At 38.5% G+C, this 843789-nt stretch carries 860 protein-coding genes, 6 tRNA genes, 47 pseudogenes and 1 CRISPR repeat array (1 of these 914 cut by a window edge); of the genes and pseudogenes, 405 read left to right on the top strand and 508 right to left on the bottom strand.

All coding sequences use genetic code 11. From position 1 onward, the window contains the following. The 3 genes from MKP09_RS11060 to MKP09_RS11050 form a co-directional block, all read left to right on the top strand. On the top strand, positions 1–1148 hold a 1148-nt coding region (locus MKP09_RS11060; RefSeq protein ID WP_240828978.1), incomplete at its 5' end, for a RagB/SusD family nutrient uptake outer membrane protein. A gap of 37 nt (positions 1149–1185) precedes the next feature. After that, positions 1186–2952, top strand: a complete 1767-nt coding sequence (locus MKP09_RS11055) for a sialidase family protein (RefSeq protein ID WP_240828972.1) — start codon at positions 1186–1188, stop codon at positions 2950–2952. A 92-nt stretch (positions 2953–3044) separates the two neighbouring features. Beyond that, complete coding sequence (locus MKP09_RS11050; RefSeq protein WP_240828970.1) at positions 3045–3704, top strand: GDSL-type esterase/lipase family protein; 660 nt, start codon at positions 3045–3047, stop codon at positions 3702–3704. Between the two features lie 45 nt (positions 3705–3749). Here MKP09_RS11050 and MKP09_RS11045 read toward each other — a convergent pair whose 3' ends face one another. Then, on the bottom strand, positions 3750–4778 hold the full coding sequence (locus tag MKP09_RS11045) for a GntR family transcriptional regulator (protein WP_240828968.1): 1029 nt from the start codon (positions 4776–4778) through the stop codon (positions 3750–3752). Positions 4779–4964: 186 nt separating this feature from the next. On the opposite strand from MKP09_RS11045, the gene MKP09_RS11040 reads away from it, so the two are divergent. The 33 genes and pseudogenes from MKP09_RS11040 to MKP09_RS10880 all read left to right on the top strand — a co-directional run. Next, positions 4965–5669, top strand: a complete 705-nt coding sequence (locus MKP09_RS11040; protein ID WP_240828965.1) for a TonB-dependent receptor plug domain-containing protein — start codon at positions 4965–4967, stop codon at positions 5667–5669. 29 nt (positions 5670–5698) lie between these two features. Then, positions 5699–8128 (top strand): annotated as a pseudogene (locus tag MKP09_RS11035) (SusC/RagA family TonB-linked outer membrane protein); the annotation flags it as partial. Between the two features lie 20 nt (positions 8129–8148). Then, the gene (locus tag MKP09_RS11030; RefSeq protein WP_240828962.1) at positions 8149–8373 is read left to right on the top strand and encodes a hypothetical protein; all 225 of its coding nucleotides are present in this window, start codon (positions 8149–8151) and stop codon (positions 8371–8373) included. Beyond that, positions 8334–9719 (top strand): RagB/SusD family nutrient uptake outer membrane protein, encoded by a 1386-nt coding sequence (locus MKP09_RS11025; protein ID WP_240828960.1) that lies wholly within the window; start codon positions 8334–8336, stop codon positions 9717–9719. Before MKP09_RS11030 ends, MKP09_RS11025 begins: the two co-directional genes overlap by 40 nt. Positions 9720–9746: 27 nt before the next feature. Continuing rightward, a complete protein-coding gene (locus MKP09_RS11020; RefSeq protein WP_240828956.1) occupies positions 9747–10643 on the top strand; it encodes a DUF5017 domain-containing protein in 897 nt (298 codons plus the stop codon). A 65-nt stretch (positions 10644–10708) separates the two neighbouring features. After that, positions 10709–11653, top strand: coding sequence for an SGNH/GDSL hydrolase family protein (locus MKP09_RS11015; protein WP_240828952.1), 945 nt, complete (start codon positions 10709–10711; stop codon positions 11651–11653). After that, positions 11650–12093 (top strand): hypothetical protein, encoded by a 444-nt coding sequence (locus MKP09_RS11010; RefSeq protein ID WP_240828950.1) that lies wholly within the window; start codon positions 11650–11652, stop codon positions 12091–12093. The genes MKP09_RS11015 and MKP09_RS11010 overlap by 4 nt, the downstream gene beginning before the upstream one ends. Positions 12094–12116: 23 nt before the next feature. Continuing rightward, entirely contained in the window at positions 12117–14501 is a 2385-nt protein-coding gene (locus tag MKP09_RS11005) for a glycosyl hydrolase (protein ID WP_240828945.1), read from the top strand. After that, positions 14459–15145 carry a glycosylhydrolase-like jelly roll fold domain-containing protein gene (locus tag MKP09_RS11000; protein ID WP_394801056.1) on the top strand — a complete coding sequence of 229 codons (687 nt, stop codon included), beginning with the start codon at positions 14459–14461 and terminating at the stop codon, positions 15143–15145. Before MKP09_RS11005 ends, MKP09_RS11000 begins: the two co-directional genes overlap by 43 nt. Positions 15146–15320: 175 nt before the next feature. Next, positions 15321–15866 carry a hypothetical protein gene (locus MKP09_RS10995; RefSeq protein WP_240828931.1) on the top strand — a complete coding sequence of 182 codons (546 nt, stop codon included), beginning with the start codon at positions 15321–15323 and terminating at the stop codon, positions 15864–15866. A 32-nt stretch (positions 15867–15898) separates the two neighbouring features. Then, entirely contained in the window at positions 15899–16207 is a 309-nt protein-coding gene (locus tag MKP09_RS10990; RefSeq protein WP_240828929.1) for a hypothetical protein, read from the top strand. Positions 16208–16235: 28 nt separating this feature from the next. After that, positions 16236–17108, top strand: a complete 873-nt coding sequence (locus tag MKP09_RS10985) for a hypothetical protein (protein WP_240828915.1) — start codon at positions 16236–16238, stop codon at positions 17106–17108. An 11-nt stretch (positions 17109–17119) separates the two neighbouring features. Next, positions 17120–17635 (top strand): hypothetical protein, encoded by a 516-nt coding sequence (locus tag MKP09_RS10980; RefSeq protein ID WP_240828913.1) that lies wholly within the window; start codon positions 17120–17122, stop codon positions 17633–17635. Positions 17636–17924: 289 nt separating this feature from the next. Further along, on the top strand, positions 17925–19454 hold the full coding sequence (locus MKP09_RS10975; RefSeq protein WP_240828909.1) for a hypothetical protein: 1530 nt from the start codon (positions 17925–17927) through the stop codon (positions 19452–19454). Positions 19455–19456: 2 nt separating this feature from the next. Continuing rightward, positions 19457–20338 carry a hypothetical protein gene (locus MKP09_RS10970; protein WP_240828907.1) on the top strand — a complete coding sequence of 294 codons (882 nt, stop codon included), beginning with the start codon at positions 19457–19459 and terminating at the stop codon, positions 20336–20338. Positions 20339–20439: 101 nt separating this feature from the next. After that, entirely contained in the window at positions 20440–20718 is a 279-nt protein-coding gene (locus tag MKP09_RS10965) for a hypothetical protein (RefSeq protein ID WP_240828898.1), read from the top strand. 151 nt (positions 20719–20869) lie between these two features. After that, positions 20870–22762 (top strand): FAD-dependent oxidoreductase, encoded by a 1893-nt coding sequence (locus MKP09_RS10960; protein ID WP_240828888.1) that lies wholly within the window; start codon positions 20870–20872, stop codon positions 22760–22762. Beyond that, complete coding sequence (locus MKP09_RS10955; protein ID WP_240828878.1) at positions 22735–23148, top strand: hypothetical protein; 414 nt, start codon at positions 22735–22737, stop codon at positions 23146–23148. The genes MKP09_RS10960 and MKP09_RS10955 overlap by 28 nt, the downstream gene beginning before the upstream one ends. A 12-nt stretch (positions 23149–23160) precedes the next feature. Beyond that, positions 23161–24837 (top strand): sodium:solute symporter family protein, encoded by a 1677-nt coding sequence (locus tag MKP09_RS10950; RefSeq protein ID WP_240828876.1) that lies wholly within the window; start codon positions 23161–23163, stop codon positions 24835–24837. 309 nt (positions 24838–25146) lie between these two features. After that, positions 25147–25734, top strand: coding sequence for an RNA polymerase sigma factor (locus tag MKP09_RS10945; RefSeq protein WP_240828852.1), 588 nt, complete (start codon positions 25147–25149; stop codon positions 25732–25734). A gap of 68 nt (positions 25735–25802) precedes the next feature. Beyond that, on the top strand, positions 25803–26990 hold the full coding sequence (locus tag MKP09_RS10940) for a FecR family protein (RefSeq protein WP_240828842.1): 1188 nt from the start codon (positions 25803–25805) through the stop codon (positions 26988–26990). 201 nt (positions 26991–27191) lie between these two features. Then, positions 27192–28907 (top strand): SusC/RagA family TonB-linked outer membrane protein, encoded by a 1716-nt coding sequence (locus MKP09_RS10935; protein WP_240828832.1) that lies wholly within the window; start codon positions 27192–27194, stop codon positions 28905–28907. Continuing rightward, positions 28892–30523 carry a SusC/RagA family TonB-linked outer membrane protein gene (locus MKP09_RS10930; RefSeq protein WP_240829465.1) on the top strand — a complete coding sequence of 544 codons (1632 nt, stop codon included), beginning with the start codon at positions 28892–28894 and terminating at the stop codon, positions 30521–30523. The genes MKP09_RS10935 and MKP09_RS10930 overlap by 16 nt, the downstream gene beginning before the upstream one ends. 15 nt (positions 30524–30538) lie before the next feature. After that, on the top strand, positions 30539–31576 hold the full coding sequence (locus MKP09_RS10925) for a RagB/SusD family nutrient uptake outer membrane protein (protein WP_240828830.1): 1038 nt from the start codon (positions 30539–30541) through the stop codon (positions 31574–31576). Then, positions 31528–32346, top strand: a complete 819-nt coding sequence (locus MKP09_RS10920; RefSeq protein WP_240828818.1) for a RagB/SusD family nutrient uptake outer membrane protein — start codon at positions 31528–31530, stop codon at positions 32344–32346. Before MKP09_RS10925 ends, MKP09_RS10920 begins: the two co-directional genes overlap by 49 nt. 87 nt (positions 32347–32433) lie before the next feature. Continuing rightward, positions 32434–32784, top strand: coding sequence for an endonuclease/exonuclease/phosphatase family protein (locus MKP09_RS10915; RefSeq protein ID WP_240828816.1), 351 nt, complete (start codon positions 32434–32436; stop codon positions 32782–32784). Then, complete coding sequence (locus MKP09_RS10910; RefSeq protein ID WP_394801055.1) at positions 32766–34067, top strand: endonuclease/exonuclease/phosphatase family protein; 1302 nt, start codon at positions 32766–32768, stop codon at positions 34065–34067. The genes MKP09_RS10915 and MKP09_RS10910 overlap by 19 nt, the downstream gene beginning before the upstream one ends. Before the next feature lie 115 nt (positions 34068–34182). Beyond that, positions 34183–34680 carry a hypothetical protein gene (locus tag MKP09_RS10905; RefSeq protein ID WP_240828803.1) on the top strand — a complete coding sequence of 166 codons (498 nt, stop codon included), beginning with the start codon at positions 34183–34185 and terminating at the stop codon, positions 34678–34680. A gap of 172 nt (positions 34681–34852) precedes the next feature. After that, positions 34853–35071, top strand: coding sequence for a sialate O-acetylesterase (locus tag MKP09_RS28065; RefSeq protein WP_394801054.1), 219 nt, complete (start codon positions 34853–34855; stop codon positions 35069–35071). Beyond that, on the top strand, positions 35068–35337 hold the full coding sequence (locus tag MKP09_RS10895; protein ID WP_240828782.1) for a hypothetical protein: 270 nt from the start codon (positions 35068–35070) through the stop codon (positions 35335–35337). Before MKP09_RS28065 ends, MKP09_RS10895 begins: the two co-directional genes overlap by 4 nt. 273 nt (positions 35338–35610) lie before the next feature. Continuing rightward, positions 35611–36555 carry a PHP domain-containing protein gene (locus MKP09_RS10890; RefSeq protein ID WP_240828780.1) on the top strand — a complete coding sequence of 315 codons (945 nt, stop codon included), beginning with the start codon at positions 35611–35613 and terminating at the stop codon, positions 36553–36555. Next, positions 36536–36769 (top strand): Sb-PDE family phosphodiesterase, encoded by a 234-nt coding sequence (locus tag MKP09_RS10885; RefSeq protein ID WP_240828766.1) that lies wholly within the window; start codon positions 36536–36538, stop codon positions 36767–36769. Before MKP09_RS10890 ends, MKP09_RS10885 begins: the two co-directional genes overlap by 20 nt. Before the next feature lie 438 nt (positions 36770–37207). Beyond that, a pseudogene (locus tag MKP09_RS10880) lies at positions 37208–37402 on the top strand (DinB/UmuC family translesion DNA polymerase); the annotation flags it as partial. 143 nt (positions 37403–37545) lie between these two features. Here the strand turns inward: MKP09_RS10880 and MKP09_RS10875 are convergent. From MKP09_RS10875 to MKP09_RS10855, 6 genes are all read right to left on the bottom strand, one after another. Then, positions 37546–37920: a hypothetical protein gene (locus MKP09_RS10875; protein ID WP_240828750.1), complete on the bottom strand. Its 375-nt coding sequence runs from the start codon at positions 37918–37920 to the stop codon at positions 37546–37548. Between the two features lie 74 nt (positions 37921–37994). Further along, a complete protein-coding gene (locus MKP09_RS10870) occupies positions 37995–38765 on the bottom strand; it encodes a helix-turn-helix transcriptional regulator (protein ID WP_240828748.1) in 771 nt (256 codons plus the stop codon). A 223-nt stretch (positions 38766–38988) separates the two neighbouring features. After that, positions 38989–39297 (bottom strand): S41 family peptidase, encoded by a 309-nt coding sequence (locus MKP09_RS25945; RefSeq protein WP_317235215.1) that lies wholly within the window; start codon positions 39295–39297, stop codon positions 38989–38991. Between the two features lie 67 nt (positions 39298–39364). Further along, a complete protein-coding gene (locus MKP09_RS25940) occupies positions 39365–39787 on the bottom strand; it encodes a S41 family peptidase (protein ID WP_262915210.1) in 423 nt (140 codons plus the stop codon). After that, positions 39784–39969 (bottom strand): hypothetical protein, encoded by a 186-nt coding sequence (locus MKP09_RS10860; protein ID WP_240828746.1) that lies wholly within the window; start codon positions 39967–39969, stop codon positions 39784–39786. The genes MKP09_RS25940 and MKP09_RS10860 overlap by 4 nt, the downstream gene beginning before the upstream one ends. Positions 39970–40082: 113 nt before the next feature. After that, positions 40083–40718, bottom strand: coding sequence for a helix-turn-helix domain-containing protein (locus tag MKP09_RS10855; RefSeq protein ID WP_240828743.1), 636 nt, complete (start codon positions 40716–40718; stop codon positions 40083–40085). A gap of 435 nt (positions 40719–41153) precedes the next feature. On the opposite strand from MKP09_RS10855, the gene MKP09_RS10850 reads away from it, so the two are divergent. Further along, positions 41154–42467, top strand: coding sequence for a sulfatase family protein (locus tag MKP09_RS10850; protein WP_240828734.1), 1314 nt, complete (start codon positions 41154–41156; stop codon positions 42465–42467). Between the two features lie 91 nt (positions 42468–42558). On the opposite strand, the gene MKP09_RS10845 is transcribed toward MKP09_RS10850, so the two are convergent. Together MKP09_RS10845 and MKP09_RS10840 are read right to left on the bottom strand one after the other, a co-directional pair. Further along, a complete protein-coding gene (locus MKP09_RS10845; RefSeq protein WP_240828719.1) occupies positions 42559–43383 on the bottom strand; it encodes an MBL fold metallo-hydrolase in 825 nt (274 codons plus the stop codon). Positions 43384–43736: 353 nt separating this feature from the next. Further along, on the bottom strand, positions 43737–44279 hold the full coding sequence (locus MKP09_RS10840) for an NADPH-dependent FMN reductase (RefSeq protein ID WP_240828709.1): 543 nt from the start codon (positions 44277–44279) through the stop codon (positions 43737–43739). 177 nt (positions 44280–44456) lie between these two features. On the opposite strand from MKP09_RS10840, the gene MKP09_RS10835 reads away from it, so the two are divergent. Both MKP09_RS10835 and MKP09_RS10830 read left to right on the top strand, forming a co-directional pair. Further along, complete coding sequence (locus tag MKP09_RS10835) at positions 44457–45482, top strand: glycosylasparaginase (protein ID WP_240828703.1); 1026 nt, start codon at positions 44457–44459, stop codon at positions 45480–45482. Between the two features lie 93 nt (positions 45483–45575). After that, positions 45576–46226, top strand: a complete 651-nt coding sequence (locus MKP09_RS10830) for a copper homeostasis protein CutC (RefSeq protein ID WP_240828696.1) — start codon at positions 45576–45578, stop codon at positions 46224–46226. A gap of 250 nt (positions 46227–46476) precedes the next feature. On the opposite strand, the gene MKP09_RS10825 is transcribed toward MKP09_RS10830, so the two are convergent. From MKP09_RS10825 to MKP09_RS10730, 24 genes are all read right to left on the bottom strand, one after another. After that, positions 46477–47118, bottom strand: coding sequence for a response regulator transcription factor (locus MKP09_RS10825; RefSeq protein ID WP_240828694.1), 642 nt, complete (start codon positions 47116–47118; stop codon positions 46477–46479). Beyond that, positions 47108–47893: a sensor histidine kinase gene (locus MKP09_RS10820; RefSeq protein WP_240828692.1), complete on the bottom strand. Its 786-nt coding sequence runs from the start codon at positions 47891–47893 to the stop codon at positions 47108–47110. Before MKP09_RS10820 ends, MKP09_RS10825 begins: the two co-directional genes overlap by 11 nt. 664 nt (positions 47894–48557) lie before the next feature. After that, the gene (locus MKP09_RS10815) at positions 48558–48824 is read right to left on the bottom strand and encodes a hypothetical protein (RefSeq protein WP_240828670.1); all 267 of its coding nucleotides are present in this window, start codon (positions 48822–48824) and stop codon (positions 48558–48560) included. Between the two features lie 217 nt (positions 48825–49041). Next, complete coding sequence (locus tag MKP09_RS10810; RefSeq protein WP_240828655.1) at positions 49042–49389, bottom strand: beta propeller repeat protein; 348 nt, start codon at positions 49387–49389, stop codon at positions 49042–49044. Between the two features lie 101 nt (positions 49390–49490). Further along, positions 49491–49787, bottom strand: a complete 297-nt coding sequence (locus tag MKP09_RS10805) for a WD40/YVTN/BNR-like repeat-containing protein (RefSeq protein WP_240828645.1) — start codon at positions 49785–49787, stop codon at positions 49491–49493. Then, positions 49763–49957 carry a hypothetical protein gene (locus MKP09_RS10800; protein ID WP_240828625.1) on the bottom strand — a complete coding sequence of 65 codons (195 nt, stop codon included), beginning with the start codon at positions 49955–49957 and terminating at the stop codon, positions 49763–49765. Before MKP09_RS10800 ends, MKP09_RS10805 begins: the two co-directional genes overlap by 25 nt. 381 nt (positions 49958–50338) lie before the next feature. Continuing rightward, positions 50339–50539, bottom strand: coding sequence for a hypothetical protein (locus MKP09_RS10795; RefSeq protein WP_240828623.1), 201 nt, complete (start codon positions 50537–50539; stop codon positions 50339–50341). Between the two features lie 359 nt (positions 50540–50898). Continuing rightward, positions 50899–51141, bottom strand: coding sequence for a GIY-YIG nuclease family protein (locus MKP09_RS28060; protein ID WP_394801016.1), 243 nt, complete (start codon positions 51139–51141; stop codon positions 50899–50901). Positions 51142–51169: 28 nt separating this feature from the next. After that, positions 51170–51243: transfer RNA gene (locus MKP09_RS10790), tRNA-Met, on the bottom strand. A gap of 78 nt (positions 51244–51321) precedes the next feature. After that, positions 51322–51651 carry a bacillithiol system redox-active protein YtxJ gene (gene ytxJ / locus MKP09_RS10785; RefSeq protein WP_240828622.1) on the bottom strand — a complete coding sequence of 110 codons (330 nt, stop codon included), beginning with the start codon at positions 51649–51651 and terminating at the stop codon, positions 51322–51324. Between the two features lie 53 nt (positions 51652–51704). Further along, positions 51705–52763, bottom strand: coding sequence for a 3-isopropylmalate dehydrogenase (gene leuB / locus MKP09_RS10780; RefSeq protein ID WP_394801053.1), 1059 nt, complete (start codon positions 52761–52763; stop codon positions 51705–51707). Between the two features lie 44 nt (positions 52764–52807). Then, positions 52808–53197, bottom strand: coding sequence for a DUF8692 domain-containing protein (locus tag MKP09_RS10775; RefSeq protein WP_240828609.1), 390 nt, complete (start codon positions 53195–53197; stop codon positions 52808–52810). Next, positions 53182–53460, bottom strand: coding sequence for a hypothetical protein (locus tag MKP09_RS10770; RefSeq protein ID WP_240828592.1), 279 nt, complete (start codon positions 53458–53460; stop codon positions 53182–53184). Before MKP09_RS10770 ends, MKP09_RS10775 begins: the two co-directional genes overlap by 16 nt. Before the next feature lie 29 nt (positions 53461–53489). Continuing rightward, complete coding sequence (locus MKP09_RS25935) at positions 53490–53636, bottom strand: alpha-isopropylmalate synthase regulatory domain-containing protein (protein ID WP_317235297.1); 147 nt, start codon at positions 53634–53636, stop codon at positions 53490–53492. Further along, complete coding sequence (locus MKP09_RS10765) at positions 53579–54793, bottom strand: hydroxymethylglutaryl-CoA lyase-like TIM-barrel protein (RefSeq protein WP_317235213.1); 1215 nt, start codon at positions 54791–54793, stop codon at positions 53579–53581. The genes MKP09_RS25935 and MKP09_RS10765 overlap by 58 nt, the downstream gene beginning before the upstream one ends. Further along, positions 54790–54981, bottom strand: a complete 192-nt coding sequence (locus MKP09_RS25930) for a hydroxymethylglutaryl-CoA lyase-like TIM-barrel protein (protein ID WP_262915208.1) — start codon at positions 54979–54981, stop codon at positions 54790–54792. The genes MKP09_RS10765 and MKP09_RS25930 overlap by 4 nt, the downstream gene beginning before the upstream one ends. A gap of 173 nt (positions 54982–55154) precedes the next feature. Then, positions 55155–55751 (bottom strand): 3-isopropylmalate dehydratase small subunit, encoded by a 597-nt coding sequence (gene leuD / locus MKP09_RS10760; RefSeq protein WP_240828588.1) that lies wholly within the window; start codon positions 55749–55751, stop codon positions 55155–55157. Positions 55752–55971: 220 nt separating this feature from the next. Continuing rightward, a complete protein-coding gene (leuC, locus tag MKP09_RS10755) occupies positions 55972–57396 on the bottom strand; it encodes a 3-isopropylmalate dehydratase large subunit (RefSeq protein WP_240828586.1) in 1425 nt (474 codons plus the stop codon). A gap of 415 nt (positions 57397–57811) precedes the next feature. Beyond that, positions 57812–58696 carry an SPFH domain-containing protein gene (locus tag MKP09_RS10750; RefSeq protein ID WP_240828584.1) on the bottom strand — a complete coding sequence of 295 codons (885 nt, stop codon included), beginning with the start codon at positions 58694–58696 and terminating at the stop codon, positions 57812–57814. Positions 58697–58948: 252 nt separating this feature from the next. Next, positions 58949–59446, bottom strand: a complete 498-nt coding sequence (locus MKP09_RS10745) for a GNAT family N-acetyltransferase (RefSeq protein ID WP_240828567.1) — start codon at positions 59444–59446, stop codon at positions 58949–58951. Between the two features lie 9 nt (positions 59447–59455). Then, positions 59456–59749: a HigA family addiction module antitoxin gene (locus tag MKP09_RS10740; protein ID WP_240828561.1), complete on the bottom strand. Its 294-nt coding sequence runs from the start codon at positions 59747–59749 to the stop codon at positions 59456–59458. Between the two features lie 312 nt (positions 59750–60061). Next, on the bottom strand, positions 60062–60343 hold the full coding sequence (locus MKP09_RS10735) for a type II toxin-antitoxin system RelE/ParE family toxin (RefSeq protein ID WP_240828559.1): 282 nt from the start codon (positions 60341–60343) through the stop codon (positions 60062–60064). A gap of 102 nt (positions 60344–60445) precedes the next feature. Next, positions 60446–60661, bottom strand: a complete 216-nt coding sequence (locus tag MKP09_RS28645; RefSeq protein ID WP_262915207.1) for a hypothetical protein — start codon at positions 60659–60661, stop codon at positions 60446–60448. Next, positions 60640–61677, bottom strand: a complete 1038-nt coding sequence (locus tag MKP09_RS10730; RefSeq protein WP_262915206.1) for an NADP-dependent isocitrate dehydrogenase — start codon at positions 61675–61677, stop codon at positions 60640–60642. Before MKP09_RS10730 ends, MKP09_RS28645 begins: the two co-directional genes overlap by 22 nt. Before the next feature lie 269 nt (positions 61678–61946). On the opposite strand from MKP09_RS10730, the gene MKP09_RS10725 reads away from it, so the two are divergent. After that, positions 61947–62399: a Crp/Fnr family transcriptional regulator gene (locus tag MKP09_RS10725; protein WP_240828552.1), complete on the top strand. Its 453-nt coding sequence runs from the start codon at positions 61947–61949 to the stop codon at positions 62397–62399. Here the strand turns inward: MKP09_RS10725 and MKP09_RS28055 are convergent. Beyond that, positions 62396–64204 (bottom strand): annotated as a pseudogene (locus tag MKP09_RS28055) (Nramp family divalent metal transporter); the annotation flags it as partial. The gene MKP09_RS10725 and the pseudogene MKP09_RS28055 overlap by 4 nt on opposite strands. A 310-nt stretch (positions 64205–64514) precedes the next feature. Here MKP09_RS28055 and MKP09_RS10710 point away from each other — a divergent pair. Then, positions 64515–65390: a hypothetical protein gene (locus tag MKP09_RS10710; protein ID WP_240828550.1), complete on the top strand. Its 876-nt coding sequence runs from the start codon at positions 64515–64517 to the stop codon at positions 65388–65390. Here the strand turns inward: MKP09_RS10710 and MKP09_RS10705 are convergent. From MKP09_RS10705 to MKP09_RS10690, 4 genes are all read right to left on the bottom strand, one after another. Continuing rightward, positions 65385–66380, bottom strand: a complete 996-nt coding sequence (locus MKP09_RS10705; protein ID WP_240828548.1) for a DUF6807 domain-containing protein — start codon at positions 66378–66380, stop codon at positions 65385–65387. The two genes, MKP09_RS10710 and MKP09_RS10705, sit on opposite strands and share 6 nt — an antisense overlap. Before the next feature lie 151 nt (positions 66381–66531). Beyond that, positions 66532–67077, bottom strand: coding sequence for a protein translocase subunit SecF (gene secF, locus MKP09_RS10700; RefSeq protein ID WP_240828545.1), 546 nt, complete (start codon positions 67075–67077; stop codon positions 66532–66534). Positions 67078–67094: 17 nt separating this feature from the next. Next, positions 67095–68462: a protein translocase subunit SecD gene (secD, locus tag MKP09_RS10695; protein ID WP_240828541.1), complete on the bottom strand. Its 1368-nt coding sequence runs from the start codon at positions 68460–68462 to the stop codon at positions 67095–67097. Positions 68463–68467: 5 nt separating this feature from the next. Further along, on the bottom strand, positions 68468–69352 hold the full coding sequence (locus MKP09_RS10690; protein WP_240828539.1) for a preprotein translocase subunit SecD: 885 nt from the start codon (positions 69350–69352) through the stop codon (positions 68468–68470). Positions 69353–69935: 583 nt separating this feature from the next. Here MKP09_RS10690 and MKP09_RS25915 point away from each other — a divergent pair. The 3 genes from MKP09_RS25915 (at position 69936) to MKP09_RS10680 (ending at position 73168) form a co-directional block, all read left to right on the top strand. Next, a complete protein-coding gene (locus MKP09_RS25915) occupies positions 69936–70175 on the top strand; it encodes a hypothetical protein (RefSeq protein WP_262915204.1) in 240 nt (79 codons plus the stop codon). Then, entirely contained in the window at positions 70142–71125 is a 984-nt protein-coding gene (locus tag MKP09_RS10685; protein ID WP_262915203.1) for a pyridoxal phosphate-dependent aminotransferase, read from the top strand. The genes MKP09_RS25915 and MKP09_RS10685 overlap by 34 nt, the downstream gene beginning before the upstream one ends. Positions 71126–71389: 264 nt before the next feature. Next, positions 71390–73168: a tetratricopeptide repeat-containing sensor histidine kinase gene (locus MKP09_RS10680; RefSeq protein ID WP_240829463.1), complete on the top strand. Its 1779-nt coding sequence runs from the start codon at positions 71390–71392 to the stop codon at positions 73166–73168. A 5-nt stretch (positions 73169–73173) separates the two neighbouring features. Here MKP09_RS10680 and MKP09_RS28050 read toward each other — a convergent pair whose 3' ends face one another. The 4 genes from MKP09_RS28050 to MKP09_RS25905 are packed head-to-tail and all read right to left on the bottom strand — an operon-like array spanning position 73174 to position 74457. Next, on the bottom strand, positions 73174–73347 hold the full coding sequence (locus tag MKP09_RS28050; RefSeq protein ID WP_394801052.1) for a PH domain-containing protein: 174 nt from the start codon (positions 73345–73347) through the stop codon (positions 73174–73176). Positions 73348–73394: 47 nt separating this feature from the next. Further along, on the bottom strand, positions 73395–73583 hold the full coding sequence (locus tag MKP09_RS10675; protein WP_240828531.1) for a hypothetical protein: 189 nt from the start codon (positions 73581–73583) through the stop codon (positions 73395–73397). A 26-nt stretch (positions 73584–73609) separates the two neighbouring features. Beyond that, positions 73610–73900: a fructosamine kinase family protein gene (locus MKP09_RS25910; protein ID WP_262915202.1), complete on the bottom strand. Its 291-nt coding sequence runs from the start codon at positions 73898–73900 to the stop codon at positions 73610–73612. A gap of 29 nt (positions 73901–73929) precedes the next feature. After that, entirely contained in the window at positions 73930–74457 is a 528-nt protein-coding gene (locus tag MKP09_RS25905) for a fructosamine kinase family protein (protein WP_262915201.1), read from the bottom strand. A gap of 174 nt (positions 74458–74631) precedes the next feature. Here MKP09_RS25905 and MKP09_RS10665 point away from each other — a divergent pair, with 174 nt between their 5' ends. The 11 genes from MKP09_RS10665 (at position 74632) to MKP09_RS10615 (ending at position 85736) form a co-directional block, all read left to right on the top strand. Further along, positions 74632–76179, top strand: coding sequence for a serine/threonine-protein kinase (locus MKP09_RS10665; RefSeq protein WP_240828526.1), 1548 nt, complete (start codon positions 74632–74634; stop codon positions 76177–76179). A gap of 147 nt (positions 76180–76326) precedes the next feature. Continuing rightward, positions 76327–77184: a hypothetical protein gene (locus tag MKP09_RS10660; protein WP_240828523.1), complete on the top strand. Its 858-nt coding sequence runs from the start codon at positions 76327–76329 to the stop codon at positions 77182–77184. Between the two features lie 76 nt (positions 77185–77260). Further along, positions 77261–77626, top strand: coding sequence for a four helix bundle protein (locus MKP09_RS10655; protein ID WP_240828521.1), 366 nt, complete (start codon positions 77261–77263; stop codon positions 77624–77626). A 109-nt stretch (positions 77627–77735) separates the two neighbouring features. Continuing rightward, a complete protein-coding gene (locus MKP09_RS10650) occupies positions 77736–78569 on the top strand; it encodes a PP2C family protein-serine/threonine phosphatase (RefSeq protein WP_240828507.1) in 834 nt (277 codons plus the stop codon). 5 nt (positions 78570–78574) lie between these two features. Further along, positions 78575–78826: a hypothetical protein gene (locus MKP09_RS10645; RefSeq protein WP_240828505.1), complete on the top strand. Its 252-nt coding sequence runs from the start codon at positions 78575–78577 to the stop codon at positions 78824–78826. Between the two features lie 662 nt (positions 78827–79488). Next, on the top strand, positions 79489–81450 hold the full coding sequence (locus tag MKP09_RS10640; RefSeq protein WP_240828480.1) for an FtsW/RodA/SpoVE family cell cycle protein: 1962 nt from the start codon (positions 79489–79491) through the stop codon (positions 81448–81450). 29 nt (positions 81451–81479) lie between these two features. Next, complete coding sequence (locus MKP09_RS10635) at positions 81480–82436, top strand: penicillin-binding protein 2 (RefSeq protein ID WP_240828475.1); 957 nt, start codon at positions 81480–81482, stop codon at positions 82434–82436. Between the two features lie 115 nt (positions 82437–82551). Further along, positions 82552–83202 carry a penicillin-binding transpeptidase domain-containing protein gene (locus MKP09_RS10630; RefSeq protein ID WP_240828464.1) on the top strand — a complete coding sequence of 217 codons (651 nt, stop codon included), beginning with the start codon at positions 82552–82554 and terminating at the stop codon, positions 83200–83202. Positions 83203–83462: 260 nt separating this feature from the next. Continuing rightward, positions 83463–84371, top strand: coding sequence for a hypothetical protein (locus MKP09_RS10625; RefSeq protein WP_240828447.1), 909 nt, complete (start codon positions 83463–83465; stop codon positions 84369–84371). Beyond that, positions 84368–85147, top strand: coding sequence for a serine/threonine protein kinase (locus tag MKP09_RS10620; protein WP_240828442.1), 780 nt, complete (start codon positions 84368–84370; stop codon positions 85145–85147). The genes MKP09_RS10625 and MKP09_RS10620 overlap by 4 nt, the downstream gene beginning before the upstream one ends. A gap of 121 nt (positions 85148–85268) precedes the next feature. After that, positions 85269–85736 carry an FHA domain-containing protein gene (locus MKP09_RS10615; protein WP_240828437.1) on the top strand — a complete coding sequence of 156 codons (468 nt, stop codon included), beginning with the start codon at positions 85269–85271 and terminating at the stop codon, positions 85734–85736. Positions 85737–86034: 298 nt separating this feature from the next. Here the strand turns inward: MKP09_RS10615 and MKP09_RS25900 are convergent, their stop codons facing one another. From MKP09_RS25900 to panD, 3 genes are all read right to left on the bottom strand, one after another. Then, a complete protein-coding gene (locus MKP09_RS25900; RefSeq protein WP_262915200.1) occupies positions 86035–86472 on the bottom strand; it encodes a lysylphosphatidylglycerol synthase domain-containing protein in 438 nt (145 codons plus the stop codon). A 29-nt stretch (positions 86473–86501) separates the two neighbouring features. Beyond that, positions 86502–86978, bottom strand: coding sequence for a lysylphosphatidylglycerol synthase transmembrane domain-containing protein (locus MKP09_RS25895; RefSeq protein WP_317235296.1), 477 nt, complete (start codon positions 86976–86978; stop codon positions 86502–86504). Between the two features lie 72 nt (positions 86979–87050). Further along, a complete protein-coding gene (gene panD / locus MKP09_RS10605) occupies positions 87051–87395 on the bottom strand; it encodes an aspartate 1-decarboxylase (protein WP_240828435.1) in 345 nt (114 codons plus the stop codon). Positions 87396–87760: 365 nt separating this feature from the next. Here panD and MKP09_RS10600 point away from each other — a divergent pair, with 365 nt between their 5' ends. The 7 genes from MKP09_RS10600 (at position 87761) to MKP09_RS10575 (ending at position 92972) form a co-directional block, all read left to right on the top strand. Further along, a complete protein-coding gene (locus tag MKP09_RS10600) occupies positions 87761–88504 on the top strand; it encodes a LysM peptidoglycan-binding domain-containing protein (protein ID WP_240828433.1) in 744 nt (247 codons plus the stop codon). An 11-nt stretch (positions 88505–88515) separates the two neighbouring features. After that, positions 88516–89169 carry an SH3 domain-containing protein gene (locus MKP09_RS10595; RefSeq protein WP_317235295.1) on the top strand — a complete coding sequence of 218 codons (654 nt, stop codon included), beginning with the start codon at positions 88516–88518 and terminating at the stop codon, positions 89167–89169. Positions 89170–89199: 30 nt separating this feature from the next. Then, a complete protein-coding gene (locus tag MKP09_RS10590) occupies positions 89200–89454 on the top strand; it encodes a hypothetical protein (protein ID WP_240828425.1) in 255 nt (84 codons plus the stop codon). Positions 89455–89616: 162 nt separating this feature from the next. Then, positions 89617–90087 (top strand): DinB family protein, encoded by a 471-nt coding sequence (locus MKP09_RS10585; RefSeq protein WP_240828423.1) that lies wholly within the window; start codon positions 89617–89619, stop codon positions 90085–90087. 378 nt (positions 90088–90465) lie between these two features. After that, on the top strand, positions 90466–91356 hold the full coding sequence (locus MKP09_RS25890) for a potassium transporter TrkG (RefSeq protein WP_262915198.1): 891 nt from the start codon (positions 90466–90468) through the stop codon (positions 91354–91356). Then, a complete protein-coding gene (locus tag MKP09_RS10580) occupies positions 91308–92207 on the top strand; it encodes a potassium transporter TrkG (protein WP_317235294.1) in 900 nt (299 codons plus the stop codon). Before MKP09_RS25890 ends, MKP09_RS10580 begins: the two co-directional genes overlap by 49 nt. Before the next feature lie 81 nt (positions 92208–92288). Further along, positions 92289–92972, top strand: a complete 684-nt coding sequence (locus MKP09_RS10575; protein ID WP_240828420.1) for a potassium channel family protein — start codon at positions 92289–92291, stop codon at positions 92970–92972. Between the two features lie 15 nt (positions 92973–92987). Here the strand turns inward: MKP09_RS10575 and fmt are convergent, their stop codons facing one another. Further along, entirely contained in the window at positions 92988–93926 is a 939-nt protein-coding gene (fmt, locus tag MKP09_RS10570) for a methionyl-tRNA formyltransferase (protein ID WP_262915197.1), read from the bottom strand. A 207-nt stretch (positions 93927–94133) separates the two neighbouring features. On the opposite strand from fmt, the gene MKP09_RS10565 reads away from it, so the two are divergent. The 5 genes from MKP09_RS10565 to MKP09_RS10545 all read left to right on the top strand — a co-directional run bounded on the left by MKP09_RS10565 (position 94134) and on the right by MKP09_RS10545 (position 97258). After that, positions 94134–94586 (top strand): FKBP-type peptidyl-prolyl cis-trans isomerase, encoded by a 453-nt coding sequence (locus tag MKP09_RS10565; protein ID WP_240828417.1) that lies wholly within the window; start codon positions 94134–94136, stop codon positions 94584–94586. Between the two features lie 148 nt (positions 94587–94734). Further along, positions 94735–95718, top strand: coding sequence for a peptidase T (gene pepT, locus MKP09_RS10560; RefSeq protein WP_240828404.1), 984 nt, complete (start codon positions 94735–94737; stop codon positions 95716–95718). Next, positions 95715–95978, top strand: a complete 264-nt coding sequence (locus MKP09_RS10555) for a zinc-binding metallopeptidase family protein (RefSeq protein WP_240828399.1) — start codon at positions 95715–95717, stop codon at positions 95976–95978. Before pepT ends, MKP09_RS10555 begins: the two co-directional genes overlap by 4 nt. Positions 95979–96161: 183 nt before the next feature. Next, positions 96162–97121 (top strand): SPFH domain-containing protein, encoded by a 960-nt coding sequence (locus tag MKP09_RS10550; protein ID WP_240828396.1) that lies wholly within the window; start codon positions 96162–96164, stop codon positions 97119–97121. A gap of 54 nt (positions 97122–97175) precedes the next feature. Next, positions 97176–97258, top strand: a tRNA-Leu gene (locus tag MKP09_RS10545). A 245-nt stretch (positions 97259–97503) separates the two neighbouring features. Here MKP09_RS10545 and MKP09_RS10540 read toward each other — a convergent pair. From MKP09_RS10540 to MKP09_RS10520, 5 genes are read right to left on the bottom strand one after another with little or no spacing between them, the layout of a single operon-like run. Further along, positions 97504–99051 (bottom strand): hybrid sensor histidine kinase/response regulator transcription factor, encoded by a 1548-nt coding sequence (locus MKP09_RS10540; protein ID WP_240828389.1) that lies wholly within the window; start codon positions 99049–99051, stop codon positions 97504–97506. Positions 99052–99083: 32 nt separating this feature from the next. Then, positions 99084–99782, bottom strand: a complete 699-nt coding sequence (locus MKP09_RS10535) for a triple tyrosine motif-containing protein (RefSeq protein ID WP_240828376.1) — start codon at positions 99780–99782, stop codon at positions 99084–99086. After that, positions 99743–100576: a ligand-binding sensor domain-containing protein gene (locus MKP09_RS10530; RefSeq protein ID WP_240828349.1), complete on the bottom strand. Its 834-nt coding sequence runs from the start codon at positions 100574–100576 to the stop codon at positions 99743–99745. Before MKP09_RS10530 ends, MKP09_RS10535 begins: the two co-directional genes overlap by 40 nt. Continuing rightward, on the bottom strand, positions 100540–101172 hold the full coding sequence (locus MKP09_RS10525) for a ligand-binding sensor domain-containing protein (RefSeq protein ID WP_240828347.1): 633 nt from the start codon (positions 101170–101172) through the stop codon (positions 100540–100542). The genes MKP09_RS10530 and MKP09_RS10525 overlap by 37 nt, the downstream gene beginning before the upstream one ends. Next, positions 101084–101524 carry a ligand-binding sensor domain-containing protein gene (locus tag MKP09_RS10520; protein ID WP_240828345.1) on the bottom strand — a complete coding sequence of 147 codons (441 nt, stop codon included), beginning with the start codon at positions 101522–101524 and terminating at the stop codon, positions 101084–101086. The genes MKP09_RS10525 and MKP09_RS10520 overlap by 89 nt, the downstream gene beginning before the upstream one ends. Before the next feature lie 515 nt (positions 101525–102039). On the opposite strand from MKP09_RS10520, the gene MKP09_RS10515 reads away from it, so the two are divergent. The 30 genes from MKP09_RS10515 (at position 102040) to MKP09_RS10375 (ending at position 137224) form a co-directional block, all read left to right on the top strand. Beyond that, on the top strand, positions 102040–105030 hold the full coding sequence (locus tag MKP09_RS10515; protein ID WP_240828338.1) for a Plug domain-containing protein: 2991 nt from the start codon (positions 102040–102042) through the stop codon (positions 105028–105030). A gap of 18 nt (positions 105031–105048) precedes the next feature. Further along, a complete protein-coding gene (locus tag MKP09_RS10510) occupies positions 105049–106131 on the top strand; it encodes a RagB/SusD family nutrient uptake outer membrane protein (protein WP_240828316.1) in 1083 nt (360 codons plus the stop codon). Positions 106132–106145: 14 nt separating this feature from the next. After that, the gene (locus MKP09_RS10505) at positions 106146–106580 is read left to right on the top strand and encodes a RagB/SusD family nutrient uptake outer membrane protein (protein ID WP_240828314.1); all 435 of its coding nucleotides are present in this window, start codon (positions 106146–106148) and stop codon (positions 106578–106580) included. Positions 106581–106595: 15 nt separating this feature from the next. After that, positions 106596–107276: a fasciclin domain-containing protein gene (locus tag MKP09_RS10500; RefSeq protein WP_240828301.1), complete on the top strand. Its 681-nt coding sequence runs from the start codon at positions 106596–106598 to the stop codon at positions 107274–107276. 4 nt (positions 107277–107280) lie between these two features. After that, complete coding sequence (locus MKP09_RS10495) at positions 107281–108306, top strand: DUF5007 domain-containing protein (protein WP_240828299.1); 1026 nt, start codon at positions 107281–107283, stop codon at positions 108304–108306. Between the two features lie 40 nt (positions 108307–108346). After that, positions 108347–109156 carry a TonB-dependent receptor plug domain-containing protein gene (locus MKP09_RS10490; protein WP_240828297.1) on the top strand — a complete coding sequence of 270 codons (810 nt, stop codon included), beginning with the start codon at positions 108347–108349 and terminating at the stop codon, positions 109154–109156. A gap of 2 nt (positions 109157–109158) precedes the next feature. Then, on the top strand, positions 109159–110265 hold the full coding sequence (locus MKP09_RS10485; RefSeq protein ID WP_240828290.1) for a SusC/RagA family TonB-linked outer membrane protein: 1107 nt from the start codon (positions 109159–109161) through the stop codon (positions 110263–110265). 20 nt (positions 110266–110285) lie between these two features. Continuing rightward, positions 110286–111500: a SusC/RagA family TonB-linked outer membrane protein gene (locus MKP09_RS10480; protein WP_240828282.1), complete on the top strand. Its 1215-nt coding sequence runs from the start codon at positions 110286–110288 to the stop codon at positions 111498–111500. Positions 111501–111511: 11 nt separating this feature from the next. Then, positions 111512–113140, top strand: coding sequence for a RagB/SusD family nutrient uptake outer membrane protein (locus tag MKP09_RS10475; RefSeq protein ID WP_240828279.1), 1629 nt, complete (start codon positions 111512–111514; stop codon positions 113138–113140). 51 nt (positions 113141–113191) lie between these two features. Continuing rightward, complete coding sequence (locus MKP09_RS10470; protein ID WP_240828277.1) at positions 113192–113926, top strand: fasciclin domain-containing protein; 735 nt, start codon at positions 113192–113194, stop codon at positions 113924–113926. A 132-nt stretch (positions 113927–114058) separates the two neighbouring features. Next, on the top strand, positions 114059–115663 hold the full coding sequence (locus MKP09_RS10465; protein WP_240828270.1) for a DUF5008 domain-containing protein: 1605 nt from the start codon (positions 114059–114061) through the stop codon (positions 115661–115663). A gap of 11 nt (positions 115664–115674) precedes the next feature. Then, entirely contained in the window at positions 115675–117432 is a 1758-nt protein-coding gene (locus MKP09_RS10460; protein ID WP_240828268.1) for a LamG-like jellyroll fold domain-containing protein, read from the top strand. Between the two features lie 27 nt (positions 117433–117459). Then, positions 117460–118554, top strand: coding sequence for a M60 family metallopeptidase (locus MKP09_RS10455; protein ID WP_240828250.1), 1095 nt, complete (start codon positions 117460–117462; stop codon positions 118552–118554). 56 nt (positions 118555–118610) lie between these two features. Further along, positions 118611–119510 (top strand): discoidin domain-containing protein, encoded by a 900-nt coding sequence (locus MKP09_RS10450; protein WP_240828245.1) that lies wholly within the window; start codon positions 118611–118613, stop codon positions 119508–119510. A gap of 172 nt (positions 119511–119682) precedes the next feature. Continuing rightward, a complete protein-coding gene (locus MKP09_RS10445) occupies positions 119683–121293 on the top strand; it encodes a LamG-like jellyroll fold domain-containing protein (protein WP_240828244.1) in 1611 nt (536 codons plus the stop codon). A gap of 200 nt (positions 121294–121493) precedes the next feature. Then, a complete protein-coding gene (locus MKP09_RS10440; RefSeq protein WP_240828241.1) occupies positions 121494–122945 on the top strand; it encodes an alpha-L-fucosidase in 1452 nt (483 codons plus the stop codon). 542 nt (positions 122946–123487) lie between these two features. Further along, entirely contained in the window at positions 123488–124240 is a 753-nt protein-coding gene (locus MKP09_RS10435; RefSeq protein ID WP_240828229.1) for a carboxypeptidase-like regulatory domain-containing protein, read from the top strand. Between the two features lie 11 nt (positions 124241–124251). Beyond that, positions 124252–126627, top strand: coding sequence for a SusC/RagA family TonB-linked outer membrane protein (locus MKP09_RS10430; protein ID WP_240828226.1), 2376 nt, complete (start codon positions 124252–124254; stop codon positions 126625–126627). A gap of 10 nt (positions 126628–126637) precedes the next feature. Then, positions 126638–127120, top strand: coding sequence for a hypothetical protein (locus tag MKP09_RS10425; RefSeq protein ID WP_240828219.1), 483 nt, complete (start codon positions 126638–126640; stop codon positions 127118–127120). A 56-nt stretch (positions 127121–127176) separates the two neighbouring features. Beyond that, positions 127177–128433 carry a RagB/SusD family nutrient uptake outer membrane protein gene (locus tag MKP09_RS10420; protein WP_490355040.1) on the top strand — a complete coding sequence of 419 codons (1257 nt, stop codon included), beginning with the start codon at positions 127177–127179 and terminating at the stop codon, positions 128431–128433. Positions 128434–128571: 138 nt separating this feature from the next. Then, complete coding sequence (locus tag MKP09_RS10415) at positions 128572–128853, top strand: hypothetical protein (RefSeq protein ID WP_240828169.1); 282 nt, start codon at positions 128572–128574, stop codon at positions 128851–128853. Next, positions 128769–129764 (top strand): glycoside hydrolase family 88 protein, encoded by a 996-nt coding sequence (locus MKP09_RS10410; RefSeq protein WP_317235293.1) that lies wholly within the window; start codon positions 128769–128771, stop codon positions 129762–129764. Before MKP09_RS10415 ends, MKP09_RS10410 begins: the two co-directional genes overlap by 85 nt. Before the next feature lie 171 nt (positions 129765–129935). Further along, complete coding sequence (locus tag MKP09_RS10405) at positions 129936–131027, top strand: alpha-L-fucosidase (RefSeq protein ID WP_240828152.1); 1092 nt, start codon at positions 129936–129938, stop codon at positions 131025–131027. Between the two features lie 218 nt (positions 131028–131245). After that, entirely contained in the window at positions 131246–132496 is a 1251-nt protein-coding gene (locus MKP09_RS10400) for a DUF2264 domain-containing protein (RefSeq protein WP_240828150.1), read from the top strand. Positions 132497–132544: 48 nt separating this feature from the next. Next, positions 132545–133123 (top strand): hypothetical protein, encoded by a 579-nt coding sequence (locus tag MKP09_RS10395; protein WP_240828148.1) that lies wholly within the window; start codon positions 132545–132547, stop codon positions 133121–133123. A 399-nt stretch (positions 133124–133522) separates the two neighbouring features. Further along, a complete protein-coding gene (locus MKP09_RS25880) occupies positions 133523–133795 on the top strand; it encodes an acyltransferase family protein (RefSeq protein ID WP_262915196.1) in 273 nt (90 codons plus the stop codon). Continuing rightward, positions 133789–134676 carry an acyltransferase family protein gene (locus MKP09_RS10390; protein ID WP_262915195.1) on the top strand — a complete coding sequence of 296 codons (888 nt, stop codon included), beginning with the start codon at positions 133789–133791 and terminating at the stop codon, positions 134674–134676. Before MKP09_RS25880 ends, MKP09_RS10390 begins: the two co-directional genes overlap by 7 nt. A gap of 270 nt (positions 134677–134946) precedes the next feature. Further along, positions 134947–135549 carry a dihydrofolate reductase family protein gene (locus MKP09_RS10385; RefSeq protein WP_240828146.1) on the top strand — a complete coding sequence of 201 codons (603 nt, stop codon included), beginning with the start codon at positions 134947–134949 and terminating at the stop codon, positions 135547–135549. A 124-nt stretch (positions 135550–135673) separates the two neighbouring features. Beyond that, entirely contained in the window at positions 135674–136342 is a 669-nt protein-coding gene (locus tag MKP09_RS10380) for a glycoside hydrolase family 16 protein (RefSeq protein WP_240828144.1), read from the top strand. A 198-nt stretch (positions 136343–136540) separates the two neighbouring features. Next, entirely contained in the window at positions 136541–137224 is a 684-nt protein-coding gene (locus tag MKP09_RS10375; protein ID WP_240828124.1) for a Crp/Fnr family transcriptional regulator, read from the top strand. A gap of 515 nt (positions 137225–137739) precedes the next feature. Here the strand turns inward: MKP09_RS10375 and MKP09_RS10370 are convergent. After that, positions 137740–139107, bottom strand: a complete 1368-nt coding sequence (locus MKP09_RS10370) for a sensor histidine kinase (protein ID WP_240828119.1) — start codon at positions 139105–139107, stop codon at positions 137740–137742. Beyond that, positions 139062–139754 carry a tetratricopeptide repeat protein gene (locus tag MKP09_RS10365; RefSeq protein ID WP_240828117.1) on the bottom strand — a complete coding sequence of 231 codons (693 nt, stop codon included), beginning with the start codon at positions 139752–139754 and terminating at the stop codon, positions 139062–139064. Before MKP09_RS10365 ends, MKP09_RS10370 begins: the two co-directional genes overlap by 46 nt. A gap of 383 nt (positions 139755–140137) precedes the next feature. Between MKP09_RS10365 and MKP09_RS10360 the strand changes: the two genes are divergently transcribed. From MKP09_RS10360 to MKP09_RS10250, 23 genes are all read left to right on the top strand, one after another. Further along, a complete protein-coding gene (locus MKP09_RS10360; protein WP_240828112.1) occupies positions 140138–140482 on the top strand; it encodes a helix-turn-helix domain-containing protein in 345 nt (114 codons plus the stop codon). Positions 140483–140525: 43 nt separating this feature from the next. Continuing rightward, positions 140526–140726, top strand: coding sequence for a cupin domain-containing protein (locus tag MKP09_RS10355; protein ID WP_240828110.1), 201 nt, complete (start codon positions 140526–140528; stop codon positions 140724–140726). Positions 140727–141049: 323 nt separating this feature from the next. Continuing rightward, positions 141050–143920 (top strand): SusC/RagA family TonB-linked outer membrane protein, encoded by a 2871-nt coding sequence (locus tag MKP09_RS10350; protein WP_240828090.1) that lies wholly within the window; start codon positions 141050–141052, stop codon positions 143918–143920. Positions 143921–143947: 27 nt separating this feature from the next. Beyond that, a complete protein-coding gene (locus MKP09_RS10345) occupies positions 143948–144238 on the top strand; it encodes a hypothetical protein (RefSeq protein WP_240828088.1) in 291 nt (96 codons plus the stop codon). Beyond that, entirely contained in the window at positions 144235–145449 is a 1215-nt protein-coding gene (locus MKP09_RS27325) for a RagB/SusD family nutrient uptake outer membrane protein (RefSeq protein ID WP_317235292.1), read from the top strand. The genes MKP09_RS10345 and MKP09_RS27325 overlap by 4 nt, the downstream gene beginning before the upstream one ends. A gap of 16 nt (positions 145450–145465) precedes the next feature. Next, positions 145466–146512 carry a fasciclin domain-containing protein gene (locus MKP09_RS10335; RefSeq protein ID WP_240828085.1) on the top strand — a complete coding sequence of 349 codons (1047 nt, stop codon included), beginning with the start codon at positions 145466–145468 and terminating at the stop codon, positions 146510–146512. Positions 146513–146608: 96 nt separating this feature from the next. Further along, a complete protein-coding gene (locus MKP09_RS10330; protein WP_240828082.1) occupies positions 146609–147589 on the top strand; it encodes a DUF5007 domain-containing protein in 981 nt (326 codons plus the stop codon). 131 nt (positions 147590–147720) lie between these two features. Next, entirely contained in the window at positions 147721–149793 is a 2073-nt protein-coding gene (locus tag MKP09_RS10325; protein ID WP_240828080.1) for a TonB-dependent receptor plug domain-containing protein, read from the top strand. Between the two features lie 31 nt (positions 149794–149824). Further along, positions 149825–150892 carry a SusC/RagA family TonB-linked outer membrane protein gene (locus tag MKP09_RS10320; protein ID WP_240828072.1) on the top strand — a complete coding sequence of 356 codons (1068 nt, stop codon included), beginning with the start codon at positions 149825–149827 and terminating at the stop codon, positions 150890–150892. A gap of 28 nt (positions 150893–150920) precedes the next feature. Continuing rightward, positions 150921–152408 carry a RagB/SusD family nutrient uptake outer membrane protein gene (locus MKP09_RS10315; RefSeq protein ID WP_240828015.1) on the top strand — a complete coding sequence of 496 codons (1488 nt, stop codon included), beginning with the start codon at positions 150921–150923 and terminating at the stop codon, positions 152406–152408. A gap of 76 nt (positions 152409–152484) precedes the next feature. Next, the gene (locus MKP09_RS10310; RefSeq protein ID WP_240828013.1) at positions 152485–152745 is read left to right on the top strand and encodes a hypothetical protein; all 261 of its coding nucleotides are present in this window, start codon (positions 152485–152487) and stop codon (positions 152743–152745) included. Continuing rightward, positions 152742–153176 (top strand): hypothetical protein, encoded by a 435-nt coding sequence (locus MKP09_RS10305; RefSeq protein ID WP_240827988.1) that lies wholly within the window; start codon positions 152742–152744, stop codon positions 153174–153176. Before MKP09_RS10310 ends, MKP09_RS10305 begins: the two co-directional genes overlap by 4 nt. A gap of 47 nt (positions 153177–153223) precedes the next feature. Next, positions 153224–153751: a DUF5008 domain-containing protein gene (locus MKP09_RS10300; protein WP_240827980.1), complete on the top strand. Its 528-nt coding sequence runs from the start codon at positions 153224–153226 to the stop codon at positions 153749–153751. Continuing rightward, positions 153643–154812 (top strand): delta-60 repeat domain-containing protein, encoded by a 1170-nt coding sequence (locus MKP09_RS10295; protein WP_394801051.1) that lies wholly within the window; start codon positions 153643–153645, stop codon positions 154810–154812. Before MKP09_RS10300 ends, MKP09_RS10295 begins: the two co-directional genes overlap by 109 nt. Positions 154813–154833: 21 nt before the next feature. Further along, a complete protein-coding gene (locus MKP09_RS10290; protein ID WP_240827972.1) occupies positions 154834–156066 on the top strand; it encodes a LamG-like jellyroll fold domain-containing protein in 1233 nt (410 codons plus the stop codon). A gap of 83 nt (positions 156067–156149) precedes the next feature. Continuing rightward, positions 156150–156521: a DUF4983 domain-containing protein gene (locus MKP09_RS10285; protein WP_240827970.1), complete on the top strand. Its 372-nt coding sequence runs from the start codon at positions 156150–156152 to the stop codon at positions 156519–156521. 46 nt (positions 156522–156567) lie between these two features. Beyond that, positions 156568–157656, top strand: a complete 1089-nt coding sequence (locus MKP09_RS10280; RefSeq protein WP_240827968.1) for an alkaline phosphatase family protein — start codon at positions 156568–156570, stop codon at positions 157654–157656. A 45-nt stretch (positions 157657–157701) separates the two neighbouring features. Continuing rightward, entirely contained in the window at positions 157702–158952 is a 1251-nt protein-coding gene (locus MKP09_RS10275) for an MFS transporter (RefSeq protein WP_240827952.1), read from the top strand. Between the two features lie 23 nt (positions 158953–158975). After that, positions 158976–161045: a TIGR03364 family FAD-dependent oxidoreductase gene (locus MKP09_RS10270; RefSeq protein WP_240827950.1), complete on the top strand. Its 2070-nt coding sequence runs from the start codon at positions 158976–158978 to the stop codon at positions 161043–161045. Between the two features lie 135 nt (positions 161046–161180). Continuing rightward, positions 161181–162557, top strand: coding sequence for a sulfatase-like hydrolase/transferase (locus tag MKP09_RS10265; RefSeq protein ID WP_240827940.1), 1377 nt, complete (start codon positions 161181–161183; stop codon positions 162555–162557). Beyond that, positions 162533–162709 (top strand): hypothetical protein, encoded by a 177-nt coding sequence (locus tag MKP09_RS10260; protein WP_240827930.1) that lies wholly within the window; start codon positions 162533–162535, stop codon positions 162707–162709. Before MKP09_RS10265 ends, MKP09_RS10260 begins: the two co-directional genes overlap by 25 nt. 44 nt (positions 162710–162753) lie before the next feature. Further along, positions 162754–165429: a GH116 family glycosyl hydrolase gene (locus MKP09_RS10255; protein ID WP_240827912.1), complete on the top strand. Its 2676-nt coding sequence runs from the start codon at positions 162754–162756 to the stop codon at positions 165427–165429. A 375-nt stretch (positions 165430–165804) separates the two neighbouring features. Beyond that, entirely contained in the window at positions 165805–167319 is a 1515-nt protein-coding gene (locus tag MKP09_RS10250; RefSeq protein WP_240827910.1) for an alpha-1,3-galactosidase-related protein, read from the top strand. 47 nt (positions 167320–167366) lie between these two features. Here the strand turns inward: MKP09_RS10250 and MKP09_RS10245 are convergent, their stop codons facing one another. The 8 genes from MKP09_RS10245 to MKP09_RS10215 all read right to left on the bottom strand — a co-directional run bounded on the left by MKP09_RS10245 (position 167367) and on the right by MKP09_RS10215 (position 174236). Beyond that, positions 167367–167939, bottom strand: coding sequence for a chemotaxis protein CheB (locus MKP09_RS10245; protein ID WP_240827902.1), 573 nt, complete (start codon positions 167937–167939; stop codon positions 167367–167369). 11 nt (positions 167940–167950) lie between these two features. Next, the gene (locus MKP09_RS25865; protein WP_262915194.1) at positions 167951–168229 is read right to left on the bottom strand and encodes a CheR family methyltransferase; all 279 of its coding nucleotides are present in this window, start codon (positions 168227–168229) and stop codon (positions 167951–167953) included. After that, positions 168223–168774, bottom strand: a complete 552-nt coding sequence (locus MKP09_RS25860; protein ID WP_262915193.1) for a CheR family methyltransferase — start codon at positions 168772–168774, stop codon at positions 168223–168225. Before MKP09_RS25860 ends, MKP09_RS25865 begins: the two co-directional genes overlap by 7 nt. Continuing rightward, positions 168775–169152, bottom strand: a complete 378-nt coding sequence (locus tag MKP09_RS10235; protein ID WP_240827899.1) for a response regulator — start codon at positions 169150–169152, stop codon at positions 168775–168777. Positions 169153–169162: 10 nt separating this feature from the next. Beyond that, positions 169163–172357 carry a response regulator gene (locus tag MKP09_RS10230; protein WP_240827897.1) on the bottom strand — a complete coding sequence of 1065 codons (3195 nt, stop codon included), beginning with the start codon at positions 172355–172357 and terminating at the stop codon, positions 169163–169165. After that, the gene (locus MKP09_RS10225) at positions 172354–172761 is read right to left on the bottom strand and encodes a CHASE3 domain-containing protein (RefSeq protein ID WP_240827895.1); all 408 of its coding nucleotides are present in this window, start codon (positions 172759–172761) and stop codon (positions 172354–172356) included. Before MKP09_RS10225 ends, MKP09_RS10230 begins: the two co-directional genes overlap by 4 nt. A 6-nt stretch (positions 172762–172767) precedes the next feature. Next, positions 172768–173838, bottom strand: coding sequence for a PAS domain-containing sensor histidine kinase (locus tag MKP09_RS10220; RefSeq protein WP_240827891.1), 1071 nt, complete (start codon positions 173836–173838; stop codon positions 172768–172770). A 68-nt stretch (positions 173839–173906) separates the two neighbouring features. Further along, positions 173907–174236 carry a response regulator gene (locus MKP09_RS10215; protein WP_240827889.1) on the bottom strand — a complete coding sequence of 110 codons (330 nt, stop codon included), beginning with the start codon at positions 174234–174236 and terminating at the stop codon, positions 173907–173909. 538 nt (positions 174237–174774) lie between these two features. Between MKP09_RS10215 and MKP09_RS10210 the strand changes: the two genes are divergently transcribed. The 8 genes from MKP09_RS10210 to MKP09_RS10175 all read left to right on the top strand — a co-directional run bounded on the left by MKP09_RS10210 (position 174775) and on the right by MKP09_RS10175 (position 185516). Then, positions 174775–177567 (top strand): family 78 glycoside hydrolase catalytic domain, encoded by a 2793-nt coding sequence (locus tag MKP09_RS10210; protein ID WP_240827887.1) that lies wholly within the window; start codon positions 174775–174777, stop codon positions 177565–177567. A gap of 433 nt (positions 177568–178000) precedes the next feature. Next, positions 178001–179539 carry a type I restriction-modification system subunit M gene (locus MKP09_RS10205; protein ID WP_240827885.1) on the top strand — a complete coding sequence of 513 codons (1539 nt, stop codon included), beginning with the start codon at positions 178001–178003 and terminating at the stop codon, positions 179537–179539. A 20-nt stretch (positions 179540–179559) separates the two neighbouring features. Continuing rightward, entirely contained in the window at positions 179560–179808 is a 249-nt protein-coding gene (locus MKP09_RS10200) for a hypothetical protein (protein ID WP_240827883.1), read from the top strand. Next, positions 179784–180152: a hypothetical protein gene (locus MKP09_RS10195; RefSeq protein ID WP_240827856.1), complete on the top strand. Its 369-nt coding sequence runs from the start codon at positions 179784–179786 to the stop codon at positions 180150–180152. Before MKP09_RS10200 ends, MKP09_RS10195 begins: the two co-directional genes overlap by 25 nt. After that, entirely contained in the window at positions 180149–180367 is a 219-nt protein-coding gene (locus MKP09_RS10190) for a hypothetical protein (RefSeq protein WP_240827855.1), read from the top strand. The genes MKP09_RS10195 and MKP09_RS10190 overlap by 4 nt, the downstream gene beginning before the upstream one ends. A gap of 3 nt (positions 180368–180370) precedes the next feature. Further along, positions 180371–181786 (top strand): restriction endonuclease subunit S, encoded by a 1416-nt coding sequence (locus MKP09_RS10185; protein WP_240827851.1) that lies wholly within the window; start codon positions 180371–180373, stop codon positions 181784–181786. A gap of 198 nt (positions 181787–181984) precedes the next feature. Beyond that, positions 181985–182371 carry a GxxExxY protein gene (locus MKP09_RS10180; RefSeq protein ID WP_240827848.1) on the top strand — a complete coding sequence of 129 codons (387 nt, stop codon included), beginning with the start codon at positions 181985–181987 and terminating at the stop codon, positions 182369–182371. 112 nt (positions 182372–182483) lie between these two features. Beyond that, positions 182484–185516 (top strand): type I restriction endonuclease subunit R, encoded by a 3033-nt coding sequence (locus MKP09_RS10175; RefSeq protein WP_240827846.1) that lies wholly within the window; start codon positions 182484–182486, stop codon positions 185514–185516. Positions 185517–185819: 303 nt separating this feature from the next. Here MKP09_RS10175 and MKP09_RS10170 read toward each other — a convergent pair whose 3' ends face one another. The 17 genes and pseudogenes from MKP09_RS10170 to MKP09_RS10085 form a co-directional block, all read right to left on the bottom strand. Further along, the gene (locus MKP09_RS10170) at positions 185820–186200 is read right to left on the bottom strand and encodes an alpha/beta hydrolase (RefSeq protein ID WP_240829459.1); all 381 of its coding nucleotides are present in this window, start codon (positions 186198–186200) and stop codon (positions 185820–185822) included. A 23-nt stretch (positions 186201–186223) separates the two neighbouring features. Continuing rightward, positions 186224–186643 (bottom strand): alpha/beta hydrolase, encoded by a 420-nt coding sequence (locus MKP09_RS10165; RefSeq protein WP_240827844.1) that lies wholly within the window; start codon positions 186641–186643, stop codon positions 186224–186226. Between the two features lie 4 nt (positions 186644–186647). After that, positions 186648–187736 carry a DUF4982 domain-containing protein gene (locus MKP09_RS10160; RefSeq protein ID WP_240827835.1) on the bottom strand — a complete coding sequence of 363 codons (1089 nt, stop codon included), beginning with the start codon at positions 187734–187736 and terminating at the stop codon, positions 186648–186650. A gap of 19 nt (positions 187737–187755) precedes the next feature. Next, positions 187756–189102 carry a glycoside hydrolase family 2 TIM barrel-domain containing protein gene (locus tag MKP09_RS10155; protein WP_240827829.1) on the bottom strand — a complete coding sequence of 449 codons (1347 nt, stop codon included), beginning with the start codon at positions 189100–189102 and terminating at the stop codon, positions 187756–187758. A 41-nt stretch (positions 189103–189143) separates the two neighbouring features. Further along, positions 189144–190646 (bottom strand): annotated as a pseudogene (locus tag MKP09_RS10150) (sulfatase-like hydrolase/transferase); the annotation flags it as partial. 47 nt (positions 190647–190693) lie between these two features. Continuing rightward, entirely contained in the window at positions 190694–190990 is a 297-nt protein-coding gene (locus tag MKP09_RS10145; RefSeq protein WP_240827822.1) for a sulfatase-like hydrolase/transferase, read from the bottom strand. A 332-nt stretch (positions 190991–191322) separates the two neighbouring features. Further along, the gene (locus MKP09_RS10140) at positions 191323–192744 is read right to left on the bottom strand and encodes a hypothetical protein (protein ID WP_240827820.1); all 1422 of its coding nucleotides are present in this window, start codon (positions 192742–192744) and stop codon (positions 191323–191325) included. A 61-nt stretch (positions 192745–192805) separates the two neighbouring features. Continuing rightward, a complete protein-coding gene (locus tag MKP09_RS10135; RefSeq protein ID WP_240827818.1) occupies positions 192806–193006 on the bottom strand; it encodes a hypothetical protein in 201 nt (66 codons plus the stop codon). After that, positions 192946–194193 (bottom strand): sulfatase, encoded by a 1248-nt coding sequence (locus MKP09_RS10130; protein ID WP_240827816.1) that lies wholly within the window; start codon positions 194191–194193, stop codon positions 192946–192948. Before MKP09_RS10130 ends, MKP09_RS10135 begins: the two co-directional genes overlap by 61 nt. 187 nt (positions 194194–194380) lie before the next feature. Next, positions 194381–195277 (bottom strand): PA14 domain-containing protein, encoded by an 897-nt coding sequence (locus tag MKP09_RS10125; protein WP_394801050.1) that lies wholly within the window; start codon positions 195275–195277, stop codon positions 194381–194383. Beyond that, a pseudogene (locus MKP09_RS28045) lies at positions 195214–196464 on the bottom strand (sulfatase-like hydrolase/transferase). The gene MKP09_RS10125 and the pseudogene MKP09_RS28045 overlap by 64 nt, the downstream one beginning before the upstream one ends. 58 nt (positions 196465–196522) lie before the next feature. Continuing rightward, positions 196523–197917 (bottom strand): sulfatase, encoded by a 1395-nt coding sequence (locus MKP09_RS10110; RefSeq protein WP_240827800.1) that lies wholly within the window; start codon positions 197915–197917, stop codon positions 196523–196525. 153 nt (positions 197918–198070) lie between these two features. Beyond that, positions 198071–199627 carry a RagB/SusD family nutrient uptake outer membrane protein gene (locus MKP09_RS10105; RefSeq protein ID WP_262915311.1) on the bottom strand — a complete coding sequence of 519 codons (1557 nt, stop codon included), beginning with the start codon at positions 199625–199627 and terminating at the stop codon, positions 198071–198073. Between the two features lie 177 nt (positions 199628–199804). Then, complete coding sequence (locus MKP09_RS10100) at positions 199805–202966, bottom strand: SusC/RagA family TonB-linked outer membrane protein (RefSeq protein ID WP_240827798.1); 3162 nt, start codon at positions 202964–202966, stop codon at positions 199805–199807. A 121-nt stretch (positions 202967–203087) separates the two neighbouring features. Continuing rightward, positions 203088–204749, bottom strand: a complete 1662-nt coding sequence (locus MKP09_RS10095) for a hybrid sensor histidine kinase/response regulator transcription factor (RefSeq protein WP_240827793.1) — start codon at positions 204747–204749, stop codon at positions 203088–203090. Further along, on the bottom strand, positions 204746–205156 hold the full coding sequence (locus MKP09_RS10090; protein WP_317235290.1) for a triple tyrosine motif-containing protein: 411 nt from the start codon (positions 205154–205156) through the stop codon (positions 204746–204748). Before MKP09_RS10090 ends, MKP09_RS10095 begins: the two co-directional genes overlap by 4 nt. A gap of 62 nt (positions 205157–205218) precedes the next feature. After that, positions 205219–207375: a ligand-binding sensor domain-containing protein gene (locus MKP09_RS10085; RefSeq protein WP_240827789.1), complete on the bottom strand. Its 2157-nt coding sequence runs from the start codon at positions 207373–207375 to the stop codon at positions 205219–205221. A 209-nt stretch (positions 207376–207584) separates the two neighbouring features. On the opposite strand from MKP09_RS10085, the gene MKP09_RS10080 reads away from it, so the two are divergent. From MKP09_RS10080 to MKP09_RS10055, 5 genes and pseudogenes are all read left to right on the top strand, one after another. Next, a complete protein-coding gene (locus tag MKP09_RS10080; RefSeq protein WP_240827770.1) occupies positions 207585–208613 on the top strand; it encodes a hypothetical protein in 1029 nt (342 codons plus the stop codon). 115 nt (positions 208614–208728) lie between these two features. After that, positions 208729–211107: a glycoside hydrolase family 95 protein gene (locus tag MKP09_RS10075; RefSeq protein WP_317235289.1), complete on the top strand. Its 2379-nt coding sequence runs from the start codon at positions 208729–208731 to the stop codon at positions 211105–211107. Between the two features lie 95 nt (positions 211108–211202). Then, complete coding sequence (locus MKP09_RS10070) at positions 211203–211814, top strand: beta-N-acetylhexosaminidase (RefSeq protein ID WP_240827757.1); 612 nt, start codon at positions 211203–211205, stop codon at positions 211812–211814. After that, positions 211814–213021: pseudogene (locus MKP09_RS28040) on the top strand (beta-N-acetylhexosaminidase). The gene MKP09_RS10070 and the pseudogene MKP09_RS28040 overlap by 1 nt, the downstream one beginning before the upstream one ends. 20 nt (positions 213022–213041) lie before the next feature. Beyond that, positions 213042–213227 (top strand): hypothetical protein, encoded by a 186-nt coding sequence (locus MKP09_RS10055; protein ID WP_240827718.1) that lies wholly within the window; start codon positions 213042–213044, stop codon positions 213225–213227. 79 nt (positions 213228–213306) lie between these two features. On the opposite strand, the gene MKP09_RS10050 is transcribed toward MKP09_RS10055, so the two are convergent. The 4 genes and pseudogenes from MKP09_RS10050 to MKP09_RS25855 form a co-directional block, all read right to left on the bottom strand. After that, positions 213307–214494 (bottom strand): trans-sulfuration enzyme family protein, encoded by a 1188-nt coding sequence (locus MKP09_RS10050; RefSeq protein ID WP_240827716.1) that lies wholly within the window; start codon positions 214492–214494, stop codon positions 213307–213309. Positions 214495–214543: 49 nt separating this feature from the next. Continuing rightward, complete coding sequence (locus MKP09_RS10045; RefSeq protein ID WP_240827714.1) at positions 214544–214969, bottom strand: OsmC family protein; 426 nt, start codon at positions 214967–214969, stop codon at positions 214544–214546. Positions 214970–215043: 74 nt separating this feature from the next. Continuing rightward, positions 215044–215657 (bottom strand): annotated as a pseudogene (locus tag MKP09_RS10040) (4-phosphopantoate--beta-alanine ligase). 29 nt (positions 215658–215686) lie between these two features. Beyond that, positions 215687–215890, bottom strand: coding sequence for a pantoate--beta-alanine ligase (locus tag MKP09_RS25855; RefSeq protein ID WP_262915192.1), 204 nt, complete (start codon positions 215888–215890; stop codon positions 215687–215689). 72 nt (positions 215891–215962) lie between these two features. Between MKP09_RS25855 and MKP09_RS10035 the strand changes: the two genes are divergently transcribed. From MKP09_RS10035 to MKP09_RS09990, 10 genes are all read left to right on the top strand, one after another. Further along, positions 215963–216775, top strand: coding sequence for a glycogen/starch synthase (locus MKP09_RS10035; protein ID WP_240827710.1), 813 nt, complete (start codon positions 215963–215965; stop codon positions 216773–216775). A gap of 41 nt (positions 216776–216816) precedes the next feature. Beyond that, a complete protein-coding gene (locus MKP09_RS10030; protein WP_240827699.1) occupies positions 216817–218322 on the top strand; it encodes a DUF4270 family protein in 1506 nt (501 codons plus the stop codon). A gap of 83 nt (positions 218323–218405) precedes the next feature. After that, positions 218406–219581 (top strand): methionine adenosyltransferase, encoded by a 1176-nt coding sequence (gene metK / locus MKP09_RS10025; RefSeq protein ID WP_240827697.1) that lies wholly within the window; start codon positions 218406–218408, stop codon positions 219579–219581. A 431-nt stretch (positions 219582–220012) separates the two neighbouring features. Next, the gene (gyrA, locus tag MKP09_RS10020; protein WP_240827659.1) at positions 220013–222616 is read left to right on the top strand and encodes a DNA gyrase subunit A; all 2604 of its coding nucleotides are present in this window, start codon (positions 220013–220015) and stop codon (positions 222614–222616) included. 178 nt (positions 222617–222794) lie between these two features. Further along, entirely contained in the window at positions 222795–224120 is a 1326-nt protein-coding gene (locus MKP09_RS10015; protein WP_240827657.1) for a hypothetical protein, read from the top strand. Positions 224121–224314: 194 nt separating this feature from the next. Then, the gene (gene xylA, locus MKP09_RS10010; protein ID WP_240827655.1) at positions 224315–225643 is read left to right on the top strand and encodes a xylose isomerase; all 1329 of its coding nucleotides are present in this window, start codon (positions 224315–224317) and stop codon (positions 225641–225643) included. Positions 225644–225674: 31 nt separating this feature from the next. Next, positions 225675–226475, top strand: coding sequence for an FGGY family carbohydrate kinase (locus MKP09_RS10005; RefSeq protein WP_240827653.1), 801 nt, complete (start codon positions 225675–225677; stop codon positions 226473–226475). Beyond that, on the top strand, positions 226472–227071 hold the full coding sequence (locus MKP09_RS10000; protein ID WP_240827651.1) for an FGGY-family carbohydrate kinase: 600 nt from the start codon (positions 226472–226474) through the stop codon (positions 227069–227071). Before MKP09_RS10005 ends, MKP09_RS10000 begins: the two co-directional genes overlap by 4 nt. A 468-nt stretch (positions 227072–227539) precedes the next feature. Further along, the gene (locus MKP09_RS09995; protein ID WP_240827642.1) at positions 227540–227749 is read left to right on the top strand and encodes a LacI family DNA-binding transcriptional regulator; all 210 of its coding nucleotides are present in this window, start codon (positions 227540–227542) and stop codon (positions 227747–227749) included. Further along, positions 227746–228573, top strand: coding sequence for a LacI family DNA-binding transcriptional regulator (locus MKP09_RS09990; protein ID WP_240827640.1), 828 nt, complete (start codon positions 227746–227748; stop codon positions 228571–228573). Before MKP09_RS09995 ends, MKP09_RS09990 begins: the two co-directional genes overlap by 4 nt. Positions 228574–228635: 62 nt before the next feature. Here the strand turns inward: MKP09_RS09990 and MKP09_RS09985 are convergent, their stop codons facing one another. Next, entirely contained in the window at positions 228636–228797 is a 162-nt protein-coding gene (locus MKP09_RS09985; protein WP_240827638.1) for a DUF1328 domain-containing protein, read from the bottom strand. Positions 228798–229311: 514 nt separating this feature from the next. Between MKP09_RS09985 and MKP09_RS09980 the strand changes: the two are divergent. From MKP09_RS09980 to MKP09_RS09955, 5 genes and pseudogenes are all read left to right on the top strand, one after another. After that, a pseudogene (locus MKP09_RS09980) lies at positions 229312–229637 on the top strand (ArsR/SmtB family transcription factor); the annotation flags it as partial. Next, entirely contained in the window at positions 229638–230102 is a 465-nt protein-coding gene (locus MKP09_RS09975) for an SRPBCC family protein (RefSeq protein ID WP_240829455.1), read from the top strand. A 55-nt stretch (positions 230103–230157) separates the two neighbouring features. After that, positions 230158–230745 (top strand): YdeI/OmpD-associated family protein, encoded by a 588-nt coding sequence (locus MKP09_RS09970; RefSeq protein ID WP_240827636.1) that lies wholly within the window; start codon positions 230158–230160, stop codon positions 230743–230745. Between the two features lie 93 nt (positions 230746–230838). Next, positions 230839–231245 (top strand): annotated as a pseudogene (locus MKP09_RS28035) (DoxX family protein). Positions 231246–231331: 86 nt separating this feature from the next. Then, positions 231332–231817, top strand: coding sequence for a DUF4256 domain-containing protein (locus MKP09_RS09955; RefSeq protein WP_240827615.1), 486 nt, complete (start codon positions 231332–231334; stop codon positions 231815–231817). A gap of 137 nt (positions 231818–231954) precedes the next feature. Here MKP09_RS09955 and MKP09_RS09950 read toward each other — a convergent pair whose 3' ends face one another. Both MKP09_RS09950 and MKP09_RS09945 read right to left on the bottom strand, forming a co-directional pair. Beyond that, a complete protein-coding gene (locus tag MKP09_RS09950) occupies positions 231955–233142 on the bottom strand; it encodes a sulfatase-like hydrolase/transferase (RefSeq protein WP_240827613.1) in 1188 nt (395 codons plus the stop codon). A 133-nt stretch (positions 233143–233275) separates the two neighbouring features. Further along, positions 233276–233346 (bottom strand) — tRNA-Cys (locus tag MKP09_RS09945). Positions 233347–233452: 106 nt separating this feature from the next. Between MKP09_RS09945 and MKP09_RS09940 the strand changes: the two genes are divergently transcribed. From MKP09_RS09940 to MKP09_RS09925, 4 genes are all read left to right on the top strand, one after another. Continuing rightward, entirely contained in the window at positions 233453–234274 is an 822-nt protein-coding gene (locus tag MKP09_RS09940; protein WP_240827610.1) for a nucleoside phosphorylase, read from the top strand. A gap of 177 nt (positions 234275–234451) precedes the next feature. Then, on the top strand, positions 234452–234892 hold the full coding sequence (locus MKP09_RS09935; RefSeq protein ID WP_240827608.1) for a diaminopimelate epimerase: 441 nt from the start codon (positions 234452–234454) through the stop codon (positions 234890–234892). After that, positions 234850–235224, top strand: coding sequence for a diaminopimelate epimerase (locus MKP09_RS09930; protein ID WP_317235288.1), 375 nt, complete (start codon positions 234850–234852; stop codon positions 235222–235224). Before MKP09_RS09935 ends, MKP09_RS09930 begins: the two co-directional genes overlap by 43 nt. Positions 235225–235256: 32 nt before the next feature. Next, positions 235257–235721: an NUDIX domain-containing protein gene (locus MKP09_RS09925; RefSeq protein WP_240827606.1), complete on the top strand. Its 465-nt coding sequence runs from the start codon at positions 235257–235259 to the stop codon at positions 235719–235721. Here MKP09_RS09925 and MKP09_RS09920 read toward each other — a convergent pair. Together MKP09_RS09920 and MKP09_RS09915 are read right to left on the bottom strand one after the other, a co-directional pair. Then, complete coding sequence (locus MKP09_RS09920) at positions 235718–236809, bottom strand: AI-2E family transporter (RefSeq protein WP_240827594.1); 1092 nt, start codon at positions 236807–236809, stop codon at positions 235718–235720. The two genes, MKP09_RS09925 and MKP09_RS09920, sit on opposite strands and share 4 nt — an antisense overlap. Positions 236810–236911: 102 nt before the next feature. Next, on the bottom strand, positions 236912–237694 hold the full coding sequence (locus MKP09_RS09915; protein ID WP_240827584.1) for an endonuclease/exonuclease/phosphatase family protein: 783 nt from the start codon (positions 237692–237694) through the stop codon (positions 236912–236914). A 103-nt stretch (positions 237695–237797) separates the two neighbouring features. Between MKP09_RS09915 and MKP09_RS09910 the strand changes: the two genes are divergently transcribed. After that, a complete protein-coding gene (locus tag MKP09_RS09910; protein ID WP_262915191.1) occupies positions 237798–238337 on the top strand; it encodes a DeoR/GlpR family DNA-binding transcription regulator in 540 nt (179 codons plus the stop codon). After that, a complete protein-coding gene (locus tag MKP09_RS25850; RefSeq protein WP_317235211.1) occupies positions 238319–238564 on the top strand; it encodes a DeoR/GlpR family DNA-binding transcription regulator in 246 nt (81 codons plus the stop codon). The genes MKP09_RS09910 and MKP09_RS25850 overlap by 19 nt, the downstream gene beginning before the upstream one ends. A gap of 81 nt (positions 238565–238645) precedes the next feature. On the opposite strand, the gene MKP09_RS09905 is transcribed toward MKP09_RS25850, so the two are convergent. From MKP09_RS09905 to MKP09_RS09895, 3 genes are all read right to left on the bottom strand, one after another. Next, a complete protein-coding gene (locus MKP09_RS09905; protein ID WP_240827581.1) occupies positions 238646–239551 on the bottom strand; it encodes an AraC family transcriptional regulator in 906 nt (301 codons plus the stop codon). 320 nt (positions 239552–239871) lie between these two features. Then, entirely contained in the window at positions 239872–240507 is a 636-nt protein-coding gene (locus MKP09_RS09900; RefSeq protein ID WP_240827578.1) for a hypothetical protein, read from the bottom strand. Between the two features lie 121 nt (positions 240508–240628). Then, complete coding sequence (locus MKP09_RS09895) at positions 240629–241036, bottom strand: response regulator (protein ID WP_240827575.1); 408 nt, start codon at positions 241034–241036, stop codon at positions 240629–240631. Between the two features lie 180 nt (positions 241037–241216). On the opposite strand from MKP09_RS09895, the gene MKP09_RS09890 reads away from it, so the two are divergent. The 9 genes from MKP09_RS09890 (at position 241217) to MKP09_RS09860 (ending at position 248112) form a co-directional block, all read left to right on the top strand. Beyond that, positions 241217–241828: an SCO family protein gene (locus MKP09_RS09890; RefSeq protein ID WP_240827568.1), complete on the top strand. Its 612-nt coding sequence runs from the start codon at positions 241217–241219 to the stop codon at positions 241826–241828. Between the two features lie 19 nt (positions 241829–241847). Further along, positions 241848–242222 carry a hypothetical protein gene (locus tag MKP09_RS09885; protein ID WP_240827565.1) on the top strand — a complete coding sequence of 125 codons (375 nt, stop codon included), beginning with the start codon at positions 241848–241850 and terminating at the stop codon, positions 242220–242222. A 174-nt stretch (positions 242223–242396) separates the two neighbouring features. Continuing rightward, a complete protein-coding gene (locus tag MKP09_RS09880) occupies positions 242397–243203 on the top strand; it encodes an MbnP family protein (RefSeq protein ID WP_240827557.1) in 807 nt (268 codons plus the stop codon). Between the two features lie 5 nt (positions 243204–243208). Beyond that, complete coding sequence (locus MKP09_RS09875; protein ID WP_240827556.1) at positions 243209–243853, top strand: cytochrome-c peroxidase; 645 nt, start codon at positions 243209–243211, stop codon at positions 243851–243853. Positions 243854–243888: 35 nt separating this feature from the next. Beyond that, positions 243889–244233 carry a cytochrome-c peroxidase gene (locus MKP09_RS09870; RefSeq protein WP_240827549.1) on the top strand — a complete coding sequence of 115 codons (345 nt, stop codon included), beginning with the start codon at positions 243889–243891 and terminating at the stop codon, positions 244231–244233. Positions 244234–244353: 120 nt separating this feature from the next. Then, positions 244354–245286 carry a transporter gene (locus MKP09_RS09865; RefSeq protein WP_240827541.1) on the top strand — a complete coding sequence of 311 codons (933 nt, stop codon included), beginning with the start codon at positions 244354–244356 and terminating at the stop codon, positions 245284–245286. Between the two features lie 142 nt (positions 245287–245428). Further along, complete coding sequence (locus MKP09_RS28030) at positions 245429–245680, top strand: helix-turn-helix domain-containing protein (RefSeq protein ID WP_394801049.1); 252 nt, start codon at positions 245429–245431, stop codon at positions 245678–245680. 100 nt (positions 245681–245780) lie between these two features. Beyond that, a complete protein-coding gene (locus MKP09_RS28025; protein WP_394801048.1) occupies positions 245781–245945 on the top strand; it encodes a cupin domain-containing protein in 165 nt (54 codons plus the stop codon). Between the two features lie 97 nt (positions 245946–246042). After that, positions 246043–248112 carry a family 10 glycosylhydrolase gene (locus tag MKP09_RS09860; protein WP_240827540.1) on the top strand — a complete coding sequence of 690 codons (2070 nt, stop codon included), beginning with the start codon at positions 246043–246045 and terminating at the stop codon, positions 248110–248112. On the opposite strand, the gene MKP09_RS09855 is transcribed toward MKP09_RS09860, so the two are convergent. Together MKP09_RS09855 and MKP09_RS09850 are read right to left on the bottom strand one after the other, a co-directional pair. Continuing rightward, a complete protein-coding gene (locus MKP09_RS09855) occupies positions 248109–248477 on the bottom strand; it encodes a COG3650 family protein (RefSeq protein WP_240827539.1) in 369 nt (122 codons plus the stop codon). The genes MKP09_RS09860 and MKP09_RS09855 overlap by 4 nt on opposite strands. Positions 248478–248824: 347 nt before the next feature. Beyond that, entirely contained in the window at positions 248825–249841 is a 1017-nt protein-coding gene (locus tag MKP09_RS09850; protein ID WP_240827538.1) for a zinc-binding dehydrogenase, read from the bottom strand. A 350-nt stretch (positions 249842–250191) separates the two neighbouring features. Between MKP09_RS09850 and MKP09_RS09845 the strand changes: the two genes are divergently transcribed. Further along, positions 250192–251493: a DUF5690 family protein gene (locus MKP09_RS09845; protein ID WP_240827537.1), complete on the top strand. Its 1302-nt coding sequence runs from the start codon at positions 250192–250194 to the stop codon at positions 251491–251493. Between the two features lie 10 nt (positions 251494–251503). Then, the gene (locus MKP09_RS09840) at positions 251504–252187 is read left to right on the top strand and encodes a phosphonatase-like hydrolase (protein WP_240827536.1); all 684 of its coding nucleotides are present in this window, start codon (positions 251504–251506) and stop codon (positions 252185–252187) included. A gap of 13 nt (positions 252188–252200) precedes the next feature. On the opposite strand, the gene MKP09_RS09835 is transcribed toward MKP09_RS09840, so the two are convergent. From MKP09_RS09835 to pdhA, 7 genes are all read right to left on the bottom strand, one after another. Next, positions 252201–252929, bottom strand: a complete 729-nt coding sequence (locus MKP09_RS09835) for a DUF4091 domain-containing protein (RefSeq protein WP_240827535.1) — start codon at positions 252927–252929, stop codon at positions 252201–252203. Beyond that, entirely contained in the window at positions 252923–253930 is a 1008-nt protein-coding gene (locus tag MKP09_RS09830; protein ID WP_240827534.1) for a glycoside hydrolase domain-containing protein, read from the bottom strand. Before MKP09_RS09830 ends, MKP09_RS09835 begins: the two co-directional genes overlap by 7 nt. Positions 253931–254004: 74 nt before the next feature. Next, the gene (locus MKP09_RS09825; RefSeq protein WP_240827533.1) at positions 254005–254994 is read right to left on the bottom strand and encodes a metallophosphoesterase family protein; all 990 of its coding nucleotides are present in this window, start codon (positions 254992–254994) and stop codon (positions 254005–254007) included. A gap of 156 nt (positions 254995–255150) precedes the next feature. Then, the gene (locus MKP09_RS09820; protein WP_262915189.1) at positions 255151–255873 is read right to left on the bottom strand and encodes a (Fe-S)-binding protein; all 723 of its coding nucleotides are present in this window, start codon (positions 255871–255873) and stop codon (positions 255151–255153) included. Between the two features lie 71 nt (positions 255874–255944). Then, the gene (gene ribH / locus MKP09_RS09815; RefSeq protein ID WP_240827531.1) at positions 255945–256421 is read right to left on the bottom strand and encodes a 6,7-dimethyl-8-ribityllumazine synthase; all 477 of its coding nucleotides are present in this window, start codon (positions 256419–256421) and stop codon (positions 255945–255947) included. 1 nt (position 256422) lies between these two features. Then, positions 256423–257121 carry a tetratricopeptide repeat protein gene (locus tag MKP09_RS09810; RefSeq protein ID WP_240827530.1) on the bottom strand — a complete coding sequence of 233 codons (699 nt, stop codon included), beginning with the start codon at positions 257119–257121 and terminating at the stop codon, positions 256423–256425. Positions 257122–257147: 26 nt separating this feature from the next. Continuing rightward, entirely contained in the window at positions 257148–258143 is a 996-nt protein-coding gene (gene pdhA / locus MKP09_RS09805; RefSeq protein ID WP_240827529.1) for a pyruvate dehydrogenase (acetyl-transferring) E1 component subunit alpha, read from the bottom strand. Positions 258144–258425: 282 nt separating this feature from the next. Between pdhA and MKP09_RS09800 the strand changes: the two genes are divergently transcribed. From MKP09_RS09800 to panB, 6 genes are all read left to right on the top strand, one after another. Continuing rightward, positions 258426–258728: a hypothetical protein gene (locus MKP09_RS09800; RefSeq protein ID WP_240827528.1), complete on the top strand. Its 303-nt coding sequence runs from the start codon at positions 258426–258428 to the stop codon at positions 258726–258728. 106 nt (positions 258729–258834) lie between these two features. Continuing rightward, positions 258835–260481 carry a polyphosphate kinase 1 gene (gene ppk1, locus MKP09_RS09795; RefSeq protein WP_240827527.1) on the top strand — a complete coding sequence of 549 codons (1647 nt, stop codon included), beginning with the start codon at positions 258835–258837 and terminating at the stop codon, positions 260479–260481. 32 nt (positions 260482–260513) lie between these two features. After that, positions 260514–260966: a Ppx/GppA phosphatase family protein gene (locus MKP09_RS09790; RefSeq protein WP_240827526.1), complete on the top strand. Its 453-nt coding sequence runs from the start codon at positions 260514–260516 to the stop codon at positions 260964–260966. An 86-nt stretch (positions 260967–261052) separates the two neighbouring features. Beyond that, positions 261053–261205, top strand: coding sequence for a hypothetical protein (locus MKP09_RS09785; protein WP_240827525.1), 153 nt, complete (start codon positions 261053–261055; stop codon positions 261203–261205). Further along, on the top strand, positions 261181–261399 hold the full coding sequence (locus MKP09_RS09780) for a hypothetical protein (RefSeq protein ID WP_240827524.1): 219 nt from the start codon (positions 261181–261183) through the stop codon (positions 261397–261399). The genes MKP09_RS09785 and MKP09_RS09780 overlap by 25 nt, the downstream gene beginning before the upstream one ends. A 158-nt stretch (positions 261400–261557) precedes the next feature. Beyond that, positions 261558–262373, top strand: coding sequence for a 3-methyl-2-oxobutanoate hydroxymethyltransferase (panB, locus tag MKP09_RS09775; protein WP_240827523.1), 816 nt, complete (start codon positions 261558–261560; stop codon positions 262371–262373). An 88-nt stretch (positions 262374–262461) separates the two neighbouring features. Here panB and MKP09_RS09770 read toward each other — a convergent pair whose 3' ends face one another. From MKP09_RS09770 to MKP09_RS09730, 13 genes and pseudogenes are all read right to left on the bottom strand, one after another. Continuing rightward, entirely contained in the window at positions 262462–262845 is a 384-nt protein-coding gene (locus MKP09_RS09770; protein WP_240827522.1) for an FtsB family cell division protein, read from the bottom strand. A gap of 71 nt (positions 262846–262916) precedes the next feature. Further along, complete coding sequence (locus MKP09_RS28020) at positions 262917–263411, bottom strand: phosphopyruvate hydratase family protein (protein WP_394801015.1); 495 nt, start codon at positions 263409–263411, stop codon at positions 262917–262919. After that, positions 263408–264204 (bottom strand): annotated as a pseudogene (eno, locus tag MKP09_RS28015) (phosphopyruvate hydratase). Before eno ends, MKP09_RS28020 begins: the two are co-directional and overlap by 4 nt. 115 nt (positions 264205–264319) lie before the next feature. After that, positions 264320–264832: a serine hydrolase gene (locus tag MKP09_RS25845; protein ID WP_317235210.1), complete on the bottom strand. Its 513-nt coding sequence runs from the start codon at positions 264830–264832 to the stop codon at positions 264320–264322. Positions 264833–264852: 20 nt separating this feature from the next. Then, positions 264853–265452, bottom strand: a complete 600-nt coding sequence (locus MKP09_RS25840) for a serine hydrolase domain-containing protein (protein WP_262915187.1) — start codon at positions 265450–265452, stop codon at positions 264853–264855. A gap of 72 nt (positions 265453–265524) precedes the next feature. Next, a pseudogene (locus tag MKP09_RS25830) lies at positions 265525–266111 on the bottom strand (carbonic anhydrase). Between the two features lie 80 nt (positions 266112–266191). Further along, entirely contained in the window at positions 266192–267097 is a 906-nt protein-coding gene (locus MKP09_RS25825; protein ID WP_262915184.1) for a SulP family inorganic anion transporter, read from the bottom strand. Next, complete coding sequence (locus MKP09_RS25820; RefSeq protein ID WP_262915183.1) at positions 267046–267849, bottom strand: SulP family inorganic anion transporter; 804 nt, start codon at positions 267847–267849, stop codon at positions 267046–267048. The genes MKP09_RS25825 and MKP09_RS25820 overlap by 52 nt, the downstream gene beginning before the upstream one ends. Before the next feature lie 96 nt (positions 267850–267945). Beyond that, a complete protein-coding gene (locus MKP09_RS09745) occupies positions 267946–268206 on the bottom strand; it encodes a hypothetical protein (protein ID WP_240827521.1) in 261 nt (86 codons plus the stop codon). 139 nt (positions 268207–268345) lie between these two features. Beyond that, the gene (locus MKP09_RS09740; protein ID WP_240827520.1) at positions 268346–268600 is read right to left on the bottom strand and encodes a DUF6814 family protein; all 255 of its coding nucleotides are present in this window, start codon (positions 268598–268600) and stop codon (positions 268346–268348) included. 121 nt (positions 268601–268721) lie between these two features. Beyond that, positions 268722–269753: an MFS transporter gene (locus MKP09_RS09735; RefSeq protein ID WP_262915182.1), complete on the bottom strand. Its 1032-nt coding sequence runs from the start codon at positions 269751–269753 to the stop codon at positions 268722–268724. Next, positions 269744–270244: an MFS transporter gene (locus MKP09_RS25815; RefSeq protein WP_262915181.1), complete on the bottom strand. Its 501-nt coding sequence runs from the start codon at positions 270242–270244 to the stop codon at positions 269744–269746. The genes MKP09_RS09735 and MKP09_RS25815 overlap by 10 nt, the downstream gene beginning before the upstream one ends. Positions 270245–270349: 105 nt before the next feature. Then, positions 270350–271000, bottom strand: a complete 651-nt coding sequence (locus MKP09_RS09730) for an ABC transporter ATP-binding protein (RefSeq protein WP_240827519.1) — start codon at positions 270998–271000, stop codon at positions 270350–270352. A 309-nt stretch (positions 271001–271309) separates the two neighbouring features. Between MKP09_RS09730 and MKP09_RS09725 the strand changes: the two genes are divergently transcribed. Further along, complete coding sequence (locus MKP09_RS09725; RefSeq protein ID WP_114792839.1) at positions 271310–271531, top strand: DUF2795 domain-containing protein; 222 nt, start codon at positions 271310–271312, stop codon at positions 271529–271531. Positions 271532–271676: 145 nt separating this feature from the next. On the opposite strand, the gene MKP09_RS09720 is transcribed toward MKP09_RS09725, so the two are convergent. The 6 genes from MKP09_RS09720 to MKP09_RS25800 form a co-directional block, all read right to left on the bottom strand. Next, the gene (locus tag MKP09_RS09720) at positions 271677–272633 is read right to left on the bottom strand and encodes a serine hydrolase domain-containing protein (RefSeq protein WP_317235287.1); all 957 of its coding nucleotides are present in this window, start codon (positions 272631–272633) and stop codon (positions 271677–271679) included. A gap of 258 nt (positions 272634–272891) precedes the next feature. Continuing rightward, entirely contained in the window at positions 272892–272972 is an 81-nt protein-coding gene (locus MKP09_RS28880) for a hypothetical protein (protein WP_490355046.1), read from the bottom strand. Beyond that, the gene (locus MKP09_RS09715) at positions 272972–273220 is read right to left on the bottom strand and encodes an L-rhamnose mutarotase (protein ID WP_490355039.1); all 249 of its coding nucleotides are present in this window, start codon (positions 273218–273220) and stop codon (positions 272972–272974) included. The genes MKP09_RS28880 and MKP09_RS09715 overlap by 1 nt, the downstream gene beginning before the upstream one ends. A 30-nt stretch (positions 273221–273250) precedes the next feature. Next, complete coding sequence (locus MKP09_RS25810) at positions 273251–273379, bottom strand: ribonuclease H family protein (RefSeq protein WP_317235286.1); 129 nt, start codon at positions 273377–273379, stop codon at positions 273251–273253. 2 nt (positions 273380–273381) lie between these two features. Beyond that, entirely contained in the window at positions 273382–273576 is a 195-nt protein-coding gene (locus tag MKP09_RS25805; protein WP_262915180.1) for an RNase H family protein, read from the bottom strand. Then, entirely contained in the window at positions 273576–273722 is a 147-nt protein-coding gene (locus MKP09_RS25800) for an RNase H family protein (protein ID WP_317235209.1), read from the bottom strand. The genes MKP09_RS25805 and MKP09_RS25800 overlap by 1 nt, the downstream gene beginning before the upstream one ends. A gap of 71 nt (positions 273723–273793) precedes the next feature. Between MKP09_RS25800 and MKP09_RS09705 the strand changes: the two are divergent. The 3 genes and pseudogenes from MKP09_RS09705 (at position 273794) to MKP09_RS09695 (ending at position 275570) form a co-directional block, all read left to right on the top strand. Continuing rightward, positions 273794–274623 (top strand): annotated as a pseudogene (locus MKP09_RS09705) (DUF4846 domain-containing protein). Between the two features lie 48 nt (positions 274624–274671). Continuing rightward, entirely contained in the window at positions 274672–275118 is a 447-nt protein-coding gene (locus MKP09_RS09700; RefSeq protein ID WP_240827517.1) for an Xre family toxin-antitoxin system antitoxin, read from the top strand. Continuing rightward, on the top strand, positions 275118–275570 hold the full coding sequence (locus MKP09_RS09695) for an RES family NAD+ phosphorylase (protein ID WP_240827516.1): 453 nt from the start codon (positions 275118–275120) through the stop codon (positions 275568–275570). Before MKP09_RS09700 ends, MKP09_RS09695 begins: the two co-directional genes overlap by 1 nt. Position 275571: 1 nt before the next feature. Here the strand turns inward: MKP09_RS09695 and MKP09_RS09690 are convergent, their stop codons facing one another. Then, positions 275572–275955, bottom strand: coding sequence for an SET domain-containing protein (locus MKP09_RS09690; protein ID WP_240827515.1), 384 nt, complete (start codon positions 275953–275955; stop codon positions 275572–275574). A 271-nt stretch (positions 275956–276226) separates the two neighbouring features. Here MKP09_RS09690 and mgtE point away from each other — a divergent pair, with 271 nt between their 5' ends. The 4 genes and pseudogenes from mgtE to MKP09_RS09670 all read left to right on the top strand — a co-directional run bounded on the left by mgtE (position 276227) and on the right by MKP09_RS09670 (position 281988). Further along, complete coding sequence (gene mgtE, locus MKP09_RS09685; RefSeq protein WP_240827514.1) at positions 276227–277276, top strand: magnesium transporter; 1050 nt, start codon at positions 276227–276229, stop codon at positions 277274–277276. Between the two features lie 17 nt (positions 277277–277293). After that, positions 277294–277616: pseudogene (locus MKP09_RS09680) on the top strand (magnesium transporter). A 242-nt stretch (positions 277617–277858) separates the two neighbouring features. Then, positions 277859–279697, top strand: a complete 1839-nt coding sequence (glmS, locus tag MKP09_RS09675; protein WP_240827512.1) for a glutamine--fructose-6-phosphate transaminase (isomerizing) — start codon at positions 277859–277861, stop codon at positions 279695–279697. An 86-nt stretch (positions 279698–279783) separates the two neighbouring features. Then, positions 279784–281988 (top strand): DUF4954 family protein, encoded by a 2205-nt coding sequence (locus MKP09_RS09670; RefSeq protein WP_240827511.1) that lies wholly within the window; start codon positions 279784–279786, stop codon positions 281986–281988. 5 nt (positions 281989–281993) lie between these two features. Here the strand turns inward: MKP09_RS09670 and MKP09_RS09665 are convergent, their stop codons facing one another. From MKP09_RS09665 to MKP09_RS09600, 15 genes are all read right to left on the bottom strand, one after another. Next, the gene (locus tag MKP09_RS09665) at positions 281994–282476 is read right to left on the bottom strand and encodes a DUF4442 domain-containing protein (RefSeq protein ID WP_240827510.1); all 483 of its coding nucleotides are present in this window, start codon (positions 282474–282476) and stop codon (positions 281994–281996) included. Between the two features lie 202 nt (positions 282477–282678). Further along, positions 282679–282813: an amino acid permease C-terminal domain-containing protein gene (locus MKP09_RS09660; protein ID WP_240829451.1), complete on the bottom strand. Its 135-nt coding sequence runs from the start codon at positions 282811–282813 to the stop codon at positions 282679–282681. Between the two features lie 86 nt (positions 282814–282899). Next, entirely contained in the window at positions 282900–284456 is a 1557-nt protein-coding gene (locus MKP09_RS09655) for an amino acid permease (RefSeq protein ID WP_240827509.1), read from the bottom strand. Next, positions 284453–285418: a polyprenyl synthetase family protein gene (locus tag MKP09_RS09650; RefSeq protein WP_240827508.1), complete on the bottom strand. Its 966-nt coding sequence runs from the start codon at positions 285416–285418 to the stop codon at positions 284453–284455. The genes MKP09_RS09655 and MKP09_RS09650 overlap by 4 nt, the downstream gene beginning before the upstream one ends. 117 nt (positions 285419–285535) lie before the next feature. Continuing rightward, a complete protein-coding gene (locus MKP09_RS09645) occupies positions 285536–286762 on the bottom strand; it encodes an RNA polymerase sigma factor (protein WP_240827507.1) in 1227 nt (408 codons plus the stop codon). Further along, on the bottom strand, positions 286762–287103 hold the full coding sequence (locus MKP09_RS09640; RefSeq protein WP_240827506.1) for a YciI family protein: 342 nt from the start codon (positions 287101–287103) through the stop codon (positions 286762–286764). Before MKP09_RS09640 ends, MKP09_RS09645 begins: the two co-directional genes overlap by 1 nt. A gap of 31 nt (positions 287104–287134) precedes the next feature. Next, positions 287135–287602 carry a carboxymuconolactone decarboxylase family protein gene (locus tag MKP09_RS09635; protein ID WP_240827505.1) on the bottom strand — a complete coding sequence of 156 codons (468 nt, stop codon included), beginning with the start codon at positions 287600–287602 and terminating at the stop codon, positions 287135–287137. A gap of 96 nt (positions 287603–287698) precedes the next feature. After that, positions 287699–288517 carry a Fic family protein gene (locus tag MKP09_RS09630; protein ID WP_240827504.1) on the bottom strand — a complete coding sequence of 273 codons (819 nt, stop codon included), beginning with the start codon at positions 288515–288517 and terminating at the stop codon, positions 287699–287701. 110 nt (positions 288518–288627) lie between these two features. Further along, positions 288628–290277 carry a ribonuclease R gene (gene rnr, locus MKP09_RS09625; RefSeq protein ID WP_240829450.1) on the bottom strand — a complete coding sequence of 550 codons (1650 nt, stop codon included), beginning with the start codon at positions 290275–290277 and terminating at the stop codon, positions 288628–288630. Next, on the bottom strand, positions 290214–290618 hold the full coding sequence (locus MKP09_RS09620; RefSeq protein WP_240827503.1) for a hypothetical protein: 405 nt from the start codon (positions 290616–290618) through the stop codon (positions 290214–290216). Before MKP09_RS09620 ends, rnr begins: the two co-directional genes overlap by 64 nt. A gap of 104 nt (positions 290619–290722) precedes the next feature. Continuing rightward, on the bottom strand, positions 290723–291052 hold the full coding sequence (locus tag MKP09_RS25795) for a tetraacyldisaccharide 4'-kinase (RefSeq protein ID WP_317235208.1): 330 nt from the start codon (positions 291050–291052) through the stop codon (positions 290723–290725). A gap of 8 nt (positions 291053–291060) precedes the next feature. Further along, positions 291061–291813 carry a tetraacyldisaccharide 4'-kinase gene (gene lpxK / locus MKP09_RS09615; protein ID WP_317235207.1) on the bottom strand — a complete coding sequence of 251 codons (753 nt, stop codon included), beginning with the start codon at positions 291811–291813 and terminating at the stop codon, positions 291061–291063. Beyond that, entirely contained in the window at positions 291782–292351 is a 570-nt protein-coding gene (locus tag MKP09_RS09610) for a 5-formyltetrahydrofolate cyclo-ligase (RefSeq protein ID WP_240827502.1), read from the bottom strand. The genes lpxK and MKP09_RS09610 overlap by 32 nt, the downstream gene beginning before the upstream one ends. 325 nt (positions 292352–292676) lie before the next feature. Then, positions 292677–293222 (bottom strand): RsmD family RNA methyltransferase, encoded by a 546-nt coding sequence (locus MKP09_RS09605; RefSeq protein ID WP_240827501.1) that lies wholly within the window; start codon positions 293220–293222, stop codon positions 292677–292679. Continuing rightward, positions 293198–294019 carry a DUF3822 family protein gene (locus MKP09_RS09600; RefSeq protein WP_240827500.1) on the bottom strand — a complete coding sequence of 274 codons (822 nt, stop codon included), beginning with the start codon at positions 294017–294019 and terminating at the stop codon, positions 293198–293200. Before MKP09_RS09600 ends, MKP09_RS09605 begins: the two co-directional genes overlap by 25 nt. Positions 294020–294240: 221 nt before the next feature. Between MKP09_RS09600 and MKP09_RS09595 the strand changes: the two genes are divergently transcribed. Beyond that, positions 294241–295605, top strand: coding sequence for an MATE family efflux transporter (locus tag MKP09_RS09595; RefSeq protein WP_240827499.1), 1365 nt, complete (start codon positions 294241–294243; stop codon positions 295603–295605). Between the two features lie 9 nt (positions 295606–295614). Here the strand turns inward: MKP09_RS09595 and MKP09_RS09590 are convergent, their stop codons facing one another. After that, positions 295615–296826 carry an exo-beta-N-acetylmuramidase NamZ family protein gene (locus tag MKP09_RS09590; protein WP_240827498.1) on the bottom strand — a complete coding sequence of 404 codons (1212 nt, stop codon included), beginning with the start codon at positions 296824–296826 and terminating at the stop codon, positions 295615–295617. 125 nt (positions 296827–296951) lie between these two features. Beyond that, a complete protein-coding gene (locus MKP09_RS09585) occupies positions 296952–297305 on the bottom strand; it encodes a DoxX family protein (RefSeq protein ID WP_240827497.1) in 354 nt (117 codons plus the stop codon). A 121-nt stretch (positions 297306–297426) separates the two neighbouring features. Between MKP09_RS09585 and MKP09_RS09580 the strand changes: the two are divergent. After that, positions 297427–298610 (top strand): annotated as a pseudogene (locus MKP09_RS09580) (thiolase family protein). Positions 298611–298618: 8 nt separating this feature from the next. Next, positions 298619–299281, top strand: coding sequence for a class I SAM-dependent methyltransferase (locus MKP09_RS09570; RefSeq protein WP_240827495.1), 663 nt, complete (start codon positions 298619–298621; stop codon positions 299279–299281). Positions 299282–299397: 116 nt separating this feature from the next. Here MKP09_RS09570 and MKP09_RS09565 read toward each other — a convergent pair whose 3' ends face one another. From MKP09_RS09565 to MKP09_RS09545, 5 genes are all read right to left on the bottom strand, one after another. After that, positions 299398–301062, bottom strand: a complete 1665-nt coding sequence (locus MKP09_RS09565; RefSeq protein ID WP_240827494.1) for a peptidase domain-containing ABC transporter — start codon at positions 301060–301062, stop codon at positions 299398–299400. Positions 301063–301076: 14 nt separating this feature from the next. Then, on the bottom strand, positions 301077–301565 hold the full coding sequence (locus tag MKP09_RS09560; RefSeq protein ID WP_240827493.1) for a cysteine peptidase family C39 domain-containing protein: 489 nt from the start codon (positions 301563–301565) through the stop codon (positions 301077–301079). Between the two features lie 16 nt (positions 301566–301581). Further along, on the bottom strand, positions 301582–302094 hold the full coding sequence (locus MKP09_RS09555) for a peroxiredoxin family protein (protein WP_240827492.1): 513 nt from the start codon (positions 302092–302094) through the stop codon (positions 301582–301584). A 2-nt stretch (positions 302095–302096) separates the two neighbouring features. Further along, positions 302097–302495, bottom strand: a complete 399-nt coding sequence (locus MKP09_RS09550; protein WP_240827491.1) for a hypothetical protein — start codon at positions 302493–302495, stop codon at positions 302097–302099. A 574-nt stretch (positions 302496–303069) separates the two neighbouring features. Continuing rightward, positions 303070–303390, bottom strand: a complete 321-nt coding sequence (locus tag MKP09_RS09545; RefSeq protein ID WP_240827490.1) for a hypothetical protein — start codon at positions 303388–303390, stop codon at positions 303070–303072. Positions 303391–303641: 251 nt separating this feature from the next. On the opposite strand from MKP09_RS09545, the pseudogene MKP09_RS09540 reads away from it, so the two are divergent. Continuing rightward, positions 303642–304975 (top strand): annotated as a pseudogene (locus MKP09_RS09540) (MATE family efflux transporter). Positions 304976–305007: 32 nt separating this feature from the next. On the opposite strand, the gene MKP09_RS09530 reads toward MKP09_RS09540, so the two are convergent. The 3 genes from MKP09_RS09530 to MKP09_RS09520 all read right to left on the bottom strand — a co-directional run bounded on the left by MKP09_RS09530 (position 305008) and on the right by MKP09_RS09520 (position 306498). Next, the gene (locus tag MKP09_RS09530) at positions 305008–305265 is read right to left on the bottom strand and encodes a mechanosensitive ion channel family protein (protein WP_240827488.1); all 258 of its coding nucleotides are present in this window, start codon (positions 305263–305265) and stop codon (positions 305008–305010) included. Next, entirely contained in the window at positions 305256–305843 is a 588-nt protein-coding gene (locus MKP09_RS09525) for a mechanosensitive ion channel family protein (RefSeq protein ID WP_240827487.1), read from the bottom strand. Before MKP09_RS09525 ends, MKP09_RS09530 begins: the two co-directional genes overlap by 10 nt. A gap of 292 nt (positions 305844–306135) precedes the next feature. Next, positions 306136–306498 (bottom strand): cupin domain-containing protein, encoded by a 363-nt coding sequence (locus MKP09_RS09520; RefSeq protein ID WP_240827486.1) that lies wholly within the window; start codon positions 306496–306498, stop codon positions 306136–306138. Between the two features lie 276 nt (positions 306499–306774). Here MKP09_RS09520 and htpG point away from each other — a divergent pair. Next, a pseudogene (gene htpG / locus MKP09_RS09515) lies at positions 306775–308660 on the top strand (molecular chaperone HtpG). A gap of 179 nt (positions 308661–308839) precedes the next feature. Here the strand turns inward: htpG and MKP09_RS09510 are convergent. From MKP09_RS09510 to dxs, 14 genes and pseudogenes are all read right to left on the bottom strand, one after another. Continuing rightward, positions 308840–309448 carry a hypothetical protein gene (locus tag MKP09_RS09510; protein WP_240827485.1) on the bottom strand — a complete coding sequence of 203 codons (609 nt, stop codon included), beginning with the start codon at positions 309446–309448 and terminating at the stop codon, positions 308840–308842. Beyond that, the gene (locus MKP09_RS09505; protein ID WP_240827482.1) at positions 309418–309729 is read right to left on the bottom strand and encodes a hypothetical protein; all 312 of its coding nucleotides are present in this window, start codon (positions 309727–309729) and stop codon (positions 309418–309420) included. The genes MKP09_RS09510 and MKP09_RS09505 overlap by 31 nt, the downstream gene beginning before the upstream one ends. Before the next feature lie 26 nt (positions 309730–309755). Further along, a complete protein-coding gene (locus MKP09_RS09500) occupies positions 309756–310670 on the bottom strand; it encodes a gluzincin family metallopeptidase (protein ID WP_240827481.1) in 915 nt (304 codons plus the stop codon). Between the two features lie 241 nt (positions 310671–310911). Beyond that, entirely contained in the window at positions 310912–311151 is a 240-nt protein-coding gene (locus tag MKP09_RS09495) for a hypothetical protein (protein ID WP_240827473.1), read from the bottom strand. Further along, positions 311136–311573, bottom strand: a complete 438-nt coding sequence (gene rsmI / locus MKP09_RS09490; protein WP_240827472.1) for a 16S rRNA (cytidine(1402)-2'-O)-methyltransferase — start codon at positions 311571–311573, stop codon at positions 311136–311138. Before rsmI ends, MKP09_RS09495 begins: the two co-directional genes overlap by 16 nt. A 188-nt stretch (positions 311574–311761) precedes the next feature. Then, positions 311762–312007, bottom strand: a complete 246-nt coding sequence (purS, locus tag MKP09_RS09485) for a phosphoribosylformylglycinamidine synthase subunit PurS (RefSeq protein WP_240827471.1) — start codon at positions 312005–312007, stop codon at positions 311762–311764. 76 nt (positions 312008–312083) lie between these two features. Beyond that, positions 312084–312632: a CDP-alcohol phosphatidyltransferase family protein gene (locus tag MKP09_RS09480; protein WP_317235283.1), complete on the bottom strand. Its 549-nt coding sequence runs from the start codon at positions 312630–312632 to the stop codon at positions 312084–312086. Then, positions 312602–312754, bottom strand: a complete 153-nt coding sequence (locus MKP09_RS09470) for a hypothetical protein (protein ID WP_240827469.1) — start codon at positions 312752–312754, stop codon at positions 312602–312604. Before MKP09_RS09470 ends, MKP09_RS09480 begins: the two co-directional genes overlap by 31 nt. Positions 312755–312819: 65 nt before the next feature. Beyond that, on the bottom strand, positions 312820–313773 hold the full coding sequence (locus MKP09_RS09465) for a M24 family metallopeptidase (protein ID WP_240827468.1): 954 nt from the start codon (positions 313771–313773) through the stop codon (positions 312820–312822). Next, positions 313767–314108, bottom strand: a complete 342-nt coding sequence (locus tag MKP09_RS09460) for an aminopeptidase P N-terminal domain-containing protein (protein WP_240827467.1) — start codon at positions 314106–314108, stop codon at positions 313767–313769. Before MKP09_RS09460 ends, MKP09_RS09465 begins: the two co-directional genes overlap by 7 nt. 234 nt (positions 314109–314342) lie before the next feature. After that, positions 314343–314902: pseudogene (locus MKP09_RS09455) on the bottom strand (deoxynucleoside kinase). 162 nt (positions 314903–315064) lie between these two features. Next, a pseudogene (trpS, locus tag MKP09_RS09450) lies at positions 315065–316068 on the bottom strand (tryptophan--tRNA ligase). Between the two features lie 286 nt (positions 316069–316354). Further along, positions 316355–317629 (bottom strand): Gfo/Idh/MocA family protein, encoded by a 1275-nt coding sequence (locus MKP09_RS09445; RefSeq protein WP_240827466.1) that lies wholly within the window; start codon positions 317627–317629, stop codon positions 316355–316357. Between the two features lie 360 nt (positions 317630–317989). Further along, positions 317990–319918: a 1-deoxy-D-xylulose-5-phosphate synthase gene (gene dxs / locus MKP09_RS09440; protein ID WP_262915178.1), complete on the bottom strand. Its 1929-nt coding sequence runs from the start codon at positions 319916–319918 to the stop codon at positions 317990–317992. 190 nt (positions 319919–320108) lie between these two features. Here dxs and MKP09_RS09435 point away from each other — a divergent pair, with 190 nt between their 5' ends. Together MKP09_RS09435 and MKP09_RS09430 are read left to right on the top strand one after the other, a co-directional pair. Then, entirely contained in the window at positions 320109–321176 is a 1068-nt protein-coding gene (locus tag MKP09_RS09435; protein WP_240827464.1) for a sensor histidine kinase, read from the top strand. Between the two features lie 9 nt (positions 321177–321185). After that, entirely contained in the window at positions 321186–321914 is a 729-nt protein-coding gene (locus MKP09_RS09430; RefSeq protein WP_240827463.1) for a LytR/AlgR family response regulator transcription factor, read from the top strand. A gap of 47 nt (positions 321915–321961) precedes the next feature. Here MKP09_RS09430 and MKP09_RS09425 read toward each other — a convergent pair whose 3' ends face one another. Beyond that, the gene (locus tag MKP09_RS09425) at positions 321962–322228 is read right to left on the bottom strand and encodes a type II toxin-antitoxin system RelE family toxin (RefSeq protein WP_240827462.1); all 267 of its coding nucleotides are present in this window, start codon (positions 322226–322228) and stop codon (positions 321962–321964) included. Between the two features lie 2 nt (positions 322229–322230). Continuing rightward, entirely contained in the window at positions 322231–322518 is a 288-nt protein-coding gene (locus MKP09_RS09420) for a hypothetical protein (RefSeq protein WP_240827461.1), read from the bottom strand. Between the two features lie 80 nt (positions 322519–322598). Here MKP09_RS09420 and MKP09_RS09415 point away from each other — a divergent pair, with 80 nt between their 5' ends. Then, entirely contained in the window at positions 322599–323057 is a 459-nt protein-coding gene (locus MKP09_RS09415; protein ID WP_240827460.1) for a zinc-binding metallopeptidase family protein, read from the top strand. Continuing rightward, complete coding sequence (locus MKP09_RS09410) at positions 323027–323896, top strand: M20/M25/M40 family metallo-hydrolase (RefSeq protein ID WP_240827459.1); 870 nt, start codon at positions 323027–323029, stop codon at positions 323894–323896. The genes MKP09_RS09415 and MKP09_RS09410 overlap by 31 nt, the downstream gene beginning before the upstream one ends. Before the next feature lie 436 nt (positions 323897–324332). Here the strand turns inward: MKP09_RS09410 and MKP09_RS09405 are convergent, their stop codons facing one another. The 3 genes from MKP09_RS09405 to MKP09_RS09395 all read right to left on the bottom strand — a co-directional run bounded on the left by MKP09_RS09405 (position 324333) and on the right by MKP09_RS09395 (position 326321). Continuing rightward, positions 324333–325178 carry an LLM class flavin-dependent oxidoreductase gene (locus MKP09_RS09405; protein WP_240827458.1) on the bottom strand — a complete coding sequence of 282 codons (846 nt, stop codon included), beginning with the start codon at positions 325176–325178 and terminating at the stop codon, positions 324333–324335. Next, a complete protein-coding gene (locus tag MKP09_RS09400) occupies positions 325157–325375 on the bottom strand; it encodes a hypothetical protein (protein WP_240827457.1) in 219 nt (72 codons plus the stop codon). The genes MKP09_RS09405 and MKP09_RS09400 overlap by 22 nt, the downstream gene beginning before the upstream one ends. A 184-nt stretch (positions 325376–325559) precedes the next feature. Further along, positions 325560–326321 (bottom strand): phosphoglycerol geranylgeranyltransferase, encoded by a 762-nt coding sequence (locus MKP09_RS09395; protein ID WP_240827456.1) that lies wholly within the window; start codon positions 326319–326321, stop codon positions 325560–325562. A 345-nt stretch (positions 326322–326666) separates the two neighbouring features. Here MKP09_RS09395 and ggt point away from each other — a divergent pair, with 345 nt between their 5' ends. Next, the gene (gene ggt / locus MKP09_RS09390) at positions 326667–328283 is read left to right on the top strand and encodes a gamma-glutamyltransferase (RefSeq protein ID WP_240829447.1); all 1617 of its coding nucleotides are present in this window, start codon (positions 326667–326669) and stop codon (positions 328281–328283) included. A 221-nt stretch (positions 328284–328504) separates the two neighbouring features. Further along, positions 328505–328876 (top strand): DMT family protein, encoded by a 372-nt coding sequence (locus tag MKP09_RS09385; RefSeq protein ID WP_240827455.1) that lies wholly within the window; start codon positions 328505–328507, stop codon positions 328874–328876. 202 nt (positions 328877–329078) lie between these two features. Here the strand turns inward: MKP09_RS09385 and MKP09_RS09380 are convergent, their stop codons facing one another. The 6 genes from MKP09_RS09380 to MKP09_RS09355 all read right to left on the bottom strand — a co-directional run bounded on the left by MKP09_RS09380 (position 329079) and on the right by MKP09_RS09355 (position 333121). Then, positions 329079–329345 carry a hypothetical protein gene (locus MKP09_RS09380; RefSeq protein WP_240827454.1) on the bottom strand — a complete coding sequence of 89 codons (267 nt, stop codon included), beginning with the start codon at positions 329343–329345 and terminating at the stop codon, positions 329079–329081. Beyond that, positions 329333–330004: a TonB-dependent receptor plug domain-containing protein gene (locus tag MKP09_RS09375; protein WP_240827453.1), complete on the bottom strand. Its 672-nt coding sequence runs from the start codon at positions 330002–330004 to the stop codon at positions 329333–329335. Before MKP09_RS09375 ends, MKP09_RS09380 begins: the two co-directional genes overlap by 13 nt. A 44-nt stretch (positions 330005–330048) precedes the next feature. Continuing rightward, entirely contained in the window at positions 330049–330687 is a 639-nt protein-coding gene (locus MKP09_RS09370; RefSeq protein ID WP_240827452.1) for a hypothetical protein, read from the bottom strand. Positions 330688–330767: 80 nt separating this feature from the next. After that, on the bottom strand, positions 330768–331385 hold the full coding sequence (locus tag MKP09_RS09365; protein WP_240827451.1) for a hypothetical protein: 618 nt from the start codon (positions 331383–331385) through the stop codon (positions 330768–330770). Beyond that, the gene (locus MKP09_RS09360) at positions 331382–331813 is read right to left on the bottom strand and encodes a hypothetical protein (protein WP_240827450.1); all 432 of its coding nucleotides are present in this window, start codon (positions 331811–331813) and stop codon (positions 331382–331384) included. The genes MKP09_RS09365 and MKP09_RS09360 overlap by 4 nt, the downstream gene beginning before the upstream one ends. 318 nt (positions 331814–332131) lie before the next feature. Next, positions 332132–333121, bottom strand: a complete 990-nt coding sequence (locus MKP09_RS09355) for an NAD(P)H-dependent flavin oxidoreductase (RefSeq protein WP_240827449.1) — start codon at positions 333119–333121, stop codon at positions 332132–332134. Between the two features lie 403 nt (positions 333122–333524). Here MKP09_RS09355 and MKP09_RS09350 point away from each other — a divergent pair, with 403 nt between their 5' ends. The 6 genes from MKP09_RS09350 to MKP09_RS09325 all read left to right on the top strand — a co-directional run bounded on the left by MKP09_RS09350 (position 333525) and on the right by MKP09_RS09325 (position 338517). After that, positions 333525–334019, top strand: a complete 495-nt coding sequence (locus tag MKP09_RS09350) for a hypothetical protein (RefSeq protein WP_240827448.1) — start codon at positions 333525–333527, stop codon at positions 334017–334019. 1114 nt (positions 334020–335133) lie between these two features. Next, complete coding sequence (locus tag MKP09_RS09345; protein WP_240827447.1) at positions 335134–335823, top strand: DUF6794 domain-containing protein; 690 nt, start codon at positions 335134–335136, stop codon at positions 335821–335823. Positions 335824–336002: 179 nt separating this feature from the next. Further along, complete coding sequence (locus tag MKP09_RS09340) at positions 336003–336548, top strand: hypothetical protein (protein ID WP_240827446.1); 546 nt, start codon at positions 336003–336005, stop codon at positions 336546–336548. 49 nt (positions 336549–336597) lie between these two features. After that, a complete protein-coding gene (locus tag MKP09_RS09335; protein WP_240827445.1) occupies positions 336598–337083 on the top strand; it encodes a hypothetical protein in 486 nt (161 codons plus the stop codon). Between the two features lie 379 nt (positions 337084–337462). Next, positions 337463–337786, top strand: a complete 324-nt coding sequence (locus MKP09_RS09330) for a hypothetical protein (RefSeq protein ID WP_240827444.1) — start codon at positions 337463–337465, stop codon at positions 337784–337786. 242 nt (positions 337787–338028) lie between these two features. After that, a complete protein-coding gene (locus tag MKP09_RS09325) occupies positions 338029–338517 on the top strand; it encodes a DUF3237 domain-containing protein (RefSeq protein WP_240827443.1) in 489 nt (162 codons plus the stop codon). Between the two features lie 323 nt (positions 338518–338840). Here the strand turns inward: MKP09_RS09325 and MKP09_RS09320 are convergent, their stop codons facing one another. Beyond that, complete coding sequence (locus MKP09_RS09320; protein ID WP_240827442.1) at positions 338841–339854, bottom strand: YncE family protein; 1014 nt, start codon at positions 339852–339854, stop codon at positions 338841–338843. 577 nt (positions 339855–340431) lie between these two features. On the opposite strand from MKP09_RS09320, the gene MKP09_RS09315 reads away from it, so the two are divergent. Further along, positions 340432–340872, top strand: coding sequence for a VOC family protein (locus MKP09_RS09315; protein ID WP_240827441.1), 441 nt, complete (start codon positions 340432–340434; stop codon positions 340870–340872). Positions 340873–341083: 211 nt separating this feature from the next. Here MKP09_RS09315 and MKP09_RS09310 read toward each other — a convergent pair whose 3' ends face one another. Beyond that, positions 341084–342073, bottom strand: a complete 990-nt coding sequence (locus MKP09_RS09310) for a sugar phosphate nucleotidyltransferase (protein WP_240827440.1) — start codon at positions 342071–342073, stop codon at positions 341084–341086. 172 nt (positions 342074–342245) lie between these two features. Here MKP09_RS09310 and MKP09_RS09305 point away from each other — a divergent pair, with 172 nt between their 5' ends. The 9 genes from MKP09_RS09305 to MKP09_RS09270 all read left to right on the top strand — a co-directional run bounded on the left by MKP09_RS09305 (position 342246) and on the right by MKP09_RS09270 (position 348595). Further along, on the top strand, positions 342246–342389 hold the full coding sequence (locus MKP09_RS09305; RefSeq protein ID WP_240827439.1) for a hypothetical protein: 144 nt from the start codon (positions 342246–342248) through the stop codon (positions 342387–342389). Positions 342390–342494: 105 nt separating this feature from the next. Next, complete coding sequence (locus tag MKP09_RS09300; protein WP_240827438.1) at positions 342495–342752, top strand: Txe/YoeB family addiction module toxin; 258 nt, start codon at positions 342495–342497, stop codon at positions 342750–342752. 115 nt (positions 342753–342867) lie between these two features. Continuing rightward, complete coding sequence (glyA, locus tag MKP09_RS09295) at positions 342868–344148, top strand: serine hydroxymethyltransferase (protein WP_240827437.1); 1281 nt, start codon at positions 342868–342870, stop codon at positions 344146–344148. 96 nt (positions 344149–344244) lie between these two features. Continuing rightward, positions 344245–344664 carry a DUF4293 domain-containing protein gene (locus tag MKP09_RS09290; protein WP_240827436.1) on the top strand — a complete coding sequence of 140 codons (420 nt, stop codon included), beginning with the start codon at positions 344245–344247 and terminating at the stop codon, positions 344662–344664. A gap of 105 nt (positions 344665–344769) precedes the next feature. Continuing rightward, positions 344770–345408 (top strand): nitrilase-related carbon-nitrogen hydrolase, encoded by a 639-nt coding sequence (locus MKP09_RS09285; protein WP_262915177.1) that lies wholly within the window; start codon positions 344770–344772, stop codon positions 345406–345408. Next, positions 345402–345584 (top strand): carbon-nitrogen hydrolase family protein, encoded by a 183-nt coding sequence (locus MKP09_RS25790; protein ID WP_317235206.1) that lies wholly within the window; start codon positions 345402–345404, stop codon positions 345582–345584. The genes MKP09_RS09285 and MKP09_RS25790 overlap by 7 nt, the downstream gene beginning before the upstream one ends. A gap of 137 nt (positions 345585–345721) precedes the next feature. Beyond that, positions 345722–345922 carry a four helix bundle protein gene (locus MKP09_RS09280; protein WP_240827435.1) on the top strand — a complete coding sequence of 67 codons (201 nt, stop codon included), beginning with the start codon at positions 345722–345724 and terminating at the stop codon, positions 345920–345922. 154 nt (positions 345923–346076) lie between these two features. Next, positions 346077–347207, top strand: coding sequence for an agmatine deiminase family protein (locus MKP09_RS09275; protein ID WP_240827434.1), 1131 nt, complete (start codon positions 346077–346079; stop codon positions 347205–347207). Between the two features lie 605 nt (positions 347208–347812). After that, on the top strand, positions 347813–348595 hold the full coding sequence (locus MKP09_RS09270) for a mechanosensitive ion channel family protein (protein WP_240827433.1): 783 nt from the start codon (positions 347813–347815) through the stop codon (positions 348593–348595). A 165-nt stretch (positions 348596–348760) separates the two neighbouring features. On the opposite strand, the gene MKP09_RS09265 is transcribed toward MKP09_RS09270, so the two are convergent. Together MKP09_RS09265 and uvrA are read right to left on the bottom strand one after the other, a co-directional pair. Continuing rightward, positions 348761–350338, bottom strand: coding sequence for a methylated-DNA--[protein]-cysteine S-methyltransferase (locus MKP09_RS09265; RefSeq protein ID WP_240827432.1), 1578 nt, complete (start codon positions 350336–350338; stop codon positions 348761–348763). 1410 nt (positions 350339–351748) lie between these two features. Continuing rightward, positions 351749–354579, bottom strand: a pseudogene (gene uvrA, locus MKP09_RS09260) (excinuclease ABC subunit UvrA). Between the two features lie 354 nt (positions 354580–354933). Here uvrA and MKP09_RS09255 point away from each other — a divergent pair. From MKP09_RS09255 to MKP09_RS09210, 10 genes are all read left to right on the top strand, one after another. After that, positions 354934–355503, top strand: a complete 570-nt coding sequence (locus MKP09_RS09255; protein ID WP_240827430.1) for an RNA polymerase sigma factor — start codon at positions 354934–354936, stop codon at positions 355501–355503. Positions 355504–355946: 443 nt separating this feature from the next. After that, complete coding sequence (locus MKP09_RS09250) at positions 355947–356750, top strand: carboxypeptidase-like regulatory domain-containing protein (protein ID WP_240827429.1); 804 nt, start codon at positions 355947–355949, stop codon at positions 356748–356750. Next, complete coding sequence (locus MKP09_RS09245) at positions 356717–359152, top strand: SusC/RagA family TonB-linked outer membrane protein (protein ID WP_240827428.1); 2436 nt, start codon at positions 356717–356719, stop codon at positions 359150–359152. The genes MKP09_RS09250 and MKP09_RS09245 overlap by 34 nt, the downstream gene beginning before the upstream one ends. A gap of 10 nt (positions 359153–359162) precedes the next feature. Continuing rightward, a complete protein-coding gene (locus tag MKP09_RS09240; protein WP_240827427.1) occupies positions 359163–361028 on the top strand; it encodes a RagB/SusD family nutrient uptake outer membrane protein in 1866 nt (621 codons plus the stop codon). 266 nt (positions 361029–361294) lie between these two features. Continuing rightward, positions 361295–362545, top strand: a complete 1251-nt coding sequence (locus MKP09_RS09235) for a Gfo/Idh/MocA family protein (protein ID WP_240827426.1) — start codon at positions 361295–361297, stop codon at positions 362543–362545. 47 nt (positions 362546–362592) lie between these two features. Continuing rightward, positions 362593–362715 carry a hypothetical protein gene (locus MKP09_RS09230; protein WP_240827425.1) on the top strand — a complete coding sequence of 41 codons (123 nt, stop codon included), beginning with the start codon at positions 362593–362595 and terminating at the stop codon, positions 362713–362715. A gap of 150 nt (positions 362716–362865) precedes the next feature. Further along, positions 362866–364260, top strand: a complete 1395-nt coding sequence (locus MKP09_RS09225; protein ID WP_240827424.1) for a putative oxidoreductase C-terminal domain-containing protein — start codon at positions 362866–362868, stop codon at positions 364258–364260. A 1-nt stretch (position 364261) separates the two neighbouring features. Then, positions 364262–365074 (top strand): DUF6807 family protein, encoded by an 813-nt coding sequence (locus tag MKP09_RS09220; protein ID WP_240827423.1) that lies wholly within the window; start codon positions 364262–364264, stop codon positions 365072–365074. Between the two features lie 38 nt (positions 365075–365112). Next, positions 365113–365580, top strand: a complete 468-nt coding sequence (locus tag MKP09_RS09215; protein ID WP_394801014.1) for a DUF6807 family protein — start codon at positions 365113–365115, stop codon at positions 365578–365580. A gap of 97 nt (positions 365581–365677) precedes the next feature. Beyond that, positions 365678–366412: a ThuA domain-containing protein gene (locus MKP09_RS09210; protein WP_240827422.1), complete on the top strand. Its 735-nt coding sequence runs from the start codon at positions 365678–365680 to the stop codon at positions 366410–366412. 74 nt (positions 366413–366486) lie between these two features. On the opposite strand, the gene MKP09_RS09205 is transcribed toward MKP09_RS09210, so the two are convergent. The 5 genes from MKP09_RS09205 to MKP09_RS09190 all read right to left on the bottom strand — a co-directional run bounded on the left by MKP09_RS09205 (position 366487) and on the right by MKP09_RS09190 (position 372423). Then, entirely contained in the window at positions 366487–366969 is a 483-nt protein-coding gene (locus MKP09_RS09205; protein ID WP_240827421.1) for a hypothetical protein, read from the bottom strand. Positions 366970–367115: 146 nt separating this feature from the next. After that, positions 367116–368060, bottom strand: coding sequence for an aconitase family protein (locus MKP09_RS25785; protein ID WP_317235203.1), 945 nt, complete (start codon positions 368058–368060; stop codon positions 367116–367118). Beyond that, the gene (locus MKP09_RS25780) at positions 368032–369381 is read right to left on the bottom strand and encodes an aconitase family protein (RefSeq protein WP_262915176.1); all 1350 of its coding nucleotides are present in this window, start codon (positions 369379–369381) and stop codon (positions 368032–368034) included. The genes MKP09_RS25785 and MKP09_RS25780 overlap by 29 nt, the downstream gene beginning before the upstream one ends. Before the next feature lie 271 nt (positions 369382–369652). Further along, complete coding sequence (locus tag MKP09_RS09195) at positions 369653–371086, bottom strand: aconitase family protein (RefSeq protein WP_240827420.1); 1434 nt, start codon at positions 371084–371086, stop codon at positions 369653–369655. A gap of 38 nt (positions 371087–371124) precedes the next feature. Next, complete coding sequence (locus MKP09_RS09190) at positions 371125–372423, bottom strand: 3-isopropylmalate dehydratase large subunit (protein ID WP_240827419.1); 1299 nt, start codon at positions 372421–372423, stop codon at positions 371125–371127. 447 nt (positions 372424–372870) lie between these two features. Between MKP09_RS09190 and MKP09_RS09185 the strand changes: the two genes are divergently transcribed. Both MKP09_RS09185 and MKP09_RS09180 read left to right on the top strand, forming a co-directional pair. Next, the gene (locus tag MKP09_RS09185) at positions 372871–373092 is read left to right on the top strand and encodes a PspC domain-containing protein (RefSeq protein WP_240827418.1); all 222 of its coding nucleotides are present in this window, start codon (positions 372871–372873) and stop codon (positions 373090–373092) included. A 396-nt stretch (positions 373093–373488) separates the two neighbouring features. Beyond that, positions 373489–374838 carry a hypothetical protein gene (locus MKP09_RS09180; protein ID WP_240827417.1) on the top strand — a complete coding sequence of 450 codons (1350 nt, stop codon included), beginning with the start codon at positions 373489–373491 and terminating at the stop codon, positions 374836–374838. Positions 374839–374914: 76 nt separating this feature from the next. Here the strand turns inward: MKP09_RS09180 and MKP09_RS09175 are convergent, their stop codons facing one another. Continuing rightward, positions 374915–376231 carry a sensor histidine kinase gene (locus MKP09_RS09175; RefSeq protein ID WP_240827416.1) on the bottom strand — a complete coding sequence of 439 codons (1317 nt, stop codon included), beginning with the start codon at positions 376229–376231 and terminating at the stop codon, positions 374915–374917. 147 nt (positions 376232–376378) lie between these two features. On the opposite strand from MKP09_RS09175, the gene MKP09_RS09170 reads away from it, so the two are divergent. From MKP09_RS09170 to MKP09_RS09160, 3 genes are read left to right on the top strand one after another with little or no spacing between them, the layout of a single operon-like run. Next, positions 376379–376918, top strand: coding sequence for an RNA polymerase sigma factor (locus tag MKP09_RS09170; protein ID WP_240827415.1), 540 nt, complete (start codon positions 376379–376381; stop codon positions 376916–376918). Beyond that, positions 376918–377610, top strand: coding sequence for a hypothetical protein (locus MKP09_RS09165; RefSeq protein ID WP_240827414.1), 693 nt, complete (start codon positions 376918–376920; stop codon positions 377608–377610). Before MKP09_RS09170 ends, MKP09_RS09165 begins: the two co-directional genes overlap by 1 nt. Beyond that, entirely contained in the window at positions 377585–378484 is a 900-nt protein-coding gene (locus tag MKP09_RS09160; protein WP_240827413.1) for a DUF4097 family beta strand repeat-containing protein, read from the top strand. Before MKP09_RS09165 ends, MKP09_RS09160 begins: the two co-directional genes overlap by 26 nt. A gap of 80 nt (positions 378485–378564) precedes the next feature. Here MKP09_RS09160 and MKP09_RS09155 read toward each other — a convergent pair whose 3' ends face one another. Continuing rightward, positions 378565–379029 carry a nuclear transport factor 2 family protein gene (locus MKP09_RS09155; protein WP_240827412.1) on the bottom strand — a complete coding sequence of 155 codons (465 nt, stop codon included), beginning with the start codon at positions 379027–379029 and terminating at the stop codon, positions 378565–378567. A gap of 95 nt (positions 379030–379124) precedes the next feature. Between MKP09_RS09155 and MKP09_RS09150 the strand changes: the two genes are divergently transcribed. The 5 genes from MKP09_RS09150 to MKP09_RS09135 all read left to right on the top strand — a co-directional run bounded on the left by MKP09_RS09150 (position 379125) and on the right by MKP09_RS09135 (position 382805). Next, the gene (locus MKP09_RS09150; protein ID WP_240827411.1) at positions 379125–380777 is read left to right on the top strand and encodes a beta-N-acetylhexosaminidase; all 1653 of its coding nucleotides are present in this window, start codon (positions 379125–379127) and stop codon (positions 380775–380777) included. 222 nt (positions 380778–380999) lie between these two features. Next, positions 381000–381392, top strand: coding sequence for a 6-phosphogluconolactonase (locus tag MKP09_RS25775; RefSeq protein WP_262915175.1), 393 nt, complete (start codon positions 381000–381002; stop codon positions 381390–381392). Beyond that, the gene (locus MKP09_RS25770) at positions 381389–382171 is read left to right on the top strand and encodes a 6-phosphogluconolactonase (RefSeq protein ID WP_317235281.1); all 783 of its coding nucleotides are present in this window, start codon (positions 381389–381391) and stop codon (positions 382169–382171) included. The genes MKP09_RS25775 and MKP09_RS25770 overlap by 4 nt, the downstream gene beginning before the upstream one ends. Continuing rightward, entirely contained in the window at positions 382162–382335 is a 174-nt protein-coding gene (locus tag MKP09_RS09140) for a hypothetical protein (protein WP_240827410.1), read from the top strand. The genes MKP09_RS25770 and MKP09_RS09140 overlap by 10 nt, the downstream gene beginning before the upstream one ends. 68 nt (positions 382336–382403) lie before the next feature. Next, a complete protein-coding gene (locus MKP09_RS09135) occupies positions 382404–382805 on the top strand; it encodes a hypothetical protein (protein WP_240827409.1) in 402 nt (133 codons plus the stop codon). Positions 382806–382990: 185 nt separating this feature from the next. Here the strand turns inward: MKP09_RS09135 and MKP09_RS09130 are convergent, their stop codons facing one another. Next, a complete protein-coding gene (locus tag MKP09_RS09130; protein WP_240827408.1) occupies positions 382991–383254 on the bottom strand; it encodes an L-rhamnose mutarotase in 264 nt (87 codons plus the stop codon). Positions 383255–383307: 53 nt separating this feature from the next. Between MKP09_RS09130 and MKP09_RS25765 the strand changes: the two genes are divergently transcribed. Then, positions 383308–383439 (top strand): hypothetical protein, encoded by a 132-nt coding sequence (locus MKP09_RS25765; protein ID WP_262915174.1) that lies wholly within the window; start codon positions 383308–383310, stop codon positions 383437–383439. Positions 383440–383470: 31 nt separating this feature from the next. Here the strand turns inward: MKP09_RS25765 and MKP09_RS09125 are convergent, their stop codons facing one another. The 6 genes from MKP09_RS09125 to MKP09_RS25760 all read right to left on the bottom strand — a co-directional run bounded on the left by MKP09_RS09125 (position 383471) and on the right by MKP09_RS25760 (position 388718). After that, on the bottom strand, positions 383471–384766 hold the full coding sequence (locus MKP09_RS09125; protein ID WP_240827407.1) for an alpha-L-fucosidase: 1296 nt from the start codon (positions 384764–384766) through the stop codon (positions 383471–383473). Between the two features lie 49 nt (positions 384767–384815). Continuing rightward, a complete protein-coding gene (locus tag MKP09_RS09120) occupies positions 384816–386264 on the bottom strand; it encodes a sodium:solute symporter (protein ID WP_240827406.1) in 1449 nt (482 codons plus the stop codon). Next, the gene (locus MKP09_RS09115; RefSeq protein ID WP_240827405.1) at positions 386258–386458 is read right to left on the bottom strand and encodes a hypothetical protein; all 201 of its coding nucleotides are present in this window, start codon (positions 386456–386458) and stop codon (positions 386258–386260) included. Before MKP09_RS09115 ends, MKP09_RS09120 begins: the two co-directional genes overlap by 7 nt. 184 nt (positions 386459–386642) lie before the next feature. Further along, positions 386643–387863, bottom strand: coding sequence for an enolase C-terminal domain-like protein (locus MKP09_RS09110; RefSeq protein ID WP_240827404.1), 1221 nt, complete (start codon positions 387861–387863; stop codon positions 386643–386645). A 73-nt stretch (positions 387864–387936) separates the two neighbouring features. Next, positions 387937–388500 carry an SDR family NAD(P)-dependent oxidoreductase gene (locus MKP09_RS09105; protein WP_262915299.1) on the bottom strand — a complete coding sequence of 188 codons (564 nt, stop codon included), beginning with the start codon at positions 388498–388500 and terminating at the stop codon, positions 387937–387939. A 71-nt stretch (positions 388501–388571) separates the two neighbouring features. Further along, positions 388572–388718: an SDR family oxidoreductase gene (locus MKP09_RS25760; protein ID WP_262915173.1), complete on the bottom strand. Its 147-nt coding sequence runs from the start codon at positions 388716–388718 to the stop codon at positions 388572–388574. A 158-nt stretch (positions 388719–388876) separates the two neighbouring features. Here MKP09_RS25760 and MKP09_RS09100 point away from each other — a divergent pair, with 158 nt between their 5' ends. From MKP09_RS09100 to MKP09_RS09090, 3 genes and pseudogenes are all read left to right on the top strand, one after another. Then, positions 388877–389764: an AraC family transcriptional regulator gene (locus MKP09_RS09100; RefSeq protein WP_240827403.1), complete on the top strand. Its 888-nt coding sequence runs from the start codon at positions 388877–388879 to the stop codon at positions 389762–389764. Between the two features lie 427 nt (positions 389765–390191). Beyond that, complete coding sequence (locus MKP09_RS09095; protein WP_240827402.1) at positions 390192–391316, top strand: glycoside hydrolase family protein; 1125 nt, start codon at positions 390192–390194, stop codon at positions 391314–391316. 78 nt (positions 391317–391394) lie between these two features. Continuing rightward, a pseudogene (locus MKP09_RS09090) lies at positions 391395–391867 on the top strand (23S rRNA (pseudouridine(1915)-N(3))-methyltransferase RlmH). Here the strand turns inward: MKP09_RS09090 and MKP09_RS25755 are convergent. Beyond that, positions 391868–392245 (bottom strand): annotated as a pseudogene (locus tag MKP09_RS25755) (FAD:protein FMN transferase); the annotation flags it as partial. It lies immediately after the preceding pseudogene. 31 nt (positions 392246–392276) lie between these two features. Continuing rightward, positions 392277–392725, bottom strand: a pseudogene (locus tag MKP09_RS25750) (FAD:protein FMN transferase). Positions 392726–393517: 792 nt separating this feature from the next. On the opposite strand from MKP09_RS25750, the gene MKP09_RS09075 reads away from it, so the two are divergent. Then, positions 393518–393757 carry a DUF6922 domain-containing protein gene (locus MKP09_RS09075; protein WP_240827399.1) on the top strand — a complete coding sequence of 80 codons (240 nt, stop codon included), beginning with the start codon at positions 393518–393520 and terminating at the stop codon, positions 393755–393757. A 141-nt stretch (positions 393758–393898) separates the two neighbouring features. On the opposite strand, the gene MKP09_RS09070 is transcribed toward MKP09_RS09075, so the two are convergent. The 15 genes from MKP09_RS09070 to MKP09_RS09010 form a co-directional block, all read right to left on the bottom strand. Next, on the bottom strand, positions 393899–395374 hold the full coding sequence (locus MKP09_RS09070) for an alpha-L-fucosidase (protein ID WP_240827398.1): 1476 nt from the start codon (positions 395372–395374) through the stop codon (positions 393899–393901). 21 nt (positions 395375–395395) lie between these two features. After that, positions 395396–396169 carry a hypothetical protein gene (locus tag MKP09_RS09065; RefSeq protein ID WP_240827397.1) on the bottom strand — a complete coding sequence of 258 codons (774 nt, stop codon included), beginning with the start codon at positions 396167–396169 and terminating at the stop codon, positions 395396–395398. Beyond that, positions 396166–397806, bottom strand: a complete 1641-nt coding sequence (locus tag MKP09_RS09060; protein ID WP_240827396.1) for a DUF5703 domain-containing protein — start codon at positions 397804–397806, stop codon at positions 396166–396168. Before MKP09_RS09060 ends, MKP09_RS09065 begins: the two co-directional genes overlap by 4 nt. Before the next feature lie 130 nt (positions 397807–397936). Continuing rightward, complete coding sequence (locus tag MKP09_RS09055; protein ID WP_240827395.1) at positions 397937–399505, bottom strand: RagB/SusD family nutrient uptake outer membrane protein; 1569 nt, start codon at positions 399503–399505, stop codon at positions 397937–397939. 181 nt (positions 399506–399686) lie between these two features. Continuing rightward, positions 399687–400877, bottom strand: a complete 1191-nt coding sequence (locus MKP09_RS09050; protein WP_317235280.1) for a TonB-dependent receptor domain-containing protein — start codon at positions 400875–400877, stop codon at positions 399687–399689. Beyond that, the gene (locus MKP09_RS27315) at positions 400868–401017 is read right to left on the bottom strand and encodes a hypothetical protein (RefSeq protein ID WP_317235202.1); all 150 of its coding nucleotides are present in this window, start codon (positions 401015–401017) and stop codon (positions 400868–400870) included. Before MKP09_RS27315 ends, MKP09_RS09050 begins: the two co-directional genes overlap by 10 nt. A gap of 140 nt (positions 401018–401157) precedes the next feature. Then, positions 401158–401418 carry a hypothetical protein gene (locus tag MKP09_RS09045; RefSeq protein WP_240827394.1) on the bottom strand — a complete coding sequence of 87 codons (261 nt, stop codon included), beginning with the start codon at positions 401416–401418 and terminating at the stop codon, positions 401158–401160. After that, positions 401394–402560 carry a TonB-dependent receptor plug domain-containing protein gene (locus MKP09_RS09040; protein WP_240827393.1) on the bottom strand — a complete coding sequence of 389 codons (1167 nt, stop codon included), beginning with the start codon at positions 402558–402560 and terminating at the stop codon, positions 401394–401396. The genes MKP09_RS09045 and MKP09_RS09040 overlap by 25 nt, the downstream gene beginning before the upstream one ends. Further along, positions 402557–402679 carry a hypothetical protein gene (locus MKP09_RS25735; protein ID WP_262915172.1) on the bottom strand — a complete coding sequence of 41 codons (123 nt, stop codon included), beginning with the start codon at positions 402677–402679 and terminating at the stop codon, positions 402557–402559. The genes MKP09_RS09040 and MKP09_RS25735 overlap by 4 nt, the downstream gene beginning before the upstream one ends. Before the next feature lie 367 nt (positions 402680–403046). Beyond that, the gene (locus tag MKP09_RS09035; RefSeq protein WP_240827392.1) at positions 403047–403550 is read right to left on the bottom strand and encodes a MaoC family dehydratase; all 504 of its coding nucleotides are present in this window, start codon (positions 403548–403550) and stop codon (positions 403047–403049) included. Positions 403551–403677: 127 nt separating this feature from the next. Continuing rightward, positions 403678–403824 (bottom strand): CoA transferase, encoded by a 147-nt coding sequence (locus MKP09_RS09030; protein ID WP_240827391.1) that lies wholly within the window; start codon positions 403822–403824, stop codon positions 403678–403680. A 10-nt stretch (positions 403825–403834) separates the two neighbouring features. Next, the gene (locus MKP09_RS09025) at positions 403835–404830 is read right to left on the bottom strand and encodes a CaiB/BaiF CoA transferase family protein (RefSeq protein WP_240827390.1); all 996 of its coding nucleotides are present in this window, start codon (positions 404828–404830) and stop codon (positions 403835–403837) included. A 5-nt stretch (positions 404831–404835) separates the two neighbouring features. After that, entirely contained in the window at positions 404836–405975 is a 1140-nt protein-coding gene (locus MKP09_RS09020) for a CaiB/BaiF CoA transferase family protein (protein WP_240827389.1), read from the bottom strand. 22 nt (positions 405976–405997) lie between these two features. Next, positions 405998–407197 (bottom strand): glycosyl hydrolase family 95 catalytic domain-containing protein, encoded by a 1200-nt coding sequence (locus MKP09_RS09015; RefSeq protein ID WP_240827388.1) that lies wholly within the window; start codon positions 407195–407197, stop codon positions 405998–406000. A gap of 17 nt (positions 407198–407214) precedes the next feature. Then, on the bottom strand, positions 407215–408363 hold the full coding sequence (locus MKP09_RS09010) for a glycoside hydrolase N-terminal domain-containing protein (protein ID WP_240827387.1): 1149 nt from the start codon (positions 408361–408363) through the stop codon (positions 407215–407217). A 647-nt stretch (positions 408364–409010) separates the two neighbouring features. Here MKP09_RS09010 and MKP09_RS09005 point away from each other — a divergent pair. Beyond that, complete coding sequence (locus MKP09_RS09005) at positions 409011–409727, top strand: AraC family transcriptional regulator (RefSeq protein ID WP_240827386.1); 717 nt, start codon at positions 409011–409013, stop codon at positions 409725–409727. 341 nt (positions 409728–410068) lie between these two features. After that, on the top strand, positions 410069–410590 hold the full coding sequence (locus tag MKP09_RS09000) for a HigA family addiction module antitoxin (RefSeq protein WP_240827385.1): 522 nt from the start codon (positions 410069–410071) through the stop codon (positions 410588–410590). A gap of 113 nt (positions 410591–410703) precedes the next feature. Continuing rightward, a CRISPR array of direct repeats spans positions 410704–414337; the repeat unit is 30 nt; unit sequence ATTTCAATTCCACCTTGGTACGATTAACAG. A 206-nt stretch (positions 414338–414543) separates the two neighbouring features. Here MKP09_RS09000 and cas2 read toward each other — a convergent pair. The 22 genes and pseudogenes from cas2 to MKP09_RS08895 form a co-directional block, all read right to left on the bottom strand. Next, on the bottom strand, positions 414544–414807 hold the full coding sequence (gene cas2, locus MKP09_RS08995) for a CRISPR-associated endonuclease Cas2 (protein WP_262915171.1): 264 nt from the start codon (positions 414805–414807) through the stop codon (positions 414544–414546). A 1-nt stretch (position 414808) separates the two neighbouring features. Beyond that, positions 414809–415870: a type I-B CRISPR-associated endonuclease Cas1b gene (gene cas1b, locus MKP09_RS08990; protein ID WP_240827383.1), complete on the bottom strand. Its 1062-nt coding sequence runs from the start codon at positions 415868–415870 to the stop codon at positions 414809–414811. Beyond that, positions 415809–416102: pseudogene (locus MKP09_RS28010) on the bottom strand (GxxExxY protein); the annotation flags it as partial. The gene cas1b and the pseudogene MKP09_RS28010, both read right to left, overlap by 62 nt. 10 nt (positions 416103–416112) lie before the next feature. Then, complete coding sequence (locus tag MKP09_RS25730; RefSeq protein ID WP_262915170.1) at positions 416113–416238, bottom strand: GxxExxY protein; 126 nt, start codon at positions 416236–416238, stop codon at positions 416113–416115. 133 nt (positions 416239–416371) lie between these two features. Continuing rightward, a complete protein-coding gene (gene cas4 / locus MKP09_RS08980; protein ID WP_240827382.1) occupies positions 416372–416902 on the bottom strand; it encodes a CRISPR-associated protein Cas4 in 531 nt (176 codons plus the stop codon). A gap of 89 nt (positions 416903–416991) precedes the next feature. After that, the gene (locus MKP09_RS08975) at positions 416992–417582 is read right to left on the bottom strand and encodes a UPF0158 family protein (RefSeq protein WP_240827381.1); all 591 of its coding nucleotides are present in this window, start codon (positions 417580–417582) and stop codon (positions 416992–416994) included. Positions 417583–417619: 37 nt separating this feature from the next. Continuing rightward, a complete protein-coding gene (locus tag MKP09_RS08970; protein ID WP_240827380.1) occupies positions 417620–417934 on the bottom strand; it encodes a hypothetical protein in 315 nt (104 codons plus the stop codon). An 86-nt stretch (positions 417935–418020) separates the two neighbouring features. After that, complete coding sequence (locus tag MKP09_RS08965) at positions 418021–418413, bottom strand: hypothetical protein (protein WP_240827379.1); 393 nt, start codon at positions 418411–418413, stop codon at positions 418021–418023. Beyond that, positions 418410–418688, bottom strand: coding sequence for a hypothetical protein (locus MKP09_RS08960; protein ID WP_240827378.1), 279 nt, complete (start codon positions 418686–418688; stop codon positions 418410–418412). Before MKP09_RS08960 ends, MKP09_RS08965 begins: the two co-directional genes overlap by 4 nt. A gap of 30 nt (positions 418689–418718) precedes the next feature. Further along, a complete protein-coding gene (locus tag MKP09_RS08955) occupies positions 418719–420044 on the bottom strand; it encodes a hypothetical protein (RefSeq protein ID WP_240827377.1) in 1326 nt (441 codons plus the stop codon). 3 nt (positions 420045–420047) lie between these two features. Beyond that, positions 420048–421391, bottom strand: coding sequence for a CRISPR-associated helicase Cas3' (gene cas3 / locus MKP09_RS08950; protein ID WP_240827376.1), 1344 nt, complete (start codon positions 421389–421391; stop codon positions 420048–420050). Continuing rightward, positions 421295–422215, bottom strand: a complete 921-nt coding sequence (locus MKP09_RS08945; protein WP_240827375.1) for a CRISPR-associated endonuclease Cas3'' — start codon at positions 422213–422215, stop codon at positions 421295–421297. Before MKP09_RS08945 ends, cas3 begins: the two co-directional genes overlap by 97 nt. Continuing rightward, positions 422215–422790: a hypothetical protein gene (locus tag MKP09_RS08940; protein ID WP_240827374.1), complete on the bottom strand. Its 576-nt coding sequence runs from the start codon at positions 422788–422790 to the stop codon at positions 422215–422217. The genes MKP09_RS08945 and MKP09_RS08940 overlap by 1 nt, the downstream gene beginning before the upstream one ends. Before the next feature lie 8 nt (positions 422791–422798). Beyond that, positions 422799–423038 (bottom strand): CRISPR-associated endoribonuclease Cas6, encoded by a 240-nt coding sequence (locus MKP09_RS08935; protein WP_240827373.1) that lies wholly within the window; start codon positions 423036–423038, stop codon positions 422799–422801. Continuing rightward, complete coding sequence (locus MKP09_RS08930) at positions 423035–423238, bottom strand: hypothetical protein (RefSeq protein ID WP_240827372.1); 204 nt, start codon at positions 423236–423238, stop codon at positions 423035–423037. The genes MKP09_RS08935 and MKP09_RS08930 overlap by 4 nt, the downstream gene beginning before the upstream one ends. A 517-nt stretch (positions 423239–423755) precedes the next feature. After that, positions 423756–424481 carry a CRISPR-associated endoribonuclease Cas6 gene (gene cas6 / locus MKP09_RS08925; protein WP_240827371.1) on the bottom strand — a complete coding sequence of 242 codons (726 nt, stop codon included), beginning with the start codon at positions 424479–424481 and terminating at the stop codon, positions 423756–423758. Positions 424482–425025: 544 nt separating this feature from the next. Beyond that, a complete protein-coding gene (locus tag MKP09_RS08920) occupies positions 425026–427005 on the bottom strand; it encodes a YWFCY domain-containing protein (RefSeq protein ID WP_240827370.1) in 1980 nt (659 codons plus the stop codon). A gap of 51 nt (positions 427006–427056) precedes the next feature. Next, complete coding sequence (locus tag MKP09_RS08915; RefSeq protein WP_240827369.1) at positions 427057–427647, bottom strand: hypothetical protein; 591 nt, start codon at positions 427645–427647, stop codon at positions 427057–427059. 8 nt (positions 427648–427655) lie between these two features. Continuing rightward, positions 427656–428291 (bottom strand): relaxase/mobilization nuclease domain-containing protein, encoded by a 636-nt coding sequence (locus tag MKP09_RS08910; protein ID WP_240827368.1) that lies wholly within the window; start codon positions 428289–428291, stop codon positions 427656–427658. A 100-nt stretch (positions 428292–428391) separates the two neighbouring features. Then, complete coding sequence (locus tag MKP09_RS08905) at positions 428392–428733, bottom strand: plasmid mobilization protein (RefSeq protein WP_240827367.1); 342 nt, start codon at positions 428731–428733, stop codon at positions 428392–428394. Positions 428734–428988: 255 nt separating this feature from the next. Beyond that, on the bottom strand, positions 428989–429171 hold the full coding sequence (locus MKP09_RS08900) for a toprim domain-containing protein (RefSeq protein ID WP_240827366.1): 183 nt from the start codon (positions 429169–429171) through the stop codon (positions 428989–428991). A gap of 5 nt (positions 429172–429176) precedes the next feature. After that, positions 429177–429845, bottom strand: coding sequence for a DUF8464 domain-containing protein (locus MKP09_RS08895; RefSeq protein WP_240827365.1), 669 nt, complete (start codon positions 429843–429845; stop codon positions 429177–429179). Positions 429846–430021: 176 nt separating this feature from the next. Here MKP09_RS08895 and MKP09_RS08890 point away from each other — a divergent pair, with 176 nt between their 5' ends. Further along, positions 430022–430303, top strand: coding sequence for a hypothetical protein (locus tag MKP09_RS08890; protein WP_240827364.1), 282 nt, complete (start codon positions 430022–430024; stop codon positions 430301–430303). 39 nt (positions 430304–430342) lie between these two features. On the opposite strand, the gene MKP09_RS08885 is transcribed toward MKP09_RS08890, so the two are convergent. From MKP09_RS08885 to MKP09_RS08780, 23 genes are all read right to left on the bottom strand, one after another. Next, positions 430343–430879, bottom strand: a complete 537-nt coding sequence (locus tag MKP09_RS08885; protein ID WP_240827363.1) for a hypothetical protein — start codon at positions 430877–430879, stop codon at positions 430343–430345. 469 nt (positions 430880–431348) lie between these two features. Further along, entirely contained in the window at positions 431349–432440 is a 1092-nt protein-coding gene (locus MKP09_RS08880) for a hypothetical protein (RefSeq protein WP_240827362.1), read from the bottom strand. A 244-nt stretch (positions 432441–432684) separates the two neighbouring features. Continuing rightward, positions 432685–434247, bottom strand: a complete 1563-nt coding sequence (locus MKP09_RS08875; protein WP_240827361.1) for a glycosyl hydrolase 115 family protein — start codon at positions 434245–434247, stop codon at positions 432685–432687. Further along, complete coding sequence (locus MKP09_RS08870) at positions 434247–434729, bottom strand: glycoside hydrolase family 99-like domain-containing protein (protein WP_240827360.1); 483 nt, start codon at positions 434727–434729, stop codon at positions 434247–434249. The genes MKP09_RS08875 and MKP09_RS08870 overlap by 1 nt, the downstream gene beginning before the upstream one ends. Beyond that, a complete protein-coding gene (locus MKP09_RS08865; protein ID WP_240827359.1) occupies positions 434711–435424 on the bottom strand; it encodes a glycoside hydrolase family 99-like domain-containing protein in 714 nt (237 codons plus the stop codon). The genes MKP09_RS08870 and MKP09_RS08865 overlap by 19 nt, the downstream gene beginning before the upstream one ends. 43 nt (positions 435425–435467) lie before the next feature. Then, positions 435468–435899, bottom strand: coding sequence for a DUF6250 domain-containing protein (locus MKP09_RS08860; RefSeq protein ID WP_240827358.1), 432 nt, complete (start codon positions 435897–435899; stop codon positions 435468–435470). A gap of 215 nt (positions 435900–436114) precedes the next feature. Further along, entirely contained in the window at positions 436115–437923 is a 1809-nt protein-coding gene (locus MKP09_RS08855) for a beta-L-arabinofuranosidase domain-containing protein (protein ID WP_240827357.1), read from the bottom strand. Between the two features lie 38 nt (positions 437924–437961). After that, the gene (locus MKP09_RS08850) at positions 437962–439326 is read right to left on the bottom strand and encodes a glycosyltransferase WbsX family protein (protein WP_240827356.1); all 1365 of its coding nucleotides are present in this window, start codon (positions 439324–439326) and stop codon (positions 437962–437964) included. 24 nt (positions 439327–439350) lie between these two features. Next, on the bottom strand, positions 439351–439674 hold the full coding sequence (locus tag MKP09_RS08845) for a hypothetical protein (protein ID WP_240827355.1): 324 nt from the start codon (positions 439672–439674) through the stop codon (positions 439351–439353). Further along, on the bottom strand, positions 439674–440786 hold the full coding sequence (locus MKP09_RS08840; protein WP_240827354.1) for an arabinose isomerase: 1113 nt from the start codon (positions 440784–440786) through the stop codon (positions 439674–439676). Before MKP09_RS08840 ends, MKP09_RS08845 begins: the two co-directional genes overlap by 1 nt. Before the next feature lie 224 nt (positions 440787–441010). After that, positions 441011–442165: a DUF4998 domain-containing protein gene (locus tag MKP09_RS08835; protein ID WP_240827353.1), complete on the bottom strand. Its 1155-nt coding sequence runs from the start codon at positions 442163–442165 to the stop codon at positions 441011–441013. A gap of 10 nt (positions 442166–442175) precedes the next feature. After that, positions 442176–443381 (bottom strand): DUF5000 domain-containing lipoprotein, encoded by a 1206-nt coding sequence (locus MKP09_RS08830; RefSeq protein ID WP_240827352.1) that lies wholly within the window; start codon positions 443379–443381, stop codon positions 442176–442178. Positions 443382–443433: 52 nt separating this feature from the next. After that, a complete protein-coding gene (locus tag MKP09_RS08825) occupies positions 443434–444864 on the bottom strand; it encodes a RagB/SusD family nutrient uptake outer membrane protein (protein ID WP_240827351.1) in 1431 nt (476 codons plus the stop codon). Next, positions 444843–445319: a RagB/SusD family nutrient uptake outer membrane protein gene (locus tag MKP09_RS08820; RefSeq protein WP_240827350.1), complete on the bottom strand. Its 477-nt coding sequence runs from the start codon at positions 445317–445319 to the stop codon at positions 444843–444845. The genes MKP09_RS08825 and MKP09_RS08820 overlap by 22 nt, the downstream gene beginning before the upstream one ends. A 31-nt stretch (positions 445320–445350) precedes the next feature. Next, positions 445351–447897 (bottom strand): SusC/RagA family TonB-linked outer membrane protein, encoded by a 2547-nt coding sequence (locus MKP09_RS08815; protein WP_240827349.1) that lies wholly within the window; start codon positions 447895–447897, stop codon positions 445351–445353. Between the two features lie 44 nt (positions 447898–447941). Continuing rightward, positions 447942–448496 (bottom strand): carboxypeptidase-like regulatory domain-containing protein, encoded by a 555-nt coding sequence (locus tag MKP09_RS08810; RefSeq protein ID WP_240827348.1) that lies wholly within the window; start codon positions 448494–448496, stop codon positions 447942–447944. Positions 448497–448832: 336 nt separating this feature from the next. Beyond that, on the bottom strand, positions 448833–449663 hold the full coding sequence (locus tag MKP09_RS08805; RefSeq protein ID WP_240827347.1) for a helix-turn-helix domain-containing protein: 831 nt from the start codon (positions 449661–449663) through the stop codon (positions 448833–448835). A 533-nt stretch (positions 449664–450196) separates the two neighbouring features. After that, positions 450197–450664, bottom strand: coding sequence for a JAB domain-containing protein (locus tag MKP09_RS08800; RefSeq protein ID WP_240827346.1), 468 nt, complete (start codon positions 450662–450664; stop codon positions 450197–450199). A gap of 23 nt (positions 450665–450687) precedes the next feature. Next, a complete protein-coding gene (locus MKP09_RS08795; RefSeq protein WP_240827345.1) occupies positions 450688–450894 on the bottom strand; it encodes a DUF6908 domain-containing protein in 207 nt (68 codons plus the stop codon). Then, positions 450864–451106, bottom strand: a complete 243-nt coding sequence (locus MKP09_RS28005; RefSeq protein ID WP_394801013.1) for a DUF6908 domain-containing protein — start codon at positions 451104–451106, stop codon at positions 450864–450866. Before MKP09_RS28005 ends, MKP09_RS08795 begins: the two co-directional genes overlap by 31 nt. Positions 451107–451176: 70 nt before the next feature. After that, the gene (locus MKP09_RS08790) at positions 451177–451362 is read right to left on the bottom strand and encodes a hypothetical protein (protein WP_240827344.1); all 186 of its coding nucleotides are present in this window, start codon (positions 451360–451362) and stop codon (positions 451177–451179) included. After that, a complete protein-coding gene (locus tag MKP09_RS08785) occupies positions 451353–451559 on the bottom strand; it encodes a single-stranded DNA-binding protein (protein WP_240827343.1) in 207 nt (68 codons plus the stop codon). Before MKP09_RS08785 ends, MKP09_RS08790 begins: the two co-directional genes overlap by 10 nt. A gap of 11 nt (positions 451560–451570) precedes the next feature. Then, entirely contained in the window at positions 451571–451795 is a 225-nt protein-coding gene (locus tag MKP09_RS08780; RefSeq protein WP_240827342.1) for a hypothetical protein, read from the bottom strand. A gap of 436 nt (positions 451796–452231) precedes the next feature. On the opposite strand from MKP09_RS08780, the gene MKP09_RS08775 reads away from it, so the two are divergent. From MKP09_RS08775 to MKP09_RS08765, 3 genes are read left to right on the top strand one after another with little or no spacing between them, the layout of a single operon-like run. After that, positions 452232–452627, top strand: coding sequence for a type IV toxin-antitoxin system AbiEi family antitoxin domain-containing protein (locus MKP09_RS08775; RefSeq protein WP_240827341.1), 396 nt, complete (start codon positions 452232–452234; stop codon positions 452625–452627). A gap of 26 nt (positions 452628–452653) precedes the next feature. Then, a complete protein-coding gene (locus MKP09_RS08770; RefSeq protein ID WP_240827340.1) occupies positions 452654–452872 on the top strand; it encodes a hypothetical protein in 219 nt (72 codons plus the stop codon). Then, on the top strand, positions 452869–453720 hold the full coding sequence (locus MKP09_RS08765) for a nucleotidyl transferase AbiEii/AbiGii toxin family protein (protein ID WP_240827339.1): 852 nt from the start codon (positions 452869–452871) through the stop codon (positions 453718–453720). Before MKP09_RS08770 ends, MKP09_RS08765 begins: the two co-directional genes overlap by 4 nt. A 384-nt stretch (positions 453721–454104) precedes the next feature. Here the strand turns inward: MKP09_RS08765 and MKP09_RS08760 are convergent, their stop codons facing one another. Next, complete coding sequence (locus MKP09_RS08760; protein ID WP_240827338.1) at positions 454105–454662, bottom strand: TnsA endonuclease N-terminal domain-containing protein; 558 nt, start codon at positions 454660–454662, stop codon at positions 454105–454107. Positions 454663–454687: 25 nt separating this feature from the next. After that, positions 454688–455011 carry a single-stranded DNA-binding protein gene (locus MKP09_RS08755; RefSeq protein WP_240827337.1) on the bottom strand — a complete coding sequence of 108 codons (324 nt, stop codon included), beginning with the start codon at positions 455009–455011 and terminating at the stop codon, positions 454688–454690. A gap of 143 nt (positions 455012–455154) precedes the next feature. Between MKP09_RS08755 and MKP09_RS08750 the strand changes: the two genes are divergently transcribed. After that, complete coding sequence (locus MKP09_RS08750; RefSeq protein ID WP_240827336.1) at positions 455155–455517, top strand: hypothetical protein; 363 nt, start codon at positions 455155–455157, stop codon at positions 455515–455517. Positions 455518–455654: 137 nt separating this feature from the next. Here MKP09_RS08750 and MKP09_RS08745 read toward each other — a convergent pair. Together MKP09_RS08745 and MKP09_RS25725 are read right to left on the bottom strand one after the other, a co-directional pair. Further along, positions 455655–456775 (bottom strand): annotated as a pseudogene (locus MKP09_RS08745) (phosphoenolpyruvate carboxykinase (ATP)). 20 nt (positions 456776–456795) lie between these two features. Beyond that, complete coding sequence (locus MKP09_RS25725; RefSeq protein ID WP_262915168.1) at positions 456796–457218, bottom strand: phosphoenolpyruvate carboxykinase (ATP); 423 nt, start codon at positions 457216–457218, stop codon at positions 456796–456798. A 572-nt stretch (positions 457219–457790) separates the two neighbouring features. Here MKP09_RS25725 and MKP09_RS08740 point away from each other — a divergent pair. The 5 genes from MKP09_RS08740 (at position 457791) to MKP09_RS08720 (ending at position 466328) form a co-directional block, all read left to right on the top strand. Next, positions 457791–459140 (top strand): PKD domain-containing protein, encoded by a 1350-nt coding sequence (locus MKP09_RS08740; RefSeq protein WP_240827335.1) that lies wholly within the window; start codon positions 457791–457793, stop codon positions 459138–459140. Positions 459141–459249: 109 nt separating this feature from the next. Further along, a complete protein-coding gene (locus MKP09_RS08735; RefSeq protein WP_240827334.1) occupies positions 459250–460173 on the top strand; it encodes a hypothetical protein in 924 nt (307 codons plus the stop codon). Continuing rightward, positions 460091–460966 carry a hypothetical protein gene (locus tag MKP09_RS08730; RefSeq protein WP_240827333.1) on the top strand — a complete coding sequence of 292 codons (876 nt, stop codon included), beginning with the start codon at positions 460091–460093 and terminating at the stop codon, positions 460964–460966. The genes MKP09_RS08735 and MKP09_RS08730 overlap by 83 nt, the downstream gene beginning before the upstream one ends. Before the next feature lie 315 nt (positions 460967–461281). Then, complete coding sequence (locus tag MKP09_RS08725) at positions 461282–465760, top strand: hypothetical protein (protein ID WP_240827332.1); 4479 nt, start codon at positions 461282–461284, stop codon at positions 465758–465760. Positions 465761–465824: 64 nt separating this feature from the next. Then, positions 465825–466328, top strand: a complete 504-nt coding sequence (locus MKP09_RS08720; RefSeq protein ID WP_240827331.1) for a hypothetical protein — start codon at positions 465825–465827, stop codon at positions 466326–466328. Positions 466329–466409: 81 nt separating this feature from the next. Here the strand turns inward: MKP09_RS08720 and MKP09_RS25720 are convergent, their stop codons facing one another. The 24 genes and pseudogenes from MKP09_RS25720 to MKP09_RS08610 all read right to left on the bottom strand — a co-directional run bounded on the left by MKP09_RS25720 (position 466410) and on the right by MKP09_RS08610 (position 490688). Beyond that, positions 466410–466607, bottom strand: a complete 198-nt coding sequence (locus MKP09_RS25720; RefSeq protein ID WP_394801047.1) for an IS1 family transposase — start codon at positions 466605–466607, stop codon at positions 466410–466412. Further along, positions 466565–466735 (bottom strand): annotated as a pseudogene (locus tag MKP09_RS28000) (IS1 family transposase); the annotation flags it as partial. The gene MKP09_RS25720 and the pseudogene MKP09_RS28000, both read right to left, overlap by 43 nt. Then, entirely contained in the window at positions 466698–467102 is a 405-nt protein-coding gene (locus MKP09_RS27995) for an IS1-like element transposase (RefSeq protein WP_394801012.1), read from the bottom strand. The pseudogene MKP09_RS28000 and the gene MKP09_RS27995, both read right to left, overlap by 38 nt. Positions 467103–467335: 233 nt before the next feature. After that, entirely contained in the window at positions 467336–467794 is a 459-nt protein-coding gene (locus tag MKP09_RS08710) for a hypothetical protein (RefSeq protein WP_240827330.1), read from the bottom strand. Positions 467795–467799: 5 nt separating this feature from the next. After that, positions 467800–468234, bottom strand: a complete 435-nt coding sequence (locus tag MKP09_RS08705) for a hypothetical protein (RefSeq protein ID WP_240827329.1) — start codon at positions 468232–468234, stop codon at positions 467800–467802. Continuing rightward, the gene (locus MKP09_RS08700; RefSeq protein WP_240827328.1) at positions 468227–471259 is read right to left on the bottom strand and encodes a hypothetical protein; all 3033 of its coding nucleotides are present in this window, start codon (positions 471257–471259) and stop codon (positions 468227–468229) included. The genes MKP09_RS08705 and MKP09_RS08700 overlap by 8 nt, the downstream gene beginning before the upstream one ends. A gap of 242 nt (positions 471260–471501) precedes the next feature. Then, on the bottom strand, positions 471502–472089 hold the full coding sequence (locus tag MKP09_RS08695) for a hypothetical protein (protein WP_240827327.1): 588 nt from the start codon (positions 472087–472089) through the stop codon (positions 471502–471504). After that, complete coding sequence (locus tag MKP09_RS08690) at positions 472047–472499, bottom strand: hypothetical protein (RefSeq protein WP_240827326.1); 453 nt, start codon at positions 472497–472499, stop codon at positions 472047–472049. Before MKP09_RS08690 ends, MKP09_RS08695 begins: the two co-directional genes overlap by 43 nt. 238 nt (positions 472500–472737) lie before the next feature. Beyond that, positions 472738–473214, bottom strand: coding sequence for a hypothetical protein (locus MKP09_RS08685; RefSeq protein ID WP_240827325.1), 477 nt, complete (start codon positions 473212–473214; stop codon positions 472738–472740). Between the two features lie 28 nt (positions 473215–473242). Next, positions 473243–473704 (bottom strand): hypothetical protein, encoded by a 462-nt coding sequence (locus tag MKP09_RS08680; protein ID WP_240827324.1) that lies wholly within the window; start codon positions 473702–473704, stop codon positions 473243–473245. Position 473705: 1 nt separating this feature from the next. After that, positions 473706–475331 (bottom strand): hypothetical protein, encoded by a 1626-nt coding sequence (locus MKP09_RS08675; RefSeq protein WP_240827323.1) that lies wholly within the window; start codon positions 475329–475331, stop codon positions 473706–473708. 64 nt (positions 475332–475395) lie between these two features. Continuing rightward, the gene (locus MKP09_RS08670; protein WP_240827322.1) at positions 475396–475827 is read right to left on the bottom strand and encodes a hypothetical protein; all 432 of its coding nucleotides are present in this window, start codon (positions 475825–475827) and stop codon (positions 475396–475398) included. Further along, positions 475824–476195 carry a hypothetical protein gene (locus MKP09_RS08665; RefSeq protein ID WP_240827321.1) on the bottom strand — a complete coding sequence of 124 codons (372 nt, stop codon included), beginning with the start codon at positions 476193–476195 and terminating at the stop codon, positions 475824–475826. The genes MKP09_RS08670 and MKP09_RS08665 overlap by 4 nt, the downstream gene beginning before the upstream one ends. A 424-nt stretch (positions 476196–476619) precedes the next feature. After that, entirely contained in the window at positions 476620–476868 is a 249-nt protein-coding gene (locus MKP09_RS08660) for a hypothetical protein (protein ID WP_240827320.1), read from the bottom strand. Beyond that, entirely contained in the window at positions 476865–479576 is a 2712-nt protein-coding gene (locus MKP09_RS08655; RefSeq protein WP_240827319.1) for a hypothetical protein, read from the bottom strand. Before MKP09_RS08655 ends, MKP09_RS08660 begins: the two co-directional genes overlap by 4 nt. Positions 479577–480022: 446 nt before the next feature. Further along, on the bottom strand, positions 480023–480367 hold the full coding sequence (locus tag MKP09_RS08650; protein WP_240827318.1) for a hypothetical protein: 345 nt from the start codon (positions 480365–480367) through the stop codon (positions 480023–480025). Continuing rightward, on the bottom strand, positions 480337–480795 hold the full coding sequence (locus MKP09_RS08645) for a hypothetical protein (RefSeq protein WP_240827317.1): 459 nt from the start codon (positions 480793–480795) through the stop codon (positions 480337–480339). The genes MKP09_RS08650 and MKP09_RS08645 overlap by 31 nt, the downstream gene beginning before the upstream one ends. 245 nt (positions 480796–481040) lie before the next feature. Beyond that, positions 481041–486392 carry a T9SS type A sorting domain-containing protein gene (locus MKP09_RS08640; protein WP_240827316.1) on the bottom strand — a complete coding sequence of 1784 codons (5352 nt, stop codon included), beginning with the start codon at positions 486390–486392 and terminating at the stop codon, positions 481041–481043. A gap of 2 nt (positions 486393–486394) precedes the next feature. Then, entirely contained in the window at positions 486395–486802 is a 408-nt protein-coding gene (locus tag MKP09_RS08635; RefSeq protein ID WP_240827315.1) for a hypothetical protein, read from the bottom strand. A 49-nt stretch (positions 486803–486851) separates the two neighbouring features. Further along, on the bottom strand, positions 486852–487547 hold the full coding sequence (locus MKP09_RS08630) for a fibronectin type III domain-containing protein (RefSeq protein ID WP_240827314.1): 696 nt from the start codon (positions 487545–487547) through the stop codon (positions 486852–486854). Continuing rightward, positions 487529–488965 (bottom strand): fibronectin type III domain-containing protein, encoded by a 1437-nt coding sequence (locus MKP09_RS08625; protein WP_240827313.1) that lies wholly within the window; start codon positions 488963–488965, stop codon positions 487529–487531. The genes MKP09_RS08630 and MKP09_RS08625 overlap by 19 nt, the downstream gene beginning before the upstream one ends. A gap of 111 nt (positions 488966–489076) precedes the next feature. After that, positions 489077–489748 carry a hypothetical protein gene (locus MKP09_RS08620; protein ID WP_240827312.1) on the bottom strand — a complete coding sequence of 224 codons (672 nt, stop codon included), beginning with the start codon at positions 489746–489748 and terminating at the stop codon, positions 489077–489079. A gap of 50 nt (positions 489749–489798) precedes the next feature. Continuing rightward, complete coding sequence (locus tag MKP09_RS08615) at positions 489799–490143, bottom strand: leucine-rich repeat domain-containing protein (protein WP_317235279.1); 345 nt, start codon at positions 490141–490143, stop codon at positions 489799–489801. A gap of 8 nt (positions 490144–490151) precedes the next feature. After that, complete coding sequence (locus MKP09_RS08610) at positions 490152–490688, bottom strand: leucine-rich repeat domain-containing protein (protein ID WP_240827311.1); 537 nt, start codon at positions 490686–490688, stop codon at positions 490152–490154. A 1059-nt stretch (positions 490689–491747) separates the two neighbouring features. Here MKP09_RS08610 and MKP09_RS08605 point away from each other — a divergent pair. Then, positions 491748–492260 carry a helix-turn-helix transcriptional regulator gene (locus MKP09_RS08605; RefSeq protein ID WP_240827310.1) on the top strand — a complete coding sequence of 171 codons (513 nt, stop codon included), beginning with the start codon at positions 491748–491750 and terminating at the stop codon, positions 492258–492260. Here the strand turns inward: MKP09_RS08605 and MKP09_RS08600 are convergent. From MKP09_RS08600 to MKP09_RS08585, 4 genes are all read right to left on the bottom strand, one after another. Then, positions 492255–492944 carry a hypothetical protein gene (locus tag MKP09_RS08600; RefSeq protein ID WP_240827309.1) on the bottom strand — a complete coding sequence of 230 codons (690 nt, stop codon included), beginning with the start codon at positions 492942–492944 and terminating at the stop codon, positions 492255–492257. The genes MKP09_RS08605 and MKP09_RS08600 overlap by 6 nt on opposite strands. Positions 492945–493057: 113 nt before the next feature. Then, the gene (locus tag MKP09_RS08595) at positions 493058–493318 is read right to left on the bottom strand and encodes a hypothetical protein (RefSeq protein ID WP_240827308.1); all 261 of its coding nucleotides are present in this window, start codon (positions 493316–493318) and stop codon (positions 493058–493060) included. A gap of 32 nt (positions 493319–493350) precedes the next feature. Beyond that, positions 493351–493803, bottom strand: coding sequence for a HesA/MoeB/ThiF family protein (locus MKP09_RS08590; RefSeq protein WP_240827307.1), 453 nt, complete (start codon positions 493801–493803; stop codon positions 493351–493353). A gap of 212 nt (positions 493804–494015) precedes the next feature. Next, positions 494016–494198, bottom strand: a complete 183-nt coding sequence (locus MKP09_RS08585; RefSeq protein WP_240827306.1) for a hypothetical protein — start codon at positions 494196–494198, stop codon at positions 494016–494018. Between the two features lie 563 nt (positions 494199–494761). Between MKP09_RS08585 and MKP09_RS08580 the strand changes: the two genes are divergently transcribed. The 6 genes from MKP09_RS08580 to MKP09_RS27310 all read left to right on the top strand — a co-directional run bounded on the left by MKP09_RS08580 (position 494762) and on the right by MKP09_RS27310 (position 500736). Continuing rightward, positions 494762–495286: a TlpA family protein disulfide reductase gene (locus MKP09_RS08580; RefSeq protein ID WP_240827305.1), complete on the top strand. Its 525-nt coding sequence runs from the start codon at positions 494762–494764 to the stop codon at positions 495284–495286. A 223-nt stretch (positions 495287–495509) separates the two neighbouring features. Next, entirely contained in the window at positions 495510–496034 is a 525-nt protein-coding gene (locus MKP09_RS08575; protein ID WP_240827304.1) for a hypothetical protein, read from the top strand. 14 nt (positions 496035–496048) lie between these two features. Beyond that, the gene (locus tag MKP09_RS08570) at positions 496049–496828 is read left to right on the top strand and encodes a TonB-dependent receptor plug domain-containing protein (protein WP_240827303.1); all 780 of its coding nucleotides are present in this window, start codon (positions 496049–496051) and stop codon (positions 496826–496828) included. A gap of 266 nt (positions 496829–497094) precedes the next feature. Next, positions 497095–497823, top strand: a complete 729-nt coding sequence (locus MKP09_RS08565) for a hypothetical protein (protein ID WP_240827302.1) — start codon at positions 497095–497097, stop codon at positions 497821–497823. Between the two features lie 383 nt (positions 497824–498206). Further along, positions 498207–499343, top strand: a complete 1137-nt coding sequence (locus tag MKP09_RS08560; RefSeq protein WP_240827301.1) for a TonB-dependent receptor — start codon at positions 498207–498209, stop codon at positions 499341–499343. A 124-nt stretch (positions 499344–499467) separates the two neighbouring features. After that, positions 499468–500736, top strand: coding sequence for a RagB/SusD family nutrient uptake outer membrane protein (locus MKP09_RS27310; protein ID WP_317235278.1), 1269 nt, complete (start codon positions 499468–499470; stop codon positions 500734–500736). Positions 500737–500788: 52 nt separating this feature from the next. Here the strand turns inward: MKP09_RS27310 and MKP09_RS08550 are convergent, their stop codons facing one another. Beyond that, positions 500789–501229, bottom strand: coding sequence for a hypothetical protein (locus MKP09_RS08550; protein ID WP_240827299.1), 441 nt, complete (start codon positions 501227–501229; stop codon positions 500789–500791). Between the two features lie 671 nt (positions 501230–501900). On the opposite strand from MKP09_RS08550, the gene MKP09_RS08545 reads away from it, so the two are divergent. From MKP09_RS08545 to MKP09_RS08425, 24 genes and pseudogenes are all read left to right on the top strand, one after another. Further along, positions 501901–502338 (top strand): GNAT family N-acetyltransferase, encoded by a 438-nt coding sequence (locus MKP09_RS08545; protein ID WP_240827298.1) that lies wholly within the window; start codon positions 501901–501903, stop codon positions 502336–502338. A 449-nt stretch (positions 502339–502787) separates the two neighbouring features. Next, the gene (locus tag MKP09_RS27305; RefSeq protein WP_240827297.1) at positions 502788–503330 is read left to right on the top strand and encodes a helix-turn-helix transcriptional regulator; all 543 of its coding nucleotides are present in this window, start codon (positions 502788–502790) and stop codon (positions 503328–503330) included. Between the two features lie 104 nt (positions 503331–503434). Beyond that, the gene (locus tag MKP09_RS08535; RefSeq protein ID WP_240827296.1) at positions 503435–503659 is read left to right on the top strand and encodes a hypothetical protein; all 225 of its coding nucleotides are present in this window, start codon (positions 503435–503437) and stop codon (positions 503657–503659) included. Between the two features lie 155 nt (positions 503660–503814). Then, on the top strand, positions 503815–504075 hold the full coding sequence (locus MKP09_RS08530; protein WP_240827295.1) for a hypothetical protein: 261 nt from the start codon (positions 503815–503817) through the stop codon (positions 504073–504075). Between the two features lie 161 nt (positions 504076–504236). Then, positions 504237–504668, top strand: coding sequence for a hypothetical protein (locus MKP09_RS08525; RefSeq protein ID WP_240827294.1), 432 nt, complete (start codon positions 504237–504239; stop codon positions 504666–504668). A gap of 307 nt (positions 504669–504975) precedes the next feature. Then, a complete protein-coding gene (locus MKP09_RS08520) occupies positions 504976–505212 on the top strand; it encodes a hypothetical protein (RefSeq protein ID WP_240827293.1) in 237 nt (78 codons plus the stop codon). A 150-nt stretch (positions 505213–505362) separates the two neighbouring features. Beyond that, positions 505363–505680 carry a DUF4134 domain-containing protein gene (locus tag MKP09_RS08515; protein WP_449586583.1) on the top strand — a complete coding sequence of 106 codons (318 nt, stop codon included), beginning with the start codon at positions 505363–505365 and terminating at the stop codon, positions 505678–505680. A 2-nt stretch (positions 505681–505682) separates the two neighbouring features. After that, positions 505683–506015, top strand: a complete 333-nt coding sequence (locus tag MKP09_RS08510) for a DUF4133 domain-containing protein (protein WP_240827292.1) — start codon at positions 505683–505685, stop codon at positions 506013–506015. Positions 506016–506060: 45 nt separating this feature from the next. Further along, positions 506061–506354, top strand: coding sequence for a DUF3875 domain-containing protein (locus MKP09_RS28640; protein WP_240827291.1), 294 nt, complete (start codon positions 506061–506063; stop codon positions 506352–506354). Continuing rightward, positions 506261–508504, top strand: a complete 2244-nt coding sequence (locus MKP09_RS08500; RefSeq protein WP_240829435.1) for a TraG family conjugative transposon ATPase — start codon at positions 506261–506263, stop codon at positions 508502–508504. Before MKP09_RS28640 ends, MKP09_RS08500 begins: the two co-directional genes overlap by 94 nt. Before the next feature lie 71 nt (positions 508505–508575). Continuing rightward, entirely contained in the window at positions 508576–508938 is a 363-nt protein-coding gene (locus tag MKP09_RS08495) for a hypothetical protein (protein ID WP_240827290.1), read from the top strand. A 32-nt stretch (positions 508939–508970) separates the two neighbouring features. After that, complete coding sequence (locus MKP09_RS08490) at positions 508971–509651, top strand: conjugal transfer protein TraI (protein WP_240827289.1); 681 nt, start codon at positions 508971–508973, stop codon at positions 509649–509651. 327 nt (positions 509652–509978) lie between these two features. Next, positions 509979–510623 (top strand): hypothetical protein, encoded by a 645-nt coding sequence (locus tag MKP09_RS08485; RefSeq protein WP_240827288.1) that lies wholly within the window; start codon positions 509979–509981, stop codon positions 510621–510623. 23 nt (positions 510624–510646) lie between these two features. Further along, entirely contained in the window at positions 510647–510811 is a 165-nt protein-coding gene (locus MKP09_RS08480) for a hypothetical protein (RefSeq protein WP_240827287.1), read from the top strand. A 56-nt stretch (positions 510812–510867) separates the two neighbouring features. Next, on the top strand, positions 510868–511275 hold the full coding sequence (locus MKP09_RS08475) for a hypothetical protein (protein WP_240827286.1): 408 nt from the start codon (positions 510868–510870) through the stop codon (positions 511273–511275). A gap of 5 nt (positions 511276–511280) precedes the next feature. Further along, positions 511281–512482: pseudogene (gene traJ, locus MKP09_RS08470) on the top strand (conjugative transposon protein TraJ). Further along, entirely contained in the window at positions 512479–513096 is a 618-nt protein-coding gene (gene traK, locus MKP09_RS08460) for a conjugative transposon protein TraK (RefSeq protein WP_240827283.1), read from the top strand. Before traJ ends, traK begins: the two are co-directional and overlap by 4 nt. 36 nt (positions 513097–513132) lie before the next feature. Beyond that, positions 513133–513642, top strand: a complete 510-nt coding sequence (locus tag MKP09_RS08455) for a hypothetical protein (RefSeq protein WP_240827282.1) — start codon at positions 513133–513135, stop codon at positions 513640–513642. A 65-nt stretch (positions 513643–513707) separates the two neighbouring features. Next, a complete protein-coding gene (traM, locus tag MKP09_RS08450; protein ID WP_240827281.1) occupies positions 513708–514904 on the top strand; it encodes a conjugative transposon protein TraM in 1197 nt (398 codons plus the stop codon). 179 nt (positions 514905–515083) lie between these two features. Next, positions 515084–515890: a conjugative transposon protein TraN gene (gene traN, locus MKP09_RS08445; RefSeq protein WP_240827280.1), complete on the top strand. Its 807-nt coding sequence runs from the start codon at positions 515084–515086 to the stop codon at positions 515888–515890. 88 nt (positions 515891–515978) lie between these two features. Next, complete coding sequence (locus tag MKP09_RS08440) at positions 515979–516665, top strand: hypothetical protein (RefSeq protein ID WP_240827279.1); 687 nt, start codon at positions 515979–515981, stop codon at positions 516663–516665. Between the two features lie 124 nt (positions 516666–516789). Beyond that, positions 516790–517110 (top strand): hypothetical protein, encoded by a 321-nt coding sequence (locus MKP09_RS08435; RefSeq protein ID WP_240827278.1) that lies wholly within the window; start codon positions 516790–516792, stop codon positions 517108–517110. A 43-nt stretch (positions 517111–517153) separates the two neighbouring features. Then, positions 517154–517435: a hypothetical protein gene (locus MKP09_RS08430; protein ID WP_240827277.1), complete on the top strand. Its 282-nt coding sequence runs from the start codon at positions 517154–517156 to the stop codon at positions 517433–517435. A 163-nt stretch (positions 517436–517598) separates the two neighbouring features. Further along, entirely contained in the window at positions 517599–517778 is a 180-nt protein-coding gene (locus MKP09_RS08425; protein WP_240827276.1) for a helix-turn-helix domain-containing protein, read from the top strand. Between the two features lie 365 nt (positions 517779–518143). Here the strand turns inward: MKP09_RS08425 and MKP09_RS27990 are convergent, their stop codons facing one another. From MKP09_RS27990 to ribD, 10 genes are all read right to left on the bottom strand, one after another. After that, positions 518144–518332 (bottom strand): tyrosine-type recombinase/integrase, encoded by a 189-nt coding sequence (locus MKP09_RS27990; protein ID WP_394801011.1) that lies wholly within the window; start codon positions 518330–518332, stop codon positions 518144–518146. 35 nt (positions 518333–518367) lie between these two features. Continuing rightward, a complete protein-coding gene (locus MKP09_RS08420) occupies positions 518368–519366 on the bottom strand; it encodes a site-specific integrase (protein WP_240827275.1) in 999 nt (332 codons plus the stop codon). A 251-nt stretch (positions 519367–519617) separates the two neighbouring features. Then, positions 519618–519706 (bottom strand) — tRNA-Ser (locus tag MKP09_RS08415). Between the two features lie 93 nt (positions 519707–519799). Then, positions 519800–520840 carry a chromosomal replication initiator protein DnaA gene (gene dnaA / locus MKP09_RS08410; RefSeq protein ID WP_240827274.1) on the bottom strand — a complete coding sequence of 347 codons (1041 nt, stop codon included), beginning with the start codon at positions 520838–520840 and terminating at the stop codon, positions 519800–519802. Then, the gene (locus MKP09_RS08405) at positions 520819–521196 is read right to left on the bottom strand and encodes a DnaA N-terminal domain-containing protein (RefSeq protein ID WP_240827273.1); all 378 of its coding nucleotides are present in this window, start codon (positions 521194–521196) and stop codon (positions 520819–520821) included. The genes dnaA and MKP09_RS08405 overlap by 22 nt, the downstream gene beginning before the upstream one ends. Before the next feature lie 451 nt (positions 521197–521647). Then, positions 521648–522259, bottom strand: a complete 612-nt coding sequence (locus MKP09_RS08400) for a DsbA family protein (protein WP_240827272.1) — start codon at positions 522257–522259, stop codon at positions 521648–521650. Between the two features lie 253 nt (positions 522260–522512). Further along, entirely contained in the window at positions 522513–523247 is a 735-nt protein-coding gene (locus tag MKP09_RS28635; protein ID WP_317235201.1) for an AAA family ATPase, read from the bottom strand. Between the two features lie 38 nt (positions 523248–523285). Further along, complete coding sequence (locus MKP09_RS08395) at positions 523286–525121, bottom strand: ATP-dependent Clp protease ATP-binding subunit (protein ID WP_317235200.1); 1836 nt, start codon at positions 525119–525121, stop codon at positions 523286–523288. 177 nt (positions 525122–525298) lie between these two features. After that, the gene (locus MKP09_RS08390) at positions 525299–525910 is read right to left on the bottom strand and encodes an IMPACT family protein (protein WP_240827271.1); all 612 of its coding nucleotides are present in this window, start codon (positions 525908–525910) and stop codon (positions 525299–525301) included. After that, positions 525888–526964: a bifunctional diaminohydroxyphosphoribosylaminopyrimidine deaminase/5-amino-6-(5-phosphoribosylamino)uracil reductase RibD gene (ribD, locus tag MKP09_RS08385; protein ID WP_240827270.1), complete on the bottom strand. Its 1077-nt coding sequence runs from the start codon at positions 526962–526964 to the stop codon at positions 525888–525890. Before ribD ends, MKP09_RS08390 begins: the two co-directional genes overlap by 23 nt. A 160-nt stretch (positions 526965–527124) precedes the next feature. On the opposite strand from ribD, the gene MKP09_RS08380 reads away from it, so the two are divergent. The 8 genes from MKP09_RS08380 to MKP09_RS08345 all read left to right on the top strand — a co-directional run bounded on the left by MKP09_RS08380 (position 527125) and on the right by MKP09_RS08345 (position 533592). Beyond that, positions 527125–527571 (top strand): class I SAM-dependent methyltransferase, encoded by a 447-nt coding sequence (locus MKP09_RS08380; protein ID WP_240827269.1) that lies wholly within the window; start codon positions 527125–527127, stop codon positions 527569–527571. Further along, positions 527484–527987 carry a N5-glutamine methyltransferase family protein gene (locus MKP09_RS08375; protein ID WP_240829433.1) on the top strand — a complete coding sequence of 168 codons (504 nt, stop codon included), beginning with the start codon at positions 527484–527486 and terminating at the stop codon, positions 527985–527987. The genes MKP09_RS08380 and MKP09_RS08375 overlap by 88 nt, the downstream gene beginning before the upstream one ends. 177 nt (positions 527988–528164) lie before the next feature. Continuing rightward, positions 528165–529346: a hypothetical protein gene (locus MKP09_RS08370; RefSeq protein WP_240827268.1), complete on the top strand. Its 1182-nt coding sequence runs from the start codon at positions 528165–528167 to the stop codon at positions 529344–529346. After that, complete coding sequence (locus MKP09_RS08365; protein WP_240827267.1) at positions 529321–529734, top strand: hypothetical protein; 414 nt, start codon at positions 529321–529323, stop codon at positions 529732–529734. The genes MKP09_RS08370 and MKP09_RS08365 overlap by 26 nt, the downstream gene beginning before the upstream one ends. A gap of 180 nt (positions 529735–529914) precedes the next feature. Then, a complete protein-coding gene (locus MKP09_RS08360; protein ID WP_240827266.1) occupies positions 529915–531264 on the top strand; it encodes a hypothetical protein in 1350 nt (449 codons plus the stop codon). A gap of 238 nt (positions 531265–531502) precedes the next feature. Next, positions 531503–532234 (top strand): class I SAM-dependent methyltransferase, encoded by a 732-nt coding sequence (locus MKP09_RS08355; RefSeq protein WP_240827265.1) that lies wholly within the window; start codon positions 531503–531505, stop codon positions 532232–532234. A 30-nt stretch (positions 532235–532264) separates the two neighbouring features. After that, positions 532265–532570 (top strand): hypothetical protein, encoded by a 306-nt coding sequence (locus MKP09_RS08350; protein WP_240827264.1) that lies wholly within the window; start codon positions 532265–532267, stop codon positions 532568–532570. After that, on the top strand, positions 532540–533592 hold the full coding sequence (locus MKP09_RS08345; protein ID WP_240827263.1) for an oligosaccharide flippase family protein: 1053 nt from the start codon (positions 532540–532542) through the stop codon (positions 533590–533592). Before MKP09_RS08350 ends, MKP09_RS08345 begins: the two co-directional genes overlap by 31 nt. A 15-nt stretch (positions 533593–533607) precedes the next feature. Here MKP09_RS08345 and MKP09_RS27295 read toward each other — a convergent pair whose 3' ends face one another. The 24 genes and pseudogenes from MKP09_RS27295 to MKP09_RS08235 form a co-directional block, all read right to left on the bottom strand. Continuing rightward, positions 533608–534342 carry a GMC family oxidoreductase gene (locus MKP09_RS27295; RefSeq protein WP_317235199.1) on the bottom strand — a complete coding sequence of 245 codons (735 nt, stop codon included), beginning with the start codon at positions 534340–534342 and terminating at the stop codon, positions 533608–533610. Between the two features lie 65 nt (positions 534343–534407). Next, on the bottom strand, positions 534408–534986 hold the full coding sequence (locus MKP09_RS27290; protein ID WP_317235198.1) for a GMC family oxidoreductase N-terminal domain-containing protein: 579 nt from the start codon (positions 534984–534986) through the stop codon (positions 534408–534410). After that, a complete protein-coding gene (locus tag MKP09_RS27285) occupies positions 534947–535273 on the bottom strand; it encodes an FAD-dependent oxidoreductase (RefSeq protein ID WP_317235197.1) in 327 nt (108 codons plus the stop codon). The genes MKP09_RS27290 and MKP09_RS27285 overlap by 40 nt, the downstream gene beginning before the upstream one ends. 4 nt (positions 535274–535277) lie before the next feature. Next, positions 535278–535406 (bottom strand): hypothetical protein, encoded by a 129-nt coding sequence (locus tag MKP09_RS27985; RefSeq protein WP_394801046.1) that lies wholly within the window; start codon positions 535404–535406, stop codon positions 535278–535280. A gap of 5 nt (positions 535407–535411) precedes the next feature. Beyond that, positions 535412–535723, bottom strand: coding sequence for a gluconate 2-dehydrogenase subunit 3 family protein (locus tag MKP09_RS08335; protein ID WP_394801045.1), 312 nt, complete (start codon positions 535721–535723; stop codon positions 535412–535414). 226 nt (positions 535724–535949) lie between these two features. Next, a pseudogene (locus MKP09_RS08330) lies at positions 535950–536345 on the bottom strand (glycosyltransferase); the annotation flags it as partial. A gap of 142 nt (positions 536346–536487) precedes the next feature. After that, positions 536488–536904 (bottom strand): hypothetical protein, encoded by a 417-nt coding sequence (locus MKP09_RS08325; RefSeq protein ID WP_240827261.1) that lies wholly within the window; start codon positions 536902–536904, stop codon positions 536488–536490. A 295-nt stretch (positions 536905–537199) separates the two neighbouring features. After that, positions 537200–537682, bottom strand: coding sequence for a glycosyltransferase (locus MKP09_RS08320; protein ID WP_240829431.1), 483 nt, complete (start codon positions 537680–537682; stop codon positions 537200–537202). 32 nt (positions 537683–537714) lie between these two features. Continuing rightward, a complete protein-coding gene (locus tag MKP09_RS08315; RefSeq protein ID WP_240827260.1) occupies positions 537715–538272 on the bottom strand; it encodes a glycosyltransferase in 558 nt (185 codons plus the stop codon). Between the two features lie 33 nt (positions 538273–538305). Then, complete coding sequence (locus MKP09_RS08310) at positions 538306–538782, bottom strand: glycosyltransferase family 2 protein (RefSeq protein ID WP_240827259.1); 477 nt, start codon at positions 538780–538782, stop codon at positions 538306–538308. Further along, positions 538763–539503 carry a glycosyltransferase gene (locus tag MKP09_RS08305; protein ID WP_240827258.1) on the bottom strand — a complete coding sequence of 247 codons (741 nt, stop codon included), beginning with the start codon at positions 539501–539503 and terminating at the stop codon, positions 538763–538765. Before MKP09_RS08305 ends, MKP09_RS08310 begins: the two co-directional genes overlap by 20 nt. Positions 539504–539621: 118 nt before the next feature. Further along, positions 539622–540062 (bottom strand): DapH/DapD/GlmU-related protein, encoded by a 441-nt coding sequence (locus MKP09_RS27280; protein ID WP_317235196.1) that lies wholly within the window; start codon positions 540060–540062, stop codon positions 539622–539624. A 137-nt stretch (positions 540063–540199) separates the two neighbouring features. Beyond that, complete coding sequence (locus tag MKP09_RS08290) at positions 540200–541666, bottom strand: O-antigen ligase family protein (protein WP_240827257.1); 1467 nt, start codon at positions 541664–541666, stop codon at positions 540200–540202. A 21-nt stretch (positions 541667–541687) separates the two neighbouring features. Then, positions 541688–543871, bottom strand: a complete 2184-nt coding sequence (locus tag MKP09_RS08285) for an exopolysaccharide transport family protein (RefSeq protein WP_240827256.1) — start codon at positions 543869–543871, stop codon at positions 541688–541690. 22 nt (positions 543872–543893) lie between these two features. Beyond that, a complete protein-coding gene (locus tag MKP09_RS08280; protein ID WP_240827255.1) occupies positions 543894–544595 on the bottom strand; it encodes a TolC family protein in 702 nt (233 codons plus the stop codon). A 10-nt stretch (positions 544596–544605) separates the two neighbouring features. Beyond that, positions 544606–545547: a sugar transferase gene (locus MKP09_RS08275; protein WP_240827254.1), complete on the bottom strand. Its 942-nt coding sequence runs from the start codon at positions 545545–545547 to the stop codon at positions 544606–544608. Positions 545548–545676: 129 nt separating this feature from the next. Beyond that, complete coding sequence (locus MKP09_RS08270; RefSeq protein WP_240827253.1) at positions 545677–546072, bottom strand: response regulator; 396 nt, start codon at positions 546070–546072, stop codon at positions 545677–545679. A gap of 131 nt (positions 546073–546203) precedes the next feature. Next, complete coding sequence (locus tag MKP09_RS08265) at positions 546204–549875, bottom strand: amino acid adenylation domain-containing protein (RefSeq protein ID WP_240829429.1); 3672 nt, start codon at positions 549873–549875, stop codon at positions 546204–546206. Then, entirely contained in the window at positions 549872–553420 is a 3549-nt protein-coding gene (locus MKP09_RS08260) for a non-ribosomal peptide synthetase (protein WP_240827252.1), read from the bottom strand. Before MKP09_RS08260 ends, MKP09_RS08265 begins: the two co-directional genes overlap by 4 nt. A 10-nt stretch (positions 553421–553430) precedes the next feature. Then, complete coding sequence (locus MKP09_RS25700; protein ID WP_317235195.1) at positions 553431–556637, bottom strand: type I polyketide synthase; 3207 nt, start codon at positions 556635–556637, stop codon at positions 553431–553433. Next, positions 556634–557734 (bottom strand): non-ribosomal peptide synthetase, encoded by a 1101-nt coding sequence (locus tag MKP09_RS25695; protein ID WP_317235277.1) that lies wholly within the window; start codon positions 557732–557734, stop codon positions 556634–556636. Before MKP09_RS25695 ends, MKP09_RS25700 begins: the two co-directional genes overlap by 4 nt. A gap of 208 nt (positions 557735–557942) precedes the next feature. Further along, positions 557943–558458, bottom strand: a complete 516-nt coding sequence (locus tag MKP09_RS08245; protein WP_317235276.1) for an AMP-binding protein — start codon at positions 558456–558458, stop codon at positions 557943–557945. A gap of 422 nt (positions 558459–558880) precedes the next feature. Continuing rightward, complete coding sequence (gene glgP, locus MKP09_RS08240; protein ID WP_240827250.1) at positions 558881–560545, bottom strand: alpha-glucan family phosphorylase; 1665 nt, start codon at positions 560543–560545, stop codon at positions 558881–558883. Between the two features lie 144 nt (positions 560546–560689). Further along, positions 560690–561844 (bottom strand): Gfo/Idh/MocA family protein, encoded by a 1155-nt coding sequence (locus MKP09_RS08235; RefSeq protein WP_240827249.1) that lies wholly within the window; start codon positions 561842–561844, stop codon positions 560690–560692. A gap of 62 nt (positions 561845–561906) precedes the next feature. On the opposite strand from MKP09_RS08235, the gene MKP09_RS08230 reads away from it, so the two are divergent. From MKP09_RS08230 to MKP09_RS08220, 3 genes are all read left to right on the top strand, one after another. Then, entirely contained in the window at positions 561907–562875 is a 969-nt protein-coding gene (locus tag MKP09_RS08230; protein ID WP_240827248.1) for a L,D-transpeptidase, read from the top strand. Positions 562876–562946: 71 nt separating this feature from the next. After that, positions 562947–563759 (top strand): toxin-antitoxin system YwqK family antitoxin, encoded by an 813-nt coding sequence (locus MKP09_RS08225; RefSeq protein WP_240827247.1) that lies wholly within the window; start codon positions 562947–562949, stop codon positions 563757–563759. A 287-nt stretch (positions 563760–564046) separates the two neighbouring features. After that, complete coding sequence (locus MKP09_RS08220; RefSeq protein WP_240827246.1) at positions 564047–564925, top strand: sterol desaturase family protein; 879 nt, start codon at positions 564047–564049, stop codon at positions 564923–564925. Between the two features lie 202 nt (positions 564926–565127). Here the strand turns inward: MKP09_RS08220 and MKP09_RS08215 are convergent, their stop codons facing one another. From MKP09_RS08215 to MKP09_RS08200, 4 genes are all read right to left on the bottom strand, one after another. Then, positions 565128–565802 carry an amidohydrolase family protein gene (locus MKP09_RS08215; protein ID WP_240827245.1) on the bottom strand — a complete coding sequence of 225 codons (675 nt, stop codon included), beginning with the start codon at positions 565800–565802 and terminating at the stop codon, positions 565128–565130. 40 nt (positions 565803–565842) lie between these two features. Further along, positions 565843–568377 carry an amidohydrolase gene (locus MKP09_RS08210; protein WP_240827244.1) on the bottom strand — a complete coding sequence of 845 codons (2535 nt, stop codon included), beginning with the start codon at positions 568375–568377 and terminating at the stop codon, positions 565843–565845. Positions 568378–568473: 96 nt separating this feature from the next. Next, positions 568474–568752, bottom strand: a complete 279-nt coding sequence (locus MKP09_RS08205) for a SemiSWEET family sugar transporter (RefSeq protein ID WP_240827243.1) — start codon at positions 568750–568752, stop codon at positions 568474–568476. After that, on the bottom strand, positions 568753–569136 hold the full coding sequence (locus tag MKP09_RS08200) for a SpoIIAA family protein (RefSeq protein ID WP_240827242.1): 384 nt from the start codon (positions 569134–569136) through the stop codon (positions 568753–568755). It lies immediately after the preceding gene. 222 nt (positions 569137–569358) lie between these two features. Here MKP09_RS08200 and MKP09_RS08195 point away from each other — a divergent pair, with 222 nt between their 5' ends. From MKP09_RS08195 to MKP09_RS08185, 3 genes and pseudogenes are all read left to right on the top strand, one after another. After that, the gene (locus MKP09_RS08195) at positions 569359–569568 is read left to right on the top strand and encodes a hypothetical protein (RefSeq protein ID WP_240827241.1); all 210 of its coding nucleotides are present in this window, start codon (positions 569359–569361) and stop codon (positions 569566–569568) included. A 152-nt stretch (positions 569569–569720) separates the two neighbouring features. After that, positions 569721–570458, top strand: coding sequence for a sulfite exporter TauE/SafE family protein (locus MKP09_RS08190; protein ID WP_240827240.1), 738 nt, complete (start codon positions 569721–569723; stop codon positions 570456–570458). A 154-nt stretch (positions 570459–570612) separates the two neighbouring features. Further along, positions 570613–571254 (top strand): annotated as a pseudogene (locus tag MKP09_RS08185) (class I SAM-dependent methyltransferase); the annotation flags it as partial. A gap of 51 nt (positions 571255–571305) precedes the next feature. On the opposite strand, the gene MKP09_RS08180 reads toward MKP09_RS08185, so the two are convergent. The 4 genes and pseudogenes from MKP09_RS08180 to MKP09_RS08160 all read right to left on the bottom strand — a co-directional run bounded on the left by MKP09_RS08180 (position 571306) and on the right by MKP09_RS08160 (position 574683). Beyond that, a complete protein-coding gene (locus MKP09_RS08180) occupies positions 571306–571557 on the bottom strand; it encodes a Dabb family protein (RefSeq protein ID WP_240827239.1) in 252 nt (83 codons plus the stop codon). 29 nt (positions 571558–571586) lie between these two features. After that, on the bottom strand, positions 571587–571718 hold the full coding sequence (locus MKP09_RS08175) for a twin-arginine translocation signal domain-containing protein (protein ID WP_240827238.1): 132 nt from the start codon (positions 571716–571718) through the stop codon (positions 571587–571589). After that, positions 571702–572550: a DUF922 domain-containing protein gene (locus MKP09_RS08170; protein ID WP_240827237.1), complete on the bottom strand. Its 849-nt coding sequence runs from the start codon at positions 572548–572550 to the stop codon at positions 571702–571704. The genes MKP09_RS08175 and MKP09_RS08170 overlap by 17 nt, the downstream gene beginning before the upstream one ends. Positions 572551–572581: 31 nt before the next feature. Beyond that, a pseudogene (locus MKP09_RS08160) lies at positions 572582–574683 on the bottom strand (endonuclease MutS2). Positions 574684–574837: 154 nt separating this feature from the next. Here MKP09_RS08160 and msrA point away from each other — a divergent pair. The 7 genes from msrA to MKP09_RS08130 all read left to right on the top strand — a co-directional run bounded on the left by msrA (position 574838) and on the right by MKP09_RS08130 (position 579231). Next, positions 574838–575506 (top strand): peptide-methionine (S)-S-oxide reductase MsrA, encoded by a 669-nt coding sequence (gene msrA / locus MKP09_RS08155; protein ID WP_240827234.1) that lies wholly within the window; start codon positions 574838–574840, stop codon positions 575504–575506. 236 nt (positions 575507–575742) lie between these two features. After that, the gene (locus tag MKP09_RS25680; protein ID WP_262915166.1) at positions 575743–576366 is read left to right on the top strand and encodes an arginase family protein; all 624 of its coding nucleotides are present in this window, start codon (positions 575743–575745) and stop codon (positions 576364–576366) included. Beyond that, a complete protein-coding gene (locus MKP09_RS25675) occupies positions 576363–576785 on the top strand; it encodes an arginase family protein (RefSeq protein ID WP_317235275.1) in 423 nt (140 codons plus the stop codon). The genes MKP09_RS25680 and MKP09_RS25675 overlap by 4 nt, the downstream gene beginning before the upstream one ends. Before the next feature lie 39 nt (positions 576786–576824). Beyond that, entirely contained in the window at positions 576825–577223 is a 399-nt protein-coding gene (locus tag MKP09_RS08145) for a hypothetical protein (protein ID WP_240827233.1), read from the top strand. A 200-nt stretch (positions 577224–577423) separates the two neighbouring features. Continuing rightward, a complete protein-coding gene (locus MKP09_RS08140) occupies positions 577424–577846 on the top strand; it encodes a hypothetical protein (protein WP_240827232.1) in 423 nt (140 codons plus the stop codon). Then, a complete protein-coding gene (locus MKP09_RS08135) occupies positions 577789–578721 on the top strand; it encodes a radical SAM family protein (protein WP_240827231.1) in 933 nt (310 codons plus the stop codon). Before MKP09_RS08140 ends, MKP09_RS08135 begins: the two co-directional genes overlap by 58 nt. A 24-nt stretch (positions 578722–578745) precedes the next feature. Next, positions 578746–579231 carry a CAP domain-containing protein gene (locus MKP09_RS08130; RefSeq protein ID WP_240827230.1) on the top strand — a complete coding sequence of 162 codons (486 nt, stop codon included), beginning with the start codon at positions 578746–578748 and terminating at the stop codon, positions 579229–579231. A gap of 173 nt (positions 579232–579404) precedes the next feature. On the opposite strand, the gene MKP09_RS08125 is transcribed toward MKP09_RS08130, so the two are convergent. The 14 genes from MKP09_RS08125 to MKP09_RS08065 form a co-directional block, all read right to left on the bottom strand. Further along, positions 579405–581063 carry a hypothetical protein gene (locus MKP09_RS08125; protein WP_240827229.1) on the bottom strand — a complete coding sequence of 553 codons (1659 nt, stop codon included), beginning with the start codon at positions 581061–581063 and terminating at the stop codon, positions 579405–579407. A gap of 187 nt (positions 581064–581250) precedes the next feature. Continuing rightward, positions 581251–581970, bottom strand: a complete 720-nt coding sequence (locus MKP09_RS08120; protein WP_240827228.1) for a DUF4998 domain-containing protein — start codon at positions 581968–581970, stop codon at positions 581251–581253. Between the two features lie 266 nt (positions 581971–582236). Then, on the bottom strand, positions 582237–583484 hold the full coding sequence (locus tag MKP09_RS08115; RefSeq protein WP_240827227.1) for a DUF4959 domain-containing protein: 1248 nt from the start codon (positions 583482–583484) through the stop codon (positions 582237–582239). A 63-nt stretch (positions 583485–583547) separates the two neighbouring features. After that, positions 583548–583988 (bottom strand): RagB/SusD family nutrient uptake outer membrane protein, encoded by a 441-nt coding sequence (locus MKP09_RS25670; RefSeq protein ID WP_262915165.1) that lies wholly within the window; start codon positions 583986–583988, stop codon positions 583548–583550. After that, entirely contained in the window at positions 583985–585463 is a 1479-nt protein-coding gene (locus MKP09_RS08110) for a RagB/SusD family nutrient uptake outer membrane protein (RefSeq protein ID WP_262915164.1), read from the bottom strand. The genes MKP09_RS25670 and MKP09_RS08110 overlap by 4 nt, the downstream gene beginning before the upstream one ends. 9 nt (positions 585464–585472) lie before the next feature. After that, complete coding sequence (locus tag MKP09_RS08105; RefSeq protein WP_240829423.1) at positions 585473–587887, bottom strand: SusC/RagA family TonB-linked outer membrane protein; 2415 nt, start codon at positions 587885–587887, stop codon at positions 585473–585475. After that, positions 587815–588324, bottom strand: coding sequence for a TonB-dependent receptor plug domain-containing protein (locus MKP09_RS08100; RefSeq protein ID WP_240829413.1), 510 nt, complete (start codon positions 588322–588324; stop codon positions 587815–587817). The genes MKP09_RS08105 and MKP09_RS08100 overlap by 73 nt, the downstream gene beginning before the upstream one ends. Next, on the bottom strand, positions 588324–588926 hold the full coding sequence (locus MKP09_RS08095) for a carboxypeptidase-like regulatory domain-containing protein (RefSeq protein ID WP_240827226.1): 603 nt from the start codon (positions 588924–588926) through the stop codon (positions 588324–588326). Before MKP09_RS08095 ends, MKP09_RS08100 begins: the two co-directional genes overlap by 1 nt. 163 nt (positions 588927–589089) lie before the next feature. Continuing rightward, positions 589090–590172 (bottom strand): FecR family protein, encoded by a 1083-nt coding sequence (locus MKP09_RS08090; RefSeq protein ID WP_240827225.1) that lies wholly within the window; start codon positions 590170–590172, stop codon positions 589090–589092. Positions 590173–590249: 77 nt separating this feature from the next. Continuing rightward, on the bottom strand, positions 590250–590780 hold the full coding sequence (locus tag MKP09_RS08085) for an RNA polymerase sigma factor (RefSeq protein ID WP_240827224.1): 531 nt from the start codon (positions 590778–590780) through the stop codon (positions 590250–590252). A gap of 761 nt (positions 590781–591541) precedes the next feature. Further along, positions 591542–592648: a dipeptide epimerase gene (locus tag MKP09_RS08080; protein WP_240827223.1), complete on the bottom strand. Its 1107-nt coding sequence runs from the start codon at positions 592646–592648 to the stop codon at positions 591542–591544. 152 nt (positions 592649–592800) lie between these two features. After that, positions 592801–593841: an FKBP-type peptidyl-prolyl cis-trans isomerase gene (locus MKP09_RS08075; RefSeq protein WP_240827222.1), complete on the bottom strand. Its 1041-nt coding sequence runs from the start codon at positions 593839–593841 to the stop codon at positions 592801–592803. Positions 593842–593936: 95 nt separating this feature from the next. Next, a complete protein-coding gene (locus MKP09_RS08070; RefSeq protein WP_240827221.1) occupies positions 593937–594887 on the bottom strand; it encodes an FKBP-type peptidyl-prolyl cis-trans isomerase in 951 nt (316 codons plus the stop codon). 39 nt (positions 594888–594926) lie between these two features. Beyond that, positions 594927–595907 (bottom strand): DHH family phosphoesterase, encoded by a 981-nt coding sequence (locus MKP09_RS08065; RefSeq protein WP_240827220.1) that lies wholly within the window; start codon positions 595905–595907, stop codon positions 594927–594929. A 108-nt stretch (positions 595908–596015) separates the two neighbouring features. Between MKP09_RS08065 and MKP09_RS08060 the strand changes: the two genes are divergently transcribed. Then, the gene (locus MKP09_RS08060) at positions 596016–596432 is read left to right on the top strand and encodes a nucleoside-diphosphate kinase (RefSeq protein WP_240827219.1); all 417 of its coding nucleotides are present in this window, start codon (positions 596016–596018) and stop codon (positions 596430–596432) included. A gap of 67 nt (positions 596433–596499) precedes the next feature. On the opposite strand, the gene MKP09_RS08055 is transcribed toward MKP09_RS08060, so the two are convergent. Then, the gene (locus tag MKP09_RS08055; protein WP_240827218.1) at positions 596500–598014 is read right to left on the bottom strand and encodes a sulfatase family protein; all 1515 of its coding nucleotides are present in this window, start codon (positions 598012–598014) and stop codon (positions 596500–596502) included. Between the two features lie 388 nt (positions 598015–598402). Here MKP09_RS08055 and MKP09_RS08050 point away from each other — a divergent pair, with 388 nt between their 5' ends. From MKP09_RS08050 to MKP09_RS08030, 5 genes are all read left to right on the top strand, one after another. Further along, on the top strand, positions 598403–599005 hold the full coding sequence (locus MKP09_RS08050; RefSeq protein WP_240827217.1) for an HD domain-containing protein: 603 nt from the start codon (positions 598403–598405) through the stop codon (positions 599003–599005). A gap of 197 nt (positions 599006–599202) precedes the next feature. Further along, positions 599203–600090 carry a sialate O-acetylesterase gene (locus MKP09_RS08045; RefSeq protein WP_240827216.1) on the top strand — a complete coding sequence of 296 codons (888 nt, stop codon included), beginning with the start codon at positions 599203–599205 and terminating at the stop codon, positions 600088–600090. Positions 600091–600149: 59 nt separating this feature from the next. After that, on the top strand, positions 600150–600638 hold the full coding sequence (locus MKP09_RS08040; protein WP_240827215.1) for a hypothetical protein: 489 nt from the start codon (positions 600150–600152) through the stop codon (positions 600636–600638). A gap of 158 nt (positions 600639–600796) precedes the next feature. Beyond that, complete coding sequence (locus MKP09_RS08035; protein ID WP_240827214.1) at positions 600797–601939, top strand: DUF5703 domain-containing protein; 1143 nt, start codon at positions 600797–600799, stop codon at positions 601937–601939. After that, complete coding sequence (locus MKP09_RS08030) at positions 601849–603135, top strand: hypothetical protein (RefSeq protein ID WP_240827213.1); 1287 nt, start codon at positions 601849–601851, stop codon at positions 603133–603135. The genes MKP09_RS08035 and MKP09_RS08030 overlap by 91 nt, the downstream gene beginning before the upstream one ends. 139 nt (positions 603136–603274) lie before the next feature. Here the strand turns inward: MKP09_RS08030 and MKP09_RS08025 are convergent, their stop codons facing one another. The 4 genes from MKP09_RS08025 to MKP09_RS08010 all read right to left on the bottom strand — a co-directional run bounded on the left by MKP09_RS08025 (position 603275) and on the right by MKP09_RS08010 (position 606760). Beyond that, a complete protein-coding gene (locus MKP09_RS08025; RefSeq protein WP_240827212.1) occupies positions 603275–604855 on the bottom strand; it encodes an outer membrane beta-barrel family protein in 1581 nt (526 codons plus the stop codon). A gap of 91 nt (positions 604856–604946) precedes the next feature. Continuing rightward, the gene (locus MKP09_RS08020) at positions 604947–605633 is read right to left on the bottom strand and encodes a TonB-dependent receptor plug domain-containing protein (protein WP_240827211.1); all 687 of its coding nucleotides are present in this window, start codon (positions 605631–605633) and stop codon (positions 604947–604949) included. A gap of 588 nt (positions 605634–606221) precedes the next feature. Then, positions 606222–606551 carry a hypothetical protein gene (locus tag MKP09_RS08015; RefSeq protein WP_240827210.1) on the bottom strand — a complete coding sequence of 110 codons (330 nt, stop codon included), beginning with the start codon at positions 606549–606551 and terminating at the stop codon, positions 606222–606224. Continuing rightward, positions 606527–606760 (bottom strand): hypothetical protein, encoded by a 234-nt coding sequence (locus MKP09_RS08010; RefSeq protein WP_240827209.1) that lies wholly within the window; start codon positions 606758–606760, stop codon positions 606527–606529. Before MKP09_RS08010 ends, MKP09_RS08015 begins: the two co-directional genes overlap by 25 nt. A 198-nt stretch (positions 606761–606958) precedes the next feature. Between MKP09_RS08010 and MKP09_RS08005 the strand changes: the two genes are divergently transcribed. Together MKP09_RS08005 and MKP09_RS08000 are read left to right on the top strand one after the other, a co-directional pair. Further along, complete coding sequence (locus tag MKP09_RS08005; protein WP_240827208.1) at positions 606959–607504, top strand: hypothetical protein; 546 nt, start codon at positions 606959–606961, stop codon at positions 607502–607504. A 50-nt stretch (positions 607505–607554) separates the two neighbouring features. Next, positions 607555–607851: a winged helix-turn-helix domain-containing protein gene (locus tag MKP09_RS08000; protein WP_240827207.1), complete on the top strand. Its 297-nt coding sequence runs from the start codon at positions 607555–607557 to the stop codon at positions 607849–607851. 83 nt (positions 607852–607934) lie between these two features. Here MKP09_RS08000 and MKP09_RS07995 read toward each other — a convergent pair whose 3' ends face one another. The 19 genes and pseudogenes from MKP09_RS07995 to MKP09_RS07915 form a co-directional block, all read right to left on the bottom strand. Next, positions 607935–611333, bottom strand: a complete 3399-nt coding sequence (locus MKP09_RS07995) for a glycosyl hydrolase (RefSeq protein WP_240827206.1) — start codon at positions 611331–611333, stop codon at positions 607935–607937. A gap of 9 nt (positions 611334–611342) precedes the next feature. After that, a complete protein-coding gene (locus MKP09_RS07990; RefSeq protein WP_240827205.1) occupies positions 611343–612152 on the bottom strand; it encodes a beta-galactosidase small subunit in 810 nt (269 codons plus the stop codon). A gap of 56 nt (positions 612153–612208) precedes the next feature. Next, on the bottom strand, positions 612209–614518 hold the full coding sequence (locus MKP09_RS07985) for a glycoside hydrolase family 2 TIM barrel-domain containing protein (RefSeq protein WP_240829412.1): 2310 nt from the start codon (positions 614516–614518) through the stop codon (positions 612209–612211). Between the two features lie 58 nt (positions 614519–614576). Beyond that, the gene (locus tag MKP09_RS07980) at positions 614577–615650 is read right to left on the bottom strand and encodes a mandelate racemase/muconate lactonizing enzyme family protein (protein WP_240827204.1); all 1074 of its coding nucleotides are present in this window, start codon (positions 615648–615650) and stop codon (positions 614577–614579) included. A gap of 101 nt (positions 615651–615751) precedes the next feature. Further along, positions 615752–616285 (bottom strand): bile acid:sodium symporter family protein, encoded by a 534-nt coding sequence (locus MKP09_RS07975; RefSeq protein WP_240827203.1) that lies wholly within the window; start codon positions 616283–616285, stop codon positions 615752–615754. After that, positions 616273–617037, bottom strand: coding sequence for a bile acid:sodium symporter family protein (locus MKP09_RS07970; protein ID WP_240827202.1), 765 nt, complete (start codon positions 617035–617037; stop codon positions 616273–616275). The genes MKP09_RS07975 and MKP09_RS07970 overlap by 13 nt, the downstream gene beginning before the upstream one ends. A gap of 16 nt (positions 617038–617053) precedes the next feature. Then, on the bottom strand, positions 617054–617716 hold the full coding sequence (locus MKP09_RS07965) for an aspartate/glutamate racemase family protein (protein ID WP_240827201.1): 663 nt from the start codon (positions 617714–617716) through the stop codon (positions 617054–617056). Positions 617717–617921: 205 nt separating this feature from the next. Further along, entirely contained in the window at positions 617922–619235 is a 1314-nt protein-coding gene (locus tag MKP09_RS07960) for a four-carbon acid sugar kinase family protein (RefSeq protein ID WP_240827200.1), read from the bottom strand. 2 nt (positions 619236–619237) lie between these two features. Continuing rightward, positions 619238–620454: pseudogene (locus MKP09_RS07955) on the bottom strand (ribulose-bisphosphate carboxylase large subunit family protein). A 123-nt stretch (positions 620455–620577) separates the two neighbouring features. Next, the gene (locus MKP09_RS27980; protein WP_394801044.1) at positions 620578–621213 is read right to left on the bottom strand and encodes a glycoside hydrolase family 127 protein; all 636 of its coding nucleotides are present in this window, start codon (positions 621211–621213) and stop codon (positions 620578–620580) included. 102 nt (positions 621214–621315) lie between these two features. Beyond that, a pseudogene (locus tag MKP09_RS27975) lies at positions 621316–622073 on the bottom strand (beta-L-arabinofuranosidase domain-containing protein); the annotation flags it as partial. A gap of 29 nt (positions 622074–622102) precedes the next feature. Next, positions 622103–622588: a glycoside hydrolase family 127 protein gene (locus tag MKP09_RS25665; protein ID WP_262915161.1), complete on the bottom strand. Its 486-nt coding sequence runs from the start codon at positions 622586–622588 to the stop codon at positions 622103–622105. 102 nt (positions 622589–622690) lie between these two features. Then, positions 622691–624916: an alpha-L-rhamnosidase-related protein gene (locus tag MKP09_RS07945; RefSeq protein ID WP_240827199.1), complete on the bottom strand. Its 2226-nt coding sequence runs from the start codon at positions 624914–624916 to the stop codon at positions 622691–622693. A gap of 61 nt (positions 624917–624977) precedes the next feature. Beyond that, positions 624978–626558, bottom strand: coding sequence for a sodium:solute symporter family transporter (locus MKP09_RS07940; RefSeq protein WP_240827198.1), 1581 nt, complete (start codon positions 626556–626558; stop codon positions 624978–624980). Between the two features lie 7 nt (positions 626559–626565). Further along, positions 626566–627699 (bottom strand): Gfo/Idh/MocA family protein, encoded by a 1134-nt coding sequence (locus MKP09_RS07935; RefSeq protein ID WP_240827197.1) that lies wholly within the window; start codon positions 627697–627699, stop codon positions 626566–626568. A gap of 68 nt (positions 627700–627767) precedes the next feature. Beyond that, on the bottom strand, positions 627768–628160 hold the full coding sequence (locus MKP09_RS07930) for an L-rhamnose mutarotase (RefSeq protein ID WP_240829410.1): 393 nt from the start codon (positions 628158–628160) through the stop codon (positions 627768–627770). A gap of 106 nt (positions 628161–628266) precedes the next feature. After that, positions 628267–628773: a hypothetical protein gene (locus MKP09_RS07925; protein ID WP_240827196.1), complete on the bottom strand. Its 507-nt coding sequence runs from the start codon at positions 628771–628773 to the stop codon at positions 628267–628269. Between the two features lie 17 nt (positions 628774–628790). Further along, the gene (locus MKP09_RS07920) at positions 628791–629744 is read right to left on the bottom strand and encodes a hypothetical protein (protein WP_240827195.1); all 954 of its coding nucleotides are present in this window, start codon (positions 629742–629744) and stop codon (positions 628791–628793) included. Then, positions 629681–630253 (bottom strand): hypothetical protein, encoded by a 573-nt coding sequence (locus tag MKP09_RS07915; RefSeq protein ID WP_240827194.1) that lies wholly within the window; start codon positions 630251–630253, stop codon positions 629681–629683. Before MKP09_RS07915 ends, MKP09_RS07920 begins: the two co-directional genes overlap by 64 nt. Positions 630254–630405: 152 nt before the next feature. On the opposite strand from MKP09_RS07915, the pseudogene MKP09_RS07910 reads away from it, so the two are divergent. Both MKP09_RS07910 and MKP09_RS07900 read left to right on the top strand, forming a co-directional pair. Beyond that, positions 630406–632009: pseudogene (locus MKP09_RS07910) on the top strand (choice-of-anchor I family protein). A 108-nt stretch (positions 632010–632117) separates the two neighbouring features. Then, a complete protein-coding gene (locus MKP09_RS07900) occupies positions 632118–633125 on the top strand; it encodes a helix-turn-helix transcriptional regulator (protein WP_240827191.1) in 1008 nt (335 codons plus the stop codon). On the opposite strand, the gene MKP09_RS07895 is transcribed toward MKP09_RS07900, so the two are convergent. From MKP09_RS07895 to MKP09_RS07540, 78 genes and pseudogenes are all read right to left on the bottom strand, one after another. Then, entirely contained in the window at positions 633122–633613 is a 492-nt protein-coding gene (locus tag MKP09_RS07895; RefSeq protein WP_240827190.1) for a DinB family protein, read from the bottom strand. The two genes, MKP09_RS07900 and MKP09_RS07895, sit on opposite strands and share 4 nt — an antisense overlap. Positions 633614–633999: 386 nt before the next feature. Further along, positions 634000–635141, bottom strand: a pseudogene (locus tag MKP09_RS07890) (acetate/propionate family kinase). A 243-nt stretch (positions 635142–635384) separates the two neighbouring features. After that, positions 635385–637472: a phosphate acetyltransferase gene (pta, locus tag MKP09_RS07885; RefSeq protein WP_240827189.1), complete on the bottom strand. Its 2088-nt coding sequence runs from the start codon at positions 637470–637472 to the stop codon at positions 635385–635387. A gap of 112 nt (positions 637473–637584) precedes the next feature. Continuing rightward, a complete protein-coding gene (locus MKP09_RS07880; RefSeq protein ID WP_240827188.1) occupies positions 637585–638760 on the bottom strand; it encodes an alpha-hydroxy acid oxidase in 1176 nt (391 codons plus the stop codon). A gap of 217 nt (positions 638761–638977) precedes the next feature. Further along, positions 638978–639829, bottom strand: coding sequence for a sugar phosphate isomerase/epimerase family protein (locus MKP09_RS07875; RefSeq protein WP_240827187.1), 852 nt, complete (start codon positions 639827–639829; stop codon positions 638978–638980). Positions 639830–640035: 206 nt separating this feature from the next. Then, positions 640036–641034 carry an alpha/beta hydrolase family protein gene (locus tag MKP09_RS07870; RefSeq protein WP_240827186.1) on the bottom strand — a complete coding sequence of 333 codons (999 nt, stop codon included), beginning with the start codon at positions 641032–641034 and terminating at the stop codon, positions 640036–640038. 439 nt (positions 641035–641473) lie between these two features. Continuing rightward, positions 641474–643021 carry a sodium:solute symporter family protein gene (locus tag MKP09_RS07865; RefSeq protein ID WP_240827185.1) on the bottom strand — a complete coding sequence of 516 codons (1548 nt, stop codon included), beginning with the start codon at positions 643019–643021 and terminating at the stop codon, positions 641474–641476. Positions 643022–643124: 103 nt separating this feature from the next. Then, positions 643125–644209 (bottom strand): annotated as a pseudogene (locus MKP09_RS07860) (four-carbon acid sugar kinase family protein). A 57-nt stretch (positions 644210–644266) separates the two neighbouring features. Beyond that, positions 644267–645168 (bottom strand): annotated as a pseudogene (pdxA, locus tag MKP09_RS07855) (4-hydroxythreonine-4-phosphate dehydrogenase PdxA). 250 nt (positions 645169–645418) lie between these two features. Beyond that, on the bottom strand, positions 645419–646204 hold the full coding sequence (locus tag MKP09_RS07850; protein ID WP_240827184.1) for a dihydrodipicolinate synthase family protein: 786 nt from the start codon (positions 646202–646204) through the stop codon (positions 645419–645421). 71 nt (positions 646205–646275) lie between these two features. Beyond that, the gene (locus tag MKP09_RS07845; RefSeq protein ID WP_240827183.1) at positions 646276–647433 is read right to left on the bottom strand and encodes an iron-containing alcohol dehydrogenase; all 1158 of its coding nucleotides are present in this window, start codon (positions 647431–647433) and stop codon (positions 646276–646278) included. A gap of 40 nt (positions 647434–647473) precedes the next feature. Then, on the bottom strand, positions 647474–648427 hold the full coding sequence (locus MKP09_RS07840) for a dihydrodipicolinate synthase family protein (RefSeq protein ID WP_240827182.1): 954 nt from the start codon (positions 648425–648427) through the stop codon (positions 647474–647476). Positions 648428–648640: 213 nt separating this feature from the next. Next, on the bottom strand, positions 648641–649750 hold the full coding sequence (locus MKP09_RS07835; RefSeq protein WP_240827181.1) for a TonB-dependent receptor plug domain-containing protein: 1110 nt from the start codon (positions 649748–649750) through the stop codon (positions 648641–648643). Next, a complete protein-coding gene (locus MKP09_RS07830) occupies positions 649747–650814 on the bottom strand; it encodes a TonB-dependent receptor (protein ID WP_240827180.1) in 1068 nt (355 codons plus the stop codon). The genes MKP09_RS07835 and MKP09_RS07830 overlap by 4 nt, the downstream gene beginning before the upstream one ends. Before the next feature lie 257 nt (positions 650815–651071). Beyond that, positions 651072–651398, bottom strand: coding sequence for a DUF6660 family protein (locus MKP09_RS27970; protein ID WP_394801010.1), 327 nt, complete (start codon positions 651396–651398; stop codon positions 651072–651074). Positions 651399–651462: 64 nt separating this feature from the next. Continuing rightward, positions 651463–651936, bottom strand: coding sequence for a fumarylacetoacetate hydrolase family protein (locus MKP09_RS07825; RefSeq protein WP_240827179.1), 474 nt, complete (start codon positions 651934–651936; stop codon positions 651463–651465). After that, the gene (locus tag MKP09_RS07820; protein WP_240827178.1) at positions 651882–652301 is read right to left on the bottom strand and encodes a hypothetical protein; all 420 of its coding nucleotides are present in this window, start codon (positions 652299–652301) and stop codon (positions 651882–651884) included. The genes MKP09_RS07825 and MKP09_RS07820 overlap by 55 nt, the downstream gene beginning before the upstream one ends. Further along, positions 652288–653802, bottom strand: coding sequence for a sodium:solute symporter family protein (locus MKP09_RS07815; protein WP_240827177.1), 1515 nt, complete (start codon positions 653800–653802; stop codon positions 652288–652290). The genes MKP09_RS07820 and MKP09_RS07815 overlap by 14 nt, the downstream gene beginning before the upstream one ends. Before the next feature lie 157 nt (positions 653803–653959). Beyond that, positions 653960–655081 carry a sialidase family protein gene (locus tag MKP09_RS07810; RefSeq protein WP_240827176.1) on the bottom strand — a complete coding sequence of 374 codons (1122 nt, stop codon included), beginning with the start codon at positions 655079–655081 and terminating at the stop codon, positions 653960–653962. A 133-nt stretch (positions 655082–655214) separates the two neighbouring features. Further along, positions 655215–655706 (bottom strand): DUF3826 domain-containing protein, encoded by a 492-nt coding sequence (locus MKP09_RS07805; protein ID WP_240829406.1) that lies wholly within the window; start codon positions 655704–655706, stop codon positions 655215–655217. Further along, the gene (locus MKP09_RS07800; RefSeq protein ID WP_240827175.1) at positions 655655–655864 is read right to left on the bottom strand and encodes a hypothetical protein; all 210 of its coding nucleotides are present in this window, start codon (positions 655862–655864) and stop codon (positions 655655–655657) included. The genes MKP09_RS07805 and MKP09_RS07800 overlap by 52 nt, the downstream gene beginning before the upstream one ends. A gap of 8 nt (positions 655865–655872) precedes the next feature. Continuing rightward, the gene (locus MKP09_RS07795) at positions 655873–658008 is read right to left on the bottom strand and encodes an alpha-L-rhamnosidase (protein ID WP_240827174.1); all 2136 of its coding nucleotides are present in this window, start codon (positions 658006–658008) and stop codon (positions 655873–655875) included. 73 nt (positions 658009–658081) lie between these two features. Beyond that, the gene (locus MKP09_RS07790; RefSeq protein ID WP_240827173.1) at positions 658082–658612 is read right to left on the bottom strand and encodes a glycoside hydrolase family 78 protein; all 531 of its coding nucleotides are present in this window, start codon (positions 658610–658612) and stop codon (positions 658082–658084) included. Further along, positions 658599–660527, bottom strand: a complete 1929-nt coding sequence (locus tag MKP09_RS07785) for a glycoside hydrolase family 2 TIM barrel-domain containing protein (RefSeq protein WP_240827172.1) — start codon at positions 660525–660527, stop codon at positions 658599–658601. The genes MKP09_RS07790 and MKP09_RS07785 overlap by 14 nt, the downstream gene beginning before the upstream one ends. 2 nt (positions 660528–660529) lie before the next feature. Then, on the bottom strand, positions 660530–661354 hold the full coding sequence (locus MKP09_RS07780) for a glycoside hydrolase family 2 protein (RefSeq protein WP_240827171.1): 825 nt from the start codon (positions 661352–661354) through the stop codon (positions 660530–660532). A 31-nt stretch (positions 661355–661385) separates the two neighbouring features. Beyond that, positions 661386–662105: a sialate O-acetylesterase gene (locus tag MKP09_RS07775; RefSeq protein WP_240827170.1), complete on the bottom strand. Its 720-nt coding sequence runs from the start codon at positions 662103–662105 to the stop codon at positions 661386–661388. Further along, positions 662102–662368 carry a hypothetical protein gene (locus tag MKP09_RS07770; protein ID WP_240827169.1) on the bottom strand — a complete coding sequence of 89 codons (267 nt, stop codon included), beginning with the start codon at positions 662366–662368 and terminating at the stop codon, positions 662102–662104. The genes MKP09_RS07775 and MKP09_RS07770 overlap by 4 nt, the downstream gene beginning before the upstream one ends. Further along, a complete protein-coding gene (locus MKP09_RS07765; protein ID WP_240827168.1) occupies positions 662332–662832 on the bottom strand; it encodes a hypothetical protein in 501 nt (166 codons plus the stop codon). The genes MKP09_RS07770 and MKP09_RS07765 overlap by 37 nt, the downstream gene beginning before the upstream one ends. A gap of 4 nt (positions 662833–662836) precedes the next feature. Continuing rightward, on the bottom strand, positions 662837–663739 hold the full coding sequence (locus MKP09_RS07760) for an MGH1-like glycoside hydrolase domain-containing protein (RefSeq protein WP_240827167.1): 903 nt from the start codon (positions 663737–663739) through the stop codon (positions 662837–662839). A gap of 8 nt (positions 663740–663747) precedes the next feature. Further along, positions 663748–664194, bottom strand: a complete 447-nt coding sequence (locus MKP09_RS07755) for an MGH1-like glycoside hydrolase domain-containing protein (protein WP_240827166.1) — start codon at positions 664192–664194, stop codon at positions 663748–663750. A gap of 171 nt (positions 664195–664365) precedes the next feature. After that, entirely contained in the window at positions 664366–665850 is a 1485-nt protein-coding gene (locus tag MKP09_RS07750; protein WP_240827165.1) for an FGGY family carbohydrate kinase, read from the bottom strand. Positions 665851–665979: 129 nt separating this feature from the next. Further along, on the bottom strand, positions 665980–666828 hold the full coding sequence (locus MKP09_RS07745; RefSeq protein WP_240827164.1) for an ABC transporter permease: 849 nt from the start codon (positions 666826–666828) through the stop codon (positions 665980–665982). 138 nt (positions 666829–666966) lie between these two features. Then, a complete protein-coding gene (locus MKP09_RS07740; RefSeq protein WP_240829404.1) occupies positions 666967–667989 on the bottom strand; it encodes a sugar ABC transporter ATP-binding protein in 1023 nt (340 codons plus the stop codon). Positions 667990–668028: 39 nt separating this feature from the next. Further along, positions 668029–668097: pseudogene (locus tag MKP09_RS27275) on the bottom strand (hypothetical protein); the annotation flags it as partial. Further along, entirely contained in the window at positions 668094–668471 is a 378-nt protein-coding gene (locus tag MKP09_RS07735) for an ATP-binding cassette domain-containing protein (RefSeq protein WP_262915159.1), read from the bottom strand. The gene MKP09_RS07735 and the pseudogene MKP09_RS27275, both read right to left, overlap by 4 nt. Then, positions 668471–669010 (bottom strand): DUF2291 domain-containing protein, encoded by a 540-nt coding sequence (locus MKP09_RS07730; RefSeq protein ID WP_240827163.1) that lies wholly within the window; start codon positions 669008–669010, stop codon positions 668471–668473. Before MKP09_RS07730 ends, MKP09_RS07735 begins: the two co-directional genes overlap by 1 nt. A gap of 181 nt (positions 669011–669191) precedes the next feature. Next, a complete protein-coding gene (locus MKP09_RS07725) occupies positions 669192–670124 on the bottom strand; it encodes a D-ribose ABC transporter substrate-binding protein (protein WP_240827162.1) in 933 nt (310 codons plus the stop codon). Continuing rightward, complete coding sequence (locus MKP09_RS07720; protein WP_240827161.1) at positions 670121–671077, bottom strand: transketolase family protein; 957 nt, start codon at positions 671075–671077, stop codon at positions 670121–670123. The genes MKP09_RS07725 and MKP09_RS07720 overlap by 4 nt, the downstream gene beginning before the upstream one ends. Before the next feature lie 33 nt (positions 671078–671110). After that, positions 671111–671935 (bottom strand): transketolase, encoded by an 825-nt coding sequence (locus MKP09_RS07715; protein WP_240827160.1) that lies wholly within the window; start codon positions 671933–671935, stop codon positions 671111–671113. Between the two features lie 108 nt (positions 671936–672043). Continuing rightward, entirely contained in the window at positions 672044–673450 is a 1407-nt protein-coding gene (locus tag MKP09_RS07710) for an L-fucose/L-arabinose isomerase family protein (RefSeq protein WP_240827159.1), read from the bottom strand. A 45-nt stretch (positions 673451–673495) separates the two neighbouring features. Continuing rightward, positions 673496–674953, bottom strand: coding sequence for a RagB/SusD family nutrient uptake outer membrane protein (locus MKP09_RS07705; protein ID WP_240827158.1), 1458 nt, complete (start codon positions 674951–674953; stop codon positions 673496–673498). A gap of 20 nt (positions 674954–674973) precedes the next feature. Next, positions 674974–677796 carry a SusC/RagA family TonB-linked outer membrane protein gene (locus tag MKP09_RS07700; RefSeq protein WP_240827157.1) on the bottom strand — a complete coding sequence of 941 codons (2823 nt, stop codon included), beginning with the start codon at positions 677794–677796 and terminating at the stop codon, positions 674974–674976. After that, positions 677793–678167 (bottom strand): carboxypeptidase-like regulatory domain-containing protein, encoded by a 375-nt coding sequence (locus MKP09_RS07695; RefSeq protein ID WP_240827156.1) that lies wholly within the window; start codon positions 678165–678167, stop codon positions 677793–677795. Before MKP09_RS07695 ends, MKP09_RS07700 begins: the two co-directional genes overlap by 4 nt. Positions 678168–678219: 52 nt before the next feature. Next, positions 678220–680058 carry an exo-alpha-sialidase gene (locus tag MKP09_RS07690; RefSeq protein WP_240827155.1) on the bottom strand — a complete coding sequence of 613 codons (1839 nt, stop codon included), beginning with the start codon at positions 680056–680058 and terminating at the stop codon, positions 678220–678222. A gap of 12 nt (positions 680059–680070) precedes the next feature. Continuing rightward, entirely contained in the window at positions 680071–680607 is a 537-nt protein-coding gene (locus MKP09_RS07685) for a glycoside hydrolase family protein (protein ID WP_240827154.1), read from the bottom strand. Beyond that, on the bottom strand, positions 680549–680986 hold the full coding sequence (locus MKP09_RS07680; RefSeq protein WP_240827153.1) for a glycoside hydrolase family protein: 438 nt from the start codon (positions 680984–680986) through the stop codon (positions 680549–680551). Before MKP09_RS07680 ends, MKP09_RS07685 begins: the two co-directional genes overlap by 59 nt. A 199-nt stretch (positions 680987–681185) precedes the next feature. After that, positions 681186–682580 (bottom strand): glycoside hydrolase family 140 protein, encoded by a 1395-nt coding sequence (locus tag MKP09_RS07675; protein ID WP_240827152.1) that lies wholly within the window; start codon positions 682578–682580, stop codon positions 681186–681188. Between the two features lie 204 nt (positions 682581–682784). Next, the gene (locus tag MKP09_RS25660; RefSeq protein WP_262915158.1) at positions 682785–683030 is read right to left on the bottom strand and encodes a RagB/SusD family nutrient uptake outer membrane protein; all 246 of its coding nucleotides are present in this window, start codon (positions 683028–683030) and stop codon (positions 682785–682787) included. Between the two features lie 44 nt (positions 683031–683074). Next, a complete protein-coding gene (locus MKP09_RS07670) occupies positions 683075–684037 on the bottom strand; it encodes a RagB/SusD family nutrient uptake outer membrane protein (RefSeq protein ID WP_262915157.1) in 963 nt (320 codons plus the stop codon). After that, entirely contained in the window at positions 684034–684486 is a 453-nt protein-coding gene (locus MKP09_RS07665; protein WP_240827151.1) for a RagB/SusD family nutrient uptake outer membrane protein, read from the bottom strand. Before MKP09_RS07665 ends, MKP09_RS07670 begins: the two co-directional genes overlap by 4 nt. 18 nt (positions 684487–684504) lie before the next feature. Next, a complete protein-coding gene (locus MKP09_RS07660) occupies positions 684505–687447 on the bottom strand; it encodes a SusC/RagA family TonB-linked outer membrane protein (RefSeq protein ID WP_240827150.1) in 2943 nt (980 codons plus the stop codon). Positions 687448–687553: 106 nt separating this feature from the next. Beyond that, the gene (locus MKP09_RS25655) at positions 687554–688123 is read right to left on the bottom strand and encodes a substrate-binding domain-containing protein (protein WP_317235274.1); all 570 of its coding nucleotides are present in this window, start codon (positions 688121–688123) and stop codon (positions 687554–687556) included. A 35-nt stretch (positions 688124–688158) separates the two neighbouring features. Then, entirely contained in the window at positions 688159–688575 is a 417-nt protein-coding gene (locus MKP09_RS25650) for a LacI family DNA-binding transcriptional regulator (protein ID WP_262915156.1), read from the bottom strand. A 255-nt stretch (positions 688576–688830) separates the two neighbouring features. Then, the gene (locus MKP09_RS07650; RefSeq protein ID WP_240827149.1) at positions 688831–690753 is read right to left on the bottom strand and encodes a DUF6298 domain-containing protein; all 1923 of its coding nucleotides are present in this window, start codon (positions 690751–690753) and stop codon (positions 688831–688833) included. A gap of 77 nt (positions 690754–690830) precedes the next feature. Continuing rightward, entirely contained in the window at positions 690831–692024 is a 1194-nt protein-coding gene (locus MKP09_RS07645) for a hypothetical protein (protein ID WP_240827148.1), read from the bottom strand. A 10-nt stretch (positions 692025–692034) separates the two neighbouring features. Further along, positions 692035–692163 (bottom strand): hypothetical protein, encoded by a 129-nt coding sequence (locus MKP09_RS27270; protein WP_317235194.1) that lies wholly within the window; start codon positions 692161–692163, stop codon positions 692035–692037. Then, the gene (locus tag MKP09_RS07640; RefSeq protein WP_317235193.1) at positions 692160–693677 is read right to left on the bottom strand and encodes a pectate lyase family protein; all 1518 of its coding nucleotides are present in this window, start codon (positions 693675–693677) and stop codon (positions 692160–692162) included. The genes MKP09_RS27270 and MKP09_RS07640 overlap by 4 nt, the downstream gene beginning before the upstream one ends. Before the next feature lie 255 nt (positions 693678–693932). Beyond that, complete coding sequence (locus MKP09_RS07635) at positions 693933–695450, bottom strand: pectate lyase family protein (RefSeq protein WP_317235192.1); 1518 nt, start codon at positions 695448–695450, stop codon at positions 693933–693935. A gap of 319 nt (positions 695451–695769) precedes the next feature. Continuing rightward, on the bottom strand, positions 695770–697770 hold the full coding sequence (locus tag MKP09_RS07630; protein ID WP_240827147.1) for a RagB/SusD family nutrient uptake outer membrane protein: 2001 nt from the start codon (positions 697768–697770) through the stop codon (positions 695770–695772). Next, positions 697760–698482 carry a hypothetical protein gene (locus MKP09_RS07625; RefSeq protein WP_240827146.1) on the bottom strand — a complete coding sequence of 241 codons (723 nt, stop codon included), beginning with the start codon at positions 698480–698482 and terminating at the stop codon, positions 697760–697762. The genes MKP09_RS07630 and MKP09_RS07625 overlap by 11 nt, the downstream gene beginning before the upstream one ends. Next, the gene (locus MKP09_RS07620) at positions 698458–701061 is read right to left on the bottom strand and encodes a SusC/RagA family TonB-linked outer membrane protein (RefSeq protein ID WP_240827145.1); all 2604 of its coding nucleotides are present in this window, start codon (positions 701059–701061) and stop codon (positions 698458–698460) included. Before MKP09_RS07620 ends, MKP09_RS07625 begins: the two co-directional genes overlap by 25 nt. A 28-nt stretch (positions 701062–701089) precedes the next feature. Next, positions 701090–701800, bottom strand: coding sequence for a DUF3826 domain-containing protein (locus tag MKP09_RS07615; RefSeq protein WP_240827144.1), 711 nt, complete (start codon positions 701798–701800; stop codon positions 701090–701092). 476 nt (positions 701801–702276) lie between these two features. After that, on the bottom strand, positions 702277–704145 hold the full coding sequence (locus MKP09_RS07610) for a glycoside hydrolase family 2 TIM barrel-domain containing protein (protein ID WP_240827143.1): 1869 nt from the start codon (positions 704143–704145) through the stop codon (positions 702277–702279). Then, complete coding sequence (locus tag MKP09_RS07605; protein WP_240827142.1) at positions 704052–704663, bottom strand: beta galactosidase jelly roll domain-containing protein; 612 nt, start codon at positions 704661–704663, stop codon at positions 704052–704054. Before MKP09_RS07605 ends, MKP09_RS07610 begins: the two co-directional genes overlap by 94 nt. A 234-nt stretch (positions 704664–704897) precedes the next feature. Then, positions 704898–705785 carry a glycoside hydrolase family protein gene (locus MKP09_RS07600; RefSeq protein ID WP_240827141.1) on the bottom strand — a complete coding sequence of 296 codons (888 nt, stop codon included), beginning with the start codon at positions 705783–705785 and terminating at the stop codon, positions 704898–704900. A gap of 301 nt (positions 705786–706086) precedes the next feature. After that, complete coding sequence (locus tag MKP09_RS07595; RefSeq protein WP_240827140.1) at positions 706087–706431, bottom strand: hypothetical protein; 345 nt, start codon at positions 706429–706431, stop codon at positions 706087–706089. 185 nt (positions 706432–706616) lie between these two features. Further along, positions 706617–708904: pseudogene (locus tag MKP09_RS07590) on the bottom strand (penicillin acylase family protein). A 439-nt stretch (positions 708905–709343) separates the two neighbouring features. After that, the gene (locus MKP09_RS07585; protein ID WP_240827139.1) at positions 709344–709817 is read right to left on the bottom strand and encodes an MBL fold metallo-hydrolase RNA specificity domain-containing protein; all 474 of its coding nucleotides are present in this window, start codon (positions 709815–709817) and stop codon (positions 709344–709346) included. Beyond that, entirely contained in the window at positions 709804–710232 is a 429-nt protein-coding gene (locus tag MKP09_RS07580) for a hypothetical protein (RefSeq protein WP_240827138.1), read from the bottom strand. The genes MKP09_RS07585 and MKP09_RS07580 overlap by 14 nt, the downstream gene beginning before the upstream one ends. Further along, positions 710187–710636: an MBL fold metallo-hydrolase gene (locus MKP09_RS07575; protein ID WP_240827137.1), complete on the bottom strand. Its 450-nt coding sequence runs from the start codon at positions 710634–710636 to the stop codon at positions 710187–710189. Before MKP09_RS07575 ends, MKP09_RS07580 begins: the two co-directional genes overlap by 46 nt. A 321-nt stretch (positions 710637–710957) precedes the next feature. Continuing rightward, entirely contained in the window at positions 710958–711197 is a 240-nt protein-coding gene (locus MKP09_RS07570) for an alpha/beta hydrolase (protein WP_240827136.1), read from the bottom strand. A gap of 95 nt (positions 711198–711292) precedes the next feature. Further along, positions 711293–711817, bottom strand: a complete 525-nt coding sequence (locus MKP09_RS07565; protein ID WP_240827135.1) for an alpha/beta hydrolase — start codon at positions 711815–711817, stop codon at positions 711293–711295. A 221-nt stretch (positions 711818–712038) separates the two neighbouring features. Beyond that, positions 712039–712494 carry a DUF4268 domain-containing protein gene (locus MKP09_RS07560; protein ID WP_240827134.1) on the bottom strand — a complete coding sequence of 152 codons (456 nt, stop codon included), beginning with the start codon at positions 712492–712494 and terminating at the stop codon, positions 712039–712041. 69 nt (positions 712495–712563) lie between these two features. Next, positions 712564–713073 (bottom strand): glycosyltransferase, encoded by a 510-nt coding sequence (locus MKP09_RS07555; RefSeq protein WP_262915154.1) that lies wholly within the window; start codon positions 713071–713073, stop codon positions 712564–712566. A 7-nt stretch (positions 713074–713080) separates the two neighbouring features. Beyond that, positions 713081–713311 (bottom strand): glycosyltransferase, encoded by a 231-nt coding sequence (locus MKP09_RS27965; RefSeq protein ID WP_394801009.1) that lies wholly within the window; start codon positions 713309–713311, stop codon positions 713081–713083. A 65-nt stretch (positions 713312–713376) separates the two neighbouring features. Further along, positions 713377–714150 carry a 3'-5' exonuclease gene (locus MKP09_RS07550; protein WP_240827133.1) on the bottom strand — a complete coding sequence of 258 codons (774 nt, stop codon included), beginning with the start codon at positions 714148–714150 and terminating at the stop codon, positions 713377–713379. A gap of 233 nt (positions 714151–714383) precedes the next feature. After that, complete coding sequence (locus MKP09_RS07545; RefSeq protein ID WP_240827132.1) at positions 714384–714821, bottom strand: hypothetical protein; 438 nt, start codon at positions 714819–714821, stop codon at positions 714384–714386. Next, positions 714818–716281, bottom strand: a complete 1464-nt coding sequence (locus MKP09_RS07540) for a heparinase II/III domain-containing protein (RefSeq protein ID WP_240827131.1) — start codon at positions 716279–716281, stop codon at positions 714818–714820. Before MKP09_RS07540 ends, MKP09_RS07545 begins: the two co-directional genes overlap by 4 nt. A gap of 313 nt (positions 716282–716594) precedes the next feature. Here MKP09_RS07540 and hisG (MKP09_RS07535) point away from each other — a divergent pair. The 14 genes and pseudogenes from hisG (MKP09_RS07535) (at position 716595) to MKP09_RS07470 (ending at position 725953) form a co-directional block, all read left to right on the top strand. Continuing rightward, positions 716595–717190: pseudogene (gene hisG, locus MKP09_RS07535) on the top strand (ATP phosphoribosyltransferase). A 49-nt stretch (positions 717191–717239) separates the two neighbouring features. Beyond that, entirely contained in the window at positions 717240–717455 is a 216-nt protein-coding gene (hisG, locus tag MKP09_RS27960) for an ATP phosphoribosyltransferase (protein ID WP_394801043.1), read from the top strand. Between the two features lie 60 nt (positions 717456–717515). After that, positions 717516–718804: pseudogene (gene hisD / locus MKP09_RS07515) on the top strand (histidinol dehydrogenase). A 106-nt stretch (positions 718805–718910) separates the two neighbouring features. Beyond that, on the top strand, positions 718911–720077 hold the full coding sequence (hisC, locus tag MKP09_RS07510; protein ID WP_240827128.1) for a histidinol-phosphate transaminase: 1167 nt from the start codon (positions 718911–718913) through the stop codon (positions 720075–720077). A gap of 243 nt (positions 720078–720320) precedes the next feature. Then, complete coding sequence (gene hisB, locus MKP09_RS07505) at positions 720321–721307, top strand: bifunctional histidinol-phosphatase/imidazoleglycerol-phosphate dehydratase HisB (protein ID WP_240829396.1); 987 nt, start codon at positions 720321–720323, stop codon at positions 721305–721307. 182 nt (positions 721308–721489) lie between these two features. Beyond that, positions 721490–721873, top strand: coding sequence for an imidazole glycerol phosphate synthase subunit HisH (gene hisH / locus MKP09_RS07500; protein WP_262915153.1), 384 nt, complete (start codon positions 721490–721492; stop codon positions 721871–721873). Further along, positions 721849–722019, top strand: a complete 171-nt coding sequence (locus MKP09_RS25645) for a glutamine amidotransferase-related protein (protein ID WP_317235190.1) — start codon at positions 721849–721851, stop codon at positions 722017–722019. Before hisH ends, MKP09_RS25645 begins: the two co-directional genes overlap by 25 nt. Before the next feature lie 18 nt (positions 722020–722037). Further along, positions 722038–722859: a KilA-N domain-containing protein gene (locus MKP09_RS07495; protein WP_240827127.1), complete on the top strand. Its 822-nt coding sequence runs from the start codon at positions 722038–722040 to the stop codon at positions 722857–722859. Between the two features lie 3 nt (positions 722860–722862). Beyond that, positions 722863–723423 (top strand): 1-(5-phosphoribosyl)-5-[(5-phosphoribosylamino)methylideneamino]imidazole-4-carboxamide isomerase, encoded by a 561-nt coding sequence (locus MKP09_RS07490; RefSeq protein WP_262915152.1) that lies wholly within the window; start codon positions 722863–722865, stop codon positions 723421–723423. Positions 723424–723470: 47 nt separating this feature from the next. Further along, positions 723471–723578 (top strand): hypothetical protein, encoded by a 108-nt coding sequence (locus tag MKP09_RS25640; RefSeq protein WP_262915151.1) that lies wholly within the window; start codon positions 723471–723473, stop codon positions 723576–723578. Further along, positions 723578–724333: an imidazole glycerol phosphate synthase subunit HisF gene (gene hisF, locus MKP09_RS07485; protein ID WP_240827126.1), complete on the top strand. Its 756-nt coding sequence runs from the start codon at positions 723578–723580 to the stop codon at positions 724331–724333. Before MKP09_RS25640 ends, hisF begins: the two co-directional genes overlap by 1 nt. Before the next feature lie 28 nt (positions 724334–724361). Continuing rightward, positions 724362–725006: a bifunctional phosphoribosyl-AMP cyclohydrolase/phosphoribosyl-ATP diphosphatase HisIE gene (hisIE, locus tag MKP09_RS07480; RefSeq protein ID WP_394801008.1), complete on the top strand. Its 645-nt coding sequence runs from the start codon at positions 724362–724364 to the stop codon at positions 725004–725006. Positions 725007–725123: 117 nt separating this feature from the next. Then, entirely contained in the window at positions 725124–725714 is a 591-nt protein-coding gene (locus MKP09_RS07475) for an NHL repeat-containing protein (RefSeq protein ID WP_240827125.1), read from the top strand. Further along, the gene (locus tag MKP09_RS07470) at positions 725690–725953 is read left to right on the top strand and encodes a hypothetical protein (RefSeq protein WP_240827124.1); all 264 of its coding nucleotides are present in this window, start codon (positions 725690–725692) and stop codon (positions 725951–725953) included. The genes MKP09_RS07475 and MKP09_RS07470 overlap by 25 nt, the downstream gene beginning before the upstream one ends. 147 nt (positions 725954–726100) lie before the next feature. Here MKP09_RS07470 and MKP09_RS07465 read toward each other — a convergent pair whose 3' ends face one another. The 5 genes from MKP09_RS07465 to MKP09_RS28615 form a co-directional block, all read right to left on the bottom strand. Next, positions 726101–727498 (bottom strand): Gfo/Idh/MocA family protein, encoded by a 1398-nt coding sequence (locus MKP09_RS07465; RefSeq protein WP_240827123.1) that lies wholly within the window; start codon positions 727496–727498, stop codon positions 726101–726103. A gap of 262 nt (positions 727499–727760) precedes the next feature. After that, positions 727761–728105, bottom strand: a complete 345-nt coding sequence (locus MKP09_RS28630) for an ATP-binding cassette domain-containing protein (RefSeq protein ID WP_240827122.1) — start codon at positions 728103–728105, stop codon at positions 727761–727763. A 5-nt stretch (positions 728106–728110) separates the two neighbouring features. Beyond that, positions 728111–728452: a hypothetical protein gene (locus tag MKP09_RS28625; protein ID WP_240827121.1), complete on the bottom strand. Its 342-nt coding sequence runs from the start codon at positions 728450–728452 to the stop codon at positions 728111–728113. After that, positions 728440–729102, bottom strand: a complete 663-nt coding sequence (locus tag MKP09_RS28620; RefSeq protein WP_317235189.1) for an ATP-binding cassette domain-containing protein — start codon at positions 729100–729102, stop codon at positions 728440–728442. The genes MKP09_RS28625 and MKP09_RS28620 overlap by 13 nt, the downstream gene beginning before the upstream one ends. Further along, positions 729042–729383, bottom strand: coding sequence for an ATP-binding cassette domain-containing protein (locus tag MKP09_RS28615; RefSeq protein ID WP_262915150.1), 342 nt, complete (start codon positions 729381–729383; stop codon positions 729042–729044). Before MKP09_RS28615 ends, MKP09_RS28620 begins: the two co-directional genes overlap by 61 nt. Before the next feature lie 414 nt (positions 729384–729797). Between MKP09_RS28615 and MKP09_RS07440 the strand changes: the two genes are divergently transcribed. The 4 genes from MKP09_RS07440 to MKP09_RS07425 all read left to right on the top strand — a co-directional run bounded on the left by MKP09_RS07440 (position 729798) and on the right by MKP09_RS07425 (position 732026). Beyond that, positions 729798–730850, top strand: a complete 1053-nt coding sequence (locus MKP09_RS07440) for a Gfo/Idh/MocA family protein (protein ID WP_240827120.1) — start codon at positions 729798–729800, stop codon at positions 730848–730850. Then, positions 730847–731218: a hypothetical protein gene (locus MKP09_RS07435; RefSeq protein WP_240827119.1), complete on the top strand. Its 372-nt coding sequence runs from the start codon at positions 730847–730849 to the stop codon at positions 731216–731218. Before MKP09_RS07440 ends, MKP09_RS07435 begins: the two co-directional genes overlap by 4 nt. A gap of 263 nt (positions 731219–731481) precedes the next feature. Beyond that, positions 731482–731751 carry a hypothetical protein gene (locus tag MKP09_RS07430; protein ID WP_240827118.1) on the top strand — a complete coding sequence of 90 codons (270 nt, stop codon included), beginning with the start codon at positions 731482–731484 and terminating at the stop codon, positions 731749–731751. 35 nt (positions 731752–731786) lie between these two features. Next, positions 731787–732026, top strand: a complete 240-nt coding sequence (locus tag MKP09_RS07425) for a hypothetical protein (RefSeq protein WP_240827117.1) — start codon at positions 731787–731789, stop codon at positions 732024–732026. 213 nt (positions 732027–732239) lie between these two features. Here MKP09_RS07425 and groL read toward each other — a convergent pair whose 3' ends face one another. Both groL and MKP09_RS07415 read right to left on the bottom strand, forming a co-directional pair. Next, entirely contained in the window at positions 732240–733880 is a 1641-nt protein-coding gene (gene groL, locus MKP09_RS07420) for a chaperonin GroEL (RefSeq protein WP_240827116.1), read from the bottom strand. A 31-nt stretch (positions 733881–733911) separates the two neighbouring features. Continuing rightward, entirely contained in the window at positions 733912–734193 is a 282-nt protein-coding gene (locus MKP09_RS07415) for a co-chaperone GroES (protein ID WP_240827115.1), read from the bottom strand. 389 nt (positions 734194–734582) lie between these two features. Between MKP09_RS07415 and nusB the strand changes: the two genes are divergently transcribed. From nusB to MKP09_RS07385, 6 genes are all read left to right on the top strand, one after another. Then, entirely contained in the window at positions 734583–735509 is a 927-nt protein-coding gene (nusB, locus tag MKP09_RS07410) for a transcription antitermination factor NusB (protein WP_240827114.1), read from the top strand. A 176-nt stretch (positions 735510–735685) separates the two neighbouring features. After that, a complete protein-coding gene (locus tag MKP09_RS07405) occupies positions 735686–736147 on the top strand; it encodes a DUF1573 domain-containing protein (RefSeq protein WP_240827113.1) in 462 nt (153 codons plus the stop codon). Between the two features lie 25 nt (positions 736148–736172). Next, positions 736173–736496, top strand: coding sequence for a preprotein translocase subunit YajC (yajC, locus tag MKP09_RS07400; RefSeq protein WP_240827112.1), 324 nt, complete (start codon positions 736173–736175; stop codon positions 736494–736496). A gap of 50 nt (positions 736497–736546) precedes the next feature. Beyond that, positions 736547–736981, top strand: coding sequence for a dephospho-CoA kinase (coaE, locus tag MKP09_RS07395; RefSeq protein ID WP_240827111.1), 435 nt, complete (start codon positions 736547–736549; stop codon positions 736979–736981). Between the two features lie 185 nt (positions 736982–737166). Continuing rightward, on the top strand, positions 737167–737853 hold the full coding sequence (locus MKP09_RS07390; RefSeq protein ID WP_240827110.1) for a glycosyltransferase family 2 protein: 687 nt from the start codon (positions 737167–737169) through the stop codon (positions 737851–737853). A gap of 359 nt (positions 737854–738212) precedes the next feature. Then, positions 738213–739247 (top strand): glycosyltransferase family 2 protein, encoded by a 1035-nt coding sequence (locus tag MKP09_RS07385; RefSeq protein ID WP_240827109.1) that lies wholly within the window; start codon positions 738213–738215, stop codon positions 739245–739247. On the opposite strand, the gene MKP09_RS07380 is transcribed toward MKP09_RS07385, so the two are convergent. Then, positions 739248–739976, bottom strand: coding sequence for a 4'-phosphopantetheinyl transferase family protein (locus MKP09_RS07380; protein WP_240827108.1), 729 nt, complete (start codon positions 739974–739976; stop codon positions 739248–739250). 139 nt (positions 739977–740115) lie between these two features. Here MKP09_RS07380 and MKP09_RS07375 point away from each other — a divergent pair, with 139 nt between their 5' ends. The 3 genes from MKP09_RS07375 to MKP09_RS07365 are packed head-to-tail and all read left to right on the top strand — an operon-like array spanning position 740116 to position 741513. Further along, positions 740116–740382 carry an AAA family ATPase gene (locus MKP09_RS07375; RefSeq protein WP_240827107.1) on the top strand — a complete coding sequence of 89 codons (267 nt, stop codon included), beginning with the start codon at positions 740116–740118 and terminating at the stop codon, positions 740380–740382. After that, entirely contained in the window at positions 740346–741173 is an 828-nt protein-coding gene (gene recF, locus MKP09_RS07370) for a DNA replication/repair protein RecF (protein WP_240827106.1), read from the top strand. Before MKP09_RS07375 ends, recF begins: the two co-directional genes overlap by 37 nt. 58 nt (positions 741174–741231) lie before the next feature. Then, the gene (locus MKP09_RS07365) at positions 741232–741513 is read left to right on the top strand and encodes a DciA family protein (protein WP_240827105.1); all 282 of its coding nucleotides are present in this window, start codon (positions 741232–741234) and stop codon (positions 741511–741513) included. A 106-nt stretch (positions 741514–741619) separates the two neighbouring features. Here MKP09_RS07365 and MKP09_RS07360 read toward each other — a convergent pair whose 3' ends face one another. The 3 genes and pseudogenes from MKP09_RS07360 to MKP09_RS07345 form a co-directional block, all read right to left on the bottom strand. Next, complete coding sequence (locus tag MKP09_RS07360) at positions 741620–742555, bottom strand: ABC transporter permease (RefSeq protein ID WP_240827104.1); 936 nt, start codon at positions 742553–742555, stop codon at positions 741620–741622. A gap of 189 nt (positions 742556–742744) precedes the next feature. Then, a pseudogene (locus MKP09_RS07355) lies at positions 742745–743850 on the bottom strand (BT_3928 family protein). 110 nt (positions 743851–743960) lie between these two features. Then, positions 743961–744392: a DUF1599 domain-containing protein gene (locus MKP09_RS07345; RefSeq protein ID WP_240827101.1), complete on the bottom strand. Its 432-nt coding sequence runs from the start codon at positions 744390–744392 to the stop codon at positions 743961–743963. A 438-nt stretch (positions 744393–744830) separates the two neighbouring features. Here MKP09_RS07345 and folP point away from each other — a divergent pair, with 438 nt between their 5' ends. Further along, a complete protein-coding gene (gene folP, locus MKP09_RS07340) occupies positions 744831–745658 on the top strand; it encodes a dihydropteroate synthase (RefSeq protein WP_240827100.1) in 828 nt (275 codons plus the stop codon). A 160-nt stretch (positions 745659–745818) separates the two neighbouring features. Here folP and MKP09_RS25635 read toward each other — a convergent pair whose 3' ends face one another. Together MKP09_RS25635 and MKP09_RS25630 are read right to left on the bottom strand one after the other, a co-directional pair. Next, positions 745819–746232: a lysophospholipid acyltransferase family protein gene (locus MKP09_RS25635; RefSeq protein WP_317235188.1), complete on the bottom strand. Its 414-nt coding sequence runs from the start codon at positions 746230–746232 to the stop codon at positions 745819–745821. 5 nt (positions 746233–746237) lie between these two features. Next, the gene (locus MKP09_RS25630; RefSeq protein ID WP_262915149.1) at positions 746238–746525 is read right to left on the bottom strand and encodes a 1-acyl-sn-glycerol-3-phosphate acyltransferase; all 288 of its coding nucleotides are present in this window, start codon (positions 746523–746525) and stop codon (positions 746238–746240) included. A gap of 262 nt (positions 746526–746787) precedes the next feature. On the opposite strand from MKP09_RS25630, the gene MKP09_RS07330 reads away from it, so the two are divergent. The 4 genes and pseudogenes from MKP09_RS07330 to fbaA all read left to right on the top strand — a co-directional run bounded on the left by MKP09_RS07330 (position 746788) and on the right by fbaA (position 749662). Next, on the top strand, positions 746788–747351 hold the full coding sequence (locus tag MKP09_RS07330) for a hypothetical protein (protein WP_240827099.1): 564 nt from the start codon (positions 746788–746790) through the stop codon (positions 747349–747351). Beyond that, complete coding sequence (locus MKP09_RS07325) at positions 747330–747815, top strand: hypothetical protein (protein ID WP_240827098.1); 486 nt, start codon at positions 747330–747332, stop codon at positions 747813–747815. The genes MKP09_RS07330 and MKP09_RS07325 overlap by 22 nt, the downstream gene beginning before the upstream one ends. A gap of 298 nt (positions 747816–748113) precedes the next feature. Beyond that, positions 748114–748476, top strand: a pseudogene (locus tag MKP09_RS07320) (DUF4919 domain-containing protein); the annotation flags it as partial. Between the two features lie 115 nt (positions 748477–748591). Continuing rightward, on the top strand, positions 748592–749662 hold the full coding sequence (gene fbaA, locus MKP09_RS07315; RefSeq protein WP_240827096.1) for a class II fructose-bisphosphate aldolase: 1071 nt from the start codon (positions 748592–748594) through the stop codon (positions 749660–749662). Between the two features lie 55 nt (positions 749663–749717). Here fbaA and MKP09_RS07310 read toward each other — a convergent pair whose 3' ends face one another. The 11 genes from MKP09_RS07310 to rpmB form a co-directional block, all read right to left on the bottom strand. Then, positions 749718–750098, bottom strand: a complete 381-nt coding sequence (locus MKP09_RS07310) for a septal ring lytic transglycosylase RlpA family protein (RefSeq protein WP_240827095.1) — start codon at positions 750096–750098, stop codon at positions 749718–749720. A 324-nt stretch (positions 750099–750422) separates the two neighbouring features. Continuing rightward, positions 750423–751394, bottom strand: a complete 972-nt coding sequence (gene rimO / locus MKP09_RS07305) for a 30S ribosomal protein S12 methylthiotransferase RimO (RefSeq protein ID WP_240827094.1) — start codon at positions 751392–751394, stop codon at positions 750423–750425. Beyond that, a complete protein-coding gene (locus MKP09_RS07300; RefSeq protein WP_240827093.1) occupies positions 751373–751729 on the bottom strand; it encodes a hypothetical protein in 357 nt (118 codons plus the stop codon). Before MKP09_RS07300 ends, rimO begins: the two co-directional genes overlap by 22 nt. 341 nt (positions 751730–752070) lie before the next feature. Beyond that, entirely contained in the window at positions 752071–753195 is a 1125-nt protein-coding gene (locus MKP09_RS07295; RefSeq protein WP_317235271.1) for an ATP-binding protein, read from the bottom strand. A 238-nt stretch (positions 753196–753433) separates the two neighbouring features. Continuing rightward, the gene (locus tag MKP09_RS07290) at positions 753434–753496 is read right to left on the bottom strand and encodes a hypothetical protein (protein ID WP_394801042.1); all 63 of its coding nucleotides are present in this window, start codon (positions 753494–753496) and stop codon (positions 753434–753436) included. A gap of 59 nt (positions 753497–753555) precedes the next feature. Continuing rightward, positions 753556–755013 (bottom strand): RagB/SusD family nutrient uptake outer membrane protein, encoded by a 1458-nt coding sequence (locus MKP09_RS07285; RefSeq protein ID WP_240827092.1) that lies wholly within the window; start codon positions 755011–755013, stop codon positions 753556–753558. Between the two features lie 180 nt (positions 755014–755193). Further along, entirely contained in the window at positions 755194–758409 is a 3216-nt protein-coding gene (locus MKP09_RS07280; RefSeq protein WP_240827091.1) for a SusC/RagA family TonB-linked outer membrane protein, read from the bottom strand. An 840-nt stretch (positions 758410–759249) separates the two neighbouring features. Next, positions 759250–760155 (bottom strand): signal recognition particle-docking protein FtsY, encoded by a 906-nt coding sequence (gene ftsY, locus MKP09_RS07275; RefSeq protein ID WP_240827090.1) that lies wholly within the window; start codon positions 760153–760155, stop codon positions 759250–759252. A 247-nt stretch (positions 760156–760402) separates the two neighbouring features. Beyond that, positions 760403–760576, bottom strand: a complete 174-nt coding sequence (locus MKP09_RS07270) for a DUF4295 domain-containing protein (RefSeq protein WP_240827089.1) — start codon at positions 760574–760576, stop codon at positions 760403–760405. A 52-nt stretch (positions 760577–760628) separates the two neighbouring features. Next, a complete protein-coding gene (gene rpmG, locus MKP09_RS07265; RefSeq protein ID WP_240827088.1) occupies positions 760629–760817 on the bottom strand; it encodes a 50S ribosomal protein L33 in 189 nt (62 codons plus the stop codon). A gap of 20 nt (positions 760818–760837) precedes the next feature. After that, the gene (gene rpmB / locus MKP09_RS07260) at positions 760838–761074 is read right to left on the bottom strand and encodes a 50S ribosomal protein L28 (protein ID WP_240827087.1); all 237 of its coding nucleotides are present in this window, start codon (positions 761072–761074) and stop codon (positions 760838–760840) included. Positions 761075–761289: 215 nt separating this feature from the next. On the opposite strand from rpmB, the gene MKP09_RS07255 reads away from it, so the two are divergent. From MKP09_RS07255 to MKP09_RS25615, 4 genes are all read left to right on the top strand, one after another. Beyond that, positions 761290–761808 carry a DinB family protein gene (locus tag MKP09_RS07255; protein ID WP_240827086.1) on the top strand — a complete coding sequence of 173 codons (519 nt, stop codon included), beginning with the start codon at positions 761290–761292 and terminating at the stop codon, positions 761806–761808. 70 nt (positions 761809–761878) lie between these two features. Further along, on the top strand, positions 761879–762661 hold the full coding sequence (locus MKP09_RS07250; RefSeq protein WP_317235270.1) for a sugar phosphate isomerase/epimerase family protein: 783 nt from the start codon (positions 761879–761881) through the stop codon (positions 762659–762661). Positions 762662–763003: 342 nt separating this feature from the next. Next, positions 763004–763453 carry an FAD-dependent oxidoreductase gene (locus MKP09_RS25620; RefSeq protein ID WP_262915148.1) on the top strand — a complete coding sequence of 150 codons (450 nt, stop codon included), beginning with the start codon at positions 763004–763006 and terminating at the stop codon, positions 763451–763453. Continuing rightward, positions 763441–764406 carry an FAD-dependent oxidoreductase gene (locus MKP09_RS25615; RefSeq protein WP_262915147.1) on the top strand — a complete coding sequence of 322 codons (966 nt, stop codon included), beginning with the start codon at positions 763441–763443 and terminating at the stop codon, positions 764404–764406. Before MKP09_RS25620 ends, MKP09_RS25615 begins: the two co-directional genes overlap by 13 nt. 403 nt (positions 764407–764809) lie before the next feature. On the opposite strand, the gene MKP09_RS07235 is transcribed toward MKP09_RS25615, so the two are convergent. The 5 genes from MKP09_RS07235 to MKP09_RS07215 form a co-directional block, all read right to left on the bottom strand. Further along, positions 764810–764895: transfer RNA gene (locus tag MKP09_RS07235), tRNA-Leu, on the bottom strand. Positions 764896–764939: 44 nt separating this feature from the next. Beyond that, positions 764940–765015: transfer RNA gene (locus tag MKP09_RS07230), tRNA-Gly, on the bottom strand. Positions 765016–765105: 90 nt separating this feature from the next. Then, positions 765106–765345 (bottom strand): hypothetical protein, encoded by a 240-nt coding sequence (locus MKP09_RS07225; protein WP_240827084.1) that lies wholly within the window; start codon positions 765343–765345, stop codon positions 765106–765108. A gap of 273 nt (positions 765346–765618) precedes the next feature. Next, complete coding sequence (locus MKP09_RS07220; protein WP_240827083.1) at positions 765619–765849, bottom strand: hypothetical protein; 231 nt, start codon at positions 765847–765849, stop codon at positions 765619–765621. A gap of 137 nt (positions 765850–765986) precedes the next feature. Beyond that, positions 765987–766583, bottom strand: coding sequence for a glycosyltransferase family 2 protein (locus MKP09_RS07215; RefSeq protein WP_240827082.1), 597 nt, complete (start codon positions 766581–766583; stop codon positions 765987–765989). Positions 766584–766668: 85 nt separating this feature from the next. Here MKP09_RS07215 and MKP09_RS07210 point away from each other — a divergent pair, with 85 nt between their 5' ends. From MKP09_RS07210 to MKP09_RS07195, 4 genes are all read left to right on the top strand, one after another. Next, entirely contained in the window at positions 766669–766824 is a 156-nt protein-coding gene (locus MKP09_RS07210) for a hypothetical protein (RefSeq protein ID WP_240827081.1), read from the top strand. 138 nt (positions 766825–766962) lie between these two features. Beyond that, complete coding sequence (locus MKP09_RS07205; RefSeq protein WP_240827080.1) at positions 766963–767394, top strand: SPOR domain-containing protein; 432 nt, start codon at positions 766963–766965, stop codon at positions 767392–767394. A gap of 282 nt (positions 767395–767676) precedes the next feature. Continuing rightward, positions 767677–768861 (top strand): M20 metallopeptidase family protein, encoded by a 1185-nt coding sequence (locus MKP09_RS07200; protein WP_240827079.1) that lies wholly within the window; start codon positions 767677–767679, stop codon positions 768859–768861. Positions 768862–768902: 41 nt separating this feature from the next. Continuing rightward, a complete protein-coding gene (locus tag MKP09_RS07195) occupies positions 768903–769139 on the top strand; it encodes a hypothetical protein (RefSeq protein ID WP_240827078.1) in 237 nt (78 codons plus the stop codon). On the opposite strand, the gene MKP09_RS07190 is transcribed toward MKP09_RS07195, so the two are convergent. Further along, complete coding sequence (locus MKP09_RS07190) at positions 769136–770605, bottom strand: S41 family peptidase (RefSeq protein WP_240827077.1); 1470 nt, start codon at positions 770603–770605, stop codon at positions 769136–769138. The genes MKP09_RS07195 and MKP09_RS07190 overlap by 4 nt on opposite strands. 125 nt (positions 770606–770730) lie before the next feature. Between MKP09_RS07190 and rfaE1 the strand changes: the two genes are divergently transcribed. The 3 genes from rfaE1 to MKP09_RS07175 all read left to right on the top strand — a co-directional run bounded on the left by rfaE1 (position 770731) and on the right by MKP09_RS07175 (position 773377). Then, positions 770731–771720: a D-glycero-beta-D-manno-heptose-7-phosphate kinase gene (rfaE1, locus tag MKP09_RS07185; protein WP_262915146.1), complete on the top strand. Its 990-nt coding sequence runs from the start codon at positions 770731–770733 to the stop codon at positions 771718–771720. Next, positions 771710–772204: a D-glycero-beta-D-manno-heptose 1-phosphate adenylyltransferase gene (gene rfaE2, locus MKP09_RS07180; RefSeq protein WP_240827075.1), complete on the top strand. Its 495-nt coding sequence runs from the start codon at positions 771710–771712 to the stop codon at positions 772202–772204. Before rfaE1 ends, rfaE2 begins: the two co-directional genes overlap by 11 nt. 219 nt (positions 772205–772423) lie before the next feature. Further along, complete coding sequence (locus MKP09_RS07175) at positions 772424–773377, top strand: glycosyltransferase family 9 protein (protein WP_240827074.1); 954 nt, start codon at positions 772424–772426, stop codon at positions 773375–773377. 49 nt (positions 773378–773426) lie between these two features. On the opposite strand, the gene MKP09_RS07170 is transcribed toward MKP09_RS07175, so the two are convergent. The 3 genes from MKP09_RS07170 to MKP09_RS07160 all read right to left on the bottom strand — a co-directional run bounded on the left by MKP09_RS07170 (position 773427) and on the right by MKP09_RS07160 (position 775831). Continuing rightward, complete coding sequence (locus MKP09_RS07170; protein ID WP_240827073.1) at positions 773427–774662, bottom strand: MFS transporter; 1236 nt, start codon at positions 774660–774662, stop codon at positions 773427–773429. Positions 774663–774780: 118 nt separating this feature from the next. Beyond that, on the bottom strand, positions 774781–775203 hold the full coding sequence (gene aroQ, locus MKP09_RS07165) for a type II 3-dehydroquinate dehydratase (protein ID WP_240827072.1): 423 nt from the start codon (positions 775201–775203) through the stop codon (positions 774781–774783). A 193-nt stretch (positions 775204–775396) separates the two neighbouring features. Next, positions 775397–775831: a hypothetical protein gene (locus MKP09_RS07160; RefSeq protein ID WP_240827071.1), complete on the bottom strand. Its 435-nt coding sequence runs from the start codon at positions 775829–775831 to the stop codon at positions 775397–775399. Between the two features lie 264 nt (positions 775832–776095). Between MKP09_RS07160 and MKP09_RS07155 the strand changes: the two genes are divergently transcribed. The 4 genes from MKP09_RS07155 to MKP09_RS07140 all read left to right on the top strand — a co-directional run bounded on the left by MKP09_RS07155 (position 776096) and on the right by MKP09_RS07140 (position 779780). Further along, entirely contained in the window at positions 776096–777106 is a 1011-nt protein-coding gene (locus tag MKP09_RS07155; protein WP_240827070.1) for an AAA family ATPase, read from the top strand. Continuing rightward, positions 777058–777750 carry a DNA repair protein RecN gene (locus tag MKP09_RS07150; protein WP_240827069.1) on the top strand — a complete coding sequence of 231 codons (693 nt, stop codon included), beginning with the start codon at positions 777058–777060 and terminating at the stop codon, positions 777748–777750. The genes MKP09_RS07155 and MKP09_RS07150 overlap by 49 nt, the downstream gene beginning before the upstream one ends. Positions 777751–777779: 29 nt before the next feature. Continuing rightward, a complete protein-coding gene (locus tag MKP09_RS07145; protein ID WP_240827068.1) occupies positions 777780–778607 on the top strand; it encodes a phosphatase PAP2 family protein in 828 nt (275 codons plus the stop codon). 354 nt (positions 778608–778961) lie between these two features. Continuing rightward, the gene (locus MKP09_RS07140; protein WP_240827067.1) at positions 778962–779780 is read left to right on the top strand and encodes an enoyl-ACP reductase FabI; all 819 of its coding nucleotides are present in this window, start codon (positions 778962–778964) and stop codon (positions 779778–779780) included. 85 nt (positions 779781–779865) lie between these two features. On the opposite strand, the gene MKP09_RS07135 is transcribed toward MKP09_RS07140, so the two are convergent. The 7 genes from MKP09_RS07135 to MKP09_RS07110 form a co-directional block, all read right to left on the bottom strand. Then, on the bottom strand, positions 779866–781227 hold the full coding sequence (locus tag MKP09_RS07135; RefSeq protein WP_240827066.1) for a Gfo/Idh/MocA family protein: 1362 nt from the start codon (positions 781225–781227) through the stop codon (positions 779866–779868). 116 nt (positions 781228–781343) lie between these two features. Beyond that, complete coding sequence (locus MKP09_RS25610; protein WP_262915145.1) at positions 781344–781706, bottom strand: beta-galactosidase small subunit; 363 nt, start codon at positions 781704–781706, stop codon at positions 781344–781346. Continuing rightward, positions 781645–782469, bottom strand: coding sequence for a beta-galactosidase small subunit-related protein (locus MKP09_RS27265; protein WP_317235269.1), 825 nt, complete (start codon positions 782467–782469; stop codon positions 781645–781647). Before MKP09_RS27265 ends, MKP09_RS25610 begins: the two co-directional genes overlap by 62 nt. A gap of 86 nt (positions 782470–782555) precedes the next feature. Then, positions 782556–784016, bottom strand: coding sequence for a glycoside hydrolase family 2 TIM barrel-domain containing protein (locus MKP09_RS07125; protein ID WP_317235268.1), 1461 nt, complete (start codon positions 784014–784016; stop codon positions 782556–782558). Continuing rightward, positions 783998–784501 (bottom strand): sugar-binding domain-containing protein, encoded by a 504-nt coding sequence (locus tag MKP09_RS07120; protein WP_317235187.1) that lies wholly within the window; start codon positions 784499–784501, stop codon positions 783998–784000. Before MKP09_RS07120 ends, MKP09_RS07125 begins: the two co-directional genes overlap by 19 nt. A gap of 193 nt (positions 784502–784694) precedes the next feature. Continuing rightward, a complete protein-coding gene (locus tag MKP09_RS07115) occupies positions 784695–784970 on the bottom strand; it encodes a chaperone modulator CbpM (protein WP_240827065.1) in 276 nt (91 codons plus the stop codon). 3 nt (positions 784971–784973) lie between these two features. Continuing rightward, positions 784974–785876, bottom strand: a complete 903-nt coding sequence (locus MKP09_RS07110) for a DnaJ C-terminal domain-containing protein (RefSeq protein ID WP_240827064.1) — start codon at positions 785874–785876, stop codon at positions 784974–784976. A gap of 191 nt (positions 785877–786067) precedes the next feature. On the opposite strand from MKP09_RS07110, the gene MKP09_RS28610 reads away from it, so the two are divergent. From MKP09_RS28610 to MKP09_RS07085, 5 genes are all read left to right on the top strand, one after another. Further along, complete coding sequence (locus tag MKP09_RS28610; RefSeq protein ID WP_240827063.1) at positions 786068–786250, top strand: uracil-DNA glycosylase; 183 nt, start codon at positions 786068–786070, stop codon at positions 786248–786250. Then, positions 786247–786741: a uracil-DNA glycosylase gene (gene ung, locus MKP09_RS07100; protein ID WP_240827062.1), complete on the top strand. Its 495-nt coding sequence runs from the start codon at positions 786247–786249 to the stop codon at positions 786739–786741. Before MKP09_RS28610 ends, ung begins: the two co-directional genes overlap by 4 nt. A gap of 142 nt (positions 786742–786883) precedes the next feature. Then, entirely contained in the window at positions 786884–787468 is a 585-nt protein-coding gene (locus MKP09_RS07095; protein WP_240827061.1) for a GNAT family N-acetyltransferase, read from the top strand. 9 nt (positions 787469–787477) lie between these two features. Beyond that, positions 787478–788512, top strand: a complete 1035-nt coding sequence (locus MKP09_RS07090) for a PDDEXK nuclease domain-containing protein (RefSeq protein ID WP_240827060.1) — start codon at positions 787478–787480, stop codon at positions 788510–788512. Next, positions 788509–789138, top strand: a complete 630-nt coding sequence (locus MKP09_RS07085; RefSeq protein WP_240827059.1) for a lysophospholipid acyltransferase family protein — start codon at positions 788509–788511, stop codon at positions 789136–789138. Before MKP09_RS07090 ends, MKP09_RS07085 begins: the two co-directional genes overlap by 4 nt. A 115-nt stretch (positions 789139–789253) precedes the next feature. Here the strand turns inward: MKP09_RS07085 and MKP09_RS07080 are convergent, their stop codons facing one another. The 3 genes and pseudogenes from MKP09_RS07080 to MKP09_RS27950 all read right to left on the bottom strand — a co-directional run bounded on the left by MKP09_RS07080 (position 789254) and on the right by MKP09_RS27950 (position 791566). After that, a complete protein-coding gene (locus MKP09_RS07080; RefSeq protein WP_317235267.1) occupies positions 789254–790435 on the bottom strand; it encodes a putative LPS assembly protein LptD in 1182 nt (393 codons plus the stop codon). A gap of 8 nt (positions 790436–790443) precedes the next feature. Next, the gene (locus MKP09_RS07075) at positions 790444–790593 is read right to left on the bottom strand and encodes a hypothetical protein (protein ID WP_240827057.1); all 150 of its coding nucleotides are present in this window, start codon (positions 790591–790593) and stop codon (positions 790444–790446) included. Positions 790594–790664: 71 nt separating this feature from the next. Continuing rightward, positions 790665–791566 (bottom strand): annotated as a pseudogene (locus tag MKP09_RS27950) (putative LPS assembly protein LptD). A gap of 838 nt (positions 791567–792404) precedes the next feature. Here MKP09_RS27950 and MKP09_RS07065 point away from each other — a divergent pair. The 10 genes from MKP09_RS07065 (at position 792405) to MKP09_RS07025 (ending at position 800265) form a co-directional block, all read left to right on the top strand. After that, positions 792405–792842: an N-acetylmuramoyl-L-alanine amidase gene (locus tag MKP09_RS07065; protein WP_240827055.1), complete on the top strand. Its 438-nt coding sequence runs from the start codon at positions 792405–792407 to the stop codon at positions 792840–792842. 14 nt (positions 792843–792856) lie between these two features. Continuing rightward, positions 792857–793348 carry an N-acetylmuramoyl-L-alanine amidase family protein gene (locus MKP09_RS07060; protein ID WP_240827054.1) on the top strand — a complete coding sequence of 164 codons (492 nt, stop codon included), beginning with the start codon at positions 792857–792859 and terminating at the stop codon, positions 793346–793348. Positions 793349–793715: 367 nt separating this feature from the next. Continuing rightward, positions 793716–794663 (top strand): MlaD family protein, encoded by a 948-nt coding sequence (locus MKP09_RS07055; RefSeq protein WP_240827053.1) that lies wholly within the window; start codon positions 793716–793718, stop codon positions 794661–794663. Between the two features lie 249 nt (positions 794664–794912). Further along, on the top strand, positions 794913–796691 hold the full coding sequence (locus tag MKP09_RS07050) for an OstA-like protein (RefSeq protein ID WP_240827052.1): 1779 nt from the start codon (positions 794913–794915) through the stop codon (positions 796689–796691). Between the two features lie 331 nt (positions 796692–797022). Then, entirely contained in the window at positions 797023–797379 is a 357-nt protein-coding gene (locus tag MKP09_RS25590) for an ABC transporter permease (protein ID WP_262915144.1), read from the top strand. After that, a complete protein-coding gene (locus tag MKP09_RS25585; RefSeq protein ID WP_317235265.1) occupies positions 797328–798110 on the top strand; it encodes an ABC transporter permease in 783 nt (260 codons plus the stop codon). The genes MKP09_RS25590 and MKP09_RS25585 overlap by 52 nt, the downstream gene beginning before the upstream one ends. Continuing rightward, positions 798047–798268, top strand: coding sequence for an ABC transporter permease (locus tag MKP09_RS07040; RefSeq protein WP_240827051.1), 222 nt, complete (start codon positions 798047–798049; stop codon positions 798266–798268). The genes MKP09_RS25585 and MKP09_RS07040 overlap by 64 nt, the downstream gene beginning before the upstream one ends. A gap of 174 nt (positions 798269–798442) precedes the next feature. After that, entirely contained in the window at positions 798443–799483 is a 1041-nt protein-coding gene (gene tsaD, locus MKP09_RS07035; RefSeq protein ID WP_240827050.1) for a tRNA (adenosine(37)-N6)-threonylcarbamoyltransferase complex transferase subunit TsaD, read from the top strand. Between the two features lie 123 nt (positions 799484–799606). Next, positions 799607–799885, top strand: a complete 279-nt coding sequence (locus MKP09_RS07030; RefSeq protein WP_240827049.1) for a 50S ribosomal protein L11 methyltransferase — start codon at positions 799607–799609, stop codon at positions 799883–799885. A 122-nt stretch (positions 799886–800007) separates the two neighbouring features. Beyond that, positions 800008–800265 carry a hypothetical protein gene (locus MKP09_RS07025; RefSeq protein WP_240827048.1) on the top strand — a complete coding sequence of 86 codons (258 nt, stop codon included), beginning with the start codon at positions 800008–800010 and terminating at the stop codon, positions 800263–800265. A gap of 161 nt (positions 800266–800426) precedes the next feature. On the opposite strand, the gene MKP09_RS07020 is transcribed toward MKP09_RS07025, so the two are convergent. From MKP09_RS07020 to MKP09_RS07010, 4 genes are all read right to left on the bottom strand, one after another. Further along, positions 800427–801530 (bottom strand): Gfo/Idh/MocA family protein, encoded by a 1104-nt coding sequence (locus MKP09_RS07020; RefSeq protein WP_240827047.1) that lies wholly within the window; start codon positions 801528–801530, stop codon positions 800427–800429. A gap of 253 nt (positions 801531–801783) precedes the next feature. Further along, positions 801784–802467: a (d)CMP kinase gene (gene cmk / locus MKP09_RS07015; protein WP_240827046.1), complete on the bottom strand. Its 684-nt coding sequence runs from the start codon at positions 802465–802467 to the stop codon at positions 801784–801786. Between the two features lie 149 nt (positions 802468–802616). Further along, complete coding sequence (locus tag MKP09_RS25580; RefSeq protein WP_262915143.1) at positions 802617–802748, bottom strand: hypothetical protein; 132 nt, start codon at positions 802746–802748, stop codon at positions 802617–802619. Then, a complete protein-coding gene (locus tag MKP09_RS07010; RefSeq protein ID WP_240827045.1) occupies positions 802742–803116 on the bottom strand; it encodes a phosphoribosyltransferase family protein in 375 nt (124 codons plus the stop codon). The genes MKP09_RS25580 and MKP09_RS07010 overlap by 7 nt, the downstream gene beginning before the upstream one ends. 354 nt (positions 803117–803470) lie before the next feature. Between MKP09_RS07010 and MKP09_RS07005 the strand changes: the two genes are divergently transcribed. Continuing rightward, positions 803471–804613: a 4Fe-4S dicluster domain-containing protein gene (locus tag MKP09_RS07005; RefSeq protein WP_240827044.1), complete on the top strand. Its 1143-nt coding sequence runs from the start codon at positions 803471–803473 to the stop codon at positions 804611–804613. Positions 804614–804666: 53 nt separating this feature from the next. Here the strand turns inward: MKP09_RS07005 and MKP09_RS07000 are convergent, their stop codons facing one another. Genes MKP09_RS07000 through MKP09_RS25570 form a run of 3 tightly spaced genes read right to left on the bottom strand, consistent with a single transcriptional unit; the run spans position 804667 to position 806147 of the window. Then, positions 804667–805446 carry a LysE family translocator gene (locus MKP09_RS07000; protein ID WP_240827043.1) on the bottom strand — a complete coding sequence of 260 codons (780 nt, stop codon included), beginning with the start codon at positions 805444–805446 and terminating at the stop codon, positions 804667–804669. Positions 805447–805491: 45 nt separating this feature from the next. Next, the gene (locus tag MKP09_RS25575) at positions 805492–805779 is read right to left on the bottom strand and encodes a protein-L-isoaspartate O-methyltransferase family protein (RefSeq protein ID WP_262915142.1); all 288 of its coding nucleotides are present in this window, start codon (positions 805777–805779) and stop codon (positions 805492–805494) included. Beyond that, entirely contained in the window at positions 805764–806147 is a 384-nt protein-coding gene (locus MKP09_RS25570) for a protein-L-isoaspartate O-methyltransferase family protein (RefSeq protein ID WP_262915141.1), read from the bottom strand. The genes MKP09_RS25575 and MKP09_RS25570 overlap by 16 nt, the downstream gene beginning before the upstream one ends. Positions 806148–806447: 300 nt before the next feature. Here MKP09_RS25570 and MKP09_RS06990 point away from each other — a divergent pair, with 300 nt between their 5' ends. The 6 genes from MKP09_RS06990 (at position 806448) to purU (ending at position 811823) form a co-directional block, all read left to right on the top strand. Beyond that, a complete protein-coding gene (locus MKP09_RS06990; RefSeq protein ID WP_240827042.1) occupies positions 806448–807569 on the top strand; it encodes a glycosyltransferase in 1122 nt (373 codons plus the stop codon). Positions 807570–807601: 32 nt separating this feature from the next. Beyond that, a complete protein-coding gene (locus tag MKP09_RS06985) occupies positions 807602–808624 on the top strand; it encodes a GHMP family kinase ATP-binding protein (RefSeq protein ID WP_240827041.1) in 1023 nt (340 codons plus the stop codon). 277 nt (positions 808625–808901) lie between these two features. Then, positions 808902–809504, top strand: a complete 603-nt coding sequence (locus tag MKP09_RS06980) for a D-sedoheptulose-7-phosphate isomerase (protein ID WP_317235186.1) — start codon at positions 808902–808904, stop codon at positions 809502–809504. 91 nt (positions 809505–809595) lie between these two features. Continuing rightward, positions 809596–810924 carry an HAD-IIIA family hydrolase gene (locus MKP09_RS06975; RefSeq protein WP_240827040.1) on the top strand — a complete coding sequence of 443 codons (1329 nt, stop codon included), beginning with the start codon at positions 809596–809598 and terminating at the stop codon, positions 810922–810924. Positions 810925–810993: 69 nt separating this feature from the next. Further along, positions 810994–811236, top strand: coding sequence for an ACT domain-containing protein (locus MKP09_RS06970; protein WP_240827039.1), 243 nt, complete (start codon positions 810994–810996; stop codon positions 811234–811236). Then, a complete protein-coding gene (gene purU / locus MKP09_RS06965; protein ID WP_240829355.1) occupies positions 811218–811823 on the top strand; it encodes a formyltetrahydrofolate deformylase in 606 nt (201 codons plus the stop codon). Before MKP09_RS06970 ends, purU begins: the two co-directional genes overlap by 19 nt. Before the next feature lies 1 nt (position 811824). On the opposite strand, the pseudogene MKP09_RS06960 reads toward purU, so the two are convergent. The 4 genes and pseudogenes from MKP09_RS06960 to MKP09_RS06945 all read right to left on the bottom strand — a co-directional run bounded on the left by MKP09_RS06960 (position 811825) and on the right by MKP09_RS06945 (position 814842). After that, positions 811825–812669: pseudogene (locus MKP09_RS06960) on the bottom strand (bile acid:sodium symporter family protein). A gap of 129 nt (positions 812670–812798) precedes the next feature. Then, positions 812799–813746 carry a phosphate acyltransferase PlsX gene (gene plsX / locus MKP09_RS06955; protein ID WP_240827038.1) on the bottom strand — a complete coding sequence of 316 codons (948 nt, stop codon included), beginning with the start codon at positions 813744–813746 and terminating at the stop codon, positions 812799–812801. A gap of 215 nt (positions 813747–813961) precedes the next feature. Further along, the gene (gene rpmF / locus MKP09_RS06950) at positions 813962–814156 is read right to left on the bottom strand and encodes a 50S ribosomal protein L32 (RefSeq protein WP_240827037.1); all 195 of its coding nucleotides are present in this window, start codon (positions 814154–814156) and stop codon (positions 813962–813964) included. Positions 814157–814290: 134 nt separating this feature from the next. Continuing rightward, positions 814291–814842, bottom strand: a complete 552-nt coding sequence (locus MKP09_RS06945; RefSeq protein WP_240827036.1) for a YceD family protein — start codon at positions 814840–814842, stop codon at positions 814291–814293. Positions 814843–815237: 395 nt separating this feature from the next. Here MKP09_RS06945 and MKP09_RS27945 point away from each other — a divergent pair. From MKP09_RS27945 to MKP09_RS06890, 13 genes and pseudogenes are all read left to right on the top strand, one after another. Further along, positions 815238–815569: pseudogene (locus MKP09_RS27945) on the top strand (tRNA (N6-isopentenyl adenosine(37)-C2)-methylthiotransferase MiaB); the annotation flags it as partial. Continuing rightward, a complete protein-coding gene (locus tag MKP09_RS27940; RefSeq protein ID WP_394801041.1) occupies positions 815567–815998 on the top strand; it encodes a radical SAM protein in 432 nt (143 codons plus the stop codon). The pseudogene MKP09_RS27945 and the gene MKP09_RS27940, both read left to right, overlap by 3 nt. 16 nt (positions 815999–816014) lie before the next feature. Beyond that, a complete protein-coding gene (locus MKP09_RS27935) occupies positions 816015–816749 on the top strand; it encodes a TRAM domain-containing protein (RefSeq protein ID WP_394801040.1) in 735 nt (244 codons plus the stop codon). Positions 816750–816774: 25 nt separating this feature from the next. Further along, positions 816775–818043: a sigma-54 interaction domain-containing protein gene (locus tag MKP09_RS06935; RefSeq protein WP_240827035.1), complete on the top strand. Its 1269-nt coding sequence runs from the start codon at positions 816775–816777 to the stop codon at positions 818041–818043. After that, entirely contained in the window at positions 818024–818560 is a 537-nt protein-coding gene (locus tag MKP09_RS06930) for an LptE family protein (RefSeq protein WP_240827034.1), read from the top strand. The genes MKP09_RS06935 and MKP09_RS06930 overlap by 20 nt, the downstream gene beginning before the upstream one ends. Before the next feature lie 9 nt (positions 818561–818569). Then, positions 818570–818902 carry a DUF8458 domain-containing protein gene (locus tag MKP09_RS06925; protein ID WP_240827033.1) on the top strand — a complete coding sequence of 111 codons (333 nt, stop codon included), beginning with the start codon at positions 818570–818572 and terminating at the stop codon, positions 818900–818902. A 17-nt stretch (positions 818903–818919) separates the two neighbouring features. After that, positions 818920–819420: a hypothetical protein gene (locus MKP09_RS06920; RefSeq protein WP_240827032.1), complete on the top strand. Its 501-nt coding sequence runs from the start codon at positions 818920–818922 to the stop codon at positions 819418–819420. 93 nt (positions 819421–819513) lie between these two features. Further along, positions 819514–819906 (top strand): preprotein translocase subunit SecG, encoded by a 393-nt coding sequence (gene secG / locus MKP09_RS06915; RefSeq protein ID WP_240827031.1) that lies wholly within the window; start codon positions 819514–819516, stop codon positions 819904–819906. A gap of 90 nt (positions 819907–819996) precedes the next feature. After that, on the top strand, positions 819997–820449 hold the full coding sequence (locus MKP09_RS06910; RefSeq protein WP_240827030.1) for an endolytic transglycosylase MltG: 453 nt from the start codon (positions 819997–819999) through the stop codon (positions 820447–820449). Then, positions 820449–821020, top strand: a pseudogene (gene mltG, locus MKP09_RS27930) (endolytic transglycosylase MltG). Before MKP09_RS06910 ends, mltG begins: the two are co-directional and overlap by 1 nt. Positions 821021–821099: 79 nt before the next feature. Then, the gene (locus tag MKP09_RS25565; RefSeq protein ID WP_262915140.1) at positions 821100–821522 is read left to right on the top strand and encodes a YhjD/YihY/BrkB family envelope integrity protein; all 423 of its coding nucleotides are present in this window, start codon (positions 821100–821102) and stop codon (positions 821520–821522) included. Between the two features lie 5 nt (positions 821523–821527). Beyond that, the gene (locus MKP09_RS25560; RefSeq protein WP_262915139.1) at positions 821528–821977 is read left to right on the top strand and encodes a YihY/virulence factor BrkB family protein; all 450 of its coding nucleotides are present in this window, start codon (positions 821528–821530) and stop codon (positions 821975–821977) included. 61 nt (positions 821978–822038) lie between these two features. Continuing rightward, on the top strand, positions 822039–822575 hold the full coding sequence (locus MKP09_RS06890; RefSeq protein WP_240827027.1) for a DUF4126 domain-containing protein: 537 nt from the start codon (positions 822039–822041) through the stop codon (positions 822573–822575). A gap of 71 nt (positions 822576–822646) precedes the next feature. On the opposite strand, the gene MKP09_RS06885 is transcribed toward MKP09_RS06890, so the two are convergent. Together MKP09_RS06885 and MKP09_RS06880 are read right to left on the bottom strand one after the other, a co-directional pair. Next, entirely contained in the window at positions 822647–823114 is a 468-nt protein-coding gene (locus tag MKP09_RS06885) for an MnmC family methyltransferase (RefSeq protein ID WP_240827026.1), read from the bottom strand. A 14-nt stretch (positions 823115–823128) separates the two neighbouring features. Continuing rightward, complete coding sequence (locus tag MKP09_RS06880; RefSeq protein WP_240827025.1) at positions 823129–823317, bottom strand: hypothetical protein; 189 nt, start codon at positions 823315–823317, stop codon at positions 823129–823131. Between the two features lie 281 nt (positions 823318–823598). Between MKP09_RS06880 and MKP09_RS06875 the strand changes: the two genes are divergently transcribed. Beyond that, positions 823599–824660: an aldose epimerase family protein gene (locus MKP09_RS06875; protein ID WP_240827024.1), complete on the top strand. Its 1062-nt coding sequence runs from the start codon at positions 823599–823601 to the stop codon at positions 824658–824660. Positions 824661–824781: 121 nt separating this feature from the next. On the opposite strand, the gene tilS (MKP09_RS06870) is transcribed toward MKP09_RS06875, so the two are convergent. The 3 genes and pseudogenes from tilS (MKP09_RS06870) to MKP09_RS06860 form a co-directional block, all read right to left on the bottom strand. Further along, a complete protein-coding gene (tilS, locus tag MKP09_RS06870; protein ID WP_240827023.1) occupies positions 824782–825390 on the bottom strand; it encodes a tRNA lysidine(34) synthetase TilS in 609 nt (202 codons plus the stop codon). After that, a pseudogene (tilS, locus tag MKP09_RS06865) lies at positions 825390–826006 on the bottom strand (tRNA lysidine(34) synthetase TilS). The gene tilS (MKP09_RS06870) and the pseudogene tilS (MKP09_RS06865) overlap by 1 nt, the downstream one beginning before the upstream one ends. Before the next feature lie 108 nt (positions 826007–826114). After that, a complete protein-coding gene (locus MKP09_RS06860; protein ID WP_240827022.1) occupies positions 826115–826426 on the bottom strand; it encodes a tetratricopeptide repeat protein in 312 nt (103 codons plus the stop codon). A gap of 298 nt (positions 826427–826724) precedes the next feature. Between MKP09_RS06860 and MKP09_RS06855 the strand changes: the two genes are divergently transcribed. The 15 genes from MKP09_RS06855 (at position 826725) to MKP09_RS06785 (ending at position 836260) form a co-directional block, all read left to right on the top strand. Beyond that, entirely contained in the window at positions 826725–827468 is a 744-nt protein-coding gene (locus MKP09_RS06855) for an electron transfer flavoprotein subunit beta/FixA family protein (protein WP_240827021.1), read from the top strand. Positions 827469–827577: 109 nt separating this feature from the next. Then, on the top strand, positions 827578–828006 hold the full coding sequence (locus tag MKP09_RS06850) for a hypothetical protein (RefSeq protein ID WP_240827020.1): 429 nt from the start codon (positions 827578–827580) through the stop codon (positions 828004–828006). An 86-nt stretch (positions 828007–828092) separates the two neighbouring features. After that, positions 828093–828530 (top strand): electron transfer flavoprotein subunit alpha/FixB family protein, encoded by a 438-nt coding sequence (locus MKP09_RS06845; RefSeq protein WP_240827019.1) that lies wholly within the window; start codon positions 828093–828095, stop codon positions 828528–828530. A 95-nt stretch (positions 828531–828625) separates the two neighbouring features. Next, positions 828626–829225: a bifunctional nuclease family protein gene (locus MKP09_RS06840; RefSeq protein ID WP_240827018.1), complete on the top strand. Its 600-nt coding sequence runs from the start codon at positions 828626–828628 to the stop codon at positions 829223–829225. A 72-nt stretch (positions 829226–829297) separates the two neighbouring features. Next, positions 829298–829714, top strand: coding sequence for a 4-(cytidine 5'-diphospho)-2-C-methyl-D-erythritol kinase (locus MKP09_RS06835; protein WP_240827017.1), 417 nt, complete (start codon positions 829298–829300; stop codon positions 829712–829714). Next, positions 829696–830109 (top strand): 4-(cytidine 5'-diphospho)-2-C-methyl-D-erythritol kinase, encoded by a 414-nt coding sequence (locus MKP09_RS06830; protein ID WP_240827016.1) that lies wholly within the window; start codon positions 829696–829698, stop codon positions 830107–830109. The genes MKP09_RS06835 and MKP09_RS06830 overlap by 19 nt, the downstream gene beginning before the upstream one ends. A gap of 52 nt (positions 830110–830161) precedes the next feature. Then, positions 830162–831220, top strand: a complete 1059-nt coding sequence (locus tag MKP09_RS06825) for a hypothetical protein (RefSeq protein WP_240827015.1) — start codon at positions 830162–830164, stop codon at positions 831218–831220. A 248-nt stretch (positions 831221–831468) separates the two neighbouring features. Further along, complete coding sequence (locus MKP09_RS06820; protein ID WP_240827014.1) at positions 831469–832464, top strand: ABC transporter transmembrane domain-containing protein; 996 nt, start codon at positions 831469–831471, stop codon at positions 832462–832464. Continuing rightward, a complete protein-coding gene (locus MKP09_RS06815; RefSeq protein WP_240827013.1) occupies positions 832461–832772 on the top strand; it encodes an ATP-binding cassette domain-containing protein in 312 nt (103 codons plus the stop codon). Before MKP09_RS06820 ends, MKP09_RS06815 begins: the two co-directional genes overlap by 4 nt. Further along, positions 832769–833122 (top strand): ATP-binding cassette domain-containing protein, encoded by a 354-nt coding sequence (locus MKP09_RS06810; protein WP_240827012.1) that lies wholly within the window; start codon positions 832769–832771, stop codon positions 833120–833122. The genes MKP09_RS06815 and MKP09_RS06810 overlap by 4 nt, the downstream gene beginning before the upstream one ends. Further along, complete coding sequence (locus tag MKP09_RS06805) at positions 833122–833421, top strand: hypothetical protein (RefSeq protein ID WP_240827011.1); 300 nt, start codon at positions 833122–833124, stop codon at positions 833419–833421. The genes MKP09_RS06810 and MKP09_RS06805 overlap by 1 nt, the downstream gene beginning before the upstream one ends. Positions 833422–833593: 172 nt before the next feature. Then, positions 833594–834202: a glycosyltransferase gene (locus tag MKP09_RS06800; RefSeq protein WP_240827010.1), complete on the top strand. Its 609-nt coding sequence runs from the start codon at positions 833594–833596 to the stop codon at positions 834200–834202. 81 nt (positions 834203–834283) lie between these two features. Continuing rightward, positions 834284–835087 carry a glycosyltransferase family 2 protein gene (locus MKP09_RS06795; RefSeq protein WP_240827009.1) on the top strand — a complete coding sequence of 268 codons (804 nt, stop codon included), beginning with the start codon at positions 834284–834286 and terminating at the stop codon, positions 835085–835087. Next, positions 835081–835287: a hypothetical protein gene (locus MKP09_RS06790; protein ID WP_240827008.1), complete on the top strand. Its 207-nt coding sequence runs from the start codon at positions 835081–835083 to the stop codon at positions 835285–835287. The genes MKP09_RS06795 and MKP09_RS06790 overlap by 7 nt, the downstream gene beginning before the upstream one ends. Positions 835288–835321: 34 nt before the next feature. Continuing rightward, positions 835322–836260, top strand: a complete 939-nt coding sequence (locus MKP09_RS06785) for a UbiA family prenyltransferase (protein ID WP_317235264.1) — start codon at positions 835322–835324, stop codon at positions 836258–836260. Positions 836261–836323: 63 nt separating this feature from the next. Here MKP09_RS06785 and MKP09_RS25555 read toward each other — a convergent pair whose 3' ends face one another. From MKP09_RS25555 to MKP09_RS06745, 9 genes and pseudogenes are all read right to left on the bottom strand, one after another. Then, complete coding sequence (locus tag MKP09_RS25555) at positions 836324–836413, bottom strand: DUF3037 domain-containing protein (RefSeq protein WP_262915271.1); 90 nt, start codon at positions 836411–836413, stop codon at positions 836324–836326. Positions 836414–836418: 5 nt separating this feature from the next. Next, positions 836419–836667, bottom strand: coding sequence for a DUF3037 domain-containing protein (locus MKP09_RS06780; RefSeq protein WP_262915138.1), 249 nt, complete (start codon positions 836665–836667; stop codon positions 836419–836421). Next, on the bottom strand, positions 836645–837394 hold the full coding sequence (locus MKP09_RS06775) for a HipA family kinase (protein WP_240827007.1): 750 nt from the start codon (positions 837392–837394) through the stop codon (positions 836645–836647). The genes MKP09_RS06780 and MKP09_RS06775 overlap by 23 nt, the downstream gene beginning before the upstream one ends. A 92-nt stretch (positions 837395–837486) precedes the next feature. After that, positions 837487–837762: a type II toxin-antitoxin system RelE family toxin gene (locus MKP09_RS06770; RefSeq protein WP_240827006.1), complete on the bottom strand. Its 276-nt coding sequence runs from the start codon at positions 837760–837762 to the stop codon at positions 837487–837489. Continuing rightward, complete coding sequence (locus MKP09_RS06765) at positions 837752–838048, bottom strand: hypothetical protein (protein ID WP_240827005.1); 297 nt, start codon at positions 838046–838048, stop codon at positions 837752–837754. Before MKP09_RS06765 ends, MKP09_RS06770 begins: the two co-directional genes overlap by 11 nt. Before the next feature lie 136 nt (positions 838049–838184). Further along, the gene (locus MKP09_RS06760) at positions 838185–838730 is read right to left on the bottom strand and encodes a hypothetical protein (RefSeq protein ID WP_240827004.1); all 546 of its coding nucleotides are present in this window, start codon (positions 838728–838730) and stop codon (positions 838185–838187) included. A 305-nt stretch (positions 838731–839035) separates the two neighbouring features. Continuing rightward, a complete protein-coding gene (gene pnp / locus MKP09_RS06755) occupies positions 839036–841201 on the bottom strand; it encodes a polyribonucleotide nucleotidyltransferase (RefSeq protein ID WP_240827003.1) in 2166 nt (721 codons plus the stop codon). A gap of 235 nt (positions 841202–841436) precedes the next feature. Continuing rightward, positions 841437–841705, bottom strand: a pseudogene (gene rpsO / locus MKP09_RS06750) (30S ribosomal protein S15). A 118-nt stretch (positions 841706–841823) separates the two neighbouring features. Beyond that, entirely contained in the window at positions 841824–842171 is a 348-nt protein-coding gene (locus MKP09_RS06745) for a hypothetical protein (protein WP_240827002.1), read from the bottom strand. Between the two features lie 128 nt (positions 842172–842299). Here MKP09_RS06745 and MKP09_RS06740 point away from each other — a divergent pair, with 128 nt between their 5' ends. Beyond that, positions 842300–842911: a MiaE family protein gene (locus MKP09_RS06740; RefSeq protein WP_240827001.1), complete on the top strand. Its 612-nt coding sequence runs from the start codon at positions 842300–842302 to the stop codon at positions 842909–842911. Positions 842912–843153: 242 nt separating this feature from the next. Then, positions 843154–843789 carry the 5' portion of an ROK family protein gene (locus MKP09_RS06735; protein WP_240827000.1) on the top strand. It continues 588 nt past the right edge of the window, so only the first 636 of its 1224 coding nucleotides appear in the window; its start codon is at positions 843154–843156; its stop codon lies beyond the right edge, outside the window.

Raw genomic sequence — 843789 nt, 5'->3', positions numbered from 1 at the left:
ATAAACAAGTTTTCAGGCTGCAGTTAAAAGATCAATATGATAATGCCAACCGTGAAAGTATCTGGGAAGTGGGTTTTTATGTCAATACAACAGCGCCTGAAACAAATTCCGGGAAATGGGTTAGAGTAGGAATAGCGACTTCTAATGACTTCGTGGGAAGATCTGATGGCTGGACGGTGGTGCATCCAAGAGCATTAAAATCTTACGAAACCATTAATCTGGTTGCTGTTCAGGGTACGACAGCTACTGCAACACTTGACACCACGCCAGATACCAGAAGAGATTGGAATATTGCAAAGTTCAAATATTCGGGAGGGTCGGCAACAACACCTCCCAACAAAACCTTGCTTTCTGCGACCAATTATTGGGGCCGCTATCCAGGAAAATGGAGGAGGGAGGAAGAGGCTGCACCACATGATCCCACCAAGAGTCCTGCAAATATCCCTATAATACGATATTCAGATGTATTGTTAATGCTCGCTGAAGCTGAAAATGAGTTGAACGGCCCCACGGCTGAAATAGTTAGTTATATAAACGATATTAGAAAACGGGCATACAATGAAACGTTGAACGGAAAAATGCTCAGCAGCATCCAGCTAATCGATGGCGGCTCGGGCTATACATCCGTTCCGGCAGTTACCATTTCGGGAGGAGGGGCCACAGTACCTGCAACTGCCAGGGCGTTGCGTTCTGGCGATAAGGTATCAGGTGTTTATCTCTCGGGGGCGGGATCAGGTTATACCTCTCTGCCTACCATTACCATATCTGGAGGTGGTGGATCAGGAGCTATTGCTCAAGCAATTTCTCTAACAGATTATAATTTGAAATCCGAACAGTATGCCAGCCAGGAAGTTTTTCGCAAGACCATACAAGACGAGCGATTAAGAGAACTATTGGGTGAATTTTTGAGAAGGCAGGATCTAAAAAGATGGGGCTTGTTAGAATCTGTTGTAAAACAAATGGCTGATGATGCTGAAAATGGTAGCGATGACCCATACATTATCCCGTTTCCTTCCAATCAAAGTTCTCCGGCTAAAATACACTTTGTGTTACCTGCCGAAAATATAGGTGCCAAAAATATTTTTCTGGCCATTCCGCAAAGAGAAAGGCTCTACAATAAATTGTCTAAACAAAACCCTGGATATTAGGTGCGCTAAATAATAGCTTTTCTCAGTTTTTTTGGCTTTGAATTATGACACAAAAAGTATAGTACATGATAAAAAAGAGATGGCAAGATGGGGGATATTGTTATGCATTTTTCCCATCCTCGCGCAGGCAGCTGTCGATTCTTCGCAGTTCTATTTTTTGGATGATTTTGAACATACAAAATCTGGCAGCAGTCCCGATTACTGGATAGAAGATCATCAATCGGACAATTGGAGAGTGGTAAAACCTAGCGCAATCAATAGTAATGTATATAGTGTTGCAAATACAAAAAACCTTAGTTATTCCTGGTTGCATGTTTTTGAACGGGATATCGATGTTAGCGCGCGTTTTTGGATTGCAGATTCAAGGCGGGATAGTGCTTTGCTTGGTTTTTCGGCCAGGCTTAATTCAAAAGAAGCAATGATAAGTGTGCGTTATGATATACGTAAGAAATGCTGGTATATTATAGAGAGACAGGGGCTGGATTTTGCAGAAAAAATTTTAGCTCAAAGTGGGGTTATTGAAATACCTCAACATATATGGCACAACGTTCGGATTGTAGCGCGCAACAATACACTGCAATTCTATTTGAACAATATGAAAACACCGCTTCTAAAGACCGATTCGTTATCGCATCTTTCACCAGGTAGAGTGGCACTTTGTGCCAGGCAGGCAAATGTATATTTTGATGATATTGAGATAGAATTATTGAGCAGGCAGGGCAGGGTAAACAAAGGGGTACTCGAATACAACCTTAATAATGAAGATGGAAAATTTAGGGAAGGTGCATCCATTATTGAAAAGAAGAATGGGGATCTTGTATTGCTGCATCGGGCAGAAGAGTACCTTTCATCTGACAGTGGAAATAGCTTTAAAGGCCCCTTTCCTATAACCTGGCCGTACAATTACGATGCTCATCATAGTGTCATCCGGCTAAAGTCTGGCAGGATTTTAAAGATGGTGGCGGAATATAATGTTTCAGGCAAACATCCTTTTGATGCGCCATTGAGATACCGGGCAAAGATTTCTTCGGATGAGGGTATTACCTGGACAGACGGTGGTACAACGTGGGGTGATTTTGTTCCCGATGCGTTGACGATGAATGATAAACTTTCTCAAATGCCTGACGGGCGTATATTCTTTGTCATTACAAGAAGAACGCATGTAGATCAGCCTGCAAGGGGTCATAAATCAGTTGTTTATTTCAGCGATGATGATGGCGGTACATGGCAGGGGTCAAACAATGATACAAAATCAATCACTAAGCTGGATCATTTTTGCGAAAGCAAAGTGATCTATACCATCGATGGCAAATTACGTTTATATACGCCTTGGTCAGAGGCTCCCAGCATTCATTATGCAGAGTCCGATGATAATGGAATTACATGGAAAGGGGATCATCCTTCCGACTCTCTGAAAAATTCACGGTCTTCCTTTGCTTTAATTGAAGATTCATATGCAAAGAAACCCACTTTTTATATGATTTGGGTGTATGATGACTTATATGCTTCACTTATAAATTATCTGCCGCGTGACCGGCTTGCACTGGCACGTAGTTATGACGGAAAAAACTGGGAGTACCTAATGGATGTCGACAGGTGGATAAGCCCGAATGTAAAGAAGGGCAACCGTTCTATAGTACAAATATTGGATCCAAGTCTTACCGCTACAAAAGATTATTTATTTATTACGATAGGTCGCTCGGAAAAGGAGGGTAAGCAAGGACATAATGAACAGCGACTTCGAGTGTACCGTTTAACTAAAACTGATTTGAATCCATACGATTATTGGCCTTCTGTACACTAATGTGTTTAAAACTATCTTCTAAAGATAATACGATATAATGTATAGAATAAGTTTTCGGTGAAAGCCTACGATTGTTAACTATAATAAAATATATGAAAAGGATATTCTTATTTACACTTATAATGTTCTTTGTTACTTGTAGCCAGGCCCAGCAAAAGCACCGCTTTTCTGACAACATTGAAGTCATTAAAAAGTATGACAAAATTTATGAGCCGGTTAAAGATCCCATAGTATTTGTGGGTAGCTCATCTATACGAAAATGGAAGAATCTCCAGGAAGTCTTTGGTAGCTATAATGTTATCAATCGGGGTATTGGAGGAGCAGTGATCGATGATATTATTTACTACTTAAACGATCTGGTACTTGCTTACAATCCCAGGCAGATAGTTATTTATGTAGGGGAAAATGATTTGACAAATAAGCAATACACGCCCACGGTTATACTTGATAAAACGAAAGAACTATATAGAGGAATAAGGGATAAATTGCCGAATACAGCTATTGTATATATTTCTTTAAAGCCTAGCCCCGTTCGGGATAAATACATGCAGAAATGCATAGAAGTTAATAACCTTGTAAAAGATTTTTTGACTGCTCAAAAGAATGTAACCTTTATAGATGTGTTCACGCCCATGCTTAAAGATGGTAAATCCAGACCCGAATTATTTGTAGGCGACAGGTTACATATGAACGCCAAAGGGTACGCGATTTGGGAAAAAAGGATCAGATCAGCACTGATTAAAGGGAGATAAAAAATCTTGACTATACATTAATATCTTTTTCTCGCAAAAGCATTATTAAAGAGAGCTTCTCTTTATAACCTTTGTGGGGTTGCGTTTTACAATGATTTTATCTTCAAGTATGGCTTGGGCAACAGTCTTGCCCATGGCTTCAAAATCAGTTGATATTACTGTAATGCCATTCTCTAATATTTCCTTTACATCTGTGTCATTATAAGAGATCAGGCCAACATCTACTCCCAATTTAAGTTTCTTTTTTCTTGCAAGCTTTATAAGTGCTACATCATCTGTATCATATCTGCTGAAAGTGACATAAGCATTTCCTTTTTGAAAGGTTCTTTCCCCTATTTCAGACTGAATCAGGTAAGGAAGTTCCATTTCAGTACAGTAACGTAAAAAGCCTTCAATAACGAGTCGGGCATGAACGGCTTCTGAATGAGCTACCAGAATCAAACGTTCATACTTCGATAATTCTGTTTTTAGTTTGTGGAGACTATGGTAAATGTCGTGCCCGTAATCCTGGTAAATACAACTGTAACTACCCATTAAGCCTTGCTGGTTCAGATCAATAATTATCCTCTTTTTTTCTGGTATCAGATTTAGTAGTGGAGCAACATCTTCTTTCAAAAATGTTGCTATTACATAATGGGTGTACAGGCCCACATTCTCTTTGATCAAATTTTCAAAAACGTGATAGTTGTGGTGATGGAAATATATATCAATATCAGCGCGAGTCTGCAAATGATTAAAAAGATTCCGGTAAAGCTGCTCGCGCAAAATGTTCATCTTGTCCAAAAGTAAAAAAACCCGGAAGTTGTGATTTATAGTCTTTTTTCTTACAAAGTACCCTTTGCGGTATACAGATTCAATAATACCTTTTTCCACTAGCTCATTTAATCCTTTAAGCAATGTCTCCTTACTCATTTTTAACTGTTGTTGCAATTGTTTGAGAGACGGTATTTGATCGCCAATACGGAGTTTTTCACTTTCAATTAAAGCTACAATATGGTCTGCCAACTGCTGATATTTTAGTTTGCCATGGGCGTTTTTCTGAACCTTATTATCGATTAAAACGGTAGTTGACATGAAGAATATTTTAGAACAAATGTACTCAATACACTATACAAACCAAACCAGAATAAAAGGTGATAAGTTCTGCTTTAAAGTCACCAAAAGAATATTCAAAAAATTATTTGAATATCTGAAAATATGTTTTATGTTTGTATAGCTTACCAGTCCAGACCAGACTATAATTTAATTAACGATTGTAATATGAAACTAATTTTCTCACTTCTGATAATCATCCCTTCCGTCTGTTTTAGCCAGACGACTAAAAGTATTACAGGCACGGTAGCCGATAAAGATGGGAACCAGTTAGCAAAGGCCACAGTCTCTACCTCCCAAAGTAAAAAAACAGTTTTAACCAACGAGTTAGGCAACTTTCAAATAGAAAATGTGATTATAGGCGAAATTATTACGGTCTCCATGATCGGGTACAAAAGCACTTCGGTAGTAGTCGATACTGCATCTGCTTTGGAAATAGCATTAGAAGAAAGTCTACAAACATTGGACGATGTCGTCGTCATTGGTTACGGCGAGGTAAACAGAAAAGACCTTACAGGCTCTGTTGGTACTGCCAATATGGAAGATATGAGGAAAGCGCCTGTGAGTTCTTTTGACCAGGCGCTAGCCGGACGTGTGGCTGGGGTGCAGGTGACATCTGTTGATGGGCAACCAGGGGTAGATTACAATATAGTAATTCGAGGCGGTAATTCTATCACCCAAAGTAATGCCCCACTATTTGTAATTGATGGTTTTCCTATGGAATCGGCGGAAAATAATGTGCTGAATCCGGATGATATCGCATCTATTGAAGTGTTGAAAGATGCGTCTTCCACTGCTATTTATGGCGCCAGAGGTGCTAATGGCGTCATCCTTATTACTACAAAAAAGGCAAAACCGGTAGTGCTGTTGTAAGTTATAATGGTTGGTATGGCAGACAAAATGTTATTAAAAAACAGGAAATGATGAGTCCCTATGAATTTGTACGCTACCAATTGGAGCTCAACCCTACTGCTGCTACGGAGGCATTGTATCTCAACGATGGAAAAACGTTAGAGTCCTATCGTGATGTGACAGGTGTCGATTGGCAGGATCAGGCTCTAAGAACTGCGAATATGCAAAACCACAGCATCGCCGTTAGAGGAGGAACAGATAAAACCAAATACTCTTTTAGTGGGAATGTTATGACACAGGATGGAGTGCTTCTTAACAGTGGGTTCAATCGTTACCAGGGGCGTTTTCAAATTGATCAGAAGATCGGTAAAAATTTCAAAGCCGCTGTGAATGTAAATTATACACATACCAAACGCTTTGGACAAATGTCCAATCAGACAACAGATAATTTAAATGGTGCTTCATCAGGTAATGCATCGTCTTATATATTCTATAGTATATGGGGGTATCGTCCGGTAAGCGGTGGAGATGATGGCCAATTGTTAGAAGATCCGTTTGATGAGGATATTACTTCTACGGTAGACCTGCGGGTGAACCCGGTCATTAATTTAAAGAATGCTTATAATTATCAGTTTCGCAATACACTTTATGCCAACGCATTCCTGGAATATACCTTCCTCAAAGATTTTAAACTTAAGATTGCAGGAGGTATTACAGAAAGTGAACTAAGAGGTGAACGCTTCAATAATTCCCAAACCGCTGCGGGAAGCCCCTTTACTACATATGGAGCCAATTTTGGTGTTAATGGTTCGCTGAATAACTCATTTACGCATAGTTGGCTGAATGAAAATACGCTAACCTATAACAAAGTCTACAATACAAAACATCAGGTAAATGCAGTAGGCGGATTTACCCTGCAGCGTAATGATGTGCAGACTAACGGTTTCACAGCGATACTACTGCCTAATGAATCACTGGGAATAAAAGGTCTGGAAGAAGGTACGCTCTACTCCAGCATCAGCTCAGGATCTTATTCTACATTAGCTTCGTTCTTAGGGAGGGTTAATTACACTTTTAATTCTAAATATCTTTTTACAGTTTCTTACCGCGCTGACGGTTCTTCCAGATTTGCTTCGGGTAATCGTTGGGGCTATTTCCCTTCTGCGGCTTTTGCATGGCGTTTAGGTGATGAGACAGTTATTAAAAATATTGGTGCGATCAGTGATGCCAAATTCCGCGTCAGCTATGGTATTACCGGCAATAACAGGGTTTCCGATTTTGCATATATGAGTGTTTTGCGGCAGAATGTTTCGTCAAATAGTGCTAATACAAATAGCGGCTATTTTTTCAATAATCAGTTTGTGCAGGGTACTGTTCCTACTGAAGTAGGCAATGAAAACCTGGTGTGGGAAAGAACTGCGCAGTTCGACTTAGGGCTGGATGTAAGTATGTTCAATAATCGCATCAGCCTTGTTGCCGACTACTATCAAAAAAGAACAAATGATCTTTTGTTAGATGCGACTTTGGCGTCGTCAACAGGTTATGGATCAGCTTTCAAAAATATTGGTACTGTAAGTAACCGTGGTTTGGAGTTTACTTTAAACACTGTGAATATTGAAACCAAAGATTTTTCATGGGGTTCTGGTTTCAATATTGCCTTCAACAGAAATAAAGTAGAAGAGTTAAACTATGATCAATCAAGTCTTACCACAAGGGTGGGGAGCTGGAGTTCTAATTTTAACGCTTCGCCATATATCGCGTTGCCAGGACGACAAGTAGCTTCGTTTTATGGTTATGTTTTCGATGGATTATATCAGATTGAAGATTTTGACCGGTTGATTGATGGTACTTATGTTTTAAAACCCAACGTGCAAAATAATGGAGAAGACGCATCTACTATTCGGCCTGGTTATATTAAATACAAAGACATCAACGGAGATGGTATTATTAATGCCAATGATCAAACCGTCATCGGTAGCCCCATACCTAAGCATATAGGAGGCTTTTCTAATAATTTAAGATATAAGCAATTTGATGTAAACATATTTTTTCAATGGTCTTACGGTAATGACCTGCTAAATGCCAACCGCATAGTATTTGAGGGTGCTGAGAGAAGAGCTAATGTAAATATGTTGGCTTCTTATGCTGATCGATGGACACCTGATAACATCGGTAGCCTTTTGCCGGTGGCAGGTGGATATGGTCCTAACTTTTATTCCAATAGAAATATAGAAGATGGTTCTTTCCTTAGGCTTAAAACCGTTTCTCTTGGTTATAACCTTCCCTTAGCTGCGTTAAAATCGTTAAAAATAGCAGATGTAAGGGTATATGCTTCTGCCCAGAATCTTATTACCTGGACTAACTATTCTGGTTTGAATCCTGAGGTTTCGGTTCGTGATTCCCCTCTCACACCTGGGTTTGATTGGAGCGCCTATCCAGCTGCACGCACTATTACTTTGGGATTAAACGTAACCTTCTAAAAATAATTAAACGCATTTATATGAAAAAGGCAATAATTGTTTTATTACTCATAGCCATAATTACTCCCTCCTGTAAAAAATTTTTGGATACAAAGCCAACTGACTTCGTGGCGCCTGTTAATTATTATAAAACAGAACAGGATCTTAACCAGGCGTTAGCAGGAGTATATGATCGTTTAGGGGATATGCGTGTTTATGCCAGGGGATGTCGTATTTCATGGTGTTTAGCGATGAGTTTTTTATAAAGGGAGCTACGTCCGGCATTAACGGCAATTTGTTTGATGCTTCTTCTCTCGAAATTGGCAGGCAATGGGAAGCACTGTATACCGGCGTAGAAAGAGCAAATATGCTATTGGATCATATTGATAATGCTATAGGCAGCGTAAGCCAGGAGAAGATTAATGAAGTCAGAGGTCAGGCTTTATTTATGAGGGCCTATTATCATTTCTTGTTGGCGGATCAATACGGCCCCATCCCTTTAAAATTATCCTCAGCTAAAACACCGGAGGAGGATCCATTACCACGCAGCCCACTGGCAGAGGTTTATACGCAGATTGTAAAAGATATGAAAGACGCTATCCCATTGTTAAGAAAAGCTAGTGAGTATGGCTTCAATGGAAAAGTAAGTACAACAGCGGCACAAGGAATATTAACAAGAGTATTTCTCAGCATGGCTGGTTCACCTTTAAAAGATGAAGCAAGGTATGCCGATGCTGCATTATATGCCGATAGTGTAATGCAGTCTGGAGAGCATTCGCTCAATCCCGATTTCAAACAAATTTACATCAACCATGTGCGTGAAGTATATGATATAAAAGAATGTCTCTGGGAAGTAGAGTTTGGCGGAAATAATCAAGGTACTATTCGCGAAGGCGGTTCCATCGGATCTTACAATGGCATCTATTGTACCAATATTGATACCGGTTGGGGAGCCGATTTGGTACACGCTACAGCAAAATTGTACAATGCATATGAAGCACAAGATCTCCGAAGAGACTGGTCTATAGCGCCGTTCCGTTTCGTGGCAAGCGGCAACACTGTAGTGAGAACGAATTGGAGCGCAAACGAAATATATGAAAGGAATAATGGTAAGTGGAGAAGAGAGTATGAAAACTTATTGCCACGTAATAAAGATTTTAATGGCACTAATTGGCCGCTGCTTCGGTATGCTGATGTTCTTTTAATGTTTGCTGAAGCAGATAACTATATAAATAACGGGCCTACAGCTAGAGCATACGAAGCGCTAAACCAGGTAAGACGCAGAGGATATGGTAAACCTGTATCAGCAGCCGATCCTGTAGTAGATGCACCGGCAGGAATGCCGCAAGCTGACTTTCAGGAATTCATCATGAATGAACGTTTAAGAGAGCTGGCTTTTGAGGGACTTCGTAAACATGATCTGATTCGATGGGGTATCTATATATCAACCATGCAACAGCAGGCTGCAACATATGATGCTACTATGCCCACGGCTCTGAAAGCTGCAGCGACAGGCCAGGCCAGAAGAATAACCAGCAGATCCGTAGTGTTTCCTATCCCTCATAGCGAGTTAAACGTTAATCATAATGCCACTCAAAATCCAGGATGGTAATCTGATAATACCTAAACTATCAATTATATGAATAAAATATTAGTTGTTGTTACTGTGTTGTTACTTGCTTTTTTATCCTGTACCAAATCGGATGATGTCTTGTCGCCGGATGATTTTCAGGTAAGTACAGAACAGCATACTTATGGGGTTGGTGACACAATCCGTTTTAAATTTTCCGGCAATGCAGAAAATATTGTCTTTTGGTCCGGCATGCCAGGCCAGAAGTACGAATATCATAACAGAACGGTTGCAGAAGGAAATACATTGTCGCTTAATTTCAAAAGTTTCTCGCAAAGCGGTATAGTAGATCAAACCAATATCAAGTTGTTAATATCAACTGATTTTTCAGGCATATATGATTCAGCGGGTATCAAGGCAGCCACATGGCGTGACATTTCCGACAGGGCAATTTGGTCAGCTGGAGCAGATCAAACACCATCGGGAGATATAGATCTGACTGATTTTGCAGCAGTTAATAAAGACATGGCCATTGCATTCCGATACGTAACATCTGAGGTGGCAGACGCCTCAGTACAAAACAGATGGGTGTTTCGTTCTTTTGAGCTTAATAGCAACAGTGCTGATGGAGGCGTTAGCACCTTAGCCACTATTGGAACTGCCGGATGGAAAGAATGGAGTTTTCTTAATCCTGATACCAGATGGACCATCTCTGCTTCTCAACTCGTATCAAATAGGAGTTTTACCGAATTAAATGATGATTGGGTCATTACAAAATTATTTAATCCCAATAAAGTTGCTCCTGATCGCGGGCTCGCAATTAAAAATATTTCAACGTCTTTAGCTGAACATGAGGCCGTATATAATGCTCCAGGTACATATAAGGTAACCTTTGTTGCTAGTAATGCAAATGCTGTAAACCAGATGACGGTCGTAAGGGAACTTGATCTGACTATTACACCCTAGAGACTATATAAATTTTTATGAGTATCTTTTTCTTAATCCGTAATTGTTTTTTAAGTGTGCTCCTGTTGGCAGGAAAGAATGCATTTTCTCAAAAATGGAATGAGGAGCTTATACGCGCTTCGCAGGAGGCTGCGCCAGCTATGATGTTTTTGCCCGACACGATCCCCAGATTACTGAATGTAGAAAGATTTTATGACCAAAGAGAATGTATAGTCAGAAATGGATTAACTCGCATCATTAGTTTAATGGAGGCTGGAAAGCCTGTGAGGATCGCTTATATAGGAGGAAGTATTACGCAGGGAGCATATTGTTACCGGCAGCAATCGGCAACATTTTTAGCAAAACGTTATTTTAAATCCTCCATAACTTTTTTTAATGCAGGTGTATCAGGCACTGGGACAGACTTAGGCGCATGCCGCATAGGTGAGCAGGTATTGACACAAAAACCCGATCTGATTTTTATTGAGTTTGCTGTTAACGGTGCATATGCTCCAGGCATGGAAGGAATGATAAGACAAATAATAAAAAATAATCCGCTTACCGACATATGCTTGATCTATACAGTTATGACAGGCCAGTTAGATAAATATGCTCAGGGGTCAATGCCAGACAATGTCAGAAACCTGGAAGCAATTGCAGATCATTATGGACTGCCATCTGTTCATCTTGGCTTGTGGCCAGCCAAGCTTAAAAGTAACGGAAAATTACTTTGGAAAGGAACAAAAGATGTAAGTACTCGTATACTGTTTTCTAATGATGGTATACATCCCTTGCCCGAGGGTGGTGACTTATATGCTGAAGCAATCGCCAGAGCCTTTATCAAATTGGAGAAAGCAAAGTTGCCAGTTGTAAAAAAGCAATTGAAAACACCTCTACTGCCAGACAGTTGGGAAGATGCAGGTATGTATGCACCGGAAGATATTGCAACCTTTGATGGGCGTTGGGAAAAGATAGTTCCTGAAAAAAATCAACTTTTTATAAATACAGTCCGTGGTTTCCATATATCATGAAATCGGCACAACAAGGGGCTAGTCTTACTTTCCAATTCGAAGGTTCAGCTTTTGGGCTTTTTGATATTGGTGGACCTGAAGCCGGACAAATAGAAATCGAAATTGATGGAAAGCATATAAGACTTACAGAAGTTGCTGCAAAAGGGTATCGCTTTTATCAGCCTGATGAACATGGCGAGGTAAACACTATAAATAGATTTAATGCTTATTGCAATAATCGTTACCGGGGGCAATATGATATTATAAAAGTAAAGCCCGGCAAGCATACTGTAAGAATACATTTGTCTTATGATAGAGCTAACAAAAGAGAAATATTAAAGGCAAACACGGAAGATATTGTTGCGCATCCGGCTAAGTATGATCAATCTGTGCTTTACTTAGGTCGCATCTTGTTGAGGGGAACGCCCGTGTATATTAACCGCCCGATGACAAAAAGATAAATTGAATAACAAATTCAATGACGATGAAGAAAGAATTAATAAATACCAAAAAAGAGGGCTTGTTAAAAGATTCAGCAAGGGTATTCCATAACATGCATTTGCAATCTCATAACAGTGCTATCGTTATGATGATGTTGTTGTTTTTAATGTTGGGAGGTAAGCTTAACGCTCAAAAGCGGCCAGCATCCCTTCTTTCTGAATCTGTTTTTCAAGATCCTGCTTTAAATATATATAAACCTTTAACATGGTGGCACTGGATTAACGGGAATGTTACTAAAGATGGCATTCGAAAGGATTTGCTGGATATGAAGCATAAAGGCATTGGCGGCGTCCAGATGTTTGATACGCACATGTACCTGCCACCCGGCCCTGTCAGATATGGCTCAGATAAATGGTATGCACATGTACGCTTTGCCATAAAAATATGCGATAGTTTAGGGCTTGAATTTTACATGAGTAATAGTCCTGGCTGGTCGGGTTCGGGTGGTCCTTGGATTACGCTGAATCAATCCATGAAGAAATTGGTATATAGCGAAACAAAAATGCCTGCACGTAGTATTGCCTCCATCACGCTTTCGCAACCGCAGGCTTATCAGGGTTATTATAAGGACATAGCCGTAGTCGCCATCCGCGAAAGCAAAGCTGGGGTGTCCCAGGAATTGATTGATAGAAATGCGATGGCTAAAATGCCCTATCTGCCAGACAATATTCCCGGTGACGATACGGCAAATGCTTTACAACCCAACGATATAATCGATGTTACCGCTTATTATGATGTTGCAGCTAATAAACTGAACTGGAAAGGGGCTCCTGGAAAGTGGGTTATTCTTCGTTTTGGGTATACTGCTACGGGTAAAAAACTGCACCCTGCAGTTGATGAAGGCACGGGATATGAAGTAGATAAGTTAGACACCGCAGCAGTGAGGTTTCAATTCGAGCAAACGGTGGGCAGAATGATTAGAGAAGCTGGTGCTTATACCGGAAAAACGTTTAAGGGTATATTGTTTGATAGCTTTGAGGGTGGTTTCCAGAACTGGACGCCCAGTCTTCCCGGCCAGTTCGAAAAGATAAAAGGATATAGTCTGCTTAAATACTTACCTATACTGGCTGGTAGAAAAATGGGCTCAGAAAAGTTGACCTATGCATTCTTATGGGATTTTCACGATGTTTTAACCAGGCTTTTAGCAACTAATTATTATGGAACTATGCAAAAGCTTGCTCAAAGGAGTAACCTTAAACTTTTCATCGAAGGGCAGGGAGGGCCTATGTCTCCAGCTTATGTAAATGCTTATGCAGACGTGCCTATGAATGAGTTTTGGACACTGGGTGTGGATGCCCGTGCTCCTCTTATAAAACAAACCGTGTCTATCGCACAAATACTAGGGAAAAATATAATAGGAGCAGAATCTTTTACTGCAACGCCTGAAGGAGGTAAATGGCAAAATACACCGGGCAATATGAAAGGAACTGGTGACTACGCTTTCGCGCTGGGTATTAATAAATTCATTTTTCATACATACACCCACCAACCCTTTAACCTTAAGCCGGGCTTCACGATGGGCCGGTATGGTACACATTTCGGGCGTAATAACACATGGTGGCCCTATGCTGGCGCCTGGATAAATTATTTATCAAGATGTCAGTACCTTTTACAGCAAGGGAATACGGTGGCTGATGTATGTTTACTTTTTCCTCGTGATGTTGTGTATTCATTTGCTCAAAACACACCGAAAATTCCGGAAGGTTATAATTATAATATATGCTATCCCGATTATCTGGCAACGGCAAAATGGGTAAATAACAGGTTACAGTTTCCTTCAGGAGCATTATATAAGATGCTTGTTTTACCTGAATACAGTTATATGCCGTTATCCACCTTAAAAGACATATATCGACTTTTAAAAGAAGGTTGCATTGTATCTGGCACACCTCCTCTTGCCCCGCCTGATATGGAAGGTGTAGTGTCAGATAACACCGTATACAATGAGTTAATAAGAGAAATATGGGGTGGTTTAGATGGTAAAAGGAATACTAATAAATCTGTTGAAAATGGAGAAGTTTTTTGGGGGTCGCCAATAAAGGAAATATTGAATCATTACAGCTTTCAGGAAGATGTGAAGTTTATAAAAGCCACTGCTGCTGATTCGTTGAAATACATACATCGAAGTACCGGCAATTCAGACATTTATTTTATTTCGAACCAGGCGGATCGTAAAGTTTCTTTTCAGGCTATATTCAGAGTGGACTCTAATTTGCGTCCCGAATTTTGGGAACCCGTATCGGGAAATGTTTATGAAGCTGGTGTGTTTAAGGCCGCAAATAGCGGCGTGAGCTTACCCCTTTCGTTACCTCCGTCAGGCTCCATATTCATTGTATTCAGACAGCCATTGTTGAAAAAAGATCCGTAATTAACGACATTGCCGTAACCAGCAAGCCGGATGTCCTGGATATAAATGGAAGCTGGAATGTAGCATTTTTGGACGGGCGTGGCGCGCCTTCGAAAATAAAAATGCCTACCCTTAAATCGTGGTCTTTAAATGCAGATAGCAGTATCCAATATTATTCAGGAAGAGCCCGGTACAATAATACGTTTACTATTTCTAAAGATCAGATAAACCAATATAAAACAATCATTTTAGACCTGGGCGATATTGCAGATTTAGGTGAGGTGTTTGTGAATGGAAAGTCTGCCGGAATTGTATGGACAAAACCTTACAGTGTAGATATTTCCTCTTTTGTGAAAAAAGGAAACAATGAAATAGATGTTGTTGTTGCTAATCGTTGGACTAATCGACTCATTGGAGACGAAAATATTCCATCTGATTATGAGTATGATCAAAGCGACAATAAGTTTACAAAAGGACGGATACTTAAATGGCCCGACTGGATGTACGATGCAACTAAGCGAAAAGAGAATAAAAGAAACAGTTTTACTACATGGAAGCATTATAGTAAAAATGATCAATTGTTGAAGTCTGGTTTATTAGGCCCGGTAAAAATAAATTGTTACAAGGACGTAGATTTTTTGAGTAATGTTTTGCAACTCGAATAGCATTACATGATATGGAGCATACTAGTCACCACAACTGTTCTTCACAGGTAAAGCATGTCTATAAGAAATAAAAAGAAAGATGTATTATGAATAGAAAAATTATATATAGTGTAACGATCTTACAGGTGCTTTTTTCAGTTCACTTTTCGCGCTCGCTCAGCAGGAAAACAAGGTAGTGCTACAAAACGATGTACTACGACTCATTTGGGATAACGATAAAGAAGGTTATGCAATTAAAGAATTAACGCTTCTTTCCGGGCAAAACCCATATTCTTTTTCAGATACCAAGGGGAGTTATACGATCCTCTATTCTCCGGAAAAACCATCTAGCAGTAAGCAGACGATATTAAATGAAAAGGGCGCACCTATTCAGTTTCCCGAGCCTGAATATTATTATCTTGAAAGTAAGTGGAAAAGCAGTACTACCGCAGTTGCCCTAAACAGAGCGGGAGAAGCATTTTTATTTTATCCCTCATCCGTTCGTAAAAAAGATAATGCTGTCCATTTCAGTAATAAAAATGATGTTGTTGTTACAGATGCAATATGGCAATTAGATTCAAAATATAAAAATGATCTTTTAGTCACTATTACTATTAAGGCGCTTAAGGCCGGATTTTTTCTATTGCAACACCTACCTTATTCAATGGAAATGCAAACGATTTTCAATGGGCAACAATCCCCGGAATTTTACAAGGAAAATCCGTTAACCACAATTTTATAGATGCGTTTGTATATGGGCATGGCGTACCTGACATGCCTGTAGTAATACGCGAAAGAACTGCTGCTGCATTAACTTCGATATTAACTAATAAAGATGGGAAAACACTAGCTGTAACTGCTGAGCCCGGTATGGGCCGAGATCCATGGACTTATGATTCTAATACCCACAAAGATTGGCTACTCGGCTTATCAAGTATGAACAGACAGGCTATATTAATGCCCACCTTATATCATCCTGTTTTAGGAGAAAAATATTCATACCTAAAAAAAGGAGATAGTTTATCCTTTCGTTTTAGATATACCGTAAAAAAGATGACTGGTATAGTGTATATAAACATGTAGTAAATAATGTTTACCGGTTCAACGATTTTTGTCCTTAAAAGAAACAAATGAATCTCTTTCAGACCGGATAAAAAGATTATTATCATATGTAAAGAGTGATAGCACATCCAGGTGGAGATTATTTGATTATAATAATGTAGAGATTGGCGCTCAGGAATATTTAGGAGGCGTATATAAAGCAGAGAAAGATGCAGTAAAAAATGCAGATTATGGTGCTATGTGGATGCTGGCCGCTATTACCGGTGATAGGGTTTTGAAAAATAGCAGGTTACCTTATGCTTTGAATTTTAAGCTTGCACAACAAAATTTAAAGGATAGTTTTCTGATGGGTGCCGCTGCTGGCCAATACTACCTATATAAAAGCAAACGCTTTACGGAAGAGTGGGGCCCTTATAGTGAACCTATGGCTACCGCCTATTACTTACTGATGGATATAGGAAATGTTCTGTTATTTGAGCCAGAAAACAGAGAACTAAAAAAATCACTATCATTAGCAGCCAATTGGCTGCTCGGTAAAATGCATAAGAATGGGCGTTGGGAAATTGCGTATAAAAATGATTCACATGATCCTCTCTTGCCCGATGAATATGATTACAGACCCACCTTCTATGGACTACTTGTAGCCTATAAAATATTAAAGGATCAGCGGTTTTTAGATGGCGCAATCAAAGGCGCTGATTGGTTTGTTGAAAATGCTGTAAAAAACGGATATTATTTAGGTGTATGCGGAGATACAAGGTTTGCACCGGATTTTGCTACTGGACAAAGTGCGCAGGCACTTTTAGACCTGTATGAGACTACAGGAATAGAAAAGTATAAAAATGCTGCAATTGATGTTGCACAGATTTACACGACCAGTATATACTCACATCCTATTCCAAGTATGCTTCAAAAAAAGTAGGAGACAGAGCCGTGAAAGATTGGGAGATCAGTCAGGTGGGATTGAGTTTTGAACATGGCGGAACGCATGGCTCCGCGAATAACAGTGGCCCTATTTTGCTAAGTAGTCACGCCGGGATGTTTGTCCGGTTCTATCAACTAACGCAGGATGCTCTTTATTTGAATATGGCAAGAGCTGCCGCATGGGGAAGAGACGCTTTCGTTGATAGTGCGACAGGAGTGGCTTCGTATTATTGGAGAATGATGGATAATGGAGCGGGCCCGTTTCCTCACCACGCTTGGTGGCAAATCGGTTGGATTATGGATTACCTTGTTGCAGAAGCCAACATGCGATCCATGAAAGAAATTTCTTTTCCCCGTGGATTTATAACTCCTAAAGTCGGACCTCACCTTACCTATGGTTTTGCCGAAGGGCGTGTGATGGGACATAAGGCAGCATTAATACTGAAACCCGACTTGATCAAAATTGATAATCCTAAACTCGATTGCTTGACTGCACTTAATAAAGAAGAAAAAAACTTTATCTGATTCTTCTTAATAATAGTGTTGAAAAAGAATCGTCAGGCTGGAACTTGAGTATAAATGCATTATTGCCCGGCGAAAAAATTAGTACAACATCAATTCGCGACATTACGACTTCTGAGAAAGAAAAAGCCTTCACTAATCCTACGATAGACATTTCACCGACAGGCTTAAAGGTGCTGGAGGTAAGCTATCACTGAGTTAGAAAGAAAATAAGTTGCAGCTATGTTTAATAAAACTGGTTAAAATTATGATATCGATGAACATGATAAGAGTTTTTATATTAAAGTTTCTTTTGCTGTCAATAGGTCTGCCTGGCCTGACGCAAGTAAGGTACAACGAAAAAAATAACAGTATTGAAATTCGTTCCGGCTCCAAGGTTTATTCCTTTCTGCCTGAATTTGTAGTACTGTATAGCTCAAAAGATCCGGGTTTGGCTTTAAAGCCTGCCGAGATTAAAAAGGTATCTTACAATGTGCCTACATGGACGGTAACTGATAGTATGCTGGCAGATTTTAAGCAAAAGAATGTAGGTGCAGAAACAGCGGGAGATGGTTTTGATGATAAAATACTTCGCGGTAAGAAGGAGCTGCGCACAGCTAATCTCTACCAGGCCGGTCAGAATTTTATAGTTCGGCCTGAGCGTACAATAACTCGCGGAGATACGGTATTTTTTCATTTTCCAGAGGAAGAAAAATTTACTATTCACGCATGGTTGTTAACCGCACCTGCAACAGCAACGGTGCTGCATATTGAGCTTTTACCAAAAAGCAAAGGCTTTTATAGTGTGGGTTACACAGGAGCCCCTTCTTTTGATAAAGACAATGTCGCTGAAATATGGCAACCCCTGATCTGGACAGAAAAACGAAGCCCCGACCTGCCTTACATGACAGCCAGCTTTATGAGTACGTTACCCACCACTTTATTAAATGATGGATCATCAACATTGGGTGTGCTTGCATCATCGCAGTACATTCCTTTTCAGCCTTTGCCATTATTAAACAACAGTCAATTTGGAGTAGCGCTATTAAATAAGTCGAAGCGGTTGCAACCACAAATATTTGCGCCTATGTTGGGTGGGTTTCAATCGTTGATGGAGCCGGAAAGCAAATTTCATTTTTCCTTTCAGCTTTTGGCCGAACCAATGTCTTTAACCAGCACCTATGAAAAAATTTCCCGTGAAGTTTTTGGGTTCAAAGATTATAGACGTAATGATATAGCCTCTCTAAATACAGTGCTGGATAATATGATTGATTATTCTATGACGAACTATGCATGGTTTGTCGATAGTTTAAAAGGATTTGCCTATTCTACCGATGTCCCTGGTGCGGTAAAAAATGTGTCCAGTTTGAACCCGTTGGAGATGGCAATTTTACGTGATGACAGGCAAATGTTTGAAAAGCGAGGCTATCCGTTGATGGAGTACATGCTATCAAGAGAAAAATTCCTTTTTAGTCTCGATAGTACGCAGAAAATTCAATCACCCTCCAGGAAGCTGAAAGGTCCCATCGCTCCGATATCTGAACTGGCAGCATTGTATAATATATTCGGGAAGCAAAATTCGTTTTATCCGCTTCTGGTTAAAAAGGAATTCAACAGTACGCGTATTCGCAATCTGGACGATAGTGAAAAAGGTAGTAATTGGATAAATGCTATGTTTTTATTTAAAATGACAGGAGAGAAGACCTACCTGGAAATGAGTAAAAAGATGGCTGATGAATATCTTCAGAAGCGGGTGTATGAAATGCCCGAAGCATTTGGTGATCCGTTGTATGGCTCTCATTTTTTTGGCCAACTTTTACAAACCATTGGCCAGAATATTTAGAATTGTATGAGCTAACCGGTGAGAAAAAGTATCTGGATGCGGCACAGGATGGTGCGCGGCATTATACATTATTTACGTGGATGGTGCCACGGATTCCGGATAGTCTTATTACGGTAAATAAAGGCGGAAAAGCTCCTATGTATTGGTACCTCAAATCAAAAGGACACGAACCCATGTATTACCCTGAAGAAAAAGTGCCGGCATGGCGCTTATCAGAAACAGGCCTTACACCGGAATCGTCTGGAACTTCAACAGGGCATCGGGCGATATTTATGGCGAACTATGCACCCTGGATGTTGAGAGTCGGTTTTCACGCAAAAGATAGTTTTTTAACCCAGGTAGCAAAAGCAGCGATAGTAGGTAGATACACCAATTTTCCGGGGTACCACATCAACACGGAAAGAACAACGGCGTACGAAAAAACAGATTATCCTTTGCGGGATCACAAGAAGCTAAGTGTTAACTCCTTTCACTATAATCACATTTTGCCAATGGCCTCTTTACTCGTCGACTATCTTGTGTCTGACGCCTATGCAAGAAGTAAGGGTAATATAGATTTTCCCAACGAGTATATTGAAGGATACGCCTATCTGCAAAATAAATTCTATGGAACTAGTAAAGGTGTCTTTTACGGTAGGAAGCAGCTGCAGCTATGGATGCCTTCACGTTTATTAAAAATTGACAATGTGGAGTTGAATTATATCGCAGCCAGGGCTGGTGATACACTCTATCTGGCGTTTATGAATCAATCTGCGATGAACGTTACTTCAAAGGTGACGCTAAATCCTAATTGGATAACATCCTCGCCTAGCGCAACCATTACAACGATAAGCGAAAACGGGCATTCAAAGAAGTTAACAGATAGTACTTTTTTATACAGGTAGCGCCCGACGGTATTACTTCTATTGCGATTACACCCGTAAACATTAAGTCTTCATTTCAAAAAGACATCCTAAGCTTTCAAAAAGATCATAGCAAAGATTACGTGGAAATTCCTGAAGGCAAGGCAAAAGCATTTCTTTTTAAGCTTGGGAGTTTGGGCCGTCGGTTATTTGTGTACCTGGAAGATGATGATAATACTTGGAGCAAAGCGGCATTAGTGTATAAAGATAAAAACGGTAAGAAAAAGATCTTGCAAAAGACAACTTATCCCTTTGAATTCACAGTAGATGCAAATATTAAGAATGCCGTTAATTTTTCACTTGAGCTTACAGGAATTGATGGTAAAATAACAAAGAGTAAAACGTATCAATTAGGAAAATAGGGATCGTTATTTCCACAGTCAATTATTATCTCATACCGAGTCTTGCAATTCATAAGAATGTGCCGGTAGTTTTAAATAACCAATAGTCTGTCATGCAGTAAAAGATTCATACAATATTAAAATAACTTTCAACACATCATAAACAGATATAATGATATATGACGAAGCTCTCGAAAAAAGAGCGTTAAGAACAGAAGTAATAAGAGCTGATTTTGCCATTGTTGGCGGCGGTATGTCGGGTGTATGTGCGGCGATTACGGCTGCCCGGCAAGGATTAAAGATCGTGCTGGTACAAGACAGGCCCGTACTTGGCGGTAATGCATCCAGCGAAGTGAGATTGTGGATATTAGGCGCTACCTCACACATGGGCAATAATAACCGCTGGGCGAGGGAAGGAGGGGTGATAGACGAAATACTGGTAGAAAATACGTATCATAATCCGGAAGGGAATCCTGTGATATTAGATATGATATTACTCGACAAAGTAGTAAAAGAATCAAACATCACATTGCTCCTTAATACGGCTGTATACGAAGTCGTTAATACAACAGGCGATAAAATAGAAAGTGCAAAGGCTTTCTGCAGCCAGAATTCAACAGAGTACCTGATAAGTGCGCCTTTATTTTGTGATGCATCGGGTGATGGTATTTTAGGTTTCTTGTCCGGTGCAGCTTTCAGAATGGGTGCCGAAAGTAGTGAAGAGTTTAATGAGCCTATGGCACCGGATTTGAGCTATGGGGAATTGTTAGGGCACTCTTTGTACTTCTATACTAAGGATACAGGTAAGCCTGTGAATTTTTCCGCTCCGTCTTTTGCTAAAAATGTACAAAAGGAAGTGCCTAGGTATAAAAGTTTCAATGCTAAAGAGCATGGATGTAAATTGTGGTGGGTAGAATACGGGGGCAGATTGGATACCGTTCACGATACAGAAAAAATTAAATGGGAATTATGGAAGGTTATTTATGGTGTATGGGATTATATCAAAAATTCAGGTAATTTTCCTGAGGCTGAAACCTATACCCTTGAATGGGTTGGAATGATTCCCGGAAAGCGCGAGAGCCGCAGGTTTGAGGGAGATTATATCCTTTCGCAATCTGATCTTATTGAACAAAAAGCTCACAAAGATGCAGTAGCTTACGGGGGATGGTCGATCGATTTACATCCGGCGGACGGTGTGTTTAGTGATCGGTCGCCGTGTAATCAATGGCATAGCAAAGGCGTGTTTCAGATTCCTTACAGGTGTTTATATAGCCGCAACATAAAGAACCTGTTTTTAGCCGGGAGAATTATTAGCGTCAGCCATGTAGCTTTTGGAGCAACCCGCGTAATGGCTACCTGCGGCTATTCTGCACAGGTGGTTGCTATTGCTGCTGCACTTTGTTATAAGTATCATCAACTCCCTGCCGGGTTAAACAACGATGGCTACATGCCCGCATTGCAAAAACAATTAATGCGAACCGGACAGTTCATTCCTGGGTTCCATTTAATGGATACGGAAGATCTGGTACAAAAATGTGACCTGAAGGCCAGTTCATGTTTACACTTCCGCGGATTTGACAAGAATGGATACATCTTAAAAACATTGGGCGTGTCGGCTGCTCAAATGTTACCGGTGCTTCCCGGAAAAATGCCTGTTTCTAAATTACTGGTACATGCATTTGAAAAAACAATTTTAGCCGTTGAATTAAGGAGCAGCAGTCATTACGGATCGTTTACTCCGGATGTTTTGCTGCGAACTCTAGAGATCAGCGTAGACCCGGGCGCACATTATATCGATGTGGATTTTGATGTAGAAATACAAAAAGAACAATATGTTTTTATTTGTTTTTTGGCCAACGAGCAACTTCAGTTGGCATACTCCTTCCAACGTATAACAGGTATGTTGTCTGTGTTTAATGGTACCAATAAGGCGGTCTCCAATAACGGAAAGCAATTAGCTCCCGAAGGTTCGGCAGTTGACAGCTTTGAGTTTTGGTGCCCCCAAAGGCGGCGGAAGGACATAACCTGGCTCTACAGTTGGATACGATTATTCCTTTCGGAGTAGAAAATATCAGGAATGGCGTTGATAGACCTACCATAAAGCCCAACGCATGGGTAGCAGATATTTCGGATAAAAAACCTGTTATAGAACTAGGTTGGGATCAGCCCCAGTATGTTCGAGAAATCAACCTTGTATTTGATACAGATACAGATCATCCAATGGAGTCAGTGTTAATGACGCATCCTGAAACCGTAATGCCGTTTTGCGTTAGAAATTATTATATCGAAGACGACCAGGGGCGGATCGTTTATCAAAAGAAAGATAATTTTCAAACCATCAATAAAATAGTTTTTGATGAACCTGTTGTTACACAGAAACTCCACCTAATAATGGAGCATCCTTCCGCTCAAATTGCAGCTTCAATTTTTTCTATACGGTGCTACTCATAAATCTATTTAATAATGACCGATACAATAGTAATTATAGTCTTTTCTGTTTTTATACTTCTGGTAGGAATCAGCTTTTCTAAAACCGGTAGAAATTTGAAATCATTTTTTGCAGGCGGTGAATCTGTTCCCTGGTTTATAGGTGGACTTTCTTTATTCATGAGTTTCTTTTCTGCGGGTACTTTTGTTGCTTGGGGTGCAATAGCCTATCAACATGGATGGGTAGCGGTCACTATCCAGTGGACTATGTGTATAGGAGCCCTGATTACGGGTCTCTACCTGGCTCCTAAATGGAAAGCGACTGGAAATTTAACAGCTGCCGAGTTTATCAAAGCGAGACTGGGTAGTAAAGTACAGAAAATCTATATCTACATTTTCACTATTGTATCAGTATTTATTAAGGGCTCAGTGTTGTATTCTGTCTCAAAGCTTGTATCAGCCTCTCTGGACTATCCGCTAGTACCCGTAACAATTATACTTGGTATTCTAATGATATCTTATACTGCAGTAGGAGGACTCTGGGCCGTAATGGTCACCGACATATTGCAGTTTGTAGTGCTTACTGCTGCAGTGCTAATTATTCTACCGCTGGTATTTAATGAGGTTGGAGGAGTAAGCAACTTTCTGGCTAAAGCTCCTGACGAATTTTTCAATCTTACTAACGGAGAATATACTTGGGGTTTTATATTTGCGTTTGCAATTTATCATATATTTTATATAGGTGGTAATTGGACCTTTGTACAACGTTATACCAGTGTAGATACGCCAAAGCACGCCTCCAAAGTAGCCTACCTATTTGCAGGATTGTATATTTTAAGCCCCGTATTGTGGATGCTGCCACCCATGACTTACCAGCTGATCAATCCCGGATTGGCAGGTGTAGATGCGGAAAATGCATACATTATGGTATGCAAGCAGGTATTGCCTGCCGGTTTACTTGGATTAATGTTGACGGGAATGTATTTTTCTACCTCGGCATCTGCAAATACAGCACTTAATGTTGTGTCCGCTGTATTTACCAATGATATATACAAAGGTTCTATTAATCCCGGGGCTAATGATAAGAAGTTGATGTTTGTAGCTCGGGCTTCCTCCTGGTTCTTTGGTGTGTTTATGATTCTAATAGCACTGGGAGTTCCGTATATAGGAGGTATTGTTGAATTTACTTTAAGTGTGGGTGCTATAACAGGAGGTCCACTGCTATTGCCTCCTATATGGTCATTATTCTCAAAAAGATTATCAGGTAAAGCTACCATAAACATTACTTTGATTTCTCTTTCCATAAATATGTTATTTAAAATGATTATTCCGTTTATAAACGGCTATAAATTATCTAGGGCAAATGAGATGTTGTTAGGAGTATTATTGCCCTTGGTAATGCTGGTGATTTTTGAACTATTAGTTCGAAAGAAAAGAAGTACCAGTATCGATTATGAAAATTACTGTAAGTATAAATCAGAAAAGAAAGCGGCTGCTGTGCAAATAGATGAACAGGAACAACTGGCAATAGAAAAGCAGAATGTATTTGGTTTGAAGATGATTAGTTTTTCTTTGGCGTTTATATCTGTACTTCTACTTATTCTTTCATTTATTACATCCAAAGGAGGTAATCTGGCTATGGCAATTGCCATTTTAATAATGTTAAGTGCTATTATACCATGGAAAGCATCTAAAAGAAAATCTTATAGTTGATTGAGTTACTAAGATTCCCTTTAAGGTACGTCGAACAATTGGCAATATGCCCTTAACACATTAATGGTGACAATTTTGTCGCCATTTTTTGGTGATAGGCAAATGTTAAAATAAGTAAATTCAAGTTTCTAAACTCATTAGGGGAATAACCCAAGCGGCTTTGAAGAGAAATGTCAAGGATATTTTAACCCCAACTCATACAGGTAGGTTACCAATGGACAGAGAGGTACAACCATTATTAATGATTTATTAATATTTTTGAGAAGTACTTCCTTAATACATTTGCCTTCCGAAAACAATAACACAGCCGTGAAAGCGACGTCCGTATTTTCTGACATAGAACCTGAGCTGTTGATTCAACTGCAGCGAGACAGCAGGAAGGCCTTCGAGAAGTTGTATGCACATTACTTCAATCCGGTTTACAGGAATGCATACAAGCTACTCAGGGATGCAGATGGTGCTGCTGATATTGTACAGGAAACATTCCTGAGACTTTGGGAAAACCGCAGTAAGATCAATGCTACCGTACCTTTAGGCGGCTGGCTTTTTGTAGTAAGCTATAATAAAGCTGTCAACGAACTCAAGAAAAAGCTCAGACAATCTAAGCTCAACAATGTTACAGCATCAGAGATTTTTTTCGAACGATCTGATGCGGGTTACCAAACGCAATCTGAACTCTTGGAAGAAGCTATCGCTCATCTATCTCCGCAGAAGAAGAATGTTTTTGTACTCTGTAAGATATACGGCAACACCTACGATGAAGCGGCTGAAAAGCTCAATATCTCCAAATACACGGTTAAAGAATACTTAAGCGCCGCGGTTAGTACGGTCAAGCGATACGTAGATCAGCACGCCACCACTGCATACTGCGCTATTTTGCTGTCACAGCTTATTTAGTGCAGATAAAAAAATGATAACCTACCCCCCGATCGAAAGGTACTATTGTATTTAAGTAAACGTGGTAAATGAATAACAATCCAGCAGCGGATCAGAAACTGAAAGTGCTTCTTGCGCAGGGGCACTGGACGGATCAGGAAAAGCAATGGATGTTATCTTACCTGGAAAAAACGGAAGCCCTTGAGCTCAAGGCGATACTGCAAGCCGAGTTCGACAACCCTGCAGCCCCCACCACCGATGCTGATCCGTCGGCGATCCTGGCGGCTATCAATAAACGGATCGATAGCAGCAAGCAAGCTGGGGTTCAACGGATGGTAAGGTATAGATGGGTGGGCGTGGCCGCCGCTATTCTGCTGATGATCACCGGAGGTTATAGCATTTTCTATAATAAAGAACAACGGCAAACAGCCTATACCAACACGAAGGCAGCAGAAGCCGCGGTTGACAAAGATCCAGGCACAGAACAGGCAGTACTCACTTTAGGCGATGGTTCCCGCATTACGCTGAACGCAGATGAGCGACGGGTACTGGCCATGCAGGACGGACAGACCATAGCCAGTGATAAAGGTGTTGTTGCGTACGATGGCCAACCAGCCGGGTCTGTCGTTCACAACGTGATTACCACTTCCAGGGGCAACCAGTTCAGCGTAAAACTTTCAGATGGTACAAGGGTTTGGCTAAATGCCGCGTCTTCCATCAGGTATCCGACTGTATTTTCCTCATCAGAGCGTGTAGTAGAAATAACCGGAGAAGTTTATTTCGAAGTAGCCCAAGACAAGAGTCATCCTTTTATCGTAAAGATTCATTCGGGAGGCAAAGTTGCAGGGGAAGTGAAAGTGCTGGGAACACAGTTTAATATCAATGCTTATGATGATGAGCATACCGTTAAAACTACGCTGGCAGAAGGAAAGGTACAGGTAAGCAATGCCAGCTCAACACTAGCGCTTCTTCCATCCGAACAGGCCGTGCTCACTAAACCCACTTCAGGCTTAAAAAGCAGAAAAGTTAATATAGAAAAAGAATTGGCCTGGCACAGCGGTATGTTTGAATTTGAGGACGATGATGTAGCAACCATCATGCGGCAAATAGCACGTTGGTATGATGTTGACATCAGCTTCAACGGTGCTGTACCGCGGCAGCGCTTTAGTGGTTCTATTCGCAGGCAGGCCACCCTAAACCAGGTTTTTCAGATATTGAAGTTTTCAGGGATTTCCTGTTCTTACAATGGCAGGTTCGTGACTGTTTCTTCAAAATAAGATCAACTGTTTCTGTCAGCAAAAGGTTTCATTCAAAATTAAATACTCTTTCATTTTATCGTTCACCGGCAGCGCAGGATGCGTTTGCCATAAAATTAAACAACTATGAGACTGGCTGCTTTTATTATAGCCATCCTGCTGTTCAAGGTCTGTGCCGCCGGCAATGCGCAGGTAATAACTCTGAACGTCAAAAATGCGTCCATGGAGCGGTGCTTCCGGGAAATACGCAAACAAACAGGTTATACTTTTTTCTACGAACGAACATTAATAGCAGGCGAAAAGCCTGTTACTGTCAACCTCAATCAGGTTGGGCTTTCACAAGCACTTGATCGCATTTTCAATGGCCGTACATTAAGTCACACGATTGTTGACAAGACGATTGTGGTCAAAGAAAATCAGCCGGTCGCCCGCACAATACCCGCCCCACGACAGGAGATGGTAAAAGATCCTGTTCTTATTAAAGGGCGTGTAACCGATAGCGAGGGTCAGGGGATCGAGGGCGTCACCGTTCAGGTTAAAAACGATGTGCATGCTTCCGTTACCGGTCCCGATGGCACGTTTGCCATCACCGTACCCGATGTGCAAACGGCGGTATTAATTTTCAGTCATATCAATATGCAGCCCGAAGAGCTAGCCGTTAAGGGGCAAACCAATGTGAGCATCAGTCTTAAATCTAAAATTGTAGAGCAGCAGGAAGTAGTCATTGTTGGATACGGTACCCAAAAGAAGTCCAATGTAACCGGGGCCGTGAGCACTGTGAAAGTAGAAGAGTTGCTGGGCAACAGGCCAGTTGCTACTACAGGTGCGCTGCTCCAGGGCGCTGCTGCGGGCCTCCAGGTAAATATCGGTTCAGGTGAGCCGGGCGCGCCTGCCAGTTTTAACATACGCGGTGCCACTGATATCCAGGCCGGATCCAATACCATACGCACAACCGGCCCTTTTATTATTGTAGATAATATGCCGTTCAACGGGCCGTTAAACCTGCTCGATCCAAATGATATTGAAACCGTTACCGTACTTAAGGATGCCGGATCTGCCGCTATATACGGTGCCAGGTCGGCATTTGGGGTAGTATTGGTTACTACCAAAAAAGGTGCGAAAAATCAAAAAGTGCGTTTCGATTACAGCAACAACCTCACGATGGTGCAGGCCACCAACCTGCCTCGTAAGGCCAGCGTACTCGAAACAGTGCAGTCTTATAAAGACATGGGTGCCATCGTGTACAGAACGGGTAATGATGTAGACACCTGGTTAAACCTGATCAATGAATACAACCAGGATCCTTCCCGCTATCCCGATGGTTATACCATTGTAGAAGATGTGCGCTATCCGTTGAGAGGTTACGACGCGATGAAAAACCTGCTAGGCAGTAATCCATTGCAGTTCATGCATAACCTGTCCGTATCCGGCGGGTCTGAAAAAACCACTTACCGCTTTTCATTAGGAACGGTAAAGGAAAACGGCGTGCTGGCACCAGACAGCAAGCAGGATATGTATCGGCGGTACAACTTTAAGTCCTCCGTAACTACGGAAGTAAAAAAATGGTTAACGATACAGGCAGATGCGGCCTACTACAATTCCCTGAAGTCCTATCCCATTTCTGATGGCCTGAACACCGCCATTAATTTTGCTCCCTATGTGCCTATGGAAGATTCGCTCGAGATAGGTGGCGTCAATTATTTAAGTGAAAGTCCGAAAAACGTAGTGACTATGCGGGCGCCCAGCGTAGATAAAACGGATGACATCAGGCTGACGGGAAGAATCATTCTGAGGCCGGTAACAGATCTTACACTAACGGCTGAATACACGCACGATAACTTACAGGTTCGAAATACTTTTTACCAGAAGATCACCACCGCGCCGATCCGCGCCAGTACGAAGTTGTTACAAGAGGAGAGGGGCTGTTTAGAAAGGTAAATGAAACAACTGATTATAACGCTTTCAACTTGTTTGCTAACTACGATAAAAAAATCAAAAGGCATGAACTCTCTTTAATGGGCGGCCTCAATATAGAAGAAAGCTTATATGAGCAGGAGCGCATGGAGCGCGATGGAGTGATCAGCGCAGATTATCCTTCTATTTCGCAGGCAACTGGTGTGCCAGTGGCGCTTGATAATTATTCTGATTATGCAGTACTCGGTGTTTTTGGCCGCGCTAATTATAGCTTTTCAGGTAAGTATCTTTTAGGTCTTACGGGGAGGTATGATGCTTCGTCTAGGTTCCCCGAAGGGCATCGCTCGGGACTCTTTCCCTCGGTATCTGCCGGCTGGGTATTAACGCGTGAGAAATTTTTATCCAGGCTGCCGGTTTGGATGAACGAAATAAAGCTGCGCGCTTCTTATGGTGCCGTAGGCAACCAGGCCATTCCTGAATATGCTTTCTATCCCGCTATGGATGCGGTATATGCGGACTGGCTGGTAGGTGGCGCACAGGTTACCACCCTAACACCTCCTGGCCTGGTGAGCAGCAATTTTACATGGGCCACCGTACAAACACTCGATTTTGGAATAGACCTGGGTCTGTTTAAAAACCGTTTAACAGCCAGCGTAGATTGGTACCAGCGCGATACAAAAGACATGCTATATGAAGGCGTACAATTACCGGCTATCCTGGGTACAGGCGCACCTTTACAAAATGTGGCCGCCCTACAAACAAAAGGTTTTGAAGTAGAACTAAGCTGGCGTGATAAGATAGGGGCTTTAGGTTACCGCGTAGGTGTGAATCTGTTCGATTCCCGCGGGCGGATCAAATCCATTAAAAACGAAGCAGGTTTATTGTCTCAATATTACGTAGACCAGGAGCTGGGCGAGATCTGGGGTTTTACCACCGATCGCCTTTATACTGTGGATGATTTTGTAGAGGGCAGCCTGAGTGATAATCTTACCGGTGGACAATTGAAAGAAGGCATACCACGCAGGGAAGGTCAGTTGCCTAACCCAGGCGATATACTTTTTATGGACTATGATGGTAACGGCATTGTTAACGCAGGTAATAATACACTTTCCGATCCGGGTGATCGCCGTGTTATTGGAAACAGTACACCCAGGTACCGCTACAACGTCAATGCCGGCTTCAACTTTAAAGGATTCGATCTTTCCTTTGTGATCAACGGAGTTGTTAAAGCGCAGCAGTGGCGTGCCAACCAGCTTACTTTTCCCAATTTATACAATTTCGGCGCCCTCTATTCCGATCAGCTCAATTACTGGATGCCTGGAAATGAAACGGCCTTCCACGCAAGGATCTACGATCAAAGCGCCGGCAATCAATCTTTCAACCAGTCCGTTCAAACACGGTACCTGCAAAACGGAGCTTTTCTTAGGATGAAGAATGTTACACTGGCTTACAGCCTGCCCGACGCGCTGATCCGCAAAATTGCACTGGAACGGGTTCAGACATTTATCAGTATAGAGAATGCCTTCACCTTAGATCGCCTGCCTTCAGGATTAGATCCTGAGATTAACAGAAGTGGTGACCAAGGCTTTGGTTACCCGTTTTTGCGGCTTTATTCTATTGGCTTTAACGTATCATTTTAAGAAAAATTCAACATCATGAAAATAGTTAAGATCTACTGCACGCTCGTTATGCTCATTGGCATTTGCAGTTGCTCCAAAGATTTTTTAAACAAACTTCCAAAAGACAAGTTGATTCCCGAAACAGCTTTTGTCGATTATAATAACTTCAAAACCTACGGCTGGTCGCTGTATGAGCAGTTTGGCGGATATGGGGGAGCCATTCCCAATGCGATGCAATCGGATCTTATTTCCGATAACATGAATGAAACGAGGCCAGGCAACATGAGCCCCTATGCGTATCAAACGAAAATCATTCCTGCAAGTGGCAACAATACCGTTACGCAGGTAGTAGCGCAATGGAATTTTGCTTATATCCGGAAGGGTAATATTATGCTTGATCATATTGAAACCTCCAAATTGGCTGAGCCCGATAAACTTCACTGGCGCGCGGTTGGTTATTTTTTCCGGGCGTTGCGTTATTACGACCTCATAGCTTCCTTCGGTGATGTTCCCTGGGTCGGCCGCACTTTATCAGATACGGCTGCTATTCTCTTTCAGCCCCGCACACCACGCGACGAGGTTGCTCGTCATGTATTAGACGATCTGCTGTATGCAGAGCAGCATATTAAGGCCGATGGCGATGGTGCTAACACCATTAATAAAAATGTTGTACGTGCCCTCATATCAAGGTTTGGCCTTTTTGAAGGCACTTGGCGCAAGTATCATAGCTTGTCTGGTGCTGCCACCTACCTGGAAGCAGCAAAGCTCGCCAGCGAAAAGCTGATGGCTTCATTCCCCGCGCTCATACCGGTATACGACGATGTATTCAATTCTGAAGATCTCTCGGGCAAGCCAGGCATCATCCTTTTTAAACAATATGCGCCCAATCTAATTACGCATTCCAATCCCCGCTTTGTTGGCAGTACCTCCTGGTATTATGATCTCACCAAAGATGCCGTGGAGAGCTATCTGTGTACAGACGGAAACCGATCGCCACAAGTGCCGTTTATGCAGGCGATGCCAATATGTTTGCTGAATTCAGGAACCGGGACAGGCGATTGTATTTCACCGTAGCTCCGCCATACAAAGTAGCGATAGTTCGCCAGCCAGAATGGAGAAATACGGGTGTGGCGGCAGATGCCGAATATATCGAGCTTATGAAAACAATTGGGGGAACGAATAAGCAACTTCCCATGCAGCAGTGGAGCAAGACCTGGACTACCGGCAGTACAATTAGCCAGTCTCCGCATTTCCGCCTGTTTAATGGAGGCCAGGCACAAATGATCACTGAACTGGGATATTTATGTTGGAAGTATTACAACAGGCTTCCTTTGGATAATGGGAATAATTCTTCTAACGATGCGCCAATTTTCCGCATAGAAGAAGTATTACTCAACTATGCCGAGTTGATGTTTGAGCTTGGACAATTTAACCAGGGCGTAGCTGATATAACGATCAATAAACTAAGGGCCCGTGCAAATATGCCCGCATTGCAAGTGGCCGAGGTGGGTGGCGGCTTCGACACAAAACGGGATGCCGATGTACAACCGCTGTTGTGGGAGATCAGGCGTGAGCGCAGGGTTGAGCTGATGGCTGAAGGGTTCCGTTTTAACGACCTGAAGCGATGGAAAAAGGGCACTTACCTGAATAAACAACCACTAGGCGTATCCGTAAGAAACGCTGACTACGGAAACCGTTTAAAAATCTACGGTGGTGGTGCGCAGGGTTATGTACAATATTTTGACCAACCTGCGGGGTGGCTAGACAAGTACTACCTAGAACCATTACCTACTCAGGATCTGGCATTGAATAAACAACTGGAACAAAATCCGGACTATAAATAAGTGACGATTCTTACCAGGTGCAACGGTATCTTACAACGGCAAGTCCGCTGCATCATTCGTTCATTTATTAAATATAAATCCACAACCATGTTTTCAAAGATGATAAACCTTTTTTACCTGGTACTGGTAGTATGCTCCTATCAGAAGAAGCTGGTGGAACCTGAGCTGCTGCCGATAAATGCAGCAGCAACCGCAAGATCTTACCAGACTCAGGATCTGTCGGAGGGTAGATTAAAGGTAATGACCTGGAATATTGCCAAAGGAGTAGGTAACGCCAATGGCGCGCCGGATGATGAGCCTTCCGACTACAACCTGGACAATACCATTTATATTATCAGGCATTCCGGCGCGGACATTGTAGGGCTGGGAGAAGTAGCTTTTGAGTGGGATGCTCTAACGCAGTTTCATAACCAACCCGCCTGCTCAGGGATGGGTTAGCTGATCTCTATCCTTACTCCGCTTTTCATGTAACTAAAAATCGACCCAAAGCGTCAGGCCGATTCGGGCAGATGATCTTCAGCAAATACCCCATCGATACCGTGGGTACTATCTATTCCGCATGGGATGGCGTGAATCCGCAAGGCCTGCTGAACGCAAAGGTGACGGTACAAGGAAAAACCTTTCACTTCTTTTTAACCCATTTCGCCAAACGTCCCGACAGCACTTCGGTTCAGCGCAATCAGATATTGGAGATGCTGGCAAAAGCGGATGCGGTCGGCGGCCCTAAAGTACTTGTGGGGGATCTGAACCTATGGCCCAGCGATCAGAATCATAGCTTAGTCACGAGTAAATTCCACGATCCGTTAGGAAAAGCACTGACGCCGTTCACTTATAAAGCCAATCGTTACGGAAACCCGCGCAATGCTCGCATCGATTTTATTATGGGTAACGAACAGGCGGTAGTAACCAATCTTGATACGATACATACGTACGCCTCTGATCACTACCCGGTCATAGCAAATGTAGCACTCGACTTTTCTACGTTTTCTATGATGCATTATACCATTAATCACGGTGCAAATGCTGCCGGAGCATACAACCTTTCTGCTATAGAAAATGAGATCCGTAATTCAGGTGCCGATATTATCAGCTTAAACCAGGTAGACATTAATTTCAGCAGCAGAAGTGATTATGATGACCAGATCGATTTGCTGGCAACACGCCTGGGTATGAAACGTAGCTTTCATGCCACCCTTGACAAGGAGCCGGATGCAGGGTCTAACGGTAAGAGGCGTAAATTTGGACAGGCCTTCTTAAGTAAATTTCCTATTGAAAGTATCGACGATGGTACCCAGCTAAGATGGATCTATACCGCCGGGGCTACCACGTCTACACCACAGGGCTTGTTCGGTGCTGTCATCAACATTAATGGAGCCAGAACCCGGTTTTACGTAACGTCTCTCAGTACCGATTCGATCTCACGCCTGCAGCAGGCCTATGAGGCCAAAGAGAGAATAGCGGCAGATCCTTTACCGGTGAAGATGTTATCGGGCAACCTGAGTGATATACCCGGCAGCATACCTCTTAATATTTTGCAGCCTGTTTTCAGCGATGCGTTCGCGGGTATGGGTAGCCTCGCCTTTAATTATCCGTCGGGTACACCGGCAAAAACAATTAATTACATTTTATATTCGGGGATGCTGCAAATGCAGCAGGCATCAGTTAGAACGTCACAAGCGTCCACCCACCGGCCGATTGTGACAACTATAAAGCTGCAGTAATCAATAGTAACATAAACTGGTTTTAATGTTAAATATATATAGGATATGTTTCCTTTACTTGTTGTGCTACCTGGGTTTGCAGACCACAGCCTCTGCAAAAGTATCTCTGCCTGATGTGCTAAATGATCATATGGTACTGCAAAGAAATGACTGTGTACTACTTTGGGGCCATAGTACCGGTAAGGAGGTTAATATCCTTACGGGATGGGATGGTAAGCATTATAAAGTCAAGCCGGATAACTCCGGAAACTGGAGCGTAAGAGTGCCAACAACAAAAGAAGGCGGACCTTACGAAATTAAATTTTTTGATGTTGATACCACTACTTTAAATGATATCCTTTTAGGAGAAGTATGGCTGCTTTCAGGGCAATCTAATATGGCGATGCCATTGAAAGGTCTCAAGAATCAGCCGGTATCCGGTTCGGCGGAAGCTTTACTGCATGCAGATAATAAGCAGCTTCGGTTTTTTACTGTTGCCCGTGCAGTTGCGTCATCACCTGCTTCCGGCGTTTCCGGGAAATGGCAGCAATCCGGTGCCGCTACGGCGCAGGATTTTAGTGCGGTCGGTTTTTTTATGGTGCAATACTGCAAAAAATGTTGCAGCTTCCGGTAGGCATTATAGTAGCAGCCGTGGGAGGAACACCGGTAAGGGCATGGATGAGTCAACAAAGCCTTGCAACAATTCCGGGTATTAAGCTGCCTGCCGTATCAACGAGCCCGAAAGATCCGGCAGTGCTTTATAACGGCATGATCCATCCCCTTGCCAACGTAAAGATCAGGGGGCGCTGTGGTACCAGGGTGAGTATGACCGTTTCGAGCCACAGCTATACCGGCAACAGCTCGAAGCCCTGGTTGCTGCGTGGCGGAAGTTGTGGAAAGATGATTTTCCGTTTTATTTTGTACAGATCGCGCCCTACAATTATCCCGATGTAGATAGTGTTGCCAGTGCCCGCGTAAGGGAGGCGCAATTACAGGCGCCGGCAGTATTTCAAATAGTGCTATGATTGTAACCATGGATATCGGCTCGGCGGCTACTGTACATCCGCCGGAGAAAAGACTTGTGGCGGAGCGATTGATGCAAGCAGCACTTGCCAATACCTACGGATGTAATGCCTTGCCCTGGCGTTCGCCAGAATACCTGAAGCATACCATTAAAACAGGTGCAGTGTTGCTGGAGTTTTCTATACAGGACAAGGCCTTTATTTCGATGGCGATCCTTCTGCCAACTTTGAAATTGCAGGGGCGGATAGGATTTTTTATCCGGCAATAGCCACCATCAGGAATAATAGCATTGAAGTTTTTGCTGAAAAGGTGCAAAACCCGGTTGCCGTACGGTACGCTTATAAAAACTATGCGAGGGGCAACCTGTTTAATGCCTGGGGTCTGCCAGCTTCTTCTTTCAGGACAGATAACTGGTGATTTTTTGTGGTGATAAATAGTCAACAGCATGGACTGCACGAAGTCATTGATATGTCTATAATCTAACTCAACAATAAACACAGTACAGCTACTACTTTTAACTATTAATAAATTTTAATTTTTTGTGAAAAAGAAAATATTCAGTCTGTTGTCGCTTGCATGTATTATGTTATCTGCTAATGCGCAACAAAAAGAGCGAAACCCTAAAGTAAAAGTGGCCGATATCCCCGGCTTTATAACACTCAAAGGCGATTTTCACCTGCATACCAGTTATTCAGATGGTCATGTGATGCCTTATGTGAGAGTGATGGAAGCCGAACGTGATGGCCTCGATGTTATTACGCTGACAGAGCATATAGAAGCCCAAAAATACTTTGGTCTTGTTTCACCCGATAAGGAGTTTAGTTTTAAAAAAGCGAATGAAGCGGCAGCCAATACACACGTGCTTATTATTAAAGGAGCAGAAATATCTCCCTATGTGGCACCCTATCACAACAACGCCTTTTTCTTAAAGGATGTGAATGCTTTGAAGGCACCTTATAATATAGGTTCCAATGGAAAGCTGGTGATGAAACCCAAAGCTACTGAAGCCGAACTACTGACACCCTTCCTTGAAGTGCAAAAGCAAGGCGGATGGGTTTCTTATAACCACCCTGGCTGGCTGGAAAAGAATGGTCCCAGGGATTTGTTTCTGCCTATTCATCAAAAGCTACTGGATCGTGGCATTCTCAGAGGCGCTGAATTGGTCAATAACCAACGGTATAATGTGCATGCTCACCGCATTGCCATTAAGCATAACCTGATTCTCTTATCAGGTACCGATGCCCATAGTTCTATTCAGCCACCATCTGCTGATTACCATCGCCCTATCACGTTGATCTTCGCTAAAGAAAAAGTGAGGCTTCAATACGAGAGGCACTGGAAGCCAGGCGAACGGCTGTGTATACCGAAGATGTTATTCTTGCCAGGGAGCGGGAAGGTGAAGCACTGTTTCAAGCATCTATCGCTATTAAAGCCGAAAAAAGTTTGCCGGGAATGTAAACCAGGTAGTGCTGACTATCGAAAATAAATTCGATATCCCTTTTGATTTGAAGTTATCGTCTCCGTACGATATCGACGACAAGCCGTATGGAAAAGTCCGGTTGGCACCCCACGAAAAAACAAAACTGACGCTGTTCCCTGTATGGGAGTACCCGGAAACCTTTGTGATTGAAGCGCGGGTGGAGAATATATTGGTTGATCCCGAAACCTGTCTACAAACAGAACTGAAAATAAAGTTATAAGCTGGAATGCCGGATGCCGTGTGATCGGTAACAGGATTTTTCAGTCTGCTTGAGAGGCGACAAATTTTATGCAAAATATAGCTTCGAATACCACTACAGGTGTTGGAAACAAATCTATGTAACTGTAGTTATCTTAGGTGTCGTGTAAATTTCAATCTGGTTGTATCTGTAAGCCCCATCTTATGCAACAATACCGAGATTGCTTTCATTCTCATATAAGGAATGCTGAGATACATATATGCCTGCCTGCATTGGGCTTCAAGGAGTTTTACATTTATAATAAAGGTGAGCATATTGGTCCTTAACTATTCCGGTAATATGCATAAGATGGTCATCAGTCGTTTGGAAACTTTCAAAAGTATCCTGTCGCATCTTTGGGGTAATCTGCATCGCTGGTTGGTATTCAATAAGACTACGTTTTAAGATACGCATCAGCATGATCTCACTACCAATGACGAAATGCTAAGAGAATTAGAAACATTGGTAACACGGTTATGGGAAAGGCTTCAGCGATCAGGTCTTAAGGGACGAACTGTTACAGTGAAATTTAAATTTCATGATTTTGCGATCTGTAGGCGAAGTATATCGTTACCTGAATTAATAATGATCAGGATATCCTATTGCAAACGGTGAAAGCAATACAGAATGCTCCCATCGAAAATAAAAAAATACGTCTATTGGGAGTTGGCTTATCTAATTTTCATATTGCTGAATCGGTAGAAAATTTGTGGCCTTTGTGTGTTAGTGACTTTTAGTATAGCCATTTTTTATTTTATTTAAATATAGTTTCCTCCAAGCCAGGCACTTGGTAATGAAATCAGAATGATTGCAATACTGTAAAATGCAGGGGCTTTGTGCCACATTGCAATTGAACCTAAAAGGCTTAAAATTGTTCCGATGACGCCCATAATCATAACATGCTTCATGGGATTTGTTGGAGCTAATTTTGCTATCAGGTAGCAACCAATTACATTGAAAGTAAACCGGTAAGCGATGACAAGGCAAACTATTAAAAATGATGCTTGCTTAAAATGTTCCATTGACAGAATGCCCGATTTGTCTAACAAAAAATCTGTTCCAGATGATAGAACTGCTACTAATATGAATCCCGCTAAAATTGCTCCAATACTTTTTAAAACTGTCTTATTCATTTTTTTTATTTTAATGTTTTATCAAAAATAGTTCGGGGAGAATTTTAAAATAGAATGAAACCGACATGTGCTTATTAATCGGTGCTATAGTTTAAATACTCACTTGGACTGATTTTAGTAAACTTTTTAAATGTGCGGATGTAATGACTTTGATCGGCATAACCGTGATTAAATGCTATATCCGATAAGTTATTATACTTCCCCAGGTTTAAATCGCTAAATGCTGAATGGAATTGACGAATGCGTCTGTAAGCATTGGGTGATATCCCTATATTTTTTTCAAACATTCTTTCGAAAGTTCTTTCAGAAATTTTTAATTCCTTTTGAACATTAACAAGTGATTCTTTAGAATAATGGCTTGCTATTTTTTCGGACGCGTATTTAATAGGTGCTGAAATTTCTTTAGCTTCTTTTACAAGACCATATATATAATTATCTAATAGTGCAATCCTATCTTCAATATTTTCACAATTCAATAAGCTTTCTTGAAGAGAAATGGTCTTTTGAGGCGAAAGTAAATTAAGGTCAATGGGTCTGTCTGTTAGTTCAAAAGCAGGAATTCCAAAAAGTGAAATTAATGAATGGGGTTTCAAAAAGTAGGCAATTAATGTAAAGTCTTCATTCAGTGTCAAACTCCCGGGCGAAACCGTTTGCCCAAAAAGTGTTAGGTAAGTGCTATCGGAATTTTCAAGGTTTCCTTTTACAGACCTAAAAAGTAAAGTCGGTGCGCCATTAGCGTATAAAGGAAGAGCAAATGGCGTCAGAAAAATATCATTTTCAATGACTAGAATTCTATCGACATAATCGGCAATTTTATCATTTGGAATAATGTTGTGTACTCTCATTTTCATTCTTGGTATCTAGTCTGTTACTATGATCATTATGGTGTCATACGGTCTTAGTCTTCAGAAGAGCTGGTTTGTGTATTAAATGAAAAATCAATAAGTAGTGTCGGTGATATAGAGTCGCATTGTATAAAACCCAAGGTTCAAGACTTGCTGTTGTCCGGCATTTATCACATCGGGCCCATAATGCGATTCGGTATAACTCCCTTTTTGAGGTTTATATTTATTTGAAATTAGATCGTATAAACTCTATCTCTTTACCTTCATCCACTTCAAAATCTGGTATTATTCCAATCCTTTCCCAGGATATTTCTGTTCCGGGGATAGTTGGCGCTCCGGTAGAAATGGATACAAACAAACAATCATTAATTACATACCACGAATTCATGTGTGCTGCACCTGCCGATCGTTTGCCGATGATTTGGGCTCTTTTTTGTTGCTGCATAGAGAATGCCAATGCTTCGGCCGCCGAACCAGTATTATTATTAACTAAAATGAATAAAGGATTGCTATATTTTTTTCTGTCAACCACGTAACGGTTTTTTCAATACGCTTTTCTGATTTTCTATTTTTAAACTCGAGTAATGGCGTTTCCTTTGTTAAAAAAATGATTCTAATACAGGTCCCACATCACTTCCACCGCCTCGATTGTCTCTTAGGTCTATAATTAATGCTTTAGTATGGCCGACAAACTGCATAGCAGCATAAAGTGTCGGCAAACTTTTTTCAGAGATATTAATTTGAGAGAGTTTTATGTATCCAATGTTATCCTTTAAAACCTTTACCTCGCTAAATCCGAAATTTTTCTGTACCGCATCCTTTCCGTAGTAAAAGGGGTCTTTTGTTGGTTGGTTTCCGACTTTAATGCTGGCCTTACTTTCGGCCTCGATAAGCTCCTTCACCGTTTTAGGGTCACTTCTTACATACATATGCCCATCATTACTCAACGATTGTATAGTATTTGTAAGGCTGTCTGCTAAGCTTTGCCAATTTTCTAAATTGCCAAATTCATTTTGCTTCATTTTTTTAATAAGGAATCTGATATGGATTTACCCATGCCAGGGAATACATAGTTTTCTTTAATAAGCGAAGCAATGTTACTCACAGCTTCAATAGCTTCTTTCTTATTTATTTTTTGAGCAACATGGAGCAGACTGTCATTTTCCTGCACGTTATTTTGTGCATAAACTATTTGTGCGAACAAAAAAATAGTAAGCTTATTTTTAGTTTCATGGCTAAACTGTTGAACTATGTAATTGTATTACAAAACTACCGCCAACAAAATCTAAAAAATAGAATGAAATTTGCCTTTGTTATTTATAAGTTCCTGAATTTTTTGGGTAAGAATCCGGTTTGTTGTTTAAATGCTCTTATAAAATGGCTTTGGTCAGCAAATCCACATTCAAAAGCAATGTCAGTTAAGGACGCAGAAGAATTTTGTATCAAAGTAAGAGACTTCTCTATTTTTAATCTTCTTGAATATTCACCAAGCGTGCATCCAAAGTAGCGAGGAAAATATTTTGAGATTGTTATAGGACTTAAGTTTAAAACATTTGACAAATCCTTTAAACTAGGGCTTTTGTCCCAGCAGTCATTTAAAAATTCATGCAAAATGTATACCCAATTGGGGCAGTGAAAAAACTGTTCGGAATAATTTTGACTGCAGGCGAGGTTAGAAAGTAACATATTTATTGAATCCTGGGAAAAGGTGTCAGAAATTAAACATTCCTTATAAATTTTTAGAATGGTTAATTTTGTTTTTGCAATGTTATCTGTTGATTTCTTTAGCTCCTCTTCTGTAAATCCAAATTCTTTGAATAGAGGTTCACTTATTTCAATATTTATATTTTTTGAAGGGATTTGTGTATTTTGATTTAAGTGAAGTTCTTCTCGATGATAAAATTGTACGCTTCCTGTTGTAACAGAAAAACTCTCTTTTCTTCTTCTTTCCAATGTTCCCCCTTTAAAAAAAAGGTTAGATGTGCATTTTTATGAGCGTGCCAACCTTCATAGACTTTTTCATTATATTCTGTTTCGATAATGGAGATGCCTTGTGTATTGTTATATATTTTTTTGAAATCCCTAAGTATTCTTGTTTTTCTAATGTGTGCATTTTTTTATTTGTAGAATAGATGTTGATAATGATTTATTCCATAATGACCGCTACTGTCATAAAAATGTGGCTCAGATAATATTGACTATAAATACTAATATACAACGTTTGAAGCATTTCAATAGTTTCGCAAAGTACAGATGACAAAGGCGTAATGATTGCTTTGTTTATATCTTGAGTTAACAATTTGAATGTTACCCGCTCTTCGTTAGCAGGCGTTTTCGTAATAGCCCGAAATATTAATCTGCACTTAAAATAAAGTTATATTTGTCCTTATGCAATTATCGAAAACAGTTGTTCAGGCTTTATTTACTTTGACGCTTGCGATAACTATTACCTTCCAGACCATAGCCCAAACAAAGCCCAATATCATTTTTATTATGGCCGATGATCTGGGGTACGAAACTATTGGCTGCAACGGCAACGACGATAAGTTGACGCCAAATTTAGATGCCCTTGCAGCGTCAGGGATGCGGTTTACCAATGCACATGCTACCCCATTGTGTACTCCAACTCGGGTACAACTGATGACTGGTAAATACAACCATCGAAATTATATTGGTTTTGGATTATTAGATCCGAAAGAGAAAACATTTGCTCACCTTTTAAGGGATCAGGGCTATACCACCTGCATAGCTGGAAAATGGCAGTTACTTGGAAACGAAAAGCAGGTTAAACTAGCAAACGGTAAGACTGGATCGTTACCTCAAACAGCAGGGTTTGACCGGTTTTGTTTATGGCAGGTAGATCAACTCGGCTCGCGCTATAAAAATCCTACTGTGTACACTGATAACCGTCAATCGGTAGTGATGAATGGAAAATATGGTGATGATGTATTTACAACCTACATTGAACAATTTTTGCAAGACAATTCCAAAAAAGGGCCATTCATGGTATATTATCCTATGTGTCTTACCCATGACCCATTTGTTCCAACGCCTTTTTCTAAAGAGTATGCGGCATTTGATCCAAAAGCAAAGGACGAAAATCCGTCGCATTATACAAACATGTTAAAGTACATGGATTATCTTGTCGGTAGGATTGTGAGAAAAGTAGACGAATTGGGACTACTTGAAAATACCATAATTATCTTTGCAGGTGATAATGGCACCAGTCCCCAGATAATATCGAACTTTCAGGGTGGAAAACGAAAAGGAGCGAAGGGGCAGACCATTGACAGAGGCACGCATGTACCGCTCATTGCAAGTTGGGCAAACAAGATCAAGCCGGGAGTTACAAATTCTTCTTTGGTTGATTTTACTGATTTTTTTCCAACCTTTCTTGAGATAGCCGGAAAATCTGATAATCAAGCAGGGTTAGAAGGGACGAGCCTTTACGGACAATTTATTGGGAAACCGGGACCAAAGCGTGATTGGATTTTTTGCCATTATGATCCGAAATGGGGTAAATACACCCGGAAAGTGTTCGCTCAAACTACCGACTGGAAAGTGTACGAGAATGGTAATATATTTAACTTAAAAGCGGATCCGGATGAGTTGAACAATTTGAAAGAGAGTTCACTCAAGCCGAATGACGCGACAACGATTGGTATGTTGAAAAAAGTAATTGATGAGAAGGAGAGACGGTAAAGTTTTACCTGGACATGTGTATAGATTTCAATCTAATTGCTAGACGATGCCTTGGCTAGTTTAATCATAAGTTATTTACATATAATGGTGCTCAAAATAATGTAAGCTGCCCCAATGTTTGTGGCGCTCTTAAATAAGATGCGTTGATGCCCGAAACCGCGTACACGGGCGTTTCTTCATATCGCGAGGCTATTATAATGTTAGTGGTTTCTGCTTGCTTGCTAAATAGATCGCGCACCAGATCGGGATTGTTGTTGTCGGCCGAAAGATGGGAGAGGAAAAGGTGGCTCATATGCGCAGGCCTGCACGACAGAAAAAGATGTAGCGCTTCTGTATTAGATAAATGTCCCCGGCCGCCACGAATCCTTTGTTTTAAATGATAAGGATATCGGCCATTTTCCAGTAATACATCGTCGTAGTTGGCTTCCAGTAAGGCTGCATGGCATCTCTTAAAATGAGTACTGATATTGTCGCAAACTTTCCCGATATCAGTAAATATTCCGATACAAGTGTGTTCATCCTCAACAGTAAAGCTATGTGGGTCTGCCGCGTCATGAAATTTTAGAAAAGAATTTACGGATAGACCACCGATACGAACGGATATGCCAGCAGTAAGTGAACGAACAAGATCGGGGTCCAGTTTCAGGCGGGAATGGCGAAGCGTACCCGGGGATATATAGATGGGAAGTCGATGTTTACGTGATAATACTTCCAGTCCTCGTATATGGTCGCCATGTTCGTGTGATATAAATATGGCTTTTACTTTCTTCATTGTCAGTCCCAGCCGGTACATTCTTTTCTCAGTTTCACGGCACGATAAGCCGGCATCGATCAATACGGCGTCTTCATTGTTACCGATATAATAACAGTTACCGTTGCTTCCTGAATTAAGAGAGGTAACATAAAGACTGGTCATGATGCAAAATAGCTTTTATTTAAAATACCTGTATTATAAATCTTTGAAATTCTTTTCTGGCAGACTTCTAATGTTACTTGCTCTGCCAGTTATTTTAAATATTAAAAATGAGAAGATTTGTATCGTTCAATAGGCAATAGATTTAAGAAGAGGCTTTCGAATCTGTTAAAGATCAACGCGTACTGACCAACAGATATCCTTAATTGAAAAAGGACAAATGGTTACATTGCATGAAAATATTGTGCATAGCGTATTGGCATTGGAAGAAACCTTTTTCCTACTTACGGTTGTTTTGATACCAAAGCTGGAATTTTGAAAAGGAGTTAAAAATAATGGATGCGTAAATGATCTTATTAATGTGCAATTTTTTCTGCCAGCCACAAATATTCTGATGCGAAATTGTGAATGCTTTTTTCAAACGCCGGATCGATCAGATCGCCATTCTCATCTATTTTCTTATCAATAGTAGGTATTACAAGTAATTGCGGACATACAACTGTAAAAAGGCCCGCGCCGAGCAATATTAGTTGTTGTGCTGCTCTCATACCGCCAAAGCCACCGTTTGAAGCTGTTACAACTCCCAGTGTTTTATGCAATTGTTTGGGAAAATGATCCACCAGGTTTTTTAAAGATGGAGAGTAACTGCCGTTGTATTCTGGGGTGACAAAAATAAATGCATCGGCTTTAAAAATGCGTTCAAATAATGGTTTCCAGGGATCGGGCGTGTTATCGATCGAATTGAAAACTTTCTCCACCCAGGGCAACTGGTGTTCCCTGCAATCAATAATCCCTACATTATGTTCTGTGTTCTTTTGAAACCATTTTTGTACAGCATAAGCAGCTCTTACCGTTAAGCTTTGCGGTCTTGGGCTGCCAGATATTATTTCAATATTCATTCAATAAAGTTTAAAAAATAACAGCGAAGTAAAGCAATTGTTGGCAAAAGCTCATTGTTGTTATATTTCTATGATATAAAATATCGGTCTGGGCAAATGAGAACTTATTAAAATTTATCTTGAACAAACATGAATTTATACTAAAACCCTAATTTCGGATCTTAAATTCTTTGCATAATGATGAACCGCAAACGTTTTTTACAATTAAGCGCTTTAACTGGCATAGCTACAACCTTTGTTAATAAAGCTACAAGTCAGGCCAATAATAAAGTGAGTGGGCCTGTTGTGATCTCAACATGGGATGCCGGATTAAGAGCCAATAAAGGTGCATGGGAAGTTTTGGGCAACGGTGGAAATGTATTGGACGCGGTTGAAAAGGGTGTCATGGTTACGGAAAATGAGATCAACTGCTGTGTGGGGCTTGGCGCTAATCCAGATAGAGACGGATTTGTAACGCTTGACGCATGTATAATGGATCATAAATTTAATTGTGGTAGTGTGGCTTTTTTAGAAAGAATAAAACATCCGATTTCTGTAGCGCGCAAGGTGATGGAAAAAACACCTCATGTAATGTTGGTGGGTGATGGAGCACAACAATTTGCGGTGTCGGAAGGGTTTACTTTAGAACCGCAGGAACTTTCTCCAGACGCTAAAAAATCGTACGAAAAGTGGCTGCAAAATTCTAAATATGAACCACAAATAAACCGAGAAAATATTGAGAATAAAGGACATGGTCCTTTTGCCCCGGCGCAGATCGACGGCGAATGGAATCATGATACAATAGGTATGGTTGCTTTGGATGCGCACGGACATTTAGGAGGCAGCTGCACAACAAGCGGTATGGGGTTTAAAATGCGTGGCAGGTTGGGCGATTCACCCATAATTGGTGCGGGTTTATATGTTGATGGTGAAGTGGGAGCTTGTACCGCCACAGGTCAGGGAGAAGACGTGATACGCGTTGCCGGGTCGCATAGTGTTGTAGAAATGATGCGACAAGGTTTTGGGCCTGAACTCGCTTGTCAGAAAGTGATTGAGCGGATTGTGAAAATTAAAGGCGATGATGTGAAGAAAATTCAGGTGGCGTTTTTAGCGATCAATAAAAATGGTGTGGTTGGTGCATTCGCTATTCATAAAGGATTTAGCTATGCAATAAAAACGAATACAACAGAGGAATTGATCGCTGCTAAGAGTTGGTTTAGTTAATGACTTAATTAACCAATGTGATAATTTTCAGATTTGCAGCAACAACTTAACTTGCCGTAGATCGTAATTCGTAATTCGTACATCAAATAAAGCATGGTTCATAAATATACTTTAGAAATTGCAACTTCTGATTTTGAGTCTACAAAAAATGCAGTTGCTGGCGGAGCCGACCGCATCGAACTTTGCGCGAATTTGGGAGAAGGCGGAACAACTCAGTCTTTGGGAGTTATAAAGAAATGCCGTGAAAGTTTTGATGTAAAATTGTACCCAATCATTCGTGTACGAGGCGGTGATTTTTATTATACTGATGAAGAGTTTGATTGCATGATGTATGATGCGCTGAAATGTAAAGACCTGAATTGTGATGGAGTGGTAATTGGTTTTTTAAATAAGGATGGAAGTATCGATGTAAAACGCACATCTAAAATTGTTGAAGCCGTTTATCCTTTGGGTGTTACTTTTCACAGGGCGTTTGACCGCTGTATTGCTCCATTTGAAGGATTGGAAGAAGTAATAAACGCCGGTTGCGAACGAATACTAACCAGTGGCCAGCAACTAACAGCGCCAGAAGGCGTTCAACTTATTGCAGATCTGAATAAAGTTGCAGATGGAAGAATTGCAATAATGCCGGGAAGTGGCGTGCGCGCTAATAACGTACAATCATTGGCTAAACAAACCCACTGCAATGAATTTCATACATCATTGAGGGAATTGAAACACAGTTCTATGGATTTTTTCCTGTAGCTTTTGAGCAGAATCCAGAAAACGACCATTATAGTATTAATGAAGCAGCTGTTAGAAAGATGAAGCTAACGCTGTCAAATATTAGTTAAGCCGGAGGCAGTGTAATATTATCAAAAAAGATAAAATGGCATTCATGTTACTGTATATGTTTCAATAGACATGAATTGTATTAAAAAATAAAAATCAAACACATATAAAAACGACAGTTAATTTATAGACTCTGTATTTTATGATTGCTGCTGAGATACTTTTATAACTTCACAAGTTCTTTTCTTAATGCTTCAAGACAAAGGCCAACGCGGCTTTGCACGTTGAATTTTTTAAATAAAGATTCGCGGTAGCCATCAATAGTTCGTTCACTTAAATTCATTTCCGAAGCAATTTTTTTATAAGTTAATTCGCTGCACGCATATTGCAGAAAGATCATTTCTTTTGGTGTGATTAGGCTTTCTTCTTTTTCACCAGCCTTCATTAAAATGCGCCGGAAGTTAATGTTACCAGCGTCTGCGTTATAATAACCTTTGCGATTGATCTCATCAAGTGCTTTCTCTAATTCATTAGGATGCGTATCTTTTAAAAGATAACCACAACAACCCGCCTTGAACATAGAAATAATGGCATTATCATCTGCATTCATCGACAATGCGACAGGTTTGATTTGCGGATAGTTCTCAGTAAGCCATTTAGCCGTTTCAACACCATTCATCAATGGCATGTTTACATCTATAAGGATGATCTCGGGAAGATCTTTTCTTTGTTTAATTTTCTGTTGAAGGTCTTTTCCATTCGATGCCTCAAGCACAACATCATATACTTGGAAGCTTTCCAGCATCAGGCTGAGCGATTTTAAAAATAGTTGATGGTCGTCAACCAGACCTATCTTAGTCTTCATTTTGTTGGGAATTTTCTGGAATTAATATAATAATACTGGTACCTTTTTCAGTAGATTGATACCGAATAGAACCTCCTAGTAATTTAGTGCGATACTGCATATTTTTGAGACCCATACCTTTGTTAAATATTCCAGTCTTAAAACCGGAGCCATCATCAGCAACGATAATTTCGATATGGCGATTGTTCTTATTAAGGTGAATGGCAATATGATCACAACTGCTATGTTTTAATGCATTTTGTATAGCTTCCTGTATAATCCTAAAGAGTATGATCTGCCTGGAAGACGGCATGTCAGGTTCAGATTGAATTTCAAGTGACACTTTGATACTGCTTCCCGCATTCATTCTTATTACTTCAGTTTTAAGATTGTCGATCAGATTGAATTGGGATAACCAATCTTTATCAAGCGATTTTGAAAGCGAGCGCAATTCATTAATAGCTTCGCCAATTGTGGCATTGGCCGTCAGAAGTGCATCTGGTGGAGTTTTCAATTTTCGTTCAGCCAGCCCTATCAACATGCGGGAAGTGCTGAGTAACTGGCCTACATTGTCATGAAGTTCTTTTCCAATTTGCGAAAAAGTTTGTTCCTGTACTTCAATTTGTGAATGCAGAAGCTGGCTATTGAAATCTTCCTCCAATAGCCTTTTTTCCTTCAGGTGTTTATAATCTCTCTTTTTATAAGCCATTAGCAGCACTATAATAAATAAAGTAATTAAAAGCAGAAAGACTGAGGCACCAAGTATTACGACAATATCGTTCGATAGTTTTTGCATAAAACTCCATAGCTTATGTACAAACTACAAATAAATAATAGAATATTATGAAAACGCCATAATACAGCAACCGTGCTGCTATCCGTATCGATCAGGTATTTGTACGATATAAATATAAAGAATGCACCGGCATAATATGTGAAAATGCCTACTACGCACCAAAATATACTTGTTTCAGGTATACTTATTTCTTCAGGCGTATTAATAAGTTTTGAATAAAAAAATAAAGACATAAGCTTACAATGATCAGGCTTTCTAAAGCCGCACTAATACTGTTGAATTGAGAGATTCCGTCTCCATTTATAAGTAACAATATTGAGGTAACTATATAGAGCAACAGAAATATATAAAGTGCTTTAGATTTGAAAGGGATTAACCTTTCGAAGAGAAATACTATAACAAGAAAGCTAGCGGTTGAATTGAGTTTGTAAACCCAATAGTTACTACTAAACAGAGGAATGTTTTGCAAAGCTGCTCTTTCTATAATAGTAGCCCCGGTGTTGCAAAACAATTGTATAAGACAGAATATTAAAACATATAACATCTCTTTTGAGAGACTTTTTTGCTCATCAAAAGAAAGAATACTGCAATTGCAGGGCCAATGGTATCCAGGATGTTTAGTATTTCAGCTACAGTTTTCAACATTCATCATTATAAGCAAGGGTTACTTTTCCACTTCAGTTTGAGCACCGCAGCCAGGCGGGTAAGGGCAGCCATTTACTTTTGATAATAAAGACCGTGTCTTATTTTTACCGTTATCGGCAATTGCTTTAATTTCAATAACATTCACCTTTTCATTATCTGCAGTATGCCGGACTTTGATTTCCTGGCAAATAATAATGCCGTTGGCTTTAGGGTTTTCCTTAAGTAATTGCTCAATATTTTCTCGTGTAAAGTAAAATTCAATTTTACATTGATTGCTTTGGGACATATTTAATATTAATTATAGATAATTATTAGTGCAAACATATTAAAGGTGTTCAAAAGGCAATACGGGGTTTTTCCCGTATTTAAACCGTGTTTTTCCGGTTGTGTACAGCAGATATGCCTCTTACATTTGATTCATTAAATAATTCAATGCTAACACCGCTAACTTATGATAGGCACCACTTAAGCCTGTGAATCATCGAATGGCGGGTATGGGAATATTACAATTGTAATTTTCCCAACCTTCCATTATTTCCTGCGAAGTACACAGCGTTTTCATTTTGGTTGTAGGCACATACGTTGAACCCTTCATTACTTATCTTTTTCCAATTTGTACCGCCATCTTCACTCATGTCGATTCCGGTAATTCCACATGTTATTGCTTTGCCTTTGCCAATAAAACATACGCTGCTTCTGTACCCTGAAGGCATTGTGGCCGGTAATTTCCAGGATCTTCCAGCATCATTACTATATACAAAGGCGCTGTCTGCCTTTTGAAGATCATTGTAATTACCACTTGCTACCAAAATGTTTTTGTCCTGAATAGCCAGCCCATTAGCCCCGGTCATCTGCTGACCTTGTGTAGTTGGAAGTCGAACCGAAATTTTATCATAAAAGATACGCGACGCCATTCCTCCACTTACGATATAGTACTGCGATCCTGACCAAACTATATTAGAGCCACTGGCTGCAAAAAGGCTTCACCTGGAATTGCTTTGGGAAGCGCCAGTTTATTTGTCTTCTTCCAATTTTCACCACCATCATTTGTTACCGCTACAAAAATTTTTCCGTCAATGGGATCGCCGATAACTATTCCTTCTTTTTGGTTTTTAAAAACCATGGCATCAAGAAACATCGCTGTATCTTTATTTTCATAAACTTTTTTCCAGCTTTTACCGCCATCAGCGGTTTTCAAAATATAAGCAGGAGAAGCAATACCCATCACGATCGCTGTTTTTTCATCCATCGCCTCAATATCCCGGAACTCATTTTTTCATATCCCGCAACCGTATGCCATTCCCAAGTCGCTCCACCATTTGTAGATTTTCCCACAGTTCCACCACTACCGCTTACCCAAATAACGTTTTCTTTAATGCAAAGGCCACGGAAACTGGTTTTATTGCCGTGCGCAAGCATCTGTATTTTTTGGCAATACGTATTGATAAAGAATAATAAAGAGATGAACAGCCCAAGAGTTTGCTTCATTTGATAAATTTACGCAATGGGACTTAAAGATTTTTCAGGGGTTTAAAAACTTATAAATGGTAGCGTTATAAAAAGATGAATATTTTAAGATTTTAAAAAAAGCTTGAGCATTATTCTTTTTTACGCATAGAGTATCCGGCAAGGGCTAAAATTATAAGTACAATAATGATAAATTCAAACATATTTTAAATATATGAAAAACAACACCAATAGCGGGTAAAAAAGATGGGAACTTCATAAACCTTAACGTTGCCATTCAAAGCGTCTTGTATTTCGAAGAATTGGGAGCATATATTAATTGGTTCTGAAAACTCACACTTCCTCTCTGATACCGGTTATCAGAATATGTCCCTCCTTAAATTGTGTAAAAACAAAGTCGGATTTTCTTAAAGACTTTTCCTTTATTTCATCATGAACTAATTGTAATAAGAGGATTACCTGCTGAATAAAAGAGTCACATTCGGATTTTAGCAGCAGCTTAATTACCTGATCGTAGTTTAAATCTGTGTTCATTGCGGTTAGAGGTATGGTGAAGTGAGCAAAGAAAGCGATGAGTGCTTATTAGTTATTGGTTCTTCAATTAGAAATAAGTGAAGATCGGATAAAGTGTATGCAATAATCTAATTCGTGTTTGACCAGGCATAATGGTAGTGCAATAGGTATAGTCATAAGCTAATTTTGAGAAAACAAATGTACAATCGCTATTTAAAAAGACAAAAAATATAATCTAAATTCTATGGATGCTTTTGTAAACATCCGAATAAAGAATATAGACAGTAAATGGCATAAAAAAACTCCCGGTTAAGAGAGTCTTGTTGGCGAATGGGACTTGAACCCATCTCCGCCGCGGCGGATATAAATCCTGGATGAATCTAATGTGGAAGCTTTTTAATGAAATCCCTGCCAACCCCTGTTTTTAGCCACCTTTCAAATCTCATGGCCTCCATTTTATTGTCAAAATCTTTAGTAAATATAAGCCTCCATGGCCTATATTTCACAGTCCATTCCTTTCCAATGATGTTGTGTGATAAGAGCCTCTGTTCCAGGTTTGCAGTAAATCCTGTATAATGCTTTTGGTAAGCATCTGAATAAAGAAGATAGACAGTAAATGGCATAAAAAAACTCCCGGTTAAGAGAGTCTTGTAGCGCGAATGGGACTTGAACCCATCACCTCTGGGTTATGAATCCAGTGCTCTAACCAACTGAGCTATCGCGCCAACGGGCCGCAAAAATAGAGATATTCTTTCTAATTATGAAATGTTATGAGGATTTTTATCTTACTAATGATAAGTTTTCTATTTAGCATTTTCAACAATATCATCCATATAAATACCGTTATGGCTGTCGTTAAAAATACACTTACCGTCTTTAATTAAAAGCACTTGTGGTGATTCATGCTCTATACCATAACGATTTGCTATTTCGTTAGAAACAGGTCGGTTAGCTATAAGATCAAGATAGTAAAAATCTATATTATCAGGTAACTCACCTTTATACAACCTGTTTTTTATTACAGAGCTAATCGAGCATCGTGTACTGTGTTTAAATATAAGCTGAGGTTTTTTAAATGACTTTTCATCAATTTCAGCTAATTGTCCTTCATTATCTAATGTTATCCAATTCATAGATTGTATATTGTCAGGCCGTTCACAGCTATAGTATGAACGGCCTGACTAATTTATAGTCTGTTTAAGATTTCTTCCCCAATGGCGTCTGTTCCTAAAATTTTATCTTTAGGCGTAGAAGCGTCGGCAATATCACCAGTTCTAAATCCAGCTTTCAGTACTGCATCTACAGCACTAATAATAGCATTGCTTTCTTCTTTTAAACCGAAAGAAATATCCAACAATAATGCTGCCGAAAGTACCGAAGCCATTGGGTTTGCAAGTCCTTTTCCTGTAATATCATGAGCAGAGCCGTGGATGGGTTCATACACGCCCGTGCCATCGCCAATAGAAGCAGAAGCTAACATGCCCATCGATCCCGCAATTTGCGAAGCCTCATCTGTAAGAATATCTCCAAATAAATTGGCTGTTACCACAACATCAAACCTTTTAGGATCTTTTATTAATAACATAGCAACAGCATCTACAAACTGATGTTCTACCTGCACTTCAGGATATTCTTTAGCAACCTGCTGCACCACTTCGCGCCAAAGTCGGCTGGTTTCTAAAACATTCGCTTTATCAACGCTGCAAACTTTTTTATTACGTGTCATTGCTGCGTCAAACGCTTTTCGAGCAATGCGTTCTACTTCATATTTGCTGTATTCTGCATTATCAAAAGCTGTATCGCCATTGTTTTTACGGCCTTTTTCACCAAAATAAATATCGCCGGTTAATTCACGGAAAAATAAAATATCTGCACCTTTTAATATTTCTGGTTTGATGCTTGATGCATCAAGTAATTCATCAAATAGTTTGATAGGGCGGAGGTTAGCGTACAGTCCTAACTCTTTGCGCATTTTAAGCAAACCTTGTTCTGGCCTTACTTTGGCAGAAGGGTCGTTATCATATTTTGGATGACCGACAGCGCCGAAAAGCACCGCATCCGAATTTTTCATTTTCTGCAAGCTTTCTTCCGGAAGCGCTTCTCCTGTGGCTTCAATGGCTGCATGTCCAATCAATGCTTCATCATAAGAAAATTCATGTCCGAATTTCTCAGCAATTTTATCTAACACTTTTTTACCAACTGCTGTTACTTCCTGTCCAATTCCATCTCCGGGAACTATTAAGATATTTTTTTCATTCTATTCTCTATTTAAATGGTTTTCTCTATTTATTATGAATTATCTGCTTTTTGCTTTAACGCGATTGATAACAAATATCCTGTTAACAGGCTTTCTGTTATCAGCTCACCACCATCTTCCAGCATACCAAAAACAACGTTGTATTTCCAGTTGTATTGAATAAGCGTTAGCCGGTGTAATTGATCGATCACAACGGCGCAAAACAAAAACAAGGCGAGCAAAAGTAACATTGCCCGTGAATGTTTTTTAAAGATCGCATCACCGGTTTTATAAGCCTGCAGCGCAGGAGCTACGAATATAAAGCCTAAAAAGGCCGCGGCAAAAAGTTCCATGATTTTGCCACCACGCTGACCGGTTGTCATGCCAAGAGCATCATAAAGAAATAATCCTAATCCCTGATGTATCCTTAAAACATCTTCCAAAAATAAAAATAAAAAAACCAATATCCAGGCCAGATACCTTTTTTCCTTCTGAACATGGCGATCAGCGATAAAGCGATGATCATAATGATCCACTTAAAATTCTGAAAATCTTCTGCGTAACTGTCATTGGTTTCGATATCGTACAAATCAGCATTAGGAAATGGTTTGTAGAAATTAATCATATCAAAAACCATCAGCATCAGGTCTAATGCAAGCAGGATAAAAAGAGGAATAAAATATTTTAGGTTTTTAGAAATTTTCAAAGCGTTGTACATTTTCTATTGATCAGCAATTAAATCACATTCAACATTTTTTGTGTGGCTTTAATTGCTGCAACGGTTTGGTCGCTGTCCAGGCCGGTTGTAGTAAACTCTCTGCCATTCAGTTCCCAGGTAATAATGGTTTCACAAAGTGCATCTGTTTTACCGCCGGGCGGAATGCGTACAATATAATCTCTAAGTTTGGCCAGCGGCAATTTCTTTTTGTATAAATTTTATGTAGCGCATTCATAAATGCATCATATTGTCCATCACCGGATGCATTTTCTTCAATAACATCATTGTCAAATTTTACACGTACCGTTGTAGAAGGCTTCATGTTTTTAGAATGCGTCAACACATAATCTTCCACAATTACCTTTTCGCCAATGGTGTGGCTGTCCAACACATCGGAAATAATATAAGGCAAATCGTCTTGTGTTACCGTTTCCTTTTTATCGCCCAATTCAATAATACGTTGTGTTACTGTTTTTAGGTCTTCGTCAGAAAGCTGAATGCCTAATTGTGCCAGGTTATTTTCAATATTGGCTTTGCCAGAAGTTTTGCCCAGCGCATATTTGCGCTTGCGACCAAAACGTTCGGGCATCAGATCGTTGTAATAAAGATTTTTCTTTTTATCACCATCGGCATGAATGCCGGCTGTTTGCGTAAATACATTTTCACCGACGATCGGTTTATTTGCAGAAATTCTAAAACCCGAAAAAGCTTCAACGAGCTTGCTTACTTTATAAAGTGCTTTTTCGTTTACCGATATTTTTACATCTTTTTGAAAATCGTTTAAAACGGCTACAACGCTTTCCAGTGGCGTGTTTCCGGCGCGTTCGCCCATCCCGTTGATGGTTAGATGCAAACCTTTTACACCAGCCTTCACTGCTTCTAAAGCATTGGCTACGCTCAAATCGTAATCATTATGTCCATGAAAATCGAAATGTAGTTGCGGGTATCTTTCAACAATTTCGGTAAGATATTTCGAAGTTTCCGATGGAATTAAAACCCCCAAAGTATCGGGTAATAAAATTCTCTTAACCGGTTGCGTTGCTAAAAAATCGATGTATTGAAACACATAATCTTTAGAGTGACGCATTCCGTTGCTCCAGTCTTCCAAATAAATATTGCAGGTAATTCCTTTCTTGTTAGCTAGTTTTAATACAGATGCAATTTCGCTGAAATGCTGATCTGGCGTCTTTTTCAGCTGATGTGTCAAATGATTTAACGAACCTTTTGTTAGCAGGTTCATCACTTTGGCACCGGCTTTTTGCATCCATTTTATGGAAGTATCGCCATCAACAAAAGTCAGTACTTCAACACGGTCAATCATATTATTTGCTGAAGCCCAGTCAGTAATTTTTTTACCGCCTGAAACTCGCCTTCCGAAACACGCGCCGACGCAATTTCGATTCGGTCAACCTTCACTTCGGTCAACAGCAATTGTGCAATGGTCAGTTTTTCCTGTGCAGAAAAAGACACGCCGCTTGTTTGTTCGCCATCGCGAAGCGTTGTGTCCATTATTTCGACCTCACCCCTGACCCCTCTCCAAAGGAGAGGGGAGTTTTGAGTCGTTTTATTTTTTGAAGTCATTTTATTTTCTGAATGTAACTATACCCCAACTCTTAAAGATAATGTTTTGAGTTTTTTAGTTTTGTACAAAAACTCCCCTTTAGGGGCTGGGGGTTATCGTTTTAATACATACTCTTCTCCGCATACGCACCAATATCTTCCTTCATCGCCTGCAAGTAATCAATATCATCAAAGCCATTCATCATGTTATGCTTTTTATAACCGTTGATATCAAAACCTTCAGACTCGCCGGTTGCCAATATGGTAACTTTTTGTTCGGGCAGGTTCACTTCAAATTCCGCATTCGGGTCGGCTTCAATAGCTTTGAAAATCTTATCTACAAATGCTTCGCTTACTGTAACTGGCAAAATGCCGATGTTTAGTGAGTTCCCTTTAAAAATATCTGCAAAAAAGCTCGATATTACACAACGGAATCCATAATCATAAATAGCCCATGCGGCGTGTTCACGGCTGCTCCCGCTACCAAAGTTTTTACCGCCAACTAAGATTTTTCCGGAGTAAATAGGATTGTTTAAAACAAAATCCTGTTTAGGTGTATCGTCATTATTATAACGCCAATCGCGAAACAGGTTGTCGCCAAAACCCTTACGCTCCGTGGCTTTCAGGAAACGCGCGGGAATGATTTGATCGGTATCTACATTCTCAATGGGCAAAGGAACTGCTGTAGATTTTAATATTGTAAATTTATCGTAAGCCATATTTTATTTCTGATTTAGGATTTTTGATTTGAGATTTTTTACTACCGTCATTTCGAGTAAAGCGAGAAATCTCCTTTTATTTGATAAGTTTCTTTCGTTTTGAGGAGTTGTTTCCCTGTGGTCGAGATGACGTAATGAACTGGATAGTTGAGCTATATTCTACCGTACAAGAGTGCGACGCAATATCGATGATAGAAGCACTAAAGCCGGGTTCATAACATTACGCAGTAATAGCTTCTTCTTCCATTAACTCGCGAGGATCGGTAACAACGCCTGTAACTGCTACTGCGGCAGCCACGTAAGGACTAGCTAAAAGTGTGCGTGCGCCGGGACCTTGCCTGCCTTCAAAGTTTCTATTACTGGTGCTTACCGCATATTTGCCTGCGGGAATTTTATCATCGTTCATTGCCAAACAAGCCGAACAACCGGGTTGCCTCAACTCAAAACCCGCCTCGGTTAAAATATCTAAAATGCCTTCTTCTTTAATTTGTGCTTCTACAATATGAGAACCCGGAACCAGCCAAGCGGTAATATTGTCTGCTTTCTTTTTACCTTTTACGATAGAGGCAAAGGCACGAAAATCTTCGATGCGGCCATTGGTGCAGCTTCCCAAAAACACATAATCTATTTTCTTACCAATGATTTGTTCATCTTCCTGAAAGTCCATGTAAGCCAGCGATTTTTTATAAGAAGCTTCGCCGTCTTTTACTTCAGATGCTTTTGGAATTTTTCGAGTAATTCCGGTACCCAAACCAGGATTGGTGCCGTAAGTAATTTGCGGCTCAATATCTGCGCCATTAAAAACAAGCTCTTTATCAAATGCTGCTCCGTCGTCGGTTTTCAACGTTTTCCAATAGGCCAATGCTTTGTCCCATGCTTCACCTTTGGGTGCTTTTTCTCTTCCTTTTACATAATTGAAAGTAGTTTCGTCGGGCGCGATCATACCTCCGCGTGCTCCCATTTCGATAGACATGTTACAAACCGTCATGCGGCCTTCCATGCTCATGTTTTCAAATACCTCACCGGCAAACTCTGCAAAATAACCGGTGGCGCCGCTGGCCGTAATTTGAGCGATCATGTATAAAGCCACATCTTTTGGTAACACGCCTTTACCTAATTTACCGTTTATAACAATGCGCATTTTCTTGGGCTTGGGCTGCATGATACATTGAGAAGAAAGTACCATTTCCACTTCTGAAGTTCCGATGCCGAAAGCAATGCTTCCAAAAGCGCCATGTGTAGAAGTATGCGAATCGCCGCAAACGATGGTCATGCCAGGTTGAGTGATTCCATTTTCAGGCCCTACAACGTGAACAATACCATTTTTCGGGCTTCCAAGCGCCCAAATAGAAATGCCATATTTTTCTGCATTTGTAGAAAGTGCTGCCAATTGTTTCGCTGACAAAGGATCCTGAACCGGTAAATGCTGATTTATAGTTGGTGTATTGTGATCGGCTGTAGCGAATGTACGCTGCGGGTACATAACCCCAATATTCCTGCTTTCAATACCCAGGAAAGCCACCGGGCTTGTTACTTCGTGAATAAAATGGCGGTCAATAAACAAAACATCCGGACCGTCTTCAATTTTTCTTACCACGTGGGCGTCCCAAACTTTATCAAACAAAGTGGTTGGATTTGTACTCATTGTAAATAATTCTTATAGTTAGATAATATCAATGCAAACGTTGCTTTTCGAAAGCACGTAAAGGTAGCAAGAATATCAGGATTTTGAGTTGGATTTAGTGAGTTTCAATCACTTTGGGGGATATATAGACTTTGGTTGACTGGTGTAAAAAAAATAATTGTTCAATGGACAATTAAAGTCTCATCTTTACTACGTCATCGTCGAATGATAATGTGTAATTAATTGATTTTTAATTATTTGAATTGTTGATGAATTTTCTTTGCAGACTGAATAATATAGATTCAACTATTTTCTTATTCGTTTTTGGGTAACGTAATTATCAGTTTAATTTGATGACAGGCTTCGTTCTTTTCATTATTATTCGAAAGAATGTTTGCTCTTCTGATTTGTAAACTGTTTTTAAAAATTGCCGCTTCTAAATTACATCTCCCTTGCTCTTATCTCTTGGCAAAGGTAATACGCCAGACATTTCACTAATTACATTGATCAATTCGGAGCCAGACGGTATGACTATTTTGGCATTAGATTTTAATGAGTTTTCTACTGCTTCGAGCTTGCGAAGTAGCTGTGCATTTCCGGTAAAATATTCGTCTGCTGCTACATTTACCAGTTGAATAGCCTCGGCTTCACCTTCTGCTTCTAATACCAGTGCTCGTTTACGCCCTTCAGCTTCTTTAATTTTAGATCGCTTTACCCCATCAGCAACGGTTTCTGCGGCGGTTGCATAGTCAATAGCTGCTATTTTTTCATTTTCGGCTTTTACTACTTTGTTCATCGTTTCCTGTACATCAGGTGGCGGATCAATTTGCTTCAACTCGGTTCTTACAATTACAATACCCCAGCTTGATGTTTCGTTTTTGAGTGTGGTATGCAGTTCGGCATTTATTTTTCCACGTTCACTGTTGGCAGAACGCAGCGTTAGTGTGCCTATAATATTACGTAAAGTTGTACGCGCCAGGTTTACAATTTGTAGTTTGTAATCATTTACCTGATACAATGAATTTTTTACGTTCTCTTCGCCTTCTAATACTTTAAAATAAATTTGTGCGTCAACGCTTGCATTCAGATTATCGTTGGTAATTATTTCCTGAGGTTGGGCATCTACCATTTGCTCTGTAATATTGACCATATACATTTTATCGATAAAAGGTATGATCCAATGAAAGCCAGGTTGGGCAAAAGATTTGTATTTACCAAGTCTTTCTATTAAGCCCCGGCTTGTGGGACGGACAATTTTTATTCCCGAAAAAAGGATGAGTACAGTTATTGTAATTATAGCTGGAAGCAATAGGTCTTGCATGATTATATTATTTAAAGAGTATATTATTAAGTTAGCAGTTGTTTTAAGACGGTTGACAAAAAATGATTTCCTCCGGTTAGCAATCAGATTATGAAACAAGCATTGCCTGATTCAATCGTTATCTGCTACAAGATAAGCTATTTGTATGATTAGTGCGGCGTTAATATCTGGTCCCAAATGATGGATTATTGTGCGCTTAATTAATAAGCGTTGGCAGTTTTTGGCTTCTATTTGCCTTTATCTGGTTTGACATTATTTCAATTCCTTCTTCATCACATAGTCATTCATGAAAAAACCGTTTCCAATATCAATATTTTCCTCTTTCAAAATCGTATATCCGCATGCTTTATAAAAATGGAGTGATTTGTTATAACGATTTACATTTAAGGTCAGAAATGATGCACCATGCTCTTTAGCAAAATTCTCCACATAGCGAATCAATACTTTGCCCAAACCTTTTCCATGAAATTTTTGAGAGAGATAAATTTTATGTAAATGCCATGTATAATTGTCTTTAGCTTCAACTCCGGCATAACCTGAGTCAACCTCATCTATATTGATTATAAAAAAATGATAGCCGGTTTTATTAAAATCGTTGGTGAGCGCATTATTACTATAGAATAATTCAAGCATATATTCTATTTGTTGCGCAGATAAGATAGACGAATAGGTTTCGGGCCAAATGGACAGCGCTAGACTTTTAATAATGGGTAGATCAGTTATAAAAGCTTGTCTTATATAAATCTCCATGTTAATACTTTATGCTACTTCCATTTTTTTGATTGCTTTTATTTCAGCGCCCTTTAAAGAAATTTCTTCTTCAAGATCATAATCATCCTGCAACCCCAACCAGAATTTGGCTGAATTCCCAAAATAGCGACTTAGCCGCAAAGCTGTATCAGCCGTGATCCTTCTTTTGGCTTTTATTATTTGTGATAAACGGGTTTGAGGAATTTCAATATCCTTTGCAAGCTTGTACGCCGAAATATTTAGTGGTATCAAAAATTCCTCTGATAATACTTCTCCGGGGTGTATGTTTTTTAACCTTTCCATTTATAAAATTTATTGAAAGGTGAAAAGCGATTCACAACTACAAATTAAATCTTCAACATATATAGTTTGTCAAAGACCTAAGTTTAATTGAAAGTTGAAAGCAATTCACAACTATCTTTTTCTTAAATAATATCTCAATTTTATTGTTAAAAATCTTAATTTTTTGAAAATTGAATCAATTAATAACTAACAACTACAGAGTATATCTTGAACTATATAGTTGTCAAAGACCTAAATTAATTTAAAGTTGAAAGCAATTCACAACTATCGGATTGTTATTTCCGCATTCTGACCAGCTGTAAAAGACTTACTCTAATGATAATCCACAATCTTAACTTCAAACGCATTACCAGATTGCCATTTAAAGATAATACGCCACTGACTATTTATTCTTATACTGTAAAAATCCTTTAGTCGACCTGATAGTTTTTCCAGCCTGTTTGCTGGTGGAATTCTTAAATCAGCTAAGTCGAAAGAATTATTGATCATTCTTAACTTCCTTCTTCCAGCAACCTGAATTTCAATAGGTAATTTCCTCGCCCTTTCACCATTCCATATTTGTTCGGTTTCGGTACTGCCAAAAGAAATAATCATTACTTACGCGTTAAGTTACTAACGTCAAAGGTAAGCATTTTATATGAAATAAAAAAATGCACCAACTTCCATTGGTGCATTTACAAAATTAAAGGACAAATATTATCCTAACTTCTTTTTCAGATTCTCGTCGATTGCTTCTAGAAATTCTTCTGTGTACAAGTAATGATCACCATGATTTACTTTGTTGCCATGAATACAAACAGCAAGGTCTTTTGTCATTTTACCTTCTTCAACCGTTTCAATACAAACAGCTTCCAGCGCATTTGCAAAATCGATCAATGGTTGATTGCTATCTAATTTACCGCGGAAGGCCAAACCTCTTGTCCATGCAAAAATGCTGGCAATAGGGTTGGTGCTGGTCGGATTTCCTTTTGATGTTCGCGGTAGTGACGGGTAACGGTACCGTGTGCAGCTTCTGCTTCCATTGTTTTACCATCGGGAGTAACCAATACGGAAGTCATCAAACCTAAAGAACCGAAGCCTTGGGCTACCGTATCGCTTTGTACATCGCCATCATAGTTTTTACAAGCCCATACAAAATTTCCATTCCATTTTAAAGCACTTGCTACCATGTCATCAATCAAACGGTGCTCGTAAACTATGCCTGCTTCATCAAACTGCGCTTTAAATTCATTCTGATAAATGTCTTCAAAAATATCTTTAAAACGACCATCGTATTTTTTAAGAATGGTATTTTTTGTAGAAAGATATAAAGGCCACTTTTTGCTTAATGCCATATTGAAACAGCTGCGCGCAAAACCTTTGATACTTTCATCTGTGTTGTACATGCTCATCGCAACACCATCGCCTTTAAAGTTATACACTTCAAAAGTTTGCGCTTCACCACCATCTTCCGGAGTAAAGGTCATAGTTAATTTACCTTTTCCTTTTATAACAGTGTCTGTAGCGCGGTATTGATCGCCAAAAGCATGACGGCCAACAATGATTGGCGCAGACCAGTTGGTAACCAGGCGTGGGATATTTTTAATTACAATTGGCTCACGAAATACGGTACCATCCAAAATATTTCTAATTGTCCCGTTCGGGCTTTTCCACATTTGTTTCAGGTTGAATTCTGTTACACGGCCTTCATCCGGCGTAATAGTTGCGCACTTAATACCAACTCCATGTTCTTTAATGGCGTTAGCGGCGTCAATCGTTACCTGATCATTAGTTTCGTCGCGGTATTCAACACCCAGATCAAAATATTTAATATCAACATCTACATAAGGTAGAATTAATTTGTCTTTGATAAATTTCCAGATGATGCGTGTCATTTCATCGCCATCAAGCTCCACAACGGGATTAGCCACTTTAATTTTTTCCGCCATATATATTTTCGTTTAAGAATTTGTGATTCCGGCAAATCTACGTAGAAAAAGTGAATGGTCAATAGTCAATGGACGATGGACAATCGACATTTTCTACTAACTTTGAGTATGCCTATATCAGAAAACGTCGCCAACGAATTCGTAAAATTTTTACGACAGTTTGTACCGCTTACCGACACCGAGGTAAAAAAGATTTGCTCCCCATCATTAGTGTAAGGGAATTTTCGAAAAAGCAAATTATAACCGAGGCTGGCGAAATTGAAAACCATATGAATTTCATTAACAAAGGACTTATACGAAAATATTATAAGACCGGGGATGATGAACATATTGTACAGCTATCAATAGAAGGACATCTTATTAGTAGCCAGGAATCTTTTTATACAAGAACCCCATCAGAATATTATATTGAAGCGATAGAACCGAGCATCCTCATTTCAATAACATTTGAAAACCTGGAAAAATTTTTCGCCTCAAGCCATAATTTTGAGCGATTAGGAAGATTGGTTACAGTACATACGATGGTATTAAAAGACAAATGGCAAACCAGTCTCATTATGCAACAGCCGCGAGAAAGATTCCTGAATTTTATTGGCCATTATCCGGAAATCATTCAACGCGTTCCCCAAAAATATCTCGCTTCTTATCTGAATATAAAACCTGAAACGTTTAGTAGGTTTAAACATTTGTTAAGAACCAAAAGGTCTGTTCCGTTAGGTTAATGGTGTGTTTGCACTACAAAAACAGGTATACTAATTAGATGCCTGACATTGTTAATGGTTTCTCCATAAATCAGATCCTTTATGCCTTTGTGCCCATGTGCGCCAATCACTAAAAGTTCGGCCTTTGATTCATTAATAATTTTTGCAATGCTGTCAACAGTGTTTCCAAATCCAAGTCTGGCTTCAGCCTTATAACCTTTTTCCTGAAGTTGTCTTACATAATCATCTAAAAATGCTTTGTCGCTGATGGTTTCATTATCTACACTTTCTCCGTAATTCGCAACGGCAGCAACGCTTTCTGTAACATGTATCAGAAAGTAAACACAACCAGGAGTGCCTTGCGATAATGCATGATTAATTACTTTTTCATCAAGGCTTCCAAAATCTAAAGTAATAGCAATTTTGGTATAATTTCCAACAGGTGCTATTTCCAGTATTTTCGGTTTTTCATGTATATCTATTTTTTGTAAAGACTTGCTCTTTCTTAATGGAAAAACAGTTGTATAAAATAGCATAATGATGAAGCCTATTCCTCCCAGAATAATAAGTGCTTTCCAAAATAGATTATCAGATGTATTAAAGTAGTCGATCGCTTGTTCTAGAATTAAACGGGTATTTAGATAAACCAATATAACGGTGATAAGCCATGCTGAAACTTTTACCCACGGTTTAATTACAAATATTCCCATTGTTTTTTTGTCGCTTACGAAGTGGATAAGCGGTATAACTGCAAATCCTAATTGCATACTTAATACTACCTGACTAAAAATAAGCAGGCTGTCTACATCATCCTCCCCGTTGATCAATATCACCAGCGCAGCTGGTACAATAGCAATTAAACGGGTGATGAGGCGCCGTACAATAGGATTAATACGCAATCGAAGATATCCTTCCATTACAATTTGTCCGGCGAGTGTACCTGTTATTGTGCTGCTTTGCCCGGCTGCAATAAGAGCTACTGCAAATAGTTTAGCCGCAAAATTGCTACCCAAATGTTGGGGTAGCAATTCATAAGCCTGCTTAATTTCAGCTACATCCGATCGTCCGGTTTTATAAAACACAGCTGCAGCCAGTATTAGTATTGCCGCATTTACCAACAATGCCATGTTTAATGCAATGGCGCTATCAAGAAAATTGAGTTTCAGCGCCTTTCTGATACTTTTTTCGTCAGTATCAAATTTTCTGGTTTGTACCAATGCTGAATGCAGATAGAGATTGTGGGGCATTACCGTTGCACCGATGATACCGATAGCGATATATAATGCAGTATCATTTTCAATATGCGGTACTAAACCTGTAACAACTTCTGCGGGGTTGGGCTGTGCAACAATAATCTGAATAAGGAACGACATGCCAATAATAAAGATCAAGCCGATAATAAAGGCTTCGAGTTTTCGCATTCCTAAGCGTTGCAGCATAATCAATAGAAATGTGTCTAAAGATGTAATAAGTACTCCATATATAAGCGGCATACCTGTTAGTAACTGAAGACCGATAGCCATACCTAGTATTTCTGCAAGGTCTGTTGCTGCAATGGCAATTTCAGCAAGTATATAAAGCGCAAAATTTATTTTTTAGGATAGGTTTCCCGATTAGCCTGCGCAAGATCCCGGTTACGGACGATTCCCAGTCTGGCAGAAAGGCTTTGAAGTAATAGCGCCATAATATTACTCATTACCAGTACCCATAATAAGGAATAACCAAATTGGCTTCCTCCAGCCAGGTCGGTGGCCCAATTGCCGGGATCCATATAACCAACACTTACAAGATATGCAGGGCCAAAAAATGCAAGGATCCGACGCCATCGGGATTTATGAGGTAGGTTGGTATCAACCGATTTATGTACTTCGCTTAAAGATATTTCTGAATGATGCCTGGCCATTATTAGTTTTAGAATTCCATCAAAAAGGATAAGTTAGACAAACCTAACAATAATTTTTGAAATATAAAACTCCAACTTAAATTATTTTAAGGGTCATTGCTATCAGAAATGTATGGTATTATTAACGAACTATCGTTTATTTGTATTCTAATGTAATATTTATGGTATACAGGGTTTGTATGTTTGCTTTGGTTATTTTAGTGTTAGTTTCATGTGGGAAAAAGAAAAAAACAATGGCAGGGGAGGACGATGTGAACCTTCAGGAATTTGTAGATTTCTTTCCGGAAGTACAGTTGCCTTTCATGTATGCCGATAGCTCATTATATGCAAAAACGGACGACAGCCTGCTTATCAGCCCAGAAATATTTAATGAATTCACGCCGGATAGTATTTTAAAAACGAGTTTTAATAATGAAATACCTAAGCTTTATGCAATAGGTAAGTTTAAGGAAAAAGATGGCGCAACCTATTTATTGTCGAAGGCTGCAAGTGCAAAACATAAAATAATGTTTATTACTGCTTACAACGATAAGACTGAATTTTTAGCGGGCTTTCCTGCTATGAAAAGCAAGAAGGACAAAGGAACAACTACGTCTATAACCATTGATAAGCTTTATAATATCAACAAAAAAACCGTTAAAAAACTGTCGAACGATATTGAAATAAGCGGTGATGATGTTTATGTATTGAATAATGCCGTTAAGAAGTTTATGTTGATCATGACAGACTCGCTTGGTGATGATGCTGAGTTGATAAACCCCATTGATACGCTTAGTAAGGAATACAGATATGCTGGTGATTATGGTTCTGGTAACAGAAATATTATTTCCATAAGAGATAATGTTAAGTCGGGCCGCATCAGCTTTTTCATCCACCTTGAAGAGAAAAACTCTCAATGCAGCGGCGAATTGCGAGGTGAAGCGAACATTGTTTCTGATAACATTGTCGAATACAGACAGCCCGGAGATCCTTGTGTTTTACAATTCAAATTCGATAAAAGCGGTGTCACATTAAATGAAGTGGAAGGATGCGGATCGAGGATGGGCGCACTTGATTGTACTTTCAATGGCCGATACCCTAAAAGAAAAGTCACTAAGAAGTACTTATAAAATGGTCTTTTTAAAATCTTCTGATAGATTTGCTAATTCAGTTGTGTCTATATTTTTAGAAGAAATAATAATTCTATACCGAAATGTTACAGATTTTCCTGGCGATAATGTTAGGTTCAGTTCTTCCTTACCATTACTAAAAATTTTTCTACCAAGCGGATTTAATGCAAAAAGACCATAGCCACGCGCATGCCAATAAGTTGGGTAGCCGATATTAGATGGATGATCGAACATGGCAATAGTTATAGGCTTTCCATCTTTGCTTCCTTTAAGGGTTGCCCATGTAGCTTTGCTGCTCCAAACGCTGTCACCCATTATACCATTGCTATTTTGATACATCCCGCTTATTACATTTGGTGCAATCGGGTCTGTTTTAGTTGTATTTCCGTTTGCATCTATAAAGATGCCTGGTTCTTTTGATGGCATTTCAAGTTCTCTTGCCACACGAATAGCAAAAAATCCATCTTTAACATCTTTAAATACAACGGTGTTTTTTAGTGCCGACAAAGTAGTCGCCCGGTCTATAATGAAAATATCTCCCACTACTTTAAATGCATACGAGCTTTTCTCATTTAAAAAAACATCGCCACTTTCATTAACCCATTTTGCAGTGGCTGCGAGACTTGCAGTATTACCTGAGGCCCTGGTTTTTACTATCTTTTCATGCTTTACCGTGCCATATCTATTTTTCTTTTCAGCCGCTATTGCTGTGGAATTATTCCAAAAATCAATGCCATTTACCGATTCATAATTCATCCATATACCAACATGATGAGGATGATCAGTTCTGTCTCCTAAACGTGGATCAATTGGATAACCTCTTGTTACAGCAATACCATCAAGTGTATTTACCGGATATAAAAAGGGTTTTGCAATTGAATCGTAATAGCAATAAGAAGTAAGTAATTGTTTATTGTAAATGATGTCAGCCTTTTTTCGCCAGGTAAAAGCTTGATAGAAAAGCCACTTTGGGCATAAGAAATTAAACAACTTAATAAAAGACCGAGCGAAGTAATCGTATGCTTCATAACTAAAAATTGAATTGGCTTAGGGGATTAAGATACAACATATTTTATTCTTGCAGGAAAGGCCTCAGATTAAATAATAAAAAAAACCGGACACTAATGTATCCGGTTTTGTACTATAAAGTTGTGTTTTTATTTTTTGCTGGCTCTGTCTTTGGAGCGTGAAGATCAGTATGTGGCTTGCTTTTGCGGATACCACCTTTAAGATCAACAAGTACAGGAGCTGCTACGAATACCGTAGAATAAATACCGGTAATTACACCAATCAACATTGCGAATGCAAATCCTCTTGTAACTTCTCCACCGAAAATGAATAAGATCAAAATAGTTAAGAATACAGTTAACGTAGTCATGATCGTACGGCTTAATGTTTCGTTGATCGCTTTATTCACTAACGATTTCTGGTCAAGGTTGGGATGAAGTTTCATATCCTCACGTATCCTGTCAAAAATTACTACCGTGTCGTTCATAGAGAAACCAATCACCGTCAATATCGCTGCAATGAAGTGCTGGTCAATTTCAAGCGGGAATGGTACCCAGTTTCTAGCGAAAGAGAATACGATCAAAGTAACGAGAGTATCATGTACCAATGCGAAGATGGTACCCAAAGAGAACCTCCAGTCACGGAAACGAAGGAAGATATATAGGAAGATCGCAATCATAGCGAACAATGTAGCTTTTAATGCTCCTTTTTCAAGTCATCCGAAATAGTAGGCAATACTTTTTTAGATTCCTTTTTATGTACCGCATCAAATTGTTGGAAGCTTGTATTTGCTGGTAAGTATTTCTTTAATCCATCATATAATTTATGCTCAACAATGGAGTCTGCTACCTGCGTTTTAGGATCACGGATCAGGTAAGAAGTAGTAATATCAAGCCTGCTCTCGTCACCTACCGTTTTAATAATAGGGTTTTCATCTTCGAATGCAGTTTTTAAATCATTTCTGATTGCTTCAACATCTACCTTTTTACCAAATTCAATTTTATAACTGCGGCCACCATCAAATTCCACACCGTAGTCAAATCCATTAAATATAGTTGAGATGCCTAGCGCTATAATGATTATCGAAATAACGTAAGCTCTTTTTCTGAATTCGATGAACTTGAAATTAGATTTTCGTTCAATGGTGTTGGCTATCTTGCTGAAATAATTAAGATGCCTCTTTTTAGTAGTGAACCAATCACTCACCCAACGGCTTACGAGTATACCACAGAATAATGAAAGCAGAAGACCTATTATTTGTGTAGTTGCAAATCCACGCACTGGACCTAATCCAAAATAGAAAAGAATGCAAGCCGTTAATAATGTTGTTACGTGCCCATCAAGAACGGGAGACAATGAATGCTTGTAACCATCATTAATAGCGGGGATATATCCTTTGCCTTTGCGAAGTTCTTCTTTTATTCTTTCATAAATAATTACATTGGTATCAACAGCCATACCAATTGTTAATACTAAACCGGCAATACCAGGAGCGGTTAGTGTAAAACCAAAACCCGCAAGTACACCAATAGTAAATAGTAAGTTTAATATTAAAGCAATATTGGCAATCCATCCGGCAGTATTATAGTAAATGATCATTAAGATAAATATTACTATAAACGATATGATGAAAGACCACATACCGCCTTGTAAAGCTGCAGCACCAAGTGTTGGCCCAACTGTTGTATCTGAAACGATTTTAGCAGGAGCGGGGAGTTTACCAATTTTTAGGATATTAGAAAGATCACTTGCTTCTTCCTGAGAGAAATTTCCAGAGATCCTTGAGCTACCGCCCTCGATTGCTTCGTCTACATTTGGAGCCGAATAGACAATATTATCTACAACAATCGCGATAGGTCTATTTACGTTGGCTCTTGTCAGGTCAGCCCATATTTTTGCTCCGGCCGGATTCATTGTTAAGCTTACATTGGTTTTTCCGGTTTGGTCAAAATCATAACCAGCATCGGTAACCATTTCCCCACCCAGCTTAGCGGTTTCGCGTCCATAAGTTTTAATTGCATGTAATTCAACAGCCGGGGATTTCTTTTCGGGGATACTAAACATCCAAACTAAGTCAGCCGGAAATTGTTTTTTACTTCTGGCGATTCTAATATTTCACGAACTTTAGCAGTATCTTTTATCATTACATAGCCAATACCATTAATCCGTCCCTGAGCAGCAAGACTAAAATCTATCCATCCCATCAAGTGTTTCTTAGCTTCTGCTTCTTGGCCATTAGCCGTAGTATTTGCTTTAGGAGCTTCCTTAGTTGCTAGTTGTTTCAACTGGTCCTGAAGATTACCTGTGTCAGCTTTCGCAGTTTCTGCTGTTTTGGCGGAATCTGGCTGACTCGATGCCGTTGCGGTTGTATCTTTATTTTCAGTAGAATCGGTTATATCTTTCTTACTGTTCTTACCAAAAAATACATCATCTGCAGATTGAATATTTTGTCCGATTTCATTTAATGTGTAGACTTCCCAAAACTGTAGATTAGCGCTGGCTTGTAAATTTTTTCTTACACGTTCTTTATCCTGAACTCCAGGAAGTTCAACAGAAATGATTTGCTTTTCCGGATCGGGATTAATACCCGGTTGGGCAACTCCAAATTTATCAATACGTGTGGTGATCAGTTTAGCGGTATTATCAAAAGCAACTTTTGCCTGATCGTTTAAAAAGCTAATTACTTTGCTGTCGCTATCTGTAGCTTTTATACCACTATTATTTGCATTAGCAAAAAGAGCAGCCAAACGGCCATTAGGTACAAGTTTCTTGTATTCTTCAACAAAAAGCTTAACAAAATTATCGTCGCTCGTTCCTTTACGATTATCTGCGTTTGCAATTGCCTTTAAAAAGTTAGGATCTTTTGAATTATTGGCTAATGTTTTTATAACACCGCTCATTTCAACTTCAAGCGTCACATTCATACCGCCCTGAAGATCCAAACCAAGATTCAATTCTTCGTTTTTAGCTTTTTGATAGCTGATGGGACCGGTAAAGCCATAAGTTACAGTTTCATCTTTTGTACTGTCTTTTAATCGCGCTAACCTAGCCTCGTAGGCCTCATTAAGCCACTCCTGGTAAACCTGCTGCGAATCTTTATTTGCAGGATACTTTGCCGTTGCGGCAGGATAGTTTTTGCTACGTAATTTTGGGCTTGCTTCTCAAGCTCCTTTTCATGATTACGAACAAACCAGGTAAACGATAATTGATAGAGAGAATAAATGATAAGCAAAATCGTAAAAAAACGAACCAGGCCTTTGAGTTGCATACGAGTTTAATATTTAATTCACTTAGTTTGGTAAAGGTTTCCTGGCATAATAAATCGCCAAAAAACCTTCTCCGGTTTTTTTTAAAGGCTGCAAAGATAAGGTTTCACTTGATTTAAAGTAGACAAGTTAACAAGTTGATGGATTTAACATTGAAAAATCATCAAAAAAATCAGATAAATGTAAAATCCCTTCTAACAATTCTGCATTTACAGTAATCAACCATTACCTTTGCGTGATTTTTTTAACTAATCAGAAAATAACTCTTAAAATGCAATTATCATCTCTTTTAGAGCGCTTTGCAGAGCCGGAAACACTAAAAATGGCCAAACTGGGGCGCGAACTAAGGGCAAAAGGTGTTGATGTTATTGACCTTAGCCTGGGCGAACCCGATTTTGATACTCCGGAACATATTAAACAGGCAGCCATAAAGGCTATAAATGATAACTGGAGCCATTATACGCCTGTACCAGGTTTTTGGATCTGCGTGAAGCGGTTTGCACCAAATTGAAAAGAGATAATAATCTTGATTATGCGCCGGAGCAAATTGTGGTTTCCACTGGAGCCAAGCAAAGCCTTGCAAATATTCTTTTGGCTTTGGTTGATGAAGGAGACGAAGTAATTATCCCAACACCATATTGGGTTACTTATTCTGAACTTGTGAAAATTGCGCGTGGTAAAGTTGTAGAAATAAGAACGAGTGTAGACAAAGGTTTTAAAGCAACGGCTGAAGAGGTTGAAGCAGCTATAACTCCTAACACAAAGGCGTTTTTATTTTCTTCTCCTTGTAACCCTTCGGGGGCAGTTTATAGTAAAGAAGAATTAGCTGCTTTGGTGGAAGTATTTAAAAAACATCCGCAAGTAACAATCATCTCTGATGAGATTTACGAATATATCAACTATGTAGGCGAGCATGAAAGTATCGCTCAGTTTGAAGAAATCAAAGATCAGGTAGTAATTGTAAATGGATTAAGTAAAGGTTTTGCAATGACTGGCTGGCGTATTGGCTACACGGCATCAACAGTGTCCATCGCAAAAGGTATGGAAAAATTACAAGGTCAGTTTACAAGCGGCACTTGTTCCATCGCCCAAAAAGCAGGCGTAGCGGCGCTTACGACAGATTTAAAACCAACCGAGGAAATGGCTGAAGAGTTCACGCGTAGAAAAAAACGTGTATTGGAGTTGGTAAACGAAATACCAGGAATTGTATGCTCAGAGCCGGACGGCGCATTTTATATCTTTCCTGACATGAGCTCTTATTATGGAAAATCAGATGGAGAAATTTTCATAAAAGACTCTGCTGATTTGTGTATGTATATTTTAAATACAGCTCATGTATCTTCAGTAATGGGTGCTGCTTTTGGAGAACCCAATTGTGTGAGGTTTTCTTTCGCAAACAGCTTACCAAATATCGAAAAGGGCTGGGCCAGAATTAAAGAGGTACTATCCAAATTAAAATAAGATTGTATTAAAATACTTATTAAAAGACTCTCATTATCGGGAGTCTTTTTTCGTTTACACAATATTATTCAAGGATATAGTAAAATAAATAATAAATTTGTTTGGTGCAAATGGCTAACCTTGAAAAAAGGATTCAAATTGAAACTATGTCATGAGCTTTTACACTAAACCGAAAAGAACCTTCTTAACTACAAGCCTAATTGTATTAACGCTATTTCTATATATATGCTCCAATGCTCAAAAAGAAAGGTCGCAATTCTGTTGATGCCTGATAACAAAGTTAAGGTTGACTCTATATTAAGCTATGTTGAAAAGAATTGGCAGGATGTGTCTCGAGGAGCCATGTATGAAGAGGCGTTCAGGCTGGTAGACCGGCTTAAATACAAAGAAGTAGAGCCGCTGCTTTATAATTCTTATGGCTTCTTCAAAAGAGAATTGTCGGAGTATAATGAATCGATAGGGCTGCATATAAAAGCATTGGAACTGGCAAAAAAGCAAGATAATATTCATGAGGAAATAAAAGCATACAACAATCTTGGTGTAGCATATCGAAGGATGGATGATTACAATAATGCTTTGGATTATCTAATGAGTGGCTTAAAACTTTCTGAGAAAACCGGTGATGATTACAGTGTCACCATCGCATTAAATAGCATTGGTAATATACATCTTGCCCAAGGTAACTACAGAGCAGCTATCGATTATTTTCAACAATGTATGCCTATTGCCATAAAGGCTAAAAATGAGCGTGGGATTGCCATCAATCTGCAAAACATGGGCGAATGTTACGATCGATTAAGCATTGAAGATTCGGCAAAAATTTATTATAACAAGGCATTACAATATAATCAAAGACGAAAAGATAATAAGGGTATTGCTATTTGTTACAATAGTCTGGGAAATCTGCTTCAGAAAAAAGGTAGGCTAAAAGAAGCTTTGTCACTTTATGAAAAGGCGCTACCCATTAATATTAAAATAGGAGATAAAATTTTTATAGCGAATAGTTATAATAACATTGCAGGTGCGCATCTGCAAAACCGGGATTATTTGATGGCTAAACAAATGTATGATAGTAGCCTGCAAATTTCTACAGCTATTGGCTCTGTTGCAGAAGCAAAAAATGCTTATCAGGGTTTGATGAAAACTGCCGAAGCGCAAAATCAATTCCAGCAAGCCTATACTTTTAGCAATTTATATAAATCGCTTTCTGATAGCATAATTAATATAAAAAACGCACAATCGTTAAGAGGAAAGGAAGTAGCATACCATCAGGATAAAATTGCACTTTTAGAAAAAGACGATAGGAACAAGACGATTATAATGGTTGGAAGTTTGATCTTGTTTTGCCTTCTACTTATATCAGGTATATTATACTATTTAAGAAACCGGCTTTTAGAAAGAAACCGATCACTTCAGCGCGAGTTAGAAATAAGATCTCAAATAGCATCAGACTTACACGACGATATGGGTTCATCTTTAAGCAGCATACATATATTTAGTGAATTACTGAGGCGCAAAAATGGTAACGACTCACAAGACCTGTTAACTAAAATTGAAGCAAATGCCAAAGATACTTTAGAAGCTTTGGATGATATTATTTGGCTGGTGAAGCCAAGTAATGATAAATTCAGCAACCTGAGTATGCATATCAGGGAGTTTTCAATTCCTTTGTTTGAATCGAAAGATATTTGTTTCGATATTGATTTTCCCGATGCAATATCAGAAGCACCACTCCCGATGGAAACAAGAAGAAATATTTTTCTGATCATCAAAGAATCAGTCAATAATCTGGTAAAATATGCAGAATGCACAGAGGCATCCATTAAAGCTTCTTATGATGGCAGCGATTTGTGTTTTATAATAAAAGATAACGGAAAAGGGTTTGATCCTGCAAAACTCACCAATAGAAACGGGCTTAAGAATTTAAAAGCACGGGCTTCACAAATCAATGCAGAGATCCAAATAAACGCCGCTCCCGGAAAAGGGACTGAAATTATTCTGATCGTACGGGCGAAGGAATTAACTGTTTTGCATGCTGTCTAACATATCTATTCTATAAATTGAATATCCGGATTTATTCTTTTTAAGTGAGTCATAAATGCCTGTTGCTGGCTTGGTGCAATGATTACACAATCGTGTTCATTATATTCTATAATCAGCCGATTAATAGAAAAACCGGGACCGCTTAACATGTTTTTTCTTTTCCGGGTTACCTTCCTGATTGATTCAATATCTACCGATTCGCTAAAAAGAAAACCACTTTTAATGGTTAATCTTTTTCAAATACTGTATAATGGGTAGTATAAAATATATACAACACCACAGCGCAAAATACAACTGCAATAGAAAATAGTGCCAGGCTCTTTTCAACTAATGCCATTACCAGCATCACCACCAAAACAACAGCAAACAATAGTTTAATAAGAAGGCTGGCTTTTGTTTTATAAACTATCATCATAAGACAAATAATATTTCTAAGTTACATCAAAACCGGCTTATAGTATTTCTTACGTTATGCACGTAATGTCCACCAAATAATACCGCATGAACTAGTAAAGGATATAGCTGTGTGTAGATAATCCGTTTTTGCCAGCCTGATTCTAATGGAAAGATTTCATTATAACCGCTATAAAAATCAGGGGAAAAGCCGCCAAATAATTGGGTCATTCCTATATCCATTTCCCGGTGGCCAAAATAAACAGCAGGGTCAATAAGGCTGGCTTGTCCATCATTTGCTATAATATAATTCCCACCCCACAAATCTCCGTGCAACAATGAAGGTGGCTCATCCGGGAAAATGCCATTTAGTGAAGCGCAGTATTTTTCTGCTTCTTCAGCATCTTTTTTGAAAATGTATTTGCGTCCCTAAGTAGCTTAACCAATGGTAAAATTCTGCAATGTGTATAAAACGCTGCCCAATCTTCTTTAGGAGAATTTGTTTGAAGTAAGCTTCCTATATAATTATCTTCTTCAAATCCAAAATAATCTTGTGATACCTGATGCATCTTGGCAATACCAGCGCCTAATTTGAATTGAGTGTCAGTGCTTGGTATGCCTTTGTCTACCCATTCTAATAAAAGATATTGCAAATTATTTATTGTACCATGATCCAATACTTTCGGTATTGGAAACTGTGTGTGTTGTCGGAGTGTTTCAAGTCCGTTTGCTTCTTTTAAAAACATATCCGGGTACTGCTTAGCAATGTTGATTTTAAGAAAGAACTTAGCTTTAGTTGTATGAAGGCAATATGTTTCGTTAATGTCGCCGCCATGCACTTTTTCTACATGACTGACATCAAGGTTCAATTGTTTAAAAAGATGATTTAACTTCATCCCGATGTTATTTTACCGAACCTAGCCTGCTGTTCACCGGTTTTTATATTTTTTAAGAAAATATGGCGGTGGTTCTTTTACTTTTAACGGTTACTAAATGCAAACATGTGTATTAAAAATAGCTGATAGAACGCGAAATTGATAATATATTTATGATAATATAAGGTTGATGGAATGGAGAATACAAGCATAAACGGATATGTGTTAAAATATAAGTTGGGCGATGGTGGCATGGCTGAGGTATGGTATGCTGAAAATTACCTTCAAAAACCGGCAGCTATTAAGGTATTGCTTAAAAAGTTCTGTGATGACCCGGAGATCGTATCCCGGTTTCAGAATGAAGCCAGACTAATGGTTCACCTAAACCATCACGCCATTCGTAACATACAGGATTATGGTGCTTTAGATGATCGTCCTTGTATGATCATGGAATATCTGGAAGGACAGGATCTTCATAAAAGAATGAAGAATGGAGAAACCTTTAGCAATGAACAACTCGCTGAGTGGTGGAATGATCTTGTTGATGCCCTTCAGTACACACATCGAAAAGACATCATACATCGTGATATTAAGCCTGCCAATCTATTTGTTACCGAAACAGGAAAAATAAAATTACTTGATTTTGGTGTGGCCAAACTCAAAGATAATATCACCGTTACCCAAACAGGTTCCAGGATGGGTACATTGATGTACATGAGTCCCGAACAGGTTTACGACGTCAAGAATCTTACTAATAAAACTGATGCTTATTCATTGGCCGTAACCTTTTATCATTTGGTAACGGGTAAGCCTCCATACGACAGTTCTAAAATTTCCGATTTTGAAATACAAGAGAGTATTGTAAGAAAGAATATTGATGTCACATCTTTAGTACAGCCATGGCGAGATCTATTACCAGGATATTTTAATAAGAATGCTGAGCAACGCAGCGAATTACATAAAATTAATGATACAAGTGCTGATATTATTGGTGATACAATTTATGTTAATCCGGTTGCGCCTGTTGAAAAATATAGCCCGGTTGCGAACGAAGCAAATCCGGAAACGAAATATCAATACCCGCCTAAGCGTCAAGGTCGCAGTGCATTTTATATTTTATTTCCTGTAGCGATTATTTTAGGGCTTATTGCTTTTGCCTTAAATAAAGATAAGATAGCCGGATATCTGAAGAATAATGAAAGACAAACAACCGCACCAAAGAAAAGGGAAACCACAACTCGGCCAAAAGAAGACAAGCCTGTATTCAAAGCAGAAATTGATACGTCTATTCCTCCACTACCTGATACAATAACAACCGATGGTGAAAATGGTAGCCTGGATCAGGTTGTTGTGAGTGTAGATATAAAACAAAGAGAAGAGGAAGCCAAACAGTTCATTAATAATTATTACAGAAGTCGTGGAAGTTGCACTAATCTGTCCGCTTTTTTTAATGATGTTGTAACGCAGTATTATAATAAATCTAATGTGCCTTTAGCTAATATCAGAAAGGAATGTGAATCATATCACGGAAAATGGCAATTTACTGAGGCCGATATCAGTAATGATTCTTATGTTTTTACACACAATCAGAACGGAAAACTATATATAGATTTTACAATGTTGTATAAAATAAAGCAAAATGAAACGGATGACTGGATTCCCTACAATATAGATGTAGCAATGGTTATAGATGAAAATAATAAGATAGAAAGAATAGTGGAAAGAAGGATTGAGAAGTTGTGACGAATTGAAATTTTGATAAGAATTGCAAAGTCCAAATACTAAAATCTAAATACTAATATCTAATATGCTAAGTAAGATAAAAAGTGGTTATTACCAGACGAAGAAGAAGAGGATAGAAGGCTCAGCAATCAGACGCTGGTTAATCAGGTGGTAGAATCATTTAAAGAAACGATAGAAAGAGAGTCTTTTAACAAACGCATGATGTACGATTGTAGTTATCTTATATTAATGCGTCCCGAAGATTATCATCACGCAGAGCTTCGATTGGCGGGGATTACAGAAGGTATTCTTGACGAGTTTTATGAACATATCAATGAAAGGAAAAGTCAGTATCCTCGTTATGATCCTATTGGCAGTTTCTGGGATTTTCAGTATTGCCCGGCGGAAAAAGGCGTTGATAATAACGACATAGAACCCGGATCTGTACAGGTTGTAAGTGCGCCTACTTCAGAAAAATCCTGGATGGAGTTATCGAGCGAGCAGATCAAAGTATCGGTAAGCAGCAAGCATTCCAAATACTCTAAGTATGATTTGAACCCTAATACATTTGCCAATATTGATATTTTATCTAAAGGGCATTTCAGGGTGAAGTTTAATAAAGAACTTTTTGCAACAGAACCTTCAACAACCAGCGGTTCAAACACCTCTGTCACCCCAAAGAAAGACAAATTGGCCACCATTCAATTTGTGATCAATAAGCAACGTTACAGCTTTCCCATGCGCGAAAAGCAGCTGAAAATAACGAAGGCTGTTGAAGGGCTTACAAGCACCACAACTTTGCTTTGCATAAATGAGCCCAGCGGAAGCCTGCAAAAAGAACATGTGATGATCAAATATGAAGAAGCAGCCCGTATGTTTTATGTGGCATTGTTTGCTGATGCTTTTGTAAACGAGCAAAAGCTGGAGCTGAGCAGAATGGGAGAAGCACCGGTGTGGCATCCGCTTAAAATTGAGTCCACTATTGTATGCGGTGTTTTTCAAATAGATTTTAAGGCGGAAGTTTAGTTGACAGTTGATAGATGACGGTAGACAGCTTAGTTGAATATTGAAGAGGTATTTAAAAATCTAACAAACTTGAGCTATGACAACGTATAAAAACTTGGAGTCGTGGAAAAAATCCATGTCCCTTGTAAAAGAAGTGTATTTGCTTACTAAGAAGTATCCGAAGGAAGAGTTGTATGCATTAACAAGTCAAACCAAACGGGCTGCAATATCGATTCCTGCTAATATTGCAGAAGGTATTGGAAGAAATTATAAAAAAGATACAATACAGTTTTTGCATATTTCAAGAGCATCCATGTATGAGCTTGAAACGCTTTTGAACATTGCCGTAATGGTTGATATTATGTCTGAAAAGGACTTTGAACTGTTGATACCAATGATAGATGAGTGTTTGAAGATTTTAAATGGGCTAATTACTTACTACGAGAAATCGAACATGAAGTAAATCGTCTGTCATCTGCAAACTATCAACTGTCAACTTTTAAGCATAAGCTTCAAATATTATTAATAGCATTTATCGTGTTGGTTTTTTATCTGCAAACAAAAACAAAAAAATGAGCAGAACAATTGTTTCGCACGTGCAGACGGACATTGGCCGCAAGCGTGATAACAACGAAGATAATTTTGTATGGCTTCAAAGTTTGTGGAGCAAATCTACAATAGCATTGGTGGGTGCAATCGACGGTGTTGGTGGCTATGATGGCGGAGAAGAAGCATCAGCTATTGCTAAAACTACTATCGAAAACTATTTGCAAAATTTCAGTTTTGGAGCGCCACTGCAACTTTTAAAAGAAGCTTTTATTAACGCTAATAATGCGATCAACCAAAAACGTTCCGAAGCGGATCTTCAGAGAATGAGTTGTGTGGCTTCATTGGCCATATTGGACGCAGAAAAAGAATTAATGTATGTGGCGCATGTAGGCGACAGCCGGGGTTATATATTCAGAAATGATGAGCTGATCAAAATAACAAAAGATCACTCTGCTGTTGGTTTTAAAGAAGATCGTGGTTTCTTAACAGAAGAAGAAGCTATGCATCATCCTAATCGAAATGAGATTAGCAAAATGCTTGGAGAATATATGATCGATGCCAATGACAGCGAAGGCTATTTCGATTTTTTTGAACATAGTTTTTTGCCAGGAGATATCGTACTGTTTTGTAGCGATGGGCTTACTGATCTTTTAAATAAACAAGGCATCAGCAATGTGCTTACGCAAAATATTTCTCTGAAAGAAAAAGTACAACTACTCATTGACGGCGCAAACGACCTGGGTGGAAAAGATAATATAACCGTAGCGCTTGCGGGCTATGTGTCGAAAGCTCCTGCAAAAAAAGAAGTTATAAGAAAACGATCGAAGTTCCTATCAACGAAGAAGAAGAACTATTAACTATTATGGATAAAAAACCTGCACGTAAAAAAAAACAGTGGTTGTGGTTAATCCCGGCAGTGTTCCTGGCGGGGTTCCTCGCAAATTGGGTGGGAACAAAAAACATCTTCCTCGGAAAAGAAAACCTCGTTGATACCATTTACATAAGGGACACGACTCCTTATTATGACAGTTTACGAAACAATGATTCGTTGATACAGGCTACTGACACGATCTTTAGCGATAGTGCAAGAAACAGAACAAACACAGGCTATTAAAAGTAAAAAATGAAGAATGGGTTTTTTGGGCTTGGCAATAAATATATGGCATCGGTATTGCCACGCTCGGTTCATCGTCCCGATTATATCTCAACCTACATTAACTACAACAAGTGAGTTATAAAGATTTTCATACTGAGCAGAGTATATTGGTTGATGATATGATAACGTTCCAGAGTTGCCGTCGTTCCGACCGAGCGGCAGAAAGCCGTGAGTGGAGGAATCTCCTTAACCACGTAGAGATTGCTCGACTTCACTTCGTTTCGCTCGCAATGATATTTTACTTTGTTTTTTATATAACCGACTGCTATATAAATGATGATGAATTTTAAAAACTTATGCAGAAGAAAAAGAAAATAGAATTATACTCCCGCAATATTGAGCGTTTGCTATTGGCGTTTATCACGGTTATTATCGCAGTGATGGCCTATGTTTTACACTCATATTAGTGACGATTTAGACGATGCAGATAAAGGATATGCAAATGGTAGCATCATCAATCTTTCAGCACCTTTGCAATCAGAATCAGTAAAAAAATACTAACAAAAGGCGGATATTTTACTGACGAAAACTATATCAACTTTATAACAAAAAGTATTAAACAAAATGTAGATGAACAAAAGCGGTTACCCAATCTTGGCGCACTAAATAAAGATCCTCTGTTGCTGGATGCAACGGCATTTTTACAAACAGGAAGCGAATCAGGGAAACTGCGATTCATAAATTCACTCGCTCATCTTGGTTCAGATTCTGCGTTGTACGAAGAGGAAAAAATATCCCCTCAAAAATATCCATCTGAAGTAGAAACAGGCTTGTCAGAAAACGGTGTACGTATTAAAGGGAATATCAGCTATAAAGATGATGAAGGAAATAAGGAAGGCGTATTGATTCGGCTAACACGTATTTTCCCTGACGCTTATTTCGACACGCTGCCTGCCAATGCTACTTCTATTGCCACAGAATTTTATACAAGAACGGATGAAGATGGAGATTATGAATTTGCCGATTTAGATCCGAAAGGAAATTATAGCGTGCAAGCTATAAAGCCCGGATTTAATTTTGGCCAGGCAAAAGGATTGGCTGAAATTGGCTCAAACCGCAATTTTGATTTTATTGGGAAACCTCACCAGTTAAGGATTCTAGACCGTGTTGAATATCGTCAAATTAAAAATGACAAAATCTTTACAGTTAGAACACCTGACGAGTTTCAAAAAGAATTTCTGACTTATATCGTATTGTTTGTACTTGGTTTTTGGATATTACATATTGCCCTTTATTTAAAAAACTATCGTAGCGATCAATTCATATTGCCACTGATTATGTTTATATCGGGCATTGGCACAATGGTTTTATATAGTGTTCAGGATCCGCTTCGTGATGAAATATATGGAACCGGAATGGCCAAATATGCCGCTATAGTATTATTCGCTTTTTCTGTACTGATCTTTATCTTCAAACAAAATCCTATTAACAGATTTTATCATTCAGGCTGGTTCGATCCGGTTTATAAACTGCTTCCCTTCACCAATAAATTGAAAGCTCCACGTGGCTACACCTGGTTGCTGGCATCCATTGGTTTGATGTTATTGCTGGCAATGTTTGGCACAGGCCCGGAAGGGAGTGGTGTAAAAGTTAATCTCTTTGGTTTGCAGGTAAGCGAACTTTCCAAATATTTAATGGTTGTTTTCTTTGCAACATTTTTTACTGCAAATGCAGGCTATTTCAGGAACATACCAGACAACCGCTGGTTAACGAAGAATAACCTGCTAATGTTTGCTTTATTTATTTTCTTGTTAACTATCTATGCTATGTTAGGCGATTTAGGCCCGGCAGTTGTACTTTGTTTAACTTTTTTATTTTTCTATGCTTTTGCCAAAGAAGAGTTTTTGGAAATGATCATTGCTGCAATTGTTTTTGCATTACTATTATTTATAACAGGAAAGTTTTTAAATACACCCGAAAATAATTATTTACCTTGGATCGCTCTTTTATCTTGTGTTTCAACCTTTGCTTATGCTTTTGTTAAAAAGAAATATGAGTCGGTATTTTTTATCATCATCATTATTTCATCGTTCATTTTATTTGCCACACTTCCTTTTAGTTTTACACAACGCCTTGCAGATAGAAACGGAATGTTTGACAATATGTGGGAAAACAAATTGGTGGGTGGCGATCAGGTGGCGCAGGGTGTGTGGTCGTTAAATACGGGTGGCATTATGGGGCAGGGGCTTGGCAATGGAATGGCAGATGTTATGCCTGCTCATCATACAGATATGATCTTGCAAAGTATTGGCGAAGAGTTGGGTCTTTTAACTTTGATCACTTTGTTCTTTGCATTTGGCTTATTAGTATATAGATGTATATTGGCTGCAAGACGAACAGGAAAGCCCTTTATGTTTTATGTAATGGCAGGTATAGCAATTGCTACAATGATACAGTTTATGCTGATCACAGCAGGTACACTTGGCCTGTTGCCACTTACTGGTATTTCTGTCCCCTTTTTAAGCAAAGGAAATGCTGGTATTATTTTCACAATGATCGCTTTTCTTTTTGTGTTGATTATGTCCAATGAGAAAGGCGATTCTATAGAAATGGAGTATGTAAAAAACATTTTGACAACGTAAATACATACGCCATTCTTACTTTCTTTACAGTGATATTGATTTTTACCGGAAGCCTTATCTGGTATCAGGCAAAATCAAATGAATATATTGTAAAGCCCGCATTGGTGCTGAACAAAAGAGGCGCATGGCAATATAGTTACAATCCACGCATTGGCGTTATGCTGCGTGAAATAAAAGCAGGAAATATTTATGATAAGAATGGAATACTGCTTGCTACTTCAAGTAAAAAGGAGTTTGAAAAAAACAGAACGAAACTCCTGAACTATGGCGCTAATGCTGCATTATACAAAGAGCAATTGTCTCGCGAGCAGGATCGTTATTATCCTTTTGGCTCTGATCTGTTGTTTTGGCTGGGTGATTATAATAAAGAAATTGCGCGAGAAGAAAATATGGGCTATGCAGCAGAGTTTAGACATTTCACGGCTTTGCGTGGCTTTGATGTTTCTTATACAACTACAGAACGCACTACCGATCGATATAAAGAAAATAAATTTTTACCAGAAACAACAACAGAAAATGAACTGACGCTTTACGACTATAGCGCCCTATCGCCTTTTATAAAAGCGGGTAAAAACAGCCAACTCATCGATTCGCAAAATAATAAACAGAAGGACATTTGGTTGTCATTAGATGTTGTGATGAATGAAAAGATCAATGCGCTTATTCAATCACAAAAACCTTATAAAGATTCCAGGACTTCAGTGATCGCCATTAATTCAAAAACAGGCGATGTGTTGGCATCAGCATCAAATCCATCACCGTCCTATAAAGATCAGAAACTGATCAGCAACATTGAGCCCGATGATTACAGGAATATTTATAAACAAATATTTAATGACAGGATGATAGTACCGCAGGATCTGGGAATAACTTATAATTCACGCCCAGGTTCAACAGTGAAAATAATTGATGCTTATGCAGCGTTCAATCAATACGGACTTGGTGCGGCCAACTTTAATTTTTTGTGTACCCGGCTGAAGCGATAAGAGCGGATGAACCTTCCAACGAAAATGTGGATATGCATAAGGCAATTGTACGCTCCAGCAACGTGTATTTCATTAAACTGATCAATGAAAAAAATTACAATCTTCATTGTTTCAGATGTACGATATGTTAGGCATGAATATAATCAACCGCGGTGGCTATAACTTTAAAAGGCCCGAAGATTATAATAGTGATAAGTTTTTTAAGGAATGGGACGAATTTTTGGACATTAGGCGTAATATTTATTTTACCAAAAACAAGCGTCTGATTAACACACGACGAAGGTTTCAATCCAATTATTCCAACATTGCGTGGGGTCAGGGAGAGTTGATGGCCACACCTTTGCACCTGGCAAAAATGAGCGGGGCCATTGCGAACAAAGATTCCTTACAACCTTCCCGGTTTTTGTTTAAAGCATGGAATAAGCCTTCACAAAAAGAACCCGCTTTAGCCTTGTCAAAATATGCTGGCGCTTCAGAATTAATGTCTGGCTATATGAAGGAACAGTCTGCAAAAGTTTCGGGAGCTAGCGGCTTACAAGTATTTGGAAAAACGGGTAGCCCGGAAAGAGACAAATTGATCAAACAAAATGGAAAGACAATACGTAAACGTGTTACAGATGCGTGGTACACTTTTTATGTGCCATCACCCAGGTTGGGTGCGCCTATTGCTTTTGCAATTAGAATTGAAGAAATTGGAAACTCAGAATTTGCAAAACAACTTGCCATTGATATGTTGAAGCAGTTGAAAGCGGCGGGATATTTTTAGTTGATAGATGATAGAAAACGGTTGATAAGGAAAGTAATCCAGGTAATCTTATAATCCTAAAAATCATGTTTCAGACAATGGCAAAGAATATCTTGGATGTCCAGCGCAGCTCCGAAGGAGCTGAATGTAAATAGCCGGATGCGAAGCTTCCGGTTGGTAGCGAATAAATAGGTTGATTTATATACAGCAGCACAAGAGTGCGACGCAATTTTGATGCTATATAATTGAAAGCTGGGCCAATAAAAAATAAATGTATACAGATGAACAATTGGTTAAAAAAGAAAATGCAACAATTATCTGACAAACTTAATGCAGATGATGATGAGCCGATTGATAAGTTGGCATCGAAACAAGAACCTGATGGGAGCAGGGAAAAGCATGTTGTAAAAAGCAAGGCTTCAGGATTAGAGAACATTGAGGAGCTAAAAGAAGTGGCAATTGGCGCTATTATAAATGCTATAAAGATGTTGGGTCATGGAAATAGTATAGTTTCCGGACTGGCATTTCATTCGCGTTTTGCAGATAGCTCGGTGGAAAATGTTGCATTAAAAGCTTTAACACAAGATGCCGATTTTATAAAGCAAATAAAACGTACGCTAAAATCGAAAGGAATAAATTTTAAAGAAAACCTATCAGTTGAAGTATTGCATGAATCGGCTTTGGTGGATAAGGTTACGCAAATAATCGACGGTGTTGGTGTAGAAGTATTAATACCCGGCGAAACTTTACGTAAAATAAAAGCGCGCGTTGTGGCAACAGAAGGTATAACATGGGAGCCGGAATATATTTTAGAACCCAACGGCAAAACTTATTTTATTGGAAGATGCAAAGATCCGAAAATAGATAACGGCCCTAAAATACATAACGATATTGCGTTTGTAGGTATTGAAGAAAAAAATGAAGAGCAATACAAGATCAACAGTTATATCAGCCGCTCACATGCTAACATTATTTTCGACAAAGAGCTGGGCGCATTCAAAATTTACCGTTCACGATTTTTAAATAATCCATCGCATAAAATAAAGATTTACAATACCGGCCAAAATGATTTCACGGGTGTAAGCCTTAATCAATCAGCCGTGCCGCATGTTTTAAAAAACGGGGATTCTATTTGCTTTAATGATAAGATTGTGTTGGAGTTTTTTATTTTAGATAAAGAAGCAGTATGAGCGAATTAGCTACATCTTACGATATATTGAAAGTGCTTGGCCACGGCGGCTTTTCGGCGGTTTTTAAAGCTCGCAGAAAAGAAGACGGAGATATTGTTGCTTTAAAACAACTGGATCTTACCATTGAAAACGAAGAAGAGAAAGCGTACCGTGACTTTAAAGAGGAGGTTGATATTCTCAAAAAGCTAGATCATCCGAATATTGTAAAAGTTTATGAAGAATTGATTCTGGATCATAAACCTTCTTTGGAAATGGAGTTTATTGATGGAGACACATTGGAGATGATCCTGAAAAAAGAAAAATTCTTTTCCGTTGATGATACGCTGGATCTTATTGAACAAATTGCAGCGGCCTTAAATTATTGCCATCATTATTATTTACCCGGCAATTTTGCGCAGCATGCCGATTCGGTTTTGCGAAGGAGAAATGCAGTAATTCATAACGATATCAATCCTAAAAATATTATCCGCTCGAAGAATGAAGACGGCAGCAATCGCTATGTGCTGATCGATTTTGGCTTGTCTTTTTCTGATCCCGATGCAGTTCGCCACAGCAGAAAAGAAGAGGGAATGGCGGAATATAAATCTCCTGAAAAATGGAGCGGTACAATGATCGATGCGCCTTCGGATATTTATAGTTTAGGAATTGTTATTTATGAATTGTTAACAGGAAGCGTTCCTTTTCCCGTGAAGGATTATAAAACGACAGAAGAAATGATAGCGCTGGAGGAGAAGCATAAAACTGCTGCTATTCCTGATATGTGTAAAAAAGGATAGACATACTAAACGCACAATCACTTAGTGAAGAAACGGAATGCGATATTCCGGAATGGCTGGAAATGCTGGTCCAAAAATGCCTTGAAAAAATCCGCAAAACCGTTTTAAAACGGGTCGTGAGTTGAGCCAGTTTTATTACGATGGTGTTGAAGGGAATATTGAAATACCAGATATTAAAGAGAGCGAATTTCAAGTAATTGATATTGATCCGCTGGCGGGTGCTAACGACGTATCATTTGGCGCTCATTTGGAAGTGGTGCCTAATTTTTTAACGGAAGCACAGCAATTCGCTTTTGAAAAAGATATTACGGTAATTGGCCGCCAAAGCGAGGCCGGCGGTTTATCGGTTGCAGATTTTGCTATTGTTACCGCAGATAAATTTATTTCTAAAAATCATTGCCAGATCACAAGAAAGAAATTGGAAGATGGAAGGTATTTATATCAGCTTGGCGATGCTGCACCCAGCAAGAACGGAACTTTTTACAACACAGATAAAAATACGCAGCGCTTGTTACCGCACGTAAAAGTAAACCTAAAAGACGGCGATTATTTTTGGATAGGAAATACGAAAATTGTTTTTCATGATTGATGTTAGGCCAAGACCTTCAAGGTTTTTAAAACCTCGAAGGTCTTGGTTGCATTATTCACTATGATGTTTGTATAGTTGAGGTTCAATACTAATAAGAAGCGTAGATTCGATTTTGTAACAATGAACTTCAGTTCGTTGGCATAAAGGTGCAACTGAAATGAGAGCTGTAGGCTCGGCTCATAAAATGTATCGTGCCTAAGGCACTCATTGTTTTGACCGCGGTTTTCTTCGGAATCAATTCCGAAGTTACAATATCTGAACAGGCCTACGGCCTTTAGCCAAGCCTAAAAAGCTGACTTTATTTACTTCTATTTTTATTATAAAAAGGCAATGCTAGCAAACTAATGCCACCTACAATTAAAATAACTATTACTTGTAAGATCCAAAGTAGCCAGCCAAGCGCCAGTCCAACACCAGCGTTCAAATGATAAAGGCTCATTGTTTTTTGCACTAAAAAAGCATAAGCTCCAACGCCGCCTGGTGTTGCGATCATACCCAGACTACCTGCACATAAAACAGTAATCGCTTCTGCAAATCCGTAACCGGCTGATTCTTCTAACATTAAAAATCCTGTATAAACACTTAATGCATATAAGAACCAAATAGCAATACTATAAAAAATAAAAGTCCAGGGTCTTTTTAAAGACTTGATTGAAATAAATCCCTGCCAGATATGTAATGCGATCTTTTTAAACAAAGCCACAAGGTCAGACCATTTTCTTTTGGTGATGAACATCCAAAGAAGAATTACGACAAAAATTGCGATTATTGATAGCGAAGCATACAGTAATAAATTCGAAGGTTCGCCAGTTGATCGCGCAGGAAAAAAGTAGTTAGTATGTTTTGATACAGATCAGGTTGTGATATAAGTGCTATGCAAAACAGCAGGAAAAGGCAAATAACATCTACCAATCTTTCCAGTATAACTGTACCTACTAATTTATCCAGCGGTATTTTTTCATAGCGTGTAAGTGTGCTGCACTTTAATACTTCCCCTAATCTTGGTACGGCCTGGTTAGCCAGGTATCCGATCATAACCGCAAAAAAGGTGTTGAGTTTAGAAGGCTTGTATCCCAGTGGTTCTATAATCAGCCGCCATCTTAAAGCACGAACCCAATGACTGAACAATAACACTATTATGCCAGGAAATACAAGCCAGAACCTACCTTTTGACAAAGCAGAAGAAATGTGAAGTTTGTCATCTTGCGTAAGGCCCTTCAAAGACCACCATATTAAAAACACGCCTAATCCCAAAAAAAGGTGTACTGCAATATGGTTGCTGCTTTTTTGGGCATCAATTAATGGGAAGATAGTTTATAGTTTATTGCCAGCCTTTGGAAAGATAACCTTTGGCTGATGCTTTTTGGCCTCTTCAAAATCCATTATGGCATAAGCGATGATCACGATAATATCGCCAGCCATTCCTTTACGTGCAGCTGGCCCGTTCAGGCAAATAGTTCCGCTTCCGCGTTTACCACGAATTACATAAGTTTCAAGGCGCTCCCCGTTATTAACGTTTACAACCTGAACCTTTTCATTTTCAATTAAACCAGCGGCATCCATCAGATCTTCATCTATTGTAATGCTGCCCATATAATCCAGGTTAGCCTCAGTAAGGGTAACACGATGGATCTTCGATTTTAAAACTTCTATTTGCATAGCGGCGCAAAGGTAATTATTTATTAATAGACTACATTTAATAACGTTTTTTGGTAAAAAAGGTTATCGTTGATCCATAACACAAAACCAATTCTTTAGAACTGAGAGATTTAACTTCAATCAATTTGTTTATTAAATCAGCAGTAAACATATTTCAGCAATCTTGCGTCGCACTCTTCACTTGTGGTACATAGCCAAACCTACATAAACGAACCATGTTAAAAATTCTCTAGTCTGAATCTATTATTATGTTATGCAGAAAATGGCTATTTGCTTAATTTTGAGACATCTTTAGTAAATACAATGAACCTGCCAATTAACTTTATTGTAAATTCGCAGGCATAAATCAGCATTTGTTTTTAGATATGAAAAAATATATTTTACTGGCAGGAATTGTTTTCGTTTCAGGATTGGCAATGGCTCAGGGTGGGAAAATTGTAGCAGAAAGATCGGGCAAAGGCGCTGTTGTGATGCATGCAGTGCAACCGAAAGAAGGTTTATATTCAATTGCAAGATCATATAATGTAACCATCGGTGATTTGGCAGCTGCAAATAAATTGGATAAAGATGCGGGTCTTAATATTGGCCAAAAGCTAAAAATACCCCTAAAATCTCTTGAGCAAACCAGGTTTGGTACAGGTGCCCCTGTTTATTATGTTGTACAAGGCAAAGAAAACCTTAACTCCATTAGCATCCGATTTGCTAAAATGCCTGTTAAGAATATTATGATCTGGAATAACCTGAAAGAAGGCGAAAGTGTAAAAAGAGGACAAGAGATCATAGTTGGATATTTACCAAAAGGTATCGGATCTTCCGAACAGATAACTGCAAAACAAGATCAGCAAAAGGAACCAGCTAAGGATTCTAAAAAGAATACCAAATATCAGCAAGCGACTGTAACTGGTACCAATATCAATATTCGTAAAGGGCCATCTACCGATCAGGATGTAGTAGGTATTGTACAGGAAAACGATGTTGTGGATATTGTTAAAAAAGTAAATAGCGAATGGACATCAATCCGAACCAAGGATGGTGTAGAAGGTTACATTGCTTCTCAATTTGTACAAGCGGGAAGCAAAAAAGCTGAGGCGAAAAAGAAGAGGCTTTAAAAACTGCTGTCATTTCGGGAACAAATATCAACATACGTAAGGGACCATCTACAGATCAGGAAGTTGTGGCTATCGGGCAACAGGATGATGTTGTAAGTGTTATAAAGAATATAAATAGTGAGTGGACGTCGATCCGAACCAAAGATGGTACAGAGGGTTTTATTGCCGCACAGTTTTTACAAAGTGGAGATCAAAAAGCAACTGTCAAGCCAGCACGTACCGCAGAGGTAAAAACAGCCAAAGTTTATGGAACAAATATCAATGTTCGCAAAGGCCCTTCCACAGAGCAAGATGTAGTTGGTATTGCTCAACAGGATGAAGTTTTAACGTATGTTAAGAAAGTGGACAATGAATGGTCTGAAATCAGGATGGGTGACGGAACTAATGGATTTATTGCTACCCGCTTCTTATCACTGGATGGCAAACCATCTTTAGCTTCTGTAGAAGCTGAAAAACTAGCCCAGTCGCAAGCAGAGGATGCAAAAAGGATTGCTGAAGAAGCCGCCGCTAGTGAGAAAGCGCTGGCTGAAGCAACAAAAAAGAGGAGGATCAAAAAGCTGAAGCATCAGTTTCGGAAAAAATTACTGCCAAGAATACTGATGAATCAGGTGCAACTTCTATCGTTGACGAAACAGGATATTTTAAAACCGATTATGAGAAGTTAGTAAATCCCAATTTTACTTCTCAAAAAACATTTGCGTCAGGAATCTTTAAAACCGACAGGGGATGGAGCGACGGAAAATATTATGCTATTAATGGATGATGTTGCTCCGGGCACATTAGTTAAGCTCTCAAATCCTTCCAATAATAAAATAGTCTATGCAAAAGTATTGGGAAAAATGAAGGGTGTACAATATAGCGACGGTTTTGATGTTCGCATTAGCGAAGCTGCAGCCAAAAAACTTCAAACAGAAAATACAGATAAATTTAACCTGGCCGTTACGTATTAATATCTTGTCATAAAATATTTTGTCGATTGTCACCCTAAGCCTGACGAAGGGCATTGAACGTGCTTCGACAAACTCAGCCTGACAGAGTTGGAGAAAAAGTATCGTAGACATAACGGCGAGGTAATCAATGTTTTTAATGCGGTGTTCATTTAATAAAGTTGTATGAACAGAAATACATTTATTGCTAACCGGCTTCGCGAAGTATTACTGGATGGACGCTGGATTGCGAATACAAATTATCGGGAGCAACTGTTAAATACAAATTGGAAGCAGGCTGTTTTTCAGGTTGACGGTCTGAACACTATTGCCAAACTTACATTTCATATCAATTATTATTTGCAGGGCATTTTAAACGCTTTTGCTACAGGAAAGCTTGAAATCAGCGATAAATTCAGTTTTTATTTACCTCCGCTGAACTCAGAAGATGACTGGCAAAAGCTGATGAATGATTTTCTGAAGAATGCAGAAAAGTTTGTTACTGAAGTTGAACAAATGGATGATTCCAAATTTGATGAGCCTTTTATTGACGAAAAGTACGGCAGCTTTTTAAATATCGAAGGCGTTATTGAGCACAGTTATTATCACTTAGGACAAATTGTAATGATCAATAAACTGATTGCAGAAAAGGATTAATTTTTAGTTAACCCTATATGCTCTGAATTGTGATAAGGATTCGGCAGCCGTTGATAATATATTCTTGAACTCATTAAATTCCCGTTTAAGCAAAAAAGAAATTGGTTAAATTTTTTGAGCTCTTGCCAAGGTGGTGTCCTCACGCACTCCTTAAAATTTTAGCATTAAAAATACTGATTGCTTAGTTCATTAGCCGAAAAACACCTGTTAATCAAAACAAAAGATGAGAAAATTATTTATCCTATTTTTCCTGTTAATAGAAATGGAACTGCATTCATTCACCTTAAGCGAAATGACTATGAAGGCTAAGCGTGAAATAGTGTCTTCCTTGTTAAATAAAAAAATCAATATATAAGTTTTAAGAGATCTTAAATTAATATGATTTTAAAGAAATTATATAGAACTGCATTTTGGGCGAGCGTTATAGGAATGGTTGCCTTTATTTTCGACTTTGGTTTTTCGTTAAAAATTTTGGCTCAACAAATCATTGATGCTTTTTATTTTGTTGTCATCGCTTTGGGTTTGCTATCAACCTTTGCAAGGTATTTTGAACACCCAATTTTACTTAAACGAAAAGTAGCTGTTTTTGATGTTATTTCTGTTGTTTATACGCTGTACGTTTTTTATATGTACCTTTTTGTAGGAGAGGCTTTTACAACAGATCTAATTTTAGAAAATCCCCTTTGGGTAATTTTAGCAGTTGTAATGTCGTTTATTAGAGAGCTTTCAGAACAAAAGTTAAACCTTAGCAGAACTTATTTTAACCCGGCGCAATTATTCATTTTAAGTTTCTTAACCATTATTTTTTTAGGAGCTATATTATTGATGCTGCCCAAAGCTACTCACACCGGTATTACATTTATTGATGCCTTGTTTACTTCTACAAGTGCAGTTTGTGTTACAGGTTTAATTACAGTAGATACAAGTACCTATTTTACGATTTTTGGTCAATCAATTATTCTGTTTTTGATTCAGGTAGGCGGGTTGGGCATTTTAACATTTGCCAGTTATTTCAGCTATTTTTTTAAAGGTGGAAGCACTTACGAAAATCAGTTAACACTAACTGAAATGACCAACTCTCAAAAAATCGGGGATGTCTTCAATACATTAAAAAACATCATTGTTATTACGGCAACTGTTGAGTTAACTGCGGCGATGTTTATCTTCTTTTCATTAGATCAATCATTGATCAATAATTTTGCCGATAAAGCTTTTTTTCGATATTTCATGCTGTTTCAGCGTATTGTAATGCCGGGTTTTCTACATTAAGCCAAAGCATTTACGAAACCGGATTTCGTTTTAATTATACTTTACAGCTCATCATCGTTGCAACATTTGTGTTGGGTGGTTTAGGCTTTCCCATTGTAGTTAATATTACCAGTTATTTAAAACATAAAGTTTTATACTTTCTGCGGTTTAATTCAAAAATAAAAAATCATAAACCATGGATGCTTAATATTAACAGCCGAATTACTCTTGTTACTACCTTATCGCTAACAGCAACAGCTTTTGTATTCTTTTTAATTTTAGAATACAATAATACACTTGCCGAACACTCTTTATACGGAAAATTGGTAAATGCCTTATTTGGGGCGGCAACACCCAGAACCGCTGGTTTTAACTCGGTAGATATGACTGCATTGGCCTTTCCAACAATAATGATAACCTTTTTATTAATGTGGATTGGCGCATCCCCAGCCTCAACAGGCGGCGGTATAAAAACCAGTACTTTTGCCATTGCAACTTTAAATATTTTAAGTTTAGCAAAAGGCAAACAACGCATAGAAATTTTCAGAAGAGAAATTGCCGATATTTCAGTAAAAAGAGCATTTGCAACCATTGCATTATCCTTAATTATTATCGGATTTGGGGTGATACTTATCACCATTTTTGACCCGGAAAAGGGGCTGTTAAATATCGCTTTTGAATGTTTTTCCGCTTACAGTACAGTAGGCTTAAGCTTAGGTATTACAGGAAGTTTAAGTACTGCAAGTAAACTTGTAGTAATAGTTGTAATGTTTGTGGGCAGAGTAAGTATGCTTTCAATTATTGTGGCCATATTCAAAAAAATAAAACATAAAAATTACCGCTACCCAAGCGAAGAAATTACGATAAATTAAATACACAGATGGAACGAGCTATGAAGATGAATGATGGGTTTTGGCAAGTTTCATGTGACCATCAAAATAAATTATAAACACATGAAATATATAATTGTTGGACTGGGAAGTTTTGGAGCGTCTTTAGCAGAGAAATTAACTGCACAAGGGTATGAAGTTATAGGCCTTGACAATAACATGAATAAGGTAGATTTATTCAAAGAAAAAATATCGCATACTATTTGTATGGATGCCACAGATGAATATACAGTTTCAGGCTTGCCACTTAAAGAAACTGATGTAGTGATTATTGCTATAGGTGAAAACCAGGGAGCTAATGTAATGGCTACTGCATTATTTAAAAATTTACAGGTTAAACGTTTAATTAGCAGGGCTGTTGATGCATTACACGAAAAAGTGCTGATGGCCATTGGCGTTGATGAGATTGTTCATCCTGAAGAAGAGACCGCAGAGCGTTGGGCAAAAAAATTATGCCTGACTGATGTTGTGGATTCATTTGAGTTGAGTGGTGATTTTAGCGTTATAGAAATAAAAGTTCCCCAAAAATACACTGGCAAAACTATACGGGACATACAGTTGAGAAGACGTTACAATGTTTTAGCACTAACTACCATAAGAAAAAGTGAAGTCAAAAATGTTTTTGGAAAACCCTATAAAGAAAACAAAGTACAAGGAGTTGCCTCTCCGGATACAGTTCTCGAAGAAAATGATATTTTGGTTATTTATGGTGCAAATAAAGACCTAAGAAACTTTACGAATCAATAATGTAAGCGAACTTAATCAAAACCGGTACCCTCTCAAAAAGTCTTCAACATTCATTCTCTTTTTTCCTTCGAGCTGAATATCGGTCAATTGCAAATATCCATCAGTACAAGCCAATCGGAGGTATGTTTTTTGATCCGTCTCAAATTCGCCAGGTTCAACTCTTGGCTGTTCATTGATTTTTGTTGAGCTGTATATTTTTAATTTTTTCCCGTTCAGAAAAGTAAACGCTGTAGGGTAGGGCGAAAGACCGCGTATCAGGTTATACACTTCTTCAACAGGCTTATTTGCGTTAACGATACAAGTCTCTGTAAATATTTTCGGCGCATGGTGTATTGTTTCATTAGTTGAAATTAACTGGGGCATTTCTTTAAGACTGTTGCTTGCTAAGCCTTTTACTGTTTCAACCAATAAAGCCGCACCAATATGCATCATTTTATCATGAACCGTTCCTGCCGTGTCATCCTCGGAAATGGGGAAACTTTCCTGTAGAAGAATATCACCTGTATCTATTTCGTGTTTCAATTTGAAAGTTGTTACTCCGGTCTCTTTTTCGCCGTTAATTACTGCCCAGTTGATCGGGGCCGCGCCGCGGTATCGTGGTAGCAAAGATCCGTGCAAATTAATGGTTCCCATTGGTGGCATATTCCATACCATTTCAGGCAGCATCCTGAACGCAACGCATATTTGCAGGTCAGCGTTTAATTCCTTTAACTGATTTATAAAATCCGGGTTTTTAAGTTTTTCTGGTTGCAATACCGAAAGATTTTTGCTTACAGCATATTTTTTAACAGCGCTTTGCTGCAATTCCATACCGCGGCCTGCAGGTTTATCAGGGGCTGTAATTACGGCAACTATATTGCAACCGGCATTCACCAGTGCATCCAGGCTTGTAACAGCAAACTCTGGAGTCCCCATATATATAATTCTTAAATTCTTGTAATTAGCATCACTCATATGCGCGAATATCGCATGCTTTTTCGAGAAAAATTAGGCTGAAAGTTAAAAAAGGCTACCTTCGACTGTGTATATATATGTGTACTGACTTTTGTTGAATGAGCTGGTTGAGCAATGCACAACAGTTGAAGAGTGCGACGCAAGACTGATCAATAATATTCATAAGTTGGTATCATAAAAGAATTACTAAAAACAAATTTGAAAGCAATGCAAGTAAAAAAAGGCGATAAGGTAAAAGTACATTATCATGGAAAGCTTACTACAGGCGAAACGTTTGATAGTTCTGAAGGGCGCGACCCGCTTGAGTTTGAGGTGGGAAGCGGCATGGTTATCAAAGGTTTTGATGATGGTGTTACCGGCATGGCTGTTGGCGAAAAGAAAACTGTTAACATTCCGGTTGAAGAAGCTTACGGACCTCAAAATCCGGAAATGCTGATTGATATGCCTAAAGACCGTTTCCCTGAAGATATGCAGCTGGAAGTAGGAATGCCGCTGGTAATGAGCGATCCGAGTGGACAACAGTTTCAGGTTGTCGTAGTTGAAATTAAAGAAGACTCGGTAACACTTGATGGCAATCATCCTCTTGCAGGTAAAGATCTGATTTTTGATCTGGAGTTAGTAAGTATTGAAGGCGGTAGCCCCTTAATAATAACTCCTTAATTTGAAATAAATTATGGTAAAACCTCGAAGTATGTTAAATCATTTTTCGGGGTTTTTTTATGTTCACAATGTTTGAGATAGTATCGCTGCCGCGCCTTAAATTTGCATGAACCCGAAATGTACCAAACAACTTAAAAACTATTTTTGAATGATCAGTGATTATGATTTTAGTGTTGCTAAACGTTTTCTGAAATATGTTACGATCGATACGCAAAGCGACCCTCATTCCACCAGTTTTCCATCTACCGAAAAACAAAAAAATTTAAGCCGTTTGCTGGTAGAAGAATTAAACGAAATGGGTATTTCTGATGCTCATCTGGATGATCATGGTTATGTATATGCTACCATTCCCGCCACCTCAGATAAAGAAGTACCTGTAATATGTTTTTGCAGCCATGTCGATACTTCATCTGATTGTTCCGGAACTGGCGTAAAACCTATGGTTCACGAAAATTTTGATGGAAAAGATATAGTGTTGCCTGATGATCCGACGCAGGTCATTTCGGTGCGTCAGCATTCATATTTAAAAAAGAAAATTGGAGACGATATTATCACCGCATCTGGCACTACTTTGTTAGGAGCAGATGATAAAGCCGGTGTTGCTATTATAATGGACTTTGCTAACTATTTGATAAAGCATCCTAATATAAAACATGGCAACATTAAAATTTTATTTACGCCCGATGAAGAGATTGGCCGCGGAGTAGATAACGTTGATATAAAAAAACTCGGCGCTGACTTTGGCTTTACTCTTGATGGTGGTAAAAGAGGAGCTTATACTGATGAAACATTTAGCGCTAATGGTGTTACTGTTACGTTTCATGGCATTAGCGCTCATCCTGGATATGCAAAAGGAAAGCTGGTTAACGCTTTAAAAGTGGCTGGAACATTTCTTGACTTGCTACCCAAAGATTGTTTTAGTCCTGAAACTACTGAAGACCGCGAAGGCTTTGTACATCCTGTTCAAATGGAAGGAACGGTTGAAAAAGCAACTGTGCATTTTATAATACGCGACTTTGATACATCAGCGTTAACGTTGCATGAAAAGCGGCTTGAACAGTTTGCCAAACAGGCTACCGGTATGAAGGTTCGTCATACGCTTTCGAAAGCAAGGAGCAATACCGCAATATGAAAGAAGTATTGAAGGAACATCCGCAAATCGGCGAATATGTAAAAGAAGCTATGAACCGCGCCGATGTTATATTTAAACAAGATAGTGCCCGTGGCGGCACGGATGGTTCGCGCCTTTCCTTTATGGGATTGCCTTGCCCTGATATATTTACAGGTGAAATGGCATTTCATGGTAAACATGAATATGTCAGTGTTCAGGATATGCAAAAATCTGTTGAAGTATTGATCAATTTGGTGCAGGTTTGGGAAGAGAAAAGTTGAGTTTTTTTGTTGCGCCACCAAAGAACATATCTCAGCTTTGTTGTGTCACTCACTTTTTTGTGGTGCATATAGCATCCTACATAAACAACGATAAACCTTTCGGGTTTTAAAGAAATAGAAGGTTTAATAGATTTTCAAAATCATCTTTTTTATTCCTATTTTTAAGAAAAATTAAAACGCTTTATGGAATTTTTAAATTACTGGTGGGTTGTAATAATCCTGATCATTGTATTTAGCGGTTTATTCACCATTAACCAGGGATACATTGGTGTAATTACCATGTTTGGAAAATATCAGCGCATTGCCTCGCCTGGACTGCGATTTAAAATCCCCTTAATTGAACAGCTTTTCAAAAGAGTGTCAACACAAAACCGTTCGGTTGAATTAGAGTTCCAGGCTGTAACGCAGGATCAGGCGAATGTTTATTTTAAAGCCATGCTATTGTACGCAGTACAAAATGCAGATGAGGAAACGATAAAAAAAGTGGCATTTAAATTTATTAGTGACAGAGATTTGATGCAGGCATTGATAAAAACCATTGAAGGAAATGTACGTTCTTTTGTTGCTACTAAAAAGCAAGCAGAAGTATTGGGTTTACGCCGCGAAATCGTTCAGTATGTTAAAGTAGAAATTGATCAAACATTGGAGGAGTGGGGTTTTCATCTACAAGACCTACAAATCAACGATATCACTTTTGATAAAATGATTCTTGATTCCATGAGTAAAGTTGTAGCAAGTAATAATCTGAAAGCTGCTGCAGAAAATGAAGGCCAGGCATTATTGATCACAAAAACAAAATCGGCAGAAGCAGAAGGTAATGCTATTAAGATAAGCGCTGAAGCAGAAAGAGAGGCGGCTAAACTTCGTGGCCAGGGTGTTGCTTTGTTTAGAGAAGAAGTAGCAAAAGGTATATCATCTGCCGCTTCAGAGTTAAAGCAAGCCAATTTGGATACCAATTTTATTTTATTTAGTATGTGGACAGAAGCCATTAAAAACTTTGCCGAATATGGTAAAGGCAATGTCATTTTTCTTGATGGAAGCACTGAAGGGATGGACAAAAGTATGAAACAATTTCAGGCATTAATGATGCGTCCGGCAGGAACGGGTGATGACTTTAATAAGTTTCAAAATCCGCAAGCTTAATCTGCATTTGTAACATGTTTTTTATTAGTTTTGCCACCCAAATTAAAGAGTGTATGCCCGGGTGGCGAAATTGGTAGACGCACCGTCTTCAGGTGGCGGCGCCGCAAGGTGTGCTGGTTCGAATCCAGTCTCGGCACGTATTAAAGGTTGTAAGTAATTGACTTACAGCCTTTTCTGTTTTTCATCTGTCAAAAAATGTATCGCTTTTTTTCGGTTGTTACCTTTGACAAGGTAAGGGTGTGATTTTTCCTTATTCCGATACGTTTCTAACCAATTAATTTGTCCTTCATAAAATGTTGTGGATATGAACGATTAGTTCATCCCAGTCAGCCATTCACTATTACAACATCCTTTTTCGGATAGCAGACATTATAATCAGTTGTTATGATTCAGACATTGCATATTGTTTAGGAGTTTTTCCAAATTTCTTCTTAAATTCTAAACTAAAATGTTTTCTGTCCTGATAACCGACAGCATAACAAACTTCATACACAGCAAGTTCTTTTTGCAGTAATAATTCTGCCGCTTTCTGAAGTTTTACAGATTTAATGAAGTCATTAACGGAAAGATTGGTAACAGCTTTTGTTTTCCTGTAAAGAACGGGTACGCTCATGCCTATCTTTTGTGCGAGAATTGATACATTAAAGGCAGTATCATCCAGGTATTTTTCAATTATATTTATAATATCCGTTAAAAATTCGTTGTCAAGCTCATTAGCAACAGGAAGCTGTTCCTCCGCCACTATTGGGGTTTGCAACATGCCTTCCTGAATGTAGTGCTTTACATTTTCTCTTATTCTTTCTCTCGTCGCCAGCAGATTCCTTACGTTTAATTCAAGCACACGCCTGTTAAATGGTTTTGTAAGATATATATCTGCTCCTTTGTCTAATCCTTTAATATGATCCTGTTGAGTAGTTTTGGCAGTAAGAAGTATTACCGGAATATGGCAAGTGCGTAAGTCAGACTTCAGTCGATTGCAAAAACTCAATCCGTCTTCTAGCGGCATCATTACATCACTAATGATCAGGTCGGGTATGTGTTCAGTTGCATATTCCCAACCATTTGAGGCATCTTCCTGTAGTATAACATTATACTTGTCGGATAATATTTCCTGAATCGTCCTTCTTATCTCCGGATTGTCATCTACTAATAATATAGAAAGATCCCGTTCTTTCATATAGGTTTCGACAACATTAGGCTCTGTTGCAAACAAAGCGTCCAACGAATGTAATTCTTCGGTTTTGTTTATGTCGACTGTAATCTTTGGTTTAATGTAGCCTGGTTGTTTATTGAAATGTGTAGCTCCTTTTTTTAGTAAAACGGCAAACGTTGTTTTACGTTCTTGTATTTGCTCATCAACGATCCGGCTATCCACCTCAATCTTTGCGCTATGCAGGGTTGCGATTTTACTGGACAAGGCTAATCCTATACCATAACCTTTATTTTGGTGACCGCTATCATCTATCTGGAAAAAATTATTAAAAAGCTTGTCCTTATATTCTGGCGCAATGCCGCGCCCGTTGTCGATGACTGAAACTTTCACATCATCATCGCCATTTTCAATATGCACTTGTATTTTGCCACCATCAGGCGTAAACTTGAATGCATTGCCAATAAGATTGAAAAACACTTTTTCAAGCTGCTCTTTGTCAAAATATAATTGTTGCCACGATGTGTCATGAGTGAAAGAAATATGAATGTTGCGGGCCAGCGATAGCTCTGTGAAATGTTCATAGATTTCTTTAATAAAACTTACTATATCGTATGGTGCAACATGCAACATTAAATGTTCTGTCTCCACTTTTCTAAAATCCATTAATTCTTCGGAAAGTCGAAGTAAGTTGTTTGCATTTTTCTTGATATTTTGAAACTGCTGCTGTAAATAGCTGTCATTTGCCCTATCGTTCATCATTTTATCAACAGGAGACAATATTAATGTAAGATGTGTTCTTATCTCATGCGTTACGTTGGTAAAAAAATCAAGTTTGTTTTGATGCAGGATATCTTCTTTTTTAACAATTCTTTCAGGTAGAAGAAGCGGATAATAAAAAACAAAACGGTCGTTCCAATAAGTACATATATCAAATATGCCCACCAAGTTCGCCAGAACGGCGGGTGTATCACAATTGATAGCTGTTTGGTGGCGCCCCATTTACCATCATTATTGGCACCTTTTACTACCAAAGTATAATGGCCCGGCTTTAAGTTCATATATGTAGCGGCCGGCTTGTCTGTCGTGTTCCACTGTTTATCAAATCCTTTGAGAATATAAGCGTAAGTATTTTTCTCGGGTTTTATATAATTAAGTAAAGCAAATTCTATAGTAAAAACGTTTTGGTTATAATTAAGTTCGAGTGCTTCAGATGCATTTATACTAATGTCGTCTGAATGATTCATTGTTTTTAAACTCGTAAAGACAATTGGCACGTCTGTGGTATTCGACAAGAAAGAAGATGGATCAAAACTTACAAGACCATTATAACCACCGAAATAAAAGCGCCCGTTATTGTCTTTAAAATAAGCGTTGTAATTAAAAGTATTAGAGGGAAGACCATCTGCTTTGGTATAAGTTTGAAAAGAGCGGGACAGGGGGTCAAATTTTATTAAACCACTGGCTGTGCTTAACCATATATATCCTTTTCGATCTTCCAATATACCCAATACATCATATTCCGGACCTGCCTTTTTAAAGGAATAAGCGTACATATATTGAGTTGCAGGATTGTATTTTTTAGTCCTCCGTTTTCTATCCCAAGCCAAATATTTCCATTCTTATCTTCCGAAATACTGGTAACATGTGAGATTTTTGAGGGTGTGTTAAGCATTGAACAAACAAGGGACTCAATGATTTTATGATCGCTTCTTACAACGAAAAGTCCGTCAGATGTCGTAATCCAAATATTCCCTTTTGAATCAGGGAATATTCTTTTAATATTTCTACCCGCAAGTGCCTTCCTGTTATATTCTTCGCTAATATCGGTAAGGTTTATACCTGAGCGCTTATAGATCTTCAGATCCTGTATTCCTCCCTGAATTCCTAACCATAAACGCTGGCTGCTATCTTCAGCAATTGTTGATATTTCAGAATTTAAGAATGCAGCACTTTCGGGATGATAAAAATATTTTATAAATCCGCCATTGCGGTAAAGATTTAGTCCACCAGCGTGTGTGCCCACCCAAATATTACCATCTTTATCTCTGAAAATTGTTTTGATCAGATTAGAACCAAGTCCATCGGGCTGGCGAGTATAGTAAGTAAAATTTTTAGACTTGCGATCATAGTAATTAAGCCCACCGCCTTCAGTGCCGATCCATAAATTACCGACATTATCGGAAATAACGGAACTCACAACATTGTTGCTCAACCCGGATGAAGTTCCATTATTTTGCCACACCTGAAATTCGGAGGGAAATGGGTTTACCAAATTAATGCCGCCAAAAAAGTACCCACCCATACATAATTATTTTTATCAATAAAAATACTATGTACAGAATTTTGACTTAGGCTATGCTTATTTTTGGGATTGTTCTGATAATTTTCTATTACTTTTTCCTGCCAGTTAAGCTTGGAGATACCTTCCTGAGTTCCTATCCAAACATTACCGGCAGAGTCAGATTTTATCGTTCTGATATTATCATTTACAAGGGAAAGATTAGTTGAATTTTTATTGAATCTTACAAAACGCTCTGTATTCCTATTAAAAAGATTGAGCCCCTTGCTTTGAGTACCTACCCAAAGGTTGCCAAACTTATCGATATTAATAGCTGTAACAACATTGCTACTTATGCTTGTCTGATCCTGCTCATTATTTTTAAAAGTCTTGTACTCCCGTTGGCCATTTACAGTTTCAATTCTGGTCAACCCGATATTGGATCCTATCCAAATCGTTCCATTCTTTTCCCTTACAATACATCGCAGATTTTTATTTTGAATAGCCAGACTGTCATACCGGCCAAATTTTTCAAATACAAAAGGATTTCTTTTTTGAGTAAAAAATACCTTTGTTTGTTGCCAGCCACACATTTGATGCATCATCCCGGTAAATTGCATTTGTGCTGAATTTATAAATATCGCTATCTAATTTAACCTGAAAATAGGTATGCTTGTTGAAATCATAAGCAACTAATCCATTGTTCATGCCTATCCAGAGCAAGTCGTCCTTATCTGTTTGCAACGCAGTAATATCATTTTCGCCTGTTACAGATTTATCTATTGTTGGGGGATGATATAGCTTAAAGTCCTTCCCATCAAATCGATTTAGGCCATTTCTTGTACCTATCCATATATAACCATACTTGTCTTCGCAAATGGAATAAACCGTGTTTTGTGATAAGCCAGACTCGGTTGTCCAGCTGTTAAAAGAAATCTTTTGACTCTTAGCCTTGGAAGCTGTTGCTACCAAGCCTAATATGCAAGTAGATAAAAACAGTAGTTTATGAAGGGCATTATACATGTCTGAGCCGAAAGCTACAAAATGTTAGTGATTTACAAGCATAATGATAAATCAAAACCATTTATTGTATAATAACAATAATTGATTGTCAACGTATTATGATTCTTGTTAGAATAACCCCTATTTTATTTAAGATTTCACCCTGCCATTTTTTTATACCCATTCTATATTCACCAACAGAACATTGAAAGCCATTTATAGCCGGCCCTTACATGTTCTGAACTGATGATAATAGATTGCTTTGGGGTTTTTCGTAGTAATCTATTTATGATGCTTTTGATATTTTTTGCCAGATGAAAAAGTATGAGAAATTGGAATTGCAACAACTAACAGTTTAAGACTGCTGATAATTAAGGTATACTGTGAGGAAGAAAGTATCCGATGCTTCTATGCATCAGGATTCGATTTTATCGATGCCCTGAAACTGATGATTATAGACCATTAAAAAACATTGCTTTTATAAAATGAGACGATTATTATTTAGATTACTGCTTGTATGGTCTTGCCTGGCTATTGATAAAGCTATAATAGCTTCAGAGGAAACAACTGCTAAAAGCTTTACCGGCTTAAATACAAAGTGGCTGTATATAGCAAACTCTACTGCGATTACTGATACCATACCCGGGGAGACAGCCAATGTTGAGGAAGTAGATACTATCGTCTATTATAATGTAAATCCTGCTTCTTTTAAATTTTCTTACGACACCATCAATACTAAATTAATTCAGTCTGTTCCAAATATTACAATTGCACAAATGGTAAAAGGAGCTGCTTCCGGGGTATATGTTCAAGAGGTCACCGGTGAACCCGGTTCTGTTCATCAAAATATATATATAAGGGGTGTAAGCCGCCCGTTGTTAAACCAAAAAGACTTATATCTTTCGCAACCTGCCATATATATAAATGGTATGCCTCTCATTCAAGACAATCCATATGTATATAATATTCAAACTTATAATGTCAGTCCTATTGGTCCGGCAACAGATTTGCTAAGCATATTGGAGCAGGATAATATTGAGAAAATAGACGTTGTAAAAGACTTTAAAGATCTGGGTGTGTTAGGGCCCAGGGCATCCAATGGCGCGATTTACATTACTACTAAAAATGCAAAACCCGGTGAAAAACTACTTTCAATAAATAGCTATTTTGGATATGCACTGACGCCGGCGATAAATACCACGAATGCCTATTCCGATAAGAATTTTCGCCTTCCTTTTTACTATAAATACGGCTCTTCCGCTAATTTGAGTTCGTTGCCTGCCTATTTGAGCGATTCGTCCAATGCTGATTATTATGGAGCATCTAACTGGTCAGATCTATATTACAAAAATGCGCCTGTATATAACATTAATGCCAGCCTTACAGGTGGCTCAGGGCGCTCTAATTTTCGTGCGTTTTTCGGCGCTACCCAAAATGCAAGTACTGCTAATGCAACTGATCTTAGACGATATGTTGGATCGTTTTATATATCAATGGTGCCCGCTAAATGGCTGACCGTTTCAAGTATGGTAAGTGGTAGCCTGCTAAAAAGGAATCGGAACAGAAGTTTTACAGACAGATTTGCCGAAATGAGATATTTGCCTTCAATAGCAAATCCGATCCCTCCTAATAAAAATGTTTACCAAAGATTTACTGACATTTATGAAGGCGACCTTATTGATGATAATCTTACTTCATCTGTACAAGGATACTTTTCGCTTTCAGCTAATATCGGAAAAGCGGTTAATACGGCACGGATGTCGTTCGATTATAACGAGGGGAAAAGAGATGTGTTTTACCCCAAAGCTTTATTTAGCGGCAATAATTATGTTTCCAATTATTTCGGATTTAACCAGCGATTTGTTTTAGAAGATAAAATTGAATATACCCATCGTTTCGGAAACGCTTCTTTGATGAATTTAAATGGTGGATTTAATTATCAAGCAGATATCTCCCGATATAGTTACATACAAGGTTATAACGGTCCCGATGATGTAAAGCGGATTGCGGAGGTTGACGGAACTACAACCAGTTCTGGTTACTTAGTTCATAACGGCTATTTGGTTAGTGGTTATTTGGATAAGATTCAGCAAAGGCTGATCTCTTTCTGGGGAAATGCCCGATACAAGATGGATAACGGTTTAGAAATAGGAGCATTGTTGAGGAGTGACGGTAGTTCTTCAATGCAACCTAATCATAGATGGTTTGTTTCTCCTGTTTTTGATGTTAAGTATGATATAGTAAAAGACAACGTGGGCTTCCTGTCGTTAATGGACTTACATGCATCATGGGGAAGAGTAGGCGATCTCGTTTCGGATCAATCGATAAGCGCAGGCCCTCAATATGTACCACAATTAAGCTGGGGCGGATTTCCATTAGCTAGCTTTAATGGTTATGGTACGTATACCAGACCTTATAATAATGCCTGGATAGGATATGATATTCCCTGGAGTTATGCTGAGCAATTTAGCATTGGTACACAATTGTCATTTCTGAATAAAAGAATTTCTCTGAAAATTGATGTCTATAACAAGGACAATAAAGACCTGACCCTCACGGTTCCAACTACTGCTGAAAGTGGTTATACATATGAACTGAAATCCGGAATGCATGTAAACAATAAGGGCCTTGACTTTACTATTGACGCGCATATTGTGCCTATAAATGACAATGGCTTTGGTTGGAATGCAAGCCTGAATGGAACGTATAATCAGAATAAACTAAAAGCTTTACCGGATGGTAGTTCAAGTATTATTTTGAACGGACACAAACTGGAAACTGGTTTTGCTGTAGACGCTTTCTGGTTATTGCAAAACGAAGGAATTTATAATAACAGCTCAGAAATCCCAACGGGATTTACCTATAAGGGACAAGCTTTTAATGCCGGAGACCCGATATGGAAGGATATTGATGGTGACAATGTAATCAATGATAATGACAAGGTGCTAAAAGGTAACGCACTTCCTAAATTTTTTGGCGGTCTTATCAACCAGGTCACCTATAAAAAGTTTGACTTAAACTTTCATTTACAATATGCCCTGGGACACTATATAATGAACCAGGAGGCTGCTAATTACATGGATTTTATTACCAGGGATAACTCAGAAAGTCTTGATGCAATTAAAGAGGTCACATATTGGGAAGACAGGATCAATACTGGCAGCTATCCTATGTATAATCCTTGGAGCTCTGTAAATGGCTATCAGGTAAATCAAGATCTATTCCTGGAAAAAGCCAACTATCTGTCATTGCGGTCAGCAACTATAGGATATAAAATGATCGGTAAAAATCAGCTGGGCTTTGGTAAGGCAAAAGGATTTCGGGATCTGTATCTATACATTACTGGAACCAATCTATTAAAATTTAGTCCTTACACTAACCGCGATCCTGAGCTGGCTAATTATTATGGTTATGACAACGGCTTATCGCTACCGCTTACAAAAAGCGTAATTGTTGGTATTAAACTTAATCTGTAATCCTTACGAACAAATAAAATGATGAAAACGGTAAATAAAAATTTTTACGTTCTTGTTTTTATGCTGCTATGTTGTGGGGTATCATGCAATAAAATACTGGACATTGAACCTTCCAACACGATCAATGAGAAAAATGCATGGAAAACCATAACAGATTCGCGCTCCGCTCTTTTAGGTAGCTATGGATTAATGCGCGCTGCGCTTGCAGACAACGAAGCAAATTGGATGTATGGTGAACTGCGCGAAAGCGCTTTTAAATCAGTAACGCGTACCGATTTAAAAGCTGTGATTGACGGAAAATTAAATCTTCCTTTTCCCTTATTGGAAGATGTTTCCAACTGGCGGAAATTTTATGCAGTTATCAACAGTAGTTTTTTGTTTATCGAAAAATCTGGACAGGTCCTGGACTCAGATCCACAATATACGAAGCTAACCCATGAGGTAGATGTTGCACAAATGAAGGCATTGATTGCTTTGTCTTATTACTATTTGGCAAGAACATGGGGTGATGTACCTCTGATACGTCAATCTTATGATGGACAATTCCCTAAAATTCCCCGATCAAACGTATCGGCAGTTTTAGCTTATGCAGAACAATTATTGAAGGAAGCGGCGCCGGTATTGCCGTTCATTTATGGATCTGTGAACGCTGAATATTTTTCTGGTTTATATTATGGTAGTTCAGATTGGTCGGGCGATCTGATGACAAGACTTACTGCCTATGTGTTGCTGGCTCATATTGCTGTACTTGATGGAAGGTATCTTGACGCATCTGCTTACCTTGACTTTGCGCTGGCCAACTCTTCAAAATCTAACTTAACAACTTCAACAACAAGTATACTGGTATCTGCAACAAGTGGCGTGTTTTCTAATACTAACTATAAACACATTTTAGCATTCGGAATGTCGCAAGAAAAAATGGAAACCACGCCAACCGGGCATATTGAAAACCTAACCTTGGGTGCTCCTTTTATTCAAAGAACAAACCCTCAGATATATGTGTCAGCAGAAGATATCGCTACGATCTATAACGAAGGCGGTGATGAGCGATACAATATTGATGCAGATGGTACTGTTAGTAGTCTTTTTTTAGCAACCTGACGAGTGACTATCCCTTGTTTACTAAAATAGCGATTGTTGGGCCGTTGGCGTCAACTGGCGCTACAAACAGCAATTCAGTATTTACTGTATATGGTTCACCTATTGTTTTTAGCCGTGCAGAAGAGGTCATTTTGTTGCAGGCTGAAACAAAAGCGGTATTGGGGAATACAAGCATGGCCCTCGATCTATTAAACCTTTTACGGGTCGATAGAAAATTAAGCCGCCTTCCTCCAACAGTAGATGTTGTTGATGAGATATTCAAAGAACGCAAAAAGGAATTAATAGGCGAAGCGTGGCATTGGTTTGATCTGATTCGGTATAAAAAAATTAAAAACAACGATCCTGAGTTTAATAATCTAATTACTAAAGGAGGTATTTATTGGCCGGTTGCGCAAGAGGTGTTGAATGCGAATAACTCATTGGAGCAAACACAATATTGGAAAAATTAAACATATATAACTGTGATGAATTGTATTTTTCATAAAAAGCGATTTTCTAAATTTTGGGTGTTATTGATTGGTGTACTCATTTTGAACTCGTGCCAAAAACCAGGTGGTAATTACGATTTTGTTAATACAGAAAATACCTACAGTGGCAGCACTTATAAATATATACAATCTAAGAAAGGAATATACGATTCCCTTGTGAAGGCAGTAGATCGTATTTCATGGTTGAAAGACAGCTTAGACAAAACGGATGTGGCCTTAACATTATTTGCACCATCGAATGCAAGTTTTCGGCTCATTATGTCCACCCTGAATATATCGCGCACCAGTCTTGGCAAAGAGCCTCTTTATATAAATGACTTGGATTATAACAATCTGGATTCAATCTTAGCCAGGTATGTAATTCAGGGGAAGGTCACCACTTCAGATATTCAATTTGTCGATGGGCTTCCACTTTTGTCTATCAATTACGGATACCGTATGCACTCGCAGAAAACTTATAGTGAGGCCATGGGATTTGAACAGGGAGGGCCTACTAATATCATCTTCAGCGATACAAAAAAATCCCAGTTTATTAGAGACTGGATACGTTCCGAAACTAATGTAGTAAATATTATTACGCAAAATGGCGTGGTGCATAGTTTGGAACCAGAACACGAGATCGGTTTTGGTGAATTCATTAGCAGATTTAACAAGTAGAATTATGAGAATCAAAATAATACTCAGTTTATTTATTGCGGTCATATTCGCATCGGGCTGCCAGAAAAAATATCTTCCTCGGGATCTCGATTCCTTCAGTCTTGAGTCATCTTATTCGCAGGTATTGTTTAATCCCATTCTTGGAAGAAATTTAATTTACAATAATATCTTTCTGGACAATGATAATTCCTCAAAGCCATTAACTTTCAAACTTGTCAATGTACGTACCTATGATGGCTTGCCAGCGCCAGAATTATCAGCTGCCTTTCCGGTGTACGTTTGGAAACAACAATACACAGGTGATGAAACTTCATTGCAGGAAATTGAATCCAAAAGGGCGTTGGAAGATCATTCCTTTTTGGAGGTCAGACAACATTCTGGCGATATAATTTTTTGGGGAAATAATGATGTGTTGGCGCGCTCCGTAAAATCAATGCCAGACTCTGGTTACAGGTTTGATATCCAGGTTAGTAATAGTGGCGGAAGTAAGGTTATTAAAGATTTTCGGATACAACCTTATATTATTAGAGAGTATGAGCCTAATAATGCAGATCTGATCTCTGGCTATGCGTCTACTGACTGGCTGAATCCTTCTTCCGTTACTAACATGATAGGAGATAGCACAGAAACACCTTTGTTTGCTTCTAACGTTCTTGTATCTATTCATAAACTATCCAGTCAGGGATCGTCTTTAAAGATTTCTTTTATCGATCAGAATAACGAGTTTATTGACCCTTCAAAATTTAATCTCACAGACTGGCCAAACCTGCTGCATGGATTTAATATACAAAGAACATCTACCTATATTAAGTATGATGTCGCTTATCCGATTCCATTAGTAGAAAGAAGAACAAAATATACAACTGTAGACGGCCGTTATGCACATCTTAACTTTAGCTATTCACGGCTAACCGCTGGTGGTTTAAGACAGGTATCCAATATGCTTTTTGATTTTGCCATTTATACAAAAGGTGATTGGGAGATTATAATATCCTTCCCTAAGGAATCGCCAAAGTTTGAGAACGATTAACGACGAGAAAATTTTTCCAAAAGATCATAATCATATTTTCATGAAATTAGTACTTGCTGCTTTATTCTCTTTATTAAGCCTGTGTGTTATGTCACAAACTACCATAACGATAAGCGGAATTGTTAAAAGCAAAGACATCAACCAACCTGTAAGTGGTGCCACTATCAGTATTGGTAAAAATGAAACTGGTATTGCTGTTACCAATGAAAAAGGAGAATTTACGGTTAGCGTACCATCGAAAGCTACACTCATTATTTCCTTTACAGGATATGAAAACGAACGTATCAATGTAAATGGCCGATCATTCATTGAAGTTATACTAACTGCAAAAGAAGGCAGTATGGAACAGGTTGTTGTACAAGGTTTTCAAAAAAGACAGAAACAATTTAGTACCGGTTCAAGTGTAACCATAAGTGGTAAGGACATTCAGGATATTCCGACTTCTAATGTAATGGAGTTGATGCAGGGACGTGTGGCTGGTGTTAATATTCAGAATACTACAGGTACGCCAGGCTTCAGTTCTTCAATTTTTATTCGAGGTGCATCGAACGCCAATGTTTCAGGCGGTGGTAATGATGCGTTCCTTTCGCCTTCTTCACCATTATTTGTAATAGACGGTGTTCCCTTTGATCCCAACACCAACTTTGAATATGGATTTAATCAGGGTGGTCCTGGCATCAGCCCTATTTCATTAATTCCGCCAGAAGATATAGAAGAAATGTCTTTCTTAAAAGATGCAATGGCAACTTCTATTTATGGATCACGTGGCGCCAATGGTGTAATTGTAATTGCAACCAAAAGAGGGCGTTCTAAAAACCTATTATCACCTATACCGGAAATTTTGTTTTAAACGTGCCCCCGGAATTAAAGAAAGTGTTGGGTGGTAAGGATGAAAGGGCCATAAAAATAAAACAAATATTAGAGAATGATTCTACATTATATGCAGGCCGGGACAGGATAGATGAATCTCCTTTTCTAACAGACTATTTAAATCCTTATTATAATAATTCCACTAACTGGCAATCAATATTTATAAAGCCACAGTTTAACATGACGCATAATGTTGCTGCGGCTGGTGGTGATACTAAGTTTAACTATAAAGCTAATCTCTCTTATTACAATGAAAAAGGTATTGTGGCCAATACAGGATTCTCAAGATATACAATGAGTATGAATACTGAATACATGCCTACTACTCGATTTAGATTATTTACTTCGATAACAGCCTCATTGGGTAATCAAAATTTGGGCAGTGGTACGGGTATGATGCAGGGTGGGGTAGCCACTGCCGCATCTGCAAGTTCACTATTACCTCCTCCTTCATTTTTTAGTGGTAATACAACAGCATTAGGCGTTTCTCAAACTGATAATGAGAATAAGTCTGGAAGATTAGCAGCTAATATCGATGTCCGTTACGAATTACTAAAAGGGTTAAACCTGCAAAATAACCTGAGTTATGATTTCACTACAGACAGAGCTAACAACTTTACACCTGCTGCAGTGAATAATAATTATTCATTAAGATATGCATATGACAGTCGTAGAGAAGGCCTCAACAACAGAAGTTCTTTAAATTATACAACTACATTTGGTGAAGATCATTTGATTAATGCGTTTGCTTTTTCTGAAGCCAACATCGAAAAGTTTATGGCTAAAGCCCAGCAGCAGTCTGGAACCCCTAACGATCAATATGAAGGCCCTCTTGGTTTTATATCAAATTTTGAACGCAGGGGAGGTGTATTAAATAACAACTACGAACGAAGGTTATTGGGTTATGGTGGTACATTTCAGTACAACTTCAGAAAGAAATATGTATTAGATCTTAGCTATCGGTTAGAAGGCAGTTCTACCAATGGACCTAATCAACCTTATGTAAAAGCACCTGCAATCGGGGTAAGATGGAATTTTGATAAGGAAAAATTCATGGAAAGTTTGAGTTGGATTGATTCTCCTCCGTAAGAGCTAACTGGGGTAGAAACATGGTGCCTTCGGGAACAATATTTGACGCTTATGGTCGCTACGTAACTTCAGGCCAATATAATAATAACCCATCAACCGGACTGAACTGGGAATATTTGCCTAATGTCGATCTTCTGCCGAGGATCACCACCGGAATGAGTTATGGACTTGAGGCAGGTTTCCTGAACGGAAAATTCTCAACTATACTCGAATCTTATTATAATCAAATTGACAATGAGATTTTCAATATCGAAATAGCCGATCACAATGGTTTCCAAAAATATAAAACAAACTATTTCAGCCAGGTTAATTATGGGTATGAGTTTACTTTTACCTACAGACCAATAAACACTGAAAAAGTTCGTTGGAATATTTCTGCTAACGGAGGTTTTAACAATAATATACTTACAAGGTTGCCTAATGATACAAGACAACTAATCGATGAAGATCCAAATGCAGTTGATGGAATAAATCAAAACATACTTAAACGTCTCGGAAGAAATGCCAACTCAAACGTATTGTATCATTATAGAGGTGTTTTTCCTGACGATGCCTCAGTGCCGGTAGATCCGTCAACAGGGTTTCCTTATTACACACTTGATGCAAGTGGAAACAAAGTGTTTTTCAAGGGAGGCGATCCTTATTGGACAGACTTAGACGGCAACTATATTCTTGATGAAAGAGACATGGTGGTTGCGGGAAATTCATTCCCCAAATTCACAGGAGGTTTTCAGTCTATGGTTACTTATGCGGCTTTTACATTATCATTCAATGTATCCATAACTGCGGGACGAGATATACTTAATAACTCATTAGCACAAAGGCTGGCCAGTTATAATAACCCTCTGGCTTCACAAAATGACGCGGCATTAGTACCTGTCGGCGATTATGATTTCTGGCAGGGTCCTGGAGACGCAGATGCTACATATCCCAATCCATATGACTTTACAAGAAGTGAAGCCATCAAACCATTCCGGTTTAACCAAACTCTTTTCCAGGAAGACGGCTCCTATGTTAAACTTAACACAGTGACGTTGGGGTATAATGTTCCAAAAGAAAAAACATTGCGATACGGTATCAATTATTCCCGAATATATTTCACGGCAAATAACGTGTACACTTTTTCACAATATTCAGGACCCAATCCAGAGAATGTAACAGATCTGGGTAGAGACAGATCAGATGGGTATCCCATACGGCGCTCTTTCACCCTTGGCTTAAATGTTCAATTTTAATTAGTATAAAAATGAAGACAAAATATTTAGTGTTATTGGGCCTTTTGTTAACTGTTGTGGCCGGTTGCAAAAAGTTTCTGAATGTAACTCCATTGGATGATCTGTCGGGAAATAATTTTTGGGAAACCCAGGCAGATGTAGAAAGTTTTACAAACGACGTGTACCGCATATTCAAAGATGAATTTGCGATGAAAAGCGCTATTCTTTTTATGGGAGATGTTAGGTGCGCTCCTGTAACAGTGGGAGCTGCATATCCTCCTCGTGGTGATGTAGCCTTTCTGTCTAAAAATGATCTTAAAAGTGCAATAGCTGCTGATGCCAGCCGTACTAGTCCTACTTATGATGCGATAAAAGAATGGTGGCAAAGAAACACTCGTTGGGATCTTGTTGATGATTGGTCGCCCTTATTTAAAGTAGTTCAGGCGGCTAATATACTATATGAAGAGGCACCAAATGTTCAGGAAAAAGACGCAGGCTTATCTGATAAAATTGTAAAACAATATCAGGCCGAAGCCGTATTCATGCGGTGTTTGTCTTACTTCTATTTGATAAGATTGTATGGCGATGTGCCTTATTTCACAAATGCTTATAACGAAAGTTCTTTGCCGCGGGCCAGTCATGTTGAGGTGGCAAAAAACTGCATAGCCGATCTTGAAAAGCACAGAGCAGATTTGCCATGGGCCTATCCTGATCCCACATACAGAGCGATACGTGCAATGCAAAGCAGTGCGCTAGCGTTAGAAATGCATCTGAATATGTGGTTGGCCGGTTTTGATAAAACCAACGCGCTTAGTTATTATCAAAAGGTAGATGAATTAGGTGATGTATTATATAACGAAGGAGAGCTGGGGTTGGGTGTGTTAAGATTATATCCTATTGATCAGATATTCACTGTATTTCAGGGAAGATCGCAAGAGGGTCTTTTCGAGATTCCTCAGAATGTTAACTATGGCCTTTATCCTCAAAACCGGAGAATGACCTATGCAGGAACTGTGATATGGGAAAGTAACTTAACAAATAATAGTGATGCAAATAGTTTGGAAGACAACGTTGAGATGAATTATATGAGTAATTATCTGAAAACATTGTATCCTGAAGATCAGGCAGACGAACGCATTAAAGCCTGGTTCACATTCAATAATACCAATACGATGTATGCGGCCAATTCGCAGATGCTTAAATTTTACAACATTGCTTTAGGGCCTAAGGGTGGTGACAATGCGTTAAGTAATAACTATTTTATATTTCGTTATCCTGATGCTATTTTACTACAGGCCGAAGCGTTGGCTTCCATGTCCGTTGCCGGAAATACCGATGGCTCTTCATCTCCCGCATTAAATGATAAAGCGGCTGAATTACTTAACAGAATTAGATCAAGAGCCGGAGCTCCTGCTTTTCCCGCCAACCCTGGCGACGGAGATTTATTAGACGCTATTTTTTATGAAAGATGTAAGGAGCTAATGGGCGAAGGACATTATTATTATGACATGGTACGTAGTGGTAAAATTTATAATCCAAAATATAACTACACCAACAGCATGTCCTATGGCCAGTTTTTACAAGGTGCCTGGACCTGGCCTATCAATAAAAAAGCGCAGACGAGCAATCCATTAATCCAATTAAATAATTACTGGAACTAATTAGGAGTACGCTATAAAATACATCTGGTAAAACTCAAGAAAAATAAACACATGAAACGAAGATATTATATCGGCTTTGTTTTTATACTCTCACTATCAATGCTATCGTGCAAAAAGGATTATTATGTGGATAGCGGTATTGAAGACCCCAGGTTTGACGGATCTGTTATGAAGTATCTGGAACAAGATCCATTTTATTTCGATACCCTTGTGCGGGTTATAAAACATGCTGGTTTAGAGACAACACTACAAAATGAAACAGTAACTTTTTTTGCACCACCAGATCCTTGCTTTGATAAGATCATTAAATACGTAAATGAATTTCAGTTGGAAAGAGGGCGTGACAGCGTAACCCGGTTCGAACAAATCAAACCTGCTGTATGGAAAAAGTATTTAAGTATGTATATTTTTCCCAGTAATCGTGGTTTAAGAGATTATAATCAAATTGATACACTTGCATTAGACACCTATCGCGGAAACCTTCTCGAAACAATAGATAACCAGGTCATGAACGTTGGGGTGATCTTTAATGACGCCGTAAATAATAATGGAACTTCCGGAGATCTTACAGACGACATTATATTAAAGTATAAAGGCTACAGACAGTTAATGTTATCCTATTTGTACGATTATGGTGGGACAGCGGGAGTGTCCTGGTTTAATGCGCCTGTCGCTACTTCAGATATTGCCCCCGACAATGGAAGAGTACATATTTTAAAATACAGGCAACACACTTTTGGGTTTTTCCTTTCAGGTTTGCACAATCGGCAGACGAAGCGGGGATAGATTAATTGTTTGCGAATACTTTTATCTGAAAAATAAATCTCGTGTCCTTGTTTTACTACTTACTACGAGAAGTAAATAAAAAACATTATAACGCAGATTCTGTCGAACGATCAAAAAATATAAAATAAGCTGATGAAAATCTATTGTTATATAATTACTGCAGCGGTAACATTATTTATCTCTCAGTTGGCAGGCTGTAAAAAAGATGAAGTCTTTCCGGATCCTTATGAAGGAGGGCAATCACTTTTAGCAATCAGTTTTTTAAACAAAACACCTATGCCGTCGCGGGGAATTGCCGGGCAGGACATGACCTTTTATGTAGATGGCTTGAAGATGGCTAATGCAAAGGATATTAAATTTCTAGCTAGCGATCTTGAAGCATCTATAAAAAATATCACTGATAGCACTATAACGATTACGTTACCTCAAAACGTTAGTTCCGGTGCTGCATCATTAAGGGTTGACGGGCAAGTGTTTCAGGGGCCTAATATATATATCGAAGGAAAGTTATATCGTGATGCTACTTTTAAATCAGGGCTTGGAACAAACGGGATCGTTTATGATATCCTGCGGGATAATGACCAGTACATCATTGCAGGAAATTTTAGTTCGTATAATTTAAATTCAACTTTGGGAGGTTTAGCAAAAATTAATAGTTCAGGCGAAAAAGTAGATGGATTAACTGCGGGCAATGCATTGTCAGCAGGGTCTATATCATCAATTATAAAGCTTCCCAATTCAGACCTGATGATCGGTGGGCTTTTTTCTATGTTCGATAGTGTATCTGACATGAACAATATTACATTGTTAACCGGGTCCGGTTCTTTAAGAACCAGGATTGTTGATCTCTATGTTGCTCCTGATATTTCAGATCCTTCTTATGCAAAAGATACTGTGCCGCAATTTATAGGTAATCTTAGTGGATTTATCAATAAACTGTATTATTACAATAACCAGGTTACTGCTGTCGGCAGTATGTCAGGCTATTCGCAATATTTTTATGAACGCTCTACAAAAGATAATAAGCTTATAGCATATTCACCTGTAATTTCCATAAGCCGTATGTTTTTAAATGGAACGTTAGATTCTAATTATCTGTTTAATAAAGCTGATCCAACCAAAAAACTGACAGGCTTTAATGGAAGTATTTCTGATTCTTATATGCAAGGTGACGGCAAGCTTATTGTTGTAGGATCATTCACATCTTTTAACGGAACTGCATGCAATAGGATTGTGCGCTTAAATGTAGATGGATCGATCGATCAGACCTTCCGTTCGGGATTAGCGGCCAATGAATCGATCAGCAGTATTACCTACAATAGCACTACACAGAAATTTATCATAGCAGGAAGCTTTACCGATTATAACGGTGCGAGTATCAACAATATCGCTATTTTAAATGATGATGGTTCTTTGGATGCCGGATTTAAAACAACAGGCGCATTTACAGGTGGTATACCAACGTTTGCAAGTCAGTTATCTAATGGACTGATTATAGTTACCGGAGGTTTTGAAAAGTACAACAATATTACACGCAAGGGCTTGATGGTGTTGAATGCCAACGGTTCATTAGCTGTTAACTATAATAGCACCGGAGCCTTTAATGGTATTGCTTATAAAATGATAGAAACGAAATCAGGTATAGGTGGCCTTCCGGCAGCGATTCTTGTGGGGTATATTGACACATTTGAGGGACAAAAATGTGGCGGAATTATAAAACTTGTTTTTGGAAATTAAAAATGAATAGTATGCATATTAAATTAATAAAGTTTTTTATTGTTTACTGTCTGATTACGGCGCTGGCATTTACGTCATGCAACAGGGATTTTGATTCCCGGATCAATACTAGTGCTGTTCCTGATACTACTGTACATCACGCTTCATCTCAAAATAAGATATTATATGTTGTTGTTGATGCTGGTATTGGCAAAGTAATTATTGATCAGTCAGTCAGGGATAATATTTATCCTAATATTAGCAATATAACAAAAACCGCTATTTTTTCCGGAGCGAGCCTTACGGATAGCAGCAACCTTGATGCAACAACCTACGCCGATATGTTTACAGGAGTACGTAAAGCCAAACATGGCGTTATCGCAGCCACAGAAGAAAACAATCTTGATGAATTTCCATCATTTGCTGATAATTTGATAGCCGTTAATGCCAACCTTAAGACAAGCGCATTTGTTCAATCGGATTTTATATTTAATAATCTGGTAAAAAATGCAACGGAGAAAAATCTGCTTGAGTCTGATGAAACAGTGAAGAACGCTACAGCGTCGGCTCTTGTCACTACTGTGTCTTCAGTTGTTGTTACTCAATTTCGGGCTAAAAAAGCGGGTGATGCAAGCGGTTATGGCCCTAATTCTACGGCCTATCTTTCGGCGTTACAATCTTTCGACAGTTTCCTGGGTTCTTTATTAAACGCTGTTAAACAACGTGCAACAATCGCTTCAGAAAATTGGGTAGTCATCATTGCTTCCAACAAAGGAGGAAAATATACTTTAGGAGAAAACGAAGATGATGGATCTGAATTTTCTAATACGGAAAGAAATGGTTTTATTATTATTTCTAACCCTAATTTTAATCTGGATTATTACCCTGTGCCAGATATAAGAAATTATTCTGTTAATGGAACGTCACCTGAAGAGTTAGGTCCACAGGACAGATCAGGTATAATTGATACGGTTTCAGCATCGTTATATAACCTGGGATCATCTGGTAATTATACGCTTCAATTTAAAGCTAATTTTTCTCAGCGAGGCAGCCTCCTGCCAAGTGTAATGTCAAAAAGTAGTTCCGCCGCCGGAAACAGCCCAAACTTAGGATGGGCGTTCGTACTGCATTCTGATGGCCGGAATGATTGGGATTTTAGACTTGGAGGAAAATCTAATACTGGTCCGGTTTATGAATTGGGCGTGTGGAATACATTCACAGTAAGAATCTATGATAGTGCCAACAAAAGGTACATGCGAACATTCTTGAATGGGGCGGCTTCAAATTCACCTACTGATATAACCGGATCTTCTGGTACAACTAGCTCAAACATGGTTGTTGGAGGTGCTCCATCTTATGGCGCTTATGGACATAGGGTTAGGATGTTTGATATAAGAATATATAACGTAGCACTTCCAGAAAACTACATTAAGACCAACTACTGCAAAACTTATGTAAATCCTGACGAACCGTATACCAACGATCTCATCGGTTATTGGCCGGGAGTTGGAATAAATTCAAGAGAATCATCAGAAAAAATATTTTTAGATTATTCATCCAACAAAAGAGATATGAAGTTTAGCGCAGGTGCTATCTGGAGTGGTATTAATATAACTTCAGGCGCTACTGTTTGTACTACTTATCCTGAAGTTGAAAAAAATAAGATCCCTTATTCCATAGATATTCCACGATTCATTTATACCTGGTTAGGCATATTCAACGTAGAGCCATACCGTTTGGATGGAAAACTTATTACGCCAACTTATAGATCAACTGGGGAATCCAATTAATCCTGTTTATTATTTAAAAAAGGAAAAATGAAGCAATTGAAAAGTACGCTTTTATTAATACTTGTCGCTGTTGTGATAGTTTTAAGTTGTAAGAAGAAGTATGGCTATGATTTTGAAAACGGCGTGGGTTCTGTGGGGTATGAAGATTCTACAGGATTGGAAATTGACACAGCAATGGATCGTATTGATGCGTCTAAATTTACAGCAGCGCAAATATATCCGGGCATGGTAAGCCCCGATCAAAAGCGAATTCAAGATACAACGCTTAATATAGATTTAGCGTACGAAACAGCTACATCATCCGACTTGCGGATCTCTGTGGCGCCAACAAACTGGGTTAGCACTGGTCTCTGGGCTCCTGCAGGTGAGTTAATTAAAATTGTAGTACCAGCAGGAATATATGGTTTATCTGTCCAGATTGGTTCGCATACAGATAATCTTACAGGTAAAGAAGTTTTGCAAAGAGATCCTGTCATATTTATCAGAAAAACATTGTATCCGGGAGTTAACTATATAAGAAATTTGTATGGCGGATTGATCTATATAATACCACAAAAACCATTGGGGCAAGTTGTACCAATGACATTTACCGGTGTATGCGCAGGAGCGAATTTTATTCTGGGAAAAACGACAGACGCGGAATGGCGTCAAATGATAAATAATACCACTGTTCCGTTTTTTGAACTAGTTGGAAAGCGCATTTGTTTTACGCTACCTAAAAGCAACCTGTCAATTGTTCCTGTGCAAAATCCCACAGCTTTGATGGCAAAATGGGATTCTTTAATAAAAGCCGTCTTCTACGACTGGTATGGTTTAACAGACAATAATCCCGACGTCAGGCATCGCACGCCATACTTGCCCTGGAGAGTTGTTTTTGACATACAACCCTCTGTAGGAGCGATGCACAGCGGATCTCCTGTTGTAGCGGGGCAGACTTCCAATTATTTTAGACAAGCAGTTACCATTGGCGAGCTAGAGCAATCTAACTGGGGTGTATTTCATGAAATAGGACATAATATGCAAATGGGATCTACCTGGACATTTAATAATAATGGCGAAGTTTCTAATAATCTTTTTCACTTAAAAAATCTTCAATTTATAATTATATTCCAGGGCCGCTAAATGAAGGCTGGTACGGCCTCGGTGGACAAAGTCCAAGCGCCGCTTCTTTTGTTGCATTGGATACAACAGCTAAGGATTGGTCTGTATTAACAAATCTGGGACAGTTTTACCCAAGGCTTTCTTTCTATGCCCAGGTTTTTGAAAAATATGGCTATGAGTTTATGACTTATTTGGCCACAGCTGCCAGAAACGCGCGATTTACATCAATTGACGATCAGTCTAAAATAGACTTTTATTATGAGCGCCTAAGCGAATATACTAAAACAGATATGTATAGGTTTATGCGGGAATGGGGTTTAAAAGTTAGTCAGACTTCAAGAAATGCAATCGCAGCTAAAGGCTTTCCCAAATTAAAAACCAACTTGTGGATGTATAATCCAATCACAAACAAAGGGGGCGATGAGTCGATAGCGCCGAGAATTGAATTTGGTGCAGGTGCGCCTGGCGTGAACCTGGGATGGACTGTAAATTCGATTACTAATATTAGATCTCCATTATCAACTTACGGCCCTCAAAATCTTTTGGATGGCAATTTAAATTCCATATGGTGCAGTTGCTTTAACGGATGTTATTCGGGACCTAATACTGCAGGTGCAACACCAAATACTAATGGAAGAACGGAATCGAGCTCATATCCCTTTTCAGCGATTGTTCAAACCGGCAGCACAGCTATTACTGCTGATGGTTTTTATATTGTTCAAAGAAAGAGTGGTAATAGTAACCACTTACCGTCCATAACAATCGAAACCAGCCTGGATGGTAATACGTGGACATCATTAGGCACCTATACACTTAAAACTGCGCAAAATAGTGCCGTACCCGAAGCCGAAGCCAAGCAGTATATTGATTTGTCGGAATCTGCAACTTTCAAATATTTCAGATGGCGCTGGCCGCGTAACACAGCAGATGGCAATAATAACACAGCATTTGCCGAATTAGGCGCATTCCATTATTAAAATAAAATATCAGAATAAGCATGAAAAACTTTGATCATAATAAGATGTATCTGATTCTCATTTTTATACTCCCGGTGCTGATGTTGTTCACCGCTTGTAAGAAATACGCTGACCCGCCCCTTGTTTTTGAAGAAGTTGAAGAGGCTGGCATACCTAAAAAAGAAAAGTATTATTGATTGTTGCCGAAGGTGCTACTTCCGATGCCGTAAAAGAAATTATGCCATCGAATATTAGCCAGCTTCTGGAACACGCAAAATTTTCCTGGAATACGTACGGTGATGCAAACACAACCGAAGGAGGTGCGTGGGTGGGTATTACCGCAGGAAAATCAAGTATTGGGTATGGTATTGTTGATAGTTCATTAAGTATTTCTGACGCAGAAGGTGAAGAAGAAGATCATGGCGAGATTGGTTATATTCCCAATTATTCACAGAGATTATTAGCCGCTGGCAAAGCGGGTGTTAACACTTCGAGGATGGTGGTTGTAAGCCCGTGGCAAACCTTGCTAGATGTTTCATTTAAATTCGCTGACAAGAAAATTTATGCGAACGATGATGAAGCAGTGAAAGATTCGGCAATAAAAACTATTAATGAATCTTCCAATCTCACACACATGGTAATCGATTTGAATAGTGCTAACATCGCGGGTAGGCAGCACGGTTTTTCTTCTTCTAATATACAATACAAAGATGCCATCAATAAAGTTGACGGCTACATTGGGGAAATCGTATCTGCTTTGAAGGCAAGGCCAACGTATGATATAGAAGATTGGTTAATTATTATAACAACTACACACGGTGTAAAGCCCGATAATATTACCTATGGAGGCGCTACTATTGCTGAAAGAAAAATTTTTACTATCTATCATAATGAAAATATAAATAAACAAGAAATTGTTTCTCCTGAACTAACCAATGCGTTAAGCCTTAATGGTAAGGCAGATTCCATTTCCATGCCGGCAAGCATGGCTACAGCTTATGATATTCCTGCCGAGGGCGGTTATACAATTATGTTTAAGATAAGAAGTATTACCAAATCGGGAAGTAATACTGCCTTATTGTCTAAAGCTACCCACGGTTACCAAAACCCTTATGGTTGGGCTTTCATTATGGTGGGGTCTAACAAAACTTATCGTTTTGGAATTGGAGACCGCTCCAGTACTAATGGAAATACTTTTAAGTATTATATAGGTGGTACAGACACAGAAGTTTCTGCTGACCTGAATGTTTGGGATGCCATTGCTTTTAGAGTATACGATTCTGCATCTACCCGGTATGCAGAAATGTACACCAATGGAAAAAGAAGTCCTGCTCAAAATATAGGTAACATGGCGTCTGCCGCCCCGGCATCTAATCTTGTAATTGGAACTATTGCAACATCTCTGGGAAGCGGGGCCCATGCGATTATTAGTAATTTGAGCATTTGGAATACTGCGCTTACTACTGATGAAATTGTAAATGCAAATTGCTCTATGTCTATTTCTGCAACACATCCTAAGTATGGAAATCTTATAGGATACTGGCCTTTAGATGAAGGCGAGGGGAGCGTGCTAAAAAATTATGCACCTGGGGCAACTGGTAAAGATTTTTCTTTCACTGATTTTGGAAAAAGAGTATGGAATCTTGTTGATCAGGCATGTGCGATCAGCGAAAATACATTTCAAACATCAAGCACAGATATTGTTCCTACTATATTCTATTGGTTAAATGCATCGGTTGCAGATTCATGGGCACTCGAAGGAAAAGCCTGGCTCAAGGATTATGAAACAGAGTTTGTGAAATAGGGCTGCTTGCACTTCAGTGTAGAAGTTCGGTAGCTAAAAACATTTTTTATTAAAACCTTGCTTGATCTTCAATGTGTTAATTGGTAATTAATAATAACCCTCTATTTTATTTAAAATATCCCCTGCCGTTATATAATACTGCACTTTATTTTCACAGAGGCATAAAGCTCATTTTATTTGTATAGTAAACTTTTCATGTTATGATTGAAAAAATTAGTACTCTATTTATTGTTTTGCTTTTTAATATTTTTTTATTTGCGCAAACGGCACCGTTGGCTACACACCGACCCTCTACTTATCTTAAATATGGAACTCACCGGCTTGGAAAAAGACCGGATCCCCTTATGCAACGGTGGCGTGATTATGGGTTTGGACAGTTTATACACTGGGGTGCATTCGCAATTACCGAAGGTCAATGGAAAGGTAAAAATTATCCCGGGGCAACGGAATTTATAAGCACATGGAATGAAGTGTCGAAAAATGAATATGAGAGCTTGCATAAACAATTTGACCCCAAGGAATTTAATGCTACGGCCTGGGCAAGGCAGGCGAAGGAAATGGGTGTTCAATACATGATTTTTACTACTAAGCATCACGATGGTTTCTGCTTATGGCCTAGTAAATACACAAATTATACGATTGCTAATTCTCCGTATAAAAAGGACATTGTTGAAGAAGTAGTAAATGCTTATGATAAAGAAGGTATTGATGTGTATCTGTATTTTTCCATTATTGACTGGAATCATCCTGGTTACCGCGTTGCATTAAAAACCGATGCCGATAAAAAATCGTATGAACAATTTAAAACCTTTACTGCCAATCAGCTTAAAGAACTGCTGCACAGATATCCCAAAACGAAAGGTTTTTGGTTTGATGGGACTTGGGATCAGGCCTGGATACAACAAGCCGGATTTACCGACAGTCTTGAAAGAGAATTGCGTGAACTACACCCAGGCTTGATAATTGGCAGCAGATTTAGGGCGGATGAATATGGCCGTCGCCATTTTGATAGTAATGGCGACTTAATGGGCGATTACGAACAAGGTTGGGAACGCAAGTTGCCTGAATCAATAGAAGACGTGCATGGTAACGATTGGGATTGTGTAATGACAGTACCTGAGAATAAATGGGGTTATCATTCTGATTGGGGAGGACATGTAAAAACGAGTGTGGAATTGATAGAAATGATGGCGCGTTCCGTGTCACTCGATGGGAATTTTGTGCTTAATTTCGGACCAAAGCCTCAAGGTAACATGAGGCCCGAAGAAAACAAACTAGCCAAAGAAATAGGAGCCTGGATGAAAATAAATCATGAGGCTATTTATGACTGCGATTATGCCGGCCTGGAAAAACAGGATTGGGGTTATATCACCAGAAATAATAAAACAGGTAAATATTATCTGATAATATTTAATCCTCCTGTTAGCGGAGCAGTGCGTTTAAAGCTATTGCCAGGTATGGGTATCAAGAAAGTGTACGATCTTAAAAATCTCGATACAAACTACAACATTGAAGAAGTTTATAAAGATAATAAAGGCACCGAATATTTTATTCACCTAAAAAATAATCCCACAGAACCCAAAGTAATTGTTATGGAACCTGCCGATCAAGAGCATAAATCAGCAGTAATTTACGAGAAAGCCAAGACCTGATAAGTAGGTATTCTACATTTACCACAACCAACGACAATAATTTTACACTCGGGTTGCCTCCTGCATAATATATAAAAATTGATCTTTCCGGCTCTGAGATGGTTTCCATCCCTGGCATAAGCATGCTGCGTTCTTAATGTTAAGTTCTTGCTCTTAGTTGTCCTCAGATAACTGTATCAGTATTGATTCTTCTCATAATCAAAAAGAACGATTATGGACAATGCTATGCATTATTTAAATCATTTTATTTACTAAAATAAAGTCAATTGAATTTCAATTTGTTATAGATCTATTTAAAATATCCCCCTATTTTATTTAAGATAGCACCCTGCCATTTTTTGAACCCTGAACTATATTCACCGAGACTATTTATTGAGAATAAGATCAGTGGTATAATACGATGCATAAGATTATAAACGATGGCTAATTAATATTATATACCATAGGCCCGCAGAAATAACATATTCGTTAAACCAGTTTTAAAAAGATTTCATTATGAGTTTTTGTACTAAAACATTCAGAAGCTGCCGGAGAAAAAGTTTATGGATTTTTCCATCTCTTATCTTACTTTTTTATGTTATACTGGCAAAGCCATATCTGCAAACAGCTTACACCCTCAGCAGACGCTTGTCATTAAAGGGACGGTTATTGATTCGGTCTCTAACCAACCTGTTCCCGGGGTAACAATCCAGGAAATGGGTACTAACAACGCTACAGCTACGAACGAGCAAGGACAATATGAATTAAGCTTGCAAAGTAGTGATGCAACAATTGAGTTCCACTCCATTGGGTATCGATCGGTGCAGGTAAAAGTAAATGGACAAACAATTATTAATGTCTCTCTTACGACTGAAAATGCAGCAATGGATGAGGTTGTTGTTGTCGGTTTCGGAACGCAGAAAAAGCAATACCTGACTGGTAGTATCACTCAAATCGATTCAAAAAAATTAGAAAACAGGCCTGTCAATAACGTCGGGCAAGCTTTACAGGGACTTGCTCCGAATTTGAATGTAAGTATCGCAAATGGCTCTCCTAACACAGCGCCTTCCTTTAACATTCGGGGAGGAACATCGTTTAGCAAAAACTCAAGCGGAGCAATGCAGGTGCAAAATGGTAGTCCTTATATATTAGTAGATGGAGTGGAAATGGACATTAATATGTTGAACCCTGATGATATTCAATCTGTCTCCGTTTTAAGTGACGCCGCTTCTTCGGCTATTTATGGCGCACGTGGTGCGTATGGTGTTATTTTGGTTACCACAAAAAAGGAGCTAAAGAAGGCCGGACTAGTGTAAGCTATTCTAATATGTTTCAGTGGAATCGCCCAAGTGCCATTCCTGACCTTTTAGGATCTGAAGAAATACAAAGAGCTGTCGTTAACAGCTATGCACTTACTGGTCAGAATGAGGCACCTCAAACTGCCATCGCATTACTTGATAGCATTGTCGCGTATAAAAACGATCCAGCGAGGAATCCTTATTATATGATAGGAAGCCAGATTCAATGGGTAGCAGATGTAAATCCATATGAATTAGCTGTGAGAGATTGGTCTCCATCTCAAAAGCACAACTTGAATGTATCAGGTGGTGCGGGCAAGACTACTTATTATGCATCGTTAGGATATTTTGGGCAGGAAGGAATGTATCGTTTTAATACCGATAAGTTTAAGAGATACAACTTCATGCTTAATACATCAACTACCGTTACCGATTGGTTTAAAGTAGATCTCAAAACAAATTATAACAGGTCCATTTACACAGAACCGGTGAACCCATCCGGCAAAGGCGGCTGGTGGAGGGCTTTATCTCAAGAACCAGGGCGAAATGTATTTATGCCATTGCGCACGCCAACCAATGCGCCGGTACCAAATGCTTATACTGATAATGTTCTTTCTTTTATGGATTATAATTCTTCTGACAAAAATGATGAAGATATTATGCTGATAACAGCATCTCCTACAATAACTCCTTTGAAGAATTGGAATATTAAAGCAGATTTCTCCTACCGTTCACAAAATATCAGGAATAAAACGGTGGTTCCTTATCAGGAGCGCATTGGGGGTAGCTGGACAGCACTTGTAACGGATTATACAAGCCCTAGTTATGTATATAAAGATGTGACAGCCATCAATCATTTTGTTACAAATATTTATACCGATTATACACTGAAATTAAACGATCATAATATTTATGGCCTGGTTGGTTATAATCAGGAGTTGAATAAAAACGACTTTTTGTGGAGTAATAAAACAGAGTTGATAAACGCTGAGACCCCAACGATTGGTCTCGCATCAGGCCAACTTACGGGCAGCGATCAAGAGCGTGAATGGTCCGTAAAAGGTGTTTTTTATAGATTTACCTATGATTATAAAGGGAAATACCTGTTAGGCTCCAATGGGCGTTATGATGGTAGCTCCAGATTTGCTACAAGTACTCGATTTAAGATGTTTCCTACTTTTTCTGCAGGGTGGCGCATTTCTGAAGAAAAATTCTTTTCAGGTCTCAAAACTGTAGTTAATGATTTGAAGTTCAGAGGAAGTTATGGAAGCCTCGGTAATCAGAATGTTGGAACTGACATGTGGTTGCGTTTGTATGGTACTACAACCCAGGTTGACTATATATTTGACGGAGTAAGACCCGTTGGTATTACTCCTCCAGGCTTAATAGATCCTTTCCTGACCTGGGAAACAGCAACAACATTCGACCTTGGTGTAGATGCCACTCTTTTCAAAAGATTAAATCTAAGCTTTTCATGGTATGACAGAAAGACTACAGATATTTTGGTAGATGGCGCCAAATATCCTGCTACATTGGGAACCTCGTCACCTGTAACCAATTCAGGTGTACTTGATACCAAGGGTTTCGATTTTCAGGCCAGCTATCGTAACGCTACTTCCGGTGGATTTACCTATGACATTACGGGTACGCTTTCTAATTACAATACCAAAGTTGAAAGCTTTAGTGGCAACCCCAATATGTTGTTAAGCACTTTGTACAACGGACAAGTAGTAGGTGATATATGGGGTTATGAAACCTATGGCATTTTTCAGAATGATGAGGAAATTCAAAATGCTCCAATACACAATAGCTCCAGAGGCCCGCATTCCGGTTTGATATTTCCCGGCGATGTAAGGTTTAATGATCTGGATGGAAATGATTCAATCTCTGCAGGTACCACCGTTACTAATCCGGGCGATCTGAAGGTTATTGGCAACTCTACACCGAAATATGCATTCAGTCTTAATACTTTCCTGAGTTGGAAGGGCTTTGATTGCAATGTTTTCTTCCAGGGTATTGGCAAACGCGATGTCTATATTTCTGACAATTTATATTGGGGAGCCATTAACGGAGGCATAGGTACAAGAGAGGTGTACAGCGATAGTTGGACGCCTGATAATACGGATGCTATATATCCTGCTTATAAAAACAGGGCCTCAAATGTTACTACCCAAACACGCTTTTTGCAGAACGCCGCATATCTGAGGTTGAAGAATTTTTCTTTAGGATACACATTGTCGCCAGCTCTTGCTAAAAAAATTGCTATGCAAAAATTAAGGGTGAGTGCATCGGCTTATAATATCTTTCAAATATCGAGTGTACCTAAATACTTTGACCCGGAAGTGCTTTCAGCAAACTATCCCATGTTAAAATCAGTTGCCATCGGTATTCAAGCTACATTTTAAAAAGAATTTTATGACACGTACTAATATAATATATAAAATAACTTTATTCACCTGCATAGTTACTCTTTTCTATTCCTGTAAAAAAGATGATTTTACAACACGTCTGCCTTTGGACAGGTTAGGTGACGAAAACTTCTGGAGATCAGAGAATGATTTGCGTCTATACAATAACGCTATTTATCCACTTTATATCACAGGCTTTGGAACTGGTTTCGCTGACGGAACATTGCAACCCTGGGGTGTAAACGCTTCAAAAATTGTGTATGGCGATGTTATAACAGACAATTTGATTCCGAACAGTTATTCAACAGTAGCAGCTAATACATATACTGTACCTACACTAAGCGGATCTGGCGGCTGGAATTTTTCAAATATTCGTGTATTGAATATTTTTCTTGATAATTATAATAAGGCAACTGTTTCTGATGATATAAAGCATTTATATCTTGCAGAAGTTTATTTTTTAAAGCATGGGATTATTTTGAAAAAGTAAAATTATTTGGGGATGTTCCCTGGATCAATAAAGAATTAAATATTAATTCTGAAGAGTTGTATGCACCTAGAACGCCGCGCACTGTTGTCATGGATTCTGTAATTGACATACTTGATAAAGCGATACAATGGTTACCTGCAAAAGGCAATGAACAAAATGGTCGTATCAACAAAAATGCGGCGTTACACCTAAAAGCGAAAATTGGCCTGCGCGAAGGTACATTTAGAAAATATCACAAAATTGCTGATGGTGATAAATTTTTGAGATATGCAACAGATGCCTGCGAAAAAATAATGACGGCAGGATACAGTATTTACAAATATCCTGATGTTAGCGATCCTTATAACAAAATATTTGCACAGTATAGCTACGCTAATAATCCTGAAATCATTTTATGGCGTCAGTATTCGGCAGACTTATCTCTGGGCTCAGCTTTCAGCCGATATTTTGCACAAAACCTGCGTCATCAAAGTGGTATTTCCAGAAATCTTGTTGATGAATATCTATGTACAGATGGATTGCCGATCAGCCAAAGTCCGCTGTTTAATGCTGATGACCGAGGTATTATCACTAAAGAATTTGTCAATCGCGATCCTCGATTATCTCAAACAGTAGCTCAATATGGCACTTATCAAAATGTATCGGATGTAATGGGTTCGAACAATGCACCTAAACCAAATATCCCTGGCTTATCGGGCAACAAATGTCCAACCGGTTACAGAATGGCAAAGTGGTTTCTAAACGATCCCGCTGATTGGGCAAGAGTAGCTAATGGCATGCAGGCAACGCCTGTTTTTAGATATGCAGAAACATTGCTTATTTACGCAGAAGCAAAAGCAGAGCTGGGGGAATGTGACCAAACCGTTTTAGATAATACTATCAACAAAATTCGGGATAGAGTAAGTATGCCCCATTTATTAAGTAATGCGATTCCGCAAGATCCGGAATTGGATGCTGCTTACCAGAAATACTGTGATTACACGCCTTCAGCTTTACTTCGCGAAATTAGAAGGGAAAGAAGAATTGAAATGGCTGCTGAAGATGTAAGATGGGATGACCTTATGAGGTGGAAAGCGGGAAGCTTTTTAAATATTCCGGTGTTGGGAATGAAATTTGTTCAATCCGAATATCCAACACTGAAACCCGGGCAGGGCATCTTCCTAAACGAAGAAGGATACATTGAACCTTATCAAAAAACGCTGCCGGGTAGAAACAGGGTCTTTAACGATCGCCAGTATTATTTCCCGATTCCTTTAGAAGATCTTTTGTTAAATCCTGCACTCGAACAAAATCCCGGATGGCCAAGCAAATAATAATACAAATAAATACATGTCTTTTACTAGCCATTCGTTCCATACTATTTAAAACGTTATGGATGGCTATTTTATGAAGTGGCAACAATGCCATTCTTATTTTGATGATATTTTGATTAAACAGATGAATCTATAGAAATGCGTAAATTTTTCTTTATTGGATATTCCTTTTTATGTTTTAGCGGATCGTTGCTCGCGCAGCAGGCAGGTAGTATAAACATGCAGCAATTGGTTCGTGACAACTTTACTTTTGCTGATTCCCAGTATCGCTACATGATGACTTTAACTCCCCGGGACAGAATGCCCCAATCGTACGATGAAAAAAGAAAAAATTTATTTCTTACGAACGCACGTGGTGGTGTACGGGATTTTACCCCGGCTCATTATGGTATATTTATGAGCAAACTGGAGATTCAATAATCAGAAAGGAGGCGGAACGTGCTTTGAATGTAATCGAACCAAATAAAACTTATACTGGCAACCACGACCTGGGTTTTATGATGTATTGCAGTTTTGGCAATGCGTATCGTATTACCAAAAACTTAGCGTATAAACCAATTATACATGAAGCTGCAGCTGCTTTAGCAACAAGATACAGGCCTTCTGCAAAAATCATCCAGTCATGGAATACGAATCAGTATTTTAAATGTCCGGTTATTATTGATAATATGATGAACCTTGAATTGCTCTACTGGGTAAGCAATGACGGAGGTGATAAAAAGTTTAGAGACATTGCGATCAACCATTCGAACAGTACGCTGAAAAATCAATTCAGAAAAGATTATAGTTCGTACCATGTTATTGATTATAATGTCAACAATGGAGATGTGTTACGCAAAGCAACCTGGCAGGGTGCTTCAAACTGTTCTTCCTGGTCGCGTGGCCAGGGTTGGGGTTTGTATGGATTTACAATGATGTATCGGTTTTCCCGTGATAAGCGTTATCTGAAACACGCCTGCGGAATTGCTGATTTCATATTAAAACATCCAAACCTACCGGCGGACAAAATACCATTTTGGGATTTTGACGCGCCCCAAATTCCACATACTAAAAGGGATGCATCGGCAGGCGCTTTGATCGCATCTGCATTATTAGAGTTGGCTCAATATACTAAAGGATCTCAGAAGGATTTTTATATAGACAATGCAAAACAAATGCTTGTATCGCTGTCTGGCGAGCGTTACAAAGCAAAAGTTGGGGAGAACGGAGGCTTTCTTCTAAAGCATAGCACCGGTGCGCTACCATTGAATTCGGAAGTAGATGTGCCTTTGATTTATGCCGATTATTATTTTTTAGAAGCACTTAAACGTTATAAAGACTGGTATTTGTAATTTTAGAATTTTTTAAAAGAATTATTTAATGATTAAAAAAATAAAGCCATTTGTTGCATTAAGTATAGCTATATTATGTTGTATGCATGTTGTTTCGGCTCAAAAAAATCTGATGAAAAAATAGTTTTAAAACACGGGGCACATAGGATTGGTAAGCGAACGGATGCTGATATGGCCAGGTGGCGTGCTTATGGGCTTGGCCAATTTATACATTGGGGCGCATATTCTATTTTGGGTGGTAAGTATGATGGCGAATATTACAAAGGAGCCGCTGAATGGATTCGTGTATGGAATAAAGTACCGAACAATGTTTATGATAATCTTTACAGGCAATTTGATCCCAACCAATACAAACCTGAAGAGTGGGCTGCTATGGCCAAGCAGATGGGTGTAAAGTATCTTACGTTTACAACAAAACACCACGATGGTTTTTGTTTGTGGCCGTCTAAATATAGTTCTTATAATATTAGTAAAACTCCATATAAAAAGGATGTGATTCGTCCGCTGGTTGATGCTTATACAAAAGCCGGCATTGATGTTTACCTGTATTTCTCTGTTATGGACTGGAGTCATCCCGACTGGCGTTATGATCTAAAAACCAAAGAAGATACACTTGCATTCGATCGTTTCAAAGCGTTTACTAAAAATCAGTTGACGGAGCTGCTTACACTTTATCCGGGAACTAAAGGGCTTTGGTTTGATGGCACCTGGGATGCAAGCTGGAAAAAGAGCGGAGCTTTTTCTGATTCGCTGGAACAGCATTTAAAAACAATAAGGCCGGGGTTAATTATAGGAAGTAGATTAAGGGCGGATGAGTTTGGTAATCGTCATAATGATGCAAACGGCGTGCTGATGGGCGATTACGAGCAAGGCTGGGAAAGAAAAATCCCAAAAACTTATGCTGATGTGCATGGAAATGATTGGGACTGCGTTATGACCATTCCTGAGAATGGTTGGGGATATCAGCAAAAATGGCTGGGCCATTGGAAAACCTCTTATGAATTGATCGAGATGTTAGCACAATGCGTTTCTCTTGGAGGCAATCTTGTCGTAAATTTTGGACCCAAGGGAGACGGCTCATTCAGGCCAGAAGAAGTAGCAATAGCAAATGAAATTGGCAACTGGATGGATATTAATAAAGAAGCTATTTATAACTGCGAGCATGCAGGTTGGGAAAAACAGGATTGGGGCTACTATACCAAAAAAGAAATAGTGATAAAATTTATATGGTCGTTTTTAATCTTCCTTTATCAGGAAGTTTAAAAGTACAACCTCCTAAAGGATGGCTGATAGAACATGTTTCGTTGTTACAGAATAAGCAGTCTATAGCTGCGCAGTCTATTGACTATGGAGCTTATCAAATTCAAATACCGAAAGGTTTTAAGTGTGAGCAACCATTCGTAATAATGATTGATGCAAAAAAGGTGAAATAAAACAGGCAGAAGAAAAGGCAAAAACTTAATCAAAGAATATTTCAGAAAATGGAAAGAAGAAATTTTTTAAAATGGTCTTCCTTGTTAGGAATAGGCGGTGCCGTCCCTTTTAAAAACGTAGATGCTAAAATTTTAAACAATGGGCCAAAGTCTGACCGCGCTTTTTGGGTTGGTCTTCTTGATAAAATTTCCAGCCCGATATTAGCAAACATGAGCCGTGACTTGCTGCGTAAAAATATGCCTATTGCTTATAGCCCTACATGGGATGGACGAAATGATCAGGTAGCTTACATGGAAGCTTTTGGCAGGCTCATTGGCGGCATCGCACCATTTCTGGAATTGCCAGTTGATAATAGTGCAGAAGGTAAAGTTCGCCATAGGTTGTTGGAACAGACACAGCAGAGCTTATCACATGCTGTAAACCCTCAAAGCGCGGACTATTTATTTTGGGGAGATGGTAAAACTGCGCAACCATTAGTTGATGCTGCTCATATTGCACAAGCTTTTCTTTATGCGCCAAATAATTTATGGGAACCATTAAGTGATAAAACAAAACAACAATTCATTCAAGAATTTAAAAACATCCGCCGTATTAAACCCTTCAAAAGCAATTGGCTTTTATTTGCTGCTATGATTGAAAGCTTCTTGTTAAGTATTGGAGAAAAAATTGATGAAGGAAGAATTGATAATGCCATTGACCAGGTTACAAAATGGTATGTAGGGGATGGATGGTATAGCGATGGTGATCGATTCCACTTCGATCATTACAATGGCTATGTAATGCATCCAATGTTGACAGACGTGTTAAAAGTAAATGTGGCCCATGGCCGCAGAAACGGGGAGGAGTATGAAATTGCCTATAAAAGAATGCAGCGCTATGGATCTTTCCTGGAAAGATATATTTCTCCGGAAGGTACTTACCTGGTTGTAGGTCGCTCATCTACCTATAGGCTAGGTGCCTTTCAACCGTTAGTAAAACTTGCGCTGGAAGACGGATTGCCAAAAGAAATATCGCCAGCCCAGGTACGTTGCGCCCTGACAGCTGTAATGAAGCGTATGTTCATCCCATCCACGTTTACGAAACAAGGTTGGCTAACGCTTGGTCTTGTCGGTGATAATCAAAGCAGTCTTTCTGATTATTATTCTAATACAGGAAGTATGTATGTGACATCATTAGTCTTCCTGGCATTAGGTTTACCGCAAACACATGAATTTTGGTCGGCACCCTTTACTGAATGGACACAATTGAAAGCCTGGTCAGGAAAATCTTTTCCGAAAGATTATGCAGTTGATTATTAAAAGCACTTTATAAGCTGAAGCGTTGTATGACGCATCATTAAAGGAGTTATGATTATTGATAAAACTGGGCATATTGATTTTAAAGAAAAACTTCATAAAGCACTTAGGCAACAATCTGAATTATACTCACAGAAAAGTATTATTAATTGCATTAAACAGTTGCTTAGCGAACACAGAAGTGCTGTCTGGTATTTGATAAACGAGGATTTGTTGGAGCAGTTGAGTATAGATACAACTAATCGAATTTATATATCAGGGCCTCAAAGCTTTCGAACACTTAATGTGAAAGGGTGTAAAGTGATTTTTACTCTCCAGAGATGTGACTTTTCAAAAGATACCATTCCTTATCTACAGTTATTGGATGTTCTTCTCATCTTTAGAAAATTGAGCACTGTTAAACTTAAGGAAGCAAGCGTTAAGTATGTAGAAATAATAAGGCATTTATCTTACGAAGAAAAGAAGCTGTTAACTAAACTTGCGCGAAAATCTACCCCTTTTGTCAGAGCAACACTGGCAATTCTTTTGTATAATGCCGGAGACATAAAACTATATATTAAATTAGCTGAAACTATTAATCCCGTGACATTTAAGAAGTATAGGGAAAATCTTAAAGAACTGGATTATTAAAGGTGAGTATAAGATTTTTGATTTTGAGGCATAACGTTATGAATTGCTTTTATATTGTTCTTCCTTAGTAATTCCACTCTACTGGCTATTTGCAATAAGCACCAATAATAGTAAACAACAATATCCTTTGTTTGGCCATAATAAGTTTATGCTATTTTGGGTCGTTTTTCTTACGTGTAAAAATGAGACTATTTGACTAGATTTTGATACGATTTGATCAAATTTAAATGAGTAGCTTATTTAATTTTACCAATTCGTTAAATGGTAATTTATAAACGATACGTGGAACTAGTATTAAGATTAACGCTTTTGCAATTTTGTCCTTTATTCTTGCTTGGCCTTCAAGTATGTCAAGAAAGAAAAGTTTATTAAATCTTACGTTTCCAGCTCTAAAGCCCAATGAATAAAAATAGCAGTCTTTCAGTAAAGCCGCATTATCCCATATTAGATGGATTACGTGGCGTAGCAGCCATCATTGTTGTAACCTTCCACCTGACCGAACCGTTAGGAACCGGACACCTGGATATACTGGTTAACCACGGCTACCTGGCTGTTGACTTTTTCTTTCTGTTGTCTGGCTTTGTGATCGGCTATGCTTATGACGACCGCTGGCATAAAATGACCATTGGACTTTCTTTAAGCGCCGGATTGCTCGGCTTCAACCCATGGTAATATTGGGAATGACCCTTGGAGCAATCGGTTTTTATTTTACTGATTCAACGATCTGGCCACTTATCCATACCATTCCTCTGTGGAAGATGCTACTGGTAATGCTCATTGGTTATACTATTCTTCCTGTACCCTTATCAATGGACATACGAGGGTGGCAAGAAATGCACCCACTCAATAGCGTAGGCTGGTCTTTGTTCTTTGAGTATATTGCCAATATCCTTTATGCTATCGGCATCCGAAAATTTTCAAAAACAGCACTTAGTATATTAGTGTTGATCGCGGCCATAGCGCTCGCTCATTTGGCCATAACCAGTCCCAACGGGGATGTCAGCGGTGGTTGGACATTAAACGCGGAACAGGTACGCGTGGGTATTACCCGAACTATGTATCCCTTTTTTGCGGGTCTGCTGCTATCAAGAATAGCTAAACCCACCCGCATTAAGCATGCCTTTTTATGGTGTAGCCTCTTGGTCGCCCTTGTCTTATATATGCCACGCATAGGCGGCGCTGAGAATGTTTGGATGAACGGGATCTATGAATCGGTATGTATCATCATTGTTTTTCCGCTCATTGTTTATTTGGGTGCAAGCGGTGTAATACATACTCAGAGTGAACGCAGGATATGCAAATTCTTAGGTGATATATCCTATCCGCTTTACCTGGTGCATTATCCGCTGGTATATTTTTACGTCGCCTGGATCAGTAATCATAAAGGTGTAACCATCATGGACGCCTGGCCTTATGCGTTGTTGATCCTGGTAGGTAGTATTATTTTGGCATACGCAAGTTTAAAATGGTATGATGAGCCGGTTCGCAGATGGCTAAGAAAAAACTGGGATAAGATGATAATGATTAAAATTAAAGTTTATCTCCGAGGTTAAATGAACGCCTACCTGAAACGGCTATAAACCGTATTTACAAAGCTTGTCTATTACTGTATAGCCATTGTATTTTGACATGAAATAACGATGGGATAACAGCGGAATATTTGAGAATTTATTTAATGTCGGCATAATTATGATTTATACTCCTTTTTAACGATGTTAGATGTATGCCGTCTATATTAGCCCGCTATAAAGTCCGATTTACCACCATTAATGAAAATATTCGGGTATTATATTTGTTGAACATTAAATAAAAGGAGGAACAATATGGCATCTAATAATTCTAGGAAATGGATTTCAGCAATGCAGGTTTCATTAGATGGCTTCGTCGAAGACCTCGATGGGAAAACGGATTGGATCGATTCCTGGGCGGATGCGATCCAACTGATCGACGATGTCGACACATTTCTTTTAGGCGGACATATGTACCCTGGCTATGGTGAGTATTGGGGATCAATCCATGAAAATCCTCAACACATTCCACCTAATCCGGAGGTTCCGTCGCAGGAAAGGCGGCTGCCATCCAGCAGTGAAATTGAGTATGCTCAATTAGCAGCGAAAACGCCACACGTTATTTTATCTACCACACTCAATAGCGTATCATGGCCGAAGGCTCAGATAGTCAGAGATATTGCAGCCTTGCAGGAACTGAAAAGTACACCGGGAAAGAATACCTATGTTGTTGGTGGAGCAGGTCTAGTCACCAGCCTGATGGATGCGGGCCTGATCGACGAACTGCGACTAATCGTTCACCCGATTATTTTGGGAAGTGGTAAGCCGCTCTTTAAGGTTGTGCGACAGCAACGGCTCCAGTTTGTAGAGGCACAACCGAGCAAATCGGGTCGCGTGATTCTTACATACAGGATCTAATTAATCCTCTGAAAATGCCAAATAAAAAACTAACGCTCTAATACTTTTTTAAAACATATTTTTAAATCAGAACCTTATGTTGATAGAATGCTTTATGAAGCGAAAGACATTTGGCTATAGCATAATGTTACTTCTTTTTGCGTCGTGCGCTAGTTTGATCCCTGTTCAGAAAAACAAATTAATTTGGGAAGAAAATTTCAACCAAAAGAAAATTTTTGATACAACTCGTTGGTCAAAGATCCCAAGAGGTACATCCGATTGGGACAGGCACATGAGTGATTTTGATAGTTGCTATGCGCTTCGTGATGGTAAATTGATTCTTAGAGGGATTAACAATACAACAGTTAAAGATGATACTTCCCGATATTTAACAGGAGGTGTTTTTACAAAAGATAAAGTAGCCTTCGACTTGGGAAGAATAGAAATAAGAGCAAAGCTTAACAGTGCTAATGGTGCGTGGCCTGCTTTCTGGATGTTGGGTCAGGGAAAGAAATATCCGGGAGGGGGCGAAATCGATATAATGGAACGCCTCAATGATGATAGCATTGTTTATCAAACGGTTCATTCATCTTATACAATTGACCTAAATATAAAGGATAACCCAAAACATAGTGCTACAGCACCTATCACACCAAATGAATTCAATACCTATGCTGTTGAGAAGTATCAGGACAGCGTAGTGTTTTATGTAAATGATAAAAGGACTTTTGCTTATCCACGAATTGAAACAGACAAAAAGATCAGTTTCCCTATTCGGATGGAAAACATTATTTACTTCTTGATATGCAATTAGGTGGCAGTTGGGTTGGTGAAGTTGAACCTTCCGATTTGCCCGTGGAAATGGAAATAGATTGGGTTAGGTTTTTTACAAATTAAAATAGAATAGTAAATGAAAGTTAACGATTGTTATGTGATTTAAATCATATAAAGGAAATCGCTCCTACTAATAGTAGGGTACAAACAACTTCTTATATGTATTTTTAAATCTTAAATGAAAGATCAAAAACTATATAAACTTTCTGAAAATTTTCTATACCAGAATTGTGTGCCAGAGTGGAGGTCTGTTATAGATGATAATAGAGAAATTTTTGTTTTTAAAAAGGGAGAGACGATTTTCAGAGAAGGCGATCAACTGAAAGGAGTGTATTTTATTGGCGAGGGTAAAGTAAAAATACATCAACGCTGGGAAGTTGAAAAAAATGTCATTGTTCGATTTGCAAGAAATGGAGATATGATTGGGTACCGTGGAATGGGAAGTAAGAAAAAGCTCACAGCGTCAGCCACTGCAATAGAAGCCAGCAGTCTGATGTTCATTCCCATTAACATTTTTGAAACTTCACTAAAGGTAAACCCACAACTTGCGTATATCTTAATGGACTTGTATATAAATGAATTGGAATCTACAGAGAGAAGAATACGCAACATGGCTCACATGGATGTTAAGGGCAGAATTGTTGAGGCTTTACTTATGCTAAAGGAATGTTTTGGTATGGATGAACAAGGTTTTATTGATATCAAATTAACAAAACAGGAAATTGCTTCTTATGTTGGTGCCACTTACGAAACTGTTTCAAGGGTTACTATGGAACTGGAATCGAAAAAATATATTAAAAGCAAAGGAAAAAGTATAGCTATTCTTAAACTAAAGTCGTTGCGTGAGTTGTTAACTTTATAATCGAATTGTTTTTTCTTTTTAAAAATGTGATTTATATCATATTTTTGCAACATGAAAAAGAAAAATTTTGACGGACATATTTACAAACCTCTGATGGCAGGCTTATTTGCGGGATACATTGCTACGTTGATCAATTTGTTTTATGATCTTTTTTTCGATCGTATATAGCATTTCCTTTGCATGAAATAATTAATGTGTCGACAATTATTTTTGGAACGCTTCTTCTGCTTCCAATAGCAGGTGTTGCATATGCATTTTTTGATAGGTATTTTAAGGCAGGATCTTTAATCTATATCGTTTTATCGACAATAGTTTGTGCACTTTGCATATATGGAATAATGCATATTCATCGGTCTGCAGATCCTGTTGTAACTAATCAATTCCAGCATCTTTTGCTAGGGCTTTTTCTTATATCGGGTGTTTTCGCAACAATAGGAGTTCCCTATCTTGTCAAACATCATAATATTTACATGTAACTATGTACTTAGGTAAAAGGGACGGAAGAGGTGAAATAGTCAATAATCACGCGGATATCTTCTAAAAGTAATTTTCAGAACGCTACCTACATTTTCTTCACTTTCTACATGAAGTTCGCCATCATTAGCCTCGATAAAATCCTTGCACATTACTAAACCGAGGCCAGTGCCTTTTTCACCAGCTGTTCCTATTGTACTTTGCCCATTAAGTTTAAAAATCGATGATAAACGTTCCTGGCTTATTCCAATGCCAGTATCTTTTATATAAAATGAAATATGAGAAGGCGTTTTTTGTGGTTCAGCCCCAATGATTATACTTCCATGTTTCCTGCTATACTTGATTGCATTTGAAATTAAGTTTCTGAAAACAAAGTCAATATGGGAAGGATCTGCCCAAACAACTGCTGACGCATCTGTCAGGTCTTCAATAGTAAGTGACTTTTGTGTGCTCGCAACTTTAACTAAAAGAATGTTTTTTGCAATAATATCTTTAACAGAACAGTATTGCGGCCTAAGATAACTACCCTTTATTTGGTTTTGTCCCCAAAGTAATAGGTTTGTCAGCATTTCCATCGAGCCTTTGCTGTGGATGGATAGTTGCTCAATGATGGTCAATTGCTCTGTTTTGTCGAGCGCATCCTCCTTTAACAAATCAAGCATTCCTATTACTGAAGCGAGCGGGCTTCGTAGGTCATGACCTATAATTGCAAACATTTTATCTTTTACAACATGCATTTCTTCTAATTCTTCATTGAGTATTTGCAAGTTATTATTTGCTCTATTTACCAGCTTATTTAGTTTTCTTGAGCGATAATAAAAGTATAGTATGATGAATAGGAAAATTAGTATAACAGCTAAAATCAAAATGATTCCATATCTGATCGTTAGATTTGTTTTGTTAATTAGTTCCAGGCGGTTAATATCTGTTTTTGATTTTTGAAGTTGATGATTAGCCTGAAGATCGGCGACTTCAATAGCTTTTTGTTTATTAAAAAGACTATCTGACATTTGTCTTTCCTTTTCAGAAATCGCCATTGACTCTTTGTATTGTGCGTGCACCTTATATAATGCAGACATGGCTTTTAGTGAACGTATAACAGCTTCCTTATCTCCATACCGGTTGGCCTTATTAAAACTTGAGTCGAGGTATACTTTTGCTGCCTCAAAATTGTCTAGAAAATAAACTTCTGCAAGGGCTAATAATATCTGAATTTCTTTTTCATAGAATTTGTTCTGCACAGCAATGGGCAATACGCCTGTTAAAATCTCCAATGCCTCCTTCTTCTTACCAACCTTAACATACGACGAAGCTAGGTTAGCCGAAAATGATAAATACAAACCCTGATACTGAGGCTCATTGCTTAGCTTAAGACCATTTTCATAATAACGAATAGCTTTTGAGAACATATTTTTTTACTGTAAATACTTCCTAATGCATTATAAGTAGAAAGTGTTAAAACAGAAAAGGGTAGCTGTGTGTTTATGGAATCTGCCTTCTGTATATAATTCAAAGCTACGTCATAGTCATTCTGTCTCTCATGTACAGCTCCCAGCTTTAAATAACATTCAGCAATTCCACTGGATAAGGAAAGCTTATCATAAATTTCCAAAGCTTCCAGAAAAAAATTGGTTGCCGTTGTGTAATTAGATTTGCGCAACTGTAGCACACCCAATCTATTGAGTTCGTCAGCAATACCAGGTTGAAAGTTGACGCTCTTAAAGTAGGATATGGCTTGCTTGTACTTTTGCTCAGCTTCTGTAATAGCACCCTGATTTTCATTAATAATACCAAGATGGTTAAACATATTTCCTAATACCTGATAATCTTTTTGTTTGTTATAAATGCCGATCGCAATATTAGCATAATAGGCAGCCGAATCTGGTTTATAAAAGCGGTAATATTTAACTACTTCATCAAAATCCTTACCATCATAACTATAATTAGCAATATTTTCCAGGGCTCTAAAAGGTATCTGAGAAAATAGCTTAGGGGCGATAAAGGTTAAGCAAAAAAAACTGAGTATTACTCCGTTGGTCTTCTTCAGTAACTTCATTTCGTAAGTTAATAGGGCTACTTATGTTTCTCAATATAATAATCATTTATATAAAAAAATACAATTATTATATGAAAAAATCATTAATTAATGTAATTATTAGATTTTATCCGGCTTATTGCTAAAAATATAAATATACTACATATTTGTAATATGGTTATTATGCATTTTTTAAAAGCCGAAAGATGTGGATATTCTAAAATAGAAATTCGCATTTTCAGATAAACTAGGTATCATCATAAATTAGTGTAATTAATATTTAAACCTCTATGTTTTTTGAGATACTTCCGGAAATTTAAAGTCAATGATAGCTATAAGTGGCTCATTGATTGATTACAGCAAAACAAATTTTCGCCCTATATTTAGGCATTAAAATGTAAAATATGCAGGACGAAGTGCTTTTAACAATTAGCAATAGAATTAAGGAAATCCGCCAGGCAAAAAAGATAACAACAGAGCGCCTGGCCAAAAGCGCCAATGTGAGCAAAGGCTTAATATCACAAATAGAAAATAATAGAACTGTCCCTTCTCTGCCGGTTTTAATTAATATTTTGCAAGCCTTGGGTGTAGATCTTAATGACTTTTTTAAAGACATCAGCTACGATAAAAAAATAATAAAAGTCTTGAATTTAAGAAACCCGAAGAATATCAAACCTTTGAAAAAGAATATGCGAAAGGAGTTTCCTATCATCGCATTTTTACGCGCACCATACTTAACAATACTGTAGATTTTATATTATTCAAACTACAAAAAGGAGCTCGTCGAAAAAAATGATCTCTACCAACTCATTCGAATTTGATTACATGATTCAGGGTGAAGTAGAATATCAGATAAGCGAGGAAACATATATTTTTAAAGAAGGTGAATCGATGTTTCTGGATAGCCGTATTGAGCACCGCGTGGCTAACACGGGCAATAAAGAAGCGATTATGCTGGTAGTTTATTTCTTTATCACTGGCGATGCCAATTAACATATAACCAGTTCAAGTTCCACTAAATTTATAATCCACTTTTTTAGCTGTGCAATCGTTTGCGCGGCTTTTTTTATAAAAAATTTGGTGTTCCCATTTTCTATACCGTATATTTATACTAAACAAAAAGAATAGTATTTGTTAACAATTGCTTCATGTGAATTTAACCATAAGCAAATACTAACTCTCTATTTTTGTTTTATAAAAGAATTATGCTTTTGAGATGAAACTGCCGCCAGGAAAGAGTTCCGGCGTATTGGGTGAGGAATGGTATGTGTCCTTTAAAACCGAACAACAAGAGAATTAGACTTAACCAGACTGATATGTATAAGAAACTATTTGGACTATTTTCTTTCATTTTATTGATTATTTTTTCGTCGAGAATTGCTGCTCAGGATAGTATAAGTATACAACGTGATACGATTCCTGAAAAGAAAGAGAAGACAGGTATCAACCTGGCCCCTGTCAAAATCATGCAGCAAATAGCGGCTAGTAATCTTCCGGTATTAATTGATGGAAAAGTAGCGGGTGTAACCACGGTTCGCAAATCAGGAGAGCCTGGTGTACCAGCCTGGTTGCTATTACGTGGACTACATGCTCCGGTATCAAAACATAGCGATATCTACAGCATCACCCCGCTGTATATAGTTGACGGTGTTCCCTTAATGCAAAATCATTCATTTGCTTTTGGTATTAAACAATATGATTACGAACGTATAGGATCCGAAACAGATATCACCACTGCATTAAACATAAATGATATCGAGTCAATTGAAGTGTTGAAGGATCCTGCTGATATTGCACGTTACGGAGTGCAAGGAGTCGATGGCGTTGTTCTTATAAATTCTAAAAAACCGGTACCAGGTAAGTATCGTATTGGCATTAATATGTATGGAGGAATAGCATTAAGTCCTCAAAATATTCAAACTGCTAATGGCCGGTATGAGCGTGATTTTAGAAAGCAGTTTTATGATTTGTATGCCAACGCACAACAACGTGCAACCTTTCCTTCCTACCTTGCTGACTCTTCTAATACTGTTTATTATGGCCCAGCAGATTGGGATGAAGTTTATTATCAATCCGGATGGCAACATTCGATTAATGCTGCTATTTCTGGTGGTACAGAGCGTGCGTTCTTCCGGCTTGGGCTAGGCAACACCAGGGAAAATGGTATAATGCGTAATACAGGCGTTGACAGGTATAATGTTTCTGCACATATTGGAATGGTGCCTTTTGATAATTTTTCAATAAATACAAGAATTCAACTGGCACTTACAGACCGAAGTCGTAATACTTTTCTGCGCGAACGTTTTGCAGAGCAAGAATATGTGCCATCATCATTATCTCCACTTTCGCCTAATAAAGAGTACCTCACTAATTATTATGATTTGTTAGACAGGTGGTCGTTTGATAAAAATCAGGATCACTTTTTATCTGGAAGCATGACGGCTGCATACCAGCTTAAAAACTGGAACATTAGTTCATTCTTTCTGATGAATTATCATGATAATAACCGGGATTTATTTTATCCAACCACCATCAATGATGGAAATAATTTTGCTTCCTATTTTATTGGCCTTGACAAACGCACTGCCTGGAAAAATTCAATAAGCTATCAACCCAAACTTGGCGCTGATATTAATCTTGAGCTTATCGGTGGCGCAAACATGCAGTGGGACAGAAGAAAGTATGATTATATCAAAGGTTATCGTGGAGGATCAGATTTTGTGAAGATCATTGCTGGTGGTAGTAATCCTTCATTTCAGGACGGAACCATTTTCGCATTTAAAGATTACCTGAATCATAATCTGATTTCTTTCTCTGCTCAGGCTAATCTAACTGTAAAAGAAAAATATGAAGTAAACGCAACTGTGAATAGAGAAGGGTCTTCGTTTTTCCAAAATGGTTATTGGTGGTTTACATCGCCGTCTCTTGGCTTGGCCTGGCATTTAAACAAAGAGTTAGATATGTCAGAAGCATTTACATTATTTAAAGTGAAAGCTGGCGCTGGAAGAAGCGGACGTTTGTTCGATAATGATAATTATGGATATGGCCCTGTTTATACGGTTGACAATGGTTACAACGGCGCACCATTTATTCCATCTTATGGATCTATACCAACATTAACAATGCCTTTCAATAGAGGCTACACAGGTTGGGGAATTCAATGGCCTTATGCAGATCAGGCTAATGCGGGTTTTGAAATAGGAATCAATAATAAATGGTATATCGCTGCCGATTTCTACTTGAGACAAGATAAAAACCTGGTTGCTGCTATTCCGGTTCCATCCGAATATGGTTTTACCAGTGAGTATAAAAATGGACTGAGTGTTAAAAACTCTGGTATTGAGCTTAACGTTGGTAGCAGCTTCGGCAATAGCGAATTTAACTGGAAACCCAATATTTTACTGCATTGGAACCAAAATCGCATCACAGCTTTACCCGATGGGTTAGATGCGATTTTATCTGAAGGCAGACAATTAAAAGTAGGAGAAAGAGTGGATGCTTTTTGGTTGTTGCAAAACGAAGGTATTTATGAAAGCGATGCAGTGGTTCCTTTAAATCCTGCTACCAATCAACCGCTAACTTATTATGGAGTGGCTGTTAAAAAAGGTGATCCACGTTGGGAAGATACAAACGGCGATTTCAATGTTGATGATCAGGACAGGAGTTTCCAGGGAAATGTGCATCCCAAAATTAATGGCGCATTTAATCAGGCTTTTTCTTATAAAAATTGGGAACTGAATTTGTTGACGGCTTTTGCTACTGGTAAATATCTGATAAATGAAGCAGTCGCCAATCGTTTTGATTTTGTAAACCGCGAAACTTCAGGAAGCATCGAAGGTGTAAAGGAAATCAGTTTTTGGACACAGATACCAGAAATAGAAAAATATTCCATTTATAATCCCTGGAGTTTGGTAAGACCTTATCAAAGAGATCAGAGTTTGTTTTTAGAAAAAGCTGATTACCTGAAGTTGAAGTCTGTGATATTATCCTACAATATGAAAGATCTGCAATGGGTAAAAAGGGCAAAGATCACATCTATGAAAGCTTATATAACCGCTAACAACTTGTTTACAATCACTTCGTATAGCGGCCGCGATCCTGAACTGGCGAATTATATGGGCTACGACGATGGATATGGTGTTCCGTTTGCACGTAGTGTTAGCCTGGGTTTGCAACTTGACTTTTAATTTTCAAAAGATTTCAAAGAACACATTATGAGAATCTTCAGTACAATACTTGTTTTTATTGTTTTTCTTTTTGGTAATTGTAGTAAAAAGCTTGATCTGCCTTCGCGTCATCAGGTTCCGGAAAACAATATGTGGTTGCAAAGGAATGATGCCCGCTCTGGTGTATTTGCGACCTATGGTCTTACACGCGCAGCCTTGGCTAACGAAAATGCTTTTTTGCATATGGCGAGCTTCGCGCAGGCAACTTTAAATCTTCTGGACGTGCGGATCTTGCCGCTGTTGCATCACAGCAACTCAAGGCAAATTTTCCCGCAATAGAAGAATGGAAAAACTGGCGACGGTTTTATGCAGTAATAGCTCAGGCTAATCTTTGCATTCAAAAATTACCTCAGGTACTTGAAAAAGATATCAGGTATAATGAACAAAACATGAAGGTGGACATAGCGTCCGTTCGCTTTCTAAGAGCACTGGCTTATTTTTATATTGCTCGTATTTGGGGCGACGCGCCTTTGATTAGTGATGTTGTAGATAATGATTTTAACAACAGGCAACGCGAATCACAAGCACGTATTCTAGATTTTGTACAACAGGAATTAGTAGCTGCAGCAGCAGCTCTACCCTGGAATTATAATGGCCAGCAACCAGAGTATCTTGGTGTCTACTATGATCAGGGAGGTAGCTTCTGGCAATCAAGAATTGCATCAAAAGCTGCTTGTTATGCTATGCTTGCACATTTAAATGCCTGGCGTGGAGATTATGCATCGTGTGAATCTTATGCAAGATTGGTTTACGAAAACACATCACTTGGTAACTACACTTTTGCTGCAACAGCAAGTCTAACTACCGAAACGGCAGGTGTGTTTGGTGGTCAGAATAATGGTGTAATTTTCGCACTTACAGCAGATGCTAACTTCCAGGAATCTGCGGCTAAAGGCCATCTTGAAGATTGGACTTTGAGTACACCGCTTGTTGACAAAACAACACCTGACATATTTATACCTGCCGATTCCATCCTCCAGATTTTTAGTGAACCTAACGATCAGCGTTTTGCAATAAGCCAAAGCGGAGCCGTGACCGGAGACTACTTTAGAAACTTTACGAATCCGGTTCCGATGTTTAGCAAAATAAAAGCCAGGTCTTTTACACAGGAACCACTTTATAATGATTTTCAATCAGCCATTGTCATTACACGTTATGAGGACATTGTATTGTTAAGGGCTGAAGCGCTTTACTATTTAAATGATATTAGTAATGCTGTTGTTTATTTAAATACAATCCGTACCAGGCGTGGGCTTACAGAGTTTGATACACAAACTGGCGGTAACGTATTAACTGCTATTTTAAAAGAAAGACAAAGGGAATTGTTAGGAGAAGGGCATCGTTGGTTTGATCTGCTACGTAATCAGCGTGCGGATCTTTACTCAGGCCTTTCAAAAGATCAAATACAGGCTGGCGCTGCATTGTGGCCTTTAGCTCAATCCACATTAATTAATAACCCTTCATTGCAGCAGAATAGTTTCTGGAAATAAAATTAAAGTACTAAAAATGACTATACATAAATATTACTGGTGTCTGTTTTTGGTGACTGTTGTGGTGTTTATCGCCTGCAACAAGGATAATACATATAGGAACGAAAATCCATCTGGCGATTTATATCCATACAATGTTTATGAATATTTGGAACGTCAGACCACGGGTTTTGATTCACTTTTATTTATCATAAATAAAGCAGGATTAAAGGATACACTTGCCACACAAGATGTAACTGTTTTTGTTCCTTCTGACGCAAGTATACAAAAAGCGTTGACTAATTATAATGATCGTCGACGCGGCCAAGGTTTGTCTTCTGTCTCTTTAAAAGACATTGATAGTTCTGCTCTTCGTCAGATAATTACGCATTACATTATCAGAGGAAAATGGCTGACTGATGATGTTGCAATTAATCGAGATGGGCTGTTTTTAAGAACGGTAGGTGACCGGACTATGAATGTTGTACAACAAACAACCAATGCCGGCGGTGTAGAGAAAGCAGGTAGCCAAATACTGAAATTTAGTTTTATGTATAGTTCTAAGTGGACTGAAAACTGGTCAAGCAGTCTTGCTACAACTACCAATATAAAACTGACAAATGGGGTAGTACACATATTAGAGCCTGCCCACATTTTTAGTTTTGGAAACTTTCATAACAGAGCAGCAGCAGCTCAGAATTATTGGAGTGACTATTATTATTATTCTTATGGAACACTATACTTTCCCGATGGAACCTCACGTCCCTGGGGACCGCAGGCGACTGCTAATATGAGAGATGGTAAAAGGCTAACAGCGATTTCATCTAATGAATTGATTATGGATGGTGGCGATTTTATTGGCGACCCGGTATTTAAAATAAAAATTGCTATCGACAATAGAGATAGTGTAACAAGTATTAGTCCCGCCACTGCTGCAAGTGATCTTACAATACAAAAACATGGTCCAAGTTATTTTGATCGGGAAAAATTCACTTTGTATTTAGATTATCAATACGATCGTCCAGCTGGCGCGCCTGCCGGGCTCAGAATTATTAAGGAAGAAATGAAACTAAGTAAGAACTAACGGTAAACGAGATTTTATGTATATCAACAGAAAATATTTTATAGTCTTTTCGATCTGTATATTGGCTATTACCACAGGATGTAAAAAACACCCGAGTTGAGAGAGTATCTCAGTCCACGTGTGACTTTTGCTACAGATACTTATAATCCTATATTGGGTAGAAACCTGCTGATTCTGACACAGTTCAGCGCCGACGGTTCTAATTACCCATTGAATTTCGAATTACAAAATCTACGACATGCTGATGGATCGCCAGCACCAGAGCTGACTTCGTTGGTTACTGTTAAAGATTGGGTAGAGCAATATTCTGGCTTGGAAACTTCACTCGCGGAAATAGAAGCAAAGCGCAAAGAAGTGCAAAAGCCCTACTTTACTATAAGACCTGGATCAGGTGATCTTGTTTTTGCAGCGGCATCATCTTCTGTAATTCGTGGTAAACCAGACTCTGATTCTCTTTATTTGTTTGATATAAACGTTTCAAACAACACCGGAGACTCGAAGATTTTTGCCGATCAGAAATTGGTGCCTTATAAGGAAATTGCTTATGAACCTTTTGAATATAACAGGGAAACCAGACTTCCGCTTACAGAAAATTTTCAGATTTATCCACCAGGGAATACAACCAGTATTACAGTTCCCAAGCAGGTAAGGCTTACAACATCTACAAATCTTTATTACACTACAGATAGTCTTTTACAGCCCTATATGGCAGCCGTATATTTTAGAAAAACGGGCAATGGAAATTCTCTTACTTTTCGTTTTTTAGATAAAGACTCAATAGCTATCAATCCTGCTAAATTCAGCAATACTAAGTGGAATGAACTAGTACATGGATTTAATATGCAGATGACGCCTGCTTATGTAAAGTATGATGTTGCATACCCCATTCCACTTACTTCATTAGCTACTAAATATACATCAGGCGGACAAGCAAAACTGTTGTTTGAGTATCCCAGAAGAGGATTTGGCAACTCACTTCGAAACGGAGTTTTCGGGCTTAATTTTTCTATACATGAAGCTGGTGATTGGGAGATTATTTTTCATTTTAAACGGAACCTGAAATTTGAGAATGACTGATGATCTCAAACTCAAAATGTACTGAAGAGACCCCAATAATTTTTCACGAAGGGAATATAAAGAATTTCGTTCAGAAAAAAGCCGATAAAAATTACAGTTGCAGTAATCCTGCTAATTAAAAGAGTATACGAATGAAAGGGACTATCAAAATATTCATAGCTGCTATCTGCATGCTCACTGTTTTTAAGACTTCTAATATTCAGGCTCAAACCGTCACAGCTTCAGGTAAAGTTGTTTCTGCGGACGACCTGAAGCCAGTGGTGGGAGCAACCATTTCTGCATGGAAGGGCCGCTCAATAAAAGCACTCATTACAACTGATCAGTTGGGTAATTTCAACGTAAAGCTGAATCCCGGAGAGGAAATCGAAGTGTCTTATACGGGTTTTATTACGATACATCATCCCGCATCCGACACAATGCTGATTACGCTTGAAAGAGCAGCCAATGATATGAGTCAGGTTGTGGTAGTAGGCTATCAACGTAAAAATAAAGAAACGATAACCGGCGCAATTACACGTATAACAGCAGAAGATATTAAAGATATTCCTAGTTCTAATTTGGAAGAACTGATGCAAGGGCGTGTACCTGGTTTAAACGTACAGATGAACACCGGGGCTCCGGGCTTTAGAGGGGCAGCGACGATACGCGGCCTTTCTAGTATAGGTGCTACAGGTGCTGGAAGCGATGCCTATGTAAATTCAAACTCGCCGCTTTATATCGTTGATGGTGTGCCCATAGATGCGGATGCAGGTTTTGAATACGGCTTTCAATCTATAGGGCCGGGAACCAGCCCACTTTCATTGATTCCGGTTGAAGATATAGAAACGGTGGATGTTATGCTTGATGCGCAGGCTACCTCTCTATATGGATCGAGAGGTGCTAATGGTGTAATAGTAATCACTACTAAAAAAGGTAAATCAAAAATTCCGATCATAACTTATATTGGTAATTACTTTATTAATACAGTACCGCCTCTTCGTAATACAATTGGCGGTAAAGACGAAAGATTGTTACGCGTAAATACCGTTTATGAAAACGGAGATTACGATTATATATACGAGATCAATAATCGGCCATTTATTTCGGACAGCCTAAATCCATTTTATAATAATTCAACCGATTGGCAGGGTATATATTATACACCAACATACAATCATTCTCACAACGTATCCATTGCGGGAGGCGATCAGGTATTAAATTATAAAAGCAATCTTAACTTTTATTCAGACAGGGGTGTGATCAGAAATACAGGTTTTGATCGCTATGCGGCAACCATGAGTTTAGGATTTAATCCTAACGAAAAACTTCGGGTAAATGCCCAGGTGTTTGCTGCTGTAGGTAAAAAACTAAAGGGAAGTGGTAATGGTTTAACTGAAGTAGGTGCAGGTTCCAATATTGCATCCTCTTTAATTCCTGGGCCGAGTTTCTTTTTAGATGTATCGCAGTTTTCTGGAGCTATATACAGTGAAAACGATGCGAAAACGCATAATTTTCGATCCTTTATTGATATATCGTATGAGATCATTAAGAATATAAGATTAAGTACTAATACAAGTTATGATTACACCCAGGATAGTGAAGATTTCTTTAAACCCGCTGCTGCTGATGCTAATCGTACAAGGCTATACGGATTCTCTGCGCGGCGTTCAGATCTTTACAACCGTAGTCAGATCAATTACTCAGAAACCTATAACGAGAAGCATAATTTTTATGCATCAGTTTTTTCAGAACTACGCGTTAATAATAGTACCGGATATGTCATAGAAAATCGGAATGGGCCAAATGATTATTATTGGGGGCCTTTTGGTTACAATTCCTGGTACTCTAATTATGCCGGTGTGCAATACAATAGTGGTTCCGCAACTAACGAATACAATACAATCCATACCATCGCACTTGCTGCAAACGTGCAGTATAATTTTAATAAAAAATACATTTTAGATCTGGCCTTTCGGCAGGATGGTAGTTCCTATGCCGGAGAAAATAATAGATGGGCTCGTAATCCATCATTTGGATTACGATGGAATGTGGAGAAGGAAAAGTTTATGGAAAATGTGAAATGGGTAACCAGTGCGGCGATGCGTTTTACATATGGGATCAACTTAAGACCTACGTCTAATATTTATGCTTCGCAAGGTCAGTTCGGGGTAAGAGGTACTTATAATAGTAATACGTGTAGGACCGATATTAGGATATTTACCTAATCCGGACCTACGCCCTGAGCGTGTGGAAACGATGAATCTGGGAGGTGATTTTTATCTATTTGCAAACAGAGTAGGACTTACATTTAACGTGTATGAGAAAAATGTAGATGATCTGATTTATGAAACACCGCTTGCTGATGCTACAGGATTTCAAAAAACATTTACGAATGATGCAGCACTTACAAACAGAGGCCTTGAAATTTCATTGACATTCAGGCCCGCTAAACCTGGGAAGGATTTTAATTGGAACGTATATATGAATGGTTCTGCTATTAAACAAATTGTAAGGCGATTACCTGGTGAGGCACTTGTTTGGTTCAGTGACGGACGCTCTGTGGTTTCTCGTGTTGGCGGAGGTCAGAATAACTATCTACATATATCGCAAGGTGTTTTTGGCGAGAGCGGTGATGTTCCAGTAGATCCCGTAACCGGCCTTGCTTTACGCAACGGTTACAGCACATCCTATTTTCAGGCTGGTGATATGTATTTCAAAGATGTGGATGGTAATTATGTAATTGATGATAATGACCTACAGGTAGGTGGAAGCTTCGAACCAATTTTTACAGGAGGCTTTGGCGGAACAGTGATGTATAAAAATTTCAACCTGACGATTAGTGGTGCTATGCTATTTGACAGAACATTACGGAACAATGCCCTTTCTCAAAGATTACAGAATTATCAGGATCCTTTAGCATTACGAGATGCAGATGGAGATGGTACACCTGATATACCGGCCACCTACGTTGATATTAGCGATGTTGATTATTATACATTGGATCGAACTAATGCAAGATATCCTAATCCATTTTTAGTGAACACTGGCACCCAGTCTTTGAGAGATGCACAAACCTTGTTCGAAGAAGATGGGTCATATATCAAATTTAACACGGCCATATTAGGATATAATTTTAATAAAGATTGGTTGGACAGAAATTTTAAGCTACGCAATGCGAGACTCTATTTTACGATAAAGAATCCGTTTCTTATTTCTCGTTACTCTGGGCCCAATCCAGAAACAGTAAATAGTCTTGGTCGTGATTATCTGGGCAACTATCCAAACACAAGGGCTTATACGATTGGTGCTAATATTGAATTTTAAAGCTATCTGTAAAAACAAAAATTTAGACATGATGCGTTTATATTATACATTAATTCTTTTGTTCGCAGTATTAGCTGTAACATCCTGTAAAAAATTTTTGGATGTCGCTCCTGCGGATCGTACCGGTTCCAGCTCTTTCTGGCAAACCAGAGAAGATGTAGAATCTGCAGTAATTAATTGCTATGGATTTGTGTTCGAAAAATTTAATGACTTCAACTCTCCGGTAATACCTGCTGTTGGCGATATGCGTTGCGGCGGAATAGGTGGTGTCGTTGGTGCTGGTCAGCTCGGATTAGGTTTTAAGACAATATCCAATAACGATCTTTCAAACACAACGGATCTCAACGTTCCGGAAAGATATAACCTCGTTGATATTGATGACTGGGCTCCTTATTTTGAATCGATTGCTAACTGTAATATCACATTATCTGAGATTGAAAAAATGGAAGCGCTTACAGACGATGAAAAAAATAGATATGAAGCAGAAGTAAAATTTGTAAGAGCATTTACTTATTTCTATATCTGTAGGTTATATGGGGATGTGCCTTTTTATACAGAACCTTACGATAAAACCCCAAGACCACGTACATCTTTCGTTACCATTTTTAACACACTGATAGCTGAACTTGATGCAGTTAAAGATGATCTTCCGTGGACACCTTCTAACACTTCTGATCTTGGTGTACGTGCTAACAGAGCTTCGATTTATACGCTAATAGCGCATTTGAATATGTGGGTTGCAGGTTTTGATAAGGCCAATCAAAATAAATATTGGCAGGATGCTGCACAAAAATGCCTGGCAGTAAAAAATAGCGGCGAATTTGAATTGCTTCCTTTAGAAGAAACGAAAAGAATTTTTAAAGGCAAAACCAAGGAAAGTATTTTTGAATTTGAGTTGAACCGTAACTATGGAAACACATCAAGGTATGTAAACCTCGGTCAATGGATGACCCATTCACCAATTGTTAATTACGGAGCAAATAGTGACCTCTTTTTTAGCAGGGAATTAATGGAGCGTATTTATCCTCCTGATAAGCCAGATAAAAGAAGAGATATCTGGTTCTATCTGCCATATGTAAACAATCAGACTTTTATGTTCCTGAAACAAATCAATGTGGCAGATCCTGCAGGCGATTGGATTTTTGAAGATAACCTGATGATCTTTCGTTATGCGGATGTGTTACTTCTCGGAGCGGAGGCATTCGCTAATTTGAATAACAATACTGAAGCTATTTCTATGTTAAATATGGTTCGTGAACGTGCGGGTGCTAATCTGTTTGCGGCTGGTGCAGAAAACCTGAGCGACGCAATTTTTTGGGAACGACAGAAAGAATTGATAGGAGAAGGACACCGGTGGTACGACTTTGTACGCACTGGTCGAGTATTGGATCCCAATCAAGCACTTACTTACCTCACCCAGGAAGAATTTGATCGTGGAGCCTGGACCTGGCCAATTGATGCTAAAGCCAGAATCAATAACCCAGAGATCGTTTTAAATCTTTATTGGGTACGTTGATGAATACATTGCCAAAAGTCTACGAATAGATTTCTGACAAAACTGATTGATATAAGTTGTAATAAAAAATATTAGAATGAAGAATATATTATTTCAAATATCTGGTGTGTTGTTGATAGCGATGGTTATCAGCTCTTGCAACAAACAGGAATATTATAGAGACACGGGCTTACAGTCTGGTGTATTAAAAGAGAATGCCTATGAATTTCTACAGGAAAGACCCTTTCTATTCGATTCTCTTGTACAGGTAATTGACCTGGCAGGTATGAAAGATATTTTGCAGAATGAAGAAGTTACTTTTTTGCACCTCCTGACAAATCTCTATGGCTTCTTATGAACCAGGTAAATGGTAACAGGTATCAACAAGGAAAAGATAGTTTAAAGATTGCAGATATACCTGGTGATATTTGGCGTAAATACCTTGCCAGATATGTTTTTAAAGGAAAGTATATGCTAAACGATATTAGCAGAATAGACTTTGCTCGTATCGGTTTATATCCGGGACAGAATATTGAATCTTACGATGGATATATCATGAATATGGGAGTTGTATATGATGCATACTCTGGCACTCAGGACGTAGGGCCACGTAGCATTTACCTGACTTCGGTTGGCGATGAGCTTACAAACCTTTCTGGCGTCAATTCAGAGAAAGCATCAACCTCTGATCTTCAGCCAAAAAATGGTGTAATGCATGCTTTACAGGGTCTTACTTCATTTTCCTTTAATTCTGATTTTGGAGCAGTAGTAAACGACAATGTTCCGTAAGAAGCTAAAAGTTCAGAAAAAGTTTTTTAAAAATCCAAAAGTAATTTATGTATATACGCAATTATTTTTCACTTCTTGTTTGTTGTTTGCTGCTATTTGCATGTCGCAAGGGGCTGGAACTTGGCACCTATCCTTACGAGTCAGATAAAGAACCGCTAAATGTAAAGTTGAGCACTGACGCTTTAAGACCTGCTATCAGCGCTCCGGGAACAACAGTAGTTCTTTTTGGTGAAGGGTTTACCAATTACGAAAAAGAAGAACTGCTGGTACGTTTTAACGGAGAATCTGGTGAAATTACAAACATTACAGAGACCAGGCTCGAAGTGAAAGTTCCGGCGCGGGCGAGTAGTGGTATGATAACACTGACGATCAATAAGCAGGTATTGCCCGGTCCTCAACTACAAATAAGCGGCCCGGTATCTGCCGATGGTATATTCAAATCTTTTCCGGGCGCATCGGGGGTGTTATTAATTCGATACGTTTTCAAGGTGATGGGAAATACATTGTTGCAGGAGATTTCACAGACTATGATAATTCTGGTGAGGCTGACGGGCTTAATGGTATGGCCAGATTAAATAGCGATGGATCTGTAGATAGAAGTTTCAGAACACGCCGCGGTTTTAGAGGAGGTACCGTATACGACGCATTACCATTACCAGATGGACGTTATCTTGTAGCTGGATCTTTTAGCAATTATCGCGACCGGTTTACAGGCCATGTACAAAATATCATCACACTTAATAATGATGGATCTCCCGACTCAATACTTGTAAACTCCCCGCTACGCGAAAAACCTGATACTTTGCCCAAGCTCAATCTTAGTTTTGACGCTCCAATAAGAAAAATGCATCGTCAAAGTGATGGTAAAGTTATACTCACTGGTTTTTTTCGTAGAGTTTTCAGAAAGACTTATGGAGGCCTTAGTGCTGATGGATTAAGAGACTCAGTGTATATCGACACGCTTCATCTGAATTATATTGCCAGGTTGAATGAAGATTTGACATTAGATACCACTTATAATTTTGACGACCGCTTACCTACTGGCAAACCAACTGTTAACGGAGATATTTTTGCCTCCTATTTGAACAGTGCTGATCAGCTAATGATTGCCGGATCTTTCACAACTTTTAATGGAACATCAGCCGCGAGGATAGCAAGATTAGATACGCTGGGCGCTTTGGATGCCACTTTCAGCGTAGGAAGCGGGCCTGATAAAGATGTACTTTCAATTGATCAATTGCTGGATGGAAGAATTGTGGCCTCAGGTTACTTCCTGAACGTGGCAGGATCTGTGCGTAAGAAAATTGCAATGTTTACAGCTACAGGTGGTTTAGATAACAGTTTTGATCCAGGAGAGAGTGCTGTCGGAAATGTTTTGCATACACGTGTACTCGACAATGGAAAGATATTGGTTAGTGGATTCTTTGATTTATTTCAATCGTATAAAAGAGACGGCATTGCTATACTGGAACCCGATGGCAAACTAAGCACATCATTTAATAATTTCGGCGGATTTAAGAATGGTTTTGTACTGTCATCAGCCAGCATCACCGCCCGAAGTTCTATTGTGCTGGTTGGTGCATTTACCAATTTCGACCTGAAGCCAGTATCAGGCATTGTAAAATTGAATTATTGATTATTATAAAAATATTTTAAAATGAACATTTTAAAGTTCAGCCTGCGAAACGTATGTGTGGTGTTGCCTATCGCTATTCTATTTTTTCAAGCTTGTAATAAGCCGGTAATATTGGATAGAGAAGCAGGGGAGGAGGAGACTGTCATCAGTCTAAAAAAGAAGAAAGTATTAGTCATAGCATTAGATGGTGTTGTAGGTGCTTCTGTTGAAGAAATGAACTTACCAACCATCAATAAAATGCAGGAAAACAGTGTATCCAGCTTTTACGGTTTGATCGACACCATCAGTAATGCTGGAACGACTTGGGCAGACCTGCTGACAGGCACGCGCCTGAATAAGCATAATGTAAAAACGGAAAATTTTTCAGCCGGAAATTTTACACAATATCCAAGCTTCCTGAAAAGACTGAAAGATCAAAACAACCAGATAAGATCTATTGCTATCACAACATTGCCATTATTAGCAACAGGTGTTTTTGGTACCGAGGTTGAGAAGCATATACATTTAGCAGATAAAGATCAGGCAGCTAAAGATTCAGCTGTTAATCGGTTGAAAACTGATGATTTAGACTTGCTGTTGGTGGATTTTTCTATAGCCAACAGAGAAGGCAAAACTTACGGATTTGGAACTTCTGTTTCTCAATACAGACAGGCACTTCAAACGATAGATGATTATATTGATGAACTCGTATATACGGTAGAGCACCGTGATGCTTACGCTAATGAAGATTGGTTGATAGTAGTAACATCAACACATGGTGGAAAACCAGACGGTACATACGGAGGTAATGGCCCGCTAGACAGGAATGTATTTAGTTTGTATTATAATCCGGATCAAAAGAAAACTGTAGTGCCAAGACCGCTTTTCAATATTCCTTATGATGGAAATTTTATCAGATTCAATGTTCAGAACGGAGCTCAATTACATGCTTATGTAAACAATCCTGCTTATAATTTTGGCACCTCACAGAATTTTACTGTGGAGATGCGAATAAAATCAGATAATACGACATCGGACGATCCACCTTTAATTTCGAATAAAAACTGGGCTTCCGGTGGTAATCCAGGGTGGCTGATTTTTAAACAAGGAAATCATACTCGTATCAACTTTGCAACAAATGTTTCTGGTAGTAGACTAGATTTCAATGGCCCGGTTTTCACAGATAATAAATGGCATATGGTATCCGTTAGCTTCGATCGTAAAGGACTTATCTCTGTATATCAGGATGGCATTCTTTTTCATCGAGCAATATAGCAAGCCGAGCAGGAAATCTGGATACGGGTTTTCCGCTGGTAATAGGAGAGCATGGCCCCAGAGATTACTACACGAGATATGGATTGAGTCCAGACTCTTACATTGCAGATGTGCGTGTTTGGAGTACAGTACTTCCAGCGGATCTTATAAATGACTGGCAATATATTGATATTACAAGAAGTCATCCTTTTTATAATAATTTAATTGGATATTGGAAAATGAATGAAGCCTCCAGTTCTGTGTTAAAAGACTACAGCAATACAGGGGCCAATCTTACTTACACTGGAACTGCCAGCAGGCCCTTGCTTTCAGACATTCTGAACCCTTCCAGTCAAGACATACGTCTAGCAACTCCAGGCCTTATTGACCATTCCTTCCGTATCATGACTTGGATGGGTATTAGGGTAGATTACCAGACCTGGGGGTTGGATGGTAAAGTATGGAGTGGAAATTAATTGAATATTTAAGTTGAATTTTGTAACGATTAAATAAAGTTTAGAAATGCAAAAAGTAAAGTATCTGTTCTTTTTACTGATGGTATTACCGATGTTAGGTATAGCTCAAAAACACAAAACAGAAAATATTATTTTTATTTCGGTAGATGGTTATCGATGGGAAGAATTGTTTAGAGGAATGGACACATCTTTATCTAACAAAAAACAATACCGAAATGGCGACAGCGCCGAACTAAGAAAGAAATATTGGGCATCTTCAATACATGAACGGCGTTCGAAACTGATGCCGTTTTTCTGGAACACTATTGCAGCGCAGGGGCAACTTTATGGTAATAGGGATCTTGGTAATGAAGTGAATGTGCGTAATAATTTTTGGTTCTCTTATCCGGGCCGTGCAGAAACAATTACAGGTTACTTTGATCCAAAGATCAATTCAAATGGCTATCCTGATAATCCGAATACCAACGTATTTGAATTTATAGAAAAGCAAAAAGGATATGGAGGAAAGGTAGCCACCTTTGCAAGCTGGGATGCAGTAAAGAGAATCGTGAATCGTAACCGCAATAAAATGCCGTTAATCAATCCGTATGAAAAAGTGGAAGGAACAAATCTAACAGAAGCACAAAGACTGGCCAACGAATTGCAGGACTTTATACCCAAATATTACGGCGAAGAAGAGCGTTGGGATATGAACACATACGCTATAGCAAAGTCGTATATTCTGGCCCAACATCCTAAAATGGTATATATTGATTTTGGCGACCTCGATGTTTTGGCGCATGACGGTAAATATGATTATTATCTTGAAGGCGCTCTGGCAACAGATCAAATGATAGCCAGCCTTTGGAACGACATGCAAAAAGATCCTTTTTATAAAAACAAAACAACTTTTGTTATTTGCCCTGATCATGGCCGTGGCAGCGGTAAAAGCTGGACGAGCCACGGCGAATCGGCAGCAGGATCCGGAAATACATGGCTTGCTGTATTAGGACCAGATACACCGGCCATCGGAGAAGTGAAGACTAAAACACGTATTTATCAGGATCAGTTTGCTCAAACGATGGCTCATTTATTGGGGTTCGAATTTAAAGCAGAGCACCCTGTAGGTAATCGTGTGACGACTGTAACTAAATAAGTAAAAAGGAAACAATCAGTTTTGTAAATTAACTAAATAAAGTTATTGAATAACAGACCCTCATTTCGCAGGCAACAGTGGCAAATGCTGCTGGGAACCATGTTTTGTTATCTGTTCTTTTATACAGGTCGCCACAACTTCGGTTGGGCTGTAAATGGCATGTCAGCGGATCTTGGAATTTCTTACACCGCTATCGGTTGGATAAGTTCATCTATGTTGATAGGTTATGCAGTTGGACAGTTGATTAATGGTAACCTGTCTGATAAATATAGCCCAAGAAAAATGACACTTATCGGAGGTCTTTTGTCCGTTGCTGCAAATCTCGCCATCAGCTTTTCTCATACCTACACCATGGTACTTATACTTTGGACCTTAAACGGATATTTTCAGTCCTTAGCCTGGCCACCCGGAAGCCGTCTTATTTCTAACTGGTGGGGTAAGAGCGAGCGAGGTAAAGCTTTTGGTTTGTACACCGCTGCTGCAGGCGCATCATCCGTTCTCACCTTTCTGCTTTCAATTTTATTAGTGCAACAGGGTTCTTCATGGCAGTCTTTATTTCGTCTTCCTGTTTTGTTTTTGTTAGTAGCTGTTATCGCATTTTATTTTATAGTTAGAGATAAACCTTCCGACAAAGGTTTTGAAGATCTTCATCAAATGCCTTTAAAAACCTCGTCAGCTGATTGGAAGGAACGGTATATGGTTGTTTTTAAGAATTGGAAATTTATGATTGCTTCGCTAGCCATGGGCTTTGAGAGTATGGCAAGATATGGGTTGATTTATTGGGTGCCTGCGCATTATTTGGGAAATAGCTGGGAGAATGATCCGCATAATTTATGGGCAACTATTCTGATGCCTTTAGGCATGGTAGTCGGCGCACTTTTATTTGGAGCCATAGCTGATAAAATGCTTAATCATAATCAACCTGCTGCCATCAGGTTGGGCATGTTAATAAGCGCCGTAATAGCGTTCCTTATATTTCTCGTTCCAATTCAGAACAGTATTATAAGTGGGGCTTTAATGTTTTTTGCTGGCTTCTTTGTGTATGGACCTCAATCAAACTTTTGGCCGATGAGCCCAGATTTGTTGGGAGAACAATATGTTGGCACAGGAGTGGGTATCATGAATATGTCAGCTTACGTATTTGCCGCAATCGGTGAACCTTTCTTTGGTTATATTATTGATCGGACGGGAAACACAGCAAATGTGTTTATTGTTATTATGGTAATTTGTCTGATGTGCGCAGCTGTTATTTCAACAGTGAACTATAAAAGGAAAAAAATACTACTAATTAAATAAATTAAAGTTTATAATATAAATAGATGTCAAAGAAAAAAGCAATAGTTATTGGCGCAGGAATTGTAGGTCTGGCTACGGCAAGAGCGCTTGCCGTACGCGATTACCAGGTTGAAGTTATTGAAAGAACAGATCGTGCCGTTGGCGCTTCAATTAGAAATTTTGGTATGATATGGCCGATTGGCCAGCCAGATGGTGAGTTATATGAACGTGCTCAGTTGTCAAGAAGTATATGGAAAGAAATCTGCGATGAAGCGAACATTTGGCATGAAGAAGCCGGGTCGTTGCATGTTGCCCATAATCAAATGGAGTGGGATGTTTTACAAGAACTGGCGGCTGCTTATAAGCATCGAAAATATGAACTATTATCAACCGAACAATCCTTGAAACATTCGGAAGCAATAGTGAGCAAAAATCTTAAAGGTAGCCTGTTAAGCCATGAAGAAATGATTGTAGAAGCTCGAAGTGCTATAGGAGCTGTAACCAATTGGCTTAATAAAAAATGGGGTGTAACCTTTAACTGGGGCAAGGTGGCAACGAGTGTGCAATATCCTAATGTGTTTGTAGGAAATGAAGTTTGGTCTGCAGATGAAATCTATGTTTGTAGCGGAGCTGATTTTGAAACCCTTTATCCGAATCTTTTTGCCGAAGCACCTTTTACAAAGTGTAAATTGCAAATGCTTCGCATGACAACCCAGCCCAATAACTGGCGTATCGGCCCATCTCTTTGTGGTGGTTTATCGTTGATACATTATCAGGCTTTCAACGCCGCCGCGTCTCTTGATAGGCTTCGTGAGTATTATGAAGCTAATTATTCAGGATATTTGAAATGGGGTATTCATGTTATGGTATCGCAGAATGCGCAGGGAGAATTGACTATCGGCGATTCTCATGAATACGCAATGACTCACGATCCATTTGATAAACATTTTATAAATAACATGATATTGGATTATTTAAACACATTTGCCCAATTCAAGAATGAATCTATTATACAAACCTGGAACGGGATCTATCCTAAATTAACCAATGGTGAAACGGAGTGGATCATTGAACCGGAAAGTGGTGTAACAGTTATTAATGGATTAGGTGGCGCTGGAATGACACTTAGCTTTGGCCTGGCAGAGCAACTGATCCAGAAAAAAGATCGTCAGAACACGCTTCAATTTCATTATAATTTAAAGGATCTTAATATGCAAAGACGCGATATTTTAAAATCATTGGCCTTAGCCAGCGGCACACTTATTCTTAATAATAAGGTATTAGCAGAGAGTGGTGAGCGGGCTGCTAAGAAATCAATAACGATAGCACATATAACAGATGTCCATATTCGGCAGGATCTGAATGCACCAGAACGGTTTAAAAAATCGCTTTCTCAAATTATATCCAAACATAAACCTGATGTATTTTTAAATGGTGGTGATTCGATATATGATGCGTCTTATGACACCGTAACACGTGAGCGTGCAGTACAACTTTGGGATATTTGGGATGACTGCATATCAATGGTTAAAGATCGATACGAAATATATTCCTGTATTGGTAATCACGATCCCTGGTGGAAGGCTCCATCTAAGGAAGATCCCATGTATGGAATTCCCTATGTTGTTAAGCGATTGAAAATACCTGCCCGTTATTATCATGTTCAAAAGGATCAATGGCATTTTGTTATTCTTGACGGGAACAATAAGGGCATCTCTATTGATGAAGAACAGTATCTATGGCTTGAAAATTTATTAGCTAATATTCCTGCAAAGGAACATGTTTTACTGATGTCACATTATCCGGTTTTTGGCGCTACTATTCAATTTGAAGGCGGCGGCCACAGCGATTTTAAAAAACTGGATTCATTATTTTATAAACATCGAAATAAGGTAAAAGTATTTCTGAGCGGACATAATCATTTGCTGGATAAAACACTTTATAATGATATTACCTATTGCTGCAATGGAGCAATGAGTGGCTTCTGGTGGGAGCCTGGCAATAAGGAGTCGGCAGGCCCCAGCTACTTTAAACAAACAGCACCGGGGTACGCAATTCTTAAGCTGTATGACGATGGCTCTGTGGAAAACAAGTACTATGCACATGGATACTAAGTATTTTATTCTCACATAGCATACTCATCTAAGTATTATATTACTACAATGCAATCTTGAGCAAACGATTGCATACCATTACCACTTCAGAGATTCATTATCTTTAAATGAACATTTCATTTAAATCTTATTTGTATGAAGCGGTTGTTGATGATGTTGGCGATGGGTTTTGGGACTTGTATAATTGCTAACGGACAAAATAATAAACTGTCCCAAAGACCGAATATAATTTTATTCCTTGTTGATGATATGGGATGGATGGACACCTCTCAACCTTTTGGTGATTCAGCAATGGAGCTTAACCGTAAGTACCATACGCCCAATATGGAACGTATGGCGAAGGATGGTTTACTATTTAAACAGGCTTATGTAAATTCCGTTTGTACGCCCACACGCACAACCTTAATATCCGGTATGAGTTCCGTGAGGACGCATATTACTAACTGGACTTCCATAACGCCTAACCAGGCAACCGATTATAAAGATGATGAGTTGTCTGCACCAGCATGGAACATAAGTGGATTAAGCACTGGAAATGATCTAAATACTTACCATTGCGAAAAACCGCTTCCGCAGTTGCTTAAAGACGCAGGTTATTTTACCATTCATGTAGGCAAAGCACATTGGGGTAGTTTAGGAACTAAGGGCAGCGATCCTATGAACCTGGGTTTTGTAGTGAATATAGCAGGCTCATCTTTAGGGCATCCGCAAAGCTATTATGGCCAACAAAATTTCGGTAACATGCCTGGGAAAGCCACTTTCAATGCTGTTCCCGATCTACAAGCCTTTTATGGAAAAGATACTTTTTTAACAGAGGCATTGACACAAAAAGCCATTAGCGCAATAGATTTTCCTATTAAAGAAAAAAAGCCGTTCTTCCTGTATCTTGGACATTATGCTGTGCATGTACCTCTTCAACCAGATAAAAGATATGTAAGCAAATATGTCGCAGCTGGTCTGGATTCCACGGAAGCTGCATATGCGTCGTTACTTGAAGGAATGGATAAAAGTCTTGGAGACATTATGGACTATCTGAAGAAAAAGGAAATTGAAAAGAATACGATCATCATTTTTATGTCAGATAATGGCGGGCTAAGCAATACAGGTCGCGGTGGTATTCGAAATACACATAATTTACCCTTGCGTGCCGGTAAAGGTTCTCCTTACGAAGGTGGTGTACGCATTCCTATGTTAGTTAAGTGGCCAAGCGTAATTAAGCCGGGAAGCAAAACAAATAGTTATGTGAGTGCAGAAGATTTTTTTCCAACAGTGCTTAAAATGGCAGGGATTAAATTTACAGGAACCGTAGACGGCAAAAGTTATCTACCTGTATTGAAAAATCCATCCATTGTAAAAAACGACAGACCATTGCTTTTTCATTATCCTAACCGTTGGACCACTAAAGAAGATGAAGGTTATGCCTGGTCAAGTGGAATGCGTTTTGGAAAGTGGAAATTGATATACTTAATGAAACAAAAAAACTTGAATTGTACAATCTTGATAATGATTTAGGAGAACATAATGATCTTTCAAAATCTAATCCCGATAAATTAAAAGAACTCGCTAAACTTTGGACTATTGAATTGAAGAAACGTGGTGCCCAGATGCCCACCTGGAAAAAAGATGGCAAGCAGGTGGCCTGGCCTGATGAATTGGTTAAATAATAAAATTTTGTTACAGCTTTTTAAACCGATCAAATTAATAACGATTGAAAAAGTCACGAAGAGATTTCATAAAGATAAGTGGCATGTCTGCTTTAGGATACAGCGTCCTACCAGCTTTTCTAAAACCCCTTGCAGCACAGCCCAATCTAATGTTTCCTATTCATAATATTCCAGAGAAAAAGAATCTGGATCCTGACTGGATTCGTTCGCTATATGACAGAGCAAAACCAACTTTATATACAAAGGCAAAAAACGAGTTAAAGTACATAGGCATGCCTGCTGGAGGATTGCATGCAGGAACGGTATATTTAGGAGGAGACGGAAGACTTTGGTTATGGGGTATTTATAATGATGATCGAGAAGGCGTAGATCCTAAAACTGCAATATGGAATAACGGAATAGAAGATGTTAAGGTTCGAAATCGTGATGGGGCAAACTATGTGGAACCGTCTATCGCAGATAATAAGAGAGTTTTAGAACAAGGATTCGCTATTCGGATTGAGGCTGAAGGCAAAACCATTATTAAGGAATTGAAAGAAAGTGATTGGCAGGATATACACTTCGAGGCTACTTATCCTTTAGCAACAATCAGATATATTGATGATGATTTTCCGTTGGAAATAACTGTACAAGCAGGTGGGATTTTTATTCCTCTTGATCCGGACAACTCTGCAATTCCTGCAACTGTTTACTCGATACAACTCAAAAACACATCGGCTGGTAATGTCAAAGCTTCTGTTGTTGGGTGGATGGAAAATGGTGCTCGTAAAATAACAGCTAAAAAGAATGAAGGATTAAGACAAAATACAGTTTTTGATGGAACAGAATTTTCAGGTGTTGTTGGATCTTTTCATGCCAATGATCTAAATGCTACTCAACAAAGGGATGCCGGAACTACCAGTATAACATTCGTTGGTGGTGGAGCTAAATTGAATGTTGACGCTAATCCATGGCCGGTTACCGATCAGACTTTTGATAGTGAAAATAAAAAAATGGCAACCGCAGAAGCAACCGACAAATTAATTGGAAGCATCTGTGCGATTCATGAAATAGTTCCAGGAAAAACATGGGAACCCCAATTTATTATTGGCTGGCATTTTAATCATGCACTCGCCAAGCTAAATAAACTCCCTGAAATAGAGCAGGGTTATTACTACGGAAAGCGTTTTAAAGATGCTGCAGATATTGGGACACATGTTGCACTGAACTTTGAGGAATTATATGGGAAAACACTGTTATGGAAAAATACATATTACAATAGTTCATTGCCTTACTGGTTTTTGGAAAGAACATTTTTGAACATTGGTACACTGGCCACGGCAAATACTTACAGGTTTTCAAATGATCGATTTTGGGGTTGGGAAGGCGTTAACGCTTGTGAAGGTACATGTACGCATGTTTGGCAGTATGCGCAAGCAATGGGTCGCATATTTCCATCGCTTGAAAGAGATGCCAGGCAACGCACCGATTTTGATATTGCGATGCAAGACAATGGAGGTATTATTTTCCGTGCGGAATATGAAAGCAGGCCTGCAATCGATGGACAGGCGGGAAGTATTCTGCGTAGTTACAGGGAACATCAAATGAGCGTTGATGATAAATTTTTAAAAGCAAATTGGCCTCAAATAAAAAGAGCTACACAATTCATGCTTGCCCAGGACAAAAATGGTGATGGTATGATTGATAGTCCGATGGAGAATACATTGGATGCTGTTTGGGAAGGAGAAATTGCTTGGATCGTTGGTTTATGTATTGCTGCTGCAAAAGCTTCTCAAATGATGGCTGAAGAAGTTAATGATAAGGCGTTTGCTGCAATTTGTAAAACATTTGTAGAAAAGGGTAATAAGAACATGGCAGACCATCTTTTTAATGGAGAGTATTTTATTCACCGGCCAGACGCTGTTGAGGGAAGAAAGAAATTGGGTTCTTATAATACTTGCCACATTGACCAGGTGTATGGACAAAGCTGGGCTTTTCAGGCAGGCCTTGGCAGGTTATGGGATAAAGAGAAAACAATAAAAGCACTAAGATCATTATGGAAATACAATTTCACACCTGATGTTGGCCCCTATATTAGTACTCACACAGGTGGTCGCCCTTATGCCTTGCCGGGAGAAGGAGGCATGGTCATGAATACAAATCCTAAAAATGAAGCAAAGCCTTATGGAGATAGTGTTACATGGCAGATGGGATATTTTCATGAATGCATGAGCGGTTTCGAACACCAGGTGGCAAGCCACATGATGGCGGAAGAAATGATTGATGAGGCATTAATATTAACCCGTTGTGTACACGACCGGTATCATGCTGCTAAAAGAAATCCTTTTAACGAAATTGAATGTAGCGATCATTACGCCAGAGCTATGGCCAGTTATGGCACTTTCATATCTGCCTGTGGATTTGAATATCATGGGCCAAAGGGGTACATTAGTTTTGCTCCTAAATGGAATAAGGAAAATTTCAAAGCTGCATTTACTGCGGCAGAAGGGTGGGGTTGTTATACACAGGAGATATCAAATAAGCAACGCCATATATTTGAAGTAAAATATGGCAAAGTGCGGTTAAGGTCTATTGGTATTCAAAAATTAATCTCGTTTAATAAAGTTATAGTTTCGCTCAATGGCAAAAACGTACCAGCTACATTAATGGACGATCAGGTAGAACTAATAACCGCAGTTGAAGTGGCCGCCGGAAATAAACTCACAATAGAATTAGGATAGGTATAAACTAAGTTTACTAATGCAAAATAAATTAATAAAAAATTCGGCTATAATTAAATGCCTGCTAATTTTCTATATTTCTATTCAACTTATATGTCAGTCATTCTATGCTTACGCGAATAATGATACGACCTACTATAACCTGTCAAAAATGGGAATCCAACCCAATACCGGTGAAGATATTACACCGCTGTTTTACCAGGCTTTAGAAGTGATTAAAAAGAACAGTAAACCAGGAAAACCAATTTCTATTTCTTTTGAGCCTGGCCGCTATGACTTTTTCCCAGACAAGGCTATAAAAAAGAACTTTATATTTCTAATCACGATCAGGACAACCCTAAAACTATTGGGCTTATATTCGGAAATATTAATCAATTGTTGGTTGATGGCAAGGGCGCTGATTTTATATTTCATGGCCGCATGCTTCCTTTAGTAATTGAAAGCGTTGAAAATTTCTCAATTAAAAATATACATATTGACTTTGATAAACCTCAAATCAGCCAGGTTGAAATTATAGATAATGACACTACAAATGGGGTTATTACTTTCCAAACTGCACCTTGGGTAAAGTATGAAATAAGAGATAGTGTTTTCTATAATCAGGGTTTAGGTTGGGAAAACAATCCGAGTTCCTGTATTGCTTTCGATAAAAAAACACGTCATATACTATACAACACAAGCGATGTACGTGTGTCTGCACGTCATGTGGTAGCCGTACGGCCAGGTGTTATAAAGGCTTTTAATTGGAAGAATAAAAAATTAGTTTCAGGAACAATTTTGGCGATGCGATCCTGGCAGCGCCCTGCACCCGGCATATTTCTCGATCATGGTAAAAATGTATCATTTGAAAATATAAAGGTACATTATGCGGAAGGCATGGGCCTTTTGGCGCAGGTATCAGAAAATATAAAGTTAGACCGCTTCAGTGTAATGTTAAGAGGAGATAAGGATCCAAGGTACTTTACAACTCAGGCAGATGCTACCCATTTTTCAGGATGTAAGGGCAAGATCACATCAGTTAACGGAACGTATGAAGGAATGATGGACGATGCTATTAACATACATGGCACCTATTTAAAAATAGTGGAGCGAAAGAATAATACAACTGTAGTAGCCCAATACATGCATCCTCAATCTTACGGTTTTGAATGGGGCCTGCCAGGCGATCAGGTGCAATTTGTTGCCAGCACAACTATGGAACTGACCGGCAAGCCAAACAGAATTAAGTCAATCAAATCTTTAGACCAACCCACTTTTTTTGGTGCTAAAATATTCGAATTGACATTTGAAAATATTCTGGATGAAAAGATGATGAAGGAAAATAGTTTGGGTATTGAAAACCTAAGCTGGACACCTGGAGTATATTTTGCTAATAATATTATTCGCAATAACAGGGCTCGTGGATCACTATTTAGCACACCTAAAAAAACTGTTGTTGAAAACAATTTATTTGATCATACTTCCGGTTCTGCCATATTGCTTTGCGGCGATTGCAATGGCTGGTATGAAACCGGCGCCTGTCGTTCCGTTATTATCAGAAACAATAAATTTGTAAATGCCTTAACCAATATGTTTCAGTTTACAAACGCTATTATATCTATATATCCAGAAATTCCGGATCTTAAAAATCAAAATAAATTTTTCCATTCAGGGATTGTAATTGAAAACAACACCTTTGAAACCTTTGACATGCCTTTGGTTTACGCGAAATCTGTTGATGGCCTGATCTTTAAAAATAATAAGATTAAAACTAACAAAGCATTTCCGGCGTTTCACTTCAATAAGTATCCCTTTTTATTTGAAAGAGTAATTAATTACAAGATGAAAAATAATAGCTACGATTATGATTTTAGTGAAGCTCAACATGTAAAAATAAATAACAAGCCTTAGTATACAGTTAATAAAAATGACCATCATCCCCGTTTGTTGAAGGTTGATCAGGCAAGGTGATTGATAAAATCAGCCATATTTTTTGGCTTTAGAACTTCATTTACATCAGTATTTTTAATGCTTTGTTTCGGCATATAATCAAACTCGGCAGTATTAGGATCCTGCACCAGCACTGTTCCCCCATGGTCAGCAATAAAGCGCATGCCTTCCATACCATCATTGTTGGCCCCCGATAGTAATAATGCTGTAGTATGTTCTTTAAATACTTGCGCAGCCGATTGGAAAGTTATATCAATAGAAGGCCTGGAGTAGTTTATTTTTTCAGAAACATCCAATGCGATCTGCTCTTTGTTTTCGAATAGCAGATGATAATCCGCAGGGGCGATATAGATACAACTTTTCTGAAGTGCCATTTTATCATAGGCTTCATTAACCGGCAAAACGCTGTAAAAGCCCAATAAAGTATCCATTGTGCTCTCCCTGTAAGCTTTGCGGTGCAATACAATAACAATGGGAAAAGAAAGTTGATTGTTTAAATGCGGTAGTATTTCTAAAAGCACACTGATGCTTCCGGCCGAGCCTCCGATTAATAAAATTTCTGTTTTATTCCGATCCTGCATGCTACCAAATTTTAGCTGATTTTTTTCCAGATCTTTTCGTCGTGACACTGCCTGTAAGTGCTTTCTATTGATGAGAACCGGATCGTTTCTTTGGAACCCAACGCCAGATATCCTAATTGCTGCAAGCTATCATCAAATAGTTTAAAGACTTTATTCTGAAGATCTTTATCAAAATATATCAATACATTCCTGCACAAAATAAGTTGAAATTCATTGAATGAAGAATCAGACACCAGGTTATGTGTTGAGAAAATGATCTTATCACTCAAATCAGAATTAAATTTTACCATATCATAGCGAGATACATAATAGGATGCAATGTCTTTTTTCCGCCAGACAAAGCATAGTTTTCTTCATATTGTGCCAATGTGTTTTTTGGAAAAATTCCTTTTGAAGCTTTATCCAGTACACCCGGATTTATGTCAGTTGCATAAAGTAATGATTTGTGGTAAAGATTTGCTTCCTGCAAAAGTATGGCAAGTGAATATGCTTCTTCTCCGGTAGAACAACCTGCTACCCATATGCGAATAAAAGGATGTGTACCCAAAACCGGAAGGATATGATCTCTTAGCGTTTTGTAAAAATGCGGGTCGCGAAACATCTCTGTTACATTCACAGTTATTTCTTCTATGAAACGTGGAAGATAAGATGCGTCATTATTAAGTTTATATCGCAACTCTGCAAAGCTGGTAAACTTGTCGATCATACATATTCTATTCAGGCGCCTTTTAAGAGAGGCCTTGCTATATTGAGTAAAGTCATAATCGTACAAGCTAAAAATATCTTTCAGTAGTAACTCCATCTCATCTTCCTTAACAATATCCGGATCAATCATCTATAGCCATTTTTCAATCATATCCAATAATCGGTCCACATCTATTGGTTTGGAAATATAACCGTTCGCTCCGGCTTCCATACATTTTTCGCGATCGCCACTCATAGCATTAGCTGTCACAGCAATAATGGGCACGTTTGGATATTGATCAGAAGACCTGATAATTCTGATCGCTTCATATCCGTCCATTTCAGCCATCATCATATCCATCAGTACTAAACCTATTGAAGGATTTTGTTGCAGTACCTGCAGTCCTTCAGCAGAACTGAGGCAGGAAATGAACTGATACTTCCTTGCTTTTAATGTTAGTTGTAATGCAAAAATATTTCGACTATCGTCGTCGATGATTAATATTAATTTCTCATTGTTCTTTACCATCCTTCCAACTTTAATTTTCGTATAACCAAACCCTTAATAATGACAATAATTGGTCTTTATCGACAGGTTTTGAAATATAATCGGATGCTCCCGCTTTTATACATTTTTCGCGGTCGCCGGTCATTGCCTTTGCCGTAACTGCGATGATGGGCAGTTTGCTATAAGCTGGCATGTTTCTGATTCGTTGAATAGTTTCATAACCATCCATTTCTGGCATCATCATATCCATCAGAATCATGGATGTGTCAGGATGAATGTCAAGCTGTTGCAGGGCTTCTTTGCCATCTATTGCAGAAACTACTTTCATATGGTATTTTTCAAGCGTCTTGGTCAACGAAAAAATATTGCGTACATCGTCGTCTGCTATCAATACCGTTTTATCTTTTAATACTTCATTCAGAGATCCTAACTTATTGGCGTTTCGTTTTTCCGGTTCAATATTACTTTCTTCAACTAAATGTAAAAACAGCCCTACTTCATCAAGTATGCGCTGAAAAGAATGGGCAGTTTTAATAACGATAGAATCTGCGTACTGTCGTATTTTCATTTCTTCCGCATGTGAAAGATTCTTACCTGTGAAAATGATAATAGGAAGATCTTCAAGCCCGTCTTTACTTTTAATAGCTTCCAATGTTTCGTAACCTGTTTTATCGGGCACGCCCATGTCTAAGATCACACAATTAACTTTATCAGATACAAGCGCGGTAATGCTGTCATCAACGTTGTTTTTTATTTCTGATACAATATTAAAGTTGCTTAAAAAATAAGAGAGTGCTGTGGCGTGCTTAGGATTTTCTTCAACGATCAACACCTTTCTTGGGTTACGGCTTAACGCGTCTTCAATCCTTTTAAAGATTTGACCCATTTGCTCCAGAGCAACAGGTTTATTGATAAAGTCGATGGCTCCTTTTAGCAAGCTCTCTTTCTTAACCTTCATCGACGACATGATGTGTACTGGTATATGCCGTGTTTTAGGGTTGGCTTTCACCTCATCCATAACCTGCCAGCCATTTTTTACCGGAAGCTGAATGTCAAGCAAAATTGCCAAAGGCTGATAGGTTTCTGCCGCCTGGGCAGCCAGGTCACCTCTAACAATGATAACACCTTTATACTTCTGCTGATGCGTGTATTTTAAAAGCGCCTTAGCAAAGTTGGTATCATCTTCAACAATTAAAATTACTTTATCGCCGGGGGTTATATCATTCCTGTCATCGCTTACATCTTCCGGAATTTCTACATCTGTTAAGATGATCTGTTTTCCCGTATCCAGCACTATAGGGTCTTCAACATTTTTAGCAATAAATTCGGTAATGGGATCTGCCTTAGGTTTTACGGGATCATTCAGTTTACTCTCTTTTGGAATCACCAATGTGAATACACTTCCTTTACCTATTGTACTGTTTACGCTTATGTCACCGCCAAGTAAGCGTGCAAGTTCCCTGCTAATGGAAAGACCTAATCCTGTACCTCCGAATTTGCGGCGTGTAGAACCATCTGCTTGCTGAAAAGCTTCGAATACAATTTTTTGATTTTCTTCGCTGATTCCAATACCCGTGTCTTCAACAACAAATCGCATGTTATCGGGATTATCTGCTGTTTGCGAAACAGATAATGTTACCGACCCTTTTTCCGTAAACTTAATAGCATTTGAAAGCAGGTTACGTAATACTTGTTCTAACCTGAGTTTGTCAGTTGTGAGATTATTGTTAGCATGTTCTTCAAAGTTAATCGCAAAATCTAATCCCTTGTCTTTGGCCATCGGCGCAAACATGTTAAGCAAATCATTCTTTAACTCAACTAATTCCAAAGGTTTGTATTCCAGTTCCATTTTCCCTGCTTCAATCTTCGAAAGGTCGAGAATTTCATCGATCAGGTTCAATAAGCTGGAGCCTGAACTCTGTATCACTTTAGCTGATTCTATCTGATCATCATTTAAATTATCATCAGCATTTTCAACCATCAAACGTGATAAAAGCAGAATAGAATTTAAGGGTGTGCGAAGTTCATGAGACATGTTGGCCAAAAACTCTGATTTGTATTTGGTACTTAATGCAAGCTCTTCTGCTTTCTTTTGAATTTCAGAATTTCGATGAGCAATCAAAAGATTCTTTTCTTCAAGCAATTTAGATCGCTCTTCCAATTCCTGGTTAGACTGCAATAATTCTTCCTGTTGCACGCGCAGCTCTTCTTCCGAAGCCTGTAACTTCTGTGTTTGAGCTTCCAACTCAGTATTCAGATTTTCAAGTTCAGAATGTTGCGTTTGTAATTCTTCTGTTTGTGCCTGAGTTTCTTCCAGTAAAGTTTGTACCTGCTTTCTTCCTTTTGCTGCAATTATTTCAAGTGTTATAATTCTCGATGCTTCTTTATAAAAATCAATGTCAAGTGTTTCAAATGGTGTTGTTGAACCCAATTCAATAACACCAACACATTGGCCTTTTACCAGCAAAGGCAGCCATACAAGATTACTAACCTTAAGTTGGCCTGCTGAAAAGCTCGCTACGAAATCAGCTTCAGAGACATTATTTAATACTTTAATTTCACGATCGCTAAAAACCTGTCCAACGATTCCTTCACCGGATGCATACTGTGTTTTCATATGGGTTTCCAATGCATAAGCACTTTGCAATTGCAACAGCCCTTTATCTAAAAGATAAAAAGCTCCGTTCAAACAGGCTCCATAACCAACCAGGTGATCCAGCGTATCTTTAGCAAGCAATTCTTCTGTCTTATTGCCGGCCATAATTTCATTGAGCATGGCAAGGCCTGTTTGCCTCCATTCGTTATTATTGATGTTGTCAAACGAGTTTTGCAATGAGACAGCCATATCGTTAAGCGAAGTAGAAATGCTGCCTAGATCATCTTTTTCATTTTCTTTTATTCGTACCGAATAATCTCCGCCAGATACCTTTTGGGCTACATGCTGAACCAGCGTAAGCCTTTTGCTTATCTCTTCATCTTTTGTCTTTAAAAGTTGCTGCATTTTTTCTCTTTTCTTAAACTCACTTCTTATCTGCAGATAGAAATAAATGGTGATGAACATAGAAACGGCAGCCGCAAATAAAATGAACAGAGAAGTAGCGTTGGAATTACGATGCATCTTTTCACTGCTTTGTCGAAGCGTAGCTGATTCATCATTTACAAAACCACTGATAATTTGCCGGCAACTATCCATATAATCTTTTCCCTGCTCCAGCTGATCTATCATGATGGTGCCGCCAGACTTTTTATGGACACATGCTCGTTTAATGCGATGAGTTGTTTATTCACCAGCTGATCAACACTGTCTATACGACGAAGTTGTTGCGGATCATCTTTGGTGAGCGACCGTGCTTCTGCTATGGAGCGGGGTAATGATCGCAGGCTTTCATAATAGGGGGCTAAAAAGCTGGCCTTCCCGGTTAGAAGATAACCGCGCTGTCCTGTTTCTGCATTCTGCAAATCGATTAAAATCTGATTGGCGGCTTCGATCGTTTGTTGCGTATGAATTACCTGGCCCCGGTTATTCATCTGATTTTTTATGCTGACATAAGACGCCGACGAACTCACCAGCAGAATCAATAATGATATCCCAAATCCTATCTGTAACTTCCTTATTAATTTCCTTGACATATTAGTTTAGCTGATTGGTAATGTGAAATAAAATGTTGTGCCTTCACCCAAAGTGCTGTGCACCCCGTAAGTTCCATGATGTTGTTTAATAATCTCGGCACATATATATAAACCGATCCCCAGGCCCTGGAATTGTACAGAAGATTCTTCAACACGGTAGAACTTAGTAAACACACGATCTTTCTTTTGTTCAGGAATGCCTATGCCAAAATCCTGTACCCCAATATAAACTTCATTACTCTTCACTGCTGTATGAAGAATCACTTTATCTGCCTTTGGCGAATATTTTATGGCATTTGTAAAGAAGTTGATCAATACCTGTTCAATGCGGAAAGCGTCACCGTTAACGTGTTTAACTATAGGGTCTCCCTGTCGCTCTATTTTCAGATCGTGTTGATTATTTGTGTAATGAATTGTTTCAAGTACATTCTCAATCAGCTTTTCCATATCAAATGGCTTTTTGTTCATCTTTAGTTTGCCATTTTCAATTTTAGAAATGTCGAGCAGATCAGCGATAAGGTTATCCAGCTTGCATACCTGGTCATGAGCGCGGCTAATATAGGTAGCTATTGCGCTCTCCGTCTGTTTACTCTCGATGCGTTCCACCAGCTGTATATAAGCCTTGATGCTTGTAAGCGGCGTTTTAAGTTCATGACTGGCGATGCTAAGAAACTCATCTTTTCTTTTTTCTTCCTGTTTCTGGTCGTCAATATCGGTAAAAGTGCCTACCCAACTTTTGATGCCTGTTTTATTTTTAACAGGTATCATCCTAAGTAAATGAAAACGGAATAATCCTGATTTAATTTCTTTGATACGCATTTCCTGTTCCATGGGCTGGCTGCTGTCTATACAATCCGTCCAAACATTTTCCATTGAAGTATCATCAGGGTGTACTTCAGGAAAAGTTGCAGGGCAGGGCGAATACTGAAACCATCTTTTATTAACAAAAGTTACACGCCCAAAGGCATCTGCCCTGAAAGCCACTTGCGGCAGGCTTTCCAGAGTGGTATGTAAATGTTCTACTTTATCATGCAGTTCTTGCTGGGCCTTTTTTCTTGATTCGATCTCTAGCTGCAAATTTTTCTGTGTTTCATTCAGGGCCAGCGTTTGCTCGTATAGCCGGTGGAAAGTTTTAACCTTTAACATCAGGATATCGGGGTCAACAGGTTTCGTGATGTAATCAATGCCGCCGGAAGCATATCCCTTTGTAATGAATTTTTTTCCGTATTAACCGCTGATAAAAATATAATGGGTATTTCCCTGGTTTTGCTGTAACCAGACAATGTTTCGGCAACTTCAAATCCATCAATGCCCGGCATTTGCACGTCAAGGATGATCAACGCATAATCAGTTTTTAAAACCTTTTTTAGTGCTTCTTCACCGGAAGCCGCAGTATCTACCTCAAAGTTTTTAGACTCCAATAGTCTTTTTAAAGAATATATATTTTCTATCTGATCATCAACAATTAATATCATGAATTCGTAATTTCTTGTTTAGAGGCTACTTATAAATGTTTCCTTTTAGAGGCCACCATTATGATAAAGAGAGTCCAACATCCGAAAATAAAAAAAAACATCGCAATTCTGAAAATAATGTTTGTAAGTTGTACAATTAAAGTAAATATTGAGCTGAAACAACCCAGAATGAGGATATATGTATGTTTGAGAATCACATCGTCATTCCGAGCGAAGTGAAACGTAGCCGAGGGATATCAGTTCTATTTACAAAACAACGAAAACTGACGTCATGATTCGTGTTCTCACAAATTAGAAAGTGGAATAACCATTTCGCTCTGGTTGAAATCATAAGCTATTGTTGAGTCAACGTATTTAAGTAATTCCGGAGCTACAATATAAAATCAGACCTACGGCCTTTATATTGCTCACAATTTATTCCTTGTTGAGTATAGTTTAAATAAATCGTAGTTTCTTTGTATTCTTTGCCTTCGTTGTGTTGAAATCAATTGCCCGGCTAAGCTTAATGTATGGTATCTGCTTTATCTAAAATTTGCTGATGAAAATCTTTTCAAGTTTATTATTTGTTGTTTACATGCTCTGTTCATTACCGATCTATGCTATGGTTGGTCCTGCCAAAAGCCTGGTGGCAACAAGCCTTCGGTGCGAATACCTCAACGATCCAAAAGGAATAGATGCAGCGAAACCCCGGTTCAGCTGGAGTTTAGCATCTGCTCACAAAACAGCCTTTGGATTGAAGCAACAGGCTTATCAAATCATTATTGCATCTTCTCCTGAAAACCTTAGCAAGAACCTGGGAGATTTCTGGGATTCAAAATGGGTACCTTCCAATAACACACAACATATATTATATGCTGGAAAAAAGTTGCTTTCGGATAGAAGCTATTATTGGAAAGTAAGGGTCAAAGACCAGAATGGATCAACTTCTGAATGGAGCGACCCTGCTTCTTTTACAACAGGTTTTTATAGCGCCAGCGAATGGCAGGGTAAATGGATAGGCGATAGCCAGGAGTTTGTCAACAATAATAAAGACTGTAATATCTGGGATCCCTGGTTCCGAAAAAGGTTTATACTGAAAGAAAAACCAGGCAGGGCTTTTATCTATATTGCATCAGTTGGTTATCATGAATTGTATATTAACGGGCAAAAAATCAGCAGCAATGTGTTAGCGCCTGCTACATCTGATCACACTAAGCGCGCCAGCTATGTAGCTTACGATATTACCAACTATCTGCGCAAAGGCGAAAACATTGCTGGCTTATGGTTAGGTGCATCCTGGTCCATCTTTGCGCCTTATTTTCTGGACGAGCAAAGGCCGAAAAAACCTATCGTTAATGCGCAAGCCTTTTTCTATAAAGAAAAAGATCCGGGCAACCTGGTGCAACCATTCTATACATTAATAACAGATAATAGCTGGAAAACTTATCCCAGCCCCAATAAGCTCCTTGGCATTTGGGCCTTTGGAAAAATGGGCGGTGAGTTATGGGACGATAGAAAAGCCAATGAATCGTGGCATCAATTATCCCATGATGAAAAAGGCTGGCAGCAGGCAAACCAATATCATCCTAATCTTGTATTATCATCCCAAATGGTGGAATCAAATACTTTGCAACAACAAATCCTACCTCAAAAAATTGAAAAGAGAAAAGATGGGAGTTACAGGATTGACTTCGGAACCAACTTCGTGGGATGGACAAATGTTCATCTTCGCGGAAACCCCGGCGATACCATCAACATGTCTTTTTCCGAAAGAGAAAATATGGACATGACCTTTGATATGAGGAACGCTTTTATTATTGGTCAAACTGGCGAAGGTACTTTTCGCAATCGCTTTAATTATAGTTCAGGCAGATGGCTTACCATTCGTGGGTTAAAGCAGGCTCCTGAATTAAAAGATATTCGCGGCTGGATGATAAGAACCAACTATGGGAACGCTACAACATTTGCCTGTTCAGATTCTTTATTGAACTGGATGTATGACCGTATTCGCTGGACCTTTGAGAATCTTTCTTTAGGCGGTTATGTGGTTGACTGTCCGCAAAGGGAAAGAATGGGATATGGAGGCGACGCACATGCAACCAGTGAAACCGGAATGTATAATTATAAGCTGGGCGCTTTCTATACCAAGTGGATGCAGGATTGGCGCGATGTTCAGGGAACAGAACCTATGGTGGGTGATATGAACAATGAAGAACATGCTCGCAAGGCAGTGACAAGTGGCAGGCTGTTTAATAACGGCGTGCTGCCACATACAGCACCTACTTATTGGGGTGGGGGCGGACCCGCCTGGGGTGGCATTGTTGTTACATTGCCCTGGTTTATGTACGAGTATTATGGTGATACAAAAGTGCTGACTGATAATTATTCGCTTATTAAAAACTGGCTATCGTTTTTAGATACGCATGTTGAGCATGATGTATTGCAGCGTTTTGGCGGCCAGTGGGATTTTCTGGGCGACTGGCTTTGGCCCAACGCCACAGCAGAAGGTATGAATAATGATAAGCCGGAAACTATTTTCTTTAATAACTGTTATCGTATTTTTAATCTTCGGACTGCTGCTAAAGTGGCCACTGTTCTGCAACGCTCAACTGATGCAGCAAAATGGAAAGCGCAGGCTGATGCCTCTGCAAAGATCATTCATCAGCAATTTTTTAATAAAGAAACTAATACTTATTCAGATGGATCGATGGGAAATATGGCTGTTGCATTGCTGGCTGAAATCGTTCCTCAGCAGTTGCGTGGAAAAGTGATGGCTGCTTTGGAAGATGAAATTCTTATAAAAAGAAAAGGGCATATACATGCGGGCATTACCGGCGGTGCCATGCTTTTTAAATTGCTGCGGCAAGAGAACAGGAACGACCTGATATATAGCATGGTTTCTAAAACCGATTACCCCGGATGGGGATATATGAAAGCCAATGATGCCACAACTATTTGGGAAATGTGGGAGAAGGATTTGCCGGGCCATTCCTTGTTACACAGTTCTTACTTATTTCCCGGTGCCTGGTTTATTGATGGCCTCGTTGGTATAAAGCCCGCCAAGCCCGGGTTCAGCCAGTTTATAATTCAACCACCAGCACCAGGAACTGTTGCTGTTAGCTGGGCAAGGGCAAGTTTCAAAGCACCTTCGGGTGTGGTGCAATTTGCATGGAAAAGAAATGCTGATCATAGGTTATCACTCGAAATTGCCATCCCGCCCAATACGTCAACCTTATTGAAACTATCTGCTGCAGAGCAGATCACTATTCCTGAAAGCAACAACGTACGCCAGCTTGAAGATGATGGTGCGTTTAAGATGTACGAATTGCAGTCGGGTAGTTATTCTTTTTAAAGATAGCCACGAATACACGAATGGTTTTGGCGTTGAATAAATGATATAAATAAGTCTACGAACATTTTCACGCAAAGAACGCAAAGGTTTTTTTGATATATGGCTTCGTTACAATTGCCTTTTTAAGAGCGCAAAGAAAACCTCTTCGAGATTTTTAACCTCAATAAAGGGGACTCATTTAAAATTTGCACGTTTAATTCTTGTGCAACTTTTCACCGGAGGCGAACTTTGTGATCGTACGTTTGCGAAGCAACATTCAGTAATCCTTCAATCGACATTGTTAAATATTTAAATCATTCCTATTGATACGTCGCATTCAATTAACGCTTTTTAAAATACGAACATAGAACTGATGAGAAATAACGGTTTTCCGTTACGTGAAGTTGTTATATTTTATTACTTTACGGGGATTTTAAAAACTGATGAATACATAATGAACCACGCTGTACATAATAAACTCGTATCCTTTATATGGAGCATTGCCGATGACTGCCTGAGAGACGTTTACGTTAGAGGAAAATATAGGGATGTCATCCTGCCAATGGTAGTTTTAAGAAGATTAGATGCTTTATTGGAGCCCACAAAACAACACGTATTAGAAGAAGTGCAGTTCCAAAAGGAAACTATGAAGTTTACTGCCTGGGACGATAAGGGAATGACTGCCGCTTCCAAATATGTTTTTTACAATACCAGTGAATGGACGCTGCAAAGCCTTCACGCTTCGGCTACCAACAGCCAGCAAATTTTGTTGGGAAATTTTGAAGATTACCTCAATGGTTTTAGTGCCAATGTGCAGGAAATTATTGAAATGTTCAAACTTCGGGCACAAATCAAACACATGGCCAACAAAGATGTGTTGCTGGATGTGTTAGAGAAATTTACTTCGCCTGATATTAATCTGACGCCTTTTGAAAAATTAGATACAGCCGGAAGAAAAATGCCGGCTTTGACCAATTTAGGAATGGGCTATGTCTTTGAAGAACTGATCAGAAAGTTTAATGAAGAAAACAACGAGGAAGCGGGAGAACATTACACACCTCGTGAAGTGATCGACCTGATGACGCATTTGGTTTTTGAACCCATTAAAGACAAAATCCCTTCCGTGATTACCATTTATGACCCCGCTTGCGGAACGGGTGGCATGCTGACCGAATCTGAAAATTTCATTACCGATCCTGAAGGCGAAATTAAGGCCAAGACTACATCGGTTTACATGTTTGGTAAAGAGGTGAATGACGAAACCTATGCCATCTGCAAATCGGACATGATGATCAAAGGCAAAGACCCCGAACATATCAAAGTGGGTTCTACGCTTTCTACAAATGAATTTGCGGGAACGAAATTTGATTTCATGTTATCCAACCCACCGTATGGAAAAAGCTGGGCGAGTGAGCAGAAATATATCAAAGACGGGAAAGACGTTATCGATAATCGGTTTCTCATTAAACTTAAAAATTACTGGGGCGAAGAAGAAGATGCCGAAGCCGTACCCCGTAGTAGTGACGGGCAATTGCTCTTTCTGATGGAAATGGTGGATAAAATGAAAGCCATCACTTCAAAAAATAAAATAGGAAGCCGGATTGCTTCGGTACACAATGGTTCGAGTCTGTTTACCGGAGATGCAGGCGGCGGCGAAAGCAATATCAGAAGATATATTATCGAAAATGATTTGTTGGATGTTATCATTCAATTACCCAACAATATTTTTTACAATACGGGCATTACTACTTATATCTGGATGTTGAGCAACAACAAACCTGCACCACGCAAAGGAAAAGTGCAGCTGATTGATGCCAGCGAAATGTATCAGAAACTGAGAAAAAACCTTGGTAACAAAAACTGTGAACTTACAAAACAACATATTCAGGAGATCTTGAAATGCTATTTGAATTTAAGAGAACTGGATAAAAAGAAACCGGAAATATCGGCAGCAAGATTTTTGAAAATGCAGACTTTGGATATTATAAAGTGAATATTGAAAGACCGAAACGGTTGAAATCTCAATTCACATTTGAAAAAATTGAAGTGTTGAAATGGGATAAAGCTCAACCCGATTTCAGCAAGGCTTTGTTTGAAAAGTATGGAATGGAAGTCTATACAGGTTTGGAAAAATATAAAAAAGAAATTGAAGATTTTGCCGAAAAACAGGAATGGAACATTAACACCAAACAGCTTTTGGCTTTTTTGAAAAAGACAATTGGGAAAAACAAGAACAGGTGTATCAAACCGCAGTTCGCCTGATGGAAGTATTGGGAACGGAAGTCTATATCAATTTCAATGAATTTGGCAGCAAGGTAGATGAAGTACTGAAAGGCGATACAACCAAACTGGCGGCTTCGGAGAAAAAACAGATTTTAGATACCGTAAGCTGGTATGATGAAGAAGCCGATAAAGTGATTAAAAAAATAGAGAAGCTAAACGGCCAAAAGCTTTCGGACTTGTTGGATTATTTGGGATGTGCAGCAAAAGATCTTCCTTATTACGGTTATTTCCCATCTTCGACAGGTTCAGATCAAGGAAAAAAGGCGAATACATCATTTACGAAACAGAAACCGACCTGCGTGACAGTGAAAGCATTCCGTTGAAAGAAAACATACAGGAATATTTTTTAAGAGAAGTAAAACCCTACGCTGAAGAAAGCTGGATTGCGTTGGATTCTGTAAAGATTGGTTATGAACTCAGCTTCAATAAATATTTTTACCAGCCTGCACCTTTACGTAGCTTAGAAGAAGTAACCAAAGATATTTTGGCATTGGAAAAAGAAGGCGATGGCTTGCTGGCGGAGATTTTAAAATTTTAAACGATGCAGCGATACGAAAAATACAAAGACAGCGGTGTGAATTGGATTGGGGAGATTCCGGAGCATTGGGAAGTGGTTAAATTAAAATTTTTAGGTAAAGCGATAATTGGATTAACATATTCACCTAACGATTTATGTTCTGAGAATGAAGGAACATTAGTTTTACGTTCATCAAATTTACTGAATGGTCGATTTGTTTATGGAGAGAAAGAGAATTCTTATGTTTCTAGCAAAATTCCAGAAAAACTTAAAATAAGAAAGAACGATATACTAATATGTTCAAGAAATGGAAGTCGGGATTTGATTGGAAAGTGTGCCATTGCGACAGCAAATGATGAGGGAAATTCTTTTGGGGCATTTACGACAGTTTTTCGGTCAGATTTAAATAACTATTTATTTAAAATACTTAACTCGAATATTTTTAAGAATTTATCTGGTAGCTTTTTGACATCAACAATAAATCAATTGACAATCGGTAATTTAAATTCTATTTCTGTACCTATTCCACCACTTCCCGAACAACAAACCATCGCCACTTTTCTCGATGACAAAACCACCAAAATAGACCAAACGATTACCATCAAAGAAAAAGAAATAGAACTGCTGAAAGAACGTAGGCAAATCCTTATACAAAAAGCCGTTACCAAAGGTCTGAATCAGGATGCTCCGGATTTAAGGATGGACAGGATTTCTGATGGCGAAAATAATCCTGAAATCCTAAAATCCTCCAAATCAAGATTCAGACAAATGAAAGACAGCGGCGTGGATTGGATTGGAGAAATTCCAGAGCATTGGGAGGTGAGGAAGTTGAAGTATTTTATTCAAAATTTAGAAGGAGGTGTGAGTGTTAATGCTTCGGAGAGTGAGAGTGCTGAAGCTGATGATTTTGGAGTTTTAAAGACTAGCTGTGTCTACAATTACTATTTTGAAGCAAAAGAAAATAAAAAAGTGTTTGAAAATGAGAAAGGACGGGTTTCTTGTCAAGTTAGGAAAGGTGCAATAATAATCAGTAGAATGAATGCTCCTGAATTAGTTGGAGCCTCGGGGTTGGTTCTGGAGGAATATCCAAATTTATTTCTCCCCGATAGACTTTGGCAAACAGTCTATCGAAATAACATTTCTTTTGATCCAGTATGGTTGAGTAAGATATTAATTAATAAAGGATTCAGAAATTATATGACGACGTTTGCAAATGGTTCTAGTCCAAGTATGAAAAATATTTCTAAAGGAGATTTCTTAAATATTACAGTTCCATTTTCGCCTAAATCAGAACAAACCCAAATCGTTTCATATTTAGAAGAAATCGAAGAAAAAATCGCCAAAGCAATTTCATTAAAAGAACAAGAAATAGAAAAGCTGAAAGAATACAAAACGGTGCTGATAGATAATGTGGTGACGGGGAAAGTGAAAGTTGTCTGAATCAGGATGCTCCCGATTTTAGGATTGACAGGATTTATAATCAGGAAAATCTTAAAATCATCTAAATCCTGATTCAGACAAAAGAGTGGTAAGTCAGGATGCTCCGGATTTTAAGATTTGTAGGATTTAAGTAATTTTAAACCCAATCAGGAAAATCCTAAAATCAAATAAATCCTGATTCAGACAAAATATAACGCTATGAATTTAGAAGATATAACCTATAAGATAAACGGCTGCGCCATGAAAGTTCACAGAACTTTGGGCAATGGATTTCAGGAAGTAATTTATCAAAGATGCCTGGCCATTGAATTAGAGCGCGCTGCTTTGGGTTTTGTAAGGGAGGAAGAACAGGCGATATATTACGAAGGAATAAATGTAGGTACAAGAAGAGCAGATTTTGTGGTGGAAGGACAAGTTATTGTAGAATTAAAGGCTATCATTAATTTAGAAAATGTGCATCTTGCTCAAGCTAAAAACTATGTGGTTGCTTATGACAAACCTATTGGACTGCTTATCAATTTCGGGGCGAGTAGTCTGCAATTTAAAAAAGTGTTTAACCCTAAATTCGAGCAAAAAAACGTCTGAATCAGGACGCCCAGGATTTAAGGATGGACAGGATTAAGTTAGCTACAAAAATATAATCATGAAAATTATAAAATCCTCTAAATCCTGATTCTGACAAAATAGAATAAGCATTATGCCATCACAAACTAACGAACAAGCTCTCGAAACCACTATCGAAAAAGCACTTTGTGGTATTTCAACAGAAGATATTAAAAACAATCTTTTGGAAGAATCCGATGCGTCTGTCAGCGACAATGGTTACCGAATTGGTTATCCGGCAGACTTCAATACCAGATATGCTTTGGACGAACTGCGCTTTTGGAATTTTCTGGAAACCACACAAAGCGAAGAGTTAGAAAAACTAAAACGCCAGTCAGACTGGAAAATTAAAATACTTGATCGCTATGATAAACTGGTAAAAAAATATGGCATTCTGCGTTTGCTTCGTAAAGGCCTGGCGGTAGATGACGCACAGTTTACATTGTTTTATGTAGCGCCATTGCAAAACAGTAGTCAAAGTATCAAAGATAATTTTAAAAGCAATCAATTCAGTGTTACGCGGCAGTTGCGTTATTCTCTGGTCAACCCGCTGGAGGAAATTGATATGGTTATTTTCATAAATGGTATTCCCATTTCTACCATTGAATTGAAGAATCATTGGACCGGTCAAAACGCCAAAGTACACGGTGTGAACCAATATAAATATAAACGAGACATCGCACAGCCTTTGCTGAATTTTGGTAGATGTATGGTGCATTTTGCGGTTGATACCGATGAAATTTATATGACCACTAAGCTGGACGGAGCTGGAACCTTTTTTCTGCCGTTCAACCTGGGAAACAATTTTGGAAAAGGAAATCCTACTAATCCATTCGGGCATAAAACTGCTTATTTCTGGCAGGATGTGTTAAGGCGAGAAAGCATTGCCAATATCATTCAGCATTTTGTGCGTTTTGGTGGCGCAGAAAATGATGCGTTAAGTAAAAAAACTTTATTTTTCCCTCGCTATCATCAGCTGGATGTCGTGCGAAGACTTATCAAAGACACATCTGGGAACGGTGCTGGTAAAACTTATTTAATACAACACAGCGCCGGTTCGGGCAAATCAAATTCTATTACCTGGCTGGCTTATCAACTGATAGAAGCGTATCCTGAAACCAATGAAGTTGGTGGAAGTAAAACAACCAATCAGCCCTTGTTTGACTCTGTAATTGTGGTAACGGACAGGCGTTTATTAGATAAACAATTAAGAGATAATATCAAAGAATTTTCTGAAGTTAAAAATATTGTAGCCCCGGCTTATAAATCCGCAGATTTAAAATCGGCATTGGAAAGTGGGAAAAGAATTATTGTTACAACCATTCAAAAATTTCCTTTCATCATTGACGGCATTGCCGATATGAGCCATAAGCAATTTGCAGTTATTGTAGATGAAGCACACAGTTCACAATCCGGAACTTCGGCTGATAAACTGAATGAAGCCATCGGAAATGCAGATGAAGATGAGGATATGGAGGATTATCAGGACAAAATTTTGCAGGCCATGCAATCTAGAAAGATGACTAAAAATGCTTCTTATTTTGCTTTTACAGCCACGCCAAAAAATAGCACTTTGGAGAAATTTGGTGTGAAACAAGAAGACGGTTCTTTCAAGCCTTTTCATCTGTATTCGATGAAGCAGGCGATAGAAGAGGGTTTCATTCTGGATGTTTTGGCAAATTATACAACTTACAAAAGCTATTATGAAATTGAAAAATCGATCGAAGAGAATCCGCTTTTTGATACGTCCAAAGCGCAGAAAAAATTAAGGGCTTATGTAGAAAAACATAAGCAAACTGTGGCTACCAAAGCCGAAATAATGCTGGATCATTTTTCTGGTTCTGTAGTTAATACCAAAAAGCTAAAAGGCAAAGCCAAGGCAATGGTGGTAACACAGAGCATAGAATCGGCCATCCGTTATTATCAGGCTTTACAAAGTTTATTAAACAGCAAAGGCAATCCTTTTAAAATCGTAATCGCATTTTCCGGAACCAAAAAGGTAGATGGTATTGAATACACGGAAGCGCAAATGAATGGTTTTCCTGAAAGTGAAACCAAGGATAAATTTGATGAGGATGAATACAGAATCTTGGTAGTTGCCAATAAATATCTGACCGGATTTGACCAGCCCAAGCTCTCGGCAATGTATGTTGACAAAAAGCTGCAAGGTGTTTTAGCTGTTCAAACTTTATCGAGATTGAATCGATCAGCCAATAAATTAGATAAGAGAACAGAAGATCTTTTTGTGCTGGATTTCTTTAACTCGGTAGAAGACATCAAAATGGCTTTTGATCCTTTTTATACGTCTACAACCTTAAGTAGTGCAACAGACATTAACGTGCTTCACGAATTAAAAGACAGCCTGGATGATTCGGGAATTTACGAGCAGGATGAGGTTGAAGATTTCAATAAAAAATATTTCAATAAAGTTGATGCCCAATTTTTGAGTCCCATCATCGACACAGCAGCAGAAAGGTTTGTGACCGAATTGGATTTGGATGACAAGCAAAAAGCCGATTATAAAATTAAAGCTAAGCAATTCGTAAAAATATATGGACAGGTCGCTGCTATTTTACCTTATGAAATGATTGCATGGGAGAAGCTGTTTTGGTTTTTAAAATTCCTAATTCCTAAATTGATTATTGAGAATAAAGACCAAGGCACATTAGATAAACTTTTGGAATCTGTAGATCTATCTACTTACGGTTTAGAAAGAGTAAAGTTAAATGCTCAAATATCACTAGATGATTCGGAAACAGAATTGGACCCTCAAAATCCTAATGTTCGTGGCGCACATGGTGATAAGGAGGAAGATGAGCTGGAAAACATCATTAATGGATTTAATGAAAAATGGTTTCAGGGGTGGGAAGGTACAGAAGAAGAGAAGAGAATTAAAGTACTAACTTTTGGAAAAGCTATTGTAATGCATGATGATTTCAAGAAGAAATATGAAGAAAATAATGACGAGCAAAACCGAAAATTAGCTTTCAAAAAAATGTATGAAGATATTTTTATCCAGATGAGAAAAAATGATATAGAGTTTTATAAAACAATTGCGCAAGACCCCATCAATAATAATGCATTTATGAATTTTTTAGAACAAATAGTAAATTCAAAGTTTGTATAAATCTATATAAACGTTTCCTGATTTCAATAGTAAAGTAGTGTTATGTTAAACATATAATATGACTGTCAGGCTGAGCTTGACACAATATGAAGGAGATTCCTCCGCTCACTTCGTTATACTGCGTTCGGTCGGGATGACGAACCCGAAATGCATTAGTGGCATAAAATAATTGTGAGAAACATTGACAACGGATGAAAATTTGTGAATTCGTGGCAGCACATTATAAAGGAAATCCCTCCGCTCACTTCGTTTTACTACGTTCGGTCTGGGATGACGAACCCGAAAGAGATTTGTGGCATCCGTCTATTTCACATACCCCAACTCCCTTAAAAACTTTTCAGCCTGCAGAAGTGTTTCCTCGTAGTATTTTTTTCCTTTAGTAAAATTAAAGAAGCCATGGCCCTGACCTTCATATAAGAACAGGTCGCAGCGGCTGCCCATGCTGCGCATTTTTTCCTGGTAATCTTTAGCGGTTTTAACCGGTATCAAATGGTCTTTGGTTCCTAAAAAAACTATTGTAGGTGCCGCTCCCTTTTTTATATTATGGTAGGGAGATATTTCTGCGTATCGGTCGCCCAAGCGCTCATAGCCATAATTGTCCGGGCCGTTATTAAATACAGGATTGAATAACACCAAAGCATTAGGCCTGGCGCTTATGCTAAGATTGTCAGACGATTCATTAATGTTAACCAGGTCGGTTGCAGCAGCTACATGGCCGCCCGCAGAGCCGCCGCCAGCAGCCAGTTATCAGGGTCGATACCTAACTCTTTAGCATGAGCCCTTAAATACCGGATAGCCGAACGCCCGTCCTTTACTGATTCAAAGGGCGTCGTATTCTGCCGCTTTTTAACGCGATAGTCGGGTGTTACAGCGATCATCCCTTTTGAAGCAAGATATAATGCCTGGTTTTTAAATTGGTTCATATTGCCGCTATTCCAACCACCTCCAAAAAACAAAACGATAGTCGGGTAGGCAGTTCCCTTTTTATAATCTGCCGGATAGTACAATTTCATTTTCAAACTTGTCGTATCGATTTTTTTATAAACGATTTCGACAGTGTTTTGCTGTGCTGATGCAGTCATCAACTGAAGCGTAAAAAACAGGAAGAAACCTAACCCTTTTTGCATGTGTTTATTTTTTATGTAAATAGGCTTGTCCTTTTACAGGCGCTGAAATTATCTCCATCTCTTTTGGAACCAGCTGGTCCGACACCGCTTTCAAACGTATCTTTCCTGGCTGGTTTGTTGCTTGTATCATAACCAGGCACTTTCCGTTAAAAGCCTTGCGCTGGCTGGCTTTCATGGGGGAGAAGTCTGTAATGTCTCCATTTTCCACACCAATGATTTTACCCGGCCCTTCTATACTAAATTGCACAAGGTTGTCCGCTTCGGGTACTAAGGTTCCCTGTGTATCGGTTATATTTACTTCAACATGTATCACATCCTTATAGTTGGCCGAAACCTGCTTTTTGTCGGTCAGCAGTTCAATAGCGGCAGGTTTATCAGCCGTATTCATCAAAGTAGTTGCTACTGTTTTATTGTTGGTAGTAGCGATCGCTTCCAGCTTTCCCGGTTGATAAGGAACCAGCCATACCAGTTGCTTATCGCTTCCCATTACTTTCTTACCAAGGGAGCGTCCATTGAGAAATAGCTCAGCGGCCTCCGCGTTGGTGTACACTACAACCGGTATGATAACTCCATTCTTTCCGGTATGTGTCCAGTGCGGCAATATATGTATCATCGGTTTGTTCGACCACAAACTTTGATATAAATAATAATGATCTTTGGGGAAACCGCAGAGGTCGAGTATACCGAAGTTGGCCGTGCGTGCGGGTTGTATTGTGGCTTCTCCCAAATAATCAAAACCTGTCCAGCGAAAAGTACCAATAAAATAAGGCAGTGCTTCGGTTCGTTTATGCTGATCTCTAACACCAATGCGAACAATAGCATTGTCGTAAGACGATTGATAAAATTTGGATCTGCTTTCGAATAATTCCTTTTCTGTCAGGTCGGGTATCGGGAAAATTTTATTTTGAAATGATGCCCAGGTTACACCTTCTTCCCAGGGAGCAGGAAAATCACGGGTTCTGTAAGCTGTCTTAGTAGCATATACACCGCGCGTTTGCAATGTATGTGTGATCTCCGTACCTAAAATGGGCTTGTTAGGATGTTGTTTGTGAAAGGCTTCCAAAACGCCGGGCATTTCGCCTTCGCCATTCATGCCTACAATATCAACATGGTCACCTTCGCCGCTTCTTGCCTGGGTAACCGGGGGTGGTGTCTAAGGATTTTAGAACGTCAGCGAGTTTCTTTTGCAAGGCCACTTCAAATTTAGGTACTTCATTACCGATACTCCACATTACAATAGAGGGATGGTTCCTGTCACGTTTTATGAAATCCGTTAAGTCTTTTTGCCACCATTCGTTAAAATATAGCCCGTAGTCATTAGCAGCCTTGGGCTTGTCCCAGCCATCAAATGCTTCATCCAGCACCATCAGTCCCAGTGTATCGCAAATTGTATAGAGCTCTGGTGCCGCAGGATTATGTGTTGTTCTTATCGCGTTGCAGCCCATATCTTTCAGTAGTTTCAACCTACGGTATAATACATCTTCCGGAACCGCTGAACCAACAGGGCCTGCGTCATGATGATTACAAACACCATTCAGCTTTATGCTTTTTTCATTCAGCACAAAACCTTCTTTTGCATTTACTCTTATACTTCTGATACCAAAATAGGTGGTATAGATTTCGTCTGGTTGATCAGGGCTGATAATGCGCTGCACGAGCTTGTATCGTACAGGATTTGAAGGAGACCACAGTTCAGGCTGGCGAATGGCAATATCTTGTGTATGGACATTAGTGGCCGTATCCAATTTAAGGCTTTTCGATATACTTGATATTTGTTGTCCGTTTGGAGCGATGATCGTTGTTTGAAGCGTTATGCCTGCTTTATTTTTATTACTATTTTTTAGTTCAGTCCTTACAGCAATATCAGCCTGTTGTGCCGATACTTTTGGCGTTGTAATATAAGTACCCCATTGAGGTACATAAATATTGCTGGTGGTGCGCAACCACACATGCCTGTAAATTCCTGATCCGGTGTACCACCTGCCGCTGGGAAGTTTGCTGTTATCAGCCTTTACTGCAATTATATTTTTCCCGTTTCTCAGATAGGGTGTTAACTCATATTCATAACTGATATAACCATAAGGCCGCTTACCTAAATAATGCCCGTTGATCCATACTTCACTATTCATATACACACCATCAAACTGTATCATCACATGCTGCTGATCTTTTTTATTCCATTCAAATGTTTTTCTATACCAACCAATGCCGCCAGGTAAATAGCCGCCCTGCCATCCTGCGGCACTTTTCAGATCGAATGGTTGCTCTATGCTCCAGTCATGAGGCAAATGAAGCACGCGCCATTTGGTATCATTAAAACCTGAAGCATAAGGCATTGATGTATCGCCAAGATGAAACCGCCAATCTTGATCGAAGTTGATACGGTTATTTTCTTCCTGTTGTGCATATACTACAGATCCCAATGCTGATAAGAACACAGTAAAAATCAATATTACCATCCGGGACTGTTGTGTGAAGCTATACATATTGAAACTATAATTTAATCAGATACTTTTTCAGAACTATCGTATAAAGCAGTGTAGGGAAGCGCACCGCAATTGATCAGTATGGAACGGATATAGAATCTATGCCTGTTCTTTGTTTTAGCTGTTAAGAGTTTTTCAAGATCTGCAGTCAATGGCTTTGCTTTCGAACCCAGGTTTTGGAGGGCTGCAGCAGCAGGGCCAAAACCAGACTCTAATTGTTGAAATAGATAAGATAATCCTTTGCTCTCGTTTCCGGTATATACCTGCGCCTCTGCCAGCAAACATTTTACTTCAGGTATTACTGTTTCAGACTTTATGATATCTGCAGTAGCTCCTGGCAATTGCTTTATGGCACCGCTTTTTGCCAAACCACAAATACCGCTGGCGCCCCAGTATTGCACAACAGGATCTTTATCTTTTAAATAACTGATTAATGTGTTTAGCTGGCCTGGCTGTTTGAGAGAAGCTGTTTCGGCGGCGGTGATCTCTTTATTTACATCAATATTTTTATTTCGGATCACATTATATAACGGACCGTCCTCCTGCAAAGTATGCCTGTATTCCCTGGGTATAAAACCAAGGTCTTTTTGTTCCCGGACAGTTTGACTTAAAGCTTTCTTTAGTTTGTTCAGAACCGAATAGTAATCAGCTTTACCCGCCAGGTTATTGGTTTCGAGCGAATCGTTTTTAATATCATATAACTCAAACGGCTCGACAGGTAACCAAAATTTCTTTTGCAGCGCATTGTCGATCTTTCCTTCCATATTGGCTATATCCCAGGCCTGTTGGGCAGGCATCTGCCATTGGTAATCCTGGCGCGTTCCGTTAGGATAGGCGCTTTGATAATTCCAAATCAATTTATACTGGCCGTCTGTAATAGCGCGTGAGGGGCAGTAGCTATCACCTTGGTTGGCGCGAAAAGTAAATATGTATTGAGGCTTTTGTTGCGATGCTTTGTTGCCGAGGAAAGGCGAACCCACCATGAAGCCTGGTTTTTTTACACCTGCAAAGTTGAGTACGGTAGGAGCGAAGTCAATAAAAGAGACCAAACGATCACTTACTGCCGGAACGGTTGAGCCTGCCAAATGTTTCCATTTAGGAGGAAAATAAACGATCAGTGGTATTTGTGTGCCGGTTTCATATACGTAGGCTTTGCCGCGTGGCACTGTACCACCGTGATCTGAATAAAAGAAGATGATCGTGTTATCTGCCTCACCACTTTTTTCAAGTGCTGCTAATTGTTTGCCCATCCATTGATCCATTAATGCAACCGCATCCATATTCCAGGCTATGTCATCTCTTACATTCGGCACGTCAGGAATATACGCAGGAACTTCCACATTTTCTGTTTTAACAGTGCGCGGCTTGCGGCCATCCACGGTATTAGTGGCAACTCTCGACATATGCGTAATGCCACAATTGAAAACTGAGAAAAATGGCTGGCTCTTGTCAGAACGATTTTGATAACTGGCTTTTTTGCTTGATTCGTTCCACACATTTTCTGGCGTCTTCATGTTATTGTAATCCTGCTTGTTGTTATTACTGGTGTAGTATCCGGCGTCTCTTAAATATTTCGGAAAATAAAAGGTTTCGGGAAAGGGCCTTTTTCGCGGTGTACATCAGTGCCAAGGCTTACCCCATATACACCTGAAATTAAAGTAGACCTTGATGGAGAGCATTGCGTACCATTTGAATGCGCACGGGTAAACCGAATTCCTTTTTCCGCCAGTCGATCGAGGTTAGGGGTCTTAATTGTTTTATTACCATAACAACTTAGATAAGGGCTCATGTCTTCACAAACCAGCCACAAAATATTGGGCCGCTCTTGTGCATCAGCCATAGTACTTAACAGTAGCAACAAATAAAAAAATGTATATTTTAACATGATGGGAGGGATTTAATATGGAGCCTAATTAAACTTTTTGTTTTTTAAGTGGCTTCGGCAGGCTTAGCCTGACAAAGTTCGGTTGTAAAAAAGACCATTTGTGCAAAGAGCTTCGGCAGCTCAACCTGAAAATGGTACTACCATCTGTGCCTGATGCTTTAAAAAAATGTGATCCTGAGCTTGTCGAAGGAGGCATTTTTAAAGACCCTGGCAGGCTAGTGACAAAAATCGGTTTCCGAAAAACCTACTTAGAGGGCTTCGGCAAGCTCAGCCTGACAATGTCTGCGGCTTATCTGACAATGCCCTGTTTACTTATTAAATACCGCTATGATTACTTCAGCGGGTTCTATTTCTAAATGGATGGATCCGTTTTTAACAGCTACTTTTTGCTCTTTCATTTGATAGTCAAATTCAGCACCTTTTATTCGCCACAATGAGCAGGTTGCAGCGCTTTTGCCAGCTCCCTCAAGTTGGATGGTTGCTGGTGTGGATTGCTGAACATGGCGGCCAGTCATTACAACCGAAGTTATTTTCTTATCAGCTGAAGCAAACACCGGGACTTTTCCATCTGCTTTTGATGCTACAAGATTTCCTGTAAGTTCAGCAGACAGCCGCCTGAATATCTCGTTAAAGATAGACGCCTGATGTGTACTATAATTAAGCAATGTGGGCTTTTTATATTCCATCCTCATGGGCCAGATAGATGTGATATTAAAACCTGATTGAAGCAATATGCCCATCATTTCTGTAAGGTGCATAAATGATTCTGGCGTACGCGTCGTTACATTGAATTCTGACATATTAAACAAGTATTTTTTATCTGGGTGAATACTTGTAAGTAATTGGCGGAGTTGTTGTAATTTCTGTGGGACAATATCTATTTGTTGAGGAGCAAAGTACCAATGTACAATGATCATATCTACTTTATCACCACATTTTTCAGCCAGTGTCTGCCACCATTTGTCAGTGCCTTTTGTAACGGGTAATTGTGTTTGTTCTTTTACAAATGCTTCATATTGTTTATGAGCCTTAACAGTATTTATATTTTTTCTACGCTCTAACACCTGTGGCAGTGCCTCTTTTTTAATCCGCTCTTTTGTTCCAACAAAGTCAACATTCCAATGGCCGTTAATACCCAGAATAATTGCAGGATCAATACTTTTAAGCGAATCTGCATAAACGTTTACCAGGTCTGCATATTCATCAGCCGAAAGCACCGGATGCCAGTAAGTTTCGTTACCAATTTCCCAGTACTTAACATTGTATCCTTTTTGTTTACAATAACGTAGCCATTCAGCGGCTTCATGGCCCCCGCCAGTTATATCATTTTTCACTGCCCAGCTTTCTGTATTCAGTACACACATCGGCTCTGCACCTGTTTGTTTACAAACTTTCATAAATTCATCAAAATCGGTTTCTGCTTCACCGCTTTGATAGGGAAACATATTTACGTTATCAAGCGTAGCCGTTTTCCAATGAAAATTATCTGCTATTGTACCTCCCGGATAGCGTAATAATTTTACGTTCGCCTCTTTAATGGCTGTTGCTAATTTGCCATCTGAAAAAGATGCATCGTCATCAATCCAATAAAGAAAATTGGTTCCCCAAAAAGCAGGAGTGATGGGGTGGATGCTTTCGCTGGTTTGTACAGTGATCTTTACAGGTGCTGTTTGCGCGGATACCATATAGCATTGCCAAAGGGCCAGTAAAGCAAGTACGGTCGCTCTCATTATTTTATTTTATTGAAAGCCTTACGACTTTTCTTTTTATATTCAGGTTAAGGAGTTGCTGCTATTTCTTGTAAAGTGGATTTTTTTGATCGGGCATCTTAGCACCTGTTCCTTCCATTATTTTAAACAATTCTTTCAGAAGTTCATCTCGTTTAGCGGGATTAAAATTGGCCAGGTTCTTTGTTTCACTAAGATCATCTTTCAGGTTGTACAGCTCAATGCTGTTGTTTTGAGTAAGTTTATCGCGGCCACCATCAAGCATCCATTCTTCATGGAATAACAAAAGTTTCCAATCTCCTTTTCTAATAGTAGATACAGGCCTGCTTCTGAAAACATCATCACGTGAGCCAGGGTTTGGCTTATCGAGATAACCAGGAAAATGCCAGAAGATGGAGCGCTGTTCAAGGTCTTTTTCTTGTTTGAATAAAGATACCAGGCTCTTGCCATCCAGAATTTTATCTGATGGAACCGCTTTTTTATTAATGTCCATAAATGTGGCAAACATGTCAACAACATGATGATCGGGGTGTTTTGTACTGTTCCGGCTTTTATAGTTTTAGGCCAACGGGCAATGAACGGAACCCTTATGCCTCCTTCGTAATACATGCCTTTATATCCGCGCAATGGAGCTTGAGGTGATTGCGGCAGGCCTCCGTTATCTGATGTAAAAATGATCAGCGTATTGTCTTCGATACCCAGGTCTTTGATTTTTTGTAACAATATACCAATACCATCATCCATCTGCGTATTCATTGCAGCAAAACGTTTATTCTTTTGCAGCTTTCCCGCTTTGTCGTTGAACTTGTCAAGCATTTCTTTTCTTGCCTGAATAGACATATGTGTAGCATGATGGGATACATATATAAAAAAAGGATGGTCTTTATTTTTTTCCATGAACTCACATGCTCCATTAGTGATCCGATATATTCCTTTCGGGTCATTTGTTTCCTGGAAATCTTTATCATCAGGAGGATTAAAAGAACCATCTACATCAAATCCCTGGTCGCCAGGCAAAGTACCTGCTCTTTTACCTAAATGCCATTTTCCAAAGATCGCTGTTCTGTAACCTGCATCGTGAAGCCCTTCTGCAATGGTGTAGACAGATGGCGCTACTTCTTCTGAGTTAGGTATGGGTTCTAATCTCATTTGTTTTACAGGCCCGCGTTTAGTGCTGGTTACCGCGTACACTCCATGCCGTGGTGTATATTGTCCCGATACAAAACAAGCCCTGCTGGGAGCGCAGTTGCCGGCCGCTGCATAAGCATTGGTAAAAACCATTCCCTGCTTTGCCAGCTTGTCTAAATTCGGGGTCAGGTAAAAATCACTACCTGTAAAGCCAGCATCTTTCCAACCCATATCATCAGCAAGTATGTAAACAATATTAGGTTTTTGTTGGGCATTGCTTGTTATTGCAATAAACAGTAATAAAATATAGATAATTTTTTTCATGTTTTTATTTGGGATAAATTATTTAAATTATTCTTATATCATTTTCTCCATGACGTCATTGCGAGCGGAACGCAGTATAGCCGGGCAATCTCTCTGTACATGCAGCGTCCCCGCAAACGAGATTCCTCCACTTCGCTTCGCTGCGGTCGGAACGACGATACAATATATTCTGGCATCCCTGCATTGATCAATGGAAGAAGGATGCAGCAGGAATATCTTTCAACGAACTATTGTTATGGCTCCATTGCAATTTCACATTGCTTGCTGAACCAATTTTTTCTGTTAAGCTATAAAGACTAAGCGGGTGATAGCCTTTTGTCAATTTAAGTGTAACCTTTTTTGCTGTATTGGATTTATACCCATAGTCGGCATCTATTGCTTTAATATCATGAAGTTTGAAAAAAGCTTTGTAACCGGCCGATAAACTGAATGTATAAGTCCCATCTTCCGGTACATAAATATATCCATCAAAAACAAACAGGTTTTGACTCTTTTCAGAAAGCGTAGGCATTGAAACAACTTTTGTTGACAATTGCTTCAACGTTGCCGTGCTGGGAATCCAGGATGTATTACAGGCAAATGTATTTGCGATTAATCCTTGCTGAAGTGAAGCGGTAGTGGTAACAGCAGGTATTAAAGAATTGTCGTAAGGCCTGGCTGCGCTGCTGTCTTCCATTCTGATTTGTAATACACGATTCTTCAGGTATTCCTGCATAGCCGGGCTTTGAGAAGCAAGGTTTTTTGTTTGTTGAGGATCTGTTTTTATTTGATAGATCTCAAAATCATCAGCTGATGATTGGATGTTATATCGAACCGCCACCGTGTCGCCAAAACGAAGCATTTGCATTTGATTTCTCATCTTATTGCGATGAGCCGGAGCAAATTCATTGTAACCAGGTGATTTGCCCGAGAAAAAGTATTCAGCGTAAACAAGACTTTCATCCTGCTTTCCTTTCCCAATGAGTGATGGCAGTAATGATACGCCGTCACATCTTACCGGTGCGGATTGTCCGGCTGCATTTATGAATGTAGGCAACCAATCGTAAGAAATATTTGGTGCGTTAACAACTGTGTTGGGCTTAATAGAACCTGGCCACCAGGCGATAGTTGCGGCACGAAGGCCCCTTCATACAAATCTCTTTTAATACCATCAAATGGACCGAAGGTGTTGAAGAAATCTGCTTCATAAGATACATATTCTTTAGGCAGATAAGATTCTTTTGAAGGCCCATTGTCTGAAGTGAAAACAACAAGTGTATTATCATCAATATGAAGGTCCTTTAGCAATTGTAACAAATCACCTACCTGATCATCTATTCGATGGGTAACCGAAGCATACCGCTTATAAGTGTCGGGCCATGGTTTTTCGGGTGTGGCCGCATCTTTATCATGATCGTAAGTAGCGTTTTGATATTCGGGATACATGTACGAGTCGATGGTTCCTGACGCTGTATTGATCATGTTTCCTGGTTTGCCCGACCATTGAACGCCGCCTTTTAAACCTCCGCCAGTGGGATATTTTTGTGTGGGCAATTCAAGAACTGCATGAGGCGTGTCGTAAGCGAGGTAAATAAAAAAGGTTTTGATCCATCTTTGCTTTTTTATGATCTACTATATACCGTTTGGCAACGGCGGTAAACAAATCGCCGGTGTAACATTTGTCAAGTTGATCGCTGATCTCTGTATAATTTTCCCAAACTTTTTTGGCTTCCTGTATAAACCTTCTTTGGGGTAATGTTCGTGGCCATCACCATGTGCAATGTATCCGAAGTAGTAGTCGAAACCACGTTTTAAAGGATGGGCTGGCCATTTAGTGCCAGTCTTTGATTTGCCCTGCAAACCCCATTTGCCAATGGCTGCTGTGCTATAGCCTGAAAGCTGCATCACGTTGCCCATTGTGTAGTTATTTTCCAAAGCTTTGTCAAACTGGTTATCGCGTACGTTAGCATGTCCCTGGCTCATGCCCGTTAATAGCGAAGCTCTTGAAGGCGCACACACCGGGGCTGCTGTATAATGTTCAGTAAGCATAGCTCCATCTGCAGCCATTTTATCAAGTTGAGGAGTTAACAGCCAGGGCTCGCTTTTATCGCCATTTTGTTTCCGCTGATTCTGAAAGAAAGCACCGAGGTCGCCATATCCCAAATCATCAACCAGTATAAAAATAATATTGGGCTTTTTTGATGTTTGTGCTATTAATGAATAATTCCATAACAATAGCAAAGCCGATAACGTTAATGTGATTCTGAAAATCGTGAAGATCTTTTTATTCATATTTTTTGTAAGGTTGTACTATAATTTTTTTATTCAGGAGCCTGGTATTGCGCTTTCTCTACTTCTCTTTTTTATCAAAATTCGGGTTAATGACGGGCAATTGCGCATTGGTTTCCTTCAGCCATTTTTGTAGTGACAAATACAAACGTTCCGTATTTCCTTTTTCTTTATCGCTTAGATCATGTCGTTCGCCAATATCGTTTTTTAAATTGTATAATTCTTTCTTCCCGGTTTCATAATAATAGATGAGTTTTGTATCACCTTCCAGAATGGCGCTGTAAGGTGTTGCACCCTGTGAATGATAATGTGGGTAATGCCAGTAAAGATTTCGATTTGATAACTTTTCCTGTTTTAACAGTAGGGGTGAAATGTCTGCCCCATCATTTACTGGAATATCCTTTCCATGCAAACCTGCAACACCAGCAATGGTTGAAAACATATCCATGCTGATAATAGGTGTATCAGTGCTGCCTGGTTTTATATGCTCGGCCCAATAAAATATAGCAGGAACGCGTGTTCCGCCTTCGTATGCTGTTCCTTTCCCTTCTCTAAGCGGGTAGTTGGAAGTTACTTGTTTCTCCCGGTTTTGCCGGTTGCCAATCAGTCCGCCATTATCGCTGGTAAAAATCACCAAAGTGTTTTTATCAAGTTGTAATTGTTGTAATGCATTTATCAGCTTGCCAATATTTCGATCCATGTTTTTGATCAATCCTGCATAGACGGGATTCTGATGATTTTTACTTGTATCAATTTTGGCTTTGAAGTAAGAAAGATCTTCGTCCTTTGCTTTCAACGGTGTGTGTACCGCATAAAACGGGAGATAAACAAAAAAGGGCCTATTGTGGGTTGTACTAATAAATTGAATCGCTTCATCTGCCAGGCGATCAGTAAGCTGTTCACCAGTTACTCCATCTTTCAACCTGGGATTTTTGTAAGGCGAAAAATAGCTGGTAGGAGAGCCTTTGTAATATCCTCCAATGTTTACATCAAATCCCTGATGTTCCGGATAATATTTTTCATCATCACCCAGATGCCATTTTCCGATAGATGCAGTGGCGTATCCTTGTGACTTCAACAGTTCGGCAATCGTTGTTTCTTCAAGTGGCAATTGCATGGTCCAGTCCGGAGGAAGCAAGCGCGCATAAGGCCGCTGGTGTCCTTTTATCCAATCTGTAATATGTGTTCTGGCCGGATATTTTCCGGTCATAATTGCGGCGCGGCTCGGGGAGCAAACATTACATGCAGCGTATGCCTGCGTAAATTTCATGCCTTTCGCTGCCAGCTGATCAAGGTTCGGGGTTTCGTAAAAATCACTTCCATAGCAAGCGAGATCTGTCCATCCTAAATCGTCTGCAACTATTAAAACAATATTTGGCTTTTGACTAAAACAAAACGTTGTTTGAACGAACACCAAAACCAATAATCCTGTTTTCCTTATGTAAGATCTTCCCATACTTATTTTTATTGAACTGGGATACGAACAATTGCTAACGTAAACCACAGTATAGAACTTGTCTTTGACTATAAAAATAACCGATCGTTTATTTCAATATTAAATAAGTTTTAGCGATGCTGTACTTATCTTAATGATCAAAAAACATTTTAATTAGTAACCATCATTCTGAACCAGGTTTTTGTTTAGATCCAGTTCAGCGGTAGGAATGGGAAACCATATTTTATAGGGTTGCCAGTTGGTTTTCAATATCGGTAATGAGTTTATATTATGAAATCCTCCTGTTATTGGCAAGCTCGTAATTGTGCTATTCAATTTGCCAAAACGAATCATATCAAAACGTCTGATACCTACTTCGAAACAAAGCTCGCGGGAACGTTCATCTAAAAGCTCTTCAACAAAATCTGCTTTCTGATAGGCCGTTGTTAAAGTAGCCAAATCAGTAGTGGTGCCATAAAGCGCTCTTTGACGAATAGGTACAAACATTGCTCTTGCACCAGCTTCATCACCCTTATAATACATAGCTTCAGCATTTAAAAGTAGTATATCGGCATAGCGAAGCAAAGGAATTGCTCCATCGCTCATAAATGGCGAAATTTCTTTTAAGACAGGATCTCTATATCTGTATTTGCCAATGCCATAAGCATTTGTCGTTATGTTGGCTGTAGCAGGAACATAGTATCTCACATTTTCTATGATTTCAACAGGCGCATTATCTCCTCCGGGAATACTTCCTGTAAGATTATGGTTTCTTCTTACATCCGACGCATGATAGCGCTTATAAACTTCTGCTGTTGGTACAAACCATTTAGAGCCGCTACCACCACGTGTGTTTACATTTCCCTGTGGTAGCCAGGCCTGGTTAAGCCGGTTACCTACACTATTGGTTGCGGTTGATGAGCCTTCAACTGTAAATAAACATTCTTCATACTGCCAAGGGCGTGTCGTTTCACGAAATAAATAATTGTATTGATCCGTTAACTTAAAACCGCTTTGGCTGATGATCCTTGTTGTGATCTGGTCAACGCTGTCATACATTACAGAAGCGTTAGCCCAGGAGAAATGATTCAATTCCAATTCCAGATCGGAACCTACATTATTTGTTTTGCATGAAGCAAGATACGCATACACCTTAGCCCGCATACCCTCTGCACTCCACTTATTAGCACGCCCGGCAATTGCGGCCCGATTAGGAAGCATGTTGGCGGAAGTGGAAAAATCTGATAAAATCTGATCGTAAACTTCCTGTAAAGACAAACGAGGAGTAAAGAAATCAGGATCAGGTTCTGTGTTTACAGGTACGGCACCAAACATAAGCGCCAGGTACATTTCGTAAAAGCCTCTAAGAAACAATGCTTCTCCTTTTATCTCTGATTTTCTACCTGCATTCATTTCAATAGCATCTATTTTTTCAATAAGATGATTGCAACGATTTACTCCAGCATATAAAGCCTCCCAAATATTCTTTAACTCAGTTTCTGAAGCAGTATAAGATCCGCTTCCAAAAGGCGAAATAGAATTAGCTACACCGGACCTGGTTATACATTCGTCATTACTGCCGTTGAGCAGATAAAGTACGGTTTCACCAAACATGCGGCCATAAGCCGAACTGTTCAGCATATTATAGCAGCCCACTAATGCAGACTCTGCATCAGCAGCAGTTTTATAGAACTTTTCTGTTTCAATAAAAGAGTACGGCTTAGCTTCCAGGAAACTTTTTTACAAGATGTAATAGAGCATGAAGCAAGGATCAGGGTTATATATAATACGATTTTCATCTGTTTATTTTTTTTCTTTAATGGTCAGATGGAATTCCGCAAAAAATTATCATCGTTTTGGGTATTAATAACTTGATAATTTTTATGCTCCATTTCATGATTTCTTCATTTAAAAATTAATAGCGGCTCCAATAATAAAGGACTTAACCCGCGGATAAGAAATTCTATCAAACCCGGAAAATAGCGGGTCGCTAAAACTTACATCAGGATCATATCCTGAGTAATCCGTTAAAAGCCATAAGTTGTTGCCAGTGACATAAACTTTAGCTCCTTTTAAACCAATTTTCCCAATCCAATTTTTTGGTAAATGATAGTTGAGCGTCAGGTTACGCATCCGTAAATAAGATGCATCTTCAACATAATATGAGGAAGCGAATCTGTAAGTTGTATTTCCTCCGGTAAGTCCGTTGCTGCCTCTGAAATCGCCATATTCATTGGTTGGATTTTCAGGAGTCCAGCGGTTATCATAAAAATCTTTCGAAATATTATTGTTATTACTCAATCCTTCCAGCGCAATCTTTCCAAGATTGAAAATTTCGGCGCCATAAGACCACTCGAAGAATACATTAAGCTCAAAGTTTTTATAATTAAAGGTATTGTTGATTCCTCCAAAATGTTTTGGCAAACTATTGGATATGAAAGTTCGGTCGCTATTTTCATCTACAATACCATCATTATTCAAATCCTTAAACTTAAAAGATCCTGGCAAAACAGCAGTACCTGCTACGTTTACTTCCCCTGGTTTTAAACTGTAGGTGCGCTCTGCATGTGGAATAGAAGGATCGCTATTGTTTTGCCAGTCGAATTGTGATATTTGATAAACGCCGTCAAATACGTACCCGTAGGCAGTTCCCAATTGTTGTCCAACACTTACTCTTCCCAGATTGGTGATCACGCCATTATCCATTACAACTGGTATATAATCCAACGAGCCAAGGCTTCTTATTTTGTTTGAATTGAAACTAATGTTGAAGTTGGTTGTCCATTGAAAATCTTTTTGCTGAATGTTTTGTGATGTTACCTGGAATTCGATTCCTTTATTATCAATCTTTCCTATGTTTTGCCACTGTTGTTTATAACCCGATTGCGATGGGATCAAAACAGGCAACAGCATATCTTTGGTTTGCTTCAAATAAAAATCGGCAGTAAAAGTCAACCGGTTTTTCAACAAGCCAAGATCTAAGCCAGCATTGTATTGCACCGTGGTTTCCCATTTCAGATTTGGGTTCGCGAGTGAGGAAGGGGCTAATCCGTATGCCGAAATTCCATCTGCAGCATAATAAGCATTTACCATTTTTCCGGCGTAAGAGTAAGCAGGAATACGTTCATTTCCAGTTTCACCATAACTCAAACGCAATTTCAAATCGCTGATAGCCGAAACGTCTTTAAGAAAATTTTCCTGATCTACTTTCCAGGCAAATGCGAATGAAGGGAAATAACCGTATTTGTTACCTGCCCCAAATTTATCAGATCCATCTGCCCTGAAACTGGCTGTAAACAGATAACGGTTTAGTAGCGTATAATTAATCCGGCTCAACCATGATAAACGGTTATTTACCCATTTTTCTGAATTAAGTCCGGTTACGATCGCACCTTTGCTGATATCATCGATGCCCGTAATCTCATCTGGATAACTGTTATTTCTCATCATGCTACTTTCAAATAAATATCCGTTAACCTCAAATGCAGCCATGACATTCAATCGGTTATTGTCGTTAAAGCTTTTGTCGTAAGTAAGCCTGTTTGTGTTATACCAGTTAAAACTTCTTCTTTCCTGAATAATACCTACGCCATTATTATTATTCCCAAGCGTTGTAAACCGGGAATAAAATTCTTTCCCCTTGGAGCTCGAAATAATTCCGCCACCTGATATATTCAGTTTTAAATCTTTAAAAATTTCGGCATCAACATAGCCATTGCCTATTGATTTAAATGTTCCTGTGTTTTTATATATATTATCAATAATAGACAGGGGCGTTACATATCCAATAGTTTCATCAAAATCTGAATCGAAATAATCAATAGGTTTGGCTGTTATCAACTGCTGAAGAACACCATTCCAGGCATTTGCCTGACCTGTATTGATTGAACCGGACAGGTCGGTATATGAAGTGTTCATATTCAGGCCCAGCTTAATTTTCTTGCTGGCTTCATGATCTACTTTTAACCGCATCGTGTAACGCTTCTGTGTATTATTCCTGATGATTCCTTCTTCACTGAGGTAGCCAGCTCCGCCTGAATAAGTTGTTTTACCAGCTCCTCCACTTAATGTGGTGTTATGATTTTGGGTAACGCTTTGTTGCATCATTTCATCCTGCCAGTCGTGTTGTGGCAGCGAGTAAGGGTCTTTGGGGCTATTTAAGTCAGGCTCTCCGTTTTCATCAGTATTATAAAACAAAGAAGATTGTGGATTGACCAACCTTTGATAGTCAATAAAATCATTTGCATTTAGCATCCTAAGTTTATTGGCTGCTTTCGAAAAACTAACATAGCCATCGTAAGTAGTTACCGACTGACCTGTTTTTCCTGATTTAGTTGTAACGATAACAACTCCGTTGGCGCCACGGGATCCATAAATAGCTGTTGCGGAGGCATCCTTCAAAACTTCGATCGATTCAATATCTGATGGATTTAACATTGCCAATGGATTAGAATTGCTTCCCAAATTGGCATTTCCCGAGCTAGATATCTCATTGGCATTGATATCATATTGGATACCATCTATAACAAAAAGGGGAGAGGAAGATCCATACAAAGAACTGATACCCCTGATCTGTATGTTCATTGCCGCGCCTGGTTCTCCTGACTGAGAAAATATGCGGGCTCCGGGTATTTTCCCCTGAAGCGCTGTTATAAGATCAGTACTTCTTGATTGCTCTATGTCTGTAGCTTTTAAGCCAGCAATCGAACCTGTAAGATCTGATTTCTTTTGTGTACCATAACCAATAACCACTACATCTTCCATTGAATTAGCAACGGTGGCCATTTCAACACGTAGCAAATCGCGATTTTTTATTACCACAGTTTGGCCTTCATATCCTACTGACGAAAATAACAACGAATCACCGACAGAGGCTTCGATCTCGAATTGACCATCAGTCTTGGAAATAACCGTTGCGGCGGTACGTGCCGAGGAAATAGTAACATTGGGTAGAGGTTCATTGCTGCTGTTTGTTACTTCTCCTTTTAGCGGAAAGTTCTGCGCCATACTGCCCAGCGCAATTAATTGCAATGCAATGACAACAAAAACCTTTGATAAATTTTCAAGCATATAAATCGTTAGTTTATTTTGAGTGTGAGTTACAAAAATAGTGTAGCTACAAAGGAGGCCAGGGGGATTATTTCGTATGAATTAAGGGTGTAACTGGTAAAAGAAGCTTATTTAATGAATTTTACCTGGGTGTGTCTGATTTATTATTTTTTAAGTATTCAGAAGGCGTTTGACCAAAGTATTTTCTAAATTGTTCCCGGAAATATTTCTGATCCGTAATGCCCACTTCCAAAGCAACTTCGTTCACTTTCATTTTTTGATGGATAAGTAGCTGAGCTGCCCGTCTGATACGAACACTTTTGATAAAGTCCACAACACTATTTCCTGTGAGATCTTTGATTCTTTTGTATAAAGTAGACTGACTCATGGCCATTCCTTGAGATAATTTCTTTACACTAAAATTATCATCAGTAAGTGATGATTCTACCAGCTTGATCAGTTTGTCAAGAAATTGTTCGTCTGCTGTATTAATTTGTGTATCGGAAGGCTGGAGGGTTATTAATTTTTTAAAATACTGCCTTACATTTTCGCGTTGCGTTAAAAAATTATTCAGCTTCGCTTTTAATAAACGGAAATTAAATGGTTTTGTAATATAGTCATCAGCACCGGTTTCAATACCTTCAATTTCATAAACAGAAGCCGTTCTGGCAGTAAGTAATATTACGGGTATATAGTTCAGTTCAGGATCAGACTTGAGCAGTTGACACATTTCTAATCCGTCCATTCCGGGCATCATCACATCACTAAGTATAATATCCGGCAAATATTGACGGGCTTTCAATAATCCTTCTTTTCCATTTTTTGCAGTAACAATTTTATAATAAACGGCTAACGTTTTTTGTAAGTATTGCAATAACTCAAGATTATCTTCAACGATAAGGAGCTGATAAAGTGGTGTAATGTCTCCCTTATCATTCACCTCTATTGTTGGTAATGCAAGATCGGTTTCATCCGTGATAAGCCATGGGGTTTCATGATATGACGTGTTGTTGTCTTGCTCCGAAATGTAAAGTGGTGGCTGCGGTATTTCCAAGGTATCAAACTCACTTTCAATGTCATCATAATTAGTCACATCATCAGGGTTAGTGTGACTTGTAGTAATATCAGATTCTTTCAGATGAGCTTTCCCAAATGGCAGGGCAACTGTAAATGTAGAACCTTTGTTTATGTCGCTGTCCACAGTAATAAAACCCTGATGCATATCCACAATACCTTTTGCAATGGAAAGCCCGAGGCCGGTACCTGTCGTATTAAGTGATTTTGCCTGAGAGGCCTGGTAATAACTATTAAAAACTTTATAAACCTCTGCAGGAGGAATGCCTGCCCCATTATCAGTAACAATGATTTTCAAATAATTTTCTGCCAGCTTTTTATTGTTATCGTTGGAGTTATAATATAGTGCATCTCTTTTGCTGTTTCCAACGGTAACTATTTTGATAGTGATACTGCCGCCATCAGCGGTGTATTTAAATGCATTTGATAAAAGATTTGTGAAAACAATTTCCATTTTATCCTTATCGCAATATATTAAAGCTGGTTCATCGATATGTATTGAATATTGAATGTGCTGCGACGCAGCTTTATTTTTAAAAACAAGAAATATTTCATTTATTACACGCGTGATATCAACCTGAGCGGCTTTAATCTTCATGTGCCCGGTTTCCATTTTCCTAAAATCAAGCAATTGATTGGTAAGCGTGAGAATTCTTTTGGCATTGCGGTACATCTGCCACAACTTTTCTTTGTAGCTGGCATCAAAACCCTTTTCCAGAAATTCAGTCAATGGACTGTATATTGCGTCATGGGTGTTCTTAACTCATGAGAAATATTAGTAAAAAATTCAAGCTTTCTTTGGTTTAACTCTTTCTCCTTCTCTGCAATTGCGAGATCTCGTTTCAACTTATTCTCGCGTTTAGCAATGCGATATATAATATAAAAAGCAGTTATAGCCGCCAGTATATATATGCAATACGCCCACCATGTAAGCCACCAGGGTGCCTGAACAATAATCAGTAATTTCTTTTGAGGGCTTGCTACATTATTGCCTGTAATAGCATATACCGTAAGTTCATATTTTCCAGGAGCCAGTTTAGCAAAACCAGCGGATGGAAAACTGGTCTCCACCCAATCTTCAGTATAGTTTGATAGTTTGTATCTGTACTTTGTTTTAAGCGAGTTTGCAAATTGGATCCCGATAAAATCTACTGAGAAGTCGTTTTGAGAATATTTGAGTGTAACTGTATCCAGGAAATTCAGAGCATTTGGTAATATAACCGACTCATTTTTTCTTCTCCTACGTTAATGTTTTTATTAAACACCCTTAAACCGGTAAAAACAATATCGGGAGCTATATTTCCATTTTCAATATTAGTGGGATCAAAATAATTTAGCCCGTTGATGCCCCCAAAATATAGGCGGCCAAACTCATCCTTAAAACTTGATCCTACCTTAAAGGCATTACTTTGCAACCCGTCCGTATAATCATAAAACGTGCTTGTACCTGTTTTTGTATTAAAGTTGGTTAGCCCATAACCCGCAAGCCACAAGTTTCCATAAGTATCTTCCTCCATAGCCTCAATATCATTATCTTTCAATCCGTTGGCAACGGTAAAATGCGTAAATACCGGGCCTTTTGAAGTTTCGATCATTTTATTAAGTCCGCCACCCAATGTGGCTATCCATAAAGAAGAGTCTTTAGTTCTCTTCACTGCCCAGGTAAAATTTGAACTTAGGCTTTTGTTGTTTTTTTCCTGATGAGAATAATTCCTTATCCCATAAAATCCATTATTGAGGCTAATGCGCGCCAGTCCTTTATCCCGGTACGAAATCCACATATAGGAATACAGGGGATCGTTGTATATATTATTAATATTGTTTGAAAGAAGTCCTTTATGATTATTGGTTCGCAGGTGCATCACACTCTTCCTGTCTTCGGAAATAATATTGATACCTCCGTTAATTGTTGAAACCCATAATTGGCCGGCATCATCTTCAGTAATGGATGTTACACTTTGAGCGCTGAGTTTTAATGCATCATTAATACCAAACTTTGTTGGCTCAGAAATTCCTTTTGCAGATTTTTCAATCCGCCATAATCCATCGATTCTACCAGCAAGACCAATCCAGAATACGCCTTTTGTATCTTTATATATTGTATTCACTGTTTTATCCTGCAAATAAACTTTTGAAGTTCCCGAGCTTACGTCAAGTACACAAAGCCCTTTTCTTGTACCAAGCCACAGCGTACCATTGTCAGAATAAACCGAACTGATGTATGTGTCGTTTATAAGATTCTTTCCATTAAAAAGCCTGGTAGATATAGTGTAAAACATCTTGTTTTTCAAATTCGAATAAATAGCTCCTCCGCCTGCAGTTCCTACCCACAAAAGGCCATACTTATCTTCAAAAAAACATTTGATGTTGAAAAAACTTCCTGTAAACTCATAATTATTAATATGAGATAAGGGGTGTTCTACTTTCCAGGTCAGGCTGTTATCAGATGGTGATGGTGGTCGGAGCCTATACACGCCATCTTTTAAAGTTCCTACCCAAATCGTCCCATTCTTATCCTGAAAAATAGATTCTATTTTTTCAATATTTTCCTGGATTTGTATTTTATTCAGGGCTGGTTGTACAAGCATTCCATTGTCAAGGCCTTCTATTTTGTAAATGCCGTCCCTTTTTGCCGCCCAGATATTATTTGTGTAGTCCTTTAGTAACTTTACAATCCCACCATTATTGTTAGTAAAATTGCTCTTTTTAATTATTTTTTCCGAAACATAAGCAGTATAAATACCTTTATCCGTAGCCAGGTATAATTTATTATGATCTTCAATAAGCATTGAACTTATATTGATAGGCATATCGGCCTTTGCTACAGAAATTTTATGAACTATTTTGGGCGATTTGCTTACTTCAGAAACAATACCAAATAGAGTACCTTTTTTAGTTGTTACCCAAATGATCCCTTTTCTATCTTGCTTAATGTCGGTGATCCATATTTGAGGGGAAGGAGCGCTATTTTGATCAATTTTTGTGAATGTTTCCTTTCGGCTATTATAAAAACAAAGGCCATTGCGTTCTGTCCCTATCCAGATATTACCGGCTTTATCAGCAAACAATACTGTAATCCTGTTGTCGGGCAGGCTGTTGGGATCCTGCGAATCATGTTTAAAAACAGTAATTTTTTGCCCGTCGTATTTGTTTAAACCGTTGTGGGTACCCAGCCATAAATGACCGGATATATCCTGCGCCATCGAAGTGACATCACTATGAGAGAGGCCTTGATTTACTGATAATTGTTTGTAAGAAAGATTACTGTTACCCTGAGCCATTACCTGATAAATCAGCATTATTGCGATTACAGAACAAACAATTCTATATAACACATTTCTAAGTAGGGCAATCATTTTTAACTATAAAATATTACTGCAATTTACTTAAACCATTTTCAGTAAACGATGATTTATTCAGATATAAAGGGGGCATTTTCGTATTACTGCTATTTATGCTGAGAATGATATTACTATTTAACTTGACCATTAATTTTATAACACTTTAATATTGAATTTACTTATCTAAACATTTTAGCTCAATTTTGAATTTTATTATGATTAGAATGATTAATAGATTTTTGTCTTTTGCCTTTTTGTTGACAGGAATCTTTATAAGCTGTAACGCAACAGGACGTAATATTAGCAGTATTAATAGCGCCGATACTGTCATTGATGGAATAGCAGAATACGTAGATGCGTATTATTCATCAGAAAGTGTATTGACAGATAGCTCAGGTGCCGTGCTGTTCTTAAAAGCTCTGAAAGGAAAAGATTTGCCGTATGTTGGATTACCAAGGCCTACAATCCGTAAACCTTATCTTGCAGAAAAGGAGGTTGTATTCACAAACCAACCCAATGCAAATTATAAACTTCTTACTCGCGAGAATAGCAATCCTTTTACGCTACCGGAAGAGCAAACTATTGTTTTCAGAAAGATGCCAGGCACCGACTGGGAAGCGATCATTAGCGGTTGGGGCAATTATTATCTTGGGTTTGGTGGTATTAACGATATAAGAGCGATGCGGTCAGATGCTTATGTGAAGCACAAAGTTCCGCTTAAATATTTTGAATTGGTTTTTTTGCATGTCCGTTTTGAAAACACAGGCAATGGTACAGGACGTGCACAAATATGGTTAAATGGAGAATATTACGGAGATATAATTAGCCAGGGTCAGGATTGGAGCAGGCGCCTGGGCTATGGCGTTGGTATAGAAACAAACTCGACAGATTTTAACTGGAAAGCTACCATGTTTATTGAACGCGGTATGTCAACAGCAGAAAGAGATGCCTATTTCAAAGCAATTAAAAAGGAATATAAAATAGGATCAATGCCCTATCTGCCTTATGCAAGTAATATCAATATCATAGAAAAGGGAGGAAAACTTTTTGCCTCGTATAAATACAATGGAAAAAATCCTGAGAACAAATCAAAGGTGGAATATCAATGGTGGAAACTGGCACCCGATTTAGGCAGCCAGCTATTGATCAGCACTTCACCTGCAATTGCTAATCAGTCGGGAGTAAAAGTTTGTGTAAAAGTTACCGACATAAAAGGTAACAGTTGGATGTTTGTTTCAGGAACCTATAATTAAATATTAATCTAAACTTAGCAATTATTAGCTTAATCGATCTTATTAAAAGTTGATACCGTAAGTTTGTGAAAAGCAACTTGCAAATGAAAAAAATAGATTAGTACTATTATCACTTATATTCTCTTTTGGACTGTTAACAGTCGCCCACAGCCAAAATAACAAAGTTCTTACACTATGGTATACAAAACCAGCAACCGTATTTGAAGAAGCGCTACCTGTTGGTAATGGCCGGTTAGGCGCCATGATATACGGAGGCGTAACTACAGAGAAGCTATCTTTGAATGAAGCTACGTTGTGGGCAGGAAAGCCAATGGATGCCAAAAACGTCAACCCCAATGCGCATAAATATCTGCAACCTGTACGCGAAGCTTTGTTTAATGAAGATTATAAAAAAGCTGATTCATTGGTTCGCTTTATGCAAGGGCCTTTCACCGAGTCTTATGCACCGCTTGGAAATTTATATTTCAATTTTGAAAATTTCGGAGAGCTATCTGACTATAAACGTGAACTTGATATTCGAAACGCCATTTCAAAGGTTTCTTATAAATTAAATGGCACATTTTATACAAGAGAAATATTTGCCTCTCATCCTGACCAGGTGATAATTATACGCCTCAAGGCGAACGGAGGTAGTAGTAAAATTAATTTCAACTGCACTTTCGATAGCAAAATCAAAGCAAAAAGTTTAGCTAAGGATAAATCGCTTTTATTGAAGGGTTGGGCTCCTATACATGCTGAGCCTAATTACCGCCGAGATATCGAGAATCCAATTGTCTACGACACGATCAATTCCATGCGATTTTGCGCTAATCTTAAGGTAATAAAAAATGATGGTCAGGAAAGCTGGCGCGACACAAGTCTTAGCATTCGTAATGCTACAGAAGTAGTTCTCGCACTATCCATGGCCACCAGTTATAATGGATTTGATAAGAACCCGGGTACACAAGGAAAAAACGAGGAAGTACTTGCCGGTACTTACTTACGCCAGGTTACAGGTAAAGCATTCGATCAGTTATTGACTAATCATACGACGGATTTTAGAAAATATTTTGATCGCGTTTCTATCGATTTAGGCGATCACGAAAATGAAGATCTTTCTACAGTTGAAAGGCTCAACAGGTTCGCAAGCGGTAAAAAGGATAACAGTTTGCTTGCTCTTTTTTATCAATTTAGCAGATACCTTCTTATTAGTTCATCACGTCCGGGAGGGTTACCAGCTAATCTTCAAGGATTATGGAACGAACTTACACGACCGCCATGGAGTAGTAATTATACAACAAACATTAATGCTCAAATGAATTACTGGGGAGCAGAAACCGGAAATCTGTCAGAGTTACATCAACCACTATTTGACTTTATGCATCGGTTGTCAATAAATGGAGCAAATACTGCTAAAAATTTTTACAACGCCAGTGGCTGGGTTTGCCATCATAATACAGATCTATGGGGACTTACAAATCCGGTGGGAGATTATGGTGAGGGAGATCCGTGTTGGGCCAATTGGCCCATGGGCGGCGTATGGCTGTCAACACATTTAGGAGAACATTATGCATTTACAAAAGACAGAACATTTCTTCAAAAGCAGGCTTATCCAATGATGAAAGGCGCCGTCCTTTTCTGCCTGGATTTTTTAACGAAAGACAAAAAAGGATATTTGGTTACAGCACCTTCTACATCACCAGAAAATGTTTATATAACAGATGATGGTTACAATGGGCAAACTTTGTACGGTAGTACAGCCGACTTAGCAATGATAAAAGAATTGTTCAATCAATATTTAAAAGCAGCGAAAACATTAGGTCTGGATATTCCTGTTCAAAACAAAGTAAAAACAGCACTGCAAAATATATATCCTTATCAGGTTGGAAGAGAAGGGAACTTACAGGAATGGTACCATGATTGGAAAGATGCCGATCCACGCCATCGACATCTTTCTCATTTATTTGGTGTCTATCCCGGCACTACAATCTCTACTTCAGAAACACCGGATTTGGCTGAAGCTGTTAAACGGTCACTGGAAATTCGTACCAACGATGGAACGGGCTGGGCCATTACCTGGCGCATTGCTTTATGGGCAAGATTGCAAAATGAAGAAAGAGCTTACGACGCGGTAAAAAAACTAATGAGATTTGTTGGAAACGATGCGACTGTTAAGTACGGCGGAGGAGGTGTGTATGCTAATCTATTTGGGGCTCATCCGCCATTTCAAATTGATGGCAATTTTGGTGGCGGCGCAGCTATCGCAGAAATGTTGTTACAAAGTCATCAGGGCTATATTCAACTACTTCCTGCATTGCCTGATGAATGGTCGACAGGATCGGTTAAAGGATTAGTTGCCCGTGGTGGTTTTATTATCGATATGAAATGGAAAAATAACAAATTGATAAGCACAACGATATTTTCAAAGCTGGGCGGAGACTGTGTTATAAAAACAGGATCTGTTAATAAAACCCTCAAGACACTGCCAGGTAAAACTTATACTATCAACTATTAAAACATTATTGCAGACAAGTATTTTGGTGAGATAAGGAAATGTAGAAGCTGCTTCTGAAATACTTTTTGTGCAAACCATTGCGCAACAAATTGGTGTTGGCATTTGCTATTTTGCAGGTACAGTTTTTTATTATGTTCAACTCTATTAGATTAGTTCGCAACTCAATCCTTTTATTAGTTTCTTGCCTATCTGTATTTACCATTTACGGACAAAACTCTACCTATATGATCATTCCAAAACCATCGTATTTGAAAGCAGGAACTGGCTCATTCTTGATTTCACCAAAAACAAAAATTTATTATAGTAAAGAGGCTTTGTCGGTAGCATCTTTTCTTGGTGCGTTTTTACAAAGGCCCACTGGTTATTCGCTTTCTCTGTCTTTAATGGGAACAAAGAATAAAAAAGGCGTTTATCTTATTATTGATCCTTCTTTCGGCGATAGTACTAAAGGGGCATACAGTTTGGAAATTGATCAGGAAAAAGTCATTGCAAAAGCTGCTGACAACACAGGGTTGTTTTATGCCGTTCAATCTATAAGACAATTATTACCTCCATCAATTGAAAGCCATTTGGCTGTTAAAAATCAAGAATGGTTATTACCTGCAATGAAAATAACAGATGCGCCACGATTTGAATGGAGAGGATATATGCAAGATGTTAGCCGTACTTTTTATGGTGTAAATATTATAAAAAATATCTGGATATAATGGCTCTGTATAAAATGAATGTGCTTCATTTACATTTAACAGATGACCAGGGATGGAGAATAGAAATCAAAAAGTATCCTGAACTTACATCAAAAAAGACAACGGTTTTTGAGGCGAGGCACCAGCAGCCGGAAGAACGAAGTGGATACTACAGCCAGGATGATATAAAAGAATTGATAAGATATGCGGCTGAACGTCACATTACCATTGTACCTGAAATAGATGTTCCCGGACATTGCTGGCCTGTTATAATTACTCATCCTGAATTGGGCGTAAATAAAACCGTAAAACCAGATTACGTATTTCCGTTTCTGGCCTCGTGGGGTTATTGGGGCCATCAATTTACACCTAATCCATTAGATCCCACTAACGAAAATGTTTATAAATTTCTGAATGATGTATTCACAGAAATCGCCCAACTATTTCCTTCTAAGTATATTCATTTTGGCGGAGATGAAGTGGTACACAGGCTTTGGGAAAATGAACCTCATGTAAAAGAGTTCATGGAAAAGAACGGAATGAATAATGTTCAACAGTTGCAAAGTTATTTTGTACGGAGAGTCAGCGATATCATTGTGAAAAAGGAAAGCAGCCGATTGGCTGGAATGATATTCTGGCTGATTCCGAGAATTTGCCTGCATCAACAGCTATCATGTCCTGGCTGGGAAGAGGTGCCGTGCTTAAAGCTGCGCAAAATAAGTTTTATACAATTGCAACACCTACCGGCCCGTTATACTTCGACATTCAACAACATTCCAGAGATGATGGAACCATGGCGGATCTTAATTATCAGGGGCCAAATACCATAGAAGCTGTTTATGACTATGATCCGGGAAAAGGCTTGTCACAATCAGAAAGTAAATATCTTTTAGGTGTACAGGCTAATATGTGGCCTGCTGTTCCGCAGGAAGTAAAAGATATTAATGTACAGAACTTTCCACGCTTATTGGCAGTTGCAGAAATTGGCTGGACGAATGTTGAAAATAAGGAACTATCCGGTTTCCTTAAAAGACTTGATTCTCACTTGCCACGGCTCAGTACCTTGAAAATCGATTATTTTAAACTTGGTGGATATATTGCAGGAGTGTGGCAGCCTGAACAAATTAGTACTAATTTCAAAACATTAAGTTGGGATGTTACAGAGAAAGTATATGCAGATGGACGCGTTACGGCGGCTTTTTCTTTACGGAAGGAACTTCGTTTTTAAAGGTCAAAAACGTTAAGTTAATGCAAGATGGAAACTTGGTTTCAGAAGATACGCATGAATCCCTCGCTGATAAATTCAGAGGAATTCCATATAAGAAAAATATGTTTCTGTATTATTTAAAAGTAGGCGGTTATAAACCAGGTGCGAAGTATATACTGGTGGCTGACGTTGCTGGGGAAAAAATACAAATTCAAAGGGAAATGTAACTTTTAACCTTAGCCCATATCAGCCGTTTACTTATACTAAATCCAAATGACCTAAGTGATTACTAAGCTTGTCTTGATATTATTGGTTAAGTTTAGTTAGCGCCTGCTCAATATCATAAATAACGTCATCCGGATGTTCTAACCCAACTGAAATTCTTATCAATCCCGGAGTGATCCCGACCTTTGAACGCTCTTCATCACTCAGTTTTGAATGTGTTGTGCTGGCTGGATGAGAAGCGATGCTTCTGGAATCACCAAGATTAGGTGTTAAAGAAAGTAGCTGCAAAGCATCCATAAATTTGCGGCCTGCTTCTACGCCACCTTTTATTTCAAAACAAACAATACCTCCACCTGCACTCATTTGCTTTTTAGCAATTTCATATTGAGGATGTGATGGCAAAAAAGGATATTTTACCCATTCTAATTGACTGTTCTTTTCTAATGCTAATGCTACCTTTAAAGCATTTTCTGAATGACGGCTGATACGAACTTCAAGTGTTTCCAGGCTTTTAGTAAGCACCCACGCATTAAATGCCGAGAGGGTAGGTCCAGAATTGCGACAAAATAAATATACCTGATCGATAAGCTCTTTTTTACCGGCAATTACTCCACCTAAAACGCGCCCCTGTCCATCAATCCACTTGGTAGCAGAATGAATAACAAGGTCGGCACCAAAATCAGCAGGTGTTTGTAGAAAAGGGGTTGCAAAGCAATTGTCCACATTGTAGATCAGGTTGTGTTTCTTTGCTAACTTACCTGCTTTTTCAAGATCGATAAGCTCTAACTGAGGATTGGTAGGTGTTTCGAGATACAGCATTTTAGTGTTCGGCTTGATGGATGCTTCCCAGTTGTCAATATCTTCCGCATCTACCATCGTGAATTCTATCCCGAATCTTCCTAAAAACTTTGTAACAACGGTATTTGTGCCTCCAAACATGGAACGGCAACATAGCAAATGATCACCTGTTTTTAATAGCGCCATAAAAGAGTTAAAAACAGCCGCCATGCCACTGGCAACAGCAAACCCCGCTTCACACTTTTCCAACAAAGCGATTTTATGAGCAAACTCATCAACAGTGGGATTGCTGTAACGGCTGTAAATATTATCATCCGACTCATCAGCAAACGCAGCACGCATGGCTTCAGCCGTTTCAAAAGTAAAGCTACTTGTAAGAAACAGCGGAGTAGAATGTTCCATTTGGGCCGTGCGCGGTGTTTGTGTGCGAACCGCAATGGTAGAAGGATGAAGTTTTCGTTCTGAACTCATTAATTATAAGTTGGGAGTTGACAGATGACGGATGACAGTACATCGTACATCAAACATTATTAATAATCACTTGTGTTTTAATTTCTGCTCCAGCTTTTGCCAATGTAATAGCAACTGAGCAATACTTTGTTAAAGATATCTCAACAGCACGCTTAGCTTTGTCTTCATCCACATTGCCAGTTATTTCAAAGATCATTTCAATATTTTTCCAGAGAGAAGGCTCAACATTAGGTTCGCGTTCGCCATTTACAGTTACGGAATAATCAACAACTTCCTGCCTTTGTTTTTTTAAGATGCTGATGACATCAATGCTGGAGCAAGCTGCAAGAGCATTCAACAAAAGCTGCATAGGCCGCGCGCCATATTCTTGTCCACCCATTTGAGGATTTGTATCCGTTTTAACCACGGTTCCATTTTCATTGATAGTATCAAATCCATATTCACCATGAACTCTTTTTAATTTTACCGTATTCATCTAACGTATATTTTAAATGTCTTGAAAAGTTCTTTGAAGTTTGCAAAAGTATTTTAAATCAAGCAGCTTTCCAACTAAGCTATCACCAAATTATCAATAAGCCTTACAGCACCCAAATAAGCTGCAATCAAGGCCACAAGCGGCTTTTCTCCATTCCATTCAACAATGGGTTGCAATGTTTCTGCATTGGCTATACCCACATAGTCTGTTTTAAATCCACTTTGTTGCAGTTGCAATGTTGCATGTTCAATTATTACATTGTTTAAACCAGGCCGCAGATTTTGTTTAATAAACAATAAAGTCTGATATATTGTTGTGGCATTTTTTTCTCTTCTTCTGATAAACGCATGTTACGGCTGCTCATTGCTAAACCACTTTCTTCCCGCATAGTAGGTACGATATTCATATTGATGCCAGAAAATGCTGGAGTAAGGTCCATAAGTTTTTTAATGACCATACATTGCTGGTAATCTTTTTGTCCAAAAAATACCTGATCGGGCTTTACAATGGTAAAAAGCTTATCAACAACCTGGCAAACTCCCTGAAAATGGCCGGGCCTGTAAGTTCCTTCATATAAATGCTCAAGATGGCCCAAATCATAAAATCTTGTTATTTCTTCAGGCGGGTACATTTCTTCAACAACCGGATAAAACAACACATCGCAACCTGCCTGGCTAAGTGCTACAATATCCTTTTCTATTGTACGGGGATATTTGTCTAAATCTTTTTGTCGTTGAACTGGGTTGGATTAACGAAAACGCTCACCACTGCTACATCACATTCTGATTTGCAAATTTCTAATAATTTCAAATGTCCATCATGCAAAGCACCCATTGTGGGTACTAATCCTATCGTTAAATGTTGCTTCTTTTTGCTTTTAAGCAAGGCTTGTATATCTATTATCTTCTTAAATACTTTCATTCGTATATTTTGTTATATAGGGACGTTTGCGCATAAATCTGTAACTTCGCACACTTTAAAAATTGCTAAAGCATGTCAACAAAGAAAAGAATTTTATTTATAGCCAATGAAATGTCGCCGTATTTAGAGTTGACTGAGTTTTCTGAAATTGTGAATAAACTCGCCATCAAAGCTAACGACAATGGCTTTGAAGTTCGATGCATTATGCCACGTTTTGGTGTTATCAACGAACGCAGGCACAGGCTGCATGAAGTGGTTAGGCTTTCAGGCATCAATGTAACGGTAGATAATGACGACATGCCCTTACAGATAAAAGTGGCTTCTTTACCCAGCGCCCGTTTACAGGTTTACTTTTTGGAGAACGAGGAATTATTTAAAAGAAAAACTTTATTTCATGATGATGAGGATAAGTGGTTTTCTGATAACGATCTCAGGACTGTTTTTTACTGTAAAGGGGCATTGGAGACAGTTAAGAAATTTGGCTGGAGCCCGGATGTGATTCATTGCAGCGGTTGGATGACTGGTTTGATACCTGCTTATTTGAAAACAATATACAAGAAAGAACCAGTTTTTGCTCATAGCAAAATAGTGTTTACAATAGGAGAAAATACCTTTAAAGAGAAGCTCGGAAAAGGCTTTATTTCCAAAGCGCTTATTCACCCTTCCATTAAGGAAAAAGATCTGGAACCTTTTAAAGAAGGAACTAATGCTGCTTTAATGAGAGGTGGCGCAACCTACGCTGATGCTATTACTTTTGGCTCACCTAATGTGGATAAAAAATTAGTAGCTGAGTTTACTAAAGTAAGAGGTAAAAAAACATTGCAGTTTAAAGAAGATTCTGATTTAACAGAGTATTTACAACTGTATAACGATCTTGCGGAATAATTTATAAAACTTACCGTATCAATACTTTCAAAATAATCTGTGTGAAGAAATATATAGTATTTATCCTTGCGCTATCTTCTTTTGTTACTTTCTTTTCATCATGTAATAAAATCAATCTGCCAACTGAGTTAGGTCAGGATCTAATTCCTCCGGTTGACAATATCAATACATTTGACACTTTATTAGATGTTGAAACTTACAATGGAATTTTTTCTTCGGAGGCTGATTCGTTTAGATCGTTTCCGGCTTTTCCTAAACTATTGGGTAACATTACTAACGATCCGATCTTTGGTAAAACAGATGCAAGGATCTATTTTCAGGTATCAAACGGAGGTGTTTTTCCATTTAAAAATCGCCCAGGTTCACTTTACCTTGATTCAGTAGTTTTGATTATTGACCATCTACAAAATGGCACTTACGGTGATTCTTTAACCCCTCAAACCATTCAGGTTTCGGAACTTGACCAGGCCAATGAGTTTAGAGGTGATTCGGTATATAAAGTTAACCGCCAATTTACAGCAACAAATGTTTTAGGAAGTAAAACTATTATTCCGCGCACGTTTAGCGATTCCATTCAGGTAATTAATTACCCTGATACGACAACAGTTGCCAATCAATTACGCATCAAATTAGACAACAGTTTTGGTGAAAGGTTATTGGCCTATGATTCAACTGGCGCAAATGATGGATATAGTTCAGATTCATTATTCCGTACAAAATTCAAGGGTTTTGCGTTGCAATCCATTGGAGGTGGTAATGCTTTAATGTTATTAGATCTAACGTCATCAAATTCGCGGCTTGCAGTATATTACCGATATAATAATACTACCACGCCAACAGACATGGACACTGCAGTTGCTACTTTAGCCTTTTTTCAGGGCAACGCCAGCGCCAACTATATAAACAGAGATTATAACGGCACTCAGGTTACAGCAGGAAGCGACGATCTTACACAGGATCAAATCGTTTATATACAAAATTCACCGGGAACTTTTGCTAATGTGAAAATTCCGGAACTTGCTGACTTTCAAAATAGCGTCATCCATTTAGCAGAACTTCAAATGGAAAGCATTTATGATGCTTCGGACACCCTGTTTTATGCACCACCTAACGTGTTTCTTGATATTTATGATTCTACAGCAGGTAAGTTTAAGTTAATACCTTCAGTTTTTGGAGTCACGCAAACTCAAACCGGCGGTTACGCTTTATCAGGTTATGAAAACTTCTATAGCTCTGGTTCCGCGTTACAAACTTTTTTCAATATTACCGATCCTTTTGGCAATAGAGTACGTCAATGGCGTTTTAATTTAACGCGATATGCCCAGCATCTTGTGTCTGATAAAGTACCGTATTATATGATGAGGTTATATGCACCAGCTGCAACGAGTTTAGAAATGGGTGATCAAACACCGATTATTTCTGCACGATTCCCTATACCACAATCAAGCTTTTATGGATATGCTGGTATTGGCCGCGTTCGTATTGGTGGCGGAAATCACCCAACTCAAAGAATGAAGCTACGTGTGGTGTATTCAAAACTAAAGTAAGCCGACATTATAATTTTATATAATTGGGTGCAGATGCTATATTTGCACCCAATTAAATTTATAGACTTCTAAATATCTTTTAAATGCCTTATTTATTTACTTCTGAAAGTGTTTCGGAAGGCCATCCTGACAAAGTTGCGGATCAAATATCAGACTCATTAATTGATAATTTTCTTGCTTTTGATCCACAGTCAAAAGTGGCTTGCGAAACCCTGGTTACAACCGGTCAGGTTGTTTTGGCGGGAGAGGTAAAATCAAAGGCTTATTTAGATGTGCAGGATATTGCCCGCAAAGTGATCAGTAAAATTGGTTACACCAAAAGCGAGTATATGTTTGAGGCAAACTCTTGTGGTGTATTATCTGCGATTCATGAGCAATCATCTGATATTAACCAGGGAGTTGATAAAAAGAAAAAGGAAGAACAAGGCGCTGGCGACCAGGGAATGATGTTTGGGTATGCCACTAACGAAACAGCGAACTATATGCCTTTGGCGTTGGATCTATCACATACACTTTTAATTGAGTTAGCTGAGTTAAGAAGAGAAAATAAACAGATCAAATATCTTCGACCTGACTCAAAAAGCCAGGTAACTCTTGAGTATGACGATAATAACAAACCAGTTCGCATAGATGCTATCGTGATCTCGACACAGCATGATGATTTTGATGCAGAAGCAAAAATGTTAAAGAAGATCAGCGATGATATAAAAAATATTTTGATACCACGTGTTATCAAAAAATACCCGCAGTATAAGCACTTATTCAACGACAAAATAAAATATCACATAAATCCAACAGGCAAGTTTGTAATTGGTGGCCCACATGGAGATACAGGTTTAACTGGTCGTAAAATAATTGTAGATACTTACGGCGGTAAGGGTGCTCATGGTGGTGGTGCTTTTAGTGGTAAAGACCCAAGTAAAGTTGACAGAAGTGGTGCATATGCAACCAGGCATATTGCTAAAAATCTGGTAGCAGCAGGATTATGTGAAGAGGTATTGGTGCAGGTTTCTTATGCCATAGGCGTTGCAAAGCCTACGAGCGTTAACGTAAATACTTATGGAACTGCTAAAGTAGAACTTACCGACGGCCAGATCAGCGAAATCGTAGAAGGAATTTTTGATATGAGACCTTATTTTATTGAACAAAGGTTAAAGTTGCGTAATCCTATTTACAGCGAAACTGCCGCTTATGGACATATGGGCAGGGAAAGCAAAACAATTGAAAAAACATTCTTTTCTCCTGATGGAAAAAAGTAGTTAAAAAAGTAGAGCTATTTACCTGGGAAAAATTAGACCATGTTTCTAAGGTCAAAAAAGCCTTTAAGCTTAAATAAATACAGCATGATATTTAACAAAAGCCGTTTCAATTTTGAAGCGGCTTTTTACATGGTCTGACCCTGCCCGTCCGGTCAGGCGGGCGTCCCGGTCTGACCAATATATACCTGCGAAGAATATGTAGGTTGATACATATTTTACAGTACAAGCGAGCGTGGCAAAACCGCTGATTTATATTCTTCTGCTGGTACAAAAAGGTAATCTTGTCTCCCGTCTATCCATGGTTGATTATTGGTGCATAAACTGGTGAAAAATCCTCATTTATAAAGCTGTTTTCAGCTATAAAAAGATTAGATTTGCGAGCGTTGTTAACGCTATTTTATATTAATTTTTTTAAGAACAGAATCATTTAAATGGAAGATAATCAGGAGCCACAGGAAACGCAGGATAATAATCGGATTATTCCCGTAAATATAGAAGAACAGATGAAAACGGCCTACATCGATTACTCGATGAGTGTAATTGTAGGACGTGCTTTGCCCGACGTAAGAGATGGTTTAAAACCTGTTCATCGCCGAATACTTTATGCGATGAACGAATTGGGTTTATATGCTAATAAATCTTATAAGAAGTCTGCCCGTGTTGTAGGGGAAGTGTTGGGTAAATATCACCCACATGGCGATAGCTCCGTATATGATGCGATGGTACGTATGGCGCAGGAATGGAGCATGCGATACACCATGGTAGATGGACAAGGTAACTTTGGTAACCAGGATGGTGATGGCCCGGCGGCTATGCGTTATACCGAGGTTCGATTAGAAAAGCTTGCTGAGCACATGCTCGACGATATTGAAAAAGACACCGTCGATTTTCAGCTCAACTTTGACGATTCGGAAAAAGAACCTACTATACTTCCTACACGCATACCCAATTTATTGGTTAATGGATCAAGCGGTATCGCAGTAGGTATGGCAACAAGCATTATGCCTCACAACTTAAGCGAGGTGATAGACGGTTGTGCAGCGTATATCGACAACAACGACATTACTATTGATGAATTGATGCTGCTTGTGAAAGCACCTGATTTTCCAACTGGTGGCATTATCTATGGAATGGAAGGTATTAAAGCCGGCATGCATACCGGTCGCGGAAGGGTAGTGGTGCGCGGTAGGGTTCAGGTAGATACCAAGCCAAGCGGGCGAGAACAAATTGTCATTACAGAGGTGCCTTACCAGGTGAACCGCGATTCGCTCACTAATCGAATTGGTGAGTTGGTAAATAATAAAATAATTGAAGGTATTGTACACGTCAACAATGAGTCGAATAAAGACGGTACAAGAGTAGTGCTTGATCTTAAGCGAGATGCCATTGCAAATGTTGTAATCAATCAGCTTTATAAACATACCGATCTTCAAACATCTTTCGGGATCAACAACGTGGCCATTGTGAAAGGCCGTCCGCGTATATTGAATGTTAAAGACATGATTGCTGAATTTATTGAATTCAGACATGATGTAGTTGTGAGGCGAACAGAATATGAATTAAGAGAAGCGGAAAAACGGGCTCATATTTTGCAAGGCTATTTAATTGCTTTGGATCATTTGGATGAAGTAATTCGTTTGATCAGAAGTTCTCCTACTCCCGAGGTTGCGAAAGAGAACCTTATTAATGCCGGATGGGGATTAGATGAAATTCAAGCCAAAGCAATATTGGAGTTGCGCCTGCAGCGCCTTACAGGCATGGAGCGTGATAAGATTAAGGAAGAATATGAATCTTTGATGAAGCTGATTGCGCATCTGAAAGAAATTCTCTCAAATGCTGGTTTACGTTTTGAAATTATCAAAACAGAACTGCTTGAAATCAAGCAAAAATTTGGTGATGAGCGTCGTACAGAAATTACTTACAGAAGCGATGAAGTAAGTATTAAAGACCTGATCAAGGATGAAGATGTTGTGATTACCATTTCTCATTTAGGGTATATCAAAAGAACTTCGGCTGATGAATATCGTGCACAACGCCGTGGTGGCCGTGGTGTTCGCGGTGGTAAAACGAGGGAAGAAGATTATATAGAACATTTATTTGTTGCTTCTACACACCATACTTTATTATTCTTCACTGAGATGGGAAGATGTTATTGGCTGAATGTTTATGAAATTCCGGAAGGTGAGAAAACGGGAAAAGGACGAGCGATACAAAACCTGATGCAACTGCCGCCGGATGACAAAATCCGTACGATCATTGATATTAAAGATCTAAAAGATGAGGAATTTGTAAAGGCGCATAATATTTTGCTTTGTACTAAAAAAGGAACGATTAAAAAAACCAGTCTTAGCGATTTTAGCCGACCCAGACAAACGGGTGTAAATGCAATCACTATTGTGGAAGGAGATCAGTTGCTGGAAGCTAAACTTACTGACGGAAGTTGCGATGTTATGATGGCTGTAAAGAGTGGCCGCGCTATCAGATTTTCCGAGGAAAAAGTACGCGCAACTGGTCGTGGCGCCATTGGTGTTGCAGGTATTGAAGTAGATGATGATAATGATGAAGTAATAGGCATGATTTGTGTACCAAAGAATGCTGAAATTGTGCCAGGGGTGTTAGTAGTAAGTGAAAAAGGATATGGTAAAAAGACTGCCGTGGATGAATACAGGTTTACAAACCGCGGAGGAAAAGGTGTAAAAACACTTAACGTAACTGAAAAAACCGGTAAATTAGTAGGGTTATTAGATGTGTTTGAAAATGAAGATTTGTTAATAACATCTAAAAGTGGTATCACCATCAGGATGCCGGTAAGCGGAATTAGTGAATTAGGGCGAGCAACGCAAGGAGTTAAGTTGATACGATTAGATGAGGGAGATGATATCGCTGCTATTACTACGGTTGATGAGCAGGAGATGGAAGACGTTGAAAATATAGAAAATGCTGAAAGTTCTATTGAAGGCGTAATACCTCCGGATTCTGAATCTCAAGCTACAGATGAAAGCGCAGAAAAACCGGAGACTCCAAGTGAAGAGTAAAAGTATATAAAAAAGTATCTTTATAGAAATCAGAATATTATAAATAATACTATTTCCCATAATTGAAAACTATACAAATTAAAATGAGCCATAATCGCTTGGCATGACCAAAGAGATATTATATTGGCGAATCCGATGAATGTCGGATCTATTTGACAAAAACAATAAAAATATACGAATGAAAAAAGTGATTTTACTTGCAACAATTGCTGCTTTTTCGACAGCTGGGGCATATGCACAGAAATATGAAGATATAAAAGGTGCGCTTGCCCTTGGGCAAACCGACAAAGCAAAGGAAGCCTTTGATAAGAATTCTACCAACGAAAAATTCTTTACAAAACCTGAAGGGCATATACTGAAAGCCGCTGTATTTGCGAGTTTAGCTGTGGATAGCAGTAAAGCTGCTGAAGCCGAAAAGAACAGGACAGAGGCTGATGCCGCCTTAGCAAAATATAAAGAGATGGAACCTGATATGAAATTATTAGAGGACCCCATGTATAAAAATGCTCCCTACAATCTATATGCAGCGTATTTTAATGCAGGTATTAACGACATCAATAGCAAAGCGTATGAACCTGCATTCGAAAAATTTAAAAAAACAGTGGACTATTCTGAACTTTTGATTGCGAAAAAGATCATGAATAAGCAAATGGATACAGCAGCAGTTTATTATACTGGCTTACTGGCAGAAAATACCAAACACGAAGAAGATGCTTTAAAGTATTACACACGTATAGCTGATGCTAAAATTAAAGACTACAATGGAACATCTTACGAAAGTGTTTACCAGGGTTTAGTAAGGCATTATGCTACAAAGAATGATAACGCAAATTTTGAAAAATATAAAGCATTAGGCAAAGAACTATATCCTCAAAGCGAGTTCTTTACATATTCAATGCTTGATTTTGCAGTAGGAAGCAGCTCTAATTTCAATGAAAGATTAGCAAGCCTTGAAAAGCTTTTAGCGGCAAGTCCTGAAGATTATAAAGCAAACATTACTTTGGCCGAGATCATTTACGATACTTTAGATTCCCGTAAAGAAGGAGCCGTTATGCCGGGTAATGCGGCAGAACTGGAAACCAAGATGCTTGCCGCTTTAAATAAGGCATCAAGCTTGAAGCCAGAAGAAATGCAGCCATATTTATTGTTGGGAGATCATTATCAATTAAAAGCAGGAAATATTCGTAATGAAATGGTTACCGCTGAAACAGAGGTTACGAAGAAGGGAGCAAAAGCAACAGCGGCTGATAAACAAAAAGTTGCCGATATAAAAAAATCCTATAATGAAGCCTATGATATAGCGAAGACGAACTACGAAAAAGCAGCTGAAATGTTCGCTAAAATGCCAAGTTTAGATGCTACTCAAAAACGCACATATCGGCTTATTGCAGGTAATATTGCAGAATATTATTCTTATAAAATTGAAGATGCAAAAGCAGCAGACAGAGACAAATTTGTGGCCCTTGAGAAAAAATGGGATGACATATTTGTTAAGTTAAGATAAATTTAATTTAGAATTTGTTTAGGAAGACCGCTCTATTTTGAGCGGTTTTTTATATTAATGAAGTTTGAGAAAATAATTCTATGTTTTTATGAAACCGATTACAATATTTCATTAATATTGCATTCATCAGGTTTATAATTTAACGATTCAGTTGACATTAATCCAATACATATACTTACATATAATCAAAATCTATGAGCGTAATATTAGGAGATAAAGAATACTTTAAAGAAATTCCTCAAATAAAATATGAAGGTATTGAAAGTGACAACCCGCTTGCCTTTCGCTGGTACGATGAGAGCAGGGTAGTGGCTGGTAAAACTTTGAAAGAACACTTTCGTTTTGCATGTGCTTATTGGCATTCGTTCTGCAACGATGGAAATGATCCATTCGGTCCAGGTACTCATGTGTTTGACTGGAACAGCAAAACTGATGCGATAGGAAGAGCTAAAGATAAAATGGATGCGGCTTTCGAATTCATTACAAAAATGAACCTGCCTTTTTATTGCTTTCACGATATAGACCTTGTGGATTATGGATCAGATGTAAACGAAAATGACAAACGTTTACAGGCTTTGGTTGATTATGCCAAACAAAAACAAACAGAAAGTGGAGTAAAGCTTTTGTGGGGCACGGCCAATGTTTTTTCAAATCCACGTTACATGAATGGCGCATCCACCAACCCGGATTTTCATGTGCTGTCTCATGCTGCCGCGCAAGTAAAAGCTGCTATTGATGCTACTATTGAACTAGGCGGTGATGGCTACGTATTTTGGGGTGGGAGAGAAGGCTATATGACACTTTTGAATACGGATATGAAAAGGGAGAAAGAACACTTTGCACGCTTTCTGCATACGGCTAAAGACTATGCAAGAAAGAATGGTTTTAAAGGAACTTTTTTGATTGAACCGAAACCAATGGAGCCTACCAAACATCAATATGATTTTGATTGCGAAACGGTGATCGGCTTTTTACGTCAGTGGGATTTGTTAGAAGATTTTAAAATAAATATTGAAGTAAACCACGCAACCCTTGCCGGACATACGTTTCAGCATGAACTACAAGTTGCAGCTGATGCTGGCGTGTTGGGATCTTTAGATGCTAACAGAGGCGATTATCAAAATGGTTGGGACACTGATCAGTTTCCAAATAACCTGAACGAACTTACCGAAGCCATGCTGATCTTTTTACAAGCAGGTGGATTGCAGGGAGGAGGCATCAACTTTGATGCAAAGATCCGCCGCAGTTCTACCGATCCGGCTGATTTGTTTTACGCGCATATTGGCGGTATGGATACATTTGCCCGCGCATTGATAACTGCAGATGCTATTCTTAATAAATCAGATTTTAAAAAACTCAGAACAGATCGGTATGCGTCATTCGACAATGGAAAAGGGAAGGAGTTTGAAGAAGGAAAACTCACATTAGAAGATCTGCGTACGTATGCGATTGAAGCTGGTGAACCCGCTGTAAAAAGTGGAAAACAGGAGTATTTTGAAAATATTATTAATAGGTTTATCTGAGAATTGTCTAAATACAAAAATCTAAACGTGCATGTTGTTATTAGGTATTGATGTTGGCACTTCCTCAATAAAAGTTTCTGTTGTCGATGGCGCTACACAGCTGGCCATTGCATCTGCCCAATATCCGGAAACTGAAAAAGAGATCATCTCCTTAAAACCCGGTTGGGCGGAACAATCACCGGAAGGTTGGTGGCAGGATGTAAAAGAAGCTATTAAAAAAGTACATCAATCCGGTAAATACAATTCAAACGATATTGGTGCTATTGGTATTTCTTATCAAATGCATGGACTTGTTTTATTAGATAAAAAAGGAGCCGTGCTGCGCAACAGTATCATCTGGTGTGATAGCCGTGCGGTACCTTACGGCGACAAAGCCTTTGATTCTATTGGGTACGAGAACTGCTTACGCGATCTTTTAAATTCTCCGGGAAACTTTACGGCTGCAAAGCTGGCCTGGGTTAAAGAACATGAGCCGGAAATTTTTGAACAGATCGATCAGATCATGCTGCCTGGAGATTTTATTGCACAGCGTTTAACAGGCGTAACCACCACAACAGCATCTGCATTATCAGAAGGTATATTTTGGGATTTTTCAAAGAACAAGATATCAGAAGAAGTAGTGCAGTATTTTGGTTTTGACCAAAACATTATTCCTGAATTAAGGCTGGTGTTTTCAGAACATGGAAAACTATCAAAGTCAATAGCAGACGAGCTTTCATTAAAGGAAGGCATACCCATTTGTTACAAAGCTGGCGACCAGCCCAATAACGCACTTTCTTTAAACGTAATGGAGCCGGGGGATGTAGCGGCAACGGCGGAACATCCGGTGTGATTTATGGTGTTAGCGATGCACTTACTTATGATCCGCAAAGCAGGGTAAACAGTTTTGCGCATGTTAATTATACGGATCAGTTTACACGCGTGGGCGTGCTGCTATGTATCAATGGAACCGGCATACTTAATAAATGGGTTAGAAATTTGAGTGGCGGTATGTCTTATCCAGAAATGAATGAGGCCGCATCAACGATAAACGCTGGTAGTGATGGGTTGTTAATTCTACCTTTTGGAAACGGCGCTGAACGCATGCTGAATAATAAAATTCCGGGTGCTCATATTATCAATATTGATTTAAACAAACATGCCAATGCTCATCTGTTTCGTGCAGCACAGGAAGGTATTGCTTTTGCTTTTCGATATGGACTTGACATCATGCGCGGCAATGGTATGCAGCCTGCGATAATAAGAGCCGGAAAAACGAATATGTTTTTAAGTAATGTTTTTTGTGAAGCATTTGTAAATGCCACTAACGTACCGATTGAGTTGTATGATTGCGACGGAAGCGTAGGAGCAGCGCTGGGAGCGGGTATTGGCGCTGGCTATTTCAAAAAACCGTCGGATGCTTTTGAAAAAGAAAGAGACTCGAACTGATCGAGCCATCTAAAGTTGCTCAATACGATGAACTGTATCAGCAATGGAAATGGCAACTTGAAAAACAATTGAGTGATTTATAAAAATGAGCTATTAACGTGAGTTTTGATATTTATTCTTTTGCAAACGCAATGAAGCAGTATCGTCTTGGCGAGCGTAACGAACTGAAGTGGAGCAATCTCCTTGTTGTGCGAGAGATTCCTCCACTCGTTTGCTTGAGGCAAAACTTCGGTCGGAACGATAAACAACAACATACATTAATAATGGCTCAGACAACGAATATATAGGATGCCATAAGTACCACAAGTGAAGAGAGTGACACAACACCGATGCCATATATTTACTGTCGGTTCAACATACAAAATTTATTTTCTGTCTTTTTTGAATTATTTATCATTAATTGAGGAGTTAATTTAATTACTTTTACTCCTTCGTATTTGCTTGCAATACAAATGATAAAAAGTATAAATGAAAAAAGGTAAAGAAATAACGATATACGATCTTGCCAGAGAATTAAAAATATCAGTAGCTACTGTAAGCCGTGCCCTGAAAGATGATCCGGTTGTAAGTAAAAAAACTAAAAAAGAATTTTTGAACTTGCAGAAAAAATGGGCTACAGAACCAACCATTTTGCCCGCAACCTTCGCACCCAGGAAACAAATACAATTGGATTTATGATACATGAGCTGAATAGTAATTTCAGTAATGCTGTGTTGTCGGGTGTTGAGAAAGTTACTGCAGAAGCTGGTTATGATTTGATCATTGCACATTCTTCAGAAAGCTATGAAAAGGAAGTAGCTAATGCCCGCAATCTGTTTCATAAAAGGGTGGATGGCCTGATCGCATCTCTTTCTTTTGATACCAAACAATATGATCATTTTCGCCAGTTTAAGGATAAAGGAGTACCGGTTATCTTCTTTGATCGAGTTGAAAAAAATAGCGATAATACCGTTGTGGTTATCGACAATTATAAATGCGGTTATGAAGCGACTAAACATTTGATCAACCAGGGATGCAAACGAATTGCACATATTACATCTAATCTAGGACGAAATGTGTACGCAGAAAGATACAGAGGATATAAAGATGCTTTGGAAGATAATGGCCTTAAGTCAGATGACAATATGTTAATAGTTGATAATCTGGAAGAACAGGCTGGAATCAATGCTGCATTAAAGCTTGTTAAGATGAAACCCATGCCAGATGCGGCTTTTATTACAAATGATTTTGTGGCAGCTGCTTTTATCAAAACCCTGAAAGGGCAAAAAATAAAAATACCAGAAGATATTGCGGTGGTAGGATTTAATAATGATGCGATTGCACATTTGATTGAACCATCACTGACAACTGTCAATTATCCGGGTATTGAAATGGGGGAAATCGCAGCAAGAACACTGATCAATCATATTAAAGGGGTTAGCAATTTGCAGCAGATCAACACCGTTATTATTAACTCAGAACTGATCATCCGTGAGTCTTCTTTAAAAAAAAAAAAAGTTTAAAAGCTTTGAGACTTTTAAACTTTAGGTATAATGATATTATCAATCAATGGCGTAAGCGCGCATTAAGTACTGCGTCGGCCAAATATCAAAGAGATAACGAATAACACCAGGAACACAAAGAATAAAACTTTTGCAATTCCCGCTGCAGTGGAGGCTATGCCGCCGAAACCAAAGACCGCAGCAACAATCGCCACAATCAGAAAAATAATAGACCATCTGAGCATAATTGTAGGTTTAAGGGTTTGACAAAAACGGTTACATGGTGTATAAGGCAATAACTATTCCAATATTAGTAGGAAGCAATCAGCATTACTCAAAATCATGTATTTAACATAATATAAATTATAGGAAATATTGATTATTTTTTTCACTTTTAGAAGTTCGGCAAGTAATAACAAAATACTGTGAATCAAAAATGATATGGGCAAATGTTGATTTTAGTGATTTAGAACGAACAACAAAATTCTATACTGATCTGAGATTTAAATCAAACGGCTCATCAAAAGAATTAAACAGCATTTTTTTCGGCGATGTAATTTTACAGATCAAGTGTAAATATTTGATTCTAATGCTGCCTTCTAATTACTTCAATTATTTGTCTTAGCCATATCAAATGTATTAACTGTATTAAAAATTTCGTCTTAGTAATTTACCAAATTTTGAAACTTTTATAAATTACTAAAAAATATTTGCGTAGTCGAATAACTACATATATATTTGTAGTCAAATAGCTACGCAATGAATTTAAGAAGAGACGTTTTTCAGGCTTTGGCTGATCCCACGCGAAGGGCCATACTGGTACTTATAGCTTCGCAAGCCATGACAGCCGGCGCTATTGCCGCTAATTTCGACACCGCACGCCCTACCGTTTCAAAGCACTTACAGATACTTACTGAATGTGAATTGTTACAGCAAGAGCAAAACGGACGTGAAATATATTATCACTTCAATGCAAAAAAATGAAAGAAGTTGCTGACTTTATCGAACCATTCAGGAACATGTGGGATGACCGTTTTAATAAACTGGAATCTGTTATGAAAAAGACAAACCAAAAAGATAAAAAGATGGAAAGGAAAACAAAAGTACACGCTGAAGATGACAGGCAGGAACTGGTAATCACAAGGGAGTTTGACCTACCTGTAGACTTGCTGTTTAAAGCTTATACAGAAGCCGAATTGTTATCGCAATGGATGGGCACTAAGGTTGTCAAGCTCGAAAATAAACCACACGGCGGATGGGCGTTCGAAACGGCTGATTCCAATGGTAATGTGGTTTTTCGCGCTAACGGCACGATCCATGAATTTATTCCTGATCAAAAGATCACGCGTACTTTTAAAATGGAAGATGCTCCTTTTGATGTGCAGTTAGAATTTCTGGATTTTGAATCGCTCACAAACGACACCAGTAAATTGACAATGCATATAGTGTTTCGTTCGGTAGCTTTGCGCGATCAATTGTTGCAAATGCCTTTCGCTGCTGGCATCAATATGGCGCATAACCGCTTGCAGGATATTGTGTCAACAAACTGAAATCTAATTAATCTCTCCTCTCTCCCTTGGTGGTGAGGCCTTAAAATAAACGATCATGGCTGGTACAAATTCCAAAGTAGATTTCTACTTTAATAAAGAAAACAAATGGCAAAACGCCATTCAACAATTAAGAAACATTGCGTTGGATTGTGGATTGCAAGAAGAGTTGAAATGGGGCTGCCCGTGTTATACTTTTAATGGTTCTAACATAGTACTGATCCATGAGTTTAAAGAATATTGTGCCTACTTATTTTTTAAAGGTGTGCTATTGCAGGACCCCGAAGGAATATTGATACAGCAAACAAAGAATGTCCAGGTAGCACGGCAGATTCGCTTTACCAGCGTTGAAGCAGTAAATAAACAAAAGAAAATACTAAAGACATATATATATGAAGCGATCACCATAGAAGAAGCAGGCTTAACAGTCTCCATGAAGAAAACCAAAGAGTTTGACATGCCCGAAGAATTTCTGAAAAAACTAAAAGAAAAACCTATGCTTAAAAAAGCATTTGAAGCATTGACCCCGGGACGCCAGAGAGCTTACCTTCTTTATTTTTCGCAAGCGAAACAGGCTACAACACGTGAAGCAAGAATTGAAAAAAGTGAAGCAAATATTATGCAAGGCAAAGGGCTTAACGATTAACAAAGATTATCGCGCAGCCTCAAACACATCGAGCTGCCTATTTCAAAGCTCCATCAATCTGCATAACTAATTTCTTTCTATAAACCAATAAACATGAATCATAACAACAAGTCAACTAAACGAAATAACATTATTTACTGGATCGCAACAGTATGGTTATCGCTGGGCATGGTCTCTACCGGTATTGTACAGTTACTACAAATGGAAGAAGAAACAGCAAGCATGAAAGCGTTGGGGTATCCTTATTATTTTTTAACCATACTTGGAATCTGAAACTACTTGGTGTAATAGCTGTGCTTATTCCAAAATTCCCTTTGCTGAAAGAATGGGCTTATGCTGGATTTTTCTTTGCTATGTCTGGCGCTATATTTTCGCATATCGCCTCAGGTGATGCATTAAGCACCATGGCTCCTCCTCTCCTTTTGTTAGCGCTTACTATTGTGTCATGGTGTTTCAGGCCGGCTGGAAGGAGAATCAATTTCGCAAACTTTAATCAGTAAAAGATAAATGATATGAACAATAAAAAACTGTCAGTATCAGATACTGAAGGATTGTTCAAAATCCTTAAAAGCCGCTTCGAAAAAATATGAATCGTCACCAAGAGTTAAAATGGGAAACCGTACAAGTCAGGCTGGAAGCGCATCCTGCAAAACTCTGGTCGATTAACGAAATGGATATTACCGAAGGCGAGCCTGATGTAATTGGTCAGGATAAAAAAACAGGAGCGTTGATTTTTTGTGATTGCGCTGCAGAAAGCCCGAAAGGACGCAGAAGCGTTTGTTTCGATCATGAAGCACTTGAATCCAGAAAAGAACATAAGCCTAAGAACAGCGCTTTGGGAATGGCTGGCGACATGGGCATTGAAATATTGACGGAAGAACAATATCGAGATTTGCAAAAACTGGGTAAGTTCGATACAAAGACATCTAGTTGGATCGCAACACCTGATGCTATTCGCGAACTAGGTGGGGCTTTGTTTTGCGACCGCCGTTATGAAACTGTATTTTTATATCACAACGGCGCGGAATCTTATTACGCTGCGCGCGGTTTTCGGGGACTGTTAAGGGTTTAATAGACTGTGCTATTTTTTCAACGGCTCAAAATTAAGGGGCGGCAACGAAGCGTTCCATTGCTGGTAAAGTGTTTGCAGTTGCTGTGCCTGCTTTTTATTAATCTTTACAATATTTTCTGTTTCGGAAATATCATTTTTCAAATTGTACAATTGCGGGCTTTCTCCAGGTAATAAAACAAGTTTCCAATCTCCATTTCTGATAGCGCCTTTATCCTTGCCGAGCTTCCAGTATAATGTTCTTTTTTATACCGTGATTCGTTTAAAGCAATATCTACAAGGCTATGTCCGCGAAGAGCCTTGTAGATATTGGGGTTCTCACAAGCTGCTTCTAAAAAGGTCGGAAGAAAATCTAAAGATGAAGCAATGCCATCCGAAACTGTTCCCGGTTTTATTTTTCCAGGCCAGCAAATAGCCATCGGTACCCTAATACCACCTTCATAAGCATCGCCTTTCATTCCACGCAGGGGAAAATTATCAGCATGATTAACTTTCACCTGCCCGCCATTATCATTTGTGAAAATAACAATTGTGTTTTCTTTTAGGCCTAGCTGTTCAAGTTTATCCAAAATCTTACCGACATTTTCATCTAATGAATGAGTCATAGCTGCGTTTTGAAGTTTCCTTTTATCATCAGAATACTTATCCAGAAAAAGTTCCAGATGCTCTTTTTTAGATTCCTGCGGAGTATGAATAGCGTTAAAAGAAACATATACAAAAAACGGATGATCTTTTTCTCTTTCAATAAACGCTATCGTTTTGTCGGCAATCGCATCCGTCATATAAGGTATATTCTTCGGATCCACAGGCGTTCCATTTTCCTGAACTTCAACCGCTGTTCCGGTAAAGTAATTGCTGCTGCCCCAAAGAAATCCCCAAAAATAATCAAACCCTCTGGTGTTGGGATGAAAGGGCTTTGAAAACCCTTCATGCCATTTTCCTACAATCCCACATTTGTAGCCCAACGGTTTTAGATAATCGCCTACCAACTTCACATGTTGGGGAATACCGTATTCATCCTGTGTTATATTATACTTCCCACCTTTTATGTAATTGTGTATCGTTCCAAATTCCGGTTGATTAATGCCGGTAAGCAATCCTGCGCGTGATGGTGAGCAAACAGCTCCCGTTACATAAGCGTTGGTAAATTTTGCACCTTCCATCGCAATCTTATCAATATTTGGCGTTGGTATAAAACGACTGCTTTGAAAGCCAAAATCTGCATAACCCGCATCATCGCTTAGTATCAGTACAATATTTTTCTTTTGAGCATTTAAGCTAAAAGAAAAAATGAGTGTTAATGATACTATAAAGAAATTTCTCATCATAAAATATATTTGATGTAACCAAAATGCAATCTATTCATTTTCCGGCACAGCATTGAAGCAAACAGTAAAAATTAGTAAATGGCTCTTAATAAAAAAGTTCCACAACATTGTTGCAGAACTTTTTACTATTCCGAGGTCTCGAGCGGATTCGAACCGCTGTACGAGCTTTTGCAGAGCTCTGCCTAGCCACTCGGCCACGAGACCTTTTTATATGCTGCTTATCCGCCCACCGGCGGACAAGAGAGCTTTTTGAAGGCTTGCAAAAATAGGGTATTTTTGGTAGATTTTTAATATTTAACCGTCAAAATTTATGAACAGAATTGCGGAAAGTGAATTGATATTAAATGATCGTGGCGCAGTATACCATCTGGATCTGCGCCCTGAAGAGATTGCCGGAACCGTAGTAACAGTGGGCGATCCTGACCGCGTAAGAGAGTTTAGTAAATATTTTGATGCAATTGAAGTGCAGCGGCAACATCGTGAATTTGTAACTCACACAGGAACGATCGGTGGCAAGCGGCTTACGGTATTATCTTCAGGTATTGGACCAGACAATATTGATATTGTGATGAATGAATTAGACGCACTGGTAAATATTGATTTTGAAACGCGTAGCATTAAAGAAACGTTGCATTCAATAAACATTATACGTGTGGGCACTTCGGGTTCTTTGCAGAGCGATATTGGTGTGGATGAGTTTGTAGCGTCTACCCATGGTTTAGGTATCGACAATCTTTTAAACTTTTACCAGCATGAAAATAATGGAGAGGAAGCGCAACTGTTGCAATCTTTTATTACGCATGCTCAAATAAAAGGAGAGCCTTACATTACGGGCTCCGCTCCTTCCCTACTGAAACATTTTACGCAAGGTTTTCATCAGGGAATTACTGTAACTTGTCCGGGATTTTACGGGCCGCAAGGGCGCGTGTTACGATTAGGAATCAGCAATCCTAATCTAATCGACAGGCTTACAGATTTTAGTTATGGCCCGCACCGAATTACTAATTTTGAAATGGAAACCTCAGCAATTTATGGTTTGGGAAAATTGTTGGGGCATCATTGTCTTGCTCTGAACGCAATAGTTGCGAATCGTGTAAAAAAGAATTCAGTAAAGATGGAAAAGCGGCGGTAGAAAATCTAATAAAGAAATTTTTAAAAATATTTGTAACAGAGTTTTGATTTATTTGTTTGTATTATTGATGAGATTAATTATCGTAGTAATATAGGATGAGTATTTTACAAAAAAGATGAAGAGTGCGACGCAATACTGATCAGATGTATTCTAAGATGATATCATAAAAAATTTATTATGCGTTTTTATAAATACCAGGGAACGGGAAATGATTTTGTTATTGTAGATAATCGAAAAGTGAACCATAGTGCGCTATCGCAGAAAATGATCCATACAATTTGTGACAGACGTTTTGGGATTGGAGCAGACGGTTTTATGTTGTTAAATAACAAACCGGGGTTTGACTTTGAAATGATCTATTATAATGCGGATGGCCGTGAAGGCAGCATGTGTGGCAATGGTGGGAGGTGCATCGTTCAGTTTGCCCATGATATCGGTATCGATAGACAAGACTTTAAATTTCTGGCGGTTGATGGCGAACATAGGGCGGATATTGATAATGGATTGGTGTCTTTAAAAATGATCGATGTAAAAAGTATCCAACTGTCTGGTGATTATGCAGTGCTGAATACAGGATCACCTCATTATGTAAAAAAGTTGAAGAGCTTGCAACACTAAATGTATTTGATGAAGGCCGCAAGATCCGCTATAATGAAGAGTTTAAGGAGGATGGAATAAATGTGAACTTTGTAGAACTCCTAAAAAATGGTTCGCTTAAAGTAAGAACTTACGAGCGTGGTGTGGAAGATGAAACCTTCGCCTGCGGCACAGGCGTAACAGCAGCAGCACTAGTTTTTTACCAGCATGAAACCGGCCATCATTCAATTGATATAGAAGTTTTGGGAGGTAAATTAAATGTAAGTTATAATAGAAATGCTGACGGATCTTACAATGACATATGGCTGAAAGGCCCGGCAGTTAAGGTTTATGAAGGGACATTTAATATTTAGATGTAGTAATTAGAAATTAGAAATTAGATTTAATGGAAACAGGAATTACATCTATAAACCTACGCGTTTATGGAGTTTTGGTAAATGACAAGAAACAGGTTTTAGTAAGCGACGAACGTATTTATTATAACAATCTTGAAGTAACCAAATTTCCCGGCGGAGGATTGGAGCTGGGCGAAGGAACTATTGAATGTGTGATAAGAGAATGCAAAGAAGAGATTGGTATTGATGTGGAAGTGATCGATCATATTTATACTACCGACTTCTTTCAGCAATCTGCCTACAACCCGGAGCATCAGATCGTTTCTGTTTATTATCTTATTAAACCTTTAGAGCCGTTGCGGATTCATGTAAACAACGGAGCGGCTGTATATCCCAAGGAGGTTTCCGAAATATTCAGATTTGTTGACTGGAACTATTTTAACGAAGATGTGATGACACTTCCAATAGATAAAGTAGTTGCCAGGATCATGAAAGAAAAATATGAATCTCTTTAGCCGTCATTCTTTGGATGTTCATCAACGAGTTTAGGCGATAAGGCGGCAGGCTCAAGCTCATCCTCGTCTTCTGGATGATCATGAACAAACTCGTTCATATAAATATCATACAAAACTATCAGATAGCTCAACAATAAAGGCCCAAATACAAGACCAACAAATCCAAATAAACTAAGTCCCAGTAACACACCCATAATTGTTATGACAGGGTGTGTATCTCCTATTCTTTTCAACAAAGTGATGCGAGCTACATAGTCTACATTACCTGTTATAACAACATGATATAAAAGCAGAAGAGTGGCGTTAAGCGTGTCCCCTGTGGCGAACATATAAATAGTAACAGGTACCCAAACGATCATTGTACCTACAACAGGGAAGAACGCGCACACACCTGTTAAAAATCCGTATAACCCCCAATCTTCAACACCAAAAAGTGCGTACCCAATTGTGGCTATAACACCCTGAATAATAGAAATAAGTGGTATACCCAAAGCATTTGCTATTACCACTTTTTTTGTTTCGTCAGAAAGGATTTTTACATTACGGCGTTTTAGAGGCATTGCCCGGCTAAGATACTTTTCAATATTGCTACCATTATATAACATATAGTATAAGATGAAAAGCATGATGGCCAGGTTGGAAACCAGCGTCAACGTACTATTTAATATTTTTGGAACAACGGTAGTAATTTTATTTACAACGTTAGATAGTGTGTTTTCTGAAATCAGGTTGAACCCTACTTTACCTTGAATTACAGCAATAGTGTGTTTGGCTGAATTTAATATTTTATTGGGATCTTCCAGCACCGTATTTATTTTGGGGCTGATCAGCGTAATAGCCAGGCTAATAGGAATACCAATTACTATCAGATAAAAGATAATGAAACCCAGGGCGGTCCATCCTTTCTTCCATTTTTTATTGTACACAAAATGGAAATACTTTCTGCGGCTTACAATATACAAAGTAACCGCACCCAAAAGTCCTGGTATAAAAGTAACCAGCTCCGTTATAACTGTTATAATAAGAAGCAGGATAATACCCAGAATTAAAATCTGCTTAATACGCTCATTGAATATTTTTTGGGACATATAGGATAAATTGGAAAAAGTTTTTCTTCTATAATAAAGATATACGATTAATAGTATTAAAAATCATACCAATTCAATTAAGTAGCTGGCTACCCCACTTTGCTAATTAATCTCCAGAATGGAAGTCACTGGTAAGTGATCTGATGCATAAGTTTCATTTATCACTTCGTGTTTTGTAACCTTGAAAGCATTTTGTGGTTTGTAAGCGATGAAGTCAATAGCTTTTTTAGGTTTAATAACCGGTATTGTTGGCTTACAACTTCCACAGGTTCTTTTAAATTGTTGGTCTAAAGTTTTGATCACTTCCGTATTTTCTTCTGCGTTAAAATCACCTGCAATGATCATTGGTTGTTTCTTTTCACGGGTAATACTGTTGATTGCTTTTATTTGCAGCAGTCTGTTTGTATGTGCTTTTTGGGCATCTAAATGAGTACTTCCAATTGTGATAACCTTGCCGCCGGGTAGTTGAACAGAAGCTGTAGCGAGAACCCGTGGTTCGCCTCCGGTTGTTGTATCCATGGGTAAATGGTGCGTCTCCGTTTCTGTTAATGGATATTTTGAGAGGATGGCCACACCATAATCACCTCCGTCATGATCGATTGCTTTTGCAAAATAAAACGACTTCATACCTGTTTTAAGGGCTAACTGAGCAGCCTCATTTACTTTACCGCTACGTCCGGTATTTACGTCTACTTCCTGTAATGCTACAATATCCGGATTTTCTTTCTTAATAGCATTAGCTACGGCATCAATATCAATAAAGTCGGGTTTGGATGGCGGATTGCAATGATGAATATTATAACTCATGATTTTTATTGATGTTTGGGCTTGCGTCAGAGAAAAAGAAAAAACAGTACTAGCGAGGGCAAATAGCAAATGCTTCATAAAATCGAATTTTAGTTTAAATGTATAACGAATCTGCAAAACCTGGTAAAAGTATTTGCATTTGTCTATTTTTGATATTATCTTTTTTGTTTAGACAGTATTCATGAGTAATCTAATAGAACGTCATCAGCATATTATCGAATTAATTAAGAAGGAAGGAAGCATCAAGGTTACAGACCTATGTAATGACCTGAATGTTTCTTCTGTAACAATCAGAAAGGATCTCCAATTTTTGGAAGATAAAAAAATGCTCTTTCGAACGCATGGTGGTGCCACCCTTACCAATCCATATATTGCTGACAGGCATGTGGATGAGAAAGTAACCTTGCAGGCAAATGAAAAGCAAAGGATCGGAGAATATGCTTCCAGTTTAGTAGAGCCTAACGACTGTATACTTATAGCGTCGGGAACCACAGTTCAATTCTTTGCAAAAAACATTTTTGCTAAAGAAGGCCTTACTGTTGTAACGTCTGCATTAAATGTTGCACTTGAATTAATACACCATCAAAGTGTTGAGGTCATTCAATTAGGTGGCCTGATGCGTAAAACATCTGCTTCGGTAACAGGGATGTGTATGCCGAAACTGTTTTGCAGGATTTTTCTTGCAGCAAACTTTTTCTTGGTGTGGATGGTATCGATTTAGACTTTGGCCTTACAACTTCTAATATGATGGAGGCGCTACTGAATAAAAAGATGATTGGAGTTTCTCAGAAAACCATTGTACTAGCCGATTCCAGCAAGTTTGGTAAAAGAGGTTTTGGCAAAATTTGCGGCTTAGATGATATTGAACAAATAATAACTGACAGCAATATTTCAGAGCGTACTGTTTCAGCACTTGAAGGTATGGGTGTGGAAGTAACTGTAGTGTAACTTAGGTTAGAGATTGAAATTTTTGAAAGTTAATAAAGAAAATAGACTTCAGATTATCTGCTTATAAACCTGTCAACCTATTTAATCCTTATTTACAGATCTATACTTAACAGGAGGCATACCCGTAACCTGTTTAAATCTTTTTGAAAAATAATAAGGATCATCAAATCCCAGCGTCAAAGCAATTTCCTTGATAGATTTATCCGTAAAGTCGAGCTGTTGACAAGCTTGTTGAATTTTCATTTGCATGAAATAATCCATTGGCGCATAACCTGTTTTTTGCTTAAACAAATTTGAAAACCGCGATACAGAGTAGTTGGAATAATTGCTGATATCTTTTAACGTGAGCATATCGGTAATATGTTCCTGCATATACAAAATGGCATTATCTACACAATCGCTTTTCGTGTTTTGTGAAGCGGGATGATGCCGGGAGTTGTAAATGAACAATGATAAAAACTGGGAAAGGCAAAGGTTAGCAAAAAGAAGATTATCAAGGCTGTAACCCAGCTCCAGCGTTTTATACATTTTATTAAACAGCAAGCCCGCTTCCCCATTGTCTTTTATATGGCGTGGCTTGAAGTGCTCTTTTACGGTATGCAGATTATTGAACTCCGGTAAACTATTTCCACCAAAATGAACCCAGTAAATACTCCATGGATCGTGATTGGCGCATGCATAAGCATGTTCCACATTTTGAGGTAGAACAAAAAACTCGTTTGGCCCAACTTCATACTTCTCGCCATCCAATTCGTACCAGCCATAACCATCCACGCAATAAAAAAGGAAATTCTCGTGTAAGCCATGCCTGCGGCGCGTTAAATGGCCTTTTGCTTTCGGATAAAATCCAAGACTTGCAATATATAAACTGCTTAAAAGAGAATTATTATGTACAACCGATTTTAAAACCGGACGGGGAATTTCAATTCTCTGCTTGCCTACTCCATACCAGATGTTTTTGTGCGAGCCTTGTTTTACTTCATCCATATTCATTGTGGCAATATAAGTCCAGCAAAATTTTCTTTACCATTACTTGCAAAACTAAATTAAAGTTTTTTTGCGCAATCACAGTTAATTTATTGGCTATTCAAGAATATAAATATTTAAACGCCGAACGGGCTGGGTATTTATGAAGGGCGGAAAATAGCGAACCAAAAGTTCAGCCTTTGCACTTCAGTAAGCTGAAGCCGTTTTTGTTGGCTAATTTACATTTTTCTGCCAAGAAAAACGTCGAAGGCGAAATAGTAGCACAAAAGTTGAGGATTAAATTTCAGCCCGCCTTTCATAAATACCTTGTTGTACGCAAACTATTCAATAACTTGAATTTGACCTTCTATTAAATATTCCCAAATCTCATCCGAATTGAAAACTTGTCTGCCATTAATAGTTGGTAATTCCATTTGAATATTGCCTGTACCATTCCAATAAGAGTTCCAAATGTGTCCGATAGTTTCTGAATCACAAAATGAAACTCTTTGTGCGTATCGGTCTAAAGAAACTATTTCCATATTAACTTTCACTACTTTGTTCAAAGGATTGTCAATTATTTTGAATTGTTTCACGCTACTAAGATTCCACTTATATTTTGAGGCTACTTTTTTGCAAGTTTCTATGTCCCCAAACGCATAGACGGCGGAAAGTCGTGATGGATAGTGAGGATAATTATAAAATCTGTGCATTTCAGCATTATATTCTGTTCTATATTCAGACGTTAAAGAATTTTCAAATGCAGATATGGCATTTACATCCTTCTTTTGATTGATAATAAATGGCAAATAGTCTACTTTCCCAGATACATATTTTTCGATAAACTTTAGGTCATTCCAATGGAAAACAGTTCCTGAAGAAAACGACTTTGTTACACTTAAATTATGTTGTGTTACAAAATTAGTTTGGTCTACAAATACGTAAAAAATCTCAGGAATAGGTTCGTTAGTATTCAATAAGTTCAACATTTACTCTTAGCGTGTCTGTTTTATAGTTGCGTACAACTTGCGAATATTTGAATTTACAGATAAAAGACTTTGACTGAAAAAAGAAAGCTAATAAAGGGGTTGTTGGGAATTACAATTTTTGTATAGTTGTTGGCACAGCTCGCGAACTATTCTCTAATGCCTTCTGGATAGTTTGTACCAATTCATCCAAATCAAACGGTTTAGCAAGAAAGTATTCAGCGCCAGCGTTGTTGGCCAGTTTGGAGATTTCGCTGTTTGCTGAAAAATATACCACCGGAATATCTTTCAAGCTTTCTTCACTTTTTAATTCCTGTGTGGCAACAATTCCTCCTTTCGGTGGAATCCAATTATCCATAAAAATCACACCCGGTTGACAAGCTTTTATTTTGGCTGCAACATTTTCGCAATTTGAAAAAGTACTAACACGCCAGCCATGATCCTGCAAAACATAATTGCAGATAGACAAAATGTCCTCATCATCATCAAAAATAGCTATTCCGATATTTTCGTTGTTCATAACAATTTTAAAAACGTGAAGTTAACAATTAATTGTTGACGCTTTTTATTCTTGCAATAACTTTTTATTTATTGAATTGCCCCTAGACATCTTTAAGTATTCATCCTCTTTTCAACTCCAAGTTATTGGTTCAATATCCATCTAATCATTTTATTTTTGCGGTTTGTAAAGGGAAAAATAATGCTAAAAATCGTTAGTCTGTTTGTTATCGCAATCTGTCTTGTTTCATGTAGCAGCCAGCCTCAAATACTACCAATTTTAGGAGCGCCTGCTGTAAATGGATCCGATACCGTCTACCCTGCTATTCCTGATTTCAGATTTATAGATCAGGACAGCAATATAGTTACACAAAGTTCTTTCAAAAATAAGATTTACATAACCGATTTTATATTCTTGTCTTGTCCCACCATCTGCCCAAGAATGACAAAAGAAATGAAAACAGTTTACACAACATTTGCCTCCGATGACAGGGTGAAATTGCTTAGTCATACCATAGATCCAGATCGCGATAGCATTGAACGACTAAAAGCATATGCAAACTCTTTAAACGCATCCTCATCGAAATGGCACTTTGTTACAGGCAATCAGGATAGTATTATTTACTTAGCTGAAAAAGCTTATTATTCTACAGCATATCCAGATAGCACATCACCGGGCGGCTTTGCGCATAGTGCGGCTTTGTTGCTCATTGATAAAAACAAACATATACGAGGTGTGTATAACAGTACAGAGCCAAAAGAAACGGAACGATTAATAAATGACATCCAAATATTATTGAAAGAACAATTTTAGACCTACATTTGCCGGGCATTTGAAAAAAATAGTATCCATATTACTTATTGTTGTTTTCGTATTACAAAGCGGCAGTCAACTTTGGATACTTGCTACCTTTTACATCAATAGAGATTACCTCGCATCAAACATTTGTATAAATAGGTTTGATAGAATTCCGGTTTGTAAAGCATCATGTGTGCTTGAAGAACAGTTGAAAGCAAATGGTGAAAAGCAGGAAAAACTGCCCGATCTTAAAGTAAAAGAGATCACACTTTTCTCACAGGAACTTCTTGTAACTCCCACTTTAAACATAGGTTTCAAAACCGACAAGAACTATCCTACATACACCAAAAAGCTCATTCCACAGGGTTTTTCCCACGATGTGTTTCACCCTCCTTGTACAATTTCTTAAGTATTTTTTATTACCAGCAGATGAACAGGTAGCATCTTAATTGCTACGCTCAGTTTATCAGTAGCACAAGTGGCATCCCACATAAACGGCGATGACATTCGCGTAGCGTTTATACTTCGCAAGAATATTTTAAGAAATCAATCTCTTCACTTCCATTCAATAATAAATAAACACATGAAACACAGCATAATTATTATTACCTTATTTGCTTTTATATTCCAATCCTGCAAAAAAGATATTGATGAACCAACTTTTAATGAAGATAATTTAGCACCTCTGTCAGTTGAGTTTGATAATATAGTTGGCGGACAGAATCTTATACTCAATTCAACTAATTATAAAAACGCAGCCGGAGAAACTTATAAAGTTCAGTTGCTTCAATATTTCATCAGCAATATAAAAGTTGCAAAAGTTGATGGCACAGTTTATACCATTCCACAGGATAGCAGCTATTTCCTGATAAATGAGTCTGATCCCGAATCAAGATTCGCTAAAATCAGAGTTCCCGAAGGTGATTATACTAAGCTTACATTTACCATTGGTGTAGACAGTTTGAGAAGCACGATGGACGTTAGTAAACGCACGGGTGTTTTAGATCCGGCAAGCGGACATGACGGCATGTATTGGGATTGGAACAGCGGATACATATTTTTTAAAATGGAAGGCACAAGCCCTCAAGCGCCAACAGATCCTACCGGAGCTGAAAAATTCCGTTATCACATTGGCGGATTTGGCGGATATTCAGCCCCAAGTATCAATAATATTAAAACTGTAACCCTTGATTTGACAATGCGTGGAGTAGCGCAAGTGCGGAAAACAAGATCGCCAAACATTCATCTATTTGCAGATATCAGTAAAGTATTTGATGGTGTAAATACTGTTAGCATTACTGCACACCCCCAAGTGATGCATAGCGAATTTAGCGTGAGCATTGCAAACAATTATGCCGCAATGTTTACTCACGATCATACTGAAAATTAATTGCCATGCATCGAAAACAATTCACGGTGATGGCTATCATTATAGTCATCATCAGTGCCTGCAGCAAAGATGTGGTTATTGAAAAATTCTTTCCTGGATTTAACAGGCCGGTTCATTTTCCTGAACCGGCTTATAATATAGCAGGTAACACAATCACAAAAGATGGTTTTGAACTAGGCCGAAAGCTATTTTATGAACCACGATTATCAAGGAATAATACGATCAGTTGTGGTAGCTGTCATATCCAATCATCCTCATTTACACAACATGGTCACGATGTTAGTCATGGTATTGATGATAGACTGGGACGGCGTAATAGTCCTCCTATTATGAACCTTGCGTGGAATACATCGTTTATGTGGGATGGCGGGGTTTTTGATTTGGATCTGCAGCCGATAGTACCCATAACAGCTCATGAGGAGATGGACGAAAAGCTTAGTAACGTCATTTCGAAACTTCAGACACATTCGGAATATCCTGCTCTTTTCAAAAAAGCATTTGGGAGCGATCAAATAACAACGGCCAGTTTTATGAAAGCCTTATCGCAGTTTATGCTGATGTGTGTAAGCAGTAACAGTAAATATGATAGTGTTGTGCAAAAAAGGGTGGCGTCCAGTTTAATGCCATCGAAGAAGCTGGATATAAATTAGTACAACAAAAATGCGGTAACTGTCATAAAGAACCTTTGTTTACAGACTATAGCTTTCGTAATAATGGTATTGGCATCGGCGCTAATAATGATATGGGCCGTTTTGATGTAACATTAAACGAGAATGATAAGTATAAGTTCAAAGTACCCAGTTTAAGAAACTTAAAGTATAGCGCACCTTATATGCATGACGGCAGATTTTATACGCTTGAAGCAGTGTTGGATCACTATAGTAGTAATGTACAGGAATATGCAAATGTAGATCCATTTTTAAAAGATGGCCTCTCCTTAACTATCGCTGAAAAGCAGCAGATCCAGGCGTTTCTGAATACACTGAACGATACGGAATTTATCAATAACAAATTATTAGCTGAACAATAGTTCGAAGTCGAGATTTATAATGAAATGAGCATAAAAAAGTATTCATTTTCAAGCTTGAAAGAAATGAGTATTTTTTATGCAAAATTTCATATGACAAAATGAAATCAATAAAACAAACACATGAAAAAATATATAATCATTCTAATAGTCATTATTTCTCCATTGCTATCAATAGCATGCGACATATGTGGATGTGGTGGAGGCAATAATTATATAGGCATCTTACCAGATTTTCACAAACACATAGTAGGCATCAGGTATCGTTATAATGCCATGCTTTCGCATGTGGGTGTTGGTGGTGCAACATCTTATCTGACTACCAAAGAACGCTACAATATAACTGAAGCCTGGGGCGGTTGGAATATTAGTGACAGAGTTCGCGTAATGGCTGTTGTGCCATACAGTTTCAACGAAAAAATAAACCAGGGAAATAAGCAAAGCAAAGATGGTATCGGTGACATATCATTGTCTGGCTTTTACGAATTGTTGAATAACAGAAATACGATATCTGGAAAAAATGATAATCCCAAATTATTGGTTCAAAGTTTATGGTTAGGCGGCGGCGTAAAACTGGCTACCGGAAAGTATAATCCATCTGACAAAGCTAATGCCGGGCAATCAACAAACCTCTTCCAGTTAGGAACGGGCAGTTATGATTTTAATCTTAACGCTATGTACGACATTCGATTGCAGGATGCAGGTATAAATTTAAACTCAAATTACAAAATCAATACAGCAAATAAGTTTGATTATAGATATGGAAATAAACTAAGCCTTAATTCGCAGGCCTATTATAAGTTTCGTACCAAAAGCAATATTATGATAGCGCCTAATGCAGGCATTCAATACGAGAATTCAAAAACTGATATGGACGAAAATATCAATGTTACGGTATCTGGTGGCAGGTTGCTTTCGGGCACTATTGGCCTTGAAACTGGCATTGGAAAATTTGCGATAGGTGCAAATTATCAAACACCTCTATCTCAAAATCTCGCAAATGGTATTGTAAAGTCGGAAGATCGGTTTATGGTACATATAGCCATCGCACTATAGTTTAATAATTATCAACAGCTGCAAATAATAAACTGATTAAAGGTTTGGAATGTATGTATTTTTGGTTCATTAGCAGTTAAAAAATGGAAAACTATCTCATAGGCCTTGGTAAGCGCATAAAAGAAATCAGAAAAAAAGTAACCTGACTATTACTACAATAGCTGGAAAAGCTGATGTAAGTAATGGATTAATCTCACGAATCGAAAATGGAAGAACAATTCCCTCTTTACCAGTATTGCTAAGCATCGTGAATGCATTAGGTGTACCAGTTGCTGATTTTTTTAAAGATATACCAGCATCTAACGAAAAAAATATATCGTATCACGTAAAGAAGAACAAGCTGTTATTGAGAAGGAAGATGATGCTAAGGGTTTTGAGTATAGGCTTCTTTTAGGAAAACAACTTTCTTCTGTAGGATTTGAAGCCGTATTGTTAGAAATACAACCACAGTCTCGACGCGAAAAAGTTGAAACTGTGCATATGAATTTAAATATATTATTTCCGGCTCTTGCAGTTATATCATCGGTGAAGATGAAGTGATTTTACACGAAGGCGATTCTTTATTTTTTGATGGACGAGTGCCCCATGTTCCAGTGAACCGCGGTGAAATACCTTCTAAAATGTTGGTGTTATACTTCTTTTTATCTAAGAATGAATAAGCCTGCAAATGCTATTGTTAGCATGATACTACTATTTGTTGATTAATTAATAATCTGCTTTTATATGAATATTCGATATCTACTTTCAGTATGTTTTTTGTCTTTGGTAATTGTATTTTTCTCTTGTACATCAGTCAAAAGAACTACTTCCACAACAGCGAGAGCTACAGTAGACACGCTAAATATACCTGATGCTCCAAGAGAATTTCGCGCCGCCTGGGTAGCTACTGTCGATAATATTAACTGGCCCAGTAAACCGGGTCTTTCCACCAAGGAACAAAAAGAAGAAGCGATTAAACTACTTGATTTTTTAAAGGATCACCATTTTAACGCAGTTATTTTTCAGGTGCGGCCACAAGCAGACGCATTATATAAAAGTTCAATAGAGCCTTGGTCTTATTACTTGACTGGAACTCAGGGAAAAGCTCCGGAGCCTTTTTACGATCCGCTACAATTTTGGATAGATGCTGCACACGAAAGAGGTTTAGAATTTCACGCCTGGCTTAACCCCTACCGGGCACATCATGTTGCTGGCGGCGAAGTAACTGAAACCTCTATCGTCAAAACGAAGCCGGAATTGGTAGTAAAATTAAAAGAAGGTTATTGGTGGTTTGACCCCTCTATGAAAAAAACGCAGGATCATGGTGTTAGCGTTGTAATGGATATTGTGAAAAGGTATGACGTTGATGGCATTCATTTTGACGACTACTTTTATCCCTATGCTGCATATAATAAAGGCGAAGATTTTCCGGATAGTGTGAGTTGGAACCAATACAAAAACGAAGGTGGAAAACTGTCGCGTGGGGATTGGCGAAGAGAAAGCGTAAATACTTTCATCCATCGCCTTTATGACGAAATAAAACAAGAAAAGAAACAGGTGAAGTTTGGATTAAGCCCTTTTGGAATATGGCGGCCAGGCCATCCGCGGGCAATAGAAGGTTTTGATCAATATGAAGGATTGTATGCCGATGCTAAGCTTTGGCTGAACAACGGATGGATTGACTATTTCTCGCCTCAACTATATTGGCCAACCAGTCGCCTTGCACAAAGTTATCCTGTACTTCTGGGTTGGTGGTCAGCCCAAAACAAAATGGGCCGGCATCTATGGCCAGGAATTAGCGTGGGCAGAGATACAAGCTTAAGAAATACAACAGAGGTTATTAATCAAATTATGATATCGCGCGGAATGATGCCCCAAAGCAGCGGCGTTGTACATTGGAGCATTTCTTCTGTTACCAAAAATCCTAATCTTTCCAAAGCGCTTATTGAAGGTCCTTATAAAAATGAAGCGCTGGTACCAGCAAGCCCATGGCTAGATAATAATAAACCTGAAGCTCCGGCGGTAAATATTTCACAACAGACTCAATCCGTCATTGTTAGATGGACACATTCGATGGATACCAAGGTTTTCAAATGGGTAGTGTATTATAAATACGGAAATAATTGGAGTCAAAAAATACTTAACCAAAAAGAGCATTCATTCGAACTTAAATTAAGCGAAGGAAAATATAAACTTAATGGTATTGCAGTTTCAGCTGTTAACCGTTTGGGCAACGAGAGTGCAAAAGCAGAAGCCTCATTGAGCTCGGTAATTATACAACCAAGAAGTAGCTGGAATGCCAGTAACGCAAGGCCTTACAAGCAACAGGTTCCGGTTCGAATTACAGTGCATCATGAAGGCGGCAGGGTTTTGGCAGACACAGCAAATGCAGCCACACGACTTAAAAATATTCAAACCTGGTGTATGGGTTCAGACAGAAACTGGGCGGATGTTCCTTACCATTATTTGATCGGGCCTGATGGCACTGTATTTGAAGGACGTGACCCGCTTACTGTTGGAGAAACGAATACTGAATATGATCCAAGCGGTCACCTGCTAATTTGCTTTTTGGGTAACTATAGCCAACAGGAAATGAATCCTTATTTACTGGATGTGCTAACACGCCTTATCGCTCATTTCTGTTTAGAATATAATATTTCTCCGGATACTATTTCGACACATCGTGATCATAGCAAAATGACAACTTGTCCAGGCGAAAACATCTATACTTATTTTCAGAATGATTATGTGAAGCGTCGCGTTAAGGAGTTACTGAAGGAAAAAAATAAACATATCAGATTATTAGACAATCTAAACCCAGCTTTTGCTTTACAATTTTTATCTTAGAAGGTATACACAGCAGCATCATTAGGCAAAACAACTTTGAGGCCTGCCGGAATATTACCGTCAAACTTAGGCTGCATCGATGGATTACCCGGATATTTTTTTCCATCAAATTTCACAAGGTAATTTACACCTCTGCTCGGTATAATCAAATCGCTCCAGTTTTTTGTTTTAGAATTAGCGATCACAACAGGGCCATCCACAATAGTAAATCCGCTAATTTTTGTACCCTTATTATCTAACAAATAAACCGTGCAGCCAGCATTACCACAATAATAACTTCCTTTCATTGTTACTAAAATCTCATTCTTACCATCCTCATTTAGATCAATCTCTGAATAACTGAACCTGCGGTCACTCTCTGTCAAAATGTTTATATCCTTGCTAACTAAATTTCCTGTCAGCTCTTTTTTATAAGATCCGCAATAGGGTTTAAAGAATCTTTATTAAAAACAACGGACGATTCATTGTTATTAACAGGTGCTATTAAAATAGAATCTTCACTTTTATCATTTTTAGTATCTGTACCAGAATTACATGCAAGTATCGCGCATGATATTAACAATAAAACCGAAAACAGTAATTGCATTTTATTCATTGGAAGATGTTTAAAGTATTTTGAAAAACAAAGCTTAGTTTAGGTTTCATTTGAGGGCGTTTAAGAAGGTTTTATATTGCGAATTTAGGAAGAACAGTTTCTAATAAAACGAACTGGCTATTGCCTGATTCCGACTCTATAATATTTACCATTGGCAGCTGTCTCAAAGGCTTGCTCTAATTCCTCAAGTGGAAACTCAGCACCCACAAGTTCTTCAAAGGGATATTTTTTATGATTTGCTTCTATAAAACGTATAGCCGAAGCGAGATCTGCAGGAGTATAGTTGTGAAGTCCCTTTATAGTTAACAGGTTTCGCACAATCATTTCCGCATTTATTTGCGTATCTGGCTGATTAAATACAGCGCCAACCCAAATAGCCGTTCCTCCTATGTTGAGTAGTTTCAAGCCCTTTTCCATAACTGCGGGAATGCCTGTCGTATCTAATACAATATCTATTTTTTCATGTATCGAAAGTTCAGCATTGATTTCCTCAACGCTTAAGTCTCCTTCGAAGGTTTTAGTAGCTCCGAATTTTTTCGAATAAGCTAGGCGGTCTTTATTTACATCAATTGCATAGACATTTTCTGCACCGACATCGTTTGCCATAGCGCATGCAGAAAGGCCAAGCATACCTGCACCAGCAATCAATATATTTTTCTGTGCTATATCGCCAGCAAGCCTCAGCGCGCCAGCAATCGTCGCATGAGTACAATTTATAGGTGCCGCTGTTTTTGCATTAATCTCGTTTGAAAATTTGAACACAGCAGTTCCTTTCTTTAACATGCAATGCGTTGCCAATCCACCATTAAGACCATCATTTGGTGTAAATGTGTGATGCCCGTATTTATAAAGACCAACAGATTTTTGAGGTATTCCCTTCAAGGCCATTTCGCTACTGTGGTCATAAGCATACACACACCAGGTTATCACATCGCCTTCGGTTAAAATATTTCCATTGTGGTCAGCACCTACATCCCTACCCATTTTAATAATTTCTCCAATAATTTCATGGCCCAAAACGCACGGTGTGGGAGACATTCGTCGGCCAGAATGTGTATGAAGATCGCTCGTACAAATACTCGTATATTTTATTTTTATTAATAGTTCTCCGTTCGAAGGTTCGGTTAACAACACTTTTTTGGGGTGAAAGGTTGTCCTGCACCATTAAATATCATAGCTGTTGCCTGAGAAAATTCATCACTCATATTTACTATTTGTAAAATTTAAAGTTATCAAACAAAAACTATTTAAATGCTGATTTTCATTTTTAAAACTTCAAATACTTTTTAAATAAAATCCAAACGTCCTGATTTTCAACAATTAAAAGAAAATCAAATATTTACTAATTATCAGTACCTTATGTAAAGATATTACCTATTTTCCTGACAACATTCGCTTTACATTAAATTAATAAAACCTTCATAATGGCTTAATATTCCTCTGCGTAATGCGATTTAGCTTTGCTCGTAATCAAAAAAATACGTATGTCCCTAAAACGAACTATTTTTACAAATAGTAAAAAATCAACTTTACCAATACTCGTTGCAGTATTTCTTTGTTATACGGGAATGTACGCAGTAAGAAAATCATTTTTAGCAGGTCAATATACAGATCTTGATTTAGGAAAAAACCTAAATACCAAAACAATACTGATCATAAGCCAGGTTCTTGGTTATTTGATTTCAAAGTTTATTGGAATAAAGGTCATTTCAGAAATGAAGAAGGAAAAACGTGTTCAACTGCTGATACTTTTTATCACTTTTGGACTCGCAATGCTGGGTTTGTTTGCTATCGTACCTCCCAAATTCAAAGTGCTGGCTATGTTCTTAAACGGCTTGCCTTTAGGAATGGTGTTTGGAATTGTCTTTTCTTATATAGAAGGTAGAAAAAATACAGAATTGCTCGCAGCCGCTCTTAGCGCCACATTTATTTTCTCAACAGGATTGGTAAAAACAACCGGGTTGATATTAATGAACGATTTTCATATAAGTGAATATAATATGCCTTTCGTAACAGGTTTGTTATTCTTTCCTGTTTTTATAGCATCGGTATTAGTTTTAAAATACGCGCAGGCTCCTACCGAAAGTGATATGATGGAGCGAACGCAACGCGTGCCAATGTTTGCAGCCGACCGGAAAAAATTCATTCGTGAAAATGGTATGGGATATTTCGGGTTGGTAGCTATCTACATTCTGCTCACGATCGTAAGAGACTTCAGGGACAATTTTATTGTGGAGTTCTGGGCAGAACAAGGCTTTTCCGGCGCGCCTCAAATAGTCACATTAACAGAAATACCAGTAGCTGTAGTTGTATTATTGATTGCTGCAGCTGGTATATTAATACGTAATAATGCAAAGGCATTTAGCACAGCGATGTTTCTTACTGGAGTTGGAGGCATTATTGTTTTAGCATCCACAATACTGTTTAAAAACAATATACTTTCCCCCATAACATGGGTGGTAATTTCAGGCATTGGTATTTACCTGCCCTACATACTTTTCCATTGCCTCATTTTTGAAAGGCTGGTTGCGTTGCTTAGCTTTAAAGGAAATGTTGGATTTCTTTTTTACATCGCTGACGCACTTGGTTATCTGGGAAGTGTTGCAGTCTTGTTTCTTAAAGAAATTATTGGCTTTAAACAAAGTTGGGCGCAGTTTCTTATCTCATTAAATATTCAGTCAGCCATACTTGTTTTATTATTAGCAGCATTTACAATATGGTATTTTAGAAAGCGATTAGTTAAAAAGAAGCAACAGATAATAACTTCAAATATTTATTCAACTTAAAATGATAATTATGAAAAATATAAAAATGGTAGTTTTTGATATGGCAGGAACTACAGTTGACGAAGACAATATTGTTTATAAAACTGTACAAAAGGTTATCAATAATGAAGGATTTTCAGTGAGCCTTGACGAAGTATTGCAACATGGCGCGGGTAAAGAAAAACATAAGGCGATAACAGATGTCTTAACAGAAAGTACTGATGCTACTGAAGTGTCTAAAATTGCAGACAAAGCTTTTGGTGCATTTAAGTCTGCTTTGGAAAAAGCTTATGACGAGAGTGAAATAAAAACGTTTGATGGATTGGAAACATTTTTTGAAACACTAAAAAGCAAAGGTATTATTGTTGTTCTCAACACAGGTTACGACAGAAAAACAGCTACAAAGCTTGTACAAAAACTGAACTGGCAGGAAGGTGTACAATTCGATGCATTGATTACAGCCGATGATGTTGAAAAAGGACGTCCCCACCCTGACATGATATTTAAGGCAATGACGCAATTTAACATTACAGATTCATCTGAAGTGCTGAAAGCAGGAGACTCAGAAATAGATATATTAGAAGGAAAAAATGCAGGTTGTGGCATCACGGTTGGTGTGTTAAGCGGGGCTCAAAACAAACAGCAGTTGCAAACAGCTCAACCTGATTATATTTTAGACAACCTTACTGACCTTCAGCACATACTTTGGAAATAAACATTTGTTGAATCTAAAGATTCAGCAAATGCCTGGTTTTCCCCAGCATATCTTTTGCTGAAGTTTTTGATAAGGCTGGTATTTGAAATTGCTTCAAAGCTTCTTCCAGTTGCTGCATCTTCTTTGTGTCACCTTTATCGCTGTACTCTTTTCTCAGTATGTTGATTTTTTCATAATCCTGTATGCCTTCAATTATTTTTTCAAACCTTATGCTTGTCAGCGGTCCGGGGTAAACCAGGTATGTATCTCCAGATGGCCATGCTGTAAAACGGCTGTCGTTAAGCGGACTTGACGGCCAGCTGTTATACGCCCAACGCAGATAACCTTCCATACCAGTTGCGGCTGTGTACCACCCCATCCAAACCATCTCCGCAGGTGGCGAAAAAGTGAAGGCATTAGGATATTTTTCCACGCAGCAGGTGTACCAGGTACTCACTTTACCTTGTTGCTTTCTACTTGCTAAAACATCATCCGGGAACTTCCATTTTGATGCTATGCAATAATTATTAATATCCTTTTCTATTTCCTGATGGTATTCCCCTGCTAAAGCAATCTTCCAATCTTTATCAACTGATTTTAATAACCGGATAACGGACTGCATGGCCGCCATTGGCCTTTCATCCATGGCTATATAGGTTTTTTCAAACCATTTCTTTTCTTTGAGATGTTTGGTAAAATCAACCAACATCGTTCTCCAAAAATCATTATAACCGTCACTACCAATGGCATCGGTACTTACCATTTCTTTTTTAAGCCTTCGTCATAATATGAAAAAGCTATTTTCCAGGGAACCATGCTATAACAACTGATACGCCCTTTAATGCCGCAACTCATAACAAATTCAACGTATTTATCAAAAAGCGAATAATCATATTCCCAGCTGCCGTTAGCTTTTTTGATCCATTTAATAAGGCTGGGATAATCATCGTAAGTTTGATGCCCCCAAGGCTCATTAACAATACTTGCTGTAATGTTTTTCTGACCAGCTTCCGCAAGCATTGTATAATATTTTTTCATCAATGAGAAATGCTCATCGCTCCACAACTTTACTTTATGAATGCGCGCAACAGCCGCAGGATGCTGCCAAAGATCCAGGTCATATTTCCATTCAGATGGAGCAGGCAATATCCTGTCGATTACTTTTACGTTTATTTTAAGCTGATAATTTTTAGAAGCATTCACCGTAATTACTCCTGAATACATACCAGCACGTGTTTCAGAGGGCACAGCAATACTTACCCAAACAGGTTGCACGCTATTCGCTGTAACTTCGGCAGATTGTATTTCAGTATCAATTATATCTGCCCGCAAGGAGGAATCAAAATTCACAGACTTCCTGTGACCACAACCTCCCGCAAATTCGTCTGCCATTACATACTGCACAAACCCTGTACTTATATGATTTTTTTCAATAGAGGCATCTTTACCTTTTAAGTCGCCAGCAGTAACACTAACATCATTAAGTGATTTCTTTGAAGAGATCAATATTTGCGCATGTACTTTTTCACCACGCCAGGCTGTAAGATTATATGTGGATGATAAGGCTATTGCAGGCGGTACATCTTTTGCAACACTTTCATCGCTGCTTATAAAACCAACAGCTACCGCTTCTGGTTGTCGCTCCCATTTTTCTTGTACCTGCGCCGTTGAAAACTTTGGAGCTTTTTGCAGCGCCAGGCTAAGATCCTGTGCTTTTAAATGCAACGCAGATAATAAACCAAATAATGCGATATACAATTTCATTCTTAAATTTTTACTATTTCGTATAATCAGAAAATACCGGCTTAATGAAACTGAATATTTCCTTACACCAGATTTTATGAATTTTTACGTTTTATATTCCGATTGCTAATGGAAGGAACAACTTCTTTTTCCGAAGCCCATGTCTTTTCATGAAAATAGTACAGTTCTTTTGGTGAACGACCCTTCCATGTTGACTTACGGCCTTCTATTTTTATAATCCCGGACAAAGGATCAATTGTTAAAGTAGTAAATAAAGCATCAATGTATGGACAAGTATATTCAATCCACGGATGTTCTTTGTGCACTTCTTCTGAATAGCTTTTATGTTTAAATTTATCACCCATCCAAAAATAAGAAGCTGAATTTATATGAACATAATTCACTTTATCTATCACAACATGGCTATCAATATGTGTGTGACCGTTGATAGCAAGCAATATTTTGTTTGCATGTGTAGATAATATTTTTTGTAGCTCCACAGCATTATCCACCGCTTCTCCTCCAGCTAATGGTTGATGCGATATAATCATTACAGGATCAGTAGCCCGAATCAATTGTTGTTGCAACCAATCGGCTTGCTCCTTATTAATATATGAGGCATAACCACCTTTATGATTAGGAGAGCCTTTATCATTACCATCCAGGATTATAAAGCAAATGCCATTTATATTCTTTGCATAATACCTTGCTGGCATTCCCCAATAATCCAGACATTGTTGTTTAGTATAGCCAGCGTCTGTATCATGATTGCCGATCACATGCATACGCGAGGAATGTGCATTATTGAAGAGGTCTATCACCGTTTTATTCTTATCACCAGGATAGGCAAAGTCTCCCATTTGCAAAAGGGCGTCAGGGTTTACTTTTTTCATATGAGTTAAAAAAGCCTCTAATCTTTCCTGTCCGTCATGCATAATGTCCTGATGCAAATCGGTTATAATTCCAATTTTAGTTTTTGATGTTTTGCCGGAAAACATACCCAATGTTTCACCTGGTATTTGTAATGCAATTCCTGTAGACATCATCGCAGTAAGAAAACTGCGGCGCGAAACGGTTTGTGGCATAATTTACTTTATTAAATGGATAGTTGAGGGAATATTACGCTAACAATACACAATTTTAGAGGACAAAAAATATAGTTTTCAAAGCAAAGAAAAACTAAAGAATAGCAAGCAAAGAAATATGAAACCTTAATAAATGACCGATATCCGAAGGAACAATTACCAACCACTAGCAAGCACATCAGCTAAGTGCATGGGTTTTATTTTGTATCCTTTTCCATTAATGTAACCTTGTAAATGCATCAGGCAGGATAAGTCAGTACTAATAAGATAATCGGCATCTGTATCAATAGCGTTCTCCACTTTTTGTTCGCCCATCCCAATTGAAATACCGGGGAACTTTACAGCAAAAGTACCACCAAAACCACAACAGGTTTCTACATCGTTCATTTCTGTTATATGAAGTCCTTTTACATTTTCCAGCAGCTCCCGAGGGCCTTGCTTTATTTTACATTCACGCAATGCCGCACAGCTATCATGGTAAGTTGCCACACCATTCAATTGCGCGCCACAGTCTTTTACATTAAGCACCTTAATTAAAAATTCCGAAAACTCAAAGGTTTTGTCGGCCATCGCTTTTACTTCATTGTGCAAGGACGAATTATCGAAAAGTTTCTGATAATAATTACGTACAAAACCTACACAACTGGCACTGGGAGCTACAATATATTCTGCTGATTTAAAATCGTTAATAAATTTGCTGCAAATAGTTTTAGACTCGTCCCAAAAACCCGCATTGAAAGCCGGTTGACCACAGCATGTTTGGTTTTGATTGTACTGTACAGTACATCCAAATTTTTCCAGAACCTTAACCATACTAAAACCCGTTTCAGGATATAACTGATCTACAAAACAAGGGATAAAAATGTGGACGTTGTGCATTGGAGTGAATGATGAATAGTGAATGGTGAATAGTCAATGGGCCATCGACCATGGACTATCGACTGTAAAAATTACTCCAGCATTTTTAATGCCGTAATTGCTGCTTCTTCGCCTTTATGGCCATGCTTGCCGCCAATCCTTTCCAGGGCTTGTTCTTCTGTATTTACAGTAAGTACGCCAAAGATAGTTGGCACAGGCAGCGATAGGTTAAGTTGAAGAATACCGTCTGCTACCATTTTGCAAACATAATCAAAATGCGGTGTGTCACCTTTGATCACAGTTCCCAATGCAATGTATGCATGAGGTTCATCGAACTGCTGCTTTGAACGGCTCCAGTGGCGGTTTATAGCAAAGGGTATTTCAACACAGCCCGGAACCACCAATGTTTCTACTCGCGCGTTATGCTGTTCTAAAACGCGCAAACATCCGTTTTCAAGTTCGTCTACCACATTTGCGTTCCATTCTGTTTTTACCAGAACAATAAAGGCATCCTGCTTAAAGATGCCTGTATCGGTATTTAATAAATTACTGTTACCAGTTGATGCCATTTTAATTTACATTATATACTCCCAGTTGCGCCAGGTATTTATCAGCTTCAAATCCTTGTTGCGTACGGGGATATTTTGTTTTTAATTCTTTATAAAGATCAATAGCTTCATCTTTATTGTTCAATACATGCTGGGCTAAAAAAGCACCTCTGAATAAAGCTTCCGAGCTGGCTTGCTGATCCGTTTCGAAATGATGAGCAGCTTTTTTATAATAATCTAACGCCTCTGAACCTTTGCCCAGGTCGCCATAAGCATCTCCCAATAAAAGGTAAGCACGTTGCTGAACCTGTTTAGAATCTGTGCTGAACTCTTTAAGATATTCAACAGCTTTATCATTTTGATTCAGTTTAATATAGCAAATGCCTGCATAATAATTAGCCAGGTTTCCTGTAGGAGTGCCGCTGTATGTATTTGCAATTTTAATGAAACCCGGATTTACGCCATCGCCATTTAATGCGAGGTTAATAGAATCCATCCGATAATATTCTTCGGCTTTGAAGCTTTTATCCAATGCTTCAATTTTCTTAGGGCCTTTTATAAAATGCTGATAAGCGAAAAATCCACCTACAGCGATTACTAAAATACCTATGAATAAAACGATATTTTTACCGTTTTTGTTCCACACCTGTTTTGCTTTCTCTACAGCGTCGTTTGATTCAAGTTGTTCACCTGCAACTTGTTGGTTGATATTGTCTGCCATTTTATTTTAAATCGAAAATTTAAATATTAATCAACAATGAAAGGATAATTCTGATCCATATACACATCCTTTAATACCTCATCATCGTTCGGAAATGGACTTTCTTCTGCAAATTTTACAGAGTTAGCAACCACTTCTTCACAACGGGAATCAATTTCACTCAAGGCTTCTTCTGTAGCATATTTGTTATCCAAGATGTTCTTTTTCAAAATAGAAAGAGGGTCTTTTGATTTATACTCATCTACTTCATCCTTTGTTCTATATTTTTGTGGATCACTGATAGAGTGACCTTTATAACGATAAGTTTTAATTTCAAGTAAGGTAGGGCCGCCTTTTTCGCGAGCTCGTTTTACCGCTTCGGCAATAGCATCGTGAACCGTTTCCGGATTCATACCATCTACTACAAAAGAAGGCATATCGAAACCTGCGCCTAATTTGTAAATATCAGTTACGTTAGACGTGCGTGCTACTGAAGTACCCATTGCGTAATTGTTATTTTCGCAAATATAAATTACCGGTAACTTCCAAAGCATAGCCAGGTTAAAGCTTTCATGCAAAATACCTTGCCTTGCAGCGCCGTCTCCGAAAAAACAAAGAACAACATTGTCGGTTTCTTTATAGCTTTCAGCAAAAGCCAAACCGGTGCCTGTGCCTATCTGTGCCCCAACTATACCATGACCACCATAAAAGTTTTCCTTTTTACCAAAAAAGTGCATGCTGCCGCCTTTTCCTTTTGCGCAACCGGTGGCTTTACCATAAAGCTCAGCCATACAGCTATCTACCGATATCCCTTTTGCAATACCAAGCCCATGATCTCGGTAGGCGGTGATGAACATATCTTCTGGCCTTGTAGCAGTCATACAACCTGCAGCAATTGCCTCTTGTCCAACATACGCATGAAAGAATCCGCGTATTTTACCCTCCATTTTATACTTCTCTTCCGCTGTCAACTCGAACTGGCGAATCAATTGCATTAATTCATACCAGTATAAATATGTTTCTTTAGAAAATTTTGTTGCCACCTGCTAAATTTTTGAGTAGCAAAAGTAAGGGAAAAAGCGTTCAAAGCAATGTAGGATTTATGATTTAGAATTCAATGCATTAACTTAAGCCTTCCTCTTAACCATACCAAGAGTTCTCTTTGTTTTACAGACAAAAACTGACGCAGCAAATTCCATTCTATTGGAAAAGCAGGCATTATATCCGATAAAATATAATAAATACTTAAGATTGGATTTTAGTGAGTATGATTCGTGCCACCTATATTTATCGGATATTTTTTTATATTGAAATTCTAAATCATCATGTTGAAACTTATCCCAAGAGACATAAGCTGGTTGTCGTTCAACGAACGGGTTTTACAGGAAGCTTCAGATCACACAGTGCCTTTAAGGGAGCGTGTAAAATTTCTTGGTATTTTTTCAAATAACAGGGATGAGTTTTTTCGCGTACGGGTAGCATCCTTAAAAAGAATGCTACAGATAGAAACGAAAATGAAGATGCATTCTGAAAAGAATCCGCAGAAGATTTTAGATGAGGTTCAAAGATTGAATTCGAACAGCAGATTGCGTTTGAAAACGTATGGACAGAAGTATTGGCGGAACTGAATAAAAAGAACATTTTTTTAAAGAACGATAAGCAGCTCAATGCAGAGCAAAAAAATATATCCTTGATTTTTTCGACAACGAGGTAAGCGCTAACATAGTACCACTAATGGTTGAAAACATCAAAAAATTTCCCAACCTTCGAGATAAGTCTATCTTTCTAGGAGTTGTCATGTCCAAATCTACCAACCGTGCAGACCGTAAATATGCGATCATTGAAGTGCCTGTTACAGCAGTAGGCAGTCGTTTTATTGTTCTTCCATCTAAAGAAGATACGCATGACATCATGCTATTGGAAGATGCAATCAAATTCAATCTGCCTGACATTTTTAATTTTATGGGTTATGACGAGTTTCAGGCTCATATTTTCAAGTTCACCAGGGATGCTGAGTTAGACATCGATAACTCTGATACAACAACGATTATACAAAAGCTGGAAAAGGGATTGAAAAACCGTAAAAAGGGAAAGCCCATTAGATTGGCTTATGATGAAAATATTGATCCCGGCTTTCTTGAATATTTGCTAACACGCTTAGGATTATCAAAGACAGATAATATAATGCCAGGAGGAAGCATACATAATTTCAGGCACTTTATGGAATTTCCATCGCAGGTTTTTAGCAACAGAGCCAAGCGAAAACAGCCCTTTACCCATCCCCTTTTATTAGACGAACGCGTAGGTGATGTATTACTGAAAAGAGACGTGTTACTGAATTTTCCGTATCATAGTTTTACTCCTGTTATTGATATGATCCGCGAAGCCGCTTTTGATCCGGATGTAGTATCCATAAAAATTGCCTGCTATCGCGTTGCATCACAATCCAAGATCATTAATGCCCTTGTTAACGCAGTACGAAATGGTAAAGATGTAACTGTTATGATGGAGCTTAAGGCACGGTTTGATGAAGAAGCCAATCTTAACTGGCAGCAAGTACTTACTGATATTGGCGCAAAAGTATTAACAGGAATTCAGGACATGAAAGTACATGCTAAGATCTGTGTCATTAAGAAGCGGATAAAAAACAAAATCATTCATTATGGTTTTGTAAGCACGGGAAATGTAAATGAAAAGACGGCTAAACTCTATGGTGATCACTGTTTGCTTACATCCAATAGGTTTATCATGGCAGATGTGAATCGAATATTCAATTTTTTACAAAAGCCTGATACAGGATTACATTTTCTTGAAAAATGCAGAACACTTATTCCAAGCCCAACTTTTATAAGAACTGAATTGAACAAGCTTATCGATTATGAAATTACTGCAGCACGTAAAGGGCATACTGCCGAAATCATTCTCAAAATGAATTCGATGGCAGATGCAAAACTTATCGAAAAGCTTACAGAGGCGGCTAAGGCGGGCGTTACAATCAAGCTGATAGTAAGAGGTATTTTTTGCATGCAGTCCGAAAGTAAAAAATTTAAACACCCCATCAAAGCGATCAGCATTATAGATGAATATCTGGAACACGCCCGTGTATGGGTTTTTCATAATCGCGGAAATCATAAAGTTTATATATCTTCCGCCGATTGGATGATCAGGAATATAGAACATCGGGTAGAAGCAACTTGTCCTATAAAAAGTCCGCAGCTTAAACAAGAGCTGATAGATATTTTGAATATTCAATTAAAAGACAATACGAAGGCCAGGATTTTAAATAATGAACTCAACAATGAGTATGTGAAGAAGAAGGATAATGAGGTGATTCGATCGCAAGAGGAAAGCTATAACTATCTTGTTAACAAAAGCTATTAATCGCAGCGAAGCTGCAAACAAAAAATATACGGATGAAACTGGCAGCAATAGATATAGGAAGTAACGCAGCAAGATTATTAATAACAGATGTTTCTCTCGATAAGAAAAAACAACCCGAATTTATCAAATCAAATCTCATTCGGGTACCGTTACGATTGGGCTTCGACGTTTTTGAAACCGGCGAAATCTCTTCAGTTAGAGCTGGCCGCTTGATTGAAACGATGAAAGCATATAAACATTTGCTTAATGCTTACGAAATAAAACATCTTAAAGCCTGCGCTACATCTGCCATGCGCGATGCAAAAAATTCAACAGAAATATTAAAGAAGGTTAAGAAAGAAACAGGAATTGATATTGAAATTATTTCTGGTGATGTAGAAGCGGCGCTTATATATGAAACTCATATTGCCGAAGGACTTGAAAAAGAAATTTTGTACCTATATATAGATGTTGGCGGTGGTAGCACCGAAATAACTTTTTTCTAAATGGTGAAGTTGTATTTAAGCAGTCTTTTAATATCGGCACTATTCGACTTTTAAAGCAGCAGGTAAAAGATAATTTATGGGAAGAAATGAAAGAGGTAATACGAACACAGGTCAAAGGTGCTAAAAATGTGATGACCATTGGTAGTGGTGGTAATATCAATAAAGTTTTCTCTTTATCAAAAAGAAAGAAGGCAAGCCTTTACCGCTCGCACTTTTGCGAGATTTTTATAAAGAATTAAGCAGTCTTAGTTTGCAGGAACGTATGAGTGTATATAAAATGCGCGAAGACCGTGCAGACGTGATCGTCCCGGCTTTGCTCATCTATATGAATGTTTTAAAATGGGCTGGCGCCGAAGAAATCTTAATTCCTAAAATCGGCCTGGCTGATGGATTAATACACGCCTTGTATGATGAGGTTATTAGTACGCTATAAAAATGACACAAATTCAAGAATCACACTATTCTTTTCAATAGTTCAGATCAATTAACGTACTGCATTCACTCCATTCGTGCATTCGTGGCGTATTTAACTTTATTAGTTTAATTTCACCGCTGCAATGGCAATTGTTTAAACTTATAATTCTCAAAAACGTGTCAATAAATAAAGAAGTAAAGCGTGTTACCACAAACACATTGATGATGATGAAGCAGGCAGGCGAAAAAATTTCCATGCTTACTGCTTACGATTATTCCTTTGCTAAAATTATAGATGCAGCTGGTATAGATGCCATTCTTGTTGGCGACTCAGCATCTAATGTAATGGCTGGTCACGAAACAACCTTACCCATTACATTGGATCAGATGATCTATCATGCTTCATCTGTTATAAGAGGCGTTCAACGATGCCTTGTAGTTGTAGATCTTCCCTTTGGTACTTATCAATCCAATTCAGAAATAGCTTTAGCTTCTGCCATAAGGATTATGAAAGAAACAGGCGCTCACGCCATTAAGCTCGAAGGCGGTGAAGAAGCTATTGATTCAATCAGAAAAATAGTATCAGCAGGTATTCCTGTAATGGGGCATTTAGGCTTAACGCCACAGTCTATTTATAAATTTGGAACTTATGCGGTACGCGCGAAAGAAGAAGCCGAAGCTGAAAAACTGAAAACTGACGCGAAACTTTTGCAGGATGCTGGCTGCTTTGCCACGGTCCTTGAAAAAATACCAGCAGAACTTGCAAAGGAGGTTACTGAAAGCTTGCTCATTCCTGTTATTGGTATTGGTGCTGGAAAATATTGTGACGGACAGGTGCTGGTGATGCACGACATGCTTGGCATCAATACAGAATTTAAACCTAAATTTTTAAGACAGTACCTGAATGTTTTTGAACAGGCTACGGATGCGGTGAAAAGCTACATAACTGATGTAAAGTCTTCAGACTTTCCTAATGATAAAGAGCAATATTAGATTTGATTTTAAAATGAATTTGTAGAATAATTCAAACAAAAAAGTTGGGCATGACCCAACTTTTTCGTTTTATTTTTTCGGCGGTTGCTTATTTCGCCGTGATCGATTGAGATTTGTCTTCAGTAACAAAGATGTCCTCGTTCTCGCGCTTCATCAGATACTTTTCACGCGCCAGTTTTTCTATGATAACCGGATCCGTTTCTAAATCGGCTTTAACTTTTCTTAATTCAGAGAGTTCTTCAAGATAATGTTCTTTACTTTGATTGAGATTATTTAACTCCTCTCTCCTTTCCATCGTTGTTATCAAATCGTTCTTATCTAAAAACGTCATAACTCCTAAAAACCCAATAGAAGCAATGAAATATTTATTGGTAAGAAAACGAGACAACCTGCTCAAAGCTTTCCTCTTTTTTGGAGGCGCGTCCTGAATGACTGGCTCTTTTTCGGCAACAAAGTCTACAAATTCTTCCATTGTTTATTTTTAAAGCGAGTAGCAAGTGGGAATGACCTACTAGCTACTAGCCACTTCCTACTTGCTATTTCTTATTTACCAAATTTAATCTTTCCTTTTGGATAAATAGCGCTTTCGCCTAACAATTCTTCTATTCTGATCAATTGATTGTATTTCGCAATCCTGTCTGTGCGGCTTGCAGAACCTGTTTTAATTTGTCCACAATTCAATGCCACGGCAAGATCGGCAATTGTTGTATCTTCTGTTTCACCACTTCTATGGCTCATGATGGTGTTGTAACCGTTATGCTGAGCCAGTGTAACTGCGTTGATGGTTTCTGTAATAGTTCCGATCTGGTTTACTTTTACTAAAAGGCCGTTTGCGGTATTGGTATCAATACCTTGTTGTAAACGCTCTACGTTTGTTACAAACAGATCATCACCTACTAACTGGCATTTGCTACCGATTGTTTCTGTAAGCAATTTCCATCCTTTCCAATCGTCTTCAGCCATACCATCTTCAATGCTGGCAATCGGGTATTTTTTCACCCAGCTTTCCCAGTATTTAACCAGTTCTTCGCTGCTCATTGTTTTACCAGAGCTTTTATGGAAAACATATTTTTTCTTTTTGCATCCCACAATTCACTGTTGGCGGCATCCATAGCAATTACAATTTGAGATCCTGCTTTGTAACCTGCAGCACCAATTGCATCCAATACTGTTTCAATAGCTTCTTCATTGCTTTGAATATTTGGAGCAAATCCACCTTCGTCACCCACGTTTGTGCTATATCCTTTTTCTTTAATACTGATTTTAAGGCGTGGAAAATTTCAACACCCCAACGCAAACCTTCGCTAAAAGAAGAAGCGCCAATGGGCATTACCATAAACTCCTGAAAATCGATTTTATTATCGGCATGTGCACCACCATTCAAAATGTTCATCATGGGGATAGGCAATGTTTTAGCATTGGTTCCGCCAATGTAACGATATAAAGGCAAGCCAGCTTCTTCTGCAGCAGCTTTTGCAGCAGCCATACTTACAGCCAATAATGCGTTGGCGCCAAGTTTAGCTTTATTTGGTGTACCGTCTAATTGAATCATCAACTGATCGATACCAGTTTGATCGGCAACATCGTAACCCAGTAATGCAGGAGCAATAACAGTATTAACGTTTTTAACCGCTTTTAAAGTTCCTTTACCAAGATACTTCTTTTTATCGCCATCGCGTAGTTCCACTGCTTCGTGAATACCGGTGCTGGCGCCACTTGGTACCGCTGCGCGGCCAAATCCGCCATCGGCAGTATGAACATCCACTTCCACGGTTGGATTACCACGGCTATCTAAAATTTGTCTGGCAAAAACTTCTGAAATGTAACTCATGAATTATCTGTTTAAGATGTAATTTTTCAATTTGAGCCGCAATTTAATTAATACTTAGCGTATCTGGTACACAAATGATGGAAAAATTAAATCACAAGTGTGGATAACGGATAAGTTATTTTATCAAATTCTTGTTTAATATATTGATACTTTCCTTTAAAATGTCAACAACTCCGCCGGTTTCGCTGTAAACACAACCGTTTGTTATAACAACAAATCCATATTTCTTCTTCGGATCAAAAAACATAGCACTATACAATCCATAGGCAGATCCTGTATGTCCGGTTAAATGAACACCCGGTATCAAATCATCATAATTCATCAAGGCCAAACCATACCCATCCCCTTTTGATAAAGCTTTTTGCATAAGTTTTGAATATTTCCTTTCGATGATGCGCACATTATTGCTCTTTCCATAATTCATGTGCATCATCATATATTTAGTCAGATCAACTGCTGAAATTTTCATACCTCCTGTTGGAGAGAATATAGGTGTGCTATGCCCCATTTTATAATTACTTATTTGTTCTCTTCTTGGTGCATATGCATCAGGTGCGACAACAAATTGTCCGTTATCTGCATCGTATTCATATAATGTTGTAAAGCGCTTGCTGTCTAAACTATCCACACAATATCCGCCATAGAGATCTAAAGGATCGAGAATATTTTTTTAATGTATTGATCGAACCGTTCTCCGGAAAGACGTTCGATGATCGTACCAATTATATTGAAATTAAGATTGCAGTATTGATATTTTGTACCCGGAGCATAATCGTTATAACATTTTGAAGCATTCGCAGTTTTTGCAGGATTGATCGAATCAAGCGTGAAATAACCGTTACTATCATTAAGGCTGGATCGGTGAGACAGCAACATTTTACAGGTGATAACTATTTCCGGGTATTGGGGATTACGTACCGTGAAGCCGATCAACTTACTCACGTCATCATCTAACGATATTTTCTTTTTTGCTATCAATTGCATAATAGCAGTAGCCGAAAAGGATTTTGAAATAGAAGCAATACGAAATATATCTGTTTCAGTTAAAAGCGTTTTTGATTCCAGATTTTTATATCCAAAAGACTTATTATAAACAATATCATTGTTCTTAACAACCACTGCTGCCAGTCCAACTGCTTTATATTTTCTCATCACAGCATCTAAATTTGCATCCAAAGACTGTGCAGAAGAATCTATGTAAACAGCACAAAGCAATATAGAAATAAAGCATTTTAAGAGGGGTTTCATTTTTCTGTTAAAAATAGCAATAAAAAAGCATGGCTTGTGTTAGCCATGCTTTAAGATTAGAATTAATCTCTACTAAATATTATCATAAACATATACCGGATCAATCACTGTTTCACCTGGTTTTATATTGATCACCTCTTTCAACTTACCATCTTTCAAACCATAAACCCATCCATGAATTTCCGGGCCCTGTCGGTTTTTCCAGGCTTTTTGGATAATAGATGTTTTACATAATTTTTCGGCCTGCTCTCTCACATTCAATTCTACCAGTCTATCTGCTCTATCATTTTCATCAGCAATAGCATCAAGCTCTGCCTGTTATCTTTATATACATCTTTGATAACGCGAAGCCACATGTTTAAGATCTGGTTGAAATCATTATTGCCCATAGCTGCTTTCACACCGCCGCAACCATAGTGGCCGCAAACGATAACATGCTTCACTTTTAAATGCATCACGGCGTATTCAAGCACGCTTAACATATTCACATCTGTATGAACCACCAAATTGGCTATGTTACGATGAACAAAAATTTCACCAGGATTGGTGCCTGTTATTTGATTTGCTGGTACACGGCTGTCACTGCAACCTATCCACAAAAACTCCGGAGTTTGCGTTTCTGCCAGGTTATCAAAAAATGAAGGATCTGTAGATAACATTTCTGCAGCCCACTCTTTATTCGATTCTAATAATTCACTGTACGATTTCATCAGTTTACTTTTTAAATTTAATCTTTAGGTTAATTAATTTTATTTTTTCCATTACCATTGCCTTGTATCACAGATTCGATCACTTCTTCATAGTTTCTTTTAAGAGAACCATCTTCATTATTATTCGCCAGAATTTTATATGAAAATCCATGATCAACAAAACCGCTTGTATAAAGATCAACTTTTATATTCTTCAGCGGAGCATGAAGTGTAAAATCTTCGATCGTTTCTACAACATCTCGGTCTATATAATCTGCCCTTTTTGTATCAATGATCACGTGGGCATTTTCTGGCACTTCTTCCAATTTCCGTTTAATAATGGCCTTATTTAGAAAAGATACATCTTTACGTAAACGGAATAAATACCGCTTATTATCATTTACAACAAAAACAGCTTTTCTAAAGTTAGAACGGAAAGCGAAGAACAATCCTACGATGATTCCCAATATTACACCTTTCAATAGATCTGTAGCAAGAATGGCAGCGATTGTTATTACGAACGGCAAAAACACATCCCATCCTTTTTTGTAAAATGCTTTAAACAATGAAGGTTTTGCCAGTTTATATCCTGTGAAAATTAATATGGCCGCTAAAGCTGCTTTAGGTATCAGGTTTAAGATTGCCGGAATAAAAGCCACTAATAACAAAAGAAATAAACCGTGTAGAATGGTCGACTTCTTTGTTTTAGCGCCTGCATTTACGTTGGCAGATGAACGAACAATTACGCTAGTTACAGGTATTCCGCCTACTAACCCAGAAACAATATTTCCAATTCCCTGAGCCTTCAATTCTCTATTTGTAGGCGTTACACGTTGATATGGATCTATGTCATCAACCGCTTCGATACATAATAGACTTTCGAGGCTTGCAACAAGCGCCACGGTTAATGCCAGTATCCAAATCTGTGAATTTCCAATAACGCTCCAGTCTGGCATGGTGAAAAAGATAAAAACTCACTTGTGGAAGAAGCAACTGGAATCGACACTAAATGTCCGCCTTCCAATACCGGTAATCCTTGAGTGACTCTAAACAGATAATTGAGGCCAACACCCAAAAACACAATTAACAACGGTGCTGGAACCAGTTTTATAAATCCTTTCTTATTTGCAACCCAGGCTTCCCATGAAAAATAAAATACCAAACAAATACCGCCAATAACAACTCCCGAAAGATTGATATTTGCAAATGCCCTAAAGAAGTTAACAAAAATATTTCCTTCTACTGGTGTATTCTCGTCAATTACAAAAGAGGAGTCATCGCCAAGCAAATGTGGTACCTGATTCAAAATAAGAATAAGCCCAATTGCGGCCAACATCCCTTTAATTACGCTATTTGGAACATAATCTCCAATGATACCAGCTTTGCAAAAACCTAATACCAGCTGCATAACACCGGCAAGTACAACTACTACTAAAAACGCTTCAAATGAAGCCAGCGAAGTGATGGCTGATGCAACAATTGCTGTAAGGCCTGCAGCCGGGCCGCTGACACTTAAATGAGAACGACTTAATAAACCTACAACCACACCACCTGACACACCGGCAATAATGCCGCTAAATAATGGAGCATTGGAGGCGAGAGCGACACCAAGACATAAGGGTAACGCCACGAGAAAGACAACAATTGAAGATGGGAAATCACTACTAAGTGACTTGAAAAAACCTGTTGATCTAGGTTGATTTGTCATAAAAAATTTTAAATATTATAAGCCTATCCCGTCTAAAATAGTAAACGGATCAAGAAATAATGGGTTCAAGAAAATATGAGAGAAGAAAAATAGATACTAAACGTTAGGGGGCGGACAATGCAATTCGCCATGATAAGCTGTATAAGTAGCTTCGTGTGCATGGATGTAAGCAATGGTAATTTGCTGAATTGGTAAATGCAAATCACTATGCACATTGTGAACGTATTCTTCACTAATACTTAGGCTATTTGATGGTGTCTTTTCTTCAGCCGTATTTGAGTATGGATTCTTGTTACAGGTTTCTCCCTGTGCCGTGCTATTTTTCATACTAACTACCGAACTATAGGTAATAGGCAATCCTATTGTTAGTAATAATAACAGGGCAGATAAAAAAATACCGATATGTAACCAATGGGCTTACTCATTTACGGTAGCGAAGATATATTAAAATAGTTTTTTAGAACAGGTTAAAATTGAAAACATTACATTTTGTTAACTATTCAAAATTCAAATGATCCGAATCTTCGGGAAGATGCTTGTACTCATTCTTAATAGCATACCATCCAAATATCATCAAACCAATGGCGATGGGAACAAAAATTGCAATAATAATAATCCATATAACAGGATTGTTGATGTCTTTGTTGCCGGAAGTGTCAATATTTTTTATCGCTCCTACAACTAGGAAAATGATAACAGCAGGCCCCAATAACATCCAAATAAGCCCTAACACTCTTTTAAATAAGTTCATGTTATTATTTTAAATTATGATTTATAGATGATGCCATATAATCGGGATGATAAACCGATCCGCCAGCTGGCGGAAATACCGATGATAGTAGCGCTGGCGCTGACCCACAAAAATTAATCATTTACTTCTTTATCAATTTTATTGTTAAGATATATTGCTCCAATAATAAACACAATGCTGCTATTGCTATGGGATACCAAAGCCCTACCAGCGGATCGCTTGTGAAAGTGGTTTGCAATAAAACGCCAATGAAGGGAACCAGCCCGCCAAAAACACCGTTACCAATATGATATGGCAGCGACATGGATGTGTACCTTATTCTTACAGGGAACAACTCCACAAGGAAAGCCGCGATGGGCCCGTAAACCATGGTTACATAAAAAATTAAAATGAATACCAGGCCCACAAATCTCCAATATGTATTTGTAGGTAATATTTTGTCCTTGACTACAGGCTTTCCTGTTATAACTTCGTTTGTAGCAGAACGGAGCGTATCGACTCTTTGCTGCGTATAGGCTGCGCCAGAATTAAAAGTAAATGTTTGGGTGTTCGTTATCAGGCTATCTCCATTGTTGCCAAATGCAACCGTCTTTGTCAAGTTTACGTTACCTCCCGATATGCCTTCCTGCTGCCAGGTTGTGATGTCAGATTTTTCGAGAAAATAATTGAAAATGGGGCGATACGTAATAATGGCAACCAGCATTCCTAATAGCATGATCCATTTGCGTCCGATTTTATCGCTCAGCCAGCCAAAAAATATAAAAAACGGAGTGGCAAAAAGTATGGCCCAAAGCATAATAGTGCGGCTTTGCTCAAAGTCGAGCATTACTTTGGTTTCCAGAAAACTTTGTGCATAAAATTGTCCGGTGTACCAAATAACACCTTGTCCCATAACCGCTCCAAATAGTGCCAGTAAAACCATTTTGAAGTTGGCTTTGTGGCTAAAGCTCTCTTTTAATGGATTCTTGGCCGTTTTGCCTTCTGATTTTAGTTTTGAAAACAGAGGCGATTCTTCCATTTTCATTCTTATATAAACAGACACGCCAACTAATAAAATAGAAAACCAAAATGGATACCGCCAACCACCCCATTCGGCATTAAAGGCTTCGTCAGTCATATTCATTTTCACCAACATGATAACACCTAAAGCCAAAAAAGTCCTAAAGTGGCAGTGGTTTGAATCCAACTGGTAAAATAACCACGACGGTTTGCAGGCGCATGCTCGGCTACATAAGTAGCAGCGCCCCCATATTCCCCGCCGAGGGCAAGGCCTTGTATCAGTCTTAACAATAATACCAACAATGGTGCAGCCAGGCCTATTGTTTTATATCCAGGCACCAATCCTATTAAAAAGGTGGAGCCACCCATTAATACAAGTGTTAATAAAAAGGTTGATTTTCGGCCAAAAATATCGCCCAGCCGGCCAAAAACAAGCGCGCCGAAAGGCCGTACAATAAAGCCGGCTGCGAAAATGGCCAATGTGCTTAACAACGCTGCTGTAGCATTTCCTTCTGGAAAAAACTCGGTGGAGATTGTTTTGGCAAGCATACCAAAAATATAAAAGTCGTACCATTCAATCATGGTTCCTAAAGACGATGCGGCTATTACTTTGGTAATAACATTTCCTTTCTTAGTTTCATTCATACAATCGTTATTGTGCGTTTAAACACTATTTATTTAGAAGTGGCAAAAACTCCCCGTGAGAGTAAATTATTTAGCCTATAAATATAGGGCAAGTTTGTTTAGTTTTTACACAATCAGCCCATCTTTCATTTGTAACATCCTGTCGCTTAGCTGGGCAAGCTCGTCATTATGGGTAACAATTAGAAAAGTTTGGGCAAATTTTGACCGAAGATCGAAGATCAAATCGTGCAGTTCTTTGGCGTTTGCGGTATCAAGATTGCCAGTAGGTTCATCGGCAAATACAATAGATGGTTGATTAATAAGGGCGCGAGCTACCGCCACTCTTTGCTGTTCGCCACCGCTTAATTCATTGGGCTTATTATTAATACGGTGCGACACGCCCAACACCTGTAAGAGTTCAGTAGCTCGGGTTTCCACTTCTTTCTTTTTCTTTCCTCCTATCCAACCGGGTATGCATACATTTTCCAACGCAGAGAATTCGGGCAATAAATGATGAAATTGAAAGACAAATCCTATGTTTTGATTTCGGAATGCAGCTAATTTTTTGGAACTAAGGCCTTGTATGTTAACATTATTCATGATCACTTCTCCCTGATCGGCTTTATCCAAAGTGCCTAGAATATGAAGAAGGGTACTTTTTCCACTGCCCGATGGGCCGACAATAGAGACAACTTCTCCTTTCTGTATTTCGATATCAACCCCTTTTAAAACCTGGATATTCCCGTAAGCTTTATGAATGTTTTTTCCGTATATCATAATTTCCAAATGTAAGTTAATTAGCCAATTAGCCAATGTGATAGTGAAAGTTGCTGGTTGCCAGTTTCCGGTTTCAGGTATTTTCGGAGGAAGAATAGATAGGCTGAGTTATGTACAACAGTACAAGCGAGCGTGGCAAGGAAGATGAATAATATTCATTAGCCGGGACAATAAAAAAACCGTCCATAAAAGGTGTTCAAAAAAGCAATTTGGTAAATTCCGTAATACATTTACTTTTGCACAAATTTTTGAACCAGTTGCAACCCTTTGTTGCAGATTAACGTTAAATATTAGAAAACCGATTATACTATGTTTTGGACACTTGAATTAGCTTCATATCTTGAAGATGCGCCCTGGCCGGCGACCAAAGACGAATTAATTGACTACGCAATTCGGAGCGGTGCACCGCTGGAAGTTGTAGAAAACTTACAGGAACTGGAGGACGAGGGAGATGTTTACGAAACGATCGAAGATATTTGGCCTGATTACCCAACCCAGGAAGATTTTCTCTTCAACGAAGACGAATATTAGGTTAGAGCATTTATAAGGATTATAAATAATTTATTAAGCTGTCTTTTTAAGGCGGCTTTTTTGACCTCACCCCGGCCCCTCTCCATTTGGAGAGGGGAGTAAAACTCGGGTATTGTGAATATTTACTTTTTCTGTCTGGAGCAGTTTAATCAATCCTTTCTGCAAGATCTTCAATAAAACGTTGCGCATATAAGCGTGGGTGCTTCCAATTATGACCCGTTCTTACAATTATCAAATTCTTTTGAGGATTGATGTAGATAAATTGTCCTAACATTCCCTGAGCAAAAACAGCTGGCAAATTATTATATGTGCTATAATAGGTTTTGCCATTTCTACTATTTTTTGCCATATACCATTTATCTTTTTGGGCTGCTACGAAGTTTGTGGCTTCCAGCGAATCATTAAATCTTCTGATCACACGGCTGCTCCACCAATGATTTTTATATCCCTGATAAACACGCATAGTATCGGGATTAAGAATAGTTTGCACCCATTTTTGATCGAGAATTTGTTGACCGTTCCAGTTGCCGTTATTTAAATATAAGCGGCCAAGTTTGGCAAAGTCTTTCATCGTAGCGTTGAGACAACAAAATGCTCTTGCCATACCTTTTGCGTCAGTTTGCCAGGCTGCGTTGCTTTCCATACCAATTGATTGCCACAGCTTTTCCTGTAAATATTCGGGCAGTCTCCTTTGAGTAGCTGCTTCAATAACAGCACCTAACAATTGGGTGTTTACGCTTTTGTATTCAAAAATTTTTGAGTTGGATTTAATTTTTAGTTTCTTAAGTTGTGCTATCATATTTCTGGTGAAACCTAATTGAATGACATCGCTAAAAGGACTATTATATGTTTCATCACTGTTAACGCCAGTTCGCATGTCTAGTACGTTTTGTACCGTAATATTTTTCCAGGCCTGATCGCTCTTCATAAGCCAGGGCAAATAATCGGTTACGGGATCATCAAAAGATTTTATAAAACCTTCCTGACGGGCTATTTGAGCCAAAGTGCCAACAAAAGATTTAGCTACAGAAAAAGATGGAAATATATTTGTTGAATCAAGATTGTCAAAATATTTCTCGTATAAAATGCTGTCGTTTCTAATTACTAAAAAACCATACGAAAGGCTTTTTCAAGACTTGTATCCAAATAAGACTTCCATTTGGCGTCGGACTCCAGGCCGTAAAAAAACTGGAATGGCTGGTCGCTTTTTTTAACGGTAATTGCATTGAATTTTTCTAAATCCTGAAGCTCAAATTTTCTGAACTTATAGGCGCGTACTACATAGCATGACGAAAGCAGAACAGACGCAACAAGTAAGTAAATTATTTTTATATGCTTCATAGGGCGAAAGAAGAAAACATTATAGTTGAAAAATCTTTTTCATCATTACCCATTTTTCACCAGGTTTCGCAAAAGGCAATACCTGCTGGTATTTCCACATTAATGTTTCCCATTCCTGCACTTTAGCATTTGCTTCGTCAGCTGCTTGCTTTTTTCAAAAGAAAAAGAATCGTTCACTTCCATAATCATAAACAATCTATTTTCAACACGATAAATCTGCATATTCTCAATACCTGCATCGCGAATGCTTTTTTCTATTTCAGGCCAAATTTTTTCATGATGCTGCTCATATTCAGCAATTAAATCAGGATCATTTTTTAAATCGACTGTAAGACAATATTTATTCATCAAATGATTTTTAAATTTTAGTAAACATTGTTATGAAGATGCAACATCCTGCATAAATCCGAAATCAACTTTTAAATTGCCTCCGTCAGCAGCGGTTGTTGCCAATACATCACAGCGGTTATTATAAGGATTATCGGCATGCCCACGTACCCAATTAATTTTTATATCGAAATTTTGAGACAGCTGATAATATTGAAGCCAGAGGTCCTTATTTTTTTTCCGCCTTTAAAGTCAGTACGTATCCAGTTACGTAACCAGCCTTTAGAAATTGCATTTACAACATACTGGCTGTCTGAATAGATGACCACAGGAATACTGTTCGTTTTTAAAGTTTTTAAACCTTCAATAACAGCCATTAGCTCCATCCTGTTATTCGTTGTTTTTTAAATCCACCTGACAACTCCTTTGCATGACCTTTATACATCAATATTACTCCATAGCCGCCTGGGCCAGGGTTTCCGCGTGACGCACCATCCGCATATATTACTATTTCTTTTTCCACTGCTGACAAATATACGCCCGAACCCTAATTATGAAAATTTCTAACACTTGCATCTTATAGTAAAATTATCTATGAAATTGATACATTTATCTGTTGGCGTTCTGTTGGCCAATAATTTTACTTGTAGCAACACCACACTTTCACAAAATACCGAGATTATCGAAGAAGTTAGTAAAGCCGAAAATTATGTTTCAGATATTAAGATACCGCATGGGTTTCGAGTAGAAAGCAAAAGTCAATTTGCTACCTTTTTGGGCAATCTCAATCTAAAGAGTGATAAAACTGTTTATCTCTATGATGGAAGCTTAAAACCTAATCAGGATGCCCAGTATGCGGTTTTAGATATAAGCGTAGGCGATAAAAATTTACAGCAATGCGCTGATGCTGTAATACGCTTACGGGCGGAATATCTCTTTTCTCAAAAACGTTATAACGAAATTGAATTTAAAACTGTCAGTGGGACTTACCTTAATTTTAAAGAATGGTTGAAGGGTAAACGATACCGGCTTAAAGGAAATAGTTTAATTGCATATCAAATATCTCCACAACAAAACACCAGAGACGCATTTGATAATTACCTCGAATTCGTATTTAGTTATTGCGGCACCGCAAGTTTAGGATCTTCGTTGGTAAGAAAAGCGTTAGACGAGATAAATGCAGGAGATGTTTTTTTGAAGCCGGGCTCACCAGGACACGCAGTTATTGTTATGGCAACTGCGATAAATAATAAAAAAAAAAAATATTTCTTTTAGCACAAAGTTATATGCCGGCACAAAGTATCCATATATTAAAAAATACTGCCAACTCAAATTTCAGCCCATGGTATGAGGTTAATAAGGCTGATGAAATGCAAACACCAGAATGGACTTTCTATGCTAATCAACTTTATAAATGGAAATAATTTCAAAATACGACAAAAAACATGTATATTTGTGACAAATGACATGATATGAAAAAGAGCATTAAAAAATATATCCCAAATATCAGTAACATGCTTGAAGAGCCTGCTGTAGTATATCACATTACGCCAAAATACAGTAAGGCAGAAACACTTGTAAAAGACTTTACTTACAAATATTTCAAAAAAATTTTAAACAAAGGGGCTTTCACTTTAGGCGAATGGGCTGATATGCTTTTTATGAGCGAACGTACTTTGCACCGTTATGCAAAAGATGATGGTGGTTTTAACGGCTTGCAAATAGAACGCATCTTGCTTTTGGAAATATTGATTGATATGGGAAATGAAATGTTCGGGAAAGAGGGTTTTAAAACATGGTTGCAAAGCAAACCCTTTTCTTTAAACGGAGATATTGCCAAAAATAAATTAAACACCCACAATGGCATTCAGGAAATAATAGACACATTAGGAAGAATTCAACACGGTATATCTGCATAATGACAATTTACAGACTCGTTCGATCCGAATTTAAAGATGATTTATCTGGCTATGGCGCGTTTTTATATGGTGGCCGCTGGAATAGCAAAGGACAGTATGCGCTTTATTGCGCCCAGCATATTTCTCTTGCTGTTTTGGAAATTGTTGTTAACTATGACAGAACAGCTACGCCGCTGCTCCCATCCTATCACCTTGTGGAAATACAAGTACCAGACAGTGAAATTATTGAAATTGATACATCGGTTCTCAAAAAGAACTGGAGTGTTGACAGTGATTACACACAATATATTGGTGATGAATTTTTGCAATCCAAATCTGATGTTATTTTAAAAATACCATCAGCCGTTATTCCTGAAGAAAGCAACTACTTATTAAACCCGGCTCACAATGATTTCAAAAAAGTAACTATTGCAACTACCCGGCAATATGGGTTGGATAGCAGGCTTTTCTAAATTATTTAGCGTCGAACCAAACAGCTTTAGTCGCATCCCAACTTCCACTATAATTTATAAAAAGCTCCTCTCCTGCCTTGACCTTTCGAACTGTTTTGATAGTAATGGTGTGCTTTTCATAATCCATCTCATAATTACAGTTACTTTGATAAGTATGATTATAAACAGCAGCCCAGCCTAAGGCCATACAACATTGTGAACTGTCTTCTCCCCACTCGAAAATGTAATCATGTAACAAGGTCTTGTCTAAAAATTTTCTTTCATTAGCAGACATTACAATAACTGGTGCAATTTCAATTACGGAACCTTTGGATATATCTTCAGAAGTAAAAACTCCTCGTCCCATTTCATCAGTATTTGCTATATAAAGACAATGCGCTATCAAGTTATTTTATTTTACCAAAAGTATTATTATTGCTTAATAGAATTACCACAAATAAACGGAGCGTCGCAAATTCGCTCAATAGTAGCAACACAGCTGACTTAATTGAATTAATTTATCAAAAAATATTTTTTACAGCGTTCATGCACAATTGAAGTTCGTAAATTTCCTTTGTGTATTTTTTATTGATTTTAGTCAAAAGGAACTTCTTATGAAATTTTTCATCCATCCTTTGTATAATTTATGGATGAAAAATTTCTTGTAAGTTTGGCGAATGCAATTGGAAGAAGGAACAATACCCATTTCAGCACAGTTTGAGCCAATACTTGGATCTGGTAACAAATCGGAGATCAAAGAATTTCTTGATGACCAGAATATCAGTGATGTTGTTGAATTGGTTTATGAATTTCCGGAGCACGAAGCTTTGATCATCGCCAATATGTCGGTGCATCGGGCGGTAAATGTTTTTAAATTGCTGGAAGTATCTGAACAAAATAATATTATCCAGGAACTTCCGCCCAGTTATACTGCTGCATTATTAAACGAACTTCCTGCTGATGACCGTACCGACTTTTTAGAAGAACTTCCTGCAAATGTAGTACGGGAGCTTATCAAATTACTTGATCCTGAAGAGCGAAGAGTAACGCTTTCACTCCTTGGCTATCCGGAAAATAGTATCGGACGGCTTATGAACCCAGACTATGTCTATGTTTATTCGCACAACACAGTAGCCGAGGTATTTGATGTTATCAGAAAATATGGAAAAAATAGTGAAGCGATAAATGTTATTTATGTTATAAATAAAGCAGGCGAATTATTAGATGATATAAGAATTGGAGAGTTTATTTTAAGTGATCCAGAAACCACCGTTTCAGAACTGATGGACGAAAGGGTGATTTCGTTGAAAGCTTATGACGATCAGGAAACGGCTAGCGAGATTTTTAAAATGAACAACCGTGTAGCACTTCCGGTTGTTAGCGAAAGCAACAAACTTTTAGGTATTGTTACCATTGACGATATACTTTGGGTAGCGGAGGAAGAATATAGCGAAGACATGCAAAAAATGGGTGGTACGCAGGCATTCGAAGAACCCTATCTGGATATACCACTTTTGAGGCTTTTTAAGAAGCGTGTGCCCTGGCTTGTAATTCTGTTTTTAGGAGAAATGCTTACGGCAACGGCAATGGCGTTTTTCGAAGATGAAATTGCACGTGCTGTAGTATTAGCACTCTTTATACCTCTTATTATAAGTAGTGGTGGGAATAGCGGCTCGCAGGCATCTACACTGGTTATTCAGGCAATGGCCGTTGGCGAAGTTATATAAAAGACTGGTGGCGTGTTATGCGCCGCGAAATCATTTCCGGATTATTGCTGGGAACGGTTTTAGGTATTATTGGATTTCTGCGGATTTATGTTTTTCACCTTATTACACCAAACCTATATGGCGAGCATTGGTTTCCACTTGGACTTACACTTGGCATAACCTTGTTAGGCGTAGTCCTTTGGGGAACTTTGTCAGGAAGTATGCTTCCCATTCTATTAAAAAAATGGGTGCCGATCCTGCAGTTAGCTCAGCACCTTTTGTTGCAACTTTAGTTGACGTAACTGGTTTGATTATCTACTTCTCTGTTGCCTTTATGTTACTTAAAGGCACTTTATTATAACTTTTGATTCGTATAGGTTTTTTGTTTTCAATTACGCTACCGATTTTTTTGGTCGACCGGAACGTTATATCCATTCTCTACGTGAAAAATTTACTTTGACATTTCATTTATTTAAGCTAAAACTGGAACTGTATTTGATGCTATCGGGCGTTAAAATCATTTTCTATAAGTGGAGCGTCTGCGCAAACGGTTGCGCAAAACATTAAAAACCTTATTTTCGCTTTCCTTAAATTATAAAAATCATGTGTGGAATTGTAGGCTATACGGGTAAAAGACAGGCTTATCCAATAATTATTAAAGGTTTAAAAAGATTAGAATATCGCGGCTACGACAGTGCAGGTGTAGCACTTCAGCAAGAAGATCAGGTTACTGTTTATAAGAAAAAAGGTAAAGTAGCAGATCTCGAAGATAGCGTTGGCACCAGCAACGTATCAAGTACAACTGGAATTGGGCATACGCGTTGGGCGACTCACGGCGAACCCAACGATCGAAACGCTCATCCGCATTATTCAAAAAGCGGAAAAATAGCCATGATACATAATGGCATCATAGAAAATTACGCACAACTAAAATCAGAATTAGCAAAAAAGGGATATACTTTTAAGAGCGATACCGACACGGAAGTGCTTTTAAATTTCATAGAAGAAATTAAGACAAACAATGATTGTTCTCTGGAAGAAGCAATTCGCATCGCGCTAAAACGCGTTACCGGTGCTTATGTAATTCTGCTTATCGAGCAAGAAAACCCCGATACCATAATAGCAGCGCGAAAAGGCAGCCCGTTGGTTATAGGTGTAGGAAAAGGAGAACATTTCCTGGGATCAGACGCCTCTCCAATGCTGGAATACACGAAAGAAGTTGTTTACGTAAACGATTATGAACTGGCTATTATAAAGCCAGATGAACTTATCTTAAAAAACCTCGGAAATGAAAAAATAACGCCATACATTCAAAAGCTTGATCTTGAACTGGCCGCTATTGAAAAGGGAGGTTACGATCATTTCATGCTGAAAGAAATTTTTGAGCAGCCTACAACAATTTACGATTGCTTAAGAGGCCGTTTGGATGCAGCAGCTGGAACCATTACTATGGCGGGCGTACAACAATATGCTGAACAAATCATTAATGCAAACAGAATTGTCATCATCGCCTGCGGTACAAGCTGGCATGCCGGACTTGTAGCCGAATACATAATAGAAGAACTTTGCCGCATCAACGTTGAAGTAGAATATGCATCAGAGTTCCGTTATAGAAATCCCGTTATCAACAAAGGAGATGTAATTATTGCCATCAGCCAAAGTGGCGAAACTGCTGATACTTTGGTTGCCATAGAAAGTGCCAAAGAAAAAGGCGCTATCATTTTGGGTGTGGTAAACGTGGTTGGTTCATCTATTGCACGCGCATCGCATGCCGGAGCATACACACACGCGGGGCCGGAAATTGGTGTTGCTTCAACAAAAGCATTTACAGCCCAGCTTACGGTGCTTATGATGATTGCATTAAAAGTCGGTTATATGAAAGGCTCGATTTCCAATGATCGCTATCGCCAATTGTTGAACGAACTGGATGCCGTTCCTGAAAAGGCTGCGTGGGTTTTAAACCATCACGAACACATAAAATCTATTGCAGAGAAATACAAAGACGCACGCGACTTTTTATATCTTGGCCGCGGTTATAATTTTGCCATCGCTTTAGAAGGTGCATTAAAACTTAAAGAAATTTCTTACATACATGCAGAAGGTTATCCTGCTGCCGAAATGAAACACGGCCCTATCGCTTTGGTGGATGAAAATCTTCCCGTTGTATTTGTGGCCACAAAAGATATTTATCACGAAAAAGTGGTAAGCAACATGCAGGAAATAAAGGCTCGTAAAGGAAAACTTCTGGCGGTAATAACCGAAGGCGACGAAACATCAAAAGCTATTTGCGACGATGTGATGATCGTGCCCGAAGCCGATGAAGTAATTGCGCCTTTAATCAATGTGATTCCTCTCCAATTGCTATCTTACTATATTGGTGTTGCAAAAGGCTGTAATGTAGATATGCCGCGCAATCTGGCTAAAAGCGTAACGGTAGAGTAATATTATTTTGTAACCAGCATCAGTACTACTATCAGCGTAATTGCGTCGCACACTTCATCGTTCCGATCATGTATCATCAATAATAAATGAACCAAATAAAGAAACATAAGGCAGATCAATTAGGATATAATTTTATACCTGCAGCATTTTTGCCAGCAGGAAAAGACGAATATTATCTTCGGTTTCAACAGAATCCGGCAACAGATTACAGGCCATTAACAAAACAGGAAATCACCATTCTTCAATCGAATAGAAACCGCTCAACCAATTGGGATGATGTATTAGTGCGTGATGGCATTGATATACATCTGATAGAAGAATGTACTTTTTACGGACTGGTTCGTATCGGAAAATTAGAACAATACTTTTTGGAATTCAGTGAAGTGAAGTTTCCTGTGGGATTGTATCACAGCCAGATCGTAAGCTGTGACATAGGTGATCATGTTTCAATTTCAAATGTAAAATTTCTGGCGCATTATATTATTGATGAAGATGTAATCATTGCTAATGTCAACGAAATGAGTTGCACTTCTCATGCAAAATTCGGTAATGGAATTCTTAAGGAAGGAGAAAATGAGAACGTACGAATATGGCTGGAATTATGCAATGAGAATGCAGGCAGAAAGGTTTTGCCTTTTGACGGAATGCTCGCCGGCGACGCATGGTTATGGACGAAATACCGCGGTGATCAACAATTAATGAATGCTTTTCAACAATTCACCGAACAGCAATTTGACGCGCTGCATGGGTATTATGGAACGGTTGGTAAGAGAACGGTGATCAAGAATACTCATATTATTAAAGATGTAAAAATTGGTACCGACGGTTATATTAAAGGTGCCAGCAAACTGAAGAACCTAACGATCAACTCTAACGACAAAGCAAGATCTCAAATTGGCGAAGGTTGTGAAATGGTAAATGGAATTATGGGTGTAGGCAGCCGCGCTTTCTACGGCGTAAAAGCTGTACGATTTATTCTTGCACCTTTTTCACAGTTGAAATACGGGGCCAGGTTGATTAACTCATATCTAGGAGAAAATGCTACAGTTTCTTGTTGCGAGGTATTAAACTCACTTATTTTTCCGGCACACGAGCAACATCATAATAATTCGTTTTTATGCGCAGCTTTAGTAATGGGGCAAAGCAATATGGCAGCCGGTGCCACTATCGGGTCTAATCATAATTCAAGAGGCGCAGACGGTGAAATACAGGCTGGTCGTGGATTTTGGCCAGGCCTATGTGTTAGTTTAAAACACAATTCACGCTTTGCTTCTTTTACAATGATCGCCAAAGGAAATTATCCGGCCGAGTTGGATATACCATTTCCTTTTTCACTTATCAGTAATGATGAGCAAAATAATAAACTGGTAATTATGCCTGCGTATTGGTTCATGTACAATATGTATGCAATTCAAAGAAATGAACGCAAGTTTGCTGACAGGGATAAAAGAATAGAGAAATTACAAAGATTGGAATTTGACTGTCTCGCTCCAGATACAGTCAATGAAATGTATAAGTCTCTGCGATTATTAGAACAGTTCGCTGGCAAAGCTTTTTACAAAGCCAATAAAATGATCGGCAGCGATGCAGATTATATTAAAAAAGGACATTCTCTTTTGGAACATGAATCTCCAGCAATAAGCAAATTGAATGTTCTGGCCAGTGGATTTGAAAATTCAAAAAGACCTGTTCAGATTATTAAAGTTCAGGAAAGTTTCAATGCTTATAAAAAAATGCTCCTATTTTATATTGGCAGCGATTTGGCAAATTATTTTGAAAATAACAACAGTGACAATCTAAAAGAACTTGTTCAGCGTTATAATTTTCATAACAACTCAACTGAATGGAAAAACGTTGGAGGACAATTGATTGCTGAAAATAGTTTAGATGATTTGTTAGAAAAAATCAGAACCAAACAAATCAAAACCTGGACTGAAATACATGCCTTTTATTTGCAGGAAGCTAAACTGTACAATGAACAAAAGACGGCACATGCACTTTCTATTTTGCACAATCTCACAGGCACGCAAGTTGGTGATATTGACAACGCCTTTTTAAAAGCGTTCTTTGAACAAACACTTGAAACAAAGGAATGGATCACTAAAGTTGTGTACACATCTAAAGAAAAAGATTATAAAAATTCTTTTAAAAATATGGTGTACGACACCAAGGAAGAAATGGAAATGGTGTTAGGATCTTTTGATAGCAATAGCTTCATTCATCAACAAAATGACGAGATGGCTATGTTTAAAACCAAAATAGAAAACTTGCTTAAAAGCTATTCGAAATAATTATGTCAGCTCGCTTTAGCTTTGAATGACCACGTTACTGTAAAAACCGCAACCAGGTCGCCTTGCTCATTCCTGCCTTCTGAACGCGCTGTTAAGATTTGAGCTTCGCGGCTAATAACGGCTGCAGAAACGGTATTTGCAAACTCATTTCCATTTAAACATGTAAACGTAGTTGTACCAACCGCTTTCTTAAAATATTCAGCCTCCATTTTTACTACAAGCATTGAGACGCCCGGCTTTTGCTTATAAACATTTGCCATTGCTAAAGCACCTGTACTTAACTCTGCAGCCATTGCAAGGCAAGCAAAATAAGTAGACCTGAACGGATTTTGACTAAACCATTTAAAAGGAACTGTTACGCTGCACGACTCCTTGGTAATTTCTTTTATGCGAACACCACTGAAGTACGCTGAAGGTAGCTTTCGCAATAAAAAGAAATTGAATTTGGGTGAGTTGGCAAGTTCTATAAAATCGTTATTAATACTCATCTTATTATTTTACCCTGTCTCATAAAGTTAGGTATATTGATATAAAAATGTAAAATATTGGATGTTGAGTGTTAAACTTAGAATAACGTCGTTTATGTAGGATGCCCGTCCGACCGGTCATCCGGGCGGGCCAAATGCACCACAAATCAACCGAGCGTGGCAATACTGACGCCCTATATTTACGGTTGACTAAATAATATTCTTAAATAATATCTTTTTTGTCTACTGCTAATTTGCTATGCCGATAGCCGTATAAAAAATAAATAAATAATCCTACAACCATCCAGATAAAAAACCAAAACCAGCTTACCGCTGGTATTTCGATAAGAAGATACATGCACGAAAGCACGCCCAAAACCGGAATTAAAGAATATTGATTGGCAATTGTTTTAATAGTAATGATTAAAGCAATAGCAAGAAAAATTAAAAATAATATCTCAGGATAAGCCTCTGCGCCGATATTAGTAACTGCTGCATATAATCTGTCCCAGAAAAAATAAATAAACAGCACATACAAACCCGGTACAATAAACCGGCGTTGATATATGGAATTTTAAATTTGCCTTTCTGTTTCGGAAGCGGAGGCAACAGCAACACCCCGCCACAAACCAATATAAAAGCAAACAAAGTACCTATGCTGGTAAGATCAGTAACCAAGCCGCTTTGCAGGAAAAGCGCACCGATGCCCACAATAACGCCAGTGATAATTGTTGCAAATGAAGGCGTTTGATATTTAGGATGAATTTTTTGAAATACTTTAGGTAACAAGCCGTCACGGCTCATGCTCATCCATATTCTTGGCTGCCCGATTTGAAAAACCAACAGCACAGAAGTTGTTGCAACAACAGCACTAATGGAAATAATTTTTTCAATCCACGGTGCGCGTTTTTCAAATACAAAAGCCAAAGGATCATCAACCCCATCAAAATTGCTATAATTCTCGATGCCTGTTAGCACCAGCGCGATAGCAATATATAAAACGGTGCATATTATTAACGAATAGATCATGCTCCGAGGTAAATCCCGTTGAGGATTTTTGCATTCTTCGGCAGTTGTAGATATGGCGTCAAAACCAATATAGGCGTAGAATACAGCCGACACACCTTTTAATACGCCTTCAAAACCATTAGGCATAAAGGGTTTCCAGTTATTAGTATCGACGAAGAAAGCTCCTGCAATAATTACAAAAATGATCACGGCCACTTTGAAAATAACCATTAAGTTGGCCGACTGCTTACTTTCTTTTATTCCGATGTAAGCCAGCCAGGTTACCAGGCAAACTATAACGAAGGCTGGAATATTAAAGAATATTGGAGTATCGCCAATACGTGGTGCTTCATTGTAAGCAGTAACAGCAAAGTTGTAATCTTTTATTTGTTGTGCTGTAAGTGAGGCATTGGCCGCCAGTTCGGAACTTGCTTTTGTATAGGCTGCTATTGCCGTTTGCGGATCTACCAGCATCCAGTCAGGAAGATGTATATGAAAAACATGTTCCAGCAGATTATTAAAATAGCCGCTCCATGAAATAGCTACCACAATATTGCCAATGGCGTATTCTAAAATCAAGGCCCAGCCTATGATCCAGGCTACCAGTTCTCCAAAACTTACATAAGAATATGTATAAGCACTGCCCGAAACAGGAACTCTGCTTGCAAATTCAGCATAGCAAAGTGCAGAGAAACCGCAGGTGATGGCTGTAATGATGAACAACACTGATACGCCAGGCCCTCCATTAAAAGCAGCGCCACCAATGGTTGAAAAAATACCGGCACCAACAACTGCGGCTATGCCTAAAAAAGTAAGATCTTTTACGCCCAATATTTTTTTCAGTCCGGCATCATGGCCATCACCAAAGCCTTCTTCCGCATCTTTTAAAATGGTTTCAATTTTCTTTTTCGCAGTATAGACATGGGACGATTTATGATTTATGATGTCTGATTTCGGATGTACGATAATTAAAAATTCACCATTCGCTCTCAATAATCTCTCTTTACTAACAACTGAGCTAAATCTTTTAAAGGCTGCTTTCTTTTAGCGACAACGGCTATCTCGTCGATATATCCTAAAGCCTGATTTAGAAACAAATCCTTTTGTGCTCTGGCCCATTCACCAATTTTACAATCACGATAAAGTTGTAACACGCGGGAAACTTTATCACCTGAATTACTTTTTAGCAGTTCATTAAATTCCTGTTGTTGAGCTTCATTAGCCACTTCCAAGGCCTGTATCAACAAAAAAGTTTTTTTATTTGCCAATATATCGCCACCTGGTTGTTTACCAAATTTTTCCGGATCACCAAACGCGTCTAAATAATCATCCTGCATTTGAAAAGCAAGCCCGATTTTTTTACCAGCCTCGTATAGTAAGGCCAGATTGCCAAGGCTTCCGCCACCTAAGATCCCGCCCATTTGTAAACTAGCAGCCAACAATACGGATGTTTTTAAAGTGATCATATGCAGATATTCATCGAAAGACACCTTATCACGGTTTTCATAATCCATATCCAGTTGCTGCCCTTCGCATACTTCTGCTGCTGTTTTGTTGAATAGGTCTAATATTCTTGATATATATTCAGGATTTAGCCTGTTGATGTAATCATAAGCTTTTACCAGCATTACATCTCCGGCAAGTATGGCTGTGCTTTCATTATATTTATTATGCACGGTTGGTTTACCTCGCCGTAATGGCGCTTTGTCCATAATATCATCGTGTATCAAAGTAAAATTATGGAAGAGTTCAATCGCGGTAGCTACGTGCCAGGAGTCGGGATGTATGTCGCCAAACAATTCACTGGCCATCAAACATAAAACCGGCCTGAACCGCTTTCCACCTAACGATAAAAAATAATTATTAGGTTCATATAGAGTTGACGGTTGCTCCGGAAAATGAGAACGGTTAAAATGATCAGAAAACTTCTTCGATAATTCCTCAAATGATTGCATGCGCCAAAAATAGAAAAATCGGCACGAATGGAAGAATGAATTTAGAAGCTGACAAAAACCGGCTTTTGATCAGGGTTTTCTGATTCATTAAGGGAGTCTAAAGCACAATTATACTATTCATTCTGCAAGTTCATGCATATGCGCCATTATCAGCTTCTTTTCAGGATCAGTAATAGCCAGCGTGAGCGCCGTTTTAAAATATGATAATGCTAATGTATCATCTATTCCTTCATGAAGTTTTCCTAATAAAGTATAATAGAAATGATTTTTAACAATATTCAGTTGTTCAGCCTCCTCAATTGCCTGCTGTTTTCCACGAACTTTAGATAATACATAGATTCTATTGAACGCGGCCATAGGTGAATATTCTAACTGCAAAAGCTGATCATATAATTGTAAAACGGTTGCCCATTTTTCAGGCGAGTCTTCTTTAATAGTATGCCAGCTGGCAATAGCAGCTTCAAAATGATATTTTGATAAATCCCCATCCGCGAAAGCTATTTTAAGATAATAGCGGCCTTTCACAATCAATTCTTCATTCCATAAACTGGTGTCCTGATCTTTATATAAAATCAATTCGCCATGTTCGTTTAGTCTTGCTTCAAATCTGGAAGCGTGAAAACACATTAAAGAAAGCAAAGCGTTAGCAGATGTAGTATTTGCGATATCATTAGACACCAGTAAATAACACAGCCGCATGGCTTCCCAGCAAAGGTCTTTACGCAATACACTATTTTGGGACGAAGAATAGTAACCTTCATTAAATAGTAAATAGATCGTTGACAAAACTGAATCCATGCGTGTGCTTATTTCATTCACAGTAGGATATGCGAGGCTAATATTTTCGCTTCTTAATTTTTCTTTGGCGCGCTGAATCCTTTTGTAAACAACATCTTTATTTGTTAAAAATGCATCTGCAATTTCTTGCGCATCAAATCCGCAAAGCAAATTTAGTGCGAGTGCCACCTGTGCTTCTTTAGCAACTGAAGGATCACAAACAGCGAACATCATCGCAAGCTGGCTATCATTAATATTCTCTTCTGATAAGTCCAGTTCAATTTCAGCAACACCTTCATTACTTAATTCTTTTGAAATTTTTTTGTCGAAATTCGCAACGCGCCGAAGGTGATTTTTGGTTTTGTTTTTAGCAACAGTATATAACCATGCCGCAGGATTTTCAGGTACTCCTTTCTGTCCCCATAATTCAGCAGCTGACAGAAAAGTATCACTAACCAAATCTTCAGCAGTTTCAATATGTTGTAACCCAAATAAAGAACAGAGTACAGCTACTATTTTTCTGTACTCTGTTCTGAATAAATGAGGTATCAGCTCCTGTTGCTGCATTACATAGCTTTAATTTCTCTAACTTCTACATTGCCCTTATAGTTAAAAATGGGGCATCCTTTTGCAAGTTCTGCTGCCTCATCAAGTGATTCTGCTGTAACAACTATATATCCGCCAATTGCTTCTTTCAATTCCATATAAGGCCCATCAGTAATCATATTGTCAGCCTTAACAACTTTACCAGTTCTCTCCAATCTGTTACCACGGTTATTGAGCTTATTTTGAGCAGCAATTCCACCGATCCAATCAATCCACTTTTGAGTATCTTCCTGCATTTGCTCGGGTGAAAGCTTAGGAATGTCGTTTTCATCTCTTCTGAATATGAATAAAAAATCGTTCATGGTTAAAATTTTAAAATTGAAAAAAACTATTTTAGTTTAAAGCGAATTGCCCAACCTTGTACGTTCCAACAGCGGCGCCAAAGGCAATATTAAAACGATTATAAGTGTTGATGGTTGTAATCGCAAGTGTAAGATCAATAATCTCCTCTTCGGAAAAATGATTTTTGACGTCAGTATATATTTCTTCCGCCACTAATCCACCTTTTAACTGCGTAAGTGCTTCTGCCCAAGCTAAAGCAGCTCGTTCTTTATCCGAATAAAAAGGTGCTTCTCTCCATGCATCCAGCACTAAAAGCCTTTGCGCTGTTTCGCCTGTTGCCAGCAAATCTTTAGAATGCATATCAAGGCAGTAAGCGCAGCCGTTTATTTGCGATACCCGATAGTAGATAAGATGTAATATGTTCTTTTGAATATCCGATTTACCAAGATGGGCAGCAATTGCAGAAAGTGACTGCATTGCGTTTCTTCCTTTTTGGAAGAAGTTGATTCTTTGTTCCATTCTTAAAAGTTTAATTGTTTAAAATAGTATAACAATTGACCTTAACAGAATTGGACAGAAAATGCTGTTTTTTTGAAAATATTTTTCTTCCTTTTATCAAAATACAAAACCAAGCGTTCCTCCCTTTGATCTTGATGCAGAATTGGTAAAATCAATCTCCTGAAGTTCGTTTTCCATTCTCTTTATGGAAGTGTTAATAAAAAACGTAGCCATTATATCCATGTCATTATGCTTATGAGAAAACTTCAATACTTCAATATATAGCTCTTTTTGATCATTTGTAATGATTAATATAGGATGGTTGAACTTAGCCAAAATAAAATTAGAGAACATTCTTGCGATGCGACCATTACCATCGGGGAAAGGATGAAGATAGATAAAGTATTTATGAAATTTTGCACTAACTATTAAAGGATGAATTTTATTTTCTTCTATTGCCTGTTGAGTTTGAAACATTAACTGAGGCAGGTTTTTGATACTTGTTTCATGATCTGGAAAAATAGTATCCCCCGCAGCCATTTGGGTTTTGGTGTACTCACCCGGTTCATAATTTTTGGTATAACGGATCGTATTTTCCAGAAGAATGGAATGTACCTGAATCAGCAATTCTTCGGATAAAGGCAAATGAAGCTGAGTAAAAACAAACTCGTATGCTTTGAAATGATCCAAAATTTCGTAAGCTTCCAACATGGATTTATTGTGCAACTTTAACTTCAAGCCATGTTCTTTCAATTCTTTAGTGTCATTGACGGAAAAAGAGTTCCCTTCGATAGCGCATGAATGGGCAGCGAATAATATTTCATTATATTCAAACAAATCATCTGCTGCAAACTTTCCCGCAACATTTTTTTTATAATTAATAAGCAAATCTTCATACTTACTTATTAATTGATTTATCGAAACCTCATTACTCATTTCTCTTATAATATTAGGAACTCTGAACCATGATTTTAAAGATTATGTCAAACTTTAAATCCTTCCTTCTCGCACTGGTCATTTCTCCACTCGCTTTCTTCATCAACTCGTCAATCTTTCAACTTTTCAACTTCCCCCACCCACTCATAATCCAGTTGTCTTTTTTCCAAATTTGCCGATACTACACGGATACGCAACTTGTCTCCCATTGTAAATTTCTTTCCAGTGCGATGCCCAATTAAAGCATAGTCACTTTCCAAGTGTTTAAAACTATCATGTTCAGCGAGACTGGTAATAGAAATCAATCCTTCGCAAAGATGATCCACAGTTTCAGCCCAAAAACCAAACTTAGAAACACCACTTACGATCGCATCAAACTCCTCTCCAACATAATTGCTCATGTATTGCACCTGCTTGTATTTGTTAGCAGAACGCTCACTATCCATGGCTGCCCGTTCTCTTTCACTACAATGTTTACACTTTTCCTCCATTCGTTTATCTATCTTAACATTATCTTCAAGTATATCTTGTAAAATACGGTGTACCATCACATCCGGATATCGACGGATAGGAGAAGTAAAATGACAATAATGCTCAAAACCAAGCCCGTAATGTCCTACATTGCTTTCTGTATATTTTGCTTTGGCCATTGTTCGAATGCCCAGTTGCTGCAACACAGCTTCTTCCGGACGGCCTTTTACATCTTTTAATAATTTATTGAAAGAAGCGGCGATTGCTTCGGCGCTTGATATATCAAACTTATATCCGAACTTATTTGCAAAAGCTATAAAAGGTTTTAGCTTTTCCTCGTCTGGCGTATCGTGAATACGGTATGGAAAAGGTATCGATTTATTATTGATCTTAACTTTTGAAACATGGCGCGCTACATAACGGTTGGCCAGCAACATTAATTCTTCAATGAGCTGGTGCGCTTCTTTGCTTTCTTTTAAAACGATGCCAATAGGGTTCCCTTTCTCATCCAACTTAAAACGAACTTCGGTTGAATTAAAATTGATAGCACCTTCGTCAAACCTGTATTTACGAAAAGTTTGCGAAATTTCATTTACTGTTTTTATTACTTCAGCATGATCACCCTCGCCTGTTTCTATAATTTCCTGTGCTTCTTCGTAGGTATATCTTCTATTAGAATGAATTACCGTTTTGCCCAGCCAATATTGCTTTACTTCTGCTTTATCTGTTATCTGGAAAATAGCCGAAAAGCAAAGTTTATCTTCATCAGGTCTTAATGAACAAAGCACATTGGAAATATGTTCGGGTAACATCGGATTTACCCTGTCCGGTAAATAAACGGAAGTGGCTCTTTGGTAAGCTTCGTCATCCAAAGCATTACCTGGCGTCACAAAATGGCTCACATCGGCGATGTGCACACCAATTTCATGATTACCGTTTTTCAATTTGCGATATGAAATCGCATCATCAAAGTCTTTGGCATCAGCCGGATCAATTGTAAACGTTAGTACACCACGAACGTCTTTTCTTTTACTTATATTTTCTTTCGTGATTTCTTCTGGTATCCTGGCAGCTGTTTCAAGTGCGTCATCCGAAAAACTAAGCGCAAAGCCATTTTCAAGCATGATGCTTTTCATAGCTTCATCCGCAGCATCATCTCCGCTCATTACCGAAACAATGGTAGCCGAAGGTTTCTTCCCTTCGCCACCCCATTCAAGAATACGGGCTACAACAGTCTCACCATCTTTGGCGCCATTAAGGTTTTCTTCCCCAACGTATAAATCAGGTATATTTTTTCTCTATCTCCAAGAATAAAGGCAAAACTTTTATTCATCTGTACTTTGCCTATAAATTCCGTCCGCTTTCTTTGTACAATCTCTGTTATCTTGCCCTTTGGCCTTCCTTCATAGCCACTTATCAACTTTACTCGCACCGTATCACCGTCCATGGCATTTTTTAATCCATCCGGAGCAATCATTACATCTTCCTCCAATCCTTCTACAATTACAAAGCCACGGCCTGATCTTGTCACATCTAAACGTCCTTTTAGTGTATTTTCTTCGTCACGCTTAGTACGTTTCGTCTGCTTTTGTTCTTTGGTCCTTTTTCTGGGTTTATTACTTTTACTCATTCCTTAGTTTTTATATCTACAGCATTTTTTAATCTGCAAATTATTATATATCAACATTCTTGCCATGCTCTTATAACAAATCTGATTAAGAAGAATTTAGCGTTCTAATTGTACTTTTTATATGTCTTTAAATACTTTGTATATACTTTCCTCAAAATAACTTTTTCTCCAAATAAAATTCGATGCGCTATCGGCAGCGCGAACACTGGAATGGCAGCCAATTTCGGCCATTCTCTTAACCGCATAGCATCTTTTTCAGTTGTTAAAATGGTATAATTATGAAGAGAACTGCTATGATATGTTTCTAATATATCGCCAATATCCGTTTCAGAAAAATTGTGATGATCAGGAAATGTCAGATACGCCACAACATTATGCCTGCTTTTTAAATAATCTATTAAGGGTTGCGGATTGGCGATTCCTGTAACCAACACTATTTGGCCTAAATCTTCCAGACCCGAGCGAACACCAGTAAAAATATTATAGGGGATACCGTAATCGATAGAAGCAAAAAAATCTTCTGATAAGAGAAAGGTTTAATGGATTGTATCATTTTATCTTTTCCTGGTTTTGAAAGATTAGGATCACATTTTGTTATCACAATAATATGAGCACGCTTATAGTTGGACTTAAGATCACGAAGTGATCCTGCAGGCAAATACCAGTCGTTGGGAAAAGGATTTGTGTATTCGGTAAGAAGAATATTCAAATCTGCAGTAACAGCTCGATGCTGAAACGCATCATCTAAAACAATAATATCGGTTTCCTTTTTTTGTTGAAGCAACTTTGCTATCGCTTCTGCTCGTTTCTCGCCAACGGCAATGCAAACATCAGGAAATTTTTGATGAAACTGCATGGGTTCATCTCCAATATCATTGGCCGTTGTATCAGCATTTGCCAATACATAACCTTTTGTTTTTCTGCGATAACCTCTGCTAATAACCCCCACGCAATATTTACTGGTTAACAACGATACAATATACTCAACCATCGGCGACTTACCAGTTCCACCTACAGACAAATTGCCTACACAAATGGTGGGTATTGAAGGCTTGTATGATTTAAGTAAGCCGAGATCGTATAATTTGTGATATATGTAAACACCAAATTTATACAACCAGGAAAACGGAATCAATAAAAAATGTTTCTTCTTTATTATATCGCTAAAACTCATACGTCCTTTCGGGAGTGACACAATAGTTTAAAGGTACGTCAAATTCGCTGCGATCTTCAATTTTATCAATTGGTTCATAGTAGCTTAACCCGATTTTTATAACATCCTCACGCGTATCTGCAAGGAATTTATCATAAAAGCCCTTACCATAACCCACTCTATAACCATCTTTATCGAAACATAGCAGAGGAATAATAACAACATCAATAGATTGTGATGGCATGACTTCCGCATTGTCCATTCGTGGCTCAGGTGTTCCGTATCTGTTTTTGATAAACGGCGTATCGATAGTTGAAGCAATCGCCTGCATGGTATATGTATCAAAATCACAAACAGGATAAGCTACTTGTAATGCAGGGTTTCGAAAATGTAAATAATCAACAATCGCATCTGTATTTACTTCTGTTTCCATTGCCGCATAAGTAAATAAAACATTAAGATCTGGTATCGGTAAAGTTTGAAAACGGATGAGGATCAGGTCATCCCATTTGTTTCTCTGTTGCTCGGTTGCTGTCTTTCGCTTTTCTGTGAATATTTTTCTGGCTTCTGATTTTTTCATATACCCTAACCCCTAAAAGGGAATTTTATTTGGTTCATTATCAAAAGTAATAGAAATTATAAATAAGAAACTTTATTAAACAAGCAATAAACAGATAGCAGCTTCGTTGCGTCGCACAGTTTATTTGTGGAATATAGCTCATCCTACATATTCTTCGTTATTGTCTGAACCACGATTTGTAGGATTATAAGGATTACAGGAATTATAAATAATCAATATTCAACAATCAATGCTCAATATTCAACGTTTAACCCTGAAACCATTATCACATCATCACATTGGCTAATTATTCTTTCAACTTATCAACCTGTTACTCATTCACTCTTTATGGAGCTGGGTTACTAAAAACCGAAAAAATAGTGGTGCCGTAATTCTTTTCAAAACTGTATTTTTCGAATTCCTTGTAATCGTTCCTGGGTGTATGTTCCAGCACAAACAATCCATCGGGCGCTAAAAGATTTTGCTTCACAATTATTCGAGGCAATTCATCAATTTCTGTTAGCGCATAGGGCGGCCCAGCAAAAATAAAATCGTATTGTTGATGATGCCCTTGAAGGAATTTAAAAACATCCATTTTTATAAACCGGATGTTTTCGATCTTTAATGCCGTAGCCGTTTTTTTAATAAAATCAAACATCTGATGATCTTTTTCGACAATGGTCAGATCTTCTGCTCCCCTACTCGACAGCTCATAACTAATACTTCCCGTACCACCGAAAAGATCAAGTGTTTTCATGCCTTCAAAGTCGATCCGATGCTGCAAAGTATTGAACAATCCTTCTTTTGCCACATCCGTCGTCGGGCGTGTGTAAGGCATTTTCCCAGGCGGATGTATTCTACGGCCACCTAAACTTCCTGAAATAATTCGCATACCGCTAATTCATTAAGTGAAGTGAAATAATGTGATGGTGTTTCAGAGGTGTTATCAATCCAATCTGCCTGCTTCAGAGATGTGTCAAGAAAATAGTCATATATCTCTTTATATAACCTGGAACTAACATCAATCAAGCCCGATAATTGCAAAGCAACCTGCTGCTGAACAAAACCAAACACTTCGCATATTTTAAGCAGATAAAAAACCACATCCGCCGGCGACTTATATTGATAAGTCTTTGCCAATAATATCGTGTCATTTTTAAATGCCACAACAGTAAACATGCTTTCAGAAAAATTTACTTTCAACAACCCTGTTTCCGGGGCATTAGTAACAGATGCTATTTGTACAGTATGCGCATGCAAATACGCTGATGACGGAAAGTTGCCCACCATCCATGTCAATACGTTGGGAGGTACTGTATAAATATTAGTTATATCTCTTTTAGGGATCCGCTCTGTAATTACGTGATCTTGTTGATCTGCATGCTCTAAATACATTAGAGCTGTTGTGTCTGCATCATCCATTTCAGCGGGCAATAATGTGTTAAAGCCAAAATCCAAAGCCGTTACTATCCTTTCAAAGCTACCTTGCAGCATTAGATTTCGAGCAATTATTTCATCCAGATTTTCGGTGGACAAACTTTTCAATCCGTACCTTTTAAGTTGTAGTAACCGTTTTTCATCGGGACTATAAATACAGAAACTCATATAATTTCCGCCAACCTGTATGGCCAGATGGGTTTCCTGAGGAACGACCTCTTCTTGTGTTGAAATATTAAACTGTTCTTGCAAAATAACTATTCTTTAATTTCTTTTACTTTTTGTTGGATTCAGCTTTGTATGATCCAGCTAATCAATTCTGCTATATTTTATAATATGGCATGGCTGATAAACTACCTAACCAGGCAAATTAAGTACTGGTTTAGCACAACGACAAATATCATATTTAAAATTGAATATTGAATACGAATATTAACAATGGATTCACGACTTTTGACATCCGTTTCTTTTTTATGATAGCCACAAACCAATTGGAAAACTTACAGGTAGGTATCAGCAACAGGCAAATTCTTAAGATTGCTGCACCTATTGCATTAGCAATGATGATACCTCAGCTGAACTTCATTGCCAACACGGTATTTTTGAGTCACTTAGGAGAATCTGAATTAGGAACAGCCGGCATAGCTGGTGTATATTATTTAGTATTTGCACTCGTAGGAAATGGCCTTAACAGTGGTTTACAGGCTTTGATCGCCAGACGGGCAGGAGAAAACAGGCCTAAGGAAATAGGTCGCCTTTTCTTACAATCGATCTATATAGCATTATTATTTTCTTTCTTCATTATAGGAATTAACTATTTGCTTGTTGAAGTTTTTTTATCCTCGGTACTGAAAAGTTCTGTGGTTCTGAATGAGGCTGTTTCTTTTTTAAAAATAAGAGCTTGGGGACTGCCATTTCTGTATATCTTTCAAATGGGGAATGCACTTTTAGTTGGCAGCAACAATAGTAAATACTTAAAATTTGGATTTATTGCAGAGGCTCTCGTCAACATATTTTTTGACTACACGCTAATATTTGGAAAGCTAGGCTTTCCCGCACTAGGTTTTAATGGAGCTGCATATGCATCTATACTGGCAGAAATTACTGGCGCCATAATCGTATTCTCGATAATCTTTAGAAAAGGTTTTGTAAGCAGATTTTCTTTATTCACTCATAAATCAATTGACGCACAAACGATCAAGGTCATCTTTCATCAGTCACTACCTTTGGTATTACAATTTGTATTAAGTGTAAGCTCTTGGTTATTATTCTATGTATTGATAGAACATCACGGAGAAAGAAAGCTGGCGATAAGTAACACTATGCGAAATATTTTTGCCGTCTTTGGTATTTTTACCTGGTCTTACGCCAATACAACTAATATGATGGTAAGTAATATTATCGGGCAAAACCGTCAGGATGATGTTTTATATCTTATTAAGAAAATCGTAAGGCTAAGCGTTTTTACAATTGCCATATTATGCCTCACGCTCAATCTTTTTCCAAGAATTTTTCTAAGTATTTATGGTGTTGATGAAAGTTTTATTGCTGATGCCATACCGGTAGTACGAACTATTTCTGTTTGCCTTGTAATGATGTCAATAGCCGTTGTGTGGCTTAACAGCATTACCGGAACGGGTAATACTAAAGTTAATTTAAGAATAGAAATTGTATCTATCATTGTCTACACTATCTATATTTATATAGTACTTGAAGTCTTACAATTATCGCTTGTTATGGCCTGGGCCAGTGAATTCATTTACTGGTTTGTAACATTCATTTTGGCATGGCTGTATATGCGCAGCAATAAATGGAAAGGAAAAGTGATATGGAAATAAGATCCGCCCTTAAGGATAAAGTAAATATTTCTTACGCATCTTTTTATATTCACTCAGCCCTGGCTCCCACGACGCACGTATTTCTGCTTCAGATTTACCATCAATGATTTGTTGGCGAAATAAACCAGAGCCGATCTGTATTTCAATATTATTCATCTCCTTACTTAATTTCGAATTGAAAAATTTTTCTTTATGAGGATGCGCTTTATACAATTCCATAATCCATTTCAAATTAATCTTTCCGCTCTTGCGCAATTGCTCCACATCATAATTACGTAAATCCAAACCATAACAAACCTGGTTCATAAAAATAGGCGTTTCTGACATGCCTTTAATGGAGCGCGGCGTGAAAGAAAATGAATATTTCCCTTTAAGTTCGGGACTACCAAGAACGGTAAATGGAAATTGCGTACCACGGCCATGATTCAAATAAATCCCCTCAAACATACAAGTAGACGGATAAAGCATAATTGCCTGCTGCGTATTTAAATTTGGTGATGGCTTTACCGGCAACACATAAGGCATATCATGCGTATAATTGGCAACTTTTATAATCTTCAATTTGCATTTCACTTTATTAGTTAGCCAGCCTTCGCCGTTGGCCATTTGTGCAAACTCAGCGACCGTCAAACCATGCGACATTGGCAATGGGAACATTCCAATACCCGATTTATATTTCATATCCAATACAGGCCCATCAATCAGGTAAGCATTAGGATTAGGGCGATCCAGTATCAGCATTTCTTTGTCGCTTTCGGAGCAAGCTTCCATCAAACGGGACAATGCATTGATATTTGTATAAAAACGTACACCCACATCCTGCAAGTCATAAATCAGCACATCTATATCAGCCATATCCTGTTTGCTGGGTTTGTTCTTACCACCATACAGTGATATTATTGGAATACCCGTCTCTCGATCTTTTTCATCCTTTACTTTTACACCAGCACTGGCGTTACCGCGAAAGCCATGTTCTGGTCCAAATACTTTTACAATATTTATACCCAAAGACTGAAGGCTATCTACCAAATGTTTCTTACCGATAATGGTTGTAGGATTTGCCATAACCGCTACCCTTTTACCTTTCAGATAATCCACATATAAATTAGTTTGATCAGCACCGGTAGTAATTGATGCCTGCGCTTTCGGATCTTTTTCATTCAAGTGCCCGGTAAAACCGCTTAATATGGTTACAATTAAAAACAAATAAAATAACTTCATAACATGGATTTAAAATCAAAGATAATATTCACAAAGGCTTTATAGAACTATATTTCGATTATAATAATGATGATACTTAACGCTTCGAATCTGTTCGCTTATTCAACATAAAATTAAATCCCGGCCTACTTTGTAAAGGTATAAGCCCACCATATCAATACAATTTGCAAAGGTAACCGCACAATAGTCATCCAAAATTTTGTATTTTTTGAAGCTTTATAATTTAGCATCATTTGAATATTAGCAGGGAAAATTAATATTAATAAAAGGATAATTCCCCACGCCGCAAAACTTTGTAAAAAAGGAATTAATAACAGTAATCCTAGTACTATTTCAAAAATACCACTAATGATTACTACCTGTTTATGCCATTTCACCCACGGCGGCATTATTTTCTCATACGTCCGTGGATGCCAAAAATGATTGACTCCAGCTAATACATATAAAAGAGACATCATATACAATGAAATATGCTGCATTACTTAAAGATAGCCAGCAATATTTAATAAGAGAATGCATAAGATCAAAAAATATCAGATGCAGTTGCTTCATATCAATAACCACAAAAAGAAAACTACATTTGTAGGATAAAATAGCTATATGAACAAACAAGAAGTCTACATTATTTCTGCTATTCGCACACCTATGGGAAGTTTTGGCGGAGCCTTAAAAGATTTTTCAGCAACACAACTGGGATCTATCGCTATAAAAGCCGCAGTTGAAAAAGCCGGCATTCAGCCACATCAAATAGATGAAGTATTGATGGGATGCGTGTTACAGGCTAATTTGGGACAAGCTCCCGCAAGACAAGCAGCAAAATTTGCGGGTTTGCCAAATGAAGTAAATTGTACCACCGTTAATAAAGTTTGTGCTAGTGGCATGAAATCTATTGCGCAGGGCGCACAAAGTATTTTGTTGGGAGATGCACAAATCGTTGTGGCAGGCGGTATGGAAAGCATGAGCAATGTACCTTTTTATGTGGGCAATTTAAGATGGGGAAATAAATATGGTAATACGAACTTAATTGACGGCCTTGCTAAAGACGGACTTACCGATGTATATGATGGAAATGCAATGGGCATTGCAGCCGAACTTTGCGCCAGCGAATGCAATATCAGTCGCGAAGCGCAGGATGCTTTTGCTATCGAAAGTTATCAGCGCAGCCAGGCGGCATGGAATGAAGGAAAATTTAATAATGAAATAACACCGGTGACCATTCCTCAAAGAAAAGGTGAACCCATCATTTTTGATAAAGATGAAGAACCCTTCAATGTAAAATTTGATAAGATACCCGCTTTAAACCCTGCATTTAAAAAAGATGGAACAGTAACAGCCGCTAACGCAAGCACAATGAATGATGGCGCAGCGGCATTGATATTAATGAGCCGGGCAAAGGCAGAAGAACTCGACTTAAAACCTATTGCTAAAATTTTGTCATACGCAGATGCAGAGCAGGCGCCCGAATGGTTTACCACTACCCCATCCATTGCAATACCTAAAGCAATTGCCAAAGCCGGCGTAAAAATGGAGGATATTGATTTTTGGGAATTGAATGAAGCATTCAGTGTTGTGGGTATTGAAAATACAAAACGCCTTAAACTTGATCCTGCAAAAGTAAATGTGAACGGTGGCGCGGTTTCGCTGGGCCATCCTTTAGAGCCAGCGGCGCAAGGATTATCGTAACGCTGATCCATATTTTACAACAGCAAAAAGCTACATATGGCGCTGCCGGAATTTGCAATGGCGGCGGAGGTGCCAGCGCTATGATCATTGAAAAATTATAAATATTATTATGACAGATTCTAAACAACGTTTCTCCAACCGCGTTGCAGATTATATAAAATACAGGCCGAAGTATCCGGCTGAAGTTATTGACATTCTTGAAAAAGAAATTGGTTTGAAACAAGAATCTATTGTTGCTGACATTGGCGCTGGCACTGGTTTTCTTACAGAATTATTTTTAAAGAACGGAAATGCCACTTACGCTATCGAGCCCAACGAAGCCATGCGTGAAGCATGCAATGAAATATACGGAAGCTATCAAAACTTAACTATAGTTTCCGGTTCGGCGGAAGATTCAGGCCTTCCTAATAATAGTATTGATATCATCATTGCCGGGCAAGCTTTTCATTGGTTCGATCAGGTTAATACTAAAAAAGAGTTTGAGAGAATCCTTAAACCAAACGGACATATTGTTTTAATATGGAACGCCAGAAAAGACGAACTGCCTTTCACAGGTGGGTACGAAAATATTCTTTCCAGTAATATCCCGGAATATAAAGCTCTTGATCATCGAAATGTAGACGATGCCGCTATTACAACTTTTTTTATTCCAAAGAAAATGAAGAAAAAGTTATTCCCAATAGTCAAAACTTCGATTGGGAGGGATTTAAAGGCAGAGTGCTCTCATCTTCATACGTTCCAGTTTCTGGCCCGATTCATGAAAAGATCATGAACGAAATAAAAGTATTGTTTGATCAACACCAGCAAAATGGCGAGGTAATATTTCAATATGATACTTTGATTTACTGGAGCGATTAGTTGAAATTGATGTAAGAATTTAGACACACTTCAGTTCCATATCCTGCCAGTATTTACTATACAAATTATTGCCGCATATGCTAATTCCGCGTGATTACCAAAAGCTGTAATTTCGCCATTTTCCAAAAGATAAATCCTGTCGCAAAATGATTTAAGCACATGCAGGCGATGTGTTATAAATACAATACCGATTTGTTCTTTTAATTTGCTTAGCAGTTTTAATATAAATTGCTCACTATCTCTGTCCATCGCAGCAGTAGCTTCATCCAGAATTAGCAATTGTGGCTTTTTATATAAAGCCCTTGCCAACGCAATCATTTGCTTTTGTCCACCCGAAAGACTGATTCCACCTTCGCCAACCATGGTCATAAACGACTGTGGCAACCCGTCAATATATACGGCAAAGCCATACTCTTTCAAAAACTGAAGTACATGATTCGTATCATTAACAGCATCTTCAAAAGCTATATTTTCAAGCACCGTTCCGTTAAAAATATGTATTTCCTGCGGTACAGATTTTACAATACTTCGCCATTCTGAAATTTTAATCTGTGATAATTGTAAGGTTTGGTTAACCATAATATTCCCACTTTCAAATGCATAGTTTTTTTGTAACAATTGCGCAATGGTACTTTTACCACAACCATTTTCTCCCATAAGCGCTACAACTTCTCCTTTTTTTACATTGAAAGAAATATTGTGAAACAAAGGACGGCGGCCGGCAAACCTAAAAGAAAGATTTCGAACAGAAAGGATTTCAAAATTTAATTCACCTGCCACACCATTATCGTCTTCCGATGTGTTTGAAGTAAATTCAAACATCCTATCAAAAGCAATTTTGGCTTCATTTACAGGTATCATTATCAATGCAAGATTGGCTACCGATGGTAACATGGTGCCGCACATTGATAAAATAGCAATCAACTCTCCGGTTTTCATTTTGTTGTTCAACACTTCATTACTACAATAAGCCAAGATGCCTATCAAAAAGATAAGGCCAAAAACGTTAATCATAAAAGACAGCCTGATTTGAAAACCGCCAAGATTGTAAACTGCATCCTGATATTTTTTATATACGACGTTATTTGCGTCTGCAAACAAGTGCTGATTATTATTGCCTTTAATAGCTTCTATTCCCTGCAATGTAGAAATATAATTAGCTTCTGCTCCGGCATAAGTTACCATCACATTTTTTTGTTTGGAAATGATGGCTGTATTATTCTTATAAATCAATACAAACAGCAACGGCATTACCAGCAGGCAAATAAGCCCTGCTGGTACCGAGTATGTAAATACAAAAACAAGGGATACCATTGCAGCCAGAATATCTATCATCATATTCCCCGCCAACTGGCTTATTACTCGCTGGATGCGTGTGGTATCATTCAGCCGGGCTGTTAAATCGCCAATTTTTCGCATATCAAAAAATGGCTTGGGAAGCCTGAGCAAATGACCAAAAAAGAAATCAATAATACGGAGATTAAAACCCTTTGCCTGCTTTATTAAAAAATGCTGCCGCAGAAACGACAGACCTTCTTTTACCAATAGCAACAAAAAAACCAGTACAATGCCGAGGTATAATTTCTCAAAATTTCTTTTGGGTAGAATATCGTCAATAAGCCGTTGCGAAAAAATGGCCATAGCCAAACCTAATGCTGCTACTGCGATGCCCAAAAATGCAGCAATACCTAACAACGGAAAATCTTCTTTTACAAGGTTGATAACCCATTGCTTTTTTGCTTTTTTGCATCAGATGCTTTTACGAAATCTTTATCCGGTTCTAAAGTAAGGCAGGTTTTGGATTGCCAGATTTTTTCTAATTCTTCTTTGGTATAATATACAATGCCTTTGGCAGGATCGCCGATAAGGAAGACCTCGTCCTCATGAATTCCATAACACACCACATAGTGTTGCATGTTGTCGTCAACAGTTACATGCAAAATACAGGGCTTGCCGTGTTCAATAAGTGCATCAATATCTGCTTCGCAACCTTCGGCGGTAAAGCCCAAATTGTTTGCGGCCTGATACAAGCCTAGCAAAGTAGTTCCTGTGGTGTTAGTGCCGCTTAGGTTTCGTAAAGTTTCAAACGTATTATTGCCGCTGTAGTATTTTATAAGAGACAAAAGGCAGGCTACGCCGCAGTCGGACTGATCCTGCTGCAAAACGAATGACTTTTGAATATGTTTTTGTGTTTGCATAAGCCTCATCCACCATTTAATTTATAGCTTTTACAATCGCTTCTATTTTTACTTCGCCGGTATATTTTTTTATGAGGCGGTTGTTGGTATCATAAATAAAAATAGTAGGTACCGTATTAGCCCCAAATATGTTGCGCATTATATTATCCTTATCATTTACCAATTTTATAAACGGGTAAGATGAAAGATGATAAGTGCTGTCAAACTTTTTCAACTCGTTTATAGGCTGCACAGATGCCAGCAAAAAGTTTGCATGTTTCAACTGATCGGTATGTTTGATAATCTGCTCTGTTTCGTATTGGCAGTGCTCGCAACCGGTATTGAAATAGATAACCACCGTGCTTTTATTTTTTGATAAAGAATCGTTGGCAAAAACAATATTGTTTAAAGTATAAAAAGTAAAAGCAGGTAGCTTGGCAATCCGCTCTTCCGTATTAGCTTTTTTATTGATGGTGCTTATTATTTTGTAGCCCAAAAACCCGACAACGATTAGCAGCAATAATATGATAAGCCTTTTTACCAAACGCATAATTATGAAATTTGAAGCGTTATAAATACCACCACCAGCACCCAGATAAACAGGCCGATTAAGTATGGAATGCAAAAACGTTGAAAGGCTACGGATTTTGACACATTAAACTGAATGGCGTATAAAGATGCGCCCACCCAGCAGAAGAGTACTTCCCAAATATTGATGGTTTGTAAAGGGTAGATGGCCCATTGGGGAAGCTCTTTTATATTATATAAATTAGCCAAAGAACCAGGCATGAAACTGAAATCATATAAATCTTCTGCGTCCATAAAAAAAGAAAACGCAATAAACTTAATAAAAAGCATTAAAAGAAAAACGACTTCGGCCTTTAAGCAGACATTTAAACTACCACGAGCACTCATGTTCCCACCTAATAATGTCAATATAGAAATTGCCAAAGAATTATACCCCACCTTTATAAGTAGTAACGCTGGTAAAAAAATAGTACAACTAATTGTTTTCTTTGTTGTTTTTCGTATATGTTCGCAATTGTCTCAAAAGATAGTCGGTCAGCAAAGCTATTATAAAATAGAGTTTCAGAAAAGAAAAAATAGTTAACCGAATACGTGATGGTTATAAGAAAAAAACATATAACAATAAAAAAGAGCCAAAATCGAATTTGAAGGAGTTCTTTAAAAAGTATATGCAATCCAAACTATTTTTATTTTTTAAAATAAATATCTTGAAAGTACCTAATAGTAAAAAAGGGTATCAAAACTTTCCATATCTCAGATCTCTTTATGTGTCCCAAGTAAACCAACCTTTCGCCATCTACGATTGTGCGGTAAATTAAAACATAAGCCATTATAGAAACAAAAAAATAGAAAGATCCCAAATAAGTTGTCCAAATTAAAAACGGAATGGGTAAAGAAATCAATAAGTAATATGTAAAAAGTTTCATTTTTATAGTCTATTTAATAATAATAAAAATATGGCATTCGCAGTTATGCGAATGCCACTTAAGTTCATCTATTAATTTCTTGCAGCACAGTTAGCAGCAACAGCTATTGCTGTAGCCGGCACAAAGTATGTAGTAGCCATTAAAGCCAACGAAACCCACCCGTGATTAGCATAAGCATCGTTAAAGCAATCTAAAGTCCCTTGTCCAGAAATCCTTCTTCCACCCTCAATCCCTTCCATCCAATTCATTTCAATCTTTTTCATAATTAACAATTTAGATGTTTTCCTCCCCTGCCTGTCGCCGTGGGGCGGTTGTTCAGCGTCCTGGTTTTGTTGCGCTAAGGAATACGCTGCTTTGCTTTTTCTTTGTGTGCAAATGCTAATACCACGCAATTGTAGCTACTAATTATTTTAATGAAATTGAATAGGAAATTTTGATGTTAATTTCTCAAGCATTGTATTATAGGTTATATTTTTTTAGGTTAGCTAAGGTGTTCAATTGCTAATATAGTATTTTTTTAAATCAAAACAATAATAATCCTTTTTTATTCGTAGTTATTGTTACCATTTATTATCTCATTAGTTTTGAGCATTCGCGGGCCTTATTATTTTCTACGCCTTAACTCGTTTAACGAAATTATAAAATGTACTTCTATAAAACCGAAGCCAGAAACACACTCAAGCTGGCTCTTCCCATAATTTTCGGGGAGCTGGCGCAAATGAGCTTGCACCTGATTGACACAGCGATGATCGGCTATACCGGCTATAAACAGTTGGCCGCTGCTGCGCTGGTTTTAAACGTTATCAATATTCCTTTCATATTTGGTATTGGCATTACTATTTCCGTGGCTCAAATGGTTTCTTTAGCACATGGTAAATTTGACAAGCAACTGGTTTCACATTATTTCTACAATGGCTTCTGGCTTTGTACTGTCTTTGGAATTCTTATTTCACTTGGCTTATTTTTTGGACGTAATATTTTATGGCATCTGAAGCAAGACCCCGAAGTGGTTGAACTTGCAATGCCATTTATGACGCTCATGAGCATCTCCATCATTCCAATGGTATTATTTATGACCTTGAAACAATTCGCTGATGGACTACAATATACCAAAACTGCAATGACCTTGTCTATTGTTGCTATCCCTTTAAATGTCTTTTTAAACTGGTTATTGATTTATGGTAATTGGGGTTTTCCGCGTCTGGAATTGGTCGGTGCGGGATATGCAACAATTATTACACGTACAGCTATTTTTATAGCGCTTGGCATTGTTATACTCAATCATAAAGTATTTAAAAAATATATCTCAGTTTCAAAAAGTCAGTGGAGAATTAAAAAAGATACTTTATCGCAACTTTTAAAGATCGGCATTCCAAGCAGCCTGCAAATTGGTATGGAAGCTGGCGCATTTGCCGTATCGGGTATTTTGGTTGGGACGATCGGGGCGGCTCCACAGGCAGCGCACCAGATAGCGTTGAGCTGCGCGGCTTTTGCTTTTATGGTATCGCTTGGTTTGTCACAGGCAGGTTCTATTCGTGTAAGTCATGCGTTTGGGAGTACTAATTGGAAAAGAATATCTGTGATTGGTAAAAGCACCGTTGTGCTTGCCTTAATTTATGGTGCTATATGTTTTGTACTTTTCATTTTATTTCGCCAGCAGCTGCCGCTGCTATTTAATCACGAAGAAAAAGTAATTAGCATCGCGCCGGTTTACTTCTTTTTGCAGCAGCATTTCAAATACCCGATGCCATACAAGCTACAAGCGCTGGTCTTTTGCGTGGCATTAAAGATGTTAACACGCCGACGCTTTTCATCTTTATCGCCTACTGGATATTGGGTATTCCTTTAGGTTACTTATTGGCATTTCACTTTGGTATGGCTGAAAAAGGAGTTTGGGTTGGATTTATCAGCGGCTTGAGTTTCTCTGCTATTTTTCTCACATTAAGGTTTCTTAAAAAAACAAAACAGCACCTGTAAAGGTGCTGCTGTAAGTCTCCATAAAGCAAATTCTATTTGTTAATGATCACTCTATGAGGTATTGGAGCTTCAATACCATTTGCGTCCCAGGCATTTTTTACTAATTCCTGAACGCCAAAAAGGACGTCCCAATAATCAGCCTGCGTAGTGTAAGGCCTGATTGCTAAAACTACCATACCGTTAGCAATTTCCAATACGCTGACTTCAGGCGATGGAGTGTCCAGAACTTTGGGGTGTGTTTTCATAGCTGCAACGGCCACTTGTCGTGCTTTTTCAATATCTATATCCAACGCGATAGCATCTTTACATCGACTCTTAGATTGCCATGCGTTGTATAATTACTAATAGTTCCGGTAGATAGCGGACCATTTGGTAAAATGACTGTCTTGTTATCTGGTGTAAGAATAATCGTGTTAAAAATTCCCTGCTCAAGTACGGTACCTATCTGGGTTTGTGCTTCAATCAGATCGCCAACTTTAAACGGCTTAAATAATAACATCATTACACCTCCGGCAAAGTTGCCCATTGATCCGTTTAAAGCAGCGCCAATACCAAGTCCTACACCCGCTAATATGGCAGCGAAAGAGGTGATCTCCATTCCGATTTTTTGGAATACAGCAAGCAGAAGCAAAACAGTAAGTAATCCGCGAAGTAAGGAAGATAAAAAGGTTTTTAACGATGGATCATAATTGTGCCTTGTAAGCATTCTTTCGATTGCACCTGATAATTTCTTTATGATCCAGGAACCAACGAGATAAATAAGAATAGCGCCAATCAATTTGGGTGCATATTCGATAGCCATGTCTTTGGCTTTAGCGAGCAGATAGGACGCCTGGTTGGTGGCGTTCTCTAATTGTAGTAGTATCATGAGCGGCTTAATTTTTTCTAAAAATAGAAATTAGAAAAGCCGCGCTTTTATGGTTTTCGATGAATTGGCAAAATTGAAACACCAATCCACATACTTATTCGATGAACTTGTTTAGACTTTTTAATAAAACACATAGATACATTGTATTTACTTCGTTTGAGTTATATAGTATCCGCCTCAGGCGGACATAGCTTCCGGTAAATGAACGATTATGTGTTTTTATGTTTCCTGTTTAACCTATGTATCTAATGTGGTGAAAATAAGTTTAAACAAGATCGATAAATAAAAATGTTTAAACAATAAAATCTTCTCTTAATGGCGTAAATGTATCTACTAATACGCCAGCTTCTTTGCAAACACATCCATGCAATATATTTGGTGGAACAAAATAACCGTCGCCTTTGGAAAGCATTCTCACTTCGTCGCCTATTAATTCAAACTGGCCGCTTTCTACATAACTTACCTGCACATGCGGATGCTGGTGCACAGCTCCTACTGCGCCTTCCTGAAACCTTACCTTTACCATCATGATCTTATCATCGTAACCAAAAAGCTGACGCTCAACACCATTTCCCAAATCTTGCCAGGGAATATCTTTGTTTATCTGAAAGAAAATATTGTTCATGCCGCTAAGATAGAAAGGAATGTGATTCAAAGTTTCAGGTTTCGGGTTTCATGTTTCATGTTTCAAAAAATCCCGTTAATCTTATCATCCTATAAATCCTGGTTCGGACATTGGCGTAGAATACGCAGGCTGCCATATAATCGGGACGATAAAAAGTGCGACGCAACTAAGATGCCACCTATTCAACAGCAGGGTTAATAAAAATATTCAGCAAAAAATGAAAAAACTGCACCTAATCTGACAATCTGACCTTTTAAGAATGACGGTACCAAATTTGATGAAAAAGAGAAAAAAATTATTATATATATGGTTCAGGAAAAAGGTACTATATCGATTCACACAGAGAATATCTTTCCCATCATTAAAAAGTTTTTATACAGCGATCATGAAATTTTTCTTCGTGAATTGGTTTCCAATGCGGTTGATGCTACTCAAAAAGCCAAACGCCTCGTTTCATTGGGGCAATTCAATGGTGAGCTGGGCGATCCACTAGTGCAAATAAAATTAGATAAAGAAGCCAAAACCATTACTATTTCCGATAACGGGATTGGAATGACGGCGGAAGAAATCAAAAAATATATTAACCAGGTGGCTTTTTCGGGAGCCAGCGAATTTTTGGAAAAGTTTAAAGAAGCCAAAGATGCAAATGAAATTATCGGCCAATTTGGTCTGGGATTTTACTCTGCCTTTATGGTTGCCAATAAAGTTGAAATTCAAACTTTAAGTTATCAGCAAGGTGCTGAACCTGCACAATGGATTTGTGACGGAAGTACAACATTTGAATTAAGCGAAGGCAGCCGCAGCGAGCGTGGAACAGATATTATTCTTTATATTAATGATGAGAATACAGATTTTCTGGAAGAATATAAACTGCAATCTATTTTAGATAAGTATGCCAAATTTCTTCCGGTACCGGTGCAATTTGGAACTAAAAAAGAAAGCGAACCTGACGGAGAAGATGAAGAAGGCAAGCCAAAATATAAAGAAGTTGAGGTTCCCAATATTATCAATACAGTAAAACCTATCTGGACGAAAGCTCCGTCGGAACTGAAAGACGAAGATTATTTAAGTTTTTATAAAGAGTTGTATCCTTTTAGCGAAGATCCTTTGTTTTGGATTCATTTAAATGTTGATTATCCTTTCAATCTTACGGGTGTATTGTATTTTCCTAAAATCAAAAATGATGTGGAAATACAGCGCAATAAAATAAAACTGTTCAGTCGCCAGGTATTTATTACAGATGATGTAAAAGATATTGTTCCTGAATTTTTGATGTTGTTGCATGGCGTTATTGACTCGCCGGATATTCCGTTGAACGTGTCGCGTTCGTTTTTACAAGCCGATGGAAATGTAAAAAGATCAATGCACACATCACTAAAAAAGTAGCAGACAAATTATCTGAATTATTTAAAGCCGATAGAAAAAGCTATGAAGAAAAGTGGAACGACATTGGTGTGTTTGTTAAATATGGCATTGTAAGCGAACCAAAATTTGCCGATCGTGCCAAAGATTTTGTGTTGCTTGGCAATGTTAAGAAAGAGTTTTCTACATTGGCTGAATACAGCGAAAAAGTAGCCGCAGCACAAACTGATAAAGACGGAAATGTTATTTATCTGTATTCGAATAATGCGGATAAACAACACGGTTATATCAGCGCAGCTGAGAAAAAGGGTTATGATGTATTGTTGCTGGATGGCCCGCTGGATAATCACTTTGTGAGTCACCTGGAACGTGATTTGGAGAAAACGCAGATCAAACGTGTAGACGCTGATGTGATTGATAAGCTCATCGATAAAGATGAAAAAATAGATAGCGTTTTAAGTGAAGAACAAACAAAAAATCTTGAAACAGTTTTTAAAGAAGCCATTACTAAACCTGGCATGGAAGTGAGCGTTGAAAACCTTTCTGCTGATGCAATGCCAGTAACGGTTACAATGGATGAATTTATGCGCCGCATGAAAGATATGGCTGCAATGGGTGGCGGCATGAGCTTTTATGGCTCGATGCCCGATAAATACAAAGTAGCGGTGAACGCCAATCATCCTTTAGCTACAAAAATTCTTTCAGAAAGCAATAGCGATGCACAAAAAGCATTGGCGCAACAGGCTTTCGATCTGGCTTTATTAGCGCAAGGAATGTTGACTGGTGCGGAGCTAACTTCTTTTGTGGAAAGAAGTGTGAAGATGATTTGAGATTGCTGATTTGATATAAAAAAGCCGGGTTGTACCCGGTTTTTTATATCAATAATTTTTAAAAAGGTGCTTTAAAAAATTTATTTCATACGGGCGAGTACAAACCAAAAGCTTGATTTAACTGATTAACGTTGTTCACTTTGGTATTCGTTGCCTTCGTTGAGCGAAATATAATTAAATTAAAATAGCCGAACATTGTTGGCTTGCTCAACATCTGCCATTCTTTTTGTTGGATCAATTTCAATTTGAGAAATTTCAGACAATTTTAAATCAGTATTAATGGTATAAGTCGGGCTTGTCCAATGCCATGCAGGATGCTCTGTTCTTTTTATCGGGCCTTCGGCGGGTTTACTTCCATACATTAAATCCAATGGAATATGATGAAGTTCCTGACTACCATTTTTTGTAGTTATAACAAGATCAATTGGCATTGGCATCAAGTCCTCATTTCGTAAACGGATATTCGTTTTACCATTTTGTTCCCATACGCTGTCAATCGCATAATCAATGGTTTTGGTACTATTTACCCAAAACTCCTGGTACCAGTCCAATTTCAATCCACTTACTTTTTCGCTTAAACGAATCAAATCATTAATGTTAGGATGTTTGAACTTCCATTTCGTATCATATTCCAACAATACTTTGTCGCGCACCTGCGCCCCTACTATATAACCCAACTGCTCCATAAAAATAGAGCCTTTAGAATAGCTCGCCACGCTATATGCATAATTGGTATTGAAATGATCGGCATGTGTATTTAAAGGTTCTTCCAATCCGCTACGCACCAAACCAAAATAAGAAAGATAACTATCTTTTTGGGGAAAGAAGCTGTATCGCCCTTAAGCCAGGCATCGGTTCTTTGTTCGGCATAGGTTGTGAAACCCTCGTCCATCCACGGATACATGCTTTCATTAGTTGCAATCACACCCTGATACCAGCTATGAAACCATTCATGCAACCAGGCACCCGGACTGGCTAATAAAGTCGCCATTGGATATTCCATACCACCATCACCGCCAGTTATAAATGAATATTGTTTATACGGATAAGCACCAAAAGTCTTCTTCATAAAAGGGTAGGCTTTTTCAGCCAGCGTTAAAATGTTCTCCCATTCTTCCGGTCCTTTACCGGCTTATATAAAAGATGCAATGTAATGCCGTCTATTATTTTTTTAGATTGATGAATAAACTCCGGATCGGCAGCCCACATAAAATCGTGTACATTATCTGCGGTAAATTTCCAGGTAAGTTTTTCGGTTTTGGGTTTGTTAACTTTTACTCCGGCAGCTTCATAACCATACCCTATTTCATTAGCATTTTTCAGGTAACCAGTTCCGCCTAAAATATACTTACTGTCAATCTTAATATTCACATCAAAAGTTCCAAAAGGCCCGTAAAACTCACGCCCCACATAAGGTGTAGGATGCCAGCCTTCTTTGTCATAAGCACAAATACGCGGATACCATTGGCTCATAGAATAGCGAACTTTTGTCGTTGGATTATCGCGCCCGCTACGCCTGATCTGCAAAGGAACCTGCGCTTCAAATTCCATATCAAAAGTCACTTTTTGTCCGGGTAATATCGCTTTAGTAAGCGGCACCATTAATATGGTTTCCTGTTCTTCAAACTTTTGCGGAACGCCATTCAGCTTCAGCGATTTTATCTTTTGATAACCTATTTCATCTGGCTTCAAATTTTGAATACGATCTTTTACACGCGGATCCCAATCGGGTCTTCCTCCAATATTGACAGTGCCCTGGCGGCGGCTGCGGTTATCCATCATACTTCCCGGTTGAAAAGCATTCCAGTATAAATGATAAAAAACCTTTTTTAATGTATCCGGTGAATTGTTCCAATATTCTAATTTCTGTATTCCGGCAAAGCGATTCGTTTCCACATTCATATCAATATCCATCGCATACTTAACCTGCTGTTGCCAGTAACCGTTTTGCGAAAAAGATAAAGTAGAAAATAAAACTGCTGCCGTAAATGCAAACATTCTTTTAATCATAATAATATCCTTAAACATGAAATGATAAGTACAAATATAAGCGGATGTGCTTTAACACGACAAAAGCCGCATGATTAGCGACTTTATCTTTATTATTTTATCAACATAGTGCATTTGTCATCTTTGTTGCGTCGCACTCTTGTACTTTTGCACTTAGCTCAACCTATATATTCTTCGCAAACACCGGAAGCTTCGCATTCGGCTATTTACATTTGACTCCTTCGGAGTCGATAACACAATATTATGCACCTTCCACAACAATCACAATTTCGCCCTTTACTGTTTTTTGAGAAAAATATTCAGCTACTTCCTGCAAAGTGCCACGTTTATTCTCTTCAAACATTTTGGTGAGTTCACGGCTTACGCTACAGCGCCTTTCTACTCCAAAATATTGCGCCAAATCGCTCAATGTTTTTACCAATCGCATAGGCGATTCATAAAAGATCATGGTCCGTTCTTCTTGCTTTAATTTTTCCAACATTGTGTGGCGGCCTTTTTCTGAGGAAGAAATCCTTCAAAACAAAAACTGTTAGTGGGTAAGCCGCTGTTGACAAGTGCAGGCACAAATGCTGTTGCGCCTGGCAGACTTTGCACTTCAATATCATTCTGCACGCAGGCACGAACTAATAAAAATGCAGGATCAGAAATGCCGGGCGTTCCCGCGTCGGTTACCAATGCCATTGTTTTTCCGGCTGATAATTGCTGTACTAAATGCTCTACAATTTTATGTTCGTTGTGCTGATGATACGGAGAAAGTGGTTTGGATATCTGATAGTGATTGAGTAAATGCGATGTAGTGCGCGTGTCTTCCGCCAAAATAACATCAACTTCTTTAAGCACTTCCAAAGCCCTTAATGTAATATCTTTTAAATTACCAATAGGTGTGGGAACGAGATAGAGCATGGAGAAGAAGTTGAGAGTTGACAGTTGTTAGATGACAGCCGTGTATGATGTACGGTTGACGATATACGTTTACTTTTTGAGACGTGCATCGTACATCTAATATCGTACATTGTTGAGCTACGTTCTACAGCACAAGAGTGCGACGCAAGACCGATGCCATATATTCTACAGCCGGGTCAATAAAAAATCTACAATACAGTTACTTCAAAATATTCCATTACAGCATTAGCCAGTAATTTTTTGGCTGCCTCTTCTCCTACCGCTTTGGCTGCTTCGGCATTTTCCGCATCAACCTGCAACGTGATATTTTTGCCTACGCGAACATCTGAAACATTCTTTAATCCCAGATTTTCTAATCCACCTTTTACGGCTTTTCCCTGCGGATCTAATAACTCTTTTAAAGGCATTATAACTACCTGAACTGTATAAGACATAATTAAACTTTATTCGGCTTAAACATCAAAGATACGAGAACATAAGCCACAAATATTACCGGAACGGCTAACCATTTTAAAAAATAATGGACAAAATAGCGATTAGTAATAATATGAATTTATCTGTATTGCTTTTTACACTGAAATTTTTGAACTTCAAACTAATTAACGGAATGTTGGAGACCATTAAAAAAGAAACAACAGCTATTATTCCATACAGAACGTAAGGATTATGCAGCCACTGCTCTACATTTCCGGTATTATTATTTAAAACAAACGGCAAAGACGCTATTGCTAAACCAGCGGCCGGTGTTGGTACTCCTTTGAAATAAAATATTTGTTCTTTATCGAGATTAAATTTTGCCAGCCTCCAAACCGCGCAACAAGGCAATAAAATTGCAGGAAGCAAATACCAGATATTTTCAACCGGCATACTATTTTTTGTAAGCGCTAATTGTAATAAACGATACATGATCATTCCCGGCGCTACACCAAAAGTGACTGCATCGGCCAAAGAGTCAAGCTGCGCGCCCATTTCGGAAGTTGCGTTGAATAATCTTGCTACAAATCCATCTAAAAAATCAACAACAGCTGCTAAAAAATATAGACACCGGCGATCATCAATCCCATCGAAAACAAACCAGGTTCGCTTGTAAACAGCAATCCATCATCTTTAAAAATATAAATGATGGCGATGCAGCCAAACACAAGGTTTAGTAAAGTAAAAAGATTGGGGATTTGTTTCATGTTGAATAAGTCAATGGTCAATGGTCAATGGTCAATAGCATAATTGCCTATTAACCATTCACTATTCACCGCTTCATTAATCTCTCAATATCATCTGCTTCGATCGGAATATTTTTCATTAAATCGATGTTACCGTTTTTTGTAAGCCAGAAATTATTTTCAATGCGGATGCCCATGTTTTCTTCTTCAATATAAATTCCGGGTTCAATCGTTAATAACATGCCGGCTTTTAAAGGCGTGCGAAAAGGACCTAAATCATGCACATCTACACCTAAATGATGCGAAATGCCATGATAAGTATATTTTCTGTATGCCCTGTTTTGAGGGTCTTCATTTTTTATATCAGCTTTTGTAAGCAATCCTATTTTTATATATTGCTTTGTCAGCTCGTCGCCTACTTTTTCATGATAATCGGCAATAGTTATCCCCGGCTTTAAAATGCTTGCAGCATACCGATGCACGTGCAAACAGGCGTTGTAAACTTCTTTTTGTCGCTTTGTAAATTTACCATTTACCGGAACGGTGCGCGTAAGATCGGCATTATAACCACCGTACTCAGCGCCAAAGTCCATTAGTATTAATTCACCATCCTTACATTGGTTGTTATTGAAAATATAATGCAGCACACGTGCGTTATCGCCGCTGGCAATAATGCTGTTGTAGCCCTCGCCTGTAGCGCGCTGGCTTAAAAACGAATGGGCAATTTCTGCTTCAATTTCATGTTCCCAAACACCGGGTTTAATAAACTGCAGCAACCTGCGAAAAGCATTTTCAGTAATATCAATTGCCTTCTGCACCACTTCAACTTCATAAGGTGTTTTTACAGCGCGTAATTCATGCAAAATGGGCGCAGCCCGTAAACAATGGTGTAACGGGTAGCGTTCCTGAATATGTTTTATGTAACGTGTCTGTGCGGTTTCCAGCCACGAACCCTTACGATCGTGTTCGTTAGAATCAAGATAAACATTTTCCGCAGCATGCATCCATGCCTGAAACAATGCAGGCAAAGCGTCTAACAAACTATTGTTTTAATACCGTTGATAGCTGTGGCTTCGGATGCTTTTAACCGTTTACCATCCCATTTTTCTTTTACTTCGTTTGGACGAACTAATACCAGCACTTCGCGATATTTTGGATCGGGATTGTCTGGAAAAAGAATCAGCATAGATTCTTCCTGGCGAATGCCCGTTAACCAGAAAAGTGAACTGCTGGGTTTATATTTATATAATGCATCGGCATTGTGAGGTATTTCATCATTCGCAACAAAAATAGCGATGGAATTTTTCTGCATTTTCTTTACAAAACGATCCCGGTTGTTAATGAACAATTTAGGATTTAATGGCAGGTATTTCATTTAAGATGTCTGATTTGATATTATGCTGCAAACTTAACACTTACAATAGTACCTGACACCAAATTAATTGTAAAATATAAAAGAGATGGTAAAATGCAATTTGCAATATTAACGAGCAGCCAGGATATATAATAAAATGGTGGATTACCCGATAGAAGCGAAAAGCGACGCTTGGATCCGTCACCTGGCAGAGGGTTAGTTAATAGCTGATAGTAGCTTTGATGCTGACAACCCCTAAAATAATCCGTAAAGTGTGGAATCTATTTTAGCAATGATTTCTCCAAGATGTTCTTCATTCTCACCAAACTTATTCTTGTCTACATCGATTACTAATAACGGACCTTCTTTATAAGCGCCGATCCATTTATTGTAAAATTCGTTCAGGCGTTTTAAATAATCGAGGCGAATATTTTCTTCGTATTCCCTTCCTCGTTTTTGTATTTGTCCTACTAGAGTAGGCACAGAAGCATTTAGATAAATAAGCAAATCTGGTGGCTTAACCATTTTTTTAAGTGTTTGAAAGAACTCAAAATAATTATCAAAATCACGTTTGCTCATCAAGCCCATTTCGTGCAGATTGGGTGCAAAAATATTGGCATCTTCATAAATGGTACGGTCTTGAATAATCGTTTCAGTTCCATTTTGAATATCAAGCAACTGTTTTAAACGGCGTGTAAAAAGTAAACCTGAAGATTAAAACTCCAACGAGGCATGTCCTCGTAAAAGTCCATTAAATAAGGATTGTGATCAACATCTTCAAAATTGGGGATCCATTTATAATGCTTTGCCAACATTTGAGTCAATGTAGTTTTTCCGGCGCCGATGTTTCCGGCTATAGCAATATGTTTGGGTTTCAATTTTGACTTCGCCATTGTGCAAGTGTGCTTAATGCTATAAGCCTTGACTTATAAGCAAGATGTTTAAAGCTTGAAAATAGTAACTCTTTTCTTAATGTTCTAAAAATATTTTAAGCCCATCGCTTTACGCACTTCACTAATTGTTCTATCTGCACTTTCGGCCGCTTTTTGAGCGCCTACTTTTAAAATAATATTAAGATCTGCTGTATTTGCGCGAATGTCGCTGGCTCTTTGTCGTATGGGAGCAATATATTTCACCATATCTTCAGCGAGTTGCTTCTTCATATCACCGTATCTGATATTACAGTTGTTGTAATCTGCTTCAAATTTTTCGATCACATCTTGTTGGCTTACCAATTTCATCAAGTCGAAAACATTTTCAATGTAATCAGGTTTAGCACTGTTCGATTCTGTAGGACCTGCGTCGGTTTTGGCTTTCATTATTTTTTTACGGATCAATTCATCATCATCCGATAAATAAATAGTAGCGTACTGATTTTCGCTTTTACTCATTTTTCCAGCACCGTCAAGACTGGGAACTTTTAATAATTGTGCTCCAAAATTAAAAGCTTTCGCTTCTGGAAAAACATCGCCATACCTATGGTTGAAACGATTGGCAAATGTGCGTGTCATTTCAAGATGTTGCTCCTGATCTTTACCGACAGGAACCAACTTGGCGCGATGTATCAATATATCAGCTGCCATTAAAACAGGGTATGTCAGCAATCCGGCATTTACATTCTCTGGTTGTAAACGTACTTTATCTTTAAAGGTTGTTGTTTTTTCCAACTCACCTTTATATGCCATCATATTAAGAAACAAATAGAGTTCTGCAGTTTGGGGTAAATCGCTTTGGCAATATAAGATCACTTTATTTGGATCTAAACCACATGCCAGATATTCTGAAACAACATGCAGTACATTTTCTTTAAGTTCTTTTGTATCAGGGTGGGTTGTAAGCGAATGAAGATTAGCTATAAAAAATAGCAATTATATTCATCCTGCATTTTTACGTAATTGCGCAAAGCACCAAAATAATTACCCAAATGCAAATTACCGGTAGGACGCACGCCACTTACCACAATTTCTTTTTCGTTGCTCATAGAGCGCGAAGATAAAAGGTAATTTGAGAATTTATGTTTCTATGCAGGAAGCTTTTTTAATGCCTTCCTCAAAAATCATGGTTGAAAGAAACTGTTATTGGAGTTGTTTAAACTTATTTTTCACCACATAGTAACATAGATCTTACGATAAACAGGAGACATAAATACACATAATCGTTATTTGCCGGAGGCTATGTTCCGCCTTCGGCGGATGTTATATATCCTAAAACGAAGCAAATGCTATGTATCTATGTGTTTTATTCAAAAAGTTTAAACAAGTTCATTATTAAAACTTAGTAAAATCCCAATTTCCGCGATAGATTCTTGAACGCAACTTATCGGCGTCATCATCATTAAATGTTTCTCTTCTGGGATTCCAGTTAAGCGGGCGTTGCAACAAATAAGCAATGTTCATGGCATTACACACACTTGCGGTTCGATGTCCGATTTCTACATCACAAATAGGCTTGCTACGTTTCTTTACTGCATCAATCCAATCCTGATAATGATCATCACTTTTATATACGTGTTTATCAGTTGCCTTAATATCAAGATTGACTATATTTTCAGGTTTCGACCTTAAAAAGCTTCGGCTCACTTCCAGGGTTCCTTCATCGCCGATAAATTGAATTGCATTCCCTTCACCCCATTTAGTATGCGTAACTTTTATTCCATTATCATACTCAAAATAGCAACCCGTTGTTGCAGGTGTAGACGGCGGAACAAAGCGAACAGGTCCTGAATGATCTTTATCTAATGCCCACTGCACAATGTCGAACATGTGCGCGCCCCAATCAGTAACATATCCTCCGCCAAAATTCCGGTATTCACGCCACAGCGCCCACTCAGTTGCTCCAATCGGATTAGCCAAAACGGGACTATATCCATTGTAAGCCGAAGGGCCAATCCACATATCCCAATCAATATAATCAGGAGCATCAACTATAGGGAAATCATTTTCCTTTGGTGGTGGTCCAACAGATACATTAACTTCTTTTACATTTCCAATGTAGCCATTCCTGATAAGTTCAACCGCTTTTCTAAACGAAGCCCAGGAACGCTGCATGCTGCCGGTTTGAAAAACACGTTTGTGTTTCCGTGTTGCGTCCACCATTGCACGACCCTCCGCAATAGTTAAGGATAAAGGTTTTTCACAATATATATCCTTACCGGCTTTAGCTGCATCAACTACTATTTGTGCATGCCAATGATCGGGTGTTGCAATTACTACCGCATCAATGTCCTTACGATCTAAGAGCTCCCGGTACATAGCATAGCCTTTCACCGCCGTTTTTACTTTTGACTCATTTTCCTTTTCAGCATGACCAACGAAACGCTCCAGTTTTCTTTTGTCTACATCACATGCAGCGAGCACAATTGTTTCTTTACATTTATTGATATTTCCCAACAGTCCAAGACTTTGACGCCCCAGGCCTATATAACCTAGCGCAATCCGATCACTTGGAGCAACATAACCTTTTCCACCTAAAACATTTCTCGGAATAATGGTAAAAGCAGCTACACCCATTGCAGTTTGGGATAAGAATTTCTTTCTATTCATATGCTATTTGAATTAAGTAAGTTTTATAACAATCGTGGGCAAAATCAATATCGAATGAAATCGGTTACAATAATAACAAATATTATTATGTTCTTCATCAAAAGCAACGGAAAGAATATGAATTTTTTATTGAATCGGCAGTAAATATGTAGCATCGGTCTTGCGTCGCACTTTTTATCAGCAGAGTATACCTCATCCAACATATTCGGCGCAATTGCGTGAATCAGGATTCGATTAGTGAATTAACAGGAACACCTATTGCATTTCTTTAATCAAAAATTAAAATTCCAACAAAGCTATCATAATTAAAAAAATCCCCGTTTTAACAACGGGGATATACAAAATAAATATCAGTACTTTTTAGTGAACAGAAACAGACACTTTCACAGCCATTAAAGACCGGATCGTATTTGCAATACCTTCAGCATCGTAACCACATTCGCGATGTAATTCTTTTGGCGTGCCATGTTCTACTAATCTGTCGGGTATACCTAATATCTTAATCTCATTTTTATAACCGTGCTGCGCCATAAACTCTAATATCGCCGTTCCAAAACCGCCTACAACTGTTCCATCTTCAACGGTTATTATTTTATCATAATTACTCAAAGCCTCATGTAGCAATGCTTCATCTAAAGGCTTTGCAAAGCGCATATCATAATGTGCCGGATTTAATCCATCATGCTTAACATCTCGAATAGCCGCCGCTGCAAAATTCCCCGGATGGCCGAAAGAAAGAATCGCAATACTCTGCCCGTCTTTCAATTTTCTGCCTTTTCCAATTTCAACTTGTTGCATCGGTGTTTGCCATTCAGGCATCATTCCTTCACCACGCGGATAACGTATTATAAAAGGAAACTGAGTTGATTCTAACTGCGCCGTGTACATCAAATTACGCAATTCTGCTTCGTTCATCGGCGAGCTTACAATCATATTTGGAATGCAACGGAAATAAGCAATATCATAACAACCATGATGGGTTGGACCATCATCACCAACTAGCCCGGCTCTGTCAAGACAAAGAACCACAGGCAATTTTTGAATCGCAATATCATGCACCACCTGGTCATACGCTCTTTGCATGAAAGAAGAATAGATATTACAAAATACTCTCAACCCTTGAGTAGCCATACCGGCGCTTAATGTAGCTGCGTGTTGTTCGCAAATACCTACATCGAAAGCTCTGTCCGGCATTTCTTCCATCATGTATTTTAGTGAAGAACCTGAAGGCATGGCCGGCGTTATACCAAATATTTTATCATTCTGCTTAGCAAGCTCAATAATGGTTTTGCCAAATACATCCTGGTATTTAGGTGCCTGTGGTGTATCAAATTTCTTTTTATAAATCTCGCCGGTTACTTTATCAAAAAGGCCAGGTGCGTGCCACTTGGTTTGATCTTTTTCAGCCAGCGCATATCCTTTCCCTTTTGTTGTAATAATATGTAGGATCTTGGGACCGGGAATACTTTTCAGGTCATTTAACGTATCAACCAGCTTGCTAATATTATGTCCGTCGATTGGGCCAAAATAACGCAGCTTTAGTGCTTCAAATAAATTAGCGCTACTGCTTACCATTCCTTTAATGCCTTCGGTAAGTTTATGCGCCATGCTGCGGCTAAACTTTTTACCTACAGGCAACTTACCCAACGCCTTCCATACATCATCTTTTATTTTATTGTAGGTTGGAGAAATAGTAATATCTGTCAGATATTCTTTTAATGCACCAACGTTGGGGTCGATACCGATGCCGTTATCATTTAAAACGATCAGCATGTCTGTGTTAGCTACGCCAGCATGATTCATCGCTTCAAAAGCCATACCCGCAGTCATTGAACCATCCCCAATAACTGCAACTACTTTACGATCTTCTTCTCCTTTATATTTAGCAGCCATGGCCATTCCTAAAGCTGCAGAAATTGATGTGGACGAATGCCCTACTCCAAAAGTATCATACTCACTCTCTGACCTTTTAGGGAAACCGCTTAACCCTTTATACTTTCTGTTGGTTTCAAAATTGTCTTTTCTACCAGTAATTATTTTATGTCCGTAAGCTTGATGGCCTACGTCCCAAACCAACTGATCGTAAGGAGTGTTGTAAACATAATGCAAAGCAGTTGTTAACTCCACTACGCCAAGACTGGCAGCAAAATGTCCCCCATGAACGCTTACCACATCAATAATATATTGCCTGAGTTCTTCACAAAACTCATGTAACTGTTCCATCGGGATCTTTTTCAAATCCTCAGGATTATTGACATTTTGTAGTAGTGGACCTGGCGTAATAGTCATTCAGAGATATAATTATGAAGCAAAAGTAAGTTGAAAAGTTGAAAAGTTCACAAGTTGACAGGTTTATAGGAAACTCCTCTTATCAGCACTTCAACTTATAAACCTATCAACTTGCAAACCCGTTCATAAGTATTGCAAACCACTGATAATTTATAAATAAAATCTTTCCTTTGAATACTTAGATTTGTGTATGATCCTTGGTAAAAAACATTACTGGCTTCTTCAGCTATTTGGCTGGGGTTGTTTCTTTTTGTGGCATATTTTTGGAGCCTGGTCTGTAGACCGACTGAACATCCCCGAAGAACGCCTGATCATTATTCAACGAGCGGCTGGCTTTGCCCTCCTTGGCCTTGTTATGACACATTTCCTGCGCATTGCAATTTTAAAAATGGGGGTGTTTAACAAGAAAATATCTGTCCAAATAGCATTAATTCTGCTGCTAATGTTGTTAACCTCTTTTTTGACAGGAATTATTGAGTTGATTGTTTATAAACGACTCGGACTTATTATTAAAGCTGAGAAAATGATTTTTAATAAATCATTACTCCTCATGATATTGAATAATGCACTAGCCTGGGTTATATTTTTCACACCATGGAGCGCAATTTACTTTGTATATCATTATATAATTGCAGCACAGAAAGAGCAAATTGATACTCTCAAGCTAAAATCTCATATCAAAGAATTAGAATTAAAAACAATAAAGACACATATTAATCCGCATTTTATATTCAATGCTTTGAACGGCATTCGAGCAATGGTTGATGAAAATCCCCAAAGAGCCAGAACAGCTATTACCGAATTGAGCAATATCCTGCGAAGCAGTATCAATATTGATAAGTCGGAAACCGTGCCGCTGACAGATGAATTAAATATCATAAAAGATTATCTTGCATTAGAGCAAATGCGTTTTGAAGACCGGTTGGTTATTGAATATGAAATCGATGAAAAAACTACTGGACAACCAGTGCCACCAATGATGCTTCAAATGCTGGTAGAAAATGCCATTAAACATGGCATCAGCGAGGAAGTAAACGGAGGTGTGGTAAAGTTAATATCGGAAATGGATGATCATATTTTAGTGCTTACTGTAGAAAATACCGGGAAACTAAAAGAACAACAACAAGGCGGAGGTTTTGGAATTAAAAGTATTCTTGAACGACTGAAATTGATGTATGGAGATAATGCTGATTTTGAGATTTTACAATCTTCACCAAACAAAGTTACTGCTCGTTTAAAACTTCCATTGATTTTATAACTATTTTACATGAGAACAATTATTGTTGATGATGAACGTCTTGCGCGTGCTGAGCTCAATAAAATGTTAAGACATATTTCTGATATCGAAGTAGTTGATGAAGCATCGAACGCTAATGAAGCAATCGAAAAAATAAACAGTCATCAACCCGACCTGATATTTCTTGACATACAAATGCCAGGCAAAACCGGATTTGATATGCTTTCCGAATTGGAATTTATACCGAAAGTAATTTTTACAACAGCTTTTGACGAATATGCACTTAGAGCTTTCGAAGTGAACGCATTGGACTATTTGCTAAAACCTATCGAACCCAAACGTCTTGAAGCAGCTATAAAGAAAATAAATACTCTAGAAAATAAAGAGATAAAATCAGATGAAGCTTTTATTAACAATGACTTACTTACAGAGCAAAGCCAGGTTTTTGTAAAGGATGGAGACAGATGTTGGTTTATAAAACTTAATGAAGTTCGCCTTTTTGAAAGTATTGGAAACTATGCTAAAGTTTTCTTTAACGGCCACAAACCACTTATTTTGAAATCATTAAACGCTTTAGAAGAAAGGCTTGATCCTAAAACATTTTTCAGGGCTAATCGCAAACATATCATCAATTTGCGGATGGTTGAAAAAATTGAACCGTATTTCAACAATGGTTTATTAGTTGAGTTGAAGGGCGGAGAAAAGATTGAAATCAGCCGCAGGCAAACGGTTAAGTTTAAAGAAAAAATGAGTTTTTGATAATGCTTCTTCAAGCCAAATATATTGAAGGTTGCGTCTTAAAAAAGTTATGGAAAATGCTTATAGATATCTCCTCTCTTTTTACAAGTTATTAAATGAATTGTATGCTCTAAATCAATTTCAACGCCAACTCTTAAATAGCCAATCCGTATTTTGTAGTAAGTTTTGTAACCAGATAGTTTTTCAAGAAATGTAATTTCATTAAGTTCTTTAGCTTCTTGCATAAGCATTATCATTTTCAGTATCTTATCCCTATAAGATTTTGGAATATTTTCCACTTCTTTAATAAATAATTTCTTTGGAATTACTTGCATAATTACGCCTTCAGTACGGCCATTAACTCATCAATATTTCCATCTTCTTCTTTTCTTACCTCGCTGATAATCTGTCCCAATAAATAATTTTCAGTTTCATCATTTTCTATAATCTCAAGTATTTTAAGCATCTCTTCGTCTGACCAGCTGCCACGTCTTTTTTTAACGTAAAAATTTCCAGACGTCATTCCAATACGCTTTGCGATATAATCCGTTTTAAATCCACTCTTATCAATTACCTTAGTAAGATTCTTTTGCAGTTTCTGATAAGCTATAATAACCTCTTTCATTTGTTTGCTTTTTTATGGCTAATTGAAGCGTTTTATTAAAATTTAATACTGTTTTTTTTGAACAAAATTAATACAATTATTTGAACAATAAGAAAAATGAGAATAAAAAAACAACTAACATTTGTAGTCCTACCTATGTTTATCATAGCTACATCTTATGCACAAAAAATATTGCCGTAAACATTACCGACGTAACAAAAACCATCAACGTGCTGGCTTCCGATGAAATGAAAGGGAGAAATACCGGCAGTCCTGAAATTGATAAGGCAGCAGATTTTATTGCTTCTGAATTTAAAAAAGCAGGCCTGAAACCCTTAGCGAAAGAAAGCTTCTTACAATCTTTTTCGATGGTTAGCGCTACACAGAAATCAATATCGGCAAAAAGCGGTGGTAAAGAATTGGATCCTAAAAACATCATTGTTCTTACGGCTTCGCCTGATCTGAATTTTACTTCCGCTAATAGCACTATTGAAAAAATTATTGTTGGAGATAATCTTTTTCAAAAGCAATGCAATATGCTTCCAGCGATAAAAACCTGATCGTATTAGTGGATAACAGTTTTGCTGACCGGTTTACCAGGCTTGCTCTTTTAAAAAGAAATTTCTTTAAAACTAATGCAAGTGTGGTTTTTGTTCTAGGCGATGTTGATACAACAGATTTTTCGCTTACAGCAAAACATACGATCAAAGAAAGTAAACTGTCGAATGTTGTGGGTGTACTGCCTGGTAAAAAGTTGAAGGCTGAATATGTGGTCTTTTCTGGCCATTATGACCATATTGGTATAGGCGAACCAGAGAACGGGGATAGCATTTATAACGGCGCCAATGACGACGCATCAGGAACTACAGCTGTGATGGAACTGGCGAAGTATTTTAAGTCTGCAAATAATAATGAAAGGACATTGATCTTTGCAGCTTTTACAGCTGAAGAAGTTGGTGGTTTTGGTTCGCAATACTTCAGCAAGCAATTAGCACCTGAAAAAGTGATCGCCATGTTTAATATCGAAATGATTGGCACCGATAGCAAATGGGGTAAAAATTCAGCTTATATAACCGGTTACGAAAAAACCAGTATGGGAGATATTTTACAAAAAAACCTGCAAGGAAGCGGCTTTACTTTTCACCCAGACCCCTACCCTGATCAACAATTATTTTACAGATCAGACAACGCAACGCTTGCCAGGCTCGGGGTTCCGGCCCATACCATTTCTACATCGAAAATGGATAGCGAACCTAATTATCATAAGGCAAGCGACGAAGTAAGTACTTTGGATCTTAAGAATATGACAGAGATTATCAAATCAATCGGCATTAGTGCGCAAAGCATCATATCAGGAAAAGATACTCCGACGAGAGTGGATACAAGTGAGTTGAGATGAAAATGTAGAATATTAAATGATAAATATTGAAGGTAAAACACAATCAGATTCTACCGTTATGTCAATCATATAATATCTGTCATCCTGCTACAGGCGACCGTTTTAAAAGCAATACGAGGGAGAAGCGTAGCTTCGATTCAATATTGTAACAATGAACTTTAGTTCGTTGGCACAAATGAGACAGAAGAATAGAGAGCCGTAGGCTCGTTTCATAAAATATATCGTGCCAACGGCACTCGTTGACCTAACCGTATTTTTCTTCGGAATAAATTCCGAAGCTACAACATTTGAACAGGCCTACGGCCTTTAACCAGTTTCAAGAACTTCGATGCTCCTTTATTTGTTCGAACGAAATTATCCTCACATGCCGCAGGATGATAACAAGCATAGGTCTTATGGTTGACGTGATGCTACATTGAATTCAGCATTTAATATTTTACATTCTCAACGCTTCCCTAACCTTCGGTGCTATCTTCGTTCCAAAAACTTCAATAGATTTCATCATTCTATCATGAGAAGGTGCGCCTACATCCATATGTGCTGAAAATCGGGTTAGCCCGAATAATTCGTGCAATTCCAGTATCTTATCAACCGACTCGTTTACGTCTCCTATAATTAAATGGCCGCCTTTGCCTCGGCCACGATCGAATTGTGCGCGCTGATAAGCAGGCCAGCCACGCGAGCGCCCGATCCTGTCCATTTGTCCTGAGTAAATTGGATAATAGTATTCGCCGATTTCATTACTGTCTTCACCAAAGAAAGCATGAACATGTACACCAATTTCAAATTTGTCCATATCGTGCCCCGATTGCTGGTAAACATTTTTATAATATTCAAATAAAGGTTTGAATTGAACAGGACTTCCGCCAATAATTGCAAACATAACCGGCAAACCTAAAGTGGCAGCACGTACAACCGACTCAGGTGTACCTCCTACTGCAACCCACATTTTGAGGTTATTATTTAAAGCGCGTGGAAGTATAGTTTGATTTTTAAGTTCAGGCCTGAATTTCCCTTTCCATGAAATCGGATCTTGCTGATTTATTTGTAATAATAAGCGCAGTTTTTCATCAAACAATGCATCATAATCTTTTAAATCCTGGCCATAAAGCGGAAAAGACTCAATAAAACTACCGCGGCCTGCCATTAATTCAGCGCGGCCGTTTGAGATCAGATCAACCGTTGCAAAGCTTTGATATAACTTTACAGGATCGGAAGAACTTAGTACCGAAACAGCGCTGCCCAACTTAATATTTTTAGTTACTGTTGAAGCGGCAGCCAAAATAATTTCCGAGCAGACACCGCATAATCTGGGCGATGATGCTCACCAATTCCATAAAAGTCAAGACCGGTTTGATCCATCAATTTTATTTCCTCAATAATTTCCTGTAGCCGTTGTTGCGCCGGTTGCGGCTTTCCGTTGGCATCTATATGCAGATCGCCGAACATTCCTATTCCTAATTCCATAGTCTGAGCCATGATGTGTTTAATTTAGATGATTAACAGGAAAGAGAAGGAAAAGTTGATGGCATGTACGATGTGAGATATACAATGTACGTTTGAGGCACGCACATCGTACTTGTTTTTGACGATTTATAATCGGGACGATAAACCGAGCGTGGCAATATCGATGATAGTAGCACTAAAGCTGGCTACAAAAAAATTAAATATTTACTTTGGCAGATGATGTGTGAATGGCCTGGCTCATTTCCAAAATGAGCGAAGGGTCTTTTTCGATGGCATTGCCAATAACAATAACATCGGCGCCTGCTTTACAATTAAGATAAGCCTTTTCAGGATCGGTAATGCCGCCGCCTATAATTAAAGGAGCTTCTACATTCTGAGCCACTGATTGTATCATGCTTTCGGTGATAGGAGTCTTTGCGCCACTTCCAGCATCCATGTAAATCAGTTTCATACCAAGCATTTCACCGGCAAGTGCCGTACACATGGCGATTTCATTCTTATCTGCCGGGATGGGCGATGCATTGCTTATGTAAGACACGGTTGTGGGCGCACCGCCATCTACAACAATGTAGCCTGTTGGCATGATTTCCAATCCGCTCTTTTTTACAAAGGGTGCAGAAACTACGTGCTGGCCAATTAGTAACTCAGGGTTTCTACCTGAAATAAGAGAGAGATATAGTAATGCGTCCGCATATTTACTTACCTGCGACGGACTGCCGGGAAACAATATAACTGGTATGTCACAACTTGCTTTAATCTGTTGCACAACCTCATCTAAATGATTGGAAATAACGAGGCTACCGCCAACAAAAAAGTAATCTACTTTGGTTTTAAGCGAAAGTTGAATGAGTTTTTCCAGCGAAGATGCTGTTACTCCATCAGGATCGATTAACACGACAAAGGATTTTTGCGCATTTCTCTTCTTTTCCAAAAGGGAGTTATAAATATTCATCTTCATTAGATCAAGGCAGGTTTTTGCAAAAATGCACTTTTTTTCGAAAAAACCAGCATTTGTCAGGGCAGATACATAATTTTTTATGCCACGAATGCACTAATAAATATTGATTTACGTGATGTTAAAATGGTAACACGAATGCACAAAAAGTGCATCATTCGTGTATTCGTGGCATTGCTTTCATAGTTTAGCCGCAAATTGGCAGATTAATTTATAAGAGTTTGCCTTCGGCGAAAATCTGCGAATCTGCGGCAATCAAACCTGAATTCAGTAAACACAATTTTTCTTGTCCAATTTTATACGTCTACCCTGAAATCATAGAATGTTACTATCTTTCTAAAAAAATTGATGCACTTTCGTTTTTTGGCCTTACTACTCATTATTTCTCTTTTCTCGCAAGCACAGATCGATGCGTTCCATTATTCTATTACTAAAGAAGGAAAAGGTAAAAACGGCGCCGTAGTTTCGGCTCATGCTCTTGCCAGTGAAGCCGGTTTATTAATGCTTAAAAAAGGAGGCAACGCTTTTGATGCAGCCATTGCTACACAATGGGCTTTGGCCGTAGTTTACCCAGGTGCAGGCAATATTGGCGGTGGCGGTTTTATGGTTGCAACATTTAAAAACAAAAAACCCGTTGCCCTTGATTATCGGGAAATGGCTCCAGCAGCGGCTTTTCGGGATATGTATTTAGATGAAAACGGAAACCCTGATAGCGAAAAAAGCCTTTATGGGCATTTGTCCTGCGGTGTGCCGGGTACTGTTGCAGGTTTGTTTGCATCGCACCAATTTGCAAAGCTGCCGATGAAAGTATTGATTCAACCGGCTATTGAACTCGCCGAAAAAGGATTTGCCATTACCGCTGCAGAAGCCAGGTCGCTTAATTATACTAAAAACTCATTTGAAAAATATAATACTGAAGTTCCGGTTTTTGTTAAAAAAACACCCTGGAAAAAAGGCGAAACGCTTGTTCAAAAACAACTTGCCAATACTTTAAAAAGAATAAGAGACAGAGGTGAAAAAGGATTTTATGAAGGCGAAACGGCTGAAATGATTGTGGCTGAAATGCAGCGTGGAAAAGGCTTGATAACATTAACAGATCTAAAAAACTACAAAGCTAAATTCAGGCAACCGGTAATATTTGATTACCGTGATTATACTGTTGTTGGAATGCCCATGCCCAGCAGCGGTGGCTTGTTGCTACACCAGATGCTGAAAATGATCGAGCCTTATCAAATCGCAGATATGGGTTTTCAAACACCCGCATCGGTGCAACTAATGGTAGAAGCTGAACGAAGGGCTTATGCAGATCGCGCCAAATATATGGGTGACGCCGATTTTTATAAAGTGCCTGTTGCCGAACTTTCGGATGAAGCGTATTTAAAGAACCGAATGAAAGATTATGAGCCGGGAAAAGCAGGCAATAGCAAACAAGTTGTTGAAGGTGTTGTGCCGGGCTATGAAAGTGAAGAAACCACACACTTGAGTGTGATTGATAAAGATGGCAATGCAGTTTCTGTAACCACTACGTTAAATAATAATTATGGCAGTAAAACTGTTGTTGCCGGCGCAGGCTTTTTGCTGAATGACGAGATGGATGATTTCAGTGCTAAGCCTGGTGCACCCAATCTTTTTGGGGCTGTTGGCGGAAAAGCCAATGCGATTGAGCCGGGCAAAAGAATGTTAAGCTCGATGGCACCAACAATCGTTCTTAAAAACAAAAATCCTTTTTTAGTTGTAGGTACGCCAGGGGGCACTACTATTCCAACATCCGTATTTCAAACCATAGTGAATATTATAGATTTTAAGATGAATACAAGCGACGCTGTTAACAAGCCGAAGTTTCACCACCAATGGTTGCCAGACGAGGTATTTATAGAAAAAGAATTTTTAACACCAACTGCTGAGTCTTTGAAAAAATGGGTTACCGGCTTCAGGAACGTGGCGAAATTGGACGAACTGAAGTGATAAAAGTTTTGCCTGACGGAACGTTTGAAGCCGTAGCAGATAAGCGCGGGGATGATAGTGCTGAAGTGTGGTGAATTTGTGATTTTTCATAGTCCGTATATTCAACTTCAATGTCCGGAGATTTACTCCGGACAATTTTGATTGAAGCCCTTCGGACTTCGTAGGCGTTTGCTATTCAATCTTTGTTCAACAGTTATTAAACTATCATTCAACCTGCCTTCATGAAATCAATTAGCACCATTGGGTTATTATTTCTCTCAAACGCATTTATGACGCTGGCCTGGTACGGCCATCTAAAATTTTTTGGCAAAAACAGCAGCCACTCCGGAACAGCAATGTGGGTCATCATATTAATAAGCTGGGGTATTGCGTTCTTTGAATACTGTTTTCAGGTTCCGGCCAATAGAATTGGTTCTGCTGAAACCGGCGGGCCGTTTTCATTGCTTCAGTTAAAAGTAATTCAGGAAGTTATTACGCTTGTAGTTTTTATTATTTTCTCCAAACTCGCTTTCGAAAATTTTCACTTCAGCATCAATCATCTAATAGGATTTATTTTTCTGATAGCTGCAGTGTATTTTATTTTTAAAGGTTAGTAGGGAATGCTATTAACTTAAGCCCGTCATTGCGAGTTTATGATTTGCCTTGCGAGATCAATAGAGCGATGACATATAATAATATTATCATTGCGAACGGAACGAAGTAGAGTTGAGCAATCTCCATGTTGTAAGATTCCTCCGCTTGTTTTGCTTGAGGCAAAACTGCGGTCGGAATGACGATAAAATTCAAATTAATTTCTTACTGCGTATTAATATGAAGCGGCGCCATCAATGTTCCAAAACCTCCTTTTAGATCAGTACCCTGAATAAGGATCAGATAACTACCCTTGCTTTCTGAAGTATAAAACGAAACTTTTGCTTCACCCTTCTTGTCAGTAACGACATTCGAATTCCAATAAACAGTTTGGCGTAAATCGGGAAAAACAGTTTCCTCATCCGGAGAAGCATATCTCGGACTGTAAAATTGTTTGCCAACAAAGGGTGCGGCGGGTTTCAACAAATACATACCCGGAATTTTTTTAAAAATGGGCCTACCCCGCCATATGTCGTAATTTCTACAAATGAAAAATCTGTAGTAACCGGACTTGCATTTATTTGTTCAGCGGTAGTTAAATACCGGCTTTTATAGGAACTGTTATAAGCCGGCGAATTCATAATCTCTATACCTTTCACATCTTCTGCTGCATAATACCTGATATAGGAATTTACAAATTGAACATAGTCATCATCCATTTTCGGACCCTGATCATCCTGATTAAAGAAAAAATTTAAATCGACTCCATCAAAAACGAATCGCACTCTGTTTGAATGGATGAAATAATCCTGCTGTGTACTTCTTCGAAGGGTTCCCCGCCTAAATCCCGGTACTTTTTCCTGCAAAAGATCGAACAAGGTCTTTTTTGGCGTTTGCTCCAGCACTGCCTGTGTAATGGTTTGATCGGCTCCACCATCTTCGTTTAAGTTTTTCGAATCCGGAATTCGCGCTTTTGCTGTTACAAAAACCTCCTCCAGGTATCGCCCATCTCTTTTTAACTGTTCCATCACCAATGTTCTTCTGTCAATGGATTTTTTTACCGCCGTATCAAATATGATACTGTTAGGATCGTATATCACAGTAGATTCGGGCAGTTCAGCATACTCTTTAGTAATAACATCAATTCCCACACCAAAAGATTTTTCCTTTCTATTTACTGCTTTGATCAGCGTGCTTATGCTATCTGTAATAAAGACAGGAAAATCTTGAAAGGAAAAAGAACCGGTGGCATCGGTGACCGTGTCTTTAAAAAAACACCATATTGTCCCTGTCTGCCGAACAGCGTTACCTTGGTGTTTGGAGAGGGTTTATTAAATAAGTTGGTCACCTTCCCATTTATGGTAAATTCTTTTTCATAATCATATTTTCTTAAAGTATCATTAAGTACGTAACGTACCCAGGCCTGCGTTAACATCAATGCTTTGGTTGCTTCGCTATATGGATGCTTTATGTAATAATAGGGCGCTTCAACTTTACCTTTTAGCTCTGCGCTAAGCAACATATAACTTAATATATTCTCAGCGTCTGTTTTTATTTCCACCTGGCTTGTATCAATTACCGCAATAGAAAAGCTTCCAGGCATTTGCTCATTATTTTTATTCTTTACTGAAAGCGATAGCAATACACTGTCTTTGTTAATGTAATCTGGCTTATTCGTTTGCAGGTTCATTTTCAATGCATCATCATGCCAAACAAATATGGCCTGCTCATTTACCGGAATACCCGCTTCGTTATAAATGGTGAACCTTGCAACACCACTTGGAAAATTTTCTGACGCCACTTTTATGTCATACTGCGGTTTATTTTTCAGCATTCCCTTCAGATAACAATTTCCCCTTGTAGAACCTGTAATAAAAAATGTTTTACCAACATGATCAGGTGTTGATCTTACATTTATAACAATACTATCTTTTTTTCATTGTGATCTACCTGTAATAAATAACCACCTGGTTCCACTAATGGCAACGGATATGTTGAACCATTTTCAAGCAACGCCGTATAAGTTTGTCCGGCCACAGGCTGCAGCCACACATAACCCATACCGTTGTGAACTGATCTAAAAGAATCAATCACTTTGCCAGTGTTATCTTTAATGATTCCTTTAACATCGGCACCTTTGCCGTAAATATCTACAGCTTTAAAACCTACACGTTGCTTATAGCCTGTAATAAAGCTGCCGCCTTCCGGCAAGAACTGAAGGTTGATCTGTTGATGCTGTGCAGGAACCGGAATTTGTAATTGCAGCTTTTTGTTGGTTATTTCAAGCCTTAGGTTTTTAGTTGCCTTCGGGTCTTTCAATAAAGTATCAATATAAATATTGCCATAGGCATCGGTCACCATCTTGCGCCGGAAAACCGTTTTATTATTAGACTTCATAGCCACATCAACCCTGCTGTTTGCTATCGGGCTCTGATCTTCAGATTTTAATCCTGCAGATATAAATAATTTATTGTTCGTAAAGTTCAGGTCGTTCAATGTCGCTTTCCATAGCGCTGCTTTTGGATCGATCACTTTAATAAAACTTTCAAAAAAAGCGAATCACCAAAGTTCCTCATCCTGTTGGTATAAGCCCTTAATGTGTACGTGCCCTGTGCAAACAACTGGTCGCCTAAAGTGATGTTGCTATAAAAAAGCCCGATTCCACACAAGGCGCTAATGCGTTTTACCAGGTTGCCGTTGGCGTCAATAAATTCAACATAAGCAATACGGCTACTGTCGTTAACCATGTTCAGCGCTCCGGCTACAATATATCCTTTCATCCAGAGCGTATCATTTACGGTATATTGGGGTTTATCATAGTGAACAAAGATGCGCTCACGTCCATCAAAAGTGGAGATACTATCGTATCGCTCTATTTTTTGCTGAAAAGCATCGAACTGAGCTTGTGTAGTGGAAATACAGCATAAAAAGAAACAGCTTAGAAAGGTTGCTTTTTGCATAAATCTGTACATTATGGTTTCACACAAAGACCGCTATGGATACAAAGAAAACAATCTTGGTATTTTTATATGTTTACCAATGTCATTAACTTAAGTCACAAAGCGAAGCTTTGCTATCTGAAACTATTGTTTCCTAATACAACAGCTGAGCTATGTTACTATGTGTTTTCATTTTTTAACCACATAGTAACATAGATGAACCGCGATAAAAGCCTGCATAGAAAACAAGTTTTAAACATAGCCACTCCTTAAGCTAATGGCATTGTATGTTATACTCAAAGGCCGCTACGATACAAAGAAAACAACGTTGTATACTTCTTATTCGTTGTTTCGCTGTGTGCAATAGCTGCAAGAAAGATACTTAAAGTTTTGCAACTGTGTGCTTTGCCTCATTAAACTCATTCCAGATATTGGTAATAATTTCAGCCGCAGCAGGCATATCGTTAATAAGTGCGCGCTTGACTGGCCAATCTCCAACTCCCCTTCTTCCAGGTCGCCGTCAAACATCCCTTTTCGGGCGCGGCCTCGTCCAAGCAGGGTACGAAGCTCGTCTATAGATGCGCCTTTCGCTTCGGCTTCGCTTGCTTTGTTATAAAAATCATTTTTCAACAAGCGGACAGGCGTTAGTTGCTTTAATGAAAGTTGCGTATCGCCTTCCTTTGCTTCAATAACACGCTTTTTAAAATGAATATGAGAAGATGCTTCCAGCGATGCTACAAAACGGCTTCCCATTTGAACAGCTTCAGCACCCAACGCAAATGCAGCAAGCATTTGCCTGCCTGTTGCAATGCCGCCTGCTGCAATTACAGGAATGCTAACTGCATCCGCAATAAGAGGCACCAACACTAAAGTTGTAGTTTCTTCACGGCCATTGTGGCCACCTGCTTCAAAGCCTTCTGCTACTATTGCATCGCAACCCGCCTCCTGGGCTTTAATGGCAAATTTGCTGCTGCTTACCACATGTACCACGATCAAACCCGCATCCTTGAAGGTTTTGGTCCATGCTTTGGGGTTTCCGGCGCTGGTAAAAACAATGGGCACTTTTTCTTCAATAATGATTTGTACCTGCCGTTCTATATCATGATATAAAAGCGGAAGATTAACAGCGAAGGGCTTGCCTGTTGCAGCTTTGCATTTTTGGATATGTTCTCTTAAAATATCCGGCGACATAGAACCTGCACCAATAACACCCAACCCACCTGCATTGCTTACAGCACTAGCCAGTTTCCAGCCGCTTGCCCAAACCATACCTGCCTGGATGATGGGATACTGGATATGGAAGAGTTGGGTGATTCTGGTTTGTAGCATGATTGTCTGAAACTGGATTTATTTGATTGAAATGATTATTAGGAAAACAGATTTTCGAAACCTATCATATTTGTAAAACTACAGAAAAATGAGGTGTTCATGCCCTACCATCATTGCGAGCGAAACCCCGCCACCGTCATTGCGAGCGAAACGAAGTGGAGCCGAGCAATCTCCAGCACAAGCCACACTCCGGAAAACGAGATTCCTCCACTTCGCTCTGCTACGGTCGGAAGGACGCACTCGACAACGTGCCATCATTACGCGCAAAACCCCGCCACCGACACGATTGAATAGCTATCGGATGACGAACCTATTGAATATTTTCCTATTTTTAATATGGTTTTATACACCAGCCTGCCTTAACCAAAACGAAACCCATTTGTTTAACCTAAAACACACAATTATGCCATTCACTAATTTTGACAGCCGTCATTTCACCACTGCTGAGCAAACGGCGCTAACTGATGCATTGAACACCTTAGAAACTACTGTTGCCGGCAAATTAGCCAACCTTTCTGCTGATGAGCGCCGCCAGTATGGTAGCGTAAACGAGCAAAACAAACTCATCATTAACAAGGTAAAAGACTACCGCATTGGGGAACCCATCCTTAGTAGCCAGGATGTGGATTGGGACGAGTTTGAGCAGGACTACGCCACCCCCTCCATACTGCAAAATGCCGTGCAGCGGCTGCAAAGCATTATAACCGGGCTAAACGCAGCTAAAATTCTGCACGACTGGGACAACTACCAGGCGGCACTTACCGATTATGAATTTGCCAAGTACAAAAACAACAGCGGCGCCATAGGCTACGCTACCAAAGTTGCCGAACTGGGACAGTTTTTTACAGGTGGTGGAAGCCCAACACCTACACCGCCAATTGGCGATACGGGTGCCTGATACGTGGTTGACCAGGTTCAGCAATCCGTTATCGGGGTGGTATAACGTGGTTGGCCACGTTCAATACTCCGTAAATGGGGTTATACAACGTGGTAAACGGAGCATAAGACGTGGTGAACCACGTAAAATAATGTAGTTGACACAGTAGAAGACATGGTGAGCCACGTCTTTTTTAGTGTAAAGGGGGTATGGATTAGCGCAGGGTTGTACATACGATACCACATGCGCATTTTGAGTATTTATAAGCCTTCGCATTTTAAATATTCGTAGCTATAATATGCTGATTGTAGTATCTTTAAATATAGATTATTTGAAACTTGCGTATATTTGATCGTTATGTGCCATACTGTCCAACAGTTCCACCAACGTTGGGGCGACAGTAAAATGTTCTTTATCTTTTAGGTTTGACTTGACCCAAAACCCACATCAGCTTGACGTTTCTTGTTCAGTTTTTGTTATGTTTTGTTCATTGTTTTTTCACTTGGCATTTGCAGCGAGTGGACTTTAGTTCAAGTCATAAGCAAGTGGACACAGTACCCAGTTTGACAATCACTGCAACCTTGACAAAGACTTTTGAGCAGCACGACACATAACGATAAAAAAATAAAATATTGAAAAGTATAATTGACAGACCGCTGTTTCACGTTGTATTTTATTTGTTGGGCTTTTTATTACTGTATGTTTCTCATAAAGTAGCACCAACTAATTTGGCTGGACCTGGACTTGATATCTTAGTGTTACTGTTACTTTTTATTTCAATTCTGTATTTATTCATTGGGACTTTGGTGAAGAAGAACATAATAGTATCGTCAAAGATTATTGTTACAGTTGTTCATATTTTAGGAGTAGCCGTAATCATTGGGTGGATGAACCAACCGACTTGACAATATGAAAGTACGACATAGTACGGCACATAACATGGTATTTGCAATAAGGCGGCTGGACAACATGCGCTAAACTTTGGGAATTCTGTTTATCTTTAGTGCAGAACTGAACAGATGAACACGGATTGCCGCCTCATCGCAAATACCTGATCGTTGGTAGTAATTTTACCGAACAAAACATGCGACAGAACTTCATAACTGTATTTTTTCTATTCTTTACATTAACGATTTTGGGACAACAACCGCCTAAAGCCGACTTGAAATACAAGCCTAAAAACCTTGAAGAGGCAATTTCACAACTTGATAAAATTCACCATGACACTACCAAACAACAAATACTTGCAATGACAGAAGACCAATTCATTGGTAATTCCCACTTTGGACTTGGAATCTGGATTAGAAATAATTGGAGACTTTGGAAAGATGGTGATCTTTCAAAATATTTTAACTCAATCGGTATATATCACCCAGACGATATGTCTGGAATTATTCTGACTTCTTATTATCGACAACTCAAAGGACAAGACAGAAATTTAGATGAACAAGTCAAATGCTATCAAGACTATTGGAAAGCATCAACAGAACATCTAAATAGACTTAAAAATGACACGACATATCAGCGGCAAATTCGACAAAGCCAAGACTCGTTACAAAAAGCCAAAATGAATGAAAAAATACTTGAATGGTCACCGGGCAAGAAAGTGAGTGGATATATTGACAAACGGTGTGATTTTATCAAAGACTTTTTATTGAGAACAAAAATTGAGGGAACAATTATCGAATGGGACAATGAAACTCTTGTCATAAAAGTTACAAAATACTATGATGAAAAACTAAAGAAGCGACTAGAGAAATGTTATAAAATAAGGAATGACTTTCTTTTTGTTCCCAATCACGAATTATTTAAACTCGAAGAATAAAAACTACTGCCAACGTGGTATTTGCAAGATTCATTTCAAAGTAAGGCAGGACAAAATCCATAAACTTAAAATATTGTTTTAAAGCGATTTATATTTTGATATTTACGTTGTAAGACTCTAAACCATTCAAGATTTTTAGTTGGCATAACTTCGAACATTTAATATATTAACGTAGACAAATGATGAGACGATTTTTAGTAGTTTTTTCTGTAGCCATTTGTTTGATTTGTAATAAAATCACTGCGCAGACAGCAAGTTCAAACTCTGAACGTTTTCCTACAACAGGTCATAAAGAAGTTACAATATTAAAAAAGACGAATGTTAATGCAGACACGTTGAAAACACTTTTGATAGTCCCTAATAATACTTCATGGATTGAGATAGGGAAAAAATTAAATTATTTTAAAGAAGTTATGACCCTTTCAGAATTGCAAAAAGATATAATTGCTAAAGGGCTTTCTGATAAAATTCCAAGCATTTCAGACAAGATAGGTTTGTACAACGCTTATAAAAATTACAAACCATTTGTTATTTTAATCAACTCAAACGAAGACTTAAAAGCTCAAGGCTTTCGGACACGATTAAGTCTATACGACCCAATGCGGTCAGATATGATTTTCAGAAACGAAGTTCGTTTGAATTTAATGTGGGAAGGATATTCAGACAAGAAAGTTCTAAATCCGCTTTTAAATTCCTTGGTAGACTATTTAAGCGAACAGAAATAGATAAATCCTTTTCAGACACAAAACTACCGCCAACACAAAATCTCGTCATATGAAAAATTTTATTTTAATTATAATTTTATTTATCTTCTTAAATAAATTATCAGCAACTGTTCAGACACCAGATTTGCTGATTATTGAAAAAGATACTATAGAATTATGCGAAATGAGTGATTTTCCACTTGAGTTTTTAAATTTAAAATTTAGACCATTTAATTATACGAGACAAACAGCTCCAAACACTGCTTGTTGGAGAGGATATCAAGCAATTTGGAGAGTAATTGACAATGAAATTTACTTAGAGAAAATTCAAAGGTGTTATGGCGATGAAAATAATGACAAAATTGAAAATTTAAAAGGCTTTTTCAGTAAAAACCAAATAAATATTACAGAAAAAGACGGAATGATTTTAGCAAATTGGATTAATCTAAATTTATATGAACTAAAAAGCTTTTATTCAAAATCAAAATATAGAAAAATTATGTTATCCGACAATTGGTTTGGAAAAAAATACCTGAAAATCCAACTTATGTCTTGACTATAAAAAATGGAAAAATAGAAACAAATAACATAAAGAAAAACAGCAGATAACAAGCGGTTTGCAATAGTGCGGCTTGACGAACAAATGCTCAACTTTTGTTCGCTATTGAGTTTTAGTTTCATCAGACGAATAATGCCAAGCTGTAAAAATAATAATGAGCTTTTTATGTCTTCAATCAGCATCGGTAGCGCACAGACGGAAATACTGCACAACGCCAACACCTCGAACGTTGCACGCAATACCATATATTATAGACCTTATGATGTTCATTAAAATTTTCCTGCCCTTTGCTTTGTTTGTTAACTGCAACTCCCCTGAGAAAGCGGATCGTTTTATGGAGGGTAATAGAAGTGAAGCCGTATTAAATTTTGCCCCAATGAATCAGAAGATAAAGATCGAAGCAAGAACTTGGGGCCTCGCAGGAAACCATGAAGAAATTTCTATTTTTCAAATAAACGAGATAAATCCTGGTGGAGTTAATGTAAAACAGACGTTCTACACCAACGAATTATTTTACAGGAAGCGTGGTCAGGATACTTTGCAAATTTTTGCTCCAAGTAGTTCTTATAAGAAAGAGTATTTACATCGAATAGGCAATGTTGTATTGGACATAAATCCATTAAAGCGGTATGACCAAGTGCGGGAATTCAACAGCAAATACAAGGAGATGGGGCTAAATCGCATCTCTGTTTACGATTAGAAAGTTGATTCTATTTGCCAACACTGCGTACAACATAAAACTTACCATTTAGAAAAATGGCAAGAACACCAGCCACACAAGTATTCCCAACAGCGGGGCTGAACGACTTTGATTAGGCGTTTGTGCAAGGTTCAACATTATTAATTCTATTTAACTTTAGCGCAAAAATCCTTGCCTCATCACCAAGCCCTAACCGTTGGTAGCAACTATTAATTATAAAACTCAAACTATAAACAAACCAAATGAAAAAACGAATAAACGCTTCCCTCATCGTCATAGCGATAGCACTATTAATGACCAACACGGCAAATGCTCAAAAGTTAGCATCTGAATTTCTTTACAAAATCACCCTATCGATAGACACACCCTTTGATATTGGTAAAATACCGATAGGCAGAAGAACGATCTATCCGATAAAAGGCGGCAGTTTTGAAGGCCCCAAACTCAAAGGAAAAGTAAGGGCATTTGGAGCCGATTGGATTTTGCGTTTAGACTCTCTTACCAGCAAATTAGATGTCAGGTTGCTTCTTGAAACTGATGACGGCCAATTGATTTCGAATTCCTATTCAGGAATCATTTACAAGAAACCAGATGGTACAAGTTATTGGAGGATTACACCCATATTTGAAACAAGTTCCAAAAAGTATGAATGGCTTAATTATCTGCTTGGAGTTGGGGTTGGAAGTTTTAGTGATGGAGGAGTAACTTATAATGTATTTGAAATCAAATAAACTAAAAGCTTAAGGTTCAACAATATTTAATAGCCCCTATTATTACTAAATCCCGCTACCAACAGGCGTTTAGATAATTTGGCTGGGCTACGGACGGCGAATGCTCATCTTTTAAGCCCAACTTGTTTTTATACAAAATTCAGCTAACGAATAAGTATTTCCGCCGCATCGTAAATACCTAATCGTTAGTGGTCATGCTTTGACGACAGCGCGAACCCGAACTTTAAGTGTAATGAACAAACTGACACTTAAAATCAACGGGGACAGCTTTTCGTATGTTAATGGAAAACCTTATATAGAACGTTTTGTGCATCGATAAAACTTTATTGTATTTCCCTTTTATAATATGCTAATCCAAACGGATTCATTCCTGCTGTTATAGTAGTTCCTGCTGTTAATGTTGCAGCATTAATTGTATAAGTTGAAACCGTTGTTGCTGTTGCGCCTGAGTGGGTTACGAACATTTTATTACCTGATTCATTTACCACAATATTATGAGGTATAGAACTTAACGACGCTAGTGCCGTACCATTTTGAGTATTTGTGGCTGCGTCGATAGAATATATTTGGCCACCTGTAATATTAGTTACAAATAAATTCTTTTGGTCGGGTGATGAGAATATTCCGTGGGCACCCACAAATGGATTATTAGAAGGAGTGCTTAAATCATTTCCATTTAACGAATAGACTTGACCTGATTGGCAAGGAACAAATAATTTATTGCTATTTGATAAATGAAATAAATGTGGATCCTTACCTACACTTGCTTCAGCTGTTTTTATATAACTGGAAGTAGCGTACATAAAAATTTTATCCGGCATTGTAGCATCGGAATTAAATACCGACACATACGCTTTTGTAGCATCATTTGTCAAAAACACATCATGTGGTTTCATGCCTACGTTTATTGTTTTTACTACTGTATTTGTATTCAAATCAATAACCGAAATGGTATTATCAACATCATTATTAACCCAAAGTTGTTTTCCCTGCCCATCAGCCCACATATGGAATACACCATTTCCAACTGTAATTGCACTTTCCACAACCTGGGTTTCAGGATTTACTATATGCACTTTGTTTGATGCTCTGTCTCCCACATATATCTTGTCCTTTGTGGGAACATACACTACATACATTGGTTCAGAACCCGCAATAGGAAGAGTATTAGTTACCTGGTTTGAAGTTGCATCAATAAAACTAATACTTCCGCCGCCTCTATTGGCTACCACAACTTTTTCTTCGTACATTTTAATTGGTAAATCATCCTCATTACATGCCACAAAAGAAGTTACCAATAACAACATTAGTCCAACAATTACATTTGCTTTTTTCATTTTAATTTATTTTAAAATTAATATTCCGAATGAAGGGGGCTAAAAGTTGTCAACTTTCCGGATAAAACAACCTAAACAGTCTTTTCGTGCATACATCTCGTGCATACATCGAGAATTTATTGACTGAGCACAGGCGTATTAATCAAATGTTTGGAGGGGGTAACTCTGTAAATTTATTGGAGTGCTTATAACATGAAAACTAAAAATAATTAGCTTTAAGTTGAATTAAATTAGTTTTTTTAATGCATTAGTTTTAGTTCTTATAAAAAAACACATGTAGCACTCAAAATGATGTGAGGTTAAATATACCTAATTAGCATTTCAAATATATTGATTTTTTTAATAAATCCTTTTTAATTTTGATATAATTTAAAAAAAACAAATTCAGTTTTAGAAAAATGCAATTTGCTTCGCAAAGATATTTCATAAAAAATGCCACTTAAATGTTGAGGAACTCCGCCTGCAAAGTACGTTTAAACAAGATGGCGCAATCAGCCTGCTTTTTGACGCGGTTATACCTTATTTGATTTTTAGTTAAGCGGTACATTTGAAATACATACAAATCAATTTATTAACTATGGCACTAATCAATCCTCACATTAACTTCAACGGAAACGCCGAAGAAGCATTTACCTTTTACAAATCAGTATTTGGCGGAACGTTTGCAAAGGTTATTCGTTTCAAAGACATTGCAAGCCCTGAATTTCCTGTAGCGGAAAAAGAAGAAAATAAAATTATGCATATTGCTTTGCCTATTGGTAAATATAATATGTTGATGGCAAATGATGTTCCTGAAAGCATGGGGCGGACAAATGAAAATGAAAACAGAAGTAAAATTTCAATAAACGCAGAAAGCAAAGAAGAAGCAGATAAATTATTTAACGGGCTTTCGGTTGGCGGACAAATTGAAGTGCCTATTGTAGAAAGCGCTTCGGGTTCTTATTTTGGCATGTTTAGAGACAAATATGGTATTGAATGGATGGTGGATTTTGATCCGAATTATAACGGAAAAGTATAGACAGGAATAGCGAACGCTGCAATTCGAGATGTTTCTCAAGGCATCTCGAATTTATAGATAAATAAGGTTTTTAATCTTGCTAATTCAGGATCAGAAATGCTTTGCAACCGTTATTGTTTTAGCAATCGTTTATATAGGTTGATCTATATTCTACAGATTAAGTGTGCGACGCAACGAAGATGCCATATATTCATTAGCCGGGACAAAAAAATCATCCCAAATCTATGCTGGTATTATCGCCGATATTCAGGCTGCGGGATTCGCCTTTTAAACTGGTGTCGCTGCCTATTAAAGAGTCTTCCAGCACAATGTCGTACAGGTTACAATAAGCGCCAACGATCGAATTTTTAACTATGGATTGGTTCAGGCTGGTGTATTCGCCAAGGGTTACATTAGGGCCAATAATACTGTTTTCGATAGAACAACCTTTGCCTATACTGACAGGTGGAATGATCACCGTATTCTGATATTGGGCTGCATCGGCTTCTAACCCGATCTTTTTAAGCAATGTAGCGTTGGATCTTAACAGCGTTTCTTTATTGCCAGCATCAAACCAATTATCTACTTTGAACGATCGAAAGGTTACGCCATTATCGATCATGCACTTAATGGCATCCGTAATACTAAATTCACCATGTGAAAGAAGGCCGGCAGCAATATTTTTCTCCAGGCAATCGAACAGCATATTTGTTTCGGCAATTTTATACACACCAACCATAGCCATATTGGACTTAGGAATATTTGGCTTTTCAATTACAGATTCGATAATACCATTCGTATCGATTTCGGCTACGCCAAAATCTTTTGGATTATCTACTTTGCGAACGCCAATCAATGAGCCGGGACTGCGTAATACTTCGCTAACATCATATTCGCAGATCGTATCGCCCAACGTGATCAAAATTTCATCACCCTTCACCACATCTTTAGTAAGGCTAACCGCGTGGCCCACTCCTCTCCTGTCTTCCTGTCCCACAAAATGAGCAATAATATCGCTGTGCTTATCTTTTATATAATGATAGATCTTATCACCCAGATAACCGATGATAAAAATAAATTCATCTACCCCGGCATCTTTCAGCTGATCAATAATAATACTTAAAACAGTTTTATTAGCCAATGGAATGAGCGCCTTTGGTTGCGTGTAGCTATGCGGCCTCAATTTAGTTCCGGTACCTGCAACAGGAATAATTGCCTTCATATATATAACAAACCCTGATCGGGAGATAGTTTAGAATATGTTACAAAAAAAGTGAAGGTAAGTAAAAAGAAAATTTATTAGCAGCATTACCGTGTTGCGGTGTATTTATTGATTGCAGCTAAACAATAGCATGAGTGTCTATATAAAATATTAACTTTGGGAAAACAAGAAAATGGACGCGGTAATTAAAATCTCATCATCTGAATTTACTGATGATTTTTTTCAAAAAATGAAGCAGTTGCTAAAAGGGCGCAATGTGCAGATCACCATTGCTGTTCAGGATGAGGCCGATTCTTTTTGCAGAACGAACCGATAGAAGCTTATTGGAACAGGATTGACAAGGCTGTCGATGATATTGAAGCCGGAAAAGGAGTTGTGTATTCTATGAAAGATTTAGAATCTATGTTAAGCGAAAAGTAAAATGAGAAAAGTCCAATTCTCTCCGGATGCAATTGCGCAATTTCAAAAATTCAAATCGGGCAATCAAAAATTGGCGTTTAAAATCTTTGACTTGATTTCTGATATTCAGAACACACCTTTTACGGGATTAGGAAAACCTGAAGCGTTGAAAGGCAATTTTAGTGGATTTTGGTCGAGAAGAATCAATGATGAACATCGGCTTGTTTATTCCGTTACAGATGATTTGATTATTATTTATTCCTGTTATGGTCATTATTGAGTTGCTCATAAATGCAGACTCTCTTCCACACATTTAAAGTGGCTTCATCCACAATTTTTCAACTTTTGAACCCATCCACATTTCAACTTACGCCTCTGCCCCTTACCTTTGCGCCATGCAAAACGATACTATCCTTTTCAACCTGCTCAATAAAGAATTAGAGCGCCAACGTCACGATATTGAATTAATCGCTTCAGAGAACTTTGTGTCTTACCAGGTTCTGAAGGCTATGGGAAGCGTACCCGCTAATAAATATGCCGAAGGTTATCCCGGTAAAAGATATTATGGCGGCTGTGAAGTGGTGGACGAAATAGAAAATCTGGCTATTGACAGGCTGAAACAGGTGTTTAATTTAAGCTGGGCTAATGTACAACCGCATAGCGGCGCACAGGCTAATGCCGCTGTTTTTATGGCTGTGCTTAAGCCCGGAGATACCATTATGGGTCTTGATCTAAGTATGGGAGGCCACCTGACACACGGCAGCCCAGCCAATTTTAGCGGCAAGCATTATAATGTAATTTCTTACGGCGTAAATAAAGATACCGGCCTTGTAGAATATGATGATCTGGAAAAGAAAGCACTGGCTGAAAAACCAAAAATGATCATTTGCGGTGCGTCTGCTTACAGCCGCGATTGGGATTATGCCCGTATTCGCGCTGTTGCAGATAAAATAGGAGCGATTGTAATGGCTGATATTGCACATCCTGCCGGATTGATTGCAAAAGGTTTACTGAATGATCCATTCGATCATTGCCATATCATCACCAGCACAACACATAAAACATTGCGCGGCCCACGCGGTGGCGTTATTATGATACGCCATGATTTCGAAAATCCATGGGGATTAAAAGATCCAAAAGGCAACACAAGAATGATGAGCCAATTACTGGACCTGGCTGTTTTCCCTGGTATTCAGGGTGGGCCGTTGGAACATATCATTGCGGCGAAGGCAGTTGCTTTTGGAGAAATTCTGGACGACAGTTTTAAAGCTTATGCACAGCAAATTGTAAGTAATGCTCAGGCAATGGCGAAAGCATTTGTAGCAAAAGATTACAATCTTATCAGCGGTGGCACCGACAATCATTTAATGTTGATAGACTTGCGTAATAAAAACATTACAGGTAAGAAAGCGCAGGAAACTTTAGATAAAGCGTTTATCACTTTAAATAAAAATGCGGTACCTTTTGATGATAAATCTCCTTTCGTAACTTCGGGTATCAGAGTAGGTGTTCCGGCGGTAACATCGCGCGGACTGAAAGAAACTGACGTTGTTCAGGTAGTGGATATGATCGACAAAGTATTGATGAACCCTGACGATGAAAAGTTAATTGAAAATGTGAGGGAAGATGTAAAAGCATTTATGAAACAATTTCCATTATATCCTGAATTGGGATAAAGAATTGACAGATGACGGATGATAGTTGACTGGCTTGTTGGCTATCATCATATATTTCTGTCATCTGTCAAACTATCAACTGTCAACTAAAACACTATGATTCAAAGAAAACAAACACTGTGGTTGCTGCTTTCCACAGTTTGCAGCGGATTAACGTTTAAATTTCCGTTTTATAGCGGTACGGTAGCGCCTGGTGTGGAAAATGTAACTGGCCCGGAACTTTCAGCAGTAGATAATATACCTTTAATAGCACTTACAGCTGTAATTGTTATTTTATCAGCGGTTACCATATTCTTGTTCAAAGACAGGCGTAAGCAGATACAGTTCAGTATTTTAGGGCTTTTGATGTCTATTGGTCTGATTGCACTTTACTGGAGCTACACAAGCAGTTTTGCTACAGGAAATATTGCTATTACAGCCATTCTTACTTTGTTTATCTTAATTGGGTTCTTCTTTGCGATAAGTGGTATAAGAAAAGATCAAAAACTGATCAAAGATTTGAATAGATTAAGATAAATAATGCATCTTTAAACTTCTTGAATGCGGAGCGATCTTTTGCTTCGCATTTTTTGTTTGTAACCCTTCAATTTAAAGTACCTTTGCGCCTTTAAATTTTGCAATATGTCAAAAGTAAAAGTAGGAATGGTTCAAATGAGTTGCACTGACAATAAACAGGACAACTTAAATAAAGCCATCGAAAAAATAAAAGAAGCGGCAGCAAAAGGCGCGCAAATTGTGTGTTTGCAGGAGTTATTTACCTCTTTATACTTTTGCGATGTAGAAGATTATGATAATTTCAAATTGGCAGAGCCTATCCCCGGCCCTTCAACCGATGCTCTCCAAAAAGTGGCAAAAGAATTGGGTGTAGTAATTATCGCTTCGCTTTTTGAGAAAAGAACCGAAGGCCTGTATCACAATACCACAGCGGTTTTGGATGCAGACGGCTCTTATTTGGGAAAGTATCGCAAAATGCATATTCCTGATGATCCTGCTTATTATGAAAAATTTTATTTCACCCCCGGTGATTTAGGGTATAAAGTTTTCAAAACGAAATTCGCAACATTTGGGGTTTTGATATGCTGGGATCAATGGTATCCGGAAGCCGCTCGTATTACATCATTAATGGGTGCGGAAATACTTTTTATCCTACCGCTATTGGCTGGGCTACCGATCAGGATGAAGAAACCAATAACGACCAATATAATGCCTGGCAAACGATACAACGCAGTCATGCTGTTGCGAATGGTATTCCCGTGGTAAGTGTTAACCGCGTTGGGTTTGAACAAGACGGTGCTATGAAATTCTGGGGCGGCAGCTTTGCAACCAATGGACAAGGAAAATTGATTTATCTGGCTTCGCATGAAAATGAGGAAACAGAAGTTGTAACCTTGGACCTAAAAGAATCTGATTCTTTTCGCATGCATTGGCCTTTTTAAGAGATAGAAGAATTGATTCTTATCAGCCGATTACGAAGCGATTCATCGACGAATAAATAGTCAGAAAGACGGAAAGTCCGGAAGTCAGAAAGAAGCCCTCGCCATATACTATGTATTAACTATAAAATGGGGTATTTATGAGTTTTAAGTTTGAAAAACTTATTGTTTGGCAAAAGGCAGTTGATCTTTCTGCGGTTGTGGATGAAGTGGCAAAACGCTTTCCTTCAGACGAAAGATTTGTTCTGGCTACACAAATTAAACGCGCAGCTGATTCTATTTCACTAAATATCGCTGAAGGTTCTACAGGACAATCAAATCCAGAATTCAAGCGCTTTTAGGGAATAGTACTGCGGTCTGACATAGAAGTTGTCGGGTGTATTTATCTGGCAAAAAGAGAAATATAATTTCTGATGAAGATTTTATTAAGATATATAAGTCTTGCGAAGAAATTCTTGTAATGATTAATGCTCTAAAAAATTCTTTAAAATAAAAATGTCGAATAACTATAAATCGTTTGCTCATTCCGAGTTCACATCTTCCGGACTTCCGGACTTCGAGTCTTCCCGACCTTCTGTCTTTCCGTCTTCCGGACTTCCCTCCAACTTCTTCTTCCCTGCTGAATGGCACTTACATGAAGCAACCTGGTTAAGTTGGCCGCATAAAGAAGCGTCCTGGCCTGGAAAGCTGAATACTATTTATCCCTATTATGCTCATTTTGTGAAAGAACTTGCTAAGAGCGAGATTGTTCGTATTAATGTAGCTGATGAGAAAATGAAGCTATTTGCATTAAAGCAATTGCAAAAACAAGATGTTGATCTCAACAAAGTTGAGTTTTATTTTAATGAAACAAACGATGCCTGGTGTCGCGATCATGGGCCTGCGTTTTTGATAAATCCGGATGCTGAAAAGCACAAAAAAATTATTATTGATTGGGGCTATAATGCCTGGGGCAACAAATATCCACCTTACGACCTTGATGATGTTATTCCAACAAAAATTGCTGAACAATTTGGCCTGCCGGTATTTCACCCAGGTATTATTATGGAAGGCGGTTCCGTGGAATTTAATGGCGCCGGAACGATATTGACTTCGACTGCGTGTTTATTAAATGAAAACCGAAACCCGCATTTAAATCAACAACAAATCGAAGCCTATTTATATCATTATTACGGAGCTAAACAGGTGCTTTGGGTAGAAGATGGTATTGTAGGCGATGATACCGATGGGCATATTGATGATACGGTTCGTTTTGTAAATGAAGACACGGTGCTGACTGTTATCGAAGAAAATAAAAACGATGAAAATTACGAATTGTTGCAAAATAATTTGAAACAATTAAAACAAATGCGTTTGATAAATGGCAAGCAACTTAATATTATTGAATTGCCAATGCCTGATGCAGTTATTTATGAAGATCAGCGCCTACCTGCATCTTATGCGAATTTTTACATTTGTAATAAATCTGTAATTGTGCCTACTTACCGTTGCAGCAAAGATGATGTTGCATTAAAAATTATTCAGGAACACTTTAAAGATAGAAATGTTGTTGGCATTGATTCAACCGAAATCATTTGGGGATTAGGCAGTTTTCATTGTTTAAGTCAGCAGGAACCCGCTGTGTAAATTTCTATAAATCTATTGTCTTAATAAGGTTGGTGCTTACACCAGCCTTATTGTTTTATAGCCTAACCTATTATGCTGTAATCGCCATTTCATTTGTATGTCTTAAAAAAAGTGTTATCATCCCCGCTTTGGCCACTACAGCCCATACAATTATTCGCTCAAAAAGAATTACTATGAAATGAGCCATAAAAATTCTTCAAACCCCAAAAGAATGATTATTTGGCGAAACAGGGTTCGATGAGACAAAAAAATAATAACTAAGAATTCTCATCAATTCCATCTGACCATTAAAAACAATAAAAAAATAAACAGATGAAAGATTTTTTGACAACTAAATATTTCGGAAACCCTTTATCAGACTGGTTATTGGCGATCGGATGCGTTTTCATAGGCATTATCCTTCTTAAACTTTTAAAAGTTGTGATAATTAAGCGTCTTAAACATTTATCGCTAAATACAAAAGCCACAGTGGATGATTTTCTTGTTAAAATAATTGAAAAGTCTGTATTGCCTATTCTTTACTTTTTAGTTATATATGCTGGACTAAACTATTTACAATTCACCCAGAAGGTAATGAAGGTCATTGATATTAGCCTGCTTTTAGTTTGTACGTTTTTGCTTTACGGCTCATTAATGCGGTAATTGAGTATGCAATCCTAAGCTTTCTTAAAACAAAAGAAGATGGCGATATAAAGCAACGCCAGGCCAAAGGATTGCTGGTGATTGTGAAAGTGATTGTCTGGATCTTTGGTATCGTTTTTTTACTTGACAACTTTGGTTATAATGTCACAACAATTGTTGCAGGACTTGGTATTGGCGGTATAGCAATTGCGCTGGCCGCGCAGGCAATATTGGGCGATCTGTTTAGCTATTTTGTTATTCTTTTCGATAGACCTTTTGAGATCGGAGACTTCTTAGTAGTTGATGATAAAGTTGGAACTGTTGAATATATTGGTATTAAAACTACAAGGCTGAGAACCTTGCAGGGTGAACAACTGATTTGTTCTAACAAAGACCTGACAGACTCACGCGTACATAATTTTAAGGAAATGGAAAAGCGAAGAGTTGTTTTTGCGCTTGGCGTAACTTATCAAACCGATGCAGAAACGCTGGCTCAAATTCCGGAACTGGTGAAAGAAATAATTGAAAAAAATGAAGACGTAGTTTACGATCGGGGGCACTTTTCTGGCTTCGGAGATTTCAGTCTTAATTTTGAATTTGTGTATTACATGCTCTCTTCTGACTTCAACATACATATGGACACGCAACAAAGAATATACCTGGACATTTACAGGGAATTTGAAAAACGAAATATTGAGTTTGCTTTTCCAACGCAAACACTTTTTGTAAATAATGAATCTAAAATACCGCAGGCTGAGTATAATTAGCACCATGTAAAAATAAAATTCTGTCAGGCTGAGCTTGCCGCAGTCCCGCCACAATAAACTTTCGGGCTGGCATTCCAGCGACCCTTCGGCACGCTCAGGGCGACATAAGAGTATGTTGAAAATCATTCAACAATAGTTCGAAATGTAAGGTTGATGCGCGGCGCGTCAACCTTTTTTGTTGGGCAAACGATGCAGCCAATTTTCCTGGCAAGTTCCTTTCATTACTAACAAACTTCCATGCTCCAAAACAGTTGATGCTACTTCTTTTGTATGTTTATGTTTAAAGGAAAATTTGCGCTCGGCACCTAAGCTTAAAGAGCCAATAGCTCCATGTTTTTTCAAATCCTTTTCTGCGTCGCTGTGCCATGCCATGCCTTCAGTGCCGTCATGATATAAATTAAGGAGACAAGAATTGTAGGTTTCTCTTGTGTGTTGTTCGGCAATATTTTTTAATTCCAATAATTCGGGTGTCCACAACAATGCGGTTTTAGTAATGCCAGAATATTTGTATTCAAATACTTTTTCAGCATACCACGCCACTTTTCTCTTGGTAATAATTTTCTTTCCGAAAATGATAGCTTCATCATTTTTCCATTCGATCGTATTCAACAATATTTCATAATAATTACTGGCATCTTGTTGAGACAAAATTCTTCCATAATAAATCGCTTCGCCATCGTATGGCAATACATTAAATGGCTCCATTGATCGCTTTCTGTTCAAGTTCCAGTAAATATTTTTTCTCCATAATCCGCCCGCATATCCTGTAAGTGTGCCGCCCGTTCCAATTACACGATGGCAAGGAATAATGATCGCAATACGGTTCATGCCATTGGCATTGGCAACAGCACGAACACTGTTCGGTTTATTTAAAGCCAACGCCTGCTGTTTATACGATCTTGTTTCAGCATAAGGAATATCGCGCAAAGCACTCCATACTTCATTTTGAAAAGCGGTACCTGTTGTAACCAATGGCACTTCAAATATTTTTCTGGTACCTGCAAAATATTCTTTTAGCTCCTTCTCCAATTGATCAAAGTGTTTATTATCGCTCTGAATAATTGTAGCTTTCAGGTTTGTGGCTAAAGCTTCCATTTCTTCATGAAGGTTTTTTCTTTCCGTAAATTCTAAAAGGCAAATACCTTCATCAACAGCACAAGCTATCATCATCCCAATTGCCGTATTAAATTGTTTTAGATTTACAATTTTATGATCTTTTCCATTTTTTGGAGAAACGCCAAATGTATTTTTAAACGAATGTGCAAAGCCACTTAAAGAATCAAACCCTGCACCAAAAGCGCTGCTGGTAACACTTTCACCATTCTGTATTTGTTTCGCAGCAGTATTTAATCTTAGCATTCTTTGATAAGCCTGAAAAGTAATGCCATGCTGTTTTAAAAACCATCGCCTTAGTCGGCTAGGCTCAATGCCTTTTGCTTTTAAATCTTCATCTTTTATTTTTTCAAATGGATTATCTGAAAGTTGTTGTAAAACATCTTTTATCTGTGGCGGCAGTTCCAGTAAGTTTTCCAAAGGTTTACATACCAGGCAAGGTCTGTAACCATTCATCATGCATTCTTTGGAAGTGTCGAAAAATTCTACATTTTCTTTCTTAGGTTTTCTTGCCGTGCACGAAGGCCTGCAAAAAATGCCTGTTGTTTTTACCGCTACAAAAAATTGTCCTTCAAATGAAGTATCTTTTTCGAGCAAGGCATTATACATTATATCTTCTGTAAGCATCATAAAGCAAAAATATTGCATCTACGCCTTTCGAAACAACCGAAAATTGAACAGGTAATTTTGTCTGAACCGCGACTTTTTGTTTTTCAACAGATAAACATTACTGATCTGTCTTGCCACGCTCGCTTGTACTTTTGTACATATATCAACCTACATATTCTTCGTCAAGGTTCGTGTCTTCACGAACCTTTTGTGAGTGACCATCAATAACCCGGAGACTGGGTCGACATAATTCCCGAACTCAATCCGCTATAAATCCTAACATTATTTTTTTACGATACTTTGTTATCCAAACCATAGGATATTTGCAATCACATGTCGTATACACTGTCTTCTGATAATTCTGCATCTCAAATATATCAAACTAAAGTCTTCGCCTATAGGCAAGGGATTTCCCCTAGAAATAGACATTAATTTTTTTTAGTGCATTCTTATTCTATTGGCAAAAAAGAAGTCATAGTTATTGGTCGAAGTTATCGCCTAGCAAAACTATCAACAATTTTTAATGACTTGTCTACTCCATTTATCTTTTGATGAAAAGTATTTTCCAGAATTAGAGTTTTAGATGTAAGTTGTTTTATAAAGGTACGACGTAAACATCCAGTGTTGCTTAGGCAGGGTTGTGATGCCATAAAAGCATCATCAGTCCTAACAAATTGAAAAAGTAAAGACTTATCTCCTTCATTCAATTCATATTTATATTGCAATCCACTTTGACCTTGTATAGAAGGGTGAGCCGTTCCATCATGATCAAAGATGATGTTTTCATAACTACTGCCCTTAATATTATAAAAATCAGCGTTGCCATCGTAACCACCGACATTTGTTTCTGAAATGAATCTCCACGTACCAATTATGCTTTGAGTTGAATTTGAAGATTCATCTTTTTACAAGACAAAAAACATATTGACAATAAAATCGAAAATAAAAATGTATTTTTCATAATTATAGAGGTTTAAAAATACTGTAATTTTTATATTCCATAATCTTATTTTTCATATCCATTGCATCTATGTTAATGAATTTTGAGAATTATACGCTTATTATTATATTTTTTTTCGATAGATAATAGTATAAATATAAAGCCTCTCAGGTGTATTCACTTTCATTTTTTTCCTATTTCCTTTTAATAACTCGATATACTTTATACTTGTTGTAGAATAACTTACTTCCACTTTTGAATAGTAGCAAATCAATATAAACTTTAGCATAAATATTATAAAAAATTTCTCGCTACATTCTAACAAATATCCTGTTATTTGAAAGGGGTAATATAAAATCGTCCTTATAAACATCAATATTTGGTTTGCATTAAATATTAAAAGACCAGAAATTAATAGGAAATATACAATGTACGATTTACGTCGCTTTCCTTGTTAACTTATCAACCTTTCAACTTGTCAACTTTCTTTATCAACTCATAAACTTACCTGTATAACTTTCTTTCACCTTCTTAATATCAACAGGCTTTCCCGCAAACACCAGCTCTCCTCCTCCATCGCCCGCATCCGGGCCCAACTCGATCAGCCAGTCAGCGCTTTTAATAACATCCATATTATGTTCAATCACTAAAATAGAATGTCCTTGTTCAATCAATGCATTGAATGAAGCCAATAATTTTTTTATATCATGAAAATGAAGGCCAGTTGTGGGTTCATCAAAAATGAACAGCACTTTATTAGTACTTCTACCTTTACCTAAAAATGAAGCCAGCTTTACACGCTGTGCTTCGCCACCTGATAATGTGTCAGACGATTGTCCCAACTTCACATAACCCAAACCCACGTCAGACAAAGGTTGTATAGCTCCGGATAGCTTTCTTTCGTCCGCAAAAAAATCGATAGCTTCATCAACACTCATGTCCAACACATCATAAATACTTTTATCCTTATACTTTACTTCCAGTATTTCTTCTTTAAAACGTTTACCGCCGCAGCTTTCACAAATTAGGTGCACGTCGGCCAGAAACTGCATTTCAACAACCTGTTCACCTTCTCCTTTGCATGTATCGCAACGGCCTCCATCTACATTAAATGAAAAATGTTTGGGTTGAAAACCACGCATTTTGCTTAAAGGTTGCTTTGCAAACAAGTCACGTATTTCGTCATACGCTTTTATATAAGTTACCGGATTACTACGTGATGATTTGCCTATCGGGTTTTGATCGACCATTTCGATTTGCTGTACACTTTCAACATCGCCGGTTATTGCTTTATGAAAACCTACTTTATCGCCACTAAATTCACCTTTTATTTTCTGCAAAGCAGGATACAAAATCTGTTTAACCAATGTCGTTTTACCACTTCCACTTACGCCGCTTACTACACATAAAACATTTAACGGGAATTCAACATTGATATTTTTAAGATTATTATGCCTCGCACCTTCTACCTTAATAGATCGGTTCCACTTTCTCACCGTTTTTGGAGGAGCGATCGAAAATTCACCACTCAAATATTTACCTGTTAAACTTTCCGGATTTTTGATCAATGTTTTAAAATCCCCTTCGGCCACCACTTCGCCACCAAGGTGAGAAGCCAAGGGTCCCATATCAATAATATGATCGGCATGCTGCATTACCATTTCATCATGTTCCACCACAACCACCGTGTTATTCAGATCTCTTAATTCTTTTAATACTTTAATAAGATTGCTTGTATCGCGTGAGTGGAGGCCAATTGAAGGCTCGTCCAATATATACAACGAGTTAGTAAGGTTGCTGCCCAGGCTTCGTGTAAGTTGTATACGCTGGCTTTCGCCACCACTTAAAGTATTAGCCACACGGTTCAAGGTTAAATATCCAAGGCCCACTTTTAATAATGTATCTAATCTATTATTTATTTCGATTAAGATGCGCTTTGCAATTTCTTTTTTATGTTCAGAGAGTTTAAGTTTATTAAACCATATTTTTAAATCGCGTGCTGGCATTTCACAAAGTTCTCCAATGTTTTTACCGCCCACTTGAATATATAAAGCTTCCTGTCTTAACCGATAACCGTTGCAATCAGGACAAGTTGTTCTTCCCCGATAGCGGCTCAACAATACACGATATTGAACTTTATAAAGATTCTGTTCAACCTCTTTAAAAAAATCATTAATGCCGCCGCTCGTTTTCCATAAATAATTGTACTGCTCTTTTGTTAAGTCAGCTATTGGTTTATGAACAGGAAACCCTTCTTTGGAGGCAGCTCGCACAAAATGATCTTTCCACTTACCTAACTTCTCTCCTTTCCATGGCGCTACAGCGCCTTCGTGTACGCTCAATCTTTTATCAGGTATCACCAAATCTGCATCAATGCCAAGTACCAAACTAAAGCCTTCACATGTAGGGCATGCCCCCAACGGATTATTAAATGAGAAAAGATTGGGCTGAGGTTCTTCAAACACAATGCCATCCAACTCAAACCGATTATTAAAAAGCCCCCACCTGGCCTCCCCGGAGGGAGAGGAATAATATATAGATGAACTTCACCTTCACCCTCGTAAAATGCTGTACCTATCGAATCTCCAAGACGATGCATATCATCTTCATCAAATTCTTTGATAACAATTCTGTCAATCAAAATATAAGCATCGCTATTTTTCTTTGTTGATTTACGACCAAATAATTTACCCAATTCTTCATCTTCCAATTCAAGCAAATCTTCAATACGTTGAGGCTCCAAAGCCGCTCCCTTAGCGGGCGGAGGCGCCACTCTTGTAAAACCTTTTTGCAGCAATATATTCAATTCCTCTTTTATGTCACGATTGCGATGTTGTTTAAACTTCACAAGGATGAAAACTTTATCGCCTTCCTGCAATTGCTTCATGGCTTCAATAACATCGGCAACATCATCTTTTTTAACTTCTTTTCCTGAGACGGGAGATATAGTTGCCCCAGTTCTTGCAAACAATAGGCGGAGGTAATCATAAATTTCCGTCATGGTGCCAACAGTACTGCGTGGCGTACGTGTAATTACTTTTTGCTCGATTGCTATGGCTGGGCATAAACCTTTGATGTAATCCACGTCAGGCTTGTTCATGCGGTTGAGGAATTGTCTTGCGTAAGCACTTAAACTTTCTGCATAACGCCTTTGTCCTTCGGCATACAAGGTATCAATTGTGAGGGATGATTTCCCTGATCCGGATACACCTGTAACTACTATAAATTTATTTCGCGGAAAGCTTACGCTGACATTTTTAAGATTATGAACACGCGCCCCTTTTACCTGTATTTCTCCGTTCGAATTTTTCTGTGCGGCCATTATATGATTTTGCTTATGATGCCATTATAGCGGCATTAAATTGTGCAGCCGAAATTACATAAAGATGAGCGCAAAATTGAATCAAAGCTTTCTTTTGGTTCAAGATCATATTCACACTAAAAAAGAACAATTTTTTTATATATTTTTTGAAACACCTAATAGTGGAATACTTTGTTGGCATACATAAATCTTAATATTGACTATCAGTCATTTAAATTGCATGAATAGTAATTTTAACAAAATTTTTAACACTTTTGGGCAATTTTTTGGGTGATTTGCATGGACCAGTGGAATATGGATAATATGGTTTTATGTGAGGTATAGGAATACTGGTTTATTTAATTTCAAATAGTAATGATAACAGATATAAAAAAGAGCGACAATGAGCTTATACACTTGTTTACAAGTGGTAACGAATCGGCACTCGATTCATTACTTGAAAGATATAAGGATAAGCTTTTTAATACCATCCTTTTCATTGTTAAGGATAAATACCACGCGGAAGATATTTCGCAGGATGTATTTATTAAAATAATTGAAACCCTTAAAAGCGGGAAATATAAAGAAGAAGGTAAGTTTTTACCTTGGGCGATGCGTATTGCCCATAATCTTTGCGTAGATTATTTCAGGAAGCTGAAACGCTTTCCTTTTGCTAAAAGCAGTACAGATAATGAAGTACTTGATACCATTAACTGTACAGAGCAAAATGCTGAAGACAAAATAATTAATGTGCAAAGCGTTGGCAAAGCAAAAGATCTTCTCGAAAAATTACCCGAGGAACAAAGAGAAGTAATCATTCTCAGACATTTTGCCAATCTCTCATTTAAGGAAATAGCCGACATGACCGGCTGTAGTATTAATACTGCGCTTGGGCGCATGAGGTATGGCCTAATGAATTTAAGAAAGTTAATGACAGGTAAATAATTTAACTTCTTAGAAACTTATATTCCTACAACATTTTTATAATAAATTCGTTTTAGTAAAAAGTACATCACACGATTACAATTTATCTTTAAGATACTGTCATCTTGTGTTTCCGATAGGACAAAAGAAGTTCGCTAAATCTTACCGAATTATTCTTGCCGAAGCCCAACCGGTTTACACAAGATGACGACTAATTGAACCGCTCCTAAAAAGGAGCGGTTTTTTTGCATTCTACCCGCCTGCCTTCAATTTCAAACGTTGTAATAGTATTTTTCCAAGTCTATTTATTCGAAATAAATTACCTTAGAATTCTGATTGCTGATAAGCCCATATTGTAACACGATATTGCTTTCACAAGTCATTTGATCAGCATTACCCTCGATAAAAAATCTTTTAAACCATCTTTTTTAAACCGCTTTTAACGATTAAAATGTTCATTTAGTATGAGAAAAAACAATCCAGTATTATGGTACCGGAAGGCAGTTTGGTGTATTAACCTTTTTCTTTGCCTTTCGATTTCATTATTTGCATCTGCCCAAAATGGCAGCAGTATTTCCGGTAAAGTCACGGATGACAAACAGCAGCCTTTGATAGGCGTAAGCGTAATTGTTAAAGGCACAAGTAATGGCACTGCTACAGATAGTTCTGGCACATACAAACTATCCGATGTATCAGCTAATGCCGTGATAGTATTTAGCTATACAGGATACACAGATCAGGAAGTGCCTGTAGCTGGTAAAAATGCAGTTAATATTACTATGACTACTTCTGCTACTGACCTGAATGAAGTAGTAGTAATTGGTTATGGTACTGCTCGACGAAAAGATTTAACAGGGGCAGTCGCTTCTGTACAAGCTACAAAATTAGAAAAAGAAGCACCGCGGTCTGTACAAGATCTGTTGAGAGGCAATGCAGCAGGTATAATTATTGGGCAAAGCAACCCGGCAAATACGGCAAGAGGTGATGCCGATATTCTGGTGAGAGGAGCTGGTACGCTGAAAGCTGGAAGTAGCCCTTTAAATGTAGTTGATGGAGTTATTTTTGACGGGACCTTTGCAGATATTAATCCTAACGATATCCAGTCTGTAGACATTTTAAAAGATGCGAGTGCCACTGCAGTTTATGGTGCAAAAGCAGCTAATGGAGTTATCCTTATTACAACAAAAAAGGTGCGACTGGTAAGCCCCGTATTACTTTTAATGCAAACATTGGGATGGTTGAAAGAGCAGGGATGCCTCGGGTTATGACCGGTGAAGAATTTTTGGATTGGCGATATGATTATGTAGCCGGAAAAAATGGGGAAGCTTATCTTGAACAATACCCTCAAATATTCACAGACCCTCGTAAGCTTACCAACGTAAATCAGTTAGGCTGGTATAATTATGATCAAAAAACTCCAGTCACTTCGCTACCCGAAGAAAACGAGTTACTCAGAACCTGGTTAAGCCGCCTTGAACTAAAAGTTCCTGAAATTGATAACTATTTAGCTAATAACGTTACTAATTGGCAGGATCTTGTTTTTCAAAAGGGATTTCAACAAGATTATACCGCCAGTGTTTCCAACAAAAATGAAAACTCCAATTATTATTTCTCATTAAACTATGTAGATAGAGAAGGTATTGTTGTAGGAAATCGGTTTACAAATTTCAGGACGAGATTAAATTTAGAATCGAAAGTAACTTCCTTTTTAAAAGTAGGTGCCAATACCAATTTCGCGGTAAGAGATGAAGGTTTTTTGCAGGCAGACTGGGGACAATCAGCGATAATTTCGCCTTATGGGTCCAATAATCTTGATGATACAGGCAGTTTGTATAGAAGGCTTCCAACAGGTGATGCCACACCAGTAAATCCTTTTCATGATAATTCATACAGAGACCGGAAAGACATGTACAATACTTTAAATTCAAGTATTTATGGAATTATTACACTGCCTTTAGGTTTTGAATTTCAATCGAACTTTACGCCTTCTTTTGTCTGGCGCGACTATTATAACCATGAGTCATCCAAAAATCCTCAGTGGGCGGCAAATGGGGGCAGTACAGAACGAACAAATGAAAAAACTTATAACTGGCAAATTGATAATGTACTAAGATGGAAGAAACGGTTTGATGACCACAATTTTGAAGTTACACTATTGCAAAATGCAGAAAAAGGTCAGTCTTGGCGTACCGTGTCTACAACGTCCAATTATTATGGTGCCGATATATTGAGCTGGCACCGCATACAGGCGGGCACCAACCCCTATAACGAAAGCGATGATACCTACAGAACCGGTGACGCATTAATGGCAAGGCTATTTTATTCTTTTAAAGATAAATATATGCTGACAGCCTCGGTTAGAAGGGATGGTTACTCAGCATTTGGCACCCAAAATCCAAGAGCTACTTTTCCTGCCATTGCATTTGCATGGGATTTTACAGAAGAAAAATTCATGAAGCCAACTTCGGATTGGTTAGACTATGGAAAACTAAGGCTTTCCTGGGGTAAAAATGGTAACAGGGATATTGGTCAATACGAAGCTTTGTCAGATATGACATCAGGCCTGCACCCTTATATAGATGAGCAAGGAAACGTTTATCTTTTCCCGCAACTTTATGTAAACCGTATGGCTAACCCGGCTTTAATGTGGGAAAGCAAATCTTCCTACAATATTGGATTAGACTTTTCATTGTTTAAAAGAAGGTTGAGCGGTAGCATTGATGCTTATACTGCAACCACTTTAGATCTTTTGGTAGACAGAGCGCTTCCTGAAATTATTGGATTTAATAGTGTGGCTGCCAACCTGGGCCAGCTAAATAATAAAGGGTTTGAAGTTTCTTTGAACGGCAACATCATACAAAAAGAAAATTTTGGTTGGAACTCTGGTTTTATTTTTATGATCAATCGTCGCAAAATCGTCAAGCTATATGGAGATATGATTGATGTTAAAGATGCTAATGGAAATGTGATTGGCCAAAAAGAAGCCGATGATATTAAGAATAGATGGTTTATTGGAAGAGATCCAGATCAATTCTGGAACTATGAACGTGTGGGCGTTTGGCAGGTAGGAGAAGAAGATGAAGCTGGCAAATATGAAGATTCCGCTCCCGGTGATTTTAAATATAAAGATCAGAACGGAGATGGCGCAATGACAGATGCCGACCGCGTATTTTTGGGATATAAAAGTCCACGTTTCCGCTGGACCTGGAGGAATGATTTTGATTATAAAAGGCTGAGCCTTTCAATCTTTATTTACTCTAATTGGGGGCAGGAAGAACAATTTAACCGTGCCGCAAACAATTCTGTTTTTCCTGATAGAGCGACAGATTATATCCAACCAAGGTGGACGCCTGATAATCCTATAAACGATTATGCACGTATTGGATCCAAAAATATTGGAACTAACTACGTTGAAAGATCTTTTATACGGTTGGACAATATTTCATTGTCTTATGCAATTCCTCAGACTTTTTTAAACAAGGTTAGCATACAAAGCGCGCGTGTTTCTGCTGCAGTGAGAAATGTTGCCTTTTGGGCACCTCATTGGAAATACGGCGATCCGGAATCTGGAGGATTTCGAACCAGGAATCCAAATGATAACAACAACGAGTATACGCCTGGTCAGCCCACACCTCGCACTTATAATCTAAGCCTTAATGTAACACTTTAATTTTCTTACAATGAAAAAATCTATATATATACAACTATCATTATGCTCTGCATTGGTAGTATTTTTAGCTGCCTGTAGCAAAGACTGGTTGAAACCAGATCAATTATCTAAGTATGATCCCAATACAACCTTAATCAACGCCCAGGGTATGTATTTTGCCCTTGCTGCATGTGAAAGGAATATGCGTCATGAATATTATGGGGATAATGCGCCGATACTCACCGAAATTATGCAATCGGAAATAGCAGTAGAGGGAACTACTGATAAAGCAGGCCCACAGGTAAATATGGATGCAGCTTTATTACCGGATGCTGATCTTAATAATGTCAATACAACAAAGGTTGGTTGGTATTGGTATGAAGGATACAAGGGTATTAAATATGCCAATACGGTTATATCGAGGATTGATACCGCTGTGTTTAAAGATGAAAACGAAAAGAATGCAGTATTAGGAGCAGCCTATTTTCATAGAGCTTACAGGTATTTTAAATTAACGCATCAGTTTGGCAATGTACCTTTTTTAGATCGAGAGTTTAATGATCCTAAATATGATTTTTATTCTTACGACAGATGGAGCATTTTGGAACGTATGAAAAGCGATCTGGAATTTGCTTATCAATGGGTACCTGAAAAAGTAGATCGGGGACGTACTTCAAAAGCAGCTTGTGGTGTATTATTAATGAAAGTATGTATGGCGTTAACCGACTTTGACCGCGCGATAACAATTGGAAATGAAATTGTAGCCAAGCATCCGTTAATGAAAAACCGGTTTACCGCTAATCAAAATAAACCAAACACCAATCTGATGTTTGACCTGCATAGTGTAGAAGCAAAATTAGATGGTTCTAATACAGAAGGATTAATGTATGTGGTAGCTTACCCGCAAGTAGAATTAGCTGACAACCCTAATGCGCGTATTCAAACAATGCGGAACGCTGTTCCCTTTTGGAACAGTGCCAATGTAAAAACACCTGATGGAAGAGCAGGAACAAGTGTTGATCTAGCGGCAAATGAAACCGACCCCTCGCTGAACATTAATGAAAACTATGGAAGAGGTATTGGCAGGTTACGTTCTACCTGGTATTTCACCAACGAAATATGGCGTTCTGATAAAGAGGCAAATGATATGAGAGGGATTTTAAATACAGATAGCTGGCGTAAAATGGAAGACCTGAAATATAACCATCCCGCTTTAAAAAGTAGTAATCCCTGGTATGGAAAGAATTTAATAAAGCCTGTTAACATGAGTATAGAAGACACTATACGGTGCTGGTACTCCTGGCCACACTATAAAGTCTTCGTACCCGATCCTTTAGTGTTGCAAAAGGCAGGAGGTGAAACACCCTGGTATATTTACCGCTCTGCAGAAGTTTTCTTGATGATGGCAGAATGTTATTATTGGAAAAATGACCTGGCGCAAGCTGCTGTTAATCTCAATGAAGTTCGTACAAGAGCAGGCGCCAGTCCAATAGCTGCCGGAGACGTTAATATAGGAGAAATACTTGATGAAAGAGCTCGTGAATTATATTACGAAGAAAATAGACATATTGAATTGGTAAGGATTGCCTACACTTACACCAAAACAAAAAAGCCATGTGAGATATTTGGCGGACGTGTTTATAGCCTGGAAAATATCAGTGGCCCAGGCGGCATTAATTCTAATGTAAAACAAATGGGTGTCAATTTCTGGTACGACCGTGTTGTAAGTAAAAGCAACTTTTATAATCATGGTGTCAAGCAAAAATTCGGTGAATATAAAGTTAGCGTACACCATCTTCTTTGGCCAGTGCCGGCAAATGCCATAAATACAAACACTAAAGGTGTGATCAATCAAAATATTGGATATCCTGGCGCAGAAAAAAACGTCCCCCGCTAATGGTAAGTTCTGAGTAACTTTAAAAATAAAAATATTTGATATTAATAAGGCCTCTCACGGGGGCCTTATTTTATACAACCATAACTATTTCAAACGTTGTAGTTTATAGCGATAGTCAGCTATGGTTCAAAATAATTATCTTAGTGCAAATACTATTGCCATGATGTTTTCCAAGATTTTGCTTGCGTGGCTATTCAAATGCATTTTTATAACGACAACTTCATTTTATCAACCATAATTTCTTTACGCGACTAAATTTTTTTAAAATGTCATCACATTCAACAAAAAGCAGGAGAAAATTCATTAAGAACTCTTTCAAACTTACCGCCGGGGGCATATTATTCCAGGGCGCTCCCACTATTGTCCCTTCAACAGTTTTTGGTAAAAATGCGCCAAGTAACAAAATCAATATTGCACAAATTGGTTTTGGACGTATTGCAATGACCCACGATTTGCCTGAGACCATGAAAAACGAAGTAGCACGAGTTATAGCTATTGCAGATGTAGACAAAAATAGGCTACAGAAAGGAAAAGCTTTTGTAGAAGGATTTTATGCAAAGAAAACCGGAAAGGCCAACTATGTAGACGTAAAACTCTATGACGATTATAAAGATTTGATCGCTAATAAAGATATTGATGCTGTTATTATCAGTACTCCCGATCACTGGCACGCACAGCCAGCTATGGAAGCTGCGTTAGCAGGAAAACATGTTTACTTGCAAAAGCCAACTTCGCTTACTATTGAAGAAGGAAGATCGATGAGTGATATTGTAAGAAAGACAGGAGTGACTTTTCAGTTAGGCAGCCAGCAGAGATCAAGAGGCGGCGGTATTCAATTTAGAAAGGCATGTGAACTGGTTAGAAATGGTCGTATAGGAAAACTAAAAGAAGTTCATGTAGGTCTTCCTGCTGATCCGTCTGGAGGCATTACGACAGAAATGCCCATACCCGAAGGCCTGAATTATGATATGTGGTTAGGCTCTACACCATATATTTATTACACTCAGGATCGCGTACACGATCAAAACGAAATTAATGGCCCAAGACCGGGTTGGTTAAGGCTTGAGCAATTCGGTGCTGGTATGATCACAGGTTGGGGCGTGCATCATATAGACATTGCACATTGGGGTATGAACACAGAACTTACCGGGCCAATTGAAGTAACTGGATCTGCAGAGTTTCCTACAACTGGGCTTTGGAACGTACATGGCAATTATAAAGTGGAAGCTAAATATGCCAACGGCGTTACCATGTTTGTAAATAGCGAAAATCCTAATGGCGTTAAGTTTGTTGGCGAAGACGGATGGATATTTGTAACCCGCGGTGCAGCTTCTGTTACCGGATCAGATCCCGGGAGTGGTGGCAAACCCGCAAAAGCATTTAACGCCAGCAATCCGGCTATATTAACTTCAGTTATAAAACCCAACGAAGTTCATTTATATGATAGTCCGGAGCAACATCAGAACTGGCTTGAGTGTATTCAGAATAAAAAAAAACTATCAGTCCTGCCGAAGTAGCGCACAGATCATGCAGCGCATGTCTTGTATCTTTCGCAGCAATGAAAATGGGAACTAAACTTTATTGGGATCCTAAGAAAGAAATATTTAAAGACAACATAGAAGCTAATAAACATCTGAGCAGGCCACAACGCTTCCCTTACGGAACAAATTATGTAAAAATTAAATAGATTTATTTCATGTATTAAATTACCTGGAATGCAACGTCTCACAGAAAGCACAGAGTAACACAGACAAATGATTTGAAAAGTTAAAAAACAGTTCTGTGAAATCCGTGTTTTCTGTGAGAAAATATTTTACAGCAAAAACGACATTATCAAATGATCAAAAAAATACTTCCACTTGCAATAGTGCCTTTAGCAATGGCTTGCAACAATAACAGCAATGAAAAAGCGAAAGATGGAGACTCATCATCAGCCGTAACTTTTGTAACCCTTGATCCTGGCCACTTTCACGCAGCGTTGGTTCAAAAAACAGCATTGCCAGGTGTGGATAGCAATGTATATGTATATGCTCCCGAAGGAGAAGACCTGCAATTGCATTTAAAGCGAATTGAAGGTTTTAATACAAGGGCTGAAGACCCAACCCATTGGAACGAGCAGGTGTATACAGGACCTGATTTTTTTCAAAAAATGATCGATGAGAAAAAAGGAAATGTAGTTGTGATGGCAGGCAACAACCAAAAGAAAACCGAATATATTTTCAAAACGGTTGATGCCGGGATGAATGTATTGGCTGATAAACCAATGGCCATTAATACAGAAGGGTTTGAACTATTGAAACAAGCCTTCGCAAAAGCGAAAGAAAAAAATGTGCTTTTGTACGATATTATGACAGAACGTTTTGAGATCAACACGATGTTACAAAAGGAGTTTTCACAGCTTAAAAATGTATTTGGCGAACTAGAAAAAGGAACACCTGAGAATCCGGCAGTAACCAAAGAAAGTGTTCACTATTTCTACAAATTTGTTTCGGGTAGTGTCCTCCAAAGACCTTCCTGGTTTATGGATGTGAGCCAACAAGGCGAAGGCATCGTTGATGTAACCACACATTTGGTGGATTTAGTTCAGTGGGAATGTTTTCCTGGTCAAACTTTAGATTATACTAAAGATGTGGAATTAGTATCTGCAAGACGTTGGCCAACCAATATGACCCTGAGCCAGTTTAGCGCTATTACTAAGCAAAATGCTTTTCCTGATTATTTTAAAAATGACATCACCAACGATTCCATATTGAACGTGTATAGCAATGGCGAGATCCATTATAAATTGCGCGGCGTTCATGCAAAAGTTTCTGTAACCTGGGGTTATAAAGCGCCCGAAGGTACAGGCGATACGCACCACTCCCTTATGCGTGGCACAAGAGCAAATCTAATTATCAAACAAGGGAAGGAAGAAAATTACAAACCTGTTTTGTATATCGAACCAGTTAAGAAAGATGACGCTGCGTTCGATAAAGATCTAACAGCTGCATTGACAACTATCCAGTCTAAATATCCCGGCGTTGAAATTAAAAAAACATCTAAAGGATGGCAAACAGTAATACCTGAAAAATACAACACAGGGCACGAAGCACATTTTGGCCAGGTAACAGAAGCTTATCTTCAATATTTAAAAGAAGGCAAACTACCCGATTGGGAAATACCAAATATGATTACAAAGTATTATATCACCACGTCTGCTTTAGACCTTGCAAAAAAATCTGCCAAAAAATAAAATGAAGCAATATAATTATTGGCCCAACTTCAGTATTACTATTTATCAGTATTGCGTCGCACTCTTCAACTGTTGTGCAAAGCCCGGCTACCGATTCGCTGGTATTGTACTTTTCCTCTTTATTACAATTACAGCACAAGCGCAACGCATTGCAACAATACAGGCAACAACCACCGGTAAAGAAAAGTTCAATATACCCATGCAGGTAAACCTGGATGCTTTAACTCATGTAACAGACAGCAGCCTGCAATTGCTTGAAATAAAAAATGGGAAAGAAGTAGCAATACCATTTCAAATAGAAGGTAAAGGAAATACACGCAATTTATACTGGCTTATTACACCATCAACAAAAACAAACAGGATTTTTGAGTTGGTAAAAGCAACATCAACCAGCAGCTCGCAAAGCATGCAGGTTGAGGAAAACAACGGAGCTTTTTCCATTGTAGATAATGCTAAACAACTATTGCAATATCATTCCGAAACAGTATATCCGCCCAAAGGCATTGACACGGCATATAAAAGAAGTGGCTTCATTCATCCATTAAATACGCCTTCTGGGCATGCTTTAACACGCATCAATGCAAAAGATCATTATCATCATTGGGGCATGTGGAATCCATGGACACATGTACTTTTTGAAAAAGACACTGTTGACTTCTGGAACTTGCGTGATCGTAAAGGAACCGTGCGCTTCGAAGGATTCTCATCTATTGAAAATGGTAATGTTTACGCCGGTTTCAGCGCATTGCATGAGCATGTTGCTTTCAAAAAAATGGTTCTGAGAAAACCGCGATCAATGAAATTCAAACCATAAAAATATACAGGCAGCAGCCAACAGATCCATATTATATTTTGGATATTACTTCTCAACTAAGTTGTGCAAGTTCAAGTCCTGTATTATTACTTGAATATCGCTATGGCGGCTTAGGTATCAGAGCTACTGAAGAATGGAATAAAGATAACAGCATGACGCTTACTTCTGAAGGCAAGAACCGCAAAGAAGCAGATGGCAGCACGGCGCGTTGGTGCCTAACACAAGGAAGTTTAGGAAACGATTATGGAGGATTAGTAATGATGAGTTATCCATCAAACTATAATTATCCCGAACCCCTGCGCGTTTGGCCTGAAAACATGAATGGCCGCGGAGATGTATTTCTCAACTTCTCTCCTACTAAAAATAAAGACTGGCTGCTGGAGCCGGGAAAAACCTATCTTTTAAAATACAGGTTTTTAATTTTCGATAACAAACTTTCAAAAAATGATGCAGAAGAAGTTTGGCAATCTTTCGCCAATCCTCCTTCTTTAAAAATTCAAAAATGAAAAAAGATTTCTTACAATACTATTTTTTGCTGCGTTAGTAGCTGCTATTCCACAATCAACTTTTGCTCAAAAAACAAACTGGAAGAATGTAAGCGTTTTGGTTTACAAAAAAAATGGCAAAGGCTTTATTCACGATAATGTTCCGTATGCAGCCCAGGCTATTATTGATCTTGGAAAAAAACACGGTTTTAAAGTAGATACATCTTCCAACCCTTCCATGATGACTGAAAATAATTTGAAACAATACCGGATGCTTATTTTCACAAGTACCAACAATGATGTATTTGATACCGATGCGCAGCGTCTTGCTTTTAGAAGATACATTGAAGCCGGCGGCGGATTTGTCGGCGTTCATTCTGTCACAGGAACCGAGCGTAATTGGGAATGGTTTAAAATGCTCCTTGGTGGAACATTTTTATGGCATGCCAAGGGACAAAATTTCACAATAAAAGTAATCGACCCCAAACATCCTTCCATGAAAAATGTTCCAGCCGTTTGGGAAAGACACGATGAATGTTACTTTGCAAAAGAAATATATCCGGGTACACGTACGATAATGGTAAACGATTTTTCTACTTTGGATACCAGCCAAATTAAAACCATTAACAAAAATGCTGGCTTTCTTCATAAATACGTGCCAAGTGCCTGGTTCCATGATTTTGATGGCGGCACTACCTGGTGTACCACATTGGGACATTCTAAAGAAAGTTACTCAGACCCAACCTATTTAAAACTTATTATGGGCGGTATAGAATATGTAGCTAACACAGCTAAGAAGATCGACTTTTCAAAGGCTTATGCAAAAACGTTTAATGAACCGGTAAGATATTAATATAGGTAAAAGCCATGCCACCAATGCACGAATAACAACTTTTAATTCGTGCGTTCGTGGCATTTTCATGTGTATCATTTCGTTTCCGCCAAATCATCTGCATCAATCACATATTCTCGCCTGATAAGATTCCCGGCTTTGTCCTTTGTCTCATTCCACTGCGCGTTGTTTAATAAATTAGCGGCATCAACATTACATATCGCAAGCCTTGCGTCGTCAGGAAAAAGCGAATAATAATACCCACACAGTGTATCAATTTTTTCCTTACTACCAACAATCATTTTACTGAAAGCAGATGGGGTAACTGGATAATCATTTGCTACTGCATCATAGTAGACCATGGGACAATTAGTCAAACAGACAAAATGAGAATACTCTACAGTTTCCCCAGCTTTTATTTTAATACCTTCTTTCGCAAAGACTATGGTGTCTTTTCCTTCTCTGGTTTCAAGAACAGTCCCACTTAATATTTCAACAGGAACATTTAAAGTATTCTTATACGCCGTAGTAGATGTGTAGCCTTGTTCTCCTGCTTCTTTTTTGCAAGCAGCAAACATAATACATGAGATTAACAGGTAAGTAATACTTTTTTCATAATTATCGGTTTGTTTTTTAGACGGAAAAGAAAATCAACTCGCAACATATTTCAAAAAAATAGCCAATCCATTAGGATCGGCTATTCAATTTATTCAAACTGATTATTTTAATTAGCTGAAAATTGTTTGCGGATTATATTTAAAGCAGCGCCGGCTTTAAACCACTCAATCTGCTGATCGTTGTAAGTGTGGTTTACTTCTATATTCTCGCTGGTTCCATCGGCATGATGTAATACCAATGTTAATGATTTACCAGGAGCAAATTCAGTAAGGCCAATTATATCGATCGAATCATCTTCCTGAATTTTATCATAATCGTCTTTATTAACAAACGTAAGCGCTAACATCCCTTGTTTCTTCAGATTGGTTTCGTGAATACGTGCAAAAGATTTAACCAATACAGCCCGTACACCTAAATGACGCGGCTCCATAGCAGCGTGTTCGCGGCTGCTTCCTTCGCCATAGTTTTCATCGCCAACCACAATTGTTCCAACTCCGGCAGCTTTATAGGAACGTTGTGTGGTTGGAACAGTTCCGTATTCGCCCGTTAATTGATTTTTAATATTATCTGTTTTTTCGTTGAAAAAATTCACCGCACCAATCAACATATTATTAGAAATATTATCAAGATGCCCGCGAAATTTCAACCAGGGCCCGGCCATAGAAATATGATCGGTAGTACATTTTCCTTTCGCTTTGATCAATAATTTCAAACCTTTCAAGTCAGTACCTTCCCAAGCCGCAAATGGATCCAATAATTGAAGGCGTTTGCTTTCAGGCGAAACGATAACCTGAACATTGCTACCATCGGCAGCTGGCGCCTGATAACCCGGATCGTCAACCGCAAATCCTTTTGCAGGCAATTCAACGCCTGTTGGCGGATCTAATTTTACGGTTTCTCCTTTTTCGTTTATTAATGTATCAGTAATCGGATTAAAAGTAAGATCACCGGCTATGGCTAAAGCAGTTACTAACTCCGGCGAAGCCACAAATGCGTAAGTATTCGGGTTGCCATCTGCACGTTTAGCAAAGTTTCTGTTGAAAGAATGCACAATCGTATTTTTTCTTTTTCTCAGCTCCTACCCTGTTCCACATTCCGATGCAAGGGCCGCAGGCATTGGCAAATACAGTTGCTCCTATTTTTTCGAAAGTATCTAAGAAACCATCACGAGCAATTGTGAAACGCACCTGCTCAGAGCCAGGTGTGATGGTAAATTCCGCTTTAGTTTTCAAGCCTTTTTCACTTACCTGTTTAGCTAGTGAAACTGCCCGGCTGATATCTTCATAAGAAGAGTTGGTACAGCTACCGATCAAACCCACTTCAACTTTGGTTGGCCAGTCGTTAGCGGCAGCTACTTCTTTCATTTTAGAAATTGGCGTAGCTAAATCCGGCGTAAACGGCCCATTCAAATGCGGTTCTAATTCATCTAAATTAATTTCAATTAACTGATCGAAATATTTTTCAGGATCAGCATACACTTCAGCATCAGCTGTAAGATGTTGTGCAATACCATCGGCTAAAGTTGCAATTTCTTCACGTCCTGTCGCTTTTAAATATCGGCTCATACTTTCATCATAACCGAAAGTAGAAGTAGTAGCACCAATTTCAGCACCCATATTACATATAGTACCTTTTCCGGTACAGCTTAAAGAAATAGCACCTTCGCCAAAATATTCGACAATACAGCCAGTACCGCCTTTCACCGTTAAAATACCAGCAACTTTCAGAATAATATCTTTTGGTGCTGCCCAGCCATTCAATTTCCCTGTTAGTTTTACACCTATCAGTTTGGGCATTTTGAGTTCCCATGGTAAACCGGCCATCACATCGCAGGCATCTGCACCACCAACACCAATAGCCACCATTCCTAAACCACCTGCATTTACTGTGTGACTATCTGTACCGATCATCATTCCACCCGGAAAAGCATAATTTTCTAACACTACCTGATGAATGATGCCAGCGCCAGGTTTCCAAAAGCCTATGCCATATTTATTAGATACTGAAGCAAGGAAATCAAAAACTTCTTTGCTTTCTGTATTGGCCTGCTTCAAATCGGCTGCTGCACCGGTTTCTGCCATAATAAGGTGATCACAATGCACCGTTGATGGAACAGCAACTTTATCCCTACCCGCTTGCATAAACTGCAACAACGCCATTTGAGCTGTTGCATCCTGCATAGCCACGCGGTCTGGCGCAAAATCTACATAATCTGCACCACGCTCATACGCCCTGGTTGCAGGATTGGTAAGATGCGCATATAATATTTTTTCTGTAAAAGTTAAAGGACGGCCGATTAACTGGCGTGCATCATTTACTTTTTGTTCAAATTCGGAATAAGTTTTCTTAATCAGATCGAGATCGAATGCCATAACTATTATTATTTTTTTGTTCTAAAAAAATCAAGCTTTCCTGTTGACCAAAGTTAAGGATTGTAGGATAGAGAAAACAATAATGAAAAATACTGAGCCGTCATTGCGAGCGCAACGTAGTGAAGCCGAGCAATCTCCTAAACAAACGCAGTTGCGGAGATTCCTCCGCTCGTTTTGCTTGAGGCAAAACTTCGGTCGGAACGACGAAAAAGAAACCCCATTCAGCAAGTTGCCGAATGGGGTCAAAATATATATCGAATGTAGATTGAAACTACATGCTTAATTGTTTATGAGGCGGCGCAAACTTAGTCAGATCAATACCAACTACCGCAGCTTTATATTCCTCCATGTTAGGAATGCGGCCAAGTATCGCAGATAAAACTACGACAGGTGTGGATGCAAGCAAAGACTCTCCTTTTTTACGTTCTGAATCTTCTACAACTCTTCCCTGGAAAAGACGCGTTGAAGTGGCCATCACGGTATCGCCTTTAGCAGCTTTTTCCTGATTGCCCATGCAAAGGTTACAACCCGGGCGCTCCAGATACATCATATTCTCATATTCTGTACGGGCTGTATTTTTAGGTAAAAGGTCGCTAAACTCAAAGCCAGAATACTTTTGTAACAGATCCCAATCTCCTTCTTCTTTCAATTCATCAATGATATTATAAGTAGGTGCTGCCACAACTAGTGGAGCATGAAACTCAACCTTGCCTTGTTGTTGCTCGATGTTTTTAAGCATTTGAGAAACAATTTTCAAATCTCCTTTATGCACCATGCAAGAGCCGACAAAACCAAGATCTACTTTTTTCTGTCCTTCATAATAAGAAAGCTCCCGAATCGTATCATGCGTATATCGCTTAGAAACATCTTCATTGTTGACATCAGGATCCGCAATCATTGGCTCTTCAATCAAATCAAGATCAATCACCACTTCGGCGTAATACTTTGCATTTTCATCAGGAGTTAATGCAGGCTTCTCACCCGACTTAATCTCTGCTATTCTCTTATCAGCTTTATTTATTAACCCTTGTAGAACCTGCCTGTGGTTATCCATGCCTTTATCAATCATAATCTGAATTCTGCCTTTGGCAATCTCCAGTGATTCAATCAGGGTGTCATCCTCTGAGATATTGATAGAAGCTTTCGCTTTCATCTCTGCGGTCCAATCTGTAAAAGTGAAGGCTTGATCAGCAGGAAGCGTTCCGATGTGAACTTCAATGATTCTACCCTGAAATACATTCTCTCCACCAAATTGTTTAAGCATCTGAGATTGTGTAGCATGAACCACATCACGAAAATCCATGTGATCTTTCATTTCACCTTTGAAGGTTACTTTTACTGATTCCGGAATAGGCATGGATGCTTCTCCTGTGGCAAGTGCAAGCGCCACTGTTCCTGAGTCAGCCCCAAAAGCTACCCCTTTAGACATTCTTGTGTGTGAGTCGCCGCCTATGATAATGGCCCACTCATCCACGGTAATATCATTCAACACTTTGTGAATAACATCTGTCATCGAGTGATATTCACCTTTCGGATCGCGGGCAGTGATAAGGCCAAACTCATTCATAAACTTCATGAGCTTTGGAATGTTTGCCTGGGCTTTCTTATCCCATACCGAAGCCGTGTGACAACCCGATTGGTACGCACCGTCAACGATTGGAGAAATTACTGTTGCAGCCATCGACTCCAATTCCTGAGCCGTCATCAAACCGGTCGTATCTTGCGAACCAACGATGTTTACTTCTACACGAACATCCGAGCCGGCATGTAATACTTTGCCAGCAGTGATGCCAACAGCGTTTCTGTTAAATATTTTTCTACTGCCGTAAGGCCTTGCCCCTCGTGTGTGATTTCTTTTGAAGGAGCGAATACAGTGGGTGCTTCAATTTCCAAAATCTTTGCTGCAACTGTTTGGATCTTTTTGCCGAATACAATAGCATAAGAACCTCCGGCTTTTATAAATTCCATTTTTTGAGGAGTAAGTGCCTTTGAAATGTCAATTAACTCCTTATCGCCATTATAAAGTTTTTTCTTCTTTGTATTAATGGTCAGCACCGTGCCAGTAGCCACCGAATAAACTTCCTCCAAAACAGGTTCTCCATTCTCATTGCGAACAACGTTACCACTTGCATCGGTTTCCTTAACCCAGTTTTTAAGATCGATACCAATACCGCCGGTAACGTCAACCGTTGTAAGGAAGATCGGAGAAATACCATTTGTACCACCAACGATTGGCGCAATATTGACAAAAGGAACATAGGGGCTTGCCTGTTTACCCGTCCAAAGCGCCACGTTGTTTACGCCAGACATTCTTGACGAACCCACGCCCATGGTACCTTTCTCGGCGATCAACATCACACTCGTATCAGGATGTTGTGCCTGCAAGGCTTTTATTTCCTCTTGCGCTTGAGGTGTAATCATACATTTACCATGCAACTCACGGTCCGATCTGGAATGAGCCTGGTTGCCAGGAGAAAGTAAATCGGTAGAAATATCTCCTTCACCAGCGATATACGTAACGATCTTAATTTCTTCAGGCACTTCTGGTAATTTAGTAAAAAACTCAGCCTGTGCGTAGCTTTCAAGAATTTCTTTCGCAATAACGTTATCGTTTTTAAACGCCTCCTTTAAACGATCTATATCCGCATCATAAAGAAACACTTGTGTTTTAAGAACGCTTGCAGCTTGTTTCGCACCAGTCATATCGGTACCTAATGCCAAATCTAGCAGCACTTCAATTGAAGGTCCGCCTTTCATATGCGATAATAGTTCAAAAGCAAAAGCTGGCGATATTTCTTCTAATACAGACTCACCGAGAATAATTTCTTTTAAAAATTGAGCCTTCGCACCCGCAGCACTTGTAGTTCCCGGCAAAGTATTGTAAATAAAAAATTGCAGTGCATCCTTCCGATGTTCGTTACCCGAATCTTTAATTAGCGTAATGATTTCGCTTAACAAATCGGCACTATCAATTGGCTTCGGGTGAAGCCCCTGTACTTTTCTTTCTTCAATTTCCTTAATGTAATCCTTATAAATGTTCATAAAAGACGTCTTTTCAAGTGTCAAAGGCAGTTTTTTTATTACTGGTACTGCCACTATTTATTTACCAGATTGTATCCTTCTAATTATTTCATTTGAGCTGTTACCTCTTGCAGACCCACTCCGTACAGAGCAAAATATACATATTCTTACCGTTCATAGCCAACGATAGATACACAAATTACGTTACCATTAATTGATGTAAAATTTTCTCTGTTAAGATCAGGGGTGTTGCAATAACTAACGAGCATCATTTACTTTTTGTTCAAATTGGGAGTAAATTTTCATAATCAGATTGAGATCAAATGCCATTTAAATATTTTTTATGTAAATAATACCTTCATAAGCAATTGTGCGAATTTACAAAAAATAGGTGTTCAAGTTTATATTATATGTTGAAATTATCACAGGAAATGATATTTTTGCGTAGTTAAACCAATGTTAGAACGTATGAACCGCCTTAAAAGTTTTGTAGAGTGGAATGCTTTTGGTGTTTGCTCATCTATTGGTGATAAATTAAATATTTCACCCAGCCGCATACGGCAGTACTTTATATATTCTTCCGTACTGACAATGGGTTCTCCTATTATTATATATATGGTGCTGGCTTTTTGGAAGAATATAAAGAACTATATTTCTTCTTCTAAAAGAAATCCCTGGTACTATTTATAGTAAACATTGCTCTGACGTGAGCTTTGTAGCATTTTGTTGTAAGTAATATTTGTACTCACCGTCAACGGCAGGTGTTTCAACGATCCATCATTCGTATTCATCGAATGTTTCCACGAGCAGGTATTTGTGAAATTAGCTTTGTAGAGATAATAATCTTTTATTACTCTTTACAACACTAACTATGCCTAAAAATATTTTTGCGGGGCTATTTATCATAAGTGCTGCATTTTTTCTAATACCGTATTAGCCCAAACGGCATTTCCATTCGGAACTCATGTTGTATTAGCTAAAACAGGCAGCAATAATTCCGCGTCTAATTACACTTTATATACTACTACTACTCCCACAAATCCCACATCGTTTATTGCCGGTGTAACCATTGCTCTTCCAGCAAATGTGAATGGTATAGGATTAAATCGTGCTGACAAACTACTTTACGGCGCTGGTTATAAAGATCCCGGAACACCAAATGTTATCACTGATGACGTGAGCCTTTATAAGATCGGAGCGGATGGCAATTATGTAAACCTGGGCATATTGCCTGTAACCGGGCAAGGTGCAGCAATTCCAGGCGGTGGTGGCATTGCTGAGTTTGTTAATGCTTCTGCAGGTACTGTTACTGCTGACGGATCATATGTATATATGACTATAGGCTTAAAACAAAGTGGTGTAAATAAAGTAGCAAGTTCTCAAATACTTGGTACACCGTTAAACTTAACTTCTGATGATGTCAGAACTTTTGTAGTCAAACTTAGCAATGTTGCTGCGTTACCGGCCACACCGGGCGTTACCATCGCCCCAGCCATCACTTACTATGAATTAATTTCCAGTGATCCTAAAATTATAACCGGGATGAATGGGTTTTTGATGGATGTTAATCAAAACTACCCCAATTTTAATTATAGCAATGGTGGTATTCAAGATATAGATATTGACCCGGTTAGTGGGCAACTTTATGCTTATTTCAACTACCAGGATCCATCGCCGACTCCCGGTCAATCAGTTGACGTAGTAGGATTTCCAGTTGTAGCATCTATGCCAAGCGGCGGTACTGCTACTCTTACATCAATTGGTAACACAATCAATCAAACTCCTGATCAGGAATTAGCAGGAGTTGGTTTTGACCAGACAGGTAAATTATACGCCTTGTTTAATTCTGGGGAATATGGCCAACTCAATCTGACCAGCGGCAGCGTTGATAATCTAGCTACCAGCAATATACCGACATCAGTATATCTTAGTCAAAATCATTTAAGAGGTGATTTTGCTTCTGCAATTCCAGATCCAACTAGTTTACCAGTAACTTTTGGGAGTATTGAGGCAAGGTTAAGCAATGATCAACTTTTCGTGACCTGGTCTACCGATAATGAAACCAATAATGATCATTTTAAGGTTGAAGTAGCAACCGACGGGAAAAACTTTAGAGAAATAGGAACAGTAATTTCAAAAGCCACAAACGGTAATAATGATACTACACTTCAATATTCATTCACTGGTAATTTGGAATCAGGAATATTGGGTATGTCTATGTTAGGTTTTGGCATTTTTATGATTGGATTCAATAGAAAACAACGTATAATAGCTTCCTTAATTATGATTGCCGGATTTATAATTACGATTAGTTCCTGCACGAAGTCTGATGCCGGCATCGGCGATCAAAACGAAACTCTTTTTGTACGTATTGTTCAGGTGGATAAGGACGGCGGTTCTACCACATCTAAAGTGGTGAAAGCTATAAAGCAATAATTTCTTTTGGTACGAAAATATCTGAAGCTGCCTGTTGTAGGCAGCTTTTTTATAATTCAGAAAACTTTGTTTGATACTAAATGGCCACAGATTCTAAAGCTGCTAATTGCGATTGCTGAGCAGGCAAGTGAACGGAAAAACAAGTTCCTTTACCAACACAACTTTCAACCTTTATTGATCCGTTATTTCGGTTAATAAATTCGTTACATAATAGTAATCCTAACCCAGAACCTCTTTCACCACTGGTTCCATAAGCAGGATTCTGTTGAGAGCCAAATAATTTATTCATCACACTTTCTTCTATTCCTACACCATAATCTTTTATTGAAATAACAATTGCGCCATCAACATTCATTGCGAAAATATCAACCTGGTTACCAGGATAACTAAACTTTAATGAATTACTAAAAAGATTTCTTAGGACGATGGACAATTGGTCTCTGTCGGCAAAAATCATAACATCTTCGGCAACCTGAACGTTAATAATTACGTTTTTCTGATGTACCGCAAACTCCGAGAATTGCACCACTTCATTCACAAGCTTTAGCAATTGAAAATGCGCAGGATGTGTTTGAATTCCATTCATGCCAAGCAAGCTCCAGCTTAATAGGGTTTCAACAGTACTATTTAATTGTGATACCTTCTTACGCAGCGACCCTGTAGCTTCAACCATATCTTTTTCCTGTAACAATCCTGTCTGGTACATGTCCAACATATTTTCAAGTATCAGCAATGGGCTTTTTATATCATGGGAAACTATAGAGAATAATTTTTCTTTATCCTTGTTCATAGCCATCAAAGCATGCTGTTGCTTTTCAATTTCCTGTTGATAATCGGATTGAATATATTTATAGAAAACAATTGTCACTATAATAAAAAACAATGAAATTATCATTGTAGCATATCTGCGACCTTCAACAACAGGTTCGACATCAGGCAAAATAACAGGATGCATTAAAATACTTAAAATTACTATGCTTATTAAAATACTTAACCCTGCGACCAGCCATTTATTATCAAACACCATAAGAGTAACAACCAGCGTTCCCACAAGGCAATATTCGGTGCCGCTTTGATAGAAAATTCCTGATAGTGTGAACAGTGTGATGGAAAAACCAATACGTATGAGCCTCGCACTTAAATAGAACCTGTATTTATGCATTGCGAAAAACAAAAAAAGTGAAGCAAGATTAATAATATTAAGGCTGGCCAGAAAATACCGATGCTGTACTATATTCACTACAGGATAAACCAGAAAAAACGGAATGCACAATAATGCAAGAATATTAAGCAACTTTACCCGCCTACATTCAACCAATGGCAGATCAGGATGTATACCTATACAGATAACAATATCGAGAAATCGTTGCAGTAAGTTTCTTTGGTTTCTCATTATGAGTTGAGAGCTTTCAACAAAGTTACATGTCTAATATTTTAGTTTTCAGTAAATTATTATGATTTTTTGAATAAACTCATACAAATGTGTAACATTCTGCAGTATTTTGCTATTACTATTTATAAGCAAACAAATATATAAAGCTTGGAGTTGGAGATAGCATTGGACGAACAGGTAGAATTATGCCGCGAAGGTGATAGAAAAGCCTATCACCAGGTGTATCATCGATATGCAAAAGGCATGCTCAACAGCAGTATGCGCGTATTGAACAATTTGGCAGATGCAGAAGACATTGTTCAAGAGTCGTTTATAGATGCTTTTAATAGCCTTGAAAAATTCACTTATCGAAGCTCATTCGAGGGCTGGCTGAGAAGAATAGTGATCAATAAATCCATCAGCCTTTTACGCAAAAGAAAGATACAATGGGTGGATTCCGAAACCGGAAACCTCGAATCTGGTGACGACCATGCTTTTGATGAAGAATCTTTTACTGCAGATATTGAAAAGATCAAAAAAGCAATAGCACAACTTCCGGAAAACTATCGGGTGATCTTTAACCTGTTCGTTGTTGATGAGTTGAAGCAAGAAGAAATAGCGGCATTATTAAAAATTTCTCATAGTAACGTACGAACCATTTATCACCGGGCCAGGAAAAAGGTTATAGATGCTGTAAACTTAATGTAATGAGTAAGAAAATAGAAGATTTTATAAGAGATCGCAAAGACGAGTTTGAAGATCATAAACCTTCAGATGCACTTTGGCAACGTATCGAAAAGAGGCTTGATAATAAAAACGTTAGCCAGGCAGGAAAGGTTATATCTATTAAAATATGGATGAAAGTGGCAGCAGCTGCAGTTATAATATTGGGAGTTTCTACTGTTTTTTATATACTTAATAATAGCGAGCCAACAACAACTGAATTAGCTCTAGAAAATACGGATAGCCTTCCAGCCGTTGATAGTAATATCCCTTTTAGAGAAGAAGAAAAACAACTTGCAACAAACATCGATACACCGGTTACTAACGACCTTCTGGATAGAAAAAAAACAGAACTGGCTGATTTAGGATCTAACTCAAATGAAGAAGAATTATATCATTACACCCGGCTTATAGAAATAAAACAGGGACAAATGAAAGAGTTGAAAAAAACAGAACCAGAACTATATAAAGAATTTTCGAAAGACATAGAAATGCTTGAAACCTCGTACGATGCACTAAAAGCGCAGTTCAAAAATGGTGTAAACAGCGAAAAGCTTCTGGAAGCAATGATCGGCAATTTAAAAATGCAAGCCGACCTTTTGAATAAACAATTGACTATTTTAAAAGAAGTACATACTAAAAAGAATAAAGATGATAAAGATTATAAAAACCTGTAGCCTGCTGTTATGCCTTTTGGCAATAACAACAGTAGTTGCACATGCAGACAACGTGGAGAAAAGGAAAACTTTCAGCAAAACATATTCACTTCGTAGCAATCAAAAAGTAAAAATCTCCAACAAATTTGGAAAGGTAGAAGTTAATAACTGGAATAGAAATGAAGTTAAAGTAGATGTGACGATCATTGCTTCTTCGAAAGATGATCACGCTACGCAATCGATTTTAGACAACATCAATATTGAAAGTAGTGATGGCAATCCGGTAACATTTACAACTAAATTCTCCAATTCCAACAATAAAACGAAAAACTCAAAAATGGAGATAAACTATGTGGTGCACATGCCTGCAGGCAATCCGCTTGAGATCAAAAATGAATTTGGCAGCACTGTTATTCCTGATTGGGAAGGAGAAGTAAACGTAAACCAGTCATTCGGTGCATTAACAACAGGTAAATTGCGCAATGCAAAAGACCTTGATGTTGAGTTCGGCTCGCTTACATCTACAGCCATCAACGATGGCCGCATTAAAATATCATATTCCAAACTTAAAGTAGACAATTTATCCGGAAACATCAGTAGCAAGATAGACTTCTGTAAAGGCTCAACACTTGGTCTGCTTAAAACTTTAACGAAGCTTGATATGAAGATTTCCTATTCAGACGTTTCTCTCGATCTATCCTCTGATTTAGAAGCTACATTCAAGATCAATACAAGTTTTGGCAATGTGAAAAATAGTAGCAATGTTGAAATTATTAATGAAACAAAAGAAAAAAAATACGGGCCAACATTTGACAAAGTTTATTCCGGCCGCAAAGGATCGGGTAAAGTACCTATAACCATTAGCAGCAGCTTTGGAGATGTGATTTTGAAGTAAATCATTTTCCAGTGCGGTTCGTGAGGACACGAACCTTTTAATTATTACCTACTTACTTACTACATCCTTACGCGCCACTACTATCTTTTCATAAACGCTTCTAAATTTTTTCGCGCCTTTTTATGCACTTTACGCTTCATAAAATTGGTCCAGCCAAATAATTTTCCTTTAAGGCCAAAAGCCTGTTCCAACCAGGTACTCATTTTGAAACCGTCGCTATGTTCAATGATCTTACCGTCATTTATTTTCATAAACCCTTTCGCACGATTAACAACTTTTCTCCCTGTTCCGCTAAAAGTATAAGAAGCAATCCACTTGCAGGTAATATACTCATGGTCGATCTCAGTTATTTCATCAAAAGTCAACGTGAAGTCTTTTGCGTTTTTGCATAACATTTCCCACATCGCTCTTACTTCATCCCCACGTAAAAAGCCGAATACAGGATCGCTAAATACAATGTCATCAGCGTAACAGCTATTCATCGTTTCAAAATCCTTTCTGCTAAAGGCTTCATAAAATTTTTCTATCAGTTGCTTGTTTGTCATATAAACTTTTTAAAAGACAATCGTTTGCGCTGCTTTTGTGCTACCATCGTCTGTAAAAATACTTATCTTGGCACCTTCTTAAAACAATCTTTGCTATGCTTAAACTACTATCGCTTTTATTTGCACTGCTGTTTTGCAGCCAGTTATTGACGGCTCAGGAAATAAACATTATTCCTAAACCTACCAGCGTTGTTGAAAAAACAGGCTCCTTCACTATTTCAAACAAAACAGTAATTGTTGCCAAATCCAAAGATGAAATAAAATCCGCAAACTTTCTAAATGATTACCTTAAAAACTGCTTCGGTTTTTCTCTACCAGTGAAATCGTCGGGCAAAAAAGGTATTATAATTATGGCAGGCAATAGCCGGAAAGATGGATATACACTGAACTCCGATAAAAATGGCATAGTAATAAAAGGCAATACAGCACCTGGTGCTTTTTATGGTATTCAATCCCTTATACAGTTGCTTCCCACTCAAAAGTCAACTTCTTTAGTTGTGCCCGCCGTTAGCATTACCGATGCCCCAACGGTACAATACCGTGGCCTGATGCTGGACGTAGGTCGTCATTTTTTTCCGGTTGACTTTGTAAAAAGATATATTGATTATATCGCGCTTCACAAAATGAATTATTTCCACTGGCATCTTACAGAGGACCAGGGCTGGAGAATTGAAATTAAAAAATACCCAAAACTGACAGAAGTTGGTGCATGGCGTAACGGAACGATCATCGGACGCTTTCCAGGTACGGGAAACACAAATGAAAAATATGGTGGTTTTTATACGCAGGAACAAGTAAAAGAAATAGTAAAATACGCTGCTGACAGATTCATAACTGTTATTCCTGAAATTGAAATGCCCGGGCACGGAGGCGCAGCAATTGCGGCTTATCCTTATTTAAGCTGCTTCCCGGAAAAACCAACTTACGATTATTTCATCAGAGACAATACTGATGAATACTGGGCTGGCGAGTTGGGTGGCAAGCAGGTGATGCAAAGCTGGGGCGTTTACGATGATATTTTTTGTGCAGGAAAAGAAACCACTTTTGAATTTTTGGAAAATGTATTAGATGAAATAATTCCTTTATTTCCTTCTAAAATAGTGCATATTGGCGGAGATGAAGCACCTAAAATTAACTGGGAATATTGCCCCAATTGTCAAAAAAGAATAAAAGACCTTGGTATAAAAACGGATAAAACGCATAGAGCAGAACATTACCTGCAAAGCTATTTTGTACAACGAATGGAAAAATATCTAAACGCAAAAGGTAAAACATTATTAGGATGGGATGAAATATTGGAAGGTGGGCTTGCACCAAATGCCTGGGTTATGAGCTGGCGCGGAGAAAAGGGTGGCATTGAAGCTGCCAAACAGCATCACAATGTAATCATGACACCGACAACTTACGCTTATATAGATTATCAGCAGGCTAAGCACGAAGACTCTGTTACCATTAGCAATAACAAAGGATATCTGGACATTGAAAAAGTATATAGTTGGAAAATATATCCGGATGCACTTACTGCTACTGAAAAAGAATATGTACAGGGCGGGCAGGCTAATTTGTGGACAGAGTATGTTAGCAATCCTTCAAAAGCTGAGTACATGATCTTCCCACGCGTTGCCGCTGTGAGTGAAGTGTTGTGGACGCCTCAAAGCGAAAAAAACTGGGAGAATTTCAGCAAACGCCTTGAGGAGCAAAAGAAGCGTTACGACCTTTGGGGCACAAACTATTATGGTAAACAATAAAAGAAAGGCAAGTAGGGAAAAAAATTGCGAATAGGAGTTACATGATCTGACGGTCTCCGTCAGATCATGAACTGGTAGCCGAAGTAGCGTCGTTTATATAGGATCAGTTATAATCGGAACGATGAACCGAGCGTGGCAATACCGAAGCCTTTTATTTACTGCCGGTTCAATAAAATATTTAATTAATACTGCACAAGAAAAATAATTATTTAAACCCGAACAATGGATAACAAACAAAATTCAAGTACCCATATCGACAGTCTTGAAAAGATCAGTGTGAATATACAGGCAGATGTAAAAGCAGGATCATTGGTCATTGCTAAAACAATAGCAGATCTGATAAAGAAAAAGCAGGTAGAAGGCAAGAACTGTGTATTGGGACTTGCAACTGGCTCCAGCCCACGAACCTTATATGCCGAACTGGTGCGCATGCACAAAGAAGAAGGCTTAAGCTTTAGCAATGTAGTTAGCTTCAATCTTGATGAATATTACCCGATCAGTAAAGAAGCTCCTCAAAGCTATAATCGTTTCATGCAAACGCATTTGTTCAGTCATGTAGATATTAAACCTGAGAATATTCATATTCCTAATGGGGACATAAAAAAGAAGATATAAAAGCTGCTTGTACGGCTTACGAAAAAGAAATAGATGATGCTGGTGGCATTGATCTTCAAATTTTGGGTATTGGTAACAATGGGCATATTGGTTTTAATGAGCCTGGTTCAGGTATTTATACCAGAACCAGATTAGTTAACTTAACTAATAGCACGCGCCTGGCTAATGCTTATGAATTTGCCAATATTTCTGAAGTGCCACGCATGGCAATCACAATGGGCATTAGCACCATACTAAAATCCAGACAGATCATATTAATGGCGTGGGGGCCGGCAAAAGCCGCTGCCGTTAAAAAGGCGGTAGAAGATGATGATACAGAAACAGTTCCTGCATCTTTTTTGCAAAACCACGACAACGTAAGTTTTGTGATTGATGAAGCAGCAGCTTCCCAACTTACGCGTTCCAAATCACCGTGGCTTACCGGCGATTGTGAGTGGACACCAAAAACTATTAAAAAAGCAGTAGTAAATATGGCGCTTCAATTGGGTAAAACGGTGCTGAGTTTAACCAATGAAGATTATAATGACAATGGCTTAAGCGACCTGTTGGTTGAAAAGGGTGATGCATACGAGATCAATCTGGAAGTTTATTATATGCTGCGCGATAGCATTACCGGCTGGCCTGGAGGCAAACCCAATGCGGTAATTCCAGCTCATCCCGAAAGATCGGAGCCTTATCCAAAAAGATGTATCATTTTCTCTCCACACCCTGATGATGATATTATCAGTATGGGGGTACATTCCAGCGCCTGCACGATCAGGGCCATGAAGTGCATGTAGCTTATCAAACTTCTGGCAACATCGCTGTTACGGATGAATTTGTAACCAGGTTTTTAGATTTTGCTGTAGGGTTTAACGACATCGCCGAGATCAATTCTGACAAGCCAGGACAGATTTTAAGCGAAGCAAAAAATATATTTCCGGTAAAAAACCAGGTCAGGTAGACTCTCCTACTATTCGCGAGATCAAGGGTCTTATTCGCCGTGGTGAAGCTAAGGCTACCTGTAACTATGTGGGTATTGATTCTAACAACATCCATTTTCAAAACCTTCCATTTTATGAAACAGGTACTATTGAAAAAAATCCTTTAGGTGAAGCAGATATTCAACTTACGGTGGACCTACTCCGCAAAGTAAAGCCGCATCAGGTGTTCTGTGCCGGAGATTTTGCTGATCCGCATGGTACACACCTTGTTTGTTTTAATGCAGTACTAAATGCCTTACAAAGAATTAAAGCAGATGGTGATGAATGGATCAACGACTGCTGGCTATGGCTTTACAAGGGCGCATGGCAGGAATGGGATATTGAAGATATTGAAATGGCCATACCGATGAGCCCTGCCCAAGTATTAAAAAAACGTTTTGGTGTATTTATTCATCAATCGCAGAAAGACTGTGCCTTTCCAAGGCAGTGATGACCGAGAGTTCTGGCAAAGAGCAGAAGAAAGAAATGCTGCAACCGCTAAGATTTACGCCGATCTTGGACTTACGCATTATGCCGCTATGGAAGCTTTTGTAAGATGGAATTATTGAAATGAAAATTTAAATAATAAAAGTAAAAGCCGTTGAGATGTTCAACGGCTTTATTTTTTACTACTTTCTAATCGGTATGGAATACTTCTTCCATACTGCTCCATATTTCATTTTTTGAGGCCGCATCAGGCAATGGCAATTGACACGGATCTGTTTCTTTCCACCATTTTTGTGTGTTAGGATCTGCAGCCATTTTTTTCATATCTGCATCAAAGTTGTTCCCAGTATATTCAAAATAGCTGAACAAGTAAGTCTTACTATCAATTTTTTTAAGGTAAATAGAGTAATTCCGAATGTTACATTCCTTGATTTTTTTAGTACCGCAGGCCATGCGGCTGCATGTAGTTCTCTGTAGTATTTTTTTCTTTCTCGGGTTTTAATCCTGTGATACTTGCAAATCGCTTTACAGCAGCGCTACTTGTATCCGTAGTAGTAACAGCTTCAATATCAGATGTAGTAGATGCATCTTTTTATATTCAGAAGAACTACAGGCTGATAACAGCAGCGACAGAATAAGGATGATGTTAAATTTTTTCATTCGCGTTTTTTATTTGATAACAGGAATTTTTTCGGCTGTTTTATCAAGCTCCAATACAACAACATAAGGTGTCTCAGATTTTACTATAGGAATGGTAATATTATCTCCGCTTTGCTGAATACTAATCGGAGCACCTTTTAGTACATAAGATTTTACAATCTTTCTATCAGGAATTGATTTTAATACGATTGCAGATGTATCGGTATTTAAGATATGAACATAAAGCTTATTGCCTTTACGCGTAGTTGAAAAATTTTTATTCGGTTCGTACGGCCCACCCATTGTAGCATAAACAGCTTCCCCATTTATTTTTAACCAGTCACCAATCTCTTTCAGGCGACCAATCTGGCGCTGCTCTATCCTACCGTCTAGCATTGGCCCTACATTCAACAGGAGGTTGCCATTTCCACCGGATGTTTTTGAAATGATAGTTAAACACTCTTTAAGAGATTTCATTTTATCATTAGGTTTCCATGCCCATTGATTACAAATGGTGAAACAACTTTCCCAAGGTACATCTAAATTCATTTTACCGACAGCTTGCTCAGGTGTATCGTAATCACCAACCATTTGTGTATGATCTATATTTTTATTCTCAACACCAGCAATTTCTTTTCCTAATCGATTATTAATAACAAGCGACGGTTTCAGGCTTTTAAGATATGTGTACATTTCCTTCCCCATTTCATTTGTCCAGGGGCTTTCCCATGCACCGTCAAACCAAAGCATATACGGATCGTAATTTGTAATCAATTCCTTTAACTGATCTTTCATAAACTGTACATAACGCTTCATATCCGATTTTGGATCTGGCTTAGGATTGTTATGAGGTGAATGCATCGGATAGTCAGGATGGTACCAATCAAGAACAGAGTAATAAATACAAAATTTGATTCCCTGCTTTTTACATGCTTCATTCAACGCACCTACAACATCCTTTTTAAAGGGGCTGTTCATGATATTATAATCAGTAAATTTTGTGGGCCATAAACAAAACCCATCGTGGTGCCTGGCGGTAATAGTAAGATACTTCATCCCTGCATCTTTAGCTGTTTTCACCCAGGCATCTGCATCGAACAATACCGGATTGAATTCTTTATATAGATGATCATAATCTTCTTTAGATACATCTCTGTCACGGCTCCAACCAATTTCCGTACCTCTCAAACTTATAGGTCCCCAGTGAATAAACATTCCAAAACGATCCTGCATAAATTCGTTTAATGCATCAGGTTTGGTTTTAATCTGGGCCTGTATTTGCAGGCTGCAAATAAGAAACACTAATACAAGATTAAATAGTTTCATGGTGGTTATTTATTTTTTATGTAAGAATATATTTTTAAAACAATTATTTCTATTTAAATACCCAATATAATACTGCCATTACGGCGATTAATAAAAACGATAACACTTTGTAATTGCCCAAGCCACGCCAGCCGGGGCTTTGCAAAGGCTCTAATGGCGATTTCCAATATAACTGAGCACTTTCTACAGTATGCTGCACGGGATAAATAAAGGAGCATACAATTTGAATTACCACACAAACGCAGAACAGGTAAAAAGCCATCATCATAAATGGAATTTGACCAATTACTGTATCTGGATATATTTTGTTAACTGTAAAAACAACCACACCTAAAAGAGAGCCAAACCATAAAGTGATTTTTGCAGATGGCGCTGAAGCTCCTTTCCAAAAAACACCCAATAAAAATACGCAGGTAATGGGTGGTGCAATGTGTGCAATAATATCATTCAGTCCATTAAAAATGCTTTCGTAACTATCTAATAAAGGCAACAAGGCTAAAGAAAAAACCAAAGCCACACCTGCTGATATTTTTCCTATGTTCACTAATTTTTTATCGGTTGTTTCGGGTTTGTAACGCTTGTAAACATCGTAGCTAACCATGGTAGCAATAGAATTTAAGGCTCCTGAAACCTGGCTCATTAAACCCGATAAAAGCGCTGCAACCAATACGCCAATTAATCCGCTGGGTAAAAGTTGGGTAATCATTAAAGTATAAATTCCTTTAGAGTTTACTTCCCCTGCTGCATTTAAACCTAAACTGCTCACATCTAAATGACCGGTTTTTGATAAAGCATAAGCAAACAAACCTGGCAACACAAAAATAAATACCGGTAATATTTTAATGAAGCCACAGAACAAAGGCCCCACACGAGCATGGTTTTCATCTTTAGCGCCCAATACACGTTGTACAATAGTTTGATCGGCACACCAATACCAAATACCCAATATGGGATAACCTAAAAATATGGTGTACCAAGGCATGCCGCTACTATCGCCAGCAGGGCGTAGCATCGAAAGTTTATCCATTTGATTGTTGGCCTGCAACACATCAACCATTGGTTGCCACCCGCCCATACGATGAAACGCTGCATAACTAATGATGAAAGCGCCCGTTAACAGCACCACTGTTTGTATGCTTTCGGTAACCACCACTGCTTTTAAACCACCAATGATGGTATAAATAGCGGTAATAATACAAATAACAATAACGCTTACATACATATTTAAGCCGAACAATGTTTTTAAAACAATACCGCCTGCCAACATAGAAAATGCGATGTGTATAATAACCGCTGATATAACTGAAATAACCGTTAACCAATCACGGCTTGAACGATCGTATCGCTTCTCTAAAAAATCTGGCAATGTAGCTACACCCGATTTGATGTAAAAGGGTACAAAAAACAAGGCAAGCAGAATTAATGTAAATGCTGCCATCCATTCAAAATTGCCATTTAGCAAGCCTGTGTCAAATCCGCTTTGTGCCAAACTTACCAAGTGTACCGTTGATATATTAGTGGCAAATAAGGCCAACCAATAGCAGGCCATTTCAAACTTTTACCAGCCAAAAAATAGTCGCCAGCCGCATTGGACTTGCTTTTGCGGCGATGGCTGATACCTGCCCAAAGACCAACAGCCAAAATACCAAGGATATAAAAAATACTTATCCCTAAATCTAAATTGTTTAACATGTGTTCGAATTTTTAGATAATACGTAGTGTCATGTCAAATGATAAAATGTCTCGTGTCGATTGTCACCCTGAGCTTGCCGAAGGGGCGCTGTAAGGAGCTTCGGCGAGCTCAGCCTGACAGACGCTCTATATTTAACATGACAGGAGCAAGTAATATTTATCATTTATAACTTTAAATAGCAACCTATTTTAAATCACAACTACTTCCCACTTCCTGGGGTGTTATGTAAACACCAGTTTCTATTTTAACCGGATGTACAAAATGCTCTTTCAAATGTGGAATATGCTCTAAAAACAAAGCTTCATGTCCCATTGCAATATGATTGAACAATACCAAATGCTGATGCAATTGTCCCATGTCGCCTACATGCGGCACCACCGGAACACCAAATTTTTTGCATAATAAACTTACCGTAATGAACTCGCTAACACCACCCACGCGCACCGCATCTACCTGTATAAAACCTGCACAACCGGTTTGTAAATAGTTTTTAAATAAAATGCGATTAGGCACATGCTCGCCCAGCGCCAACTTTACCGGATTGATAGCTTCGGCCAATGTTTGATGCGCTAGTACATCATCAGGATGCGTGGGTTCTTCAACCCAATAAGGATTCATCTTTTTTAATTCGTTGCAAATAGAAATAGCCTGCGGCAAAGTCCATTGCTGATTAGCATCCAGCATTACTTTTATATCATCGCCTGCCGTTTCTCTTACAATATTGGCGCGCCGAATATCGCGCTGCGGATCGGTTGAGCCTACTTTTAATTTCATGGCTGTAAAACCAGCGTCAATAGCGGCTTTGCAATTGGTTCTTACTTTTTCATCATCGTAATTAAACCAGCCAACCGAAGTGTCGTAACCTGGATAACCGGATTTGATTACTGCTTCTCTTTGCTGGCGTGTTGCTTGTTGTTCTTCCAATAAATCAATCGCATCTTCGCGCGTAAGCACATCTTCCAGATAAGATAAATCGAGTGTGTTTACAATTTCTTCGGCAGATAAATCAATCAATAATTTCCATAAAGGAACACCTCTTTTCTTTGCCCATAAATCGTAACAAGCATTGGTTACCGAAGCCAATCCTAAATGCACCACTCCTTTATGCGGCCCCAGCCAACGAAACTGTTGTTCGTTGGATGAACTTTTAAACCAGCTGCCAAAATCGCTCATCAGTTCTTCAATATCCCGATCTTTTAGTTTTTCTGCATAAAATTTCGCAGCCTGGCAAACCAGCTCGTTACCTGCACCAACAGTAAAAGCCAATCCGCTGGACGTAATACCATTGTCATCTGTCAATTGAGTTTGAGCGTAAGAGTACACAGGATCTTTATGTATGGCATCGCTTCCTGCACCTACCGATAGAGGAAACCTTTTGTCGGCAATTTCAATTCGTTTAATCATTATATTTTTTATAAAAACTGATACAATAAATGAGATATGTGTGAGACTTCTTCAGCTATTCCTCATGCGAATCCTATATTCCCGCAGTTTCAGAAATATTCCGATAACCCAACTCGGCACCTCCGCTTACCGGAAGAATACACCCTGTAATAAAGGAAGCTTTAGCAGACAAAAGAAAGACACAAGCATCCGCAACCACATCCCCTTCCGGGCAATAACCTATCGGGTGAATATTATCCAGATACTTTTCCATTATTTCGGGCTGCGGCTGATCTTGGCTCCATGAGCGCAACATAGGCGTCCATACCCCAGCAGGCGCTACAGCGTTTACGCGAATCCTATAACGAGCATAATCCAACGCCATGGATTTTGTCAACGCATTTACGGCTCCTTTAGAAGCGGCATATACAGCATGTAGTTCTTGCCCTATTTCTGCAACAATACTACTGGTGTTAAGAATTGTTCCGGAAGTTTTTTTCAGCGCATCAAGACCATGCAGTGTAGTGTTATAAATTCCTTTTATATTCACATTCACCAAACGGTCAAACTCATCTTCAGAAGTTTCATGTAAGGGTTTGGAAGGATGCGCGATACCTGCATTATTATGTATGGCATCGATTTTTCCGTAGGTATGCAGAGCTTGTTGAATAGCATCTCTAACAGCACAGGCCCCACTAACATCTCCAGCTATTCCCAGATGGCCAGGCCCTATTTTTTAAGCGTTTCATTGATTTCCATTTCGTTCAGCGCAAACACCACAACTTTCGCTCCTTCTTTAGCATAAGCCATTGCACAGTGTTGCCCGATACCAGTTGAACCGCCAGTTAAAAAAATAATTTTATTTTCCAGTAGCATATATGAAGTTGCTTTTTGTATTGGTAAAAGTAGGGCCGATCAATTATCTATTATATGGAATATCGACGGTAAGACATGGATTATGCTACGGTATTTTAAATTATGATTCCAAAATTTAGCCTAACTTAGTCAAAACGATTTTATACAACGAACCTGTCATGAAGAGTTTAAAAATAAAAGATGGATTTTCTGGAGAACTGCAAATTAATATACCAAGAGAGATAGTGATCAATCACCTACGGAAAAAGCAGTTTTTAGGCAATTTATTTATAACGCAAATCGGATATTTTCCAAAGGCAAAATTCCATTACAGAGAAAGACCATACGGTTGCCCAGATAACATATTAATTTATTGCATTGACGGAAAAGGACATTATCAAATAGAAGATAAAAATCACGTGCTACAAGCCGGACAGTTTTTTATTTTACCTGCAGGAAAATCGCATATGTATCAAGCGGATGTTAGAGACCCTTGGAGTATCTATTGGGTACATTTCAGTGGAAATATGGTTAAAAATTTAAACAAATGGATAAATATAGACACCTATTCTATACCCACAAAAATAGTATATGACAAACAAATTATTGAACAATGGAACGATATGTACTATGCATTAAACGCCGGTTATAGCGAACAACATTTAGCTTATGCTAACCTCTGTCTTTACCGTTTCCTCACATTTTTTCTTTGCCCCGTGAATATAGAAACTTATGTTCCAACAAAAAATGCGGTCACAGAGTCGATTGCTTATATGAAGGCTCATATTAACCATTCTATGTCAGTAAACGATTTAGCCTTAACTCAAAACCTTTCAGCCTCTCATTTTACTGCATTATTCAAAAGCAAAACCGGCTCCTCACCTATTGATTATTTCATACGTTTAAAAATACAATTTGCCTGTCAGCTATTAAAACAATCTGATTTTAAAATCGCCGAAATTTCAACACAAGTCGGATATGATGATGTATTCTATTTTTCAAGAGTTTTTAAAAAGATCGTTGGAAGCTCACCATTAGCATATCGACAAAGAGTACTATCTAAATAGTATTGTCCATTAATTTTAAAGTAAAATCCATATCCCTTTATAAATGTAGTAATATCTTCATCCTTTTAATTAAAGTATTGCAGTCTTTCAAAACGAAATTAGAACAAATGATATTATACATTTTAAGCTTAAGAAAAAAACATATTATTGCCTCATATTTTCATTCTTAGCGCTTTCGGCATTAGGTCAAAATAACGACGTCGTTGGCAATAGTTATAGAGGCGGAACGATGCAAAACACGATGCTATCTTCCTTAAATCCTGGTTCTTTTTTGGATCATAAAAAGAATGAAAAGCCTGAACTGATCGCACCTAATTTTATGAATATCATATTAAGGTTAAATCAGTCGATATAATTTTTTACAGTAAAAATAGATTTCATCCGGCTATAAAAAAGTTCCTAATGAAATATATAACTTAGCAAATCAATGAAAAGAAATAGTTTTTTAAAATTGCTTTCAACAGGCGTTATACTCCCTGGGTTAATAGGTGCAAATCCTATAAATGGATTAAACAACCCGGGCGATAGCTTTATCGACAGACTCTTGCCGGCTCCTGTTGGCGGCGGTTTTATGATGAATGACTATTGGATCTGGGATCCGGCAGTTATAAAAGGCGAAGATGGACAATACCACATGTTTGCTTCGAGATGGTCAAAAGACATTGGTTTTGGAAACTGGGTTACGAATTCTGAAATAGTGAGAGCTGTATCTGATAAACCTGAAGGACCATATAGTTTTGCAGAAGTTGTGCTTCCGCCGAGAGGTGGACATTGGTTCGATGGCAAAGGCGCTTTTAATCCAAGGATTACACGTTATAAAAATGAATATCTTCTATATTATGTAGGCGTTACTTACGATTTTCCCATTCCACAAGACAAAGAAAATATTTGGGCTGACGGAAGAGCACACAAAGCGTGGATGCATAAAAGAACCGGACTGGCAGTTGCCTCTTCCATTAACGGCCCATGGAAAAGAGTTGACAAACCGCTCATGGAACCCCGACCTGGAAATTGGGATGCTTCCATTATTTCAAATCCTTCGCCTGTTGTAAAGCCTGACGGAGATGTTTACCTGATGTATAAATCTTCAGCAAAAAATCATACGCCTCCGCTATTGTTAGGCGCATCTTTAAGCAAAAACGGCTATAACGGCCCGTACAACAGGCTTTCAGAAGAACCTGTTTTCAGTTTTCATAATAGTAATCAACCCGACAACGATGTGGAAGATCCATTTGTGTGGTGGGCTGGCGATCATTACGAGGTAATTATGAAAGACAGGTTTGGCCATATTTGCGGAGAAGAAGGCGGAGGCATTCATGCAACTTCGAATGATGGTGTTAAGTGGAAATTATCCGATCCGGTAAAAGCATATTCCCGCCACATTAAATGGAATGACGGGAAAACCATTCACATGGCAAATTTTGAACGTCCGTTTTTGCTGTTTGAAAACGGAAAACCTACGCACCTATTTGCCGCAACCGGGACAGGGCCTGGTATGTACCAGGTAGATAAGACCTGGAATATGGTGATACCATTAAAACAAACATCTTAAGATTATACTGGTAAAATTTAATTCGACCTTATATTAATCCAATTCAGCTTCGTTAATTTGTGCAATAAATTATTTCTAATGAAGATTGCATTTTGGTCAATTGGCAAAGTTCATGAAACTTATGTCAAGGCTGGTATTGAAGATTTTTCTAAAAGAATCAACAATTATTTTAAACTTGAATGGGAAATTATTGCTCCCGTCAAGAATGCGGCCAAAATGAGTATAGATGATATTAAGAAAAATGAAGGCGAAGTAATACTTTCAAAGCTTCTGAAAGAAGATTTTTTAATTGCGCTTGATGAGCGTGGTACACAACTCACATCGGAAGGTTTATCGCAGCAAATTCAGCACTGCGCTAATATATCTGCAAAAAGAATTGTTTTTTGATCGGCGGCGCTTTCGGTATTCATGAAGCCGTTCTGAAAAGATCTAATTTACAATGGAGTTTGTCAAAACTTGTATTTCCGCATCAATTGGTTCGCCTTATACTTGCCGAGCAAGTTTACAGAGCTTGTACCATTCTAAAAAATGAAAAATATCATCACCAATAATTAGTTCGATTTTTTAACGTGTTTCCAAAAGTATCTACTTGAGGTGTCTGCAACCGTCCCGTCTGGTTTTTTATAAATTATATATGCTCCTATATTCTTTTTATTTTTAAGAAACTTCAAGGTTTCTTTTAATCCCATTGCTAAAAAACCATTATCATATCCATCTGCAGTTATGGCATCTTTAGCCCATACAGTAACACTGATCATTTCATTGTCGATTGGCTTTCCGTTTTGTGGATTAATTATATGAGATATTTTTTTATTGCCCTTCATCCGATAGTTAATATAATTACCAGAAGTAGTAACAGCGCCGTCGTCAGGAGAAACAATTACCTGCATGGTTTCATCATTGGTAACCGCACCGATTCCTACTTTAAAACGTTTTCCACTACTTTTTCACCTTTAATCCTTAGTTCACCACCCAGCTCCACAAGATAGTTTGCGATCTCTTTTTTTCCATTAAATCTGCAATCAAATCAACTGCATAACCTTGCCCTATTCCATTAACATCTATCTGCGTTAAAGGATTCGATTTTATTAACGAATCGCCCTTCAGCAATAACTTGTTCTGTCCAACACGATCAAGTATTTGCTTAATACTTTTTCATCAGGAATATTATTCGATTTATGAACCCCAAATCCCCAGGCATCAATTAAAGGCTTCACGGATATATCTGACAATCCCTGTGTATTTTTATATATTTCAAAGGACTTTTTTACAACAGCACGAAAGTGCTGGTCGATGGGAACACCCTTTTCGCTTTTGTTAAACGAACTAATAGTTGAATAGGGTTTGTATATTGAAATGGAACTGTCCAATCGATTAAGCAAATGATCAATATCTTTTTGCTGAATCATCTTCGCTGGCGCAACATAAATGATGCGATAAGTAGTTCCTTGCGCATGACCTGTAATAATCCATTCTTTATTAATATTAACCCTAGCTGATGAAAGAAAAAAATAGCAGCTTGTAAGAAAAAGTATATAAAAAAATCGTCCCATTAAAAAATCAAATTAGTAATATTCAAAATTATCATGTACAATGAGAAAATCAGTTACGATATTAGCGTAAACAAAAATGGCCATTTTTACTTGTCTTTATTATAACTTAACGTTAACCTTACCGATTTGCAGTCCATTTTCGTTTCGTGGAAGTTTCCCTGGTAATCCCATCAATGGTTAAAAGTGCCATAATTCTACCACAATTATTTTGTGCACTTTTTAAAAATTTGGCAGATCCTTAAAAATAAAAAATCCTGTAACTCATTGATAATTACAGGATTTTAATACTTTTTAGAAACTTTGAAAAGTTTGGGAAATCTCTTTTGGCGGTGAGGGCGGGATTGCGCCCTTATCCTTAATAAATTATATATCAATTAGTTATAAGACTGACCTTTCGGTATTCAACGAATTGTTCAATTGTAAAATAGCGTTCCGCTTTTACTCAATAAAATTAATAAATAGCATTGAAAATTGAAAGTCAATTTTGTAAATACCTTATCCATCAAGGGCAATAAAAGTAAACGTATTTGTTTACTACTGTAGCATTCATCCTGGTGCTCTTTTAAAAAGAGAATTGAAAGCTCTTGGGATGGGTGGTACAGAATTAGCTGAAAGATTGATGAACACAGATAGACTATCAGTGCCATTTTGAATGAAAGAAGAGGCATCACCCCTTATCTATCTATAAAGCTGGCAAAACAGTTTAATACGGCTAACGATTACTTTATGATACTCCAGGGTTATGAAGTAAAGAAAGTGTCGGACAAGTTAGAGAAAGCGACTCCGGATTTAGCCTGGTTCAGAAAAGTGCTGTTTTGGGACACCGATATCTATAAGCTTGACTGGCAAAAAAACAGGCAATCAAAAATCAAAAGAACCCTTTTTTAAAATCATTAGAAGTAAATAATACTGTTTTATGGACTTGTTCTTAATGAAATCCGGCCTTCTATAGTGTTAGAGAATGCGCCGCTTCCGAAATTCTTGTTTGTCGGATGTAAATCAATAAGACTGATTACTTCGTCACCATTCTCATTTTTTTGATTGAGTATTGCTAACTGCAAATAAGCAGATTCCCGGCTTTCCTTGCGCTTTTGTAATTTTGAGTTTAATAGCTGAAGCTGTCTTGTATTCTGGTAGCTGAATAATCTTGCAGGCACCGACCTGATCACCGACATAGATTGTTTCCCATTTATTTTTATTAAAAATTTCTATCTCATATTCTTTTATATGATATGTCCTTATTGTTGAAAACCCGTCGCTCAACGCCTTATTTTCAGAATATTCAAAAATAGAAAGCCGGTTAAATGGCAGATGCTCCGGCAATTGCATCTCTAATTCGGCCACACTGTCGCCAGCGATCCACCATGTCTCAAGGCTGTAATCGTTTGCTTTATCCGCGCTGAATTTGTCTTCATTTGCAGTACTGCTTGCTGCAATCGACGTGTTAAAAGCAAGATTCTCATATCCAGCAGGCAATGGCTTTCCACCATTACGGATGCCCAACCGGTCCGCTAGCTCCAGGATCCGAAGACGTTCATGTTCGCGTATCTGGCCGTGTTGGTCCGGTGGAACGTTCAGGATCATTATATTATTATTTGCAGTACACCAATAAAACAGCTCTTCCAATTCGTCAACCGAACGAGCAGGGATTACTGCTTTCTTTTGAAACCAGTTCCACCGCTCAGATAAACATAGCGTATGCTCGAAAAGCATATAATAGTCCTTGTCATTTTTCCGGAAAACTTTGGGATCGTCCCAGCGGGCCAGATTGGGATCTTTTGTACGAAAATCACTTGGGAAAAATCGGATAATATCGCCATGTTGCATGTCTTTGGGATGCCGAATACCATGCGGCTGACCGGGTGGCTGTATGGTATGATTGGTAGTCACTTGGCAGTTGGGCTGAATCTTTTTAATATGAGCATATATTTCTGGCAAGTGCCAATCAGCTTCCGGTTTAGCCCAACCGCCATCAAACCAAAGTTCACAGATGCTGCCGTATTGCGTCAGCAGCTCCGTAAGCTGGTTTTTTATATAATTTACATACTTCCAAGAATCTTTGTCGTTATATGTGGACTCTCGACAATCCCACAGTGAGTAATAGATTCCGAACGCCAATCCATACTTTTTACAGGCTTTAGAAACACCAGCTACCACATCTGTTTTTATGGGTGCTGCGGCTACATCATAGTCTGTATATTTACTATTCCACAAGCAGAATCCGTCATGATGTTTGCTTACTAGTATTACATATTTAAACCCCGCTTCCTTTGCTGTTCTTACCCATTGGTCTGGATCCAATTGATCGGGATTGTAGGAAGCTACAGGCAGTTTACCGTTACTCCATTCAGTTTCATTAAATGTATTTATTCCAAAATGGATAAACATGCCATACCCTCTCTCGGCCTGCTTTAATTGTTCAGTTGAAATACAGGACTGTGAACTTCCTGTTTTTGCAACCAGCGCCGCCAATAAAAAGCAAAATAATATTCGTCCTATTTTCATATTTTTTTACTATGTAGTGGGTTAAGGGGCTATACGTTCAGGCAAAATGATATCTTTTTGACGTGCTACAGGCGTAATTTTCAGCATCCTAAACTTTCCTTTTATGTACTCAACTTCTACAATAGTACTATGCGGCGCAGACAGTTTAAAAGAGACATCCCAATCTGGCGGCCAGGCAGGCAGCACAGCAATTTTATCTCCGACAGTCTGCAATAGCATTTCCTGTAATCCTATCATTCCGGAGCCGCCCCAGTTATGATCAGGCGTCCAATCATGGCCCGGCCCCCAAAAAGTAGGAAATCGCCTTTCGCTATCTTTTAATTTTTTCGTGTTATAATTTGCGGCTTCATGTTTCATTCCCATACGGGCAAAGAAAATTCCGTCCTGATGCCAACTGATTATAGTTCCTTTTCGAAAGGCAGGAGCCTGGGTGTAAGCATTTTTAAATGAAGCCATTTCAATATCTCCAATTTTAAACTGATTAAAAGGGAACAAAGGATAAAATTGAGGCAATTCCTGGTTCGCTTCGACCAACCATTTTTCAGCAGGCTTAATAATGTTTTGGCCATCTTTTTCAGCAAACGGATAATTTGGAACCACCGAAAGAAAGGCTGCGAAATATTTCTTCTCTTCAGACGTAATGTATTTTTCATCAAGGATGATCAATCTTTGCAAACAGGCTTTAAGACCGGCCAATACATCACTAGGGTTTGTTGCACCTCGATAGGACTCACAGGATGTAGATGGATAAATCACCAATTTACCTTTTTCATCTAGTTCCCTACCATTTCTCATTTTCTGTCGCAATCTGTAGTGTTCATCAAAAAGATAAGCGCCGCTTTAATAAATGGCATGTATTTCGAAATGTCGGCACCGCTAAACCGATGATATTCCAATATCATATAAGCATGCTCCAGCTGAGACTCCCAATGGTAGGCTATTGAAGGGTTAGCCATTGTACCCTTCTCTACAGTTTTTGCATAGCCCGCCAACCCATTCACTTCATTAGATCCAAAAGGAACTTCTTTTCCCCGGCTTCGCGCTTTCGAGTTATCCCAGCCCCAACCAGAGCCTAAAGCAAATCCGGGAACGCCAATATATTCGCTATACACAGCACCTTTGTGTCCAAAATGCGTTTTAACTCTTGCTGTTGCTCCAGGTAAAGCTTTTCTATATAATTCAAATTGTGCAGTAATTGCATCAAAGTCTCCGGCCTTTAGCATTGGCCAATAAAGCAGGCGTTGGTTTTGTGCAGTAAACACATCTCCTCCCCAGGCGCGCCAATCCGGATCATAATCATAATTCTTTTGAGTTAGTCCAGGATCGAATGTAAGATTACCTCCATTGAATTTTGAAGGATATTCGCCCGCGACATTGCAGCCAAGTTGATATCTAAAAAGCTGGTAATTTCTAGACATTTGCCAAACCGGATTTGAGGGATCGGGCTTACCCGGGAAAATAAAGATATGGCTGCGCTGCCAAAACTGCTTCCACCAAAGACGGCTAACCGAAAGAGATTCCTTATCAGTTAATGATTTTTTTACCAGCGCTTCCAAGCCCGATTTCCAGTCGGTTAAAGTTTCAGGCTGTTTGATGTGACCGGCAATTAATACCTTATGTTTTTTCGCAGCTTGTTTGCTTTTAATTTTCCAGGCGTGGTAGGGGGTTGACAGGTACTGGCCTTGAGTTGTTCCGGCTGGAACGAAATTTATTCCTGTTAACATACCGCCAAAAGTCCGGTCTTTCAGATCATCGACAATTTCATCTTTCGATGCTTCAAGCCCCTGTTGCTTTATCAGTAATTCCGGAATTAATTTATCCCCATTTCTATGATAAAACAGAACGCCGTCTGATGTGTGTGATATGGTGTCTTTTCGTTTGATCACTTTTCCGGGATAGCCTTCCAGTTCAAAACAACCAAACCGCTCTTTGCCATTAACTTCAGACAACTCCTTATCATCATATCTCCAGCTCTCGTAAGCCGCAATTATATTAACATTCTCGTTAGCCGATATTTCAACATGAACCACTGCGGTTTTCACATCCACCCATAAGCGAATTAGTGCTTTTAATTTATGTCGACCTGCTTCAATTTCAATAAAACCTTCGGATAGCTTTAGCTCCTGCCGGAAAGAAGTATAATCAACAAAAGGATTGGGAGACATTTGAAGCCTGATCCTTCCCAGCTTAAGATACTCGCCGTTTTCATCAAAGCTTCCACTTTTTTGTACGTACAATAACAAATCGCCGTTTTCAACCCATACATTTACTCCGGTATCATGTCCACCAAGCGGCATTGAATCGGCGCTGTTCTTTCCAGGCACATTCCATTTAATATTATAAAAGTCCAGCTCCGATAAAATTCTTTCAGTATGCAGACTACCAGCAGGGTTTAGAGGATTTGCCAAAGCAAAACCCTCTAAACCCGACATGGCAACAGTTGTAGCAGCAGCACCTTTCGCTACCGAATTAATAAACTTTCGCCTGCTATATTGATTATTTTTTCTTCTTCCATAATAGTTATAAATGTTAATAGAATAAAGTTCGTTTCATTACACCCATTCAATAGTCAGGATTTTGTTCAAGTACAGCTTCTGTATTCTTTTCAATTTCGCTTTGTGGGATAGGCCATACTTTATTTCGATCCAAAATATTTCCGGTACTCATCACATTGTATTTATCGACCCGTTCTTTTTGCAAACCTAATCTCATTAATGTAAGTACCCTTTTCTCTTCAAAACAAAGTTCACGTGCACGCTCATCTAATAAAAAATTAATAGTTACCTGGCTTGCAGCTATCGGCGTTGCATGGGCACGTTCTCTTAATTTATTGATATCGGCAGCGGCAAGTCCTGCCTGGCCGTCTCCTAAATAGGCTTCTGCACGAAGCAGGTAAGTTTCGGCAAGCCTGAAATAATAACTATCATTAAATGTCTGATTCGCGGTATTAAAAGTCAGCCCGGTAGCTGGATTTGAAATAACTTCTACTGGAAAATCGTTAATGGGTGTTGTTTTGGTATAGATAGGGTGCCACCATCTATTTAATAAATTTTGAAAGCTCGTAAACGATCCGCTTGCTACAATATATTGACCATAATAAGCCGATTGTGGATTATCAGCCTTTACATCACGAATAATGTTATATGCAGAGTTGCGCATATCATTAGGGTCATTCCATATTTCATCGATTACATACTCAGTTGGTATTAACCAGCCCGTTCCACGGCCGCCCATTTGAGTAGTTGGGCCTATAAACAGATTTTTGCCGTCGTTGCCAACCAGACCCCAATACAAAGGGCCTAAAAATGCCACTAAGCTGTTGGCATGACCGCCCCCTGGTACTAAATACTCATACTGATCTACCCAGATAGCCTCTTTGTTAATGCCGACCTTTCCTTTGTAATTTACATTTCCTCTTCTGAACAAATCGCTATACACATCCCCTGGCTTATCCTTCCAGGTTCCGAAGCGCTCTGTCATTAAACCGTATGCCGGATTATTAATTACTGCGCTGGCCGCTGCAATTGCCTTATCCCATTCTTTCGTTATAATATAAGCCTCAGCAAGCGCATGCTGAGCTGCGCCTTTGGTAAGGTGCCCATCTTCCTTAAGCTCCAGTTGATCGGGTAAGTTTTGAGCAGCAAATGTATAATCGGCAATAACTTGTTTCCAAACATCCCCAATTGACGCTCTGACAAAGTCTCGTTTGGGCACAGCCACTTCATTTAGAACAAGTGGAACACCGCCATATAGTATGCCAAGCAGTCTGTAAGCATATCCTCTCAAGAAAGAAGCTTCTGCTTTCACCATAGCTCTGTCCTTATCCGTAGGAAAAATAATTTCCGGATTGTCAATTCTATCTATCACGGTATTGCAGTCAAAAATGATGCGGTAAGCATTGGTCCAGAATTGTAGTACCCGGTTATTTTCGGGAATTAAACTATTGGTATAAGAATTCAGTTCATGCGCAATTCCATGATTATCCAACGAAACATCCGAAGGATATTCCAGTGCTAAGGTTGCATCATTTCCTAAATTGAGCATGCTGCCGGTATTCTGATATATACGTGCAATTGCCGCATTAAAATCTGAAGGTTTTGTATAAGAATTCTCTGGCGCGTAGAAGTCCAATGGCGCTTCCTTTAACCATGAGTCTTTGTTACAGGCAGGTAAAAAGTATTCACAGCTATTATAACTAGCAGATACTGTATTTTTTTCATCTGTTTATTTTTTTAATTTTGTTAGGCCAGACGGAACGCGCGACGCTTCCATTCTGCTTATAAAATTTATATAACGTTTCCTTACAATGATTTTAAAGTTCAATATTAACTCCAAAGGAATATTCGCGCATAAAGGGGATACTGGGAGCAAAGCCTTGACCCGTTTCCGGATCCCACCCTCGCCATTTGGTTATAGTAACTAGATTTTTACCGGTAGCAAAAACGCTTAGCCCGTCTAAGTGAAGCTTGCTGGACAACTGCTTGTCAAAAGCATAAGAAAGCGATACATCTTGAAGCCTAATAAAATTTCGCTGAGAGTAAAGTCTTGGATTAAGCGCCGAAGGGGCATCAAGCCTGCGATATCTTGCATTAGGATTTTCAGGCATCCAATAATCCCAGGCCCCTTTAGGTACATTGGAATATTTAAGCTGCTCTTCTAAAGACCATGCTCCAGAAGAATAGGGACTATCATCGCCCATATAATAATTTTTTCCACCCTGGATAGAATTGACCATTACATACAATCCCAGGTTTTTATAATTAAGGCGGTTTGCAACACTAATACGATAAGCCGGAGCTGTATAGCCCAGTATTTTCCTGTCGTTTGTAGCGTCATATTTCCCATCACCATTTAGGTCTGAAATTTTTTCAGTTCCGGGAAGAAAGCCATTGGGAATTACTCCAGATTTTTTATCCTCCAGTTGCCACATCCCAATTATCTCATAATTGTAAACCACTCCTGGTGGCTGTCCTATGAACAATCCGTTGGCAATAAAATCTTTCTCTACACCATTTTTATCAGGGCCAAGAATAGACACAATTTTATCGCGATTCCTGGCATAGTTCACTGTAGTTTCCCACTGAAAATTTCCCGATCTGATCCATCTGGCAGTTAACGTTGTCTCAATACCTTTATTATGGACTTTACCTATATTGGTAGCAACTGACCCAAAACCTGTAAGCCTGGGTAATTCTATATTATATATTATACCATCTGTATTATTTTCGTAATATTCAATAGTACCCGATAAAAAGGAATTTAAAACCGTAAAATCCAGACCTACATTCACGCCAGTAGTTGTTTCCCATCCCAAATTATAATTGGCCATTGTAGAAATGTATTGACCAAGTGTAGTAGACCCTCCTTCTCCAAATACATAACTAGGAGTCGAAAGCAACTTTGCCAAGGTTTGATACCTACTTACTCCCCGGTTACCTGTGCTGCCATATGAGGCACGAAGCTTAAGAAAGTCGAGCCATTCGACATTGTCTTTTAAAAAGATTCTTTACTAGCTACCCAACCAACAGCTACGGTAGGAAAAATTCCAATTTTTTTATTTTCTCCAAATCCGGAAAACCCATCTCTTCTGATAGTAGCTGTTAACAAGTAACGATCCTTAAAACCATAAAGCAACCTTCCCATCGTGTATAAACTAGTTTCCTTGTAAGCGGCCGAGCTAAGCGTATTAAGTGTCGGATCTCCCGCACCAAGAAAGTTATATCCTAACGTGCCATTGGTAAATTTCTGTGCAGAAGCATTGGTGCTTGAACCAGTACGTTTCTCTACCCCATAAACGAAAGTGGCGTTAATATCATGTACGTTATTAAAGTTTTTTTGTAAGTAACAATATTATCAAATGCCCAATCATAAGCGAGACCCTCATTCTTAGATGCGACGCCTGTAAAACTGGCTGCATTTGGATTGTATTGAGCATCCCTGCTAACACGGTAGTTCTGGTAAAAATTCGCTCGATAGCTCAATCCTTTAATTGGTAATTTTACGTCAGCGTGTATATTACCTACCAGGTTTGTGGTTTTTTCCAAGTTATCAATTTGTAAATCCAAATAGGGATTAAGATTAGGGCCTCCTCCCGCAACAATTTGAAGATCCCCTCTGGTGTATATATCGGAGCAAATGGTTGTAACAGAAAAGCATTGTTTACACTTGGAGAAGCTCCCGAGTAGTCGCTCGATGTGAAGAAAGACTCAATGCCCAGGTTCAGCCAATTATTAATTTTGGCATCAGCATTAATTCTATAGTTGTATCGTTTATAATCGTCATTGATAACAAATCCCTTTACACCCGTATAGCCACCTGAAATAAAATAATTCAAATCATTGCTTTTACCTCTAATGCTTATACTATGATTTTGATTAGAGGCAGTGCGCGTAAGCCCTCCCCACCAGTCATTGTTTTGACCCTCGTTGAAACCTCTTACAATATCTTCTGATTTAAAATGCTGAGTAATATTGTAATTCGGATTAGCTTGTAAGGAGTCCGGACCCATTCTGCTAAACCTCCATGTAACATCTTTGAAAAACTCGGTATACTCATCGCTTTCCATAGGAACTAATAGGCTTGTTGGCCGCTGAATTGTATAACTACCAGTATAATTAACTGTAGGTTTTACTGAACCGATACCACCTTTTTTGGTAGTAATCAGCATGACTCCGTTAGAGGCCTGAGAACCATAAATAGCAGCTGAACTAGCGTCTTTCAAAATGTCAATAGATGCTATATCCGTCGGGTTGAGATCGGTTAAGCTGCCACGATAAATACTACCATCAACTACTATTAGCGGTTGCGCGTCAGCGCCGGATAAGGAGTTCGTTCCGCGAATACCAATATCGGGATTTTGTCCCGGCCGGGTTGTAGCTCCCACATTTAGCCCTGGCGTAACACCACGTAACGATTGTATTGCACTAACATTAGCCAACTTTGAAAACTGTTGCATATCCACCCTTGCAACGGCTCCTGTCAAATCTGATTTTTTTGCAGTTCCATATCCGATCACTACAACATCGTCTAAAGATTGTGCAGAACGCTCAAGCTGTACATCAATCGTTTCTCTTCCATTGATAGTAACCTCCTGAGTAGTGAAGCCCACAAAGCTAAAGTTGAGTACGGTTTGAGCGGAAGGAACATCAATCGAATAGCGGCCTTCATCGTTGGCGACTGCTTTCACAAGAGTACCGGCGCTTCCACGCTAACCCCGGATAATGGCTTTCCTTCAACATCCGTTACCTGTCCGGTAATAGTAAGTGTTTGAGCATTGCTCGCTAATGCAAAAAAGACAATCAGCATTACAGTACACAAAAAAATTTCATGTGCATTTGTTTAAAGGTTTAGAAAAATAAAATCTAGAATGGTTCTTTAGCAAAGAGAGCAAAGCCCTTAAAATAGGCACAAAGCATCCACAGGGACTTAATTATAAATCCTTATAAATAACACCGGCGCTTGGATTATCTTTTTCTTACTTAAAAATAAAAGTCAGTTAATTTAAAATGTATTCTTTCAACTATCGAAACCAATCGTTTAACGATTCAAATTTCTTTAAAATCTACATAGGCTTAGTTGCCGATATGTTCAAGTTATTAAACTTTTTTATCCTCTTTTCATTTTTGATACTTTTAATAGAAAAGAAAGTAATTATTTATTTTGCAGAATTCTTTTATTTGACAAAACCTTCCGGCTTTCGATACTTCACTGTTTGTATGTGTTCGCAATACAATACCAGTTCTCCATCATTTTTAAATATTTCATAGCTGGCTCTGTACAAGCCAAGCTCTTTATATTTAGGTTGTTTGTCCATATCTGTTTTAATAGTGTAAATGGTATCGTTTATAAAAACAGGTTTTATAAATCGCAATTTGTCGTAGCCATAGCTAAAGGCATTTACACAATTGGTTGCTACAAGCCCCAGCCCTGCGCTAAATACAAAAGCGCCAGCCACTAATCGTTTCCCAAAAAGCCCTTCTTCCTTTGCAAATATTTCGTCGGCCACATAAGGATGCATATCAAGCACCAAATTATTAAATGCCATGCTTTCGCCTTCACTTATCGTTCTGCGTATGGAACGAATACGCGTGCCCACAACAATATCTTCATAATACCAGTCTTCTGCATTCCAAATAGGAATATCAACATGTTTTGATGGGTCGTTATTGGGATTCATCTTATTTTGATTTACGAGTTTTGAATTACGAATTACGTTGCTTTATATTTCTCAAAGAAGCGACAAATTAACACAGAATTTTTAGTGCGAATCTGCTATTTATATATGAAACTTTCATCCTGAAATACTATCTAATATTCAATCCAAATTCTTCCTCTATTGTTTCATTGTGTTCGCCCAATTGTGGTGCGCCTCTTTCCGATGTAAGCAGCGCCGTATCTACACGTACCGGGCAACGTGTGGTTCTGATTTTTTTCCATTTGACACTACCCATTGTTCGGCATTCAGTACTTTATATCCTTCGCTTGCAAGCAATTTATCGTAGTCATAAACATCGGCACACCAAATATCGACAGGCTCCATAATACACAACCAATACTGCGTAGTTTTATTAAAAAAATTTTACTTAGCAATTCCTTAATCTCGTCACGTTTATTAAACCAGTCATTCGGATCATTATAATTTGATAAAGCTGCTTCGTTCAATAATTTTGCCAGCACTGGTATCGGCGCCATTGCTATTGCGATAAAACCATCCGCCGTTTTATATATTCCGTAAGGTGCTGCGATGTAGGCATGCGCACCATTTACAGCATTGCGAACCGGCATTTCATTTCCATCATTTAAAAAACAGGTAAGCACTTCAAACTGAAAATCGAGCAGGCTTTCAAACATACTAACCTGTACCAAGCTACCTTCGCCAGTATTAAGCCTGCTAAGTATTGCAGCCAACGCACCTTGCACAAGATGTGTTCCTGCAAGAATATCTGCCACCGCCACACCCATAGGCATGGGCTGATGATGTAGACTGCCAGAGAGATACGTAAGGCCCGATACCGCTTGCACTAATAAATCCTGACCGGGAAGGGCTTTCCATTCGCCTTCCTCGCCGTAGCCACTTATTTCACCATATACGATACTCGGGTTTAACTCTTTTACCGTTTCATAATCCAGCCCCAATCGTTTCATTACACCGGGTCGGAAATTATGTAACATAACATCAGCTTTGGTTATCAGCTTTTTTATTTTTGCTAAAGAAGCTTCATCTTTTACATCAACACAATAACTTTCTTTATTCCTGTTGATAGCATGAAAAATAGTTGACTCACCATCTTCAAGCTTCACATCCGAAACATACAGTTGGCGACAAATATCTCCCGTTCCTTCTTTTTCTATTTTAATAACCCGTGCTCCCATATCGGCAAGCCTTAATCCGGCACTGGGTCCGGAAAGAAACTGACTAAAGTCTAATACTAATATGTCTTCCAATAATCTATTCATGCGAACTATAACAGACTTTGTTTAATTTGTTGTGTATGCTCATTTAAGGCAGGAGCCGCTTTGCCAGCATATAACTTTTTATTATTGATACGGATGGGGCAACGCGTTGTTGTTATTTTCTTTCCGCCTTTTGATGACGCTATCTCTTGTTCCATTTCCAACACCTGATAACCTTTTGATGTTTTCATCTGCTTCCAGTTCAGCACTGGCATGATCCACAAATCGAAAATTTGAGCTTTTTGTATCCAGAAATCATTAGGATGATGTAGCAATAGATCGGCTATTACTACTTTTATTTCATCTCTTTTAGAAAAAACATCGCCTTCAGAAAATTGAGTTAATACCTGACTTTCCATCATTTTATTAAGCTGTTGCAAAGACATCATGGCAATAGCGATAAACCCATCGGAAGTTTTATAAATGCCATAAGGCGCACTAAGCAAGGAATGTGCATTATGATGATGCGCACGTTCAGGCATTTTTCCGCTGGCAAAATAGGTTGTAAAAAACTCGAACTGCAAATCAATGAGTGACTCCAACAGGCTTAATTCTAGTAATGTGCCTTTGCCATTTTTTCGGGAACGTATAAGCGCCGCTAGAATGAACTGTACTGCCTGGTTGCCACATAAATAATCGCCTATGCCCAAACCCAGCGGTGTTGGGTTATCTTCATAGCTACCGGTTGTAAAAGCCAGCCCCGAAAGTGCCTGAACCAAAAGATCCTGTCCAGGCTTCTTGGCCCAGGGACCCTTGCTACCATAACCTGATATTTGCGTATAAACAATAGAAGGATTGATGGCTTTTACTGATTCATAATCCAACATTCTTTTCTCCATTACTCCCGGACGAAAATTGTGGATCAACACATGCGCACGCGCTATCAACCTGCGTAGTGTTTCCATATCCTCCGCATTATTCATATCTGCCGCAAAGCTCTCTTTGTTTCGGTTGATGGTATTAAATAATAAAGAGCTATCATCAAGCCAAAGATTTTTGATCGAAAGCTTGCGACCTGCTTCTCCTTTTTCAGGATGTTCAATTTTAATCACTCTGGCACCCAAATCAGCTAAACGCAAACCAGCACAGGGACCGGAAAGGTATTGAGCAAATTCGAGTACGAGCACTCCTTCTAATGGCAGCTTCATTGGTATGTTTACTTTAAACTAATCAGGGTTGCAATACAATGGTTTCTCCGGCTCGTGTGTCGATTTCAATTAAGTCATCCTTTATTTTTTCAGATGAGTTTGTCCTCTTTATATTTCCCTTCTTTCCCCACGGAGAAAAGATTCGCAACCGGCCTCCTTTTTCGCTTGTTATGGTTACATTATTTACCATGCTTTTTTGTAAAGTAGCGCTTACTAAAAAAGCTCCTGCTGCACGCAAGTTAAAAAATTGGGCATCCGTTTTGTTCCAGTTTGGAAAGAGACGAATGGCTCCATTGTAACTCTGCATTAAGCATTCGTTGATGACAACCGGCAATGCAAAATTTTCGAACCAAATGCCCATTGCGCCCATATAGTCATACTTAGTATTGTCGCTATAACGGCCATGCACTTGCATTACCATATCTGTGGCTGTACCATTAGGTAAAAGAGAATAGTTCACATGCCGCTTGAATCTTTCAATATCCAGCAACCCAAGCCTTGCTGCCTGCAAATTGATAAAGACAAGATCGTTTCCGCCTTCGTTTTGCTGGTTGTGATAGGTGTTTTTTAGCAACTCCATTGTTGCGTTGTTTGAATGTAGCCCGTGATCTTCTCCTGGGAAAACGGTAGCTAGAGCGATAGGAACATTGTACACTACTTTGTCGTGCTCGCCGGGTACAGAGACCAATACCTTCCCATATTTTTCTGATGGCGCAGTTGGATAATCAGGAAAATGCGCTAATATATCTTTCACATCTTTTAATAATGAGGCGTCCGTTTTTTGGGTATTCAAAATGCCCACCATTTCATTAAATGCTTTAAAAATAAATTTGGTAAGTGTCAGGTCTATATTACAATCATAATTGTATTTAAATCCCGGACGAAGTGCATACAGCTCGGGCGGTATTGTAGGGAATATATGGTACTTGTTATCTTTCCATCGTTCGCCTCCGTGAGCCTCGGGCCGTTTCATATATGCAGCTAAAAACTGAACTGCTTCTTTAATCGGTGTATAGGCTCGATTTCTTAAAAAAGTTGTATCGGCTGAATAAAGATAATGCCACCACAATCCCTGAACAGCCCAGGGTGTTTCGCATACTTCCCATCCCCAATGCGGTACAGGATATGGATTCATGGTCATATCAACCGGATAAGCCGAGTGTGGAAAATAAGCACCCGGTAATTTGTAATAATCTTTTGCCCATATTCTACTTACATCCATTAATCGTTCAATCAGATTTACATAAGGAAGATTTTTTCAAGATGATTACTGGAAAAAGTCATCCAAAATGGTTGTTGCGTGTTATAGTTCATGTGGTAATCACCATGCCAGGCGGTGCCGATTTTGTCATAGCTCCAGTTAGCAAACAAACCCGGAGTAACGGCGCTATCTTTGGCTGCACAATTGAAAAAATACAAGTTGCGATACCAGATTTGTTCCAGTTCAGCATCGGCCAACTTTATACCAGATTTCGCCCAATACGATTTCCATACATTGTTTGAAGTAGTGCGAGACGCATTAAAACCACCAGTCGAAGCTTCGGAAATAACCGGTTCGGCTGACACTTTTGTATTTAATCCCTCTTCCAGCGAAATACATGCAACAAAGCCGTCTTCGCTACTTAATGCTGCTTCCAGCAAACTCATTTGCTGCTCATTTCCGTCCCAATTAACTCTTATTGTTTTTGACATGGTTTGATTCGTCGTTGCAGTTAAACGAAAAGCCTTACCTTTCGGATGTCCTTTGGCTGCATCATATTCATCGGACTCCTGATAAGGAAGTACTTGTTTGAACGACAACACGCCCTCTTCCAGATTCTCGGTTATGGTATATTTCGGAAATTCTTTAGGTGTGGAAGGATCTGGCATTATCCGAATTCTTTTAAAAAGATTGGGAACTTTGTTTCCATTAACATCTACAAGCTGCATCCACAACCTGTCATCTTTCATATCGGTAAACAACTGTAATGTGATTTTTCTTTTCTTACTGTCTAGCAAATACACTTCGCATAATCCACTTGAAATATCAAGTGAATGGCCTAATAGCTCTGCCTCTTTTACGTCAAATCCAAGCAATACCGAACCGCATGGAAATGGGCGTGGATAAGGCTTTCTGTAGTTTTCGGCGGCCATAGTGCTATATTTTGCATACCAAGGGTCGTCGGTAAGTAGCTTGCAGGTATCAGGAATCTTGCTTACTCTATCAAATACATAATCGAATGTTCCGATTTCTTCTTTGTTGTCTTCCGCAATACGAATATCCCAGACATTATTATGCCCAAAGTAAAGCATAACGCCATCAGGGCGCGTGGTAACTACAACGCCCATTCCGCCGTTTCCCAGCAAAGCGCCTTCAAAAAAATTAACCGCAGGTTTATTATAAAGCAAAGTATGTTTCTTTGCCTGCGCAAAAGATGAGAATTTTTGATTTGCATGGTTCGCAGTTTGGCAACATACTACCGTCGATATAGCAGTTGCCATTATCAGAAAAACTAATCTTATTTTAACCAATTTTGGTGGCATTCGCCTGGTGGTTCGCATTCGTGTCCGGCTTTTATTTGACTGAAGACTAAGTAAAGTTGAATCGCTAGTACGTCAAGCAAAACTAACTTAGAAACAAAATAATATAGTTACGTTTTTTGTTCATCTTATAAACTATTTTGTCATTGATCTTTATTGTAACTTAGGCTATATTCTCGCTGATTTGTGCTGATTGAAAACATCGCAGATTTGCGCCGATAAACTTTCCGAGGAAATCTGCAGAATAACTTTAGCGCTTATCCGCCGCTCAAAGATTAGTTTGCGGGATCAACTGTGTTAAAAAAATTGCTGAACGAAACAAATCATAAAAAAGCTGTTTTACTTTCACCATTTACAAATTGTCTATTGCCCATGAAACCTGAATTAATTGTTGATGCGCCTATATTGGGTCAGAAAAAATATGGATAAAGAAGGTCGTTGCGCCACACTTTAATCATCCTTTTCATTTTCACAAATTATGCGAAATTACCTGGATCGAAAAAGGTAATGGAACTTTGATTATTGGCGATTATGTAGGTAATTTCATCGAAAATGAGCTTTTACTTACAAGTCCTGAATTGCCGCATTTGTGGAAAAGCGACACAGCATACTACCAAAAAGATAAAAAACTCTTTACTAAAGCTATGGGATTATATTTTCCCAGCGAACTAATCCATGCGATTTGTGAAGATGTAGAAATCCTGTCTTTGTATAATAACCTAATGCAAAAGGCAGAAAGGGGGATCAGGTTTTATGGAAAAACGAAGGAGGAAATTATTAAGAAGCTGCGGGAAATTTCTTTACAAACCGGACTGGCACAAGTGGGAACTTTTTTACACATTATTCACCTCATGTCTTCTTCGAATGATTACAAGCCCCTCGCCAATGTTGGTTACCGATCCGTCAATAACGGTAGCGATATTGAAAGATTTAATGCCGTGTATCAGTATTTGTTAAAGAATTTTTCAGGCGAAATCATGCTGGAAGAAGTGGCCGCCATTTGTAATATGACAGAAACTTCATTTTGCAGGTATTTCAAGCAAAAAACTCAAAAAACTTTTACTTATTTTCTAAATGAGATTCGCATAGGCCATGCTAAAAAACTGTTACAGAATGAGCATCTACCAATTAAAGAAATTTGCTACGAATGCGGCTATAATAATCCCACTAATTTCTTTAAATTTTTTAAACTTATCGTAAAAAAAGCCCGAAAGAATATCGAAATCTTATAACATTAAATTCGGCTTGAGTATTGCATTTCCCGAACCAAGAGAGCATTAACTTTATACTTTTTTGGTAAAGATTGTAACTTGGGAGTCATCTAAGCTTGGTGAAAATTTTAAGACGTTTTCTGCAAGCTCTCTGAAATAAATTTGACGTAAACGGATATTGCCAAACATGGGTTAAAAGACGCGCTTCGGTCTATTCCCATCGCTTTTTAACACATTGAAAAGGGAGTTTTTTCTTCGACAATCGTGATAATGTGTAAAAGACGTTTGAGAGGAGTTCCATTCTTTAGTAAACATATTTGTTTACTTCTGCAACTATTTGTATCTTTAATTAAACTAAATTCATGTTGCCCGAAATATCAAAAATAAGAGGTGTTCATCCAGGAGCTTTACTAAAAAGAGAGTTAAAGAATCTGGGTATAGGTGGTACCGAACTGGCGGAGAAGATAGACGAACACAAGCAGACTATCAGTGCTATTTTGAACGAAAGAAGAGGGATCACACCTTCCTTATCCATAAAGCTGGCAAAACAGTTTAATATCGCTGACGATTATTTTATGATGCTTCAGGCTGGTTATGAAGTAAAGAGCGTTGCGGACGAAATGAAAAAAATAACCCCTGATTTAACACAATTTAGAAAAGTTTTGTTTTGGGATACAGATTTTCATAAGCTTGACTGGGGGAAAAACAAGCGAGCAATCATTAAAAGAATATTAGAGCGCGGAAACAAAAAGGAGATTGAAACAATGATTTCTTTTTATGGTAAAGATATAGTGGCAAAAGAAATACGTTCCATTAAATCGTCCTTCCTGCCATCCTTTAAAGTAAATGCTCAAAAATATCGCCTGATAGCGGAGTTTGCCTGATATGACACTGTTTCAAGATACGGTATCCCAATTACTTTGGGAAATACTTAATAAGCTATGATTTTAAGATCGCTCGAACCATTACGGATGGTGGGCGGCAGGGCTGCCGCCGGATTTCAATTCCACCTTGGTACGATTAACAGATCTAAAAAATAGATGTCCATTCATCAGAAACCAAATTTTAATTCCACCTTGGTACAATTAACAGATGCGATCATTAATAGCATCCGTTTTTTTATCGAATTTCAATTCCACCTTGGTACGATTAAAAGAAAAAGACCTCAATAATATACTTGAAATAAAACGCATTTCAATTCCACCTTGGTACGATTAACAGCGAACCGTTCTTGTTGCCTGTCATTCCAGATCAAGAATTTCAATTCCACCTTGGTACGATTAACAGCCTTTTTTAACCCCATAACTACAACAACTTCCAATATTTCAATTCCACCTTGGTACGATTAACAGTCCCACAACGCCATCATAGCACTATAAGTAACCGAATTTCAATTCCACCTTGGTACGATTAACAGTAACATTCTTACTATCTATTATCGCCATATTAGGAATTTCAATTCCACCTTGGTACGATTAACAGAGATGTATTCAGCGCGAATCCCAATGTTACAGTCAAATTTCAATTCCACCTTGGTACGATTAACAGATCCGGTAGGATATGTAAAGAATGTTAGTCCCGTAAATTTCAATTCCACCTTGGTACGATTAACAGTTTTAGCATTAGAAACAGCCATAGAAGCTATACGAGATTTCAATTCCACCTTGGTACGATTAACAGAAGGATTTGGGGATTAAAAAGCCCCCGCCGTCAAAGATTTCAATTCCACCTTGGTACGATTAACAGCTGGTACGAACAAATAAAAGAGGCAAGAATAATAAAATTTCAATTCCACCTTGGTACGATTAACAGAGTAAGTGAAAGGTTGGTAGTTACCAATTACATGGGAATTTCAATTCCACCTTGGTACGATTAACAGCCACCATGCCTTCTATATTCTTACCGCCGCCCTCATCATTTCAATTCCACCTTGGTACGATTAACAGTTACGGTATTAACACGTTCTATTTCTTCTTTTAAATTTCAATTCCACCTTGGTACGATTAACAGTAGGATTGCCTTCTTATAGCGGAACTGCGTCATCAATTTCAATTCCACCTTGGTACGATTAACAGCAAAAAGTAAAGCAAGATCCAGGCGCTGTCGCCAAATTTCAATTCCACCTTGGTACGATTAACAGTTACCGGTCTACATACGGAAAAACTATCATGATCTTATTTCAATTCCACCTTGGTACGATTAACAGACAGCAGCTGAAACCGACAAACTTAACAGTAGCCTATTTCAATTCCACCTTGGTACGATTAACAGCAAAGCTGTGGTCTCCCATAATTCTCATAACATAATTTCAATTCCACCTTGGTACGATTAACAGGTGGACTCGGCAAAAAAGAACGTGCAGAATTTAGGCAATTTCAATTCCACCTTGGTACGATTAACAGTGTTGCCAATGGCAAATAACAACGAACCCGATCTATATTTCAATTCCACCTTGGTACGATTAACAGAAGTGTGTAGTGCTATAAACTCTACACTTTTGCAGCTGATTTCAATTCCACCTTGGTACGATTAACAGTTTGATTCCGTTTTTATGATTTATATATTTCCTTCCATTTCAATTCCACCTTGGTACGATTAACAGATATCTAAATCTTCTAAATCCTTAGACATTGCGTATTTCAATTCCACCTTGGTACGATTAACAGAAAGGATTTGTGAGGAGCATAATGTAACTATTTAATTTCAATTCCACCTTGGTACGATTAACAGACATGGAAGGAGCAACGAAAAGATGCAACACGCAAATTTCAATTCCACCTTGGTACGATTAACAGCCTTTGCAGCTTGATATAATCAGAAGGCTCATTGATATTTCAATTCCACCTTGGTACGATTAACAGAGTGAATTGCTTTCAAATCACGATGTGATTAATTAATTTCAATTCCACCTTGGTACGATTAACAGCGATATTTCTTGTCCTCCTGTTTTAAATATTACTTATTTCAATTCCACCTTGGTACGATTAACAGTGAAAGGTGGTCGCAGGGCCATATTCGCAAACTTATTTCAATTCCACCTTGGTACGATTAACAGGATTCTTGACAAACTTCTCATCTACGTATGCTCGCCAATTTCAATTCCACCTTGGTACGATTAACAGGGATAGTAGGGGAGACAATGTATGAGTCTTTCCTTATTTCAATTCCACCTTGGTACGATTAACAGTTGTTTCCATTTTATTTTTTATGCCTGCTTCCGGATTTCAATTCCACCTTGGTACGATTAACAGAAATTTTAAAGGTGTTTTTTTAATGTTAGATTATTATTTCAATTCCACCTTGGTACGATTAACAGGTGAAGGGTTAAGCAGTTCTATTTTTATAGTTTTTGCATTTCAATTCCACCTTGGTACGATTAACAGAACGTACTCTGATACCTCTCTGTTTTTGAAGCAAATTTCAATTCCACCTTGGTACGATTAACAGTTCTTTATCCAATTCCTTTTGAGTTATACTTTTCTTATTTCAATTCCACCTTGGTACGATTAACAGTAAAATCGTATAACATGCAATTCAATATTACATACTATTTCAATTCCACCTTGGTACGATTAACAGAAAAATTTGCAGATGCGGAATGTGAAGTGGCATCAATATTTCAATTCCACCTTGGTACGATTAACAGGGATGGCTCTCATGGAAATGATTGCGTGAATTATATTTCAATTCCACCTTGGTACGATTAACAGTTTATTTGATTTTATTATTGTTTTTACGCTGCAACATTTCAATTCCACCTTGGTACGATTAACAGACTATTCATTACTTCTTCTGTCCAAATCGTATACTAATTTCAATTCCACCTTGGTACGATTAACAGCTGGACCTACTGGCGGCAACCCTCAAGGTGCAATGTCATTTCAATTCCACCTTGGTACGATTAACAGTTCTATAAAAAATAATAATATGGCAGGCGAAAACAAATTTCAATTCCACCTTGGTACGATTAACAGTGGGCCGCCTCTTATTACGTTTGCCTCAACTATTTATTTCAATTCCACCTTGGTACGATTAACAGCCATATTGATATTCTTATTTATTCACAGATTCCTTGTTATTTCAATTCCACCTTGGTACGATTAACAGTTAGTATTCATGCTTCAGAGGAAGTAGCGAAAAAAATTTCAATTCCACCTTGGTACGATTAACAGAGTCATTGCTCTTTTCTGAATGAAAGAAACTAAGCCATTTCAATTCCACCTTGGTACGATTAACAGCGGCCAGCCAGTATTAGCTCGATAGAAGTCATTTACATTTCAATTCCACCTTGGTACGATTAACAGTTTTCTCCTTTTTCTGAATATAAAAATTTCTATGCAATTTCAATTCCACCTTGGTACGATTAACAGTTATTTCTGTGAGAAGCTGTTTGTTTTTAGCTTTCAAATTTCAATTCCACCTTGGTACGATTAACAGTTTAGTAGATTTGGTGCTACCAACATATATTATATCATTTCAATTCCACCTTGGTACGATTAACAGCAACGATTGGCGATGTTGAATTGACGCCACTTGAATTTCAATTCCACCTTGGTACGATTAACAGCAGGAAACTTAAGGCTGAGCTTTCACATATTCGAATTTCAATTCCACCTTGGTACGATTAACAGCCGCCGCATCGACGACTAAAAAAGCTTATACTCAAAGCTTTATATTTTCAAAAATATACCGTTTTGGTCAATAAAAGTTGTCGATATCCGGTAATATATATTATAGCGAATATCGACAACTCTATGAAACATCATATCATTAAGGTTTTTAGTTTTCTCCAATATGTCAAAGAGCTTTAGTGATAAAGATCTGTACGCTTCGACAACTATAAAAATGTATCTAATTCATTTTTCTCTTTCCCAACAGTTTCTTTTTCCAGCCATTTAACGTCACGGCTTTTAAAAATAATCAGGCTGTCTTCTTCCGGTTCCATCATATTTTTTGCTCGCTGTTTCAATTCCTTCAGCTTCACTTCAGTTATTTCTCCTTCAAATACACTATTCTGTATCCAATTCAAATATTGTCTAGATAATTTAAGCATTTTACCTACGCGTTTTTCACCGATATCATATACCAATATTACATACATATTACCACCAGGCTTTAAAAGGTTTATATTCTTCCATATTTAGCAAATGTTTCGTTAGCTTATAGCACTCCAGCTTTACAAGATGCTTGTAGCTAACGCTTCGGTTTAACGAACGGTGCTTTATGGTTTCGTTCAGTCTTTCTTCAAAAGATCGCACAAAAACCTTGCGGGCGGCGTCTTTCAGCACTACGCTGTTTACCTGCACGTCAAAATCTTTTGCATGGATTTCTCTTTTGTTTAATACTTTAAAAATCACCCTGTCTACTAAAATGGGTTTGAAGATCTCAGCCAAATCTAATGCTAGCGAGTATCTCCGGTATCCTGGCTCATGTAGAAAACTAATTGTAGGATTTAATTGTGTATGATAAATTTGACCCAAACACAAAGTATAACACATCATATTGCCAAAGGAAACCAAAGCATTCACCTCATTTTTGGGTGGTTGTTTGCTGCGTCCATTCATTGCAAAATCGTTTAAAATAACATCAAAAGCCTCGTAATATGTTTGACGAATATTTCCTTCAATACCCATTAACATATCAATATCCGTAGTGGTGAAAATGGAGGTGCTGTACCGCTCAATTGTTTCTATAATTCCTTCTAAATCTTTTCCTCGTGATTGATAGTATTTCAGGTTTTTGAGTATGTTGAATGCGGCTCCTTCTACAAACTTCTGGGCAATTATGATGCGCTTGGCCTTGCTGTAATAGTGTTTCGTTTGCTCGATCTGCATCTTGCCGGCCAACAAATATTCTTTGGGCATAAAGCTGCCGGTATAATGCTCGTAATAATCGAAAAAATGTACGGCAATCTGCTCTTTGCCCAAAAAATTATACAATGCGCTATTTGCATCCAAAGCACCAAAACAATACAAATCACTTACACCTTCTACCGGAATATACTTGGGCTGACCTTCCTTTCCGCCTTCATCCACCGGAGTGAATTTTAGCGTATTGTCTTTTCGACTCATGCGGCCGGAATTGAAGAGGTAGTAGGTTTTTTCATGTGTCTGATCCGGGATTTTTAGGATGAATGGATTTTTCAGATTTGCTATAATCCGCATGCTTTTTGTTAGTTAATCTTTTGTATTCTAAACTTTTTGACCCAAAATTGATGAGTAAACCAATTTCTAAATTGTATGCTTCCAAATAATTCATCGCCTGTGCCAGGTGTACATCTTCAAGTTTTATAATCTCTTTTAATTCGACACAGATAATGCCGGAAACCAGAAAATCAACTCGACGTGTGCCAATGTGAATGCTATCATAATAAATGGGTATTTCAAATTCTCGTTCAAAATCAAATTCACCCCCTTCTCATTTCTATTTCTAATGCCCGCTGATAGATTACTTCTTGAAATCCATTTCCCAGCGCACTGTGAACTTTAAACGCACCAGCTAAAATCTGCTTAGTTATTTCTGCATATTTCATCTGCTCTCTTTTTTATTTTTTACGGTCAGATGGAATAGCCTGAAATAATCAAGCATTTAGGAAGTATCCTCATGGCTATTTCATACTTCATTTTTTAAAATCCTTTCAATCTTCACATCCCATAAATCCCGGTTCAGACTTCTTCCACATAACACAGTTCATAATAACTACAACTTTTGCAAATCTTAGCATTGATCACCGGCGGGCATTGTTCTGACTCCTTCAACTGGCTAATTTCTTCGATCATAGTTTGAAGTTGTGCAATGTCTTCTGTGGTCAATGTGACGCAATCTGTCTGTCGAAGCAATGGATATTCCAATGTGGCTGTGGCCTCATCAATGCCATTTAGCTTCAATAACCACAGGTAAAATTTCACCTGCCATTCGTGGGCTTTTTCTACTTTGTTGCTGCGTTTGGTTTCGTGAATTATTTTTTGTCGGGCATCATAAAAGTCTATTTTGCCAAAAAGGCTAATGTTTTGATGATTGGCCTGAATATTCAACTCCGAATGTTTTTCATTGCGCTGCGGATAGCTGGTTTCGTGCAGCAGCTTTCCGTCATAAACGGTGTCGCTGGTATGTTCCATGTTGATGCCGTTGCAAAACAACCACAGCTTGCGTTTGCAAACGTGATGGTAGTTAATATGTGTGGCAGTGATGGACATTATAAATTAGTTGTTGTTTTTAGTTTTTTTGCCATGAAAATCGAAAATATGATTTACAATTTTCATGGCAAGATATATGTCAATAAATGTTATTCTTCATTTTTTCGTTTGAGTTCTAAATAAATTTCCTCCCGCACGTGGGTTTTATACGCATCAAGACGAAAGGCAAACCAATCTTCCCGATAATCGGAATTATGGATAAAGTTGTTGAAATTTGCAAATGGCTTTTTTCTGTTTAAAATTCCTATCAAAATTTGTTGCACTTTTTGATCGCCTACCCGCTCTGTAAAATTTTCCATGATCCGAAAAGATTCTGATGATGGCAAGGGTTCAAAGCAACATTTATGTTCCCATTGTAGATGCTTCAACTCAAACACACCTTCTTCCTCCCCAAACTCCTCCGCCATTTCTTCATCGTATTCGTCCAAATAGCTTTTAGGAATATCTTCTACTTCCAGTGTTTCCATATTTAAAAAGCAAAGCATGCCCGCCGTAAGGCTATCGGCAATAGTATGCACCAATGCCTCATATTTTTCTGGGATAACCACTTCAATATGTTCACTTTCTATTTGAGGCAAAATTTCCGCTTTCAGAAAAATAAGAATCTGCTCCAGCTTTTCTTTGTCATCCTGTACTACTTGGAGGATGGGGAGAATTTGGGAGAGAAGTGGGTGCGGCATGGGGGTTGTGATTTTATGATTTCCTATTTATTGGGCTTTAAATTTGCTTTTCATAATCAAATGCCAACATTTTATCAATTAAAGTTTTTTCTGCCTGGTCAAGTGCGTCAGCAGAACCAATAGCACCGGCAACATATCCGCTGGCTAATGGTGTAATAAATACATTTCCTTTTATACTCTCATCTATTTTGGGAACTGCTCTTGGTCTATCTGTATCATCTCTTAATTCTCCTCTAACAGCATAAGCAATTTGATTTGCATTATCACTGATTGCTACTGCCAGTGTTTCCATTAAACTGAATGTTCTTGACTGATTAGAAGTAATCCGCCAATTGATGATTGCTTTTGCCAAAGCAGGAATAATTTCTTTCCTTTTACCCTTTGGACAAATCAAACATTTACCAAAAACGTTTTGCCCTTCAACCCAACCTTCCGCTCTCAGTTTTTTTCTATATCAGGAAAAAGTTCAGGTTCCAATTTATTGGTAGAAACACAGAAAAGTGTACGTAAATCAATGGCGATATCATATACGAATAAACCGGTAGCCCTTGATTGTTTTCCCGGGTTATAATATTTGGCACCAAGACTTCTATTGTTTGTTGTCAGCCATTCTTCAAGATCGTCATTACTTATTTTCTGTCGTTTACCATTTTCGTCTGTAACATACACATTTACATGATGATGTTCTGCCATTGTTGAACGGTCAAATGCTGTCGCTTCTCCTTCACTTTCCATTTCCAATCCGCCAAGTAAAGGATGCAAGGGACGCATTGCAGAAATAGACAATGGGCTTCTTCGCTTAACAGTCATCGTATCTTTTTCAGCTTTCATATAACCTCCCAAAAGTTGGTCTGAAAAGCTTGGATCACAAGGTGAATGCGGCTCAAGCATGCCTGCTTTTCCTTTTTGTCAATTTCCCAATTGAAAGTTATGGCAGCAAAAGGCTGATCTAAACTTTCAAGAATTGAACGTTTTACTTGCTGTCCACTTGAATAAGCCATTTTTCGACCAGTAATTGGATCGGTATAATATTTCTGTCCGTCATTTACTGCAAATACAGTATGTTCAACATGACGTAATCCTCGTAAATAAATGAATGGTTGCATAATTGAATATTTTTGTTTGATGAAATTTGATTAGGAGTTTGTTTTATGAATTTGATATTGAAACCTTACCAAGGTCAAGAATAGAGGGAAATTATCTGTAGTAATTTCCAAATAAGATTTCTGAACTATCTTTTCAACTTCAGAACTATTTTCCTCGTTAATGACTGGTTTTATATTTTCGACAAACTCTTTAAAGAATCTTGATTCAATTATATTTTTCACGTCCGAGCTTTTGCCGGTCTTACCTCTGTTATCTTCTTTTTGAGCATGTTCGTATTTCAGTAGTATCAATGCTAATTGATCCGCTAACTGAATTATTTCTGTTTTGTTAAGCATAGCGTATATCCAAATTTTAAATAGTTTATAATTAAAGTAAGACTCATCATCTTTGAATTTATATTCTTTTCCTTGAGCGAATTGTACACTTCCTTTTGGCATAAATTCCCGAAGCTTAGCAGGTTCCAAAGCTTTTAACCCAATTGTCCCCAAGGCACAGGCATCTTTGAAATAATAAAAAGGTTCAAATTTTGCGATATCCAAATCTGATAGAATTGTTTTATCTGATTCCAAAATCAATTGATCCCGCATTTCATATAATTCGTGTATTTCTTTTAAATAAAGATTTATAAATCCCAGTGTCGTATTCATCTGAGAAAGATTATAAGTATAAGCCGTCATTTGAGAATTTGGAAATTTTCTCGATAACGTTAGCACGACCGTTGTCCATTTGATAGTTGGAATGGCCAGTTTTCCCTGCACATTTTCTGCTTCAATATCTAAACCGTCCTCGGGGCGGTTTTCATTAAAGCGTTTAGAAAAAGTATGACACAGCCACTGCCCATTCCAAGTCTCAATTTGCTTGTCCTTTATGTTTGGCGTATTTGATAAATATTTTCGATATACTTCCCAACCTTTAAATAAATTCCAGAGTATATTCTCGTTATCAATCAGCATCACAAATCCACCGTTAACCCCAATTGCCAAAGCCTCACCTATCCATGAGGCATACATTTCATCGCTATCAATATCCACTGCAATACTTGAAACTTGTCCAGACGTTGTTCCTCCAATATCTTTAGCAGAAGCCCCTACAAAAATGGACATGTTAGGAACATCATTTTGGATATTGCTTTTAAGATTTGCCAGCTGTGCCAAAGACTTTGAGCCGTGAGTCTGCACATCAGCTTCTTTCGGTTTTTGGAAAAAGGGTGAATTACCCACATGCATTAAATGCGATTCATCAGTAAAGAATAAACCAAAAAACACCTCGTCAAAAAACTGCTCAGCAGCAAATTCCGTTTTATTTCGGTTATTGTAAATATTCAAAAACTTCTTGCCTATATAACTTGTGTACATGCGTTATAATATTATATCGTGTTCAATTAATTGTAAGCCGTACTTTCCATACTCATCCTCATCTTGAGGTACAACAAAAGGATTGGAACCTACATTCAACTGTTCAAATTGTTTTTTGTATCTTGAAATGGTTTTCCAGTTTATCGGAACTTCTATATCAATTCGTTCTTCCCAGGTAGCATCAATGTATTTTTGCCTGTCAGCTTCCAGGATACAGGTGGCTCCCTCAATTTCTAATGCATCAATCAAAATTCCCTTTCTGTTGTCAGTCAGTTCCTTCATCGTAAAACGACTACCTTTAAACTTTAAATGTATGTCTATAGCTTTCTTATCCAATTCCGGGTAAACACTGTCTATCTTTTCCTGTAAAGTTCTTTCCAATAATATCTCTCCACCATCTGGCAATTGGTTGAAACTCATTTGAAGCACTTCCATGTTATAAGGTAAAACTTTCCCCTTGGGCTCAATTACATGAATGGGCTTTTGGATCTTGATGCTTTCTTCAGTTCTTTCCCTATTTACCCTGCCAAACCTTTGAATCATACCGTCCAACGGAGCACATTCTGTAATCATTCTGTCAAAGCTTATATCCAAACTGACTTCTATAACCTGTGTCGCCACCACAATACAAGGCTTGAAACCTTTTTTGTCCTTCCCATTTCCGTTAACTTCATCCTTGAGCCTTAATTCTCTTTGAAATCTATCACGCCTTTTGAAACGACTATGAATTAGCATTTTTTCAACGTGAGGAAATTCTTCAATCATTAATTTATACACATCCTGAGCTTTCTTAATTGTGTTACAGACTATAAGTATTTTCTCTTTTGATTCTTTTGCTTTTTGAATAATTGGAAATATGTTTTCATCATTTGCCAGTTTATAAATCTTGTGCCTATTAAATTTATCCAATTCATCTACTGATAGCTGGACTTCATAAACATGCTCAACACCACCCAATATTTCTAAAAGTTCGTTATACAAAACCGTTGGCATAGTGGCCGTGCCGATATGGATTCGACATTCGAAATGTTTAAGCACTTTTACAATTTCTAGCACCATACTTCTTGAATAGCCCGAATAAGTATGAACTTCATCCAATATCACATCACACCCTTTAATATCTAAAAGAATACTTTCAAATCCAGAAATACCAAATACAATACCTGCCAACTGATATGGCGTCAATACTTTTATGGAAGAACCTACTAATGGCTGTAAAAGCTGCTCTTCAGGATTGACTTTCCCGACGACTATTTTTGAAATGGCGTGCAAAACCCGAATGTCTTTATTAGGGACAACATCTTTAAATCGTGCCCACATCGCATTAATTGAAGCCTGAAAAGGCAAGGTGTAAAAACACGCCCACTGGTTCGCTTCATCAAAAAGTCCGTTTTCCCAGCACCGGTTGGAGCTACAACAATTGTGTGTAATCTTCTATTATCAGTTACTACTTTTGATAACGGATACAAACCGTTTGCTCTTTTGGGGTCTCTATAAAACTTTAAATCTGGAATTTCAAAGGTGTGTTTAATATTTTCTTCAACTCTTTCTACTAGGGCTGATGCAAAATGGTCTGCCCCTTTTAATAACCCTCTGTATGGCGACCAACCGTTTTTCTTTGCGTCACAATAATCAACAACAAACCTCAATGCTTTTTCGGCATCTTCAAATGAAATTTTGTTTGAGCAATCAAAGCCAAAATTTTTAATAATTGTTATTCCATACTGCTGCCAATCATCCCATTCTTTCAAATGGTTTTGCAACCATTTCCTATCTTGTGTTTTTAAATCTAAAATACCTTTTCCTTCATGGTGCGCTGTTTCAATCGATTTGTGGTGAGCAATAACCATATCTATCAATATCGGCCACTCGCCTTTAGGGAAACAGGGTAAAAAAGCCAAAGATGAAATCTCATGACGATGAACATATCCCTCATCTTCAAACTCTTCTAATAAACCCTCCTTGCTTTTCCCTGAAACTCTTTTTTGAAATTTTGGATGAGCTTTTCCTAAGTCATGTAGGATTGCACCTTTTAAAACTAACTGTTCATCAAAATCAAATTGGAATCCCTGGAGTATTTTTTGAATACATAAAACCACATGCTGCGTATGCGTCAACAAATCAGTACCTTCGTAAAGAATACTTTTAGCCAATATGTGTTTCAAGTTCATTATTTCCCTCTAATTGGGTTTCCTGAAACAACTAATTCTCCAAACATTTCGGCTGCATTATCATACCTGTTATGCCCAACTTTAAATCCCGTTTCTTTATCAGAAAACTTCAACTCAAACCCAGCAATTTCATCAAATTCATCAGCACTCATTTCAATCAGGTCTTCAGGCAATAAAATATCTTCATTCCTGCACAAGCAAAGGTTTTGTTCAAAGGCAATCTTTGCATCCCCAATAGTGTCAAATGCTAAATAAAGATTTGGGTTAAGCATTACTCCTCGTTTCAAAATACCAAGGTTGGTTTTATAATTTCCTTTTTCTTTTGAAAACTGAAATCCCCCTTTTGCCCATGTACGTTCCTGTTGCACATCTATTCCTAAATAATTTAATTTGTGCCTTATAATTTTCTTTATCCCAATTTCATTCAATAATTCCGGAAACAACTTTTTTTCAATGCCTTCTACAATGCTCGGGGTTAGGAATTGCTGTGAAAAAGTTTCGCTATCACGCACAGCAGTCCAAGGCTTGATAAAACCAAACGGTCCAGAATATTTTACCACGTATAATTTTTTCATAAATAAAATTATTTAAGACTACCAAATCCAATCCCTGTGGAGTTGCCCACACCCACATTCCAAGCAAATGCAATCTGCTCTTTAGACCCTTTAATGATGATTGGACATAAATTTACTTTGTTATTTATTTCTCCATATTTAATCAACTTAGTTCTTGGATTCGGAAAATTTGAGTCAAACTCTACTGCTACTCCATCCGTATTCAGATTGGCATGTTTCAGTTTCGATTGCAGTGTTTCTGTCATCATTTCATTTGATTCTTCATCAAAAAAGTATAATGCTTTTGCTTCCCGCTTTCAAGCGTACGCTTAATGAGTATCGGACTAAGTACAAAAAAACGTTGTTGTTTTTCATCAAAGTATTGGTGGTTGCTTATCAATACTTCATTTACTCTTGCGCCACAAAACATTTCTGGGTTATGAAGAATACCACCAACAACCTCTTTCACTAAATGATCTTCATAAAAGCTTAAGGATAGGTAAGAGTTATCTGTTAGCCAAAGTCCATCTTTTACCGCTTTGGCATTTTGTAACCATGAGAAAGAATAGAGACTTATCGTTCCGTGTTCTTTATTATCTTTTCCGATCCATTTATGGATACACCCTGTTAATTTACGCTGATAATTATAGGGGATTACTGTGTCATTTTTTTTAATTTCAGATGTAATCTCATTTTATTATGTTGATTATGGCTATAAATATAAAATATTTTTATAAATTTGCCAAGTAAATTGGAATTAATAGTCAACTCTTATTTGAGAATTGAAAAAGTAAATTGGAATTAATGATCTTAATAGAACCGAAAGGAATAATCTTCAACTCCCAAAAACTCCGTACTCCACCACCCAAACACCCAAAACTGCACTTTAAAACATGCATAAACACTGCAAAATTGCCTTTTCCATCATACAATTCCCACACACACACACCCACACCCCATACTATTATAAACTCCCACCCCAGCATTCAGCACCAGCTCCACAAACCGTCTCTCCCCGTCACCTTCAGCCCAAAATTCATCCAGCCCCTAATTTTCGTTTCCGCAGCCGTATCAGCTTTAATCGTAATTAAGCGAGACTTGAACGGGTTCTTCATCGAAATCACCTCCATTATCAACAAAGCCCCCGCAGCTGTTTCCTCATCATAGCAAGTGGCTATTTTGCTGCGCCAGTTATAAATTAGGCTTTGGGTAAAGCGCTCATCATCCGGCGACAGAAAATCATAATTGCCTTTGTCGTTTTGCAATCCGGCTACAATGGGCGATAAAGGTTTTAGTTGCGTATTTACAATTTCATTGTCTTTATGCTGTTGCAAAGGGTTGGGCAAACTCTCCACCGATTTTACCCTAAAGCTGGCTTTTGATTTTTTATCAGCAATATCAATCTGCTCTGCCTGAAATAGGCCTTTCACAAAATTTTCTGCCGCCTGCGGCAAATGAAAAGCTACTTGAAAGTTCAATTCATTAGAAAGCAAACGCATCCGGTCGCCTTCAATCTTAAAAGGGCAATTGATCTGCGAAAAAGTAAAAAATTTGAAGCCTTTGCCATAGCCTGTTTCGTGAAGAAAGGAAGCATACGCTGCATCACCTTTGGCTATAATACGGTAAATTGCGCTACTTAAGGCATATTGGTAATTGAGAGAAATGATATTTACTCCCGAGTGTATAGCAATTAGTTGAATTGAAAATCTCATTGGCTTAGATGAATAAATATACGATAGTTAGCTTTTAAATCCAAGAGCAGCCTTGTTATTGACTGCAATAGTAATGTCTTTTGACTGGTTATATACCGGGAAAAATCCCCTTTTATAGCATATCACATTTTTTATCCATGAAATTAGCACTAAAACCCACCATTTTGCCCAAACGGCTATTTGCACGTCCTCTTCTATTTCCAATTAGTTTGTCTTTCGTTTTCTTTCAGTGCTTTTACATTTCTATCAACTCCATTTTTGTTGACGAAGCATAGTTTTTGTTTAAAATCTTCGTATGAATTTGTATTCAAAAGTATACGCCGTTCCTTCCGGCGATAAATTCCAAAGATGTGAACTTGTATTACTATTTATCAGGCATAAGTTTCCAAATTTATCTCCAGCTGTTTACTCTAATCTATCGAAGCCTTTCTACAGTTTTTTCATTTTAAAGGATTGAATACAATTTTTTTATAAATTCTCTTTATCATTTTAGTTGGAGTTGCCGGACTCTCGCAATGATGATAATTTAGAACATACGCTGTATCTAAGAGCCATTCTTTCTAACTATTGCCGTTTGATGCCCAGGCATGTTCATAATCCTCTCCATTTCTTCCTCCACAATAGCTTTAACCTCCAGTTTAATTCTCATAAATTGATTTCGAATTGCATTTCCGTCAACTCTTTCTTTCGGGAGTAGCTTAAACCCAGCTTCTTCCTTTTTTAGCGCATCAAAATCATGCTGTACCTGCCCATGAAACATCTTCTGGTTTATCCGCTGATCAGGATTGTCAACAACCACACCCACCACCTCACCAGCCGATAAAGAAGCAATGGTTGATTGCGGTATAGCATAATCCAATTGCCTGGATTTGCTAAGCGATGTATCACTACTATTTATAGTAAGGCTTTGCCTATCCTGCATTATTTTTCCAAACCTTTCTGATAATTGTTTCGCAGACTCACCGGTTACTTGTCCGGATATTATGTTCCCTACCATCGCCAAAATAACCTTAGCCTGCTTTTCGCCATAATGTAAAATCAACTGGCTGGCATCCTGGATAACCATTATAACATTTACCAGGTAGCTTCGGCATACCGATAAAAATTTATCGGCATTATACCAGGAAATATTAGCGAATTCTTCCAATAAAATTCCACAAGGTTGCTGTTGCTGTTCTTTTAATAATTTCTGTAGTGTATTTAGGTATAAAGAAATCACCGCACTGTAAATATTAGACACCTGAGGATTATTGGCAATGCAAACAATCTTAGGATGCTCCGGGTCATTGATGTTCATAGAAAAATCATTACCCGATAAAACATAGTAAAGCTTTTCTGACGCCAATGTACCCAAGCTTATGGCAGCACCAGAAATTTGCCCAATCAACTGCTTACCGGCATCTTCTTCATAAGCCCGAACAAAAGGCATTACCAATACTTCCAGACTGGGCTGGGCTGCCAGGATTGTAAAGAGTTTATCAAGTGGCGTTTGAGCCAACTCTATTACATGTGGCAATGTGCAATATTTACCATCCTGATAGAGGCGCAGATACCATATCAAGGCTGTGATAAAATTGATACTGCTTTCCACCCAAAAGTCTCCCTGTTTGCCGATCCATTCCTGGTTTAATCCCAAAAGTATTGCACGTGATGCAGACGCCGCATCTGTTATAGAATTTATGCATTCCGGCAATAGTGGATTACAACGCTGCTGGATATCTTCAAAGTTGATAATGTAGAACTGTGGTGTGGCTTTATATTGTTTCTTATTTTTCAGGTAATGATTGTAGGCCACATTTGTTAAGTCAGGATATTTAAAGTCATGGATAAACATTGCAAATCCTTTTTCGATTTGTTGCTTTAAAATCTCCTTAGCGATGAGTGTTTTACCACTGCCCGGCAAGCCCATCAAAAGTATTCCCCCTCTAAATGCATTGATGATATTGATCCATCCATTTCGGGTTTTATTTTTTAGCTGGTACTTAGTTGGCAGGTTAATGGAATAAGAGTTGGTCAAGAGTCTTTCTTCCTGCGGAAAGGTTTCATTGGCGGTATTAAATACATCACGGCTTAGCTTATGTTTGATGACTCTGAATAGCATTGTGCCACCGATAATAAATAATAGATATCCAGTACCAGTAATTGTTACATATATCACTGTTAGGGTAGCGGCATTACCAGGCGATACAAAAACCAATGCGCCGATAATATAAAGCAACAAGCCTGTTACAATATAAGCCACACAAAGCCTGTAATTAAAGGCTTCAGCTTTTTTTGCTTTCACTCCCAATAATGACAGTATTAAAAATACCAGAGCCAGTAATTTACATTTATGGAAGTTATTAAACAGTCCTGTTTTGTGGATATTGTTCAACACCTGATCACTAATGGCATGTGTCCATCCCTGCAACCTGAAAAAACCGTAACAGCTATCATAAAAATGTAACACCAATAACACCACACTGATCAACCGGGTCATGTCCATGATCTTCTTTAATCCCATTTCATTTTCATTTGTCTGCATTGTCATCCTTCACTTAGATTTAAAAATTAAAAACCCGATTGTCAAAGTCAGTTAGAAGTCTATTTCCCGATCCACCCCTTTTTTTCTTTTACGATTCTTTTCATGGAGTAGTTCCTTATTGAAGGGATCATTACTTCCCACATAAGGATCCACTACCTGTTCAATGATTTTTTCTAAGGCTTTAGTGGCTTGCTTTTCGGGTGATTGTTCTTTCGAGTTTTCTTGCGTGCTAGGTTTTTCAAATTCCCTACCCATCTTTTGGGCAATTTGCTTTTCGGGTTGGTTTTGTTTACTTAATCGTTCCAGTATTTTTTTAGCCGCATACTCTTTACCCAGGTTACTACCATTAAAAACTGCTCTGGATTTATGATCGATATAAGTCAGTCCATATACCTGTCCTTCGACACTTCGCCTGATGACAAGGTCTACCTGCTCTCTTTTTAGTCCTTTGGCCAGTTCATTTAATGATTGTGGATTGGATCTAAAACTCCACTCAATGGATGTTTTTAGTTTTTGTTTATAAGGTTCCTTCAATGCCTTATTGGCCTCGCATTTTTGTTCAATCAAAGCGAGCGTTGGTTTATTATAAAAAGCGCTCGCTTTGATGGGTTTGGTTAGCGCTTTACCATTTTTGTCAATCACTACATAGGTCAACCCTTTATTTCGATGAATACGCCCCCTTCTACTCCCCTTTCGGCTTTTACATTGTATAGTTTTAAAACAGCATTTAGCTCATTTAAAGAAGTGTATTTGTATTTCCCAATAACATGATCCAGCACATTAGTAATAGAGCGCTGCACTTCAGATTTACCAGCCTGAACTCTTTGCGGCGATACCGCCAGTTCAAGCTTGGCCAGCTCCTGCCCTCTATCCTTTTTATCAGCCGGTACTAGTCCGTATATTTTTTCCATTTCTTTTCGGGCTGGCTCTGATAACTTCTTAGCTATATAATGGGTTTGTATCCTGCTACCGTCCTCTCTAATTAGTGGAGCCAACACATGGCAATGCGGATGCCCTGCATCCTCATGTTGGTAAACCAAGTAAGGTTGATCACCAAACCCAATCCGGTTCATATATTCATCTGCCAAATGGATATAAAAGTCTTTATCCATTTTTTCTTTTTCCGATGGATGAAAGTTGAGCGAGATATGGATCAGCTTTGTTTTTGCCCTTTCATTTAAGTCCATCAACTCCTGGAATCTTTCTTTCTTGTCGCTGAACTTTAGCACCTCTGGTGCTTTGAAAAAATTATGTGCGTGTAACAGCATGGCGGTGCCTTTCTGCACTTTTTTCTCGTGGTAATTGAGCGCTCGTGAAAGGCTTGTCGGAAAAGTTATTTGTGGGCGCATTGGGCTCTGATTTGAGTTAAAGATTGCCGGATTTCTTCTATTTTTTTAAGAGATTTTGACGACCCGATTCAGTTAACTCCGCCCATATCTTTATCTCAGGTACATGATCGAGTGTGTGCAGTTTATGCACCGTTTGATTGAAGTTGTTTCCGATCGCAGACAGCTCCCTGGAAAGCTGGTTTAGGGCTGACAAAATTTCACTAGTGGACACATCTTTATAATGAATCACCACCGGCTTTTGAAGCAGCACCTTGCGTACATACTGGCTTAGCTTTTTGTTGGCAGTCTGTTTAAACAGTTTATAGATGACGATGTATTCATCGGGTTTTACACGAATGGTGATCCACCTTTTAGGAGCAATTGGTTGTTCATTCATCATTATTTCATTTACACGTTTTCTAAAAATACTGCACTTAAAAAGTGCAGTTACTGACTATTAATCTTCCTACTTTCCCTTCACGAGTTTCGAGTAAGAAGGGCGAGGTACTTTCCAAAAGTTGCACTTTTGGTACACCTCGCCGTTACCGAGCGAAGCTGGGGAACTCGTCACGCCTCGCGGTGTACGCGGCGGGTGCAGCAGGCTATTGAAATACATATTGATCACGGCTGTGAGCGATATACCTTTTTGTCGCGATTATTTATCTTGGGGCATTCTTAGCCCTATATGCCGATGCCAGTCATTTAGATCCTTATATCCACTGTATAGTGATCGCTCATCAAAAAACTGAAGAGAATTGGACGTCCTTGCAGTTGTAGTAAACTTGTCTCCCGCTCCGTCATTGTCCAGGTATAAATGCACAATTTCATAAGACTGCATAAATGTCAGTTGCTGTTCAAAAAAGAAACAGAATTCAGCACTAAAAAATCTCTTGGAGCAACGGGCTGATGCTGGCAAATAGTGCAGTAAGAAAGCAGGTCAAACACACCTTCAAATACTGCCAACGTTGCCGCTTGATTTTTAATAAGCGTAGGTACTTTTGGATGGCTACTGCCTTTAAAATAGGTACTGCGTAACTCATAGCCACCGGCATCATTTTTAAAGCCTAAAGCGTAATAGGATTTATTATTATTTCTGTAATCTACTTCACACAAAAACTGGTTAGCGATTTCCGTGGAAATCCGTCGGGACTGATAGTAGCGGATCAGCGCCGGGCTGCTGATGAGTTTTGTGGAAACAATCTCAATGCCTGTTGACCTGGATGGTAACTGGTTAAGTTGTGTAGTGGGTAGATTTAATTCGTTTAGTTTCTGTAAGATTTCCGGGATCTTAATATTATTCACTTCTTGCATAAACTCAATCAGGCCTCCTCCTCTACCTTCACCAAAATCAAACCACTTATTCAGTCTCCGGTTTACTTTAAAAGACGGTGTTCTTTCTTTACGTAGCGGAGAGTGGTACCAATAGTTTTCTCCTTTAATTTTTGCAGGTTCTATGCCTGCTGCCGACAGGTAGGATACCATGTCGATTTCCTTTGCTTCTTTAATTGTCATAACGCACATTTTCAGGTTCACAATTCTTTTGACACCTGCAAAGCTATGTGCTACATTTTATTGAAAAATCAATTGTGCCGTATAACGACACAGTGAAATAAACAGAAACTGGTTTTGCCGTTTTAATTTTACAGTTGTGAACCCGTTTATGTGACCCTGAAAAAATTTATTAAAACATGTTAAATACAAATGATGTGCTGAAGGTGTATGATACGATCTTAAGTACGCCAGGAATGAACGATATGGTAAAAATTGATTTGCGTATTTCACGCAAAAACATCCTGCTCTTAAGCCAGGTTATAGAAAAAGGGATTCTTTTAAAAGATGAAAAGGAAGGCAGCCTGATAGCATCTGTACCCAATGACAACCTGGAAGCTTTAAAAACTCTTGCTACCGAATGTTTACAAAAGGCAGGCCTGGTGGATTTACAAGAAAAGCTACTCCAGTTAAAGCGATAAAAAAGAGGGCATTAAAGCCCTCCTTATTAAACACATTAATCAACCCAACCGTTGATTAGGCTGTCCTGATAACAGCTTTAATATATAGCAAATTTCAGAAATGACAGGGTCAAGATAGATGGCTTGCCCGGTTGATTTTCTTCCCCAGATCTGTGTATAGCCGCAGGTCAGCAGGCACTCACCAGCAGCTTCTAATTGATCTGCCAAAAAATCAGAAACGATCCACCATTCATAAATCTCTGAAGGAATTGATTCGCTGCTTTCAAGGCTTTCAATTTTAGATTCAAGATCTTGTTGAAATTCAGCAGCCTCTTCGCCAGTGTCATCTGGAATACGATCCAATTCATCTCGCCAATTGTTAAGCTGGATAGTCCTGCTATCATCTGTGTATTGCTCTTGATTTAGGTCTTCGTAGTAGTAGAAGTTAATGATATCATCATAGTCAAATAATGGATCTTTTTGATTGTAACACCTACTTAAGATATCTTCTACCATTAATGTTACATTGGCATGTACTTCACGATAAACAAAATTTCTTTTGATTTCCTGATTTTCGGTCGAGTTAAACTGTTCCATAATCTTAATTTTTTTGAGTGAATAATTAATTATGGAGCCCTAACCGGTCAGGGGCGAGCAAGTCCGGCATCGCAGCGGAATAAATGAAAGGATAGCAGGGGATACGAAGTAAAAGGGAGCAGCCCAGATAGGGTGTTTATGCTGAACGTGTTGGACGCACCGAAGCGCCTGACCGAACTTTGCTTAACAGGCATTAATTATGTCTTCTTAAAATAAAAAATATACAACTCGCCTGTACAGTCCTACCTTTCGGCTTGGCACTTTTTGCTGCTTTTTTGCTGCTGAAAAAAGTAGCGCGGCTACGCAAAAAGAAGCCCACGCCTGGCGGTGTGGCTTCTTAAAAGAAATTTGCTTTAACTTCTCCTACATCTGACAGGGAATAATAATTACCCTTTGTAAGGGTCATGTAATCCAACACGTTGATGTTCGGCAGTTTCGCTGTCTTAACCAATTCAGGTAATAAAATCATCTATTTACTTAGCGTAAAATCAGGCCCTGTGTAAGATCTTTTTAAACCGCCAAAATCAATTACTATTTTTTGCAATAACATGCCGGGATGTGCAGTAAATATTTTCAGTGTATGCTTCCCAGGATTTTTAAGGACATGAGTTGTTTTATTGATCCTTGTATTTCGTAATATACTTTGTATCCATAAGGTACTATAATAGGGCGCTCCTGCCTCTGGAAGATATACCGGACTATCATCTATCATGATCCCATATCTAACTCCGCTTTCATCATTTAAAGGAAATACAGGTACCATGTACGTGTACACATCTACCGGGCCTCCCTGGAACGAATAAAAATCATATAAAAGCATCGGATATTTATCTGAACGTACAGGTGCAACATAATTTGAAGTAAGTTCTAAAGAGGGATAATAGGTGTTTTTAGAAAAAGGATTTCCTAACCGGACTACCTTATCGCTTATACCCAAGCCTTCCATCACTTCAAAATTGATCTCTTTCGTTTCGTTTTTCCTGGTAAACCGCGCGGGGTCAATAGAGATATAACCGTTATCTTCCACGAACATACCTTTTAGCGTTTCCCTGTTCGGATCTGCGGGATTAAATACGGAAATCAAAATTCTTTTAGTGTCACGGGCAGTTTGCGAAACTAATATTTCACCTTTTATATTTTCTCCTATCGGAACATTGCTCCAGTCAATTGACACATTGATCCTTCCGCTTTTATTAGAAGCGGTTTTGTCAAGTAGGATCCACTTACCTGACACAGAGGCGGTCCATTGCAACTGGCCTTGTCCTTTATTAAATACATCGATGTAATAAGAACGCGGTAAAAATTTATTAAAGACGGGCAAAATATTATACCCATCTGTAGTAGCAGCCCCTTCTGCATATACTCCAATACTTGGCTTAGAAAGCAAATGAACAGTATCCATAGGCGGCAAGGCAAATCTACCACCGCCATTACTAAGTGACATCATACCCTTCCACTTACCACCAAGTAACGAATTATACTCGGCGGTTATTGTCTGTAAGCTGTCTGCACAAGCTATAACTTTTGCTCGTTCTCTTGTGGCGTCACTTCTGCTTTGCAAAACGTAGAAATCATTTTTTTGCGCCCCTAACCACATTTGGTTAAATAAGGCAGCGGCTTTAACAGGATAATACAGTAGTTGAAAAAAGATGGGCGATGTTGCTTATCTAATAACTGCATAATCGAATCAACCTCATTGCTGATATTTTGATAGGCAGCCATTCGATTATCAACTTCACGATAATGCGGAACCGAAAATAAATCGCTACGGGTATTCTTAATATATTCCGGTTTGCGCGCGTATGCTAATTGATGGTAAGTAGCTGAGATTTTTTAAAACAGGGTTGATATGCTGACCCATAAATTTCAGAAAGAAAATCAGCATGATGGTCAATTATATTTTTTGAATTGAACTTATTAATATCAAAGGCCATCTCCATAAAAAGAGAAATATGATATTCGGCTGGTTTGATATCACCTACATTTACTACCCATAATTGATCGGCTGTTGTTTCATACGCCTTCTTTAACTCCTGATACATTAGAGCTGGAGGGGTAGTGCATAACCAAAGATTATCATTGGGTGGTCCCCAATAAGAAACATGATAATAAACGCCGGCCCGGCCTTTTCTTTTTTGTTCTTTAGAATTACTTAACCGTTTCATATACCCATAGTCATCATCAGTCCAAATAAGGGTTACATCATCAGGCACTTCCAGACCTGCGTCGTAAATATCGAGCACTTCTTTATAAGGGTAAAACACCTGAGGCACTTCTTCCAGTGGCTTTTTCAGTACATCGCTTAAAATTTTCCGCTGGTCTTTTAAAGCATCTCCTAACACTTTTACTTGTTCTTTTAAAGTAAGGTTTCCGGACATTACGGCGTCATGAATACCACGCAAGGCCAGGGTATATACATTTTCAAACGTTCCATTTTCTTGTACCCGCCGTGTAAGTACCTTGTTAATGCCGTGCTTATTTTTTATATAATCCCATGGCCCCATCGTCTTACTATCCCACTCTGTAGCGTTATTAAACAACAGCGGTTCGCAATGGATAGAGCCCATTACTATACCAAAAGAATCTGCAACCAGCTTATTTTCGTCATATTTATTAAAAGCACCGGAGCAGGAATGCATAGCTGGACTAAGATAGTTCGCCTTTAACCGTAACAACAGCTCACAAATTTTCGCGTACGTTTTTGGACCAATATCATTTAGTTCAGGCTCAAATGTTTTAGCAGCCCAGGGCTTTAAGCCCCAGTCTTCATCATTTATAAAAATTCCCCGATACTTAACAGACGGCTGAACAGAGGTAAACGGATTAATTTTTAATAATAGACTAGTTTTATTCTGAACCGGCACATCCGCCCACCAATACCAAGGCGACACTCCAACTAACTCCGATACGGACAGCAAACCATAGGCCGCTCCACGCCTGTCACATCCAGCAATTACCAAGGCCTTGTCAATACCAGGCAGGGGGTTTTTAACTAAAGAAACTACATATTGCTCCCATCCGCTACGTATGTCATCGACATTGAGTTTGTTTTCTTTAATCAGATTATTAATCAGATCGCTATAACCAATCGTTCCTACAACAACTATATTTTTGGGCAGTACGCCAACTTCACCCGATGCAATCATTTTGCGGCCCGTGATTCTGTAAATATCATCAACAAACAAACCGGCCGTTCGCTTTACTACTTCAGGTTCTTTATTATCGTAATAAACCGCGGCCATATCGTTTGCAACAAGTGGAAAAATATCATCTCCGGATGCTCCATTTACTAAAGTAATTTGTGCATTTGAATTACCCGCTCTTATTATAAAAATGGCTATAAGTAATATCCTGTAATATTGAAGCATTAATTTTTCTTTGATTGATAAACTTGTTTAATTGCTTTGAGATAACTGAATTTATACATCACATCTGGCTCAAGATAACTGCCTTCAGTCCACTCGTTCCAGGAATTGATAGTAAGAATATTTTTAGAGTCGGGATGATTGTCTAAAAATGCTTTAGCTTGTTGCAATGATTTTTTAAAAGCTTCCGGCGTATTTTCACTTAATATTGGCGTGCATGGATATCCCCGGACTTTGAACGTACTATCAGGATCGCATCTGGGAGAAGAATCCCAACCAACAGAGACATTGGGGTAATAGGGAATCGGAAATACTTTCGCAGCCCTATCAGCATATTTAAAATAATCTTTGGATGCCTGAGTATAACTGCTCTCAGGAAAACCAGACATAGCAACGTGGTGAATCCATACATAAGATGTAAAAGAATCAAAATTCAATGCCGCTATGGATTCAGGCGACACGGGCTTTACAATATTAAAGTGCAAATCTTTAAACCCTGCTTTTTTGTCTTATCTCGAAACTGCTGTAGCGCCCCGGCTGTAGCCTCATAGGTACCAAAGCATTCAACCAACTTCTCCAATTCATAAATTGAAAAATAAGGAGCGCCCTCTACCAACCAATAAGATGGATGCCGAAAATACTTTTCAATGATGTAATCCGTCATCACCTCCCATGTATGTTTGGAAATACTTCCTTTATAAAGAACTTTATTGGGCTTGGCTATCCTGCGGGGAAAAAGATCTGTCCAGTCATGATTAGCCCACATTAAGGCAAATTTCAATCGATCATTATTAGCTGCTTTCATAAAGCCCTTCTCTAGTCCGTTTTGTAGAAAGAGTCCGTCTTCGTAATAGTACCAATCATAAATAAATACATCAATACCAAATTTATGAGCCGTATTGATTTTCTTCTCCATCACTTGAGGATTGCTTTCATCTTCATAACCCCATAGAGGCTTTTTAGGTTGATAGTGGTCGGCAAACCTGGGCTTTGCCGCTTTTAGTACTTCCCATTCAGTCCAGTTTTTACCATGATAAAGTTCATTACGTTTATCTACATGATAATTCGGGAAATAATAACAGGCTAATGTATAACCAGGCGATTGATCTCTTTGTGCGCATAAGTGGATATGGGTGGCTACAAATATTGTCGCACCAATTATTTTTCTTGTTAAACTCATGTACTTATTGTTTCCCTGGCTTAATGTTTAAAAAATACCTCTGTTACAACTTCTTCAGGCAGATGTTACTAAATATCCCCTGGTCCACAGCTCCACTAACGCGGAAGCCCATCCAACCGCCACTGAACTTGCTCTTGTACGATGCAATTTTTTGACCGTTGACCCATATACTTACATTATTATTGACACACTCAGTTTTAATATGATACTTTTCGCCCTTTCTTATGTCAAGCGAAAGGGTCACCGGATCTTCAACAAAATGTTGACCGTTTAGTCTGGGAACTATTCTTAGTGTATTAGGTTTTGTCTTATGTTCCGGCGAATTATACTCAGAGTCGCTGCTTTGCAATTGAAGTAATAAAAAGTTATCGGGGTCTTTGGCCTGTACAATCCAGCCGCTGATACCCTTTCCTTGTGCTGGCATGATCATATCAAACTCAAATCGATAATTTGTGTATCCCCCACCTTCCATCATGACGGCATCACCGCCAGCTATATGTATACCTTTTGCAGTAAACTTCCAGGAGGGGATATCAGGCCATAATGTTTTATTATTTTCCAGGTTACAACCATAATAAGGTGTATCCTGCTCCTGAATGCGACTTGTAAACTTTTTAATTTCAGATGTGGGGATAACGTCTTCAGGTATTACAACCAGATTATAAGAAAAGGCAGTACGGCGCGAACCAGTTACAGGCCAGGGAACCAGCGATATTTTTTTGCTTGTTGAAGTGCAGCTATAATGTAATCCCTATTTACATTAGCGTTAGACAATTGCACACTGGCAAAACTTCCGTTCGCATCGCGCAGTAGTTTTAGCTTGCCCTCTTTTGTCTTTAACACAAGCAGATTAGATAAAGAATTATTCCTGGCGGGATATTCATATAAAAGCTGGGAACCGAGAACTAACGACACATCTTTGAAAACTTCTGCCCTATCCGTTGCCGTTGCTACTTTAACAAAATTTCTTGCTTCCACAAATGGCACAGCTTCGAAAGTAATTTCAAAACTTTCGCCATTTTTCACATCGGCTTTTAGTAAAGCGTATCTACTCACTACTTCTAAATCTTTTCCGCGGCTCGTCACTTTATTAGCCCATATTGGAACGCGCAGGTATAAGTTTATTTTTTGACCAACACCTTCGTCAGCAGAAGTTACACTGATGAACATTTTTTTATTACCTTCCTTATTGACAGCAGAATCTGCTTTGGTTGTAATATTCCATTTACCTGCTTCTGTTTGTAGTTGCGTATCAAATGTATAAGGAAAATTGACATACAACTTTTCACCAGCATAGGTAACCATATACTTTTTAAAGAAATATAACCCTAACGGACCGTGAAAGCTGCAACAAAAATCCCACTCGTTGACACCGCCGTAAGTAGCTATTGGGCCTACATCTTTAATTACATCAAAATGGCGCATTCCAAAACCGCCGTTTCCAGATTGATCAGCTATGTATTGGTTCTCCAGCAAACGTTCAGCCATATCCAGGTATGAGGTTTGCCCCGTGTATCTCCATAAATCCAGATTAAACCGTAACCAATCAGATTCACTACAACCTTCGCTGCCTTTATAATCAACATACCAATGCTCTCCCACCCCACCAATGGACCACACGTAACCTCTTCTCACTGACTCTTTCCATTTTTCAATAGCCTGATCCAGGTATTGTTGCTTGCCTGTAGTATTATACAAATCAAGTATGCTACGCCAGGCAGAAAGATTGCCATGACTATGATTAAGCGGCAGTCCATCAAATTTTAAAAAGAAGGCCGCCATTCTCTCAGCCATTTTAAGGTAACGTTCATCATTTGTTACCTTATATAACATTACCAACCCTTCCATCGCAGGAAAATACCCCACCTGATAACTATCTGCAGCAGTACCCGTTGCTTTGTATTCAGCTTCTCGCGCCGGATTACAAAGTTGTTCAGCTGTTTTAACGTAGAAATCTCCCAGGCGTTTTGCAGATTGAAGCAGGTTATCATCTTTGAATTTCTCCCAGGCTGTGATCAATCCCACCAACATTCTGGCATTCCCCCATAGCAATGTTACTACAGCATCATTAGCTTTTAATTGTTTATTCAAATCTATTGGAACCCCAAAATGTCCATCCGGCTTCTGGTAGCGGGCTATGGAACTTAATGTAGCAGGAAGTGTTTTTTCAGGGTAAAGGGAGTCGGGCGTACTTAATAAAGCACCTAATTCAATAAACCGGCCAGAGACATCTCCACTATAGTTCGTAAAAATTCTTTTTACTTTGAAGGTAACGTCTGCCATCAGCCAGTCCGTGGAGTAAGGCTTCAATTCCAGCCTTTTTATACTTTTGTTATAACAGGCGCCTAAAAGACCCTTCAGGTAAGTTTTATCAGCGCTGCCTAATTCAACCTTATTCCACGCGCGAAGCTTCAAAAGGGAAGCGTCATTTAATTCTGGTAATGGATTTCCGATCTGCGCGTATATACTATTGGCAATCAAAAAAGAACGACCAAACATTGTTTTTGCTTGTGGTTAATCATTGCTTTTATTTTGGGCTACACTCCGTGTAGCTGTCCGGTTCCTTTAATTTCGAGTGCCTCTGCCAACGCATCGAGCATCCCATATCCAAACCTATTGTCTGGTAATAGATAGTGTCCCTCTGACCATTCGTTAAAACAGGCTATTGTTAGCATTTTGGGTACTTCCTTATGTTGATTAAGGTAGGCAAAGGCTGCCTGTACAAATGCTTTAAAAGCAGCAGGGCTTTCGTTTGCAAAAATGACACATCTGGGCCACTCATCCCTGTTGGGTGAAGCCGGGCGCTTCTTAGGCATGATGTATCGTGGAGTAGAATCCCAACCCGGAGATAATGCTGGTATGTAAGGTATTTTGAAGTCTTTATGATGTTCTGGCCATAATTTAAAAGCTACATCTGCAGCTGCTACTTCATAATCAGCTATTTCATTCTCTTTGGGTTGAAAACGCCGCGTTGTCCAATCCAGAGGGTTATAAGATCCAGCCGTATTATAACCAATTTCTTTGCTGTTAGGAGAATAAAAACCGGATGAATGAAAATGGATACCCTTATGTCCAAGTTGTTGAGCATAAGCCCGTAGATCAGCAAACAATTTTTTGGTGGCCGATACACCAATATTTTTCTCTAAGCGGTTAGGATCCCAAATGCATAGAACCGGTATGCCGTCTATTTTCCAATAATTAGGCTGATGGAAATAACGTGAAATAATGTACGACATACTACGCCAGCATTCCTGCAGGTCGGTATCCGGAGGCTGATAGCTGGGTGGATAAGCCGGTTTTCCATCGGTACCTTCTGTAGGATATAATATATACCATGGATGGTTTGTCCACATACAGGAAAACTGCACATCGTTTTTATTCTTCGATCTCAAGAATCCATTTTCCAGCGCTTCATGCAAGGCTGGTTCCCCATTATACCAATACCAATCCCAGATGTAGGCATCGATCCCATTTTGTTTTGCGATGGCATTATATTTATCCCAAGTACCCGGAAGGCTCTCGTCCAGCTCACCTAATAATGGACCCCGGGGTTGTTGATGCCCCTGAAACCAGGGCCGTGCGTTACGCACCAGATTATATTCTGTCCAGCCGGGTCCATATAATTTATTATGAATCGCAGATGGGTGATAATTCGGAAATAAATAAGCTGCAACTGTTAAGCCTTCAGGCTTGCGCAGTAAAGCGGGATCTCCTACCAACTTTTGTAAATCGCGTGGCAGGCGTGGTGTCTCATCTGGAAGTGTTGAAATAATTTTTGGTAATTGCGAATACTTCATGCCAGATGTATCGGCGGCAAATGCTAATTTGTTGAACACCGATGTACCCGCGGCAAAAGCAAAAGCGCCTTTTCCTGCATTGTTTAAAAATTTTCTTCTTTGCATAACATTTAGAAATTTAAGTTGAGACTAGCAAACCTTGATCACCTTCATATTAAGTAAAGCCCCAAGTTTTTCAATTTTATTAGAAATATGTCCAAGGCCGACTGCACAATGATGTGCGGGGCCATTCGAGTTCCAGCTATTAACAAATGCTCTTGAGCCAATTGAAAATTTATAACGGCTGTTGGTGTTGCCTATTTGTAAAATTGGCCCTGGAACTGATGTGCCTTCGGCTGTCAGCAACATAAGTTTTCCTTCTTTTGTTTCCACTACCGAAAGCAATGTAACGGGTCCATGCTTCACACTCATTTCTACCGAAAGGCCTGTCCCCATCTTTCCATGATAAACCATCAGCGGACGTACTTTAGTTTTTCCTCTGCTATAACAATATGGCCCGGACCGTCATGTCCCATCAAAACGATGTCATCTTCATAATCTATTGCATAGTATTCGGTAAATGATCCACCTGCTCCGAACGTGTCCATTATTTTCATGGCCTGTACATTTTTGATTTCATATTCACCAGCAACAGGTACATTATTGGATGTTAACAGTGAGTTTCCCAAAATAATTGAGCTGATAGCATCTTCGTTTTCATTGTTATCGGCACCTTTATAGTAATACGCTAGTGAACCTAATTGATAGCGGGAAACAAGTTTATCTAAAGCCACAGAGGTTTTTGCAGCCCGCTGCAACTCAAATTCGGAACAATCGGACTGAACATCGAACACTTCTTTAAATAATTTTACACGTTCGATAATGGCCTGTAGCGATACTTCCCGACTAAGAGAAACTAATTCGTCTACCTCAAGCAGCTCGACATGTCCTCCAAAGTGTGCGTAGTGCTGAGTAAGATCTGTGTATATATCAAGCATCCCGCTATAATAATGCCCCATACAGCCTAACCGGTTATTCATCATCGTGTAGGCAACTTTAGCAGCCTGTACCCAATCGGATACTTCATTCCAGCAGTCATCGTCATTGGCCAGCATACCTGTGACCTGATGAAATTGAACTCCGGTTCTGTTAAACACATTCGCAATTTCGGGAACAGTACAAGATGAACAGTGCGCCAACCATTCTGCGGTCATTTTGGTGCGGTCATTCATTTTATTAAAAGCTGTGTAATTAATTGACGCTTGGGGGGAAAGATTTAGAATAATCACCGGTACTCTAGCTCTTTGAACCACGGGTAAAACAGTAGCAGACAGCGCATAGGTTGTTACATATAAAAAAACGACCCCTACTCCTTCCTTGCGAAAAAGATCACCAGCTTCAAATGCCTTGTCGGTACTATCTACAAGGCCCACGTTAATGACGTGGCTATGTATAGATGTTATTTTTTGTTCTACAATATTTAAGTATCCTTCAAGCCTGGATTTCAACCCTTCAAACTGATCCCAGTATGTATGAAGCCCTATGCCAAATAAACCTATTTTTAAATTATTGGGACTATTGAACATTGATTGTTTTTTTACCTTAATGAACCTTTTTGTTCTTGATGATTGGAAATAATTTACCTTATGTGTGTGAGCTTCTGCTAAAAAAGGCTCGGCTGGCACGTTTCAATTTATTGACTTCAGCTAAAAATGTCACATCCTTTAAGCAAAGCACTGCTGCTGGTTGTTCAAGTACTGGAGAAACAACCTTATTCATTATACTGAAGAATCCAGATTCTTAGAAATCGTTATTCATATCGAAACGCGCCTATTTCAGCCAGGCAAACATTTTTAGAATTTCCGTAGTCGTTTATCACCTTTATCATAAAATACCTTGTAGAGACCGGCTCAGGAAGCGACAGGTAATCTTTTGCTGAAATCGTATTTGAAAGTGTAAAAGTCCCTTTTAACTGCCAATCGATACCATCTTCGCTGATATATACTTCAGCAGTTTTTACCAGGTTTACATTCTCCCTTCTTTGTATGGTTAACAATCCCGCAATATTATTTTTAACTGCTCCCATATCTACTGCTACCCAATGAGGATACTCTGTTTGTGGAGCAATTGAATTCACCCAATAAGAGGCAAGATTATTATCTAAAAGATTGGCCGGAGGCCTGTATGAAGAACCTGAGCGTGTGTCGAAGCTGGATGCTGTTATTGTCCACGCCTGCTTTGACAAATCCGTTCTTTCAACCTGTTTATTAACGATCAGCGTATCGTAAGCTGTATAAAAAGTATCAATCGCTTTTCTTTCAGGAACATAAACAGTACGATACCTTACAGCTCCACCATTGAAATTGTACAAAAAGTTAGCCTCGGTTGAGTCGTTAATAAATTCTTTTTGCAATACATTATCCCTGTCATGATAAATAATTTCTGTGCCGATGATGCTGGTATCGGGCATTCCACCCCAGTACAATTGTAAGGTATCTTTTCCATAATAGAATGCAGTATCAATAGGTCTTGAAAGTAAAGTTGCAGTATAACTGTCACCATATATTCTTGCCACCACTTCTTTTCCTAAAGATAAATTCCCTTCAGCGTCACTAGAGTAAACCTGAAAAACATACTCACCTTCAGCCATATTATTTAGAAGAAGCTGTATTGTGTCAACATTAGCGTCTAACATTACTCTGGAGGAGTCTGCTTTATTGTTCCAGTAAACCACGGCACCCTTAACTTTGGGATCAGTGGGTCGAACCCAGGAGAGCTGTATCCGATGATTTCCGGGTTTGGATATAATTGAATCGGGTTTGCCAATGTATTTTATCGGTCCGTTGCCAAGAAACTCTTTGTAGGTGTCGTTCATTTTAGAACAACCAGACTGCACAAACAAAAGCAACAGTCCAAAGCAGCTAACATAAATGGCAGTAAAACTTTGTAAAGATATTCGTTTCATGTCTAATCAATTATTGCATTTGACCCCAAAAAGTCAATTCTGTTATATAGATATAATCAACAAACCCCCAGGTTTCCAGAATTTTGAATCTTAGATATCTTACTGGCGTTGGATTGTCTGGGAATATAAAATCCTCTCCTGTAGTTGTAGCATAAGTTATATCCTCTGTGGTAACAGGATTGCTTTCACCACTCGGTTTATAGGAATTACAATCCATTATTTTTGTCCAGCCCTCCCAACTTCCCGTTGGATCTGGTGGAGTGGACGAGCCCCAGACTTCAAATCTTTTCGGGTCACCTTGTTGATATGCCCATGAAGCACCAGGGCCCCTGTGGTGAAGTTTAAACCGGCTGAGAATTGCTGTTCTTCCCATATCAAAGGTGAACCATTGAGGCATGCCTGCACCTGGCTTGGTATGAAATATAGGTACGCCACCGTTGGGTGCTATCCGTCCATCCCAGATCTTGTCTAAGGTGTTGTTAGCACCAGCGTGTGGCTCATAAGTATCGGTAGGTAGAAACAAACCCTTAAAGCGATCTTTTGGAACTTCTTCTTCAAAAATGGGTATCAGGTTTTGTTCGATAGTATCGGACAAATTACCCCATCGATCCCTTATAACAGCGGCGAATAAACGTGGCGAACTGGGAAACCCGCGGACTGCGTGCCTACCTTCAACCGCCTTGCTATAATAAGTTTCCACCTCACTTAATCTTCCGGCAGAGTCCGGCGTTAAAATCGCCACTGCCAGGCTCGCGCCTCCGCTATTTCTAAAAGAAAGAGAAACGCCGCCAAAGGTCTCCTCGAATTTAAAGGTATTAAAGGCTTCTACCAAAGGAGATGCTTTTGGAGTGAAGCTAACTGTAACGGGCGTTTCTGACTGTTTTTCACCGTAGCTAACGCTGTAAAGATCTACAGAATATTCTTTTTCTTCCGGGAATCCATCTACGATCATTTCATTTGTATATAGCGATGCGATAACTTCTCTTTTATATCCTGGTCTTATTTCATACACAGCTTTCACATAATGAAGATTATCATCATCCGGCAGTGTGTATCTTAATTTAGCCGCTCCCGGTAGCGGTTCTATAACAACATTTGTTACCAGAGCCGGCGCAGTATCGCTCGCCGTGGGTTCCACGTATTTTTCTTTTGAACAGGCCGCCAGTATAAATAAAAGCATTCCATAGCCAATGCTTTGAATAAAATAACTTTTCATCTTAGTTTCATTTAAACGTGTTACTAAATGATTTTTAGCTAAAAAAAATGGGCTACCAACCGGGATTTTGAACTGTATTTTTGTTAGCCAGTATTTCATTTTCTTTAATGGGCCACAAATAATTTCTTGTAGCAAATTTTTGTTGGTATAGCAACCTGCTTCTGTAATATCCTGCCGCTGTCTGCTGTTCTATATCCCATCCGGTAACCGGCTTATTTAACTCTTGCACTGCTTTTTTCCATCTTCTAAGATCCCAGAAACGCTGCCCTTCAAACATAAGCTCCAGGGTACGTTCGCGTTGAATTATATCTCTCAATCCCTCTTTAGTATTAGGTTTGGAGGGGTTATTAGAAAAATTTGTCCAGGCATCAACTACACCTGGCAGCCCGGCACGACTTCTTATAGCGTCCAGCAACTCATAAACAAGTTCTGATGGTCCTTCAGATTCATTTAAAGCTTCAGCGTATAATAAATATAGATTTGACAAACGCATTTCTGGCCAGGGATACGTTTCTCTTGAATAAGAATTCTCTTCTATAACGTTTACGTAATTAACTAATTTCTTGGGCCATATTCCTGTGACGTTAAATGCATTGTTAGTTACCTTCGATGCAGGCTCACCCTTTTTTGCTGAGAGAAACCAGGTAGCTGTATCAACGAACTTACCCTGCCCGTACCAGATGCCGCCATCAAAGCCCAGATCTGCATAGTATCTTGGTTCACGGTCAAAATTTATGAGTGCGGTTGTATAGCCAGGTTGTATATAGTACCTGTATTCGGTAGTACCTTCTTTTAAGTTAAACCGGGAGCCATAATGCCATGTTTTATCTTCCTCAATCGGAACCCCGTTTTTTGTATAAAACAGATCAGCCACTTTTAGGGGAACAGAAAAGTTTCCGGGTGTGGAAGAGTTGGCTCTTCTTGCAGGATCAAGTCCACGAGGTGTTGACTGATTTTGCATATCGCCGGTCATACTATTAGTAGTACACCAAATGATCTCCGCATTCCATTTTTCATTAAAGCTATTTCTAATATTCATTTGCGTCCGTATCGTTTCAGATACAGGATATTGGCGGTTACTTTGATCATAATAGTATATCTTATTTCCTGCCAGCTCTGCTGCATCAATTGCGGCTGCACAAGCGTCTTTAGCTTTAACCCATTTTTCATTTTCATAAGTGGGATTGAACAAAAGCGTACCGCGGTTGTCCTTGAAATTATCGTAATCCTTGTTCCCGTTAAATAGCGGACTTGCTGCTGTAACTAATACATATGCTTTAAGCGACATTGCAGCAGGTTGCGTAATTCTGCCTAACTCTGTCGCTTCGGAAGTTATTATCTGAGGCAGGTCTGGTATTGATTCATCAATTAACTGTACTATATAATTTATGCATTCATCAACAGGATCTCTGTAAACTTTAACTTCCTCAACTCCTTCATTAATGGGCAAATTCTCTTTCTTTAATGGGATGGGACCGTACATTCTAAATAAAAAAAGTGATAATATGCTTTCAGGAATTTAACTTCTGCCTTCCATCTGTTTTTTTCAAAAGCTTCCATATCTGGCACCCGGTCTATATTTTCGAGAAAAATGTTACAATCCCTGATCGCCTGATACAGATCTTGTCCACCCTGGCCGCCTTGCCAAAAATTTAAATACGGGTCTACCACATTTTGGTTTCCCCGTGCTATTTCCCGGCCGGGTTGTACGTAGTATTCGCTTAACCATATTTCATCACCAGAGGTCATAGCAACACTTTGCGCAATATTGCTGTTTTTGGGTAAATAACTATAACAAGTAAAAAGAAACCGCTCCGCAGTATTTCGCAGATTGAAGGCCTGATCAATTGTTGCAATATTATCAGGTACAATATCAAGGTATTTTTTGCAGCTTATACACGCTACAAATACTATTATAACACTTGTAATTTTTTTCATACAGCTTATTTTGTCGCCTAAAAACAATCGATTACAAAGACACGTTTAAACCAATATTATATACCTTTTGTATTGGATACTGTAAGCCATTTCCCGCCATCTCAATATCCCACAATTTAAATTTGCTCCATGTAAGCAGATTCGTACCATTGACATAAATGCGTGCATTCGACATGCCTCTTTTACTGATCCATCTTTTGGGAAGCGTGAAACCCAGTTCTACCTGCTTCAAGCGAAGGAATGCGCCATTTCTCATAAACCAGGTACTGGTTTGGGTGTTGTTGTTATTAACGGTAGAACTTAGTCGTGGCCACATGGCATAAAGGTTTCTGTTATCTTCCGACCAATAACTATCTGCGTATGCTTTAAGCAACTGATTTGTATAGCGCGTTCCGGAGTTGCGCTCTTCATCGCTATAATAATATGGAACAAAAGGTGCTGTTGCATCAGGATCAACCCAAAAGGACTCTCTGCCAGCGCCCTGAAGAAATGCTGAAAAATCAAGGCTTTTAAATCCATAAGAGAAACCAAAACCATATACAATTTCCGGTGTGGTCGGATAACCGATGGGAACCATGTCCAGTTCTGTTATTCTTCCATCATTATTAACGTCGCGGTACTTTATATCGCCAGCCATATAGGTTCCAAAGTTTTGAACCGGCGAACTGGCTACTTCTGCATCATCTGCAAATAAATGTTCAGCTATGTAGCCCCATGTTTGTGAGATGGGATAGCCAACGCGCGACTTCCACCATTCATTGGCATAGTCATATTCTTCATACACTCTAAATTCGCTTGTGGCATACGTGAAATTACCCCGCGCCTGTAACCACATATCATTATTTATGGTATGATTATAATCTAAGGAAATATCCACACCATGCCCCATGGCCTCACCAATATTAGCAGCCGGTGTCACCCAAAGGCCCATAGAAGCTGGTGTTGATGCCCTTGTCTGTAGTATATTGTATCTATGTTCACGAAAATATTCTGCGATAATGTCGATTTTGCGGAAAAGCCCAATCTCAAGGGCTACGTTCATTTTTTGAGCAGTTTCCCAAGTAATGGCATTATCGGAGTATCGGGATATCGAAATACCATCCCTGCTATACCCGTTTTCCCGGCCAAAAACTGACCCTCTACCGGGATCGGCCATATTGACTTCGGATAAATAGAGAAACCTGCCCGATCCAATTGCATCATTGCCCACTAAACCGTAGGTACCTCGCACCTTGAAGTGATTGACGGTATTTTTAAATGGTTCCCAAAATGCTTCATTGGACACACTCCAGGCCAAACCTGCGGAAGGAAAGAATCCCCATCGCTGATCTTTATAAAAACGCTCTGATCCGTTATACCCAAAATTGAATTCTGCATAATACTTATTCTTAAATCCATAAGTGGTGCGGCCTGAGAAACCAAGATTTCGATAAGGTAAAGATGCCTGTAAAGACCCTGCATTTCCTGTGAGGGCCTCGCGCATAATATAAATGAGCATGCCACTCAGATTGTGTTTTTGCTGGAAAGTCCGATTGTATTCCAACGCGGTTTCAACATATACTGATGAGTTTATCCTTCTTTGGCCTTCATTGTAATCAAGATATTCTGTCCCTCCGTCAGGGTCTATTACGTTTACCTGATAGGTATTATCCCGGGTGTTATAGCCGCCCAATTGGTAATAAAATGGGTTATACTGTCGCACCACATCAAAATAGGATTCACGTGTAGTATTGAATCGCGCCCTGGCTCTCAAGCCTGGTGTTAAAAATTTAAGATCCTGTTTTAATTCTATCTGGGCATTCACGTTAGAGCGCGAGTAATCTTTATACCCTTTGACCATGTCGGCGTAAGGATTTAAATACCTGCCATCATCAAAATTTCCGAACATGATATGCTTCACATACTGGTGATCCTCATCGATTGGGTAATAGGCAGGAAACAGTACCGGGTTGGCACGCATGACTCTGGTGTAAAACCCACCACCCGAATAAATAGGCCCTTTATAATCATCAAAGACGCCTGAAAGCCGGATAATCATTTCGGTTGTAGGAAACACATTTACATTTACGTTCGAACGCAAAGAGTATGTTTTTAAATTGATATTATTATTAAAATTATTTCTCTTATCAACTTTAAGCACCCCGTTATCCTGATTGAAATTACCGGCAACGTAATATCTGGCAATCTTACCACCACCACTGACATTAAGATTGACTCTTTGGTTGAATGCCTGTTCTTTAAACATTTCGCTGCGCCAGTCAGTAGAAGGAAATATTAATGACCCAGATCCTGGTATTGTACTATTTATCTTATCATCACTATAAAGTACGGGTGCCAGGGGATCACGGGTTAGTATAGCTTCATTATTCAACTTCATATATGTTACAGGGTCGGCTAATTCAATATTTCTGGTAGGCATTGACATTGAACCCTCCGCTCTAAGAGAAATCCTGGCTTCTCCCTGTTTACCTTCCTTTGTAGTTACCAGGATGACACCATTAGCGCCTCTTGCCCCATATAACGCAGTTGCCGTGGCATCTTTCATTATACTAAAAGTTGCTATATCATCGGGATTCATTCTAGCCAAATCTGTAGTTGTTACTTCAATATTATCTATAAGAATCAGTGGGTCTTTTTATAGCCAAATGTTGTAACACCCCTTATAAAAAACTCGGCATTGTCTGCACCCGGTTCGCCACTTCTCTGATAAGCAATAATACCAGCTACACGGCCTGCCAGCGCTGTTGTTAAATTGCTGGAGGGTACTTTGAGGTCTTCAGGGTTAACAGATGTAACGGAACCTACTACTGCTTCTTTCTTTTGTGTTCCGTATGCAACCACTACCACATCTGATAAGTTTTCTCCAGTAGTATTCAATGTTACAGCGAGTATACGGTTTTGACCGATGGCAATTTCTTTAGACTCGTACCCCGTGTAGGAAATAACCACAGTATCCATTTCATCGGCCAGAATAGAAAATTCTCCTTTATTATTTGTAATAGCAGACCGAGATGTACTTTTTACGATAATAGTGGCTCCGTCTAAGGGTTCTTCTTTTGCATTATAAACTATTCCGGCAATTAAGGTATCCGCTGCGGGGTACAATCGTTCAAGCCTTTCGATACCATGAGAATCGATAGAAGTCAATTTATTATCAGCGGCGGAGGTTAATCCCATTAGCATGAATATTAACAGGAAAAAACAGTACAATCTTTCGTTTGTCATATGAAGTATCAGCAATCGTTAATAAAAATATAAATCACGTATTATGATTTCAGTCTCTTAAAGCTTGACATGGTCAATAATCCATTCTATATAGAGATAGCAAGGCTCATCACCTAAAGCACGGCAGCACCGGCAAGCAAAATTTTTAAATTGTTATAGTTCAAATGGCAATAGAAGCGCAGTGAGTAGCCTAATGGCTTATTGATTACTGCTATGTAAAAATAGAGCCGCGTAAATACGCAGCGCTGTGATATTTGACAATAACCCTTTGATATTTGACAAGTATTTTTACAAACCGAAACTGCTCTGTTTCTTGTATTCCACAGGTGTTACTCCTGTGTGTTTTTTAAACCTGGAGATAAAGTATTCGTAGGATTGATAATTTAATTCGTAGGCAATTTCTTTAATGGACATATCCGTTTCGAGTAAAAACTCTTTTGCTTTACGAATCTTTATTTCCTGAAAATAATGAGCAGGCGCATAACCGGTATATTTTTTAAAAACCTTTCTAAACCACGAATAGCTGGAGCATAGCTTTTCAGAAAGGTTTTCAAGATCAATATCATTGTTGTAATTCTCATACATGATGGCTTTTGCTTTTTCAATTACTTCAGCAGTCTGTTCTTTTTCAGACATTCTTTTGTTTGAAAGGAATAGTGCTTCAGTAACGATATTAAAGGCAATACCTGCAAGGCGTTGTTGAAGCAGGAGGCTGTCTTCTTTTGCAATCTCTATTGCTCTTTTAAAAAGATCAACAAGCGTTTCACTAAATCCAACATTCAATATTTGCTTATTAAATGAAATAAATTCTTTTGCCAAAATATTGTCGATCATCGCTCCCTCAAAGCCTATATAAAAAACCTTCCATCCGGTACTTGCGCAAGGGTGATAAGTGTGCCATTGGCCTGGAAATAAAATAGCCACATGTCCGCTTTCTATTTTTGTTTTCGCCGTTGAGGCCGACTTAAAACTACCTTCTCCATCGACAAAATATATTATTTGATATTCATGAAGACGTCTTCCTTGCTCAGGAAAAAAACTATAGGCACGAGGATGACCCTGTACCGGATATATAGTATTGGCTGATATACTTTCAAATCCTACTGTATTAACAACCAATCCAAAGTCGCGATCTTTTTTGTAATGATAAGATATTTAAATACTGTATCAGGGCTATACTTTTTCATATAAATATAATGGCTAATGGATCCCGCAAGTAATTCCTGACTAAATAGTTCGTCACTTTTTGAGCCGCGTCGTTTTTACATCCTTTATTACATTATAACCAATTTGCATAGCAATCGTTTTTAGGTTATCTGGTAAGAGCTGATGTTTGTTTCAAAGATACCATTATGAGAAGGCCAATAGTACAACCTTTCATTAAACAACCTCCAAATGCTAATAATACAACGTTTGAATAAGTTATTTAATAACGTCTTGTTTGACAATATTATCCTCTGATCCTAGTAGAACATGACGATAATCATACAATCGCTAAAAATTAACCATTAAACGAAATATACAACTTGCCTGTACAGGCCTACCATCCGGCTTAGCACTTTTTGCTACTTTTTTGCGCTTGAAAAAAGTAGCGCGGGAACGTCAAAAGAAGCCGCTCTCATGTAGTGCCGCTTCTTAACTAAACGTCGACTTTAGAGGTCTCCTTCCTCTGCCATTGAATAGCAATTATCTTTTGTAAGGATGATATGATCCAGCAGGTTCATATTAAGGAGTTCCGCCGCTTTACTGATATTTTCTGTTACATACTTATCTGCACGGCTTGGTGTAGTATTCCCACTCGGGTGGTTGTGGGCGATACAAATCTGGCTGGCGTGCAATCGTAATGCCGCTACCAAAACTAGTTTTACGTCTATAACGGTACCGCTTACCCCTCCTATTGATAATGGATAAATCGCCAGCACCCTGTTGGCCTTATTCAGGTACATTACTTTGCTTTCTTCTAAAAGTTCGATGTTGTCTACGTTCCAGAGGCTGCGAAAAATATTTGCCATCTGATGTGCATTATGTACTTGCAGTCGGTCGCAGGATTTAATCTTTGATTTATATACCAACTTCACCTCTGCTACCTGTCCGTTTATAATATCTTCTTTGATCCTCATATCCTTTCTTTTAAGATTAATCACTATTTTATAAACCCCTGTTCTTTGATATTGTGCAGCCACATACTCGCAAAATCGGCGTGTTGTTTTTGCAGGCTACTGTTCATTATTAATGCTCCGTTTATGATTTCGATACTTTCCTGATAAATACCCAAAGCATCCAGTTGATAGGAATAGGGTATGGCACCTTGTAGTTTATTTATTCCATCATCGGGAAAATAAAAAAGCATATTTCCGGGTCCCGCATCAGGTCACCGTTTTGGGTAAAGGTGTGCATGAGGCTGTACATTTTTGCGGTACCATGTGAACAAGATAATTGCCCGATGCATTCAAAAGATAGTGGCATATAACCGTCTGCGTGTAGCTTGACATAATCACTACTGCCTAATCGTTTTATCAAGTAATCAAACACCTGCTGTGCTGTATGGTTTATGGGTGTCATTGCTTCAAAATTTAGATTAAAAAATCCGCTCCTATGTTTTAGCTCCCGGAGCGGATAAGGGAGACTGGTTTTAAAATGGCAGGTCTACCTCGGCTGTATCAATCGGTTCAGAATTAACTGCTGTAGCCGTTTCATGTTTTACATTTTTACCATGCAGTTGTACATGCTGTACATAAAGGGTCAGGCTGGCTTTAGCTTCACCATCCATATTGTTCCAAACATTCACACCAATTCTGCCGGTAGCTTCTACCAACATACCTTTTTGAGATGCGATGCAATACCGGTACTGATCCAGTAAGAACAATTATAAAAATTGGTAAGCTGTTGCACTTCGTCCGATCCTTTTACTTTAAAGCGGTCATTTTGAGCGATAGTAAAGGTGACTACTTTACGACCATCTTTAAGTTCTTTGATTGTTGCGTTTGCTGTTAAACGTCCAATGATTGTTTGCATAATTGTAAATTTTAAAAATGAATAAATATTAAAGTGATTAAAAAAGTTTCAGGTTCAGCCAGTTGTTTTTGTCTCGTAATGTTGGTGACTATGTTTTTGTACGAGGGGAAAAAAGTTATATCCTCGTTGAGATAAATAGCCCATGCATTTAGCAGGGATTTGGAGCGGTCATACTTCCGGATTTTTTGAATCTTCCATGAAAGCCGCATCAATGTTGATTTTTGTTGAATGTTCATTTTTTATTTTTTTGATTATTACCTGTAAAAGAAAAAAAGGGAAAAAGAAAGCAAGTACCTCTACGGCAAGTGTTGGCAAACACCAAAAGGAAACTGAATAAGTCCCGAAGGGCGATTTACGAGCAGCGAGTCAATCGTTATGCGGTAGTCTTTTGGTTAGCGCGCGGCAGCCGTTAACTTAGCTGCCCTTTTGCCCCGATTTTCTTACAGGTGTTTATATTTATCAGGCCTTAGTGTGTTAGCCAGTCACTCCATGAGAATCGCTTATGCTAGACAGCGTTTGTGATTTTAGTAAGTAAAAAAGCTGTTTTGATTAGGGCAGACATAACGGATGTAGTCTTGTATTGTAACATTTAAAGCACATAATCGGTAAATAACCGATTAAATACCGTAAATATTACATACCTTTATATCCGTTACACTATAAATTTAATCTATGTATAATTTTAGGGATTCTCTTTCAGCTTATGCGGAAGAGCCTTTACCACGTCAGGTTATATTAGACTTGCTGAAAAATTATAAGCGCCCTAATGACAAAATAAATGAACTGATCAAGGAAGGATTGTTATCAAATGTCATCAGGGGTTTATATGTACCGGGTCCCAATTTAAAAATAACCAGTCCGGAAAATCTATTAGTGGCTAATCATTTACGAGGCCCAAGTTATATTTCTCTTGAATCTGCTTTGTCTTATTGGAAATTGATTCCGGAAAAGGTATATGAGACTATATCAGTTACTATGAAGACTGGTAAAAATATCGCACCCCTATCGGCAGGTTTATGTACATCAGCGTGCCGTTTCCTTATTATTCATACGGAATTCAAATCGTAAAGCTTACAGCAAAACAAGTGGTGTTAATGGCATCGCCGGAAAAAGCGGTCTGCGATAAAATTATTGCCACTTCAGGAGTCTTTTTAAGAAGTACAAAACAGGCTTTCGAGTTTTTAACTGGTGATTTAAGAATGGAAGAAAGTCAACTCGGTTCGCTTGACACGGATACCATAGAAAGTTGGTTACCTGAGGCTCCTAAAAAAACCAGTTTACAAACAATGATTAAAACCCTTCGCACGTTATGATAAAAGAATGGCTCAGTCAATACAAACTGCAAAATCAGGAACAGGAAGAGGCAGCACTTCGCGAGGTGATGCAGGAAATAGCCCTTGCGGGTTTATACCGGTCTGGCTTTTTTGAAAAGGCTGCATTTTATGGAGGAACTGCACTAAGGATATTTTATGGATTGGACAGGTTTTCTGAAGATCTCGACTTTTCATTATTAACAATCAATGAAAATTTTTCTCTGGAACCTTATCTTGATGCCATCATTACAGAATTCAGTGCCGCCGGTATGCAGGTTGTTATTCGCGAAAAGAAGAAAACTACCCACTCTAATATTGAGTCAGCTTTTTTAAAATCGGAAACGGTTTGGAAGGAATTGGTATTAGAAGATATTTTGCCTCAAACCGGTGTCCATAGCAGGCCAGGCATAAAAATTAAAATTGAAGTTGATCGAAAACCTCCTTTAGGTTTTGATACCGAAGAAAAATTACTTTTAAAGCCTTTCTCCTTTTATGTTAAATGTTTCACGCTTCCAAGCCTGTTTGCCGGTAAAATGCACGCACTGCTTTTTCGTAAATGGCAAAAGAGAGTAAAAGGCCGGGACTGGTATGATATGGAATGGTATATTAAAAGCGGCGTTCCTTTACACCTGGATCATTTTCTACTCAGAGCGAAAGATACGCATGATCTCCAGACCAGCTCTATTACACCGGAAAAAATGCGAGAGTTGCTGGAACAAAAAATTGATGACGTCTCTTTTGATGCAATCAAAGACGACATCGTCCGGTTCATACCTGACGACCATGCGCTACGTATCTGGAGTCCACAGTATTTTAAAGACTTAGTTAAACAAATGAAGTTTGAGTAGGTGCTATATCGGCAAACGCATTTTAAATTTTTAATTTCAGTATATGCCAAGCCCCTTATTTTCGCCCGCTTGCCCAGTTATTTGCTTTAATTTTAGCATAAATTATTTCCACAGTGATAACTATAAAAGACCTTGAAAATATCGGGTTTACCAAGACGGATCTAGCCAGCGATCTATATGAAGAATATATATTAGAGCTGTAAAGCTTCATCTTTTTGATAAAAGAGTAACAAAGATTTTTGTCAGGAATGTTCGGATCGCAGGTGTAGACAACCTGGAAGAACTTCAGCGTTTATGTTCGAAAATAAACAAATAGGTTAGGCAACTGCTATGTAATATGATAATAGAAAAAGGCTGCCGAAGCCAAGCAGCCTTAGTTGAACATTAATTTTCAGGCCGCCTGCCCAACATAACAAAAGCAACTTTAGATGACCTAGGCGCAGTAGTAAATAAGGTACGGGCGCTCAGATCATACCTTCTACTCAACTCTTCAAACCATAACTTCCGATCAGAAGATGCGCGTAATCGCTGGCAGTCCTCAAACACTTCCAGTTGCTCCTGGTTGAGGATGATTTCATCATCGAAGATGACGCGGTATTGCCAGTCATACCCTTTCTGCTGTATATAGTTTTCAGCAACGGTCTTCATCACACACAGGTGCGGTTCTCTTTCATATATTCTCGGCTTTACTTCTACCAAAAAAGCATGGCCGGTTTGTTTGTGCCGTATTAAAAAGTCAGGCGTATACCTGCGGTGGCAGGTCCGGATATAATCTGTGGGTTGCAGCGTCCCCGGGTGATAATAGATGGATACACGCCCTCGGAGGATTTCATAATCGTCCATCACATAGATTGCAAATTTAACTTCCGTCAGTGAATCGAAGGAGTATCCCCAGTTGATCCATTTTTGTGACTTGCTGTATTTAAAATGTATAGGTTCCATAAATGACAAGTTTTAATTAGTGGGTTTAGCGATCTAAATTCAGGAGGCTATTCGCATTGATTTCTGTGACATAGCGTAGGTGGCCATTCTTATCAGAAAAACTGCGATAGTGAATCGAACCTTCCAACATAATCCGGCTGCCTTTTACAAAATTGCATTCCGCGACTTTTGCCATACGATCCCAGGCGACGACATCGTGCCATACGGTTTTCCATTCCACCGTACCAGACGGCGATTTGTGTGGGTAATGCGTTGCTACACGTAAGCGTACATTAGATGTTTTTTGAAAGTTTCTTACGACCAGATCGCTTCCAACATAGCCGATTAACTGAACACGATTTCCTTTCATAACTAATAATTTTTTGGGTGAATAATATTGGTACGAAGGTGGGGCGATCTAAAGGTGATAAAAGAATATCACGAGCGTATCTGCTGTTCCGACCCGTGTAAACACGGAAAAAATAGAAAATTGTACATTTGAACATGCCCTCTATGATTAATCTGTGCCTATGCTGCCAGGCACCCATCACCAAAGGCAGGTCAGATAAAAAGTTTTGTAGTTCCGGATGTAAGGACAACTTTTACAATGCCATCAAGAGCGAGGAACAAAAAGAAATCGGAAGGATTGATACGATCCTGAAAAGAAATCGGAGAATCCTGAAGAAACTATTTAATCCGAGGAAGGAAGAAACCTTTGTGCATCGTGAAACCCTGATCCGGGAAGGTTTTGAGTTTGAATTTCACACGCACCACTATGCAACCAAATATCAATCCTATGAATATTTGTTTTGTTATGATTACGGCTATCGCCTGGCCGGAGGACATTTATATAAAGTGATTAAAAGCTTTAAATAAGCTATCAATCCATTGCTGCGCTAATTAGGAGAAACAAAAACCCCTGAAAAAGAACAAGGGAATCAACCGGTATTACCGGGTTGGATCAGACTACAACAAGAGTGAACGAGTTGGAGTTGTTTATCATTTGCTACCTCCTACACTCCTTTTTTGAAAATTCTTGAATAATTCTGCTCAAAAAGAACCGCAAGTTTATTAGCCTGGATATAATAGGCTTCTTTGTCTGCCCAGGTATTGCGAGGAATTAATACCTCTCGGGATACGCCCGGGCAGCTTATCGGTATATTCAAATTAAAGGTAGCTTCCTGTTCATAACCTACATTATCCAGTTCGTTTGATAATATAGCTTTTATGATAGCCCTGGAAACTTTCAGTGGAATTCGATGTCCTTCGCCCAACTTTCCCGCTACCCATCCGGTATTGACCATCCATACCTTTACGTTGTACTTGTTTATTTTTTCCTCCAACATTTTTGCATACACCATTGGGTGGAGTGGCATAAAAGGAGCGCCAAAACAGGCACTGAAGGTAGGTTTGGGTTCTGTAACGCCTGCTTCAGTACCGGCAATTTTTGCCGTATAGCCGTTAAGAAAATAATAGATCGCCTGCTGTTTGGTCAATCGCGACACAGGTGGCAAAACGCCAAATGCATCACAGGTTAAAAAAATGATATTAGAAGGGATGCTGCCCTTGGCCACTTCGGATCTATTTTCAATGTGAGATAAAGGATAAGAGACGCGTGTATTTTCAGTAACTGATGCATCACTGAAATTGATAATATTGCTATCCGGGTAAAATGAAGTGTTCTCCACCAAAGCCCCTGCTCTGATGGCTTTGAAAATTTCCGGCTCTTTATCTTCGGTTAGGTTAATACATTTAGCATAGCAACCTCCCTCAAAGTTAAAGACACCTTCACTACCCCAGCCATGCTCATCATCGCCGATAAGCCTTCTTGAAGGGTCTGTACTAAGTGTGGTCTTTCCCGTACCACTTAAACCGAAAAATAAAGCGGTTGAACCGTCTGCTCCTTCGTTTGCTGCACAATGCATGCTAAGCACCTGATTATGTACCGGAAGTTGGTAATTTAAAACAGAGAAGATACTTTTTTGATCTCACCAGTATATCCGGATCCAATGACCAGTATGATTTTCTTTGTAAAATTGACGACAGTCGCATTCCCTTGTCGGGTACCACTTTTAAGTGGGTTAAGTTCCAACCCCGGTGCCGCTATGATATGCCAGTCCGGGATTGGTATCACTTCATTTTTTTCAGGGCTTATCACATATTAGCTGCAAACAAATTCATAGACGCCGTTTGATTAACAACCCTGAATGTTATTTTATATTTTGGATCTGCGCACGCGTAAGCATCGCGCACAAATAGTTCATCCTGATTGTTTAGATAATCAACCGCCTGTTTTAAAATGTAATCAAAATGTTTAGGGTCAATTGGGTTATTGAATTCATTCCAATCGATCCTATCCTTCACCGTGTTGTCAAACACGACAAACTTATCTTTTGGTGACCTGCCGGTAAATTTTCCGGTTTGTATAACCAAGGCTCCTGTATCATTTAGTACGCCCTCCCTGTTTGAAACGGCAATTTGGGCCAAATCCTCCGCTGGTAATTGATAGTGAATGTTTTCACCATTAAAGTTCAGTTCAGCAAGGCTGAACAGTTTAGTTCCATGAGCAAATTTCATATGGCAATGTTTTATTTGCCCGCAAATATAGGATTAGAATTTATCTAACTAAACTTTTAATAAACCCTATATTTTAAATATTATTCATAAATACTAAGATATATTGAACAACATCTAATGCAAAATCGAATTTGAAACAACAGCAGTTGTCTTTCGATGAACTATTAGTAAATAAATTGAAAATTTTATACCCCGTATTGAAACTAAGGTTTTACCATGGCCCACCTGATCTTGGGGATATAAATTTCGCTGATGTTATCTAATCTGCAAAAATCTGTTAAAGCAACAGTATCTGATGTTTGGAAAAGTTATGAAGAGATCATTTTTAGGCTTAACGGGTTGACATGTCAGTTGGTTAAGGGAATTTCATTCAAAATATCACATTTTTTTAACCATTTGAAATTTAATTCAATAATCCTATTAACTTTGATACCGGATCAACCAGACTTCGCTTATGTAAGATCTACTGGAATTTCAGAACAGCTAACACTGAAATGATTAAGTCTACGCATATTATTTTCGAGTTTATGAATTGCTTTACTTAAGGCTGGTTGAATTGAAAATTTTGACCTATGAATACCAAAACAAAACAGCTAGCTTTTGTAATCCTGCTTATTACAGTCATTATCGGTTGTTATAAAGAGGAAGCCATTTTGGTTAAGGCTGATTTTTCTATAGAAACTATCAATAACGATTATTCTGTTCCGGTAAGGGTTCGCTTAATTAATAACAGCTTCGGAGCGGATTCCTATAAATGGTTCTTCCCGGGAGGTTCGCCGGAAAGCTCCAATTCCAAAGACCCGGGCACGATCAGATACGAGACGCCCGGCACATACAATATTAAACTGGTTGTTTCTACAGCCTTCGGTGAAACAGATTCAATGAATATGGAAGTAAGTATTGATGAAACAATTGACGTTGGTTTTGAAATTATCAATAATGGTTCCTGGTTTCCGGATGCTTCTATTCAGATTAAAAATACGACATCAGGCGCTTCGTCCTATGAATGGACCTTTAACGGTGGTAATCCCGCCTCTTCTCAAGTTAAAGACCCTGGAACTGTCATCTTTTCCCAGCCAGGGGATCATCTGATAAGTTTAAAGGTGAGCAATGGGAAAGAGTCCTATTCCAAAGATACTATTGTGACTGTTTTGCCAGATATAGTTGCAAGTTTTGATCTTAACTGGAACCCCGCTGATAATGACATGCAGGTTCCATTCACCGCTATCCTGAATAATACGTCAATAAGCGCTGCACAGTATTTGTGGGATTATGGCAACGGCACCAATTCTCGTGATGCCAGCCCTCAAGTTACATTTACTTTACCAGGAACTTATATCATTACGCTACAAGCATCGAATGACAAGAAAACTAAAACTATTTCAAAAACACTTACACTAAAGGCTAATGAAAATTTATTTCAATTCGAGGATGTTAAGTTAGGCATCAATACAGCCCAGCATACTGTTGGCTGTTACTTTTCTTCAAGATTGGGCAAAGTGCTTAAATCAAATGAGGTGAATAATGACAATGGCGCTTTAATAGACTTCGTATTCTTTGGCCTAAATAGTTCTTTTACTTTTAATAAAATCATTGCTCCATCAGAGGCAGGACAATACACTTTTACTCCAATCCCCAATGCTATTACCCTTGACGTTATTAATAAACAGGAAAATTGTAATTGTACCAGCACACTATCTGTGGCTCAATTTGACGCAATGAATAACGATTCGATTTTACGGGAAATCTTAATCAACCAAAACACAGAAGGTGCCGCATCATTTGACAATACATTATTGCCCCGAATCGTACTTTTTAAAGCGCCAGATGGAAGAAAAGGCGCCGTTAAAATTAAGCAGTTTATAGATCAAGGGCAACAGAGTTCTATTATCGCTGATATCAAGATCATGAAAAACCCATAGTGAGGGCCCGATTAATTCAGCGGGCAGATTTGAAACTTTTAGGAAACTTATGAGAAAAATACTCTTTACTATACTGTTTTGTAAAAGCTTATTTTACATATTTTGTGATTTGCATGCACAAACTTATACCACTGCTCCCGATCTCGGTTCTTTAAAAAAAGATGTAAAGGAGAAACTCAAAAACCCTTTCCAACTTACTGGAGGATTTGCTTTAAACAGTGTGTTTACACAATTACCGGCCAACGAATCTAATATGCAGCAGCCTTTTAGCTGGATAGCAACCGGAAATCTTAGTATTAATTTGTTAGGATATTCGATGCCATTTACTTTCTCTTACTCCAACAGGAAAGCAAATTACACCAATCCCAATTTTAAGTTTAACAGATTGGCCCTACACCCCAAATATAAAGAATGGACCGCCCATATTGGTGACATCTCCACAACCTTCTCTCCGTACACCCTCAACGGATTTCAATATACGGGAGGGGGATTGGAATACAACAAAGGCCCGTGGAAGGCTCAGGGCTTGTACGGCCGGTTTTCTAAAGCTATAAAAGAAGACAGTATTGGTCAGCCTTCCTACAAACGAATGGGTTGGGGTGCTAAAGTAGAATATAATGATCAAGGCAAAAAAGCCGGGCTAACAATATTTCACGCAAAAGATGCTGTCAATAGTATTCCTTCAATACAAATACCTGCCAATGCAAACGTTACGCCGATGGAGGGTACTGCCGTTTCTTTGGATTTGGGATATAAGCTGTTCAAACGTTTAACCTTAAACGGAGAATATGGATTAAGCGTACTCACCAAAAACACCCATTACCAAGGTGATTCTCTGAATACATCAGCCGGCGTTTTCGGCAGTCTTGTAAAAACGAATAATCCAACAAGCGAGGTTTTTCATGCCTTTAGAACCAGCCTGAATTATGTTTTTGCCCAATCTGTTATTGGTGTCAATTACGAAAGAATCGATCCTGGCTACAGAACACTCGGCGGGTATTTTTTACAAACGACCTCGAAAATATCACGATGAATTTCGCACAAAATTTCTGGGGGGAAAAGGTAGCGCCAATATTAATGCAGGGCTTCAAAGAGACGATTTACGTAACACCAAGCAAAGTAATATGCGGAGGCTTTTGCTCAACTTTACTGCTAATGCCAGACCATCTGAAAAATTTAACATTGGGCTGAATTATTCGAACCTGCAAGCCTATACTTTCTTACAAACAGGATTTGAAGCCATCAACCAGGTCAGTCCTTACGAAAATCTGGACACATTGAATTTTACACAACTTTCTCAAAACGCAGGTCTGAATATAAATTACGCCCTTGAACAAAGCAAAAGCAGATCGCAGCAATTGTTTGTCGTCCTAAATTTTATGGAAACAGCCAACCGAAAAGCAGACATTATCAGGAAAGGAGAAGCAACACGCTTTGTAAACGGAAGCCTAAATTATACTTTATCATTCCCTTCCAACGGACTGAATATATCTTCGGGTATTAACTATTCCTATAACTATGCAACGCTCCTTTCTGGAAACACCTGGGGGCCCATGATAAATATATCAAAGTCTCTTTTAAAAAATGTACTCCGGACTAATTATGGAGTTGGATATAATACCAGCAAGAACGGCGAAACAAAGGTAACCGTTGTTAACGCAAGAGCTAATGCTACTGCTAATTTCGCAAAAAGACATAACCTGAATTTTAGTGCCGTTTGGCAACAGAAAAAAACAATAAAACAGGCAGCGGCACCTACTTTACGGCAACTGCAGGGTATAGCTATACTTTATCAAAATGAGTTTATAACTGTGACTAAACTATGACAATCCACACAAATTCTAAATACTATTGTATGAAGCGCCAACTTTTATTAGAGAGTCTCCTTTTAGTAGGACTCGTGCTCTTAGCTTCGGCTGCATGGGCTCATAATAGCGATTCACTCTTAAATAATAACACTCGCAAAGTTCCAACAAACGAACCAACAAAGGCAAATAATAGCCGTGACTTTGCTGCATTGAATCGACTGCTTAAAGGAAAAAAATATTTGATGCTTCAGCAACTGCACCGGAATTCACATCGGGCTATTTAAAAAACATAATGTAACAGACACTTCTATATTAACAAGACGCAGCCAGGCAGTGAGCGCCTTGTTAGAAGTAATGAACACAGGCCGGTATGTAGACCATATTTCTCCTAATGATTTATCCGAACTTCCGGTAGGGCTTAATCATAAATTTGGTAGTACAGACGTAACAATAGCCGTTAGCAAAGCAAGGTTTACGGTCTCTTTCACCGAATTGACTGTATTCTGTAAAGTGAAATTGCCACAGATTGATAAAACAACTGGCCGGAATTACGAAATATTTTTCGGAGCAGACAATATTAAACTTTCGCATGATGGCGGCATCATTGGCGATGCACAACTTGTATTGCTGGGAGATTTCAATATACCTTTTAACGGTGGAAATCTGCTGTTAACACTTAAGGGCGGTAATGATATGCGCTATTCGGCAAACAACCTATACAACACCTATGCTAAGTTCGAATGCAAGGGTATTGAGGAAATTGGATTAGCGGCAGATGTCCTGTTTCCTAAAAACCTGCTGGTACCTGTAAATGACGATAACATAGCTGATACGGTTTCTGATAACAGGGTAAGAGGTTCGTTTAAAACAGTAGTAACAGATTGGAGTGATATTATTGCGGAATTTTCAATGCAACCCTTTGCTATCAGGGGGCTTGAAAAATTTCCAATCGTTGTAAAAGACGCTATTTTTGATTTCAGCGATGTCAAGAATTCATCACAAGTAAGGTTTCCAACTGCTTATGAAAACCTCGTTCCCGGAAACGAGGCTTTATGGAAAGGTGTTTACGTTTCCCAATTAGAAATATCATTACCCAAAGAGTTTCAAAAGGAAGGCAACAACCGGCCCATAACTTTTAGTGCAGAAAACATGTTGATCGACAATATGGGGATTAGTGGCAATTTCGAAGCAACCAATATACTTGATAGAGGCAGCGCATCTGGCTGGGCTTTTAGCGTTGACAGGTTTTCTTTAAATATCCGAACTAACCGGCTGATAGCTGCAGGCTTTGAAGGCTACATCGCACTTCCTATTTCAAAGCAAAGTGAAACTGGTTCCCTAAAACCGTCTTCCTCATTTGCTTACCAGGCTATTATTAGTGAAGGAAATCAATACCTGATGCGTGTTATCACAAAAAGTGATCTAAACTTTGATATCTGGCAGGCAAAGGCCCGCATTACGCCAGACAGCTATATTGAGCTTTTTGTAAAGGATGACCAGTTCCGGCCAAGGGCTGTGCTAAACGGTAGCATGGGAATAGAAGTGAAAAGAGAAAATAATTCAGATACCGAAGGCAAACCAATTGCTACTATTAAAGGATTGGAATTTCAACAACTGGTATTACAAACCGAAGCTCCTTTCCTTCAGGTAAAATATTTTGGCTATAAAGATTCAGCGAAAATATCCAACTTCCCAATTGTATTATTTGATGTAGGACTTTCGATACAATCCAAAAATGTTGCCTTGTCTTTCGGTATAAAGGTAAACATCATGGAAAATAAGATAAGTGCAGCCTCCAAGATGGACATTATTGGAGAAATAATTAACGAAGGGCAAGGTGTTCAATTTCAATATAAGGCGCTTCGAATTAATGACCTGATCGTAAAAGCAAATTTTGACAAGTTCAAACTCGATGGGTTTGTCCGTTTCAATCGCAACCATCCTATTATGGGGACTGGCTTTGAAGGGGCGCTTGACCTGGAAGTAGGGCTGGCCACAAAGGCTGTAAAAGTAAATGCTAAAGCCGCCTTTGGCAGTAAACCTCTTCAAGCAGGCGACACAGAAATATTTCGTTACTGGTATGTAGATGCTATGGCCACTGGCTTCACCATTCCCATTGGCATATTTAACATTATCGGATTAGGTGGTGGCGCCTCCTATCATATGGAACGGTCTGCTACCATGGTTGTGGCGGATTCCATTTGCCCCACCGCTATCGGCTTTATTCCAAATCCAGACATGGGTCTGGGATTTAGAGCTCGGGTAGGTTTTAGCGTGGCCGCCAAGCAGCTCTGCAAAGGAGAGATTGGCCTGGAAATGATGTTTACCTCTTCTGGAGGACTTGCCAATATTGGCTTTTTTGGAAAAGCCTTTATACTTCCTTCCGATGAACTATCTCAAAAATATGTGGGCGAAAAGCTTATGAGCAGCCTTAAAAGCAATCTTAAAGAATTTTCCACACTCGTTAAGGGAAAGGAAAATGCGTTTAAAAATAATATCCTTAACGGTAAATTTGACAACCTGGCAAACTCTTTCTCTCTTGGAGAAGACGACATTGCCGCTGAAGGTGCCATAGGCGCATTAGTGGGCATCAATTATGATTTTCTGAACCAAACGCTTCATTCTACTTTCGATCTGTATGTAAATATAGCCGGAGGAATTATTAAAGGGCGAGCCAGCAAAGGAAGAGCTGGCTGGGCGGTTATGCACTTTGCGCCCGATGACTGGTACATTTATATGGGTACGCCAACTGACCGTCTGGGTTTAAAAATCGGTATCGGATCTATAAGCATTGAAGCGGGTGGATATTTTGTAACTGGCAAACAAATACCTGATGCACCTCCACCGCCAGCTATTGTCGCTGATATTTTAGGAGTAAGCCTTGAAGAGTTAGATTATATGCGTGAGCTAAATACGCTTAATGACGGCGCGGGCTTCGCCTTTGGTGCCGACATTTCTATCAATACAGGGGATCTGCGCTTTCTTATGTTTTATGCCAGTTTCCAAGCTGGTTTAGGCTTTGACATTATGTTAAAGGATTATGGAGATGCCCAGTGTAAAGGACGTAGCGGCCCAATTGGCATGAACGGTTGGTATGCAAGCGGGCAATCATACGTATATCTTCAGGGAGAACTGGGCATTCGCGTAAAGATCTTTAAGATTAATAAAAATATTCCAATCATAAAAGCCGGAGCTGCCGTCCTGATGCAGGCCATGTTACCTAATCCTGCATGGTTCCGCGGTTATGTAGGTGGGTATTTCAGTGTTTTAGGTGGGTTGGTGAAAGGAAACTTCAGGTTTAAAGTAGTGATCGGTGAAAAGTGCGAGCTGGTAGACGGAGGTAATCCAATTAATGGCATTGCTATTATTTCTGATATGACACCAACCGATAAAAATACCAATGTGGATGTATTTGCGATACCGCAGGCAGTATTTAATATGCCTGTAGATAAGGAGTTTGATATGTCAGATGATACAGGTGATAAAACCTATCGAATTAAACTGGGGCAATATACGCTTTCAACAAAGGGCGGAAAAGCTATCTCAGGAAAACTGACTTGGAACCAGGGAAAAACTTCTGTAATGTTTGAAAGCGCTGAAATCCTTCCTCCTAACACCGAAATACTCGCAAAGGTTGTCGTTGAGTTCGAAGAAAAGAAAGCAGGACAATGGACATTGGTGTATGAGAATAATCAAAAAATAACGGAAGAAAAACAAATTTCGTTTGTTACCGGAACTGCTCCAAAATCTATACCCCTTACCAATATTGAATATTCCTATCCGGCTGTTGAACAAAAATATTTTTTCCCGAAAGAATATGATAAAGGGTTTGTACAATTAAAGCGAGGACAGGCTTACCTATTTAGTGACAAATCTTATAAACAAACATTGAATGTGATTAGTAAAGATCAATTGATCCACACGCTTTCTTTTGTTTATGACAGCAGCAATAAACGCATTGATCTGAACCTGCCGCAATTAGCAATTGAAACACTTTACAGTTTTAATTTCACTGGTATAAAACAAGCGGGAGCTATAGACAATATTACACAGCAAACCGAAAACATCACTGCTGACAGTAGTAATATTGAGATTGCCAGTAATAAAGCAGCGGGCACTATGGCAGCCGCGCAAAATCTAAGTTTCCTTGCTTACAATTTTGCGACCAGTATGTATAATACGTTCAGCGAAAAGATGAATGATAAGACGCAAAATAAAACCATCCAGGCCACTCCGGACTCCTTGTCCTCATCTATTAAAGTACTCTACGCAAATGTTGCACCATCAGAAGGCTTTAGCATCGAGGATTTAACAGGCGTCAGTACAACAGCTAATCAGCCAATGGTTCAGCCAATTATTGTCCCTATTGACGAATGGTTTGTATCAGATATAAATCCTTTAATATACAGACCTTATCCTCACGTGCCTTCTTTAAATTTCCAAAGAGATACGACCATTAACGGCACACCACCTGTGCGCAACGGTGCGGAAATTAATGCTGCGTATTATGGCAGGTTGCTGGCAAATGTAAACGATCAGTATATTAAAAGTAAACTACCTCATCTATACTCTGTGTCCATTGCTTATTATAATGATTTTATTGATCTTCAAAACAAATTGGTGAACATGTATGTCAATAATTTAGCAAGCCCGGCATTTCAAAGCCCCTTTGTAACGAAAATGATTGGCAGCACGTTTCCTGAATTAAAGCCGGGTTTATACACACTACAGTATAATTACATGCTTCCCGGAGGTCTTATTACCAGCAAGGTCAACTTCATATTTAATAACAAGGAAAATCAATTAAAATAGTAAACAGTTTATACCACGGCTAAAGCTTATCGATTCAATCACTTTTTAAACAAAAAACTATAATATGAAATCACATCTTAAAATTTTGACAGTGCTGGCAATTATTTTTTCATCTATTTTACCTTCCTGTTCTAAGGATAAAGACGAAAATAAAACAGAAACAATAGTGGGTAACTGGACATTTAAAGACGTTGCTGCCAAAGACATTCAAACCAACAAAGCCAGCAATGACGCAAAGTTCACGAATTATCTGTTGACAACCCTTAGAAACGAAAATGAAGGTTATACATACAGCTTTTCTGCCGATGGCGTTTTACAAACACAGATCGGCTCTTCATCCGCCAATGTAAATTACACGTTTACCAACAATATTCTAACCTTAGATGACGATGGAGTAAAAACCGAATTAAAAGCCAGGCTTGAAAATGGGCTGCTTATTTTGAAGCTTGATGAAAAAGATAATTATCAAAACATTGAACTTGACAAACTTCTTGAAATGGGTATTACCGATATCGATTTTGAAGTAAATAAAGCAGTAGTAACACTGCATCTGGAAAGAAAGAAGTAGATACAAATTATACTTAATCCGTTACACATTAAAGCCCTCCTGTTATCTGAACATCAAATGGGAGGGCTTTAAAATATTCAATCAACCCCAAAAATATATTTTCAAAATAGCCTGCAAAATTTTCAGGCTTTTTGTAAAACAAATACTACGCCTTGCCAATCGTTTCAAATGGGTGCGCAATGAGAGATTATAACGCTCAATATGATTGGTACCAAATTTCTTTTTTGATGCACCTTTGAGGGAATTAGCGAAGCATACTGTTTTAACCTGTCCGTATATATGGCTTTTGCATCAGCGAAAATTAAGGTTTTTACAACACCCTTTAAAGTGTGTGAAGTCCTTGCCCCTACTGTGAAACTGACAACTTTCTTAGTCGTTTGGTCTAACGCATAGACAATCCATACCAATCGAGATTTTTTTTACATAAGTACATAGCTCATCCAGCTCATAGGTTTTATTTCTATAAACAACAGGACAGGATAATGGACGTGCGATACTTACCAGTCTTTTTAATAATGTAGTTGCTGATATTTGCAGCACCCGGGCTGTACTGCGAATACCCATCCCTTCTTTTGTTAACAATATTATTAAATTATTTATGTTTGGGTTATAGGCTTTATATTGAAATTGAGCTACACGTGTTTTGCCACAACTTTTACATCGCCTTCTCTGAACACCGCATGCGGTTCTTCCATATTTTATTGTAACACACTTACAAGACCAACACTCAAGTTCGTTAGTGTAACATCTGTCACTTAATGACAAGTTCTCCATAGGTTTTGAATTTAAAGTTCGCATATACCAGCAGTACTTTGCAAATATCATAAACGCTACCAACACATCTGTAACAACTTGTTGCAGTTTGCTGACAGAAACCGATTATTTCTGGGATTAAATACAACAAATATAAGTTAATCTATTACTTCAAAAGGAACATCAAGTTACAATATTTATTGAAAATCAGATACTTAATCATCTAAAGTTTGCAAAACAACACATCTGGAACATTACCCAACTAAGGCGTTTCCACTTTCATCCACAGGGAGTTTTTCAACTCCGCCCTCTTCAGCGATAGCAGTATTTACTTTGTCTGCAAGATTATTATCAGAAACCGCAGCTATTTTATTCTTAAGGTTTACTTCTACCGCAGCAAACCCACAATACAAATTAGAACCCGGCCTAAGCTCTATGCGCTTTACAAAAGTAGCACCTTCTCTCAATACGTACTTTATCCCTTTACCAGAAGCACTTAACACCGGCTTCAATACCTTGCCCGAAATCCTAAACACCCCGTTCATTACCTGACCTACTGCATCCATTTTATCAAGCGTATTGATAAATGTAGATACACCCTTAATTTCGGCAGCGCCAATAAAGGCTGATACTACTACAAAACCAATCTCGCCGGTTCCGTAAGTAATCATGCAAGTATTAGCCGTGTACTTATCCCACAGTGCGCCGCCCATTGTTTTTACCGCACTTTCATCTTATCATAAATCTCTCCTGAATTAGCATCAATAACGTACCTATAATCATACGGCCAGCTACCTACGTAGACTTCCAATAATTCTTTTCCTTTAAATTTTTCTAAATATTTCCTATAATGTTCTATAGTAATAAAATTTTCTTCCTTTTCTAACTCAGGTATGATTTTCCCAAAACCAACTACATTTTGTTCTGAAAACTTCCATTTTAATAATCCTTCTTTATTATAACAAAATAATTCACTTGGATTGTTCTTACACCGTTCTTTCCAAATTTGATGAGTCTCTATTTTACTATCATCTAAATCAGACTCTAAAGGGCAAGTAGAAAAACACACTGCATTTTTAAATACTTCAATGTGTGATATTGTGGTTTCGTTTGAAAAGACAATTTTATTATTACCTATTGCTATACTACTCATAATTTAAATAATCAGAAACTTTACCCATTGGTTTAAACCATGAATTACGAATGTTAGATGTTTCCCTAATTTCAAACTGCACCGCTCCGCCAGGCAGATGACCCTGTCCGGGCCAATCCTGTGGCCTTGCTACACTTTTCCTTATTTTAGTGCCGACAGGTAATTTAACAATGGATATTTCAACTGGTTTTACTACTTTACCTGCATCGCCAATAATTGGCAAAGCTAATTTCTTAATCATATCATCCTGCGAAGTAAACGCTCTAAATTCTTCTATCGAAATTAACCATGGACGATTAGGATTCCATGAATTATGTACCCTGACAAAAATAGATTCGCTATTTAAAATGATATCCTCAATAGGGTGAGCAAAATTATACGGATTTACTAATGAATTACTGGCGTCAATTTCAGCTAAAATACTTGATTGCGAAACTATTGTTTTTGTTCCTTTGATTTCAGTTTTATTCAGTTGTCTGTATAAACTCTTTGCTTCCGAAATGGTCAAATTATCCCATTTGGCAAGTAATGCTGTCACACTCCCCGCCCCACTAACAACATCACTAACCTTACTCAGTCCATCCTCATTTCCTATTACCGCAGTTATCTGTTCCCCTTCAACATCAATCTCAACCAATTTATTACCATTCTCATCAACTGGAAGCTTTTCAAGCCCGCCTTCTTGGGCAATAGCTGCGTCCACTTTAGTTGTTAAGGATGCAATTTCACTTTCTGTAAACTGCTCACCTTTTTTGATAAATTTAATATTGAATAAAGGAAAGCCGCAATACAAATTAGGTGATGCTTTAACAACAAGCCTACTATCTCTAACAAAGTTAACGCCTTCTTGTAATACGTACTTTATCCCTTTACCTGAAGCACCCAACACCGGCTTTAATACTTTACCCGAAATCTTAAACACCCCGTTCATCACCTGACCTACTGCATCCATTTTATCAAGCGTATTGATAAATGTAGATACACCTTTAAGTTCGGCAGCGCCGATAAAGGCTGACACTACTACGAAACCAACCTCGCCGGCTCCGTAAGTAATCATGCAAGCATTTGCCGTGTACTTATCCCATAGCGCACCGCCCATTGCTTTTACTTGCTGCCAGCTTAGTTGCTTAACGGCTTCCGACAGTTTACTTCGAGTATTATCTTCGTTAGTAATTAGCTTTATGATTATTGAACCGCTTGATGTGATACCGCTTACAGTACCTGCAAACCCATTCCACACACCACAGGCAAAAGCAAACTCGCTACGACTAATGGAGTACTTGTTTGTATAGCCGCTAAACTTTGTATCGCTTGTAATGGCCTGACTTAATTCATCTTTTATTATAGATAAAGAAACTAACGAATAAATCCTCGATGGTATATCATTATATTCCGGAGCATCCGGATTATAAAATCGCTGCGGAATAATCAGCTCGTCTATCATTCCTGCTATACCGTCTAAAATGGCTGTCAGAATATTAAATTCCACATCGCCTAAGTCTGGTAATACTTTGGCCAAAGCCTGTAAGTACGGAGAAATGTTTTCACCCTTCTTACTTTTGTGCGTGCCATTACCTAAGGCCATTTTAATCTTCCACTTTCCATTGGCGTTTTTATGCGCCCATAACACCAACTCATTTTCTTTGGGAGCTTTTAAATGCGCTTGTATTGCCGCAATTTTGTCTTTGCTATTTTCATCCGTCAGGTAAACAACCGTTTTTATATTCGTCTTAGCTTCTACCGCTCCCGACATGGATTTTAGCTGATCTAGATCGCTTTGAGTAAGGGTTGTAGCGTAGTTGTAGATTTCGCTGTTGACGGGCTTATTGCTCGTTGCATTACCTGCGTCAACAATTTTTCCTTTAGCGTCAAAACAATTTTTGCATGATTCGTAGTTACCGTTTGCAACCTCTGTTGCACCTCTTACTAATTTGTAGTTACAATTACCATCAATCAATATTTTTAGCGCATTGTCAACCGACTCATTTTTATGCTCATAAAAACTGTTTTTTATAAGCAGGTTGCCGTCTGCATCCATAAGGCAGTATTTCTTTAAATTAGGATTGCGCGACACCCAATAGTATTGCCCTGTAGAAAGTTTTTTAAAGATGACCAGTGCACCCGGCGGCACATTATTTTCTGAAGAACCTTCGGCGCCCTGAAAAGCATACGGCATAAAATCTTCATCAAGTGCTATTGCGCCGCCCCATGGAGTCAGGTAAGTCTCTTTGGCATCTGGCTTAGAGATTAATGCCGAAATACATCTGTACTTTAAATTCTCTATTTCGCCAATAGTTTCTGTGGCTGTAGCCAGCGCTGTTGCAGTCTCTTTTAGTATATCCCGTGCTTTTTCAGATTTTTCTATACAATCATTTGGTACGTATAAATAGCTTGTTATAGTTGTCGATCCTTTACCCTTTTCTGATTCTACTTTTTTGCCGCTGGCGCAATCATTATTGTTTATTACTTCTTTTACTAATTTTTGCGCAGCTTCATATTCCTTTTTAGCGGCTTCGCCCAGATATTTTTCTATAATCGACGAAGAACTGTTATCATTGATAATCTCCTCATATATTGCCTTATCTGCGTCAGTTAAAGGTTTATCCTGCTTTAATCTGTCAACGGCTGAATTGACCGCTTCTGCTTTTTTCTTTAAAAAATCAATCAACTCTTTTACTCCTTCAATAATTAGCGTGGCAGTTTCCTCAATCTTCGCCACTTCTTCTTCCACATTCGATATCAAATTCTCATCCGGGTTATAGGTGGTTTCAAAAAAACCATCAATTAGTTTGTAATCGGTGTTTACTTTGATGCCGCGGAAGGTTACTTTTATTTTGGTATTGCCCATCCATGGCACGCGTACCCATCCAATGCCGCTGTAGCGACCAGCACCATCGTTGGCAATGGTGGTAAGGGTAATTGGGAAATCTCCGGCTTTTACAATATCATATACTTTCAGGCTGCCAATGGGGGTTTGGTTGCTCAGGTCGGTTTGTGGCAGTTGCCCGCAATTAATACCCGGCAATTGGCCGTTTTGCAAAGTGCGTACAATAATGGGGTTGCTGTAAGTAATGGTGGCGCCGCTGTTTAGGCTGCTAAAGGCCGTGCTGCTGCTGCATACATTGCCTATTCTTATTTCATATTCGGTATCGGCTTCTAAGTTGGTAATATGAAAATAGGTATCGCCGGTTTCTTCTTCGTGCCAAGGCCAAGCCGCACCAGCCCCCTCCTGACCTCCCCCGAAGGGGGAGGAAGCCTTTCGGTAGCTTACTTTATACGGCCCCCTCCCGGCCTCCCCAAAGGAGGAGGTGTAGCCCAGGCATTAAAACTGTTGGCTGGTGCCTGCCATTCTACAAATATTCTTTCCGAACTTTTGGGTTCGCCAAACAGTTGCTCTACGGGTTGGCATTTTGCACCGTATTTAAAAATAAAGATCTGGCTATAGCCATCTTGTCGGTACAAGCCAATATCTTCAAAACCTTCTTTGGCTTTGGCTTTTACCCGCCAGCCATAAGTGCGGTCGGGCAGCAGCAGGGGTTCGGCATTGGTGTAAAAAAGCGTGGTGCTATTAGTAGTAGTGGTGTAAAAAGGGTTGGCTGCCAAAAACTGTTGGTAATAATCGCCGCCATCATCCCATAATTCACAAAGGGTAAATTCATACTCGGTATGGCTGGCTTGTGTGGTGCGTGGCGTCCATTGAAACTGGATGGCTCCGGTGGTGGCTATGTCGGGCACATTGCTTTTATCGGCGGGTAGGTACAGCAGCGGCGGATCGTTGAGCATTAGCCAAAACATTTGTGAAATAGGTGCGCTTAGCAGGTTGCCGGTGGCTTGGTCATACACTTCAAAGCCCATGCTATATACATCTTCGGGCAGGCCATTGCTGTAGTATATTTGCGGCAGCCCTTGCAGGTTTTCGTATCTAAAAAAGGTGCCAGCTCAATTTGGGTGAGCTGTTGCGGCACACCGCCGTCTAAAATAAGCTGCGGTGCGTTGGTTACCACCGGTGCGCTTTGCGCCAGCATGCGCCCTTGTTGTTTGATGAAAAAACGCAGCTCCACCCGCTTACCCGAAAGGTTGATATCGTTGAGCGTCAGGCTCAGCCTAAGTTTGTCTAGCATGGGGTTGGCGTAATCGCTCAGGTTGGCACTGTACGGCGGCTTTATAAACAGGTTGCCGGTTACAGGGTATTGAGATATCTGCGCCTTGGCTACGCTGCAAAACAGCAGCAGTATATATAACAGCCTTGATAGCATCTTTATCATTCGTTTTTTTTTAAAGTTGGCATCCGCTCGGATGACCAGTCGGACGGGGATAGCTAAATTGCCACCAACACGTCTGAAACAGCATGAAGCATATTATTCACAGAACAGCCTATTTCTGGCGAAATAAATAACAAAAGGTGGGTTAGCACCACCTTTGAAAGAAAAATGAAAGTATATTTTTTTGTTGAAAACCAGCTATTTAATAATGAAAAATTGGTAAAACAACACGTCTGGAACATTACCTCCTAAAGCGATTATCAATATCTGACGAAGCCGTTTGAATAATAGCTTTAGCATTAGCGGCATTATCTGCATGTTTGGCTGGTATATACCTATACATATTACCATTGTAGGGTACGCCTGCTGGTTTAGTTATGATAGTAGACAGATGAGTTCGCAGCTCTGTGCCTGTTTTTGCAATAAATCTCCCCGCCCCCTTCCACCAATCTTTTCCCAGCTTCGCTTCGCTATAAGCTTTCAATTCCGCTTCTACATCCAGTACCTTTTTTGCATCATCGCTGCCGTTTTTGGCTTGGGCTAACAATGCTTTTTTGGCTGCCGGATTATCAAGCTCTTTAAAGAATTTCGCTATTGTGCCTTTACCTATTGCCCCAGCCAATGACGTAATGTTCATTGCTGCTGTTACAGCGTTGTATGCATCTAAAGTGGTTTTTAGCTCTGGTATGTCTTGCAGCGGGCTGTTGTTTATTGCCAAGTTAGCCCCCGCATTTACTTTACTCCACTTATCTACAAAGGTAAATGTTTTGGCAAGCCATTTTGGACCCGTCGCTATTTTTGGGAAACCACTTAAATCTTATTACCATTTTTATCATGACCTGAAGGCCACACTCCGTATTTAGCTTTGAATTCTTTTGGTGTTTCAGGTTCACCCATGTTGCCTTGAAAAGGATAATATCCATTTTCCTCAAAAAAAGCCTCCCTAATTCTTCTGCCTTTTTATTATGCTCCGCCTCTAACCTTTTCTGTTCCTCGCTTTTAGCATTTTCTTTGGCCTGTTCGCTAGATTTTTTAATCGCTCTAACCTTGTCCAAAATAACCCTTAATTGCCCCCTCTCTTCAAGTAAGTCAGAAACATTTGCCCAATCAAAAGTTAACTTAGGGTCTTCCAATGCCATTTCAACTAAAATATTTATAATATCGTCTGTTAATATTTCAGGTAACTCTTCTTTCGTTATTCGTTTCATGTTATAAAATTTCTACAAAATCGACATAATACACTTTCATTCCATCAATAGTTTTTTGCACTCCATTTTCAATCGCAGGTATGGGTTCAGACACTTGTTTTAATTTTTGAGAGTTTAATAAAACCTCTTCTTGTACTTGAATTCTAATATCAGAAGTGGGATGATTTATCTTCCCCAAATTTTTACCCCAGTCAGATATGTCATCAATATAAACCCCATTCTTTGGAATTACCCTTTGAATTACAGCAATTTTTTCTTCACCTCCTGTTGCCCATTTTTTAGTTTCAACTATAAATCCTTCGGCTACACTTTCTAATTTAGAAGTAGACATATAACCATTATAAGAGTGTATCGTATTATTCTTGCCCACAAACTTACTTTCAAAATTGACCTTTGAGAATGTTTTACCACTAAAGACTTCTTCATTTTTAGCTACTCTTTCTGGTATTTTTCTTAACTCGTCTAATCCTTCATTTATGTGTTTTACTGCTCTTGTATTATATTTCCCAAACCATGTAGGATTATAACGATACGGGACGTTTACAAAATCTCCATTAGCTGTGTACGCATGGATTGAAGCTAGCTGTATGTCGGTAGCATTGCCCACATTAGCAATTTTATTTTCCATTTTTAAGTGCGAAATTGCATTTAAAGAATTTTCCATTTTAGGTGTTAGTTGCCAAAACTTCAACCAACCATGTGTCCCATTAAAAGATTCTACATCCTTTATTGCACTGGTGAAAGCTGTAGGGTTATCTTTATACCCTCGTGTCATTTCTGCAAATTCATCAGCATTTTTGAATTTGTCCATTATTTTCAACACGTCCTCATGCGCTGTTTTTAATAAATTCTCGTAATCTACAAGCTCTTGATTATTTAAATATGCTTTTAGTTTTCCATTTCCTAAAAAGTTTCTTAGTTGAGCATATTGAGCCAAACTCCCCACTCCCTTCCACCAATCTTTTCCCAGCTTCGTTTCGCTATAAACTTTCAATTCCGCTTCTACATCCAGCACCTTTTTTGCATCATCGCTGCCGTTTTTGGCTTGGACTAACAATGCTTTTTTGGCTGCCGGATTATCAAGCTCTTTAAAGAATTTCGCTATTGTGCCTTTACCTATTGCCCCAGCCAATGACGTAATGTTCATTGCTGCTGTTACAGCGTTGTAAGCATCTAAAGTGGTTTTTAGCTCCGGTATGTCTTGCAGCGGGCTGTTGTTTATTGCCAAGTTAGCCCCCGCATTTACTTTACTCCACTTATCTACAAAGGTAAATGTTTTGGCAAGCCATTTTGGACCCGTCGCTATTTTAGTAACCGGAACAAGCAGCGTTGCAACATCTAAAGTATTTTGCAAGTACTGTTTTAGATTAGCCTCTACTCCCTTTTCTTTGGCGTAATAAAGCAGTATAACAGGAACCACCGGAACTTTCTTATCAGCATCGGATATGCCATTGATTAGATCAAAGTCTGAATCGTCTGTAAGCAACACCATATCAAACGGCTTCAGAAAAACAGGATCTTCCCATTTTACTTTCTGATATATTTTATACTCTTCATAACCATCTCCACCGGTTTCCGATGCCCATTCGCACTTTTGTAATCTCCCAAACTCCCTGCGATATACCAAGCTCCGGCCTATTGGTATAAACGTAGATATGGAACATTTTTTCATTATTGGTAGGAGAGTAAGCTTAGCCAAAGGAGTCTATCCTATAAATTAGTCCATCGTAACACTTGATTTGCTTGAATAGTTCTTTTCTCTCTTTTATAATTTCATAAAGTTTAGAATAGTGAAATACTAAAAAATCATCTTTACTTTGTTTTATTTTGCACAAATAGATAAAGTACAATAATTGACACACATTACTTTCAGTTATTTCAATATTGTTGATTTCTTTATCAATTTTTTCAATGCTTATTTCGTTATCTATTAACATTGCATGAAATGTCCATACTATTTGTGAAGCATTGATGTTTGCTGACTCTTCATATATGCGATATGGATATTTGCCTAAAATCAAATTCATTATATTTCCTCCCCAAAAAGCTGTTTTGATAATTTTATACTCTTCCGAATTTCTTGTATAATTTAACCCACTTAAAATTTCTTCTTTTGTTTTCATTGAACTATAATTTCAATTTTATAATTATTTACATCAGTTTTTTTGACAGGATCTATAATAGCCTCTGAAACACCTCCAAAAGTTTTTCCACCAGGAATCCATAATAATTCATCAGCCCCAATTTCATTACCTGTGGGTATTCTTAATTTAGAGTTAGAAGTGACTTTTATATCGACCCTAATTAATTTATCATTTTTTGCTAACCTTGAAAGCCATATTCCTTTTGGAATACCTAACTCATCCTCAATTTTTGAAATTTCTCGCCCTGTTCTTGACAAAAGATTATCCATTTCTACTTTTGGCATTATAAATAGGCCATCATCTCTACCTACCTGTCCATAATCATTAAATGAATTTTCAAATGACAAGCAAGAAACTTCACCGTTAAACTTAGCTAAATGCTGTTGTATATAACTAGGATTTAAATAAGTTTCCGGTAAGGGTCTAATTCCTTTAGGAATACTTAAAAATCTTCACTTGTCTTACCATTTATGAAAACATTATCAGACACTCCCCAATTATCATTAGGAATGTTCTTTGCATCTGTTATGTCAATAAAGGCTTTCTCCTGCTTATGCTATTTATATCTATGTTATAGAAACTGCCTAATCACGATTTCTGCCTCTACTTGGCTTTTCATAGCCTTTTCTGCTTGCTCCTTGTTTACTTCGATTTCTTTCATTTGAACAACAATCCCCCTAAATCATATTTAATAAAATACTTATTGCCTTTTTGCAAAATATGACACCAGCCATAATCTTTTAATATTGTATCTTCAATCATAAAAATAATTTATTTTAAAATATAATGAACACTATATGTACCTTGTTGTATTTGGTTGACAGTTGCTTCCAATATTCCACCCTTTGTCCTACCACCAGGTATCCATAAAGGGTTTGCTCCTAATTCATTACCGTCTGGCAATCTCAAACCAATCGGATTATCGACATCGATTCTTACAGGATTATTGCCAAGAATCCCTTTCTCCAACCCTAGTATTTCTTCCAACTTTGAAATATTGCCATTTGATTGCCCTATCAATAAATCCGCCTGTTTTTTGGCATAACAAATGTACCACTTAGTGGCCCTACCGAACCAGATGGAGGACTTGCAGAGATTTTTGTAACTCCACCTTCAAACTCTTTCAAATGCTGTTGTATATAATTTGCACTCAAATACGTTTCCGGTAGGGGTCTTTCTCCTTTTGGAATAGTTAGAATATCCTGTTTGGTCTTACCATTTATGAAAACATTATCAGACACTCCCCAATTATCATTAGGAATGTTCTTTGCATCTGTTATGTCAATAAAGGCTTTCTCCTGCTTAACTATATTTTGTCTTACCTCTGCCGAAAGATTATTCCATTCATCGGAATTTTTAAGTTTGGTTATTGAGATTCTATAATCCAAATATTTTGTCAACAACAGATTCCTCAACCCCTTATTGTCTTGCAAAAGGGCTTTAGTACGATCCGGTATACTCTTTGCAAATTTATACCCACCAACAGCCACATTCTTCAACCCAATAATCCCCATGCCCAGATTATAGGCGTTAATGGCTTTGCCGAGACTACTATTAGGATCTACCGTTTGCGTATTCACCGCTATATTACCCACTGCGCCTACTACTTCTGCCATCGCCCATGCACGGCGCACCCAGTTTACTTTGGCGGCCAATGCTGTACCTCCGCTTAATGCAATGGTAGCAACATCCAAAGTGGTTACTATGCCCTTTTCGATATAATCGTTACGAATTTTATCGCTATTATATTTTAAGAAAATTGCCGGTACGATATACGCATCATTGCTTAAATTATTTTCTCCCAAAGCTGTTTTAATCAGCGGCAATTTTCCTTTATCCGGGATAATAACAATAGGGGTGAGCGGAGAAACTGTTGCTATCTCTTCATTCTTTTTTACTGAACCATACGCACCCTGAGAAAAAACATGAGTGGTGTACACATCATTAATTACAATTTCTCCGGTTTCTTCCTTATACGTTCCATTGTTATGCTTAGAAGTATAGGTCTGAAAATAAGGAGACCCCGTATCGCTGGTGTAATCAATCGGGTTTAGGTTTATGGTTACCCTTGCAAAATCATCTATGTTTTCCGGCCATCTGTTTTCAATAGATTCCGGAGCTTCTTTAAACATCCACACCAACGCCCCAATAAAATTGGTATAGCTGTTTTTTTCGCCCCTCAATGCACTATAAATAGCTATACCATCGTGCATGCGCTTAACCAGATTTATGAGTAGCGCATTGTTGTTCTCTTCCAACAAACCAAAAAACTTCTCATAGTCTGTTGTATTCAGCGCATTCATCAATCTTAATAAAGCCACTTCTTTTGCTTCATCTATTTCGGAGGAAGCAGCCAGCGGTTTAAACAGCCTGATAATTTCGGCATACTTTAATTTGCGGATGGAACTTAAACAAACACTATTGATGGCTGCAACAACATCATCATCTTTAAAGGTTGCCCTATTTACGTACGCCATTAGTTTATCGTAACCGGCCTCAATAAATGCAGCATCTTTACAGGCTTCACTATCTTCCCTTGTTATTATTTCTTTAATAAACGCAACAGCGCAAGAACCATCTGCATTAAACAAACGCTCTTTGATCCAATTCTTTTCTATAATTTTTGATTCCACAACAGCTTTGGCAGTTGCCGTTGTTGCTGTGTTGTCCCAGTCTATCAGCTGTCGCTCATAAGTACAGTTGTTACCAATATCTCTGTACACATACACTTTCCGGTTGGATGTTTCATCTGATATTTCCAACTTCTTCATTTTGGAATCGTAATAACCCCAATCTTTCCTATCGTTCTGCTTCCATATATATTTATCAACTTCTTTGTTGTTTTCATATATAGAAAAGCCAATGATAAAATAAAGATGCTCTTTGCTGATAAGTGGCACCAACCCTTTGTTGGATTGGATGCCTGCAATAATTTTACCATTAGGGCTAAGGCCTATTGCAGGTTTAAGGTTATCCGCAGCCAGTTCGTTACTTTCTTTTTTGGCAGTATAAACAAGGTCTTTGCTCATAGCCTCCTGCTCCTGTTTGGCGGCTGTAATTAAAGCATCTGCCAGCGTGGTGGCTTTTGCTTTATGGCAATCATATCCTGATACAGGAACGAACCACTCAGCATAAGCTGGGCCTCCGGCCGAAGCGTTGGACGCTGTGCTATCACATTCATCACCCTTACTTAAAGCATCATAGCCTCCTTTATTTTCTTCATAACTTTTTGCTAAAGCTGCTTTTTGAGCCGGTGTAAGGTAAGGGCTGCTTATCATTCCGGAATACTGATCGTCAACAATTGCCTTGGCTTCTGTTATATCCTGTTTATCTTTTTCTGTACCCTTGTATTCTTTTATCAGCTTTTTGATCTCCTCAAAAATTTCAACAACATCGTTTACAGTTTCTTCAATCTTCGCCACTTCCTCTTCCACATTCGATATCAAATTCTCATCCGCATTATAAGTTGTTTCAAAAAAACCATCAATTAGTTTGTAATCGGTGTTTACTTTGATGCCGCGGAAGGTTACTTTTATTTTGGTGTTGCCCATCCAGGGTACACGTACCCAACCGGCTCCGCTGTAGCGGCCAGCACCATCGTTGGCAATGGTGGTAAGGGTAATTGGAAAATCTCCGGCTTTTACAATATCATATACTTTTAGGTGGGCAATGGGGGTTTGGTTGCTTAGGTCATGTTGTGGCAACTGGCCACAATTAATACCCGGCAATTGGCCGTTTTGTAAAGTGCGTACAATAATGGGATTGGTGTAAGTAATGGTGGCACCGTTATTAAGTCCGCTAAAGGCCGTGCCACTATTGCATACATTGCCTATTCTTATTTCATATTCGGTGTCGGCTTCTAAGTTGGTAATATGAAAATAGGTATCGCCGGTTTCTTCTTCGTGCCAAGGCCAAGCCGCACCCCCACCTGAAGGGGAGCTGCCTGCTTTGCGGTAAGATACTTTGTAAACCTGATCGGATGCCAGCTCCGCCCAGGCATTAAAACTTTTGGCGGGTGCCTGCCATTCTACAAATATTCTTTCCGAGCTTTTGGGTTCGCCAAATAGTTGTTCTACGGGTTGGCATGTTGCACCGTATTTAAAAATAAATATTTGGCTATAGCCATCTTGTCGGTACAGGCCAATATCTTCAAAACCCTCTTTGGCTTTGGCTTTTACCCGCCAGCCATAAGTGCGGTCGGGCAGCAGCAGCCGTTCGGCATTGGTGTAAAAAAGGTAGTGTTGTTAGTAGTAGTGGTATAAAAAGGGTTGGCTGCCAAAAACTGTTGGTAATAGTCGCCGCCATCGTCCCATAATTCACAAAGGGTAAATTCATACTCGGTATGGCTGGCTTGTGTGGTGCGTGGCGTCCATTGAAACTGGATGGCTCCGGTGGTGGCTATGTCGGGCACATTGCTTTTATCGGCGGGTAGGTACAGCAGCGGCGGATCGTTGAGCATTAGCCAAAACATTTGCGAAATGGGTGCGCTTAGCAGGTTGCCGGTGGCTTGGTCATACACTTCAAAGCCCATGCTGTACACATCTTCGGGCAGACCCTTGCTGTAATATATTTGCGGCAGGCCTTGCAGGTTTTCGTATCTAAAAAAGGCGCCAGCTCGGTTTGGGTAAGTTGTTGCGGCACGCCACCATCTAAAATAAGCTGCGGTGCATTTACCACCACTGGTGCGCTTTGCGCCAGCAATCGCCCTTGTTGTTTGATGAAAAAACGCAGCTCTACCCGCTTGCCCGACAGGTTAATGTCGTTCAGCGTCAGGCTTAGCCTAAGTTTGTCCAGCATGGGGTTGGCGTAATCGCCCAAATTGGCGCTGTACGGCGGCTTTATAAACAGGTTGCCGGTTACCGGATATTGAGAAATCTGGGCAATAGCCGCACCGCATACCAGCACCAGCATTGTAATATATAACAGCCTTGATAGCGTTTTTATCATTCGTTTTTTTTATATTTTCTCACAAAGGCACGAAGGCACAGTTGTGATTCCAAATTCATAACTCATAATATCCTTTGTGCCTCCGAGCCTCTGTGAGAGCTTCCCACTAGTGTTGTGTTAATCGTAAAATGTTGTGTCGATTGTCACCCTGAGCTTGCCGAAGGGGTGTTGAACGGGCTTCGGCAAGCTCAGCCTGACAGCCACTTTATGATTAATGACACTAGCTTCTCGCCATCCCCTTCTCTCTACAAAATAATCACTTTCAAATTCTCACTTCCTTTCGGTGTTTCCAGCAATAGCACATACGTGCCTTTGGCCAGGCTCATACTTACCGGAATGGTATAGCTGGCTGCGCCCGATCGATACGTAATGGAATACACTTTATTGTTTTCTACATCAAACATTTTTAATTGTACCGATGCTTTTGTTTCCAGCTCCACTTTTACCGTAAAGTTTCCGTTGTTGGGATTAGGGTTCATACTAAAAACCTTTACAAAAGGATTGCGTGTTTTACCCACATCTTCCAGCTCAGATCGAGGTGCTACCGCCAGCTTCTTGGTTTGTTCGGCAGCACACATTCCTTTATAAGTAATTAATGTTACTTCGTACAAACCCGTTGGCAGCACAAACTCCGCCGATTCATTTCCTTTTTTATGCACCGAAGCTTCGCGTGGCAATATCCAGCGCACACTATCCGGCGCCGGGTTAGAAGTGTTGACCACCACAATGGGCTCGCCGGCAAAAACCTGTGTGGGTAATGCAAATTCATTAGCAATGGTAATATTGCTGGCCGTTAGCACCAATGTGTCTCGGGCATCACACCCATTGCTATTGGTGGCTTTTACATAATAAGTGCCTGCCTGGCTTAGCGTTACTTTAGCCAGGCTGCTGCTAAAGCCACCAGGCCCCATCCAGCTATAGCTAATATTGCCAAAACCAGCAATGGCAATGTCCATATCAATTTGTTGTCCCAAACAGATATATCGGTCTTTACCCAGCGTTAGCGGTATGGGTTGGGGGTTGTAAAGCGTATCGTAAATGGTAATATCTTTTCCGGCGGCATCCGTAATCAACACTTTATAATAACCGGCACACAAAGCATCCGCCTTTGCCGATGTAGCGCCGGTACCCGTCCACTCGTATGTATAAGGTGCCGTACCACCGCTTACTTCATATTCCAGCGCTCCATCGCAACTATTATAGCAGCCGGGATGTTTTTTTCGAGTGGTTACTTTCAGGGTTTTAGGTTCTTTAATAAACACATTTTGTTGCGCCTGGCAATTGTTTTTATCCGTTACTACCACAAAATATAGGCCTTCGGGCAGATTGCTAACCGTGGCTCCGGTAGCTCCGGTATTCCACATATAAGTATAAGGCCCCACGCCGCCCGTGGCCGTAGCCGTAACGCTTCCGTTGGTTTCGCCTTCGTAAGAATTATCAATAATTGAAAAAGATAATTTAAGTGCGGCAGGTTGTGGCAGGTAATACAAACTGTCTTTTGCCAGCACCACATCGTTGGCATCGGTAATATTTACTGCATACCAGCCGCTACTGATATTGGTAAGCACACTGTCTCTATTGGGCAGCTCTGTGTAATTGCCCAACGAATCGGCCTGTTTCCAAGTGTATTTATAAGGATACCCGCTGGCAAAAGGTACGCCACCAGCACCATGTGCTACTATACTTCCATTGGCGCTTCCATTGCAGGCAATGGCTTTGAGCAATTCAAACCGCACTGTTAACGGATCGGGTTGATCCACTTCATACACACGGCTTAGCATACAGCCCTTATCATCGGTTGCGGTTAAGGTATAAAAACCTGCTTTCAGGTTGGTTAGTTTAATTGTAAAACTGTTATTAGCCGCAGTAGCCGTACTTCCCTGTGTAATGGCTACCCCGTCTGCATTTTTCCATTCGTATTTGTAACTGCCGCCCGCTTCGGGTGTGCCGCCCTTTATCGTAACTTCCAAACTTCCATCGCTGCCTTCATAACGGGTGGTGTTTGTAGCTTTAATAAGTGTGGCGCTTAATGAATCTGTTGGTTGGGTAATATCAATCACTATCGTTTTAACCTCACTGTTATCAGCTGTGCGTGCATAACAACTGTTTTTGTCTCTTATTTGCAGATACCATTTTCCGGCAGCCAATCCGGTTATAGTATGTGTATTGCCAGATGTAAAAGCGACCCATGCCGAGTCGGTCTGATTTTCTTTTCCGATAAAATATTGATAACCCCCTTCGCCACCTGCGGCGGTAACGGTAACCGTTGCATCTGCCCCTTGAAAACAGCTAACATTGGTATTTTCAGCACTAAAAGTAACGGGCGTTGGCGCCGTAATTTCAAAGCTACTGCTCCGCACTTCGGCTGATTCGGTATTATTTAAAAGCGCTTTATAAGAAAGATAATACATACCGGCTTTTAGCTTGTGTGTAAACAGGTGCGATTTAGAAGCATCAAAATCAGCAGCTGCTAATGAACCCATTGGATAGCTTGCCCCTGAAAGACTGTCCACAGCCGTTACCACCAATTCTTCGCCATCCAGCAGTAAACGATCGACCGTAATTTTTAAACTGGCTGCAGCATCTTTACATTTAGGGCTTTCGGCCATCAGCGACACAATTTTGGGAGGATTATTTTTGAGTTCATAAGTGCTAAGCGCTTCGCAACTTGTAGAAATGGCATCCGTGGTTTTAAGCGTGTAAACACCTTCGCGCAGGCCCGAAATTTTTATTCTAAAACCAGTAGGCGCATTAGAAGTGGTAATACCCGAAGTGATGACTGTGCCAGATAATGAATCCGTCCACTGATAATTATAAGACCCATCGGCTTTGGGTACACCGCCCGTAACTTCTACTTCAATAGATCCATCGGCCGAGCCATAACCATTGGGATAAATAATCTTGACCAGCGTATTGGTTATCGCTTTGTCTGGTTGTGTAATTTGAATCGTTCGGGTTTGGGGTTGTCCGTCACTGGTCTTTGCGACACACTGATTTCCATCTCTAAGAGCCACTACCCAAGAGCCGGGAGCCAGGCCGATAATGGTATGCGATGATGCTGCCGAAAAATCCTGCCAAGTAGAATCCGTTTGCCCATTGCGTTTAATCATGTATTGATATTTGCCCATCCCGCCATTCGCATTTAAAGTAATGGTTCCATCGGCTTTGCCAAAGCAGGTAACATTGGTTGAATCTGCCGTAAAAGAAACCGGAGCAGGAGGCTTTACGGTAAATCTTCCCGCATTAAAACGTGCAGATTCATTGCCGTTTTCAATTCCATAATACAATAGTTGGTAACCAGCTGCAGGCAGCGCATACTCCGCCGTATAAGAACGGTTGGCATCTAAATCAGTATTGCCAATTTCTTTTAGCTGGGTCTCGTCTCCGGAAACAGAATCCTTTGCCAGCAAAACCAGCTTTTCGTTAGCAAGCAGGCTTTTATTGAGCGTAACTTTTATTGTACTGTTACCATCCGTACACTTGGGATTGGTTAATAAAAAATCGGTAATACCTGGAGGCGATTTTTCAAGTTGATAAACACTGTTTACAGAACAGTCTGATGCACCGCCTGCATCTGATGAGGTAAGCCCGTACGCTCCATTTGCCAGTCCTGATACTTTTATTTTATAACCATTGGAAACAACAGAGGCGGTAATGCCTGTATTGATAATAGCGCCGGTTGCTTTGTTGGTTACTTGAAAATCATAACTGCCATCTGGTTTGGGTGTACCGCCAGATATTACAACTTCAATGCTACCGTCGGATGAGCTATATGCAGATGGATGTGTGAGACTCATTACGCTGGCGGCCATTCCTGTTGGGGGTTGCGTAATGGTTACCGTTTGGTACATCACAGCACCGGTAGCAGGGTCTTTTACTGCACAACCGTTTTCATCGCGCAGATATACCTGCCAGTCACCGGCAGAAAGGCTGGAAACCACATTATCGGTTGGTAAATTATACCATGTAGAATCGGCATAGCCGGTTCGCTTTACCATATACATATACGGCCCGCTTCCTCCGCTTGCGTTGATTTTGAAAGAGCCATCCTGACCGCTAAAGCATCTTACATTATTAATCTCTGAAATAGAAAAACCAACGGATGATGGCGTGGATACGATAAAGGAGCCGGTTGTAAATTCTTCCGATTCGGAGCCATTTAAAACCCCTTTGTAATGCAACTTATAAGTGCCTGATGGCAATAGGTGCTGAAAAGTATAAGTTAAAGAAGCATCAGGATCGCCCTCTTTGATCTCTCCTAAAAGAACATCTCTGTTATTTGCGGCATCAACAGCTTGCACTTGTAGCACTTCTCCAGTTTGTAATGCCCTATCTAATTGCACTTTTAGTGCCGTTTTACTGTCGAAACAATCCGCATCCGTAACAGTTACTTTATCATTCAGCCGGGGCGGGCTTTTGCTTAGCCTGTATTTACTTTCCGAGTAACAGCCACTTGCTTCAGAATTCTGATCACCAATTTTAAAAAGATAAGTTCCTTTTTTAACATCAGATAGTTTTAGGAGATATCCATCGGTTGTTACAGCACCCGTAAAGCCTGCCGTTATTAAATTATTGGTAGCCGAATCTCTTACCTCATAAGTATACGAACCATCGGCTTTGGGCGTGCCGCCGCTTATTTTCACTTCAATGCTTCCATCAGCAAGCTGGTATCCGGTTGGGTGTTGTAAAGCCACCAACTGCGTTGATAACGAACCTTCCGGCTGGGTAATGGTGTAGGCTTTTATTTCGTATCCGGATGTGGCTTCCTGCGCCGCACAACCATTAGCATCTCTTAGTTTTACCTGCCAGGTTTGAGCCGTCAGTCCGGTTATGGTATGCTGGTTGGCACCAGAAAAAGCATGCCATGTAGAGTCTGACTCACCGGCTCTTCGAATCATATATTCGTAACCGCCGCTTCCTCCGGAAGCGTTTAGCGTAATGGTTCCATCCGCATTGCCATAACAAAGTACATTGGTTGTGGATCCGGAAAAGCTGCCCTTTGTTGGTGCAGCAATTGTGAACTGATTAGACGAAACCTGATTAGAAGAACCTCCGTTTATTTTGCTGATGATTTTAATACTGTAAGTTCCTGCAGCCAAGTTACTCACTTTATAGGGTACGGATGAAGAAGGAGTAATAACAAAACTACCTTCTGGTGTTGTTCCAAATTCATCCACTTTATACAAAGTCACATCTATCGTTTCGTTGGAAAGCAGCGCCCGGCTTAAATTAAAATTAACGGCACCATCGTTAGAACCAAAGCACTTTGCTGGCTGCGGTGTAAGGTTGGTGATTTCCGGGGTAGGGTGTTTGATAGTATATACTACTACGTTTGACGCCTGGTTATTTGAATTACATGGATTGAGTCTTAATAGAACATTTTTACCAATTTGGCTATTAACATCAAAAGGACTTCCTCTTAATATATCTGCCGCACTTGCTGAAAATGTATGCTTTCCTTGAAATTGCGAAGGCAATTTATACCAATTGGTTTGATCAAAACTAAACTCCCAGCTATACACCGATGCGGGAAATTCTTTAAAAGTACTGGAGAATTCGCGTGGTTGATCAGTTAGTATCGTATTATCTGTAGGCATCTTTAATGCTCCGGCAAGAACGGGGAGACCTTTACAGTAAAAGTAATAAGTGACATATACCCACTATTTGACTGGACAGTATAGTTCTTATTCTGACAAATATTCAAAGAATGCGTTTCATCATAGCGTGCAGTTGGTCTATCTGACCGGAAATCAACATACCCGTCAATGCGAAAGCTTTTGGGAATTTTATCGGTAATAATGGGAGGATTTAAATTCCATCCCCATAGTTCTTCATGCTCTTCTTCTGTAATGTTTTTACGATATATTTCATGAGTCGAATTATCGCTATAAGTAAGAGTGATTCGTAAATATGAGCCATTTCGCGCTTTCACAGGAGCCGTCAATTCGTACTTTAAATTGTTTAACTCTATTTTATAATGCGACTGACTCCATACGTATAATGGCAAACCCAATATTAATATCAGACAATAAAATAATTTTTTCATTTTCAGAATTTTAATATTCAACTTTTACCTCTTTCCACTCGCTCATGCGGCCATCTTTAAGCGTGGCTCTTACAGCGTAGCGGTAAATATTGTTGACTTTTATTTCGGTGTCTTCCAGGCTGTCAAAATCGGGAGTGATGACCTGATACACGGTGAATGGATCTTTGCCAACAGTACGGTAAATGGTTATTTCTACTATGTCCTTCAAATCAAACTGCCATTTTACCAGTATCACTTTTTTATCCCGATCTGCTTCTGCTGTCAGTTTTTTTGCCGGCTGTACTTTACCTGTACTGCGAATACTAATTGCTAAAGGGTGGGAAGGTTGCGATTCATTGCCTGCATCATCCACAGCCAGTAATGTGTAGGCGTAGCTTCCTACCGAGTCGGGCTTGTCTTCAAGAACGTCTATTGTAGTATCGTTAAACTCCTTGATAAGATGCCATTGCTGTTCGTTCATATTGCGCCGGAAAATGCGTGTTGCAGCCAGATCTTCCGAGTTGCTATTTATCCATTGCAGCTTTATTGTTCCATCTTCTGATACCGCATAATTTTTAAATACGGGAGATGAGGGCGGCACTTTATCCGGCTTTACCACTTCTATAAATTCAGATCGTTTGGATTGGTTCATCCGTTGGTCTAAAGCAATTACAGCAAAGTAAATTTTCTCATTCAGCGTAGTTAGGTTTAGCTTTTCGCTATACATATTTTTTTATAAGGTTCGCTATTGATAACGGCAGGTTCTTCTTTTATGCTATTTGTTTTTAAAATGGTATAACCCAAAAGATCATTTTCCGGATTAGCTTTCCAAAATACGCTGACATTGCCCAGCGTATCAACCGTAGCAGCAAGGCCGGTTGGAATACTTGGAGGAATACTATCAACAGGTTGCACAAAAGCAGGAAAGGAGCTTCTTCTCACATCATCTTTACCCACAGCGGTAATAACAAAATAATTAGAAGCCAAAAGATTGTCAACAACGAATGATCTGGCATTGGGCGTAACATTAGGCACCATTACTTTAAAAGTGCCCTTCGAGCCATTGGGCGAAAGTTCCACTTCAAAGTGATCGAGATAAGGTGTGCCTTCGGTTGGAAAATCCCAGTTCAGCTTTACAGTGCTGTCGTTTAGTATTTCGGTGCTTTCAATATTGGGTACAAAAGCAACCACCTTTTTTCCTCTTCCTTGTACGGTATCCGACGGCGGGCTGGTTTCTCCAAATATGGTAATACCTCTTACCCTGTAATAATAATCTGTTTCATTGTTAGCTAGCGAATCCACATAATACATACTGTTGGGTGTTCTTCCTTCCTTTTCATTCATATTAACCACCGGTATATCAGAAATTCTTGAGAAATTTATGCTGTCTGTCGATTTTTCAATATAATAAGCTGTATAAACATCTTTGAGCAATTTGTAATCCCAGGTAAGCATCGCCGACTGATCTCCAAAAACAGCATATAAATCTTTGGGCTTAGGTAAAGGTTCCGCATCCTGCAAACCCATAAACACCACTGCTGTATCTATTTTAAGCAGATTTAGGGGAACAACTGTGTAAATCTTATAAAAATATTTACCGCCGGGGGCTACAGTTGTATCCACAAAACCCCAACCCGCTTTTATGGAGGCTTCAAAACTTCTGTCGGCAGCCATTAAAGAGAATGTAAACCTTTGTTCCTGCTCGGCACTTTTGTTAACTATGGTAGCCAATTTGCTTTCACCGCCAGAGACTTCAAAGCCTTCCCCATACAGCGCCTGAGCAATAATGGCAGCATTATCGTCCTTTTCAATATCTGCTTCCCAATCCTTTGCAGGTGCAGGTTTCAATGGTTGCGGTGTTAAGATTTTTCTATCAAAATCCTGCTGAATCTTTCCCTGTTCCAGAACCGTAAAGCGTTCCACAATAAAACCATATTTATTGGAGAGGCGCCAGGAAGCAGGGTTGCTTGCAGCCCAACGCAGCATAATCGCATCTTTTTTATCGTTAACCGAGGCTTTTACCTGGATTTGTGGCTTAACAGGCCGTTGTGGATTTTGAGCAAGCGCAGTAATACTTAGCAACAAGAATATGGTTATTAACTTACCTTTCCTTTGCAGTTGCCTGGATATCGTTTTGGTTAGCATGAAAACAATTTATTTTCTCCTTATCTAAAATTTCGTATAAAAGCTACTAATCATTTGCTCTTATTACTTCGGAGTACTTCACGTTCCCCGACTTATCTATTTGTGTAATCCTTACATAAACAGGCTGCTTGGTTTTAACGTCATAGTCCTTTTTTTACAGGAGTAGTATCCTGCAAAACCCAACACGAAGAAGCATAAGCCTATCCAGTATTTTCTCTTATTGCCCCAACGCCCGACTATTAAAAGCATTAGAAAAGCTAACCCAAAGCCCATTGAAAGCGCCATGTTATAGTTTCCTGAGTACTCATACACTACCAACTTATTTGAGTTACCATCTTTAGATTTTGATTCAACTTTGGCTATAATCTTTAAAGCAGTAGAGTCTTTTCCAGCCTCCACCAAATAATAATCACATTCAAACTCACTGCCTACATTCCAAACTACATCTACGATGTCACCACTTTTAATCTGTGCATTTACTGCTATCAGGGGCAGCCCGGCCCTGGTAGGCACGGCTCCGGAAAGCAGGTACATATTTTGATCGCTATCCAACCAGTCTTTATGAACAACACTGTCATAAACCTCCTCTCCCATTCTAACCTTATAAGCTGGATTAAGATATAGGAATTTAACCGTTCCACTTAGTACTGCAATTGCAGTATCACCATTATATCTTTTTGCCCTAAACCAGTTATGTATGAGGTTTTGTGCCGTACCACCAATAGGCCCTGGCGAAAGCGTTCCTTCAACTTCTTCTGTCAGTAAAAAACTGGCCTGTGGCATAAACCTGAAATGCGGATTGGATTTAAGTTTGGTGATTGCTAAAGGATCTTTTATGACTCCAAAGATGAAAAATTGAATTGATTACGGTCTGCATAGAAATGCTCCAGCTTCCCAACAAAAGCTGGTATCGGCCCGCTGAGCTGATTGTCTGACAAATAAACCCGATTGAGATTTGGGCTTTTCAATGCAGGAATTTCACTGGTAAGTTGATTCGAAAACAACGATAACTCTCGCAGACTTGTTAGTGTTTCAAAGGCCGGAATACTACCGGTTAGCTGGTTTGCAGAAAAGTCGAGACCTTCTAATTTCGGCAACTTTAAATTGGGAATACTTCCTGAAAGATTATTAAACGCGACATCCAGTTTTTTGAGTTCGGGTAACTGAACATCAGGAATGCCTCCGGTTAGTTGATTGGCTGATAAAAAAGCACGGTTAGTTTGGAAAAACCAAATTGCGGAATATTACCCGACAAATTATTACCTGATAACTGAAGTTTTTCCAGAATCGGTGTATTTAAATGGGGAATACTTCCGTTGAAATAATTATTGAAAAGACTTAACGTTTTTAGCTGCGGTAAATCAAATGATGGTATTGCACCCGTAAGCTGATTGAAACTTAATTGCAACACTTCTAAATATGGCAAATTAAAGTTGGGCAGAACACCAGAAAGCTTTTTATAAGGCAGCGATAAGGCAACCACTCTTCCGGCCGGGTTCACATCAACACCTTCCCATGGAAAGCTATCTGAATTCCAATTGGACAAGGACAACTTAATAGCAGGCGTTTGCTGATGATATAGCAACAATAGTTCTGTCCGGTCATTAGCATTGATGCCTTGTCCATATCCTTTGCTTAAAAGCAACAACATTACAACAGATATAAGTATCCGGTAGCGATATACATTAAATAGCAGGATGGTGGTGCTATGCGGCCATTTCATAAAGTTAGTTTTCGTCTGTTCTTTAATAGTTTTATACAACTATTAAATACTCATAGGTTATTTTTAAGCTGATCCATATCCGGTAGCAATACGGTAAAGATATGCTTCGAAAGCAAAGGTATAAGTTTATTTAAAAGTTTTCACTTTCTGAAAAAGAAATTTTTGATAGGTTTTATGTCCGTTACTTCTAACCTTTCTGAACACAACAATGATTATTCAATATTTTGTACTTCTTAAAAAACTGGCATTTAAAAAACTATCTCGGTTTACACATACTACAAGTTCTCCATGGTTATATTGAAGGCTTGCATTATCATCAGCTCGAACGTTGCAAATATCATAAAAAAGCGCTACCAACACGTCTGGAACAACACGTATCACTTTACTTGCAGAAACAGCGTATTTCTAACGTTACACACAACAAATACGGGTTAGCCCCAGCTTTAAAGAGGAAATTGAGCTATTTTTTTGAAAAGCAATTGCTTAATCATTTTAAAGTTGGCAAAACAACACGTCTGGAACATTATAGACCAGTTTCATAAAGATAGTAAAAAACAACTTTGAATTATTGATCAACAATTTGATGGTGCGAACTTGTTGAAGCAACACACCTGGAAAATTCTTACCCAAGCAAGTTTAAGCCTCATGTTGATATCCTCCAACCGCCCATTTGTGTAGATTGCCGCTAAACATATTTGCTTCTAAAAAGGCTTCGTTCTTTTTTATGTAATTTCAAACCTTTAAACGCCCTCATTAATTCGGTTGTGCTGTCTCATTCTGATTATAGCTTAACCGCAATTTGCATTGCCCATGAGTTTGACAGTAAACGATTTCTTCAGGCCGGTTCAATTTAGAGAAGATTTTGACAAAACCGATTATGAAAAGGTTAAACCGTTCATAGCGTTTGCGCAGTCATTAAGTCAAGTAACTTACCAAAGCGTGTATTTAATAGACTATTACAAACGAAACTTTATTTATGTATCCGAAAACCCAATTTTCCTTTGCGGATATACGGCTTCACAGGTTTTACGATACGGCTATTTATTTTATTTTAAAACGGTGCCAGATGATGAACTGAAAATGCTGCTAAAAATTAACGAATCCGGATTCTCATTCTTTTACGATCTCCCTGTTGAAGATCGTTCGAAATATGCCATATCCTATGACTTTAATTTAAAGCAGCCCCATGGTAATTTAATCTTGGTTAATCACAAGCTTAAGCCGCTACTTTTTGATAGATTTCATAACCCTTGGATTGCCCTTTGTATTGTCTCTATCTCTTCAAGGTCTGAACCTGGCAATATCAGATTTACAAGTAGTGAATTAAAAAAATTCTATGAATTAGATCTTAAAAAGAAGGAATGGAAAGAAAAGAAAAATTTGCATCTGAATAAACGTGAGAAGGAAGTTCTCCTACTTTCAGCGCAGGGCCTTACGATGAAAGAAATTGCTTACAGGCTCGCCATTGATATCAACACAGTGAAGTTTCATAAGAGAACTGTTTTTTCTAAGTTGAAGGTTAAAAGTATTTCAGAGGCTATCACAGCATCGATGGATTTAGCCTTATTATAAAGCATTAATGCAATCATTACATAGTGAAATAATTTCAGAGAACCGATCACAGTCATCTGCGTTATGGCTGGAGTAATATCTCCTAGCCGTAGTGGTAATAAAATTATGCAAACATTCGGTTTGTATATAAATAGGCAATGTTTCGGAGTGAATATACTCTATTGCGTCACCAATTGTAACGGAGTTAATTCCCATCTTCATTAATGTATTTGTAACCTTTTTATCACACTCTGCAATGATTAATCCGTTCCCGTGGGAATACACCGGGTAAAATGCGTTAAATAACATCTTTTTGAAAATGCTAATCCTATCTGAGGCAAGTTTATGAGAAATCGCAAACCTTCCCAAATGCCAAAAATGTCCGCAATCCGGTAATACGATATTATCAAGCTCAATCCCGAATATTACTTGTATGGGAAGAATAGTCTTGGTGTCCCAATAGGTTGTTTTGATAGATCCATGTATCTCATTTGTTACCCGGTGACGCACTACGTAATAAATCGAACTTTCAAAAAACACTTCATCTTCTTTAAGTAAGTATTTCAATTCGGTTTGAAACGATTGTTGTGTATAATCCGTGTAACAAAAATGAGCGTAGCTTTCCTTTAAATAGAAAGTTAGCATTTCAATTAGCTCTCTCGCAGATAACCGGGTAAAATAAAATTCATTTGATTGCCAAGTCATTAAAGCTATAATTTATTTACCAAGTTATGTTAAGCCATACTACCATATAGGGTTTCCGCCTATATACATTGAATGATACTACCCAATAGTGTAGTTCTTCCATATTAAAAATTTCATTTTAATGATAAATAATAGAACTCAGGAAACTGTTTAAAAGTCTTCCCTGTCGCAATATCGTAAGCGATATGGGTTACCATCCCGGACAATATTTGCACGCCTATAGACAATTGAGGTGGCGACGAATGCCCGGATATTTTATCATAACTGTCCAAAAAGTTTTCGATCCACTCTACCGAAATATTATTGCATTTAAGACGATCAACAATAAATGCACCTACATTTAATTCAAAGATCTTGTGTTGGTCATGTAGCAATTTTATTCGTTGGGATTGCGCTGTAATAATAGTTACGAAGCCCGCCCAGCCCAAATTATATGGGTGGACAATAGGAATATTTCTCCGGCAACAAATTTCATCAAATAAAAAGGAACGTCGCTGCTAAAGTCAAGCGCGTTTACAGCTACATCATGATCTATTTTGATTCTTTTTAAATTATCAGCAGTAAGGTAGTGAGGTATAACTTCAATGGCAGCCTGGCTATTTATTGCTTGTAGGCGCTTGAACAGTGCTACCGCTTTATTGTCATCAATATCAGCCTCATCATAATTTTGACGGTTAAGATTTGAAAGCTCTACCGTATCACCATCTATAATGGTCAATCTTTCAAACCCCATTCTTAGCAGACATTCTGCAATATAACTACCGATACCGCAACCGGCTATTAGTATTTTACAGCCTTTAATTAGTTCCTGACTTCCTTCATCAATATGAATCTGGTTACGATTATATCTTTCTTCCATTTTGATATAGCTGGTTAGTTTGGAAAGATAAATCCTGTTTACAAGAACATATAAATCACTACACAAAAGTGTAGATCATTAAACATAATAGGTATACGAAGTAATGTAGTTTGCTTATTCGTATTTTGCTCGATTTCCTCTAGAAAAATTTTAATCATACCCATTAACCCCACACGTCATAACTAAACGACAAGAAAATAAATTAATAGAAATTAGTCTTCAGTGAAGGTATTTATCCTAAAGCCCAAAATATTTTTTGCAGTAAGTTTATAGGTTTTAGCGATTTCAATCAAAGTGCTAAACTGGATATCAATTTCGCCTCTTTCGATTTTACGCAATTTACTGTTATCAAGTTCTGAACTGTAGGAAAAGGCAAGAAGATTTTTCTCTTTCAAAACTTCCTCTCGGTGCTTTTTAAGTAAGCACCAAATTCTCTTCTACTTTTTAAAGCGTTCTCGTTTACCATTTCAAAATGAAGTTGGCAAACAGTTAAATAAATATTTGGTCGAATTAGACCAAATGATTATTTTAGCTCTTTAAAACAATAGCAAAGCTATTCACTAAGAGTCTTACTAGCGAAACGTAGGAAATTTCAATTAGTACAAGATGATAAGTGATAGGCTCGTACTTTTATGGTGCGAGCCCTCTTATCTGTACTAAGGTTTCCTACGACCGCGCTAGTTGGTAAGTTGGGTCTCGCACCTTTTTGTTTGTCTAATGAGGCATCCAGCCTACCAGTAGACTCATCCCAAATCTAAGCCCTGGATGAGTATTAACGAACCATACAGTTTATTTTCCGATATTATAGCATATAAATTATTATATGCCTGCAAGCCACGTCAACCGCAGTAAAGTCAATGAGGGTGCCGGGCGGCAGCTGCATGTTCTCATGGTGTTGGCTACCTAACCCGGCATTTTTTTCACAACCCTTATTAATCATATTTCAAAACTGTAATGAATGAAAATTTTAACGCTGCTCGGCGTGATGACAGCTCTATGTCTTTACTTAAACGCCCAGGTAAACAAAATAAAACCTTTAACCATTAGTGACACACCGCCTGATTTGATTTTTAACCATATCATCAATCAGTCTTATTCTAAAGCGAGCTTGTCAGACTTCAAGGGAAAGAATGTAATCATCGATTTTTGGAGCAGATATTGCCTTACCTGCATATCATCTTTTCCTAAAATCCAACAATTACAAGACCAGTATAATGATCGACTGCAATTCGTTCTTGCCAATCCCCACGATTACGGTTACGAAAAAGAAGTAAATGCATTACTACAAAGGGTGAAGCAAAAGACTGGATTTTATCCGCGCATGCCCATAGCGCTTAATGATACTTTACTTAATCTTTACTTTCCACACAACTCAGTTCCACACTATGTATGGATATCAAAAAATAGAAAAATAACCGCCATTACCGGGGCAGACGAAATCACTCACGGAAATATTGAAAAATTTCTTGCGGGGAATCTTTGAACTTTAATGTCAAAGAGGTGCAGATTACAATCTTAACCTGTTCCAACTCATTCAAAAACAAAATATACAAAAAAGCGACTTTACGTTTTTCTCTTTGTTTTCGACGTATCAACCTAACAGTAATCTTCCGACAAAATACATTCGAGATTCTACCGGTCAGATAACAGGCTATTGTGCTATTAACAGACCTATTACATTTTTTATAAAAAAGGCCTATTCAGCTTTGTTGAAAGGCTTTGAGGATAACCAAATTTATTACGACATTGATACGTCCCTAATACTAAATGAGGACGGTAAGGAGCAAAAATATTGCTATGAAGTTAGGTTTAATACACCTTACACTACTTCAAAAAACCTTGAGCCAATCTTACAAGTAGATTTAAAAAGAAGTTTTGGAGTAGAGGCGCATCTATACAAGGAAGAAGTTTTATGCTTTATTATAAAAGACATTAAAAATATTGACAGCCTGAGATCTCGTCATCAGGGTACATCTTCAAGCCTCAATAAAACTAACAAGGAAAAATTTATTTACGGGCATAGCCTGAACAGAACATTGGGCTTATTAAACCGACTTACCATACCTCTTATCAACGAATCCGCATACGGTGACCGAAAGGTTGATATTGTTTTCCCCGCTGATTTAAATGTACGCGAACCGAACGCCTTGATCGAATACCTACGTGAAATAGGATTTGAAATAGAAAAAGAACGCCGGTTAATAAAGGTCATTAGAGTAACCAATCACTAAACCAAAACTAAAAAATGATGAAATCCATTACAAAGAAATTTAAGATAGTTCGCTCGTTATATCCATCGTTGCTGATGCTTACTATTACCGTTTGTTTATCCATATGTATTCCATTAAACGCCCAATCACAAAATGATAACAGAGAGATAAGCGGCTATGTGCGTAATGAAACGCTTGTTCCTCTTATCGGTGCTACTATTGCCATAAAAGGAACGCCTAGAAGTGTTGCCGCCGACAGGAATGGATATTTTAAAATCAACGCTGCTTTAGGTGATTCACTGCGCATATCCTACATCAGCTACGCCGACACAACTATCGTTGTAACCAGTGCTACCACCTTCATACATGTAACGTTACTGCCGTGGCGAAAAATGGAAAACCAGGTAACGGTCGAGGCTAACACGGGATATCAGAAAATTAAACCGAATGAAATCAATGGCTCGGTTGTGGTAATTGACAATGAAAAATTAAATCAGCAAACCGGTACTAACATTCTTCAAAGGCTCAATGGTGTCACAAACGGACTTCTATTTAACATTGGCAAAGAAAATAGTGAAGGTACAGCGTCAAATGATATTTCCATAAGGGGTTTAAGCACGATCAATGGCCCTGTTGCTCCGTTAATTATCCTGGATAATTTTCCTTATGAAGGAAATATTAATAATATTAACCCCAATGATATAGAAAGCATCACTATTCTTAAAGACGCTGCTGCTGCAAGTATATGGGGTGCCCGTGCTGGTAACGGTGTTATTGTTATCACCAGTAAAAAGGTCGCTTTAACGAAGCAATAAAAGCCGATTTTAACACTAACCTTATTTTCTCCAATGCTCCGGATTTATTCTCCCAACCTTTAATCACAAGCGCAGCCTATCTTCAAATTGAAGCAGATTTATTTAGAAAAGGATATTTCAATGACCAGGTTGATGATATCAGTGGCTGGCCCGCCTTACCTCCTTCCGTTGATGTTTTCCTGAAACGTAAGCAGGGACTGATCACTGCGGAAGATTCAACAACGTTAATCAATAAGTATAGTAAACAAGACAGTCGGGAAGCCTATATGAAAAACTTTCAGCGAACGGGCCTGACCCAACAATATGCACTTAACCTCAGAGGTGGCAGCAATAACATTTCATGGTTGGTTGCTGCTAATCATGATCGTGTAACAAGCGTAGATTATTCCAAAAGCAATAAAACGAATTTCCGCTTTGACAACACGCTAAAACTTTTAAAGGGTCTTACTACAAATATGGCTGTTTTTTATACCAACAGCGAAAGCCAATCCGGCGCACCAGCATTCAATGAATTGACGCGTATAAATAGCCGCTACATCCCTTACCTGAATTACCAGGATGAAACCGGCCAGCCAATAGCTATCCCCAGATACCGTACAGATTTTACCGACACCGTGGGCAGCGGCCAATTACTGGATTGGCGATATTATCCTCTAACAGATTATTTACATGATTACGTGTCCGCAAACACCCAGGAGCTAATCGCAAGGCTTGGGCTTAATTATACCATCATGAAAGGTCTGGATGCCTCTGTAGATTATCAATATCAAAAGCAATGGGTCACCCTAAAAGATTATTCAGATATGGAAAGTTTTTATACCCGTGATCTGATTAACAGATTTACTGAACTTCCGCAAAATACTTCAATGCCCGTCAACCGACCAATTCCACTGGGTGATATTTTGACCACTTCTACATCGGAAATCATTGCCAAGAATTTACGGGGAAAGTCAGCTATAACAATAAGTGGGGCCAACATGCTGTATCGCTTCTGATCGGTGCTGAAATAAGAGACATAGTATCTAAAGATTTAGGCGGTGCGACATTATACGGCTACCAACAGGATCCCCTATCAACGGGTACTGTCGATTTCCATCGTAGCTTCCCTTCTTTAATTACGCCCTATCCCGAATATATTCCCGGTGCACCTTCGGGAGGCCAACTGGTAAATAACCGCTTCATCAGCACTTTTGCCAATGGTTCTTACACTTATAAAAGAAGATATACTTTAAGTGGCAGTTTTAGAAAAGACGCCTCCAACGTCTTTGGAGCTAAAACCAATGAACGCTGGAACCCGCTTTGGTCATCCGGAATAGGATGGCTTTTATCTGACGAACCATTTTACCATTTCAATGCTTTACCGGAGTTAAAATTAAAAGTGACTTATGGTTATAGCGGTAACCTTGACCCAAGAAAAACACCATTGCCTATTTCAGGGACGCTGACCAATAATGTCACCAATTTCCCCGTTCAGCGAATCAGCAATCTAAATAATCCATCGCTCAGGTGGGAAAAGTCGCGGCAAATAAACTTTGCGCTGCAATTTGCTACCGCGGGCAGAATCTTTAGTGGAACCATCGAGTATTACTTAAAAAAAGGTACTGACCTCTACGGCGAAACACCTTACGATTATACAGCCTGGGGACTGCAATCGACCATCACCAGGAATGTAGCGGACATGGAAGGCAGGGGCATAGATGTAAGTCTTTCTTCTAAAAATATAGACAGGGCATTCAAATGGAATACTGATTTAATTTACAATTATAACTCCAGTAAAACCACTAGATATTTCACAGATGATTCAAAGGATTTCTTTGGAGCAGTGTTTAACGGCAATACTATTATTCCTGTCGTTGGCCGCCCCTTGTACGCGCTTACAGCTTATAAATCCGCTGGTCTAAACAACGAAGGAGATCCTTTAGGATACCTGGATGGCGTTCTAAGCACTGACTACCGCGCCATCACCAATAGCATTACGGAAAAGGGACTTGAAAGTGGTGGAGTGGTTTTTGTCGGCCCAGCCAACCCTACTCATTTCGGTTCCATGATCAATAGTTTTCGATGGAAGGGTATTGCGCTATCTGTAAACATCCTTTATAAAATGGGTTACTATTTTAGAACCCCCTCCTTTTCTTCCAGCACTTTAATTAACGGAGGCTACGGTCATGCAGATTATTATGAAAGGTGGCAGCAACCAGGTAATGAACTCCAAACCCGCGTACCCAAGATGGTATATCCAGACTATCCGCAATTTAGTTTCCGTGAAAATTTTTACCGCTACTCTAAGGTTAATACGGCGCGTGCCGATAATATACGCCTGCACTACATCAACCTTTCCTTCGATTTTAACTCTCTCACGAAAAACTTTAAACGCACCAGCAGTTTACAGCTATATGCCAATGCCTCCAACCTTGGACTCATCTGGCGGGCCAACCAATTTAAAGCAGATCCCGATTATTCAAACACTTTTGCGCCCCAAGCCCAGTACACTATAGGCTTGAGGGGAAATTTTTAAATACTATAACTATGCATTATAAATCAACTCCTCTCTCCCCTATCGTCATTGTAACCTTTTTAGCCGTTACATTGCTGGGGCTTCCTTCTTGTCAAAAATTCCTGGATAAAAATATTCAAACTTAATAACAACGCCTCAAACGGTAAGCGATTTGCAAGCACTTTTAGATGATGCGGGCCAGGTAATGAACCAGCGAGGGACACCCTCATTTGGAGAAACTTCGGCAGGTGATTACTTTATTCTTCCTGACAGGTATGGTAGCATGAATGAAATGCTGCAACACGCCTACAACTGGGAGCCATACGATTATCTTTATCCCAATGACTGGTCGATCTGCTACATACCTATATACAACGCTAATTATTGTATTGAAATGCTGGAAAAAATCAGTCATAGTTCCAATCCTGCAGCATGGGATAATGTAAAGGGAAGCGCCCATTTTTTCCGGGCTTATTATTTTTTAATGCTAAGCTGGGTATATGCTAAAGCTTATGATGAAAGCACGGCAGACCAAGACCTTGGAATCGTTCTCAGGCTAACATCCGATTTCAATGTTCCTTCGAAAAGGTCATCTGTTCGGGAATCTTATAATCAGGTTATCGCGGACGCTTACCAAAGTATCAGCTACCTACCCGATTATCCGTTGCATCCTTTCCGCCCTTCGCGTATGGCTGCTTATGGGTTGCTAGCCAGGACTTACATTTCCATGAGAAATTACGACAGTGCTTTCAAATACGCCGATCAATACCTTCAATTAAAAAACGACCTGATTAACCTTAACGGCGATGAAGATCTCGGCCCTTCATCTTCTACCTATAAGTTCAAACAGTTTAACAAAGAAACAGCGTTTTATACAGAGATGAATGCAAACGGTACAATTAGCTTACTCCTTGCATCACGCTCCAGAATTGATACATCGTTATTTGCAGCCTATGAGCCCGGCGATCTGAGAAGGACTTACTTCCGTATGCAAAATGGATACCCCATATATTCAGGAAGTTATTCAGCCGGAAGCCGCCAATTTACTGGAATTGCAACAGATGAAATCTACCTCATCCGTGCCGAATCGAATTGCAGAAAAGGTCATTTGGAAGAAGCATTAGCCGATCTCAACTCTCTGTTATCACACCGGTATGAAACTGACCTTTTCCAGCCGGTAAGAGCAAGTTCAAAAGAAGCGTTGTTAAACAGGATATTACTAGAACGCAGAAAAGAACTGTTAATGCGCGGAATAAGATGGTCTGATGTAAAAAGGTTGAATAAAGAAGGCAGAAACATCATTCTTAACAGAAGCATAAATGGTCAGATTATTTCGTTGGAACCTAACTCCAGCTATTACGCATTACCGATTCCGCTAGATGTAATACAATTAACAGGAATTGAGCAAAATTAAATAAGGCTGATCACTATCGCAATCAGCCTTATGAGCATTTGTGGGTACTGACCTACTGCGGAAGTTCTATATTATCTATTTCCTGGGTAATATCATCGCTTGTAGTAGCATCCTCAAGCTGACTTACATAAGCCTGACTACTGGAACCACTAGTGTTGATATTAACTCTTGAAGAAGGATGTGTTCCATCTAGATAGCTGGCTTGTTGGCCTGTTTCTACAGTAATAGAAAATGAACAAGGCACTTCGTTGGTTTCCTGTTCACATTTTTGTCCTGAAGTGATTAGCGTCCAGTTCGATTGCTCTTCTACAGAACTCTGGCTAAAATCGTCCGGATCTGTTGGTGTATATTTAAAATACAAATCAGCAAAGAACAAGTCGTTACTCTTGATCTTATCAGCATCAGTTTGATTTGTAAATGCAAGCAGGCTGAACGCTACTGCGCATGCAGGGGCAACCCATTTTAAGATGCTGAGGCTTTTATGTTTAAGCATTGTCGTATGTTTTTATATTAAAGCTAATTTTTATTGAAACGTAAAAGCAGTGGCTTTTACAGAGTTAGAAGGGTATGCCAGATTGTTCATTAGATCTGCATACCCTTTCTCGTTAAGAAGCCCGACATACCAGCATGATCACCATGAATCGGGCGTGGAAATCTAAATTTATATGAAACTTTGTTGGTCATTTTTCATACAGTTTTATCATGTGTGCAAGGCGAACCCCTATTTAAATCGTCGCCATCCAAGGTACTTTTATATTAGGCGTAGGTGATGCATTTTCACTGGATTTTCACGTAAACCCTACCTTAAAAGGTATATCATTAGGATGCATATACCCGATTATACCTACACAAATGGGTAAGATTTATCCATTCTTTTATTTTTCTAAAAACGAAAAAATTATCCTGCGGCTACCTTTCAGTTAACTGATACAAGAAAAATCTTTTATATCTTTTAAATTGGGTGAGATTTGAACTGACGGAGTAATTCATTCAGCTCAGTAATCAGCACAAAAAGACCAACAGTTAAATAGGAACGATGTTAAAAGCAAACCGTAGCCACAAGCCGTTAATTATAGATATCCTTTCACAGGCATTTGATGATAATAAAAGTGTCAACTATATCGTTAAGCAGGATCGGCACAGGATTAAACGACTTAGACGGCTATGCAGCTATTCCTTGAAATGTGTTGGCAGTTCGGCGAAGTATTTATTTCAGATGACCAACATGCTTGTGCACTGGTATTGTTTCCTGAAAAGAAAAAAGCTACGCTCCGAAGTACGGTTTTAGATATACAGTTAGTTTTTAATACTGTAGGCTTGCGTAATCTTTGGAAAACAATGAGGCGTGAAAAATCCATCAAGCAGATGCATCCTAAAGAATTACTTTATCATATCTGGTATATTGGCGTAGCGCCTCATGAACAAGGAAAGGGTAAAGGATCAGCATTGCTTAAAGATGTCCTTCAAAGAGCTAAGGATTTAGACAGAACGCCTGTACTTGAAACCTCCACTCTTAAAAATATACCTTGGTATCAAAGCTTTGGATTTGACATCTATAGCGAACTCGACTTCGGATTTCCTTTTTATTGTATGAAAGCTTAAAGCTACAATCACAGACCTATGATATTTGCTGGAACAGAAATGCATATCATCACTTTTGGTTTTATCTGCGTAGAATTAGTGTTGCTGCTGCACTTATGCATTTTTAAGTCTGCGCGCCCGGATAATAACAGGGTTTTACCGGACATTTTACTACTGGCGCTTTTAATCATTTATAATGTGACCGGCGGCTTATTGCCCGATCCAAATTTACCAGGATCATTCTTTATACAGGAAACCCTCGCATATGCAACAGGCTTTCTTACGCCCTGTTACTTCCCCTACTATGTATACCGCGTGTTTCACCTTAATGAAATAGCTTTTCATGTGAAAAAGGCGTTTTATATTTTCTTGTATTTCCTTTTATAATTTTCACGGTTATTTTTTATTTAAGCGAGGATCTCGCCCAAGCAAAAAATATTTTAGCGATTCCTATTCTATATGCTATATGGGTGATTATAAGCGTTAGCAAAGGAATCAAAAACAAATATGGCACACTCAATAGCTTAAATGCATTAGAAGAATGGAGCATTTTACTTAGTTGTCTAGCACCCTGGATTGCTTTACCTCTTATAGCTTATTTTAATATTTCCCAGGCAGTAGAAGTGCTTACTACCAATACGGGATTTCTTTTACTGTTTGCATTGCATTTAAAATATAATGTACGACAACTCAGGAACGATTATTATCAATTGAAGTTATCTGAAGCAAAGCTTCAAACATGGAACGAGGCATTACAGGTGGAAGTGGACAAGCGAACCAGTGAAATAGAAAGGCTCTCTAAAGAAGAACGGTTTAAAATTAAATGCAAACAGTTTAGCCTTACTCAAAGAGAAAAAGAAATTGCTTTATTGGTTCTTATAGGCAATACGTATAAACAAGTAGCAGAACAGCTCTATATTACTGAAAGAACCGTGGCAAAACACATACAAAACATTTTTGAAAAAGTAAATGCCTCTAATAAAACAGAGATGTGCAACAAACTGGGTACATAAATGGCGTAATCGTCAGATTTAGTACAAAACACGTAGTAAAATACAGAATTTTACGTATGAAATGGGTCTGCTCTTTGTAGCTGTACGCAGATCAAAGTACAATTATGCAAGACAAGCCCCACACCCTGCCTGCCCTTGATGCGATGTTATTAAAAACTTTACGCGAAGGCCAAAGACTAACCTGGCTGGAACTATTAATAACCTGCAGGCTCAATCCGGCAAAACATGCTATTAATAATTTAAAACAGACAGAGCTTCAGCTAATTCATGCATCGTTGAAACAGGAATTATTCTCACTAAAAATTGATACCCATCAAAGCATTTTTTAAAAACATCCAGATCAGGTATAAAAAAGCTCATTCGACAATATCATGGTTCGTATGTTTTCCTGTTTAATGAACTAAGTAAAAACAAAACAGCCTTCCATAATTCAAATGAGCTATGCAAATCCGTCTATACGCTATTACATACGTTTCTGGAAGATATGCTTACATGGATTGAATCAAGATACCCTCTGATACTATGTTCCAAAAACCGCGTATCTGTCCACTATCTCCACCGCGCCAGGATCGATTTTGATGAAGCTGGTATTTATCTGGAGCAAATTACTGAACGCTACCCTGATGCCAAACAGGTAACAACAATCATCAAAGAAATGTTGCAGGATACCGCCCAAACCAATCATACCAATCCTTGTATCACTTACAAAGACATCGAATACAAAAAAGACTTATCAAAAGCTTAAAGCAAATTAAAACCATCGAACAACGGGATCCATGCTACAACACCTTTGACATCCAACTAATCTATCACAACTTCAACAGTAAAAAATTTATTTATTACCTGACAGATAAAATAAAGAAGCGCGTTGATCTCTTTGATGCTGCTACCCAAAAATCAATCCAGTTGAACCGGCTTTACAAAAGTTTCCGCCAGCTATGCAAAAAGAAAACAGTCCGCTATAATGAAAGTCTTGAAAATATTAGCTCCATAATAAACAGGTGGTTTAAAGCGGAGTTACAGCATCTGGCAGTTTTATCCACGGCACCAACTTCTAAAATCACCAAAGACCCTGTTAAGCCCACACAAAAAATTCTTTGTAACCTTTCTATTGATCAAATGGCTTTAATCCTTAGAGCTGCCGATGATGAAAGAATTATCAGCGCCCGATCTCTTAATGATGTGTTTAAGGATATTTCACCTCATTTGTCTACCGCACGTAAGGAAACCATATCAGCAGACAGCATGCGTAGCAAATCTTACAACTCAGAACCCAGGGATAAAAAAATAGCTATGGAAATTTTAGAAAAAATAAGATTGAAAATCAAGGAGTATTAGGGTACAAAAGGGTACAAAAAAAAGTTGGACTTGAAATGGCTTCTTCACGACTGTTTATTTGCAATATAGTCATTCACGATAAAATGGCAGTAACAGTTAAAACGAACAATATGCAAAATGCAATAACCTGGCAGCAATTATTTATCTATCTGATCCTATTTCTATTAATATATTATTCGGCTGTGCTGGCCGTGTGTTACCGAACTGAAGTGTTGAAGCTAGCCAGCCGTTTTAAAAAATAAATCATAATGCGTCTGCAATCGAAACCTCTGAATCTACAATCGATGATCCTGGGAAAGCCAGGCTGTTGAATACAACTGTTCTTGAATTGTTACAGGACTGTAAAACACTCTTTAGTAACAACTCCAATGCTCCGATAAATAAAGGCAACCTGATCGAACAACTACAGACTAAAGTGCATCAATATCCTGGCATCCAGGGTACTACCTATGAAGTATCAGTAACGAATCATTTTCAAAAAGAGGCGGAACACCGGCTCGGGATCAAACTTAATAACGATGATTTAAATGCTATCTGGCGATAGCTAAAGATATGGCCCTGTGTTCCCATTTGCAGCGATAAGGTTTGGTGGGATGGAGCGGGAACCGGGGCCACCTAATTTTTGAATGCAGCTGGCTTTCGGGCTTTATCTAATACTCCCCGAGCGTTAGCGGCAACAGGATAAATAAAATATATGAATACGTACATGTTCAGTAAAACAATGAAACCGGCGTTGGTCGTAATACTACTCTTGCAAAGATTTTATGCAAGAGCCCAGGACGGATCAGCAGGAATCCAGGAAGCCAATTCTCTGGTAAGGCAATACTTCGACGTAGGCATTAACCTGATGTATGCGGTGGGCGCGGTATTAGGTTTGATTGGCGCTGTACGAGTATACCAGCGTTGGAGTTCGGGAGATCCTCATACCGGCCAGATCGCAGCCAGCTGGTTTGGTAGCTGCATTTTCCTTGTTATTGTAGCAACTGTGCTTAGAAGCTTTTTTGGACTATAGTTATGACAAGCGTTTATAAGATCAATAAAGGAGTCAATCAGCCTGTTATGTTTCGGGGACTTAAAGCGCAGTATATCTGGTGGCTTGGCGGTGGACTGGTATTGTTGTTACTGACATTTGCAATCCTGTATATCATCGGCATCAACATGTTTGTATGCCTGGGATTAATCATCGCACTTGCAATGATGCTCTTTAAAAAAGTATATGCAATGAGCGGCAAGTATGGAGAACACGGATTGATGAAAAAGACCGGACACATGCGGGTACCCACCCTGATAACTAACAGAAGTCGAAGCGTATTTATGAAGAAGCGAAGCTATGGTGAGCAGCAGTAATTAATGATGAGTAATGAGTAAAACAAAAATGATATGGAAAGACTAATGGCGGATCTACTACCGATAATGGATGTAGCGCATAATATGATTTTAAGTAAGCGAGGTGATATCTCTATCGTATTCAAAGTAGCGCTACCAGAGATCTTTACCCTCTCTGATGCTAATTATGAAACAATGCATCAGAGCTTTATTAAGGCCATCAAAATATTGCCTAAAGGAACTATTTTTCACAAACAGGATTTTTTATCAGCGCTACCTATCAACCGGGTTTTTCCCAAAGGGATAAAAATTTTCTTTCCCGAAGCAGTGATCTATATTTTAATGAGCGGCCTTATTTAAAACATGACTGCTATATCACTTTAACCCGGATACCTGAGGACAGAAAGCCTGCAAGTTCCGTTTTATCCACTCTAATACAACCGACCATTGCACCCAGGCAAACGATGGATCCGCTAATTCAATCGGCTTTTGAGGATAGTGCCGGTCAGTTTGCAAGAATACTAAAAGATGCAGGCATCACACTAGATCGACTGAAAGAAAAAGATATTTATAGTCAAAAAAATAAGGTGGGACTGATAGAGCAGTATTGCGCTTTATCCGAAGATCCGGCTCAGCGCATCATTTATGATCTGGAATTAAAGGACAGGTTTAAAGTAGGTAATAAATATTGCCAACTCTTTACGCTGGCTGATGTAACAGACCTGCCATCGTTTTGTGGCTCCAGGATCAACTATGATAAGTACGGTACCGACAGGACTAAGTTTTCCATTGGTTTTGTTGCTTCTTTGGGACTATTGCTTCCCTGTAATCATATCTATAACCAGTATCTCGTTATTGGTGATGGAGGTCAGACGATGAAAAAACTGGAAAGTAAAAGGTTGCGTTTACAATCACTTGCAGCCTATTCACGAGAAAATGCTATTGCCCGCGATGCTGTTGCCGACTTTTTAAATGAATGCGTAAGCGAACAACGCCTACCTGTAAAAGCCCACTTCAATGTGCTGGTTTGGTCAGAACACCGGGACGAACTTAAAGAATTAAAAAACCTGGTCACCTCAGCTATGGCGCAGATGGAAGCTACCACAAAATTAGAAACAGCAGGAGCAGCTCAAATTTGGTGGGCGGGCATACCTGGCAATGCCGCTGATCTGCCTCTCAATGAAACCTTTGACATGTTTGCGGAACAAGCCTGTTGTTTTTTGAACCTGGAAACCAATTACCAGGATTCGATTAGTCCATTTGGCCTGCGTTTAGGTGACCGCCTAACAGGTAAACCAGTGCATGTCGATATATCAGACGAGCCGGTTCAAAAAGGCATCTGTACCAACCGTAACAAATTTATCCTGGGTCCCTCCGGTAGTGGAAAAAGCTTTTTTACCAACCATATGCTCCGCAGTTATTATGAGCAGGGAACCCATATCGTGCTTGTGGATGTAGGTCATAGCTATAGAGGTTTGTGTGACCTGGTTAACGGATACTATTTTACCTACTCCGAGACTGATCCCATCCGCTTTAATCCCTTCTATATCGGCGAAGGAAACCTACCAGATACCGAAAAGAAAGAAAGCATCAAAACCTTACTACTCGCACTTTGGAAAAAAGATGATGAAAGTTTTAGAAGGAGTGAGTATGTCGCTTTATCGAATGCCCTGCAAGGATACTTTGACAAACTGGAAAAAAATTCCGACATTTTTCCAGGCTTCAATAGCTTCTATGAATACCTGCAGATGGATTTTGTAGAAGTGCTTCAAAAAGACAAGGTTAAAGAAAAAGATTTTGATATAGATAATTTTCTGTTTGTGCTTAGACCCTTTTATAAAGGTGGCGAATTTGATTATTTGTTAAACGCCCGGGAGCATCTGGATTTATTACAACAGCGCTTTATTGTTTTTGAGCTGGACAATATTAAAGATCATGCCGTGTTATTTCCAGTAGTGACACTGATCATCATGGAAGTTTTTATATCAAAGATGCGCAAGCTAAAAGGTGTACGTAAGGTAATCCTGATAGAGGAAGCATGGAAGGCACTGATGAGAGATGGCTTTGCTGAATATATTAAATACCTTTTTAAAACGGTACGTAAATTTTTTGGAGAGGCTATTGTTGTAACGCAGGATATTGAAGATATCATCTCCTCTCCCATTGTCAGGCAGGCGATCATTAATAACAGCGATTGTAAGATACTGCTCGATCAAAGTAAATACCAGAACAAGTTTGACCAGATACAGGAATTATTGGGATTGACAGAGAAAGAAAAAGCGCTGGTATTATCAGTTAATAAAGCTAATGATCCATTGCACAAATATAAAGAAGTATTTATCAGCCTGGGCGGCACGCTCTCGAAGGTTTATCGAACAGAAGTAAGTCGGGAAGAATACCTGGCCTACACGACAGAAGAGACCGAGAAGGTCAAGGTTCAGAGTTATGCCGCAAAACATGGAGATATGCAGGCAGGTATTAAACACCTGGCAGCCGAAATAAAAAAATGAAGACTTTCTTATGCTAAAATCCAAGAGCTATCGGATCCATGTGAACAATATAAACTATAAAAAATATACACATGAAAAATGTATACTGGGCTTTACTAATCATTGGAATCATTTCCTGCGGAGCCGGACAAGAGCGAGCGGCAGGCACTTTTACAAGAAGTATTGACCATGAGTTTGCTACCGGCACTGACACGCTGATTATCAAACCTGTTAATGAAAAGGTATATAAAATTGAAAAACGGTCTACTTATCACCGGATTCTAAATGGCCAGCTTAAACCTCCCGAAAGTCATAAACAAACGTGGACAGGCATCATGGATGAAAAAGCTCAGTTAATAAAGGTAGAAAATAATGGTAAGATCCTGCTGTTCTCAGACGATCAACAAAGAGTAATGCTGGGAGCGTTGGAATATGAATTAGCAGCGGATAAATAACCGGTAGGCAATAATCAAAAACTATTGATAGCATGAAAATAGTGAAAAAGATATGGATGATCGCAGCCCTAAGTGGTGTATTGATATTTGCACCGACGAAGCAAAGCCACGCGATCGTGTGGGCAGTTGTAAAAGCGGCTTTGGTAAAAGTCATCAAAGCGATGGATCTGGCGGTTCAACGATTACAGAACAAAACCATCTGGCTACAGAATGCACAACAGACGCTTGAAAATACGCTATCAAAAGTAAAACTCGATGAAATATCTGATTGGACAAGCAAACATAAGCAGCAATATCAAAAGTATTACGAAGAACTCAGTAAAATAAAAAACGCTGTTGCCAACTACAAAAGAGTGCGTGATATCATGACTAAACAGCTACGAATTGTTCAGGAATACAAAAGGGCGTTCGAGTTGTTTAAGCAAGATAAAAATTTCTCCGCTGAAGAGATTGCTTATATGACCCGGGTCTACACAGGCATGATTAGAGAAAGCCTCAGAAGTTTAGATCAATTGTTACAGGTTGTCCGTATCAGTGGCTTGACGATGACAGATGGTAAGCGGCTGCAATTGATTGCTAAAGCGGCTGACGGCATAGATACGGTATTAGCTGACTTAAGATTATTTAACCGACAGAATATTAAGTTAAGTCTGCAAAGGGCAAGAGACATACAGGAGGTCAAGGTTTTAAAAGAAATGTATGGGGTGCAGTAAATCAACGACAAAGCGTTTAACCTTTTTTCTTCCTGCCATAATTTTTGGCTTCAGTAATTAATGAATTAATATCCTCAGAAGACAGGCTGTTTTTAGCAACATTATCATCTATCTCCCTGGCAAGGACGCCTACCTTTTTTTATTGAGTTGCAACCACAAAACCTTTTGTTCGGCCGCACTCATCCGGCTGATATTGTCAACCAGCAGCGCGAATATCGATGGCGCCTGAGCGCTCGAAACTCGATATGATTTAGCGATACTCATTTAACTGATATTTCTCTCAAAGATAATTCAAGCATTTCAGGTATAAAAGTAAAGGATAAAGAAATGAAACGATATATACTTATAATTATTTTTTATTCTATGTTCTCATCCCTGTCAGCACATAGTCAGGGCATCAAAGAATGGTTTAGCCAAAAGCAAACACAGCGGCAGTACCTAATGCAACAAATAGTTGCACTTAAAATGTACGGAAGCTATTTGCAAAAGGGATACACAATAGTAAAAGATGGATTGAACACCATCGGTAGTTTAAAAAATGGCCATGTAAGCCTGGACAAAATATTCTTTAACCGATTACAGCATGTTAGTCTTAATGTTAAAAGCAACAGCAGGGCTTCTGAAATCATTCTGCTTCAATCGTACATTGATTTATTTATTGATGCGGCAATAAAGATGATTCAAAAAAGCCCTTACTTCTCCAGTAACGAACTACGTTACATTAAGAATGTGTTGAATGACGTTAGAAAAGATTGCGATCAGTTAACTCATGAATTAAACCGGGTGTTAGACAACGGTAACTACGAGATGAGTGACGATGAGCGAATCAGGAGGATCCTGCTGGTCTACAAGGAAGTAAAAGAAAGACATGAATTTATACAAACCCTGTCCATGCAACTTGCTAAAATGGAACTGCAAAAGCGGTTGGCGCAAAAAGATATTCATGTGATGAACCGAATTTATCCTGATTGATAATCCAACAATTAATAAAGGTTATGAAAAAGTGGTGTGTGATTTTGTGGGTAATGAGTGCGGGGCTGTTGACCAGCTACAAAGCAATAGCCCAGGCGGATGAACTGGCACAATTGGCATTGAACATTGAAAAGCTTAGCCAATTCAAAAGTATCTTATCGGATATGAAAAAGGTTACACCCTTTTAACGGGTGGCTATAATACTGTTAAAAATATCGCTGAAGGTAATTTTAAACTGCACCAGGTGTTTTTAGACGACCTGATGGAAGTAAGCCCTGCGGTGAAAAAATATAAGCGTATCGGAGATATTATCAACTACCAGCTTCGTATCGTCAGCGAGTATAAATCAGCATTCAACCGGTTTAAAAACAGTGAACAATTATCTGTAAAGGAACTGGAATATTTATCAAAAGTTTATAGCGGACTAACCAGCTCAGCCCTGGCCAACCTGGATGATTTGCTGGCTGTAATTACATCTGGAAATTTACGCATGTCTGATGAAGAGCGCTTAAAGGCTATTGATGATATCTATGAAGACATGTCAGATAAATTGCATTTCCTGCGCCGGTTCAATCAGCAGGCAGCACTCTTAAGTATACAGCGAAGCCGGCAAGCAGGTGAAATCAAAGTATTAAAAGAATTTTATAAATAAGAGCTATGACAAGGGATTGGAAACCTGCGATACTAATCGCAGTAGTGACAGTGATGACGCCCATGGTTAGCCATGCACAGGTTGTAAGCGGCTGGGCGGAAGATTTGGAAAGTTTTCATGTAGTGCTCGAGCGGCTATATACAGAAATGCTGCCACTTTGCAGTGAACTGATCGGTGTTGGCCGCGGTATTGCCGGATTTGCTGCACTTTGGTATATCGCTGCCCGCGTTTGGGGACATATTGCGCGTGCAGAGTCTATAGATTTTTATCCGCTATTCAGACCCTTTGTTATTGGCTTTGCGGTTGCTATTTTTCCTTCAGTTATTGCATTGATCAACGGCGTAATGCAGCCCACCGTAACTGGTACTAAAAATATGGTAGCCAGCTCCGATGCTGCTATTGAAGTCTTATTGAAACAAAAAGAAGAAGCTTTAAAAAACTCCGACCTCTATCAAATTTATGTAGGCCCTTCTGGTGAAGGCGACCGGGACAAATGGTATAAATACACACACCCCAATCAGGATCCTACAGACGAAGGATGGATGGATGCTATTGGCAATAATATTCGCTTTGCCATGTCTAAAGCCAGTTACAATTTCCGAAACGGGATCAAAGAAGTCATATCAGAAGTTTTGCAACTGCTCTTTGCTGCTGCATCGCTGGCTATTAATACCATGCGCACATTCAACTTACTTATTATGGCTATTCTCGGGCCATTGGCTTTTGGATTATCGGTCTTTGATGGCTTTGGTCATACGCTCAAACACTGGCTGGCACGATATGTAAATGTATTTCTATGGCTACCTATTGCCAACCTCTTTGGAGCGGTGATTGGCAAGATACAGCAGCAGATGCTCAAAATTGATATTGACCAGGTTGTTCAGCAGGGAGATACTTTTTTAGCCGCACGGATATGGGTTATATGATCTTTCTAATCATCGGCATTTTTGGATATTTCTCGGTACCCTCAATCGCCAATCATATTCTTTGGGTGGGTGGCGGAGATTCTCTTACGGGCCGTGCAACCGGTGCTGCGATGGCGGCGGGTGGCGTTGCCGGTGCTGTTACTGGCACAGCGGCTTCTACAATGGCAATAGGTGCTTCAAACCTGGCCAAAGCGCCATACAATATTTACGAAGGATATAAATCCGGTGATAATACGAAGGAAAGTACCGGATACATGCAGGATAAAATAAAAGGTAAATGATGTTTGAGAAAATGAAAAATATTGATACCGCATTCAGACAGGTACGGCTGTTCACCATGCTGATCGTAATGGGGGCTATTATAATAAGTGTGTTTGTAATCTATCGCACTACAAAAGTACTGGCAGTTAATAACGGTAAAGTATATGTACTGGTCAATGGCAAGCTGGTTGAAGCGATTGCCCAGAAAAGAAATATACCTGTGGAGCTTCGCGATCATATCCGGACTTTTCACACGCTTTTCTTTACCCTTTCACCAGACGAAAAGGCCATCCGTCAACAAATTACAAAAGCGCTCTACCTGGCAGATGGTTCGGCACAAAGGATTTATCAGAACATGAAAGAAGCGGGGTTTTATAACAATCTGATATCAGGTAATATTTCTCAGACGATTGAAATTGAACATATCGAAGTAGACACCGATAAAAAACCTTACAGATTCAGGTGTACCGGCAAACAGTATATCACCAGGCCGACCTCCACTCTAATCAGGGAAATTATAACAGCTGGAACAATTCGGACAGGACTTGTGCAAAGCGATAACAATACACATGGATTTTTAATAGAACGCTGGGAGATCGTGGACAATAAGGATATAAAGGTAAGTGAGCGTTGACTTGAGTGAAGGTGAATGATGAATGATGAATGATGAATGATGAATGATGAAGATAAAATTATTTTCAGAATGAAGATGCGAATTAAAGATAAAAGATCAGTGTTTGTGCTGGCTTTTGAAAAAGTGAATGCGTGGATGGAAAAACATCAGCGAAGGTTAGCGGCTCACCTGAATCAAAAATGCGCAGCCCTTTCTACTAAACAATTAACGATGGGGCTAATCCTATTCTGTCTTGTGTTTGGCGCTACTGTAGTTTTTACTATCTGGCATTCACTAAAAGGTTTTTCCGAAAGCTCAAAGATAGGCTCCATTAGCATATCTAAACATATAAGTAAAAAGGATAGCAGTCGATCACCCAAGTGGAAGGCGCTACAGTTTGGGTATCTACAAAGAATCCAATTACAGATAGACAGCTTGCAACAAACCAGGGAAGGGCAACGAGTATGGGATAGCATCAAAATTTTTCGTCCCGGCTTGCTGGATAGCTTACGCCAGTTAGAAAAAATGTATCAATTAAATACAACTGAATCGAAAAAGGCTAACTAAAAAATATAAAAGCGTATCTCCGGTATAGCTATCGGATTATTATTAAAAAACTATAAAAAATACGAATGAAAAGTGAAGCAATGATACCTGTAAAAAAATTGACTTTAAGAAAATTTTTATTGGTGGCTCCTATATTGGTTTTACCATTTATCATCCTGCTATTATGGGCGTTTGCTTTTGTTGGTGGCGCTTACGGCGGCAATCAGGCATCTTTAACCAAGCATGGCATGAATCTAAACCTGCCATCAGCAACTCCTCCATCGGACAGCAACTGGAATAAACTTAAGTATTATGAGTTGGCTGAGAAAGAGGCTCAGAAACGTGAGCAACAGTTAAGGAATGATCCCTTCATTAAAAATACAGACAGTAACGAGCAGGAGTTTATAAGCATGGAAAACGTATCGGAAGCAGCTCTTGCTGAAAAAATATTTGGCAAACCTGATGTTGAAACTTATACTGATGATGCAAAAAGAGATCCTAATGAAATAAAAGTGTATAAGCGACTATCAAAGTTGCGGCAGGAACTTTCAAAAGAACCAGAGCCTCAGACTACAACGGACCCCACTCCCACTCCCTCCTACACTCCTGAAATCAGTCAGCTCGAATCCGCAATGCAGCAAATGCAATCCAGTGGACAAGATCCTGAGCTCACGCAACTGGATCAGATGCTCGATAAAATTATTGCTATACAAAATCCAGATAAAGTGAAACAGCAGTTACGCCAGGCTTCAGAAAAAAACAAAGGACAGGTATTTGCTGTCATGGCAGGTAATGACAAACTGGAAGCATCAACATTAGGTCTATCTACCATCTCCAATGATGAAAAGGATAACAATGGCTTTTTTTCGATTGATAATGCTGATAGTTCAACAAGTGGCATCACTGCTATAAATGCTGTGGTACATCAAACGCAAACTCTTGTAAACGGCGCAACCGTGAAGCTACGACTGACCGATGACATTTTTATTAATGGCGTTTTAATACCCAAAGCAACTTTTGTGTATGGTGTGGCCAACTTAAATGGCGAACGGTTGAAAATCACCATTAATGGCTTCCGATATAAATCGCGTCTTCTGCCCGTTCAGTTAACAGTGTACGATTTGGATGGTCTCGAAGGAATACGCGTGCCGGGAGCTATATCCCGCGAAGTAATGCAACAAGGTACTGACCGGGGATTACAAGGGTTAGGCTTCAGTACTGTTAGCCCCTCTGTTGGTATGCAAGCAGCGAGCCTTGGAGTGGAAGCTGCTAAAAGTTTTTAAGCAAGAAAGTAAAGCTGGTACGCGTGACCGTTAAAGCTGGTTACCGCGTGCTTCTCTGGGATGAGAAACATAAAGAGTGAATGGTGAAATGTCAATAGTGAATGTGAATGACGATTGTTGGTGTGTAAACAAGTTTTTGTAAATCTTAAAAATTAGAAAATGAAAAGACAAAGTGTAGTATGGATCGTGGTGTTCATTTTTATTGCGCATGTATCCGCCTGGGCACAGGAAAAAGAAGTGCCGCGCTGAAACCCTACCTGTTAGGTATCAGCGATACTAAAACCACAAATATTATCTTTCCTTATGCCATCAAAAGTGTAGACAGGGGGGCGGCGGATGTCTTAGTACAAAAGGCCTCTGGTGTTGAAAATGTTTTGCAGATTAAAGCCGCTATCCCTGACCTTAACGAGACCAATTTAACCGTTATTACAGCTGACGGAAGATTTTACTCTTATCTATTACATTACGAATACGACCCCGCAATCCTTAACGTAAAAATGGAAGGTGCGCCTGATAATAAATGGGGCATTTTTAATTCCGAGGCGACAACCGATAAAATAAGCAGCAACGCTTCAAGGGTATTTAATAAACAACCCTTTATCAGATCCTGTAAAGTTAAATCCTACAAAATAGGGTTATCACTCAAAGGCGTTTATGCAGCAGGCGGGATCATCTACTTTCAACTGGAATTGAAAAATAACTCTTGGATAGATTATCCTATCCGGCAACTTCGATTATATATTAAAGATGCTAAAACCGCTAAACGAACCGCTTCCCAGGAAATCGAAATAAAACCCGCCTATATCTTGGGCAATCAAAAATGCATCTATAGCAGGTCAGCGCAAAAACTGGTCATTGCTGTACCTGGCTTCACGATACCGGACAAAAAGAAATTTCTAATAGAAATACAAGAAGCGAACGGAGGCAGACATTTGCAGCTTCCTATTACCAACAAGAAGCTTACAAAGGCCTGGCTGGTGTTCTGATTTTCTTCTTCATATCAATAAGTAACTCCGCGTCGCATTGCGACATGGAGGGTACGGCTGCAATTTATTTATCTATCAAAATTAAACAATGAAAAATCGTGTGTATTGGATCGTGCTGTTGGGACTTTTTTCAATTAGCTTTTCAAATTGTACCAAGAACAACAATAGTAAACCTATTGCGATTGTTGCAGATATCTTACCCGGTAATGTTCTTAATCCTTATGATAGTTTTGGTGTCTGGCATAACCTGATTTTAGATTCTTTAGAGAAACAACCATCTTCCAGGAGCCTGTATGGTTTTGATAACTCCTACGGATTTATTCGTCAATTCTACCGAATGAAAAACTGGCCGGTGCTTTCCGCTGATCACTTTAACGAGATTCCGCAGATTGTAAATGACGCCGCTATCAATATGCATGAGTTTATCGATCACTGCCGATGGAGTGATTCTGTGAAATCCAATTTGCTCAGGTTAATCGGAATCATGCATAAGCCACCTGTTGACACCTCTAACTATCCTGTCCTGAAGCAAACCGTCAGTCGCTTTGAAAAAGATGTGTTGCAAAGCGATCTGTCAGTAGGTGATAAAGAAGTCATTTTGAAAGTAGCTTCTATCGCCAGACATTCAGCATACCGATGGATGCAGCGTCCTGGAGCAAATGAATTTTTCCATGCCGCTCAACTCGAAGGAGTACATCATACAAATGGAGTTGATCATACACAGATTATCTCCAGAGGCAACGCCGTATATGCTACTAAGATGTTTAAAAAATAGGTAAATGGTTCGTTGTTACGATGTGTGATATGGGTGGAGCAATCGCGGACTTAAGTGTGGCGTCAGGCGCGGCTGCCAGCGATTATATGTCACAACTATTTAAAATGCATTAAAACCTGGTGAAATGGGAGCTGAAATATTCAACGGCATTGATAAGGCCGAGATAGAAACGTTTAAAGACAGATTAGCTTTTGAACGAGCGCGTGATCACAGGTTCGCCGCTATTCAGATTAAAGGAGATACACTCGCTGACAAGGATATTACTTTTCATAAGACCGCCTTTGAAGCCTGCAAGTATATCCTGATGGCACCTACTGATAAAGGACTCTATATTTTTCGATCTATAAGTTTACTTGAAGATGATGTAAAAAAGATATTGGAAGGCAAGATTGCCGTAAATGAAATTGAGACAAAAAGATCGAAGGGATTGGATCTGGAAAGATAATATGATTAATAGGATGGTTCAGAAAAAAATGTGAAGTATGTATTTGAAGCAGTTGATAGGATTTTTGATTCGTGCGAGTGGTGATCATAGAATTGGGCCCCACCACGTAGTGATATACACTGCCCTGTTTCAGCAATGGTGCATGAATAATGCACAGAACCCGATTCAGGTAACGCAGACCCGGATACGGGAAGTTGCAAAAGTGGGGAGAACAACTTATCATAAATGTATGCGGGAGCTGGAAGACTACGGGTATATTAAATATATCCGGTCACACAGCCCCGTGTTGGGGAGTTTGGTGTATTTAGTGGAGATGGGTGGATAAATTTATGATCGCCCGATAAAGGATTTGTGAATAGCAAACTTTGAGTTATGGAAATAATCGTGTTAAATAAAATTGAATTAGAGGAGTTTAAGAACGAACTAGTTAAAGAAATAACTGATGCATTAATGGTGTGTAAAAACTTTCACAGAAATGAAAAAAATGGTTGAAAGCAGCCGAAGTCAGAAATATGTTAGAAATATCAGATAGCAAACTTCAACGGCTTAGGGTTAAGGGTATACTATCATCCTCCAAAATTGGCGGAGTTCATTATTATGAATTAGCCCGGATACATTCCTTATTGCAGAAAAAAGTGTTGAATGCTCCTATTTCCAAAAATGCTTAGCGGCCCCTGGAAGGTTTTGAGGTTCTCATGCGTGATCCGAGAAGTCGGTGTTATCATTTAGTCATTTATCTCGCACTTTGTGATCTATGGTCAATCCATGGCAAAGGAAATACAGTCCAGATCTCCAGAGGGGCTATTATGTATCTTGCAAGAATAAAAGCATTTGATACTTATCACAAGTATATGCAACAGCTACAGGATATGGACTATATCATTTATATACCATCCTACCATCCCGGAATGAAAACTTTGGTATACTTTAAAGAATGTGAATCAGATACGCAGCATAACTAAAGAAACAAGAGAGTTAGTAAAAGGTGCAGCTCTTGGTGATTGCACCCTTTTGCTAACTTCTCCAGTACTGCTCAGATTTCTTGCAATCGTGCGCTGAGATTATCCATATCCTTACTTAGTTGTTCCGGTAAAACTCTTGAATAATGCAGGGTTTGGTCCAGTTTTTTATGACCCAGCATGTTCTTTACGCTCATTATGGGAACCCCATTTGATAAAGTAACGGCTGTTCCAAATGTATGACGGGCTACATGTGTGGTCAATTCTTTGTCAATTTTGCATATTGTGGCGATCTCCTTTAAGTAGGAATTATATTTTGTATTGATATTACCGGTAGTAGCATATCCTTCTTAATGCAAATTTCATCATTCTCGTATTTTTTCAAAAGCTCGACACAGATCGGCAGTAAAGGAATCTGGGATAGTACCCCAGCCTTTTGCCGCCTCTTGGTAATCCAGTACTTACCATCAAATCCGGAAACTATTTCTGAACGCCTTAATAAACTAACGTCAATGAAAGCCAAACCTGTGAAACAGCAAAAAATAAAAACATCCCGGACTCTGTTTAACCGTTCGTTGGGTATTGGTTTTTTAAGGATCATATCTATCTCAGCCATTGTTAAAAATGTCGGAATTACTTCATCGCGGCTCATATCGAATTTGGCAAAGGGATCCACTTTTAACCATCCCCGATCCAAACAATCGTTGACTATTTTTTTCATATTTGCGATATTCTTCAGAGAACTGTTACGACAACATTTCTTTTTGACCCGAAGCCAGTTATAAAAATCTTTTGCAAAATCCATATCCAGGGAAAGAATATTCAGATCGTCAGTCTTATACCGATATTTTATGAATTCTTTCGTGTGATTCAGGGAAGTCCGAAAATTCACCCAGGTGCCTCTGGCCACCTCTTTTCCGATGAGTTCTTTCATGTCGTCATTGTGCTTTTGGAAAAGCATTAATAATTTACGGATGTGTTCCTCCGTGCCTTTCATTACGTCAAGTATCGCTTTGGCGGTAATGATCCTGCCTCTTTCAAGTAACTGCCGCTTCGCCGTATAGGCCATATTTTGGAGTGTGTTCAGGTATGTATTCAACTCCACGGCGTCTTCTTTTGTTCCTGTAGCACGTCCTGTTTTAATGTTCCATCTTAGAGGATCCCATTTCCGGCCGCAAGAAAGTTCATTAGCTAAACCATCTACAGTAATTTTTAAATAGACCATTTTAGGGTTACCTTTTTGATGCCTAACGGGCTTTCTAAGAAAGAAAAATAACCCCATGCTTTTTTCCAACATAAATCGTTCATTTTTTTCGGTGATAAATGTCCGGAAATGCTATTTACAAGTCAAGATGTCGAAACGCTGAACCCCTTTCTGGGACTGGGTTTGCTCGAAACCATTGAATACTTTTTGGCATTTTTATGTATTCAATGATTTATTCAACATTAATTGGGGCTATTTGAGGTTTTTTGACAGGGTCTAAAAATCAAAAAAGCCCGTAAACGCTGAATTTGCGGGCTCTTAGAGCTAATTGATTTAACTTTTAGCGGTGAGGGCGGGATTCGAACCCGCGGTACAGTTTAACCCGTACGGCAGTTTAGCAAACTACTGATTTCAGCCACTCATCCACCTCACCAAAAGGGATGCAAATATATAAGAAAAGTTTGAAGTTGATGCTATTCTTTAATAGTTTTTTTCTCCAATTTCTTATAAGAAATCGTACCGCATTTTACATGGCAGCCAACTGCACTTTTTGATGTAGTTCTAATACATTTTCTCTGAACAAGGAATCCGTATCCATAAGATCTTTTACTGTCTGACATGAATGTATTACAGTAGTATGATCGCGACCACCAAAGTGCTCGCCAATGGTTTTTAAACTATTTTTTGTAAATGCTTTTGCCAGATACATTGTAATTTGACGGGCCTGTACAATTTCCCTTTTCCTCGTTTTTTGAAGAAGTTTATCGTAAGCAACATCAAAATAATCACATACCATTTTTTGGATGGTATCGATTGTGATCTCTTTACTCGAAGATTTAATGAAATTGCGTAGCACCTTTTTAGCCAACTCAAGATCAATGTCTCTTCTGTTAAGAGAAGATTGCGCCAGTAAAGAAATCAAAGCGCCTTCAAGTTCTCTTACATTACTATTGATATTATAAGCAATATATTTTACCACTTCCTTGGGCATATCTAACCCATCGGCCTTCATCTTTCTTTCCAGGATTTCTATGCGGGTTTCGTAATCAGGAATTTGCAGATCTGCACTAAGTCCCCATCTGAAACGGCTTAAAAGTCTTTCCTGAACTCCGTCCAGGTCTTTTGGAGATTTATCTGAAGTTAAGACAAGTTGTTTTCCTGACTGATGCAAGTGATTAAAAATGGCAAAAAATGCATCCTGCGATTTTTCTGCTTTACTAAAGAACTGAACATCGTCAACAATCAGTACATCTATTAATTGGTAAAAATGTATAAAATCATTTATGGCGCCGTTGCGGCTATGATCCATAAACTGATTGATGAACTTTTCTGAACTTACATATAAAACGATCTTGTTAGGATTAAGCCGCTTAACCTCATTTCCTATGGCTTGTACCAAATGGGTTTTCCCCAAACCAACACCGCCATAAACTACTAATGGATTAAAAGAGTTAGCACCAGGTTTATCAGCTACTGTTTTCCCAGCTCTTCTTGCCACTCTGTTACAATCTCCTTCAATATATGCATCAAATGTATAATTTACATTCAGCTGCGGATCAATCTGCATTTTTTAATGCCGGGTATGACAAAAGGGTTTTTTACAGAATTATTGATCACGAGCGGAAAATCCATTTCGTTATTAGAATAGGTTTTGTATCCAGTACCCGGAACATCCATTGTTAGTGGTTTGTTTTTACTATTTCCACTATCAACCATTATTCTATATTCCAACCGGGCGTCTTTGCCTAACTCACGCTTTAGCGTTTTTGCCAGTAAATTTACATAATGCTCTTCAAGATACTCAAAAAAGAATTGACTGGGTACTTGTATTACAAGCACATTACTTTTTAAAGAAATTGCCTTAATTGGTTCGAACCATGTTTTGTAATGTTGCCACTCTACAATATCCTTTATGATTTTCAAACAATTTGACCAAACTTTATCGGCGTTTTTCTCCATTGAAACAGTGAATTTATTGGGTGCTACAATCTTAAAAAATCAACAAAAACATCCATAATTTTCCCGAAGCATATACGACAAAAAAATTTAGACGGACGGCGAATATCCACATTTATTCAACATAAAAAAAATAATAAGAAACATTTTTTTGATTAATACAGAATTTAACCTTGGCACGAATAGAGCTTTCGAAATTATTCAATACTTATACTAAAAAATTACAAAAAAGAATGGTTCAAAAGAATGAGGTACATATGGAAATCAACCCATACATAATGCTTATCCGAAGAGGATAAAACCAACGAAACCCTTTACAATAAAGGGTTTCGTTGAAAGTAATACATTTATATTCACTTGTATATAGTATTATAACGTCATTTACAATACCAAAAATGATTGAGACTAAATAATTAATTTATTTTTTCGTTTTTGCTTTTGCTACTGCTGCCTTTTTAGGAGCAGCTTTGGCTTTTGATGTAGCAGGCTTTTTACTATTTTTTAACGCAGCATCTATTGCTGAGCTTAGTAAAGCATAGGTTGGCTTACCCTTCACTAGTTCATTATTTACAAAGAAAGTAGGTACTTCTTTAACACCTCTGTCAAGGCCTTCTTTCAAGTCATCCTGAACCTGCCAGCCGTAGGTACCATTTACTAACTCATCCAGAAAATTTTTATTCTTAACACCTGCTTCTTTAGAGTGCAATTTTAAACTGGTAGTGCCTAAATTTCTACGATTTTGAAACAGCTCATTATGCATTTCCCAAAACTTATCTTCCTGTGCAGCTGCTATTGCAGCTTCAGCAGCTTTTAAACTACGTTGGTGTATTCTTGTTTGTGGAAAATGGCGAAAATTAAATTTGACCTTTCCATCATAATCTGTCAAAATTTGTTTTACAATTTCATTTGCCTTTGCACAATCTTCACTTTCGTATTCTCCAAACTCCATCAAAATGACGGTTGCTTCTTTGCTACCAACGAAAATATCCTTTGGTTCTATTATTATTTCGTCATCCTTTTTAACACTCATAATGTTTAAAATTTATTTAGGCAAGATGTTTTCCCCCTCCCATTCAGTCTTCTCAAAAAACTGCCCAAATATAAGGAGTGGGTGAGGATAATTATATTTTTACGTCTACAAATTTTTTACGGTCGGCAAAAGATACTCCTACCGAAAGAAAAACATGGCAAGAAAACTCACCAATAATAAGGTAAAATATTAACAATAAAGATTCTAAATATTAGAAATTCATGCGCCTCATAATTGAACGCATGAATTTATATCACATTTTTTCTTGTGTTTCATTTCTAAAGACTACCGTATTATCAAAAACATCAATTAAAACAGGAGTATTTCTATCAATGTCACCTGCTAATATTCTTTTACTTAACCTGTTTACTATTTCCTTTTGAATAAGCCTTTTAAGCGGGCGGGCACCGAATTGCGGATCAAAACCCTGCTCTGCCAAAAACTCAAGCGCATAATCACTAAACTCTAATTGTAAACCGCTGTTGTGCAACACTTGTTTTTTAAGATCGTTTAGTTGTATTTTAATAATACTGATGATATCGCCTTTCAATAAAGGGTGAAACATGATTATCTCGTCTACACGGTTTAGAAATTCTGGCCTTACCGTTTCTCTTAAAAGTGTCATCACTTCAACCCTGGCTTTGTCTGTTGCTTCATCTACGGTTTCCTCTGTCACATCTTCAAACGCCTCTTGTATTAAATGGCTACCAATATTACTTGTCATGATAATAATGGTATTTTTAAAATTCACCACACGCCCCTTATTATCTGTCAACCTTCCGTCATCTAACACTTGCAATAACACATTCCATACATCAGGATGTGCTTTTTCAATCTCATCCAACAAAACCACACTGTAAGGTTTACGGCGCACCGCTTCTGTAAGCTGGCCTCCTTCATCATAACCTACGTAGCCGGGAGGCGCACCAACTAATCGGCTAACAGTATGTTTTTCCTGATACTCACTCATATCTATGCGTGTCATCATGCTTTCATCATCAAACAGATATTCGGCAAGCGCTTTTGCTAGTTCAGTTTTCCAACACCTGTAGTTCCGAGAAATATGAAAGAGCCTATGGGTTTTCTGGGGTCGCTTAAACCAGCACGGCTTCTGCGAATAGCATCCGCAACAGCAGATATAGCTTCATCCTGCCCCACTACTCTTTCATGTAGATGGTCTTCAAGCTGCAATAATTTTTCTTTATCGTTTTGAAGCATTTTACTAACCGGTATCCCTGTAGATTTGGCTACGCTTTCAGCAATATCTTCTGCATCCACTTCTTCCTTCAACAATCTTTTCTCGCTGTCTGTCTGCAACTCTTTGGTAAGTTTTACGATACGCTCTTCTTCTTCTTTTATTTTGCCATAACGTATTTCAGCCACTTTGCCGTAATCGCCGTTACGCTCCGCCTGCTCAGCTTCAACCTTTAATGTTTCAATGCCAGCTTTTGCGCTTTGTATCTGTTCTACTAATTCTTTTTCTTCCGACCATTTAGCCTTCAATGTATCGCGCTCCACCGAAAGGTTGGCTATTTCAGTATTCAATTGCTTCAACTTTTCGTCATCATTTTCGCGCTTGATGGCTTCTCTTTCTATCTCAAGCTGGCGAATTTGGCGATCAAGCTTATCCAATTCCTCTGGCATTGAATTCATTTCAAGACGTAACTTGGCTGCGCTTTCATCAATCAGATCAATGGCTTTATCAGGCAAAAAGCGATCAGTAATATAGCGACTCGAAAGCTCAACTGCTGCAATAATCGCATCATCTTTGATCCGCACATGATGGTGCGTTTCATACTTATCCTTCAAACCTCTCAAAATAGAAATAGCATCTTCAACCGAAGGCTCATCCACCATTACTTTTTGAAAACGGCGTTCTAAAGCTTTATCTTTTTCAAAGAATTTTTGATACTCATTTAAAGTTGTAGCACCCACTGCGCGCAATTCGCCACGCGCAAGGGCTGGCTTTAAGATATTTGCCGCATCCATCGCACCTTCACCACCTCCGGCGCCAACCAAAGTATGTATTTCATCAATAAATAAAATGATCTCTCCGTCGCTGCCACTTACCTCTTTTACCACGCCTTTCAATCGCTCTTCAAATTCTCCTTTATACTTAGCGCCGGCTATAAGTAAACCCATATCCAACGCATATATTACTTTAGATTTTAGATTTTCTGGTACATCACCATTTACTATACGATGCGCAATACCTTCTGCAATAGCTGTTTTACCAACACCAGGCTCACCTACCAAAATAGGGTTATTCTTTGTTCTGCGCGTTAAAATATGAAGCGTTCTTCGTATCTCTTCATCACGGCCAATTACAGGATCCAATTTGCCCTGGCGTGCTAATTCATTCAAATTTTTTGCATACTTATTCAGCGCGTTAAATTCTTGAGATTGCGTTTGAGATGAAACAGTTGAACCCTGTCTTAATTCCTTGATCGCAGTAATAAGACCTTTTGCAGTTAAGCCAGCATCTTTTAATAACTTACCCGCTCCATCATTTCCTTCCACAATTGCAAGAAGCAAATGCTCGGGTGTTATAAACTCATCATTAAATTGCTTTAAGGCTGCACCTGCTCTTAATATAACATTGTTAGCGTCCCGACTTATTTGCTGCGCAGGCTCACCCGAAGACTTAGGCAATTTAGCCAGCAATTCATTCAACTTGGTTTCGACTAAGTTAATGGTAACATTATTCTTTTTCAACAGATAATCTATTGGAGAATCCTCCTTTTCGAGCAAGGACTTCAGAATATGTTCAGTCTCAATATTTGGATTTTGTGCGTTAAAGGCAATTTGCTGTGCCTGCTGAAATGCCTCTGCAGCTTTTATAGTAAAGTTTCCTAAATTCATAATTATCGATTCATTTTTTTGAAAAAATATGTTTGCGTATTTCAAACACAATTCTTATTTATCAAATCAAAATCCAAGCCGGTATTTAATGCAAAGATGTCAGACCCAGCACTTTAAATATGACTAAAATGCAGACCCAGACTGGTTTTCATGAAATTATTGCAGAAATAAAAGAAGCTATTTTTTAATCGCTTTAATAGAAATATCTCTTGCGTCGCCGAGTTTCATAAGTGTTTCATCAAGCCGGTATTGGGGAATGCCAATATCCATAGCACAAAAGAGTTGAATATCCTGTTTCAATATCTCGCAATCAAATTGCTTTACGGCTATCATAATATCATTCATCTGCGTATAATCAAATTGTAGTTGATATGGAATCAATACAGGCTTTCTTATCAAAGGCATTACTTGTAGAACCATTGCAGCGGCAGACTTATATGCGTTGATCAAACCCGGAACACCTAATAAAGTGCCGCCAAAATACCTGACAACAACAATTAATATATCTGTAGCGCCTCTGCTATCGATCTGTCCTAATATCGGTCGGCCTGCAGATCCCGAAGGCTCACCATCATCGCTTACGCGAAATTGATTGTTATCTAATCCTAATCTGTAAGCAAAGCAATAATGGCTTGCTTTAGGATATTGCTTTTTGACTTCCGCTATCCTTTGCTTGCAGTCCGCAATTGTTTTTACAGGAACAGCAATAGCAACAAACCGGCTGCCTTTATCCTTAAATTCTGCAGTACCTGTTGAGTTAATAGTATTAAAATAATCCGGTAGCTGCATTTACAAACTGATTGTTTTTATTTTTGAAATGTATGAGTTGATCGCCAATTAAAGCCTGCTCGTTTAGTTTGATATGATTTGCCAGAGCAGGTGAAGGCAAACCATTATAAGCAAAAAGATTTTTATTAGTGATAACAAAAGCCTCATCCCATATTTCCGCATCAATAAAAGATTGTAATAGACGCTGTCCGCCTTCTACAAAAACGCTTTGAATTTCCATTGAAAACAACTGATGCATTGCATCTTGTATCATATCAGCTTTATTGATCTTTAAATAGATGATATTTTTTGAAACAGCATCTTTTTGGGTATTTAGTATGATTACAACATCATTACCATTAAATAAACGCAGCGTTGCAGACACTTTCAAATGAGGATCAAAAATTATCTTTTTAGGTGACGGACTAAACCAATATCTGTTGTCAAGTAAGGGATCATCTTTACTAGCTGTGTTAGCGCCAACCATAATGGCAGCAGATTCGCTACGCCATTTGTGCACAACGCGTGCTGAATATTCATTGCTGATCATTAAGCGATTGCTGCCTGTACCTGCAATTAACCCGTCGGCTGTCTCCGCCCATTTTAGAATAACATAAGGTCGTTTACTTTGATGAAATGTAAAGAATGCCTTGTTTAATTGCACCGCATCAGCTTCCATAACACCAACCGTTACTTTAACACCTGCCTTACGCAATTTTTCAATTCCCTTTCCATCTACTTTTTCAAAGCTATCTCTGCAACCAATTATAACTTCCGGAATTTTGTGTTGTATAATCAAATCAGCACAAGGAGGTGTCTTTCCGTAATGAGCGCAAGGCTCCAGCGATACGTATAAGGTTGAGAAAGCAATCTTTTCAGGATGATTTTGAAGTGCATCATTAATACAATTCACTTCAGCATGCGCACCACCATATTGTTGATGATAACCTTCTCCAATGATCATATCTGCATGTACCAGTACTGCGCCAACCATCGGATTGGGAGCTACATTTCCTACCGCTAGTTTTGCCAACTGCAGACAACGCTGCATATAACGCTCATGAACCTGATACATTTTTGCAAATTTAAATGAATCGCAGTTTAAAATACATTAATGAATTCAAAGCCTGAGAAGCAACGACTGATATTCAGACCTATTGGTTATTAATGCATCATTTGTTTAATTTTGATTGATTCGGAATTTCTTCTGGAAAGAAATAGATCCAAATTATATTATGTCGTTACAGAAAATACAGGAAGATTTTATAAATGGCTTAAATGACGTATATGAAGCCAGTGAAGCTGCAAATATATTTGAGCTGGTTATCGAAAACCTTACAGGTATCAATTTAAAGCTGGATAGGTCAGTAAAATTCTCGCCTGATGGCTGCCTTTACCAGATGTTGAATGATATTAAAAAACGCCTTCAAAATAATGAACCCATTCAATACATTTTAAATGAAGCCTGGTTTTATGATATTCCATTCTATGTTGACAAAAATGTGTTGATACCCAGACCGGAAACGGAAGAGTTAGTGGATTGGATTATAAAAGAACAATCAAATCAACAACAATTGACCATTCTGGATGTTGGTTGCGGGAGCGGCTGTATACCTATTATCTTAAAAGAAAACTTCCCTTTGCTGATATTATTTCTTGTGACATCAGCAAAGCTGCCTTAAATATTGCACAAAAGAATGCACGTAAACACAAAACTGAGATAACTTTTCTCAATCTGGACTTTTTAGATAAAAGTACTTGGTCACAAATCCCAGAGGTTGATATCATTGTCAGCAATCCACCTTACATTCCACAGCAGGATAAAGTAAGTATGCATCATAATGTATTACAGTACGAGCCGCATGAAGCCTTATTTGTAGCCGATAATGAGCCCTTAATTTTCTATTCAGCCATCGCCAACTGCGCAAAGACAATATTGAAACCTGAAGGAAAATTATACGTTGAGGTTTATGAGGGATTGGGAAATGATACAAAACAATTATTTGAAGATTGTGGTTATACCTCCATTTTAAAGATGGATATGCAAGGCAAAAATCGAATGCTAAAAGCCTGTCCAGTTGAATATATTAGCAAGTAAGAGAACATTAAATAATTATTGCATAAATGATAATAAAACGTTATTTATGATGATTTAGTCATTTTCGCTTTTACAAGTGCCCAAATCTACATTCCCAAATAATATCTTTGTTAAAGTATTATATTACTTATATCCCAAAACAAGCCGCCCCAAACCATGGCACTTAAAAAGAACTCTATGCCCTTTTTAATAGCATTGTGCTTTGTGTTGTCTTTTTGCAACACCAAAAATGATTCTGATATTCAGAACGATCCTCCAAATAATAATCCTATAAATCCTCCTGGACCTATTGTAGATCCTACCAATCTAATAACAATGGATCAATTTATAGGCGCTAATGCTTTCATTGATGACCCTATTGATAAACTGAAAGCGGTTGGCTTTATAAGAGAATATCATAACTGGAATTGGGATGAAGGTGACGGCGCTCCTACCTATCCCGGCTTTCCGAATAATCAAATTCAGTTCGCGCCAAGTTATCCTGGTTGGAGCTTTGATGAATTTTACACCAATCTTAGTAAAGAAGGAGTGAATGTTTCTCCCTGTATTCAAGGGGGCGTAAATTGGCTACAAGGAAGTACTAATTTTCCTGCGCAAAATAAACCAATAGATGCACCTGGTTTAAGCACTACCGCTCCCACATCTTATCATACTAAGGCTTTTCATATGTATCAGTTTGCGGCCAGATACGGGTCGGTGAAAATAGATGAAAAACTGCTAGCCTTGGCATCGAATCAAGAAAAGCGATCAGGTCTCGGCTTAATTAAATATATGGAAGACTGGAACGAGCAGGATAAAACATGGGAGGGAAAAGATGCTTATTTTAGTCCGGAAGAATACGCCGCAATGGCCAGCGCTGATTATGATGGCCATGTTGGCACTATGAACAAGTATGGCAAAAAGTACGGAATTAAAAATGCAGACTCTTCAATGAAGCTGGTAATGGGCGGGTTAGCCAGTTTCGATATCAATTATATCAAAAAAATGAAGTTATGGTTTGAAGCCAATAGAAGTGATAAAAAATTTGCTGCAGACGCTTTAAATTTTCATGTATATGCTTTTAAAGATGGCGTGAGTTGGCAAGGCGGCGGGCCGGCTGTTAGTCCTGAGGCAGCAGGATTTAAAAGGATGCTTACAGAAATTGTTAAATACAGGAACGAAAACCTTCCCGGAACCGAAGTATGGGTTTCTGAGTTTGGTTGGGACACTAATCCGGAGTCTGTTCTTAGCCCACCAAAGATTGAATCTATGGATGTTTATGAAATACAAGCTATCTGGTTGGTTAGAGCCTATTTAGAATTTGCTGCGGCGGGTAGACCGTGCTCAAATGTATATGTCAAGAGATGTAGATCCCAATGACAAAACCTGGTTTTCAACTTGTGGGTTGATGGGGCCAAAAGGAGATTTTACTCCCAAAAAATCCTGGTATTACATTTATACTTTAAAAAATGTTCTAAAAAATATGCGGTATGCAGGAGAACAAAAAAGTTCTAATTCGGACGTGTCAATATATAAATTCAAAGATATTTCCTCATCAAAAACGGTTTATGCTGTCTGGGCAAGAACCAGTAAAAATTTAAAAGTCAACTCTTTACCAATACAATTATCATCTACTATAAAAGAAGCTCGTGTTGTCAATCTTGAAAACTCAAGCATAAACGGTGAAGAAAAGGAAGTCCCCATAAATAACGGTTTAGTCAAACTTGATGTAACCGAAAGGCCCATATTTTTAGTTGTTAACGAATAAATAATTTACCTACTTTAACATAATAATACAAACCACTGTCATATTATAAAATTGTATGGCATATTATTTGTTGCTTCCTAAAGTTTTGAATTTTAGTTTATAAATCATACTAATATTTGATTTCAAGTACTTTAACCCTCGTATTATTATTATTTTTTAAATTATTCAAACAGCCCTCGTATGCGCAAAGTGTTAGCCCCCTCTTTGTTTTGTATTTTCATAACAATTATTACGTTAAGTTTTACATCATCCTGTACAAAAGGTAGTTTACCCCTCGTTCCAGATCCGGATAATCCAGGTAGCGGATCTGATACAACTATTGTTAAGGATACCACCATAAAAGATACGATTAAACCACCACCATCTAGTGGCCGGATTTTACAATTGGGATCAGGATCCGGAAACCTAACTATCGATGGTAACAACCTCACTATAAATGGAACGAAAGTTACTTTTAAAAATGGTGATTTAGTTAAAATAAAAGGAGGCTCGTATAATAGCATTACGATCAGAAATGTATCAGTGCCTACGAATGGAGCAAGGGTAACGTTTATTAACGATGGACTCGTGGCTTTTACCGGCGGCAAAATTTTATCACTTTCTAATTTAAATAATGTAACCATTTCTGGAGCTGGTCAATCTTCTAGCGGCAGAGGATTTGCATTCACCAATAGTACTTATCGTGCTATTATGCTATCCGGATCCATCAACAATTTTACTTTACAGAATATGCTGTTTAAGAATGTGAGTGATTACGTTATCAGTTACGTCGATTTAAACTCGAAGGTTTATACTGGCGAGGCCAATTCTTTTGTTTCCAATCTTGCTTTTTTAAATATAGATGCCGATAACGTTGGCCCTTTAATTTATCTTGGTGGTGATGTGTCATCCAATAGTTTTATTGGCCTAATAAGAAAATTGGAAATTGCAAATCTTACCTGCATAAATTCACCTAGCCCAGGGTCTGTTGTTTCGGTTGGAAATGTTGAAGATTTTGATATACATGACAACTATGTCAATAATGTGAATAGTAATAACACAAACCATAACGGCATTTTTTTCGTTAGAGGTAATGGCAAATTCTACCACAATAAGGTAACTAACCACCAGGGAAATGCCATACGTTCATGGCCTTACAGTATTACTAAAAGTGGTCGTGTCGAAATTCATGATAACGTTGTATATAACAGCTCTCAATACAGCGCATTTGAGTTAGGAGCGCAACCATACATTCGCGCAAGTTCGGTGTACAAGCCGGCAAACGCTGCTGTATATAATAATACAGTTGGCCGAATGAATACAGGAAAATCCCGATTCCCGGGAAGGGTTCTGGATACATATACAACCGACGGGGTTATTGACTTTTACAATAACCTTGGTTTTGAACTTGACGGCGGTCTCTTGATCAACGCTCAAGGGGAAACAAAGGCCAAGGTTGGTGCAAATAACATCTATAAAAATTCATACTTAGAAGCTGTTGGAGATCTCATAAACTTTGTAAGCAAAATAGCCGGTGCAGGAGCAAAATAAACAGTTTGGCTTCTTTTACTCTACAAGTAATAGTAAATGTTATTACGGAAATAGCAGGTAAAGTTCGCAAAAGATTATTCCGGTCATTCCACTATTAAAAAATATTACCGTAAATCAGTAAAGAGTTATTTTGCCTGTCAAAATAACTCTTTAAAGTTAATCGATGTTGTAATTTATAATTGGTTTTGATGTATTTTCACCGTTAAATTGTCCTTATTACCAAAAACAGCCAAAGCAAATGAAAGTACGCAATCCCAAAAGCCGATTTGATCTAAGAATCCCCTCCCACTATAAAGTTTTAGATGTTGGCGGAGGACATAACCCACATCCCAGGGCTAACGTTGTCGTTGATAAATACACTAATACAAACTATCACCGAAGCGGTGACATTAAAGTTTTAAAAAAGCAGGAATTCATAAATGCAGATGGAGAAAATCTTCCGTTTTCTGATAATGAGTTTGACTATGTTATTTGTTGCCAGGTTTTGGAACACGTAGAAAATCCGCATCAGTTTTTAGCTGAGCTGTTCAGAGTTGGTAAAAAGGGGTATATAGAAACACCTTCTTTGATCGGTGAATATTTATTCCCAAGAGAATCACACAAGTGGATTTTACACGAAATAAATAATACACTGCATCTTTTAGACAAAGAGACGCTTGGTTTTACGTTCGGTTATAATATGACTGAACTTATCCAGGATTATTTACCCACTCATAGTATTGGATTTAAAATATTAGAAAGAACTCATCCAAATTTGATTACCGTAAGAATAGAATGGGAAAATGATTTCGAATATGAAGTAGAATCACAGGATCCGGAAGTTAGAAAATTTTTTAAAGGTTCCTGGCAATCAGATTGGCAAAATGACTTCTTTCCTAAAAGGACAATGTTTCAAGAACTGAAAGAAGCAACTATTGCATTTAAAGATATTACTAAGAGTGTGATCAGGTCAAGAATTGTAAAAAAATAGACAGACTTCTTACTGAGAGTTTATACAAATATGTCTAAGAAAAGTAATTATTGGCTTAAAAATGCTGCTATCACTATTTTCCAAAATAGTAGCAGTTTAGTACTTGGCTTCCTCAACTTTTACATGCTTATTCGTTTGCTTTCGCCAGACGATTATGGTACATGGATCATTTTTATAAGTATAATAACTGTTGTAGAGCTCTCCAAAAACGGCCTCACACAAGAAGCAACTATTAAATATTTATCAGGAGCTAACTTTAATGATAAAAAAAGATCGTTACTGCTGCGTTTGCTCTCAATGTATGCATGGCTAGCATTCTTGCAATTTTATTTTTAATACTTTCTCCGCTGGCAGGCGAATTATGGAGTTCAGACGTTTTGCCGCAGATGCTTAATCTTTATACAGCAACTTTTATTATATCCGGCATTCTCTCTGAACTTAATTGTATAGAGCAGGCTCATTTACAATTCAAAGGAACTTCGTTTAGTGCTATTGCAAAGCAAACAGTTCCTTTCTTTTATATTTTATATCATTATCTGCATGAACAACCTATACACCTTATAGATTTAACGCTTGTAACTATAGTCGGCGTTTTAGCGGCAACGTGTATTTCATTTTTGTTCACTTATCGGTATGTTCGTTTTTCAAAAGTTATAGACTTCATTTGGATCAAGAAGATATTCAATTTTGGTAAATACAGTTTTGCAATATGGTTGAGTACTATGCTGTCAGGATCTATCGATCAAATGATGTTAGGCTCAATGCTTTCAACCTCCGCAAGTGGTATTTTTAACGTAGCAATGCGTATAACTAATCTTACAGATATCCCGATCAATTCAATGTCTACGATTGTATTTCCTCAAAGCTCAAAACGATATGAAGAAGACGGAGACTCATCAATTAAGTACATATACGAAAGATCTGTTGGCGTAATATTAGCAGTGCTTGTACCAAGTGCCTTATTCCTTTTTATTTTCGCGGACTATGTGATGTTGATTATCGCCAGTGCAAAATATCAGGAATTTGTACCTCTTCTGAGAATCATCCTGGTAAATAGCCTTTTTGCTCCTTACGTCAGGCAATCAGGAATTGTGTTGGCGTCATCTGGACGAACCCGGATTAATTTTTATATGGTTGTTTTAACAGCCGTACTGGTGTTTCTCTCAAACCTGGTCTTTATTAAACACTGGGGTATTATGGGTGCAGCTTATGCCACAGTTTTTGTAAGCATTATTATGTTTTTTATAACCAGGTCTGTTCTTAAAAAATACTTTAATGTTAACTTCCTACATCCCTGGATCTATGCTGTAGCATTTTATCCTGAGTTTCTAAAAAAAATGTTGAAGCGAAACGCTTAAAGTATTATTCTTATCTTAAAGATTTCCTTTTTTTAGTTCGTCAAATGCAAACTGACAAGCCCTTGCCGTTAAAGCCATATATGTCAATGATGGATTTTGGCAGGCTGATGAAGACATACAACTCCCATCAGTAACAAAAAGATTCTTTACAGTGTGTACCTGGTTAAATTTGTTGAGTATGGAAGTCCGCGGATCGTGGCCCATTCTTGCTGTGCCCATTTCATGAACGGTTCCCCCACCCGGCCTGTTATAATTGAAAGTTGTTACATTTTTAAAGCCAGCTTTCTGAAGCATATCAGCAGAAGATTCCTGTATATCAGCCATCATCTCTTTTTCATTTTCCTGAAACTCAAAATCTATTTCAACCAACGGCATTCCCCATTTATTCTTTTTATCGCTCAGGCTGATTTTATTACTATGATAAGGTAAACATTCTCCCCAACCCATCATCCAAATGGACCATGGACCAGGCATGATCATTTTCCTTTTAAAATCCTCACCAAACTCATCCGGAAAAGCACCAACAGCTCCCTGCCACTCTCTTCTTTCCCCGTCTCCCTGAATATTATATCCTCTTTTAAATTTCAAATTTTTATCCTGCTTAAGATTTCTAAAACGAGGTATCAAGAAACCACAAGGCCTGCGCCCTTTATAGTAAAACTCCTGAAAGCCTTCATGCTCGCCCCAGGCGCCAGCCGAGGAATGATGATCCATCAGGTTATGGCCCAGTTCACCGCTGTCATTCCCCATTCCATCTGGAAACCTTTTGGAGGTTGAATTTAGGAGGATCGCTGCAGAAGCTATTGTTGAAGCATTTAAAAAATAATTCTTGCGTAAAACTCAAAAGGCTGCATTGTGATGGTATCGATTCCCCTGACGCCTTTTGCTTTCTGCGTTTTATCATCAAAAATAATTTCGAGCACCGTCGAAAATGGCCTAAGCGTAAGGTTGCCTGTACTGATCGCAGCGGGAATAGTAGCACTATTGCTACTAAAATAGGCGCCAAACGGGCAACCCCTGCTACAAAGATTTCTTTTTAAACATTTGCCTCTGTTACCAATAGGTGCTGTTAAATTGGCAACGCGGGCAATAGTAAGAAGCCTTTGATCATAGTTTTTTGTTATAGATGTTTTCAAATGTTCCTCAATACAATTTAAAGGCATGGGCTCTTGAAAGCAGCCATCTGGTAAGTGTTGCAAGTTTTCTTTTTGCCCGCTTACTCCAACAAATTGTTCTACATAGTCGTACCATGGAGCAATCTCTTTGTACCTTATTGGCCAGTCAACGCCAACGCCATCTTTAAGATTTGCTTCAAAGTCCAAATCACTCCACCTGTAACACTGTCGGCCCCAAGTCAGCGATCTGCCACCCACCTGATTACCCTGTGCCCACAAAAAGGTTTCTCTTGTACATAGGGATAATCTTTATCTTTTATAAAATAGGGTTTGGAAGATTCATCATAAAAGATGTGTTGAACGGGATAATTCTCCCGGTCTTCTTCTGTCGTTTGCAAGCGATTTGGAAACTCCCATGGCTTCATTAAGGCCGTAGGGTAATCCTGTCCATGTTTTACATCGCGCCCACGTTCCAGCAAAAGCGTCTTTAGGCCTTTTTCGCTAAGTTCTTTTGCCGCCCATCCCCCGCTTATTCCAGAACCAATTATAATTGCATCGTAGTTCATAAATTTATTTAGTAGCCCAGCAAGGTTGCTCTTTTTCCAAGGGCACACATGGGTTGTATTGTGAGGGAATAAATATATAACGAAGTGCTTTGGTAGCACCAATCTCTGAAGTACAAAAGCCAACAACAGTCAGCTCCTTTAATGTTTCAAAAAAGTAGCTCCTCGTAATTTTCGTTCAATTTTATGTATTAATCTTCCTCTTGTAAAAGGATTACGTTCTTTCACAAGAAATAGAATGTCTGTCTGATCTTTTTTGTTACAGGCTAAAAAATCTTTTTTCTTTTTATGCCTACATACTTGCTCTACTTCTTTAAGGCCGCTAATAAAATTATTAGCATCTTTTCTTGTCAATTGTTCTGAAACAGCGTGAATGATATAATCAGCGACATTTGCATCCAGCGCACCAGGCGTGTCATTCGCAGGTATAATAAGTTCGGCCAAAGCTCCAATAAGATTTTTTTAGATCGAATGTAACCTTTGTCTATTGCCTTATTCAGATGCAGGATCTCAAACACGGAACCAACAGCCGCAGCAGCTACACCGTATAAGAAAAAGCTCTTAATGACGTTTCGACGATTCATAAGCGGTTATATATTTGCAATAAGAATTAGTAACAATCAACTATTAAAAACCAGATTGAACGGCAACATTCCTTTTTTCAATTTTCAATAAAATATCAATCAAACTGCTGTTTCATTTTCGATGCCACTTCCTCACATGCCTGGGACATCAATTCGATACTATTTTCCCAGCTATGCGATAGCGCAAATTTCTTTCTGCTCGCTTGCAATTCAGGACTGTCAGTATCAAGCAAGGTTTGTATTCCATCAATATATTCCTGTTCATTCTTTGCCAACAATATATAATCCTTAAAGTCGAGCATAGGCTCGGTTTGAGTAACAATTGTAGGCTTTCCCAATGCAAGATATTCATCCACCTTTCTGGGATAGTTGCCAATAGTTATAGGATTTACATATTGAGGGTTCATACAAACATCAAAATACTTGATATAAGAAGCTAAATCTTCGGGTTTTTTAGGCCCTATCATAAACACATTTGAGCTCTTATATAACTTGCTGTTTTTAAAGTCTTCGTCTTCAGGGCCTACATAAACAAAATTCCAGTTAGGCTTTTTTCAGCAAGATTTTCCAACAATGTTAAATCGAGCCTGGATGTCCATAGCGCACCAACGTAGCCTATTACAGGCTTTTTAATCACCTCCATTTCGGGTTGCGGCGATAAGTTTTCGTCGGTGAAAAAGTAAAGTCACAACCTTGCCCAACTTTAAAAGAATGAGGATTGTATTTCTTGCAATAGTTTTTCAGATAGTCTGAGTTCGCAAGGCAAAGATCACTTTTAGCTATCAACTCCGGTTCCAGCTGTTCGCCATGTTTTTTCCAATATTTAACCCCTACAATATTATCCCGCGAATAATAGATAGAAAGCAAAGGTTTAAGAAAATCTTTTAAATAGAATGCCTTGAATACCTCGTTATCATTGAATAATATGTAGTCTTTAAAACCTAACTGCTTGACCGCTCTCAAAATAGATTTTGCAAATTGCCTATTGTTAATTTTGTTGAATTTTTTAAAAAGACCTGTAAATGGTATCCAGTTAATGGATTCTACCAAACAGTCAGGGTAAAGATTAAAGAGGTTATCATTGATCTGTACAATACCATGTTCTTTTCCTGCAATAACATTTACTCTTTTAGCAATTTTAGGATCTTTTTTACCGCGTAATTTAGAAATACGGTCAAGTGGCGAGTTAACGTAAAGTACTCTGTTGTGTTTGCTAAACTCAAGAGCAACATCTTTACAATTACTGCCAATTTCTGTATCCCAGGGTTGCTGGCCTACAATAATTATATCCTTTTTTTAAGCATATAGTCTTATATAAAAACGAACAAAAAATAACAGTTTTTAATTACGGCATAGAGCGATATAAATCTAAAAGTTGCAAAGCCGATGTCTTCCAGCTAAATTCAGCAGCCCGTTGAACACCCTTTAATGATAATTTCTGCTGCAGAGACCTATCTCTTAAAACAACATCAATTTTCTCAGCAATATCCAAATGATTATATGGATCTATATAAACTGCAGCACTACCACCAATTTCAGGCATAGAAGATGTATTTGAAGTAATCACCGGCGTTCCACATCCCATTGCTTCTAAAATAGGCAATCCAAAACTCTCACGCAATGAAGGATACACAAATAACGTTGCCGCGTTATAGATCAATGGCATTTCATTAGCGCGAATAAAGCCAGGAAAAACAAACCACTTTATTAAATCTGCACGATTCATTTCTTTTAGCTTATTCATTACAAGCTCTGCATCATAATCCAAAACCACCAGCGGTTCAGGGTTTGAAACTGAACTTATATAATGAATATATGCTTCAAGCAGATTGGCCGTATTTTTCTTTGGAGCCGTATTCCCTAAAAAAGTATAAAAGAATCCGGCAATTTATAAGTTCCTTTAAATTTTAGGATCGTTGATTCATCATACTGATTATTAAACTTTGGATTTGCTGCATTATAAATGACCTTAACCTTATCCTCAGGTACTTTTAACTTGTTGATAATAGTGTCTTTTTCAAACTGCGAAACTGTAATAATAATTTCGCTTCTTTTTACAGCTTTAGGTACTATCCATTTCCTGTATATGTTTCCGAAATTTTGATAAGCCGTTCCTTTAAAATTTAAAGACTCGAGATAAATAATATCATGCAAAGTCAGCATTAAGGGAACGCCGGGATTTAATGATGCCGTATTACAGGTGGCATGCAGGAAATCTATCTTTTTCTTTTTAACCTGGCGCGGCAGCGAAATTTGTTCCCAGTCAGCATACGACATTCCGCTGGTTTTATTGATTTTGAAGTTTTTTGTTTCTTCAACACACTGCGCGTCAACATCATCTTTCACAAACAAAACATACTCATTGTCTGCATCTAGTTGTTGTAGTTGCCTTATCAATTCTAAAGCAACTACTTCCATACCATGCTTTTTTGTCGAAATAGTCGCTGTACCTCAATTCCTATCCGTTTCATAATAATCTTTTTTATAAACAGAAACATCGTGCTTTGTGGCAACAGAAATTTTATTTGCAGCACGCGCTTTAAAGAGTGCCAGAACCTGATAATAAACAAACTTCGGCAGTTTTATCAACGCCATATATATGCTACGATCGGCTTTGAATGTATGCAGAGCAAGAGCAAACAGCAGGAAAAAACACGCTATTGATACCAGCCATACAATGATTAATTGAGGAACGAAAATAATATTGATGATTATAAACATAAGCCCAACGAAACCTAAAATAAATAATGGCGGACGCAATAACATCATTGAAAACGCAAACTGATTCCAACTGAAATTTACAACAGATCTGAAAAAGAGCATAATTGCAAGGCTCCAGTATTTAAACCAGGTATTGATCCACCTGGCGCGTTGTTTAACTAATTGCTCTGCCGCCGCTGTCTTGCCATCATATACAACAGCATCCATGGCAAAAGCGATACGCTTTATTATTCTTCACCAGTTCATATTGTAAATATTTATCGAACCCGGCCCCTGAAACATTGAAATTTTCTAATAAGTTTACAAAGACTTCAGTTTTAAAAGCCATTCCAGAGCCAGCAAGAGATGCTGAAGATCCGGCCTCAAAGAGTAATTTCCGATCAATAAAACGATATAACATATCGCCAGCCTCATCCAGACAAGCGTAAGTTGTATTTAGATTACGTGCTGCTCTTACACCCTGCACTGCATCAAAGCCCTGATTAATTCTATGTACAATTTCGGTGAGGTAATTCTGCTTTACCACATTATCACTATCAATAATTGTAATAACCTCGTGTCGCCTTTGAAAGTTTTTGATCGCATGAAAATGCGACTTGGTATTACTGGCAAGCTTAGTCTCCGGCCTTAAGATAAGTACCTTATCTGATGAAAAAGAAAGATTGGAAACATCGCAGTCGTCTGCAACAACATAAATGAGATAATTTGTATAATCTGATTTAAGAATAGAATTGACAACATCAGCAATAAGATCTGTTTGCTGAAAAGCAGTGATAATGATGCCTACATCGGTATTATCTGAAGCGAGCTGCGCATTTTTTCCTCTTTTTCCAAAAAGCCGCCCGAGACTGCTAATAACATATAAAAACAGTGGGAGCCAAAGCGGAGCCGTAACTACAAATTGTAATATGATCCAAAGCTGTTTCATTTTTTAATGGTCTGCCAGTTATTTTCTTCAGGATTATATTGTTTTATTATTCTTGCCGGGTTGCCCACAACTACTGAATAAGGAGGAACATCTTTGGTTACAACCGAACCAGCTCCTACTACATATGCTTTCCAATGGTTACACCTGCCGTTATTACAGCATTTGCACCTATCCAAACATTTTCTTCAACCGTAATTAATTTACAGTCTACATCCTGTTGACTTGGAGGAATTGATACGTTTTCATAACCATGATTTAAACCAGACATAACAATATGTTGTGCCAACATCACATTGCTACCAATTATTACCGGGCCAATAATAATACAGCCAATTCCGATTATCGTATTACCGCCAATAGAAACATCACCGACCCCATTATTTATTACTGAAAAATCTTCAATAATAGATTCCTTGCCCAAGCTAAATTTATTATAAGGAAAGATATCTAGACGAGCCATTCTCCTTACTATTGCACCATTTCCTTTCTTATGTACAAAAGGATTTAAGAAAACACGCATCCAGTAACGAGGCTTGGGGTCCCGCTTAGGACGCATCATCCACATGGTAGTTTTTTTAGAAAACTACTCGATTTTATTTTATCTTTTAGCGTCATTTACTTTGCTTTTCAATCCCGATTTAATCCCGATTATGAAAAAAATAAGACCTGGTATAACAAATAGTGCAAAAGGCATTTTTAAGCTATTTCTTTATTTATATTTTCTGATTTTGTAATGCTATTTTCAATTTTATGCGCATTGAAGATCGCGCCAAATGAAAGCCAAACAATTAAAGAAGAAGGTATATCATTCATAACCTCATTTCCGTAACTACAAACAAACAATCCTATAATTCCCGAACCAAGCGCTATTAACTTGGTATTAAGCGATTTTTCTTTGACCGTCCAAATTATACCAAAACATTTGCCAATCAGGTACATCATTATGCTGAACCAAATAATCATCCCTATAATCCCGTACATAACCCAGATTTTTACCCAATAGCTATCTGGTTCGATAGTCGATAAAAATTTATCGCTGTTGTATTTGTGTCCAAAAGTTCCGATCACTCCCAGGCCACCGCCAAATGGTCTTGATTTCATATAGTCTGCTAAAACTCTTTGGCTTTCAAATCGAACCTTCAGTGAAGGATCGTCAGGATCTACTGCAGTTCTTAATCTGTATATGTTATAGTTGCTGCTCCCGATATTCGTATATTTTAATATTCCTATAAAAAAACCTAAAGCGAGTACACCTAAAATAATTATCTTAAACTTTCGGGCAAAAAACACAGCAGAACCGGCAGCTGCAATAAGCGCAAAGAACGAACCTCTTGTACCAGAAATAAGCATTCCATAAAAAAATAAAAGACTTAACACAACGAGGATAACCTTTCTTCCCCACTTTTTTAATCCTATAGCCAGTACAGCACAGGCGACAGACAACTGAGCCTGGGAAGGCCCGAATTGACCCGCATGACTATAAAAAGAAAATACACGCAATTGTCCCGATACTACGTGCGTAATACTTCCGCCGTCATCCAAGAACCGCTGCTCGCCGGGAGATAAACCCAGATACTTTTGCTTGATCCCATTCAGTATTCCCAAAAATGAACAGACAATCATAATATAAATAATTGTATTCAATCTTTTATTGGTTGTGATAAGGATCATTCCTAATGGCGCCAGTAACAATGGTAAAAGAGCGGTAGATCTTATTTCCTGTAACCATCCGGTAGGACTTGCTCCCGCTGGATTTACTAACTGTATGACACTTATAATAAACCATATTAAACACAAAATGGTTAATTTATTTGTCAGAACAGAAAAATCGAAACGTTTAGCGTTGTACCAAACACTTAACCAGGTTAAAATAAGCAGCGCTTCCGTACCAAGGCCAAATTGAATTTCATCATTTATTTCCCTGGAAAATACGAACAGAAAAAAGCAGTATATAAAAACAGACACCAGCCCGATAAAAGGCTCCCTGAACAACAAAATGACAAAAATCACTAAACCAACTATTATCACCGGAATAAAAGGAACAAAAAATAAGTTAGTTGCAAACGCAGCTATTCCCGATATTATAGACAACAGCAAAGCCAGAGAAAGAATAATATAGCCACGCTTAGTTAACTTACGATATCCAGTAGAGAGTTGATACATCTGTAGCTTTTATGGTCAGAATCAGGCTATCTTAACCTTATTTAATACCCATCCCAAAAAACCCGGCTGTGTCGACAAATAGTTTATAAAAGGTGTGCCTTGCTCCGAAAATTTAGAACCGGCTTCATAAACAGCAATGCTTCGATCGCAAAACATCAACCATTCTTTTACATTGTGAAGATCTTCCCCGCTGTGTATGTCTATGATCACAATATCAAATGTATTCTTAAGCACCTCAAATCCTGCAATTAAACTTTTAGTATCACGAAGTTCCAACAGTGAATTATTATTCGATGTATTTCTGTTTAATATCGTGATTCTGTCTTCAACCTGAATTTGTTTTTTAACAAGAAATGATTCGAACTTTTGTTGTTTGGTTGATTGGCCTTCACTTGTGTTAGTAACCAAATCCAGAATATTACCATCTTTTTCACAAATCAGCAGCACATTTTTTCCCATCATGGCAAATGCATAGCTTAGACTTCCGGCTAGAAAAGTCTTTCCATCCCCATCCTTCATACTGGTAATGCCTAATACATTATTTTGCTCCGACAAGTTTTGGTTAATCTCAAAACGAAGGGATCGTAATAAATCTTTGTAAGCGGTATAATTTTTTACATTGTTATCATCTTTCCAGATGTTTCTAAGATCTTTATCCTCTTCCGAAATATTATTTAAACAACCCAATACTTTTTGCTTGGTAACACGTTCAAGCCTTGCCTTATCTTCTATATTTTTGTTTAATGCGAATGTTAGGAATAAAGTCATTAAACAAAGCAGAAAACTGGAAATGCCAGAAAACCCAACGAATAAAATGGTTTTAGACTTTTCTGGCGGGCCTGGTAATCCAGGTTCAGCTAAAGTAAGATTAGCGCTTGTCTTAGCGGCAAGCTCTGTCTGCGTATACTGATTCTGAGCTTGCTCATATTCGGTAGATGCATTTTCCGCATCACGTAAAACACCTTCCGGTGCTATTGAAGTTGTTGCAGCAGAAACACCTGAAGGCTTGGGTAATGATCTTAATTGATCCTCAACGGTTGCTAATGCACTCTGTGCCGAAGCTAAATCTCCCTCAAGTTTCAAACGTTCTGCTATCAGATCCTGCCTTATAGCTGCAGAGTTAGAGCCGACATTATTCGCCGATCGCTCAATCAATCTATCCTTGATTCGTTGAAGTGAATCCACCGTTTGCCTATCCTGAGCACGGAAATTATTATTGATGTATCGTTGATTAGCGATCTTTAGCTGAGCATCGATATTAACAATATCAATATTTTCTCTTGACTGGCTTTGATTGACATATCCACCCTTACCACTTAGTTTAGCATTTACTTCTGCTAAATTTCCTTTTATAGAACTGATCTGTCTTATATACTGAAGCCTTTGAGCCTCTGCCTCAGAATACCTTGAGTAAGCCATTTCAGACTGTCTTTGGCTATTTGCCTGACCGGCAGACTTTGCCGCCTCACCCTCCAGCGTCCTCCTGGCGTCGGCGCTTTTCCTTTCCATTTCAGACTGTTTGCCTTGCAATATGGTATCAAGTATCGCTAAAGACTTTCTTTGTCCTGCTATGGAAAGACCATTGTAATAGGAAATAAAGTCAGAGGAAAATGTATTAACAACATAGGCCGAGAGATTAGAATTTGGTGACGAATAAACGACCTGTATAAAATCGCTCTCACCACTTCTCGAAATAGACAAGTTGTTTAATATAGACTTTTCATCGTAACCAGCGGCGGTCAGCATATCAAAAAGTTTGATCCTGTTGCCATTGTCTGCCGTAGATATAAGCTGCCCGGCTGCGAGCCTGTTGTTGTATTCTGTTATAGCGAGTTGTTTGTCTTCATCCGATAGTTCTGTTACAAGTTTTGAGGGTTCTTTAAATGCTTCCGAAGGATTTTCCAAATCATGTAAAATCAACTTATAGGATAAGGTGTTGATACTTCGCTTAGATCTCATTCTTTCTAAAATGTTGCCGAATTGCTGGCTCAACTGAAAGTAATCCATTTGCCCACCGTTACCCAGTGCACTTTGTTGAAATCTGTTGGCGAGACCTGTTGATATAAGAGAAGTTGACGTATAAGTTTTGGGAAGTGTTTTGGCCATGAAATAGGTAATAACCGCAAAAACTATCGGCACTATAATCAATAACCACTTAAACCTGGATATATATTTTAAAAAATCTTTTAAATTAAGATTGATCATTACTTAATATTCTTTTTTCTTTTTACTTAACGTTTTCAATCTTCGTACCAATGATACTTTCTAACGTATTTTTTGCTTTTAGATAGGTCACTTCAGCTTCCAGTGCCTCTACATCTGCAGCAATAGATGCGCTCTTTGCCTCAGTATAAATATCAAGTGTTACTGTTCCGTTTTGGAATTGCGATTGCGCATTTGTTAGAATACTTTTGAAATCTTTAGCTGCTAATAATTTTACTTCTAATTGTCTCTTTGCTGCTAAAAAATCGTAATAGCTTGACTTAACTAAATTTGTCAACTCAATCTGGTAGTCATCACTTTGTGCCTTCGCTATTTTATAATCAGCCTTCGCGGCTTTTATATTAGCCGGTTTGGAAAGAAAACTGCCCAAATTTACCGTAACCCCAAATTGAAAGCCACTAAGAACGACATTATTTGTGCCGCCACTGCCGCCGCCAGGTATATATATAAGGCCTTCATTCTTTTGGGGGCTATAAAAATAGCCCGCATTGAAGATATCAAACAAAGACATTGTAGCCATTGATATTTGAGCTTTCGCTCTTTCAAGTGTGGCATCAGTTGCTTTCCTCTTAGGATAACTAACCATAGCAAGACTTATGCACTTGTTAAGAAAAGGATCATCAATATCATTTATTATAGATTCCTGTGAAAAACCTTGTAAAGAAGTAAAAACAAGCATGAGCAATACACATATCTTGGTTTTCATAAACTGTTATTTAAACTTTTTCTTTCTGCAACATTGCAGGTATTGTTTTAAAAATAATTTTCAAGTCCATTAAAAAGGAACCATCTTTTGCATAAGTATTATCAAGCTCTTTACGTTCGTCTTCCGACATTTCGGCTTTACCTCTTTTACTGATCTGCCACAAACCAGTTATACCAGCCGGGCCTAAAAACCTCATTGCAAATTGATCGGATGTTAACTGTTCTGCTTCATAAAGTGGTAAAGGCCTGTTTCCAACAATTGACATATCACCTTTTAAAACATTAAAAAGTTGTGGCAATTCATCGATACTTGTTTTGCGCAGAAAGTTTCCGGTTTTTGTGATACGCGGATCGTTCAAAATTTTTACAAAGGCCTTTTGCGTTCCCTGATCTCCAGCTGCGTATTGATTATTCGTCTTGCTTAAGTTTTCAAGTTTTTTGTCAGCATCAACGATCATTGAGCGAAACTTATAGAAATCGAAAATTTTGTAGCCGTTTCCAGCTCTTTTACTTTTATAAACAATAGGGCCTTTACTTTCCAACCTTATGAGAATTGCCACCAAAAGAAATAACGGAGATAAAATAATGATCAGCAAAGCCGAAACAAGAATGTCAAAAAGTCTTTTGGATACCGGCATTTTATATTCCAGGTTCTTAGTTGCCAACCTGCTTGGATCGTGAGGTTTTAATAACTTAAACTTTATAAGAAAGTTGATTCGTTCAAATATTAGCTCTGTATTAAACGGTCTGAAATAGATGTCATTTGCCTTAGCCTCTAAAGCTCTTTGATGAAGTTCCGTTTTGTTTGATGATGATAACAAAATGATGATCACCCCTGAGGTTAAAGCATTTTCCCTGATCGCTTTAACCTGATTAAAAATGTGAAACTCATCATTATTCTGCATTTCGATCAATAAGGCATAAGGCACATCTACCATTGATGATTTTGACAAATGAGCATTGAAGTCATTTAAATTGTCATACTTATCAATGCGATAGTTAGAGTAGCCACCCGATTCATTAAGAATTTCCTCAAAAAAACATTGCCTATATATGCAACACCAACAGATTGGCTGAGGGCGTTAGTTTTCAGAGGCAGTGAGTTTTGAGTGTTCGAAAAGTAGGTATCTGACTGCATCTTTTAGTTTGGTAGGATTAAAAGGTTTTTGAAAAATTTCATTTACGGGGAAAGGTAATTGTGTTTCTAATGTTTTTGTATCGGATGTTCCAGTAAGTACAATAACTGGGATTTTAGAGAACAAGCCGCTGATTTTTATAGATTTAAGTAATTCAGGGCCATTAAAATAGGGCATATTAATATCAAGAATTATCAAGTCTGGTTTATTGCTCTCTTCTAACCATTGAATTGCTTCATAACCATTATTTTTTAAAACAATACCATAGTCTTTTGATAAAACAAACTCCAGAAGCTTTAAAATAGTAGGTTCATCATCAACTATCAGAATTGTTTTTTTCATGTACATTTTTGATTTAGAAAGTATATTGTAAAATTAACTACAAGTTATTGAAATACGCATATTCTTATAAAATATATCTACTGAGTAGGTCAGATATGATAATCAGCAGTACATAAGTTTTTAATTCACCCTTAAACGGTCATTAATACCCTTTCTATTACTCCAACAAGTTCTTTATTGTGCGGAGGTAATAAAAACGTTTTGTGATCTCCGGTAACATCAAGCGTTACGACCTTGTTGGTATAGCGCTTCCAGCCCAGGTACACAGGATCGTCCAAAAAGTAAATCCGGTCTTGTACCTTAAATAAGTGTACCCGAACGTCAAGCGGCTTCATATCATAACTATAATAGGCTTTATTATAAGCTTCAATTACCTTATCGTCGTAATCATATATTTTCTCATCCTCCTTTTTCTCATAATTTTTAAACAGCTTATTTTTAATAAATACCCATTGATAAGCTATTACTTCTTTGGGATACTTGATAAGATTGCCGCCAATAAAAACAGATTTCTTTAATTGTCGCATCATCGTTTGGTAAACACGTGCGGATTTCGTTTCAATAAGCTGACGGCCTCCTACATTTGTATCGAGTATTCCAAGCATTTTAATCTCTTTTCCCATAGCCTTCAATTGCTTTACCATTTCATAAGCAACAATACCGCCATAAGAGTAACCTATTATTATGTAAGGCCCAACCGGATTGTGTTCTAATATTTCATGCAGGTATCTTTTTGAAATACTTTCGATGCTATCCAGATGAGTAAGATCTCCATCTAACCCTAAAGCCTGAATACCATATAGCGGCTGATCATCGCTTAAAAATGGTTCTAACTGTTTATATAAAAGAATGTTTAATGCACCTCCGTGTATAAGATAAATAGGTGGTTTCGATCCGCTCTTTTTAATTTCTACAAGTATCTTTTGTTCAACTTTTGAATTAGTATTGATGAGGTTTGCTATAGCTGCAATAGTAGGATGTTGAAATAATGTTGCGATAGGAAGTTTAGTGTTCATTTCCTTGCTAATTCGTTTCATCACCTTTACGGCAATCATAGAATGTCCACCCAATTCAAAGAAATTATCATCGGCATATAATCCGCTAATACCAAGTTCTTCCTCCCATATTTTTTTAATTTTTAGTTCAGTTGTATTAAGTGTTTCTGCCTGTCTGGATGTACCATCTTCAATTTCAGAAGTTTTCTTTTTATAAAACTCCGGCGGGGGTATTTGTTTAACATCGACTTTTCCGTTGGGGCTAAGAGGAAATGTTTTCTTCTTTACCCAGTAAGACGGCACCATAAAATAAGGAATATTGGCCCTAAGCTGATTACCCCAATTAACAATAGTATCCTTACTAAATTCGGTTTCGCTGCCACCATCTTCACTTTCAGGAATAATATATGCCACAATATTCTTTTCTCCTGTATGATCTTCAACAACAGTTGTTACAACATCTTTTACATTGTCAAGACGTGACAGATGATATTCAATTTCACCTAACTCTATTCTAAAACCTCTTATTTTAACCTGATTATCTATCCGGCCTTCGTACTTAATTTCTCCATTCTTTTTAAATCGGCCAAGGTCGCCGCTTTTATACATTTTAGCACCGGAAACATCTGCAAAAGGGTCGGGTACAAATCGGCTTTGAGTTAAATCTTCCCTTTTCCAATATCCTTTGGACACGCCCTCTCCTCCAATATAGATTTCACCCATTTCGCCTGCCGAAACTGGTTTAAGATTTTCATCCAAAATATAAATAGGTGTATCAAGTATAGGCGCACCTATGGTTATTTTTTCATCGCTCAAAACTCTTGTCAATGTACATATAACGGTAGTTTCAGTTGGGCCGTACACATTATACAGTGCTTTACATCTTGGCAATAATTCTTTGGCTAAAGATGGCAAAAGTGTTTCTCCTGCCGAAAGTAATTTTACGGGTATTCGTTCATTCCAATCTGCCGTGAGCATCAATTTAAAGGTAATCGGTGTAGCCAGGATGATAGAAACGCCTCTTTTTACGACTTCGTCTAACAAGAGTTGACCGTCTTTTATAATTTCATTACTTGTCAATACCAGTTCCGATCCATTCACAAGACATAAATAATTATCGAAACAGGAAGCATCAAAAGATATGCTGGATACAGATAAAAATTTATCTCTATCTGTAATTTGAAACGCATCTTGCATGCCTTTTAAAAAATGTATCAAATTGCGATGAGTTACCATCGCACCTTTCGGCTTTCCTGTAGATCCAGATGTATATAAAATGTAAGCAAGTGTGTTTGAATCAAAGGTTACATTTGGATTAGTGGACGGGTTTTGATCTATTTGTGTTTTGATATTATTTAGAATAATATTGGTCGCTTTACTACCAGATAACGTAAGATCTTCCTGCGATGTAATCATAAACTGAGCATCTGCATCTGCTACTAAAAATGACACCCTGTCTTTTGGATAATTAGGATCAATAGGAATGTAAGCAGCGCCACATTTTAAAACAGCTAATATCGAAACGATAATATCAATGCCACGCTCCAGCACTATCGCCACACGGTCATTACTTTGCAAGCCGTGGGAAAGAAGATAATTGGCCAGCCGGTTAGATGTAGTATTTAGCTCATCATAGGTTAAGATATTATCACCATAGCGAACTGCAACATTGTGAGGATAGGCAAGAACAGACTCCCCAAATAAATCAACAATAGTTTTTTCTAAAACAGCGTTGCCTGGCAATTTTAGCGACTGGTTAAATATGCTTTCAACATCCGTTGTTAACACATTACTGATCCGCATACCTGGATTTACAAGAACCTGGTTAATCAAATCGTGATACGATTTCATCAATTTCTGAATACTTACCTGGTCAAATAAATCAGACTGATAATATATCTGGAAATAAACTTTTTCTTCTCTCTTGTATGTATCTATATAAAACTCAAAGCTGCTGTGTTCTTCTTTAAGATCAAGCACAGTATGTTCGATATCGGCAAAATTGAATGTTTGACCTGACTTCTCTAACTGGCTGCCAAAGCTCACGGAGATAAGTGTATTGTTGAGCGAGTTCCTGTTAAACTTCACCTTTCGCAGCACTGATCCAAATGTAACTTTTTGATGATCAAAATCGCTCAACATTTCCCTGTTCCTCATACTCAAAAAATCACGGAACGACTGATTCCCTTTAACCAAAGTTCTTACAGGTAACATATTTACTGTATGTCCAATTAAACTATAACCTGGTATTGATAAATGATCAGTGGCAGGAAGCCCAACTACGAAATCTTTCTGTCCCGTATATTTATAAATAAACACCTCGAACAGCGTTCTCAACAAAATTGTCAGAGTTGTATTCGAGTTCAAAGCCAGTTTTTCAATAGCGATGGTATCGTATTCGTTAATAGAATAGGAATCGACTGCGCTTTTATAGGTTCGATGAACCGCATCGGGATATTCGGTTGCAAGGACAACGGCTTCTGGAATATCATCTTCAAATTTTGAAGCCCAGTAATCTACATCATTGTTGTACTTTTCGCTTTTATAACGTTCAATTTCATGAGCAGCATACTTACTGAATTTTACAACCTTGGCAAGATCTGGTAAGCTTCCGGATCGATAACCATTATACAACTGACTCACCTCTTTAATTAAGACATCAAAAGAACCGCCATCACAAATCAAGTGATGTACTATTAGAAACAACAGATGCTTTTCATCGGATAACTTTAATACATTTATCCTAAAAAGTATATCCTTCTCAAGGTCAAATGGCGTTTCATATTCTCTTTTTAGAAAATCGCTTATAAATAGTTGTTGGTCTTCATCACCCAGATGCGAGATATCTTTAGTAAAAAAGGCAGCGTAGCTTTAGGATGAAGGTGCATTTTTGTTCCATCCGAACTAAAAGTTCCATGCAACAATTCGTGGCGATCCATCAGATGTTGAAAGGCTTTTTCCAATGCTTCCAGGTTCAGATCACCATTAAGATATTCAGCATGTGTTACGTTGTAAGAAATGTTTGCATCATCTCCGCCAATAATACATTTCTGCCATATTTCAACCTGCGGTTCGGTAGTATCAAAACTCTCTACAGGTAAATCATCATCATCAGTTACATACCATTCTCTATCGCTGCTTTCATGATTATTCTCAGATTTGGTTTTTATAAATTCAGCGGCAAATTCCCGTAACACAGGATAACGGAAAATACTTGTCATCGGCATATTTACACCAGTCCTATTTTCCAGTGTTCTTATTACGCGAACGGCTAAAAGCGAATGTCCACCGAGTTCGAAGAAATTATCATAAACACCTATTTGTGGTTTTCCAAATGCTTCCTGCCAAATATCCGTTAAGATCAATTCTTCTGAAGTTTCGGGAGCAACATAGCCACGTGATTGTATTTCCGGAGCGGGTAGCCGCTTCTTATCAACTTTTCCGTTTGTTGTTAGAGGCAACTCGTCGATGATTACAAAGGCACCGGGAACCATATAGTCTGGAACTTTGTGTCGCAGCGCTTCTCTCCAATCGCTTTTTAGTTGCTCCGATTCCTGTTGTGCTTCTTGTAGTACAACATAAGAAACAAGATAACCATTGCCTGACCCATCTTCTTTTACAACGGTGATATTATTTTTTACGTTTTGTAAATTGGACAAATGGTAATCGATCTCCCCTAATTCAATACGGAAACCTCTTAGCTTTACCTGATCATCAATCCTGCCTTTGAAAAGCACCACATCATTATCCAACATGATCGCATTATCGCCAGTCTTATACATCCTACCTCCTGCAACAAACGGATCCGGCAGGAACCGCTCATTTGTTAACTCCGGCTTATTATAATATCCTTCTGCAACACAATCTCCGCCAATGTATATTTCTCCGGCAATACCTTTTGGTACGGGATTAAGAGCACTATCCAACAAGTAAATATTAGCATTGGCTATAGGTACACCAATGGGCACTGCTGACAATTCATCTTCCAATGTATAATCATAGATCATACAACCTACCGTAGCTTCAGTTGGGCCATACTCATTGCAAATAACCACATTGCCTTTGCATAGGTTATAAACCTCTTTAGCCACTACTGTTTCAAGCTCTTCGCCACCTACGATTAAAGTCAAAAATTGACCAGGCAATTTCTGCTTTATCACATCACTATCTTTAACCAACTTCAAATGTGATGGTGTAAGTTTTATAACGTTTATCTCGTCATCAGTAAATATCTTTTCCAACATAGCAACAGGCTCTTCTTCTTCATAAATCCTAAGAAGGCTTCCCGATACCAATGGCGAAAAGATAGATGTAATAGTAAGATCAAAAGAAATAGATGTGTACAACGGGAATACACCAGGTTTTCCTTTTAAATAATAATCTACCGCCCAGCTGATATAATTTACTAAAGATTTATTAGCAATCATTACACCTTTTGGTTTTCCGGTTGAGCCGGAAGTGTATAGGATGTAAACAAGCGATTCTGGTGTAATAGTAACTTTCGGTAGGTCTGTTGAATAGTTGGTCAGATCATTCACAACATCTTCCATTAAAATTTCGCGAGCTGCCGTTGTGAACCTTCCTTTGAAAGAAATGGAAGTAAGTAATATTTCAGCGCCGGAATTTTCAAGCATATACTCGATACGTTCCTGTGCATATTGCGGATCAAGCGGAACAAATACGCCGCCAGCTTTGATAACGCCAAGTATAGCAATAACAAGGCTAACACTTCTTTCCATTGCAACGCCTACCACCGTACCGTTTTTGACACCTCGTTCCATAAGGTAATGCGCCATTCGGTTAGACTGCTCATAAACCTCGCGATAAGTATGGAAGCTTCCTTTAAAGTATAATGCCGTTTTATCAGCATTATCTAAGCAACTTTTATTGATTTGCTCTAAAAGTGTTTTCGCATCATACTTTACGTTGTCCCGATCATTCCAATTATTCCAATATTCTATTAAAGATTTTTCATCCTGTAGTTTGATGTCAGCAATTTTTTGTTCAGGATTTCCAACTATTTGTGTCAGTAAGTAAGTGTATTTCTCCATCAAACCTCTCATGGTTGATGCTTTATACAACTGTGTATTGTAAGACCATTGAAACTCGTATCCATGATCACTGTCGGCTACATTAACGAACAATTCATACGTTTCTGCTACGCGCTTATTGTGAACCAGTTTATAATCGAGCCCCTTAAAATCTACCTGCAAATCAATGCCCATATCGATATTCAGAGAAACCGGGGCAAGCGGCATCCTTGATAAATCACGCTGCATTTTCAGTTCCTTAAGGAAAGTGCCAAAAGTGAATTGCTGATTCTCGTAGTCCCGAAGCGTTTTAGATTTTCGTAAGCGCAGGTAATCCGAAAATGAAATATTCGGATCAGGATTACTTCTTAATGGCAACAAATTTACACAATTCCCAACAAGGTCATAAGCTTCTGTAGCTGCCTGGCCGGAAGTAGGTAATCCAATTACTATATCCTCATGTCCTGTATATTTATATAACAGTACTTCAAAGGCTGTCATCAAAATATTAACAAAACTGCTTCCATATTTAATACCTGTTTTCTTTACAGTTTCGGCTATTGAAGATGGCAATATGTAATCATCCCTTCGTCCTTTATATGTTCTGACAGGAGGCCTTGGAAAATCGGGTGGAATTTCGAATACAGGAATAGTTCCTGCATATTCTTTCTTCCAGTATGCTACAATTTTTTTATACTCGTCAGTATCTTCAAACAAAATACTTTTTACAGCATGTTCGCTGAAAGCAGAAGCTTTAGGAGGCAAAGCTGTTCCAAATATTTTGGCATTATAAAATTTACTTAAATCTTCTAATAAAATACCTAATGACCATCCGTCACAAATAAGGTGATGTACGGTGACAGTAAAAATATATTTATCATTTGCCAACCTGAAAAGAGCAAAACGAATCAAAGGCCCGTGTATAATATCAAACTCGGTTTCTGCATCACGCCACAGATATGCACTGACCGCATCCTCTTGTTTTGAAGCTTCTAATGCAGCCAGATCTGTATATACAAAACGGACTGGTTGATTTTCATAAATGATCATCTTGCTTCCGTCATTGCTAAATGAGGCTCTTAAAGATTCATGTCTGAGTATTAAATCTTCAACACAATCTTTTATAATATCAATATTCAGATCACCTGTGAAATGTAGCGACATTGACAGGTTGTACGCAAGATTTGCATCTTTTTCACCCAGGAGGCATGACGCAAAAATTTCCTTTTGTGATTCGGTTGACGGCACTACCTTTTGAATTACATCTCCTTCAAAAGGATTGAAATCAACAGAGCATTTTGTGTTCATTTCTGACTTGATCATTTACTACAGTCTAAATTGGTATTTGCAAGTATCGTCCGGGATTGTTGCTATCTGCAATAAACCAGGCGGGATTTCCATTTTGATCCTTTCCCAATTTGGCACCAGGTACCGGAGGGTTCGAGTTATCCAATATCTTCACATCACGATGATTAGTATTAGCTTCTATCGTATATGAATTTTGTAAATCGTTTTTAGTAAGGCTATGATTATTTCCATTTGTACCAACTGGCGATATTCCGGTTGGCATTTGTGATTTTTGCAGTTCTGCAACCTGCTGCGTAAGTATATTGATCTGTTGCAGGATAGTTTGCAAAAGCGCTTTATTATCAACATCATCAACCGGCACATTTGTCTCAACAATCTTTGATGCTGCTTTCGGCTTTTCTTTTTTAGCAGCGCTATACACATCGGCGGGCAATGTTGAATCCAGATAGGTTGATAATTTATCCAGCGTATCGTACTCTTCACTTAATTGTCGGAAAGTAACCGGAACTCTAAATTCTTTTTTAAAGCTACTGGCCACCTGTGTTAACAAAAGTGAGTCAAATCCTAATTCAATAAAACTAAAATGCGGATTGGTATCACTGATATCATTTCCGGAAGCTTCTCCCAGAATTGTTTTTATTCTGCTTATCAATCGCTCCTTCCTTGTCAGATCCGCATTGTCAACTATCTCTTCAACTTCATTGTTGCTCGAATTGTTTGTCAATTCGGGTTGATTAGTTAATTGCTGCACCTGAACAGGTTCAACCCAATATTTCTTTTTATCGTAAGCATAAGTTGGAAGATCATGTAATACATTCGCATTTTCTGCTTCATGCAAGGATTGCCAGTTAATATCTACTCCCAGCGTCCATAATTTTCCGATTGTTTTTTTAATGGAGATAAGATCGCTGTTACTAATACCAGGTTCAATAGAATTAACGACGCGAGAAACCACAGCTCCGCCTTGTTGTTTGATAAGCGTAGTGGTGGCATTGCCCGGACCTACTTCCACAAATACGGGATTGAGTTCGGTAATAAGTGCATTGATCGCGTCACTAAAATTAACCGTTGCCCTTGCATGCTTAGACCAATACCCAGGATCGGTTGCTTCTCCATCCTTTAACCAACTGGCTGTAACCGTTGAAAGTATTGGAATTTTGGGAACACTTAAATTGAAAGATGCTGCCACATCATTTAAAGGAGAAATGATGGGATCCATCATGTGCGAGTGAAATGCATGACTTGTACGCAATGGTTTATTTACAATACCATTTTGTTCAAGAATTTTAGAAAAATTGTCAACATCACTTGCTTCTCCAGATACCACACAAAGGTTAGGCGCATTATTAGCAGCGAGAGAAAGCGTCGCTGGCATTAATGGTAATACATTTTTTCTGGCGGTGCGTACCGACAACATTGTGCCGCCAGGTAAACCGCTTATTAAGCGTGCCCTTGCTGCAACAAGTTTAAGTGCATCAGCTAAAGTTAAAATACCTGAAAGATGTGCGCTAACAAATTCTCCAATACTATGGCCAACAAAGGCAGCGGGGTTAATACCCATGCTCATATAATATTTAGCCAGGGCATACGAAGTTATAAACGTTGCAGGTTGTGTATAATAAGTATTTTTTAATTTATCAGCAGCCTCGTCAGATTCTTCCGTAAATATGATCTCTCTTATATCTTCATTAATTTCCTGTAACAATATTTCCGCACATTCATCAATGGCCGCTTTATAAACAGGTTCATTTACATAAAGCTCTTTTCCCATATTGACAAACTGAGAACCTTGTCCCGGAAAAACAAATACTACATAAGGGTTGCCTTCCTTAAGTGTTTTTGTACCAGTCTTTACAATATTTTCATCAGAAAGCTGATGTTCCAAATCAGCCATACTCGTCGCAACTAAAGCCGTTCTTGCAGCCAGCGGTCGGCGCATAGTTTGGAAATTGTATGAAATATCTGCAAGATTATGACTGCTATTTTTTTGAATAAATGATGATAGCTTTTTAGCAAAAAGAAGATTGCTTGCTTCTGTTTTGGAAGACCAAACAATAAGCTGAGGGCCTGTTTCTTTTGTAGCTTTTGGTGTTTTCTGATCAAATCCTTCAACTATGATATGAACATTTGTACCACCAATACCAAATGAACTTACGCCTGCAATTCTTTTACCTTTCGTGTTCCAGTCACGATATGTATCATTAACAATAAACGGGCTGTTTTTAAAATCGATGGAAGGATTGGGTGTGTTATAATTAATAGATGGAACTAATTTCCTATTAAATAATGACAAAGTTGTTTTGATAACACCCGCCACACCTGCGGCGTGCGTGAGATGCCCGATATTACTTTTTACAGAACCGATCGAACAATATTGTTGTTGCTGCTGATCACCAAATGCCAGTTTTAAACCCTCAATTTCAATAGGGTCGCCGAGCGGCGTAGCGGTTCCGTGTGTTTCCACATAAGAAATATCTGCTGCATTAATGCCGGCATCTTCTATGGCCATTGATATCGCTTCTGCCTGGCCATTGGTACTGGGCGCAGTAAAACTTCCTTTACCCCCGCCGTCATTGTTTACACCGACACCTTTAATAACACCATAAATCAAATCATCATCAGAAACAGCTTCGCTTAATCTTTTTAGTAAGATAACACCTGCACCATCACTAAAAACAGTCCCTTTCGCATTAGCATCAAAAGGCCTGCAATGCCCGTCGTTGCTAAACATGGCTCCCTCTTCGTAAATATGCCCACTTTTAACAGGAACATTAATAGCCACTCCCCCAGCTATTGCCACATCACACTGGCCCATCCGCAAGCTTTCGACTGCCTGAGCAATTGCAAGCAATGACGTAGAACAAGCCGAATTCACGTTTACTGCCGGGCCTTTTAAATTCAGATGATAAGCTACGCGTGTAGCCAGATAATCTTTTTCAGAAACAGATAAGGTTTGATAATAACCCTGGGTTTCTATTTTAGCTTTATGATGAAAAACATTATTATTAAAATAAGTATTGGTATTGCTACCAGCAAAAACACCGATCGTTTGTGCGACGTTATCGCCAAGTCGGCCAGTTTTCTCTAACACTTCTCTTGACACTTCCAGGAAAACGCGCATTTGCGGATCCATTAATTCAGCAAGCCTAGGATTAATGCCAAAAAGATCAGCATCAAAATGGTCAACATTTTCCAAAACGCCTCTGGCACTAACATACAGCGGATCATTCACTTCAGATTCAGGAATTGATTTATCAATCTCTTCTTTTTAAAGAAGCTTATCGTTTCTCTTCCTTCTTTCAATACATCCCAATAAGCTTCGATAGTATCGGCTCCCGGAAATCTGCCAGCCATTCCAATAATTGCGATATCACCTGTAGCCGCGGATTTCCTGCTCTTTACAGATCTTTTAGTAATAGCTTTTTGTTCAAGTGTTTCTTGTAAGCCACTTATTGTAGGATATTGATATAATTTAGTTATAGGAATATTATATTGAAATTTCTGCTTCAAAGAAATGATCGTCTTTTGTGCAAGAACTGAATTACCACCCAACTCAAAAAAATTATCGTCAACACCAACCTGATCTATTTGAAGCAGCTCACTCCAAACGGAAGCAATATTTTTCTCAGTTTGGGTTCTTGGCTTTTGAAAAAGCACATTTAATTCCGGACGTTTGAACTTTACGGTAAATAATGCTTTTTTATTAATCTTTCCGCTTGCTGTTTTTGGAATTTCATCGATCCATACAAATGCAGATGGGATCATGTATTCAGGCAAAACTCCTAATAAAAATGACCGGATGGCATCTGTATCTTTTTCGTCGCCTTTGCCTACCAAATAAGCCACTATTCTTTTCTCACCTGAGTTTTCACCTTGTGCAATAACTACACAATTAGAAATCTTATTATTCTGAAGTAGAGTGGTTTCTATTTCTCCAAGTTCAACACGATAACCTCTTATTTTTACCTGGTCATCAATTCTTCCTAAAAAATCAATATTCCCATCTGGCAAAACTTTTGCCAGATCGCCTGTTTTATATATACGCTCTGTATCACCATTATCATTTTTCCATTGCACAAATTTTTCTGCTGTAAGTTTATCCTGATTCATGTAACCTTCTGCTAAAGCAATTCCGCCTATACACAGTTCTCCGGTTTCGCCATTCGGTACTTCTTTCCCCTCATTAATTATATAAATAGGTACGTTATCAATGGGAATACCAATTGTCGGCAATTCAGGCCATTGTTTAGCATCACCCTGAAGCGTAAGACTGGTAACAACATGTCCTTCAGTTGGCCCATACTGATTAAAAAGCCTGGTGCCGGGTATTGCTGAAAAAAGGATACGACCTGCGGCGTTACTTTTAACTGCTCACCAGCCGTCATCACTTCTTTCAGACTTTTGGGAAATATGTTTTCAGAAGTGCCAATATCACATAGCATCTGTAAAGCAACAAAAGGGAGAAATAACCGGTTGATGTGATTAGCATCCAAAAAGTTGAGTAAGGATGCCGCATCTAAACGCAAATCATCATCGATCAAAAAAGAGCGCCTCCAATAGCAAGTGTGGTAAAAATTTCCTGAAAAGAAACATCAAAAGTTATGGGCGAAAAATTCAGGGTTTTGGAACCGGGGGCCATTTCAGAATCTTTCAATTGCCATTCTATTAGATTTACCAAGGCCTTTTGTCGCATTAAGACCCCTTTTGGCCTTCCTGTAGAACCGGATGTGAATAATACATAAGTATAAGAGCCAATATTATTTTCCCAGGCGGAATTATTTCCAGGCAAAGAATCGATTTCCTGGTTGTGTATGTCAGAAATTACTGTAACATCATTTCCAAAAAGATCAAAATATTTAGCTGATGAAATAATTATTTGCGGCCTAGCATCTTCTAACATGAAAGCAATTCGCTCCTTCGGATAACCAGGATCTACTGGCATATATGCCGCACCTACTTTTAGGATTGCGATAATAGAAATGATCACGTCAAACCCTTTATCGAGGCATATACCAACGATATCATCTTTTTTACACCTTGAGAACTTAAATATTCCGCGAGCTTCGTCGTTTTTTCGTTCAATAATTCATAGCTGAGAACATCACCTTTATAATATAAGGCAGCTTGATCAGGATATTTTTGAACTGCTTCAAAAAAATAGCTCAAAACGCTGGAATTATTATTAGGAAACCTCGCTTTGTTGAGGGCGCTCATAAGTTCTGGTCTAGTATATTAAAAATATTTTTTGGGCAATCCTTATTACGAATTTAAGCTTTTTATAAATGCTATTGTTTTGCTAAAAGGACGTTCAAAGATAGGTAATAAACAGAAAAGAAAAAACAACCAAAATTGGTGACTTTTTAAATTTTCCAAAGCCATCAACCCGGTTGTTTATTCTATTAAAAAATCAATAAATTTTAAAACTGTAAAGATTTACACAAATTTAAATATAATCAAAATATAGCATTTGAAATTTTATGATTGAGCATTATAGAGATTCTCATAATATTCGTGTGCCATACGGTTGCTGTCAAATTGGAAACGAACATCCTGCATTCCATTTTTCATAATCTGACGCCACGTGTTATAATTCTCATAATAAAGCGGCAGTATTTCACGCGTTAATATTTCATATAATTTGTTAAGATCATATTGATCCTGATCATACGTCGACATGTTAGCATAATCTGCTTTCGGTATTACAAAACCATTATGCCCGTGATTCATAAATTCAGGTATCCATCCGTCATCTGTTGAAAAGTTTACGGCACCGTTCATAGATGCAGTCATACCACTTGTACCAGACGCTTCCCTTGGCACACGTGGATTATTCAACCACAGATCTGCAGCCTGTTTTAATCGTTTAGACAATCCAAGTTCATAGCCAATTAAAACCGACACGTTCTTATAATTCTTACTTAAATGCACCAATTCGTTAAACTCACTAATAGCTGGATGATCCATTGGGTAAGGCTTTCCAGCCCAAATGATCTGCACCGGATATTTCTGATTATTCATCAATTCGAAAAAGCGGTTAGCGTCAGATGCGATTAATCCTGCTCTTTTATAACCAGCGAACCTTCTGGCCCAAACGATAGTAAACACATCAGGGTTATAAAGCTTTCCCGTCTGATCCGCCACAATTTCAAACGCACGTTTTTTCAACCACTTTTTGCGATCATCGAAACCATAGTCATCACCCACATCTTTAAACTTATACATTTGTTTATCGGCCCAATATGTCCAGTTTTGAGCATTCGTTATGGAGATGATCGGACAAATGTTCGAATGCTTTCCCCACATCTCTCTAGATACTTCTCCGTGCAATTGAGATACACCATTAGCTAATCTCGCAAATCGTAATGCAGCAAGTGAATGATTAAACATATCACCATATTCCTGCGTGAGCTGCTTTACTTCGTCAACACTGAGCCCGCAGAAATAGGTCATTTTATGACAAAGAAAAATATCGTGCTTTTCATTTCCTGCTTCTTCTGGTGTGTGGGTAGTAAATACAAGTTTTTTCCTTACTTCCTCAATATTTCTATCATACTTTCTATATAAATAAAAAGCTGCTGACAAGCCGTGGGCTTCATTTAAGTGATAAACATCGGGATTAAAATTCAATATATCTACCAATTTTGCGCCTCCAACCCCTAACAAAATAAACTGGGCTACTTTGGCAGCAACATTACTGTCATACAATTTATGTGTAATAGTTTGTGATACATAATCATTCTCCGGCAGGTCAGTGCTTAATAAGAATAATGGCGCCGTTTTAAATGTTTCAGGTTTAAGATACCACGCTTTAACCCACACTGGATGGTCGTGAACATCTATTTGAAATTTAATGCCTGTATCTTCCAGAAAGCTACAATTTTTTTCATTCCATGCTACGTCCAGGGTTTGATCCTGATTACGTTCCTGATCATAATATCCATACTTCCACAAAATACCTATTCCTATTAGATTCTGACCTAACTCATAAGCACTGCGTAAATGTGATCCAGACAAAAAACCTAATCCTCCACTATATATTTTCAAAGGTTGATGGGTGGCAAACTCCATTGAGAAGTAAGCAACTTTTTTAGCATAGGTGTTATCAATTTCATAAGGGACCTTAAAATTTTCAAAACTCATAAACAATATAATTTTTTTAAGATGGCCAAAGTAAGATAAATTAATTAAACTTTAGAGGGCGAGAAAGAAACAGATTGTTTCAGGTTGCAAGTTACCAGTTCAGGCTGTACGTACCTGTAACAAGAAACCTGTAACCCGCATAGACTACACTACAAAATCCCACCATTTTTGATCACTTTGCGATGACGCGACAACGTTATCTATAAACGCCATACCTCGTACACCGTCTTCAACTGTTGGAAAATCCAGTAATGGATCCACAGGCTCATTATTTAATTTAGCAGACAACGTAAGCACAAAGTTTTTATACAGATTAGCAAAAGCTTCCAAATATCCTTCGGGATGGCCACCCGGTGTTCTTGTGTTGAATTGTGCTATTTCAGATAAGTAGCCATTACCTGTGCGATATATCTGAACAGGAGCATCAAGCCATTTTACAATTAATGTATTTGGCTCTTGTTGGCTCCATTTCAACCCGCCTTTTTCGCCATAAATGCGAATGTTCAAATCATTCTCTTCGCCGGCAGCTATTTGAGATGCAATCAACACACCACTTGCGCCATTATCAAACTTTAGCAAAACTGATCCATCATCATCAAGCATCCTGCCTGGCACTACAATATTCAAATCTGCACACATCTTTGTAATTTTTAATCCTGAAATATATTCAGCCAGGTGTGCAGCATGCGTACCGATATCGCCCATACAGCCAGCCTTTCCGCTTTTAGTTGGATCAGTGCGCCATGCAGCTTGTTTGTTGCCATCACCTTCGCTTAACTGGCTTAGCCAACCTTGCGGATATTCAACATATATTTTCCGAATGTTACCCAACTTTCCATCTGCAACCATTTTCTTAGCTTCCTTAACTAATGGATAACCTGAGTAGGTATGTGTAAGACCCAACAGCAACCCGGTCTCATCAATTTTTGACTTTAACAATTTAGCTTCTTCCAATGTAAGTGTCATCGGTTTATCAATCATTACATTAAAACCATATTCCAGCGCCATCATTGCAGGTTCAAAGTGCGCAAAATTGGGTGTTACAATTATAACAAATTGCATGCGTTCGTCTTCCGGCAGCTCGCTCTCTTTTTTAAACATTTCCTGATAACTTCCATAAATACGGTCTTCTGGTAAGAATAACTCTCTGCCTGACTCTTTTGCTTTATCAGGATTCTGACTCAAAGCACCACAACATAATTCAATTAAACCATCCATGTTTAACGCAATGCGATGCACAGCGCCAATAAAAGCGCCTTTTCCACCACCTATCATTCCTGCCCTTAATTTTTCTTTCATCAATTTATTTTTATTTTTTTAATGCTTTTGCAACGAATATACGTCATAAAAAAACTGCTTTGTTGTCTCATTTAAAAATTTTATTTCCTCATAATATTTCTGCATCTTGCAATACCATGAACGTGAAACATCTTATTCCCTATATTCCCATACTGCTTATCTCTATTATTTTTTCCTGTAAAAACAACGAAAAAAAGAGTATTCCTGATGCTATTGATAGTACAATGAAAACTGTTGTGGAAAAAATAGCGCCACCTCAAAAAGAAAACCTAAAGCCATCCATCAGTTATGAATGGATGAAAAAGAAGGAATGGCAATCTAAAAAGGATTCATTTGAAGGAGCAAAGCATTTGGACATTTTAAACGCCATCAACCGGGTAGACGCTACCCATCTTAAAAGGCTTGACAGTATATTGGTACCAAATGATTTTTCATTGCCGCTAAAAGATTATATGCCCTTTCCTGACTATGTAGAGGTATTAAAAGATGTAAATAAAATCATACTTTTTTCTTATCCAACTCAGGCTTTTGCTGCTTATGAAAATGGAAAACTGATTTTAACCGGACCAACTAACATGGGAAGGAAAAATAAGAAAACGCCAACCGGACTATTCTTTACAAATTGGAAAGCACGGAAAACTATTAGCACTGTTGATGATGAATGGATACTAAAATGGAATTTTAATATCCATAATAAATGGGGCGTTGGGTTTCATGAATATGCATTGCCAGGCTATCCGGCTTCGCATAGCTGTCTGCGGCTTCTGGCTACAGATGCTCAGTTTTTATATGGATGGGCTAATCAATGGATCTTAAAAAATGATTATGAACGACTTGCCTACGGGACACCGGTTATTGTGTTTGGAGCCTATCCTTTTGGTGAACCAAGACCCTGGTTTAAATTAGCGGAAGATTCGAAAGCATTAACCATACCAATGGATAGCCTTAATAATTATGTTGAACCGCATTTGCAGGAAATTATGGAAAAGCAAACGCAAAGACAAGAAGTAGAAACACAAAATGCGCCATAAACCGGAATAAACATCATTCCAGGTTGGCTCAAAAAATAACGCAACCTAACTAACTTGTAAAACCTGCTGCTATGAAAATATATACTGTGATATTGGCCCTGCTGGTTCATTTTTGTTTAAAGGCCCAGGAAGTCAAAACCGTCAACTGGGATCAGGTAAAGAAAACTTACAACAAGGACAGTTCTAAAATGATTCTTACTCTTAATAATATTCCGCTGCACGGCGTGTATAAAGAGAAGTTTGATGATGGAGGTTACGGCTTATACAATATTAAAAACGGAATGATAACAGGCGATGTATTGTGGTATTCTATTGCAGACAAACTATCTGCCCGCATTACTTATAAAGATGGAGTAAGACACGGCAAAAAAGAAAATTATGATGGCGAAGGCAAAATATGGTTGAAACAAGAATACCTAAATGGGCGCGAGCACGGTTGTACCGAAATGCTCAGTAATACAATACGTAGTGTAACCTGTTATAAAATGGGTAAAAAAGAGGGTCTTTCTTCCCGATATATAAATGGTGTAATTTCTTCTGAAGAAAATTATAAAAACGGATTACAGGATGGTGTTTCAAGAACATATGCAAATGGAAAAATCATCTCAGAAACAAACTATAAAACCGGTCTTAAAGATGGCCCATCGCGTACTTATGCAAATGGCTCAATTGCCATGGAAATTATATATAAGGATGGAAAAAGAAATGGCTTAATGACAATGTACGCTAACGAAAAAAAAACGCAAGACGCTACATACCTAAACGACATAAGACACGGTGAAAGCCACATGTATAAGCAGGACGGAAGTGTACTTTTTACGAATTATTATTTAAATGACGAAAAAGTAACACGCGAAGAATTTGAGAAAGAAAACCATCCATAACTGCATTTATTTCATTCAAACCGGTAGCATTGATTTAGTTGTGAATGATTCCTAAAAGCCCTAATATATATAAAGCAGGCTTCTTTAACATTGCAGCTCTATTATTTTGACGTTGATAAACCTTTAATTGCGTATCTTCCGCACGGTCGTAAGTTGTTGCGTGTTCTAAGATTGTATATTCTATTTTTTTACTTCAACATTAAGTTACTTCCTAAAAAACACTTTGTGTGATTATGATTTGTGATTTATTTTTTGCTGATAAGATTCCATTTAATTCCATTAAAAAAATGGAGGAATCATATCCTAATATTATCATGTACGCTGCTCCTTTTCTAATCTTTTTTGCAGCCCTTGAGGTATTTCTTGCATGGTATCAGGAGCGAGAATATCACGACAGAAAAGAAGTAGTAACCAGCGTAATTGTGGGGCTCGTTAATGTTGCTATTAATTTGGCATTAAAAACACTCATGCTTTTCCCGGTTGTTTGGGTTTACAATCTCGTTCCTTGGCGTATGGAACTTAATTGGTGGATGCTAATTCCATGTTACATTATTTTTGATTTTGCCAGCTATTGGGCGCACCGCATCAGCCATGGTTCTCGTTTTTGGTGGGCAACGCATGTATTGCATCATAGTAGCGATCACTATAATCTTACCGTATCATTCAGGCTTAGTTGGGTACAGGGTATTAAACTTATTTTCTTTTTACCAGTAATGCTTTTTGGATTTCACCCTGTCATATTTTTTGTAACCAATCAAATTGCAGTACTTTTTCAATTTTGGGTTCATACCGAGTATATTAAAAAACTACCAAAATGGGTCGAGTATATTTTTGCAACGCCTTCTAACCATCGTGTTCACCACGGGTCGCAAGAGCAGTACATTGATAAAAATTATGGTGCTACATTTATTTTTTGGGACAGAATGTTAGGCACCTACGAACCGGAAGTTGAAAAACCTAAATATGGCATCACAACTCCGTTAAAAAATAAATACAACCCGATATATGTTAACTTTCACGAGTATATAGATATTGTGGATGATGTAAAAAAAGCAAAAACTTTTAAAGAGAAATTATATTTTGTATTTGGTAATCCTACTAAAATTGCTAAGAAAAAAATACCGAAGCTTCTCAGGCAAAAGAAACGGAAAATTAAATCGCAATAATTATTGTCCGGGCAGATGAATATATGGCATCGGTATTGCCACGCTCGCTTGTACTGCAAAACATAACTCATCCTACACGTGTCCGACTCAGGCGGATAAACTCATTAAAACCTGGTCAGACCGAGACGGTCAGACCAGGTTTTACAACCCACATCCTGAAACTGAAAACTTCATTTAGATCAAAATAACCATCATGCTTAAATCAATGCCTTCCACAGCTACAACCCTGCGCTTCCGTTACATCATGCCACGGAAATGAGCCTGCATTTTTATAAAGCTCCCATGGGAATTGGGTGCGTGTTTTCGGATGATTGCCAATTTCGTTCATTTCCTCAGCATCATATAACCGGCCATTTACCATTGTATATTTTATGAACTCGGTATTATAAATATCGTCCAACGGGTTTTTATCCAACACTATCAAATCCGCCAATTTTCCCACTTCCAGCGAACCTACATTATCATCCAACCCTAAACTTTTTGCAGGATTTATCGTTGCAGTTTTCAATGCTTCATACGGCGTCATACCACCCTGCGCCATCATCCATATTTCCCAATGCGCGCCAATGCCTTGTATTTGTCCGTGCGCACCCATGTTTACTAACACGCCAGCATCGCTTAATTTTTTTAAATTTTTAGAAGATAGAATATGCCCGTTCTCATATTCTTCTTCAGGCAACATAGTGCGGTGTCGGCTTCTGCTATCGATCACTTCTCGGGGTGAGAAGCGCATTAGCCTTTCTTTCTCCCAAACATTCGTATGTTGATACCAATAATACTCGCCACTTACCGAACCGTAGTTAACAATAAGTGTTGGCGTATATGCTGTTTGAGATCTTTTCCAAAGCTGTACCACATCATCGTGCAGAACAGCCATAGGCATATATTATGTTCGATGGTTGTATGCCCGTCCAGAATCATGCTGGTGTTATGAAAGAAAAAGAACCCCCTTCCGGTACCACTTCCATATTCAAATCGCGCGCAGCCTTGATTACTTGTTGCCTTTGTTCTCTTCTTGGCTGGTTATAACTTTTTACAGAAAATGCGCCAAAAGCTTTTGTTCTTCTTAAAGCGCTTTTGGCATCATCTAAAGAATTGATAACAGCTTTAAAATCGCCATCAGCACCGTATAGCACAGTGCCGGTTGAAAACACACGCGGGCCTGTAATGTTGCCTGCTTTTACAAGTTCGCTGTTGGCAAAAACAAATTCACTATTAGCAGAAGGATCATGTATGCTGGTTACACCATAGGCGAGCGCAGCATAGTAAGGCCAATGTTTTTGAGGCGTAATACCTGTTCTAAAATGTCCGGCATGAGCATGCGCGTCAATAAAGCCCGGCATGATTGTTTTTCCAGTTGCGTCAATAACTTTCGCTCCTGATGGAACAGTAACATCTCCGCTTTTACCAATCGCTTTGATCTTATTTTCATCAACTACCAGTGTCCCATTTTCAATAACTTCATTACCATTCATCGTTATAATACGGGCATTGGTAAAAGCAATAGAACCGGAAGGTTTATCAACTTTTACTTGTAAGCCCACTTCCTGTCCTTTCTCAGGAACCTTAAATAAAGAGTCGGCCTTATGCGCAATAAATTCAAAACGCTCATCCAGGTTAATGGTATAATACTGGCCACCTAAAGTATAATGAAGCTTTTTGGAATCGTTGCTCCAATGCAGATTATAACCGGCATCTTTACTTACAATCTTCACAGGAAAGTCTGCTGTAGATCCACTAATATCAAGGGTTTTGCCTGTATGTGGAAAAGCCGCAACATAAGCCTTATGCAAATCTGTAAAGGCAATCCATTTTTCATCAGGCGATACTTTAAAGTTATTCCCGTAAGTACTTTTCAAAAGTTGCTTTTCGTCCTGGCCATCAAGCTGACAACTCGAAAGATTGTTACCACCCGATTCGTAGTATATTCTGTCATCATCTTTATTAAATGATGGTGTGCCTCCCCGCTGAATGACAAATTTTTCGGACGACCCTTCATCCGACATTATATATATTCCAGGCTTTGCTGTATGAGCAGGACCCAACGCATCGCTGCCGCCTTCTTTGATAAATACAATTTTCTTCCCGTTGTGAGAAAAAGACGGTGTGCGATAAATTCCTTTTTCTTTTGTAAGCCTTACAGGCTTTGCATTTCCCTGCAAGTTAGTTTTATAAATAGCCCCCGAACTTTCATCATTCCAGGTGGTATATATAATTTGTTTGCTATCGGGCGAGAAGGCAGGTTCAAATTCGAAATCAACTCCATTGGTAATGCGCTCCGGCGTTCCATTGGGCAAAGCTTTTTTCCATAAGTAGCCAACGCCGTTAAATACCAGCCATTTTCCATCAGGAGAAGTTATGGCATGCCTGATTACTTTGGCAGAAAACTGATTGATATCCAGATTTTGTTTAAAGCGAACGGCATCGTAAATTTTCTGATTCACTTTACAGGTAAATGGAATTTCCACAGCCTTATTTACAGCATCAACATCTACTTTCATGATATTGCCATTTGCCCATATATAAATATGCTTATCATCGGGCGACCATGTATAGCCGGTATAGATGCCAAAAACAGTCCACGCTTCCTGTTGGTCTTTACTCAGCTGGTCGTAAACAGGCCATTCTTCTCCTGTTTGCAGGTTGCGCAGGTATAAAACTGTTTTGGTTCTTACACGTTTTACAAATGATAAATATTTCCCATTGTTAGATAATTGGGGCCTTGCTGCGCCGCCGCCGCCGCCGGTTACATTTTCTACTTTTCCCTTTTCGCGATCAAATCTGCGAATCATAAATATTTGGTTATTGGGATCTTTATTATATTGAAAGAATCCGCCAGGATACATGTCTTCACTAAAATATACATAACGTCCGTCGGGCGACACGCAAGGTTCGTTCACATCCTGCTGATCATTCTTTCGCTCGGTTAATTGCAAACCGCCTCCGCCGCTGATATGATACATCCACATTTCGCCCGCACCTAATGACCTTCCTGACGTAAAGTGTTTTCTTGCCACCAGATACTGCCCATCAGGTGTCCATACTGCATTATTCAACAGCCGAAAATTCTCCTTAGTTATTTGCTTAGCGTTTCTGGCATCTCGATCCATGATCCAGATATTATCGCCTCCGCCAGCATCTGAAGTGAAAGATATTTTTTTACCATCCGGACTAAAACGAGGTTGAACTTCAAACGCATGGCCACCGCGAAGCAACTTTGCTTCTCCGCCTGCCGATGGGATACTGTAAATATCTCCAAGTAAATCGAACACAATTTCCTTTCCGTCGGGCGAAATGTCCAGGTTCATCCAAGTGCCTTCATTTACTGTAAAAGATGCTTCTTTGTATGGGCCTTCAGGGTTAGATACGTCCCATTTTTTAGCGTCAGGTTTAGTTTGTGCCAAAACAGCAAAAGGCAACGCTGTGCATAGCAGCATTGTAATGATCTTCATACTTGCAAAATGATTGTTGAGCACGAAAGATAGTGAGGCTATAGATTTCCACAAAAATTTTCTCTAAACCACAATTCTGGAAAATGCCGGATAGGTTCAATTTCTTTTATACGCGGGCATTCTCTGGTAATACATATTAAATGCAAGTACGGTCAAATTGATACATAATGATATAGCGTTAGAAATGATAATTATTAAATCACCGAGCATTGCACCGTAAATCACCCACAATATTAATCCGCTTATCAAAATTAAAAATACCCAATAAGAAATATCTGATGGCTCTTTTTCTTTGATGATTTTGATGAGTTGCGGAAGTAAAGATACTCCGGTAAAAACACTGGCGGCCACGCCTATTATGGTATTACTATCCATTTATGGCCTTGGGGTTTCTTCTTTTGTACTTACCCAATGAATAGCCTGTTGTTCCTGCGCAATTGGGTAAAATCTAAATTCTCCAGGCATTACCTTGCTAAAAACATCTGTAAATTTCTGAATGGTGTGAGAATCACTAATAATTGCAGCACGATGGCAATCAGTAAAATGCTTCAATCTCAACCAGGTATCCTGCAACCAGGCTCCGCCAGAAAATCTGGTTATATCAGTATTAAGATGTAAAACGTAATTCAGCCCAGTGTTGGTTTTCATATGTTCATCTACGAGGGGGATCATCGTATTTTTAAAATCCTCTGCGGTTACATCTCCGTAAGCCCTGAAGGCGATTACATTCGGTGGCACATTTTCTATTTTCTCAATCATGGAAATTAAGTTTAAGAGGCATAAAAAAAGAGGCAATTATTATGCCACCAACTAATTAGAGAGATCGTCTGTCAATTATCAAAATGACTATATTAACTAAAATCAGAAAAACAAACCAGCATTGCAAAATATCGAGATGCCATTCCAGTAGTTGGTTCTTGTTTGGCACACGCTTTGTTTTAAAAATTTTGAAATAAACCTTTACCATAAACTCTTATTCCTATGACAACTCTGAGCGAAATCATTACCAATGGCTTTCAAGCTTATAATATCAACACTACAACATTCGATGAATACACCCATGGCATGGTAAAAGTTCATGTGGCTGGTGACGTAGTTGTCAACGTATTTGTAATGGATATCAAGATCAACTGTGCTACAGACATTGATGAACTTATGTACATCTGCAAACGTGTAAATGCATCTGCCTAAAAAACAATCTACCTATTTTTTAATCGGATAAATAATACCTGTGAAGTAAGCTATATTTTTTCCTGACGTATGTAAAAAAGCTAGTATTTTAGAGCTTCTAATATGATAGTCTCGTATTAAAATACTCTTTGTTGAAAATTTGCAGGAAAGAAATGACTTCCACAATTATTCTCGTTCTAATTATTAGTTTTATTGCTTCTCTTGTAAGATCAACATTCGGTTTTGGCGAATCATTAGTAGCTGTCCCACTATTTATTCTTTTCTTACCTGTAGAAATTGCTGTTCCTTTATCGGTAATGCTATCAATAGTGATAGCGCTAGTTGTGGTAATACAGGACTATAAACAAATCCATTTTAGCAGTGCAAAGTGGTTGATCTTTTATGCAATATTTGGAATACCCATAGGCATTGCACTTCTCATTTATGGGAATGAGATACTTATTAAAGTGGCACTTGGAACACTTATCATTCTGTATGCTCTTTACTCTCTCTTTTCCAAAAAGGTAAAAGCACTAAAAGAAGACAACAAATTTTGGCTTTTTGTTTGTGGATTTTTATCAGGCATACTAGGTGGTGCATATGGATTAAATGGGCCGCCGCTTGTCATTTATGGCAATTTAAGGCAATGGAGCGCAAAGCATTTTAGAGCCACACTGCAAGCATATTTTTTGCCTGCAAGTTTTATAACTGTAATTGGATATTATATAAAAGGACTTATAAATATTGAAGTGAACACCTATTTTGTGATTTCGCTTATTACTGCTATTCCTGCAATTTTTCTAGGTAGATATTTAAATCATCAATTAAAGGATGGTTCATTTTTTAAGTACGTTTACGTGGGGCTCATAATTATTGGTATCATTTTAATTGCAAGTATCCTGAATTTATAAACTGATCGAAATACTTTATTAAGAAATGTATTTCCGCGTAAAATTTTTCTCACAACTAAAGTTCATCGATCTGCAGCAAGTTTATTCAGGCTAGATCTGAGAACTATAGGATCCATAAAATAATCTCAGCGTAGCCTCAACAAAAAACATACAAATGAAATCGACAATAACAGAAATAAAAGAACGATTTGATAACGATGTGGAACGGTTTTCAAATCTGGAAACCGGCCAGCAATCTACAATTGATGCCACAATATCGCTCGAACTTATTACGGAAGCATCCAAAGCTATCAGGCCGGAAGCTACCCATTTATTAGATATCGGTTGTGGTGCAGGTAACTACACATTGAAAATGCTTTCCAAACTTCCAGGCCTTAATTGTACATTGATTGACTTAAGCAAACCTATGTTGGATAAGGCTTTCGAGAGAGTATCATCTCAAACGGAAGAAGTAAATATACTTCAGGGCGATATCAGGGAAATTGTTCTGCCAGAAAATAGCTTTGACATTATTTTAGCTGGCGCTGTTTTACACCATCTACGAGACGACGCAGACTGGATGGATACATTCAGAAAAATATTCAGTTTATTAAAACCTGGTGGCTGCCTGATGATAAGCGACCTTGTAACGCAGGATACTATTCAGGTGAATGATCTTATCTGGAATAAATACGGAGATTACCTTGAAAATCTTAATGGTAAAGACTATCGCCAAAAAGTAATGGACTATATAGCCAAAGAAGACTCGCCAAGATCATTAACTTATCAGTTAAACCTTATGCAGAAAGTAGGTTTCAGCCAGGTAGAAGTTTTGCACAAGAATCTCTGTTTTGCTGCTTTCGGGGCATTAAACAGTAGCTTCAACGATCATATCGTAAACTACGACCCGTTCCCAAAGCTGGCTATACTTGTCTACAAAAGCTTTATGAACGGGATGCACCTGGTAATCATCCTGGTCTTTGACACTATCAAAATACATCAGCTCAGAAACGTGAAAACTATTATCAACCACATCTCTTTTTTCCGTTGACGCAGGCTTTCCAATCAGAAGCTTCTTAACCTGCGGAATGGCGTTCAAAGTATTTAATCCCTCAATCAATTCTTTCTGAGAATGGGCATCAGGATTCTTTAACCAAAAAAGACATGATGAACGATTTGTTGTTTTTCTTTTTCCATAATTGATAAAGAAGGTATTGCTGCGGCAAGTATTGTCGCGTTTTTAATAAATGTACGACGTGATTTTTTATAAAGGCTTTTCATATAGTATTCTTTCGGTTTTTAAGTGCTGAGCTATCCGCGCTTCCCATTCTTTTTGCTTTATCCTGTTTGATCCATGCCTCGTTTCTTCATCGTAAACAGCCTGTTCATTATGATACTGTTTTGAAATTTGCCTTGTCATTTCCTTGGCCCGTTCTTGTGCATTTGAAAAATTCAAATTGCTGCTGTCTAACTGCTTTTGCAGTTTTCTTCTATACAATTCTACAATATCAAAATGACATTGTTCATGCGCCAATAGTGAGTCGGATTTTTGACTGGGCTTTACCCAACTTAAAAAAGTAGTAAACTTAGCAGAAGTATAAAATTTTGGTTTGCTAAATAAACCAAAGGCATTACTTTCAAGGTATATATCACATTGTGATGCCGCCCCAAACCACACTTTAGCCGATACGGTAGCCGGGCTTCCTTTAAAATCTTCCCATGTTAGTTTCCGGTTCTCATTCCATTCTATTTCAAGCTCATGCTTTTTAAGGTCAGGAACACGGTAAATATCAGCATAGATTTTCTCACATGTACTTTTACTATCAGGTGGCAGTCTCTTAGTTATTTTTATGAGATTAGCCCCATTCTTCCTGGCAAGTATTTTCAAATTTTCAATTACTTCATTATAGGTACAATTAATTGAAAAACCGTTATCAACAGATTTAATACTACCAACTTTAACTCCATCATTTACAAAATCATCACTTTGCCTGAGTACCAATACAAAATCCGAATCGCTTAAAGCCGGTTGTTTTGATATGGCCTGTATAGATAGTTTAGAACTGCATGAAACCAGCGTTAACAATATCCATGCGATAATTAATATTCTCATTAGCCGACTAAGAAATTATATCTAAAGATAATTAAGCGGAAGCATTTTCTTTCACAACCACCAAATCACTAAGCTCTACCTGCATAGGCAACATACCAATTTTCACCACAGCACGCTTACTTTTAATTTCAAGTACTTCACCTACCTGGTGGTTTCGTTTCATTTTTACCTTGTCGCCAATTTTTATTTCACCACCAACTTCGCTATACTTATTCTCAATTTTCTTTTGCATTTTACTGGCCTTCTTTGTTTCGGGCCGGTTAAATAATAAAGCAGTCATTTGCTTTATTAGCTTTTGCTTATCATCCTCTTTTTTCCATTCAATAGTGATTTGCTTTAGTTTACGCTCCATATCTTTCAAATAAGTGATGCGCTGTTCATTTATTTTATTTTGCTCGCGCAACACCTCAACTTGTTGCTTATGCCGCTCCCGATCCATCACTTGCTGCATTTCTTTCTGTAAACGTTCATTCTCTTTGATCAACCGTTCCAGTTCCTTATCCTTTTTAGCTATATCCCTAAGATCCTGTTCCGTTCTGTTCAGTAATTTATCAAGCCTGTATTGATCGTCTTCTACAAGTCCGCGCGCTTTTTCAATCAATCTTTTTCTAAACCGATCCGCTCTGCAATGGAAAAAGTATAAGAACTTCCCGGTTTACCAATTATGAGTTGATATTGAGGTTGCAATTTCTTTTCATCAAAAGCCATCGCTCCGTTCACAATACCGGATGTTTTTCCAGCCATTATCTTTAAATTCAGATAATGCGTCGTAACTATTCCAAATGAATGCTTTCTGAGTAATTCCAAAAGTATCACTTCTGCAAAAGCGCCACCTAAATTAGGGTCACTTCCGCTTCCCAATTCATCAATAAAAAATAGTGTTTTGCCATTTGCATTTTCCATAAAATGCTTCATGTGAATAAGGTGGCTGCTGTAAGTGCTTAATTCAAACTCCAGGCTTTGCGTGTCGCCAATATGAATCATCAGCTGCTTGAAAATGCCAAATTCGCTTGATGGATGCACCGGCACCAACAACCCACTTTGCAACATCATTTGCAAAAGGCCGATGGTTTTCATGGTCACAGTTTTACCGCCTGCGTTCGGACCACTAATAACAAGAATCCTTCGGCTTTCATCCAGGCTAATTGAAACCGGGATGGTTTTTTTATCGGTTTTCCTGTTATATAAATATAACAGCGGATGATAAGCGTTCACCAAATGCACAAAAGCTTTGTCGTGAACTACGGGGTATTCGCCATTAATATCGGCAGCGAACTTGGCTTTGGCTCTTGCAAAATCATATTCTCCTAAAACAGCATGATAAACATTAAGTAGTGGTGCGTATGCGGATAGCTTCGCAGTCAGTTGCCTTAAAATACGATATACTTCTTTGCGTTCCTGATTTTCGAGGTCACTGATCTCATTGTTAAGATGCATGGTTTCTTCCGGCTCTATGAAAGTTGTTTTACGACTGTCACTCTCGCCATGTAATACACCTTTAACGGCTCTTTTGTATTCTGCAAAAATAGCTACCACCCTCCTTCCGTTCATGAAGCTCTCTTCTATTTCCGCCAGATAACCTTGCTTATTTAGTTTTGAAATAATCCGATCAAACATTCGTCGCAATTCTGTTCTTTTACGATATAGGTTTAACCTGATTTCTTTCAAATCTTCTGAGGCAGCATCTTTCACATTACCCTGGTCATCGACAACCTCATCGATCAGTTCAATAATTGCTTTCTCATAATGAGTATGCTGAACCAGTTCGAACAAACCGGAGTAAGCTACTTTTCTTTCTTCATTAAACCATCGAAATATCTTTTCAATGCTTTCCGCAAGTTTTCGGATTTGAATAAGGTCGTCCCCTTGTAAAACAGCTCCATCAATAGACAATAGTTTAAGTTCCTTTGCAAGATTTAAAATATAGTCATTAGGAAAATAAATGCCATTGGTGAGCAATTGTTTAAATTCATGAGTCTGTCTTAAATCGGTATCTACAAATTTCTTATGTGTATGGATACGCAATTCCTTTGCCTTTTCCTGTGCGTAATGGCCCTGGCAATGAGCCACCAAAAGATCCTTGATTTTATCAAACTCTAACTGAACAACCGCTGATACCGGATACAACTTCATACTTAATACTCCTAAAGAACTTACAAAAATAAGTCGATAAGTTGAAATCTTGACAGGTTAAAATTTAAACCGATAAGTTCTTTTACAACTTATCAACTTGTAAACTTGCCTCAACTTTTCCTCGTACATATTGTTTTATATTAAAATTATTCTGATGTCAAAATTACTTTTACCTGTACTTTTAATTACGCTGTCTACTTTTGCTGCATGTGCCCAAAAGAAGGATCCGAAATTAGATGCCGTTAAATTTGCCGGACCAGAAAATAAAAAATCTACAATGGAAAATAAAAAAGATACCGCAACACTTGCCAATGGATGCTTTTGGTGCACCGAAGCCATTTTTCAGGATATTAAAGGTGTTGAGACAGTTATCAGTGGATATACCGACGGTAATACGAAAAATCCTACTTACGAAGAAGTTAGCTCTGGTAACACAGGTTTTGCTGAGGCCCTGCAAATTGTTTACGATCCATCAGTTGTATCATTCGACGAGTTATTAGAGATTTTTTGGAAAACTCACGATCCTACAACACTTAACAGACAAGGCAATGACGTAGGTACACAATACAGAAGTGGCGTTTACTATCACGATGAAAATCAAAAAGAAAAAGCAGAATACTACAAAACTTCTTTAGATAAAAGCGGCGCTTTTGACAACCCCATTGTTACAGAAATAAAACCCTTTAATGAATTTTACGCTGCGGAAGATTATCATCAAAGCTATTTCAATAACAATGAAAACAAAAACCCTTATTGTAAAATTGTAATCCGTCCAAAAGTCGATAAATTCAGAATAGCATTTAAAGATAAACTAAAGAAATAGTAAATAGGCGCGGTTTTTGTTTTTATATAAATACGGAGCAAGAAGGACAATTAAAAGCCTCACAGTGTAATTTACCTGTGAGGCTTTTATTTATTTCGAATAAGCATAAATAAACTTCTCAGTAAATTTTTCAGGGCAACGCCTTTTACTAGCAGTAACCTCAATCAACATTTTTTTAACCTCTCTTATTAAATTAAACGGCGTATCTTGCACGCCCTTAAAAAAAATTTTGGGCGATGTTGGATTTAAAAGATTTCGATCAAAATGCAGTAAGTAATCCTGAAAATAACATTTTTGGATTACCAAGTACCGAGGATAATGCAGAACTCATTATACTAAGTGTTCCCTGGGAAGTTACAGTGAGCTATGGCTCAGGAACTGCAAAAGCTCCGGAAGCTATTTGCAAAGCGAGTTTACAGGTAGATCTTTATGACCCGCTCTTTCCGGATGTATGGAAAAAGGGGTTTTATGTTACACCAGTTGATAAGCAACTTCAGCTAAAAAGTGCTTATTTAAGGCGCGAAGCTGAATTATATATAGATTATATTTCGCGCGGCGAGGAGTTGCAGGCCAACCAGTTCATGTGTAAAACGATTAGAGAGGTTAATGAAGGCGGCGCTTACCTGAATGACTGGGTTTACGAACAAGCTAAAGCCCAACTTAACAATAATAAGCTTGTTGGATTATTGGGTGGTGATCACAGCACGCCGCTCGGGTTGTACAAAGCATTAGCAGAGAAACATGACGAATATGGCATCCTACAGATTGATGCGCATTGTGACTTGAAGAAAGCCTACGAAGGATTTACCTATTCTCACGCCAGCATTATGTATAATGCACTGAACGAGATCCCCAAATAAAAAACATCATCCAGGTTGGAGTAAGAGACATAAGCCAGGATGAATGGCAATACATCCAGGAAAATCCTGAAAAGGTGATACCGTATTTTGATCAGGATATTAAAGAGCGGCAATTTAGTGGACAAACATTTAGAATCATTGTTCAGGAAATTGTAAGGAAGCTGCCCGAAAAAGTTCATATCAGTTTTGATATAGATGGCCTTGATCCAAAACTTTGCCCTAATACTGGCACACCTGTTCCTGGCGGATTTGAGTTAGACAGAGTATTTTATCTCTTTCACGAAGTGCTTAAAAGTGGTAGAAAAATAATTGGGTTTGACCTGGTTGAAGTTGGTGTAGGTGATACAGAATGGAACGCTAACGTCGGAGCTAGAGCTTTATTTAAACTTTGTAATATTTTAATAACCAGTAACTCATAATTTTTTATATAAAATTTTTAATTACAATAAAATTCGCTTTTGAAACCATATATCTTCATCATACCTAATAAAAAAATTAAGATATATTTTCTATTTGCTATTGGAATTATTCTACTAAATGTTCTGGGCTTTACAGCTTATGCCGCTACTAATACTAACCGCGTTTCCAATTCCTGGATCATGTTAATGATCATTTTGGGTGCTATTGCTGGCGCCTTTTATCTACTTTCTCCAAAAAAGCGCCTTGAATTTGCTGGTACGATGATACTACTTTCTGGCATTTTCTGGATCAGCCGCGGCTTTAATGAGTTGTTTTTTGCCAACTTGATATTGTGGCTATTATACAGTATATCCCGACGAAGACTTTTGGTTTTGGTTGATGCTGAGCAAATAATTTATCCTTCATTTCCAAAAAAAGAATTTCCTGGAATGACATAAACAATATTATTCTGAAAGACGACATTCTAACCATTGACCTGAAAAATAACAAAATATATCAGCATCTTATTGAATACGCAGATAATCCCGTAAATCAGGAAGAATTTAACGAATTTTGCAATCGGCTAGTAGAGAATAGTAATTAGCGAGTAGGTATATTCCTACTCACTATTCCCCACTCGCTACTTACTTTTTAATAAATGAACTTAACACAATCACCCTACATTCTTTACTCCGATGGAAAAGGGAATATTTTTGAAGATACTTCCCTGTATGTTACTGGCCGAACCGGATGGGATGCTATTCAGATTCCTGATAACGAATGGATAGAGTTTCCAGATGGCGGATCTCTTTACGAACTGCCTGGCCGCCGCGGAATTGGAATTGATGTAAACACGGGAGAAATGAGGATTTGTGATAAGGGTTGGGCAGTAGCTGCATTTATTCCGCCAGCGCATACCGGATTTTACATTTCGGCTTTCGAAACAACTAAAGACGCACCAATACTTCCACTTTTCTGTTACACGGCAGTTGGGTGGTTCAATGAAAAGTTTTTGTACCCGCAATGCGCATTGAGCAAGATATACGCCAGGAATGCAGCGGCTTTAACACAGAAAAAGTAGAAACCGGCGTTGAGCACTTAATGAGTGCATATCCACACAACAGATTAGTAAAACATTTAGCTGAAAACTGTGCACTAACTTATCATTGTCCTGCTGCGCGAAATTATTTTATGGGCCGATGGGAATGTCCTGTACCCGCATCACCTGCATGTAACGCCAATTGCGTGGGTTGTATTTCGCTCCAACCCGATGAAGAAACCATTGTATCCACGCAAGACCGGTTAAAATTTAAGCCATCGGTTGAAGAAATTGTTGAGTTTACGGTTCCGCATTTGAAAACTGCTCCCTTCCCGCTTATTAGTTTTGGTCAGGGTTGCGAAGGAGAACCATTGCTCATGTGGGAAACTATTGAAAAAGCCATTATTGAAATAAGAAAACATACCGATAAAGGAAGTATCAATATCAATACCAACGGCTCTAAGCCTGACGCTGTAAAGCGACTTTGTGAAGCAGGTCTTAACTCCATACGTGTAAGCACTAATAGCGCCCGCCGCGAAATATACATGCCTTATTATCGTCCAAACAATTACGAGTTTGAAGATATTATCGAAAGCCTGAAAATTGTTGACAGCTTTGGCGGATGGACATCAATCAACTATTTCGTATTTCCTGGTATGACAGACAGTATTGCAGAGTATGAAGCTTTGCGAAAACTAATAAAGGAAACAAATTTGAAAATGATTCAATGGCGTAATTTTAATATTGACCCTGATTGGTATTTAGGAAAAATTGGAGTAGCCGACACTGGCGAGTTCATGGGTGTTAATCAGCTTTTGCAGGAAATACGAGATGAATTCCCCGACCTGAAGTATGGTTATTTTAATCCGCCAATGGAACGTATAAAAGGTAATTATGAACTAGATTTTGCTCATTAAAGGTTTAACTAAAGAGACCCAATCATGAAATTTTTTGCCTCTATCCTATTCTTTAGCACTTTGTTTTTGATACAGAGCTGTTCTTCAGGACAGACATCAACCGGAAATTCTTCTGTTGATCCGCAAGATCTTTTACAAGCAGTTAACAAAATCAGAAGCAAAGGTTGTAAATGTGGTGGAACTTATATGCCGCCTGTTAAACCTTTAAAATGGAACACTAAACTTGAAAAAGCAGCCAGCAGCCACAGCGCCTACATGAACAACCGAAAAAGATTAAGCCATACCGGGAACAAAAATTCAAATCCCGGAACGAGGATTTCAAACGCAGGTTATAAATGGCGGTTTTACGCCGAAAATATTGCGATGGGCCAACGTACTGTTTCTGATGTAATGAATAGCTGGATCAATAGTGCAGGTCATTGCAGAAATATTATGAATAAAAATGCTACAGAAATGGGAGCAGCAAAAACTGGAGCATATTGGACGCAGGTATTTGCAGCGCCACAATAATTTAGTTTACCTTGAATTAAGGTTCTTGTTTACCCTAAAAAAGAAAAAATCTTGGTGCTGTACGAAGCTAATCATATACCAGGTATGTAGGTTTGCTTAAAGCAGAACCTTAGCAATATTTCGTTCCATAAAGTTGTTTGATTTTTTTAAACATTAAGCCACATTATTTTAATTTAGTTGAACGATCCTTCTCCGGCCCATGCTGTCAGCATCCCACTTATAGCACCTGATAATTGCGCTTGCGTAGCAATATTTGACACAGCTTGCGAGCCCAATCTGTCTTTTAGTTGTGCCAAATATAAACTTCTGGGTTGTACGGGGACATTCCAGCTTTCCCAAAAACCAGCTCCCGATCTTCCAAGTCCTTTGCAGCCAATGCCCCAATTAAGCGCACCTTTTGGACTTTCCACCACAATGGTTTTTGATAATGAAGTACAATTGTAAAACAGGGTTTGCGCACCTGCCCAACCATGCCCCGTGCCACTGGCACCACGGTTGCGTACCCTTATTTCGTCGCCAACTATATTGTCGAACAACAAGCCAGTTGCCCAACGATGATGAGGCCCTATATCATTGTAAGTTTTTGTAGCCACGCAGTCCAAAAAAACATTCGGCCCCGGCACTTTTGCACCAGTTACGTAATCATGTCTTCCTCCTCTGGTAAAGCATCGTTGAATAAGATTTAGGCAAGCAGTTCCATTTATATTGAATGAGTATTTGCGTGCACCTGTTGTAACTGATTTTGGATCAAGCATGGCACATTCCTCCACCGTATTATTCTTTGCTCCGGTGTTTAAGGTTACTGCACTATATCCAAAATACTGGCAGGTAACTCCTCTAACCCAGCAGTTCTCTGCTTCCCGAAGTTCTATACCTATCCACCCATGATTTTCATCATCGTCATTATCATAAACCGATGTTAAACGTAAATTCTCTATTCCGCAATTGGTTATTCTTCCTGTTGGGTTAAAGGTATATACTTTACCACCGCCGTATTTTACCTGTATAGGATCTACCACCGGCGCATCCAAGGTTATGCTGTCTTCGGTAACCGCAACTACCTTTCGTTCATATTGCACAACATAGTAGTCGGTAGTCCAGCCATACTGTGCCATATCCAAATCATCTATCCAGGCTTGATTGGGCGTGCGTTCTACTACAATGCGGTCTCCTTGGGCTATGCCCGAAACATTGGCTACACGAAAGCCTTTACTACCAGTACCTACGTACGGTGTGGTGATGTTAATTGTAGATCCTGATTGAGAAGTGGCTGTGCCTGCTATATTAATAAGTGTGTGTTGCTCTTTTTTGGTGGCTTTCAAAACAGTTCCATCCGCCCCTTGGCCTATGCCGCGCAAAATAACGCCGCTATGATTTATATTCAACCTATCGCTTACTTCGTAAACGCCACCAAGAAGTGCAATAACGCCCCTTATTCCGTTTGCATCCGGCGTTAAGGCGCTCACTTCATCAATGGCTTGCTGTATCTGACTGCGATTGTCTCCAGACAAGGGTGATAAAGTTTTTTTAATTGCTACAGAATGCGGAATAGCAACGCCGCCACCTTTGTATCCTGCCATAGAAAAATCGGGAATAAGGTTGACTTTGTTTGTCTCACCCTGGTTGGCATAGTAATTATAACCTAAGCTACCATCGGTTTTTTGATATATCAATGAGGTTGGAACTACCGGAGGAGGTGGTGGTGGTGGCGGATCCTCTTTGTCTTCAGTAGGCGGTGGTGCGGGTACTTTTTTGGATGGTGTTTGCTTATTACAGCTTACCATTAACGCCATTGCGATTATGGTTAAATAGAAATAGGCCAGCTTAATCATTTTGTTTATAATTTAGTTTTAAATATATTTAAAGACTGATGCAAACCTGTTACAATCTGATTTTTTGACACCTTATCGATTTTTGACTGCGATCGAGAAGTATCAACTCCTGAGGCTATAGACGGACGCTGACTTAAAAAAGCCGAGGCAATTACCCACGGCTTTTTACAAGTATGAGAAAACAATGCTAAAACGTTACTGTAGCTGTATTTGAATTAAAAACATCAATAGATTCTGGTACAGGTTTGTATATGGAGTAATGCGTAATTTCTCCGGAAGCTGCTATATCTGAAGCAACGATGAAATTGCTGTGAAGCAAAAGTTCAACAGTTTTTGTGCCTCCCGAAGCAAGCGGATAAGTAACGATTGTTTTTTGCAAGGGGTAAAAAATAGTCGCATCGCGCGGTTTGTTTGATTCCTCCAAAAAATTAATTCGCTTATTACCATTAACAGTCGAAATATTTTCAAATATCCTGTTCGCTAATACACTACGGTATCGCTCTCCATAAATAGTACTAACTACAGGTGCCGTAGTAGAGCTATCACCCGCTTGGTTATAAGATACTACTTCAACAAAAAGTGTAGCTTCTGGAATATCGGCTATTTCAACTTCACTAAAACTACCATAGTCTGCCCCACTCAAGTCTATAAATTTTGTATTTATACTATTACTCAAAGAAGTGTTGTAAGCAACTTTTAGTTTGGTTACCCTTCTATCGGGTCCTACTCTAAACCTCAAAAGTGCTCTATTATCTCCAGGCAATATTTGGATAGAATCCACCTTACCAGGTTTGGCAATTTCAGCTTCATTTAAATACTTTGCATAGTAGTAGTCCGACCCCTTTTCACATCCGGATAATACGACGATACAACTTACTATGGAAAGAAAAAATATTATCTTTTTCATTCGTATATTTTTTTATTTGCGGCTTCGCCGCGATTCTCTTTATTGTCGAATGGAACGCCTATACATTACCCTCCCGAATCAAGTTTGGGACAAGTATGGTGAAAAAAATGATCATGGGCGTTTCATCTGCTTATTTTATTGTGATTTTATAGAACAAATTTAGTTCGACCAATGGAATGCGTAGTCAACCCTTTGGCATTCAGCCTATAAATGTTTCATTTGATGCTATACATCTTTTTCGGAATTGTTTATTTTAAATCTATTTTTTAACGTTGACCAAACAAATCCAATTCAGAGATATAAGTCCCTACCTCTCCGCTATACCTTCCACTCCAATTGGCATAAATCCTAAGTCTGATATAACGAAATTTTGGAAAAGCCAAAGGATCTGAGAACTCATAAGTTTCTCCATTTTCTTTCAAATTTTCTACTTCCTCCTCGCTGGCAGAAACTCCAAAACCCAATCCGGAAGGTCTGATGCTTAAAAACCGGTCTATAAAAGTCCAACTGTCCCAGCTTCCATCCGGATTGGGGTCATTACTACCATATACTGCAAAATCATACATATGAGTAGCACCATAGGTTCCGGAGCTACTTCCCCACCATGTCCAATATATCATTCTACTAAGCAGTGCCGGCGTATTCAAGTCTATAGTGAGGGATAAAGGAAGCTCATAACCCTCGTTTGTTTGTGTATAGAACCTACCACCTGATGTATAATCATCATCCCAAATTCCGTTCTTATCAACCCAGCTGGCACTATTTACCGGTACATCTCCTGGTAGATCTAATAATCTATATGCATATCTGCCGTCATCGAGAAGCGGAACTTCTTCAAGCGGAGTTAAGGTTACTTTTAATGTGTCCGAAAAATGATCCCAACGATCTTCAACAAATACGCCAAATTCTGCTTCGCCAGCCTTCAAACCTCTCATTCTTACAACACCAGAATCTAAACTGGTGTATTCAGAACTGGCTTGCTGCCAATTACCGAGAGAATCTTTTCTGAGTACTCTAATAACTATATCAGCATTTGTTTCATTAACATACTTCAGGTTAATGCCACCGAAAGTAGCCTGAATATTATCACCCTCTTTTAATTTTTCGAATACCACCTTATGTGGTGGCGTAAGTACATTTACTTTTACCGTTACAGGTTCTGATTCTACTTCGCCTACGGCTACGGCTGTTAATTCAATATCATACATACCTTCTTCTCCAAAACCATCTACTAAAAGTTCATTTTTATAGATGGAAGATTTAGCCTCTCGTTCAATTCCATTGTCAAGTTTATAAGTGGCCTTAACATATCGCAAATCTTCGGCAAGCGGCAAATCATATTTGATGTAGGCTCCGCCTGATATAGACGTTGTTCGTATATTAGTAACCGGAGGTGGCTTTTGTCCTATTCTATTGACGGTTATGCCCACATCCTCTTTACATCCCGAAATAAGGGAAATGCTCATTATTACGCCGAAGAGCATTAATAATTTTTTATGTATAATCTGTTTCATCTCTTTTATTTTTTATTGTTTCTCATATAATTTAATAGTATTATACAACAAATAAAACCATCTTTACCATCCTAAATTTTGTTTCAATTCCCTATTTCTTGTTAGCTCTTCTATGCTTATCGGCCAGAAATAGTCTCTTTCGGTAAAGGTTCTGTTATACAAAGTAATTGGTCGGTAAAATGGGGCGGGGTCTCTTTGACCAATATCCCAGCCTAAAATCAATTCGTTTAACTCTGCGCGCGCATCTTTCCATCTTCTTAAATCCCAAAAGCGCTTGCCCTCAAAAGCTAACTCGATAGTTCTTTCTCGCTTAATAATATTACGCATGCCTTCTTTTGTTAAAGGCTTCGATGGTTGTAGTGAAAAATTGGCCCATGCCTCCTGCACACCTTTCAGCCCCGACCTTGCACGAACGCTATCCACATAAGCATATACTTCCGGGCCTGGCCCCTGACTTTCATTTAAAGCTTCAGAATACAAGAGGTATAAATCCGCAAGCCTCAAAAAGATAATGCATACGGAACAACATCGTGCCTGTTGCTACTACCATACGTATTGCCAATATTCACGTATTTTTTTACCATGTAGCCTGTATTTGTATAACCTGTTGGGCTGCTGGGTTTTATATTACCAGTAGATTTATAGTCTGTGTTTATCGCATCTGCATCATTCTTGTTAAAAAGCATTAAGTATCTTCCTCCGTCAAAAGACAGCGTGCCATAAAACCTGGGTTCTCTATCTAAATGAAACCTGACGGTTGTGTAGCCGGCTATTAAATCATATTTATACTTATTTTGATTAGGAACAGTAGTAAGCTCATATCTTGCTGCATAAGGGTAGGTTTTATCTTCATCGATAGGAACACCGTTTGCCGAATAAAATTTTTGAGCCATATTTAAAGTAGCTCCCATAAAACTTGTAATTCCTGAATGATTGGCATCACTTACAAGCCCCCGCGGTGTAAAGTCTGTTTGAAAGCCAAGACCCGCTATACTTCTGGTGTCATACCATAGGGTTTCTGTACTTGCGTCTTCTCCGCTTACTGCTGTTCTAAGGTTCAATTTATATTGAGTGTTAGGTCCGTTGACAGTAAAATTCGCCGGACTTGTCCAAACGTGCAATTTTTTGTTATGCAGGTGCGCAAAATCTATAGCTTCTTTGCACGCCGCTGCTGCTTTAACCCACTTATTTTCATCATAAGTTTGATTAAACAGCGGATTACCATTGTCATCTTTTAATAACTGCATGTCGGTATTGCCATTAAAAAGCGGGCTGGCTGCCTCTACCAAAATTTCGGCTTTTACTGCCTTTGCAACCACTTGCGTAACTCTGCCTATTTCTATAATAGGGTTTTCTTCTACCTCCAGCAGATAGGGCATGGCTTCATCTATTGTTTTAACTATATAATCAAAACAGGCATCAACAGCCACACGGGGTACGTGAGACTCTGATGGATCGGCAAACACAGGAACATTTTCATCTTTTATAATAATAGGCCCATAAGCACGTACTAATAAATAATGATAGTAGGCTTTCAGAAATTTAGCTTCGGCAGCCCAACGTTCTTTTTCATAATCTTCCATATCCGGAACGGTAAATACCCTCTCTATAAAAACGTTGCAATCATTAATGGCCTGCCAATAAGTACCGCTACCGCCACTACCCCAGTAGTTAAGTAACGGCGAATTTGAGTTTTGCTGTCCCTGTGCAATATACCAGCCAGGATAGGCGCCTGCGCTGTAGTTGGAAGTAGAATTGAGCCAAAACTCATCTGCAGAAAAGTATCCCGGTAGTCCACCAGTATTTGTTGAAGCTGGCAAGCGATTATAACAGGTAGCCAGGTAACCTTCTGCCTCAGTACGCAAATTAAACGCATGCTCAATTACAGGAACATTGTCGGGTATTACATCTATAAATTTATTACAAGAACTCATGGCTAATGTAATAGGAAATAATATAAGAAGAATTCTTTTATACATAATAATATTTTATATATTAATATTGATACCAAAATTGAATACACGCTGCAATGGATAGCCTAAACCATAACCGCCCAGTTCCGGATCCCAAAGCTTAAAGGGACTCCACTTAAACAGGTTGGTTCCGCTGAAATAAATACGAAGGCCATTCATTTTATAGCGTTTTAATATACTTTGGTTTAAATTATAGCCTATATCTACCTGCTTTAAGCGCAGCAGGTTACCGTTACGCATCCAAAAAGTACTGGTTTGCGAATTATTATTTGTAGGGGTTTGGCTTAGCCTTGGCCATCTGGCATATATATCCTGATGTTCTTCCGACCAATAACTATCTGCCCAAACCTGCAATACAGCATTGGGTGCAGCTACACTACCAAAAGGTGCCACACCATATTTTTCGTCATCAACATCATAATAGATAGGGTTTATAAATAATGAAGTACGCGCCAATCCAGAGAAGAAGAAGGAAAAATCGAAGGATTTATAACCTGTAGTAAGTCCGAATCCGTAACTAATTTCAGGCGTTGTAGGCAAGCCAATGGGTACACGGTCATTGCTGTTAATAACCCCATCCTTGTTTACATCTACGTATTTAATATCGCCTCCCAAAACCGGCTCTCCGCCAAACTGCTGTTCGGGGCTATTAAATACTTCGTTATCATCAATAAATAAGCGCTCCGCTATGTATCCTCTTACCTGATTAGAGTGCAATCCAATGCGGCTTAAGTAATCATATTGAAAATTAGGTTCTTCGTAGTAAACATACTCCCCGGTAGAATAGGTAAAAGTTCCTCTACCCTGAAAGTATAAATCTTTGGTTACACTTTTAGTATAGGATAATTCACCTTCAAAACCCTTGCTTTTATATTCTCCCAAATTGGCGCGCACAGGTGCTTGTAAACCGGTTGAAGCAGGAATGGCAGCACGGTTCTGTACGATATTGTATCTGAATTGATTGTAAAAATCGCCTGAAAAAGTAAGCGCACCCTTAAACATGCCTAAGTCAATACCCAGATTGGTTTGTCTTGATATTTCCCAATTAACAAATGGGTTTGCATAACGATCGATTGAAACGCCCGACAAGAGGTAAGAGCCGGTTTTAGGTAAACCAAATGTATATCCTCGACCGCCGTCGTTCAAATCAACTTTTGATAAATAAAAGAAACGCTCATCACTAATATTATCATACCCAATCCAACCATGTGTAGCACGAAACCTTAAATTGCTAATGGTAGGCCAAAGCCCTTCCATAAACTTTTCTTTATGTACACTCCAAGCCACACCAAAAGATGGGAAAAAGCCCCATCGGCTTCCGGCTGCAAATTTTTCCGACCCATTGTAACCAAAAGTAAACTGTGCATAATAGCGCTCATCAAAAATATAAGACGCATTTCCTGAAAAGCTTATATTTCGTTTAGGAAGCGTTTTTATAAGCGAATTTTCATCCTGATCCTGAGGTGTAAAAACTTCATTTCGAAGTGTACTAATTAGCGATGCTGATATTCCGTGTTTTTGAGCAAAAGTTCGGTTATAAGAAACCTGTGCTTCGCCATATACTACTGCTGTCAACTCTCTTTTCCCGGGTTCAAAATTAAGATACTCTGTTCCCGTCTGTGGATTAAGCTGAAAATAACTGGATACCTGCTTAGTAACGGGATCTATAACCGGAGTGTAATAAAAAGGATTATAGACTCTCGATTGTTCAAAATAGGACCTTCTGGTAACATTTAACAACCCTCTGAACTTTAAGCCTTCTGTAATGATTGAAGACAGATCCTGATACAATTCAGTTTGAAAAGACAGGTTGCTCCTTCGCTTTTCCGAATAGCCTTTTACTATTTCTGCATACGCATTCAAATACTGTCCATCGTCAAAATTTCCAAACAAAGGGTGTTTGATATAAGATTGATTTTCACCCGGCGTATATACAGGCTGAAATAAAACAGGGTTGGATCGAATGGCCTGGCCGTATGCCTCTGTACCCGAAGATGGGGGGCCATTATAATCTTGTAAATTAGCCTTAACACGAGCTACTAATTGTGTAGATTTAGTAAGATTGATGTCCACATTACTAAGGAAGTTAAATACATTAAAACGCACGTTACTATTAAAATCATTAATAGGTTCAACCTTCAACAAGCCGTTATCGGTAGTATAATTGGCACTTACGTTATACTTGGCTAATTGTCCACCGCCAGAAATACCTAAGTTATAATTTTGAGTGGTAGTTACTTTTCGTGTTACAAAATCCAGCCAGTCAACAGCAGGATACAGAGTAGGATTCTCGCCAGCCGCCGTTTTGTCAATCTTTTCAAGCGAGTAAGTGGCATCTTTACTAAGTGGGTTTCTTGTCAAAACCGCCTCCTGTGCATTTTCATAAAAGTAACAGGATCTGCTATTTCTAAGTTTTGGGTGGGCGCTGATAGTCTTTGTTCTGCACGAATATTAACTCTTGCCGGCCCTTCTTTACCTCGCTTGGTAGTTACAATAATGACACCGTTGGCTGCACGGGCGCCATAAACCGCAGAAGCAGAAGCGTCTTTCAACACGCTAAAGCTTTCCAAATCATCCCATGGAATACGTGCTAAATCGTCAATTTCAACTTCAATATTGTCTAACAATATCAGCGGTTGCTGATTCACCCCAAAAGACCCTACACCTCGTACAAAAAAATCTGCATTATCCGCACCGGGTTCTCCACTTCGCTGATACGAAATCATACCGGCTATTTTACCTTGCAAAGCAGCAGTAAGATTGCTTGCTGGAACCTTTAGCTCGCTTGGGTTGATAGAACTAACCGAACCAATCATATCCGTTTTCTTCACTCGGTTACCAAAAGCCACCACCACTGTTTCTTCCATCAACTGCACATCTTTTTCATAACGACATTGATGCTTTCCTTACCGTCAATGGGTATTTCTTGTGTAAGATACCCGGTAATGCTAAAAACCAACGTGCCGTTGGCGGGTACTTCTAATACATACCTACCGTTTAAATCGGTTGTGGTTCCTATACTTGGTGTTGCTTTTAATGCTACTGATACACCGCTAAGTATGCTGCCAGAACTGTCTGTTACTAGCCCGTTTACTTTAATGTCTGCCTGCCTTGCTACAAGTCCGTTGTTTTCAGCAATTACTGAAGAGGCCTGGCTTTTAATGTTTTTGCCTTCGCGTATTACAATAAGGTTATTGCGCATTTGCACAAATTCCAAATTGGTTCCCTTTAATATGCGGGGTAATAAATCTAAAACCGGAATGTTGTTTACTGCGATATTAACGGTTCCAATATCGTCAACAACCGTATTATTAAATACAAACCGATAATCGGTTTTCTTCTGAATAGATTTTAACACCTTCGATAAGCGTGTATTTTCCACATTTAAACTCACGGTTTCCTGACCATGCCCTGTGTTAGCCGCAACCTGTAATGATGTTACAAGCATCAATGCTACACCTAATTTCATAAGCAACAGATTTTTTAGCAGCCGCCGTGGCCACTCGTTCGGGTAAGCGTTTTTTTCATACTTTTAGTTGTAGTTTTTTACAATTGGAAGAAATACAGCTCTTCCATATTTTTTAACTATGGAGAAATGGTGTCCGCCATTTCTCCTTTTTATTGGTACAATCCTATTTCTCCAGGATTATTTTACTTTCCTTTTGTTTATAAGAAAACGGATACGACAATTGCAAAGCTTCTAGTATTTCATCAATGGTTTCTTTTTCAAAACTTGCCGTATATCTGTAGTCAAGCAGTTTACTATCTTTAATAACAATTTCTACATCAAACCTTCGTTCTAAAATATTTTTTATTTCTCCCAACTTCATATCCTCAAAAATCAAAAAATTGTTTACCCAAGCCGTTTCTATATTTCTGTTGGCATCGTCATAAGCAAGCGGCGCCACGTGGGCAGTTACTTCTTCTTTTGTCTGAATAGAATCGGACTCGTTTTTTATAACAAATTTTTGATTTACTTCTAAGGTTTTATACACAACATCTTTAGCCCCGCCGTTTACCAGTATCTGTACTTTTCCTTCAAGCAACGAAGTCTCGCTGGTAGGGTCATTCATATAGCATTTTACATTGAACCTTGTACCTAATGCCTTCACTTTATATCGGTCGGTATGAACAACAAAAGGTAACTCTTTATTATGCGCTACATCAAAAAGCCCCTCTCCTATTAAATATACATTTCTGTCTTTTTTGCCAAAAGTGGGAGATACGCTCAGTTCGCTGCCAGCATTCAACGTAACACTTGTTCCATCGGGAAGAAAAACCTTTTTATGCATACCTGTTTCGGTAATTATTTTTTGAGAAATGGCAGTTTTCTCTATCTTTAGCTTATTTCTTTCAGACAAAAGGAATAATACAGGTAACATCAATATTAGTATTACCGATGCGGCTGGCAGCCATTTTTTCAAACCGTTTAAAAAACGAACCCGCCCGTTTTCATGATTGATGGTGGTAGCCTTATGATCTACTACATAAAGCGTGTTATGGCTGGCTGATGTATCGGCCGACAACTCGTCTTGCTTTTTGTAAAGCATCGTTTTTAAGCCAAGCACTAATTCTTTGGCCTCCTGCATTGTTTTTAGCTGCTCGGGATGTTGGGCTAGGTATTTATTCCAGTAACTCATTGCCTCAACATCCTGCTCATAGCAATAAGCAATAAAGGAGTCATTAATAGCAAGTTGTTCAACCGAATAAATCATAAGCAAATCAATCTTTACTTATAGAGACGGTGGATTAACAAAAACCTAACAACTTTTTTGAGAATTTTTTTGAGAATTTAAAAAATAAAGGAAAGTAGTGAGCCAAATCGAATCATCTCTACTTTGTATTCAAGAGATTTACGGAGGTTTGTAATTCCTTTTGAAAGATTATTATATACATTCTGTTCAGTAAGGCCGGTTTGCTTTACAATTTCTTGCGTTGAATAACCACAATAGTATTTCATATAAATAACGCGGCGGCAACGGGCCGGCAATTTTTTGTAGGCCTCAGCTAATTTTTCTATCAGCTCTTCATCTGTTTCTAAACTCTCTAAAATCTCCTGCGTTGAAGGCACATGAATATCGTCGAAATTATCAGTGTATTTTCTATTCTTGTTTGCGCGAAAATGATCAATCAGTTTTCTTTTGAAAGCTATAACAATAAAAGCTTCGGGATTGTGAATGTCTTTCGGAAGTTCCTTCTGCATAAAGTCAAGAAAAAACTGCTGAACAATATCTTCAGCTTCATCAGTAGTATATCCAAAATGATATGCTATTGCAAGCAATTTTATTCTGTACTTATTGTAATAAGAAGTTATTGTGATCATATTAAAATTTGCACGGATCCAACCGGTGATTGTGGCAAACCTTGCATACACGCAATCCGCTAGTTTGGTTTATATAAATAGACGCTTAAAGCTTATAAAATACATTTCGATGTACATTAGTATATAAGCAGTGCTCAGACTGTAATACAGCCTGGTCTACAATTCTAAATAATATTTTGCTTTCTTAAACAAGATCCTTTCAGATCATTCTCTTCGTAAATATTACTGTCACATAATATATCTGAACGTTGTTAGCTCAACCTCAGAAATGCTTTTGTGTTATAAAATTGAAGAATGTTTTTTGATTTCATAAGTCGGATTTGGTTAATAAAAAATGTTAGCTATCTAAACAAAGTATCTGTAAGATTATATATACTGCGTTACCAATGATCATTAGGTTGACAGTCATAAGCAGTTTCTAATGTAGACATTTGTCAGAGCAAATACCTTATTCTAAAGGTAACACCTTTCTATAAAGTTAGCAGTGCAAACGATTGCGCAAAATTTAAATTACCCTGCAAAATAGATTTTGCTAATTCAGTAAAAAACAGTCAATCGCTTCCCGTTAGTCTGAAGCAACATGTTTCCTACAATTCATGCAGATGAATTTTGAAGATTAATGCAGAGATGTTATTATTTGTAATAATATAGCAAATTGAAAGCGATATTATTTACATAAAAAATTCACTTGTTCGCAATTAAAGGTATTCCTCTTGTTTATTATCAAAGCCATATTGCTCATAATAAGAATAACCTTATCTCTATTTATCAAAAACACCCTTGTACGTTATCCCTAACCCGGGTTTTCCATTGTATATAATTTTACCATACTCATAGTCTATTCCAGTAGCAACATCTTCCTGTAAAAGTAGCGGCCCGTCCATATCTACATAATCTGCTAATGGCGCTAAATGCGCTATGGCTGCAGAACCGATAGTGTTTTCATTCATCGAGCCTATCATAATTTTCAACCCGCGCTTACGAGCGTCAGATATCATACGTAATGCGGGAGTTATGCCGCTACACTTAGTTAGCTTTATATTTATACCATGAAAATGCCCTTCACATTTAGCAACATCCGCTTCAAAAACGCAGCTTTCATCAGCCATCAATGGCAATGAAGATTCCTGAAACAACGTTTTCATTCCTTCCCAATTATCTTTCGCCAATGGTTGTTCTACCAATTCTACACCAAGTTCTTTAAGCTGTGGAATTAGCTGTAGCGCGGTTTCCAGGTCCCAGCCGGCATTTGCATCTACTCTCAATACTGCATCGGTTTCTTTACGCAAAGCTTTCACAATTGCAATGTCATCTGCCGTGCCCACTTTTATTTTATATATTGGCCACGGCTGTTCCCGAAGTTTTTCAACCATTTTTTCAACCGTATCAATTCCAATTGTATAATCCGTTAAAGGAGCTTTAGCAATATCGCCCCTCCACATTTTATAAAGTGGCTTTACAGACATTTTGCCAAAAATATCCCAAGCAGCCATATCAAGCGCACAAACCAGAAAAGGATTTTTAGGCAACAAGTGATGGAGAAAATGCCAATAGCGGTCTGGCTCTGTAAAAGCAAACTTTTCGATCATCGGTTTTTTCAATTCCAAATCAGCCAACATGTCCTCCACTGAAATATTGTAATAAGTTATCGCCGGAGCCTCCCCATAACCTTTTATTCCAAAATGTTCCAATTCCACGACCAACGTAGGTTGATGCGTTTTTGTTCCTTTTGAAATAGTAAACGGATGTCTGAATTTTAATTTGAATGGATAATATTGGAGCTTCACTTTGCTATTGATTGAGTTAAATAATTCTTCTGCAATAAGCGAAATTAAGAGATACCATTTTATTAACCCATCAATAAACATAATTCATCTTTGTTGCGTCGCACTCTTTATCGTTCCGATCATTTGGCATCCTACATAAACGAATGATAACTAAACAACATCAACGATGATATTCCAAATAAAAGAAGCCACCGCAAATTGCAGTGGCTTCATCTTCATAAAATCTTTTTCGATTAATGTCCGTGGCCGTCATTAGGGCTATGTCCAGCCGCACCTTGCGGCGCTGCGCCAGGATCAGTGTCACTTACACCTGTAATTTCAACATTAAAATAAAGCGGTTCGTAAGGTTTAAAAGTACCCATACCATCTTTACCATAGGCTAAATATCCCGGAATATAAATAGTACCCTTTCCTCCTTGTTTAAATTGTCTTAAACCATCTTCAAATCCACGAATAAAAGGTTGTTCACCAAGTTTCACAGTAAATTGGTTGGCATCAAAAGTACTGTCATTGCTTAATTTTTTACCATCGTACTTAACGGTAACAAATTTTCCGTTAGCAACCTGCGCACCAGTGCCAGGATTGTCTATTTTAACGAAAGTACCTGCCGGCGTTTGTGTTGCAGCAATTTTTTTGCTAGCAAGATACGCTTGCACTTCTTTAATTTGCTTTGCTTTTTCACCAGATTTCTCAAGAGCAAGTTCATCTGCTTTTTGAGCTGCTTCTTGCTCTTTTTTCATTTTCTCCATCATTTCCATCTGCTCTTTTTGCTGACGAGGTGCATCTTTTGCCATTTCTTTTTGTTCGTCGGCCTGGGCGAGGCTGTCATTCTTGAATACTTCAACGACTTTGAAAGTAAGAACAATTTTATCACCTTTCTTCAAGAACGGTGGTAATTGTGCTTCCTGAGCTAATCCTTTTTTAATTAAAGAATCTACATACATGATAGTTATCAAACTATCTCCTTTTTTAAGCAACTTAAATAGTTCATCTGGAGCATAATTCCCTTGCGGACCCATAGCAGAAGGATCCTGAATTTTAACAAAAGCTGGCAACCTTCCATAAGTGTTCGCCAATATTGTGTCCTTTGAACCTTCTATTTTTTGAATAACGTTCATTTTTAGAACATCTCCAATTTTTGAACTGTCTTTGCTTCCTCCATCGACAATTTTATATTTTAATCCGCTAGGCGTGGTTTCGTAATCTGCATTACTGCACGATGTAAATGCTACTGTAGCAAAAACCAATGCACCTAAAATTTGTGAACGTTTCATTTTTTATTTATTGTTTTCGTATCAAACGGAATTTCTTTTATGTTATCCGTTATATTGTTTTTAATATGACACTATTTTGTCAATAAGCAGGAAGCCTATCTACCTTCGTTTGGCATTGGCATTTGCATCGGCTGCTGCGGCATTGGCGGCATAGAATCGCTTACGGAAAGCACCTCTACATCAAAATACATAGGCTGATAAGGTTTAAGTGCGCCTCCCCTGCCATCTTTACCATAAGCAAGGTAACCTGGAATAAATATTGTTCCTTTACCTCCTTGTTTGAACTGTTTTAAACCATCTTCAAAGCCAGGAATAGAACCACCTTTACCTAATTCAACGGGAATTTCACCAGCATCAAAAGTGCTATCATTGTCAAGAAATTTGCCGGTATATTTTACTTTTAAAAACTTACCGTTTACAGCAGCAGCACCTTCGCCAGGGTTTTCTACTTTTACCAGGGTTCCTAACGGAGATTTTACAACATTGTATCCTTTAGATTTTACATACCCCTGAACTTCTGCATCTTGCTTTGCTTTTTCCCCAGATTTTTCAAGAGCAGCAATTTCTTCTTTTTGAGCTTCTGCATTCGCAGTAGCCTCATCAGGATAAATACCTAAAACTTTAAAAGTATAGATGATTTTTTCACCTCTTTTTATAAAAGGAGGCAATTGTGTAGGGTTTGCCAAGCCTTTCATAATTAATGAATCCACCAACATGTGTACAATCAGGCTGTCTCCATTTCTTAATTGCTTAAAAACTTCGAGAGGACTATAATCACCCTGACCTGGAGGTATCTCTTGAATAGGAATCAATGCAGGGCTTGCATCGTAAGTTGATTGTATTACAGTGTCTTTTGCGCCGCTTATTGTTTGTTTAACATGTACCCTAAGTACTTGTCCATTTTTTAATGAATCTTTTCGATCCCCCTTACCTTCAATAATTTTATATTGCAAGCCGCTTTCCGTTGTTTTAAAATCGGAGTTATTGCACGCTGTAAATGCTATGGTTGCAAAAGCTAAAGCGCTTATAATTTGTGAACGTTTCATTTTTATTTATTGTTGTTATTTACGTATTTAAAATCTGCATTAAGAATGCAAGTGTTCATTTTCTTTGATCACTTGTTTAAAATGTTCAACAGTTTCCGATAAGCCATCTTTTGTATTACCGCCAGCAGCGTTATAATGGCCCCCACCGTTAAAATATTTTCGTGCAAATGTATTACAGTCAAAATCGCCTTTACTTCTAAAGCTCCACTTTCGCTCCTCGTCCCGATCAATTACAAGGCCAACCATTTGTATACCTTGTATGCTCAATGGAAAATTGACCAAACCTTCCGTATCACCGGTTTTTAATTCATATTTCAGCAAGTCCTGCATACTTATTGCAATGAGCGCAGTGTTATATTCATAGAAAAACTGCATGCGGTTACTTAGCATGTGGCCGATGAATCGTAAGCGATTTTCTAAAAAATTATCAAAAAGATTACTATGAACTTGTGTGTGATTTAAGCCGGTTTCCATAAGACGGGCGACCATCAAATGGACAGAAGCATGCGCTGATGAGAACCTGAAGGAACCCGTATCCGTTACAACACCTGCATACAAACATTGAGCAATGTTGACATCAATCAAATGATCGTTTCCGCTTTTCACTATAACGTCATAAACCATTTCACAGGTAGAACTTTTCGTGATATCGCTTATGCCGTAATTAAAATTAACGGTATCAGGTTGTTCGTGATGGTCAATCAATATTTTTACACAGCTCAATCCTGCTAATACAGGCGCCATATTTTTTGTTCTGTAAAAAATATTAAAATCAAGGCAGAACAAATAATCGGTTTCATTTAAAATTGCTGTTGCTCTTTCCTGATGTTTTTCAAAATTCAGTACACCGTCGCATCCTGGCATCCAGCTAAGCCAACTAGCCCAGTTTGTAGGAGAAATCACTTTAACGTCGTGTCCTAATTTTTTCAAAAACCCATATAATCCCAACGCTGATCCCATAGCATCGCCATCCGGCTTTTGATGCATGGTGATCACAACTTTGGCTGGTTGCGAAAGCATTGAAAATATGTCTGATATCGGCTTCATTATAAAAGGCGCAAAAATAGGCAAATTAAGATCATTAAGAAATATTTAGTTTCACTACCTTTGCGACCCAAAAAAGAATATATGAGTAACCGTACATTTACGATGATTAAGCCTGATGCGATGGAAAATGGGCATGCTGGTGCGATTTTAGATCGCATTACTAAAGAAGGATTTAAATTGGTGGCATTGAAATTAACAAAACTTTCTGCTGAAAAAGCTGGTGAGTTTTATGCTATACATAAAGAAAGGCCTTTCTATGGAGAATTAGTGGCATTTATGAGCAGCGGACCGATCGTTGCAGCTATTTTGGAAAAAGATAATGCTGTGGCTTCTTTCCGTGATCTGATCGGTGCTACAAATCCTGCCAATGCTGCGGAAGGCACTATCCGTAAAACTTTTGCTGCATCCATTGAAGCAAACGCTATACATGGAAGTGACAGCGATGAGAACGCTACAATTGAAGGCGATTTCTTCTTCAATCATTTTGAAAGAGTTTAAGAAATTTGATTTTTTTATAAAAGGCGGCTCAATCGGGCCGCCTTTTCAATTTTAAACATAGCGTTGCTTATTTTTTAGCTTTTATACTTTGTAATAAAGCTGCCAACTCTTTTACCTTCGCAGGATATTTACTAGCCAGATTCTTACTTTCCCCTATATCATTATTCAAATCATACAATTGAGGTTCAGGTAAATTACCTGTCTCAATATTAGTCAATTTAGGACCTGTGTTAGCTGGACCACCATGAGGAGCAATATACTTCCATCCGTTTTTTACAATCGTTAACTGCGAAATGCCTTGCTGAACCAAAACCGAACGTCCGTTTTTAGTTTTTCCAAATAAAGCGTCAAGTTGGTTCTCACTATCTGTGGCATCATTAGCCGGCACTTGCAGATTAAGCAATTTTGCGAAAGAAGCAATAAAATCGATCTGGCAGACTAAAGCATTGGAAACCGCAGGCTTCACTTTGCCAGGCCAGCTAATAATAAAAGGAACTCTAGTACCCGCTTCTAACGCACTGTACTTTCCGCCACGAAGCGGGCCCCAAGGCGTGTGCCCGTTAAGTTGCGTAACAGCACCATCTAAATAACCATCATCCAGCACTGGGCCATTGTCACTTGAGAAAATCACAATCGTATTTTTATCAATTCCGCTGGCTTTAAGCTGGTTCATAATTTCGCCAACCGCCCAGTCCAACTGTAAAATGGCATCGCCTCTTAAACCTAAACCACTTGTACCTCTGAAAATAGTTGAAGGCATACGCGGCACATGGGGTTCAGTAAGGTTGTAACATAAAAAGAAAGGCTTCGTTTTGTTTTCTTTAATAAAATCTTTTGCTTCTTTTAAAAAAGTCATTGGTAATTCTTCATCTGTCCATCTTGCCAACTTACCACCTGTCATAAATCCAATACGCCCGATGCCATTAACAATAGTATTTGCATGACCATGATTTGGCGTAGACTTCAGTTTTAATAGTTCCGGATTTTCTTTTCCTGTAGGCTCATTTCCTATCTTTTCTTTGTAACTCACGGCAATGGGATCTTCGGGATCTAATGCGACTACATTATGATTTCTTATAAAAACAGTAGGCACCCTGTCTGCAGTAGCCGGGAAAATAAAGGAATAATCAAAACCCGTTTCGTTAGGGCCAGGCTTTATTTCTCCGTTCCAAGCTTTTTCAACAGCATCACCAAGACCCAAATGCCATTTGCCTACAATGCCCGTTTGATAACCAGCTTTTTTAAAAACTTTGGGCAAAGTAGTTCTGTCTGTAGGTATAATTAAGGCTGCATCACCGGGTAATACTCCGGTACCACTTTTACGCCAGGGGTATTGCCCAGTCATCAACGCATAGCGTGATGGTGTACAAGTTGCGGAAGTGCTGTGGCCATTTGTAAAGCGAATACCCTGCGCAGCTAATTGATCAAGGTTTGGTGTTTTTATTTTAGTTGCTCCGTAACAACTGAGATCTCCATAACCAAGATCATCAACATAAATAAATATTACATTAGGTTTACTGCTCTGCGCATTTGCGATTGTAAACGAGCAAAGTAAACTAAAAGCGAAAATGATTTTCTTCATATATATGTTTTGTTTATAAAAATTGATAGCTGCCTCCATATATTAGCTCAACAATCGACATCGGAACTTTGCAAATGAAAGTATTAAATTTATCACATCTTAAAAAGCTCACGTAGCTCAATGGGTGAATAAGTTCGCTTACTTTACTTGATATTAGCGTATAAAATAGGCCCAAAGTATGTACAAGCTTGATTAAAATTTTAGGCCCCTTGATCAGATCAAGATGGCACCGAACAAAACTACCTTTTCTTTGAAAGAATATAGCGTTTAATGCAATCGATTGTGCATATTTTAAAATATAACTTTTAGCAGAATCTCTTACATTTAGTTTTGACGATCAATATTACTTTAGCATGTATTTTTATAGACAAGTGTGAATTTATAAACAATGACAACAGAGGAAATATTAAATTTCGTTCATGATTTAATATATCAGCAATTTTCTGGCGAAGGTACAGGGCATGATTATTTTCATATAGAAAGAGTAGTGAAAACTGCCGTTCGCATTGCAAAAGAAGAAAAGGCTGATTTCTTCCTGGTAGAGTTAGCGGCCTGGCTGCACGATGTGGGCGACCATAAACTGAATGGTGGCATTGATAAATCAGAAGAGCAAATAACGGCAATATTAAAACAAGTCAACACCCCTTCAGAAACTATAGCAAAAGTTATAGACATCGTATCACAGGTTTCTTTTAGCAAAGGGAAAGTAGCGGAAAGTTTAGAAGCTAAAATAGTTCAGGATGCTGATCGATTAGATGCCATCGGAGCTATTGGAATAGCCAGGGCTTTTGCATTTGGCGGTAGCAAGCTTCGGGAAATTCATAATCCAGAAAAGCCTGCTGAAACTTCAGTTAAACATTTTTATGACAAGTTGCTGAAGTTAAAAGATAAGATGAATACCAATACCGGACGTGCTATAGCTGAACAACGGCACCAATACCTCGAAAATTTTTTACAACGTTTTTATAAGGAATGGAATGGAGAAGATTAGATAACCAATGCCACGAATCATTTCTCACAGAAAACAAGGATCAACACAGAACATTTATTTTCTGTGTATTTCTGCGTAATCTGTGAGAGCTTCCTTTATCGTCAAAACAATCAATATAATTCGTGCATTCGTGGTTTAAAAATTGTCAATCCTACTTTTATTTTCTTAATTTCGAATCTCATTTTAAACATTGTCATATGAAATTTTTTGGAACGATTTTGCTTCTATTAGTTATACCCATTCTTTCTCACGCAAAACTTCAATTACCCTGGTTTTTTAGTGACAACATGGTGTTGCAGCAGCAGTCTAACCCAGCAATTTGGGGCTGGACAGATAAAAAAACATCAGTGACCATTATAACTTCATGGAATAATAAAACATATTCGGCGCAGCCGGATGCAAAAGGAAAATGGAAAGTAGCAGTTGCAACGCCAAAAGCTGGAGGTCCTTACGAAATAACGATCAGCGATGGTCAATCCATAAAAATAAAAAATATACTAATTGGTGAAGTTTGGATTTGCAGCGGGCAATCGAATATGGAAATGCCTTTGAAAGGATTTCCTAATCAACCCATTTATAAATCAAATGATATTATATTAAATTCCGATAATGATCAGATAAGGCTTTACAATATTCCACGCTCAACAAAACCTACACCTTTAGATACAAGTAAAAATTTTAGCTGGAAAATTTCTAACCCGGAAGATGTTTCCAATTTCAGCGCCACCGGCTACACGTTTGGCAAGTTCTTGTATGACAAATTAAAAGTCCCGATCGGTTTGATCAATGTAAGTTATGGAGGCAGCCCTGTAGAAGCCTTTATGGATGCAGCTTCCCTGAAAGGTTATGATTTTCAGTTTCCCGATCCAAACGATCAATCCCGCCTAAGCAATAAATTGCCAACAGTATTATATAATGGAATGATGCACCCGTTGCTTGGTTATGGAATTAAAGGATTTATCTGGTATCAGGGCGAATCTAATGCTAACAGGCCACAGCAATATGAAACGTTGTTTCCGGAATTTGTACAAATGTTGAGAGCACAATTTAGCCAGGGCGATTTCCCTTTTATTATGTACAAATAGCGCCATTTGATTACAATAGTAATAAGAAGAAGGGCGATACGTTAATTAATTCAGCATTTTTGCGCGATGCACAACGCAAATCACTTGATAAAATAAGCAACAGCGGAATGGCAGTAACAATGGATATTGGCGATGCCGATTATATTCATCCACGCGAAAAAGAAGAAGTTGGAAAACGGCTTGCGCTGATGGCTTTAGCTAAAACTTATAACCGAAAAGGTTTTGTAAGTGAAAGTCCGTTGTATGAATCGATGAGTATTAAAGAAAATACTGCAACGATCAAATTTAAAAATTCCCCAATGGGGCTTACTACTTACGGTAAACCTTTTATCAATTTTGAAATAGCAGGAGCTGATAAAAAATTCTATCCGGCAAAAGCTAAATTGATAGCAGGCGGCATTGAAATAAATGCCCCAGAAGTAAAAAGTCCCGTTGCTGTAAGATACGCTTTTACAGACGCAGCGGAAGGCGAGCTTTTTAATACTGCTGGTTTCCCCGCATCTTCTTTTAGAACAGATGACTGGGAGATGGAGGTTGAAGTGAAGTAAAGTTGAATCATTTTATAATACACAATGTTCAATAAGCAATGCTCAATGTGCGGATGAAAAAATGAATATTGATAATTGAGCATTGAACATTGATTATTTGTTTTTTCATCGCCGTGTCCCTTATTATGAAACTATTCCATAAATATGTATTCATTTTATTGTTGATATTTTGTATCAAAACAATAAACGCACAGGATCAAAAGCTGAACGCATACAATGTTGTATGGAATACGCAAAGTAAAAACGCCAGTGAATCCATGCCCTTAGGTGGTGGAGATATTGGCTGTAATGTTTGGGTAGAAAATAATGAACTGCTTTTCTATTTTTCCCAAAGTGGCAGTTTTGATGAAAACAATGCCTTTTTAAAAAGCGGCAGAATTAGATTGAAACTTTATCCAAATCCTTTTATGGATAACTCTTTTAAACAGGAGCTTATTTTAAAAGATGGGTATGTACAAGTAAACTCTGGTGATGTTGCTATTAAGCTTTGGGTGGATGTATTTAAGCCAGTTATTCATATTGATATTGCAAGCAGCAAATCCATTCGGGCTGAAGCCATATATGAAAACTGGCGCTTTGCCGATAGATTACAAAAAGGAAAAGAGAATAATGCCAACTCCTGGAAATGGGCATCGCATGTGCCGATTATTACCAAACCCGATGTTGTTGGTTTCAATAACAATCATATCATATTTTATCATCGAAATACTAACCCCACAGTATTTGATGCCACGGTTCAACAACAAGGGCTTGATTCTGTAAAACATAAACTATTTAATCCGCTTGAAAACCTTACCAGTGGAGGCTTAATGAGAGGGAGGGATTTTATCAAAGGAGATGAAGGTGAAGGATCATACGTAAATACAGCTTACAAAAGCTGGAGCTTAGTAAGCAAACGCCCTTCAAAAAAACATTTGCTCGAAGTTTATTTACATCATAAGCAAACAAGTGATATTAGTATTTGGAAAGAACAGCTAAATAATATTGTTGACAATTATAAAACATCTCACTCCAAAACAATTAGTTGGTGGAATGATTATTGGAAGCGGAGTTTTGTTTTTATCGATGCTGATGATTCTACAAATGAAGCTGTGCGATCCACCACGGCGGACAGGCGTAAAACCGATGCCACATATTCTACAGCTGGGTCAATAAAAAAGAAAAAGATTCGGCATGGCAGGTTGGTAGAAATTATCAGCTATTCAGATACATGCTTGGCTGCAATGCTTATGGTGAATATCCTACAAAATTTAACGGCGGCTTATTTACTGTTGATCCGGTGTTTACAGACAGTACTATAAAAGGAAGACCCGATCATCGCAATTGGGGCGGTGGTACATTTACAGCACAAAACCAACGATTGGTATATTGGCCGATGTTGAAAAGCGGTGATGTTGATATGATGAAGCCACAGTTTGATTTTTACAATCGGATTTTGCAAACAGCGTTGCTGCGTTCCAAAATTTATTGGGGACATGGCGGCGCCAATTTTAATGAACAGATAGAAAATTTTGGTTTGCCTAATCCAACTGAATATTCGTGGAAACGCCCACCAGGCTTTGATCCGGGAATGGAATACAATGCGTGGCTGGAGTATGAATGGGACACCATCTTAGAGTTTTGTATGATGATACTTGAATCAAAATCTTATGAAGGAAAAGAGATTGACCAATACTTATCATTGATAAAAAATGCCTTGATATTTTTTGATGAACATTATCAATATCTCTCCAAACAGCGTAGTAGCAAAGCATTGGACGGGAATGGACATTTAATTCTTTATCCAGGATCAGGTGCCGAAACTTTTAAAATGGCATACAATGCCAGTTCAACAATTGCTGCATTAAAAACAGTAACTACAAAATTGTTGCAATTGTCTGATACCTATTTAACCAAGGAAGAACAGATTTATTTTGAAGAATTTTTACAACGCATCCCTCCTATTCCTTTTATGAACTATAACGGCAACACTACCATTGCTCCGGCTATTGTTTGGGGAAGAGTGAATAATGTCGAGACACCTCAACTTTATCCCGTTTATCCCTGGGGTTTGTTTGGTGTGGGAAAGCCGGGGCTTGATACAGCGAGAAACACTTATTGGAAAGATACGTTTGCGTTAAAATTCAGAAGCCATGTTGGTTGGAAGCAGGACAATATTTTCGCTGCACGACTCGGTTTAACAGACGAAGCCAAAAGATTAACCTTATTAAAACTAAAAAATAGTGGCCGCCGCTTTCCCGCTTTTTGGGGACCGGGATTTGACTGGGTTCCGGATCACAACTGGGGCGGCAGCGGTATGATTGGTGTGCAGGAAATGCTGATGCAAACTGTGGATGATAAAATATATCTTTTCCCAGCCTGGCCTAAAGATTGGAACGTGCACTTTAAATTACATGCTCCAAAGCAAACAACTGTTGAAGCGGAACTAAAAAATGGAAAGCTTGTACAATTAAAAGTGTGGCCTGAAGAAAGGGAAAAAGATGTAGTAATTCAATAGTAGTTTCACACAACGAGCGCTAAAAATACCAAGGGCGCAAAAGTGTATATTTAAAGGTATAACTCGTACAATAAACGGGCTTCGACAAGGCTCTGCCTAACAAACATCAGGTTTAACAAAGCGTTTAATCCCAACATCATCACCTCCTCCGGCCACCCGAATAAGTCATGGCCTCACCTTTACCAAAACCAAAGCTTAGGCCGAAGGTGATAAACCGGCCACGATAACCACGATTGTATAAGTAAAAGTTTTCTCTGTTGGTTTCAGACTCAGATATTCGGGATTCAAAGACATCATTGACGGACATACTGGCCACTAATTTGCCTTTGAACAATTTCTTTCTTACGCCAATATCCATATAAGCGAAACCTGAATTAATCGCATTTACCGATTCAAAGCCGGATTGATAATTGCCATTTAGTTCCAAAGCAAAATCAGCAGGAAGGTCAATTTTTGAGGTTACTCTTCCCGACCATTGCCTGCCGTTAAAATCGAAATTCCTGTCTAAAAAGACACCCTTTCTTTTAAAGAAATTGAAGTTAAAATCGCCATTGATAGATAGCCACCGGATAGGGTCATATTTCCCATTTAGTTCTATTCCGGTAGAAGCTCTTGTCCCAATATTGTATGGCTTATTTGTATTGACATTATTTTCAAAAGTAGAAACATCTTCAATTACAGAAGTGGTGTATCTGTGATAAATGCTTGAATTCAGCGTAGCTTTTGCAACCTTAAAAATTCCTGTCAACTCATAAGAATCGCTATACTCTGGGTTCAATTCAGGATTTCCTGTTGATATATTATAGTTATCTCGCAAGCTTAAAAAGGGATTCAATTCCCACAAACGCGGACGATATATCCTGCGTGAATACCCAAGTTGCAACGATGCATCTTTATTAATTTTATACGAAGTGTGAAGTGATGGAAACAGGTTTGTATAATTTCTGTTATTTCCCACACTGGTTGTTTCCAGCAATGTTGCAAGGTCTGTATTTTCCATCCTCAATCCTGCTTTTACACCCCATTGATCACCTTCATAACTTCCAGTTCCATATACCCCTAAAACCTTTTGATCGAACGTAAAATTATTGGTCAACTCAGCATTTTCAATCCATTGCCCATCTTCATAATCACTAATAGCATAATCGTTACCCACCTCATTCAGCAGATATTGAGCGCCTGTTTCCAAAGTGAAACGATCGTTAAAGGGTTTGGTATAATCTAGTTTAAAAGTATTATTCGCTTCCAAAAAATCAGTATTGGCCTGCTGATCTTTGTCGTCAATAGTACCTAAAGTTGCAACATTTCTGAATACAGACGACTGATCTTTTCCAAAAAAACTACCGATTGCACTGGCCATCAAAACATGCTTTTCATTGTCTTTAAATTGCCTTTCATAATTCAATTCATATTGCCATTTAGGATTAGTGGCTTCTGTAATTTCGGTTCTTTTCCATTGGGAAATGAGTGCATCATTTTTATAAGAACTGTAGTTGGTTTCCGAAGGCTGGTCTTCTACTTCATAGGCAAAATTACCGGACAACGTCAATACATTGAGTTCATTGATATGATAATCTGTGCCCAAAGTAATATTATAAAATTTTTCATTTCTATAATTAACCCCGTCCGTTCTTATTTCTGATTGACTTACTAAATCCCGGTTGATACCAGCATCATATCTGGGTAACGATCGCCTTCCCAGCCCGAATTGCGTAAACAAGTTGAACTTGTTAGTCCTTCGGTTCATGCTAACGCCAATGCTATGATTGTCTGGAATGCCCGTATTTACTGAAACAGAGCCATTCAGGTCTTTACTTTTTCTTTTTTAAAATGATATTTAAAATACCTGCCGTTCCTTCCGCTTCGTATTTAGCAGATGGATTGGTAATGACTTCAATACGTTCTATCATGTCGGCAGTAATGGTTCCCAACGCATTGCTACTTTCATCCGCCAGCACAGATGGTTTGCCATTGATCAGTATTTGTACACCAGAATTTCCACGCAGGCTAATTTGCCCATCGATATTCACCATAACCGAAGGCACATTATTCAGCACCTCCAATGCACTCATACCGGTGGAACTTAAATCCTGTCCAACATTAAATACACGCTTATCTAATTTAAATTCGGTTGAAGATTTTTCAGCACGCACCACAACTTCTTCTAAAGTTACTTCGGCTTTAGTTAGCAAAATTTTTCCCAGGTCAATATGCTGGTTAACAACTTTAGGTTTTTTAATCGTTTTGGGTTTATAGCCAACGAAGCTAATTTCAATCAATACATTATCGCCGGGCACCTCTACACTAAAAACGCCCATCGAATCAGTATTTAACCGCTGTAGCACAGTTTGCGAGCTATTATCTCTGATCTCCACCACAGCGCTATTCAAGGCTTGCGCATTCTCACCGCTAAATACAACCCCGCTTATTGTAGTTTGCGCATAACCAATTACTGAAATTAATAAGAGGGCAATTATTGCCTGAATCCTAAATATCATTAGTCTAATCTACTTTATCGATTGGCGGCTAACCGGCCCGCATAAGAATCTATATTTAAAAATATTATTATAAAACAGGGAAGATAAATATAAAGTCTTATTAGGTCATCAGTAAACATATCTCATCTTTGTTGCCACGCTCGCTTGTACTGTAGAATATACGTCGGCCTACATATCACTTAGCAACCAGAAGTTTTTCAATTTATAGGTCAGACGGAGACCGTCAGACCTATGTAACCGTTTAACTTTCAAACCAAAAACTATCATCTTCACTACAGCGTTAGACGATAAATAGATAAAATAATTGTGCTTTGAAAAAATGATTGAGGAAGTCTTCTCAATTAAAGAATGTCACGACATAAAATGCACTTGCTACTTTTCGGATTTGTATGTATTTTATAACAAAGTTGTTTAAACTATTTGGGTATAAAGGAATTTCTCGCAGATAATCGCTGATTTTTTGCGCAAATTTTTCGCGGAAAACTTATCTGCCGTAATCTGCGACGTTCTAAATCTGCTGATAATCAGCGGGAATATTATTGTGTTATCAAGGTAAATTAAAAGTTTAAACAACTTAAATTTATTTACTTAGCAACCGCCTTTTCGGGGAACACGTTTAAAAATTACTTTACTATCTCTTTCTACATATTCGCACGATACTATTGGATATAAATACTTAGGAGCGTGCAATATGCTATGGCTTCTTATAATTATTTTGTCGTTCACTTTCAGGCTATGCAATTGCTCAAGCTGAGATTTTTCCGGATCGAATTTTACGATATAATTATCACCATTGATCCTGGCCATAACTCCGAAACCTAATCTTGATCCTGGCGGAAGAGAAAGAGCCGTTACAACAGCCTCCATATTAGTGAAGCCAGTGATATGCTTCCTTATTTTAGCTTCAGCGGCATACACTTTTTACCTGCGGGAGACGCTTCCCATTTTTTGAACATTATACCATCAGGCGTGGCTTCCCATTTTTCTCTTTCGTTTTTGATTTCGGCAGCAGAAAGCGGCTTGGGAGACGGCTGCTTAGTAGTTTCATTCTCAATTTTTCGATTAGCAAATACCAGTCCGCTTATCACAACCAGCGGTAAGATCAATGCATAAATTACTTTTTTCATGATTTTTGTGGTTTTATTAAATAAATTATAGATCCTCTCAATAAACAAGATTTGATAAGACATGCTATTATTTTTCATGTCCTAGTTCATATCCTTGTCAAACAAAGTCTGATTTAGCGAATCTACTTTGGTATTTTTCGCTCACAAGATTTGGATTGTAAATAAAAATGTAACCTTTGTAAATAAATTGTAAACGGTATGTCTGATAGCCGAAATATCTTTTCAGGAAAAAGCAAATATCTGTTCGGATTGATTTTACTGTTGCTAATCTCTGTAATCTACCTGGCTTTCAGCATGGAGAATAGCGACGATTTTAATCTCTCCAAAAGGGAAGTTTTACTCCGCAGGATCGGACATGAACTACTGTTGCAGTCGGGCGACCGTACATCACGGGTACTTCCGGTTAAAAAGATTACCGAAAATGAATACCAAATCAGCTTTGAGAAGGATCTTACTTTTCAGCCGGAGTTCCTGGTGAATACCACCCGGCGTTTGTTGGCCGAAGACCCACTCTCAAGTGATTATATTGTTAATGTCCTGAATGGTGAAGACGCAAGTATAACCTACGGATATGCTATTTCCAAAAATAAAAAAGATGATATTGTAGCATGTATAGGAAGAACGCAACCTAGCGCACCTTATATGATCAACATTAAATTCAAATCGACAGACATAAATAACGCAAAGAATAGATATCTTTTGGGTGGCCTGGTATCTCTAGCCTTTGTCGGTTTTCTTTTTTAAAATCGGTTAAGCCGCGAAAAGCTTTACCTGCGGATGAACAGGATTCGGGCATGATTACTTTAGGCTCAGTTTTATTTGATCCGACAAATCGTAAACTTATTGTAAACGGAACGGCAACAGACCTTACCGGAACGGAAGCCCGTGTATTGCTCATTTTTGCACAGTCTCCGAATGAGACTATAGAAAGAAGCCGGCTGCAAAAAGAAATATGGGAAGATGAAGGTGTTATTGTGGGGCGCAGCCTGGACATGTTTATATCAAAGCTTAGAAAAAAACTGGAACCCGATCCTAATATCAAGATTGTTGTGATACGCGGCAAGGGATATAAGCTTGAAGTTAGTTCTTAAAAAGGAGCTAAGTTTATTTTCTTCAGCCTGACAGTGTATTCGCTTTCATTACTCATTACGGATTATTCATTAGCCCCTATTCATCACTGCTGAATCTTTACTCCTCCTACCAAACCTGCTTTTAGCAATGGTTTTCCTTCCAAAATATTCAAAGGTGCTGTTGTCCAGGTAATACGCTTATTTTCGGGCAAAGCCATATCTCCAATAAGCCTGTTAGCCCAGGTATTACTTACTTTTATCTCGATTGAATTAGCACCCGTTTTGATTGCTTTTGAAATATCCAACTGATAAGGTGGTGTCCATATTGTACCGCAATCAACACCATTAACTTTTACAGTAGCGATATTAAAAACACTGTCAATAGTGAGAAACACAGGCTTATCCTTAACAATATTATCAACAGAAAAATGATTGGTATAAACAGCGGTTCCGGAATAATATTTTACAGCGTCACTTTTATGCTCAGTCCATGAAGTCAATTTAGGAAAATCTACCTTTTCTAAAAGTCCACCAAAAGCAGTATCGAATTGAACCTGCCAGTTTGAATTAATAAAAAGATTGGCCCCTGGTGGTTTAGAACCATAAGGCACAATTAAGCCATTACAAGCTGTAAGACTTTCTATCTCTGTCTTATTTCTAAACACAATAAAAACCGATTCGTTCGTATTTAGAAACAATGATATTTGTGTTCTACCATTATCAATAGACCAGTTATTAGAAACACCTATTCTCCCAGATACAGGATCCCATATTTCCGGATGATAGCCAGCTACACGAAAAGAAAGATCAATGTAGTTTGCTTTGTTAGATTGATTGGATATAAAATATAAATCTCCATCATTCAATTTTCGATGCGCCCAGGCTATTTCACGATCTTTGCTTTTAACCTCCAAATCTCTCGGCACTCCTATCTTATCAAAAGTAGCATCTTTGTAAGGCGTTTCAATTAACCGGCCTTTGCCATTATTTGAAAATAATTCTTTCCATATATTCTGTAGCTCAGTATCTTTTTGTTTCAAACCAATGGTACTGACCTCTCTTTTATCAATAATAATAGTAGCGCCTGCATTTTTCAATTGCAAAATCTTTTTGGCAACATTTACAGACATCAAGCCAGCATTGGGATTCATCAATAGCTTTCCAGGAAATATAAGCACTCGATAAGAAGCGCCAGAAGGGAACACAACATTACCGTTTACTACTTTAGCTTTTAACAATACATCCGGATTAAAACAATCATATTTATAACCACGCAAAGCATCGGTCCAATCTTCAGGATCAGCCATGTTAGCAGAATGGGTTACTCCGTCCGGTATTGTGCGCTGCGGTTCTCCTTTATTCTCAAGTCGTTTCTTCTCTGCTTCCAGTCTTTCTTTACCAAAAATACCGGGCAGAGCGCTTACAAGCCTGTCTGGCAAAACAGAACGCCTCGGCACTTCCTCACCAATAAAAACAGCGATGTCTGCAACAGGTTTACCTTGTTGCAACAATGCTGAAACCCTTGTTATATAATCAATCCAGGCTTTACTTTGATCATACCAGGTTTGATCACGTTGGTAAAACAAACCAATACTTCCTAATGTCATACCAGGTTTTCGATCCATCCACGGATTCTGGGTATTGACGTGAAAAATAGTTCTGTTAATACCCATTGCATAATTTCTGTCACCAATCGCTTTGAGGTTGCCGGGATGTTCAGACCAATTGATCTTTAAACTTGTAAATGATTCTGCCTGTACAATATTCTTTCCATAGATATGTGCTGCGCTAATGGCATCAAACATATCATTGGGCTTATCATGTGTTGGGCTATTCAACCAAAATTCACCTGTTGGATAATCCACCGTTTTAAAATGCAGCAATCCATCGCTAACCATTGTGGGTGCTACGTTTTCAGCAGTAAATGTGCATCCCTTTTCGTCTGCAAGTTTTCGAAGTGTGACATAAAAAATATCATTCACTAATTCAGCAATTGTCTCGCGAACATCATGTAAAATCTTTTCAGAAGTAGTGGCATCATTTATGGGAACGCCAGTCATTACCAACAAATAAGGCATTAAGTCATATCCTCTTCTTTTTTTAAACTCGGCTGCGAATTTTTCGCTCCAGTTCTGGCTGCCTGCTTCCCAGCTGTCGATGTAAAATATTTTAATGACTTCCTTTGCGAGACCGGGATCTGTTTTCTCAAAAGCTTTGGCAAACCAATTATTAAACTGAAGTTTGATTGCATCAGGATTAAACTTATCACATTCCAAACCTTTTGCGGCGCCACCTGTAGCATTGGTATGACCGGTTGAAGTGTGACCCATTCTTACAATCACCCAATCCCCTGAAACCGGCTTCCAGTCAAGGTTTCCATTCTTATCCATTTTATTGGTAAGATTGATAATATTTTTAAACTGAACAGCATTGCTATCATTTACCATTTGCGTTGTAGTGTTTTCTGCCACACGCCATATACTTCCATTCTTTGTTTCAATCTGATTGATAACTGGCTCATCACTTAAATAAATACCCTTTACTTTTAATGAAGGCTTCCATTTTGCACCATCCAGATCTTCCGACCCTGCTTCTGTCCCTTCTTTGTCATACACAAAGCGAAAATATTTTGCGGTTGTTGCAGGTATGGAAAATGTGTAATCTTCATCCGTATCCTGCCAGCCATGACGAGGCGGTTGCAAACGAAGCACCGTGTCAAACACAATTCCATTATTGCTTGCCATCACAATCAATCGTTGAGATTGATATACTTTACTATTAGTATGAATCTTTAAAGAACGTAACGTAAAAGGTTTCGGATACTTGTACTGAATCCAGCAAGACACATCACTTCTGAATGTTTTGGAATCATCACCGGAAAATGCCAGATAGGGCGCTTTCTCACCCGTACTTGTTGTAACCGCTGGTATTAGAACCGTTTCAGAAAACGCGTTGGCTGAGTTGGCCGGGTATGCAAAAACAGCAATGTCTTTATAAAAATTTTCATTCGTATGCGGTTGCTCCAACCTGATACTGTCATTGCCTTTTGCCTTAACATAGGTTTTCGTCCACACCAGTTTTTGCATAGATTGTTCGGGCTTTATCCATGGGCCACCCGCTAATGCAAAACCATCGCTAACATGAAAAGCCAGCTTTAAGTCAAGCCGCTTACATTCTTTCATCGCATGATTTACCAGCGCCCACCATTCTGGTGTAAGTTGTCTTGCAGGCTTATCGTAAGGAATTTTAGCAACAGTATCAAAAATGCAAACTAAGTAAGCTCCGGCAATACCCACTTTTTTCATGCCTTCCAGATCGGCGGTAATGCCTTCTTTAGAAACTGCCGCGTGCATCCAATACCATAACACCCAAGGTTTGGCTGTTTCAGGAGGACTTTGAAATACTTCTGCCAGATCAACAGATTTAACATTTTGACCAAAGCCAATACTATTTGCAAACAGGCACGCAATAGCAAGCACCAATAATTTCAAACGCAAGTTCATCCGCTATTTTTAATGTTCAATCGGCCTTATATAGAAACTGTATTTATAATTTCCTGGCCCAATCTGATATTGATCCAATGGCGCGGCCACAGGGCTCCAACTATCATTACCGCCAACCCCCATCTGAATCAGATCAATGTTCAAAGTTATGTACTCTGCGGGGTTTAATTTATTAGTATGCTTTGCTTCTGCAATGTTTTTTTCTGTGTACGGCCAGGCGCTCATACTTAAAAGGCTGTCAGCAACGATCGTCAATCCTGTTTTGCTTTTTGGTTTAGACAAACTTAACCAGCGCACATCAGTCCGGTTGCCATTTTCCTGCGGCACCACATAAGGCTCCATGAAACTATAAATATCAGACTGATAAACACCTGCATCAAATCCATATCTTCTGTCAATATAATTTTCCAGTGGTCCAAGTCCAAAATAGTTGATATTCGTAAAAGCCTTATTAATACCGGCTTGCATTCCGATCTTCGGGATATTAGGTAAAGCCTGATCTGCCTTTAATGTATAATCAACTTTGATTGTTCCATTTTTATCAGCAGAATAAAACACAGCAATCTGCACACTATCAGAAATTAAAGAGTAAGTACTGAGCACACCATCCTGTCCGCCTATATTTATAGCCTCAACGCTTTTCAGTATAGGTTCATTTTCATACCACTGCTTTAACACACGATGTGTTTTCCAGCCTTTGCGGTCATTATCTGTTTGTGGCCTTGTAAAATGAGGTAATAAGGATTGACCTAAAAGTTCTACGCTTCCTTTTTTATAAGATGCTAAGGCGCCATTTGATTTGTCAATAACTATCGACACACCATTCGTATTTAGCATAAACTCTTTCCCATTATCCGTAAAAGGAACAGATGTTTTTACAAGTTGTTTTTTACCAATGGTGTTAATGCCAATTGATTGCTGGCAATAACAAAACCTTTAGCAGCCCAGGGTTTATCCTGTTTAGTTGTGAACCGAATATCGGCATGATACTCTTTACCAGCTCTAAACTTAGGTATGTATTTACTAATATCAAGTTCTGTAGCTTCTCCAGCCGCTAGATTAATTGGAGTGATTGCATGTTTCGAGATTACCAATCCATCTTCTTTGATAAATATTTCAGCAGCATATTCGTTAACATTGGTTACAGGGCTTCGATTAATGATCTGTATAATATTCCTACTACTATTTTTCCATTCACATTGTATAGGTTGAAAGATTCGCTTGCATTCAAACATGGCAGCTTTAGGTCGTCCGTCTGCTGCAACCACTCCTTTAATAGTGAAATTATCAAAGTAACGTTCGCCGAAATCGCCACCGTAAGCATAATACGGTTTGCCCGTTACTGAATCATATTTAACTAAACCCTGATCTTTAAATTCCCAAATACAGCCACCAATAACGCGAGGCAGGCTGCGCCACTGATCCCAAAACTCTTTCAGGTTACCGGCGCTATTGCCCATTGCATGTGCGTATTCGCAGAAAAATATGGGACGGTTATCATCATTTTTTTGATTCACTAACAATGGCGCCGTGTACAATGCCGGGTACATTCGACTGATCACATCTACGTAATATTGATCTTTAGGGTTTTGAATGCGGTGCGAATGATCGTTGGATTTCAGATAGCGCGGATCAGAAGGATCGATATAACCTTCATCTTTGGGACTACCCATTGCAGGTTCATAATGGAGCGGACGTGTTATATCAAAATCTTTGATCCATCCCGCCATTGCTGCATGGTTGGGACCGCTACCTGCTTCATTCCCCAAACTCCACATAATAATGGAAGGATGATTCTTATCACGCAATGCCATGCGGGAAACCCGCTCAACATAAGCTGCTGTCCAGCGGGGATCATGATCCAGCTTGCCTCCCAAGCCATGCGTTTCATGATTGGCTTCATCAATTACCATGATGCCATATTCGTCGCAAAGGTCCAGCAGATAAGGATCGGAAGGATAATGACTTAGTCGAACCGTATTAAAATTGAATTGCTTAATAGTTTTAATATCCTGTAAAATATCTTCACGCGTTAATGCTTTGCCACGTATGGGATGATGATCCGGACGATTCACTCCATATAAATAAGTTTCGCGGCCGTTAATTAAAAGCTTACTATCTGTTTTCCTAAATTCAATACTTCTAAAACCCAACTTACAGCTTTTAGCCTCCAAAACCTTACCAGTACTATCTTCCAGACTAATAACTAATGTATATAAATTAGGATCTTCGGTACTCCATTTTTTTGGATTATGAATAGTTGTTTGTAGCAAGCCAAATTTTACCCGATCTAAACGAGGATGAATTTCGTTGATGATCTCATCAGCGCTAATTTTTAAATCTTCTTTTAATACAGATTTATTAGCATCATCATACAGCTGTGCTTTAACTATATAACCGGGAACTTCTTTCCCAGTAAGGTTTTCAAGCCTTGGCCGAATACTTAGTACTGCATCTTTATAATCCTTGTCCAATTTTGTTTGATAAAAGAAATCGGCGATACGCAACTTAGGTTCAGCCATTAAATATACTTCGCGATGAATGCCGCTTAGCCGCCACTGATCCTGATCTTCCAAAAAACTACCATCACTCCAACGTATCACCCAAACGGATATAATATTTTCACCATCTTTCAAACATGGTGTGATATTAAATTCGGATGGCAGAAAACTATCTTCTGCATAGCCCAGAAATTTTCCGTTAACCCAAACCTTGTAAGCAGAACTAACACCACCAAAATGTATTGTTATATTTTTATCTTTCCAATCAGCGGGTATTGTAAAGGAACGTTGATAACAACCAACGCCGTTATAATCCTTTGGAACAAAAGGAGGATTTACAGGGCGAAAAGGATAAACTGCACTTTTATAAATAGGCTTATCATATCCCTGCATTTCCCAGCTCGAAGGCACAGTAATTTTTTTCCACCCAGAAACTTTTTGTTTATAAAAATCTTTAGGCGCTTCATTTGGCTTTAGTGCAAAATTAAAATCCCATTCGCCATTTAAGGAAAGCCATCTTCCACTTTGTTCACGATCACCTTCAATAGCATCTTTTATATTACTAAAGGAATAAGCTGTAGCTCTGGATAAATCCCTGTTAATACCACTAACCAAAGGATCTTCATAAGGTTCGGTATTATACACTGAAGGCGCCTGAGGAATAGCAGCCGGTGTTTTGTCCACCAATTGGGCACTAACAAATAAACTACTTGTAAAAAAAGGAGTGTTATAAATAATCTAATCATATCTCTATCAAAAATTCGTCTTTAAATGAAAAACCCCATCCATTCCGATCATGGGGAATAGCAAAACCATTATCAATAATCAACTTATGATCTATCAAAGGATCGATCCAATCGAAAGATTCTGCGCCAGCGCCATTAGAAATAGTACATAAAAGTGGCACATCATAATCTTTATAATAATGTGGCAGAACAGGTATATTATGCGCCTGCGCCAATGCCGCGCTGTTGCGCCAGGCTTCCACACCGCCCAGACGAAGAATGTCTGGCTGCCATATATCAATCGCGTTCAATTTTATCAATTCTCTTAATGTCACAGTTGAATACTCACGCTCTCCCATTGCTAAAGAAATGCCTGCCTGATTTTTTAACAACTGGTAACCCTGAAAGTCAGTATGACCTATAGGTTCTTCAAACCAATTAATTTCTAACTGTCTTGCAGCACGCGCCAATGCTAATGCATCAGGCAGTTTCATACCCTGGTTGGCATCCATCATAATGCCAATATCATTTCCAACTACTTCCCTGACTTTTGCCAGACGCTCAAGATCTTCCTTCCAATCTGGCTTACCCACTTTGATCTTTACTGCTTTGAAGCCGCGCTTCTTGTAATCACTTACTTCATCTATAAGTTCTTCGACATTATATGACAACCAGCCACCGCTACCATAAACAGGAACTTTAAAATGATTGGCACCTAAAACCTTCCAGATCGGTTGTTGCAAGGTTTTCGACCATGCATCCCACATAGCTATATTAACAGCGGCCTGAGCCCAGCGATTAATTCCTTCCTGTCCAAAATATTCATTAGCAATATTTATCTTATCAAAAACTGAAACAGTATTGTAAACATCCTCGCCAATTACCATTGCTGCTACATCTTTTAATGCGCCAGCAATCGCTCGCGGACTATATTGAAAACTCAACAAATAAGATTCACCAACAATGCCATTTTCAAGTTGCAAACGCAGAATGATAAAAGATATTTCAGTCAGCGTATGCGTAGCATCAGCAATAGGCTTGCTCAATGCTGCTTTGGCTGTAAATACCGAATATTGTTTAATTTTTTTCATTGAAACAGAATTCACTTCTTTACTGTTCATATTTGCACCACAGATAAAGTGAGTGACACAACAAAGATGATAGTAGTACTGACGATGACAACACAATAATTTTATTTAGGCTCCTCAGGCTTAACAGGTTTTCTTCTCCAGTAGTTGGCTAAAATACTTCCGCTGATATTCATCCAGGGACTAAACACAGCAGCAGCAAGTCCAACAGTCCCTAACTTGCCCATCGAACCTGCAAGTCCGCTGGCCATTCCGCCATTTTGTAAGCCCACTTCAAAAGCTATAGTTCGGCTTGAATTTTTGTCTAACCCAAATAATCGGCTTAGCCAATAACCAAAAAAATATCCTGCTGCATTGTGAATAACTGATGCTATAAAAAGTAGCAGTCCCACTTTCATCAGATTGTCTCGGCCAGCCGCGGTTGTAACAGTTGTAAAATAGATAATACCGAACATTGAAATAAATGGCATCAGTTGATCTACTTTTGGATAAGCGCGATATAGCATATTATATAAAACACCAGCTACTACAGCGCTAGCCAGGAAACCAGACAATTCCAATGATTGCAAGGCAGCATGAGACGCTTCTTTTACCTCTGCATATTTATATCCCCATAGTAAAATAACTAATGCATACATCGCACATAACACTGCACAATCCTTACTTTGTTCCTACTTGACGTTGAAGCACGTTTCAAATAATCGTGCAACAAAGCTGCGCCAATGGGAACTATGACAATCTTAATGATCTCTATCATCATGTCAATAAACTTCACTTCTATTAAAGTACCAGCAAAGGTCTTCATCAAAAGCGGTGTTAAAAAAGGTGCAACTAGCGTTGCCATTGCGGTTACAATAACCGACAATACAAGATTAGCCTTTGCCAGGTAAACCATTACGTTAGATGCAAGTCCGCTACTGCAGCTCCCAATAAGAATAATGCCGGCAGCAATCTCTGGCTCAAATTTAAAAATGGTGATAAGTAATAGCCCCATCAACGGCATGATCGAAAAATGACACAACAAACCTATGGCTACACCTTTGCCAGTTGTTGCCAATCCCTGAAAGTCTTTTAAACTCATGTGTGTCCCCATTCCAAACATCACTAATTGAATAATAACAAGTATCAAGGTTTTATCACGCAGGTTTACAGTTCCCCAATTCATAAATGCCTGCGGATAGATCATACCGGCGACCACCGCAACAATGATCCAGGCTGTATATTGATATCCTTTTAGTGATGTTACAGCCCCCAATCCTAACGCCAATGTAACAGCTGTTAATACAGCGAAAGGTTTACTCAACCAATCCTGATTTGTTAATAATGAAACAACCAATACGACGGTGGTTATTCCGCAAGTCCACAAACTAAACCTGTATAATTTTTGCATGGCAGCAATCGTTAATTTATTTTAAAACACTGGCAAGATATTCCATCGCTAAAGGCGGACTGGCAAGGATAGGCACTTTCTTATCCGCATCAGATAAACTGTTTACCACGCGCGCCATAGAAGCCTGAGCTAATAATATTACATCTACCTCATTCGACAATTGTTTTAAGGCCGCTGCAACAATGTCATCATGTGTTTGTGCATCACCGCTCATCAAAGCTTCGAAAGCGCCTTCGCATAATTTTGAGATCAACTCAATTTCCTTTCCTGCAGCAATAGCACGCCTTTTAACCAAATCGCAAGTTGGCTCTAACGTTGTAGATAATGTAGCAACAACCCCTATGCGCTTTCCTGTAGCTACCGCCTGATCTGCCATTGGCTGATCCACACGCAATACAGGTACACCCGACAAGGTTGCGGCTGTTTCAACAGCAGGCCCAATTGATGAACAAGTGAACATGATATAATCAGCTCCCGCGTCTTCTGCTGAACCGGCATAATCAACTACGCGCTTTGATGTTTGAGGCGTTAATTCGCCACAAGCAATGGTGTTTTTTATTAGGCTGTCATCAACAATGTTGAAAACCTTTACGCCAGGTAAATATTTTTTGCAAAGCTCGTCAAACACCGGTACCAGTGTAGCCGATGTATGTATCAAACCTAAAGTTTTTTGAGACATTTATTTATTTTTTTATGTTATCAACTTTTGTGCTACTATCATCGATCTTGCCACGCTCGCTTGTACTTGTGTACATACATGAGCAATGAGTGATCAGTATGAAGTCTTTTGTACTTGATTCATTAGTCGTCCGTTTTGCTATTGGTCAGACGGAGACCGTCAGACCAGTAAGTTTCACTATTCATTATTCACCATTCATTATTCACTATTCACTCCTCATCCTCCCTTCCAACAATACCCCGAAATAATCCTCTGCCCCAACCTGTCCACCTTTGAAATTCACTTCCAATCCATCTATCCATTCATTGTGAGAATAGGCCTTACATAACGGAGCTCCGGAAACTAACGGCGCAATCATTTCCACGGCTTCTATTTCCATTGCTCGTGCAGCATAACTGCTCGTGTCACCGCCAGCAACAACAACTCTTTTTATACTACAATCCATTACTGCATTTCTTGCTATTGTTCCTAATGCGTTTCCCAACTTTTCAGACGAAAGATTATTCGCTTGCTTAGGTCCTGTATGAACAATCATATTTTTTTGCTGACGAAGCAGATCATTTACTTTATCAAATACTTTTTCAGGAGATTCGTTATTACAAATACCTGCTGCGTCTATCACCAACTCTTCAAATCCATTTCTTTTTGCCCACGCTATCTGGGCTGCAGTTACAGGCGAGCAACTTCCTGATACAACCAATAACGGTTCCGCCTTTCCTGGCTTTAACCAATCCACTTTTTTCTGAAGTTGACCTATTTTATTCCAGTAAAATCCTAATGCCATTTCAATCGCAGAAGATCCAATCGAAAAATAAGAACCATCATGTTTCGAAGACTGTTGCTCAAGCCATTCTCCAATTTTAATAAGTTGCTCCTCATAAATCGCATCGATCAAAACAGAATCCTCGCCTGTAACCTCATTCCAATCTTGCACTGGTTTTTGCAGTTCAACGATATCAATAAGTCCAATTGCCTTATTGGTTTGCTTTTGTAAGTGAAACCGAAGATCACTTTCGTCAGCCGGAGTAACAGGGTGTTGGCTCATAGAAGGATGACGATCTAACCTGTACACGGCACCACTACTTCCAATCCCCATTTTAGCAAACAAATTTCCAAATGCACAATAGCGGCCTAAAGACGGCGTTCCTCCTAATATTGGAATAGGCCTGTTTGTAAAAATTATTGAGGCTGTATCAAGCACGGTTCCAATGCTGCCAATTGTTGGAGAAGAGTCAAATGTTGAACAAACTTTATAATGTAGATGTCGAGCGTCAAGGTCACTTAAAGTTTTAAAAGCATTTTCCAAAACAGTCACGATATCTTCAGAAGATAAAGAGCGCGTTTTACCTGCTACCCCAATAGCATCTAACTGTCCGAAACGCTGTATTTGCGACGTTGCGGGCGCTTCGATAAACAATACGGCTTTAGCGCCAGCTTTACAAATAAACTCAAGTGCGTCTGTGGAGCCCGTGAAATCATCTCCATAGAAAGCGAGTTGTATTTGTTGATTGTTGCCCATACCTATTTTTTACCAAATTTTTCCACGCTCTTTCCAAACTCGGTGTAAGTCTTTGCTGCTTCCTCCAGGCTCATTCCGTCAACCGCTGCTTTCCAGGCCTGCTGCAACGCTTTTACCCCGGCTCCGGAACCCATTGGATGCGCCATAATTCCGCCACCGGCCATATATAATAAATCCTGTGTTTGAGTACGCCTCCATGTTTCAAATGCCTGTCCACCCCACTGACCGGAAGACACAACAGGCAATACTTTTTTATGATCAAACATATTTGTCAAACAAGCTTCGATAGATGCGACTACGCTATCATCTGTTTCCCAAAATTTGTTTTGAATGCCATTAACATGCAATTGATCAACGCCAGCCAGCCGCCATATTTTTTGATACGCTTTGAAATCAATACCTAATAACGGATGCCTTGTAAGCATACCCCATCCGTTGCGATGCGCATGTATAGGCAATTCGCGCTGATCGCATATTTTTTAACCCCACTTAAACCAACGCTGTTAATGCTGATCATTGCGCAGGTTCCTTCATGCTTTATAATCGTTTCATAACACGCCAACATCTCATCCAATTCACCGCTTAGGTTAAAAGCATACATTATTTTTTTACCGGTTTTATCAGCGTGGGCATTGATAACTTTCATGATACCAACCACACGATCCTCAAATTTTGAATTGGCAGAAGATGATAATAATTCATCATCTTTAATAAAATCGATATCGGCTTCTACTAATGTTTTTACCATCGCAGCCGTATCTTCAACAGTAAGGCCGATTGAGGGTTTTATTATCGTTCCAATAAGTGGCCGTTGTTCAACCCCGGTTAATTTTCTACAACCTTCAATACCAAAAGCAGGGCCTTGAAAGTGCTTACCAAAAGATTCCGGCAATTCAATATCCATCAACTTCAAACCCGTAAACTGTGTAATCTCGTAAAGGTTTCCCTGCAAAGTAGAAACCATAACCGGAAGGTTATACCCAAAATTTTCAATACTCCATGAAACTTTCACCATTGCGCGGTGATATTTGCCTTTAGAACTAACAGCGCCTGGAATAGCAGGCTGATCAACGGTTTCAAGGTATTCAACGTTTTCCACCCTGGCTGCAAATCTTTGCTTCAAGGCTTCTGTCTCTCCAGGAACTGCTACAAAAGTTCCTGAAGATTGTTCGCCAGCTAATACAGCAGCGGCCTTTTCAGGCTCGTAAGGTGTTTCGATATAATACGTTGCAGATATTCTTTCGGCCTCCCCAACCCTCCAAAGGAAGGTCTTACTAAGTCGCTTCTATATGTTTTATTTTCTGAGTTCAACTTAAATTATTTAAAAAACAAAAATATTTTCCTATCGCACCAATGGCATCCACACTGTCATATCTGTTTCGCCTCTGTTAGCCCATGCATAATAAGGAATCAACTTTATGTTTACTGGCTTTTCCGACTTACTCACTTCTTTATATAGTTTATTAGTCCAGTCACCGTCGTTAATCAAACGCGCCTGGCCTGTTAACGCCATAATATTTCCATTAGCGATTTTAGCAGGAACAGGATTTAACTGAATATCAGAAGGTATCGCAATGTCGAAAATTCTTGTTGTCTTCAAATCGGGAGATTCGATACAATACACTACCGGACCGCGTTTAACCGCAACCTGGTTGCGTGTAGCCTCAACCATCGGATTAGATTCGATCAATGTTGCGGGCATATCTAATACCAATTCTATCTTATCATTTCTATTCCACTTTTGATTTAATGCCAAGTACTTTCCACCATTAATATCGCCGTTTATCAACTTACCATTTATTTTAACCGATGCTTTTTTACACCAACCGGGTATACGCAAATGAATAGGCAACGCTTTAGAAGGAGCTTCAGTTATCGTAATTTTCACTGCACCATCCCAAGGATAATTGCTCACTTGTTGTAAGGAGATATTGCTGCCATCATTCAGTTTGGTTTGAAGATTATTGCCGCCGTACATATTTATATACAAACCATCATCGGCTACACTATACATATAATTATTAACCTGCGCGATGGTGCGCACTACATTTGGAGGACAACAATTTGACTTACTAATATAAGGCACACGTCCTCCTTCCCAACGAAGATGATAAGGATAATCAACCGTATGCGCCAGCGGATTGGTATAAAAGAATCTAGTACCATCCATACTGATGCCGCTTAATACACTATTGTATAAAGCCAACTCAACAATATCAAAATATTTTTCTTCTCCGGTCAATAAAAACATGCGATAATTCCAAAGTACATTACCAATATTGGCGCAGGTTTCATTGTGCGCACTGAAGTTGGGCAATTGATAATCGCGGCCATAAGACTGATGTACTTTTTGTACTGTATCTGGTGTGTAAGAAGTTCCGTCAACAGAAACGCCGTCGTATAAAGCACCGCAAGCACCGGTTACGTACATTTTTGTATTTATCACATTGTTCCACAGCGTGTCTAAAGTTTGCAACAATGTTTTATCGCCTTCTTCGGCATACAAATCGGCTACACCTGCCATTAAATAATTAGCCCTTACAGCATGTCCTACAATTCTTTTCATATCACGAAAAGGCGCTCTGTCACTATTATCATCTGTACCTTCAACTGTGCCACGAATGTCAATAAGCTTGTTCAGCAAATCAAGATATTTTTTTCGTTGGTGGTTCTGTACATTTCTGCAAGTCCCATGTAATGCGAAGGACAAATGGCATTCCTTGCCTGCTCCGGCGTGGCTTTATTATAAAATTCAATTAAAAAATCGGATGCTTTTTTTGCAATATCTAATAAATTAGTTTTTCCGGTAGCGCGATAATGTACACAGGCCGCAGTCATTAAATGACCAAAATTATAAGCTTCAAAACTTAGCTTATCATCAAACATTTTTGCTCACCGGTATTCTTTTGCTCAATGATATTTTTGGTATAAATATATCCATCAGCTCTTTGAGCTTTCCCAATTACACCAATGGCTTCTTCCATCCATTTATTGAGTTGGGGGTCTTTGGTTGATGCATACAAAGACGCAACTGCTTCGAGGGTTTTATAAAAATCGCCATCATGGAAAGAAGGCCCGCGAAATCGCCCTTCCTGCAATCCTGCTGCCACCTTAAAATTCTGGAACGAATAACAAATGGTATCACTGGTATAAGTGTTCCAAAGCGTAGGCACCATTGCAGTTTTGCAGACATCGAATCTTTCTGCCCAAAAACCATTTGTCCATTTTACATCGCTCAAGCCAACACTCGAAAGCCTTGCAAATTTGCTATGAGATGTATTAACCAGTCCGTTTTGTGCTATTACAGAAATGCTACAAAAGGCGGCAACTGTTATTAAAATTTTATTTTTCATCTGTTTATTTTTTGCCGGAAGCTTCGCATCCGGCTATTATTGTTTGTCCCTTCGGGACTTTTCTGGTCAGACCGAGACGGTCAGACCAAAAACGATTCACCGCTACAATGCCTGGTACTTAATATCGTAATCTTTATTTTTTTCGATTGTCAGTTCATACAGGTCATTCCCTTTGTTTACAAAATTTCCTTCTTTGCATACGGGAGCTTTTTTACTTTTAAGCATCAATGTACCTGTTCCTGTTGGTGCTTTTATTTTAAGATTGGTTGTACTGCAATACAGCTCTATATTTCCGGCTGGCGTTGGCACTTTTCCTTCCATCCATTTTAATCCGCCCAATGCCGGTTCTATTGTATAAGTACTGTAACCAGCTCCGGTTGGTTTTACACCTAAATAATATTTTCCTAATAAATACAATGGACTGGCACCCCAAGCATGACAAAGACTTTTACCATATTTTCTTCCGTACATAGCGTAATGTTCTGCTCCAGATTTTTTGGGGTTATACTCTTCCCAAAACGAAGTAGCACCGAGTTTCAACATACCGCCCCAATAGGATTTCATTTCCTTGGTCACATATTCCTGTTCGCCTAATGCGCACATAGCTTCCATTTCATAAAAGCGCATATACGGTGTTGTAATGGGTGGCACATCATTATTTAGTAATACAGAATTTTTGATATTGTTCTTTTGTTTATCATTTAAATAATCAAAGAAAATAGCGAACATATTCGCGTAGCGGGTTACATTATCAGTAGGTTTGCCGTTTACATAACTATGAACAATTGCTTGTTTTTGTTCGTTCCAATAAATTTCAAAAAGTTTCTTCTTAACATCGGCAGCCAGTTTTGTGTACATGCCTACATCTTCTTTTTCTTCTACCAAATCAGCAACCAAAGCCATTGTTTCCAGGCTGCGAGCAAATAATAATTGTTCAAAACTTACAGCACCCTGCTTGCTTAAACCTTCCGCCCAATCAATAAACACCCAGTCGCCGGGCAAGCCTTCGAGTAAACCATCTTTATTGCGGCGGCCCAATACATAACTCATCATGGATTTCATTCTGTCGTAATTGCTTCGCACAAAATCTGCATCGCCGCTATACAGATAATAATCATACACACCCAAAAACCAATACAGTGTATAATCCATAATAGTGTTGATATGACTGGTAACAGGATCTTTTCCTCTTAAAGCCAATGTTGTGCGTTTTACTGTACCATTATCATTGGTTAAATAATAGTTCATTAAATAACTCTGATAAGCATCACCACTCCAAATCCAGCGGTCGCGCTTGATACCGTCAATGAAAAATTCTTTGGTGCTCAAATGAAAAGTGTATTTGGCAACATCGTAAATACGGTTGATTTCTTCATCGTTGCATTTGAATGAGCCTTTATCCTGAAGATCGGCATATTCATAAAGCATAGAAACCTTGTCAAAAGTAACAGCCGGATCAGCTATTATTTTTACAAAGCGAAAAGCCTTTGACAACTCAACTGTATAGTCGCCCGATTGTTGATCGACAGAAATTTTATCGTAAGTTTCTGTGTGCGCCGTGTCTATAGCCTCTTCACGGCTCTCGCCATAATATATTGCAAGCTTACCTTTTCCCTTTAGATTATGTAACTTGATATAACCAAATGTTTCTTTTCCGAAATCAACGATAGTTCCATCATTGGTTTTGTTGATACTTGCGGCCTCCATGGGTTTTGTAGGAAGCATAAAGTTTGCAGGCAACTGATCAGAATTATTAAAATTCCAAGAGCCAGCATTCATCCATTTGGTTGTGGAAACATCAGAAGTTTTGCCTGTTTCATCAATCCATTCTTTATCTTCATAAGTTACGAGCCAGCTACTGTCGCTTACTACTTTATTTCCTTTTACAAATATTGTGGGAACCTGTTTTTGATTGAATACTTTTATGTTGATCTTATGCTTACCAGCCGGCACCGTTATTTTCTTTGGAGAACCTTCAAATGCTTTACCATCCAGCTTTACATTGTATTGACCATCCACATAAATATCCACCTCTTCGGGAGTGGAGAGATCAAACACTTTATGAAAATCTATTAGAGGATAATGATTATCAATCTTCCAAAACACAGGGAAAAAAGTACCGCGTTCAGTCCTGCGATTTTGCATTTGATTAGATAACCAAATTTCATAATCGCCAGGATACCATATCCATGTTTGAGCAAAGCCAGTTAATCCCCAAAAAGAAAACAGCAGCACTAAAAATGTACGCAGCTTTTTCTGCTTATATATATTGAGGTGTACAAGAGTGCGACGCAAGGAAGATTCCATATATTCAAAAGTTGATTTCATAAAAAATAATTTTAAACCTCACCCCTAACCCCTCTCCAAAAGAGAGGGGAACATTAAACCATTAATGAAATATTAAATACAATGTGATCATAACAATTATTAACGCGCCCCAAACAATTTTAACTGCCTTAGTTGGCCTGGGAAGTTCTTTATTGCTGATTCCTATACCGCGAACGCCATTCTTATCAATAAGCGAAATAACAACTGCCAGCAACATCAACAATGCAAATAGATAAAATGATAACAATAAATAATGCGGCCAAACAGGATACAACTTTGCCGGAAACACCCACAGATAAAGAACTCCAACGCCGAGGCTAATAGCAGAACCCCATGATAAAGTAAAATTCACAGCTCGCTTTGTTGTGCGTTTCCAAAACACGGCAAGCAAAAATACCACCGCTAAAGATGGAGCGATGAAGCCAAGCACGGCCTGAAACACATCAAATAAATTAAGACCTTTGATGCTGTCAATTGCCAATGCCATCAAAATAGCAAAGAAGCAACCTGCAATAACAGTGATCCTTCCAACCTTGACAATTTGCTTATTATCGGCAGCAGGATTCATTTTTTTAACATAGATATCAGTGGTAAAAACAGTGCTTAAAGCATTTAACGAAGAACCGATAGTGCCCACCAACACTGCAATCAACACAACAATAACCAGTCCGTTCAGCCCGGCTGGAAACAAATTAGTGACCAGCGTCATGTAGGCCTCATCAGGAGAATTGAGATTGGGGAAAAGTTGAAAACATACAATCCCTGGAATGATAAATAATGGCAGTGACAAAATCTTTAACCAACCAATAAAGCTTACACCTAACTGACCTTGTTCTAAATTTCGTGCGCCGAGTACCGATTGTACCATGGCCTGATCTGTACAAAAAAATGCAATAGCCGATACGGGATAACCCAGTAAAATTGCGGGCCAGGGATAACTTGTATCTGACGCTGGCCTCACCAGACTCCAATATTCGCGAGGTGTGCTATTGTATAATGCGCTAAAACCACCAACCTTATTCAACCCAAGGATACAAAGCATAAATGATACTATAATTAAGAGTATCATTTGAAATACATTAACGCGAGCGATAGCTTTTAAGCCACCAGCAAAGGCAAACAAACCTGCAAACAATACCAAAACAATTACGGATTGCCACATGGGAATGCCTAATATTTGCCTTACCAAAAAACCGCCGGCAAACAAACCCAGCGATAGCCAGGAAATTAAAATTTTGATCAACGCATACCATGCTAAAATATTGCGTGTACCATCGCCATAACGTTGTCCCATAAACTCGGGCATGGTTGTGGCTTTGCTGGCGAGATAGCGCGGTGCAAAGATCATAGCGAGTAAAAACAGAAATACAAAAGCGTACCATTCAAAGTTTCCGGCAACAATCCCTGTGGAATAGCCAATGCTTGCAAAGGCTAAAAGCATTGACGGGCCTACGTTTGTGCCCCACATGTTGAAACCAATGCTGTACCAACTAAGTGATTTACCGGCCAGAAAAAGCGTCTCTTCTTCCTTCTTCTTCTTACTTCCAAAACTGGCTTTATAACCAATATATAAAAGTATTAAAAGATAAACCGCAACTATGATGTAGTCGATCGTTTCAAGCTTTTGTAAAATATTATTCACTTTGAATTTAGATTTTAGAATTTACATTTCCCAATCCATATCGTGCTAACAATTCATCTACATTTACGGGCTTTCCGGTTTTTAAACTTTCATCCATCGCTTGCAATAAAGCCACAGTTCCGATTCCTTCTTTCATATCGGGATAAGCTGTAAAGCCCAACTGTATTGAATCTGCGAAATACTCTAAATAGTTTTGATATTCACCTGCATGATGACTTTGGCCTTCAAAACGGAAATAATATTTTAGCGTGCTATCGCCCCAGGTAATCACTTTTTCCTCTCCAGTTTTATCGGTTATTGCATAACGCAGTTCATGATAATCGGCCTGACTGGCGCCTTCTGTTCCGCGCAGCACCGTACTCATGCCGCTTTCGCGCGCTGCTGGTTGTATGGGAGAAGTATATACGCCGCTTACACGAGCAATACGACCATCTTTAGCTTTAAAAATAAAATGCATGGTGTCTTCATTCTTCAAACCTGCTTTTTTGCCATTGGCGCTGATCATTCCATAGCCCATCACTTCTTCAACATCCGGCAAGTACCATCTGATAAAATCTACGGGATGGCTTAAGCCGCCATACAACCATTTAAACGCATCATCTAATGCCCATTTCTTTTCTAAAAACCAACGATGATCAGCGTGATAATGGCTTTCAACAGTGATCAATTCTCCTATTTCTCCAGCTTCAAAATCTTTACGTTGTCGTTTTGCTGGTTCAAAAAAACGAGAGCTTTGACCCACAAATACTTTTTTACCTGTTTTTTCCTGAAGCTCTAACAAAGCTTTTGCATCCTTCAGGTCATCGATGAAAGGCTTTGTACAAATGACATGCTTTCCATGTTCTAAAGCCTGAGCGATATGTTTTGCATGAAGATGATCGGGTGTATAAATAGCTATGATATTAATATCCTGATCATTCAACATGTCCTCATAATTAGTAGTATATGAATCAAAATCGAACTCTTTGCAACGTTGCTTGCAGACTTCTTCATTAGCATCACAAAGTGTTTTCAATAATACCTTTTTACTTTGCAATGCTGCACTGATCGTGCTTCTCCCCTCACCAAGACCGAGGATACCGAGGATACCCCCTATCCCTAAAGGGGAGTTGCCATTTACTTTATTGTCTGCAAAACGCATACTTATCTTCTTTTATTATCTTAATTATCAAACGCTTTATTTCATTCCCCCTTTAGGGGTTAGGGGCTTTAAAAACACCCACACTTCTCCTTTTTTGTTCCTTCAATTCCTTTCTGATATTGTGACATTATTTTATTCCATTCATCTACCCGCGGATTGTTTTCTGTAGTCTTTGGATTTAATTCGTCTAATGTTTTTCCTTTCGGAATACTAATCACCAACATCAATTGCCTACCATTTCTAAACATCATCAATCTTTGGAAATCGGCATTGCAGAAGCCTTTGGATATTTCCGGCCATTCTTCAAATTGTGTTGCGTGATACTCCAGATACTTCTTTTGCTTTTGTACATCAGCTACTAAATTCGCCGTAAGAATAATATGCTCCCAATCTTTAACCGTTGCTTTATCATCACATCGACTGCGGTTAAATTGATAATACATATCATAATATGGCCGCACTTCCAATTCAGGGAATTCTTTTTCAGCTTGCCTTGAAACACGGACAGATCCTGCACTTTATCAAAAATCACATAACGATTTTTCCAATTGTAAATACTGTTAGGATCTAAGTTATTTTTTTAAGAAACACTTTTAATTTTGTCAGATCTAACTTTCCTTTGTTAACCACAAGCTCCACCAGTTCCTCATGTTCCGAATTAATAGCCTGCTTTATATGCTGATATGTTTTCTCTTTTAAAAGATGCTGGTATTGAGCCTCAAGGCCGGCATTTTGCTTTATATGGTCAGCAACTTGCGGCCCGTTATTAATCCACTCATTGCCGGGTCCGTTATTATTTTGAAGATACTTTTGTGAAGCCGTCCAGTTGTCCTTAATGGTAATGTAAGAAGAACCTTCGTCTGTATATAAATAAAACCAATGCGATGGTAGATGCGCATAAGGCGCTTTATAAATGCTGTCTATATAATTATTACTGATGACAGAACCGGGTTGAGCACTTAAAGTATAAATGCCTGCGCAATCATAATTCTGTTTGCCAAAATGATGAATTTTATTAGCAAGTACTTTATTATTTTTCATCACATTGGGTTTAGGACTCCAGCCCCATCCCATGCTAATTCCAGAGTAGTTTACGTTTTCAATTCATTGTGAGCAATGGTAGCGTTTCTTGTATATCCTAAGCCAATGCCTACGCTTCCCCAATCTTCGTTAGTGGCATCCGTAATAAAATTGTTTGTTATAGTTATCGAATCAGTTACTACTCTTTCATCTTTTGGATTGTATGGAAGATGAATTTCCGTTGCTTCATCTGCAAATACACCTGCCAGAATAGCTGTTCCTCCTACACCTTTAAACAGATTCCCTTTTATAGTAGCATTCTTTACTCCTTTATGATAATCCAATCCAGTTGAAGCCAGATTTTTGAAACGGCATTCTTCAAAAAAAATGTTGTTAGCGAAAGAAGCTTTAACAGCAGCTTCAGGCCTTGTAATCCAGGCTTGATTTTCTAATGAAGTTTTATTTTTTGTTCCAGCTGGTCTCAGTTTATAAGCATCTGTCATCGGCATCCCTGTCTGATGCGGCACATGCCCTTGCAAAGAAGGGCGATACCAAGCGGTATGTTGAAAAGAAATATTCTTAAAATGAATGTTGGTTATAGGATCATCAATCGTTCCTTCAATAGTTACTAAATTTTCTAATAAAGGCGCAGTAACTGTTGCTACATTAAGATCCTCACCATCGCGCGGCCAGTAGTATATTTTTTTATTTTGTTGATCAGCATACCATTCGCCAGGCTCGTCTAAAAATTCAATCGCATTGGAAAGATAAAAAGCGGAGTTACCTGTTTCCTTTGAAATCCACGGAGCCGGCCAGGGATGTTCGCTTTGGATGCGGCTTTCAGGCTGACGAAAGAATAGCTGTGCGCTATCGCCGCTTATCTTCATTTGTTTGATGCGTAATATAGCTATCTCCCACCATTGATGAATAAACATTTCCATACCGTTTATGTTTTCAATGTTTACCGGCGGTTTAGGTATCTGTGTTGTTTCATCTTTTTTATTCCAACTAATAATACGGTCCATTGTACCATCATTGGGCCATCTGGCTCTAACTGCTTTGGTATTATTGATCCATAATTGTTGATTGCAGGCAATCCATCAAACTCATCAGGCAGATTTGCTACCCAAATATTATTCTTAATGTTTGTTGGTATTTCAACTGTTGACTTCTCCAGCTTATTCCAACCTATTATTTTAACACCACCGCTCAATATAACTTTTGCGTTTTCTTCTGCCTCAATATATGTGGGGCTTTTAGCAGTTCCTGCATCTTCCGGCCTTATCACTAACGGTTCTGATAAATGATAAATGCCATCCTTTATAATAATATGAATGGGATGATTTATTGCAGCATCATTCAGTCTTCTCATTTCTCTTACTTGCCGCAAAGCCGCGTTTAAACTGGCCTTCGGCTGCTCCTTTGTTCCTGTATTATAATCATTTCCGCTAACAGCAACGTAAACCTGGCCATTTACATCGGACACCAAATATGAGCTGAGAAATAACAGTAAAATATACAACAATCGTTTCACCAGGCAATGTTTAATTGTAAAAATAACAATTGTAAATTTAACAAAGACAAAAGTCTTCTGCATGGTTGTTTTTCTTGTAGTGATGGAAAATATTACTAAAAAATGGAATCCTTATATTCACGAAACATCATCCATAACAATTGCATAAGCTTATGTTTACAATTTCTTTACAAGCCACGGTTATTTTCGTTTTTAAATTATTACTGATGAAAATATTCGCACAACTGCTTTTTGCTGGTTGTCTGTCCGTAACAGCCTGTAAGAAATCTGTAACTCCTTCCACACCAACCGAAGAAGAATATTTTATTAACGAAGATCCTGCCACATTTTCCGAAATAGGGCAAATAGACATTGGCGAAACCGGAGCAGCCGAAATAGCTGCGTATGATAGCCTTACCCAAAAACTTTTTGTTGTAAATAATGCAGTTTCGAGCGATGGTGATATTAACAAGATTGATGTGATCGACCTGAAAAATCCGGCAAATCCGATATATATTACATCAATCAGCATGGCACCTTATGGTGGCGCTGTGAACAGCGTAAGTGTTCACGAAGGAAAATTAGCTGCCGCTATTCAGTCGTTAATAAAAACAAATAATGGCAAAGTAGCTGTTTTGAAAACGACAGACCATTCAGAAATTAAGTCCATCACCGTTGGCGCTTTACCAGATATGATCACTTTTTCTCCAGATGGAAAATTCATACTGACAGCAAATGAAGGTGAGCCAAATGCGGATTATTCTATTGATCCAAAAGGAAGTATTTCAATTATAGATATTAGCAACAACTACGCTGTCAACACCATTTTCTTTGACAATTTCGCGAGCCAGGCTGCTACTTTGAAGGCAAAAGGTTTTAGAATTTTCGGCCCAACAGCTAACCCCGATTTTGCATCAAATATAGAACCCGAATATATTACCATCTCTTCTGATTCTAAAACTGCCTGGGTTACGCTGCAGGAAAACAATGCCATTGCTAAAGTGAATATAACCGGAAAAGCTATTACAGATATTTTCCCACTTGGCTTCAAAGACTATTCTTTGGCAGGAAATGAAATAGATCCTACCAACGACGACGACAAATATGTTACTGGAAAATGGAATGTAAAAGGCGTGTATATGCCTGATGCCATTGCTATTGCAGAACACAATAATGTTCCTTATTTATTCACTGCTAACGAAGGCGACGCAAGAGAATACGATACTTACGTTGAAGCTGAACGTGCAGGGCATAAGGATATAGTATTAGATCCTACCGCCTTTCCAAACGCGACAGATCTCAAAAAAATGCTGCGCTAGGTAGGTTAAACATTACAAAAACGCTTGGTGACAAAGACGGAGATGGCGACTATGATGAATTATACTCTTTCGGCGCACGCTCTTTCAGCGTATGGAATGGATTGAATGGCACGCAAGTGTTCGACAGTAAGAATGAGCTGGATATAAAGGTTAACGAAGCTAAGCTATACGATGATGGCCGAAGCGACGACAAATCTGTTGAACCAGAAGGCATTGCTATTGGCAAAGTAGGTAAGACAAATGTAGCTTTTGTTGGAATGGAAAGAGTAGATGCTGTAGCTATGTATGATACTAACGATCCTCAAAATCCCAAGTTTTTGCAGATCGTAAAAACCGGTGATGCTCCAGAAGGTGTGTTATTTATCCCGGCAAAGGCAAGTCCCACAAAGAAATCATTGCTAATTGTTAGTAGCGAAGAAGACGGTGTCGTAAAGATCTATACTCCAAAAACAATATAAAAACATTTCTTTAAACAAAAAACCGTGGTACAATGTATCACGGTTTTTTGTTTAAGATTTGTATTCATCGCTTTAGCAGTCTAAATTGCAGTTGCACAAAAAATATCAATGCCTGCAATAAATAATGATATATTAGACGAAAGTCCGAAAAAGTTTGACCGGGTGATCGCCATTCTAACGCAATTGCAATCCAAGCGAATAGTAAAAGCCCAGGATCTGGCGGATCGCTTTGGCGTAAGCCTTCGCACAATCTATCGTGATATAAAAACATTGGAAGCTTCTGGCGTTCCCGTCAGTTCGGAAGCAGGCGTGGGCTATTCAATTGTTGAAGGTTACAAGTTGCCGCCTGTAATGTTTACAAAAGATGAAGCAGTGAGCTTCGTGGCGGCAGAAAAGCTGATGCAACATTTCACTGATAAGTCGATCGGTACTGCATTTCAGGCTGCTATGTTCAAGGTAAAATCTGTGTTGAGATGGGCCGAAAAAGATTGGATGGATATGCTGGATGAACGAATTTTAGTTCAGCCCAAAAATCTTTTATTCAATAAAGATGTGCCTAATGCACTTGAGATATTGATGCATGGAATCGTAAACAAAAAACAAGTGCAGATATTGTATCATTCATTTGATGCTGATGAACCGGTGAACCGAAGCATTGAGCCGATTGGACTATATCACGAAAAAGAATATTGGTACCTTGTTGCCTACTGTCATCTTAGAAAAGATCACCGGAATTTCAGAGCAGATCGAATCATTAAAATAGCTCGATTGGAAAGCGATTTTATCCTGCAACACAAAGAGCTTTCATTCTATCTTCAAAGGCCCGAACGAAATAATTATGTAACCATTAAAATACAGATCGAATCTGCATACGTTAAGTATATAAAACAAAGCCGCATATTATACGGCTTTGTCTCTGAAAAAAAAGTTGGCGATAAAACAGAAATGACTTTTGAGTATGCTGAGGATCCTGAATATTTTATTCGCTGGTTCATTGTGCTTGCAGATAAATCTGATATTCTTGAACCCGAAAGTGTACGTAACAGATTATCGGCGTTAGTTTCTGAAATAAATAATCGGCTTCAACAAACTGCTCCCATTAAAAGCAAGTCTTAATACCTGTCCCAGAAAAATGGAGGTTCAATACCTAAAGCCCTTAAATAAACATATCCCTGTGCACGGTGATGAATTTCATTATCAATAAAGTATTGAATATTCTCAATTACCGGGAACTTATATTCTCCAAACAGGTTGATGTCTTCATGAAATTTTTCAGCGCTAATTTGAGGAAAATAAATGCTTATCTGTTCTGTGGCTTCATCCCATGCCTGAAGTAAATCAGCTTTTTCTTTTATCTGAGGCATCGCATCTTCAAAAGGCTCAATAACGCCGGTTATAATTTGCTTTAGGCCACCAGCAGAAACGGTTATCATCTCTTTGCATAGATCAACAAAAGGACGCATGCCACCAACGGAAAAGCTGAACAGATCTTTTTCCGGAAAAACCTCGATCACTTTCCTGGTGAGGTTGCGATGCCCCTTCCATGCGTTTAATAACTCTTCTGTACTGATAATTGGACGTTCGATAGTAGTTGCTGTGTTCATAAAATTTGTTTTAAATGATTTGAATACAACAAAGCTCTATCGGGCTGGTGACAACAGTATGTCAGTAGTGTTTATTTTTTTAGTTAGTGAAATAATAAATATGATGTTTATTAAACAAGCAGTAAATAGATAGCATCGAAATTGCGTCGCTCCGTTCAACTGAAGAATATGAATCATCCTACATAAACGACATTATCCTAAATTTTCGCTACATTGGTAGATCAGGTTCGCTTCGTTTATATTGGATCAGCTATGCACCACAAAACAAGTGTGCGACGCAAGATCGATGCCATATATTCTTCAGACTGGATAATAAAATTCTTATTGCTTCACCAACTCATAAGTTTGTAAAGCAATTTCCAACTCTTCATTGGTGGGTATTACCATTATTTTAACTGCGCTTTCGGGATTTTGTATTTCAACAGTTTTTTTGGATGACTTTTTGAAACATTGGCTTCCTCATCCAGTACAATACCCAAACCCGAAAGGCCTTTGCAGGAATGATACCTTGCCAACGCATTGTTCTCACCTATTCCCGCGGTAAAAATAATAGCATCAACGCCATTTAAAACAGCCATGTAAGCACCGATGTATTTTTTGATGCGATGGGCATACATTTCATAACAAAGAATAGCATTTTTATCACCCTTTTCGTAGAGTTCTGTAATATCGCGCGCGTCGTTGCTACCAGCAATGCCAAGCATTCCGCTTTCTTTATTCAGTACATTTTTGATTTCTTCCAAAGGCATTTGCATTTCATCTGCCATGTGAAAAATAATCGAAGGATCAATATCGCCGCTTCTTGTTCCCATGATCAAACCCGCCAAAGGCCCAAATCCCATGCTGGTTTCAACGCTTTCGCAATTTTCATTAATAGCACACATACTGGCTCCATTACCCAAATGTATAGTTATTGCTTTCAGATCTTTTTTACCAAGATGTTTAACCGCTTGCTCATACACAAACTTATGACTGGTGCCATGAAAGCCATAAGCTCGTATGCGATCTTTATGATAAAATTTTTCGGGGATTGCAAATCGAAATGCTTTTTCAGGAATAGTGTGATGAAAAGCCGTATCAAAAACAGCAACTTGCACCGCATTAGGAAACGCTTTCCCCGCCGCATTAATACCGGTAAGATTAGCCGGATTATGAAGCGGCGCTAAAGGAATCAATTCTTCAATAGCTTTTTCACATCGTCCGTCACCACCTGTGTTTCGGTGTAATGTTCGCCGCCATGCACCACCCTGTGGCCAATGGCTTTTATATCTTCGCGCTGTTTGATAACGCCGGTTTCATCGCTACTCAATAAATCAGAAATGACATCAAATGCAATGGTATGATCCTGCAAATGACTGTCGAGTGTTGTGTTAAATTCCTTGCCATCTCTTACCCAGGAATGGCTGATATTGCTACCCGCCATGCCAATTCGCTCTGCCACACCTTTTGCCAGTACAGCACCATTGTTCACATTAATGAGCTGGTATTTTAAAGAAGAACTGCCAGCGTTTATGATTAATATTTCCATAGTTGTTTTTATTAGAAGTCAGAAAATACGGGAATTCCGAAAGACCGAAAGTAAATAACCCTTCACGCAAAGATCGCAAAGGATGATTCATATTCTTTGCAAATAAAGAACGCAAAAGTCGCCTTCGGCAAAGGTTTATAAAAAAATGTTATTCTATAATAGTAATCACTCCAAAACAGATAAAGCCTTTTCGACCTCTTAGCTTCTATCTTTGGACTTCCGACTTTCCGTCTTCGACTTTCCTCATCCATTCCCCGACTGAATAGCCGTTATTACTACCGTATTATAAATATCTTCTATTGTTGCGCCTCGGCTTAAATCGTTGATGGGTTTATTTAATCCTTGTAACATGGGGCCAACGGCCAAAGCACCGGTTTCGCGCTGCACCGCCTTGTAAGTATTATTGCCAGTATTCAAATCCGGGAAGATCAATACGTTTGCCTGACCCGCAACTAATGAATTAGGCAACTTGCTTTTACCTACAACCGGATCAACAGCTGCATCATACTGAATAGGGCCTTCTACTAATAAATCTGGTCTTGTTTCTTTTACAATTTTGGTGGCGGCTCTTACTTTTTCTACTTCGGCACCGCTACCCGATGCGCCTGAAGAGTAAGATAACATCGCCACTTTTGGTGTAGCTATTCCAAATGCTTTTGCCGAATCGGCTGACGAGATAGCTATTTCTGCTAATTGTTCTGCCGTTGGGTTAGGAACAATGGCACAATCACCATACACCAATACCCTATCGTGTAACAACATAAAAAAGATAGAGGATACGGTATTGAAACCAAGTTTTGTTTTTACAAATTGCAAAGCTGGCTTAATAGTATGCGCAGTTGTATTAACGGCACCTGAAACCATTCCGTCTGCTTCTCCTTTGAAAACCATCATCGTTCCAAAATAAGAAACATCAAGCATCAAATCAGCTGCTGCAGCTAATTCCAGGCCTTTTGACTTTCGTAGTTCGTATAAAGTCTGATAATAATTTTCGTACTTATCGCTATTTTCAGGATCAATGATTTTGATTCTTTCATCATCCCAATACAAACCGAGTTGGGTTACTTTTGTTTTTATTAATTCAGGATTGCCCAGCAAAGTGAGAAAAACAATTTTATCTTTTGCAAGATGTGAAGCCGCCGTAAGAATGCGATCATCCGTTCCTTCGGGCAATACAATATGGCGCTGCATCTTCTTGGCCGTTACCAGCATATTGTACTGAAACATGCGCGGCGTAATGCTTTCAGTTTTTACCGAGTTAATTTTTTGGCTTAACGCTTCAGCATCAACAGCCGCTTCAAACAAATCAATACACAGTTTTATTTTGTATTGATTGGCCGGAGAAATCCTTGGTTTAATGTTGGCCACTTTATTGGCCGTTTCAAAGGTTCCAGTTGGAACAGCCAAAATGGGTAAAGGCTTTTGTGTATCGTCCATTAAATTAACGATGGAGCGCTCCGGCAAAAAACCGCCAGACAAAACAATACCTGCAACATTAGGATACTTCGGTGAAATATTAGCCAGCATCGAACCTACAATAAGATCTCCTCTATCGCCGGGAATAACACATACGCAATCATTCTGCATACGTGGCAGATAATTACCCAATTGCATGCCACCAATAATGGAAGTCTTGGCTACGTTCTCTAGTTTATCAGCGCCAAAAAGAATATGTGCTTTTAAATGATCGGCTATTTCCTGCATCGAAGGTTTGGTTAGTTCTTCATCGTTAGGAATTACCGAAACCACCATTTCATTGCGGAGATGCTTGTCAATTTTTTGCTTTACTTCATCAACATCTTTTGTGCATCTGCTTACAAACAGGCCAATGATATTTAGATCTTTTGCTAAAAAGGAATGTACTTCTGCCACCACATTATGCACCAAATTAGCAACGGTTGCAAAACCATCTTTTATTACCAGCAACACCGGCATAGCAAGACTTTGCGCAACCGACGCATTGAAATCCGCTTCAAACACAGAGCCTTCTTCCTGAAAATCGCTACCTTCTACCAACACAAAATCAAACTGCTCTTCTAATTTTTTATACTTATTAATAATAGTTTCATACACCTCATTAATCTTGCCCTGATTTTCCATTTCGCTAAGCTCGGCTCTGGTAAAAGCGTAGGCATCATCATACTCCATATTAATTTTAAAATGTGTGAGTATGGTATCTATATGATTGTCCTTTGTGTCATTGGTTTCAATCAGCGGTTTAAAGTAAGCTACTTTGGTAGTAGTACGTTGCAGCATTTGCATCAGCCCAAGACTAATTAATAGCTTGCCGCTTTGCGCTGTGGGTGTTATAACATAAACCGAACGATTCATAGTCTGTTTTTGGTAGATGACAGTTCCTTGATGACAGTTGACAGCTACATTTCTGATCAGACCGACAATCAGACCATGTACAACCTGTCATCCGTCAACTCTTCTCTGTCATCTATTTAATAAGCGTTGCTGGAAAATCATGAATGGTCTCGCAGCAAACCTGCTCCATCACTTGCTTTAGCTGAGCTTTCAACATAGCGATGGTATGATCGCCACCTTCTTTACCTAATGCGCCCACACCGTACATAAAGGGTCTTCCCATAAAAGTAAAATCGGCACCGCATGCTAATGCCCGGCCAATATCGGGGCCTGAACGAAGACCGCTATCTATCATCACTTTGTATTTACTTTTAAACTTATCAGCCAATCCTTGCAAAGGCTTTATGGTTGACTCGCCGGGGTCTATCTGCCGTCCGCCATGATTAGAAACGATAATGCCATCAACCCCAATATTGGCGCATATTTCAGCATCCTGCTCACTTACCACACCTTTTATCACCAATTTACCTTTCCATTTTTCTCTTATTGCAGCTACTTTATCTGCATCTACACGGCCAGTGAAAGTAGCGTTCATAAATTTTCCAAGCTGCTTCATGTCCATACCTTTTTTCATATAAGGCTTTAATGTAGCAAAGGAAGGAATTCCCACTCTTAATGTTTCAATACCCCAAACAGGATGCATAGCCGCTTGGATGAAATTGTTTATTGTTTGTTTTGGTGGCATCGATAAACCCGCCTTGATCTCACGGTAACGTAATCCAAAAGAAGGCACATCAATCAATACTACTAAAACATCGCAGTTAACTGCTTCTAATCTGCGCAATAAATCATCACGCAACTCATTATCGGTTGGATGATACAACTGAAACCAGAATTTACTTTCAGTAAGCTCGGCAATACGCTCGATACTGCTGGTAGAAACGGTGCTTAATATATAAGGAACATTATGTTTTAATGCTGCTTTCGCCAAAATTTCGGGAGCATTAGGCCACATTAACCCTTGTAAACCTACTGGCGCAATACCGAATGGCGCATCATAAGTGTGGCCAAATAGCTCCGTACGCATATCAACACCATGATGCTTTTTTAAATATTGCGGCATCAGGAAAATGTTCTTAAAATCTTCCTCATTACGCCACACATTCAACTCATCGTTGCAACCGCCTTCGAGATAATCAAAAGCAAATTTGGGTATTCTCTGTTTAGCCTTTCGCTTCAAATCCGCAACTGACGGATATTTGGTATTATATTGTAGTAAGTTCGTACTCATAAATTCGTATTCCCGCAAAAATAAGTTTTATATAAACCTACAGGATTAATACATAAATAATTTTTTATTGTCCCGGCAATAAATATATGGCATCTTCGTTGCGTCGCACCCTTGTACTGTAGTACATGAACCCATCCAATATAAACCATACGGAAGTTAACAAGGACGTCCTATCTTTCAATTGTTTTCTTTGCTAATAATAACCGGTCAGACGGGGACCGTCAGACCATGTCATCTATCTTCTGCTATCTTTTACTTGAAACACACTCTTTAAATACGCCACATTTGCCCCATAATTGTATTTCACATTAGTTGGCTGCTTAGCATCTCGGCTACGTTCCACTACCAGCCAGCCACTCCATTTCATTTTATCTAATACCCTTTTTACTTTGTAAAGATCAATCTGCGGATCGTTTTGCAACCAAACGCTATCTTTATTGGTAGCATGTATCATTGCTATGTTTTTCTTTCCCAATATTTTCATTTCTTTATACAAATCCCGACCGCCTTTTAAAGGATTAGAAAAATTAAAGTAGATCTTAATTGCCGGACAATTGATCTCTTTTAATAATTTTCTTTCTTCTTTGGCAGACAAAGAAGTTTCTATCGCAATCACAACACCCGCATCTTGCGCCATTTTGCCTGCAACTTTTAGACGGCTTATTACTGAATCGCGCACCGACTTGTTTATGCTGATGTCGCATTGAATACCCATTGGCAAAAATGCGGTCTTCACATTCATCAACCTCATTGTTTCGATACAATCGGTGATCGATTTCAGGTATTCTTCTCTGCCACAAAAAGATTGCGCATAGTAACCCGTCATAGCCAGCGAAGCTATTTCGATTCCATTTTCTTTAGCCGTTTTTAGAAACTGCTGTCTGATAGAATCAGTTAGCAATTTGTTGTCAAACGTAGGCCGATTACCAAGTCCGCCCATGTCTACTTCCAGCCCATCAGCATTCAATTCTTTCGCCAATGGAATAGCGCTTAACTTTTGGCGTTTAAGTAACATCAGATCGATTAACCCAATTTTATATCTTTCTTTCTGTGCAAAAACAGTTGCGCCCGCTAAAAGGCACAACATACAAAGGAGTGTTATTTTTTTATCATTGTTTTGTAAAGTTTTTCACGCAAAGAGCGCTACGAATACAACGGAAACACCGAAACCTATTTGTTATACCATAACGATCTTTACCAATTATCTTATTTCATACACTGAACGCCAACAAAAAAATGATTTGATAAAGCTTTGTGTTCCTCGTCCTTCTTTGTGGCCGTTGTGTGAAATCATTATTTAATCGCTTCTTCGAAAACCTTTTCAAGATTTTCAAATCCTTTTACGGCATGCGCAGGAAGCTGCTCTCCTTTTTCTCCAAACACATACATATCGCTCATTTTTTCGATGGTAATAGTTGATTCATCAATTTGTCCATTCTTTTCAATTGCTGATAAATCAAGATTCAGATATTTCGCCATAAACCGATAAACGGCTGTTCTTTTATTGATCCCAAAATCATGTTTTTCTGTTGGCAAATGCACATTCTCGACATTTTCTTTTTTACCATACCAACTATACATTTTTTGCAGATACGGAAAATCATGTTCAGGCATCCTGTCTGTCCAATCGCCGCCATCAGATACCAGTAATTGTGGATTGGGAGCCGCCATGGCAGCGAGTTCCAGGTTATCGGTGCCGCCTCCACAAAGAAAAACAGGCATGCCGCTTTCGCATGGACAACCGCCATACATATATGAGGAAACAGAAACAACAGGCGCGGAAACTTTAATGCGATCATCAATGGCTGTCATTAAAACGGTATGGCTGCCACCGCCAGAACCTCCTGTAATGGCTACACGTGATGTGTCAGCTTCTTTTAAAGAAAGCAAATAATCTAAAATTCTTATAGCGCCGAGCGTTTGAATGGTTTGTGATAAGGCTTTGCGGTGATCTTCATATTTAAATTGAAGACCGGATTCACCCCAGCCGAAGAGATCGTAACTAATGGTTATCGCGCCCATTTTTGCCAACGCAGCACAACGGATTTGGGCATCTTCACGAAAGCGATGATCTTGCCAATGCCCGTCGGGATTGAGTATTACGGGAATCTTCCCTTTATACTTTGCTGGCCTGTAAATAGAACCATTAATCCAAACACCTTTTAAAATTTCAATAGCAATGTTTTCGACCGTATAACCAACATGCTTTCTTTTAGGTGTGAGAATGGGTTTACTGATTGGATATGCCGGAAGTTTTGATAATTGCAAAGCTTCCATTATACAAGGATGCAAGATCTTTTTTCTTGCTTCCCATTCCGAAATATTTTTGTATTGAGCTGCAATGCGATCCAGCTCGGCCCAGCCTTCGGCTACCGGCCAACGGTAATATTCGAACTCGCTTACCTTATATTTTTTTCGCTTCCGTCAGATTTTACTTTCAGGTCGAAAGGTGCTAATACATTACGTAATGTTTCATCAACATCAGTTCTATATCGCCACTTTGCATATTTTAAAACTTTGTCAACAACCAATTTTTCATCGGCACGGATCGTTACTCCATATTTTTTTCGATATCTTTTAAAACCTCTACTAGAGGCATGGCGTAGGCGCTATCGCTGTTGGATTGGGCTTGTGTGCGGAAGCAAAAAAGATGAGTAATATTACCCAAAGTACAAGAGTGCGACGCAATATTGTTGATCTATATTCTAAAGCTGGGCTCATAATTCATTTTTTAATTTTCCGAATGTCTGTTCTTTTTCCAATTGCTATATAAAAGATTAGGCTCGATCACCGGCTTAGGAAAAAAGAGGCTGGCAATGTAACCTACAATGATGACAACAAAATGACTGTACACACCTAACATCAACTTGTCGTGTGTAAAGTTATATTTACCCAGATCCAGCAAGAGCTTTGGATTTTCAAGACCGATGGGCGTTGAAGTAAGAAAGGCATAAGATGTAAACACAATGCAAGTAATGATTCCAATATTGACGCCTTGCCGGTTGGCGCGGGCGCTGAATAAGCCAAGTAAGAAGACACCCACGATGCCACCCGAAAAGATGGCATAAACGGTGAAAATAATTCCCAATACGCCCTCATCGCCTGATAAAATATATAAAGCACCGATGCCGATAGCGAGCAATCCAGATATTATAACAAAGAGTTTACTTGCAGCAAGATATTGTTTATCCGATTTTCCTGGTGCTAATTTTTTATAGTAATCTTCAACACCAACTGCAGCCAACGAGTTCAAATCCGCGCTCAGACTGCATATTGCTGCTGACAGAAGTGCCGCAATGATAAAACCAATAACACCGGTTGGTAATTGCGTCATGATAAAATGCGGAAATGCGGCTTCTGCCTTCATACCATCTGGCGCGCCATTTTGTTTGTAGTAAACGAAAAGCGCGGTACCGATTAACATAAACATTGTCCAGATAGGAACGGTGAGGGAAATTCCTAAAAAGGAAGCTTTAATTGCATCTTTATCTGATTTGGCTGTTAAGTAACGCTGTACTACAGTTTGATCAGTTGCATATTTTTGAACGGCGTAAAACGCGCCATTGATGATCATTACAATTAAAGTGAGTTGCTTAAAGCTAAAATCATAAGGCCCAAATCCGGTGCGGTTATTTTCTGTAGCGATCCTTATTGCTTCTGGAATGCCACCTTTAATTGAACTTAGGATTACAGTTAAGCAAACGATTCCACTGAAAAATAACATGAAGCCTTGAAATACATCGAGCCAGATAACTGCCTGTATACCGCCTTTAAGATTAACAATGATGAGGATGATACCTACTATCGCCAAAACAATGAAGGGGCTCACATCTATCATTTCTCTTATTGCAACGGCCACTAAAAATAATACGGTGCCCATGCCTGCAAACTGACGTATGACAAAGGATAGTGAACTATAATATCGCGCAAAACTCCCGAACCGCTTTTCAAAGTATTCGTAAGTACTAAGTCCTATTGACTTTCGGAACAGCGGAACGATAAACCAGATACATCCCAAAAGTACTACCGGAACCATCAATCCCTGCACCAGTAATATCCAGTTACTAGCATAGCCTTGCGCAGGATATCCTAAAAAAGTAACACTACTAATGAGTGTGGCCAGCAAAGACAAGCCAAGCGCCCAAGATGGAATATTACCTTTTGAAAGAAAAAAGTTTTGTGTTGATGTTTGTTTTTTGGAAAACCGGAAACCCAAAAAAACAGTTATCCCTAATACAAGTATAATTATGGCAAAGTCTATAAAATGCAATCGGCTCATACTATATTTTTTAGGTCTCACCCCAGCCCTCTCCAAAGGAGAAGGAAGAAAAGACCCTGATTACAGGAGGCTTTTTTACTTTTGAATATGATTTATCAGCATACTAAACATCCTGGTGCAATTTATATTGCACTTTAAAATAGTGAGGCAGTTCATAACTACCGGGCTTTACGGTTACCATAAAGTTTTCTGCTTTCATTTGTACTACACCACGCTGCCATTCATATACAGGCTCGAAACAATTAAGGCCAAAAGCCTGAAAAACCGAAGTTGCCGTTGCACCACCTTCGATAAGTACTTCACGTATACCAAATTGATCGATCACCTTCTTAACGTAAGCAGCCATTTTTACTCTTAATTCTGCAGCTGTAAACTCACTATTATTTACTGTTTCATCAAATGCTATGATCAACTGTTGATGATCTTTTAAAATAGCGCCTACTTTATTTAACCAGGCTGCTTCATCATTGCCTCTCAGTATATCCGCTGTAATGAAAGCAGTATAGCTGCTCCCAAAATATTTAATAAGATCCCGGCTTTTTGTAAATGAGGTACCGCTCACATATAGGTGAGGCTTTTGCAACTGAGGTTCGTCCGTGTCGTTTTGTTTGTTATATTGTTTTTTAAGAAGGGCATCAAAAAAATCTCCTGATCCAGCTGGTAAGCAATTACCATTTACCTGCCCAGCCCAAAACAGTACATCTTCCAAAAACTCCATTTCGCCAATGTTCAACCCCTCATCAATGCTGCCGCTTTTGCTGACAATTTTACTATTCTCATGTTTGAACATTTCATGTATGTCTGAAGTGGTTATGGCAAACTCAGGATCATTAGCAAAAGCTGTTTTAGAGATAGGAATTCCATCAACAAAATATTGTCCGTCAACAATCGTTCTTCCTAATGATGGATTAGCAGGCAGTATAAGCGCTTTTTTTAAGCCTAATACTTCAAGTTGCGTTTGCACTTCATCTGCAACATAACCACGAAGCACAGAATCAATTTTTTTATAGATCAATTGCGGATTTAATTTTTGTGCGTGGACAGTCATTTGCTTTACAATGTTCAATGCCTGCTCTTTTTCATAGATCGGCTTTCTGTCGAAACGATCAATACATCCGCATTTGTGTCCACCAATCCATCAATACATAGCGATACTTTTAAGCCATAACCAAGGCTTATTCCTGCCATTTCCGCAGCTCCAGTAAAATCATCCGCAATAACGATAATCATATATGGCAGGTAAAGTTAGTTTTCTTTATTGTTGCTCAGCTGTACTGCACTTTCAATTGCTAAAACCATTGCATCTGGACTGGCAATACCTTTACCAGCTATTTCAAAAGCAGTACCATGATCAACTGATGTGCGTATTATGGGTAAGCCCAGTGTTATGTTTACACCTTTTACACTTTCCATTTGCTGCTTTTCAGCATCCCATTTAAAGCCTGCTAATTTAAAAGGTATATGTCCCTGATCGTGATACATAGCTACTACTCCACCATAAGCCCCCATAGCTGCTTTTGCAAACATAGTATCTGGAGGAACCGGTCCTTCAATATCATAACCGCGATTTCGCGCTTCTTCCACAGCCGGTAAAATTTCCTGGTCATCTTCTGTACCAAATAAGCCACTATCTCCTGCATGTGGATTGAGACCCGCAACTCCAATCTTTAAGTTAGTCTTGCCAAGACTCGTTAACCCTTTACGTAAAAGTTCAATCACTTCCAGTATACGATCTTTTTTACTAAATCACATGCCTGGCGTAAAGAAACGTGTGTACTAACATGTATTACATTAATATTATCTTCTACTAAAAGCATGGCATACTTCTTCGTATTGGTATAATGTGCATAAATCTCTGTATGACCAGCAAAATGATGCCCTGCTTCGTTTATCGATTTTTTATTGATGGGGCCAGTAACTGTTGCGTCTACTTCTCCGGCCAGTGCTAATTGAATTACTTTCTCAACAGAACGGAAGCTGGCTTCACCACACATAGCATTTATTTTTCCATACTCCAGTTTGGAGGTATCAACATTTTTCAAATCGATCACATCAATAACGCCTAATTGGAAACCAGCATCAGCTGGCTTTTCTATGCGATTCACTTTAACTTCTAATCCTGTTTCAGCTATTATCTTTTCAAACACATCGGCATCACCTGCTATAAGTGGCCTGCATATTTCATATATTTTTTTTCCTTTAAAGCTTTTACGGCAATCTCCGGGCCTATACTTGCCGGATCTCCCATTGTTATTGCTATTATTGGTAAGGGTTTCATTTATGTAAGTTTAATATCTTTTAAAGATGCTTTTAGTAAGGCTGTCTGGTTTTCATCCTGCGGTTGTAAAGGCGGCATTACGATGGGTTGACAAAGATCGCGTTCATGCATTAAAACTTTTAATGCCCAAAGGCTTTCTCTAATGTACGACCGGACTGATACAAATTGCCTCCGGCATCGCTCTGAGCCTGCATTTCATAAGCCAGGTCGTTATTACCATCTTCTACTGCCTGTAACATTTTTTCATATATACCAGGAAATATATTTCCTGTGCTTGGGATTAAACCATCACTTCCGTTGAAAAGCGCGTCTGCCGATTTGGCTGCCCATCCAAGGAAATGTCCAAAGTCTTCCCTGTCTTTCCACAACTTTAGAGATTCCTGAAGCCTTTCTTCACTACGCTCAGAATCTTTTGTTGCAATAATATTGGGATGATGACTTAACGATTCAATAATAGACAAAGGTATACTCATGTGCGTGGTTGCTGGAATATTATAAATGATCAGAGGAATGGGAATCTCCTCAGCCAATCGCTCAAAATATTTTTTCATCTGGCTTTCCGAAAGCGCGTAATAAGAAGGCAATGTGGCAGCAACGGCATCTACCTCATTATCAGCACAAAATTTTGCAAGATCAATCGACTCGGAAATTACATTCGAAGATATCCCGGCATATAAAACCGATTCGGCCTTTTTATATTTTGCGGCAGCTTTTACATAATCCTGCTTATGCTTCAAGGAAAGAGAAGCTGATTCACCAGTAGTGCCTAAAATAAAAGGAGATGCATTATGCTGATAAAAATTATTAAACATTTTCTCAACCGCAGTAGGATCTATCTCAAAGCCAGATGTGAGCGGCGTTACAGCGGGAACAATAATACCTTTAAATTTTTTATTCGAATCCATTTCTTAGTTTGATGATTAATATGCTTCAGTTGAAACCTCACAACCCTCTCCTAAAGGAGAGGGAGTAAATACTAACCCATAGCCGCTTTATATATATTTACTGCATCCTGTTCTGCTATTTCCCTGGGATTATTTTTCAACAACCTTTGTACTTTCATCGCATCGACAGCCATTTGGGGAATAGCATCTTCGGATACATTTACTTCTTTCAATGTTTGGGGAATGCCACATGCTTTGATAATATCTTTAATTTTTTCAACACCTTTCGTTGCAGTGGCAAGATCATCGGACTGACGCTCACAACCCACCGCCATAGCCACTTCCGCATACTTTTTGGGATCAGCCGGAATATTATATTCCATTATATATGGCAACAATAGTGCATTAGAGAGGCCATGCGCAAGATGAAACATACTGCCCAGCGGATAGGACAATGCATGAACACCTGCCGTATTTACAGGCCCTAAACAAAAGCCGCCTAATAAACTTCCCATTGCTACTTTCTCCCGCGCTTCAATATTTTTTCCATCCTTAACGGCTGTTTCTATGTAAGCTGCAATCAGCTTCATACCTTCATAAGCCATCATATCAATAAATGGTTGCGCAAACTTATTTGTGTACGCTTCCATACAATGTGTTAAAGCGTCAATACCCGTTGCAGCTGTAATAGCAGGCGGCACAGAAACTGTCAATATCGGATCAACATATACGATATCCGGAACTAAATAAGGGCTTATAATTCCTTTTTTCTGACTATCTGCATCATCCACTAATATTGCATTTGGAGAAGCTTCGCTACCGGTGCCAGAGGTTGCAGGTACGCAAATCAACTTTTTCTTTCGCCCATTTAATAAACCAATGCCCACATAGTCACGAAGCTGTTGATCGTTCTCAACCTGTGCAGCTACCAGTTTAGAGATATCTAATACACTACCGCCGCCAATACCGATCACAACGTCAGGATTAAACGGCTGTACCATTTCCATCAACTTTTCAAAATCGCTGAAGGTTGGTTCCTGAACGATGCTGGTATCAACCTGCGCTTCAATTTCTTTATCCCGTAACTGACTGATAAAAATATCAACTACATTTTTCAATGGTTCGATAGTAGCTATAAAAACTTTTTTGGCGCCGAGAGATTGAACTTCTTCGGCCAACTGATCCATACATCCATTAGCAAAAACCAATTTGCCGGGGAAAAATATTTTTAGATTATTCGTAAGTTCCACTTGTTACAATTGTTCTTTTTCTTATTAAGTAAAAATATCTTTATGCGAGACTATTAATAGAAACAGGTTCTATATTCAGCCTTGCACACCAGCCCAGAAATTTATCATGTAATAAATCGACTTCTTTCTTTTGTTCGGGCGTCAGATGTAAAGCATAAGCACGGCTGATCGTTCTTACCGGCAAACCTCTTTTTTGTAAGAAATATTTAGCGCTCATCGGGTAAGCAATATGAATCATTGGGTCAACAGCCGTAAGCTCCTGTTGCAGCCATTTTACATCTGCTTGCTTATCCGGATTATTGGCATTTTCTACCATCCATACCAATACTTCAGGATAAAAATTACCGGAAATGGACGACATACCGATTGCTCCATGCTGCATACTGAACATCGCATTAGGCGTGTGGGCGTCGTAGAACTCAAGCCTGTTGGGCACTTGCTTTAGGATATCTAATTTTGCTGCAACATTTTCGTGAGTAATGGAAGTATCTTTATGATAGATCAATCGATCCGCCTGCAACAATTGCTTAAAGACATCAGGACTGATAATGCGCTTGTACGGTGCAGGACATTCGTACATTCCCAAAGGAATATTGCCTGTAAGCGAAAACATTTTCTCAAAGTTTTGTAATAGCACATCATCGCTATCTTCCACTTTTGCAAAGTGACCCGTAATTAAGATAACAGCGTCAACTCCTGTATCATAAATACGTTTTGTAAAATCTGCTTTATCCTCAATAGTTAAACCGAAAGAGCCTGTAGCTACAATGGGTGCACGACCATTTACATAATTCACAATATGCTTGGTTAGTTGTAACCTTTCAGCTTCGCTGATACTGAACATTTCACTGCTAAGGCAATTGGCAAAAATACCTTTTACACCAGCTTGTAAGTAGAAGTCAATCAACCTGTTTACTGCATCAAAGTCAATGTTGGCTTTCAGATCAAAAGGCGTGATCATTACAGGAACAAATTTTCCGGCAATCGTTTGCATTATTTTTTGCGTTAAAGTTGATTTTTTTCGTGGTAAATCGATGTAGGAAAAAATTATTGTGATGGATTATTTTGTTATGTTGATTATCACAAATGCACGAGTGCATTTGTGGCGATAAATGCGCGGCAGATAGAGGTGGTCAACTAAATAATAAAGCCAAGAATGCACTAATAAGGTGTGTTTCTATTCGTGCATTCGTGGCTATCTAAAAACTTAAAGTTTAATTTTTATACCTCCGTTAATTACGCGGCCTTCGGTATGGTTCCAGATATCATCAAAGGTTGGATTATCCGGCGAGCCATTTACAACACGCTTGTAATTACTCTGGCGTTCGTCAGTAAAATTTTCAAAATTTAGAAATACAGAAATTTTTCCAAAAGTCTTCTGCGCCATAAAACCAAATTCCCAGAAGGAAGGCGTTTTAGTTCCGTTATACAAATATTGCGTTCCGGTATGATAACCTTCTAATCCAAATTTAAAATTATCTTCCTTTTCGTACATCAGGACTGTATTTATTTTATGACGTGGCATAAGTGGCAATATCTGATTTTGCTGAAGATAAGTAGCGCGTGCATCAGTAAAAGTGTATCCTGCAAATAGCTTCAGGTCTTCTTTAAAAATGAGTTTCAAATTCGTTTCAAAGCCCCGGCTGGTAATGGGTTTGCCAGCGTTAGCAAATGAATAACTCCCTTCAGATAATTGTTCTAAAACGAGCGGCTTATTAATATTGGTCAGGAAAAACATTTGATTAAAGCTTAAAGAAAAATCTTCCCCCATTTTTGTTTTATAATTTACGTCGGCAGTAGCGCCAATACTTTTTTCGGCTGTTACATTATCCAGCGCCCAAAGATTTTGATACTGCATACCTTCTGTACGTTCAGTAAAAATGGTCGGTATTTTATACCCCAAACCACCGCCAATCCGCGAACTTAATTTATTAGAAAATTTGAACAATGCTGAAATCCTTGGAAGCAAAAAAGTCTGACTTTTATTGAAATTAATATTTCGATAATTCACATGATCGGCACGCAATCCGGTTTCCAATTTCACTAAATCGCTTACATCCCATGTATCTTGAAAATACAAGCCTGCCGTGGTTGAACGGTTATTGTAGTTGTTCGTCAGTTCTTGTTTGAACTGATCGTAAATAAAATTAGCACCGCCAATCATGGTATGATCAGGAATATAAAATAAATAAGAAAGATCTGTAAAGCTGTTGATATTCTTTCCAGAGAATTGATAGTTGGGTATTTCAATATCGCGGTTAAAAAATGTCAGGCTTTGCTTTAGTTTAAAATTGCTTTCATCTGCAAAATTTTTCAATAACTCAAGCGTGCTGGTATTTCTAAGTGTTTTATTTTTTCATAATAAACATGTCCATCTTTCTTTTCTTCTTTAATTACATGAATGTCGCCACCGATGTTGTTGCTCGATGTTAAGCTATTGCCCAAAGTAATCGTTGTTGATTCATTGGGATAAAAAAACAATCTTGGATTAATGGTGAAATTGTTGTTTTTAGGAAGTTCGGAAAAATCGTCTTTATCAACATCATAAGGCCTTTGCAAATTCAATAAGCCCAATACAGCATAGCCCATTTTTTTACCTCGCTGCGAAAAATAACCACCAATATTTGTTTGTCCAATGTTAGACTGGTTCAACATAATATCTCCTTCAAAATCATCGCCGGGCATTTTGCTGATAAAGTTCACTACGCCGGCAATAGCACCTCCTCCATACAACGTAGATGCCGGGCCTTTAATCACTTCCACTTGCTTCAGATCCAAAGGCGGTATTTCAAGGATGCTTAATCCGTTGGCAAAATTTCCAAAATTGGCATAGCCATCTTTTAATAATTGAGTGTATCGCCCATCAAGGCCTTGTATGCGAAGGCTTGCATTGGCGCTGGTTGCAGAGGTTTGCTGAACCTGTATGCCGGTACTTTCATGCAATAGCATAGAAACATTTGCAGGACGCATATTATTTTTTTCATCGAGTTCTTCACCATCAATAATCTCCACGCGCGTCGGCGTATTAGAAATCGTTCGACTGGTACGTGTACTTTGAACAATTACTTCATCCAGTTCCTCTTCTTCGGGTTTCATTATAATCAATATTGGATCGGTATTGTTTAGTGGAATATTGATTGTATCTGTTTTTGTAATAAACCCGACATAACTCCATGTGACTGAGAATTTCCCAGAAGATAAATTATTTATTTCTGCGTAGCCATTTTCATCGGTAATGACATTTCCTATTTCTGATATAGTAACAGTTACTCCTTTCAGAGGATTTTCCTGTTTGTCTTTTACAATAGTTTTAAAAATATGCTGTCCATATATTGTCTGCGTGCTAATGATAGCAAGCAACAACATTAAAATGTTTTTCATTCTTAATTAAAAATTTTCGAATTAATACGTTAATTATTTTTTGCCCAAACAATGAATAAATGGGATCAGTCTTGCGTCGCACAGCGTCAACTGCAGAATATAACTGATCCTGCATATTCGACGATATTATCTGAACCATGATTTGTTGGATTATAAGATTAGGAGGATCATTAATGCACGATATGAGATGTACGATATGCGTGCATGTTATCAAGCAAGACCGTCATCTGTCATCTAACATCTGTCATCTCTAAATCTTAACAAGAGGCTTTCGGCGGTTGCCAGATATTGCCCCAAAAGTCAGTAGGCAATAAGATGTTTTTATAGGGAGCGTATATTTTATCAGTGTAACTGATTCGTGGTAAGGAAAGTTTCTGAAGCTGAAAATTATTTGAAACAATATGAAAACAACAAGCACAATTGCAAACGGGGCTACAGTTTTCCTCAGCATCTTCATCGCTATGCGTATCAGATGAAGCTGTTATCTGATTGTAGTTCTTTTCATCACATCCAGAAGTACCCGCCAATCCTGCCATAGGTAAGATTAACAGGTAAAAAGCGAATATGTATATGAAAAACTTCACGGTGCGAAACTAATTCTTTCAAACAAAGCTATCAAAAATATTACTGTAACAATATTGCAAAACCTTAGTCAACAATATTATGAAGTGTACCAATGCCTTCAATAGCTATGGCAATCTCATCTTCCCGGTTTAACGTAAAAGTATCATCGGGTACGAGACAGGTACCCGTCATTAAGAATGCGCCTTGAGGAAAACTGTATTCTTTGTAGAGAAAACTCACCAATTCTTCATGTCCCCTCTTCATCTGATCGATAGTTGTTGATGCTTCATAAACACTCTTACCTTCTCTTTTAATTTCAATGGCAATTACTGTTGACGGTGCAATTTCATTTTCATCTTTAACAAGAATGCAAGGACCAATCGAAGCACTTCCGTCATATACTTTAGCCTGCGGCAAATACAATGGATTCTCTCCCTCGATACTACGGCTGCTCATATCATTGCCAATTGCATAGCCAATAATTTCTCCTGATTTATTCACTACTAAAACCAGTTCTGGTTCGGGTACATTCCAGCTACTATCTTGCCTGATGCGCACTTTGCCCCCGAAGCAATTACCCTATGAGCATTAGCTTTGAAAAATAATTCGGGGCGTTCGGCATCATATACTTTGTCGTAAAAAGTAGCGCCGCCACTTTCTTCACTTTCCTCCATGCGAGCTACCTTGCTACGTAAATAGGTAACACCTGCTGCCCAAACTTCCTGAGTTCCGATCGGAACACTAACCGTTTTGGACTTCGTCCAGCTATCGTTACCAGCAGATTCGATACTGTTTATCTTTTCAAGTAAATATTTGTATATAGATTTTTGATTGAGCAATTCATCCCAACTCAGATCTTCAATTACATAATAAGACCCGTTCTGCTCAACAGTTATTTTATTGTCCAGATTATACAATTTCATTAGTATTCTTTTTATTTCCTTTTAAAAAAGTAATCAAAACCCCGCTTAAAAATATCGCTAAAGTACCTACAACAATCACCATATTAATGTGAAGTGCAGACCTGAAGGATTCGTATTCGGCAGGCAATTTAGGTGAAAAAGTCAACCATAGAATAACTATTATTCCCACGATCACTGCAATTATTGCCTGTTTATTTTTTGTATTCTTACTCATAATACCGAGCAAAAATAGACCTAACATACCACCAGCAAAAATACCTGATAATTGCCACCAGACATCCAATACACTTTTTATACCAAGCATAGCAAGGCCAGTAGCTAAACCCATAACACCAAAAATAACAGTTGTAATGTAAAGCAATTTCAATTCTGCTTTTCCATGCAAATCTGGTTTAAAGTAACGTTGGTATATATCTTTTGTAAAAACAGTAGCACAGGCGTTCATGCCAGAACTAATCGTACTCATACCGGCAGAAAGGATAGCAGCAATGATCAAACCTAAAAACACTTTAGGAATTTTATACACCATAAAATGCGGCATCACCTTGTCTCCGTAGTCGGAAGGTTGCAAAGTAACGGCCAAATCATTAATCTGTTGCGTAGAAGCGCCAATACCTAAACGTTCTGTAGCAACGGCATGTTTTAAACCTTCCGTAAGTTCCGGATGCAATTGATAATAAGAAAATAAAGCAGAACCAATAATGAAAAATAGTAAGGATGCGGGAACATACATTGCTACACAAAGCCAGATAGACTTCTTGGCCTGCTTCGTATCTGTAGCCGTGTGATAACGCTGAACATAGTTCTGATCCATTCCAAAATTATTGAGATTGATAAAGAAACCATATAACAGCACTACCCAAAATCCGGATTGAGTAAAATCCATATCCATCGTGCCAAGGCTAAATTTATGATCCGCTTTTCCAATTTCATAAGCTTTTTCAATACCACCAGGAATTTCGCGCAATACCAAATATAAAATCAATAAGGCGCCAAGTGTTTTTAAAATACCCTGAACTACTTCCGTCCAAATGACGGCTTCCATCCCTCCCATTACAGTATAAACAATAATACAGATGCCCATAACAATCATAATAGAAGCCATTGAAAAACCAAGCAAAGCCTGTAAACTCAACGCCATACCGAAAAACACAGAACCCATTCTTGCAAACTGTGTTAATACAAAACATACAACAGCATAAGTTCGCGCCCAAGGACCAAAGCGATTTTCAAGATGTGTGTAGGCAGAAACTTCACCAGTTCTTCTATAAAAAGGAACAAAATATTTTGCCGCAAAAAAAGCAGCCGCGGGCATGGAAATGCTGAACACAAAAGCATTCCAGTTAGATCCGAAAGCTTTGCCGGGTACTCCTAAAAATGTATTGCTGCTTAAGAAAGTAGCATAAATAGACAAGCCAATTGCCCAGCCGGGAATACGACCAGAAGCTTTTGTAAACTGATCTGCATTTTTATTTTTTTGGAAAAATAAAATCCTATCCAAACCATACCGATCAGGTACAGAACTATTATAACCAAATCAATTACCGGAATACTTTTCACGTTTACTTTTTTATGACAAGCTATTTATTTATGGCATCGCAATTGCTACGCTCAGTTCATCGTTCCGATTATGTGGCATCCTACATATTCGGATAAAATCAATCATCAGTAACCACACCTTTCTTCGCTGCTACTTTTCCAGGCCACTGCTGATTTTTAATTTCAGTAAGTTTCAATTTAGACGGATCGATTTTTACATATTTTATTTTCTGCCTTCTCCAGGTGTAAACTACATGCACCATCCCGTCTTTACTTTGTATTACCGAAGGATAAGAATATTGGCTAATCGGAGAATCTTCCAACACCAAAGCGGCATACCACTTTTTACCATTTTTAGAAAGAGAAATATTTAATGGCGTGCGTGGCCCTTTACCCCTAACCCAACTAGTATCAGGTAATACATGATTGTACACTAATACTTGCCTGCCGTCTTTCAATGTAACAGCGTCCGTACCGGAGTTATTATTAGGTAAATCAAGCGCAGACATTTCAGACCAGGTTTTACCACCATCTTTACTCCAGCTTTGATAAATAAACGTATTGCGTGTACGGCCTAGTGTTTGCAGATCTCCGTTTTTGTATTTTAGTATAGAAGGCTGGATGGCTAAGATTTTCTTACCATCATTTATTGGCGCAGATTTAGTCCATGTTTTTCCCCAATCTTTAGTATATTCAAAATGTACACGCCAGCCATCTTTTTCGGTACTTGAAGGACAAACCAAAACGCCATTAATCAATTCTGGTTTATTTTTGATTGGCCCCAAATAGCCGTCTGGCAAAGCTTCGCGCTCACTCCAGGTATGTCCGTTATCTTTTGATCGTTTCATCCAACCGGTCCAGCCAGCAACGTTAGGGCCTATTTTATAAAACAATAACAGTTCGCCATTTGGCACTTGATACAAAACAGGATTATAACAGGCATATCGTAATGTATCATTTAATACGCCATCCGCAACCATTGCAGGCGCTGTCCATTTATCATTTTTTAAATGGCTTGTCCAAATACACACATCTTTATTTCCTTCTTTAGTTCCGCCAAACCAGGCAGCAACAATACCTTCAGGGGTTTCAACAATTGTAGCCGCATGTGATTGAGGAAAGGATGCTGTATCGAAAATAAATTCATCTACAAGAATTCCTTTTTCCCAACGATCTGTTTGCGCGTTAAGAGAAACAGCAAACAGTAATAAACAGAATATTAATGTATTAATTCGCATCATAACAATTTTTAAATCTACTTCTTAAATAACTATTCCAATTTGATAAATTATCACACAAAGAGCGCAAAGAATGATTCATATTCTTCGCAAACAAAGAACACAAAGTTTGCCTTCGGCAAAAAAATCATAGTCATTACTTTTTATTTTGTGTTGCTTTTTCGGCGTTTCTTTTATCAACATAATTTTTAAACAACTGGCGCCAACTGCGGCCATTATTATTTAAATATTGCTCGCACTTTGTTTTATAAATTTCAAATATTGCTGAAATCTCCTTCATGCTTTTATAGTCAATAGCTTGCTCACGTGCTTGTTTCAGGTTCTTTAAAATTTCTGCACGTTCTTTGTCTGTTAAATCAGGTACAATAGCTTCATACCCTTTCAACGTGAAGGCCACTTTTCCAATGGTGTATTTGTCCAGAATCATTTCTACTTGTTCCGGAGACAATTCTGCGTTCAATACATTCATTAAATTTTCATGAACAGTTTTCGGTTTTTGCGAACAATAGATCACTTCCCAATCCAAATTGCTGAAAGCATTGCCTGTTGCAGGGTTCACGCCTCCAGGATTTTCTGTTACAGGATGAGCATTGTGCCAATCCTTAACTGCTGTAAGATGATTGGTAATTGCCGCCTGAACTTTATCTTTTTCATAGCGTCCGATAATTTCAAATCAGCGACCCACTCTGCTGCTTTCTTTTGTTGTTCCTGATTATCCTGAGCTTTTAACTGAACAAATCCTAATAGAAATGCAATTGCGAATAAGGCTGTCTTTTTCTTTAACATAAATTGAATTAATTAGTAAACTGATAATGACCGCTGCCGATACGAAAAACAGCAACGCCTTTTTCATATTTAATAAAAGACACACCTTCTACTTCTTTTATATTTTTTTCTGATTCTTTAATTGAGTTTTCGTTAGTTGCTGGTAAGTGAATAATCGCCGAGCTATTGGCAGGTACATCAATAGTCCATTTTATCTCGCCATTGTTATTCGTCCATTCGCTGGCAATATTGCCATAAGCCGATTGATAATTAGCTTTAGCATTTTTTAAACCTGCGCTAAATGAAGGTTTCATTTCTATCTCTTTAAATGCAGCTTGAGCTGCTTTAATTCCACCCAAGTCTTCAAACATCCATATCAGCAGATCGCCTAATAACATAATATGGTTTTGAGAATTCATTTGCGGATTAGCTGTGTTTCCATTCCAAAGCTCCCAAATAGTGGTAGCGCCATTGGCGATCATATAACCCCAGCTTGGATAAGTATTATTTGATGCCAGCGTAAAAGCCGCGTCAGCTCTGTCATTTTCAGTTAGACCACGCATAAGCCATTGCGTTCCAATAACGCCGGTGCTGATATGCATTTTATCCTTTTCCAATCTTTTAATAATATTATCAAACACTAATTGTTTTTTATTATCAGGAACAATTTCAAAGTAAAGGGGTAATAAATTAGCAGTTACTGTACCATTATCATACATTCCTGTATTCTCATTAAAAAACTTTTTGTTGAATGCAGCCCTAACATTTTTACGAAGGCTTATAAATTCAGCAATATCTTTTGTTTGCCCTGAGAGGTTGGCAAACTTTTCCATAATCCCCAACAACCTGTAATAGTAGGCTGTTGCTAACAATTCACCATTGGTGGTTCGTGTACTATCCTGCGATTTAATCATTTTTAAATCTTCGGGAGGCACGCACCAGTCGCCATATTTATCTTTCGTTACAATATAATGCTGCATGTATTTGTTTTTCATATACATCATCCATTTTTTCATAGACGGATAATGTTTAATGATACTTCGCTCATCTCCAAATTGATGATGCAACATATCGGCAACTAAAATATAAGTGCCGGGCCAGGTTACATTATCACTATAATAATTCCAAAAAGCCGGTGCCACATCGGGTATAGCGCCTTCGGGCGTTTGTGATTGTTCTATATCATCTAACCATTTTGCATATAAAGATGCATTGTCAAAAAGAAAACTTTCGCCATAAGCGCCTTGCGCACGATCGCCAAGCCAGGGCTGTCGCTCATTGCGTTGCGGACAATCAACCGGCATTCCTTTATAATTAGAAGCAATGCCCCACCAAGCGTTCTTTATAATTTGATTAATCGTTTCGTTGGAAGTAGTTAGCTGGCCAGTGGTTTGCATTTGATCATAAACCAAATGCCCTTCAAAGTCAGAAACATCGGGTATTCCCGGCCATCCGGAAATTTCAACATATCGAAAACCATGATAAATAAAAGTGGGATGCCATATTTCTTCGCCTTCACCTTTTAATGTATAGACATCGGTAACTCTTGCATCGCGAAGATTAGCGACATATAACTCCCCGTTGGGTTGCAGGCTTTCAGCAAAACGCATTTTTATCTTATCTCCTTTCTTTCCTTTTACTTTGATTTGAATCCACCCGGAAAAATTCTGACCCATGTCAAGAATATAAACATCATCTTTAAGTTTATTTATGGACAGCGGTTTTATCTGCTGCATCACTTTCATGGGCTTATTCGGTTGAGGCGTAATTTTCCCTTCCGGTGCTGTAACAAGCTGCGGTTTTAACCAGTCATCATCTACATATCCTGTCGTCGACCAATTTCCCAATTCCTTAGTGGCATCATACTCTTCTCCGTCATATTCATTATTAGTTCGGATAGGTCCATCAGCTGTAAACTTCCATGTTTCATCGGATGTAATTGTTTGCTTAGAACCATCTTCATAAATAAGATCTAATTGAAAGAGCAATTTGGGAAACCCAAAATTGTTTATTTTATGAGGCTTATAATTTTGCCGCATCGTGAAGAAACGACCATTCCCTAAAATCACACCAATGGCGTTATCGCCTGTTGCAATATGTTCTGTAACATCAAATGTATTGCTCAGTACCGATTTCCGATAGTCTGTTGGTGCAGGCGCTAACACTTGGTCGCCGATCTTTTTCCGTTGATCTGTAGCTCATACATTCCAAGTCCTACAATATTTACAAAGGCTTTCTTTATTTTTTTGAGCTGGAAAATTCCTTTCTAAAATAGCGGGCAGATAAGCGCGACCATTGCGAAATACTATCCCAGGGAAAGGCTTTTTCATAACCGATCCACTGCGCTTTCCAATCAGACTTATTTATAAAACCCAATGTAAAAAACATGGGCTTGCTCCAAGCAATATCGCCCTTATTGGTATATACTTTTACCTTACAATAGTAGTAACGATTAGGATAAAGTTGGCTGCCTTTAAACGGAACGAGGATGGAATGATCTGTATTTATTTTTCCTGACGACCATACATCTCCCAGACTTTTTTCGATGTTGGTTTTTGAACTAGCAACAATTATTTCATAAGCTGTTTGTTCTACATTTCTTTTATCAGATGTGATTTGCCAGCTAAACCGTGGTTGCGAAGTAGCAATACCAATGGGATGAGACTGTTGCTCTACCAGTAAATTTTGTACTTGTACCTGCGCCTCCACTAAATAAGAAAACAACAACAATAACAATAGCGACAGTTTATATTTTTTATTTAGAAGCATAGCATTTATTTAATATTGGTATTGAAATTAAACCACAACACAATTTTGAGCGCGCGTGTTGGATCTTTTTCATAATCGTAAAAATATTATCCAACCCCATGGGGCCGGTTGTTTCTCTTGTTTGCGTGCGCGAACCAATTGATGGAATCGCATTCATAAAAGAAATATCGCCTGCCGGAAACCACGGTTCATAATTATGCCATTGATCTGTTTTCCACTTGGCAGAATAAAGACGCAAAAACAAATCTTCCGTTTCTGTAGCAACTGCAAAACTTTGTTTATCCGTATTAAAAAAACCTTCGTAAAAATTAGCATGGTATCCTTTAAACTCAGGATAGTTCCAGCTTTCGCCGGTTTCTGTATTGTTGTAATCTTTTTTCCATACACCAAATGATCCTCCTTTCAACCTGTTTTTCCAAACACGGTAAGGGCCACTGCCCATATAAGTAACCGATCGGATTTGATCTTCCGGTAAATCAAAATTGATGCCCAGCATTTTAGTATGAAGCGAATCAGGAAAATAATGAACGGTCAACTTCACCCAGCCATTACGATAAATAGTCCATTGCAACGTGTTGAAGCTTTTTATTTTATCATAAGTAGAACTAATGACTAAGTTTTTCTCATCATCGTATTTATAAGATATTCCAGAGAAATTAGTAGCCCCTTCCTGAACGATAGGGCCATTGGATAATGGAACGATTCCATTTTTATTACTTACTTTTTTTAGCAACCCATTTGTTTTATTAACTACCAGTTCAATGTCGTTTATTTTCACTACGAAACCTCCCTCCTGTTCAGAAATCTTTACATCATGTTTAGCTGAATTATTTTTAATTAGCTCTTCAGTCTTTTGTTTTGGCCTCTTGATAGGAAAACTCCAGGTAAACAATTCCTTTTGATATTGATCTTTTACAGTAACATATAAAACATCATAGTCTTTCCAATTTGTCGGCAAGTCTATTTGTATGGATCCTTTATTGTTTGGTAAAATATTCGGAGCAGTTATTAAACCCTCTATTTCTTTTTCATTGTTAAAATCAAAACGTTTTAACTTCCAAGTAAACGTGCAGGTATTTGTATTCGTAAATTGATATCTGTTTTCAATATTCAATCTTCCATCGAAAACTTCAGTAATTTCTTTCCGTTCAAAAAAGACAGGACTCCATATTTCTTTGATCGTGAAAAAGCTTCCTTCTTTTTCGTGATGCGGCCCAACAATTCCATCTGCACCGCGGCTTTTATCCGTATCTAACGAATCATTTTTATCTTTTCTTACAACAGCCTGATCTGCAAAATCCCAAAGAAAACCGCCAGCGCTTAACGGGTTACTCCACATATTTTTCCAGTAATCTTCCAAGCCTGCTCCATGACCGCCATCAAACCAACCATGCAGAAACTCAGTAGGCATCACTATTTCGGGGCCATTATCATAATTACCTACGCCATAATTGTATTGACGATAATGCTGTGTTTCAATGCCATTATGCAATTGCCAAGGGTGAATCACCACTCTGTTTTGCAAATCATATTTCGTAAATAATGGATCTAATTCAGGATTGCTGCCGCCTTCATTTCCATTAGCCCAAATAACAATGGAAGCATGGTTGCGGTCATGTTCTATCATTTCTTTTACACGCAAGCTTCCGGTTGGCGTATCATAATGGCCATGCCAGCCAGCCAGCTCATCAATTACATATAATCCCAAAGAATCACAAACATCAAGGAAATGACCGTCTGGCGGATAATGGCTCATCCGAACTGCATTCATATTCATCTCTTTAATCAGCAACACATCTTCCACGCTATTTTTATAACTGGTAGTTCTACCGCTTTCAGGTCTGAATGAATGCCGGTTCACACCTTTGAATTTCATCTTTACACCGTTGACATAAATACCATCGCGCTGCTTCACTTCTACTGTTCTGAATCCAATTTTTTCGAAATTGTATGCGCTATTTTTCCGTTTATATAAATAGAAAAAACAGCTTTATAAAGATGAGGCGCTTCGCTGTTCCATTGTTTTACGTTACTAAACTTCGTGCTGAAATTTACAATGCCATGTGATATAACTCCCTGAAAGTCTTGTCCCACTTGCTTTCCATTAATATCAAACAACTGAACAATCGCTTTATCTATTTCCCCCGAAACATCTATTTGTGCATTAAATGTTCCGTCCATTTTTGCATCAATCGCTACATTATTTATATGTGTTTTTGGCAACACTTCCAGCCAAACCGGCCTGAATATGCCGCCAAATATCCAATAGTCAGCTTCGCGCTCGGCTGCATTCACTGTTTTATTAGCTGAATGTTTATCTACTTTTACTTCAAGCAAATTATCTTTTCCATACTTCAGCAACTTTGTTATATCATATTTAAAAGCATAAAAAGCGCCTTGATGTTTTACGCCAGCAAGCTTACCATTTATTTTTATTTCGGCATCTGTCATCACTCCTTCAAAAACAATATTAATCACCTTATCCTTCCAAGATGCAGGCACAGCAAAGGCTTTTTTATACAATCCACTTTCTTTGCCACGAATACTGTCCTTGGCAAAGCCATAATCATATTTGCCAAAACCTTGTAGTTCCCAACAGGAGGGCACGCCAATCTTTAACCATTTCTTTGAATTCGTTCCATTGGTACAATAAAAATCCCATTGCACCATATCATTATTGCCTCGACCACTTAAGTATTGCACTTCTGTTTCCTGAGCTAGGCCAGATATTACAGTTAACAAAAAAATATTATCAAAATACACTTGGTCATACTCAATAAAAATTTTCTACAATTGGATTATTGGTTCTAAATGGAAGCGTGGGCAATCCTGCTGAATTTACCAGATTTGGTTTTGCATCTTCCCTCCATGCAAATCGAACAGAATAAGGGTCGCTCACATCTTCTGCAAAAACATAAACCTTATTGTTATTGATTTTTGCAACTGCTTCGTGATAATCCCCATGTATATCGGCCACTTCAAAACAGTTTAATGGTTCCCCGTCTTTGCTTTTTAAACCTTTTCCTTTATAATCAAAATCAATAACGAACGTATTTCCGTTTTTAAAAGCCGACTTGAAAACAGGACCCATTGCCGGCGCATTATTGATCTTATAGGTTTTGCTTAATGCAGCACCGGCAAGGCGTTCACCTACATCCCATTTATTTACAGGATGCAAATCAGCAAGATCATCATTCAAATCAATAGTTGCGATCATTACTGTATTTGGAACTTTAAGTACTGCCGACTGCGCTTCCCAAAAAGCAGGCTCGCTATAAACTGTGTAAGGCCGATCAGTTGCTTTAGAATAATAGTAAGGTGCTATTTGAACATAGTAAAACGGAAGATTTTTACTATTCCATTTTTCTCTCCAGTAGTTAATCAGCGCTTTCATCTTGTAACTGTATTCTATACGTTCATTTAGAAAGCAATTATTCTCTCCCTGATACCAACAAAAACCTTTAATCGCAAAAGGTATCAATGGCTCAATCATGGTTGTATAAAATTTACCCGCATCGTTACTGATGCTTCGAGTTGGATCGCCTTGCGGATTTTGAAAAAAATTTCCTTCAACAGCGCTTCTTTAGGCATCCAGGGTTCTATACCGCTACCGGGAATGGCTGCAGAGATAATACCGACAGGAGCTTTCAGTTTGCTACTGAGTTGTTTTGCAAAAAAGTAGGCAACTTCAGAGAAATTATGCAAAGCAGGGTCAGTAACTAGAGACCAGCCAGAATGGGTTGAATCGGGCTGCATTTTTTTCTTTCTACCAAAAAGGTGCGAATGAATTTATTATCAACTTTTTCAAGTTCGTTTACCGGCCAATCTACACCAGGCGGTGGTTTGAGCTTCTCTAACTTACGCATTGGGAATTCCATATTAGATTGACCGGAACATAACCACACCTCTCCTACTAATACATTTGTTAATTGTATATGTTCTTCTGATGTTGTAATATTTAGTAAAGCCGCATCGAATGAGGCTTTCACGGGATCGAGATAAACTTTCCAGTCCCCTTCAGTATCAGCAACGGTTACTTTGCTTTTACCTTTAAAAGTAACAGTAACTTTATTTCCAGGATCTGCCCAGCCCCAAATAGCCACTGGCACACCTTGCTGCAAGACCATATTATTACCCAAAATTTTGGGTACAACCAGTTTTGCTTCAGCTGCCGTAGAAAATACTCCAAGAAAAAATAAGATCAGAAATCTTTTTATCATGTTGCTACAAGTTACCGGTAATCTTTTTCAGCTTTTTAGAAGAAGCTACTTTTTCACCATCACTCCATACACTAAGCCCTTTACCTTTTTTATATTTTTTACCTGTCTTATCCCAAATAATAGTGATGATCTTTCCATGATACAACACATTATCAAGACAGAACCAATCCCATGTTTTTGCCGGTAACAAGGGGTTTACCTCAATAATATTATCAGCACGCGGACGAAGGCCAACCAATCCTGAAATAACAAGATCATTAAAAGTTGAATGATTATAATAACGTCCACGCTCATCATCGGTTAACCACATACCCGTTTTCTCATCCATATATTCTCCGATGTATGGCTTGCCTTCTTTATGTTGTGAAGTGACATATTTTGATAATTGTATAAAGTAATCAGACTTATTAACATATTTCTGCTGATAATTATTAAGCAGATTGGCCATAGCGGTTAATGTTTGCGAAGAAGCGAATGGCCATACAGCGCCGTCCCACTCACATTTACAGCAGCCATGTGTTCTGAAACCAGGATGGCTTCTGTCTGCTGTTGTAATACCAACTGGCGCATTAAAATGCTTTGGATTCATTAAATGTTTCCATGCTTCACTGTATTTACTATCTGGCAAATTAAAATACCAGGGAATGAAACCAATTTCTTCCATCACATTTGCCAACGTATCTCCTTTTTCTTTTCTTACTTCAAAAAAATGGCTTCGTGTATTCCAGAGTTTTTGCTGAACATCTAATTTTATACTGTCAGCTTTGCGTGTGAATAATCCCACCGCTTCCTGATCGCCCGATAACTTAGCAATAGCGGCTAATGCATTTGCATTTCCGTACATGTATCCGTTAATTGAAGGCCGAGGATTTTTCTCTCTTCTTCCTCCACTGATGGTCTCTTCCATGGCATCTCTTACATCAAATTGCCAAAAAGATCTTTTGGGTTACGCTTTTCGGCTTCCCATGCGGCGTAATCATTTTTTAGATCAGGATAATATTCTTTTAAGAAAGTTTTGTCACCGTTAACTAAAAAGCGATTATAAATAGCATTGATATTCCAACTGCTAAAGGCGCGTAATTTCTTTAAAGGTTGTCCATCATTCCCACGGTACCATATACGCAAATTATCATTCATATATTCCTGATTATGCAGCCAGCGGGACTCATAAATATGATGCCCCAAACCACTACTGATAAGATTGTATTTGTCAGCATACGAACGCTGCACCAAAAATTCTGTGAAGGCATACCCTTGCTCAGTCTTTTTAATATGTTTCCGTAGCGTCCACCATCGGAAGTAAAATATTTCCTCAAAATTTTTGTCGGGAGATTCAAACAACGGAATATTTTTTTCATCCACTCCCAAGACTCGCTGTTGGGTATAGCTTGTACGATCGGTTCATCTTCCATTGTATTGAACCTGTCAACATAATGTTTGAAGTCTTCAAATTTCAGAACAGTCGGCTGGGCAAAAATATCGCCAGCGACAAATACCATTAGTATAATAATCCAATTCTTAAGTAAATTCATGCTAAATTTTATTTTCAATAATGTTGATCCATCCTTCATACCACTGCTGAGTTTTTTGTACATTATTCGAAGGATTCAACAGTTCTTTATCAACTTTTAAATTTCGAAGTGCCTTTATATCTTTAAAAACTCCTGTTGCAAGCCCCGCCATGTAAGCGGCACCTAAAGCCGAAACATCGGCCATCACACTTTTTGAAACAGGTTTATTTAACACATCGGTTAAAAAAGACATCACAAATTTATTCGACGATAATCCACCATTTGTCATCAATTGCTTTAAAACCAACTTCGTATCCTTTTCCATAGCATTGATCACATCTTTGATCTGATAAGGAATGGATTCCAGGGCTGTTCTAACAATATGATTTTTATTGGTTCCAAAAGTCATTCCTGTAATAGACGCTTTTCTATCCATCTGCCAGTGTGGAGAGCCTAAACCACTAAAAGCAGGTACCAAATAAACACCACCATTATCAGGGACGGATAAAGCCATGTCAGCCGTTGCTTTAATGTCAGCAAAAAGCCCGATTTCATTTTTTAACCATTCAATAGTTGCACCGCAAGTAACAATAACACCTTCTAAGGCATAATTTACACAACTAGGAATACTCCAGCAAATAGTAGTTACCATACCGTTTTTTGAAGAAACAGGTTGATCGCCAATATTCATCATGATGCTGGAACCTGTTCCCAACGTGGCTTTTGCCGTTCCTGAATCAAAACAACCTTCGCCAAATGCAGCTGCGTGAGAATCGCCGATCATTGACATAATGGGAACGTGATGATCCAATAATCCGTCAATTGTAGTTTCGCCAAAATATTCGGACGAAGATTTAACTGCCGGCAGTTGTAACTGGCTCAATCCAAAATGATTCAATAATTCCTGATCCCATTCAAGTGTATGTATATTAAAGAACAACGTTCGGGAGGCATTAGTATGATCTGTTGCATACTCTTTACCATCTGTTAATTTATATAGTAACCAACTATCAATTGTCCCAAAAAAGACATCGTCTTTATTAAGACCTTCCTTAATTTCCGGTTTGTTTTGAACCAGCCAAATCAATTTTGTTGCTGAAAAATAAGGATCAATAACAAGACCTGTTTTGGCATGAACTATCTCTGACAATCCTTTTTCTTTAAGCTCTTCACAAATAGAAACAGAACGTTTGCATTGCCATACTACAGCTGGATGTAGAGGTTTTCCATCTTTATCCCAGATAACAAAAGTTTCTCTTTGATTAGAAATTCCAATAGCTCTAATGTCACTTTTATAAAACCCATTAGTAGCAAAATCTGTTAAACATCTTTCGACAGCTTCCAATACATTTGAGTATATATCGTTAGGATCCTGCTCGACAAAACCTGTTCCAAAATATTTTGTTTGCAACACTTCAGCACCTTTTGCAACAACTTGCCCAGCTGCATTCACAATTATAACTTTTGTGCCGCTTGTACCCTGATCTATAGAAAGAATGAAAGACATCTGCTATTTAGAATTGATATTTTTTAATTACTATTTTTAGCTTAGAATTATTGTTCATTATTGTACTTCAGTTGAAGAGTGCGACGCAAGATCGATGCCATTTGCAGAACAGATAGGTTCATAAAATTCCTATTCCTTCTTATCTAATTTATCAATAATAACCGCCAACAATATAACACCGCCTTTTACAACCTGTTGCCAGAAAGGTGATACGTTGAGCAATACCAAACCATTATTTAATACACCAATAATAATAGCGCCCATAACAGTGCCTAAAATAGTACCGCGTCCGCCACTTAAAGAAGTTCCGCCAATAACCACGGCAGCAATTGCATCCAGCTCGTAGCTGGCGCCAGCATTGGGCTGCGCGGAATCCAAACGTGATGTAACAATAATACCGCCAACGGCCGCCATCGCACCAGCTAGTGAATAAACGATCATCTTTACTTTTGATATATTAATACCGGAAAAACGTGCAGCAGTTTCATTACCGCCTATTGCATAAATATATCTACCTAATCTAGTTTGCCTTGTAATTATCACAGCAACCAGAACAACTATGGCCGCAATCCAGACTGGTACTGGAATACCTAAAAATGAACCTGCTCCTATAAATGCGAAGTCTGGTCCAAGGTTACTTATTGGCTGGCCTTTAGTGTATAACATTGTAAAGCCTCTGGCTATGGTGAGCATTGCTAAAGTTGCAACAAAGGGAGGCACCTTGAACTTTGTAATAACAAAACCATTGAACCAACCTAATAATCCGCCGATGATCAATGCTGCCAATATTACACCAAGAATTGTGAATCCGATATAAGTATCGGAAGACTGCAATGCGATCCCGTTTTTCAGTAAACCCGCTGCTACGGCACCACACAAGGCAAGGATAGATCCCACGGAAAGGTCGATGCCAGCTGTTAATACAACAAGTGTCATTCCTGTAGCGATACAAATATTTACAGCAGTCTGGCGCAACACATTGAGGCCATTATCAGCTGTAAAAAAGTATCGGTCAATACACTTAGCACCAGGCAGAGCAGCACTAACGCAATAAGTGATTGCAAACTTTTGATACGTTGTTTATAAGTATTATTGATAACCGCCATTTTATGTTACTTAATTTTTATGAATTGCATGAGTTAACATAGTTGCCTCGCTGGCTTCAGCAATCGGCATGTCTGTCGTAATTTCGCCTTCGCACATTACCAACACACGATTAGCAAGCGCAAGAATTTCAGGTATTTCAGATGAAACAACAACAACTCCGACGCCTGTTGCAGCCAGTTCTTTAATAAGTTTATATATTTCGGATTTAGCTCCCACATCAATTCCGCGTGTAGGTTCATCAAGCAGCAATACTTTTGGCTTTTTTGCAAGCCACTTGGCAATCACAATTTTTTGTTGATTACCACCACTTAGATTTTTGGAGAGTGTTTCCTGCGACGCTGTTTTTATATTTAACTGATCGATATAATCTTTTGCCAAAACCTTTTCTTTTCTTCCATTCAGAAAAAGACCGTTTTGCTCTAACTGTTTTAAAACAGTAACACTAATATTAGAACGAACCTCCAAGCCGAGACATAAACCCTGTAACTTACGGTCTTCGGGTACCAGCATCACACCCGAATTGATTGCCCTGGCTGGCGTTGTAATGTTTTTCTTTTCTCCCTCAATCCAAATTTCTCCACTGCTACGTTTAGGATGCAAACCAAAAATCGTTTCAATCAATTCGGTTCGTCCAGCGCCCATTAAGCCATACAAGCCTAATATTTCGCCTTTGTGCAGCGTGAAAGAAGCATCGCTTACTAATAAATCAGACAGATCTTCACCATTTTTGAGACAGACATTTTTAATCTGCATTAATGGTTCGCTGAAAATAACATCTGAAATATTTTTTTCAATTACAATCTTCCTTCCTGCCATCTTTTCAACTAACTCATCCTGAGAAATACTTTTCATTTCTCCCGAAGTAATGGTAGCCCCATCTCTCAATACCGTATAATAATCTGCCTTTAAGAATAGTTCTTTTAATTTATGAGAAATATAAACAATGATCTTTCCTTCTGCTTTGAGTTCATCAATAGTATCAAAAAGATTATCGACTTCTTTATCAGTTATTGCTGAAGTAGGTTCATCCATTATTATCACCTCAGCGTTGGTGTAAAGCGCTTTGGCAATTTCAACTAATTGTTGTTGCCCGACCTTTAGTTTTGAGACAGGCGTGTCGGGGCTTACATTTAAGTTTATTTTTTTAGAAGTTCCTTTGTCTGGCTATTCATAACAGCCTTATCCAATATTCCTATAGCGTTTGTAATTTCCCGGCCAAGAAAAATATTTTCTGAAATACTTAAATGAGGAACAAGATTTAGCTCCTGGTGGATAATTGCAATACCCGCATCTTCGGCATCTTTTGTGGATCTAAAAGAAACTTTCTCACCTTTAAAAATAATCTCCCCTTCGTATTGCGTATGTACTCCGGAAAGGATTTTCATAAGTGTTGATTTACCCGCGCCATTTTCCCCTACAATTGCATTTACCTTGCCGGGATATAACTCCAGGTTCACATTGTTCAGCGCTGTGACACCGGCAAACTTTTTAGTAATATTTTTGGCTATCAACATCAGGAAACTGTTTTTATTCTGACAGGAATAATTTCAATATTGTCGAAACGAACATGTTCTTTATTAAGTTCAATGGCACCAGTAAATTCAATTTTGCTTCCAACCTTCAATAATGGTTTAATGGATGGCACTACTTTATTGCGCACCATCCTGTTTAATTCTTCTGACACTGCATTCAAATCATTAGTATTCGGAAAAGCTTTAAGATCTATCAGACCTGACGCATCTCTCAGCGCATTCCCATAAACAAATTCCGTAGCGAGTGTGGCTTTAAAGTTTGGTTGAGATTCAATTAGAATAGTGACATCATCCTGATTTACTTTATCCACAACGGCTATACCTTTAACCAATGCGTAGCGGTAATTACCTATTGCCAATGCATGGGTATTTTCGTCAAAAGCCTTATCCGATCCGCTTTGCAGGGATTGTCTAAGTATAGAAATATCGATGGCACTGTCCAGCTTTTTTTGCAACTGATCATTCCATATACTTCTAACATAGGCTGCCGCATCAAACTTTTCTCCCTTCGACGCCTGCACATCGCTAAGTTTTTTATATAGACAGAATTGTAACCCAGCAATGCTATTACAACCAGCAACAATCCGTATTTAATAAATTTGTTCATGTGGCATTCGTTTTACAATCCAAGTCGTTAAGTAGATTTATTTTTTTCCATACGCTACATAATCATCAACATTTTTTTGGTAACCAATTCTACAGCTACCGGTATTTTTTGGGGAAATCTCGTTTACCTTTAATGTATTCATCAGCAAACTGAGCAGCGGTTTGCGCCATCACTAAAGGAAACTGCATGCCTGTTGCGTAAACCTTACCATCATTTATTGCAGCAATTACATCATCAGCCCCATCAAAACCAAACACTTTTACTTTATCTGCTTTACCAACAGACAATAAAGCCTGATAAGCTCCCATCGCCATTGCATCATTACCACAAAACACACCGTCAATATTTGGATGTGCCTGTAAAATAGATTCCATTACCTCCATTGCTTTGTTTCGATCAAAGTCTGCACTTTGTTGCGCCACCATTTTAAGATCTTTGTAATTATCTACAACACTATGAAACCCTTTAGATCTTGCCCATGTGTTATTATCACCCACCAAACCCAGTAACTCTACATAGTTTCCCTTTTTATCAAGTTCCTGAACAAAATATTTCCCAATGGCAACCGCTCCCGAATAACTATCAGACAGAATTTGTGAAGTTGCCGCATCAATAGAATTAATTTCTCTATCCATACAAAACACGGGAATGCCCGCTGTTTTTGCCTTTTGAACATTTGCAACCGATCCGTCAGCATCTGTAGGATAAAAAAGGATGGCGTTAAACCCCTCAACAATGATATTATCAAAATGATCACTTTCTAAAGCTGAGTTATTTTGAGAATCAAACAACTTGGTTTCATATCCCAATGACTTCGCCTTTTCAGCAGCTTTCTCTCCAAGAAAAACAAACCAGGGATTATTGAGTGTTGAAATAACGATCGCCATTTTTTTCTCTTTGGAAGCAGGCTTTTTTGCCCACATTGAGAAAAGATAAATGCAGCCATCAATATGACAACGATATAAGAAATTTTGCTTTGCATACTCATGATATTTAAACCGATGCTGTTTTATAGGAACTCTGCTCACTTTAATAACGCTTCCACCACTTTACTTATTCCTTCTTTATTGATACCATAATGATCAAATATTTCGCCTTGCGAACCAGTTACTGTGTACTCATCAGGAATGCCAACAATTTTAAATGGCTTGCAAATTCCATGTTGCAATAAGTAAGATGCACAAGCTTCTCCCAAACCACCATAAATACTGTGTTCTTCTACAGTAACAATAGCTTTACATGTTGAGGCCAACCTTGCAAGCAGTGCTGTATCTAACGGCTTAATGGTATGCATACTAACAACAGTTGCGGCTATACCTTTTTCTTTTAAAATTTGCACAGCCTCCAATGCAGGATAAACGGTTTCTCCGCAACCGATGATCAGCACATCATTGCCTTCAGCAATCACCCTTCCCTTACCAAATTCAAATTTTTCATTATTATTTTCTTTGAGCAAAGGCATTGGCTTTTTACCAAATCGTAAGTAAACAGGTTCGTCAATATTTGCCGCCAATTCAATCGCCTGTGCAGTTTCCCAATTGTCAGCTGGCGCAACTACAGTTATATTATTGATCGCCCGTAACGCCGCAAAGTCATGCAAACTGTGGTGTGTACTTCCCAGAGCACCGTAACTTACGCCTGCACTAATTCCAATTACATTTACAGGGTTATTACTATAAGCTACATCATTCTTAATTTGCTCCAACGCCCGTGCTGTAAGAAAACAGGCCGGTGAAGTAGCAAACACTTTCTTCCCGCAGGAAGCGAGGCCCGCAGCTACACCTACCAGATTTTGTTCTGCAATGCCTACTTCTATAATTTGATCCGGATATTTTTTGCCAAATGGCACTAGCTTGCCTGAACCCCGGCTATCACTTGTTACAGCAATAATATTTCTATCGGTTTCGGCAAGGCGCTGCAGCGTTTCTGAATAAACCTCAAGATTTGCTTTATAAGGTAATGTGTTGATCTGTTCTGCCATAATGCTTTCAAAAAGGATTTTTAATTTACGTTCTTAGATAGTTAATAATGACTCATCCAGCTCTTTAATAGCTTGTTCATACTCATCTTTTGTTGGTACGCCATGATGCCATTTTAAAACATTTTCCATATAACTCACACCTTTACCTTTAGTTGTATGCGCTATTAACACACTTGGTTTTCCTTCTTCAAAAGGCAGACTTTGTAATACTTCCTTTAAAGCATCAACATCATTACCATTCACTTCTTTTACAGCCCAACCAAAGCTTTTCCACTTTTCATCCAATGGATCGGTATTACATACGTCAGCCGTAGAAGCTGTTATTTGCAAAGTATTTTTATCTACTATTACGCAAAGGTTATCCAGTTTATAATGAGCTGCTGTAAGAGCTGCTTCCCAGTTGCTGCCTTCCGGCATTTCACCGTCGCCCATTAATGTGTACACCTTATAATTTTTTTGATCGAGTTTTCCGGCGAGCGCAGTTCCAACCGCAATAGGAAGCCCATGACCCAAGGCACCGGTATTCTGTTCCACGCCCTTTACCTTACGTGTAGGATGGCCGATGTAATGAGATTTATATTGACATAAAGTCTCCAAATCTTCTTCAGGAAAGAAACCCTGATCTGCTAACACAACAAACAAGGCTTCAACGGTATGACCTTTACTTTGAATGTAACGATCCCGATCCGGCGAAGTAAAATTTTCCGGAGATACATTCATTACTTCATTGTACAAAACATTTAAAATATCAGTACAGGAAAGGCTTCCGCCCGTATGACCAGCCTTTGCTTTTACAATGTATTTGAGTATCTTTTTACGATACTCAACAGATTTTTGTTTTAATTCTTTTGTTGTCATATATTGAATGAGTAAATGAATAGTGAGTAATGAATGAAGGGTTGAGAAGCACTAAACGTGAATGACAAATTATCAATGAACTATTGCCTATTCACTATTCACCATTGACTATCCGTGTACATAAGTTTCCCAACCCAAATAATTCACCATTGCTTCTTTTAAAATACCTGCTGTTTTGCTGGCATTCATCACCACATGATGCTCGAAACCGTTGCGGCATACATGTTTCATCAAGCCTTGCAAATCGTTGATCTGTGCTACAGCCCTGTTACCAAAGGTTTTCAATTCATCGTCCGTCAACTCTCCTTCTCCCACATAAGCTTTGATGACACCTTTGCAATCATCAGTGCTGATACGTCCATAAGTAAGCGGCATTGCCGGTGTGCGGCCATCTAAAGCGCCATAAGTATTATCAGTCCCAACCGTTGTTCCCAAAATTGGTGCTGTACTTATACTAATATCTGGCAGGAAAGATTTGGCCCAGTTGCCGCAATGAAATAATACACATTTGGTATCATCATCTGAATAATTATTATTCCAGTCTACCAAAGCACTTGGTGATCCACTTGCCAGTTGCATCGCATACATGCTTAAAGTGCCCGTTACATCTACCTCACAAGCGCTTGGTAGCATATTCTCACTCATCATGCTCATACTTGTACAAACATTACAACCATAGTTTTGCTGCAAGGAAGTCCAGCACTGAATAGCTGTACAATCCAGGGCGTTGGCTTGCATAAATTCTTCAAGCACTACATCAAGCTTTGCAATTTGAATGAGTTTATCATTTGGAGTTTTACCAACAGAAGTATAAGCATGAATTTTTTCAAGCTTGTCTTTTACGGATTGATCGTTGCCGGTTAGTTTATTTGCATTACCCAAAATTTCAGACAGGTCAACTGTTGTTACCGAAATACCATTTCGTTGTAATATTTTTTCGCTATAACGAACGGTATTGAAAGCTGTCGGCCTTGCACCTACTGCACCAATACGTACTTTGCGTAATCCCTTTACTACACGACAAACCGCGACAAAATTCAAGAGATCTTTTTTAAAATCATCATCCTGCAAACGGCTTACATGCCTGCTTGTAAGTGTATATTTTATCCCATACTGATATAGGTTATTGCAAACAGAAATCTTACCGCACCAGGCATCTCTTCTGTTTACAACATCCAGTTTATTTAAATCGTCAGGATAGGCCTGAATTAAAACAGGCACATTTAACTCTGCCAGCTTTAAGGTTTCAGCAACACCTTTTTCATCACCGAAATTGGGCAAGACAACTAAGACGCCATCGATCTGATCACGATGTTCACGAAATAATGCCGCGCACTTTTGTGCTTCTGCAAAGGTTTCAACGCCGCCTAATTTGGAATCCGCATCACTTAACATGATCGGGGTAATATCCAGTCCCTTTAAATAATCGATCAATTCGATTCTGGCTTCAGCAACCAGTCTGTCAGGAAAAAAATCCCTGTTACCTATAATAATTCCGAGAGTTGATTTAGACATAATGAAAATAGTTTTACTTAAGCTTCTATCGAGAGTTATAAAAAATTAATAGCCTGGATTTTGAGGTTTTAAATTTGGATTTTGATCTATTGCATATTGCGGAATGGGCAATAACAATTTATTTTGATTCACATCTTTCCCTTTTGCGCTCAACACAGCAACTGCTCTTCCTGTACGTTTCAAGTCGAACCAACGTTGAAATTCCAGCGCAAATTCCATTCTCCGCTCATGCTCCAATGCAAGTTCCAATGTTGGATACTTTGCAGATGGATAACCAGGTGTCCCAAACAAAGGCAGGCCAGCTCTTGCTCTTACTTTGTTCATGTATTGAGCATCGTCTGTGGCTTCGGTAAGCAATAATAATAAGTCCGCATATCGCAGTATCATAAAATTATTATTGGCTGCCTGCTGAGCTCCATCTAATGGCGCCGTTAAGTCAACCCACTTCTTATTAAATTTTGCAGGTACAAAAACTCCATCTTTGGTATAACCAGTATAAAAAGAAATATCTCTGCGCGCATCGCCTGCTTCATATTCATCATATAGATCTTCTGTCACCATATTCATTCCACCAGCCTGACCCAAAAAAACCCTGTTTTCAAAGGGCTGAAAAGCCGTCCACAAACTATTGTATGGATTACCAACACCACCAAGATATTGTATTTCAAAAATGGATTCTTTGGTATTTTTAAAAGCAGTTGTATTACCCCAAAGTGATTGAAAACTGGGCAGCAGATCATAGGTGTTTACATTGTAAGCTGTATATACTTCCTGTAATATGGTAGCAGCCGAAGATTTATCACCCATGGTTAAATAAACTTTTCCTAATAAGGTTTTAGCAGCTCCTTTTGTTGCACGGCCTTTTGCAGGCTCGCTTCCCGGATTCGGAAGATTCGTTCCAGCAAACTGAAGATCATTTATAATTTGCGCATATACTTCAGCCTTTGGTGAGCGTCCAATATCGTATGCAGCACTACCTTGAACAGGTGTTGTAACCAATGGTACATCACCAAACAGTTGAACAAGATTAAAATAATATAAGGCTCTGAGGAATCTCATTTCACCTTCAATCATACTTTCGTAAGCAACATCTCCCAAATCAACTTCGCCTAATTTTTGCAGAATTATATTTGGTTGATACAAAGATGTGTAATGATCTACCCAAAAATTATAGGCTCCGGTATTAGTTGATGCAATTGAATAATCGCTAAATGCCTGCTGGTCTACAATTGTAAAAGAGCCGGAGATTGCAAGTATCGAAACAGTAGTATTGTCAGACATTAACTCGCCGGTAAACGACATGGAGCCTTTTGGTGCATAGATCGTATAAAGCGTGCTATAGGCACTGTTAACCGCAAGATTAAAATCCGCCTTTGTTTTAAAGAAATTATTGACATTACTGTTTGAAAGCGGCGCCAGTTCAAGAAAAGACTTGCCGCAACCAGATGCAACAAAAGCAACAATTAAAAAAGACAGACAATATCGTATATATGAAATTTTCATTTCTTGTAAATTTTGATGATCTAAAAATCCATTTTTACACCAAATGTCACTGTTGTTGGAATTGGGTAAGCTCCATAATCCGCGCCTAACATTAAGCCCGGCGGATTACTAACATTACCTCCATTTTGTCCTGGCAGCGCAGCAACTGTATTAGCCCCTACCGAATACGTACTGTTTTGTGGATCAAACCCAACATAATCACTCCACACATAAACGTTTTCTGCATTTACATAAACCCTCGCATTACGAAAAGGCGTACGAGCCGTGATTTTTGCCGGGATAGTATAAGATAAGCGAATGTTCTTCAGCCTTACAAAGGTTCCGTCTTCCATCCAATAATTGGAATAGCCCTGGATATAAGCCGCCTTTCCTTGTGTTGTTGCCGGATATATTGCATAAGGTTTAAATATCTGGCCGTTACCAGGATCCTGTTCTGATCGCCAATAATCATTTGAAATAGCATAGGAATTACGACTTGCATTCCAGAACTTACTGAACCGTGTTTGTTGATTCCATATTTCATTTCCAAAAACACCCTGAAACATAAACGAAAACTCTACTCCCTTATAAGAAACTGTATTGACAATGCCTGCTGAAAAATCAGGTTGAGAATTTCCCAAAATGGTACGGTCCGCTGATGTTATCGCTCCGTCGTTATTTACATCTCTGATAATTGGATCTCCGGGAGCAGCGCCAGCATAATGAGCAGAAGCGTCGGCCTGTGCCTGGTTGTTATATACACCGTCAAAAATGTAGCCTTTATAATTAGCTAATGGCTGTCCCACTTCAGTTACAAAGTACCCCCATTCGTCTATTTCTATGGGTGCGTTGTTGCCACCTAATTTGAGTACTTTATTTCTGTTAAATGATATATTAAAATCTGTATTCCATTTAAAGTCGGAAACAATATTTTTACTCGAAATCATGAACTCTGCGCCAACATTTTGCATACTTCCAATATTTGTTAACTGTGTAACAAAACCGGTGTATGCAGGAACGGGAACATTTAGCAACATATCTTTAGTTACTGACTTATAGGCATCCAGTGTTATATTGATCCTGTTATTAAGCATTGCGAGATCAATACCAATATTGTACTGATCTGTCTTTTCCCATTCAAGATCAGAGTTACCTAATGATATTACACCCAAACCATTTAGCGCACCCGTTCCATTCGAGTATCTTGAAGAGCCTAATAAAGGAACAGAACCATAATTCGGAATAAGGTTGTTACCGGTTTTACCATAACTCACTCTTAGCTTTAGGTTATTAACAAATTCCTGGTTCTGCATAAAGTTCTCATCCGATATAACCCATGCTGCAGATGCAGAAGGAAACAAGCCCCATTTACTATTCGGCCCAAACCTTGAACTGCCATCACGACGAATCGTTGCATTAAAAAAATACTTGTTTTTATAACCATAGCTTAACCTGCCTAACATAGAAAGCAGCGACCATTCGCTCGAACCATTCCAAGGACCTTTGGTTACAACACCAGCCGCATTAATTGTTTTCACAAGATCATTAGGATATTCCGACCCATTAAGACTTGTCGAATCATAACGCTGCTTTTGTGCGCTGTATCCTGCAACTAAACCAAAATTGTGATCACCAATTGTCTTATTATAAGTAGCAATCAATTCTGAAAGCCAGTTAAACGCTGTAAAATTTCTTACAGAGCCTGAAGCAGGAAGCACAAAAGAATAACCGTAACCTTGACCAGATGTCCAATACGAACTATAGTTTATATTATTCAAATTTCCATTAAGCGTTCCTTTTAAAGTAAGATCTTTTATTGGCTGATATTCCAGATATAGATTAGCTAACGTATTGTAGTTTTTATTAAGCTTGTCGGCATAATCTATTAAAGAGTGCGGATTCCAAAGTTGCACTTCATAGCCTGTAAATCGGTTCCACACAGAATTTGGATCTAAATATCCAAGATTCCCATTTTCATTATATTCAGGAAAGATAGGATCGCTTTGAATACCTAAACTCACCACATCACTTTTACCAGTCGTTCCGTCAGTGCGGTCATGAGCACCAATAAAGGAAAGATTAAGCCCGGCAGTAACTTTGTCTGAAATTTTTTGCCGGATGTTGGTGCGTAAACTAAGTCTCTTATAAAAATTGCCAATCAGTACTGCATCCTGGTCTAAATAACCAGCAGAAAAAAGATAACTAGTTTTGTCAGTTCCACCGCTTAAAGAAAGCAATAGATTATTTGTATGCGCTGTTCTAAACATTACATCCTGCCAATCTGTACCAGCACCAAACTGGCCAGGGTCCGAAATAAAATCAGGAGGTATCAGATAATTTCTTGCAGCAGATCCGGATCTGGCAGTTCGTGTAGCATTATCATCAGTTGCTTTATTATTAACAGGATCCAATGCAATCCACGAATTATTTTTCGCGTCAATATAATATTGAATCCACTGCTGGGCATCCATCATATCCACTTTTCGGGTAACCTTACTAATGCCATGTTCGTATGTTACATTCACTGATGGCTTGCCTGCCTTGCCCAATTTAGTTGTTACTAATATAACACCACTGGCGCCACGTGAACCGTAGATGGCAGAAGATGCAGCATCCTTTAAAATTTCTACTGATTGTATGTCCTGCGGATTAATCAGATTCAAATCAAAATTCTCAAGCGCCATACCATCAACCACATATAAAGGCGTAGTACCCGCAGTGATCGAGCTGGTTCCTCTTATTTTTATTGTTGGTCCAAAACCAGGCGCACCCTGCGCTGTAGAAATATTTACACCAGCAATAGCGCCTTCCAATGACTGTGCAACATTGGCAAAAGAACGATCTTTAAACTGATCATAGCTCACTGAAGAATAGCGCCGGTAATAGCTTTTTTCTTTTGCGTACCATAACCAACCACAATTACCTGCTCAAGGTTGCTCGCTGATTTTTTCAACCGGATTTCAACTGTGCTTCTGGAAACGTTTATTTCTCCGGACTCATATCCTACATAGGAATATTTTAATACAGAACCCAAATCGGCTTCAATTGTAAAATTTCCACCAGCATCTGACTGAACGGAAAGATTTGTTCCGGAAAGCGTGATGTTTGCTCCTTGTATAGGTTCGTTGGTGGCGTCATCAGTTACACGCCCGGTAATCAATCTTGCTTGAGCAAAGCTCGATAGATAACCAAAAATCAGGCAAAGCAGAATAGCAAGAAATCGTTTGTGCAACATAGCCGTTATTTAAAGATTAATATTTAACCATCGAAAAAATCTGTCTTCATTATCAATTCAGTTTATTTGTTTTTAAGTAATCGATCAAAAAAGCGGCTTCCTTATCTTTCTCACCCGCATTTGGCAGATCGTACATCTGATCCGTTGGCGTATCAGCATTTGGAAAACGTCTTACACCACCAGTTCTGAAAGTAACATGATGCACATTGTGAATCGGAGCAAAAATGATATTTCGATTGGGTTCGCTGCCATTAATAGAAATGGTGTAAAGACGAGTAGCAGTATTTAATTCAATTACAAAATCGTAACGTTTACCTGTTTCGTATTTTGTAAGTCCTTTATCGCGGTAGCCTGCCTTAGTTATAATATTTCCGATAGAATCAAATGAAATCCGCAAACATGGTGTATTTCTGGCGTCCTGTACTTCAATATCAAGTCTGCCGTTTGCAGATTGTTTCGGTGTAACGCTAAATTCAATTTTTACGTTAGAGGCCTCCGGAATAATTCTTTCAGCCTTGGCTAAATCAAAAGGATCAAAATCTTTTAAAGACAAATATTTTTCACCATTCTCTTTAACGATTGAAACTGGTGCCCATAGCGGACTGTAGATATTCCATTTATTTAGTTCTTCACCATCTTTTAAAAAATTGAAATCATCAGCAACTGGCTTATCAACGCTACTTTTTACCGGTACAGGAATTTTCGCCACCCACATATCTTCTTTGTTAACGCTATAAGAAACCCATGCATTTTTATCGGGCGGATTTCCATTCATTTCCTGTATGCCGCGTACATATTGAGGCCCGTAAGATTTATAATTACCACCATAACGCATAGAAGTAATTTCACCGTTTACTAACAACAGGTTTTTATAGTTCAATCCATCATCACTTACCGACAATGCCAATGGCCATCTAAATTCAGAAGGATTATAAACCGTCATATACTTTCCATCACTCGTTTTTTGTCCCCAGATTTTTGCATTTGAATTTACAAAACCCGGTGCTCGCAACGGGCTGTACTGCCAGCTTTTGCCTCCATTTTCTGAAACACTTGTTAATGCATTTTTCCAGAACCCAACCACTTTTCCATTTGGCAAATGGTAATAGTTAAACGCCTTCAACTCTTTTTTTAATGGAATCAATGGATCATTTCTATCTGCTTCTTCCACCCACTGCTGCATTTGAAGCGGCTGTGCCAAAAGTTCATCACATGCAAAAACAAAGTCTTTATCTTTTGATTTTTTATAAAAAGGATAGCTTGTATTTTTTTCATTAAAATCGTGATTGTAGCGAATAAAATAAATAGGTCCAAAACTTCCGTCAGCCTTTATCTCACGCACAACGCGGCCTATGCCATTTCCATCATTAGGATCGTCCTTTGGATATAACGCAATTCCGTAATAACCCAAAGCCAGCAACTTATTATTCTTTGCTACATAAAAGCCCATGCGCTGGTGCATCACGGCATCTGCATTTTTAGCGATGGCTGTATCTTCCTTCTTTTTAAATCCATCAGGAATTTTGTAAATAGGAAAAAGATCAATTGGTTTCGACCAATTGTATCCATCTTTAGAAGTAAATAAATAGGTAGCACCCGGAGCTATATGTTCACCAACAGGATTACTTAGAAAGTGCATATAGAAAGTGTTGTTCCAATAACAAAGCATGGGTTGATGGTTATAAGTCCAGTTCATGCCTCCCGCCCATTCGGGATGTTCGCGATTAGCTCGAAACACCTGAATATTATGCACACCAACTGCGGGTGTAAGCTGGCCATGGTGGTAATCAACATTGGATAATGTTTCACCAATATAACGAGCTGTATCCTGCGCCAATAGTGTTGTTGCAGATAAGAAAAATAATACGATTAAATTGCCAATATACTTCATGTCTTACTATTGTTATTTTTTATCTAACTGTTTAAGCAACTTTTTTACAAATGCTTTCTTAACCGGAACTATAGTTCCATGTTTATGTCCTTCTGGTATATGAATCTTATCATTTATATTTTCAAAATGAACAAAATCTTTTGTTGCCACAGCCTCGTAAGTTTTCTTACGGTAGGCATCAAAATAGATTAACCAACTATCTTTTACTTTAACCGTATTCGGCCCTTCGGTAAAGTTTTCCGTAAATGGTTTAGAAATATTTTTCCAGGGGCCCATAGCCGATGTGCCAAATGCTACTTTTACATTTCGCTCCGGCCTGGTATTATCTTTTAATATCAAAACATAATCACCTGCTTTTCTTTTTACAATCTGCGCATCTATCACGCTAAATTTGGGATCGAGGTAAAGTTTGGCAGGGGTAAAAGACTTGAAATCTTTAGTAGTTGTGGAATACAGGCGATGGTTGTTGCTGTCAGGCTCAATACCCCTTTCAAAACGGCCGAATGGTTGTAGCCCAAATAATGATGTACTGCTTTTCAACATCATCATAAAACAATTCAGGAGCCCATGCATTTAACGCGCCAGCTTCATGTTCCATAACCGGCACATGTTTTTGTTCAGTCCAATGAATCAGATCTTTTGATGAAGCCGTACCAAAACCTTTATCCTTTTGCCAACTTGTCGTCCACACTAAATGGAAAGTTCCATCAGGCCCTTGTACCATTGAAGGATCTCTCATTACTTTTTGAGTTCCCACTTCAGGTTTCAAAAAAACAGTGTCGAAGTCCGTCCAATGATACCCGTCGTAACTATATAACATACGCAAACCCGCATCAGCAGGCTCATGAAAAGATGTAAATAAATACGCTTTGTTAGAACAGGAAACTGTTACAAACAAAATAATCAGTATGGCAATATTCTTTTTCAAAATCTTGTTTTTACTTTTTATATCAGCCGAAGAATATATGGCATCGATCTTTCCGCCAGCTGGCGGATCGCTTGTACAGATGTACAAATGGCATCCAATTTAGACAACGCAATGTCCATCAACCACAGTCTATTAATTATTGACAATTTAACCATTCTCAATAATCGGTCAGACGGAGACCGTCAGATCGTATCACTCGTCAACTTCTCTCTCCCTCCAATACAAGCACCCAGTCGTTGCCATTCTTCATTTCACCTGGAGGATTAAAACTTACAATTCCTGTCTTAGCTTTTAATGAAATACTTTGCTCTGTTCCATTTACCGGACTATACCATTTTGCTTTGGATAACTTAAAGCCCAGCTTAGCTGTGTTCACTTTAAAATTCCTGCCCGTGTAGGTGTAAGCCATCGCATAGTCTTTGCCTTTGGTAGCTAAAATATAATTATAACGTTTTTGACTATTGTCCACAATTATTTCCTGTGCAGGTTTGCGATCAAAATAACTGTACTTCAACATCAGGTTTTTCAGATATTGCATTTGAAGTGCGCCCGGAGCATTTATAGTTTGCTTCCAGTTATTGAACACTCCGAAGTTGGCATCCGAATCGCCCATTGTGTTAAACTGCATAATCGCATTTTCGCCATAAGTGTAACCAGCACCTCCCGCAAACACGCTCCAGTAGCCATATCTGCGCACATCCGCATCTTTCCAGCGCGGTTGCAGGCTGTCGTGCAAACCATAAGGAATATTTTCGTAAGATGGTTCGCCATCCAAAACTGGTTTCGTTGGTTTCATATTATAGTCTGTAATCACATACTTCCAATTGTCTTCGCCGTGGCGATGTTTTTCTTTAAGGCTGGTATCCTGAGCATAAGTTCTATGCCCGCTTTGAAACATGTTGAAGTCAAGCCACTTTTTATTATGAAACCAATCGGTAGATGAGTAGCGCCCTCTGGGATGATAGGTCATTAAATGTTTCGGATCATATTTCTTTATTGTAGTTCCAAGCGCTTCCCAAATTTCAGGGCGTGCAGAACCTTCAATATCTCCGCCATTTAACCAGATGATGTTACTGTATTTACTAAATCTTTCTGCCAAAAATTTAGCATACTGTTCTGCCCTGCTTGCTGTTACTTTTTCATCTTTAGCAGCCGAACCCCAAACCGGAACAAGCGCCATATAAATACCGCGCTTTGCCGCTTCTTGTATTACAAAATCCACGTGATCCCAAAAATCATAAGCTGTTTTATCATCAAAATTATTACCAGCGGTAGTGATGGGTTGGCTTATATCTCCGTCTTTTAGAGCATAGTCTCCATATACAGTTTTTGCGCCAAGTGTATGCAGCGTCATTACTTGTACCACATTAAACCCTTGCTGTTGGCGCGCATCCAGATACTTTAATACATCTTCACGGCTGCATTTTACAAACAACAACCAGCCAGTATCACCCAACCAAAAAAACGGCTTACCATCTTCAGTTTGAAAGTAACGTTTGTTGTCTGAAATCTTTAGCCACGGAGTTGATTGCTGCGCTGCTGCAGATTTCAACAAAAAAATAAACAGATAAAGCAATACAAATAATCGTTTCATAATAACTATAGTGTCAATTGAGCAAGCTAAAATTTACTTCGTTTATAAAATTCAACATCAAAATGGCATCCCACGTCCGTTAATCAACAGATATTGTTGTTCTAAAATAACGCAGAAGAGTGGATAAAAGTATATTTAACAATTATTTCCATCAAGATGGAAATTTATTCCATCCCAGCCTCTCGTTAGAAATTGTTTTAATATTTAGTACCCGTCGTTTTGAGTGAATTCACTTTTATTTGTAATAGCATTTAATTGTGCTAAAGGTATTGGTCTTAATATATGAAAGCTTTGCATATTTGCGGCAATATCGGGGTTATGCGCCTTTACACGTTCTATCAATTTTCCCGCTCGTTTCAAATCAAACCAACGCATTTGTTCTCCACCCAATTCTCTTGCTCGTTCATCCAAAATATAGTCAAGCGTTACTGCCGATGCCGCCACTTGCATATCCGCCTCTTTCCCTTGTTTAGCAGCTCTTGTTCTAACTTTGTTTACAAAAAGGCAGCGGAGTCAGCTTTTCCAAGCCTAACCTGAGCTTCCGCAGCGATCAGATATACTTCACCCAATCGAATAACATTTGCGTTGCGCGCACTTTGTTTTTCCATGGCGGTGGCACGTGTTGGATCATCGAATTTCCTAAGAGAAAAATACTGATTGATATTTTTTATTGTTCCATTGCTATTATATAAATCGTCTATATCATAGGTTTTATAACGATACCGAATGGAATAATTCTGCTCAGAATTATTAATAGAATATTTACTTAAATAAATAGCGGTATCACCAACAGCAAATTTGTTTTGGCCAACTAAACCAGCAAGAGCTGGATTTTGCGCCGCCTCTGAAGTAGTCCATTTCGGTAGTGTTGCTGCATTGTTTGCAATCCATGCCTGTTTGAAAGTAGCATCAAATCGGCTATCATTCGCTTCATCAAAAAGATTTAAGTAAAATAAAGTTGGTATCCAACGTCCTTCAGGAAGGCCATTGTTTACATCAATAGTCATTCCAGGCAAATCAGAATAAGCCATCAGGAACATACTATGTAATACATTACTACCAGCATTTAACGCAACATTATTTGCATAGTTAACGGCCCATAAAACTTCGCTGTTTCTCTCGTTCGCCATCGTCCATAAGTTTCCATAGCCTGGTAATAAACTAAGCCCAAAGCTATTAATAACCATATTAGCGATATTACTGGCTTCCTGATAATCGCCTTTTGTTAATAATACTTTGGACAATATTGCCAATGCACCGGGCTTTGTTATCCGGCCATACTCACTTTGTGTATTAGGAAGATTATCTGCTGCAAAACGTAAATCGGTAACAACCTGGTCATATATCTGTTCGACCGGTGTTTTATTTGCCGTTGTAACCATACCAACAGTGGGCTCCAATGTAAAGTGTGTTGGGCCGTACGTTTGTGCAAGCAGGAAATAATACCATCCTCTCAAAAACGTAGTTCTGCTTCGGCGCTTGAACGACGCGTTGGGGCCAACTGCGCCTGATCAATATAACTTAATGCTGTATTGCAAAGATTGATACCGGCATAACATGGCTGCCACAAATTGGTATGGATCCACGGATTATCAGAAAGAATACCATTATAAGTTGTTAGAGGTGTATTAGGAATTACACCTGCAATAGAAGTGTTTCCTATCTTACCAGAAGGCGCCCATATATCGGTACCGGCTTCGAATAAAGCTTCGCCTTCTTCCTTTCCATAGAAACTTCTGTTGTAACTATATGCACCATTAATAGCTGTTTCGAATCCTTCAGGCGTGGTTAACAATCCATCTGTAGTAGCACCTGAAGGATTATATTCTTCCAGTCTTTTAGTACAAGATACTATTGTGATGAGGAATGTTCCAGTTATAATAAACTTAAATATATTGAGTTTCATTTTCGCTAATTTTAATAATTAAAAACTTACGTTAAGGCCTACAACAACCAATTTATTCAACGGTTGATCAACTATTCCCTCGCTTTCCGGGTCAACCTCTTTACTAGCTTTAGACCAATACCATAGATTTTTACCAGAAACGTATAAACGTACATTGTCAACTTTATACTTGTTTAAAAAGGATTTTGAGAAGTTGTACCCCAATGTTACATTCCTCAACTTCATATAAGAGTTGTCTGCTTCTGTCAGTGTTGTAATGTACTTCAATGATCTTGCTACACTCGGTCGTGGGTAAGCATTTGTAGGATTCTCGGGTGTCCAGTAATCGAATACAGCGCCATTCTGAGAAGCGTTTCGATAGTACTTCGCAAAATAATCTGATGTCATCCATTGGCCAATCCTCGCTGTCAATAAAACATTCAAATCAAATCCTTTGAAACTAAAATCATTGTTTAATCCACCAGACCATTTCGGTACTGCTGTTCCAATTATTGTCCGGTCGGCATCAGGTGTAATCTTTCCATCATTGTTAAGGTCGGCCACTTTGATATCTCCGGGCCTGTCGCCATACTTTGCAGCTTCCGCCTCTTCATTCGATTGCCAGATACCCAGTTTTACATAATCATAGAATATTGTTGGCGATTCTCCGATAATGAAACTTCTCCTGTAGTCCGATGCGTACACATTTCCATTGGGAAGACTTATGATCCTTTCTCTATTTTTCGCATAGCTTAGTGTGGAAGACCATTTAAAATCTGGCCCCTGAATAATATTACCTGTAAGGCTCACCTCAATACCCTGATTACGTGTTTGACCAAAATTCATATTGATAGTACTTACTCCCGTTGAAGTTGGCAACACATTTTCAGTGATTAAATCATAGGTAAGCGCGTTATAATAATCAACCGCACCTGATAGTCTGTTTTTTAACAAAGTGAAATCTAATCCTAAATCAATCGTTTTAGTACGTTCCCATCTCAAGTCAGGGTTTGCGATGAGTGGATTAATAACATAACTGGATGCCAGCACATCTCCGTAAGCAAACTGAACAACGGACAAATTACTTTGTGTTCCGTAAGGAGGGACAACATCATTTCCAGAAACACCATAACTTACTCTTAATTTCAGATCATCAAATATCTTCTGGCTCTGCATAAAATTTTCGTCTGAAATACGCCATGCCACAGCTGCCGATGGGAAAAAACCCCATTGATTACCCGGTGCTAATTTCGAAGAGCCGTCAGTACGGCCCGTAACAGTTGCCAGGTATTTTCCTTTGTAACTATAATTTATCCTTCCGGCAAATGAAAGCAGGTTCCACCTGGAATAGTTACTGCTCATTGCCATATTCTGATTGGCAGCAGCCATATTCCAAGTAAGCTGACCTGGAAATAATTGGTTCCGGCCGCTCATTGATTGAATTGTTGAAATATTTTGCTGGTATGCTGTTACACCAGTTACTGTTAAATCATGGTCTGCGATAGACTTTTTATAAGTAAGAACATTTTCCCAATTGATATTACTTACCTGGTTGTTGGTAATAGACGATTGCGAATTTGCGCCACCACCATTTATTGAGTTCTTTCCATAAAAGTTGCCTAATATGGAGCTCTCTTGTACAGTTGAGAAAGTTGAACGCCAGGTAAAGTCTTTAAAGGGATGTATGTCAAGATAAAGGGCACCGCTAAACCTGTTTGTCTTCCGATTCTGATACCACTCACCCGGCTGATCGTCGAGTAATGGACTTCTTTCTGTGCCACCCACTGGTAGCGAAACGACATTACCTACTGAATCGTACGGAACACCTAATGGAAGGGCTTTAAATGCAAGATTGAAAGGGTCGCGACGTATATCATTATCAATATGAGCAAAAGATAAATTAGTGCCGGCAGTTAACCAATCAGTCAATTTTTGATCAACATTCAGTCGTGTAGAATATCTTTTAAAACGATCATTTTTTAATACACCCTTCTCATCAAAGTATCCTCCTGAAAAATAAATTTTTGTTTTTTCACCTCCCGCACTCACACTTACCTGATGATCCTGTTGAAGGCCCTGGTGAAATATCAGGTCCATCCAATCGATGTATTGTTGATTATTTATGGCTTCAAGTTCACGCGTAGTAAATGCAGTGGCATCATCGGCAGGACTATTCCATCTGCCATCAGCCCGGTAGGCCTCCCGTCGAAATGCTATGAATTGTTCTGCATTTTGTGCTTTACCATAATTTGTGCGCTCAGTAATACCAGCATATGAATTAACCGAAATTTTAGGTTTGCCAGATGCGCCCTTCTTTGTTGTGATAATAATAACACCGTTGGCACCACGCGAGCCATATATAGCAGTAGACGACCCGTCTTTCAAAACCTCGATAGACTGAATATCATTCGGGTTGATGTCAGCCATGTTTGCATACTGAATCCCGTCAATAATATAAAGCACATTATTTGAGCTGTTAGGGTTACCGATAGAACGTGTTCCGCGTATGCGTATGTTGGGAGTCCCACCAGCATAACCATTATTTCGATAAATATCCGCACCAGGAATTTTGCCCTGAAGTGCTTCTATCGGACTGGATACAGGAACCTTTGTAGCTTCACCGCCTTTTATTGAAACTACACTTCCTGTAAGATCCCGCTTTTTGACAGCACCATAACCAATTACGACAACGTCATCAAGGCTGGCTTCTGAATTGCTGAGCAGTATCGTTAATTCCGTCTGACTACCAACACTAATTTCCTGGGTTCCGTAGCCGACATAACTTATTACAAGTACCGTGGCTGTATCATTCACGTTTAAAGAAAAGGACCCATCTTCCGCTACCGGAATATTTTGATTGGTACCCTTTACCAGAATCGTCGCATTGCCGAGCGATTGTCCGGTGAACTTATCCAATATTCTTCCTGTAACTGGCCGGTTTTGGGCCATAGCGTTGATGCTGCAGCATAACAATAGAAGCATTAACATTTTTTTGAAATGGCAAGAGGTCTCATATTAATTACAATTATTAATGAAAAAATGAATCAACAGATTTATTTGTAAACGTTTACATAATTAATTAAAAAATTTATTTAGTTCCACATGATTTTCTGATCATTAATTCCGGCTTTAGAATATAGCTGGTTGGTGGGCGTTGTGGATTTGAGAGTCTCTTGTAAAGTAATTCTATAGCCTGCTGTCCCATCTCATATCCAAACTGCTTTACAGCTGTAAGTGCTGGGTTTAAGGAACTTGCCCAGTAAACATCATCAAAACCCACTACTGCTATTTCCTTCGGCATTCGAATATTATTTCGATGAAGCGCTTCAAAAGCACCCAAAGTGAGCAGGTTATTACCGGTAAAAATTGCTGTAGGCCTGGATTTCAGGCTAATAACCTGTTCGGTAAGTTCTACCCCGCTTTGATAATCAGATTTTCTGCTGAAGATCAGTTTCTCGTCAACTCTTATACCATGATGTCTAAAGGCCGATTTGTAACCAGCAATTCGCTCATGTGTTGTTGGAATTTCTTTATCGCCGGCAATATGAGCAATCTTTGTATGTCCCAGTTTTATCAAATGATCGGTGGCATAAAATGCACCAAGTTCATTATCAGTCTTGACAACGTCCGCCTTTAAGCTTTTTAAACCTCTGTCAATACAAACAACAGGTATGCCTTCTTCAATTAATAATTCTACTTTTTTTCAGTTCTGGGCGTAGTGGCTACAATAAATCCGTCCACAGATTCACTTCTTAAAATATCAATATATAACTCTTCTTTTTTAGGGTCTTGAGAAAAGTTTCCAATGATCACAGTAGAGTTCTGATCATAAGCGTATTGCTCTACACCACTGATTATATCTACATAATATGGATTGTGAATATCCGGTATAAGAAGGCCTATCAACCGTCTGCGGGCATTGGTAACACGTAATCTTTGCGCTACTCTATTTGGCCGGTAACCAAGTGTTTTAATTGCCTTTTGTACGGTTAGGGCAGTTTCTCCTTTCACTTTAGGATCCGCATTGATCACGCGGGAAACTGTCGCGATGGATACACCAGCATAACTGGCCACGTCCTTTAAACTGGATGAAATGTTTTTTGGCTTCAATTTGCAAACGTTAAAATGTAAACGTTACCAAAAATAACTATCCCAACTTTATATGCCAAATTTAAATTATAGAAAATATCAAAAGTAAGTCCGCACTTTCAAGTGCGGACTTATAAAACAGTCTTCTATCAGAGATTAATACCCGTTATTTCCAGACTACAAACTTGAAAATACTGTTCTATTATAACTTTGCGGCTCGATTCAAATGCTTTATTTCGCTTCAACAGCATACCAACTTCTGGTTGAGAAGATATATTAATAGGTTTTTGTAAGCCAAATAATGGCTCCGCGATTGGGCAAATCAATATTAACAGTTTTACCACCAGCAATTGATTTTTTAAAATCTCTTTTTTCACCGGTTTTAGGATCAATGAAGTAAAGTGTAAAGTTTCCGGGAAAATCAGTTAAACTTAATGACAGTTTGCTACTTTCATTATCACAATATATGATGATTCCATCTTTGCCTGCCACCGCGTACTTACCCAGTTTTGGCGCGGGGTTCATACCTACTGTTGCTTTTGCAAAATCTCTGTCAATATTCTTTGGTACTACCGGTAAAGAACCTCCTGCCATAAAAACGGCCCAGCCGAATCTATCACTTCCATCTGCCGAGTACATTACAGCCTTATCAGGATACTTATCGCGATATTCCTTTACTGCACGATATACTTGTTCAAACGATGTTGCTTTTGGTTTTAGCAATCTTGCCCATTGGCGAGGCGCTAAATTTTTACCTCCTTCCGGAGCATACACGGAACCATCGGCCTGATAATGCCAGTATTTAATATCGATCACATCAACAACTGAAGCATATTTTGCATTCTTTAAAATACCATCCTGCACATCTTTGGTTGCACTAAGTGCGATAAGCGGATGCTGTTTATTTTTATTTTCCCAGTTGCCAATTGTTTGCAACCAAAACTCCACAAAATGCAAGGGGCCGGTAAATTCTTCACTTGTAAATTGTATTACAGAGCTAATATCTTTAAAGTTATTAAGGCTCTGCTCAATATATTGCTGATGCAATTTTTTTCTTACAGGATTCGAAATATCATAAAATTGCTCGGCATAAAATATGCGTTTGTCGCCTGCATAATTCACCGGTTCTACAAAACCTGTATTGTTAATGTTGTTAGCGGTGCGCCATGGAAAATCCGCATAGTGCGCACCAGCTTCAATAATATTATGCTGAAAATAATTTTGATGTAATAATACCAACCCATTCTGCTCTGCCAGCCTTGCAAATTGCTTCATCCTATTCCAATACCAGGTATTGTACTTTGTAAGATCATACTTACTCAATCCATCCCATGCAGAATCCTTACCACTTCTTGCAAAAGGCAGTTCATAAAACGGCGGCCACACATCACCGTTCATACGTCTTATTCTTTCATGATCATCTCTTCGGCGTTCATACCAAAGACCATAATGTTGATTCAGGGCCACAATATTATTTATCTTCATAGAATCAACTACCTCATTCAAATCATCTGTAAGACCAGGCCCTACTCTGCCGGGCACAAAACGCGTAACTGATATTTTCTGTTTACCCTGTTGCAGATCTTTGCCTTCGACGCCGCCGCTCCACCATGGCACTTCCTGTGTTTTTCCTGTTACAAGGCTTTTGTTTTGTTGATAAACAAGTCGTCCATTTTCTACTTCCATTCCTGAAGGTGCAACAGTTTTCCATACTCCGTTAGGAACAGGCTTAATTGTTACAGCGCCTTTGCTATCAGTATCAATCGTATTGCGCTTAGTTGCCGCTACAATCCATTCTTTCATCTCGACTTTTGGAGAAGATGCTTCTTTGGTGAGTTGCTGCGCCACTTCCACACTTGGACTGCTGGATGCTTCTGAACCAATATCAAGAATTGCCGCTTGTTTACTTACATCTTTTTGTAAACGCTGTTGTAACTGGAGGTAATAAAAACTGCGGGGTGTCATGTGGTTATTCGACTCAGCCCAAAATCCCTTACCCGAAAACTGGCTCCAGGAACCATAAGACCAGTTTTGCGCAGTAGGTGGTTTATCACATTCGATTAAAGCAGCACTACAATTCCATAAAAAGCAATTGGCACCACTCCATCCGGCACCTTTTCCGTCCTGTCCACGATTACCGATTTTTATAGCATTTCCATCAACCTGCATTACATCGAACAACACACCAGAGGCCCACATGCCTACTGGTCCATTAAAACTATAAGGACGTTCTGAGACGCATTGAACAAAAGCATTTGGTCCGGGAGCGGCATGCCCTACACTATAATCATGATAACCATTGACCGAAAAGCAGCGCTGGAACAGCGTTTGCTGGCCACGTGTAAAAAAGTATTGCGTCTTTGTCCACCGATTTCCGAAACAGGTTCTGTAGCAATACAATCTTCAACCGTAACCTGTTTTACTGTTTCATTTATGAATACCGCAGATCCGGCAAAATGTTTAAAAGATACTTGTCGAACCCAGGCATCTTCAATATTATTGAAGGTTACTGCCATCCACCTGTGTTCTTCATCTTTAGGATTCGACTTATCGTAATCTGAAATTAGCATCAGATTTTCTATGCCAATATTGTTGATTCGTCCGGGCCAACTATATTTCGCGATCGTTCCGCCACCATATTTTTCATCCAATGATGTTGTAAGCGGCACATCAATGGTTATTTTATGTCCATCGATGGAAATAATTTTTCTATCAAAATAAAGATCAACATCACCCGGTTTCCAGCCAAGCGCAGAGATACCGCCACCAAAGCTTTCTGTTCCCAATGCTTCAATCCACGCTTGAGTTGAAGGTCTTTTTATTTGAACAACATCTCCTGTTTTAAATCCGGATATATCGCTCACTTCAAAAGAAGTGGCACCTACCGGAACATAGCTTTGTGAAATTGTTTTTTCAGGATTTGTTTGTTTATCATCTTTTCCGAAAACTCTTATTAAGCCATCTCTATCTACGCCTGTTCCTTTAATTGTAGTTTGCCCCTGCGCGCCAAAGCCTCGTAACACAATACCAGACTGTGTTATACGCAATTGACCGTTTACTTCATAAGTTCCTTTTGATAATAATACTGCACCACGAAAACCATTCTTATCTAATGGCATTGCTGCCACCTTATCAATAGCGCTTTGAATTGTTCCGGTAGCATCACCTTTTACCAAAGGCACAACAGCTTTTACGCGTACCATAGGTATTTCTTCGTTAGATGCTTTGTAGCCGCAATAAGAATAGTCGGGAACGCGATCGCCCGTTACAGTATCAGCATTATATATAACCTTTCCTCTTTCAATAACTACCGGAAGTATGGGCTTAGGTGGCTTTGGCTTCTGTGCTGATGCAGATTGAACAAGCAATAAAATATTACACATCGCCATGAGGCGATAGCATAGTGATTTGAGGCGAGGACGCCTCAAATAGCCAATACTTATCTCGCAATATTCTTTGTTATGTCTCAAAGAGAAAAAATTAATATTTACTAATGCCTTTGGAAGGCTTCACCCTTGCAATATCCACTAAACTATTTAAATAATTTTCAATATTACTATATCCGTTCTTAGAAATTTTGCCAGCATCAGATGCATCATTTGCATTCAACTTGTTTTTCTTTTCATAATCATCAGGAATACCATCGTTATCACTATCTGTATACGCTGTTCCTTTGTATTCTGGATAACCACCCACTTGCAGAGGGTTTGTGATGATACCTTTTTATAAGAATCTTCGGGCAACCTGCGTTTTATATAACGACCATAATAAGGTTTGGCATCTTCGCTGTAAATAATTTTACCGGTTCTTGCTTCTTCAACAATTCTTGCGTCAACAGCATCACGCTTTGGAAGTATGGCACCTACATTTTTAAGAACATAACTATAAGCATCTTTTGTTTCAATTACAGTTACCGGGGCCAACTGAAGAGGCTTATCCACGCGGATCTTAGTTAAAAGTGTTGCTACATCTTTTGCTTCCGGCTGAACGCCACCATCCCAGTTATTAGCAGTAACTTTTGCATTGCCTTCTATTATATTTCCTGAAACATATGCTTTACCAAAATTTTCTTTATTGGCCGCATCCCTTCCTGATTCTGGTTTTAGAATGCGGTAACTGATTGGCTCACCCGCCGGTGTTATGGGTCCGGGTTTGTAATAGTTGTTTATAAAATTATACATTGACCTGTGGTCGCCACCATCTGCACTTCTGTTCCACCAATTAAATACAACATTATTTACAAAATTAAAATCACCATACATCCCAACAGAAGGATTACGACTGATATTATTAGCCCAAAGATTTCTTGTAAACAAGCTATTCAAACCACCAATGGTACTACCGAATGCATGATTATAAGTATCTAATGCTTCTGAAAAAATAGAGTTTTGAATAGTAACATTTACGGTAGGAAGTTTTTCATCTTTTCCACCTCTGTCGTATACGTGACGATACATGCTCATGTTCTCATCGAGGCCCCAGCTTGCAGAAACGTGATCGATAATAATATTTCCAACACCATTTCCACCCAGCGCGTCATCACGGCGAGTGACTTCTGTGGCTCCTCTTCTAAATCGCATAAAGCGAATAATAACATCGTGCGTATCGATCAATACTGATTCGCCTGCTATACAAACACCATCGCCCGGAGCCGATTGTCCGGCAATAGTTACATAAGGCGCACGGATATTTACAGGTGTTTTTAATTGTATAATTCCGGCAACATTAAAAACAATAATCCTTGCTCCACCTTGCTCGCAAGCCCAGCGGAAACTACCGGGGCCACTATCGTTGAGGTTTGTAACCACTAATACTTTTCCACCGCGTCCACCAAAACTGAACTTCCCTCCACCTTCCGCTCCCGGAAATGCAGCTATTTTTGCTTGCGGTAAATCAGAAGGTTTGGCCGCCCACGGAATAAATGGTTTGCCATTTTTAGCTTCTGCTTCTACAATAGTTTGTGCATCTAACCAAGCCTTATTAGATAATTCCTTTTGAGCTGCCAGAACGGCTTCTGCAGAATCTTCTACTGATTTAGGTATTACAGGATATTGAGCAGCCACATCTTTAGAAGTGTAGAATAAGGAGCCCAATATTAATGCTCCAGCAATATATTTCTTCATTCTTATATTTTTATATTTTAAGTATTGCGCCGTTTACGGAAGTTGATAGTAGTAATTCAGATGACGCTGTGCGACGCAATACCGATGCCACATATTCATCTGCCGGGTCGATAAAATTAGCTAAGACGATCTATTTCTTTGTAACAGCTGGTACAACGTTATAAACATTTACCAAGCTGTTTAAATACTCTTCGATATTTGTGTAGCCTGAACGAGATTTTGAAAGTTGCGATGCATCTGAAGCATCATTAGGATTCAGGCCTTTCTTTTTTCATAATCATCAGGAATACCATCTTTATCTGCATCCTGGTATGGCGTTCCTTTATATTCAGGATAACCTCCAACCTGTGAAGGGTCTGTAATAATTCCTATTTTATAAGAATCAATCGGCAAGCGTCTGTGCTCAAACTGCGTTTCGGGAAGTTTTACATTTGCCAAAGGCTTAACCACACCGGTTTTAGCCTGATCTACAATTCTTATATCAACTGCGTCACGCTTCGGTAAAGTAGCTCCTGCATTATTAAATACATAGGCTTTTGCCGCTTCTGCATTTAATATAGTAAGCTCGGGCATAATTAGCGGCTTGTTCTGCTTCATATAACCAAGGTGTTCGCCTACACCATTTTCTTCTTCTACCTGAACACCACCATCCCAGTTATCTTTAGTAACATTAGGATAACCTTCCATTACATTTCCATTTACATAAGCGCGGCCATATACATGATAAGGTAATTTACTGCGACCACTTTCAGGTTTTAAAATACGATGCCCAACCGGCGTGTTCTTCGGCGTTGCCGGACCAGGTTTAAAGTAATTATTAATGATATTGAATTGAGCACGATAATCCCCACCGTCTACTGATCGATGTACCCAGTTATAGACTACATTATTTACAAAATTAAAAACACCATTCCAACCTACTGAAGGGTTACGTCCAGCATTGTTAGCCCAAAGGTTACGCATGAAGCTACAATTCTCTCCGCCTAATGTGCTGCCAAATGCATGGTTCCATGTATCCAACGCTTCTGCAAAAATTGAATTTTGAATAGTGATGTTTACTGTTCCAAATTTGTCTTCAATCTTTCCAGTACTGTCATTATACATGTGTCGGTACATGCTCATGTTTTCATCTAAACCCCATGTTGCAGATACGTGATCGATCATAATATTACCGACAGGATTACCGCCAATCGCATCATCCCTACGTCCTACCCATGTTTCACCTCTTCTGAAACGCATATAGCGAATGATGACATCATGTGTATTGATCCATACGGATTCGCCTGCAATACATACACCATCGCCCGGCGCTGATTGTCCGGCAATAGTAATATATGGCGCACGGATAATTAAAGGAGATTTTAATTTGATGATACCTGCAACGTTGAAAACAACTGTTCTAGCTCCACCTTGTTCGCAAGCCCAACGAAAACTTCCTGGCCCGTCATCATTTAAATTAGTAACTACATATACTTTACCACCTCTTCCACCTTGTACATATTTACCGCCACCTTCGGCGCCCGGAAATGCGGGAATAGAAGCATGTGGCAATTCATCATAACGGGAAGCCCAGGGAATATAGGGCTTTCCTTCTGTTGCCTGTTTTTTAATAATAGGATAAGCAAACGCCCACATAGAGTCTGAATGCTTTTCTGTATTCTGCATTAATATTCTTGATTTTTCCTGATCTTCTTTAGGAATTTTTGGATACTGAGCGAAGGCTGTGGAGGAAATAGCTAACAAAGTTATTCCTAAGGCAAGAGACTTTTTCATCTGTCGATTTTTATTTTTTTATTATCCGATGGAATTCATCATTAAAATAATCATCGTGTTTTCAGTATAATTTACGAGATAATTTTTAGGAATCATTTCATCTTACTTTCTAAACATTTAGTAATTAAATATCGAAATATTTGGCAGCTATTTTTGGTTCTGTGAATTAGACGTCATTAGTCAATATAAAATTGCATCAATAATATATTTTTTTTTACAAAAAGCTTATCTGACAACATAAACGTCATTTATACATTTATTTAACATAAAAAAACAAAAGAGAAGTTTGATCTTCTCTTTTGTTAATATAAGTATTAGGCTATTGTCTATAGTTGAAAGTACCCGGTGCGCCTGAGTAATCCAACCAACCTATTGTTTGTGGTAGCCAAGGATTGTTACTTAACGTTGACGCTGATAATCCCGACAAATAATAATTCGGACGAAACAATATTGTAACGGCTGCATTATTAACTCTGTCCCAGGCTTGATCTAATGGCGTCATGACAAACTTATTTTGATAAACGGCCTTTAATTTAGCCAGCTCCGTTTCAAAATTCGCAGCATCAGGATCAATTAATATGCTCCTATCATTAGCTGTTAAAGGATCTGAAGCTATAAAGTTTTTTGCTTGCCAATAATAACCATTACGCGTTGTTCCATTTATTGGACTTAGACCAAGTTTTTGAACAGTGTTTCCACTTTCAGCAATGTTATCATATAGCATCCAGCGTTGTAGATCCCAGAAACGTTTACCTTCATAAGCTAACTCGATACGACGTTCATACAGACATGCTTCTAGCGCAGCATATTTATTGGCAAGTGTTCCTATTCCATAATTGTTAGCCGACGTTATACCCACACGCTCACGAATCTTACTTAGATAAATCACCGTGTTGGCAACATCGCCTTTGGCTGCGTAACACTCAGCAATATTCAACAAAAGTTCAGCATACCTGTATTCGAAAATATCAGTACCAGAAAAAGCTAATGCTGTTGTATCAGCAGCAGGATTAGACATTTTACGCACTACGGCAGGGCTATTTGTTTGATTATTCGCATAGTAACTAACATTTCCAGTTGCACTTGGCCTCCATCTATAAAACCACGTAGATTTATTAGCATTTGTTTTAGTTCCCCATTTTGTTCCTGAAAATGCATAAGTTCTGTAAAAACGGGGGTCTCGATTTTCAAAGAAAAAGGTATCTACATAATTATTTTCGGTAGGGCGAGAGCCGTTGGCAAGTGGAAACAAATCTAACATCTCTTTAGTTGCCGCAAGTCCACCACCGCCATTGTAATCTCTTGGGCGAACAGAGTTTTCCCAGCTATTGTTGTAACCAGCCGAACTAGTTGAGTTAGTGGAAAGTAATACTACCATTAAAGCTTCTTTGTTAAACGCATTATCTTGACTAACGGTCATAGCTCCCCAATCTTTTGCATTTGAACCAAATAAACCATAACCGGCAGCGGTCAAAGCGGTTTCTGCCTGCAGACCTGCATCTAATGCTTTTTGCCAACGCTCATTGCCTGAATTGTCCCAATCTGAATTATACAAGGGACTGGCTGCAGTTAATAATACGCGGCTTTTCATTGCTAAAGCACCTGCAGCAGTAAGTCTTCCATAATTACTCCCCGGCACATCCCATATCATTGGTAGTAAAGTCGCGGCAGAATCCAAATCTTTAATAATTTGGTCAAAGCATTCAGAAGATGTAGCACGAGGTTCACGAATAGTTTCATCTGTAGAACTAGCATTTTGTGCTGCTGTTACAATGGGTACACCACCATAAATCCTCACCAAATCAAAATATTGAAGCGCTCTCAAAAAATACATTTGACCTTTCGCTGTTTTACGAAATGACTCAGGTAAGGTCAGTCCTACTTCATCGATTTTCTGAATTAAAAAATTAGCAAAACGTATACGTGTATAAGGATTATTTTGAACACTACCTCCAACCGAAGCTCCATAATAAGCATCCGCCTCTGAAGCTAACCGTAATGTTTTGTTTGGATTAATATAATCACCTACCGTTCCGCCAATTTCTTCTGTCATTCTAGATCGGTTATCGTTATATAGCCCCACTACAGATTGTAGGGGATTTCTATAACTAACAAAATAGTAGTTATACATACGGTCAATATACCAGCCAGTTTGCACTTCATTAGTAAAAATACTTTCATCATACTTGTCATAGCTTTTCTTTTCCTCAAGGAAGTTTTTGCTACATCCGAAAGCTATAAGTGATATGAAAGCAATCAGATATAATATTTTATTTTTCATATACATTAAAATAATTAGAATTAAAAAATTAAAATCCAAGATTTACCCCAAGCGCCCAAGTACGCAACGTAGGATAACCAACATTTGTAGCATCATACATGTTGCGGTATTTATTAGGATATGGGTTATAAAAATCCCACAGATTGTTTCCGGAAACGAATAATCTGGCATTTTCAACACTGACTTTTTTAACCCATTCCTTAGGCAGTGTGTACCCTACACTTAGATTACGAACGAACATGCGGAAAGTTGGTAAAAGAAAGAAATCCGAGTTAGTACCTTTGAAAGCTTCATAATATGCTACGTTGGGATACTTGCCATCGGTGTTATCATTCTCATCAAACATATCGTTTAAATAAATAGGATGCGCCCACATACTCTGCGAGCTTCCTGTACGTTGCTGCAGATAATCTAGCTTATTAACGCCTCCCCATGAAGTTGAAAGTTGAGCTAATAAAGATATTCCTCTCCAGGAAAAACTTAAATTTGTGTTGACACCATAAGTCATCGTTGACTTCTTCAACTTTACATAATCTTGATTTTCCGTAATAACGCCATCTTGCCCAGCTATAGTTTTATTTTCTGCATTTAATGGGCCACCCACGTCTTCATAAACTAACATTCCTTTTCTCAGGCCCGCCTTCTCAGTGATATCGAAGAACTTTGGAGCGGCTCCCTCAACTCCGGAATTATTTGCAAGATTAGTTAGATAATTCCAATAATTATCTATGTCAGCATCTGTACGCAACATACCATCCCCGCCGGAAGTTTCCTTCCAGGTTCTGAACCCCCAAAAGGGTAGATAGTTGATTGCCCAATTTCTCTGCGAGTGGATACCACTGACGGATAAGCAAATGGTTGATCAAAATAGCGGGTCACTTTATTATCACCTAATCCAAAGTTCATTCCAATAGAATAACTGAAATCATTAATATTTTCTTTCCATGTGGCTGAGATTTCAGTTCCCCATGCTTTAAGCGCGCTGTAATTTTGTTCAGCGAATGCGCCTCCTATTGATATAGGAACATTGATAGCTCCCGACATTTCCGTCAACATATCGCTGGTTGTATTATAATATCCATCAATAGTAAAAGAAAGTCGATTATTAAGAAATGCCATATCTAATCCTAAGTTACGTTGGATGGTACGATCCCATCTAACATCCCTGTTTGGAGTCACTTCAGGAGTAATACCAGTAGTGTAGAGGCCACCATTGGAACCAAAGCCCATGCCTTTATCAGTTTCAGCTTTGTATAACTGCATCCATCTCCATGCCTTAATATTATTATTACCTGTTCGGCCTAATGACGCGCGAATTTTTAAATAATCAACCCAAGGAACGCTGTTCTTAAACCAGTCTTCATCTGAAATTATCCAACCGGCAGATACTCCAGGAAAAAAGCCCCAATAGTTTTCAGGAGCAAATACAGTTGATGCATCGGTGCGAAATACGAACTGAAGTAGATATTTGCTTTTATAGTTGTAGTTCAGTCTACCCAGATAAGACAAACTACCACTTTCTGTTCGATAAGTAATGGTATTAGATGGATTTAAAGTACCTGCAGATACTGAAGTACCATTATATGCACCTGGGATAGGTTTGTCATATATTTGGTACCTGTCTTCCCACTCGTTCTCAGCGCGTTCCATACTTGCCATAGCTGCTACCGTATGATCCCCAAACTTGCGGTCATAATTGGCAAAGAAGTTTATTTGCTCACTTTTCGATGTTGTGTTATCGTATGTAATACGTGAATTTGCGGTATTCAATGCAATCCTCCAATCCGTTGCAGAAGAATATAAATGATTACCGGCACTGTTAATGTTCTGAGCAGACGCTAATGATTGAGGCATCATTATCTGCTCTGTATTGGTAGCTGTTTGCGCTATTCCATAATTTACTTTAAACGACAACCCTTTGATAAAAGGCAATTCATATTGTAAAGAAAAATTGCCATTATAATTGAAATTTTTATTAGTGGTTTTCGATCCATTATTTAATAACGCATAATAGTTCCAACTACTTAGTACATTGTTAGCAGTAGCATTACCTACACGATGCGGACCCAAGGCAGGAGATACATATTGGTCGACACCGTTAATATTGTAAATCCAGGGGATATATTTGGGCATATGCAAAAGTATACCATAATCATTCTGTTCTCCTCCTATTGCATAGGCGTCGTTCATGTTAATTTTTGTAAATGATTTTTCCAGATTCGTATTAGACGCTGCGACTGTAGCACCTAACCGCAAATTATTAACCACTTTTATATCTGTTCCGGCGCGATAGGTCCACCTGTTAAAATCTTGGGACCCTAGATTTGCGTCTTGAGTATAGTAAGATGCTCCTGTAAAATATGTTGCCCGCTCAGAGCCTCCACTTACATCCAATGAATGCTGCATTGCGCCAGCTGATCTCCAGTCATTCCCCAACCAATCATAATTCAAAGAATCCATACGCGCTAATTCAGCATCTGAATACAGCCACTCAGGTCTCCAGTCTTCTGCAACCTTGCCAAAACGATTAGCAAAAGTGCCATATTCTCTTGCGTTCATTACTTTGCCATGGCTAACCGCATCATTAGTTTGAAACTTACCACTATAGGAGATACGCGGAGTGCCCGCTTTACCCCTTTTAGTTTTAACAACAATGACACCTTGCGAAGCGCGTGAACCATAAATCGCAGCACTTGCATCGCGAAGTACAGTAATACTTTCGACTTCTGACATATCCAACATATTGAATCGTTCCAAACTAGACAATCCAGTTTGAGGGTCTACTTGTATTACATCATCAATTATGATTAACGGAATTGTATTACCCCCATCTTTACCCCAGTTGAACTGCTGTCTAATATCTAAGGTAGCCATCGAGCCGGGACGCTGACTCCCACCAGATACATGCAAGCCAGGTATCTGACCTCTCAAGGCTTCAGAGATAGAGGCAACAGGAATATCGGTCAGCTTTTTCAAGTCTACTACAGCCATTGAGCCTGTAACATCTCTTGCCCTTTGCGTACCATATCCCACAACCACTACTTCATCCATATTGACATTAAGTTTAATCATGCGGATCGTTACATCGCCTGATTCAGGAACTTTTATTGTTCCAAATTCATAGCCAACATACGAATACTCCAATGTTGCTCCGGTTGTGGGAACATTTAATGTAAACTGCCCCTGCATATTAGACACTGCAGTTTGGGGGCCTTCTTTGACTTTAATAGTCGCCCCGGAAATGGGCGCTTGTGTGGAATCATCCACGACGGTTCCTGTTAAGGTTCTGGTTTGCGCACTTGCATTGGTTGCTAAACATGCAAGTAGCACGAACAGGCACGAAAATTTTAAAATGTGCTTAAAGTTCATATGACAGTTTGTTTGTTAAGAAATATAAAAGTGTTAGAATATTATTTTTTTGAGCTACCTGTCTTTCTTTCCATCCCTCTCTTTCCTTTTTCAGATCGTATCCACGTGCAGCTAGATAGTTGTTGATCCGTCCTTTGTATTTGCCAAACCAGGCATGTTTGGCATCGCTCGATCCTGCAACCATTGCATGTTCGCGGGCTTCAACCAGCGCCTCGTGTATATAAGTTTTCTCTTCTTCTTTAAGTGAAGGTATCATGTCAAGATGTGCCTTATAAGTAATGGGCAAAACATTATAGGTTAAACCATTTTTCACCTGTTCAATTTGGTTAGCTGTTAATTGCTTTGATAAAGATTTTACAAAACGTTTATTAAGTGCTGCTCTTTCTTCTTCTGTGGTGCTGTTAATCTTTTCAATTTTAGCATCAGTTGCTGCCTTTTCTAATCCTTTAGCCTTTACACCACTGATAGCAGTTGCCTTTTTATCGTCAATTTTTTTAATCGCCACATACTCCTGAGCAATTTTTTCCCTGACGCTGTAAAACTTTGCCGAATCTTTTATTTGAAGAGGTGCCGTGATCTTATACGCTCTTTCTTTTACAACTTGTAAATATTCAGCATCTGCATTGGTTTGAGCATTTGTATTTGTAGTAAATACAATTAATAATATAGGGAAATAGATTTTCTTAGAAAATACACGCATATCGCAATCGTTTAATTAAAGTATAAAATTAGAATGCTAAAACCTGCTTAACAATGCAATGTTTAACTACCAGAATGTAATATTTTACTTTTTGACGCAAACGATTGCGTAAAACTTGCATCAGCGTAAAAAGCGATAACAAATACCCCGAATGAAATAGGGTAACGCAAAAGAAAATATTCGTGCATTAGTATTTTTAAATAAATGAAAGTTGTTTAGCGCTTGCTGTTTAATTGACGCCGCATAGATTGGCCGCTACTACAATGAAGTTTGCCACAAATGCACGAATGGATTTGTAAAAATCAGATAAAATAAATATGCTGTTTTGTACTACTGTTATTACAAAATGATTGCCGCAAGTATTTTGTAGGCATTCAATAAAAAATGCATAAAGATTTATAATTCGACTGTAACAGATATGCGTGTCAAAGTATTATTCGTGCGTTTGTGGCAGTTATAGCAAGGCTATTTAATATCTACAGTAATACTTGCCGACTTGAGACCAGCGGCACAAAATGTATATTAGCTTTACCGGGCTTCAGTCCTTTGATCATTGTTAGTAATAAACCCTTGTAAGCATGATGTTGACTGTCTTTCATGGAATTTAAATCTGCAGGATAGCCGTTATCCATACCCTCTACTATAGCAGGTCCGTCAATATTTACTGTAATCAGATTACCAGCATCAGGAACTAAGTTTCCGTCTCCGTCAACAATCCTGATCGTTATAAAAGCGAGTTCCTTATTCTTACTGTCGATCGTTTTATTTTCAACTGATACTTCTATTCTATTAGCTTCGCTTGCAGTATTGATTATTTTTTGTAAAACCTGTCTGCCGCTTTTATATGATATTGCCTTTACTTGTCCTGGCTGGTATGGTACGCGCCACATTACATGAAACGCAGTGTCAGACTTTCTTTTACGTCCTAATGACTTATCATTTAAAAACAACTCTACTTCATCTGCGTTATTATAATAAGCTTTTAAATCAATCGTATCGCCTGCTTTCCAATTCCAATGCGGATAAAGATGCAACACAGGCTTATTTGTCCATTCGCTTTGATACATATAATAAACATCTTTGGGAAAACCCGCCAAATCTATAATACCATAGTAAGAACTTCTTGCAGGAAATGGATAAGGAACAGGTTCGCCTAAAAAATCAAATCCGCTCCACACAAAAAGACCTGACACATAAGGATACTTTTTTACTTCGCGCCAATTGGCTTCATGCGTGACGCCCCAGTAAGCAGCTACATTATCATAAGCGGATACAGTATAATCGGGGTTTCCATTTTCCACATATTTAAATTTAGAAGATGACGGCCACAAGCGCAAAGAATCAGACGGCATATCATAATGTCCACGACTTGCAAGCCCCGACACATTTTCGGAAGCAATCAATTTAGTGCCGGCAGGGTAGTTCTTTTTGAAATCCTTATAAGAAGCAATCTTATAATTGAAGCCTATAACATCTAATGCACCGGATTGATAAATATAATTTTTTTCAGGTTCGCTTTCGCTTAAAGCACAAGTAACGGGGCGTGTAGTATCCAGATCTTTAACAATGTCAACCAATTCTCTTGTTAAAGAGATTCCTGTAGAATCAAACTGCTCGCGTATTTCATTACCGATACTCCACATGATGATTGATGGATGGTTTCTGTCGCGCAGCACCATATGTCCCAGATCTCTTTTATGCCATTCCGGAAAATCGCTATAATAGTCAAATTTATTTTTCTTTTTTGCCCACATGTCAAAGCTTTCATCCATTACCAAAAAACCCATTTCATCACACAGATCCAATAACTGTGGCGCAGGTGGATTGTGCGCCATACGGATAGCGTTCACTCCCATTTCCTGCAATATTCTTAATTGTCTTTTCGCTGCTGAAATATTAAAGGCTGCTCCCAAAGCGCCCAGATCATGGTGTTGACAAACACCTAATATTTTCAAAGATTTCCCATTAAGCGAAAATCCGTTGTCCGCATCAAAGTTGAAATAACGTACACCAAATTTCACAGTGTATTCATCAACTAATTTTTTATCCTGAAAAACTTTTGTAACTAAACGATACTGATGTGGATTTTCAACCGACCATAATTTTGGTTTGGCTATCTGAAAGGTCTGGTAATATTTATTTAGCTTAAAAATCGAACTTGCATTTTGCTTTACAAGATTTCCTTCTGAATCATAGACAAAAGATTTCACTTGTAGTGCGCCTTGTCCAGTTTTTTTAATGTCATAAGCGGCTACAACAGTTGCTTCTTCATCGCTAACTTTTGGAGTTGTAACAAAAGCGCCCCAATGGTTAATTGCTGTTTGATTAGTGGTAACCAGTCGCACATCCCTGTAAATGCCCGAACCCGTGTACCACCTGGAATTAGGCTGCTGGGAATTATCAACCCGTACAGCGATCGTATTTTTTGATTACCCGGTTTAAGCCAGGTGGTTAATTCATAACGAAAAGAGGTATAGCCATACGGCCATTTTCCCAAATAATGCCCGTTAATCCATACTTCGCTATTTCTGTGTACACCATCAAATTCAACATAAACTTTTTTGTTGGAACTATTAGTCGTAAATGTTTTTCTATACCAGCCAATGCCTCCGGGCAAAGCACCTCCTGCATTTCTGGCAGGATGTATAGAATCGAATTTACCTTCTATGCTCCAATCATGCGGCAGGTCAAGCGTTCGCCAGGAAGCATCATTGAAAGAAATGTTTTTATAGGAAACATGATCACCTAATAAAAATTTCCAGTCACTATTAAAATCGATTATGGATCGTGACGATTGGGCTATTAAACTTGTTGAAATATTTAGCCCGAGCGAAATAAAGAATACAATTTTTCGGATCATCATATATAGGATTCTTAATTAATATCATTATTAAAATCTAATGCCAACGTAAAACAAGGAGACTTCTCCTTACAATCCAAATTGTATGCTGTTAATATGTTGCACATCAATTCACGCTTTGTCGTCGTTCCGACCGACGTTTTGCCATAAGCAAAACGAGTGGAGGAATCTTTTAAACACCATGAAGATTGCTCAACTCCACTTCGTTTCGTTCGCAATGACGATACTATTACTCAATTAAAAATGTGTATTGCTTTTACCTTTATCAACCGAAGTTGCCACCGCAATACCACGATTATCTTTTTCATCTACCGCACAATAAAAATGATACACAACACCATCATGTTTTAAAACAAAAGATTTATGCGCATATTTTTTATCAATGCTGATTGATGAATTAATTAAATCCTCACCGTCCCAATCCGTCCAGTTGATCAAATCGTAAGAGCATGCAAAGCGATTGAAAGTCTCTGTCTCTCTTCCTTTCCAGAAGGCACCGAAATAAAACATCACCCAAACATCACCTATCTTCTGTATCATAGGATCACCTGTGATTCCACGCGAATGATGCACTATTGGTTCACTATGAAAACGTTTCCATTTTTTCATATCGTTAGAAACAGCCATCCCAATTCGCTCGTACCAACGTGTAGGCTTGTTATCAGGCAAGGAGTCTCCTACAGCATTATAATACATGATAAATTTATGGCCAGTTTGTCCCACTTTGTCTTCAATTACATAGCTTTTAAAAAGTTTATTACGATTTTCCCACCAGCGTACATCTTTATCGGATGAAGAAAGAACAGGCTGCAGCAACCTTTTCCATTCAAAAGCAGTAGTCGGTTTTTTCTTTGTATATGCAATACCAATAGAAAGCGGCTCAGGTTCGTAGCCCGAAGATGAGCCTCCGAAATATGACATCCAATATTTGCCTTTATATTTTTTCAATTCATAATTGCCACCCCACTTTGTATTGACTAACGCATTGTATCCTGCTTTTTGGTTGGCATCCCACCCGCTTGATGTAAATGACATTTGCCTACCAAGGTTTTTCCAGTTAAGTAAATCGTTACTGCTTGCCAGCCAGGTTTCATAACCCTTTCCATCAAAAGCAATATAACTCATGTACCATATATTGCCGAACTTATAAATAGTAGGGCAATCTATTTTTTTCCAGTGTCTGGTGGCAATAATACAAGTCCGTATTTATAAGGCGTTTTTACTTCTTCGTATACTTTCTGCATTTCTGCGAGGGGAACAGCTTTAGAAATTTGCGCTACACTTGTAGTATATAAAGAAGATAATAGAAAAAAATAATGAATTGCTTCATTCGTATATCGTTTAACTAATTTTAATGTGAGCGCTGCTAAGATAAAGCAGTAATAAAAATTAGTTATACTTTATTTTTCAAGTTGAACAGTTTTCTCTACTTTTTAGTTCTCAAATAGGAAGCGCTTAACGCTGCAAACCCCGCCACAAGCCCACCAACAAAAGCTGAAATAAAAGCCAGCAATATGGAACTTTGACCAATGCCAAACATGCCGCCAATACGATTGGCTAAAATACTGTCGTTGGCTGCATTAATGAAAAGCGCCAATAATAGCCATAAAATAAAAACACCCAGAAAACCTGACAAGAAAGAACTGAAAGGTTGTTGGTTTATAAATAAGGCTACAACAAAAGCTACAATGGCCAGGCTCCACCACGGAGCATACAGACCAATTATAAAAGATAAAATTCCGATTGTGATTATAGATATAAAAAACTTCATTTTAGCTTATTTAATGTAGGATGGATATTTAATAAGGTCAAAAAACTAAGGGCGTCATGTCGAGTAAAATGAGACACTTCCATGCACTTTATGAGATTTCTCACTACGCTTCGCTACATTCGAAATGACTGTCGTCGTTCTTTTAAACGTTTTGTTATAACGTTAAGAGCCAAAGTTGATATTATTTATCCTTTTAAAAAATTCATGGTCCATTTTACACGTTTGTCATTCCCTTCATTTGCTTTCATCATCCAAAGCTGATAATATTTTCCAGCCACCCAGGTATCAACAGCATTATCATAAAAACGACTGCCCGGATTACCACTTTGTCCGCCCGGGTAAACAGCGTAAGCTTCTGTAACTGCCGTTAATTGAACCACCATGCGCCAGCTTGGCCCATGACTTTTTTAATTGCATTGATAACACTTCCAGCCCCACCAACCGGCAAATGCTCGCGCGCAAAGGATGGCAAATTGCTTTTTAGTAAATGATAAATGGCCGGCTCCTTAAATTTTGCCCACTCCAACTTTCCATCTTTTTCAGATATGGCCAGCATGGCTGCTGCGCTATTTAATGCCTTTGTAACCTGAAAAGTAAGTGTTTCTAATTGTGGTGTGTTTTTATCATCAACAAAATTCAAGAGCGTTGAATCGATTTTGAGTAATTCCATCAGGGTTTGTTCTCCGGGAATTGGAACTTGTGTGCCTGCGGCTTTCAACTCATCAACCCAAATATTACGCTGTAAACTATCTAGCCAAAATTGATAAACAGTTTGTCCAACCGATGTTGGCCCGGCGTCGAAATTCCATTGTTTAATAATTCCTAAATACTTTTTAGCCTCAGTAGTTAACGCTGCTTCATCAGTATGCTCTAAAAAAACCGGCAACATATCGTTAGCGAGAATATTGTAATAATTGTTCTGCAATTGCATCATGTTTTGAACGCTAATGCTATTCATCCTGCTTAAAAAATGCTCTATTGCAATGCCGCGCGGAGTTATATAAGTTCCGGGAATAAAATAGGGATAGGTGCCGTCAACAGGCCGTTGATTAGCACTTTCCAAGAAGCCTCTTTCGGGATTTAAAGCATGAGGGTTTTCATTTTGTGGAATATATCCCTGCCACAAATAACTGCTGTCCTGGCCGGGCATAACATATTGGCCCTGCCCTTGCCAGCGGTCGGGAAACTTCCCTTGCTGCCAGATAGCAATATCACCAGTTTTAGAAGCGAATACAAAATTCTGACCGGGACACTCAAAACTTTTAATAGCATCTACATATTCATTATAGTTCGCAGCTCTGTTTAACTTATAAAAAGTACTTCCATCATCACTTGTGTGATGAGCAGTCCATTTCACAGCTAATGCTGCTTGATGCGCCACTGTATCTGCATAAGCTGCATCATATATAACCGGTCCGAAAATGGTATAAGAGACAGTATCAAATACAGAAGCCTGCCCTTTTATTTTTATTTCCTCCACCCTTTGCTGCGCAGGTTTCCATGCGCTATCAAACCAATATTCTTTTTTTAAATGATCTTTAAATTTAATAGCATAATAATCTTTTACATCCCGTTGCGAATTAGTTACACCCCATGCGATGTTATCATTGAACCCAATGATAACGAACGGGCTTCCAGGTAAGGTTGCGCCATAAGCGTTTGAAGTTGGCGTACTCAATTGCATTTCGTACCAAATAGAAGGCAATGAAAGTTCCAAATGCGGATCATTGCAAAGAATGGGCGCACCACTTGCTGTTTTGTTTCCGGCAACTACCCAGTTATTACTTCCATTGTCTTTGTCTTCAGGATATTTTTCATTAGCGACAACAGCTCGCGGATTGGAAAAGTAAACCGAATCTACATTTGCTGGCAATGTATGCTTACGCATCGGTTCTGTAAATAAAGTGCCTTTTGGTATAATGGGAACCAGCGAATCGTTTACCTGCGGATATAACAACGCTAATTGAGTTGGAGATAAAATAGTACGAAGCGTTGTGTTTTCTAAATCATTTTCTGTACCGGACGAAAGCATTTTGGCCATCATTTTGAGCAATAACATGGTTCTTAAATTAGACCATTGCTCAGGTTTAAAATTCAGGATTTTATATTCCAGCGGTAATGTACTTTGTGTAAGTGTATTAATATAAGCATTGATCCCTTTTGTATAAGAAGTGTATCTGGCCAATGCTTCCTTGTCTTTTTCTATTTCTTTAAGTGTATTTTCTGCGGCGAACTTCATGCCCAGCCTGCGTTGTTCTTTATCATAATTAATAGCAGCAGGGCCGGCAATTTCACTGGCACGCCCTTCTGCCGCTTTTGTTTGAAGGTCCATTTGAAAAAGACGAAAGCGCGCATGCAAATATCCCTGAATAAAATAAAGATCCTCATCATTTTCGGCAAACACATGTGGTACCAACCTTTCGTCAAAATAAACACGTGCATTTCCTTTTAGATCTGATTGTAGCAGATCCATATTATAATCAAATGCTGTGTCTTCGGCGTTTTGCCAAAAGCCTGTTTGCGGACTTAAAAAATTCCCCAACGGCATAGGCACTTTATTACCAATAGGCCTACTCAAAATAAAAAGTAGTAAAACAGTCACCAATGCGGAAAAACAGAAAGGCAGCAGTCTCATAGATGTAATTTATGGAAAGGTAAATTATTTTTTGTTTGGCAGCATTTGCTGCAAGTCAATTATTCGTCGTTTATGTAAGATGCCATAAGCACCACAAATAACGCTGTGCGACGCAATTTCGATGCTACATATTCTACAGCCGGGTTAATAAAAAGGTTCGTAAACTGAAACTAATCCAGTCCTATTTCAAAATGTCGTTCGGGAATTATTATATCGAAAAAATCTTTCTTCAATAACCTGTTTTTAAAATCCAGCTGTACATTTGGTTCTCCGTGTACTAAAAAAGTTTTCGAACCGCTCTCGGATTTTGACATGCCAGCCATTGGCTCATATCTTCATAATCGCCATGCGCACTCATGCTCCTGATTTGTCCGATCTCTGCATTCACCTGGTGTTCTGTTCCAAAAATCCCTACTTCTTTCGTGCCTGACAAAAGCCGTGCACCTAAAGAACTAGGCTCACAATAGCCCGTCATTACGATAGCATTGCGCGAGTTTTCTATGTTATTGCTGATATGATGTTTTACACGGCCGGCATCCGCCATGCCGCTGGCAGATATAATAACCATTGGACCGTTGCGGAAATTCAGAGCTTTGGAATCTTGCACATCCTTTATATAAGTGAGGCCGGGAAACATAAACGGATCATCATCACTCTTCATCACATTTTGTATACGCTTATTAAAATATTGAGGAAAACGCTTTACCATATTGGTAGCTTCTATGCTCAACGGGCTATCAACAAAAATCAATTTTAGGCAGTGCATTTTCTAACTCCAGCTGGTTCAGAAAATATAAGATCTCTTGCGTGCGGCCCACACTAAAAGCAGGTAATATCAATTTACCTTTTCGTTCTACACAAACCCTTTGGATCCAGTCTCTCAAATGTTCCTGAGTTCCTGTGATATTATCATGCAGACTATTACCATAAGTGGATTCCATTACTATATAATCGGCCTGCGGGAAAACTTCCGGTGAGCGCAAAATAATATCGCGGTAGCGGCCTAAGTCTCCGCTAAAAGTTAGCTGCCTTTCCTGGCCATCTTCTTTTATCTTAAGATGTACGCAAGCACTGCCAATTATATGTCCGGCATCGGTGAACATACATTGCACGCCATCAATTACATCGAACCAGTTTCCATATTCTTTAGGGGCAAATAGCGGCATACTTTTTTTGCATCACCAATCGTGTATAGAGGTTTAAGTAATTCAGGCAAGGCATTGGGTCGCCTCTTTTCCATAAAACGAGCGTCGCTTTCCTGTATTTCTGCGCTGTCTTCTAATAATATTGCCGCCAATTCTTTAGTTGCCGGTGTGCAATAAATATTACCATTAAATCCTTCAGCAACAAGTTTGGGAATTAATCCGGAATGATCGATATGTGCATGCGACAATACCATTGCGTCTACCTCGCTACTGTCAAATCCAAAATCCCGGTTTAGCAAATCGGTTTCATCACCCATTCCCTGAAACATACCACAATCAAGCAATACCTTTTTCCCGTTCTTCAAAGTAATTATATGCTTTGAACCCGTAACCGTTTGCGCTGCGCCATGGAAAGCTATTTTCATGTTTTTTTATTTATGCGAATTTTGACGAATTATTTCGAATTGTCTGAACCTGAATTTTTTGATAATGAAGTTGTTTAAACTTTCAATTTGTTTCGCGAAAAGTATTCCCCGCTGATTTTTAGCAGATTTAAAACATCGCAGATACTCGCAGATGCTTTTTCTGCGCCAATCTGCGTAAAAAATCAGTGAGTATCTGCGGGGAGAAATCCCTTAGGCTCAAAAAGTTTAAACAACTTCAATAAGATTAACGGGATTATGTCCTATTCTCCTCCAAATCCTCAAAAATCAAAAAAATCCAGGTTCAGACATTATCACATTGGCTCATTGGCTAATTAGCTCATTAACCATCAGCCATTGTTTTAAATCGGCCATCCAGTCACCTGCTTCTTTTTTATTATGCATACCGAAGCCGTGTCCACCTTTCTCGAAAAATCTGGTAGCTGCCGGTATTTTATATTTTTTCAAAGCATTATAATAAACAATGCTATTCATTACAGGCACACCTCCATCATCTTTTGCATGAACTAAAAATGCAGGCGGTGTTTTTTTGTTTACCAGCAATTCGTTAGAAAACTTTTTTATTTTGTCACTGGAAGGGTTTTTCCCAATAAGATTATCTCTGCTACCCGTATGTCCAATGCTATCCGTAAAACTGATTACCGGATAAACAAGAACTGAAAAGCTGGGCCTGAAAGATGTTTTTTAGGATTTTCAATCAGCGGTATGCCATATTTTGTAGACAATGATGCCGCCAAATGACCACCGGCTGAAAAGCCCATCACTCCTACTTTTTTAGGGTCAATGTTCCACTGTTTAGCATTTTCCCGAATCAACTGTATGGCTCTTTGTGCATCTTGCAAAGGCCCTATCGATTTATCCATCATCGATCTATCATCAGGCAAGCGATACTTAAGCACAAAAGCAGTTATTCCCCAATCATTTAAAACCTTTGCTACATCATGGCCCTCGTGGCTTATAGCCAATATACGATAACCACCGCCAGGACAAATAAATATAGCTGTTCCATTAGGATTAGCAGGCTTATAAACAAACATTTCAGGATCAGTCACCTCACTTATCCTGGTAATCCCATCAGCACCTGTTTCACTTTTTTCTTTATACTCAACGGGTTTACTATTAGGTACTACATCATATAACTTTATTACTTCCTGAGCATTCAATATATTTCCAATTAAAAGTATGAAAAGAAGAATTATATTTTTTTCATGTGGTCTATTTCATTTAAGCAAATGATTTGAACAACGTTATTAATCTATAAAGATTGAATTGCTTAAAGATATAGAAAAGCTCTTATGATAGTGACTATCGGCAATTTAAATTTCTATTGTAACTATTATTGGCTTTTAACAAGGTGGAATCTTAAACGTAATTTTTGGGCCTTTTAGTTTTCAAACTGAATTTTAACATCATTCCAAAAAAGATCCAGCTTGATAATACGTTCTTTCAAAAAGGAAATGATCATGGGCCAGCTTTCTTTCTTATAAATATTTACTTCTTCTAATTGTGTAAAAATTCTTGACGCCGGGCTACCATCTTCATCATAAAATTGAAGTTGCCAGGTCCATTGCTCTTCTATAATTTGATTGAAATAATTTTTTAAGACTTCAAATTTTTCAAAAATCTTGTTACGATCTTCTGATGAAGGATGTTTTAATTCAATGGCAATTGTGGCATCACGCTTTGTAGCATCCATTCTAAAATAAATATGCCTGATGCCGGTTTTATAGTTAACCCAATTAATGTCGGCTCCTTCGGCATTTTTGATGGGCTTCATGTAAAGACCGAAGGTTGTCCAAAATTCTTTTTTGATATTTGATGCTTCGGATCTGCTGTACATGGGGGAGGGAAAGATGTTAGATAACAGATGATAGACATAGTCGATGGTCGATGGTCTATCGTCCATGGACTATCGACTGTTCTTCCTTACTTTTTTCCGATAATTTTTAAACAGACTTTGCCAACGCAAATTTAATACGCCAAGAATTCCTTCTTTCACAATTCCTTTATTCATCTTTGACTGGCCTTTGGTTCTGTCCTGAAAAATAATCGGCACTTCTTTTACTTTGAAGCCTAGCTTCCAGGCTGCAAATTTCATTTCAATCTGAAACGCATAACCTACGAAAGTAATACTATCAAAATCGATGCTTTCCAGCACTTTTGCAGTATAACACATAAATCCTGCAGTAGGATCTTTTATGGGCATCCAGGTAATAATGCGTGTATATAGTGATCCGCCTTTTGAAAGAGCAATGCGGTTTGCCGGCCAGTTTATAACGCCGCCGCCCTTAACATAGCGGCTACCAATTGCCACATCAGCGCCTTTATTTTTACAAGCGTCGTACAATCTGATCAAATCTTTAGGATTATGGGAAAAGTCCGCATCCATTTCAAAAATATACTCATATCCCCTTGCCAATGCCCATCTAAAGCCGTGTATATAAGCAGTACCAAGGCCTAGCTTTCCTTTTCGCTCTTCTAAAAAAGTTTATTGTTGTAAACTCCCTGTAAATCGCGAACAATATCTGCAGTTCCATCCGAGAACCATCATCTACAATAAGTATATTAAAATCCCCTTCAAGCTCAAAAACAGCTTTTAGAATATTTTCAATATTCTCCTTTTCATTATATGTAGGTATAATAACTAGTTTATCCAAGCCCCAAACCCCAAAGGGGATTTCTTTTTGTGATCGAATATATTTAAAGCAACACTGCTAAGTCATTAAAGTTTTAAACCTTTCAACTTTGTACGGGTAAATATTTCAGTAAGTTTTTGTTTGGTTTGCTGGGGAAAATCACCACGCATCATCCAATCGTAATACTGAGGTTCTTTTGCAAGAATATCTGAAACAGATTGACCCTTATACTTTCCAAAATTGAACACTTCTACACCGTCAGCCATAATAAACCTGCGGGCAAAATCAACGACCACTTCTTCGCCCAGAAATTTATTTATAGAATCAATGGTATTACCTAATTCGGGATAACGCTTTATCTGCGCCACCAACACTTCATGAGTAGCAGATGCATCTGCTTCAGCAGAGTGCGCCGACTCCAATACTTTGCCACAATAAAATTTATACGCCGCAGACAAAGTCCTTTGTTCCATTTTATGAAAAATATTCTGCACGTCAAGCATTCTACGGCCTTTCATATCAAGTTCAACACCGGCACGTAAAAATTCTTCTATCAGCAAAGGAATATCAAATCGATTAGAATTATAACCAGCGAGATCGCAATCATCCAATACTTGTTTCAGCTCCTGTGCTGCCTGTGCAAAAGTCGGTGCATCCTTTACTATTTCATCCGTAATACCATGTATGTCGCTCGATGACTTTGGAATAGGCATTTCGGGATTAATAATTTTTCGCTTTACATTTTTAGTTCCGTCGGTCAGCAATTTCACAATAGCTATTTCCACTATCCTGTCTTTGCCCAAGTTTACACCTGTCGTTTCCAGATCAATAAATGCAATGGGCTTTGTAATTTGTAACATTCTATATTTTTTGGGCGCTAAAGATAATGAATAAGCGATACTTAGCACAATGACAGGAATGTTAATTCAGGCATTTCGCTTTTAACATTTGAATAATTTTTCCCCGCTGATCTCGCTGATCAACTTCGCTGATTACCGCTAATTTTTTTCTGCGTATATCTGCGGCTAAAAATTTGCGCTCATCTGCGGGAAAAATAGATGACAAATTTATTTAAAAGCAAAACCCCTGAATGTTAATCTTTGGGCCATTCTGTTAAAGGATCAACTTTATAATCTAAACTATTTTTATTTTTTGCAGGGCACAGAAATACGTCAAAACTTGCTTGTTCATTAGGAGGCACTTCTGCTTCAAAACCAATTAAGGTTGTACCCGGATTAGCTGCGTCATAATCATTTTCAGGAGTAGTTGGCCATTGTTTAATGGAAATAGGCCGGGAATGCCTGATTTTCATGATTAGTTTTTTACCTCCTTTCGTAAGCGTAACGGTGTTCTGATCATCAATCTTTACAGCAGCCGTTGTCATCATTGTCCACCTTAAAAGGAAAGATTTGTCTTTCGCTTTCACTTCATCTCTTACAATCGCATATTTTCCTTTTATAATAGCCACACCGCGCTTAGCTGATTTTAGTTGGTCTTTATAAACATCGGTCAGATCTGTAACCGCGTTCATAAAATTTTTATCAGATGAGTGAGAACCAGTTCTGCGTTGCTATTTACTAACTGTAGCTGATTGTTAATAGTAAGTGTATTATGTGCAAAATTATTATAGCGAAAAACCGTCCATCGCTGCGAATTTTGACGCATGTTCCAAAGATCAACACCTTTTGATTCCAGTGTAATATAGCTTTGCATCCCAAAATCAGAAGCCCATCTTTCCCCTTCTGCATCCAAAACAAAAGAACCAATATCCATGTGTCCATGACTTATAGAAGGTGAGCCACATTTCAAACCCATATAAATAGCATTAGGATCAGTCCAGGAAGTTCGCATTAAATAAACGGGATTAGGCCCTAAGCCGTACCATGTTAAATTAGTTGGCACAGTAGTTTTAGAAGCAGAAAAGTCTTTCGACCAAATCAGTAAAGCGGGCAAAGTACGCTCTGTCGTTAATTTTGAGAAACTATTTCTTTCAATAAATTTCGCTTCATTCCAAATCAATGATGGGTCTTTAGTCTTCTTGGCGAACCAATACATAGCTGGTTGAATATCCACGCCATTTCCTGCATCGGAATAGTTAAAACTGCTGTTCGATGTACCTTCCATATGAAGCATGTAATATGGAGTCTTTAAAAAGCCATTCAAACCATCTAATGAATAATCAACTCTTTTAAATTTTTCATACGCATCGATAAACAATACATTGAACATGGTTCCATAACCCCAATAATTATATCCTTCGGGATATGCGCCATCTGGATTATAGCCCTTCATAACAGCAGGAAGATTTGTTACCGCACGTTGTAAAATAGCTTCTCCCCTGCTTTTATCATCTTCGTAAAGCGCAAGTGCGCCGTATGATATGCCGGCATGGCAAACCTGGTTCCAATTATTAGTGCCATTAATCCACCAGTTACCTTTTTCTGCAAATGACGGGTTAATACCTTTTTCAAGAATAGCTCTTTTGATCACTATTTTCGATTTTTCCGGCAAAAAGTCATACAACCAATCATAACCAATAGCAATGCCCATGGTCATTTCAGCAACATCTAAAAAATGTGACGGATTCCAATCGCTAAACTCACTCACTGCCATCATTTCTTTTTCTGCTCTTTTTGCATACATTTCGTTTTTCGTCATGCGGTATGCATACGACAAATAAAATACCCGCTTTAAACATTCGCGCGAAATACCGAGTAGTCTTTTTCCTTCCATCTCTCTTTTCAACAAAGGCCGTTCAAGAAATTCGTTACTCGCGCTAATAATAGCTTCATGGACTTTTTTAAGATTTCCGTTCTGTGCTATGGCTTTTTCAATCTGTTTCTCTTCTCCCTTTAATAATAAAATCCGCGGATGGCCTGTTTCTTTAACTGAAATTGCAGACGGATCTAGAGATAATTTATTCAGTGATTCGCCACAAACATCATTTATAAATAAGTGTAGTATTAGCAACAGTATGCAGTATTTTGACATATTCTATGTTTTTGCTCTAAAATACAAGAATATTTTTAGCGTTTTTTCATTTGAATGTATTTTTCTATATATTTGCCGCGCAATGAACATTAATAACATACATATCCATCATCATTTCGCATACTTACAACAGTAAGCCGGTGGTGCTATGTATCAACTTATATAAGGCTTACAGTTTGTAAGCCTTTTTTGTTTGGCCCCCTTCCCTCCCAAAGGGAGGGTTTACATAACAACATAAAAACAATATGATGAATAAAAGAAACTCAAAAAAGAAACGACCTCAACTCCCCTCTCCTCCGGAGAGGGGCTAGGGGTGAGGCCGGAAAAGTTACGAATCGCGGTACAAAAATCTGGAAGACTTAGCGAAGATTCTCTTAAACTATTGAAAGAATGTGGCATTGGCGTACCAAATGGCAACAACCAATTGAAAATAAACGCAGAGAATTTTGATGCAGAAATTCTGTTTTTGCGCGATGATGATATTCCGGAATATGTGCAGGATGGTGTTGCTGATATTGGTTTTGTTGGCGAAAACGTTGTATTGGAAAAAAACAAAGACACAGAAATTGTCGAACGTTTGGGATATGGTAAATGCAGATTATCTATAGCGTTGCCGAAAAATAAAAAAATAAAAAAGTTAAAGACCTTGATGGTATTAAGATCGCCACAAGTTATCCACTCATTCTTACGAAATGGCTCAAACAAAACAAGATCAAAGCAGATATACATGAAATCAGCGGTTCTGTAGAAATTGCGCCGCGCATAGGCTTAGCCGATGCTATTTGCGATTTAGTAAGCAGCGGCAGCACACTTTTTAGTAATGAACTCTATGAATTTGAAACAATTCTAAAATCGGAAGCAGTTTTAATTTCAGGTAATAATCTTTCCAAAAAAGAAAAGAACTTTTAGACAAGCTATTATTCCGCATTCGTTCCGTACGAAAAGCAAAGTATAATAAATATGTTTTATTGAATGCTCCAAACGAAAGCATCAAAAAATATGCTCCTACCTACCAGGTATTAATAGCCCAACCATTGTCCCGTTAGCACAGGAAGGCTGGTCGTCTATACATTCTGTAATTGGCGAAAATGATTTTTGGAATGTAATTGAAAAACTGAAAGCTGCCGGAGCACAGGGAATTTTAATTTTACCAATTGAAAAGATAATTGAATGATTTAGTGAATGGGATCTATTGGATATTATCCATTGACTATTGATAATTTCACTATTAACTATGAATTTGAAAATCTACAAATACCCTTCGACTAAATCCTGGGGGACAATTAGCCAGCGGCCTTTACAAAACAGCAATGCGATTCAAGCATCCGTGAATGCTATTATTTATGATGTTGCCAACAATGGTGATGTTGCGCTAAAAAACTACGCCAGTAAATTCGATGGTGTTGCGCTAAAAGCACTTCAGGTTTCTTCAAAAGAAATAACAGCAGCTACCAAAAATGCAGAGCCTCAATTAAAAAAGCCATACTTCAGGCTAAGAAAAATATTCAAAAATTTCATTCAGCGCAAAAGCAGGCAGTTGTAAGAGTTGAAACTACACCTGGAATTCAGTGCTGGCGCGAATCCAGAGCAATTGAAAAAGTTGGTCTATATATTCCCGGCGGTTCAGCACCTCTGTTTTCAACGGTTTTAATGTTGGGTGTTCCTGCTATGATAGCCGGTTGTAAAGAAATTGTGTTATGTACCCCCTGCGATAAAAGCGGCAAAGTAAATGACGCCATTTTGTTTGCAGCTTCATTATGCGGTATTACAAAAATTTTTAAAGTTGGCGGAGCCCAAGCCATTGCCGCAATGGCTTACGGCACCAAAACAATTCCGGCTGTTTATAAAATCTTCGGACCCGGCAATCAATATGTCACAGCAGCAAAGCAAATATTGCAAACAAAAGTTGCTATTGATATGCCGGCTGGGCCATCAGAAGTATTGGTAATTGCGGACAGCACTTCAGTAGCGGACTATGTAGCCGCCGACCTTTTAGCACAAGCTGAGCATGGACCAGACTCTCAGGTAATATTGGTTTGCACCAATATTGATATTGCTAAAAAGGTTGAAAAAGCTGTAGCTGAACAATTATCACAGCTTCCCAGAAAAGATATAGCCACGAAAGCACTGAAACATGCACGTCTTATTGTATTAAAAAATCTGGGTGAAGCAGTTGCATTCTCCAATCTTTATGCGCCTGAACATTTAATATTGGCTTGTAAAACTACAAGCAGATTATTAAAACAAATAACAACAGCAGGCTCCGTATTTATTGGTAACTATTCTCCTGAAAGCGTGGGTGATTATGCAAGCGGCACTAATCACACCTTGCCTACAAACGGATACGCAACTGCTTACAGCGGTGTATCTTTAGACAGTTTTTATAAAAAAATAACTTTTCAGCAGTTGACAAAAGACGGCCTTCATAACATAGCAAAAACTGTTACTACAATGGCCGAAGCCGAAGGCCTGCAGGCACACAGCAATGCAGTTAAAATAAGAATCCTCTCCAATGATAAATAGACATTTATTATTGTCCCAGCTGAAGAATATATGGAATCGGTCTTCCGCCAGTTGGCGGACTCTTCAACTGATGAATATATCTCAACCTATATAAACGGAAAAAATTATGAACGAGACAGAAGATTTAAAAAACCTCAACGACCCCACTCCCCCTCCTCCTCCGGAGAGGGGGCTGGTGGGAGAGGCTTTTAATTTAGATTATCTGGTAAGAGAAAACATTAGAACACTTGCCCCATACACAACAGCAAGACATGAATTTACCGGAGAAGCAAGCGTAATGTTGGATGCGAATGAAAATGCCATAGGATCTCCTGTGACACTTGATATTGGAGCATCGCATGAGTTATTGAACCGATATCCTGATCCCTTACAGATGGAATTTAAAAAACGTATTGGTGAAATAAAAGGAATACCGGTTGAAAATATATTCGCGGGCAATGGCAGCGATGAGGCTATTGATGTACTGATGCGTATTTTTTGTGAGCCAGGTATCGACAATATTATCACATTGCCACCAACTTACGGAATGTACAGTGTTTGTGCGGCCATCAACAATATCAAAGTAAAAGAAGTACCGCTTAATAAAGAATACCAAATGGATATTCAAGCCATAGCAGACGCGGTAGATGAAAACACAAAGTTAATTTTTATTTGTTCTCCGAATAACCCCACCGGCAACAGCATTACAAGACAAGATATAGAAATCATACTTAATAATTTTGATGGTATTGTGGTAATTGATGAAGCCTATATTAATTACGCCAAACAAAAAACATTCTCACAACAAGTGTCCGAATATCCAAATCTCATTGTAATGCAAACTTTGTCCAAAGCATGGGGATTGGCTGCATTGCGGCTTGGGCTTGCATTTGCAAGTAAGGATATTATCAATTTAATGAACAATGTAAAATACCCTTACAATATTAATGAGGCTACACAACAATTGGCGCTTCAAGGTTTAAAAAATGTGATGCAGGTAAATGAGTGGACTAAAACGACTATTGAACAACGTAACTGGTTAGAAGAAGAACTTAGGCAACTATCATTTGTTGAGCGCATATTTCCATCTGACGCTAATTTTTTATTAGTGAAGATGAATGAAGCGGATGCTATTTTTGTTTATCTGCAAACGAAAGGAATTATTGTTAGAAGCCGGACTAAAACAAAAGGTTGTGAAAGTTGTTTGCGCATTACTGTCGGTACAGAAAAAGAAAATAAAGAATTGATTAAAGCATTAAAAGCCCACCCCAACCCTCCCCAAGGGAGGGCTTAAAGAACCCTAAATTTTAAAATAGCTTTATGGATAATAATATTCAAAATACAAACGACCTTTCTCCCTCTCCTTCGGAGAGGGCCGGGGTGAGGTCTAAACGCGTTTTATTCATTGATAGAGATGGTACACTCATTAACGAAGCTCCTCCTACTTATCAATTAGATTCGATTGAAAAAATAACTTTTTACCCAGGTATGTTTACATGGATGGGAAAGATTGCGAGGATATGAATTTTGAGCGGTGATGATTACCAATCAGGATGGCTTGGGAACCGATGCTTTTCCCGAAGACACTTTCTGGCCTTATCAGGAATTAGTAATGCGCAACTTGGAAAGCGAAGGTATTGTGTTTAGCGAAGTTTTGATTGATAAAACTTATCCCGAAGAAAATGCGCCTACCAGAAAACCAGCAACAGGTTTACTGACAAAATACATCAACAACCCTGATTATGATTTGGTAAATTCCTACGTTATTGGCGACAGGATCACCGACATTCAATTGGCTAAAAACCTTGGCTGCAAAGGCATTTGGTTGAATTTGGATGAACATTTGGGAGCGGCGGAAATATCTGACACGATAAAAGAACTCAATAACACCATCGTACTTAAAACAAAAAGCTGGGAAGATATTTATGGCTTTCTTCAATTAAAAGAAAGAGTAATAAAACACACACGCAATACCAACGAAACAAAAATTGATATTGAAATCAATTTAGATGGAACAGGGCTTTGCGAAATTGAAACCGGCCTCGGCTTTTTCGATCACATGCTGCACCAACTAGGCAGACACAGCGGCATCAATTTAAAAATCATCACAAAAGGCGATTTGCATATTGATGAACACCACACCATCGAAGACACAGCTATTGCTTTGGGCGAAGCATTTCAATTGGCCTTAGGAAACAAAGCAGGAATAGAGCGCTACGGATTTTTATTACCCATGGATGATTGCCTGGCGCAGGTGGCTATTGACTTTGGCGGCCGGCCATGGTTGGTTTGGAATGCTGAATTTAAGAGAGAAAAAATCGGAGAAATGCCGACCGAAATGTTCTACCATTTCTTCAAGTCTTTCAGCGATGGCGCCAAATGCAATTTAAACATCAAAGCCGAAGGCGAAAATGAACATCATAAAATTGAAGCGATTTTTAAAGGTTTGGCTAAAGCTATAAAACTGGCTGTTAAGCGAACTCCTGGTAATGAGCAGTTGCCAAGCACCAAAGGACTTTTATAATTCAAGCCCACCCAACCCTCCCAAAGGGAGGACTTAAGGAACCCTAAATTCTAAAATAGCTTTATGGATAATAATTTTAAAACTATAAACGACCCAACTCCCCTTTCCTTTGGAAAGGGGTCGGGGATAGGCTTGTAATCGTAAAATATAACGCCGGAAATATACAATCCGTACTTTTTGCATTGGAAAGAATTGGAGTATCGGCAATTGTTACAGATGATAAAGAGCAAATTTTATCTGCTGATAAAATCATTTTTCCGGGTGTGGGCGAAGCTAGTACAGCAATGAATTATTTGAAAGAAAGAAAATTAGATGAAGTGATAAAAGCCGCAAAGCAGCCACTATTGGGCATTTGCCTGGGCATGCAATTACTATGCAAACACAGCGAAGAAAATAACACCAATTGCCTGAATATTTTTGACGTAGAAGTGAAACGTTTTATAAGTGATGATTTAAAAATACCACAAATCGGGTGGAATAACATACAGGTAAAAGACAACCCGTTGTTTAGAATATTGAAAGCAACAGCTATTGTTATTTTGTGCATAGCTATTATGCCGCATTAACGCAAAGCACCATTGCAACAGCCAATTACGGTATTGATTTCAGTTGTGCATTGGGTAAGGATAATTTTTACGGCGTTCAATTTCATCCGGAAAAAAGTGCAGATACAGGTGAACAGATATTGAGAAATTTTTTGGAACTTTCATGAACCTAAAACACCTCAATTATGGCCAAAGAAACTATCCACGCTAAAGGACTTGAAATCTCCATCTATACGGAAGATTTCAAAAATGAATATTTATCGCTTACCGATATTGCAAAGTATAAAAGTAATGAACCAAATGATGTTATTCGCAACTGGCTTCGATTAAAAGATACGATCGAATTTCTTGGTTTGTGGGAACAATTACACAATCCGGATTTTAAACCCGTCGAATTCGACGGGTTTAAAAAACAGGCCGGGTTAAATGCTTTTACACTTTCCCCTCAAAAATGGATTGAAAACACCAATGCGATAGGTATCGTTTCCAAATCAGGAAGATATGGCGGAACCTTTGCGCATATTGATATCGCCTTTGAATTTGCCTCCTGGGTTTCGGCCGAATTCAAGTTATATATCATTAAAGATTATAAGCGACTTAAAAATGAAGAAAGCAGCCGGCTTTCATTAAACTGGAATTTAAACCGTACCCTTTCCAAACTTAATTATCGTATTCATACAGATGCCATAAAGGAAAATATCATTCCCCCAAATGTCACTAAGGAACAAGTAGCCGCCATTTATGCCAGCGAAGCAGATATTTTGAATGTGGCATTATTTGGCATAACCGCTAAACAATGGAGGCAACAAAATTCTTCTTCTAAAGGAAATATCAGAGATCATGCGACAATTGAACAATTGTTGGTTTTAGCCAACATTGAAAGTTTGAATGCCGAGTTTATTAAAATGAATGTATCACAAAAAGATCGATTGATTCAATTAAACCAAACGGCCATTAGCCAACTTACTACACTTTTCAAAAACAAAACAACAAAAACTTTAAAATAAAAAATGCAAATCATTCCCGCTATTGATATCATTGACGGAAAATGCGTACGCCTAAGCAAAGGCGATTACCAACAAAAGAAAATTTATAATGAACATCCGCTTGAAGTAGCCAAAGGCTTTGAAGGCGCGGGTTTGCAGCGTTTGCATTTGGTGGATTTGGACGGTGCCAAAGCTGGCGAAGTTAAAAACTGGAAAGTGTTGGAACAGATTGCTGGTAAAACAAATTTGAAAATTGATTTTAGTGGCGGCATCAGCAACAATGAAAGTGTAGCAATCACTTTCAATTCGGGCGCAACATACGCCGCAATAGGAAGTGTTGCTGTGAAAAACGAAGGTTTGTTATTGCAGTGGTTCATGACTTACGGCGTAGAAAAATTTATTTTGGGAGCAGATGTGTTAGACGAAAAGATTCAGATTAAAGGTTGGACGGAAGCTACTGATATTAATATTATCGACTTTATAAAAAACTATTCTCAAAAAGGCGTTCAACAGTTTTTTTGCACAGACATCAGTAAAGACGGACTTTTACAGGGAAGCGCTAATGATTTATATAAAAAATATTAGAAGAGGTTGAAGGCATCAACCTTATTGCCAGCGGCGGCGTAAGTTCGATGAAAGATTTAGAAACATTAAAAACCGTTGGTTGTAGCGGTGCAATAGTTGGTAAAGCGATTTACGAAAATCGAATTTCTTTAGAAGATTTAAAACAGTTTGTATAGTGTTAGCAAAAAGAATCATTCCCTGTTTGGATATAAAAGATGGGCGCACTGTTAAAGGCACCAACTTCGTTGAGTTGCGTGATGCCGGCGACCCTGTTGAATTAGCAATACGTTACAGTAAAGAAGGAGCTGATGAATTAGTGTTTTTAGATATTACGGCAACCGTTGATAAGCGTAAAACCCTTGCTGATTTGGTAAGGAAAATTGCTACACATATCAATATTCCGTTTACCGTTGGCGGTGGCATCAATACTGTTGAAGATGTATCTGTATTATTAGAAAATGGTGCGGATAAAATATCTGTCAATACATCTGCAGTAAAAAGACCTGAATTAATTGCAGAATTGGCAAAAAATTTTGGGAGCCAATGCGTGGTTGTTGCGGTTGATATAAAGTTGTTTGATGGCGTGTGGAAAGTGGTAACGCATGGCGGCCGCACTCCTACTCCACTTATTGCAACTGAGTGGGTAAAACAATGTCGCGATTTGGGTGCTGGTGAAATCCTTTTAACATCGATGGAAAATGACGGAACTAAAGCTGGCTTTGCGGTTGATATTACTGCAGAAATAAGTCGGTCGGTTAATATTCCTGTTATAGCTTCGGGCGGTGCCGGAGCGATGGAACACTTTGATGAAGTTTTCACGAAAGGTTCTGCTGATGCGGCTTTGGCGGCAAGTATTTTTCATTTTAAAGAAATTGAAATAAAAGATTTAAAAGAATATTTACAAAAACAAAACATTGCTGTACGTTTGTAATTGCTCAGTTTTGCACAAAAGTTGAAGAGTGCGACGCAAGGAAGATGATAGTAGTACAACAGCTGATAACATAAAAAATATGACCCCAAATTTTTTGAAATATACCGACGGACTGATGCCTGTAATTGTTCAGGATATAAATACCCTTGAAGTGCTGATGCTGGGTTTTATGAATGAAGCCGCTTTTGCCAAGACCAAGGAAGAAGGCAAAGTAACTTTTTACAGCAGAAGTAAACAACGCTTGTGGACCAAAGGCGAAACCTCAAATAATTTTCTTTTGGTAAAAGAAATTTTGGTGGATTGCGATGAGGATACGATTCTGATAAAAGCCGAACCGCAAGGCCCCACCTGCCATACAGGCGATATTAGTTGCTTTGGAAAAGCCAACGACATTTTTTCGCTGCAACACTTAGAGCAAGTGATTGTCGATAGAAAAAATAATCCATCGGAAAAATCATACACTGCTTCGCTTTTTGCAAAAGGCATTAATAAGATCGCACAAAAAGTTGGCGAAGAAGCAGTTGAAATTGTGATTGAAGCAAAAGACGATAATAAAGAATTATTTTTGGGCGAAGCTGCCGATTTGATGTTTCATTATCTCGTATTGTTACAAGCAAAGGGCTTTTCGCTTGCAGATGTAACAAAGGTTTTGGAAGAGCGGCATAAAAAATAATTGTAACTTCAGCTTAATAAGATTATTTAAACTACAAATAATTCTCATTGTAACATAAGTAAACCTTCGAACTCCGTTATATTAAAGATCGTATTTTAGACGAAAATAATATCTGCCATGAAACGATTATTTACAGCCTTCTTTTTTATTATACTAATACATTCTGTTGAGGTAAGTAATGCACAGCACACTCTTACCAAAACATGGGAAACAACTGATTCCATTCCTGTGCCCGAATCTGTACTTTCTGTCCCTAACAAAAATGAACTTTATGTTTCCCTTATCGATGGCAATGGAAACGAAAAAGATGGCAAGGGCGGTATAGGCATTTTGAATAAAGACAGAAGTGTAAAAAATCTTAGCTGGATCACGGGTCTTAACGCGCCAAAGGGGCTGGGCATTTATAAAAACAAATTATACGTAGCAGATATTACCGACGTCGTAGTGATTGACATTAAGAAGGGGAAAGTACTTAAAAGCATCCCCATAACTGGTGCTGTTTTTCTCAACGACATTACAATTACTGATAAAGGAATAGTGTACGTTTCTGATACCCGTGAGAAAAAATTCATGTTCTTATTAATGATGTCCCTAAGCTATACCTCGACAATGTTGATGGCGCTAACGGTCTTAAAGCAATCAACAACGATTTATATGTACTTGCTGGAAAAGAATTATGGAAGTTGGATAAGAACAAAAATAAAGTGATCGTTGCATCGGGTTTCGAGCAGGGTGGCGATGGCATTGAACCTGTAGGAAATGGTGATTTTATTGTTACCTGTTGGCCAGGAATTATTTACTATGTAAAAGCAAACGGCCAGTTTGAAAAAATGCTGGATGTACAAGGAAAAATGAATACAGCTGACCTTGCTTACGATGCTGCAACTAAAACGCTTTATGTTCCGACCTTCAATAACTTTAGTGTAATAGCATACAAATTAAAATAAGATCAGAAGTTACTCCTCGTTACGGGCGAGCAACGATCATAAAGGATACAAAGTACCCAAAGGTTAATTTCGAAATAATTACCGTTGTTTACTTTGTATTCGTTGCGTTTTTTGCATGAAACTAATGCCATTGAAGTATAAATTGGGCTATGTCCGATTCGCTGTTGGCTTCAAATCTGTTAATGCAGCAATTTTCACCGGCTGGCTTGATTGTATGCTTTTCCTTGCAGCAATACCAATAAGGACAGACATTACGCCATCTCTTAGTCCTGCTGAATGTTTGAGCGGATCAGCCGCATTAGGGTTTACAAAAATTTTATCATGCAGGCGCTTATCTCCGCCTCCGTGCCCGCCACGTTCGCTTGTAACATTGATCGTTTTATAATCTTCCCAATTCTTGAATAGAATGACTGGTTCAACCAGTGTAGCCTCCTTTAGATTTTGATTCATTTCGGCTGCGTGTAAATCCGCCTGATCCATATCTTCATTTTTAAAAAACGGAATATCTGTCCAGGCCTCAATCCTTCCTTTCTGTCCGTTGAATGCAATGCGCCAACCTTCAAAAGGAGAATAAGTAGTTAATGAATAATTGACAATAGCTTTGTTTGCATATTTAATTTGCGCAGACATTTTATCATAAATATCAATTTCAGGCCTATAAAGACAGGCATCTCTTAAATAACCGTCATACTTTTCATTGTCAGCATATAAGCGCATATCATGATCGCTCTTAGTGATATCCCAATAATATTTACATTCTTTTTTATGATTACAGGGCCGGCAATTTGTGGATCTAAAAGGACCATTTTTTCCGTAATGCTCCAAAGCGCCATAAGCAAAAACCTCTTTCGGATCAGAATCCAGCCACCAGTTCAATAAATCAAAATGGTGTGTGGCTTTGTGTACCCACAACGATCCGCCTCCATTCATTAATCCATGCCACCTTCTAAAATAAGATGCGCCATGATGCACATTGAGGTACCAATTGAAGTCAACCGAAGTAATTTCTCCAATGACACCATCATTTAGCAATTCCTTAATTTTCGTCATATATGGCCCCCACCGGTAATTAAAACCTACAATCAGCTTTTTGTTAGAAGCACGTTCTGCGTCCATTATTTGCTGGCATTTATCTTCATCAATCGTCAAAGGTTTTTCAGTTAAAACATCATGCCCTGATCTCAGTCCTTTTATAATATATTCATGATGAACAGCATCTTTTGTGGTCACAATGATCAGATCTGGTTTTTGTTCTTGTAACATTTTGTCAAAGTCGGTATATACCGGACAGCTAACACCCATAAACTTTTTTGCATACTGAAGCCTTCCCGGATTAATATCGCATAAGCCAACAAACTCAAGTTTATCAGGATATTGTTCAACAAGCCTTTTACCCCAGAAAGAAGTTCCTCTTACACCTGTTCCAACTAATACGATCTTAAGTTTTTTGGCAGCACTAAAGCCATACAAAGGACTTGTTAATGCAGCACCGGCAGCAAGCATACTAATAGAATGCAGAAATGTTCTTCGAGATTGATTTTCCATTTTCGACAGCTTTTTGTTATAATATAGTTTTCGACTTGCATTGGCAGTGGCAAAGATTTACCCAAGGCAGATACTTTAAGGCACACAATCGTTAACAATGCTGGTTGAATATATCACAATTTTAGCCCACCATTTAAATTGTAGGCTAAAAAATATACGCAAACGTTCCCGAAATGATAAAACCCACGATGTGAAAATCGCGGGTTTTAATATTTCTTTCCACGATTGAAATCGTGGGCTAAATTAAAATCGTGGCTAAATGTTACGCATACATCTCCTCTCTTAATGCTTTTACTCTGTCGTCTGCAAGGTATTCATCAAATGTTGTTAATCGATCGATGATGCCTTTCGGTGTTAATTCAATAACACGATTGGCTACAGTTTGCATAAATGTATGGTCATGACTGGTCAGCAATACAACACCAGTATAAACAGTACACTGTTCGTTAAAGCTTTGTATACTTTCCAGGTCAAGGTGGTTGGTAGGTTGGTCAAGAACAATACAATTCGGGCTTTGCAACATCATCTTGCTAAGCATACAACGCACTTTCTCGCCTCCGCTCAACACGGTTGTTTTCTTCATCACATCCTCACCGCTGAAAAGCATTTTTCCTAAAAACCCGCGTAAAAAGGTTCGTCAACATCTGTAACATGTGATGGAACATACTGGCGCAACCAATCCATCAGGTTTAAATCTTCCTGAAAATATTCACTATTCTCAACAGGCAAATAAGCCTTCGTAATTGTTGTACCCCATTCAAGGCTACCTGAATCGGCTTTTGCTTCGCCATTAATAATATCAAAAAACTGTGTTACAGCAAGCGGGTCACGGCTAATTAAAGCAATCTTATCATTCTTATTAACGCTGAAGGTAACATCTTTAAAAAGCGTACGATCATCAAGACTCGCTTTAAGTTTATCAACGTTTAAAATCTGGTTACCTACTTCACGCAAAGGTTGAAATATAATACCCGGATACTTACGATAACTCGGCTCAATATCTTCAATAACCAATTTCTCCAAAGCTTTTTACGGCTGGTCGCCTGTTTACTTTTAGAAGCGTTGGCGCTAAATCGCGCGATAAAGTCCAACAGGTCTTTACGCTTTTCTTCCATCTTTTTATTCTTATCAGTAATCTGGCGCGCCATCAGTTGCGAACTTTCATACCAGAAAGAATAGTTACCTGTGAATACTTTGATCTTGGAGCGATCCACATCTGCAACATGCGTACACACCGCATCCAAGAAGTGACGGTCATGGCTCACAACCAAAACGATGTTTTCATAATCTGCCAGGAAGTTTTCTAACCAACCGATTGTTTCAATGTCCAATCCGTTGGTAGGTTCATCAAGCAGCAGAATATCCGGATTTCCAAACAAAGCCTGAGCCAGCAACACACGCACTTTCATGTTAGATGGAATATCTTTCATCAACATCTGGTGCATATCATCTTTTATTCCCAAACCGCTTAAAAAGTTGCCAGCATTACTTTCAGATTCATATCCGCCCATTTCGCCATACTCCGCTTCCAGTTCGCCAGCCTTCATGTAATCATCTTCTGTTGCATCCGGATTAGCATAAATAGCATCTCTTTTATGCACCACGTCCCACATTTTTTGTGGCCCATTAATACCGTATTCAAAACTGTTTCTTCGTCAAACTCAAACTGGTTCTGTTTAAGAACAGCCATGCGCTCTCCAGGCGTGATGCTGATCGTTCCTTTGTTAGGTTCAATCTCTCCGCTTAATATTTTAAGAAAGGTAGATTTGCCCGCTCCGTTAGCACCTATCACACCGTAACAATTCCCTTTGGTAAAACTTACATTTACATCTTCAAATAACACACGCTTACCATAGCCGAGTTTGAGGTCTTTTACACTTATCATTGCTAATTGATTTTTTAAGGCTGCAAAGGTAGTTTAAAGTTGCAAGGTGAAAAAGTTTAGGTTTAGAGCTTAGGTTATATAACATTTTATTGGCCCAGCTGTATTTTATATAGCATCGAAATTGCCACGCTCGGTTCATCGTCCCGATTATAATGGCATCCTATATTAACGTAGCAATCATTGATGCGGCAAACAAGAGAGGAAGCATGAAAAGCAGATTTCAAACGTTTTCGTAGTGTTTTATTTGCTTTAAATCGATCATTTCTAAACTCATTGATAATTTTATTTTATCTTTCGCAAATTATGCATTCAAGTGCTTGTTAGTGAAGAGCTAAACGAATTGTTTTCGCGTCTGCAAGCATCATGCCTTTGCTGTCTATTTGTATAATTATATTTTTAAAAACATATTTTATAATGGATCAAATGAAATCTTCAAGAAGGAAGTTTATAAGAAATACAACTATCGCTACTGCGGGTGTTTTAGCATTGCCCGATCTTTTAATGGCTAGAAACAGCGTTCTTGGCGCAGCAGAGAAGGTAAATCTCGCTTGCGTAGGTATAGGAAATCGTGGTGGAGAAATTATCGCCGAGTTTGCTAAAACTGGTTTAGCTAATATTGTGGCTTTGTGCGATGTTGATATGGGCGCGCCTCATACGCAAAAAATAATGGCTCAATTCCCTAATGCAAAACGCTTTCAGGATTTCAGACAGATGTTTGATAAAATGGGAAATGAAATTGATGCAGTAAGTATTGGCACACCCGATTTCTCGCACTTTCCGATCACGATGACAGCTTTGTCATTAGGAAAACATGTGTATGTTGAAAAACCAATGGGAAGAACCTTTAATGAGGTACAGCTGATGATGGATGCAGCGGCAAAGCATAGCAAAGTGGTTACGCAAATGGGTAACCAGGGCCATTCAGAAGGAAATTATTTTCAATTTAAAAGTTGGGTAGAAGCAGGAGTAATTAAAGATGTAACTAAAGTTGTAGCTCACATGAATTCGGCGCGTCGCTGGCATGGATGGGATACTAATATTAAATCATTCCCTCCGGCAGAACCTGTGCCATCTACACTTGATTGGAATATATGGCAAATGCAAACCTTTGGCCACGATTACAACCATGATTTTGTAAATGGTCAATGGCGCTGCTGGTATGACTTTGGAATGGGGGCTTTAGGTGACTGGGGTGCGCATCTTTTAGATACTGCTCACCAGTTTTTAGATCTTGGTTTACCGAAAGAAGTAAAACCGCTGAAATTAAGCGGCCACAATAATTTCTTTTATCCCATGTCGACTACGCTTTCCTTTAAATTTCCGAAGCGCGGCAATAAACCAAAGCTTGAAATAATGTGGTATGACGGACTTGATAACCTGCCTCCGATTCCAAAAGGTTATGGTGTGCAAGGATTGATCCCAATATTCCGCCGCCCAGCACCGGAAAAATTGAAGCACCTAAGTTGAATCCTGGAAAAATAATTTATAGCAAGGATCTGATTTTTAAAGGGGCGTCTCACGGAAGTACATTGTCGATCATTCCGGAGGAAAAAGCAAAGGAAATGGCGGCCAGGTTACCTGAAGTTCCAAAATCTCCGTCCAATCACTTCAAAAACTTTTTACTTGCCTGTAAAGGTGAGGAAGAAACGCGTTCTCCATTTTCCGTTGCAGGCCCATTAAGCCAGGTATTTTGCCTGGGCGTTATTGCACAATGGACTGGTGACAAGATTAAGTTTGACAGGGAAAGAAAGATCATCACAAATAATAAAAAAGCAAATGAGTTATTAGTTGGCCCTCCGCCAAGAAAGGGTTGGGAGCAATATTATAAAATGTAAGAAGAGATTACGGATGACCGAAAAAGAATCCCGCTTCGAAAGAGGCGGGATTCTTTTTCGGTGCATTTAAAATTGTCGCACTTGCAGCAGTACAACAAAGTATAAATTTTCGGAGTCTGCCTCCCCTCTCCTCTGGAGAGGGGCTGGGGGTGAGGTCTTAATAGCAGGAATATTTTTGCGACAATTTTAAATGCGCTCGTTTTTTTTGCTGAAGATTTATTGCTAAAAAGAATTAATTTTATTCAGTATCCCAAAACTAAAATATGAAAAGACTCATCCTTATTATTTCGGTTTTCCTATTTGCGATTGCATTATCCTGTGGAAATAAAAAAGACGCATTTGACACTTCGAGTTGGTACTTTAAAGTAAAAATTGACGATAAATGGCACAAGTTGAATGATGACTTAGGAGCGTACTTGCGGACTGAAGCCGAATGGAATTGGAATAACAGTATAAATCAAAATGTGGCTTTGGTGCTGGAAACGACAACGCTGGAGAATATATGCTTTTTAACTATGACATATCTATTGTAAAGTATGGCTCGGATAGCCTGCCCATAAAACCAAAAATGGAATATAATTTTAGATACTTTGAATATAAAATGGACGGCAGGATAGTTATTGAAACTCCTCAAAGCGGATGGGATAATGGTAAAGGGAAATTTGCTTTGACCGAATTTAAGGTTGTAGATACAACAGGAAAGTTTGCCGGCTATTTTAAAGGCAATATGTCTTATGTTGATGATCAGGGCAAAACCGTTACAATTACGGAAGGACAATTTAATTTGCCCAGGAATGATTTAAAGTAACTGCACCTGATGTTATTATTATTGCCTTATTTATAACGGATAAATAGGATGCCATATATTCTTCAGATAAAGTGATTGCGACGCAACACAGATGCCATATATTCTTCAGCTGGTATTATCAAAGAAAATCCCGCCTCTTTCGAAGCGGGATTTTTATTTATCGATGAACGTCGGACATTTCTGTCAACTATCATCTGTAATCTGTCAACTAAATTAATAGCCCATTCCACCCATATCGTGGCCACCTGGCATTGCAGGAGCTGCAGATTTAGGCTCTGGTTTGTCAGCAATTACACACTCGGTAGTTAATAACATACCAGCAATTGAAGCAGCATGCTCAAGAGCTACACGAGCAACCTTTGTAGGATCGATAACCCCTGCTTTGAACAGGTTTTCGAATACTTCGGTACGAGCGTTGAAACCGTAATCTTTCTCTCCTTCACGAATGCCCTGAATGATGATAGATCCTTCCAATCCGCAGTTGGCAACAATCTGACGTAATGGCTCTTCCAATGCACGCTTAACGATTACCATACCTGTTTGCTCATCTTCGATCTGACCTTTTACTTTAACACCCAAAGCACTTACCGCGCGGATGTAAGCAACGCCACCACCCGGAACGATACCTTCTTCAACTGCAGCGCGTGTTGCATGTAAAGCATCATCTACGCGGTCTTTTTTCTCTTTCATTTCAACCTCTGTTGCAGCACCTACATAAAGTACAGCTACACCACCGCTTAATTTAGCTAAACGCTCTTGTAATTTTTCTTTATCGTAATCAGATGTTGTTGTTTCGATCTGAGCTTTGATTTGATTTACACGACCAACGATATCGTTTTTCTTTCCCTTGCCACCAACAACAATTGTGTTGTCTTTATCAATAGTGATAGACGAAGCCTGTCCTAAAGCAGAAATATCAGCGCCTTCTAATTTGTGGCCCATGTCTTCGCTGATTACAGTACCACCAGTTAAGATAGCGATATCCTGTAACATTTCTTTTCTTCTGTCACCAAAACCAGGTGCTTTAACAGCAGCCACTTTAAGTGTACCACGCAATTTGTTTACAACCAAAGTTGCCAATGCTTCACCTTCAAGATCTTCAGCGATGATCACTAACGGACGACCGCTTTGTGCTACTTTTTCTAAAATAGAAAGGATATCCTTCATTGCACTGATCTTTTTATCATAGATCAGGATGTAAGGATTCTGTAATTCAGCTTCCATTTTTTCGCTGTTTGTAACGAAATATGGAGAGATATATCCACGGTCGAATTGCATACCTTCTACAACATCAACAGTTGTGTCAGTTCCTTTAGCTTCTTCAACAGTGATCACGCCTTCTTTACCAACTTTAGCGAATGCCTGAGCAATTAATTCACCAATTTGCTCATCATTGTTAGCGGAAATAGAAGCAACCTGCTTTATTTTTTTACCATCGTTACCTACAGTTTGGCTTTGGCTTTTTAAGTTTTCAACAACCAAAGAAACGGCTTTATCAATACCGCGTTTCAAATCCATTGGATTAGAACCTGCAGCTACCATTTTCAAACCTTCGCTGATGATAGACTGAGCCAAAACAGTTGCAGTTGTAGTACCATCACCTGCAATATCAGCAGTTTTAGAAGCTACTTCTTTTACCATTTGAGCACCCATGTTTTCAATAGGGTCTTCAAGTTCGATTTCTTTTGCTACGGTAACACCATCTTTTGTTAAGGAAGGTGCACCAAATTTTTTCTCGATAACCACGTTACGGCCTTTTGGACCCAGGGTTACTTTTACAGCGTTTGCTAAAACATCAACGCCTTTTTTCATTTTATTCCTTGCTTCTATATCGAAGTATAGTTGTTTTGCCATTATTTAGACTTTAGATTTTAGTATTTAGATTTTAGACTATCGCCAATATATCGCTCTCGCGCATGATCAAAAGATCCTGTCCGTCAATTTGAATTTCAGTACCAGAATACTTACCATACAAAACAGTATCGCCAGTTTTAACAGTTACAGGCTCATCTTTTTTACCAGGGCCCGCTGCAATTACAGTACCGCGTTGTGGTTTTTCTTTAGCTGTATCAGGAATAATAATACCGCCTGCAGTTTTTTCTTCGGCGGCAGCTGGTTTTACGATTACCCTGTCATGTAAAGGGGTAACTGTGGATTTTTTAGCCATAATTTCTATCGTTTTATAAATTTTTGATTTTTTACAGAATTCTGTAATCGTTATTTTACGGTCGGCAAATGTACCGTAAATAACATGCCATAACCGATAAACATGAAATTTTTTCAGTTTAGTGAGATATTGACCAGTTAACTGGTTGAAAAGTTGACAGGTTGACAAGGATGTTCATCAACGATCGTTCAACGCAGCAAATCAACCTGTCAACTTTTCAACTATCTGAGTTAGCCGCCAATTGGATTTAGCAGCTCTTCTTATTAAAGCCTTCGGGCTTATAGTCAGATCTACCAACATCCTTATCACCTTGTCAACTTTTCAACTTTTCACAATACGCAACTAATAAAAACCCTATCTTCGCCGCTTCAAAAATAGTTCTTGATTCAATGATTAGTAGAAGAAACATAAGGGTGAAAGTGATGCAAACCCTTTATGCATATAACACCAGTCTGGACACTGACAAACCTCTTGATCCTCAAAAAACCCTCAAACAACATTTTAACCAAACCCGGTCACTCGTTACGTACATAATATTCTTTTTGACCGAAGTAGCACGCTACGCAGAAAAAGACGCGTATAAAAAATCACACAAATACGTTCCTACCGAAAAAGACCTGAACGTTAATACTAAATTAGCTGGTAGTAATCTGTTATGGCAGATACTGGATTTGAACGATGTCAAAATTGCATTTAAGAACGAAAAGCCAGAACAGGTTACAGATGAAGAATTGGTAAAAAAGATATATATACAACTTACGGCTTCTCAGCAGTATGCACATTATATAAACATACACCAGCAAAACCTACAGGAAGACAGAAAAATATTTGAATATATTTTCAATGATCTGATGCTCGATAACGAAATTTTTATTTCTCACATTGAAGAGGTATTTAGCAACTGGAATGATGATGGAGATATGATTGCACAAAGCACAGCTGCTTTTATAAGAAAGCCGCAATCGCTTAATTTTCACCAAATTATTAGCACAGACAAAGAACTGTTCGCTATAAATCTTTTGAAAACAGTTGTAGATAAAGAAGATTATTTGCTTTCGCTTATAAAGCCTAAATTAAAAAACTGGGATTCTGAACGTATTGCATTGCTGGATATGGTGTTGATGAAAATGGGAGTTTGTGAATTTTTGTATTTCGACACTATTCCGCCAAAAGTTACTATTAACGAATATATTGATCTGGCCAAAGATTATAGCACAGCGCAAAGCGGCCATTTTGTTAACGGAATTTTAGATAATATACATAAAGAACTGGTTCAGGACGGAAAACTTAAGAAAAAGGATTTTCGAAAAGCCTGATTTCTAATGAATATTTTTCTTTCGCTTTAAATATTCTTATACTTTCGTGCCATCATTTAAAAATTAGTCAATTATATGAAATGAACATAAAAAGTAATTAAGCTAATTTTCTACCAAAGTAATAATTATTTTCTATGTGATTCCATCTGACCAATAAAACAATAAAAAATAAACAGATGAAGCGTTTAGTACTTATTATTTCCGTAGCTGCAAGCCTGGCGGCGTGTAATAGCAGTGATAGTAACAGCGAAAACAAAATACCGGATGGCCCTTTAACCGATTCTTTAAAACAGGTTGCATTAAAAGATTCTTCCAACTTTACAACAATTGCCTGGGCCGATTCAACTTTTAAAGATCTGGGAGATGTGAAAAAGGGGCAAGTGGTGGAAATTCCATTTGTTGTAAAAAATACGGGTGATAAACCTTTGATCATTTCAAGTGTACAGCCAGGTTGCGGATGTACTGTTGCAGAAAAACCAGAGCAACCTATTCTTCCAGGTAAGGAAGAAAAAATCGTTGCTAAATTCAATAGTGAAGGGCAAAGTGAAGGTTCGCATACAAAAACAGTGATTGTTACCGGAAACACAAAACCTTTTACACAACACACATTAAGTTTTAAAGTAAACGTGACTAAATAGTTTTTAAGCAAAATAAAAATACATAATGACGAATTACATTTTACAAGCATCAGGCGGCGGGAACTCATTCCAATTGATCTTTTTAGTAGGAATGATCTTAGTGTTCTGGCTGTTCTTTATCCGCCCTCAAGCTAAGAAAGCTAAAAACCAAAAGAAATTTATTGAAGATTTACAGAAGGGTGATAAAATTGTTACCATCGCCGGTATTCACGGAAAAATTCAGCAGGTTAATGAAGATGGCACATTAAGCATCGAGGTTAGTCCGGGCAATTATATCAAAATAGAAAAATCTGCAATAAGTATGGATTGGACTGCGCAGATTAATAAACCAGCAGCACCTGCAAAATAGTTGACGGTTTAAAAGACGACAGTTTACAGCTTGAACTTTAAACTTCCAAAATGTTAAGAATAGGCCTCACAGGAGGTATTGGCAGTGGTAAAACAACCATTGCCAATATTTTTTCTACATTAGGCATTCCTGTATACGATGCTGATAATGCTGCCAAAAAGCTGATGAATGAGAATGAAACTATCAGGCAGCAGCTAATAGCGCATTTTGGAAAAGAAACTTATAAGAACGATCAGCTTGACCGCAGTTTTTTGGCTTCGCTTGTTTTTAACAACGAGCAAAAGCTAAAGGAGATCAACGCCATTATACATCCTGCAACTATACAGGATTCAATTGATTGGTTTGCCCAGCAAAACGTTTCATATGCCATTAAAGAGGCTGCCATAATTTTCGAAAGCGGCAGCGAAAAACATCTTGACTACGTGATTGGAGTTTGGGCAGAAGAAAACTTACGCATAGAAAGAGTTATGAAACGCGGGGGCTAACAGAAGAAGAAATAAAAGCCCGTATGAAAAAACAAATGGATGAAAAGCAAAAAATGGACAGGTGTAACTTCATAATTGACAACAACGGAAAAGTATCAGTGTTGGAACAGGTTTTTGAATTACACCAAAAATTGCTAAAATTGGCCGGCCATTGATTCTTAAAAGATTCTATCTTCGTAACACCAATGCCTCTAACTTCAATAATAACCGTTAATTACAACCAGCCTGCTGTAACAATCGATTTTTTAAAATCGGTTAAGCGTTTTACTGATGTTAATGAAGTTGAATTAATCCTGGTAGACAATGCTCCCAATGAAAACCGGATGAAAGATTTCATTACAGCATATCCGGATCTCATTTATATTCATTCTTCAAAAAACCTGGGCTATGCTGGCGGTAACAATCTTGGCATTAGAAATGCAAAAGGGTATTATATTTTGCTTCTTAATAACGACACGGAGATAACGCCCGGTTTTTTATCGGCAATGGTAAATGAAATGGAGCATAACCGTCACATTGGGTTACTTTCTCCGTTAATCAAATATTACGAAAGTAAAAAGACCATTCAGTACGCTGGATTTACTGAGATGAACTACATAACAGCCCGTAACACCGGTATTGGCGCACGGGAAGAAGATAAAGGACAATATAGCAATGACAGCAGAGAAACGGGTTTTTGCCATGGCGCAGCTGTAATGTGCAGAAGAACCGATCTTGACAAGGCGGGGCTAATGGATGAAAATTATTTTTTGTACTATGAAGAGCTTGACTGGTGCGAGAAATTCAAACGAATTGGAAAAAAATATGGTTTACCGGTAAAGCAGTCATCTATCACAAAGAGTCGATCAGCGTTGGGAAAGCAAGCCCGATAAAATCTTTTTCATGACCCGCAACCGGATGCTATACATAAGAAAAAATACAGGGGTCGGGAAAACAGCTTTGTTTTCTGTTTACTACACATTAGTTGCTACACCTAAGCAATTGTTTACGCATTTAAAGAACGGCAGAACAGATTTGGCAGCGCAAACAATCAAGGGCCTTTGGTGGAATTTTACTCACTCATCCAACAGCAGTTCGCTGGGCTATAAAATATTATGATAGCATTATTCTGGATCAGCCTTTTCATTGTTTTTTATGCCTTCGCAGGCTATGGTATTTTTTATATCTCATCATAAAATTAAAAAGGATTGCAGGAAAGAAACGTGAAAGCTTAGAACTAGACACGAACAATTTGCCAACTGTTGCTTTACTTATAGCAGCATACAATGAAGAAGATTATATTGAAGAAAAAATACAAAATTGTCTTGAGTTGGATTATCCAACAGAACGATTCGATATTGTTTTTGTAACTGATGGATCGAACGATACTACACCTCAAAAAATACAAAAGTACACACAAGTAAAGCTATTTCATAAAGATGAACGCTCCGGGAAAATGGCAGCCATTAAACGTGTGTTGCCCGAATTGAGCAATGATATTATAGTTTTTACCGATGCCAATACCTTCCTCAATAAAGAAGCGATCAAAGAACTGGTAAAGCATTATCAAAATCCCAAAGTTGGCGCTGTGGCAGGCGAAAAGAAAATAATGGTAGAAGAAACTGCTGACGCAAGTTCGGCAGGTGAAGGATTTTACTGGAAGTATGAATCAGCTTTGAAGAAATGGGATTATGAATTATACAGTAATGTAGGTGCAGCTGGTGAGTTATTTAGCATAAGAAAAAGTCTTTATCAACCCGTTGAAGCTGACACAATCATTGATGATCACATGATCGCAATGCGCATTGCGGAAAAAGGATATATAATAGCTTACGAGCCCGCTGCATATGCTATGGAAACTGCATCCGCCAACTCAAAAGAAGAGTTAAAGCGAAAAATAAGAATTGCCGCAGGCGGCATTCAGTCCATATTCAGATTGAAAAAGGCTGCCAATCCTTTTCACAACCCGGTTTTGACATTTCAGTATATCAGCCATCGCGTGCTGCGATGGACAGTTACTCCTTTCTTAATGATATTAGTTTTTCTGCTGAATATATTCATTGTTTTAAATTATGATGCTCCTATATATAAGCTTTTACTGGTAGCACAAATCCTGTTTTATGGGCTGAGCATTATGGGGTATTTTTTTGAACAACGCAATGTTAAAATCAAAGCTTTTTTCATCCCTTATTATTTCTGCATGATGAATTACGCAGTAATTGCAGGTATATCCAGGTATTTTAAAAAAGCGCAAAGCGCTGCCTGGGAAAAATCAAAAAGAAAGTAGTCACAAACCATTTACAGCTTCCGCAGGCAGTTCAAACAATACAGCTTGCTTTTCCTCGGTATAGCAAACACTACATAAATAATCTTTTTCAATTTCAAAGCTTTCCAGTTTTAGCTTTAATGGAGAATGCTTACTAACGAAAGCTACATCAACACCTTTGCTTATATCTATTTCTTTCAAATCATCTACCAGCCCCAATCCTAACGCTTTTAACAAGGCTTCTTTTCCTGTCCATAATTTATAAAAAGTAAAAAGCGAATGCTTTGATTCTTTAAAAAGATTTAACTCATTGTCAGAAAAAACTGTTTCAGCTAAATCGGCAACACCAATGTCTTTAACTTCTTCAATGTCTACTCCAATAGGCTCATTGGCAAATGCCACCACTACCCTATTTCCTGAATGACTGATATTGAAATGAGGAAAGTCAATGTTTTTTTCAGTACAAGAAGCAATAGGTTTTTTATTATCTCCAGGCAATATAGAAATATTTGAAATACTTAAATCAAGATACTTAGCCAGCACAAATTTGGCAATTGCTCTACCCATTAAAAACCGTAGCGCATCTTCCTCTTTTCTAAACCGATTCGCCTTTAACCGTTCCTCATCTGTAGCCCATTGGCAATAGCTTGTAACATCCAAGTCGACAATGTTGCAACTATACAGATGCACTTCGCTTTTCAGTGCGTCTAATCGTCCCTTCCAGGGTATGTCTGTTCCGCTACTTATCAAGATTATATATTTTACCCGAGGCAATTTACATTAAACCAAGCAGTAGTTAAAGCGATGGTATTATAAACCTGAACAAAACTTCTGTGCTAATCCTGTAGGGCCTATTTTTGCTTAGATGCTTAACTTGAAACATATATCGTTGTTACAATTTAAAAATTATACTAATAAAATTTTTGAGTTTAACAAAAATGTTATCGGCATTTGCGGTAACAATGGTGTGGGTAAAACTAACATTCTGGATGCGGTGCATTACCTGTGTTTTACGAAAAGTTATTTCAGTAAATCAGATGCAGTCAATGTGCAGCAGGGCGCAATGGGTTTTCGAATTGAGGGCAGATTTTTAAAAAATGAATATGAAGAAACGGCTACATGCATTTTGCGCGAAAACAGCAAAAAGAATTTTTAATAAATGGTGATGCTTATGAAAAATTCTCCCAGCATATAGGCCGATACCCTTGCGTGGTTATTGCGCCGGATGATGCTATTTTAATTACCGGCGGCAGCGAAGAACGTCGCAGCTTTTTAGATGCATTATTGTCACAGATAAATACCGATTATTTGCAAAATCTGATTTTGTACAATAAAATCATACAACAACGTAATTCCCTGTTAAAGGCAGCCGCTGATTCAGGAAAGATAGATGAAGCATTACTTGAGATACTTACCGGCCAGCTTATAAAGCCGGGCAATTTTATTTCTGAAAAAAGAAGCCAGTTTTTAGTATCGTTCTTACCTAAAGTAAAAAGGCTTTATACTGAAATTGCTCAAAAAGAAGAAGACCTTTCCATTTTATATGATAGCCGCTTGCTAGAAACACCTTTTGAGGAGTTATTGGCAGCCAGCCAACAAAAGGATAAGCTGCTACAACGCACAACCACAGGCATTCATCGCGATGATATTGTGTTACAACTCAACAATCAACCATTTAAAAATATAGCATCTCAAGGACAAAGAAAAAGCCTTCTTTTTGCATTAAAACTTACAGAGCTCGAAGTTATTAATGCAGAAAAGAAGATGATACCGCTCTTATTGTTAGATGATGTTTTCGAAAAATTAGATGAAGAAAGGATCAGCAATCTGCTTCAAAAGGTTTGTATTGAAAATAATGGCCAGGTTTTTATCACCGATACCAACAAAGAAAGGCTTGAAACACATCTTAATCAAATAAAAGCTGATTATGAATTGATATCTTTGTGAGCCGGGAAAAGTTTACAGGTTGACAAGGATTTACAAAATTCGTACATCAAATAATTTTATGGCACAATATTCCATCGGAGAAGCGTTACAAGAATTTTTAAAGAAAAGCCGTATCCGTGGCGATATTCAGGCGTTGGAAATTGATGCTGCCTGGGAAAAAATTATGGGTAAGACGGTGGCACGATATACTGACAAACTTCATATCATTGGCGACAAACTGTTTGTTTATACCACGGTTGCTCCTTTAAGGCACGAATTGATTTATCAAAAAGAAAAGATCATTGAAAGGGTTAATGAAGCCTTGGGCGGCAAAGTGATTAAGGAAGTGATTGTGAAGTAGTGAATGGTGAATGGTGAATAGTGATTAAAAGTTCAGCATGCTCATTTCCTAATTCATCATTATCTGCTTGACTATTGACCACTGACTATTGACCACTGACTATTGCCTACCTCCTAACCCGCGGATCAAAAACGCCGTACAACACATCAGCCATAATGTTCATAAAAACAAAGAAAGTAGCTGAAATGAGCACAGAGCCCATCACTACCGGATAGTCTAGTTTTTCCAAAGCATCAACCGTTACTTTTCCTATCCCCTGCCAGCCGAAAATATACTCGACAAAAAAAGCGCCTGCTAATAATTCAGCAAACCATCCTGTAATAGCCGTGATCACAGGGTTCAGCGCATTCTTCAATCCATGGCGCCATATCACTTTATTTTTACTTAATCCTTTTGCATAAGCGGTGCGTATATAATCCTGATCCAGTACGTCCAACATGGCACTTCGCGTAAGTTGTGTGATAATTGCTAACGGCCTTATTCCTAAAGTGATGGCAGGCAATATCAAATTCTTAAAACTAAAGATCCGCTTTCCCGTTACTTCATCAATATCAAACCAGTTACCGCTTATCTGTAACCCTGTGTAATCAGTTAATACAAAACCGAACAAATAAGCGATGATAATACCCATAAAAAAAGACGGTGCAGAGATCCCCACAATACTAGAAAAAATGGCACTCGTATCTAACCAGGTATTTTGTTTTACAGCTGCAATAACACCCAGCGGAATGCCAACAAATACGGCTATAAGCATAGCGGCTATTGTCAACATGATAGTACCGGGTAAGGCTTGCATCAAAATGCTCCCTACTTCTCTTTTGCTTTGATATGATTTTCTCAGATAAGGAACCTTAATGGAAAACTTTGTATCACCTCCAATAAATATTCCTTTCAATTGTTTATCCGCAATATCTTCTTTGGAATGAATAGCAATCGGCGAAACATCATTTACATATAATACAAACTGTTTCCACTTGGGTTGATCCAGATATAGCTCTTTACGTATATTTTCCTGGGTTTTAGCGTCGCCGGTTTGTCCCATTACAAGCCTTGAAGGATCCCCAAAGCCTTGAAATAAAAAAATACTAACACAACAACACCTGCTAAAACAAGTATACTGTAGAAAATTTTATTTATGATGTAGTGAAACATTCAGGTTTCCAATTTCGGGTTTCAAGTTTCCAGTATAGAAATAAACTTAGCATTTACAATTTTAATTGCTACCGGTAACCTATATATCGATTTCATCAAAATTCTTATAACTCCACTTGCCAGCGATCGTTCCTTTCCGTAAAATATACAATGTCGGATTTGTACGTGCTGCCATCCTGATCATCGTATTGTCACCATTTAGCAATTCGATATTCTTAAATGATGTTGTGCCTATTGCTTGTTTCAAAGCTGTGGCAGCACTTGTAACAATATAAACCGGCACATTCTTTTTCCGGGCCTTCTCAACAATTTCAGAAAACTCTTCCTGCCATTTTGTAATAGGCGTATTAGCGTTTTCTGCAAACAATAAAAGCACTTCATCTTTGCTTAGAATTTCTTGTGTCAAATCATTACCCTCCATATCAGTTAGGCCGAAAGCTTTTATAGGCGGCTCGTTATTTATACCTGGTCGTATCACTTTATCATATCTGCTAACAAATTTGTAAGTGCTGTCGTTAAAATCAGTCGGAAAAGTTTCAGCAGTAAACTCTACATTTTTACCGTCTTTTTCATATACAAATGTTATTACAGTGCTGTCGGGTATCGCGTTTGCAGGCATCATCATTTGCTGTGGAATATTGTTCCCTTTTTTAAACGGAAGGCAATCTGCCAAAGGCAAATACTTTAATGTGTACCATTGCGAAGCAAAACTGAATATGGTAATAAGAAGTAATAAAACAGCAACAACACCTTTTGCAAATAGCGGCTTAATATATTTTGTATTAAAGAAGATCAGCAAAATCAGTAATAGCAATACAATATCTTTTATAAAAGAAGTTTTAGCGGTGATAGGTAAACAATCCCCAAAACAACCGCAGTTTTTAAACTTACCGGATAAGTAAGCATAACCCGTTAAGAACGTAAAGAACACAATAAGCAATAATAGCAACCATGCTATTGTTTTTATGCGCCAACCAATAGCAGCGCGGCTCCGGCAATAATTTCAAACGCAATCATCAGTACAGAAAGCGTTAAAGCAATGCCGTCTAACGCGCTCATGCCCCATACCAAAAAGAACTCCTGCATTTTGTAGCTCAATCCAATCGGATCGTTTGCCTTCACCAATCCGGAAAAAATAAAAAGTACTCCTACAATAATACGTGCAATATTTACAATTATTTTCATCCGTACATTTTTTTGTTTGCAGCTTTGCTGCGATTTTTTTGTCGGATGGAACTACGCCTATACATTCTTCTGCTTGAGAAAAACCTACCATGCTTCGTTTCATCCGTTTTTTATTTACCTGCTTCGCTATCTAAAATCAGCGCAAAAACAGAATAGTTAATTATATCATGATAATTTGCATCTATGCCTTCACTTACAATTGTTTTTCCATCATTGTGCAATATCTGGCGAATGCGAAAAAGTTTCATCAATATCAAATCAGTAAGTCCTTCCTGACTCATGCTACGCCAGGCTTCACCATAATCATGGTTTTTATTTTGCATTAATTGTTTGGTTTCCGCAATATGCTTTTCATAAAACGCTTTAACCTCTTCCTCCGGCACATCCCAGGATGCATCAGGCGGCAATTCTAGTTGAATTAACCCGATCACAGCATAATTGATCATTCCTTTAAATTCTCCAACAATATCATCTTCTATCATTTGTTGCTGCTTCTCCTGTATGGTTCTTATTCGCTGCGCTTTTATATAAATCTGATCCACAATCGAAATCGTGCGAAGCACACGCCACGCCGTACCATAATCTTTATTCTTCTTAAAAAAAGCGTTTTGCAGTTATCAATTACTGCATCATATTGTTCATTTGTCTTCATTGTCTGAACCTGGATTTATACGATTTATTTGATTTTAATGATTTTTTGTTTTTCACCAAATGAACATTACTCATCAGTCTTTCCGCCAACTGGCGGATCGCTTGTGCTGTTGTGCATATATCATCCTGCATATTCTTCGCAATTGTCTGAACCATAATTTATATGATTATTAGATTAACAGGATTATATCTATTATATCTATTATATCTATTTTCTCCCTAATCCTCAAATTTCAATAGATCCAGGTTCAGACATTATCACCTTATCACATCAGCTAATTGGCTAATTCCCCTATCTTCATCCTTCAAAAATAACAAACAAATATTTGATGTTTACACTTAATTGCAAAGGACGTTTACTAACAATTGATCAACCCATTGTGATGGGTATTTTAAACATCAATGCCGATTCTTTTTATGCAGCAAGCCGTTATGAAAGCAATGATATGCTGTTAAAAGCAGCCGAACGCACTATGCTTATAGAAGGAGCAACAATCCTGGATATTGGCGGCCAAAGCACAAGACCCGGAAGTGAACTTATAAATGAGGAAACAGAACTATCGCGCGTTATACCTGCGATTGAGATAATCTGCAAAAATTTCCCCGAAGCATTAATATCTCTTGATACTTATTATAGCAATGTTGCCCGCGAAGGAGTAGCTGCAGGCGCATCCATCATTAACGATATAAGCGCTGGCGAAATGGACGACTCTTTTTTGGATACAGTAGCATCGTTAAATGTGCCTTACGTATTAATGCACATGCAAGGAACGCCACAAAACATGCAACAAAATCCCGCTTATGAAAATGTAACAAAAGAAGTGTTGGATTTTTTTATAAAAAAAATCAGCATCCTTCATAGCAAAGGAATAAAAGATATCATAATCGATCCCGGGTTTGGTTTTGGAAAAACACATGCACAAAACTTTACTTTACTTAAAAATCTGAATGCTTTTAAAATACTTGAGCACCCTATTTTGCTGGGTGTTAGCAGAAAAGGGACGATTTATAAAACACTGGGAACTGATGCTAAAAATGCTTTAAATGGCACAACAGTTTTAAATACGATTGGCCTGCAAAATGGTGCATCTATTTTAAGGGTTCATGATGTAAAAGAGGCAATGGAAGCCATTAAGCTGGTTAACGCAGTAAATTAGTTGGCGGATGATCGTTGACAGATGATAGCAATAAACATCCCGTTTGAGTCCTATTCTTTGCAATTCGAATAAATAATTGCAGCTACAAACTGTCAACCGTCATCTCCCAACTGTCATTTATTAATGCTTTAAAACCTCTGGCATAAAGTTTTTACTCTGCTCAATAGCACATTATTTGTTCTGTAATTTCCTGCGCCGATGTATCGAAATCAATATCGAGCGGTTCTTTAAAAGTAACTGTTAATAAAGTTCCTTTCTTTCTAAGCGTTACACCGGTTTTATTAAAGGCTTTAGAAAAACCACTTATAACAACAGGAATTACGATTGGCTTATGATGTTTGATAATTAAAGCTGTTCCTTTGCGAGCCGGGGCATAAGGTGTAGTTGTTCCCTGAGGAAAAGTAATAATCCAGTTATTTTTTAACGATCGTTCAATTTTTCTGGTATCGCTGGGATCCAGGCCTGAACGTTGTTCTTTACTGCTCTCGTTCCAGGTACGGCGAACTGTTAATCCACCTGCTAATAAAAATAAGCGGCTCATCCAACTGCTCTTCATTGTTTGCTCGGCAGCCACATATTTTACCCGGGTATGAGGGTTAAAAAATAATAAGGTATTCCCAACTTATCTTTCTTACCCCACTTTATTGCTGAAAAAATATGAAACAGGGTAATTACATCTAAAAAGTAGGTTTGATGATTGCATACAAAAAGCACATTTGACTTAGGCAGCTTTCTGATATTCTCGGTACCACGTATTCGAAGCTTATTAATAATAGCAATTCCGGGGTAAGTGCATAACCCTACAATAAAGTGCACAAACTTTCTTACAAGATTTGTACTTTTCAGTCTATCTGTCAATCTTCCCATGAATGCTGGCAAAATAATAGTTTAAAATAACTAATTACTATTTTAATGACAATAATTTATTCAATATTTATTTTACGGTTTTTATACATCGCTGATTGCAACTGTTTTAAAATTTTAAGCGATGCTTTTTTTAGAGTAAGTTTATACTAAATGATGTCGTTATTTCATAACTTGGTTACATGAACGAACTGGATATTTTAAATAATAAACCATCTAAAAAAAACTCCTTTACCCTGTTAATTCAGAGTTAGAAGCCTACCTGGTGCGCCAGGGCCGGGAAGTTCGTTTGCCCGTATCGCACCGTGAACTGCTTAATTTTACATGGTCGGTACCCATTAAGGACGAATATGGCAATAGCACTTATTGGGAACAAGCTATTTATGATAAAAGAGAGTGGGATTATTTGCGTGAGGGACTTGTGAAGATTTACGCAGTGCTGAAAACAGAGGGCGATATGACCTTTGCTGATCAATTAGATGTTGCCCGCATCGATTATTGCTCTTTCGGCAATTCTCTTCCTTTTCGTATTCGCATTGTAAATAAATTCAATGCCAATTTTGATCATTATTATATCAAGATCACAGATGCATCGAGAATTTATGGCCTGGAACTAGAACACTTCCTATCACCCAACAGGCTTACATTTTATACCGACCGCGGTACATTGGTTGAAGAACATATACCTGGCCTGGCTGGCGATGTTTTCCTTGAACATTATCTAAACAAAGAAGAAACAAATAAAACCAGGCTGGCAAAAGAATTTGTGAAGTTTAATGAACGTTGCTTTGTACGCCTGCTTGGCATATGCGGGCTTATAACTTTGTAGTAGTAGCCACACCTGATATAGAAAGCTTTCAATATCGCATTCGCGCCATCGACTTTGACCAACAGTCTTACGAAGGCCGCAAGCATCTTTACCTGCCTCAATTTTTCAAAGAAAATAATTCTTTCGTAAAAACGGTAATCAACCAGTTAAATCCTGAATCGATTGAACAATACAAAGCGGAAGAGCGCTCCACGATGGCTTATCGGGTTGCTGTTACCAGGTTTAGATTAATGGAATTGCTGAATATTATGTCAAGAGATACGGTTGCTCCACTCGAAAAACAACAGTTATTAATAAGGCAATTAAATGAACACTTTAAAACCGAAGCATTTAACCGTTGCTATTCAATGGGACAAATTTTGAAACTTCATCTTAAATATATGCTACGTGGAAATTTAAAATTGATTCAGGAAAAAACAAGAAGCCTGGCAAAACGAACCAGCTTGCCCCCGTTAAATCCATAAAACCGCATTATGTTACAACTCAAACTAAGCTTGCTGCTTATCTTATTCATCAATTTAAATTTGCCGGCTCAAAAAGTAAAAGAACTTGATACTTTAGCGATAAAAAAGCTATTGCAGATAGTACATCTGGATCGGGCTATGATGATCTGGTTAAAAAATTTAAAGAAGCACCACAGTATCTATATCCTTATGAAGGAGCTATTATATATTATGGCAAATTGTTTACAAAAAGTTTCAATGCTTTCAAAGGCATATTTGATAGAAATGAGTTTGATAAGCTGGCAGCACAAAAAAGCATGATAAATTGATAATTGAAGGGGAACGATTGCTGAAAGATGATCCAGCTAACTTAAAAATATTGCTCCTACTCTTAGAAAGCTATACTCAAAAGCAAGATGCAGAAAAAACCAGAATTACAAAGGCGAAATTAGATCTTTTGATACAGGCAATTTTAATGCATGGAGACGGCACTTCTGATTCCGCCACTTTAAAGGTGGCTAGTGTTGAGGACGAATATGCCGCACTAAACATGCTGGGTATTATGCCCAAAACAAGGAAATCAAGAACAAACACAAACTCGGTTACAGATGTCTGGAAGATCAAAAAGCAAAATCATTTCCCCGGAGAGGAATTTTTTGTAGAAGTTTTATATCCCTTTTAATGAGATCTTAACGTTAGACAGTAACCTGATCGTGTATTTATCACATATTATTATTATCTTAGCGAGCCTTTCTAAAGGCATTATTCTATTATTAAAAACAATTTAAGGACAAACAATGAGCAAGTACACAGCCGGCGTATTACACGGCAAGGAGCTTGAAGCTCTTTACAACGATGCTAAAGACAATAATTTCGCCCTTCCTGCGGTAAACGTGGTAGGAACTGATAGTGTGAACGCTGTTTTGGAAACAGCTGCGAAAGTAAATTCGCCTGTGATGATTCAGTTTAGTAACGGTGGCGCACAGTTTTTTGCAGGAAAAGGTATGCCGAATAAAAATTTAGAGGCAAACATATATGGTGCCGTAAGCGGTGCGCTTCATGTACACACAGTAGCAAAATATTACGGCGTACCGGTTGTTTTGCATACGGACCATGCTGCAAAAAAATGGTTACCGTGGATTAGTGCCCTGATCGATGAAGGAGAAAAATTCTATAAAGAAAAAGGCCAGCCTTTATTTAGCTCACACATGCTTGATTTAAGCGAAGAACCCATTGAAGAAAACATTGCAACTTCAGTTGAATTTTTCAAACGCATGGCGCCATTGGGTATGAGCATTGAGATTGAACTGGGTGTTACCGGCGGTGAAGAAGATGGCGTTGACAACACCGATGTTGACAATTCTAAATTATATACACAACCTGAAGAGGTAGCTTATGCTTACGAAAAGCTGAAGGAAGTAAGCAACATGTTTACCGTTGCAGCTGCATTTGGTAATGTACATGGTGTTTACAAACCAGGTAATGTTCAATTGACTCCTGTTATTTTGGATAACAGCCAGAAATACATTGCTGAAAAATTCAAAACAGATAGCAATAAGCCTGTTTATTTTGTATTCCATGGTGGTAGCGGCTCTGAGCAAAGCCAGATTCGCGAAGCACTTGGGTATGGAGCTATCAAAATGAACCTTGACACAGATATGCAGTGGGCATTTGCTGAAGGTGTATTTGATTACTATAAAAAGAACGAAGCTTATTTGCAAGGCCAGTTAGGAAATCCTGAAGGAGATGACAAACCCAACAAAAAATACTACGATCCTCGCGTATGGTTACGCAAAGGAGAAGAGACTTTTGTAAAGCGTCTGGAAACAGCTTTTGAAGATCTGAACTGTATTGGCAAAAACGCCTAAGAAATAAAAAACCCCGCAATGCGGGGTTTTTTAATATAATTTTTGCTAAGAAATTTTACAGTGAATTGCTGTCATCTCCTTTGCCTTCCAACACTTTAACCTCAACAGGAACAAGCCCTTTGCTGGTTTTTGCTATTTTGGTAAATGCGGATTTACTTAAATCCACTCTTCCTTTAATATGCGGAGCCATTCTGTCATTTACAACAACTTGAACACTTTTACCTGTTTTCTTATTGGTAACCAGCAGGCGCGTACCTAATTTATAAATATTAGAAGCCGCTGTTAAAAGATAGTCCCTGTAAATATCACCCGTAGCCGTTTTACGACCGTTAAATTTGCTGTGATAATACGATGCTTTTTGCGAAGAATTTGTTTGCGAAAAGCCATCAGTATAAATAAAGAGGAAAGCTAAAAATAAAACTAACCATTTCTTCATGTGAGATATTTTAGTTAAACAATAAACGCAGAAAATCATACTTTATTTTATTGCGCCTTTTATAACGTTATTTTACTTACATGCAAAATACGGCTGCAAAGGTAGGTTGAAACCTCTTTAGCAAATGTTAAAATCAATGACAATATGACCCAGAATATTCATAATTTATTGAAAATCAATATGACGATATAACAATACAATTATTTATGAGCCGAGCTTCAAAATATATAGCATCTTCGTTGCGTCGCACTCGTTATCGTTCCTATCATATTTCATCCTATTTATTCGCGGTAAAAGACACTCTTTAGAACTAGCAGATTCGCCTTACACGATCACTCCTTCTAAATCATAGTCATAAGCCTTTTCAATACGAACATTATAAAATTCGCCGATCTTAAGTTTTTGTTCGCTCGTTATTATCACTTCATTATCTACTTCCACGCTGTCAAATTCGGTTCGCCCAATATAACGTCCGGCTTCTTTTTTATCGATAAGCGTTTTAAAAACTTTTCCTATTTTCTCCTGGTTCAATTCGTAAGAAATCTCTTGCTGATGCTCCATAATTTCCTGCGCCCGGCGTTCTTTTTCTTCTTGCGGAACATCATCTTCAAATTGATAGGCACCCGTATTTTCTTCATGAGAATAAGTGAAAACTCCTACCCTGTCAAAACGATGTTTATCTAAAAACGCTTTCAGTTCATCAATATCATCCTGTGTTTCTCCGGGGAAACCAGCAATTAAAGTTGTGCGCAAACAAATGCCCGGCACTTTCTCGCGAATGGTCGCGATCAATTCATCCATATCCGCCTGAGTAATTTGCCTCTTCATGGCGTTCAACATCCGGTCTGATGCGTGCTGCAAAGGAATATCAAGGTAATTACAAATATTATCGCGCTCGCGTATTACATCTAAAATCTCTAACGGAAATTTAGTTGGGTACGCATAATGCAACCTAATCCATTCCAATCCTTTTACATCAGCCAGGCGATGTAAAAGTTCGGGCAGCATACGTTTTTTGTAAATATCCAAACCATAATAAGTCAGTTCCTGCGCAATCAACATCACTTCTTTAACGCCCATACGCACTAACTTTTCCGCTTCCAAAACAAGTTCGTCAATTGGCTTGCTTACGTGTTTTCCGCGCATTAATGGAATTGCACAAAAAGTGCAGGTACGATTACAACCTTCTGATATTTTTAAATAGGCATAATGTTTTGGCGTAGCCAAAAATCGTTCACCAATCAATTCCGTTTTATAATCCGCTTCAAACTGCTTTAAAATGGAAGGCAGTTCCATTGTTCCAAAAAAGCATCTACCTCCGGTATTTCTTCCTCCAAATTATTTTTATAACGCTCGCTCAAGCAGCCGGTTACATATACTTTGTCCAAACGGCCACGTCTCTTTAACTCCACCTGTTCCAGAATGGTATTAATACTTTCTTCTTTGGCCTTATCAATAAATCCACAGGTGTTTACCACAACAATATTATGATCGCGTTTTGCATTTTCGTGAACAACGTCAATATCGTTTGCACGCAATTGGCCGCTCAGCACTTCGCTGTCCACCATGTTTTTACTACAGCCAAGTGTAATAATGTTAACCTTATCCTTCTTTAGAGTTTTCGCTTTCAATGAGAGTTTTTTTGAAATAAGCTGCAAAGGTACGTTTTGAAAAGTAAACTCAGTTTTATACTCAACAAGGTATAAAATTGTGAGGTGTATTTAAAGGTCGAAGGCCTGATTTATATTGTAACTCCGGAATTTATTCCGGAGAAAAAGATTATCTATGAAAAATGAAGAGCCGTAGGCTCGGGCTATAAAAAATGTTTCGAGCCTACGGCTCTCAACAAACATTATGTTCTATCTCTCCGGAATAAATTCCGAGACTACAAAACCAGATCGAAGCTACGCTTCTTAAACACATTGACCCAACACCAGCTTTACGATATTCCACTCAGCGCAAAATGATTTATTCACGATTTTATCCCCTGCGAAGTATCTATTGAAATATTTTGCCAGCTCAAAACCCTGTATTTACTGCGTTTTTGATTTTCAGCCCCTCCATAAACCAAGGTTTTACTAACATTATTCGGACTTGCTGTTTTCTCAAATTTATCGAGGTTCTTAAATGTTTCCTGAGTAATCGTTTGCGTGGCTTTTATTTCTATCGCAGCAAATCCATCTTCCGTAGCTAAAAGGAGATCAATTTCGTTTGCATTACTATCCTGCCAAAAATAAAATTCTTCATGCAGATACTGATGATTGTTCTTTTTGAAAAACTCAGCAACCACCATGTTTTCAAATATATTTCCTTTAAGCCTGTTCGTCGTCATCGCCTTTGCCGTTTTTATTTTAAGCAGATGACACAACAACCCCGTATCATAAAAGTAAAGTTTCGGTGTTTTTATCAGGCGCTTATTAAAATTTTCATGATAAGGTTGTAATAAAAAAACGATATAACTACTTTCTAAAATAGACAACCAGCTTTTGGCCGTAGGTTGCGAAATATTACAATCATTGGCCAAAGCGCTTAAGTTTAATAGCTGCCCACACTGATGTGCACAAAGCCCAATAAAAGTTCTAAATGTTTTGACATCATGAATATTTAAAAGCTCAGTTACGTCTTTCTCTACATAGGTTTGAATATAATTGCTATAAAAAACTGATGAGTTGATATCACGATCAAAAATAGCGGGGTAAAATCCTTTTACACAAGCGCTGGCAAATTCACTTTCAAGCCATCCTGCTGTTTTCAATTCATCCATATCAAATGGTAATAATTTAAACAAAGCCACTCTGCCGGAAAGGCTTTGAGTAATATTTTGGGCCAAATGAAAATTTTGTGATCCTGATAAAATATATTGCCCCATTTTATTAGCGGCATCAACACGGCTTTGTAAATAAGAAAACAACTCTGGCACACGCTGCACTTCATCTAATATTACTTTATTATCATATTCGTTCAAAAAACTATTCGGATCCGAATCTGCATACGATCTTATATCCGGATTTTCAAGAGAAACATATCGGTAATCCTTGAAAATGCTTTTTAATAAAGTTGTTTTGCCCGACTGCCTGGGGCCTGTAACTGCTACAATAGGATACTTTTTTTATACGCCTTAATAGCCGATATAATATCTCTTTGAATCAAAATTATACATTCTTATGACTCAAAAATACAATATTTGTTTTGAAATTACATAATTTTTATTTTGAAATTACATAAAAAATATTTTGAAATTACACAAAATATGTCTCGATTTTATTGCAGTATTTAATCCAAAAGCCGGAGACAGAAAAGTACTGCTCCGGCTTTGAAAGATATTTTATTAAAGTCTATTTTTCCCAATTAGGATTTTGATCCAGATTTGGATTTAACTGCCTTTCTTGTACCGGTATCGGGTTCAGATAATCGCGGGCTTCGTTAAACTTTTTTGTTATTTGCGGATTTATTAAAATCAGCCCCCACTTGTGTTGCCTTCTAATAAAATTTCACTGCCCAACTTCAGATATTGCGGCCCTTTTTCCGTTGGCTTAGTTCCGGTGTAAATATATACGTCTGTATCGCCATCGCCATCCAGGTCATAAGGCCCAACACCCGCAAAATACATTCCTTTAAACTGCTCGGTATATAAATGCCCTTCTTTCCAGCGCATCAGATCATTTCTTCTAAAACTTTCCATAACCAATTCAATTCTTCTTTCGCGACGAATCTCAAGTATCACACCTTTGTTGGCTCCTGTAACGTTTACATATTGATCTGCAAGATAATCGTCCGGATCAGCATTTGCCGACACAAGGTTCATATTTGGCATAGCTACTCTATCGCGAAGCAATTTGATCGACTTATCTAAATCGGCCTGCGTAAGCGTACCCAACTCTGCTTTTGCCTCAGCAAAATTGAGCAACACTTCGGCATATCTCATAATTGGCATATCGTTGTAAGACCTGTTGTAAGAATCTTCCGTTGTTGAGGTAACAAATTTCACTAACTGATACCCGGTAATTGTTCCGGTAAAATCTGGCGGCAGTTCCGTAGTGCTGCCTATTCGTGTATAGCCCGGCGTGCGAATGGTTTGAGATAAGCGAGGATCTCTGTTTTGCACTTCTTCCACAAAAGGAATGGTATTATAATCCGGCTTATCAGTAAATCTGGATCCGTCTTTTAACAAATAACTATTTACTAATTTTTTCTCAAGACCTGGACGGCCATAAGAAGCGGTAATTGTATAATAGTTTACATTATGCCATATCTGCAAGTCGTTGCTAAATCTTCTAGTCAATATCACTTCCTCTTCTTTTGCACTCATCGATGAAAATAATTCCAAATAAGCCTTATCTGGTGTGCTGGTATAAATTGTATAAGTTTTGCTATCTATCAATTCTTCAGCAGCTTCCGCCGCTTCAGTTAAAAACTTATCAGCGCCAGGCAGATTAAATTCAGTATGATATTTTCTAAAGGCACCTTCAAACAAACATATCCTCGATTTATAAGCGAGCGCCGTCCACTTGGTCATTTTTTCTACACTTTCCAATGTGTTCATATTCTCGATAGCATAATCCAAGTCTGCTAGTATACTATCCATTACTAATGTACGCGGATCCCTCTTTTTATTTAGTAAAGAAGTGTCCTCAAAATCGATTACACTACCATACCACGGAACATCTCCAAAAGAAGAAACTTTATCAAAATAAAATATAGCTCTGAATAATCTGGCTACACCTGCATAATGCGCTGCTCCGGGAATTTCTACCCTTTTATAATTGGTTAAAAAATAATTGATATTTCTCAATGCGTCCCAGTTCCATCCGCCGCCAGACACCGGTACAACCCGATTGCCGGTAAGTAAATCACCTAAGCTGGTTTTTACTACATTGTCATCATCTTCATTATAAATGCCTTCTGCACTTGGCATTACTGAATAAAATGAATTCGTGTATAAGTCCAGATCTTTAGCAGTTCTAAAAAATTATCTGGACTAATTTCTGCAAGAGGTTCTCTATCTAAAAAGCCTTTTTTACAAGAGCTGAAAATAATAACGGCTGTAATTATAGATAATACAATATTTAGCTTCATAATCTAATTTTTTAATGAGTTAGAAAGAAAGGTCAAGGCCAAATGAAAACACTTTACTAATGGGGTAAACTCTTCCATTTACTTCAGCAGCAGCCTGCTCGGGATCGATGTAATCTGTTTCCAGCTTCGTTCTGGTGAAAATATTATCACCACTTACATAGATACGGCAGCGTGTAATTTTTGCTCGTGATAGTAAATTGGCAGGTAACGAATATCCTATTGTAAGATTCTTTAATCTTACATAAGCCAGATCTTGTAAATATTTATCATTGATTACGTTGAGTTCACCACCTCCATTTAGTGCTACATAACCTCTTAATTTAGGAAAGTAAGCATCAGGGTTTTCTTCGCTCCAAACTTTGTCAGGAAAATCTTCCGGAATGAAGGAATAATAAGGCCTTGAGTAAGGCCCCCAGAATTTATCTGAATTATTACCGGGATACCAGTTTTGTTTTCCGATGCCTTGTATAAAAGCTGATAAATCAAAGCCATTCCAATTAGCACCAAGATTAGCCCCATAAGTATAACGAGGTTGCTTGTTTCCAAGTTTTACCAAATCACCATGATCATCAAGTGTATTTTTTCCATTGTTAACAATGCCATCGCCATTTACATCTATGAATTTTATATCACCGGCTTGCAACTTAGACCAGTCGCCAGGCGCAGAAAGCCTTTGCTTATTAACAAAATCTTGGTTTACTGTTTTTTGGTATTCGGTAGCTTCGGCATCTGTCTTAAAATATCCGGCGATTCTGTAACCCCAGATCTCCCCTATTTCCTGTCCGACATAGTAGTTGTTTAATAAACCTTGTGGATTATCAAACCTTGTAATCTTTGCCTTATAGTCTGCTAATCCAATGCTGACACTATATCCAAAAGATTTTCCACCTAACTGACGGGTATCATTCCACCCAACTTGTAATTCCCATCCGCGAGTTTGCAAATCTCCAGCATTAGTTTTAGGCGAAGGAGCTCCATAGACCGCAGGGACTGTTTTTCCAGGAATCAACATACCTAATGTATTTCTGACATACCAATCATAAGTAAGGGTAAGCCTATTCTTCAATAAGCCCAGATCTATACCAATATCTGTCGATTGCGACCGTTCCCAACCAACGCTGCCAGATTCAACGTTTGAGTTAAGATTAGTAGGTATTGGAATTGGAGATGATAAGTATTGCGCACGTGCCCCTTCAAAGATATAACCTAAGGTACCAGTTCTTAGCAATTCCCTATAATAAACTGCAGCTTCCTGTTGGTTACCCAATGAACCGTAAGAAGCGCGAAGTTTAAGTTCGTTGACAACAGGCTTTATGCCTTGCCAAAAGTCTTCTTCACTAACCCGCCATCCACCAGATATAGAAGGGAACAAACCAAAACGGGTATGTTTAGGAAACCTTGATGATCCATCATAACGCCCGTTAAACTCCAACAAGTATTTTCCTTTATAATCGTAATTGAATCTTGCAAAATAGCCCATTAGAGCCCACTCATTTCCGTTGCCGTCTAAGGTAGGCTGCCCGGTACCCAAATTAAAGTCATTCAAATCAACAGAAAGCAAATCCGTATTTCTGCCGGTAATCTGCTTGAAGGTTTGAAGTTCCTGATTATAACCCAGCATCAGCTTAAAGTTGTGATCACTAAAGCTCTTCGCATAACTTCCATAAATATTCAAAGCATGATACTGTCTGTTGCTTACAAACTCATTAAGATAATCGTTCCCTACATAGCTTACAACGCCTGGAAAAATAGACCATGGCGAGGCTACACGCCGTTGCATGGTTGTAGTTGGATTAAACGTATAAGAATAATTAGCATTTATTTCCATTCCTTTCAGCGGCTTATAAGTAGCACCAACCATATTGATCAACTCAAATTCTTTTTCTTCTCCTTTCGACTTGCCGTATAAAAGATCCGCATAAATTCCATCGCCAATTGTATAATTATTTAGCTCTGTTCTGTAAGTAGCGGTACCATCGGGGTTTACCGGTACGTAAGAAGGTAAAGCATGTACTGTGATGGATACAAAATTGCTGTTATAGCCCCAACCTGGATAAGTATATTTATTAGTATTAAAGTAAGTATTGGTGTACAATTCTAACTTATCAGATATTCTTGCATTTATCTTCGCCCTGAAATTATAACTGTTGAAACGGTCCTGATTGATTTGCATCACACCATCCTTACTATACATTCTACCAGATATCAAGAAATCTATTTTTTCAGAACCGCCGTTAATACTGATTGTATGTTCGCGTGAAGGCTGCCAATCTCGAAACATTACATCCCACCAATCTGTGCTTCCGTAGTATACATATTGATCCTTTCCATTTCGATTACTAATAACAACGTCAGGTAAAGATTTATCCGTTTGCCGCTTCTTTAATTCTTCATAATCTTCTTCAGTATAACGTGTGTAAGTGTTTCCTGTAGCTCTTAAAAACGCTTCATCATTAAGCATTGCAGAAGTGTATCCATCTGTTATAAAATCTGTATTCGTTGTAAGTCCGGCCCACCCGTAATTATTAGAATAGTTAATGGTCATTTTTCCTCGTTTAGCCTTTTTGGTAGTAACGAGTATTACACCAAAAGAGCCACGTGCTCCGTAAATAGCAGCTGATGCAGCATCTTTCAGTACAGATATATTTTCAACATCACGAGGATTAATATTATTAAGATTACCGGGCACTCCGTCAATAAGAATAAGAGGACTGCCACCACCATTGATAGATGTATTACCGCGTATATTAATCCCACCTTCCGTTCCCGGCCGCCCGTCTCCAAAGGTGATATTAACATTGGGTACAGCGCCTTGCAAAGCCTGTGTAATATTGGCTACAGGCCTGTCTTCAAGCACTTCACCACTTACCTGTGCAACAGCACCGGTTAAGTTCACCTTACGTTGTGTACCATAACCTACTACAATAACCTCATCCATCGCTTCATTTTTCTTTGTCAACTTTGCATCATAAATGCTTTCTGCTGTTACAATTAGGGTAAAGTCATTATAGCCAATCATAGTTATTAGCAGAGAATCTCCCACGGCAGCATCGATTGCAAATGCACCTTGATTTGTGCTAAGCGCAGATTGGTTTCTGACCATATTAAAAACTGTAGCTCCTGCAATGGGAAGCGACTGATCGTCTTTAATAGTGCCATTAATTTTCTTTAACTCGTTCTGAGCATTTGCAGCGAACGCCGCAAAAAGTAGAATACATAGAATTCCTTTCATCATGGTTTAGTTTTTATGTGAAGAATAGATCACGAAACGGGCGTGATTGCTACATTATCTGTCAGAAGTTTTCCGAAGCGCGGCGAAAATAATAGCAGAAGCCGGAGTTTTTTTGTTGTAAACATGAATTAACCAATCGATAATAAAAGGCTAATAAAAACTTAACGGCAAATGATTGGCAAACACGTAACCCTTGCCAATACTGAGTCGTATAGATTTAGAATTATCTCAATCTATTACAAAAACATATCATCTCATCTTTGTAAGGGCAAACATCTACGTGATCAGTAGGGCTTTATAATTTTTCACTGTACGCCGATGTGCAAGCAACCTATTAAATATGGCTTATAATTTTTTTATTTTCGTGGCTTGACAATAGCAATCTTATTTTTACCGTTAAAACCATGCCAATATTTACCAACCGTTATATGTCTTACTGATGAGTGAATCTTATCAAATAGAATGAAGTAGAAATGATCGACAACCAACAGTCTCCATTCTACTCCAGCAATCTATCCATTAATCAAGAGCTTACTAAAGAAAAAAATCTTAAGCATTCCTGATGTATTAAATAATAATCTTGGAAATACTTTTTATCCAATATCAAAGGAAATATATCAAGTATACATTTAAAGAAGCCGAAGAAATAATCCGAAATAAAGTAAACTTAAGCAAAGCATGTATCGTTTCCTGCGGACTTAGTGCTGAAGGCCATCTTACTTTAAGATACCCTGACAGTTACTTTAATGTAAGTCAATATTGTTTTTATGCTGAACTGGATTTAATTTCCGAAAATTTGGAAACCCAGGTTACTGAATGCATTTTAGATTAGCTACTTAATAATTACGATTGCAAATTAAACAAGCTATCTACAAATTCATGCTTATCAAAAACTAAAAGATCCGTTGCTTTTTCGCCAACGCCAATAAACTTTACAGGAATTTTAAATTGATCGGCAATAGCCAGCACCACGCCGCCTTTAGCCGTTCCGTCTAATTTTGTGATGGCCATGGCGGTAACATCGGTAGCGGCGGTAAAATGTTTGGCTTGTTCCAAAGCATTTTGCCCGGTAGAACCATCAAGCACTAACAAAACTTCATGCGGCGCATCGGGAATGAATTTTTGGATCACTCTTTTAATTTTATTGAGTTCATCCATTAAATGTGCTTTATTGTGCAAGCGTCCGGCGGTGTCAATCAAAACAACATCGCTGTTTCGGCTTACGGCACTTTGAGCCGTATCAAAAGCAACAGCAGCCGGATCGCTGCCCATTGGTTGTTTTACAATTGGAACACCAACGCGCTCGCTCCATATGGTGAGCTGATCAACTGCAGCTGCACGAAAAGTATCCGCAGCGCCCAACAATACTGACTTGCCGGCATTTTTAAAATTATGAGCCAGCTTGCCAATCGTTGTTGTTTTACCAACTCCATTTACACCCACAACCAAAATGATATATGGCTTAGCAGGCATTTCACTGTCAAAAGTATAACTGGTCGATTCTGGCGCATCCACCAAAATTTTCTCCACTTCTTCTTTTAGTATTTGGTTCAGCTCTCCTGTGCCCATGTATTTATCTCTCGCCACTCTTTCCTCAATTCGATTGATAATGCGTACAGTGGTCTCTACGCCTACATCAGCGCTCACTAAGGCTTCTTCCAGGTTATCCAACACTTCCTCATCAACAGTGCTTTTCCCTGCAATCGCTTTACTGATCTTACTTAAAAAACCTTCCTTGGTTTTTTGCAAGCCCTGATCGAGCGTCTCTTTCTCTTTTTTACCAAATATCTTTTTTAAAAACTCATTCTTCTGAATATTGAATGTTGAATATTAAATGCTGAATTTAGTGCTTTGCCGAGGGTAAACTTTGCGTTCTTTGTTTGCGAAGAACAAGCCTCATTCTTTGCGCACTTTGTGTGAAATAAAAGCGGCTTCAAACAACAAAAGCCATCCGCAGTTTACGAATAGCTTTGCTAATATTATTGTGAAGCCAAAATTACTTTTGAGCTAAGAAATCTTTTACTTTCTCTTTGTGAACAATTTGCTCTTTAAAAGTATAAGCACCTGTTTTAGGACTGCGCACCGCACGGATCACTTTAGTCCAGTTCTTACTTTCTGCTGCTGCTTTGGCGTCTTTTACCTTCGCATTTTTTGAAGCTGCTTTTGCCATTGTATTATAATTTGAAATTTTAAATTTGAGATTTCAAATCTCAAATCAATAATTATTTAATTTCTTTATGAACAGTCACTTTCTTTAAGATCGGGTTGAGCTTTTTCAACTCTAATCTTTCAGGATTGTTCTTTTTGTTTTTTACGGTAATATAACGGCTTGTACCAGGCATCCCGCTGGTTTTGTGCTCGGTGCACTCCAATATTACCTGAACTCTGTTGCCTTTCGATTTCTTTGCCATGGTATAATGCTTTTAAAAAATTAGATTTTTTCGCCCTTCGCGCGCAGTTCTTTTACTACAGAGTACAGGCCGTTTTTATTAATGGTGCGGATAGCGTCAGTAGATAATTTCAATGTAATCCATTTATCTTCCTCAACAAGGTAAAACTTCTTCTTCTGTAAATTTGGTAAAAATCTACGCTTAGTTTTAATGTTAGAGTGCGATACCTTATTCCCTCCTATCGGCGTTTTACCTGTAACCTGACATACTCTTGCCATAATAATTTTTTTAGGACTGCAAAGGTAAGTGAATTTTATCATAAACTCCATCACTTTTTTATAGATTTTTTTGACTCAGCTGAACAACATAACTGATCGATCTTGCGACGCTCCGTTCAACAGTAGAATATGTGGCATCGTTGACAGTCCATTGACCATTGACTATTCACTATTCACTACTTATCAACTTTTCAACTTATTTTTATCCATAAAAAATGCAGCCCCAACCTACAGATTATCCTTCCTTTTACCAACCGTATGTGGAGCAGGTAAAAGAAGCCAATACAAAAACAATGCTCAGTAAGTCACTTATCGAACTGACAACATTTCTACAATCCATTCCAGAATCCAAGGCAGACTTTGCATACGATGAAGGTAAATGGACCGTAAAAGAAGTTTTACAACATTGCATTGACACTGAACGCATTTTTGCTTACCGGGCGCTTTGCCATGCCCGCGGCGAACAACAACATTTGCCCGGTTTTGAACAAAATGCATACGCCGACTTGGCAAAAGTGGCAAATAGAAGCCTCGCCAGTTTGATCGAAGAAACCATATTAGTGAGAAGAACAACGGTAATGCTTTTCCAGAGCTTTACAGAAGAAGACCTGCTCAGAATTGGTTTTGTTGGAGAAAACCTCATAAAAACTTTTTGTTGGGCTTATATTGTAGCCGGGCATTTCATGCATCATCAAAATATATTAATCAACAAATACAATATAAATCAAGACTAATGAGATATTTCGTTCTATCAGGATTACTTTTTCTTTTCGCTCATAATGGTATTGCTCAAAAAAAGTCCCTATTCTCGGTGTTTGTGCCAATCTTGACGAAGCGTCGCTGGTTAAAAAAGCCGGTTATGATTTCATACAACCAACAGTATCGGAAATTATAAAACCGTTGCAACCCGACTCTTTATATACAATTGCAAAAAACATCAGCAACCCCGAAGTAAAAATTTCGGCAATTAATGTTTTTATCCCCGGCAGCATAAAAACAACCGGGCCTGAGGTAAATGAACAACGTATTATTAATTATGCTGAAACAGTTTTTAAAAGAGCCCGTGAACTGAAAATTCCATTAGTTGTTTTTGGAAGCGGCGCTTCGCGGATGATACCTGAAGGTTTTAGTAAAGACTCGGCCTTTAAACAATTTGTTTCCATTGGTAAAAAACTGGCACCTCTTGCTGCTAAATACAATATTGTGCTGGCGCTGGAAAGCCAAAATAAACTGGAATGCAATTTCTTAAATACCGTTGCCGAATGTATTGAAGTAGCCCGCGCCGTTAATCATCCTAATTATAAAATATGTGTTGATATTTATCACATGATGAGGGAAAATGAACCAGCCAGCGTTATCATTGACGGTGGTTCATTAGTTTACCATTGCGATATTGGCGAAAAAGAAACACGCTCAGCTCCCGGCGTTGCGGGCGACGATTTTACACCCTATTTTAAAGCCTTTCAAAAAATAGGTTACAAAGGGAAAATTGCTTTGGAATGCAGATTTAAAGACCTGGAAACAGAATTGCCATTGGCTAAAAAAACTATTGAAGAGCAATGGAAAAAAGCATTACATCAGGATTAGTAACAAATAAGGTTCTCACATAAAGCGCAGAATGACACAGAAAATAAAACTTCTGTGTTCATTAGTGCTTTCCGTGAGAAAATTTGTCAGCAAAGTTTGCCTTCGGCAACAATTGAGCATTTCGTATTTGATCATTTTTTAATTTCTAATAAATATTACAACTAATTGCTCCTTTTGCGGTTTAATGTAATTGAGCTAAATTCGCAGGGTTTATTTCACGTCGTTTATGTAGGCTGATATATATTCTAAAGTACAAGCGAGCGTGGCAAGGCAGATGAGTAAGGTTCATTAGCTGGAAAACAAAAATTCTTACTATCAAATTAAAATATAAAATTTATCACAATGGCATATGATGTAGTAGTATTGGGCAGTGGCCCGGGTGGTTATGTTGCGGCTATTCGCGCATCGCAACTGGGTTTGAAAACAGCGATCATTGAAAAGGAAAGCCTGGGCGGTATTTGTTTGAACTGGGGCTGTATTCCTACCAAAGCTTTATTGAAAAGTGCACAGGTTTATAATGATATTAAGCATGCGCAGGATTTTGGAATTGAAGCAAGTGGTAAGCCCAATTTTGAGGCGATCGTAAAACGCAGTCGTGGAGTGGCAGATAAAATGAGCAAAGGTGTTCAGTTTTTGATGCGCAAAAATAAAATTGATGTGGTAATGGGCTTTGGCAGTTTAAAAGCTAAAGGCCAGGTTGAAGTGAAAGGCGCTGACGGAAAAACACAAATTGTAGAAGGCAAACATATTATTATTGCAACGGGCGGCGCAGTCGAGAGTTGCCAGCATTAAAACAAGACGGTAAAAAAATTATTGGCTACCGCGAAGCAATGGTTTTGCCACAGCAACCTAAAAGCTTGATTGTTGTAGGCTGCGGAGCAATTGGTATTGAGTTTGGCTATTTTTATAATAGTATTGGAACAAAAGTTACGGTGATTGAATTTTCGCCCCGCATTGTTCCGGTGGAAGATGAAGATATTTCAAAAGAACTTGAAAAGAGCCTCAAAAAACAAGGCATTGATGTATTAGTGAACAGCGAAGTTACTTCTGTTGATACATCGGGCAATGGCGTAAAAGCGAAAGTAAAAACAGCGAATGGCGAAGTGGTATTAGAAGCTGATGTGGTGTTAAGCGCTGTAGGCGTTGCTGCTAACATTGAAGGTATCGGGCTTGAAGCTGTTGGTGTAAAAACTGAAAAAGGCAAAATCAACGTTGATCAATTTTATAAAACAAATGTCGCCGGCGTTTATGCCATTGGAGATTGTGTTCCTGGCCAGGCATTGGCACACGTTGCCAGCAAAGAAGCGATTATTTGCGTAGAAGCGATTGCTAAAGCTGAAGGAAAATACAAGCACCAGCCTGAACCAATTGATTACAACAATGTACCGGGTTGTACTTATTGCTATCCTGAAGTAGCAAGCGTTGGCTTTACAGAAGCTAAGGCGAAGGAAGCGGGTTATGAAGTGAAAGTGGGTAAATTTCCATTAAGCGCAAGCGGCAAAGCAAGTGCAGCAGGCCATACCGAAGGTTTTGTAAAAGTGATTTTTGATGCTAAATATGGCGAGTGGCTGGGCACGCACATGATTGGTTACAACGTTACCGAAATTATTGCGGAAACCGTTGTAGGCCGCAAGTTAGAAACTACTTATCATGAAGTATTGAACGCTATTCATCCGCATCCAACAATTAGCGAAAGCGTGAAAGACGCCATTGAAGTGGCTTACGGTGAAGCGATTCATTTGTAATACTGAATTACGAGTTACAAATTACGAATTAATAAAAAGGCCGCTGCGAGAGGTTTTCGCAGCGGCCTTTTTGTCTGAACCTGTATTAAAAATTCTCCCTTCGAGTGTCGCAATATATGTCGTGCCCGGCACCATAAAGTACTGTACCGGTTCCGTTCTCCTTCAGTGCCGACAGACAAGCGTGTCAAATGTTGGATAATTTTTTGCTGTAATACAGACTGGGATTGGGATACATGGAAATCCCTCTTTTTTGGGGCGTCTGCAACCCCGCGTGTCATTTGGCTCATGTTCGTGTGTCTTTTGAGTGTCAAAAAATGAGGGTATAAGCGTAAAAAACTGACACAAAAACGACACACACAAAATAAAAAAGCCTTGTAAATCAATTGATTACAAGGCTCTTCTGTGCCCCAGGCGGGACTTGAACCCGCACGGACATTGCTGCCCACAGGATTTTAAGTCCTGCGTGTCTACCAATTCCACCACCAGGGCCGACGGAACTCGTCAAAAAAATCCTCTCTGAAGAGAGGATTTTTTGGAGCGGAAGACCGGGCTCGAACCGGCCACCCCGACCTTGGCAAGGTCGTGCTCTACCAAATGAGCTACTTCCGCTTAAAAGAACTTTTTGTTGTAACCCTTATTCCGAAAGGGGATGCAAAAATAAGGGGATTTGATTTTATCTCAAAATAATTTTCGGAAAAATTATTTGTATTTAGGGGTATATAAAGTACTCTCTTGAATGTGCACTTCCGGCTTTTCAAACTTCTTGGTATAAAGCCTGTAACAACCACCCCATGTCATTAAAAAGAAGCAGGCAATACTTAAATAAAAAATATATGCAGATGCTCTAACCCAACTTTGGCCAAAGTCTTTCTTCTCATAATTCTTTAAGCTTTCCTGATACTCCTGTTCTTTTATTTTTTCTACATCAAGTGGTTCCATGTAATAATATTGTGCTGCAAAAATAAAGGAAACAGCTTAAAAATAATCACATAAAAACATAACATTTTTCGTATGGATTATTGCCGATAAAATGGTGATGCTATTATAATCGGGACGATGAATAGTGCGACGCAATACCGATGCCACTTATTCATCAGCTGGGCCAATAAAAATACTATGGACTGGTTTACTTTCTGTTTTCCTTTTTTGAATTGTAAAGAGGGTTTACTAAATCAGAAAACTTATCCCTTCCTTTCACAAAGTGCGCCCAGGCTACACTTTTACGCCAGAAACCTTCCAGCTGTCCGGTTTTTGTTTCAGGAAAAACACTCTTTTTCTATCCCACACTATCCATTTCATAAAAGATAAGTGAGCACTAAACACCGCTACGAAATATCCGCTGTCTCCTTTCAATAAACTTTTAAAAGCAGAAACCGAATCCAGAAAACCTCTTGCTATTAACACATACAATTTTCGCAAACCATGCATGTTTTTATATATCATGATATTGTTGTTACGAAAATTCAGATAAGTTTTTAAAGAGTTTCCTTTGGGCAAAGTCCCTCCTCCTATATGGTAAACAACCGATGAGGGACAACTATAAATCTTATACCCCAATAATTGTATGCGCCAGCAAAGATCTATTTCCTCCTGGTGCGCAAAAAATAATTATCAAATCCCCCGGCTTTATGAAATACTTCAGACCTGATGAATAGCGCAGCACCAGTTGCCCAAAAGACCGGCCGGGCTACATCATACTGGCCTCTGTCTTCTTCAGAAACATCAAATACACGGCCCATTGCAAATGGATACCCATAATGATCCAGCCACCCGCCAGCCGCACCTGCGTACTCAAAAAATTTCGGATGATTGTAGGATAACATTTTAGGCTGACAAGCCGCAATATTATAATCATTTTCCAGCAATTCAAGCATTGGCTCTATCCAGCCTGGCGTAACTTTCACATCAGAATTAAGCAGTATATAATAATCAGATTGCACCTGCTGTAACGCCAGGTTATAACCTTTAGCAAAACCATAATTTTCATCAAGCCGGATAAGCTCAATCGTCGGATAAGATTGCTGAAGAAAAGATACCGAATCGTCTGTTGAAGCATTATCTGCTACTATAATTTTGTAATTAGAATAAGTAGACAATACCAGATGAGGCAAAAACTCCTCAAGGTATTTTTTACCATTCCAGTTTAAAATAACTATTGCTACTGATGGATGCTCCATTTTTGTAAAGAAGCAAAAATAGGGAACTTGCCAGCTTGCATCACTTACACAGCCTTTTCCTTACTATTTTTTTGTTAAAAAATAAATGATACAACTGGATGATGGCTATTATACCATTACTTATAACGATAGGCCATTTAAGCCCAAGCATAATACCATAAACGACAAAAGCCAGACAGGCGAAAAAATTAATCATCCTTATATACTTTACCTGGCGTGGCAAAAAGGAAATAACCAATAATACAGTCGCTGTGTAGCCAATTGTTTCGGTAATATCAATCATAAAAAATGTTTTAATATTCAATTTAGGCCTGTTATATTAATTTTGGCGCAACGTTTGAAGGATAAAACTAATCTAAGAAGAATAAATAAAAAGATAATGAAAAGCGTATTATTTGCATGTTCCTTTTGGTTGACGATGAGTTTATCAGCTCAAACCGTTAGCACCGTCAATGTTTATAAAGACCCACGCATCGACATCATGCTTAAAAAGCAAGGAGAAGCAAATGATCTTTCCACACGAAATATAGCCAGGCGCAGAACTGCTAAAGGTTACAGACTTTTGGTAATAAGTAGTAATAACCGTGCTGAAGCCATTTCTGCCCGCACTAAAATCTTAAGCAATTTTCCAGAGTTAAAAGCATACATGTGGTACCAGGCGCCTTATTACAAGGTTAAAGCCGGCAATTTCACCTCTCGCAATGATGCGCAATCTTATCAAAAAAGATTGTCGTCCATGTTCCCAGGCAGCATTTTTATTATGAATGATACAGTAGAAGTAAATCCTAATGAAAGCGAATCAGATGATTAATTTATTGGCCCGGCTATAAACATTATTCATCGGTCTTGCGTCGCACTCTTCAACTGTAGAATATAACTCATCCTATATATTCGTCGCCTGCCGGAAGCTTTGCATCCGGTCATTTACATTCGACCCCTTCGGGGTCGCCCTGCTTCGTCCCTGTAACTTCTTAACTTTCTCCCACTCGCTACTCGCCATTTCCCCCACTCGCTTGTCTTGTCAACTTCTCATTCATTATCACATCATCACATTGGCTAATTAGCTAATTTTTTCTACCAATTTTCTGTACGTTTGCCAGATGATTGGAAAGATACAATCCCTTGCAAAAAATACGCGCCGGAATTTATCGAAGTGCGGCGTCATCTTCATGCAAATCCCGAATTAAGTTATCAGGAATTTCAAACATCTGCTTTTGTCCAAAGCAAATTATCTGAATTAAATATTCCATTTGAAATAAAGGCGCAAACAGGTGTTATTGGATTGATAAAGGGCAAAAATCCTGACAAGAAAGTAATAGCCCTTCGCGCTGATATGGATGCTTTACCGATATTGGAAGCCAACGATGTGTCTTATAAATCTTTACATGAAGGCATTATGCATGCATGCGGTCATGATGTGCATACAACTTGCCTGCTGGGTGCGGCAAAAATATTAAATGAACTTAAAGAGGAATGGGAAGGAACAATCAAACTGATCTTTCAACCAGGCGAAGAAAAAAATCCCGGCGGCGCCAGTTTATTAATTAACGAAGGTGTGCTGGAAAACCCTGCACCTGACGCTATTTTCGGGCTACATGTGCATCCGGCACTACCAACCGGAAAAGTAAGTTTCAGGTCGGGTAAAGTAATGGCCAGTGCAGATGAATTATATTTCATTATCAAAGGTAAAGGCGGACATGCCGCAGCGCCCCAATCATGTATAGATCCTATTCTTATCGCATCGCATTTGGTTATAGCATTACAACAGGTAATCAGCCGAAGAAAAAATCCGCTACATCCATCAGTTCTTTCGATAACAGCATTTAATGGCGGAACCACAACCAATGTTATTCCAGGCGAAGTAAAATTGATGGGTACGTTCAGAGCCATGGACGAAGCCTGGCGCTTTGAAGCACATGAAATTATAAAAACCATTTCGAACAATCTGGTAACTTCCATGGGTGGAGAATTGGATTTGCATATTGATGTAGGCTATCCAAACGTTTTTAATAACGAGGAACTTACTAATATAGCCTCTCAAAAAGCTATTGATTTTATGGGTGCGGAAAATGTGGAGGAAACCGAAATACGAATGGGTGCAGAAGATTTTGGATATTACACGCAAAAAATTCCCGGTTGTTTTTATCGTTTAGGTGTAATGAGCAACCCTGACGATATAAGAAATGTACACACGCCTGTTTTCGACATTAATGAAGAGGCTATAGAAATAGGAATGGGCATGATGGCCTGGCTGGGCGCTTCAGTTGAAAAATGGTAGCAAACTAATCAGGATTTATTTCGTCTATTTAAAAAACTAAAATGAAAGCAATACTATTAGCTGTTGTCATACTTTTTTCTGTTAACAATGCAAATGCCCAAACAGATACCACAAAATTTAAATCAGCCAAAGATTATATTAAACATCAGGAAGAAATAGACGCTAACATGACTAAGCATCCAAAAAGAAAAATTGCTCTACAAAAAAATGAATCTGATAGTTTAAAGTCTAAATCAAGATGCTTCTTCAGCTTTTTAAAGAAAGACAAAAAGCGTTAATTTTTAATCATATTATTACGCTTGTTATTTTTCTGCAATTTCTTAACATCCATATTTTTAAATTTGGGTATGGCTCTACGCGCAACTGTTGATGTCGTTACAGGATAGTTACCATCTGTTATAAAAGATATTGCAGCAGCATAACAATCTTCAGCTTCGTCTCCCCAATTTTTTGTTAATCCATCACCAACCTCTTTCTCTGGTGTAATGCCATCGTAATAATCAGTTATACCTTTAGCGTTCAATGTTCTAAAAGAAACAGGATAAATAGTTACTTTATCCATAAAATCTATTCCAAAGAAGCCAACCGGTTTACCATAAGTGGTGCTTCCTATTTGGTGAACGGCAAATCCATCAATTCCTTTTAAATTATTAATAAGCAGTTCGCTGGCCGAAGCAGTATTACCTGTGGTAATAATAAAAACCCTGGAAAGATTTAATGTATTTGTTTTTTCAAAATTCACAACATTATCTTTAAAATAATCGTTAGGAAAACCAAATTTCCCATTTAGCCATGGATATTTCTTACTATCACCTTCTTCAAGTTGGTCGTTGTAATCGTAAGCATACATAGTATTTTTGTTATTTCCTACACTTACAGGCGCAATGAGATTCGTCAACTTGTCTTGAGTAAGCGTTGCCCCACCGCCGTTGTACCTTAAATCTAATATCAGCTCATTAATATTTTGATTTTGCAAATCAGTTATTGCTTGTTCTATTTCTGTTCTCGATGAGAGACCTGAATAAAATCTATTAAAAACAAGATACCCTACTTTCTTACCATTATATTCCCTGACATTTGAAAACAAAATAGGATTGGCGTTGAACTTCTTCAAAGTGATAGTTGTTGTTTGAGAAGTTCCATTGGGTTTCAAGAATTTCACAACAACAGATTTGCCTGGCGAAGATCCATTATAAATTTCATTAAACTTATCCACCTGCGCGTCAAACTGAGCCTGATTTACAGCCTTCATATTTAATCCATCAAACTCAGAGACAGTCCAACCTCTTTTTACGCCTGCCAATCCTGCATCTGATTGTGCATAAGCATATGCAACAAACCACTCTATTTGTGTTCCGCTATTTGTAAAAGCGGGTTGTATTAACATACCAAAATCGATATCCTCTCCTGACTGGTTTAGATTTCCTTGTTCATAAGTTGTTGCATAACTAAAAATATCTTTTGCTTCATACTTATTTAAAGCTTCCATTATATTATTGGCAGTCACTACCTCATCTTTTCCAATATATTGCCTTGGATTAAATGCACCATAATTAGGCATTTTGGTATTCCAATACCACACTTCATTAGTAAAATTATAAATTGAATCTGCTAATTTTTCTAAAGGGTTTACAGTCTCCGGTTCAGGATCCGGTTTTGCTGGTGTCACATCATCCGGCTTACTACAAGACACTATAGTTAGCAGTATCAAAACAGGAAACAACACCCATTTTTTGGTTAACATGTACAGATTTTTTTGAAAGGTAGGATAATATTTTATTATTTTAATAATCCCGTATTGCGCATAAACAAAATCATCTTTCTTTAAAAAATACAAATGCTTTACTTTAGCGCAACTATTTGTAGCACATGATTCATAAAAAAGAAATACTATCACTTTCCCGTTCAAAAAAACAACCTCACATCTTGGTTATTGGCGATATTATGGCCGACCGATATGTGTGTGGGAGCGCCAGCCGCATTTCGCCCGAAGCGCCTGTGCCTGTTGTTGCCGTAAAGAACGAAACTATAACCCTGGGTGGAGCAGCCAACGTTGCCCAAAATCTTTTCAAACTGAATGCACATGTAACTATTTGTGGGGTTACTGGCAACGATGCGATGCGGCCAGTTATTTTACAACAACTTAAAGAAGAAAAAATAGATGCCACATCAGTTATAACTGATAAATCAAGGCCAAGTACGCTCAAAACCCGTATCATGGCAGGTACGCATCAGTTGTTGCGTGTAGACAGAGAAACAACAACTGATGTAGGTGAAGAAATTGAACAACAACTTTTAAAAAAGATCACAGGAAAAATAAACCGTGCCGACATAGTAATGCTTTCGGATTATAACAAAGGGCTTCTTACTAAAAGCTTTACACAACAAGTAATCGGCCTTTGCAATAAAGCAGGCAAAAAAGTGATCGTTGATCCTAAAGGACTCCATTACGAAAAATATGCAGGCGCCTGGATGATAAAGCCTAACAAAAGGGAGCTTACGGAAGCAACAAACCATGAAAAAATAGAAAGCGAAGGAGAACTGATCAAAGCAGCAAAAAAACTGATCACAAAAACAAAGTCGCAATATTTGGTAGTTACCAGGTCAGAAGAAGGCATTTCTTTAATTTCCCAAAAAAAGCAACAACATTTTTCAGTAAAAGCTAAAGAAGTGTTTGACGTTACAGGCGCCGGAGATACTGTATTTGCGTCATTGGGATATTTTATTGCATTAGGTGTCGATTTACCTACCGCCTGCGAGCTGGCCAATTATGCGGCAGCTATTGCGGTAAGCAAAGTAGGCAGCGTTGCTGTAACCATTGATGAAATTTTATCATTAATTGATACGCATGAGCAATAGTGTGCAAAATATACGCAGCAAAATTATGTTGTTGAAAGATGTCGCTATTTTACGTGCGCAGTGGAAAACGCAAGGTCAAAAAGTAGTATTCACAAATGGCGTTTTTGACATATTGCATGCAGGTCACGTACAATCGCTGATGCAGGCGCATGATAACGGCGACCGACTCATTATCGGGCTTAACGCCGATGTGTCCGTAAAAAGATTAAAAGGCGAAAGCCGTCCAATAATTAATGAGCGTGATCGCGCTTTACTTTTAGCCGCGTTACAATTTGTAGATGCCGTTGTGCTTTTTGAAGAAGACACGCCCATCGTTTTAATAGAAAAACTATTGCCAGACGTGTTGATAAAATCTGCCGATTATAATATCGAAAACATTGTTGGCGCAAAAGAAGTAATAGCCAATGGCGGCGAAGTAAAAATAATGCCTTTTGTAAAGGGGCTTTCATCGACAAATATTATTGAAAAAATAAAATCTTCATGAGGTTTTTATGAGCCGGGCATTTGATTATATGGCATCTACGTTGCGTCGCACAGCGTCAGCTTCAGTACTACTATCAACCTGCATAAACGGCGCAAAACGGCAGTACCACTGCCGGATATTTACGTTCAGCCCCTTCGGGGCTGCGCAACTTCTCTTAGTCATCAATCCTATTAACTTGGCTCATCATCCAAAAAAATATTAGTCATCCGCTTTAGCTCTATGGGCGATGTTATTTACACAACGCCAGTCGTTCGCTGCTTAAAACAACAGTTACCGGGTGTTGAGGTACATTTTATTACCAAGCCACAATTCCAATATATTTACGAAGGCAATCCTTATGTTGACAAACTATTGTTGCTTAAAGAATCGCTTAACGACACCATCAAAGAAATAAAAAGCGAAAAATATGATTGCATTATTGATCTGCACAGCAATTTACGAACACGCATTATCAAATTAAGAACCCGCATAAAATCTTACACATATAAAAAGCAAACCATTCGAAAATGGCTAAGTCTTAAACTTAGAAAACAATTAGTTCCGCCCATACATTTGGTAGATCGATATTTAAATGCTGCCGCGCCTTTAGGTATTGTAAACGATAATAAACCGATCGATTATTTTATCAAAAAAGACCATCAGTTATCGAAACTTTTACCAGCATCACATCAAAATGGTTATGTCGCTTTTATCATTGGTGCGGCACATTTCACCAAGCGTATGCCTAATGAAAAAATTATTTCCATTTGTAAAGAGCTAAAGCAGCCTGTTATTTTATTGGGCGGAAACGATGTGAAACCAAACGGAGATTTTGTTGCTGCAGCAGTCGGTGAAAAAGTGTATAACGCTTGCGGAGCAACGAGTTTAGACGAATCGGTATTTCTTGTATCTAAAGCCAATTCTATTATTGGTTTTGATACAGGCCTTACACATATTGCCGAATCCTTTAACAAACCTATTGCATCCATTTGGGGAAGTACAGTACCCGAACTATTGGGTGTTCAGCCTTATAAAATAGACAAATCTTTAACAGCAGGAGTAAATATCAGTTGCAGGCCTTGCTCCAAGTATGGATTACCGAAATGTCCGCTTGGACATTTTAGATGTATGAATGAGATTGATGAAAAAGAGATTGTTCAGTTTGCTAATCAGCAAGTAGGAAGTGGAGAATAGTAAGTGGGACAAATCCTACTAACCACTCGCTATTCCCTACTTGCCAACATTACTTCTCTTCAAAATTCAGATCCTTATGAAAAGTTTCTTTTGAAGTGATCACCGCAATGGTGCATAATATAAACACAATTGCACAGGTATAAATACCGCCGTTTATATAACCAACACCGGGCAAACTTCTTAAAAATTGAAACAACATTAGCATTAAAGGCACAGTTCCTCTAACCATATTGGGAATAGTGGTGGCCGCGGTAGCACGTAAATTTGTACCAAACTGCTCTGCACCAATTGTTACAAAAATGGCCCAAAAGCCAGATGCAAATCCCAACGCGGTACATAATGCATACATTAAAAAAGCACTACCGTTCCACTGAATGGTGAAATACAAAATCATAAACAAAGCCGTAAGCGCATAAAAAACATACAAAGCTTTTTTCCTGCTTTTTAACCACTGACTCACTAAGCCTATGGTTACATCGCCAACAGCCAATCCGGCATAAGAAAACATGATAGCCTTGCCGGGGTCAATGTTTTCAGTAATACCAAATTCTTTACCAAACTCTTTGCTGAACATAATCAATATTCCTATCACCAACCAGGTAGGTACACCAATTAAAATACTTTGTATATAGCGCACAAATCTGTCGCGGTTGTTGAGCAACATAAAAATATTGCCGCGGCTTACCGCTTTTTCTTTCATGGTTTTAAACATGCCCGACTCAAGCACCGACACGCGAAGCGCCAGCAAAGCCAGGCCCAATCCACCTCCAATAAAGTAGCAGGTTCGCCAATGAAAATTTTCCTTAATGAAAAAAGCAGCAACCGCGCCGGTTATGCCAAACCCGGCAACAATCGAAGTGCCGATACCCCGCTTTTCTTTAGGTAACATTTCTGCCACCAATGTAATCCCTGCGCCCAGTTCCCCGGCAAGGCCAATGCCCGCCACAAAACGAATCCATTTATATTGTTCAACTGTTTGTACAAAACCATTAGCAATATTGCCTAATGAATACAATAATATAGAACCAAAAAGCACACTGCTCCTACCCTTCTTATCGCCAACAATGCCCCATAAAATGCCGCCCAGCATTAAACCCGTCATCTGCCAGGAAAGAATACTTTCGCCATCAGTTGTTATCTGATCGGTCGTAAGACCCATTTCCCTTAAACTTGGAATACGTATAATACCAAAAAGCAGCAGATCATAAATATCTACAAAGTAGCCAAGCGCAGCTACAACAACGGTAAGGTTGAAAATGGAAACAGTTTTGTTATTAGCTTGCATTCGTTAGTCTTTAAAAAAGATGACAGTTGATAGTTGACGGATGACAGCCATGTTAATCTTAAAGCATTTTTAAAAAATAGAGTTTTTTAAACGTCGCTTTTCTGTCAACCGGCCTCTGTCAACTTCTATTTAAAAAATACTCCACCGCCAATCTATATCCATCCAGCCCAAGTCCACAAATAGTACCGGCAGATTTCCCACTTACATGAGACAATTTTCTGAATTCTTCTCTTGCGTGTACATTACTGATATGCACTTCTACAACCGGCGCTTTTATAGCAGCGATGCAATCTCCAATGGCAACAGAAGTATGTGTGTAGGCCGCAGGATTCAAAACAATACCATCTACTTCGCTGCCATATTGCTGCAAAGCATTTACCAGTTCACCTTCTACGTTGCTTTGAAAATATTCAAAAGAAATATCAGCATATTGTGCTTTTAGTTTTTCAAAAAAACTTTCAAAACTATCGGAGCCATAAATACCCGGCTCTCTTTGACCAAGCAGGTTTAAATTAGGTCCGTTGATGATTGCAATTTTCATCCGTATATTTTTTTATTTGCAGCTTCGCTGCGATTTTTTTGGTCGGATGGAACGCCATATACATTCCCTGTGTGAGAAAATTTATCGTGGGCGTTTCATGAGTGTGTTTTAATAATTGTCTGAACCTGGACTGAAATGATTTTTTGGATTGTATAGATAGAAACAAAACGCATATTCTCAAAATCTTTTAATCTTATAAATTCAGGTTCAGACATTTATTGCAAAGTATAAAATTATCGCCTGAAAAAAATAGCAATGGTTTAAAATATCCGCACATATCCCAAAACCAACGGTTACTGTCGTGTGCTTTATCACCGCAATCTATACTGCACGCATGTAAAGAAAGCTTTTTGATAATGGCCGGCTCCCCTATTTTACGGATGCCCAGCAATATTTTATAGGCATATGCATGGCCCAATATCTCCGTAACCAAAGAGTTAACAGTTATTCCTAAGCGTTCACCATATATTGCCTTATGATCGCTTAAAGCGTGTTTAGCTAATTCCTCTACATTTTTCAGGCTTTTACGCATTGCCGCTCTTAATGCATAATTGGCCACCAAATGTACCGTGTGTGGTTGAAGATTTGCTTTTAAATTATATCCGCTAATATGATAAATCTTATCCAATAATTATTTTATAAGATTGCTAATTTACAAAGGGCGAACGCAAAAACTAAGAAAATCTCTGCCACGAGTGCCTAAGTGAATCTCTGCCACGAATGCACGAATAGGTGACAAAGCACATTTGTATTATCTTTTAGTGATAAATCATCAATATTAATCGTGTATTTGTATTATCCTTTCAGTATTAAACTATTCATATTATTCGTGCATTCGCGGCAAAAAAATCTTCTTATTATCGCGAAATGTTCTTATCACTAAATTTGCGAAGTGTTACAACATTTATCTATAAATAACTACGCAATCATTGATGCTTTGGAAATTTATTTTTCAAAAGGCATGAATATAATTACCGGCGAAACCGGAGCAGGAAAATCTATTATCATTGGCGCACTAAACCTGATTTTGGGCGAAAGAGCTGATACCACCGCTTTAGTAAACAAAGAAAAAAAATGTGTGATCGAAGGTTTTTTCCAGGCGGAAAAGAACAGTCTTATTCTTCAATTTTTAAAAGATAACGACCTTGACGAGTTACCACAATTGGTGGTAAGGCGGGAAATTGCAACATCCGGGAAGAGCCGCGCTTTTATTAACGACACGCCGGTAAACCTTGGGCAATTGCACCAGCTTAGCCAATTGTTGGTAGATCTTCACCAGCAATTTGACACACTTTCTTTAAGTGACAATCAGTTTCAGATAAATGTGATTGATGCCCTGGCCGACACGCAGCAGCTTGTCAACTCTTACCGATCGGGTTATCAACAATGGAAACAAAGCCAGAAAGCACTTGACGAACTTTTACAACAACAGCAACAGTTTGAAAAAGAAAGCGATTATAACGAATTTCAATACGATGAATTAGCTGCGTTACATCTAAAGGAAAATGAGCTGGAAGAAATTGATGCAGAACTAAAAATGCTTTCTAATGCCGAAGACATCAAAAATACACTGAACAGGGTTTACGGTGAACTAGCTGAAGGCGAACAGCCTATAACGCAGCAACTAAAAAGTCTGACCAACCTGCTTAGCAGTTATACCGATTTTCATAAAGATCTTCCAGAAATTAACAACAGGTTGCAAAGCGCTCAAATTGAGTTGAGCGATATTGCTTCTGAGCTGGAACGCATGAGCGATCAAATTAATTATGATGCAGAGAAGATTGATGAACTGAACGGGCGGATGTCGGCTGGCTACAAGCTACAAAAAAACATGGCGTTCAATCTACCAACGAATTGCTCAACATTCAAAATAAGCTTGAAGAAAAATTACAGGCTGTTTTAAATATTGGTGACCAGATTGCTCAACTTGAAAAACAGACCGGCACATTTGAAAAAAACGTAGTAGATCTTGGTGAAAAAATATCACAGGCTCGGAAAAAACAAATCCCTTCTTTTGAGAAAAAGGTAAACCAAATGTTGGCACAAGTGGGAATGCCAAACGCCGTTTTAAAAGTATCTGTTACACCGCAAGCCCCTTCATTATCAGGAATAGATGATATTGAATTCTTATTTGATGCTAACAAAAGCGGGCAGTTCAAACCAGTTCGAAAAGTAGCGAGTGGTGGCGAATTGAGCCGCTTAATGCTTTGCATCAAAAGCCTTGTAGCCGAAAAGATGGATATGCCTACATTAATTTTTGACGAAATAGATACAGGCATTTCTGGCGAAGCAGCCAAACAGGTTGGAGCAATTATGAAGACGCTGGCTGCGAACAGACAGGTCATTTGCATCACTCACCAACCACAGATAGCGGGTAAAGCCGATGCACATTTCTTTGTTTATAAGGAATTGAAAAGCGATAAAGTAAAAACAAATATCAGACAACTGGATATAGATGAACGAATCACAGCAATTGCTAAAATGCTTGGCGGAGAAAAGCCCACCACCGCTGCATTAGAGAATGCAAGGGAAATGGTTCAGCATTAAAATTTATATATAAACTCAACTTTTTACTATTGAATTTTATTCCTTCTATTAAATCCTCTCTCTTACGCAGGCTTTGCTGCTTTTTATTGTTCAGCTACACTACATATATTTCAGCAACAGCACAGACAGATACAATCATTTCCAGTGATAGTTTGCCCATCAGTCAACGCTACGAAACACTGAATAAGGAATTTATTATTGATGGTTTTAAAGATGGATTAGATGTGGTAAAAAAGCCACTTCATTGGCAAAAGCAAGACTGGATCAGGCTTTCAGCAGTTATGGGCGGTGTCGGCACTTTGATGATTTTCGATAAACAAATAAAAAGCGTCTTCCTTCACAATCAAAATAATTTCACAAATAGTGTGGCTAATGTTGTAGAACCTGTTGGAGATTTTTACGGGCTTTTAATATTTCCTGTTGTTTACACATCCGGTTTAATAACCCAAAATAAACATATTGAAAGCATTGGTTTAAGAGGCAGCAAAGCCATGGCAATCACGTCTGTTATTACGCTGGTTTCAAAAAACATCATTCGCCGGCAACGCCCAGATGCCACTAACAATCCTTACAACTATGCGCTTCCATTTAGTAAAAATAAATATACTTCAACTCCTTCGGCACATTCGGCGATAGCCTTTACACTTGCCACCGCGCTGGCAGAGGAGTTTCCAAAAGAAAAATGGCTTGCGCCCGTTGCTTATTCGATAGCATCCCTTACAGCGGTATCGCGCATTTACCACAACCGGCATTGGGCCAGCGATGTCTTGATTGGCGCAGCTTTAGGGCATTTTGTTACCAAAGCTGTGTACGCAGCCGGAAATAAAAAACATCGCATATTGCCTACTTTTCGTTAGATTTTTTATTAAGTCAGCAAATAACATATAGCATCGGTATTGCGACGCTCCCTTCAACTGTAGAATATCACTCATCTTATTTAAACGACGATAAAGAGACCTTCCAGATTTTTAAAACCTGGAAGGTCTTACAGATCAGCTTGAGACTTACTGTTTTTGTCAGACCGCGAACGATCGGGCGATGTGAGGCTTATTGTCGTTTATATAGGATCAGATATGTACTGCTGTTAAAAAGTGCGACGCAACACAGATGACATATATTTACTGTCGACTTAAAAAATGTTATAATCCAAATCACAATTCACAAACCGTAAATCAAAAATCATTCTTACATTTACCACCTAATTTTTTATTATGGCTTACGATCTTTTAAAAGGAAAGAAAGGAATTATATTCGGTGCGCTGGACGAAAAATCCATTGCCTGGAAAACTGCACAAAAATGTTATGCTGAAGGAGCAGAAATAGTACTAACGAATGCACCCGTTGCATTAAGAATGGGCGCAATTAATCAGCTTGCAGCTGAATGCGGCAATGCTCCCGTTATTGGTGCAGATGTTACCAACCTGGATGATCTGAAAAATCTGATCGAAAAATCGATGGAACATTTTGGCGGCAAAATCGATTTCATTTTACATTCTGTAGGTATGGGACTGAACGTAAGAAAAGGTAAACATTATACTGAAATGAATTACGAATGGAATCAAAAAACATTCGACATTTCATCGATGAGCCTGCATAAAATATTAAAAACAGCATGGGAATTGGATGCGTTAAACGAACACGCCAGCGTGGTAGCACTTACGTACATTGCGGCGCAACGTGTGTTTCCGGATTATAACGAAATGGCTGATGCCAAAGCTTTGCTTGAAAGTGTAACAAGAATGTTTGGTTATTACTACGGCGAGAAAAAGAAAGTACGTGTCAATACTATTTCTCAATCTCCTACGCCAACTACTGCAGGCAGCGGCGTTAAAGGCTTTGACAGCTTTATTAACTATGCAGAAAAAATGAGTCCGCTGGGAAATGCACCAGCAGAGGCCTGCGCTGATTACGTAGCCGTAATGTTTAGTGACCTGACCAAGTATGTTACTATGCAAAACCTTTTCCATGACGGCGGCTTTAGCTTTACAGGCGTAACGCCAAAAGTATTGGAAGCAATGGGAGGAGCATAATTAAGTACTATATTTAAAAATACTTTACACAAAAAAACACCCCGCATTTGCGGGGCATTTTTTTATTCCTAACCGATTGCTAACATTAATAATTATCATCAGGAGCAAATACCGGCTTGCGGTACATCCACTCCCCTCCTGTAAAGTCAGGAAATTCAACTGTTTCATTACCCAGCATAATAGATTGTTCGCTTAAAGGTGTTATGGCGCTCCATGCTGCTGCGTCGTACACATCCATTTGTGTAGGCAAGTTTCTTTTTGCAGATTCGATGAAAGAATTAATCACAAACCAATCCATACCACCGTGTCCGGCGCCGGCTGCATCTTCTCCATACTTTTTCCACAGAGGATGGTCGTATTCATCAAGCCATTTTTTGGCATCGTCCCATTGGTGAGGCTTCGATTTTCCTTCTACATATATTCCTTTATTAACATCCATCCAAATACCCTCTGTACCTTGAACGCGGAAGCCAATAGAATAAGGCCTTGGCAGATTCGTATCATGCTGTAGCAAAACGGTTTCACCATTTGCACAAGCAATTTGTGTAGTAACCACATCGCCTAACTTAAAACCAACTTTGGCATTTTTATGATTTTCTCCACCTGTTTTAACGATATAATTATGAAGCCCCCTTGCTTTACTAGAAAAAGAATTCAATGAAATGAAACGGTTTCCGCGGTTAATATTGATGTAATGCGCAACTGGACCTATACCATGTGTTGGATACAGATCTCCGTTTCTATGAACAGAATGATCAGTTCTCCACCTTGATTCGGAATAACCATCTTCATGACCAAACTCAGCTCCTTTTCCATAAGCAGATTTGCCATCATTAAATTTAACCCCTCTCAGATCGTGCTGATAACCTCCTTGCAAGTGAATAATTTCGCCAAACAATCCTTTGCGCACCATATTTAAAACCGCCATCACATCCCTTCGATAGCACACATTCTCTAACATCATTACATGGGCTTTGTGTTTCTCTGCAGCTTTCACAACATCCCAATGATCTTGCAAATTGATACCTAAAATCACTTCTGTGCCAACATATTTAATACCTGCCTCAAGCGATCCAATAATCATCGGCTTATGAAGCTCCCAGGGAGTAGCTATAATAATAGCCTGAATATCCTTCTTTTCCAGCAGCTTCTTCCAGGCATCACTTCCTTCACTGTAATACTGAGGTTGTTTTTTATCCGAATCAGTAAATAACTTCTTAGCACTTGTTATAGTTCTTGGATCAATATCACAAATAGCAACCACTTCCACATCTTTTCTGTGCAGCAATAGTTTCAAATGTTCAATCCCTCTTGCCCCGATACCTATTAATGCAACCTTTAGTTGTTCTGCAGGTTTAACATTTATACTAAAAATATTTTCAGAGGGCATTACAGACAATCCGGCCATTGTCAATCCTGTATTTCTTACAAATTCTTTTCTTTTCATTATACTGAGAAAGTTTGTTCGTTAGACTGTTAATATAAATGCAGACCACACGAATGTATAAAAGATTGGTTGCAAACATCTATACAAACGATTGCGCAAATTGAGATAACACCGTCTTACAACGGCCTTATCCAATAACTATAGCTGTACTCGCCGGGCGTTATCCAATACTTTTTCATTGGCATTGCGCCCCAGCTGTCCATGCCTTGCACACCCATTTGTAATAAGTCGATATGCATATAAATCTTGTCTTTTCCCTCAAGCTCACCTGAATGAAACTGATGCTTTTCAGGCGCGGGATCTAAATCATCAAGGCTATAAGGCAACGCCGATACAGAAAGCATGCTATCTGCAAAATCGATCCTGATGCCTTTTCCACGATGGTTGGTTAATGCCAGCCAACGCACATCTGTTTTATTACCGCTTTCCTGCGGGCGCGCGTACGGAAAATACTGCTCGCTTAGTTTTTGCGTGTACATGTGTACATGCCACTTCGCCTGCATATTTTCTGTCCCAATAATTCTCCCATGGGCCTCGGCCATACCATTGTATTCTGGTAAACTCTTTATTTACTTGTAAATTATTTCCAATACGCATAAGGCTTTTGAAATCGCCTTTGTCAACAGTGAAATTGTTTTCAACTTTTATCGTTCCATCTCCGAAAATAGTAAACGACTGTTGCGTTTTCGCTTTACCGTTCAGAACATTTTTGGTAAATGAAACTTTGTAGCTGCCAGCATTTAACTGCTCTGTTTTCACATCTTCAACAATGTTATTATCATAAGCCTTCCTCCATTCTCGCAAACTTTTATTTAATCCCGCACCAATATCATTATCTGTTGGAGCCCTGTAAAATGAAGGTGCAGGGCCATTTTCAAGTATCTGCATACCACTCATTTTATAAGAAGTAAGCAGTCCCTTTTCTGTATCAAATTCTACAACAGCGTTACCCGCTTTCAATGTCAATTTGTTTCCTTGCTTATCGGCTTTTACATTTCCTCTTGCTGCGGCCATATCAAACGAAATGGCAGCTCCGGCATAAGGCATTTGCTCGTTGGCTATTTCATACTCTTTCTCTAAAAACGGCTCTGCATTTTTAAACCGATAAGAAATATTGAGGAAATATTCTTTGCCCGATTTCGGTTTGGTTTTTATTGGCAAAGTAAAATCAGCACTTGCCTGTGGCTGAATATTTAAATCGGTAACCGTTCCCTTTTCAATTACTTTTCCGTCTTCAATAATATTCCAGTCTAATTTTATATTATTGATATCTCTGAAAAAATAAGTATTAGCAACGCTTATTTTATTATTGCCTTTGTATTTAGTTTTTATAAACTGATGTGTTTTTTTAATTCAACAGCCATCGGTGTCAATTCGCGATAAGCCGTTACCACACCCTTTACACAAAAGTTATTATCGCTGAAATCTTCATTCACCGGGCCTGTTAAAGGAAAATCACCGCCATAAGCCATGATATGTTTCCCGTTTTTAACAGTGTCAAAAGCCTGATCGATCCATTCCCAAACATAGCCACCCTGAACGCCTGGAGTTGATTCAATTGCATCCCAGTATTCTTTAAAGTTACCAAGGCTATTACCCATGATGTGTGCATATTCGCTCATAATAAGCGGGCGCTGCTCCTTGGCTTTTCCCCAACGGCCAACCCAGTCAGGAGATGGGTACTGTGGGCATATCACGTCGGTATTATAGTCTCCTTCTGCACGCTCGTATTGTACCGGGCGGCTATCTTTTTCTTTAAGCCAATCGTATGCTTCATACATATTCACGCCATTGCCTGCTTCATTGCCCAAAGACCATGTAATAATTGAGGGATAATTCTTATCGCGTTCATACATTCTTTTAATACGCTCCAGATGTGGCATCCTCCATTTTTTATCATTGGCAAATGTGTACTCCAAATCATAATAACGGCCATGAGATTCGATATTCGCTTCGTCAATTACATACAATCCATATTCGTCGCAAAGTTCCATCCAGTAAGGACTTGGAGGATAATGAGAATGCCTAACAGCGTTTACGTTCAACTTCTTCATCATCTCCATATCTTTCAACATATCTTCCTTGCTTAACGTATGGCCTGTCTTCGGATTATGTTCATGACGGTTAACCCCTTTAAAAAATACGCGCTTTCCATTCACTAAAAAATCACGGCCTATTATTTCAATACTTCTAAAACCAACACGTACCGGTATCACTTCAAGTACATCTCCCCGTTTATCTTTTAGCGTTATGTACAAGGTATATAGATAAGGAATTTCTGCTGACCATGTATTAACAGCAGGCATTGCTTTTTCAAACGCTACATTTGTTTTGTATCTGCCCAAAACAGATTTAATGCCGGTTGTACTTTCGCTATAAACTTCCTTTCCTTTAGCATCAACAAGTTGAAGTTCCACAGAAAAACTATCCGGCCGGGAATGTAAAGTTTTAGTATCAAGTTTATAACTGTTCACTTCAACATCCACCTGCAATTTTCCGTCTTTATAGTCGTTGGTAAGATTGCTTTGTATCTTAAAATCTCGAATATCCAATTTAGGTGTTGCATATAAATAAACCTCTCTTTCAATACCCGAAACGCGCCACATATCCTGGCACTCCAAATAGCTTCCGTCACTCCAGCGATATACTTCGAGGGCTACGACATTTTCACCTGTTTTTACGTATTCAGTAATATCAAACTCAGCAGCCAGTTTGCTATCTTCACTATAGCCAACTTTTTTCCCATTCACCCATATAAAAAATGCGGATTTTACTGCACCAAGATGAATGAATATTTGTCTTCCATCCCAGTATTCAGGAATAGTAATTTTTTTCGGTATGAGCCCACTGGGTTATTATCTTCAGGAATGTCAAACGGCGGATTCATGCGTGCTCCAGTAAGCTTTCTTCCGGCAAACTCATAAGGCTGATTCACATAAATAGGCAACCCGTAACCGTTAAGTTCCCAGTTTGCCGGAACTGCAAAATTTTTCCATTTGCTATCATCAAAATCCGATTTGAAAAAATCTTTAGGACGATCATTAGGATTCTGAACCCAATTAAATTTCCAGCTTCCATTCAACGACAGAAAGAATTTAGATTTTTCTTTTACTCTCTTTTCAGCCAATGCTTTAGTTTCATAAGCGAAGACGCTTGCGCGCATTGGCATACGATTTACAGATACTATTTCAGGAGTTTGCAGTTCGCTTGGTAAAGACTGTGCCGCGATATGTAATGTAAAGGTTAAAGCAAGCAGCAATGATAATAATTTCATAAACTTTATGGTTGGACAAGTGTTAAAAAACAATGCCCAAAGAAACGCTTAAACTTCGTAATTGCAAAGCATTGCGCAAACGATTGTTTTTTTGAAGGTAGGTGAACAATGACAGATGACAGTTGTAAAAAATATCAAACATCAAGCCCACACGGTTGTAACTCATCAGTTTCCTTTTGGGGAATTGGATATTTTAGTCTTCTTTTAATTGGCGCAGTTCTGACTGAAGATCTTCAATCTTTTTTAGCAAGTGACTAATAGCTTCTATTCCTTCCACATTTATATCAAGATCATAATATAAGTGTACATATTTTTCCAGTACAGAAAGCTGTTCATGGTTTATGAAATAGGATTGGTTGGTGTACTCTAACTCAATTAGTCCCTGATCATTTAATGTTCTTACAAACGAGGTTTCAATGCTGTAGTATTTGCAACAATCCTCTACTAAAATATGGTTCAGGTCTGTCATAACTTATTTTTTAGAGGCTTCATCTGCCAGTTGTTGAAATAATTCTTTTTCCTTCTCGCTTAAATTTTTCGGCAACTCAACCTGCCAAGTAATGTATAGATCGCCAAAACTTCCTTCATTTTTGTACACCGGAAATCCTTTGCCTTTCAGTCTCACCTTTGTTCCATTCTGTGTTTCGGGCTTTACTGTAAGTTTTACTTTGCCATCAAGCGTTTCTATTGTTTCATCACCACCTAACATTGCTTTATATAAATTTATAGGAACATCAATATATAAATCGTTTCCCCGACGAGTAAACGCAGTGTTGTTTACTATGGTAAAAGTTATAAAAAGATCGCCAGTCGGGCCACCATTTATACCTGGTCCGCCATAACTTTTTATTTTTATTTCCTGGCCGTTTTCAATACCCGCCTGCACTGTAATACGAATATTTTTCCCGTTAACGGTAAAAGTTTGTGGATGCGTTTTATATGCGTCAGTCAAATTCAATTTCACTTCTGCCCGATAATCTTGTCCCTTATATTTCACATTGGCCTGCGAACGCCCACTTCCAAACATCTGCGAAAAGAAATCAGAAAAATCGCCTTCATTGCTGTACGCAAAATGCTCCTCGCCACCAAAAGGGCGCTGCCGTCCGCCCTGCTGCTGCCTTTGCTGCCGCCCCTGTTCAAACTGATCCGCATGTTTCCATTCCGCGCCGTACTGGTCATACTTCTTACGTTTCTCAGAATCGCTCAGCACTTCATGCGCCTCATTAATTTGTTGGAATTTCTTAACGGCCTCCTGATCATTGGGATTCAGATCCGGATGATGCTTTCTGGCCAATTTACGATAAGCCTTCTTAATATCATCGCCGGTGGCATTCTTATCAATTCCTAATACTTTATAATAGTCTATATAATCCATCTTCAAAAAATGATAGCAGCAATTTAATATTTTTTTGTTTAACCAGCATTTGAACCATACTCAACAAAATTGCGTCGCACACTTCAACACCTGTGCAGAGGTCATCCTACATATTTCAGCAAATACAAACCAAAGTTGAACTAAATAACCTTACATAAAAAATGTTAAGTTTGATTTTTAATAACTGGTAAATGAATGTACAAATAGATCCTTCCTGGAAAAAGAAATTAAGCGCCGAATTTGACAAACCTTATTTCTCAAATATCGTCGATCATCTTAAAACAGAAAAGCAACTCAATAAGATCATTTATCCTCCCGGGCAGATGATCTTCAACGCTTTTAATTCTACCCCTTTAATAAAGTTAAAGTATTGATACTCGGTCAGGATCCATATCACGGCCCAGGCCAGGCGCATGGGCTATGTTTTTCAGTACAAAAAGGTGTGCCGCCGCCACCGTCTTTGGTAAATATTTTCAAAGAATTACATGCTGACATTGGAATGTCAAAACCTTCAAACGGTGATTTGAGCAAATGGGCTGCAGAAGGCGTTTTTTTATTGAATGCCTCGCTCACGGTTCGCGCAGGAGAACCCATGAGCCACGCAAAAATAGGCTGGTCGCAGTTTACAGACGCAGTGATCAAAACAATTGCCGAAGAAAAAGAGCATGTAGTATTTCTGCTTTGGGGAAAATTTGCACAGGAAAAAGCAGCCTTTATAGATGAGTCTAAACATCTAATTTTAAAAGCTGCACATCCATCTCCCCTTTCAGCTCATAATGGCTTTTTAGGTTGTAAACATTTTTCGAAAACGAATGATTATTTAATGCAGAATGGCATCGAACCAGTTGATTGGAAATTAGATTAACTACGAAATGAAAAATAGTGTCATTTATGTAGGATGCTCAATATTCTTCAGTTGAAGGGAGCGTCGCAATATTGATGCTATATATTTACTGTCGATTTAATAAAATTAAATCCCTGTTGTTACATAAAGAATATAAAGATTTATGCTGCCCAAAAATTTAATACTGGAAACAAATAAAGTATTGCTTCGTGTTATGGATGAAAAAGACTTTGAGGCATTTCATAAACTCACAGTTCAGGATAAAGGTATGTGGGAATTTTTCTCTTTGAATCTGAGCGACGAGAATCAGCTTAACGAATGGATGGAAGATGCGTTTGCATCGAACATTAAAAACAGCAGAATCCCATTTACCATTATTGATAAATCATCTGATGAAATTGCTGGAAGCAGCAGTATTGGCAACATTGCCTGGCACGATAAAAGGCTTGAAATTGGATGGAGTTGGCTGGCTCCAAAATTCAGAGGTACCGAGGTTAATCGTCATGCAAAGTATGTGATGATGCGTTATGCATTTGAGCAAATGAATTTTGAAAGAGTAGAATTCAAAACGGGGGTATTAAATATCCGTGCCAGGAAAGGATTAGAAAAGATCGGTGGTATTGAAGAAGGCACGTTAAGAAGCCATTCACTTTTATGGAATGGCGTGAGGCGGACATCTGTTTTTTACAGCGTATTGAAAGATGAATGGCCGAAACTGAAATCAACTATTTTTGCGGATATAGGCTAAACGCTTCAGATGAAGAAAAACAGCACCATAAAAGATAGGCAGCTTTATGATGAAATCTCAACCTTAATTGAGAAAAGCAAAGCTAGTGTTGCACAAACAGTGAATAGTGCGCTTACGCTGCTTTACTGGAAAATAGGGCAGAGAATCAATTCGGATATTCTTAACGATAAACGAGCGGTATATGGCCAGCAAATTGTCGTATCGCTGTCGCGACAATTGACCCAATATTATGGTAATAGTTTTTCTGAAAAGAATTTGCGTAGAATGATGCAATTTGCTGAAATTTTCCCTAAGCAAAAGATTGTCGTATCGGCGATACGACAATTAAGCTGGACACATTTTATTGCCCTGATACCTATCAAAGACAAATTACAGAGAGACTTTTATACTGAAATGTGTCGCGTTGAAAAATGGAGTGTTAAAACATTAAGAGAAAAGATTGATGGGATGTTGTATGAACGCAGCGCTATTAGTAAAAACTCAAAAAATATCATCCAAAAAGAAATATCCAATCTTAGAGATAACGACAATATTACACCAGATATAGTTTTCAAAAACCCTTACTTCCTCAATTTTCTGGGGCTAAAAGATACTTACTCTGAAAAGGATTTAGAAGATGCCATTTTGCAGGAGTTAGAATATTTTATTTTGGAATTAGGGCAAGGATTTTCTTTTGTAGAAAGACAAAAGCGAATGGTTATTGATGGCGAAGATTTCAAACTCGATCTGCTGTTTTTTCATCGAAAACTTCAAAGATTAATTGCTGTTGAATTGAAATTAGGAAAATTCAAAGCAGCCTACAAAGGCCAAATGGAATTATATCTGCGATGGCTGGAAAAAAATGAGATGATTAAAAACGAATTGCCTCCATTGGGATTAATACTTTGTGCTGAAGGAAGTGCTGAACAGATAGAGCTCTTGCAATTAGACAAATCCGGAATTAAAGTAGCTGAATATTTAACTGAACTTCCAGAACGAAAACTACTTAAAAGGAAACTGCAAGAAGCTATTAAAAGTTCTCAAAAACTGATTGAAAACAAATGAACATTTTAAAAGAAATAGCTGGCAGAGTTTGGGCTACATGGGGTTTAATATCTTTTATCGCTACTTTTTTAATTGTACTGCCGATTTCGTTGATCTCATATCTGATACCAGAGCCTGGTGGAACAGGCTATTTAATACGTGTTTCAAGAGTATGGATGCGTGTATGGATGTTTCTGATCGCATGCCCGATAAAAATCAAAGGCGCTGAAAATTTTGAAAAAGGTAAAAGTTATGTTGTAACCTGCAATCATAATTCTTTATTAGATATTCCGCTTTCTTCTCCTTTTATTCCTGGCGCTAACAAAACAATTGCCAAAATGAGTTTCGCAAAAATACCTTTGTTTGGATTGTATTATGCGAAAGGATCAGTTCTTGTTGATCGCAGAAGTGAAAGAAGCCGCAAGGAAAGTTTTGATAAAATGAAATGGGTATTAAAGATGGGCATGCACATGTGCATATACCCGGAAGGCACACGAAATAGAACAAGGGAACCCCTGAAACCTTTCTACAACGGGGCTTTCAAGCTGGCTCACGAAACAAAGACCGCCGTTATACCCACCGTCATTTCAGGAACAAAGGAAGCTGTGCCTTTACATAAAACTTTCTTTTTTTACCACGCACCTTAGAGATACGCTTTCTCGAACCAATATCATCGGAAGGTATTTCGGCAGTTGAATTAAAAGCGAGCGTTTACAATACGATGGAAAATTTTATTATAAACAGGAAAAAGAAATAATCGTTTTAATTGGGGTTAGTAACAAAAGATCTGGTACGATTAATCTTCAGATCCTGCAAAAGGCTTGCTTTAGGACTAATGGTAAAATTGAAGAAGCGGTATAATCCGATAGGTGTTACGTTGATTGACATCTGCCAGCAATGCAGATCTCGGGAAATTGCCATTGAAAAAGTTTGTATTTGGCTGGTTGTAAAATCATAATAACCGTTCACACTAAAATTCCATTTGGGAGTAAGGTTAAAACTGCCATTGAAGTTTACGCTGGATGTAACCGGATTTGTAGTACTTCGAAGCGTGTTTAAATTACGGCCCCGGCGCGCATAACTAAGAGAATAAGATAAGCTAACAGACCACGGTGTGTTAAAATCTACAAACTCTGCCGGGTTCTGGCGTGCATATTCCAACAGCCTTTGTTGCTCATCCATCAGCATCGGGTCGTTGAGCCTTTCATTGATAGCTTTTTCTCTTACTTTAGCTTTTTCCGGGTCTTTTGGTTTACTTTGAAAACTGGTACTCATGGAAACATTAGCATTGGTTACCGTTCCTATTTTTCCACCACCATTGGCCCATGCGTAAGTAGATGTGGCATAACCGTAATCATTCAGCTGGTATGGCACCAGCGTTGCCGATGCATTAATATTGATCTTTTCAAAAAGATTAGTTCTGAAGTACATACTTATCGGTGACAGCCTCATGCTATCTGCGAGGAAATTATAGGAGCCGTTGAATCCAAAGCCATCAATCAGCTTTATCTTTTTTATACCATCTTCCGCATCTTCCTTTGATGTGTTTGCATACGTATCCAAAGTGGCGTCTGTTCCGTCATCTTCTTCACCTTCTTTTTTCTTTTTAGGTTTGGCTTTCACTTTCATTTCAAGGTTATTATCTATTCCGAAATTGATACCGCCCGATCGCCTGCTTGTAAACTGATTTATGTTCCTTGAAAATAATCCATCTAACTGATTGTATACGGCTTGTGTTCCAAGGCTATCAATCTGTACGGTTTTCCAAAATTGCCGCGTCAGGTCGGGTGTATAACTCAATCCGAATGTTGGCCGGATCACATGCCTGATGGCTTTTATTTTTTCACCTTTAAACTGATAATTACCATACAGTGCCGTATTGAATGATATGCCAAACGACATCTGCTGTTTTATTTTAAATGCACGTTCGAGGGCAAGATTAATAGTGTCTTTTACGTAAGAACTATCTCCCCTCCAACCTTACCAGTGTAAAATGTTTTAGGTCCCCAGGAAAGTGTACTTATCCCATCTACCCACTCTTGCGAGTAAGAAACTGATGGTGCAATAACCAGCGCTCCGCCTGCAATAGCAGGTAAAGACAAAGTAATAGGTATATTATGATTAGCACTCCAACGTGCAGTATCTAATAAAAACTCGTAAATTCTTCTATTATCTATAAGGTCATTTTTTTGGAGTAGGCTACCGTATCATAAAAGTTAAAATCGTTTCTGAAACTACCAGTATAACCAATACCCAATTGTTCATACCATTTTTTGGATGAACCAACGCTTTCTTTTTCTGGAAAGGATAAACAGTCGTTACAGCAAAGTTTGCTGTAGGAAAGTTAATCGTCATTAACCTGGTATTATTGTTTTGGCTATGGTTCATTGCCAAAGTCAGGTTATAAGGTTTATCCTGCCATTGCTTTGAATAGGTAATAGAAGAGTTAAGTACGTTATTGTACGGAGCCATAGGGATATTAGATAAATTCCGGTTATATCCTGTCGAGCTCCAGTTTACATTAGCTCCAAAATTGACGCCTGGCCGGGATCGGTTGTCTGAACTATGCGACCATCCGAGAGAATAGGTATTGCTTTTGTAAAAATCCGGGTCACCTTTCGCGTTCCTTCTTGTACTTTGAATACCAAAATTCAAATTTCCCTGGTATTTATATAATTTTCTGTAAGTTGGATTTGCGTTCAACCTCCAGGTACCCCATGAATAGATATCTCCATAAAACTGAACATCCCAATAATCGCTAATACCCAAATAGTAACCTAAACCAGACAAACCAACACCTTCCTGATCGTTTGTTTCAAAACTTGGCGCCATAACACCAGAATGTCGACCCTGGTAAAGCGGATAAAAGCCAAACGGTAAATAGATCGGAACGGGAACAGAGTCAAATTCTGGACGTACTGCTCCTGTAACCGCTAATTTTTTATTTACAATTTTAGCGCGGTTGGCCCGGAATCCAAAATGCGGATGATCCAAATTACAAGTCGTAAAAAAATTCCCGCTGGCATAAACAGTGTTCTCATTTACTTTTTTAGATAACTGGGAATGGACGAACATCTCACCCTGTTGAGAAATGGTACCCGTAATAATTCCCCGCTGATTCTTAAAGTTATACTTCAGGCTATCAGACTGGTATTCACTTTGGCCATCGTTCATTTTTACATAATCGCTGACAGCTCCGGTGCTGTCTTTACCAGATACAGCGGTTACAATACCTGTAGCCTGGTTCAATCTCATGTAAGGAGCTTCTAATGAACTTGTTTCATACTCCGTTTTTGCTTTTCCATACAGTTCAATAGTTTTTCCCTGAACCAATCCTATAACAGAATCCTGTGCAGAATATACAACCGGAGCAGATAAGGTATCCTTTGATATTTTTAACGTAAATGTGTCTATCCTTGGTTTTTGACTGGTGTCGATAAATGTACTATCGCCAACAAGTGTAGTGTCTTTTTGACCAGGTATTGTATCGCTAATTGCTGGAATGGTGTCTTTTAAAATAGTATCCCGAAGGAAAGAAAAGCCTTGCTTTTTGGTTAAACCTTGTTCCGTAACAGCAGCAGTTCTTTGTCCCCAAAAATTGATAGCGCCAATTTGTTTACTGACCGTTAAAAGGAAGATAACAGTAAGTAGAAGTACGGCATGGTAAATTCTTTTAAATTTGCGCATTGGTTCTCAAAGTTCGCAAACGTACAGTAATTTTTTCATTCTAATTTAATGAGCGCCGATGAAAAAATGTGTACATAGTTGCTTCGGTCAATTTTAACAAAAAATATGTCGCGGTAGCACTTTGCAAATATGGGGACAACAAGTCATATAGTCAAAGCATTTGTCTTAAATTAACAATGTCCTAAACTATGATTGTTAAAGGCTTTTATAAATTTTATATCAATTGATGATCCGATCCGTATTTCTTTCTGCTTATTTGGTGAGTTTATGTTTAATTACAAATAGCCAACAAGCTGTTCCGCCAGTAAAAACAATTATAGTTGATGCCGGCCATGGGGGTTCAGATATTGGTGCACGCGGCACCGAAACCAATGAAGCTACTATTACGCTTGCAGTTGCTAAAAAACTGGCAGTAGCTTTAAGGGAAACATTTCCAACCATCAAAACACTTGAAACACGACCTAATTACCCATTGCCGGGAAATCATACCAATGCAAATGCCGCAAATCGTTACAGGGCAGAGTTTGCCAACGAAAATCATGGAGAACTTTTTATTTCATTGCATTGTAATGCGGCAGGAAGGCATCCTGGTGGCTGGTATACAAAAAAGGTAGTAGGAAGAACAGCCAAAACCAGATACGTTAAAAAGGGCAAAAAAAGGTAAAGCAAACCTATTATGTGAACAGGTATGAAAATGTTTGGGTGGAGAACAAAGCAAAAGGCACCGAAACTTATATATGGGCCGTTGGTAAAAATGATCAGAAGCTCTCCTCTTTACGTGATAACATGCCTGAAGAAGATGAAGATTATTACAATGAAGAAACAGAAGGCAATGATGCTGACAGTTTAAAGCTGCCCGACTTAAATGATCCTGCCGAAAAAGCCAGGATGTTGATCTATGCGCAGCATTACTTCAGAAAAAGTTATGCACTGGCAACGCTTGTAGAAAAAGAATTCGTTTCAAGTGGCCGCACAAGCCGTGGTGTGCAGCAGCGAAACCATAAAGGCATTTGGGTATTACAAGCTACGGGCATGCCAAGTATACTTGTAGAAATGGGCTTTATTAGTAATAATGATGACCAGGCTTACCTAATGAGTGAGAATGGGCAGAAGACAATTGTAGAAAATATTGTTAATGCTGTGAAGGTTTATCTGGAAAAATATGGATAACATAAGTTATTTGAACTATTTTCCTGAATTTTGACCGTTGACTAACAAAAGAAATCAGGCATATAATTTGTCTAATGACCTATATTGCAATACTTATCAATCTGACTATCAAAAATATGTCAAGACGCGACTACAAAACCTTATGTAAATTTATAAAGGAAATGAACCATAAGCGCTTTGAATACCGAAAGTTATGATGTATTTTGACGAATCCGAAAACTAGTAGACAGGCTCATAAGGCAGGGCATGTGGCAAAAAATGAGAAATAAAATTAACGTATGAAACGAAGCATGATTTATTTTCTGAAAACCCAGAAATGTATAGTCAGCGTTTCATCAGACCAAATTAAAGTATAAAAAATATCCGGATGAAAATTTCAAATGAAGTAAAAGTTGGAGCGCTGGCGATAGTATCTATAGCGATACTTATCATTGGATTCAGGTTTTTAAAAGCAAAAGACATCTTCAATCATACACCAAAACTCTACGCTATTTTCAAATCAGTGGGTGGCCTCGAAAAGTCAAACTTTGTAAAAATAAACGGTTTAACGGTAGGTAACGTTTATTCTTTGGAACCAGCAGATGAAAATGTTACCGCAGTAAAAGTTACAATAAGTATAACTGAAGATGTTAATATACCATCCAATTCTGTTGCCTTCATAGAAGGAAGTCTGCTTGGATCAGCCAACATAGTTATTGAGAGAGGGGATTCTAAAACTTTGTTGAAAGATGGAGACAGGCTTGCAACAAAAGAAGAGGCTGGGCTTTTGGGCAATCTTACTTCGGAAGCGAAACCTTTAATGGGTAAAATTAAAACAGTTGCTGATTCTGTAACATTGCTGCTTTCCAACTTCAATCACATTTTAAATGCCGGTACGCAAAGAGATGTGCAGAACGCGATCGCCAATTTAAATTATTCAACTGCATCGCTTAATGCTTTGCTAAACGGAATAAATAAGCCTTTAGCACAAACACTTGACAATGTAAGTGCCATAACAGGTAATCTTAAAAATCAGAATGAAGCTATTGAGGGCATTTTAAATAATGCCAATACATTTACAGGCAATCTTAAACAATTACAGTTTCAAAATACGGTTGATAGCTTAAACGCTACGATCGCAAATCTTAATTCAGCTGTTAACAATATCAGCAATCCCAACGGAAGCCTTGGCGCTCTTATGAATGACAGGCAACTTTATAATAAGATGAATGATGTATTATTAAGCATGGAAATTTTACTGGATGATCTTCGCGTACATCCAAAACGCTACGTTAATATTTCTGTGTTTGGTAAAAAAATAAAGCAGGTGAATTGACCGCCCCTGCTATAAAAGATTCTGTTCCCAAGTGATAAGAAAAAATTCAAGACCCCATTTTCTACTATTTCCCGTTGCAGTGTTGCTACTTGGTTGCTTCGTTGCATATAGTGCTTCTGTCAATAATGTAAAAAGAGTTTTTTACGATGTGGCAGAAACCACAGTATTTTTTAGGATACCATTAAGCTTATAAATGCCAAAACGCTTACCATACAACCTGATAGTAAGCTAACATTATTGGAAGGAGATGTGATCTTGCAGCAGGGTAATACTATTTTCAAAGCAGACAAAGCAGTTAAAAATGACAGCCTGAATGTTTTTGAAGCATGGGGGCATGTTCATATTAATGACGCCGACACCACTAATATTTATGCTGATCATTTAAAATATTTCGGAGAACCTCAATTAGCTAAACTTGATGGTAATGTAAAACTCTCTGACGGGCAAGCTACGCTTACTGCGCCCAGCCTCGATTATGACATGTCGACTAACATGGGTATTTATAAAGAAGGCGGAAAAGTAGTTAACCAAAAAACAGTAATTACCAGCAAGGAAGGTGAATATTATTCTGACATAAAAGATGTATACTTTAAAAAGAATGTGGTGGTTAATGACCCCGCATATCACATAACCACCGACTCTTTACAGTATAATACAACCAGCCAGGTTGCCACTTTTATTACGATGACCCATATTAAGGATAGCTCTAACAGAAGCATCGATACCAAAGAGGGTTATTACAATCTTAAAACCAAACAGGCTGAGTTTGGCCAAAGACCCTTTATTAACGACAATAATAAATCTACGTTGGTAGCTGACAATGTGTATCTCGATGACAATATAGCAACAGCAGAAGGCAATGCTATAGCCGTAGATTCTGTTCGTGGAACAATAATTATTGGCGGTCGTATTTTTCAAAATAGATTGAATGAAGCTATCCTGGCTACACAAAAGCCGGTGATGATCATCAAACAGGATAATGATTCCATTTACGTTGCAGCTGATACTTTATTTAGTGCAAAGCTTTCTGATCTTTTTGAGCAAGTTCCGGTAACATCCGACACATTAGCTAATCTGAATGAAAGTGATGAAACGATACCTCCTATCGAAAAAGCATTAGTACAAGATAGTATGTCTGCTGAAGTGAAAAACCAATTAGCACAAAACGATACCGTTCCAAACATTACGGAAAAAGATATTTTACAAAATGACAGTAGCATTGACAGGGTAAAAAAAGAAGTATTAGAAAACGACAGTACTTTCGATATTGCCCAAAAGAATGTGGTAAAGAACGATAGCATTATTAACCTGGTCAATAAAAACAAATCTAAAATCGAAGATGTTGTTGAGCAGACACAGAATAACCTGCCGAATAAAGACAGCGCTGTGAGCATTGTAAAAAAAGATGCCCGGATGATTGCGCAGGATACAATAAAAATAAACACTAAATCAACCAGCGATAGTACTGACCGTTATTTTGAAGCTTTTCATAATGTTAGAATATATTCCGATTCGATGCAAGCCGTTTCAGACAGTTTATTCTATTCTTTCAAAGACTCAACCTTCAGATTATATAAAGACCCGGTTGTTTGGGGAAAAGAAAGCCAGATAACCGGAGACACAATTTTGTTGCATACAAAAAATAAGCAGCCACATTGGATGGAAGCTTTTAAAAATGGTTTCATGGTTAATTATGTTGGTAACGAGGCATATAATCAAATTAAGTCAACCAGGATAGATGCTTACTTTATTGATGGAGGTCTTGATTCTGTTCGTGCTAAAGGCTCTGCAGAATCTATTTACTATTTACAAGATGATGATAGCGCATTTACAGGCATTAATCAGTCAACCAGCGATATTATCGATTCCTATTTCGAAAACAAGCAATTACATAAAGTAGCATTCCGAAATAATGTAGAGGGAACTATTTATCCTATCAAGCAAAAATCACCCTCCGAAATGAAGCTTGAAGGTTTCATCTGGCGCGAAGGGGTAAGGCCGAAAAGCAAGTATGAGTTGTTTCAGTAGGTGAATGGATAATAGTGAATAGTTAATTAGCCAATGTGATAATTAGCTAATGTGATGATGATGGTTTCAGGTTTTCAGGTTTGACGTACATCGTAATTCGTACATCGTACATTTCCTGTTAATCTTAATAATCCAATAAATCATGGTTCAGACAATTGCGAATAATATGTAGGATTCCATATATTCCACAGTTGAACGGAGCGACGCAAGATTGATCCCACATATTTATTGCCCGGCTAATAAAAAACAATATTTATCTTTCCATTGTTTTTATCGAAAGACCAAACAAAAATATATTTCTAACAACCGTCATCTATCAACTGATTAAAACTTGCTACGCCGCACATTAGAAATAATAGGAAATAGTTTTAAAATGGCTCTTCAGGAGTTACTGAAAAACAAGCTGCGAACTTTTTTAAGTTTGTTTGGGGTTACTATTGGCATATTCTGTATCATTGGCGTATTAGCTACTGTTAATAGTTTACAACGCAATATTCAGAACGAAATAAAATCGATGGGCAATAATATTATTTTCATCGACAAATGGGTTTGGAGTGGCGGCCCTGATTATCCCTGGTGGAAATTTGTGAACCGCCCCTACCCTAAATTCTACGAATTAAAAGAAATTAAAGAACGATCGCCCAGTACACAATATGCTGCTTTTTTTATGATATTTCAGATAATATAGAATTTGCAGGTTCTGTTTTAAGTGGTGTAAAAATATACGGAGCCAGCGAAGAATATAATGATATACAAAAACTTACTTTTTCCAATGGCCGGTATATTTCTGATGCAGAATTCAACTACGGCACCAACGTTGCTGTTATTGGTGATGAAGTGGCCACCAAGCTTTTTGTATTGCCGGAAGCCGCGTTAAATAAACAACTAAAGCTTAAAGGACGGTTAGTAAAAGTAATTGGCATTATCAAAAAGCAAGGGAAGCAAATAACGGGTGGTTGGGATTATGATAAAAGCATTATCATTCCTTATAATTTTGCCAAAACCATTTACCTGGAGCGCTATTCAGATCCCAAAATAATGGTGAAAGGCTACGAAAATATAACCAGCACCGCTTTGAAAGACGAGCTTGAAGGCGCCATGCGCAGCATTCATCGCCTTAGCCCTACTAAAGAATCAGACTTTGCCTTAAACGATCTTAATGATATAAGCAAAGAAGTTGAAGCAGCTTTTGTGGGATTGAATATTGGTGGCGCCATTATTGGCGGTATTAGTTTGATCGTTGGCCTTTTTGGTGTGGCAAATATCATGTTTGTTACTGTTAAAGAGCGCACGCCGCAAATTGGTTTAAAAAAGCGATTGGCGCTAAACGCCATATCATACTTACAGAGTTCTTATTGGAAGCTGCCTTTCTTTGCATCATTGGCGGGCTTGTTGGCCTTGGGCTTGTTGCCGGCTTAGCACTCATTCTTACCAAAGCTCTTGAATTTCCTATATATGTCTCCATTTCCAATATGGTGTGGACCTTCATCATTTGCATCCTTGTTGGAATTATTGCTGGCATCATTCCAGCAATGCAAGCCGCAAAAATGGATCCGGTGGTGGCGATAAGGAGTTGACAGATGACGGCTGACAGATGTTAGATGTAATTTCGTTCATCATACATCATAACTCGTACATCGTAATTCGTTCATCGTGCATAAAACGCAATTGATTGATTGTGTCACCGTCAACTGTCATCTATCATCTGTCAACTCTTCTACAATCTGCAAATTACTTTTTACATTTGCCCCATGCCTACTATTTTAGCAATAGAATCCAGTTGTGATGAAACATCCGCCGCCATTTGCGTCGACGGAGAAATATTATCAAACAATATAGCAACGCAGGCCATGCATGCGCAATATGGCGGTGTCATTCCCGAACTGGCGTCGCGCGCACACCTGCAAAATATTGTACCGGTTGTAGATGTAGCATTACAAAAAGCGGGTAAAGGTTTGCAAGATCTGGACGCCATCGCATTTACCCAATCTCCAGGGTTGATCGGTTCATTACTTGTTGGAGCTGAATTTGCAAAATCGCTTTCGCTTGCCTTACATAAACCATTGATCGCTGTAAATCATATGCAGGCACATGTTTTAGCCAATCTCATTCCCGAAAGAAAACCTTCATTTCCTTTTTTGTGCCTCACCGTAAGTGGCGGGCACACACAAATTGTGCTGTGTAAAGCACCTTTACAAATGGAAATAATTGGAGAAACGATTGATGATGCAGCAGGCGAAGCTTTCGACAAATGTGCGAAGTTACTGGGGCTTCCTTATCCTGGCGGGCCATTGATTGATAAATATGCCAAGGAAGGTAATCCGGATCGATTTCAGTTTCCTGAGCCAAAAGCGCAGGGGTACAATTTTAGTTTTAGTGGATTAAAAACAGCCATCCTTTACTTTTTGATGAACGCCGGTAAAAGCCAGGTTTATAAAGAAGATTTTGCTACGACAGACGAGGAACGAAAACAATTTATAGATAGTAATCTTGCTGATATATGCGCTTCCGTTCAAAAGAGAATTATCACAATACTATTAAACAAGTTTAGCAAGGCAGCAAAAGATCTGGATGTAAAAGACATCTGTATTGCCGGTGGTGTTTCGGCCAATAGTGGACTGCGAAAGGCTTTTACAGAATTAGGTGAAAAAAATAATTGGAACACATTTATTCCGGAATTTCAGTATTGTACCGACAATGCAGGTATGATAGCTATTACCGCATATTATAAATTGCTTGATCAAAAATTCGCATCGTTAGACATACAACCTGCCGCAAGAGGATTTGAGTAAACTTGTCAATAGTGAATAGTCAAAACTCATGATTTAAATATTCAACATTTAATATTTATCATTCTTATGCCTAACCCTTATTTTAAGTTTAAACAGTTCACTATTCATCATGATCGTTGCAGCATGAAGGTAACTACTGACTCCTGCTTATTTGGGGCTTGGGTTGCTCATAAAACAAATGGTTTAGGTTCAGATAAAAATATACTTGATATTGGCAGCGGTAGCGGATTATTAAGTGTAATGCTTGCTCAACAAAGCTCCGCAAGTATTGATGGTATTGAGTTGCAGCAAAACGATTATATACAAAGCCTGGAAAATATTTCCGCTGCAAATCGCAAACATCAAATTCATGTTTCCAGTCTGACGCAAGAACTTTTGCCTATCAAAAGAAATACGACGTAATTATTTGCAATCCGCCTTTTTATGAGAGCGATCTAAAAGGAAATATTGAAAGCAAAAATATAGCGCATCACGACACCGGCTTAAAATTGCAAGAGCTTGTTGCTGTAATAAAAATGCAATTAATGCAGGACGGCGATTTTTATCTATTACTCCCCGCAAAACGCATTGATGAAATTGAGAAAATAACCGAAGCCCAAGGTTTATATATTAACGAAATAATATTTGTACATCAAACTGAAAAACATAAGCCTTTTAGAATTATAGTTAGAGGCTCTTTCAAAAAGGAGAATAAACAAATAAGAGAACTGACAATAAAAGTTAATAATGTGTATACACCAGATTTTATAAAACTTTTAAAAGATTATTATTTGAATTTTTAATCTTATGAAAACAGTAAAATATTTGTCAGGCTGAGCTTGCCGAAGCCCCTCCAACAGCCCTTCGACAGGCTCAGGGTGACATTGGGTATGATAGTAATTCAACTGCTGAACGGAGCGTCGCAATATCGCTCAATAGCAGCACTGTCGCCGGTTTCAAAAGATCACAACGATACTTTCTTGCCCGTAGCAACAGCTTTATAAATAGCTTCTATAATCTTCAGATCTTTTAAACCCTCTTCGCCATCAACAGGAACAACAGGTTTTTTACCATCGAATAGTATACCCGCCATTTGGTCCATTTGTTCTGTTTGATGCACTACAACCGGTGCATTTATTTCGCCTTTATTTGTTTTGCCTTTTATAGGCCCATACCCCGTGGAAGGCAGCATTTCAGCAAACCCCTTTTCACCGTTCAGGAAAAATCTGTCCAGGTTATTCATGTTATAAGTAGATAAACAAGACGCTACCGCACCGCTTTTAAAACCAAACTGGAACTGTATGGTCTCATCAACGCCTTCTTTAAACTTCACAGGATCCGTCTTTGTTTCCTGCGCTGTTACCCAAATAGGCTCTTCGCCAACCATATAACGGCAGCCATTGATAGCGTAAATACCAATATCCATCAAAGATCCCCCACCTGCAAGCGCTTTGCTTAATCGCCATTGCGCAGGATCGCCAATGCGAAAACCACATAGACCCTGAAAGAATTTTATTTGACCAAAGTCGCCTTCATTCCGCATGCGGATCACCTCTAAAGTGTGGGGTTCAAAATGCATCCTGTAGCCAATCAACAATTTCACATTTGCTTTTTTACAAGCGGCAATCATTTCTTCACCTTCCTTTACATTAATAGCCATTGGCTTTTCGCAGATCACATGCTTGCCCGCTTTAGCCGCTCTTATGGTAAATTCACGATGCAAAGAATTAGGTGTAATAACATACACCGCATCTACTTCCGGATTATCTTTTATGCTATCAAAGTTCTGGTAATTATAACAACTCTTTTCAGGTACATTATATTTAGCGCTCCAGGTTTTAAGTTTATCGGGCGTTCCACTTATTAAACCTGTTATTTTTACACGCTTACAACTTTGAATAGATTCGGCAACTCTTTGAGCATACCCACCAAGTCCCAGTAATGCTACGCGCAACACTTTATCATCACTTTTATATATATTTCCTAAGCTTGAGGCATTAATAGTTAAAAATGGTAATCCGGCGGAAGCCATAGTGATGTTTTGTAAAAAAGCCCTTCTGGTTTTCATTCGTAATATTTTAGGTTTTTAATGGTCGAATGCCCACCCGGATGACCGGTCGGACGGGGTACGCCTCAATACATAACCTCGCGTGAGAATATCTATCGTAAGCGTTTCATTAGTTATATTTATTGCTAAAATCAGAAACTAGATACATACATTTTAAACCATAGATCACATGTCAGGCTGAGCTTGCCAAAGCTCATTCAACAGGCGCTGAGTGACGATATACCCAACACATTATTATCGACTTGACACTATATCAACTCAAAACGCTATTGGCTAAATTTAATACTTTTTGTAATTGTTCGTCGGGCGTAAGGTTCGTATTATCTATTTCAATGGCATCTTTTGCCTTACGCAAAGGGCTTATTTCACGATTGGCATCAATATAATCGCGCATTTCAATATTGTGCGCCACTTCTTCAATAGTTATATTCGGGTTCTTCTGATACAATTCTTTAAACCGGCGCTCAACCCTAATGGCGTTATCGGCTACCATAAACAGCTTTAATTCGGCATGTGGAAATACAACGGTACCAATATCCCTTCCATCCATAATTACGCCTTTCTTTCCACCCATTTTTTGCTGCTGGCTTACAGCATAAGCTCTAACATCAGCTAAAGCAGCAACTTCGCTTACTTTTTCAGCAACGATCATTTCACGAATCAAATATTCAACATTCTCATCGTTCAAAAATATTTCTACTTGTTCGCTTTGCTCGTTAAACCTGAAATCAAGTTCAATTTCCTGCAGCGCATCTTTAACCTGTGTTGTGTTAGCAATATCAATATTGTTTCTCAAAAAATATAAAGTAATAGCACGATACATGGCACCGCTATCAACATAAATATAGTTGAGTTGCTGTGCCAGCTGCTTGGCAATGGTGCTTTTACCGCAACTTGACATTCCATCTATCGCTATTATAATTTTTTTGCTGCTCATTAGGGCGCCGGAAACTTTTTCCTAAAGATAAAATTTATATTCTTAATCAGTAGTTTTGTTATTTGTAAAAGGAAAACAAATAAAATATTTATTATAAACCAAAAACTTTGTTCCTTTTGTATTCCTTGCGCTCTTTGTGCGAAAGTTCATTAAGCTAAATAAGCACCGGTGATCTCATTTCCATTAACTTCAACAATGATGTGTTCCTGCAAAGTAGTGGCTAATGAAAAACCTTTATAATTGGCGTTGATAGGGAATTGTGTATGCGAGCGCTCTACCAATACCAGGGTCTGAATTTTTTTGGATGATAATTCAGGAAAGGCTTTAATGCATAAAGCAGCGTTTTTCCACTATTTGTTACATCGTCAATAACAATGATCACTTTTCCATCAAAATTCATTTCAGTATTAAGTTGAATATCTTTCGGCTTAGCCTTGTCAAAATTCATAGTCAGCAATTCAATCTTAACATCTGCAGCAGCCTTTACAATTTTCTGAAGCTTTTTTGCCAGAATCACGCCGCTGGGCTCTATTCCAACAAATACTAACTCTTTCTCTTCAATATTGTTTTCAATTATCTCCAACGCAAGCCTCTTTAACTTTTTTTCAATCACATCACTTTTTAAAATATATCGTTTTTCCTTACTCATGTCTAAAATATTGTTTTTATTATAAATGAATCTTCGTATTGACCTTCGAGGTTTTAAAAACCTCGAAGGTCTTAAAACAATTGGTCAGACGGAGACCGTCATACTGGATCAACTTCCGTCAACAAAAATATAAATACTCGTTAACATCGTGTAAATTAGCACATCTAACGGATCAGGTATGCAAATAGTACAACAAATTTTATTCGCCTTGCTAACAGCGGCGGCTATTTTTCTTTTTTCAAAGAATATGCTTCGCATACGCCGAAACATAAATCTTGGGCGCAACGAGGAAATAAACGACAATAAATCATTACGCTGGAACAATGTATTTTTATTGGCCTTCGGCCAGAAAAAATGTTTAGAAACCCATTGGTTGGTGTTCTTCATTTTTTCGTGTATGCAGGTTTTATTATTATCAATATTGAAGTACTTGAAATTGTTTTAGACGGATTGTTTGGAACACATCGCTTATTTTCCGTACCGCTTGGCAGCTTCTACATTTTCTTAATAAACGCTTTTGAAGTGCTGGCCTTGCTTGTTATTATCTCCTGCGCAGTATTCCTTATAAGAAGAAATATTATTAAAATAAAACGCTTCATCAGTAAAGACCTTGCCGGATGGCCATATAGTGATGCTAATTATATTTTAATTACTGAAATCATTTTAATGTGCCTTTTCTTAACAATGAATGCATCAGATACTTTGTTACAATCGCGTGGTGCTGCGCATTACGCTGAAGCTAATACAGGTGCTTTCATTATTTCTCAATACATTCAGCCACTTATAGGCGGCATGAGTGATGCTACTTTGATCATCATTGAAAGAACTTGCTGGTGGTTACATATCGCTGGCATTTTTGCTTTTTTAAACTATCTTCCTTACTCCAAGCATTTGCATATTATATTGGCTTTTCCTAATGCCTATTATAACAAGCTTGTTTCAATGGGAAAGATGGAAAATATGCAGTCTGTACAGAACGAGGTTCTATATGCCATGCAACCTGAAGTTGCTCCTGCCGACGCAGCGCCGCCAACCAAGTTCGGAGCAAAAGATGTGATGGATTTAAGCTGGAAGAATATACTGGATGCTTATTCATGCACCGAATGTGGCAGATGTTCTGCAGCCTGTCCCGCTAACATGACGGGTAAGAAATTGTCTCCCAGAAAAATCATGATGGATACGCGTGACCGCGCGGAAGAAGTAGGCAAAAATATAGATGCGAATAAAGAATTTACTGATGATGGTAAAAGTTTGTTGCATGATTATATTTCTGTTGAAGAACTTCGGGCCTGCACCACTTGCAACGCCTGTGTACAGGAATGTCCGGTAAGTATCAATCCGCTGGATATTATATTACAACTAAGACGTCAATTAGTAATGGAAGAAAGCAATGCGCCACAGGAATGGAATGCCATGTTCAGCAATGTTGAAAATAATTTTGCACCCTGGAAGTTTAGTCCTGATGATAGGGATAAGTGGGTGGAGGAAATGAATTAGTCAATGTGATGATGGTTTCAGGTTTCGAGTTTCAGGTTCAACGTTTGTGCAGTCTACATCTGCGTTTTTGACACGTACATCATAATTCGTACATCATAGATTGATTGGCGAAGAATATATAGGCTGGGATATATTCCACAAAAAAGTGTGCGACGCAAGATCGATGAGATATGTTCATCAGCTGGGACAATAAAATTCTCATCTCTTCTCCGCTTCATCAATCTTATCTGACACATTTTTTTCTGTACAAACATGCGCCACGCTTGTATAAGTGCGGTTACAAAAAATATGCCTGCAATAACATAATTGACTACCGATTGGTTGTTTTGAATTTTTGAAGCAATCAGTCTGCCTCCAAAAATAAACAGACTGAAACCTATCAACGTCCCAAGTCCAATGCCGGCGGTGTAAAAATTATAATGATGCTTATTAGGCAGCAAGATCTTTTTGGTAAATAAAACCGTACTCCAGCCAAACCAAAAAGGTATTTGCATCGGGTTTATAGCGCCCATTACAAGACCCAAAACATAAGAAGGCAAATTGTTATTAAGAATAACATTTTTGCTTACGTGCGGATTAGAAGCAGCAATAAAGCTGGCTACGGCAAGGGCAAGGATGATCAAAAGCGTAAACCATTCCAGAAATTTAAAGATCTTTTGCTGCTTCCTCACCCAATCCATTGCCACTAAAGAAATACGCACATATACCATTTCAGCGGTTAAAGCTCCCAAAGAGAAAAGTACGGCATTGCGAACGGATTCTGCAATGGCTATTTGCATTGCCGCAATGTTCAGCGTACCGAGTGGCAGCGTGCCCAAAAAGCTCACCAGCATTCCAGTAAAAAAATTCGGATCGTTCCTTTCATTAGTAATTAGAGCTTATGCATTTTTTCCTTGTAACATAGGAACAAAAGAAAAATTATCAAAGTATTCTATATCAAGTCCATCCTCTAGTTTAGTAACCCTTCGCATTTGCTGCACATTACCAATATCCACCGGTATTACCATCTTTGCGCCCACCTTCATTTGGTCGATCAATTTCGGAGGAATCTCGGGCGCAGCGGCCGTTACGATCACTTTATCAAAAGGCCCGTAAGTAGGTAAGCCCTGAAATCCATCACCATAAAAAAACTTGATAGACTGATATTGCTTTAGGTAGGCAAACAATTTATTTTCATCAAATAGTTTTTTTGCCTTTCAATAGTAAATACTTTAGCGCCAAGTGCAGCTAAAACTACCGCCTGATAAGCGCTTCCCGTACCAATTTCCAGTACCTTGTCGCCTTTTTTTATTTCCAGCAACTCCGATTGATACGCTACGGTATAAGGTTGTGAAATGGTTTGCCCTTCTCCAATAGGAAAAGCTTTATCAACATAAGCAACATCACCAAATGCCGAGTCAAGAAAAAAATGCCTGGGCACATTGTTAATGGCTTCCAATACTGTTTCATCTTTAATGCCTTTTGCACGCACAGTCTCTACCAACTTCTTTCTAAGTCCTTTATGTCGGTAAGTATCTTCTAAGCTACGCCTCATGGCGCAAATGTAATATTATAGTTGACAAGTTGAAAGATTTACAAGTTGACAAAAAATTTTTATTGTCCCAACTAATGAATACAACTCATCTTCGTTGCCACGCTCGCTTGTACTGTAGAATATAACTCAACTTACATATTCTTCGCTATTGTCTGAACCATGATTTGTTGGATTAAAAGATTAACAGAATGATGTCCGTTTCCATCTAATCCTCAAAATCAATAAAAATCCAGGTTCAGACATTATCACATCATCACATTGGCTAATTAGCTAATTTATCTACTACATTTGCTACCTGATATGGCCAAAGTAATCATCATCGGTCCTGCACATCCACTTCGTGGAGGATTAGCTACATTTAATCACAGGCTTGCAAAGGAATTTATTGCAATGGGACACGAATGTTCTATTTGCTCCTTCAGCCTTCAATATCCATCGGCACTTTTTCCTGGAAAAACACAATATACAGATGAACCGGCGCCCGAAAATATCAAAATCAAATCTGAAATTAATTCAGTAAATCCGCTTAACTGGTTAAAGGTTGGCACAAAATTGAAAAACCAAAAGCCTGATATTATTGTAGTTCGCTACTGGCTACCTTTTATGGGGCCAGCGCTGGGTACTATTTTAAGGCAAGTGAGAAAAAACAAGCACACTAAAATTATATGTATTGCCGATAATATCATTCCTCATGAAAAAAGGCCGGGTGATATGCAGTTCACCAAATACTTTGTTAAAGCATGCGATGGTTTTGTTACTATGAGCGACAAAGTCTTATCAGATTTAAGAACGTTTACCACTTCAAAACCTGCCACATTAGTGCAGCATCCTTTGTACGATAATTTTGGCAGCATTATTTCGAAAGAAGAAGCCAGGCAATATTTGGGCATTTCGAAAACTGATAAAATCGTTTTATTTTTTGGTTTTATTAGAAAATATAAAGGATTAGACCTTTTATTAAAAGGAATGAAAAATCTTAAATCTGAAATATCAAATATTAAATTATTAATCGCTGGTGAGTTTTATGAAGATGAAAAAAATTATCAAGAAATGATTGATGAATTGGGGATAAGAGATCAGTTAATATTAAAAACAAACTTTATCGCTGATAGTGAAGTGAAATATTATTTATGCGCTGCAGATGTTTTGGTTCAGCCCTATAAAAATGCCACGCAAAGTGGCGTAACACCACTTGCTTATTATTTTGAGAAACCAATGATCGTAACCAATGTTGGAGGGTTACCAGACCTGGTTCCACATGGGAAGTGCGGCCTTGTTGCAGAACCCACACCAGCGGATATTGCAAACGCGATCGAACAATTTTACGAATTAGGAGAAAAACATTTTATTCCACATCTTCGCAGCGAAAAAGAAAAATACAGTTGGGCTAATATTGTAAACGCGATTATGTCTGAACTATGATTTATGTGATTCCAATGATTAAATAAAGACAAATGATCCATAGAAGTAAAGCACCTTTAAGAATTGGTTTAGCAGGCGGAGGCACCGACGTAAGCCCTTACTGCGACGAATATGGTGGCGCTATATTAAATGCTACCATTTCGCTAAGTGCAAATGCCACAATCGAAAATATTGAAGCCGATAAAATTATTCTTGAAGCGTTTGATCGTACAGAAACAGAAACCTTCGACTGGAACAATGCACTTCCTATCAATGGCCATTTGGATCTATTAAAAGGTGTTTATAATCGTATTCAGAAAGACTATCCGTTTGAAAAGAGAGGTTTTAAATTAAGCACATTTGTTGATGCTCCAGCTGGCTCTGGACTTGGCACTTCTTCAACTTTGGTAGTAGCAATTGTTGGAGCTTTTACCGAAATGTTGCAACTTCCTTTGGGCGAATACGACATTGCACATTATGCTTATGATATTGAAAGGCAGGATCTGAAACTTGCTGGCGGCAGGCAAGACCAATATGCAGCAACTTTTGGTGGCGTAAATTTTATGGAATTTTATAATGATGATAAAGTAATCGTTAATCCGTTACGCATCAGGCAGCGTTATTTAGATGAACTGGAAAACAACCTGCTTTTATATTATACATCTACCAGCAGAGAATCGGCCAAAATTATTGAAGAGCAAAGCAAAAATGTTACTGACAAAAAGCAAACTTCTATTGAGGCAATGCATCATCTAAAACAGCAGGCCCAGATGATGAAAGAAGCTTTGCTAAAAGGACAGCTACATGAAATAGGCCATATACTTGACATTGGCTTTGAACAAAAAAGGAAAATGGCGCAAGGCATCAATAATCAATTGATTGATGACATTTATACAGCAGCTAAACAAGCTGGCGCAACAGGCGGAAAAATAAGCGGCGCCGGTGGTGGTGGATTTATGATCTTCTACTGTCCTGGCAACACAAAATATAAAGTTCAGCAAACACTTGACAATTTCGGCGGTGTTAATCGCAATTATCAATTCACCAAACATGGCTTAAAAACCTGGAGTGTATAAAAGTTATCGAGTAATTTATACCTAAAATGATGACAATTTTATGCAGAATTCTATCTAAGTAATCGCGATAAAATAACTTCTCAATTTCATAATAAATACAAAACACATAGATATAAAATTAAAAAAGGAAACATAAAGACACATAATCGTTTGATTCGCGAAGAGACTATGTTCCGCCTACGGCGGATACTATACATCCTTAACAAGAGATAAATCTATATGCCTATGTGGTTAAATTATTTCGTCGAAGTTCCTGAAAAATAAAACTCAATAAAAAATGATGACTAATCAAATAAAAGAATTAATACAGGCATCTATATCAACTAAGCAACAGGTGCTTGAAAATGAAAAATTATTACAGCTAGTGAATACTGTTACAGACATTATTGTTACAGCATTTAAAAATGGAAACAGCGTTTACTTTTGTGGCAATGGCGGAAGCGCTGCCGATGCACAACATCTGGCAGCAGAATTTAGCGGCCGTTTTTACAAAGATCGAAAAGCCTTACCAGCAGAGGCTTTACACTGCAACACATCTTACCTCACTGCAGTTGCCAATGATTATAGTTTCGATCTCATTTACGCGCGTCTTATTCAAGGCCTTGGCAAACCCGGCGACATTTTAATTGGTTTAAGCACATCTGGTAATTCTAAAAATATTGTACAAGCTTTTGAAATGGCCCGTGAAAAAAACATGGTAACCGTTGGGTTTACTGGTGAAACAGGCGGAAATATGAAAGCATCCAGCGATCATTTAATCAATATTCCGTCAACCGACACGCCGCGCATACAGGAATCTCACATGCTTTTGGGACATATCATTTGCCAGTTAGTAGAAGAAAGGTATTTCAGTCTCCAAACCTCCGAAGGGGGCTTATAAAGCTCAAAATAAAACAATATTTCTTATGTATAAGTAGAACGGGAGTAGCAAAAAACATTAAGTTAGAAATACAAAATACCGGGTTAAAAAAATGAACATCCAACAAGAACTATCAGGGTCTAAAAGCCCTTTCCCTTTGGGGAAGGGTTGGGATGGGGCTTCTTCTTTTGGGTCTGGGGTTCAGGCCATCATTCTTGCTGGCGGACTCGGAACGCGACTCCGTTCTGCTGTTCCTGATCTGCCGAAATGTATGGCACCAGTTGCGGGGCAGCCTTTTCTTTATTATGTAATCAACTACCTGCGTATGCAGGGCATCGAAAAGATCATTTTCAGTTTGGGATACATGCATGAGGTTATTCTAGATTGGTTGCAAAAAGAGTTTCCAACACTTAACTATGATTATGTAATTGAGGAAGAACCTTTGGGAACTGGCGGAGCTATACAATTTGCATTACAAAAAGCAGATACAGAAAATGTGTTTATTGCCAATGGAGACACACTTTTTAAATTTGATGCCGAGGCTCAATTAAAACAACACCTCCAAACTAATGTTGAGTGTACATTAGCTTTGAAGCCTATGCAAAACTTTGATCGGTATGGCGTTGTTGAACTCAATGATAATAATATCATAACCAGCTTTAAAGAAAAACAACATTATGACGAAGGCTTTATCAATGCCGGGTTGTATCTGGTAAACAAGGCGTCTTTCCTGAAAAAAGATTTCACACAAAAATTTTCTTTTGAAAAAGATTATTTAGAAAAATATGTCAGCGACGGTTTGTTTTCAGGCATAGTAACCGACAGTTATTTCATTGATATTGGAATACCGGAAGATTACAATCGGGCTCAAACTGAATTTGCAAGACAAGAGCTTGATCTTAACATAATCGATAAGGATTGGACCTTATTTCTCGATCGCGATGGAGTTATTAATCATGATAATCCTGGAGGTTATATAACCACACCGGATGAGTTTCAGTTTACAGAAGATGTACCGGCACTTTTTACAAAGCTCAACCAAAAATTCAAAAGGATCATTGTTGTTACTAATCAACGTGGCGTAGGACGTGGCATTATCAGGCATGATGATTTAATTGCCATGAACGAAAAAATGCTTGAAGGCGTTAAAAATGCCGGAGGCGATATCGAAAAAATTTATTTCTGTACAGATATACAAGATAATGCTTTCTACAGGAAACCTAATCCAGGTATGGCTTTTCAAGCATTAAAAGATTTTCCTGATACAGATTTAAGTAAATCAATCATTGTAGGTAACAGTCTGAGCGATATGAGGTTTGGCCGTTATGCTGGTATGTACACCGTTTTTATTGCATCAACCAATAAAAGTATAAGGTTGCCGCATGCTGATATTGATTTAATTTTTGATAGTTTGAAGAGTTTTAGTGATGCTTTGAAGTAAAACTAAAATCTAAGTACTAAAGTCTAAATACTAACATCTACATTCCTAATTCTAAATTTAAAATTCCTCATGGTCATTCTTCTTCAATGTAGCGACAGAGTGGGTTTGGTAGCTGACATAGCAGCAGTTATGGCAGCAGCCAATCTTAACATCATTTCCATGAAGGAGTTTGTGAATGTGGATGAAAACCGTTTTTATATCCGGCTTGAAGTACAAGGTGATACTGATCTTGAAAAACTGCAATTACAAATTAAAGCCAATTTGCCTAAAGACACAGAGATCAACATAAGACCATACGAAAAAAGAAAGTAGCCTTACTAGTAACGAAGGAACATCATTGTTTAGGAGATATATTACTTCGCAATTATTTCAACACCCTGGGCGCAGACGTTCAATGTGTAATTGGCAACTACGACACATTACAACCGCTTACTGAAAAATTCGATATTCCTTTTCATCATATTGCGCACGAAGAAAAAGAAAAGCATTTATTTGAACTGGAAATATTAGAAACACTTGCTCAATATGAATTCGACTATATTATACTAGCTAAATTCATGCGCATTCTTTCGCCAGAATTTATGTCAAAGTATCCTGCTCGGATCGTCAATATTCATCATTCCTTCTTACCTGCTTTTGTTGGCGCAAACCCTTACAAGCAAGCATATGAACGTGGTGTAAAAGTAATCGGCGCAACGGCACATTTTGTTACCAACGTGTTAGATGACGGGCCTATCATTGCGCAACAAACCATTTCAGTAAATCATACGCACTCTGTAAAAGATATGATACGCCTGGGTAGAGAAATAGAAAAATCAGTATTGGCCAATGCTTTACAATTAGTATTGCAGGATAAGGTGTTGGTATATCATAACAAGACGATTGTTTTTGAAAATTAATTTACACTATTTGCTTTCCAAGTCTCGCTGCAATAACGCTGATAATAAATATCTGTAGTGCATGAAAAATCATAAGTGGTAAAAGTATAATACCCACAGGCATGGATGCCGGAAATAATACTTTTGAAAAAACAGTACCGTGTATCAGCGATTTCTTGGTACCACAAAATTGAGCGGTTATCTTGTCTTCTCTGTCAAATTTCATAAACCTGGCAGCAAAACCAACACACCAGTAAACAACATAAAAAAGAATAGTAGCGCCTGCTAAAATAATCAACAGATCTGATGTACTAACGGTGCTGAATACCTTCTTTTCAAAGGACTCAGCAAAGCTTTTGTATATTATTAGCAGCACAACAGATTTATCAAACAAAGAAAGATAGCTGCTAAAGCGAATGATAAAACGATGAAAATATTTCTGAAGCAACAAACCAATAACAACTGGTAATAAAATTTCTGTCAACAGTTTTAAATAGATGTTGCCTAAACTAAAATCCGTTGTTTCGCGATGCAAAAAAGTCCCATCCATAAAGGCGTAACAGCAATACCAATCAACCCTGATATACTCGCGTTAAAGATAGCAGCCGGAACGTTTCCTTTAGCAATAGAAACCATTACCACCGATGAAGAAACCGTTGACGGTAGTGCTGCCAGAAATAAAAACGCCAACCACAAAGACTCATCTTCAGACCTTGTAAATGGATAGATGCAAATAATAAGGAGCGGGAATAATAAATAGGTTGAAGCCTGAATAAGTGCATGTAGTTTCCAATTCTTAAGTCCAGACTTTATCTTGTCAGGACTAAGTTTCAGCCCATAAAAAAAGAAGATAAGGGAAACACCAATACTGCTAATAGTGTCAAGTGGTATTTGACTGTTATCTGCACCAGGAGCGGGATACAGTCAGGCTAAAGTTATAGTGGCTATGATAGCTAATACGAAATAGTCGATTTTAAATTTCACACATCGCTATCATTAAATTTTTTGAATGGCTTCTTTTACTTTGCCCAATACATCTGTGTTGACCATCTTCACCGCCACATCTACCATATTACTGAAGGCAGTCGCATGTGAAATGCCGTGACCGATAATTACAGGTTTTTCAACACCTAAAACCGGCGTACCACCATATATTTCAAAATTAAAACGGTTCAGGTATGGATTGTCCACTTTCTGATTTTGCGCAATATCATATACTGATTCTGCCAATTTTAAAATTACATTGCCGGTAAACCCTTCACATACCATTACATCGGCTTTATCATTAAACACATCGCGTCCTTCTACATTTCCTACAAAGTTAATAGCACTATTTTCTTTCAAAAGCGGGTATGCAGCTTGCGCCAGAATATTACCTTTGCCTTCCTCCTCTCCCACATTTATCAATCCAACTTTTGGATCATCTACACCAAAAATATACTTGCTGAATACAGATCCCATTACCGCAAATTGATTTAGTTGCTCTGGCTTGCAATCAGCATTCAAACCAACATCAAGCAATAAACCTGTGCTGCCATCCTGCTTTGGGATAACAGATGAAATAGTTGGCCTTAAAACGCCTTCAACTGTTTTCAGGCTGAACATAGCGCCAACCAACATTGCGCCAGTGTTTCCTGCGCTTATAAAAGCATCTATCTTTCCTGTTGCTAAATATTGAAAACCTACGGATATAGATGAATTGGTTTTTTCCTTTAAAGCTTTGGTAGGATGCTCGTTCATATCTATGATCTGTGTAGTCGCAACTACCTTGTATTTGTCCTTAGGTACATCATATTCGATCAGTAATGCGGTAAGCTGCGGTTCATCACCAAACAGGATCAGCGACAATCCCTCAAAATTCTGTTCAAGAAGATATTGCTTTACACCCTTCACCGCTTCAATTGGTGCGAAGTCCCCACCCATCATGTCTAATCCAATATTCATTCGTATAGTTTTTATTTGTTCACCTGCGGTGAACTAAAAGTTAGCCGAATGCCCGCCTGACCGGGGGCAGGGAACGCCTTTTCTGTATTCTTTACCACAAGCCGCTTTCTAATTGCGTTTCATATCAGCTAAAATAAAAAAATTCCAGATACATTAGCCAACAAAGGCCAATATGTACTTGGAATTTCGAAAAAATAATATAGAACTAAAGATACTTAAGCCTTCGCAGGTGCTTTTTCAGCCACCACTTTACCTTTATAGATCAATTTTCCTTCACTTACGTGTGCACGATGGCGTACATGCGTTTCGCCAGTTGATGCGTCAGTAGTTAAAGTTTGACCAGTAGCTTTATAGTGCGTTCTACGTTTTGCGCTTCTTTGCTGGCTGTGCCTGCGTTTAGGATTTGGCATAACTCTTTATTTAAATGCGTTAAAAATTCTGTTATTAAAAAATCTTCCTTTATTTCAATTTTACTATCTATCGAGTCTCTTACAAAGACTTTACTTTATCCCCTCTCCTCCGGAGAGGGTTAGGAGAGGCTTCTTTAATCTTTCTTATTCTTAAACTGTTCCAGGCCTTTCCAAATAGGATTTACATCTGGTTGTGGCGGCTTTTCAGTTTCTAATTTGTCTAACATTTTCAGCGCTTCCTTATTACATTGCGGACCATCAGCATTGTCGAAGCCACAAGTTTTATGCATAGGGATGCTCAGGTTTATAAACTCGTATATCCAGTTCTCCACGTTTACATGGCTTTCGCCGCGACTGATGTAATAAACGTCAGGATCTTCTTCCTGGTCATTCATCAACTCCGGCTCTTCCACCATTTTAACAGTAATGTTGAACTCATCCCACAAGTCGAGTTTTAAATCGTTGTTGCATCTGTCACAGGTTACCATCAAACTGCCGCCAATCTCAAACTTTAACATCATAAAACTGCTCTTTTTATCTAAAAGCAATTTTACCTGAGCATGGCAGTCAGTAAAATCCTGCTGCTGAAATGCCTCAAAGAACTTATCCGAAATATTGTAATTATACTCATGAATACCAGGCTTCAACCCCACAAATGCTATATCGTATTCTCTCCCTTTAGTCATGATACAACTTACCCCGAAATTAGAGCGTGCAAATGTACGGACAATTTTTCGAAAAAAGCAGGTTTACCCCATATTATTTTGGGCTCTCAGCTTTTTGAACATATATCAGCAGCAGTTCCGGCTGTGCGCTACAAGTCCGCCACACCCCTGCGCACAAATCTTCAGCGGGCTTTCCGCTTCCATCCGGCAGCCCTTCCGCTATTTAACAAAACTGATCGAAGATGATTGATAGTCGCTGAACTGTGTTCAAAACTCACTTTCAATATTTAGTCAGGCCATGTCGCAGCCGCTTCCATCTTTTTAACATATCAACTCTTCAAACTCTTCTGCCATCCTGTCAGAAGCTATCCAAAATCGCCTATCTTTGCACGCTTGAAACTCTTAAATAGAAATTAATGCTTGATTTAGTAGCCAATAAAACACATGATGAAGCGCGTCAGGGAGAAAGCTATGCGCCGTTTACATTGGATCCGAACGAATATAAAAAGAAGTTTTATATCGAAAGCTATGGTTGCGCAATGAATTTTGCAGACAGCGAAGTAGTGGCATCTATTTTAAATAAAGAAGGTTTTGGTGCTACACGAAATGTAGAAGAAGCAGATATTATTTTTTAAATACCTGCTCTATTCGCGAAAAGGCAGAGCTGACGGTTCGCAAGCGACTTACAGAATTTAAAAAACTAAAAGTACAAAACCCGGGGACTTTGGTTGGTGTGTTGGGCTGCATGGCCGAACGCCTTAAGTCAAAGTTTCTGGAAGAAGAAAAATTAGTAGATATTGTTGTTGGACCAGATGCTTACAGAAGTTTACCGCAATTGGTAGACGAAGCAGCAGACGGGCAAAAAGGTGTAAATGTTTTATTGAGCCGTGAAGAAACCTATGCCGACATCGCTCCGGTTCGGTTAAACACAAATGGCGTTTCGGCCTTTGTAAGCATTATGCGCGGATGTAATAATATGTGTTCTTTTTGTGTAGTTCCATTCACGCGTGGCCGCGAACGAAGCCGTGACGCAGAAAGCATTATTAATGAATGTCTTGATCTATTCAACAATGGATATCGCGAAGTGACTTTGTTAGGACAGAACGTGGATAGTTATTATTATATAGCTACAGCCCCCCGCCCCCCGGAGGGGGAGCAAGGACGTACCCGACAATAACGGAACCGCTTCTGCTATCGCAGGTTCTAAAGCCCCTCCTCCGGAGGGGTTTGGGGAGGCAGTAACTTTCGCCCAGCTTCTGGAAAAGGTGGCTCAAATATCACCTTTATTGCGGGTACGTTTTTCCACTTCGCACCCTAAAGATATCACCAGCGATGTGCTGCATACAATGATGGCTTATGAAAACATTTGTAAATGCATTCATTTACCTGTACAAAGTGGTTCAACTCGTGTGTTACAATTAATGAACCGCACTTACACCCGCGAGTGGTATATGCATAAAGTAGATGAAATAAGGAAAATCATTCCCGATTGCAGTATTACTACCGATATCATTGCTGGCTTTTGCACGGAAACGGAGGAAGATCATCAGGAAACTATTTCGATTATGGATCACAGTCAATACGATTTTGGCTATATGTTTTTCTACAGCGAAAGGCCCGGTACATTGGCGCAGCGGCGCTATAAAGATGACATTCCTTTAGATGTTAAAAAACGCCGTTTACAGGAAGTTATCGAAAAACAAAACGAACTTTCTTTAAACAATTACACTAAAGATATTGGCAAAACCTTCAAGGTTTTGATAGATGGTGATAGCAAGCGAAGTAATGATGATTGGGTGGGTCGCACTTCGCAAAACAAAGTCGTAATATTTCCTAAAAACGAAATCCTTTATAAAAAAGGCGATTATGTAAACGTGGAAATTAAAAAATGTACACAGGCCACGCTGTTTGGAGAGATCGTTAATTAATATTTTAGATTGATCATTTGCTTTTATGGATTTACAATCAATAAAAAACCGTTTTGGTATCATCGGTAACTCTCCGGAGTTAAACTACGCTTTGCAGGTTGCTGCTCAGGTTTCCAGTACCGATCTTACTGTTTTAATTATAGGTGACAGCGGCGTGGGTAAAGAAGCCTTCTCTTCTATCATACATTCTTTGTCATCACGCAAACACAACCCTTTTATCGCGGTTAACTGCGGTGCTATTCCCGAAGGAACAATCGATTCAGAATTATTCGGTCATGAAAAAGGTTCATTCACCGGTGCCGTAGATGCCCGTAAAGGTTACTTTGAAACAGTGAATGGCGGTACTATTTTTTTAGATGAGATTGGTGAAATGCCACTAGGTACTCAGGCTCGTCTATTACGTGTTTTAGAAGCTGGTGAATATATTCGTGTGGGATCGAGTAAAGTGCAGAAAACAGATGTTCGGGTTATTGCTGCCACCAATAAAGATCTGTTGCAATTAGTTCAGCAAAACAGGTTTAGAGAAGATCTTTATTACCGTCTAAGTACTGTCCCAATCAGAGTTCCATCCTTAGCAAACCGCAAAGAAGATATCGTTTTATTGTTTAGAAAATTCGCAGCAGATTTTGCTGATAAATACAGAACATCGTCTGTACAATTAGAAGATGATGCCAAAAATCTATTGCTTACCTACCCCTGGCCGGGCAATATCAGGGAGCTTAAAAATATTGCAGAACAGGTTTCTGTTTTATCGCCGGAAAAAACTATTAGTGCCAAAGAATTGAGCCGTTATTTGCAACCCTATTCTAATAACAGGTTGCCAATGATTGTCAATAATCCCAACCAACAGGAATTTCAAAACGAACGGGAAATCTTATACAAACTCTTTTTCGACATGAAAAAAGATGTTAATGAACTCAAAAAAATGTTTCTTGAAGTATTGCAAAACCCTTCTGTTGTTGAGCAAAATCCGGCTTTCATTAACAACCTGAAAGATTTAAAAACTAACCAGGAAAGTTTTCAACAATTATCGGCACCTTTACAAATTGAGATGACGGGAAATGTTCCTGTACCATCGCAGCCATCTTATCCTGTGCATATTGGTATGGATAATGGTATACATGAACATGAAGAAGTTGAAGAGAGCCTTAATATCATGGATAAGGAAAAAGAGCTGATCATTAAAGCTTTAAAAAAGCACAAAAGCAAAAGAAAAGATGCGGCTCTTGACCTCGGTATCAGCGAACGAACACTTTATAGAAAATTAAAAGAATATGACATTGAAGAGTTATAATGGAGTTTTTGTTTTTTCTCTCATTATTGCTATTTTTTTTATTGCCTTTACGCAAAGCAGCTGTAAAGTATCTTACGGCTTTCAGGATGCTAAATCCATCCCTGATTCTTTGAAAATAGTTAAGATAAACCAGATCACTAATAAGGCATCGTATGTAAACCCCAGCCTTGCACCAGCACTCACTGATCGGTTAATACAAAAAGTGTTAAGGCAGACGAGGCTGCAACAAACAAGGGGCGATGACGCACAATGGGTAATAGATTGCGCCATAACAAGCTATACTATTTCTACGGCCGGAATCTCGAACCAACAGGTAAATGCCAATCGTTTAAATGTGGGCGTCAACATTGTAATAAGGGACAATATGACTCAAAAAATTATTGGTAAATATGATGTAAGTACCCCATTTGATTATGCAGGTTCATTAAGCCTTCAACAAGCGGAACAAAGCTTATTAGATCAAATGCTAAGGGATATTCCTGACGCAATCTTTAACCGTATTTTTTCAAACTGGTAATCTTAAGGTATGAATCATTTTACAGATATGCTGTCGGATGCCGTGCTATCGAAAAAATTAGAAGTATGCAGTTTAGAAGAATTACAATCGCTTTCGGAAAAGCATCCTTACGCCTCTGCGTTACAACTGCTTTATGCTAAAAAACTGAAAGAAGCCAACGATGAACGCTACGCAAAGCAATTTCAACAAACATTACTTTACTATAAAAATCCTTTGCTGATCAATCATTTGATTGAAACAGATGGACAAAACAATACTATCCTAAGCAGTACTCTAAAAGAGAGCAAAACACTTTCGTTGCGAAAGATTTTTCATCGCAAAAAGAAGATGTTATCAATTTAGATGCACCTACTTCTCAGATGAGTTCATCCTTAAACAGTGATGTTAAACTGGAAAACAAGGCTCTCAATGATGAAAAGCCTGATAACATTCAACAAAGCGAAGAAGAAAATACAGAACAGAATTTTAACTCACAAGTTGAAGTAAATATTCCCGAAGAATTGAGTGAAACCGAAGTAATAGAGGATGAAGAACCGCTTCCCGATTTACCCCAATTTAAAATAGAAGCGATAGATCCTGCAAGGGCCGAATTGTCTTTCACACCTTACTATACTGTTGATTATTTTGCGGCACAAGGCATAAAACTGGGCGATCAAAACGCGAATGACCGTTTTGGTACTCAGTTAAAAAGCTTTACAGACTGGCTGAAGTACATGAAACGTTTACCTGGCGTTAATGTTAAGGCCGGTATTACTGCAACAGAAGAAAAAATATCGAAAAAATGGCTCAACATTCTCTTACCGGAGAAAATGCCAATACCGAAGCCATGGCTGAAGTATGGATTAAACAAGGCGACCTAAAAAAGCTATCGATATTTACAAGAAATTAAGTTTGCAAATTCCCCGTAAAAGCGCTTATTTTGCAGCGAAAATTGACCATTTAAAAAAATAGACATGACCATTTTATTTGTTATACTTATCATATTAGCATCCGTTGTCTTGGGATTTTTTGTTTTAATTCAAAACCCTAAAGGCGGTGGTCTATCAGGCAGCTTTGCCGGTGTTAGCAGCCAATTTATGGGCGTAAAACAAACCAACGATGTTTTAGAAAGAGGCACCTGGATATTTGCAGTAATTATCGCTGTGCTTAGCTTATTGTCGACTTTCTTTATTTCAGGTTCAGATGCAGGCAATAACGGAAGATTGCAGGATGTTGGTACAGCACCTGTTCAGGCACCAGCAGGACAGCCAATCAATCCGAGTAACACTGCTCCTTTGCCGCACCTCCAGCTGATTCAGGTAAGTAATACATTACCCCAAAAGAACAAGCTTGTAAATATTTTGTAAACCTGTAAAGATCTAAGGTCTTTACAGGTTTTTCATTTCAGGTATAACCTTTTTTGTTTTACTTTCACTCCTTATCCTTATTTATCCGTGATGAAAAAAATCTTCAAATTCTTCCTTTTAATAGCTCTGGCAATAGGGGCATTTGCAATATTCAAGCTAATTGGTCCCGCAGCAAAAAAGCCTGCTGACGGTTTTTTGTACATAAAAACAGGAACCAATATGCCTCAATTAAAACAACAATTGGTTGATGAAAAAATCCTTCCCGGTCTTACCTGGTTCAATGTTGCAGAAAAGTTTTTGAGCTTCGAAAATGTAAAACCAGGTAAATACAAAGTAGATGGAGGAATGAGTGTTTTAAATCTTTTACGGATGCTTAGAAATGGCAGCCAGACGCCTGTAAAATTTGTCGTTACCAAAATAAGAACAAAAGAACAATTAGCAGGAAAAATGGGGAAGGCATTTGAATTTGATTCTACCGCAGCGATAAGTTTCTTAAATAATAACGATTCTTTAAAAAATACGAATTGGATTCCAATACAGTAATGTCTGTTGTTTTACCTCTTACTTATGAAAATAATTGGAACACGACAATAGATGTTTTTTTCAAAAAATTCAACGATGCGTATCAAAAATTCTGGACAGCAGAACGAAAACTAAAGGCAGATGAAAAAGGCTTGTCTGTAATACAAAGCATTACAATGGCATCCATCGTAGATGAAGAAACCAATGCCAGTAAAGAAAAAGGAACCATTGCCAGTGTTTATATGAATCGCATTAAAAGGGAATGCCTTTGCAGGCTGACCCGACTGTGAAGTTTGCCTTGAAAGATTTTACTATTAAAAGAGTTCTGTTCAAACATCTTTCAACGCCTTCACCATACAATACCTATCAAAATAAAGGTTTACCGCCCGGCCCCATATGTACACCGCAGGAGGAAACGATCGACGCCGTTTTAAATGCACCCGAAACCGAATATATTTATTTTGTGGCAAGCCCTTCGTTCGATGGAACACATGTTTTTTCAACCAATTATCAGGATCATCTTAAGTTGGCAAAAGAATACCAACAAGCTTTAAACGAAAGATTTGGTAAAATACCAGACACAAGCAAATGAGCATAGGAAAAAAATAAAGGATCGAATTGGCGCCTCCCTATTCTGGAAAAGATTAGTAATTCAAAGCCACAAAGAGAACTTGCCCGGCTTTAAAAGCATTTCCTTAGCCAACACTACAAAAAAATTTAAGGAACATGTTGATTGGGACGATCTGATAGAAAGAGCGTCTGCTATATCTTTCAATTCTGCAATGGCACTGCCCCCACTTTTGCTGTTTTTATGTGCTTTAATACCTATTATTGCTAGGTTTACGTTTATTATAAGATTAAATTTAGAAGATCAATTATATGGCCTCATAAGAAATGTGATTCCTGCTAAAAATAATTATGACCCTATCATAGATTTCATTAAGTCCATCATTGAGAAACCACAAAGTGCTTTACTATTTTTAGGTGCGTTTCTTTCTTTATTCTTTGCCTCCAATGCCATAATGGGTATAATGAGGTCTTTTGATAAAGATTACTTAGGCTTTACAAAGAGAAAAGGTATTAAAAAAGATTAACCGCAATGCGCATTACATTGATGCTGGTTTTTGTTTTTATTCTTTGTCTGGCATTACTTATAGCACAGGAGTCGGTACTAAAATGGTTAGGTATAAAAAATGAAATATTAGCTGCTGCACTTGGAAAAGTCAGATGGATATTGATTTTTGCATTGGTCTTTACCAGCATCTCTTACATCTATCGCCACGCTCCATCTGTAGATAAAAAATGGAAAATCATAACACCAGGCTCCGTAATAGCAACCTGCCTTGTTGTGATTTGTTCTTTAGCTTTTTCGTGGTATGTAAGCCAGTTTGGAACTTATAATAAATTGTATGGTTCCATAGGAAGTATCATTGTTGTATTGGTTTTAATTTTCTTAAATTCACTTATCCTGCTGATTGGGTTCGAACTTAATGCAAGCATTTATGCACTAGCCAAAACAAAGGAAGATAAAGATGCATTGAAAGAATAGTCGATGGTCAATAGTCAATGGACGATCAGCTATATTTACTATACTGAAAACCTGTTTGTAGATGAATATAGACGTTCAAACAATAACTGCCACAGCGTTAGGTATAGCACTGGCTGCCTGTTGTGGTTTCCGTGTATTTGTACCCATGTTAATTGCGGGTTTAGCAGGCAAGTTTGAATTATTTCATTTTGCTGAAAGTTTTCACTGGTTGTCAACAACACCCGCCCTTATTTGCTTAGCCGCTGCCACGCTGTTTGAAATCGTTGCTTACTATATTCCATTTATTGATAACATTCTAGATACTATCGCTGCGCCAATGGCAGCTATAGCAGGCACTTTGCTGGCCACTTCTGTATTACCTATAGAAAGTGAATGGCTTAAATGGGTTACTGGTATAATCGCTGGCGGTGGCGGGGCTGGATTAGTGGCTTCAGGTACGGGATTGTTGCGCTTATTAAGTAGCAAAACAACATTAGGTACAGGCAACGCCGTTGTAGCAACCGGAGAGAACACAGCCGCTATAGGCGGCAGCATACTTAGTTTTGTTATTCCGATTATAATGGCTTTGGGGTTTATTGTTCTGTTTTTTGGACAATAAGAAAGATTTTAAAGAGGTTTAGAAAGAAACCGATCCAACAATCGTCCATCGACAATTGACGATGGACTGGGCTACTTTACCGCCCGTACAATCTCTCTTTTACCTCTTGGCCCTTGTAGCTTTTCTACTGCAAAACCCGCCTGCTGCAAAGCTTTTCGTACAACACTTTTAGAACAATAGGTCATCAGGATACCTTCATTATTTAATACATTAAACATCTTTTCATAAATAGTGTCGCTCCATATTTCACTCTGATCTTCGGGTGCAAACGGGTCGAAATAAATAATGTCAATCCGATCCGTAAATAGATATTTCAAAAGATCATCATTAATCTTTTTCAATTTGAAAAAAGGACTTATGAAAAGCATTTGCTCCCAACCTGTTTGCATAATCGCCTTATACAATTCTGGCTGTTTGAGTATTTGCGAATAGTTTAATTTGGAGTAAACTTCAGCTGGCAACGGATTTAATTCAATTGCATGATACAATACGTTTTTGCTAAACCTTGCTGCAGTTGTTGCGGTGAGCAATGCATTCAATCCAGTGCCAAAGCCTATTTCCAGGATGGAAACAGCTTTTTTGAAGGATGCTGTTGTATAAAATGCTCGAAACCCGATTTGATGAAAACATGATCAGATTCCTGTATAGCACCTTTTGTCGAATGAAAGGTTATATCTGTACCAGCTACCTTTAAAGTATGGCTACCATCTTCGGTATTAATTATCTGATATTTTATACTCATTTGTTCTACTTCAATTATTTGAATATATTGCGTTTCTGTTTAGGTAGCGAGAATTGTAAATCGTCGTTTATATAGGTTGAACAATGTTCTTTCAGCTCAGGTAAACTGCCACGATTGTGACGATTTATAATCGGGACGATAAACCGAGCGTGGCAACGAAGATGCCATATATTCCTCTGCCGGGTCAATAAAAATAATTAATTTACTCGTTTCAAAATATCGTCACAAATCATATTAAAAAACATACGAATGAAAAAGTACTTTTTCTCTTTGCAACAGTAGTGTCGGTTGCTGTTGTTTCATGTAACTCACAACCCAAAAGCGAAGCTGACAAAGATGGAAGTGGCGCTGATAGCAGCGCGGTAAAATTAGTTGATAATGATGCTTTCGCCGATACCATAGATGAAAAAATGGTTAGCGTATTTTATTTACGTAATAACGGACTTGAAGCTGCTATAACCAATTATGGTGGCCGCCTGGTAAACCTATTAGTTCCAGATAAGAATAATAAAATCGTTGATGTATTAAGAGGATCTGAGGATCTAAAAGGTATGCGTTCGGGAACTAATTTCGGTGCATTAATTGGACGTTACGGTAATCGTATTGCTAAAGGTAAATTTAGCCTGGATGGCGTTGAATATAATCTTCCCATAAATAATGGCCCCAACACTTTACATGGTGGCCCCAAAGGATTTCACGAACAGGTTTGGGACCCTGTTCAGGTAAATGACAGCACGCTTCAATTGAGCTATCTTTCAAAAGATGGCGAAATGGGCTTTCCAGGCAATCTCAATGTTAAAGTGCTATACACGCTTACTTCAGACAAGGGATTGAAAATAGATTACGAAGCAACTACTGATAAGACGACAGTTTGCAACCTTACCAATCATGCTTATTTTAACCTGAATGGTGGTGGTACCATCAACAATCATAAGCTTTATATTAATGCTGACGAATACACTCCTGTTGATTCTACTTTAATACCATTTGGCAAAAATGAAGCAGTAAAAGGCACTCCTTTTGATTTTACACAAGCTACGGAAATTGGCGCCAGGGTTAATGATGATAACCAGCAATTAGTTTACGGTAAAGGATATGATCACAATTTTGTAACGAAAGGATCAGGCCTTAGAAAAGTAGCAGAAGTTACAGGCGACAAAAGTGGAATTGTAATGGAAGTGATTTCGACAGAGCCAGGATTACAGTTTTATGGAGGTAATTTCATGAATAGTGAAAAGACTTTAAAATACGGTACTAAGGACGATCATCGCACGGCACTTTGCCTGGAAACGCAGCACTACCTAATTCTCCAAACGTACCGTCTTTCCCAACAACTACATTAAAACCTGGAGACGTTTATAAAACAACTACTATTTATAAGTTTAAATAAATTCTTTATTATAGTTAGCCACGAATGCACGAATGTTATAAAAATGTATTTATTCGTGCATTCGTGGCTAATATTTATGATGCAGTTATAAATGATATTTTAAGAATCGATTTGGTATTGTCTGTTATTTTAAACCGGTCATCAATTCTTAAACCCACCACCCATATTATTTTCTTGTTCATTTCAATTACCCAAACCTTCTCCTTATCCGTCAATGACAATTTCTTATCAATAAGAAATCTTGACAATTTCTTTTTCTTTGTCATTCCCAGCGGATAAAAATAATCGCCCATTTTCCAGGGCCTTAGTAATAAAGGATACTGAATACGGGCTGCATCTAAAACAGCGGTGTATTCACTTTTTTCAACAACATTACTTTCTTCCTTTATTAATTTTATCATTCCATTTGCAAAGGCAAACGAACCTTCATTTTCTATAACAATTACAGCATTATCAATAGTTTTTAAAGAAGAAATAATAAGGTGCTTTCGATCTTTCAAAATACGATGCGAAGCCGATAACATATATTTACCTGAATCGCTGTCGAGCATGCGAATCAGATCTGGCAATTGTGGGGCATTAAACCCAAAAGGTTTTAGCAATTCCAACAAAACGGTTCGAAGGCCTGGAGTCTTTTTAAGCAACATCACAGGAATCAAAATATCGTTTCCGCTCCTTGTCATTATTTTTTTTCAAGGCGCTGAACCTCTTTCCTATAAAGGGTTTCAACCTCCTTAAACTTTTCAATATTGTTCAATATATTCTGTTGTGCTTCCGGGTAAACTTTAGTTATTAATGGAAGAATCGTATTCCTAAAATAATTCCTGGTGTAATCATCATGCAGGTTACTTTCGTCTTGCACAAATAACAGCTGGTTATCTTGTAAATAAGTTTCCAATTCTGTTTTTTTGGCAAATAGCAAAGGTCTGCGAATATGCCCGTTTGTTACTTTTATTCCCGTTAGTCCATTAATTCCTGTACCCCGAAAAAATTCATCAACACTGTTTCAATATTATCATCAGCATGATGTGCTGTTAATATAAAATCAAAGCCATTCTCTGATCTGATTTTTTCGAACCACTCATAACGTAAGTCACGAGCCGCTACTTGTGTTGACAACTTATTTTCCTGAGCATACTGTTTAGTATCGAACCTTACGGAGTAAAAAGCAACCTGTAATTGATTTGCAAAATTCTGAACAAATTTTTCGTCCCGTTCACTAGCATCCCCTCGTAATTGAAAATTGCAATGCGCTATAGCAAAATCAAAACCGGCATTCTTGCACAAATGGCACAACACCACAGAATCCACGCCACCACTCGTTGCAACAAGTAATTTATCTTTTTTGGTAAAAAGATTATTTTGATGGATATAAGAAATAAATCGGTCTAACAAAATGTTTAAAATTTAATAAATCAAATATTCATACGCACTTTTCAGTTCGTTGTAAGCGTGTTGTTCATTCAGATTTTTCGCCACATCCATTCCTCGCTCATATATTTTAATGGCCTCCTGCTCCTCCCCCAACCTTTCGTATAATTTGGCCAAATGATAATAGCTGCCCACATAGTCAGGATTATCCAACAACAATTTTTCAAAAATATTTTTTGCCTCATCATCCAGATTTGTTTTTATATACTCCAACGCCAACGCATGTTGCAAAAAACTGTCAGCAGGATTCTCCTTTAGTAACTCACTTATTTGATCAATTCTTGACATTCTTTTTTATTTAATCATCAGTAAATAAATAGCATCGATATTGCCACGCTCGCTTGTGCTTTGGAATATGCCTCATCTGTTTGTATCCGATGTATGTTGTACGCTGTACGCATATCAGTTTTCATACATCGTACATTGTACATCGTTTGCTTTTTCTATCAATATCCATTATCTTTGTTTTAGTTGCATAAACAACCTTTTTTATATTATTGTCAAATGAAATATGGTATACAAACTCTTTACTAATTAGTTTACAAAGCCACTTCCATCTGACTAACAAACCTAAATATTAACACGGATGAAAATACTGGTATGTATTAGCAAAACGCCGGATACAACGGCAAAAATAGCCTTCACCGATAACAACACGAAATTTGACGCAAGCAGTGTACAATGGATCATCAATCCAAATGATGAATACTATGCATTGGTAAGAGCTATTGAGTTAAAAGAAGCAGATGCTTCTACAGTTATTCATTTAATAACTGTTGGTACGCCTGATGCAGATGCCATCATTAGAAAAGCGCTAGCGTTGGGTGGCGACGAAGCAATCAGGGTAAATACAGAAAGCGCAGATAGCTTTTCAATTGCCTCACAAATTGCAGCGGTAGCCAAAGATGGCGCTTATGATCTGATCTTCACAGGCAAAGAAACCATTGATTACAACGGAAGTTCTGTTGGCGGTATGGTGGCCGAATTAATAGACTTACCTTATGTTTCGCTAGCTACAAAATTCGAATTAAACGGCACCACAGCTACTGTAACCCGGGAGATAGAAGGTGGTGAAGAGGTTTGCGAAGTAAGTCTGCCGGTTGTTGTAAGTTGCAATAAAGGAATGGCCGAACAACGCATTCCCAACATGAGGGGCATAATGGCCGCACGCACAAAACCATTAAAAGTGGTTGAGCCGGTTGCTGTTGATGCGCTAACCAGTATAACTGAGTTTAGTTTACCGCCAGCTAAAGCAGGCGTAAAGCTTATTGATGCTGACAACGTTGCTGAACTTGCAAAGCTTTTGAGAGAAGAAGCGAAAGTAATTTGAAGAAGTTGACAGATGAAAGTTGACCGTTGACTGCTAAACGCCAATCGGTAACTTCTATTTAAATTTCTGACTTAGAATTTATAGTTTATCATTTAGAAATTCAAACATTATGGTATTAATATTTATAGATATAGCCGAAGACGGCAGCGTAAAAAAAACTTCGCTTGAATCGCTTACTTATGGTACACAAGTTGCAAAACAATTAGGTGTGGAAGCACACGGCATAGTATTAGCACCCACAACAGAGGATTTAGTAGCACTTGGTAAATATGGAATTACCAAAGTTCATCAAGCTAAAAATGAATCTCTGAAACATTTTGATGCCCAGGTTTATACCAATGCCATCGCACAAGTTGCTGAACAAACAAATGCCAGCGTTATTGTCTTTTCTAACAATACAGATGGAAAAGCAGTTGCACCCAGACTTTCAGCAAGTTTGAAAGCAGGTTTGGTTGCCGGTGCTGTATCCCTTCCCGAAACCAGCGATGGATTTGTAGTTAAAAAAGTGTTTTTTCAGGAAAAGCATTTGCAAGTGTAAATATTGCAACGCCTGTAAAAATCATTTCACTAAATCCAAATGCATTTAAAATAGAAACTGGTGAAGGGACAGCTGAAGTAGTTGAATTGAATATTTCTGTAGATCAACCAAAAATAAAAGTAACCAATGTCACCAAACAAAGTGGTGAAGTGCCTTTAGCTGAAGCAGAGGTTGTAGTTAGTGGCGGACGTGGTATGAAAGGACCTGAAAATTGGGGGATATTGGAAGATCTTGCTAAAGAGTTACACGCCGCTCTTGCTTGTAGCCGACCTGTCGCCGATGCACACTGGCGTCCGCACAATGAACACGTGGGACAAACAGGTGGTGCTATTGCTCCCAATCTTTACATTGCCGTTGGTATCTCCGGCGCTATTCAGCATCTGGCCGGCGTAAACCGGAGTAAAGTGATCGTTGTTATTAATAAAGACGCGGAAGCACCTTTCTTTAAAGCAGCCGATTACGGTATCGTAGGCGATCTGTTCGATGTAGTTCCAAAGTTAACAGAGGCTATAAAACAACTTTAATAAATCACATTAAAATAAATGAGATTATGTTAAGCTAATGATGATTCATTAGCTTTTTTAATGCCTAAAAATCCTTAGTTTCGTGACTTATTTTTATGAAAAAAATAGAACTGGAAGTTGTTGCATTATCTCATAGCATCACGCAAACACATTCTTATGCTGTTGTGTTGGGAGAAGTAAATGGTTTACGCAGATTGCCGATCGTAATTGGCGGTTTTGAAGCACAGGCCATTGCTGTGGCTTTAGAAAAAATGAATCCCAGTCGGCCACTTACGCACGACCTGATGAAAAATTTTATGACGGCTTTTTCTATTGACCTGCATGAAATTATTATTTCAGATTTACAGGAAGGCATCTTTTTCAGTAAACTTGTGTGCTCCTCAGATAGTGACACAATTGAAATTGACAGCAGGACTTCTGACGCTATAGCATTAGCAGTTCGCTTTGGTTGCCCTATTTACACATACGAAAACATTCTTAGTAATGCAGGTATTATTATGGATGATAAAGGGCAGACAACAACCGAGGAACCAGCAGAAGTTCTTGGAAGTATTACAACTGAAGGCTCAAAAGATGACTTAAAAACCATGAGTATTGACGAACTGAACAAGCTGTTAAACGATGTATTGGAAAGTGAAGATTATATCAAAGCCATAGCAATCAGAGACGAACTTAACAGCCGGAAAAAGAAATAGAAATTATGTCGGATGTAGGATGTAGGACTTCTGATATATCATAAATTCTACATCATAAATTGGATATCTATTTTGATTCGTTTTTCTAATTGCAAAATAAACATTGGCTTATACATTACAGGCAAGCGCCCTGATGGTTATCACAGTATAGAAACTATTTTCTATCCCCTTCCTGTTTATGATGTTTTAGAGTTGACCGAATCCAACGAAAATAATATCTCTGTTTTAGGCCTGCCAATTCCGGGTGGTTCTGAAAATAATATCGTATTAAAAGCATGGCAACTTTTAAAGAAAGATTTTAATAACCTGCCGCCAGTACACTTTCATCTACTAAAAAATATACCGGCAGGCGCAGGACTTGGTGCAGGCAGCGCTAATGGAGCTTACGCTTTGAAAGCCTTAAATGAAAAATACCACCTTAACATATCAACTAACGAACTTATCAATTATGCTTTACAACTTGGCAGTGATTGCCCTTTTTCATTGTAAATATGCCCGTAATTGCAAGAGGGCGCGGTGAAATTTTTGAAAAAGTACCGGTCGATTTATCGGGTTATCAAATTATCATTATTAATCCTGGCATTCATATTTCTACACCATGGGCATTTGGCCAGTTAAAGCCAGCTCACCCAACACACGATTTACAAACAAGCATACAGAAACCGATAATAGAATGGAAGGAGTTTATTTTCAACGACTTTGAGCCTGTCGTTTTTAATGCTTATCCTGAAATTGCTGCTGTCAAAAATCAACTATATCAGGCTGGAGCTGTATTTGCGGCACTCAGTGGTAGTGGAAGTACAGTTTATGGATTATTTGAGAAAGATACAAATGTTAACCTTAATCTTTCCAGTAACTATTTTACTAAGAGGATTATTCCATAATTTTGGTACTTCTAAAACCCAAACTGTTTACTTCTAAATCTGTTGGCCCCTAATGGTATCTGCAAAATGTGACCTTCTGGAAAAAATTGATACTTCTATAAATAAGGGCATCAATTACCTTTATCACCACCAGTTTCCCAATGGAGAATTTGTATGTTATATTGCACCTGACGAAGCCATGCAGGAATGGTGTGTACCCGATAGTGTTACGTGTATTACCGCAATAATCGGCAGCTGTTTATTACCCTTTCAGAACAGGCCTGAAGTTGAACACATGCTTACCAAAGCAACAGGGTTCTTAACTTATCAAATGATGAGAGGAGGCGTTTGGCAATATTTTACAAGATGGCATCATTTATATAAATATTTGCCGCCTGATACAGACGACACAGCTTTAATTTCTGCGTTCTTAAAAGCAAGAAAAGTCACATTCCCCGATAATACGCCTATGTTACTGATGAATCGTGCAAAGAATGGCTTATTCTATACATGGTTTACCCTTCATGGCAACTTTTTAAAATATTCGCGTACTTACTGGCGTTTGATAGCCAGAGAACTTAAAAGCCCAATTAAGACTTTACTATATTGGACTCAGAGAGATCATAGAAGAAATGATATCGACCTTATTGTCAACAGCAACATTACATGCTACTTAGGATATAATAAAATAACTCAGCCGGTTGTTAAATACATTATTGATATTATTAAACAAAATCAAGAACTGGAATCCGAAAAATGGTACATAAATCGGCTGGTATATTATTACTTTTTATCAAGGCTGTTTAAATTAAATATTCCTGACTTAAATGAAACTCGAGACATATTACAAGATAGAATATTCGAAGAAATTAGTAAAAGAAAAACTTTTCATGAGTGCGATGTTGAAATTGGATTAGCTATTTCAGCCTTACTTAATATAGGTAGTACATCTGAAAAAATTGGACAATATGCGGAACGCCTGGTTGAACTGCAAGCGCATACCGGAGAATGGCGGCGGCATGAATTGGCATCGGGCCCTGCCAGGATACTAGTTTGGGGTTCTGAAGAAGCCACTACCGGCTTATGTATAGAAGCTCTGCATTTATATCAAAAACATTTACTAAAAAATTAAAGAATATCCTTAAGCATTCCTATTTTTAACAATATATTTGCCTATTCCAAATATCGTTAAAACGATAACCCTAATAAGCTCATGAGCCCTCTATGACGTCTATTCAGAGAAAAATATCTCACATTAAAAGTAAATTAGGTTTATCAAGGATTATAGCGTTGGTAAAACAAGCAGCGGCAGGATGGCTTTACTTGTCAATTACTCTAATTATTATTGAAACAATAGTTTTTTTTGGCTCTTTATATTTCATGAAATTGCTGATAGATGTTGTAGCTTCAGCTCAATCCAATCCAGCAGCCCAAAATGAGATAATTAAGTATGTTGTATTGGGTGGCGTTGCCGGTATTTTATATTTTGTGCTTCGTTCTTTTTCGGTTTATTCTGTTGAAGTACTATCCACTAAAACAACTGAATATGTATTAGAAAAAGTTCACAACCAGGCAGTGGACCTTGAACTCTCATTTTATGAAAGCCCTTCTTATTACGATACATTAAAACGAGCTTTAGACTCAGGGGCTGATAAACCCGGTCTGATCATTACTAGTCTGATAGAGATAGCAAAAAACTGTTTGTCTCTTGCAGCAGTTGCTTCTGCTCTGATATTAATAAACTGGATATTGCTCCCATTGTTGGCATTATTTATAATCCCTACTCTTCTGGTCAGACTTATCTTTTCAAAAAAACTTAATGTATTGCGAATTGCTCAGACTCCTCAGGAACGTAAGTCTTCTTACTATAGCAACTTAATAACTACAGACACTGCAGCAAAGGAAATACGCACCTATTCATTAGGTAAATATTTTAAAGACAAGTTTACTTCAATAAGAAGAGTTTTAGTAAAAGACAAACTTTCTATAAATCTAAAAAGGACCCAACTAGAAATAGTAACAACAACCTTATCCTATATTGGTGTTTTCCTTTGCATAGGATTTATTTCTTTAAAAGCTATTTCGGGCGAAACAAGTACCGGAGACATTACACTCTTTCTCGTCGCATTTCCACAAGCATTTACGTTGCTGCAAAATCTTGCCGGTGGCATTTCAATCGTTTATCAAAACAGCATTTACATTGACAGTATTTTTGAATTGCTTAGTCTGAAAAGTAAACTTCCTGAATCGGACAAAAACATTCCTATTCCTACACACAATGAAGTAAGTATTGAACTGCACAATATTCATTTTTCTTATCCCCATGCTGATAAAAAAACTATTAACGGAATCAATCTTAAAATACCGGCAAAATGATAGGGCTTGTTGGATTGAATGGCGCGGGAAAATCTACGCTAATAAAGCTTTTATGCCGCTTGTACGATCCTACAGAAGGATCTATTTCATATGGTGGCACAGATATCAGGGAATTTGATGCTACTGATTATAGAAAACAATTAGGCATTGTGTTTCAGGATTTCAATAAATATAATTTTACAGCCGGAGAAAATATTTACTTTGGTAATATAGGCAATGGTTATGATGAAGAACGCGTACGCGATGCCGCTACAAAATCGGCGCAGCAGCCTTTATCGAAAAGTTTCCTAAACAATACGACAGTATGATGGGCCGGATACTTGAAGAGGGAGAAGAAGTAAGTATTGGGCAATGGCAAAAGCTTGCATTGGCAAGATGCTTTTATTCTGACGCACGCTTTCTTATTTTTGATGAAGCATCAAGTGCGCTCGACGCCGTTTCTGAAAAAGAGTTATTCGACTCCATAAGAGAGCGGATAGATAACCGAGGCGCTATCATTATTAGTCACAGGCGTTCTGCTATTTTACATGCAGATTATATTTATGTGTTAGCTAACGGACAGATTGTTGAAGAAGGAACGGATGCACAACTCATAAAAAATAATGGCGCTTACGCGGCGTTATTTAGCGAGAACATTAAAGCAGAGGCAGATTTATAGTGAAAGAAAGTACTAAACATATCGCGATAGTAACCTGCTGCATGGATGATTGGGGTGGAAGCGAAGAATTATGGGCAAGAGCGATCCCCTTCTTAAGAGAACATGATATTAGCTTTACACTTTATAAGGACAGGATTAATTTTTCTCATCCGGAAATTCAGAATTTGCGAAAGCAACATGTTGCCTGTGTGGAATTAGATAAACCTCAGTCTTTATTAAAAAGAACCAGAAAAAAATATATAGAAAAATATTTCAACGGAAGCGCTCTCCTTTTTACACCAATAGCCCGCATGCATTAGCTTTTAGAAAAGAGCTTGAAAACAACAAACCTGCGCTGGCTATCATCGCCCAAGGAATAAATTTTGATGGATTAGGATATGCTTATCAGTGCTTACAATTAAACATTCCTTATTGTATCATCGCACAAAAGGCCGTTGATTTTTTTGGCCGGTAATAGCCGAAAGATCTTTCATGATTGAAACATTTAAAAAAGCAAAAAAATGCTATTTTGTTTCCAATCATAATAAACAATTAACAGAAGAACAATTTGGCTTTAGATTTTCCAATGCTGAAGTTGTATGGAACCCGGTTAAAATTACCAAGAACCCTATCCCCTATCCTGATACAAAAAGTGGTTTCAGACTGGCATGTGTAGGCCGTCTATTTATAATTGACAAAGGACAGGATATATTATTAAGGATTCTATCTAAAGAACCATGGAGCTCAAGGCCTGTAAAAATATCATTTGTAGGCACAGGCCACGATGAAGAAGGTATCAAAGCGCTTACACAACTGTTAAATATCACTAATGTAGAATATCTTGGACATCAAAAAAACATTGAAGATATTTGGAAAAAACATCATGCATTGGTTTTACCTTCGAGAAGTGAAGGAATGGCCCTCTCGGTGCTTGAAGCAATGGCTGCCGCCCGAACCGTTATAACAACTATTGCCGGCGGACATGCTGATATAATTGAACATGGGAAAACCGGTTTTATTGCTGATGCTACTGAAAAGATTTTGCTAAAGCAATGGAAGACGCCTGGAACGCCCGCGATAAGTGGGAACAAATTGGCTTAAACGCTAATCAATTTATTAGAGAGGCATTACCTGCTTCTCCGGAAAAAGAATTCGCTGAATCGTTACTAAATATTATTTTAAATGATGAATAGCCCTCTCGTTTCTGTTATTATACCCACTTACAACCGGGCTAAAACATTGCCGAAAGCAATTGTGAGTGTACTGTCACAAACATACCAGAACTATGAGATTATAGTTGTGGATGATGGTTCCGCTGATAATACGAAAGAAGTTGTTGAGCAATATAACAGCGTTCAATATATATACAAAGAAAATGGAGGGCAGGCCAGTGCCAGAAATACAGGTTTAACATTGGCAAAAGGTAGTTTTATTGCATCTCTGGATTCTGACGACGAGTGGTACCCTGAGTTCCTACAAAAGTCTGTTGAGAAAATGGTTGCAGAAGATCTTGATTTTGTTTTTGCCAATTGGGATCAGCAAAATTCAAACGGCCAGTTTTGTGATTTTCTATCTACTAATATTTTCTTAGCACCTTATTTCCCCCATATGAAAGATGGCTGGGTCACATTAGATTCGGATGAGTTACGACATATTTATATACAGGGCTGTCCTTCACCGTCTTCGTCTTTACTCATGACAAAAGAATTTGTATCGCCAGGATGGAATACAGATATAAAAATCGGCGACGACTGGTATCTTTTGGTAAGATCTATTTATAAGACAAAAAGAAAAGCTGCATTTACCTTAGATAAACTATGGAAAAAATGTATTGATGATATTAATATTTATGATGGTAGAAAACGAAGCGAAGTTTTGGAATACCTCTACATATCTGATATGGAGAAAATGCTCAGGGATTTTAAAGACCAAATGACCCGGAGCGAATTTAAGTTGATGCAAAAAAGCATGTTTACAGTTTGGTAGAATTAGCTAAACATAACCTGATACGCGAGTTCAATTTTATTGAAACGTCCAAGCTATTGGGCAGGTCATTTCAATTAGATACGATCCACACTTTTAAAAGCATTCCCGCAGTTATAAGCAGCGGCTATAAAAGAGTAAGAGATGAACAAAAGGCAAAAAGAAATACAGCTAAGGCTTTATACATCAAATGTCGTTTTTAAAAATATTAAGACATGCAGAATGGTGGGAGTATAAATTACCACCCTGTTAAGCATTGCTTATGCTACGCTTATTTTAAACGATCAAAACATATTCGACCACGCAACAACTATACTGCTCATTCTTCTGTCTTTAGTCGTTGGAGCTGGCTATGTTAGTATCATAAATGATATTACTGATATTGATGATGACTTGGCTGCAGGGAAAACGAATAGAATGGCTTCCGCATCAAAAACCTTAAGGTTTGTTCTTCCTTTTATTTGTATTTTAATAGGTGTAAGTTTCATTGTTTTTTTTTACTGGCCGGATTATCTTTCCTGTATCTTTTATCTAATACCTTGGATACTTTTTAGTATGTATAGCTTCAGGCCGATACGCCTGAAAAACAGAGGTATATTGGGCGTGTTTGCCGACGCCGGTGGCTCTCATATTTTCACCAGCCTTTTAATGGTTAGTAGCATGTACTTTGCAGCTGGCAAAAAAGTTGATTACTTCTGGCTGCTTCTTGTCAGTATATGGGCTTTGTGTTATGGAATGAGAGGCATATTATGGCATCAGTTTCATGATCGGAATAACGATATCAGGTCTGGCATTCAAACATTTGCTACCAAAAGGCAACCAGCAAATTTCCGGAGCGCGGAACGCATCATTTTCACTTTTGAATTATTAGCAACAATAGGCATCCTTTTAAAACTCAATAATCTCATCTGCTATTTGGGCGGCCTAATATATGTAATATTGATTTTACTTCGTTATAAGCGATTGAATCTATATCCATTGATCATTATTGAACCCAACCGGCCTTATCAAATAATGATGCTTGATTTTATGCAGGCCATTTTTCCCTTATCATTATTATTATTTGCAGCTTTCACCCAACCCAAAGGATGGATCGTATTGGTAGTGCATTTTGTTTTATTTCCATTTAAAACAATACAGATCTTGAAAGATCTTAAACATGCTATTCTAAAATAGCATTATGCTGCATCTTACTATTTAACTATATTCTGCATAAGCTGATCCAAAGTATCATCCAAATTATTTAATAATACCAGGATGAACTTTAGAACATTGAATAATGGTACTTCTGGTGGCAGTAAGCCAGCGAAAACGAGATGCAGCATCCAGTTTAGCTATAGCAGAGATAAACTATTTTTATCGCCCAAAGCAATCAGTTCGAATGCTTTCAAATTTTCATTAACAACATCGATATCTATTTCTTCATCAAAACACTTTAATTTCTTATCATGGAGAAAAATGCTGCAACCAATAAAAGCCTTTTTCTTGCAAAACATGACAATGCCTACATTAAAAAATTCCTCCCGTTCAACGCGCGGCACCACGCGAATTACGGCATACTCATATAACTGCAGCTCTTGCATTAATTGCTTGGTTTAAGTAGATATCGCTGTTTTGCAATCTGTAAATTAAAAATTCTTTATACACTTTTCTTGCGTCTTCGGCATTGCCGTTTGTTTCGTCATAAGCAAGCCATTCATCCGGAAGTGTATTTATAATATCAGTAATGTCTTCTTCTGTAATAGCATTTTTGCAAAAATGATCAGCTTGCTCCAAAAATGCAGCATCTTTCAGTAATACATGATCTTTGATCAAAGGAAAAGTACTCTTCATTTGCGCTGACCAGTTTTCCCAGTTATGATGAAAATAAAGACAAGCACCATGATCAATCAGCCATAATTCTTTATGCCAGATCAACATATTGGTGTTGCGTGGTGTACGATCCATATTAGTTAAAAAAGCATCTAACCAAACTATCTTTGAAGCAAGTAGCGGGTCAACGGTATTGACAGCCGGATCAAAAGTAATTGAACCGCTTAAATAATGAAGGGCGATATTTAATCCCTGACTGCTTTTCAACAAATCCTGAATTTCTTCGTCCGGTTCGGTTCGCCCAAAAGCCTCATCAAGATTCGCAAAAACAATTTCAGGTGTTTTTAATCCTATTAATTTAGCTATCGCACCGCCTATAAATTCTGCAACAAGCGCTTTAATTCCCTGCCCAGCTCCTTTAAACTTTAGCGTACAGAAAGCCATCATCGCCTTCGGCAATAGCAGGCAATGAACCACCTTCACGCAAAGGCGTAACATATCTGGTAACATTTATGGTTCTTATATCGGGCAAAATAATGTTTCAAATTTTGAAGTGAAGATTTGCTTTATTGTTTTTTTACATCAAAAGGTTATGGAAAATACTTATAGATTTCGCCACGAGCAAGTACTCTTATTAAAATCACATCAGGGTGTTTGAGCTCAATTCCAATTCGATAATCACCAATTCTAATACGATAATAATTTTCATCGTTAGCAGCTCCCTTCATTTTTTTATAATCTAAATTGGACTCTTCTAAAGAATTTGTGGTTTCTAAAACTTTTATGATTTCAAAAACTCTTTTAAGAACAAATGCAGGAAGCTTTTTTAGATCTTTCGCAAAACTTTTAACGGAACTAACCTTCATAACCCAATTCTCTTTTTAGCTCATCTATAGAAATCAACGGTTCATCTTTCCGTGCCCGCATTGCTTCCAGCAAGTAGGCATCCTCCGTATCTTCATTCTCAATTAAGGTAAGTAAATTTAAAAGTTCCTCCTTCGTCCAACTTCCACTTTGCTTTTTTGCTGAAAAGGTTTGAGGTTTGATACCAATTTTCCCTGCTAGATAATCATTTCTATAACCTGACGCATCTATCAAAGCCGGCATCTTTTCTATTAGTGTATAAAAGTCTTTGGCCACTTCTATTAACATACTTTTTGTTTTTAATCAAAATTACGAAACTTTTAAATCAAAAATAAGTGTATTACAGTCTTTGTTAACGTTCTACTAGATAACACATAAAAAAATGCTCCCATTGGTAGCTTCGCTAATTTAAAATCGGCTCCATTTATCTGATCCTTATTCTGTAACCTATTGAGAAACCAACGGGTAGCAACTCCCTGTCAAAATCTGCAATCCCATTTTGATCCAGCTCATCCTGATAAGCCTGCGCATCACTAATTTTCGTAGGTACAATTAGGGCAAAGGATAAATAATTCTTTTTAGATGCTCCTACTTGCCAGTCAATTCCTGCGCCAAAGCTTGGACCATAAAACAATTTATCATATTCCGAAGATCCTAAAACTTTTACAGCTGCGTTGTAACCATACATACCCAACACAAAAGGTGTAACGGATGCCCCATCCTTTAAAAAGAAACGTCCTTTTATACCCACATTATAACCGAAACCAGCAAAGGCATACCCGCCTCCGGCAAACAGGCCAATGTTTTTTTGAGGATAAAAAATAAGGTTGCCTCCAATAATGCCGCCGTATTCATGGCCTATACCAAAACCTATATTAAATTTCTCTGCTTTTGGATCAAAGATTTGATTTTGCGCGTTTGAGTAAAAAGATAAAGAACACAGGCAGGCCAGATAGAATAGTTTTCTCATAAAATTAGCTTTAGTAAATAAGAAGTTGCTTTTAGCGATGCTAATATACATTTAAGTTGTTTAAACTTTTAATTTGGCGCGATAACACAATAATATTCCCGCTGATTATCAGCAGATTTAGACATCGCAGATTAGCGCAGATACGTTTTTTGCGAAAATTTGCGCAAAAAAATCAGCGATTATCTGCGGGAAAATGCCTTTATGCTCAAATAGTTTAAACAACTTCATTGCTAAATACAAAAAATAGACCTCATTAAAAATCAGAACCTGCCATAAAAAAAGCCCCCTTTCGGAGGCTTACTATTTTAATTTTGCGGCGCTTCGTCTTCAGGTTTTCTTTCAGGCCTTGGAATTAAAGCCTTTCTTGAAAGCTTAAATTTACCGGATTTAGGGTCTGTTCCAATTAATTTCACTTTCATAGCATCACCTTCTTTCACCAGCCCTTCTAAGGTTTCAAGGCGCTTCCAGCTTACTTCGCTAATATGAACTAATCCTTGTTTTCCAGGTAAGAATTCTACGAAAGCTCCAAAAGGCACAACTGATTTTACAGTAGCTTCGTAAACATCACCCACAACAGGTACAGAAACAATGCCTTTGATCCAATCTTCGGCTCTGGATACTGCTTCTTTTTCAACACCAAAAATGCTGATCTCACCCATGTTATTTACTTCCTCGATATTTACGGTAGCTCCGGTTTCACGCTGAATCTCTTGTATCACTTTACCGCCTGGCCCGATTACTGCACCAATAAATTCTTTATCAATAAACATTTTCACAACTCTCGGAGCGTGAGGTTTCACTTCAGTTCTTGGTTCAGGGATGGCTTTATACATCGATTCAAGAATATGCAATCTGCCAGCCTTCGCCTGATCTAGTGCTTGTTTCATTACTTCCATTGACAAGCCATCAACCTTAATGTCCATTTGCACGCCACAAATACCATCGCGGGTACCGGTTACTTTAAAGTCCATATCGCCTAAATGATCTTCATCACCTAAAATATCACTTAATATAGAAAACTGTTCACCCTTAGAAATCAATCCCATAGCTATTCCTGATACGTGCTTAGGGAAAGGTACACCTGCATCCATTAATGCGAGTGAACCAGCACAAACTGTAGCCATTGAAGAAGAACCGTTCGACTCTAAAATATCACTCACTACACGAACTGTATAACCGAAATCGCCATCGCTTGGCATCATTTGTTTTAAGGAGCGCATAGCCAGATTTCCATGTCCAACTTCTCTTCGACCCGGACCACGCATCATTTTTACCTCACCTGTAGAAAAAGGCGGGAAGTTGTAATGCAGGATAAATTTAGAATATTTTGAAGAAGCTGCGGTTTCGATCAACAATTCATCTAAACCTGTGCCTAATGTAACGGTTGTAAGAGACTGAGTTTCACCTCGTGTAAACAAAGCAGATCCGTGCGGAGAAGGTAAAACATCTACTTCCATATCAAGCGGGCGAATTTCATCTAAAGCACGTCCATCAAGGCGGATTCTGTCATTAAGTACCATATCACGTACTACATCATACTGTACATCATGATAGTATTTTATAGCCAGCTTTTTATCTACATCAGTAAAAGGATTTTCTTCAGTTGATTCTTCTGCAAGCCTGGCAATCAATTCTTCTTCAATAGCCTTAAATTGACCGGTGCGGTCGTGCTTAGCAGATTTGCTTTTCGCAATTTCATATACTTTATCACTGGTATATGCATACACTCTCTCTTTTACAGCTTCGTTTATTGCCGGAAGCGTGTACTCTCTTTTAGTAGTAACACCTTTAAGATCTCTAAGCTCTTGCTGTGCCTTAATCTGAATCCTGATAGCGTCGTGAGCTATTCCTAAAGCAGTTATTAATTCCGCTTCAGAACATTCTTGCGACTCACCTTCCACCATCATCAGGTTCTTTTCTGTAGCGGCAACAAGGAAATCCATATCAGCCTTTTCCAATTCACTGCGCGTAGGATTCACTTTAAAAGCTCCATCTATACGGGCAACACGCACTTCACTCAAAATCTCTTTAATGGGCACATCAGACACAGCAAGGGCTGCCGAAGCAGCTAAGCAAGCTAATGCATCTGGTAATATTTCAGGGTCGCTGCTGATCAATGTCACCAGCACCTGTACTTCACAAAAATAATCGTCTGGAAAAAGCGGTCTTAAAGCGCGGTCAATTAAACGTGAAATCAATACTTCGTAATCGTTTAATCTTCCTTCACGTTTAAAAAATGATCCGGGGATTTTTCCGGCAGAAGCAAATTTCTCCTGGTAATCCACAGTCAATGGAAAAAAACTTTGCCCTTCTTTGGGTTCTTTGTTGGCAACTACAGTTGCAAGCAGCATAGCTTTACCCATGCTTACTGTAACCGAGCCATCTGCCTGACGAGCCAGGCGACCCGTTTCTATTGTCACTTCGCGGCCATCGCCTAAATCGAAGGTCTTTCTTAGTGGTTGTTGTAACATAAAATCGTTTTTGATTTTTTTTAGAATGGTTGATCAAGCACCAGTGCTACTATCATCAAAATTGCGTCGCACTCTTCATTTGTAGGAATAAATCTGAACAAAAAATCCCGGGTATAAAAACACGTATTCCCAACATTTGTAAATGTTGGGAATACGATAATATTATAAGTCTGAAATTATCTAATCAAACCCAGGATATAAAACAGTTTCCCCAACGATAAACGAAGGAGAGCGACTATTTTCTTAATCCCAGTTTTTCAATTAAAGCACGGTAACCCGCAAGATTGTGCTTTTGCAGGTAGCTTAGCAAGCTTTTACGCTTACCTACCAATTGCATAAGGCCGCGGTGAGTAGAAAAATCTTTTTGTTTTGCTTTAAGTGTGCGCTAATTTGGCTGATACGCTCAGTTAACTGCGCGATCTGGCCCTCAATAGAACCCGTATTAGCGGCGCTTCCACCAAATTCTTCAAAAATCTTTACGTTTCTTTCTTTTGTAAGTGGCATACTGTCTTTTTTAAAAGGTCATCCTGTTTTTGTATCCTATAATTTAAGGCGGCAAAGGTAAGAAATAAATTTAGAATTCAAACTTTTGATAATGAGATTTTTACACCCAGTCTTATACCTATTTCTTTATATGCAAAATCTCCCCTCCAGGCCCGATCAACTCCTGATCTGATTTAACTTCAAACTCGTACGTATCATCCCTATGCTCCAAACTTACTTTCACTTTTCGATGGGTGATTTTATATGTTCCACTCCAAACTATATCTCCTGAACCCGGATATAAACCAGCCCATCCACTGGTTTTTAACTCTAAATGCATCGGCGCTACTCCGGCAATAGGATCCCGCTCTCCAGGAGGTTCCTCCCAATTAACCTGTTCAAAATACATATCTTCTTCAACATCCAACGCTTTACTGCATCCTGAAAAGAAAATACAGAATACTAATAACCAATAAATCTTTCTCATAGTTTTTTAATTGATTAATTTTCAAACGATAAAAATCACAAAGGTGCAACAGTTTAGACAATTTAATATTGCATTATCAGCATTTGGGCGATTGCTTACTCAAAAAATTTAACTCCTATTTTTGCAGTATGCAATACGATCAGCACACCACCAAAAATATTCTAGGCCTTCAGTTACCCACTGATCCGCGCTGGGTAAATCTTGCGGAAATTTCTTTAGAAGCGATTCTTACTGATCATGCGTATTGCGAACAAAAAGCGGCTACCACCTGCATTACCCTGATACAAAAGTACAGCGACAAAGAAAAACTGGTTATGGGCCTCGCTCCTATTGTAACCGAAGAATGGGGACATTTCAGACTTGTCCTTCAGGAATTGCACAAACGAGGATTAAAATTAGGCAAACAAAGAAAGGATGAATATGTAAATGCCCTGATCGACTTTCAGCAAAAAGGCGGATCGCCGGACGAACGTTTTTTAGATAAGTTATTAACGATGGCAATGATCGAAGCGCGCAGTTGCGAACGGTTTAAACGATTAAGTGAAGGTTTGAATGATGCTTATCTTGCAAAATTTTACCGTCGCTTTATGGAAAGCGAAGCCGGCCACTACACCTTATTTATAGAATTGGCAGAAACCTATTTGCCTAAAGACCAGGTACGTGCACGTTGGGCCCAATGGCTGGCTCATGAATCTGAAATTATGAAAGATATCGAAGTTCGTGGCGATAGAATACATTAAGAGTTAGCCTTACTTTCTTCAAAATCAGGTTCCTATTCAATACTCTTTTCCTGCCATCTATTCTTGATGGTTTACCGCACATGAAGGTTCCTAAACGCACTTTTATAGGAATCATATTACATATACATTTATTGTTGTTAATAAAATGTTTAGTAAAATTTTTAAAAAGTTTTCTTAATTATTAATAAACTTTCTATATTTATACAAGAATTCGAAATATAAACTGCCAAAAAGAAAATTGAATGATTGCCAATATTATTTCAAAAAAGCAGAAATTTTACAAGGAGATTTTAAAGCATTTGTTTTTTAACAAACAGCTATCCTGTGCTGATCTAAGTAATCTTATTGGAAAAAGCATTCCGCTTACCACCCAATATCTAAGTGAACTGATCAGTCTTAAAATGGTTGTAGAAAAAGGTTATGCAGTTTCTACTGGCGGAAGACGGCCTCAAACATATAGTATTAAAAATGGAGTATTATATGTAGTGGCAGTAGCGATGGATCAGTTAGTTACCCGCGTAGCACTTATTTCTAACGACAATACGATTGTGGGAGAAGTTGAAAAATTTGACCTTGTATTAGCCAACAATCCAAACAGCCTTAAAGAGTTGATCAAACATCTGGAAGCTTTCATCGAAAGATCTAATATTCCCCATTCAAAAATTGCCGGTATTGGAATTGGAATGCCTGGATTTGTAGATGTTGCAAAGGGCATCAATCATACTTTTTTGCCTTGCAAAAATGGCTCTATCACCAGTAATATTGAAGCTGCTTTAAAAATACCAACTTTAATAGATAACGATTCAAGTCTCGTTGGCTTAGCCGAGTTAAAGTGGGGAGCCGCTAAAAACAAACGCCATGTAATGGTTATTAATATA

Source organism: Paraniabella ginsengisoli (assembly GCF_022513635.1).
Lineage (GTDB): Bacteria > Bacteroidota > Bacteroidia > Chitinophagales > Chitinophagaceae > Niabella > Niabella ginsengisoli.
This window is presented reverse-complemented; position numbering and strand designations above follow the sequence as displayed.

Excerpts from the sequence above, each read along its gene's own strand:
- MKP09_RS11050 (WP_240828970.1), top strand. The coding sequence starts at position 3,045 with ATGAAAAGGATATTCTTATTTACACTTATAATGTTCTTTGTTACTTGT.
- MKP09_RS11045 (WP_240828968.1), bottom strand. The coding sequence starts at position 4,778 with ATGTCAACTACCGTTTTAATCGATAATAAGGTTCAGAAAAACGCCCAT.
- MKP09_RS11040 (WP_240828965.1), top strand. The coding sequence starts at position 4,965 with ATGAAACTAATTTTCTCACTTCTGATAATCATCCCTTCCGTCTGTTTT.
- MKP09_RS11030 (WP_240828962.1), top strand. The coding sequence starts at position 8,149 with ATGAAAAAGGCAATAATTGTTTTATTACTCATAGCCATAATTACTCCC.
- MKP09_RS11025 (WP_240828960.1), top strand. The coding sequence starts at position 8,334 with ATGTCGTATTTCATGGTGTTTAGCGATGAGTTTTTTATAAAGGGAGCT.
- MKP09_RS11020 (WP_240828956.1), top strand. The coding sequence starts at position 9,747 with ATGAATAAAATATTAGTTGTTGTTACTGTGTTGTTACTTGCTTTTTTA.
- MKP09_RS11010 (WP_240828950.1), top strand. The coding sequence starts at position 11,650 with ATGAAATCGGCACAACAAGGGGCTAGTCTTACTTTCCAATTCGAAGGT.
- MKP09_RS11005 (WP_240828945.1), top strand. The coding sequence starts at position 12,117 with ATGAAGAAAGAATTAATAAATACCAAAAAAGAGGGCTTGTTAAAAGAT.
- MKP09_RS10990 (WP_240828929.1), top strand. The coding sequence starts at position 15,899 with ATGCCTGTAGTAATACGCGAAAGAACTGCTGCTGCATTAACTTCGATA.
- MKP09_RS10960 (WP_240828888.1), top strand. The coding sequence starts at position 20,870 with ATGATATATGACGAAGCTCTCGAAAAAAGAGCGTTAAGAACAGAAGTA.
- MKP09_RS10950 (WP_240828876.1), top strand. The coding sequence starts at position 23,161 with ATGACCGATACAATAGTAATTATAGTCTTTTCTGTTTTTATACTTCTG.
- MKP09_RS10940 (WP_240828842.1), top strand. The coding sequence starts at position 25,803 with ATGAATAACAATCCAGCAGCGGATCAGAAACTGAAAGTGCTTCTTGCG.
- MKP09_RS10935 (WP_240828832.1), top strand. The coding sequence starts at position 27,192 with ATGGAGCGGTGCTTCCGGGAAATACGCAAACAAACAGGTTATACTTTT.
- MKP09_RS10925 (WP_240828830.1), top strand. The coding sequence starts at position 30,539 with ATGAAAATAGTTAAGATCTACTGCACGCTCGTTATGCTCATTGGCATT.
- MKP09_RS10920 (WP_240828818.1), top strand. The coding sequence starts at position 31,528 with ATGTTTGCTGAATTCAGGAACCGGGACAGGCGATTGTATTTCACCGTA.
- MKP09_RS10915 (WP_240828816.1), top strand. The coding sequence starts at position 32,434 with ATGTTTTCAAAGATGATAAACCTTTTTTACCTGGTACTGGTAGTATGC.
- MKP09_RS10895 (WP_240828782.1), top strand. The coding sequence starts at position 35,068 with ATGATTGTAACCATGGATATCGGCTCGGCGGCTACTGTACATCCGCCG.
- MKP09_RS10875 (WP_240828750.1), bottom strand. The coding sequence starts at position 37,920 with ATGAATAAGACAGTTTTAAAAAGTATTGGAGCAATTTTAGCGGGATTC.
- MKP09_RS10870 (WP_240828748.1), bottom strand. The coding sequence starts at position 38,765 with ATGAGAGTACACAACATTATTCCAAATGATAAAATTGCCGATTATGTC.
- MKP09_RS25940 (WP_262915210.1), bottom strand. The coding sequence starts at position 39,787 with ATGAAGCAAAATGAATTTGGCAATTTAGAAAATTGGCAAAGCTTAGCA.
- MKP09_RS10850 (WP_240828734.1), top strand. The coding sequence starts at position 41,154 with ATGCAATTATCGAAAACAGTTGTTCAGGCTTTATTTACTTTGACGCTT.
- MKP09_RS10845 (WP_240828719.1), bottom strand. The coding sequence starts at position 43,383 with ATGACCAGTCTTTATGTTACCTCTCTTAATTCAGGAAGCAACGGTAAC.
- MKP09_RS10840 (WP_240828709.1), bottom strand. The coding sequence starts at position 44,279 with ATGAATATTGAAATAATATCTGGCAGCCCAAGACCGCAAAGCTTAACG.
- MKP09_RS10835 (WP_240828703.1), top strand. The coding sequence starts at position 44,457 with ATGATGAACCGCAAACGTTTTTTACAATTAAGCGCTTTAACTGGCATA.
- MKP09_RS10830 (WP_240828696.1), top strand. The coding sequence starts at position 45,576 with ATGGTTCATAAATATACTTTAGAAATTGCAACTTCTGATTTTGAGTCT.
- MKP09_RS10825 (WP_240828694.1), bottom strand. The coding sequence starts at position 47,118 with ATGAAGACTAAGATAGGTCTGGTTGACGACCATCAACTATTTTTAAAA.
- MKP09_RS10820 (WP_240828692.1), bottom strand. The coding sequence starts at position 47,893 with ATGCAAAAACTATCGAACGATATTGTCGTAATACTTGGTGCCTCAGTC.
- MKP09_RS10815 (WP_240828670.1), bottom strand. The coding sequence starts at position 48,824 with ATGTCCCAAAGCAATCAATGTAAAATTGAATTTTACTTTACACGAGAA.
- MKP09_RS10810 (WP_240828655.1), bottom strand. The coding sequence starts at position 49,389 with ATGACCGGGGCTAATGGGCTGGCTATTCAGGACAAAAACATTTTGGTA.
- MKP09_RS10805 (WP_240828645.1), bottom strand. The coding sequence starts at position 49,787 with ATGGATGAAAAAACAGCGATCGTGATGGGTATTGCTTCTCCTGCTTAT.
- MKP09_RS10800 (WP_240828625.1), bottom strand. The coding sequence starts at position 49,957 with ATGCTTGCGCACGGCAATAAAACCAGTTTCCGTGGCCTTTGCATTAAA.
- MKP09_RS10795 (WP_240828623.1), bottom strand. The coding sequence starts at position 50,539 with ATGAACACAGATTTAAACTACGATCAGGTAATTAAGCTGCTGCTAAAA.
- MKP09_RS28060 (WP_394801016.1), bottom strand. The coding sequence starts at position 51,141 with ATGCCATTTACTGTCTATCTTCTTTATTCAGATGCTTACCAAAAGCAT.
- ytxJ (WP_240828622.1), bottom strand. The coding sequence starts at position 51,651 with ATGAATTGGATAACATTAGATAATGAAGGACAATTAGCTGAAATTGAT.
- MKP09_RS10765 (WP_317235213.1), bottom strand. The coding sequence starts at position 54,793 with ATGATTGACCGTGTTGAAGTACTGACTTTTGTTGATGGCGATACTTCC.
- MKP09_RS25930 (WP_262915208.1), bottom strand. The coding sequence starts at position 54,981 with ATGGACACAACGCTTCGCGATGGCGAACAAACAAGCGGCGTGTCTTTT.
- leuD (WP_240828588.1), bottom strand. The coding sequence starts at position 55,751 with ATGGCTTACGATAAATTTACAATATTAAAATCTACAGCAGTTCCTTTG.
- leuC (WP_240828586.1), bottom strand. The coding sequence starts at position 57,396 with ATGAGTACAAATCCAACCACTTTGTTTGATAAAGTTTGGGACGCCCAC.
- MKP09_RS10750 (WP_240828584.1), bottom strand. The coding sequence starts at position 58,696 with ATGCAAGACCTATTGCTTCCAGCTATAATTACAATAACTGTACTCATC.
- MKP09_RS10745 (WP_240828567.1), bottom strand. The coding sequence starts at position 59,446 with ATGGAGATTTATATAAGACAAGCTTTTATAACTGATCTACCCATTATT.
- MKP09_RS10740 (WP_240828561.1), bottom strand. The coding sequence starts at position 59,749 with ATGGAAAGGTTAAAAAACATACACCCCGGAGAAGTATTATCAGAGGAA.
- MKP09_RS10735 (WP_240828559.1), bottom strand. The coding sequence starts at position 60,343 with ATGATTATTTCTTTTGGCAGTACCGAAACCGAACAAATATGGAATGGT.
- MKP09_RS10730 (WP_262915206.1), bottom strand. The coding sequence starts at position 61,677 with ATGGCGGAAAAAATTAAAGTGGCTAATCCCGTTGTGGAGCTTGATGGC.
- MKP09_RS10725 (WP_240828552.1), top strand. The coding sequence starts at position 61,947 with ATGAATTTCATTAACAAAGGACTTATACGAAAATATTATAAGACCGGG.
- MKP09_RS10710 (WP_240828550.1), top strand. The coding sequence starts at position 64,515 with ATGGCAGGGGAGGACGATGTGAACCTTCAGGAATTTGTAGATTTCTTT.
- secF (WP_240828545.1), bottom strand. The coding sequence starts at position 67,077 with ATGATTGCGATCTTCCTATATATCTTCCTTCGTTTCCGTGACTGGAGG.
- secD (WP_240828541.1), bottom strand. The coding sequence starts at position 68,462 with ATGTTTAGTATCCCCGAAAAGAAATCCCCGGCTGTTGAATTACATGCA.
- MKP09_RS25915 (WP_262915204.1), top strand. The coding sequence starts at position 69,936 with ATGCAATTATCATCTCTTTTAGAGCGCTTTGCAGAGCCGGAAACACTA.
- MKP09_RS10680 (WP_240829463.1), top strand. The coding sequence starts at position 71,390 with ATGCCTGATAACAAAGTTAAGGTTGACTCTATATTAAGCTATGTTGAA.
- MKP09_RS10675 (WP_240828531.1), bottom strand. The coding sequence starts at position 73,583 with ATGATGATAGTTTATAAAACAAAAGCCAGCCTTCTTATTAAACTATTG.
- MKP09_RS25905 (WP_262915201.1), bottom strand. The coding sequence starts at position 74,457 with ATGAAGTTAAATCATCTTTTTAAACAATTGAACCTTGATGTCAGTCAT.
- MKP09_RS10665 (WP_240828526.1), top strand. The coding sequence starts at position 74,632 with ATGGAGAATACAAGCATAAACGGATATGTGTTAAAATATAAGTTGGGC.
- MKP09_RS10655 (WP_240828521.1), top strand. The coding sequence starts at position 77,261 with ATGACAACGTATAAAAACTTGGAGTCGTGGAAAAAATCCATGTCCCTT.
- MKP09_RS10650 (WP_240828507.1), top strand. The coding sequence starts at position 77,736 with ATGAGCAGAACAATTGTTTCGCACGTGCAGACGGACATTGGCCGCAAG.
- MKP09_RS10645 (WP_240828505.1), top strand. The coding sequence starts at position 78,575 with ATGGATAAAAAACCTGCACGTAAAAAAAAACAGTGGTTGTGGTTAATC.
- MKP09_RS10630 (WP_240828464.1), top strand. The coding sequence starts at position 82,552 with ATGTACGATATGTTAGGCATGAATATAATCAACCGCGGTGGCTATAAC.
- MKP09_RS10625 (WP_240828447.1), top strand. The coding sequence starts at position 83,463 with ATGAACAATTGGTTAAAAAAGAAAATGCAACAATTATCTGACAAACTT.
- MKP09_RS10620 (WP_240828442.1), top strand. The coding sequence starts at position 84,368 with ATGAGCGAATTAGCTACATCTTACGATATATTGAAAGTGCTTGGCCAC.
- MKP09_RS25900 (WP_262915200.1), bottom strand. The coding sequence starts at position 86,472 with ATGTTCATCACCAAAAGAAAATGGTCTGACCTTGTGGCTTTGTTTAAA.
- panD (WP_240828435.1), bottom strand. The coding sequence starts at position 87,395 with ATGCAAATAGAAGTTTTAAAATCGAAGATCCATCGTGTTACCCTTACT.
- MKP09_RS10600 (WP_240828433.1), top strand. The coding sequence starts at position 87,761 with ATGAAAAAATATATTTTACTGGCAGGAATTGTTTTCGTTTCAGGATTG.
- MKP09_RS10585 (WP_240828423.1), top strand. The coding sequence starts at position 89,617 with ATGAACAGAAATACATTTATTGCTAACCGGCTTCGCGAAGTATTACTG.
- MKP09_RS25890 (WP_262915198.1), top strand. The coding sequence starts at position 90,466 with ATGATTTTAAAGAAATTATATAGAACTGCATTTTGGGCGAGCGTTATA.
- MKP09_RS10575 (WP_240828420.1), top strand. The coding sequence starts at position 92,289 with ATGAAATATATAATTGTTGGACTGGGAAGTTTTGGAGCGTCTTTAGCA.
- fmt (WP_262915197.1), bottom strand. The coding sequence starts at position 93,926 with ATGAGTGATGCTAATTACAAGAATTTAAGAATTATATATATGGGGACT.
- MKP09_RS10565 (WP_240828417.1), top strand. The coding sequence starts at position 94,134 with ATGCAAGTAAAAAAAGGCGATAAGGTAAAAGTACATTATCATGGAAAG.
- pepT (WP_240828404.1), top strand. The coding sequence starts at position 94,735 with ATGATCAGTGATTATGATTTTAGTGTTGCTAAACGTTTTCTGAAATAT.
- MKP09_RS10555 (WP_240828399.1), top strand. The coding sequence starts at position 95,715 with ATGAAAGAAGTATTGAAGGAACATCCGCAAATCGGCGAATATGTAAAA.
- MKP09_RS10550 (WP_240828396.1), top strand. The coding sequence starts at position 96,162 with ATGGAATTTTTAAATTACTGGTGGGTTGTAATAATCCTGATCATTGTA.
- MKP09_RS10530 (WP_240828349.1), bottom strand. The coding sequence starts at position 100,576 with ATGGGTGGGTACTTTTTTGGCGGCATTAATTTGGTAAACCCATTTCCC.
- MKP09_RS10525 (WP_240828347.1), bottom strand. The coding sequence starts at position 101,172 with ATGCAATTTACCGGGATGATGCATCAAATGTGTGGCTGGCAACAAACA.
- MKP09_RS10515 (WP_240828338.1), top strand. The coding sequence starts at position 102,040 with ATGAGACGATTATTATTTAGATTACTGCTTGTATGGTCTTGCCTGGCT.
- MKP09_RS10510 (WP_240828316.1), top strand. The coding sequence starts at position 105,049 with ATGATGAAAACGGTAAATAAAAATTTTTACGTTCTTGTTTTTATGCTG.
- MKP09_RS10500 (WP_240828301.1), top strand. The coding sequence starts at position 106,596 with ATGAATTGTATTTTTCATAAAAAGCGATTTTCTAAATTTTGGGTGTTA.
- MKP09_RS10495 (WP_240828299.1), top strand. The coding sequence starts at position 107,281 with ATGAGAATCAAAATAATACTCAGTTTATTTATTGCGGTCATATTCGCA.
- MKP09_RS10490 (WP_240828297.1), top strand. The coding sequence starts at position 108,347 with ATGAAATTAGTACTTGCTGCTTTATTCTCTTTATTAAGCCTGTGTGTT.
- MKP09_RS10480 (WP_240828282.1), top strand. The coding sequence starts at position 110,286 with ATGGTGCCTTCGGGAACAATATTTGACGCTTATGGTCGCTACGTAACT.
- MKP09_RS10475 (WP_240828279.1), top strand. The coding sequence starts at position 111,512 with ATGAAGACAAAATATTTAGTGTTATTGGGCCTTTTGTTAACTGTTGTG.
- MKP09_RS10470 (WP_240828277.1), top strand. The coding sequence starts at position 113,192 with ATGAAACGAAGATATTATATCGGCTTTGTTTTTATACTCTCACTATCA.
- MKP09_RS10465 (WP_240828270.1), top strand. The coding sequence starts at position 114,059 with ATGAAAATCTATTGTTATATAATTACTGCAGCGGTAACATTATTTATC.
- MKP09_RS10460 (WP_240828268.1), top strand. The coding sequence starts at position 115,675 with ATGCATATTAAATTAATAAAGTTTTTTATTGTTTACTGTCTGATTACG.
- MKP09_RS10455 (WP_240828250.1), top strand. The coding sequence starts at position 117,460 with ATGAAGCAATTGAAAAGTACGCTTTTATTAATACTTGTCGCTGTTGTG.
- MKP09_RS10440 (WP_240828241.1), top strand. The coding sequence starts at position 121,494 with ATGATTGAAAAAATTAGTACTCTATTTATTGTTTTGCTTTTTAATATT.
- MKP09_RS10435 (WP_240828229.1), top strand. The coding sequence starts at position 123,488 with ATGGATTTTTCCATCTCTTATCTTACTTTTTTATGTTATACTGGCAAA.
- MKP09_RS10430 (WP_240828226.1), top strand. The coding sequence starts at position 124,252 with ATGTTTCAGTGGAATCGCCCAAGTGCCATTCCTGACCTTTTAGGATCT.
- MKP09_RS10425 (WP_240828219.1), top strand. The coding sequence starts at position 126,638 with ATGACACGTACTAATATAATATATAAAATAACTTTATTCACCTGCATA.
- MKP09_RS10415 (WP_240828169.1), top strand. The coding sequence starts at position 128,572 with ATGCGTAAATTTTTCTTTATTGGATATTCCTTTTTATGTTTTAGCGGA.
- MKP09_RS10405 (WP_240828152.1), top strand. The coding sequence starts at position 129,936 with ATGGCCAGGTGGCGTGCTTATGGGCTTGGCCAATTTATACATTGGGGC.
- MKP09_RS10400 (WP_240828150.1), top strand. The coding sequence starts at position 131,246 with ATGGAAAGAAGAAATTTTTTAAAATGGTCTTCCTTGTTAGGAATAGGC.
- MKP09_RS10395 (WP_240828148.1), top strand. The coding sequence starts at position 132,545 with ATGATTATTGATAAAACTGGGCATATTGATTTTAAAGAAAAACTTCAT.
- MKP09_RS25880 (WP_262915196.1), top strand. The coding sequence starts at position 133,523 with ATGAATAAAAATAGCAGTCTTTCAGTAAAGCCGCATTATCCCATATTA.
- MKP09_RS10390 (WP_262915195.1), top strand. The coding sequence starts at position 133,789 with ATGGTAATATTGGGAATGACCCTTGGAGCAATCGGTTTTTATTTTACT.
- MKP09_RS10385 (WP_240828146.1), top strand. The coding sequence starts at position 134,947 with ATGGCATCTAATAATTCTAGGAAATGGATTTCAGCAATGCAGGTTTCA.
- MKP09_RS10380 (WP_240828144.1), top strand. The coding sequence starts at position 135,674 with ATGTTACTTCTTTTTGCGTCGTGCGCTAGTTTGATCCCTGTTCAGAAA.
- MKP09_RS10375 (WP_240828124.1), top strand. The coding sequence starts at position 136,541 with ATGAAAGATCAAAAACTATATAAACTTTCTGAAAATTTTCTATACCAG.
- MKP09_RS10370 (WP_240828119.1), bottom strand. The coding sequence starts at position 139,107 with ATGTTCTCAAAAGCTATTCGTTATTATGAAAATGGTCTTAAGCTAAGC.
- MKP09_RS10365 (WP_240828117.1), bottom strand. The coding sequence starts at position 139,754 with ATGAAGTTACTGAAGAAGACCAACGGAGTAATACTCAGTTTTTTTTGC.
- MKP09_RS10360 (WP_240828112.1), top strand. The coding sequence starts at position 140,138 with ATGCAGGACGAAGTGCTTTTAACAATTAGCAATAGAATTAAGGAAATC.
- MKP09_RS10355 (WP_240828110.1), top strand. The coding sequence starts at position 140,526 with ATGATCTCTACCAACTCATTCGAATTTGATTACATGATTCAGGGTGAA.
- MKP09_RS10350 (WP_240828090.1), top strand. The coding sequence starts at position 141,050 with ATGTATAAGAAACTATTTGGACTATTTTCTTTCATTTTATTGATTATT.
- MKP09_RS10345 (WP_240828088.1), top strand. The coding sequence starts at position 143,948 with ATGAGAATCTTCAGTACAATACTTGTTTTTATTGTTTTTCTTTTTGGT.
- MKP09_RS10335 (WP_240828085.1), top strand. The coding sequence starts at position 145,466 with ATGACTATACATAAATATTACTGGTGTCTGTTTTTGGTGACTGTTGTG.
- MKP09_RS10325 (WP_240828080.1), top strand. The coding sequence starts at position 147,721 with ATGAAAGGGACTATCAAAATATTCATAGCTGCTATCTGCATGCTCACT.
- MKP09_RS10320 (WP_240828072.1), top strand. The coding sequence starts at position 149,825 with ATGAATCTGGGAGGTGATTTTTATCTATTTGCAAACAGAGTAGGACTT.
- MKP09_RS10315 (WP_240828015.1), top strand. The coding sequence starts at position 150,921 with ATGATGCGTTTATATTATACATTAATTCTTTTGTTCGCAGTATTAGCT.
- MKP09_RS10310 (WP_240828013.1), top strand. The coding sequence starts at position 152,485 with ATGAAGAATATATTATTTCAAATATCTGGTGTGTTGTTGATAGCGATG.
- MKP09_RS10305 (WP_240827988.1), top strand. The coding sequence starts at position 152,742 with ATGAACCAGGTAAATGGTAACAGGTATCAACAAGGAAAAGATAGTTTA.
- MKP09_RS10300 (WP_240827980.1), top strand. The coding sequence starts at position 153,224 with ATGTATATACGCAATTATTTTTCACTTCTTGTTTGTTGTTTGCTGCTA.
- MKP09_RS10290 (WP_240827972.1), top strand. The coding sequence starts at position 154,834 with ATGAACATTTTAAAGTTCAGCCTGCGAAACGTATGTGTGGTGTTGCCT.
- MKP09_RS10280 (WP_240827968.1), top strand. The coding sequence starts at position 156,568 with ATGCAAAAAGTAAAGTATCTGTTCTTTTTACTGATGGTATTACCGATG.
- MKP09_RS10270 (WP_240827950.1), top strand. The coding sequence starts at position 158,976 with ATGTCAAAGAAAAAAGCAATAGTTATTGGCGCAGGAATTGTAGGTCTG.
- MKP09_RS10265 (WP_240827940.1), top strand. The coding sequence starts at position 161,181 with ATGAAGCGGTTGTTGATGATGTTGGCGATGGGTTTTGGGACTTGTATA.
- MKP09_RS10245 (WP_240827902.1), bottom strand. The coding sequence starts at position 167,939 with ATGCAGGATCGGAATAAAACAGAAATTTTATTAATCGGAGGCTCGGCC.
- MKP09_RS25865 (WP_262915194.1), bottom strand. The coding sequence starts at position 168,229 with ATGGTAAAATTTAATTCTGATTTGAGTGATAAGATCATTTTCTCAACA.
- MKP09_RS25860 (WP_262915193.1), bottom strand. The coding sequence starts at position 168,774 with ATGATTGATCCGGATATTGTTAAGGAAGATGAGATGGAGTTACTACTG.
- MKP09_RS10235 (WP_240827899.1), bottom strand. The coding sequence starts at position 169,152 with ATGGTAAAGAACAATGAGAAATTAATATTAATCATCGACGACGATAGT.
- MKP09_RS10230 (WP_240827897.1), bottom strand. The coding sequence starts at position 172,357 with ATGATAGATCAGCTGGAGCAGGGAAAAGATTATATGGATAGTTGCCGG.
- MKP09_RS10225 (WP_240827895.1), bottom strand. The coding sequence starts at position 172,761 with ATGTCAAGGAAATTAATAAGGAAGTTACAGATAGGATTTGGGATATCA.
- MKP09_RS10215 (WP_240827889.1), bottom strand. The coding sequence starts at position 174,236 with ATGATATTAATTGTTGATGATCAGATAGAAAATATATATTCTTTAAAA.
- MKP09_RS10210 (WP_240827887.1), top strand. The coding sequence starts at position 174,775 with ATGAAAATCTTTTCAAGTTTATTATTTGTTGTTTACATGCTCTGTTCA.
- MKP09_RS10205 (WP_240827885.1), top strand. The coding sequence starts at position 178,001 with ATGAACCACGCTGTACATAATAAACTCGTATCCTTTATATGGAGCATT.
- MKP09_RS10185 (WP_240827851.1), top strand. The coding sequence starts at position 180,371 with ATGCAGCGATACGAAAAATACAAAGACAGCGGTGTGAATTGGATTGGG.
- MKP09_RS10180 (WP_240827848.1), top strand. The coding sequence starts at position 181,985 with ATGAATTTAGAAGATATAACCTATAAGATAAACGGCTGCGCCATGAAA.
- MKP09_RS10175 (WP_240827846.1), top strand. The coding sequence starts at position 182,484 with ATGCCATCACAAACTAACGAACAAGCTCTCGAAACCACTATCGAAAAA.
- MKP09_RS10165 (WP_240827844.1), bottom strand. The coding sequence starts at position 186,643 with ATGCAAAAAGGGTTAGGTTTCTTCCTGTTTTTTACGCTTCAGTTGATG.
- MKP09_RS10160 (WP_240827835.1), bottom strand. The coding sequence starts at position 187,736 with ATGAATGGCGAAGGCGAAATGCCCGGCGTTTTGGAAGCCTTTCACAAA.
- MKP09_RS10155 (WP_240827829.1), bottom strand. The coding sequence starts at position 189,102 with ATGGTAATATTGATTTTTACTGTGTTCTTATCAGCATTGGGATCTGTA.
- MKP09_RS10140 (WP_240827820.1), bottom strand. The coding sequence starts at position 192,744 with ATGAGAGCGACCGTACTTGCTTTACTGGCCCTTTGGCAATGCTATATG.
- MKP09_RS10135 (WP_240827818.1), bottom strand. The coding sequence starts at position 193,006 with ATGCTTGATGGTGGCCGCGATAAACTTACTCAAAACAACAGCATTGAG.
- MKP09_RS10130 (WP_240827816.1), bottom strand. The coding sequence starts at position 194,193 with ATGAAAAAAATTATCTATATTTTATTACTGTTTATTGCAATAACAAGC.
- MKP09_RS10110 (WP_240827800.1), bottom strand. The coding sequence starts at position 197,917 with ATGGGAAGATCTTACATAAGGAAAACAGGATTATTGGTTTTGGTGTTC.
- MKP09_RS10100 (WP_240827798.1), bottom strand. The coding sequence starts at position 202,966 with ATGCTTGAAAATTTATCAAAGGTTTTTGTTGTCATTGCATTGCAATTA.
- MKP09_RS10085 (WP_240827789.1), bottom strand. The coding sequence starts at position 207,375 with ATGATTGCCCTACTTAGAAATGTGTTATATAGAATTGTTTGTTCTGTA.
- MKP09_RS10080 (WP_240827770.1), top strand. The coding sequence starts at position 207,585 with ATGATTAATAGATTTTTGTCTTTTGCCTTTTTGTTGACAGGAATCTTT.
- MKP09_RS10055 (WP_240827718.1), top strand. The coding sequence starts at position 213,042 with ATGCAAGATGGAAACTTGGTTTCAGAAGATACGCATGAATCCCTCGCT.
- MKP09_RS10050 (WP_240827716.1), bottom strand. The coding sequence starts at position 214,494 with ATGAGTTCAGAACGAAAACTTCATCCTTCTACCATTGCGGTTCGCACA.
- MKP09_RS10045 (WP_240827714.1), bottom strand. The coding sequence starts at position 214,969 with ATGAATACGGTAAAATTAAAAAGAGTTCATGGTGAATATGGATTTGAT.
- MKP09_RS25855 (WP_262915192.1), bottom strand. The coding sequence starts at position 215,890 with ATGAAAGTATTTAAGAAGATAATAGATATACAAGCCTTGCTTAAAAGC.
- MKP09_RS10035 (WP_240827710.1), top strand. The coding sequence starts at position 215,963 with ATGTCAACAAAGAAAAGAATTTTATTTATAGCCAATGAAATGTCGCCG.
- metK (WP_240827697.1), top strand. The coding sequence starts at position 218,406 with ATGCCTTATTTATTTACTTCTGAAAGTGTTTCGGAAGGCCATCCTGAC.
- gyrA (WP_240827659.1), top strand. The coding sequence starts at position 220,013 with ATGGAAGATAATCAGGAGCCACAGGAAACGCAGGATAATAATCGGATT.
- MKP09_RS10015 (WP_240827657.1), top strand. The coding sequence starts at position 222,795 with ATGAAAAAAGTGATTTTACTTGCAACAATTGCTGCTTTTTCGACAGCT.
- xylA (WP_240827655.1), top strand. The coding sequence starts at position 224,315 with ATGAGCGTAATATTAGGAGATAAAGAATACTTTAAAGAAATTCCTCAA.
- MKP09_RS10005 (WP_240827653.1), top strand. The coding sequence starts at position 225,675 with ATGTTGTTATTAGGTATTGATGTTGGCACTTCCTCAATAAAAGTTTCT.
- MKP09_RS09995 (WP_240827642.1), top strand. The coding sequence starts at position 227,540 with ATGAAAAAAGGTAAAGAAATAACGATATACGATCTTGCCAGAGAATTA.
- MKP09_RS09990 (WP_240827640.1), top strand. The coding sequence starts at position 227,746 with ATGATACATGAGCTGAATAGTAATTTCAGTAATGCTGTGTTGTCGGGT.
- MKP09_RS09985 (WP_240827638.1), bottom strand. The coding sequence starts at position 228,797 with ATGCTCAGATGGTCTATTATTTTTCTGATTGTGGCGATTGTTGCTGCG.
- MKP09_RS09975 (WP_240829455.1), top strand. The coding sequence starts at position 229,638 with ATGGAAAGGAAAACAAAAGTACACGCTGAAGATGACAGGCAGGAACTG.
- MKP09_RS09970 (WP_240827636.1), top strand. The coding sequence starts at position 230,158 with ATGGCTGGTACAAATTCCAAAGTAGATTTCTACTTTAATAAAGAAAAC.
- MKP09_RS09955 (WP_240827615.1), top strand. The coding sequence starts at position 231,332 with ATGAATCGTCACCAAGAGTTAAAATGGGAAACCGTACAAGTCAGGCTG.
- MKP09_RS09950 (WP_240827613.1), bottom strand. The coding sequence starts at position 233,142 with ATGATGAGAAATTTCTTTATAGTATCATTAACACTCATTTTTTCTTTT.
- MKP09_RS09940 (WP_240827610.1), top strand. The coding sequence starts at position 233,453 with ATGAACAGAATTGCGGAAAGTGAATTGATATTAAATGATCGTGGCGCA.
- MKP09_RS09935 (WP_240827608.1), top strand. The coding sequence starts at position 234,452 with ATGCGTTTTTATAAATACCAGGGAACGGGAAATGATTTTGTTATTGTA.
- MKP09_RS09925 (WP_240827606.1), top strand. The coding sequence starts at position 235,257 with ATGGAAACAGGAATTACATCTATAAACCTACGCGTTTATGGAGTTTTG.
- MKP09_RS09920 (WP_240827594.1), bottom strand. The coding sequence starts at position 236,809 with ATGTCCCAAAAAATATTCAATGAGCGTATTAAGCAGATTTTAATTCTG.
- MKP09_RS09915 (WP_240827584.1), bottom strand. The coding sequence starts at position 237,694 with ATGAAGCATTTGCTATTTGCCCTCGCTAGTACTGTTTTTTCTTTTTCT.
- MKP09_RS09910 (WP_262915191.1), top strand. The coding sequence starts at position 237,798 with ATGAGTAATCTAATAGAACGTCATCAGCATATTATCGAATTAATTAAG.
- MKP09_RS09905 (WP_240827581.1), bottom strand. The coding sequence starts at position 239,551 with ATGGATGAAGTAAAACAAGGCTCGCACAAAAACATCTGGTATGGAGTA.
- MKP09_RS09895 (WP_240827575.1), bottom strand. The coding sequence starts at position 241,036 with ATGAACAACGAAAATATCGGAATAGCTATTTTTGATGATGATGAGGAC.
- MKP09_RS09890 (WP_240827568.1), top strand. The coding sequence starts at position 241,217 with ATGCTAAAAATCGTTAGTCTGTTTGTTATCGCAATCTGTCTTGTTTCA.
- MKP09_RS09880 (WP_240827557.1), top strand. The coding sequence starts at position 242,397 with ATGAAACACAGCATAATTATTATTACCTTATTTGCTTTTATATTCCAA.
- MKP09_RS09875 (WP_240827556.1), top strand. The coding sequence starts at position 243,209 with ATGCATCGAAAACAATTCACGGTGATGGCTATCATTATAGTCATCATC.
- MKP09_RS09865 (WP_240827541.1), top strand. The coding sequence starts at position 244,354 with ATGAAAAAATATATAATCATTCTAATAGTCATTATTTCTCCATTGCTA.
- MKP09_RS09845 (WP_240827537.1), top strand. The coding sequence starts at position 250,192 with ATGTCCCTAAAACGAACTATTTTTACAAATAGTAAAAAATCAACTTTA.
- MKP09_RS09840 (WP_240827536.1), top strand. The coding sequence starts at position 251,504 with ATGAAAAATATAAAAATGGTAGTTTTTGATATGGCAGGAACTACAGTT.
- MKP09_RS09835 (WP_240827535.1), bottom strand. The coding sequence starts at position 252,929 with ATGGTAAGTACCGATGCCATTGGTAGTGACGGTTATAATGATTTTTGG.
- MKP09_RS09830 (WP_240827534.1), bottom strand. The coding sequence starts at position 253,930 with ATGAAATTGTATATCGCATTATTTGGTTTATTATCTGCGTTGCATTTA.
- MKP09_RS09825 (WP_240827533.1), bottom strand. The coding sequence starts at position 254,994 with ATGCCACAAACCGTTTCGCGCCGCAGTTTTCTTACTGCGATGATGTCT.
- MKP09_RS09820 (WP_262915189.1), bottom strand. The coding sequence starts at position 255,873 with ATGCACAACGTCCACATTTTTATCCCTTGTTTTGTAGATCAGTTATAT.
- ribH (WP_240827531.1), bottom strand. The coding sequence starts at position 256,421 with ATGGCATCAACTGGTAACAGTAATTTATTAAATACCGATACAGGCATC.
- MKP09_RS09810 (WP_240827530.1), bottom strand. The coding sequence starts at position 257,121 with ATGGCAGACAATATCAACCAACAAGTTGCAGGTGAACAACTTGAATCA.
- MKP09_RS09800 (WP_240827528.1), top strand. The coding sequence starts at position 258,426 with ATGTTGAAACTTATCCCAAGAGACATAAGCTGGTTGTCGTTCAACGAA.
- ppk1 (WP_240827527.1), top strand. The coding sequence starts at position 258,835 with ATGGTTGAAAACATCAAAAAATTTCCCAACCTTCGAGATAAGTCTATC.
- MKP09_RS09790 (WP_240827526.1), top strand. The coding sequence starts at position 260,514 with ATGAAACTGGCAGCAATAGATATAGGAAGTAACGCAGCAAGATTATTA.
- MKP09_RS09785 (WP_240827525.1), top strand. The coding sequence starts at position 261,053 with ATGAAAGAGGTAATACGAACACAGGTCAAAGGTGCTAAAAATGTGATG.
- MKP09_RS09770 (WP_240827522.1), bottom strand. The coding sequence starts at position 262,845 with ATGGAAGAATTTGTAGACTTTGTTGCCGAAAAAGAGCCAGTCATTCAG.
- MKP09_RS28020 (WP_394801015.1), bottom strand. The coding sequence starts at position 263,411 with ATGAGCAGCGAAGAACTGGTTAAATACTGGGAAAGCTGGGTGAAAAAA.
- MKP09_RS25840 (WP_262915187.1), bottom strand. The coding sequence starts at position 265,452 with ATGAAACCCCTCTTAAAATGCTTTATTTCTATATTGCTTTGTGCTGTT.
- MKP09_RS25825 (WP_262915184.1), bottom strand. The coding sequence starts at position 267,097 with ATGCCAGACTGGAGCGTTATTGGAAATTCACAGATTTGGATACTGGCA.
- MKP09_RS25820 (WP_262915183.1), bottom strand. The coding sequence starts at position 267,849 with ATGACAAATCAACCTAGATCAACAGGTTTTTTCAAGTCACTTAGTAGT.
- MKP09_RS09740 (WP_240827520.1), bottom strand. The coding sequence starts at position 268,600 with ATGAACTTATTTAAAAGAGTGTTAGGGCTTATTTGGATGTTATTGGGG.
- MKP09_RS25815 (WP_262915181.1), bottom strand. The coding sequence starts at position 270,244 with ATGAATGAAACTAAGAAAGGAAATGTTATTACCAAAGTAATAGCCGCA.
- MKP09_RS09730 (WP_240827519.1), bottom strand. The coding sequence starts at position 271,000 with ATGATATACGGAAAAAACATTCATAAAGCTTACGGGAATATCCAGGTT.
- MKP09_RS09725 (WP_114792839.1), top strand. The coding sequence starts at position 271,310 with ATGTTTTGGACACTTGAATTAGCTTCATATCTTGAAGATGCGCCCTGG.
- MKP09_RS28880 (WP_490355046.1), bottom strand. The coding sequence starts at position 272,972 with ATGTGGAAATACCAGCAGGTATTGCCTTTTGCGAAACCTGGTGAAAAA.
- MKP09_RS09715 (WP_490355039.1), bottom strand. The coding sequence starts at position 273,220 with ATGAATAAATATTGTCTTACAGTCGATTTAAAAAATGATCCTGATTTA.
- MKP09_RS25805 (WP_262915180.1), bottom strand. The coding sequence starts at position 273,576 with ATGGCTGTTATTGAAGGTTTAAAAACTTTAAAAACGAACAGTATTCCT.
- MKP09_RS09700 (WP_240827517.1), top strand. The coding sequence starts at position 274,672 with ATGAAAAAGAGCATTAAAAAATATATCCCAAATATCAGTAACATGCTT.
- MKP09_RS09695 (WP_240827516.1), top strand. The coding sequence starts at position 275,118 with ATGACAATTTACAGACTCGTTCGATCCGAATTTAAAGATGATTTATCT.
- mgtE (WP_240827514.1), top strand. The coding sequence starts at position 276,227 with ATGCAATTGGAAGAAGGAACAATACCCATTTCAGCACAGTTTGAGCCA.
- glmS (WP_240827512.1), top strand. The coding sequence starts at position 277,859 with ATGTGTGGAATTGTAGGCTATACGGGTAAAAGACAGGCTTATCCAATA.
- MKP09_RS09670 (WP_240827511.1), top strand. The coding sequence starts at position 279,784 with ATGAACCAAATAAAGAAACATAAGGCAGATCAATTAGGATATAATTTT.
- MKP09_RS09665 (WP_240827510.1), bottom strand. The coding sequence starts at position 282,476 with ATGAGTATTAATAACGATTTTATAGAACTTGCCAACTCACCCAAATTC.
- MKP09_RS09660 (WP_240829451.1), bottom strand. The coding sequence starts at position 282,813 with ATGTATCTTCTTATCGAAATACCAGCGGTAAGCTGGTTTTGGTTTTTT.
- MKP09_RS09650 (WP_240827508.1), bottom strand. The coding sequence starts at position 285,418 with ATGCAATCATTTGAGGAATTATCGAAGAAGTTTTCTGATCATTTTAAC.
- MKP09_RS09645 (WP_240827507.1), bottom strand. The coding sequence starts at position 286,762 with ATGCAGCAACAGGAGCTGATACCTCATTTATTCAGAACAGAGTACAGA.
- MKP09_RS09640 (WP_240827506.1), bottom strand. The coding sequence starts at position 287,103 with ATGAACGATTTTTTATTCATATTCAGAAGAGATGAAAACGACATTCCT.
- MKP09_RS09635 (WP_240827505.1), bottom strand. The coding sequence starts at position 287,602 with ATGGAACAAAGAATCAACTTCTTCCAAAAAGGAAGAAACGCAATGCAG.
- MKP09_RS09630 (WP_240827504.1), bottom strand. The coding sequence starts at position 288,517 with ATGAGTAATGAGGTTTCGATAAATCAATTAATAAGTAAGTATGAAGAT.
- MKP09_RS09620 (WP_240827503.1), bottom strand. The coding sequence starts at position 290,618 with ATGAGTAAAAGTAATAAACCCAGAAAAAGGACCAAAGAACAAAAGCAG.
- MKP09_RS09610 (WP_240827502.1), bottom strand. The coding sequence starts at position 292,351 with ATGAAAAAATCAGAAGCCAGAAAAATATTCACAGAAAAGCGAAAGACA.
- MKP09_RS09605 (WP_240827501.1), bottom strand. The coding sequence starts at position 293,222 with ATGCGAATTATTTCAGGAAGTTTAGGTGGCCGTAGAATACATCCGCCT.
- MKP09_RS09595 (WP_240827499.1), top strand. The coding sequence starts at position 294,241 with ATGATAGCCACAAACCAATTGGAAAACTTACAGGTAGGTATCAGCAAC.
- MKP09_RS09590 (WP_240827498.1), bottom strand. The coding sequence starts at position 296,826 with ATGAAGTTATTTTATTTGTTTTTAATTGTAACCATATTAAGCGGTTTT.
- MKP09_RS09585 (WP_240827497.1), bottom strand. The coding sequence starts at position 297,305 with ATGCAGCATATTTCATTGTATATGATGTCTCTTTTATATGTATTAGCT.
- MKP09_RS09570 (WP_240827495.1), top strand. The coding sequence starts at position 298,619 with ATGACAGATTCTAAACAACGTTTCTCCAACCGCGTTGCAGATTATATA.
- MKP09_RS09560 (WP_240827493.1), bottom strand. The coding sequence starts at position 301,565 with ATGCAAACACAAAAACATATTCAAAAGTCATTCGTTTTGCAGCAGGAT.
- MKP09_RS09555 (WP_240827492.1), bottom strand. The coding sequence starts at position 302,094 with ATGCGTTTGGTAAAAAGGCTTATCATATTATTGCTGCTAATCGTTGTC.
- MKP09_RS09525 (WP_240827487.1), bottom strand. The coding sequence starts at position 305,843 with ATGATACTACTACAATTAGAGAACGCCACCAACCAGGCGTCCTATCTG.
- MKP09_RS09505 (WP_240827482.1), bottom strand. The coding sequence starts at position 309,729 with ATGAAGAAGACTTTTGGTGCTTATCCGTATAAACAATATTCATTTATA.
- MKP09_RS09500 (WP_240827481.1), bottom strand. The coding sequence starts at position 310,670 with ATGATTAAAAGAATGTTTGCATTTACGGCAGCAGTTTTATTTTCTACT.
- MKP09_RS09495 (WP_240827473.1), bottom strand. The coding sequence starts at position 311,151 with ATGTTGGAAAAATTAAAGCAAGAAGAACGGACCATGATCTTTTATGAA.
- rsmI (WP_240827472.1), bottom strand. The coding sequence starts at position 311,573 with ATGCTCTATCTCGTTCCCACACCTATTGGTAATTTAAAAGATATTACA.
- purS (WP_240827471.1), bottom strand. The coding sequence starts at position 312,007 with ATGTCTTATACAGTTCAGGTAGTTATAATGCCTTTAAAAGAGTTATTA.
- MKP09_RS09470 (WP_240827469.1), bottom strand. The coding sequence starts at position 312,754 with ATGAAACAAATCCCCAATCTTTTTACTTTACTAAACCTTGTGTTTGGC.
- MKP09_RS09460 (WP_240827467.1), bottom strand. The coding sequence starts at position 314,108 with ATGAAATACCTGCCATTAAATCCTAAATTGTTCATTAACAACCGGGAT.
- MKP09_RS09445 (WP_240827466.1), bottom strand. The coding sequence starts at position 317,629 with ATGAATAGAAAGAAATTCTTATCCCAAACTGCAATGGGTGTAGCTGCT.
- dxs (WP_262915178.1), bottom strand. The coding sequence starts at position 319,918 with ATGACTATTACGCCAGGTCCACTACTACAAAATGTCAATAATCCTGAG.
- MKP09_RS09435 (WP_240827464.1), top strand. The coding sequence starts at position 320,109 with ATGATCCTTGGTAAAAAACATTACTGGCTTCTTCAGCTATTTGGCTGG.
- MKP09_RS09430 (WP_240827463.1), top strand. The coding sequence starts at position 321,186 with ATGAGAACAATTATTGTTGATGATGAACGTCTTGCGCGTGCTGAGCTC.
- MKP09_RS09425 (WP_240827462.1), bottom strand. The coding sequence starts at position 322,228 with ATGCAAGTAATTCCAAAGAAATTATTTATTAAAGAAGTGGAAAATATT.
- MKP09_RS09420 (WP_240827461.1), bottom strand. The coding sequence starts at position 322,518 with ATGAAAGAGGTTATTATAGCTTATCAGAAACTGCAAAAGAATCTTACT.
- MKP09_RS09410 (WP_240827459.1), top strand. The coding sequence starts at position 323,027 with ATGCAATATGCTTCCAGCGATAAAAACCTGATCGTATTAGTGGATAAC.
- MKP09_RS09400 (WP_240827457.1), bottom strand. The coding sequence starts at position 325,375 with ATGGCTCAGACTATGGAATTAGGAATAGGAATGTTCGGCGATCTGCAT.
- MKP09_RS09395 (WP_240827456.1), bottom strand. The coding sequence starts at position 326,321 with ATGAAGATGAATATTTATAACTCCCTTTTGGAAAAGAAGAGAAATGCG.
- ggt (WP_240829447.1), top strand. The coding sequence starts at position 326,667 with ATGCACTTTCGTTTTTTGGCCTTACTACTCATTATTTCTCTTTTCTCG.
- MKP09_RS09385 (WP_240827455.1), top strand. The coding sequence starts at position 328,505 with ATGAAATCAATTAGCACCATTGGGTTATTATTTCTCTCAAACGCATTT.
- MKP09_RS09380 (WP_240827454.1), bottom strand. The coding sequence starts at position 329,345 with ATGTATTTGTTGAAACCCGCCGCACCCTTTGTTGGCAAACAATTTTAC.
- MKP09_RS09370 (WP_240827452.1), bottom strand. The coding sequence starts at position 330,687 with ATGCTGAAAAATAAACCGCAGTATGACATAAAAGTGGCGTCAGAAAAT.
- MKP09_RS09360 (WP_240827450.1), bottom strand. The coding sequence starts at position 331,813 with ATGCAAAAAGCAACCTTTCTAAGCTGTTTCTTTTTATGCTGTATTTCC.
- MKP09_RS09355 (WP_240827449.1), bottom strand. The coding sequence starts at position 333,121 with ATGCTACAAACCAGAATCACCCAACTCTTCCATATCCAGTATCCCATC.
- MKP09_RS09350 (WP_240827448.1), top strand. The coding sequence starts at position 333,525 with ATGCCATTCACTAATTTTGACAGCCGTCATTTCACCACTGCTGAGCAA.
- MKP09_RS09340 (WP_240827446.1), top strand. The coding sequence starts at position 336,003 with ATGATGAGACGATTTTTAGTAGTTTTTTCTGTAGCCATTTGTTTGATT.
- MKP09_RS09335 (WP_240827445.1), top strand. The coding sequence starts at position 336,598 with ATGAAAAATTTTATTTTAATTATAATTTTATTTATCTTCTTAAATAAA.
- MKP09_RS09330 (WP_240827444.1), top strand. The coding sequence starts at position 337,463 with ATGAATCAGAAGATAAAGATCGAAGCAAGAACTTGGGGCCTCGCAGGA.
- MKP09_RS09325 (WP_240827443.1), top strand. The coding sequence starts at position 338,029 with ATGAAAAAACGAATAAACGCTTCCCTCATCGTCATAGCGATAGCACTA.
- MKP09_RS09320 (WP_240827442.1), bottom strand. The coding sequence starts at position 339,854 with ATGAAAAAAGCAAATGTAATTGTTGGACTAATGTTGTTATTGGTAACT.
- MKP09_RS09315 (WP_240827441.1), top strand. The coding sequence starts at position 340,432 with ATGGCACTAATCAATCCTCACATTAACTTCAACGGAAACGCCGAAGAA.
- MKP09_RS09310 (WP_240827440.1), bottom strand. The coding sequence starts at position 342,073 with ATGAAGGCAATTATTCCTGTTGCAGGTACCGGAACTAAATTGAGGCCG.
- MKP09_RS09305 (WP_240827439.1), top strand. The coding sequence starts at position 342,246 with ATGGACGCGGTAATTAAAATCTCATCATCTGAATTTACTGATGATTTT.
- MKP09_RS09300 (WP_240827438.1), top strand. The coding sequence starts at position 342,495 with ATGAGAAAAGTCCAATTCTCTCCGGATGCAATTGCGCAATTTCAAAAA.
- glyA (WP_240827437.1), top strand. The coding sequence starts at position 342,868 with ATGCAAAACGATACTATCCTTTTCAACCTGCTCAATAAAGAATTAGAG.
- MKP09_RS09290 (WP_240827436.1), top strand. The coding sequence starts at position 344,245 with ATGATTCAAAGAAAACAAACACTGTGGTTGCTGCTTTCCACAGTTTGC.
- MKP09_RS09285 (WP_262915177.1), top strand. The coding sequence starts at position 344,770 with ATGTCAAAAGTAAAAGTAGGAATGGTTCAAATGAGTTGCACTGACAAT.
- MKP09_RS09280 (WP_240827435.1), top strand. The coding sequence starts at position 345,722 with ATGAGTTTTAAGTTTGAAAAACTTATTGTTTGGCAAAAGGCAGTTGAT.
- MKP09_RS09275 (WP_240827434.1), top strand. The coding sequence starts at position 346,077 with ATGTCGAATAACTATAAATCGTTTGCTCATTCCGAGTTCACATCTTCC.
- MKP09_RS09265 (WP_240827432.1), bottom strand. The coding sequence starts at position 350,338 with ATGATGCTTACAGAAGATATAATGTATAATGCCTTGCTCGAAAAAGAT.
- MKP09_RS09255 (WP_240827430.1), top strand. The coding sequence starts at position 354,934 with ATGATAACAGATATAAAAAAGAGCGACAATGAGCTTATACACTTGTTT.
- MKP09_RS09250 (WP_240827429.1), top strand. The coding sequence starts at position 355,947 with ATGAGAAAAAACAATCCAGTATTATGGTACCGGAAGGCAGTTTGGTGT.
- MKP09_RS09245 (WP_240827428.1), top strand. The coding sequence starts at position 356,717 with ATGGTTGAAAGAGCAGGGATGCCTCGGGTTATGACCGGTGAAGAATTT.
- MKP09_RS09240 (WP_240827427.1), top strand. The coding sequence starts at position 359,163 with ATGAAAAAATCTATATATATACAACTATCATTATGCTCTGCATTGGTA.
- MKP09_RS09235 (WP_240827426.1), top strand. The coding sequence starts at position 361,295 with ATGTCATCACATTCAACAAAAAGCAGGAGAAAATTCATTAAGAACTCT.
- MKP09_RS09230 (WP_240827425.1), top strand. The coding sequence starts at position 362,593 with ATGGGAACTAAACTTTATTGGGATCCTAAGAAAGAAATATTTAAAGAC.
- MKP09_RS09225 (WP_240827424.1), top strand. The coding sequence starts at position 362,866 with ATGATCAAAAAAATACTTCCACTTGCAATAGTGCCTTTAGCAATGGCT.
- MKP09_RS09220 (WP_240827423.1), top strand. The coding sequence starts at position 364,262 with ATGAAGCAATATAATTATTGGCCCAACTTCAGTATTACTATTTATCAG.
- MKP09_RS09205 (WP_240827421.1), bottom strand. The coding sequence starts at position 366,969 with ATGTTTGCTGCTTGCAAAAAAGAAGCAGGAGAACAAGGCTACACATCT.
- MKP09_RS25780 (WP_262915176.1), bottom strand. The coding sequence starts at position 369,381 with ATGGCATTCGATCTCGATCTGATTAAGAAAACTTATTCCGAATTTGAA.
- MKP09_RS09195 (WP_240827420.1), bottom strand. The coding sequence starts at position 371,086 with ATGACGGCTCAGGAATTGGAGTCGATGGCTGCAACAGTAATTTCTCCA.
- MKP09_RS09190 (WP_240827419.1), bottom strand. The coding sequence starts at position 372,423 with ATGAACATTTATAAGGATTACATTAAGGAAATTGAAGAAAGAAAAGTA.
- MKP09_RS09185 (WP_240827418.1), top strand. The coding sequence starts at position 372,871 with ATGAACCGCCTTAAAAGTTTTGTAGAGTGGAATGCTTTTGGTGTTTGC.
- MKP09_RS09175 (WP_240827416.1), bottom strand. The coding sequence starts at position 376,231 with ATGAGAAACCAAAGAAACTTACTGCAACGATTTCTCGATATTGTTATC.
- MKP09_RS09165 (WP_240827414.1), top strand. The coding sequence starts at position 376,918 with ATGAGTAAGAAAATAGAAGATTTTATAAGAGATCGCAAAGACGAGTTT.
- MKP09_RS09160 (WP_240827413.1), top strand. The coding sequence starts at position 377,585 with ATGATAAAGATTATAAAAACCTGTAGCCTGCTGTTATGCCTTTTGGCA.
- MKP09_RS09155 (WP_240827412.1), bottom strand. The coding sequence starts at position 379,029 with ATGACAAACAAGCAACTGATAGAAAAATTTTATGAAGCCTTTAGCAGA.
- MKP09_RS09150 (WP_240827411.1), top strand. The coding sequence starts at position 379,125 with ATGCTTAAACTACTATCGCTTTTATTTGCACTGCTGTTTTGCAGCCAG.
- MKP09_RS25775 (WP_262915175.1), top strand. The coding sequence starts at position 381,000 with ATGGATAACAAACAAAATTCAAGTACCCATATCGACAGTCTTGAAAAG.
- MKP09_RS09130 (WP_240827408.1), bottom strand. The coding sequence starts at position 383,254 with ATGGCCTGCGGTACTAAAAAAATCAAGGAATGTAACATTCGGAATTAC.
- MKP09_RS09125 (WP_240827407.1), bottom strand. The coding sequence starts at position 384,766 with ATGAAACTATTTAATCTTGTATTAGTGTTTCTTATTTGCAGCCTGCAA.
- MKP09_RS09115 (WP_240827405.1), bottom strand. The coding sequence starts at position 386,458 with ATGTTAAACAATTTAGATTTAGGGATAAGTATTTTTTATATCCTTGGT.
- MKP09_RS09110 (WP_240827404.1), bottom strand. The coding sequence starts at position 387,863 with ATGATTAAACGAATTGAAATTGCCGACAAAAGGTTTCCTCTATCGGTA.
- MKP09_RS25760 (WP_262915173.1), bottom strand. The coding sequence starts at position 388,718 with ATGCTACTGGAAAATAAAATTATTTTTTTAACTGGCGGTTCAACTGGT.
- MKP09_RS09100 (WP_240827403.1), top strand. The coding sequence starts at position 388,877 with ATGAAGAGTTTAAAAATAAAAGATGGATTTTCTGGAGAACTGCAAATT.
- MKP09_RS09095 (WP_240827402.1), top strand. The coding sequence starts at position 390,192 with ATGAAAAGAAATAGTTTTTTAAAATTGCTTTCAACAGGCGTTATACTC.
- MKP09_RS09070 (WP_240827398.1), bottom strand. The coding sequence starts at position 395,374 with ATGAAAATAGGACGAATATTATTTTGCTTTTTATTGGCGGCGCTGGTT.
- MKP09_RS09065 (WP_240827397.1), bottom strand. The coding sequence starts at position 396,169 with ATGAGAAATGGTAGGGAACTAGATGAAAAAGGTAAATTGGTGATTTAT.
- MKP09_RS09060 (WP_240827396.1), bottom strand. The coding sequence starts at position 397,806 with ATGTCGGGTTTAGAGGGTTTTGCTTTGGCAAATCCTCTAAACCCTGCT.
- MKP09_RS27315 (WP_317235202.1), bottom strand. The coding sequence starts at position 401,017 with ATGGGAAGGTTGCTTTATGGTTTTAAGGATCGTTACTTGTTAACAGCT.
- MKP09_RS25735 (WP_262915172.1), bottom strand. The coding sequence starts at position 402,679 with ATGCTGATTGTCTTTTTTGCATTAGCGAGCAATGCTCAAACACTTACT.
- MKP09_RS09035 (WP_240827392.1), bottom strand. The coding sequence starts at position 403,550 with ATGAATCCCAATAACGACCCATCAAAACATGTTGATATTCCTATTTGG.
- MKP09_RS09030 (WP_240827391.1), bottom strand. The coding sequence starts at position 403,824 with ATGGGTAGTGTCAAATGGAAAAAAATCAGAACCACACGTTGCCCGGTA.
- MKP09_RS09025 (WP_240827390.1), bottom strand. The coding sequence starts at position 404,830 with ATGAATAGATTATTGGAAGACATATTAGTATTAGACTTTAGTCAGTTT.
- MKP09_RS09020 (WP_240827389.1), bottom strand. The coding sequence starts at position 405,975 with ATGAAGCTGCCATTAGAAGGAGTGCTCGTACTCGAATTTGCTCAATAC.
- MKP09_RS09015 (WP_240827388.1), bottom strand. The coding sequence starts at position 407,197 with ATGGATGTAAGTAGAATATGGGCAAAAGATTATTACAAATTACCGGGT.
- MKP09_RS09000 (WP_240827385.1), top strand. The coding sequence starts at position 410,069 with ATGTTGCCCGAAATATCAAAAATAAGAGGTGTTCATCCAGGAGCTTTA.
- cas2 (WP_262915171.1), bottom strand. The coding sequence starts at position 414,807 with ATGTATGTAATATTGGTATATGATATCGGTGAAAAACGCGTAGGTAAA.
- cas1b (WP_240827383.1), bottom strand. The coding sequence starts at position 415,870 with ATGCGGATTATAGCAAATCTGAAAAATCCATTCATCCTAAAAATCCCG.
- MKP09_RS25730 (WP_262915170.1), bottom strand. The coding sequence starts at position 416,238 with ATGAAATATGCAGAAATAACTAAGCAGATTTTAGCTGGTGCGTTTAAA.
- cas4 (WP_240827382.1), bottom strand. The coding sequence starts at position 416,902 with ATGTCCATCACTGCCACACATATTAACTACCATCACGTTTGCAAACGC.
- MKP09_RS08975 (WP_240827381.1), bottom strand. The coding sequence starts at position 417,582 with ATGCCGCACCCACTTCTCTCCCAAATTCTCCCCATCCTCCAAGTAGTA.
- MKP09_RS08965 (WP_240827379.1), bottom strand. The coding sequence starts at position 418,413 with ATGAAAGCTGAAAAAGATACGATGACTGTTAAGCGAAGAAGCCCATTG.
- MKP09_RS08960 (WP_240827378.1), bottom strand. The coding sequence starts at position 418,688 with ATGCAACCATTCATTTATTTACGAGGATTACGTCATGTTGAACATACT.
- MKP09_RS08955 (WP_240827377.1), bottom strand. The coding sequence starts at position 420,044 with ATGTACACAAGTTATATAGGCAAGAAGTTTTTGAATATTTACAATAAC.
- MKP09_RS08945 (WP_240827375.1), bottom strand. The coding sequence starts at position 422,215 with ATGAACTTGAAACACATATTGGCTAAAAGTATTCTTTACGAAGGTACT.
- MKP09_RS08940 (WP_240827374.1), bottom strand. The coding sequence starts at position 422,790 with ATGAAAAAATTATACGTGGTAAAATATTCTGGACCGTTTGGTTTTATC.
- MKP09_RS08935 (WP_240827373.1), bottom strand. The coding sequence starts at position 423,038 with ATGATGACAGAAACACTGCAATCGAAACTGAAACATGCCAATCTGAAT.
- cas6 (WP_240827371.1), bottom strand. The coding sequence starts at position 424,481 with ATGAGATTTTCAATTCAACTAATTGCTATACACTCGGGAGTAAATATC.
- MKP09_RS08920 (WP_240827370.1), bottom strand. The coding sequence starts at position 427,005 with ATGCAGACAAATGAAAATGAAATGGGATTAAAGAAGATCATGGACATG.
- MKP09_RS08905 (WP_240827367.1), bottom strand. The coding sequence starts at position 428,733 with ATGATGAATGAACAACCAATTGCTCCTAAAAGGTGGATCACCATTCGT.
- MKP09_RS08900 (WP_240827366.1), bottom strand. The coding sequence starts at position 429,171 with ATGCAGTCTTATGAAATTGTGCATTTATACCTGGACAATGACGGAGCG.
- MKP09_RS08895 (WP_240827365.1), bottom strand. The coding sequence starts at position 429,845 with ATGACAATTAAAGAAGCAAAGGAAATCGACATGGTATCCTACCTGTCG.
- MKP09_RS08890 (WP_240827364.1), top strand. The coding sequence starts at position 430,022 with ATGTTAAATACAAATGATGTGCTGAAGGTGTATGATACGATCTTAAGT.
- MKP09_RS08885 (WP_240827363.1), bottom strand. The coding sequence starts at position 430,879 with ATGGAACAGTTTAACTCGACCGAAAATCAGGAAATCAAAAGAAATTTT.
- MKP09_RS08875 (WP_240827361.1), bottom strand. The coding sequence starts at position 434,247 with ATGCTTCAATATTACAGGATATTACTTATAGCCATTTTTATAATAAGA.
- MKP09_RS08865 (WP_240827359.1), bottom strand. The coding sequence starts at position 435,424 with ATGAGTTTAACAAGAAAAATAATTGGTGCGACAATATTTGTAGCCACC.
- MKP09_RS08860 (WP_240827358.1), bottom strand. The coding sequence starts at position 435,899 with ATGATGGAAGGTGGGGGATACACAAATTATCGATTTGAGTTTGATATG.
- MKP09_RS08855 (WP_240827357.1), bottom strand. The coding sequence starts at position 437,923 with ATGTTTGGTCGTTCTTTTTTGATTGCCAATAGTATATACGCGCAGATC.
- MKP09_RS08850 (WP_240827356.1), bottom strand. The coding sequence starts at position 439,326 with ATGCAAAGAAGAAAATTTTTAAACAATGCAGGAAAAGGCGCTTTTGCT.
- MKP09_RS08845 (WP_240827355.1), bottom strand. The coding sequence starts at position 439,674 with ATGGTTTATCATGGAAAGATGGGGACAGGCCTTTCGGTAGAAATGAGT.
- MKP09_RS08840 (WP_240827354.1), bottom strand. The coding sequence starts at position 440,786 with ATGTTCAATAGTCCCAATAATTTAAAAATAGGTTTATTTGGCATAGGG.
- MKP09_RS08835 (WP_240827353.1), bottom strand. The coding sequence starts at position 442,165 with ATGAAACGAATATCTTTACAAAGTTTTACTGCCATTTATGTTAGCTGC.
- MKP09_RS08830 (WP_240827352.1), bottom strand. The coding sequence starts at position 443,381 with ATGAAAAGTTATTTTATTCAAAGCATTGGCTATGGAATGCTTTTATTT.
- MKP09_RS08825 (WP_240827351.1), bottom strand. The coding sequence starts at position 444,864 with ATGTACGGTCCCATCCCATTAAAGAAAGAGAATTTGCCCATTAATGAA.
- MKP09_RS08820 (WP_240827350.1), bottom strand. The coding sequence starts at position 445,319 with ATGAAAAAAATTACAAGTGTTATAATAGTATTTGTAGCGTGTATAAGC.
- MKP09_RS08815 (WP_240827349.1), bottom strand. The coding sequence starts at position 447,897 with ATGAATCCCGATGATATAGCAACTTTTAGTATAATGAAAGATGCCACG.
- MKP09_RS08810 (WP_240827348.1), bottom strand. The coding sequence starts at position 448,496 with ATGGGATTAACCTCCGCCGCTGATAATAAATTGACTTCTATCGATTCT.
- MKP09_RS08800 (WP_240827346.1), bottom strand. The coding sequence starts at position 450,664 with ATGAGGATCAAAGAAGATATTATAAACGGACAGGTAGCAGAGGTGAAG.
- MKP09_RS08795 (WP_240827345.1), bottom strand. The coding sequence starts at position 450,894 with ATGCTTTTTTATTTTCCCGATGATGGAATAAATAAACTACAAGGTGCC.
- MKP09_RS28005 (WP_394801013.1), bottom strand. The coding sequence starts at position 451,106 with ATGACACCCATAAACCATACAGCACAGCAGGTGTTTGATTACTTGATA.
- MKP09_RS08790 (WP_240827344.1), bottom strand. The coding sequence starts at position 451,362 with ATGTTGGTAGAAGCTACCGGCAGAATTGGTGTGAATGTTTGGAACAAT.
- MKP09_RS08785 (WP_240827343.1), bottom strand. The coding sequence starts at position 451,559 with ATGCAAACAATCATTGGACGTTTAACAGCAAACGCAACAATCAAAGAA.
- MKP09_RS08780 (WP_240827342.1), bottom strand. The coding sequence starts at position 451,795 with ATGAACATTCAACAAAAATCAACATTGATGCGGCTTTCATGGAAGATT.
- MKP09_RS08775 (WP_240827341.1), top strand. The coding sequence starts at position 452,232 with ATGTATAATTTTAGGGATTCTCTTTCAGCTTATGCGGAAGAGCCTTTA.
- MKP09_RS08770 (WP_240827340.1), top strand. The coding sequence starts at position 452,654 with ATGGCATCGCCGGAAAAAGCGGTCTGCGATAAAATTATTGCCACTTCA.
- MKP09_RS08765 (WP_240827339.1), top strand. The coding sequence starts at position 452,869 with ATGATAAAAGAATGGCTCAGTCAATACAAACTGCAAAATCAGGAACAG.
- MKP09_RS08760 (WP_240827338.1), bottom strand. The coding sequence starts at position 454,662 with ATGGAACCTATACATTTTAAATACAGCAAGTCACAAAAATGGATCAAC.
- MKP09_RS08755 (WP_240827337.1), bottom strand. The coding sequence starts at position 455,011 with ATGAAAGGAAATCGTGTTCAGTTAATCGGCTATGTTGGAAGCGATCTG.
- MKP09_RS08750 (WP_240827336.1), top strand. The coding sequence starts at position 455,155 with ATGATTAATCTGTGCCTATGCTGCCAGGCACCCATCACCAAAGGCAGG.
- MKP09_RS25725 (WP_262915168.1), bottom strand. The coding sequence starts at position 457,218 with ATGAAATTTGCTCATGGAACTAAACTGTTCAGCCTTGCTGAACTGAAC.
- MKP09_RS08740 (WP_240827335.1), top strand. The coding sequence starts at position 457,791 with ATGAATACCAAAACAAAACAGCTAGCTTTTGTAATCCTGCTTATTACA.
- MKP09_RS08720 (WP_240827331.1), top strand. The coding sequence starts at position 465,825 with ATGAAATCACATCTTAAAATTTTGACAGTGCTGGCAATTATTTTTTCA.
- MKP09_RS27995 (WP_394801012.1), bottom strand. The coding sequence starts at position 467,102 with ATGGAGAACTTGTCATTAAGTGACAGATGTTACACTAACGAACTTGAG.
- MKP09_RS08710 (WP_240827330.1), bottom strand. The coding sequence starts at position 467,794 with ATGGGCGGCGCACTGTGGGATAAGTACACGGCTAATACTTGCATGATT.
- MKP09_RS08705 (WP_240827329.1), bottom strand. The coding sequence starts at position 468,234 with ATGAGTAGTATAGCAATAGGTAATAATAAAATTGTCTTTTCAAACGAA.
- MKP09_RS08695 (WP_240827327.1), bottom strand. The coding sequence starts at position 472,089 with ATGGGCTTTGAAGTGTATGACCAAGCCACCGGCAACCTGCTAAGCGCA.
- MKP09_RS08690 (WP_240827326.1), bottom strand. The coding sequence starts at position 472,499 with ATGATAAAGATGCTATCAAGGCTGTTATATATACTGCTGCTGTTTTGC.
- MKP09_RS08680 (WP_240827324.1), bottom strand. The coding sequence starts at position 473,704 with ATGAAACGAATAACGAAAGAAGAGTTACCTGAAATATTAACAGACGAT.
- MKP09_RS08670 (WP_240827322.1), bottom strand. The coding sequence starts at position 475,827 with ATGAAAACAAAAGAAGAAATTTTAAGTGGGTTAAATTATACAAGAAAT.
- MKP09_RS08645 (WP_240827317.1), bottom strand. The coding sequence starts at position 480,795 with ATGATAAAAACGCTATCAAGGCTGTTATATATTACAATGCTGGTGCTG.
- MKP09_RS08640 (WP_240827316.1), bottom strand. The coding sequence starts at position 486,392 with ATGCCTACAGATAATACGATACTAACTGATCAACCACGCGAATTCTCC.
- MKP09_RS08630 (WP_240827314.1), bottom strand. The coding sequence starts at position 487,547 with ATGTATAGCGAAAAGCTAAACCTAACTACGCTGAATGAGAAAATTTAC.
- MKP09_RS08625 (WP_240827313.1), bottom strand. The coding sequence starts at position 488,965 with ATGCTAACCAAAACGATATCCAGGCAACTGCAAAGGAAAGGTAAGTTA.
- MKP09_RS08620 (WP_240827312.1), bottom strand. The coding sequence starts at position 489,748 with ATGCCACAGGCCAGTTTTTTACTGACAGAAGAAGTTGAAGGAACGCTT.
- MKP09_RS08610 (WP_240827311.1), bottom strand. The coding sequence starts at position 490,688 with ATGAAATGGCCGCATAGCACCACCATCCTGCTATTTAATGTATATCGC.
- MKP09_RS08600 (WP_240827309.1), bottom strand. The coding sequence starts at position 492,944 with ATGACTTGGCAATCAAATGAATTTTATTTTACCCGGTTATCTGCGAGA.
- MKP09_RS08590 (WP_240827307.1), bottom strand. The coding sequence starts at position 493,803 with ATGGAAGAAAGATATAATCGTAACCAGATTCATATTGATGAAGGAAGT.
- MKP09_RS08580 (WP_240827305.1), top strand. The coding sequence starts at position 494,762 with ATGAAAATTTTAACGCTGCTCGGCGTGATGACAGCTCTATGTCTTTAC.
- MKP09_RS08570 (WP_240827303.1), top strand. The coding sequence starts at position 496,049 with ATGATGAAATCCATTACAAAGAAATTTAAGATAGTTCGCTCGTTATAT.
- MKP09_RS08565 (WP_240827302.1), top strand. The coding sequence starts at position 497,095 with ATGAAAAACTTTCAGCGAACGGGCCTGACCCAACAATATGCACTTAAC.
- MKP09_RS08550 (WP_240827299.1), bottom strand. The coding sequence starts at position 501,229 with ATGCTTAAACATAAAAGCCTCAGCATCTTAAAATGGGTTGCCCCTGCA.
- MKP09_RS08545 (WP_240827298.1), top strand. The coding sequence starts at position 501,901 with ATGCAGCTATTCCTTGAAATGTGTTGGCAGTTCGGCGAAGTATTTATT.
- MKP09_RS08535 (WP_240827296.1), top strand. The coding sequence starts at position 503,435 with ATGCAAGACAAGCCCCACACCCTGCCTGCCCTTGATGCGATGTTATTA.
- MKP09_RS08530 (WP_240827295.1), top strand. The coding sequence starts at position 503,815 with ATGCTTACATGGATTGAATCAAGATACCCTCTGATACTATGTTCCAAA.
- MKP09_RS08515 (WP_449586583.1), top strand. The coding sequence starts at position 505,363 with ATGAATACGTACATGTTCAGTAAAACAATGAAACCGGCGTTGGTCGTA.
- MKP09_RS08510 (WP_240827292.1), top strand. The coding sequence starts at position 505,683 with ATGACAAGCGTTTATAAGATCAATAAAGGAGTCAATCAGCCTGTTATG.
- MKP09_RS28640 (WP_240827291.1), top strand. The coding sequence starts at position 506,061 with ATGGCGGATCTACTACCGATAATGGATGTAGCGCATAATATGATTTTA.
- MKP09_RS08495 (WP_240827290.1), top strand. The coding sequence starts at position 508,576 with ATGAAAAATGTATACTGGGCTTTACTAATCATTGGAATCATTTCCTGC.
- MKP09_RS08490 (WP_240827289.1), top strand. The coding sequence starts at position 508,971 with ATGAAAATAGTGAAAAAGATATGGATGATCGCAGCCCTAAGTGGTGTA.
- MKP09_RS08485 (WP_240827288.1), top strand. The coding sequence starts at position 509,979 with ATGAAACGATATATACTTATAATTATTTTTTATTCTATGTTCTCATCC.
- MKP09_RS08480 (WP_240827287.1), top strand. The coding sequence starts at position 510,647 with ATGAAAAAGTGGTGTGTGATTTTGTGGGTAATGAGTGCGGGGCTGTTG.
- traK (WP_240827283.1), top strand. The coding sequence starts at position 512,479 with ATGATGTTTGAGAAAATGAAAAATATTGATACCGCATTCAGACAGGTA.
- MKP09_RS08455 (WP_240827282.1), top strand. The coding sequence starts at position 513,133 with ATGATGAATGATGAAGATAAAATTATTTTCAGAATGAAGATGCGAATT.
- traM (WP_240827281.1), top strand. The coding sequence starts at position 513,708 with ATGAAAAGTGAAGCAATGATACCTGTAAAAAAATTGACTTTAAGAAAA.
- traN (WP_240827280.1), top strand. The coding sequence starts at position 515,084 with ATGGATCGTGGTGTTCATTTTTATTGCGCATGTATCCGCCTGGGCACA.
- MKP09_RS08440 (WP_240827279.1), top strand. The coding sequence starts at position 515,979 with ATGAAAAATCGTGTGTATTGGATCGTGCTGTTGGGACTTTTTTCAATT.
- MKP09_RS08435 (WP_240827278.1), top strand. The coding sequence starts at position 516,790 with ATGGGAGCTGAAATATTCAACGGCATTGATAAGGCCGAGATAGAAACG.
- MKP09_RS08420 (WP_240827275.1), bottom strand. The coding sequence starts at position 519,366 with ATGTTGGAAAAAAGCATGGGGTTATTTTTCTTTCTTAGAAAGCCCGTT.
- dnaA (WP_240827274.1), bottom strand. The coding sequence starts at position 520,840 with ATGCAGATTGATCCGCAGCTGAATGTAAATTATACATTTGATGCATAT.
- MKP09_RS08400 (WP_240827272.1), bottom strand. The coding sequence starts at position 522,259 with ATGAGTGTTAAAAAGGATGACGAAATAATAATAGAACCAAAGGATATT.
- MKP09_RS28635 (WP_317235201.1), bottom strand. The coding sequence starts at position 523,247 with ATGATGACACGCATAGATATGAGTGAGTATCAGGAAAAACATACTGTT.
- MKP09_RS08395 (WP_317235200.1), bottom strand. The coding sequence starts at position 525,121 with ATGAATTTAGGAAACTTTACTATAAAAGCTGCAGAGGCATTTCAGCAG.
- MKP09_RS08390 (WP_240827271.1), bottom strand. The coding sequence starts at position 525,910 with ATGCAGCTACCGGATTATTTTAATACTATTAACTCAACAGGTACTGCA.
- ribD (WP_240827270.1), bottom strand. The coding sequence starts at position 526,964 with ATGTATCAGGTTCATGAGCGTTATATGCAGCGTTGTCTGCAGTTGGCA.
- MKP09_RS08380 (WP_240827269.1), top strand. The coding sequence starts at position 527,125 with ATGTCGTTACAGAAAATACAGGAAGATTTTATAAATGGCTTAAATGAC.
- MKP09_RS08370 (WP_240827268.1), top strand. The coding sequence starts at position 528,165 with ATGCCCTTTTTAATAGCATTGTGCTTTGTGTTGTCTTTTTGCAACACC.
- MKP09_RS08365 (WP_240827267.1), top strand. The coding sequence starts at position 529,321 with ATGTCAAGAGATGTAGATCCCAATGACAAAACCTGGTTTTCAACTTGT.
- MKP09_RS08360 (WP_240827266.1), top strand. The coding sequence starts at position 529,915 with ATGCGCAAAGTGTTAGCCCCCTCTTTGTTTTGTATTTTCATAACAATT.
- MKP09_RS08355 (WP_240827265.1), top strand. The coding sequence starts at position 531,503 with ATGAAAGTACGCAATCCCAAAAGCCGATTTGATCTAAGAATCCCCTCC.
- MKP09_RS08350 (WP_240827264.1), top strand. The coding sequence starts at position 532,265 with ATGTCTAAGAAAAGTAATTATTGGCTTAAAAATGCTGCTATCACTATT.
- MKP09_RS08345 (WP_240827263.1), top strand. The coding sequence starts at position 532,540 with ATGGCTAGCATTCTTGCAATTTTATTTTTAATACTTTCTCCGCTGGCA.
- MKP09_RS27295 (WP_317235199.1), bottom strand. The coding sequence starts at position 534,342 with ATGGGGAATGACAGCGGTGAACTGGGCCATAACCTGATGGATCATCAT.
- MKP09_RS27285 (WP_317235197.1), bottom strand. The coding sequence starts at position 535,273 with ATGAACTACGATGCAATTATAATTGGTTCTGGAATAAGCGGGGGATGG.
- MKP09_RS08315 (WP_240827260.1), bottom strand. The coding sequence starts at position 538,272 with ATGGAAGTAGTTGCTTTAGAATTGATAAGGCAACTACAACAACTAGAT.
- MKP09_RS08310 (WP_240827259.1), bottom strand. The coding sequence starts at position 538,782 with ATGGATGCTGTTGTATATGATGGCAAGACAGCGGCGGCAGAGCAATTA.
- MKP09_RS08305 (WP_240827258.1), bottom strand. The coding sequence starts at position 539,503 with ATGAAACAGCTTTGGATCATATTACAATTTGTAGTTACGGCTCCGCTT.
- MKP09_RS27280 (WP_317235196.1), bottom strand. The coding sequence starts at position 540,062 with ATGATGCGTCCTAAGCGGGACCCCAAGCCTCGTTACTGGATGCGTGTT.
- MKP09_RS08290 (WP_240827257.1), bottom strand. The coding sequence starts at position 541,666 with ATGTATCAACTCTCTACTGGATATCGTAAGTTAACTAAGCGTGGCTAT.
- MKP09_RS08285 (WP_240827256.1), bottom strand. The coding sequence starts at position 543,871 with ATGATCAATCTTAATTTAAAAGATTTTTTAAAATATATATCCAGGTTT.
- MKP09_RS08280 (WP_240827255.1), bottom strand. The coding sequence starts at position 544,595 with ATGAAAACCAAGATATGTGTATTGCTCATGCTTGTTTTTACTTCTTTA.
- MKP09_RS08270 (WP_240827253.1), bottom strand. The coding sequence starts at position 546,072 with ATGAAAAAAACAATTCTGATAGTTGATGATGAACCTACTATTTTAAAG.
- MKP09_RS08260 (WP_240827252.1), bottom strand. The coding sequence starts at position 553,420 with ATGATCAAGTCAGAAATGAACACAAAATGCTCTGTTGATTTCAATCCT.
- glgP (WP_240827250.1), bottom strand. The coding sequence starts at position 560,545 with ATGAGTTTTGAAAATTTTAAGGTCCCTTATGAAATTGATAACACCTAT.
- MKP09_RS08235 (WP_240827249.1), bottom strand. The coding sequence starts at position 561,844 with ATGAAAGAAAAATTAAGGGCAGGAATGATAGGTGGTGGAAAAGGCGCT.
- MKP09_RS08225 (WP_240827247.1), top strand. The coding sequence starts at position 562,947 with ATGAAAATATATACTGTGATATTGGCCCTGCTGGTTCATTTTTGTTTA.
- MKP09_RS08220 (WP_240827246.1), top strand. The coding sequence starts at position 564,047 with ATGGAGGAATCATATCCTAATATTATCATGTACGCTGCTCCTTTTCTA.
- MKP09_RS08215 (WP_240827245.1), bottom strand. The coding sequence starts at position 565,802 with ATGGCTGTTCTGCACGATGATGTGGTACAGCTTTGGAAAAGATCTCAA.
- MKP09_RS08210 (WP_240827244.1), bottom strand. The coding sequence starts at position 568,377 with ATGAAGATCATTACAATGCTGCTATGCACAGCGTTGCCTTTTGCTGTT.
- MKP09_RS08205 (WP_240827243.1), bottom strand. The coding sequence starts at position 568,752 with ATGGATAGTAATACCATAATAGGCGTGGCCGCCAGTGTTTTTACCGGA.
- MKP09_RS08200 (WP_240827242.1), bottom strand. The coding sequence starts at position 569,136 with ATGATTGAGAAAATAGAAAATGTGCCACCGAATGTAATCGCCTTCAGG.
- MKP09_RS08195 (WP_240827241.1), top strand. The coding sequence starts at position 569,359 with ATGACAACTCTGAGCGAAATCATTACCAATGGCTTTCAAGCTTATAAT.
- MKP09_RS08190 (WP_240827240.1), top strand. The coding sequence starts at position 569,721 with ATGACTTCCACAATTATTCTCGTTCTAATTATTAGTTTTATTGCTTCT.
- MKP09_RS08175 (WP_240827238.1), bottom strand. The coding sequence starts at position 571,718 with ATGAAAAGCCTTTATAAAAAATCACGTCGTACATTTATTAAAAACGCG.
- MKP09_RS08170 (WP_240827237.1), bottom strand. The coding sequence starts at position 572,550 with ATGAGAATATTAATTATCGCATGGATATTGTTAACGCTGGTTTCATGC.
- msrA (WP_240827234.1), top strand. The coding sequence starts at position 574,838 with ATGTCAAAATTACTTTTACCTGTACTTTTAATTACGCTGTCTACTTTT.
- MKP09_RS25680 (WP_262915166.1), top strand. The coding sequence starts at position 575,743 with ATGTTGGATTTAAAAGATTTCGATCAAAATGCAGTAAGTAATCCTGAA.
- MKP09_RS08140 (WP_240827232.1), top strand. The coding sequence starts at position 577,424 with ATGAACTTAACACAATCACCCTACATTCTTTACTCCGATGGAAAAGGG.
- MKP09_RS08135 (WP_240827231.1), top strand. The coding sequence starts at position 577,789 with ATGCGCATTGAGCAAGATATACGCCAGGAATGCAGCGGCTTTAACACA.
- MKP09_RS08130 (WP_240827230.1), top strand. The coding sequence starts at position 578,746 with ATGAAATTTTTTGCCTCTATCCTATTCTTTAGCACTTTGTTTTTGATA.
- MKP09_RS08125 (WP_240827229.1), bottom strand. The coding sequence starts at position 581,063 with ATGATTAAGCTGGCCTATTTCTATTTAACCATAATCGCAATGGCGTTA.
- MKP09_RS08120 (WP_240827228.1), bottom strand. The coding sequence starts at position 581,970 with ATGAAAAAGATAATATTTTTTCTTTCCATAGTAAGTTGTATCGTCGTA.
- MKP09_RS08115 (WP_240827227.1), bottom strand. The coding sequence starts at position 583,484 with ATGAAACAGATTATACATAAAAAATTATTAATGCTCTTCGGCGTAATA.
- MKP09_RS08110 (WP_262915164.1), bottom strand. The coding sequence starts at position 585,463 with ATGTATAAAAGAATTCTTCTTATATTATTTCCTATTACATTAGCCATG.
- MKP09_RS08100 (WP_240829413.1), bottom strand. The coding sequence starts at position 588,324 with ATGGAAGAAACAGTGGTGGTGGCTTTTGGTAACCGAGTGAAGAAAACG.
- MKP09_RS08095 (WP_240827226.1), bottom strand. The coding sequence starts at position 588,926 with ATGAAATTAGGTGTAGCATTGATGCTTGTAACATCATTACAGGTTGCG.
- MKP09_RS08090 (WP_240827225.1), bottom strand. The coding sequence starts at position 590,172 with ATGATTTATTCGGTTGAACAACTTGCTATTAATGACTCCTTTATTGCT.
- MKP09_RS08085 (WP_240827224.1), bottom strand. The coding sequence starts at position 590,780 with ATGATCACAATAACTTCTTATTACAATAAGTACAGAATAAAATTGCTT.
- MKP09_RS08080 (WP_240827223.1), bottom strand. The coding sequence starts at position 592,648 with ATGTTTATTGATGGGTTAATAAAATGGTATCTCTTAATTTCGCTTATT.
- MKP09_RS08075 (WP_240827222.1), bottom strand. The coding sequence starts at position 593,841 with ATGAAACGTTCACAAATTTTAGGTGCATTGGTTTTTGCTACAGTAGCA.
- MKP09_RS08070 (WP_240827221.1), bottom strand. The coding sequence starts at position 594,887 with ATGAAACGTTCACAAATTATAAGCGCTTTAGCTTTTGCAACCATAGCA.
- MKP09_RS08065 (WP_240827220.1), bottom strand. The coding sequence starts at position 595,907 with ATGCTTTCGCAACCAGCCAAAGTTGTGATCACCATGCATCAAAAGCCG.
- MKP09_RS08060 (WP_240827219.1), top strand. The coding sequence starts at position 596,016 with ATGAGTAACCGTACATTTACGATGATTAAGCCTGATGCGATGGAAAAT.
- MKP09_RS08055 (WP_240827218.1), bottom strand. The coding sequence starts at position 598,014 with ATGAAGAAAATCATTTTCGCTTTTAGTTTACTTTGCTCGTTTACAATC.
- MKP09_RS08050 (WP_240827217.1), top strand. The coding sequence starts at position 598,403 with ATGACAACAGAGGAAATATTAAATTTCGTTCATGATTTAATATATCAG.
- MKP09_RS08045 (WP_240827216.1), top strand. The coding sequence starts at position 599,203 with ATGAAATTTTTTGGAACGATTTTGCTTCTATTAGTTATACCCATTCTT.
- MKP09_RS08030 (WP_240827213.1), top strand. The coding sequence starts at position 601,849 with ATGCTTGGCTGCAATGCTTATGGTGAATATCCTACAAAATTTAACGGC.
- MKP09_RS08020 (WP_240827211.1), bottom strand. The coding sequence starts at position 605,633 with ATGATATTTAGGATTCAGGCAATAATTGCCCTCTTATTAATTTCAGTA.
- MKP09_RS08010 (WP_240827209.1), bottom strand. The coding sequence starts at position 606,760 with ATGAAAAAAGTAATTTATGCATTGATCTTACCGCTGGTTGTGATAAGC.
- MKP09_RS08005 (WP_240827208.1), top strand. The coding sequence starts at position 606,959 with ATGTCTGATAGCCGAAATATCTTTTCAGGAAAAAGCAAATATCTGTTC.
- MKP09_RS08000 (WP_240827207.1), top strand. The coding sequence starts at position 607,555 with ATGATTACTTTAGGCTCAGTTTTATTTGATCCGACAAATCGTAAACTT.
- MKP09_RS07995 (WP_240827206.1), bottom strand. The coding sequence starts at position 611,333 with ATGAACTTGCGTTTGAAATTATTGGTGCTTGCTATTGCGTGCCTGTTT.
- MKP09_RS07980 (WP_240827204.1), bottom strand. The coding sequence starts at position 615,650 with ATGAAAAAAATTAAACAATATTCGGTATTTACAGCCAAAGCAGCATTG.
- MKP09_RS07975 (WP_240827203.1), bottom strand. The coding sequence starts at position 616,285 with ATGTATGCATTAGTTATTTTACTATGGGGATATAAATATGCAGAGGTA.
- MKP09_RS07970 (WP_240827202.1), bottom strand. The coding sequence starts at position 617,037 with ATGCAAAAATTATACAGGTTTAGTTTGTGGACTTGCGGAATAACCACC.
- MKP09_RS07965 (WP_240827201.1), bottom strand. The coding sequence starts at position 617,716 with ATGTCTCAAAAAACTTTAGGTTTGATACATACATCGGCTACACTGGTA.
- MKP09_RS07960 (WP_240827200.1), bottom strand. The coding sequence starts at position 619,235 with ATGGGCAACAATCAACAAATACAACTCGCTTTCTATGGAGATGATTTC.
- MKP09_RS27980 (WP_394801044.1), bottom strand. The coding sequence starts at position 621,213 with ATGTACGGCGGCAATAATCTTCAAACCAAACTGAATGATGGCAGCAAT.
- MKP09_RS25665 (WP_262915161.1), bottom strand. The coding sequence starts at position 622,588 with ATGAAAAATAAAATTTTAATAACAGTTGCCGCCTTTTGTAGCATTTCT.
- MKP09_RS07945 (WP_240827199.1), bottom strand. The coding sequence starts at position 624,916 with ATGAAATCAACTTTTGAATATATGGAATCTTCCTTGCGTCGCACTCTT.
- MKP09_RS07935 (WP_240827197.1), bottom strand. The coding sequence starts at position 627,699 with ATGCGTTTTGCAGACAATAAAGTAAATGGCAACTCCCCTTTAGGGATA.
- MKP09_RS07925 (WP_240827196.1), bottom strand. The coding sequence starts at position 628,773 with ATGGGATGGGGCTGGAGTCCTAAACCCAATGTGATGAAAAATAATAAA.
- MKP09_RS07920 (WP_240827195.1), bottom strand. The coding sequence starts at position 629,744 with ATGGACCGTATTATTAGTTGGAATAAAAAAGATGAAACAACACAGATA.
- MKP09_RS07900 (WP_240827191.1), top strand. The coding sequence starts at position 632,118 with ATGCCTGCAATAAATAATGATATATTAGACGAAAGTCCGAAAAAGTTT.
- MKP09_RS07895 (WP_240827190.1), bottom strand. The coding sequence starts at position 633,613 with ATGAACACAGCAACTACTATCGAACGTCCAATTATCAGTACAGAAGAG.
- pta (WP_240827189.1), bottom strand. The coding sequence starts at position 637,472 with ATGAATCGTTCGGTTTATGTTATAACACCCACAGCGCAAAGCGGCAAG.
- MKP09_RS07875 (WP_240827187.1), bottom strand. The coding sequence starts at position 639,829 with ATGTTGTGCCTTTTAGCGGGCGCAACTGTTTTTGCACAGAAAGAAAGA.
- MKP09_RS07865 (WP_240827185.1), bottom strand. The coding sequence starts at position 643,021 with ATGAGCCGATTGCATTTTATAGACTTTGCCATAATTATACTTGTATTA.
- MKP09_RS07850 (WP_240827184.1), bottom strand. The coding sequence starts at position 646,204 with ATGGATTCGAATAAAAAATTTAAAGGTATTATTGTTCCCGCTGTAACG.
- MKP09_RS07840 (WP_240827182.1), bottom strand. The coding sequence starts at position 648,427 with ATGCAAACGATTGCCGGAAAATTTGTTCCTGTAATGATCACGCCTTTT.
- MKP09_RS07830 (WP_240827180.1), bottom strand. The coding sequence starts at position 650,814 with ATGAAAAACATTTTAATGTTGTTGCTTGCTATCATTAGCACGCAGACA.
- MKP09_RS07820 (WP_240827178.1), bottom strand. The coding sequence starts at position 652,301 with ATGAAATTGTATAATCTGGACAATAAAATAACTGTTGAGCAGAACGGG.
- MKP09_RS07810 (WP_240827176.1), bottom strand. The coding sequence starts at position 655,081 with ATGATGCGAATTAATACATTAATATTCTGTTTATTACTGTTTGCTGTT.
- MKP09_RS07800 (WP_240827175.1), bottom strand. The coding sequence starts at position 655,864 with ATGTTAAAGAAAAAGACAGCCTTATTCGCAATTGCATTTCTATTAGGA.
- MKP09_RS07790 (WP_240827173.1), bottom strand. The coding sequence starts at position 658,612 with ATGCTTCTAAATAAAAAATATAAACTGTCGCTATTGTTATTGTTGTTG.
- MKP09_RS07775 (WP_240827170.1), bottom strand. The coding sequence starts at position 662,105 with ATGATTGAGCCATTGATACCTTTTGCGATTAAAGGTTTTTGTTGGTAT.
- MKP09_RS07770 (WP_240827169.1), bottom strand. The coding sequence starts at position 662,368 with ATGCAGCCCGATTCAACCCATTCTGGCTGGTCTCTAGTTACTGACCCT.
- MKP09_RS07765 (WP_240827168.1), bottom strand. The coding sequence starts at position 662,832 with ATGATAAAAAGATTTCTGATCTTATTTTTTCTTGGAGTATTTTCTACG.
- MKP09_RS07760 (WP_240827167.1), bottom strand. The coding sequence starts at position 663,739 with ATGGAAGAGACCATCAGTGGAGGAAGAAGAGAGAAAAATCCTCGGCCT.
- MKP09_RS07750 (WP_240827165.1), bottom strand. The coding sequence starts at position 665,850 with ATGTCTTTCATTCTTTCTATAGATCAGGGTACAAGCGGCACAAAAGTT.
- MKP09_RS07740 (WP_240829404.1), bottom strand. The coding sequence starts at position 667,989 with ATGGATGAACCTACTTCAGCAATAACTGATAAAGAAGTCGATAATCTT.
- MKP09_RS07735 (WP_262915159.1), bottom strand. The coding sequence starts at position 668,471 with ATGTTGATAGCCAAAAATATTACTAAAAAGTTTGCCGGTGTCACAGCG.
- MKP09_RS07720 (WP_240827161.1), bottom strand. The coding sequence starts at position 671,077 with ATGGCAGAACAGATCAACACATTACCTTATAAAGCAAATCTTGAGGTT.
- MKP09_RS07715 (WP_240827160.1), bottom strand. The coding sequence starts at position 671,935 with ATGACAACAAAAGAATTAAAACAAAAATCTGTTGAGTATCGTAAAAAG.
- MKP09_RS07710 (WP_240827159.1), bottom strand. The coding sequence starts at position 673,450 with ATGTCTAAATCAACTCTCGGAATTATTATAGGTAACAGGGATTTTTTT.
- MKP09_RS07705 (WP_240827158.1), bottom strand. The coding sequence starts at position 674,953 with ATGAAAATTTCATATATACGATATTGTCTGTCTTTTTTAATTGTTGCT.
- MKP09_RS07695 (WP_240827156.1), bottom strand. The coding sequence starts at position 678,167 with ATGTTGCACAAACGATTTCTTGCTATTCTGCTTTGCCTGATTTTTGGT.
- MKP09_RS07690 (WP_240827155.1), bottom strand. The coding sequence starts at position 680,058 with ATGAAGTATATTGGCAATTTAATCGTATTATTTTTCTTATCTGCAACA.
- MKP09_RS07685 (WP_240827154.1), bottom strand. The coding sequence starts at position 680,607 with ATGATGATGTTGAAAAGCAGTACATCATTATTTGGGCTACAACCATTC.
- MKP09_RS07675 (WP_240827152.1), bottom strand. The coding sequence starts at position 682,580 with ATGAAACGATTATTTGTATTGCTTTATCTGTTTATTTTTTTGTTGAAA.
- MKP09_RS25660 (WP_262915158.1), bottom strand. The coding sequence starts at position 683,030 with ATGCAAGTGGCGGCATCGGCAGTAACGCTTGACTATATTTTGGATGAA.
- MKP09_RS07665 (WP_240827151.1), bottom strand. The coding sequence starts at position 684,486 with ATGAAACTCAATATATTTAAGTTTATTATAACTGGAACATTCCTCATC.
- MKP09_RS07660 (WP_240827150.1), bottom strand. The coding sequence starts at position 687,447 with ATGCTTCTATTGTTATGCTGCAGCATCAACGCTATGGCCCAAAACCGG.
- MKP09_RS07650 (WP_240827149.1), bottom strand. The coding sequence starts at position 690,753 with ATGTGGGCCTCTGGTGTGTTGTTCGATGTAATGCAGGTTGATGGAAAT.
- MKP09_RS07640 (WP_317235193.1), bottom strand. The coding sequence starts at position 693,677 with ATGAAGAAATATATTGCTGGAGCATTAATATTGGGCTCCTTATTCTAC.
- MKP09_RS07635 (WP_317235192.1), bottom strand. The coding sequence starts at position 695,450 with ATGAAAAAGTCTCTTGCCTTAGGAATAACTTTGTTAGCTATTTCCTCC.
- MKP09_RS07625 (WP_240827146.1), bottom strand. The coding sequence starts at position 698,482 with ATGTTGCGTACAGATGCTGACATAGATAATTATTGGAATTATCTAACT.
- MKP09_RS07615 (WP_240827144.1), bottom strand. The coding sequence starts at position 701,800 with ATGCGTGTATTTTCTAAGAAAATCTATTTCCCTATATTATTAATTGTA.
- MKP09_RS07605 (WP_240827142.1), bottom strand. The coding sequence starts at position 704,663 with ATGATGATCCGAAAAATTGTATTCTTTATTTCGCTCGGGCTAAATATT.
- MKP09_RS07600 (WP_240827141.1), bottom strand. The coding sequence starts at position 705,785 with ATGAGTTATATTGCTTTTGATGGAAAGGGTTATGAAACCTGGCTGGCA.
- MKP09_RS07595 (WP_240827140.1), bottom strand. The coding sequence starts at position 706,431 with ATGAAGTTTTTTATATCTATAATCACAATCGGAATTTTATCTTTTATA.
- MKP09_RS07580 (WP_240827138.1), bottom strand. The coding sequence starts at position 710,232 with ATGCCGCTATTTGCCCCTAAAGAATATGGAAACTGGTTCGATGTAATT.
- MKP09_RS07575 (WP_240827137.1), bottom strand. The coding sequence starts at position 710,636 with ATGAAAATAGCTTTCCATGGCGCAGCGCAAACGGTTACGGGTTCAAAG.
- MKP09_RS07560 (WP_240827134.1), bottom strand. The coding sequence starts at position 712,494 with ATGTACAGCAGATCCGAAGCATCAAATATCAAAAAAGAATTTTGGACA.
- MKP09_RS07550 (WP_240827133.1), bottom strand. The coding sequence starts at position 714,150 with ATGTTACAAATTACAAAGCCCATTGCATTTATTGATCTGGAAACGACA.
- MKP09_RS07545 (WP_240827132.1), bottom strand. The coding sequence starts at position 714,821 with ATGAACGCGGTTACAGATCTGACCGATGTTTATAAAGACCAACTAAAA.
- MKP09_RS07540 (WP_240827131.1), bottom strand. The coding sequence starts at position 716,281 with ATGTCAAAATACTGCATACTGTTGCTAATACTACACTTATTTATAAAT.
- hisC (WP_240827128.1), top strand. The coding sequence starts at position 718,911 with ATGAACGAGACAGAAGATTTAAAAAACCTCAACGACCCCACTCCCCCT.
- hisB (WP_240829396.1), top strand. The coding sequence starts at position 720,321 with ATGATTACCAATCAGGATGGCTTGGGAACCGATGCTTTTCCCGAAGAC.
- MKP09_RS07495 (WP_240827127.1), top strand. The coding sequence starts at position 722,038 with ATGGCCAAAGAAACTATCCACGCTAAAGGACTTGAAATCTCCATCTAT.
- MKP09_RS07490 (WP_262915152.1), top strand. The coding sequence starts at position 722,863 with ATGCAAATCATTCCCGCTATTGATATCATTGACGGAAAATGCGTACGC.
- MKP09_RS25640 (WP_262915151.1), top strand. The coding sequence starts at position 723,471 with ATGAAAGATTTAGAAACATTAAAAACCGTTGGTTGTAGCGGTGCAATA.
- MKP09_RS07475 (WP_240827125.1), top strand. The coding sequence starts at position 725,124 with ATGAAACGATTATTTACAGCCTTCTTTTTTATTATACTAATACATTCT.
- MKP09_RS07465 (WP_240827123.1), bottom strand. The coding sequence starts at position 727,498 with ATGGAAAATCAATCTCGAAGAACATTTCTGCATTCTATTAGTATGCTT.
- MKP09_RS28630 (WP_240827122.1), bottom strand. The coding sequence starts at position 728,105 with ATGCTTTTCAGCGGTGAGGATGTGATGAAGAAAACAACCGTGTTGAGC.
- MKP09_RS28615 (WP_262915150.1), bottom strand. The coding sequence starts at position 729,383 with ATGATAAGTGTAAAAGACCTCAAACTCGGCTATGGTAAGCGTGTGTTA.
- MKP09_RS07440 (WP_240827120.1), top strand. The coding sequence starts at position 729,798 with ATGGATCAAATGAAATCTTCAAGAAGGAAGTTTATAAGAAATACAACT.
- MKP09_RS07430 (WP_240827118.1), top strand. The coding sequence starts at position 731,482 with ATGAAAAGACTCATCCTTATTATTTCGGTTTTCCTATTTGCGATTGCA.
- MKP09_RS07425 (WP_240827117.1), top strand. The coding sequence starts at position 731,787 with ATGGAATATAATTTTAGATACTTTGAATATAAAATGGACGGCAGGATA.
- groL (WP_240827116.1), bottom strand. The coding sequence starts at position 733,880 with ATGGCAAAACAACTATACTTCGATATAGAAGCAAGGAATAAAATGAAA.
- MKP09_RS07415 (WP_240827115.1), bottom strand. The coding sequence starts at position 734,193 with ATGGCTAAAAAATCCACAGTTACCCCTTTACATGACAGGGTAATCGTA.
- nusB (WP_240827114.1), top strand. The coding sequence starts at position 734,583 with ATGATTAGTAGAAGAAACATAAGGGTGAAAGTGATGCAAACCCTTTAT.
- MKP09_RS07405 (WP_240827113.1), top strand. The coding sequence starts at position 735,686 with ATGAAGCGTTTAGTACTTATTATTTCCGTAGCTGCAAGCCTGGCGGCG.
- yajC (WP_240827112.1), top strand. The coding sequence starts at position 736,173 with ATGACGAATTACATTTTACAAGCATCAGGCGGCGGGAACTCATTCCAA.
- coaE (WP_240827111.1), top strand. The coding sequence starts at position 736,547 with ATGTTAAGAATAGGCCTCACAGGAGGTATTGGCAGTGGTAAAACAACC.
- MKP09_RS07390 (WP_240827110.1), top strand. The coding sequence starts at position 737,167 with ATGCCTCTAACTTCAATAATAACCGTTAATTACAACCAGCCTGCTGTA.
- recF (WP_240827106.1), top strand. The coding sequence starts at position 740,346 with ATGCATTTTGCGCGAAAACAGCAAAAAGAATTTTTAATAAATGGTGAT.
- MKP09_RS07365 (WP_240827105.1), top strand. The coding sequence starts at position 741,232 with ATGGCACAATATTCCATCGGAGAAGCGTTACAAGAATTTTTAAAGAAA.
- MKP09_RS07360 (WP_240827104.1), bottom strand. The coding sequence starts at position 742,555 with ATGGGACAAACCGGCGACGCTAAAACCCAGGAAAATATACGTAAAGAG.
- folP (WP_240827100.1), top strand. The coding sequence starts at position 744,831 with ATGTTTACACTTAATTGCAAAGGACGTTTACTAACAATTGATCAACCC.
- MKP09_RS25630 (WP_262915149.1), bottom strand. The coding sequence starts at position 746,525 with ATGGGAAGATTGACAGATAGACTGAAAAGTACAAATCTTGTAAGAAAG.
- MKP09_RS07325 (WP_240827098.1), top strand. The coding sequence starts at position 747,330 with ATGCGGGCTTATAACTTTGTAGTAGTAGCCACACCTGATATAGAAAGC.
- fbaA (WP_240827096.1), top strand. The coding sequence starts at position 748,592 with ATGAGCAAGTACACAGCCGGCGTATTACACGGCAAGGAGCTTGAAGCT.
- MKP09_RS07310 (WP_240827095.1), bottom strand. The coding sequence starts at position 750,098 with ATGAAGAAATGGTTAGTTTTATTTTTAGCTTTCCTCTTTATTTATACT.
- rimO (WP_240827094.1), bottom strand. The coding sequence starts at position 751,394 with ATGGAACTGCCTTCCATTTTAAAGCAGTTTGAAGCGGATTATAAAACG.
- MKP09_RS07285 (WP_240827092.1), bottom strand. The coding sequence starts at position 755,013 with ATGCCAAGTGCAGAAGGCATTTATAATGAAGATGATGACAATGTAGTA.
- MKP09_RS07280 (WP_240827091.1), bottom strand. The coding sequence starts at position 758,409 with ATGATGAAAGGAATTCTATGTATTCTACTTTTTGCGGCGTTCGCTGCA.
- MKP09_RS07270 (WP_240827089.1), bottom strand. The coding sequence starts at position 760,576 with ATGGCAAAAGCAGCTTCAAAAAATGCGAAGGTAAAAGACGCCAAAGCA.
- rpmG (WP_240827088.1), bottom strand. The coding sequence starts at position 760,817 with ATGGCAAAGAAATCGAAAGGCAACAGAGTTCAGGTAATATTGGAGTGC.
- rpmB (WP_240827087.1), bottom strand. The coding sequence starts at position 761,074 with ATGGCAAGAGTATGTCAGGTTACAGGTAAAACGCCGATAGGAGGGAAT.
- MKP09_RS07255 (WP_240827086.1), top strand. The coding sequence starts at position 761,290 with ATGCAGCCCCAACCTACAGATTATCCTTCCTTTTACCAACCGTATGTG.
- MKP09_RS25620 (WP_262915148.1), top strand. The coding sequence starts at position 763,004 with ATGGCATATGATGTAGTAGTATTGGGCAGTGGCCCGGGTGGTTATGTT.
- MKP09_RS07225 (WP_240827084.1), bottom strand. The coding sequence starts at position 765,345 with ATGGAACCACTTGATGTAGAAAAAATAAAAGAACAGGAGTATCAGGAA.
- MKP09_RS07220 (WP_240827083.1), bottom strand. The coding sequence starts at position 765,849 with ATGATATATAAAAACATGCATGGTTTGCGAAAATTGTATGTGTTAATA.
- MKP09_RS07215 (WP_240827082.1), bottom strand. The coding sequence starts at position 766,583 with ATGGAGCATCCATCAGTAGCAATAGTTATTTTAAACTGGAATGGTAAA.
- MKP09_RS07210 (WP_240827081.1), top strand. The coding sequence starts at position 766,669 with ATGATACAACTGGATGATGGCTATTATACCATTACTTATAACGATAGG.
- MKP09_RS07205 (WP_240827080.1), top strand. The coding sequence starts at position 766,963 with ATGAAAAGCGTATTATTTGCATGTTCCTTTTGGTTGACGATGAGTTTA.
- MKP09_RS07195 (WP_240827078.1), top strand. The coding sequence starts at position 768,903 with ATGAAAGCAATACTATTAGCTGTTGTCATACTTTTTTCTGTTAACAAT.
- MKP09_RS07190 (WP_240827077.1), bottom strand. The coding sequence starts at position 770,605 with ATGTTAACCAAAAAATGGGTGTTGTTTCCTGTTTTGATACTGCTAACT.
- rfaE1 (WP_262915146.1), top strand. The coding sequence starts at position 770,731 with ATGATTCATAAAAAAGAAATACTATCACTTTCCCGTTCAAAAAAACAA.
- rfaE2 (WP_240827075.1), top strand. The coding sequence starts at position 771,710 with ATGAGCAATAGTGTGCAAAATATACGCAGCAAAATTATGTTGTTGAAA.
- MKP09_RS07175 (WP_240827074.1), top strand. The coding sequence starts at position 772,424 with ATGGGCGATGTTATTTACACAACGCCAGTCGTTCGCTGCTTAAAACAA.
- MKP09_RS07170 (WP_240827073.1), bottom strand. The coding sequence starts at position 774,662 with ATGCAAGCTAATAACAAAACTGTTTCCATTTTCAACCTTACCGTTGTT.
- aroQ (WP_240827072.1), bottom strand. The coding sequence starts at position 775,203 with ATGAAAATTGCAATCATCAACGGACCTAATTTAAACCTGCTTGGTCAA.
- MKP09_RS07140 (WP_240827067.1), top strand. The coding sequence starts at position 778,962 with ATGGCTTACGATCTTTTAAAAGGAAAGAAAGGAATTATATTCGGTGCG.
- MKP09_RS07135 (WP_240827066.1), bottom strand. The coding sequence starts at position 781,227 with ATGAAAAGAAAAGAATTTGTAAGAAATACAGGATTGACAATGGCCGGA.
- MKP09_RS25610 (WP_262915145.1), bottom strand. The coding sequence starts at position 781,706 with ATGTACACGCAAAAACTAAGCGAGCAGTATTTTCCGTACGCGCGCCCG.
- MKP09_RS07120 (WP_317235187.1), bottom strand. The coding sequence starts at position 784,501 with ATGAAATTATTATCATTGCTGCTTGCTTTAACCTTTACATTACATATC.
- MKP09_RS07115 (WP_240827065.1), bottom strand. The coding sequence starts at position 784,970 with ATGACAGACCTGAACCATATTTTAGTAGAGGATTGTTGCAAATACTAC.
- MKP09_RS07110 (WP_240827064.1), bottom strand. The coding sequence starts at position 785,876 with ATGGATTATATAGACTATTATAAAGTATTAGGAATTGATAAGAATGCC.
- MKP09_RS28610 (WP_240827063.1), top strand. The coding sequence starts at position 786,068 with ATGAATGTACAAATAGATCCTTCCTGGAAAAAGAAATTAAGCGCCGAA.
- MKP09_RS07095 (WP_240827061.1), top strand. The coding sequence starts at position 786,884 with ATGCTGCCCAAAAATTTAATACTGGAAACAAATAAAGTATTGCTTCGT.
- MKP09_RS07090 (WP_240827060.1), top strand. The coding sequence starts at position 787,478 with ATGAAGAAAAACAGCACCATAAAAGATAGGCAGCTTTATGATGAAATC.
- MKP09_RS07085 (WP_240827059.1), top strand. The coding sequence starts at position 788,509 with ATGAACATTTTAAAAGAAATAGCTGGCAGAGTTTGGGCTACATGGGGT.
- MKP09_RS07065 (WP_240827055.1), top strand. The coding sequence starts at position 792,405 with ATGATCCGATCCGTATTTCTTTCTGCTTATTTGGTGAGTTTATGTTTA.
- MKP09_RS07055 (WP_240827053.1), top strand. The coding sequence starts at position 793,716 with ATGAAAATTTCAAATGAAGTAAAAGTTGGAGCGCTGGCGATAGTATCT.
- tsaD (WP_240827050.1), top strand. The coding sequence starts at position 798,443 with ATGCCTACTATTTTAGCAATAGAATCCAGTTGTGATGAAACATCCGCC.
- MKP09_RS07030 (WP_240827049.1), top strand. The coding sequence starts at position 799,607 with ATGAAGGTAACTACTGACTCCTGCTTATTTGGGGCTTGGGTTGCTCAT.
- MKP09_RS07025 (WP_240827048.1), top strand. The coding sequence starts at position 800,008 with ATGCAGGACGGCGATTTTTATCTATTACTCCCCGCAAAACGCATTGAT.
- MKP09_RS07020 (WP_240827047.1), bottom strand. The coding sequence starts at position 801,530 with ATGAAAACCAGAAGGGCTTTTTTACAAAACATCACTATGGCTTCCGCC.
- cmk (WP_240827046.1), bottom strand. The coding sequence starts at position 802,467 with ATGAGCAGCAAAAAAATTATAATAGCGATAGATGGAATGTCAAGTTGC.
- MKP09_RS07010 (WP_240827045.1), bottom strand. The coding sequence starts at position 803,116 with ATGAGTAAGGAAAAACGATATATTTTAAAAAGTGATGTGATTGAAAAA.
- MKP09_RS07005 (WP_240827044.1), top strand. The coding sequence starts at position 803,471 with ATGTTTAGAAACCCATTGGTTGGTGTTCTTCATTTTTTCGTGTATGCA.
- MKP09_RS07000 (WP_240827043.1), bottom strand. The coding sequence starts at position 805,446 with ATGCTGGTGAGCTTTTTGGGCACGCTGCCACTCGGTACGCTGAACATT.
- MKP09_RS25570 (WP_262915141.1), bottom strand. The coding sequence starts at position 806,147 with ATGAGGCGTAGCTTAGAAGATACTTACCGACATAAAGGACTTAGAAAG.
- MKP09_RS06990 (WP_240827042.1), top strand. The coding sequence starts at position 806,448 with ATGGCCAAAGTAATCATCATCGGTCCTGCACATCCACTTCGTGGAGGA.
- MKP09_RS06985 (WP_240827041.1), top strand. The coding sequence starts at position 807,602 with ATGATCCATAGAAGTAAAGCACCTTTAAGAATTGGTTTAGCAGGCGGA.
- MKP09_RS06980 (WP_317235186.1), top strand. The coding sequence starts at position 808,902 with ATGATGACTAATCAAATAAAAGAATTAATACAGGCATCTATATCAACT.
- MKP09_RS06975 (WP_240827040.1), top strand. The coding sequence starts at position 809,596 with ATGAACATCCAACAAGAACTATCAGGGTCTAAAAGCCCTTTCCCTTTG.
- MKP09_RS06970 (WP_240827039.1), top strand. The coding sequence starts at position 810,994 with ATGGTCATTCTTCTTCAATGTAGCGACAGAGTGGGTTTGGTAGCTGAC.
- plsX (WP_240827038.1), bottom strand. The coding sequence starts at position 813,746 with ATGAATATTGGATTAGACATGATGGGTGGGGACTTCGCACCAATTGAA.
- rpmF (WP_240827037.1), bottom strand. The coding sequence starts at position 814,156 with ATGCCAAATCCTAAACGCAGGCACAGCCAGCAAAGAAGCGCAAAACGT.
- MKP09_RS06945 (WP_240827036.1), bottom strand. The coding sequence starts at position 814,842 with ATGACTAAAGGGAGAGAATACGATATAGCATTTGTGGGGTTGAAGCCT.
- MKP09_RS27940 (WP_394801041.1), top strand. The coding sequence starts at position 815,567 with ATGGCCGAACGCCTTAAGTCAAAGTTTCTGGAAGAAGAAAAATTAGTA.
- MKP09_RS06935 (WP_240827035.1), top strand. The coding sequence starts at position 816,775 with ATGGATTTACAATCAATAAAAAACCGTTTTGGTATCATCGGTAACTCT.
- MKP09_RS06930 (WP_240827034.1), top strand. The coding sequence starts at position 818,024 with ATGACATTGAAGAGTTATAATGGAGTTTTTGTTTTTTCTCTCATTATT.
- MKP09_RS06925 (WP_240827033.1), top strand. The coding sequence starts at position 818,570 with ATGAATCATTTTACAGATATGCTGTCGGATGCCGTGCTATCGAAAAAA.
- MKP09_RS06920 (WP_240827032.1), top strand. The coding sequence starts at position 818,920 with ATGAGTTCATCCTTAAACAGTGATGTTAAACTGGAAAACAAGGCTCTC.
- secG (WP_240827031.1), top strand. The coding sequence starts at position 819,514 with ATGACCATTTTATTTGTTATACTTATCATATTAGCATCCGTTGTCTTG.
- MKP09_RS06910 (WP_240827030.1), top strand. The coding sequence starts at position 819,997 with ATGAAAAAAATCTTCAAATTCTTCCTTTTAATAGCTCTGGCAATAGGG.
- MKP09_RS25560 (WP_262915139.1), top strand. The coding sequence starts at position 821,528 with ATGCGCATTACATTGATGCTGGTTTTTGTTTTTATTCTTTGTCTGGCA.
- MKP09_RS06890 (WP_240827027.1), top strand. The coding sequence starts at position 822,039 with ATGAATATAGACGTTCAAACAATAACTGCCACAGCGTTAGGTATAGCA.
- MKP09_RS06880 (WP_240827025.1), bottom strand. The coding sequence starts at position 823,317 with ATGAGTATAAAATATCAGATAATTAATACCGAAGATGGTAGCCATACT.
- tilS (WP_240827023.1), bottom strand. The coding sequence starts at position 825,390 with ATGACAAGGAGCGGAAACGATATTTTGATTCCTGTGATGTTGCTTAAA.
- MKP09_RS06860 (WP_240827022.1), bottom strand. The coding sequence starts at position 826,426 with ATGTCAAGAATTGATCAAATAAGTGAGTTACTAAAGGAGAATCCTGCT.
- MKP09_RS06855 (WP_240827021.1), top strand. The coding sequence starts at position 826,725 with ATGAAAATACTGGTATGTATTAGCAAAACGCCGGATACAACGGCAAAA.
- MKP09_RS06850 (WP_240827020.1), top strand. The coding sequence starts at position 827,578 with ATGGTATTAATATTTATAGATATAGCCGAAGACGGCAGCGTAAAAAAA.
- MKP09_RS06840 (WP_240827018.1), top strand. The coding sequence starts at position 828,626 with ATGAAAAAAATAGAACTGGAAGTTGTTGCATTATCTCATAGCATCACG.
- MKP09_RS06825 (WP_240827015.1), top strand. The coding sequence starts at position 830,162 with ATGGTATCTGCAAAATGTGACCTTCTGGAAAAAATTGATACTTCTATA.
- MKP09_RS06820 (WP_240827014.1), top strand. The coding sequence starts at position 831,469 with ATGAAATTGCTGATAGATGTTGTAGCTTCAGCTCAATCCAATCCAGCA.
- MKP09_RS06815 (WP_240827013.1), top strand. The coding sequence starts at position 832,461 with ATGATAGGGCTTGTTGGATTGAATGGCGCGGGAAAATCTACGCTAATA.
- MKP09_RS06810 (WP_240827012.1), top strand. The coding sequence starts at position 832,769 with ATGATGGGCCGGATACTTGAAGAGGGAGAAGAAGTAAGTATTGGGCAA.
- MKP09_RS06800 (WP_240827010.1), top strand. The coding sequence starts at position 833,594 with ATGATTGAAACATTTAAAAAAGCAAAAAAATGCTATTTTGTTTCCAAT.
- MKP09_RS06795 (WP_240827009.1), top strand. The coding sequence starts at position 834,284 with ATGATGAATAGCCCTCTCGTTTCTGTTATTATACCCACTTACAACCGG.
- MKP09_RS06780 (WP_262915138.1), bottom strand. The coding sequence starts at position 836,667 with ATGCAAGAGCTGCAGTTATATGAGTATGCCGTAATTCGCGTGGTGCCG.
- MKP09_RS06775 (WP_240827007.1), bottom strand. The coding sequence starts at position 837,394 with ATGTTACGCCTTTGCGTGAAGGTGGTTCATTGCCTGCTATTGCCGAAG.
- MKP09_RS06770 (WP_240827006.1), bottom strand. The coding sequence starts at position 837,762 with ATGAAGGTTAGTTCCGTTAAAAGTTTTGCGAAAGATCTAAAAAAGCTT.
- MKP09_RS06765 (WP_240827005.1), bottom strand. The coding sequence starts at position 838,048 with ATGTTAATAGAAGTGGCCAAAGACTTTTATACACTAATAGAAAAGATG.
- MKP09_RS06760 (WP_240827004.1), bottom strand. The coding sequence starts at position 838,730 with ATGAGAAAACTATTCTATCTGGCCTGCCTGTGTTCTTTATCTTTTTAC.
- pnp (WP_240827003.1), bottom strand. The coding sequence starts at position 841,201 with ATGTTACAACAACCACTAAGAAAGACCTTCGATTTAGGCGATGGCCGC.
- MKP09_RS06745 (WP_240827002.1), bottom strand. The coding sequence starts at position 842,171 with ATGAGAAAGATTTATTGGTTATTAGTATTCTGTATTTTCTTTTCAGGA.
- MKP09_RS06740 (WP_240827001.1), top strand. The coding sequence starts at position 842,300 with ATGCAATACGATCAGCACACCACCAAAAATATTCTAGGCCTTCAGTTA.